This is a genomic window from Actinomadura citrea (assembly GCF_013409045.1).
Taxonomy (GTDB): Bacteria; Actinomycetota; Actinomycetes; order Streptosporangiales; family Streptosporangiaceae; genus Spirillospora; species Spirillospora citrea.
This window is the reverse complement of sequence record NZ_JACCBT010000001.1, coordinates 2,191,420-3,087,054: the sequence shown is the minus strand read 5'-3', so window position 1 is coordinate 3,087,054 and position 895,635 is coordinate 2,191,420. Positions and strand designations below refer to the sequence as shown.

General features: G+C 72.6%; 840 protein-coding genes, 8 tRNA genes, 8 pseudogenes and 3 riboswitches (2 of these 859 cut by a window edge). Of the genes and pseudogenes, 338 read left to right on the top strand and 518 right to left on the bottom strand.

Annotated features, from left to right (window positions below; genetic code table 11):
• From mihF to pyrR, 9 genes and pseudogenes are all read right to left on the bottom strand, one after another.
• Nucleotides 1-230, bottom strand: the 5' portion of a protein-coding gene (gene mihF, locus BJ999_RS14560; RefSeq protein WP_021597647.1) for an integration host factor, actinobacterial type. 97 nt of this gene lie to the left of the window's left edge; only the first 230 of its 327 coding nucleotides appear in the window; it begins with the start codon at nucleotides 228-230; its stop codon lies beyond the left edge, outside the window.
• 775 nt (nucleotides 231-1,005) lie between these two features.
• Nucleotides 1,006-1,710, bottom strand: coding sequence for an orotidine-5'-phosphate decarboxylase (pyrF, locus tag BJ999_RS14555; RefSeq protein WP_179833801.1), 705 nt, complete (start codon nucleotides 1,708-1,710; stop codon nucleotides 1,006-1,008).
• Nucleotides 1,707-2,687 carry a dihydroorotate dehydrogenase gene (locus tag BJ999_RS14550; protein WP_179833800.1) on the bottom strand — a complete coding sequence of 327 codons (981 nt, stop codon included), beginning with the start codon at nucleotides 2,685-2,687 and terminating at the stop codon, nucleotides 1,707-1,709. Before BJ999_RS14550 ends, pyrF begins: the two co-directional genes overlap by 4 nt.
• Nucleotides 2,684-3,571, bottom strand: a complete 888-nt coding sequence (locus BJ999_RS14545) for an iron-sulfur cluster-binding protein (RefSeq protein ID WP_179833799.1) — start codon at nucleotides 3,569-3,571, stop codon at nucleotides 2,684-2,686. Before BJ999_RS14545 ends, BJ999_RS14550 begins: the two co-directional genes overlap by 4 nt.
• Nucleotides 3,572-3,731: 160 nt before the next feature.
• Nucleotides 3,732-7,040: pseudogene (gene carB, locus BJ999_RS14540) on the bottom strand (carbamoyl-phosphate synthase large subunit); the annotation flags it as partial.
• Entirely contained in the window at nucleotides 7,040-8,158 is a 1,119-nt protein-coding gene (gene carA, locus BJ999_RS14535; protein WP_179833798.1) for a glutamine-hydrolyzing carbamoyl-phosphate synthase small subunit, read from the bottom strand. The pseudogene carB and the gene carA, both read right to left, overlap by 1 nt.
• Nucleotides 8,155-9,441, bottom strand: a complete 1,287-nt coding sequence (locus BJ999_RS14530; RefSeq protein WP_179833797.1) for a dihydroorotase — start codon at nucleotides 9,439-9,441, stop codon at nucleotides 8,155-8,157. The genes carA and BJ999_RS14530 overlap by 4 nt, the downstream gene beginning before the upstream one ends.
• On the bottom strand, nucleotides 9,438-10,379 hold the full coding sequence (locus tag BJ999_RS14525; protein ID WP_179833796.1) for an aspartate carbamoyltransferase catalytic subunit: 942 nt from the start codon (nucleotides 10,377-10,379) through the stop codon (nucleotides 9,438-9,440). Before BJ999_RS14525 ends, BJ999_RS14530 begins: the two co-directional genes overlap by 4 nt.
• Nucleotides 10,376-10,936 carry a bifunctional pyr operon transcriptional regulator/uracil phosphoribosyltransferase PyrR gene (gene pyrR, locus BJ999_RS14520; protein WP_141577110.1) on the bottom strand — a complete coding sequence of 187 codons (561 nt, stop codon included), beginning with the start codon at nucleotides 10,934-10,936 and terminating at the stop codon, nucleotides 10,376-10,378. Before pyrR ends, BJ999_RS14525 begins: the two co-directional genes overlap by 4 nt.
• Nucleotides 10,937-11,370: 434 nt before the next feature.
• On the opposite strand from pyrR, the gene bldD reads away from it, so the two are divergent.
• On the top strand, nucleotides 11,371-11,865 hold the full coding sequence (bldD, locus tag BJ999_RS14515; RefSeq protein WP_021597992.1) for a transcriptional regulator BldD: 495 nt from the start codon (nucleotides 11,371-11,373) through the stop codon (nucleotides 11,863-11,865).
• Nucleotides 11,866-11,895: 30 nt separating this feature from the next.
• Here bldD and BJ999_RS14510 read toward each other — a convergent pair whose 3' ends face one another.
• Entirely contained in the window at nucleotides 11,896-13,320 is a 1,425-nt protein-coding gene (locus BJ999_RS14510; protein ID WP_229809902.1) for an MFS transporter, read from the bottom strand.
• Between the two features lie 130 nt (nucleotides 13,321-13,450).
• Between BJ999_RS14510 and BJ999_RS14505 the strand changes: the two genes are divergently transcribed.
• Nucleotides 13,451-14,005, top strand: a complete 555-nt coding sequence (locus BJ999_RS14505; RefSeq protein ID WP_179833795.1) for a hypothetical protein — start codon at nucleotides 13,451-13,453, stop codon at nucleotides 14,003-14,005.
• Here BJ999_RS14505 and BJ999_RS14500 read toward each other — a convergent pair.
• The 3 genes from BJ999_RS14500 to BJ999_RS14490 all read right to left on the bottom strand — a co-directional run bounded on the left by BJ999_RS14500 (nucleotide 13,992) and on the right by BJ999_RS14490 (nucleotide 16,931).
• Nucleotides 13,992-15,179 (bottom strand): CoA transferase, encoded by a 1,188-nt coding sequence (locus BJ999_RS14500; protein ID WP_179833794.1) that lies wholly within the window; start codon nucleotides 15,177-15,179, stop codon nucleotides 13,992-13,994. The two genes, BJ999_RS14505 and BJ999_RS14500, sit on opposite strands and share 14 nt — an antisense overlap.
• 198 nt (nucleotides 15,180-15,377) lie before the next feature.
• Nucleotides 15,378-15,881, bottom strand: a complete 504-nt coding sequence (locus BJ999_RS14495) for an SAV_6107 family HEPN domain-containing protein (RefSeq protein ID WP_089312401.1) — start codon at nucleotides 15,879-15,881, stop codon at nucleotides 15,378-15,380.
• Between the two features lie 261 nt (nucleotides 15,882-16,142).
• Nucleotides 16,143-16,931, bottom strand: coding sequence for a L,D-transpeptidase family protein (locus BJ999_RS14490; RefSeq protein WP_179833793.1), 789 nt, complete (start codon nucleotides 16,929-16,931; stop codon nucleotides 16,143-16,145).
• Between the two features lie 23 nt (nucleotides 16,932-16,954).
• Between BJ999_RS14490 and BJ999_RS14485 the strand changes: the two genes are divergently transcribed.
• Genes BJ999_RS14485 through BJ999_RS14465 form a run of 5 tightly spaced genes read left to right on the top strand, consistent with a single transcriptional unit; the run spans nucleotide 16,955 to nucleotide 19,622 of the window.
• The gene (locus BJ999_RS14485) at nucleotides 16,955-17,419 is read left to right on the top strand and encodes a YbaK/EbsC family protein (RefSeq protein ID WP_179833792.1); all 465 of its coding nucleotides are present in this window, start codon (nucleotides 16,955-16,957) and stop codon (nucleotides 17,417-17,419) included.
• Entirely contained in the window at nucleotides 17,419-17,769 is a 351-nt protein-coding gene (locus tag BJ999_RS14480) for an arsenate reductase family protein (RefSeq protein WP_179833791.1), read from the top strand. Before BJ999_RS14485 ends, BJ999_RS14480 begins: the two co-directional genes overlap by 1 nt.
• A 34-nt stretch (nucleotides 17,770-17,803) precedes the next feature.
• A complete protein-coding gene (locus tag BJ999_RS14475) occupies nucleotides 17,804-18,667 on the top strand; it encodes a hypothetical protein (protein ID WP_179833790.1) in 864 nt (287 codons plus the stop codon).
• Between the two features lie 9 nt (nucleotides 18,668-18,676).
• Nucleotides 18,677-19,009 carry a hypothetical protein gene (locus BJ999_RS14470; RefSeq protein WP_179833789.1) on the top strand — a complete coding sequence of 111 codons (333 nt, stop codon included), beginning with the start codon at nucleotides 18,677-18,679 and terminating at the stop codon, nucleotides 19,007-19,009.
• A gap of 10 nt (nucleotides 19,010-19,019) precedes the next feature.
• Nucleotides 19,020-19,622 (top strand): GNAT family N-acetyltransferase, encoded by a 603-nt coding sequence (locus tag BJ999_RS14465; RefSeq protein WP_229809901.1) that lies wholly within the window; start codon nucleotides 19,020-19,022, stop codon nucleotides 19,620-19,622.
• On the opposite strand, the gene metF is transcribed toward BJ999_RS14465, so the two are convergent.
• Nucleotides 19,559-20,494 (bottom strand): methylenetetrahydrofolate reductase [NAD(P)H], encoded by a 936-nt coding sequence (gene metF / locus BJ999_RS14460; RefSeq protein WP_179833788.1) that lies wholly within the window; start codon nucleotides 20,492-20,494, stop codon nucleotides 19,559-19,561. The genes BJ999_RS14465 and metF overlap by 64 nt on opposite strands.
• A gap of 199 nt (nucleotides 20,495-20,693) precedes the next feature.
• On the opposite strand from metF, the gene BJ999_RS14455 reads away from it, so the two are divergent.
• The 4 genes from BJ999_RS14455 to BJ999_RS14440 all read left to right on the top strand — a co-directional run bounded on the left by BJ999_RS14455 (nucleotide 20,694) and on the right by BJ999_RS14440 (nucleotide 25,755).
• Nucleotides 20,694-21,746, top strand: a complete 1,053-nt coding sequence (locus BJ999_RS14455) for a polyprenyl synthetase family protein (RefSeq protein WP_179833787.1) — start codon at nucleotides 20,694-20,696, stop codon at nucleotides 21,744-21,746.
• Nucleotides 21,747-21,839: 93 nt separating this feature from the next.
• Nucleotides 21,840-22,424, top strand: a complete 585-nt coding sequence (locus tag BJ999_RS14450) for a carboxymuconolactone decarboxylase family protein (RefSeq protein ID WP_179833786.1) — start codon at nucleotides 21,840-21,842, stop codon at nucleotides 22,422-22,424.
• Nucleotides 22,421-24,574, top strand: a complete 2,154-nt coding sequence (locus tag BJ999_RS14445; RefSeq protein WP_179833785.1) for a beta-glucosidase family protein — start codon at nucleotides 22,421-22,423, stop codon at nucleotides 24,572-24,574. Before BJ999_RS14450 ends, BJ999_RS14445 begins: the two co-directional genes overlap by 4 nt.
• 92 nt (nucleotides 24,575-24,666) lie before the next feature.
• Entirely contained in the window at nucleotides 24,667-25,755 is a 1,089-nt protein-coding gene (locus BJ999_RS14440) for a serine/threonine-protein kinase (protein WP_229809900.1), read from the top strand.
• A gap of 13 nt (nucleotides 25,756-25,768) precedes the next feature.
• Here BJ999_RS14440 and BJ999_RS14435 read toward each other — a convergent pair whose 3' ends face one another.
• The 4 genes from BJ999_RS14435 to BJ999_RS14420 form a co-directional block, all read right to left on the bottom strand.
• A complete protein-coding gene (locus tag BJ999_RS14435) occupies nucleotides 25,769-25,927 on the bottom strand; it encodes a hypothetical protein (protein WP_179278861.1) in 159 nt (52 codons plus the stop codon).
• 60 nt (nucleotides 25,928-25,987) lie between these two features.
• A complete protein-coding gene (gene thiE, locus BJ999_RS14430; protein ID WP_179833784.1) occupies nucleotides 25,988-26,674 on the bottom strand; it encodes a thiamine phosphate synthase in 687 nt (228 codons plus the stop codon).
• A gap of 107 nt (nucleotides 26,675-26,781) precedes the next feature.
• Complete coding sequence (locus tag BJ999_RS14425; protein ID WP_179833783.1) at nucleotides 26,782-27,156, bottom strand: Rv2175c family DNA-binding protein; 375 nt, start codon at nucleotides 27,154-27,156, stop codon at nucleotides 26,782-26,784.
• Between the two features lie 58 nt (nucleotides 27,157-27,214).
• Entirely contained in the window at nucleotides 27,215-28,450 is a 1,236-nt protein-coding gene (locus tag BJ999_RS14420) for an NAD(P)/FAD-dependent oxidoreductase (RefSeq protein ID WP_179833782.1), read from the bottom strand.
• Between the two features lie 92 nt (nucleotides 28,451-28,542).
• Nucleotides 28,543-28,656: riboswitch (TPP riboswitch) on the top strand.
• On the opposite strand from BJ999_RS14420, the gene thiO reads away from it, so the two are divergent.
• From thiO to BJ999_RS14390, 6 genes are all read left to right on the top strand, one after another.
• A complete protein-coding gene (gene thiO / locus BJ999_RS14415; protein ID WP_179833781.1) occupies nucleotides 28,646-29,773 on the top strand; it encodes a glycine oxidase ThiO in 1,128 nt (375 codons plus the stop codon). It overlaps the preceding riboswitch by 11 nt.
• Nucleotides 29,770-29,970, top strand: a complete 201-nt coding sequence (gene thiS / locus BJ999_RS14410; protein WP_179833780.1) for a sulfur carrier protein ThiS — start codon at nucleotides 29,770-29,772, stop codon at nucleotides 29,968-29,970. The genes thiO and thiS overlap by 4 nt, the downstream gene beginning before the upstream one ends.
• 2 nt (nucleotides 29,971-29,972) lie before the next feature.
• Nucleotides 29,973-30,776 (top strand): thiazole synthase, encoded by an 804-nt coding sequence (locus BJ999_RS14405; RefSeq protein ID WP_179833779.1) that lies wholly within the window; start codon nucleotides 29,973-29,975, stop codon nucleotides 30,774-30,776.
• 135 nt (nucleotides 30,777-30,911) lie between these two features.
• Nucleotides 30,912-31,883, top strand: coding sequence for a DMT family transporter (locus tag BJ999_RS14400; RefSeq protein ID WP_179833778.1), 972 nt, complete (start codon nucleotides 30,912-30,914; stop codon nucleotides 31,881-31,883).
• Between the two features lie 36 nt (nucleotides 31,884-31,919).
• Nucleotides 31,920-33,842 carry a Stk1 family PASTA domain-containing Ser/Thr kinase gene (gene pknB / locus BJ999_RS14395; RefSeq protein ID WP_179833777.1) on the top strand — a complete coding sequence of 641 codons (1,923 nt, stop codon included), beginning with the start codon at nucleotides 31,920-31,922 and terminating at the stop codon, nucleotides 33,840-33,842.
• Nucleotides 33,843-33,862: 20 nt separating this feature from the next.
• Nucleotides 33,863-34,708: a deoxyribonuclease IV gene (locus tag BJ999_RS14390; protein ID WP_179833776.1), complete on the top strand. Its 846-nt coding sequence runs from the start codon at nucleotides 33,863-33,865 to the stop codon at nucleotides 34,706-34,708.
• A 987-nt stretch (nucleotides 34,709-35,695) separates the two neighbouring features.
• Here the strand turns inward: BJ999_RS14390 and BJ999_RS14385 are convergent.
• The 5 genes from BJ999_RS14385 to BJ999_RS14365 all read right to left on the bottom strand — a co-directional run bounded on the left by BJ999_RS14385 (nucleotide 35,696) and on the right by BJ999_RS14365 (nucleotide 40,783).
• The gene (locus tag BJ999_RS14385; protein ID WP_179833775.1) at nucleotides 35,696-37,399 is read right to left on the bottom strand and encodes a sodium:solute symporter family transporter; all 1,704 of its coding nucleotides are present in this window, start codon (nucleotides 37,397-37,399) and stop codon (nucleotides 35,696-35,698) included.
• Nucleotides 37,396-37,836, bottom strand: coding sequence for a hypothetical protein (locus BJ999_RS14380; protein ID WP_179833774.1), 441 nt, complete (start codon nucleotides 37,834-37,836; stop codon nucleotides 37,396-37,398). Before BJ999_RS14380 ends, BJ999_RS14385 begins: the two co-directional genes overlap by 4 nt.
• Nucleotides 37,826-38,623, bottom strand: coding sequence for a LytR/AlgR family response regulator transcription factor (locus BJ999_RS14375; protein WP_179833773.1), 798 nt, complete (start codon nucleotides 38,621-38,623; stop codon nucleotides 37,826-37,828). The genes BJ999_RS14380 and BJ999_RS14375 overlap by 11 nt, the downstream gene beginning before the upstream one ends.
• Nucleotides 38,624-38,700: 77 nt before the next feature.
• Nucleotides 38,701-40,035, bottom strand: a complete 1,335-nt coding sequence (locus BJ999_RS14370) for a histidine kinase (protein WP_179833772.1) — start codon at nucleotides 40,033-40,035, stop codon at nucleotides 38,701-38,703.
• 124 nt (nucleotides 40,036-40,159) lie between these two features.
• Nucleotides 40,160-40,783 (bottom strand): sulfite oxidase-like oxidoreductase, encoded by a 624-nt coding sequence (locus tag BJ999_RS14365; protein WP_179833771.1) that lies wholly within the window; start codon nucleotides 40,781-40,783, stop codon nucleotides 40,160-40,162.
• Between the two features lie 257 nt (nucleotides 40,784-41,040).
• On the opposite strand from BJ999_RS14365, the gene aroF reads away from it, so the two are divergent.
• From aroF to BJ999_RS14350, 3 genes are all read left to right on the top strand, one after another.
• A complete protein-coding gene (gene aroF, locus BJ999_RS14360) occupies nucleotides 41,041-42,087 on the top strand; it encodes a 3-deoxy-7-phosphoheptulonate synthase (RefSeq protein ID WP_179833770.1) in 1,047 nt (348 codons plus the stop codon).
• A gap of 249 nt (nucleotides 42,088-42,336) precedes the next feature.
• Nucleotides 42,337-43,323, top strand: a complete 987-nt coding sequence (locus BJ999_RS14355; protein ID WP_179833769.1) for a DMT family transporter — start codon at nucleotides 42,337-42,339, stop codon at nucleotides 43,321-43,323.
• A gap of 40 nt (nucleotides 43,324-43,363) precedes the next feature.
• Entirely contained in the window at nucleotides 43,364-44,266 is a 903-nt protein-coding gene (locus BJ999_RS14350) for a DUF5954 family protein (protein WP_179833768.1), read from the top strand.
• Between the two features lie 24 nt (nucleotides 44,267-44,290).
• On the opposite strand, the gene thiI is transcribed toward BJ999_RS14350, so the two are convergent.
• From thiI to BJ999_RS14310, 8 genes are all read right to left on the bottom strand, one after another.
• Entirely contained in the window at nucleotides 44,291-45,547 is a 1,257-nt protein-coding gene (gene thiI, locus BJ999_RS14345; RefSeq protein WP_179833767.1) for a tRNA uracil 4-sulfurtransferase ThiI, read from the bottom strand.
• Between the two features lie 100 nt (nucleotides 45,548-45,647).
• Nucleotides 45,648-46,673, bottom strand: coding sequence for a 6-phosphofructokinase (locus tag BJ999_RS14340; RefSeq protein WP_179833766.1), 1,026 nt, complete (start codon nucleotides 46,671-46,673; stop codon nucleotides 45,648-45,650).
• Nucleotides 46,674-46,841: 168 nt separating this feature from the next.
• Nucleotides 46,842-47,288, bottom strand: coding sequence for an SCO6045 C-terminal-like domain-containing protein (locus BJ999_RS14335; protein ID WP_179833765.1), 447 nt, complete (start codon nucleotides 47,286-47,288; stop codon nucleotides 46,842-46,844).
• A 13-nt stretch (nucleotides 47,289-47,301) separates the two neighbouring features.
• Nucleotides 47,302-48,111: an MbnB/TglH/ChrH family RiPP precursor modification enzyme gene (locus tag BJ999_RS14330; RefSeq protein WP_179833764.1), complete on the bottom strand. Its 810-nt coding sequence runs from the start codon at nucleotides 48,109-48,111 to the stop codon at nucleotides 47,302-47,304.
• Between the two features lies 1 nt (nucleotide 48,112).
• Complete coding sequence (locus BJ999_RS14325; protein ID WP_179833763.1) at nucleotides 48,113-49,123, bottom strand: TIGR04222 domain-containing membrane protein; 1,011 nt, start codon at nucleotides 49,121-49,123, stop codon at nucleotides 48,113-48,115.
• A gap of 68 nt (nucleotides 49,124-49,191) precedes the next feature.
• Nucleotides 49,192-49,830 (bottom strand): response regulator, encoded by a 639-nt coding sequence (locus BJ999_RS14320; RefSeq protein WP_179838538.1) that lies wholly within the window; start codon nucleotides 49,828-49,830, stop codon nucleotides 49,192-49,194.
• A 35-nt stretch (nucleotides 49,831-49,865) separates the two neighbouring features.
• The gene (gene macS, locus BJ999_RS14315; protein WP_229809899.1) at nucleotides 49,866-51,050 is read right to left on the bottom strand and encodes a MacS family sensor histidine kinase; all 1,185 of its coding nucleotides are present in this window, start codon (nucleotides 51,048-51,050) and stop codon (nucleotides 49,866-49,868) included.
• Nucleotides 51,037-51,771, bottom strand: a complete 735-nt coding sequence (locus BJ999_RS14310) for a lysophospholipid acyltransferase family protein (protein ID WP_179833762.1) — start codon at nucleotides 51,769-51,771, stop codon at nucleotides 51,037-51,039. Before BJ999_RS14310 ends, macS begins: the two co-directional genes overlap by 14 nt.
• Nucleotides 51,772-52,139: 368 nt before the next feature.
• On the opposite strand from BJ999_RS14310, the gene BJ999_RS14305 reads away from it, so the two are divergent.
• Complete coding sequence (locus BJ999_RS14305; protein ID WP_179833761.1) at nucleotides 52,140-53,015, top strand: hypothetical protein; 876 nt, start codon at nucleotides 52,140-52,142, stop codon at nucleotides 53,013-53,015.
• On the opposite strand, the gene BJ999_RS14300 is transcribed toward BJ999_RS14305, so the two are convergent.
• From BJ999_RS14300 to BJ999_RS14275, 6 genes are all read right to left on the bottom strand, one after another.
• On the bottom strand, nucleotides 53,012-53,707 hold the full coding sequence (locus BJ999_RS14300; protein ID WP_179833760.1) for an endonuclease/exonuclease/phosphatase family protein: 696 nt from the start codon (nucleotides 53,705-53,707) through the stop codon (nucleotides 53,012-53,014). The genes BJ999_RS14305 and BJ999_RS14300 overlap by 4 nt on opposite strands.
• Before the next feature lie 2 nt (nucleotides 53,708-53,709).
• The gene (locus BJ999_RS14295) at nucleotides 53,710-54,678 is read right to left on the bottom strand and encodes an ROK family glucokinase (RefSeq protein ID WP_179833759.1); all 969 of its coding nucleotides are present in this window, start codon (nucleotides 54,676-54,678) and stop codon (nucleotides 53,710-53,712) included.
• Between the two features lie 49 nt (nucleotides 54,679-54,727).
• Entirely contained in the window at nucleotides 54,728-55,237 is a 510-nt protein-coding gene (locus BJ999_RS14290; RefSeq protein WP_179833758.1) for a hypothetical protein, read from the bottom strand.
• Between the two features lie 77 nt (nucleotides 55,238-55,314).
• Nucleotides 55,315-55,749 carry an SRPBCC family protein gene (locus BJ999_RS14285; RefSeq protein ID WP_179833757.1) on the bottom strand — a complete coding sequence of 145 codons (435 nt, stop codon included), beginning with the start codon at nucleotides 55,747-55,749 and terminating at the stop codon, nucleotides 55,315-55,317.
• A gap of 62 nt (nucleotides 55,750-55,811) precedes the next feature.
• Nucleotides 55,812-56,579 carry a metallophosphoesterase family protein gene (locus BJ999_RS14280; protein WP_179833756.1) on the bottom strand — a complete coding sequence of 256 codons (768 nt, stop codon included), beginning with the start codon at nucleotides 56,577-56,579 and terminating at the stop codon, nucleotides 55,812-55,814.
• A 97-nt stretch (nucleotides 56,580-56,676) separates the two neighbouring features.
• Nucleotides 56,677-57,372, bottom strand: coding sequence for a copper homeostasis protein CutC (locus tag BJ999_RS14275; RefSeq protein WP_179833755.1), 696 nt, complete (start codon nucleotides 57,370-57,372; stop codon nucleotides 56,677-56,679).
• Nucleotides 57,373-57,608: 236 nt separating this feature from the next.
• On the opposite strand from BJ999_RS14275, the gene BJ999_RS14270 reads away from it, so the two are divergent.
• Nucleotides 57,609-59,399 carry an AMP-dependent synthetase/ligase gene (locus BJ999_RS14270; protein ID WP_179833754.1) on the top strand — a complete coding sequence of 597 codons (1,791 nt, stop codon included), beginning with the start codon at nucleotides 57,609-57,611 and terminating at the stop codon, nucleotides 59,397-59,399.
• Between the two features lie 19 nt (nucleotides 59,400-59,418).
• Here BJ999_RS14270 and BJ999_RS14265 read toward each other — a convergent pair whose 3' ends face one another.
• From BJ999_RS14265 to ctaE, 11 genes are all read right to left on the bottom strand, one after another.
• Nucleotides 59,419-60,093, bottom strand: coding sequence for an NAD(P)H-binding protein (locus tag BJ999_RS14265; RefSeq protein ID WP_179833753.1), 675 nt, complete (start codon nucleotides 60,091-60,093; stop codon nucleotides 59,419-59,421).
• A gap of 69 nt (nucleotides 60,094-60,162) precedes the next feature.
• Nucleotides 60,163-61,551 (bottom strand): DUF1996 domain-containing protein, encoded by a 1,389-nt coding sequence (locus BJ999_RS14260; RefSeq protein ID WP_179833752.1) that lies wholly within the window; start codon nucleotides 61,549-61,551, stop codon nucleotides 60,163-60,165.
• Nucleotides 61,552-61,581: 30 nt separating this feature from the next.
• On the bottom strand, nucleotides 61,582-62,214 hold the full coding sequence (locus BJ999_RS14255) for a DUF4142 domain-containing protein (protein ID WP_229809898.1): 633 nt from the start codon (nucleotides 62,212-62,214) through the stop codon (nucleotides 61,582-61,584).
• A gap of 127 nt (nucleotides 62,215-62,341) precedes the next feature.
• Nucleotides 62,342-63,853, bottom strand: coding sequence for an NADH-quinone oxidoreductase subunit NuoF family protein (locus BJ999_RS14250; RefSeq protein WP_179833751.1), 1,512 nt, complete (start codon nucleotides 63,851-63,853; stop codon nucleotides 62,342-62,344).
• Nucleotides 63,850-64,788, bottom strand: a complete 939-nt coding sequence (locus tag BJ999_RS14245) for a ferric reductase-like transmembrane domain-containing protein (protein ID WP_179833750.1) — start codon at nucleotides 64,786-64,788, stop codon at nucleotides 63,850-63,852. Before BJ999_RS14245 ends, BJ999_RS14250 begins: the two co-directional genes overlap by 4 nt.
• Before the next feature lie 46 nt (nucleotides 64,789-64,834).
• Complete coding sequence (locus BJ999_RS14240) at nucleotides 64,835-67,003, bottom strand: M23 family metallopeptidase (RefSeq protein WP_179833749.1); 2,169 nt, start codon at nucleotides 67,001-67,003, stop codon at nucleotides 64,835-64,837.
• A gap of 923 nt (nucleotides 67,004-67,926) precedes the next feature.
• A complete protein-coding gene (locus tag BJ999_RS14235; RefSeq protein ID WP_179833748.1) occupies nucleotides 67,927-69,054 on the bottom strand; it encodes a glycosyltransferase family 4 protein in 1,128 nt (375 codons plus the stop codon).
• Between the two features lie 70 nt (nucleotides 69,055-69,124).
• On the bottom strand, nucleotides 69,125-70,759 hold the full coding sequence (gene qcrB, locus BJ999_RS14230; RefSeq protein ID WP_179833747.1) for a cytochrome bc1 complex cytochrome b subunit: 1,635 nt from the start codon (nucleotides 70,757-70,759) through the stop codon (nucleotides 69,125-69,127).
• Complete coding sequence (qcrA, locus tag BJ999_RS14225) at nucleotides 70,756-71,853, bottom strand: cytochrome bc1 complex Rieske iron-sulfur subunit (RefSeq protein ID WP_179833746.1); 1,098 nt, start codon at nucleotides 71,851-71,853, stop codon at nucleotides 70,756-70,758. The genes qcrB and qcrA overlap by 4 nt, the downstream gene beginning before the upstream one ends.
• On the bottom strand, nucleotides 71,850-72,761 hold the full coding sequence (gene qcrC, locus BJ999_RS14220; protein WP_179833745.1) for a cytochrome bc1 complex diheme cytochrome c subunit: 912 nt from the start codon (nucleotides 72,759-72,761) through the stop codon (nucleotides 71,850-71,852). Before qcrC ends, qcrA begins: the two co-directional genes overlap by 4 nt.
• 44 nt (nucleotides 72,762-72,805) lie before the next feature.
• Nucleotides 72,806-73,453: an aa3-type cytochrome oxidase subunit III gene (gene ctaE / locus BJ999_RS14215; protein WP_089312450.1), complete on the bottom strand. Its 648-nt coding sequence runs from the start codon at nucleotides 73,451-73,453 to the stop codon at nucleotides 72,806-72,808.
• A gap of 100 nt (nucleotides 73,454-73,553) precedes the next feature.
• On the opposite strand from ctaE, the gene BJ999_RS14210 reads away from it, so the two are divergent.
• Together BJ999_RS14210 and trpD are read left to right on the top strand one after the other, a co-directional pair.
• A complete protein-coding gene (locus BJ999_RS14210; protein ID WP_179833744.1) occupies nucleotides 73,554-73,976 on the top strand; it encodes a response regulator in 423 nt (140 codons plus the stop codon).
• 70 nt (nucleotides 73,977-74,046) lie between these two features.
• Nucleotides 74,047-75,096 (top strand): anthranilate phosphoribosyltransferase, encoded by a 1,050-nt coding sequence (trpD, locus tag BJ999_RS14205; protein WP_179833743.1) that lies wholly within the window; start codon nucleotides 74,047-74,049, stop codon nucleotides 75,094-75,096.
• A gap of 34 nt (nucleotides 75,097-75,130) precedes the next feature.
• Here the strand turns inward: trpD and BJ999_RS14200 are convergent, their stop codons facing one another.
• From BJ999_RS14200 to BJ999_RS14185, 4 genes are read right to left on the bottom strand one after another with little or no spacing between them, the layout of a single operon-like run.
• Entirely contained in the window at nucleotides 75,131-75,940 is an 810-nt protein-coding gene (locus tag BJ999_RS14200; protein ID WP_179833742.1) for an ABC transporter permease, read from the bottom strand.
• On the bottom strand, nucleotides 75,940-76,872 hold the full coding sequence (locus BJ999_RS43515; RefSeq protein WP_218935063.1) for an ABC transporter permease: 933 nt from the start codon (nucleotides 76,870-76,872) through the stop codon (nucleotides 75,940-75,942). Before BJ999_RS43515 ends, BJ999_RS14200 begins: the two co-directional genes overlap by 1 nt.
• Entirely contained in the window at nucleotides 76,851-78,059 is a 1,209-nt protein-coding gene (locus tag BJ999_RS14190) for an ABC transporter substrate-binding protein (protein ID WP_218935062.1), read from the bottom strand. Before BJ999_RS14190 ends, BJ999_RS43515 begins: the two co-directional genes overlap by 22 nt.
• Nucleotides 78,060-78,106: 47 nt before the next feature.
• A complete protein-coding gene (locus tag BJ999_RS14185; protein ID WP_179833741.1) occupies nucleotides 78,107-79,141 on the bottom strand; it encodes an ABC transporter ATP-binding protein in 1,035 nt (344 codons plus the stop codon).
• Nucleotides 79,142-79,219: 78 nt separating this feature from the next.
• Between BJ999_RS14185 and BJ999_RS14180 the strand changes: the two genes are divergently transcribed.
• Nucleotides 79,220-79,936 (top strand): FadR/GntR family transcriptional regulator, encoded by a 717-nt coding sequence (locus tag BJ999_RS14180; protein ID WP_179833740.1) that lies wholly within the window; start codon nucleotides 79,220-79,222, stop codon nucleotides 79,934-79,936.
• 17 nt (nucleotides 79,937-79,953) lie between these two features.
• Nucleotides 79,954-80,655, top strand: coding sequence for a cache domain-containing protein (locus BJ999_RS14175; protein WP_179833739.1), 702 nt, complete (start codon nucleotides 79,954-79,956; stop codon nucleotides 80,653-80,655).
• 24 nt (nucleotides 80,656-80,679) lie between these two features.
• Here BJ999_RS14175 and BJ999_RS14170 read toward each other — a convergent pair whose 3' ends face one another.
• From BJ999_RS14170 to BJ999_RS14160, 3 genes are all read right to left on the bottom strand, one after another.
• The gene (locus tag BJ999_RS14170) at nucleotides 80,680-80,967 is read right to left on the bottom strand and encodes an Lrp/AsnC family transcriptional regulator (protein ID WP_179833738.1); all 288 of its coding nucleotides are present in this window, start codon (nucleotides 80,965-80,967) and stop codon (nucleotides 80,680-80,682) included.
• 107 nt (nucleotides 80,968-81,074) lie between these two features.
• A complete protein-coding gene (locus tag BJ999_RS14165) occupies nucleotides 81,075-81,824 on the bottom strand; it encodes a rhomboid family intramembrane serine protease (RefSeq protein ID WP_179833737.1) in 750 nt (249 codons plus the stop codon).
• A 34-nt stretch (nucleotides 81,825-81,858) separates the two neighbouring features.
• Nucleotides 81,859-83,694, bottom strand: a complete 1,836-nt coding sequence (locus BJ999_RS14160; protein ID WP_179833736.1) for a DEDD exonuclease domain-containing protein — start codon at nucleotides 83,692-83,694, stop codon at nucleotides 81,859-81,861.
• Nucleotides 83,695-83,997: 303 nt separating this feature from the next.
• On the opposite strand from BJ999_RS14160, the gene BJ999_RS14155 reads away from it, so the two are divergent.
• The 5 genes from BJ999_RS14155 to BJ999_RS14135 all read left to right on the top strand — a co-directional run bounded on the left by BJ999_RS14155 (nucleotide 83,998) and on the right by BJ999_RS14135 (nucleotide 91,143).
• Nucleotides 83,998-85,263 (top strand): NYN domain-containing protein, encoded by a 1,266-nt coding sequence (locus BJ999_RS14155; RefSeq protein WP_229809897.1) that lies wholly within the window; start codon nucleotides 83,998-84,000, stop codon nucleotides 85,261-85,263.
• A 261-nt stretch (nucleotides 85,264-85,524) separates the two neighbouring features.
• The gene (locus BJ999_RS42940) at nucleotides 85,525-86,487 is read left to right on the top strand and encodes a C40 family peptidase (protein ID WP_276530287.1); all 963 of its coding nucleotides are present in this window, start codon (nucleotides 85,525-85,527) and stop codon (nucleotides 86,485-86,487) included.
• A gap of 495 nt (nucleotides 86,488-86,982) precedes the next feature.
• Nucleotides 86,983-87,181, top strand: a riboswitch (cyclic di-AMP (ydaO/yuaA leader).
• A gap of 135 nt (nucleotides 87,182-87,316) precedes the next feature.
• Nucleotides 87,317-87,472: riboswitch (cyclic di-AMP (ydaO/yuaA leader) on the top strand.
• 9 nt (nucleotides 87,473-87,481) lie between these two features.
• Nucleotides 87,482-88,318 (top strand): CHAP domain-containing protein, encoded by an 837-nt coding sequence (locus BJ999_RS14145; RefSeq protein WP_179833735.1) that lies wholly within the window; start codon nucleotides 87,482-87,484, stop codon nucleotides 88,316-88,318.
• Nucleotides 88,319-88,357: 39 nt separating this feature from the next.
• A complete protein-coding gene (locus tag BJ999_RS14140) occupies nucleotides 88,358-89,626 on the top strand; it encodes a gluzincin family metallopeptidase (RefSeq protein WP_179833734.1) in 1,269 nt (422 codons plus the stop codon).
• Nucleotides 89,623-91,143, top strand: a complete 1,521-nt coding sequence (locus BJ999_RS14135; protein WP_179833733.1) for a M48 family metallopeptidase — start codon at nucleotides 89,623-89,625, stop codon at nucleotides 91,141-91,143. The genes BJ999_RS14140 and BJ999_RS14135 overlap by 4 nt, the downstream gene beginning before the upstream one ends.
• A 7-nt stretch (nucleotides 91,144-91,150) precedes the next feature.
• Here the strand turns inward: BJ999_RS14135 and BJ999_RS14130 are convergent, their stop codons facing one another.
• The 4 genes from BJ999_RS14130 to ctaC form a co-directional block, all read right to left on the bottom strand.
• Complete coding sequence (locus tag BJ999_RS14130; protein WP_229809896.1) at nucleotides 91,151-92,389, bottom strand: L,D-transpeptidase; 1,239 nt, start codon at nucleotides 92,387-92,389, stop codon at nucleotides 91,151-91,153.
• 180 nt (nucleotides 92,390-92,569) lie between these two features.
• Nucleotides 92,570-92,980, bottom strand: a complete 411-nt coding sequence (locus tag BJ999_RS14125; protein WP_179833731.1) for a cytochrome c oxidase subunit 4 — start codon at nucleotides 92,978-92,980, stop codon at nucleotides 92,570-92,572.
• Nucleotides 92,981-92,983: 3 nt separating this feature from the next.
• The gene (gene ctaD / locus BJ999_RS14120; RefSeq protein ID WP_179833730.1) at nucleotides 92,984-94,651 is read right to left on the bottom strand and encodes an aa3-type cytochrome oxidase subunit I; all 1,668 of its coding nucleotides are present in this window, start codon (nucleotides 94,649-94,651) and stop codon (nucleotides 92,984-92,986) included.
• Nucleotides 94,648-95,439 (bottom strand): aa3-type cytochrome oxidase subunit II, encoded by a 792-nt coding sequence (gene ctaC / locus BJ999_RS14115; protein WP_179833729.1) that lies wholly within the window; start codon nucleotides 95,437-95,439, stop codon nucleotides 94,648-94,650. Before ctaC ends, ctaD begins: the two co-directional genes overlap by 4 nt.
• A gap of 163 nt (nucleotides 95,440-95,602) precedes the next feature.
• Between ctaC and BJ999_RS14110 the strand changes: the two genes are divergently transcribed.
• A complete protein-coding gene (locus BJ999_RS14110) occupies nucleotides 95,603-96,781 on the top strand; it encodes a cysteine desulfurase family protein (RefSeq protein WP_179833728.1) in 1,179 nt (392 codons plus the stop codon).
• The gene (locus BJ999_RS14105; protein ID WP_179833727.1) at nucleotides 96,778-97,086 is read left to right on the top strand and encodes a sulfurtransferase TusA family protein; all 309 of its coding nucleotides are present in this window, start codon (nucleotides 96,778-96,780) and stop codon (nucleotides 97,084-97,086) included. Before BJ999_RS14110 ends, BJ999_RS14105 begins: the two co-directional genes overlap by 4 nt.
• Before the next feature lie 96 nt (nucleotides 97,087-97,182).
• On the opposite strand, the gene BJ999_RS14100 is transcribed toward BJ999_RS14105, so the two are convergent.
• Together BJ999_RS14100 and BJ999_RS14095 are read right to left on the bottom strand one after the other, a co-directional pair.
• Nucleotides 97,183-98,169 (bottom strand): carbohydrate kinase family protein, encoded by a 987-nt coding sequence (locus BJ999_RS14100; RefSeq protein WP_179838531.1) that lies wholly within the window; start codon nucleotides 98,167-98,169, stop codon nucleotides 97,183-97,185.
• Nucleotides 98,170-98,377: 208 nt separating this feature from the next.
• On the bottom strand, nucleotides 98,378-98,740 hold the full coding sequence (locus BJ999_RS14095; protein WP_026405700.1) for a HesB/IscA family protein: 363 nt from the start codon (nucleotides 98,738-98,740) through the stop codon (nucleotides 98,378-98,380).
• Between the two features lie 235 nt (nucleotides 98,741-98,975).
• Between BJ999_RS14095 and nadA the strand changes: the two genes are divergently transcribed.
• Complete coding sequence (nadA, locus tag BJ999_RS14090; RefSeq protein ID WP_179833726.1) at nucleotides 98,976-100,130, top strand: quinolinate synthase NadA; 1,155 nt, start codon at nucleotides 98,976-98,978, stop codon at nucleotides 100,128-100,130.
• 24 nt (nucleotides 100,131-100,154) lie between these two features.
• Here the strand turns inward: nadA and pspAB are convergent, their stop codons facing one another.
• The 4 genes from pspAB to BJ999_RS14070 form a co-directional block, all read right to left on the bottom strand.
• Nucleotides 100,155-100,760 carry a PspA-associated protein PspAB gene (gene pspAB / locus BJ999_RS14085; protein ID WP_179833725.1) on the bottom strand — a complete coding sequence of 202 codons (606 nt, stop codon included), beginning with the start codon at nucleotides 100,758-100,760 and terminating at the stop codon, nucleotides 100,155-100,157.
• 3 nt (nucleotides 100,761-100,763) lie between these two features.
• A complete protein-coding gene (gene htpX, locus BJ999_RS14080; protein WP_179833724.1) occupies nucleotides 100,764-101,681 on the bottom strand; it encodes a zinc metalloprotease HtpX in 918 nt (305 codons plus the stop codon).
• A 130-nt stretch (nucleotides 101,682-101,811) separates the two neighbouring features.
• Nucleotides 101,812-102,090 carry a PspA-associated protein PspAA gene (gene pspAA, locus BJ999_RS14075; protein WP_179833723.1) on the bottom strand — a complete coding sequence of 93 codons (279 nt, stop codon included), beginning with the start codon at nucleotides 102,088-102,090 and terminating at the stop codon, nucleotides 101,812-101,814.
• Nucleotides 102,087-102,896 carry a PspA/IM30 family protein gene (locus BJ999_RS14070; RefSeq protein ID WP_218935059.1) on the bottom strand — a complete coding sequence of 270 codons (810 nt, stop codon included), beginning with the start codon at nucleotides 102,894-102,896 and terminating at the stop codon, nucleotides 102,087-102,089. Before BJ999_RS14070 ends, pspAA begins: the two co-directional genes overlap by 4 nt.
• Before the next feature lie 133 nt (nucleotides 102,897-103,029).
• Here BJ999_RS14070 and BJ999_RS14065 point away from each other — a divergent pair, with 133 nt between their 5' ends.
• Nucleotides 103,030-103,605: a DUF3043 domain-containing protein gene (locus tag BJ999_RS14065; RefSeq protein WP_229809894.1), complete on the top strand. Its 576-nt coding sequence runs from the start codon at nucleotides 103,030-103,032 to the stop codon at nucleotides 103,603-103,605.
• A gap of 95 nt (nucleotides 103,606-103,700) precedes the next feature.
• Nucleotides 103,701-104,702: an aldo/keto reductase family protein gene (locus BJ999_RS14060; protein ID WP_179833721.1), complete on the top strand. Its 1,002-nt coding sequence runs from the start codon at nucleotides 103,701-103,703 to the stop codon at nucleotides 104,700-104,702.
• Nucleotides 104,703-104,768: 66 nt separating this feature from the next.
• On the opposite strand, the gene BJ999_RS14055 is transcribed toward BJ999_RS14060, so the two are convergent.
• Nucleotides 104,769-104,966, bottom strand: a complete 198-nt coding sequence (locus BJ999_RS14055; protein WP_179833720.1) for a hypothetical protein — start codon at nucleotides 104,964-104,966, stop codon at nucleotides 104,769-104,771.
• Between the two features lie 37 nt (nucleotides 104,967-105,003).
• Complete coding sequence (locus BJ999_RS14050) at nucleotides 105,004-105,747, bottom strand: DsbA family protein (protein ID WP_179833719.1); 744 nt, start codon at nucleotides 105,745-105,747, stop codon at nucleotides 105,004-105,006.
• Nucleotides 105,748-105,965: 218 nt separating this feature from the next.
• Between BJ999_RS14050 and BJ999_RS14045 the strand changes: the two genes are divergently transcribed.
• The 8 genes from BJ999_RS14045 to lipB all read left to right on the top strand — a co-directional run bounded on the left by BJ999_RS14045 (nucleotide 105,966) and on the right by lipB (nucleotide 114,958).
• Nucleotides 105,966-106,910 carry a bifunctional adenosylcobinamide kinase/adenosylcobinamide-phosphate guanylyltransferase gene (locus BJ999_RS14045; RefSeq protein ID WP_179833718.1) on the top strand — a complete coding sequence of 315 codons (945 nt, stop codon included), beginning with the start codon at nucleotides 105,966-105,968 and terminating at the stop codon, nucleotides 106,908-106,910.
• 16 nt (nucleotides 106,911-106,926) lie between these two features.
• A complete protein-coding gene (locus BJ999_RS14040; RefSeq protein ID WP_179833717.1) occupies nucleotides 106,927-107,685 on the top strand; it encodes an adenosylcobinamide-GDP ribazoletransferase in 759 nt (252 codons plus the stop codon).
• Between the two features lie 72 nt (nucleotides 107,686-107,757).
• On the top strand, nucleotides 107,758-109,290 hold the full coding sequence (locus BJ999_RS14035; RefSeq protein ID WP_179833716.1) for a leucyl aminopeptidase: 1,533 nt from the start codon (nucleotides 107,758-107,760) through the stop codon (nucleotides 109,288-109,290).
• Between the two features lie 160 nt (nucleotides 109,291-109,450).
• Nucleotides 109,451-110,842, top strand: coding sequence for a dihydrolipoyl dehydrogenase (lpdA, locus tag BJ999_RS14030; RefSeq protein WP_179833715.1), 1,392 nt, complete (start codon nucleotides 109,451-109,453; stop codon nucleotides 110,840-110,842).
• 36 nt (nucleotides 110,843-110,878) lie between these two features.
• The gene (sucB, locus tag BJ999_RS14025) at nucleotides 110,879-112,369 is read left to right on the top strand and encodes a 2-oxoglutarate dehydrogenase, E2 component, dihydrolipoamide succinyltransferase (RefSeq protein ID WP_179833714.1); all 1,491 of its coding nucleotides are present in this window, start codon (nucleotides 110,879-110,881) and stop codon (nucleotides 112,367-112,369) included.
• A 127-nt stretch (nucleotides 112,370-112,496) separates the two neighbouring features.
• Nucleotides 112,497-113,384 carry a TIGR01777 family oxidoreductase gene (locus BJ999_RS14020; RefSeq protein WP_179833713.1) on the top strand — a complete coding sequence of 296 codons (888 nt, stop codon included), beginning with the start codon at nucleotides 112,497-112,499 and terminating at the stop codon, nucleotides 113,382-113,384.
• A gap of 85 nt (nucleotides 113,385-113,469) precedes the next feature.
• Entirely contained in the window at nucleotides 113,470-114,207 is a 738-nt protein-coding gene (locus tag BJ999_RS14015; protein ID WP_179833712.1) for a Type 1 glutamine amidotransferase-like domain-containing protein, read from the top strand.
• Between the two features lie 37 nt (nucleotides 114,208-114,244).
• Entirely contained in the window at nucleotides 114,245-114,958 is a 714-nt protein-coding gene (gene lipB / locus BJ999_RS14010; RefSeq protein WP_229809893.1) for a lipoyl(octanoyl) transferase LipB, read from the top strand.
• Here the strand turns inward: lipB and BJ999_RS14005 are convergent.
• On the bottom strand, nucleotides 114,940-115,440 hold the full coding sequence (locus BJ999_RS14005; protein WP_179833711.1) for a DUF1877 family protein: 501 nt from the start codon (nucleotides 115,438-115,440) through the stop codon (nucleotides 114,940-114,942). The two genes, lipB and BJ999_RS14005, sit on opposite strands and share 19 nt — an antisense overlap.
• Nucleotides 115,441-115,645: 205 nt before the next feature.
• On the opposite strand from BJ999_RS14005, the gene lipA reads away from it, so the two are divergent.
• Both lipA and BJ999_RS13995 read left to right on the top strand, forming a co-directional pair.
• A complete protein-coding gene (lipA, locus tag BJ999_RS14000; RefSeq protein WP_179833710.1) occupies nucleotides 115,646-116,572 on the top strand; it encodes a lipoyl synthase in 927 nt (308 codons plus the stop codon).
• Between the two features lie 46 nt (nucleotides 116,573-116,618).
• Entirely contained in the window at nucleotides 116,619-117,314 is a 696-nt protein-coding gene (locus BJ999_RS13995; protein ID WP_179833709.1) for a DUF4191 domain-containing protein, read from the top strand.
• Between the two features lie 64 nt (nucleotides 117,315-117,378).
• Here the strand turns inward: BJ999_RS13995 and BJ999_RS13990 are convergent, their stop codons facing one another.
• Nucleotides 117,379-117,855 (bottom strand): RDD family protein, encoded by a 477-nt coding sequence (locus tag BJ999_RS13990; protein ID WP_179833708.1) that lies wholly within the window; start codon nucleotides 117,853-117,855, stop codon nucleotides 117,379-117,381.
• Between the two features lie 154 nt (nucleotides 117,856-118,009).
• Between BJ999_RS13990 and glnA the strand changes: the two genes are divergently transcribed.
• The 4 genes from glnA to BJ999_RS13970 all read left to right on the top strand — a co-directional run bounded on the left by glnA (nucleotide 118,010) and on the right by BJ999_RS13970 (nucleotide 121,152).
• Nucleotides 118,010-119,434 (top strand): type I glutamate--ammonia ligase, encoded by a 1,425-nt coding sequence (gene glnA / locus BJ999_RS13985; protein ID WP_179833707.1) that lies wholly within the window; start codon nucleotides 118,010-118,012, stop codon nucleotides 119,432-119,434.
• A 557-nt stretch (nucleotides 119,435-119,991) separates the two neighbouring features.
• Nucleotides 119,992-120,426 carry an SRPBCC domain-containing protein gene (locus BJ999_RS13980; protein ID WP_179833706.1) on the top strand — a complete coding sequence of 145 codons (435 nt, stop codon included), beginning with the start codon at nucleotides 119,992-119,994 and terminating at the stop codon, nucleotides 120,424-120,426.
• Nucleotides 120,413-120,766, top strand: coding sequence for an ArsR/SmtB family transcription factor (locus BJ999_RS13975; RefSeq protein ID WP_179833705.1), 354 nt, complete (start codon nucleotides 120,413-120,415; stop codon nucleotides 120,764-120,766). Before BJ999_RS13980 ends, BJ999_RS13975 begins: the two co-directional genes overlap by 14 nt.
• Nucleotides 120,763-121,152 (top strand): VOC family protein, encoded by a 390-nt coding sequence (locus tag BJ999_RS13970; protein ID WP_179833704.1) that lies wholly within the window; start codon nucleotides 120,763-120,765, stop codon nucleotides 121,150-121,152. Before BJ999_RS13975 ends, BJ999_RS13970 begins: the two co-directional genes overlap by 4 nt.
• A gap of 190 nt (nucleotides 121,153-121,342) precedes the next feature.
• Here BJ999_RS13970 and BJ999_RS13965 read toward each other — a convergent pair whose 3' ends face one another.
• From BJ999_RS13965 to BJ999_RS13955, 3 genes are all read right to left on the bottom strand, one after another.
• Nucleotides 121,343-122,026 (bottom strand): hypothetical protein, encoded by a 684-nt coding sequence (locus BJ999_RS13965; protein WP_179833703.1) that lies wholly within the window; start codon nucleotides 122,024-122,026, stop codon nucleotides 121,343-121,345.
• 57 nt (nucleotides 122,027-122,083) lie between these two features.
• Nucleotides 122,084-123,319 (bottom strand): tetratricopeptide repeat protein, encoded by a 1,236-nt coding sequence (locus tag BJ999_RS13960; protein WP_179833702.1) that lies wholly within the window; start codon nucleotides 123,317-123,319, stop codon nucleotides 122,084-122,086.
• A 185-nt stretch (nucleotides 123,320-123,504) separates the two neighbouring features.
• The gene (locus tag BJ999_RS13955) at nucleotides 123,505-123,675 is read right to left on the bottom strand and encodes a hypothetical protein (protein ID WP_179833701.1); all 171 of its coding nucleotides are present in this window, start codon (nucleotides 123,673-123,675) and stop codon (nucleotides 123,505-123,507) included.
• Nucleotides 123,676-123,941: 266 nt separating this feature from the next.
• Between BJ999_RS13955 and BJ999_RS13950 the strand changes: the two genes are divergently transcribed.
• Together BJ999_RS13950 and BJ999_RS13945 are read left to right on the top strand one after the other, a co-directional pair.
• Nucleotides 123,942-126,077, top strand: coding sequence for a DEAD/DEAH box helicase (locus BJ999_RS13950; RefSeq protein ID WP_179833700.1), 2,136 nt, complete (start codon nucleotides 123,942-123,944; stop codon nucleotides 126,075-126,077).
• A gap of 62 nt (nucleotides 126,078-126,139) precedes the next feature.
• A complete protein-coding gene (locus BJ999_RS13945; RefSeq protein WP_179833699.1) occupies nucleotides 126,140-126,532 on the top strand; it encodes an OsmC family protein in 393 nt (130 codons plus the stop codon).
• Between the two features lie 54 nt (nucleotides 126,533-126,586).
• On the opposite strand, the gene BJ999_RS13940 is transcribed toward BJ999_RS13945, so the two are convergent.
• The gene (locus BJ999_RS13940) at nucleotides 126,587-128,167 is read right to left on the bottom strand and encodes an alpha/beta hydrolase (RefSeq protein WP_179833698.1); all 1,581 of its coding nucleotides are present in this window, start codon (nucleotides 128,165-128,167) and stop codon (nucleotides 126,587-126,589) included.
• 239 nt (nucleotides 128,168-128,406) lie between these two features.
• Between BJ999_RS13940 and BJ999_RS13935 the strand changes: the two genes are divergently transcribed.
• A complete protein-coding gene (locus BJ999_RS13935) occupies nucleotides 128,407-129,267 on the top strand; it encodes a phosphatase PAP2 family protein (RefSeq protein ID WP_229809892.1) in 861 nt (286 codons plus the stop codon).
• On the opposite strand, the gene BJ999_RS13930 is transcribed toward BJ999_RS13935, so the two are convergent.
• From BJ999_RS13930 to BJ999_RS13910, 5 genes are all read right to left on the bottom strand, one after another.
• The gene (locus BJ999_RS13930; protein WP_179833697.1) at nucleotides 129,252-132,290 is read right to left on the bottom strand and encodes a bifunctional [glutamine synthetase] adenylyltransferase/[glutamine synthetase]-adenylyl-L-tyrosine phosphorylase; all 3,039 of its coding nucleotides are present in this window, start codon (nucleotides 132,288-132,290) and stop codon (nucleotides 129,252-129,254) included. The two genes, BJ999_RS13935 and BJ999_RS13930, sit on opposite strands and share 16 nt — an antisense overlap.
• A 28-nt stretch (nucleotides 132,291-132,318) precedes the next feature.
• Nucleotides 132,319-133,680, bottom strand: a complete 1,362-nt coding sequence (locus tag BJ999_RS13925) for a glutamine synthetase family protein (protein WP_179833696.1) — start codon at nucleotides 133,678-133,680, stop codon at nucleotides 132,319-132,321.
• 125 nt (nucleotides 133,681-133,805) lie between these two features.
• Entirely contained in the window at nucleotides 133,806-134,645 is an 840-nt protein-coding gene (locus BJ999_RS13920; RefSeq protein ID WP_179833695.1) for an amino acid ABC transporter ATP-binding protein, read from the bottom strand.
• Nucleotides 134,642-135,511, bottom strand: coding sequence for an amino acid ABC transporter permease (locus tag BJ999_RS13915; RefSeq protein ID WP_179833694.1), 870 nt, complete (start codon nucleotides 135,509-135,511; stop codon nucleotides 134,642-134,644). The genes BJ999_RS13920 and BJ999_RS13915 overlap by 4 nt, the downstream gene beginning before the upstream one ends.
• Nucleotides 135,469-136,293: a substrate-binding periplasmic protein gene (locus BJ999_RS13910; protein WP_179833693.1), complete on the bottom strand. Its 825-nt coding sequence runs from the start codon at nucleotides 136,291-136,293 to the stop codon at nucleotides 135,469-135,471. Before BJ999_RS13910 ends, BJ999_RS13915 begins: the two co-directional genes overlap by 43 nt.
• Before the next feature lie 172 nt (nucleotides 136,294-136,465).
• On the opposite strand from BJ999_RS13910, the gene BJ999_RS13905 reads away from it, so the two are divergent.
• Entirely contained in the window at nucleotides 136,466-137,485 is a 1,020-nt protein-coding gene (locus tag BJ999_RS13905; protein ID WP_179833692.1) for a terpene synthase family protein, read from the top strand.
• Here BJ999_RS13905 and BJ999_RS13900 read toward each other — a convergent pair.
• Nucleotides 137,425-138,450, bottom strand: coding sequence for an ArsR/SmtB family transcription factor (locus BJ999_RS13900; protein ID WP_179833691.1), 1,026 nt, complete (start codon nucleotides 138,448-138,450; stop codon nucleotides 137,425-137,427). The genes BJ999_RS13905 and BJ999_RS13900 overlap by 61 nt on opposite strands.
• Before the next feature lie 55 nt (nucleotides 138,451-138,505).
• Here BJ999_RS13900 and BJ999_RS13895 point away from each other — a divergent pair, with 55 nt between their 5' ends.
• Both BJ999_RS13895 and BJ999_RS13890 read left to right on the top strand, forming a co-directional pair.
• Complete coding sequence (locus BJ999_RS13895) at nucleotides 138,506-139,765, top strand: MDR family MFS transporter (protein ID WP_308427157.1); 1,260 nt, start codon at nucleotides 138,506-138,508, stop codon at nucleotides 139,763-139,765.
• Nucleotides 139,766-139,797: 32 nt separating this feature from the next.
• A complete protein-coding gene (locus BJ999_RS13890) occupies nucleotides 139,798-141,588 on the top strand; it encodes an NAD+ synthase (protein ID WP_179833690.1) in 1,791 nt (596 codons plus the stop codon).
• A 28-nt stretch (nucleotides 141,589-141,616) separates the two neighbouring features.
• Here BJ999_RS13890 and BJ999_RS13885 read toward each other — a convergent pair whose 3' ends face one another.
• From BJ999_RS13885 to BJ999_RS13875, 3 genes are all read right to left on the bottom strand, one after another.
• Nucleotides 141,617-143,737 (bottom strand): SpoIIE family protein phosphatase, encoded by a 2,121-nt coding sequence (locus BJ999_RS13885; RefSeq protein WP_179833689.1) that lies wholly within the window; start codon nucleotides 143,735-143,737, stop codon nucleotides 141,617-141,619.
• A gap of 98 nt (nucleotides 143,738-143,835) precedes the next feature.
• Nucleotides 143,836-144,465, bottom strand: a complete 630-nt coding sequence (locus BJ999_RS13880) for a TetR/AcrR family transcriptional regulator (RefSeq protein ID WP_179833688.1) — start codon at nucleotides 144,463-144,465, stop codon at nucleotides 143,836-143,838.
• A 29-nt stretch (nucleotides 144,466-144,494) separates the two neighbouring features.
• Nucleotides 144,495-146,057 carry an MFS transporter gene (locus BJ999_RS13875; protein ID WP_179833687.1) on the bottom strand — a complete coding sequence of 521 codons (1,563 nt, stop codon included), beginning with the start codon at nucleotides 146,055-146,057 and terminating at the stop codon, nucleotides 144,495-144,497.
• Nucleotides 146,058-146,209: 152 nt separating this feature from the next.
• On the opposite strand from BJ999_RS13875, the gene panB reads away from it, so the two are divergent.
• A complete protein-coding gene (gene panB, locus BJ999_RS13870; protein ID WP_179833686.1) occupies nucleotides 146,210-147,061 on the top strand; it encodes a 3-methyl-2-oxobutanoate hydroxymethyltransferase in 852 nt (283 codons plus the stop codon).
• 116 nt (nucleotides 147,062-147,177) lie between these two features.
• On the opposite strand, the gene BJ999_RS13865 is transcribed toward panB, so the two are convergent.
• The 4 genes from BJ999_RS13865 to npdG all read right to left on the bottom strand — a co-directional run bounded on the left by BJ999_RS13865 (nucleotide 147,178) and on the right by npdG (nucleotide 150,181).
• Nucleotides 147,178-147,927, bottom strand: a complete 750-nt coding sequence (locus BJ999_RS13865) for a hypothetical protein (RefSeq protein ID WP_229809891.1) — start codon at nucleotides 147,925-147,927, stop codon at nucleotides 147,178-147,180.
• A 10-nt stretch (nucleotides 147,928-147,937) separates the two neighbouring features.
• Nucleotides 147,938-148,261 carry a hypothetical protein gene (locus BJ999_RS13860; protein ID WP_179833685.1) on the bottom strand — a complete coding sequence of 108 codons (324 nt, stop codon included), beginning with the start codon at nucleotides 148,259-148,261 and terminating at the stop codon, nucleotides 147,938-147,940.
• Between the two features lie 77 nt (nucleotides 148,262-148,338).
• Entirely contained in the window at nucleotides 148,339-149,451 is a 1,113-nt protein-coding gene (locus tag BJ999_RS13855) for a potassium channel family protein (protein ID WP_179833684.1), read from the bottom strand.
• Between the two features lie 37 nt (nucleotides 149,452-149,488).
• A complete protein-coding gene (gene npdG, locus BJ999_RS13850) occupies nucleotides 149,489-150,181 on the bottom strand; it encodes an NADPH-dependent F420 reductase (RefSeq protein ID WP_179833683.1) in 693 nt (230 codons plus the stop codon).
• 92 nt (nucleotides 150,182-150,273) lie between these two features.
• On the opposite strand from npdG, the gene BJ999_RS13845 reads away from it, so the two are divergent.
• On the top strand, nucleotides 150,274-150,870 hold the full coding sequence (locus BJ999_RS13845; protein ID WP_179833682.1) for a hypothetical protein: 597 nt from the start codon (nucleotides 150,274-150,276) through the stop codon (nucleotides 150,868-150,870).
• Here the strand turns inward: BJ999_RS13845 and BJ999_RS13840 are convergent, their stop codons facing one another.
• A complete protein-coding gene (locus BJ999_RS13840; protein ID WP_179833681.1) occupies nucleotides 150,871-151,047 on the bottom strand; it encodes a hypothetical protein in 177 nt (58 codons plus the stop codon). It lies immediately after the preceding gene.
• Nucleotides 151,048-151,116: 69 nt separating this feature from the next.
• Between BJ999_RS13840 and map the strand changes: the two genes are divergently transcribed.
• From map to BJ999_RS13820, 4 genes are all read left to right on the top strand, one after another.
• Nucleotides 151,117-151,968, top strand: a complete 852-nt coding sequence (gene map / locus BJ999_RS13835; protein WP_179833680.1) for a type I methionyl aminopeptidase — start codon at nucleotides 151,117-151,119, stop codon at nucleotides 151,966-151,968.
• Nucleotides 151,969-152,026: 58 nt separating this feature from the next.
• On the top strand, nucleotides 152,027-152,716 hold the full coding sequence (locus BJ999_RS13830; RefSeq protein ID WP_179833679.1) for a ComEA family DNA-binding protein: 690 nt from the start codon (nucleotides 152,027-152,029) through the stop codon (nucleotides 152,714-152,716).
• A 19-nt stretch (nucleotides 152,717-152,735) separates the two neighbouring features.
• Nucleotides 152,736-153,809 carry a DNA polymerase ligase N-terminal domain-containing protein gene (locus tag BJ999_RS43510; RefSeq protein ID WP_179833678.1) on the top strand — a complete coding sequence of 358 codons (1,074 nt, stop codon included), beginning with the start codon at nucleotides 152,736-152,738 and terminating at the stop codon, nucleotides 153,807-153,809.
• A 204-nt stretch (nucleotides 153,810-154,013) separates the two neighbouring features.
• Nucleotides 154,014-154,730 carry a metal-dependent hydrolase gene (locus BJ999_RS13820; protein ID WP_179833677.1) on the top strand — a complete coding sequence of 239 codons (717 nt, stop codon included), beginning with the start codon at nucleotides 154,014-154,016 and terminating at the stop codon, nucleotides 154,728-154,730.
• A gap of 11 nt (nucleotides 154,731-154,741) precedes the next feature.
• Here BJ999_RS13820 and BJ999_RS13815 read toward each other — a convergent pair whose 3' ends face one another.
• The 3 genes from BJ999_RS13815 to BJ999_RS13805 are packed head-to-tail and all read right to left on the bottom strand — an operon-like array spanning nucleotide 154,742 to nucleotide 157,397.
• On the bottom strand, nucleotides 154,742-155,290 hold the full coding sequence (locus BJ999_RS13815; RefSeq protein ID WP_179833676.1) for a hypothetical protein: 549 nt from the start codon (nucleotides 155,288-155,290) through the stop codon (nucleotides 154,742-154,744).
• Entirely contained in the window at nucleotides 155,287-156,726 is a 1,440-nt protein-coding gene (locus tag BJ999_RS13810) for a sensor histidine kinase (protein ID WP_179833675.1), read from the bottom strand. The genes BJ999_RS13815 and BJ999_RS13810 overlap by 4 nt, the downstream gene beginning before the upstream one ends.
• Entirely contained in the window at nucleotides 156,723-157,397 is a 675-nt protein-coding gene (locus BJ999_RS13805) for a response regulator transcription factor (RefSeq protein WP_179833674.1), read from the bottom strand. Before BJ999_RS13805 ends, BJ999_RS13810 begins: the two co-directional genes overlap by 4 nt.
• A gap of 153 nt (nucleotides 157,398-157,550) precedes the next feature.
• Here BJ999_RS13805 and BJ999_RS13800 point away from each other — a divergent pair, with 153 nt between their 5' ends.
• Nucleotides 157,551-158,639, top strand: coding sequence for a hypothetical protein (locus BJ999_RS13800; protein WP_179833673.1), 1,089 nt, complete (start codon nucleotides 157,551-157,553; stop codon nucleotides 158,637-158,639).
• On the opposite strand, the gene BJ999_RS13795 is transcribed toward BJ999_RS13800, so the two are convergent.
• The 9 genes and pseudogenes from BJ999_RS13795 to BJ999_RS13755 all read right to left on the bottom strand — a co-directional run.
• Nucleotides 158,633-159,730, bottom strand: coding sequence for a baeRF3 domain-containing protein (locus BJ999_RS13795; RefSeq protein ID WP_179833672.1), 1,098 nt, complete (start codon nucleotides 159,728-159,730; stop codon nucleotides 158,633-158,635). The two genes, BJ999_RS13800 and BJ999_RS13795, sit on opposite strands and share 7 nt — an antisense overlap.
• A 130-nt stretch (nucleotides 159,731-159,860) precedes the next feature.
• Nucleotides 159,861-160,796, bottom strand: a complete 936-nt coding sequence (locus BJ999_RS13790) for an LLM class F420-dependent oxidoreductase (protein ID WP_179833671.1) — start codon at nucleotides 160,794-160,796, stop codon at nucleotides 159,861-159,863.
• A gap of 17 nt (nucleotides 160,797-160,813) precedes the next feature.
• A complete protein-coding gene (locus BJ999_RS13785; protein ID WP_179833670.1) occupies nucleotides 160,814-161,464 on the bottom strand; it encodes a response regulator transcription factor in 651 nt (216 codons plus the stop codon).
• Nucleotides 161,461-162,693 (bottom strand): sensor histidine kinase, encoded by a 1,233-nt coding sequence (locus tag BJ999_RS13780; RefSeq protein ID WP_229809890.1) that lies wholly within the window; start codon nucleotides 162,691-162,693, stop codon nucleotides 161,461-161,463. The genes BJ999_RS13785 and BJ999_RS13780 overlap by 4 nt, the downstream gene beginning before the upstream one ends.
• 58 nt (nucleotides 162,694-162,751) lie before the next feature.
• Nucleotides 162,752-164,800, bottom strand: a complete 2,049-nt coding sequence (locus tag BJ999_RS13775) for a bifunctional copper resistance protein CopD/cytochrome c oxidase assembly protein (RefSeq protein WP_179833669.1) — start codon at nucleotides 164,798-164,800, stop codon at nucleotides 162,752-162,754.
• Nucleotides 164,793-165,431, bottom strand: a complete 639-nt coding sequence (locus tag BJ999_RS13770) for a copper resistance CopC family protein (RefSeq protein WP_179833668.1) — start codon at nucleotides 165,429-165,431, stop codon at nucleotides 164,793-164,795. The genes BJ999_RS13775 and BJ999_RS13770 overlap by 8 nt, the downstream gene beginning before the upstream one ends.
• A gap of 111 nt (nucleotides 165,432-165,542) precedes the next feature.
• Entirely contained in the window at nucleotides 165,543-166,682 is a 1,140-nt protein-coding gene (locus tag BJ999_RS13765) for a DUF5685 family protein (protein ID WP_218935058.1), read from the bottom strand.
• A gap of 68 nt (nucleotides 166,683-166,750) precedes the next feature.
• Nucleotides 166,751-168,049 carry a helix-turn-helix domain-containing protein gene (locus BJ999_RS13760; RefSeq protein WP_179833666.1) on the bottom strand — a complete coding sequence of 433 codons (1,299 nt, stop codon included), beginning with the start codon at nucleotides 168,047-168,049 and terminating at the stop codon, nucleotides 166,751-166,753.
• A gap of 14 nt (nucleotides 168,050-168,063) precedes the next feature.
• Nucleotides 168,064-168,366: pseudogene (locus BJ999_RS13755) on the bottom strand (PucR family transcriptional regulator); the annotation flags it as partial.
• A gap of 199 nt (nucleotides 168,367-168,565) precedes the next feature.
• Here BJ999_RS13755 and BJ999_RS13750 point away from each other — a divergent pair.
• The 5 genes from BJ999_RS13750 to BJ999_RS13730 all read left to right on the top strand — a co-directional run bounded on the left by BJ999_RS13750 (nucleotide 168,566) and on the right by BJ999_RS13730 (nucleotide 173,677).
• The gene (locus BJ999_RS13750; protein WP_179833665.1) at nucleotides 168,566-170,011 is read left to right on the top strand and encodes an NCS2 family permease; all 1,446 of its coding nucleotides are present in this window, start codon (nucleotides 168,566-168,568) and stop codon (nucleotides 170,009-170,011) included.
• Between the two features lie 174 nt (nucleotides 170,012-170,185).
• Nucleotides 170,186-171,352: a glycerate kinase gene (locus BJ999_RS13745; protein WP_229809888.1), complete on the top strand. Its 1,167-nt coding sequence runs from the start codon at nucleotides 170,186-170,188 to the stop codon at nucleotides 171,350-171,352.
• 165 nt (nucleotides 171,353-171,517) lie between these two features.
• Nucleotides 171,518-172,633: an alanine dehydrogenase gene (gene ald, locus BJ999_RS13740; protein WP_179833664.1), complete on the top strand. Its 1,116-nt coding sequence runs from the start codon at nucleotides 171,518-171,520 to the stop codon at nucleotides 172,631-172,633.
• A gap of 68 nt (nucleotides 172,634-172,701) precedes the next feature.
• Nucleotides 172,702-173,292 (top strand): histidine phosphatase family protein, encoded by a 591-nt coding sequence (locus BJ999_RS13735; RefSeq protein WP_179833663.1) that lies wholly within the window; start codon nucleotides 172,702-172,704, stop codon nucleotides 173,290-173,292.
• 85 nt (nucleotides 173,293-173,377) lie between these two features.
• Nucleotides 173,378-173,677 (top strand): metal-sensitive transcriptional regulator, encoded by a 300-nt coding sequence (locus BJ999_RS13730; protein ID WP_179833662.1) that lies wholly within the window; start codon nucleotides 173,378-173,380, stop codon nucleotides 173,675-173,677.
• Nucleotide 173,678: 1 nt separating this feature from the next.
• Here the strand turns inward: BJ999_RS13730 and BJ999_RS13725 are convergent, their stop codons facing one another.
• Nucleotides 173,679-174,209 (bottom strand): MarR family winged helix-turn-helix transcriptional regulator, encoded by a 531-nt coding sequence (locus tag BJ999_RS13725; protein WP_229809887.1) that lies wholly within the window; start codon nucleotides 174,207-174,209, stop codon nucleotides 173,679-173,681.
• A 114-nt stretch (nucleotides 174,210-174,323) separates the two neighbouring features.
• Here BJ999_RS13725 and BJ999_RS13720 point away from each other — a divergent pair, with 114 nt between their 5' ends.
• Nucleotides 174,324-175,865 (top strand): MDR family MFS transporter, encoded by a 1,542-nt coding sequence (locus tag BJ999_RS13720; RefSeq protein WP_179833661.1) that lies wholly within the window; start codon nucleotides 174,324-174,326, stop codon nucleotides 175,863-175,865.
• A gap of 3 nt (nucleotides 175,866-175,868) precedes the next feature.
• Here BJ999_RS13720 and BJ999_RS13715 read toward each other — a convergent pair whose 3' ends face one another.
• The 3 genes from BJ999_RS13715 to ggt form a co-directional block, all read right to left on the bottom strand.
• Nucleotides 175,869-176,735, bottom strand: coding sequence for an oxygenase MpaB family protein (locus BJ999_RS13715; protein ID WP_229809886.1), 867 nt, complete (start codon nucleotides 176,733-176,735; stop codon nucleotides 175,869-175,871).
• 86 nt (nucleotides 176,736-176,821) lie between these two features.
• On the bottom strand, nucleotides 176,822-177,184 hold the full coding sequence (cutA, locus tag BJ999_RS13710; RefSeq protein WP_179833660.1) for a divalent-cation tolerance protein CutA: 363 nt from the start codon (nucleotides 177,182-177,184) through the stop codon (nucleotides 176,822-176,824).
• A gap of 52 nt (nucleotides 177,185-177,236) precedes the next feature.
• Nucleotides 177,237-179,144: a gamma-glutamyltransferase gene (gene ggt, locus BJ999_RS13705; protein ID WP_229809885.1), complete on the bottom strand. Its 1,908-nt coding sequence runs from the start codon at nucleotides 179,142-179,144 to the stop codon at nucleotides 177,237-177,239.
• Between the two features lie 383 nt (nucleotides 179,145-179,527).
• Here ggt and BJ999_RS13700 point away from each other — a divergent pair, with 383 nt between their 5' ends.
• The 7 genes from BJ999_RS13700 (at nucleotide 179,528) to BJ999_RS13670 (ending at nucleotide 188,542) form a co-directional block, all read left to right on the top strand.
• A complete protein-coding gene (locus BJ999_RS13700; RefSeq protein WP_229809884.1) occupies nucleotides 179,528-181,423 on the top strand; it encodes an APC family permease in 1,896 nt (631 codons plus the stop codon).
• A gap of 228 nt (nucleotides 181,424-181,651) precedes the next feature.
• On the top strand, nucleotides 181,652-182,485 hold the full coding sequence (locus BJ999_RS13695) for an NUDIX hydrolase (RefSeq protein WP_179833659.1): 834 nt from the start codon (nucleotides 181,652-181,654) through the stop codon (nucleotides 182,483-182,485).
• Nucleotides 182,482-183,510, top strand: coding sequence for a molecular chaperone DnaJ (locus BJ999_RS13690; protein WP_179833658.1), 1,029 nt, complete (start codon nucleotides 182,482-182,484; stop codon nucleotides 183,508-183,510). Before BJ999_RS13695 ends, BJ999_RS13690 begins: the two co-directional genes overlap by 4 nt.
• Before the next feature lie 12 nt (nucleotides 183,511-183,522).
• A complete protein-coding gene (locus tag BJ999_RS13685; protein WP_179833657.1) occupies nucleotides 183,523-184,494 on the top strand; it encodes a hypothetical protein in 972 nt (323 codons plus the stop codon).
• Between the two features lie 3 nt (nucleotides 184,495-184,497).
• Complete coding sequence (locus tag BJ999_RS13680; protein WP_179833656.1) at nucleotides 184,498-185,802, top strand: adenylosuccinate synthetase; 1,305 nt, start codon at nucleotides 184,498-184,500, stop codon at nucleotides 185,800-185,802.
• Nucleotides 185,803-185,845: 43 nt separating this feature from the next.
• On the top strand, nucleotides 185,846-187,813 hold the full coding sequence (locus BJ999_RS13675; RefSeq protein ID WP_229809883.1) for a hypothetical protein: 1,968 nt from the start codon (nucleotides 185,846-185,848) through the stop codon (nucleotides 187,811-187,813).
• 12 nt (nucleotides 187,814-187,825) lie between these two features.
• A complete protein-coding gene (locus tag BJ999_RS13670; protein WP_218935056.1) occupies nucleotides 187,826-188,542 on the top strand; it encodes a 3-keto-5-aminohexanoate cleavage protein in 717 nt (238 codons plus the stop codon).
• A gap of 69 nt (nucleotides 188,543-188,611) precedes the next feature.
• Here BJ999_RS13670 and BJ999_RS13665 read toward each other — a convergent pair whose 3' ends face one another.
• Genes BJ999_RS13665 through BJ999_RS13655 form a run of 3 tightly spaced genes read right to left on the bottom strand, consistent with a single transcriptional unit; the run spans nucleotide 188,612 to nucleotide 191,554 of the window.
• Entirely contained in the window at nucleotides 188,612-189,223 is a 612-nt protein-coding gene (locus BJ999_RS13665) for an Rv1733c family protein (protein ID WP_179833655.1), read from the bottom strand.
• A 43-nt stretch (nucleotides 189,224-189,266) separates the two neighbouring features.
• Entirely contained in the window at nucleotides 189,267-190,874 is a 1,608-nt protein-coding gene (locus BJ999_RS13660) for an MFS transporter (RefSeq protein ID WP_179833654.1), read from the bottom strand.
• Nucleotides 190,871-191,554 carry an LppX_LprAFG lipoprotein gene (locus BJ999_RS13655; protein ID WP_179833653.1) on the bottom strand — a complete coding sequence of 228 codons (684 nt, stop codon included), beginning with the start codon at nucleotides 191,552-191,554 and terminating at the stop codon, nucleotides 190,871-190,873. Before BJ999_RS13655 ends, BJ999_RS13660 begins: the two co-directional genes overlap by 4 nt.
• A 174-nt stretch (nucleotides 191,555-191,728) precedes the next feature.
• On the opposite strand from BJ999_RS13655, the gene BJ999_RS13650 reads away from it, so the two are divergent.
• A tRNA-Ile gene (locus tag BJ999_RS13650) sits at nucleotides 191,729-191,802 on the top strand.
• A gap of 51 nt (nucleotides 191,803-191,853) precedes the next feature.
• On the opposite strand, the gene BJ999_RS13645 is transcribed toward BJ999_RS13650, so the two are convergent.
• Nucleotides 191,854-192,627 (bottom strand): enoyl-CoA hydratase-related protein, encoded by a 774-nt coding sequence (locus BJ999_RS13645; RefSeq protein WP_179833652.1) that lies wholly within the window; start codon nucleotides 192,625-192,627, stop codon nucleotides 191,854-191,856.
• Between the two features lie 62 nt (nucleotides 192,628-192,689).
• On the opposite strand from BJ999_RS13645, the gene BJ999_RS13640 reads away from it, so the two are divergent.
• On the top strand, nucleotides 192,690-193,082 hold the full coding sequence (locus BJ999_RS13640) for a DUF7715 family protein (protein ID WP_179833651.1): 393 nt from the start codon (nucleotides 192,690-192,692) through the stop codon (nucleotides 193,080-193,082).
• A gap of 15 nt (nucleotides 193,083-193,097) precedes the next feature.
• Nucleotides 193,098-193,388 carry an MTH1187 family thiamine-binding protein gene (locus BJ999_RS13635; RefSeq protein ID WP_179833650.1) on the top strand — a complete coding sequence of 97 codons (291 nt, stop codon included), beginning with the start codon at nucleotides 193,098-193,100 and terminating at the stop codon, nucleotides 193,386-193,388.
• Here BJ999_RS13635 and BJ999_RS13630 read toward each other — a convergent pair.
• Nucleotides 193,381-194,136 carry a neutral zinc metallopeptidase gene (locus tag BJ999_RS13630; RefSeq protein WP_179833649.1) on the bottom strand — a complete coding sequence of 252 codons (756 nt, stop codon included), beginning with the start codon at nucleotides 194,134-194,136 and terminating at the stop codon, nucleotides 193,381-193,383. The genes BJ999_RS13635 and BJ999_RS13630 overlap by 8 nt on opposite strands.
• 183 nt (nucleotides 194,137-194,319) lie before the next feature.
• On the opposite strand from BJ999_RS13630, the gene BJ999_RS13625 reads away from it, so the two are divergent.
• The 5 genes from BJ999_RS13625 to BJ999_RS13605 are packed head-to-tail and all read left to right on the top strand — an operon-like array spanning nucleotide 194,320 to nucleotide 199,210.
• Nucleotides 194,320-195,120, top strand: coding sequence for an ABC transporter ATP-binding protein (locus BJ999_RS13625; RefSeq protein ID WP_179833648.1), 801 nt, complete (start codon nucleotides 194,320-194,322; stop codon nucleotides 195,118-195,120).
• The gene (locus tag BJ999_RS13620) at nucleotides 195,117-195,938 is read left to right on the top strand and encodes an ABC transporter ATP-binding protein (RefSeq protein WP_179833647.1); all 822 of its coding nucleotides are present in this window, start codon (nucleotides 195,117-195,119) and stop codon (nucleotides 195,936-195,938) included. The genes BJ999_RS13625 and BJ999_RS13620 overlap by 4 nt, the downstream gene beginning before the upstream one ends.
• A complete protein-coding gene (locus tag BJ999_RS13615; protein WP_179833646.1) occupies nucleotides 195,935-196,825 on the top strand; it encodes a branched-chain amino acid ABC transporter permease in 891 nt (296 codons plus the stop codon). Before BJ999_RS13620 ends, BJ999_RS13615 begins: the two co-directional genes overlap by 4 nt.
• Nucleotides 196,818-197,918: a branched-chain amino acid ABC transporter permease gene (locus BJ999_RS13610; protein ID WP_179833645.1), complete on the top strand. Its 1,101-nt coding sequence runs from the start codon at nucleotides 196,818-196,820 to the stop codon at nucleotides 197,916-197,918. Before BJ999_RS13615 ends, BJ999_RS13610 begins: the two co-directional genes overlap by 8 nt.
• Nucleotides 197,915-199,210: an ABC transporter substrate-binding protein gene (locus BJ999_RS13605; protein WP_179833644.1), complete on the top strand. Its 1,296-nt coding sequence runs from the start codon at nucleotides 197,915-197,917 to the stop codon at nucleotides 199,208-199,210. The genes BJ999_RS13610 and BJ999_RS13605 overlap by 4 nt, the downstream gene beginning before the upstream one ends.
• A gap of 32 nt (nucleotides 199,211-199,242) precedes the next feature.
• Here BJ999_RS13605 and BJ999_RS13600 read toward each other — a convergent pair whose 3' ends face one another.
• From BJ999_RS13600 to BJ999_RS13580, 5 genes are all read right to left on the bottom strand, one after another.
• The gene (locus BJ999_RS13600) at nucleotides 199,243-199,683 is read right to left on the bottom strand and encodes a MarR family winged helix-turn-helix transcriptional regulator (RefSeq protein WP_179833643.1); all 441 of its coding nucleotides are present in this window, start codon (nucleotides 199,681-199,683) and stop codon (nucleotides 199,243-199,245) included.
• On the bottom strand, nucleotides 199,680-201,149 hold the full coding sequence (locus BJ999_RS13595; protein WP_179833642.1) for an MFS transporter: 1,470 nt from the start codon (nucleotides 201,147-201,149) through the stop codon (nucleotides 199,680-199,682). The genes BJ999_RS13600 and BJ999_RS13595 overlap by 4 nt, the downstream gene beginning before the upstream one ends.
• 80 nt (nucleotides 201,150-201,229) lie before the next feature.
• Nucleotides 201,230-202,039: an ABC transporter ATP-binding protein gene (locus tag BJ999_RS13590; RefSeq protein WP_179833641.1), complete on the bottom strand. Its 810-nt coding sequence runs from the start codon at nucleotides 202,037-202,039 to the stop codon at nucleotides 201,230-201,232.
• Nucleotides 202,039-203,136: a FecCD family ABC transporter permease gene (locus tag BJ999_RS13585; RefSeq protein ID WP_179833640.1), complete on the bottom strand. Its 1,098-nt coding sequence runs from the start codon at nucleotides 203,134-203,136 to the stop codon at nucleotides 202,039-202,041. Before BJ999_RS13585 ends, BJ999_RS13590 begins: the two co-directional genes overlap by 1 nt.
• Nucleotides 203,133-204,182: a FecCD family ABC transporter permease gene (locus tag BJ999_RS13580; protein WP_179833639.1), complete on the bottom strand. Its 1,050-nt coding sequence runs from the start codon at nucleotides 204,180-204,182 to the stop codon at nucleotides 203,133-203,135. Before BJ999_RS13580 ends, BJ999_RS13585 begins: the two co-directional genes overlap by 4 nt.
• Nucleotides 204,183-204,316: 134 nt before the next feature.
• Between BJ999_RS13580 and BJ999_RS13575 the strand changes: the two genes are divergently transcribed.
• Together BJ999_RS13575 and BJ999_RS13570 are read left to right on the top strand one after the other, a co-directional pair.
• Nucleotides 204,317-205,345 carry an ABC transporter substrate-binding protein gene (locus tag BJ999_RS13575; protein ID WP_179833638.1) on the top strand — a complete coding sequence of 343 codons (1,029 nt, stop codon included), beginning with the start codon at nucleotides 204,317-204,319 and terminating at the stop codon, nucleotides 205,343-205,345.
• 7 nt (nucleotides 205,346-205,352) lie between these two features.
• Nucleotides 205,353-206,186 carry a siderophore-interacting protein gene (locus BJ999_RS13570; protein WP_179833637.1) on the top strand — a complete coding sequence of 278 codons (834 nt, stop codon included), beginning with the start codon at nucleotides 205,353-205,355 and terminating at the stop codon, nucleotides 206,184-206,186.
• A gap of 6 nt (nucleotides 206,187-206,192) precedes the next feature.
• Here BJ999_RS13570 and mnhG read toward each other — a convergent pair whose 3' ends face one another.
• From mnhG to BJ999_RS13535, 7 genes are all read right to left on the bottom strand, one after another.
• Entirely contained in the window at nucleotides 206,193-206,522 is a 330-nt protein-coding gene (mnhG, locus tag BJ999_RS13565) for a monovalent cation/H(+) antiporter subunit G (RefSeq protein ID WP_179833636.1), read from the bottom strand.
• Nucleotides 206,519-206,785, bottom strand: coding sequence for an MrpF/PhaF family protein (locus tag BJ999_RS13560; RefSeq protein WP_179833635.1), 267 nt, complete (start codon nucleotides 206,783-206,785; stop codon nucleotides 206,519-206,521). The genes mnhG and BJ999_RS13560 overlap by 4 nt, the downstream gene beginning before the upstream one ends.
• On the bottom strand, nucleotides 206,782-207,321 hold the full coding sequence (locus tag BJ999_RS13555; protein WP_179833634.1) for a Na+/H+ antiporter subunit E: 540 nt from the start codon (nucleotides 207,319-207,321) through the stop codon (nucleotides 206,782-206,784). The genes BJ999_RS13560 and BJ999_RS13555 overlap by 4 nt, the downstream gene beginning before the upstream one ends.
• Nucleotides 207,318-208,841, bottom strand: coding sequence for a Na+/H+ antiporter subunit D (locus BJ999_RS13550; RefSeq protein ID WP_179833633.1), 1,524 nt, complete (start codon nucleotides 208,839-208,841; stop codon nucleotides 207,318-207,320). Before BJ999_RS13550 ends, BJ999_RS13555 begins: the two co-directional genes overlap by 4 nt.
• Nucleotides 208,838-209,254 (bottom strand): Na(+)/H(+) antiporter subunit C, encoded by a 417-nt coding sequence (locus tag BJ999_RS13545; RefSeq protein WP_179833632.1) that lies wholly within the window; start codon nucleotides 209,252-209,254, stop codon nucleotides 208,838-208,840. The genes BJ999_RS13550 and BJ999_RS13545 overlap by 4 nt, the downstream gene beginning before the upstream one ends.
• Nucleotides 209,251-212,046, bottom strand: coding sequence for a Na+/H+ antiporter subunit A (locus BJ999_RS13540; RefSeq protein WP_179833631.1), 2,796 nt, complete (start codon nucleotides 212,044-212,046; stop codon nucleotides 209,251-209,253). Before BJ999_RS13540 ends, BJ999_RS13545 begins: the two co-directional genes overlap by 4 nt.
• A gap of 202 nt (nucleotides 212,047-212,248) precedes the next feature.
• The gene (locus tag BJ999_RS13535; protein WP_179833630.1) at nucleotides 212,249-213,175 is read right to left on the bottom strand and encodes a LysR family transcriptional regulator; all 927 of its coding nucleotides are present in this window, start codon (nucleotides 213,173-213,175) and stop codon (nucleotides 212,249-212,251) included.
• 117 nt (nucleotides 213,176-213,292) lie between these two features.
• Between BJ999_RS13535 and BJ999_RS13530 the strand changes: the two genes are divergently transcribed.
• Complete coding sequence (locus tag BJ999_RS13530; protein ID WP_179833629.1) at nucleotides 213,293-214,342, top strand: YncE family protein; 1,050 nt, start codon at nucleotides 213,293-213,295, stop codon at nucleotides 214,340-214,342.
• Between the two features lie 13 nt (nucleotides 214,343-214,355).
• Here the strand turns inward: BJ999_RS13530 and BJ999_RS13525 are convergent, their stop codons facing one another.
• Nucleotides 214,356-214,892, bottom strand: coding sequence for a TetR/AcrR family transcriptional regulator (locus BJ999_RS13525; RefSeq protein WP_179833628.1), 537 nt, complete (start codon nucleotides 214,890-214,892; stop codon nucleotides 214,356-214,358).
• 89 nt (nucleotides 214,893-214,981) lie between these two features.
• Here BJ999_RS13525 and BJ999_RS13520 point away from each other — a divergent pair, with 89 nt between their 5' ends.
• On the top strand, nucleotides 214,982-215,872 hold the full coding sequence (locus BJ999_RS13520) for an LLM class F420-dependent oxidoreductase (RefSeq protein WP_179833627.1): 891 nt from the start codon (nucleotides 214,982-214,984) through the stop codon (nucleotides 215,870-215,872).
• 215 nt (nucleotides 215,873-216,087) lie between these two features.
• Here BJ999_RS13520 and BJ999_RS13515 read toward each other — a convergent pair whose 3' ends face one another.
• Nucleotides 216,088-217,398, bottom strand: coding sequence for a retropepsin-like aspartic protease (locus BJ999_RS13515; RefSeq protein ID WP_179833626.1), 1,311 nt, complete (start codon nucleotides 217,396-217,398; stop codon nucleotides 216,088-216,090).
• Nucleotides 217,399-217,864: 466 nt separating this feature from the next.
• Nucleotides 217,865-217,937, bottom strand: a tRNA-Asn gene (locus BJ999_RS13510).
• 143 nt (nucleotides 217,938-218,080) lie between these two features.
• Between BJ999_RS13510 and BJ999_RS13505 the strand changes: the two genes are divergently transcribed.
• Nucleotides 218,081-218,353 carry a YtxH domain-containing protein gene (locus tag BJ999_RS13505; protein WP_179833625.1) on the top strand — a complete coding sequence of 91 codons (273 nt, stop codon included), beginning with the start codon at nucleotides 218,081-218,083 and terminating at the stop codon, nucleotides 218,351-218,353.
• Here BJ999_RS13505 and BJ999_RS13500 read toward each other — a convergent pair.
• The 10 genes from BJ999_RS13500 to BJ999_RS13455 all read right to left on the bottom strand — a co-directional run bounded on the left by BJ999_RS13500 (nucleotide 218,350) and on the right by BJ999_RS13455 (nucleotide 227,830).
• Entirely contained in the window at nucleotides 218,350-218,844 is a 495-nt protein-coding gene (locus BJ999_RS13500) for a hypothetical protein (RefSeq protein WP_179833624.1), read from the bottom strand. The two genes, BJ999_RS13505 and BJ999_RS13500, sit on opposite strands and share 4 nt — an antisense overlap.
• Nucleotides 218,845-218,861: 17 nt before the next feature.
• The gene (locus BJ999_RS13495) at nucleotides 218,862-220,181 is read right to left on the bottom strand and encodes an MGH1-like glycoside hydrolase domain-containing protein (protein ID WP_179833623.1); all 1,320 of its coding nucleotides are present in this window, start codon (nucleotides 220,179-220,181) and stop codon (nucleotides 218,862-218,864) included.
• Nucleotides 220,182-220,278: 97 nt separating this feature from the next.
• A complete protein-coding gene (locus tag BJ999_RS13490) occupies nucleotides 220,279-221,115 on the bottom strand; it encodes an HAD family hydrolase (RefSeq protein WP_218935055.1) in 837 nt (278 codons plus the stop codon).
• Entirely contained in the window at nucleotides 221,112-222,224 is a 1,113-nt protein-coding gene (locus BJ999_RS13485) for a cysteine protease StiP family protein (RefSeq protein ID WP_229809882.1), read from the bottom strand. The genes BJ999_RS13490 and BJ999_RS13485 overlap by 4 nt, the downstream gene beginning before the upstream one ends.
• Entirely contained in the window at nucleotides 222,221-223,579 is a 1,359-nt protein-coding gene (locus tag BJ999_RS13480) for a phosphoribosyltransferase family protein (protein ID WP_179833622.1), read from the bottom strand. Before BJ999_RS13480 ends, BJ999_RS13485 begins: the two co-directional genes overlap by 4 nt.
• Nucleotides 223,576-224,745 (bottom strand): HpcH/HpaI aldolase/citrate lyase family protein, encoded by a 1,170-nt coding sequence (locus tag BJ999_RS13475; RefSeq protein ID WP_179833621.1) that lies wholly within the window; start codon nucleotides 224,743-224,745, stop codon nucleotides 223,576-223,578. The genes BJ999_RS13480 and BJ999_RS13475 overlap by 4 nt, the downstream gene beginning before the upstream one ends.
• Before the next feature lie 72 nt (nucleotides 224,746-224,817).
• Nucleotides 224,818-225,396, bottom strand: a complete 579-nt coding sequence (locus BJ999_RS13470) for a TerD family protein (protein WP_179833620.1) — start codon at nucleotides 225,394-225,396, stop codon at nucleotides 224,818-224,820.
• A gap of 51 nt (nucleotides 225,397-225,447) precedes the next feature.
• Nucleotides 225,448-226,575 (bottom strand): DUF475 domain-containing protein, encoded by a 1,128-nt coding sequence (locus BJ999_RS13465; protein WP_179833619.1) that lies wholly within the window; start codon nucleotides 226,573-226,575, stop codon nucleotides 225,448-225,450.
• 60 nt (nucleotides 226,576-226,635) lie between these two features.
• Nucleotides 226,636-227,214, bottom strand: a complete 579-nt coding sequence (locus tag BJ999_RS13460; protein ID WP_179833618.1) for a TerD family protein — start codon at nucleotides 227,212-227,214, stop codon at nucleotides 226,636-226,638.
• Nucleotides 227,215-227,254: 40 nt separating this feature from the next.
• The gene (locus BJ999_RS13455; RefSeq protein WP_179833617.1) at nucleotides 227,255-227,830 is read right to left on the bottom strand and encodes a TerD family protein; all 576 of its coding nucleotides are present in this window, start codon (nucleotides 227,828-227,830) and stop codon (nucleotides 227,255-227,257) included.
• Between the two features lie 220 nt (nucleotides 227,831-228,050).
• Here BJ999_RS13455 and BJ999_RS13450 point away from each other — a divergent pair, with 220 nt between their 5' ends.
• On the top strand, nucleotides 228,051-229,301 hold the full coding sequence (locus tag BJ999_RS13450) for a molecular chaperone DnaJ (protein WP_179833616.1): 1,251 nt from the start codon (nucleotides 228,051-228,053) through the stop codon (nucleotides 229,299-229,301).
• Nucleotides 229,302-229,313: 12 nt separating this feature from the next.
• On the opposite strand, the gene efeB is transcribed toward BJ999_RS13450, so the two are convergent.
• From efeB to BJ999_RS13420, 6 genes are all read right to left on the bottom strand, one after another.
• Complete coding sequence (gene efeB / locus BJ999_RS13445; protein ID WP_179833615.1) at nucleotides 229,314-230,558, bottom strand: iron uptake transporter deferrochelatase/peroxidase subunit; 1,245 nt, start codon at nucleotides 230,556-230,558, stop codon at nucleotides 229,314-229,316.
• A 26-nt stretch (nucleotides 230,559-230,584) separates the two neighbouring features.
• Nucleotides 230,585-231,718, bottom strand: a complete 1,134-nt coding sequence (gene efeO, locus BJ999_RS13440; protein ID WP_179833614.1) for an iron uptake system protein EfeO — start codon at nucleotides 231,716-231,718, stop codon at nucleotides 230,585-230,587.
• A 124-nt stretch (nucleotides 231,719-231,842) separates the two neighbouring features.
• Complete coding sequence (locus BJ999_RS13435; protein WP_179833613.1) at nucleotides 231,843-232,307, bottom strand: YbjQ family protein; 465 nt, start codon at nucleotides 232,305-232,307, stop codon at nucleotides 231,843-231,845.
• 161 nt (nucleotides 232,308-232,468) lie between these two features.
• Nucleotides 232,469-233,614 (bottom strand): RNA polymerase sigma factor RpoD, encoded by a 1,146-nt coding sequence (gene rpoD, locus BJ999_RS13430; RefSeq protein ID WP_229809939.1) that lies wholly within the window; start codon nucleotides 233,612-233,614, stop codon nucleotides 232,469-232,471.
• A gap of 72 nt (nucleotides 233,615-233,686) precedes the next feature.
• Nucleotides 233,687-235,645, bottom strand: a complete 1,959-nt coding sequence (gene dnaG, locus BJ999_RS13425) for a DNA primase (RefSeq protein WP_179833611.1) — start codon at nucleotides 235,643-235,645, stop codon at nucleotides 233,687-233,689.
• 107 nt (nucleotides 235,646-235,752) lie between these two features.
• Nucleotides 235,753-237,297, bottom strand: a complete 1,545-nt coding sequence (locus BJ999_RS13420) for a M20/M25/M40 family metallo-hydrolase (protein ID WP_218935052.1) — start codon at nucleotides 237,295-237,297, stop codon at nucleotides 235,753-235,755.
• Nucleotides 237,298-237,567: 270 nt separating this feature from the next.
• Here BJ999_RS13420 and BJ999_RS13415 point away from each other — a divergent pair, with 270 nt between their 5' ends.
• Nucleotides 237,568-238,842 carry an ABC transporter ATP-binding protein gene (locus BJ999_RS13415; protein WP_179833610.1) on the top strand — a complete coding sequence of 425 codons (1,275 nt, stop codon included), beginning with the start codon at nucleotides 237,568-237,570 and terminating at the stop codon, nucleotides 238,840-238,842.
• Here BJ999_RS13415 and pdxR read toward each other — a convergent pair whose 3' ends face one another.
• Entirely contained in the window at nucleotides 238,843-240,270 is a 1,428-nt protein-coding gene (pdxR, locus tag BJ999_RS13410; RefSeq protein ID WP_179833609.1) for a MocR-like pyridoxine biosynthesis transcription factor PdxR, read from the bottom strand.
• Nucleotides 240,271-240,352: 82 nt separating this feature from the next.
• Between pdxR and BJ999_RS13405 the strand changes: the two genes are divergently transcribed.
• On the top strand, nucleotides 240,353-240,961 hold the full coding sequence (locus tag BJ999_RS13405) for a TIGR03086 family metal-binding protein (RefSeq protein WP_179833608.1): 609 nt from the start codon (nucleotides 240,353-240,355) through the stop codon (nucleotides 240,959-240,961).
• A complete protein-coding gene (locus BJ999_RS13400; protein ID WP_179833607.1) occupies nucleotides 240,949-241,374 on the top strand; it encodes a hypothetical protein in 426 nt (141 codons plus the stop codon). Before BJ999_RS13405 ends, BJ999_RS13400 begins: the two co-directional genes overlap by 13 nt.
• Here the strand turns inward: BJ999_RS13400 and BJ999_RS13395 are convergent.
• Entirely contained in the window at nucleotides 241,326-241,715 is a 390-nt protein-coding gene (locus BJ999_RS13395; RefSeq protein ID WP_179833606.1) for a MerR family transcriptional regulator, read from the bottom strand. The genes BJ999_RS13400 and BJ999_RS13395 overlap by 49 nt on opposite strands.
• 130 nt (nucleotides 241,716-241,845) lie before the next feature.
• Between BJ999_RS13395 and BJ999_RS13390 the strand changes: the two genes are divergently transcribed.
• The gene (locus tag BJ999_RS13390; protein WP_179833605.1) at nucleotides 241,846-242,715 is read left to right on the top strand and encodes an LLM class F420-dependent oxidoreductase; all 870 of its coding nucleotides are present in this window, start codon (nucleotides 241,846-241,848) and stop codon (nucleotides 242,713-242,715) included.
• Nucleotides 242,716-242,757: 42 nt separating this feature from the next.
• Here BJ999_RS13390 and BJ999_RS13385 read toward each other — a convergent pair whose 3' ends face one another.
• The 6 genes from BJ999_RS13385 to ppdK form a co-directional block, all read right to left on the bottom strand.
• Nucleotides 242,758-243,210, bottom strand: coding sequence for a GtrA family protein (locus BJ999_RS13385; protein WP_218935768.1), 453 nt, complete (start codon nucleotides 243,208-243,210; stop codon nucleotides 242,758-242,760).
• Between the two features lie 94 nt (nucleotides 243,211-243,304).
• Nucleotides 243,305-244,474 (bottom strand): MFS transporter, encoded by a 1,170-nt coding sequence (locus BJ999_RS13380; RefSeq protein ID WP_179833603.1) that lies wholly within the window; start codon nucleotides 244,472-244,474, stop codon nucleotides 243,305-243,307.
• Nucleotides 244,475-244,521: 47 nt separating this feature from the next.
• On the bottom strand, nucleotides 244,522-245,748 hold the full coding sequence (locus tag BJ999_RS13375; protein ID WP_179833602.1) for an NAD(P)/FAD-dependent oxidoreductase: 1,227 nt from the start codon (nucleotides 245,746-245,748) through the stop codon (nucleotides 244,522-244,524).
• 115 nt (nucleotides 245,749-245,863) lie between these two features.
• Nucleotides 245,864-247,138, bottom strand: coding sequence for a deoxyguanosinetriphosphate triphosphohydrolase (locus tag BJ999_RS13370; RefSeq protein ID WP_179833601.1), 1,275 nt, complete (start codon nucleotides 247,136-247,138; stop codon nucleotides 245,864-245,866).
• 33 nt (nucleotides 247,139-247,171) lie between these two features.
• Nucleotides 247,172-248,002, bottom strand: coding sequence for a YdcF family protein (locus BJ999_RS13365; RefSeq protein ID WP_179833600.1), 831 nt, complete (start codon nucleotides 248,000-248,002; stop codon nucleotides 247,172-247,174).
• A 128-nt stretch (nucleotides 248,003-248,130) separates the two neighbouring features.
• On the bottom strand, nucleotides 248,131-250,830 hold the full coding sequence (ppdK, locus tag BJ999_RS13360) for a pyruvate, phosphate dikinase (RefSeq protein ID WP_179833599.1): 2,700 nt from the start codon (nucleotides 250,828-250,830) through the stop codon (nucleotides 248,131-248,133).
• 329 nt (nucleotides 250,831-251,159) lie between these two features.
• Here ppdK and BJ999_RS13355 point away from each other — a divergent pair, with 329 nt between their 5' ends.
• Nucleotides 251,160-253,046 (top strand): glycoside hydrolase family 15 protein, encoded by a 1,887-nt coding sequence (locus tag BJ999_RS13355; protein ID WP_229809881.1) that lies wholly within the window; start codon nucleotides 251,160-251,162, stop codon nucleotides 253,044-253,046.
• Between the two features lie 100 nt (nucleotides 253,047-253,146).
• Here BJ999_RS13355 and secD read toward each other — a convergent pair whose 3' ends face one another.
• Nucleotides 253,147-255,417 carry a protein translocase subunit SecD gene (secD, locus tag BJ999_RS13350; RefSeq protein ID WP_179833597.1) on the bottom strand — a complete coding sequence of 757 codons (2,271 nt, stop codon included), beginning with the start codon at nucleotides 255,415-255,417 and terminating at the stop codon, nucleotides 253,147-253,149.
• Between the two features lie 63 nt (nucleotides 255,418-255,480).
• Nucleotides 255,481-255,921, bottom strand: coding sequence for a hypothetical protein (locus tag BJ999_RS13345; RefSeq protein ID WP_179833596.1), 441 nt, complete (start codon nucleotides 255,919-255,921; stop codon nucleotides 255,481-255,483).
• Nucleotides 255,922-256,222: 301 nt separating this feature from the next.
• Here BJ999_RS13345 and BJ999_RS13340 point away from each other — a divergent pair, with 301 nt between their 5' ends.
• The gene (locus BJ999_RS13340; protein ID WP_179833595.1) at nucleotides 256,223-256,900 is read left to right on the top strand and encodes a hypothetical protein; all 678 of its coding nucleotides are present in this window, start codon (nucleotides 256,223-256,225) and stop codon (nucleotides 256,898-256,900) included.
• 128 nt (nucleotides 256,901-257,028) lie between these two features.
• Here the strand turns inward: BJ999_RS13340 and BJ999_RS13335 are convergent, their stop codons facing one another.
• The 3 genes from BJ999_RS13335 to BJ999_RS13325 all read right to left on the bottom strand — a co-directional run bounded on the left by BJ999_RS13335 (nucleotide 257,029) and on the right by BJ999_RS13325 (nucleotide 260,378).
• Nucleotides 257,029-258,417: a glycine--tRNA ligase gene (locus BJ999_RS13335; protein WP_179833594.1), complete on the bottom strand. Its 1,389-nt coding sequence runs from the start codon at nucleotides 258,415-258,417 to the stop codon at nucleotides 257,029-257,031.
• A 166-nt stretch (nucleotides 258,418-258,583) separates the two neighbouring features.
• Nucleotides 258,584-259,951: a DUF1906 domain-containing protein gene (locus BJ999_RS13330; protein ID WP_179833593.1), complete on the bottom strand. Its 1,368-nt coding sequence runs from the start codon at nucleotides 259,949-259,951 to the stop codon at nucleotides 258,584-258,586.
• 142 nt (nucleotides 259,952-260,093) lie between these two features.
• A complete protein-coding gene (locus BJ999_RS13325) occupies nucleotides 260,094-260,378 on the bottom strand; it encodes an antibiotic biosynthesis monooxygenase family protein (RefSeq protein ID WP_179833592.1) in 285 nt (94 codons plus the stop codon).
• Between the two features lie 28 nt (nucleotides 260,379-260,406).
• Between BJ999_RS13325 and BJ999_RS13320 the strand changes: the two genes are divergently transcribed.
• The 7 genes from BJ999_RS13320 to BJ999_RS13290 all read left to right on the top strand — a co-directional run bounded on the left by BJ999_RS13320 (nucleotide 260,407) and on the right by BJ999_RS13290 (nucleotide 266,037).
• Complete coding sequence (locus BJ999_RS13320) at nucleotides 260,407-260,715, top strand: DUF6703 family protein (protein ID WP_179833591.1); 309 nt, start codon at nucleotides 260,407-260,409, stop codon at nucleotides 260,713-260,715.
• A gap of 32 nt (nucleotides 260,716-260,747) precedes the next feature.
• Nucleotides 260,748-261,695, top strand: coding sequence for a metal ABC transporter substrate-binding protein (locus BJ999_RS13315; RefSeq protein WP_179833590.1), 948 nt, complete (start codon nucleotides 260,748-260,750; stop codon nucleotides 261,693-261,695).
• Complete coding sequence (locus BJ999_RS13310) at nucleotides 261,692-262,408, top strand: metal ABC transporter ATP-binding protein (RefSeq protein WP_179833589.1); 717 nt, start codon at nucleotides 261,692-261,694, stop codon at nucleotides 262,406-262,408. Before BJ999_RS13315 ends, BJ999_RS13310 begins: the two co-directional genes overlap by 4 nt.
• Nucleotides 262,405-263,307 (top strand): metal ABC transporter permease, encoded by a 903-nt coding sequence (locus tag BJ999_RS13305; RefSeq protein WP_179833588.1) that lies wholly within the window; start codon nucleotides 262,405-262,407, stop codon nucleotides 263,305-263,307. The genes BJ999_RS13310 and BJ999_RS13305 overlap by 4 nt, the downstream gene beginning before the upstream one ends.
• On the top strand, nucleotides 263,304-263,690 hold the full coding sequence (locus BJ999_RS13300) for a Fur family transcriptional regulator (protein ID WP_089312674.1): 387 nt from the start codon (nucleotides 263,304-263,306) through the stop codon (nucleotides 263,688-263,690). The genes BJ999_RS13305 and BJ999_RS13300 overlap by 4 nt, the downstream gene beginning before the upstream one ends.
• Nucleotides 263,691-263,898: 208 nt before the next feature.
• Complete coding sequence (locus BJ999_RS13295) at nucleotides 263,899-265,512, top strand: M4 family metallopeptidase (protein WP_179833587.1); 1,614 nt, start codon at nucleotides 263,899-263,901, stop codon at nucleotides 265,510-265,512.
• A 99-nt stretch (nucleotides 265,513-265,611) separates the two neighbouring features.
• On the top strand, nucleotides 265,612-266,037 hold the full coding sequence (locus BJ999_RS13290; protein ID WP_179833586.1) for an OsmC family protein: 426 nt from the start codon (nucleotides 265,612-265,614) through the stop codon (nucleotides 266,035-266,037).
• 239 nt (nucleotides 266,038-266,276) lie between these two features.
• Here BJ999_RS13290 and BJ999_RS13285 read toward each other — a convergent pair whose 3' ends face one another.
• Nucleotides 266,277-267,083 (bottom strand): isoprenyl transferase, encoded by an 807-nt coding sequence (locus tag BJ999_RS13285; protein WP_179833585.1) that lies wholly within the window; start codon nucleotides 267,081-267,083, stop codon nucleotides 266,277-266,279.
• Nucleotides 267,080-267,844, bottom strand: coding sequence for a DNA repair protein RecO (gene recO / locus BJ999_RS13280; RefSeq protein WP_179833584.1), 765 nt, complete (start codon nucleotides 267,842-267,844; stop codon nucleotides 267,080-267,082). Before recO ends, BJ999_RS13285 begins: the two co-directional genes overlap by 4 nt.
• A 184-nt stretch (nucleotides 267,845-268,028) precedes the next feature.
• On the opposite strand from recO, the gene BJ999_RS13275 reads away from it, so the two are divergent.
• Together BJ999_RS13275 and BJ999_RS13270 are read left to right on the top strand one after the other, a co-directional pair.
• On the top strand, nucleotides 268,029-269,075 hold the full coding sequence (locus BJ999_RS13275; RefSeq protein ID WP_179833583.1) for a M4 family metallopeptidase: 1,047 nt from the start codon (nucleotides 268,029-268,031) through the stop codon (nucleotides 269,073-269,075).
• Between the two features lie 2 nt (nucleotides 269,076-269,077).
• Nucleotides 269,078-269,323, top strand: a complete 246-nt coding sequence (locus BJ999_RS13270) for a protealysin inhibitor emfourin (RefSeq protein WP_179833582.1) — start codon at nucleotides 269,078-269,080, stop codon at nucleotides 269,321-269,323.
• Between the two features lie 63 nt (nucleotides 269,324-269,386).
• Here the strand turns inward: BJ999_RS13270 and leuA are convergent, their stop codons facing one another.
• From leuA to BJ999_RS13255, 3 genes are all read right to left on the bottom strand, one after another.
• Nucleotides 269,387-271,108 (bottom strand): 2-isopropylmalate synthase, encoded by a 1,722-nt coding sequence (gene leuA / locus BJ999_RS13265; RefSeq protein WP_179833581.1) that lies wholly within the window; start codon nucleotides 271,106-271,108, stop codon nucleotides 269,387-269,389.
• Between the two features lie 209 nt (nucleotides 271,109-271,317).
• Nucleotides 271,318-272,094 (bottom strand): dimethylargininase, encoded by a 777-nt coding sequence (gene ddaH / locus BJ999_RS13260; protein WP_179833580.1) that lies wholly within the window; start codon nucleotides 272,092-272,094, stop codon nucleotides 271,318-271,320.
• Between the two features lies 1 nt (nucleotide 272,095).
• Complete coding sequence (locus tag BJ999_RS13255) at nucleotides 272,096-272,707, bottom strand: hypothetical protein (protein ID WP_179833579.1); 612 nt, start codon at nucleotides 272,705-272,707, stop codon at nucleotides 272,096-272,098.
• Between the two features lie 101 nt (nucleotides 272,708-272,808).
• On the opposite strand from BJ999_RS13255, the gene BJ999_RS13250 reads away from it, so the two are divergent.
• On the top strand, nucleotides 272,809-273,633 hold the full coding sequence (locus BJ999_RS13250) for a hypothetical protein (protein WP_179833578.1): 825 nt from the start codon (nucleotides 272,809-272,811) through the stop codon (nucleotides 273,631-273,633).
• Here BJ999_RS13250 and era read toward each other — a convergent pair.
• From era to BJ999_RS13235, 3 genes are all read right to left on the bottom strand, one after another.
• Entirely contained in the window at nucleotides 273,624-274,514 is an 891-nt protein-coding gene (era, locus tag BJ999_RS13245; protein ID WP_179833577.1) for a GTPase Era, read from the bottom strand. The two genes, BJ999_RS13250 and era, sit on opposite strands and share 10 nt — an antisense overlap.
• Nucleotides 274,515-274,904: 390 nt before the next feature.
• Nucleotides 274,905-278,246 carry an ATP-binding protein gene (locus BJ999_RS42935; RefSeq protein ID WP_179833576.1) on the bottom strand — a complete coding sequence of 1,114 codons (3,342 nt, stop codon included), beginning with the start codon at nucleotides 278,244-278,246 and terminating at the stop codon, nucleotides 274,905-274,907.
• A gap of 52 nt (nucleotides 278,247-278,298) precedes the next feature.
• On the bottom strand, nucleotides 278,299-280,431 hold the full coding sequence (locus BJ999_RS13235) for an MMPL family transporter (protein WP_179833575.1): 2,133 nt from the start codon (nucleotides 280,429-280,431) through the stop codon (nucleotides 278,299-278,301).
• A 143-nt stretch (nucleotides 280,432-280,574) separates the two neighbouring features.
• Between BJ999_RS13235 and BJ999_RS13230 the strand changes: the two genes are divergently transcribed.
• Nucleotides 280,575-280,913, top strand: coding sequence for a cytidine/deoxycytidylate deaminase family protein (locus tag BJ999_RS13230; protein WP_179833574.1), 339 nt, complete (start codon nucleotides 280,575-280,577; stop codon nucleotides 280,911-280,913).
• A gap of 40 nt (nucleotides 280,914-280,953) precedes the next feature.
• Here BJ999_RS13230 and BJ999_RS13225 read toward each other — a convergent pair whose 3' ends face one another.
• The 4 genes from BJ999_RS13225 to BJ999_RS13210 form a co-directional block, all read right to left on the bottom strand.
• The gene (locus BJ999_RS13225) at nucleotides 280,954-282,303 is read right to left on the bottom strand and encodes a hemolysin family protein (protein WP_179833573.1); all 1,350 of its coding nucleotides are present in this window, start codon (nucleotides 282,301-282,303) and stop codon (nucleotides 280,954-280,956) included.
• Complete coding sequence (gene ybeY / locus BJ999_RS13220) at nucleotides 282,303-282,779, bottom strand: rRNA maturation RNase YbeY (protein ID WP_179833572.1); 477 nt, start codon at nucleotides 282,777-282,779, stop codon at nucleotides 282,303-282,305. Before ybeY ends, BJ999_RS13225 begins: the two co-directional genes overlap by 1 nt.
• Nucleotides 282,776-283,852, bottom strand: a complete 1,077-nt coding sequence (locus tag BJ999_RS13215; RefSeq protein WP_179833571.1) for a PhoH family protein — start codon at nucleotides 283,850-283,852, stop codon at nucleotides 282,776-282,778. The genes ybeY and BJ999_RS13215 overlap by 4 nt, the downstream gene beginning before the upstream one ends.
• A 122-nt stretch (nucleotides 283,853-283,974) precedes the next feature.
• Entirely contained in the window at nucleotides 283,975-284,319 is a 345-nt protein-coding gene (locus tag BJ999_RS13210; protein WP_179833570.1) for a histidine triad nucleotide-binding protein, read from the bottom strand.
• A gap of 299 nt (nucleotides 284,320-284,618) precedes the next feature.
• Between BJ999_RS13210 and BJ999_RS13205 the strand changes: the two genes are divergently transcribed.
• Nucleotides 284,619-285,206 carry a SigE family RNA polymerase sigma factor gene (locus BJ999_RS13205; RefSeq protein WP_089312691.1) on the top strand — a complete coding sequence of 196 codons (588 nt, stop codon included), beginning with the start codon at nucleotides 284,619-284,621 and terminating at the stop codon, nucleotides 285,204-285,206.
• Nucleotides 285,203-285,877, top strand: coding sequence for a hypothetical protein (locus BJ999_RS13200; protein WP_179833569.1), 675 nt, complete (start codon nucleotides 285,203-285,205; stop codon nucleotides 285,875-285,877). Before BJ999_RS13205 ends, BJ999_RS13200 begins: the two co-directional genes overlap by 4 nt.
• Before the next feature lie 15 nt (nucleotides 285,878-285,892).
• Here the strand turns inward: BJ999_RS13200 and BJ999_RS13195 are convergent, their stop codons facing one another.
• The 3 genes from BJ999_RS13195 to hrcA all read right to left on the bottom strand — a co-directional run bounded on the left by BJ999_RS13195 (nucleotide 285,893) and on the right by hrcA (nucleotide 288,875).
• Nucleotides 285,893-286,624 (bottom strand): 16S rRNA (uracil(1498)-N(3))-methyltransferase, encoded by a 732-nt coding sequence (locus BJ999_RS13195; RefSeq protein ID WP_179833568.1) that lies wholly within the window; start codon nucleotides 286,622-286,624, stop codon nucleotides 285,893-285,895.
• Between the two features lie 106 nt (nucleotides 286,625-286,730).
• Entirely contained in the window at nucleotides 286,731-287,864 is a 1,134-nt protein-coding gene (dnaJ, locus tag BJ999_RS13190) for a molecular chaperone DnaJ (RefSeq protein WP_179833567.1), read from the bottom strand.
• Nucleotides 287,865-288,875 (bottom strand): heat-inducible transcriptional repressor HrcA, encoded by a 1,011-nt coding sequence (gene hrcA / locus BJ999_RS13185; RefSeq protein ID WP_179833566.1) that lies wholly within the window; start codon nucleotides 288,873-288,875, stop codon nucleotides 287,865-287,867.
• 202 nt (nucleotides 288,876-289,077) lie between these two features.
• Here hrcA and BJ999_RS13180 point away from each other — a divergent pair, with 202 nt between their 5' ends.
• Nucleotides 289,078-289,902, top strand: coding sequence for a DUF3097 domain-containing protein (locus BJ999_RS13180; RefSeq protein WP_229809878.1), 825 nt, complete (start codon nucleotides 289,078-289,080; stop codon nucleotides 289,900-289,902).
• Between the two features lie 120 nt (nucleotides 289,903-290,022).
• On the opposite strand, the gene hemW is transcribed toward BJ999_RS13180, so the two are convergent.
• Nucleotides 290,023-291,231 carry a radical SAM family heme chaperone HemW gene (gene hemW / locus BJ999_RS13175; protein ID WP_179833564.1) on the bottom strand — a complete coding sequence of 403 codons (1,209 nt, stop codon included), beginning with the start codon at nucleotides 291,229-291,231 and terminating at the stop codon, nucleotides 290,023-290,025.
• Between the two features lie 44 nt (nucleotides 291,232-291,275).
• A complete protein-coding gene (locus BJ999_RS13170; RefSeq protein WP_179833563.1) occupies nucleotides 291,276-291,716 on the bottom strand; it encodes an antitoxin YezG family protein in 441 nt (146 codons plus the stop codon).
• 170 nt (nucleotides 291,717-291,886) lie between these two features.
• On the opposite strand from BJ999_RS13170, the gene BJ999_RS13165 reads away from it, so the two are divergent.
• From BJ999_RS13165 to BJ999_RS13155, 3 genes are all read left to right on the top strand, one after another.
• Entirely contained in the window at nucleotides 291,887-292,771 is an 885-nt protein-coding gene (locus BJ999_RS13165; protein ID WP_179833562.1) for a hypothetical protein, read from the top strand.
• An 82-nt stretch (nucleotides 292,772-292,853) separates the two neighbouring features.
• Entirely contained in the window at nucleotides 292,854-294,278 is a 1,425-nt protein-coding gene (locus BJ999_RS13160) for a hypothetical protein (protein ID WP_179833561.1), read from the top strand.
• Between the two features lie 147 nt (nucleotides 294,279-294,425).
• On the top strand, nucleotides 294,426-294,956 hold the full coding sequence (locus BJ999_RS13155; RefSeq protein ID WP_179833560.1) for a DUF4870 domain-containing protein: 531 nt from the start codon (nucleotides 294,426-294,428) through the stop codon (nucleotides 294,954-294,956).
• A gap of 3 nt (nucleotides 294,957-294,959) precedes the next feature.
• On the opposite strand, the gene lepA is transcribed toward BJ999_RS13155, so the two are convergent.
• Nucleotides 294,960-296,801, bottom strand: a complete 1,842-nt coding sequence (lepA, locus tag BJ999_RS13150) for a translation elongation factor 4 (RefSeq protein ID WP_179833559.1) — start codon at nucleotides 296,799-296,801, stop codon at nucleotides 294,960-294,962.
• A gap of 240 nt (nucleotides 296,802-297,041) precedes the next feature.
• On the opposite strand from lepA, the gene rpsT reads away from it, so the two are divergent.
• Nucleotides 297,042-297,311 carry a 30S ribosomal protein S20 gene (gene rpsT, locus BJ999_RS13145; RefSeq protein ID WP_179833558.1) on the top strand — a complete coding sequence of 90 codons (270 nt, stop codon included), beginning with the start codon at nucleotides 297,042-297,044 and terminating at the stop codon, nucleotides 297,309-297,311.
• Nucleotides 297,312-297,358: 47 nt separating this feature from the next.
• Nucleotides 297,359-297,895 carry an RNA 2'-phosphotransferase gene (locus BJ999_RS13140; RefSeq protein WP_179833557.1) on the top strand — a complete coding sequence of 179 codons (537 nt, stop codon included), beginning with the start codon at nucleotides 297,359-297,361 and terminating at the stop codon, nucleotides 297,893-297,895.
• Here BJ999_RS13140 and BJ999_RS13135 read toward each other — a convergent pair.
• A complete protein-coding gene (locus BJ999_RS13135) occupies nucleotides 297,837-298,364 on the bottom strand; it encodes a hypothetical protein (protein ID WP_179833556.1) in 528 nt (175 codons plus the stop codon). The genes BJ999_RS13140 and BJ999_RS13135 overlap by 59 nt on opposite strands.
• A gap of 69 nt (nucleotides 298,365-298,433) precedes the next feature.
• Between BJ999_RS13135 and BJ999_RS13130 the strand changes: the two genes are divergently transcribed.
• Both BJ999_RS13130 and BJ999_RS13125 read left to right on the top strand, forming a co-directional pair.
• Nucleotides 298,434-299,354, top strand: a complete 921-nt coding sequence (locus BJ999_RS13130; protein ID WP_179833555.1) for a LysR family transcriptional regulator — start codon at nucleotides 298,434-298,436, stop codon at nucleotides 299,352-299,354.
• The gene (locus BJ999_RS13125; RefSeq protein ID WP_179833554.1) at nucleotides 299,294-299,722 is read left to right on the top strand and encodes an SRPBCC family protein; all 429 of its coding nucleotides are present in this window, start codon (nucleotides 299,294-299,296) and stop codon (nucleotides 299,720-299,722) included. The genes BJ999_RS13130 and BJ999_RS13125 overlap by 61 nt, the downstream gene beginning before the upstream one ends.
• A gap of 7 nt (nucleotides 299,723-299,729) precedes the next feature.
• Here BJ999_RS13125 and BJ999_RS13120 read toward each other — a convergent pair whose 3' ends face one another.
• Nucleotides 299,730-300,275, bottom strand: coding sequence for a TetR/AcrR family transcriptional regulator (locus tag BJ999_RS13120; protein WP_179833553.1), 546 nt, complete (start codon nucleotides 300,273-300,275; stop codon nucleotides 299,730-299,732).
• A gap of 81 nt (nucleotides 300,276-300,356) precedes the next feature.
• Between BJ999_RS13120 and BJ999_RS13115 the strand changes: the two genes are divergently transcribed.
• Complete coding sequence (locus BJ999_RS13115) at nucleotides 300,357-300,761, top strand: nuclear transport factor 2 family protein (protein ID WP_179833552.1); 405 nt, start codon at nucleotides 300,357-300,359, stop codon at nucleotides 300,759-300,761.
• 133 nt (nucleotides 300,762-300,894) lie between these two features.
• Here the strand turns inward: BJ999_RS13115 and holA are convergent, their stop codons facing one another.
• From holA to BJ999_RS13095, 4 genes are all read right to left on the bottom strand, one after another.
• Nucleotides 300,895-301,848: a DNA polymerase III subunit delta gene (holA, locus tag BJ999_RS13110; protein ID WP_179833551.1), complete on the bottom strand. Its 954-nt coding sequence runs from the start codon at nucleotides 301,846-301,848 to the stop codon at nucleotides 300,895-300,897.
• 122 nt (nucleotides 301,849-301,970) lie between these two features.
• Nucleotides 301,971-304,553 (bottom strand): ComEC/Rec2 family competence protein, encoded by a 2,583-nt coding sequence (locus BJ999_RS13105; RefSeq protein WP_179833550.1) that lies wholly within the window; start codon nucleotides 304,551-304,553, stop codon nucleotides 301,971-301,973.
• Complete coding sequence (locus tag BJ999_RS13100) at nucleotides 304,550-305,263, bottom strand: ComEA family DNA-binding protein (protein ID WP_179833549.1); 714 nt, start codon at nucleotides 305,261-305,263, stop codon at nucleotides 304,550-304,552. The genes BJ999_RS13105 and BJ999_RS13100 overlap by 4 nt, the downstream gene beginning before the upstream one ends.
• Nucleotides 305,264-305,330: 67 nt before the next feature.
• Entirely contained in the window at nucleotides 305,331-306,641 is a 1,311-nt protein-coding gene (locus BJ999_RS13095) for an MFS transporter (RefSeq protein ID WP_179833548.1), read from the bottom strand.
• Nucleotides 306,642-306,708: 67 nt separating this feature from the next.
• Between BJ999_RS13095 and BJ999_RS13090 the strand changes: the two genes are divergently transcribed.
• Nucleotides 306,709-307,458 (top strand): helix-turn-helix domain-containing protein, encoded by a 750-nt coding sequence (locus BJ999_RS13090; protein ID WP_179833547.1) that lies wholly within the window; start codon nucleotides 306,709-306,711, stop codon nucleotides 307,456-307,458.
• A gap of 22 nt (nucleotides 307,459-307,480) precedes the next feature.
• On the opposite strand, the gene BJ999_RS13085 is transcribed toward BJ999_RS13090, so the two are convergent.
• The 3 genes and pseudogenes from BJ999_RS13085 to hflX form a co-directional block, all read right to left on the bottom strand.
• Nucleotides 307,481-308,326 carry a DegV family protein gene (locus tag BJ999_RS13085; protein ID WP_179833546.1) on the bottom strand — a complete coding sequence of 282 codons (846 nt, stop codon included), beginning with the start codon at nucleotides 308,324-308,326 and terminating at the stop codon, nucleotides 307,481-307,483.
• Between the two features lie 33 nt (nucleotides 308,327-308,359).
• Nucleotides 308,360-309,575, bottom strand: a pseudogene (hutI, locus tag BJ999_RS13080) (imidazolonepropionase).
• 456 nt (nucleotides 309,576-310,031) lie between these two features.
• Nucleotides 310,032-311,474: a GTPase HflX gene (gene hflX, locus BJ999_RS13075; RefSeq protein ID WP_179833545.1), complete on the bottom strand. Its 1,443-nt coding sequence runs from the start codon at nucleotides 311,472-311,474 to the stop codon at nucleotides 310,032-310,034.
• A gap of 218 nt (nucleotides 311,475-311,692) precedes the next feature.
• Here hflX and aceB point away from each other — a divergent pair, with 218 nt between their 5' ends.
• From aceB to BJ999_RS13050, 5 genes are all read left to right on the top strand, one after another.
• Nucleotides 311,693-313,300 (top strand): malate synthase A, encoded by a 1,608-nt coding sequence (gene aceB, locus BJ999_RS13070; protein ID WP_179833544.1) that lies wholly within the window; start codon nucleotides 311,693-311,695, stop codon nucleotides 313,298-313,300.
• A 102-nt stretch (nucleotides 313,301-313,402) separates the two neighbouring features.
• A complete protein-coding gene (locus BJ999_RS13065) occupies nucleotides 313,403-314,851 on the top strand; it encodes an FAD-linked oxidase C-terminal domain-containing protein (RefSeq protein ID WP_229809877.1) in 1,449 nt (482 codons plus the stop codon).
• Nucleotides 314,851-316,047, top strand: a complete 1,197-nt coding sequence (locus BJ999_RS13060; RefSeq protein WP_179833543.1) for an FAD-binding oxidoreductase — start codon at nucleotides 314,851-314,853, stop codon at nucleotides 316,045-316,047. Before BJ999_RS13065 ends, BJ999_RS13060 begins: the two co-directional genes overlap by 1 nt.
• Nucleotides 316,047-317,333 (top strand): (Fe-S)-binding protein, encoded by a 1,287-nt coding sequence (locus BJ999_RS13055; protein ID WP_179833542.1) that lies wholly within the window; start codon nucleotides 316,047-316,049, stop codon nucleotides 317,331-317,333. The genes BJ999_RS13060 and BJ999_RS13055 overlap by 1 nt, the downstream gene beginning before the upstream one ends.
• Nucleotides 317,334-317,443: 110 nt before the next feature.
• Entirely contained in the window at nucleotides 317,444-318,157 is a 714-nt protein-coding gene (locus BJ999_RS13050; protein WP_179833541.1) for a hypothetical protein, read from the top strand.
• 3 nt (nucleotides 318,158-318,160) lie between these two features.
• Here BJ999_RS13050 and BJ999_RS13045 read toward each other — a convergent pair whose 3' ends face one another.
• From BJ999_RS13045 to BJ999_RS13030, 5 genes are all read right to left on the bottom strand, one after another.
• Nucleotides 318,161-319,834, bottom strand: a complete 1,674-nt coding sequence (locus BJ999_RS13045) for an ABC transporter family substrate-binding protein (protein ID WP_179833540.1) — start codon at nucleotides 319,832-319,834, stop codon at nucleotides 318,161-318,163.
• Nucleotides 319,831-321,633, bottom strand: a complete 1,803-nt coding sequence (locus BJ999_RS13040) for a dipeptide ABC transporter ATP-binding protein (protein ID WP_229809876.1) — start codon at nucleotides 321,631-321,633, stop codon at nucleotides 319,831-319,833. The genes BJ999_RS13045 and BJ999_RS13040 overlap by 4 nt, the downstream gene beginning before the upstream one ends.
• Complete coding sequence (locus tag BJ999_RS41995) at nucleotides 321,630-322,439, bottom strand: ABC transporter permease (protein ID WP_229809875.1); 810 nt, start codon at nucleotides 322,437-322,439, stop codon at nucleotides 321,630-321,632. Before BJ999_RS41995 ends, BJ999_RS13040 begins: the two co-directional genes overlap by 4 nt.
• Nucleotides 322,436-323,428: an ABC transporter permease gene (locus BJ999_RS13035; protein ID WP_179833539.1), complete on the bottom strand. Its 993-nt coding sequence runs from the start codon at nucleotides 323,426-323,428 to the stop codon at nucleotides 322,436-322,438. The genes BJ999_RS41995 and BJ999_RS13035 overlap by 4 nt, the downstream gene beginning before the upstream one ends.
• 90 nt (nucleotides 323,429-323,518) lie before the next feature.
• Complete coding sequence (locus BJ999_RS13030) at nucleotides 323,519-324,502, bottom strand: hypothetical protein (protein WP_179833538.1); 984 nt, start codon at nucleotides 324,500-324,502, stop codon at nucleotides 323,519-323,521.
• A gap of 99 nt (nucleotides 324,503-324,601) precedes the next feature.
• On the opposite strand from BJ999_RS13030, the gene BJ999_RS13025 reads away from it, so the two are divergent.
• Nucleotides 324,602-325,213, top strand: a complete 612-nt coding sequence (locus BJ999_RS13025; RefSeq protein ID WP_179833537.1) for a TetR/AcrR family transcriptional regulator — start codon at nucleotides 324,602-324,604, stop codon at nucleotides 325,211-325,213.
• A gap of 244 nt (nucleotides 325,214-325,457) precedes the next feature.
• A complete protein-coding gene (locus tag BJ999_RS13020; protein ID WP_179833536.1) occupies nucleotides 325,458-327,419 on the top strand; it encodes a sensor histidine kinase in 1,962 nt (653 codons plus the stop codon).
• A 237-nt stretch (nucleotides 327,420-327,656) separates the two neighbouring features.
• Here BJ999_RS13020 and dapF read toward each other — a convergent pair whose 3' ends face one another.
• Together dapF and miaA are read right to left on the bottom strand one after the other, a co-directional pair.
• Nucleotides 327,657-328,457, bottom strand: coding sequence for a diaminopimelate epimerase (dapF, locus tag BJ999_RS13015; protein WP_179833535.1), 801 nt, complete (start codon nucleotides 328,455-328,457; stop codon nucleotides 327,657-327,659).
• Between the two features lie 7 nt (nucleotides 328,458-328,464).
• Nucleotides 328,465-329,376, bottom strand: coding sequence for a tRNA (adenosine(37)-N6)-dimethylallyltransferase MiaA (gene miaA / locus BJ999_RS13010; RefSeq protein WP_229809937.1), 912 nt, complete (start codon nucleotides 329,374-329,376; stop codon nucleotides 328,465-328,467).
• Between the two features lie 121 nt (nucleotides 329,377-329,497).
• Here miaA and BJ999_RS13005 point away from each other — a divergent pair, with 121 nt between their 5' ends.
• Entirely contained in the window at nucleotides 329,498-329,764 is a 267-nt protein-coding gene (locus BJ999_RS13005; RefSeq protein WP_179833533.1) for an antitoxin, read from the top strand.
• On the opposite strand, the gene BJ999_RS13000 is transcribed toward BJ999_RS13005, so the two are convergent.
• Both BJ999_RS13000 and miaB read right to left on the bottom strand, forming a co-directional pair.
• Nucleotides 329,761-330,480, bottom strand: coding sequence for a class III extradiol ring-cleavage dioxygenase family protein (locus BJ999_RS13000; protein WP_179833532.1), 720 nt, complete (start codon nucleotides 330,478-330,480; stop codon nucleotides 329,761-329,763). The two genes, BJ999_RS13005 and BJ999_RS13000, sit on opposite strands and share 4 nt — an antisense overlap.
• Nucleotides 330,481-330,533: 53 nt before the next feature.
• Nucleotides 330,534-332,075 (bottom strand): tRNA (N6-isopentenyl adenosine(37)-C2)-methylthiotransferase MiaB, encoded by a 1,542-nt coding sequence (gene miaB / locus BJ999_RS12995; RefSeq protein ID WP_218935045.1) that lies wholly within the window; start codon nucleotides 332,073-332,075, stop codon nucleotides 330,534-330,536.
• 178 nt (nucleotides 332,076-332,253) lie between these two features.
• Here miaB and BJ999_RS12990 point away from each other — a divergent pair, with 178 nt between their 5' ends.
• The 5 genes from BJ999_RS12990 (at nucleotide 332,254) to BJ999_RS12970 (ending at nucleotide 337,937) form a co-directional block, all read left to right on the top strand.
• Nucleotides 332,254-333,069 carry an amino acid ABC transporter ATP-binding protein gene (locus BJ999_RS12990; protein WP_179833530.1) on the top strand — a complete coding sequence of 272 codons (816 nt, stop codon included), beginning with the start codon at nucleotides 332,254-332,256 and terminating at the stop codon, nucleotides 333,067-333,069.
• 38 nt (nucleotides 333,070-333,107) lie between these two features.
• Complete coding sequence (locus BJ999_RS12985) at nucleotides 333,108-333,977, top strand: glutamate ABC transporter substrate-binding protein (RefSeq protein WP_179833529.1); 870 nt, start codon at nucleotides 333,108-333,110, stop codon at nucleotides 333,975-333,977.
• 110 nt (nucleotides 333,978-334,087) lie between these two features.
• Nucleotides 334,088-334,771 (top strand): amino acid ABC transporter permease, encoded by a 684-nt coding sequence (locus BJ999_RS12980; protein ID WP_179833528.1) that lies wholly within the window; start codon nucleotides 334,088-334,090, stop codon nucleotides 334,769-334,771.
• Nucleotides 334,768-335,751 (top strand): amino acid ABC transporter permease, encoded by a 984-nt coding sequence (locus BJ999_RS12975; RefSeq protein ID WP_179833527.1) that lies wholly within the window; start codon nucleotides 334,768-334,770, stop codon nucleotides 335,749-335,751. Before BJ999_RS12980 ends, BJ999_RS12975 begins: the two co-directional genes overlap by 4 nt.
• Before the next feature lie 173 nt (nucleotides 335,752-335,924).
• Nucleotides 335,925-337,937 (top strand): S9 family peptidase, encoded by a 2,013-nt coding sequence (locus BJ999_RS12970; RefSeq protein WP_179833526.1) that lies wholly within the window; start codon nucleotides 335,925-335,927, stop codon nucleotides 337,935-337,937.
• Here BJ999_RS12970 and BJ999_RS12965 read toward each other — a convergent pair whose 3' ends face one another.
• The 4 genes from BJ999_RS12965 to recA all read right to left on the bottom strand — a co-directional run bounded on the left by BJ999_RS12965 (nucleotide 337,938) and on the right by recA (nucleotide 343,508).
• On the bottom strand, nucleotides 337,938-339,167 hold the full coding sequence (locus BJ999_RS12965) for a glycerophosphodiester phosphodiesterase family protein (RefSeq protein WP_179833525.1): 1,230 nt from the start codon (nucleotides 339,165-339,167) through the stop codon (nucleotides 337,938-337,940).
• Nucleotides 339,168-339,283: 116 nt separating this feature from the next.
• Entirely contained in the window at nucleotides 339,284-340,855 is a 1,572-nt protein-coding gene (rny, locus tag BJ999_RS12960) for a ribonuclease Y (protein ID WP_179833524.1), read from the bottom strand.
• An 855-nt stretch (nucleotides 340,856-341,710) separates the two neighbouring features.
• The gene (locus BJ999_RS12955) at nucleotides 341,711-342,229 is read right to left on the bottom strand and encodes a regulatory protein RecX (RefSeq protein ID WP_179833523.1); all 519 of its coding nucleotides are present in this window, start codon (nucleotides 342,227-342,229) and stop codon (nucleotides 341,711-341,713) included.
• A 160-nt stretch (nucleotides 342,230-342,389) separates the two neighbouring features.
• Nucleotides 342,390-343,508: a recombinase RecA gene (gene recA / locus BJ999_RS12950; protein WP_179833522.1), complete on the bottom strand. Its 1,119-nt coding sequence runs from the start codon at nucleotides 343,506-343,508 to the stop codon at nucleotides 342,390-342,392.
• 243 nt (nucleotides 343,509-343,751) lie between these two features.
• Here recA and BJ999_RS12945 point away from each other — a divergent pair, with 243 nt between their 5' ends.
• From BJ999_RS12945 to BJ999_RS12935, 3 genes are all read left to right on the top strand, one after another.
• Nucleotides 343,752-344,621 (top strand): ATP-grasp domain-containing protein, encoded by an 870-nt coding sequence (locus BJ999_RS12945; protein WP_179833521.1) that lies wholly within the window; start codon nucleotides 343,752-343,754, stop codon nucleotides 344,619-344,621.
• 226 nt (nucleotides 344,622-344,847) lie between these two features.
• On the top strand, nucleotides 344,848-345,099 hold the full coding sequence (locus BJ999_RS12940; RefSeq protein ID WP_229809874.1) for a hypothetical protein: 252 nt from the start codon (nucleotides 344,848-344,850) through the stop codon (nucleotides 345,097-345,099).
• A gap of 3 nt (nucleotides 345,100-345,102) precedes the next feature.
• Nucleotides 345,103-346,260 (top strand): glutathionylspermidine synthase family protein, encoded by a 1,158-nt coding sequence (locus BJ999_RS12935; protein WP_179833520.1) that lies wholly within the window; start codon nucleotides 345,103-345,105, stop codon nucleotides 346,258-346,260.
• Nucleotides 346,261-346,268: 8 nt separating this feature from the next.
• On the opposite strand, the gene BJ999_RS12930 is transcribed toward BJ999_RS12935, so the two are convergent.
• Both BJ999_RS12930 and BJ999_RS12925 read right to left on the bottom strand, forming a co-directional pair.
• The gene (locus tag BJ999_RS12930) at nucleotides 346,269-346,463 is read right to left on the bottom strand and encodes a DUF3046 domain-containing protein (RefSeq protein ID WP_179833519.1); all 195 of its coding nucleotides are present in this window, start codon (nucleotides 346,461-346,463) and stop codon (nucleotides 346,269-346,271) included.
• A gap of 10 nt (nucleotides 346,464-346,473) precedes the next feature.
• A complete protein-coding gene (locus BJ999_RS12925; RefSeq protein WP_179833518.1) occupies nucleotides 346,474-347,751 on the bottom strand; it encodes an alpha/beta hydrolase in 1,278 nt (425 codons plus the stop codon).
• A 227-nt stretch (nucleotides 347,752-347,978) separates the two neighbouring features.
• Here BJ999_RS12925 and BJ999_RS12920 point away from each other — a divergent pair, with 227 nt between their 5' ends.
• On the top strand, nucleotides 347,979-352,628 hold the full coding sequence (locus tag BJ999_RS12920; RefSeq protein WP_179833517.1) for an Lhr family helicase: 4,650 nt from the start codon (nucleotides 347,979-347,981) through the stop codon (nucleotides 352,626-352,628).
• A gap of 77 nt (nucleotides 352,629-352,705) precedes the next feature.
• Here BJ999_RS12920 and BJ999_RS12915 read toward each other — a convergent pair.
• Nucleotides 352,706-353,443, bottom strand: a pseudogene (locus tag BJ999_RS12915) (DMT family transporter); the annotation flags it as partial.
• 136 nt (nucleotides 353,444-353,579) lie between these two features.
• Between BJ999_RS12915 and BJ999_RS12910 the strand changes: the two are divergent.
• Complete coding sequence (locus tag BJ999_RS12910) at nucleotides 353,580-354,152, top strand: TetR/AcrR family transcriptional regulator (RefSeq protein WP_179833516.1); 573 nt, start codon at nucleotides 353,580-353,582, stop codon at nucleotides 354,150-354,152.
• Here the strand turns inward: BJ999_RS12910 and secA2 are convergent.
• Nucleotides 354,133-356,466, bottom strand: coding sequence for an accessory Sec system translocase SecA2 (gene secA2, locus BJ999_RS12905; RefSeq protein WP_179838512.1), 2,334 nt, complete (start codon nucleotides 356,464-356,466; stop codon nucleotides 354,133-354,135). The genes BJ999_RS12910 and secA2 overlap by 20 nt on opposite strands.
• Nucleotides 356,467-356,700: 234 nt before the next feature.
• Between secA2 and BJ999_RS42930 the strand changes: the two genes are divergently transcribed.
• Entirely contained in the window at nucleotides 356,701-356,835 is a 135-nt protein-coding gene (locus BJ999_RS42930) for a hypothetical protein (RefSeq protein ID WP_268247744.1), read from the top strand.
• Nucleotides 356,836-356,913: 78 nt separating this feature from the next.
• On the opposite strand, the gene BJ999_RS12900 is transcribed toward BJ999_RS42930, so the two are convergent.
• Complete coding sequence (locus tag BJ999_RS12900) at nucleotides 356,914-358,137, bottom strand: ROK family transcriptional regulator (RefSeq protein ID WP_179833515.1); 1,224 nt, start codon at nucleotides 358,135-358,137, stop codon at nucleotides 356,914-356,916.
• Nucleotides 358,138-358,400: 263 nt separating this feature from the next.
• On the opposite strand from BJ999_RS12900, the gene BJ999_RS12895 reads away from it, so the two are divergent.
• From BJ999_RS12895 to BJ999_RS12880, 4 genes are read left to right on the top strand one after another with little or no spacing between them, the layout of a single operon-like run.
• A complete protein-coding gene (locus BJ999_RS12895) occupies nucleotides 358,401-359,663 on the top strand; it encodes an extracellular solute-binding protein (RefSeq protein ID WP_218935750.1) in 1,263 nt (420 codons plus the stop codon).
• A gap of 22 nt (nucleotides 359,664-359,685) precedes the next feature.
• On the top strand, nucleotides 359,686-360,657 hold the full coding sequence (locus tag BJ999_RS12890) for a carbohydrate ABC transporter permease (RefSeq protein WP_179833513.1): 972 nt from the start codon (nucleotides 359,686-359,688) through the stop codon (nucleotides 360,655-360,657).
• On the top strand, nucleotides 360,654-361,493 hold the full coding sequence (locus BJ999_RS12885) for a carbohydrate ABC transporter permease (RefSeq protein ID WP_179833512.1): 840 nt from the start codon (nucleotides 360,654-360,656) through the stop codon (nucleotides 361,491-361,493). The genes BJ999_RS12890 and BJ999_RS12885 overlap by 4 nt, the downstream gene beginning before the upstream one ends.
• A complete protein-coding gene (locus tag BJ999_RS12880) occupies nucleotides 361,490-362,947 on the top strand; it encodes a glycoside hydrolase family 3 protein (RefSeq protein WP_229809873.1) in 1,458 nt (485 codons plus the stop codon). Before BJ999_RS12885 ends, BJ999_RS12880 begins: the two co-directional genes overlap by 4 nt.
• Before the next feature lie 532 nt (nucleotides 362,948-363,479).
• On the opposite strand, the gene BJ999_RS12875 is transcribed toward BJ999_RS12880, so the two are convergent.
• Nucleotides 363,480-363,863: a tautomerase family protein gene (locus tag BJ999_RS12875; RefSeq protein WP_179833511.1), complete on the bottom strand. Its 384-nt coding sequence runs from the start codon at nucleotides 363,861-363,863 to the stop codon at nucleotides 363,480-363,482.
• 104 nt (nucleotides 363,864-363,967) lie between these two features.
• On the opposite strand from BJ999_RS12875, the gene BJ999_RS12870 reads away from it, so the two are divergent.
• The 3 genes from BJ999_RS12870 to BJ999_RS12860 all read left to right on the top strand — a co-directional run bounded on the left by BJ999_RS12870 (nucleotide 363,968) and on the right by BJ999_RS12860 (nucleotide 366,233).
• Nucleotides 363,968-364,432: an RrF2 family transcriptional regulator gene (locus BJ999_RS12870; protein WP_179833510.1), complete on the top strand. Its 465-nt coding sequence runs from the start codon at nucleotides 363,968-363,970 to the stop codon at nucleotides 364,430-364,432.
• A 1-nt stretch (nucleotide 364,433) separates the two neighbouring features.
• Nucleotides 364,434-365,225, top strand: a complete 792-nt coding sequence (locus tag BJ999_RS12865) for an Fpg/Nei family DNA glycosylase (protein WP_179833509.1) — start codon at nucleotides 364,434-364,436, stop codon at nucleotides 365,223-365,225.
• A gap of 129 nt (nucleotides 365,226-365,354) precedes the next feature.
• The gene (locus tag BJ999_RS12860; protein ID WP_179833508.1) at nucleotides 365,355-366,233 is read left to right on the top strand and encodes a LysR family transcriptional regulator; all 879 of its coding nucleotides are present in this window, start codon (nucleotides 365,355-365,357) and stop codon (nucleotides 366,231-366,233) included.
• Here the strand turns inward: BJ999_RS12860 and BJ999_RS12855 are convergent, their stop codons facing one another.
• From BJ999_RS12855 to BJ999_RS12835, 5 genes are all read right to left on the bottom strand, one after another.
• On the bottom strand, nucleotides 366,234-366,734 hold the full coding sequence (locus BJ999_RS12855; protein ID WP_179833507.1) for a hypothetical protein: 501 nt from the start codon (nucleotides 366,732-366,734) through the stop codon (nucleotides 366,234-366,236).
• Between the two features lie 102 nt (nucleotides 366,735-366,836).
• A complete protein-coding gene (locus BJ999_RS12850; protein ID WP_179833506.1) occupies nucleotides 366,837-367,304 on the bottom strand; it encodes a Dps family protein in 468 nt (155 codons plus the stop codon).
• 129 nt (nucleotides 367,305-367,433) lie between these two features.
• Entirely contained in the window at nucleotides 367,434-367,787 is a 354-nt protein-coding gene (locus BJ999_RS12845) for a helix-turn-helix domain-containing protein (protein ID WP_089313015.1), read from the bottom strand.
• A gap of 111 nt (nucleotides 367,788-367,898) precedes the next feature.
• Nucleotides 367,899-369,194: a CinA family nicotinamide mononucleotide deamidase-related protein gene (locus tag BJ999_RS12840; RefSeq protein ID WP_179833505.1), complete on the bottom strand. Its 1,296-nt coding sequence runs from the start codon at nucleotides 369,192-369,194 to the stop codon at nucleotides 367,899-367,901.
• Between the two features lie 456 nt (nucleotides 369,195-369,650).
• Nucleotides 369,651-370,163: a DUF1990 family protein gene (locus tag BJ999_RS12835; RefSeq protein WP_179833504.1), complete on the bottom strand. Its 513-nt coding sequence runs from the start codon at nucleotides 370,161-370,163 to the stop codon at nucleotides 369,651-369,653.
• An 87-nt stretch (nucleotides 370,164-370,250) separates the two neighbouring features.
• Here BJ999_RS12835 and BJ999_RS12830 point away from each other — a divergent pair, with 87 nt between their 5' ends.
• Nucleotides 370,251-371,036 (top strand): MOSC domain-containing protein, encoded by a 786-nt coding sequence (locus BJ999_RS12830; RefSeq protein ID WP_179833503.1) that lies wholly within the window; start codon nucleotides 370,251-370,253, stop codon nucleotides 371,034-371,036.
• A gap of 21 nt (nucleotides 371,037-371,057) precedes the next feature.
• On the opposite strand, the gene pgsA is transcribed toward BJ999_RS12830, so the two are convergent.
• From pgsA to BJ999_RS12790, 8 genes are all read right to left on the bottom strand, one after another.
• A complete protein-coding gene (pgsA, locus tag BJ999_RS12825) occupies nucleotides 371,058-371,651 on the bottom strand; it encodes a CDP-diacylglycerol--glycerol-3-phosphate 3-phosphatidyltransferase (RefSeq protein ID WP_179833502.1) in 594 nt (197 codons plus the stop codon).
• Entirely contained in the window at nucleotides 371,648-373,075 is a 1,428-nt protein-coding gene (gene rimO / locus BJ999_RS12820) for a 30S ribosomal protein S12 methylthiotransferase RimO (RefSeq protein ID WP_179833501.1), read from the bottom strand. The genes pgsA and rimO overlap by 4 nt, the downstream gene beginning before the upstream one ends.
• 112 nt (nucleotides 373,076-373,187) lie before the next feature.
• Nucleotides 373,188-373,937: a helix-turn-helix domain-containing protein gene (locus BJ999_RS12815; RefSeq protein WP_179833500.1), complete on the bottom strand. Its 750-nt coding sequence runs from the start codon at nucleotides 373,935-373,937 to the stop codon at nucleotides 373,188-373,190.
• A gap of 143 nt (nucleotides 373,938-374,080) precedes the next feature.
• Nucleotides 374,081-376,726: a DNA translocase FtsK gene (locus tag BJ999_RS12810; protein WP_179833499.1), complete on the bottom strand. Its 2,646-nt coding sequence runs from the start codon at nucleotides 376,724-376,726 to the stop codon at nucleotides 374,081-374,083.
• Between the two features lie 123 nt (nucleotides 376,727-376,849).
• Nucleotides 376,850-378,535 carry a ribonuclease J gene (locus BJ999_RS12805; protein ID WP_179833498.1) on the bottom strand — a complete coding sequence of 562 codons (1,686 nt, stop codon included), beginning with the start codon at nucleotides 378,533-378,535 and terminating at the stop codon, nucleotides 376,850-376,852.
• Nucleotides 378,532-379,470: a 4-hydroxy-tetrahydrodipicolinate synthase gene (dapA, locus tag BJ999_RS12800; protein ID WP_179833497.1), complete on the bottom strand. Its 939-nt coding sequence runs from the start codon at nucleotides 379,468-379,470 to the stop codon at nucleotides 378,532-378,534. The genes BJ999_RS12805 and dapA overlap by 4 nt, the downstream gene beginning before the upstream one ends.
• 156 nt (nucleotides 379,471-379,626) lie before the next feature.
• On the bottom strand, nucleotides 379,627-379,848 hold the full coding sequence (locus BJ999_RS12795) for a hypothetical protein (protein ID WP_179833496.1): 222 nt from the start codon (nucleotides 379,846-379,848) through the stop codon (nucleotides 379,627-379,629).
• A 139-nt stretch (nucleotides 379,849-379,987) separates the two neighbouring features.
• Nucleotides 379,988-381,022: a glycoside hydrolase family 18 protein gene (locus BJ999_RS12790; RefSeq protein WP_229809872.1), complete on the bottom strand. Its 1,035-nt coding sequence runs from the start codon at nucleotides 381,020-381,022 to the stop codon at nucleotides 379,988-379,990.
• A 239-nt stretch (nucleotides 381,023-381,261) separates the two neighbouring features.
• Between BJ999_RS12790 and BJ999_RS12785 the strand changes: the two genes are divergently transcribed.
• Nucleotides 381,262-381,438, top strand: coding sequence for a hypothetical protein (locus BJ999_RS12785; RefSeq protein WP_179833495.1), 177 nt, complete (start codon nucleotides 381,262-381,264; stop codon nucleotides 381,436-381,438).
• Here BJ999_RS12785 and BJ999_RS12780 read toward each other — a convergent pair.
• The gene (locus tag BJ999_RS12780) at nucleotides 381,428-382,387 is read right to left on the bottom strand and encodes a DMT family transporter (protein WP_229809871.1); all 960 of its coding nucleotides are present in this window, start codon (nucleotides 382,385-382,387) and stop codon (nucleotides 381,428-381,430) included. The genes BJ999_RS12785 and BJ999_RS12780 overlap by 11 nt on opposite strands.
• Nucleotides 382,388-382,415: 28 nt before the next feature.
• Here BJ999_RS12780 and BJ999_RS12775 point away from each other — a divergent pair, with 28 nt between their 5' ends.
• A complete protein-coding gene (locus tag BJ999_RS12775) occupies nucleotides 382,416-383,807 on the top strand; it encodes an aminotransferase-like domain-containing protein (protein ID WP_179833493.1) in 1,392 nt (463 codons plus the stop codon).
• Nucleotides 383,808-383,812: 5 nt separating this feature from the next.
• On the opposite strand, the gene BJ999_RS12770 is transcribed toward BJ999_RS12775, so the two are convergent.
• Both BJ999_RS12770 and BJ999_RS12765 read right to left on the bottom strand, forming a co-directional pair.
• Nucleotides 383,813-384,166, bottom strand: coding sequence for a VOC family protein (locus BJ999_RS12770; RefSeq protein WP_179833492.1), 354 nt, complete (start codon nucleotides 384,164-384,166; stop codon nucleotides 383,813-383,815).
• Nucleotides 384,163-384,417, bottom strand: coding sequence for a hypothetical protein (locus BJ999_RS12765; protein ID WP_179833491.1), 255 nt, complete (start codon nucleotides 384,415-384,417; stop codon nucleotides 384,163-384,165). Before BJ999_RS12765 ends, BJ999_RS12770 begins: the two co-directional genes overlap by 4 nt.
• A gap of 106 nt (nucleotides 384,418-384,523) precedes the next feature.
• Here BJ999_RS12765 and BJ999_RS12760 point away from each other — a divergent pair, with 106 nt between their 5' ends.
• The 4 genes from BJ999_RS12760 to BJ999_RS12745 are packed head-to-tail and all read left to right on the top strand — an operon-like array spanning nucleotide 384,524 to nucleotide 388,332.
• The gene (locus tag BJ999_RS12760) at nucleotides 384,524-385,120 is read left to right on the top strand and encodes a CGNR zinc finger domain-containing protein (protein ID WP_229809870.1); all 597 of its coding nucleotides are present in this window, start codon (nucleotides 384,524-384,526) and stop codon (nucleotides 385,118-385,120) included.
• A gap of 52 nt (nucleotides 385,121-385,172) precedes the next feature.
• Entirely contained in the window at nucleotides 385,173-385,733 is a 561-nt protein-coding gene (locus BJ999_RS12755; protein WP_179833490.1) for a GNAT family N-acetyltransferase, read from the top strand.
• 48 nt (nucleotides 385,734-385,781) lie between these two features.
• Nucleotides 385,782-387,431, top strand: coding sequence for an MFS transporter (locus BJ999_RS12750; protein WP_229809869.1), 1,650 nt, complete (start codon nucleotides 385,782-385,784; stop codon nucleotides 387,429-387,431).
• A 34-nt stretch (nucleotides 387,432-387,465) separates the two neighbouring features.
• Complete coding sequence (locus tag BJ999_RS12745) at nucleotides 387,466-388,332, top strand: 1,4-dihydroxy-2-naphthoate polyprenyltransferase (RefSeq protein WP_179838507.1); 867 nt, start codon at nucleotides 387,466-387,468, stop codon at nucleotides 388,330-388,332.
• On the opposite strand, the gene BJ999_RS12740 is transcribed toward BJ999_RS12745, so the two are convergent.
• Entirely contained in the window at nucleotides 388,296-389,327 is a 1,032-nt protein-coding gene (locus BJ999_RS12740) for a hypothetical protein (RefSeq protein WP_179833489.1), read from the bottom strand. The two genes, BJ999_RS12745 and BJ999_RS12740, sit on opposite strands and share 37 nt — an antisense overlap.
• A 91-nt stretch (nucleotides 389,328-389,418) precedes the next feature.
• Complete coding sequence (locus BJ999_RS12735; protein WP_179833488.1) at nucleotides 389,419-390,093, bottom strand: uracil-DNA glycosylase; 675 nt, start codon at nucleotides 390,091-390,093, stop codon at nucleotides 389,419-389,421.
• A gap of 114 nt (nucleotides 390,094-390,207) precedes the next feature.
• Here BJ999_RS12735 and modA point away from each other — a divergent pair, with 114 nt between their 5' ends.
• Nucleotides 390,208-390,987, top strand: coding sequence for a molybdate ABC transporter substrate-binding protein (gene modA / locus BJ999_RS12730; RefSeq protein ID WP_179833487.1), 780 nt, complete (start codon nucleotides 390,208-390,210; stop codon nucleotides 390,985-390,987).
• Between the two features lie 227 nt (nucleotides 390,988-391,214).
• A complete protein-coding gene (ftsH, locus tag BJ999_RS12725; RefSeq protein ID WP_229809868.1) occupies nucleotides 391,215-393,173 on the top strand; it encodes an ATP-dependent zinc metalloprotease FtsH in 1,959 nt (652 codons plus the stop codon).
• Between the two features lie 7 nt (nucleotides 393,174-393,180).
• Here the strand turns inward: ftsH and BJ999_RS12720 are convergent, their stop codons facing one another.
• Nucleotides 393,181-394,020 (bottom strand): SCO6745 family protein, encoded by an 840-nt coding sequence (locus BJ999_RS12720; protein WP_179833485.1) that lies wholly within the window; start codon nucleotides 394,018-394,020, stop codon nucleotides 393,181-393,183.
• 101 nt (nucleotides 394,021-394,121) lie between these two features.
• Here BJ999_RS12720 and sigJ point away from each other — a divergent pair, with 101 nt between their 5' ends.
• Nucleotides 394,122-394,997: an RNA polymerase sigma factor SigJ gene (gene sigJ / locus BJ999_RS12715; protein ID WP_179833484.1), complete on the top strand. Its 876-nt coding sequence runs from the start codon at nucleotides 394,122-394,124 to the stop codon at nucleotides 394,995-394,997.
• Here sigJ and BJ999_RS12710 read toward each other — a convergent pair.
• The 16 genes and pseudogenes from BJ999_RS12710 to rimP all read right to left on the bottom strand — a co-directional run.
• Nucleotides 394,985-395,524: a transglutaminase-like domain-containing protein gene (locus BJ999_RS12710; protein ID WP_179838506.1), complete on the bottom strand. Its 540-nt coding sequence runs from the start codon at nucleotides 395,522-395,524 to the stop codon at nucleotides 394,985-394,987. The two genes, sigJ and BJ999_RS12710, sit on opposite strands and share 13 nt — an antisense overlap.
• Nucleotides 395,524-396,261, bottom strand: a complete 738-nt coding sequence (gene dapB / locus BJ999_RS12705; protein WP_179833483.1) for a 4-hydroxy-tetrahydrodipicolinate reductase — start codon at nucleotides 396,259-396,261, stop codon at nucleotides 395,524-395,526. Before dapB ends, BJ999_RS12710 begins: the two co-directional genes overlap by 1 nt.
• Nucleotides 396,262-396,297: 36 nt before the next feature.
• Nucleotides 396,298-396,921 carry an FMN-dependent NADH-azoreductase gene (locus BJ999_RS12700; RefSeq protein ID WP_179833482.1) on the bottom strand — a complete coding sequence of 208 codons (624 nt, stop codon included), beginning with the start codon at nucleotides 396,919-396,921 and terminating at the stop codon, nucleotides 396,298-396,300.
• Nucleotides 396,922-397,012: 91 nt separating this feature from the next.
• Entirely contained in the window at nucleotides 397,013-398,329 is a 1,317-nt protein-coding gene (locus tag BJ999_RS12695) for a M16 family metallopeptidase (RefSeq protein ID WP_179833481.1), read from the bottom strand.
• A gap of 93 nt (nucleotides 398,330-398,422) precedes the next feature.
• The gene (locus tag BJ999_RS12690; RefSeq protein ID WP_218935044.1) at nucleotides 398,423-400,801 is read right to left on the bottom strand and encodes a polyribonucleotide nucleotidyltransferase; all 2,379 of its coding nucleotides are present in this window, start codon (nucleotides 400,799-400,801) and stop codon (nucleotides 398,423-398,425) included.
• Between the two features lie 237 nt (nucleotides 400,802-401,038).
• Nucleotides 401,039-401,308: a 30S ribosomal protein S15 gene (gene rpsO / locus BJ999_RS12685; protein ID WP_067792110.1), complete on the bottom strand. Its 270-nt coding sequence runs from the start codon at nucleotides 401,306-401,308 to the stop codon at nucleotides 401,039-401,041.
• A gap of 214 nt (nucleotides 401,309-401,522) precedes the next feature.
• Nucleotides 401,523-402,467 (bottom strand): bifunctional riboflavin kinase/FAD synthetase, encoded by a 945-nt coding sequence (locus BJ999_RS12680; protein ID WP_179833480.1) that lies wholly within the window; start codon nucleotides 402,465-402,467, stop codon nucleotides 401,523-401,525.
• 136 nt (nucleotides 402,468-402,603) lie between these two features.
• Nucleotides 402,604-403,272 carry a PAQR family membrane homeostasis protein TrhA gene (trhA, locus tag BJ999_RS12675; protein WP_229809867.1) on the bottom strand — a complete coding sequence of 223 codons (669 nt, stop codon included), beginning with the start codon at nucleotides 403,270-403,272 and terminating at the stop codon, nucleotides 402,604-402,606.
• A 112-nt stretch (nucleotides 403,273-403,384) separates the two neighbouring features.
• A complete protein-coding gene (gene truB, locus BJ999_RS12670) occupies nucleotides 403,385-404,254 on the bottom strand; it encodes a tRNA pseudouridine(55) synthase TruB (RefSeq protein WP_179833479.1) in 870 nt (289 codons plus the stop codon).
• Between the two features lie 101 nt (nucleotides 404,255-404,355).
• Nucleotides 404,356-405,585, bottom strand: coding sequence for a DHH family phosphoesterase (locus tag BJ999_RS12665; protein ID WP_229809866.1), 1,230 nt, complete (start codon nucleotides 405,583-405,585; stop codon nucleotides 404,356-404,358).
• Entirely contained in the window at nucleotides 405,582-406,133 is a 552-nt protein-coding gene (gene rbfA / locus BJ999_RS12660; RefSeq protein WP_179833478.1) for a 30S ribosome-binding factor RbfA, read from the bottom strand. The genes BJ999_RS12665 and rbfA overlap by 4 nt, the downstream gene beginning before the upstream one ends.
• Nucleotides 406,134-406,215: 82 nt before the next feature.
• Nucleotides 406,216-406,560, bottom strand: a complete 345-nt coding sequence (locus BJ999_RS12655) for a DUF503 domain-containing protein (protein WP_179833477.1) — start codon at nucleotides 406,558-406,560, stop codon at nucleotides 406,216-406,218.
• A gap of 182 nt (nucleotides 406,561-406,742) precedes the next feature.
• Nucleotides 406,743-409,826 carry a translation initiation factor IF-2 gene (infB, locus tag BJ999_RS12650; protein WP_179833476.1) on the bottom strand — a complete coding sequence of 1,028 codons (3,084 nt, stop codon included), beginning with the start codon at nucleotides 409,824-409,826 and terminating at the stop codon, nucleotides 406,743-406,745.
• 108 nt (nucleotides 409,827-409,934) lie between these two features.
• Nucleotides 409,935-410,237, bottom strand: a complete 303-nt coding sequence (locus BJ999_RS12645; protein WP_179833475.1) for a YlxR family protein — start codon at nucleotides 410,235-410,237, stop codon at nucleotides 409,935-409,937.
• A 4-nt stretch (nucleotides 410,238-410,241) separates the two neighbouring features.
• Nucleotides 410,242-411,291 carry a transcription termination factor NusA gene (gene nusA, locus BJ999_RS12640; protein ID WP_179838502.1) on the bottom strand — a complete coding sequence of 350 codons (1,050 nt, stop codon included), beginning with the start codon at nucleotides 411,289-411,291 and terminating at the stop codon, nucleotides 410,242-410,244.
• Nucleotides 411,292-411,316: 25 nt separating this feature from the next.
• Nucleotides 411,317-411,907: pseudogene (rimP, locus tag BJ999_RS12635) on the bottom strand (ribosome maturation factor RimP); the annotation flags it as partial.
• A gap of 397 nt (nucleotides 411,908-412,304) precedes the next feature.
• Between rimP and BJ999_RS41990 the strand changes: the two are divergent.
• The 3 genes from BJ999_RS41990 (at nucleotide 412,305) to BJ999_RS12620 (ending at nucleotide 414,882) form a co-directional block, all read left to right on the top strand.
• Nucleotides 412,305-413,279, top strand: a complete 975-nt coding sequence (locus BJ999_RS41990; RefSeq protein WP_229809865.1) for a DUF4439 domain-containing protein — start codon at nucleotides 412,305-412,307, stop codon at nucleotides 413,277-413,279.
• Between the two features lie 79 nt (nucleotides 413,280-413,358).
• Nucleotides 413,359-413,721: a hypothetical protein gene (locus tag BJ999_RS12625; RefSeq protein ID WP_179833473.1), complete on the top strand. Its 363-nt coding sequence runs from the start codon at nucleotides 413,359-413,361 to the stop codon at nucleotides 413,719-413,721.
• A 96-nt stretch (nucleotides 413,722-413,817) separates the two neighbouring features.
• Nucleotides 413,818-414,882, top strand: a complete 1,065-nt coding sequence (locus BJ999_RS12620; protein ID WP_179833472.1) for a TRM11 family SAM-dependent methyltransferase — start codon at nucleotides 413,818-413,820, stop codon at nucleotides 414,880-414,882.
• On the opposite strand, the gene BJ999_RS12615 is transcribed toward BJ999_RS12620, so the two are convergent.
• Nucleotides 414,874-415,575 carry an HAD family hydrolase gene (locus tag BJ999_RS12615; protein WP_179833471.1) on the bottom strand — a complete coding sequence of 234 codons (702 nt, stop codon included), beginning with the start codon at nucleotides 415,573-415,575 and terminating at the stop codon, nucleotides 414,874-414,876. The genes BJ999_RS12620 and BJ999_RS12615 overlap by 9 nt on opposite strands.
• A 107-nt stretch (nucleotides 415,576-415,682) precedes the next feature.
• Between BJ999_RS12615 and BJ999_RS12610 the strand changes: the two genes are divergently transcribed.
• From BJ999_RS12610 to BJ999_RS12595, 4 genes are all read left to right on the top strand, one after another.
• The gene (locus BJ999_RS12610) at nucleotides 415,683-417,227 is read left to right on the top strand and encodes a hypothetical protein (RefSeq protein ID WP_179833470.1); all 1,545 of its coding nucleotides are present in this window, start codon (nucleotides 415,683-415,685) and stop codon (nucleotides 417,225-417,227) included.
• Between the two features lie 60 nt (nucleotides 417,228-417,287).
• Complete coding sequence (locus tag BJ999_RS12605) at nucleotides 417,288-417,557, top strand: hypothetical protein (protein ID WP_179833469.1); 270 nt, start codon at nucleotides 417,288-417,290, stop codon at nucleotides 417,555-417,557.
• A 296-nt stretch (nucleotides 417,558-417,853) separates the two neighbouring features.
• The gene (locus BJ999_RS12600) at nucleotides 417,854-419,059 is read left to right on the top strand and encodes a lysylphosphatidylglycerol synthase transmembrane domain-containing protein (protein WP_179833468.1); all 1,206 of its coding nucleotides are present in this window, start codon (nucleotides 417,854-417,856) and stop codon (nucleotides 419,057-419,059) included.
• A gap of 130 nt (nucleotides 419,060-419,189) precedes the next feature.
• Nucleotides 419,190-419,735: a flavin reductase family protein gene (locus BJ999_RS12595; RefSeq protein ID WP_179833467.1), complete on the top strand. Its 546-nt coding sequence runs from the start codon at nucleotides 419,190-419,192 to the stop codon at nucleotides 419,733-419,735.
• On the opposite strand, the gene BJ999_RS12590 is transcribed toward BJ999_RS12595, so the two are convergent.
• From BJ999_RS12590 to BJ999_RS12565, 6 genes are all read right to left on the bottom strand, one after another.
• Nucleotides 419,713-420,933, bottom strand: coding sequence for an ROK family transcriptional regulator (locus tag BJ999_RS12590; RefSeq protein WP_179838500.1), 1,221 nt, complete (start codon nucleotides 420,931-420,933; stop codon nucleotides 419,713-419,715). The two genes, BJ999_RS12595 and BJ999_RS12590, sit on opposite strands and share 23 nt — an antisense overlap.
• Entirely contained in the window at nucleotides 420,933-421,691 is a 759-nt protein-coding gene (locus BJ999_RS12585) for an ATP-binding cassette domain-containing protein (protein ID WP_179833466.1), read from the bottom strand. The genes BJ999_RS12590 and BJ999_RS12585 overlap by 1 nt, the downstream gene beginning before the upstream one ends.
• A 218-nt stretch (nucleotides 421,692-421,909) precedes the next feature.
• Entirely contained in the window at nucleotides 421,910-423,193 is a 1,284-nt protein-coding gene (locus tag BJ999_RS12580; protein WP_179833465.1) for a sugar ABC transporter permease, read from the bottom strand.
• A gap of 11 nt (nucleotides 423,194-423,204) precedes the next feature.
• Nucleotides 423,205-423,990: an ATP-binding cassette domain-containing protein gene (locus BJ999_RS12575; protein ID WP_179833464.1), complete on the bottom strand. Its 786-nt coding sequence runs from the start codon at nucleotides 423,988-423,990 to the stop codon at nucleotides 423,205-423,207.
• 121 nt (nucleotides 423,991-424,111) lie between these two features.
• Nucleotides 424,112-425,188, bottom strand: coding sequence for a sugar ABC transporter substrate-binding protein (locus tag BJ999_RS12570; RefSeq protein WP_179833463.1), 1,077 nt, complete (start codon nucleotides 425,186-425,188; stop codon nucleotides 424,112-424,114).
• A 553-nt stretch (nucleotides 425,189-425,741) separates the two neighbouring features.
• Nucleotides 425,742-426,035, bottom strand: a complete 294-nt coding sequence (locus BJ999_RS12565; protein ID WP_179278877.1) for a hypothetical protein — start codon at nucleotides 426,033-426,035, stop codon at nucleotides 425,742-425,744.
• A 200-nt stretch (nucleotides 426,036-426,235) separates the two neighbouring features.
• Here BJ999_RS12565 and BJ999_RS12560 point away from each other — a divergent pair, with 200 nt between their 5' ends.
• Together BJ999_RS12560 and BJ999_RS12555 are read left to right on the top strand one after the other, a co-directional pair.
• Complete coding sequence (locus BJ999_RS12560) at nucleotides 426,236-426,829, top strand: hypothetical protein (RefSeq protein WP_179833462.1); 594 nt, start codon at nucleotides 426,236-426,238, stop codon at nucleotides 426,827-426,829.
• Between the two features lie 54 nt (nucleotides 426,830-426,883).
• A complete protein-coding gene (locus BJ999_RS12555) occupies nucleotides 426,884-429,406 on the top strand; it encodes a M14 family zinc carboxypeptidase (RefSeq protein WP_179833461.1) in 2,523 nt (840 codons plus the stop codon).
• A gap of 48 nt (nucleotides 429,407-429,454) precedes the next feature.
• On the opposite strand, the gene BJ999_RS12550 is transcribed toward BJ999_RS12555, so the two are convergent.
• On the bottom strand, nucleotides 429,455-430,135 hold the full coding sequence (locus BJ999_RS12550; RefSeq protein WP_179833460.1) for an aminoacyl-tRNA hydrolase: 681 nt from the start codon (nucleotides 430,133-430,135) through the stop codon (nucleotides 429,455-429,457).
• A gap of 101 nt (nucleotides 430,136-430,236) precedes the next feature.
• Here BJ999_RS12550 and BJ999_RS12545 point away from each other — a divergent pair, with 101 nt between their 5' ends.
• Nucleotides 430,237-431,307: a hypothetical protein gene (locus BJ999_RS12545; RefSeq protein WP_179833459.1), complete on the top strand. Its 1,071-nt coding sequence runs from the start codon at nucleotides 430,237-430,239 to the stop codon at nucleotides 431,305-431,307.
• On the opposite strand, the gene BJ999_RS12540 is transcribed toward BJ999_RS12545, so the two are convergent.
• Nucleotides 431,308-431,895 carry an HAD family hydrolase gene (locus BJ999_RS12540; RefSeq protein ID WP_179833458.1) on the bottom strand — a complete coding sequence of 196 codons (588 nt, stop codon included), beginning with the start codon at nucleotides 431,893-431,895 and terminating at the stop codon, nucleotides 431,308-431,310. It lies immediately after the preceding gene.
• A 125-nt stretch (nucleotides 431,896-432,020) separates the two neighbouring features.
• Between BJ999_RS12540 and BJ999_RS12535 the strand changes: the two genes are divergently transcribed.
• Nucleotides 432,021-432,689 (top strand): TetR/AcrR family transcriptional regulator, encoded by a 669-nt coding sequence (locus tag BJ999_RS12535; RefSeq protein ID WP_179833457.1) that lies wholly within the window; start codon nucleotides 432,021-432,023, stop codon nucleotides 432,687-432,689.
• Here BJ999_RS12535 and BJ999_RS12530 read toward each other — a convergent pair.
• On the bottom strand, nucleotides 432,676-434,817 hold the full coding sequence (locus tag BJ999_RS12530; protein ID WP_179833456.1) for an MMPL family transporter: 2,142 nt from the start codon (nucleotides 434,815-434,817) through the stop codon (nucleotides 432,676-432,678). The genes BJ999_RS12535 and BJ999_RS12530 overlap by 14 nt on opposite strands.
• A gap of 277 nt (nucleotides 434,818-435,094) precedes the next feature.
• Here BJ999_RS12530 and BJ999_RS12525 point away from each other — a divergent pair, with 277 nt between their 5' ends.
• The gene (locus tag BJ999_RS12525; RefSeq protein WP_179833455.1) at nucleotides 435,095-435,325 is read left to right on the top strand and encodes a hypothetical protein; all 231 of its coding nucleotides are present in this window, start codon (nucleotides 435,095-435,097) and stop codon (nucleotides 435,323-435,325) included.
• A gap of 250 nt (nucleotides 435,326-435,575) precedes the next feature.
• Here the strand turns inward: BJ999_RS12525 and BJ999_RS12520 are convergent, their stop codons facing one another.
• Both BJ999_RS12520 and BJ999_RS12515 read right to left on the bottom strand, forming a co-directional pair.
• Complete coding sequence (locus BJ999_RS12520; RefSeq protein WP_179833454.1) at nucleotides 435,576-435,875, bottom strand: Dabb family protein; 300 nt, start codon at nucleotides 435,873-435,875, stop codon at nucleotides 435,576-435,578.
• 29 nt (nucleotides 435,876-435,904) lie between these two features.
• Nucleotides 435,905-436,360, bottom strand: coding sequence for a flavodoxin family protein (locus BJ999_RS12515; protein WP_179833453.1), 456 nt, complete (start codon nucleotides 436,358-436,360; stop codon nucleotides 435,905-435,907).
• A 267-nt stretch (nucleotides 436,361-436,627) separates the two neighbouring features.
• Here BJ999_RS12515 and BJ999_RS12510 point away from each other — a divergent pair, with 267 nt between their 5' ends.
• The 5 genes from BJ999_RS12510 (at nucleotide 436,628) to BJ999_RS12490 (ending at nucleotide 441,688) form a co-directional block, all read left to right on the top strand.
• Nucleotides 436,628-438,223, top strand: a complete 1,596-nt coding sequence (locus BJ999_RS12510) for a bifunctional lysylphosphatidylglycerol flippase/synthetase MprF (RefSeq protein ID WP_179833452.1) — start codon at nucleotides 436,628-436,630, stop codon at nucleotides 438,221-438,223.
• A 69-nt stretch (nucleotides 438,224-438,292) separates the two neighbouring features.
• Nucleotides 438,293-439,465, top strand: a complete 1,173-nt coding sequence (locus BJ999_RS12505) for a serine hydrolase domain-containing protein (protein WP_179833451.1) — start codon at nucleotides 438,293-438,295, stop codon at nucleotides 439,463-439,465.
• A gap of 40 nt (nucleotides 439,466-439,505) precedes the next feature.
• Entirely contained in the window at nucleotides 439,506-440,201 is a 696-nt protein-coding gene (locus tag BJ999_RS12500; RefSeq protein WP_179833450.1) for an endonuclease V, read from the top strand.
• Between the two features lie 86 nt (nucleotides 440,202-440,287).
• A complete protein-coding gene (locus BJ999_RS12495) occupies nucleotides 440,288-440,857 on the top strand; it encodes a TetR/AcrR family transcriptional regulator (RefSeq protein ID WP_218935042.1) in 570 nt (189 codons plus the stop codon).
• Nucleotides 440,858-440,926: 69 nt separating this feature from the next.
• Nucleotides 440,927-441,688 (top strand): glucose 1-dehydrogenase, encoded by a 762-nt coding sequence (locus tag BJ999_RS12490; protein ID WP_179833449.1) that lies wholly within the window; start codon nucleotides 440,927-440,929, stop codon nucleotides 441,686-441,688.
• Nucleotides 441,689-441,744: 56 nt separating this feature from the next.
• Here the strand turns inward: BJ999_RS12490 and BJ999_RS12485 are convergent, their stop codons facing one another.
• Nucleotides 441,745-443,121 carry an amidase gene (locus BJ999_RS12485; RefSeq protein WP_179833448.1) on the bottom strand — a complete coding sequence of 459 codons (1,377 nt, stop codon included), beginning with the start codon at nucleotides 443,119-443,121 and terminating at the stop codon, nucleotides 441,745-441,747.
• A gap of 71 nt (nucleotides 443,122-443,192) precedes the next feature.
• Between BJ999_RS12485 and BJ999_RS12480 the strand changes: the two genes are divergently transcribed.
• The 4 genes from BJ999_RS12480 (at nucleotide 443,193) to BJ999_RS12465 (ending at nucleotide 449,621) form a co-directional block, all read left to right on the top strand.
• A complete protein-coding gene (locus tag BJ999_RS12480) occupies nucleotides 443,193-443,753 on the top strand; it encodes a TetR/AcrR family transcriptional regulator (RefSeq protein WP_179833447.1) in 561 nt (186 codons plus the stop codon).
• 407 nt (nucleotides 443,754-444,160) lie between these two features.
• On the top strand, nucleotides 444,161-444,382 hold the full coding sequence (locus tag BJ999_RS12475) for a hypothetical protein (RefSeq protein WP_179833446.1): 222 nt from the start codon (nucleotides 444,161-444,163) through the stop codon (nucleotides 444,380-444,382).
• The gene (locus BJ999_RS12470; protein ID WP_229809863.1) at nucleotides 444,375-444,953 is read left to right on the top strand and encodes a DUF2637 domain-containing protein; all 579 of its coding nucleotides are present in this window, start codon (nucleotides 444,375-444,377) and stop codon (nucleotides 444,951-444,953) included. Before BJ999_RS12475 ends, BJ999_RS12470 begins: the two co-directional genes overlap by 8 nt.
• A 942-nt stretch (nucleotides 444,954-445,895) precedes the next feature.
• Complete coding sequence (locus BJ999_RS12465; RefSeq protein WP_179833445.1) at nucleotides 445,896-449,621, top strand: DUF4365 domain-containing protein; 3,726 nt, start codon at nucleotides 445,896-445,898, stop codon at nucleotides 449,619-449,621.
• A 445-nt stretch (nucleotides 449,622-450,066) separates the two neighbouring features.
• On the opposite strand, the gene BJ999_RS12460 is transcribed toward BJ999_RS12465, so the two are convergent.
• Nucleotides 450,067-450,798, bottom strand: coding sequence for a DUF5919 domain-containing protein (locus tag BJ999_RS12460; RefSeq protein ID WP_229809862.1), 732 nt, complete (start codon nucleotides 450,796-450,798; stop codon nucleotides 450,067-450,069).
• Between the two features lie 168 nt (nucleotides 450,799-450,966).
• Here BJ999_RS12460 and BJ999_RS12455 point away from each other — a divergent pair, with 168 nt between their 5' ends.
• From BJ999_RS12455 to BJ999_RS12430, 6 genes are all read left to right on the top strand, one after another.
• Complete coding sequence (locus BJ999_RS12455; protein ID WP_179833444.1) at nucleotides 450,967-451,245, top strand: hypothetical protein; 279 nt, start codon at nucleotides 450,967-450,969, stop codon at nucleotides 451,243-451,245.
• Nucleotides 451,245-451,688 carry a hypothetical protein gene (locus tag BJ999_RS12450; protein ID WP_179833443.1) on the top strand — a complete coding sequence of 148 codons (444 nt, stop codon included), beginning with the start codon at nucleotides 451,245-451,247 and terminating at the stop codon, nucleotides 451,686-451,688. Before BJ999_RS12455 ends, BJ999_RS12450 begins: the two co-directional genes overlap by 1 nt.
• Nucleotide 451,689: 1 nt before the next feature.
• Nucleotides 451,690-452,145 (top strand): GntR family transcriptional regulator, encoded by a 456-nt coding sequence (locus BJ999_RS12445; RefSeq protein WP_179833442.1) that lies wholly within the window; start codon nucleotides 451,690-451,692, stop codon nucleotides 452,143-452,145.
• A gap of 49 nt (nucleotides 452,146-452,194) precedes the next feature.
• Nucleotides 452,195-452,791, top strand: coding sequence for an HD domain-containing protein (locus BJ999_RS12440; protein ID WP_179833441.1), 597 nt, complete (start codon nucleotides 452,195-452,197; stop codon nucleotides 452,789-452,791).
• Nucleotides 452,792-452,898: 107 nt separating this feature from the next.
• Nucleotides 452,899-454,971 carry a GNAT family N-acetyltransferase gene (locus BJ999_RS12435; RefSeq protein ID WP_179833440.1) on the top strand — a complete coding sequence of 691 codons (2,073 nt, stop codon included), beginning with the start codon at nucleotides 452,899-452,901 and terminating at the stop codon, nucleotides 454,969-454,971.
• Nucleotides 454,961-455,434, top strand: coding sequence for an ASCH domain-containing protein (locus BJ999_RS12430; protein WP_179833439.1), 474 nt, complete (start codon nucleotides 454,961-454,963; stop codon nucleotides 455,432-455,434). The genes BJ999_RS12435 and BJ999_RS12430 overlap by 11 nt, the downstream gene beginning before the upstream one ends.
• Before the next feature lie 14 nt (nucleotides 455,435-455,448).
• Here BJ999_RS12430 and BJ999_RS12425 read toward each other — a convergent pair whose 3' ends face one another.
• Together BJ999_RS12425 and BJ999_RS12420 are read right to left on the bottom strand one after the other, a co-directional pair.
• Nucleotides 455,449-455,928 carry an NUDIX hydrolase gene (locus BJ999_RS12425; RefSeq protein ID WP_179833438.1) on the bottom strand — a complete coding sequence of 160 codons (480 nt, stop codon included), beginning with the start codon at nucleotides 455,926-455,928 and terminating at the stop codon, nucleotides 455,449-455,451.
• A 1-nt stretch (nucleotide 455,929) separates the two neighbouring features.
• Entirely contained in the window at nucleotides 455,930-456,673 is a 744-nt protein-coding gene (locus tag BJ999_RS12420) for a helix-turn-helix domain-containing protein (protein ID WP_179833437.1), read from the bottom strand.
• Between the two features lie 177 nt (nucleotides 456,674-456,850).
• Here BJ999_RS12420 and BJ999_RS12415 point away from each other — a divergent pair, with 177 nt between their 5' ends.
• The 3 genes from BJ999_RS12415 to BJ999_RS12405 all read left to right on the top strand — a co-directional run bounded on the left by BJ999_RS12415 (nucleotide 456,851) and on the right by BJ999_RS12405 (nucleotide 457,784).
• Complete coding sequence (locus tag BJ999_RS12415; RefSeq protein ID WP_179833436.1) at nucleotides 456,851-457,060, top strand: hypothetical protein; 210 nt, start codon at nucleotides 456,851-456,853, stop codon at nucleotides 457,058-457,060.
• Nucleotides 457,061-457,221: 161 nt separating this feature from the next.
• Nucleotides 457,222-457,410 carry a hypothetical protein gene (locus tag BJ999_RS12410; protein ID WP_179833435.1) on the top strand — a complete coding sequence of 63 codons (189 nt, stop codon included), beginning with the start codon at nucleotides 457,222-457,224 and terminating at the stop codon, nucleotides 457,408-457,410.
• A gap of 71 nt (nucleotides 457,411-457,481) precedes the next feature.
• Complete coding sequence (locus tag BJ999_RS12405; RefSeq protein ID WP_179833434.1) at nucleotides 457,482-457,784, top strand: hypothetical protein; 303 nt, start codon at nucleotides 457,482-457,484, stop codon at nucleotides 457,782-457,784.
• A 10-nt stretch (nucleotides 457,785-457,794) separates the two neighbouring features.
• Here the strand turns inward: BJ999_RS12405 and BJ999_RS12400 are convergent, their stop codons facing one another.
• The gene (locus tag BJ999_RS12400) at nucleotides 457,795-457,989 is read right to left on the bottom strand and encodes a hypothetical protein (RefSeq protein WP_179833433.1); all 195 of its coding nucleotides are present in this window, start codon (nucleotides 457,987-457,989) and stop codon (nucleotides 457,795-457,797) included.
• 57 nt (nucleotides 457,990-458,046) lie between these two features.
• On the opposite strand from BJ999_RS12400, the gene BJ999_RS12395 reads away from it, so the two are divergent.
• The 5 genes from BJ999_RS12395 to BJ999_RS12375 all read left to right on the top strand — a co-directional run bounded on the left by BJ999_RS12395 (nucleotide 458,047) and on the right by BJ999_RS12375 (nucleotide 462,749).
• Nucleotides 458,047-459,570 (top strand): FtsK/SpoIIIE domain-containing protein, encoded by a 1,524-nt coding sequence (locus tag BJ999_RS12395; RefSeq protein ID WP_179833432.1) that lies wholly within the window; start codon nucleotides 458,047-458,049, stop codon nucleotides 459,568-459,570.
• A 164-nt stretch (nucleotides 459,571-459,734) separates the two neighbouring features.
• Nucleotides 459,735-459,923 carry a helix-turn-helix domain-containing protein gene (locus BJ999_RS12390; protein ID WP_179838496.1) on the top strand — a complete coding sequence of 63 codons (189 nt, stop codon included), beginning with the start codon at nucleotides 459,735-459,737 and terminating at the stop codon, nucleotides 459,921-459,923.
• 123 nt (nucleotides 459,924-460,046) lie between these two features.
• Complete coding sequence (locus tag BJ999_RS12385) at nucleotides 460,047-461,189, top strand: tyrosine-type recombinase/integrase (RefSeq protein ID WP_179833431.1); 1,143 nt, start codon at nucleotides 460,047-460,049, stop codon at nucleotides 461,187-461,189.
• 502 nt (nucleotides 461,190-461,691) lie between these two features.
• The gene (locus BJ999_RS12380) at nucleotides 461,692-462,177 is read left to right on the top strand and encodes an SH3 domain-containing protein (protein WP_179833430.1); all 486 of its coding nucleotides are present in this window, start codon (nucleotides 461,692-461,694) and stop codon (nucleotides 462,175-462,177) included.
• 68 nt (nucleotides 462,178-462,245) lie between these two features.
• Complete coding sequence (locus BJ999_RS12375; RefSeq protein WP_179833429.1) at nucleotides 462,246-462,749, top strand: DinB family protein; 504 nt, start codon at nucleotides 462,246-462,248, stop codon at nucleotides 462,747-462,749.
• 281 nt (nucleotides 462,750-463,030) lie between these two features.
• Here the strand turns inward: BJ999_RS12375 and BJ999_RS12370 are convergent, their stop codons facing one another.
• Both BJ999_RS12370 and BJ999_RS12365 read right to left on the bottom strand, forming a co-directional pair.
• On the bottom strand, nucleotides 463,031-464,374 hold the full coding sequence (locus BJ999_RS12370) for a sensor histidine kinase (RefSeq protein WP_179833428.1): 1,344 nt from the start codon (nucleotides 464,372-464,374) through the stop codon (nucleotides 463,031-463,033).
• Complete coding sequence (locus BJ999_RS12365; protein ID WP_179833427.1) at nucleotides 464,371-465,051, bottom strand: response regulator transcription factor; 681 nt, start codon at nucleotides 465,049-465,051, stop codon at nucleotides 464,371-464,373. The genes BJ999_RS12370 and BJ999_RS12365 overlap by 4 nt, the downstream gene beginning before the upstream one ends.
• Nucleotides 465,052-465,090: 39 nt before the next feature.
• On the opposite strand from BJ999_RS12365, the gene BJ999_RS12360 reads away from it, so the two are divergent.
• Nucleotides 465,091-465,600: a hypothetical protein gene (locus BJ999_RS12360; RefSeq protein ID WP_179833426.1), complete on the top strand. Its 510-nt coding sequence runs from the start codon at nucleotides 465,091-465,093 to the stop codon at nucleotides 465,598-465,600.
• 122 nt (nucleotides 465,601-465,722) lie between these two features.
• A complete protein-coding gene (locus BJ999_RS12355; RefSeq protein ID WP_179833425.1) occupies nucleotides 465,723-467,054 on the top strand; it encodes an MFS transporter in 1,332 nt (443 codons plus the stop codon).
• Here the strand turns inward: BJ999_RS12355 and BJ999_RS12350 are convergent.
• Together BJ999_RS12350 and BJ999_RS12345 are read right to left on the bottom strand one after the other, a co-directional pair.
• Complete coding sequence (locus BJ999_RS12350; RefSeq protein ID WP_179833424.1) at nucleotides 467,038-467,670, bottom strand: PaaI family thioesterase; 633 nt, start codon at nucleotides 467,668-467,670, stop codon at nucleotides 467,038-467,040. The two genes, BJ999_RS12355 and BJ999_RS12350, sit on opposite strands and share 17 nt — an antisense overlap.
• Before the next feature lie 124 nt (nucleotides 467,671-467,794).
• The gene (locus BJ999_RS12345) at nucleotides 467,795-469,261 is read right to left on the bottom strand and encodes a serine/threonine-protein kinase (protein ID WP_179833423.1); all 1,467 of its coding nucleotides are present in this window, start codon (nucleotides 469,259-469,261) and stop codon (nucleotides 467,795-467,797) included.
• 103 nt (nucleotides 469,262-469,364) lie between these two features.
• On the opposite strand from BJ999_RS12345, the gene BJ999_RS43500 reads away from it, so the two are divergent.
• Nucleotides 469,365-469,979, top strand: coding sequence for a DUF4870 domain-containing protein (locus BJ999_RS43500; protein WP_179833422.1), 615 nt, complete (start codon nucleotides 469,365-469,367; stop codon nucleotides 469,977-469,979).
• Between the two features lie 18 nt (nucleotides 469,980-469,997).
• On the opposite strand, the gene BJ999_RS12335 is transcribed toward BJ999_RS43500, so the two are convergent.
• From BJ999_RS12335 to BJ999_RS12325, 3 genes are all read right to left on the bottom strand, one after another.
• Nucleotides 469,998-470,822 carry a TIGR03619 family F420-dependent LLM class oxidoreductase gene (locus BJ999_RS12335; protein ID WP_179833421.1) on the bottom strand — a complete coding sequence of 275 codons (825 nt, stop codon included), beginning with the start codon at nucleotides 470,820-470,822 and terminating at the stop codon, nucleotides 469,998-470,000.
• A 67-nt stretch (nucleotides 470,823-470,889) separates the two neighbouring features.
• On the bottom strand, nucleotides 470,890-471,633 hold the full coding sequence (locus tag BJ999_RS12330; RefSeq protein WP_373292600.1) for a hypothetical protein: 744 nt from the start codon (nucleotides 471,631-471,633) through the stop codon (nucleotides 470,890-470,892).
• A 66-nt stretch (nucleotides 471,634-471,699) separates the two neighbouring features.
• On the bottom strand, nucleotides 471,700-472,383 hold the full coding sequence (locus BJ999_RS12325; RefSeq protein ID WP_179833419.1) for a cyclase family protein: 684 nt from the start codon (nucleotides 472,381-472,383) through the stop codon (nucleotides 471,700-471,702).
• Between the two features lie 45 nt (nucleotides 472,384-472,428).
• Here BJ999_RS12325 and BJ999_RS12320 point away from each other — a divergent pair, with 45 nt between their 5' ends.
• The gene (locus BJ999_RS12320; RefSeq protein WP_179833418.1) at nucleotides 472,429-473,256 is read left to right on the top strand and encodes a HipA family kinase; all 828 of its coding nucleotides are present in this window, start codon (nucleotides 472,429-472,431) and stop codon (nucleotides 473,254-473,256) included.
• A complete protein-coding gene (locus tag BJ999_RS12315; protein ID WP_268247743.1) occupies nucleotides 473,253-473,669 on the top strand; it encodes a DUF3037 domain-containing protein in 417 nt (138 codons plus the stop codon). Before BJ999_RS12320 ends, BJ999_RS12315 begins: the two co-directional genes overlap by 4 nt.
• A 48-nt stretch (nucleotides 473,670-473,717) precedes the next feature.
• Here BJ999_RS12315 and BJ999_RS12310 read toward each other — a convergent pair whose 3' ends face one another.
• From BJ999_RS12310 to BJ999_RS12260, 11 genes are all read right to left on the bottom strand, one after another.
• Nucleotides 473,718-474,626 (bottom strand): hypothetical protein, encoded by a 909-nt coding sequence (locus BJ999_RS12310; RefSeq protein ID WP_089312821.1) that lies wholly within the window; start codon nucleotides 474,624-474,626, stop codon nucleotides 473,718-473,720.
• A 275-nt stretch (nucleotides 474,627-474,901) separates the two neighbouring features.
• Nucleotides 474,902-475,978 (bottom strand): S8 family peptidase, encoded by a 1,077-nt coding sequence (locus BJ999_RS12305; protein WP_229809860.1) that lies wholly within the window; start codon nucleotides 475,976-475,978, stop codon nucleotides 474,902-474,904.
• Nucleotides 475,979-476,174: 196 nt separating this feature from the next.
• On the bottom strand, nucleotides 476,175-477,131 hold the full coding sequence (locus BJ999_RS12300; RefSeq protein ID WP_179833416.1) for a helix-turn-helix domain-containing protein: 957 nt from the start codon (nucleotides 477,129-477,131) through the stop codon (nucleotides 476,175-476,177).
• Between the two features lie 67 nt (nucleotides 477,132-477,198).
• Nucleotides 477,199-478,041, bottom strand: coding sequence for a GNAT family N-acetyltransferase (locus BJ999_RS12295; RefSeq protein ID WP_179838494.1), 843 nt, complete (start codon nucleotides 478,039-478,041; stop codon nucleotides 477,199-477,201).
• A gap of 115 nt (nucleotides 478,042-478,156) precedes the next feature.
• On the bottom strand, nucleotides 478,157-479,743 hold the full coding sequence (locus BJ999_RS12290) for an alpha/beta hydrolase (protein ID WP_179833415.1): 1,587 nt from the start codon (nucleotides 479,741-479,743) through the stop codon (nucleotides 478,157-478,159).
• Nucleotides 479,744-479,936: 193 nt separating this feature from the next.
• A complete protein-coding gene (locus BJ999_RS12285) occupies nucleotides 479,937-481,538 on the bottom strand; it encodes an alpha/beta hydrolase (RefSeq protein WP_229809859.1) in 1,602 nt (533 codons plus the stop codon).
• Between the two features lie 193 nt (nucleotides 481,539-481,731).
• On the bottom strand, nucleotides 481,732-483,387 hold the full coding sequence (locus tag BJ999_RS12280) for an alpha/beta hydrolase (protein WP_179833414.1): 1,656 nt from the start codon (nucleotides 483,385-483,387) through the stop codon (nucleotides 481,732-481,734).
• A 284-nt stretch (nucleotides 483,388-483,671) separates the two neighbouring features.
• The gene (ispG, locus tag BJ999_RS12275; RefSeq protein WP_179833413.1) at nucleotides 483,672-484,865 is read right to left on the bottom strand and encodes a flavodoxin-dependent (E)-4-hydroxy-3-methylbut-2-enyl-diphosphate synthase; all 1,194 of its coding nucleotides are present in this window, start codon (nucleotides 484,863-484,865) and stop codon (nucleotides 483,672-483,674) included.
• Between the two features lie 114 nt (nucleotides 484,866-484,979).
• Complete coding sequence (locus tag BJ999_RS12270) at nucleotides 484,980-486,179, bottom strand: M50 family metallopeptidase (protein WP_179833412.1); 1,200 nt, start codon at nucleotides 486,177-486,179, stop codon at nucleotides 484,980-484,982.
• 40 nt (nucleotides 486,180-486,219) lie between these two features.
• Nucleotides 486,220-487,437 carry a 1-deoxy-D-xylulose-5-phosphate reductoisomerase gene (gene dxr, locus BJ999_RS12265; RefSeq protein ID WP_218935041.1) on the bottom strand — a complete coding sequence of 406 codons (1,218 nt, stop codon included), beginning with the start codon at nucleotides 487,435-487,437 and terminating at the stop codon, nucleotides 486,220-486,222.
• Nucleotides 487,438-487,558: 121 nt separating this feature from the next.
• Nucleotides 487,559-487,939: a winged helix-turn-helix transcriptional regulator gene (locus tag BJ999_RS12260; RefSeq protein ID WP_218935040.1), complete on the bottom strand. Its 381-nt coding sequence runs from the start codon at nucleotides 487,937-487,939 to the stop codon at nucleotides 487,559-487,561.
• Nucleotides 487,940-488,063: 124 nt separating this feature from the next.
• On the opposite strand from BJ999_RS12260, the gene BJ999_RS12255 reads away from it, so the two are divergent.
• Nucleotides 488,064-488,912 (top strand): SDR family oxidoreductase, encoded by an 849-nt coding sequence (locus BJ999_RS12255; protein ID WP_179833410.1) that lies wholly within the window; start codon nucleotides 488,064-488,066, stop codon nucleotides 488,910-488,912.
• 1 nt (nucleotide 488,913) lies between these two features.
• Here the strand turns inward: BJ999_RS12255 and BJ999_RS12250 are convergent, their stop codons facing one another.
• From BJ999_RS12250 to BJ999_RS12230, 5 genes are all read right to left on the bottom strand, one after another.
• Entirely contained in the window at nucleotides 488,914-489,897 is a 984-nt protein-coding gene (locus BJ999_RS12250; RefSeq protein ID WP_179833409.1) for a sensor histidine kinase, read from the bottom strand.
• Between the two features lie 701 nt (nucleotides 489,898-490,598).
• A complete protein-coding gene (locus BJ999_RS12245; protein ID WP_179833408.1) occupies nucleotides 490,599-491,804 on the bottom strand; it encodes an ABC transporter substrate-binding protein in 1,206 nt (401 codons plus the stop codon).
• Nucleotides 491,805-492,271: 467 nt separating this feature from the next.
• Nucleotides 492,272-492,637 (bottom strand): hypothetical protein, encoded by a 366-nt coding sequence (locus BJ999_RS12240; protein ID WP_179833407.1) that lies wholly within the window; start codon nucleotides 492,635-492,637, stop codon nucleotides 492,272-492,274.
• Nucleotides 492,638-492,862: 225 nt separating this feature from the next.
• Nucleotides 492,863-494,362, bottom strand: a complete 1,500-nt coding sequence (locus BJ999_RS12235; RefSeq protein WP_179833406.1) for a CoA-acylating methylmalonate-semialdehyde dehydrogenase — start codon at nucleotides 494,360-494,362, stop codon at nucleotides 492,863-492,865.
• The gene (locus BJ999_RS12230) at nucleotides 494,359-495,702 is read right to left on the bottom strand and encodes an aspartate aminotransferase family protein (RefSeq protein WP_179833405.1); all 1,344 of its coding nucleotides are present in this window, start codon (nucleotides 495,700-495,702) and stop codon (nucleotides 494,359-494,361) included. The genes BJ999_RS12235 and BJ999_RS12230 overlap by 4 nt, the downstream gene beginning before the upstream one ends.
• A 146-nt stretch (nucleotides 495,703-495,848) precedes the next feature.
• On the opposite strand from BJ999_RS12230, the gene BJ999_RS12225 reads away from it, so the two are divergent.
• Together BJ999_RS12225 and BJ999_RS12220 are read left to right on the top strand one after the other, a co-directional pair.
• Nucleotides 495,849-497,471 (top strand): PucR family transcriptional regulator, encoded by a 1,623-nt coding sequence (locus tag BJ999_RS12225; protein ID WP_179833404.1) that lies wholly within the window; start codon nucleotides 495,849-495,851, stop codon nucleotides 497,469-497,471.
• Nucleotides 497,472-497,530: 59 nt separating this feature from the next.
• Nucleotides 497,531-498,325, top strand: a complete 795-nt coding sequence (locus BJ999_RS12220) for an alpha/beta fold hydrolase (protein ID WP_179833403.1) — start codon at nucleotides 497,531-497,533, stop codon at nucleotides 498,323-498,325.
• Here the strand turns inward: BJ999_RS12220 and BJ999_RS12215 are convergent.
• Entirely contained in the window at nucleotides 498,300-499,316 is a 1,017-nt protein-coding gene (locus BJ999_RS12215; RefSeq protein WP_179833402.1) for an NAD(P)H-dependent amine dehydrogenase family protein, read from the bottom strand. The genes BJ999_RS12220 and BJ999_RS12215 overlap by 26 nt on opposite strands.
• Before the next feature lie 115 nt (nucleotides 499,317-499,431).
• Here BJ999_RS12215 and BJ999_RS12210 point away from each other — a divergent pair, with 115 nt between their 5' ends.
• On the top strand, nucleotides 499,432-500,562 hold the full coding sequence (locus tag BJ999_RS12210; protein WP_229809857.1) for a glutamate--cysteine ligase: 1,131 nt from the start codon (nucleotides 499,432-499,434) through the stop codon (nucleotides 500,560-500,562).
• Between the two features lie 62 nt (nucleotides 500,563-500,624).
• On the opposite strand, the gene BJ999_RS12205 is transcribed toward BJ999_RS12210, so the two are convergent.
• Complete coding sequence (locus BJ999_RS12205) at nucleotides 500,625-501,125, bottom strand: helix-turn-helix transcriptional regulator (protein ID WP_179833401.1); 501 nt, start codon at nucleotides 501,123-501,125, stop codon at nucleotides 500,625-500,627.
• A 255-nt stretch (nucleotides 501,126-501,380) separates the two neighbouring features.
• Between BJ999_RS12205 and BJ999_RS12200 the strand changes: the two genes are divergently transcribed.
• From BJ999_RS12200 to BJ999_RS12165, 8 genes are all read left to right on the top strand, one after another.
• On the top strand, nucleotides 501,381-502,577 hold the full coding sequence (locus tag BJ999_RS12200) for a coiled-coil domain-containing protein (RefSeq protein ID WP_189269896.1): 1,197 nt from the start codon (nucleotides 501,381-501,383) through the stop codon (nucleotides 502,575-502,577).
• Nucleotides 502,574-504,970: a serine/threonine-protein kinase gene (locus BJ999_RS12195; protein ID WP_179833399.1), complete on the top strand. Its 2,397-nt coding sequence runs from the start codon at nucleotides 502,574-502,576 to the stop codon at nucleotides 504,968-504,970. The genes BJ999_RS12200 and BJ999_RS12195 overlap by 4 nt, the downstream gene beginning before the upstream one ends.
• Nucleotides 504,967-506,292 carry a protein phosphatase 2C domain-containing protein gene (locus BJ999_RS12190; RefSeq protein ID WP_229809856.1) on the top strand — a complete coding sequence of 442 codons (1,326 nt, stop codon included), beginning with the start codon at nucleotides 504,967-504,969 and terminating at the stop codon, nucleotides 506,290-506,292. The genes BJ999_RS12195 and BJ999_RS12190 overlap by 4 nt, the downstream gene beginning before the upstream one ends.
• The gene (locus tag BJ999_RS12185; protein WP_179833398.1) at nucleotides 506,289-507,629 is read left to right on the top strand and encodes a vWA domain-containing protein; all 1,341 of its coding nucleotides are present in this window, start codon (nucleotides 506,289-506,291) and stop codon (nucleotides 507,627-507,629) included. Before BJ999_RS12190 ends, BJ999_RS12185 begins: the two co-directional genes overlap by 4 nt.
• A 2-nt stretch (nucleotides 507,630-507,631) precedes the next feature.
• The gene (locus BJ999_RS12180; RefSeq protein ID WP_179833397.1) at nucleotides 507,632-508,486 is read left to right on the top strand and encodes an FHA domain-containing protein; all 855 of its coding nucleotides are present in this window, start codon (nucleotides 507,632-507,634) and stop codon (nucleotides 508,484-508,486) included.
• A complete protein-coding gene (locus BJ999_RS12175; RefSeq protein ID WP_229809855.1) occupies nucleotides 508,483-509,994 on the top strand; it encodes a hypothetical protein in 1,512 nt (503 codons plus the stop codon). The genes BJ999_RS12180 and BJ999_RS12175 overlap by 4 nt, the downstream gene beginning before the upstream one ends.
• The gene (locus BJ999_RS12170; protein ID WP_229809854.1) at nucleotides 509,982-510,836 is read left to right on the top strand and encodes a glutamate ABC transporter substrate-binding protein; all 855 of its coding nucleotides are present in this window, start codon (nucleotides 509,982-509,984) and stop codon (nucleotides 510,834-510,836) included. Before BJ999_RS12175 ends, BJ999_RS12170 begins: the two co-directional genes overlap by 13 nt.
• A 174-nt stretch (nucleotides 510,837-511,010) precedes the next feature.
• Nucleotides 511,011-512,207 (top strand): coiled-coil domain-containing protein, encoded by a 1,197-nt coding sequence (locus BJ999_RS12165; RefSeq protein WP_179833396.1) that lies wholly within the window; start codon nucleotides 511,011-511,013, stop codon nucleotides 512,205-512,207.
• Here the strand turns inward: BJ999_RS12165 and BJ999_RS12160 are convergent.
• Entirely contained in the window at nucleotides 512,168-512,788 is a 621-nt protein-coding gene (locus BJ999_RS12160) for a hypothetical protein (protein WP_179833395.1), read from the bottom strand. The genes BJ999_RS12165 and BJ999_RS12160 overlap by 40 nt on opposite strands.
• A 137-nt stretch (nucleotides 512,789-512,925) precedes the next feature.
• Between BJ999_RS12160 and BJ999_RS12155 the strand changes: the two genes are divergently transcribed.
• Nucleotides 512,926-513,444 (top strand): PH domain-containing protein, encoded by a 519-nt coding sequence (locus BJ999_RS12155; protein WP_308427148.1) that lies wholly within the window; start codon nucleotides 512,926-512,928, stop codon nucleotides 513,442-513,444.
• A gap of 18 nt (nucleotides 513,445-513,462) precedes the next feature.
• Here BJ999_RS12155 and BJ999_RS12150 read toward each other — a convergent pair whose 3' ends face one another.
• From BJ999_RS12150 to BJ999_RS12130, 6 genes are read right to left on the bottom strand one after another with little or no spacing between them, the layout of a single operon-like run.
• Nucleotides 513,463-514,908, bottom strand: coding sequence for an NAD(P)/FAD-dependent oxidoreductase (locus BJ999_RS12150; protein WP_179833394.1), 1,446 nt, complete (start codon nucleotides 514,906-514,908; stop codon nucleotides 513,463-513,465).
• Nucleotides 514,905-515,744 carry an ABC transporter permease gene (locus tag BJ999_RS12145; protein ID WP_179833393.1) on the bottom strand — a complete coding sequence of 280 codons (840 nt, stop codon included), beginning with the start codon at nucleotides 515,742-515,744 and terminating at the stop codon, nucleotides 514,905-514,907. Before BJ999_RS12145 ends, BJ999_RS12150 begins: the two co-directional genes overlap by 4 nt.
• Nucleotides 515,741-516,604, bottom strand: a complete 864-nt coding sequence (locus tag BJ999_RS12140; protein WP_179833392.1) for an ABC transporter permease — start codon at nucleotides 516,602-516,604, stop codon at nucleotides 515,741-515,743. Before BJ999_RS12140 ends, BJ999_RS12145 begins: the two co-directional genes overlap by 4 nt.
• A complete protein-coding gene (locus BJ999_RS41975; RefSeq protein WP_229809853.1) occupies nucleotides 516,604-517,857 on the bottom strand; it encodes a polyamine ABC transporter substrate-binding protein in 1,254 nt (417 codons plus the stop codon). The genes BJ999_RS12140 and BJ999_RS41975 overlap by 1 nt, the downstream gene beginning before the upstream one ends.
• Nucleotides 517,854-519,005, bottom strand: coding sequence for an ABC transporter ATP-binding protein (locus tag BJ999_RS41970; protein WP_229809852.1), 1,152 nt, complete (start codon nucleotides 519,003-519,005; stop codon nucleotides 517,854-517,856). Before BJ999_RS41970 ends, BJ999_RS41975 begins: the two co-directional genes overlap by 4 nt.
• Nucleotides 519,006-519,042: 37 nt before the next feature.
• A complete protein-coding gene (locus tag BJ999_RS12130; protein WP_179833391.1) occupies nucleotides 519,043-520,476 on the bottom strand; it encodes a gamma-aminobutyraldehyde dehydrogenase in 1,434 nt (477 codons plus the stop codon).
• Nucleotides 520,477-520,640: 164 nt separating this feature from the next.
• On the opposite strand from BJ999_RS12130, the gene BJ999_RS12125 reads away from it, so the two are divergent.
• From BJ999_RS12125 to BJ999_RS12100, 6 genes are all read left to right on the top strand, one after another.
• Nucleotides 520,641-521,102 carry an Lrp/AsnC family transcriptional regulator gene (locus tag BJ999_RS12125; RefSeq protein ID WP_179833390.1) on the top strand — a complete coding sequence of 154 codons (462 nt, stop codon included), beginning with the start codon at nucleotides 520,641-520,643 and terminating at the stop codon, nucleotides 521,100-521,102.
• A 95-nt stretch (nucleotides 521,103-521,197) separates the two neighbouring features.
• Nucleotides 521,198-521,455: a type II toxin -antitoxin system TacA 1-like antitoxin gene (locus BJ999_RS12120; RefSeq protein WP_179833389.1), complete on the top strand. Its 258-nt coding sequence runs from the start codon at nucleotides 521,198-521,200 to the stop codon at nucleotides 521,453-521,455.
• A gap of 19 nt (nucleotides 521,456-521,474) precedes the next feature.
• The gene (locus BJ999_RS12115; protein ID WP_218935039.1) at nucleotides 521,475-521,936 is read left to right on the top strand and encodes an NUDIX hydrolase; all 462 of its coding nucleotides are present in this window, start codon (nucleotides 521,475-521,477) and stop codon (nucleotides 521,934-521,936) included.
• 393 nt (nucleotides 521,937-522,329) lie between these two features.
• Nucleotides 522,330-522,767: an HIT family protein gene (locus BJ999_RS12110; protein WP_179833388.1), complete on the top strand. Its 438-nt coding sequence runs from the start codon at nucleotides 522,330-522,332 to the stop codon at nucleotides 522,765-522,767.
• 147 nt (nucleotides 522,768-522,914) lie between these two features.
• On the top strand, nucleotides 522,915-523,631 hold the full coding sequence (locus BJ999_RS12105) for an ABC transporter ATP-binding protein (protein ID WP_179833387.1): 717 nt from the start codon (nucleotides 522,915-522,917) through the stop codon (nucleotides 523,629-523,631).
• Complete coding sequence (locus BJ999_RS12100) at nucleotides 523,628-524,317, top strand: hypothetical protein (RefSeq protein WP_179833386.1); 690 nt, start codon at nucleotides 523,628-523,630, stop codon at nucleotides 524,315-524,317. The genes BJ999_RS12105 and BJ999_RS12100 overlap by 4 nt, the downstream gene beginning before the upstream one ends.
• A 183-nt stretch (nucleotides 524,318-524,500) precedes the next feature.
• On the opposite strand, the gene BJ999_RS12095 is transcribed toward BJ999_RS12100, so the two are convergent.
• The 3 genes from BJ999_RS12095 to rlmN all read right to left on the bottom strand — a co-directional run bounded on the left by BJ999_RS12095 (nucleotide 524,501) and on the right by rlmN (nucleotide 527,106).
• Nucleotides 524,501-525,325 carry a DUF1963 domain-containing protein gene (locus tag BJ999_RS12095; RefSeq protein ID WP_179833385.1) on the bottom strand — a complete coding sequence of 275 codons (825 nt, stop codon included), beginning with the start codon at nucleotides 525,323-525,325 and terminating at the stop codon, nucleotides 524,501-524,503.
• Nucleotides 525,326-525,388: 63 nt separating this feature from the next.
• Nucleotides 525,389-525,892: a DivIVA domain-containing protein gene (locus BJ999_RS41965; RefSeq protein WP_189269895.1), complete on the bottom strand. Its 504-nt coding sequence runs from the start codon at nucleotides 525,890-525,892 to the stop codon at nucleotides 525,389-525,391.
• A gap of 68 nt (nucleotides 525,893-525,960) precedes the next feature.
• Nucleotides 525,961-527,106, bottom strand: coding sequence for a dual-specificity RNA methyltransferase RlmN (gene rlmN, locus BJ999_RS12085; protein ID WP_179833384.1), 1,146 nt, complete (start codon nucleotides 527,104-527,106; stop codon nucleotides 525,961-525,963).
• A 113-nt stretch (nucleotides 527,107-527,219) separates the two neighbouring features.
• Here rlmN and BJ999_RS12080 point away from each other — a divergent pair, with 113 nt between their 5' ends.
• A complete protein-coding gene (locus BJ999_RS12080) occupies nucleotides 527,220-528,365 on the top strand; it encodes a suppressor of fused domain protein (RefSeq protein WP_179833383.1) in 1,146 nt (381 codons plus the stop codon).
• A 61-nt stretch (nucleotides 528,366-528,426) separates the two neighbouring features.
• On the opposite strand, the gene BJ999_RS12075 is transcribed toward BJ999_RS12080, so the two are convergent.
• From BJ999_RS12075 to rpsB, 5 genes are all read right to left on the bottom strand, one after another.
• Nucleotides 528,427-529,416 carry a phosphatidate cytidylyltransferase gene (locus tag BJ999_RS12075; protein ID WP_229809850.1) on the bottom strand — a complete coding sequence of 330 codons (990 nt, stop codon included), beginning with the start codon at nucleotides 529,414-529,416 and terminating at the stop codon, nucleotides 528,427-528,429.
• Nucleotides 529,416-529,973, bottom strand: a complete 558-nt coding sequence (gene frr, locus BJ999_RS12070; protein ID WP_179833382.1) for a ribosome recycling factor — start codon at nucleotides 529,971-529,973, stop codon at nucleotides 529,416-529,418. The genes BJ999_RS12075 and frr overlap by 1 nt, the downstream gene beginning before the upstream one ends.
• 75 nt (nucleotides 529,974-530,048) lie before the next feature.
• Entirely contained in the window at nucleotides 530,049-530,828 is a 780-nt protein-coding gene (pyrH, locus tag BJ999_RS12065) for a UMP kinase (RefSeq protein ID WP_179833381.1), read from the bottom strand.
• 57 nt (nucleotides 530,829-530,885) lie between these two features.
• The gene (gene tsf / locus BJ999_RS12060; protein ID WP_179833380.1) at nucleotides 530,886-531,722 is read right to left on the bottom strand and encodes a translation elongation factor Ts; all 837 of its coding nucleotides are present in this window, start codon (nucleotides 531,720-531,722) and stop codon (nucleotides 530,886-530,888) included.
• An 85-nt stretch (nucleotides 531,723-531,807) separates the two neighbouring features.
• Nucleotides 531,808-532,800, bottom strand: coding sequence for a 30S ribosomal protein S2 (gene rpsB / locus BJ999_RS12055; RefSeq protein WP_179833379.1), 993 nt, complete (start codon nucleotides 532,798-532,800; stop codon nucleotides 531,808-531,810).
• Nucleotides 532,801-533,190: 390 nt separating this feature from the next.
• Between rpsB and BJ999_RS12050 the strand changes: the two genes are divergently transcribed.
• A complete protein-coding gene (locus tag BJ999_RS12050; RefSeq protein WP_179833378.1) occupies nucleotides 533,191-533,889 on the top strand; it encodes a murein hydrolase activator EnvC family protein in 699 nt (232 codons plus the stop codon).
• Between the two features lie 71 nt (nucleotides 533,890-533,960).
• Here the strand turns inward: BJ999_RS12050 and BJ999_RS12045 are convergent, their stop codons facing one another.
• Nucleotides 533,961-534,875: a tyrosine recombinase XerC gene (locus BJ999_RS12045; RefSeq protein ID WP_229809849.1), complete on the bottom strand. Its 915-nt coding sequence runs from the start codon at nucleotides 534,873-534,875 to the stop codon at nucleotides 533,961-533,963.
• 155 nt (nucleotides 534,876-535,030) lie between these two features.
• Here BJ999_RS12045 and BJ999_RS12040 point away from each other — a divergent pair, with 155 nt between their 5' ends.
• The 3 genes from BJ999_RS12040 to dprA are packed head-to-tail and all read left to right on the top strand — an operon-like array spanning nucleotide 535,031 to nucleotide 538,143.
• Nucleotides 535,031-535,384 (top strand): YraN family protein, encoded by a 354-nt coding sequence (locus BJ999_RS12040; protein ID WP_179833377.1) that lies wholly within the window; start codon nucleotides 535,031-535,033, stop codon nucleotides 535,382-535,384.
• A complete protein-coding gene (locus BJ999_RS12035; RefSeq protein ID WP_179833376.1) occupies nucleotides 535,385-536,935 on the top strand; it encodes a YifB family Mg chelatase-like AAA ATPase in 1,551 nt (516 codons plus the stop codon).
• Nucleotides 536,932-538,143 carry a DNA-processing protein DprA gene (gene dprA / locus BJ999_RS12030; RefSeq protein WP_179833375.1) on the top strand — a complete coding sequence of 404 codons (1,212 nt, stop codon included), beginning with the start codon at nucleotides 536,932-536,934 and terminating at the stop codon, nucleotides 538,141-538,143. Before BJ999_RS12035 ends, dprA begins: the two co-directional genes overlap by 4 nt.
• 292 nt (nucleotides 538,144-538,435) lie before the next feature.
• On the opposite strand, the gene BJ999_RS12025 is transcribed toward dprA, so the two are convergent.
• The 17 genes and pseudogenes from BJ999_RS12025 to BJ999_RS11950 all read right to left on the bottom strand — a co-directional run bounded on the left by BJ999_RS12025 (nucleotide 538,436) and on the right by BJ999_RS11950 (nucleotide 553,764).
• Complete coding sequence (locus BJ999_RS12025; RefSeq protein ID WP_179833374.1) at nucleotides 538,436-538,750, bottom strand: DUF2469 domain-containing protein; 315 nt, start codon at nucleotides 538,748-538,750, stop codon at nucleotides 538,436-538,438.
• Complete coding sequence (locus BJ999_RS12020) at nucleotides 538,747-539,472, bottom strand: ribonuclease HII (RefSeq protein WP_179833373.1); 726 nt, start codon at nucleotides 539,470-539,472, stop codon at nucleotides 538,747-538,749. Before BJ999_RS12020 ends, BJ999_RS12025 begins: the two co-directional genes overlap by 4 nt.
• 420 nt (nucleotides 539,473-539,892) lie before the next feature.
• Nucleotides 539,893-540,774 (bottom strand): signal peptidase I, encoded by an 882-nt coding sequence (lepB, locus tag BJ999_RS12015; protein ID WP_229809848.1) that lies wholly within the window; start codon nucleotides 540,772-540,774, stop codon nucleotides 539,893-539,895.
• Nucleotides 540,775-540,942: 168 nt separating this feature from the next.
• The gene (rplS, locus tag BJ999_RS12010) at nucleotides 540,943-541,293 is read right to left on the bottom strand and encodes a 50S ribosomal protein L19 (protein WP_089312872.1); all 351 of its coding nucleotides are present in this window, start codon (nucleotides 541,291-541,293) and stop codon (nucleotides 540,943-540,945) included.
• Nucleotides 541,294-541,411: 118 nt separating this feature from the next.
• Nucleotides 541,412-542,038 (bottom strand): annotated as a pseudogene (locus tag BJ999_RS41275) (RNA methyltransferase); the annotation flags it as partial.
• 330 nt (nucleotides 542,039-542,368) lie between these two features.
• Nucleotides 542,369-542,530 (bottom strand): annotated as a pseudogene (locus BJ999_RS44175) (tRNA (guanosine(37)-N1)-methyltransferase TrmD); the annotation flags it as partial.
• On the bottom strand, nucleotides 542,527-543,039 hold the full coding sequence (gene rimM / locus BJ999_RS12000; RefSeq protein WP_179833370.1) for a ribosome maturation factor RimM: 513 nt from the start codon (nucleotides 543,037-543,039) through the stop codon (nucleotides 542,527-542,529). The gene rimM and the pseudogene BJ999_RS44175, both read right to left, overlap by 4 nt.
• An 11-nt stretch (nucleotides 543,040-543,050) precedes the next feature.
• Entirely contained in the window at nucleotides 543,051-543,293 is a 243-nt protein-coding gene (locus BJ999_RS11995) for an RNA-binding protein (protein WP_021598307.1), read from the bottom strand.
• Between the two features lies 1 nt (nucleotide 543,294).
• Complete coding sequence (gene rpsP / locus BJ999_RS11990; RefSeq protein ID WP_179833369.1) at nucleotides 543,295-543,744, bottom strand: 30S ribosomal protein S16; 450 nt, start codon at nucleotides 543,742-543,744, stop codon at nucleotides 543,295-543,297.
• A 539-nt stretch (nucleotides 543,745-544,283) separates the two neighbouring features.
• Entirely contained in the window at nucleotides 544,284-545,861 is a 1,578-nt protein-coding gene (gene ffh / locus BJ999_RS11985) for a signal recognition particle protein (RefSeq protein ID WP_179833368.1), read from the bottom strand.
• Nucleotides 545,862-545,948: 87 nt separating this feature from the next.
• The gene (locus tag BJ999_RS11980) at nucleotides 545,949-548,375 is read right to left on the bottom strand and encodes a [protein-PII] uridylyltransferase (RefSeq protein ID WP_179833367.1); all 2,427 of its coding nucleotides are present in this window, start codon (nucleotides 548,373-548,375) and stop codon (nucleotides 545,949-545,951) included.
• A gap of 8 nt (nucleotides 548,376-548,383) precedes the next feature.
• Nucleotides 548,384-548,722, bottom strand: coding sequence for a P-II family nitrogen regulator (locus tag BJ999_RS11975; RefSeq protein WP_089312877.1), 339 nt, complete (start codon nucleotides 548,720-548,722; stop codon nucleotides 548,384-548,386).
• The gene (locus BJ999_RS11970; protein WP_179833366.1) at nucleotides 548,719-550,062 is read right to left on the bottom strand and encodes an ammonium transporter; all 1,344 of its coding nucleotides are present in this window, start codon (nucleotides 550,060-550,062) and stop codon (nucleotides 548,719-548,721) included. The genes BJ999_RS11975 and BJ999_RS11970 overlap by 4 nt, the downstream gene beginning before the upstream one ends.
• 181 nt (nucleotides 550,063-550,243) lie before the next feature.
• Entirely contained in the window at nucleotides 550,244-551,392 is a 1,149-nt protein-coding gene (gene ftsY / locus BJ999_RS11965) for a signal recognition particle-docking protein FtsY (RefSeq protein ID WP_179833365.1), read from the bottom strand.
• Between the two features lie 138 nt (nucleotides 551,393-551,530).
• The gene (locus BJ999_RS11960; protein ID WP_179833364.1) at nucleotides 551,531-552,196 is read right to left on the bottom strand and encodes a DivIVA domain-containing protein; all 666 of its coding nucleotides are present in this window, start codon (nucleotides 552,194-552,196) and stop codon (nucleotides 551,531-551,533) included.
• A 5-nt stretch (nucleotides 552,197-552,201) separates the two neighbouring features.
• Nucleotides 552,202-553,353: a globin domain-containing protein gene (locus BJ999_RS11955; RefSeq protein WP_179833363.1), complete on the bottom strand. Its 1,152-nt coding sequence runs from the start codon at nucleotides 553,351-553,353 to the stop codon at nucleotides 552,202-552,204.
• Between the two features lie 3 nt (nucleotides 553,354-553,356).
• Nucleotides 553,357-553,764, bottom strand: coding sequence for a globin domain-containing protein (locus BJ999_RS11950; RefSeq protein WP_179833362.1), 408 nt, complete (start codon nucleotides 553,762-553,764; stop codon nucleotides 553,357-553,359).
• An 872-nt stretch (nucleotides 553,765-554,636) separates the two neighbouring features.
• Between BJ999_RS11950 and BJ999_RS11945 the strand changes: the two genes are divergently transcribed.
• A complete protein-coding gene (locus BJ999_RS11945; protein ID WP_179833361.1) occupies nucleotides 554,637-555,158 on the top strand; it encodes a hypothetical protein in 522 nt (173 codons plus the stop codon).
• Nucleotides 555,159-555,176: 18 nt separating this feature from the next.
• Here the strand turns inward: BJ999_RS11945 and BJ999_RS11940 are convergent, their stop codons facing one another.
• The 3 genes from BJ999_RS11940 to BJ999_RS43495 form a co-directional block, all read right to left on the bottom strand.
• A complete protein-coding gene (locus BJ999_RS11940; protein WP_179833360.1) occupies nucleotides 555,177-556,115 on the bottom strand; it encodes a glycoside hydrolase family 16 protein in 939 nt (312 codons plus the stop codon).
• Between the two features lie 160 nt (nucleotides 556,116-556,275).
• Complete coding sequence (locus BJ999_RS11935) at nucleotides 556,276-556,947, bottom strand: response regulator transcription factor (protein WP_179833359.1); 672 nt, start codon at nucleotides 556,945-556,947, stop codon at nucleotides 556,276-556,278.
• Nucleotides 556,947-558,158 carry a sensor histidine kinase gene (locus BJ999_RS43495; RefSeq protein WP_179833358.1) on the bottom strand — a complete coding sequence of 404 codons (1,212 nt, stop codon included), beginning with the start codon at nucleotides 558,156-558,158 and terminating at the stop codon, nucleotides 556,947-556,949. Before BJ999_RS43495 ends, BJ999_RS11935 begins: the two co-directional genes overlap by 1 nt.
• Before the next feature lie 179 nt (nucleotides 558,159-558,337).
• On the opposite strand from BJ999_RS43495, the gene BJ999_RS11925 reads away from it, so the two are divergent.
• Complete coding sequence (locus BJ999_RS11925) at nucleotides 558,338-559,429, top strand: hypothetical protein (RefSeq protein ID WP_179833357.1); 1,092 nt, start codon at nucleotides 558,338-558,340, stop codon at nucleotides 559,427-559,429.
• 12 nt (nucleotides 559,430-559,441) lie between these two features.
• On the opposite strand, the gene smc is transcribed toward BJ999_RS11925, so the two are convergent.
• From smc to BJ999_RS11860, 14 genes are all read right to left on the bottom strand, one after another.
• Nucleotides 559,442-563,104, bottom strand: a complete 3,663-nt coding sequence (smc, locus tag BJ999_RS11920; RefSeq protein ID WP_179833356.1) for a chromosome segregation protein SMC — start codon at nucleotides 563,102-563,104, stop codon at nucleotides 559,442-559,444.
• An 837-nt stretch (nucleotides 563,105-563,941) separates the two neighbouring features.
• Nucleotides 563,942-564,139, bottom strand: a complete 198-nt coding sequence (locus BJ999_RS11915; RefSeq protein WP_089312889.1) for a hypothetical protein — start codon at nucleotides 564,137-564,139, stop codon at nucleotides 563,942-563,944.
• A gap of 178 nt (nucleotides 564,140-564,317) precedes the next feature.
• Nucleotides 564,318-564,623: an acylphosphatase gene (locus BJ999_RS11910; protein WP_179833355.1), complete on the bottom strand. Its 306-nt coding sequence runs from the start codon at nucleotides 564,621-564,623 to the stop codon at nucleotides 564,318-564,320.
• 19 nt (nucleotides 564,624-564,642) lie between these two features.
• Nucleotides 564,643-565,536, bottom strand: coding sequence for a bifunctional DNA-formamidopyrimidine glycosylase/DNA-(apurinic or apyrimidinic site) lyase (gene mutM / locus BJ999_RS11905; RefSeq protein WP_179833354.1), 894 nt, complete (start codon nucleotides 565,534-565,536; stop codon nucleotides 564,643-564,645).
• Complete coding sequence (rnc, locus tag BJ999_RS11900) at nucleotides 565,529-566,332, bottom strand: ribonuclease III (protein WP_218935722.1); 804 nt, start codon at nucleotides 566,330-566,332, stop codon at nucleotides 565,529-565,531. Before rnc ends, mutM begins: the two co-directional genes overlap by 8 nt.
• Nucleotides 566,333-566,650: 318 nt before the next feature.
• Nucleotides 566,651-566,830, bottom strand: a complete 180-nt coding sequence (gene rpmF, locus BJ999_RS11895; RefSeq protein WP_149257815.1) for a 50S ribosomal protein L32 — start codon at nucleotides 566,828-566,830, stop codon at nucleotides 566,651-566,653.
• Nucleotide 566,831: 1 nt separating this feature from the next.
• Nucleotides 566,832-567,479, bottom strand: a complete 648-nt coding sequence (locus tag BJ999_RS11890) for a YceD family protein (RefSeq protein ID WP_179833352.1) — start codon at nucleotides 567,477-567,479, stop codon at nucleotides 566,832-566,834.
• 95 nt (nucleotides 567,480-567,574) lie between these two features.
• On the bottom strand, nucleotides 567,575-568,057 hold the full coding sequence (gene coaD, locus BJ999_RS11885; RefSeq protein ID WP_089312894.1) for a pantetheine-phosphate adenylyltransferase: 483 nt from the start codon (nucleotides 568,055-568,057) through the stop codon (nucleotides 567,575-567,577).
• 94 nt (nucleotides 568,058-568,151) lie between these two features.
• The gene (locus BJ999_RS11880; RefSeq protein ID WP_179833351.1) at nucleotides 568,152-569,603 is read right to left on the bottom strand and encodes a penicillin-binding transpeptidase domain-containing protein; all 1,452 of its coding nucleotides are present in this window, start codon (nucleotides 569,601-569,603) and stop codon (nucleotides 568,152-568,154) included.
• A gap of 30 nt (nucleotides 569,604-569,633) precedes the next feature.
• On the bottom strand, nucleotides 569,634-570,200 hold the full coding sequence (rsmD, locus tag BJ999_RS11875; RefSeq protein WP_179833350.1) for a 16S rRNA (guanine(966)-N(2))-methyltransferase RsmD: 567 nt from the start codon (nucleotides 570,198-570,200) through the stop codon (nucleotides 569,634-569,636).
• A gap of 658 nt (nucleotides 570,201-570,858) precedes the next feature.
• Complete coding sequence (locus BJ999_RS11870; RefSeq protein WP_179833349.1) at nucleotides 570,859-571,722, bottom strand: HEAT repeat domain-containing protein; 864 nt, start codon at nucleotides 571,720-571,722, stop codon at nucleotides 570,859-570,861.
• Between the two features lie 68 nt (nucleotides 571,723-571,790).
• The gene (locus BJ999_RS43980) at nucleotides 571,791-571,898 is read right to left on the bottom strand and encodes a putative leader peptide (RefSeq protein WP_373292636.1); all 108 of its coding nucleotides are present in this window, start codon (nucleotides 571,896-571,898) and stop codon (nucleotides 571,791-571,793) included.
• Nucleotides 571,899-571,928: 30 nt separating this feature from the next.
• Nucleotides 571,929-574,118: an ATP-dependent DNA helicase RecG gene (gene recG, locus BJ999_RS11865; RefSeq protein WP_179833348.1), complete on the bottom strand. Its 2,190-nt coding sequence runs from the start codon at nucleotides 574,116-574,118 to the stop codon at nucleotides 571,929-571,931.
• Between the two features lie 32 nt (nucleotides 574,119-574,150).
• A complete protein-coding gene (locus BJ999_RS11860; protein ID WP_179833347.1) occupies nucleotides 574,151-575,746 on the bottom strand; it encodes a DAK2 domain-containing protein in 1,596 nt (531 codons plus the stop codon).
• 185 nt (nucleotides 575,747-575,931) lie between these two features.
• Here BJ999_RS11860 and rpmB point away from each other — a divergent pair, with 185 nt between their 5' ends.
• Complete coding sequence (gene rpmB / locus BJ999_RS11855) at nucleotides 575,932-576,126, top strand: 50S ribosomal protein L28 (RefSeq protein ID WP_030164391.1); 195 nt, start codon at nucleotides 575,932-575,934, stop codon at nucleotides 576,124-576,126.
• A gap of 155 nt (nucleotides 576,127-576,281) precedes the next feature.
• On the opposite strand, the gene thiD is transcribed toward rpmB, so the two are convergent.
• From thiD to BJ999_RS11840, 3 genes are all read right to left on the bottom strand, one after another.
• The gene (thiD, locus tag BJ999_RS11850; protein ID WP_179833346.1) at nucleotides 576,282-577,085 is read right to left on the bottom strand and encodes a bifunctional hydroxymethylpyrimidine kinase/phosphomethylpyrimidine kinase; all 804 of its coding nucleotides are present in this window, start codon (nucleotides 577,083-577,085) and stop codon (nucleotides 576,282-576,284) included.
• A 73-nt stretch (nucleotides 577,086-577,158) separates the two neighbouring features.
• Nucleotides 577,159-578,055 (bottom strand): cellulose binding domain-containing protein, encoded by an 897-nt coding sequence (locus BJ999_RS11845; protein WP_179833345.1) that lies wholly within the window; start codon nucleotides 578,053-578,055, stop codon nucleotides 577,159-577,161.
• A 102-nt stretch (nucleotides 578,056-578,157) separates the two neighbouring features.
• The gene (locus BJ999_RS11840) at nucleotides 578,158-579,078 is read right to left on the bottom strand and encodes a thiamine-phosphate kinase (RefSeq protein ID WP_179833344.1); all 921 of its coding nucleotides are present in this window, start codon (nucleotides 579,076-579,078) and stop codon (nucleotides 578,158-578,160) included.
• 133 nt (nucleotides 579,079-579,211) lie between these two features.
• On the opposite strand from BJ999_RS11840, the gene BJ999_RS11835 reads away from it, so the two are divergent.
• Both BJ999_RS11835 and BJ999_RS11830 read left to right on the top strand, forming a co-directional pair.
• The gene (locus tag BJ999_RS11835) at nucleotides 579,212-579,445 is read left to right on the top strand and encodes an Lrp/AsnC family transcriptional regulator (RefSeq protein WP_149257826.1); all 234 of its coding nucleotides are present in this window, start codon (nucleotides 579,212-579,214) and stop codon (nucleotides 579,443-579,445) included.
• A complete protein-coding gene (locus BJ999_RS11830) occupies nucleotides 579,438-579,911 on the top strand; it encodes a DUF3515 domain-containing protein (protein ID WP_268247747.1) in 474 nt (157 codons plus the stop codon). Before BJ999_RS11835 ends, BJ999_RS11830 begins: the two co-directional genes overlap by 8 nt.
• Before the next feature lie 14 nt (nucleotides 579,912-579,925).
• Here the strand turns inward: BJ999_RS11830 and BJ999_RS11825 are convergent, their stop codons facing one another.
• The 11 genes from BJ999_RS11825 to BJ999_RS11775 form a co-directional block, all read right to left on the bottom strand.
• A complete protein-coding gene (locus tag BJ999_RS11825) occupies nucleotides 579,926-580,477 on the bottom strand; it encodes a nuclear transport factor 2 family protein (RefSeq protein ID WP_179833342.1) in 552 nt (183 codons plus the stop codon).
• A complete protein-coding gene (locus tag BJ999_RS11820) occupies nucleotides 580,477-580,671 on the bottom strand; it encodes a ferredoxin (RefSeq protein WP_179833341.1) in 195 nt (64 codons plus the stop codon). The genes BJ999_RS11825 and BJ999_RS11820 overlap by 1 nt, the downstream gene beginning before the upstream one ends.
• Nucleotides 580,668-582,008 carry a cytochrome P450 gene (locus BJ999_RS11815; protein ID WP_179833340.1) on the bottom strand — a complete coding sequence of 447 codons (1,341 nt, stop codon included), beginning with the start codon at nucleotides 582,006-582,008 and terminating at the stop codon, nucleotides 580,668-580,670. Before BJ999_RS11815 ends, BJ999_RS11820 begins: the two co-directional genes overlap by 4 nt.
• Nucleotides 582,005-582,784 (bottom strand): SDR family oxidoreductase, encoded by a 780-nt coding sequence (locus BJ999_RS11810; protein WP_179833339.1) that lies wholly within the window; start codon nucleotides 582,782-582,784, stop codon nucleotides 582,005-582,007. Before BJ999_RS11810 ends, BJ999_RS11815 begins: the two co-directional genes overlap by 4 nt.
• Nucleotides 582,784-583,980, bottom strand: a complete 1,197-nt coding sequence (locus BJ999_RS43490) for a cytochrome P450 (RefSeq protein ID WP_229809846.1) — start codon at nucleotides 583,978-583,980, stop codon at nucleotides 582,784-582,786. Before BJ999_RS43490 ends, BJ999_RS11810 begins: the two co-directional genes overlap by 1 nt.
• 10 nt (nucleotides 583,981-583,990) lie before the next feature.
• Nucleotides 583,991-584,557 carry a TetR/AcrR family transcriptional regulator gene (locus BJ999_RS11800; protein WP_218935035.1) on the bottom strand — a complete coding sequence of 189 codons (567 nt, stop codon included), beginning with the start codon at nucleotides 584,555-584,557 and terminating at the stop codon, nucleotides 583,991-583,993.
• A gap of 80 nt (nucleotides 584,558-584,637) precedes the next feature.
• A tRNA-Tyr gene (locus BJ999_RS11795) sits at nucleotides 584,638-584,721 on the bottom strand.
• 25 nt (nucleotides 584,722-584,746) lie between these two features.
• Nucleotides 584,747-584,819: transfer RNA gene (locus BJ999_RS11790), tRNA-Leu, on the bottom strand.
• A 5-nt stretch (nucleotides 584,820-584,824) separates the two neighbouring features.
• Nucleotides 584,825-584,898, bottom strand: a tRNA-Leu gene (locus BJ999_RS11785).
• Between the two features lie 229 nt (nucleotides 584,899-585,127).
• Entirely contained in the window at nucleotides 585,128-586,591 is a 1,464-nt protein-coding gene (locus tag BJ999_RS11780; RefSeq protein WP_179833336.1) for a protein kinase domain-containing protein, read from the bottom strand.
• 93 nt (nucleotides 586,592-586,684) lie between these two features.
• On the bottom strand, nucleotides 586,685-587,260 hold the full coding sequence (locus BJ999_RS11775) for a TetR/AcrR family transcriptional regulator (RefSeq protein WP_179833335.1): 576 nt from the start codon (nucleotides 587,258-587,260) through the stop codon (nucleotides 586,685-586,687).
• 75 nt (nucleotides 587,261-587,335) lie between these two features.
• Between BJ999_RS11775 and BJ999_RS11770 the strand changes: the two genes are divergently transcribed.
• Nucleotides 587,336-588,040 (top strand): enoyl-CoA hydratase-related protein, encoded by a 705-nt coding sequence (locus BJ999_RS11770; protein ID WP_179833334.1) that lies wholly within the window; start codon nucleotides 587,336-587,338, stop codon nucleotides 588,038-588,040.
• A gap of 24 nt (nucleotides 588,041-588,064) precedes the next feature.
• On the opposite strand, the gene BJ999_RS42925 is transcribed toward BJ999_RS11770, so the two are convergent.
• The gene (locus BJ999_RS42925; protein WP_268247742.1) at nucleotides 588,065-588,187 is read right to left on the bottom strand and encodes a hypothetical protein; all 123 of its coding nucleotides are present in this window, start codon (nucleotides 588,185-588,187) and stop codon (nucleotides 588,065-588,067) included.
• A gap of 59 nt (nucleotides 588,188-588,246) precedes the next feature.
• Here BJ999_RS42925 and BJ999_RS11765 point away from each other — a divergent pair, with 59 nt between their 5' ends.
• The 4 genes from BJ999_RS11765 (at nucleotide 588,247) to BJ999_RS11750 (ending at nucleotide 591,851) form a co-directional block, all read left to right on the top strand.
• Nucleotides 588,247-589,707 carry an aldehyde dehydrogenase gene (locus BJ999_RS11765; RefSeq protein WP_179833333.1) on the top strand — a complete coding sequence of 487 codons (1,461 nt, stop codon included), beginning with the start codon at nucleotides 588,247-588,249 and terminating at the stop codon, nucleotides 589,705-589,707.
• The gene (locus BJ999_RS11760; RefSeq protein ID WP_179833332.1) at nucleotides 589,704-590,438 is read left to right on the top strand and encodes an SDR family oxidoreductase; all 735 of its coding nucleotides are present in this window, start codon (nucleotides 589,704-589,706) and stop codon (nucleotides 590,436-590,438) included. Before BJ999_RS11765 ends, BJ999_RS11760 begins: the two co-directional genes overlap by 4 nt.
• Nucleotides 590,435-591,322 carry an NAD(P)-dependent oxidoreductase gene (locus BJ999_RS11755; protein WP_179833331.1) on the top strand — a complete coding sequence of 296 codons (888 nt, stop codon included), beginning with the start codon at nucleotides 590,435-590,437 and terminating at the stop codon, nucleotides 591,320-591,322. The genes BJ999_RS11760 and BJ999_RS11755 overlap by 4 nt, the downstream gene beginning before the upstream one ends.
• A gap of 187 nt (nucleotides 591,323-591,509) precedes the next feature.
• Nucleotides 591,510-591,851 carry a carboxymuconolactone decarboxylase family protein gene (locus BJ999_RS11750; protein ID WP_179838482.1) on the top strand — a complete coding sequence of 114 codons (342 nt, stop codon included), beginning with the start codon at nucleotides 591,510-591,512 and terminating at the stop codon, nucleotides 591,849-591,851.
• Here BJ999_RS11750 and BJ999_RS11745 read toward each other — a convergent pair.
• Nucleotides 591,848-592,420, bottom strand: coding sequence for an acetamidase/formamidase family protein (locus tag BJ999_RS11745; RefSeq protein WP_179833330.1), 573 nt, complete (start codon nucleotides 592,418-592,420; stop codon nucleotides 591,848-591,850). The two genes, BJ999_RS11750 and BJ999_RS11745, sit on opposite strands and share 4 nt — an antisense overlap.
• Before the next feature lie 159 nt (nucleotides 592,421-592,579).
• Here BJ999_RS11745 and BJ999_RS11740 point away from each other — a divergent pair, with 159 nt between their 5' ends.
• Nucleotides 592,580-594,460 (top strand): beta-propeller domain-containing protein, encoded by a 1,881-nt coding sequence (locus BJ999_RS11740; RefSeq protein ID WP_218935034.1) that lies wholly within the window; start codon nucleotides 592,580-592,582, stop codon nucleotides 594,458-594,460.
• On the opposite strand, the gene BJ999_RS11735 is transcribed toward BJ999_RS11740, so the two are convergent.
• The 3 genes from BJ999_RS11735 to BJ999_RS11725 form a co-directional block, all read right to left on the bottom strand.
• Entirely contained in the window at nucleotides 594,457-595,581 is a 1,125-nt protein-coding gene (locus BJ999_RS11735) for a D-alanine--D-alanine ligase family protein (RefSeq protein WP_179833329.1), read from the bottom strand. The two genes, BJ999_RS11740 and BJ999_RS11735, sit on opposite strands and share 4 nt — an antisense overlap.
• A 71-nt stretch (nucleotides 595,582-595,652) precedes the next feature.
• Complete coding sequence (locus BJ999_RS11730) at nucleotides 595,653-596,642, bottom strand: NAD(P)H-dependent glycerol-3-phosphate dehydrogenase (protein WP_179838480.1); 990 nt, start codon at nucleotides 596,640-596,642, stop codon at nucleotides 595,653-595,655.
• 17 nt (nucleotides 596,643-596,659) lie between these two features.
• Entirely contained in the window at nucleotides 596,660-597,670 is a 1,011-nt protein-coding gene (locus tag BJ999_RS11725) for a lysophospholipid acyltransferase family protein (protein ID WP_218935033.1), read from the bottom strand.
• An 84-nt stretch (nucleotides 597,671-597,754) separates the two neighbouring features.
• Between BJ999_RS11725 and cofC the strand changes: the two genes are divergently transcribed.
• Both cofC and BJ999_RS11715 read left to right on the top strand, forming a co-directional pair.
• Nucleotides 597,755-598,432 carry a 2-phospho-L-lactate guanylyltransferase gene (cofC, locus tag BJ999_RS11720; protein ID WP_179833328.1) on the top strand — a complete coding sequence of 226 codons (678 nt, stop codon included), beginning with the start codon at nucleotides 597,755-597,757 and terminating at the stop codon, nucleotides 598,430-598,432.
• Nucleotides 598,433-598,442: 10 nt separating this feature from the next.
• Nucleotides 598,443-598,655, top strand: a complete 213-nt coding sequence (locus BJ999_RS11715) for a cold-shock protein (protein WP_179833327.1) — start codon at nucleotides 598,443-598,445, stop codon at nucleotides 598,653-598,655.
• A gap of 102 nt (nucleotides 598,656-598,757) precedes the next feature.
• Here the strand turns inward: BJ999_RS11715 and BJ999_RS11710 are convergent, their stop codons facing one another.
• The 4 genes from BJ999_RS11710 to leuC all read right to left on the bottom strand — a co-directional run bounded on the left by BJ999_RS11710 (nucleotide 598,758) and on the right by leuC (nucleotide 601,636).
• Complete coding sequence (locus BJ999_RS11710; protein WP_026403810.1) at nucleotides 598,758-599,036, bottom strand: HU family DNA-binding protein; 279 nt, start codon at nucleotides 599,034-599,036, stop codon at nucleotides 598,758-598,760.
• 158 nt (nucleotides 599,037-599,194) lie between these two features.
• A complete protein-coding gene (locus BJ999_RS11705; RefSeq protein WP_089312924.1) occupies nucleotides 599,195-599,428 on the bottom strand; it encodes an SCO5555 family protein in 234 nt (77 codons plus the stop codon).
• Between the two features lie 158 nt (nucleotides 599,429-599,586).
• On the bottom strand, nucleotides 599,587-600,174 hold the full coding sequence (gene leuD, locus BJ999_RS11700) for a 3-isopropylmalate dehydratase small subunit (protein WP_179833326.1): 588 nt from the start codon (nucleotides 600,172-600,174) through the stop codon (nucleotides 599,587-599,589).
• 10 nt (nucleotides 600,175-600,184) lie between these two features.
• Nucleotides 600,185-601,636, bottom strand: coding sequence for a 3-isopropylmalate dehydratase large subunit (gene leuC / locus BJ999_RS11695; protein WP_179833325.1), 1,452 nt, complete (start codon nucleotides 601,634-601,636; stop codon nucleotides 600,185-600,187).
• Between the two features lie 114 nt (nucleotides 601,637-601,750).
• On the opposite strand from leuC, the gene BJ999_RS11690 reads away from it, so the two are divergent.
• The 5 genes from BJ999_RS11690 to BJ999_RS11670 all read left to right on the top strand — a co-directional run bounded on the left by BJ999_RS11690 (nucleotide 601,751) and on the right by BJ999_RS11670 (nucleotide 605,402).
• Entirely contained in the window at nucleotides 601,751-602,470 is a 720-nt protein-coding gene (locus tag BJ999_RS11690; RefSeq protein ID WP_179833324.1) for an IclR family transcriptional regulator, read from the top strand.
• A gap of 156 nt (nucleotides 602,471-602,626) precedes the next feature.
• On the top strand, nucleotides 602,627-603,319 hold the full coding sequence (locus BJ999_RS11685) for a MerR family transcriptional regulator (RefSeq protein WP_179833323.1): 693 nt from the start codon (nucleotides 602,627-602,629) through the stop codon (nucleotides 603,317-603,319).
• Nucleotides 603,320-603,386: 67 nt separating this feature from the next.
• A complete protein-coding gene (locus BJ999_RS11680; RefSeq protein WP_179833322.1) occupies nucleotides 603,387-603,776 on the top strand; it encodes a YidH family protein in 390 nt (129 codons plus the stop codon).
• Nucleotides 603,773-604,075 carry a DUF202 domain-containing protein gene (locus BJ999_RS11675; protein ID WP_179833321.1) on the top strand — a complete coding sequence of 101 codons (303 nt, stop codon included), beginning with the start codon at nucleotides 603,773-603,775 and terminating at the stop codon, nucleotides 604,073-604,075. The genes BJ999_RS11680 and BJ999_RS11675 overlap by 4 nt, the downstream gene beginning before the upstream one ends.
• A gap of 94 nt (nucleotides 604,076-604,169) precedes the next feature.
• Nucleotides 604,170-605,402 (top strand): NAD(P)-binding domain-containing protein, encoded by a 1,233-nt coding sequence (locus tag BJ999_RS11670; protein WP_179833320.1) that lies wholly within the window; start codon nucleotides 604,170-604,172, stop codon nucleotides 605,400-605,402.
• Here BJ999_RS11670 and BJ999_RS11665 read toward each other — a convergent pair.
• The gene (locus BJ999_RS11665) at nucleotides 605,399-606,385 is read right to left on the bottom strand and encodes a LysR family transcriptional regulator (RefSeq protein WP_276530286.1); all 987 of its coding nucleotides are present in this window, start codon (nucleotides 606,383-606,385) and stop codon (nucleotides 605,399-605,401) included. The two genes, BJ999_RS11670 and BJ999_RS11665, sit on opposite strands and share 4 nt — an antisense overlap.
• A 158-nt stretch (nucleotides 606,386-606,543) precedes the next feature.
• Between BJ999_RS11665 and BJ999_RS11660 the strand changes: the two genes are divergently transcribed.
• Entirely contained in the window at nucleotides 606,544-606,942 is a 399-nt protein-coding gene (locus BJ999_RS11660; protein WP_373292596.1) for an NUDIX hydrolase, read from the top strand.
• A gap of 123 nt (nucleotides 606,943-607,065) precedes the next feature.
• Nucleotides 607,066-608,199 carry an abortive infection protein gene (locus BJ999_RS11655; protein ID WP_179833317.1) on the top strand — a complete coding sequence of 378 codons (1,134 nt, stop codon included), beginning with the start codon at nucleotides 607,066-607,068 and terminating at the stop codon, nucleotides 608,197-608,199.
• A gap of 5 nt (nucleotides 608,200-608,204) precedes the next feature.
• Here BJ999_RS11655 and BJ999_RS11650 read toward each other — a convergent pair whose 3' ends face one another.
• From BJ999_RS11650 to BJ999_RS11610, 9 genes are all read right to left on the bottom strand, one after another.
• Nucleotides 608,205-609,593: an NADH-quinone oxidoreductase subunit N gene (locus tag BJ999_RS11650; protein ID WP_179833316.1), complete on the bottom strand. Its 1,389-nt coding sequence runs from the start codon at nucleotides 609,591-609,593 to the stop codon at nucleotides 608,205-608,207.
• On the bottom strand, nucleotides 609,590-611,074 hold the full coding sequence (locus BJ999_RS11645) for a complex I subunit 4 family protein (protein ID WP_179833315.1): 1,485 nt from the start codon (nucleotides 611,072-611,074) through the stop codon (nucleotides 609,590-609,592). Before BJ999_RS11645 ends, BJ999_RS11650 begins: the two co-directional genes overlap by 4 nt.
• Nucleotides 611,075-611,078: 4 nt before the next feature.
• Nucleotides 611,079-612,716 (bottom strand): NADH-quinone oxidoreductase subunit 5 family protein, encoded by a 1,638-nt coding sequence (locus BJ999_RS11640; protein ID WP_179833314.1) that lies wholly within the window; start codon nucleotides 612,714-612,716, stop codon nucleotides 611,079-611,081.
• A gap of 40 nt (nucleotides 612,717-612,756) precedes the next feature.
• The gene (nuoK, locus tag BJ999_RS11635) at nucleotides 612,757-613,062 is read right to left on the bottom strand and encodes an NADH-quinone oxidoreductase subunit NuoK (RefSeq protein WP_179833313.1); all 306 of its coding nucleotides are present in this window, start codon (nucleotides 613,060-613,062) and stop codon (nucleotides 612,757-612,759) included.
• Nucleotides 613,059-613,601 carry an NADH-quinone oxidoreductase subunit J gene (locus tag BJ999_RS11630; RefSeq protein ID WP_229809844.1) on the bottom strand — a complete coding sequence of 181 codons (543 nt, stop codon included), beginning with the start codon at nucleotides 613,599-613,601 and terminating at the stop codon, nucleotides 613,059-613,061. The genes nuoK and BJ999_RS11630 overlap by 4 nt, the downstream gene beginning before the upstream one ends.
• Nucleotides 613,602-613,613: 12 nt before the next feature.
• Entirely contained in the window at nucleotides 613,614-614,477 is an 864-nt protein-coding gene (locus BJ999_RS11625) for a complex I subunit 1 family protein (RefSeq protein WP_179833312.1), read from the bottom strand.
• A complete protein-coding gene (locus BJ999_RS11620) occupies nucleotides 614,470-615,330 on the bottom strand; it encodes a hypothetical protein (protein ID WP_229809843.1) in 861 nt (286 codons plus the stop codon). The genes BJ999_RS11625 and BJ999_RS11620 overlap by 8 nt, the downstream gene beginning before the upstream one ends.
• 26 nt (nucleotides 615,331-615,356) lie before the next feature.
• On the bottom strand, nucleotides 615,357-615,701 hold the full coding sequence (locus BJ999_RS11615; protein WP_179833311.1) for an NADH-quinone oxidoreductase subunit A: 345 nt from the start codon (nucleotides 615,699-615,701) through the stop codon (nucleotides 615,357-615,359).
• A gap of 88 nt (nucleotides 615,702-615,789) precedes the next feature.
• Complete coding sequence (locus tag BJ999_RS11610; RefSeq protein ID WP_143227163.1) at nucleotides 615,790-616,236, bottom strand: XRE family transcriptional regulator; 447 nt, start codon at nucleotides 616,234-616,236, stop codon at nucleotides 615,790-615,792.
• Between the two features lie 209 nt (nucleotides 616,237-616,445).
• Here BJ999_RS11610 and BJ999_RS11605 point away from each other — a divergent pair, with 209 nt between their 5' ends.
• Complete coding sequence (locus tag BJ999_RS11605) at nucleotides 616,446-617,006, top strand: winged helix-turn-helix domain-containing protein (protein ID WP_179833310.1); 561 nt, start codon at nucleotides 616,446-616,448, stop codon at nucleotides 617,004-617,006.
• Between the two features lie 115 nt (nucleotides 617,007-617,121).
• Nucleotides 617,122-619,188 (top strand): MMPL family transporter, encoded by a 2,067-nt coding sequence (locus tag BJ999_RS11600; protein ID WP_179833309.1) that lies wholly within the window; start codon nucleotides 617,122-617,124, stop codon nucleotides 619,186-619,188.
• 558 nt (nucleotides 619,189-619,746) lie between these two features.
• Here the strand turns inward: BJ999_RS11600 and BJ999_RS11595 are convergent.
• On the bottom strand, nucleotides 619,747-620,136 hold the full coding sequence (locus BJ999_RS11595; RefSeq protein ID WP_179833308.1) for an ATP-binding protein: 390 nt from the start codon (nucleotides 620,134-620,136) through the stop codon (nucleotides 619,747-619,749).
• A 137-nt stretch (nucleotides 620,137-620,273) separates the two neighbouring features.
• On the opposite strand from BJ999_RS11595, the gene BJ999_RS11590 reads away from it, so the two are divergent.
• Nucleotides 620,274-621,074: a helix-turn-helix domain-containing protein gene (locus BJ999_RS11590; RefSeq protein ID WP_268247741.1), complete on the top strand. Its 801-nt coding sequence runs from the start codon at nucleotides 620,274-620,276 to the stop codon at nucleotides 621,072-621,074.
• Nucleotides 621,065-621,265: a DUF397 domain-containing protein gene (locus BJ999_RS11585; RefSeq protein ID WP_179833306.1), complete on the top strand. Its 201-nt coding sequence runs from the start codon at nucleotides 621,065-621,067 to the stop codon at nucleotides 621,263-621,265. The genes BJ999_RS11590 and BJ999_RS11585 overlap by 10 nt, the downstream gene beginning before the upstream one ends.
• On the opposite strand, the gene BJ999_RS11580 is transcribed toward BJ999_RS11585, so the two are convergent.
• Nucleotides 621,262-622,239 (bottom strand): helix-turn-helix transcriptional regulator, encoded by a 978-nt coding sequence (locus BJ999_RS11580; RefSeq protein WP_179833305.1) that lies wholly within the window; start codon nucleotides 622,237-622,239, stop codon nucleotides 621,262-621,264. The genes BJ999_RS11585 and BJ999_RS11580 overlap by 4 nt on opposite strands.
• Before the next feature lie 62 nt (nucleotides 622,240-622,301).
• Here BJ999_RS11580 and BJ999_RS11575 point away from each other — a divergent pair, with 62 nt between their 5' ends.
• On the top strand, nucleotides 622,302-623,288 hold the full coding sequence (locus BJ999_RS11575; protein WP_179833304.1) for an MDR family NADP-dependent oxidoreductase: 987 nt from the start codon (nucleotides 622,302-622,304) through the stop codon (nucleotides 623,286-623,288).
• An 89-nt stretch (nucleotides 623,289-623,377) separates the two neighbouring features.
• Here the strand turns inward: BJ999_RS11575 and BJ999_RS11570 are convergent, their stop codons facing one another.
• From BJ999_RS11570 to BJ999_RS11560, 3 genes are all read right to left on the bottom strand, one after another.
• Nucleotides 623,378-623,710, bottom strand: a complete 333-nt coding sequence (locus BJ999_RS11570) for a YnfA family protein (RefSeq protein ID WP_179833303.1) — start codon at nucleotides 623,708-623,710, stop codon at nucleotides 623,378-623,380.
• Between the two features lie 13 nt (nucleotides 623,711-623,723).
• Nucleotides 623,724-624,203 (bottom strand): MerR family transcriptional regulator, encoded by a 480-nt coding sequence (locus tag BJ999_RS11565; RefSeq protein ID WP_179833302.1) that lies wholly within the window; start codon nucleotides 624,201-624,203, stop codon nucleotides 623,724-623,726.
• A 130-nt stretch (nucleotides 624,204-624,333) separates the two neighbouring features.
• Entirely contained in the window at nucleotides 624,334-625,473 is a 1,140-nt protein-coding gene (locus BJ999_RS11560; RefSeq protein ID WP_179833301.1) for an erythromycin esterase family protein, read from the bottom strand.
• A 90-nt stretch (nucleotides 625,474-625,563) separates the two neighbouring features.
• Between BJ999_RS11560 and BJ999_RS11555 the strand changes: the two genes are divergently transcribed.
• Complete coding sequence (locus tag BJ999_RS11555; RefSeq protein ID WP_218935714.1) at nucleotides 625,564-626,286, top strand: TioE family transcriptional regulator; 723 nt, start codon at nucleotides 625,564-625,566, stop codon at nucleotides 626,284-626,286.
• On the opposite strand, the gene BJ999_RS11550 is transcribed toward BJ999_RS11555, so the two are convergent.
• The 10 genes from BJ999_RS11550 to cimA form a co-directional block, all read right to left on the bottom strand.
• Nucleotides 626,189-626,887 (bottom strand): phosphatase PAP2 family protein, encoded by a 699-nt coding sequence (locus BJ999_RS11550; protein ID WP_179833299.1) that lies wholly within the window; start codon nucleotides 626,885-626,887, stop codon nucleotides 626,189-626,191. The genes BJ999_RS11555 and BJ999_RS11550 overlap by 98 nt on opposite strands.
• A gap of 131 nt (nucleotides 626,888-627,018) precedes the next feature.
• A tRNA-Glu gene (locus BJ999_RS11545) sits at nucleotides 627,019-627,091 on the bottom strand.
• A 520-nt stretch (nucleotides 627,092-627,611) separates the two neighbouring features.
• Nucleotides 627,612-627,684: transfer RNA gene (locus tag BJ999_RS11540), tRNA-Glu, on the bottom strand.
• A 24-nt stretch (nucleotides 627,685-627,708) separates the two neighbouring features.
• Nucleotides 627,709-627,780 (bottom strand) — tRNA-Gln (locus BJ999_RS11535).
• Between the two features lie 101 nt (nucleotides 627,781-627,881).
• A complete protein-coding gene (locus tag BJ999_RS11530; RefSeq protein ID WP_179833298.1) occupies nucleotides 627,882-628,517 on the bottom strand; it encodes a DUF2461 domain-containing protein in 636 nt (211 codons plus the stop codon).
• Nucleotides 628,518-628,527: 10 nt separating this feature from the next.
• Nucleotides 628,528-629,295, bottom strand: a complete 768-nt coding sequence (locus BJ999_RS11525) for a fumarylacetoacetate hydrolase family protein (protein WP_179833297.1) — start codon at nucleotides 629,293-629,295, stop codon at nucleotides 628,528-628,530.
• Nucleotides 629,296-629,359: 64 nt separating this feature from the next.
• Complete coding sequence (locus BJ999_RS42920) at nucleotides 629,360-630,850, bottom strand: cellulose binding domain-containing protein (RefSeq protein ID WP_179833296.1); 1,491 nt, start codon at nucleotides 630,848-630,850, stop codon at nucleotides 629,360-629,362.
• A gap of 82 nt (nucleotides 630,851-630,932) precedes the next feature.
• Nucleotides 630,933-631,301 (bottom strand): tetratricopeptide repeat protein, encoded by a 369-nt coding sequence (locus BJ999_RS11515; RefSeq protein ID WP_179833295.1) that lies wholly within the window; start codon nucleotides 631,299-631,301, stop codon nucleotides 630,933-630,935.
• A gap of 265 nt (nucleotides 631,302-631,566) precedes the next feature.
• Nucleotides 631,567-631,845, bottom strand: coding sequence for a GNAT family N-acetyltransferase (locus BJ999_RS11510; protein WP_179833294.1), 279 nt, complete (start codon nucleotides 631,843-631,845; stop codon nucleotides 631,567-631,569).
• A gap of 36 nt (nucleotides 631,846-631,881) precedes the next feature.
• Nucleotides 631,882-633,459 carry a citramalate synthase gene (gene cimA, locus BJ999_RS11505; protein WP_179833293.1) on the bottom strand — a complete coding sequence of 526 codons (1,578 nt, stop codon included), beginning with the start codon at nucleotides 633,457-633,459 and terminating at the stop codon, nucleotides 631,882-631,884.
• Between the two features lie 397 nt (nucleotides 633,460-633,856).
• On the opposite strand from cimA, the gene BJ999_RS11500 reads away from it, so the two are divergent.
• A complete protein-coding gene (locus BJ999_RS11500) occupies nucleotides 633,857-634,096 on the top strand; it encodes a cold-shock protein (RefSeq protein WP_179833292.1) in 240 nt (79 codons plus the stop codon).
• A gap of 77 nt (nucleotides 634,097-634,173) precedes the next feature.
• Nucleotides 634,174-634,737, top strand: coding sequence for a hypothetical protein (locus BJ999_RS11495; RefSeq protein ID WP_179833291.1), 564 nt, complete (start codon nucleotides 634,174-634,176; stop codon nucleotides 634,735-634,737).
• Between the two features lie 56 nt (nucleotides 634,738-634,793).
• On the opposite strand, the gene BJ999_RS11490 is transcribed toward BJ999_RS11495, so the two are convergent.
• The 9 genes from BJ999_RS11490 to BJ999_RS11450 all read right to left on the bottom strand — a co-directional run bounded on the left by BJ999_RS11490 (nucleotide 634,794) and on the right by BJ999_RS11450 (nucleotide 646,011).
• Nucleotides 634,794-635,897, bottom strand: coding sequence for a branched-chain amino acid aminotransferase (locus BJ999_RS11490; RefSeq protein WP_179833290.1), 1,104 nt, complete (start codon nucleotides 635,895-635,897; stop codon nucleotides 634,794-634,796).
• Between the two features lie 165 nt (nucleotides 635,898-636,062).
• The gene (locus tag BJ999_RS11485; RefSeq protein ID WP_179833289.1) at nucleotides 636,063-637,112 is read right to left on the bottom strand and encodes a 3-isopropylmalate dehydrogenase; all 1,050 of its coding nucleotides are present in this window, start codon (nucleotides 637,110-637,112) and stop codon (nucleotides 636,063-636,065) included.
• Between the two features lie 58 nt (nucleotides 637,113-637,170).
• Nucleotides 637,171-637,812 (bottom strand): (2Fe-2S)-binding protein, encoded by a 642-nt coding sequence (locus BJ999_RS11480; protein WP_179833288.1) that lies wholly within the window; start codon nucleotides 637,810-637,812, stop codon nucleotides 637,171-637,173.
• Nucleotides 637,813-638,314: 502 nt separating this feature from the next.
• On the bottom strand, nucleotides 638,315-639,904 hold the full coding sequence (gene serA / locus BJ999_RS11475) for a phosphoglycerate dehydrogenase (RefSeq protein ID WP_179833287.1): 1,590 nt from the start codon (nucleotides 639,902-639,904) through the stop codon (nucleotides 638,315-638,317).
• A gap of 175 nt (nucleotides 639,905-640,079) precedes the next feature.
• Entirely contained in the window at nucleotides 640,080-640,736 is a 657-nt protein-coding gene (locus BJ999_RS11470) for a thymidylate synthase family protein (RefSeq protein WP_229809842.1), read from the bottom strand.
• A gap of 365 nt (nucleotides 640,737-641,101) precedes the next feature.
• The gene (locus tag BJ999_RS11465; RefSeq protein WP_179833286.1) at nucleotides 641,102-642,664 is read right to left on the bottom strand and encodes a DUF2079 domain-containing protein; all 1,563 of its coding nucleotides are present in this window, start codon (nucleotides 642,662-642,664) and stop codon (nucleotides 641,102-641,104) included.
• A 55-nt stretch (nucleotides 642,665-642,719) separates the two neighbouring features.
• Nucleotides 642,720-644,696, bottom strand: coding sequence for an FtsX-like permease family protein (locus BJ999_RS11460; protein WP_179833285.1), 1,977 nt, complete (start codon nucleotides 644,694-644,696; stop codon nucleotides 642,720-642,722).
• Entirely contained in the window at nucleotides 644,693-645,409 is a 717-nt protein-coding gene (locus BJ999_RS11455; RefSeq protein WP_179833284.1) for an ABC transporter ATP-binding protein, read from the bottom strand. The genes BJ999_RS11460 and BJ999_RS11455 overlap by 4 nt, the downstream gene beginning before the upstream one ends.
• On the bottom strand, nucleotides 645,406-646,011 hold the full coding sequence (locus BJ999_RS11450) for a PadR family transcriptional regulator (RefSeq protein ID WP_179833283.1): 606 nt from the start codon (nucleotides 646,009-646,011) through the stop codon (nucleotides 645,406-645,408). Before BJ999_RS11450 ends, BJ999_RS11455 begins: the two co-directional genes overlap by 4 nt.
• A gap of 140 nt (nucleotides 646,012-646,151) precedes the next feature.
• Between BJ999_RS11450 and BJ999_RS11445 the strand changes: the two genes are divergently transcribed.
• Nucleotides 646,152-646,940 carry a hypothetical protein gene (locus BJ999_RS11445; protein ID WP_179833282.1) on the top strand — a complete coding sequence of 263 codons (789 nt, stop codon included), beginning with the start codon at nucleotides 646,152-646,154 and terminating at the stop codon, nucleotides 646,938-646,940.
• A gap of 83 nt (nucleotides 646,941-647,023) precedes the next feature.
• On the opposite strand, the gene ilvC is transcribed toward BJ999_RS11445, so the two are convergent.
• The 4 genes from ilvC to BJ999_RS11425 form a co-directional block, all read right to left on the bottom strand.
• On the bottom strand, nucleotides 647,024-648,007 hold the full coding sequence (gene ilvC / locus BJ999_RS11440; protein ID WP_179833281.1) for a ketol-acid reductoisomerase: 984 nt from the start codon (nucleotides 648,005-648,007) through the stop codon (nucleotides 647,024-647,026).
• 70 nt (nucleotides 648,008-648,077) lie between these two features.
• Nucleotides 648,078-648,602: an acetolactate synthase small subunit gene (ilvN, locus tag BJ999_RS11435; protein WP_179833280.1), complete on the bottom strand. Its 525-nt coding sequence runs from the start codon at nucleotides 648,600-648,602 to the stop codon at nucleotides 648,078-648,080.
• Nucleotides 648,603-648,607: 5 nt separating this feature from the next.
• The gene (locus BJ999_RS11430) at nucleotides 648,608-650,479 is read right to left on the bottom strand and encodes an acetolactate synthase large subunit (protein WP_268247740.1); all 1,872 of its coding nucleotides are present in this window, start codon (nucleotides 650,477-650,479) and stop codon (nucleotides 648,608-648,610) included.
• A 151-nt stretch (nucleotides 650,480-650,630) separates the two neighbouring features.
• Complete coding sequence (locus tag BJ999_RS11425) at nucleotides 650,631-653,459, bottom strand: putative bifunctional diguanylate cyclase/phosphodiesterase (protein WP_179833278.1); 2,829 nt, start codon at nucleotides 653,457-653,459, stop codon at nucleotides 650,631-650,633.
• A 403-nt stretch (nucleotides 653,460-653,862) separates the two neighbouring features.
• Here BJ999_RS11425 and BJ999_RS11420 point away from each other — a divergent pair, with 403 nt between their 5' ends.
• On the top strand, nucleotides 653,863-654,969 hold the full coding sequence (locus BJ999_RS11420; protein ID WP_179833277.1) for a PQQ-dependent sugar dehydrogenase: 1,107 nt from the start codon (nucleotides 653,863-653,865) through the stop codon (nucleotides 654,967-654,969).
• 104 nt (nucleotides 654,970-655,073) lie between these two features.
• Here BJ999_RS11420 and gatB read toward each other — a convergent pair whose 3' ends face one another.
• Genes gatB through gatC form a run of 3 tightly spaced genes read right to left on the bottom strand, consistent with a single transcriptional unit; the run spans nucleotide 655,074 to nucleotide 658,375 of the window.
• A complete protein-coding gene (gatB, locus tag BJ999_RS11415) occupies nucleotides 655,074-656,558 on the bottom strand; it encodes an Asp-tRNA(Asn)/Glu-tRNA(Gln) amidotransferase subunit GatB (RefSeq protein ID WP_179838476.1) in 1,485 nt (494 codons plus the stop codon).
• A gap of 14 nt (nucleotides 656,559-656,572) precedes the next feature.
• Complete coding sequence (gene gatA, locus BJ999_RS11410; protein WP_179833276.1) at nucleotides 656,573-658,072, bottom strand: Asp-tRNA(Asn)/Glu-tRNA(Gln) amidotransferase subunit GatA; 1,500 nt, start codon at nucleotides 658,070-658,072, stop codon at nucleotides 656,573-656,575.
• Nucleotides 658,073-658,075: 3 nt separating this feature from the next.
• Entirely contained in the window at nucleotides 658,076-658,375 is a 300-nt protein-coding gene (gene gatC, locus BJ999_RS11405; RefSeq protein ID WP_179833275.1) for an Asp-tRNA(Asn)/Glu-tRNA(Gln) amidotransferase subunit GatC, read from the bottom strand.
• A 178-nt stretch (nucleotides 658,376-658,553) separates the two neighbouring features.
• On the opposite strand from gatC, the gene BJ999_RS11400 reads away from it, so the two are divergent.
• A complete protein-coding gene (locus tag BJ999_RS11400) occupies nucleotides 658,554-658,802 on the top strand; it encodes a DUF6458 family protein (protein ID WP_179833274.1) in 249 nt (82 codons plus the stop codon).
• Nucleotides 658,803-658,970: 168 nt separating this feature from the next.
• Here BJ999_RS11400 and BJ999_RS11395 read toward each other — a convergent pair whose 3' ends face one another.
• The 4 genes from BJ999_RS11395 to mnmA form a co-directional block, all read right to left on the bottom strand.
• The gene (locus BJ999_RS11395; protein ID WP_179833273.1) at nucleotides 658,971-661,085 is read right to left on the bottom strand and encodes a putative bifunctional diguanylate cyclase/phosphodiesterase; all 2,115 of its coding nucleotides are present in this window, start codon (nucleotides 661,083-661,085) and stop codon (nucleotides 658,971-658,973) included.
• A gap of 258 nt (nucleotides 661,086-661,343) precedes the next feature.
• A complete protein-coding gene (gene ligA, locus BJ999_RS11390) occupies nucleotides 661,344-663,512 on the bottom strand; it encodes an NAD-dependent DNA ligase LigA (protein ID WP_179833272.1) in 2,169 nt (722 codons plus the stop codon).
• A gap of 51 nt (nucleotides 663,513-663,563) precedes the next feature.
• Entirely contained in the window at nucleotides 663,564-664,565 is a 1,002-nt protein-coding gene (locus BJ999_RS11385; protein ID WP_179833271.1) for a methionine synthase, read from the bottom strand.
• Nucleotides 664,566-664,627: 62 nt separating this feature from the next.
• A complete protein-coding gene (gene mnmA / locus BJ999_RS11380; protein WP_179833270.1) occupies nucleotides 664,628-665,704 on the bottom strand; it encodes a tRNA 2-thiouridine(34) synthase MnmA in 1,077 nt (358 codons plus the stop codon).
• A 67-nt stretch (nucleotides 665,705-665,771) separates the two neighbouring features.
• Between mnmA and BJ999_RS11375 the strand changes: the two genes are divergently transcribed.
• Nucleotides 665,772-666,857: a DUF695 domain-containing protein gene (locus tag BJ999_RS11375; protein ID WP_179833269.1), complete on the top strand. Its 1,086-nt coding sequence runs from the start codon at nucleotides 665,772-665,774 to the stop codon at nucleotides 666,855-666,857.
• 36 nt (nucleotides 666,858-666,893) lie between these two features.
• Here BJ999_RS11375 and BJ999_RS11370 read toward each other — a convergent pair whose 3' ends face one another.
• Both BJ999_RS11370 and BJ999_RS11365 read right to left on the bottom strand, forming a co-directional pair.
• Nucleotides 666,894-667,727 carry a DUF1206 domain-containing protein gene (locus tag BJ999_RS11370; RefSeq protein ID WP_229809841.1) on the bottom strand — a complete coding sequence of 278 codons (834 nt, stop codon included), beginning with the start codon at nucleotides 667,725-667,727 and terminating at the stop codon, nucleotides 666,894-666,896.
• 33 nt (nucleotides 667,728-667,760) lie between these two features.
• Entirely contained in the window at nucleotides 667,761-668,936 is a 1,176-nt protein-coding gene (locus BJ999_RS11365; protein WP_179838474.1) for a cysteine desulfurase family protein, read from the bottom strand.
• A 157-nt stretch (nucleotides 668,937-669,093) separates the two neighbouring features.
• Between BJ999_RS11365 and BJ999_RS11360 the strand changes: the two genes are divergently transcribed.
• From BJ999_RS11360 to BJ999_RS11350, 3 genes are all read left to right on the top strand, one after another.
• Entirely contained in the window at nucleotides 669,094-669,615 is a 522-nt protein-coding gene (locus BJ999_RS11360; protein ID WP_179833268.1) for a TetR/AcrR family transcriptional regulator, read from the top strand.
• Nucleotides 669,616-669,789: 174 nt separating this feature from the next.
• Nucleotides 669,790-671,019, top strand: coding sequence for an MFS transporter (locus BJ999_RS11355; RefSeq protein ID WP_179833267.1), 1,230 nt, complete (start codon nucleotides 669,790-669,792; stop codon nucleotides 671,017-671,019).
• A gap of 48 nt (nucleotides 671,020-671,067) precedes the next feature.
• A complete protein-coding gene (locus BJ999_RS11350) occupies nucleotides 671,068-672,864 on the top strand; it encodes a serine/threonine-protein kinase (RefSeq protein ID WP_179833266.1) in 1,797 nt (598 codons plus the stop codon).
• Nucleotides 672,865-672,931: 67 nt separating this feature from the next.
• Here BJ999_RS11350 and BJ999_RS11345 read toward each other — a convergent pair whose 3' ends face one another.
• The 8 genes from BJ999_RS11345 to BJ999_RS11310 all read right to left on the bottom strand — a co-directional run bounded on the left by BJ999_RS11345 (nucleotide 672,932) and on the right by BJ999_RS11310 (nucleotide 681,837).
• Complete coding sequence (locus tag BJ999_RS11345; protein WP_179833265.1) at nucleotides 672,932-673,882, bottom strand: electron transfer flavoprotein subunit alpha/FixB family protein; 951 nt, start codon at nucleotides 673,880-673,882, stop codon at nucleotides 672,932-672,934.
• Nucleotides 673,883-673,902: 20 nt separating this feature from the next.
• Nucleotides 673,903-674,682 carry an electron transfer flavoprotein subunit beta/FixA family protein gene (locus BJ999_RS11340; protein ID WP_089312987.1) on the bottom strand — a complete coding sequence of 260 codons (780 nt, stop codon included), beginning with the start codon at nucleotides 674,680-674,682 and terminating at the stop codon, nucleotides 673,903-673,905.
• 275 nt (nucleotides 674,683-674,957) lie between these two features.
• Nucleotides 674,958-676,265 carry a hypothetical protein gene (locus BJ999_RS11335; RefSeq protein ID WP_179833264.1) on the bottom strand — a complete coding sequence of 436 codons (1,308 nt, stop codon included), beginning with the start codon at nucleotides 676,263-676,265 and terminating at the stop codon, nucleotides 674,958-674,960.
• Nucleotides 676,266-676,322: 57 nt separating this feature from the next.
• Nucleotides 676,323-678,257, bottom strand: coding sequence for a serine/threonine-protein kinase (locus tag BJ999_RS11330; RefSeq protein WP_179833263.1), 1,935 nt, complete (start codon nucleotides 678,255-678,257; stop codon nucleotides 676,323-676,325).
• 48 nt (nucleotides 678,258-678,305) lie between these two features.
• Nucleotides 678,306-679,118: a serine/threonine-protein kinase gene (locus BJ999_RS11325; protein ID WP_179833262.1), complete on the bottom strand. Its 813-nt coding sequence runs from the start codon at nucleotides 679,116-679,118 to the stop codon at nucleotides 678,306-678,308.
• A gap of 97 nt (nucleotides 679,119-679,215) precedes the next feature.
• Nucleotides 679,216-680,166, bottom strand: coding sequence for an acyl-ACP desaturase (locus BJ999_RS11320; RefSeq protein WP_179833261.1), 951 nt, complete (start codon nucleotides 680,164-680,166; stop codon nucleotides 679,216-679,218).
• 171 nt (nucleotides 680,167-680,337) lie between these two features.
• Nucleotides 680,338-681,105, bottom strand: coding sequence for an SDR family NAD(P)-dependent oxidoreductase (locus tag BJ999_RS11315; protein ID WP_179833260.1), 768 nt, complete (start codon nucleotides 681,103-681,105; stop codon nucleotides 680,338-680,340).
• 66 nt (nucleotides 681,106-681,171) lie between these two features.
• Complete coding sequence (locus BJ999_RS11310; protein ID WP_179833259.1) at nucleotides 681,172-681,837, bottom strand: NADPH-dependent F420 reductase; 666 nt, start codon at nucleotides 681,835-681,837, stop codon at nucleotides 681,172-681,174.
• Nucleotides 681,838-681,934: 97 nt separating this feature from the next.
• Between BJ999_RS11310 and BJ999_RS11305 the strand changes: the two genes are divergently transcribed.
• A complete protein-coding gene (locus BJ999_RS11305; protein WP_179833258.1) occupies nucleotides 681,935-682,291 on the top strand; it encodes a winged helix-turn-helix transcriptional regulator in 357 nt (118 codons plus the stop codon).
• Here BJ999_RS11305 and BJ999_RS11300 read toward each other — a convergent pair.
• Complete coding sequence (locus BJ999_RS11300; RefSeq protein ID WP_179833257.1) at nucleotides 682,278-683,060, bottom strand: enoyl-CoA hydratase/isomerase family protein; 783 nt, start codon at nucleotides 683,058-683,060, stop codon at nucleotides 682,278-682,280. The two genes, BJ999_RS11305 and BJ999_RS11300, sit on opposite strands and share 14 nt — an antisense overlap.
• Nucleotides 683,061-683,181: 121 nt before the next feature.
• Between BJ999_RS11300 and BJ999_RS43485 the strand changes: the two are divergent.
• The 4 genes and pseudogenes from BJ999_RS43485 to BJ999_RS11285 all read left to right on the top strand — a co-directional run.
• Nucleotides 683,182-684,609, top strand: a pseudogene (locus BJ999_RS43485) (SNF2 helicase-associated domain-containing protein); the annotation flags it as partial.
• On the top strand, nucleotides 684,595-687,576 hold the full coding sequence (locus BJ999_RS41935) for an SNF2-related protein (protein ID WP_268247746.1): 2,982 nt from the start codon (nucleotides 684,595-684,597) through the stop codon (nucleotides 687,574-687,576). The pseudogene BJ999_RS43485 and the gene BJ999_RS41935, both read left to right, overlap by 15 nt.
• On the top strand, nucleotides 687,577-688,353 hold the full coding sequence (locus BJ999_RS11290; RefSeq protein WP_179833255.1) for an SWIM zinc finger family protein: 777 nt from the start codon (nucleotides 687,577-687,579) through the stop codon (nucleotides 688,351-688,353). It abuts the gene before it with no gap.
• Nucleotides 688,354-688,509: 156 nt separating this feature from the next.
• Nucleotides 688,510-689,250: an ATP-binding cassette domain-containing protein gene (locus BJ999_RS11285; protein WP_179833254.1), complete on the top strand. Its 741-nt coding sequence runs from the start codon at nucleotides 688,510-688,512 to the stop codon at nucleotides 689,248-689,250.
• Between the two features lie 25 nt (nucleotides 689,251-689,275).
• Here BJ999_RS11285 and BJ999_RS11280 read toward each other — a convergent pair whose 3' ends face one another.
• Nucleotides 689,276-690,445, bottom strand: a complete 1,170-nt coding sequence (locus BJ999_RS11280) for a sensor histidine kinase (protein ID WP_229809840.1) — start codon at nucleotides 690,443-690,445, stop codon at nucleotides 689,276-689,278.
• Between the two features lie 228 nt (nucleotides 690,446-690,673).
• On the opposite strand from BJ999_RS11280, the gene BJ999_RS11275 reads away from it, so the two are divergent.
• Both BJ999_RS11275 and BJ999_RS11270 read left to right on the top strand, forming a co-directional pair.
• The gene (locus BJ999_RS11275; RefSeq protein WP_229809839.1) at nucleotides 690,674-690,934 is read left to right on the top strand and encodes a helix-turn-helix transcriptional regulator; all 261 of its coding nucleotides are present in this window, start codon (nucleotides 690,674-690,676) and stop codon (nucleotides 690,932-690,934) included.
• Nucleotides 690,931-691,506 carry a hypothetical protein gene (locus BJ999_RS11270; protein WP_179833252.1) on the top strand — a complete coding sequence of 192 codons (576 nt, stop codon included), beginning with the start codon at nucleotides 690,931-690,933 and terminating at the stop codon, nucleotides 691,504-691,506. Before BJ999_RS11275 ends, BJ999_RS11270 begins: the two co-directional genes overlap by 4 nt.
• On the opposite strand, the gene glgP is transcribed toward BJ999_RS11270, so the two are convergent.
• Nucleotides 691,503-694,100, bottom strand: coding sequence for an alpha-glucan family phosphorylase (glgP, locus tag BJ999_RS11265; RefSeq protein WP_179833251.1), 2,598 nt, complete (start codon nucleotides 694,098-694,100; stop codon nucleotides 691,503-691,505). The genes BJ999_RS11270 and glgP overlap by 4 nt on opposite strands.
• 355 nt (nucleotides 694,101-694,455) lie before the next feature.
• On the opposite strand from glgP, the gene BJ999_RS11260 reads away from it, so the two are divergent.
• The 3 genes from BJ999_RS11260 to BJ999_RS11250 all read left to right on the top strand — a co-directional run bounded on the left by BJ999_RS11260 (nucleotide 694,456) and on the right by BJ999_RS11250 (nucleotide 699,793).
• Nucleotides 694,456-696,474, top strand: coding sequence for an alpha-1,4-glucan--maltose-1-phosphate maltosyltransferase (locus BJ999_RS11260; protein WP_179833250.1), 2,019 nt, complete (start codon nucleotides 694,456-694,458; stop codon nucleotides 696,472-696,474).
• Between the two features lie 98 nt (nucleotides 696,475-696,572).
• Entirely contained in the window at nucleotides 696,573-698,324 is a 1,752-nt protein-coding gene (gene treS / locus BJ999_RS11255; RefSeq protein WP_179838472.1) for a maltose alpha-D-glucosyltransferase, read from the top strand.
• Nucleotides 698,321-699,793, top strand: coding sequence for a maltokinase N-terminal cap-like domain-containing protein (locus BJ999_RS11250; RefSeq protein WP_338070771.1), 1,473 nt, complete (start codon nucleotides 698,321-698,323; stop codon nucleotides 699,791-699,793). Before treS ends, BJ999_RS11250 begins: the two co-directional genes overlap by 4 nt.
• A gap of 21 nt (nucleotides 699,794-699,814) precedes the next feature.
• Here BJ999_RS11250 and BJ999_RS11245 read toward each other — a convergent pair whose 3' ends face one another.
• A complete protein-coding gene (locus BJ999_RS11245) occupies nucleotides 699,815-700,582 on the bottom strand; it encodes a GntR family transcriptional regulator (RefSeq protein ID WP_229810472.1) in 768 nt (255 codons plus the stop codon).
• A 214-nt stretch (nucleotides 700,583-700,796) separates the two neighbouring features.
• Here BJ999_RS11245 and BJ999_RS11240 point away from each other — a divergent pair, with 214 nt between their 5' ends.
• The 3 genes from BJ999_RS11240 to BJ999_RS11230 all read left to right on the top strand — a co-directional run bounded on the left by BJ999_RS11240 (nucleotide 700,797) and on the right by BJ999_RS11230 (nucleotide 703,941).
• Nucleotides 700,797-701,015: a hypothetical protein gene (locus tag BJ999_RS11240; RefSeq protein ID WP_179833249.1), complete on the top strand. Its 219-nt coding sequence runs from the start codon at nucleotides 700,797-700,799 to the stop codon at nucleotides 701,013-701,015.
• Nucleotides 701,016-701,349: 334 nt separating this feature from the next.
• On the top strand, nucleotides 701,350-703,581 hold the full coding sequence (gene glgB, locus BJ999_RS11235) for a 1,4-alpha-glucan branching protein GlgB (protein ID WP_179833248.1): 2,232 nt from the start codon (nucleotides 701,350-701,352) through the stop codon (nucleotides 703,579-703,581).
• Nucleotides 703,582-703,590: 9 nt separating this feature from the next.
• Complete coding sequence (locus tag BJ999_RS11230; RefSeq protein ID WP_179833247.1) at nucleotides 703,591-703,941, top strand: ACT domain-containing protein; 351 nt, start codon at nucleotides 703,591-703,593, stop codon at nucleotides 703,939-703,941.
• A 14-nt stretch (nucleotides 703,942-703,955) separates the two neighbouring features.
• On the opposite strand, the gene BJ999_RS11225 is transcribed toward BJ999_RS11230, so the two are convergent.
• Nucleotides 703,956-704,813 carry an NUDIX domain-containing protein gene (locus BJ999_RS11225; RefSeq protein WP_179833246.1) on the bottom strand — a complete coding sequence of 286 codons (858 nt, stop codon included), beginning with the start codon at nucleotides 704,811-704,813 and terminating at the stop codon, nucleotides 703,956-703,958.
• Nucleotides 704,814-704,913: 100 nt separating this feature from the next.
• Here BJ999_RS11225 and BJ999_RS11220 point away from each other — a divergent pair, with 100 nt between their 5' ends.
• The 3 genes from BJ999_RS11220 to BJ999_RS11210 all read left to right on the top strand — a co-directional run bounded on the left by BJ999_RS11220 (nucleotide 704,914) and on the right by BJ999_RS11210 (nucleotide 707,694).
• Nucleotides 704,914-705,444, top strand: coding sequence for a PaaI family thioesterase (locus tag BJ999_RS11220; RefSeq protein WP_229810473.1), 531 nt, complete (start codon nucleotides 704,914-704,916; stop codon nucleotides 705,442-705,444).
• Nucleotides 705,445-705,514: 70 nt separating this feature from the next.
• Nucleotides 705,515-707,218 carry a signal peptide peptidase SppA gene (gene sppA, locus BJ999_RS11215; RefSeq protein ID WP_179833244.1) on the top strand — a complete coding sequence of 568 codons (1,704 nt, stop codon included), beginning with the start codon at nucleotides 705,515-705,517 and terminating at the stop codon, nucleotides 707,216-707,218.
• Nucleotides 707,203-707,694 (top strand): flavin reductase family protein, encoded by a 492-nt coding sequence (locus BJ999_RS11210; RefSeq protein WP_179838469.1) that lies wholly within the window; start codon nucleotides 707,203-707,205, stop codon nucleotides 707,692-707,694. The genes sppA and BJ999_RS11210 overlap by 16 nt, the downstream gene beginning before the upstream one ends.
• Here the strand turns inward: BJ999_RS11210 and BJ999_RS11205 are convergent.
• From BJ999_RS11205 to hutH, 6 genes are read right to left on the bottom strand one after another with little or no spacing between them, the layout of a single operon-like run.
• Nucleotides 707,691-708,227, bottom strand: coding sequence for a ferritin-like domain-containing protein (locus BJ999_RS11205; protein WP_089314234.1), 537 nt, complete (start codon nucleotides 708,225-708,227; stop codon nucleotides 707,691-707,693). The two genes, BJ999_RS11210 and BJ999_RS11205, sit on opposite strands and share 4 nt — an antisense overlap.
• 20 nt (nucleotides 708,228-708,247) lie before the next feature.
• On the bottom strand, nucleotides 708,248-709,420 hold the full coding sequence (gene hutI, locus BJ999_RS11200) for an imidazolonepropionase (RefSeq protein WP_179833243.1): 1,173 nt from the start codon (nucleotides 709,418-709,420) through the stop codon (nucleotides 708,248-708,250).
• The gene (locus tag BJ999_RS11195; protein ID WP_179833242.1) at nucleotides 709,417-710,787 is read right to left on the bottom strand and encodes a formimidoylglutamate deiminase; all 1,371 of its coding nucleotides are present in this window, start codon (nucleotides 710,785-710,787) and stop codon (nucleotides 709,417-709,419) included. The genes hutI (BJ999_RS11200) and BJ999_RS11195 overlap by 4 nt, the downstream gene beginning before the upstream one ends.
• Before the next feature lie 10 nt (nucleotides 710,788-710,797).
• Complete coding sequence (locus BJ999_RS11190) at nucleotides 710,798-711,997, bottom strand: allantoate amidohydrolase (RefSeq protein WP_179833241.1); 1,200 nt, start codon at nucleotides 711,995-711,997, stop codon at nucleotides 710,798-710,800.
• Entirely contained in the window at nucleotides 711,994-713,649 is a 1,656-nt protein-coding gene (hutU, locus tag BJ999_RS11185) for a urocanate hydratase (RefSeq protein WP_179833240.1), read from the bottom strand. The genes BJ999_RS11190 and hutU overlap by 4 nt, the downstream gene beginning before the upstream one ends.
• Nucleotides 713,650-713,660: 11 nt before the next feature.
• Complete coding sequence (gene hutH / locus BJ999_RS11180; protein ID WP_179833239.1) at nucleotides 713,661-715,205, bottom strand: histidine ammonia-lyase; 1,545 nt, start codon at nucleotides 715,203-715,205, stop codon at nucleotides 713,661-713,663.
• A 92-nt stretch (nucleotides 715,206-715,297) separates the two neighbouring features.
• Between hutH and BJ999_RS11175 the strand changes: the two genes are divergently transcribed.
• On the top strand, nucleotides 715,298-716,059 hold the full coding sequence (locus tag BJ999_RS11175; protein ID WP_179833238.1) for an IclR family transcriptional regulator: 762 nt from the start codon (nucleotides 715,298-715,300) through the stop codon (nucleotides 716,057-716,059).
• On the opposite strand, the gene BJ999_RS11170 is transcribed toward BJ999_RS11175, so the two are convergent.
• From BJ999_RS11170 to BJ999_RS11160, 3 genes are all read right to left on the bottom strand, one after another.
• Nucleotides 716,037-717,125 carry an SDR family oxidoreductase gene (locus tag BJ999_RS11170; RefSeq protein ID WP_179833237.1) on the bottom strand — a complete coding sequence of 363 codons (1,089 nt, stop codon included), beginning with the start codon at nucleotides 717,123-717,125 and terminating at the stop codon, nucleotides 716,037-716,039. The genes BJ999_RS11175 and BJ999_RS11170 overlap by 23 nt on opposite strands.
• 79 nt (nucleotides 717,126-717,204) lie before the next feature.
• Nucleotides 717,205-717,840: a hypothetical protein gene (locus tag BJ999_RS11165; RefSeq protein ID WP_179833236.1), complete on the bottom strand. Its 636-nt coding sequence runs from the start codon at nucleotides 717,838-717,840 to the stop codon at nucleotides 717,205-717,207.
• Between the two features lie 222 nt (nucleotides 717,841-718,062).
• Complete coding sequence (locus tag BJ999_RS11160; RefSeq protein WP_179833235.1) at nucleotides 718,063-718,626, bottom strand: GNAT family N-acetyltransferase; 564 nt, start codon at nucleotides 718,624-718,626, stop codon at nucleotides 718,063-718,065.
• A gap of 291 nt (nucleotides 718,627-718,917) precedes the next feature.
• Between BJ999_RS11160 and BJ999_RS11155 the strand changes: the two genes are divergently transcribed.
• The 3 genes from BJ999_RS11155 to BJ999_RS11145 all read left to right on the top strand — a co-directional run bounded on the left by BJ999_RS11155 (nucleotide 718,918) and on the right by BJ999_RS11145 (nucleotide 722,032).
• Complete coding sequence (locus BJ999_RS11155; RefSeq protein ID WP_229810475.1) at nucleotides 718,918-719,667, top strand: SAM-dependent methyltransferase; 750 nt, start codon at nucleotides 718,918-718,920, stop codon at nucleotides 719,665-719,667.
• On the top strand, nucleotides 719,667-720,851 hold the full coding sequence (locus tag BJ999_RS11150; protein ID WP_179833233.1) for a cytochrome P450 family protein: 1,185 nt from the start codon (nucleotides 719,667-719,669) through the stop codon (nucleotides 720,849-720,851). The genes BJ999_RS11155 and BJ999_RS11150 overlap by 1 nt, the downstream gene beginning before the upstream one ends.
• A gap of 281 nt (nucleotides 720,852-721,132) precedes the next feature.
• On the top strand, nucleotides 721,133-722,032 hold the full coding sequence (locus tag BJ999_RS11145) for an endonuclease/exonuclease/phosphatase family protein (protein WP_179833232.1): 900 nt from the start codon (nucleotides 721,133-721,135) through the stop codon (nucleotides 722,030-722,032).
• Between the two features lie 64 nt (nucleotides 722,033-722,096).
• Here BJ999_RS11145 and BJ999_RS11140 read toward each other — a convergent pair whose 3' ends face one another.
• Genes BJ999_RS11140 through BJ999_RS11125 form a run of 4 tightly spaced genes read right to left on the bottom strand, consistent with a single transcriptional unit; the run spans nucleotide 722,097 to nucleotide 725,535 of the window.
• A complete protein-coding gene (locus tag BJ999_RS11140) occupies nucleotides 722,097-723,020 on the bottom strand; it encodes an ABC transporter substrate-binding protein (protein WP_179833231.1) in 924 nt (307 codons plus the stop codon).
• A gap of 18 nt (nucleotides 723,021-723,038) precedes the next feature.
• Complete coding sequence (locus tag BJ999_RS11135) at nucleotides 723,039-723,725, bottom strand: ABC transporter permease (protein ID WP_149264104.1); 687 nt, start codon at nucleotides 723,723-723,725, stop codon at nucleotides 723,039-723,041.
• The gene (locus BJ999_RS11130; protein WP_179833230.1) at nucleotides 723,722-724,369 is read right to left on the bottom strand and encodes an ABC transporter permease; all 648 of its coding nucleotides are present in this window, start codon (nucleotides 724,367-724,369) and stop codon (nucleotides 723,722-723,724) included. The genes BJ999_RS11135 and BJ999_RS11130 overlap by 4 nt, the downstream gene beginning before the upstream one ends.
• A complete protein-coding gene (locus BJ999_RS11125; protein WP_179833229.1) occupies nucleotides 724,369-725,535 on the bottom strand; it encodes an ABC transporter ATP-binding protein in 1,167 nt (388 codons plus the stop codon). Before BJ999_RS11125 ends, BJ999_RS11130 begins: the two co-directional genes overlap by 1 nt.
• Nucleotides 725,536-725,697: 162 nt before the next feature.
• On the opposite strand from BJ999_RS11125, the gene BJ999_RS11120 reads away from it, so the two are divergent.
• Complete coding sequence (locus tag BJ999_RS11120; protein WP_179833228.1) at nucleotides 725,698-727,161, top strand: aromatic amino acid ammonia-lyase; 1,464 nt, start codon at nucleotides 725,698-725,700, stop codon at nucleotides 727,159-727,161.
• A 3-nt stretch (nucleotides 727,162-727,164) separates the two neighbouring features.
• On the opposite strand, the gene BJ999_RS11115 is transcribed toward BJ999_RS11120, so the two are convergent.
• Nucleotides 727,165-728,175 (bottom strand): LacI family DNA-binding transcriptional regulator, encoded by a 1,011-nt coding sequence (locus BJ999_RS11115; RefSeq protein ID WP_179833227.1) that lies wholly within the window; start codon nucleotides 728,173-728,175, stop codon nucleotides 727,165-727,167.
• A gap of 181 nt (nucleotides 728,176-728,356) precedes the next feature.
• Between BJ999_RS11115 and BJ999_RS11110 the strand changes: the two genes are divergently transcribed.
• A complete protein-coding gene (locus BJ999_RS11110; RefSeq protein ID WP_179833226.1) occupies nucleotides 728,357-728,881 on the top strand; it encodes a cysteine dioxygenase in 525 nt (174 codons plus the stop codon).
• 154 nt (nucleotides 728,882-729,035) lie between these two features.
• On the opposite strand, the gene BJ999_RS11105 is transcribed toward BJ999_RS11110, so the two are convergent.
• Nucleotides 729,036-730,196: an acyltransferase family protein gene (locus BJ999_RS11105; RefSeq protein ID WP_179833225.1), complete on the bottom strand. Its 1,161-nt coding sequence runs from the start codon at nucleotides 730,194-730,196 to the stop codon at nucleotides 729,036-729,038.
• Between the two features lie 201 nt (nucleotides 730,197-730,397).
• On the opposite strand from BJ999_RS11105, the gene BJ999_RS11100 reads away from it, so the two are divergent.
• On the top strand, nucleotides 730,398-731,180 hold the full coding sequence (locus BJ999_RS11100) for an SGNH/GDSL hydrolase family protein (RefSeq protein ID WP_229810477.1): 783 nt from the start codon (nucleotides 730,398-730,400) through the stop codon (nucleotides 731,178-731,180).
• 47 nt (nucleotides 731,181-731,227) lie between these two features.
• Here BJ999_RS11100 and egtD read toward each other — a convergent pair whose 3' ends face one another.
• The 4 genes from egtD to egtA are packed head-to-tail and all read right to left on the bottom strand — an operon-like array spanning nucleotide 731,228 to nucleotide 735,544.
• Nucleotides 731,228-732,184, bottom strand: a complete 957-nt coding sequence (gene egtD, locus BJ999_RS11095; RefSeq protein ID WP_179833224.1) for an L-histidine N(alpha)-methyltransferase — start codon at nucleotides 732,182-732,184, stop codon at nucleotides 731,228-731,230.
• Between the two features lie 46 nt (nucleotides 732,185-732,230).
• Nucleotides 732,231-732,965 (bottom strand): ergothioneine biosynthesis protein EgtC, encoded by a 735-nt coding sequence (gene egtC, locus BJ999_RS11090; protein WP_179833223.1) that lies wholly within the window; start codon nucleotides 732,963-732,965, stop codon nucleotides 732,231-732,233.
• Nucleotides 732,966-734,333, bottom strand: coding sequence for an ergothioneine biosynthesis protein EgtB (egtB, locus tag BJ999_RS11085; RefSeq protein WP_179833222.1), 1,368 nt, complete (start codon nucleotides 734,331-734,333; stop codon nucleotides 732,966-732,968).
• A complete protein-coding gene (gene egtA, locus BJ999_RS11080) occupies nucleotides 734,330-735,544 on the bottom strand; it encodes an ergothioneine biosynthesis glutamate--cysteine ligase EgtA (RefSeq protein WP_179833221.1) in 1,215 nt (404 codons plus the stop codon). Before egtA ends, egtB begins: the two co-directional genes overlap by 4 nt.
• 256 nt (nucleotides 735,545-735,800) lie before the next feature.
• Here egtA and BJ999_RS11075 point away from each other — a divergent pair, with 256 nt between their 5' ends.
• Entirely contained in the window at nucleotides 735,801-737,051 is a 1,251-nt protein-coding gene (locus BJ999_RS11075) for an RNA polymerase sigma factor (RefSeq protein WP_179833220.1), read from the top strand.
• Nucleotides 737,052-737,057: 6 nt separating this feature from the next.
• On the opposite strand, the gene BJ999_RS11070 is transcribed toward BJ999_RS11075, so the two are convergent.
• Both BJ999_RS11070 and BJ999_RS11065 read right to left on the bottom strand, forming a co-directional pair.
• A complete protein-coding gene (locus BJ999_RS11070; protein ID WP_179833219.1) occupies nucleotides 737,058-737,738 on the bottom strand; it encodes a rhomboid-like protein in 681 nt (226 codons plus the stop codon).
• A gap of 21 nt (nucleotides 737,739-737,759) precedes the next feature.
• On the bottom strand, nucleotides 737,760-739,379 hold the full coding sequence (locus BJ999_RS11065) for an MFS transporter (RefSeq protein ID WP_179833218.1): 1,620 nt from the start codon (nucleotides 739,377-739,379) through the stop codon (nucleotides 737,760-737,762).
• A gap of 140 nt (nucleotides 739,380-739,519) precedes the next feature.
• Here BJ999_RS11065 and BJ999_RS11060 point away from each other — a divergent pair, with 140 nt between their 5' ends.
• Together BJ999_RS11060 and gad are read left to right on the top strand one after the other, a co-directional pair.
• Nucleotides 739,520-740,191 (top strand): TetR family transcriptional regulator, encoded by a 672-nt coding sequence (locus tag BJ999_RS11060; protein WP_179833217.1) that lies wholly within the window; start codon nucleotides 739,520-739,522, stop codon nucleotides 740,189-740,191.
• Between the two features lie 121 nt (nucleotides 740,192-740,312).
• Entirely contained in the window at nucleotides 740,313-741,740 is a 1,428-nt protein-coding gene (gene gad / locus BJ999_RS11055; protein ID WP_179833216.1) for a glutamate decarboxylase, read from the top strand.
• A 57-nt stretch (nucleotides 741,741-741,797) separates the two neighbouring features.
• Here the strand turns inward: gad and BJ999_RS11050 are convergent, their stop codons facing one another.
• From BJ999_RS11050 to BJ999_RS11040, 3 genes are read right to left on the bottom strand one after another with little or no spacing between them, the layout of a single operon-like run.
• Complete coding sequence (locus BJ999_RS11050) at nucleotides 741,798-742,970, bottom strand: acyl-CoA dehydrogenase family protein (protein ID WP_179833215.1); 1,173 nt, start codon at nucleotides 742,968-742,970, stop codon at nucleotides 741,798-741,800.
• The gene (locus tag BJ999_RS11045) at nucleotides 742,971-744,077 is read right to left on the bottom strand and encodes an acyl-CoA dehydrogenase family protein (RefSeq protein ID WP_179833214.1); all 1,107 of its coding nucleotides are present in this window, start codon (nucleotides 744,075-744,077) and stop codon (nucleotides 742,971-742,973) included.
• The gene (locus BJ999_RS11040) at nucleotides 744,078-745,697 is read right to left on the bottom strand and encodes an AMP-binding protein (RefSeq protein WP_179833213.1); all 1,620 of its coding nucleotides are present in this window, start codon (nucleotides 745,695-745,697) and stop codon (nucleotides 744,078-744,080) included.
• Nucleotides 745,698-745,935: 238 nt separating this feature from the next.
• On the opposite strand from BJ999_RS11040, the gene BJ999_RS11035 reads away from it, so the two are divergent.
• Together BJ999_RS11035 and BJ999_RS41930 are read left to right on the top strand one after the other, a co-directional pair.
• Nucleotides 745,936-746,556, top strand: coding sequence for a TetR family transcriptional regulator (locus tag BJ999_RS11035; protein WP_229810478.1), 621 nt, complete (start codon nucleotides 745,936-745,938; stop codon nucleotides 746,554-746,556).
• Nucleotides 746,557-746,659: 103 nt separating this feature from the next.
• Nucleotides 746,660-746,893 (top strand): DUF397 domain-containing protein, encoded by a 234-nt coding sequence (locus tag BJ999_RS41930; RefSeq protein ID WP_179833212.1) that lies wholly within the window; start codon nucleotides 746,660-746,662, stop codon nucleotides 746,891-746,893.
• Between the two features lie 57 nt (nucleotides 746,894-746,950).
• Here BJ999_RS41930 and BJ999_RS11025 read toward each other — a convergent pair whose 3' ends face one another.
• The 10 genes from BJ999_RS11025 to uraD all read right to left on the bottom strand — a co-directional run bounded on the left by BJ999_RS11025 (nucleotide 746,951) and on the right by uraD (nucleotide 756,906).
• Complete coding sequence (locus BJ999_RS11025; protein WP_179833211.1) at nucleotides 746,951-747,826, bottom strand: hypothetical protein; 876 nt, start codon at nucleotides 747,824-747,826, stop codon at nucleotides 746,951-746,953.
• 79 nt (nucleotides 747,827-747,905) lie between these two features.
• Entirely contained in the window at nucleotides 747,906-748,904 is a 999-nt protein-coding gene (gene alc / locus BJ999_RS11020; protein ID WP_179833210.1) for an allantoicase, read from the bottom strand.
• Nucleotides 748,901-750,199 (bottom strand): allantoinase AllB, encoded by a 1,299-nt coding sequence (gene allB, locus BJ999_RS11015; RefSeq protein ID WP_179833209.1) that lies wholly within the window; start codon nucleotides 750,197-750,199, stop codon nucleotides 748,901-748,903. Before allB ends, alc begins: the two co-directional genes overlap by 4 nt.
• Entirely contained in the window at nucleotides 750,196-752,505 is a 2,310-nt protein-coding gene (gene pucD, locus BJ999_RS11010; protein ID WP_179833208.1) for a xanthine dehydrogenase subunit D, read from the bottom strand. Before pucD ends, allB begins: the two co-directional genes overlap by 4 nt.
• Nucleotides 752,506-753,873 carry an 8-oxoguanine deaminase gene (locus BJ999_RS11005; protein ID WP_179833207.1) on the bottom strand — a complete coding sequence of 456 codons (1,368 nt, stop codon included), beginning with the start codon at nucleotides 753,871-753,873 and terminating at the stop codon, nucleotides 752,506-752,508.
• The gene (locus BJ999_RS11000) at nucleotides 753,870-754,355 is read right to left on the bottom strand and encodes a (2Fe-2S)-binding protein (RefSeq protein WP_179833206.1); all 486 of its coding nucleotides are present in this window, start codon (nucleotides 754,353-754,355) and stop codon (nucleotides 753,870-753,872) included. The genes BJ999_RS11005 and BJ999_RS11000 overlap by 4 nt, the downstream gene beginning before the upstream one ends.
• Nucleotides 754,355-755,233, bottom strand: coding sequence for an FAD binding domain-containing protein (locus BJ999_RS10995; RefSeq protein ID WP_179833205.1), 879 nt, complete (start codon nucleotides 755,231-755,233; stop codon nucleotides 754,355-754,357). The genes BJ999_RS11000 and BJ999_RS10995 overlap by 1 nt, the downstream gene beginning before the upstream one ends.
• A 28-nt stretch (nucleotides 755,234-755,261) precedes the next feature.
• Nucleotides 755,262-756,122 carry a factor-independent urate hydroxylase gene (gene pucL, locus BJ999_RS10990; protein WP_179833204.1) on the bottom strand — a complete coding sequence of 287 codons (861 nt, stop codon included), beginning with the start codon at nucleotides 756,120-756,122 and terminating at the stop codon, nucleotides 755,262-755,264.
• Nucleotides 756,122-756,436: a hydroxyisourate hydrolase gene (gene uraH / locus BJ999_RS10985; RefSeq protein ID WP_179833203.1), complete on the bottom strand. Its 315-nt coding sequence runs from the start codon at nucleotides 756,434-756,436 to the stop codon at nucleotides 756,122-756,124. The genes pucL and uraH overlap by 1 nt, the downstream gene beginning before the upstream one ends.
• On the bottom strand, nucleotides 756,433-756,906 hold the full coding sequence (gene uraD / locus BJ999_RS10980; protein WP_229810479.1) for a 2-oxo-4-hydroxy-4-carboxy-5-ureidoimidazoline decarboxylase: 474 nt from the start codon (nucleotides 756,904-756,906) through the stop codon (nucleotides 756,433-756,435). The genes uraH and uraD overlap by 4 nt, the downstream gene beginning before the upstream one ends.
• A gap of 95 nt (nucleotides 756,907-757,001) precedes the next feature.
• On the opposite strand from uraD, the gene BJ999_RS10975 reads away from it, so the two are divergent.
• Complete coding sequence (locus tag BJ999_RS10975; protein WP_179833201.1) at nucleotides 757,002-758,444, top strand: PucR family transcriptional regulator; 1,443 nt, start codon at nucleotides 757,002-757,004, stop codon at nucleotides 758,442-758,444.
• Nucleotides 758,445-758,467: 23 nt separating this feature from the next.
• On the opposite strand, the gene BJ999_RS10970 is transcribed toward BJ999_RS10975, so the two are convergent.
• The 7 genes from BJ999_RS10970 to BJ999_RS10940 all read right to left on the bottom strand — a co-directional run bounded on the left by BJ999_RS10970 (nucleotide 758,468) and on the right by BJ999_RS10940 (nucleotide 765,561).
• Nucleotides 758,468-759,334 (bottom strand): alpha/beta fold hydrolase, encoded by an 867-nt coding sequence (locus BJ999_RS10970; RefSeq protein ID WP_179833200.1) that lies wholly within the window; start codon nucleotides 759,332-759,334, stop codon nucleotides 758,468-758,470.
• 38 nt (nucleotides 759,335-759,372) lie between these two features.
• Nucleotides 759,373-759,777 carry a Clp protease N-terminal domain-containing protein gene (locus tag BJ999_RS44170; RefSeq protein WP_476723719.1) on the bottom strand — a complete coding sequence of 135 codons (405 nt, stop codon included), beginning with the start codon at nucleotides 759,775-759,777 and terminating at the stop codon, nucleotides 759,373-759,375.
• A 379-nt stretch (nucleotides 759,778-760,156) separates the two neighbouring features.
• Nucleotides 760,157-761,095, bottom strand: a complete 939-nt coding sequence (locus tag BJ999_RS10960; protein ID WP_218935026.1) for an NAD-dependent epimerase/dehydratase family protein — start codon at nucleotides 761,093-761,095, stop codon at nucleotides 760,157-760,159.
• A complete protein-coding gene (locus tag BJ999_RS10955; RefSeq protein ID WP_179833198.1) occupies nucleotides 761,092-762,597 on the bottom strand; it encodes an AMP-binding protein in 1,506 nt (501 codons plus the stop codon). The genes BJ999_RS10960 and BJ999_RS10955 overlap by 4 nt, the downstream gene beginning before the upstream one ends.
• Nucleotides 762,594-763,763: a cytochrome P450 gene (locus BJ999_RS10950; protein ID WP_179833197.1), complete on the bottom strand. Its 1,170-nt coding sequence runs from the start codon at nucleotides 763,761-763,763 to the stop codon at nucleotides 762,594-762,596. The genes BJ999_RS10955 and BJ999_RS10950 overlap by 4 nt, the downstream gene beginning before the upstream one ends.
• Complete coding sequence (locus BJ999_RS10945; RefSeq protein ID WP_229810480.1) at nucleotides 763,760-764,557, bottom strand: glycosyltransferase family 2 protein; 798 nt, start codon at nucleotides 764,555-764,557, stop codon at nucleotides 763,760-763,762. Before BJ999_RS10945 ends, BJ999_RS10950 begins: the two co-directional genes overlap by 4 nt.
• Before the next feature lie 2 nt (nucleotides 764,558-764,559).
• Nucleotides 764,560-765,561, bottom strand: coding sequence for a 3-oxoacyl-ACP synthase III family protein (locus tag BJ999_RS10940; RefSeq protein WP_179833196.1), 1,002 nt, complete (start codon nucleotides 765,559-765,561; stop codon nucleotides 764,560-764,562).
• A gap of 199 nt (nucleotides 765,562-765,760) precedes the next feature.
• Here BJ999_RS10940 and BJ999_RS10935 point away from each other — a divergent pair, with 199 nt between their 5' ends.
• Nucleotides 765,761-766,936 carry a cytochrome P450 gene (locus BJ999_RS10935; RefSeq protein WP_179838464.1) on the top strand — a complete coding sequence of 392 codons (1,176 nt, stop codon included), beginning with the start codon at nucleotides 765,761-765,763 and terminating at the stop codon, nucleotides 766,934-766,936.
• A 24-nt stretch (nucleotides 766,937-766,960) separates the two neighbouring features.
• On the opposite strand, the gene BJ999_RS10930 is transcribed toward BJ999_RS10935, so the two are convergent.
• The gene (locus BJ999_RS10930) at nucleotides 766,961-767,350 is read right to left on the bottom strand and encodes an SCO2583/SCO2584 N-terminal domain-containing protein (protein WP_179833195.1); all 390 of its coding nucleotides are present in this window, start codon (nucleotides 767,348-767,350) and stop codon (nucleotides 766,961-766,963) included.
• A 193-nt stretch (nucleotides 767,351-767,543) separates the two neighbouring features.
• On the opposite strand from BJ999_RS10930, the gene BJ999_RS10925 reads away from it, so the two are divergent.
• The 8 genes from BJ999_RS10925 (at nucleotide 767,544) to BJ999_RS10890 (ending at nucleotide 778,635) form a co-directional block, all read left to right on the top strand.
• Nucleotides 767,544-768,704, top strand: a complete 1,161-nt coding sequence (locus BJ999_RS10925; RefSeq protein ID WP_179833194.1) for a steroid 3-ketoacyl-CoA thiolase — start codon at nucleotides 767,544-767,546, stop codon at nucleotides 768,702-768,704.
• Nucleotides 768,705-768,791: 87 nt separating this feature from the next.
• Nucleotides 768,792-769,781 carry an MBL fold metallo-hydrolase gene (locus tag BJ999_RS10920; RefSeq protein ID WP_179833193.1) on the top strand — a complete coding sequence of 330 codons (990 nt, stop codon included), beginning with the start codon at nucleotides 768,792-768,794 and terminating at the stop codon, nucleotides 769,779-769,781.
• Between the two features lie 73 nt (nucleotides 769,782-769,854).
• Nucleotides 769,855-772,713 (top strand): hypothetical protein, encoded by a 2,859-nt coding sequence (locus BJ999_RS10915; RefSeq protein ID WP_179833192.1) that lies wholly within the window; start codon nucleotides 769,855-769,857, stop codon nucleotides 772,711-772,713.
• A 159-nt stretch (nucleotides 772,714-772,872) separates the two neighbouring features.
• Complete coding sequence (locus BJ999_RS10910; RefSeq protein WP_179833191.1) at nucleotides 772,873-774,144, top strand: cytochrome P450; 1,272 nt, start codon at nucleotides 772,873-772,875, stop codon at nucleotides 774,142-774,144.
• A gap of 36 nt (nucleotides 774,145-774,180) precedes the next feature.
• Nucleotides 774,181-775,416 carry a cytochrome P450 gene (locus BJ999_RS10905; RefSeq protein WP_179833190.1) on the top strand — a complete coding sequence of 412 codons (1,236 nt, stop codon included), beginning with the start codon at nucleotides 774,181-774,183 and terminating at the stop codon, nucleotides 775,414-775,416.
• 28 nt (nucleotides 775,417-775,444) lie between these two features.
• Nucleotides 775,445-776,728 (top strand): glycosyltransferase family 4 protein, encoded by a 1,284-nt coding sequence (locus tag BJ999_RS10900; protein ID WP_179833189.1) that lies wholly within the window; start codon nucleotides 775,445-775,447, stop codon nucleotides 776,726-776,728.
• A 40-nt stretch (nucleotides 776,729-776,768) separates the two neighbouring features.
• Entirely contained in the window at nucleotides 776,769-777,530 is a 762-nt protein-coding gene (locus BJ999_RS10895; protein ID WP_179838463.1) for a class I SAM-dependent methyltransferase, read from the top strand.
• Complete coding sequence (locus BJ999_RS10890; protein WP_179833188.1) at nucleotides 777,520-778,635, top strand: glycoside hydrolase family 15 protein; 1,116 nt, start codon at nucleotides 777,520-777,522, stop codon at nucleotides 778,633-778,635. The genes BJ999_RS10895 and BJ999_RS10890 overlap by 11 nt, the downstream gene beginning before the upstream one ends.
• Before the next feature lie 40 nt (nucleotides 778,636-778,675).
• Here BJ999_RS10890 and BJ999_RS10885 read toward each other — a convergent pair whose 3' ends face one another.
• On the bottom strand, nucleotides 778,676-779,332 hold the full coding sequence (locus BJ999_RS10885) for a class I SAM-dependent methyltransferase (protein ID WP_179838462.1): 657 nt from the start codon (nucleotides 779,330-779,332) through the stop codon (nucleotides 778,676-778,678).
• A gap of 238 nt (nucleotides 779,333-779,570) precedes the next feature.
• On the opposite strand from BJ999_RS10885, the gene BJ999_RS10880 reads away from it, so the two are divergent.
• From BJ999_RS10880 to BJ999_RS10865, 4 genes are all read left to right on the top strand, one after another.
• Entirely contained in the window at nucleotides 779,571-779,762 is a 192-nt protein-coding gene (locus BJ999_RS10880; RefSeq protein WP_179833187.1) for a ferredoxin, read from the top strand.
• A gap of 75 nt (nucleotides 779,763-779,837) precedes the next feature.
• On the top strand, nucleotides 779,838-780,926 hold the full coding sequence (locus tag BJ999_RS10875; protein ID WP_179833186.1) for a Zn-dependent alcohol dehydrogenase: 1,089 nt from the start codon (nucleotides 779,838-779,840) through the stop codon (nucleotides 780,924-780,926).
• A 128-nt stretch (nucleotides 780,927-781,054) separates the two neighbouring features.
• Nucleotides 781,055-782,902, top strand: a complete 1,848-nt coding sequence (locus tag BJ999_RS10870; protein ID WP_229810481.1) for an endonuclease/exonuclease/phosphatase — start codon at nucleotides 781,055-781,057, stop codon at nucleotides 782,900-782,902.
• A gap of 148 nt (nucleotides 782,903-783,050) precedes the next feature.
• Nucleotides 783,051-783,236 carry a hypothetical protein gene (locus BJ999_RS10865; RefSeq protein ID WP_179833185.1) on the top strand — a complete coding sequence of 62 codons (186 nt, stop codon included), beginning with the start codon at nucleotides 783,051-783,053 and terminating at the stop codon, nucleotides 783,234-783,236.
• Between the two features lie 230 nt (nucleotides 783,237-783,466).
• On the opposite strand, the gene BJ999_RS10860 is transcribed toward BJ999_RS10865, so the two are convergent.
• Together BJ999_RS10860 and BJ999_RS10855 are read right to left on the bottom strand one after the other, a co-directional pair.
• Nucleotides 783,467-785,956 carry a hypothetical protein gene (locus BJ999_RS10860; protein ID WP_179833184.1) on the bottom strand — a complete coding sequence of 830 codons (2,490 nt, stop codon included), beginning with the start codon at nucleotides 785,954-785,956 and terminating at the stop codon, nucleotides 783,467-783,469.
• A 113-nt stretch (nucleotides 785,957-786,069) separates the two neighbouring features.
• Nucleotides 786,070-786,633, bottom strand: a complete 564-nt coding sequence (locus BJ999_RS10855; RefSeq protein ID WP_179833183.1) for a DUF1707 SHOCT-like domain-containing protein — start codon at nucleotides 786,631-786,633, stop codon at nucleotides 786,070-786,072.
• A gap of 206 nt (nucleotides 786,634-786,839) precedes the next feature.
• Here BJ999_RS10855 and BJ999_RS10850 point away from each other — a divergent pair, with 206 nt between their 5' ends.
• From BJ999_RS10850 to BJ999_RS10840, 3 genes are all read left to right on the top strand, one after another.
• The gene (locus BJ999_RS10850) at nucleotides 786,840-787,424 is read left to right on the top strand and encodes a Uma2 family endonuclease (protein ID WP_179833182.1); all 585 of its coding nucleotides are present in this window, start codon (nucleotides 786,840-786,842) and stop codon (nucleotides 787,422-787,424) included.
• A gap of 80 nt (nucleotides 787,425-787,504) precedes the next feature.
• The gene (locus BJ999_RS10845) at nucleotides 787,505-788,422 is read left to right on the top strand and encodes an NADP-dependent oxidoreductase (protein ID WP_179838460.1); all 918 of its coding nucleotides are present in this window, start codon (nucleotides 787,505-787,507) and stop codon (nucleotides 788,420-788,422) included.
• A gap of 9 nt (nucleotides 788,423-788,431) precedes the next feature.
• Nucleotides 788,432-789,130, top strand: coding sequence for a cupin domain-containing protein (locus tag BJ999_RS10840; RefSeq protein ID WP_229810482.1), 699 nt, complete (start codon nucleotides 788,432-788,434; stop codon nucleotides 789,128-789,130).
• 9 nt (nucleotides 789,131-789,139) lie between these two features.
• On the opposite strand, the gene BJ999_RS10835 is transcribed toward BJ999_RS10840, so the two are convergent.
• Nucleotides 789,140-789,625: a MarR family winged helix-turn-helix transcriptional regulator gene (locus tag BJ999_RS10835; protein ID WP_179278991.1), complete on the bottom strand. Its 486-nt coding sequence runs from the start codon at nucleotides 789,623-789,625 to the stop codon at nucleotides 789,140-789,142.
• A gap of 65 nt (nucleotides 789,626-789,690) precedes the next feature.
• On the opposite strand from BJ999_RS10835, the gene BJ999_RS10830 reads away from it, so the two are divergent.
• Nucleotides 789,691-790,542 carry an LLM class F420-dependent oxidoreductase gene (locus tag BJ999_RS10830; protein WP_179833181.1) on the top strand — a complete coding sequence of 284 codons (852 nt, stop codon included), beginning with the start codon at nucleotides 789,691-789,693 and terminating at the stop codon, nucleotides 790,540-790,542.
• 20 nt (nucleotides 790,543-790,562) lie between these two features.
• Here the strand turns inward: BJ999_RS10830 and BJ999_RS10825 are convergent, their stop codons facing one another.
• The 14 genes from BJ999_RS10825 to BJ999_RS10760 all read right to left on the bottom strand — a co-directional run bounded on the left by BJ999_RS10825 (nucleotide 790,563) and on the right by BJ999_RS10760 (nucleotide 806,639).
• Nucleotides 790,563-791,567: a sugar phosphate isomerase/epimerase family protein gene (locus tag BJ999_RS10825; protein ID WP_179833180.1), complete on the bottom strand. Its 1,005-nt coding sequence runs from the start codon at nucleotides 791,565-791,567 to the stop codon at nucleotides 790,563-790,565.
• Nucleotides 791,564-792,706, bottom strand: coding sequence for a Gfo/Idh/MocA family protein (locus BJ999_RS10820; RefSeq protein WP_179833179.1), 1,143 nt, complete (start codon nucleotides 792,704-792,706; stop codon nucleotides 791,564-791,566). The genes BJ999_RS10825 and BJ999_RS10820 overlap by 4 nt, the downstream gene beginning before the upstream one ends.
• A 104-nt stretch (nucleotides 792,707-792,810) precedes the next feature.
• Nucleotides 792,811-793,875, bottom strand: a complete 1,065-nt coding sequence (locus BJ999_RS10815) for an ABC transporter substrate-binding protein (protein ID WP_179833178.1) — start codon at nucleotides 793,873-793,875, stop codon at nucleotides 792,811-792,813.
• A gap of 104 nt (nucleotides 793,876-793,979) precedes the next feature.
• Nucleotides 793,980-795,059, bottom strand: a complete 1,080-nt coding sequence (locus tag BJ999_RS10810; RefSeq protein ID WP_229810483.1) for an ABC transporter permease — start codon at nucleotides 795,057-795,059, stop codon at nucleotides 793,980-793,982.
• Nucleotides 795,056-796,579, bottom strand: coding sequence for a sugar ABC transporter ATP-binding protein (locus BJ999_RS10805; RefSeq protein ID WP_179833177.1), 1,524 nt, complete (start codon nucleotides 796,577-796,579; stop codon nucleotides 795,056-795,058). The genes BJ999_RS10810 and BJ999_RS10805 overlap by 4 nt, the downstream gene beginning before the upstream one ends.
• Nucleotides 796,580-796,606: 27 nt before the next feature.
• Entirely contained in the window at nucleotides 796,607-797,794 is a 1,188-nt protein-coding gene (locus BJ999_RS10800; protein ID WP_218935025.1) for an ROK family transcriptional regulator, read from the bottom strand.
• A gap of 613 nt (nucleotides 797,795-798,407) precedes the next feature.
• Nucleotides 798,408-799,016: a GTP-binding protein gene (locus BJ999_RS10795; RefSeq protein WP_179833176.1), complete on the bottom strand. Its 609-nt coding sequence runs from the start codon at nucleotides 799,014-799,016 to the stop codon at nucleotides 798,408-798,410.
• Entirely contained in the window at nucleotides 798,997-799,392 is a 396-nt protein-coding gene (locus BJ999_RS10790; RefSeq protein ID WP_179833175.1) for a DUF742 domain-containing protein, read from the bottom strand. Before BJ999_RS10790 ends, BJ999_RS10795 begins: the two co-directional genes overlap by 20 nt.
• Before the next feature lies 1 nt (nucleotide 799,393).
• On the bottom strand, nucleotides 799,394-799,840 hold the full coding sequence (locus tag BJ999_RS10785; protein ID WP_179833174.1) for a roadblock/LC7 domain-containing protein: 447 nt from the start codon (nucleotides 799,838-799,840) through the stop codon (nucleotides 799,394-799,396).
• Nucleotides 799,837-802,455 (bottom strand): sensor histidine kinase, encoded by a 2,619-nt coding sequence (locus BJ999_RS10780; protein ID WP_179833173.1) that lies wholly within the window; start codon nucleotides 802,453-802,455, stop codon nucleotides 799,837-799,839. Before BJ999_RS10780 ends, BJ999_RS10785 begins: the two co-directional genes overlap by 4 nt.
• Before the next feature lie 101 nt (nucleotides 802,456-802,556).
• Complete coding sequence (locus tag BJ999_RS10775; protein ID WP_179833172.1) at nucleotides 802,557-803,207, bottom strand: GTP-binding protein; 651 nt, start codon at nucleotides 803,205-803,207, stop codon at nucleotides 802,557-802,559.
• Nucleotides 803,188-803,568, bottom strand: a complete 381-nt coding sequence (locus tag BJ999_RS10770; RefSeq protein ID WP_179833171.1) for a DUF742 domain-containing protein — start codon at nucleotides 803,566-803,568, stop codon at nucleotides 803,188-803,190. Before BJ999_RS10770 ends, BJ999_RS10775 begins: the two co-directional genes overlap by 20 nt.
• 3 nt (nucleotides 803,569-803,571) lie before the next feature.
• Nucleotides 803,572-804,027, bottom strand: coding sequence for a roadblock/LC7 domain-containing protein (locus tag BJ999_RS10765; protein WP_425633546.1), 456 nt, complete (start codon nucleotides 804,025-804,027; stop codon nucleotides 803,572-803,574).
• Nucleotides 804,024-806,639, bottom strand: a complete 2,616-nt coding sequence (locus BJ999_RS10760) for a nitrate- and nitrite sensing domain-containing protein (RefSeq protein WP_179833170.1) — start codon at nucleotides 806,637-806,639, stop codon at nucleotides 804,024-804,026. The genes BJ999_RS10765 and BJ999_RS10760 overlap by 4 nt, the downstream gene beginning before the upstream one ends.
• Nucleotides 806,640-806,988: 349 nt before the next feature.
• Here BJ999_RS10760 and BJ999_RS10755 point away from each other — a divergent pair, with 349 nt between their 5' ends.
• The gene (locus BJ999_RS10755) at nucleotides 806,989-807,831 is read left to right on the top strand and encodes a sirohydrochlorin chelatase (protein ID WP_179833169.1); all 843 of its coding nucleotides are present in this window, start codon (nucleotides 806,989-806,991) and stop codon (nucleotides 807,829-807,831) included.
• Nucleotides 807,832-807,920: 89 nt separating this feature from the next.
• Here BJ999_RS10755 and BJ999_RS10750 read toward each other — a convergent pair whose 3' ends face one another.
• Together BJ999_RS10750 and BJ999_RS10745 are read right to left on the bottom strand one after the other, a co-directional pair.
• Nucleotides 807,921-808,718 carry an enoyl-CoA hydratase/isomerase family protein gene (locus BJ999_RS10750; RefSeq protein WP_179833168.1) on the bottom strand — a complete coding sequence of 266 codons (798 nt, stop codon included), beginning with the start codon at nucleotides 808,716-808,718 and terminating at the stop codon, nucleotides 807,921-807,923.
• Between the two features lie 4 nt (nucleotides 808,719-808,722).
• The gene (locus tag BJ999_RS10745) at nucleotides 808,723-809,625 is read right to left on the bottom strand and encodes an SDR family oxidoreductase (RefSeq protein ID WP_179833167.1); all 903 of its coding nucleotides are present in this window, start codon (nucleotides 809,623-809,625) and stop codon (nucleotides 808,723-808,725) included.
• 246 nt (nucleotides 809,626-809,871) lie between these two features.
• Between BJ999_RS10745 and BJ999_RS10740 the strand changes: the two genes are divergently transcribed.
• Nucleotides 809,872-810,936 (top strand): NAD(P)H-dependent amine dehydrogenase family protein, encoded by a 1,065-nt coding sequence (locus BJ999_RS10740; protein ID WP_179833166.1) that lies wholly within the window; start codon nucleotides 809,872-809,874, stop codon nucleotides 810,934-810,936.
• 13 nt (nucleotides 810,937-810,949) lie between these two features.
• Here the strand turns inward: BJ999_RS10740 and BJ999_RS10735 are convergent, their stop codons facing one another.
• Nucleotides 810,950-811,639: a DedA family protein gene (locus tag BJ999_RS10735; protein ID WP_179833165.1), complete on the bottom strand. Its 690-nt coding sequence runs from the start codon at nucleotides 811,637-811,639 to the stop codon at nucleotides 810,950-810,952.
• Between the two features lie 153 nt (nucleotides 811,640-811,792).
• Between BJ999_RS10735 and BJ999_RS10730 the strand changes: the two genes are divergently transcribed.
• The 6 genes from BJ999_RS10730 to BJ999_RS10705 all read left to right on the top strand — a co-directional run bounded on the left by BJ999_RS10730 (nucleotide 811,793) and on the right by BJ999_RS10705 (nucleotide 819,353).
• Nucleotides 811,793-812,701, top strand: a complete 909-nt coding sequence (locus BJ999_RS10730) for a glutathione S-transferase family protein (RefSeq protein WP_179833164.1) — start codon at nucleotides 811,793-811,795, stop codon at nucleotides 812,699-812,701.
• Between the two features lie 62 nt (nucleotides 812,702-812,763).
• Complete coding sequence (locus tag BJ999_RS10725) at nucleotides 812,764-813,435, top strand: AIM24 family protein (RefSeq protein WP_179833163.1); 672 nt, start codon at nucleotides 812,764-812,766, stop codon at nucleotides 813,433-813,435.
• Between the two features lie 303 nt (nucleotides 813,436-813,738).
• Complete coding sequence (locus BJ999_RS10720) at nucleotides 813,739-817,395, top strand: multifunctional oxoglutarate decarboxylase/oxoglutarate dehydrogenase thiamine pyrophosphate-binding subunit/dihydrolipoyllysine-residue succinyltransferase subunit (RefSeq protein WP_179833162.1); 3,657 nt, start codon at nucleotides 813,739-813,741, stop codon at nucleotides 817,393-817,395.
• Between the two features lie 71 nt (nucleotides 817,396-817,466).
• Nucleotides 817,467-817,643: a DUF6104 family protein gene (locus BJ999_RS10715; protein ID WP_179833161.1), complete on the top strand. Its 177-nt coding sequence runs from the start codon at nucleotides 817,467-817,469 to the stop codon at nucleotides 817,641-817,643.
• 161 nt (nucleotides 817,644-817,804) lie between these two features.
• A complete protein-coding gene (locus tag BJ999_RS10710; RefSeq protein ID WP_179833160.1) occupies nucleotides 817,805-818,626 on the top strand; it encodes a DUF4097 family beta strand repeat-containing protein in 822 nt (273 codons plus the stop codon).
• 4 nt (nucleotides 818,627-818,630) lie between these two features.
• Nucleotides 818,631-819,353: a PadR family transcriptional regulator gene (locus BJ999_RS10705; RefSeq protein ID WP_179833159.1), complete on the top strand. Its 723-nt coding sequence runs from the start codon at nucleotides 818,631-818,633 to the stop codon at nucleotides 819,351-819,353.
• 45 nt (nucleotides 819,354-819,398) lie between these two features.
• Here BJ999_RS10705 and BJ999_RS10700 read toward each other — a convergent pair whose 3' ends face one another.
• The 4 genes from BJ999_RS10700 to BJ999_RS10685 all read right to left on the bottom strand — a co-directional run bounded on the left by BJ999_RS10700 (nucleotide 819,399) and on the right by BJ999_RS10685 (nucleotide 823,093).
• A complete protein-coding gene (locus tag BJ999_RS10700) occupies nucleotides 819,399-820,367 on the bottom strand; it encodes a zinc-binding dehydrogenase (RefSeq protein WP_179833158.1) in 969 nt (322 codons plus the stop codon).
• A 77-nt stretch (nucleotides 820,368-820,444) separates the two neighbouring features.
• Nucleotides 820,445-821,197 (bottom strand): amino acid ABC transporter ATP-binding protein, encoded by a 753-nt coding sequence (locus BJ999_RS10695; RefSeq protein ID WP_179838455.1) that lies wholly within the window; start codon nucleotides 821,195-821,197, stop codon nucleotides 820,445-820,447.
• Between the two features lie 68 nt (nucleotides 821,198-821,265).
• The gene (locus BJ999_RS10690; protein ID WP_179833157.1) at nucleotides 821,266-822,177 is read right to left on the bottom strand and encodes an amino acid ABC transporter permease; all 912 of its coding nucleotides are present in this window, start codon (nucleotides 822,175-822,177) and stop codon (nucleotides 821,266-821,268) included.
• A 4-nt stretch (nucleotides 822,178-822,181) separates the two neighbouring features.
• On the bottom strand, nucleotides 822,182-823,093 hold the full coding sequence (locus BJ999_RS10685) for an ABC transporter substrate-binding protein (RefSeq protein ID WP_179833156.1): 912 nt from the start codon (nucleotides 823,091-823,093) through the stop codon (nucleotides 822,182-822,184).
• 357 nt (nucleotides 823,094-823,450) lie between these two features.
• Between BJ999_RS10685 and BJ999_RS10680 the strand changes: the two genes are divergently transcribed.
• Nucleotides 823,451-824,641 (top strand): NAD(P)-dependent malic enzyme, encoded by a 1,191-nt coding sequence (locus tag BJ999_RS10680; protein ID WP_276530299.1) that lies wholly within the window; start codon nucleotides 823,451-823,453, stop codon nucleotides 824,639-824,641.
• Here BJ999_RS10680 and sodX read toward each other — a convergent pair.
• Nucleotides 824,589-825,077, bottom strand: a complete 489-nt coding sequence (sodX, locus tag BJ999_RS10675; protein WP_179833155.1) for a nickel-type superoxide dismutase maturation protease — start codon at nucleotides 825,075-825,077, stop codon at nucleotides 824,589-824,591. The genes BJ999_RS10680 and sodX overlap by 53 nt on opposite strands.
• A 183-nt stretch (nucleotides 825,078-825,260) precedes the next feature.
• Between sodX and sodN the strand changes: the two genes are divergently transcribed.
• Nucleotides 825,261-825,662 carry a superoxide dismutase, Ni gene (gene sodN / locus BJ999_RS10670; RefSeq protein WP_218826240.1) on the top strand — a complete coding sequence of 134 codons (402 nt, stop codon included), beginning with the start codon at nucleotides 825,261-825,263 and terminating at the stop codon, nucleotides 825,660-825,662.
• A gap of 54 nt (nucleotides 825,663-825,716) precedes the next feature.
• Here sodN and BJ999_RS10665 read toward each other — a convergent pair whose 3' ends face one another.
• The 13 genes from BJ999_RS10665 to BJ999_RS10605 form a co-directional block, all read right to left on the bottom strand.
• Complete coding sequence (locus BJ999_RS10665) at nucleotides 825,717-826,076, bottom strand: hypothetical protein (RefSeq protein WP_179833153.1); 360 nt, start codon at nucleotides 826,074-826,076, stop codon at nucleotides 825,717-825,719.
• 39 nt (nucleotides 826,077-826,115) lie between these two features.
• A complete protein-coding gene (locus BJ999_RS10660) occupies nucleotides 826,116-826,595 on the bottom strand; it encodes a GNAT family N-acetyltransferase (protein ID WP_179833152.1) in 480 nt (159 codons plus the stop codon).
• Nucleotides 826,596-826,605: 10 nt separating this feature from the next.
• Nucleotides 826,606-827,841: an enolase C-terminal domain-like protein gene (locus BJ999_RS10655; RefSeq protein WP_179833151.1), complete on the bottom strand. Its 1,236-nt coding sequence runs from the start codon at nucleotides 827,839-827,841 to the stop codon at nucleotides 826,606-826,608.
• A gap of 17 nt (nucleotides 827,842-827,858) precedes the next feature.
• Nucleotides 827,859-830,933 (bottom strand): glycoside hydrolase family 38 N-terminal domain-containing protein, encoded by a 3,075-nt coding sequence (locus tag BJ999_RS10650; RefSeq protein WP_179833150.1) that lies wholly within the window; start codon nucleotides 830,931-830,933, stop codon nucleotides 827,859-827,861.
• Between the two features lie 31 nt (nucleotides 830,934-830,964).
• Complete coding sequence (locus tag BJ999_RS10645) at nucleotides 830,965-831,795, bottom strand: carbohydrate ABC transporter permease (protein ID WP_179833149.1); 831 nt, start codon at nucleotides 831,793-831,795, stop codon at nucleotides 830,965-830,967.
• The gene (locus tag BJ999_RS10640) at nucleotides 831,792-832,763 is read right to left on the bottom strand and encodes a carbohydrate ABC transporter permease (RefSeq protein WP_179833148.1); all 972 of its coding nucleotides are present in this window, start codon (nucleotides 832,761-832,763) and stop codon (nucleotides 831,792-831,794) included. Before BJ999_RS10640 ends, BJ999_RS10645 begins: the two co-directional genes overlap by 4 nt.
• A 3-nt stretch (nucleotides 832,764-832,766) precedes the next feature.
• Nucleotides 832,767-834,026, bottom strand: coding sequence for an ABC transporter substrate-binding protein (locus BJ999_RS10635; protein ID WP_179833147.1), 1,260 nt, complete (start codon nucleotides 834,024-834,026; stop codon nucleotides 832,767-832,769).
• Nucleotides 834,027-834,139: 113 nt separating this feature from the next.
• Nucleotides 834,140-834,844 carry a FadR/GntR family transcriptional regulator gene (locus tag BJ999_RS10630; protein WP_179833146.1) on the bottom strand — a complete coding sequence of 235 codons (705 nt, stop codon included), beginning with the start codon at nucleotides 834,842-834,844 and terminating at the stop codon, nucleotides 834,140-834,142.
• Between the two features lie 35 nt (nucleotides 834,845-834,879).
• Nucleotides 834,880-835,809, bottom strand: coding sequence for an alpha/beta hydrolase (locus BJ999_RS10625; RefSeq protein ID WP_179833145.1), 930 nt, complete (start codon nucleotides 835,807-835,809; stop codon nucleotides 834,880-834,882).
• Between the two features lie 108 nt (nucleotides 835,810-835,917).
• Entirely contained in the window at nucleotides 835,918-837,117 is a 1,200-nt protein-coding gene (locus BJ999_RS10620; protein WP_229810484.1) for a DUF4185 domain-containing protein, read from the bottom strand.
• A 187-nt stretch (nucleotides 837,118-837,304) separates the two neighbouring features.
• The gene (locus tag BJ999_RS10615; protein WP_179833144.1) at nucleotides 837,305-838,105 is read right to left on the bottom strand and encodes an SDR family NAD(P)-dependent oxidoreductase; all 801 of its coding nucleotides are present in this window, start codon (nucleotides 838,103-838,105) and stop codon (nucleotides 837,305-837,307) included.
• A complete protein-coding gene (locus BJ999_RS10610; protein WP_179833143.1) occupies nucleotides 838,102-839,142 on the bottom strand; it encodes a DUF4432 family protein in 1,041 nt (346 codons plus the stop codon). The genes BJ999_RS10615 and BJ999_RS10610 overlap by 4 nt, the downstream gene beginning before the upstream one ends.
• Complete coding sequence (locus BJ999_RS10605; RefSeq protein ID WP_179833142.1) at nucleotides 839,142-839,909, bottom strand: phytanoyl-CoA dioxygenase family protein; 768 nt, start codon at nucleotides 839,907-839,909, stop codon at nucleotides 839,142-839,144. The genes BJ999_RS10610 and BJ999_RS10605 overlap by 1 nt, the downstream gene beginning before the upstream one ends.
• Before the next feature lie 80 nt (nucleotides 839,910-839,989).
• Here BJ999_RS10605 and BJ999_RS10600 point away from each other — a divergent pair, with 80 nt between their 5' ends.
• The 3 genes from BJ999_RS10600 (at nucleotide 839,990) to BJ999_RS10590 (ending at nucleotide 842,900) form a co-directional block, all read left to right on the top strand.
• Nucleotides 839,990-840,904 (top strand): sugar kinase, encoded by a 915-nt coding sequence (locus tag BJ999_RS10600; RefSeq protein ID WP_179833141.1) that lies wholly within the window; start codon nucleotides 839,990-839,992, stop codon nucleotides 840,902-840,904.
• A gap of 740 nt (nucleotides 840,905-841,644) precedes the next feature.
• On the top strand, nucleotides 841,645-842,073 hold the full coding sequence (locus BJ999_RS10595) for an ATP-binding protein (protein ID WP_179833140.1): 429 nt from the start codon (nucleotides 841,645-841,647) through the stop codon (nucleotides 842,071-842,073).
• Between the two features lie 68 nt (nucleotides 842,074-842,141).
• Complete coding sequence (locus tag BJ999_RS10590; protein ID WP_179838452.1) at nucleotides 842,142-842,900, top strand: RNA polymerase sigma factor SigF; 759 nt, start codon at nucleotides 842,142-842,144, stop codon at nucleotides 842,898-842,900.
• Between the two features lie 56 nt (nucleotides 842,901-842,956).
• Here the strand turns inward: BJ999_RS10590 and BJ999_RS10585 are convergent, their stop codons facing one another.
• Complete coding sequence (locus tag BJ999_RS10585; RefSeq protein ID WP_179833139.1) at nucleotides 842,957-843,484, bottom strand: hypothetical protein; 528 nt, start codon at nucleotides 843,482-843,484, stop codon at nucleotides 842,957-842,959.
• Between the two features lie 89 nt (nucleotides 843,485-843,573).
• On the opposite strand from BJ999_RS10585, the gene BJ999_RS10580 reads away from it, so the two are divergent.
• Nucleotides 843,574-844,515 (top strand): diacylglycerol/lipid kinase family protein, encoded by a 942-nt coding sequence (locus BJ999_RS10580; protein WP_179833138.1) that lies wholly within the window; start codon nucleotides 843,574-843,576, stop codon nucleotides 844,513-844,515.
• 291 nt (nucleotides 844,516-844,806) lie between these two features.
• Nucleotides 844,807-845,058, top strand: coding sequence for a WhiB family transcriptional regulator (locus BJ999_RS10575; RefSeq protein WP_179833137.1), 252 nt, complete (start codon nucleotides 844,807-844,809; stop codon nucleotides 845,056-845,058).
• A 200-nt stretch (nucleotides 845,059-845,258) separates the two neighbouring features.
• On the opposite strand, the gene BJ999_RS10570 is transcribed toward BJ999_RS10575, so the two are convergent.
• Nucleotides 845,259-846,926 (bottom strand): sensor histidine kinase, encoded by a 1,668-nt coding sequence (locus BJ999_RS10570; protein ID WP_179833136.1) that lies wholly within the window; start codon nucleotides 846,924-846,926, stop codon nucleotides 845,259-845,261.
• 68 nt (nucleotides 846,927-846,994) lie between these two features.
• On the opposite strand from BJ999_RS10570, the gene BJ999_RS10565 reads away from it, so the two are divergent.
• A complete protein-coding gene (locus BJ999_RS10565; protein WP_373292786.1) occupies nucleotides 846,995-848,167 on the top strand; it encodes an 8-amino-7-oxononanoate synthase in 1,173 nt (390 codons plus the stop codon).
• A gap of 111 nt (nucleotides 848,168-848,278) precedes the next feature.
• Nucleotides 848,279-849,007: a GntR family transcriptional regulator gene (locus tag BJ999_RS10560; RefSeq protein ID WP_179838451.1), complete on the top strand. Its 729-nt coding sequence runs from the start codon at nucleotides 848,279-848,281 to the stop codon at nucleotides 849,005-849,007.
• An 18-nt stretch (nucleotides 849,008-849,025) separates the two neighbouring features.
• Here BJ999_RS10560 and bioB read toward each other — a convergent pair whose 3' ends face one another.
• Complete coding sequence (gene bioB / locus BJ999_RS10555) at nucleotides 849,026-850,021, bottom strand: biotin synthase BioB (protein ID WP_179833134.1); 996 nt, start codon at nucleotides 850,019-850,021, stop codon at nucleotides 849,026-849,028.
• Complete coding sequence (gene bioD / locus BJ999_RS10550; RefSeq protein ID WP_179833133.1) at nucleotides 850,018-850,749, bottom strand: dethiobiotin synthase; 732 nt, start codon at nucleotides 850,747-850,749, stop codon at nucleotides 850,018-850,020. The genes bioB and bioD overlap by 4 nt, the downstream gene beginning before the upstream one ends.
• Before the next feature lie 124 nt (nucleotides 850,750-850,873).
• On the opposite strand from bioD, the gene BJ999_RS10545 reads away from it, so the two are divergent.
• The 3 genes from BJ999_RS10545 to BJ999_RS10535 are packed head-to-tail and all read left to right on the top strand — an operon-like array spanning nucleotide 850,874 to nucleotide 852,189.
• Nucleotides 850,874-851,623 (top strand): hypothetical protein, encoded by a 750-nt coding sequence (locus tag BJ999_RS10545; RefSeq protein ID WP_179833132.1) that lies wholly within the window; start codon nucleotides 850,874-850,876, stop codon nucleotides 851,621-851,623.
• Between the two features lie 57 nt (nucleotides 851,624-851,680).
• Nucleotides 851,681-851,932, top strand: coding sequence for a type II toxin-antitoxin system Phd/YefM family antitoxin (locus BJ999_RS10540; protein ID WP_179833131.1), 252 nt, complete (start codon nucleotides 851,681-851,683; stop codon nucleotides 851,930-851,932).
• Nucleotides 851,929-852,189 carry a Txe/YoeB family addiction module toxin gene (locus BJ999_RS10535; protein WP_179833130.1) on the top strand — a complete coding sequence of 87 codons (261 nt, stop codon included), beginning with the start codon at nucleotides 851,929-851,931 and terminating at the stop codon, nucleotides 852,187-852,189. The genes BJ999_RS10540 and BJ999_RS10535 overlap by 4 nt, the downstream gene beginning before the upstream one ends.
• Here the strand turns inward: BJ999_RS10535 and bsaP are convergent.
• The 4 genes from bsaP to BJ999_RS10515 form a co-directional block, all read right to left on the bottom strand.
• On the bottom strand, nucleotides 852,177-852,365 hold the full coding sequence (gene bsaP, locus BJ999_RS10530; RefSeq protein ID WP_179833129.1) for a biotin synthase auxiliary protein BsaP: 189 nt from the start codon (nucleotides 852,363-852,365) through the stop codon (nucleotides 852,177-852,179). The two genes, BJ999_RS10535 and bsaP, sit on opposite strands and share 13 nt — an antisense overlap.
• A gap of 33 nt (nucleotides 852,366-852,398) precedes the next feature.
• On the bottom strand, nucleotides 852,399-853,745 hold the full coding sequence (locus tag BJ999_RS10525) for an acetyl-CoA carboxylase biotin carboxylase subunit (protein ID WP_179833128.1): 1,347 nt from the start codon (nucleotides 853,743-853,745) through the stop codon (nucleotides 852,399-852,401).
• Nucleotides 853,746-853,931: 186 nt separating this feature from the next.
• Nucleotides 853,932-855,986 carry an elongation factor G gene (fusA, locus tag BJ999_RS10520; protein WP_179833127.1) on the bottom strand — a complete coding sequence of 685 codons (2,055 nt, stop codon included), beginning with the start codon at nucleotides 855,984-855,986 and terminating at the stop codon, nucleotides 853,932-853,934.
• 109 nt (nucleotides 855,987-856,095) lie between these two features.
• On the bottom strand, nucleotides 856,096-856,716 hold the full coding sequence (locus tag BJ999_RS10515; protein ID WP_229810486.1) for a GntR family transcriptional regulator: 621 nt from the start codon (nucleotides 856,714-856,716) through the stop codon (nucleotides 856,096-856,098).
• Between the two features lie 81 nt (nucleotides 856,717-856,797).
• Here BJ999_RS10515 and BJ999_RS10510 point away from each other — a divergent pair, with 81 nt between their 5' ends.
• Together BJ999_RS10510 and BJ999_RS10505 are read left to right on the top strand one after the other, a co-directional pair.
• The gene (locus tag BJ999_RS10510) at nucleotides 856,798-857,601 is read left to right on the top strand and encodes a DUF1932 domain-containing protein (protein ID WP_179833126.1); all 804 of its coding nucleotides are present in this window, start codon (nucleotides 856,798-856,800) and stop codon (nucleotides 857,599-857,601) included.
• 78 nt (nucleotides 857,602-857,679) lie between these two features.
• Nucleotides 857,680-858,375, top strand: coding sequence for a TetR/AcrR family transcriptional regulator (locus tag BJ999_RS10505; protein WP_179833125.1), 696 nt, complete (start codon nucleotides 857,680-857,682; stop codon nucleotides 858,373-858,375).
• Nucleotides 858,376-858,393: 18 nt separating this feature from the next.
• Here BJ999_RS10505 and BJ999_RS10500 read toward each other — a convergent pair whose 3' ends face one another.
• From BJ999_RS10500 to BJ999_RS10470, 7 genes are all read right to left on the bottom strand, one after another.
• Nucleotides 858,394-859,200 (bottom strand): VOC family protein, encoded by an 807-nt coding sequence (locus BJ999_RS10500; protein ID WP_179833124.1) that lies wholly within the window; start codon nucleotides 859,198-859,200, stop codon nucleotides 858,394-858,396.
• Between the two features lie 136 nt (nucleotides 859,201-859,336).
• Nucleotides 859,337-860,143 carry a VOC family protein gene (locus BJ999_RS10495; protein WP_179833123.1) on the bottom strand — a complete coding sequence of 269 codons (807 nt, stop codon included), beginning with the start codon at nucleotides 860,141-860,143 and terminating at the stop codon, nucleotides 859,337-859,339.
• A gap of 115 nt (nucleotides 860,144-860,258) precedes the next feature.
• Entirely contained in the window at nucleotides 860,259-860,816 is a 558-nt protein-coding gene (locus BJ999_RS10490; protein WP_218935019.1) for a hypothetical protein, read from the bottom strand.
• Between the two features lie 31 nt (nucleotides 860,817-860,847).
• On the bottom strand, nucleotides 860,848-862,101 hold the full coding sequence (locus BJ999_RS10485; protein WP_179833122.1) for an alpha/beta hydrolase: 1,254 nt from the start codon (nucleotides 862,099-862,101) through the stop codon (nucleotides 860,848-860,850).
• A gap of 145 nt (nucleotides 862,102-862,246) precedes the next feature.
• The gene (locus BJ999_RS10480; RefSeq protein ID WP_179833121.1) at nucleotides 862,247-863,821 is read right to left on the bottom strand and encodes an FAD-binding oxidoreductase; all 1,575 of its coding nucleotides are present in this window, start codon (nucleotides 863,819-863,821) and stop codon (nucleotides 862,247-862,249) included.
• A gap of 187 nt (nucleotides 863,822-864,008) precedes the next feature.
• Nucleotides 864,009-864,206 carry a hypothetical protein gene (locus BJ999_RS10475; RefSeq protein ID WP_179833120.1) on the bottom strand — a complete coding sequence of 66 codons (198 nt, stop codon included), beginning with the start codon at nucleotides 864,204-864,206 and terminating at the stop codon, nucleotides 864,009-864,011.
• Entirely contained in the window at nucleotides 864,203-864,517 is a 315-nt protein-coding gene (locus BJ999_RS10470; RefSeq protein WP_179833119.1) for a hypothetical protein, read from the bottom strand. Before BJ999_RS10470 ends, BJ999_RS10475 begins: the two co-directional genes overlap by 4 nt.
• 400 nt (nucleotides 864,518-864,917) lie before the next feature.
• Between BJ999_RS10470 and BJ999_RS10465 the strand changes: the two genes are divergently transcribed.
• Together BJ999_RS10465 and BJ999_RS10460 are read left to right on the top strand one after the other, a co-directional pair.
• Complete coding sequence (locus BJ999_RS10465) at nucleotides 864,918-865,712, top strand: helix-turn-helix domain-containing protein (RefSeq protein WP_179833118.1); 795 nt, start codon at nucleotides 864,918-864,920, stop codon at nucleotides 865,710-865,712.
• On the top strand, nucleotides 865,709-865,912 hold the full coding sequence (locus BJ999_RS10460; RefSeq protein ID WP_179833117.1) for a DUF397 domain-containing protein: 204 nt from the start codon (nucleotides 865,709-865,711) through the stop codon (nucleotides 865,910-865,912). The genes BJ999_RS10465 and BJ999_RS10460 overlap by 4 nt, the downstream gene beginning before the upstream one ends.
• A 113-nt stretch (nucleotides 865,913-866,025) precedes the next feature.
• Here BJ999_RS10460 and BJ999_RS10455 read toward each other — a convergent pair whose 3' ends face one another.
• Complete coding sequence (locus BJ999_RS10455; protein ID WP_179833116.1) at nucleotides 866,026-866,910, bottom strand: DMT family transporter; 885 nt, start codon at nucleotides 866,908-866,910, stop codon at nucleotides 866,026-866,028.
• 359 nt (nucleotides 866,911-867,269) lie between these two features.
• Complete coding sequence (locus tag BJ999_RS10450; RefSeq protein ID WP_179833115.1) at nucleotides 867,270-868,208, bottom strand: helix-turn-helix domain-containing protein; 939 nt, start codon at nucleotides 868,206-868,208, stop codon at nucleotides 867,270-867,272.
• A 128-nt stretch (nucleotides 868,209-868,336) separates the two neighbouring features.
• Here BJ999_RS10450 and BJ999_RS10445 point away from each other — a divergent pair, with 128 nt between their 5' ends.
• Nucleotides 868,337-870,628: a PA domain-containing protein gene (locus BJ999_RS10445; protein WP_179833114.1), complete on the top strand. Its 2,292-nt coding sequence runs from the start codon at nucleotides 868,337-868,339 to the stop codon at nucleotides 870,626-870,628.
• 104 nt (nucleotides 870,629-870,732) lie between these two features.
• On the opposite strand, the gene BJ999_RS10440 is transcribed toward BJ999_RS10445, so the two are convergent.
• Entirely contained in the window at nucleotides 870,733-871,221 is a 489-nt protein-coding gene (locus BJ999_RS10440; RefSeq protein WP_179833113.1) for a hypothetical protein, read from the bottom strand.
• Between the two features lie 703 nt (nucleotides 871,222-871,924).
• On the opposite strand from BJ999_RS10440, the gene BJ999_RS10435 reads away from it, so the two are divergent.
• Complete coding sequence (locus BJ999_RS10435; RefSeq protein WP_179833112.1) at nucleotides 871,925-873,205, top strand: M14 family metallopeptidase; 1,281 nt, start codon at nucleotides 871,925-871,927, stop codon at nucleotides 873,203-873,205.
• A gap of 126 nt (nucleotides 873,206-873,331) precedes the next feature.
• Here BJ999_RS10435 and BJ999_RS10430 read toward each other — a convergent pair whose 3' ends face one another.
• The gene (locus tag BJ999_RS10430) at nucleotides 873,332-874,300 is read right to left on the bottom strand and encodes a TIGR03557 family F420-dependent LLM class oxidoreductase (protein ID WP_179833111.1); all 969 of its coding nucleotides are present in this window, start codon (nucleotides 874,298-874,300) and stop codon (nucleotides 873,332-873,334) included.
• A gap of 1 nt (nucleotide 874,301) precedes the next feature.
• Complete coding sequence (locus tag BJ999_RS10425; RefSeq protein ID WP_179833110.1) at nucleotides 874,302-874,838, bottom strand: ferritin-like domain-containing protein; 537 nt, start codon at nucleotides 874,836-874,838, stop codon at nucleotides 874,302-874,304.
• A 218-nt stretch (nucleotides 874,839-875,056) separates the two neighbouring features.
• Between BJ999_RS10425 and BJ999_RS10420 the strand changes: the two genes are divergently transcribed.
• The 4 genes from BJ999_RS10420 to BJ999_RS10405 all read left to right on the top strand — a co-directional run bounded on the left by BJ999_RS10420 (nucleotide 875,057) and on the right by BJ999_RS10405 (nucleotide 878,209).
• On the top strand, nucleotides 875,057-875,332 hold the full coding sequence (locus BJ999_RS10420) for a hypothetical protein (RefSeq protein WP_179833109.1): 276 nt from the start codon (nucleotides 875,057-875,059) through the stop codon (nucleotides 875,330-875,332).
• Between the two features lie 98 nt (nucleotides 875,333-875,430).
• Nucleotides 875,431-875,685 (top strand): hypothetical protein, encoded by a 255-nt coding sequence (locus BJ999_RS10415; protein WP_179833108.1) that lies wholly within the window; start codon nucleotides 875,431-875,433, stop codon nucleotides 875,683-875,685.
• On the top strand, nucleotides 875,682-876,998 hold the full coding sequence (locus BJ999_RS10410; RefSeq protein ID WP_179833107.1) for a hypothetical protein: 1,317 nt from the start codon (nucleotides 875,682-875,684) through the stop codon (nucleotides 876,996-876,998). Before BJ999_RS10415 ends, BJ999_RS10410 begins: the two co-directional genes overlap by 4 nt.
• A 215-nt stretch (nucleotides 876,999-877,213) precedes the next feature.
• The gene (locus BJ999_RS10405; protein WP_229810487.1) at nucleotides 877,214-878,209 is read left to right on the top strand and encodes an alpha/beta hydrolase; all 996 of its coding nucleotides are present in this window, start codon (nucleotides 877,214-877,216) and stop codon (nucleotides 878,207-878,209) included.
• Here the strand turns inward: BJ999_RS10405 and BJ999_RS10400 are convergent.
• Nucleotides 878,196-879,413: a PP2C family protein-serine/threonine phosphatase gene (locus BJ999_RS10400; RefSeq protein ID WP_179833106.1), complete on the bottom strand. Its 1,218-nt coding sequence runs from the start codon at nucleotides 879,411-879,413 to the stop codon at nucleotides 878,196-878,198. The genes BJ999_RS10405 and BJ999_RS10400 overlap by 14 nt on opposite strands.
• A gap of 190 nt (nucleotides 879,414-879,603) precedes the next feature.
• Nucleotides 879,604-881,427 carry a serine/threonine-protein kinase gene (locus BJ999_RS10395; protein ID WP_179833105.1) on the bottom strand — a complete coding sequence of 608 codons (1,824 nt, stop codon included), beginning with the start codon at nucleotides 881,425-881,427 and terminating at the stop codon, nucleotides 879,604-879,606.
• Between the two features lie 302 nt (nucleotides 881,428-881,729).
• Between BJ999_RS10395 and BJ999_RS10390 the strand changes: the two genes are divergently transcribed.
• The 3 genes from BJ999_RS10390 (at nucleotide 881,730) to BJ999_RS10380 (ending at nucleotide 885,272) form a co-directional block, all read left to right on the top strand.
• Nucleotides 881,730-882,593, top strand: coding sequence for a HalD/BesD family halogenase (locus tag BJ999_RS10390; RefSeq protein WP_179833104.1), 864 nt, complete (start codon nucleotides 881,730-881,732; stop codon nucleotides 882,591-882,593).
• Nucleotides 882,594-882,605: 12 nt separating this feature from the next.
• Nucleotides 882,606-883,415 (top strand): class I SAM-dependent methyltransferase, encoded by an 810-nt coding sequence (locus BJ999_RS10385; protein WP_179833103.1) that lies wholly within the window; start codon nucleotides 882,606-882,608, stop codon nucleotides 883,413-883,415.
• A 63-nt stretch (nucleotides 883,416-883,478) separates the two neighbouring features.
• On the top strand, nucleotides 883,479-885,272 hold the full coding sequence (locus BJ999_RS10380) for a choline/carnitine O-acyltransferase (RefSeq protein WP_179833102.1): 1,794 nt from the start codon (nucleotides 883,479-883,481) through the stop codon (nucleotides 885,270-885,272).
• Here the strand turns inward: BJ999_RS10380 and BJ999_RS10375 are convergent, their stop codons facing one another.
• The 5 genes from BJ999_RS10375 to BJ999_RS10355 form a co-directional block, all read right to left on the bottom strand.
• Nucleotides 885,273-885,848, bottom strand: a complete 576-nt coding sequence (locus BJ999_RS10375) for an antibiotic biosynthesis monooxygenase (protein WP_179833101.1) — start codon at nucleotides 885,846-885,848, stop codon at nucleotides 885,273-885,275.
• 71 nt (nucleotides 885,849-885,919) lie between these two features.
• Nucleotides 885,920-887,125 carry an ABC transporter permease gene (locus BJ999_RS10370; protein WP_179833100.1) on the bottom strand — a complete coding sequence of 402 codons (1,206 nt, stop codon included), beginning with the start codon at nucleotides 887,123-887,125 and terminating at the stop codon, nucleotides 885,920-885,922.
• Nucleotides 887,122-887,832 (bottom strand): ABC transporter ATP-binding protein, encoded by a 711-nt coding sequence (locus BJ999_RS10365; protein ID WP_179833099.1) that lies wholly within the window; start codon nucleotides 887,830-887,832, stop codon nucleotides 887,122-887,124. The genes BJ999_RS10370 and BJ999_RS10365 overlap by 4 nt, the downstream gene beginning before the upstream one ends.
• The gene (locus BJ999_RS10360; RefSeq protein ID WP_179833098.1) at nucleotides 887,829-888,953 is read right to left on the bottom strand and encodes a peptidoglycan-binding domain-containing protein; all 1,125 of its coding nucleotides are present in this window, start codon (nucleotides 888,951-888,953) and stop codon (nucleotides 887,829-887,831) included. The genes BJ999_RS10365 and BJ999_RS10360 overlap by 4 nt, the downstream gene beginning before the upstream one ends.
• Complete coding sequence (locus BJ999_RS10355; RefSeq protein WP_179833097.1) at nucleotides 888,953-889,465, bottom strand: hypothetical protein; 513 nt, start codon at nucleotides 889,463-889,465, stop codon at nucleotides 888,953-888,955. The genes BJ999_RS10360 and BJ999_RS10355 overlap by 1 nt, the downstream gene beginning before the upstream one ends.
• Before the next feature lie 163 nt (nucleotides 889,466-889,628).
• Here BJ999_RS10355 and BJ999_RS10350 point away from each other — a divergent pair, with 163 nt between their 5' ends.
• The 4 genes from BJ999_RS10350 to BJ999_RS10335 all read left to right on the top strand — a co-directional run bounded on the left by BJ999_RS10350 (nucleotide 889,629) and on the right by BJ999_RS10335 (nucleotide 893,162).
• Nucleotides 889,629-890,285 carry a response regulator transcription factor gene (locus BJ999_RS10350; RefSeq protein ID WP_179833096.1) on the top strand — a complete coding sequence of 219 codons (657 nt, stop codon included), beginning with the start codon at nucleotides 889,629-889,631 and terminating at the stop codon, nucleotides 890,283-890,285.
• Nucleotides 890,282-891,571: a sensor histidine kinase gene (locus BJ999_RS10345; protein ID WP_179833095.1), complete on the top strand. Its 1,290-nt coding sequence runs from the start codon at nucleotides 890,282-890,284 to the stop codon at nucleotides 891,569-891,571. The genes BJ999_RS10350 and BJ999_RS10345 overlap by 4 nt, the downstream gene beginning before the upstream one ends.
• Before the next feature lie 222 nt (nucleotides 891,572-891,793).
• Entirely contained in the window at nucleotides 891,794-892,366 is a 573-nt protein-coding gene (locus tag BJ999_RS10340; protein ID WP_179833094.1) for a papain-like cysteine protease family protein, read from the top strand.
• 1 nt (nucleotide 892,367) lies between these two features.
• Nucleotides 892,368-893,162 (top strand): hypothetical protein, encoded by a 795-nt coding sequence (locus tag BJ999_RS10335; RefSeq protein ID WP_179833093.1) that lies wholly within the window; start codon nucleotides 892,368-892,370, stop codon nucleotides 893,160-893,162.
• On the opposite strand, the gene BJ999_RS10330 is transcribed toward BJ999_RS10335, so the two are convergent.
• Nucleotides 893,159-894,214, bottom strand: coding sequence for a LysR family transcriptional regulator (locus BJ999_RS10330; protein WP_179833092.1), 1,056 nt, complete (start codon nucleotides 894,212-894,214; stop codon nucleotides 893,159-893,161). The genes BJ999_RS10335 and BJ999_RS10330 overlap by 4 nt on opposite strands.
• A 122-nt stretch (nucleotides 894,215-894,336) precedes the next feature.
• Complete coding sequence (locus BJ999_RS10325) at nucleotides 894,337-895,167, bottom strand: helix-turn-helix domain-containing protein (RefSeq protein ID WP_229810488.1); 831 nt, start codon at nucleotides 895,165-895,167, stop codon at nucleotides 894,337-894,339.
• Between the two features lie 299 nt (nucleotides 895,168-895,466).
• On the opposite strand from BJ999_RS10325, the gene BJ999_RS10320 reads away from it, so the two are divergent.
• Nucleotides 895,467-895,635, top strand: the 5' end (the start) of a protein-coding gene (locus tag BJ999_RS10320) for an ATP-binding protein (RefSeq protein WP_179833090.1). 1,151 nt of this gene lie beyond the right edge of the window; the window shows 169 of its 1,320 coding nt (coding positions 1-169); its start codon is at nucleotides 895,467-895,469; its stop codon lies beyond the right edge, outside the window.

Below are 895,635 nucleotides of genomic sequence, written 5' to 3'. Positions count from 1 at the left end.
TCCATGATCTGCTTCGCACGGACCTTGCCCACACCGGGCAGCGATTCCAGAAGGGCCGACACCTTCATCTTTCCGATGACGTCGTCGGACTGACCCTCTTTGAGAACCTCGGCGAGCGAGGTTCCCCCGTGCTTCAGCTTGTTCTTAACCTCGGCCCGCTCCTTGCGAGCCTTGGCAGCCTTCTCAAGGGCTGCGGCGCGCTGTTCGGGGGTTAGGGGCGGAAGAGCCACGCCGGGTCACCTCAGGTTTCCACTCGACGGAGTCGGACGGGTTGGGAAACTAGCGAGTTCACCACCCATAAGGCAACGTGAAGTGCCGTTTAGCCCGCCACAAATTCACGAAAATCACTCCTCGGAGTGTCCTGAATACAGAGTGTACCCAACTCGGACCCCTCGGGGCCGCATCCCCTTGCCTTGCTGGGACTTTCGCATGATCGTGAAAATCCGCCCATTCTGACCGCAAATGTGGCACCCGGTACCGCCTCGCCGCTGCACTTCGCGCCCCCGGACGGCCGGGCCGCCACGGTCCCGCCACCGCCCCCGCGGGCCCCGCCGGAGGGCGGTGGCGGGGCCTCCCACAAATGATCCCGACCGAGTGACACTCGTCACGCCACGCCGTTCCGCACGTCGCCCCGGCACCGTTACTGTCATCCTCGACAACACCCGCCAAGATCGTCCGCTCGGCCCGGAGGACACCCGCACCGCACCAGCTCCCCCCAGCCCGCCGCCAGGGCACCCCATGGACGCGGAGACGCCGGCCGTCCCGTCCGGAGACTCCCCCCGGTCCGGAATCGCCCCTCCGCGTGAACGAGTTCGCCGTTCGGCACGTATCGCAATGCGACGACTCCGTCCCGGCATTCGCATGCGACTAAAACCACAATCGCGATCGCCCACGCCACAAAACTCACACGCACAAAGCGGTTCTGTGCGCCCGCGCACCAATGGCGCGCCGAGCATGTCCCCGCGCGGGCGGCCGTGCCCACTCGGGACGTGCTCGGGGCCGCGTTCAGGCCGTGCCGGCGGACGTGCGGCGCAGCGCGGCGGCGATGGCGGCCGCGGCGGCGCCGGGATCGGGGGCGGCGGTGATGGGGCGGCCGATGACCAGCAGGTCGGCGCCGGCGGCCAGGGCGTCCTCGGGAGTGGCGACACGGGCCTGGTCCTGGTTGCCGGAGCCGGCGGGGCGGACGCCGGGCGTGATGAGCGTGATGTCCGGGCCGACCTCCGCGCGGACGGCGGCGGCCTCCTGCGGGGAGCACACGAGGGCCTGAGCGCCAGCCTCGACGGCGAGGACGGCGAGGCGGCGGACGGCGTCCGGGGCGGGCCCCGCGAGGCCGAGGGCGGCGAGATCGGCGTCCCCGAGGGACGTCAGGACCGTCACCGCGGCGATCTTGGTGGCGGGGACGGCCTGCACCGCCTCGCGGATCATCGCGGGCCCTCCGGCGGCGTGCACGGTCAGGTAGGCCGGTTTGAGGCGGGCCACGGCGCGGGCGGCGCCGCGGACGGTGGCGGGGATGTCGTGCAGCTTGAGGTCGAGGAACACCTGGACGCGGCTGGCGCCCCGCACGCTGGCGACGACGTCCGGCCCATACCGCAGGTAAAGCTCCAGGCCCACCTTGACGGTGGAGACGTGCGGCGTGACCAGGGTGGCCCAGCGCGCGGCCGTCTCCAGGTCGGGCGCGTCCAGCGCGACGGCGATAGGGGCGGCGGTCACAGCTTCTCCTTCTCGGGTTCTTGCCGGCGCACCTGGGGCGGGACGTACCCGGCGGGCTTGTGCGCGAGGCCGACGGCGTCGGCGAGGCGGCCGATGCGGCGGGCCGCGAGCGCCTCCTCCAGTTCGCGCAGGACGCGCGGGCCGGCTGCGGGGTCGTGGAACAGGGCGGTGCCGACGGCGACGGCGGAGGCCCCGGCGAGGATGAACTCCAAGGCGTCCAGGCCGGTGGCGATGCCGCCGACGCCGATGATGGGGGTGGTCGGCAGCGCGGCGTGCACCTGGTAGACGCAGCGGACCGCGACCGGCCGCACGGCGGGCCCGGACAGGCCGCCGGACACGCCCGTGAGGGCCGGACGCAGCGTCTGCGGGTCGATCGCCATGGCGTCCATGGTGTTGATCAGGGTGAGGCCGTCGGCGCCCGCGTCGACGCACGCGAGCGCGATGGTGACGATGTCGGTCACGTCGGGGGCGAGCTTGGCGAAGACCGGGACGCCGGGCCGGGCGTGCGCGCGCACGGCCCGCACCACGGACGCGGCGGCGGCCGGGTGCCAGCCGAACATGCGGCCGCGGTCCTCGACGTTGGGGCAGGCGACGTTGACCTCGATCGCGGCGACGCCCGGGACGTTGCGGAGGCGGCGCGCGAGGTCGCCGTACTCCTCGACGCTGCTGCCCGCGACGGACACGATCGTTCGGACCTCCTGCTCGATGAGCCAGGGCAGGTCACGTTCCAGGAAGGTCTCCACACCGGGGCCGGGGAGGCCCATGGCGGTCAGGAGGCCGCTCGGGGTCTCGGTCACACGCGGTGTGGGACGTCCCGCGCGCGCTTGCGCCATCACCGACGTCGTGACGAACGCGCCGAGGCGGGTGAGGTCGAAGAACTGGGCGAGCTCCCGACCCGTCCCGCCGCACCCTGAGGCCGTCAGGACGGGATTGGGCAGCTCCAGCGGCCCGAGCGTGGTCGTGACCCGGTCGCTCACTGCGAGCCCCCTTCAGAGACGCTCAGGACGCGCGGCGCGCCGAGCGCGTCGAACGGGATGGTGCCGAGGTCGCCCCAGCGGACGCGGTCGCCGCGCAGGACGGGCCCGTCCGCGCAGGCGCGGACCATGCGGGTCACGCCGTCCTCGCCGTGGACGGGCAGCATGCACGTCATGCACACGCCGATGCCGCACGCGCCCGTCTGCTGGAGGAACTCCTCGACCGACACCTGCGAGGGCAGGCCGAAGTCGCCGGCGATCTGGGTGACCGAGCGCAGCAGGGACGTGGGGCCGCAGCCGTAGACGACGTCCGCGCCCGTCTCCTCGATGACGCGTGGCAGCACGTCGCGGACGGTGCCCCGCTCCCCCATCGACCCGTCCTCGGTGACGACGGTCGAACTGTCGCCGATGCGCTGCGCCATGCGGGACCCGAACACCTGCCGGGCCGAGGCGCCGGCGAGCACGAAGTGCACCCGGCAGCCGCGCCGCAGCAGCGAGTCGGCCAGTGCGAACACGGCCGCGCCGCCGGGCCCGCCGCCGACGAGCAGGCAGGTCACGGGGTCGCGGGGCAGCCGGAAAGGGCGGCCGAGCGGTCCGAGGAGGTCGATCTGGTCGCGGGAGCGACGGCCGGCGAGCCAGGCGGTGCCGGGCTCGGTGTCGGCGAACACCAGCTCGACGGTGCCGCCGTAGTCGGACTTGACCTCGTGGACCCCGATGCACCGGCGCACCAGGCGGGAGGTGTGCTCGCCGCCCACGGCGAGCGCCACGAACTGGCCGGGCCTGAACCGTTCGGCGATGGCCGGGGCCACCAGCGTCATCGCGCGGTAGTCCTGCACCTGGCGGACCGTCAGAACCGTCGCCGAGGTCTGCACCGGCGTGTCGGACACCCGTCTCCCTCTCCTCATCGCGTGCGCCGGGCCGGCCGGGCGGCGTCCTCCCCGCCCGGCCCGCCCGGTCCTGTCAGCCGGGCGACACGGCGCCGTCCCCGTCCGGGGCCGCCGCGCCGTCCGCGCCGTCCTGGCCGGAAGCGCCGGCCCGGCCGTGCGCGCCGCTGAGCCGCTCGGCGTGCTCCTGGAGGGAGCGGACGCCGACCTGGCCGCCAGCGACGGCCTCGATGCCCTGCACGGCCGCCCCGAGCCCCTGGACGGTCGTCACGCACGGTACGCCCCGCAGCACGGCCGCGGTACGGATCTCGTAGCCGTCGAGCCGCGGCCCGGACTGGCCGGGGCTGCCGAAGGGAGTGTTGACGATGAGGTCGACCTCGCCGTCCAGGACGCGCCGCACGATCGTGGGCTCGCCGGACGGGCCCGGACCCTCGCTGTGCTTGCGCACGATCTTGGCACGCACGCCGTTGCGGCGCAGGACCTCCGCGGTCCCTTCCGTGGCAAGAATCTCAAAGCCCAGGTCAGCCAGGCGCTTCACGGGGAACACCATGTGCCGTTTGTCGCGGTTCGCCACGGACACGAACGCGCGCCCCTTGGTCGGCAGCGACCCGTAGGCGGCCTGCTGCGACTTGGCGAACGCGGTGCCGAACACCTCGTCGATGCCCATGACCTCGCCGGTGGAGCGCATCTCGGGGCCGAGGACGATGTCGACGCCCTGCCCGTGCTCGTTGCGGAACCGGTCGAACGGCAGGACGGCCTCCTTCACCGCGATCGGCGCGTCCAGCGGCAGGGTCCCGCCGTCGCCGGCCTCGGGCAGCAGGCCCTCGGCGCGCAGCTCGGCGATGGTCGTGCCCATCATCACGCGGGCCGCCGCCTTGGCGAGCGGCACGGCGGTCGCCTTGGAGACGAACGGCACCGTGCGGGAGGCCCGCGGGTTCGCCTCCAGCACGTACAGGACGCCCGCGGACAGCGCGTACTGGACGTTCATCAGCCCGCGCACGCCGACGCCGCGCGCGAGCGCCTCCGTCGACTCGCGGATGCGGCGGATGTCGTCGTGTCCCAGCGTGATGGGCGGCAGGGCGCACGCCGAGTCGCCGGAGTGGATGCCGGCCTCCTCGATGTGCTCCATCACGCCGCCGAGGTACAGCTCCTCGCCGTCGAACAGGGCGTCCACGTCGATCTCGATGGCCTCGTCCAGGAAACGGTCGACCAGGACGGGGTGCTCGGGGCTCGCCTCGGTGGCGCGGGCCATGTACGACTCCAGCGTGGCGTCGTCGTACACGATCTCCATGCCGCGCCCGCCCAGCACGTAGGACGGGCGGACGAGGACGGGGTAGCCGATCTCGGCGGCGATCTCCCGGGCCTCCTCGTAGGACGTGGCCGTGCCGTGCTTGGGGGCGAGCAGGCCGGCCCTGTGCAGGACGCGTCCGAACGCCCCGCGCTCCTCGGCGAGGTGGATGCTCTCCGGCGAGGTGCCCACGATCGGGACGCCGGCGTCCTTCAGCTTCTGGGCGAGCCCGAGGGGGGTCTGGCCCCCGAGCTGGACGATGACGCCCGCGACCTCGCCGGACTGCTGCTCCGCGTAGACGGCCTCCAGGACGTCCTCCAGCGTGAGGGGCTCGAAGTAGAGCCGGTCGGAGGTGTCGTAGTCGGTGGAGACCGTCTCGGGGTTGCAGTTGACCATCACGGTCTCGTAGCCCGCCTCGGCCAGCGTGAACGACGCGTGGACGCAGGAGTAATCGAACTCGACGCCCTGGCCGATGCGGTTGGGGCCGCTGCCCAGGATGATGACCTTCGGCTTGGTCCCCGGTGGTACCTCGGTCTCCTCGTCGTAGGCGGAGTAGAGGTAGGGGGTCTGCGCCGCGAACTCGGCGGCGCAGGTGTCCACGGTCAGGTAGACCGGGCGGATGCCGAGGGCGTGCCGGAGCTCGCGCACGACCTCTTCGGAGAGGTTGCGCAGCTCGCCGATCTGCGCGTCGGAGAACCCGTGCCGCTTGGCGCGCAGCAGCTTGTCCTTGGTGAGCGCGTCGTCGGCGGTGCGGATCTCGTCCGCGACCTCGTTGATGGCGGCGATCTGGTCCAGGAACCAGGGGTCGATGCCGGTCGCCTCGTACAGCTCCTCGACGGTGGCCCCCGCCCAGAGCGCGCGCTGGACGTCCTTGAGCCGCCCGTCGTGGGGGCGCCGGGCCGACTCGACGAGCTCGGCGGCGTCGGCGTCGCCCGCCCAGCTGAACGAGGTGCCCTTCTGTTCGAGGGACCGCAGGGCCTTCTGCAGGGCCTCGGTGAAGCACCGCCCGATGGCCATGGCCTCGCCCACGGACTTCATGTGCGTGGTGAGCGTGCCGTCGGCGCCGGGGAACTTCTCGAACGCGAACCGGGGCACCTTCACCACGACGTAGTCGAGCGTCGGCTCGAACGAGGCCGGCGTCTCGCGGGTGATGTCGTTCGGGATCTCGTCCAGCGTGTACCCGACGGCCAGCTTTGCCGCGATCTTGGCGATGGGGAACCCGGTGGCCTTGGAGGCCAGCGCCGAGGACCGCGACACCCGCGGGTTCATCTCGATGACGATCATCCGGCCGGTGCCGGGGTGCACGGCGAACTGGATGTTGCAGCCGCCGGTGTCGACGCCGACCTCGCGGATCACCGCGATCGCGACGTCCCGCATGTTCTGGTACTCGCGGTCGGTCAGCGTCAGCGCGGGCGCGACCGTGATCGAGTCGCCGGTGTGCACGCCCATCGGGTCGAGGTTCTCGATCGAGCACACGATCACCACGTTGTCGTGGCGGTCGCGCATGACCTCCAGCTCGTACTCCTTCCAGCCGAGGATCGACTCCTCCAGGAGCACCTCGCCGGTCGGGGACGCGTCGAGCCCGGCCCCGGCGATGCGGCGCAGGTCGTCCTCGTCGTGGGCGAAGCCGGAGCCGCGCCCGCCCATCGTGAAGGACGGCCGGACGACGAGCGGGTAGCCGAGCTCGCCCGCCGCCGCCAGGCAGTCCGGCATCGAGTGGCAGATGACCGACCGGGCGGACTCGGCGTTCAGGCGCTGCTCGCGGGCCACCTTGGCGACGACGTCCTTGAACCGCTCCCGGTTCTCCCCGGCCTGGATCGCGTCCACGTCGGCGCCGATCAGCTCGACCCCGTACTTGGCCAGGACGCCGCTCTCGTACAGCGCGATGGCGGTGTTGAGGGCCGTCTGGCCGCCGAGGGTGGGCAGCAGCGCGTCCGGCCGCTCCTTGGCGATGATCTTCTCGACGACCTCCGGGGTGATCGGCTCGACATAGGTGGCGTCGGCGAACTCGGGGTCGGTCATGATCGTGGCCGGGTTGCTGTTCACCAGCGTGACCCGCAGGCCCTCGGCCCTGAGCACCCGGCACGCCTGGGTCCCGGAGTAGTCGAACTCGCACGCCTGCCCGATGACGATCGGCCCGGAGCCGATCACCAGGACGGAGTTCAGGTCTTCGCGGCGCGGCATTACCTCGACGCCTCCATCAGGTCGCAGAAACGGTCGAAGAGCCCGGAGGCGTCGTGCGGGCCGGCCGCGGCCTCCGGGTGGTACTGGACGCTGAACGCCGGGCGGTCCAGCAGCCTCAGCCCCTCGACGCACCCGTCGTTCAGGTTCACGTGGCTGACCTCGCCGGGCCCGTAGGGGGTGTCGAACGGCCGGTCGACGGGCGCGTCCACGGCGAATCCGTGGTTGTGCGCCGACACGTCGACCTTGCCGGTCGTCCGGTCCTGGACGGGCTGGTTGATCCCCCGGTGGCCGAACCTCAGCTTGTAGGTGCCGAGGCCGAGCGCGCGGCCGAAGATCTGGTTGCCGAAGCAGATCCCGAAGAACGGCGTCCCGGTGTCGAGGACGCCCTTCAGCACGTCCACGGCGTAGTCCGCGGCGGCCGGGTCGCCGGGGCCGTTGGAGAGGAACACGCCGTCGGGGGCGAGGGCGAGGAGGTCCTCGGCCGTGCTGGTCGCCGGCAGGACGTGCACCTCGCAGCCCCGCTGGGACATCCGGAACGGCGTCATCGCCTTGATGCCGAGGTCCAGGGCCGCGACCTTGTAGCGCCTCATGCCCCACGGCGGGACGACGTAGGGCTCCCGGGTGGAGACGTCCCGGGCCAGGTCCGCGCCCTCCATGGAGGGGCTCTGCCGGACGCGCTCGACGAGGGCGTCCTCCCCGGCCAGGGCGGCGTCCGCGCCGCTGAAGATGCCGGCGCGCATCGCGCCCCGGTCGCGCAGGTGCCTCGTCAGGGCCCGGGTGCCGGGGATGGCGATGCCCACGACCCCCTGCTCGCGCAGCTCGGAGCCGAGCGAGCCCGTGGCGCGCCAGTTGGACGCCACCCGGGCGGGCTCGCGCACCACGTAGCCGGCCACCTGGATGCGGGGCGACTCGGGGTCCTCGACGTTGACGCCGGTGTTGCCGATGTGCGGGGACGTCATCGCCACGATCTGGCGCGCGTACGAGGGGTCGGTCAGGGTCTCCTGGTAGCCGGTCATGCCGGTGTTGAAGACCATCTCGCCGAAGGCCTCCCCCTCGGCCCCGTACGCGACTCCGCGGAACACCCTGCCGTCTTCCAGAACGAGCAGAGCAGGGTTCATTGGAGCTTCCCTTCGAGGACGGTCGGCTTGCCGCGCAGGAACGTCGCGACGACCCGGCCGGGCAGCTCCAGCCCCGCGAACGGGGTGTTGCGGCTCTTGGAGGTCAGCGCGGACGGGTCCACGGCGCGGCGCGGCGACGGGTCGTACAGCGTGATGTTGGCGGGCGAACCTGCCTCCAGCGGACGACCCTGTCCGGAAAGGCGGCCGATGCGGGCGGGGCGGACCGACATGCGGTCGGCGACCCCGGCCCAGTCGAGCAGGCCGGTCTCGACCATGGCCTCCTGGACGACCGGCAGCGCCGTCTCCAGGCCGATCATGCCCATGGCGGCCACGGCCCACTCGGTCTCCTTGGCCTCGACCGGGTGCGGGGCGTGGTCGGTGGCGACGCAGTCGATCGTCCCGTCGGCGAGGGCGTGCCGCAGCGCGGTGACGTCGTCGGCGGTGCGCAGCGGCGGGTTGACCTTGAAGATCGGGTCGTAGGACTCGGCCCTGGCGTCGTTCAGCAGCAGGTGGTGGGGGGTGACCTCGGCGGTCACCGGGCAGCCCTTGCTCTTCGCCCACCGGATGATCTCCACCGATCCGGCCGTGGAGACGTGGCACACGTGCAGCCGCGACCCGACGTGCTGGGCCAGCAGCACGTCCCGGGCGATGATCGCCTCCTCGGCGACGGCGGGCCAGCCGGCCAGGCCGAGCGCCGCGGACATCTCGCCCTCGTTCATCTGGGCGCCCTCGGTGAGGCGCGGCTCCTGGGCGTGCTGGGCGACGACGCCGTCGAAGGCCTTCACGTACTCCAGGGCCCGGCGCATGATGACCGCGTCCGACACGCAGTGCCCGTCGTCGGAGAACACCCGCACCTCGGCGGCGGAGTCGGCCATCGCGCCCAGCTCGGCGAGCTGCTCGCCGGCGATGCCGCGCGTGACGGCCCCGACCGGCTGGACGTCGCAGTACCCGGCCTCGCGCCCGAGGCGCCACACCTGCTCCACCACGCCGGCGGTGTCGGCGACGGGGTCGGTGTTGGCCATCGCGTGGACGGCCGTGTACCCGCCCATCGCGGCGGCCCGCGTGCCGGACTCGACGGTCTCGGCGTCCTCGCGGCCCGGCTCGCGCAGATGGGTGTGCAGGTCGACGAGACCGGGCAGGGCCACCAGCCCGCCGGCGTCGACGACCTCGGCGCCGGCCTCGTCCAGGCCGGTCCCGACCGCGGCGATGGCGCCGTCGCGGACGAGGATGTCGGCGGCCTCGCCGCCGAGGATCCGCGCGCCCTTGATGATGAGGGTGCTCACTGGGGGACCTCCTGGCCGATGGCGGGCTCGGAGCCTCCGAGCAGCAGGTAGAGGACGGCCATGCGCGCGCTGACGCCGTTGGCGACCTGCTCGACGATCGTGGAGCGGACCGAGTCGGCGACCTCGGCGGCGATCTCGACGCCGCGGTTCATCGGCCCGGGGTGCATGACGATGGCGTGGTCGGGCAGCTCGGCCATGCGCTCGGCGTCCAGCCCGTAGCGGCGGCTGTACTCGCGCACCGTCGGGAAGTAGGCGGCGTTCATGCGCTCCTGCTGGACGCGCAGCATCATGATCACGTCGCTCTTCGGGATGACGGCGTCCAGGTCGTAGGACACCGAGCAGGGCCAGGTGTCGATCGCGACCGGCAGCAGCGTCGGCGGCGCGACCACGGTGACGTCGGCGCCGAGCGTGTCCAGCAGCAGGACGTTGGATCGTGCCACGCGGCTGTGCAGCACGTCGCCGACGATCGTGACCTTGCGGCCCTCCAGGTCGCCTAGGCGCTTGCGCATCGTGAACGCGTCCAGGAGCGCCTGCGTGGGGTGCTCGTGGGTGCCGTCGCCGGCGTTGACCACGCTGCCCTGCACCCAGCCGGCCAGCCGGTGCGGCGCCCCGGAGGCGTTGTGCCGGATGACGACGCCGTCCGCGCCCATCGCCTCCAGCGTGAGCGCCGTGTCCTTCAGGCTCTCGCCCTTGGACACGCTGGAGCCCTTGGCGGAGAAGTTGATCACATCGGCCGACAGCCGCTTGGCCGCGGCCTCGAACGAGATCCGGGTACGGGTGGAGTCCTCGAAGAACAGGTTGACGACCGTCCGGCCGCGCAGCGTCGGCAGCTTCTTGATGGAGCGGCCCGCGATCTGCGCGAGCTCCTCGGCCGTGTCGAGGACGAGCAGCGCGTCGTCGCGGCTGAGGTCGGCGGCGGAGATCAGATGGCGGTTCATTCGGCACCCCCCGTCGGGCCGAGCAGCACCGCGTCGCGCCCGTCGTTCTCGTCCAGCAGGACCTTCACGGTCTCGCGCATGGAGGTGGGCAGGTTCTTGCCCACGTAGTCGGCGCGGATCGGCAGCTGCCGGTGCCCGCGGTCCACCAGCACCGCCAGCTGGACGGCGCGGGGCCGGCCGAGGTCGTTCAGCGAGTCCAGCGCCGCGCGCACCGTCCGGCCGGAGAACAGCACGTCGTCGACGAGCACGACGACCCTGTCGTCGATCCCCTCGGCGGGCAGCTCCGTGCGGCCGAGAGCGCGGGCGGGCCGCATCCGCAGGTCGTCCCGGTACATGGTCACGTCGAGCGAGCCCCAGGGCACCGGGCGGCCCTCGACCTCGCGCAGCGCCCCGGCGAGCCGCTCGGCCAGCGTCACGCCGCGGGTCTGGATGCCGAGCAGCAGGACGTCGTGGCCGCCCTTGGTCCGCTCGAGGATCTCGTGTGCGATGCGGGTCAGCGCGCGCCGGATGTCGGGACCCTCCAGAACGGCCTTGGGCCGGGGGTCACCGTCCGCCACGCGATGCTCCTGCCTGAAGGCAGCGTTCACCGCCGAAACCTCCTTCCCCGCCTCACGGGACGGGCCTTAAAGGACGTCGTGTCCCCCACACGTTAGCAGCCGGTCCCGCCTGCCCGACACCCGGCACCGTCCACGTCTTCGCAGGTGAGAGGGGTCACATTCGGGGGCGCTCGGGAGAGCCCCGGCCGCCCGTCCGGCCCGCCGCGCCCCTGCCCGCACGGGCCGGACGCGATCCGGACGGCCCGGATCGAGTCCTGCGGATTCGACCGCTTTTTTCCAATCAGCTTGACCTGGGGCCCTACCCGTTTTACCGTCACTGTCCGTAACCATCCCTGGAGACAGAGTCCTGAGGCCCCCTGGCTTCGCGAATCTGTCTCCCCCCGGTGACAAGCCGGGGTCCGACGACGACGAAAGTGAGCCTGGGGGGCCGCAGAATGCCGTCTGAATATGCAAAGGCTCTCGGCGCGCGACTGCGCGCCATCCGCACCCAGCAGGGCCTGTCCCTGCACGGTGTGGAGGAGAAGTCACGCGGCCGCTGGAAGGCCGTCGTCGTGGGTTCGTACGAGCGGGGCGACCGCGCCGTCACCGTTCAGAAGCTGGCCGAGCTCGCCGATTTCTACGGCGTGCCGGTTTCCGAGTTGCTGCCCGGCGGAGCCGCGCCGAGCCCGCTCGGGCCTACACCCAAGCTCGTTATCGATCTTGAGCGGTTGCAGCAGCTTCCGAAAGACAAGGCCGGTCCTCTCGCCCGCTACGCCGCGACGATCCAGAGCCAGCGGGGCGACTACAACGGAAAGGTCCTGTCCATCCGTCAGGAGGACTTGCGTTCACTCGCGGTCATCTATGACAAGTCCCCGACCGAGCTCACCGAAGAGCTGATCGGCTGGGGCGTCCTCGACCCGGAGGCGCGCCGCGCCGTCGAGTCGTTCTGATTCACCGCCTGTCTCACCGCACCACCCGATTCACCGCACGACCGTGACGGGGTCCGGCACCGCTCCGGGCCCCGTTCCGTGTTCGCGCCTGCGCCCCGGGCGCGGGACGAGCAGGGCCAGCGGGAGGACGGCCGCCGTGACCGCGGCGCTCACCGCGAACCCGGCGGAGAACCCGCCCTCACCGGGGACCGCGACGACGATGACCGCGCTGACCTGCGTCCCGAGGGACGCGCCGACGGTGCGGAGCAGCGTGTTGATGCCGGTGGCCACGCCGGTCTCCTCCGGCGGCACGGCGGCGACCACCAGGGTCGCCACGGCGGCGTAGGCGAAGCCCAGGCCGACGCCCCGCGCCAGGCCGCCGACGTAGAGGTGCCACATGGCGCCGTGCTCGAACGCCACGAACGCGTAGCCGAGGCCGGTCATCACCGCGCCGCCGAGCAGCACCGTGCGGGAGCCGACGCGCCGGTCGAGCAGGCCCGCCGTCATGCCCGCGACGGTCATCCCGACGCTGGCGGGGAGCTGGAGCAGCGCCGCCTGCGTGGCCGTCCCGCCGAAGCCGTACCCGGTGTCCTCCGGGAGCTGGACGAGCAGAGGGAACAGCAGTCCGCCCGCCATCAGCGCATAGCCCGACAGGAGCGAGGCGGCGTTCGCCGTCCATACCCCGCGCACCCGCATGAGGCGCAGGTCGATCAGGGGCTCGGAGACGCGGCCCTCCACCCACAGCCAGGCGCCGGCCCCCGCGAGCGCGAGCGCGAGCAGCCCGAGGACGCCCGGGGACGTCCAGCCCCAGTCCATCCCCTCGGTGAGGGCGGTCAGCGCGGCCACGAGCCAGGCGGCGAAGAGGACGGCGCCCCACCAGTCGACGCGCGCCGCCGCGCGGGACGACCCGTCGCGGCGTCCGGCCGGAACGATCCACCAGGCGAGGACGACGCCGGGCACCAGGCCGATGACGGGCAGCCACAGGAGCCACCGCCAGCCGAGGAGGTCGATGATCGGACCGGCCAGGCACCACGACACGGCGCCGCCGAGGCCCAGCATGGACGACATGAGGCCGACGGCGGGGGCCCGCCGGGCGGGCGGCAGGACGTCCCGGATGATCGTGTACGCCAGCGGGAAGACGCCGCCGCCGACGCCGCCGAGGACGCGCCCGGCGAGCATGACCGGCACCGTCGCGGCCAGCGCCGCGACGACCGTCCCGGCGGTGGCGACGGCGAGCACGCAGAGCAGCACGCGGCGCGCCCCGTACAGGTCGCCGAGCCGTCCGACCACCGGCGTGGCGACGGCCGCGGACAGCGTCATCGCCGTGAGCGCCCACGCCGCTCCCGCCGGGGTCGTGTGCAGGCCGTGCTGGATCTGCGGCAGCGCGGGCGTCACCACGGCCATCGAGAGCGAGTACGCCATCACGCCGAGGAAGGCCAGCAGCGGCACCAGCCCCCGCCCGCCCCGCCCCGCCACCGTGCCCTCCTGAAGTTCGCTCCCCTAACAATCTCATACCGGGACGAACCACCCTCCTCCCCCCTGTGGGGGACCCGGTCCGGCCTCCGGCGGGAGGATCGGCCGCCCCCGGGCGGACATGCTCGTCCGCATGACCGTGCTCTCCCGTCCCGCCCACGCCGCGCGACCGGCGGTGCGGCCCGCCCCCCGATGGGCGCACCTGGCCGCGCACACGATCACCCTGCTCGCACTGCCGTCCGGCATCTGGCGGCTCGGCCTCGCCCTGGGCCTCCACCTCGGATACACCGAGGAGGGCTACCGGACGGTCTGCCCGCCCGGCTTCTGGGGACCCGGCTACCTGGTCCTGCTCGCCGTCCTCAGCGAGGGCGCCGCCCTGTCGGCCCTCGGACTCGTGCAGCGATGGGGCGAGGTGGTCCCCCGCTGGATCCCGGTCATCGGCGGCCGGACCATCGCGCCCTCGGCGGTCCTGATCCCCGCGTGGGCCGGTGTCGCCGTCCTCGCCGTGCTGTGGACGCCCTTGGCGGCCTGGTGGAGCATGCCGGGCGACGACATGACCCCGGCCGGCCACACCGTGGTCGGGTTCCTCTACCTCCCCCTCGTGGCCTGGGCCCCGCTCCTCGCCGCCCTGGCCGTCGCCTATCGGCGCCGCCGCCGACGCGAGCCCGCGCGCGTCACCAGCCAATGATCGTCCCGTTGCCCCGCAGGGCCTCGACGCGCTCGGCTGGCAGGGCCAGGACGTCCCGGAGCACCTCGTCCGTGTGCTCGCCGAGGGTGGGGGCCGGGACCGGGGGCGGGGAGGTCTCACCGAGCCGCACGGGCGAGCCCGGGGCCAGGTGCGGGCCCACGCCCGGCTGGTCGAGCGGTGCCATGAGCGGCTCGTCCCGCAGCCCCGCGGCCACCTCCGCGAAGTCGCGGTAGCGCGACCACAGGACGGACGTCCGCCGCAGGCCGTCCGCGACCTGCTCGCAGGTGCGGCGGGCGAACCAGGACGCGAGCACGCCGCCGAGCGCCTCGCGGTGGGCGTAGCGGTCGCCGGCGCGGCGGAAGTCGGCGCCCAGGGCGCGTCCGAGGGCCTCGACCACCTCGCCGAGACCGGTCGCCTCCACCAGGTCGCGCCAGTGCCGGGCGGTGAGGATCGCGACCATGACCCGTCCGTCGGACGTGGCGAAGTCGCGCCCGAAGTCGCCGAAGAGGTGATTGCCCAGGCGCGCTCTGGGCTCGCCGAGCTGAGCCTCTGCGAGGTAGCCGAGGTTCCCCGCGGTGGCCAGGGCGACGTCCTGGAGCGCGACCTGGATCCGCCGGCCCTCTCCGGTGCGCGACCGGTGCCGTTCCGCCGCCAGCAGCCCGACGGCCATGTAGAGGCCGCACGCCACGTCCCACGCGGGCAGCGCGTGGTTGACGGGCGCCTCCAGGTCCGCGGGCCCCGTGATCGACGGGAATCCCATGGTGGCGTTCACCGTGTAGTCGACGGCGTTGCCGCCTTCCCGCGTCCCCTGGAGCCGGACGTGGATCAGGTCGGGCCGCGCGGCCTTCAGCTCCTCGTAGGACAACCCTGGCCGCGGCGGCGCGTTGGTCAGGACGACACCGCCCTCCGTGACGAGCGCGGCGACCAGTTCGCGGCCTTCGGGCGAGCGCAGGTCGAGGGCGACCGATCGCTTGCCCTTGTTCAGCCCGGCCCAGTACAGGCTCCGGCCGGACGGCGCGAGCGGCCACCGGTCGATGTCGGGCCCGCCGCCGATCTGGTCCACGCGGATGACGTCCGCGCCGAGCTGCGCCAGGGTCATCCCGCCCAGCGGCGTCGCGACGAAGCTGGACAGCTCGACGACGCGCATCCCGTCCAGCGGCAGTAGGTCGGTCATCCGGCCATGTCTACCAACCGGCCCTCGCCCGCGCGGGGACCGGGGTGAGACCGCGCCGGAGGGACCGGCTCGGGGGGTCGCGGCCCCGCCGGCGCGATCGGTCCGGCCGCCGGAGGGGGACGCCGCTCCCCATGGCGGGGCGGCGTCCCGGCCTCCGGCGGGGGCCGGCCCGGGGAGGGGGACGGCCTCCGGGGTGGCTCAGCCGGCTTCGGGGACGGGGAGCGTGGGCTGCCCGTCGACTCCGAGGGTGTCCTCGACGAGGGTGACGAAGACCTCGGCGTCGTGCAGGAGCTCCTCCGCGTCCCGCGGGGTGACGGCGCGCGGCAGGCCCGCCTCGGCGGCGGCGCGCTTGTCGGCGCCGGCGGCGAAGAAGGCGGCCCACTCGCGCAGCGCGGGCTCGGCCTCGGGCAGCAGCACCCAGACGCTGCGCGGACGGCCGCGGCGGTGGGTCTCCAAAGGCTCCTTGGACGCCAGGACCGCGGCGGCCGCGCGCAGCGCCGCCAGGTGGGCGCACACGTAGCGGACGGCGGGCGAGGTGGCCTCGGCCGCCTCGGCGAGGCCCATGCGGGCGGCGTGCAACTGCCCGACGGCCGTGTGCGCCGGACGCGGCGCGGGCATCGGCCGGTGGCGTGGGCGAGGACTGGGGGACGGGACGGACTGGGCTGCGGAGTGGACTCCGCGTGCGGTCATCGTTCCGGACATGTCTGCCTCCTTCCGGGGCTCGGGCCGGCCGGGCGGAGAGCTTCCCCTCACTCCGCCCGGCCGTCCGTCCCGCCGAAACACCGCAATCGGCGGGGACGTCGCCCTGGCGCGGGCCGCGAGTCCCGCACCACATCGAACATAAGTTCGACGCGCTTCACAGTAAACCGCCCTGACGGCGATTCGTCAACGTGTTCGAACGCGTGTCGTATCCCGCAGGTCAGCGGGGTTGACAGCGGCCCGGACGCGGCTCCCGCGGGGAGGCTAGCGAGGCCGCCTGACATGCACGGGGACGCCCGTGCCGACCTCGTCCGGGAAGTACCGGGCGATGTGCATCGGCATGCGGACGCAGCCGTGCGAGGCGGGGTGCATGGGCACGTCCAGGGCGCCGTGGAACGCGATGCCGCCGTTGAAGTAGATGGGGTTGTAGAGCTGCCCCAGCGGCGAGGTCTCCCAGCCGGAGGCGCGGCGTCCCGTCCGGAAGTCGCCCGTGCCGGTCGTGGCGTAGCGGCAGCGCGCGACGGTCGCGCCCCGGTCCTTGGCGCAGTAGTACTCCCCCGAACCCGACGACACGTGCGTGATGAGCCGCGGGCTGCCGCTCTTGTAGAGGACGAGGTACTGGCGCTTCAGATCCACGTCGACGCGGTTCTTCTCGCGCTTCTCGGCCACCGGCCGCGGCTCCTTGGGAGCGTCCAGGGCCTTCCAGAACGAGGCGGAAAGGGTGCTCTTCTGCTTGAGACGGTTCACCGCCTGGAACGCCCACACGGCCGTCTGCGTGGACGGCCCGTACTTCCCGTCCGCTTTTCCGGGGTCGTAGTGCAATGCCTTGAGGCGCCGCTGGAGCGCCTGGACGTCGGGCCCCTTGGCGCCCGGTTTCAGTTTGCGGTGCCCGGGGCTCGGTGTGGGCGTCGCCGGCGCCTTGGACGGCGTCCCCTTCGGCGCCTCCTTCGACGGGGCGGACCCCGCCGCGTCGATGTCGTTGCAGCCCGTCAGGACGACGGCCCCGATCAGCAGAACCGCGCTCTTCCGCACGTCGATCGCTCTCCCTCGCATGCACTGACCTTAAAGTTCTACCCATGCATCCGAATGCCGAAATCGTCGCGAAGGCTCTGCTCGACCTGGGCGCGGCGGGAGCGATCGTCGAGCTGCCCGACTCCGCGAGGACGGCGCAGGCCGCGGCCGAGCAGCTCGGCTGCGAGGTCGGCGCGATCGCCAACAGCCTGGTGTTCGACGCCGACGGGTCGCCGCTGCTGGTGATGACCAGCGGCGCGCACCGCGTCGACACGGTGAAGGTCGCGGCGCTGGTGGGCGCGGCGAAGGTGCGGCGGGCGTCGCCGGAGTTCGTCCGGGAGGCGACCGGCCAGCCGATCGGGGGCGTCGCGCCGGTCGGCCATCCGGAGCCGATCCGCACACTGGTGGACATCTGGCTGGAAAGGTACGACGAGGTGTGGGCGGCGGGCGGGCACCCGCACACCGTCTTCCCCACGTCGTACGGCGAGCTGCTGAGGATCACCGGGGGAGCCCCGGCGGAGGTGGAGTGATGGAACTCTGGCACAACCCGCGCTGCTCGAAGAGCCGCGCCGCCAAGGCCGCGCTGGACGAGGCCGGCGTGCGGTACACCGAGCGCCGCTACCTGGACGAGCCGCCCACGGCGCAGGAGTTGGACGATGTCCTCACCCGGATCGGCGCCGAGCCGTGGGACGTGGCGCGGCTGAACGAGCCGGTCGCCAAGGAGCTCGGGCTCAGGGACCTCGAACGCGACCGGGCCCGCTGGATCGAGGTCATGGTGGCGAACCCGGTGCTGATCCAGCGTCCGATCGTCGTGGCGGACGAGACCGCCGTCGTGGCGCGCGATGCCGAATCGGTGGGCAGGGCACTCGACAGCCAGTGACACCAGTGTGATTCTGGGGAGTCGGGAAACGGCGATGGCGAGCACCGGAGGGGTGATGGCGACGCAGATGCGGACGGGTCCGGCGGCGCGCGACCCGGAGTTCCGGGGGATCGACCCGCCCGCGCTCAACCAGGTCATCAGGCAGCTCCAGGACGCGCAGAACGCGATCCAGGGGTGGCTGAACGGCCATCGCCCGCCGCCCGGCGTCTCCACGGCCGGGTACAGGCAGGCCGACGAGGTGGCGCGGTGGGCCGCCGAGCAGCTCGGGATGCTGACGCGCCGGTACAACTTCGCGGTCACGCATCCCTCCCCTGGCGGTGGCATCGACATGCCGCCGGCGCCCACCCCGGCTCCGGTGCCGCGCAAGACCGGCGGCGGCCCGGTGGGGACGCCGCGCCCGGTGAAGGCGCCGCCGCACCGGACCTCGCCCGCGAAGGCGGCGCCGCGACCGACCCCGCACGGCGCCGGCGACCTCGGCGGCTTCCCCGACCGGCCGGCCGCCGCCCGGGCCGCCAAGGCCGACGCACTGTCCGTGGCGGCGTCCGTCCAGCACGGCCGCCCCGTCCCGGACCCGGTGTGGAGACACCTGGAGGCCAACGCCGGCGACCCCGACTACACCGAGAAGCTGTACGAGCGTCTCGGCCCGGCGGGCGCCGCCGATCTGCTGAAGGCCGCCCAGGGGGACAAGGCGAGGCTGGAGGCCGTGCAGCAGTCCCTCGGCACGTCCAGCCACCATCTGACGATGGACGTGAGATGGCTGCGCGCCTTCCTGGCCGGGGCCGACCACGCCGGGGTCCGTCCCGTCGCCGTCCAGGTGCTCCTGGGGGCCGACATGAGCGGCCGCACGCGCGAGGCCATCGCCAGGCTCGACCTGCACCCGTCCACCGCCACCGCCTGAGAGGTCGCCATGGCCGCCCCACCGCCTCCCGGCAGCCTGCCCCCGCCGATCACGGGCGCCGCTTCGGCGCGGCTGTCGCCCGCCGAGCAGCCGAATCCGGAGTACCAGCAGCTCTACCAGGCGTACGCGGACGCCTACGGCAGCATCGACCGGCTCCGCCAGGCACTGGACGGGCCCGTGAAGGCGCTCGGCGGGACGGACGCGTGGCTCGGCCCGGAGGCGCGCGAGTGGGGCGGGCAGCTCGACGCCAACCGCGGAACACTGCGGAAGGCCGCCGACCGGATCCTCTGGGACCTCTACGATCGGCTTTCCGTCACCCAGCGGACCGTCACGCGGGTCTAGTCTCTGTCGGGTGAGGGACCCGAAGCTGCGCGAGATCGACGAACGTGCCTTCCTACGCAGGCTGAGCCCCATGCTGGACGTGTACGCGGCCGCGATGGAGCCGCCGAACGAGCAGCTCCCGGGCCGGCACACCATCATGGAGCGGCATGCCTCGTATCCGGGGTTCCGCGCGTGCGTGGTCGAGCGGCGCGGAGCGCTGCCCGTCATGCCGGCGCCCGTCCAGGGGTTCGCCTACGGATTCCACGGGGCGCGCGGCCAGTGGTGGCACGACGTCGTCCACCAGGCGCTGTCCGACCGGGAGGGGCCCGAGCACGCCGACTCGTGGCTGGAGAACGCCTTCGAGGTCGCCGAACTGCACGTCCATCCGCAGGCGCAGGGCAGGGGCCTCGGCCGGGCCCTGCTCACCGCGCTCTGCAACGGGCGGCCGGAGCGGACGGTCGTGCTGTCGACGCTCGACAGGAGGCCGGACACCCCGGCGCGCACCCTCTACCGTTCGGTCGGCATGGTCGACCTGCTGACCGACTTCGAGTTCCCGGGCGGCGGACCCCGCTACGCGGTGATGGGCGGGACGCTGCCCCTGGCGCCGTACCCGGCGCCGTCCAGCAGCGAGTAGACCTCGCGCGTCGCCGTGGACTGGTTGAACGTGATGAAGTGGATGCCCGGCGCGCCCTGGTCGAGCAGTTCGCAGCACAGCTCGGCCGCGTGCTCGATGCCGAGCCGGCGGACGGCCTCCGGGTCGTCGGCGACGGCCTCGAAGCGGGCCCTGACCTCGGGCGGGAACGGCGCGCCCGACAGCTGCTCGGACCGCTCGATCGTGCTGAGCCGGGTGACCGGCATGATGCCGGGCAGGATCGGCACGTCGCAGCCGGCGGCGTCGACGCGGTCGCGCAGCCGGAAGTAGTCCTCGGCGCGGAAGAACATCTGGGTGATCGCGTAGTCGGCGCCGGCCCGGCACTTGGCCACGAAGTGGCGGGTGTCGCTCTCGATGTCGCGCGAGCGCGGGTGCTTGTAGGGGAACGCGGCGACGCCGACGCTGAAGTCGCCGTAGGAGCGGATCATCCGGACCAGTTCGGCGGCGTACTCGACGCCGTCCGGGTGCTTGACCCACTCCCCCATCGGGTCGCCGGGCGGGTCGCCGCGCAGCGCCAGCACGTTGCGGACGCCGACGGCGGCGAACCGGCCGATCAGGTTGCGGAGCTCGGCCTGCGAGTGGTTCACGGCGGTGAAGTGCGCGACCGGCGTGAGGGTGGTGTCGGTGGCGATGCGCTCGACGATGTCGACGGTCGTGTCGCGGGTGCCGCCGCCCGCGCCGTAGGTGACGGACACGAACGTCGGGTGCAGGGACTCCAGCTCGCGGATCGTACGCCACAGGTTCCGCGCGCCCTTGTCGGTCTTGGGCGGGAAGAACTCGAACGAGAACGAGCGCTCGCCCGAAGCGAGCAGTTCTCGGACGGTGGGGGGCCTGTCGGGGCGTACGCGTCGCATTCCCCAAGCCTACAGAAGCGCCGCCCGGGCGGACCGGAACAGCGGAGAGCGGAGGGCAGCGGAGGGCACCGCCCGGGGCCGCCGATCCGCGTGATGCTCGCCACACCCAACATGCGTTATGTCCATATTTCTGAAGATCTAGTGACATCACACGCTCGTGATGGAGGGTGGAAAGCACCCAGGTGGATACGATCTCGGCATGTCGACCACCCGGATCCGCAAGGAGGTCGACGAGGCGCTGCTGGCCTTCGTCGACCTCCGGCGCCCCGCGCTGCGCGCCATCAGCGAGGACCTCGCACCGCTGCTGTCGGCCCTGGACGCCCTGCTCGGCGGCGGGAAGCGGCTGCGGCCGGCGTTCTGCTACTGGGGGTGGCGCGCGGCGGGCGGCGAGGACGGGCCCGGCATCGTGGCCGCCGCCGCGTCCCTGGAGCTGCTCCAGGCGAGCGCGCTGATCCACGACGACGTGATGGACTCCAGCGACACCCGGCGCGGCCAGCCGTCCGCCCACCGGCGCTTCGAGGCGCTGCACCGCGCGCAGGCGTGGCCGGGCGACGCCGAGTCCTTCGGCGGCGGCGCCGCCATCCTGCTCGGCGACCTGTGCCTGGCCTGGTCGGGCGAGATGTTCGAGACCTCCGGGCTGGACGGCGCGAGCAGGCTGCGCGGCCGGGCGGTCTACGACCTCATGCGCACCGAGGTCATGTGCGGCCAGTACCTCGACATGCTGGAGGGGGCGCGCCGCCAGGCGAACGTCGCGACGGCGCTGCGCGTGGTGGAGTACAAGAGCGCCAAGTACACGATCGAGCGCCCGCTGCACCTCGGCGCGGCCCTGGCCGGGGCCCGTCCCGACGTGGCGGCCGCGCTCACCGGCTACGGTCTGCCGCTCGGCATCGCCTTCCAGCTCCGCGACGACGTGCTGGGCGTGTTCGGCGACCCGGCCGAGACCGGCAAGCCCGCCGGCGACGACCTGCGCGAGGGCAAGCGGACCGTCCTGGTCGCGCTCACCTTGGAACGTGCCTCCGCGGCCCAGGCCGCGGCGCTGGAGCGCCGGCTCGGCGACCCGGCGCTGGACCGCCCCGGCGTGGACGAGCTGCGCGCCATCATCGAGGAGACCGGGGGCCTCGCCGCGTGCGAGGCCATGATCGAGCGCTACCTGCGCGAGGCGGAGAAGGCCCTGCGGGCGGCCCCCGTCACCGCCGGTGCCCGGGAGGCGCTGGCGGAGCTCGCGGTGGCGGCCACCACGCGCAGCACGTGAGCCCGCCGCCGCACGCGCCTCCCGTGACACGATTCGGCCAACTTTCCCCGGCGCACTAGAACTTTCCCACTGATTGGTGGCAGAAATGTCGCCATGTGCGCCGACACCCCAGGAGACCGCGTCCCGCGCTTCGACCCGCTCCCCGAGGAGGAGTGGGACGACGTGGTCAGGGCCGTGACCGAGACGATCGGGCCCCTCAACGTCATCACCACGCTCGCCCGGCACCCGGAGCTGTTCCGGTCGTGGATCGGGTTCGGCTCGATGCTGCTGATGAACGGGACGCTGGGCGCCCGCGACCGCGAGCTGGCGATCCTGCGCACGGCGCACCACCGGTCCTGCGCGTACGAGTGGGACCACCACCGCCGGGTCGCGCTGGACGCGGGGCTCACCGAGGACGAGATCGCCGCACTCCGCGAGGATCCGGACGGGCACGGCTGGAGCGACGACGACCGCATGGTGCTGGCCGCCGCGGACGAGCTGCACGAGAGCGGCACGGTCAGCGACGCGACGTGGACGGAGCTGGCCACGCGCTTCGGGGAGCACGAGCTGATCGAGCTGGTGATGCTGATCGGCCACTACCACATGGTCGCCTTCACGCTGAACGCCCTGCGCGTCCAGAACGAGGATGACGGCCGGCACGAGGATCAGGTTCCGCGCGAGGAGGGGGCGGGCGGATGAGGCCGGGGCGCGGGCTGCCGGCGGCGCTCGCGGTCGCCTCCGCGCTGGCCCTGACGGCGGTGGTGACCGCGGCGTCCGCGCCCGGCGAGGCGCGGGCGGCGGCCGGGCGCTGCGGCGACCTGGCCCGGCGGCCGTGGTGCGACGCCGCGCTGGCGCCCGACCGGCGGGCGGCGCTGCTGCTGCCGCGGATGACCGACGACGAGAAGATCTCGATGCTCGCGTCGGACGATCCGCTCGGCGGGCCGCTCGGCGGTTTCTCCGAGAACGCGCACGCCGACACCGCCGACGGGATCGACCGGCTCGGCATCCCGCCGGTCCGCATGGCCGACGGCCCGGCCGGCGTCCGGCAGGGCACGGCGACGGCGCTGCCCGCGCCGATCGCGCTCGCGGCGGCCTTCGACCCGGAGGCGGCCCGGCTGTACGGCGGGACGGTTGCGTGGGAGGCCAGGCACCGGGGCAACGACCTGGTCTTCGGCCCGACCGTGGACGTCCTGCGCACGCCCCGCAACGGCCGGACGTTCGAGGGGTTCGGCGAGGACCCCTACCTGTCGGCGACCCTCGGCGTGCCGTGGATCCGGGGCGCGCAGGCGCAGGGCGTGATGACCTCGGTCAAGCACATGGCCGTCTACACGCAGGAGACCGACCGGCTGTCGCTCGGCATGAACGTCGACCCGCGCACGCTCCGCGAGATCTACCTGCCGCCGTTCGAGGCCGCGGTGAAGGACGCGGGCACCGCGACGGTGATGTGCGGGTTCGGCAAGCTGAACGGCCGGTGGGCCTGCCAGGACGACGCCGTCCTCAACGGGATCCTGCGGTCGGAGTGGGGGTTCACGGGGTTCGTCCCGTCCGACCACACCGCCGTGCAGGACGCCGCCGGCGCCGCCAACGGCGGGCTGGACATGGAACTGCCCTTCGGCATGAAGTACAACGCGTTCCTGCTGAAGCTGGCCGTCGCGCAGAAGAAGGTCACGCAGGCCGCCATCGACGCACACGTGCGCGCCGTCCTGCGGACGATGTTCAGGTTCGGGGTGTTCGACCGGCAGGCGTACCCCAACGACCTCGGCCGCGCCGACCGGACGGCGAGCCGGAACGCCGCCAGGGTCGTCGAGGAGGGCGGGATCACGCTGCTGAAGAACGACGGCGTCCTCCCGCTCCGGGCCCCGGGGTCGATCGCGCTGATCGGGCGGGCCGCGCGGCAGAGCCCGAGCGGCTTCGGCTCGGCGAAGGTCGTCCCGTTCGCGACCGTGAGCGCGCAGGACGGCATCTCCCGCCGCGCGGGCTCCGGAACCAGGGTGACCTACCACGACGGCGACGACCGCGGGGGCGCCGCCGCCACGGCCCGCGCCGCCGACCTCGCCATCGTGTTCGCGACCGACAGCCAGGGCGAGTTCTTCGACAAGTCGTGCCTGACGCTGCGATGCGGTGAGCCGCTCAGGGGCGACCAGGACGGCCTGATCTCCGAGGTCGCCAAGGCCAATCCCAACACGGTCGTCGTGCTGAACACGGGCGGGCCCGTGCTGACGCCCTGGGCGGGACAGGTGAGGGGCATCGTCGAAGCCTGGTATCCGGGTCAGGAGGCGGGGGACGCCTTGGCCCGCGTCCTGTACGGGGACGTGGACCCCGGCGGACGGCTTCCCGTGACGTTCCCCGCCAACGAGAACGACGCGCCCGCGTCCGGGAATCCGGCGCAGTACCCCGGTCTCGACAAGAACACCACGTTCTCCGAGGGCGTCATGGTCGGCTACCGGCACTACAACGCGAAGGGAATCGCGCCCCGGTTCCCGTTCGGGCACGGCCTGTCCTACACCACGTTCGCCTACAGCGGGCTGGTCGCGACCTCCAAGTCCGTGCAGGTGACCGTCACCAACACCGGTCGACGAGCCGGGGTCGCCGTGCCGCAGCTGTACATCGGCATGCCGTCGCCGGGCGCGGAGGTCCCGCAACCGCCCAAGCAGCTCAAGGGATACGCCAAGGTCGCCCTCGCGCCCGGGCGGAGCGCGAAGGTGACGTTCCCGCTGTCGTCGCGCTCGTTCGCCTACTGGAACGAGGTGGCGAAGGCGTGGAAGGTCGCCGCCGGCTGCTACAAGATCATGGTGGGCGAGTCGTCCCGGCGGATCGTCGGCTCCGCGGCACTCGGGGCGTGCCGCTGACGGAGAAGATCTCGGTTCCCCTGCCCCACGTTCCGATTACGCGGTACAAATGGGGAGATCTTCGTCCGCCCCCGCCGAGTCGGAGTCCCCCAGTGCCGCACGACACCTCCCGCGGGAGGACGGACCCCCATCCCCCGCGATCCTCTTCCCCCCGCCCCGGCCGCGCCGCCCGCGCCGGCCAGCCCCACGGCGCGCACGCCGGCCGCCCGGCCAAGGCGCACCCGGGGCCGGGCCGCGTCCCGGCCCGGCCCGCGCACGGCCGCGACCACCGGGCCGGCGCCCCGCTCGGCCCCGACGACCCGTGCGGCCTCGGCGTCTACACGCTGCTCGGGCGGCTCGGCGAGGGCGGCCAAGGCGTCGTCTACCTCGGCCGGGACGGCGACGGCGGTCTCGTCACCGTCAAGCTGCTGCGCGGCGGCGTGGCGGCCGGGCAGCGGGCGCGCAGCCGCTTCGCCAAGGAGGCGGACGCGGCCCTGCGGGTGTCCGGGCGGCACACCGCGCGCGTCCTGGACGCCGACATGACCGGCGACCGCCCCTACATCGTCAGCGAGTTCGTCGAGGGGCCCTCGCTCCAGCACGTCGTCGCCGACCGCGGCCCGCTCTCCCCGCCGCGGCTCCGCAAGCTCGCGCTGCGGACCGCCGCCGCGCTGGCGGCGATCCACCGCGCCGGGATCGTGCACCGCGACTTCAAGCCCGGCAACGTGCTGCTCGGCCCGGACGGCGCCAAGGTCATCGACTTCGGCATCGCCCGCACCGCCGACGCGACCCCGCTGACCACCGGCCCGGTCGGGACGCCCGCCTACATGGCGCCCGAGCAGATCGAGGACGAGCCGGTCGGGCCGCCCGCCGACGTGTTCGCGTGGGGCGCCGCGATGGTGTTCGCCGCGACGGGGCGCCCGCCGTTCGGCACCGGGCCGAGCGCGGCCGTCATGCGGCGCGTGACGTCCCGCAAGCCCGACCTCGGCGACATGCAGGGCCCGCTGCGCGAGCTCGCGGCCCGCTGCCTGGACAAGAACCCCGCCGCGCGCCCGACCGCGTCGCAGATCGTCCGGGCGCTGCGGGAGGGCCAGGCCCCGGCGCCGAAGCCGCGCCCGACACGGATCCCGCGCTACCGGTGGCGGATGATGGTCGCGCTCGGCGCCGTCGTGGCGGCCGGGTTCCTCCTCGGCGTCCTGACCTGACCCGGGCGGCCGCTCACCAGTGCGGCGGGCGGTCCTCCAGCAGGCGCGCGTCGTCGTCGCCGGTACGCCACTCGCCCCAGCCGGCGTCGGTGTCGTCGGACGTCTGGTCCGGCAGGACGTCCAGGTCGTCGTCCAGGTCGACCGTGCGGTCGTCGTCGGGTCCCACGCTCATGATCCCCATTGTCGGCGACGGGGCCGCGGCCCGCACCGTGATCCGCGTCAAACCGTGCGGTCAGCCGGTGCCCAGCGGCCGGGCGGCCAGCCGGCGCGCGAAGCGCGCCGCGGCGGCGCCCGGATCGTCGGCCTCGGTGATCGCCCGGACCACCACGACGCGCTCCGCGCCCGCGGCGAGGACCTCGTCCAGGTTGCCGAGGTCGATGCCGCCGATCGCGAACCAGGGCCGCGCGACGCGCTGCGCCGCGACGTACTCCAGCAGCTTCGGGCCGGGGGCGGGGCGGCCGGGCTTGGTCGGCGTGGGCCACACCGGGCCCGCGCAGAAGTAGTCGGCGCCGGGCTCGGCGGCCGCCGCCGACGCCTGCTCGCCGGAGTGCGTCGACCGGCCGATCAGCATGTCGCCGCCGACGATCTCGCGGGCGGCGGGCACCGGCAGGTCGTCCTGGCCGAGGTGCAGCACGTCGGCGCCGACCGCGTGCGCGATGTCGGCCCGGTCGTTGACGGCCAGCAGCGCCCCGTGCCGCTCGCACGCCGCCCGGAACACCTCCAGGTAGGCCGTCTCCTGCCGGGCCTCCAGACCCTTCTGGCGGAGCTGGACGAGGTCGACGCCGCCCGCGAGCACGGCGTCGAGGAAGGCCGGCAGGTCGCCCTGGCGCTCGCGCGCGTCCGTGCAGAGGTAGAGGCGGGCTCGGCTCAGCCGGGCGCGCAGCGCGACGGCGCGCTCGGTGGGGAGGTGCCTGGACACGGCCGGGGACGTCCTTTCCACAGGTGATCACGGGGTCGCGCGCGCGGTGACCCGCCGCGCGCGACCCCGCGATCGTGTCACGTGCGTCGTGCGCCGCCGGCGGCGGCCTAGAAGGCGAGCGCCTGGGCGCGGCGGCGGACCTCGGTCCCCCGGTTCTCGGTGAGCGCGTCCACCGGCGTCCCCGGCAGCGTGTCGTCGGCCGTGAACAGCCACCGGATCGTCTCGGCGTCGTCGAAGCCGGCGTCCGACAGGAGGGTCAGGGTACCGGGAAGACCCTTGATGACCTGGCCGTCCTTGATGAAGGCCGCGGGCACCATCGGCTCCCCGCCGCGGCGCACCGCGAGGATGCGGTGCTCGTGGATGAGCTGCTTGATCCGGTTGGGCCTGATCCCGAGTCTCTCGGCGGTCTCCCCGAGGGTGAGCCACTCGCCGGCCAGGGCGTCGGTGCGGGGGTCCAGTGCGCTGTCAACGGTTGCGTGCATCTGCGTCACGCCCCCTTGCTACCACGCCTTCGGAAGACTCAAACCCGCTGCGCAGCCGTTACGTCCCCGCCGATCGCTCTGCGCGAACAGCCTGCCGGACGGGGACGTCCGGGTCGGCGATCGCCTCCGGATCCACCGGCGTCCCGGCGGCGATCACACGCCTCGCCTGCACCAGGTCGCGGGGCCGGCCGACGGTGAGGATCGCGTCGAGGCGGTCGCCGGTCAGCCACGCCACCGCCCACCTGGGGTCGGACGGGTCGCCCCTGCGCACGAGCCGCTCGGACGCCGAGTGGTCGCCCGCGTACTGGACCATGCGCCCGAACTGCTCCGACCAGAAGTACGGGGCGGCGTCGTACACGGCGTCCCGGCCGAGGAGGGCCGCGGCGGCGACCTCGGGGGCGTTCAGCGCGGTGTCCCAGTGCTCGACGAGGAGCCGCCGCCCGTAGCGGTGCGACCACCAGGCGGCGCAGTCGCCGACCGCCACGACGTCCGGACGCAGCGCCCCGGTGTCCTCCTCGCCCATGTAGGTCCGGAACGAGCCGTCGGTGACGACGCCGCGCTCCAGCAGCAGCCCGGAGCCCTCCAGCCACGACAGGACGGGCCGCACCCCGACGCCGACGACCACCTCGTCGGCGTCGACGCGGCCGCCGCCGGCGAGGGCGAGGCCCCCGTCGCGCACCTCCGCGACCTTGACCCCGGTCCGCAGTTCGACGCCGGCCTCGGCGTACCAGGGGGCGGTGAGCGCGCCGACCTCGGGCCCGATCGCGCCCGCCAGCGGGGTGTCGGCCGCCTCCACGACGGTGACCGCGCAGCCCCGGCGGGCCGCGGTGGTGGCGACCTCGGCGCCGATCCAGCCCGCCCCGACGATCACGATGCGGGCGCCCGCGGTGAGCCGGGCGCGCAGGTCGCGCGCCTCGTCGATCGTGCGCAGCACGTGCTGGCGCCCCTCTCCCGGCAGCGTGATCGGGGCGGCGCCGGTCGCGATCACGAGCCCGTCGAAGGGCAGGTCGCCCGCCGTGGACTCCACCGTTCCGCCCCGTCCGGGCTCGTCCAGCCGCAGGCCGGTGGCGCGCTCGCCGAGCAGCAGCTCGCAGCGCAGCGCGTCCCAGTCGGCGTCGACGGTCGTGTCGTCGGACTCGCCCGCGAGGACGGCCTTCGACAGCGGCGGCCGGTCGTAGGGCCGGTGCCGCTCCGCCGACACGAGGGTCAGCGCACCCTCGTACCCCTTGCTCCGCAGGGCCTCCACGGCGCGCACGCCGGCCAGCCCGCCACCCACGACGATGACCCTCTCCATGAAGGTCACCCTAACGGGCGGCGATCCGGGGATGGACAGGTGTCCAGGCAGTTGCCCGGTTCGCCGAGGTCGTAAGGTGGGGGCAGCAGAACAGCACAGAGCGCGGGAGTCCGGTGCGACCGGGCTGAGAGGGCGGCTGAACGGGCCGCCGACCGCCACGACCTGATCCGGATCATGCCGGCGAAGGGAGCGCGCATGCAGATCGTCATCATCGGCGCCGGGGTGATCGGCCTGGCCACCGCCTGGCGCACCGCCGCCGGCGGCGCCGCCGTGACGCTCGTCGATCCCGCGCCCGCGTCCGGGGCGTCCTCCGTGGCGGCGGGCATGCTCACCCCGGTCAGCGAGCTGACCTACGGCGAGGAGCCGCTGCTGCGGCTCGGCCTCGCCTCCCGCGACCGGTACGGCGCCTTCGTCGCCGAACTGGAGGAGCTGACCGGCCTGGAGACCGGCTACCGCACCGACGGGATCCTCGAGGTCGCCTTCGACTCCGACGACCTGCGGCACCTGGACGACCTGCGCCGCTTCCAGGAGGACCTGGGCATCCCCGCCGAGGCGCTCACCGGCCGCGAGTGCCGGCGGCTGGAGCCGATGCTCGCGCCCGGCGTGCGCGGCGGCCTGCTCGCCCCCGAGGACGGCTCGGTCGACCCCCGCCGCCTCGCCCCGGCGCTGCTGGCGGCGTGCGAGCGGCTGGGGGTCCGGCTCGTCCGGCGGCGGGCCGAGCGCGTCGTCGTCGAGAACGGTGCCGCCGCCGGCGTGGGCCTGGACGACGGCACCGTGATCCCCGCGGACCGGGTGCTGCTGGCCGCGGGGCCGTGGTCGGGCGACCTCGGCGGCCTGCCTCCCGGGACCGTTCCACCCGTCCGCCCGGTCAAGGGCCAGGTGATCCGGCTGCGCACCCGCGCGCCGTTCCTGCGGCGGGCGACCCGCGGCCTCGTCCGGGGGTCGTCGGTCTACCTGGTGCCGCGTGCGGACGGTGAGATCGTCCTCGGCGCCACGCAGGAGGAGCTGGGCTTCGACACGCGCGTCACCGCCGGCGGGCTGTGGGAGCTGCTGCGCGACGCCCGCGAGCTGCTGCCCGGCATCACCGAGCTGGAGTTCGCGGAGGTCCGCGCCGGGCTGCGGCCCGGCTCCCCCGACAACGCGCCCGTGATGGGCCCGACCGCGCTGCCCGGGCTGCTCGTGGGCACCGGGCACTTCCGCAACGGCATCCTGCTCACGCCGGTGAGCGCCGACATCCTGTCCGCGATGCTGCTGGACGGGCCCGTCCCCGAGGTCGCCGGGCCGTTCGCCCCCGACCGCTTCTCCCCCGAGGTGAGCGCATGAAGGTGATCGTCAACGGTGAGGCGCGCGAGCTGCCCGACGGCGCGAGCGTGGCCGAGGTCGTCGCGTCCGTCACGGCCGTCGCGACGGGCGTGGCGGCGGCGCTGAACGACGAGGTCGTCCGGCGCGCGGAGTGGGAGGCCACGCCCCTGCGGGACGCCGACCGCATCGAAGTGCTGACCGCGGTCCAGGGAGGTTGAGGATGGACACCGGAAAAGCGGGCCCCGCAGAAGCGGGCACCGACGGGCTGGTCATCGCGGGCGAGGAGCTGGGCTCGCGGCTGATCATGGGAACGGGCGGGGCGCCGAGCATGGCGGTGCTGCGCGAGGCGCTGACCGCGTCCGGGACGGCGCTCACCACGGTCGCGATGCGCAGGGTGGCCCCGTCCGCGCGCGGCTCGGTGCTGGACGTGCTGACCGAGTGCGGCATACGGGTGCTGCCGAACACCGCCGGCTGCTTCACCGCGGGCGAGGCCGTCCTGACCGCCAAGCTCGCCCGGGAGGCACTCGGGACGAACTGGGTCAAGCTAGAGGTGATCGCCGACGAGCGCACGCTGCTGCCCGACCCGATCGAGCTGGTCGAGGCCGCCGAGCAGCTCGTCGACGACGGCTTCGTCGTCCTGCCCTACACCAGTGACGACCCGGTCCTGGCGCACCGGCTGGAGCAGATCGGCTGCGCGGCCGTGATGCCGCTCGGCTCCCCGATCGGGTCGGGCCTCGGCATCCGCAACCCGCACAACATCGAGCTGATCGTCGAGCGCGCGACCGTCCCGGTGATCCTGGACGCGGGGCTCGGCACGGCGTCCGACGCGGCCCTGGCCATGGAGCTCGGCTGCGACGCCGTGCTCCTCGCGACCGCCGTCACCCGCGCGCAGTCCCCGGCGCGGATGGCCGCCGCGATGCGGCACGCGGTCGAGGGCGGGCGGCTCGCGCGGCTCGCCGGGCGCATCCCCAAGCGCCGCTACGCCCAGGCGTCCTCCCCGTTCGACGGACTCGCGACCTCGTAGCGATGCTAAAGATCCACCTGTAGAAGATTTCGCTGGACCTGAAAAGTCACGCGCCATCAGACTGGGCATACCGGGGCGCAACCCCACAGATCGCTTCGGTGTTGATGGAAACGTCCTCTCCCTAAGGTGCGTGACATGCAGCAGGACAGCGGCGCGCGCGCCGGCAAGCTCGCGGTGGCGGCGGCGACGGTCACGGTGGTGTTCTGGGCCTCGGCCTTCGTCGCCATCCGCAGCGCGGGCGCCGAGTACAGTCCCGGCGCCCTCGCCCTCGGCCGCCTCCTTTCCGGGACGGTCGTGCTGGGGACGATCTGGCTCGTCCGGGGCGGGGGCCTGCCGCCCAAGGCCGCCTGGCCCGGCATCGTCACCGCCGGCGTCCTGTGGTTCGGCGCCTACATGGTCGTGCTGAACTGGGGCGAGCAACTGGTGGACGCGGGCACCGCCGCCCTCGTCGTCAACATCGGGCCGATCCTCATCGCGCTCCTCGGCGGCTGGCTGCTGAAGGAGGGCCTGTCGTCCCGGCTGATGCTCGGCATGGCCGTGTCGTTCGCCGGCGCCGCCGTCGTCGGACTGTCGATGTCGGGCGACGGCCGTTCGTCCGTCGGCGGGGTGCTGCTCTGCCTGGCCGCCGCCGTCACCTACGCGGCGGGCGTCGTCGCCCAGAAGCCGGCCTTGAGGCACGCGTCGGCGCTGCAGTTCACCACGTTCTCCTGCGCGATCGGCGCTGTCGCCTGCCTGCCGTTCTCCGGGCAGCTCGTCTCGCAGGCCGCGGACGCCTCCGCGGGCGCCACCCTCAACATGGTCTATCTGGGCGTCTTCCCGACCGCGGTCGCCTTCACGACCTGGGGATACGCCCTGGCCCGCACGACCGCCGGGAAGATGGGCGCCACCACCTACGCCGCGCCCGCCCTCGTGGTGGGGATGTCGTGGCTGTTCCTCGACGAGGTCCCCGGGCTGGTCACCCTCGGCGGCGGGCTGCTGTGCCTCGCCGGCGTGGCCGTCTCCCGCAGCACGCGGACGCTGCGCCGCCGCGTCCCGCCCGTCACGCCCGAACCGGGCGCCCCGGAGGTGTCACCCTCCGGGCTCATCGATGCTCATACTCGCGACTGATGAGATCCGTGCGGATTCGCCCGTAAACTCGCACCGATGGACACGACGGTTGCAGATCCTCTCGTCGGGCGGGTGCTCGACGGGCGCTACCGCATTGAGTCCCGCATCGCGCGCGGGGGCATGGCCACGGTCTATCTCGCGCGCGACCTCAGGCTCGACCGCATCATCGCGATCAAGGTGATGCACGCCGGACTCGCCTCCGACGAGGACTTCGTCGCCCGCTTCATCGGCGAGGCCAAGGCCGCCGCGGCGCTGTCCCACCCCAACGTCGTCGCCGTCTACGACCAGCGCACCGACGGCGAGCACGTCTTCCTGGTGATGGAGTACGTCGCCGGACGCACCCTGCGCGACGCGCTGAACTCGCTCGGGCGCCTCGGCCCCCGCGCCGCGCTGGAGATCATGCAGCCGGTGCTGGCCGCGCTCGGCGCCGCGCACCGGGCCGGGCTCGTGCACCGCGACGTCAAGCCCGAGAACGTGCTGATCACCGAGGACGGCCAGGTCAAGGTCGCCGACTTCGGCCTCGCGCGGGCCGAGACCGCCAGCAAGATGACCAAGACCGGCATGATCATCGGGACGGTCGGCTACCTGGCGCCCGAACAGGTGCTGTCCGGCAACGCCGACGTCCGCTCCGACGTCTACGCCGCCGGCATCATGCTGTTCGAACTGATCACCGGGCGGCTGCCGCACCAGGGCGACACCCCCCTGGCGGTCGCCTACAAGCACGTGAACGAGACGGTGCCGCCGCCGTCCGGCGTCGTCCCCGGCATCCCCCCGCAGGTGGACGCCCTGGTCACCGACGCCACGAGCCACGACCCGGCGCGCCGCCCGCAGGACGCGAACCAGTACCTGGCCGAGGTCGCCGAGGTGTTCGGCGGCCTGCCCCGCGACTTCGACCGCCGCGTCGAGGAGGCGTCCCGCAACGCGACGAGCGTCCTGGAGGCCCCGCCCGCCCACGGCCGCACCGCCGTCATGGACGCCGAGACCCTGGCGCCCGCGTACGCCGCCCGCCCCACCAGGGCCGACCGCGCCATCGGGGCCCTGACCGGCCGCTACGTCCTGATCGCCATCGGCCTGATCGCGGCGGTCATCCTCGGCTGGGCGGTCTGGTACCAGACGTCCGGCCAGTACGAGCACGTCCCGTCCTCGATCATCGGGATGAAGGTCGCCGACGCCCGCGACCAGCTGGAGTCCGACGGCCTGGACGTGCGCACCGCCAAGGCGGTCTACAGCGACCGCGTCCACAAGGGCGGCGTCGCCAAGTCCGACCCGCCCGCCGGGGCACGCCTCGCCAAGGGCCAGACGGTCACCCTCACGCCCTCCCGGGGCATCACGCCCCGCGAGGTGCCCGACGTCGGGGGCAAGTCCCTCGCCGACGCCAAGAAGACCCTGGAGGACAAGGGCTTCACCGTCGGCCGGACGAGCACCACCCCCTCGCAGACCGTCTCCAAGGGCGACGTCATCAGCACCGACCCGGACGCCGGCGAGAAGCAGTCCCCCGACGAGCGCGTCTCCATCGTCGTCTCCACGGGGATGTCGATGCCCGGCCTCGTCGGCCAGAACGGCGACACCGCCGCCAACCAGCTGCGCTCCATGGGCCTGGACGTCACCGTCAAGAAGAAGCAGGTGGACGGCAAGGACCCCGACACGGTGATCGAGCAGGACCCGTCCGAGGGCACCGGCGTCTCCCGCGGGGACAAGGTCACCATCGTCGTCAACAAGCGCGACTGCATCGTCGACGCGGGCCCCTTCCAGTTCGGCTGCGACGACGGCGACGGCAACCAGAACGTCCCCGTCCCGGACCTCACCGGCCGCCGCGTCAACGACGCCAGGAGCGCGCTGGAGGACTCCGGCTTCCGCGTGAACGTGACGGGCTTCGGCGGCAACGTCGTCCGCTTCCAGTCGCCCAACAGCGGCGAGGCCCCGCGCGGCTCCACCATCACGATCGTCCGGGGCCCCTGACCGGCTAGTCTGAACGCGCCATGACCTCACCCACCAGCCCCGTCGGGGCGCACGTCCCCGTGGCCGGCGGCCTCGCCACCGGCGGCCTGAAGTACGCCGCCGAGATCGGCGCCGAGGCGGTCCAGGTCTTCGTCTCCAACCCCCGCGGCTGGGCCCTGCCCGAGGGGAAGCCGGCCGAGGACGCCAAGCTCCGGGACGAGGGCATCCCCGTCTACGTCCACGCCCCGTACCTGGTCAACCTCGGCTCCCCCACCCCGGAGACGCTCGACAGGTCGCTAGCGGCCGTCCGCCACTCCCTGACCCGGGGCCGCGCCATCGGCGCCCGCGGCGTCGTCGTCCACACCGGCTCCGCCGTCACCCGGACCTACGACGAGGCCATGGCCCAGGTCCGCGAGCACGTCCTGCCGCTCCTCGACGAGATCCCGGAGGACGGCCCCGACCTGCTCCTGGAGCCCATGGCCGGGCAGAACAACATGCTCTGCGCCAAGGTCCAGGACCTGGCCCCGTTCTTCGAGCGCCTCGACCACCACCCGAAGCTCGGCGTCTGCTTCGACACCTGCCACGCCTTCGCCGCCGGCCACGACCTGGCGGCCCCGGGCGGCGCCAAGGACACCCTCGACGCCCTGGTCGCCGCCGTGGGCGAGGGCCGTCTGAAACTGGTCCACGCCAACGACTCCAAGGACGCCTGCGCCTCCGCCAAGGACCGCCACGAGAACATCGGCGCCGGCCAGATAGGCGAATCCCCCTTCGCCGACCTCTTCCGCCACCCCGCCACGACCGGCGTCCCCTTCATCATCGAAACCCCGGGCCGAGCCCCCGCCCCCCACGCAGAAGACATAAAAACCCTAAAACGCCTACGCGGCTGAACTTATTGCTTTTTCTCCTCCTTCGGGCCTGGCGGCCCTGCTGTGCTTATTGCAGTGCCCTCCTCCTTCGGGCCTGGCGGCCCTCCATCGTCGGGCACCGCGGGCGATCGCTGGCATCGCTCCGACTCGCCTAGCGGCTCGCTGCGCGATCAGATTCTTGCTTCGCTCGAATCTGCCTTCGGACGCGATCGCGGCCCCCATGTCGTCGCGGGGTTGCTGTGGCGGCTGGGGCGGTTGCAGTAGTCGGTGCGGGTCGGCGCTCCCCCCAACGACCTCACCTGTTGCGATCGCATCCGACAGCAGTTTCGGGCTTGCAAGATGCCCGCGCATCCAGCCGTCAGGCGAGCGCTGCGCGTCAACCCGCACCCACTGCTGCGAAACCCCAGGCTGCACCGCCACTACAAAGCAACCTCACGGTTGCGATCGCGTCCGAAGGCAGATTCGAGCTTGCGAGAAACTGATCGCGCAGCGAGCCGCTAGGAGAGTCGGAGCGATGCCAGCGATCGCCCGCGGTGCCCGACGATGGAGGGCCGCCAGGCCCGAAGGAGGAGGGCACTGCAATAAGCACAGCAGGGCCGCCAGGCCCGAAGGAGGAGAAAAAAGAAAAGACTCAGGCGCCGCTGAACAACCCCCCGACTGTTCAGCGACGCCCGAGCCACAGGTCGCGGGATCCCACCCCCCCGGTACGGGATCCTGCGACTCACGATCCGGCGTGTTGTCGCCGGATCTCCGGATTTGCTCTTGTGGGAGGGTTCGCGGCCGGGGACCGCCCGCCCCTCCTCGGGCGGTGTGACGTGTGGTGCCACTGAGAACATTAGAGGGGTTCGCCACCCCTGGACACGGGGACGACGCGGCGTTCGATGAACGGTGCGTAGTCAGAGATATACGGAGCGTAGTCGTCGGATGAGCGGTCTCTGCGGCGGGACGAGCGGTCCGAGGGCGGGGCGCGGTGAGCGGAGCGCCGTCGCGAACGGTTCATAACGGGACTCAGCGGGCGAACACGTCCTCGGGAAGGTGCAGTTTCGTCAGGGCGCGGTCGGCGCGGCGGGGGACGCGGCGGCGGGTCAGGAGCGAGACCGCGACCATGACGGCGAACGCCGCGGGGGCGATCAGGGCGGCGGGTTCGGCCACGGCGGCGGCGGGCCAGCCCGTCAGGGGGACCTCGTACAGGTGCAGGACCCCGGACGCGACGGCGAGAGCGGTACCGAGGAGCAGGCCGGCGCCGGCGCCGGCGGCGGTCAGGCCGCGCCACCAGATGGCGAGCAGGAGGAGCGGGCACAGGGAGCACGCCGACACGCAGAGGGCCAGGGCGACGAGGCCGGCGGCGCCCTGCGTCCCGATCCTCGGGAGCAGGGCGAGCGGGACGACGAGCGCGAACACGGTGGCGATGCGGAAGGACGCGACGCCGCTGCGGCGGGCGCACTGCGTGACCGTGCCGGCGATGGTGACGACGAGGCCGCAGGAGGTGGAGATGAACGCGGCGAAGGCGCCGAGGGTGATGAGCCCGGTGAGCAGCGCGCCGGCCGGTCCGGGGATGCGCTGCGGCAGCAGCAGGACGGTCGCGTCGGTGTCGCCGGTCATCAGCAGTTCGGGCGCGTAGAGGCGTCCCATGGACGCGTAGACGGTGGGGAAGACGTAGAAGAGCGCGAGGAGGACCGGCACGAGGGCGGCCGTGCGGCGGGCGGTGCTTCCGCTCGGGTTGGTGTAGAAGCGGATGAGGATGTGGGGCAGCCCCATGGTGCCGAGCAGGATGCCGAGGAGCGCCGAGTACGTGCGGTAGAAGCCGTGTTCCTCGCCGCGGCCGAAGGGGGTGGCCCAGGTCTCGCCGCTCTGGACGGGCAGGCGTTCGGCATGGGGCACCGGAGCGCCGGCCGGGAAGACCACTTCGGCGCCGGGCCCGATGGTGTGCCGGCCCGCGGCGAGGGTCATCGCCCCGCCGCCGTGGCGGACTCCGTCCACCCGCCCCCGGGCGGTGACGAGGACGTCGGCGGGAGCGGTGACCGCCACCTCGGTGCCCACGTGGACCCGGGTGGTGTGCACGAAGCGCGCGGGCCCGTCGCCGACGGGGTCGGGGCGGCCGTCCATCTGCCACACGACCAGCAGTGCCAGGGCGGGCACGGCGAAGGCGACCAGTTTCACCCAGAACTGGATGCTCTGGACGGCGGTGATGCTGCACATCCCGCCGGAGGCGACGAGGAGCAGCGTGACCGCGACGACGACGGCCCAGCCCGCCCACACCGGGGCGCCCGTCATCACGCGCAGGGTCACGCCGGCGCCCTGGAACTGCGGCAGCAGGTAGAACCAGCCGATGAAGCAGACGCAGCAGGTGACGATGCGCCGCACGGCCGGGGAGCCGAGCCTCCACTCGGCGAAGTCGGAGACGGTGTAGGCACCGGACCTGCGCAGCGGCGCGGTGACGAACGCCAGGAGCAGGACATGTCCGGCGGTCGCCGCGACCGGCAGCCACAGCATGTCGGCGCCGTAGGCGAGCACCAGTCCGGCGGTGCCGAGGAACGCGGCGGCGGAGAGGTACTCGCCGCTGATCGCCGAGGCGTTCCGCCAGGGGGTGACGCCCCGGGAGGCGACCATGAGGTCGGAGGCGGTGCAGGCGGAGCGGCGGTCGCAGGTGCCGAACGCGACGGTCGCCACCAGCAGCGCCAGGAGCGCCGCCGCCACCGCCACGGCGGTCATCGGCGACCCGCCGGTCGCGTGAGGTCGTGTTCGGCGCGTTCGGCGCGGCCGAGCTGACGGAACGACGCCGCGACCCAGACCGGCTGGATGCCGAACGCGAGGACGAGCCAGGGCAGCGGGACGCCGTGCACGCGGGCCCGCGCCACCGCCGGGACGATCACCATCAGCGCCGGGAGCGCCGTCACCACGGTCATGACGAACGCGCCGGTGCCGAGGGCGGTGCGCAGCTGGGCGCGGATGAGGCGGCGGGTCTCGGCGGCGCCGATCGGCAGACCGGAAGGGAGCGGGTCGGTATCGGGCGGATCGGGGTCCGCCGGGCCGGCCGCGGGCGCCGCGGTCTCGGTGGCCTGCGCCGTGCCCGACGCCGCGCCCTCCGGCGGCGCGCCGGGGCGGGCGGCCGCCGTCCCCGCCATCGTGTCGCGGCGTTCATCGGTCATCGCGGCCCTCCCCCGGGTCCCCGGCGTCCTCGTCCGGTTGGTGGAACTTGCGGACGAGCAGGTCCCGGACCTCGCGGGTGTGGCGGCGGCTGACCTGCAGCAGCTCGTCCCCGATCTGGACGGCGGCACGGCCGCCGTCGAAGCGCAGCTCGGTGATGTGCGCGGCCGCGACGAGGGTGCTGCGGTGGATCCGGATGAACCCCGCGCCCTCCCACCGCTTGGAGAGCGCGGACAGCGGCATGCGGACCAGGAAGCCGCCGTCGGCGGTGTGCAGCCGCACGTAGTCGCCCTGCGCCTCGACATGGGTCACGGCGCGGCGGGACACCAGCCGCGTCCGCCCGCCGAGCTCGACGGGGATCATCTCGTCGTCGGGGTCGGCGGAGGCCTCCCCGGCGGGCGGGGACTGCCGGCGCACGGCCGCCGCCACGCGCCGGACGGACTCGGCCAGCCGCTCCGGGCGGACGGGCTTCAGCAGGTAGTCGAGCGCGCCGAGCTCGTAGGCGGTGACGGCGCAGTCGTCGTGCGCGGTCACGAACACCACGTGCGGCGGCGCGGCGAACGCGGTCAGCAGCCGGGTGAAGTCGAGCCCGTCGAGGCCCGGCATGCGGATGTCGAGGAACACGGCGTCGAGGCGCTCGCCCTCGACGAGCATCCGGCTCAGGTCGCGGAGCGCGGCCGAGGCGTCTCCGGCGCCGGTGACCCGCCCGATCCGCGGGTCCTTGCTGAGCAGGTAGGTCAGCTCCTCCAGGGCCGGGCGTTCATCGTCGACGGCGAGGACGTGAAGCATGAGGGCGACTTTGCCGCGATTACCGTCTGTCCGCAATCGGTTCCGAAAAGTGAGTGGCGTGTCGCCCGGATCGCGCCTCAGTCGGGAAAGACGCCCGGACGGTACTTCGGGACGCGCAATTTGACCTTGGTTCCGGCGCCGAGCGCTGTCTCGACGGTGAGGCCGTACTCGTCCCCGTAGACCTGGCGCATGCGCGCGTCGACGTTCGCGAGGCCGATGCCGGGGCCGCCCCCCGGCCGGTCGTGGGTGGCGACGCTCCCCCAGCCGGTGGGCCCGGGACGTCCGAGGGGCGCCGACAGGATCTCTTCGAGCCGCTCGGGATCCATGCCGATCCCGTCGTCCTCCACGCTGATCGCGGCCTCGGCGCCCGAGTCGCGGGCCACGATCGAGATGTGGAACGCCCGGCGGCCCCCGGCCATGCCGTGCCGGACGGCGTTCTCGACGAGCGGCTGGAGCGCGAGGAACGGGACGGCGACCGGCAGCACCTCGGGCGCGACCTCGACGTTGCACTGCAGCCGCTCGCCGAATCTGGCGCGCTCCAGAAGCAGGTAGCGGTCGATCGAGCGCAGCTCGTCGGCGAGCGTGGTGAAGTCGCGCGGGTTGCGGAACGAGTAGCGGGCGAAGTCGGCGAAGTCCAGCAGCAGGCCGCGGGCCCGCTCGGGGTCGGTGCGGACGAACGAGGCGATCGTGGTCAGCGAGTTGTAGACGAAGTGCGGCGAGATCTGCGCGCGCAGGGCGCGCATCTCGGCCTCGGCGAGGCGTCCGCGGACCGAGTCCAGCCCGGCCAGTTCGAGCTGCCCGGTGACGAGCCGGGCAGCCTCCCCGACCGCGCGGACCCGCGCCGTGGACGGGCTCGGCCAGTACGCGGTCAGCGTGCCTGCGACGCGGCCCTCGACGGTGAGGGGGGCGATCATCGCCGCCCGGACGCCGCAGTGCGGGTCGCCGCAGGCGAGCGGCTCCGGCGTGACGACCCGGGGCCTGCCGGAGGTCAGGACGGGCAGCGCGTGCGCGACCGCCTCGCCCGCGTGGGCGCCGCGGCCGGCGCCGTCCCAGGCCAGCAGCCGCGGCACGTCCCTCGTGTCGCCGCCCGGCTCGTCGGATCCGTCGGATCCGTCGGGGTCGTCTGGGTCGTCCGGATCGTCGGGCGGGCGCACCCCCACGATCGCGACCGCCTCGGCGCCGAGGAGCGAGCGCAGCAGCCGGGTCGCCCTGCGCGCCGCGTCGCCGGTGAGGCCGGCCCGCAGCGGGGGCGCGGCGTGCGCGATCAGGTGCAGGGCGGCCAGGGCGGCCGCCTCCGCCGGATCGGCGGGACCGCGCCGCGGCAGGAGGCACCACCGGCGCGGCGCCCAGACCCCGCTGGCCCCGGCTGCCGCGGCGCACACCACGACATCTGTGACGGACGGTAGGTCCATGGAAACTTACGGTAATGGCTATCATCGCCGCGGGTGCGCCTGTTGCCGATTTACCGAGGTCTCGAATGGGACACGCTCGGCCCGCCGGAAGGCGCGTACCAGCGGACCATTCGCGCCGGACCGATCACAGCGGGGGCGACTCGCCCTCGTCCTCCTGGTATGAGTAGCGCTGCTCCCGCCACGGGTCGGCGACGTTGTGGTAGCCGCGCTCCTCCCAGAAGCCCCGGCGGTCCTTCACCAGGTACTCCACGCCCCGGACCCATTTCACGCTCTTCCACGCGTACAGGTGCGGGATGACGATGCGGACGGGGAAGCCGTGGTCGGGGGTGAGGCGCTCGCCGTCGCGGTGCGTGGCGAACATCGTCCCGTCGGTGAGGAAGTCGCTCATCCGGATGTTGGCGCTGTAGCCGTACTCGGCCCAGACCATGACGTGCGTGACCTCCGGCGCGGGCGGCGCCAGCTCGATGATCACCGCGCCGGGGACGCCCTGCCACTCGTTGTCCGGGATGGTGAACTTGGTGACGCAGTGGAAGTCGGCGACCGAGGTGGCCTTCGGCAGCGCCTCGAACTCGTCCCAGGTCCAGCGGTGCTGCTCCCCCGACTCGGTGGCGCCGAAGACCCGGAAGTCCCAGTCCTTGGGACGGAACTTCGGCACGGGACCGTAGTGCAGGACGGGCCAGCCCCGGGGGACGTACTGCCCGGGCGGCAGTTCGCCCGGCTGCGGCGCGGACTGTTCGGGGTGCGTCATGACGCGGCCATCCTGCCATCCGGAGTGAGCTGAGCCATATCCGGGGTGCGTGCGGGCCCGCGCACCTGGACATCGGCTACGCTTGCCCCATGCGCAGCGTCGTGTATTTCTTTTGGCCCGACCAGCCCGGACGGCTGGTCTGCCAGACGCTGCGCTGACAGACCACGAAGGCGAAAGCCCCGGGCCGGCCGGCCCGGGGCTTTCGTCGTTCCGGGGACCGGCCGGCCTCCCGGGGCCTGAAGGAGAGGCAGCAACCCATGGTCGTCGTCATGGCCCCGGAGGCCAGCGAAGCGGATGTCAGAGCCGTCGTCTCACTGGTCGAGACGGCGGGAGGCGACGCCTTCGTCAGCCGCGGAGTGGAGCGCACCATCGTCGGGCTGGTGGGCGACGTCCAGCAGTTCGGCTCGCTGAACCTGCGCGGGATGCGCGGCGTCAGCGACGTCATCCGCATCTCGGCGCCCTACAAGCTGGTGAGCCGCGAGAACCACGCCGAGCGGTCGGTCGTCCGGGTCGGCGGGGTGCCGATCGGCCCCGGCACCATGACGCTGATCGCCGGCCCGTGCGCGGTGGAGACTCCCGAGCAGACCCTCGGCGCGGCGCAGATGGCGCAGGCCGCCGGCGCGACCCTGCTGCGCGGCGGCGCGTTCAAGCCGCGCACGTCGCCGTACGCGTTCCAGGGCCTCGGGGAGGCCGGGCTGCGCATCCTCGCGGACGTCCGCGAGGAGACCGGCATGCCGATCGTCACCGAGGTCGTGGACGCCGCCGACGTCGAACTCGTCGCCTCCTACGCCGACATGCTGCAGATCGGCACCCGCAACGCGCAGAACTTCGCCCTCCTGCAGGCCGCCGGCGAGTCCGGCAGGCCGGTCATGCTGAAGCGCGGCATGAACGGGACGATCGAGGAGTGGCTGATGGCCGCCGAGTACGTCGCGCAGCGCGGCAACCTCGACATCGTGCTGTGCGAGCGGGGCATCCGCACGTTCGAGCGCGCGACCCGCAACACCCTCGACATCTCCGCGGTCCCGGTGGCGCAGCGCCTCTCCCACCTGCCGGTCATCGTGGACCCGTCGCACTCGGGGGGCAGCCGCGACCTCGTCCTGCCGCTGACCCGCGCGGCGATCGCGGTCGGCGCCGACGGCGTGATCATCGACGTGCACCCGCACCCGGAGACGGCCCTGTGCGACGGCCCGCAGGCCCTGGTGGACGGCGACCTGCGCGAGCTCGCCAAGCTCGTGCGCGACCTGCCCCCGATCGTCGGCCGCTCCCTCACCAGGAGCGAGGACCCCGACGCCGTGCCCGCCTGACCTGCCTGACCCGCCGAACCCGCCGGCCCCGCCTGACCGGCAGGCGTCCCGCCGGACGGGGAGCGGGTATCGTTCTGAACCATGGCTTACTGGGCACCCGATTGCGGGCCGCCGCGCTCCTGACGGGGCGCGACGACCGCATTCCCTGCTGATCACGGCACGGCCCGGCGCGATCACGCGCCCGGCCGTGCCGTCCTGCGCCCCGAATCCGGATCTCTCCTTCCGATTCGAGCCCAGGAGCCTCTCTCCGTGTCACAGAACACCTCCCTTGGCCGCGCGCCTGAAAAGTCCTCGCGGTCCCGTGCCCGGCGCGGCGGCGCCGACGTCCTGCTGGCGGCGACCCTGTGGGGGACGACCGGCACCGTCCGCACGTTCGCGGACGGCGCGTCCCCGTACTCGGTCGCCGCGATCCGCATCATCATCGGCGGCCTGGTGCTGCTGGCCCTCGCCGCTCTCACGCGCGGCGGCGCGGGGCTGCGCCACCTGGTGGCGGACCGCCGCAACCTGCCGCTCGTCGGCCTCGGGGCGGTCGCCATCACCGTGTACCAGACGGCGTTCTTCGTCGCCGCCGGGCGCACCGGCGTCGCGGTCGGCACCATCGTCACGATCGGCAGCGCGCCCGTGTTCACCGGCGTGATCGGGCTGCTGGCGCGCAGGTCCGCGCCGACCGGGCGGTGGACGCTCGCCACGGCGGGGGCCGTCGCGGGCTGCGCGCTGCTCGTCGGCGGCGGCCGGGACGCGGGCGCGGAGCCGCTCGGCATCGGGCTCGCCCTGCTGTCCGGGCTGGCGTACGCGGCGTACGCGACGGTGGCGTCCGTCCTCATCACCCGGGGCGAGCAGGACCGGGCCGTCGCGGCGGCGCTGTTCGGCACGGCGGCCCTCCCGCTGGTGCCCGTGCTGCTCGCCGGACCGACGGGCTGGCTTGTCACCGGGAGCGGCGCGCTCATCGCGCTCTACCTCGGGGTGATCACCACGGGCGGCGGCTACCTGCTCTTCGCCCGGGGCCTGCGCACGACGCCCGCGACGACGGCGACGACCCTGACGCTCGCGGAGCCGGCGGTCGCGGCGGTGCTCGGCACGGTCCTGCTGGGCGAGCGGCTGGGCGGCGCGGCGCTGGGCGGCCTCGTGCTGCTGGCGACGAGCCTGGTGGTCCTCGTGGCGCCCCGCCGCCGCGGCCGCGGGGAAGGCGCACAGGGCCGCGGGGAAGGCGCACAGGGCGGTAACGAAATGGTCTGAACCATTGGCCGGGCGCGGCGCGGCGAGGATGATGACCGGCATGACGACGGGAGATGGTGACGCCGGGGGGCGGCTGTTCCCGGAGGACCTGGACGGCGTCGACCCGGTCGCCGCGGTGCTACTGGCGGACGCCCGCCGCGCCCTCGCCGCCTACCCGGAACTTGTGGCCCTCGGCGCCGTGTACACCGCCGCGGAACGGGTTCCGGGCGGCTGGCAGGTCGTGTGCCCGTTCGACCCGCTGCCGCAGGGCGCGCGCGAGATCCTCGCCGACCATCTGGAGGACCGGGCCGCGCCGGGCTCCGGCGCGCGGGCGCGCGACCTGGCGGCCGCGGCCCGGACGCTGCGGCGCGAGCCGGCCGACGAGGTGACCGCGGGCGGGCGACGGTTCCGGATCGTGCGGATCGAGCAACTGGCCCGCACCGGCCCGGACGGGCCCGAGCCGCCCCGCCCGACGGACCTGGACCCGCTGCCGGCGTGCGGCCGCGTCCCGCCCGCCCGGCCGCACGAGCTGCTGCCGGACGACGGCCCGGCGTCCGACCTCGCGACCGCCGAGCTGCTGTGCCAGGTGCTGGACGCCGCGGCGGCCACGGGCAACGAGCCGTCCGGCGCGTTCCTCACCCCGGTCGCGCTGGCGCCCGCGTTCACCGTCGCCGAGCGCGGCGAGCGGCGCTGGCGGCCCGTCGGGCGCCTGTACGACGCGCCGCAGCAGGCCCGCGACTCGCTGGCCACCTACTTCAGGCACGTGGTGCCGGCGGTGGAGAGCCCCGCCGCGACCGACGTCGCCCGGTTCGCCGAGGCGGCGGAGCTGATGGAGGACGACAGCCGCCGCAACGGCATCGCCGTCGCGGGCCGCCGCTTCCGCATCGTCCGCATCGAGCGGATCACCCTGATGGGCCCGGACGGCCCCGAGCCGCCGCGCCCGACTGACTTCGACGCCCGCTAGCCAGCGGCGGGCGCGAGCGGCCGATCAGGTGGCCGGGTCGCCGTAGGCGGGGCGGTGCTCCTGGACGGACGCGGCGAGCTGGTCGGCGAGCTCGCCGACGTCGAGGCGCTTCTCGATCTGCCGCAGGTCGCCGATCTTGGCCCGGGTCTCGGCGCGGCGGGGCGCGAGCAGGGTGCAGCAGTCCTCGTCGGGCAGCTCGGAGATCGTCAGGGTGCGGATGCGGCGCGCCTGGTCCATGATCTCGACCTTGTCCATGCCGACGAGGGGCCGCAGGATGGGCAGCTCGACGGCGTCGTCCAGCGCGGTGATGTTGGCGAGGGTCTGGCTGGACACCTGGCCGAGCGCGTCGCCGGTGATCAGCGCGGAGCCGCGCAGCCGCCGGGCGAGGACCTCCCCGGTGCGCAGCATCAGCCGCCGCTGCGCGATCACCGCGAGCCGGTCGGCGCCGGAGGACTTGATCTGCTGCTGCGCCTTGCCGAACGGCACGACGAACAGCCGGGACCCGGTCTGGAACTTGTCCAGCTCGCGGACCAGCGCGTACGCCTTGTAGATCGACTCGGGGCCGGTGAACGGCATGCCGGAGAAGTGCAGGTAGTCGACGCGCAGGCCGCGGCGCATCATCCGGTACGCGGCGACGGGCGAGTCGATGCCGCCCGACATCAGCACGAGGCCGCGGCCGCTCATCCCGACGGGCAGGCCGCCCTGCCCGGGCAGGCCGCCGGAGTAGACGAACACCTCGTCGCGGTCGACCTCGATCGACAGGGTGTGCTCGGGGTTCTTCAGCCGGACGGGCTGGCCGTAGCGGGCGGTGACGAGCGTGCCGATGTGCCGGTCGAGCTCGGTGGAGGTCATCGGGAACCGCTTGTCGCGGCGCCGGGACCGGACGGCGAACGTGCCGGTCCGCCCGTCCATGAGCTCCAGGGCGGCGCGCTCGACGCTGGCGAGGTCCTTGCCGACCTGCCAGGCGCGGTGCGCCCACACGATGCCCATGACGTCGGTGATCCGCTGCGCGACCCGCTCCATGGTGGCAAGATCAGCACCGGGTCGGCGGACGATGAACACGCCGTGCCGCCGGACGACGTCCACCCGGGCGATCGGCCGGACGGCGGTGCGCACGTTGTCGGCGAGGCGGCGCTCGAACTGCTCGCGGTTCTTGCCCTTGAGGACGACCTCGCCCAGTTTGAGCAGCACGCACGGCTCGCCGTTGACCGGCGACTGCTCCCGGACGTCCGCCGCCGCGGTGCCGGGCGCGGCGTCGGGCGCGGTGTCGAGCGTGGTCATGCGTGATCCTCCCGGCGGGAACAGGTAAAGAGGGAACCTCCAGTGTGGCCCAGAGAAGCCAACACCGCGACCCGCATTCCCTGTTCCCGCCCGGGGGCGATCAGCCGAAGAAGACCTCGGCCTCGGAGTAGCGCTCCAGCGGGACGGTCTTGAGCTCCTTCGTCGCCTCGTCGAGGCCGACGCGGATGATGTCGGTGCCCTGGAGGGCGACCATCTTGCCGTAGTCGCCGTCCTTGACCGCGTCGATCGCCTGGAGACCGAAGCGGGTGGCGAGGACGCGGTCGAACGCGGTGGGGGTGCCGCCGCGCTGGATGTGCCCGAGCACGGTGGCGCGGGCCTCCTTGCCGGTGCGCTTCTCGATCTCGTCGGCGAGGGCCTGCCCGATGCCGCCGAGCCGGACGTGCCCGAACGCGTCCCGCTCCCCGGTCTGCAGCTGCATCTGCCCGTCGACGGGGTGCGCGCCCTCCGACACCACGATGATCGGGGCGTAGCGGGTCTTGAACCGGCTCTCCACGTACTGGCAGACCTTCTCGATGTCGAAGGGCCGCTCGGGGATGAGGATGACGTTGGCGCCGGCGGCCATGCCGACGTGCAGCGCGATCCAGCCCGCGTGCCGGCCCATGACCTCGCAGATCAGCGCGCGGTGGTGGCTCTCGGCGGTGGTGTGCAGCCGGTCGACGGCCTCCATGCCGATGTTCACCGCGGTGTCGAACCCGAAGGTGTAGTCGGTCGCGTTCAGGTCGTTGTCGATCGTCTTCGGGACGCCGACGACGTTGACGCCGTTGGCGTACAGCTCGCTCGCGACACCGAGGGTGTCCTCCCCGCCGATGGCGATCAGCGCGTCCACGCCGAGGCCCGCGAGGTTGTCCTTGATCCGCTCGACGCCGCCCTCGACCTTGACCGGGTTGGTCCGCGAGGAGCCGAGGATCGTCCCGCCGCGGGGCAGGATCCCGCGCACGGCCTGGACGTCGAGGGCCACGGTGTCACCTTCGAGGGGCCCGCGCCAGCCGGCCCGGAAGCCGACGAACTCGTAGCCGTAGACCTGGACGCCCTTGCGGACGACCGCGCGGATCACCGCGTTCAGGCCGGGGCAGTCCCCGCCTCCGGTCAGCACTCCGACGCGCATGCCGTCACCTTCTCCCGCCACCGGGCTCCTCCCTCGGTCCACGTTCACAGACTAGATCGTCGCACGCGGCGGCACGGGCCTCCGCCACCTGTCCCCGCGCGCCGCCATTGGTCTAGACCATAGCCCGTGGCGGGGTCCCGCGGCACTTCGTTCGCGGGGACGGCGGCCTCAGCCGGACCTGCCCCGGCCGAAGACGCGGACCCGCCCCCGGAAGACCACCGCCGCTCCCCCCGGCACGCGCCGCGCCGCCGCGCCGCGCGGGCGCGGCGGGTCCTGCCCGTCATACGACCATCGGACTTCGGCCAGGGCTAGTTCCCGCGCCGCGTCGCCGGCGAGCCGGCCCCGATCGCGCGCGAAGTCCCAGCCGTCCCGGAAGGAGCCGCGCGTCGGGCGCTCGGCGGCCCATGCGGCGAAGGCCGCCTTCCAGGACGTACCGTACGAGGCGGCCAGCGCCGGCCAGGCGCGGGCGACCTCGCCCGCCCGCTTGAGCAGGATTCCGTGCGCGGCGGCCCCCACCGCCTCGGCGTCGAATCCCTCCGGCAACGGCCCGCCCGCCGTCATGGCCCGCACGAGCGCCTCCTGCGCCGCCGCGAGCCCGGCGTCGAATTCGCTCATGCCCCGTCCCCCGTCATGTGACGGGCGCCAGTCCGGAGGCGGCGGCGATGGCGTCCAGCTCGGCGCGCAGCTCCGCCGCGGGCGGGTAGCGGCCGTCGCGCTCCAGCAGGAGGCCGGGCGGGCGGTGCCGCTCGCACAGCTCCGCGACCAGATCCAGCACCTCGGCGGGAACGGCGGCGGCGTGCGTGTCGTGGTAGCGCCCGCCCTCCTGCGAGCCGCCCGCGACGTGGCAGTAGGCGATGCGGTCCAGGGGCAGGCGGTCGAGGAGGTCCGCGGGGTCTTCGCCCCGGTTGCGCGCGTTGGCGTACACGTTGGCGACGTCGAGCAGCAGGAGGGCGCCGGTGCGCTCCAGCAGCTCGGTCAGGAAGTCGGCCTCGGCGTACTCGGCGTCGGGCCACTCGAAGAGCGCGGCGATGGGCTCGACGGCCAGCGGGACGGGCAGCTCCGCCTGCGTCCGGCGGATGTTGGCGGTCAGCGCGTCCAGCGCGGCCCGGGTGCGCGGCACCGGCAGCAGGTGCCCCGCCTCGACGCCGCCCGCGCGGACGAACGCGACGTGCTCGCTCGCCAGGGGCGCGCCGAGCGCCTCGGCGCAGGCGGCCAGGTGCGCGACGCGCTCGGCGTCCACGGGCTCGGCGCCGCCGAGCGACAGCCGCACCCCGTGCGGGACGATCGCCGCGCCGCGGTCGCGCAGCGCGAGCAGCTCGGTGGCGGGGCCCGCCGGGTGCACCGACTCGGCGATCACCTCGGTGAAGCGCAGCCCCGGCAGCGCGCCGACGAACCCGGCGATCTCGGGGCGCCAGCCGATCCCCACGCCCAGCCGCATCTCAGCTCCCTCCTCCGCCGCCGCAGCCGCCACCACCACCACCGCCACCTCCTCCACATCCGCTCCCCCCGCCGCAGCCGCTCCCTCCGCCGCACGAGCCACCGCCACCGCAGGAGGAGGACGAGCACACCGCGGCGGTCGTCGAGCACACGAAGGAGGTCGACGAGCCGGATGCCCCCGAGGAGCCGCCGGAGGCGGCCACGACCCCGGCCATCTCCAGGTACCGGCCGAGTCCGACGGTCTGGACGAACACCGGGTCGAGCGCCATGAGCGCGGCCGCGCCGAACAGCGCCACTCCCATCAGCGCGGCGGGGGCCGGCAGCCCGGTGTAGGAGGGCCCGTTCGCCGGGTCGAGGGCGGAGTGGGACTCCTTGAGCCGCTCCACGGCCCGCTCGCCCTCCCGCGTCCGCTCGGCGCCCTGACCGAGGGCGAGGGCTCCGAAGCCGAGGCCGACCAGCGCGGCCAGCGGAATCAGCTTGGCCGGGAACCCGTCGAACGCGTCGCTCAGGACGAAGGCGGCGAAGCCGAGCAGGATCCACCCGTACATGACCAGCTGGAGGTTGCGCAGCCGGCGGCGCCCGGCCTGCCCGAGCACCATGCCCTGCGCGGCGAGCCCGTCGCGGAGCCGCCGGAGCGCCGCGCGCACGTCCGGGTCGGCGGTGATCTGGGCGAGCGTCTCGGCCCGCAGACGCTCGATCGCCCAGTGAACCGCCGTGTCCAGGGGCGTTCCGGCCGCGCGCGGGGCGTCCGCGGACGGTTCGCGTGCCAGCAGCCGGCCGTCGGCGTAGGCGTCGGCCGCGCCGTCCAGCCGCAGCGCCGTGACCGAGGCGGCGATCGCGTGGCGGCCGCCGCCGTTGAGGTAGGCGACCTCGTACGGGTGCAGCTCGCGCGCGGGAGGCCTTCCCCGCAGCACCGCGGCCCGCATTCTCCGGAGGATCACCAGCAGTACGAGCCCGACCAGGACGTGGGCCGCGAGGAACCCCAGAGCGGGACCCAGGATCTCGTCCGCCATGACGCGCTCCCGTCGCTATGCGCCTTTGGCGATGAGACGCAGGCGCCGCCGCGGCGGTTCGCCCCGCGCTACTGCTCCTCGTCGAGGCCCTTCTCGATGGCGTAGCGGACGAGTTCGACGCGGTTGTGGAGCTGGAGCTTGCCGAGGGTGTTCTGCACGTGGTTCTGCACCGTCCGATGGGACAGGACGAGGCGCTGCGCGATCTGCTTGTACGTCAGCCCCTTCGCGACGAGGCGCAGCACCTCGGTCTCGCGCTCGGTCAGCCGCGGCGCGTCGTCGTCCTCGCGGGCGGGGGCGGCGGCGAGGCGGCGGTACTCGCCGAGGACGAGACCGGCGAGCCCGGGGGTGAAGACGGCGTCGCCCTCGCCGGTCCGCCGGACGGCGTCGAGGAACTCCTCGCGGGCGGCGGACTTGAGCAGGTAGCCGGTCGCGCCCGCCTTCACCGCCTCCAGGACGTCCTGCTGCTCGCCGCTCGCCGACAGCACCAGCACGCGGACGGGCGGGTCGGCCGCGGCGAGGCGCCGGGTCACCTCCACCCCGCTGAGGTCGGGCAGCTGGAGGTCGACCACGGCTACCTGAGGGCGCGCGGCGGCGGCGATGCGGACGGCGGCGTGGCCCTCCCCCGCCGTCGCGACCACGTCGTGGCCGGCCTCGGCCAGGTCGCGGGCCACCGCCTCGCGCCACATCGGATGGTCGTCCACGACCATGACCCGGAGGGGTCGGAGGGGAACGTCGCTCACGGTCACACCCTAGCCCGCGGCACGGTCATCTCGACCTCGGTCCCGTCGCCCTCCGCGGAGACGATCGACACGGTGCCGCCGAGGTCGGCGATGCGGCCGCGGATGGACTGGGCGACGCCGAGCCGCCCGTCCGCCGCCGCCCGGTCCAGCCGCCCGGGGGGCATGCCCGGGCCGTCGTCGCGGACGCTGACGGTGACCCCGCCCTCACCGTCCTCCAGCAGGACCCACGCGCGGGCCTCGTCGCCGCAGTGCCGCCGGACGTTGTCCAGGGCCGCCGCCACCGCCGCCTCGACCTCCCCGGCGGCGTGCGCCGGCAGCCGCACCTCTGTGGCGGGCGTCGAGACCGTCACGGAGGTGGAGGCATGCCCGGTCAGCAGCGCACGCAGGTCCGTCCCGGCGCCGGGGGCGGCCGCGGGCGGCGCCGCCGGGCCCGCGCCGACGAGGGAGCGCAGCGCCGCCTCCTGCTCGCCCGCGAGGCGGCCGAGCTCGGCCGCCTCGCCGCCGAGCTCGCCGCCGCGCCGCTGCACCATCGCCAGGACCTGCAGCACCGAGTCGTGGATGCGGCGCGCCAGCCGCTCCCGCTCACGGGTCGCCGCCTCCAGCTCGACGGCCCGCGCCAGCCGCGCCTCCGCCTCCCGCGCCAGCCGCACGACGTGCCCGACGACGAGGCCGGCGAGGAACAGCAGCACGATGCCGTTGAACGTCGTGCCGCCGATGCCGCCGCTCTCCCCGGCGAGCGCGTGGACCAGCAGGTTCGCGGCGGCCAGGACGGCCGCGGCGGCGATGCCGGCCCGCCGCCCGCCCACGACCGCCCACGCCAGCACCGCGGCCGCCACCCAGGACACCGGCAGCGTCGGGCGCCCGGCGGCGATGTTCGCGGGCGTCTCCACCCACGCCGTCGCCAGCACGCACCCCGCCGCGACGGCGAGGTCGGCCGCGGCCAGTGCCCGGCCGCGGCGTCCCGGGCCGCCGGAGGCGAACGCGGCGGGCCCGAAGGCGAACGACGCGTAGCCGGTCCATCCGGCCATGACGGCGAGGACGGCCCATCCGCCGAGCGGGTGGGCGTAGCCGCCGGAGTTCATGGCGATCACGACCGCCGCGTAGCACAGGGCGAGCCCGCGGTAGACGGCCACGGCCCGCCACAGCGCTGTCTCCAGGCCCGTCCCGCGCGGCTCAGCCGCCGTCACTCAGCCCTCCGTCGTCCTCGACCGGACGCACTTCCCTGCCGGCCATCTCGGCCTTCACCTCGGCGGCGTACCGGTCCACGTACTCCTGCCCCGACAGCTCCCCGATCGCCATCATGATCTCGTCGGTGATCTCGCGGAGCACCTCGTGGTCGTCCTCGCGGCCGTAGTGGCGGGAGAAGTCCAGGGGCTCGCCGAACCGGACGCCCGGCCGGATCCCGAGCCGCGGGTACGGCCTGCCGGGCGGCATCAGCTCGAACGTGTTGACCATCGCCATCGGGATCACCGGCACCCGCGACTTCAGCGCCAGCCGCGCGACCCCCGTCTTGCCGCGGTACAGCCGGTTGTCGGGGGCCCGGGTGCCCTCGGGGTAGATGCCGAGCAGCTTGCCCTCGCCGAGGATCCGCAGCCCGGTCTGCAGCGCCGCCTCGGCCGCCGAGCCGCCGGTCCGGTCGACCGGGACCACCCCGACGCCGGTGAAGAAGGCCTTGCTCACCAGGCCCTTGATCCCCCTGCCGGTGAAGTACTCCCCCTTGCCGATGAAGTAGATCGGGCGCATCAGGGGCAGCGGGCCGAAGAAGTGGTCGGCGAACGACAGGTGGTTGCTCACCATCAGCGCCGGCCCGCGCTTCGGGACGTTGCCCGCCCCCCGGTTCCGCGGCCACCACAGCAGGTACATGACCGGGGAGAGGACGATCCTCAGCAGGATCCAGAACCAGAGCATCGTATGCGGGTACCTTTCCCTCGGACCGGACGCCCCCGCGCGGGCGTGCCCCGGTCCTGGCCGACGGGATGATGGGACATCCTCCCACTCTCCGTCCCAGCGATCTACCGGCCGGTACCCGTCACCGGAACCCGGCCGCGCCCCGGCGGCGGTCCGGGAATAACCGTAGGCTCGGAGCGGTAAATCTCAATCGGGTGCGCCCGGGGGCTTGTCCCGGGCGGCGCAGCGAATACCGTGGGACACACGTTTCGGGGTGTCCGGGAGTGCCTCCGCACGGGGGCGACCGGGCACCACATGTCAATGGGGGGAGCGGAGGCCGCCATGCCGGTGCTGTCGGTCACGCCGGAGTCGTCGAAGGAGCCGGCCCCGTGAATCGCCGTGGCAATGGACTGTCAGCGGACACCTACGCCCCACTGGTCGACCTCGCGCCGCATCTCGCGGACGCGATGCTGTCGGCGCTCGGCGAGGCGGGCGTCGCGGCCTACGCGGCGTCCCCGTCCGGCCTGCCGGAGATCGCCGAGGCGGCCGCTGAGCCGGTCGCCGGCGACGTCCTCGACCGGCTGTACGTGGACGTCGAGATGAAGCCGGCCGCCGAGGGCATCCTGCGCGTGCACCTCGCCCGGCTGCGCGAGGCCTCCGCCCGCGGCTCCGACGGCGAGCGCGAGGGCGCTGAGCTCGCCGACGCCGACCCGCTCGGCACCGACCCGCTCGGCACCGACCGGCCGGACACCGCCGAGCGCGCCGGGACCGGCCTCGCCGACCCGGGCAAGGGCAAGGCGGGCGGCGACGCCGAGCGCGACGAGGACGCCATCTGGGCCGAGATCGTCGCCGGGTACGACGCCGTCCCCGAGGGCGACGAGGTCCCGTGGCCCGACGAGGAGAACATCCGCGAGCCCGCCGACCCCCCGGGCGAGGGCGAGGACCGCACCGGGCGGCTGCCCCGCGCCCGCGTGATCAAGCCGGTCGAGGAAACGGCGTTCCCGGCCGGTGACGACGATGACGACGAGGGGCACTACGTCCCGCCCCCTCCCCCGCCGCTGCCGAGCGCCGACCCCCTCACCAAGGGCGCCTGGATCGCGCTCATCGGCGGCCCCGTCTACCTGCTGGTCACCGTCATCCTCGACTGGGAGGTCCCCGGCTGGGCCGCGTTCCTGGCCGTCGCCGCGTTCATCGGCGGCTTCGTCACCCTCGTCCTGCGCATGGGCGACGAGCCCCGCGACCCCGACGACGGGGCCGTCGTCTAGGGCAGCGCCAGCTCGGCCAGCAGGGGCCGGTGGTCGGTGGCCAGGGGATGGTCGCCGGCGTCGTCCGGCGGCACCCCGCACGCGCTGATCCGCACGGCCGGGTCGGCGAAGACGCCGTCGATGCGGCGCTTCGGGTCTCGTGCGGTGAAGGTGAGCTCCCCGCCCGCCGGAGCGCCCGCGTAGCCGTCCTGGAAGCGCTCGGCCAGCAGCGACCACGCCGGGCCGCCCGGCTCCTCGTTGACGTCGCCGGCGAGGACCACCGGGGCGCCGTGGCGGTCGCGGGCGCGGTCCAGGTGGGCGAGGATCTCGTGGACGTGCCGCAGTCGCGGGCCGTCCGCCAGGTCCAGGTGGGTGCTCGCGGCGATCAGGCGGGCGCCGCCGGCCTCCAGGACGGCGATCGCGAGGGCGCGGCGGTGCAGGCCCGGGTCCGGGGTGAGCAGGTGGAACTCGCGGGCCACGCGGCGCACGTGCGGCGCGGCGAGGACGGCGAGCCCGCAGGCCCGCCGCCCCGCCGCGATCCGCAGGCCGCAGGCCCGCGCCAGGCGGCGGCGCTGCAGCCGCCACCCCCAGAAGCGCGGGACCTCCTGCACGCACACCACGTCCGGGGCGTTCGCGCGGACGACGCGGGCCACGGCGGCCGGGTCGTCGCGCAGCGACCGGATGTTGTAGGAGAGCAGCCGGACGGCGGCCACGCCTAGACGATCACGTCCCGGAACGGGCGGACGCGGGCCAGGTCGGCGGCGCCGACGATGCCCGCCGCGGAGCCCAGCTCGGCGATCCGGATGTCGGGCAGCGGGCGGTGGCCGCGGCCGGTCAGGGCGTTCTCGAACGCGGCGCGGATCGGGGCGAGCAGCAGGTCGCCGGCGTCCGACAGGCCGCCGCCGATGATGAAGGCGCCCGGGTCGAGGATCGCGCTGAGGTCGGCCAGGCCCTGGCCCGCCCAGTGGGCGATCGTCCGGAAGCACTCCAGCGCCGCCTTGTCGCCCTCCCTGGCCGCCTGCGACACCTCCGGGCCGCTGATGCCCTCGGGCCGCCCGCCGCCGAGCTCCAGCAGGCGCCCCGCCATCGCGGGCGCCACCCGGGCCAGGTCGCGCGCCTCGTGCACGAGGGCGTTGCCGCTGGCGTACTGCTCCCAGCAGCCGCGGTTGCCGCAGCCGCAGCGGCGCCCGTCCGGGACGACCCGGAAGTGCCCCATCTCCGCGCCGATGCCGAACCGGCCCCGGTACAGCTCGCCGTTGATGATGATGCCGCCGCCGATGCCGGTGCCGAGGGCCACCAGGACGAGGAAGTTCTCGCCGCGCCCGGCCCCGAACCGGGCCTCGCCCCACGCGGTGGCGTTGCCGTCGTTCTCCACGACGACCGGCAGCCCGACGAGGCTCTCCACCTTCTCCTTGATGGGCTCGTCGCGCCAGGCGAGGTTCGGCGCGAACAGCACGGTGGAGCGGGTCTCGTCGACGAAGCCGGCGGTGCCGAGCCCGACCGCCGCGACCTCCTCGTACTTGCCCTTGAGCAGGTCGACGACCTCGGCGATGGTCTCTGCGGTCTCCTTGGGGTTGGTCGAGGGAGTCGGCCGGCGGACCTTCTCCAGAATCGTCCCCCGGTCGTCGACGACCCCCGCGGCCACCTTCGTGCCGCCCACATCCACGCCGATGGTCAGGGCCATGTAACCCTTCCTCCTCCTCGCGTCGCCCCTGGCTGGAGCCACTCCCGCTCTACCCGATGTCGATGGGGCCGCCGGTGGCGGCCGACCACGGGTCGCCCGGATCGGGACGTTCCGACCGATCGGACGTACCCGCCCGCGCCCCCTCCGACGCCTCCGGCGGCCCGGTCGGGCCGGACCTGCGCGTCCGGTGGGGCTCCTGCGCCCGGTCGGGCGCGCGGGTCCGGTCGAACGCCGCCACGACGTCCAGGGCGGCGGCGACCAGGGACTGCCCGGCCTCGCGCAGGTGCCGTCCCACGTCGCCGCCGGACTCCCGCTTGACGGCGATGGCCCGGCATACCGGGCAGTCGCGGCACTCGGGGGCGCCGGTGGCGATGTGCGGCCCGCGGGCGTCCCCGGCCGGCCCGGCGGGCGGCTCGTCGGCGATGGCACGGTCCCACACGTCTCCGGCCGGCTCGTCCCGGCCCGCGCGCGCGTCCCGGCCGCCGCCGCCCACCCGCCTGATCAGCGCGTCGACGAGCTTGGCCGCCTCGTCCAGGACGTCGCCCGACTGGTCGCTCATGTCTCCATCTTCCATCCGTCGTCGGCGTGAACGGTATCGCCTCCGTGCCGTGTTCAGGCCACCACCCGCGGGCGGGCTCAGCCCTCCACGCGACGCTTGAGGCCCTTGAGGGCCGAGTCGATGATCCGCTTCTCGCCCTTGCGCTTCACCATGCCGATCATGGGGATGCGGACGTCCACGGCCAGCTCGTAGGTCACCTCGGTGACGCCGTCCTGCTCGGCCAGGCCGTAGGTGCCGTGCAGCCCGGTGACGACCGTGCCCGGCTCCGTCAGCTCCCACGTCACCCGGTCGTCGCCCTCCCACGTGTAGGCGAGCCCGACGGTGTCACTGAACGGGCCGCCGTCGAACGTGAGCCGGGCGCGGGCGGCCCGGCCGTCGTCTCCCCTCTCCTGCACGGTGAACTCGCGGATGCCGCTCGCCCACTCCGGGTACGCCTCGAGATCGGCGATCACCGCCATGATCTCGGACCTCCCGGCCTTGACCGTGACGGAGGAACTCGTGCGGTCCGCCATCTGCGTCTCCCTCCGGCTCGCCCCGAACCCCTGCGGGCCCGCTGTCCCTAGAGAAGTATGGTTCACACCGTCAGGACGTAGGGCACACCGCGCGCACGGAAGTGCCCGACGTTCACGCATTCGGTGCGGCCGATGCGGATCCGGCTCGCGAGCGGCTGGTGGACGTGCCCGAACAGCACGTACTTCGGCTGCGTCCGGTGGATCGCCTCCAGGACCGCCTCGCTGCCGCGCTCGAACCTGCGCGCCACGGTGTCGTAGAGCAGGTCGGGGACGGCGGGCGGGATGTGGCAGCACAGCACGTCCACCTCGCCGACCGCCTCGACCTTGGCCGCGTAGGCGTCCTCGTCCAGCTCGTAGGGGGTGCGGTACTCGGTGCGCAGGCCGCCCCCGACGAACCCGAACCGCAGGCCGCCGATCTCGGTGGTCTGGCCGTCCAGGACGTGGTGGCCGTCGCGCAGGTGCGCGTCCCACAGCCGGGGGACGTCGACGTTGCCGTAGGTCAGGTATGCCGGGGCGGGCATGGCCGCGAACAGCTCGGCGTACTGGCGGTTCACGGCCCGCTCGATGTGCGGGCGGGCACCCCCCTCCAGCGAGGCCCACAGGCCCTGGGAGAACTCGCGTGCCTCGTCGAAGCGCTTCTCGGTGCGCAGCCCGATGAAGCGGTCGGCGTTGTCCTGGCCGAACAGGTCGGCGAAGATCCCCTGCCCGTGGTCCTGGTAGTCGATGAACAGGATCAGGTCGCCCAGGCAGATGAGCGCGTCCGCACCGTCCGCCGCGCCCGCCAGCGCGTCCGCGCGGCCGTGGACGTCGCTCACCACATGGATCCTCATGAACCGAATGTAATAGCGCTGACCGCCGGAGTGAACGGGCGGGTCGCGGCGGCCGGCGCTCCGCGGTCCTCCGCGAAGGCACGGCCGCGAGAAGCGGTCAGCCGGCGGCGGCCGCCACCAGGGTGCGCCACTCGCGCACCAGGGCGGGGTCGACCCGCGCATCCCAGTCGCCGTCCGGACGCACGGCCGTGCCCACGTGGAACGAGGTGATCCCCGCGGCGGCGAGGACGGCGACGTGCTTGCGGCGCAGCCCGCCCCCGGCCATGATCATCTTGGCGGCGGCGGGGTCCTCGACCGCGCGCCGGACGAGGACGTCCACCCCCACGTCCACGCCGCGGGCCGAGCCCGCCGTCAGCACCGTGTCCAGGCGGCCGCCGAACGCGCGGACGGCACCCCAGGCCTGGGCGGGGTCGGCGGCGTGGTCCAGCGCCCGGTGGAAGGTCCAGGGCAGCGGGTCGGTGTCGGCGGCGAGCTTGCCGGTGGCGCCCGCGTCGACGTGCCCGGAGGAGTCGAGGAAGCCGAGCACGAACCCGTCGGCGCCCGCGTCGGCGAGGCCCGCCGCGGCGCGCCGCAGCCGGTCCAGCTCGGCCCCGGTGGTGCGGAAGCCCGCGTTGGCGCGCAGCATCACCCGCATCGGCACGGACGTGGACTCGCGGATGGCCGCGACCAGGTCGGGGTCGGGGGTGAGCCCGTCCGCGGCCATGTCGGCGACGACCTCGATGCGGTCGGCGCCGCCCTCCTGCGCCGCGCGCGCGTCGGCCACGGTCAGCGCGATCACTTCGAGCAGCGACATGGCGACCCCCGGAACCCGTTTGCGTTGTGCGACCGGCTCAAGGGTAGGCGACCCGGCGGCGCGCGCCGGGGGCCGCCGGGCGGTCTTTGCCGTGCCGTTAACCGCCGTGGTTCGCGGCGCGATTCCTACTCGTGGGTATCATGCGGCAACGGAGGAGTTCGCGCGCCACCGGCCGGACGGCCCGGTGCGCCGCGGGGCTCCCCGCCGTCCTCGAAGACCGACGACAGGAGTGGGCCGTGCGCGAGTCCAGCGTCCCCGCGATGGTGGAGGTACCCGACTCCGCCACTCTGACCGACGCGCCCTTCACCCGGGCCGTCGAAGAGCCCGGCCGGATCGTGCTGCGCCGCAAGAACGGCGACGCGTGGAGCGCCGTCACCGCTGCGGAGTTCGCCGCCGAGACGGCGGGGGTCGCCAAGGGCCTGGCCGCCGCCGGCGTCGAGCCCGGCGACCGGGTGTGCCTGCTGTCGGCGACCCGCTACGAGTGGACGGTCCTCGACTACGCGATCTGGGCGGCGGGCGCGGTCTCCGTCCCGATCTACGAGACGTCCTCCGCCGAGCAGATCGAGTGGATCGTCGGCGACTCCGGGGCCAAGGCCGTGTTCGCCGAGACCGGGGCGCACGTGGCGACCGTCGAGGAGATCCGGGACCGGCTCCCCGGGCTGGCGCACGTGTGGGGCATCGACGCGGGCGGGGTCGCGGAGGTCACCCGGCTCGGCGCCGACGTCGGCGACGACGTCCTCGAGGAGCGCCGCCGGTCCCGCTCCGCCGCGGACATCGCCACGCTCGTCTACACCTCCGGCACCACCGGGCGTCCCAAGGGATGCGAGATCACCCACGGGAACCTGGTGGCGACCGCCCGCAACGCCGTGCAGGGGGCGATCGCCGAGATCGCCGTCGAGGGCAGTTCCACGCTGCTGTTCCTGCCGCTGGCGCACGTGTTCGCCCGGCTGATCGAGGTCGCCACCATCGAGGGCGGCATCGTGCTCGGGCACAGCGACGTCCCGAACCTGCTGCCGGACCTGGCCTCGTTCCGGCCGACGTTCCTGCTCGCCGTCCCGCGCGTGTTCGAGAAGGTCTACAACGGCGCCGAGCAGAAGGCCGCGGCCGACGGCAAGGGCAAGATCTTCAAGGCGGCGGCCGAGACCGCGGTGGCCTACAGCCGGGCGCTGGACGACGGCGGCCCCGGCCTCGGGCTGAAGGCCCGGCACAAGGTCTTCGACGTGCTCGTGTACCGCAAGCTGCGCGCCGCGGTCGGCGGCAGGGTGCAGTACGCGGTGTCCGGCGGCGCCGCCCTCGGCGAGCGCCTCGGGCACTTCTTCCGCGGCGTCGGGATCACGATCCTGGAGGGCTACGGCCTCACCGAGACGACCGCGCCCGCCGCCGTCAACCGGCCCTCCGCCCTCAAGATCGGCACGGTGGGCCCGCCGATCCCCGGCGTCGACGTGCGCATCGCCGAGGACGGCGAGGTCCTCGTCCGCGGCATCAACGTCCTGCGCGGCTACTGGAACAACGAGGCCGCCACCAAGGAGGCCCTGGAGGACGGCTGGCTCCACACCGGCGACCTCGGCTCCCTCGACGAGGAGGGCTTCCTGAGGATCACCGGCCGGAAGAAGGAGATCCTGGTCACCGCGGCGGGCAAGAACGTGGCGCCGGCCCCGCTGGAGGACCGGCTCCGCGCGCACCCGCTGATCAGCCAGTGCCTGGTCGTCGGCGACGGCCGCAAGTTCATCAGCGCGCTCGTCACCCTGGACGAGGAGGCGCTCGGCCCGTGGAAGGCCCGGCACGGCAAGCCCGAGGCGATGACGGTGGACGAGCTGCGCCGCGACCCCGACCTCGTCGCCGAGATCGAGGCCGCGGTCGCCGAAGCCAACAAGTCCGTCAGCCACGCTGAGGCGATCAAGAAGCACGTCGTCCTCGGCGTCGACTTCACCGAGGAGGCCGGCCACATGACGCCGAGCCTGAAGGTGAAGCGCAACGTGGTGATGAAGGACTTCGCCGACGAGATCGACGCCCTCTACACCGGCTGAGCCGGGGCGTCCCGCGCGGTCAGGCGCCGGGCGCGGGGCGCAGGGCGGCGACGGCGTCCTCGATCCGGGTGGCGCCGTTGAGCAGGTCCAGCGTGTGGCGGCGCACGTCGCCGGCGTCCAGCAGCGCCGCGATGACCGCCGCCACGTCGTCGCGGGTGACCGCGCCGTGCCCGATCGGCGGTTCGGCCAGCGCCACCAGGCCGGTGGGCGGGTCGTCGGTGAGGCGGCCCGGCCGCAGGATCAGCCAGTCCAGCGCGTCGCGGCGCCGCAGATCGTCCTCGGCCTCCCCCTTGGCCCTGATGTAGGCCTCCCAGACCTCGTCGCGCCCGGGCGCGGGCGGCTCGCCGGCGCCCATCGCGGAGATCTGCACGAAGTCGCGGACGCCCGCGCGCTCGGCCGCGTCCGCCGCCAGCACCGCGGCGCCGCGGTCGACGGTGTCCTTGCGCGCCACGCCGCTGCCCGGGCCCGCCCCCGCGGCGAACACGACGGCGTCCGCGCCGGTCAGGTGGTCGGCGACCTCGTCGGCGGTCGCCGACTCCAGGTCGCACACGACCGGCCCGGCTCCGGTGTCCCGGACGTCCTCGGCGTGGCCCGGGTTGCGGATGATGCTCAGCACGGTGTCCCCCCGTGCGGCCAGCAGCCGGGACAGCCGCAGCGCGATCTGCCCGTGCCCGCCCGCGATCACGATGTTCATGCCGCGATCGTAGGACGCGGAGGACCCGGGCGCGCGGACGCGCGCCCGGGTCCCCCGGACCTGTTCCGCTCAGCGGCGGCGCTTGATCCGCGTCCCGGCCTTGGCGCCGTTGATCGCTTTGACCGCCTTGGCCATCAGCTGCTCGTCCATCACGTTGATGAGGTCCCCGTGGTCGGTCACCGGGTCGTGGCCCGACTCGGGGAAGCTGTCCAGCGCGAACGCCAGCGGCTTGGCCGGCAGGTTGTAGGCCAGGGTCATCCGCAGCTGCGGCACGGCCTTGGTGCCCTGCGGGCACTGCCCCGTCCGCGGGTCCGCGAACTGGATGTGGTCGCGGTGGTTGGCGCTGTCGGTGTTCTGGCCGTCCCAGCAGCTCGGGAAGTTGAGCACGCGCTCCACCTTGCTGCCCCGCGGGCACAGCGGGTACTTGTCGGTGAAGGCCCGGTTCTCGAAGCCGCTGCACGTCCAGCTCGCGTGCGCGTTCTTCAGGCCGTTCGTCACGGCCTTGGCGTCACCGGTGGCGACGCGGATGAAACGCGGCAGCGCGGTCACCTTGGCGCGCGGGTTGCCGAGGTACTGGATCTTCACGCTCGACGGGGTGACGATGCTGCCGACGTTGCCGTCCGCCTGGCTCTGCTGCGCCCGGTCCGAGTTGTCCTGACCGTTGCGGAGCCGGATCACCGGCCAGAAGTAGGCCGACTTGTCGCCGTTGGTGCAGGTCGTCCCGGCGGCCGCGAAGGTCTCGTCGGTGGAGAACGCGTTCGTGTCGAGGTTGCCGACGTAGTCGTGGATGTGGTGCGCGCCGTTCACGACGCCCGGGGCCGCGAGCACGTTGTCGGGGTTGCTGTGGGCCTGGCCCTTGTTCACACCGCAACTGGACGCGAACACGCCGGTCGAGGCCTGGCGGCCGCGGCGGGGCTGCTGCACGCGCGGCGCCTTGCGGATGTCGACGAACTGGTCCGCGCGCAGGGTCGGATTCGCCGGGGGCTGGTTGCCCTGCCCGTTCCCCTGCCCGTTCCCCTGCCCGTTCCCCTGCCCGCCGTTCTGGCCGCCGCCGTTCTGCTGGCCGCCGTTCTGCTGGCCGCCCTGAGGGTCGGTCGGCGGTGATGTCTGGCCGCCCTGGGGATCGGCCGGCGGGGTCGTCTGGCCGCCGTCGCCTATCGGGCCGCCGTCGCCCATCTGACCGCCATCGCCCATCTGACCGCCGTCACCCATCGGGCCGCCGTCACCCATCTGACCGCCCTGGGGGTCGGTGGGCGCGGCGGTGGGCGGGTTCGTCCGGCCGGCGCCCTGGAGTCTCTGAGTGCCGGTGCCGCCGTCGGCGGACCAGGCCGGATAGGCGGCCGCGTTCGCCGTTCTGAGGGTTTCGGAGGCGTTCGCACCGAGGGTCCCCTGGCCCGCCGTGGCGACCAGGGTGAGCGCCGGGATCAACGCGGCGAAGGCTTTCTTCTTTCGTCCCATCGAAAAACTGCTCCCTTTGCGGGGTGTACGTCAGTGCAGAGCGCGCCTGGGAACCAGGCCCGTGCTCTCCAGCAGCGACATGTGCGTGTTGACGAATTTCAGGCACCGTTCGGCGAACGCGCGGATCTCGGTGTTCTCGGTCGCCGCGCGCACCTTGGCGATGACGGTGAAGACCTGCCCGTGGGCGGCACGCAACCGCAGCACGAACGTCTTGTCATAGTCGGCGCCGTATTTTCCCGACATCTCCCTCAGCCAGCTCTTCTGGCTGCCGTTGGGCTCGTTGGGAAGGAGCACGCCCAGTTTCTGCGCCTCGGCGCGGGTGTCGGCGTCCAGCTGCATGTGCTGGCGCATGATGATCTCGCCGACCTCCTTCACCCGGGGGCTGGACGCGCGCTGTGCGGCCTGCTGACCCGCGGGCATCTCCCAGAGGCCGGCCTGCCGGACCTTGACCAGGAGCTGCCGGTCCAGTGTGCTGAGCCGACCCCAGCGGGTGTTGACGGTGCCACCGAGGTTCGCCGCGCCGCTCGCAGGTGTGCCGACCGGGCTCATGACGACCGCGAAGGCCGCCACGACGGCGGCCACGGCCGCCAGTACCAGCAGCAGGCGTCCTTTACCGAGGCGCGGGAGCGTGCGCTTTCCGGCGTTTCCGTAGGATTTCCTCAAGGGCTCTCGTCCCTCCTTTCAAGGATCTCTCGACGGACCCGGCGCGGGTTCGTCCGGAGATACGCACCGGACCCCTCACCGGGTTCAACGATGTCCACCTGTTGTCATTTTTTTCTGCGCGGCGAATTCAGCGCCGCGAGGGCGCCCCGGGAACTCCGCCTACGACGCGGAGCGCCAATGCGGGGCACATCGCGACCGCCTTCTGGACGTCCTTCTCCATCCACGAGGGAATGTCGGTGCCCAGCACGACGGGAAAGCCGTAACGGTCGAGCTGGATCAGCTCGGGCACGACATAGGCGCACAGGCCGTGCCCGTCGCACCGGCTCCAGTCGATCGCGACCCGCCCCTCCGTGCCGTCCGGCACCGGCAGCGGCAGGACCCCGTAGGTCGACTGGCCGCACCCGCCGCCCCACCGGTGCGCGTCGATGTCGGCGGTGAAGGCCTCCATCGCCGACAGGACGAACTTGGCCGTCCCGTCGGGGTGGGTGCAGGCGCCGCGGCCCCGGCCGATGCCGGCGGCGCGGCGCACGTCCTCCGCCGTCCCGGCCCCCTCGGTGAGCGCCATCAGGGACCGGACGACGTCGGGCAGCCCGAGCCGGCACGGCCCGCACTGCCCGGCGGACTGCGCCGCGAGGTAGGAGGCGATCCGCGTGACCTCGCCGAGCGGGCAGGTGCCCCGGGTGAGCGGCAGGATGATCCCGGCGCCCACCGTCCCGCCGACGCGCCGCATCCCGGCGCGCGACAGCACCGCCCGCGACACCGCGGCCGGGTCGAGCCACATCCCGTGGTACCCGCCGACGAGCACCCCCGGCGACGGCGGCACGTCGCAGTGGTCGAGGACGGCCCGCAGCGGCGTGCCGAGCGGGGCCTCCACGACCTGCGTCCCGCCGATCGTCAGCAGCGTGGTGCCCGGCTCGTCGTCCGTCCCGGCCGAGGCGTACAGGTCGGAGCCGAGCGAGACGAGCACCGCGAGCTGCGCGAACGTCTCGGTGTTGGACAGCAGGGTCGGGAAGCCGTCCACCCCCGCGTCGGACGCGCGGACCTTGACGCCCGGCGGGATCGGCGTCTCCCCGTTGATCGCGCGGATCACCGCGCCGCTCTCCCCCGAGATGAACCGCTCGGTCAGCCGCACGACCCGGGCCGGCATCCGCCGCTCGCTGATCGCGGCGCGGACCGACCTGGCGGCCTCGTCGCTCTCGACGGCCAGCACGATCCGCTGGGTGCCGAGCGCGTTCGCCGCGATCTGCGCGCCGTCGAGCACCAGGTGCGGGGCCCGGCCGAGCAGGACCTTGTCCTTGGCGCTGCCGGGCTCGCCCTCGGCGCCGTTCACCACCACCACGACGTCCTCGCTGGACCCGCGCTCGTCGCCCTTCTCGCCGGGCAGCAGCGCGGTCCGGTCGGCGGTCGGGTGGTTGACCCGCGCCGCGACCGCCATCAGCTTGCGGGCGAACGGGAACCCCGCTCCGCCGCGTCCCCTCAGGTCGACCTGCTCGGCCATGCGCACCAGGTCGTCCAGCGCCGGCGCGCGGAGCCTGCCGTGCACCGCCAGGTGCCGGTCGAGGTCCAGCCGGTCGAACCGGTCGAACCCGAGCGTCAGCCGCGGCCCGCCGATGTTGGAGACGGTGACGGTCGAGGTCATCGGATGACCTCGGTGTCGCGGCCCTGCCCGGTCACGGGCATGCCGCGCGGGTCCGCGACGGTCCGCCGGGAGTTCCCGAAGTCGCGCGGGTCGTCGGCGTCCCGCCGGTCGGCGAAGTCCCGGCGGCCCCCGAAGTCGCGCGAGTCGTCGAAGTCACGCGGGTCGTCGAGGTCGCGGGGGTCGTCGAACCGGTCCTCCCCCGTCCGAGCGCGCGCCCTCGCGGCGGCGCGCCCCTCCTCGTGCTCCCGCGCCGCCATGGCGCGCCGGTCGCGGCGGCGGCCCGCGCCGTCCGGCAGCGAGTACGCCTCGACCTCCTCGCCGGCCAGGTGGACGTCCCGCGGCTTGATCACCACGACCATGCGGGTGACCAGGGCGAGCACGACGAACACCACGCTCATCACGTAGCTGAGCACGACCCACGGCGCCGCGGCGCGCCCGGTGATCAGGCCGTGCACGATCGCGAGCGGCCAGGACACGTAGGCGACGGCGTGCATCGACCGCCACACCCAGGCCTTGCCGCGCAGCGCGAACCGCGCCCGCAGCAGCCCGGTGACCACGATGAGGAGCATCAGGTCGGAGGCGATGGTGCCGAGGCCGATCGCGCCGCCGTCCGGCACGACGATCTGGACGGGCAGCGCGAGGCCGCTCATCACCTTCACCGTGACGTGCGCGACCAGCATCGCCGTCGCGATGACGGCCGAGGCGCGGTGCACCGCCTGGGCGAGCACCCGGTGCCGGATCTTCAGGATGAGGCGCTCGGTGGCCAGCAGCCCGCTCATCACCGCGGTGGTCAGCGCGACCAGCGCGAAGACGCCGGCGTAGAAGCTGAGGAAGTACTGCACGTTCGCGACCGCGACGGCGCCCTGCGGGGTCGCCGCGCCGACCAGCACCAGCACCGCGCCGGCGAGCACCACGCGCAGCGCCCAGGTGGGCACCGCGGGATCATCACTGTGGCGAATTCGCACCGATCGGACTCCTCTTCTAGGTGGCGGCCGGCGCCGGGGCGTCGGCCGGTCCGGCGCCGTCCTTCGGCTTCTTGCCGGGAGACGGCGATGACGACGGAGAGTCGTCCGCGGCGGGGACCGGGCCGAGGTTGGCCAGCAGGCCCCCGGGAAGCACCTGGAGGACGCCGCGTTCGGCGAAGCCGAGGAGCGGCTTGGCGCGCTCGCGGAACGTCCAGCCGCCGATCTCGGCGGCGTCGAGCGGGACCGCCCCGCCGCCGCGGCGCAGCCCGAACGCGACCTCGGCGCGGGGCGCGGCCGCCCCGCCGCAGGGCCGGGTGGCGCCGGTGCGGCCGAGCGCGTCGCCCCGCGCGACGACGCTGCCGTCGCGCAGCTCGGTCACGCTCCGCATCCCGTAGTAGGTGGACGCGAGGCCGCTCGGGTGGATCACCATGACCACCGCGCCGGCCTGGCTGGAGCAGAACCGGTAGAGGCGTCCGCCGCCCGCGGCGAGGACGCGGCCGTCGCCGCCGGAGAACGCCAGCGACGCCAGCGGGCGCGAGGACGCGGCGTCGTCGGAGGTCGTCATCGACCACGCCTGGCCGATCTTCCAGGGCAGCATCAGCCGGTCGCCCGCCCGCGTCCCGTTGACGAGCGTGGTGGCCTGCGCGGCGCTCAGCGCGCCGTACTTGCGCAGGAGCCGCGACTCCGACGGCGACATGAGGTTCGCGGGCGCGGCGCCGAGGAGCGCCGCGAACGCCGCCGCGCCCGACAGCCCGACCTGCCACTGCCGGCCCGTCCAGTGGGCGGCGTAGAAGGAGAGCTCGGGGCCCGCCGCGCTGGCCTCGGGAACGGGGATCGCACTGGTGCCGAAGACCCAGGTCCGGTCGGCGCTCTGGCGGGTGGCGCCCACGAACGGCTGCCGGGTCAGCGCCGCCCCGTAGGCCTGCCGCGCCGCGGCGCCCCGCTGCGCCAGCGTCAGCCTGCGGACCTGCGTGGCGAGGACCCCGAGGTCGGGTCCCGCCGGAACGGCGGCCGTGCCGCCGCCGGCTCCCGGCCGCTGCTGGGGCTGCTGGGGTTGCGCGGGCGTACCGGTACCGGGCTTCGGCGGCTTGATCGCGCGCTGCGAGCCGACCGGCCCCGAGGAGCCGCCGATGGGTCCGCCGTCGAGCAGGGCCCGCTCCGCGATGCCCAGCAGGGCCAGCCCGACCGCGGTGGACAGGACGATCGCGCCGATGCTCAGCCGGTCGGCGGGCCGCCGGCCGCGGCGCGGCGTCGCCTTCGGCCCGGGACGCGGCGGCGACTGGCGGCGCCGCTGCTCCGGCCGGGCGGGCCGCCGCTGGGGGCCGCCCCGCCCCGCGCGGGGCGGCTCCGCACGGCGGGAGCGCCCGCCCCGCGCGGGGAACTCGCGGGACCGATCCCTCCCGGCCCCTTCCGCACGCCCGCCGGGCCCCTCGACCCTGGCATCGAACCTTTCGGTGCGTTCGTCGCGCGGCTTACCGCGGCCACCGAGACGCTCGGTCCGGGCATCCCGCTCGGTGCGACCGTCGGAGCGCGTCGTCCGGGAGTCCCGCCCCTCGTTGCGCGCACCGAACTGCTCAGTGCGAGCATCCCCCCGCCCACTCCTGGCGTCACGGGACTCGTCCCGGCGTTCCGACCCCTCGCCCCGGGCGTCGGAACGCGTCGTCCGGGAGTCCCGCCCCTCGTTGCGCGCACCGAACTGCTCAGTGCGAGCATCTCTCCGCCCTTTCCTGGGGTCACGGGATTCGCCCCGGCGCTCCGACCCCTCGCCCCGGGCGTCGGGGCGCTCCGTTCGCGCGTCCCGCCTCGTGCGGGCGGCGTAGCCCGCGGGGTCGTAGCTGCCGCGCGCGTCGAAACGCTCGGTCCCCGCGTCGTCACGCCGTTCGGCGGGCTCCGGCCACTGCGCCCGGGGGCGCGACCGCTCGGATGCCTTGCCGGAACGGCGCGCGCGGGCCTTGGCCTCGCGCCGCTTGATCTCGCGCCGCGACGGCTCGCGCCGCGGTGATCTGCGCCCCCGCTCGGACCAGTCCGGCTGCTCCGACCACCAGGACCCTTCGGGCCACTGGGGGTCCTCGGACCAGAGCCCCTGCTTGGGCTCGGGCCTCGAGGACGGGCGCGCGGGCGTCTCAGCCCACGGTGAAGCATGCGTTTGGCTCCGGGACGCATGCCCGTAATCGCGTCGCGCCATGCCCTCTCCTGTGGAGGAGACGGAGAGCACGGCGAACGCCGACAGGTTCCGCGCCGCCGGGCCTGTCGCCCGGCGGCCGTCCCGCTGAGACATGACGGGACCGCGGTGTAGGAGCCCGCTCGCTCCCACCACGATCCCCGAACGGATTCTCGCGAATCCGCTCGAACACTTCGGGAGCATACGCCCCTGAAGCCACTTGGATGTTCATTGGTGCCAAAAAAGGCCGATGAGCCTTGTCCCGCGGCGCTTGCGCTCCTCACCTGTACGCACGCGGGCCGCCCCGCGTTCACGCCTCCGGGCGCACAGCGCCGGCACCCCTCCGACCTGGGCGGATCGGCATTTCGGCCGAGGGTGGCTTAGTGATGGCTGATCCGCTGATTAAGGGCGGGTTAACGGTACCGCCGCGGACGGTCGGCGGCTCTAACTTCGGAAACGTCAGCGACCGTGGACGCGGGAAGCGGCAGGAGGTGGCCCCTATGACACGATCACCGCGACACGGGATCGGCCCGGGGGGCGGCCGTGCCCACCGAGCGTCCATGGCCGGGCACCGTCGCGGGGCCGGGCCCCACGGTGCCGGATGCCGGGGCCGTGCCCCGCGCTCCCGTCCACGCGGACCCGATCCGTTCACGCCGGCCGGCCCACGCGGCGCGCCCGTCTCCAGGTCCTCCCCCACGAGGGCGCCGGGCCGGGCTGCGGCGGATCACACCCACCCCACCTCGGCTGGGGCGGCCCGCGTGGAACCGGTCTCCGGGGGCGGGGCATGCGCCCACGGCGCCGTTCCGGGCTCCGGCACCCTCGGGTGCCCGAGCCCGGAACGGCGCGCCCGCGGGTGCGGCGTGTTCGGGCGCCACTGAGCCGCCGCCCCTGGGGCGAGGACCCGCCTACGGCGCGGGGGCGGGTCCTCGCCCTGGGGACGGTGTCGTTCAGGGCACCAGCAGGTTCCCCAGGCGGCTCGCCTGGACGTCCCAGCGCCACTCCCGTTCGATCCAGGCCCGGCCCTTCTCGCCCATGGCGCGGGCCCGGTCCGGGTCCGCGAGAAGGCCCGTCACGGCTTCGCCGATGTCGGGGACGGAGCGGCCCGGGACCACAAGGCCCGTCTCGCCGTCCAGGACGGCGTCGGGGGCACCGCCCGAGTCGCCCGCCACGACCGGGAGGCCGGTCGCGGACGCCTCCAGGTACACGATGCCGAGGCCTTCCACGTCCAGGCCGCGGCGACGGGTGCGGCAGGGCATCGCGAAGACGTCGCCCGCGTCGAAGTGGGCGGGCAGCTCCTCCCAGGGGACGCCGCCGGTGAAGACGACCGAACGGCCGACGCCGAGGGACGCGGCGAGGCGTTCCAGGTCGCCGCGGTAGGGCCCGCCGCCGACGAGGAGCAGCACGGCGTCCGGAACGGACTTCAGGACGCGGGGCCAGGCGTGGAGCAGGGCGTCCTGCCCCTTGCGCGGGACCAGGCGGGACACGCACACCGCCACCGGACGGCCGCCCAGCCCGTACCGCTCCCGGATCCGCGCCCCGCCCGCGCCCCGGTGGAAGAGCGTCTCGTCGACGCCGGGCGCGAGCCGGGCCATCCGCGCCGCCGCCTCGGGCGACAGGGCTTTCGCCATCCGGGAGCGGGTGTACTCGCCGAGGTAGGTGAGGACGTCGACGCCGTCCCCGATGCGGCCCAGCAGGGTCCGCGCCACCGGCAGCGCCGCCCAGCCGGCCTCGTGCCCGTGCGTGATCCCGACGAGCCGCCGCGCACCGCGGCGCCGCAGCGCCGGGGCCAGCAGGCCGAGCGGCGCCGCCGCCCCGAACACGACCGAGTCGCAGCGCTCCGCGCGCAGCACGTCCGCGGCCCGGCGCAGCACGCCCGGCTCCGGCAGCATGAGGGAGCCCGGATGCCGGACGACCGGGAACGGCTGCGCCGCGTCGAACTCCGCGGCGCCCTTCCAGGCCGGGGCGTAGACGACGACCGAATCCGGCGGGCGCCGCACGGCGAGGCCGTGCACGAACGCCTGGATGCCGCCCGGCCGCGGCGGGAAGTCGTTGGTGACGAACAGCGTCCTGGTCATCGCGGACGTCCCGGCACGCGCAGGGGCCCGCCACCGGCGATGCGGTGACGGGCCCCCGATGCGCGAACGATCAGTGCCTGACCTCGTGCGACGTGGCGCCGCCCTCGATCTCGGCCTGCTCGCCGTGCGGGTGCTCGTGCTCCTCGACGGGGACGTCGTCGAACGTCCACGCGCGGTTGAGGCGCGAGCGCAGGTGCCCGATCGGGCCCTTGGTGCCGGGCGCCGGGATGCCCTTGGCGTCCCGGGCCGGAGCCTCGGGCCGGGTGTTCTCCTTGGAGAGCAGGACGTGCCGCTCCTCGTCGCGCGGCGCCTCGTGCCGCTCGGAGTACTTGCCGTCCGGCGACATCATGATCACGCCGCTCTCCACGCCGTGCCCGACGACGTCGGCGTCCTTGCGCTGCAGGCCCAGGCAGATCCGCTTGGTGACGATGAACGCCACGATCGGCCCCAGGAAGAACGTGACCCGGAAGAACCACGTCGTGGCGAACAGCGACACGTGGAACTTGTCCGCGATGACGTCGTTGGCGCCGGCGACCCACAGCAGCCCGTAGAACGTGACCGCGGCGATGCCCGTGGCCGTGCGGACCGGGGCGTTGCGCGGCCGCTCGTTCACGTGGTGGTGGCGCTTGTCGCCGGTCACCCACTGCTCGACGAACGGCCAGGCGGCCGCGCCGCCGAACACGATGCCGAGCGGGACCAGCGCCGGGATCAGCACGTTCAGGCTGAGCGTGTGGCCCCAGGCGGTGATCTCCCAGTTCGGCATGATCCGCAGCGCGCCCTCCAGGACGCCCATGTACCAGTCGGGCTGGGAGCCCGAGGAGATCGCGCCGGGGTCGTACGGGCCGAACAGCCAGATCGGGTTGATCTGCGCGAACGCGCCGAGCAGCGCCAGGACGCCGAAGGTGAACAGGAAGTAGGCGCCCGTCTTGGCCATGAAGACCGGGTAGAACGGGTAGCCGTACACCTGCTGCTCGCTCTGGTTCTTGACCGGCATCGCCGTGTGCTTCTGCACCCACATGATCATCATGTGCGCGGTGACCATGCCGAGCAGCAGGCCCGGGATCAGCAGGATGTGCAGCATGTACAGGCGCGGGACGATGTCCTGGCCGGGGAACTCGCCGCCGAACAGGAACATGTAGATGTAGGTGCCGACCACCGGGATCGACTCCGCGACGCCCTGCGTGATGCGCAGGCCGGTGCCGGACAGCAGGTCGTCCGGCAGCGAGTACCCGAACAGGCCCTCCAGCATGCCCAGCGTGAACATGCCGATGCCGATCAGCCAGTTCAGCTCGCGCGGCTTGCGGTAGGCGCCGGTGAAGAACACGCGCAGCATGTGCGCGAGGATCGACGCCATGAACAGGATCGCGGCCCAGTGGTGGATCTGCCGCATGAGCAGGCCGCCGCGGACGTCGAACGTGATGTGCAGCGTCGAGGCGTAGGCCTCGGACATCTTCACGCCCTGCAGCTTCGTGTACGAGCCGTCGTACACGGTCTCCGTCATGCTCGGCTGGAACCAGAGCGTCAGGAACGTCCCGGTCAGCAGCAGGATGATGAAGGAGTACAGGGCGATCTCGCCCAGCATGAAGGACCAGTGGTCCGGAAAGACCTTCTTCATGTTCCGCTTGAAGAAGGTGGTGGAGCCGAGGCGGTCGTCGAGGAACGTCAGCGGCGCCTCGACCGCCTTCGGGGCTGTCGCCTCGCTCATCCGCGCTCCCAGAAGCTCGGTCCGACGGGTTCGTGGTAGTCGCTCGTGGCGATGAGGTACCCGTCCTCCACCGACAGCGGCAGCTGCGGCAGCGACCGCGCCGCCGGCCCGAAGATCACCTTCGCCGCGTCGGTGGCGTCGAAGGTCGACTGGTGGCACGGGCAGAGGATGTGGTGGGTGGTCTGCTCGTACAGGGCCGCGGGGCAGCCGACGTGCGTGCACACCTTGGAGTAGGCGACGATCCCGTTGACGTGCCAGTTCTCGCGGCCCTTGGCGGGCTTGAACTGGTCCGCGGGGACGTTGATGAGGATGGTGACGGCCTTGGCGTTCTGGGTCAGCACCTGGTCCTCGGGGAGCTCCTCCTCGATCCCCTCGGGCAGGACGGTGATCATCGAGCCCGGGGACGAGAAGTCGCTGACCCGCAGCGGCTTGTTGGTGCCGTCCACGACCAGGCGGGCGCCCTTCTTGCCCTCCGAGTGCGCCTTCTTGACGGCCTCGCCCCAGTAGGTGTGGCGGAGCCGCTTCTCCGGCAGCGGGCCGAGGTCGCGCAGCAGCACCAGCGGGGCCAGGCCGAGCGGGGCGGCGGCCAGCAGCAGCGTGCGGCGCAGCAGGGGCCGCTTGGTGATGCCGCTGTCGTCGGCGCCTTCCAGGAAGTCCTCGGTGAAGGCCGCCCGGGTCTCCTCGCTGGCGGCCATCTCGTGCCGCTCCTGCACGATCGGCTTGCTGGTCATCAGGCGGCGCACCCAGATGGTGACGCCGAAGGCCAGCGCGAGGAACAACAGCGCCATCAGGCCGCCGAGCCACAGGTTGCTCTCGCGCGCCCGGGTGACGCCGTGCATGCCGCCGTCTCGGCCGCTCCAGCCGATGAAGTAGGCGATGAACGCCACGCTGGCGGCGAACGCGACCAGGAAGAGCGTCGCGACGATCCGCTCGGCGCGCTTGGCCGACGCCTCGTCGAGCTGCTCTCCCACGCCCGCGGGCGCCGAGATGTTGTCCTCGGCCAGCAGTGCCTTCTCCCGCGCGGGGGACGGCGTGCCGATCACGCGTTCGCGCGGGCCGGGCCGGCCCGCCGTGTCCTTGTTGTCGTCGCTCATGACTTCTTCAGCTTCTTCGGCTTCTTCGCGGTGATCCACATGGCGGCCAGGACCAGCAGGCCGATGCCGACCAGCCAGCCGGCCAGTCCCTCCGACACCGGGCCGATGCGGCCGAGGCCGTTACCGCCGGGGTTCGGCTCCTCGCGCGTCTGGACGAGGTAGGCGATGATCGCCTGCTTGTCCTTCGGCGTGAGCGTGGTGTCGTTGAACACCGGCATCGCCTGCGGGCCGGTCAGCATGGCCTCGTACATCTGGGTGGGCGTGACCTCGGGGTCCGACAGCGAGGGCGCGTACTTGCCGCCGGTCAGCGCGCCGCCCTGGCCGGTGAAGTTGTGGCACTGCGCGCAGTTGGTGCGGAACAGCTTCCCGCCGAGCGCGACGTTGCCGGTCTTCGGGTCCACCGCCGACGCCGGGGGGACCGCCGGACCGCCGCCGAGCGAGGCGACGTAGGCGCTGAGGTCGGACAGGTTCTTCTCGGCCTGCGCCTTCTGCTTCTCGGCCGCCTCCCGCTTGTCCTTCTCCTCGTAGTCGGTCTTGATCGAGGTGTTGAACTCGGGGATCGGCGTCTTGCGCGGAATCTGCGCGCCGGGGTTCCCCGCCGGCATGCGGCCCGAGCCGACCTGGAAGTCGACGGCCGCGGCGCCGACGCCGATGAGGCTCGGGGCGATCGGGTTGCCCTTGGCGTCCTTGGTGCCCTCGGCGTTCAGCCCGTGGCAGCTCGCGCAGTTCTTGTTGAAGAGCTGCTGGCCGTTCTTCAGGTCCTGCGCCGCCTGGGCGGTGGTCTGCGCCTCTGCGCGGTCAGTCCGCGGCGAGAAGCCGGCGTAGATCGCGCCGATCGCCGCCAGGGCCGCCAGCACGACGGCGTAGCCCGCCCACGGGCGCCGTCGCCATGCGGTGATCCTTTTCACGGAAGTCCCCGTTCGGGTCATGTCGGTCGGGTCGGTCGGGTCGTTCAGAGGTCGAGCAGGTAGACGACCGAGAACAGGCCGATCCACACCACGTCGACGAAGTGCCAGTAATAGGAGACGACGATCGCGCTCGTCGCCTGCTCGTGCGTCCACCGCTTCGCGGCGTAGGTGCGTCCCAGGAGGAACAGGAACGCGACGAGGCCGCCGACGACGTGCAGGCCGTGGAAGCCGGTGGCCAGGTAGAAGACCGAGCCGTAGGCCGAGGACGAGAAGGTGAGGCCGTCCTTGGAGACCAGCTGGGAGTACTCGAAGCCCTGGCCGGCGACGAAGTAGGCGCCCATGAGGAACGAGAGCACGTACCACTCGCGCAGGCCCCAGCGCGCCACGTTGAACACGCTTCCGTCACGTCCGACCTTGCCCGCCTCGGCCTTGAACACGCCCATCTGGCAGGTCACCGAGGACAGCACCAGAACGGTCGTGTTGATCGCCGAGAGCGGCAGGTCCAGGGGGGCGCCCGGCCAGGCGTGGTGGCCGGACTGGCCGATCGTCACAGAGCGGATCGTGAAGAACATCGCGAACAGCGCCGCGAAGAACATCAGCTCGGACGACAGCCAAACGATCGTCCCCACGCTGACCAGATTGGGACGGTTCGCCCGTGCGTGAGGTGTTGTCTCTATCGCGGATGCTGTCACGCCAGCATTATTGCGCCCCTATCCAGTGAGTGACGCATGACCCCCCTTCTAGAGTTCCCCGAGCGTGTCACCAGTGCCGCGACCCGGTACCCTCACGTCCATGAGCACCGCCCCGGAGAGCCCGATGAAGATCCTCGTCTACAGCGACGACGCGAACACCCGCGCCGAGATCCGGATGGCGATCGGGCGCCGGCCCGCCGCCGACCTCCCGAAGGTCGAGTTCGAGGAGTGCGCCACCCAGCCGGCCGTCGTGGCGCGGCTCGACCAGGGCGGCGTCGACGTCCTGATCGTCGACGGCGAGGCGCAGCCCGCGGGCGGTCTCGGCGTGTGCCGGCAGGCCAAGGACGAGGTGTACGACTGCCCGCCCGTCCTCGCGGTCATCGGGCGCCGCGACGACGGCTGGCTCGCCACCTGGTCGGGTGCCGACGCCGTGGTGGGCCTGCCCATCGACCCGATGGGTTTCGCGAACGCCCTCGCCGGCCTCATGCGGCAGCGTCTCCAGAACCGCCTGCCGGCCCTGTAGCCCGCACGACGCAGCCCGCACGACGCACCGAAACCCCCTACGACGCACCCACCACGACCCTGTAGGCGACATGGACGCGCGCACCAGCTGGCCCGCACTGCTCAACGCCCTCGTGTCGGGCGACTCGCTGTCCAGCGAGGAGACCTCCTGGGCCATGAACAGCATCATGTCCGGCGAGGCCACCGACGTGCAGATCGCGGGCTTCGCCGTGGCGCTGCGCGCCAAGGGCGAGACGGTCGAGGAGGTCACCGGCCTCGCCAGGGGCATGATGGACAACGCCACGCCCATCGAGGTGCCCGGCCGCATCGCCGACCTCGTCGGCACGGGCGGCGACCGCGGCCACACCGTCAACATCTCCACGATGGCCGCCGTGGTCGCGGCCGCGGCCGGTGTGCGGGTCGTCAAGCACGGCAACCGGGCCGCGTCGTCCTCGTGCGGCGCCGCCGACCTGCTGGAGCACCTCGGCGTGGCGATCGACCTGTCCCCCGAGGCCACCGCGCGGGTCGCCGACGAGATCGGCATCACGTTCTGCTTCGCGCCGCTCTACCACCCGGCGCTGAAGTACGCCTCGCGCACCCGCAGCGAGCTGGGCACGCCCACGGTCTTCAACTTCCTCGGCCCGCTGACGAACCCGGCCCGCCCCCTGGCCCAGGCCGTCGGGGTCTTCCACCCGCGGATGGCGGGGGTGATGGCGGGCGTGTTCGCCGCGCGCGGCTGCTCCTCGCTGGTGTTCCGGGGCGACGACGGGCTGGACGAGCTGACCACCACGGGCACCTCCACGGTGTGGGTCGTGCGCGACGGGACGGCGACGGAGACGACCTTCGACCCCTCCGACCTCGGCATCCCGCCCGCGAAGCCGGAGGACCTGCGCGGCGCCGACGCGGTGTTCAACGGGCGGGTGGCCCGCGAGACCTTCACCGGGCGGCCGGGGCCCGTCCGCGACATGGTCCTGCTGAACGCCGCCGCGCTCATCACCGCCTACGAGGGGGCGCCGCCCGCCGCCGACCTCACCGCGACGCTGGGGGCGGCCTACGAGCACGCCGCCGCAGCGGTCGACTCGGGAGGCGCCGCCGCCCTCCTCGACCGCTGGATCGACACCTCCCGTCGCCTGCGGGGCTGACGCTCACACCCCGCTCACAGCGCTCCCAGCCCGTTCACGCGACCCCGCGGGCGCCGCTGGACAGCCGCTGCGCGATCCAGATCGGGACGACCGACAGCACGATCAGGGCGGCGGCGAGCACGTTGACGACCGGGGCCTGGTTGGGCCGGAACAGGTTGTTGAAGATCCAGATCGGCAGGGTCTGGGCGCCCGGCCCGGCGGTGAACGTGGTCACGATGATCTCGTCGAAGGACAGCGCGAACGACAGCAGACCCCCGGCGAGCAGCGCCGAGCGCAGCGCCGGGAACGTGACGTGCCAGAACGTCTGGAACGTGTCCGCGCCGAGGTCGGCGGACGCCTCCTCCAGGCTGGTGCCCGTCCGCCGCAGCCGGGCGAGCACGTTGTTGAAGATCGTGACGACGCAGAACGTGGCATGCCCGACGATCACGGTGAACAGGCCGAGCCCGATCCCGAGCGGCTTCAGCACGACCTGGAAGGCGTTGCTGAGCGCGATGCCCGTGACGATGCCGGGCAGCGCGATCGGCAGCACGACGACCAGCGACACCGTCTCGCGTCCGAAGAAGCGGTACCGCGACACCGCGAAGGCGGCCATGGTGCCGAGGACGAGCGCGGCGGCCGTCGCGCCGAGTCCCGCCTTGACACTGGTGAGGACGGCCTGCCGGGCGCCCTCGTTGTGCAGCGCCTGCGACCACCAGCGCCCGGTGAACCCCGAGGGAGGCCAGCCGAACGTGGTGTCGGCGTTGAAGGAGTTGATCAGGACGACCAGCAGCGGCACGTAGATGACGGCGAGGCCGAGGAACATCATGACGCGCAGGGCGATCCGCGCGGCGGGCGAGAGGGTCATCACAGCTCCCTGAGCGCGCCGGTGCGGCGGGCCGCGGCGAGGTAGCCGAGCATCACCACCACCGGGATCGTGGCGACCGCCGCCGCGAACGGCAGGTTGTTGGCGGCGCCGATGTTGTCGTAGACGACGTTGCCGAGCAGCTGGCTCCGGCCGCCGACGATCTTCACGGTGATGTAGTCGCCGAGCGACAGCGAGAACGTGAAGATCGATCCGGCCACCAGCGAGGGGAACACCAGCGGCAGCACGACGGACCGCAGCGTGCGCAGCGGGCGGGCGCCGAGGTCGCCGGAGGCGTCCAGCAGCGAGTCCGGGAGCCGCTCCAGGCCCGCGTAGACCGGCAGGATCATGTACGGCAGCCACAGGTAGGCCAGCACGAGCACGGTCGCCGTGAGGCCGTAGCCGGGGCTGGAGAGCCCGAACGGCCCCAGCACCTCGTCGACCAGGCCGCCCTCCGCCAGCATCACCCGCCACGCGTACGCCTTGACGAGGTAGGCGGCCCACAGCGGCGCCAGGATCGCGATCACCAGGTAGGGCCGGTGCCGCGGCCTGGCGACCTTGGCCATGTACAGCGCCATCGGGAAGCCGATCGCGGTGTCGATGAGGGTGACGGCCGCCGCGACGCCGAGGCTGCGCAGCGCGACCGTCCGGTAGACCGGCTCGTCGACGAGGGTCTGGAAGTTGGCGAGCGTGAACTGCCGGACGACCTCGCCGGTGAAGACGTCGGTGGTCCAGAACGCGGTCAGGAAGATCGCGGCGAGCGCGCCGAGATAGACGACGACCAGCCAGGCGAGCGGCGCCGACAGCAGCAGCGACAGGCGCAGCCGCGGCCGGCGGTGCAGCAGGGCCGCCGCCCGGCGCCGGGGACCCGGCGCCGGGCGGCCGTCCTTACCGCCGGTGAGGGCGGAGCCGGTCATCCCTTGATCGCGGTCCACGCCTGGGTCCACTTGGAGTAGTCGACGCACTTGACGTCCTTGCGCCCGTCGAGGCACTGCGCGATCGGCGTCGTCCAGAAGTGCACCTGGGAGAAGTAGTTCTCGTCGGTGGCGTGGAAGGTGTCGCAGTGGGTCTTGACCGCGGTCTCCCGGCACGCCTTGGCGTTCGCCGGCGCCTCACCGAACCACTCGGCGACCTGCGCGTTCGCCTTGGGAGAGACGATCCAGTCCATCCACTTGTAGGCGCAGTTGGGGTGCTTGGCCTTCGCGCCGACCATCCACGTGTCCGACCAGCCGGTGGAGCCCTCCTTGGGCAGGGCCACCTTGACCGGGGCCTTCTCACCCTCCGCGAGGTTGGCGATGACCTGCCACGTCGTCCCGAGGACGGAGTCGCCGCTCTTGAACGCCTGGACCTCCTTGGTGTAGTCGGACCAGTACTCGCCGATGAGCCCGCGCTGGGTCTTGAGCAGCGCGACGGCCGCGTCGAACTGCTTCTGGTCGAGCGCGTACGGGTCCTTGATGCCGAGCTCGGGCTTGGCCGTCTTCAGGTAGAGGGCGGCGTCGGCGATGTAGATCGGCGAGTCGTAGGCGGTGATCTTCCCCTTGTACGGGGAGTTGGCGTCGAACACCGCGCCCCAGGAGTCGGGGGCCGTCTTGACCTTGTCGGTGCGCCACATGAGCAGGTTGGCGCCGCGGCCGTGCGGGATGCCGTAGGCGACGTTGTTCACCGAGTTCCACGGCTTCATCTTCAGGCCGGCGAACACGTCGGCGTAGTTCGGCACCAGCCCGGTGTTGACCGGCGCGACCGTCCCGGAGGCGATCAGCCGCAGCGAGGCGTCGCCGGAGGCGGAGACCGCGTCGTACTCGCCGGTCTTCATCAGGGTGACCATCTCGTCGGACGTGCCGGCGACCTTGGTGTTGACCTTGCAGCCGGTCTGCTTCTCGAACGGCGTGACCCAGTCGACCTTGGGGTCGTTGGAGCCGTCCTCGGCGTACCCGGCCCAGGCGACCAGGTTGACCTGGCCCTCGCCCTGGCCGAGCGACTTCTGCATCGGCACCTTGGGAACCGGGAAGCCGCCTTGCCCGGCTCCGGTCGCCTTGTCGCCCGAGTCGCCGCCGCAGGCGACGGCCGCAAGTCCGATCGCCAGCGTCGCCGCGGCGGCGGCCGCCATGCGCGTGGACCACATGGGGAACTCCTTATTGTGGGGGTTTTTCGGGGGTTTGTTGGGGTGGCTCAGGGGGTGGGAGCCGGCAGGGAGCCGGCGCCCGACACGTGGAACTCGTGCGCCTCGTGCCAGCTGATCCGGACGCGCGCGCCACGCCGGCCCAGCACGTCCATGGAGGAGGTCCGCAGGTTCTGCTGCAGCGCGACGACCCGGTCCCCCGACTCCAGGTCGATCACGAAGCGGGTGACCGCGCCGGCGTAGACGACCTCGGCGACCGTGCCGAGCGCCTGCCGGTCCCCCGCGTCCGGCCCGCCCGCCTCCCGGTCGCCGCCGTCCTCGTGGACGTGGATCTTCTCCGGCCGCACGCAGACGTCGCCGATGCGGTTGGTCGTCCCGACGAAGCCGGCCACGAACTCGGTGGCGGGACGCTCGTACACCTCGGCCGGCGTGCCGACCTGCTGGACCCGGCCGCCGTCGAGGACGGCGATCCGGTCGCTGAGGGTCAGCGCCTCCTCCTGGTCGTGGGTGACGAACACGAAGGTGATGCCGGCCCTGCGCTGGATGCTCTTCAGCTCGACCTGCATCTCCTCGCGCAACTTCTGGTCGAGCGCGCCGAGCGGCTCGTCCAGCAGCAGCACCTTCGGCTCGTTCACCAGCGCCCGGGCGAGCGCGACCCGCTGGCGCTGGCCGCCCGACAACTCGCCGGGGCGGCGCGCCTGCATCCCGTCGAGCCGGACGCTGCGCAGCGCCTCCAGCGCCCGCTCCCGGCGCTTGGCCTTCGGCACCCTGCGCACCTTCAGGCCGTACTCGACGTTGCGGAGCACGTCCAGGTGCGGGAAGAGCGCGTAGTCCTGGAAGACGGTGTTGACGTCACGATCGAACGGCGCGAGCCCGGTCACGTCCCTGCCGCCGAGTTCGATCGTTCCAGAGGTCGGGCGCTCGAATCCCGCGATGAGCCGCAGCACGGTCGTCTTCCCCGACCCGGACGGACCGAGCATCGAGAAGAACTCGCCGTCCCCGATGTCGAGGTCGACGCCCGCCACCGCCTCGACGGGGCCAAAGGTCTTGCGAAGATCGCGGATCCTCACCGCTGAAGCCGGCATGACCGAAAACATATGGAGTCAGAGGTTTAAGTTCAAGTGATGGTCCGGTATCACTGTGTCAACACCGGGAGGGGGCCCATGGACAGCGCGCACCTCGTCGTGTTCGCTCCCGTCGACAACACCGCGCGGGTGCACGCGGTCGTACGGCGCTTGGGCGACGCGATCGCGCTCGGCCTCCTCGCTGACGGCGAGCAGTTGCCCAGTGAGACCGACCTGTCGGCATTTCTCGGTGTTTCGACGGTCACACTACGCGAAGCGCTGATGGCCTTGCGTCAACAAGGGCTCATCGAGACCCGCCGGGGGCGCGGCGGCGGCAGCTTCGTCCGGGCTCCTGCCAGGGCATTCGATCTCGACGAGCGGCTGCGTTCGCTCAGCGCTGAAGAGCTCCGCGATCTCGGCGACCACTACGCCGCCATCGCCGGGGCAGCCGCGCGCCTCGCCGCCGGGCGGTCGCTGCCCGGCGACGTCCGGCGCCTGCGGCGGTCGCTGGAGGAGATGGCCGGGGCGGGCTCGGGCAACGGGATGTGCCGGCTGGACGGCCGGCTCCACCTGGAGGTCGCCGCCGCCTCCCAGTCCGGCCGGCTCACCCGGGAGGAGATCCGGCTCCAGGCCGAGATCGGGCCGCTGGTCTGGGCCGTGCACGAGCTGCCCGACCAGCGCGACCGCGTCGACGCCGAGCATGCCCGGCTCATCGAGGCGATCGAGGCCGCCGACGCGGCCGGAGCGCGCGATGTAGCTGAAAGTCACGTCTCGAATGCGGTAGAACGTCTGATTGAACGACGGCTCGCACTCTGAGACCCCGAGGGGGACCCATGCCCGCCGAGCCACCGGCCGTCGGCGCGGCGGCGGCACACGTCCGCGCGACCCTGGACGGCGTCTTCACCACCGTGGCGCAGGTGCGCGACGCGACGGCGCGGTGCCTGGAGGACGTCCACCGCGCCGGGCGCGCCCCCGCCCGCGCCGACCTCGCCGCGCTGCGCCCGCTGCTGTTCTCCCATCTCGGCCCGATCGTCTGCGGCCTGGGGTTCATCGCCGCGCCGGGCCTGCTCGCCGACGCCGCCTGGTACCTGGAGTGGTGGCAGACCGGCCCGGCCGGGCGGCCGTCCCAGCTGCTGCGCGATCTGAACCCCGAGAGCAGCGTCCTGTACGACTACACCGACTGGGAGTGGTTCACGGAGCCGCAGGGCGGCGCCGAGAAGACCGTCTGCGGCCCCTACGTCGACTACCTGTGCAGCGACGAGTACGTCCTGACCCTGTCGGCGCCGGTGCGCGTCGGCGGGGTGTTCGCGGGCGTCGCGGCCGCCGACGTGTTCGCCCGGACGTTCGAGAACGAGGTCGTCCCGGCGCTGCGGGAGATCCCCGCGCCCGCCTTCGTCGTCAACGCCCCCGGCCGCGTGATGGCCTCCAACACCGCCACCTGGCCCCCGGGCGCGGTGTACCGCGAGGTGCCCGGCTACGCCGCCCGCCCCTGCGGGGGCGGCATCGAACGCATCGCCCTCGTCGTCGGCCGCTAGCCGCGCCCGGCCGCGGTCCCGGGGTCAGTCGGCGTCGGCGAGACCGAGGGAAAAGGCCTGCTCAAGGTCGTGCTGGGAGTAGGTGCGGAACGCGATGTGTGTCTCGGTGCCGGCGATGCCGGGGACCTTGTTGATGCGGCCCGGGATCACGTCGTTGAGCTCCTCGTGGCGGCGCACCCGGACCATCACCATGAGGTCGTGGTCGCCGGTGATGGAGTACACCTCGCTGACACCGTCCAGCGCGGCGATCGTCTCGGCCACCTCGTGGATGCGCGCGACGTCGGCCTTGACGAACACGATCGCAGTGACCACTGCACCCCTCCCCCACAGAAACGGACGCTCCGACCCTATCGGGGAGGCCGGCGGCGCCGGCGCGAGGGACGCCCCGGTCCGGGCCGGCCGTGGACGGCGGCGGCCGGTCAGCCGCGGCTCAGCGCGGCCAGGCGGTGGGCCGGGCCGGCGCGGCGGGCCAGGAGCGCGAACACCACGCCCGCCACGAAGCCGTAGATGTGCGCGGTGTAGGCGACGTTGCTCTTCTCGTCGCCCAGGGACAGCCACTGCAGGACGAACCAGTAGCCGAGCACCACCCACACCGGCAGGCGGATGACGATGACGGGCGGCACCCAGCTGACGACGCGGCCCCGCGGGTTGAGGATCACGTAGGCGCCCATCACCCCGGCGATCGCGCCGGACGCGCCGATGAGCGGGACGGTGGAGCCGGGCGACGTCCACGCGAACCCGTAGACGGCGACGAGCCCGAACGCCAGGTAGGCGAGCAGGTAGCGCCACCGGCCGAGCCGGTCCTCCACCCCCATGCCGACGACGAACAGGAAGACCAGGTTGCCGAGCAGGTGCAGGGCGCTGGAGTGCAGGAACATCGAGGTGAACGCCGTCGTCCAGGGCGCCTTGCGGAAGCCCGCGGGCCCGCAGTCGTGCACGACCTCGGTCGGCAGCGGCTGCTGGTCGCCGGTGGTCAGCTCCTTCGGCACGGCGCCGTACTCGAACGTGAAGTGCGTCGCCTTGCACTCGCGGACCGAGCCGTTGCCGTACCAGGCGGCGAAGTTCGACATCGGGGTGAGGAGGAAGACCACCACGTTGACGGCGATCAGCAGGTAGGTCACCCAGGGAACGCGCCGCGCAGGCTGACTGTCGTAGAGAGGCAGTGCCATGCGGGGTCGTCCTCCGGTTGCCGGGTGTACACCGTCACCTTAGTGGGCGGCGGGGCCCGTGCCGGGCCCCCTCGGGCCGCTCGTAGCTCCGGTCGTAGGCCTTGTCGATCCACTCGCGCAGCCCCTCGGCGCCGTGCAGCGGGCACGTCCACGGGCCGTCGACCTCGACCAGGCGCACGCCGGGCAGGTCGAGCCAGCGCAGGACGCACTCCATCTCCTCGGCGGTCGCGCCCTGCGAGGGGGGCGCGCCGAGCGCGACGCCGCCGGGCGCCTCCCCGGAGGGCGGGAACACCGTCTCGGCGGTCGCGACGAGCGCGTCGACGTAGGGGCGGGGCCGGGCGTTCGGCGGGACGGTGCCGGCGGCGGCGAGCCGGCCGTAGCGCACGACCGACAGCTCCCAGCCGCCGTCGAACGCGGGGCGGGCGGCCACGAGCTGGGGCAGCCGGGCCAGTGCCGCGAGCCGCTGCCCGCGCGCGGCGGCCCGGACGAACGCGGCGAGCCGGTCGCGCTGGGCGGCGGCCTCCTCGTAGCGCAGCTCGGAGGCCAGCCGGTCGATGCGGACCTGCGCGGCGGCCACGACGGGCCGCACGTCGCCCTCCATGATGGAGCGGGCCGTCCCGGTGTGGACGGCGTAGGCGTCGGCGGACTCGCGGCCGTCGCAGGGCGAGCCGCACCGGCCGAGCTCGGCGAGGGCGCACGAACGCGCCTTGCCGCGTTCCACCAGGCGGAGCGTCAGCCGCTGGGTGCACTGCCGCAGCGGCACGGCCTCGTGGAGCGCGGCGCGGGCCTCCTCGGCCTGCCGCCGCGAGGAGATCGGCCCGAGGTAGCGGGCGCCGTCGGCGCGGCACTCCCGCACGATGGACAGCCGCGGGAACGGCTCCACGGTCAGCTTCAGCCAGATCGCCCGCTCGGGGAACTTGGAGCGGCGGTTGTAGCGCGGCTTGTGCTCGGCGATCAGCCGCAGCTCGCGGACCTCGGCCTCCAGCCCCGTGGCGCACACGATGGTGCGGACGTTCTCGGCGAGGCCGACCATCTCCCGGACGCGCCGGCGCGTCTCCGAGCCGGTGAAGTAGCTGCGCACGCGCGAGCGCAGGTCGCCGCTCTTGCCCACGTACAGGACCTCGCCGGCGTGGTCCTCGAACAGGTAGACGCCGGGGGTGGAGGGGACGTCGTCGGCGAGGTGCCGCTTGCGGCGCTGCTCGGGGGTGGGCGCCTTGGCGAAGCCCCGCATCTCCTCCAGCGAGGTGACGCCGAACGAGCCGAGCCGCTCGATCAGGCCGTGCAGCACCTCCACGGTGGCGCGGGCGTCGGCGAGGGCCCGGTGCGTGGGCTCGTTGGACGTCCGGAAGAAGCGGGCCAGCGTGCCGAGCTTGCAGTTGGGCACCTCGTCGCGGGAGAGCACGCGCCGCGCCAGGTCGACGGTGTCGACGACCGCGAACGCGGGCCAGGCGTAGCCGTTCGCGGCGCACGCGGCCTTGAGGAAGCCGATGTCGAACGAGGCGTTGTGCGCGACGAGGACGCAGCCGCGCGCGAACTCCAGGAACGCCGGCAGCACCGACTCGATCCGCGGCGCGGCCGTCACCATCGCCGTGGTGATGCCGGTCAGCGCGGTGATGAACGGCGGGACGGGACCGCCCGGATCGACCAGCGTGCCGAGCTCGCCGAGCTCCTCTCCGCCGCGCACCTTCACCGCACCGATCTCGGTGATGGCCGAGTCGGCCGCCGAGCCGCCGGTGGTCTCCAGGTCGACCACCACGAAAGTGACGTCGCGGAGGGGGGTGCCGAGGTCGTCCAGGGTGCCCTGGACGCCGTGCCCCTGGGCTCCGCGCCCCGGGACTCCGCGCCCTTGGACACCGTGCGCAGCCGTCATGTGCGCGACCGTAGAGGACCCCACCGACAGAACTTCGTGCCGCTAGGGTTGGGGGGCGCCGGGACGTCCCGCCGGGCGGGGGCCGCGAGGACGGGCGGGAGGCATCCCGCCGAGGGCCGGGCGCGATCCGTCCGATCGCACGTTCGCCCTGGTTAGGGCGGGGCGCGCTCGGGAACACACAGCCCACCGGCGGCGCAGCCCGGAAGGAGCGGGATCATCGACAGCGGTCCCGAAGCGACCCCCGGCGACGGGGAGCCCGCGGAGAAGCCGACCCGCCCGCTGCCCGAGGCCGTTCGGCAGGGCGTGGTGGAGGTCGCCGCCGAGCTGATCGGGTCGCTGCCCTCCGACGAGGTCCCCGTGCCGCTGCGCCGGTTCGCGCGGTTCGAGCGCCGCAAGCGCGCCAGGCTCGCGGGCCAGCACATCGCGGCGGTGCTGGAGAAGGACGGGGAGTTCCGGCGCCGGGTCGCCGTGCCGCTCCGGGAGGCGCAGGCCGACCTGGTGGAGGCGGTCGAGGGCGGGGAGGTGCCGCCCGCGGCCGACCCGGTGCGCGTCGCGGTGCTGGCCTACCTGCTGCGCCCCGCGGGCTGGACCGGGCTGGTGGAGTCCGCGCGCGAGGAGCTGACGCGCTCGGCGACCGCGTCGGAGGAGCAGGAGGCCGAGCGCCGCATCGCCGCGCTGAAGGCCGAGCTGGCCGCGACCCGCGACGCCCGCGGCGCCGAGCTGGCCAAGCTGCGCACCGAGCTGCGCGAGACCAAGGCCGAGGTCGCGGACCTGCGCCGCAAGCTGCACGACGCGCGCACCCGCTTCCGGGCCGCGGAGGAGCGCGCCCACGCGGTCGCGGCGGAGACCGATCGCGAGCTCGCCGCCGCGCGCGAGTCGACCGCCGCGTCGGAGAAGGAGCTCCGCAAGCTGCGCGCCCGGGCCGTGCGGGCGGAGGAGGCGGCCGAGACCGCCAAGCGGGCCGCGCGCGAGGGCCGCAACGTCGACGACGTGCGGCTGCGGATGCTGCTGGACGCGCTCGTGGACGCGGCGCAGGGCGTCCGCCGGGAACTGGCCCTGCCCTCCACCATCGGCCGTCCCGCCGACGCGGTGGGCGGTCTGGAGCCGGACCGGCTGGCGCACCGCGCGCTGCCCGGCCGGGCCCTGTCCGACAGCGACCCGCAGCTGCTGGACCGACTGCTGACGCTTCCGCAGGTGCACCTGGTGGTGGACGGCTACAACGTCACCAAGACCGGGTACGGGGAGCTGCCGCTGGCCGACCAGCGCAGCCGGCTGCTTTCGGGGCTCGGCGGGCTCGCCGCGCAGACGCGCGCCGAGGTGACGTGCGTGTTCGACGGCGCGGAACTGGACGCGCCGGTCGCCATCGCGGCGCCGCGCGGCGTGCGGGTGCTGTTCAGCCGCCCGGGCCAGACGGCCGACGAGCTGATCGGCGAGCTCGTGCGGGCCGAGCCCCCCGGCCGGTCGGTGGTCGTGGTGTCGTCCGACCGGGAGGTCGCCGACGCCGCACGGCGCGCCAGCGCGCGTCCCTGCCCGTCCTCCCTGCTGCTGCGCAGGCTGGGCCGCTCCTAAGGTGCCGATAAGGCTCCGATAAGGCAAGCCTCGCCGTAAGTGATCATGTCGTCACTGAAAGTGGACAATATACACAGATGTCAATCAAAGAGTGATGAATCGGTTGTGACAGCTGTTGCCCCTCGCTAATGTCGGCGGCTGACGTCGTGGACGAGAGGGGCGAAACCGACCGTGGCCAATGATCACATCGGGGCACCGGCGCAGCGGCCTGGCCGCAGGGCAGGCTCTGCGGGCAGAGGCGGCTCCCGTCGCCTGGCGGCCGTGGCCGGCCTGACCGTGGCGGTCTCCCTGACCTGCTCCCCGGTGGTGGCGCACGCCGAGCCCAAGCCGACCCGGGCGCAGGCCCAGAAGGCGCTCGACAAGCTCAACGAGAAGATGGACCAGAAGGTCGAGCAGTTCAACCAGAACCGCGAGAAGCTCAAGGTCGCCAAGAAGAAGTTCGACGCCGCGACCAAGGCGAGCAAGCAGGAGCAGGCCAGCTTCGAGGAGCAGCGGTCCAAGATCGCTCAGATGGCGGCCACCGCCTACAAGAACGGTGACTCGGCCGACGTCACCGGCTTCGTCGGCAGCAAGGACCCGCAGTCGATCCTCGACCAGGCCGCCGTCTTCTCGCACCTGTCGCAGGAGCGCAGCTCCCAGCTCACCCAGTTCCTCGCGACCGCCCAGCGGCTCCGCCGCGAGCAGTCCCAGGCGAAGTCCGCCTACGACGAGGTGAAGTCGAAGCAGGACGAGCTGAAGAAGCAGAAGCTCGAACTCGACAAGCAGGTGAAGAAGCAGAAGGCGATCGTGCGCCGGCTCAGCCCGAACACGCCGTCGGGCTCGGGCGGCCCCGGCGGCGGCACCGGCGGCACCTACAACGGGCCGGCCAGCGGTCCGGCCCGCGCGGCGCTCGACTTCGCCTACGCCCAGCTCGGCAAGCCCTACTCCTACGGCGCCGAGGGCCCTGGCTCCTACGACTGCTCCGGCCTCACCATGAAGTCCTGGGCCGCCGCGGGCGTCGGCATCACCCGCACCACCAACTCCCAGTACGCCGCGACCAAGCGGGTGGCCAAGAGCAACCTCCAGCCGGGCGACCTGGTGTTCTTCAGCAGCCTCGGCCACGTCGGCCTCTACGTGGGCGGCGGCAAGATGATCCACGCCCCGCACACCGGCGACGTCGTCAGGATCGCCGACATCACCTCCGGCTACTACCTGAGCAACTACTACGGCGCAGGGCGCCCCTGACGCACCGCCCCGACACCCCCGCCCCGCGGGCGTGACGGAGCCTCATCGACAACGGACCAGGCCTGACCTGGTCCGTTGTTGGTTTTGGGGGGGTTTGCCTTCCTTTGGGGTTTTGGTACCTTGTCACCACTCACGGCGCCCTCCAGACGCCGCGGCCCCGCGGCGCCCACCCGGCGCCCCGGCCCCACGCGGCGCATCCAGCACCCGCGTGACGGCGGCGCGATCCACGTGCCGCTCCCCCAGGGCGGCACGCCCCACGTGCCGTCCCGCGGCGCCCGAAGGCGCCGCACGGTCTCGACGCAGACCGGCCTGTCCCGTCCACCGTGCGCACGCTCGCAGCGTGCATGGCGCTGAGCGCGCAGCCGCGGTGGCCTACACGGGGCAGATCCCCGGACGGTCCCGGAGACGGGCCGCCGTCCACCCACAACATCAGGCGCCGCTCGTTCGCACGCGGGAGACAGGTCCCGCGCCGGGCCCCATCTCGCCCCCAGGATCGCAGCGGCAGCGCCGAATCCGCTTCAGTGCGGAACCGGGGACCCATATCCGCCGGAGTTCGGACAACGTCTCCGAACGGGCATTCCGGCACCCGGGGTGAATCGGCGCGTCTCTCTCCGCAGTCCGGTGGGAGCCGCCGTAGGGCCACTTCCACGCCCGAACCCGTCAGCTAACCCGGTAGGCGTCTGGAAGAGAAGGAGTGAATCCCGCAGCGTTACCTGGGGCGTGGCCGCCACGCGGCCACGCCCCCACCCCCTGCACTCCGCGGGCGTCCGCGCCCGCCGAGATTCCCCATCCGAACCGGCGTGCCCGCCCCCGGGCACGTCACCGCCGAGTCCGCGGACCGCCGTGCCCTGCATGCGCGGCCGTCGTGGAACCGGGGACCCACTGCGTCCTTTTTGGGGTGAATCGGCCTGCCTTCACGGGCCGTAGGGCGGCTTCCACGCCCGAACCCGTCAGCTAACCCGGTAGGCGGCATGGAAGTCGAGGAGATCCCCCCGTGCCACGCTCGCACTGCAAGAAGACCCCCGGCAGGCACCGCAAGCCGAACTCCCTGTCCCTCACGTGGCGGACGACCGGCGGCGTGGTCGTCGGCGCCGCCGTGATCGGCACCGCCGCGGCCACCGCCCAGGCGTCGGTCCTGCCGTTCGGTTCCGCCCCGGCCCGGCCCGCCGCCGCGGCCGACCTGGCCCCGGGCCTGACGGCGCACGGCGACCCGTCCAGGCTCACGTCCCGGCGCTCGTCCGAGGACGAGCCCGAGACCACCGGCCCGAAGGCCCCGGCGAAGAAGAAGGACCGGCCCGCGCGGCCGCAGGCGACGACCTCCGCTAAGGCCGCCGCGAAGTCGCGGCCCACCGCCGCGCAGGCCATCGGGCTCGCCCGCTCGCAGGTGGGCGTCGAGGAGGACGGCGGCGGCGAGACCAAGTTCCAGGAGTGGTACATGGCCACGTCCCGCGCGCAGGAGACGCTCGCGCGCGACGGCGGCTCCCTCGACGGCTACGGGGACGCGAACTGGTGCGACATGTTCGTCTCCTGGGTGGGCGAGCAGATCGGCTTCACCGACCAGATCGGCAGCGACGCCTGGACGGTCGCCCACGCCCGCTGGTTCCAGGAGCACGGCCGCTGGGGCACCGAGCCGAGGCCCGGCGCGATCGTCTTCTTCGCGTGGGACGGCGGCGAGTCCGTCGACGACATCCAGCACGTCGGCATGGTGATCAAGAAGGTCGACGACGGCACGATCGAGACCGTCGAGGGCAACACCGACAACGCCGTCCGCGTAAGGGAACGTTCCACAGACGTCGTCGTCGGCTACGGCTACCCGGACTACCGGTCGTGACGGCGCCCCCCGTCCCGCGCCCTGCATAGGATCGCGCCCATGGAGGAAGGCCCCGGGCAGGACGCCCCCGTGACGCGGCGCAGGGTCCTCGCCCTCGGCGCGGGCGGGATCGGCGCCCTCCTCGCCGGCGGCGCCGGCCTGGCGGGCGCGCGCTCCGGCGGCGGGGCGGCGGGCGCCGGCGCGCGCCCCACCTCCCGGGCCGCCGGGACCTTCAGCCCGCACACGGCCGCCGCCGTTCTCACCAACCGCGCCCGCGCCGTCCGCGACGGCGACCGCATGGCGTTCCTCGCCACGGTGGGCGACGCCCCCGCCGCCTTCCAGGACGCCCAGTCCCGCGTGTACGGGAACCTCCGGAAGCTCCCCCTGGAAGGCTGGCGGGAGCGCATCGTCACGACCGAGGCCGTGGACGGCGGGACCGCCGTCGTCCGCGTCGAGGTGCGCTACCGGCTGCGCGGCTTCGACCGGAGCGACGTGGCCCGCACCCGCTACCTCACGCTGGCCCCGCGCGCCGGGACGTGGACGATCGTCGGCGACGGGACGTCCCGCGGCCTCGCCGACGACACCGACATCTGGGACTGCGGCCCCCTGACGGTGGTCAGGGGCCGCGCCGGCCTCGTCATCGGGGACGGCGCCGGCCTCGACGGCATCGCCGGGCGGCTGGACGCGGCCGTCCCGGGCGTCACGTCCGTGGTCGGCAAGGGGTGGGCGCAGCGGGTCGTCGCGCTCGTCCCCGCCGACGCGACCCTCGCCTCCGCGCTCGCAGGCCCCGGGCAGAGCCTCGGCCAGATCGCCGCGCTCGCCACCGTGGCCCCGGCCGCCGGGGGAGGCCGCGGCGAGGACCGCGTCATCGTCTCCCCCGGTACCTTCGGCCGCCTCAACGAACTCGGCCGCGACGTCGTCCTCGCCCACGAGCTGACCCACGTCGCCACCGGCGGCGCACGCGACCGGCGCACGCCGCTGTGGCTGATCGAGGGCTTCGCCGACTACGTCGGCTACCGGCACGTCAAGATCAGCACCCGGTCGGCGGCCGGCGAGCTGCGCCGCGAGGTCTCCGCCGGGCGCACGCCGTCCGCGCTGCCCGCCGCCGGCGCCTTCGCCGGCGGCTCCCCCCGCCTCTCCCAGGCCTACCAGGAGGCCTGGCTCGCCTGCCGGATGGTCGCCGACCGGTACGGTGAGGCGGCGCTGGTTCGGCTCTACCGGGCCGCGGGGCGCGCCCCGGAGGCCACGGCCCTGCGCGACGTGCTCGGCCTCACGCGGGAGCGCTTCACCGCACTCTGGCGCGACTACGTGAAGGAGGAGCTCGCATGAGCGAGGCGGAGACCGACGAGGACCGCGCCGAGGGCGCCGCCGCGGGGGCTCCCGGCGCCGCCCCCGCGCGGCGGCCCCGGATCGCCGCCGCCGTCACCGCCGCCGTGCTCTTCGCCGGGGTCGCGGCCGTCCTCGCCAGGACCACGCCGTGGAACCCGCTGCCCGGACACGTCCCCGGCGGGCGCGTGACACCCGACCCCGCGCTGGACTTCACCCCCGCCGAGATCGCCCGTTCCCGGGCGTTCGACTCGGCCGTCAACCCGCCCGCCTACACCGGGCTCCTCGTCGGCCTCGCCCTGATCCTGGTGCTGGGCTTCACGCCGCTGGGCGCCCGTTTCATCGGCTGGGCCACCGCCAAGCCCAGACGCAGGCCGATCCTCTCGACGGAGGACGACCCCCCACACCCCCCGAAGCGCCTCCGGCGCCGGCCGTCCCTCCCGAGGGGGGACGACCCCCCACACCCCCCGGAGCGCCTCCGGCGCCGGCCGTTGCGCATCATCCTCGCCGTCCTCGCCGTGACCACGCTCCTGCGCGTCGCCGGGCTGCCGTTCGACATCTGGAGCGAGTCCGTGCTGCGCCGGTACGGGCTGTCCACCCAGAGCTGGCCCGCATGGCTCGTCGACCAGGCGAAGTCCCTCGCCGTCACCTGGGTCATCTACACGATCGCCCTGCTGCTGCTCTACGCCCTCACCCGCCGCTTCCCGCGCTACTGGTGGACCGGCGCCGCCGTGGGCGGGTTCGTCCTCGTCGTCTTCGCCTCGTTCGTCTACCCGCTCGCCGTGGAGCCGGTGTTCAACAGGTTCCACTCGCTGCCCGCCGGGCCGCTGCGCAGCGACCTGCTGGCGATGGCCCGGCGGGACGGCGTGCCCGTCGAGGACGTCCTCGTCGCGGACGCGTCCCGCAGGACGACGTCGCTGAACGCCTACGTCTCCGGGTTCGGCTCCACGCGCCGCATCGTGCTCTACGACACGCTGCTGAAGTCGCCGCCCGCCCAGGTCGAGTCCATCGTCGGGCACGAGCTCGGCCACGCCAAACGCGACGATGTGCTGTGGGGCACGCTCGTGGGCGCGCTCGGCGTGGCCGGGGCCCTGTGCCTGCTGTACCTGCTGATGACGTCCCCGCGCCTGCTGCGGCGCGCCGGGCTCGATCCCGGCGTGCCCGGCTCCGGCGGGACGGGACCGGACGCGCGCCGCGGCGGCGGGGCGGCCGATCCGAGGTCCGTAGCGCTCCTCCTCGCGCTCGTGACGGCCGGGACGACACTCGCCGCCCCCGTCCAGAACCTCGTGAGCCGCCGCATCGAGGCTCGCGCCGACGCGCACGCGCTGGACCTCACCCGCGACCCGTCGACGTTCGTGTCGATGCAGCACGCGCTGTCCGTGCGCAACATCTCCGACCTGAACCCCGACACCGCGGAGTACCTCCTGTGGCTCACGCACCCCGCGGGGCCCGACAGGATCGCCATGGCCCGCGACTGGGCGCGCCTGCACCACGTCCAGGCCCCGCCGCCCCTTCGCTAGCCGCCGCTCAGTTGCCCTCGGCCCGCTGCTTCTCCGGCGCCTTGGGCTTGGCTCCCCGCTGTGCCGACAGGGTCGCCGCGTCCACGTGCGCAGCCGTCGTGACCGACCGCTTCAGCGCGCTGCCCTTCACCCAGTTCTGCCACTTCACCTGCCAGTACCCCCAGCCGTTCTCCGCCTCCAGCTGCCGGTCGCTGCCGGTCACCGTGATGGGGTCGCCTCGCTGGGCGAGGTTGTAGAACCACTTGGCGTTGGACGGGCTGACGTTGATGCAGCCGTGGCTGACGTTCTCGCTCCCCTGGGAGCCCACCGACCACGGCGCGCTGTGGACGTACTCGCCGCTGTCGGAGATCCGCACCGACTTGTAGACGGTCAGGCTGTAGTACCCGGCGCAGCCGGGTCCGCAGCCGTCCCAGTCCGACGTCATGACGGTCGGGTCCTCCTTGCCCATGGCGAGGTGGACCCCGTTGGTGGTGGTGTACTTGCGCTCCCCGCCGCGCCCCATGCTCGTCGGGATCGTGCGGGCCTTCTTGCCGTTGACCTTCACGACCATCTTGTGGCTGTCCTCGCCGGCCGTGGCGACATGCGAGTCGCCGACCTTGAAGTCGACGCCGTAGTCCTTACCGCCGTACACGCCCTGCCCGGTGCGCACACCGCTCAGGTGCGCCTGGAACGACACCTTCGTCTGGGCCGGCCAGAAGCTCTTCGTCCGGAAGACCACTTCCTGACTGCCGAACCAGCTCCAGGCGCCCTCGACGGTCTTGTCGGCGGTGACCTCCAGGGCCCGCTCGACGGCCGCCCGGTCCTTCACCGCACGGGCGAAGTGCACGATGATCGGGATGCCGACGCCGACGGTCTCCTTGTGGAACGGCGCCTCGATCGTGACGTCGTTGGTCTTCTTCACCTCGGCCGTGGAGAAGCCGCTGCGGACCGTGCGGGTCCGGCCGTCCTGGCCGAGGGCGGTGGCGTCGACCGTGTACGCCGTGCCCGGCTTCAGCGTCCACCGGGACCGCCACTGCGTCCTGTCGGCGTTCAGGTCCCCCTCGACCACGCCGTCCTTCGTCGCCACCGTCACGTTCTCGATCGTGCCCTGCCGTGCCTCGACGGCGATGGGGCTGTCCGGCCGCAGCTTCCCGCCGCCCCCGCCCGGCGACACCTCCAGCTTCACCGCGTCCCCGCCGTCCGGCGCGCCGCCTCCGGAACACGCCACCACGCCGGCCCCGACGAGCACGCCGCCGCCGACCAGCACTGCGGCACACCGCCCTCGGCCACCCGGTCTTGAGCCGCTCACCCGCATGTGGACCCCCCCGGTCGCTCCACTGGGCTCAGGCCGCTGCCCAGCCCGGTCGCTGGAACGGCACCCAGTGTGTGAAAGGGCCGGTACCCGCAAAAAAGCGGACACCGGCCCCCGATGGGGTTCTTTTACTGATCAGTGGGCGAAATGACCCCGATAGTACTCGAACACCAGACCGACCGACGTGAGGATCGCGGCGGCGGCACCGAGGATCACCAGCCACCAGCCGAACACGACGCCGAGCGCCACGGCCGTGGCCGACAGCGCCACGAACAGCGGCCACCAGCTGTGCGGGCTGAAGAAGCCCAGCTCGCCCGCCGCGTCCGCGATCTCGCCTTCCGGGTCGTCCTCGTACAGCGGCCCCGCGTTGGCGCGCTCAAGGCGCCGCACCGTGAAGTGGATGTAGAAGCCGATGAGCCCGGCGAGGCCGACCGCGAGCGCGAGCGCCGTCGTGCCCGTCCAGTCGTTGGACCAGAGCCAGTACACGACGTCGGTGGCGAGGAAGAAGACCGCGCACCCGTAGAACATGAACGCCTGGACGCGCATCGGCTACTCCCCCTTCGCCCCGGCCAGCTCGCCCTTGGCACCCACGTGCGGGTGGTGCAGGTCGAACGCCGGCCGCTCGGAACGGATCTTCGGGATCGAGTTGAAGTTGTGCCGCGGCGGCGGGCAGGACGTCGCCCACTCCAGCGAGTTGGAGTAGCCCCACGGGTCGTCGACCTCGACGCGCGTGCCCCGCTTCCACGTGATGTAGAGGTTGTAGAAGAACGGCAGCATCGACGCGCCGAGCACGAACGAGAAGATGCTGGAGATCTCGTTCAGCCCGTGGAACTCGCTCGGGTAGTCCGCGTACCGGCGCGGCATGCCCGCGGCGCCCAGCCAGTGCTGGAGCAGGAACGTGCCGTGGAAGCCGATGAACAGCAGCCAGAAGTGGATCTTGCCGAGGGTGTCGTTCAGCATCTTGCCGGTCCACTTCGGCCACCAGAAGTAGAAGCCGGCGAACATCGCGAACACCACGGTGCCGAACACGACGTAGTGGAAGTGCGCCACGACGAAGTAGGAGTCCGACAGCTGGAAGTCCATCGGCGGCGACGCCAGGATGACGCCGGTGAGCCCGCCGAACAGGAAGGTCACGAGGAAGCCCAGCGACCACAGCATCGGCGACTCGAACGTCAACTGCCCTCGCCAGATGGTCCCCACCCAGTTGAAGAACTTCACCCCCGTGGGAACGGCGATGAGGAACGTCATGAAGGAGAAGAACGGCAGCAGCACCTGGCCGGTGACGAACATGTGGTGCGCCCACACGGTGATGGACAGGCCCGCGATGGTGATGGTCGCGAAGACCAGGCCGATGTAGCCGAAGACGGGCTTGCGGCTGAACACCGGGAGGATCTCGGTCACGATGCCGAAGAACGGCAAGGCGATGATGTAGACCTCCGGGTGGCCGAAGAACCAGAACAGGTGCTGCCACAGCAGCGCCCCGCCGTGCGCGGCGTCGAAGATGTGCGCGCCGAGCTTGCGGTCGGCCTCCAGCGCCAGCAGCGCGGCGGCGAGGACCGGGAACGCCAGCAGGACGAGGATCGAGGTCAGCAGCGCGTTCCAGGTGAAGATCGGCATCCGGAACATCGTCATGCCCGGCGCGCGCATGCACAGGATCGTGGTGATGAAGTTGACCGCGCCCATGATGGTGCCGAAGCCCGACATCGCCAGGCCCATCACCCACATGTCGCCGCCGACGCCCGGCGAGCGGACCGCGTCCGACAGCGGGGCGTAGGCGAACCAGCCGAAGCTGGCCGCGCCGCCCGGGGTCAGGAAGCCCGCGATGACGATCAGGCTGCCGAACAGGAACAGCCAGTACGCCAGCATGTTCAGCCGGGGGAACGCCACGTCGGGCGCGCCGATCTGCAGCGGCATGATGACGTTGGTGAAGCCCGCGAACAGCGGCGTCGCGAACATCAGCAGCATGATCGTGCCGTGCATGGTGAACAGCTGGTTGTACTGCTCGTTGCTGACGAACTGCAGACCCGGCTCGAACAGCTCCATCCGGATCAGCAGCGCGAGCACGCCGCCGAACAGGAACATCACGAACGAGGTGATCAGGTAGAGGTAGCCGATCACCTTGTGGTCGGTGGACGACATCCAGGAGGCGATGATGCGCCCCTTGCTCGTCCGCGGCGCGGCGATCGGCGCGCTCGGTGCGTGACTCGTCGCGGTCACTTGACACCTCCCGCGGCCAGTGCTTGCTTCGAATCGGCGATGAACTTCTGGTACTGCTCCGGCGTCACGACCTTGAGCTGGAACAGCATCCGGCTGTGGTCGACGCCGCAGAGCTCGGCGCAGCGGCCCTCATAGGTGCCGAGCTTGTTCGCCGTGAACTCGAACTCGTTGGTGTAGCCCGGCATGACGTCCTTCTTGTAAATCAGTGCCGGCACCCAGAACGAGTGGATGACGTCGTTGGCGTGCAGCCTCACCCGCACCGTCTTGCCCGAGGGGATCGTCATCACCGGCTTGGCGGGAGCGGGCCCGTTCGGGGCGACGGGCTGGCCGACGACGGAGGCGACCGTCTTCTCCTTGCCCGTGGCGTCCTTCTCCTTGTAGTCGAACTGCCAGCTCCACTGGAACCCGACCACGTCGACGACCACCGCGGGATCCTTGGTGGTCTTCTCGACGAAGTTCTCGTCCCTCGCGGTGAAGTAGAACAGGACCGCGATGATGACGAACGGGACCGCCGTGTAGAGGATCTCGATCGGCATGTTGTAGCGGACCTGCGGCGGCAGGTCGTTGGAGCGCTTGCGGTGGAACAGCACCGCCCAGATGATCAGGCCCCAGACCACGGCCCCGACCGCGAACGCCGCGATCCAGGAGCCCTGCCAGAGCTTCAGCATGCGCTCGCCCTGGACGCTGATCGGCTCGGGCATGCCCAGACGGCTGCCGCTGCACGCGGTGGCGGAGAGCGCCAGCAACCCTAGCGCGCCGGCGCTTTTCAATGCGCGGCGACTGCGCACAGGCGTACGCCGCTCCCTAGAGCGGGTCGGACTCACGGAATGCCTTCCCCACGGATGAAAGCCCGGTCGGCCGGGCGGAGAGATCGGTGTTTACACGTGTGGTGGACACCCTAGCGCGAGGGTCGCGCGAACCCCCGATCGGGTGCCCGGTTACTGTTCTCACGTGGCAGGACCGAGCACTCCGGACGGCTATTTCGACGCCGCGTCGACCGAGCCGCCGCACCCGGCGGCGCGGGCCGCCCTGCTGGAGGCGCTGGACGCGGCCTGGGCCGATCCCGCCCGGCTGTACGGGGCGGCCCGCGGCACCCGGATGCTGCTCGACCGGGCACGCGCGCGTGTCGCCGGCGTCCTGGGCGCCCGTGCCGACGAGGTGTCGTTCACGTCCTCGGGCACCCAGGCGGTGCACCTGGCGGTCCTCGGGGGGCTCCAGGCGCGCCGGCGCACCGGGCGGCACCTGGTGGCGAGCGCCGTCGAGCACTCCAGCGTCCTGCACGCCGCCGAGCTGCACGAGCGCGACGGCGGCGAGGTCACCCTCGTCGGCGTCGACCGGACCGGGCGTGTCGACGCCGCGGAGTTCGCCGCGGCGCTGCGCCCCGACACCGCGCTGGCCTGCCTGCAGTCGGCCAACCACGAGGTCGGCACCCTCCAGCCCGTCGAGGAGGTCGCGCGGGCCTGCCGCGCGGCCGGCGTGCCGCTGTTCGTCGACGCGGCGCAGTCCCTCGGGCGGGCCGACGTCCCCGGCGGGTGGTCCTTCCTCGCCGGCAGCGCCCACAAGTGGGGCGGCCCCGCCGGCGTCGGCGTGCTCGCCGTCCGCAAGGGCACCCGGTGGCGCTCGCCGCTGCCGGACGACGAGCGCGAGGCGCGCCGCGTCCCCGGGTTCGAGAACGTCCCCGCCATCGCGGCGGCCGCGGCCGCGCTGGTGGCCTACCGCGCCGACATGGCCGCGGACGCCCCGCGCGTCTCCGCCCTGGTGGACCGCATCCGGACGGAGGTACCGCGGAGCGTCCCCGACGTCGAGGTGATCGGCGACCCGGTGCGCCGGCTCCCCCACCTGGTGACGTTCTCGTGCCTGTACGTGGAGGGCGAGGCGCTGCTGACCGAACTCGACCGGCTGGGTTTCGCCGTTTCCTCCGGCAGCTCCTGCACGGCGGATACGCTGCGTCCGAGCCATGTGCTGGAGGCGATGGGAGTGATTACGCATGGGAACGTGCGGGTATCGCTGCCGCGAGGCGTCGGTTCGGAGGCCGTCGGCCGTTTCCTCGCCGCGCTCCCCGACGCCGTCGCCCGTCTCCGCCGGACGACGATGAACACCTTCGAGACAGGGAGGCGGTCGCGCCCATGAGGTTCCGAGGCCGCGCCAGGACCGGCACACCGCCCGTGGACGCGGCGCCGCCCCCCGCGGAGCCGGCGGGCCCGCCGCCCGTGCTCGTCATCGACGCGCTCGGCCGCAAGTGCCCCATCCCGATCATCATGCTGGCCGAGCGGATCCGGGAGGTCCCGGTCGGGCAGGTCGTCGCCGTCCTCGCCGACGACGCCGCCGCCCGCACCGACGTCCCCGCCTGGTGCCGCATGAAGTCCCAGGACTTCGTCCGCGAGGAGACCCTCCAGCAGGGCGGCTGGGGCTTCCACATCCGCCGCACGTACTAGGCGCGCGAGAAGCCGGAAAAAGGGAAGGCCGCGCCGGTCCGGCGCGGCCTTCTCCGTGTGCCCGTGTCACGGGCGGGCTTGCGGGGGCGAGCGTGCCTACGGGGTCGGGCAGGCGACGTGGGGCTCGATGTCGGCCGCGGCGTCGGCGCCGTAGGCGGCCGCGAAGCGGTCGAGGAACGCGCGGCGGCCGAGGGTGTATTCCTGCGGCCCGGCGGCTTCGAGGGCGTGCGCGGCGATGGCGTTTCCGACCTGGGCTGCGCGTTCGAGCGGCAGGTCCCAGGCGGTCGCCGACAGGAAGCCGGCGCGGAACGCGTCGCCGACGCCGGTCGGGTCGACGACGGAGTCGACCTGGACGCAGGGGACGTGCACGCCCTCCTCGCCCTTGCGGTCGATGACGACGCCCTTGGCGCCGAGGGTGGTGACGCGGACGCCGACGCGGGACAGGATCTCCTCCCCCGACCAGCCCGTCTTCTCCTCGGCCAGGGCCTTCTCGTACTCGTTGCTGAACAGGTAGGCGGCGCCGTCGATGAGGCGGCGGACGTCGGCGCCGTCCATCCGGGCGAGCTGCTGGGAGGGGTCGGCGGCGAACGGGACGCCGCGGCCGCGGCACTCGTCGGTGTGCCGCAGCATCGCCTCGGGGTCGTTCGGGCTCACGACGACGAGGTCGAGGCCGCCGACGCGGTCGGCCACGGGCCGCAGTTCGATGGAGCGGGCCTCGCTCATCGCGCCGGCGTAGAACGTGGCGATCTGGTTCTGGTCCTGGTCGGTGGTGCACAGGAACCGCGCGGTGTGGTGGATCTCGGACACGTGCACCGAGGCGGTGTCGACCGCGTGCCGTTCGAGCCAGGAGCGGTAGTCGGCGAAGTCGTCGCCGACGGAGCCGACGAGGATGGACTCCTTGCCGAGGCTGCCCATGCCGAAGCAGATGTTGGCGGCGATGCCGCCGCGGCGGATATCCAGCTCGTCCACCAGGAAGGACAACGACACCCGGTCGAGCTGGTCGGGCAGGAGCTGGTCGGTGAACCTTCCGGGGAAGGTCATCAGATGGTCGGTCGCAATGGAACCGGTCACGGCGATGCGCACGGCGTCGCTCTCCTCGTCGTGGTCGTCCGGCTGTTTCACCGGCTGTTCGAACCCGTCAGGGTACTCACCATCGCACCACACATCGCCGCCTCACGACAGTTCGTCGCGCCACCGCCCCAGGGCAGCCTTGAGGGGCGGTCCGGACCCGTGGCCCTGACCGCCCCTCCTGGGCCTTGCGCTCGACCGGTGTCGGCGCGCCCGGCGCGCGTCAGTTGAAGGAGTCGCCGCAGGCGCAGGAACCCGACGCGTTCGGGTTGTCGATCGTGAAGCCCTGCTTCTCGATCGAGTCGACGAAGTCGATGGTGGCGCCCGTGAGGTAGGGCGCGCTCATCCGGTCGACGCGCACCGACAGGCCGTCGAAGTCCTGGATCTGGTCTCCGTCCATCTCCCGCTCGTCGAAGAAGAGCTGGTAGATCAGGCCGGAGCAGCCGCCCGGCTGCACGGCGACACGCAGCGCAAGGTCATCGCGGCCCTCCTGCTCAAGCAGGCCCTTGGCCTTCTCGGCGGCGGCGTCGGTGAGGACGACGCCCTGCTGCGTGGTCTCCTGCGTGGTCTCGCCTGAAACCGTCATGTGTTCAGCTCCCGGGTCTCGCTGCGCCGCGCTAGCGGCGGACTGTCGCTTGTCCTCGAAGACGTCTCATGCCTCTTCCCGTAGGACAACGTACCTCGCTACATGGCCATTCCGCTTCTCGGCGGTGTTCACGCCCCGTGCGGGTGCGGTCTACGTCACACCGCCAACCCCCCGTCGTCTGTGCCATCATTAGTCGTCAAAGCGACGATAAGCCCCGTCGCGAAGGGAGACCGCCGTGACCACCCCAGTGCGCGACCTACCGCTGCTGCTGCTCGGCAGCGGCGCCGACCCCGCGAGCGAACGCGGCGTGGACTGCCCCGGCGACCTGCCGGCGGCGTCCGACCCCGCCCTCGTCGAGCGGGCCCGCGCCGCCAAGGCGGCGCTCGGCGACCGCGTGTTCGTGCTCGGCCACCACTACCAGCGCGACGAGGTCATCCAGTTCGCGGACGTGACCGGCGACTCGTTCAAGCTGGCCCAGCGTGCCGCGGCCCGCCCCGAGGCGCCCTACATCGTGTTCTGCGGCGTCCACTTCATGGCCGAGTCGGCCGACATCCTGACCGCCGCCCACCAGCAGGTGATCCTGCCCGACCTCGGCGCCGGCTGCTCGATGGCCGACATGGCGACCTTCGACCAGGTCGAGGAGTGCTGGGAGGTCCTGGAGGACGCTGGGATCGCGGACGACGTCGTCCCCGTCACCTACATGAACTCCTCGGCCGACATCAAGGGCTTCGTCGGGCGGCACGGCGGGGTGGTGTGCACCTCGTCCAACGCGAGGCGCGCCCTCGACTGGGCCTACGGCAAGGGCAAGAAGGTCCTGTTCCTGCCCGACCAGCACCTCGGCCGCAACACGGCGGTCCTGGAGATGGGCCTGTCGCTGGACGACTGCGTCGTCTACAGCCCGCACCGCCGCGAGGGCGGCCTCACGCAGGGGCAGTTGCGGGACGCCAAGATGATCCTCTGGCGGGGGCACTGCTCGGTGCACGGCCGGTTCACCAAGGAGTCGGTGGACGACGTCCGCGCGCGGGTGCCGGGGGTGAACGTCCTCGTCCACCCGGAGTGCCGGCACGAGGTCGTCACGGCCGCCGACCTGATCGGCTCGACCGAGTACATCATCAAGGCGATCGAGGCCGCCGAGCCCGGATCGTCCTGGGCCGTGGGGACGGAACTGAACCTCGTGCGGCGGCTGGCGAACGCGCACCCGGACAAGAACGTCATGTTCCTCGACAAGGCCGTCTGCTACTGCTCGACGATGAACCGGATCGACCTGCCGCACCTGGTGCTGTCACTGGAGTCGCTCGCCGCCGGGAAGGTCGAGAACGTCATCGAGGTGGACGAGGAGACCGCGCACCACGCCCGCGTCGCCCTCGACCAGATGCTCGCCCTGCCCTGACCGGGCGCGGGCGGGCAGGCGGGATCACAGGCCGGGGGCGCCCCAGACGGGGAACCACCGGCCGAGGTCCTGCTCGAACCGCAGGTCCGCGCCGATCGCGCCGCGCACCTGGAGCTCAAGCGCGTTGTCTCGCTGAGGAGACGGCGAGGCGTGGCCATCGGAGTGCGACGCGGCTCCGGGGAGCGGCGCGAAGGGGTAGAAGGTTCCGCGCTTGTAGAGGTAGACGAGCGCCAGTCGGCGGCCGTCCGGCCCCTGGAAACCGACCAGGGAGCACAGCAGGTGCGGGCCGAACCCGCCCGCCTCCAGCGTCGCGTTCACCGCGTGCAGGTCGGTGACGAGGTCGGGCAGCTGGTCGGGCCGCTGCTCGGCGAGCAGCCACGTGTAGCCGTAGTCGTCGTTGCTGATCTGGACCTTGGGACCCCCGTCGGCGTCCAGCAGTTCCTGGACGTCGGCCTGGAGCCGCGCGAACGCGCCGCCCTCGGCCGCGCGGAAGCACACCGAACCGAGCCCGGTCGGGGTGAACCCGGTCGCCGCCTCCAGGGTGACCGCCGCGGTCGACAGCCCGAAGATCTGGTCGAGGTCGGGCTTGGCCGGCTTGGACCGGCCGAGCAGGGTGTCCAGGAACCCCACGGATCACACTCCCCTGCTGAGCTGCTCGGAGATCTTCGACAGCTGCGCGAGCCTCCGGTCGAGCGACGGGTGGGTGGAGAACAGCGAGGAGACGCTGAAGCCCCGGCCGAGCGCCGGGGTGAAGAAGAACGCGTTGAACGCCTGCGAGGATCGCAGGTCGTTGGTCGGGATCCGCGCGATCTCGCCGCTGACCTTCGTCAGCGCGCTGGCCAGGGCGGAGGGGCGGCCGGTCAGCAGAGCGGCGGCGCGGTCGGCCGAAAGCTCGCGGTAGCGCGACAGCGCCCGGGTGAGCAGGAAGCTGACCGCGTAGGCGAGCGCGCTGGCCGCGACGACGGCGAGCAGGATCAGCCCGGTGTTCTGGTCGTTGCTGCGTCGCCCGAACCCGCCCCACAGGCCCCACTGGAGCCCGAACCGGGTGATCAGGCCGGCGAGGATGCCCAGGAACGAGGCGATCGTCATGACCGCGACGTCCTTGTGCGCGACGTGCGCCATCTCGTGCGCGAGCACGCCCTCCAGCTCGACCGGGTCGAGCCGGCGCAGCAGGCCGGTGGTCACGCAGACGACGGCCTTCTTCTGGTTGCGGCCGGTGGCGAACGCGTTCGGGACGTCGGTGTCGGCGATCGCGACCCGCGGCTTCGGGGCGTCCGACATCGCGCAGATGCGGTCGATGACACCGTGCAGCTCGGGCGCCTCCTGAGGGGAGACGACCCGGCCGTGCATGGCGAACAGCGTCATCCGGTCGGAGAAGAAGTACTGGGCGACGAGGAACAGCACCGCGAAGACCAGCGCGACGCCGGCCCACTTCGGCACGAAGACGAAGAAGGCCCCCACGAAGACGACGTAGACCAGCCCCAGCAGGAACATCGTCACGAGCATCCGCGATGTCAGCCCCCGGTCGGAGGCGTAACGCGTCCTGGCCATCCAGCCACCCCCCAGTTCTTGCTCCTCTTCACTTGTACGAACGCACAAGGCGCGGGTTTTGTGCCTGGATGTCCATAACGCGACCGGACCCGCGCGGAGTCGTCCCGGTGGCGGCCCGAGCCCCCGCCGGTCAGTCCGGGATGAGGCCCTCGTCCCCCAGCATGGAGCGCACCTCGTCGATGTGCGCGTCCGCCGGGGGCAGGATCAGCTCGGACGGCTCCAGGCTGTCCGCCGCCAGCGGCCTGCCCACCTTGCGGACGTTGTCCAGCAGGGCGTGCAGCGCGGTGCGGAACGCGGACTCGTCGCCCGACTCGATCGCCGACTCCAGCTCGGCGTCGAGGGTGTTGAGCGAGGACAGGTCCTCCTCGGCCACGTCCAGCTGGCCCTCGCCCATCAGGCGGACGATCACTGGGCACCCCCGGGGTTCTGCGGCCACGGGGCCTGCTGGGGGGTGTCCTGCTGCTGCTGGTGCGGCTGGGCGGTCGGCGAGCCCTGGTTCAGCTCCTTGGGGGCGGGGCCCTGGCCGAGTTCGGCCTTGAGACGTTCCAGCTCCATGTCGACGCCGGGGCCGGAGCCCATCCGGTCGAGCTCGGCCTGGATGTCGTCCTTGGGACCGGAGAAGTCCTCCAGGGCGCCGGAGGCCAGCAGCTCGTCGATCGCGCCGGCGCGCGCCTTCATCGTGTCGGTCTTCTCCTCGGCGCGCTGGATCGCCAGGCCGACGTCGCCCATCTCCTCGGAGATGCCGGAGAACGCTTCGTTGATCTTGGTCTGCGCCTCGGCGGCCGTGTAGGTCGCCTTGATCGTCTCCTTGCGGGTGCGGAAGGAGTCGACCTTGGCCTGCAGCCGCTGGGAGGCGAGCGTGAGCTTCTCCTCCTCGCCCTGCAACTGCTGGTACTGCCCGCGCAGGTCCCCCAGCTGGCTCTCCAGGCCGGAGCGGCGGGTCAGCGCCTCGCGGGCGAGATCCTCGCGGCCCACCTGCAGCGCCTTCTTGCCCTGGTCGGTCAGCTTGCTCTGCTGCTGTTCGAGCTGGTTGATCTGCAACTCGAGACGCTTGCGCGAGGTGGCAACGTCGGCGACCCCGCGACGGACCTTCTGCAGCATCTCCAGCTGGCGCTGGTAGGAGTAATCGAGGGTCTCCCGAGGGTCTTCCATCCGGTCCAGGGCCTTGTTCGCCTTGGACTTGAAGATCATCGACATTCGCTTCATCACGCTCATCGCGCGGCGCCGGTCCCTTCGTGCTGTCGCCTCAGTCGTGAACTGGGCTCAATGACCACTGCTGGGGTTCTTATCACCCTACGCGTTAACGCGCGAGGCAGCCACGATGTTCGCAGCCGGTAGGCTGATCCCTGTGTTCAAGCGTCGTACCCCGGAGGCCCCGCCGGATCCTCCTCAGGTAGTAAAGCCCGACGGCAAGGGCCGTCCCACGCCCAAGCGCAGCGAGGCCGAGAAGCGCCGCCGACAGCCGATCACGGCGCCGGCGACCCGCAAGGAGGCCTACAAGAAGGTGCGGGAACGGCAGGCCACCGATCGCGCCAAGGCGCGCGCGGGCATGGCCAAGGGCGACGAGAAGCACCTGCTCAAGCGGGACAGGGGCCCCGTGCGCCGGATGGCCCGCGACTACGTCGACTCGCGGCGCACGGTCGGCTCCTACCTGATGTACGCGATGTTCGCGATCGTGCTGCTCAGCCTGCTGCCGATCCCGGCGGCCCGGCTGCTGGTCCTGTTCGCGCCGCCGCTGCTGCTCGTGGTGGTGTTCGCGGAGGGCTTCCTGCTGAGCCGCGGCATCAAGCGGCTGGCCGTCGAGCGCTACCCCGGCGAGGACGCCAAGGGCGTCGGCATGTACGCCGCGATGCGCGCGATGCAGATCCGCCGGCTGCGGATCCCGAACCCGCGGGTGCGCCTCGGCGAGAAGGACAAGGTATGAGAAGGACCAGGGCCTGAGGGACCGGTCCGGGGAGCGCGTCCGGCGGGAACGTCCGCCGCGCCTCGCACGATCGGCGCGGGGCTAGGGTCGGGCCCATGGAGTTCCGAAACCTTGGCCGGAGCGGCCTGAAGATCAGCGAGATCGCGTACGGCAACTGGCTCACCCACGGCTCGCAGGTCGAGGAGGACGCGGCGCGCGCCTGCGTGCGGGCGGCCCTCGACGAGGGCGTGACCACCTTCGACACCGCCGACGTCTACGCCGGCACGCGCGCCGAGGAGGTCCTCGGGCGGGCGCTGAAGGGGCAGCGCCGCGAGGGGCTGGAGATCTTCACCAAGGTCTACTGGCCGACGGGTCCCGGGGTGAACGACCGGGGCCTGTCCCGCAAGCACGTCTTCGAGTCGATCCACGGCTCCCTGCGCCGCCTCGGGACCGACTACGTGGACCTGTACCAGGCCCACCGGTTCGACCACGAGACCCCGCTGGAGGAGACCCTCCGGGCCTTCGACGACCTCGTCCGGCAGGGCAAGGTCCTCTACGTCGGGGTGTCGGAGTGGCGGGCCGAGGAGATCGAGCGCGCCCTGAAGATCGCCGACGAGATGGGCTTCGACCGGATCGTCTCCAGCCAGCCGCAGTACTCGATGCTGTGGCGGGTCATCGAGGAGGAGGTCGTCCCGCTCTGCGAGCGCGAGGGCGTCGGCCAGATCGTCTGGTCGCCGATCGCGCAGGGCGTCCTGACCGGCAAGTACAAGCCGGGGCAGCCGCTGCCGGAGGGGTCGCGCGCCACCGACGACAAGGGCGGCGCCGACATGATCAAGCGCTACCTGGACGACGACCTGCTGACCCGCGTGCAGAACCTGCGGCCGGTCGCGGACGACCTCGGCCTGTCGATGGCGCAGCTCGCGATCGCCTGGACGCTGCAGAACCCGAACGTCTCGGCGGCGATCGTGGGCGCGTCCCGCCCCGAGCAGGTCGCCGACAACGTGCGGGCTGCCGGGGTGAAGCTGGAGGCCGACGTGATGAAGCGGATCGACGAGATCCTCGGCGGGGCCGTCATCCGCGACCCGGCCAAGACCGTCAGCCCGCGCAGGCGCCCCTGAGCCCGGCGAGACACCGGGGGCCGCGGAGCACGACGCTTCGCGGCCCTCGTCGTCCTTCCCCGCCGGTCACTCCGGATCGTGCAGGCTCATCCCGTACACGACGCTGTCGCCGTCCAGCAGGGTCACCTTGTCGACCTCCTCGGCGCGCAGCCCCCGCCAGTTCTCCCCCAGCCAGCTCTCCGCGTCCGCCTGGGTGGAGAAGGTCTCCTCCGACATGCCGATCGTCCGCCCGTCGGCCTTCTCCAGCCGCCAGCTCCACGCCATCGCCCTCGACCTCCCTCGTCGCGGTGAGACTAGCCGGTCAGGCGGCGGCCTCTATGGCGCGGCGCAGCGCGTCGGGGCTCTCGGTGTCGGACTGGCTGAGCGTCCGCCCGTTGACCCGCACGCTCGGCGTCCCCTGGATCCCGGACGAGATGTAGCCCTGGCTGACGGTCTTCACGCTGCCGGCGTGGCGCTGCCCCTTCACGCACGACGTGAACTCGTCGCTCGTGAGCCCCAGCGGCTCGGCGTAGGAGAGCAGGTCCTGGGTCACGTAGCCGGTGGCGTTCTCGTTCGCGGGCTGATGGGCGTAGAGGGCGTCCTGGTAGGACAGCCAGTGGGCGCCGTCGGTGACGCAGCGCAGCGCCGCCGCGGCCCGCAGCGAGTTGTCATGGGCTGGCTGCGTGGCCTCACCGAAGATCAGCATCGGGTGGAAGACGACCTTGGCGCGCCCTTCGACGGCCAGTTGCTTGAGCATCGGGTCGTGCTTGCGGTCGAAGGCGCCGCAGGGCGGGCAGGCGAAGTCCTCGTAGATGTCGACGACCGGCGCCGTGACGCCCGGCCGGGCCATGGCGAGGCTCCCGTCCGCGAGGGGCGTGGCCTCCGCGCCGCCGGCGATCTTGCCGACCCTCATCGGGCCCACGTCGCCGTCGCCTCCCCCGTCGTCGCCGCCGCGGACGAGGAGGACGAAGACGGCCGCCACCGCCAGCACCAGGACGAGCCCCGCCCCGACCAGCGCGATCACCAGGCCGCCGCCGCGGCGCCCGGGCGGGGGCCCGGCGGGCATGCCGGGCGGAGGCGGCCCCGGCCGCCATCCGGGGCCCGGGGGCGGTCCCGGCGCGGGTCCGCCCGGCGGACCGGGGGGTGGGCCGTAGGGCGGTTGCTGCCCGCCCTGGCCCGGTTGCGGGGGCCAGGGCGCGTTCGGGGGGGTACCCACCGGAAAACTCCTCCAGAAGGGGCGTCGTGATCCTTCCAGCCGAGGGTAACCGTAGAGTTCGCGGCGGGATGGACATCGAGCTTCGCGGCGTCGCCGCCGCACAGGGCTGGCCGGCGCCGGGATGCCGGTGCGCGTCGTGCGGCCGGCTGCGCGCGGCCGGCGTCCGGCACGAGCCGTTCACCGCCGCCGTCGACGGCGTCGCGCTGGAGGACCTGCCGCGGACGGACGTGCCCGGCGGTTATGAGGTCCTCGCGCCCGGCGGAGGGCGCGCGCTGGTGGCGGCGGGCCCGGGGGCCAGGCCGGAGCCGTCCGCGGGCGTCGAGTACGAGGCCGTGCTGCTGGACCTGGCCGGATCGCCGGACCATCTGGGATACCTGCGCCACACCGGGGCCGTGACGCCGCGGACGCGGGTCATGGCCGTTCACCTCGACCACCGCTTGTCCTCGCCGTCCGAGCTGGAGCGGCGCATGGCCTTCTGGAACCGCTCCGAGCACGGCCCGTTCCGGACGCTGCTCCTCGGCGGAAGCCGGTCGGGCAAGTCGGCCGAGGCGGAGTTGCGCCTGGCCGCCTGCTCGGACGTCCTTTACATCGCGACCGGCCCCGTCCGGGACGACGACCCGGAATGGGCCGACCGCGTCGCCGCGCACCGGCTGCGCCGGCCGGCGTGGTGGCGCACCGCGGAGACGACCGGGCTCGCCGGCGCGCTCGCGTCGGCGACCGGCCCGGTGCTGGTGGACGGCATCGGCACCTGGCTCGCGGCCGCGATGTCCGAGACGGACGCCTGGGAGGAGCCGTCCCGAGTGGAGCCGCTGGTGGACGCCCTCGTCGCGGCCTGGCGGGGCACGGCGGCGCGGGTCGTCGCGGTGAGCGACGAGGTCGGCCTGTCCCTGGTGCCGACGACGGTGTCCGGGCGCGCGTTCCGGGACGTCCTCGGCCGGGCCAACCAGCGGCTCGCGGCCGAGTCCGAGGAGGCGGCGCTGGTCGTCGCGGGCCGCGTCACGGAGCTCCGGTGACCGTCATGGATCTCCGGTGACCGCCGGCCTGCGGCTGGCGGTCACGCTGCTCACAGTCGTTCCGCTGGGCACGGGCCGGGTCGACCGGGACGCCGCGCGCTCGGCGATGCTGCTCGCCCCCGCCGCCGGCCTGATCCCGGGCGGGGCCGCCGCGCTGGTCCTGCTGGCGGGCGGTCCGCTCGGCCTGTCCGGCCTCCTCGCGGCGGCGCTCGCGGTCGCCGCCGCGGCGGCGGTCACCCGCGCCCTGCATCTGGACGGTCTCGCCGACCTCGCCGACGGCCTTGGCAGCGGGCGTCCCGCCGCCGAGGCACTGGCGATCATGAAGCGGTCCGACATCGGCCCGTTCGGCGTCGTCACCCTCCTGCTGACGCTGCTGATCCAGGTGGCCGCCCTGGCGTCGGCCCCGCATCCCGCCCTTGCCGCGCTCGTCGCGTCGGTCACCGGCCGGCTGGCGCTCGCGTGGGCCTGCCGCACGGGCGTGCCGTCCGCGCGTCCCGGCGGCCTCGGGGCCCTGGTCGCGGGCACCGTGCCGACACGCGCCGCGCTCGCCGCCACGGCCGCCGTCCTGGCGGCCGTGACGGCCGCGGGCCTGGCCGTCGGTGGTTTTGGCGGCGCCCTGCACGGTGCGGCGGCGGTGGCCGCCGGGCTGGCCGCCGCCCTGCTGACGCTCCGCCGAGCCGTGCGCCGCCTCGGCGGAGTGACCGGCGACGTGTTCGGCGCCCTCGTCGAGGTCGCCGCGACGGCCGCCCTGATCGCGTTCGCGGCGCTGCCCTGAGGGCGCGGCGGCCGCGGCGAGGGTCCGCCGGGCCGCGCCGCCGCCCGGGCCCGGGACCGCCCCGGGCGGGCAATGCTTGATCCAAAAGGACGAAACCGGTCACCAGGAGGACTAACATCGGGCTACGTGACGAGCATCAGCCTTGACAGCGCAGACCTGACCGGCCTCGACGTCGACGCGATAGTGATCGGCGTCGTCCCCGCCGAGGCGGGTGCCGCACCGGCCGACGGCGCGCAAGCCCTCGACCGCGCGATGGACGACAGGCTCACCGACGCCCTGGGCGCGCTCGGCGCCACCGGCAAGGCCGGCGAGGTGACCAGGCTGCCGTCGCTCGGCGCCGTCCCCGCCAAGGTCATCGTGGCCGCCGGGCTGGGCGAGGACCCCTCCGCCGAAGATCTGCGCCGTGCCGCCGGCGCCGCCGTGCGCTCCCTCGCGGGCACCGCCCGGGTCGCCGTCGCGCTCCCCGCCGCCGGCGCCGAGGACGTCGAGGCCGTCGCGCTGGGCGCGCTGCTCGGCGCCTACTCCTTCGACACCTTCCGCACCGGCAACGGCCGCAAGGGCCCCGTCGAAGAGATCCGCCTGGTCGCGCCCGTGTCCGAGGAGGCCGCCCTCGGGCGCGCCCGCACCCTCGCCGCGTCGGTCACGCTCGTCCGCGACCTGGTGAACACTCCGCCGTCCCACCTGTCCCCCGAGGACTTCGCCGGCGAGGCCGAGCGGGTCGCCGCCGAGACCGGCCTCGCCATCGAGATACTGGACGAGAAGGCCCTCGTCGAGGGCGGGTACGGCGGCATCGCGGGCGTCGGGCAGGGGTCGGTGAACCCGCCGCGGCTCGTCCGGCTCGCCTACACCCACCCGGAGGCGTCCAAGACGCTCGCCCTCGTCGGCAAGGGCATCACGTTCGACTCCGGCGGCCTGTCCCTCAAGCCGAGCGAGGCGATGGACTGGATGAAGTCCGACATGGGCGGCGCGGCCGCGGTGCTCGGCGCGCTCGCCGCCATCGCCGAGCTGCGCCCCGCGGTCAACGTCGTCGGCTACCTCGCCCTCGCCGAGAACATGCCGAGCGGCACCGCGCAGCGCCCGTCCGACGTGCTGCGCATCTACGGCGGCACGACCGTGGAGGTCCTCAACACCGACGCCGAGGGCCGGCTCGTCCTGGCCGACGCCCTCGTCCGCGCGGGCGAGGACTCCCCCGACCTCATCGTGGACGTCGCCACCCTGACCGGCGCGCAGCTCGTCGCCCTCGGCACCCGGACCACCGGCGTCATGGCCAACGACGACGGCGTGCGCGAGAAGGTCGTCGCGGCGGCCGAGCGCGCGGGCGAGCCCTCCTGGGGCATGCCGCTGCCCCCGGAGCTGCGCAAGGGCCTCGACTCCGCGGTCGCCGACATCGCCAACATCAGCGGCGAGCGCTGGGGCGGCATGCTGGTCGCCGGGACGTTCCTCAAGGAGTTCGTGCCGGACGGCGTCAAGTGGGCGCACCTGGACATCGCGGGCCCCGCCTTCCACAAGGGCGAGCCGTACGGGTACACGCCGAAGGGCGGCACCGGCGCCGCGGCGCGCACACTGGTCCAGCTCGCCGAAGACGTCGCCGCGGGCGTCCTGTAGGGGGCCACGGGAATTCCGCAGGGGCCCCGCCCGCTGTGAGCGGGCGGAGAACACAATAGGTTTTTCTTGTGGCGGTGGGGGCCCGGGCTGCCGGTGCGCCCCGCCCCGCCCAGGTCGCCGCGATCCACGCGGCGCCACAACCGGGGAAAGGGAGCGTCCAGTGGCAAACAACGGCCCCTTCGACATCGTCGTCCTGGGTGCCGGCAGCGGCGGATACGCGTGCGCGCTGCGCGCCGCCGAGCTCGGCAGGTCGGTCGCGCTCATCGAGCGGGACGAGGCGCTCGGCGGGACGTGCCTCAACCGCGGCTGCATCCCCACCAAGGCGCTGCTGCACGCGGCCGAGGTGGCGGACCAGTCGCGCGAGGCGGCGAAGTTCGGCGTGAAGGCCACCTTCGAGGGCATCGACGTCGCCGGGGTGAACGCCTACAAGGACAAGGTCGTCTCGACGACCGTCAAGGGCCTCACCGGGCTGATCAAGTCCCGGGGCATCGAGGTCGTGCACGGCACCGGGCGGCTGGCCGGCCCCACCACGGTCGAGGTCGACACCGCCGAGGGCACCCGCCGCATCGAGGCCGGGCACATCGTGCTCGGCACCGGGTCGGCGCCCAAGTCGCTGCCCGGCCTGGACATCGACGGCGAGCGCGTCATCTCCAGCGACCACGCGCTGCGGCTGGAGCACGTCCCCGGCTCGGTCGTCATCCTCGGAGGCGGCGTCATCGGCGTCGAGTTCGCCAGCGTGTGGCGCTCGTTCGGCGCCGAGGTCACGATCGTGGAGGCGCTGCCGCACCTGCTCCCGCTGGAGGAGGAGACCAGCTCCAAGCGGCTGGAGCGCGCCTTCCGCAAGCGCGGCATCAAGTTCGAGCTCGGCACCCGGTTCCAGACCGCCAAGACGACGCAGGGCGGCGTCTCCGTCACCCTGGAGGACGGCAAGACCATCGACGCGGAGCTGCTGCTCGTGGCGGTGGGCCGCGGACCGGTCTCCGACGGCATCGGCCTGGCCGAGGCCGGCGTCGAGACCGAGCGCGGGTTCGTCAAGGTCGACGAGTACTGCCGGACGAGCGTCCCCACGATCTCCGCGGTCGGCGACCTCGTCCCGACCCCCCAGCTGGCCCACGTGGGCTTCGCCGAGGGCATCCTCGTCGCCGAGCGGCTGAGCGGGCTCGCCCCGCCGCCGATCGACTACGACGGCGTCCCTCGCATCACCTACTCCGACCCCGAGGTGGCCTCGGTCGGCATCACGTCCGCCGTGGCCCGTGAGCGCGGGTACGAGATCAAGGAGGTCACCTACGACCTGGCCGGCAACCCCAAGAGCAAGATCCTGGGGACGCAGGGCGAGGTCAAGGTGATCGCGGCCGTGGACGGACCCGTCCTCGGCCTCCACATGGTCGGCGCACGCGTCGGCGAGCTCATCGCGGAGGGGCAGCTCATCTACAACTGGGAGGCCCTGCCCGGTGAGGTCGCCCAGCTGATCCACCCCCACCCGACCCAGTCCGAGGCGGTCGGCGAGGCGCATCTCGCCCTCGCCGGCAAACCACTGCACGTGCACGGCTGAGAAGCCGCACAAGTATTCCGAAGGAGTCGCTGAGACATGCCGGTCTCCGTCACCATGCCCCAGCTCGGCGAGAGCGTCACCGAGGGCACCGTCACCCGCTGGCTCAAGAAGGAGGGCGAGCGCGTCGAGACCGACGAGCCGCTCCTGGAGGTGTCCACCGACAAGGTCGACACCGAGATCCCCTCCCCCGCCTCGGGCATCCTCACCAGCATCACCGTCGCCGAGGACGAGACCGTCGAGGTCGGCGCCGAACTGGCCGTCATCGGCGATGAGGGCGAGGCGCCGTCCGGCGGCGGCGCCCCGGCCGCCGAGGAGCAGGAGGCGGAGCCCCCGCAGGAGGCCCCGCAGCAGCAGGAGGCTCCGCAGCAGCCCCAGGCGCAGCAGGCCCCGCCGCCCGCCGCGTGGCCGCCGCCGGCGCAGCAGCAGCCCGCGGCCCCGCCGTCCCCGGCGCCCGCCCCGGCACCGCAGCCGCAGGCCCAGCAGCAGCAGCCCGCGCCGGCCCCGGCCGCCCAGCAGCCCGCCCAGCAGAAGGCGGAGCCGGGCGAGGGCCCGTACGTCACGCCGCTGGTGCGCAAGCTCGCGGCCGAGCACGGCGTGGACCTCGGCACGGTCAAGGGCACCGGCGTCGGCGGCCGCATCCGCAAGCAGGACGTCCTGGAGGCGGCCCGCGCCGCCCAGCAGCAGGCCGCCCAGCAGCAGGCCGCGCCCCCCGCCCCCGCACCTGCCCCGGCCCAGGCCCCGGCCCCCGCCGGACGGCACGCCGCCCCGGCGCCCGCCGGCGCCCCCGCCGAGCAGATGGCGCTGCGCGGCCGGACCGAGAAGATGTCGCGCATGCGGCAGACGATCGCCCGCCGCATGGTCGAGTCGCTGCAGGTGTCCGCGCAGCTCACCACCGTGGTCGAGGTGGACATCACCAAGATCGCGCGGCTGCGGGAGCAGGCCAAGGCCGACTTCCAGGCCCGCGAGGGCGTCAAGCTGTCGTTCATGCCGTTCTTCGCGCTGGCGACGGTCGAGGCCCTCAAGGCGCACCCGAAGCTGAACGCGGTCATCAACGGCGAGACCAACGAGGTCACCTACCACGAGGTGGAGAACCTCTCCATCGCGGTGGACGTGCCCGAGCGCGGCCTGATGGTCCCGGTCGTGCACAACGCGGGCCAGCTCAACCTGGGCGGCCTCGCGCAGCGGATCGCCGACATCGCCGAGCGCACCCGCACCAACAAGGTGAGCCCGGACGAGCTGGCCGGCGGCACGTTCACGCTGACCAACACCGGCAGCCGCGGCGCCCTGTTCGACACCCCGATCCTCAACCAGCCGCAGGTCGGCATGCTCGGCACCGGCGCCGTCGTCAAGCGCCCGGCCGTCATCGACGACCCGGAGCTGGGCGAGGTCATCGCGGTCCGGTCGATGGTCTACCTCGCGCTGACCTACGACCACCGCCTGATCGACGGCGCGGACGCGGCCCGCTTCCTCGCCACGGTCAAGCACCGCCTGGAGGAGGGCAACTTCGAGGCCGAGCTCGGCCTCTGACCCCTCCCGCACGCCCGCCGGACCCCGCCGCGCCCGCAAGGGCCGGCGGGGTCCCGCGCGTCCGGGGAAACGCGGGACCCGCCGGAGAGTCCGGTGTCCGGCGGCGCCGTCCCTCTACGCTGGGGGTATGAGGGTCACCGTCACGGGCTCGTCGGGCCTCATCGGCTCGGCGCTGGTGCAGTCGCTTCGGGGGGACGGCCACGACGTCGTCCGGCTGGTGCGCAGGGAGCCGTCCCGCCCCGACGAGGCGCGCTGGTCGCCCGCCGACGGCTGCGTCGACAAGGAGTCGCTGGAGCGCGCCGACGCCGTCGTGCACCTGGCGGGCGCCGGGGTCGGCGACCGGCCGTGGACGAAGGCGTACAAGCAGAAGATCCGCGACAGCCGCCTGGTCGGCACCCGCACGCTCGCCGAGGCGATCGCGGCGGCCTCGCCCCGGCCCCGCGTGCTGGTCTGCGGGTCGGCGATCGGCTACTACGGCGACACCGGCGACCGGGAGGTCGACGAGGACTCTCCCGCCGGTGAGGGCTTCCTCGCCGGCCTCGTCCGCGACTGGGAGGCCGCGGCCGCCCCCGCGCGCGAGGCCGGGGTCCGCGTCGTGCACCCGCGGACGGGCGTCGTGCTGGCCCGCGAGGGGGGCGTCCTCGGGCGCACCCTCCCGCTGTTCAGGTTCGGCGTCGGCGGCGACCTCGGCGACGGCCGGCAGTGGACGAGCTGGATCTCCCTCCCCGACGAGGTCGCGGCCCTGCGGTTCCTCATCGACACCGAGATCGCCGGACCGGTCAACCTGACCGCCCCGAACCCGGTGACCAACGACGCCTACACCAAGGCGGTCGGCCGCGCCCTGCACCGTCCGGCGCGGCTGTCGGTCCCGAAGTTCGCGCTGCGCGCCGCGCTCGGCGGCTTCGCCGACGAGGGGCCGCTGGTCAGCCAGCGGGTCCTGCCGCGCCGGCTGCTGGACGCCGGGTTCCGGTTCGCGCACGAGGACGTCGGGTCGGCGGTCGCCGCCGTCCTCTGAGCCCCAAGAATCGTCAAAGTCCCGGCCGATCCCCTTCGGTAGTCATACGGTGACATTCAGACGGGACGGCCTACGAGGGGGATGCATGAGCACCGACGGACAGCCGCACATCCTCGCGATCGGCGGGGGCACGTTCGTACCGGACGGCCGGGAGGGGCTCGCCGCGAGCCCGCTGCTGCGCTACGCGTTCGACCTGACCGGCCAGGACCGCCCCCGGGTGTGCTTCCTGACGACCGCCGTCGGCGACGGCGCCGACTACATCGCGCGCTCCTACGCGGCGTTCTCCTCGATGGACGCCGAGGTCAGCCATCTCGCGCTGTTCCCGATGCCGAACGTCGCGGACGTCCGGGCGCACCTGCTCGGCCAGGACCTGCTGTACGTGTCTGGTGGCAGCGTCGCGAACCTGCTGGCGCTGTGGCGGCTGCACGGCCTCGACGAGATCATGCGTGAGGCGTGGCAGGAGGGCGTCGTGCTGTCCGGGCAGAGCGCGGGCGCGCTGTGCTGGCACTCCGGCGGCAACACCGACTCGTTCGGGCCGCAGCTGCGGCCGCTGACCGACGGCCTCGGCTTCCTGCCGTACTCGTGCGGCGTCCACTACGACAGCGACCCGCAGCGGCGCCCGCTGCTCCAGCAGCTCGTCGGCGAGGGGACCCTGCCGGGCGGGTACGCGGCCGACGAGGCGGTGGGCCTGCACTACGTCGGCACCGAGTTCGTGCAGGCCGTCTCCTACCGGCGGGACGCCGGCGCCTACAGGATCGAGCCGGACGGGCCGGGGACGGCCAAGGAGTACCGGCTGGAGCCCCGGCTGCTCGCCGCCTTCTGAGGAGCGGTCTGGGCGATCACGACATAAGCTGGCCCGTGTGAGCGATGTGGACGTACGCGAGCTGGTGGTGGTGCACGCGGGGTTCGGCGAGGCGGCCGTCCCCTACGAGGACGGGTGGGAGCTGCAGAAGCGCACCCACGCGCTGCGGGCGGACGACGCGATCCCCGACACCGTCCTCCTGCTGGAGCACCGGCCCGTCTACACGGCGGGCAAGCGGACGGAGGCGCTCGACCGCCCGTTCGGCGACCCCGGCGCCCCGGTCGTGGACGTCGACCGCGGCGGGAAGATCACCTGGCACGGCCCCGGGCAGCTCACCGGTTACCCGATCGTCCGGCTGCCCGACCCGCCGGACGTCGTCGGCTACGTCCGGCTGCTGGAGCGGATGATGATGGACGTCTGCGCCGAGCTCGGGCTGGAGACGGCGACCGTGGAGGGCCGCAGCGGGCTGTGGGTCCGCGGGACCCCGGACCGCAAGATCGGCTCGATCGGGATCCGGGTGGCGCGCGGCGTCGCGATGCACGGCTTCATGCTCAACTGCGACAACGACATGGGCTGGTTCGACAAGATCGTCGCCTGCGGGATCCGCGACGTCGGGTCGACCAACCTGAGCCGCGAGCTGGGCCGGGAGGTGACGGTCGCCGAGATCGTCCCGCTGGTCGAACGGCGTCTTGCGGCGGCGCTGGGCGCGGCGGAGACGTTCCACCGCACCACGGCGCAGCTCGGGATCGTCGGTCAGGCCATCACCTTGTAGACGGCCTGGCCGTCGGTGGCGGCGAGCCGGAAGAACTCGGCCAGTCCGGCGTAGGCGGGCTGGAAGACCCGCTCGCGCGCGGCGTCGTCCAGCCGCCCGGCGTCCTGGACGCCGGCCCGCACCATCGCGGCCGGGTCGTAGCGCCCCGCGATCCCGGCGAACGGCGTCGCGGCCAGGTGGTCGGCGGCGGGCTTGACCCGCTCGGGGGCGAGGTAGATGACGTCCATGCCGAGCTCGTCGGCGCCGTCCTCGGTGAGCAGCCTGCCGCCGCACACGACGTCGGCCTCGGGCTGGCGGCCCTCCCACGGGTCGCCGGTGACGAGGTAGTGCATCGCCTGCCACGCCCAACCGAGCTCGAACAGCGCGGCCGCGCCGCGCCGCCGCCAGTTCGCGTCGCCGAAGACGTGGCGCGCGATCCGGCCGGGGTCGGGCTCTCCCTCCAGCACGGGCGGCACCCTGAGGTACGACATTGCCAGACCCACGGTGGTCCTCCTGCTGAGCTGTTGCGTGACGACAGGGAGTCACCCTAGAGAGATCCCTTGATGAAGATGGCCGAAACACGCGAATCGGCTGCACCGGCGGAGTACCGTCATACGTTCGAGATCGGTCCGATACGGCTTCGATGCTGCTCCCGCCGGCGGGCCGCCGGTGTGCCGGTACCGCTGATCGGGACGTACGCTGGGACGCGTGACGACGGTGACACCTGAGGGACGCAAGCTCCTGCGCGTCGAGGCGCGCAACAGCCAGACCCCGATCGAGCGCAAGCCCGAGTGGATCAAGACCCGGATGCGGATGGGCCCGCAGTACCGCGAGCTCACCGGCCTGGTGAAGTCCGAGGGCCTGCACACGGTGTGCCAGGAGGCCGGCTGTCCCAACATCTTCGAATGCTGGGAGGACCGCGAGGCCACGTTCCTCATCGGCGGCGACCAGTGCACCCGGCGTTGCGACTTCTGCCAGATCGACACCGGCAGGCCCGCCGCGCTTGACCGGGACGAGCCGCGCCGCGTCGCCGAGTCCGTCGCCACGATGGGGCTGAAGTACGCGACCATCACCGGCGTCGCCCGCGACGACCTGGAGGACGGCGGCGCCTGGCTGTACGCCGAGACCGTCCGGCAGATCCACGCGGCGGTCCCCGGCTGCGGCGTCGAACTGCTGATCCCCGACTTCAACGCCGTCCCGGAGCAGCTCGCCGAGGTGTTCTCGTCCCGGCCGGAGGTGCTCGCGCACAACGTGGAGACCGTGCCGCGGATCTTCAAGCGGATCCGGCCCGGGTTCCGCTACGAGCGCTCCCTGGAGGTCATCACCCGGGCGCGCGAGGACGGCCTGGTCACCAAGTCGAACCTGATCCTCGGCATGGGCGAGACCCGCGAGGAGGTCTCGCAGGCGCTGCGCGACCTGCACGAGGCGGGCTGCGAGCTCATCACGATCACCCAGTACCTGCGGCCGAGCCCCCGCCACCACCCGGTGGAGCGGTGGGTCAGGCCCGAGGAGTTCGTGGAGCTGTCGGCCGAGGCCGAGGAGATCGGCTTCGCGGGCGTGATGTCCGGGCCGCTGGTGCGCTCCAGCTACCGCGCCGGCCGCCTCTACAAGCAGGCCGTCTCCGCGCGCGGCTGACGACCGGCTGTCGGGACGGCGGCCCGACCGGACTATCCTTGGACCCATGTCGAAAAAGCCCACGGACGGGGCCCAGGAGAGTCCAGGGCGCCTCAAGCAGATCCGCATGGTCGCCCAGGTGCTCCGCCAGGCCGACCCGAAGGCCCTGCCGATCGTGTTCGCCTCCGCGATCGGGGCGCTGGTCGTCGTCATCCTCATCGGGCTGCTCATCGGCCAGCTGTGGTTCTTCATCCCGCTGGGCATCCTCGCCGCGTTCGCCGTCGGCATGATCGTCTTCGGGCAGCTGGCGCAGCGCGCGCAGTACAAGGTGATCGCCGGGCAGCCCGGCGCCGCCGCCGCGATCCTGAAGAACATGCGGGGCAACTGGTCGGTGACCGAGGCGGTCAGCGGCAACCGCAACCTCGACATGGTGCACCGCGCGGTGGGGCGCCCCGGCGTGGTGCTCGTCTCGGAGGGCCCGCGCAGCCGCGTCGGCCCGCTGCTCGGTGCGGAGAAGAAGCGCATCTCCCGCGCCGCCCAGCAGGTGCCGATCTATGACGTGCAGGTCGGCGACGACGAGGGCCAGGTCCCGGTCGACAAGCTTCAGCGCCACCTGATGAAGCTCCCCCGCAACCTCACCAAGGGGCAGGTCGCCGAGCTGAACGACCGGCTCCAGGCGCTCCCCCGGTCGATGCAGATGCCGAAGGGCCCGATGCCCAGAGGCGCCAAGATGCCGAAGGGCCCGAAGCCCAAACTGCGCTGACGTCCTATGGAAAAGCGCCCCCTCGGGGGCGCTTTCTCGTTTTTCGGCCGGCTTTCCGCTCCGGCTATTGGGTGACGACGACGGTGTTGCCGGCCCGGTCGTGCATGCCCCGGTAGTCGCGATCCCAGATCAGCGCGGGAATGACCAGGAGCAGAAGCAGCGTCCTGGCGAGACCCCAGCCGAGGCCGACGGGCCGGCCGTCCAGCCGGACGACCCGGATTCCGCACAACCGCTTGCCGATCGTCGTGCCGAGGAACGCGGTGAGCACCCACGCCTGGAGGCCGAAGATGAGCAGCGTCCACGTGCTGCGTTCGGCGGGCTCCCACCCGAACGAGCGTGCGAGCAGGCTCGCCACCAGCATCGACAGGCCCCAGTCGACGAACAGGGCGAGGAGCCTGCGGCCGTAGGGCGCGACGGAGCCGCTGCCGCTCGCGGGCAGGCCGATCCGCTTCCCGGGCTCGCCGAGGTCCGCCCCGGCCGAGCGCGCCCCGCCGAGCCACGTCTGCGTCCACCGCGGCCCGGCCGCCTTACCACCGCTCATGTCCCTACGCTATCCCGTCCTTCCGGAGGTTCGGACGCGGCTCCGGAGGGGAGGCCCGATGTGACCCGTAACACAGCGGAAACACACGAGACATGGTCGGGAAACGGCGCGGACATAACGTCGTGGAAGCCGAGAACCGCCCTGAGGAGGCTGGATGTTCAGCAGCGCCGAAGAGGTCCTGAGCTACATCAGGAACGAAGGTGTGAGATTCGTCGACTGCCGGTTCGTGGACCTGCCTGGCAAGATGCAGCACTTCACGTTCCCCGTCGAGAGCTTCGGCGAGAGCGTCTTCACCGACGGGCTGATGTTCGACGGGTCGTCGGTCCGCGGTTTCCAGGAGATCCACGAGTCCGACATGCTCCTGCTGCCGGACCCGAGTACCGCCGTCGTGGACCCGTTCCGGCAGCACAAGACGCTGATCCTGAACTTCTTCGTGCACGACCCGCTGACGGGCGAGCCCTACAGCCGCGACCCGCGCAACATCGCGCGCAAGGCCCAGGAGTACCTGCGCGGCACCGGCATCGCCGACACCTGCTACTTCGGCCCCGAAGCCGAGTTCTACATCTTCGACGACGTCCGCTTCGAGACCAAGCAGAACGCCGGCTACTACTACCTCGACTCCGTCGAGGGCGCCTGGAACACCGGCCGCGAGGAGCCCGGCGGCAACCTCGGCGCCAAGCCCCCCTACAAGGGCGGCTACTTCCCCGTCCCGCCGATGGACCACTACACCGACCTGCGCTCGGAGATGGTGGCCCAGCTCATCGATTCGGGCATCCACGTCGAGATGCAGCACCACGAGGTCGGCACCGCCGGCCAGGCCGAGATCGACTTCCGCTTCGACACGCTGCTGAAGACGGCCGACAACCTGATGCTCTACAAGTACATCGTGAAGAACGTCGCGCGCGCCGCGGGCAAGACCGTCACGTTCATGCCGAAGCCCATCTTCGGTGACAACGGGTCGGGCATGCACTGCCACCAGTCCCTCTGGAAGGACGGCTCGCCCCTCTTCTACGACGAGGTCGGCTACGCGGGCCTGTCCGACAACGCCCGCTACTACATCGGCGGCCTGCTCAAGCACGCCGCCTCCCTGCTGGCCTTCAGCAACCCCACGGTGAACAGCTACCACCGCCTCGTCCCCGGCTACGAGGCCCCGGTCAACCTGGTCTACTCCCAGCGCAACCGCTCGGCCTGCATCCGCGTCCCCATCACCGGCTCGAACCCGAAGGCCAAGCGCATCGAGTTCCGCGTACCGGACCCGGCCTGCAACCCCTACCTGGCCTTCTCCGCCATGCTGATGGCCGGCCTGGACGGCATCAAGAACAAGATCGAGCCCGCGGAGCCGGTCGACAAGGACCTCTACGAGCTGCCGCCCGAGGAGGCCCGCGCCATCCCGCAGGTCCCCGGCAGCCTCCCCGAGGTCCTCGCCGCCCTGGAGACCGACCACGACTACCTGCTGGAAGGCGGCGTCTTCACTCCGGACCTCATCGAGACCTACGTCACGATGAAGAACGAGTTCGAGATCGACCCCATCCGCCTGCGCCCCCACCCCCACGAGTTCGAGCTCTACTACGACATCTAGGCTGTGTTTTCGCAGTCCCGGCCCACTTCGCTCGCCCGGCGGCTCGCTGCGTGACCAGGCCTGGGCGAACGCTGCATCGCTTCGCGATCTGCCCGGCTCCGCTCGCCTCCGGCTTCGCTCCACCGGGCAGGTCACGCGTTCGCGCGCGGGGCCGAGGCCACTTCGAAACACGATCCAGGCCGCGGAGGCGCGCTGACGTGGTGATCCGTCAGCGCGCCTCGGCCCGGTTCCGTCCCCGTTCCGCGCGAGCGACGAGAACCGTCTCCACGGCCGCCCAGGTCGGCTCGCCACGGCGGGCCCTGGGCGGCCGTCGTCGGTCGGCCGCGCCTCGCAAGTGAGGCACACGGCCCGCGGCGTTGCCCCGCCGTCCGTCGCCACGACGGTGACCGGTGCGGCGGTGCGGGGCAGGGCCTTTCACGCCCCCAATTCCCGCGGCTGACGACGGCGACGCCGCCAAGAACGATCAGCGGTCCCCTCGGTCGTTCGGCGGGAAGCTATCGCAACCTGTCGGTTGTGATAGCTTGGATAGCAACCGATCAGTTGCTATAGGGGGTGCCGTGCCCGTCCCGGATCGCATCGAGCGGACGCTCGAACTCGCCCACCCGCCCGCGCAGGTGTGGGCGGCGCTGACCACCGCCGAAGGGCTCGGCGGCTGGTTCGGCTCCCATGCGGAGGTCGACGACCTGCGGCCCGGTGGGGAGGTCCGGGTGCGGTGGGACGACCAGGGCGAATTCACCCTCTGGATCCAGGTCGTCGAGCCGCCCCGCCGGTTCGCCTACACGTGGGCGATCGAAGGGCTCCCGGCGGGCGATCCGCGGCGCACCTACGTGGAGTTCACGTTGGAGCCGACCGGCACGGGCACCCGGGTGACGGTCGTGGAGAGCGGCTTCGCCCAGCTGCCGGACCAACTGGCCGGCGCCTACGAGAGCAACGTCAACGGGTGGCGGACGGAGCTGGCCGAGCTGGCCGGGTACCTCGATGCCGCACCCTGACCAGGCCGAACCCGTCGCGCAGGCGGTCTTCACCGCGCTGGCCGACCCGACCCGGCGCGCCATCCTCGCCGAGCTCGCCGCGCGCGGCCCGGCGACCGCGACCGACCTCGCCGCCCGGCTCCCCATCTCGCGCCAGGCGATCGCCAAGCACCTCGGCCTGCTGTCCGATGCCGGACTGGTCCAAGCGGAGGCCGGGGAGCGGCGCCGGATCCGCTATCGGCTGCAGACCGGACCGGTGGCCGTGGCCCAGTCGTTCCTCGCCGCGCTGGCGCGCGACTGGGACGGCCACCTGAGCGCACTCCGCGACCATCTCGAACGCGACAGGGAGAACGAAGAATGAGTCCGACATTCCGCGGCGGCCACAACATCGCCATGAAGCTGCCCAAGGCACAGTTCGAGCGCACCGTCGCCTTCTACCGCGACGTCCTGGGCATGGAGGTCACCGACGAGAGCAGCCCGGGCGTCGTGGACCAGTGCGCCTCGGTGCAACTCGGCCCGGTGACGCTGTGGTTCGACCGCGTCGACAACTACGCGCGGGCCGACCTGTGGCTGGAACTGTTCACCGACGACGTCGACGGCGCGGCCAGGCACCTGGCCGCGCACGGTGTCGCCGTCCAGGACGAGCTGGAGCCGTTCCCCGCCGGCATGGACGCCCACTGGATCAGCAACCCGGTCGGCATCCCGCACATCGTCCGCCTCGCCGACGAGGACCAAAGTCCCTCCTGACCGGTTCCGCGCCGCGGCCGTGCCCACCGGTGGCGGGCCAGACGCGCAGGTCCCGGACCGGTCGGCGCGGACGAGCGCGGCGGTCAGCCGCGGGACGGCGAGGAGCAGCGGGCTCGGCGGCCGCGGCTGCACGAGTCCACACCCCGCATGCAGTCGACACCGGTGACGCGCAAGCACCGCCGCTCCCGGCTCATGAGCGGGCCGGCAGGCCGACGATCGCGACCTCCGCGCCGGTGATGTCGCCGGCCTGGGCGAGCGGGCCGCCCCAGTGCGTCCAGAACCAGTCGCGGTCGTCGTCCTTCGGCCGGGGCTCACACGTGATCCGCACGGCGCGGGGCGTGCCGCCGCCCGTGGTCGTCACGGTGATCTCGGGGGCGCCGATGTCGACCCTGTAGCCGCGCGCGCCCATGCGGCGGGCGAGCGCTCCGAGCTGCGGGTGGAGCTCCAGGCCGAGGAGTCGCGTGATCTTCAGGGCGACCTCGTCCACGGCGGCGAGGGAGCCGAGGCCGTTCCCGGAGTCCCAGACGAACCGGCCCCTGCCTGCGCCGACCGACCGCGCGATCCCCGTCCGCGTCCTTGTGACGAGGCTGACGCCGTGCCGAACGACCTTGGCGCCGCGTTCCTCAAGCGCCTTGCCCAGCGCGAGGAGGGCTCGCTCGCAGTCGGCCTCGTCCTGCCTGGACAGCAGCCCCCACAGCCCGTCGTACGAGCCTGAGACCAGGACGATCGCCTTCTCGCCGCCGCCCGCCCGGACCGCACGGTACGGGAGGGACGGCATGTCGCTCGGCCCGATGTCCCAGCCGGGGAACTCTGCCCCTAACGCGGAGAGCCGCCCCTCGAAATCCTCAGCTATCAGTGATCCAGAGTGAGTCATGCGTCACAGGCTCGCCGGGTGCGACGACCCGGACGGACAGGATTCCTGTCCCCTGCCTCAGACGAGCAGGCCGATCCGGTCGGCGAGATCCCGCGCACCTTGGCGAGTCTCCGTCGATCCCTCCTTGGCCAACTCCAGCGTCATGCGGCGCGCGTAGCCGTTGTAGCGGATCGTCTCCGGCGCTGCCGTGTACGCCTTGCTCAGGGCGCCGAGCGCGGCGGCCGGGCCATCCGCGAGCCGCCACGCGCGCGCCACCTCGATCAGGTGCCGGCCCAGCCGCGGTTGCGACGGGATGGCCGCGTGCTCGGCCTGCCGTGCCTGCCTGCGCGCCTCGCCGGCCTGCCGGAGCTCGACGGCGATCGTGACGGCGTGGGCGCCCATGATGACCCGCGAGAACGACGTCATCGGGTCGTAGTGTCCCGGCGGGAGAGACCGGGCTATGCGGTCGGCGCGGTCCCACCACCGCCATGCCGTACCGGACTGACCGGCGCGCGCCGCGGTGTAAGCGACCTCATGGTGCAGCGCACCCCAGATGGCGCGCAGGTCATCGTCGGCGCCGTCCAGGCGCGGGCGGATCACGTCGAGGCCCTCACGGTTGACCGCCTCGGCCGCGTCGAAATCTCCGGCGTCCCGGTGCGCCTGCGCGGCGAGCCAGACAGCACTGCCGAAGGCGTGCGGGTCCTCGGACTCCTCGGCCGCCATGATGGACCGCTCGACGATTCTCCAGAGGAGATCGGCCGACGGCTGGTAGGCGACGAAGAACTGCGCGAGGTTGTAGACCCCGGCGAGGATCGCGAGAGCATGCCGCCGGTCGGCGCCCTCGTACACGCGGACGGCGCGTCTGGCGTCCCGAATCAGGTCCGGGAGCAGGGTCCCGAGGACGGTCCGATGATCCGGGGCCGCGTGCCGGGCCCGCCACGCGGCGTCGAGCCGGGCTTGCAGGTGCGTTAGCGGCGGGGGCGGTTCCGTCATCGACACGGACACGGCGTTGATCGCGTCCCGGACGGCGGGCAAGGCGGGATGCCCGGGGCCGCGGAACATGCTCATCGGGATGGGCTCGCCACCCGTGAGCCTGGCGACGTCGCGGAGCCTGAGCGCCTCGGCGATGCTCAGCAGGGTGGGGAGTTTCGGCTGCAAGATCTCGCCGCGCTCGACGGCCTTGACCCAGCGCCCGTTCCTGCCGATGAGCCCGCCCAGGACGTCCCGGGACGTGCCCCGTTGGCGGCGGTAGTACCGGATGCGCTGCCCGACGGAAAGGGCCGGGTCGGCGGGATCGACGCTGCGGTCGCTCATAGGGCCCTGCACCTTCCTGAGAACTCGACACTCCCAGGCTAGGCGCGGGACCTTCGCGTGTCATGAGCGCCCGCAGGCCGCATCCTTTGCTGAGGCGGATCGGTCGACGCGGGCGGCCCGAGAGAAAACGAGAGGCGGCCGCAGGGGCCGCCTCTCGTGGCTCAGGCGATCAGCCGATCAGCCGATCAGCCCCAGGAGAGGGGGTGCGGCGGCTCCTCCGGAACCACCGTGCCGTCCGCGACGGCCTGGTCGAGCTCCGCGATCTTCTGCTGCTGGTAGCGCTGCTCGCCGGCCGCGGTCGACCGGTCCGGAGCGGGCTCCTGCGCGGGTTCCTTCGCGGGAGTCGTATCACTCATGGGGATTTCTCCTTTGTGACGTGAAACCGAAACTGCACTGACGGCCCGGCTGAGCCGGGTCGCCGGAGACCGTCCGGCGAAGTCGGCACCCCGCAACCGGGTTCCTGCTCGCTCCGGACCACTGCCGCGGAACCTGTCGGTGGGGCGGCCTACGGTGGGGGCTCGTGAGAGATCGGCTCCTGTCGGACGGCCGCCGGGCCGAGGCGGTCGGCGCACCGGTGCGCGGCTGGCATCATGTGGGCCGAGCGCGCGGGTTAGGGGTCGGGATGGCGTATGAGGCCAAGGACGTCCTGAGGGGCGGGTACTCGCTGCTGGAGGCCGCGCGGGACCTGGTCGCCGACCATCGGCGGGCGCTGGCCGACGTGCACGCGGCGGTGGCTCCGCTGCGGGCCGAGGCGGCGCGGGAGCAGCTGAAGACGATCCCCCTGGCCCGGCTGAAGGACGTCACCGACGGGCGGCTCCGGCTCGGGCCGCTGGAGGAGGCCGGGTTCACCAGCGTCGTGGACGTGCTGGACTCGACCCCGTACAAGCTCCAGCTGCTTCCCGGGATCGGGCCCCAGACGGCGCAGCAGCTCCACGCGGCGGCCGGGAGCCTGGCGGAGGCGGCGGAGGGCTCGACGACGGTGCGGATCGACGTCGACCGGCGGGACGAGGCGATGACGCCCGCCGTCGTCGCGCTGCACCGGCTGGTGAACGCGGGGCCGGAACTGCCGCGGGCGCGCGCGGTCGCCGACGAGGTGGACGAGCGCATCGGGCCGCTGGTGCAGGACGCGCGGCCGGCCGGGTCGTGGTGGCGCAGGCTCCTCACGCCGCCGGCGCGGCGCGAGCGGGCACGGGAGGCGGTCGGCGAGCTGGCGGAGGCCCTCGCCGCCGAGGAGGCGCGCGGCACCCGGCTGCTGATCTCCCAGGCGTCGGTGGACCTGCTGCGCCCGCACGTGTCGGCGGACGAGGCGTGGATCGACTTCGAGCTGCGGGCGGCCGACTACCAGACCCTCCTGGCCGAGCTCGCGGCGGCGGACCCGGAGCGCGAGGCCGCCGAGGGGTTCCTGCCGGGCGACCTCGCGGCACGGGTCAAGGCCCAGCCGCTCGACGACGGGTTCCGGCGGGTGTCGCTGCGCGGGTACCAGGCGTTCGGGGCCCGGTTCGCGCTCGTCCAGAAGCGGGTGATCCTGGGCGACGAGATGGGGCTCGGGAAGACGGTCCAGGCGATCGCGGCGATGGCGCATCTGCGGGCGCGGGGGGCGACGCACTTCCTGGTGGCCTGCCCGGCGAGCGTGCTGATCAACTGGGTCCGGGAGATCGAGACCCGCAGCGCGATCGCCGCGCACCCGCTGCACGGGTCCGGGCGCGCGGCGGCGCTGCGCAAGTGGGCCGGCGACGGCGGCATCGCCGTGACGACGCTCGCCACGCTGCACTCCCTGAACGTCCCGGAGGACGTGGAGATCGGCATGTTCGTGGTGGACGAGGCCCACTACGCCAAGAACCACGAGACGCGCCGCGCCCGCGCCGTCGCGCAGTGGTGCCGCAGGACCGAGAACGTGCTGTTCCTCACCGGGACGCCGATGGAGAACCGGGTCGAGGAGTTCCGGAGCCTCGTGGCCCACCTGCGGCCCGATGTGGCCGAACGGGTCCGTCCGCACGACGCGGCGATGGGGGCGCGGGCGTTCCGGTCGGCCGTCGCGCCGGTGTACCTGCGGCGCAACCAGCGGGACGTGCTCGTCGAGCTGCCCGAGGTCGTGCACGTGGACGAGCTGGAGGAGTTCAGCCGGGCGGACGCGGCCGCCTACCGCAAGGCCGTGGCGGCGGGGAACTTCATGGCGATGCGCCGGGCGGCCTACGCCGTTCCGAAGAGGTCGGCCAAGCTCGACCGGCTCAAGGAGCTGGTGGTCGAGGCCGCCGAGAACGACCTGAAGGTCGTGGTGTTCTCCTACTTCCGGGACGTGCTGGCCGCCGTCGGGGAGGCCCTCGGGCCGCGGGCCCGCGGGCCGATCTCGGGCGAGACGCCGCCGGCGCGGCGGCAGGAGATCGTGGACGCGTTCACCGCCGAGCCGGGGCATGCCGTGCTGCTCGCGCAGATCCAGGCCGGCGGGGTCGGGCTGAACCTGCAGGCGGCGTCGGTGGTGATCCTCTGCGAGCCGCAGGTGAAGCCGACCATGGAGACGCAGGCGATCGCGCGGGCGCACCGGATGGGGCAGGTGCGGACCGTCCAGGCGCACCGGCTGCTGACGCCCCGCAGCGTGGACGAGCGGATGCTGGAGATCCTGCACGTCAAGACCATGCTCTTCGACGAGTACGCGCGGCGCAGCGACCTGGCGGAGCAGACTCCCGACGCGGTCGACATCTCCGAGCGCGACCTCGCCCGGCAGATCGTGGCGCAGGAGCAGGAGAGGCTCGGGACGTAGGGAAGATTGCGGGAGGCGTCGGCGTTCACGCGGGCGGAGACCAGCCGATCGAAGGGGATGTCATGGCGGAGGTCAGGGTGGAGCGCACCGAGGACGGCTTCCGGGCCGTCAACGGCCGGGGCGCGGCGGTCGCGATCGGGGACGGGGACACCGAGGGCGCCTTCACGCCGGTCGAGCTGCTGCTGGCGGCGCTCGGCGGCTGCGAGCTGGTCACCGTCGAGCCGCTGACCGCCAAGCGGGGGCACCGGATGGCGCGGCTCGCCGCGACCGTCCAGGCCGACAAGGTCGCGACGAGCGCGCTCGGCACGATCACGGTCACCTATGACGTCGAACTGCCCGAGGGGGACGCCGAGGCCGAGGACGTCCTGAAGGCCGTCGCCGGGCGCGTCCACGAGAAGTACTGCACAGTCGGCAGCGCTCTGCGGGAGCCGATGAAGGTCGAGCAGATCGTGTGACGGGGGCGCGGGCGCGGCGGCACCCGGTGTCGGCCGGGTGCCGGAGACCGCTCGCTAGCCGCAGGTCGCCCCCCGGGCGGGCACCGTGCCGCGCAGGAGGTAGGCGTGCACGGCCTCGCGGACGCAGGGGTCGCCGGTGTCGTAGGAGCCGTGCCCCTCGCCCTTGAGCGTGAGGAGGGTGGCCCGCCCGCCGAGCGCGTCCGTCAGCGCGGACGCCCACGCGTACGGGGTGGCGGGGTCGCCGGTGTTGCCGACGACGAGGATCGGCGCGGCGGACGGGGCGGACACCTCGCGCGCGGCGGCGTCGCCCCGTACCGGCCAGCCCGTGCACTGCAGCAGGCCCCACGCCAGCGACGTCCCGAAGATCGGCGAGGCCTCGCGGAACCGCGGCAGCAGCCGCCGCACGTCGGTCGCGCCGGGTCGGTCGGCGCCGTCGGCGCAGGTGATGGCGGTGTTGGCGGCAGAGAGATTGCTGTAGGTGCCGTCCTGCCGCCGACCGTTCTGGACGTCGGCGAGCATCAGCAGCAGCGACCCGTCGCGGCGCTTCACCGCGTCGACCAGGCCCTGCGCGAGGTACGGCCAGGCGTCCCGGGAGTAGAGCGCGGCGGCGACGCCGGCGGTGCCGAGGCTCTGGGTGAGCCGGCGACCGGACGAGGTGCGGAGCGGGCTCTGGTCGAGCCCGGCCAGGAAGCGCCCGATGGACGCCACGACGGACGGGCCGTCGGTGCCGAGAGGGCATCCCTTCTTCCCGAGCCGCGCGCAGGCGGCGCCGAAGCCGCCGAGGGCGCGCTGAAACGCGGCCGCCTGCTGGAGGGCCAGGTCCACGCGGCCGAGTCTGGTGTCGACGGCCCCGTCCAGGACGGCCCGCCCCACCCTGGCGGGGAACTGGTGCGCGTAGCTGGCGCCGAGCCAGGTGCCGTAGGAGATGCCGAAGTAGTGCAGCCGCTCGTCGCCGACGGCGGCGCGGACCGTGTCGAGGTCGCGGGCGGCGTCGGCGGTGCCGACGTGCGGCAGCAGCCGCCCCGACCGGGCCTCGCACTGGCGGACGTAGTCGGCGCGGCCGGCCGTGTACGCCTGCTCCTCGGCGGCGGTGTCGGGGCTGTCGTCCATGGCGGCGATCGCGTCCATGCGGCGGTCGTCCACGCAGGCCACCGGGCTGCTCCGGCCGACGCCGCGGGGGTCGAGGCCGATCAGGTCGTAGCGGGCGCGCAGGCCGGCGTACTGGCCCGCGGCCTGCGCGAGCGTGTCGACGCCCTCTCCGCCGGGGCCGCCGAAGTTGAACACCAGCGAGCCGATGCGCCGGCGCGGGTCGGTCGCCGGCACCTTGATCAGGGCGAGTTCGATCTTCTCGCCGGAGGGCCGGGCGTGGTCGAGCGGCACCGGGAGCGCCGCGCAGCGCAGCCCGCGGGGCGGTTTGCTCCCGGGCGGCGGGGCCGGCAGGCCGGTGCAGCGCCCCCACGACAGCCGGGGAGCCGCCACGGGCGAGGTGTCGGTCGCCGCGGGTGCGGTGCCCGTCGCCGCGCGGGGCGACGTGCGCGCGTGGCCCGTCCCCCCGGAGAGGGAGACGAGCGTTAAGGCGGCCAGGGTCGCGGCACCCGCCGGCACCGCGCCTGATATCCCCCGATACCTGGCCATTCGTCCCTCCGATCGCATCGCCTGAAGCGATCGGGACCTACCCATGGCCCTCGACGCCGACTCCTGATCGGCTCAACGGGCTCCGTGGGAGGGGCGGGCGGCGCCGGGATCCCCCGGCGTCCCTGAGGTCCTCCCCCGAAAGTCCGGATACCGCGTCAGGGTCGTACTACTCAGGTCTGAGATGAAGACCATTCGTCGCGGTGATCTCATTCGGGGCCCCGGCGGCAAAGATAGGTAGCATGGCTCAATCCGCCCCCCCAGCGGCCCGCAGAAGCGAGGCCGGCGCCACCGGAATGCGGCGCCGGGTCATCACCGCGCCCCCCGTCTGGCGCGAGCTCCTGCTGGTCGTCCTGTTCTACAGCGGCTATACGCTGACGCGGATCGTCCTGGTTCAGGACGGCACCGGGCCGGCGTTCGCGCACGCCGACGAGATCCTGCGCGCCGAGCGCTTTCTGGGGCTGGACGTCGAGCTGCACCTCAACCAGACGCTGCTGACCGTGCCGTGGCTGGCGCGGACCGCGAACGTCTTCTACGCCACGATGCACTTCATCGTGACGCTCGCCACCGTGGTCTGGCTGTACCGCTACCGGCCGCAGCACTACCGGTGGCTCCGCACCTCCATCATGATCGCCACCGGTGTGGCGCTGATCGGCTTCTGGCTGTACCCGCTGGCGCCGCCGAGGTTCCTGCACAGCGAGGGCTTCGTCGACCCGGTGACCGCGCTGCACTCGCTCGGCCTGTACGCCAGCGATGCGTCCGGGAGCCTGACCAACCAGTACGCGGCCATGCCGTCCATGCACGCCGGATGGTCGCTGTGGTGCGGGCTGGTGCTGGTCAGGCTGGCGTCGCAGAGGTGGGCCAAGCTCCTCGGCGTGCTCTACCCCGCGACCACCGTGATCGTGATCCTGTCCACCGCCAACCACTACGTGCTGGACGCGGTGGCGGGCATGGCGGTCATCGGCGGCGCGCTGTGGGCCTCGTGGATCCTCTACACGCGCTGCCCCGCACCGCTCCTCATCGCCAGGGCCCGCGTCATGCACCGGTTCCACCAGCGGACCGGACGGCGCACGGGCGGCTCCGGGGCTCACTCGGCTCCGTAGAAGACGCGGTCCACGACGAGGCGGGCACGGCGGGCGTGCCGGCGGTAGTCCTCCAGAAGGTCGCCCGTCCCGGGGTAGCCGAGGACGCGGGCGACGGAGCTGCGCTCGCGGTGGTGGTCGGTCGGCAGCAGGTCGGACGCGCGGCCCCGCACCAGCATGAGCGAGCCCCGGACCCGGGTGGCCATGCACCACGCCTCGGCCAGGGTCTCGGCGTCCTCGGCGTCCAGGAGGCGGGCCTCGACCGCGGCGTCCAGCGCGTCCAGCGTGCGGGTGGTGCGCAGCGCCGGGACCTCGTGGGCGTACCGCAGCTGGAGCAGCTGCGCGACCCACTCCACGTCCGCGAGCCCGCCCGGCCCGAGCTTGGTGTGCAGGCGCCGCTCGACGCCGCGCGGGAGCCGCTCGGACTCCATCCGCGCCTTCAGCCGCCGGATCTGCCGGACGGCGTCCTCGTCGATGCCGTCCTCCGGCCAGCGGACGGGGTCGATCAGCGCGCGGAACCGCTCGCACAGCCCCGGGTCGCCGATCATCGGGTCGGCGCGCAGCAGCGCCTGCGCCTCCCAGGGCTCCGACCAGCGCGCGTAGTAGGCGGCGTAGGACGCGATCGTGCGCACGAGCGGCCCCTGCCGCCCCTCCGGGCGCAGGTTCGGGTCGATCACCAGCGGCGGGTCGGGGGCGGGCAGGGCGAGGAGGCGGCGCAGCTCCTCGGCGACGGCGTACGCGGCCCGCCCGGCGGCGCCCTCGTCCGCGCCGGGCAGCGGGTCGTGGACGAACATCACGTCGGCGTCGCTGCCGTAGCCGAGCTCGTGCCCGCCGAACCGGCCCATAGCGACGACCGCCATCCGGGTCGGCAGCGGCCCGCGCGACTCCATCTCGATCTTGTTGACGGCGAGCTGGAGCGCGGCCTCGACGGTGACGGTGGAGATGCCGGTGAGGGCCTCCCCCACCTCCCGGACGTCCACGAGGCCGAGCAGGTCGGCGACGGCCACCCGGAACAGCTCGCGGCGCCGCAGCGCCCGCACCACCCCGGCCGCCTCCTCGGCGGGGCGGGCGCCCGCCCGCCCCTCCTCCCCGGGCTTCCCGCCGGTCCCCTCCTTGTGGCGGCGGACGGCGGCGAGCGCCTCCGCGCGCAGCGCCTCGTACGGGCGCGGCGCCAGGCCCGTGTCGCTGCCCAGCAGGGCGACCGCCTCGGGGGCGCGCAGCAGCAGGTCGGTGGCGTAGCGGCTGGAGCCGAGCACCCAGGCCATCCGCTCGGCGACGGTCACCTCGTCGCGCAGCAGCCGCAGGTACCAGGGCGTGGTGCCGAGGGCGTCGCTGACCTGCCGGAACCCGAGCAGGCCCGCGTCGGGGTCGGGCGCGTCGGCGAACCAGCCGAGCATGACCGGCAGCAGCGTCCGCTGGATCGCGGCCCGCCGCGACACGCCCGCGGTCAGCGCCTCGATGTGCCGCAGCGCGCCCGCCGGATCGGCGTACCCGAGCGCCTCCAGCCGGACCCGGGCCGCCTCGGGGGTGAGCCGGGCCTCCTCCCCGGGCAGCCGTGCGACGGCCCGCAGCAGCGGCCGGTAGAACAGCTTCTCGTGGATGCGGCGGACCTCCCGGGCGTGCCGCCGCCACAGCGCGGTGAACTCCCCCACCGGGTCGGTGCGCAGGCCGAGGGCGCGGCCGAGGCGGCGCAGGCCGGCCTCGTCGTCCGGGACGAGGTGGGTGCGGCGCAGCCGGTGCAGCTGGACGAGGTGCTCCACGCGCCGCAGGAACCGGTACGCCGACGCCAGCGCCGCCGCGTCGTCGCGCGCGACGTATCCGCCCCGGGACAGGTCGGCCAGGGCGTCCAGCGTGGTCGGGCTGCGGAGCGTCTCGTCGGCGCGGCCGTGCACGAGCTGGAGCAGCTGCACCGCGAACTCGACGTCGCGCAGCCCGCCCGGCCCGAGCTTGAGCTGCCGCTCGGAGTCGGCGGTGCGCTGGTTCAGGTCCGCCTCGACGCGGCGCCGCATGTCCTGGACGTCCTCGACAAAGCTCTCCCCCTCGGCCGCCTTCCACACGATCGGGGTGATCGTTTCGAGGTAGCGGGCGCCGAGGTCGGCGTCGCCCGCGACGGGACGGGCCTTCAGCAGCGCCTGGAACTCCCACGTCTTGGCCCACCGCTCGTAGTAGGCGCGGTGGCTGGCGAGCGTCCGCACGAGCGGCCCGGACCTGCCCTCGGGGCGCAGCGCCGCGTCCACCTCCCAGAGCGCGCCCTCCTCGGTCGTGGCCGAGCAGGCCCGCATCATCGCCGACGCCAGCCGGGTCGCGGTGCGCAGCGCGGCGTCCTCGTCCCGTCCCTCCCGCGCTTCCGCCACGAAGATCACATCGACGTCGCTGACGTAGTTGAGCTCGCGGCCCCCGCACTTGCCCATGCCGATCACGGCGAGCCGGCACGCCTCGTGCCCGGGGACCTCGGCGCGGGCGATCGCGAGGCCGGCCTCCAGCGCGGCGGCGGCGAGGTCGGCCAGTTCGGCGGCGACCTCGGCGACGTCCGCCGCGCCGATCAGGTCGCGTCCCGCCAGCGCCAGGAGGCGGCGGCGGTAGGCGACGCGGAGCGCGACGAGCGCGTCCTCGCCGCGCGCCACCGGTTCCGGCGCCGCCGGGTCGGCGCCCACGGCGGACAGCAGGTCGGCGCGGGGACTCCCGAGCGGGCCCGCGACGCCGTCGCGCAGCACCCGCCAGTGGTCCGGGTGCCGCGCCAGGTGGTCGCCGAGCGCCGCGCTCACCCCGAGGACCGCGGTCAGCCGCTCCCGCGTCCCCGGCTCGGCGGCCAGCGCCGCGCGCAGCCCGCCGCCCGCGGCGGGGAGCAGGCGCAGCAGACCGTCCAGGGCGAGGTCGGGGTCGGCGGTGCCGCCGAGGGCGTCGAGCAGGCCGTCGCCCGGTCCGGCGCCGTCCCGCTCGGCCTCCGCGAGCAGCCGCTCCGCCCGCGCCGCGTGGGTGAACCCGAGCCGCGCCAGGCGTCCGGCGAGCGAGGGACGGCGGTCGGAAGTCCAGGACTCGGTCACAGGACCAACCGTAATCCGGCGCGGGCCATCAGAGGACGGCCAGCAGCCGCTTCCGTTCGAATTCGGTCACCTGGCGGCGGTAGTCCTCCCACTCCTGGCGCTTGTTGCGCAGGAAGAAGTCGAAGACGTGCTCGCCGAGGACGTCGGCCATCAGCTCGCTGCGCTCCATCGCGCGGATGGCCTCGTCCAGATTCTGCGGCAGCGGCTCGATGCCGAGGGCGCGCCGCTCGGCCACCGTGAGGGCCCAGACGTCGTCCTCGGCGCCCGGCGGCAGCTCGTAGCCCTCCTCGATGCCCTTGAGCCCGGCGCCGAGGATCGCGGCGAACGCCAGATAGGGATTGGCGGCGGTGTCCAGCGACCGGAACTCGATGCGGGTCGAGTGGCCCTTGTGCGGCTTGTACATGGGGACGCGAACCAGCGCGGACCGGTTGTTGTGCCCCCAGCAGATGTAGGACGGGGCCTCTCCCCCCAGGCCCGCCGCGGAGCCGACGTTGCCCCACAGCCGCTTGTAGGAGTTGACCCACTGGTTGCACACGGCGGTGATCTCGGCGGAGTGCCGCAGCAGCCCGGCGATGAACGCCCGCCCCGCCTTGGACAGCTTGAACTCCGCGCCCGGCTCGTAGAAGGCGTTGCGGTCGCCCTCGAACAGCGACATGTGCGTGTGCATGCCCGAGCCCGGGTGCTCGGTGTACGGCTTCGGCATGAAGGAGGCGTGCACGCCCTGCTCCAGCGCGACCTCCTTCATGACCAGCCGGAACGTCATGATGTTGTCCGCGGTGGTGAGCGCGTCGGCGTACCGCAGGTCGATCTCCTGCTGGCCGGGGGCGCCCTCGTGGTGGCTGTACTCCACCGAGATCCCCATCGCCTCCAGCATCGTGATGGCGTTGCGCCGGAAGTCGTGCGCGGCGCTGTGCGGGGTGTGGTCGAAGTAGCCGCCCGCGTCCGCCGGCTCGGGCTCGCGGCCGTCCTCCGGCTTGTCGTTGAGGAGGAAGAACTCGATCTCGGGGTGGGTGTAGAAGGTGAACCCGAGGTCGGCGGCCCGCGCCAGGGAGCGTTTGAGGACGTAGCGGGGGTCGGCGAAGCTCGGCGTCCCGTCCGGCATGAGGATGTCGCAGAACATGCGGCCGACGCCCGGGGACTCCGACCGCCAGGGCAGCACCTGGAAGGTGGACGGATCCGGTTTGGCGATCATGTCGGCCTCGTAGACCCGGGCGAAGCCCTCGATCGCCGAGCCGTCGAAGCCGATGCCCTCGCCGAAGGCGCCCTCCAGTTCGGCGGGGGCGACGGCCACCGACTTCAGGAACCCGAGCACGTCGGTGAACCACAGCCGGATGAAGCGGATGTCGCGCTCCTCCAGCGTGCGGAGCACGAACTCCTGCTGACGGTCCAATGCCCTCTCCCTCGGTACTGCCCTGTCGGCGAGACTGCGTTGTCGACGACGCGGGTCCGGCATGCCGGCCGTGTGGAGCCGGTCCGGCTGTATCTGCAGTATGCCCGGACGCTGTTACCGCGACGTTACGCGTCCGGGGCCGGTGATCGGAACATATCCGACCGCGGACCGTCCTCGATCCGCGCCGCCGCCGGGTCGAGGACGCGCGAAAGGAAGGTCCTGGTCCTCTCGTGCGCGGGCTCGCCGATCACCTGGGCGGGCGGGCCCTCCTCCACGACCACGCCGCCGTCCATGAACACCACCCGGTCGGCCACCTCCCGGGCGAAGCTCATCTCGTGGGTGACGACGAGCATCGTCATCCCGGCCTCGGCGAGGCCGCGCATGACGCCGAGGACGTCCCCGACCAGCTCGGGGTCCAGCGCGGACGTCGGCTCGTCGAACAGCATCACCTCCGGGCCCATCGCGAGCGCGCGGGCGATGGCCACGCGCTGCTGCTGGCCGCCCGACAGCTGCGCCGGGTAGGCGTCGACCTTGTCGGCCAGCCCGACCCGCTCCAGGTTCTCCCGGGCGATCCGCTCGGCCTCCGCCCTCCCCCGCTTCAGCACCTTCCGCTGGGCGATCATGACGTTGCCGAGCGCGGTCAGGTGCGGGAAGAGGTTGAACGCCTGGAAGACCATGCCGATCCGGCGGCGGACGGCGTCGATGTCGACCTCGGGACCGGTGACGTCCGCGCCGGCGACGCGGACCGTCCCGGCGGAGGGCTCCTCCAGCAGGTTGACGCAGCGCAGCAGCGTCGACTTGCCCGACCCGGACGGGCCGATCACGCAGACGACCTCACCCGCCCCGACGTGGAAGTCGATCCCGCGCAGCACCTCGTTCGCCCCGAACGACTTGTACAGGCCGCTGATCTCGATGGCCGCCGGTCCCGCCGCCGGGTCCCCGGTGTCCTTGACGAGGCTCGTCATCGCCGCCCCCTGCGCTGCCGCGCCTCCAGCCGCCGGGCCAGCAGGCTCAGCGGGATCGTGATGAGCAGATAGCAGATCCCCGCCACGATGATCGGGGTGGTGTTGCCCTGCTCGCCCGCGAGGTCGCGGCCGAACTTCGTGAGCTCCCGCTGTTCGAGCGTGATGCCGAGGAACAGCACCAGCGAGGAGTCCTTGCAGAGCAGCACCAGCTCGTTGGTCAGCGGCGGGATGATGATCCGGAACGCCTGCGGGATGACGATCGAGCGCATCGCGCGGGTGTGCGACATGCCGAGCGACCGCGCCGCCTCCAGCTGCCCCTTCGGGACGGCCTCGATCCCGGCCCGGATCGTCTCGGCCATGTAGGCGGTGGCGGCGAGGCCGAGGGCCAGGCCCGCCTGCCCGGCGGCGCCGCCGGGGATGTTGGTGCCCGGGAAGGCCAGCGGCACGCCGACGCCCACGAAAATGAAGATCAGCAGGAGCGGCAGGCCGCGGAAGATCTCGATGTAGCCGGTGGCGAACCACCGGTACGGGGGCACCGACGACAAACGCATCAGCGCGACGACCAGCCCGCCGCCGAGGCCGATCCCGAACCCGACCGCGGTGTAGACGGCGGTGTTGCGCAGCCCGACCGTGATGATGTCGGGGAACAGGCTCTTGGCGACGTCCCAGTTGGCGAAGTTGAGCCGCAGGGTGCCCCAGTCGGCGAGCCCCAGCACCAGCACCACGACGACGGCGAAGATCCCGTACTGGCCGCCGAGGGAGAGCTGCCGGCGGCGCCGGCGGGTCAGCCCGCCCGGCGCCGCCACCCCGGCCGGTTCCGCGGTCACGAGCCGCCGCCGGCGCTGGGCGGCATTGGACCGATCCACTTCTCGTAGATCCGCTTGTAGGAGCCGTCCGACTTCGCCTGCGCGATCACCTGGTCGGTCATCTTCACCAGTTCGGGGTTGTGCCCCTTGCGCATCCAGAACCCGTACTGCTCACCGGTGTTCAGGTTCGCGGCGATCTCGAAGCCGGCGTTCGCCGGGTCCTTCAGCCAGCCCTTCACGACCGGATCGTCCTGCACGATCACGTCCACCTGGCCGGTGCGCAGGCCGTCCAGCTCGGCGTTGGAGTTGTCGAACGAGCGCGGGTCGAAGCCCTTGCCCTTGACGAAGTCCTCGCCGGTCGTGCTCGCCTGCGAGCCGAGCTTGAGCTTCTTGGCCTTGACGTCGTCGAGCGTGGTGATCCCGCTGCCCTTCTTGGCCATCAGCGACTGCGTGGCGTCGAAGTAGGGGGTGGAGACGTCCATGAACTTCACCCGGTCGGGCTTGATCGTCATGCCGCCCATCTGGATGTCGCACTTGCCGGCGTTCAGCGCCGAGCCCGTCTTCATCGTCTCGAACGGGGTGTCGACGATCTTCTGGGTGACGCCGAGCCGCTTGGCGACGAGGTCGATGAGCTCGACGTCGAAGCCCACGACCTTGCCCGACTTCTTGTCCTCCGACTGGAAGGGCGGGTAGGGCAGGTGCGTGCACGAGGTGAGCGCGCCCTTCTCGATGAGCTTCACGCCCTGCACCGTCGCGCCCTTGTCCCCGCCGCACGCCGACGCTGTCAGCGCCAGGGCCGCGAGCCCCGCGCCGAAGGCCCGGAGTGTCGTCCGTCTCGACACGTTTCCTCCTGATCGTGCTGGCTTCCGATCACCGCACTATCGCACGTCCCTCCCGCCGTGGGCAGGGGCGGGCGGCTGACTCGCCCATGACCGTCCCCGGATATCCGTTTCCCGGAAATTGACGTGGCGATCATGGTCGCCCGGCACGGTGATCGTTAGCGTGGATCACGTCGTGGACATCTCACTTCTTCTCTCGATGACCGACCGGGTGACCGCGCTGGCCACACCGTCGGCCATGCACCCGGAGTCGTGGCAGCTGTGCGCGCAGGTGGAGGCCTGGGCACGCGGCCGCGGGCTGGTGCTCGGAGATCCGGACACCTCCCCGCTCGGCCGGGCGCGCTGCGAACGGCTGGCCGCCCGCGTCCTGCCGTCCGCCGACCTGGCCGCCGTGGACCTGTTCGCCCGCTGGCTGACCTGGACGCTCGCGCTGGACGACACGCTGGACCACCCGCCGCTCGCCGACAGCGGCAGCGCCGTGCACGCCCTGTACGACGACCTGCTGCGCGCGATGCGGCGCGGCCACGCCCGGCCCGGCGCCCGGCCGCTGGAGGCGGCGCTGGTGGAGCTGTGGCAGGCCACGTCCAAGGACATGAGCCGCGACTGGCGCCGCCGGTTCATGCTGCACCTGGAGGCGCACCGCGACGGCTGCGCCGAGGAGGCCGTCAACCGGCGGATCAGCCACGTCCCGACCGAGCAGGAGTACCCGGCGCTGCGCCGCCGCGCGTGCGGGCCCTTCCTGTTCGACCTCGTCGAGGCCGTCCTCGGAGTCGAGCTGCCGGCGCGGCTGCTGCGCACGCCACGCTGGAAGACCCTCGCCGACGGCATCGCCGACGTGGTGGCCTGGGCGAACGATCTCGCCTCGCACGACCTGGAGGCCGCGCGCGGCGACGTGCACGACCTGCCCGCCGTCCTCGCCAGGGCGCACGGGCTGGACGAGGCGCGGGCGGCCCACAGGGTCGCCGACCGGATCGCCGACCGGCTGGAGGAGGCGTGGGCGGCGGCGCGCCGGCTGCCGGAGATGCTCGACCGGCTGGACCTGACGGTCGCGCAGCGCGCCGCCGCCGCGCAGGTCGTCAAGGTCCTGCTGGACACGCCGCGCGCGCACATGGACTGGCTCGCCGAGTCCGGCCGCTACGGCCCGGGGGCCTCCCCCGGGCCGTCGCGCCTGGACGCGCTCGCGTCGCTGCGCTGAGCGCCGGCCAGGGCGTCCCCGGCCGGCGTGCGGACGTACAGCACGCGGCGGCCCATGCGGTGCCCGGTGACGAGGCCGCAGGCGCGCAGGACGCCCAGATGCTGGCTGACGGCCCCCGCGGTCACGCCCGCCCGCCTGGCCAGGTCGGTGGTGGACGCCGGCGTGGAGAGCGCCGTGAGCAGCTCGGCGCGGCGGCGTCCCATCAGCGCGGCCAGGGCCCCGGCGCGCGGCTCGTCCGGCGGCCCGGTCTCCCAGAGCGTCGCCACGCCGCGCGGCGGGTAGCTGAGCATCGGCTGGTAGGGCGGCACCATCACCGACACGTTCGGCCACACGTACGCGCTCGGGACGAGCAGGATCCCGCGCCCGGCGAGCTCGCCGCGGAAGTCCCAGTGGCGGTCGACGGAAAGCGTCCCGGCGCGCCAGGAGACCGCCTCGTGCAGGTCGCCGAACACGCCCTCGGCGCCCTCGGCGGCGAGCGCGCCGCTGCGGCGCAGGACCTCCCCCTCCAGGAGGTCGCGGATGCGCGGCCAGAACGGCTCCACGGCCACCTCCCAGTACCGTTCGAGCAGGTCGGCGAGCCTTTCCAGGGTGCCTTCGGGGTCGGCGGCCAGGGCGCGGCGGGCGGATCGGGGCCGGGCTCCGGGCGCGGTCCAGCTGAGCTCGGCGGCGACGACCTCGGGCGGGGTGGCGCGGACGGTCGCGAGCTCCGCGCCGAGGTCGGGCAGCGGCGTGCGCGGCGGCGGGGTGAGGAAGTCCGGGATGTACCCGGCGGGCAGGACGACGTCCAGCAGCGGCTCGAAGCCGAGACCGCGCAGGCGGGGCCGGACCGTGCGCACCCACGGCAGGTGGAGCGCGTGGCCGGACGGGTCGGCGAGCACCCGCAGGCTGCGCACCATCTCCCACAGCGGCGAGAACGCGAACCGGACCCGCGCCACGTCGTCCGGCGCCAGCACGAACTCGATCATTTAGCCCAGGCTAAATGAATGTCTCGGAGCGCGCGGCGCCCCCACCATCGTGCGAGTGAGCACTCTGGAAAAGACCCCTGTCGGGCCCGCTCCCGGCAGGTTCGCGGCGTTCCTCGGGCCCAGGGTCGGCGGCTTCCCCCGGCCCTTCTGGGTGCTGTGGGCGGGGACCCTGCTCAACCGCCTCGGAACCATGGTCGAGCCGTTCCTCGGCCTCTACCTGACGACCATGCGCGGGCTGTCGCTGACCCAGGCGGGCGTGACGATGGCCGTGCTGGGCGCGGGCTCGCTCGCCGGGCAGCTCGCTGGCGGCATGCTCGCCGACCGCATCGGCCGCCGGGCGACGCTGACGCTCGCGACCGTCGGCACCGGCGCGGCCATGCTCGCGCTCGGCTACGCCCAGGGGCTCGCCGCGATCCTCGCGGCCGCGCTGGTGCTCGGCCTGCTCCTGGACATGTACCGGCCCGCCGCGCAGGCGATGGTGGCCGACATCATCTCCCCCGCCGACCGCCCCCGCGCGTTCGGGCTGCTGTTCTGGGCGATCAACCTCGGCTGGGCGGTCGCCATGGTGCTCGGCGGGACGCTCGCGCAGCAGGGCTTCCTGTGGCTGTTCTGGATCGACGCCCTCACCTGCGCGGCGTTCGGCCTGCTCGTGTGGCGGGCGATCCCGGAGACGCGGACCCGCGACGCCCGCGCCGAGCGGACGGGCGGGTTCGGCCGCGTGCTGCGCGACCGGGTCATGGTCGGCTACGTCCTGGTCACCCTCCTCTACACGTTCGTGCTCATGCAGGGCATGACGACGATGCCGCTCGCCATGAAGGAGGACGGGCTCGGCCCGCGGTCCTACGGCCTGGCGATCGCGGCGAACGGCGTGCTGATCATCATCGTCCAGCCGCTGGTGAACGCGTGGCTGGCACGGCGCGACCACAGCCTGGTGCTGGCGGCGGGCTTCGCGCTGGTCGGGGTCGGCTACGGGCTCACCTCGCTCGCCTCGTCCGTGCCCGCCTACACCGCGACGATCCTGGTGTGGACGCTCGGGGAGATCATCGCCGCGTCCGTCCTGCAGGCCGTGGTCGCCGACCTCGCGCCCGCCGGCCTGCGCGGCCGGTACGGCGGCCTGTACGGGATGGCGTGGTCGGGCGGATTCCTGCTGGCGCCCCTCGGCGGCACCCAGCTGCTCGGCGCCGGCGGGGCGCCCGCACTGTGGCTCACCTGCGCGGCTCTCGCCCTGGCCGCCGCCGCGGCGCAGCTCGCGCTCGCCCCCGCGATCCGGCGCCGGCGGGCCGCCGTGCTCGGCGTCCACTTCTCGTCAAAGTGACGAAACCGGGTCCGGCGTTCTACGCTTGGACCGTGGCACAACTCAGGCTCGCGCTCGCGCAGGTGAACTCGACCGTCGGCGACCTCGACGGCAACGCCGACCAGATTCTGACGTGGACGCGCCGCGCCGCCGAGGCGGGCGCGCACCTCGTCGCATTCCCGGAGATGATGCTGACCGGCTACCCCGTGGAGGACCTCGCGCTGCGCGCGTCCTTCGTGGAGGCGTCCCGCGACGCCCTCCAGCACCTCGCCCGCCGGCTCGCCGACGAAGGGCTCGGCGACCTGCCCGTCGTCACCGGCTACCTCGACCGCCCGCCGGCCGGCGGGGCCCGCCCCGGCCGGCCCGGCGGCCTGCCGCTGAACGCCGCCGCGTGGCTGCACCGCGGTGAGGTGCTCGTCCGCTCCGCCAAGCACCACCTGCCCAACTACGGCGTGTTCGACGAGTACCGGATCTTCGCGCGCGGCGACCGGCTGCCGGTCGTCCGGCTGCACGGCGTGGACGTCGCCACCGCCATCTGCGAGGACCTCTGGCAGGACGGCGGCCCGGTCAGCGTCACGAGCGCCTCGGGCGCCGGGCTGCTGCTGGTGATCAACGCCTCCCCCTACGAGCGCGACAAGGACGACGCCCGCCTCGACCTGTGCGCCGGCCGCGCCCGCGAGGCCGGCTGCGCGCTCGCCTACGTCAACATGGTCGGCGGCCAGGACGAGCTCGTCTTCGACGGCGACTCGGTCATCGTCGGCCCGGACGGCTCGCCCCTGTCCCGCGCCCCCCAGTTCGTCGAGCACCTCCTCGTCACCGACCTCGACCTGCCGGCCGCCGGCCCGGCCGCCGAGGCGGGCCCCGTCCGCGTCGACGCCCAGGACGGCACCACGATCACCATCGACCGGCACGTCCTGTCGGCCGACCCGCTGCCCGCCTACCCCGCGGAGCCGCGGACGGTCGCGCGCCCCCTGGAGGACCTCGCCGAGGTGTACGCGGCGCTCGTCCTCGGCACCCGCGACTACGTCCGCAAGAACGGCTTCCGCTCCGTCGTGCTCGGCCTGTCCGGCGGCATCGACTCGGCGCTCGTCGCCACCATCGCCTCCGACGCCATCGGCCCGGAGCACGTGCACGCCGTCCTGCTGCCGAGCCGCTACTCCTCGGAGGGCTCCGTCGTGGACGCCGAGGAGCTCGTCAAGCGGCAGGGCGTCCATTCGCGCATCGTCCCCATCGCCGGCATGGTCGAGGCGTTCGAGGAGCAGCTCGACCTGCACGGCCTCGCCGCCGAGAACCTCCAGGCCCGCATCCGGGCCAACGTGTGGATGGCCCTGTCCAACGAGGACGGCCACCTCGTCCTCACCGGCGGTAACAAGAGCGAGCTGGCGACCGGCTACTCCACCCTCTACGGAGACTCCGCGGGCGGCTTCGGCCCCATCAAGGACGTCTTCAAGCTCACCGTCTGGGACCTCGCCCGCTGGCGCAACGCGCAGGCGGGCAAGGACTCACCGCTCCTGCACCCCTTCGCGCACGAGCCCATCCCCGAGGCCATCATCGTCAAGGAGCCGTCCGCCGAGCTGCGCCCCGACCAGCGCGACCGCGACACCCTCCCCGACTACGCCGTCCTGGACCCGATCCTGACCGACTACGTCGAGCGCGACATGGGCCGCGACGCCCTCGTCAAGGCCGGCCACGACCCGGCCCTGGTCGAACGCGCCATCCGCCTCGTCGACATCGCCGAGTACAAGCGCCGCCAGTACCCGCCCGGCCCCAAGATCACGCCCAAGAACTTCGGCCGCGACCGCCGACTCCCCATCACCAACCGCTGGCGGGAAAAGCTGAGTTAGCCCAGGGGGCGGCCCTGGGTGGGCAGCTCTACTCGCGGTGGTGGAGTTCGCCGGGCCAGGCCTCTTCGGGCCAGGCGGGGACCTGTTCCGAGGCGTCGGGGTCGACGCCGGGGACGATCTGCTCGCACCAGACCACCTTGCCCGCTGCGGTGCGGCGGCTGCCCCAGCGGTGGGCGAGCTGGCTGACGACCAGGAGGCCGCGGCCGTTCTCGTCGTCGTCCTCGGCGCGGCGCAGGCGCGGCAGTGCGGCGGAGCGGTCCAGGACCTCCAGGACGAGGGTGCGCTCCAGCAGGAGGCGCAGCTCGATGGGGCCGTGCGCGTAGCGGAGCGCGTTGGTGATGAGCTCGGACGCCAGCAGTTCGGTGGTGTAGTCGAGGTCCTCCAGGTCCCATTCCGCCAGGCGGGTGCTGACGAGGCCGCGGGCGCGGCGGACGGCGGCCGGGTCGGCGGGCAGCGTCCAGGAGGAGTAGCGGTCCGGGGGGAGGCGGCGCAGCCGGGCGATCAGGACGGCAATGTCGTCGCGGTGCTGGTCGGCGTAGACGCCCGCGAGGGTGGTCTTGGCGAGGTCCTCCATGGAACGGTCGACCGAGTCGCGCCCGAAGATCTTCTGGAGGCGGGCGAGGCCGTCGTCGATGTCGCGGCCCCGGTTCTCGACCAGGCCGTCGGTGTAGATGACGAAGAGGCTGCCGTCCTCGACGGGGAACTCGCGGCTCTCGATGGCCGAGCCGCCCGAGACGCCGAGCGGCGGGGCGGGCGGGACCTCCAGGTACTCGTTGTCGCCGGTCGGGCTCGCCAGCAGGGGCGGCAGGTGCCCGGCGGAGGCGATCTCGATGGTGCCGGTGGTCGCGTCGTACACCGCGTAGACGCAGGTGGCGAAGTGCGGCTCCTGCTCGCCCAGCTCGATCATCAGCTCGTGCATGACGTGCAGCGCGTCGGCGGGCGGCAGCTCCAGGTTCGCGAGCGTGTGCAGGGCGGTGCGCAGCCGCCCCATGGTGACGGCGGCGCGGACGCCGTGCCCGGCGACGTCCCCGACGATCAGGGCGACGCGGGCGCCGGGCAGCGCGATCGACTCGTACCAGTCGCCGCCGACCTCGACGAGCTTGCTGCCCGGCAGGTAGCGGTGCCGGACCTCGACCGAGGAGGGCGCGGACAGCCGCATCGGCAGCAGGCTGCGCTGCAGAGCGAGCGCGGTGGCCCGCTCGCGGCTGTAGCGCCGGGCGTTGTCGATGACGATGGCGGCGCGGGCGGCGAACTCCATGCCGATCTCGACGTCGTAGGCGTCGAACTTGCGGAAACCGGGGATGCGGGTGCAGGCGATGAAGCCGAGCAGCGTGTCGCGGGCGATCATCGGCAGCAGCACCATCGACACGTTGGACAGCAGCTCGCCCGCCGGGCCGCGCCGCCAGAGCCGGCCGATCTCGCTCGCGGCGTCCACCGCGATGTGCGGCAGGTGGACGGGCCGGGCGGTCTCCATCACCTGCCGGTACGGGGTGCCCTCCGGGAAGACGAGCACCTCGCCGACGGGGAACGTGGACGTCCAGGCCGGGTTGCCGTCGTCGGAGGTGACCGCGATGCGGCGCAGCACCGCCGAGCCGGACTCGGCGTGCACCTCGTCGGCGGCGACCAGGCTCTCCAGCACCAGCACCGACGCGACGTTGCAGAAGTGCGGGACGACGACGTCGACGAGGCCGCGGGCGGACTGGTCGAGGTCGAGCGTCGCGCCGAACCGGGTGAGCGGGTCGTCCATCAGGGCGCGCCGCATGAGGGCCGGGTCCTGGTAGCGCTCGCTCGGCGGCAGCTCCACCCGGATGAACAGCAGCGCGGCGGGCGCCGCGCCCGTGCTGCCGCCGAGCATCGGCTGCACGGTGAGGAGGGCGTCGGCGGGGGCGCCGCCGTCGCCGCGCAGCACGCCCATCACGCCGTTGCGCTCCTGCCCGCCGCCGTTGGCCTCCAGGAGCGTCTCCAGCTCGGCCTTCGCCTCGTCGCCGACCAGGTCGGTGGCGGGGCGGCCGATCAGCTCCTCGGGGGCACGGCCGAGGACGGCCTTGGCGTTGGGGCCGCACTGCACGATGTGCCGAGCACCGTCGATGCCCAGGACAAGGGTCCGGGACGCCGAATCGGTGGCTGGCGCATCGCCTCGCGGCGCCATGACGGATCTCACCTGACGCGCTCCAGACAGCCGGTCGTCTCAGCACTACCCAGCGACAGTATGGGGCATGACTCCGCGGTAGGGGGAGAAGATCGCGCTTACCGCGCCGAAAACCGCCCGATGTCCGCCTCTGGACGGGTCTCCCGGTCGCTCTCGATGCCCCTGAGGAGGGTGTCGACGACCGCCTCGGCGTACCCCTCGGGGAACGTCTCCTGCGGCCGTTTGGCGGTCAGCGAGCCGAGCAGCAGCGACATCGCGACCTCCACGTCGAGATCGGGGCGCAGCTCCCCGGAGTCGACCCCGCGCCGGATCACCCTGCGGATGACGTCGCGCCGCGGCTCGATGACCTCCTGCCGGTAGCGGGCGTACAGCTCGGGGTGCTTCTCCGCGCCGCCGACGACGTTCCAGAAGCACCGCGAGTACCGGCGGTGCCGGTCGCCCGCGAGCCGCCGCGCGATCACGGTGAGGTCCTCGCGGGCGGACGCGCCGGACGGCTCGGGCAGCGGCTCCTTCACGGCGCCGAGCGCGTGCACGATCAGCGCCTCCTTGCTGGGCCAGCGCCGGTAGATCGTCGTCTTGCCGACGCCGGCGCGGGCGGCGACCGCCTCGATGGAGACGCCCGCCACCCCCGACTCCTCGGCCAGCAGGTCCAGGGTGGCCTCGACGATGGCCTTGCCGGCGCGCTCGCTGCGAGGCCGCCCCGCCTGCCGCCGCTCGGTCTCGGTCATGATCCCCTCACCCTGCCACACCGGCCCCGTCACACGGGGGCCTTCTCCGGCCGCCGCTCGGCGGGCGCCTGCGCGGGCGGCGCCGCGACGCGTCCCGGCATCCACTTCAGGACGACCAGGGCGCCGAGGAAGGAGATCACGGCCGCGGCGACGGACGCGGCGTGCATGGCGTGCACGAAGGCGGCGTCGGCGGGGCCGACGAGGCCCTGCCCGGCGGGGCCCATCTGGGCGGCGACGGCGTGCGCGCCCTCGATCGACTCGGCGGCGGCCTGCCGCGCGCCGGCGGGCAGCGCGGCGAGCTCGTCGCGCAGGTCTCCGCGGTAGACCGAGGCGACGACCGAGCCGAGCACGGCCACGCCCATCGCGACCGAGACCTGGCGGGCGGTGTTGTTGATGGCCGATCCGGCGCCGGCCTTCTCGCGGGGCAGCGCCGACATGACCGACTCGGTCGCGGGCGGCATCACGTTGGCCATCCCGGCGCCCTGCACGAAGAAGATCGCGCCGAGGATCCACAGGGAGGTGTGGACGCCGACGAACTGGTAGCTCGCCAGCGCGACGCTGACCAGCAGCAGCCCGATCGTGCAGACCGCCTTGGCGCCGAAGCGGCGCACCATGGCGGCGCTGCGCGGGGCGAAGGCGAGCTGCGCGACCGCGAACGGGAGCACCATGGCGCCGGACTGCAGCGGCGTCAGACCGCGCACCGACTGCATGTAGAAGTTGGCGAAGAAGAACACGCCGGTGGCGGCGAAGAAGCACAGCGCGATGGACGCGACGGCGGCCGACATGCGCGCGTCCTTGAACAGCCTGACGTCGAACGCCGGTGAGACGGTGCGGGCCTCGTGCCACACGAACAGGGCGAGGACGGCGGCGCCGGCGAGGATCGGGCCGAGCACGGAGAGCTCCAGCCAGTCACCCCTCTCGCCGCCCTGGATGATCCCGTACGACAGGACGACCAGCCCGATGACCGACAGCACCACGCCGACCGGGTCGAGCCGGCCGGGGGCGGGGTTGCGCGACTCGGGGACGAGGAAGGCCATCAGCGTGACGCCGACCGCGATGACCGGCACGTTGATGAGGAAGACCGAGCCCCACCAGAAGTGGGCGAGCAGCAGGCCGCCGGTGAGCGGGCCGATGGCGACGCCGAGGCCGACCGCGCCGGCCCAGATGCCGATGGCGCGGGCGCGCTCGTGCGGTTCGAAGACGTTGGTGATGATCGACAGCGTCTGCGGCATGACCGCGGCGCCGCCGAGGCCCATCAGGGCGCGGGCGTAGATGAGCTGCTCGGGCGACTGCGCGTACGCCGACACCAGCGAGGCGACGGCGAACACCGCCATGCCGCCGACGAGCACGCGCTTGCGGCCGATCCGGTCGCCGATCACCCCGAAGGTGAACAGCAGGCCCGCGAAGACCAGCGTGTAGGAGTTGATCGCCCATTCGAGCTGGCTCTGGGTGGCGCCGAGGCCCTTGTCCGGGTCGGCGATGGTCTTGAGCGCGACGTTGAGGATGGTGTTGTCGAGCACCACCACCAGCAGGCTCATGGTCAGGACGCCGAGGATGTACCACCGGCGGCGCTGGATCGTCTGGGGGTCCATGTCGATACGCAACGGTATCGTTTCGGAATCTGTTCCCGGCCCGGCGGAGAAATTCTGGAATGGGGAGGGGTATCCGAATCGTTGGCCAGGTGGCACCATCGGTTTCGTCTGGGTACGCCACAGTGGCGCCTCAAGACCAGCGGAGGTTCTGCATGTCTTCTTCTGTCGCACCCCCGGCACAGCCGACCGCACTCTACGGCGGTACGAGCGGGCGCAGGGTGACCGTACGCGACATCGCCGCGGCGAAACAGCGGCACGAGAAGTGGCCGATGCTCACGGCCTACGACGCGCTCACCGCGCGGATCTTCGACGAGGCCGGCATCCCCGTGCTGCTCGTCGGCGACTCCGCCGCGATGGTGGTCTACGGCTACGACTCGACCATTCCCGTCACCGTGGACGACCTGATCCCGCTCACCGCGGCCGTCGTCCGCGGCTCCAAGCGCGCCATGGTCGTCGCCGACCTGCCGTTCGGCTCCTACCAGACCGGCGTCACCGAGGCGCTGACGGCCGCCACCCGGTTCCTCAAGGAGACCGGCGCCCACGCGATCAAGCTGGAGGGCGGCCGCCGGATCATCCCGCAGGCCGAGGCGATGGTCGCGGCCGGCATCCCGGTGATGGGCCACCTCGGCCTCACCCCGCAGTCGGTGAACGTCTTCGGCGGCTACCGGGTGCAGGGCCGCGGCCAGGACGGCGACGAGCTGATGGCCGACGCCAAGGCCCTGGAGGCGGCGGGCGCGTTCTCCGTCGTCCTCGAATGCGTGCCCGAGGACCTCGCCGCCCGCGTCACGGCGTCCCTGTCCATCCCGACGATCGGCATCGGCGGCGGCAACCAGACCGACGCGCAGGTCCTCGTCTGGCAGGACATGGCCGGGCTCACCCCGCACACCGCGAAGTTCGTCAAGAAGTTCGCCGACATGAACACCCTGCTCGGCGAGGCGGCCCGCGCCTACGCCGACGAGGTCGTCGGCGGCGTCTACCCGGCCCCGGAGCACACCTACCACTAGCGGGCACGGGCCTCAGCGCCGAACCAGGCCCACCCCCGCACGGCCGCGCCGCCCCCGGCGCGGCCGTGTGTGGTCTCCGGCCGTGTCACGCGGCCGGGAAGGCTGGGCGACCCTCGCTACTGGTCGGGGTCGGAGCGGACCCGTTCGGGCCGTGTCCCGCCACCGGGCCGGCCGTTCTCGTGGTCCTGGCCGTCACGCGGCCCCGGGAGGCGGCGCAGGGCCGCGCCGTCCGCCGTGATCTCGTCGCGGAGCGTGTCCACGGCGGAGCGCAGCACGTCGGGGCCGGCGACGTTCATCAGCAGCAGCCCCAGGTTGAGGGCCATCTGGCCGTCGGTCATCTCGCTGCCGGCGAGCGCGTCCACGGCCGTGCGCAGGTCGGCCTGGTCCTCGGCGGACACGTTCTGCAGCAGGCCGAGGCAGTACGTCGGCAGCGCGAGCCGCGACTTGGCGAACGAGACGCCCCGCATGATCTCGCCCGCCTCGTGCGCGCGGGTCTTGGCCTGCATCCGGTCGACGCCCCGGTCGGCGGCGGCCAGCAGCGAGGTCAGCAGCGTGCTCGGCCCGACGGCGACGTCCTCGTCGCCGACCCGGACGGTGAACACCGCGCTGCGGAACACCATCATCGAGCCGAGGCTCGCCACGAGCACCTGCGTCGCCTCGGCGACGTGCGTCGACTGGACGCCGAACCGCCAGTCGAAGGTGTGCAGGAGCAGCAGCGAGCCCGCTCCCGCTCCCCCGTTGATCAGCACGTACGCCCAGGTGCTCGGCACCCGGACCAGCGTGGTGGGCCGGTCCCGGTACCGGCTGACCAGCTCGGCGATGCCGACCAGGCAGCTCAGCGAGACGGCGACGACGTATCCGATCATCGGGCCGCGGTCACTCCCCGGTCAGCCGGACGACCTCGTCGATCTCCCGCTCCACCGCGACGAGGCCGCGCTCGCGCAACGCGTCGACGGCGTCGGCGACCTCCAGCAGCCCGAGCCGGGTCGCGTGGTGAATCTGCTCCAGCGACAGCGGGCCGTTCGCCGCCCGCAACTGCGCAAGCACGCGGCGACACGCGTCCTCCGCGCCGGGTTCGTCGTACCCGGCGGTGAGGCCGGGTTCACCGGCGGGCGCCGCGCCCGGCGGCCGGACCCCGCCGCTCCGCCCGGAAGGGGCCAGGAACGCGCTCCACGGATCTGCCGACCGGTTCTCTCTCATCTCCACCCTGCCTGTCGCCACTGCGATGGTATGTCAGGACTAGGACGCGCCGCAGGCCGAAACCGCTCCCCGTCCGGTCAGTGATCGCCCTCGCGGGGACCGTCCGGCGGCCCGGCCCCCTCCTGCCCGTCCCGCCCGTCCTGCTCCTCCGGCCCGGAGGGACCGCGGCGCCGGGAGGAGGACCGCGCCACGATCAGCCGGTCGCCCGGTTCGAGGACCGCGCAGCCGGCGGCGTCGAACGGCAGCAGCCGCCCGTCCCGCACCACCGCCAGCGCCGGGGCGCGGACCGCGCCGAGGGGGCCGCCGACCTCGTCCGGATGGACCTCGCGCTCCACCAGGTCGAGGCCGCTCCCCTGCTCCAGCAGGTCCTCGATGACCTCGCCGACGCTCGGCTGCGTGGTGGAGACCCCGAGCAGCCGCCCCGCCGCCTCCGACGAGGTCACCACGTGGTCGGCGCCGGACTGGCGCAGCAGCGGGACGTTCTCCGACTCGCGCACCGCCGCCTGGATGCCGGCGTGCGGGTTGAGCTGCCGGGCGGTCAGCGTGATCAGCACCGCGGTGTCGTCGCGGGCGCTCGCCACCACGATCTCGCGGGCCCGCTGGACCGAGGCCTGCCTCAGCACCGAGCTGCGGGTCGCGTCCCCGACGACGCCCGCGAACCCGGCCTCGGCGGCCTCGGCCACCACCCGCGGGTCGGGGTCCACGACCACGATCGACTCGGGTGGCACGCCGGTGCTCAGCAGGGTCCTGATGGCGCTGCGGCCCTTCGTGCCGTAACCCGCCACCACGATGTGGTCGCGCACGCGTGCCCTCCAGCGGGACGTTCGCCAGTCGTCGCGGGTGCGTTCCGCCAGCACCTCAAGGGTGGTGCCCACGAGGACGATGAGGAACAGCACCCGGACGGGCGTGATGAACACGATGTTGACGAGCCTCGCGCCGTCCCCGACCGGGGTGATGTCGCCGTACCCGGTCGTGGACATGGTCACCGAGGCGTAGTAGAAGGCGTCCAGCAGCGACAGCCGCCCGTCGCCGGTGTCGCGGTACCCGCCGCGGTCGAGGTAGACGACGGCCACCACCAGGAGCAGCAGGACGAAGGCCAGCCCGACCCGCTTCGCCACCGCGCGCAGCGGCCCGGTCCTGGCCGACGGCAGCAGGACGAGCGGCCGTCGCGCCGCGTCCGGACGATCCATCCTGGCACCGTATCGGGACGGCCGGTCCGGGGGACGGTCAGACGTCCGTGATGCGCAGACCGGCGTGGGCCTTGTAGCGGCGGTTCATGGAGATGAGGTTCGCGGTGAACGCCTCGATCTGGTGGGCGTTGTGCAGCCGCCCGCCGTAGACGCCGCGCATGCCGGGGATCCGCCCGGCGAGGGCCTGGACGAGGTCGGTGGCCTCCCGGTCGTTGCCGAGGACCAGGACGTCCAGCTCCATCTCGTCCACCTCGGGGTCGAGCAGCAACCTGGCCGACACGTGGTGGAAGGCGGCCACGACCCGGCTGTCGGGGAGGACGGCGGCGGCCTGCTCGGCGGCGCTGCCCTCCTCGACCGGCAGCGCGAACGCGCCCTTGCCCTTCTCGAAGCCGAGGGGGTTCACGCAGTCCACGACGATCTTGCCGGCCAGCTCGGCGCGCAGCGACTCCAGCGTGGCCTTGTGCCCGTCCCACGGCACCGCCACGACCACGACGTCGGACTCCCCGGCCGCGACCGGGTTCTCCGCGCCGGACACGGGCAGGTCCGCGCCGAGCTCGTCGGCGGCGGCCCGGGCGCGCTCGGCCTTGCGCGACCCGATCGTCACCCGGTGCCCGGCCAGCGCGAACCGGCGTGCGAGGCCCTTGCCCTGGTCCCCCGTCCCGCCCAGGATGCCGATGGTCAGATCGCTCGCGTCGGGAAGGTCGTACGGCGTCTTCTGCTGCTCAGTCATGCGGCCGAGTCTGCCAGGCGGGTCTCGGAGGGCCCGGCGCCGGGCTGCCGCATCACCGAAAGGGCCCTGCCCGGGACGCGGGGTGAGGCACCATGGTGCCCGTGGACGCCGAGCAGATTTCGATGTTGCGCGAGGTCCTGTCGGCGACGGGCTGGCTGGAGCGGACCGAGGAGTTCGGCCGGGCGCTGCGCGTCACGTCCCGCACCCCGGGCGGGCTCCTGCTGGTCGGCACGCCGGCCGGCGACCCGTGGCATCTGGCGGCGCACCTCGACGACGAGAGCCGGCTCGGCGGCGCCCCGGGCCTCGCCCCCACCCTGGTGCGCTGGGAGCCGCCGGCCGACGTGCCCGCGCACCTGCGGATCGGGCTGGAGCGGCTGGAGGCGGCGCGGCGCGGCGAGACGCTGTTCGTCGTCGCCGAGGAGGGGGCGCCCGTCCCGCTGCTGGAGCGGGTGGACGACGCGCGCCGCACCGGGGCGACCGTCCTCGCGCTGGAGGGCGGCGACCGCGAGCTGCGCGGCCTCGCCCACGAGGCGCTGACCGTCCCGCCCGACCAGGCCCTCATGTCGTTCGACGGGGCGCAGCACCTCGTCAGCGCGGCCGCGGGCGGGGAGCCGGCGCGGAGCCCGCGCGGGCTCCGGCGCCGCCTCGCCCGCCTCCTCGACGCCGTCTCCGGCCCGGTCCTCGACTAGTCAGTCCTCGTTCTGCCTGCGCCACGCCTCGTTGCGCTCGCGGGCGATGGCCATCGCGTCCGCGGCCTCGCCCTCGGTCGTGTAGGGGCCCATCCGGTCCTTGCCGGGGCAGCCGGCCCCGTGCTCGGGCTTCATGTGCTTCAGGCAGAACCACCAGTCACCGTCGTCACCGGCCATCGGCGCTCCTCTCGATCATGCGCTGGCACGGGATTGTTGCCAGGATCGCGCTGACTACACTCCATCACTATGACGACCCAGTTGCTCCGACCCGGACGCGTCTCCCCCCTGCGCAAGGTTCCCTCGAACATTCCGCGCCCGGAGTACGTGGGGAAGAAGCGGCCGCGGACGGGCGAGCAGGACGTCAAGTCGCCCGAGACCATCGAACGGATGCGGGTCGCCGGGAGGATCGCCGCGCAGGCGCTGGAGGAGGTCGGCAAGCACGTCCGGCCCGGGATCACCACCGACGAGCTGGACGCCGTCGGGCACGAGTTCCTGCTCGACCACGGCGCCTACCCCTCCACGCTCGGCTACCGCGGGTTCCCCAAGTCGCTGTGCACCTCGATCAACGAGGTGATCTGCCACGGCATCCCGGACGACACGGTCCTGCGCGACGGCGACATCATCAACGTCGACATCACCGCCTACATCGACGGCGTGCACGGCGACACCGACGCGACGTTCCTGTGCGGGGACGTGGACGAGGAGTCGCGCCTGCTGGTGGAGCGCACCCGCGAGGCGACCATGCGCGGCATCCGGGCGGTCAAGCCCGGCCGGGCGCTGAACGTGATCGGGCGGGTCATCGAGTCCTACGCCAAGCGGTTCGGGTACGGCGTGGTGCGCGACTTCACCGGGCACGGGATCGGCACGACGTTCCACTCCGGCCTCGTCGTCCCCCACTACGACGACCCGGCCGCCACGACGATCATCGAGCCGGGCATGACGTTCACGGTCGAGCCGATGCTGACCCTCGGCACCCACGAGTACGACATGTGGGCCGACGGCTGGACGGTCGTGACCAAGGACCGCAGGCGCACGGCGCAGTTCGAGCACACGCTGCTGGTCACCGAGGACGGCCACGAAATCCTCACCCTGCCGTGACCCATCCCTCGGTCTAGAGTCCGATTCGCCCACATCCGGCCCGGGAGACTCTCCAGAGATGAACGCCCCAGCGCCGTACGAGCCGAGGGTTCCCTCCGACAGCATGCCGCCGGGGCGGGCCGCGCTGAGCGTGACGTGGGCGGCGCTGCCGTTCCTGACCCTCGGCTTCGCCACCCCCCTCACGTTCGCCGCCGCGCTGCTGTGGCGGCGGAGCCTGCACCTGCTGGTGTCGACGGCCGCGTACGCCGGGGTGTTCGTGCTGATGCTGTCCCTGCTCTCCGGCACCGACGAGGAGCAGGGCACCGTGCGGATCGCCGGCATGCTGATGTCCGTCCTGGCGGTGGTGGGCTGCGGGCACGCCTTCCTGATCCGGCGGCGGGTGTTCGACCCGCACGGGCTGTCGGGCGTGGACAACGAGGCCGTGGTGGAGCGGGTCAAGCGGCAGCGGCTGCTGCGGGAGAAGGCTCGGGTGCTGGCGGCGTCCGACCCGGGGCTCGCCAAGGAGCTGCGCATCGGACGGCCCGACCTGCCGCGCCAGTACAACGACGGCGGGCTGGTCGACGTCAACCACGCGCCCGCGCAGGCGCTGACGCTGCTGCCCGGCATCACCGCGGAGCTGGCGGCCACGATCGAGCGGGTCCGGGCCGAGACGGGCGGGTTCGTGTCGGCCGAGGAGCTGTCCGCGGTGGCGGGGCTCCCGCCCTCCCTCACCGGCGATCTGGCCGACTACGCCGTCTTCATCCGCTGAGCGCGGGTATGCAGCGGGCGTGACCCCGAAGAAACCCGAGAAGCACGCCGGCCCCCCGGCCCGCGAGGGCGACCGGCTCGCCGAGTACCGGGGCAGGCGGGACCCCGGGCGGACGCCGGAGCCCGTTCCCGGGAACGAGGCGCCGCCGCGCGGCGACGAGGCTCTGCCGCGCGGGGACGACGACACGTTCGTCGTCCAGGAGCACCACGCGACCAGCCTGCACTGGGATCTGCGGCTCGAACGCGACGGCGTGCTCGTCTCGTGGGCCGTGCCGAAGGGCCTGCCGTGGAGCCCGGACACCAACCACCTGGCGGTGCACACCGAGGACCACCCGCTGGAGTACGCCACCTTCGAGGGCGAGATCCCGCGCGGCGAGTACGGCGCCGGGAAGATGACCATCTGGGACCGCGGGACCTACGAGACCGAGAAGTGGTCCGAGCGCGAGGTGAAGGTCGTCATCCACGGCTCCCGCGTGTCCGGCCGCTACGTGCTGTTCAGGACGCGCGGCAGGAACTGGATGATCCACCGCATGGACCCGCCCGCGGATCCGGACGCCGAGCCGCTGCCGGAGTCGCTGCGCCCGATGCGGCCGCAGGAGCGCGCCCGCCTGCCGCGCGATCCGCGGGCCTGGGGGTTCGAGTTCGCGTGGGGCGGCAAGCGGCTGGCCGCCTACGTCGAGGGCGGCCGGACCCGGTTCACCGACGCGCGGGGCCGCGCCGTGGACGGTCCCGGCGGGCTCGGCTCCCGGCTCGGGGCGCAGCTCGGCGTCCGGCCCGCGCTGCTGGACGGGGAGCTGGCCGTCCTGGACGGCCGCGAGACCTACATGATCTACGACGTGCCGCATCTGGACGGGCACCCGCTGCTGGACGTCCCCTACCGGGAGCGGCGGGAGCGGCTCGACGACCTCGGCCTGTCGGGCCCGCGGTGGCAGACGGCCCCCTGGTACCCCGGCGACGGCCGCGCCGTCCTGGAGGCGGCACGCGACCAGGGGCTGCCCGGCGTCGTCGCGAAGCGCCTGGACTCCCCATACGAGCCGGGCGAGGAGTCCGGCGCCTGGCGGCTCGTCCCGTCCCGGCCAGGGAAGCGGCGCTGACCCGCCGCCGGTCCGCCTGACCCGCCCCGGGCGCGCGCGGGAAGCGCGGAAAGCACTGCGTTCCGGGCGGAACCGGCGGAAGCCTCCGGGCATCAAAAGGACGTGACGCCCCGTTCGGCGCGTCTTCGCCGAAAACGATCAGGAGCGGATTAGAGTCCCGCCCTGAGACGGGCGGCGTACGCGCTGGAAGCGGGGGAACGGCACATGATGGGCAAGACGCATGCCCTGAGCGGTGCGCTGGCATGGCTGGGCGCCGTCCCGGTCATCGGGCAGGAGCGGCTGCTCGGCGAGCACGCCGTGGCGCTGTCGCCGGAGCAGATCATGGCGGGCGCCGTGGTGTGCGCCGGCGCCGCGATCCTGCCGGACATCGACCACCACAACGGCCGGATCGCCAACACCTTCGGGCCGATCACGAACCACATGTGCAAGTGGATCGGGAAGCTGTCGGGCGGGCACCGGCACGCGACCCACTCGATCCTGTTCGCGGTCGGCATCGGCTGGGCGATGGACACCCTCGCCACCCACTACATCTGGGGCTGGTGGGCCTGCCTGTTCATGATCGTGGGGCTCGGGCTGCGCGGCATCGGGCTGGACTTCGAGGGCAAGGAGCCGCAGTCGGCGCTGGCGGACTGCGCGCTGGCCCTGATCGCCGTCTGGCTCATGCACAAGATCGATATGAGCTTCGTCGGGTTCGCGGTGACACTCGGCTGCCTGGCCCATGTCGTCGGCGACTGCCTGACGCCGCGGGGCTGTCCGGTGTTCTGGCCGCTGCCGTGGCGGATCGAGGCCCCCGTCGTCCCGCGGACGGACGGCAAGGTGGAGCGGTGGGTGGTGATGCCGGTCCTGATCCTCGGCATCGCGATCCTCGCCGTCCGCTCCGTGCTCGGCGACATCACCGCCCAGTGGCTGACCAGGGGCTGATCCGTTCCCTCTCAGCGGATCAGATCGTCAAAGTCCCGGCAGCGCACGACCGCCCAGGCCGACTTCTCCTCGTTGAAGACACCGGTGAGCACGACCCGGCTGACTCCGGGGATGGCCTGCGCCGTGCACGCGACCTGTCCCCTGGCCAGGCGCGACCAATGCCTGGCGGGCCTCGTCCCGTCGGCCTCGCCGACCACGTCGACGACCACCGTGCCCTGCGGCCCCTCCTTCCCCGCGCTGACGCCGTCCGGGCCCGGAATCTCGGTTGCGAGCCCCTTGCGCACTTCCTGTGACGTGAGCGGGACCCCGAGCTGGCTGAGGGCAAGGTACGGGTGGCCGGGGAGCCCCGGGCGCACGACCGGGACCAGCCGCCCGTCCTGGACCAGGTAGACGGTGATGGTCTCGGCGTCGCCCGCCGCGAGCGGCGGGTCTCCCGCGCTGATGATCCCGGTCGGCCGGATGCCGGGCCCGGTCGGGAACCTCGCCGCCAGGGCCACCAGGAGGACGGCCGCCGCGACCAGCACGGCCGCCGCTCCGCACCACGCGAGCCGCCGCCTCACGGGGCCTCACCTCCGTCGGGGAACGGCCCGGGCAGCCAGAGCGTGAACACCGCACCGCCGTCCGGTCCGTTGCCGGCCTCCAACCCTCCCCCGTGCAGGAGGGCGTTCTCCCTGGCGATCGACAGCCCGAGGCCGCTGCCCTCGCTCCGCGAGCGGGCGGCCTCGGCCTTGACGAACCGGTCGAACACCACGGCGACCAGATCGTCGGGCAGTCCGGGGCCCCGGTCGGCGACCACGACCTCCACCCCCGCGACGCCGCCGCGCTCCACCCGGGCGAAGTTCAGCGCCACGGGCGGGCGGCCGTGCTCGAGCGCGTTGCCCACCAGGTTGGCGATGATGACGTCGAACCGCCGCGGGTCCAGCCGGACGTCCAGGTCCGCCGGGCCGGCCACGGTCACCTCGTCCCGCCACCCGCGCGCGGCCAGCGTGGCGGTGACGGCGTCGGCCAGGTTCACCTCGTCCGCGACGAGCGCCGCGGCGCCGGCGTCGAACCGGCTGATCTCGATCAGGTGCTCGACCAGCCGCCCGAGCCGCCGCGTCTCCCCCGCGACGAGCGCCGCCGCGCCGTCCCCGCCCGGCCCGGCATCCTCGGCCAGCACGTCGGTGACGGCGATCATGGAGGTCAGCGGTGTGCGCAGCTCGTGGGAGACGTCGGCGACGAACCGGCGCGACGCGGCCTCCATCGCGCGCAGCTCCGTCACCGTCCGCTCCAGCGCCTCGGCCGTGCGGTTGAAGGTGCGGGCGAGGTCGGCCATCTCGTCGCGGCCCCGCACGTCCACGCGCGTCCCGAAGTCCCCCGCGCCGAGGGCCCGCGCGGCGGCGCCGAGGCGGCGCACCGGGCGCAGGACGCCGCGGGTCGCCAGCAGCGCCAGCCCGAGGGCCGACACCAGCGCGGCGGCGTCCGCGACCAGCAGCGTGCGCGTGAACAGGGCCAGGTCGGAGGCCTCCCGGCTCAGGCTCGCGGACACGAACACCATCGGGGGCGTCGTGCGCCATGGCTCGTCCGTCGTCGTCTCGTAGCCGGTGACGCGGCCGCCGACGAGCAGGTACGGCCGGCCGTGCCGGACGACACGCCGGAACACCAGCCCCTGCCGCGCGCGCCGCGCGAACTCGGCGGTGACCGGCACGTCCAGCGAGGCCAGAGCCGGTAGCGCGGCGCTCCCGTCCAGCGGCATCGGCACCGCCGCCACCTTCCGCCCGGGAGCCGAACCCAGCGTGTCGCTCAACTGGGCGGCGACGAGGACCGTGACGTCGGGCGGCAGCCTGGGCGGGATCTGGCGGGCCAGGGCGTTGCGGACATCGGTCAGCACGGCGTCCTGGGCGCGCTGCAGCATCACGCGCCGGAGCAGGACGTAGGAGATGCCGGACGCGAGGAGCGCGGCCAGCAGCGCGACCGCGGTGAACGCCGCCGCGAGCCGCCCCCGAAGCCCGATCACGGGGCCGCGAACCGGTAGCCGAAGCCGCGGACGGTCTCGATCAGCCGGGGCTCGGCGGGCTCGTCCTCGATCTTCGCCCGGACGCGCTGGACGCACGCGTCGACCAGCCGCGAGTCGCCGGGATAGTCGTGCTCCCAGACCTGCGCCAGCAGGTGGCGGCGGGTGAGGGCCTGGCCGGGGCGGCGCGCCAGTTCCAGCAGGAGCCGCAGCTCGGTCGGGGTGAGGCGCAGGTCGGCGCCGCCCTTGGTGACCTTCAGCGAGGTCCGGTCGATGACGAGGTCGCCGTAGACGGACCGGTCGAGGCGGGTCTGGTCGGCGCGGCGCAGGACCGCGCGGATCCGGGCGTCCAGGACGCGGGGCTCGACGGGCTTCACCACGTAGTCGTCGGCGCCCGCCTCCAGGCCGAGGACGATGTCGAGGTCGTCGCCCCGCGCGGTCAGCAGGATGACCGGCAGCGGGTCCTCCCGGCGGATGCGGCGGCACACCTCGATGCCGTCGATGCCGGGCAGCATCACGTCCAGGATCGCGATCTCGGGGCGGCGCGCCCGCAGCGCCTCCAGTCCGTCCTCGCCCGTGGCCCGGGACGTCACCCCGTGCCCCTGGCGGGTCAGCGCCAGCTCCAGCGCCGCCCGGGCGGACGGATCATCCTCGATGAACAGAATGCTCGCCACCCGGTCATTATCGGCCGACCTCGGTCATCCATCGGGATGTGTCACAAGATCCGGACATCTCCGGCACGAGACCATGACAGGCCGCCGGAACGGTGGGGCCCATGTCGCTCGCGCTGCTCCCGCCCCGCCGTCCACGCCGCCGCCCTGCTGGGCATGGCTCTGCCCGGACGCCGGAGGATCCGCGCCGCGCTGGCCGGGGGCGCGGTCGCGGTCGCCGGGTACGCGGCGGGCGCGGCGCTGAACGCGCACGTCCGCGCCGAACTGTATCCGCGCGGCGCGCGGGACCTCGCCGGGATCCTCACGTCCCGGCTGACCGCGCTCCCGGGACAGGAGTGGGCGCTCTCGGGCGCGGCGGGGCAGCTCTGGTACCTGATCGTCTCCACCTGGGGGCTGGCGGGGGCCGGGCTGGTGGCGGTCGCGGCGGCCCTCGCGCGGCGGCGGACGCCCGCGGCGGACAGGATCATGGCGGGCGTGCCGCTCGCCACGACCTGCGGCATCGCCTACGCCTCCTCGGCCGCGCTGCCGGACGAGCACCGGGTGGGCAACTTCGCGTACGGCCGCTACCTGGCGTGCGTGGCGCTGGTCTACGCCCTCGCCGGGGCCACGGCGCTCGCGCGCCTCGCCACGGGCCCGGCGATCCGCCTGGCGGCGGCGGGCGCGCTCCTGCTGGAGGGAGCCGCGCTGTGGGTCACCGCCTACGCGGGCGAGCGGCTCCGCACCCACGTCTTCATCGGGTTCGACTTCCCCGAGGTCACGTTCCTGACCGCCGACCGGGGCGCGCTGCACCTGCACGAGGCCGCACTCGCGGCGCTCGCCCTGCTCGGCGGCCTGCTCGTGCTGTCCAGGCTGGACAGGACGGCCTTGACGGCCGTCGCGCTCGCCGGGGTGAACCTCGCGGCGCTGACGTTCGCGCTGGGGCCGCACGCGCGGCGCGTCCCGGCCGGGCCCCCGCTGCCCGGCCCGGCCTCGGGCGGGGTCGTCGCGGACGCGTCGCTCGGCTGGGCCGTCAGGACCGCGCTGATGTACCCCGTGTGGTGGACGCGCCTCGGCGCCTTCGACGTCCGCGCCGGACGGCCGCCCGCCCCGGGCGTGTGCACGGTCGTCGTGCCCCTCCCGGACGGGACGCCGCCCGAGGCGTCCTGGCCCGCGCATCCGGCGGGCTGGCGGCCGCACGCGGGACGGTTCTGGGCGTCGTCCTGGGTGAGCTGGCACGCACCGTCCTGCCCGCGCGCGGGTCAGTAGCGCGTCACCAGCGCGATCCGGTCGTGGTCGATGAGGAAGCCGTCCGAGACGAACGTGACCTCGCCCCCGTACTCCAGCGCCGTCTCGATCACGTGGTCCACGACGTCGTCGACGACGTCCGCGCCCTTGAGCACGCCGGGCCCGCCCTCCACCGGGATCAGCTCGTCCTCGGTCCGCACCGCGGGCGCGTAGTAGCCGCGCTCGACGACCAGGTGCTCGCCGCGCCCCTCTTCGACCAGTTCCGTCACCTCGCACAGCCCGCCCGCGTACCGCTGGATGCTGCGCGCCGCCTCCAGTTCCGACAGCACGCCGACCTCGCGGAGGTCCTCGTAGGCGGCGAGCGCGGGCCGGGCGGCCTCGATGAGCGCGCTCGGCGAGGCGCCCTCGAAGCTGCCGTCGACGCGTCCCGCCACGGTGACGTGCGGCCCGGCGACCTCGTCGAAGACCGCCTGGTGCCGGGTGACGCCGGCGACGATCAGCGGGCGCCGGTCCCGCGCGAGGACGCGTTCGAGGGCGGCCACCACGTCCCGCATGGCCTGGCGGCGCCACTCGCCCTCGCCGCCCTGCGCGGCCCGCCGCGCCTGCCGTCCGGCCCCCGCCTCGTCGATCGGCTCGGGCTCGACGGGGAAGCCGCCGCGGGCGTGCTCGGTCAGCTCCGCGCCGAGGCCGCTCCACAGCCGCGTCCGGTGGTCCGACAGGGACAGCAGCCAGTAGCGCGGCATGCGGGTGAAGGCGGCCACGAGGTCGCGGGTGGCGAACCCGGTGTCGACGACCACCCGCTCGTCCACGGGCTGGCCGATCGTGAACGCGTGGTGCTCGCCGTGCGGGGCGGCGAACAGCACCAGCGCGTCGGAGGCGTGCCTCGGGTCGACCTCGTCCGCGGCGCGCTCCAGCCCCCGGACGATGTGGTCGGCGGCGTCGGGCGCGACCCTCGGGTCGTCGTGAAGCCGGCGCCGCACCTCCGCCAGCAGGTTCCGCAGCCGGATGCGGTCCTGCCGGCCGTCCCGGGCGGAGCGGTGCGTCGGCATCAGCACCGACACCGCGGGGTAGGGCCTCGGCTTGCGCAGCCCGGACAGGGTGACAGCGTCCATGATCCCCCGATCGTCGCGCTTCATCCTTTCTGTCTCTTTTCTAGCGAGCTGTAGGTAAATGAGGTGTAAGCCCTGTCCGATTTGCGGGACGGGACCCCCGCTCGCCGACTCGCCCCGCCGCTGGGACGCGTCAGACCCGCTCGATCACCGGGCCGAGGACGTCCATGAACGGCGAGTGCACCGTGACGTAGGAGAACCCGTACCGCTCGCGGCGCTCCCGGATCTGCTCGGCGATCTGCGCCTCCGTCCCGAGCAGGACGAACGGTGTGTCCAGGATCTCCTCGACCGTCATGTAGGGGAGTCGCTCGGCGCGCATCCGCCCGGCCTCGGCGCGCCGGTCGGAGGTCACCTGCACGTGCTGGACGAGCACGTTCCATTCGATCTGCTCCGCGCGGTCGCCGGCGTGCTCGCGGGCGAACCGGACCCGCTCGCCGGCCTCCTCGGCGGTGCCCAGCCGGAAGGTCCCCGGCGGCTCGCCCTTCATCTGGTAGGCCCCCGCGATCCCCACGATGTCGGCGTGACGGGCCGCCGCCCGAAGGACCGTGTCGCCGGTGCCGCCGACGAGCAGCGGCGGCCCCGACCCGCCGAACCCGGCGCGTTGGACGGGCGCCAGCTCGGCCAGCCCGAAGAACTCGGCCACCGGCCGGTGCCGCTCGTAGCCGTCCCCGCCGAACAGCCCGCCCAGCTCCTCGACCAGCCCGGTCATCTGCTCCACACGGGCGGCGAACGGCTCCCACGGGATCCCGGCCGCGTCGAACTCCCACTTCATGTGCCCGGCGCCGAGCCCGAGCTCGACCCGCCCGCCGGTGAGCCGGTCGGCGGTGGCGACCTCGCGGGCGAGGAGGTGGGCGTTCCAGAAACCGGCGTTCAGCACCAGGGCGCCGACGCGCAGCCGCTCGGTCGCGTCCGCGGCGGCGACCATGGTCGGGAAGGGGGCCGGGGAGCCGAGGTGGTCGGGCACGAGCGCGACGTCGTAGCCGTACCGCTCGCCGCGCCGGCACCGCTCGGCGAAATCGTCGCGGGAGACGATGTCGAAGACGTTGAACCCGAAGCGGAAGTTCCTCATGCGGTCACCCTGCCACCTCACCCCGGCGTGATGAAGGCCGTCTCGTAGGCGAAGATCACCGCCTGGGTCCGGTCCCGGGCCTGCATCTTGGCGAGGATGTTCCCGACGTGCGTCTTCACGGTCTGCGGGCTCACGAAGAGCTCACCGGCGATCTCCGCGTTCGAGTGGCCCTTGGCCATCAGCCGCAGCACGTCCCCCTCCCGCTCGGTGAGCCGGCCGTGCCAGGCCGCGCCCCCGGCGCCGGACGAGCCGTGCCGCCCGGCCAGCTCCCGGATCGCCGCCGGGAACAGCAGGCTGTCGCCGTGCGCGACCATCCGGATCGCCTGCAGGATCTCCTCCGGCCGCGTCCGCTTGAGCAGGAAGCCGTTGGCGCCCGCCTTCAGCGCGTCGTAGACGTACTCGTCGTTCTCGAACGTGGTGACGACGATGATCCGCGGCGGCTCCGGGACGGTGGCGAGGAGGTGGCGGGTCGCCTGGATGCCGTCGAGCCGCGGCATCCGCACGTCCATCAGCACGACGTCGGGGCGCAGCCGCCGCACCTCGCCCGGCACCTCCGTGCCGTCGGACGCCTCACCGACGACCTCCAGGTCGTCCTCGGCGTCGATGATGGCGGCGAGGCCCGCCCGGATCAGCCGCTCGTCGTCGACCAGCAGAACCTTGATCGTCATGACCCGGACCTTAGCGGCAGCGAGACGCGGAAACGCCAGCGGTCGCCGTCGGCCCCGGCGCTCATCTCGCCGCGCAGCACGGTGACGCGCTCGCGGACCCCGCCGAGGCCGCGGCCGCCGCCATGGCCAGCGCCCTCGCCGCGGGTCGTGCCGAGCGGATTGGTCATCTCGACCTCCAGCCGCTCCCCGTCGGTGCCGAGCCGCAGCCGCACCGGCACCTTCCCCGCATGCCGGAGGGCGTTCGTCAGGCCCTCCTGGACGATCCGGTACGCCTCCCGCGACACCGCCGCCGGGACGTGCTCCACCTCCGGATCCACCTCGGCGTCCAGCGCGACCCCGGCGATCCGCGTCTGTTCCAGCAGCCGCCCGAGGTCCTTCAGCGTCGCCTGCGGGGCCGGGCGGGACCGGTCGTCGCGCAGCAGCCCGAGCACGTGGTCGAGGTCCTCCAGCGCGGCGCGGGCCGAGTCCTCGATCGCGGCGAGCGCCTCGCGGGCGAACTCCGGATCGCTGCCCAGCACCCGCCCGGCAGCTCCCGCCTGCAGGGTCACCACGCTGAGCGCGTGCCCCACCGAGTCGTGCAGCTCCCTCGCCAGCCGGTTGCGCTCGGCGAGCCTGACGGCCTCGGCCCGCATCCCGGCCAGCCGCTCGGCGGCGGACGGCCCGAGGAGGACCGGCGCCAGCCGGGCCAGCAGCGCGCCGGCCCCCACGATCACCGCGAGCAGCAGGGCCAGCGCCGCCAGCCCGATCAGCGGCGCGGGCCACTGGTGCCAGGCGTCCTGCCAGCCCCAGGACTCCAGGAACCGGGTGTCCCAGCTCACCACCGGCGCGAGGAGCATCACGACGGCGGCCGGGGGGAGGGCCAGGCTCAGCCCGCTGACCACCACGCCCGTGCCGAGGTGCAGCGTGAACCACGCCGCGGCGCGGCCGCGGCTCTCCCAGGAGCCCGCCGAGCCGGGCGCGAGCGCGGTCGCGGGGCCCCGGAGCAGTTCCTTGGCCAGCGAGCTCTCCAGCAGCCGCACCGTCGGCACGAGCCCGGTCACGAACGTCGCCACGGCCGGCATGACGACCAGCATCAGCACGGCCTTGACGAGGTCGTTGCCGACCGGCAGCAGCGGGATCAGGCTGATCGCGAGGAACCAGTACGGCATCAGCAGCGCGCCGCCCACGACGAGGTGGGACCAGCGCCGCCAGGTCGTCCGCTCGATCAGCGGGCGGAGCACGCGGAGCACGTTCCGATCCTGACAGAACCGGTGGCGCGCCCACTCCCCCGCGCGGGGGAGAGCGCGCTCACGCCTTGTCCTTCTCCCCGGCCGCGCGCTCCCCGGCGGCGCGGTCGCGCTCGGCGAGCCTGGCCAGGCGCGCGTTGTACGCGGCGAGCTCGTCGTCCTCGGGGCGCCCCCCGGCCTTCGCGGCCCGGTCGGCCTTGCGGTCCATGCGCCGCGCCTGCCGCTGGTCGTGGAAGTACCACTGGAAGGCCAGCACGATCAGGACGATGAACGTCGGCACCTCGCCGAAGCCCCACGCGATGGCGCCGCCGGTGTGCTGGTCGTGCAGGATCGTGGTGCCCCACGGCGGGTCGACCGCGGTGTACCAGCCGCGCGCGAGCGCCTGGCTCATGTTCATCAGGGCGATGCCGAAGAACGCGTGGAACGGCATCGTGACGAACAGCAGCAGGAGGCGGGCCGGATAGGGCAGCTTGCGCGGCGCCGGGTCGACGCCGAGCAGCACCCAGAAGAACAGGGAGCCGCTGGCCAGGAAGTGGACGGTCATCGCGATGTGGCCGAGATGGTTGCGCATCGCGGTCTCGAACAGCGGCGTGAAGTACAGCACGAACGTGCTCACCACGAAGATGAGCGTGGCGACCGCGGGATGGGCGATGACCGCGAGGTACCGGCTGTGCAGCACCGCGGTGAGCCACTCGCGCGGGCCGCGGTCGCCGCGCACGCGGGCGGGCTTGAGCGCCCGCAGCGCCAGCGTCACCGGCGCGCCGACGACCAGGAAGATCGGCGTCAGCATGTTCAGCACCATGTGCTGCGCCATGTGCACGCTGAACAGGATCGGCGCGTACCTGGCGACACCGGTCTGCGTGACGGCCACGATCGTCAGGAGCCCGATGAGCCAGGACGCGGTGCGCCCCCAGGACCAGGAGTCGCCGCGCCGCCGCAGCCGGACGACGGCGGCGAGGTAGAGCCCGCCGAGGACGACGACGAGGGCGGCGAAGAACAGGTCGAACTGCCCCAGCGTCAGCAGCCGCACCGGGGTGACCTGCGGGGGCATGTCGTAGCCGAGCAGCGACTTGACCGCGGACTCCGGCTCGGCCGGCGCGGGCGGTGCGGTCCGGGCCAGCGCGACGGCCAGGCCCATGGTGGCGCCCATCACGGCGGCCTCGACGGACGCGAACCGGGCGAACATCCCCGGCCTGCCGTCCGCCACCGCGGGCAGCGTCCGGGTCCGGTGCCACCAGCCGAACCAGCCGAGCAGGCAGAATGCGATGATCTTGCCGAGCGCGAGCCGCCCGTAGTCGGTCTCGACCATCTCCCGCGGGTCCGGCAGCCGGGCGATCACGTTCACCAGGCCGCTGGCGCCGACGGTGACGTAGCACCACGCGGCCATCCGGCTGAACCGCTCCGCCACGAGCGGCAGCCGGTCGCGGCGCAGCAGCGCGTGGGCGCAGACGACGGCGAGCCCGCCGACCCACGGGGCGACCGCGGCGACGTGCAGGGCGACGCCGGTCGTCGCGGTGGAGTGGTTGGCGGCCGAGGCCGAGTGCCCGGTGAGCGGCGCGGGCAGCAGCGCGATCCCGGCCAGGGCGAGCAGCCCGAACGCGGCGGCGGGCGTGGTGGTGGTGCGGGCCAGCAGCGCCACCACGACGGCGAGCAGCACCACGATCATGAGGGCGGTGCCCTGCGGCAGCGAGCCGACATAACTGCTCAGCTCGCTGCCGGTGAGGACGTCGCCGACCGGCTGGCCGAGCACGTCCGCGACGGTGAACACCAGCGTGGCCGCCGCGGCGGCGGCCCAGGCCGCGGCGATCCAGGAGGCGGCGTTCAGGTAGCCGACGGCGTCCCCGGACAACCGCGGCGCGGCGCGCCCGCCCTCGACGGGAAGGAACGCGGCCGCGGCGAGCAGGGCGCCGACGGTCAGGGCGGAGAGCAGGTCCATCGCCGCCCGGGAGACCGGCAGCCCCCACCGGGTGAGGGCGCCGGCGTCGCCGAGGCCGGGGATGACCTTCTCGGTGACCGAGCCACCGAGGACGAGCCCGGCCACCAGCAGGGCGGCGCACGCGGCCAGGGCGGCCGCCCCCGCCCACCAGACGGCCAGGCTCCCCCTACTCACCGCCGGATGCCGCCGGGTGCTTGTGCTTGGCGCGGAACACGATGACCACCCCGATGCCGACGCCGACGAGCAGGCCCGCGATGATCAGCACCCACAGGAGCATCCCGGAGCCGGAGTCCTCCTCGGCCGCGGTCTGCTGCTGGTCGGCCTTGAGCGGCTGCTCGTCGGTGTTGGCGGCCGGGCCCGTCTGCTCCTCGGCGCCGACCCCGCCGGCGGAGGGGGCGGACGAGGCGGCCGGCGGGGCGCCGTTCCCGGTCACGCTGAACGCCAGGTCGTCGCCCTCGATCGGGTGCCCGTCCTCGCCGACGACCCGGTAGGCGACCGTGTAGGAGCCGGCGGGCAGCGGGCCGGACAGCTTCTGCGTGACCTTGGTCCCGGCGCGCTCGGCCGCGCCCGCCTGGAACTCCTTCTTCTTCCCGTCGCTGACGACGACCTTCGCCACGCTGATCTCGTCGCTGAAGACCAGCGTGACCTCGGTGACCGCGTCCGCCGCCTTGCCCTTCTCGGGTGTGCTGCCGACCAGCTTCGTGTGCGCCATCGCGGGCGGCGCGGTGGCGGCGCCGAAGGCGAGCGCGGCTGCGGCGATCAGAGCGAGGCGGCGCAGGGGCCGGCGGGACTTGAGCATGTTCATGGAGGGCCGGGTTCTCTAGGTGAGTCGAAGGGCTCCGTCTACCCTACTGAGCCCGCCACCATGACACGTCCCGGGTCGCGCGATGGCGCGAACCGGAAGAAGCGCCGCCGGTCAGTTGCATCCGCAGTCGCAGTCGCAGCAGTCGCACGAGTCGCAGCAATCACAGCAGTCGCAGCATCCGGAGCAGTCGCAGCAGCCTCCGTCGCAGCCGTCGCAGCCGTCGGCGTGCCGGGTGCACCAGCAGCGGTCGCCGCACGAGTCCCCGTGGTGATCGCTCCACTCGGGCTGGAAGATCCCGCAGCTGACGCAGACCAGCGTCCCGGTGAAGCACGGGATCGGCCAGCCGGGGCGCGGGGGCCGGGGCCCCCGCCTGGCCAGGTTCGCGGGGGCGGCGAAGGCGCTCTCGACCGAGCGGCCCGCCTCGCGTTCCAGCAGGGCCCGGACGAGGCGCGGCCTCTCCATCTCCAGTTCGGCGAGCGCGAGCCGCAGCCCGTGGAGCGCGCCGTCGGCGTGCCGGCGGGCCTCGTCGAGGGTGGTGCCGGTCGCGAGGAGCGGGTTGTACGCGCCCGCCGCCTCGTCCTCGGCGAGGTCCTCGACGGCGTCGATGAGGTGGGCGAGGCGCCCGAAGAAGCGGCCCGCCTCGGCGAGCGTCTCGGCGTTGCCCTCCCTGCCCGCGAGGACGGCCGTGTGCGCGAACACCGCGGCGACGGCGGTCTCGGTGGGCTCGGTCAGGTCGAGGAGCCCGAGGCCGGGGGCCGCTTCCAGGAGCGGCTGCCGGGCGACCGCGTCGCGCAGCGCCGCCGGGTCGAACCCGACGGCGGCGCCCGTGCGGCCGCCCGCGGCGTCCCACCGGTCGGCCATCCGCCCGGCCGCGGCGGCGACGAGGCGCCGCGCGTACGGCCCGTCGCCGTCGGCCACGTGGTCGCGGGTCTTGCCGGCGGCGAGCAGCAGGGACGCGGCCGCGGCGAGCTGCGCGCCCTGCGCCCGCGCGGTGACGACCTCGGCGGTCTTCATCCCGCGCAGGGCGCACGGCCCGGCCTTGCGGCGCGGCGACAGCTCCGGCGCCTGCGCCTCCACCAGCACCGACACGAGCAGGCCGTCGTAGTTGGTGACGAGCCGCGCGGCCTGGCCGTGCTCGGCCCGGAGCGTCAGGCACAGCCCGCACAGGTGGGCCATCCAGTCCTTGAACAGGGACCCGCACAGAACATGACGGCAGGGTCGAACAACACCGAACACGAACAACTCCCCCATCTCACGCCGATCGCAGCATTATTCATGGACGCGGCGGAGCGCGGAACGGTTCGGCCGGAACGGTCCGATCAGACCCCCACGCAGGTCAGGGCGCGGCGGTAGGCGGCCATGCGGGGCCCGTCGGAGGTCCCCGTCCCGGCCAGCACCTCGGCGAGGTCGAACCACGCCTGCGCGGCCTCCCGGGAGGACTCCATCTCCTCCAGGCAGGTCGCGGCCCGGGTCAGCACCTCGACCGCGCGGTCGTGCCGGCCGAGCCGCACCGACGCCTCACCGAGCACGGTCAGGGCACCGGCGGTGGCGCGGCGAGGGGCGTCCCCGAGCAGGTCCAGAGCCTCCTCGGCGAGCGCCACCGCCTCGGCGGGACGGCCGAGCGCGGTCTCGGCGCGGGCCAGCTCCGTCAGGCACCAGGCCACGTCGATCTCGCCGGAGGAGCTGGCGCTGATCTCGCCGCGCACCCGGGCGAGCAGTTCGCGGGCGCGGGCGGCCTGGTCGGGCTTGGCCCGCAGCAGCAGGCCGGCGTAGATGACGCGGAGCCGGTTGAGGTTGCGGGGGTCCTCGCCGTCGCCGGCCAGCATCAGGGCCCGCTCGGCGAGCGCGACGCCGTCGTCGTACTCGCCGCGGATCTCCGCGACGTAGGCGGCCTCCCAGTAGGCGACCATGCGGGCGCGGGGGCTGCCGATCCGCTCGGCGCGCTCGACGAGCTGGGCGGCCAGCTGGCGGGCCCGGACGAGGTCGCCGCGCTCGATGAACGCCGACAGCAGCGCCGCACCGAGGTCCACGGCGGCGTCGGTGGAGTCGGCGCCGGTGGCGACGAGGTGCCGCAGCGCGGTCTCGGCGGCCTCCACGCCCGCGCTGATGTCGCCGCGCTCGCGAAGGCAGCGACTCAGCGCGACGTGCACCTTGGCCCAGTGGTCGAGGTCGGCCTCGGCGGACGCCTGCTCGGTCAGCGCCGTCAGCTCGGCGATCGCCTCCTCCAGCTCGCCCGCGGCCTCCAGCGCGAGCGCGTGGCCCCAGCGGGCCTGGTGCAGCATCTCGGGCAGCGCGACCGCGTCGGCGCTCGCGAGCACCTCGGCGAACCGGGCCCGCGCCTCGGCCGCCGCGCCGTTGCTGAGCGCGATCTCGGCGTAGTCGAGGGTGACGCGCAGCTCGTCCACGACGTCCTCGCTGACGCCGCTGACGAGGTAGGTCGCCGAGCAGTTCAGCTTCGCCGCCAGCAGGTCGACGACGCTCGGGGCCGGCACCCGCTTGTCGCTCTCGATCAGCGAGATGTAGCTGTCGGACAGCTCGGGGAAGGCGAGCTGCGCCTGGCTCACGCCCTGCCGGATCCGCAGAGCGCGAATCCGCTGCCCCAGTGTCTCGCGATCCATCGTGTGACCACCGCCTACAAGGTGCTCGCCGCGCGCAGGGCGAGGAAGAAATCGACTCGGTCTTCAAGTCTGCCGAGATCCCGGCCGGTGAGGTCCTCGATTCGCCGGATTCGGTACCGAAGCGTGTTCACATGGACGTGCAGCCGCGTCGCGGTGCGGTTCCAGGAACCCGAGCAGGACAGGAATACCTCCAGCGTGTGCACGAGATCGGCCTGCCTGGTGGTGTCGTACTCCTCCAGGGGGCCGAGCATCCGCGCGCGGAACGACGACCGCGTCCGCTCCGGGACGGACGCCAGCAGCCACGCGTAGGAGTCCAGGGCCGTCACCCCGGCGGAGTCTCGCATTCGCACCAGGGCAGGCTATAGGTGACGCATCGCCCCCGTCACGCTGCGAAGGCCGGGAATCACGTCCCGGCAACTCCCCTCCGCGGATCCCGCGGACCTCTCCGGGGTCCCGGACGGTTACCCTGTGCACGCCGTTTCCGAACACCATGCTGCTGAAAGCGGAGCGCCCGTCATGTCCAAGACCACGGCCGGACCGGCCGACGATTCACCACCGGCGAGCGGGCGCGGGCCGCTGGAGCGGCTGTTCGAACTCACCGCACGCGGCACCACCGTCCCGCGCGAGCTGCGCGGCGGCGTGACCACGTTCTTCGCGATGGCCTACATCATCCTGCTGAACCCGCTCATCCTCGGCGGGGCGAAGGACGTCACCGGGGCGACCCTGTCGATCCCGCAGCTCACCACGATGACGGCGCTGTCCGCCGCGGTCACCACCGTGATCATGGGCCTGGTCGGGAACGCGCCGCTGGCGCTCGCCGCGGGCCTCGGCATCAACGCGGTCGTGGCCTTCCAGGCGGCGCCGGTGATGACCTGGCCGCAGGCGATGGGCCTCGTGGTGATCGAGGGCGCGGTCATCGTGCTGCTGGCGGTCACCGGCGTCCGCGAGCGGATCATGAACTCGATCCCGCTGGCGCTCAAGCACGCGATCGCGGTCGGGATCGGCGCGTTCATCGCGCTGGTCGGCCTCTACGACTCCGGGTTCGTCACCTCCAGTGCCACCAGCCCGCCGCTGTCCCTCGGCACCGGCGGCCGGCTGGAGACGTGGCCCACGCTGGTGTTCGCGGCGACCCTGCTGCTGATGATCGTCCTTTACGTGCGGCGGGTGCCCGGCGCGATCCTGATCAGCATCGTGGCCGGGACGATCGGGGCCGTGGTCATCCAGGAGAACGCCTCCGTCAAGCAGGGCGGCTGGGGCGTGGTCACCCCGGACATGCCCGACAAGCTGTTCGCCGCCCCGGACTTCGGGCTGTTCGGGGAGATCTCCCTGTTCGGCGGGTTCGGCCGGGCCGGGGTCATCACCGCGCTGGTCGTCCTGTTCACGCTGGTGCTGTCGGGGTTCTTCGACGCGATGGGCACGATCCTCGGGATCAGCGACGAGGCGGGCCTGGTGAGCGAGAAGGGCGAGGTGCCGCGGCTCGGCCGGATCCTGTCGGTGGACGGGCTGTCCGCCGCGTTCGGCGGCCTGACCAGCTCCTCGGCGAACACGGTGTTCGTCGAGTCGGCGGCGGGCGTCGGCGAGGGCGCCCGCACGGGCCTGGCCAACATCGCCACGGGCGCGCTGTTCGCGGTGACGCTGTTCCTCACCCCGCTGGCGGCGACCGTCCCCGCACAGGCAGCGGCGCCCGCGCTGGTCGTGGTCGGCGCGCTGATGATGACCCAGGTCGCCAAGATCGACTGGACCGACCTGGAGATCACGATCCCGGCGTTCCTCACCATCGTGCTGATGCCGTTCACCTTCTCGATCACCACCGGCCTGGGCATGGGCATCGTCGGCTACGTGGTCATCAAGGCCAGCCGCGGGAAGGTGCGCGAGATCTCCCCCGCCCTCTGGATCGTGGCGGCCCTGTTCGTGGCCTTCTTCGCCATCCACCCCATCGAGGAGTGGCTCGGCGTCGCCTGAGCCCGCACGACCGTCCGCGCGCGGGCGACCCCGGGGAAACACGGACGCACGGTGACCACTCCGCGACAGAACTCGCCCGTTTGTAGGTCTCGGAGGCGGTTGCGGGTGTCAAATAGTGCCGGCATGACGTAAGCAGAAGGTAGGGCCTTACCCCCCGGCGTGAAAGGCGTGGCTGTGGCGTCCGCGGACTCTCCCTCCCACCCGTCCCCGCCAGGTCACGTCCTGCTGGCGCCTGACAGGTTCCCGGGAGCGCTGACCGCGGCGCGGGCCGCGCGGCATCTCGCCGCCGGGCTGCGCCGCGCACGCCCCGGCGTCGCGCTGGTGGAGCTGCCCGTGGCCGACGGCGGCGACGGCACCGTCGAGGCCGCCGTGGCGGCCGGGTGGCGGCGCGTCGAGATCGAGGTGTGCGGGCCGACCGGCCGTCCGGTGACGGCGCGGCTGGCGCTGAACGGCGACAGCGCGGTGGTCGAGCTGGCGGAGGCGTCCGGGCTGCGGCGGCTGCCCGGCGGCAGGCCGCGCCCGCTCACCGCCTCCAGCGTCGGGACGGGGCAGCTGCTCGCGCACGCCGTCCGGCTCGGCGCGCGGCGGATCGTCCTCGGCCTCGGCGGCGGCGCGTGCACCGACGGCGGCGCGGGCCTCGTCCAGGGGCTCGGCGGGCGGCTGCTGGACGCGCTCGGCAAGGACCTGCCTCCCGGCGGCGCGGCGCTGCGCTCGCTGCACGCCCTCGACCTGCGCGGCCTTCCCGATATGTCCGGCATCGAGGTGGTGGTGGCGGGCGACTCCGCCGGGCCGCTGCTCGGCCGCACCGGCGCCGCCGCGGTGGACGGACCGCGCCGCGGCGCGAACCGCGACGAGGTGCGGCTGCTGGACGCGGGCCTGCGCCGCTGGGCCGACCTGGCCGAGGCGGCGGCCCGCAAGGCGGCCCGCGACCTGCCCGGCGCCGGGACGGCGGGCGGCGTCGGGTTCGCCGCGTTCACCTTCCTCGGCGCGACGATCGAGCCCGGCCCGGCCCTGATGCTCGACCTGCTGGGCTTCGCCGCGAAGGCGCGCGGGGCGCGCCTGGTCGTCACCGGGGAGGGCGTCCTGGACACCCGGTCGCTGCGCGGCAGCGCGCCGGTGCACGTCGCCCGCGCCGCCGCGCGCGCGGGTGCGCCGGTCGTCGCGGTGGCCGGCCGCCGGAGCCTCACCGGCGAGCAGCTGCGCAAGGCCCGGATCCAGGCGGCGTACGCGCTGGCCGACATCGAGCCGGACGACGAGCGCCGCGTCCGGCGTGCGGGCCCGCTGCTGGAGCAGCTGACGGTCGCGATCGCCGACGAGTGGCTCCCCCCGGGCCCCCCGTAGCCCGGACCGCTCCAACGGCCGCGCTCTCCGGGCGGCCTTGAGGCGCTCTTTACACTGTGTCATCGAAAGGGCCGATGCCTTGGCACAGTGCGCATAGCCGGGCCTCGTCCCCGCCCCGCACGCTGGAGGCGTACGTCCTGGTCAGCGTTGACGGAGGAGCTCCCGGTGAAGATCGGTGTCCCACGCGAGGTCAAGAACCACGAATACCGGGTGGCGATCACCCCGGCGGGGGCGCACGAGCTCACCCGGCACGGCCACGAGGTGTTCGTCGAGCGCGGCGCCGGGACGGGCTCGGCGATCCCCGACGACGACTTCGCCGCCGCGGGCGCCAAGCTCCTCGACGGCCCGGACGAGGTCTGGGCCGAGGGCGAGCTGATCCTCAAGGTGAAGGAGCCGGTCGCGCCCGAGTACCACCGGATGCGCCAGGGCCAGATCCTGTTCACCTACCTGCACCTGGCCGCGTCCCGCGAGTGCACCGACGCACTCCTGGCGGCCGGCGTCACCGCGATCGCCTACGAGACCGTCCAGCTCCCGGACCGCTCCCTGCCGCTGCTCGCCCCCATGTCCGAGGTCGCCGGACGGCTCGCGCCGCAGGTCGGCGCCTACAACCTGATGTCGTTCAACGGCGGCCGCGGCGTCCTGCCCGGAGGCGTGCCCGGCGTCGCGCCCGCCAAGGTCGTCGTCATCGGCGGCGGCGTGTCCGGCCTCAACGCCGCGCAGATCGCCGTCGGCATGGGCGCGGACGTCACCGTGCTGGACGTCGACGTGGACCGGCTGCGCGAGATCGACGCCGTCTACCAGGGCCGCCTGCGGACGCTGGTGTCCAGCGCGTACACGGTCGAGCAGGAGGCCCTCGCCGCCGACCTCGTCATCGGCGCCGTGCTCATCCCGGGCGCGCGGGCGCCCAAGCTGATCTCCAACGAGCTGGTGGCCCGGATGAAGACCGGTTCGGTGCTGGTGGACATCGCCATCGACCAGGGCGGCTGCTTCGAGGACTCCCGGCCCACCACGCACGCCGACCCCACCTACCGGGTGCACGGCTCGACGTTCTACTGCGTCGCGAACATGCCCGGCTCGGTTCCCAACACCTCCACCTACGCCCTGACCGGCGTGACGCTCCCCTACGCCGTCCAGATCGCCGACAAGGGCTGGCGGCAGGCCCTGCACGCCGACGCCGCCCTCGCCCGCGGCCTCAACGCCCACGCCGGCGCGCTCGTCTACGACCACGTCGCCGAGGCCCACGGCCTCCCCCGCACGCCCCTCACCTCGATCCTCGGCTGACGGCCTCCCCCGTCCTCTCACCCGTTCCGGGGTTCTTCGAGGGCGGTCCGCCGGGTAGACAGCGGGGCATGGGTGAACTGATCCTGGTGCGGCACGGGGAGACCGAGTGGAGCCGGGCGCGGCGGCACACCGGGCGGACGGACCTGCCGCTGACCCCGAGGGGCGAGGAGCAGGCCCGCGCGCTGCGCGGCGCGCTGGACGGGCGGATCTTCGCGCGGACGCTGGTCAGCCCCGCGGAGCGGGCGCGGCGGACGGCCGAACTCGCCGGGCTGCGGACGGACGAGATCGACCCCGACCTGTGGGAGTGGGACTACGGCGGCTACGAGGGCGTCAGCACCCGGGCGATCCGCGAGGAGCGGCCGGGCTGGTTCCTGTGGGACGACGGGGTCGTCCCGGGCGACGCCGCCCATCCGGGCGAGACCGTCGAGCAGGTCGGCGAGCGGGCGGACGCGGTCCTCGCGCGGGCGCGGCCGCTGCTCGCCGGCGGCGACGTCGCGCTGGTCGCGCACGGCCACGTCCTGCGGGTGCTGACGGCGCGGTGGCTGGGCCTGGAGCCCGCGCGGGGGCGGCTGTTCGCGCTGGACACCGGGACCGTGTCGGCGCTGGGCTCCGAGCACGACCGGCCGGTCGTCAGCGCGTGGAACGTGCCCGCACCCTGAGGCCGTCCACCGCATAAGGTACCTGTTGGGGGATGTCCCCCAGGGGTACCCGGGCGAGCGCCCCCGACGGATTGCGAGGACGGAGATGGCGACCAGCGAGACCCCCACCCGCGGATACACGGCCACGAAGGACCAGCTGCAGACGCGGCTCGCCCGCATCGAGGGCCAGGTGCGCGGCATCGACCGGATGGTCGAGGAGGACCGCTACTGCATCGACATCCTCACGCAGATCAGCGCGATCCAGGCGGCGCTGGACAAGGTGGCGCTCGGCCTGCTGGACGGCCACGTCCGGCACTGCGTGGCCGAGGGCGCCGAGGAGGGCAAGGGCGAGGCGATGTCGACCGAGCTGATGGCGGCCGTCGGGCGGCTCATGCGCCGCGGCTGAGTCACCCGCCCGGGCAGCCGCTCCCGGGGCCGCGCTCCCGCGAGGCCTCCGGCTCCGCGCGCTCCATGGTCTCGACGAGGACGCGCCACCCGTGCAGGAACCGCGCCCGCTCCTCGGGGGTGAGCGTCTCCAGCGTGACCCGCAGCGGCCGCAGCCGCCGCCAGGCGAACCGCTCGGTCACCTCGCGGTGCCGCTCGCTCAGGCTGATGATCATCCGCCGGCGGTCCCGCTCGTCCGGGCGCCGCTCGACGAAGCCGCCCCGCTCCAGCTCCCCGACCAGCTGGCTCACCGTGGCCGGGCTCAGCGACATGTGCCCGGCGAGCACGCCGACCGGCACCGGGCCGTGCAGGACGAGTTGCATCAGCGCCGGGACGTGCCGGGGGCCGAGCCCCGCGGCCCGCACCTCGCCGATGAGCTCCTCGGCGTCCTCGCGGCCGCCCTTCAGGCCGCGGACCAAGCGGCCCAGGAGCTGGATCATCGTCTCCAGGTCGGCGTCGACCGACGCGGCGGCACCGATCCCTTCCTCGGACATATCTTGAAGTTCAACACATTTCGTGATGCACTGCAAAATGTTGAACTTCAAGGCGTTTCCCGCCTTGGCCGACGGGACGCGGCACGACCGGGACTCGACGCGAGGGGGCCGACCATGAGCGAAAGCCCGGCCACGAGAGTGGCGCCGCCCGCGGGCGCGGGGGCCGGCGAACGGCTCGACCGGCAGACGATCGTCCTCGGCCTGGTCATCGTGTCGGGCACCCTCATGGCGATCCTCGACACCACGATCGTCAACGTCGCGCTGGAGACGCTCGGCCGCGACTTCGATACCGGCCTGTCGACGATCCAGTGGGTCATCACCGGCTACATGCTGGCGATGGGCACCGTCATCCCGCTCACCGGCTGGGCCGTCGACCGGTTCGGCGGGCGCCGGGTGTGGATGACCTCGATCGTGCTCTTCGTCCTCGGGTCGGCCCTGTCGGGCGCGGCCTGGAACATCGAGTCGCTGATCGTCTTCCGGGTGGTGCAGGGGCTCGGCGGCGGCATGCTGATGCCGACCGGCATGGCCATCCTGACGATGGCGGCCGGGCCGCGCCGGATGGGCCGGATCATGAGCATCGTCGGCGTCCCGATGCTGCTCGGGCCGGTGCTCGGCCCCGTCCTCGGGGGCTGGCTGGTCCAGGACGTCGACTGGCGCTGGATCTTCTTCGTGAACCTGCCCGTCGGCGCGCTCGCCTTCGCGCTCGCGTGGTGGAAGGTGCCGCACGACCACGGGGAGCACACGGCCCCACGGATCGACCTGCGCGGGCTGCTCCTGCTGCCCCCCGGGTTCGTCCTGCTCATCTACGGCCTGTCCACGGCGAGCAGCAACGGCGGCTTCGGCCGCCCGTCCACGATCGCCTGGCTGGTCGGCGGGGTGGTCCTGATCGCGCTGTTCGCGCTGCACAGCCTGCGGCGCCGCGGACGGGCGCTGATCGACGTGCGGCTGTTCGCCGACCGGACGTTCGCGACCGCCGCCGTCGCCGTGTTCTTCGTCGGCATCGCACTGATGGGCTCGATGCTGCTGATCCCGCTGTATTACCAGACCGCCCGCGGCGAGGGGGCGTTCGCGGCCGGCCTGCTGCTCGCCCCGCAGGGCCTCGGCGCCGCGACCGCGATGCCGCTCGCCGGGGTGGTCACCGACAAGCTCGGCGCCGGGCGGATCGTCCCGGTCGGCATCGTCGTCCTGGTGCTCGGCACCATCCCGTTCGCGACGGTGGGGGCGGACACCTCCTACTGGCTGCTCGGCGGCGCCCTCTACGTGCGGGGCCTCGGGCTCGGCTGCACCATGATGCCCACCATGTCGGCGGCGCTGACGACGCTGAGCCGGGCGGTGGTGTCGCGCGCCAGCAGCACGCTGAACATCATCGTCCAGCTCGGCGGGTCGGTCGGCACGGCGCTGCTCGCCGTGGTCCTGTCCCGCCAGATCAGTGACCGCCTCCCGCAGGCGGCGGGCGGGGACGGCGCCGGGGGCGGCGTGGGGCAGATCCCCGAACGGGTCCGCGAGCAGCTCGCGCCCAAGCTGGCCGACGCGTTCGCGCACACGTTCTGGATCGCGCTCGTCCTCACCGCCGTGCTGATCCTGCCCGCGCTGCTGCTCCCGCGGCACGGCGCCCACGAGCGCGACACCGTGCCGGACGCTCCCCCGATGGGGTGAGGCTCAGGAGGCGATCGACCAGGTGGCCAGGCCCGTCTCGTGCTCGCGCGTGAGGCGCCTGGCCCGCCGGGCGTCCGGCGAGTACCGGAACCGCTCCGGGACGACCTGCGTGGTGCGGTAGAGGCCCTTCAGCGTCACCGTGGCGGCCAGGTCCGAGGTCGGCAGCCCCGGCAGCCCGTACATGCGGCGGGCCCAGCGCGGCAGCGTCGACACGACCAGCACCCCGATGCCGGGCGCAGCGATCTTGAGCGGCAGCAGCGGCCGCGGCACGGCCGGGCTGAACATGCGGCGCAGCCCCTCGCGCGCCTCCCGGCACGCCCAGATCTGCCGCCGCATGCCGGCGTAGTAGTCCCGCATCTCCGCGACGGTGGCCGGCACGTCCGCCGGGTCGAGGCCGACGACCGCGGCGGCGCGGCGCTGCTCGTCCACGAACGCGTCGGCGTCGCGGGCGGTCAGCGGCACCCCGGCGCGGCGGGCCACGTCCAGGTAGGAGTCGACCTCGCCCATGTGGACCCACAGCAGGTTCTCGGGGTCGTCGACGGGGAACGTGTCGCCGGTGCGCATGTCGAGGCCGGTCAGCTTGGAGTGCAGCCGGCGGACGCGGCGGCCCACCCGCTCGACCTCCTCGTGCGTGCCGTAGGTGCGGACGCGGACGAACTCGACCGTCCGGACGAGCCGCGACCAGGCCGCGGAGGGGTCCATGAGCTCGGAGTTCTGCGCGGTCCCCCACATCGTGCGCGGGTGCAGCGCCTGGAGCAGCAGCGCCCGGATCCCGCCGACGATCAGCACGGGCTCGCCCATGACGTGCCAGGTCACCGAGCCGGGTCCGAACAGCCCGTGGTCCGCCCTCTCCTCGCTCGCCTCGTGCACCTCGACCGCCTTCCGCCGACGCGGCCGGGCGCGCCGCCCGCGCCGCGTAATCGAAGGCTTACCCTGCCATGACGGCCGTCACACGATCAATCCCGGTCGTCCTCCGCGATCGCCTCGTCCTGCTCCTCGGGCTCGGTCTGCTCGGTGATCCAGGCGAGGTAGTCCATGCTGCCCGCCACCACGGGGGTCGCGATGATCTCCGGGGTGTCGTAGGAGTGCCCCTCGGTGATCAGGGAGGCCAGCTCGTCGAACCGGTCGGCGGAGGTCTTGAACAGCACCATCCACTCCTCCGCCGACTCGATCTCGCCCTCCCACCAGTAGGTGCTGGCGATCGGGCCCACCAGCTGCGCGCAGGCCACGAGCCGCTCGGCGACCGCCGAGCGGGCCAGCTCGGCGGCCTCGGCGCGTGAGTCGGTCGCGGTCGTCACCTGCACGTATGAGTGCGCCATGGCACGACTCCTTCCCGCTCGCCGTCCGGGCACGCCCCGGGGTAGGCAAGTGTCAACGGGCCGGACGGACGACGAGCGCGCTGCCGCCGCCCCGGCGGGTCGGTTCGGCGACGGCCTGGACGAGCCCGGGCCGCAGGAACTCCAGCCCGGTCGCGGCGCCGATCACGCCCTGCGGCGGGCCGGGGAACGGCTCCAGCCGGTGGCCGCGGGCGGCGAGGTCGCGGCCGTACCGGTCGATGAACGCCTGCTCGGCGAAGACCTGCGGGGTGTTGCGCTGGGTGGCGCGCGGCGCGGCGAGCGCGGCGGGCAGGTCCATGCCGAGGTCGATGCGGTTCAGCAGGATCTGCAGCACGGTGGTGATGATCGTCGAGCCGCCGGGCGTGCCGAGCGCGAGCCGCGGGCGCCCGTCCTTGAGCACCAGGGTCGGGGCCATGCTGCTGCGCGGCCGCTTGTGCGGGCCGGGCAGGTTCGGGTCGGGCGCCTGGCCGGGCGCCGGGGGCTGGAAGGAGAAGTCGGTCAGCTCGTTGTTCAGCAGGAACCCGCGCCCCGGCACGGTGATGCCGCTGCCGCCGAACTGCTCGATCGACAGCGTGTAGGACACGACGTCGCCCCACTTGTCGGCGACGACGAGGTGGGTGGTCTGCGGGCCCTCGAACGCCAGCGCCCTGGTCTGGGTCCCCGGTGGGACGCACGGCTCGTAGCGGCCGTCGGGCGAGCCGGGGGCGACCGGCGCGGGGGCGGCCTGGTCCGGCCTGATCTGGCAGGCGCGCTCGCGGGCGAACCCGGAGGACAGCAGCTCCTCCAGAGGCACGTCCACCTTGTCGGCGTCACCGACGTAGCGGCCGCGGTCGGCGTAGGCGAGCTTGGACGCCTCCAGGTAGTAGTGCAGGGCCGTGGCCGGGTCGCGCGGGTCGAGCCGGAAGTTGCCGAGGATGTTGAGCGCCTCCCCGACCGTGGAGCCGCCGGACGACGACGGCGGCATGCCGTACACGTCCGTCCCCCGGTAGGGGACGTGGGTGGGCTTGCGCGGCACCGCCCGGTAGGCGCCGAGGTCGGAGCGCTCCATGAGGCCGGGGCGGACGACGCGGGTCGCCTTCGGGTCCACCGGCGGCCTGGCGACCGTCTTGACGATCTCCTTGCCGAGCCCGCCCTCGTAGAACCAGTCCGTGCCGCGCCTCGCCAGCTCCCGGTAGGTGCCGGCGAGGTCGGGGTTGCGGAACACCGAGCCGACCTCGGGCACCTTCCCGCCGGGCAGGAACAGCTCGCGGGTCGGGACGATGTCGCGGAAGCGCGCCTCGTTCACCGCGGTCTGGTCGTGGAACTCCTGGTCGACGACGAAGCCCCGGTCCGCGACCCCGATCGCCGGGCGCAGCAGGGTGCCGAGGTCGCGGCTGCCGAAGCGGCGCAGCGCGAGGTCCCACTGGGCGAGGGTGCCGGGCACGCCGACGCCCAGGCCGCTCGTGACGGCCTGGTCGAACGGCAGCGGCCTGCCCGTCGCCGGGTCGACGAAGGAGTCCTGGCGCATCCGCTCCGGCGCGAACTCGCGGCCGTCGAGCGCGTAGACGCGGCGCGTCCTGGCGTCGTAGTACGTGATGTAGCCGCCGCCGCCGATGGCCGACACGTACGGCTCGGTGACCCCGAGCGTCGCGGCCGACGCGACCGCCGCGTCCATCGCGTTGCCACCGCGCCTGAGGACCTCCAGGGCCGTCCGGCTGGCGTCCGGGTCGACGGTGGAGACCGCGCCGCCGAATCCGGTCGCGACCGCCTGCTTGGCCGGCGGGGCCGGGTGCCCCGGCGCGGGCCCCGTGAGGGGCGCGGCGCCCGCGGCGGCGGGGACGGTGAGGGACGCGGCGACCGTCAGCGCGGCCACGGCGGCCGTGCGGCGCCGGTTGCGCGATCGCCCCGGCGGCGCCGGCGGGCGGGACGGGGACGCTTGCGAGGGCGACGAGGAGCGCAACACCGGACCTCCAGACGAACGCGGCGCCCCTACGTTGTCACCGATCTTCAACCCGCGCCAGCGTCCGCACCGGCCGACCCCGGTCGCGCCCGGTCCCGGCGGGCCCGAACGACACAAAGATCATTAAGCGCTTTCTTCATTGGAAATGAGGCGTATTCGCTCGGAACGCTCCACCGGAAAGGGATTCGGCCTCCCTGTGCCGAGCGTGAGTGAGCCGCTGCGACACGTCGCCGACCTGCGGTGCTTGGCAGGATCCGACAACCGCCTGACCGCACTAATCACCCACAAAACGTTGCTATTTTGCTCATACCTGGTGAATTCTTAGGGACTTCAGCAAGCCGTCACCTCGCGATCAGCGGCGCGGGTTCAGGCCTGGGGGACCACCTATGACCTTGGACATGCGCATGCGCAACAACATGTTCCGCCGGCTGCCGGTCGAGCAGGCGACCGGCAGGCTCTATGGCGGCCGGCATCGGCTCCGCGTGGTCTACCGGACCCGCGATCTCGTCGTGCTCGGACTCGGCGTCATGATCGGATCCGGCATCTTCAAGATCGCCGGCGAGCAGGCGTCCTCCACGGCGGGGCCCGGCGTGCTCGTGTCGTTCCTCATCGCGGGCGGCGTGTGCGTGCTGGCGGCGCTCGCCTTCGCCGAGCTCTCCTCGATCATCCCGGTCGCGGGCAGCGCCTACTCCTTCGCCTACGTCGCGTTCGGCGAGGTCTGGGCGTGGGTCGTCGGCTGGGCCCTGATCATGGAACTGCTGCTGGCCGCGTCGGTGCTCGCCCGGGTCTGGTCCCTCTACGCGACGCAGGCGCTGCACGACTTCGGGGTGCCGATCCCGAGCGGGCTCGGCGACCTGATCGGCCAGCAGAAGGGACCGGACGTGTTCGCGCTCGGCATCCTGCTGCTGGTCGTCCTGATGCTCGCCGGCGGCAGCAGGATGAGCCTGAAGTCGCTGTGGTTCATGGTGCTGGCCAAGGTCATCGTGATCGGGCTCGTGATCGCGACCGCGCTGAAGTTCTTCCACCCCGGCAACCTCACTCCCTTCCTGCCGCCCTCCCAGCCCGCGCCCGCGGGCGAGAAGACGGTGCTGGACGCCGTGCTCGGCGCGGTCGGCGGCGGCACCCCGCACGTGTTCGGGACCTGGGGCATGCTCGCGGCGGCGCCCGCGATCGCCTTCGCCTACATCGGGTTCGACCTGATCGCGACGGCCTCGGAGGAGACCGACGACGCGCCCCGCAAGGTCCCGCGCGGAATCCTCACCGCCCTGGTCATCGCGATCGTGCTGTACGCGGCCGTGGCGTTCGCGCTGGTCGGCATGATGGGGATGGACGGCATCGCCACGCTGAACCCCGACAAGCTCCTGCTCGCCGCGGCCTTCGACTCGGTCGGCGCCGGCGCGATGGGCAAGATCGTCGACGTGGGCGCGATGCTCGCGCTGACCACCGTGATCCTGGTGCTGATGATCAGCCTGACCCGGGTGGTGTTCTCCATCTCGCGCGACGGCCTGCTCCCGCGCCCCCTGGCCGCGATGAGCCGCTACAAGGTGCCGTCCCGCGCCACGCTCGTCGCCGGCGGCGCGGCGGTGGTCATGTCGCAGACGGTCGACGTGCTCACGCTGGAGCAGCTCGTCGTGATCGGCAGCCTGTTCGCGTTCCTGTTCGTCGCGGCGGCGGTGCTGGCACTGCGCCGCTCCCGGCCCGACCTGCACCGGCCCTTCCGGATGCCCGCGGCACCGCTGGTCGTCCTGCTGACGATCGTCGCGGTGGGCTGGCTGATGCTGAACCTGAACGTCCAGACCTGGGGGTACTTCGCCGTCTGGATGGCGGTCGGGCTCGTCCTGTACCTGGTCTACGGGCGCCGCAAGAGCCAGATGAAGCTCCTGCTGGACGCGCCGCCCGAACGCCCCGTCACCGCGCGGCTCGCCCCCGCTCCTCCGCCCGGCATGGCCCCTCCGTCCGGCATGGCCCCTCCACCCGGCCCACGGGACGCCTACTCCTCCCCCGGGCCGTACGGGACGGGGGGCCGGCCGGCCGAACGGCACTCCGGCGCACCCGAGAGCTCCTACCCGACCGGCCGGTACTCGACCGGACGGCAGCCGGGCGGCCAGTTCGCCCGCGATCCCCGTTCCGGAGAGCGCGCCCCGGAGCGGTACCCCTCCGGCCAGGCCGACGATCCGTACGCGCTCGACCCGGGAGTCCCGGACCCGTACGGCCCGCGGGGCGGACGCGGCCAGAGCGGGGAGCACCAGGAACCCCCGCACGGCGGCCGGCACCGCCGCTGAGGCCGCACCGCGGAACTTCCGTTTTGTAAAGTTCCGCCGAACGCCGGGCCTGCCGAACCCGGGCCCGCTTGAACGACTCAGGGCGTCGCCCCCCTCACGGGGCGGCGCCCTCGCTCGTTCCGGAGGACCGCACTGGACAGCGCCCCCGAGTCTCGGTTATGTTCTTCTCATATCGAGATGAACTCACCTTGAGATTTACTCAGGCGGAGATCGACGGGAGGCGGGCGGATGACCCCGGAGCCGAGGCGCGACGAGAGCGAGTTCCTCGCGAACTACGACCCGCGCGACTACGACCCGGTCGCCGTGACGGTGGACGTGGTCGCGCTCACCATCCGCGACGGCGCCCTCCACGTCCTGCTGGTGCGGCGGGGGAACGCCCCCTACGAGGGGATGTGGGCACTGCCCGGCGGGTTCGTCCAGGCGGGCGGCCCGCTCCAGGGCACCGACGCCGAGGACCTGCCCGACGCGGCCGTCCGGGAGCTGGCCGAGGAGACCGGGCTCAGCGCCAAGGGCGGCGCGCTCGGCCGCGTCCACCTGGAGCAGCTCGGCACCTACGGCTCCCCCGGCCGCGACCCGCGGATGCGCGTCATCTCCGTCGCCTACCTGGCGTTCGCGCCCGAGCTGCCGGACCCGGAGGCGGGCGGCGACGCGGCCGACGCCGCGTGGGCGCCGGTGGACGCGCTGGGCCTGGCGGAGTCAGGGGACCAGCGGCCCGGCACCACCCGCCGGCTGGCGTTCGACCACGCGCGGATCCTGTCGGACGGGCTGGAGCGGGCCCGCGGGAAGCTGGAGTACACCCCGCTCGCCGCGGCGTTCTGCGGCGGCGAGTTCACCATCCCCGAGCTGCGCTCGGTGTACGAGGCGGTGTGGGGCGAGGAACTGCACGCCGGCAACTTCCACCGCAAGGTCTTGTCCGTCCCGGGGTTCGTGGAGAGCACCGGCGCGACGTCCGACCGCGGCGGACGGCGCGGCGGCCCGCGCCCCCGGCTCTACCGCGCGGGCGACGCCAGGCTCCTGCATCCGGCCTTGCTGCGGCCGAGCCGGGAGGAGGAGATCAGATGACCACGGCGGAACTGGACGAGGCACTGGCTCAGCTCGACCGGGCCCGCGTTCCCGCCGACCTGTTCGGGGACGACGAGGCGGAGGCGGTGCGGCGCTACCGGCGGCTGGCCCGGCTCGTCCACCCGGACGCGGGCGGCGGCCGGACCCGGGAGGCGTTCGTCAAACTGACCTCGCTCTGGCGCGCCCGCGACCGCGGCGACGAGACGATGATCACCACGCGCCGCCATGCGTACCGGCTGGAGGGCGACCCGATCGGCGGCGACCTCGCGGTGCTGTACGCGGCGCGCCCGGAGCCGGGCCGCGAGGTGCTGCTGAAGATGCCGCGCGACCCGGCGGACGGCGACCTGCTCGAACGCGAGGCGGTGGCGCTCCGCCAGCTTCCGAAGGACGGCGACGCCCGGTTCCTGCCGTACGTGCCGCGGCTCGTCGAGTCGTTCCGGCACCGGGACGCAGCGACCGGGACGCAGCGGCAGGTCAACGTGGTCGCCGCGCTGGACGGCTTCCACAGCCTCGCGGCGGTCAAGCGCGCCCATCCGGACGGGGTCGACCCGCGCGACGCGGCCTGGATGTGGCGTCGGCTGCTGGCCGGCCTCGGCTTCGCGCACCGCGCGGGCGTCCTGCACGGCGCGGTGCTCCCCGACCACGTGATGATCCACCCGGGGGAGCACGGCCTGGTCCTGGTCGACTGGTGCTACTCCGTCCCCGGCTGCTACGCGCACGCCGACCCCTCGGGGCGCGTCCCGGCGATGGTCGACCGGTACGCCGGCTGGTACCCGCCCGAGGTGCCGGGACGGCGGCCGGCGAGCCCGGCGACCGACATCTTCATGGCCGCCCGGTGCATCACCGACCTGATGGGCGACAAGGCCCCGAAGGCGATGCGCTCGTTCGCGCGCGGCTGCACGCTGCCGGCGCAGAACCGGCGCCCCGCCGACGCCTGGCGGCTGCTGGCCGAGTTCGACGAGCTGCTGGAGCGGCTCTACGGCCCGCGCCGCTTCCGCCCCTTCCACATGCCCGCCACCCGCTGAAGGAGAGAGATCATGGGAAGCGGAAACTGGTCCACCGACGTCTACGCCGCGCACGCGAGCTACCGCGCGTCCACCGGCGCCAGCGCGTTCGCCTACTCCGACGGCGGCGCCACCGCCGTCCACCCCGACCTGGACCCGCGCGGCGTGACAGCCCGGGAGAGCCGGGACTCCGCCGACCACCCCGAGTCGCTCGCGATCGGCGTGCTGTTCGACGTGACCGGCTCGATGGGGACCGTGCCGCGGACGCTGCAGGCGAAGCTCCCCGACCTGCTCGGGCTGCTGCTGCGCAAGGGGTACGTCGAGCACCCGCACATCCTGTTCGGCGCGGTCGGCGACGCGACCTGCGACCGGGCGCCGCTGCAGGTCGGGCAGTTCGAGGCCGACAACCGGATGGACGACGACCTCGGCAAGATCCTTCTCGAAGGCGGGGGCGGCGGCCAGATGCGCGAGTCCTACGAGCTGGCCATGTACTTCATGGCGCGGCACACCTCGATCGACTGCTTCGACAAGCGGGGCAAGCGCGGCTACCTGTTCATGATCGGGGACGAACTGGCCTACCCGAAGGCGAAGCGCCGCGAGATCGCCGCGGTGATCGGCGGCGAGCCGGACGAGGACGTCCCGATCGCGGAGCTCGTCCGCGAACTGCAGCGCCGGTACGACGTGTACTTCATCATCCCGGAGGGCGCCTACCACGCCGGCAACCGCGAGCTGAAGGACTTCTGGCAGGGGCTGCTCGGCCAGAACGTGCTCTACCTGGACGACCTGGACGCGGTCTGCGAGACGATCGCGCTGACGGTCGGGCTCGCCGAGGACGCCATCGACCTCGGCGAAGGGCTGGAGCACCTCGCGGAGGCGGGCTCGGACGCCGGTGCCTCGGTGTCGCGCGCGCTCGCCCGGCTGGACGCGGCCCGCGCGCCCGTCGCGGTCTCCTCGACGCCGCCCGGCCTGGACGCCTCCGGCCCGACCGCGACGACCCGGCTCTGAGCCATGGGCCACGTGATCGTCGTCGACCTCGGCTTCGGGGACGCGGGCAAGGGCACGGTCGTCGACCACCTCTGCCGCACCGCCGCGCTCCGCGCGGGGGGCCGGCCCCCCACGAGTAACAAGGTCACGGCGGTCGTGCGGTTCAACGGCGGCGCGCAGGCCGCGCACAACGTCGTCGCGCCGGACGGGCGGCACCACACGTTCGCCCAGTTCGGCTCGGGCACGTTCACGCCGGGAGTCCGGACGCACCTGTCGCGCTTCATGCTCGTCGACCCGCTGGCCCTCGCGGCCGAGGCCGAGCACCTGAGGGCGCTCGGAGTCCCCGACCCGCTCGGCCGGCTCACCGTCGACGGGGAGGCCCTGCTCACGACGCCCTACCACCGGGCCGCCAACCGCGCGCGGGAGTCGGCGCGCGGCGCGGCCCGGCACGGGTCGTGCGGCATGGGCATCGGCGAGACCGCGTCCTACGCCCTGGCGCACGACGACGCGCCGCGGGCGGGCGACTGCCTGTCGCCCGCCCGGCTGCGGCGCCGCCTCGCCGCCGTCCGCGACTGGTACCGGGCGGCGTTCCCCGGCGGCGAGGACGTCCCGGACGCCGGCGCGTGCGCCGAGGCCTTCACCGCGTTCGCCGAGCGGGTGCGGATCGTCGGCCCCGGCCACCTGCCCGCTCTGCTCCGCACCGGGAACGTGGTGTTCGAGGGCGCCCAGGGGGTCCTGCTGGACGAGTGGCACGGCTTCCACCCGTACACGACGTGGTCGACGACGACGTTCGCCAACGCCGAGACGCTGCTGGCCGAGGCGGGCGCGTCCGCGGCGCGACTCGGGGTGCTGCGCGCGTACGCGACGCGGCACGGCCCCGGCCCGTTCGTCACCGAGGACCCGGCGCTGACCGCGGACCTCCCGGACCGGCACAACGGCACGGGACGCTGGCAGGGCGCGTTCCGCGTCGGCCACCTCGACGCCGTGGCGCTCCGGTACGCGCTGGAGGTGACGGGCGGCGTGGACGGCCTGGCGGTCACGCACCTGGACGTAGCAGGGGCACGTCCAGACCTGCGGGTCTGCCACTCCTACGAGATGGACGGCGAACGGGTCGGGCGCCTGGAGACGGGGCCGCCCGACCTGGACCGCCAGGCCGCCCTCACCCGCCGCCTCCTGACGGCGCGCCCCGTGTACGCCCCGCTCGGCCGCCCGGTGGAGACGATCGAGGCCGCGCTGGGCGCGCCCGTCGTCCTGCGCTCCCACGGCCCCGCCTCGACCGACAAGCGGTCTGACCACTTCTGGACACCCATTGACCTGAGCGTGCGCTGAGACCAAGATCCCGCTAACGCCGCGGCTCTTCCGGAGGTGGACGTTGCGTCTCCCCCAGCGCACCCTGTCGGCCTGCGCGGCGCTGGCCGCGTCGCTCGCGCTGCTGACCGGCCCGGCCGCCGTGCCGCCGGCGGCGGCGCAGGCCGGCGACGGCTGCGATCCGATCGACCCCGCCGCGTGCCTGCTGCCGTTCCCGAACGACTGGTACACGGTCGCCGACGGCGGCACGCCCACCGGCCGCCGCGTCCACCTGCGGACGACGCTGAAGAACTCGCTCGGCGTGCCCGTGTCGCCGGGCGAGTGGAACCGCGCCGACGGCTTCTCCCCCGGATCGATGCTGCTCAGCCGCGTCCCCGGCCTCGACCTGGCCCGCACCGGCATCGCGCCCGTCACCGACATCGGCGCGTCGCTGCGCGACGACGCCCCGATCGCCATCGTCGACACCGCGACCGGCGAGCGCTGGCCGTACTGGGCGGAACTGGACGCGAACGCCCCCGCCGACCGCCGGGCGCTGATCATCCGCCCGGCCCGCAACTTCCGCGAGGGCCACCGCTACGCCGTCGCGCTGCGCGACCTGCGCGACGCGTCCGGCGACCCGATCGGGCCGAACGCCGCGTTCACCAAGATCCTCGGGCCGGATCTGCCGGCGGGCGACCCGCTCGCGGCGCGGCAGCGGGACGGCAGGCGGGTCCTCGCCGCGCTCCAGGCCGGCGGCGTGGGCCGGGACGGGCTGTACCTCGCCTGGGACTTCACCGTCGCGAGCCGGCAGAGCCTCACCGGGCCCGTGCTCCGCATGCGCGACGACGCCCTGCGCGGTCTCGGCGACCGATCCCCCTCCTTCCTGGTCACGCAGGTGGCCGACGACGTGGACGACAAGATCGCCCGCGAGGTGAAGGGGGTCGTCTGGGCGCCGAGCTACCTCGACCAGTACGGCGGGCTGCCCGGATCGGCCCTGCACCGCGGCGCGGACGGCATGCCCTCGCAACTGCCGGGCAACTCCCAGGCCGTCCCGTTCCAGTGCGAGATCCCGCGCTCGGCGCTCACCCGGCCCGCCCGCCCCGCCCTCTACGGGCACGGCCTGCTCGGCAGCGAGGGCGAGGTCGACGCGGGCAACGTCAAGGCGATGGCCGCCGAGCACGGCTTCGTGTTCTGCGCGACCAAGTGGATCGGGATGGCGGACGAGGACGTCCCGAACGTCGTCTCCGCGCTCGCCGACCTCACCCGCTTCCGGACGGTCGCCGACCGCCTCCAGCAGAGCCTCGTGAACTTCACCTTCCTCGGCCGCGCGATGACCCGCGGGTTCGCGGGGAACAAGGCGTTCCAGAACGACGCGGGCGCGCCCCTGATCGACGCCGGTGCGGAGCTCACCTACGACGGCAACAGTCAGGGCGGCATCATGGGCGGCGCGCTCACCGCGGTCTCCCCCGACGTCCGCCGCGCCGTCCTCGGCGTCCCGGCGATGAACTACAGCACGCTGCTCAACCGCAGCGCCGACTTCCCGCAGTACGCGAAGGTCCTCGACCTGTTCTACCCGGACAGGCTCGACCAGCAGATCGGCCTCGCTCTGCTCCAGATGCTGTGGGACCGGGGCGAGGCCGACGGCTACGCCTGGCACATGACCGACGACCCGCTGCCGAACACGCCGAAGCACCGCGTGCTGATGCACGTGGCGTTCGGCGACCACCAGGTCGCCCCGGTCGCCGCCGAGGTCGAGGCGCGCACGGTCGGCGCCCGCGTCCACGCGCCGACCGTCACCCCGGGCCGCAGCCCGGACAGGGCGCCCTACTGGGGCATTCCGACGTTCGGCTCGTCCTACGACGGCTCCGCCATGGTCGTCTGGGACAGCGGCTCGCCCGTCCCGCCGCTCACCAACACGCCTCCCACCGAGGGGCGCGATCCGCACTCGGACCCCCGCAACAACGCCGACGCGCGCAGGCAGAAGGCGGCCTTCCTCACCACCGGGGCCGTCGTGGACGTGTGCGGCGGGGGACCCTGCGTCATCACGCCCTGATCCGGACCTGAGATGATCGGGATCATGCTCCAGGTCTGCCCCAACGGAAGCCGCACCGAGGGCGTTCCGACGTCCCCGGAGGAGATCGCCGCAGCGGTCCGCGCCGCGGCCGACGTGGGCGCGCAGGACGTCCACCTGCATCCCAAGGACGACGCGGGCGCCGACACCCTGGAGGCGTCCCGCGTCGCCGAGACCGTCGCCGCCGTCCGCGCCGCCACCCCGTCGGTCCCCGTCGGGGTGACCACCGGCGCCTGGGCCGCGCCCGACCCGGTCGAGCGTGCCGCGCTGGTGCGCTCCTGGACCGTCCTGCCCGACCACGCCTCGGTGAACTTCCACGAGGAGGGCGCCGAACTGGTCGCCGAGGCGCTGTTCGAACGCGGCGTCGCGATCGAGGCGGGGATCTTCTCCGGCAGCGACGCGGCGGCGCGGTTCCTCGGCTGGCCGCACGCCCACCATGTGCTGCGGATCCTCGCGGAGGTCACCGACACCGACCCGGAGACCGCGACCGACACGGCCAAGGAGCTGCTGCACGACCTCGGCACGCGCCTGTCACGCCCGATCCTGCTGCACGGCGAGGACGGCGGCGCGTGGCCGGTGCTGCGGCTCGCCGTCAGGCTGAACCTCGACGTCCGCATCGGGCTGGAGGACACCCTCGAACTCCCCGACGGCGCCCCCGCGGCCGACAACGCGGCCCTCGTCCAGACGGCCCGCGCCCTCCTCGTGCCGTAGGCCGTGTGAGCGGTGCCGTAGGCCGTGTGAGGGGTGCCGTAGGCCGTGTGAGGGGTGCCGCAGAAGGGCTCAGGAGCGGGGGTTGTGGCCGGCGGCGTCCAGGCGCGCCCAGTCGGCCTCCCACATCTCGTCCCGGTACCGGTCGCAGCGGCGCCGGACGAGGGCGTAGGCGATCAGGACGGGCACGGCGCAGCCGAGCACGGTGGCGCCGGCCGCGTACGCGGCGTCGGTGACGGTGCGGCTGTGCGGGCGGGGCCGGACGGACGGTTCGCTCCGCCGGTCCACCCAGATCGTCCGGTGCGCGCCGACCTTGGCGTTCTTCCAGGCCGGCAGCGACCCGGCGTGGGGCCTGCCGTCCGCGCCCGGCCAGGTGGCCTGGACGGTCTCGTGGATGTAGCGGTCGCCTGAGGAGCCCAGGCCGCCGGTCGAGGTGACCGTGGCGACGACCTGGCGGCGGTCCGCGCGCTCCGCGTTCTCCGCACGCGTCCCCGCGGAGTAGGACCAGGACGCGGTCCAGGCGGCGAGCGGCGCGGCTGCGCCGAGCAGCAGCAGGAGGAGCCCCAGGGCGATCCGCCGCTGGACGCGGTCCACCCGGCGGCGCAGCTCGCTGCGCTCCAAGCCGAGGCGTCGGCGCAGCCTGGTGAGCGGCGTGCCTCCTCGGCCGATGCCGGACCTGCGCATCTGCGTTCACCTCCCCGGGGAGTGCCCTCCCGGCAAGAGGCCTTTAGCCATCTTTTCCCAGGATATTCCCGAGCTCGTTGATCGGCACATCCCCGGTGGCCGAATCATCTCCCGTTTCCGGGCCGATATGCCGGGCCGACGACCGAATCCGGCCGTCGGCCGGGGCGCCGGGAGGGGCGTCCCGCCGCGCCCCGGCGGCCAGGGCGAGCAGCGCCCCGAGCAGGCACATCCCCGCGGTGATCCAGAAAATCTCGCGGTATTCGGTCCGCAACGCGTCCTGGAGGGCCGCGTTGTAGATCTTCATCTGGGCCGCGAACTCCTGCTTGGACATCAGGAACGGCAGGGGCGGCTTGAGATCGGCCGTGAGGGCGTGGAACCGGTGGAAACCCCACGCGGTGAGCGCGGAGATCCCGAGCAGCATCCCCATCATCCGCGCGACGACCACGGCCGCGGACGCGACGCCGTGCCGCGCGGCCGGGACGAACGAGAGCACCGCCGACGACACCGGTGCGATCACCAGGCCGAGGCCGAGGCCCGTCACGACGAGGTCGACGTCCATCCTCGGCAGCGGGCCGTACGACGCGCCCGCCAGGTCGGCCGGCCAGCCGGCGATCAGCAGGTAGCCACCGGCGGAGACGGCCATCCCCACGGCCATCGGCCAGCGCTCCCCCACCCGCCGCGCCACCAGGCCGCCGGCCACCGCCGCGACGGGCAGGGCCACGAGGAACCGCGTCAGCAGCAGCGCGCCGTCGGTCACGTCCTTGTGCAGGACGGTCTGCGCGACCAGCACGACGTCCACGAGGGTCACCATCAGCGCCGCGCCCGACAGCAGGCTCACGCCGAGGGTCGCCAGCAGCGGCCCCCGCCGCACGCCCGACAGGTCGAGCAACCGAGTCCTGGACCTGATCTCCCACAGCACGAACACCGCCAGGACGGCGGCGCCCGCGCCCAGCGCCGGCAGGCCCCACGGCGGCAGGGCCGCCTCCTGCGGCTCGGGGTTGTAGACGGCGGCGACCAGCAGGCCGAGCCCGAGGGCCAGCAGCAGGCCGCCCACGACGTCCACGCCCGGCCGCGGCCCGGACGGGCGCCCGCCCGGCACCGCGACCTGCACGGCCGCCATCGCCACCGCCACCAGCGGCAGATTGATCCAGAAGATCGCCCGCCAGTCGAGCGCCGCCGCGATCCCCGCCCCGTACAGCGGGCCCAGCACGCTTCCCAGCTCCTGCGCCGCCCCCACCGCGCCGAGCACGACCGGGCGCTGCCGCTCCTCCCAGAGGTCGCCGGCCAGCGCCATCGTCACCGGCAGCAGCGCGCCGCCCGCGACGCCCTGCACGACCCGGCCCCCCGTCAGCACCGGGACGTCGTGCGCCAGTGCCGTCACCACCGACCCGGCCGCGAAGAACACCAGGCACGCCTGCAGCACCGGCCGCCGCCCGAACCGGTCCGACAGCTGCCCGAGCAGCGGCATGGCCGCCACGTACCCCAGCAGGAACCCCGTCAGGACGGGCGTCACCCGCTCCAGCCGGTTCACCGGGATCCCGAGGTCCTTGACCACCGGCACCAGGATCGTCGTCACGACGTAGGCGTCCAGCGCGGCCAGCAGCACCACCGCACCGCCGGTGCCGATCGCGACCCGGCGACGGCCGCTCACCGCGGCGCGCTGATCTTGTACGGGGCGTCGAACCCGGTGAACTCGATCGTCACCGCGCCCTGCTTCTTCGGGAACGCCCCCCGCACCTTCAGCAGCCGGTGGTCGGCCCTGCTCACCCAGATCTGGCCGTCCATGTCCTCGTCGATGCCGGGGATCAGGCCGGCGACCTGGTCCTTGGGCAGCTTCGCGGCCACACGGTAGGCCTCCTTGCCGTCCACCTTCTCCACCGCCTCGGGCGACGGCTCCCCCGCCGACGTCAGGAGCTTCGCGATCCCCCGCTGCGGGTCCAGGACCGCCGACGGGTCGTACACGCTCGCCGCCAGGCCCTTCGGCAGCTTGCGCCAGCCGCCCGTCCCGGCGTCCAGGTAGATGCTGTCCCCGACCGCGACGACCTTCATCTCGACCTTCTGGCCCTGCTGCTCCACCGCCAGCGTCCCCTCGGCGTCGCCGCTGCGGAGCAGCTTCATGTCGCCGCCCTTCACCATGACCGGGGTCTCGCCCTCCGACTCCAGGGTGAACGCGACGCTCTTCAGGCCCCCCATGGCCTGCGCGGCCTGCCGGAGGGTCTGCGCGGCGTCGAAGTCGGCCTTCTTCGCGGGCCCGCCGGACCCGCCGTCGCAGGCGCCGGCGAAGACCAGCGCGAGCAGGACGGGCACGAGAGCGAGGATGCGTCTGGACATACGCGGGACCCTACCGACGGGTACCAGGGCCCGTCACTCGGTACCAGGTATGACATCCCACCCCCTCAGGTAGGACATCGCGACCAGGACATCGGTGTTCGCGGTGGCCCTCGGGAAACGCCCGCCGCTAGGATTGCACCCGGCGACGCCCCGGCCGGTCCGGGGAGACGCCTCGGGGCGGTAGCTCAGCTGGTCAGAGCAGGAGACTCATAATCTCCCGGTCGCGGGTTCGAGTCCCGCCCGCCCTACGCACAGCGACGCACCGTTCCCGGAGCGGGCCAGGCCCCTTTCAGCGGGCCCTAGGCGGGCCACTCCGGGCGGCGCTTCTCCAGGAACGCCGCCATGCCCTCCTGCGCCTCCGGAGTCTGGCTGGAGGCGGCCATCACCTCGATCGCATAGGCGTAGGCGTCCTGCTCGGGGCGGTCGAACTGGGCGTACATGGCCTGCTTGCCGAGCGCCTTGCTGCGCGGGCTGCCCTGGGTGGCGCGCTGCAGGAGGTCGAGGACGGCCTTGTCGAGCTCGTCGTCGGGGACCGCGTAGTTGATCAGCCCCCACTCGGCGGCCGTGGCCGCGTCGACGACCTCGCCGGTGAGGGCCATCTCGGCGGCGCGCTTGCGGCCGACGTTGTGGGATATGGCCACCAGGGGCGTGTGGCAGAACCAGCCGCCCTTGCCGCCGGGCGCGGCGAAGCCCGCGCTCTCCGCGGCGACGGCCAGGTCGCAGCTCGCCACGAGCTGGCAGCCGGCGGCGGTCGCGAGGCCGTGCACGCGGGCCACCACCACCTGCGGGATCGACTGGATCCTCCCCATCAGGTCCGTGCAGACCCGCAGCAGGTCGCGGACGTCGGCGTGGGACGCGCCGGCCATGTCGGCGAAGTCGTGCCCGGCGGAGAAGACCGGTCCGCCGGCGGCGAGGACCACCCCGAGGGCGTCGCTCTCCCCCACCTCCCGGAACGCCTCGGTGAGCCGGAGGAGGAAGTCGCGGGAGAGCGCGTTGCGGCGGCGCGGCCGGTTCATGGTGATCGTGGTGAACGGGCCGTCGCGGTGCAGCAGGACGTCGTCGTCTTCGCTCATGTTCCCGACGTTACGTCAGACCCTCGTCGTACGGTGGTCCGGCGTCCACGAGCCGAGGGGGCATGGCCTTGAAACTTCTCACCGCCACCAACTCCAGCCAGGGATTCCGCGGCAACGACTTCGACTGGTGCGTCGAAGGCGAACTTGTCCACATCGGGACGGTGTGCGCCCGCGACCGCGACGACCCGGACGGCGGCTGCGGATGCGGCCGCTCCTTCGCCGGGCTCAACTCCCATCGCGCCACGACCACGGCGATGGTCCGCGACGTCCCGGGCTTCACCGACGCCGACTACGTCCTGGCCATCCGCTCCAGCCTCGAACAGCAGGGCTGCGACCCCTCCTTCGCCGAGCACGAGGCGGCCCTGCTGCGCTGCCTCGTGCGCGACTGGCCGGTGGGGGTGGTCGTCGAGCGGCGGCTGGATGAGATCGTGGTACGGCAGGTCGTCCAACCCTAGGTTCGGAGGTGCGCGATGCTCGTCGCGTTCTCGGTCACCCCGCTCGGCGCGGGCGAGGAGGTCGGCGAGATCGTCGCCGAGGCGGTCCGGGTGGTGCGGGCGAGCGGCCTGCCCAACCGGACCGACGCGATGTTCACCACGATCGAGGGCGAGTGGGACGAGGTGATGGCCGTGGTGAAGGCCGCCACCGACGCGGTCGCGGCACGGGCGCCGCGGGTGAGCCTCGTCGTCAAGGCCGACATCCGGCCCGGCGTGACCGGCGCCCTCGACGCCAAGGTCGAGTCGGTGGAGCGCCACCTCAGGTGAAGCAGGCCCGCACGCCGTTCTCGCCGCCGCGCGAGAAGCTGCGCAGCCGCTGGACGGCCGAGCCGTGGTCGCCGGGCCTGGTCCAGGGCGCCCGGTCGCCGATGACCTTGAAGGCGTCCACCAGCTCCTGCTCGTCGCCGTCCTCGAACCGCAGCGTGCCGTCGTCGGACGAGCCGTAGAGGGCGGCTCCCGCGAGGCAGTCGGCCTGCAGCTCCGCGGCGGGCGACACCAGGCCGCGCCGGAGCCGGTTCTGGACCGCGTGGCCCCACTCGTGCGAGATCACCAGGTAGACCCACGCGTCGCCGCGCGCGTACCCCGAGCGCATCAGGTGGGCGTCCCAGGCGACGAAGTCCCCGGACGGGCAGTAGGCCGCGTTGTCGGGTTCGAACCGCTCGCGGCCGCACACCGGCGCCGAGGCCGGGTCGCGGCCGTCGTAGAGGCCGACGACGCGCGGTGAGCTGTACTCCCCCGTGAACAGGCGGTCCCAGTGCCGCCGCCAGAAGTCGTCGGTGAGCGCCTCGGCGGTCCGGACGTCCTCCCGGAACTCGCGCTCGTCGAACCTGGCCGGGGCGCTCTGCCGCGGGGCGGGAGCGCGGGACGCGATCCGGGTGCCCTGCGCCGCGGGACGGGCGCCGGAACCCGCCGCGGCAGGGTCGAACTCGCAGGCACCCGTGAGCGCGGCGGCCAGCGCGAGCGCGCCGGCGAGGGCGGCGGGCCGCCGTGAACGGTTCCATGCCGTCAGCCTCATGACCGGTCATACGCACTCGAACCCCCAGAAGGTCGAACGTCGACCCGAATCGGCCCGCACTGTGCTCCCCGCACAACCCGAACGACGTTCGATTGGACCTCCGCCCCGTCTTGCCCCCAGCCCGTGGACGCAGGTCGGGGCCCCGTGCTGGGGTGCCGGTCACACGAACTTCTGGAGGGGCGCATGGCGAACGGGACCCTCGCGGTCCGTGGGCTGTCGGTGAGCTACGGGCGGGCGGTGCGGGCCCTGCGCGAGGTCTCGCTGGACGTCCCGGCGGGATCGGTCACGGCCGTCCTCGGCGCGAACGGGGCCGGCAAGACGACCCTGCTCCGCGCGATCTCGGGCACGCTGCCGTTCCACCGCGGCGCGGTCGACGCGGGCACGGTGAAGCTCGGCGCGCGGCCCCTGGTCGGCCTGCACCCGGCCACCGTCGTGGCGGCCGGGGTGGTGCAGGTCCCCGAGGGCCGCCGGGTGTTCGGCCGGCTCAGCGTCGAGGAGAACCTGCGGGCGGGCGCGCTCGGCGCGCCGAGCCGGTCCGACGCCGCGAAGGCCCGCGCGCGGGTGCTCACGCTGTTCCCGCTGCTGGCGGAGCGGGCGCGCCAGCGCGCCGGACTGCTGTCGGGCGGCGAGCAGCAGATGCTCGCGATCGGGCGGGCGCTGATGGCATGCCCGGCCGTCCTGCTGCTGGACGAGCCGACGCTCGGACTCGCGCCGCTGATGGCCGAGCGCATCGCCGAGACCGTCCGGGAGATCAACCTGCAGGGCACGGCGATCCTGCTGATCGAGCAGAACGCGGCGCTGGCGCTGGAGCTGTCGTCGTCCGCGCACGTGCTGGAGGTCGGCGCGGTGACGCTGCACGGCCCGTCGGCCGAGCTGGCGGCGAGCGACGAGGTCAGGCGCCGCTATCTCGGCGTCGGCGGCGAGGACGCCGAGGCCCCGCAGACCGGGGACGGGCCCTCGCTGGAGCGGTGGTCCGCCGGATGAGCGGGGACGGGACGGAGGCCGGCGAGCTGCGCGTCAGCGGGCTCACGGTGCGGTTCGCGGGGCTGACCGCGCTGGACGGGGTGGGCTTCACCGTCGCGCCCGGCAGCGTCCACGCGATCATCGGACCGAACGGCGCGGGCAAGTCGACGTGCTTCAACGTCCTGTCCGGCGTCTACCGGGCGAGCGAGGGAAGCGTGCGGTTCGGCGGGGCGGAGCTCACCGCCCTGCCGCCGCACCGGATCGCGGCCCTCGGCGTCGCCCGGACGTTCCAGAACATCGCGCTGTCGCGGCACCTGTCCGTCGAGGACAACCTCATGCTCGGGCGGCACCGCCTCACCCGGGCCGGGTTCGCCTCGGCGGGACTGCGGATGCCGTGGGCGCGCGGGGAGGACGCGCGGCACCGGGCCCGGGTCCGCGACATCGCCGCGTTCGTCGGCGTCGGCGAGCACCTGGCCGCGCCCGTCGGGCCGCTGTCCTACGGCGTGCGCAAGCGGGTCGAGCTGGCCCGGGCGCTCGCGATGGAGCCCCGGCTGCTGCTCCTGGACGAGCCGGTGGCCGGGATGAACGGCGCGGAGCGGCGGCGGATGGCGGAGGTCATCCGCCGCGCACGCGCCGACCTCGGCCTGTCGGTCCTGCTGGTCGAGCACGACATGGGGATGGTCATGCGGCTGGCCGACGAGGTCACCGTCCTGGACTTCGGCAGGCGCATCGCGGGCGGCGCGCCCGCGGCGGTGCAGCGCGACCCGGCCGTGATCCGCGCCTACCTCGGCGCCGCGCACGCGCCCGCGGACGCCCCCGATTCGGAGGGAAATCCTTGAGCACGTTCATCGAGCTGGTGGTCAACGGGGTCTCGGCGGGGTCGGTGTACGCGCTGATCGCCCTCGGCTTCGTGATCATCTTCAAGGCCACCGAGGTGGTCAACTTCGCGCACGCCTCCCTGCTGCTGGCGGGCGGCTACGTGACGGCCGTGCTGCACGACGACATCGGGTTCCTGCCGGCGCTCGGCGCGGGCATCGCCGCGGCGGCCGCCGCGGGCGCGCTGGTGGAGCTGCTGGTGCTGCGGCGCGCCCGGGCGGAGGACCGCTCCGTCCTGGCGATCGTCACGATCGGCGTCGACATCGTGCTGACCACGGCGCTGACCCGGGAGATCGGCACGCAGGTCCTGTCGCTCGGCGACCCGTGGGGGGACGAGTTCGTCGAGGTGGCGGGCGTCGGCGTCGCGCAGACGCGGATCGCCGCGTTCGTGACCGCGACCGTCCTGATCACCGCGTTCCTGCTGGCGTTCCGCCTCACGCCGTGGGGCGTGGCGATGCGGGCGGCGGCCGAGGACGGCGAGACGGCCGCGCTCATGGGCGTCCGGCTCAGCCGCGTGTCGCTCGCCGCGTGGGCGATCGCGGGCGCGCTCGCGGCGGTGGCGGCACTGTTCCTGACCGTGTTCCCCACCCCCGGCCTGGACCGCGCCACCTCGTTCGCCGCGATGAAGGCGTTCCCGGCCGCGATCCTCGGCGGCCTGGACTCCACGACGGGGGCGCTCGTCGGCGGCCTCGCCGTCGGGCTCACCGAGTCGCTGGTGACCGGGTACCAGGGCGAGCTCGCGTTCCTCGGACGCGGCATCGGCGACGTGGCGCCGTTCCTGGTGATGCTCGCGGTGCTGCTCGTCCGTCCCGCCGGGCTGTTCGGGACGAGGGAGCTGTCGCGTGTCTGACCTCCGGATCCGGCTCGCGGCCGCCGCCGCGGGCACGCTCGTCCTGCTGGCCCTGCCGTTCTACCTGGACGCGTTCTGGCTGCAGACGGGCCTGTTCGCGATGTCGGCGGCGATCGGCGCCATCGGCCTGAACCTGCTCACCGGCGCCACCGGGCAGCTGTCGATGGGGCACGCCTTCTTCCTCGCGGTCGGCGCGTACGGGTACGTCTACCTGGCGTCCGACTCCGGGCCGCGGCTCTCGGGGCTCGGGCTGCCGACCCCGCTGGCGTTCCTCGGCGCGATCCTGCTCGCGGGCGTCGCGGGCGGGCTGTTCAGTCCCATCGCCGGACGGCTGCGCGGCACCTACCTCGGCATCGCGTCCCTCGCGCTGATCTTCATTGGGCAGCACCTGCTGTTCAACGCCGAGAGCGTCACCGGCGGGTTCAACGGACGGGACGTCCCGCCGCTGGAGCTCGCCGGGTTCCGCTTCGACGACGCCCCCGAACTGGTGGTGTTCGCCGTCCCGCTCGGCGCGCTGGAACGGCTGTGGTTCCTCGCCGTCGTGCTGCTGATCCCGGCCGTGTGGATCGCGCGCGGCATCCTGCGCGGACGGCCCGGACGGGCCCTCAACACCATCCGCGACCACGAGGTCGCGGCGGCGGTGATGGGCGTCCCGGTGGCGCGCTACCGGGCGGGCGTGTTCGTGCTGTCGTCGATGTACGCGGGCGCCGCCGGGGCGCTGCTCGCGCTGGCGTTCCGCCGGACCGTCCCCGACTACTTCGGCATGTTCCTGTCCCTGGACTACCTCGCCATGATCGTCATCGGCGGGCTCGGCACCGCGGCCGGGGCCGTCGCGGGCGCGGTGTTCGTCTCCGTCCTGCCCCAGCTCCTCACCCGGTTCGGCGACGACCTGCCGCTCGTCGCCGCACCGGGCTCGGGCGGCGTCTCCCCCGCCGAGGCCGCCCGGATCCTGTACGGCGCCGCCGTCGTCGCCGTCGTGCTGTTCCTTCCCGGCGGCCTGACCGGGACGTGGACGCGGCTGCGCACCGCCGCGTCCCGGCGCCGGGCCTCCCGTCCCCTCACCCGATTCGAGCAAGAGGAGCAAGCGATATGAAGCGCACCCCTGTCGCACCGGCCAACAGGCCCCGCGCGGCACGCCTCATGGCGGCCGCGCTGGCCGTGGCGCTGCCGCTGGGCATGGCGTCGGGCTGCAGCGGCAAGGCGTCCGGCGGTTCCGGCGGCACCGGTTCGGACGGCGTCAGGACCGGGCCCGGCGTCACGGGCGACACGATCCGCGTCGGCGTCGAGACCGACCTGACCGGCGTGTACGCGCCGCTCGGCAAGAGCCTCACCCAGGCGCAGCAGATGTACTTCGAGCAGCTGAACGCCCAGGGCGGCGTCTGCGGACGCAAGATCGAGCTGGTCGTCCGCGACCACGGCTACGACGTGCAGAAGGCCGTCGCCGGGTACAGCGAGATGCAGTCGAGCGTCATCGGCATCGCCCAGTTCGTCGGCTCGCCGATGGTGACGGCGCTCAAGGGGCGCATCACGACCGACAAGATGTTCGTCATCCCCAACGCCTGGTCGACGACGCTGCTCGGCAGCAAGTACATCCAGGTCACCGGTACCACCTACGACATCGACATGATCAACGCCCTGGACTTCCTCACCCGGGAGAAGGGCATCGCGAAGGGCGACAAGGTCGGTCACGTGTACTTCGAGGGCGACTACGGCGAGAGCGCGCTCGCCGGGGCGAAGTACGCGGCGGGCGAGCTCGGCCTGACGCTCGTCGAGCAGAAGATCAAGGCGACCGACAACGACATGTCCGCCCAGGTCGCGGCGCTGAAGAGCGCGGGCGTCAAGGCGATCCTGATGAGCGCCGGGCCACGGCAGTCGGCGTCGCTGGCGGGCCTCGCCCGCGCCAAGGGCATGACGGCGCCGATCGTGGCGAGCAACTCCGGGTTCTCCCCGCAGCTCCTGCAGACCGCGGCGGCGCCCGCGCTGCTCAAGGACTTCTACCTCGCCAGCGCCGGCGCGCCCGTCTCGTCCGACCTGGCGCCGATCAAGAAGCTGGCGGACGACTACGGGAAGAAGTACCCGGGGCAGCCGCGCGACAGCGCCGTCGTCAACGGCTACACGGGCGCGGTCATCTTCGCGGACGCGCTCAAGAAGGCGTGCGCGGCCAAGGACCTCACCCGCGAGGGCCTGATCACCGCGCACCGCTCCACCACCGCCCACGACGGCGGCTACGGCACGCCGATGGACTTCTCGAAGGTGGACGAGCCCGGCACCCGCAAGACCTACATCCTGCGGACGGACGCCAAGGCGCTCGGCGGCCTGGTCGTCGAGCGGCAGCCCCAGGAGTCGGAGGCGGCCGAGACCTACAAGGTCCCCGCCGGCGCCTGAGGATCCCGGGGGACGCGGGCCCCGGCCCGCGGTCAGCCCTCGGAGACGAGACGCGCCGCGACCCGGTCGAGGACCGCCAGATCCTCGGCCGGGAGGTCGTAGAGCGACGGCGGCGGGGTGTCCAGGATCCGCTCGGCCTCCGCCGCCGCGGCCCGCCCGGCCGCCGTCGCGGTCACGATCTTGGATCGGCGGTCGGCGGGGTTCTCGGTCCGCTCGACCAGGCCCCGCCCGACCAGGTCGTCCACCACCAGGGTGACGTAGGGGCGGTCGGTGAGCAGCCTCTCGGCGAGGTCGCGCAGCGACAGCGGCGTGCTCGCAGCGGCGACGTACCGCAGCGCCTTGACCCGGAAGAAGCTCATGCCGAGCGCGTCGGTGACCTCGCGGCGCCGGTCGCCGCGCTCGTGCAGCAGGACCCGCAGGTTGTGCCACGCCCGCGCGGCGGCGTCGGCGTGCTGGACGGCGGGCTCGGTCATCGCGCGCTCGCTCCCGTCACCTCGCGTGCGTCCGGCGCCGGCTCGTCGCCGCCGAACAGGCCGGCCGTGCGCGCCGCGCTTCGGGCGGCCCGCCGGCCCGTGGTGGCGGTGCCCAGCACCAGGACGGCGGCTGCGCATCCGGCGAGGATCCAGTATGCCGGTCGGGCGGCCGACACGAAGGCAGGCGCGGCGGGGTGCGCCGCGGACGTCCCGGCGGCCAGCACGGCGCCGATCACCGCGACGCCGAGCGCCTGCCCGATCTGCCGGCTGGTGGAGGCGACCGCCGCGGCGACGCCCGCCTGGGCGCGCGGCATCCCCGACACGGCCGTGTTCGTGATGGGCGAGTTCAGCATGCCGAACCCGAGCCCGAACAACACGTACGCGGCGAACAGCGTGACATCGCCGGTCTCGGCGTCGAACGCGGCGAACAGCAGGCCGCTGGCGAGCATCGCCGCCCCCGCGATCTGGAGCGGGAGCCGCGGGCCGCGGCTCCCGACGAGCCGTCCCGACAGCGGGGCGGCCGCGGCGGTCATCGCCGCCATCGGCAGCAGGAACAGCCCCGCGTGCAGCGCCGACAGCCCGCGCACGTTCTGCAGGTAGAGGGTGTTGAGGAAGAGGAACCCGCCGAGCGCGGCGAACCCGCTGACCGCGATGACGGTCGCTCCGGAGAACGGGACGCTGCGGAAGAAGCGCAGGTCGATCAGCGGCTCGGGGGTGCGCAGGGCGTGCACGACGAACCCGGCGAGGGACGCGGCGGCCACGATCGCGGCGCCGGAGACGGCCGGGTCGGCCAGGCCGCGGCCGGGCACCTCGATGATCGCGTAGGTCAGCGTCCCGAGCAGCAGGATCATGAACGCCTGGCCGAGCGGATCGGGGCGGCGCGGGCGCGGTGCGCGCGACTCGGGGACGAACAGCGCGGTCAGCACGAGCGCGGCCAGCCCGATCGGCACGTTCAGCCAGAAGATCGACCGCCAGCCGACCGAGTCGACCAGCAGCCCGCCGACGAGCGGTCCCATCGCCATGCTGAGCCCGACGACGGCGCCCCACACGCCGATGGCGCGGGCCCGCTCGCGCGGCCCGGTGAACACGTTCGTGATGATCGACATCGCGACCGGGTTGAGCATGGACCCGCCGACCGCCTGCACCACGCGGGCGGCGACGAGCAGGTCGAGGGACGGCGCGAGGCTGCACAGCACCGACCCGACGGAGAACAGCGCGAGTCCCGCCTGGAACACGCGGCGCCGCCCGATCCGGTCGGCGGTGGAGCCGGACAGGAGCAGCAGGGACGCCAGGACGATCAGGTACGCGTCGATCGTCCACTGCAGGCCCGACAGCGAGCTGTGGAAGTCGCGCTGCAGCGACGGGAGCGCGACGTTGAGGATCGTGTTGTCCAGGCTGACGATGAGCAGGCTCAGGCAGCAGATGGCCAGCACCGCCAGCCGGCGCCGGGGACTGAGTTCGGGCACGCCGCCTCCAATCGTTATAGCCCTACAACCATTAGGAGGCTACAACGATTCCGGGCGTGCCCCCGCCCGGCGCGGGCGCCTCAGTTCGGCGCCGCGATGCGGGCGCGGGCCGCCGGGACGACCAGCGGGGTCCCGGTCTCCGGACAGTCGATCACCCGGCACGGCAGCCGGAAGACCTGCTCCACCAGGTCGGCGGTGACGACGGCGGACGGGTCGCCCTCCGCCGCGATCCGGCCGTCCCGCATCGCGATCATGTGCGTGGCGTAGCGGGCGGCGTGATTGAGATCATGCAGGACGGCGACGACCGTCCTGCCCTCCTCGTGCAGCCGCGCGCACAGGTCGAGCACCTCGATCTGGTGCGCGATGTCGAGATAGGTCGTCGGCTCGTCCAGCAGCAGCAGCGGCGTCTGCTGGGCGAGCACCATGGCGATCCAGACCCGCTGCCGCTGCCCGCCCGACAGCTCGTCCACGTGCCGGTCGGCGAGGTCCCCGACGCCGGTCGCGGCCATCGACTCGGCGACGACCCGCTCGTCCTCCCTGGACCACTGCCGCAGCAGGCTCTGGTGCGGGTACCGGCCGCGCGAGACGAGGTCGGCGACCGTGATGCCCTCCGGCGCGATGGACGACTGCGGCAGCAGCCCGAGCGTCCGCGCCAGCTTCTTGGCGGGCCAGTCGGCGATGGGACGGCCGTCCAGCACGACCGTCCCGGCGGAGGGCTTGAGGATCCGCGCCAGGGCGCGCAGCAGCGTCGACTTGCCGCACGCGTTCGGGCCCACGATCACCGTGAACGAGCCCTCCGGTACCGCCACGTCGAGGTCCTCGGCGATGGTGCGCTTGTCGTAGGCCAGGGTGAGCCCGGTGCCGGCGAGCCGCGCGGTCGCGTCCTTCATCACATCCGTCCCGTCTTGCGTTCGGTCACGAGGAGCCAGACCAGATACCCGCCGCCGAGCAGCCCGGTCACCACGCCGACCGGGAGCTGGTGGCCGGGGAAGCCGCGCTGCGCCGCCCAGTCGGCGGCCGCCAGCAGCGCGGCGCCCATGCAGGCCGCCGGCAGCAGGTTGGGGCCGGCCGTGCGGGTGAGGCGGCGGGCGAGCTGCGGCGCGGTCAGCGCGACGAACGAGACCGGCCCGGCCGCCGCCGCGGCGAGCGCGGTCAGCAGCACGGCCGCGGCCAGCAGCAGCACCCGGACCCGCTCGATGGGCACGCCGAGTCCGTGCGCCGCGTCGTCGCCCATCTCCAGCATCCGCAGCGCCCGCCCGCAGCCGACGAGGACGAGCGGGCCGAGCACGGCGAGCGCCGCGATGACGGGCGCGGCGTCCGCCCAGTCGCGGCCGTCCAGGCTGCCGGTCAGCCACAGCACGGCGCGGGCCGCTTCGGTGATCTCCGCCTGGGTGATCAGGTAGCCGTTGACGCCGGTGAGGATCGCGGCGACGCCGATGCCGACGAGGATGAGCCGCTGCCCGTGCGCGCCGTGCCGGCCGGCCACCAGGTACACGACCAGGCCGGTCAGCAGGCCGCCGCCGGCCGCGCCGGCCGCGACCGCGACGCTGCCCGCGCCGGTCAGCACGATCACGGCGAGGACGCCGGTCGCGGCGCCCTGGCTGAAGCCGAGGATGTCGGGGCTGCCGAGCGGGTTGCGGACCAGCGACTGGAAGATCGCGCCCGCCAGCCCGAGCGCGGCGCCGACCGCCAGCCCGGCCGCGACGCGCGGCAGCCGGATCTCGTTCACGATGAGGGAGTCGGCGGGCGACCCCTGCCCGGCCAGGGTCCGCACGACGTCGGCGGGGCTCATCGGGAAGTCGCCGCTGCCGATGAGGAGCACGCCCGTCCCGAGCGCCACCGCGAGGCAGATCCCCGCGACGACGAGGGCCCGCGGCCGGAACCGGAACGACACCGCGGGCGTCCGGACGACGGCGAAGTGCGGCCCCCTGCCCGGTGCTCCTCGCGAGGGGACGGCCCTCCACACCCCCCGGTTCGCTCCGCTCATGACAGGGACCTCCTGGGCCGCCGGACGAAGTAGAGGAAGACCGGCCCGCCGGCGACCACCATCACGACCCCGACCTGGAGCTCGGACGGGCGCACCACGACGCGCCCGAGGACGTCCGCGGCGAGCATCAGGGCGGGCGAGAGGACCGCGCAGTACGGGATCAGCCGGCGCAGGTCGGGGCCGGTCAGGGCGCGGACGAGGTGCGGCACCATCAGCCCGACGAAGATGATCGGCCCGCACGCAGCCGTCGCCGCGCCGCACAGCAGCGTGACGGTGACGACCGCGGCGATCCGGACCCGTCCGGGGTCGGCGCCGAGACCGCGGGCCGCGTCCTCCCCCATCGCCATCGCGTTCAGCGGGCGCGCCAGCAGCAGCGCCGCCACCAGCCCGACCAGGACGAACGGCGCGACGCGGACGACGGTGTAGCCCTGCGCGGAGGCGAGCGACCCCACCGTCCAGAAGCGCATCCGGTCGAGGGACGCGGTGTCGAGGAGCTGCACCGCGTTCACGTAGGAGAAGAGCGCGGCGTTCAGCGCGGACCCGGCGAGGGCGAGCCGGGCCGGGGTGGCCGCGCGCCCGCCGCCGACCGCGTAGAGCAGCATCGCGACGGCGCCCGCGCCGGCGAACGCGAACCACACGAACCCGGTGAACGAGGTGACGCCGAGGAAGGAGATGGCCGACACGACCGCGGCGGCGGCGCCCGCGTTGATGCCGAGCAGGCCGGGGTCGGCGAGCGGGTTGCGGGTGAGCGACTGCATCACCGCGCCGCCGAGGCCGAGCGCCGTTCCCGCGAGGAGCCCGAGCAGGGTGCGCGGCAGGCGCATCTCGCGGACGAGCGTGTACGCCGCCGAGTCGGAGTGGAACAGGCCGTCCCAGACCTGGCCGACCGGCAGCGGCTTCGCTCCGACCCCGAGGCTCAGCACGACGGTGGCGAGCAGGAGGAGCACCGCGCCGGCGAGACCGGCGGCCCACCGCGCGCCCGGCGGGCGCCGGGCGGACGCCGGCTCCGCGGGCGGCGTGACCGGCGGCGACGTCGTCGTCAACACGTGGCGGGCTCCGGGGGGGACGGCCGGGGACCTCGTGACGGTCCCCGCTCTGGACAAGATCTTAGGTTAGGTTAACCTAAGCTCCCATCGGCCGACCATCCGGCCAGGCAACTTGATTTGGGAGAACGTCGGAGATGTCGAACATCGGGGCACAGCACCTCACCCGCCGCGGCCTGCTCGGCGCGGGCGGCGCCCTCGCCCTCGGGGCGCTCATCAGCGCGTGCGGAGGCGGTGACGACGCGGGCGGCACGGCCTCGCCGGGCGGCGGCGCCTGGACGTTCACCGACGACCGCGGCACGCGGGTGCGGCTCAAGGCGCGCCCGCAGCGGGTCGTCGGCTACGTCGGCACCGCCGCCGCCCTCTACGACTTCGGCGTCGACCGCCAGATCGTCGGCGTGTTCGGCCCGACGAAGCTCAAGGACGGCAAGCCCGACCCCCAGGCCGGGAACCTGCCCGTCGACCGCCTGGAGATCATCGGCAACGCCTACGGCGAGTTCAACATCGAGAAGTACGCCGCGCTGCGCCCCGACCTGCTCGTCGACAACATGTTCCTGCCGGGCGACCTGTTCTACGTCCCGGCCGAGAGCAAGGACAAGATCTTCGCGTTGGCGGACTCGGTCGCCGTCTCCGCCGGTGCCGTCGCGCTGCCGAAACCCATCGAGCGGACCGCCGCCCTCGCCGCCGCGCTCGGAGCCGACCTGAAGTCGGCGAAGGTCACCGCCGCCAAGGCCCGGTTCGACAAGGCGGCCGAGGCGCTGCGCGCGGCTGCCAGGGCCAAGCCGGGGCTGAAGGTGCTGGCGGCGTCCGCGAGCCCCGACCTCTTCTACGCCTCCAGCCCGGGCAAGAACACCGACCTCATCTACTTCAAGGAGCTCGGCGTCGACCTGATCGTGCCGGACAAGCTGAGCAAGGAGGGCTACTTCGAGAATCTGAGCTGGGAGAACGCCGACAAGTACAAGGCCGACGTCATCATGCTCGACTCCCGCACGCAGGCGCTCCAGCCGAAGGACCTCGGCTCCAAGCCGTCCTGGAAGGACCTGCCCGCGGTGAAGGCGGGGCAGGTCATCGCGTGGCAGCCCGAGCCCCGCTTCTCCTACGAGGGCTGCGCCCCGATCCTCGAAGCGCTCGCCGCGTCCATCCGGTCCGCGAAGAAGGCGGGCTGAGGCCGCGATGGCGAGGACCCCGGCGCACCCGTTCGCCTTCTTCGACCTGCACGTCCTGCGGTCCGAGCGGCTCGGCCCGTCCATGGTGCGGATCACCTTCGGCGGAGAGTCCGTGGACGGCTTCGTCACCGGCGGGCGCGACCAGCGCTTCAAGATATTCCTGCCGCACCCGCACCAGGACGCCCCCGTGATGCCGCGCGGAAGCGACGGCGACACGTGGTTCGCCGACTGGCGGGCGCTGGACCCGGCCGTGCGCGGCATCATGCGGTCCTACACCGTCCGCGGCAAGCGCCCCGGCGAGCTGGACGTCGACTTCGCGCTGCACATGGACGGCGCGTCCGGTCCGGCCGCCCGCTGGGCCGCGGCGGCGCGCGCGGGCGACCGCGTCACCGTCCTCGGCCCGACCGGCCCCGACAACGGCGGCTACGACTTCCGCCCGCCGCCCGGCGCCCCGGTCGTGATGGCGGGCGACCTGACCGCGCTGCCCGCCATCGCCGGCAACCTCGCCTGGCTCCCCGCCGGGACGTCCGCGCAGGTCTGGATCGACGTCCCGGACCCCGGCGACCGGCAGGACCTGCCGACCGCGTCCGGCGCGCGGATCTCCTGGGTCGCCCCGGGCGGCCTGCTGGACGCGGTGCGCGCGGCGGAGATCCCCGACGGCGCGTACGCGTGGATCGCGGGCGAGTCCGCCGCGGTCAAGGCGCTGCGGCGGCACCTGGTGAACGAGCGCGGCCTGGACCGCCGCGCCGTCACCTTCACCGGCTACTGGCGGCGCGGCGCCACCGAGGAGGACCTGCTCGCCGAGGTCGTCGCCGGCGGCAGCCCCGCCACCGAGGAGTGAGCGGGGTCAGGGATCGCGGCCCGTGTCGTCGATGGTGAGGACGGACCGGTCGAGGACGCCGGCGCGGTAGGCGGCGGCGCCGATCGTCTGGGCGGCGACGGGCGCGGTGAGCAGTTGGAAGACCGCGACCAGCAGCAGCGGGGCGGCGGCCGCGACGGACCCCGCCTGCGGCGCGGCACCCGCGAGGACGAGCAGGAGCCCGATCGTCTGCGGCTTCGTCGCGGCGTGCAGCCGGGTGAGCAGGTCGGGGAACCGCAGCACGCCGAGCGCGCCCACCGCGCAGAAGGCGGCGCCCGCGGGAAGCAGGACGGCGGTGACGACGTCGCCGGCGGTCACGAGCCCCCCTCCCGCTGCGCGGCGAGGCGGGCGGCGGTGACCGAGCCGACGAACCCCAGCAGCACGACGGCCACCAGGATGGTCGACAGCGCCGGCTCGCCCCACACGGCCGAGTGCACCGCGATGCCGCTGACCAGCAGGACCGCCAGGACGTCCACCGCCATGATCCGGTCGAAGGAGGTCGGGCCGCGGACGAGCCGCGCGGCCGTCATCAGGATCGCCGCGCCCAGCAGGACCATGGTGACGGTGTAGACGACGGTCATCTCCGTTCCTCCTCCTCCGCTGTGTCCTCGGGGGTCACGAGGGCGCGCATCAGCCTGTGCTCCGTGCGCATCACGCCGTCCCGCGCGGCGTCGGCCTCCCGGCGGTCGCGGACCGGCATGCCGTGGATGCGCAGGATCGACCGCTCCCAGTCCAGGTCGACGAGCAGGGTGCCGGGGCGCAGGGAGATGCTCGTCGTGACCGCGAGCAGGACCAGCTCCGAGCGCGTCCGGGCGCTCACCTCGACGACGGCGCCCCTGACCCGGCGCGGGGCGCGCAGCGCGTGCCAGCCGATGACGACGCTCGACGCCGGCAGGTCCCACGCGAGTTCCGCGACGGCCTCGGCGAGGCGCAGCGGCCGGATCCTGGTGACGAGCGGGACGGCGGGCAGCCTGCTCACCGTGTAGGCGATGGCCACCGCGACGACGCCGCCGGCGACGATGAGGGCGTCGACCCGTCCCCACAGCAGCACCCAGACCGCGAGCAGCCACGCCGCCATGCCCAGCCGGGCGCCGATCCTGCGGAACGCGCTCCTCACGGTGTCCTCCCGTCCAGCACGGCCCGCCGGTAGGCCGACGGCTCCACCAGGTCGGCCGCGGCGCGCGCGCTCCAGGACGACAGCGGCCCGGCGAACACGGCGATGAGGAGCCCGCCGGCGACCATCACGGCGGCCACGGCCTGCATGACCCGCACTCCACCCCGCGTGTAGGGCTCGGCGGCGGGCGGTTCGCCCGCCTCGTCCGGGCGGGGGCGCCAGAACCCGAGCGCCCAGATCCGCGCCATCGCCATGAGCGTGAGGAGGCTCGCGAGCACCGCGACGCCCGTGACGGCGTACGCCAGCGGCCGTCCCGACCCGAGGCCCGCCTGGAAGAGGGCGAGCTTCGCGACGAACCCGGACGTCGGCGGCACCCCGCTCACGCTCATCGCGGGGATGAAGAACAGCACGGCGATCAGGGCCGACAGGCGGGCGAGGCCGCCGAGCCGGTGCAGCGACGTCTCCCCCGTGCGGGCCTGGATCAGGTCGCTGACCAGGAACAGCGTCGCCTGCACGACGATGTGGTGGACGAGGTACAGGATGGCCCCGGTGAGCCCGGCGACGCTGAACAACGCGAGGCCGAAGAGCATGTAGCCGATGTGGCCGACGAGGGTGAACGAGAACACCCGGTGGATGTCGTCGTTCGCCAGCGCGCCGAGGGTGCCCACGACCATCGTCCCGGCGGCGAGGACGAGCATCACCCACGACCCGTGCTCGCGGGGGAACACCAGCGTCTCGACGCGGATGAGCGCGTACACCGCGGCCTTCGTCAGCAGCGCGGCGAACACGGCGGTGACCTTGGTGAGGGCGGCCGGGTAGGCGTCGGGCAGCCACAGGTGCATCGGAACGATCGCGCCCTTGATCCCGAACACCACGAGGAACAGCAGCCCGAGCGCCGTGCGGGTGCCGGCCGGGAGACCCGGGACGCGCTCGGACAGGTCGGCGAGGTTCACCGTTCCGGCCGCCGCGTAGGTCAGGCCGAGCGCGGTGAGGAACATGATCGAGGAGGTGAGGCTGACGACCGTGTAGGTCATGCTCGCCCGGACGCGCTCGGCCGTCGGCTGGAGGGTCATGAGCACGTAGCTCGACGCGAGCATCACCTCGAACGCGACGAACAGGTTGAACAGGTCACCGGCGAGGAACACCAGGCTGACGCCGCCGGTCAGCGCCAGGTAGGCGGGATGGAACACCCCCGGCTCGCTCCGGCGCTCCAGCGCGCCCGCGCCCTCCGCCACCGCGTGCAGCATGATCGCCAGCAGCACGGTGCCGGACACCACGAGCAGCAGCGCCGACAGCCGGTCGGCGACGAGCGTGATGCCGAGCGGGGCCGCCCAGCCCCCGACCTGGACGGCGACGACCCCGTCCCGCGCCACGCCGACCAGCACCGCCACGGAGGCCGCCACCACCCCCGCCCCGACGAGCGGCGCGAGCACCCGCTGCCAGAACCGGTGACGACGGCCGATCATCGCCAGGGCCGCGCCCAGCAGCGGCAGCGCGAACGGCAGCGGAAGCAGGACGTTCATTCGTCCTCCTCCAGCGGGTCGCGCCGCTCCGGCGGGGCGTCCCAGGACTCGCGGCGGCGCTCGGCGCAGATCCGGCGGTCCTCGACGTCGTCCTGCACCTCGTCCTCGCCGAGCAGCCGCCGGCTCCGGTAGGCCAGCGCCAGCAGGAACGCCGTGACGCCGAACGTGATCACGATGGCGGTGAGCGCCATGGCCTGCGGCAGCGGGTCGGCCATCGTCCGCTCCGACCCTCCGCCGAGCAGCGGCGGCGCCCCCGCGGCCCCGCCCGCCAGCAGCAGGACGAGGTTGGCCCCGTGCCCGAGCAGCATGAACCCGACCACGACGCGGATCAGGGACCGCTGCATCAGCAGGTCGAACCCGGCCGCGAACAGCACGGCGACGGTCAGCACGAGGACGAGCGCGGGCCCGGTCATGCCGTCTCCTCTTCCGGTTCGTCCTCCAGGCTCGCCCCGAGCGTGGTGAGGATCGTCAGCACCAGCCCTAGGACCACCAGGTACACCCCGATGTCGAAGAACAGGCTGGTCGGCACCTCGACCTCGCCCAGGACGGGCGGTGACGCGTGCCAGACCTCCCCCTGGAGGAACTCCCCGTGCGGGAACCCGCCGGCCGTCCAGCCGGCCGCGCCCGTGGCGACCGCGAGCCCGAGGCCGCCGCCGATGAGGACGCTCGGCCGGACCGGCAGCGCGGTCGCCAGTTCCCGCCGGCCGCCCGGCAGGTAGCGCAGCACGAACGCCATGCCCGCCACGAGCCCGCCCACGAACCCGCCTCCCGGGTGCCCGTGCCCGGCGACGAGCAGGTAAAGGGAGAACACCAGGATCGTCGGGCCGAGGAACCGCGCCGCGGCCTCCAGCACCACCGAGGATCCGCCCAGGGGCGGGCGCCCCGGCGCCGCCAGCCAGCGGCTCCCCGCCTCCTCCGGCCCGCGACCGCCGCCGGTCGCGCTCGGCAGCCGCCGCCCGCTGGTCACCAGCCCGACGACGCCCATCGCCGCGACGCCCAGCACCGTGATCTCGCCGAGCGTGTCGAGCGCCCGCATCTCGACGAGGATCGCGTTCACGACGTTCTTGGCCCCCTCCTCGTCCGCGAGCCGCGTGTATCCGGTCCCGACCGGGCGGGTGTTGCGGCTCAGCGCCGCCACCATCAGGAACAACGCGACGAACCCGCCCAGGCACACGCTGATCGCCCCGGCGACCGCCCTGGCCGGCCCCTTGCGGCGCCTCGGCGGGTAACGGGCCGGAAGCCGCCGCAGCACCAGCACCAGCATGATCAGCGACAGCGTCTCCACGACGAAGAGCGTCAGCGCGAGATCGGGGCCGCCCTGCACCACGAACAGCCCGCCGACCCCGTAGCCCGTCCCGGCGAGCAGCAGCGCGGCCGTCAGCCTGCGGCGGGCCCGCAGCGCCGCGAGCGCGCAGCCGATCACGACCACGGCGAGAACGACCTGCGCCGGGTCGTCCCACGCCCGCAGCCGGCCCACCGGAAAGGCCGGGCCCGTCCCCCGAACCAGAGCCGCCACCAGCGCCGAGCCGGGCACCACCAGCGCCATCGCCCCGATCACACCGAGGTAGACGGGCAGCGAACCGATCTGCACACCCCTGGTCACCCCGTGCGCCCCGGCGAGGATCCCCTCGACCGTCCGGTCGTAGCCGCGCTGCGCGTCGAGGATCCGCCACCGCGCCCGCCTGACGGGGAACGTCCGTCCGAACAAGGCGAACACCACGACACCCGTCACGAGCGCGACCACGGAAAGCCACAGCGCCGGTCCGAGCCCATGCCACAGGGCGAGCTTGTATTCGCCGTCCCCCGGCAGCGTGTCCGCATACGGCCCGGCGAGCTTCTGCATCACACCGGGTACGACGCCCAAGGCGAATCCGGCGACAGCGAGGACAACGACCGGCCCCACCAAACCCCAATGTCCCCCGGGCGTGACATCCGCCTGACCACCGAACGCACCGAACAGGAACCGCACACCGTAGGCCACGGTCAGCGCAGAGCCCGCCACGACCCCGACAAGGACCGCGATATCCAGCCCACCATGAGCGAAGGCCTCAATGGCGGCCTCTTTCGCGGCGAACCCCAGGAACGGCGGCAGACCGATCATCGACGCCGTGGCCGCCGTCGCCGCGACCGCCAGCACCGGCAGCCGCCGCCAGGCCCCCGAGAGCCGGTCGGCACGGCGCGTCCCCGTCTCGTGCTCCACCGTCCCGACCGTCAGGAACAGCGGCGCCTTGAACAGGCCATGGGCCAGCAGCAACGCGGTGCCCGCCAGCGCCGCCGTCCGCGTCCCGTCCCCCAGCAGGACCATCAGCAGACCCAGCTGGCTCACCGTCCCGTACGCGAGCAGCCGTTTCAGATCATGCTGCCGCAGCGCCAGGACCCCACCCGTCAGCAGGCTCAGCAGCCCGACCCCCACCACCAGCGGGCGCCACACTCCGACGTCGCCGAACGCGGGCGCCAGCCGCGCCACCAGGTAGACCCCGGCCTTCACCATGGCCGCGGCGTGCAGGTAGGCGCTGACCGGAGTGGGCGCCACCATCGCGGCGGGAAGCCATGCGTGCAGCGGCACCTGCGCCGACTTGGCGAACGCCCCGAGCAGCACCAGCACCACCCCGGCCGTCGCCATCCCGCCACCCGGCGGGTCGGCCACCATCGCCGAGATCCGGTACGTCCCGGCGGACTGCCCGAGCAGCACGAACCCGGCGAGCATGACCAGCCCGAACGCGGTGGTCGTCAGCAGCGCCTGCGCCGCCGCCCGCCGGTCCTCCGCCCGCTCCGGCCGGGTCGCGCCGATGAGCACGAACGAACTGAGCGTGGTCAGCTCCCAGAACACGTACAGGACGAGCAGGTCGTCGGCCAGCACCAGCCCCGTCATCGCCCCCGCGAACGCGACCAGCGTCCCTATCATCAGCCTCTCGGGATGCTCGAAGTACCAGCCCGCATAGCACAGGACGACGGCCCCCACCCCGCCGATCAGCAGCAGCATCACGATGGACAACGCGTCCAGCCGGAAGTCGAACACCAGCCCCAGATCCGGCGCCCAGTCCAGCCTCGCCGTGAGCGCACCCCGCCCCACCTGCGCCGCGGCCCACCCGGCCGTCCCCGCCGGCAGCACCGCCGCGACGCACGCCATCACACGCCGACGCCGCCCGAGCGCGAAGGGCACCGCGACCGCGACGACGACATAAGCGAGAACCAGCGCGAGCATGGCGCCGCAGCCCCCCTCCGCAAGGCACGTCGCCTCCCACCTACCCGATCATGACCCCCGAAACGACCACCCGCCCGCACGGAACCACCAAGATCCACCCGCCATACGAGAGCACCCCGGCCCACCCACAGGCCGGGGCGCTCAACCGCCGTTCGAGAGAGGCGTCAGCGCTTCGACCATCGACGTGGCGAGCCTCCCGGCCTCATCCCGAACGAGGCGACGTCCCAGTGGGCGGAGAAGGGGTGTGGTGGCGGACGGTGGCGCGGACCTGGTCGCGGAACCACCGATGGCCGCGATCGGATGAATGGCGCGGGTGCCAGGCCATGCCGATGTCGATGGGCGGTGTCGCGACAGGGATCGGGAAGGTGCGCAGTCCAAGGGCGGCGAGGGCGTCGGGGAGCCATCCATCGAGGGTGAGGCAGACCAGGTCACCGGTGCGGGCCATCATCAGGGCGGCGGTATGGCTGGGGACGACGGCCGCGGTGCGCCGGCGCAGCCCCTGCTGGGCGAGCGCGGTGTCGATGGGCCCGTGGCGCTTGCCCTGCCGGGAGATGCCGATGTGATCGGCCGCGGCGAACCGGCGGGCGTCGATGGGGCCGGCGAACAGGGGGTGGTCGGCGCGGGCGACGGCGACCAGGGGGACGGACGTCAGGGCCTCGGTGCAGGTTTCGGGGTCCAGGTGGTTCAGGACGCCGAGTTCGAGGTCGACCGCGCCCTGCCGCAGAGCGGGGGTCCCCTCGATCGACTCCGAGAGGAAGGCCAGTACGGCTCGGGGCGCCTGGGCGCGGACGCGCTCGGTCAGCGGGGCGGCCAGATTGGCCAGCAGGAGGTCGCTCACCTGGGCGGTGAACGTCCGGTCCAGGTCGGGGAGGCCGGGGCCGGGCGCCGGGGCGAGAACGGCTTCGGCGTGTTCGAGGAGCGAGCGGACTTCCTCCCGCAGGCGCACCGCGCGGGGGGTGGGGACCATCTGCTGGCCGGCGCGGACCAGCAGCGGATCACCGACGGTGCGGCGCAGCCGTCCAAGGGCACGGCTGACCGCGGCCGGGGAGGTGCCGAGCCGCTCGGCGGCACGGGTGACGCTGTTCTCCTGAAGGAGGGCGTCCAGGGTCTTCAGCAGGTTGAGGTCCATGACACCCCTGATCGAATTGCATTAGGTGAAACTATCCCTTGCTTATCTTTGCATTGTGCGACATGTCTGCGGTGGTCAGACTCCAAGCATCCGCACGTTACGAACACTGGAGTGACCATGACGCAGTCCGTCCGCGCAGGCAGGGAGAGCGACCTGCTGGCGGTGGTGAGCCAGAGCAGCGCCACCGTCTCCTTCTTCGACGCCGCCAACGACACCTACATCGGCGGTGTGGACGTCCTCGCCGAACCTCACGAGCTCTGCTTCGACGCCCGGCGGCGGCTCCTGTGGTGCGCCAGCACCTATCACTCGGGCTACTACCACGCGAACTCCGGCAGGCGCAGCGAGCTCACCGTCATCGACCCCGACACGCGCCGGGTCGTCGAGGTCGTCGACCTGGCGCCGGAGCACGGGCCGCACGGCCTCGCGCTGGACGCCGAGCGCGGCCTGCTGTACGTGAGCGTCGAAGGATCCGCCGAAAGGCCCGGCGGCGTGGTGGTCGTCGACGCCGGCACGCGACGTCCGATCGGGCGGATCGACACCGACGCGCCGGGGCCGCACTGGTTCGTCATCAGCCCGGACGGGGCCGCGGGCTACGCCAGCAACAAGGAGGCGCCGTTCGTATCGGTCGTCGACCTGGAGAAGGGGACGCTCACCGCCAAGGTCGAGGTCCCCGGCAGCGAAGGGCTGGCCGTGTCGCCGGACGGGACGCGGGTGTTCGTCGCCGCGCCCTACGGATCGTTCGCCGCGGGCGCCGAGCCGCCCTCCCCCGGGATCCGCGTCATCGACGCCGCGGCCGCCGCGGTGACCGATGTGCTGCCGGTCGACGACGTCGTGTTCCCCGTCCACGTCACGTCGACCGGCAAGGTGCTGGCCGGGGAGCTGCGGATGGCCACCGACCCCGGGAGCAAGCTGGGCCGCCAGTCCCCCGGTCGGCTGACGGTGTTCTCGGCCGTCTCCGGCGACCGGCTCGGGCAGGCGGAGGTCGGCCGGTTCCCGCTCACGATCACCTCCTCACCGGACGGCGCGCTCGGATACGTCGCCTGCGTCACCTCCTCAACGGTCGACATCATCGACCTGGAGTCGATGCAGCGGCTCAGCCGGCTCGACATCGTCAAGCGAGGCGAACCCGGCGCGCACGGCCTGGCCTACATCCCCCGGGCACGCTGACCTGCGGCCGCCCTCACCGGCCCGACGCCTTCGCTCTGAGGCCGTCCAGCATGACGCGCGTGACGGCGTCGTCTTCCCGGGCTCCGGGGCGGCAGACGGCGGTACTGAGGATCTCGACGGCCTCCACCGGGCTGATGTCGTCGCGCATCGAGCCCTCCCCCTGCACATCCTGCATCAGCTCCCGCAGGAGGCCGTCGACCTCGTTCTGCAAGGCGAGCCGCTCCTGCGGCATCGAATCGCCATCCGCGACGGCCTTGATGAGCGCGAACGGCTGACCGGCACAGAAGGCGACGACCCGGGTCAGCACCTCCCAGCGCGGAACCTCCTGCTCGCGAAGCTTCCGTATCTCCACTCCGAGACACCGGAGCGAACTGGTCGCGATCTCCTCGACGAGAGCTCGCCGGTCCGGAAAGTGCCGGTAGAGGGTGCCCACGCCGAGGTCCGCCGCCCGCGCGATCTCCTCCATGCTGACGCCCGGCCCCCGCTCGACGAACAGCCCGAGGGCACAGGAAACGATCCGCTCGCGGTTGCGCTTCGCGTCGGCCCGCACAGTCCTCCTCCCGAGGTAACCGGAACAGGAGATTCAGGTTATCCTGCACAACCAGAACCGGAAGATCCGATTCACCTTTGGAGCGGCTCATGCGCATCGGACTGTTCACCATCGCCGGAATGGCCCCCCTGGACGACATCGTCACGCAGGTCCGCCAAGCGAGGGACGCCGGTCTCGACAGCGCCTTCTTCGGGCACGCGGGTTCCTGGGACGCCCTCCTGACCGCCGCGGTCGCCGGACGCGAGGTCCCCGGCATCGAGGTGGGCACCGCCATCGTCCCGACCTACCCGCGCCACCCCCTCGCACTGGCGAGCCAGGCGCTCACCGCTCAGGCCATGACGGGCGGCCGCTTCACCCTCGGCATCGGCCCGAGCCACCCGCAGGTCATCGAAGGCGCGCACGGCATCTCCTACGAACGCCCGGCGCGGCACGTCCGCGAGTACCTGTCGGCCCTGCGCCCCCTGCTGCGCGGCGAAAGCGTCGACTACCACGGCGAGACACTGACCACGGTGGGATCAATCGACGCGCCAGGCGCGACCCCGCCGCCGGTTCTGGTGTCGGCGTTGGGCCCGGCCATGCTGCGGATCGCGGGCGAACTGGCCGACGGAACAGTGACGACCTGGGTGGGCGCCGACGCGATGGCCGACCACATCGTCCCGTCCATCACCAAGGCCGCCGAGGCCGCGGGACGCCCCGCACCGCGCGTGCTGGCAGGCGCAATAGTGGCCCTCACCGACGACCCGGACAGCGTCCGCCGCGACCTGGCCGCTCAGTTCGGCGCAGCGTCAGACTTCCCCGCCTACCGCGCCGTCCTCGACCGCCAGGGTCTGTCCGGCGTCCACGAGACGGTCATAGCAGGCGACGAGAAAACGGTCACCCGCGCCCTGCGCCGCTTCGCCGACGCCGGCGTCACAGACCTGCTGATCAGCCCCCGCGGCGACACGGCCGACATCCTGCCCCTCGCCGCCTCCCTACGCTGACCACGCCACCACCGAATCCGAAGTGGAATGGCGGCCTGTCGTGATCGGCAACTCCGACCACCCCGACCACACCGTCCTGGCCCGCCGTTCCCAGCAATACCTGCGCTGGCGCAACGCCAACGCCCGCCACCCCGACGTGCTGGCCGCTCAACGCCGGGGACGCCCCCGACCCGAGGCCGCAGGATCAAACCCGGCGAAAGTGTGCGGTCAGCGCACTAGCGGGTGGTGATGTAGAGGTGCATGCTCGCGTAGTCGAAGGTGATCGCGCGGCGCTTGAAGAACTCGTGGGTGAAATTGCCGATCGTGTCGAAGCCGAACATGCTGAGCCACGGCCAGGGCCCGGCGACTCCGGGGATCTTGCCGCCGACCGCCCTGCCGAGGCTGATCCTGTCCGGAGCGATCGGGTAGGCCTTCATCGGCCCCTGGTCGCTCGGGTGGTCGTAGTCGATCGCCACCCCCGCCTTCTTGGCGTTGTCCTCGGTCATCATGATTCCGAGGCCCATCCCTCCGGTGTCGAGGGAGGCCACCCGGGGCCCGAGGTCGTTGACGCCGCCCAGCGAGCAGGGCACGTGGTCGGCCGCGATCCACAGCGGCAGGCGGTCGGCGCCGGTGCGTCCGGTCTCGCGCCACAGTTCCCGCACCTGGGCGGGGGTCTTGCGGCGCAGGACCAATTCCTGCGCGGCGTAGTCCATGGTGGCGATGAAGTGCGACAGCAACTCCGTGCCGATCACTCCGGCGGGCTTGGAGCCGTCCGGCAGGTCCGGCATCCTCAGGTCGTACCAGACCACGGGAACGTTGCGCATCCCGATGCCGCCCAGCCGGAACGCGTCCATGGCGCCGTGATAGGTGGTCAGGGTCTGGCCGGCGGGATGGGTCGTGCTGGTGGCCAATGCCCGCAGGCCCACCTCCTGCGCAGTCGTCGAGTGCAGGGCGAGCGTCGCGCCGGTGTCGATGAGGAAGCTCTTGGCCTGGCCCCCGTTGATCGAGGCTCGCACGCTGGGCAGGGGATCGACGCAGACGAATGGCAGCCGGGTCTTGTTCGCACCCTCCATCCGGTACGACGGGCCGGCCATGCCGGTGTACTGGACGGCGTAGGCGGCGTCGGCCGGGTCGCCGGTACCGCGCAACAGCGGGGCGGCCCGAGCCACCTGGTTTTGCCGGACGAAGCACTCGGCGAGCTGACGCATGGAGAAGGTGTCATCGGGAGCCAGCTCGATGGCTCGGGTCAAGAACCGCTCGGCGTCCCGGAAGTCGTTGGAGAGCAACGCGATGCGCCCGCGCCCCGCCAGCGCCTGCGCGTTGGCGGGATCCTTACGCAGAAGAGTTGCATAGGCTCTGTCGGCCGCACTGAACCGGCCCGCTTTGAACAGTCGGTCGGGATCAGTGCCAGCGGTCTTGCCCGCCGAGGCCGTCGCACGGCCCGCGCCCCCGGTCAGCGGCAGCAGCGCGCCGGCCGCCGCAGTCAGGCTCGCTCGCCTCAGAAAGGCCCGCCGGTCGACGCTGAAATCGCAGCGGCGTTCGTCCATTTCGGTATGAGTCATGGCAGGCAGCCAAGCTCCCAATGTGTTTCCCCGGCGTTTCCAGGCCGGCCCAGACATGGGCGGCTTCGCGACCCTCCGCGCTCAGCGCCCGGTGAGCCGCGCCGCCGGACTCCGATCCCGTCGGCGGCCTCACGCACACCCAAAGCGCTTAGACCCGCTGAACTTATGTGGTCACCGCCCTAGCTGCCCTACGGGACCTCTGGGCGTTCCCCCTACCACTCGACCCGGAAGCGCTGCTGTTCCCCGCTGAGGCCGGTGGGACGCAGGTCACGGAGAAGGTGTAGCGGCAGCAGATCCGGCCCGTGATCCAGGACGGCGCCCAGGCCATGGACCTGATCTTCCCGAACCCCGACCAGGGCATCTGGTACACGGTTCGGTACTCACTAGACGGGTCAGGCCCGCTTCCCTCGGGGGAACGGGCCTGATCTGGGGTATCGCTAAGGTAAGGAAGCTCCCGCGATTGGACTCGAACCAATAACCTGCCGGTTAACAGCCGGCTGCTCTGCCGATTGAGCTACGCGGGATCGTGCGTCCACCGGGGTTCGTTGGCCCCTGGCGGCGCGTCTAGGTTAGCGCATGTCCGGGGCTGTTCGCGCATGCGCGGGGATTGAGGCGGCGAGGGCGGGTATAGGGGGTGTCACGATTCCGCCGTCAGTAGGAGTTGGACATGAAGGCTCGCACGATGTTCATGGCAGGCGCCGCGGTCGGCTACGTCTTCGGGACGAAGGCCGGGCGTGAGCGGTACGAGCAGATCAAGCAGCTCTCCAAGCAGGTGTCGGAGAACCCGAACGTGCAGGAGGCCGCCGGGAAGATCCGGTCGAAGGGTGAGACGTTCGCCGGGGCCGCGCGGGACAAGGCGGGGCACCTGAAGGACCGGGTGCCCGAGCAGGTGACGGGGGGCCGCAAGGAGGAGGAGCAGCCGCCCGTCTACCCCGGCTAGAGGCCGGTCTGACGGCGCAGGTCTTCGAGGACCTGTTCGGCCTGGGCCCGCAGGCCCGGGTCGGACGGGTCGAGCCCGGCGTCGAAGACGAACGTCCAGCGCACATCGCCGCCGGCTGCGGGGCGCCGGCCGGCGATGCGCACCTTCCCGCCTCCGGGGAGGGTGGCGTGGTGGGTGACGGCGATGGTGGCGGTGACGCGCTCCCGGACGGTCTCGGGCACCGAGCCGGGGTCGGTGAGCCGGACGTGGTGCTCGGCGCCGCCGGAGGTCTCCTTGACGTGCAGCCAGCCGTCCTTCCAGGTGGCGTGGTCGACGCGTTCCCAGGGGATGCGGGTGAAGCCGCCCGAGGGGGTCGGCACGTGCAGGGCGAGGAGCGTGGCGGTGACGTGGGAACCGCCGCGGGTGGGGGCCGCCGCTAGGACGCGTTCGCCGCGTTCCAGCGCGAGTTCGGCGCGGACCGCTGCGGGCAGGGGACCCCGGTTCAGGCGCATGCCCCCACGGTAGGCGATCAGGCCGCCTGGGAGGCGCGGCGGGCCCCGAGAAGATCGAGGACGAGGGCCGCCGACCAGGCGTAGTCGTGGCTGCCGCGGCCGGTGCCGTCGAACGGGTCGAAGAACTCGCGGAAGCCGGACTGGCGGACGAGCCGCATGGTGGAGCCGTAGAGCAGGTCGGCGACGACGGGCAGGTCGTGGGTGAGGGCGCCGTACCAGACGAGCCAGTTGGTGCTGATCCAGGTGGGGCCGCGCCAGTAGCCGGCGCGGTCGAAGGCGGGCGCCTGGATGTCGCAGGTCGGGACGGGGTAGCCGGCGGCGCCGGCGAAGCGGGCCGACAGCAGCAGGTCGACGAGGTTGCGGACGATCGGGGCCGGCAGTTCGGGGTCGAGGAGCGGGCCGAAAGAGCCGGCGGTGATGACGGGCAGCAGGCGGTCGTCGCGCAGGTCGCGGGCGCGGAAGCACCCGGTCTCGGCGTCCCAGAGGCGGGCGAGGACGGCCTCGTGGACGCGCTGGGCGCGTTCGCGGTGCGGGACGGGGTCGGCGCCGATGATCTCGGCGATGGCGGCGAGGGCGTGCGTGGAGGCGAGGTAGACGGCGTTGACGAGGGGGTCCTCGACCGCGAACGGGTGCGCGTCGCGGAGGTAGCCGGGCCTGTAGGCGGCCTCCCGCATGAGCGCGACGAGTCGCACGTAGCGGTCGTAGTCCTCGCCGGTCGGCAGGCTGTGGGGGCGCAGGCCGGGCGCGTAGGAGGACGGGGGAAGCGGGAGGGCGCCGAGCGGGCGGTCCCAGGCGGGGCTGTTGTCGAGGCCCGACTCCCACGGGTGGCAGATGGCGATGAGGCCGCTGGAGTCCAGGTCGCGGCAGTCGGCCAGGTAGTGGTGCTGGGCGGTCAGCATCGGGTACAGGCGGGCGAGGAACGCCCGGCTGCTCTCCCCGTCGACGGCGCACTCGTGCAGGCGCAGGGCGCTGAGGGCGTGCAGCGGCGGCTGGGTGAGGGCGGAGGTGTGCACGCCGCGCGGGGCGTCCGGCTGCCGGTCGCTGCGCCACAGTTCGGGGCCGGGGAAGAAGGCGTGCCGGTCGAGGCGCGTGTTGAACACGATGTGGGGCAGCATCCCGTCCGCCCACTGGCCGCGGAACAGGGAGATCAGCTCGGCCTCGGCGCGGTCGCGGCGGTGGCGGGCCAGGCCCATGCTGATGAAGGCCGAGTCCCAGCTCCACTGGTGCGGGTAGAGGCCGGGCGAGGCGGCGGTGGCGTTGCCCGTCCAGTTCGCGTCGAGGGCCCGGGCCGCGGCCTTCCACAGCGCGGTCTCGTCGCCGGTGAGACGGGAGCTCATGTGGTCCAGGTGACCTCCTCCTGAGCGAGAGAAGGATGCATCCTTGATTGTCGCCTCAGATCGCCGTCACGGCGACCCCTGGGGCGGCGACGGTTGTCTACCGACCGGGAGATCGGTCTGTGAATATTTGCGGTGCCGCGGCCCGGGCCAGGAGCCAGTGCGCGATCTCCTCGCCGGCCGCGACGCCCCGCGCGGCGGTCACGGCGGTGGCCGGTGCCGTCCAGCCGGTGTCGTGCAGTTCCCCGTGGGCGGGGCGGATGGACAGGTCGGCGGCCTCCAGCAGTTCGGCGTCCAGGAGCGCGTCCCCGGCAGCGATCATGGTGGACGCGCCGGCGCGGCGGGCGACCTCCCGGGCGGCGGCGGCCTTGGTCAGGCCGGCGGGCAGGCAGTAGACCTTGCGGCCCTGGAGGGACGTCCGCCAGCCGCGTTCCGCGCACCACCCGGTGAGGTCCTCGACCCAGCCGGACGGCAGCGCGGCCCGGTCCACCACCGTGTAGGCGAACAGGTCGGAGGCGGTGCGCCGCTTGAGGACGAAGTCGCCGCCGTTGCGGGCGAGGTGCTGCTGGACGTCGGTGAGCGGGGCGCATCCGTCGGCGATCCGGCTGCGGACGGCCGCCGCCCAGTCCGGGTCCTCGTCGCCGTCCACGAGGATGTGGCCCCCGTTCGCGCAGACGGCGTACGGGGGCGGCTTCTCCAGGAGGTGGACGCGCCGGTACTGCTCGGGGGTGCGCGTCGTCGCAGGGACGAACGTGGAAGCCGTCGCGAGTGCCTCCAGTGTCCGCGCGGACGCTTCGGTCATGTACGAGAGCGGCGCCCCCTGGTAGAACTCCACGCACAGGAGGCGCGGCATGGTCTCGTCCGGGCCTTCCAGGGCGAAGGCCGCGGTCGAGTAGATGAGCGTGCGGTCGAGGTCGGAGCACACCAGGACGGTCACTGCGCGGCCCCCTTGCCGAACCGGGGATGGATGAACCCCATGCACGCGTAGGGGAAGCGGCCGGGCTCGACCTCGTGGACGGGCACGCCGCGTTCGCGGGCGAGAAGCCTGATGTGGGTCACTTCCGGACCGGCGTCGGCCCGCACGAGCACCTTCCACGGGACGCGCCGCAGCAGCACACGCGTCGTCTCTCCGATCCCCGGTTTGACGAGGTTCAGGTCGTCGACGCCCTCCGCCTCGGCCATGCGCCGGACGGCCTCCCATCCCGACCAGTCGGGCGCGCGGTCGGCGGCGCGGAGCTCCGGCAGGTCCTTCGCGACGCGTTCGGCCACGTGCCCGAAACGCGCGCAGACCGCGTCGAGGAAGACGTCCGAGACGTCGTCCGGGGCCAGGTCGGCGTAGAACTTCGCGCCGTGGAAGTCGCCTGGCCCGATGAGTGAGCCGTTCAGGACCGTCCGGCTCACCAGGCCCGACACGGTCGAGTTGAGGCAGGCGGAGGGGATCAGGAAGTCGTCCCGGGTGCCGTACAGGGACGTGCACCGCCCCGGGTCCGCCAGCACGGCGAGATCGGACGGGAACGGGTGTTCCGCCAGGGCGGCGGTCAGTTCCCTGGTGATGGCGCCCTTGCCCGTCCAGCCGTCCACGAACATCGCCGACGCCGGGTCATGGTGCTCGGCGAGATACCGCAGCGCGGCCGTGTCGATGCCCCGGCCGCGGACGATGCTGACCGCGTAGTGGGGGACGTCGAGGCCATGCGCGTACCGTGCCCAGCGGCGCATCAGGATGCCGACGGGCGTTCCGGCCCGCGCCAGCGACACCAGGACGGCGCCCGGGCCGCGCTCGGCGAGGATCATCTCGGTGACCAGCCCGGTCGCGTAGGCGAGCCGCTCGGCGGACGCCTCCAGCGCGTCGTGGAACAGCCGCCGGTACTCCGGACCCGGCTGGTACTCGACCGGGAGCGACTCGGCGTAGTGCGCCCGTCCCGACTGGATCGCCGCCTCGCGTTCCTCCGTGGGCGCTTCGAGCCGCGCGTGGGAGAGGTCCTTGAGCAGCCAGGCGACGTCCTCCGGCGGGTAGCTGCCGAAGGCGGGCCCGTACAGCGGCTTCACGATGCCCTCCTGGGGGACGGGACGGCGGCGACCGTCACGGGGGCGAGCGCGCGGAGCCGTTCCAGCAGGCCGTTGGCGAGCGCCGCGGTGTCGCCGACGTCGTCCACCACGAACACGATCCTGTCGAAGCGGCGTTGCCCTGCCCCGGGGGCGACGTTGTAGGCGTACCGCTCCCGCGGCCCGTCGGCGGGGTCGTCATGGGACGGGAACACCAGGCGGGTTCTGATGGCGTAACCGGGGTCGTCCACGGCCAGCACGGGGGAACGCGTCGTCGTGGAGTAGCGGACGTCCACGTCCGGCCGGGCGTCGGCGAGGGCCTCGGCGAGGCGCAACGGCGCGTACATCAGCTCCTCGAACCCGAGCACGAGGACGCGGGAGGCGTCTTCTCCGAGACTCGCCGCGAGGACGTCGCCCATCCGGGCCAGTTCCTTCTCCAGCCGCGTCCGGTGCTCAGGCAGGAACCCGTGGCGCCCGCCGTCCGGTACGGCAGCCGGCCAGTCCAGCTCGACCCGGGAAACCGCGAACGCCGGTTCCCCCTGGGGAGTGAAGTGCGGGGACGAGATCCCGGCCACGAGCGCCCTGCCCGCCTCAAGGATGCCTTCTGGAAGCTCGACCCGTCCCCCGGCCAGAGCCACCGCGTCTATGCGGGTCCCCAGCCGGACGGCGAGATCGTCCATTCGGGCCCGGTCGGCAGGGGCACGCAAGTCGACCAGGGCCGCCAGCACGTAGTGGCTCCTGGGACGAACGGCATGCAGCGCTTCGATGGTGTTCAGCACCGTCCGGCCGGTGGAGAGCTCGTCGTCCACCAGGACCACCGGTACGTCGCGGTCGAGCGGCGCGGTGTCGGCGGGCAGCAGCAGATGGCTCGTGGCGTGGCTGTGCTCTTCCTCGAATCCGCCGTAGGTGGCGAACCCCTCAACCGGACGCCGCGTGGAGTGCAGGTAGTACGCACCGCCGAGAGCATCCGCCACCGAATGCCCCAAGGCCGTCGCGGTCTCGGCGTAACCCAGCACGATCGCGTCCACGGGGTTCTGGGGAACGCGCATGAAGTCACGCAGTGCGGGGGCGGCGTCCGGCTCGCCCCGCAGCCCGTCCAAGAGAAGCGAACCGGGACGGGACGGCTCGTCACCCCGCAGGCGCGCGCGCACCAGCCCGCCCAGCAGCAGACCCGACCCGTAGACCAGGCGCGGGTCGGTCGGCACGTGCTTGCCCAGCACCGCTGACACCAGCAGATGCGCGCGCTTCGGATTGCGGCGCACGGCGAGCCCCACGAGCGACGAGAGCCCTGCGCCGGCAGGCCTCGCGCCGTCGACGAGGCGAACGCCCAGCCGCGCCCCCACCCAGGAACCCGTCACCGGCTGTCCGCCGCTTCCAGGAGCTCGACGAACGTGACGCCCTCCGCCGCCACCCCGAACACCCGGGCGCGCAGCATCAGCCGCTGCGCCCACGCGCGGTGCGGCTTGGCCTCGTTCATCTTGTTGGCGTACGAGCTGGCCATCGCACCGCCCCCGGCGACGCCCAGGATGTCGGCCGCGTCGCTGTACTCCTCGTGCGTCACCACCGACAGGGCGTGGACGGCCGCCACATGGCTGGGATGGATGACGGTCTTGCCGGTGAGCCCGTTCGCCTTGTCCAGGTGCACCTCGCGGATCAGCCCGTCCAGGTCGGCGGTGATGAGCCGCTGCCGCAGCGGCGCGGCGCTCTGCCGCTCGAACGGCGACTGCCGCAGCTGCGGCTTGAACATCCGCTCCCCCTGCGAGAAGTACTCCCACACGGGCCCGGTCACCACGTGGCCGGTGCCGTCGGCGCGGCCGAGGATGTTGACCACGTCGCAGATCACGCCCGCGACGGGCCGGATGTCGTAGATCGTCAGGTCGGGCGGGCGCCGCAGCCCGTACGCGGCGGACATGTCGGTCGCCCCCAGCCGGACGGCGAGGATCCGCGACCGGTGCTTGGCGAGGAGCCGCGCCACGTCGTGCAGCATCTCCGCGCGCGTCTCGGCGTACACGGCCTCCGGGCTCTCGATCACCGGCATCGCCAGCAGCCGGAGCCCGGAGCGGTCGGCCGCGTCCTCCAGCGCGTCCAGGAACGCTCCACCGCCGGACGCCGTGAACTTCGGCAGCACGAACCCGGTGAGGAGCTCCGCCGCGTCGCCGAGCCGGCGGGCCAGGTCACCGATCTGCCCCGGGTCGCGGACGCGGACGAACAGCAGCGGGACCTCCGCGCCGCGCGTCCCGGAGCGGGCGTGCAGCGTCCGCAGGTGCGCCACGAGGTTGGCCTCCCCTGCCTCGACCTCGTCGTCGGCGATCGCGTCCTCCAGGCACACCACCATGCTCATCACGCCCCGCCGCGCCGCGCGCTCGATGTCGGCGGCGAGGGCCGGGCGCGTGGCCGGGCAGTACAGCGTCGCGCCGAGCGCGACCGCCAGCACGTCCCGATCGTCGTGCCGGCCGAACGGGCGCGGATGCCGGTAGAACAGGTGCTTGCGACGCGCGGCGTCGATATGGTCGAAATGCCGCATTTACCCCTCGTCAGACGGTGCTCTCGACGGGGAGCGCTGGGGGTCGCCCCCGGGCGGACGGGCCGCGCCGGATCACAGGTGCGTCGCCACGGCCGGGAGCAGGTGCTGGAACGTGCGGCCGGTCGCGGTCGCCCCGATCGCCGTCATCGACCAGCCCTGCCCGTCCCGCGACACCTTGGCCATGATCTGCGCGTTGTGCTGCCCGGCGCCGGTCAGTTCGTAGCGCGCGATCTCCTGGCCGGTGCTCTCGTCCACCAGCCGGCAGAACGCGTTGGCGATCTGGGAGAAGTCCTGGCCGGTGAAGGAGTTGACCGTGAACACCAGCTGGGCGACGCCCGAGGGGACGCTCTGCAGGTCGACGTTGATCACCTCGTCGTCGCCCTCGCCCTCGCCGGTCAGGTTGTCGCCGGTGTGCTGGACGGAGCCGTCCTTGCTGCGCAGCTGCCGGAACCACACCTGGTCGGCGAGGTTGCCGGACGCGTCGAACAGCAGGCACGAGGCGTCCAGGTCGATGGACTGGGGCTTGCCCTTGCCGAACAGCCCCTTCTTGGCGACGGCGTCCCAGCCGAGGCCCATCTTGACCCTGGTCAGGGTGCCACCGCCCGGCTTGGCCAGCGAGACCTTCTGTCCCTTCTGCAACGAAATGGACATCGTCGGCTCCTCCAGTGATCGATGTGTGTCGCGGGGTCGCGGTTACGCCGGTCAGACCTGGCTGGAGTGCAGCGGCCGCCCGCCGCCCGCCGCCGAGTCGGGAGAGTCCCCGTCCTGGTTGCGGTTGCGGACGACGGAGCTGACGAACGCGGCGATGATCAGCCCGGCGCCGAGCCCGCCGGTGATCCACTCGGGAACGTGGTGGCCGATGCTCACCAGCATGCAGACCGCCAGGGCGCCGATCGCCCAGTGCGCGCCGTGCTCCAGGTAGACGTACTCGTGCAGGGTGCCCTTGCGGACCAGGAACACCGTCAGCGACCGGATGTACATGGCGCCGATGCCGAGGCCCAGCGCGATGACGATCGGGTCGGTGCTGATCGCGAAGGCGCCGATGACGCCGTCGAAGCTGAACGAGGCGTCCAGCACCTCCAGGTACAGGAAGAGGAAGAATCCCGCCTTGCCCGTGGCGAGGGCCAGGGAGCTCGGCCCGGACCGCCCGCCGCCCTTCCCGGCCTCCGCGCCTTCCTCTTCGCCCTCTTCGTCTTCCTCGTCCTCGGTCGCCTCGGAGAACAGCTCGCCGAGCCCGTTGACCAGGATGTAGGTCACCATCCCGAGCACGCCCGCGATCATGACGCTGCCCGGGTCGGAGGCCGACAGCCACGCCACGAGCGCCAGCGAGCCGCCCGCCACCACGACCGACAGCTGGTCCAGCTTGCCGATGCGGGCGAGCGGCCGCTCCAGCCACGGCAGCCACTTGTCGGCGCGCTCCTCGAACACGAAGTCCAGGAACAGCATCATCAGGAACATGCCGCCGAACGCCGCGATCATCGGGTAGGCGTCGTTCATCAGCTCGTGGTAGCGGTGCGAGTCGTTGAGGGCGAGGTCGAACGCCTCGACCGGGCTCAGCTTGGCCGTGATCCCCACGATCAGCAGGGGGAAGACCAGCCGCATGCCGAACACCGCGATCGCGATGCCGACGGTGAGGAAGATCTTCTGCCAGAAGGCGCTCATCCTGTCGAGCACCTTGGCGTTCACCACGGCGTTGTCGAACGACAGCGAGACCTCGAGGACGGCCAGCACGGCGACCAGGGCGAGCCCGGTCGCCCCGTCGTAGAGCAGGGCGATGAGCAGGCCGACGACCGTGACGCCGAAGGACCACCCGAAGGTGCGAAGAATCATGCGCGTATTTCTGCTAGAGGGCGGCCGGGCGGAGCGGCCGGGATGCGGGGGCGCCGGCGGTCAGCCGACGTTGACGCCGAAGTCCATCGCGATGCCCGCCAGACCGGAGGCGTACCCCTGTCCGACGGCCCTGAACTTCCATTCGCCGCTGTGCCGGTAGAGCTCGCCGAAGACCATGGCGGTCTCGGTGGAGGCGTCCTCGGTGAGGTCGAAGCGCGCGAGCTCGTTGCCGTCGTTCCGGTTGACGATCCGGATGAAGGCGTTGCGGACCTGCCCGAAGCTCTGCTGCCGGTTGTCGGCGTCGTAGATCGACACCGGGAACACGACGCGCTCGCACTCGGCCGGCACCGCCGTGAGGTCGACGTTGATCGACTCGTCGTCGCCCTCGCCCTCACCGGTCAGGTTGTCGCCGGTGTGCTCCACCGAGCCGTCCGGGCTGCGCAGGTTGTTGAAGAAGACGAAGTGCTGGTCCGACATGACCTTGCCGGTGCTCGCCAGCATCAGCGCCGAGGCGTCCAGGTCGAAGTCGGCGCCGGTGGTGGCGCGCACGTCCCAGCCGAGGCCGACGGTGACCGCGGTGAGGTTCGGCGCGGCCTTCGTCAGCGAGACGTTGCCGCCCTTGGCGAGTGAAACCCCCATGTGCGGGCTACTCCCTTCCTGTCCGGACTGTTCAGACTGTTCAGATGTTGACGCCGAAGTCGGCAGCGATGCCGGCCAGGCCCGACGCGTACCCCTGGCCCACCGCCCTGAACTTCCATTCCGTCCCGTTGCGGTACAGCTCGCCGAACACCATGGCGGTCTCCATGGACGCGTCCTCGGTCAGGTCGTAGCGCGCCATCTCCGCGCCGTCAGCCTGGTTCAGCACCCGGATGTAGGCGTTGCGGACCTGCCCGAAGTTCTGCCCGCGGCTGTCGGCGTCGTAGATCGACACGGCGAACGCGACCCGTTCGGCCGTGGCGGGCATCGCGCCGAAGTTGACCTTGAGCTGCTCGTCGTCGCCCTCGCCCGCGCCGGTGGTGTTGTCGCCGGTGTGCTCGACCGCGCCGTCCGGCGTGCGCAGATTGTTGAAGAAGACGAAGTGCTGGTCGGTAATGATCTTTCCGGAGGTGTCCAGGACCATGGCGGAGGCGTCGAGGTCGAAATCGGTCCCGGTCGTCGTGCGGAGGTCCCAGCCGAGACCGACGGTCACCGCGGACAGGCCGGGGGCCTGCTTGGTGAGCGAGACGTTGCCGCCTTTGCTCAGGCTGACGGGCACGATGGGCCTCCAAGATCGCATGACGGATCGGACGCCGATGGGGCGCCCAGCCTTATCGACGTTGCAGCGATGCTATCCGTTCCATCCTTTATGAAGGGATGACGACAATCTTTGTGATTCGGTCGCCACCCGGCCGCCGTCCCGCACCCGGCCGCCCCCGCGCATGGACGAAACCCGGGCCGGTTGCGCCAGACTGGGGGGCGGACGAAGGGAGGCTGCGTTGCGGGGACCGGGCGACCAGCGCCGCCGGGGCGGCCGCGGGGCACAGGCGGCGGCCGGCGCCGTCGAGGCGAGGGAGGCGGCAGCGGCCGCCTTCTACGACATGGACCAGGCACAGAAGTACATCAACGGGCGCGTCACCGTGTTCGAGGACCTGGACGCCAGGGCCGCCGAGCCCGCCCGCCGCGAGTTCACCCGGCTCGCCGAGGCCGCCGACGCCGCCTCGGTGGCCTACATCTCCGTCCTGGACGCCCACGACCTCGATGACCGGGATCGGTCACCGGCCGAGTACGACTCCGCGCGCCGCGCGTTCGTCGCCTCCACCGAGCGGCTCCAGAAGATCACGGGGGACCTGAACGGCTTCGCCGAGCGCCTCGCCCCGCAGATGGCCCGGCTGGAGTCCGCGCTCGACCAGCTCCCGCCCCGCCTCACCGCCGCCCGCGACGCCGTGGCCGCCGCCGACGCCGCCTTGGCCGCGGCCAGGGCGGCCGGTATGGACGCCACCGACCCGGAGGAGGAGCTGGACCGCGCCAAGCAGGTCCTCGCGCAGCTCGGCTCCCAGGGGCTCGGCGGGCTCGGCCTCGACGGCGCCATCCGCAAGGCCGACGAGGTCCGCGACCTCGCCGAGCGGGCGCGGGAGGCCGCCGCGGAACTGCCCCGGCAGGCGCAGAAGGTCCGCGACTCGCTCTCCTCCGTCCGGACGCGGGCCGACGCCGTCGCGAACCGCACGGGGCCCGTCCAGGAGGCGATGCGGATTCTCGTGCGCGGCTACTCGCAGGCGTGCTGGCAGGACCTCAAGGGCGCCCCCGAGTCGATCGAGGCGGCCGTCACCCGGGCCCGCGAGCGGCTGAACGAGGCGTCCGCGCACGCGGGCCGCGCCGAGTGGAGGCAGGCGCAGCAGGCCCTCACCGCCGCGCGCACCGAGCTGAACGCGGCCGACCGCCGCGCCGGGCAGGTCACCGGGCGGGCGGAGGAGCTGAAGGCGGTCGCCGAGGACCCGGCCAGGCCCGTCGAGGGCGTCCGGTTCGCGGTGCGCGACGCCCAGCGGCTCGCCATGGCGCAGCCGGGCGGGCCCCCGGCCCAGCACGCCCGCGTGCTCGACTCCCTCGTCGAGCGGCTGGAGCGGGCGCCGCGGCGGCTCACCGGCGCCCACCCCGACTACTGGGCCTACCTGCAGGAGCTGGAGTCCATCAGGATGGCCGCCGGCGACGTGGTGGCGCGGATTCGCTCGGAGCGCGCCCAGCAGGGGTAGACCGAAAGCCCGTCAGGCGAAGAGGGTCTCGCCCCAGTAGCCGTCCTCACGGACGCCCGGCGGGCACGCGAAGACGCCGGACCCGACGTGCTGGATGTACTCGTTCAGCGCGTCGGTGGCCAGCGAGTTCTGGACGCGGATGAAGCCCGTCCGCGGGTCGCGCTGGAAGGCGATGAAGAACAGGCCCGCCTCCAGCCGGCCGAGGCCGTCCGACCCGTCGGTGAACGAGTAGCCCCGCCGGAGGATGCGCGTCCCCTGGTTGGAGTCGGGGTGGGCGAGCCGCACGTGCGCATCGGGCTTCATCCGGGGCAGGACGGGCTTGTCGCGCTCCTTCTTCAGCCCCACCGGCGCCCCCTCGCCCTTGCTCCGCCCGAAGATGTCCTCCTGCTCGCGCAGCGACGTCCGGTCCCAGGTCTCGATGTGCATCCGGATGCGGCGGGCGACGAGATAGGAGCCGCCCGCCATCCAGTCGGCCCCGTCGCCCCCCGCCGCCCACACGTGGCGGTCGAGCAGGTCCCCCTCGGTTCCGGCGATGTTCTCGGTGCCGTCCTTGAACCCGAACAGGTTGCGCGGGGTCTGCGCGTCCGGCGTCGTCGAGGACGTCTTGCCGAAGCCGAGCTGGGACCAGCGGACCGCGACCACGCCGAACCCGATGCGCGCCAGGTTCCGGATGGCGTGCACCGCGACCTGCGGGTCGTCCGCGCAGGCCTGGACGGCGATGTCGCCGCCGCTGCGGGCCGGGTCGAGGTTGTCGCCGGGGAAGTGCGGCAGGTCGACCAGGGCGGCGGGACGGCGCGCCCTGACGCCGAACCGGTCCTTGCCGTCCTTCTCGAACAGCGAGGGGCCGAAGCCGATCGTCAGCGTGAGCCGGGACGGCGGCAGCCCGAGCGCCTCGCCGGTGTCGTCGGGCGGCGCGACCGAGGGGCCGCCGACCGCGCCGTCGCCGACGGGCCGGCCCGCGGTCATGGCGGCGGCCGCGGCCGTCCACTCCTTCAGCATCCGCACGAGCCGGTCGCGGTCGCCCGTCGTCACGTCGAACGCCGCGAAGTGCAGCCGGTCCTGCACCGGGGTGGCGATGCCCGCCTGGTGCGCGCCGTGGAAGACGATCGCGTCGCCCGCGCCGTCGTCCTCCTCGGCGGAGGCGACCCGGTCGAGGCCGGCCCCGGCGGCGGCCCCGACGAGCAGGCTCGCGCCGGAGAACCCCAGCATCCGCCGCCGGGACATGCCCGACCGCTCCTGCGTCCCTTCGCCCGTCATGACGCTGCGGTTCCTCTCGCTCGGGATCACTTCGCGACGGCGGCGGCGAGCCTGGACAGGGGCTCGCCCAGAGCGTTCACGGCGTCGGCGAGCTCCTTGCGCTCGTCCTCGCCGACCTTGTCGTAGGAGACGTAGCCGTCGCCCTTCTCGTGCTTCTTCAGCAGCGTCTCGACGCTCGCGAAGTTGTCGTCGAGGTCCTTCGCGAGCTGCGCGTCCCGCTCCTGGACGACCGGCTTGAGCAGATCGTAGATCTTCCTGGCGCCGTCCACGTTGGCCTTGAAGTCGACGAGGTCGGTGTGGCTGAACGCCTCCTCCTCGCCGGTGACCTTGCCGGTGGCGACCTCGTCCAGCAGCTCCTTCGCGCCGCCCGCCATGTCGTTGACCGGGTCCAGGGTGAGGCCGGGCAGCCGCGACTTCAGGGTGCCGAGGTCCGCCAGCAGCTGGTCGCCGTACTTCTCCTTGCCCTTGACGGAGCCGTCCTTCCAGAGGGCCTTCTCCAGCAGGTGCCAGCCGGACCAGTCCTTCTTCTCCTCCGGCTTGAGGTCGGCCTCGCGCGCGTCGACCTTGGGGTCGAGGTCGCCGAACTTCTCGGCGACGGGCTCGATCGTCTCCCAGCCGACGCGGGACGGCGCGTACAGCTCCTTGGCCTTCTCGACGTCGCCGGCCTTCACCGCGTCCACGAACTTCTTCGTCTTGGCGATCGTGTCGTCGGTCTGGACGATGACGAAGGCCTTGTAGTCGGCCGCGGCCTTGCTCAGGCGCGGGTCCGCGCCACCGGCGGCGCCGCCGGTGACCGTGACGTCCTGGGACGGGCCCTTGCCGGTCTGCCCGGCGCTGCACAGCAGCTTGTACCGGCCGGCGGGCAGGTTCACGACGAAGTCGACGCTGGTGCCGGGGCCGATGTTCTCCCGCTCGGCGAGGATCTTGCCGTCCGGCTTGAGCACCTCGAACTCGTTGACCTTGGAGCCCTCGTTGGCGACCTTGAAGGTGGTCTTGCCCGCGGGGAGCTCGGTCTTGGCGACCTCGCAGGCGTCGTCGGTGGCCGTCACGGCGATGGCGTCCGCCGCGCCCGCCTCGTCCCCGTCACCGCCGCACGCCGTCAGAAGGGACATCGACACCGCGGCGGCGCCGGCGAGCGCGAGGACGGACACAGGACGCATCAGGGTCTCCAGGAACGTACAAATGGTTAGGCTTACCTAAATTAGCGAAAGCTAACCTCAGCACGTCAAGTGGGGCGGGAGACAGTGAGTCATCCCACGCCGGGAGACCGCGGCGCGGGCCACCTCAGCGCGGGCGGTCGTGCAGGCCCATCGTGAGGTTGCGGGCGGCCATCGGCGGGCCGCCGGCCTGCGGGTCGCCGTACGGGGGCAGGTGCCCCGGGTGCTGCGGCCGCTGCTGGTGCTGGGGCGCCTGCTCGCGCTGCTGGGCCGCGGGCTCCGCCCAGACGGCCGTCCCGTACGCGCACACCTCGATGCCGCCGCCGGTCACGGCGGTGTCGAACCTCATGCCCACCACCGTGTTCGCGCCCTTGCGGCGGGCCTCCTCGCCGAGCCTGTCCACCGCCTCGCGGCGCGCCGCGGCCAGGCCGACGCCCGGCTGCTCCCCCGTCACCCGGAACGTCGCGCTGCTCCCGCCCTGCCCGGGCGGCCGGGCCGCGCCCTGATCGGCTTGGACGGCCATCCCGAGGACCTCCCCGAGCACGCTCCTGATCTCGTACCCCGCCACGCCATCAGTCGTCACGATCAGCATGGTCCCCACGGTAGGACACGATCCGGACGAAATGCGACGTAACAGCGGTAACGCGCATCTCTCCGCGCCGCCGGCGCCACGCCCGGCGCCACCGGTGGCCACCTGCGGCCGCCCTCCCGGCGGACGGCCGGGAGGGCAGCCCCGTCGTCCGGGCCCACACCTCAGTCCAGGTACTCGCGGAGCATCTGGGCCCGGGACGGGTGGCGCAGCTTCGCCAGCGTCTTGGACTCGATCTGGCGGATCCGCTCCCTCGTCACGCCGAACTCGCGCCCCACCTCCTCCAGGGTGCGCGGGTGGCCGTCGGCCAGGCCGAAGCGCAGCTGGATGATGCGCTGCTCCCGTTCCGACAGGGTGGCGAGGATGTCCTCCAGCTGGTCCTGCAGCAGGATGAACGCCGCGGCCTCCATCGGCACGACGGCGTCGGCGTCCTCGATGAAGTCGCCGAGGTCGGAGTCCTCCTCGCCGATCGGCGACTGCAGCGAGACCGGCTCCTGCGCGATGCGCTGGATCTCCACGACCCGGACGGGCGACAGGCCCATCTCCAGGCCGATCTCCTCGGGGCTCGGCTCCCGGCCGAGGTCCTGGTGCATCTGGCGCTGCACGCGGACCAGCTTGTTGATCGTCTCCACCATGTGCACCGGGATGCGGATCGTCCGGGCCTGGTCGGCGATCGCCCGGGTGATCGCCTGCCGGATCCACCAGGTGGCGTAGGTCGAGAACTTGAACCCCTTGGTGTAGTCGAATTTCTCGACCGCGCGGATCAGTCCGAGATTTCCCTCCTGGATCAGGTCGAGGAACAGCATTCCCCTGCCGACGTAGCGTTTGGCGATCGAGACCACCAGCCGGAGATTGGCCTCGATCAGCCGTTGCTTCGCCCGCGCCCCCTCGCGGGAGAGCAGTTCGAGGTCGAGCAGCTCGCCGCGGGCGAGGACGGCGGTGCGCGCCATCTTCTCCTCGGCGAAAAGTCCCGCCTCGATCGATTTCGCGAGTTCTACCTCATCTTCTGCCGTGAGCAGCGGTACGCGACCGATCTCTCTCAGGTAGATCCGAACCAGGTCGCTCGTCGGCGCCCGCTTGCCGAGGTCTCCCTCATCCGCTCGCGGGACGTCCTCGGTCTCCTGCTGAGACTCGAGGACCTCCACCCCCTGCTCTGCGAGCATCCGGACGACCCTCTCCAGGGAGTCGTCCGGCAAGTCCGAGCGATCGAGCGCGGCAGCGACGTCCTCGACGGTCACACCGCCGCGCTCTCTGCCGCGTGCGACGAGGTCCGCCACCTGATCGACTGATGGCGCCTCGCTTGGCAGCACCGAAGGGCCCACGCAGACAGTCTGCGTCAAATGGGGCCTAGATCACAGGACCCATTTTCGCGGGGCGGGCGCCTATTGCGACCCAAGCCCTCGCTCCCGCAACACCCGTCTCTGCTGCTCAAGCGCGACAAGATCACCGAAGAGCCGGTTGTACTCCTCGGCCGCCTCGACCGGATTCAGCCGCCCGAGTTTAGATTTCACGTTCGCGATCATCCGCGTGAGCTGGCGCTCCTGAATTCTGGCCAACAAATCCGCGGCATAACGGTCGTCCGATTCCTGGGCGGATCGGAGCGGCTCCACCCCGAGCTTGGTGAGAAGATCCCTGACCTGGTCGTTCGGCGCCCGCTCCAGGAGAAGGGCGACCCACTCCGCGGCGTTCCCCGCCGCCGTGACGCCGCCCGCTTCGGCGATCACCGCCCGCACCGCCGTGTGCGGGGGCGCGATGAACGCCTCGACCGGGACCTCGTCGAACGCAGTGCCGAGCAGCGCCGGGCGCTGGACCGCCAGTTTCAGCAGCTCGCGCTCGCGCTGGATCTCGGGATCGGTGGGGTCGAACGCGGGGCGCCGCGGCGCCCGGGACTCCGCGCCGCCGTCGCGCCCGTTCTCCGCGATCGGGCCGTTCGCCCGGCCGTTGCCGTTCTGCGCGCGCCCGTGCCCGTTCTGGCCGCGGCCGTTCCCCGCCTGCGCGCGGCCGTGCGCCCGGTTGGCCAGCTCGCGGACGCGGCGCAGCACGAACTGCTCGTCCATGATGCCGAGCCAGCGGTCCAGGTTGACCGCGTACATGTGGCGGCGGGAGCGGTCCTTGATGGCGGCGACGACCGGCGCGGCCGCGTCCAGCGCGCCGAGCCGTCCCTCGACGGTGTCGAGGTCGTGCTGCTCGATCGCGCTGCGCACCGCGAACTCGAACAGGGGCAGCCGGGACGCCACGAGGTCGCGCACCGCCGCGTCGCCGTGCCGGATGCGCAGGTCGCACGGGTCGAGACCGTCCGGCTGGACGGCCACGAACGTCTGGGAGACGAACTTCTGCTCGTCGTCGAAGGCGCGCAGCGCCGCCTTGCGCCCGGCCGCGTCGCCGTCGAAGGTGAAGATCACTTCGCCGCGGAACTCGTCCTGGTCCATCAGCAGGCGGCGCAGCAGCTTGATGTGCTCGTCGCCGAACGCCGTGCCGCAGGTGGCGATGGCCGTCGGGACGCCCGCCAGGTGGCAGGCCATCACGTCGGTGTAGCCCTCGACCACCACGGCCTGCCGCCGCCGCGCGATCTCCTTCTTGGCGAGGTCGGCGCCGTACAGCACCGAGCTCTTGTGGAAGAGCGGCGACTCGGGGGTGTTCAGGTACTTGGGGCCGTCGTCGTCCTCGAAGAGGCGCCGCGCGCCGAACCCGATGACGTCGCCGGACAGGTCGCGGATCGGCCACATCAGCCGGCCGCGGAACCGGTCCATCGGGCCGCGCCGGCCCTCCTTGGCCAGGCCGCCGGCGACGATGTCGCGGTCGGCGAAGCCGCGCCCGCGCAGGTGCCGGACGAGGCCCTCCCACTCGCGGGGCGCGAACCCGACGCCGAAGTGCTCGGCGTCGGCGGCCTCGAAGCCGCGCTCGGACAGGAACGTGCGGCCGGGCGCGCCCGCGGCGGAGTTCAGCTGCTCGGCGTAGTACTCGGCGGCCGCCCGGTGCGCCTCGACCAGCCGGGCGCGCTGCCCGCCGTCCTGGCGGGGGCCGCGCCCGCCGCCCTCCTCGTAGCGCAGCTGGATCCCGGCCTGGGCGGCGAGCCGCTCCACCGACTCGCCGAAGGTCAGGTGCTCGATCTCCTGGACGAACTTGATGACGTCGCCGCCCGCCTCGCAGCCGAAGCAGAAGTACAGCCCGCGCGAGGGCGTCACGTTGAACGAGGGGGACTTCTCGTCATGGAACGGGCACAGCCCCTTGAGATTGCCGCCGCCCGCGCTGCGCAGCTGCAGGTACTCGCCGATCACGTCGGCGATGGACGAGCGCTCCCGTACGAGCGCGATGTCCTCATTGCGAATCCGGCCTGCCACGACCATGGAGTCTACGGCGGGCCCGTGACATCGAGGGCATCGCACCGCGACGGGCATGGGTGCGCCCCCGTCTCCCGCGGGTCCGCGGGAGACGGGGGCGTCTCAGGTCAGCCCGTCCGGAAGCGGCCGAAGAGCCGGTACATGAACTCCGTGCCCTGCTTGAGGGCCTCGACGGTGATGCGCTCGTCGTTGCCGTGCATCGCGATCAGCTGGTCGTTGTCGACGACGTAGGGGTAGACGCCGTAGCCGGGGACGCCCTTCGACGTCCAGGGCGACAGGCTCGTCCCGGCCTCGAAGAGGGCGGGCGCGAAGACCGCGTCCGGATAGGTCTCGGCGGCGGCGTCGCCGATGGCCTCGAACAGCGGCGAGTCCAGGCTGGAGGGCGGCTTGGCCCAGGTCTCGTCCAGCCGCTTGAGGGCGTCCTCCTCCGACTCCCCCGGGTTGCCCGCGAGCGTGACGGTCACGTCGCGGTCGGCGAGGCGCTTCCTGATCGCGGCCAGGAAGTCGCGAGGACGCTGGCCGCCGGGGACTCCCCGGCAGTTGACGCGCAGCGTCGCCTTGGACGGGATGACGTTCTCCTTGTACCCCGCGTCCTCGATCACGAAGGCGTGCGTCGTGCGGAGGAGGGCCTGGTGCAGCCACGGGTAGGAGCTGCGCTTGACGACGAGCGCGGCGGCCCGCTCGCGGGCCTGCTGGGAGCGCGCGGACAGCAGCAGCCGCAGCGCCCGTTCGAGCGGGCGGTCGTCGGTGGCCTTGGCCAGAGCGCCGAAGTACTCCCGGGTGACGGGGGTGAGCGCGACCGGCGCGAGCCAGGTGTCGATCTCGGTGACGGCGCGGGAGAGCTTGGCGATGGCCGAGTCGGGGTTGGGCTTGGAGGAGTGGGTGGCGGTGCCGCCGGCGGCGAGGTCGAGGTTGAAGTAGACCTTGTCCTGGCGCGTCACCGTGATGAGCATCGGCGTCCGCCGGTCCTTCTGGGCGAGGAACCAGCCGCCCTCCGTGAGCACCATGCCCGCGTTGATCTTGTCCCAGTGGTTTTCGGCGAGCCAGTGGGAACCGTACTGCCCGGCCTCCTCGTCGCAGTCGGTGAGGACGATGATGTCGCGGTCGAACCGCGCGCCCTCCTTGACGTGCCGGAGCAGGGCGCCGATGTTCGCGGAGTTGGCGCCCTTCATGTCCAGGGCGCCGCGGCCGTAGATCTCACCGTTGCGGACGATCCCGGCGAACGGGTCGACGGACCATTTGTCACGTTCCACCGGAACGACATCGGAATGTCCGAGCAGGAGCAGCGGCGGCGCCGCGGTGGTGCCCTCGATCCGGGCGATGAGGTGGACGTTGTCCTTCTTCGGCGTGGGGATGATCTGTGCGGGGACCCCCGCGGAGTCCCAGACGGCCTTGAGCATCTCGGCGTAGGGCCGGGTGACGCCGCCCTCCCCGAAGTTCTGGGTGTCGAACGACAGCATCTTCTTCAGCAGGGCCAGCGGGTCGAGGTCGGCGGGGGCGGGTCCGCGGGCGGGGCCGGCGAGGGCGGACCTGCCGGCGGGCGCGGCGGCGGCGGTGCCGCCGGCGAGCACGCCGCCCGCGAGCAGGACGGCGCCCGCGCCGGTGCGGTGCAGGAAGGCACGGCGGCTGACGGCGGGTGGGGAGTCGGGCATGGGAGCTCCTCCTTCGAAACCCCGGGGACGGGCTTCGTGATCAAAGGTGACACGGCGGCCCGCCGATCTCCAGAGCTCCGGTTCACCGGTCCCCCGGCACGGCAGCCGATCAGGTCGAAGTCAGGAACATTCCGCGGTGTCGAAATATACGATCCGATGGCCGAACTCGGCCGGGTTAACGGCGAGTAACCCTGGTTTTACTCTGGACAACGTGGACCGCACCGCGATGAGATGGCGCACCGTAGATTTGCCCACCCCCAGGCGGACTCGATGACGGATGTTGTGCTGGACGGCGTCGACAAGGTGTATCCCGGCGGCCAGGTGGCCGTCCGCGACGTCCGCCTGCGCATCAACGCCGGGGAGCTGTTCGTCCTGCTCGGACCGTCCGGCTGCGGCAAGTCGACCATCCTGCGCATGATCGCCGGGCTGGAGGAGATCACCGGCGGGGACCTGTGGCTGAACGGCACCGTGGCCAACGACCTGCCGCCGCGCGACCGGAACGTGGCGATGGTGTTCCAGGAGGGCGCGCTCTACCCGCACCGCACGGTCAAGGGCAACATGATGTTCCCGCTGGAGGTGTCCGGGGACGACCGCGCCGAGGCGTCCGCGAAGGTCGTCGAGCTGGCGCGCGCACTCGGCATCAACACGATGATCGACCGGCTGCCGCGCACGCTGTCGGGGGGCCAGCGGCAGCGGGCCGCGATCGGGCGGGCGCTGATCCGCGAGCCGTCGCTGTTCCTGATGGACGAGCCGCTGTCGAGCCTGGACGCGGGGCTGCGCACGGAGCTGCGCGTCGAGATCGCGGCGCTGGTGCGCTCCAGCGGCACCACCACCGTCTACGTCACGCACGACCAGGTCGAGGCCATGACCATGGCCGACCGGATGGCCGTGCTGCGCGACGGCGTCCTGGAGGACGTCGGCACCCCCGAGCAGATCTACGAGGACCCGGCGACCGTGTTCGTGGCCGCCTTCCTCAGCTCCCCTCCGATGAACCTGCTGCAGGCCACCCTGTGGGCCGTCGAGGGCCAGGGGCTGATGCTCGATCTCGGACCGCAGCGGCTCACCCTGCCCTGGAACGACCCGCGGGCGGCCGCGCTGATCAGCCATCAGGGCCGGCCCGTGATCGTCGGGATCCGCCCCGACACGATGATGCCGATCGCGCCGGGCTCGCCCGCTCCGTCGGGGACCGTCCTGTCGGGCCAGGTCCGCGCGCTGGAGTTCCACGGGCACGAGTGGCTCGCCTACGCCGAGGCGGGCATCCCCACGGTGGACGCGAACGAGCTCGGGCGTCCCGAGCGGCCGCAGGCCCTCGCGGCGGAACGGCCCGGGCTGCGCGGCCGGGTGCGGGCGCTGTTCGGCAGGCCGGCCGGGGAGGAGGCCCCGATCGAGGAGCACGCGGGCCACCACCGGCGGTCCGACCTCGTCTTCCGCATCGCGCCGGGCGGGCGGCCCGACCGGGGCGACCGTGTCGCGCTGGCGGTCGACCTGGACCGGGTCCTGTTCTTCGGCGCGGACGGCCGGCGCATCACGCCCGTGCACCGCTAGTCACGCACGGCCGCTCCCGCCGCGCAGGACCCCGGCGAGCCGGCGCATCCCCTCGTCGATCTCCGGCGGCGTCACGGCGCCGTACCCGAAGACCAGGCCCGCGGCGGGCGGCCCGGTCACGGCGAACTCCGACAGCGCGAACAGCCCGACGCCCGCGCCGAGCGCCTTCGCGGCGACGGCGGCGTCGTCGGCGCCGTCCCGGAACACCGCGCTCAGGTGCAGCCCCGCCTCGGACGGGACGGGGTCGAGCCGGTCCCCCGGCAGCCCGGCGACCCGTTCGGCGACGCGCTCGTGCCGCGCCCGGTACTCGCGGCGCGACCTGCGGATGTGCCGGGCGAGCAGGCCCTCGTCGATGAACCGGGCGAGCGCCGCCTGCGCGGGCAGTTCGGCGTGCCAGGACGAGACGTAGCGCGCCATCCGGAAGGCGTGGTGCAGCGACGGCGGCGCCACCAGGAACCCCAGCCGCAGCACCGGCCGCATGATCTTGGAGAAGGTGCCGGTGTACAGGACGCGGCCGTCCTCGTCGAGGCTCTGCAGCGGCTCGACGGGGCGCCCGCCGTACCGGTACTCGGTGTCGTAGTCATCCTCGACGATCACCACGTCCCGCCGCCGCGCCCAGTCGAGCAGCGCCCTGCGGCGCGGCAGCGACATCGGCATCCCCAGCGGGAACTGGTGCGAGGGGGTGACGTAGACGGCCCGCGCCTCGCCGGGCAGCGCGTCCACCCGGAGCCCCTCGGCGTCGACCGGCACGCCGCGCACCCGCATCCCGGCCGCGGCGAGGAGCATCCGCACGGGCGGGTACCCGGGGTCCTCCACGGCCACCACGTCGCCCGGTTCGAGGAGGACCCGGACGATCAGGTCGAGGGCCTGCTGGACGCCGGAGGTGACGACGACGTCGGCCCCGCTCGCCCGCACCGACCGCGAGACGCCCACATGCCGGGCGACGGCCTCGCGCAGCGCGGGCAGCCCGGCGGGGTCGGCCGCCGAGGCGGGATCGGCCAGCCCCGACGGCCGCAGCAGTCCCCCCATGATCCGCCGCCAGGCCTCGTAGGGGAACAGCCGTACGTCGGGCAGCCCGGCGCGGAAGTCCCACCGGACTCCGGGCATCGGCGCCGGCCAGACGGACACTCCCTCCCACACGCCGCGCGGCCGCAGCGGCGAGGCCGCGGGCGCGCCGCGCGCGGCGGAGCCGGTCTCCCGGACGAACGTCCCCGCGCCGACCCGGCTCGTCAGGAACCCCTCGGCCGTGAGCCGGTCGTAGGCGACGCCGACCGTGTTGCGGGAGATCGCCAGGCGCCGCGCCAGCTCGCGCGTCGGCGGCAGCGCCTCCCCCGCGCGCAGCCGGCCGTCCAGGATCGCGGCGCGCAGCTGGCCGTAGATCTGCCCGGCAAGGTCGCGGCGCCCGACCAGGCTCACATGGAGGTCCACGGCGCCGACCCTAAATCGGCTCAGTCAGTCTGTGCAATTTTGGACCTGTACCTGGGCCTCTGCGAGTCCCTACCGTGGCCGCATGGACCTGCTGAACGAACTGCTCACGACCGATTTCCGACCGCTCGACCGGAAGGCGGCCGATCTCTACCTGTCCGTCGTCGCGCAGGTGAAGCCGGACGCGCTGCACCTGCCGACGCCGTGCCCCGACTGGACGCTGCACGGCCTGCTGCGCCACCAGGTGAGCCAGGACGAGGGCTTCGCGGCCGCCGCCCGGGGCGAGGGCGCGCGGCTGTCCGCCTGGCGCGGCGGCGATCTCGGCGACGACCCCCTCGCCGCGGCGCGGGCCTCCGCCGACCTCGTGACGGCGGCCTTCGCGGAGGTGGCCCTGGACGCCGAGCTCGCCCTTCCCGAGATCCGCGACGGCGGCGCCTTCCCCGCCGCGCTGGCGATCAGCTTCCACTTCGTCGACCTCGTCGTGCACGCCTGGGACGTCGCCGCGTCGATCGGCGCGGGCTGGGAGCCCGCCGGCGAGCTCGTGGAGGCGTCCCTCAAGGTCGCCGCCATCGTCCCCGAGGAGGGCCGGGGCCCCGGCGACTCGTTCGCCCCGTCCGTCCCCTCCGCGGACGGCGCGGAGTCGCGGGAGCGCCTGCTCACCCTCCTCGGCCGGGATCCCTCATGGCGCTCCTGAGGACCCGCTGGCGTGCGGGACCCGTCCGGGCGACGGGCCCGGTCCTCGTCAGCGTCACCGACTTCACCTGCGCGCATTCCCTCGACCTGCCGAGGGCCTTCCACGCGGGCATGGGGCTGCGCCGGTCGTGGCCGGAGCTGGAGGGCGCCGTCGGCCTGTGGCTGTGGACGGATCTCCGCCGGCGCAGGTGCGGCTCCGTCTCGGTCTGGACCGGCGACGCCGCGCTGCGCGGATTCGTCGCCTGGCCGCCGCACGTCGCCATCATGCGGAGGTTCCGGCGGCGCGGGTCGATCCGCGCCGACACCTGGTGGGCGGACGCCTTCGAGCCGGCCGAGACGTGGGCGCGCGCGGAGCGCGTCCTCGCTCAGGCGGGAGCGGGGGCGGGCTCGCAGGTCATCGACGCCTCACGATAGAAGCCGATCTTCACCTTGATCTGCCTCTGCTGCGCGCGCAGCGTCGCGATCTGCTCCTCGACCCGGCGGTCGTGCTCCTGCAGCAGGTCGAGCCGCTCCTGGACGGTCCGACCGCCGCCGCGGGCCAGCTCGGAGTAGCGCAGCATCTCGGCTATCGGCATTCCGGTGCCGCGCAGGCAGCGCAGCATCCCGAGCCATTGCAGGTCGTCGTCGGAGAACACGCGCCGTCCCGACGCGTTCCGCGCGATCCCGGACAGCAGCCCGATCTTCTCGTAGTAACGCAGCGTGTCGATGCTGAAACCGCTCTTCTCGGCGGTCTCGGCGGGAGAGTAGGAGCTCACGCTCCCCAGGATCGCACCTGGAGTGCACTCCAGGTCAACGTCCCGGCCGGTGCGCCTGCTTGACCTGGAGCGCACTCCAGGTCCCAGAGTGGAAGGAGACGCACGAGACGAAGCACGCGAAGGGAATGCCATGCGCATCGGACTCCAGGTTCCGAGCTTCACCTTTCCCGGGGGGCCGGAGCAGATCGGTCCCACCTTCGGACGCGTCGCCCGCGACGCCGACCAGGGCGGGCTGCACTCCCTGTGGGTGATGGACCACTTCTTCCAGATCGAAGCCGTGGGCCCGCCGGAGGACCCCATGCTGGAGGGCTACTCGGCGCTCGCGTACGCGGCGGCGCTGACCGAGCGGATCACGCTCGGGACGATGGTCACCGGGGTCACCTACCGGCACCCCGGCGTCCTGGTCAAGACGGTGACCACGCTGGACGTCCTGTCGGGCGGGCGCGCGTGGCTCGGCATCGGCGCGGCCTGGAACGAGGAGGAGTCGCGCGGCCTCGGCATCCGGTTCCCGCCGACCGCGGAGCGGTTCGAGCGGCTGGAGGAGACGCTGCGGATCGCCCACCGGATGTGGGAGGGCGACGAGTCGCCGTTCGAGGGCGAGCACTACACGCTGGAGCGCCCGCTCAACTCGCCGCCCGCGCTGCGGCGCCCCCGCCCGCCGATCCTCGTCGGCGGGGGCGGCGAGAAGAAGACGTTGCGGTTCGTGGCGAAGTACGCCGACGCCTGCAACCTCTTCGACGGCGACGAGCTGCCCCGCAAGCTGGAGGTCCTGCGGGAGCACTGCGAGCGCGAGGGCCGCGACCACACCGAGATCGAGAAGACGTCGCTGACCTTCTTCACCGGTACGCCCTCGGTCGGCGCCGCCGTCGACACCGTCGGGCGGCTCGCCGAGCGGGGCATCGACCATGTGATCTTCTCGCAGGGCACCGGCCAGGACCTCGCCGGCATCCTCGCCGAGGCCCTGGTGCAGACCGAGAAGATCGTCCCGGCGGGCCGGTGAGACCCGGTCCCGCGTGAGGGGAGAACCCCCGCGGCGCCCGATTCATGCCGTCGCGGGGGTGAACACCCACTTCTTGTACGACCAGTAGCGGAACGCCGATCCGAGGCCGACGCCCGCGAGGAGCCCCAGGTTGTAGGCGATCCCGCCGTGCAGCCCGAGGGTGTAGTAGGTGAAGCCGGTGCACAGCACCTGGATCAGCAGCCCGACACCGTTCAGCGCGAAGAAGATCGCGACCTCCCGGCCGGAGCCGTCGCTGTCGCGGTGCCGGAACGTCCAGAACCGGTTGAGCAGGTAGGAGCTCAGCGTGGACACCACGGTCGGCACGACGACGCTCGTGACCGGGCTGCCGCCGAGCCACGCGCGCATCAGGTTCGCGCCGAAGATCATGATGAGCGTGCCGACGCACCCCACGAAACCGAAACTGAGCAGTTCGCTAAGGAATGTCCGCAGCGCCCGGGCGGACGTGACCGTTTCGGCCGGTCCCGACCGCTGCATGGTGCTCACTCGCCCAGACCTTACCTGAGTAGGACATATACAAAAGTCGTAACCCCACCAAAAGATCAACGGGGACGACCGGCACCGCTCGCCCTCACCGCTCGGCCGTCTCCGCCGCCGGGGCGAGCAGGACGATCAGCCCGACCAGCGCGACCGGGACGGCCAGCGCCCACGTCAGGCCCACGCCCTGCGCGATGAACCCGATGACGGGCGGGCCGCCGAGCAGGCCGAGGTAGCCGACGCCGGTGACCCGGGAGATCCCGGCCGCGGGCGGGACGCCGGGCACGTTGCCCGCCGCGCTGAAGGTGACGGGCGCCACGACCGCGACGCCGAGGCCGAACAGCGTGAACCCGGCCACCGCCGCCGTGGGGTCGCCCGCCGCGAGCCCGAGGCCGAGCCCGAGGGCGGCGACCAGCGAGCCGCCCCGCAGCACCGGGACGGGCCCGAAGCGCGCGACGACCTGGTCGCCGGTGAGCCGCCCCACTGTCATCGCCACCGCGCACCCGGCGTAGCCGAGCCCGGCCACGCCGGGCCCGGTGCCGAGGTTCTCCCGCAGGTAGATCGCGCTCCAGTCGGCCATGGCGCCCTCCCCGACGAACGAGCACAGCCCGATGACACCGAGCATGATCAGCGGCCGGCGGGGGGAGCGCGCGGGGACGGGGGCGTCCTCGGCCGGCTCGGGGAGCTCGTCGGCGGAGCGGTCCAGCAGGCCCCGGCAGCCGAGGGCCAGCAGCGTGATCAGCACCGCCGCGGCGACCGCCAGGTGCAGCGGGACGGGGACGCCCGCGTGCGCGGCCGCCGAGCCGGCCAGTGCCGCGAGCAGCGTGCCGATGCTGTAGGAGCCGTGCAGCCCGGACATGAGCGGACGGCCGTAGCCGCGCTCCACGGCGACGCCCTGCGCGTTCATCCCCACGTCCATCAGGCCGAGCGAGGCGCCCATCAGCAGCAGCGAGAGGATCAGCCCGCCGAGGTTCCAGGCGAGTCCGAGCGGGACCAGCGCCAGCGCCCCGGCGGCCCCGGCGGCGATCGTCGTCGCGCGGCTGCCCCACCGGCCGACGATCCGGCCCGCGAACCGGACGGCCGCGACGACGCCCACGGGCGCGCCCAGCAGCGCCACGCCCATCGCGCCCTCGCTCAGCCCGAGATGCTCCTTGATCTGCGGGATGCGGGCGACCCAGGCGGCGCCGAGCAGGCCGTGCGCGGCGAACGCCAGCGTCACCGCGACGCGCGCCCGGGCCTGCGTCGTGATCTTCTCGGTAACCACTCAGCCGACTGTACGTCGCTGACGCGACAGGGTCCGTCCCGGCCGCCTCACACCAGGTCCGCGAGCGGCGCCCCCGGGTCGGCGAGGCGGGCGGCGTCCACCGGGCGCCCGGAGCGGATCAGCGCCTGGACGTCCCCGGTGACGTCCCACACGTTGACGTTCATGCCGGCGACGACCCGGCCGCCCGACAGCCAGAACGCGACGAACTCCCGTCCCGGGACGTCCCCGCGGTACACGACCTCGTCGTACTCCCCCGGCGCCGCGACGCCCGACATCTCCATGCCGAGGTCGTACTGGTCGCTGAAGAAGTAGGGGATCTGGTCGTAGACGACGTCCTGGCCGAGCATCGCGCGGGCCGCGGCGGGCCCGCCGTTCAGGGCGTTCGCCCAGTGCTCGACGCGGATCCGGCGGCCGAGCAGCGGGTGGTAGGCGTTGGCGACGTCCCCGGCCGCGTAGATGTCGGGGTCGGACGTGCGCAGCGACTGGTCGACGAGGATCCCGTCGGACACCTCCAGCCCTGCCTCCTCGGCGAGCCCGCTGTTGGGCCGCACCCCGATGCCGACGATCACGACGTCCGCGGGCACCTCGGCGCCGCCGGAGGTCACGACGGCCGACACCTGCCCGGCGCCCCAGAACCCGGCCACGCCCTCGTCCATCCGCAGGACGGCGCCGTGCTCGCGGTGCAGGTCGGCGAACATCCCGCCCAGCTCGGGCCCCATCGCGGCGTGCAGCGGCACCGGTTCCGGTTCGATGACCGTCACCTCGTTGCCGTGCTCCCGGGCGGCGGCCGCCGCCTCCAGCCCGATCCAGCCCGCCCCGGCCACCACGACCCGGCGTCCGCCGGGCGCCAGCGCCTGCTTCAGCGCGGCCGAGTCGGCCATCGTCCGCAGGTAGTGGATGCCCTGAAGCTTGGAGCCCGGCACGTCCAGCCGGCGCGGGGAGGCGCCCGTCGCCAGCAGCAGCCTGTCGTAGGAGACCGGCTCCTTGGTGGACAGCCGGACCTGGTGCGCGCCCCGGTCGATGGACGCGACGGACGTGCCGACCCGCAACTCAACGTCGTGCTTGTCGTACCAGTCCGCCTCGTGGACGTGGGCCTTCTCCCGGGGTTCCTTGTCCAGCAGGAACCCCTTGGACAGCGGAGGCCGCTCGTACGGCCGCTCGATCTCCTCGCCCACCAGCAGCACCCTGCCCGCGAAGCCCTCCTCACGGAGCGTCTCGGCCGCCTTGGCCCCGGCCAGGCTCGCGCCGGCGATGACGAACGTCTCCTCGGGCATGGTGACCTCCTGTAGTGGACCTGTAGCTATCCCTACAGCGGCCTCTGCCACGAGACAAGGGTCCATCGACTGGCGCGTCGAGGCGTGTCCCTCCGCGCCGGCCCGTACCCGCGGGTCAGTACCCGCGTCCGCCCAGCATGCGGTGGCGGGCCATCGCCGACAGGTCGGTCAGGGAGGCGATCTGGTCGATCACGGCGCGCAGCCGGGCGGCATCGTCGGAGGCGTCCGTGAACGCGTCCCGGAAACCCGGGTCGAGCGTGTCCGGCGCCCCCGCGAGCATCATCTCCGCGAGTTCGGTGATCAGCGTCCGCTGGCGGGCCCTGACCTCCTCGTGGCTGATCCACACGTAGTGCGCCGTGACGCCCTTGAGCAAGGCGTTCTCCAGCCACTGCGGCCGCGGGACGATCAGCTCCGCCGCGTAGCGGGTGAGCGGGCGGTCGCCGTAGGCCTCCCGCGTGGCGGTCTCGGCGGCCAGGCAGAACCGCCCGATCAGCGTGCTGGTCAGGTTCTTGAGGGCGGCGAGGCTGCGCGGGGTGCCGTCGTAGCGGTCGGGCCAGTAGGGCTCGGCGAGCAGCACGGCGAAGCGCTCCTCCAGCTCCGCCTGGCCGGCGTCGGGGCAGTACAGCTTGGCCGCCGTGGCGGCGACGAGGCGGCGCTCGGCGGGGTCGGCGAGGCGGCCGAAGTCGACGTGCCCGGCGACCAGCGCGTCCTCCAGGTCGTGGACGGAGTAGGCGACGTCGTCGCTCCAGTCCATGACCTGGGCCTCGAAGCAGGTGCGGCCCGGCTCGGTGCCGTCGCGCACCCAGCGCGCCACGTCCGCGTCGTCGTCGTAGACGCCGAACTTGCCGTTCACGGCCTCGGCCTGCGACCACGGGTACTTCATCGCGGCGTCCAACGCGGCGCGGGTCAGGTTGAGGCCGACGCTGCGGCCGTGCAGGGGCGGGCCCTCCACACCGAAGGACTTGGGCTCCAGCCTGGTCAGGACGCGCAGGCTCTGCGCGTTGCCCTCGAACCCGCCGCAGTCGCGCGCGACGATGTCGAGCGCGTACTCGCCGTTGTGCCCGAACGGCGGATGCCCGATGTCGTGCGACAGGCAGGCCGTCTCCACCAGGTCGGGGTCGCATCCGAGCGACTTGCCCAGCTCGCGGCCCACCTGCGCGCACTCCAGCGAGTGGGTGAGGCGGGTGCGCAGGCTCTGCACGGTGTCGGCCACGGCGTCGGCGCTGGGCGAGGCCACCTGCGTCTTGGCGGCCAGCCTGCGGAGCGCGGCGCTGTGCAGGACCCGGGCCCGGTCGCGCTCGAACGCCGTGCGGTCGCGCCGCTTGGGGGGCTCGGGCGCCCAGCGTTCCTTGTCACGGCCGTCGTAGCCCGTGGTCACGTTGATCGTCATGTCCCTATCCAGGGTAGAGGGCCGCGGGGGTCCTCAGCCGCCCGGCGACGGCGAGGACCGGGGCGGAGACGACGAGGAGGACGGGGGCTGAGACGTCGACGGCGTCTCGGACGGGTCGATGTGGATGCGCTTGATGGTCTCGTCCGGCACCTGGACGCTCTTGCCCAGCAGCACGTACGACAGGTACCCGCCGGTCTCGCGGACGATGTAGTGGAACTGGGTGTCGCGGGTCTGCACGCTCGGGCCGCTGCGGGTCGGCGACGCGGCGGCCTCGATGCCGCTGTCCTCGGCCATCTTCTTGGAGCGCAGCCCGTGCCACGGGTCGGTGACGATCACGCCCGACGACCAGTGGTGCCGGTCGAACTCCTTGCCGACGGCCTTCATGCTCTCCAGCGTGTCGCGCCCGACGGGCACCTCGAAGACCCGGGAGGCCGGCACGCCGCCCTTGGTGATCAGCCAGCCGCGGCCGGCACCGGCCTCGGTGTAGTTGTCGCCGGGCGCCTTGCCGCCCACCGTCACGATGGCCGGCGCGACCCCGCCGCGGTACAGCTCCAGGGCGTGCTGGAGCCGCCATTTCAGCGTCGGGGACGGCACCCCGTTGTACTGCGCGGCCCCCAGCACGATGATCGCGTCGGAGCGCGGCCGCTCGTCCTGGCGGGCCTGGTGCCAGATCCGCAGCCCGACGGTGAGCGGCGTCAGCACCGCGATCGCCAGGAGCCCCATGACGACCCCGGCGGGGATCGTGAACCAGGGCGACCGGCGCCACCGCCCACGGCGCCGCCGCGGCCCGTCCGCCCGGTCCTCGGGCCGGTCCGTCTCATCGTCTTCCGGCGTGAACTCCGGCAACTCCGCTTCCAACGTCATCGCATCGGACACGTTAGTGAGATGTTCCGGCATGCGCGCCAGGTTCGCCAGGTCGGCGTGTCATCCGTCCCACATCGGTCCCGGCGGCCGATTCCGGGCGTGCGGGGGGCCGGCCGCCGGGCGGGACGTCAGCGGCTGTCGCTGCCCCCCGGGGCGTCCGCGGCCTCGATGGCCGCGCGGCCCGCCTCCAGCCGCGCCACGGGAATCCGGAACGGCGAGCAGGAAACGTAGTCGAGGCCCACCTCGTGGCAGAAGTGCACCGAGTCAGGGTCGCCGCCGTGCTCGCCGCAGATGCCGAGCTTGAGGCCGGGGCGCGCCCGGCGGCCCTCCTCGGCGGCGATGCGCACGAGCCTGCCGACGCCCTCGCGGTCGAGGGTCTCGAACGGCGACACCCCGAAGATCCCGAGTTCCAGGTAGCGGGAGAAGAACGCCGCCTCGACGTCGTCGCGGGAGAAGCCCCAGGTCGTCTGGGTGAGGTCGTTGGTGCCGAAGGAGAAGAACTCGGCGGCCTCGGCGATCTGCCCGGCGGTCAGCGCCGCCCGGGGCAGCTCGATCATCGTGCCGATCAGCGCCGGCACGTCGATCCCGCTCGACTCCCTGACCGCGGCGAGGATGCCGCGCGCCTCGTCCCGGACGGCCTCCAGCTCCTGGACCGCGCCGACCAGCGGGATCATGATCTCCGGGCGCGGGTCGCCGCCCGCCCTCCTGCGCGCCGCCGCGGCCTCGGCGATCGCGCGCACCTGCATGCCGAACAGACCGGGAATCACCAAACCGAGCCGCACGCCGCGCAGGCCCAGCATAGGGTTCTGCTCGTGCAGTCGGTTGACTGCTTCGAGCAGTCTCCGGTCCTTGGCGTCCGCTTCGTCGCCCGCGAGCGCGACCCTGACCGACAGCTCGGTGATGTCGGGGAGGAACTCGTGCAGCGGCGGGTCGATGAGCCGGATGGTGACGGGCAGTCCGTCCATCGCCTCGAAGATGCCCTCGAAGTCGCTCTTCTGGAGCGGCTCCAGGGCGTCCAGCGCGGCCTGCCGCCCGTCGTCGTCCTCGGCGAGGATGAGCTCCTCGACGAGCTGCCGACGGTCCCCGAGGAACATGTGCTCGGTGCGGCACAGCCCGATGCCGGCGGCGCCGAACCGGCGGGCCCGGGCGGAGTCCTCGGGGTTGTCGGCGTTCGCGCGGACCTTCAGCGCGGCCCGCGCGTCGGCGTGCTCCATGACGCGGTGCACGGCCTTGACCAGGTCGCCGCCGTCCTCGGTCGAGAGCTGCCCCTCGAAGTAGCGGACGATGGGCGAGTCCTCGACGGGCACCTCGCCGAGGTAGACCTCGCCGGACGACCCGTCGATCGAGATGACGTCGCCCTCCCTGACCGTGATGCCGCCGGGCGCGGTGAAGCTGCCGCCCTTGACGTCGACGTCGAGCTCCTCGGCGCCGCAGACGCACGTCTTGCCCATGCCGCGGGCGACGACCGCGGCGTGCGAGGTCTTGCCGCCGCGGGAGGTCAGGACGCCCTTGGCCGCGACCATGCCGGCGAGGTCGTCGGGGTTGGTCTCGCGGCGGACGAGGATCACCTCCTCGCCCCGCTCGGCCAGCTCCACGGCGCGCTCGGAGGTGAACACGGCCTTGCCGACGGCCGCGCCCGGCGAGGCGTTCATGCCCTTGGTGATCTTCTGGACGCCGTCCACCCGGTCGGTGAAGCGGGGGAACATGAGCTGGGCGAGCTGGTCGCCGGTGACGCGGCGGGCGGCCTCGTCCAGGTCGATGAGCCCCTGGTCGAGCAGCTGGCAGGCGATCCGGAACGCCGCGCCGGCGGTCCGCTTGCCGACCCGGGTCTGCAGCATCCACAGCTTCCCGCGCTCGATCGTGAACTCGATGTCGCACATGTCGCGGTAGTGGTTCTCCAGCGTCTCCATGATCTCGACGAGCCGGTCGTAGGACGCCTTGTCGATGCGCTCCAGCTCCGTCAGCGCGACGGTGTTGCGGATGCCGGCGACGACGTCCTCGCCCTGGGCGTTCTGCAGGTAGTCGCCGTAGATGCCCTGCTGCCCGGTCGCCGGGTCGCGGGTGAAGGCCACGCCCGTCCCCGAGTCCAGGCCCATGTTGCCGAAGACCATCGAGCAGATGTTGACGGCCGTGCCGAGGTCGACGGGGATGCGCTCCTGCCGCCGGTAGAGGATGGCGCGCGGCGCGTTCCAGGAGTCGAACACCGCCTCGACGGCCAGGTCCATCTGCTCGCGCGGGTCGGTCGGGAACTCGCGGCCCGCCTCCTCCCGTACGATGACCTTGAACCGGTCGACGAGCTCCCTGAGGTCCCCGGCGGTCAGATCCCCGTCGTCGTCGCTGCCCCGGGCCCGTTTGACGTCCTCGACGGCGCCCTCGAACAGGTCGCCGTCGATGTCCATGACGGTCTTGCCGAACATCTGGATCAGCCGGCGGTAGGAGTCCCACGCGAACCGCTCGTCGCCCGCCTGGGCGGCGAGGCCGTGCACGGACTCGTCGTTCAACCCGACGTTGAGGACGGTCTCCATCATTCCCGGCATGCTGAACTTGGCGCCGGACCGCACGCTGACCAGGAGGGGGTCGTCGCTCTGGCCGAGCTTCTTGCCCATCGCGGACTCCAGGTCGGCCAGGTGCCGGTTCACCTCGTCCGCCAGGCCGTCGGGCAGGTTCCCGTGCTCGAGGTAGTGCCGGCATGCCTCCGCGGTGATCGTGAACCCCGGCGGCACGGGCAGCCCGAGATTGGTCATCTCGGCCAGGTTGGCGCCCTTGCCCCCCAGGAGATCCTTGAGGTCCTTGTTTCCCTCAGTGAAGTCGTACACGAACTTCCGCACGGGGAGCTCCTTCTCGCTCCGGTTCCACCCAGTGGCAGTTCCGGGCCCGCCTCCGCGGGGCGCGCGGCATCGCATCACCCCAGGCGGCGGCGGGTCCGCTGCCCTGTTTGCCGGGACTGTACCCGCGAACACGAGCCTTGCTCGGCGCCCGGTGCGCCGAGGGGAGTTATCCCAGCTCAGACTGCAGATAGTGGTCTATTCCACTAGGGAGACCAGCGACACACCGCAATAAACCGCACTACCCGGGCGCCCCGTCCCGGGGAGGCGGCCCGTACCCAAGACATGCCCATCGCGCGTGAGAGGGAATGATGAATCAAGGAGGTGACGTTGTGAGGCCGAAGGTCGCCGGCGGCCGGGCGGGAGATCCGTTCGCCCCCATCGCCGATTTCGGGTTCCTGTCCGACTGCGAGACGACCGCCCTGGTCGCACCGAGCGGCAACATCGAGTGGATGTGCCTGCCGAGGATGGACTCGCCCAGCGTGTTCGGCTCCATCCTGGACCGCGACGCCGGATACTTCCGGGTCGGCCCGGCGGGCGTGGAGGTGCCCGCCGCGCAGCGCTACATCCCGGGGACCATGGTGATGGAGACCACCTGGTGGGTGCACGGCGGCTGGCTCGTCGTGACGGACGCGCTGCTCATGGGCCCCTGGCACCACGAGACGGAACGGTCCCACACGCACCGCAGGGCGCCCACCGACTACGACGCCGACCACGTCCTGCTGCGGATGGTCCGGTGCGTGAACGGGCAGGTGCAGGTCCGGCTCGACTGCATGCCGGTGTTCGACTACGGGCAGACGCCCGCGCGCTGGGAGCACACCGGCTCCGGGTACCACGAGGCCGTCGCGCGCGGCAACGGCGTCGGCCTGCGGCTCACCACCGACATGAACGTCGGGTTCGAGGGGTCGCTCGCCACGTCCCGGACGCTGCTGAAGCAGGGCGAGTCCCGGTTCGTGGCACTGTCCTGGAGCGAGCACGCGGCGCCCTCGTCGTGGGAGGAGGCGCAGGACCGGCTCGTCTGGACCGTCCACCACTGGCAGCACTGGCTGGACCGGGGCCGGTTCCCCGACCACCCGTGGCGCAGCCACCTGCAGCGCAGCGCGCTGACCCTGAAGGGCCTGACGTTCGCCCCGTCCGGCGCGGTCGCGGCCGCGGCGACGACGTCGCTGCCGGAGACGCCGGGCGGCGACCGGAACTGGGACTACCGCTACACCTGGATCCGCGACTCCACGATGGCCCTCTGGGCGTTCTACACGCTCGGCTACGACTGGGAGGCCAACGACTTCTTCTACTTCATCACCGACGTCGCCGAGGCCGCCGAGGGCAAGCTGCAGATCATGTACGGGCTGGACGGGCGCGAGGAGCTGCCCGAGTCCACGCTCGACCACCTCACCGGCTACGACAACGCCCGCCCCGTGCGCATCGGCAACGAGGCGTACATGCAGGCGCAGCACGACGTGTGGGGCGCGATCATCGGCTCCATCTACCTGTTCGTGCGCAAGCGGGACCGGCTCGACGACCGGCTGTGGAAGATCGTCGTCAAGCAGGTCGAGGACGCCCTCGCCAACTGGCGGACGCCCGACTGCGGCATGTGGGAGGTGCGCGGCGAGCCGCAGCACTTCACCTCCTCCAAGGTGTTCTGCTGGGTCGCGGCCGACCGCGGGGCGCGGCTCGCCCGCATCCGCGGCGACCAGGAGCGGGCGCGCCGCTGGCAGGCGGCGGCCGACGAGATCCACGCCGACGTGCTCGCCAACGCGCTGGACGAGCGCGGCGTCTTCACCGCCCACTACGGCGCGACGGCCCTCGACGCCTCGGCGCTGCTGATCCCGCTGCTGGGCTTCCTGCCCGCCGACGACAAGCGCGTCCGGGAGACCGTCCTCGCCATCGCCGACGAACTGTCGGAGGACGACCTCGTCCTGCGCTACCGCGCGGCGGAGACCGACGACGGGTTCGAGTCGGACGAGGGCACCTTCACGATCTGCTCCTTCTGGCTGGTCAGCACCCTGGTGATGGTCGGCGAGCTGGAGCGGGCCCGCGCCCTGTGCGAGAAGCTGCTGTCCTACGCGAGCCCGCTGCAGCTGTACGCCGAGGAGATCGACCCGCACACCGGCCGGCACCTCGGCAACTTCCCCCAGGCGTTCACCCACCTTGCGCTGATCAACGCCGTCATGCAGGTGATCAGGGCGGAGAACCCCACGGACCAGCCGCCCCTCGCCTGACCCCCCGGACCCGTGGCCGGGCCGTCCCCGGCCACGGGATTCCTTGATCACGACTAGGCGGAGCCGTGCTCGGCGCGGCGAGCACGGCGGGTCGGGTGGGTCAGACGACTGCGCCTGAGTTGTCGGGGGTGCGGCGGACCGGTCCGGGGTTCTGCTTGCGCTGGGGCGGCGGGGTCTTGGTGTGGCGTTCCAGGACGACCGCCAGCGGCGTCGCGGTGAAGACGCTGGAGTAGGTGCCGACGACGATCCCGATCAGGAGCGCGATGGCGAAGTCCGTGAGGGAGTCGCCGCCGAGGACGGCCAGCGCCGCCAGGATGAACAGGGCGCCCACGCCGGTGTTGATCGTTCGTGGGACCGTCTGCAGCGTGCCCCGGTTCGCGATGTCGGCGAAGCGGCCCCTGGGGTTCGCGGTCCACAACTCCCGGACGCGGTCGAACACCACGACCGAGTCGTTCACCGAGTAGCCGATGATCGTGAGCAGCGCGGCGAGGAACACGCCGTCGATCGGCTTGCCCAGCCAGGCGAAGATCCCGGTGACGATCGCGATGTCGTGGAACATGGCGATCACGGAGCCCGCCGCGAACGTCCAGCGGAACCGGATCGTCAGGTAGGCGAGCTGGGCCAGCAGGGCCACGCCGAGGGCGATGAGGGCCTTGGTCCGCAACTCGTCGCCGAGGCTGGGGCCGATCAGCTCGTCGCGCTGCTTGGCGGCGCCGCCGCCCTCCTTCGCGAGGGCGTCCTGGATGCGCTTCTCCTCCGCGTTGCTCACATCGGCCGTCCGGACCGAGATGTCGTCCTTCCCCGAGGTCTGGACGACGGCGCGCGGGAACCCCGCGTCGGCGACGGCGGCGCGGGCGGTGTCGATGTCGACGTGCCGGGAGGTGGAGTACTCGACCAGGCGGCCGCCGGTGAACTCCACGCCGAAGTTCAGGCCGCGGGCGAAGATCCCCGTGACGGCGAGGACGACGGCGAGCGCGGAGACGCCGAGCCACAGGCGGCTGCGCCTCATCAGGTCGGGGCCGCTCTCCTCCAGCCACCGCCGGATGCGGCCGGCGCCGCCGATACCGCCCGCCCTGCCCTTGCTGAGCCGGGGCATGCGCGCGGCGGCGGCGTCGGTGAGGACCCGGCTCAGCAGCATCGCGGAGACGAGGGAGCCCAGCACGCCGATGATCAGCGTGACGCCGAAGCCCCGCACCGGCCCGGAGGCCAGGAAGAACAGCAGGCCGGCGGCCAGCACGGTGGTGGCGGCCGAGTCGGCGATCGCCGACCACGCCTTGGTGAACCCGACGGCCAGCGCCGTCCGCGCGCTGCGCCCCGGCGCCGCGGCGCGCTCCTCTCTCGCGCGTTCGAAGGCCAGCACGTTGGCGTCGATCGCCATGCCGATGGCCAGGACGAACCCGGCGAGCCCCGGCAGCGTCAGGGTGGCGCCGACCGCGACGAGGGCGCCGTAGGAGATCAGCGCGTACCCGGCGAGCGCGACCGTGGCGAGCAGGCCCGCCAGGCGGTAGACGGCCACGATGAACAGGCCGGTGAGGACGATGCCGATGACGGCGGCGCGGGCGCTGGCGTCGATCGCCTCGTCGCCGAGCGTCGGGCCGACCACCCGCTGTTCGATGATCTTCACGGGGACGGGCAGCGAGCCGCCCTGGATGAGCGCCGCGAGGTCCTTGGCCTCGGCAGGGCTGAAGTCCCCCGTGATCTGGGTGGAGCCGCCGGTGATGCCGACGCCGCAGGCGACGCTCTCGGTGACCTGGGGCGAGGAGATCACCTTGCCGTCCAGCACGATGGCGACGCGGCGCTCGTCGCCGGCCGCACAGGCGGCCTTGGCGGTCAGCCGCTCCCAGGTGTCGCCCCCGCCGCCCTTGAACCGGACGTCGACGGCCCAGCCGCCGAGGTTCTGCGGGTCGTAGGAGGCGCCCGCCGAGCCGATCCCGGCGCCGGTGAGCGCCGCGGGGCCGATCAGGATCTGCTGCCCGCTCTCGTCGGGGATCAGCTGCTGCCCCTGCGCCGGCGTGCCGGCATTGGCCAGCACCGGGTGGGCCGTGAGCTGCGCCGTCTTGCCGATGGCCGCGGCGGCGCGGGTCGGGTCCTGGACGTCCGGCAGCTCGACGATCAGCCGCCGGTCCCCGGACCGGGTGATGGACGACTCGGCGACCCCGAGCGCGTCGACGCGCCGGTGCAGCACCTCGCGGGCGCGGTCGGTGGACTCCCGGTCGGCCTTCACGGCCGGGGAGTCCTGCGTCTCCAGGACGATCTGGGTGCCGCCGCGGAGGTCGAGGCCGAGGCGGGCGGGTTTGGACCAGGCGAAGTAGAACGATGTGGCGAGCACGGCGAACGCCAGTACCGCCCGCACCACGTTGGCGCGAGTCAAGGGGAACCTCCACGCAGGGACTTCGGCGCCGCACGTCGGCGTGCGGCACCGGGGACAGAGAGCTCAGATCCCTGTGGAGGCGGGCGGGGCGCGGCCGCGCGGGGCACCCCGCGGCGCGATTTCGGGCGCGATGTGCGCGGAGGCGGCCCGGACGAGGCGTCCGGACGGCGGGCGGACCTCGGCGCCGGACGCGGGGGGCGTCGCGTGCTCGGGCTGGGAGTACGGCGCCGCCGCCCCCGCCGCGTGGAGCGCGGTGGCGGCGATGGCGGTCTGCGTGCGTCCGGCCGTGCGCGTCTTGGTGGTGATCCGGGTGCGGGCCGGCCCCTGGGGCACCGCCCCGATCCGGACGCCGGAGATCGTGCCGGTGGAGGACGTCCGGCCCGGCGTGCCCCCGGCCGGCATGCCCGCCCCGACCGGTCCGGCGACGAAGCCGAGAAGGCCGAGCACGACGACGAGCAGCCGCGCGACGGGCCGCCGGGAGGCGGGACGGTGCGCGTCGCCCATTCCGCCCTCCTCCCCGGATCGCCGGCGGTTCGCTCGCCCGACGGTTCCCGCCAACCTAGCCCACGTTCGCGGGGCCGGCGCCGCCGTCCGGGCTCAGCAGGCGTTTCCCGCGCGGGCGCGTCCGTCAAGGCGGGCGGGCGTGACAAAGACCTGGCCCGCCCCCGGCCGTATGGGCTTACCAGCAGACACTGGCGGGTGTCCCGATCTGGCCAGGCCGCAGCCGGCCGCCCACCATTGCCCGCGCCATTTATGTGAATTACTTTCGCGTATGCCCACCCCGAACCGGACAGAGGAGTCTCCGGTGGCACGAATCAGACAGACCGCGATCGTCGGGAGCGCCGCACTGGCCGTCCTCGCCGCGGGGGTCGCCCCCGCGTACGCCGCGGGCACGACCATCCGCAAGGGCTCGGCCACGGCCGCCGCCTACTCCGGCAGAGTGCAGGCCTCACTGCTCGGCACAGCGACGGTCAGCAGCTCGCTCGGCAGCGGCTCCTGCAGCCAGTCGACGATGACCGGCTCCATCAACTCCGACGGCAGCGCGCTGAACGTCAGCGCCGCCACCTTCACCGGCGACGGCGGCGGCGCCTGCAGCGGCAGCACCAGCGCGACGATCACCGCGCAGAACCTGCCGTGGACGGGCGGCAACGTCACCTTCGACGCCGGACACACCGGCGGCCGGGACGCCACCGTCACGATCGCCAACTTCAAGGTGAAGGCCGTGATCAACATCCTCGGCGGCATCACCTGCGTGTTCGGCGGCAACCTCACCGCCAACGGCTACAACGGCGACAACGCCTCGCGGCCCGTCACCAGCAGCGGCGAGGCGCAGGTCGGCGTGCAGAACGCCACCGTCAACAAGCAGTCGGGCAGCAGCTTCCTCTGCCCGTCCACCGCCGGCGTCACCGCCACGTACGCGCTGCGCGGCGAGACCGTCGCAGGATCCGGCACCTTCAACCAGTCCCTCTACGTCACCGGCTGACCGGAGGCTGGAACGGAGCTCCCGAGGAGACGGCAAGCCCTCCCACGACGCGCTCCCGGAACGGTACGGGCCGCCCCCACGCGGGGGCGGCCCGTCACGTCGTCACCGGGGCGTCGCCCGGAGCCGGGTCAGCAGCCGACGAGCTGCGCGGCGAGGAACGACTCGACCTGGCTGAGCGCGATGCGCTCCTGGCTCATCGAGTCGCGCTCCCGGACGGTCACCGCGTCGTCCTCCAGGGTGTCGAAGTCCACGGTGACGCAGAACGGGGTGCCGATCTCGTCCTGGCGCCGGTAGCGGCGGCCGATGGCCCCGGCGTCGTCGAAGTCGACGTTCCAGTTGCGGCGCAGCTGCGCGGCGAGGTCGCGGGCCTTCGGGGACAGGTCGGTGTTGCGCGACAGCGGCAGCACCGCGACCTTGACGGGGGCGAGCCGCCGGTCGAGCCGCATGACGGCGCGCTTCTCCATCTTGCCCTTGGCGTTCGGCGCCTCGTCCTCGGCGTAGGCGTCCATCATGAAGGTGAGCGTGCAGCGGTCGACGCCCGCCGCGGGCTCGATCACGAACGGGGTGAACCGCTCGCCGGACTCCTGGTCGAAGAACGACAGGTCGGCGCCGGACGCCTTGGAGTGCGTCGTCAGGTCGTAGTCGGTGCGGTTGGCGATGCCTTCCAGCTCACCCCACTCGCTGCCGACGAAGTCGAAGCGGTACTCCACGTCGACGGTGCGCTTGGAGTAGTGCGACAGCTTCTCCTGCGGGTGCTCGAACAGCCGCAGGTTCTCCTTGCTGATGCCGAGGTCGACGTACCACTGCATGCGCTCGTCGATCCAGTACTGGTGCCAGTCCTCGTCGCTGCCGGGCTTGACGAAGAACTCCATCTCCATCTGCTCGAACTCGCGGGTCCGGAAGATGAAGTTGCCGGGCGTGATCTCGTTGCGGAACGACTTGCCGATCTGGCCGATGCCGAACGGCACCTTGCGGCGCGCGGACTGCTGGACGTTCAGGTAGTTGATGAAGATGCCCTGCGCGGTCTCGGGACGCAGGTAGGCCAGGCCCGACTCGTCCTCGACGGGGCCGAGGTAGGTCTTGAGCAGGCCGTTGAACATCTTCGGCTCGGTGAACGAGCCCTTCACGCCGCAGTTCGGGCACGAGATGTCGGCGAGGCCGTTCGCGGGCGGGCGGCCGTGCTTCTCCTCGTAGGCCTCCTCCAGGTGGTCGGCCCGGAAGCGCTTGTGGCAGGACTGGCACTCGGTGAGCGGGTCGACGAACGCCTGGACGTGGCCGCTGGCCTCCCAGACCTCGCGCGCCAGGATGACGCACGAGTCGAGGCCGACGACGTCGTCGCGGCCCTGCACCATCGACTTCCACCACTGGCGCTTGACGTTGTTCTTCAGCTCGACGCCGAGGGGGCCGTAGTCCCAGGAGGCGCGGAGACCGCCGTAGATCTCGCTCGACGGGTAGACCAGGCCCCGCCGTTTGGCGAGGTTGACGATCGTGTCCAGCACATCGGAACGGCGTGCCATGAAAGATTCTCCATCCGGCTGGCGGTCGGCGGGAACAGTGAGTGCCCCCGTCCCGCGGCGACGGCGGGCGGCGGCGAGTGTGATCCCCGGTGATGTGCTCCGGCGCGGTCACCGCCGCAGCCGGAGAATGCCCCCAGCTTAGGGCACGGGGGCCCCTGAGCAGGAACTAGTAAACGCGCCCGTCGGCGATGTCGCTGTCGACGTTCAGGGTCACCCCGCCGTGCGTCTCCCGGTGCCCGCCGCGGTACTGCTTGACGCGGCGGTGCGGCGACCACCAGGCGTCCGGCACGAACGGGTCGCCGTAGACCTTGGCCCGGCGGTCCCAGTTGGCGAACCAGACGCAGGAGGGCTTGCTGAGCGAGGACCGTCCCACGTCGCGGATGCCGGACTTGGCGCTGCTGTAGAGGCACGGCTGGTAGCCCTCGGTCTTCAGCCGGTCGACCCAGTTGTCGACGAACCGGAGGACGGCGGCCCTGCAGGTGCCCTTCCTGTGGTTGTAGGCCTCCATGTCGTAGTAGAGCGGCTTGCCCGCCGGGATGCCGAGCGCTCTGGCCCTGCGGGCCGCGTCCGCGGCGGCCCGGGTGCCCTGCCGGGAGGCGCTTCCGGCGGTGAAGCGCTGCGCATGCGCGCCGCACGGGGCCTGGAGGCCCACGTAGGTGGCGGTGAGGCGGTAGCCCATGGCCCGCACCCGCCTCACCCACGACGCGGTCAGGTTCGGCTGGGCGCATCCGCGCGCCACTCCGCCGATGTAGATGTTGGTGACCTTGAACGAGGGCCGCCAGGCCCTCATGGTCGCCAGGGACGGGGCCGTGCAGGTGTCGAACCCCCTGCCGCGCACCCACGGGCGCTCAAGCGCCGTCCCCTGGCCGGTCGACGGGCTCTCGGCGGGCACCGGGGCGGCGGGCGGCACCGGGCCTCCGCTGGGCGCCGTCCCCTCGGGCGGCGCCGAGGGAACGGCGGTCGCCATCCGGTGGACGTCCGGCTTGGACGGGCCGGCGGTCCGCCGGCCGGAGAGCCGGGTGCCGCGCAGGATCCGCTGGAGCGTCCCCGGATCCCTGCCGTACACGCCGGTGATCGTGACCCCGGCCTCGGGGAGGGTGAGCCGGATCTCGTGGTCGACGGTCCGCGGCACGGTCAGCGAGGCGAGCTTGTCGGCGTGCACGACGGTCCGCGCGGTCCGCCCGCGCCCCGCGGGCTGGATGTGGACGGCCTCGGTGCGCCCGACGGCGCGGGCCGGGCAGTCCGGTTGCGGGCCGGGACTGCCGAGGTAGAGCGCGTGCCGGTCGTAGCGGACGCACTGGGACGGATGCCGGTCGAGCCGGTGCACCTCCCAGCCGGCCGGGACGGGGACGCGCAGCCCCCGGTACTCGACCACGCGGCCGTGCGGGCTCCCCCCGCTCCCCGCCGGCCCCCTCAGGGAGAGCGAGGAGGCCTGATGGGCCGCGGGCCGCGCGGGGGCCGTTCCGGCGACGGTGAGGGCGGCGGCGAAGGCCGCCGCCCCGGACGACACACTGAACAGGACGGCATGGCGCATCACAGCTCCCCCGCAGGCCACGGCATGATCATGTGCGGTAGGGATGACCTCGGCGGAGGCGCCGAAACCGGGATGGGTCGCTTCTTGACCGCCGATTGCCCGCATTCTGACCTGGCCCGCGGCCGACGGCCCGGGCGGCCGGTCAGGCGGAGGAGACCACCTCGTAGGCGCCGGGCTCGTCCACGGCGAGGGCGGCGAGCGGCATGAACCGGAGCCGCACCTCGTAGGCGCCGAGCGCGCGGCGGTAGTGCCCGGCGCCGTCCCACTCGGTGACGAGGGCCCACAGGCCTGGGTCGTCGACGGTCCGGGCGAGGCGGCCGGAGCGGAAGCCGGTGCTCGCGGCCAGTGCCGCCAGTACCGCGGTCATGCCCTCGGCGAATCCGCCGGAGTCCTCGTCCGGCACCCGGTACCGGGTTATCGCGATCATCCGTCCATCCTGGCAGTACGTTGGGCGTGTGGAGACGAGAGGTGAGCGCGCGACGGGGCTGCGGGCGGCCGTCGAGCGGCGCAGCGCGGTGCCCGTGGTGTTCCTGCACCGGCTGCCGCGGTGGGTCCTGCTCGCCGCCGTGTTCGCGCTGCTGGTGGTCGGCATGGCCGGGACCGGCTGGGCGGCCGCGGCCGGGCTGCTGGTGCTCGCCGCCGCGCTCGGCTGGTTCGCCTACCTGAACTGGCCCTCGCTGGACGGCTCGGGACGGGTCCTGCGCCTCGCCGCGCTGGCCGTCCTGGTGGGATTCGCCCTGGGACGCGGCATCGGTCGGTTTTGACAACCATTTTCATCTTCGTCCATAATCATGATGTGCCCCCTCTCCGCACAGCCCTGCGAACCGCGCCGGCGGCGATCGCCCTGGCCGGGCTCGCGGCGGGCCTGACGGCCTGCGCCGACGCGGGCGCGGACGTCCCGCCCGGCAGGACCTCGGTGGTCGCGTCCTTCTACCCGATGGCCTGGCTCGCCGGGAAGGTCGGCGGCGACGACGTGTTCGTCCGGACGCTCACCCGGCCCGGAACCGAGCCGCACGACCTGGAGCTGACCGCGCGGCAGGTCGCGAACGTCCAGGACGCCGACTACACCGTCTACGTCAAGGGCGTCCAGCCCGCCGTGGACGACGCGGTCCGCAAGCACGCGAAGGGCGGGTCGCTCGACGCCGCGAGCCTCGTGCCGAAACTGCCCCCGCCCGGCGAGACCGACGACGAAGAGGCCCACGACGGCCTACGGCACCGCGAGGCGTCCTATGACCCGCACATCTGGCTCGACCCGAGCCGGATGGCGACCGTGGCCACCGCGCTGGGCGAGCGGCTGGCCGCCGCCGACCCCGGCCGCGCGGCCGGCTACCGGGAGCGCGCCCGGTCCACCGCGCGGGCGCTGACCGGCCTCGACCGCGAGTTCCAGGACGGCCTGCGCTCCTGCGCGCGCCGGGAGATCGTGACCGCGCACGCCGCGTTCGGCTACCTCGCGGACCGCTACCGGCTCCGGCAGATCCCGGTCGCCGGCGTGGACCCGTCCGGGGAGCCGTCCCCGAAACGGCTGGCGGGGCTGGCGCGGCTCGTCTCCTCCACCGGCGCGACGACGGTCTTCACCGAGACCCTGGCCAGTTCGAAGGTGGCCGGCAGCCTGGCGCGCGAGGCGGGCGTGCGGACGGCCGTCCTCGACCCGGCCGAGGGCGTGGCGGGCGGGGCGTCCGGCGACTACATGACGATCATGCGAGAGAACCTGCGGACCCTGCGGCCCGCGCTGGAGTGCTCATGAACGAGACCACCGCCCCGCCGTTCGCGATGACCGGCGGCCTCGTCCGGCGGGACGGCCGCGCGGTGCTCGCCGACGTCGACCTGCGGGTGCAGGCGGGGGACGTGCTCGCCGTCCTCGGGCCGAACGGGGCGGGCAAGTCCACGCTCGTCAAGGCGCTGCTCGGGCTCGTCCCGCTGGCCGCCGGCCGGACGGAGATCTTCGGCGAGCCGCCCGCGCGGTTCCGCGACTGGCGGCGGATCGGGTACGTCCCGCAGCGGCTGCCGATGGGCGGCGGAGTGCCGGCGACGGTCCGCGAGGTCGTGGCGTCCGGCCGGGTGGCCCGGCGGTCGCGCTGGCGGCCGGCGCCGCTCGCCGACCGGGCGGCCGACCGCGCCGTCGTCGAACGCGCCCTGGAGACGGTCGGGCTCGCCGGGCGGGCCCGCGACTCGGCGCATCTGCTGTCGGGCGGCCAGCAGCAGCGGGTGCTCATCGCCCGCGCCCTCGCGGGCGAGCCCGACGCGTTCGTGATGGACGAGCCGACCGCCGGCGTGGACGCGGGCAGCCAGGCGGCGCTCGCGTCGGCGCTGTACGAACTGGCCCGCGCCGGGCGCACGGTCGTCCTCGTCGCGCACGAGCTCGGGCCGATGGAACCGCTCGTCACCCGGACAATCGAACTCGGGCACGGCCGCGTCGTCCGCGAGACCGCCCGCAAGCCCCTCGAAAGGCCGGCGTGAGCGAGATGCTGCAATACGACTTCATGCGCGTCGCCCTGGTGATGGCGGTGCTCATCGGGCTGACCGCCCCCGCCGTGGGGACGTTCGTCGTCCAGCGCAGGCTGTCCCTGCTCGGGGACGGCATCGGCCACATCGCGCTGACCGGCATCGGGCTGGGGCTGCTCACCAGCACCTCCCCCGTCCTCGGCGCGCTGGTGGTGTCGGTGCTCGGCGCCGTCGCGATCGAGGTCCTGCGGGCGCGCAGCCGCAGCGGCGCGGACGCCGTGCTCGCCCTGCTGTTCTACGGCGGGCTGGCGGGCGGGGTCATCCTGACGAGCGTCGACGGCGGCGGCTCGGCGGGCCTGCAGTCCTACCTGTTCGGCTCGATCAGCAGCGTGACCGTGAACGACCTGTACGTCGTCGCGGGGCTCGCCGCCGTCGTGCTGGCGATCGTCGCGCTGTTCGGCCGCGAGCTGTTCCTGCTCTGCCAGGACGAGGAGGTCGCGCGGGCGGCCGGGCTGCCCGTCCGGTTCCTCAGCGTGCTGATCGCCGCGACCGCCGCGGTCACGGTGGTGATCTCGATGCGCGCGATCGGGCTGCTGCTCGTCAGCGCGCTCATGGTCGTCCCGGTGGCGGCGGCGCAGCAGCTCACGCGGGGATTCTGGAGCACGATGCTGGCCGCGATGGGGATCGGTGTACTGTCGGCCGTGGCGGGCCTGGCGGGTTCCTTCCAGTACGATCTTCCCCCGGGCCCCTCGATCGTGTTGCTGGCGCTCGCGGTGTTCGTGACCGCGGTCGCCGGGGGCTCGGTGGTGCGCCGCAGGCGCTCCCGCGCCGCGGCCGGAGCCGTCGCCGCGGGGGACGCCGGGCCCGGCGCCCCGCCGCGCGTGGATGCCGAGGCGGAGGTGCTGAGGGGATGACGACGGCCCGCCGGGACGCGGTACGGCAGGTGCTGGCCGGCTGCGAGGGATTCCGCAGCGCCCAGGACATCTACGCCGACCTGCGCGCCGACGGTTCCAAGATCGGCCTCACCACCGTCTACCGGGCGCTGCAGGCGCTCAGCGACGCGGGCGAGGTCGACGTGCTGCGCACCGACGAGGGCGAGGCCGTGTACCGCGCCTGCCGCACCGAGCAGCACCACCACCACCTGGTCTGCCGCGACTGCGGCCGGACGGTCGAGGTCGAGGGCCCGGCCGTGGAGCGCTGGGCCGACACGATCGCCGCCGAGCACGGCTTCGTCGACATCACCCACACCGTCGAGGTCTTCGGGACATGCGCGAACTGCGCCGCGAAGCCGTCCTGAAGCCCGAATACCCCCGCGCCCGCGTGCCCGCCGGTTCGAAGCCGCCCCTGAACTTGGACAGAGCCGGTATTTCACACGCACTGTAGGCGTTTCTTGTCAAATTGCTACATCTACTTCCCAGTAGCCCTATGTCATAAAGGTCCCGTCGCCACGGCGGGCCCGACGGAGGGTTCTCGGGGGAGCGTGGCGCCCGCACGAGAGGGCGTTCATGACAAGACGGGCGTTCACCAGCCGAAGGATCACGCTCCTGGCCTCGGCGACGTTGCTCGCGTCGGCCGCCACCGCGCTCCCCGCCTCCGCGCGGCAGCCGGCGTCCCCACCGGGTCCGCGCGCCGCCGCCGAGCACGCGCTCCGGTCGCTCACCGCCCGCGGCGCCGAGGTGCGCGGCGGCGACGGGCAGGCCTTCCAGGTGGTCAGGGTCGGCATCGACCGCGACGGCACCTCGCACACCCGCATGACCCGCACCTACAACGGCCTCCCCGTCCTCGGCGGCGACATCGTCGTCCACGAGACGGCGGCCGGGGTGTGGCGCGGCACCAGCCTCACCCTCGCCAAGGCGCCGTCGGACTCCAGCCCGGAGGTCTCCGCCAAGACCGCCCAGAAGCGCGCCGTCACCAAGAGCCGCAAGGCCGACGGCTCCCCCGCCCTCGTCGTGGAGTCCCGCACCGCCGACCACGCGCCGCGCCTCGCCTGGCGCGTCCAGACCGTCGGGAAGAAGGCCGACGGGACGCCCAGCCGCGTCTTCACCTCGGTGGACGCCGCGACCGGCAAGGTGCTGCTGAGCGAGGAGACCGTCAAGACCGAGGCGGGCGACGGCAAGTCCCTCTACACCGGGACGGTTCCGCTCCAGACGACGCTGTCCGGCAGCACCTACCAGCTGAAGGACCCGACGCGCGGCAACACCTACACCGGTGACGCCCAGAACGACACCGACCTCTGCTTCCTCAGCTGGTGCTTCCACCGGGCCCCCGCCACGCTGTTCACCGACGCCGACAACCACTGGGGCAGCGGCACGACGGCCGACCGCGCCACCGTCGCCGTGGACGCCCAGTTCGGCACCAACGAGACCTGGGACTTCTACAAGAACGTCTTCGGCCGCACCGGCATCGCGGGCGACGGCAAGGGGTCCTACAACCGCGTCCACTACGGCAGCGGCTACGCCAACGCCTTCTGGGACGACTCGTGCTTCTGCATGACCTACGGCGACGGTGACGGCAGCCAGCTCGGCCCGCTCACGTCCCTGGACGTGGCCGCGCACGAGATGAGCCACGGCGTCACCAGCTCCACCGCGAACCTCACCTACAGCGGGGAGTCCGGCGGGCTCAACGAGGCGACGTCCGACATCATGGCCGCCGCCGTCGAGTTCTACGCGAACAACTCGGGCGACGTCGGCGACTACCTGGTGGGCGAGGAGGTCGTCCTGCCCGGCTTCGGCAAGCCCGCGCTGCGCTTCATGGACAAGCCCAGCAAGGACGGCAGCTCCGCCGACTCCTGGTCGACCAGCACCAAGAACCTCGACGTGCACTACTCCTCGGGCGTCGCCAACCACTTCTACTACCTGCTGTCCGAGGGCAGCGGGGCGAAGACGATCAACGGCGTCTCCTACAACAGCCCCACCTCCAACGGTTCCACGATCACCGGCATCGGCCGGGACGCCGCCACGAAGATCTGGTACCGGGCGCTGACCACCTACATGACGTCCTCGACCAACTACGCGGGCGCGCGCACCGCGACGCTGAACGCGGCCAAGGACCTCTACGGTGCGGGCAGCACCCAGTACAACACCGTCGCCGCGGCCTGGTCCGCGGTGAACGTCGCCTAGCACCGATCCGCAGACGGGACGCCCCGCGCCGGCCACCGGCGCGGGGCGTTCCCGCGGTTCGGGTGATCCATCGGGCGCGCCATGGTGAAGAATCGGGGCATGGCTACGACACGCACCGCGAACGCGCATTGGGAAGGCTCTCTCCTGGAGGGCCAGGGGACGGTCTCGCTGGACTCCTCGAAGCTCGGCACCTACGACGTGACCTGGGCGTCGCGGTCGGAGGAGCCGGGCGGCCGGACGAGCCCCGAGGAGCTCATCGCCGCCGCGCACTCCACCTGCTACTCGATGGCGCTCTCGCACGGCCTCGCCGGCGCCGGCACCCCGCCGGAGAAGGTGGACACCAAGGCGGAGGTCACCTTCCAGCCGGGCGAGGGCATCACCGGCATCCACCTGACCGTCCGGGCCAGCGTCCCCGGCCTGTCCGCGTCCGACTTCGAGAAGGCCGCCCAGACCGCCAAGGAGGGCTGCCCCGTAAGCAAGGCCCTGACCGGAACCAAGATCACACTAGACGCGGCTCTCGTTTAACCACCCGAGCCGGGACAGGCGGTACGCCGGGATCAGCACCAAGAGCAACCCGGCGACCGCACCAGGCTCAGCTGGGGAAGAAGGGGCCCGCCAAGCCCAACCCCTTCCCCAGCCACGCGACGACCTGAACAGTCGCGATCGCGTCCGAAGGCAGATTCGAGCGAAGCAAGAATCTGATCGCGCAGCGAGCCGCAAGGCGAGCCGGAGCGATGCCAGCGATCGCACGCGGTTTTTACGGGTCAGGCGCCCCCGGGCGCCTGACCCGTAAAAACCGCATTAGGCACAGCTCCGCCGTAGCGGCGGTCGCGGGAGGCGTAGAGCTCGCAGGCGTGCCACAGGTGGCGGCGGTCGAAGTCCGGCCAGAGCGTGTCGAGGAACACCATCTCCGCGTAGGCCGACTGCCAGAGCAGGAAGTTGGACGTGCGCTGCTCCCCCGAGGAGCGCAGGAACAGGTCGACGTCGGGAATGCCGGGCTCGTCCAGGTAGCGGGCGAAGACCTTCTCGTTGATCTTGCCGGGGTCGAGCCGGCCGTCCCGCACGTCCCGGGCGATCGCCGCGGCCGCGTCGACGATCTCGGCGCGGCCCCCGTAGTTCACGCAGAACTGCAGGGTGAGGACGTCGTTGTCGCGCGTCATCTCCTCGGCCGTCTCCAGCTCCTTGATGACGCTGCGCCACAGCCGGGGCCGCCGGCCCGCCCAGCGCACCCGCACGCCCATCGAGTGGAGCTGGTCGCGGCGGCGGCGGATCACGTCCCGGTTGAAGCCCATGAGGAAGCGCACCTCGTCGGGCGAGCGCTTCCAGTTCTCGGTGGAGAACGCGTACGCCGACAGGTAGGGGACGCCGAGCTCGATCGCGCCCATGATCACGTCGAAGAGCGAGTCCTCGCCGCGCTTGTGCCCCTCGGTGCGCGGCAGGCCGCGCTCCTTGGCCCAGCGGCCGTTGCCGTCCATGACGATGGCGATGTGCCGCGGCACCAGGTCCGCGGGGATCGGGGGCGGGGTGGCGCCGTCCCGGTGCGGTTCCGGAGGCGATACGGCCCTGCTCAAACTCTCTCCCTCTCGGTGTCGTCGTCGCGCGTCTCGCGCTCCACATGGCGCAGGGAACGGATCCCGTGCTCCAGATGCCACTGCAGGTAGGCGGCCACCAGGCCGCTGGTCTCCATCCGGTGGCGCTGCTCGCTGCCGTCCGCGTACTCCCAGTCGCCGCGCAGCAGCGCCAGCATCAGCGCGAACGTCGGCGGCGCCGGGGTCGCGGCGCCCGGCTGGCGGCAGCCGGCGCACACCGCGCCGCCCGCCGCGATGGCGAACCCGCGCAGACCGCCGCGGGTCCCGCACCGGCAGCACTCGTCGAGCGCGGGCGCCCAGCCGGCGACCGACAGCGAGCGCAGCAGGTAGGCGTCCAGGACGAGCCGGGGGTCGTGGGTCCGCTCGGCGAGCGTGCGCAGCCCGCCGACCAGCAGCAGGAACTGCCGCAGCGCGGGCTCGCCCTCCTCGCTGGTGAGCTTCTCCGCGGTCTCCAGCATCGCCGTCCCCGCCGTGTAGCGGGGGTAGTCGGTGACCAGCGCCTCCCCGTACGGGCGCAGCGTCTCGGCCTGCGTGATCAGGTCGAGGGAGCGCCGCTCGTACAGTTGCAGGTCCACGTGAGTGAACGGCTCCAGCCGCGCGCCGAACCGGGATCTGGTCTTGCGGACCCCCTTCGCCGCGGCGCGGATCCGGCCGGTCCGCCGGGTCAGCACCGTCACGATGCGATCGGCCTCGCCCAGCTTCTGGGTGCGCAGGACGATGCCTTCGTCGCGGTACAGGGTCACCCGTTCATTCTGACGCACGCCGCCCGATGCCTCGGTGTGCCGGGGGTCATCTCTCCAGGATCTTCACAAGTCACACCGGCGACCCCGCTGCGCCGCAAGGCGAACACACAACGTGACCGGATTTGGCCGTAGCGGTCCCCCGAAAGTCATGGCTGGAACCACGGACACCTGGCAGCGTTGTGGCATGAGATGCCACATCGTGCCACCGCACATGCTGGAACGGATCGCCCGCGAAGCCGAGGACCCGGCCATACGCGGCCGGGCCCGCCGTACGCTGGCGCTCACCTCCGCCCAGTTCACCGAGCGGCGGACGGCCGCGGTCGGGGCCCCCTCCCCGTCCGAGGACTTCGTCCCCGACCGGACGATCAACGACGCCGGGCACCGCGAGGAACTGCCCGGCCGCACCGTGCGGGCGGAAGGAGCCCCGGCCACCGGCGACCCGACCGCCGACCGGGCCTACGACTGGCTGGGAACGACCTTCGACTTCTTCGAGGCGGCGTACCGGCGCAACTCGATCGACGGGGCGGGCCTTCCGATGGTCTCGACCGTCCACTACGGCGACGGGTACGACAACGCCTTCTGGAACGGCGAGCAGATGGTGTACGGGGACGGCGACGGCGTCCTGTTCACCGACTTCACCGCCCCCCTCGACGTCACCGGGCACGAGCTCGTCCACGGCGTCACCCAGTACACCGCGAACCTGGAGTACTACGGCCAGTCCGGCGCGCTCAACGAGTCCGTGTCCGACGTGTTCGGCTCGCTCGTCAAGCAGTGGCATCTCGACCAGAGTGCCGACCGGGCCGACTGGCTGATCGGGCAGGGGCTGCTCGCCCCGGGCGTCAACGGCGTCGCGCTCCGCTCCATGAAGGAGCCCGGCACCGCCTATGACGACCCGCAGCTCGGCAAGGACCCGCAGCCCGGCCACATGGACGACTACGTCGACACCTATCGCGACAACGGGGGCGTCCACATCAACTCGGGCATCCCCAACCACGCCTTCTACCTCGTCGCCACCGGCATCGGCGGCAACGCCTGGGAGAAGGCCGGCCGCATCTGGTACCAGACGCTCACCGGCGGATCCCTGGCCTCCGACGTCGGCTTCGCCGGCTTCGCCGCCGCGACGGTCCAGGCCGCGACCGCGCTGTACGGAGCAGAGGCCACCGAGACCAAGGCCGTGAACCGCGCCTGGACGGGGGTAGGCGTCTCCTTGGAGGCGAACGAAACGCAGTGAGAGTGACAGTCGTCCGCAGCGGGGGGTTTGCGGGGATCGAACGGCGCGCCGAGTCGGACAGCGCCAGTGATCCCATGCTGTCCAGGCTCGTCGGCCGCGTCGATCTGAAGAGCGTGCCGCCGCCGGGCCGAATCCCTGACCAGTTCCTGTACGAAATCGACATCGACGGCGACCGGACCACCGTCGGTGAGGCCCAGCTCCACGGCCCCCTTCGAGAACTGGTCCACCATGTCCTCGGTCGCATCTGACCGCTCGGTCTCGGGTTCAGGAGCCCGGGGGCGCCTGAACCCGAGACGGCCGGCCGCCTACCTTCACTGCGCGCGGGCCACCCGGTTGACGGCCGACAGCATCGCCTTGAGGGACGCCGTGACGATGTTGCCGTCGATGCCGACGCCCCACACCGTCGTGCCCTGCCCGTCGCCGAAGCGCACGTCGCACTCGACGTAGGCGGCGGCCCGCGCATCGCCGCCCGCGCTCATCGCGTGCTCGGCGTAGTCCAGCACCCGGACGTTGATCCCGACCGCGGCGAGCGCGTCCTCGAACGCCGAGACGGGGCCGTTGCCGACGCCCTCGATCTCGCGGATCTCGCCGTCCACGCGGACGTCGCAGCTGAGCGCGTCCTTCTCGTCCACCCGGGACGTCGTGCGGTGCGCCAGCAGCCCGGCGCGCGGGCCGTTGGCGAGGAACTCCGCCTCGAAGATCTCCCACATGCGCTCGGCCGTGACCTCGCCGCCCGCGCTGTCGGTGTGCTCCTGCACGACCCGGGAGAACTCGATCTGGAGCCGGCGCGGCAGTTCCAGCGCGTGCTCGGTCTTCATGATGTAGGCGACGCCGCCCTTGCCGGACTGGCTGTTCACCCGGATCACGGCCTCGTAGGTCCGGCCGACGTCGTGCGGGTCGATCGGCAGGTACGGGACCTCCCACCCGTACTGCTCCACCGGCACGCCGGCGGCCTCGGCGTCGCGGCGCAGGTGGTCGAAGCCCTTGTTGATGGCGTCCTGGTGGGAGCCGGAGAACGCGGTGTAGACCAGGTCGCCGCCGTAGGGGTGCCGCTCGTGGACGGGCAGCTGGTTGCAGTACTCGACCGTCCGGCGGATCTCGTCGATGCCGGAGAAGTCGATCTGCGGGTCGACCCCCTGGGTGAACAGGTTCAGGCCGAGGGTGACCAGGCACACGTTGCCGGTGCGCTCGCCGTTGCCGAACAGGCAGCCCTCGATGCGGTCGGCCCCCGCCATGTAGCCGAGCTCGGCGGCGGCGACGGCCGTCCCGCGGTCGTTGTGGGGGTGCAGCGACAGGATGACCGAGTCGCGGTAGGCCAGGTTCCGGCTCATCCACTCGATCTGGTCGGCGTAGACGTTCGGGGTGGCCATCTCCACCGTCGCCGGCAGGTTCACGATGACCTTCCGGTCCGGCGTCGGCCTCCACACGTCGTTGACGGCGTTGCAGACCTCGACGGCGTACTCCAGCTCCGTGCCGGTGAACGACTCGGGCGAGTACTGGAAGTAGATCTCGGTGTCGCCCATGTCCTCGGCGAGCTTGGCGCACAGCTTGGCGCCCTCCACCGCGATCGCGGTGATGCCGTCCCGGTCCTGCCCGAACACCACGCGGCGCTGCAGCGTGCTGGTCGAGTTGTACAGGTGGACGATCGCCTGCCTGGCGCCGCGCACCGCCTCGAAGGTCCGCTCGATCAGCTCGGGGCGGGCCTGCGTCAGCACCTGGACGACGACGTCATCGGGGATCCGGCCCTCCTCGATGATCTGCCGGACGAAGTCGAAGTCGGTCTGGCTGGCCGCCGGGAACCCGACCTCGATCTCCTTGTAGCCCATCCGTACCAGCAGCTCGAACATCTGGAGCTTGCGGTGGGAGTCCATCGGGTCGATCAGCGCCTGGTTGCCGTCGCGCAGGTCGACCGCGCACCATCGCGGAGCCTCGGTGATCACCTGGTCCGGCCAGGTCCGGTCGGCCAGTCTGACGGGCGCGTACGGCTTGTAGCGCTGGAAGGGCATGCCGGAAGTCTGCTGTTGCGGATACATCCGTTGAGTTCTCTCTGCTCGAACCTCGCGGCCGACGTTCACGGCGAAGCCCCGCAGCGAGGGAGCCGGCCTGTTACAGGTCCCCGCTGCGGCCGCTAAGGAGGAGCAGCGCACGCAACACGTTCGCCAAGTTAACAGATGCCATCCGCGTTACGGAAACCAACGTCCGGATGCTGAGACGCCCTGCTCGTCCCACGGTCCCCGCCCGGTCAGGGTACGAGCACGGAGAGGCAGGTCACGCAGCCGTCGAGCGCCTCGAACTCGCTGATGTCGACGCTCGTGACGCGCAGCCCGTCGGCCGCCAGCCGGGCGGCCGTGCGCGGCGCCGACGCCGCCATGAGGACGTGGTCGGGCCCGAGCACCACCACGTGGGCGCCCTCCGGCTCCGGGGCGACTCGCAGGCACGGCAGTACCGAGGTGTCCACCATCTCCGGGACGCCGATCAGGCCGCCGTCCGGCAGCACGGTCATCGCCGACTTCAGGTGCAGGCAGCCGCGGACGTCCACCGGGACGACCCTCCGCCCGCCCAGCAGGCGCGCGAGCTGGCAGATGCCCTCCTCGTTCGTCCGGGCGCCGCGCCCCACGTAGACGGTGCCGCCGACGTCCAGGACGTCCCCGCCGTCCAGCGTCCCCGGCTCCTTGATCCGCTCGATCCGCAGGCCGAGCTCGCGCGCGGCCTGCTCCGCGCCGGGGATCTCCCCGCGGCGGCTCGGCGCCCCGGACCGGCCGAGCACGGCCAGGTCGCCGCAGACGACCAGGGCGTCCTCGACGAAGACGGCGTCGGGCAGGTCGTCGGCGGGCGCGACGGCGCGCACGCGCCGCCCCGCCGCCCGCAGCGCCGTGACGTACGCCTCGTGCTGGCGCGCGGCGAGTTCCACGTCCACCGGGCGGCGGGCGGCGTGGGTGACGATGCCCTCGGCGAGACGCGGGCCCGGCGGCCTGACCAGTGCCCTGCCCGCGGGTGCGGTTCCGGCGGCGGCGTCCATGTCAGCGCGCCGCCCCCTCCGTCGTCACGATGACGCCGAGCGCGTAGGCGCGGGACATTCCCAGCAGGTCCGCGATGCCGTGCAGGGCGAGCCGCTCCCCCTCACCGAGCGGACCGTCCGCCAGCCCGATCCGGACGGCCTGCGCGAGGAACCACTCCTTGGCCTCGACGGCGAGGTGCGCCCCGGCCCCGACGACCTCCTGCTCCAGGAACGTCCGGCGCAGCGCCAGGTCGGCGTCCACGGCCTCCGCGTCGTAGTCGGGCTCGCCGTACCCGGTGACCGTCGCGACCGCGCGGGCGCGGGCCGCGGCGTCGGCCGGGTCGCCCGAGCGCAGCACCAGGGCCGCGGCGGCCCGCATCCCGGCGGCCAGGGCCTCGGACATCTGCTGCGCGGTCGCCGTCCGCAGGGCCGACACGGGAAGGCGGGTGCGGCACGTGCGGCACTCCACGGCCTGCCCGAGGCGCCACAGCGGCACCATCGGCACGAAGAAGACCGAGAACCAGCGGCGTCCGGCACGCCTGCGGTAGGCGCGGTCACCCCCGCACTGCGGGCAGTGGAACGTCCCCTCGCTGACCGTACGGAACACCACCGTCAGGCCAAAAACGAGCAACACCGGCGCTCTCCTCCCATAACGGACTTCGTTCCAACCTACCGACCCGCGCGCGCCGAGGTGGCCCTCCCGGACAATGCCCGCCGTGCGTTTACGCTGGGTTCATGACCGGTGACCTGGGATCCGACGCGGGACGCGCGCGGCCGCGCCCGTCCTTCCTCCCGCCCGTCGACGGCTACCCGCCGCAGCACCACGACGGCCCGGCCGAGACCGTTCCCGCGGCGCCCTTTCCGTCCCCGCGGCGGGGCGGCGCCGCCTGGGTCCTCGCCCTGATCGCCGCCGCGTCGGGGCTGCTGGTGTCGGCGTTCCTGCCGTGGGCGCGCGCCGAGGTCGTCGTCGACCTGTTCGGCCGCTCGCTGAGCCGCGACCTCGGCAGCGTCGCGGGCATCGACGCCGACGACATCGTCCTCGCCGTCCCGGTCCTCGCCGTGATCGCGATCGCGCTGGCCGCCTGGGACCTGATCGGGCGCGACGCCCGGATCGGCGCGCTCGCCGCGGTTCCCGGCATGCTCGCCCTGCTGGTGTGCGGGATCTTCGTGCTGCGGCTCGGCCACGTCCGCGACGACCTGCCCCAGACCGGCCTGGACCTCGGCTACCAGATCACCGTCCGGTTCGGCTGGTACCTCTCGGTCATCGCGGCCCTGCTCGTGGTCGGCTTCAGCCTCGCCCGGCCCGTCAGCGACAAGGTCTCGAAGTCGCAGGGGCAACCGGAGCAGGACTACCCGGACCAGCAGTACCCGGACCAGTACCCGGCCGGCGAGCAGTACCCGACCGGCGAGTACCCCGCCTGGCCGTCAGAGGACCAGGCATGGGGCCGCCAGGACCTCCCGCACGAGGAGCCCCCGCTCCCCGAGGACGAACCGAAAGAGGGCGCCGACGGGACGCCCCCGGCCCGCAAGCAGGATCCGGAGGACGCCGGTCAGTCGTAGAAGCCGAGCCGGCGGAGTTGCTTGGGGTCGCGCTGCCAGTCCTTGAGGACGCTGACGCGCAGGTCGAGGAACACCTTCGTGCCGAGCAGCGCCTCGATCTGCCGGCGCGCCGCCGCGCCGACCTCCCGCAGCCGCGCGCCCTTGTGCCCGATGATGATCCCCTTCTGGCTGGACCGTTCGACGAACAGGTGCGCGTAGACGTCGACGAGGTCGTCGCGGCCCTCGCGGGGCGCCATCTCGTCCACGACGACGGCGATCGAGTGGGGCAGCTCGTCCCGGACCCCCTCCAGCGCCGCCTCGCGGATCAGCTCGCCGACCAGGACCTGCTCGGGCTCGTCGGTGAGATCGCCCTCGGGGTAGAGCGGCATGCCCTCCGGCAGGTGGGAGATCAGCAGATCACCGACGAGGTCGACCTGGAAGCCGCTCTCGGCGGAGCACGGCACGATGTCGGCGAACTCCCCGAGCCGCCCGACCGCGAGGAGCTGCTCGGCGACCTGCCCGGGCGCGGCGAGGTCGGTCTTGGTGACGATCGCGACCACGGGCGTCTTCTTCACCCCCGCCAGCTCCCTGGCGATGTACTTGTCGCCGGGCCCGACCGGCTGGTCGGCCGGAACGCAGAACCCGATCGCGTCCACCTCGGTCAGCGTGGACCGCACGAGGCTGTCGAGCCGCTCCCCGAGCAGCGTCCGGGGCTTGTGAAGGCCGGGGGTGTCGACCACGACGAGTTGCGCGTCAGGGCGGTGCACGATCCCCCGGATGGCCCGCCGCGTCGTCTGCGGACGGCTGCTGGTGATCGCCACCTTCGTCCCGACCAGCGCGTTCATCAACGTCGACTTGCCCACGTTGGGCCGCCCGATGAAACAGGCGAAACCGGAGTTCATTGCCTTTCTCTCCTCCTTAGGGCCTGACGGCCCTCCATCGTCGAGAAATGCGGGCGATCGCCGGCATCGCTCCGGCTCGCCTGGCGGCTCGCTGCGCGATCAGGTTCTCGCAAGCTCGAACCTGCCTTCGGACGCGATCGCGACCATCGAGGTCGTCGCGTGGTTGCGGCGGTGGCTGGGATCAGTGCGTCCATGGGGACGGGTGCGCTTATGACATCTCTCCTTGTCGGGGCCTTGACGGCCCTCCATCGTCCACGGACGACGGCCCTATACGCGATCAGGTTCGGGCCTGCTTTCCGCCCCTCACCATGCCTTCGGACGCGTGCGAGTGTCACAGCATGCGACGGTCGGTGTGGTGGTCAGCTTAGTCGGGTCCCGCTGGCGCGGGGGTCATGCCGCTGTGCCCAGGGCGGCGAGGGAGGCGGTGGCCTTTTCCGCCCAGAAGGGGGCGTCGAGTCGGGCGGCGACGTCGGCGGCCTTGCGGTAGTGGGCGGCGGCCACCTCGGGGGAGCGTTCCAGGAAGCGGGCGAGGTCGCCGAGGACCTGGGCGACCGGGCCGACCGTGGCGACGGCGGTGGCGCCGCCGGTGAAGTGGCCCTCGTAGGGCAGCAGCGCCGCGTAGGCCTCCTCGGCCAGAGGGCGGTCGCCGAGCGCGACGGCGCGCAGGCCGCGGACCGCCATGGTCAGGTCGAAGAAGTAGTCGAGCCGGACGGGTCCGGCGCCGGCGACGACCCGGCGGGCCTCGGCGGTGCGGCCGGCGGCGGCCAGGGCGAGCGCGTACATGTCGGCGGTGGCGGCGACGTGCCCCCACTGGCCGTGCAGCCAGGCGGCCTCGTCCACCATCTCCTCGGCCCGCCCTTGGGCGAGCCGCAGGCAGAACGGGCCGAGGAGCACCATGCCGCGCTCGCTGAACCAGATCCGGGTCCGGCCGATGGAGCCGCCGACCTCGGCGAACGCGCGTTCCGCCTCCTCCGGCCGGGCGGTGAGAGCGCGTGCCAGGACCGTGTACCAGTCGGCGATGCGGGCGAACAGCGGCAAGCCGTACTGATCGGCGAGCCCGCGTCCCTCCGCCAGGTGCCGGTGCGCGGCGGGCAGGTCGAGCGCGGCGACACACGCCTGCTGGAGTTGCAGGTGCGCGAGGACGCGGTAGGTGCCGAGGTCGTGCTCGGTGGCGAGGTCGAGGAGCTCGGAGGCGACCCGGAGCCGCTCGACCACCCCTTCCGCACTCCGGTGGGCGTTGATGTAGGCGCCGTTGAGGGCGACGGCGACCAGCTCGGGGTCGCCCAGGGCGCGGGCCAGGCCGAGCGCCTCCCGCGAGGCGGTGACGCCCCGGTCGTGCTGCTCGCCCTCCAGCTCCATGGCCAGTGTGGCCAGCAGCCGGACCCGCAGTTCCGGCTCGTCCTCGGGGAGCCGTGCCAGCGCCTCGTCGACGGCCTCCACGACCGCGACGTCGAGGCTTCCGTACTCGCGGGCCGACCACAGCGTCGGGACGCCGAAGCCGACGATGATCCGGGCGAGCAGCCGGACGTCGCCGAGCGCGCGGGCGTCGGCGATGGCGGCGATCCGCCGGGCCCTGGCATCGACGATCTGCCCCGCGAGGGCGCTCGACCGGATCGCGGCGACCTCCGCCTCCAGCCGGTCGCGCACGGTCTCGGGGCCCTGCGCGCGGAGCGTCTCGACGGCGCGCACCCACAGGTCGGCGGCGGCGCCGTGCGCGAACCGCGCCTCGGCGGCCGCGGCGGCGCGCCGCGCGTACCGGACGGCCTTGTCAGGGTCGGTGCCCGACTCGAGGTAGTGGTGCGCGATCGCGGCGACCTCGCGCGGGAGGTGGCGTTCCAGCGCGGCGGCGACCCTGCCGTGCACGCGGGTGCGGCGGGCCCGGGACACGCCCGCGTAGAGGGTGTCGCGGACGAGGGCGTGCGCGAACCGGATCCGGCCGGGCGCGGGCTCGGTGACGAGGCCCGCGGCCAGGCCCGCCTCCACGGCGTCGATCACCGTCTCCTCGTCCCCGGCCAGGTCGGTCAGGACGCGCAGGTCGGCGTCCCGGCCGATGACCGCGGCGTCGCGCAGCACGTTCTGGACCGGTCCCGGCAGCCGCGCGACGTGGCGCCGCAGCACGTCGCCGACGCCGGCGGGGACCCGGCGCGTGGCGGCGGGCAGCCCCTCGGCGTCCAGGAGCCGGGCCGTCTCCCGGGTGAAGAACGGGTTGCCGCCCGTGCGCTCGGCGATCGCCGACAGCTCCGCGTCGTCCAGGCCCGCGGCGCAGGTGTCCCGGACGAGGACCGCGACCTCCGCCGGCGACAGCCCGGCCAGCTCGATGCGCGCGGGCTCGTGCCGGGCGAGTGCGGCCAGCGCGGCGGCGAGACCGCCCGGAACCTCGGTCTGCCGGAACGTGGCCAGCAGGAGGAGGCGGCTGTCCCGCAGCCGCCCGGCGAGCCGGACCAGCAGCGCGAGGGTCTCCTCGTCGGCCCAGTGCAGGTCGTCCAGGACGAGCAGGAGCGGCGCCGTGTCCGCGAGCTCGGCGAGGTAGTCGCCGACGGCCAGGTGGAGCCGGAACCGCCCCGTGACGACATCGGCGTCGCCGCGCCCGATGACGGAGTCGTCCAGGAGCGGCCCGAGCCGTCCGGCCAGATCGGCGGAGGGCGGGGCGGCGGCCGCCAGCTCGCGCAGCAGCTCGGCCCAGGGCCAGGCCGCAGGCGCTCCCGGGGTCTCGGGCGCCGTCCCCCACGCGCGTGTCCAGCCCCGTCCGGCCAGGTCGCGCGCGAGCCTCTCGGCGAGCGCGGTCTTGCCCATCCCGGCGTCTCCGCAGACGATGACGACGCCGCCGCGGCCCGCGGCGGCGTTCTCGGCGGCCTCCTCCAGCCGCGCCAGTTCCTGGACGCGGCCGACGAAGGCGGGGCCCTCCTCGGGGCGGGGCGCGGGCGCGAGCCGCAGCGCGGGACGGGACGGCGCCGGCCGTCCCGTCTCCCCCAGCGCGGGCTCCTGCGCCAGGATGTCGCTCTCCAGGCGGCGCAGCGCCGGACCGGGATCGACGCCGAGTTCCTCGGTCAGTGCCGCGCGGGCGCGCCGCAGCGCGGCGAGGGCGTCGCCCTGGCGCCCGGCGCGGTAGAGGGCGAGGGCCAGCAGCCGCCATGCCTCCTCGCGCAGCGGGTTGGCGGCGGCGTGGGTCTCCAGGTCCGGGACGGCCTCGGCGGCCGATCCGAGCCGCAGCAGGGCCCCGGCGCGGTGCTCGACCGCGAGCCGGCGCCGCTCGTCCAGGCGGGCGGCCTCGGCCGCGGCCCACGGCAGGTCGCCGAACTCGGCGTAGGCGGGCCCGCGCCACTCGGCGAGCGCCGCCTCCGCACGGCGGCGCGCCTCCCGCGGATCGGCCGCCGCGAGCTCGGCGGCCTCGTCGATCAGCGCGTCGAACCGCCACGCGTCGACGGCGCCGTCCGGGAGCCGGAGCGCGTACCCCGGCGGCTCGGTGACCAGCACCCGCGCGGGCGTGCGGGGCGGGCGGTCCGGTTCGAGCGCCCGGCGCAGGTGGGACACGAACGACTGGAGGCCGGCGGCGGCGCGCGGCGGGGCCGTGCCCGCCCACAGGTCGTCGACGAGCCTGTCGGCGGGCACCATCCGGCCCCGCGCGGCGACGAGGCGGGCGAGCACGGATCGCTGCCGGTGACCGCCGAGGTCGGCGGCGGTTCCGGCCACCTCGGCCCCGAAGGCTCCGAGAACGCGTACGGCGGGCGACATGTCCCGATCAGCCTAACCGGGACATGTCGCTCGTCTGCGATCACTCCCCCGGTTAGGCGCGGCTGGGTTCGGGACGCCGCTCGGCGGCCGGCGCGGGTGCCGCGCCGCCGTGCAGGTCGATCGCCGGCAGCACCCGGGCGAGCGGCCCCGGCAGCCACCAGTTCGCCCGTCCGAGCAGCGACATCGTGGCCGGCACCAGCACCAGGCGCACGACCGTCGCGTCCAGCGCCACCGCGACCGCGAGCCCGACCCCCATCTGCTTGATCACCAGGCCGGGGTCGGCGGCGAAGCCGAGGAACACCGCCACCATGATCAGCGCCGCGCTGCTGATCACCCGGCCGGTCGCGGCGAGCCCGGTGGACACCGAGCCGCGCGCGTCGCCGTGGAGCAGCCACTCCTCCCGGACCCGCGAGAGCAGGAAGACCTCGTAGTCCATCGAGACGCCGAACAGGACGGCGAACATCAGCAGCAGGATGAACGACGACACCGGGACGCTGTGCGGGAGGCCGAGCAGCTCCGCGCCCCATCCCCACTGGAACACGGCCGTGAGCACCCCGTACGCGGCGCCGATCGACAGCAGGTTCATCACCGCGGCCTTCAGCGGCGCCAGCAGCGACCGGAACACGATCATCAGCATCACGAACGACGTCGCCACCACCACGCCGATCACCGGCCACAGCCGGTCCGACAGCACCCGGGACAGGTCCACATAGACGGCGGTCAGCCCGGTGACCTCGGTGTCCGGCGGCAGCACGTCGGCCCGGATCCGGTCGACGAGGCCGGTCACCCGCTCGTCCTGCGGCCCGTAGTCCGGGGTGACGATGATCGCCGCGGCGTCGCCGCGCGGGGAGGCCTGCGGCGGCGCCACGGACGCGACGCCCTCGGTGCCCTCCAGCCGCTTCCGCAGCCCCGGCAGTGCGGCCTCGTCGGTCCTGGTCAGGTCGACGGCGACGACGAGCGGCCCGTTGGCGCCCGCGCCGAAGCCGTCGGCGACCAGGTCATAGGCCTGGCGGACGGTGTTGGACGTGGGCTCGCTGCTGGCGTCGCTCGGCCACGTCCGCATGCCGAGCGCGGGGGCGGCGAGGGTGAGCATCAGCACCGCGGCGGCGAGCAGCCACGGCCAGGGGTGCCGCCCGACGTGCACGGCCCAGCGCCGCACCCGCGGCGACTCCACGGTGATCGCCGCGCCGGGGGCCCGGTCGCGGCGGCGCAGCACCCTGCGTCCGGCGAGGCCCAGCACGGCCGGCAGCAGCGTGACGGCGCTCAGCACGGTCGCCGCGACGACGATGCCGGTGGTGAAGCCCATCGTCATGAACACCGGGATCCGCGACAGCACCAGCCCGCACAGCGCCAGCAGCACCGTGAACCCCGCGAAGATCACCGACAGGCCCGCGGTCGCGATGGCGCGGCCCACCGCCTCGGGGACGTCGAGTCCCTCCGCGAGCCCCTCCCGGTGGCGGGTCAGGACGAACAGGGCGTAGTCGATGCCGACCCCGAGGCCGACCATGGTGGCGAGCGTGGGCGCGGTGGTCGCGACGTCGGTGAACGCGGCCACCAGCGTGATCCCGGACACGCCGACGCCGAGCCCGGCCAGCGCGACGGCGAGCGGCAGCCCGGCCGCCACCACCGACCCGAACGCCAGCAGCAGGATGATCAGGGCCGCCACGATCCCGATCGCCTCGGCGACGCCGCCGGGCGCGGTCACGTTCTCGGGGACCTGGCCGCCGAACTCCACCTGGTAGCCGGCGGCGTCCAGGTTCCGCGTCGCCGACCGCAGCAGGTCGAGGGTCTCCTTGGGCCCGAGGTCGGTGACCGGCACCGAGTACCGGACGGTCATCAGCGCGGTCGCGCCGCCCTTGCCCAGCTGCGCGGGGTCGACGCCGCTCACGTGCGGCAGCCTTCGCAGCTCGGCCGACGCCGCGGCCAGCTTCGCCTGGTCGACCTGCCCCGACTTCGCGTGCACCACGACCCGGGCGTCGGCCCCCGCCAGCGCGGGGAACCTCTCCTCCAGCAGGTCGGTGGCCCGCTGCGAGCCCGTCCCGGCCAGCGTGTAGTTGTCGTGCAGGGCGCCTCCGGCGACGCCGGACAGTCCGGCCATCGCGGCGACGAGCACCAGCCACACCAATATGAACCGCCAGGGCCGCAGAGCGGCGGCCTTCCCCAGGCGGTAGAGCAGACGGGACATGACTTCTCCCCCAGAACGGCATTGTTCGACGCCCTACAGGCTGGCGTCCTCCCCTTGCCGTCCACTTGCCGCCGACTTGCGGACCGCCGACGCGACGTGCGGGCCGCCCGCCCCGGCGCCCGCGATGCCCGTACGCTGGGGGCGTGAGCGAGCTGAACGCCGAGGACGCGAAGATCATCACCCTGGCCAGGTCGGCGCGGGCCCGGACGGGCGCCGCCGAGGGCGCCGCCGTGCGCGACGAGACGGGCCGCACCTACTCCGCCACGAGCGTGGACCTGCCGTCCCTGAGGCTCTCGGCGCTCAAGGTCGCCGTCGCGATGGCCGTCTCCAGCGGCGCCGAGGACCTGGAGGCCGCCGCCGTCGTCACCGCGGCCGATGCGGCCGACCCCGCCGACGTCGCCGCCGTCCGCGACCTCGGCCCGAAGGCCCCGGTCCTGCTCGCCGCCCCCGACGGCAGCGTCCGCGACGTCGTCCGCGGCTGAGACGTCCGGCGGCCGAGGCCGTCGGCGGGATCGGGCCGCGTCAGCGTGACTGGTCGGAGGCCGCCCGGCTCCCGGCGTCCGCGCCCGGGGCTCCGCCGAGCCGCCGCACCAGGACGGTGCCGACCCGGTTGCGGCGCCCGGCGATCGTCTCGGCCTTGAGGGACAGCACGGGCCCGGTCTCGCCGGTGGAGGCCTCGCTCGTGGCGACCTCGGCGGTGGAGCCCTCGATGGGGACGCGGCCGAGCGCGTGGGCGAGCAGGCCGCCGACCGTCTCGACCTCCTCGGCGTCGATCTCCACGTCGAACAGCTCGGCGAGGTCCTCGACGGGCAGGCGGGCGGTGACGCGGGCCGCGTCGCCGGAGAGCCAGGTCACCGGCGGGATCTCCACGTCGTACTCGTCGGCGATCTCCCCGACGATCTCCTCCAGGATGTCCTCGATGGTGACCAGGCCCGCGGTGCCGCCGTACTCGTCGATGACGATCGCGACGTGGATCTGCCGGGCCTGCATCTCGCGCAGCAGCTCGTCGATCGGCTTGCTGTCGGGGACGTAGGTGGCGGGCCGCATCACCGAGTCGACCGTCTCGACCGACTCGCTCTCGCGGTGCTCCTGGCTGCGCCGGACGACGTCCTTGAGGTAGGCGATGCCGACCACGTCGTCCTCGTTCTCGCCGACCACGGGGATGCGGGAGAAGCCGCTGCGCAGCGCCAGCGACATCGCCTGCCGCAGGGTCTTGGTGCGCTCGACGAACACGATGTCGGTGCGCGGCACCATCACCTCGCGGACGAGGGTGTCGCCCAGCTCGAACACCGAGTGGATCATCTCCCGCTCGACGGGCTCGATCAGGCTGCGCTGCTCGGCGAGGTCGACCAGGTCGCGCAGCTCCGCCTCGGAGGCGAACGGCCCCTCCCGGAACCCCTTGCCCGGTGTGAGGGCGTTGCCGAGCAGGATCAGCAGCCGGGGCAGCGGCCCGAACACCCGGGTCACCGGGTGGATCACGGCGGCGCCCGCCAGCGCGATCCGGTCGGCGTGCTGGATGCCGAGGGTGCGCGGCCCCACCCCGATCACCACGTAGCTGACGACGATCATGACGGCGGCGGCGGTGACGTAGGCCCGCCACGTCTCGTCCAGCCAGGAGATGCACAGGTCCGCGACGATCACGGTGGCGACCAGCTCGCAGCCGATCCGCAGCAGCAGGACCATGTTGACGTAGCGGGCCGGGTCGGCGACGACCTCCGCCAGCCGCCTGGCGCCGCGGCGTCCCTCCCGGACGGCCTCCTCGACCGTGACGCGCGACACCCGGGCGAGCGCCGTCTCGGTGCCGGCCAGCAGGCCCGCCATGAAGACCAGGCCCACCGCCAGGGCGGACAGCCACGCCTGCGCGGTGCTCATCAACCGCCGCGTTTCTCCCGCCAGGAGCCGAGGAGCTCCGCCTGCAGGCCGAACATCTCCCGGTGCTCCTCCGGCTCGGCGTGGTCGTAGCCCAGGAGGTGCAGGATGCCGTGCGTGCACAGCAGCTCCAGCTCCTCCGCGGTGCTGTGCCCGGCCTCCCGCGCCTGCTTCTCGGCGACGGCGGGGCACAGCACGACGTCGCCGAGGAGCCCCGGGTCGGTCTCGCCGTCCTCGTCGGCGCCGCCGGACATGTGCCCGGGACGCAGCTCGTCCATGGGGAACGACAGCACGTCGGTCGGGCCCGGCTCGTCCATCCACTTCTCGTGCAGCTCGGTCATCGCGGCCTCGTCGACCAGCAGCACCGACAGCTCGGCCAGCGGATGGACGCGCATCCCGTCGAGGACGTGCCGGGACAGGTCGGCGATGGCCTTCTCGTCGACCTCGGCGCTCGACTCGTTCAGCACCTCGATGCTCACTGCCGCCCCCGCTTGCGGGGGCCGCCGCGCGCCGCGCCCTGCTTGATCTGCGGCACCTGCTTCTCGTCGTGCCGGTTGTAGGCGTCGACGATCTCGGTGACGAGCTTGTGCCGCACGACGTCGCGGCTGTCCAGCCGGGAGAAGTGGATGTCCTCGACGCCGTCCAGGATCTCCTGGACGACGCGCAGCCCGCTCAGGTGCCCGTTCGGCAGGTCGACCTGGGTGACGTCACCGGTCACCACGACCTTCGACCCGAACCCGAGCCGGGTGAGGAACATCTTCATCTGCTCGGGCGAGGTGTTCTGCGCCTCGTCCAGGATGATGAACGAGTCGTTCAGGGTCCTTCCGCGCATGTAGGCCAGGGGGGCGACCTCGATGGTGCCGGCGGCCATCAGGCGCGGGATCGAGTCGGGGTCGACCATGTCGTGCAGCGCGTCGTAGAGCGGGCGCAGGTACGGGTCGATCTTCTCGTAGAGCGTTCCCGGCAGGAAGCCGAGCCGCTCGCCCGCCTCCACGGCGGGACGCGTCAGGATGATCCGGTTGACCTTCTTGTCCTGCAGGGCGCGGACGGCCTTGGCCATGGCCAGGTACGTCTTGCCGGTGCCGGCGGGACCGATGCCGAACACGATCGTGTGCTTGTCGATCGCGTCGACGTACCGCCGCTGGTTCAGCGTCTTCGGGCGGATGGTCCGGCCCCGGCTGGACAGCACGTCCAGGGTGAGGACCTCCGCGGGACGCGCGCCGCCCTCGCCGCGCAGCATCGCCAGGCTGCGCTCGACGGCGTCGGGGGTGAGCTGGGTGCCGCCCTTCAGCAGTTCGAGCATCTCGGTGAACAGCCGGGAGACGAGGTCGGTCTCGCCCTCCGGGCCGGTCACGGTGATCTCGTTGCCGCGGACGTGGATGTCGATGTCGGCGCCGAACGCGTGCTCGATCGCGTGGAGCAACTCATCCCGGGAGCCGAGCAGGCTCACCATCGAATGGTCGTCCGGCACCACGATCTTGATCTGCGAGCGCGAGCCTGTCCGGTCGTCGCGCCCCGTGCGGGTTGCCCTCGCGTGAGTTGATTCGACCATCAGCCGGGCCTTGCGGCCTGTCGGACCTGCCTTCTGTCTGCTGCGGGTGTCCAGGTGTACCGGTTCCATCGTACTGGCGACCCCCGACACACCGCCGCCGCATTTCCGGCGCGGCAGCCTGCTCAGCCGGGCGGCCAGTTCAGGCCACGCCCGCCCAGCACGTGGGCGTGCGCGTGGAACACCGTCTGGCCCGCCTGGGAGCCGGTGTTGAAAACGACCCGGTAGCCGGTCTCGGCGACGCCCTCGTCGACGGCGACCTGGTGGGCCTCGCGCACCAGCTCGGCGAGCAGCTCGGCGTCGGAGTCGGCCAGCTCACCGACCGTCGGGTGATGGTCACGCGGGATGACCAGCACGTGCGTCGGCGCCTGCGGGTTGATGTCGCGGAACGCCACCGTCCCCGCCGACTCGCGGACGATCGTGGCGGGCACGTCCCCGGAAACGATCTTGCAGAACAGGCAGTCGGTCATCTGTCTCCCCTCGCGGCGGTCCGCGACCACCCCGAAATCCTATCGGGACCGGCGCGGACGTGGATCACGACCGCCCGGGCCGGACCGGGTTCTCATCGATCAACTCCCGGTAGCGGTCGGCATTTCGACCGGCCACTGGCTAAGGTTGTCACCTCAGGCGTAACCCCCCGGTTCGCAAGGCGTTGCGGCACATCTCGCCCCGGCGGGAACGCTCGACCACGTCGGTCGGACGCGACCGTCCGAATGGACGGCGGGGGGCCGGCAAAGGCGGCGGATAGGTGACCGAGGCAAACCAGGACATGCCCTTTCGTAAACCGAACGACGAGGGTGCGCGTCCAACTGACGTGACCGAGACCCTCGTGGCCAGGGGCACGGCGGGCGCGGTGGCCGCCGCCTGGGACGCCGATCAGGCGGTGACCGCCCTCTACAGCGCCAACTACCGTTCGCTGGTGCGCCTGGCGGCGATGCTGGTCCGGGACGCGGGGACGGCCGAGGAGGTCGTGCAGGACGCGTTCGTCGCGATGCACGGCGGCTGGCGCCGGCTGCGCGATCCGGACAAGGCCCTGTCGTACCTGCGCCAGTCGGTGGTCAACCGGTCGCGATCGGTGCTCCGGCACCGCGCCGTCGTCGAGAAGTACGCCCCCAAGGGCCTGCCCGACGCGCCGAGCGCGGAGGCCGGGGCCATCGGAGAGCTGGAGCGCTCGGCGGTGATCGACGCGCTGTCCCGGCTCCCCGCCCGCCAGCGGGAGGCGCTCGTCCTTCGCTACTACGCCGATCTGTCCGAAGCGGAGATCGCCAGCGCGATGGGCATCTCCCGCGGCGCCGTGAAGAGTCATACGGCGCGCGGCATGACCGCGCTACGCAACGTCCTGGAGCAGTTCTCATGACCACCGACCCCCACGACGAGCACGGCGAGATCCTCCGCCGCGCCCTGCACGCGGAGGCGGACTCGGTCAACCCCGCGGGCGACGGCCTGGAACGCATCCGGGCCCGTGTCGCCGACGGCCGGCGCCACCGGTTCGGACGTTTCGGCCCCGCGCACTTCGGGTTCGACCGGTTCACCGTGAACTGGGCGCGCCCCCTCCTCGCCGTGGCCGCGGCCGTGCTGATCGCCGCGCTGGGCGTGACGGCGCCGCAGACGATCGACCTGATCCAGCAGTCGGTCGGCAGCAACAGCCAGTCCGGCGACGGGGACGACGACGTCGCCGGGGACCGCACCGGCCCGGGGATCGATCCCGAGTTCCCCGTCCCGTCGTCGCCGGGCGGCAGCGCGTCCGGCGAGCCGAGCACCTCGGAGACGCCGAGCAGCAGTTCCTCGCCGGGCCTGTCGTCGTGCCGCATCCCCTCGCCGGGGGCCTCGGCCGGCTCGACCGCCACGCCGACCCCGGCGACCACGCCCTGCCCGAGCGAGACCCCGACGCAGGCGCCGCCCACCACGCCGGCTCCGCCCACCTCCACGACGCCCGAGCCGCCGAGCAAGCCGACCGAGCAGCCGACGCCGTCCGAGACGAGCGAGCCCGCGAAGACCACCGAGCAGGGCGCCGCCACCACGCCGTGACCGCGCCGGCCGGTGCTACCAGCGGCCGGTGGCGGCCAGCAGCACGCTGGCCGCCGCGACGCCCGCCGTCGAGGTGCGCAGGACGGTCGGGCCGAGCCGCGCGGGGCGCCCGCCCGCGGCGGCGAAGCGTTCCAGCTCGTCCTCGCTGATCCCGCCCTCGGGGCCGACCACGAGGACGATGTCGCCCCGCGCGGGCGGCCGCACGGCGCTCAGCGGCGCCTCCGCCTCCTCGTGCAGGACCAGGGCCAGGGACGCGCCGGCGATCCGCCCGGCGACGTCCTCGGTGGACTCCAGCTCCGCCACCGCGGGCAGGCGGCTGCGCCGCGCCTGTTTGCCTGCCTCGCGGGCGGTCGCGCGCCAGCGCCCGAGGGCCTTGTCGCGGCGCTCCGGGCGCCAGCGTGTGACGCAGCGGGACGCCGACCACGGGACGATCTCGTCCACGCCGACCTCGGTCATGGTCTCGACCGCGAGCTCGCCCCTGTCGCCCTTCGGTAGGGCCTGGACGACGACGAGGCGGGGCGCGGGCGGGGGCTCCCGGTGCCGGGCCAGCACGTCCAGCGTGAGGGACGCCCGGTCGGCCGCGGTGACGACGCACTCGGCCAGCAGGCCCTCGCCGTCGGTGAGGTCGACCCGCTCCCCCTGCCGCAGCCGCCGCACGGCCGCCGCGTGCCGGCCCTCGGGCCCGTCCAGCAGGACGCGGTCGCGCTCCAGCGCGTCCGTCCCGGCGAGAAAGACCGGCGGGCTCACCCGGGCCGTCCGGGGGAGGCGGAACCCGGGCCGACGTCGCTCATCGCTGCCACCATGCTCCTCAATCGCCGCGGCGGCCCTCCTGGTAGGCCGCCGCCACCGCGCTTCAGTGCTGGTTGAAGACGTCCTTGAGGCGGGAGAACACGCCGCGCTGCCCGGGGGCGAACCTGCCGGGCGGGCGCTCCTCGCCGCGCAGGACCGCGAGCTGCCGCAGCAGCTCCTCCTGCTCCTCGTCGAGCCTGTTCGGCGTCTCCACGTTGACGTGGATCATCAGGTCGCCGCGGCCGCTCTCGTTGAGGTGCCGGACGCCCCGGTTGTAGAGCGTGATGACCTGCCCCGACTGCGTGCCCGGCTTGATGTCGACGCTCTCGGCGGCGTCCAGCGTCTCGATGGTGACGCTGGTCCCGAGCGCGGCCGCCGTCATCGGGATCTCGACCGTGCAGTGCAGGTCGTCGCCCTCCCGCTCGAAGATCGGGTGCGGCTTCTCCACGATCTCCAGGAACAGGTCGCCGGGCGGTCCGCCGCCCGGGCCGACCTCGCCCTCGCCGGCGAGCTGGATGTGGATGCCGTTCTCCACGCCGGCCGGGATCTTGACCTTGACGGTGCGCCGGGTGCGGACCCGGCCGTCTCCGGAGCACTCGGTGCACGGGTTGCGGATCACCGAGCCGAAGCCGCCGCACGCCGGGCACGGCCGGGCCGTCATGACCTGGCCGAGGAACGAGCGCTGGACCTGCTGCACCTCGCCGCGGCCGTGGCACGTCTCACACGTGTCCGGGTGGGTGCCGGGCGCGCAGCCCGACCCCTCGCAGGTCGTGCAGGCGACCGCCGTGTCGATGGACAGCTCACGGGTGGTGCCGAACGCGGTCTCGGCGAGGTCGAGCTCGACCCGCAGCGTCGCGTTGCGCCCGCGCCGGGCGCGCGACCGCGGGCCCCGCGAGGTCGCGGTGCCGAAGAAGGCGTCCATGATGTCGCTGAACGGGAAACCGGCGCCGCCGAACCCGCCGGCGCCCGCCCCGCCCGCGGACGCGAAGGGGTCCGCGCCGAGGTCGTACATCTCGCGCTTCTTGGGGTCGGAGAGCACCTCGTAGGCCTGGGTGATCTCCTTGAACCGCTCCTGGGTCTCCGGATCCGGGTTGACGTCCGGGTGGAGTTCCCGCGCGAGCCGGCGGTAGGCCTTCTTGACCTCGTCGGCGCTGGCGTCCCGCCGGACGCCCAGGGTCGCGTAGTAGTCGTTCGCCACTTACGACCCCGCCAGGATCTGTCCCACGTAGCGTGCCACTGCCCGTACCGCTCCCATCGTGCTGGGGTAATCCATGCGTGTCGGCCCGAGCACTCCCAGCCGGGCCAGAGTGAGGTCGCCCACCCCGTAGTCGGCGGCGACGACCGAGGTCGACTTGAGCCCCAGGTCGGGGTTCTCGGTGCCGATCCGCACCGTAACTGTAGAGGAGTCGCCGGTCTCGCCGAGCAGCCGCATGAGGACCACCTGCTCCTCCAGCGCCACCAGCACCTCCCGCAGGCTGGGCGAGAAGTCCACGGCGGCGAGGTTGGCCGCCCCGGCGAAGACGATCTTCTCCTCGTGCTTCTCGACGAGCGTTTCCAGCAGCACCGACAGGACCGCCGCCGCGACCGGCCGCTCGTCCGGGCCCACCCTGTCGGGCAGGTCCGCCACGGCCGCCGGGACCTCGCCGAGACCGAGCCCGTCCAGGCACGTGTTGAGCAACGCCCGCAGGTGCCCGATCGATTCCTCGGAGATCTGCCCGGTCTCGATGACGCGCTGCTCCACCCGCCCGGTGTTGGTGATCAGGACGAGCAGCAGCCGCCCCTCCGCCACCGGGACCAGTTCCACGTGCCGCACCGCCGAGCGGGTCAGCGACGGGTACTGCACCACCGCGACCTGCCGGGTCAGCTGCGCGAGCAGCCGCACCGTCCGGCCGACGACGTCGTCGAGGTCGTAGGCCCCGGACAGGAACGTCTCGATGGCGCGGCGCTCGGCGACCGACAACGGCTTGATCGTGGACAGCCGGTCGACGAACAGCCGGTAGCCCTTGTCGGTGGGGACGCGCCCGGCGCTGGTGTGGGGCTGGGCGATGTAGCCCTGCTCCTCCAGCACCGCCATGTCGTTGCGGATGGTCGCGGGCGAGACTCCGAGGTTGTGCCGGTCGGCCAGCGCCTTGGAGCCCACCGGCTCGTTGGTGGAGACGTAGTCCTCGACGATGGCGCGCAGGACCGCGAGTTTCCGGTCGTCCAGCACGATGTCACCTCCTTCGTCCGGCCGGTCCGCTACTGGCACTCCATGCTTTCGAGTGCCAAGTCTACGGCCCGGAAGGCTCGGCTGGAGCGCCCCCGCACTCTCCGCACGGCTGCGTGATCCTATCCGGCCGGGGAACCGGCGCCACGCCGAGGAACGCGGGGCGGCGCCGCGCGGGCGCCCCGCCCGGTTAATGTGCGGATCTGTGCGGAGTAAGAACTACGGAAACGACGTGCTGGGCGGCGACTGGCGCAGGCCCCGCAAAGGACAGATCCCCGAGGTCCCCGCCGAGCCGGGCCTGGTCGCCGAGGATCCCGACAGCGGCTTCTGCGGCGCCGTGGTCGGCTGCGACAAGTTCGGCGTCACGCTGGAGGACCGGTTCGGCAAGCGCCGGGTGTTCCCGCTGACCAAGTCCGGATTCCTCATCGACGGCAAGCCGGTCACCCTCGTCCGGCCGACCGCCGCGCCCGCGGGCCCGGCGCGGTCCGCCTCGGGCTCGATCGCCGTCCGTGGCCTGCGGGCGCAGGTCGCCAAGGAGAGCCGCATCTACGTGGAGGGGCTCCACGACGCCGAGCTGGTCGAGAAGATCTGGGGCCACGACCTGCGCGTCGAGGGCGTCGTCGTCGAGTACCTCGAAGGCGTGGACGACCTGCCCGCCATCGTCGAGGAGTTCGCCCCCGAGGAGCAACGGCGCCTCGGCGTCCTGGTCGACCATCTCGTGGAGGGGTCCAAGGAGTCGAGGATCGCCGCCCAGGTCACCTCGCCGTACGTCCTCGTCGCCGGCCACCCCTTCATCGACATCTGGGAGGCCGTCAGGCCGGCGGCCGTCGGCATCCGCGCCTGGCCCCGCATCCCCCGCGGCATCCCGTGGAAGGAGGGCGTGATCGCCGAACTCGGCTGGGGCGACGACACGGGCCCCGCCTGGAAACGCATCCTCGGCTCGGTGAACGCCTACACCGACCTGGAACCCGCCCTCCTCGGCCGCGTAGAAGAACTCATCGACTTCGTGACCGTGCCTTCCCAGGGGTAGCGCCCCCTGGAACCCCCCGTCACGAGCCGGGCGGCCTCCAGGCGCCCAGAGCGCCTTCCAGCCACCCGACCCGAGGCGACGGTTCAGGCTTCCCTCTCTGCCGGGGGGCGGGGTCGCTGGTCAGGTCAGGGCTCGGACTACGGCGTCGGCCAGGAGGCGGCCCTTGAGGGTGAGGACGGCTCGGCCCTGCTCGTAGGGGGCGGGCTCGATCAGGCCGTCGCGCACCGCTCTGCGGGCGGCCTCGTCGTCCAGGAGGTGGGCGGGGCAGCCCTGGGCGAGGCGCAGTTCGAGCATGACGCGTTCGATGTGCCGGTCCTCGTCGGTGAGGATCTCCCGGGCGTGGGCGGGGGTGGTGCCCTCGGCGAGACGGGCGGCGTAGGCGGCCGGGTGCTTGACGTTCCACCAGCGGGTTCCGCCCACGTGGCTGTGGGCGCCCGGGCCGACGCCCCACCAGTCGGCGCCCGTCCAGTAGAGCATGTTGTGCCGGCAGGCGGCGCGCGGGTCGGCGGCCCAGTTGGAGATCTCGTACCAGTGCAGGCCGTGGCCGCTGAGCAGCTCCTCGGCGATCAGGTAGCGGTCGGCCATGGCGTCGTCGTCGGGGGCGGTCAGTTCGCCCCGCCTCACTTGCGCCGCCAGCCTGGTGCCCTCCTCGACGATGAGCGCGTAGGCGGACACGTGGTCGGGCTCTGCCGCCAGGGCCGCTTCCAGGGAGCCTCTCCAGTCGTCGTCGGTCTCCCCTGGCGTTCCGTAGATGAGGTCGAGGTTGATGTGCTCGAAGCCCGCCTTGCGCGTCCACTCGACGACCTGCGGGACGCGTCCGGGCGTGTGCGCGCGTTCCAGGACGGCCAGGACGTGCTCGCGGGCGCTCTGCATGCCGTAGGAGACGCGCGTGAACCCGGCCTCGCGGAGCTTGCCTATGGACGCCTCGTCCACCGACTCGGGGTTGGCCTCGGTGGTGACCTCCGCGCCCGGGGCCAGCCCGAACTCGACGTCGATCGCGGACAGGACCCGGCCCAGGTCGTCCGGCGGGAGGAGGGTCGGTGTGCCGCCGCCCACGAAAACCGTCTTCACGGGCAGATCCACGTCCCCGAGCACTCGCCGGGCCATGCGGACCTCGCGGATCGCGGTGTCGGCGTAGGAGTCGCGGCTCGCCCCCGGACCCAGCTCCGTCGCCGTGTAGGTGTTGAAGTCGCAGTACCCGCACCGGGTCACGCAGAAGGGCACGTGCACGTAGAACGCGAACGGGCGCTTTCCGAGCCCGTGCAGGGCACTGCCGGGCAGCGCACCGTCGGCCGGTACGGGGTCGCCATCAGGAAGGGTCGAGGGCACCTTCCAAGTCTGCCCCGCTCCGCCGCCTGCTTCGACCGGGCCGGTCAGGCGTCCCCGAGCTTGTCGCGGAGCCAGTCGGGGATGTGCTCGGCCGAGCGGGGGAAGCGGTCGAGGTCCTGGACGTAGGCGGACGAGGCCAGCGGCGGGGTGAAGTCGGGCTCGCCGTCGTAGTCGAACTCGGCGCTGAAGTGGCCGGAGCGCTCGACCTGGAGGCGCGCGGTGAACCAGGCGCCCTTGTCGGACCGGTACATGACGCGGCGCAGCTCGTCCATCTTCCCGACGGCCTGGCCCGGGGGCAGGGCCGTGCGGCGCCCGCCGTCGGGGCCCTCGACCTCGAAGGAGGCGCTGTCGATGCCGACCGTCGCGCGGAACTCGAAGTCGAGCCGCTGCCAGCCCGCGGGGGCGGCCGAACGCAGCGCGCGCACGGCGCCGTTCACCGTCTCCCGTTCCTTCTCGGAACGCAGAACCTGCTCGGGGTGGGTCACGCTGCCTCCGCGAGGTCGGCCGGTTCGGTAGATCAAAGGCACCGTACCCGTCCGACCGTACCGGCATCGGCGCCCGCGCCGGGCAGCCGCCGCCGTGTCGCGGCCGACCGGCGCGACTTCGGCCGCCGACCGCCTGAGGAGCCGCAACGAATACGGATAAGGTCGTCCGGATGCGAAATGTGGGTGCGACCGGCCGGGGACGAGTGCCCGCCCGGGTGCTGCTGCGCGGCGAGCCGGACGGCTGGCACTGGGTGCTGGTGGACGACGCGGGCGCCGAGCGGCGCTCGGACTTCACCGGCGCGGGGACGCGCTGGTCCGCGGGCGGCCGGTCCGACCCCGAGCCGGCGTGGTGGCGCCGCAGGCTCGCCGAGACGGCCGACGGGCTGCGGGAGGCGGTCGCCGAGCGGCTGACCGACGCGACGTTCCGCGAGTTCGGCACCGAGGCCGCGATCACCTGGTTCGCGGTCGCGGAGCCCGTCGAGTGGGAGGGCATCGTCACCCTCCGGGAGGCCGACCCGGCGCGGTTCCCCGGCCGGGTGCCGCCGTTCGTGGTCACGCTGGAGCCGGGGCGCGGGGCGCTGCTGCCGGACGCGAGCCTGCTGTTCTCCACCCGCGCCGCGGACGCCTGGACGACCCTCGCCGCGGTCGCGGAGCGCTGCGGCACCCTCCCGCCGAAGTCGTCGTTCCTGTGCGGGTGGGCCGGGCACCGCAGCGTCCGGGTGGGGCGCGGGTCGCTGGCGCTGTCGACCGGCCGGGGCGAGGACGGCGTCGAGCGGCTCGCGCAGATCTGCGGGACGCGGGCGCCCGGCTGGAGCGGCAACCCCGAGATGCGGTTCCGGCTCGACGGCGTCGACCTGCTCGACGAGCCCGCCGGCGACGTCGTCGCGCTGCTGCGGGAACTCGACCACGAGATCGTCAGGCGCGGCCGCTCCGTCCGGCTGGCGGCCTCCGGGCTCACCCTCCACGCGCCCGACGGGGCGGACGAGGCGGAGCGGTTCACCGGTGTGTCCCTGGGGGTGCCGGCGGCGCTGTCGCCGCTGTGGGCCGGTTCCTGAACCCTGACGCACACGGAGCCGACACCCACGGGGGACCGCGCCGTCACCGGAACGCAACCGCGGCCGCCTAGGTTCCCCGATCATGAGAAGCCGCGCGCGCCATGCCGTGCTCGCCGTGACCGGTGCAGTCCTCGCCGGCGCTCCCCTCGCCCTCACCGCCTCCCCCGCCCACGCCGCCTCCCCCGTCCGCTCCGCCGGGTCTCCCGGCACGATCAACGTCCACCGCGGCGGCCCCGCCCGGTCGCTGCCGTTCACCGCCCGCCGGGACGGGGAGGCGGTGATCTCCTTCACCGCGTCCGCCCCGGGCGTCTCCTGGGTCCGCGGGGGCGCCGAGTCGGCCGTCGTGTCGATCGCCGTCGACGGGCGCCATGTGACCGACCTCGTCGTCCCCTCCTCCGACCCGATCCCCCGCAGCCTCGGGCTCGGGCGCGTCGGGAAGGGACGCCACAAGGTGACGCTGCGGTTCGCCGAGGGCAGCGCGCCCGCCGCAAGCCGCGTCACGCTCCGGCGCCCCGCGGTCCGCATTCCGGAGGCGGACGCGCTCGCCCTGCGCCACGCGCCCGTCGTCGTCGGGCGGACGGGCTGGCCGTTCGGCGACCCCTACCAGAACGCGACCACCGACACCCCCCTGGTCGCCTGGCACGAGACCCGCCCCGCCGCCACACCCGGACACAAGATCATCGAGTACTCGGTGGTGTGGAGCAACGAGGACGGCGGCACCGACACGCCCGCGCTGATGGCCCGCTGGGGCCGGACGACCGACATCGAGTGGATCTACCGGGTCGAGGTCGACGCGTCCGGCAGGCGCGTGGACGGCACCGCCGTCTACCAGGCCCCGATGCACCTGACCCTGAAGTTCACGGGCCGCTACGAGGGCGACCACCCCCTGCTGCAGACCTGCACGCAGAACAACAACATGTGCGACGTGATCTCGCCGGACCCGCCGCTGCGCTTCCTGCTGGACGCCGCCGGGACGCGCCCGGACGGCCGGGCCCGCGAGGTCGTCATGGACCGCGAGCCGTGGACCTACCGGATCGCGGCGCAGGAGATGGTCCGCGAAAGGAAGATCGAGAACCCGTCCGATCCGGCGACGCGCGAGGTCGGCGACCAGCGGACGTACCTGTTCGTGGAGTTCGCCAAGACGACGGGCGCCGCGACCGGGTCCGGGTCGGTGCCCGGGGTCGCGCTCGGGGTGCGGCTGAAGTCCGACCCGTCCCGGCTGTACCGCTCCGACCACGACGAGCCGACCTGGTCGATCGACCGTGACGGCGCCGTCGCCACCACCGTCGAACTGCCGGAGGGGACGAGGGTCTCCGACATCGCGGGCATCGAGGCCCTTCGCCGTCCCACCGGTACCGGGGACAACGGCGCCCCGGCCACGGTGACGTCCATCAACCGCGGGTTCTTCCTGGACGACTCGTTCCTGCCGCAACCCTCGTCGGTCGAGTGGAAGGGCTCGGTCACGCTCACGCAGGCGAACCCGTCCGCCGTCCTCTGGCGCCCCTGACACCTCACCAGGCACCGCAGCTGGGCCCGTGGCGCGAATCGGCCACGGGCCCTTGTTCATAGGGAACCTGGGCGAACTCCACGCGCGTCCAAGGAGTCATACACTTCGCCAATAACTTGCATAGCGACCCCGGAGAGGACGTCCGCCATGGCCTACGGGCACCCCCCGTCGCCCGGCCAGGGACAGCAGCCCCAGTGGCAGCAGCAACAGACCCCCTGGCAGCAGCCCGGCAACGCCTGGCAGCAGCCACAGCAACCCCAGGGCGGCATGGGCTGGCAGCAGCAGCCCCCGGGCGGGGACAACCCCCAGGGCGGACACAACACCGCCCAGATACCCGGCCATTTCGGCCCCGTCACCGACGACGAGAAGACGTGGTCGCTGATGGCGTACGTCGGGCAGTTCCTCGTCGGCGCGATCGCCCCGGCCGTCGTCTATCTCGGAAAGGCCCGCTCGCCGTTCGTGCGCAGGCACGCGGCGCAGGGCCTCAACATGGGCGTCGCCGCCATCGCCGTGTGGTTCGTCTTCGGCCTGCTGTCGCTGGTCGCCGACTTCCTCATCTGGGTGCCGCTGCTGTTCACGGCCGTGGAGATGTTCTTCCTGGTGTACGCGGGCAGGGCCGCCAACCGCGGCGAGTTCCGGCGCGTCCCGTCCGCGGTGGCCTGGCCCCTTGTGAAGTAACGGCTACTTCTTGCCCTTGTCGGCGTCGCCGCCCCCGGTCGAGAGGGCGGCGACGAAGGCCTCCTGCGGGACGTCCACCCGCCCGATGGTCTTCATCCGCTTCTTGCCCTCCTTCTGCTTCTCCAGCAGCTTGCGCTTGCGGGAGATGTCGCCCCCGTAGCACTTGGCGAGGACGTCCTTGCGGATGGCGCGGATGTTCTCGCGGGCGATGATGCGGGCCCCGACCGCGGCCTGGATCGGCACCTCGTACTGCTGCCGCGGGATCAGCTCCTTGAGCTTGGCCGTCATCATCAGGCCGTACTCGCGGGACTTGTCCTTGTGCACGATCTGGCTGAAGGCGTCCACCGACTCGCCCTGCAGCAGGATGTCGACCTTCACCAGGTCGGACTCCTGCTCGCCGCTGGGCTCGTAGTCGAGCGAGGCGTACCCGCGCGTCCTCGACTTCAGCTGGTCGAAGAAGTCGAAGATGATCTCGGCGAGCGGCAGCGTGTAGCGGATCTCGACGCGGTCCTCCGACAGGTAGTCCATGCCGAGCAGCACGCCGCGGCGACCCTGGCACAGCTCCATGATCGCGCCGATGTGCTCGGACGGGGACAGCAGCGTCGCCTTCACCACCGGCTCGTACACCGCCCCGATCTTGCCCTCGGGGAACTCGCTGGGGTTGGTGACGACGTGCTCCGACCCGTCCTCCATCACGACCCGGTAGACCACGTTCGGCGCGGTCGAGATCAGCGACAGGCCGAACTCGCGCTCCAGCCGCTCCCGGACGATCTCCATGTGCAGCAGGCCGAGGAAGCCGCAGCGGAACCCGAACCCGAGCGCCGCCGACGTCTCCGGCTCGTAGACCAGCGCGGCGTCGTTCAGCCGCAGCTTGTCGAGCGCGTCGCGCAGCTCGGGGTACTGGTCGCCGTCCATCGGGTAGAGACCGGAGAACACCATCGGCTTCGGGTCGCGGTAGCCGCCGAGCGACTCGGGGGCCTGCCGGGACGCGCCGGTCACGGTGTCGCCGACGCGCGCCTGCCGGACGTCCTTCACCCCGGTGATCAGGTAGCCGACCTCGCCGACGCCGAGGCCCTGCACGGGCTTGGGCTCGGGGGAGATCACGCCGACCTCCAGGGTCTCGTGCGCGGCCCCGGTCGACATCATCAGGCTCTTCTCGCGCCGCGACAGGCGCCCGTCCATGATCCGGACATAGGTGACGACGCCCCGGTAGGTGTCGTACACCGAGTCGAAGATCAGCGCCCGCGCGGGGCCGTCGGGGTCCCCGACCGGCGCCGGCACCTCATCGACGATCTTGTCGAGCAGCTCGCGGACGCCCTCGCCCGTCTTGCCGGACACGCGCAGCACGTCCGAGGGGTCGCACCCGATGATCCCGGCCAGTTCCTCGGCGTACTTCTCCGGCTGCGCCGCCGGGAGGTCGATCTTGTTGAGAACGGGGATCAGGTGCAGGTCGGCCTCGAGGGCCAGATAGAGGTTGGCGAGCGTCTGCGCCTCGATGCCCTGCGCCGCGTCCACCAGCAGGACCGCGCCCTCGCACGCCGCGAGCGAGCGCGACACCTCGTAGGAGAAGTCGACGTGGCCCGGGGTGTCGATCAGGTTGAGGACGTGGTCGACGCCGCCGGCCGTCCAGGGCAGCCGGACCGCCTGGCTCTTGATCGTGATGCCGCGCTCGCGCTCGATGTCCATGCGGTCGAGGTACTGGGCGCGCATCTGGCGCTCCTCGACCACGCCGGTCAGCTGCAGCATCCGGTCCGCGAGGGTCGACTTGCCATGGTCGATGTGCGCGATGATGCAGAAGTTACGGATGATCGCGGGATCGGTCTTGTCGAGCTGGGGCGCTGGCACCGGGGTCCGTTCGCAATGCTCACAGGTGGACAGGGTTCTGTGCCTCCATGGTCCCATGTCCTGCGCGATGCTCCGTGCACGGTCCGGTTTGGGACCGGGCCCGGAGATTGGTAAGCTGTGCGACTGCGTGTGGCGTAGCGTCGTGCCCCGGGGGCACCGTCCCGCCCCCGTTCAGACATTTCGTCAGCGCCTGCCGATACGCGCAGGCCCAGGATCGCGACCAAGCTGAGGCTCTACGACGTGGCTAACATCAAGTCCCAGATCAAGCGCAACAAGCAGAACGAGAAGGCTCGCCTGCGCAACAAGGCCGTCAAGTCCGAGCTGAAGACGGCGATCCGCAAGTTCCGCGTCGCCGCCGAGGCCGGCAACGTGGACGACGCCGTCGCCGCGCAGCGGTTCGCCGCGCGCAAGCTGGACAAGGCGGTCAGCAAGGGCGTCATCCACAAGAACCAGGCCGCCAACCGCAAGTCGGCGATCGCCAAGCAGGCCGCCGCCCTGCAGGCCAAGTAAGAGCCGCACGCCCGGGGCCGGCCGCGCGCCGGCCCCGACGCATGTCCATGGACGAGCGCCGCGCGGTCAAGATCTCCAAGTATCTCGCCAAGCACCTGCGGCACCGCCCCGAGCGGATCGGCCTCACGCTCGATCCCGAGGGGTGGGCGGACGTCACCGCCCTGCTCTCGGCCGCCGCCGCCCACGGGTTCGCGCTCACCCGCGCCGAACTCGAACACGTGGTGGCGGTCAACGACAAGAAGCGCTACGAGCTCGCCGGGAACCGGATCCGGGCCGTCCAGGGCCACTCGGTCCCCGTCGCGCTGAACCTGCCGGTGACGCCGCCGCCGGAACTGCTGTTCCACGGCACCGCGCGCCGTTCCGTCGACCCCATCCTGCGGGAGGGGCTGCTGCCCATGGGGCGGCACGACGTGCACCTGTCCCCCGACCGCGAGACGGCCCGGCGGGTCGGCGCCCGGCGCGGCGCCCCCGTCGTGCTGACCGTCCAGGCCGGGCGGATGGCGGCCGACGGTCACGCGTTCCGCGTCAGCGCGAACGGCGTGTGGCTGGTCGACGCGGTTCCGCCGGCATATCTGAGCGAATGACCTCCGCGGCGGCCCAGTCGGGGACGTGCCGCACCCATTCGGGCCCCTCCTTCGGCCCGAACAGGTACCGGTGCGGGACGATCTCGCGAATGGCGCGGTGCACGTCCAGCCGGTCGTCGATCATGTGGGTGATCCCGAGTTCCGCGCAGTGCCGGGCCTTGTCCTGCCGCTTCCGGCAGAACCGCACGTTGCTCCGCGGAAGGCCCGTCCGCCCGTAGAAATCGTGGTGGTCGAGCCAGGCCAGCGTCCTTTCCCGGATCCGGTCTCCGCACTTGGAGATGATCCACGCCCGTCCCCCGAACGCCTCGATCAGGCCGGGCAGCACCTCGTAGACGCCGTCCGTCGCGGGGGACGCGAGGGCTTCCTCGAAGCTCCCGTCGAGGAACACGGTGTCGTCCTCACCGGGAGCCATGAGCCCGCCATGGATGACCCGGCCGAAGTCGACGCCGAGCCGCGGTTCGATGTTCATGTCCCCACCCTCGGCCCGAACCTCCTAAAGCAGAACTATCAATCGCCTCCATAGCTATAGTCCGTATCTATGGATCTGAGCCGCCTGTCCACGGACGCGCTCGCCTCGTTCGCGGTCTTCGCCGACCACCTCAACTTCACCCGCGCCGCCGAGGCGCTCCACATCTCCCAGCCCGCCCTCCACGTCAAGGTGCAGAAACTCGGCGACACCCTGGGGCGTCCCCTCTACACCCGGCACGGGCGCCGCCTGGCCCTCACCCCTGCCGGCGAGCAGGTCGCCCGCTTCGCCCGCGACCTCGACGCCCGCATGACGGCGTTCCTCGCGGACGTCCGCGGCACGTCCCCCTCCCGCGTCCCGGCCCTGGCCGCCGGCGAGGGCGCCTACCTCTACCTCCTCGGCGGCGTCGTCCGCCCCGGCGTCCGCCTGATCAACGGCGACCGCGCCCGCACGCTCGCCGCCGTCCGCACCGGCCGCGCCGACCTGGGCGTCGCCGTCCTCGACGTGCTGCCCGCCGACATCACCGCCGTCCCGCTGGCGTCCTACCCCCAGACGCTCGTCATGCCGGACGACCACCCCCTCACCGCGAGGCCGCACCTCACCCTCGCCGACCTCGCCGGCGCCTCCCTCGTCGTCCCGCCTCCCGACGGCCCGCACCGCATCACCCTCGAACGCGCCCTGCGCGCCGCCGAGGTGCCCTGGTCCCTGGCCGTCGAGGCCGCCGGCTGGCCCCTGATGCTGCACTTCGCGTCCCTCGGCGTCGGACTCGCCGTCGTCAACGGCTGCGTCCCCCCTCCCCCGGGCCTGACGGCGCGCGAGATCATCGACCTGCCCGCCGTCCCCTACTACGCTCTCCACCTGCCGGGCAGGGCCGACGACCCCCTCGTCACCGACCTCCTGGCCGCCGTCCGCACATCGCTGAGGAGCACGCCGTGCACTTCGAGACCTCCGTCGACATCGACGCCCCGCCCGAGACCGTCTGGAACCTCCTGAAGGACGTCGAACGCTGGCCCGACATGACCGCCTCGATGGAGCGCGTCGAACTCCTGGACGAGCCCTTCGGCCTCGGCAGCCGGGCCCGCGTCCACCAGCCGAAACTCCCCGCGACCGTCTGGACCGTCACCGCCTTCGACGAGAACAGGACCTTCACCTGGGAGTCCCGCTCCACCGGCGTCACCACGACCGGGGCCCACGAGATCGTCCCCACCGCCGACGGCAGGTCCACCGTCCGCCTCACCCTCGACCAGAAGGGCCCCCTGGCCCCCCTCTTCGCCCTCCTGGCCGGCCGCCTCACCCGCCGCTACGTGACCATGGAAGCGGAGGGCCTGAAGGTCAAGGCCGAACAGCAGCACACCCCCTGAAGTACCGTCAGGCGCCTGGGCGGAGGCCGGCGAGCATGATGCCGAGCGTCCGCCGGCGCAGGTCGGCGTCCCAACCCCCGTGCAGGGCGCCCTGACATGCGCTGACCAGGAGCGCCATCACCTCGTCGAGGCGAATCCCCTCGGCGATGGCTCCCGCTTCCTGCCCGCGGACCAGCAGTTCTCCCACCGCATCGCTGAGCGAGCCGAGCGGACCCGTGATCGGCACCTCCACCCCCTCGGCCGCCAGCAGGCTCACGACCGCCCGGTTCGCGGCCGTCCGTTCCACGAGCCGCGCAACGAACTCGAACAGAGCGCCGGCCGGGTCCCCGTGCGAGATGAGCTCCGCCGCATCGTCCGTGACCTGCTGCAACAACCGTTTCATCATGGCCCGCAACAGATCGGATTTCGTCGGAAAGTGCCGGAAGACGGTACCGATCGCCACTCCCGCCCGCCGCGCCACCTCCTCCGTCGACGCGTCCGGCCCGGCGCCGGCGAACACCTCCTCCGCCGCCGCGAGGATCCGCTCCCGGTTGCGCCGCGCATCCGCGCGCATCAGCCGGCCTCCTCCCTGGACAAGATGAGTCCAGACTCATTATCTTCGTTACATGAGTCACCGCTCATCTTAGGAGGCGCCATGCCGACCACACCACGCGAACTGTTCCAGCGGATGCAGGAGTGTTGGCTCAGCCACCCGACCGCCCTCATCGGGGACCTCCTCACCGACGACGCCGTCGTCGAGACCCCGTTCGCGCCTCCGGGCCGGCCGACCCGGTTCGAAGGCAGGCAGCGGTTCCTGGCGTTCGCGGACCCGCAGCGGGCCGTTCTTCCCGTGCGGTTCGACGCCTGCCGCACCATCGCCGTCCACGACACCCGCGACCCGGACACGATCGTGGTGGAGTACGAACTGACCGGCACCAACACCCGGACGGCCAAGCAGTCCACGGCCGCTTTCATCGCCGTCCTCACCGCGCGCGACGGCAAGGTCGCCCTGTGGCGCGAATACCAGAACACCCTGGCCATCATGCACGCCCTCGCCTGACCGCTCCACCACGCACCTGACTACACGCCTGCGGCGCGATCCTCGTTCATCGGAAGGGGACCGGCGGGTCAGCCGCGGGCGGCGGCGGGTCAGCCGCCGGGGAGCGGCGGGTCAGCCGCCGGGGAGCGGCGGGTCAGCCGCGGGCGGCGACGATCAGGGCGACGGTCTTCTCCAGGGCGTACGCGGGGTCGGCGGCGCCGCCCTTGACCTCCGCGTCGGCCTCGGCGACGGCGGTCAGCGCCCGCGCGACCCCGTCTCCCGACCAGCCGCGCAGCTGCTTCTGCACCCGATCGATCTTCCACGGCGGCATGCCCAGATCCTTGGCCAGCGCCGCTCCCCGCGCGCCGCGGGGCGCGCCGCCGACCTTCGCCAGTCCGCGCATGCCCTGCGCGAGCGCGCTGACGATCAGGACGGGCGCCACACCCGTCGCGAGAGCCCAGCGGAGCTGCTCGAGGGCCTCGGCGAGCTGCCCCTCGATCGCCTTGTCCGCCACGGTGAAGCCGCTGACCTCGGCACGCCCCCGGTAGTAGCGGGCGATGGCCGCGTCGTCGATCTTTCCGCCGGTGTCGGAGACGAGCTGGCTGCAGGCCGCGGCCAGCTCGCGCAGGTCGTTGCCGACGGCCTCGATCAGCCCCCGCGCGCCGTCCGCCGAGATCTTCCCGCCCGCCTTGCGGATCTCGCCGCGGACGAAGTCGATCCGCTCGCCGGCCTTGGTGACCTTCGGGCATGCGATCTTGCGCGCCTTGAGCTTGGTCAGCCCGTCCACCAGCGCCTTTCCCTTGGCGCCGCCGGGATGGACGGCGACGAGCACGACGTCCTCCGCGGGGGCCTTGGCGTACTTCAGCACCTCGGCCGTCAGGTCCTTGCCCAGATCCTGCGCCGACCGCAGGACGAGCACCTTCCCGCCACCGAACAGCGACGGCGACGTCAGCTCCGAGATGCGCCCGGGCTCCAGCGCCCCGGGCGCCAGATCGATGACCTCGATCTCCGGATCCCCCGCCCGCATGGACGCGACGACGTCCCCGATCGCCCGCTCCACGAGCAGCTCTTCGTCACCGACGACCAGAATGATGGACTCAACCGACACCCCTGCAGCATGCCACGCCCCACCCGCCCCCGCGCCCAACCACCGGGAACCCTCCGTCGCAACCGGTGAGTGGCCACCTTGCCGTGGGCTGTACCGCCCGGCCTCGCGCGCCGGATCGCTGGTCAGTGACGGGGGATGGTCGTGAGGCCGGATCGGGTGCGGGCTATGGCTATGTCGCCTTCCTTGTCGGTGCGGTGGGTCTGGATGTGGAGACGGTGCAGGAGGGCGAGAGTGGCGGCGGACGGGTGGCCGTAGTCGTTGTGCGCTCCGACCGAGATCAGGGCGATGGACGCGTGGGCGGCGGCCAGGAAGGCGGGGTCTTGGCTGCGTGAGCCGTGGTGGGGGACCTTCAGTACCTGGACGTGGGGGACGCCTGCTTCCAGGGCGCGTTGTGCCTCCAGTTCCACGTCGCCGGCCAGGAGGGCGCTGAAGCCCGGTCTGCGGGCGACGAGGACCACGCTCGCGTTGTTGATCGTGGTGCCGTCGTCCTCGGGTGACAGGGCGGGGGCGGTGGTCAGCGGGGCCAGGACGGACAGGGTGAGGTCTCCGACGCGCCATTGCTGGCCGGTCTCGGCTGGGCCGGTCCGGAGGCCGGATGTGTGGCGGGCCTCGCGGCCCGAGGTACGGGGCGTGATCAGCACCTCGCGGACGGTACGGCCGTGTCGGACGCCGGAGATGCCGTTGATGTGGTCGGCGTGCGGGTGGGTCAGGACGAGGAGCGGGACATCGGTCACGCCCAGGCGGTGAAGGCAGCGGTCCACCGGGGAGGGGTCGGGGCCCGTGTCCACGACGACCGCCTGGCCGGGGCCGGCCGACAGGGCCAGGGCATCGCCCTGGCCGACGTCGCAGGCGACCATCTGCCAGCCGGGTGGCGGCCAGGAGGGGGCGATGACGCGCAGGGCGATCACGCCGACGAGGACGCCGATCACGGCCGCGGCGGCGATGAGGCGGAGGCGGTGGCTGCGCAGGGCCAGGGCCGCCGCCCCGGCGCCCAGCAGGAGCGTGGTGGCGCCCAGGGCGCCACTGGCCCAGGGGATCGTCGCGTAGGGCAGCGACGCGGCGGTCCGCGCGACCCAGATGATCCAGCCGACGGCCAGGCCGGCGGGCCACACGATCACACGGGCGAGCGGCAGGGAGAGGGGCGCGGTGACCGTGGCGAGGGCGCCCAGGAGGGTGGCCGGGGCGACGGCGGGGGCCGCGAGCAGGTTCGCGAACACGGAGACGACGCCGATCTCCCCGGACAGCATCACCAGGACGGGCGCGACGGCCACCTGGGCGGCGGCCGCGACGGCGAGGGCCGCCGCGAGCGGGCCCGGCATCCGGCGGGCGAGCCGCTCGCGCCAGGGCGGGGCGAGGACGAGCAGGCCGGCCGTCGCGAGGGCCGAGAGCGCGAACCCGTAGGAGCGCGCCAGTTCCGGGTCGATGAGCACGAGAAGCAGCACCGCCGCCGCCAGGGCGGGGAGGCCCTGGCGCTGCCGTCCGGTGAACAGGGCCAGGAGGCCGATCAGGCCCATGACGGTCGCCCGGAGGACGCTCGGTTCCGGGCGGGCGACGACCACGAACGCGCACACCGCGAGGACGGCGACGGGTGGGGCCCGGCGCCGTCCGAGCCCGGCGAGTCGGCACAGCCCGAGGACCGCCCCCGTGACGATCGCCAGATTCGCGCCGGAGACCACGAGGAGGTGGGTGAGCCCGGCGACCCGGAACTCCTCCGCGAGCTCCGGGTCAAGGCGCGAGGCGTCGCCGACGACCATGCCCGGAAGTACCGCGCGCCTGTCGGGCGGAAGCCGTGCCACGGCCGCCCGCAGCTTCGCCCGCACGTGCTCCGCGGCGCGCTGGATCGTGGACGGCGGCCCGAGGACGGTCGGCGGCCCGCGCACGATCACGACCGCGGCAAGCAGGTCGCGACCCCGGGGCGGCACGAAACGGCCGCGGAGCCGCACGCGCTGGCCGGGGATCGAGCGGAGCCAGCGGGGATCCGCCGCGATCAGCAGCACCGGGACGCGGACCTCGGTTCGCTCCACGGCCTCCGCACGGGCGCGAAGGATGATCATCGGTCGTCCGTTCCCGGGCTTCGCCTGCGGGTCCCCGGTCACCACGGCCTCGGCCGTCGCGAACCGCCCCGCCCGGGCCAGATCCCGCACGGGCCCCGTGCCGACGGCCGTCGTCCGCAGCGCCACCCCGCAGGCCGACGCCGCGGCACACGCCAGGGCCGCTCCGGCGAGAAGCCGCCACGCATCGCCTGGTCGCCGCGCGGCGCCGCCATCCGCCCGCCGTGCGATGGAGAGGAGGCGGCTGAGGAAGCGTTCACGCCACGTGGTGCTCGCGTGTCGCGTGGCCCTCTCGTTCGGGCGTCGTGCGGGCACGAGGGGCCGGTGGCGGAGGTCTTCGTGGCGGCCGCTCGCATGCCGTGTGGCGCTCCCCCTCTGGGGGTGCGTGGTCGCGGGAGGCTCGTGGGGGTGGGGTTCGTGGCGTGTGTCGCCCGGGTGACGCGTGGTGTCGTCGTTCGGTCGGGGAGGCAACGGCGGCTCGGCGGGTGGGGGGCTTGCGGGCGTTGGTGCTCGGTGGGTGGTCAGAAGGTAGAGGGACGCGGCGGCGGCGGTCGCCGCCAGGCCGTAGATGAGGGGCTGGGGCAGCCCGAGGGTCGCGGCGGCGGCGAGCCAGGTGGCGAGGGCGGGGGCCAGGAGGCGGAGGTCGTGGGTCATACGCGGACCATCGTCTTCAGGTCGGCGAAACGGTGGGCGCCGATGCCGCTGACGTCCTGGAGTTGCTCGACGGAGCGGAAGCCGCCGTGCTGGGTGCGGTAGGCGACGATGCGCTGGGCGAGGACGGGGCCGACGCCGGGGAGGTCGTCCAGTTGGTCGGGGGTGGCCGCGTTGAGGTCGAGCGGGGCGCCGGGAGCGCCCGGGGCGGTCGGGGTCGCGCCGCCGGGCGGTGGTGGGGACGGTGACGGCGCGCGGACGCCGACCGGGATCTGCTCGCCGTCCACCAGGGGGCGGGCCAGGTTGAGGGTGCCGGTCTTCGCACCCGGACGGACTCCGCCCGCGGCCTTGATGGCTTCGGCGACCCGGGATCCGGACGGCAGGGTGACCACGCCGGGGTGCTTGACCTTGCCGAGGACGTGGACCACCACGGGAGAGGACGCCGCAGCCGCCGGGCCGGCCGACAGGGTGGGGCGCGGTTCGCTCAGGGAGGCGGTCGCCGCGGGGGCCGCAGGCTGGGGGCGTGGCCGGGCGAGCCAGAGGTATCCCACGGCCACCAGGGCGGCGAGCACGCCGACGAGGACGAGCATGCGGACGTGGGAGCGGTCGGGAGTCGCGCGTAACCGGGCCGCCGGCGGCGCGTCGGTCGGAGCGGTGGACGGCTTCCACCGGCCCGTGAGGGCGTGCAGGCGGTCTTCGGTGTCAGCTCTCATGGAGCCTGACGTTAAGGATGCCGGGCGGACGGGTGCGCGGAGTTCGGAAAGTGTGGACAACTCTGGGTCAGCGGTGCCGGGACGCCGCGGCGGCGACGACGAGCAGCCCGGCCAGCAGTGCCGTGACGTGGGTCAACGTGCCGGGTGAGGAGAGGTAGAGGCCGCCGAAGGCGGCGATCGCGAGGACGTTCGACAGCAGCACGCCCGTGTTCGTCAGGGCGGAGACGGACGAGGCCTGGGCCGGTCCCACGGCCCCGGTGATCCGATCGACCAGAGGGCTGAAGCCGGCGGCGTGACCCGACCCGGCGGCGTACAGCAGCGGGATCGACAGGAGCACCGGCCAGCCGTACCGGGTCAGGAAGGCCAGTGCCGACGCGGCGGCGGCGAACGTGAGCAGGCCCCAGGTCGGCAGATTCGCTCTCACCGGGAGGGGCAGGCGTGTCCATCCGAGGCCGGCCGTCGCGAAGCCCGCCGTGTACGGGAGGAACGTGAGCCCGGCGTGGAGCGGCGAGAAACCGAGCACGTTCTGCAGGTAGAGCGCGAGCGTGAAGAGGAAGCCGGTGTAGGCGCCCATCACCGCGCATGAGGCGAACAGGCCGGGCTTGATGAAGGGTCTGCGCAGCACGGAGAGGTCCAGAAGCGGCGATGCCGTTCTCAGCTCGTAGACGCAGAAGATGGTGAGCACGACGCATCCCGTCGCGATGGACGGCCACGTCCACAGCGGCCAATGCTGTTCCCTGCCGAGTACCAGGGGTATGACGAGCGCGCCCATGCCGCAGGAGAGGAGCACCACGCCTGGCAGGTCCAGGCGGACGGCCTTCCGGTGTTCCGGCGGCATCAGACGCGGTCCGACGGCGAGAAGCGCAGCTCCCACAGGGACGTTGACCAGGAAGATGGGCCGCCAGCTGCCGCCCAGGGTCACGATGACGCCTCCCGCCATCTGCCCCAAGGCCACCCCCAGCGCCAGGACCATCGAGTACAGGCCGAGTGCACGCGCCCTGGCCGCCCCCTCGAAGGACAGCTGGATCAACGACAGAACCTGTGGCAGCAGGAGTGCGGCCGCAGCACCCTGACAGATCCGTGCGGCGACGAGAACGGCACCGGTCGGTGCCAGCCCGCAGGCCAACGACGAGGCTGTGAAGCCGAACAGCCCAAGGAAGAACATCGTGCGGTGGCCGTAGCCGTCGCCCAGTCGCGCGCCCGTGACCACGAGGACGGCCAAGGCGAAGATGTAGCCGCCCGTGACGAGTTGAAGCAGAGAGCCGGACGCGTGGAGCCCTTCCGCGATGTCGGGCATCGCCACCGCCACGATGGAGCCGTCCATCGAGACCATCGTCTGCCCCGTGAGCAGCACCACCAGCAGCCATCGTCTGACCATTCCGCGAGTGTGCGGGGCGGCCGCGCACCGGCGCTTGAAGATGTTTGCCCTGCGTACGATGACGGGCATGCGCGAGTCGACCACCGTGGTGGAGACGGACGGCTTCGCCGTCCACGCGGTGCACTGCACGGGGCACCGGCCCGGGTGGTCGGAGCCCGAGCCGTTCACCGGGGATCAGATCGTCCTGGTGCGGGCGGGACGGTTCCGCATGCGGTCGCGCCACGGACGCGCCGTCATCGACCCCGCCGTGGGCTACACCCAGACCGTCGATGAGGAGGGCCAGTTCGCGCATCCCGCAGGCGGCGACGTGTGCACGGCCATCATGCTCTCCCCGGGCCTATGGCGACGCCCGTCCGGGCCGGTCAGGGTCAACGCGCGCGCGGACGTCGCTCATCGCCTCCTCCTGCGTCCCCGTCCAGACGTGGCCTTCGAGACGGCCGAGCGGCTCATGGTGCTGCTGGCCCACCTCGCCGTGGACGAGCAGGGCGGGAAGCGTCGCGCTCTGGTCGACGAAGCGCGCGAGGCCATCACGAGCGGCCATCAGGAAGCGGTCGGGCTCGTCCCGCTGGCGCGCCTCCTGGAGGTCTCCCCCTCCCACCTGAGCCGGACGTTCCGCCGTGAGACCGGCATGTCCGTCACCCGTTACCGGAACCGGATCCGGGTCGGGCGCGCCCTGGACCGCCTGGAGCAGGGCGAACGGGACCTGTCGGGCCTCGCCGCCGATCTCGGCTTCGCCGACCACGCGCATCTGACCCGGACGATCAGGGCGGAGACCGGTCACCCGCCGACCGTCCTCCGCCGCCTCCTGCGCTCCTGAGGGTCTCCCGGCGCCCGCGGTGTCAGAGCTGGGGGGCGATGACGACGCCCAGCATGCCGGGGCCGACGTGGGCGCCGATGACGGGGCCGACCTCGCCGACGTAGACGTCCTGGACGTGCGGGAGGCGTTCGCGCAGCCGGGCGGCGAGGGTGTCGGCGCGGGCGGCGGCGGCGAGGTGCTGGATGCCGAGGTCGACACGCCGGTCGCGGGCCTCGGCCACGGCCAGTTCCTCCAGCCGGGCCAGCGCCCGCGAGGACGTGCGGACCTTCTCCAGCGGCGCGATGCGGCCGCCGGTGATCTCCAGGAGCGGCTTCACCATCAGCGCGGAGCCCCACAGGCTGGCGGCGGCGCCGATCCGGCCGCCCCGCCGCAGGTGCTCCAGGGTGTCGACGTAGATGAGGGAGCGGGTGAGCCCGGCCCGGCGGGTGGCGGCGGACACGGCGTCGTCGGCGGACCCGCCCGCCAGCGCGGCGGCCGCGGCGGAGAGGGCGGCGAATCCGAGGCCCATGCCGATGGTCCCGCTGTCGATGACCCGCACCGGCAAGGGGGCGTCCTCGGCGGCGAGCCGCGCCGCCTCGACCGTCCCCGACATGGCGGAGGCCAGGTGCACGGAGACCACCTCACGCGCGCCCGAGGCCGCTGCGGCCTTGTAGGCGTCGGCGAACCGCTGGGGCGCGGGACGGGACGTGGTGACGGGGTGCCACTCCTTCAGCGCCCGAGCGGCTTCGGCGGTGGTGATGTCGCCCTCGTCCCGGGTGGTGCCGCCGACGGCGATCTGCAGGGGGACGACGGTCAGCCCGTGCCGTTCGGCGAGCCCGGGGGGAAGGTAGGCGGTGGAATCGGTGACGACCACGACCGCGCTGCCCATGCCGGCGACACTACCCGCCGCCGCGCGCCTCCGTCAGGGCTGGACGGGGACGCCGCCGCGCCAGACGCGCAGGGCGCGGAGCCCGAACGCCCAGGCGAAGGCGCCCTCGTGGTCGGCGTCCCACAGGACGATGTCGGCGAGCATGCCCGGGGCGAGGGAGCCGCGGTCGCCGACGCGCAGCGCGGCGGCTCCGCCGAGGGTGGCGGCGCGCAGCGCCTCGGTCACGCTGAGCCCGAACATCGCGACCGACAGCCCGATGACGAGGGGCATGGAGGTGATGCCGCACTGGCCGGGGTTGTGGTCGGTGCCGAGGGCGACGGTGACGCCGCGGTCGAGCATCTGCCGGACGGGCGCGGGGGCGCGGCTGCTGTTGAGTGAGCTGCCGGGGCAGACGGTGGCGGTGACGCCGGCGTGGGCGAGGGCCTTGATGTCGTCGTCGTTGGCCTGGGTGAGCAGGTCGGCGGACGCGCAGCCGACCTCGGCGGCGACCTGCGCGGCGCCCATGCGCTCGTTGGCGCAGGCGTGCATGCGGGCCTTGAGGCCGGCGCGCTTGCCGGTGAGCAGGAGGGCGCGGGCCTCCTCGGCGGTGAAGTGGCCCTCGTCGCAGTAGACGTCGATCGAGTCGGCGCCGGCGACGGCGGCGTCGCCGGCCCACAGGCGGACGGCCTCGATGTAGTCGCGGCGGCGTCCGAAGAACTCGGGCGGCAGGATGTGCGCGGCGAGGAACGTGGCGTGGATGCGGGGCATGGAGGGCTCGCCCTCCAGCGACCGCAGCATCCGGATGTCGGCGAGCTCGCCGTCGCGGGTGAGGTGGTAGCCGGTCTTGGCCTCGACGGTGGTGGTGCCGGCGAGGATCCACTGGCGCAGCCGTTCGCGGACGCCGTTGCAGAGCGTCCAGGGGTCGGTCCCCCCGGGTGACGGTCACGGTGGAGTTGACGCCGCCGCCCGCCGCGGTGATGGCCGAGTGGGACGAGCCGCTGGTGCGCATGGCGAGCTCGGCCCAGCGGTTGCCCGCGTAGACGGGGTGGGAGTGGGCGTCGATGAGGCCGGGGGTGACGAGGCCGCCGCCCAGGTTCTCGACGTGGTCGACGTCGACGATGTCGTCGATGATGCCGGGGACGCTCTGCGGGAGGTCGGAGGCGGGCCCGGCCCAGACGACCCGGTCGTCGTGGATGAGCACCGCGGCGTTGCTGCAGACGTCGGTGCCCGTCCAGAGCCTGCCGATGTTCGTCAACAGCCGTACCGTCATAGGTTCACCGACCTGGATGGGGCCATGCGCACGTGAGCGCGGTGCAGGATGCCGTGGGGCGACGGTGCGGGCCGCGGTCCCTCGTTGGAGCGTTCGGACCTGCCATGGTTGGGCCACCTGCTCTCGATCCGAAACGCCGACTGGGTGCCGGCGACTCCACCGTTGGAGGGTCGGGCGGCCGGGGGGCCGCCGCTGGCAACGAGACCGGAGATATCGGTTTCGTCACGGTAGTGCACTGAACGTCCGTCCGACAACCTCTGATCGCAGCGCATCGACACCCATCACCCCGCCCCTTGGCTCTACGACGGTACGGATTTCAACCGCACCGTCAAGCGGATTGGACAAGCTGTCACCGTTCGGCGGCCAGTAGGGGCCTTTGGACGTCCTCGAACTGGCTGCTCGACCCGTCCCAAAACCCACCGGGCCCCTCCGCGGAGGGGCCCGGTGGGTCAGGGATTACACGATCGGGGAGACGGTCTCGTACTGGGCCAGTTCACCCGCGAGGTCGGCGGGAACGCGGGCGTGCAGGACGGTCCCGTCGGCGACGTGCTCCTGCTTGAGGACCTCTCCGCGCTCGTGCACGCGCGCGACGAGGCCGCCGCGCTCGTAGGGCACCAGGACGTGCAGTTCGCTCTCCAGGCCGGGCAGGTCGGCCTCGATCGCCGCACGCAGCTCCTCGATGCCGAACCCGGTGCGGGCGGACACGACGACGTTGTGCGGCTCGCGGCGCTGCAGGCGCGCGATCGCGAGCTCGTCGGCGGCGTCCGCCTTGTTGATCACGATGATCTCGGGGATGCGGTCGGCGCCGATCTCGCGCAGCACCTCGCGGACGGCGTCGATCTGCGCCTCGGGATCGGCGTCGGAGCCGTCGACGACGTGCAGGACCAGCCCGGCGTCGGTGACCTCCTCCAGCGTCGAGCGGAACGCCTCGACGAGCTGGTGCGGCAGGTGCCGGACGAACCCGACGGTGTCGGCCAGGGTGTAGGCGCGGCCGCCCGGCGTCTCGGCCCGCCGGACGGTGGGGTCGAGGGTGGCGAACAGCGCGTTCTCCACCAGGACCCCGGCGCCGGTGAGCCGGTTGAGCAGGGACGACTTGCCCGCGTTGGTGTAGCCGGCGATGGCCACGGCGGGCACCTGGTGGCGGCGCCGCTCGCCGCGCTTGGTGTCGCGCGCCTTGGACATCTCGGCGATCTGCCGGCGCAGTTTGGCCATCCGGGTGCGGATCCGCCGCCGGTCCAGCTCGATCTTGGTCTCGCCGGGACCGCGGCCGCCGATGCCGACGCCGCCCGCGGCACGTCCGCCGACCTGCCGGGACAGGTTGCCGCCCCAGCCGCGCAGCCGCGGCATCAGGTAGTCGAGCTGCGCGAGCTCCACCTGCGCCTTGCCCTCGCGGCTCTTGGCGTGCTGGGCGAAGATGTCCAGGATCAGCGCCGTCCGGTCGATCACCTTGACCTGGACGGTCTCCTCCAGGTGCCGCAGCTGGCTCGGCGCCAGCTCGCCGTCGCAGATGACGGTGTCCGCGCCGGTGGAGATCACGATGTCGCGCAGCTCGGCGGCCTTGCCGGAGCCGATGTAGGTCGCCGGGTCGGGGCGGGACCGGCGCTGGACGAGCCCTTCGAGCACCTGGGAGCCCGCGGTCTCGGCGAGCAGCGCCAGCTCGCGCAGGGAGTTCTCGGCCTCCGCGGCCGTCCCCTCCGTCCAGACGCCCACGAGCACGACCCGCTCCAGCCGGAGGGAGCGGTACTCGACCTCGGTTACGTCGGTCAGTTCGGTGGACAGGCCCGCGACGCGGCGCAGTGCCTTCCGGTCTTCCAGGTCGAGCTCACCCGTCAGGGGCTCGTACTCGATCTCGTCAGGAGTCTGGGTCTGGGTCTGGTCTGCAGAGAAAGGTTGAGTCATATGTCCTCGTAGAACGCCGCTTCGCGGCCGTATCTTCCCGCGATCGTCTCACGCACCGTCCCCAGTGGTCACCTGGTTATCACCCAGTTTCCCCTTGGGTTGACGCAAGCGCGCGCGGGGAGGTCTGCAGGGAACCCCGCTTTGACCGGCCTCCGAACCGGCGAGTACGGTTCTCCACGTAACAGAAGTCGAATTTCGCTATACGAAAGGGCAGGCAGATGGCTGGACTGGAAGGCATCGAGGTCACCGGGCCCCTCGGCGAGCGGTACGAGGAGATCCTGACCCCCGAGGCGCTCGGCCTGCTCGCCGCCCTGCAGCGCGAGTTGGGCGCCCGCCGCAAGGAGCTGCTGGAGGCGCGCGCGGAACGCCAGCGCAAGCTGTCCGCGGGCGGGACCCTCGACTTCCTGCCCGAGACCGCCGGCGTCCGCGGCGACGACTCCTGGCGCGTCGCCGCGCCGGCGCCCGGCCTGGAGGATCGCCGCGTCGAGATCACCGGCCCGACCGACCGGAAGATGACGATCAACGCGCTGAACTCGGGCGCCAAGGTGTGGCTGGCCGACTTCGAGGACGCGAACACCCCGCTGTGGAACAACATGGTCGAGGGGCAGCTCAACCTGCGGGACGCCCTCGACCGCACCATCGACTTCACCGACGCCAAGAGCGGCAAGTCCTACGCGCTGAAGGACGACGGGGAGCTCGCGACGGTCGTCGTCCGGCCGCGCGGCTGGCACATGGAGGAGAAGCACCTGCTCGTCGACGGCGAGCCCATGTCCGGGTCGCTGTTCGACTTCGGCCTCTACTTCTTCCACTGCGGCCGCAGGCAGCTGGACAAGGGCAAGGGCCCCTACTTCTACCTGCCGAAGATGGAGAGCCACCTTGAGGCGCGGCTCTGGAACGACGCGTTCAACCTCGCCCAGGACGCCCTGGAGGTCCCGCGCGGCACCATCCGCGCGACCGTGCTGATCGAGACGATCCCGGCCGCGTTCGAGATGGAGGAGATCCTCTACGAGCTGCGCGACCACTCCGCCGGCCTGAACGCGGGCCGCTGGGACTACCTCTTCTCGGTGATCAAGAAGTTCCGGGACCGGGGCACCGACTTCGTGCTCCCCGAGCGCAACGCGATCACGATGACCGCGCCGTTCATGCGGGCCTACACCGAGCTGCTCGTCCGGACGTGCCACAAGCGGGGCGCGCACGCGATCGGCGGCATGGCGGCGTTCATCCCGTCCCGCCGCGACGAGGAGGTCAACCGCGTCGCGCTGGAGAAGGTCCGCGCCGACAAGACCCGCGAGTCCGGCGACGGCTTCGACGGCTCCTGGGTCGCCCACCCCGACCTCGTCCCGGTCTGCCGCGAGGTGTTCGACGGCGTCCTCGGCGACAGGCCGAACCAGCGCGACCGGCTCCGCGAGGACGTGCACGTCTCCGCCGCCGACCTGCTCAACGTCAGGGCCACCCCCGGTGAGATCACCGAGGCGGGCCTGCGCAACAACATCGACGTCGCGCTGCGCTACCTGGCCACCTGGCTGGACGGCGCCGGCGCGGTCGCGATCCACAACCTGATGGAGGACGCGGCCACCGCGGAGATCTCCCGCTCCCAGGTGTGGCAGTGGATCTACAACGGCATCTCCACCGCGGAGGGCCAGAAGATCACCAAGGACTGGGTGGAGCGGCTCCTGGACGAGGAGCTGGGCAAGATCCGCGAAGAGCTGGGCCAGGCGTACAACGAGCCCCGCTACGGCCAGGCCGTGGAGCTCTTCAAGGAGGTCACGCTGGCCGACGAGTACTCCGAGTTCCTCACCACCCCGGCCTACCAGCAGTTCCCGTAGGGAGCCCGGCTCCGGCGGCGTTGTGCGGGCCGTCCGGGAGAGATGTTCCGGACGGCCCGCAGGGCCTTGCGGCAGGTCGGCGGGCGAGGGATCGTGGAGGGGATGGAGACCATGCTCACGACGCTCGGGCCCCGGCTGGAGGCGCTGCTCGGGACCGACCGGGTGATCACCGATCCGGTGCGGCTGCGCACCTACGAGTGCGACGGCCTCACCAACCACCGGTCCACGCCCGGCGTCGTGGTGCTGCCCGACACCGCCGAGCAGATCGCCGCGATCGTGCGGGAGTGCGCCGCGGCCGGGGTCCCCTACGTCGCGCGCGGATCGGGCACGGGCCTGTCGGGCGGCGCGCTCCCCCGCACGGACGGCGTGCTGATCGTCACCTCCCGGATGAACCGGATCCTGGAGGTCGACGTTCCGGGGCAGCGGGCCGTGGTGGAGCCCGGCGTGATCAACCTGGACGTGACGCGGGCCGTCCGCCAGCACGGGTACTACTTCGCGCCCGACCCGTCCAGCCAGCAGATCTGCTCGGTGGGCGGGAACGTCGCGGAGAACTCGGGCGGCGCCCACTGCCTGAAGTACGGGTTCACCGCCCACCACGTGCTGGCCTGCGAGGTCGTCACGCCCGACGGCGAGCTGGTGGAGCTGACGGCGGACGGGCCCGGCTACGACCTGCTCGGGGTGTTCGTCGGGGCGGAGGGCACGCTCGGCATCGCCACCAAGATCACGGTCCGGCTGACGCGGGTCCCCGAGACCGTGCAGACGCTGCTGGCCGCGTTCGGCTCGATCGAGGCGGGCGGCGCCGCGGTGTCGGCGATCATCGGCGCGGGCGTCCTCCCGGCGGCGATCGAGATGATGGACGCCCTGGCGATCGAGGCGGCCGAGGCGGCGGTGCGCTGCGAGTACCCGCCGGGCGCCGGCGCGGTGCTGATCGTGGAGCTGGACGGCCCGGAGGCCGAGGTCGCCGCCCAGTTCACCGAGGTGGAGCGGATGTGCCGGGACGCGGGCGCCTTCGAGATCCGCATCGCCGCCGACGACGCGCAGCGGGCGCTGATCTGGAAGGGGCGCAAGTCGGCGTTCGCGGCCGTGGGCCGGATCAGCCCGGCCTATCTCGTCCAGGACGGCGTCATCCCCCGGACGGTGCTCCCGGACGTCCTGGCCAGGATCGACGCGCTGTCGGCCAAGTCGGGCGTCCGGGTCGCCAACGTGTTCCACGCGGGGGACGGCAACCTGCATCCGCTGGTGCTGTTCGACGACGCCGAGCCGGGCGCGGAGGAGCGCGCCGAGGAGGTGTCGGGCGCGATCCTCGACCTGTGCATCGAGCACGGCGGCTCCATCACGGGCGAGCACGGGGTCGGCGTCGACAAGGCGCGCTACATGCCGCGCATGTTCACCGACGCCGATCTGGACACGATGCAGATGGTCCGCTGCGGCTTCGATCCCGCGGGGCTGTGCAATCCGGGCAAGGTCTTCCCCACGCCGCGGCTGTGCGGGGAGGTGCCCGGCAAGCGCAAGGGCCCGCACCCGTACGAGGGAAAGGCGGACATCTTCTGATGCGGCCCCTGGACGCCCTGGCGAAGGTCTGCGGCGATGTGCGGCCCGGTGAGCCCGCGGAAGGCGTGCTCGGCGTGGAGCCCGCGCTCGTCGCGGCGCCGAAGGACCTGGCCGAGGCCGCCGACGTCATGCGCGTGGCCGCCGAGAAGGGACTCGCCGTCGTTCCGCGCGGGGCCGAGACCCGGCTGGACTGGGGCGAGCCACCGGAACGCTGCGATCTGCTCATCGACACCCATCGCCTCAACAGGCTCGTCGAGCACACCGCCGGGGACCTCGTCGCCAAGGCGGAGGCCGGGCTCGCGATGGAGGAGTTCACCGGGAAACTGGCGGAACGGGGACAGCGGCTCGCGCTCGACGTCCCACTGCCGGGTTCGACGGTCGGCGGGACGATCGCCACGAGCGCGGCCGGTCCCCTGCGCACGCTCTACGGGACGCCCAGGAACCTGGTCATCGGGCTCACGGTCGTCCGGGCCGACGGCCAGGTCGCGCACTCGGGCGGCAAGGTCGTCAAGAACGTCGCCGGGTACGACCTGGGACGCCTCTTCTGCGGCTCCTACGGAACGCTCGGCCTGATCGTGGACGCCACGTTCCGCCTGCACCCGATCCCGGAGGCGACCGCGTACGTGACGTGCGCCGTTGACGGGCCGGAGGACACGCACGACGCGGTCCAGACCGTCCTCCACTCCCCTGTCGCCCCGAGCGCGGTCGAGTACATCAGCCCAGGGACGGTCGCGGTCTTCCTGGAAGGCGTGCCCGATGGCGTCGCCGCGCGCGCTCGGCAGACCGCAGAGCTCCTCGGCGAGAAGGCCGAGATCTCCGATACCGCACCGGACGGCTGGGGTCTCTACCCGGACGGCACGACCCTCATCGACATCGGAGCCCCGCCGTCCTCGCTCCGCGACGTCATCACCGTGCTCGGCCCGGACGTCGCCGCCGCCTGGAGCGCCGGCGGGCACGGTCACGTGGGGCTTCCAGCCGGACTCGGCCCGAACGAGGTGGCCGATGTCCTCGGCCGTCTACGGGACGTGTTGAGGAGGCACCGCGGTCACGCCGTCGTCCGCTATGCGCCGCAAGAGGTGCGCGGCGAGATCGACCTGTGGGGGCCGGTTCCGGCGCTGGCACTGATGCGGCGGGTGAAGGACCAGTTCGACCCGGATCACCGGCTGTCCCCCGGCCGTTTCGTGGGAGGGATCTGATGAGCGCCCAAGACGACCTCCCGGACCTGCTCAACGACTGCGTGCACTGCGGGTTCTGCCTTCCGACGTGCCCCACCTACGTGCTGTGGGGCGAGGAGATGGACTCTCCCCGGGGCCGCATCCATCTGATGCAGCAGCACGCGGAAGGCGAGCCGCTCGGCGGCCCGATGGTCGAGCACTTCGACCGCTGCCTGGGATGCATGGCGTGCGTGACGTCCTGCCCGTCCGGTGTTCAGTACGACCGGCTCATCGAGATGACGCGCGCGGACGTCGAACGCGAGCACCCCCGTTCCCTGAAAGAGCGCGCCCTACGGGAATTGGTCTTCCAGCTGTTCCCGTACAAGCGGAGGCTCCGAGCCCTGCGAGGGCCCCTCCGCGCCTACCAGAAGTCAGGTCTGGAACGGCTCGTGCGGTTCAGCGGCCTTCTGGAACGCGTTTCACCGTCCCTGGCGGCGATGGAACGGCTCGCGCCGCCCCTCGGGAAGGCGCCGAGGCTGCCCGAGCGGGTCGCCGCGCGCGGCGAGCGCCGCGCCACGGTCGGGATGCTGACCGGATGCGTCCAGGGCGAGTTCTTCCCGGACGTCAACGCCGCCACGGCCCGGGTGCTGGCGATGGAGGGCTGCGACGTCGTCATCCCCAGGGGCCAGGGGTGCTGCGGCGCGCTGTCCCTGCACTCCGGGCGGGAGGAGGAGGCCCGCGCCTTCGCCCGCCGGACGGTCGAGACCTTCGAGTCCGTCGACGTGATCGTGGTGAACTCCGCGGGCTGCGGGTCCGCGATGAAGGAGTACCGGGCGCTGCTCGCCGACGACCCGGAATGGTCCGGGCGGGCGGAGGCGCTCTCGGCCAGGACGCGGGACCTGGCCGAGTACCTGGTGGAACTCGGGCCGCGGGCGGAGCGGCGGCCGGTTCCGGTCACGATCGCCTACCACGACGCCTGCCACCTCGCCCACGCGCAGGGCATCCGGAGCCAGCCCCGCGACCTGCTCGCCGCGATCCCCCGGCTGACCGTCCGCGAGATCGCCGAACCGGACATCTGCTGCGGTTCGGCCGGGACCTATAACCTGTTCCAGCCGGAGGCCGCCGGAGAACTCGGCGACCGCAAGGCGGTGAGCGTGGACGCCACCGGAGCCGAACTGCTGGTCGCCGCCAACCCCGGCTGCTCGATGCAGATCGCCACGGCGCTGCGCCGGCGCGGGGCCGCCATCGCGGTCGCGCACACCGCGCAGGTGCTGGACGCATCCCTGCGGGGGCTCGGCCGCGACGCCCTTATCGCACGCGGTTCGTAGCCCGCAGACCGGGGCCGCCGCCGATCCGGCCGTCCGGTATCGTGGCCTGCCCGCCGTGGGCAGGGACACGCCGACCGAGCCGGAGAGGGCCCGAGGGAGCACCGACGACCATGTCCAACAGCCACCAGCCGTACCGGTCGCACCGCCGCAGGAAGAAGAGCCACGCGGGAAGGCTCGGACTCGCCGGCGCACTGACCGGTGCGGTCGGGATCGCGGCGGTGGCCGGAGCGATCGTGGTCCTGCGGCCCGGCACCGGCGACGGCGGGGGTTCCTCGCCGCCCAGCCTCGCCAGCCAGGGCGGCGCGGCGGGCGCGTCCGTGCCCGCTCCGAAGGCCGGCCCGCCGGTCGGCTTCACGACCCCGGAGGGCTACGGCTACAGCCTCGCCGCCATCATGGCGGGGACGTCGCGGCAGCCGCTCGGCGCCACGCAGGCCCCGCCGTCCGGGACGACCTACGCCTACGCCGACTACGTCCTCACCAACAGCCAGCGGCGGCCCGTCCTGCTGGACTTCCCCGCCGACCTGTTCATGCCGAAGTCGCAGATCCCGTCGTCGGCGCAGGAGCGGTGCATGCCGCAGGCGGGCATCCCGGACGACATGTGCACCCTCCCCAACCACAGCAAGATCACCGGCCGGATCGACGGGGCGAAGGCGCCGGTCGAGGACGGCGGCGACACGATGATGCCGGCCGGCGCCTCCTACGTGGTCCGCATCGCCTCCGACCTCCCGGTCGAGGAGGACCTCTCCGCCGACGACCTGCGCCTGTACGTGTGGAACGCCCGCTTCACCAGCGACCGCAAGGGCGTCCGGCTCGCCTTCCCGTGAGCTTCACCGGCCGGTGAAACCGATGTCCTGATAGGTGGGCTTCAGGAAGCCGCCGGCCCCCACGTTGGCGAGGTCCGCGCGCACTGCGACGAGCTGGGGGCGCTGGTACAGCGGCAAGACCGACGCCTGATGCCAGATGAGCCGGTCGGTTCGGTTCACCAGGGCGTGAGCTCTCTCGGGCGCGATCTCCGCGATCGCCTGGTCCATCGCCGCGTCGATGGCGGCGCTACCGATCCGCGAGTAGTTCTGCTGGACGTTCCGTCCCCGCGGTCGCGCGAACACCGCTTTCATCTGTGAGACGGGGAACGAGGTGCCGAGCCAGGAGAACGGAACGATGTCCATGTTCCCGGGCGTGACGTACCGCTCGAAGAGGTCGTCCGCGGGGACGACCTGGATGTCCACTCGGACGCCTATGCGTTCGAGTAGCGCACGCGTCAGTTCTCCTTCCCGCCTGCTGATGGGGACCCCTGACGGCACCACGAACCGCAGTGCGAGCGTGCGTCCTGCCTTGGCGCGGTACCTGCCCCGCGGTCTCCAGCCCGCCTCGTCCAGGAGCCGTCTGGCCCGCGCGGGGTCGTACCCACCGAGCCCGCTGGAATTGTCCTGGTAGCCGCTCTGCGTGTTGACGTAGAAGTGGTTGCCGAGCGTCTGGACCGGTACGCCGAGGCCTGACAGGTCGGACCGTGTGATGACGCGCCGGTCGATGCCGAGCATGACCGCCCGACGCACCCTGGCGTCGGACAGGATGGGTCCTGCCGCGTTGAGCGTGAAGTTCCGCCAGTCCGGCCCGCCCGCTCTGCGGACGGCGGCGCCCGAAACGCCCTGGACGCGCTGCAGCGCATCGGCGTCGAGGCCGATGTCCATCAGGTCGATCTCGTCGTTGGCGAACGCGCCGGGCATCGCGCTGGTGTCCATGGCGCGGTACACGATCCGGTCGAGCTTTGCCGGCGCGCCCCACCAGGCCGCGTCTCGCACCAGGGTCACCGTCTTGGCCGTCCGGTCGATCCGCTGGAATCTGAACGGTCCGGCCGTGACGGGCACGCGGCCCGTCCAGGCCGTGTTGAACGCGCGCGGGCCGGCGTAGGCGGCAGCCGGATACAGGGGGCTGAACAGGCTGGGCCAGTCCGCGTACGTATGGGCGAACGTCACCTCGACCACATGTTCATCGGCGCCGCGTTCGACTCGCTCGATCTGCTGGTATCCGGTGACGGTCGAGACCTCGTAGCGCGGGTCACGTCCTGACAGGGCACGGGCCTGCGCCAGAAAGTCGGCGTAACCGATGGGCCGGCCGTCCGACCACCTGGCGCGCGGGTTGAGCCTGTAGGTCACGGTCTGGCCGTGCCGGGTCCGCTTCACCGTGGCCGACTCCAGATACTCCGGGACGGGACGCGGGACGGCCTTCTCATCGGCACGCATCAGGTACGGCAGGACGCCCTGGACGACCTGCTCGACCGCACCCTTGGCGCCGTTGACGTGGTTGGTGTTCCACTGGGACGGGAGCTCGGGCAGCGGCCAGCGGAGCGTCCCGCCGTTCACGACGCGGTCACGGGGAGTCGGGTTCATATCCGCCGCGGGCAGCGCCCCCGACGCGCTGGACGGCGACGCCTCCGGGGCGCGGCACCCGGCACCGGTCATGAGCACGACCCCGAGGAGGGCGGCGGCGAGGACCTGTTTCATCGTTCGGCCGTCGCCGAGAGGAGGGGGTGGTGGCAGGCGGCGGAGTGGTCCGCCGCCATGGCATGCGGCATTGGGTCGTGGCCTTCGCATCGGAGCCTGTCGTCGGGGGTGAGCGTGGCGTAGTGCTGGCAGCGAGCACGGAAACGGCACCCCAAGAGCCCGGTCATGGAGCCGGATGGGTCACCGTGCAGAAGAAAGGGGCGAGGTCGGTTTCGCTCTGGGCGGGGCGAAGGAATCGCGTCCAGTAGCGCCCGCGTGTAGGGATGGGCTGGAGCCTCGTACACGTCGGCGACCGGCCCGATCTCAACGACGCGGCCCAGGTGCATCACGGCGACCCGATCGGCGAAGCCCCGCACCAGCGCGAGGTCGTGGGTGACGAAGAGGCACGCCAGGCCGAGCCGCACCCGAAGCCCTTCCAGCAGGTCCATGACGCCCGCCTGCACGGTGGCGTCCAGTGCGGACACAGGCTCGTCCAGGAGCAGGAGGCGGGGTTCCAAGGCGAGCGCTCTGGCCAGGGCTACGCGCTGCCTCTGCCCGCCGGAGAGCGCATGCGGGAAGCGCCGTGCATGGCCGGGTTCCATACCCACCAGCGCGAGAAGTTCCTCCACACGACCGCCGACCGGCATGCGGTGCGTGATGAGCGGTTCGGCGATGATGTCGGCCACCCGCATACGCGGGTTCAGCGAAGCGTACGGGTCCTGGAACACGACTTGGACGTCCTTGCGCAGGGCCTTGCGGTCGGCGGCGCGTAAGGCGGCCGCGTCCTGGCCCAGGACGGTGACGCGGCCCTCCTGGGGGCGGGACAACCGCAGAATCTCCATCAGCGTCGTGGTCTTGCCGGACCCCGACTCCCCCACCAGCGCGAGCGTCTCGCCCTCACGGACGTCGAAGCTCACGCCGTCCGCAGCACGCACCTCCCCGGCCCGCCGCCGCAGAAGCGTCCCTTTGAAGAGGGGGTGGCGATGGACCAGGCCGTCCACTTGAAGGACCACCGGACGCCCAGGCCGAGCACGGGGAACCGGCGCGTCGCCCGCACGCGGCCACGAGCGCAGCAGGCGGCTCGTATGGGGAACCCGGGGTTGGAGGAGGACCTGCTCCACCGTGCCCGTCTCCACCACCCGTCCCTCCCGCATCACCATCACGCGGTCCGCGAAGCCCGCGACGACCCCCAGATCGTGAGTGATCAGCACGATCGCGGCGCCGCTCGCCTCCCGGGCGACGCGCAGAACGTCCAGCACCTGTGCCTGAACGGTCACGTCGAGGGCCGAGGTGGGCTCGTCCGCCACGATCGCGACCGGGTCGTTGGCGATGGCCATGGCGATCATCACGCGCTGCCGCATCCCGCCGGACATCTCGTGCGGATAGGTCCGGGCCCGTCGTGCCGCGTCCGGCATGCCGACGAGTTCGAGCAACTCCACAGCACGCGCCCGCGCCGCCGCACGGCTCACCGCCGAGTGGATCCGGACGGCTTCTGCGATCTGGTCGCCCACCCTGTGGACGGGCGAAAGCGCCGACGACGGATCCTGGAAGACCATCGCCAGGTCCTTGCCGCGCACCCGCGAGAGTTCCGCGTCGCTTCGTCCCAGCAGTTCCCGGCCGCGCAACCGCACAGAGCCGGTCACACGCGCTCCCTCTGGCAGCAACCCCATCAGAGCGAGAGCGAGCGCGGTCTTGCCGGCTCCCGACTCGCCGACGATCCCGAGCGCCTCCCCGGCCTCCACCGAGAAGGTCACACCGCGCAGGGCACGCGTGCCCGCCGTGTAACCGACCGCCAGGTCGGCGACCCGCAGAACCGTCAACGCCCTGCCTCCGGGTCGAGAGCGTCCCGCAACCCGTCCCCGAGCAGGTTCACCGCGACGACGATCAGCATGAGCAGCCCGGCGGCGAACCCGAACGCCCCGGGACGCGCCGTCGTCCCGCCCTGGCCGTCGGCGATGACCGTGCCGAGGGAGACGTCCGGCGGCCGCGCCCCGAACCCGAGGTAGGACAGCCCGCTCTCGGCGACGATCGCGACGCTCACGTTCAGGCTCGCGTCCACCGCCAGAAGCGACGCCAGCCCGGGCGCCACGTGCCGCATGACCAGCCGCGGCGTGCCCACGCCGAGGAACCGCGCGGCCAGCACGTGATCGCGGTCCCGCAGGGAGAGCGTCGCGGCCCGCACCGCACGGGCGGTGACCATCCACATGAACGCGGCCAGCACCGCCGCGAGCACCGGCCACCCTCCGGCGATCCGGGGCGCCAGGACGATCACGATCAGGAAGGACGGGAGCACCAGGAGCAGATCGACCCCCCACATCAGCACCCGGTCGACCCGCCCGCCCAGGAACCCGGCCGCGGTACCGACGGCGGCGGCGAGACCGGTCGACAGCAGGGCGGCGCTCAGGCCGACCAGGAGCGAGTGCTGCGCACCGCGCAGGGTGAAGGCGAAGACGTCGCGCCCGCTCTGGGTCGTGCCGAGCCAGTGGCCGCCGGACGGCCCCTGCCGGAACGCCGCGAAGTCGGTCTCGTCCCATCCGTACGGCGAGACGAGCGGCCCGCCGAAAGCCAGGAGGAACACCAGCACGAGCAGGACCGCCCCGGCCGCCGTCCGACGGCCGGCGGTCACGGCGCGCCTCCCGCGCGGACGCGGGGGTCCAGCGCCGCGGCCAGCACGTCGGACGCGAGGGAGGCCAGGACGACGGCGCAGGCGGCGAGGCATTCGATGGCGGCGACCGCGTTGACATCGCCGCGGGAGACGGACGCGACGAGCCACTCCCCCAGCCCGTGGCGCCCGAAGGCCGTCTCGGTGAACACCCCGCCGAGGAGCACCAGACCGGACGTGTAGGCGAAGTAGGTCGTCATCGGGACGATCGCGGTCCGCAGCCCGTGCCGCAGCAGCGCGTCGCGCCGCCGGAGCCCCCTGGCCCGCGCGGCCCGGACGTGATCGGCGTGGAGCACGTCCAGCATCAGGCCCCGCTGGTAGCGGGCGTAGAGGGCGAGCTGGCAGAGGGCGATCGTGGCCGTCGGCAGCAGCAGGCGGCGTCCCCGGTCCGCAAGATCCCAGAGCGCGCCGCGGGACGCCCCCGGCGTGGACTCCCCCACCCAGACGAACACACGCATCCCCATGGCGTCGTTGGCTTCACCGGCCATGATCTGTAAGAGCACGGCCAGGACGAACACGGGGACGGCCGGCAGCAGATAGGCGCCGCTGGAGATCAGCCGGTCGGCCGCCCGGCCGTGCCGGACAGCGGCGTAGGCGCCGAGGACGACCCCCGAGGCGCCCCCCAGGACCGCACCTGGAGCGACCAGGCGCAGGCTCACGCCGAGCCGGCGCCACAGCTCGGCGTTGACCGGCTCGCCGTCGCATGTACGGCCGAAGTCGCCGTGCGCGACGCCCCCGGCCCAGGTGAGGTAGCGCTCGGCCAAGGGCGTCCGGTCATCGAGGTTGAGCGCGCCGAGCCGCGCGTCGATGACGGCCTCCGGCGGACGCGGCGCGCGGTCTTCGAGGACGGCCCGCGGATCGAGTGCCGCGGCGGCGAGCAGGTAGCCGAGGCCGGCGGCGAGCACGGCCAGCGCCGCATGGCTCGCCAGCCGCCGGACCACGAACGTCGCCACCGTCTTCCCTTCTCACCACCCAAAGGTCACCGAATGTTATTGAGTGAGTACGGAAAGCGCAGAGGATTGCCGGGACTCATGCCGTGAAGGTCACGCGAGCACCGGTTCGCGGTCGGGCACGGCCTCCCCCTCCGAACGCCTCCGCAGACCGCCGAGGACCACGAGCGCGAAACCGGCGGCGGCCCAGGCGGTCAGGACGGTGAGCGGGCCGGTGTCCCCGGCGCCGTCGAAGAACGCCACCGACCGGAGGAGGGTGGCCGCCGCGCCCGGCGGCAGGTACTGGCCGATCGTGCCCCACGGCTGCGGCAGCAGTTCGGGCGCCGACGTGGCCGCCGACAGAGGATTGCCGAGCAGCAGCAGCGTGAGCGCGCCGAGTCCGAACCCGGCGCGGCCCAGGGCGGCGGCCAAGCCGACCACGGTGCCGGTCACGGCGAGGACGGACAGCGCCATGGCACCTGCGAGCGTGATGTAGGAGCCGGGGAGCAGTGACAGCCAGCCTTGTGCGATCCACGCGATGCCCAGCCCGCCCAGTCCGGCGAAGATCACCGTGCCGGCGGTGCGCCAGGCGAGGGACGGGATGGCGAACGTCAGCAGCACCGCGGCCGCGAGCCCGGACATGGTCAGCGGGAGCGCGAGAGCGCCGAAACCGGCCCCGCGGGGGTCGTCGGAGTCCGCGGCGACCACGTCCTGGACGGGCGGGGGCGCCGGGGCGCCCCCCGGTTCGAGACGCGTCGCCATGGCGGCGAGTTGCTGGGCGACCAGCGGCGAGGCGGCCGAAGCGGTGAGCACCTTCGGGCCGGACGGCGACGTGACGACGGCGCCGTACGCCTCGCGATTCGCGATCGCGGCGCGCGCGGCGGCCTCGTCCGGACGGGTCCGGACGTCGAAGGCGCCCGGCCGCCCGCGGTCGAGCAGGTCGGCGACGACGGCGGCCTGCGGGCCGGTCACGACGATCGGGACGTCACGCGGCGCCGTCCGCGCGGCGGGCCACGAGAAGGCGACGATCATGATGAGCTGCAGCAACGCGACGCCGACGGCCACGCCGACGGTGCGCGCGACGGGCGATGGCCGCACGGTCTCCTCCAAAAACGAATGTCCGTTCTCTTTGGCGCCGTAGCCTCGCACCCTCTCCGGAGCTTGTCAAGAAATGAACGTTCGTTTTAGATTGGCACCATGCCGAGAGTCAGCGAGGAGCACCTGGAGCGACGCCGCCGCCAGATCCTGGAAGCGGCGCGCACCTGCTTCATCCGCAAGGGCATCCACGCGACGTCCATGCAGGACATCTTCGCCGAGGCCGGACTCTCCGCCGGTGCCGTCTACCGGTACTTCAAGAGCAAGAACGAGATCATCGAGGCGAACATCGCGACCGTGATCGGCGACCTGCGCACGTTCTTCACCGCGCTCGCCGACGGCGACCCGCTGCTCCCGGTCGACGAGGTCGTCGAGCGGCTCGCCTCCCACGTCGTCGCCCTGTCCGGCGAGAACGGCCCGCTCCGGCTCGCGCCCCAGGCCTGGGCCCTCGCCATGCACGATCCCGAGATCGCCGCGTACGTCGCCGACAACGTCACCGACCTGCGGGACACCTGGACCCTCTACATCCGGCGGCTGGTCGGCGCGGGTCTGCTTCCCGCCGAGACCGACGTCGTGGCCGCCGGAAAGACGCTGTTCGCCCTCTTCCCCGGATTCCTCATCCAGCGCCTGCTGCTCAAGGACTTCGGCCCCGAGGACATGAGGCGCGGGCTGAAGGCGCTGACACGCGAAAGCATGCTGACTTTGACGGCCTGACCCGCGCCCGCCTCCGGCCCCGGCCCACCTCGCCGGGCAGCGCGGCCATGGCGGGGCGCTGACCTGCGCCTTCCGTTTATTTCGCCCGATTTCGCGGTTACCATCACGGCACGCCCGCATGCACCGCGCCCGGGGAGTTCTCCGCCGAACCGGTTGAGCGGTGTCCTGAGGCGGACGCGATTTGGACTGCAGGACAGGGAGCTGCGCGTTTTAACATTCCATTACTTTTGGGCGGGGAGTGTGCATGGGGACGGAAGAGCACGACCGCGGAGCGGGGCGCGTGGGCGCCCTCCTCGCGCTGACCGCGGTCGTGTCCGTCGCCGCGTCACTGACCATCGGCGCCAGCGTGCCGTCCGAACTGCGGATGGTGTGGTGGCATCCGGAGATCCTGGTCGCCCTGGCCTGGACGCCCGCAGGCGCCGTCCTCCTGCGGCACCGCCCGGGGCTGACGGTCGCCTGGCTCATGGTCGGCGCGGGTTTCAGTGCCTCGCTGTACGTGCTGTCGCTCAACCTCGGCCCCTGGTTGGAGCTCCACCACCGGCCTGGAGCCGGGTTCGTCCAGTGGCTCGCCGTCTGGCTGTGGGCCGTTGACACCTACGCCCTGACACTCGTGCTGCCGTTGATCTTCCCGGACGGCCGGCTGGTGTCGCGGTGGTTCCGGCCCGCCCTCGCCCTCGCCTGCCTCGTCCCGGTCGTCGTCTGCGCGCACCTGACGATCGACCCGGACGTGCGCCGCTGGCACAACGGGGTCTCGGTGTACCCGTTCGAGACGATCCCGCTCCCGATCAGCGCGGTCATCGTCACCGCCCTGGCGGCGGGCCTGTTCTCGGTGGCCGTGCGGTTCGTGCAGGCGCCGCCGGACGTCCGGCGGCAGATCGCCTGGGTGGTCTATCCCGGCATCCTCGCCGAGGCGATCATCTTCGCCGGCGAGAACAGCCCGATCGGCGACCCGCTGCGCGACCTCACCATCGTCGCCGTCCCCATCTGCATCGCGATCGCGATCACCCGCTACCGGCTGTACGACATCGACCTCGTGGTCAGCCGGACGCTGGTGTACGCGGGCCTCGTCGTCGTCATCACCGGCGTGTACTTCGCGCTCGTCGGCAGCGCGAGCCTGCTGGCGCACGGCCGGGGCACCCTCGCCGGGCTCGCCGGCGCGATCGTCGCAGGCGCGGTGTTCGAACCCGTCCGGCGGCGGCTGCAGCGCACGGTGGACGGGTTCATCCACGGTGAACGCGATCCGTACCGGATCGCCGACCGGCTGAACCGGCGGCTGCAGACCGCCGCGAACCCGGGCGCCGCGCTCGCCGTCGCCGCCGAGGTGGCGCGTTCTGCCCTGCACGCGACCGGCGTCACGATCGAGGTGCTGGACCGCGACGGCCGGACGGTCTCGGCGGAGGACGGAGTGCTCGGCGAGCGCCCGCAGCTCATCCCGCTGGTGTGGCACGGCGAGCCGGTGGGGCGCCTGCTGTTCGGCGTCACCCGCACCCCGGACGCGCGCCTGTCGAACGTCCTCGCCCGCAACCTCGCCGAACTGGCGAACGCGGCGCGGCTCTCCGCGGACGTCCAGCGCTCCCGGGAGCACATCCTGCGCACGCGGGAGGAGGAGCGGCGGCGGCTGCGCCGCGACCTGCACGACGGGCTCGGGCCGACGCTGGCCAGCCTCGCCATGACGGTGGACGCCGCGCGCATCACGCTGAGGACCGACCCGGAGGCGGTCGACGGGCTGCTGGAGGAGCTGCGCAGCACCATGGGGCGCACCATCGGCGACATCAGGGAGCTCGTGTACGGCCTGCGGCCGCCCGCCCTGGACGACCTCGGGCTGGAGGGCGCGATCCAGGCGCTCGGAGGCGTCGTCGCCGCCGGGGACGGCCCGCGGGTGGACGTGCGCGTCGAGGGCGATCTGAAGGGCCTGCCTGCCGCCGCCGAGGTCGCGGCGTACCGGATCGTCCAGGAGGCGCTGACGAACGTCCACCGGCACGCCGAGGCCGGCTGCGCCGAGGTGCGGCTGCATCTGAACGGTGATCTGCACGTCACCGTCGACGACGACGGTGTGGGACTGCCCGACCACGTGCGTTCCGGCATCGGCATGTCCTCCATGCGCGAGCGTGCGGCCGAGCTGGGCGGGTCCTGCACGGTGGGGCCCGGCCCCAAGGGCGGGACCCTGGTCCGCGCCAGGCTGCCGGTCAACGGCGTCTCCCCCTGAGACGCCGCCCCTCCCCGGTGGGAGGGCCGGTGACCGCCCCCCGCCAAGAAGGTCGCCACCGGCCCTCGGGCTCCGTACGGGCCCGGGGCTCCCATCCCGGTCCATACGGGCCATTCACCAGAGGGTGTGCAAGAGAGAAGTTATGCGGTGGAAGGTCCCGCCGGAGAGGGACAGTTGTCCCGTCTGTGCCGGGACCGCCCCGGGACCGGCACACGCCCAGGTAAGACGGGCGGTCCGCTAAATCCAGCCGGGCCGCGTCTCGCCCTCGGCCACCAGGACGGCCGGCCCCCTCAGGAAACTGGTCTCGCCGTCCAGGACGACGGTCACCCTGCCGCCGGGGACGTCCACGGTCCATTCGGCGCCGTCGGCCGTGCCGTGAGCCGCCGCGGCGGCCACCGCGACGGTACCGGTGCCGCACGACCGGGTCTCGCCGGAGCCGCGCTCGTACACCCGCATCTCGACGTGCCGCTCCCCCACGCTGCGGTAGAACTCGACGTTCACCCCCGCGGGGAAGACCGCCGGGTCGAAGTCCGGGGCGTGCGACAGGTCCAGGGCGGCGACCGGCTCGGTGACGCGGCACGCCAGGTGGGGATTCCCGACGCTGACCCGCTCGCCCGCGAAGCTCGCGCCCGCCAGGGACGCCTCCCCCGGGCCGAGAAGCTCCGGCAGGCCCATCTCCACGCTGACGTCCCCGGACGGGCCGAGCGTCACGCGGCGCAGGCCCGCGCGGGTGGCCAGGTCCCACTCCCCGGGCGGGGCCAGGCCCGCGTCGACCAGGTAGCGGGCGAAGACGCGCACCCCGTTGCCGCACATCTCGGCGATGCCGCCGTCGGCGTTGCGGTAGTCCATGAACCACTCGGCGTCGGCGTCGAACTCGGTGGCCTTCGTCCGGACCGCGCGCAGGACGCCGTCGGCGCCGATGCCCGCCCGCCGGTCGCAGAGCCGCGCGACGGCCTCCGGGGTGAGGTCCAGGACACCGTCCGGATCGGGGAGGATCACGAAGTCGTTCTCGGTGCCGTGCCCTTTGACGAACCGCATGCCCCGATCATATGGGGCCCGGCGTCCCCCGGCTCACCAGGGCGAGAGCGCGATCGACCAGGTCCGGGGCATCGTGGGGCAGCCATCGCACGCGCGGGTCGCGGCGGAACCACGACTCCTGGCGGCGGGCGAAACGCCGCGTCGTCCGGACGGTGTCCTCCCTGGCCTGCTCCTCCGTCCACTCCCCCGCGAGGAACCGCAGCACCTGCGCGTACCCGAGGGCGCGCCCGGCGGTCAGGCCGTCCCGCAGGCCCCGCTTCTCCAGCTCCCGGACCTCGTCGACCAGGCCCGCCTCCCACATCCGGTCCACCCGCAGGGCGATGCGCTCGTCCAGCACCTCGCGGGGCACGCTCAGCCCGATCTGCACGACGTGGTCGTAGCGGTACCGGTGCTCGGGCAGGGTCGCGGTGAACGGGCGGCCCGAGATCTCGATGACCTCCAGGGCCCGCACGATCCGGCGGCCGTTGCTCGGCAGGATCGCCTCCGCCGCCGCGGGGTCCAGGCCGCGCAGCCGGTCGTGCAGCGGGCCGGGACCGACCCGTGCCAGCTCCTCCTCCAGGCGCCCCCGGACGGCCGGGTCCGTCCCCGGGAACTCCAGGCGGTCGAGCGCGGCGCGCACGTACAGCCCGGACCCGCCGACCAGCACCGGCAGCCGTCCCCGGCCCCTGATCCCGGCGATGGCGTCGGCGCTGAGCCGCTGGTACTCGGCGACGCTCGCGGCGACCGTCACGTCCCAGACGTCCAGCAGATGGTGCGGGACCCCGCGCATCTCGGCCGCGGACAGTTTCGCGGTGCCGATGTCCATGCCGCGGTACAGCTGCATCGAGTCGGCGTTGACCGCCTCGCCGGCCAGCCGGAGGGCCAGCTCGACGGCGAGGTCGGACTTGCCGGCCGCCGTGGCGCCGACGACCGCGATCACATGCGGGGCATTGGGTGAGGTCACGGGATTGATTGTGGCAACAGAACGGGTATGGCCGGAATGAACGGGTGCCGCGCCGTGCCCGCGGCGCCGAACGAGCCGAGGGATCCGGGGGGATTCGATGTCCATCGTCGACAAGGTCAAGCAGATGCTCGGGCAGCACTCCGACAAGGCCAAGCAAGGTGTCGAGAAGGCCGGGGACATGTTCGACCAGCGCACCGGGGGCAAGCACGCCGACAAGGTCGACCGGGTCCAGGACCAGGCCGGAAGCTACATCGACCGCGAGAGCGGCCGGCCCGGCGGCGCAGGCGGCCAGGCCGAGGGACCGAGCGGCCAGCCCGGCGGCGCGGGAGGCCAGCCCGGCGGGACGGGCGGCCCGCCGTCCTAGGCGGGCCCGCCGGCCCGTGACCAGCTCGCCACGAGGTAGCCGACGCCGTACGGCGCCTCGTCGGCGAGGAGTTCGGCCGTGAGTGCCGCGGCGTCGCCGCCCTGAGCGGCCGCGCCTGCGAGTACCTGCCATGCCGCGCGCCCGGCGGCCTGGACGTCCCGGGAGAGCCCCGGATCCAGGCCGGCCAGGGCACAGGCGTCGGCCCGCCCGAGCGCGCTGGCCACGCCCTCGTCATAGGGGGCCGCGCGCTCGTCGAGGTGGCCGGGGGGCTTCTCCGAGCGGCGGGCCGACCCGTCCCCCATCACCAGAAGCGCGACCCGCTCGGCCGACACGGCGAGTTCCCGTCCCAGCGTCAGGCAGCGCTCAGGCGGGTCGTCGAAAGCGACGGTCTGGTAGCGCGCCCCTTTACCGAGCCCCTGCCGCTCCAGCAGCCAGAAACCCATGGTGAGTGAGAGCGGCAGCGCCTCGGCGCCGCCCCTGACGTCGCCGGGGATCGTCCAGTCGAGACCGTACGGGCGGAGCGTCGCGTAGGCGTCCTCCCTGTACGCGCGGGTCTCCGGCCCGCCCCCGACCACGACCAGGGCGTCGTTCCCCTCCAGGCGGCGGACGGCCCGGTCACAGGCCGCCCGGAGCGCGTCCAGTTCCGGCGCCGCCTCCCCCGCCGTCTCCGGGACGAGGAGAGGCGGGTGCGGGCACACCGCCGCCGATACGAGCACGCTGCCTCCTTGAGGGCGGGCCGGCCGAAGGGGCAGGCCCGATCATGCGGGGTTCAGGGGCAGGTCGAGCAGCCCGGCGCGGCCGCGGCGGGCTGGGCCGGGCGCCCGATCGACGGCATGCCCAGCGACACGCCCCGGGCTTCGCCGTCCCCGCCCTGCCGGGCCTCCCACGCGTCGCCCGCGCGCGTCCGGCGGACGCCCAGCGCGGGCTTGTCGGCGACCAGGTGGTGCGGCGCGGCGTAGGTGATCTCGACGGTGACCATGTCGCCGGGGCGGACCGGCTCCTGCGGCACGCCGAAGTGGACCAGGCGGTTGTCGGGCGCCCGGCCCGAGAGCCGGCGCGTCGCCTCGTCCTTGCGGCCCTCGCCCTCGGCGACCAGCACCTCGAGCGTCCGGCCGAGCTGCCGGCGGTTCTCCGCCCAGGAGATCTCCTCCTGGAGCGCGATGAGCCGCTCGTACCGCTCCTGGACGACCTCCTTCGGCAGCTGGCCGTCCATGGTCGCCGCCGGGGTGCCCGGGCGTTTGGAGTACTGGAACGTGAACGCCGACGCGAACCGGGCCTCCCGCACCACGTGCAGGGTCTCCTCGAAGTCGGCCTCGGTCTCGCCGGGGAAGCCGACGATGATGTCGGTGGTGATCGCCGCGTCCGGGATCGCGGCCCGGACCTTCTCGATGATGCCGAGGTAGCGCGCCTGCCGGTACGACCGGCGCATCGCGCGCAGCACCGCGTCCGACCCGGACTGCAGCGGCATGTGCAGGGAGGGCATCACGTTCGGCGTCTCCGCCATCGCGGCGATCACGTCGTCGGTGAAGTCCTTGGGGTGCGGCGAGGTGAACCGGACCCGCTCCAGGCCCTCGACGCCGCCGCAGGCCCGCAGCAGCCCCGCGAACGCCGACTGCCCGTCCCCGGTCATCGCGCGGACCTCCTCCGGCGCGCCGGACAGGGCGCCGAAGCCCGAGCCGTAGGCGTTGACGTTCTGCCCGAGCAGCGTGATCTCCAGGGCGCCCTCGGCGACCAGCGCCTCGACCTCGGCGAGGATCTCCCCCGGCCGGCGGTCGCGCTCCTTGCCGCGCAGGGACGGGACGATGCAGAACGTGCAGGTGTTGTTGCACCCCACGGAGATCGACACCCAGGCGGCGTAGGGCGACTCGCGGCGCGTCGGCAGCGTCGAGGGGAAGGTCACCAGGGACTCTTCGATCTCGACCTGCGCCTCGCTCCGGACGCGTGCGCGTTCGAGCAGCGCGGGCAGCGACCCGATGTTGTGCGTGCCGAACACCACGTCCACCCAGGGGGCGCGCTTGACGATGGTGTCGCGGTCCTTCTGGGCCAGGCAGCCGCCGACGGCGATCTGCATGCCGGGATGGCCGTCCTTGACGGGCCGCAGATGGCCGAGGTTGCCGTAGAGGCGGTTGTCGGCGTTCTCCCGCACCGCGCAGGTGTTGAACACCACGATGTCGGGCTCGGCCTCCACCGCGCGGACGTACCCGGCCGACTCCAGCAGCCCCGACAGCCGCTCGGAGTCATGGACGTTCATCTGGCACCCGTAGGTACGGATCTCGTACGTACGGGGAGCCGTCTCCATTGGCGCACTCATGACAGTCATCCAGGTTACGGGCCCGGCGTGACATGGCGGAACGGGCGGCGCACCCCGCCACCGCCTTTTATGATCACTCTCCGCCACGACCGAACCCCGTCCGACGTGGGTATTCGTGATCGTATCGGTACCGCCCGGCAACTCGGTCAGTACCGGCGATGACATAAAGTCCGTGCCCATGACGGACAGCGAAAGCGAGCCCGAGATCACCGAGACCGGGCCGGAGGACTCCACCCCGGAGCCGGCCGCCGCAGGTGACCGGCCGCTCGTCGTAGTCGAGCACGTCAACAAGCACTTCGGCGAGCTGCACGTCCTCAAGGACATCAACCTCACCGTGAACTCCGGCGAGGTGGTCGTCGTCATCGGCCCGTCCGGCGGCGGGAAGTCGACCCTGTGCCGGTCGATCAACCGGCTGGAGCCGATCGACGACGGCACGATCCTCGTGGACGGCAAGGAGCTGCCCAAAGAGGGCAAGGATCTGGCGAAGCTCCGCGCCGACGTGGGCATGGTGTTCCAGTCGTTCAACCTGTTCGCCCACAAGACGATCCTCGAGAACGTCATGCTCGGGCCGGTGAAGGTCCGCAGGCAGGGCAAGCAGGAGTCGCAGAAGCACGCGATGGAACTGCTCGACCGGGTCGGCATCGCCAACCAGGCGCACAAGTACCCCGCGCAGCTGTCCGGCGGGCAGCAGCAGCGCGCGGCGATCGCGCGCTCCCTCGCGATGCGGCCCAAGGTGATGCTCTTCGACGAGCCCACGTCGGCGCTGGACCCGGAGATGGTCAACGAGGTCCTGGACGTCATGACGGGGCTGGCCCGCGAGGGCATGACGATGATCGTCGTCACGCACGAGATGGGCTTCGCCCGCCGGGCCGCGCAGAAGGTCGTGTTCATGGCGGACGGCCAGATCGTCGAGGAGAACACCCCCGACGAGTTCTTCACCAACGCGCGGACCGAGCGCGCGAAGGACTTCCTTTCCAAGATCCTCACGCACTGAGCCGCGGGGCTCCGGCAGAGAGCAGAGGTAGGACGAGAATGCGAGTACGTCGTTTCGGCGCCCTCATCGGGGCGGGGATGGCGCTGTCGCTGGCGCTCAGCGCGTGCGGCAGTGACACCGAGAAGACCGAGGCCAAGACGGTCGTCCAGAAGGCCAAGGACGACAAGAAGCTGACCATCGGCATCAAGTTCGACCAGCCGGCGCTCGGCCTGAAGAAGCCCGACGGCAGTTTCGACGGTTTCGACGTCGACGTCGCCAAGTACATCGCCAAGTCGCTCGGCGTCCCCGAGAACGGCATCACGTTCAAGGAGACGACCTCCGCCAACCGCGAGTCGTTCCTCGGCGGCGGGCAGGTCGACCTCGTGGTCGCCACCTACTCCATCACCGACGCGCGCAAGTCGCAGGTGACCTTCGGCGGGCCGTACTACGTCGCCCACCAGGACACGATGGTCAAGGCCGACAACGGCAGCATCAAGAAGGCCACCGACCTCAAGGGCAAGAAGCTCTGCAAGGCGGCCGGGTCCAACTCCTTCCGCCGCATCACCGAGGGCCCGCCGGACGGCAAGCTGAACATCAAGGGCGTCACGCTCGTGGACGCCTCCAGCTACTCCGAGTGCGTGAGCAAGCTGAAGTCCGGCGCCCTGGACGCGGTCAGCACCGACGACCTGATCCTGGCCGGCTTCGCCAACCAGCAGAAGGGCTCCTTCAAGGTCATCAACGACCCCTTCACCGACGAGAAGTACGGCGTCGGCCTCAAGAAGGGCGACACCGAGACCTGCGAGGCCGTCAACAAGGCCGTCGCCCAGATGTACTCCGACGGCACGGCCAAGACCCTGCTGGAGAAGCACTTCGCGGGCACCGGGCTCAAGCTCGTCACGACCGCCCCGCAGATGGAAGGCTGCGCCTGACCCAGGGCCTCGACTGACGCCCGTCACGCCGGCGCGTCCCCGACAGACATCGCCCGGGGGCGCGCCGGCATGGCCTGACACCCGCTGGAACGTGATGAAACAGCTGAGCAATGTTTGACTTCAGCCCGTTCTTCGACAACTTCGACGAGATCCTCCAGGGATTCTGGGCGACCCTGCGCCTCGCGGCCGCCGCGGCGGTGCTCTCCCTGATCATCGGGACCTTTCTGGCGAGCTTCCGGGTCTCGCCGGTTCCGGTGCTCCGCGCGTTCGGCACGGGCTACGTCAACATCGTGCGCAACACGCCCCTCACCCTGGTGCTGCTGATGTGCAGCCTGGGCCTGAACGACATCCTCGCGCTGAAGTTCTCCGAGAACTCCTCGACGACCTACTACTGGTGGGCGGTCCTCGGCCTGTCGGCCTACACCGGGGCCTTCGTGTGCGAGACCCTGCGCTCGGGCATCAACACCGTCCCGCTGGGCCAGGCCGAGGCCGCCCGTTCGATCGGGCTGACCTTCACCCAGTCCCTCCGCATGATCATCCTGCCGCAGGCGTTCCGGGCGATCATCGCCCCGCTGGGCAGCGTGCTGATCGCGATGATCAAGAACACGACGGTGGCCGCGGCCGCGAGCTACGCCGAGGTCGCGCTGGTCACCAAGACCATCATCGACAAGCCCACGTTCGCCAACGGGGTCATCCCCCTCTTCCTCGGCGTGTCGATCGGCTTCCTGATCCTCACCCTGCCCACCGGATACTTCTTCGGCTGGCTCGCCAAGCGGATGGCGGTGGCGCGATGAGCAAGGAAGCGACCGTTCTCTTCGACATCCCCGGCCCCCGGGCCAGGGCGCGCAACGCGCTCCTGACCGCCGTCGCGTCGATCGTGCTCGCCGCCGTCCTGGCCGCGCTGATCTGGCGCCTCAGCGACAAGGGCCAGTTCGAGGAGAAGCTCTGGACGCCGTTCCTGAAGTGGACGGTGTGGAGGCACCTGCTCCTGCCCGGCCTGATCAACACGCTGAAGGCCGCCGCCCTCGCCACGGTGCTGGCCCTGCTGTTCGGCGTCGTGTTCGGGCTGGCACGGCTGTCGGACCACTGGTGGGTCCGCGTCCCGGCCGGCGCCGTGGTGGAGTTCTTCCGCGGCATCCCGCTGCTGATCCTGATCTTCCTGGCGTTCTTCGTCCCCAACAAGATCAGCCCCGCCATCGCCGAGTCGCAGTTCGGCACCCTGCAGCGGGTGTCGGTGGACTACTTCTTCTCGATCTTCGGGGTGGAGATCAACGCCGGGACGGTCACCGTGCCCGCGTTCGCCGCGGTCGTGTTCGGCCTGACGATGTACAACGGCTCCGTGCTCGCCGAGGTGGTGCGCGCGGGCGTCCTGTCGATCCCGAAGGGGCAGTCGGAGGCCGCCTACTCCATCGGGCTCCGCAAGAACGGCGTCATGCGGCTGGTGCTGCTGCCGCAGGCCATCACGGTGATGATGCCGGCGATCGTGAGCCAGATCGTCGTCCTGCTCAAGGACACCGCGCTCGGGTTCATCATCGCCTACGGCGAGTTCCTGCAGGCCGGCTTCAAGCAGGTGCCGGCGAACTACAGCAACAACGTGCTGCAGGCCGGCATCGTCGTCGCGGTCATCTACATCGCGATCAACATGTCGCTGAGCCGTGTGGCCACCTGGCTGGAGGGACGCAGCCGCCGCAGCCGCAAGACCGAGGCCAAGACCATGGGTTCGGGCGGCCCGCCCCCCGTGGCCGGGGTCGGGGTGACCCAGCAGACCATCTGACGGTCCGCTCGTCCGCGAAGGGCGCCGCCGGTTCCGGCGGCGCCCTTCGCCGTCCCACCGGGGGCGAACCCCTGTGTTACCGGCGGGTTTCCAGGCCAAGAGCTTGTATCTTTCCGACCTCAAACGGCCCGTCATGGCCCCAACCGATCCCCGTATGCGGGACGATTCCTGTTATGACCGCTCGTGCGACCCTTCCCTACGGCTCATGGCCTTCACCCATCTCTGCGGCCGATGTCGCCCGCGCCCGGCTGCGCCTCAGCTTCCCCACCGTCATGGGCGACGACGTGTGGTGGCAGGAGACGCGACCCGAGGAGGGCGGACGGGCCACGGTCATCCATCTGAAGGACGGTCATCGCACCGAACTGCTGCAGGCGCCGTGGGATGCGCGTACCCGCGTCCACGAGTACGGCGGGCGGTCGTACCTGCCGATCCGCACCGGGGCGGGCTGGTCGGTCGTGTTCTCCAATTACGAGGACCAGCGGCTGCACCGCCTCGACGAGGGCGACCCGAAGCCGTACCCGCTGACGCCCGAGCCGGCCGTCCCGGCGGGATTGCGGTACGCCGACTACGTCCTTTCCCCGGACGGGACTGAGGTCTGGTGCGTCTGCGAGGGCCACATCGCCGAGCCGGCGGGCCCCGAGGATGAGCAGAGCGCGGACGAGCAGCCCGCCACGGGCATCCGGCGCGCCATCGTCGCCGTCCCGCTGGACGGCAGCGCCGCAGGGGACGCCGGCGCGATCCGCGAGCTGGTGTCGGGCGCGCAGTTCTACGCGGGCCCTGTGGCGTCCCCTGGCGGAGGGCACCTGGCGTGGGTCCAGTGGAACCACCCCCGCATGCCGTGGGACGGCACCGAGGTGCGCGTGGCGGCGATCGAGGACGGCGAGGTGGTCGCTCCCCGCACGGTGAAGGGCGGTCTCACCGAGTCCGCCCTGGCGCCGTTGTGGCGCGACGACGAGTCCCTGTACGTGATCTCCGACTGGCCCGGCTGGTGGAACATCTACCAGGTCGGCCTGCACGGGGAGTCCGCCCAGGCGCTCTACCCGGCCGAGGAGGAGTTCGCCGCGCCGCTGTGGCAGCTCGGCGGCATGCCGTACGCGCTGCTCGGCGACGGGCGCCTCGCCGTCCTGCACGGCGAGGGCGACATGCGGCTCGGCGTCTACGACACCGACACCCTCGACCTCGTCGACCTGGAGGTCCCCTACGAGCACTGGGCGCCGCAGCTGTCCACGGACGGCACGACGATCGTGGGGATCGCCGGCGGCCCGGACCTGCCCGCGTCGGTGGTGCGCGTCGACACCACGACCGGGCGCGTCGAGGGGCTGCGCCGGGAGCGGGCCGAGCTGCCCGACGTCGCGTACCTGTCCAGGCCGCGCGCCGAGCAGCTGGAGGGGCCGTTCGGGCGTCCCGTCCACGCCTACGTGTTCCCGCCGACCAACCCTGAGGCGGCCGGGCCGGACGACGAGCTGCCGCCCTACGTCGTGTTCGTGCACGGCGGGCCCACCGGGCGGGTGTCCACGGTCCTCGACATGGAGCGCGCGTACTTCACCAGCCGCGGCATCGGCGTGATCGACGTCAACTACGGCGGATCGGCCGGCTACGGCCGCGCCTACCGGGAGCGGCTGCGCCGCCAGTGGGGCGTGGTCGACGTCGAGGACGCCGTCGCCGCCGCCCGTGCCCTCGTCGACGGCGGCATCGCCGACCCGGCGCGGCTGGCGATCCGCGGCGGCTCGGCCGGCGGCTGGACGACACTCGCGGCGATCACGCAGACCGACGTGTTCAAGGCCGCCACGTCCTACTTCGGGATCAGCGACCTGCAGCGCTTCGCCGAGAGCACCCACGACTTCGAGTCCCACTACCTGTTCGGCCTCATCGGCCCCCTCCCCGGGTTCGAGCGCGCCTACGAGGAGCGCTCGCCTATCAACCGCGCCGACCGGACGGCCTGCCCCGTCCTGCTCCTGCAGGGTCTGAGCGACCCGATCGTGCCGCCGGACCAGTCCGAGCGGTTCGCGCAGGCGCTGGCCGAGAAGAAGATGCCGTACGCCTACCTCACCTTCGAGGGCGAGTCGCACGGCTTCCGCAAGGCCGACACGGTCATCCGCTGCCTGGAGGCGGAGCTGGCGTTCTACGGCCAGACCCTCGGGTTCGAGCCGCGCGGCGTCGAACCCGTCAACCTCACGATCGGCTGATCAGGGGACGATGTAGGAGGAGATGTCGAGCAGCGTGTGGTCGGCTCGGAAGAACGACACCGTGTCTCCTGAGGTGTTGTTCAGGAAGCCGGCCGTCAGGCCGTTGTAGAAGGCGTCGGGACGGTTCGTGCCTGGGCCGACGTAGACGCGCAGCAGGCTTCCCGGCGGGATCACGTATCCAGAGCCGATCCGCATCAGGTTGCTCGCCTGGTCGCGCAGGTAGCCGCCGCTCACGTCGACCGGCCTGGACGTCGTGTTCCGCAGCACCACGTGCTCGCTCTTCTCCGGCTGTGCGTCGTCGCCGCCCGGGTCGGGGAAGACGCTGTCGATGACGACGCCGTTCGCGCCGGGGAAGGGCGTCCGGCCGTCCAGGATCCGCCGCGTCGTGGCGGGGAAGTTCGTCGCGAGCCAGTCGTAGCCCTGGTTCGCCCCCATGGACACCTCGGCCGGGCTGTCCACCGGGTCGCTGAACACCTTCAGCCCCTTGTCGTGCGCACGCCTGACATCGCCGGCACTGGTCGCCCTGGGATGCGCGTACACGCTGACCGTCCAGCCCGCCAGCCCGGCCAGCTCGTCGTCGGAGAGCATCGCGCCCCCGGTCAGGTAGGAGAGCTGCACCTTGGGCGCGGCCGCGTGGAACTCCTTGAGCGCCGCCTGGTCGCGCGAGTGGACCTGCACCCGGTAGGCCCCCGACTTGAGCGTCCCGCCGTCGGTGACTCCGGCCGCGTTCAGCTCCTCGGCGAGGAGCGTGGCGATCCCGGGGCTGTTGTCGGGCGCCTTCAGTTCCAGGCTGAGCCCGGTCCCCCTGTCCCTGGCGGCGAGCAGCTCCTTCAAGGTGGGCACCCGCTGGCCCGCGTACCGGGCGTCGAACCAGGACCCGGCGTCCAGCCTCTTGATCTCGGCCAGCGTGAACTGGCCCACCCTCCACGGCGCCCGGTCGGGGAAGACCTGCTCCACGTCGGTGGTCCGGGCGAGCGTGTCGTCGTGCAGGAGCACGATCTGCTTGTCGGCCGTGAGCTGCACGTCGCCTTCCAGCACGTCCGCCCGGTCGCGGACCCCGTCGCGGTAGGACGCGAGCGTCTCCTCGGGGGCCTGCCCCGGCGACCCGCGATGCCCGACGATCACCGCGTGCGTCCGCTTCCCCGCGGCCTGCGGCGCGGCCTGGGCGCTGCCCGCGAAGGCGACGGCCGCCAGCACGGCCCCGCACCCGATCATGGCGATCCTGTTCACGAGATCCTCCCGCCTGGAAATGACTTGATCATCACCGCGGAAGCTTGCGAACACCAGACCAACCGCTTAATTTCCCCCGAACCCCGATAAACCGCCCGGTCGCTCGTTCACGCCGGTCAGCGGGCGAACTCGATCGCCCGGGACTCCCGGACGACGGTGACCCGGATCTGGCCGGGATAGGTCAGCTCGTCCTCGACCTGCTTGGCGATGTCGCGGGCGATCACCTGTGCCTGGATGTCGTCGACCGCGTCGGGCTTCACCATCACCCGGATCTCGCGGCCCGCCTGCATCGCGAAGACCTTCTCCACGCCCTCGTGCCTGTCGCGGGCGATCTCCTCCAGCCGTTCCAGCCGCTTGACGTAGGCCTCCAGCGACTCGCGGCGCGCCCCCGGCCGGCTACCGCTCACCGCGTCGGCGGCCTGGGTGAGCACGGCCTCCACGGTCCGGACCTCGACCTCGTTGTGGTGCGCCTCGATCGCGTGGACGACGTCCTCGTGCTCGCCGTAGCGGCGGGCGATCTCGGCGCCGATCAGCGCGTGGCTGCCCTCCACCTCGTGCGTGAGCGCCTTGCCGATGTCGTGCAGCAGCGTGCACCGCTTCGCGACCTCCACCGGCAGCCGCAGCTCGCCCGCCATGATGCCCGCGATGTGCGCGGACTCGATCAGGTGCTTGAGCACGTTCTGCCCGTAGGACGTCCGGTACCGCAGCTGCCCGAGCAGCGCGATGAGCTCCGGGTGCATGTCGGCGATGCCGACCTCGACCAGGGCGTCCTCGCCGGCGCGGACGCACAGCTGCTCGACGTCGCTGCGGCTGCGCTCGTAGATCTCCTCGATCCGCTGGGGGTGGATCCGGCCGTCCAGGACGAGCTTCTCCAGCGTCAGCCGCCCGACCTCGCGCCGCACGGGATCGAAGCAGCTCAGCAGCACCGCCTCGGGCGTGTCGTCGATGATGAGGTTCACGCCCGTGGTCGTCTCGAAGGCGCGGATGTTGCGCCCCTCGCGGCCGATGATGCGGCCCTTCATCTCATCGCTCGGCAGGTGCAGGACCGACACCACCGACTCGGCCGTCTGCTCGCTGGCGACCCGCTGGATCGCCAGTGTCACGATCTTGCGGGCGCGCTTGTCGCCCTCCGCCTTCGCCGCGTTCTCGATCTCCCGCACGATCGGGATGGACTCCCGTTTCGCCTGGTTCTCGATCGCCGCGACCAGTTCGCCCTTGGCTTGCTCGGCGGTCAGCCCGGCCGCCTGCTCCAGGACCTTGCGCCGCTCGTCGGCGACGCCGTCGAGCTCCCGCCCGCGGGCCTCCAGCTCCTTCTTGGTCTCGGCGAGCCGTCCCTGCCACTCCTCCAGGCGGCGCACCTCGGCGTCCAGCCGCTGCTCCCGCTCCGCGAGGCGCGCCTCCCGGCGCTCCAGGTCCTCCCGGACGGTGCGGAGGTCGTCCCGCAGGGTCCGGCCTTCCTCGTCGAGCTCCGCGCGTCCGGTGGCGGTGGCCTGCTGCGCCTCCCGCTCGGCCTTGTCCAGGGCGGCCCGCGCGTCCTTCGCGGCCTTCGCCCTGATCTCGTCCGCCTCGCCCTGCGCCCGGGCCATCTCGGCCGCGGCCCTGCCGGGCGTGCCGGGACGCCGTACCAGGACGATCACGAGAGCGACCAGGGTCACCAGCAGCGCTGCACCCAGCAGGACGCTCTCCATGAGGCAGATCCTTCCTCGCCGCGGGCCCGTCCGGAGTACGGGGCCCTGCCTAGCGAGGATTTACTCGCGCGCGCGGATGCACGACATCGCGGGACCGCGCAGCGGCGCGCCCCCGGCGACCCGGCCGAATCCGGTCGACGAACGTGTCCTTTATGCCTCTCAGCTGCTGGAACGTGCTCGGTCGTATGGCAATCCGCGAGACGCGGAGTAACTCCTCACTGCCGTAACGGTAAGCGGCACAGAGGTAATGAGCAAGCAAACGACCGGCATTCCGGACTAACCGAACGTCGACGTGACTCCTTCCTTACCGCCTCCCCTGACCCCCGGCCCCTGCTCCGACCTGCACCATCACGCCCCCGCCACAGCGCGGACCCGACCGCCCGCCGGCCGCCGTCCCCGCGACTCCGGCGTGTCGCCACCCGTCTCTCACGACAACGCCACATTGCCACCCCACCCCCCGGCTGCTACCCCACCGATCCGGCCCCCCGGCGCCGCTTCCCGTTTCGAACGCGACGGTTCGGTCGAGGGGACGGGATGGTCTCAGGTCGGTGCCTCTCGTCCAGGGACTCCTGACCACCGGTGGGAGGGGACCAGTCGGTGAGCGGGATAGGGAGGTCTTCCAGATCGACGTCCTCATCCGCCAGAGCTTCCCTCAACCACCTTGTGGGACGGGGCGGGTCAGTCAGTCGAGCGGCGCAGGGAGGACTTCCAGACCGGCGCCCTCTCGGCCAGGGACTCCTGACCACCGGTGGGACGGGGCGTGCCGGTCAGTCGAGCAGAGCGGGGAGGTCTCCCGGGTCGGCGCCCTCTTCGGCCAGAGCTTCCTTCACCGCCCCGTAGGAAGGGGCGGGCCTGTCAGTCGAGCGAGGCGGGGAGGTCTTCCAGATCGGCGCCCTCTTCGGCCAGGGCCTCCTTGACCACCCCGTAGGACAGGGAGGGCGAGTAGCCCTTGCGGGCGAGCATGCCGACCAGGCGGCGCATGCGTTTGGCGGGGTCGACGCCCCGGGTGGCGGGGAGCTTGCGGGTGACCAGGGCGCGGGCCGTCTGCTCCTCCTGGCCGGGGTCCAGGGTCTCCACCGCGTCGTTGACGGTCTCGCCGGGGACGCCGCGGCGGCGGAGTTCGGCGGCCAGGGCCCGCTTGGCCAGGCCTCGGCCGGCGTGCCTGGACTGGACCCATGCCTGGGCGAAGGCCTCGTCGTCGATGAGGCCGACGTCGGTGAAGCGGCTCAGCACGCGTTCGGCGACGTCCTCGGGGATGTGCTTGCGCCGCAGGGCGTCCGCCAGTTGGGCCCGCGTGCGGGGGGAGGAGGACAGGAGGCGCAGGCAGATCTCGCGGGCCCTCGCCTCAGGGTCGCTCTCGCGCGCGGCCGTCATGGGGAGCCGGTCCGCGCGGGGGCGGGAGCCGTGGGAGCGGCGGCGCCGTCGGGGAAGTTCCGGGCACCGGTCGTGCGGTGCCGGGTAGGGCGCCGCCGCCCTGCATACGAGATCATCGCTCACTCTTCGTCGAGAGTCACCCGTCTCAGGAGATTCCTTGTCAGGAGTCACCTGCCTTGGCGGCCTTGGCACCCCGCTTCGCGGCGGGGGCCTTGACCGGGGCGGGGGCGGAGGGCTCGGGCGCGGCGCCCGGAGCGGCGGCGGGCTCGGCCTCCTTGTCGACCTTCGGGCCGATGCCGAGCTTCTCCTTGATCTTCTTCTCGATGCCGTCGGCCAGGTCGGGGTTGGCCTTGAGGAAGTTGCGGGCGTTCTCCTTGCCCTGGCCGAGCTGGTCGCCGTCGTAGGTGTACCAGGCGCCGGACTTGCGGACGAAGCCGTGCTCCACGCCGAGGTCGATCAGGCCGCCCTCGCGGCTGATGCCCTGGCCGTAGAGGAGGTCGAAGTCGGCGACGCGGAACGGCGGGGCCATCTTGTTCTTGACGACCTTGACGCGGACGCGGTTGCCGACGGCCTCGGTGCCGTCCTTGAGCGTCTCGATGCGGCGGACGTCGAGGCGGACGGAGGCGTAGAACTTCAGCGCGCGGCCGCCGGTGGTGGTCTCCGGCGAGCCGAACATGACGCCGACCTTCTCGCGGAGCTGGTTGATGAACAGGACGGTGGTCTTGGTCTGGTTGATCGCCCCGGTGAGCTTGCGCAGGGCCTGCGACATGAGGCGGGCCTGGAGGCCGACGTGGCTGTCGCCCATCTCGCCCTCGATCTCGGCGCGGGGCACCAGCGCGGCGACGGAGTCGATGACGACGATGTCGATCGCGCCGGAGCGGATCAGCATGTCGGTGATCTCCAGGGCCTGCTCGCCGGTGTCGGGCTGCGAGACCAGCAGGGCGTCGATGTCGACGCCGAGCTTGGTGGCGTACTCGGGGTCGAGGGCGTGCTCGGCGTCGACGAAGGCGGCGATGCCGCCCTGCTTCTGGACGCTGGCGACGGCGTGGAGCGCGATGGAGGTCTTGCCGGACCCTTCGGGGCCGTACACCTCGACGACGCGGCCGCGCGGCAGGCCGCCGATGCCGAGGGCGATGTCGAGGGAGATCGCGCCGGTGGGGACCACCTCGACGGGGGCCCGCGCCTCCTCGCCCATCCGCATGACCGATCCCTTGCCGAACTGCCGCTCGATCTGGGCCAGTGCGGTCTCGAGAGCCTTCTCCCGGTCGTTCGCTGCCATTGAGATGTCCTTCTCGTTGAGATGTGTCGGCTCTCGGCCGCTGCTTGCGATGTCGAGGGCGACGTTACGGCGGGCCACCGACACTTTCACCCCCGGCGCGGTCCGAGGACGTCGCCGCGGGGCGGGGCCAGCTTACCGAACATTCGTTCGATCATCGTCCCGCCCACCGATTTGCGGTGGAATCTCCGTGCGATCGATGGTCCCGACCCCGTAACCTGGCGGAGTTGACGGAGGGTTCCAATCATGACGCTGACCGTCCTCTTCTGCGTCGATCCGCTCCATCCCCGGCGCGTTGACCCCCACTTCGCCCGCGAGGCGGCCGCCGTGCGGGACCACTACGGCGAGATCGCCCTGATCGACCACGACGCGCTGCGCCGCGGGGACGTCGAGGACGCGGTCGACGCGGCGCCCTCCGACCTGGGCCCGGTCTGGTACCGCGGATGGATGCTCTCGGCGGAGGAGTACGGCGCGATGGCCGCCGCCCTGAAGCGGCGCGGAACGGTGCTCCTGACGCACCCGGACGACTACCGCCGCGCGCACGAGCTGCCGGGATGGCACGACACGTTCGCCGGGCTGACCCCGCACAGCGTGTGGCGGTCTCTCGGCACCGGCCAGGATCCCGGCCCCCTGAGCGAGCTGGGCGAGCTCGTCAAGCCGCTGCGCGGCGGGCCCGGTGTGGTCAAGGACTACGTGAAGTCGTGCAAGCACGAGTGGGAGGAGGCGTGCTTCGTCCCCGACCTGAAGAACCTCGCGCAGCTGCACGACATCGCGGCGAAGATGGTCGCGCTGCGCGACGACCATCTGGCCGGCGGTCTCGTCGTACGGGAGTTCGAGCAGTACGACGAGGAGGGCGAGGCGCGCGTGTGGTGGGTGGACGGCGAACCCGCGCTGGTCGGCCCGCACCCGGACAGCCCCGGCGTGGAGCTCGATCCGGATCTGGGCGCGGTGGCTCCCGCCGTCCGCGCGCTGGGCTGCCGGTTCATCACCACCGACCTGGCCCGCCGCACGGACGGCGCCTGGCGTGTCGTGGAGGTCGGCGACGGCCAGGTCAGCGACCTGCCGACGTCGGTGGACGCGATGGACCTCTACGCGCATCTCCCCGTGCCGGAATAACGTCCGCACGGGCGATGTGGTGTGATCGAACCGGATCGGGGTCTTCACCGTCTCATGACCTGTGGCCCTCGGCCGCCGATCGATCCCTGCGTGAGAAGGACGTGCTCTCTTGCCCCCTCAGGAGCCCACTCGCCGGCTCAGCTCCCGCGCCGTGAAGGTGGGGATGGTGAGCGCCCTGTCGTTGACCCTCGTCGCCTGCGGTTCCGGTTCGACGACGGCGAGATGCGTGGACCGTAACGCGCCCGCCAAAGGCAAGGGCGGGTACAAGGTCGTCCCGGACGGCAACTGCGACACCGGCGACATCGACGGCGGGTCCTCCACCTCCTACGGCCGCTACTTCTGGTACTACGGCGGGAAGAGCCGGTCCGGCTTCGTGTCCGGCGGCAGCCAGTACCGGCCCGAGGGAAAGATCAAGTCGAGTGGCGGGCGGACGCTGAGCCGGGGCGGGTTCGGCGGCGGCGGCCGGGGCGGGAGCTGACCCGTGCGCCGTGTCCGTTCCACCCCGCGTGAGGGCTGGGCGGAGAAGGTCGAGGCGCACGGCCTGGCCTTCCACCGCACCGCGCACCCCGAGCATCTGACCCGGCCGTACTGGGACGAGTCGGTGCACTACGTCTTCGACATGGACGAGGTACTGGCCCTAGAAGGCGTCGTCGAGGAACTGCACCGGATGTGCCTGGACGTGGTGGAGCACGTCGTGTCCACCGGTCGCTACCACGTCCTCGGCATCCCCGACTGGGTGGCGCCCCTGATCGAGGAGTCGTGGCGACGCGGCGACCCGCACCTGTACGGGCGGTTCGACCTGCGCTACGACGGCCAGGGGCCCGCCAAGCTCCTGGAGTACAACGCCGATACGCCGACCGCGCTGGTGGAGAGCGCCGTCGTCCAGTGGTACTGGCTCCAGGACACCCATCCCGAGGACGACCAGTGGAACTCCATCCATGAGCGGTTCGTGGCGCGCTGGAAGGAGATGGCGCCCACCGTGGACGGCGGGCCCGTCCACTTCGCCTGGACGACCGGTGACGAGACCGGCGAGGAGGTCATGACGATCGCCTACATGCAGGAGACCGCCGAGGAGGCGGGCCTGCCGGGTGTGGCGATCGCCATGGAGGACATCGGCTGGGACGCCGCGCGCGGGCGGTTCGTCGACCTCGACGAGCGGGAGATCGGGACGCTCTGCAAGCTCTACCCCTGGGAGTGGATCGTCGCCGAGCCGTTCGGGCGCAGCATCCCGGGGACGCCCACGTCCTGGATAGAGCCGATCTGGAAGATGGTGCTCTCCAACAAGGCGCTGCTCGTCCTGCTCTGGGAGCTGTTCCCGGGCCACCCCAATCTGCTGCCCACCTACCTCAACACCCCGTCGAACCTGACGTCCTATGTGCAGAAGCCGTTGCTCGGGCGGGAGGGCGCGAGCATGCGCATCGTCACGCCGGACGGTTCCGAGCAGCGGACCCAGGGCGACTACGGCGCGGAGGGGTACGTCTTCCAGGAGTTCTGCGCGCTGCCGGAGTTCGACGGCGAGCACCCCGTGCTCGGCGCGTGGGTGGTCCACGACGGGGCCGCCGGGATCGGTATCAGGGAGACGTCCGGACTCATCACCGACGACACGTCGTCGTTCGTCCCGCACCGCATCCCGTTGTAGCGGGACCCCTACTGCAGGGTCGCGGGGACGTCGAAGGTGGCGACGACGGCCTGCCAGACCTGCTTGGCGGACTCGCCGTCGGCGAGGGCCTGGTCGATGGTGCGGCCGCCGAGTTCGGCCATGACGTAGTCCTTGGCCACGCTCTCGGCATAGTGCTCGCCGAACTGCTGGTTCATCCGATCCCAGAAGAGTGTTAGCCGCACGTGTCCCACGCTATCCGACGGATGGTTCTCCCAAGGACCGCGTCACCTCGTCGGGGACCTCGGGGGTGCGGCCCTGGCGGTACTGGCGGTGCAGACCCGTCAGGTACCGTTCGACGCCTTCGATGACCCGGGCGGTCCGGTAGGAGGGGAAGACGTCGAACCCGTGCTGGGCGCCCTGCATCTCCGCATAGAGGACTGGCGAGCCGGAGACCTCCCGGAGCCGCTCGACGAACCGGCGGGCCTCGACCGCGGGGATGAGCGAGTCGCGGCTGCCGTGGATGACGAAGAAGGGTGGTGCGTCCTCGCGGAGGTAGGTGACCGGGGACGCCTTGGCGTACGTCTCCTGGTTCTCCGCGAAGGGCTGCTTGACGACCATCCGTTCCATGAGGCGGGTGGTGCCGAACGGGCGAGGAAAGGTGCCCGGCTCGAAGAAGTTGTAGAAGCCGTAGAACGGGACCGCGCCCTGGACGGTGGTGTCCGCGTCCTCGAAGCCCGGCTGGAACTCGGGGACGTTCGCGGTCAGCGCCACCATCGCGGTGAGGTGCCCGCCGGCCGAACCGCCGGTCACGCAGAGGAAGTCGGGGTCCGCCCCGTACTCCTCGGCGTGCTCCTTGTACCAGGCGACGAAGTGTTTCAGGTCGATCAGGTGCTCCGGCCAGGTGGCGCGCGGGCTGAGCCGGTAGTTGACGTTGAAGCCGGCCCATCCCTGCACGGCCATGTGGTTGAGCAGCGGCAGCCCCTGCTCGCGCTTGTCGCCGATCACCCAGGCTCCGCCGTGGATCTGCATGAGCCCCGGGCGCAGCTCCCCGTCCGCGCGTTCGCCGGCGGGGCGGAAGACGTCCAGTTTCAGGCGCAGGCGGCCCTCCTGCCGGTACACGACGTTGCGTTCGACCCGCACGCCCTTGCGGGGCACCAGGCACAGCGGGGGAACGATCAGGTGCCCGAGCGGGTAGCGCGGCGCGCCCTCCGGGTCCAGTTCGAGGGGAGCGCCGCTGTCGTGCAGGGTGACCACCGTCCGGCGGGAGGCAGCGAGGGTGGCCGCGACGCCCGCGATTCCGAGGACCGCCAGGACGAGCCCGGTCCAGCCCGCCCAGCCGTCCAGTCCCCCGAAGGCCGCGAGCAGGGCCGTGGCGGCGGCCCAGGCGACCAGGACGTGCGGCGCCAGTTCGATCGTGAGCCAGCCCACGAAGAAGCTCGCCGCCAGGAGGACGGGGCTGCGCCGCGGGGCGTACGCGTTGGCGGCCGTCAGGGCGAACAGGAGGCCCATGGCGAGGAGGACGTAAGACATCTATGACTCCCTTGCGGAGCGTTGGCCTGCCCGCTCCACCATGCCCATACAAGCGCTTGCTTACAATAGTTCATGTGGAGGACGCCCCCCACACCCCCCGTTCGCTCCGCTCATCCCTGTCTCCCGTGGGGGGACGACCCCCCACACCCCCCCGGCTCGCTCCGCTCATTTATGTGACGCGCGCCACGCCCGCGCATTCTGTCCGACCCGCGAGGCAGTATGGCGCCATGGGCGGTGACGTGCTCGAACGCTTCTCCCCGGCGACCCGCGCCTGGTTCACCGGGGCGTTCGCCGCACCCACCCCCGCGCAGGCCGGCGCCTGGGAGTCCGTCGCCGGCGGCGACAACACGCTGGTCGTGGCGCCGACCGGGTCCGGCAAGACCCTGGCGGCCTTCCTGTGGTCCCTCGACCGGCTCGGCACCGAAACCCTCCCCGAAGACCCGCTGCGCCGCTGCCGCGTCCTGTACGTGTCGCCGCTCAAGGCCCTCGCCGTGGACGTCGAGCGCAACCTGCGCGCCCCGCTGACCGGCATCCGCCACGCGGCGCGCCGCCTCGGCCTTCCCGAGCCGGACGTCCGCGTCGGGATGCGGTCGGGCGACACCCCGGCCGACGAGCGCCGCCGGCTGGCCGTCAGGCCGCCCGACATCCTGATCACGACCCCGGAGTCGCTGTTCCTGATCCTCACCTCGCGGGCGCGCGAGTCGCTGCGCGGGGTGGAGACCGTCATCGTCGACGAGGTGCACGCCGTGGCGGGCACCAAGCGCGGGGCGCATCTCGCGCTGTCCCTCGAACGGCTGGACGCGCTTCTGGAACGCCCCGCCCAGCGCATCGGCCTGTCGGCGACGGTACGTCCCGCGGACGAGGTGGCGGCGTTCCTGGGCGGGCCGAGGCCCGCCGCCGTCGTCCAGCCGCGTTCGGAGAAGGTGTTCGAACTCGACATCGTCGTCCCGGTGGAGGACATGGGCGAGGTCGGCCGGTTCGTCGACGACTCGGGGACGGCCGACCCCCGCCAGCGCAGCATCTGGCCCCACGTGGAAGACCGTCTGCTCGACCTCATCCAGGCGCATCGCTCGACGCTCGTGTTCGCCAACTCCCGGCGCCTGGCCGAGAGGCTGTGCGGGCGGCTGAACGAACTCGCCTACGAGCGCGCGGCCGGCGAATCCCTGCCCGAGGACCACTCCCCCGCGGCCGCGATGGCCCAGGCGGGTGCCGCCAAGGGGGCGCCCTCGGAGATCGCCAGGGCGCACCACGGCTCCGTCTCCAAGGAGGAGCGGGCCGGTATCGAGAACGCCCTGAAGGAGGGCCGCCTGCCCGCGGTCGTGGCGACGTCCAGCCTGGAACTGGGCATCGACATGGGCGCGGTGGACCTGGTCGTCCAGGTGGAGTCGCCGCCGTCGGTCGCCAACGGGCTCCAACGGGTCGGGCGCGCCGGCCACCAGGTCGGCGCCGTGTCCAAGGGCGTCATCTTCCCCAAGTACCGGGGCGACCTCGTGCAGACGGCCGTGGTGGCCGAACGCATGCGCGGCGGCGAGATCGAGGAGCTGCGCTACCCGCGCAACCCCCTCGACGTCCTCGCCCAGCAGATCGTCGCGATGGTCTCGATGGACGAGTGGACGGTCGACGACCTCGAATCCCTCGTCAAGCGGGCCGCCCCCTACGCCACGCTTCCCCGGTCGGCGCTGGAGGCGTCCCTGGACATGCTCGCCGGGCGCTACCCCAGTGACGAGTTCGGCGAGCTCCGCCCCCGCCTCGTCTGGGACCGCGTGACCGGCGTGCTGCGCGACCGTCCGGGCGCCCAGCGGCTCGCCGTGACCAGCGGTGGGACGATCCCCGACCGCGGCCTGTTCGGGGTGTTCCTCGTCGGCGAGAAGACGTCGCGCGTCGGTGAACTCGACGAGGAGATGGTGTACGAGTCGCGCGTGGGGGACGTGTTCGTCCTCGGTGCGAGCTCATGGCGGATCGAGGACATCACCCCCGACCGCGTACTCGTCTCCCCCGCGCCGGGCCAGCCCGGCAAGCTGCCGTTCTGGCACGGCGACACGCTGGGGCGTCCGGCCGAGCTGGGCCGCGCGCTCGGTACCTTCACCCGGGAGCTGGCCGAGCTCTCCCAGCAGGAGGCGCAGGCACGCGTCACCGCGTCGGGCCTGGACGACTGGGCCTCCGCCAACCTCGTCTCGTACCTGACCGAGCAGCGCGAGGCCACCGGTCACATCCCCGACGACCGGACGATGGTCGTCGAACGGTTCCGCGACGAACTCGGTGACTGGCGCATGGTCGTCCACTCGCCGCTGGGCGCGCGTGTGCACGCGCCCTGGGCGCTCGCCATCGCCGGTCGCCTGCGCGAGCGGTACGGCGTCGACGCGCAGGCCATGCACGCCGACGACGGCATCGTCATCCGCATACCGGACATGGACGAGCCACCCGGCCTCGACCTGGCCGTCTTCGACGCCGACGACATCGAGCGCGTCGTCGTCGACGAGCTGGGCGGCTCGGCGCTGTTCGCCGCCCGGTTCCGCGAGTGCGCGGCGCGCTCGCTGCTGCTCCCCCGCCGCCGCCCCGACAAGCGCATGCCCCTGTGGCAGCAGCGCCAGCGCGCCGCGCAGCTCCTGGCGGTGGCGAGCAAGTACCCGTCGTTCCCGATCGTGCTGGAGACCATGCGCGAGTGCCTGCAGGACGTGTTCGACGTCCCGGGCCTGGTCCAGCTCATGCGCGACATGTCCGGACGCAAGGTCCGCATGGTGGAGGTGGAGACCTCCGAGCCGTCCCCCTACGCGCGCTCCCTGCTGTTCCACTATGTCGGCGCGTTCATGTACGAGGGCGACTCGCCCCTGGCGGAGCGCCGCGCCCAGGCCCTCGCGCTCGACTCGGCGCTCCTCGCCGAACTGCTCGGCCAGGCCGATCTGCGCGAGCTGCTCGATCCCGACGCCGTCGCCGAGACCGAACGCGAGCTCCAGCGCCTCGCGGCCGACCGCCGTGCGCGCGACATGGAGGGCGTCGCCGATCTCCTGCGCGCCCTCGGCCCCCTGAGCACGGCGGAAGCCGCCGAGCGCACACTGCCCGCGGGCCTTGGCGCCCAACCGGACGAGAGCGCCGCCACGGCCGGTGACGCAGAGGCCGCCGCAGCGGGCGATCCCGTCCCGGGCGCGGTGCTCGTCCAGGTGTCGCGGTGGCTGGCGGAGCTGGAGGCGACGCGGCGGGCGATCCGGGTGCGGATCGCCGGGGAGGAGCGCTGGGCGGCGATCGAGGACGCCGGCCGCCTGCGGGACGCGCTCGGTGCGCCGCTGCCGGTGGGCGTCCCGGAGGCGTTCCTCGAACCGGTCGACGACCCGCTCGGCGACCTGGTCTCCCGGTACGCGCGCACGCACGGGCCGTTCCGGGCGGCCGAGGCCGCCGCGCGGTTCGGGCTGGGCGTCGCCGTGGTCGTCGAGACGCTGCGGCGGCTGTCGGGCGCGGGCCGGGTCGTCGAGGGCGAGTTCCTGCCGGTCGGGTCCGTGGCGGGCCCGCTGACGACCGAATGGTGCGACGGCGGCGTGCTGCGGATGCTGCGGCGGCGTTCCCTGGCGCGCCTGCGCGCCGAGGTCGAGCCGTCCCCGCCGGAGTCGCTCGGCCGGTTCCTGCCGGCCTGGCACGGCATCGCGGGCGGGTCGCGGCTGCGGGGCATCGACGCGCTCGTCCAGGCGATCGAGCAGTTGCAGGGCGCGGCGGTGCCCGCGTCCGCGCTGGAGTCGCTGGTCCTGCCGTCGCGGGTGCCCGGCTACTCCCCGGCCATGCTGGACGAGCTGACGTCGGCCGGCGAGGTCGTGTGGGCGGGCCAGGGAGGGCTGCCGGGCGGCGACGGCTGGGTGGCGCTGTACCTCGCCGACACCGCCCCGCTGCTCATGCCGGCCCCGGCCGAGATCACGCTCACGCCCGTGCACCAGGCCGCCCTCGACGCCCTCGGTGACGGAGGCGCGTTGTTCTTCCGCACGCTGTCCGACCGCGTGAACAAGCAGGCCGACGCGAACGACGCCGACCTCGTCACCGCCGTGTGGGACCTCGTCTGGGCCGGCCACCTCACCAACGACACCCTGGCCCCGCTGCGGTCCGCCCTCGGGTCGGGACGGCCGACGCACCGCTCCCGGACGACGCGGCGCGGACGTCCCGTCCTGCCGTCCCGGACGGGCCCGCCCACGGTCGCCGGGCGCTGGTGGCCGCTCCCCGAGCGCGAGCCCACCGCGACCCTGCGCTCGCACGCCCTCGCCGAGGCGCTCTTGGAGCGGTACGGCATCGTCATCCGCGGCGCCGTCGCGGCCGAACGCACCCCTGGCGGGTTCTCCGCCGTCTACCCGGTCCTGCGCGCGTTCGAGGAGACGGGGCGTTGCCGGCGGGGCTACTTCGTCGAGGGCCTCGGAGCCGCCCAGTTCGCGCTGCCGGGGGCCGTCGACCGCCTCCGCGCGCTCCGCCCGGCGGCCTCCGCACCGGACGACATCTCCGCCCTCTGGGAGGCGCCCCGCAAACCCGGGGTCCGCGCGCTCGTCCTGGCCGCGGCCGACCCCGCCAACCCCTACGGCGCCGCCCTACCCTGGCCGGAACGCGCCGACGAGGTCGCCAGCGGCCACAAGCCGGGCCGCAAGGCCGGCGCGCTCGTCGTGCTGGTCGAGGGACGCCTGGTCCTCTACGTCGAACGCGGCGGGCGGACGCTCCTGACCTGGGACGACGACCCGGACGTCCTGCAACCCGCCGTCGACGCCCTCGCCCTGTCCGTCCGCGAGGGGGCGCTCGGCAAGCTCACCGTGGAGCGCGCCGACGGCGAGGCGATCAGCGACTCCCCGCTGGCCGCCGCGCTGGAGTCGGCGGGCTTCCATCCCACGCCGCGCGGGCTGCGGCTGCGCTCCTGACCGTCCGGGGCCCGCAGGGCCACGGTCACGGCGGCGGCGCACACGAGCATGCCCAGGAGTGACGGCAGGGTGAGCGTGCTGCCGAACATCAGCCAGCCCCACAGCATCGTCGTGGGCGGCGTGAGATAGAGCAGGGCGGACACCCGGGCGACACCCGTCCGCCGGACGTTGACCCAGTACAGCCCGTAGCCGCCGAACATCGCCAGCACGACGAGGATGGCGATGGCCGTCCAGAACACGGGATCGGCCGGCGGGACCAGTGAGCCGTCCACACCGGCGAAGCCCGAGAACACCACCGCGCTCACGCCCGCCTGGACGGCCAGGGCCTCCGGAAGCTCCAGCGAGGGGCGTGTGCGACGTTCCACGAGGGTGGCGCCGACGAGGGAGAGCATCGCGGCGAACGGAAGCGCGTACGCCCAGGCCGGAGCGTCCGCGCTCAGGTCGCCGCCGACGACGAGCGCGACGCCGCCGAGCCCGGCGGCGAATCCGGCGAGCCGGCGGCGGCCGACGGGCTCGCCGAGCACGGGGCCGGCGAGCGCGACCGCGACGAGCGGCTGCAACGCCGTGATCAGGCTGTTGATCCCCTCCACCACGCCGAGCTCGGCGGCGAGGAACACGCCGGAGAGGTAGCCGACCTGTCCCAGCGTCCCGATCAGGGCGTGCAGGGCCAGGTCCCGGGGCGGGATCCGGCGCCGCCGCCACAGCAGCCACATCCCGAGCACGCCCGCACCGATGATGAACCGCCAGGCCAGCAGCGCGCTCGCCGGCGCGCCCCGCGTGCCGAGCTCGGCGCCGACGAACCCGGAGCTCCACATGACGACGAACGCGGCGCCCAGCAGGGCGTTCGATCGGCGGATGTCCACGATCCTCCCTTAGGTATACATACCGGTATACCTACAAGGTAACCACACCGGGATGTATACTTGAGGTCACCCTGCGGAAGGAGCCGCGATGCCCGTGCACGACCGGCCCCTCACCCCCGCCGCCCGGCGGGTCCTCCAGGTCGCGAGCGAGCTCTTCTACGAGCGCGGCATCGGCTCGGTCGGCATGGAGCTGATCGCCGCCGAGGCGGGCGTCACGAAGAAGACCGTCTACGACCGGTTCGGCTCCAAGGACGCGCTGATCCTGGCCTACCTGCGGGCCCGCGACGAGCGGTGGCGCGCCTTCACGACCGGCCGGCTCGCCGAGGTCGCGGGCGCCCGCGACCGGGTCCTCGCCACGTTCGACGCCCTCGGAGAGTGGCTGGCCACCGAGTCCGGGCGCGGCTGCTCGATGGTGAACGCCTGCGCCGAGCTGCCCGATCCGTCCCACCCCGTCCACGGGCTGGCCGCCGAGCAGAAGGCGTGGGTCCGCGCCCTCTACGCGGACCTGGTGGGCGACGGCGTGCTGGCCGACCAGCTGCTCATGCTGCACGAGGGGGCGGTCGTCGCGTTCAGCGTCGCGGGCGTCCGTGACGCGGCGGCCTCCGCCCGCGCCGCCGCCGAGGCGCTCGTCCCCCGGCGGCTCAGCGCCGCCGGCCCCTGAACATGGCGATCAGCCCGCGCAGGGCCCGCTCGTCCAGGGACCCGAACGGGTTGTCGTGGACGAGGTAGGTCCAGGTCGCCGAGGGCCGCTTCAGCCCGGCGGAGTCGAGGTCGACGCCGTCCTTCGAGGCGGTGAGGGCCTCGAAGGCGGCCGCGGACCGCTTCCGCGCGTCGGCCAGGAGCCGCTTGCCCGCCGGGACGGCCTCCCGGTTGAACTCGATCAGCGGGTCCAGGCCGCGGCCGAGCGACCGCAGGTGGATGCCCTCGCGCAGGTCGGCGAGGAACGCCAGGTGCTCGGCCCAGCAGCGGTCCAGCTGGTACAGGACGATCTGCCGCGCGGCGCCGGCCACCGCGTCCGCGCCCGCGATCGCGGTGAGCTCGGCGTGCCGCTCCGGGGCGTCGGCCGCCATGGCCCGGTCGGCGGCGTCGCCGTTCAGGACGGCGTCGCGCTCGGCGAGCACCTCCCGCCGCTGGAGCCCGATCAGGTGGTTGTACCGCCACGTGTTGCGGTGCAGTTCCAGGTCCACGCCCTCCGCGACGCGCTGGGCGTGGCCGACGATCCAGTGCGCGCCCTTGTCGGTGATGAGCCCCTCGTCGCCGGTGGACGCCTTCGACTCCTCGTCCGGCGCGTAGCGGGTGACGAGGTCGTCCTGGAGGCTGGTGAAGAACACTGAGCCGCCGGGGTCGCCCTGCCGTCCTGCCCGCCCCCTGAGCTGGTCGTCCAGGCGGCTGCTGTGGTAGCGGCCCGTCCCGATGACCAGCAGGCCGCCGGCCCGCGCGACCCGGTCGTGGTCGGTGCCGTCCCGCTCCGCCGGGGCCGTGCCCGGTGCGGACGGCGAGGGGCTGCCGCCCAGCCGGATGTCGGTGCCTCGGCCGGCCATCTGCGTGGAGACGGTGATCGCGCCGTGCGCGCCCGCCTCCGCGATGATCGCGGCCTCCTCGGCGTCGTTCTTGGCGTTGAGGACGACCCGGTCGAGCCCGGCGCGGGCCAGGCGGCGGGCGAGCCGCTCGGACTCGGCGACGTCGCCCGTCCCGACCAGCACCGGGCGGCCCCCGGCGTGCGCGGCGGCGATCTCCTCGACGATCGCGACCTCCTTGTCGGCGACGGTCGCGTAGAGGCGGTCCGGCTCGTCCTCGCGAACGCACGGCCGGTTCGGCGGGACGACCGCGATCCGCAGCGAGTAGAACTCGGTCAGCTGCCCGGCGACGGCCATCGCGGTGCCCGTCATGCCGCACCGGACGGGATAGCGCCCGATCAGCTCCTGCACGGTGATCGAGTCGAGGATCTCCCCGCTCGGGGAGGCGTCCAGTGCCTCCTTCGCCTCGACCGCCGCCTGCAGGCCGTCCGGCCAGCGCTGCAGCAGGGCGACCCGGCCCCGCGACTCGCTGACCAGCTTCACCGCGCCGTCCCGGACGATGTAGTCCACGTCGCGGTGCAGCAGGACCTCCGCGTGCAGGGCCACGTTCACCGCGGTGAGCACGGCGAGGTTCTCCGGCGCGTAGAGGTCGAGCCCGAGGACGCGTTCCACCTCGCGCGCCCCGGTGGCCGTGAGCTGGACGTTGCGCGCCTCGTCGTCGGTGGCGTAGTGCAGCCCGGGGCGCAGCCGGCGGACCAGGTCGGCGTGCTGCGGGTCGGCGCCGCCCGAGTCGTCGGCGCCCGCGAGCACGAGCGGGACCATGGCCTCGTCCACCAGCACCGAGTCGGCCTCGTCGATCAGCGCGACGGACGGCTCGGGCAGCACGCGGGCGGCGGCGCCGGTGGCGAGCCGGTCCCGGAGCAGATCGAACCCGACCTCGCTGACCGGCGCGTACGTCACGTCCGCCCGGTAGGCCTCGCGTCGCTCGGCGGGCGTGGACGACTGGCCGACCCAGCCGACGGTGACGCCCAGCATCGCGTAGAGCGGGCCCATCCACTCGGCGTCGCGCCGCGCCAGGTAGTCGTTGACCGACATGACGTGGACCCGGTGGCCGCGCAGCGCGTACCCGGCCGCCGCCAGGGCGCCCGCCAGGGTCTTGCCCTCGCCGGTCGCCATCTCGGCGACGTGCCCGGACAGCAGTGCGAGCGTCCCGACGAGCTGCACGTCGAAGGGCCGCTCCCCCAGCGCCCGGCGCGCGGCCTCCCGGCCGAGGGCGCACAGCTCCGCGAGGTCCTCCTTCTCGCGGAGGGCGGACGCGGCCGCGGTCAGCTCCGCGTCCGGCAGCTCCCGGACGCGGGACTCGCGCGTCGCCGCCTCGTCCACCAGGGCGCGCAGCGGCGCCAGATCGACGCTTCCGGGCTTCTGGACGAGGCGCCGCAGCCGGTCACGCAGCGCCATGACGTCCCCTCGGTTCGTCACTCACGGTTCCCCCAACGGGCGGGCAGGAGTCGGCGTTCCCATGATCTCAGCGCGGCCGCCCCGCGGATGTCCGGGGCGGGCCTCCGCTGGTGGTCTGACCTCGAATTCATTCCTTGGGCGGATCCCCTCCAGCCCTTTCGTTTGAGAGCATGGCTGCATCACGGGGTTTGCGGTGGCCAAGGGGAAAGCGTCACCGCGGAACGGGGTTTCGGCATGACACCTACGGCACGCAAGGCCGCCGCTCTCCGGCGCAAGCGTCAGATCATCAGCCAGACCGTCATCGACCGCGCGCTGAACGACCCCCGGCGTCATCCGGAGGTCGCCGTCGCGGCGGCGCCCGCCAAGTAGGGGAACGGACCACCGCGCGATCGGGAAGCGCCTCCGCCCGCCGGGCGGAGGCGCTTCCGCTTTCGCGGACGCGCCTTCCTACGATGCCCCCGCGGCCGAGAAGACGTCGTCGCGCGCCTGCTCCAGCGCCGCGTGCAGGGCGCCGCGCAGGACGGGGTCGCCCTTCACACCGGTGACGGCGACGGCGGGTCGGGTCGGGCTGATCCGGCCGACGATCGACTCGATGCGGGTGGCCAGCGGCCATCCGCCGGCCCGGCCGAGGCTTCCCGACAGCACCACGAGCCCCGGGTCCAGGACGATGTTGACCGAGGTCACGCCGTAGGAGATGCGGTCGGCGAGCTCGTCGAGGAACGCCCCGCCGCGGTCCTCGTCGTCGGCCGCCGCGCGGACGCAGTCCACGGCGGTCGGCTCGGTGAAGCCGTGCTCGTGCGCGAGGGCGCGGACCGCGTCCGCGCCCACCAGGGCCCCGTATCCGCCGGCGAGGGTGGGGATGCCCCAGGTCGTCGACTCGGTGACGCCCTCGTCCTGGGCGGCGCGCCGGGCGTCCCCGACCGGCAGCGGCGCCCCGGGGACGGGCAGGTAGCCGATCTCCCCCGCTCCGCCCCACCGCCCGCGGTGCAGCCGCCCGCCCAGCATCACCGACAGGCCCATGCCGCGGTCGAACCACATGAGCGCGAAGTCGTCGGCGTCGCGCGCCGCCCCGTAGGCCCGCTCGGCGATCGCGGCGAGGTTCACGTCGTTCTCGATGATCACGGGGCGGCGCAGGTCGGTGCGCAGCGCGGCGAGGACGCCCTCGTGCCAGGCGGGCAGGTCGAAGGAGAACTGGACGTCGCCGGAGCGCGGGTCGACGACGCCGGGCGTCCCGATGACGAACGCGCTCAGCTTCGACACCGCGACCTTGGCCGAGCGGCACGCCTTGACGACGGCGCTGTGCACCATCTTCACGGGATCGTCGGCGCCGTTCGGGTCCACGGTGACCTGGGCGACGATCTGCCCGGTGATGTCGGCGACGCCGGCCGTGACCCCGTCCGGCCCCACCTCCAGGCCCGCGACATACGCGCTGGACGGGACGACGGCGTAGAGCGCGGCGTTCGGGCCCCGTCCCCCGGCCTGCTCCCCCACCACCGAGACGAGCCCGCGCTCCTCCAGCCGGGACAGCAGCTGGGACGCGGTCACCTTCGACAACCCGGTGTGCTCGCCGATCTGCGCGCGGGTGAGCGGTCCCTGCCCGACGAGCAGGTCCAGTGCCGCGCGGTCGTTGAGCTCACGCAGCAGTCTCGGCGTTCCCGGGCGTCTTGCCATTCTGACCCCTGATGTCTCAATCCGCTAACGAGGAGTTTTGTTTAGGAAAGTTTCTTGTTAGTTTACGCCCAAGCGCCGACCGGCACGGTACCCCGGGTCGGGGGCGCGCCGCAGAGCGCGGACTGGCGAGCAGGGCGCCCGCGAGCGATGCGAACGCGAGAGGGGCATGGCTGGGACCCTAAAGGGTCCGCGCCGTCTCCACTCGCACCGCAGGCCACAAGGCCGCGCGAGGCGATGCCGGAAAGGAACCCCCAGTGAAGTACATGAAGGTTGCGGCCGTGACGGCCGCGATCGCCCTGGCCGCCACGGCCTGCGGCGGCGACAAGAAGGACGGCGACGCGGGCGACGGCAAGGACCCGGCGCAGCTGAAGGTCTGGATGATGGGCGACGGCACGCCCGAGCAGACCAAGTTCCTCGACGGGGTCGAGGCCGAGTTCAAGCAGAAGCACCCGAACACCGACGTCCAGGTCAAGTACGTGCCGTGGCCGCAGGTCGCCACGACGTTCCAGAAGGCGGCGGCCGGCGGCGAGGGGCCCGACGTCACCGAGCTCGGCAACACCGACGTCCAGTCCCACATCGAGCAGGGCAGCCTGGCCGACATCACCGACCAGTTCACGGGCTGGGCGGACGGCAAGACGCTGAACAAGACCGCGCTCGGCAACGACACCGCGGACGGCAAGACCTACGCGGTGCCGTGGTACGGGGGCGTCCGCGGCGTCTGGTACCGGACGGACTGGTTCCAGGAGCTCGGCATCCAGCCGCCGAAGACGTGGGCGGACCTGACCGCCGCCGCGAAGAAGGTGCAGGGCTCCAAGAAGGTCCCCGGCATCGGCATCCCGAGCGACCAGACCAACGCGCTGCTCAGCTTCGTGTGGGGCAACGCCGGCGAGGTCGCCGTCGACGACGGCAAGGGCGGCTTCAAGGGGCAGCTCGACCAGCCGCAGGCGGTCGAGGCGGTCAAGTACTACGCCGGGCTCGTCACCACCGAGAAGGTCGCCCCCGAGAAGTACGTCGGCAAGAACGAGCTGGAGGGCCCGCAGCGCGACTTCGCGCTCGGCAAGCTCGGCATGTACGTCGACGGCAGCTGGGCGCTCAAGGAGATGAAGAAGGTCTCCGAGAAGAACGCCGACAAGTGGGGCGTCTTCCCGATCCCGACCAAGACCGGCGGCAACGCCCCGGTCATGGCGGGCGGCTCCGACCTCGCGGTCTGGAACGACAGCAAGGCCAAGGGCGCGGCCTTCGACTACATCACGGTCCTGAACAACGCCAAGAACGCCAAGGGCTGGGCGGACTACAGCGGCTTCTCCTCCATGCGGTCGGACGTGAAGTTCTCCGACCCCAAGCTGGAGATCTTCACCTCGATCGCCGGCAACACCAAGTTCCCGCCGATCAGCGCGGGCTGGGGCGAGTTCGAGCAGGCCAAGAAGGTGCTGCCGAACGCGGTCAAGGCGATCATGCAGGGCAAGTCCGCCGAAGAGGAGATGAAGAAGGCGAACGAGCAGGCCAACACGCTGCTGAACCCCTAGTACCCGGCTGATCGGAACGTCCATGCTCGACACCGCTCCCGCGGTGCGGAGAGCGCCCGGCCGGAGAACGTCCGGCCGGGCGCGCCCCCGCCGCAGGCCCCGCTTCGGGCCCTACCTGCTGATCGCGCCGACCGTGGTCGTGATCGCCCTGCTGATGTTCTGGCCCATGGTCCAGATCGGGATCATGTCGTTCCAGAAGGTCGGCAACCGCCAGCTGCGCGGCGAGCCGGCCGAGTCGGTGGGGACCGAGAACTTCACAAAGATCTTCAACGATCCGTTCTTCTGGCAGACCCTCCGGCACACCGTGCTGTTCGCCGTCGTCGCGGTGTCCCTGACCCTGGTCGTCGGGACGCTGGTGGGGCTGCTGCTCAACAAGCTCGGCAAGCGGATGTCGAGCTTCGTCGCCGGTGGCGTGATGGTCGCCTGGGCGACCCCGCCGGTCACCGCGGCGATCATCTTCAGCTGGCTGTTCGGCACCACCGGCGGCCTGGTCAACTGGTGCCTGGACCTGCTGCCGGACTTCCTCGTCGGCGGCGGCTGGAGCGACTACAACTGGTTCGCCACGCCGCTGTCCACCTACACCGTCCTCACCGTGTGCGTCGTCTGGCAGGCCTGCCCGTTCGTCGCGGTGTCCGTGCTGGCCGGGCTGAAGAGCGTTCCCGGCGAGCTGTACGAGGCCGCCCGGGTGGACGGCTCCGGACCGTGGCGGACGTTCTGGAGCCTCACCTACCCCATGCTCAAGCCGATCTTCCTCGTGCTGGTCGTCATGTCGATCATCTGGGACTTCAAGGTCTTCACGCAGCTGTTCATCATGGCCGGGATGGCCAACCGCGACGCGTTCAACCTGTCGCTGTACGGCTACTCCGAGGCGTTCGGCTCGCTCAATCCGAAACTCGGCATGGGCTCGGCGATCGCGCTCGTGCTCACGCTCATCCTGCTCATCGTCACCGCCCTGTACGTGCGGGTCATGGTTCGTCAGGGGGAGACCCGATGAGGCGCCTGTCGCGCAGACTGCTGCTGAACGGGACGGGTCTGCTGGTCTTCCTGATCGCGGTGTTCCCCGTCTTCTGGATGGCCTCCACCGCCTTCAAGCCCAACACCGAGATCTTCAGCACGACGCCGAAGCCGCTGCCGTCCCATCCGACGCTGGAGCACTTCGACCTGGTGCTGAACGGCGGCATCGCCGAGGTCTCCTTCTGGGAGTACTTCCGCAACAGCGCGATCCTGGCGCTCGTCACCGTCCTCGTGTCGGGGCTGCTCTCGCTGATGGCCGCGATCGCCGTCGCCCGCTTCCGGTTCCGCTTCCGCACCACGTTCCTGATCATGCTGCTGGTGGTCCAGATGGTCCCGTGCGAGGCGCTGGTCATCCCCCTGTTCCTCGACCTGAAGCAACTGGACCTGCTGAACAGCCTGGCCGGCCTCGTGATCGTCTACATCGGCTTCGCCGTCCCGTTCGCGATCTGGATGCTGCGCGGCTTCGTCGCCGCCGTGCCGCGCGAACTGGAGGAGGCCGCCGCCATCGACGGCGCGGGCCCGGTCCGGACGTTCTTGCGCGTCATGCTCCCGCTCGTCGCTCCCGGCCTGGTGGCGACCAGCATCTTCTCCTTCATCACCGCCTGGAACGAGTTCATCTTCGCGTTCACGTTCCTGGACGACCAGACCAAGTACACCCTGCCGATCATGCTGCAGTTCTTCTTCGGCCGCAGCGGCAACGCCTGGGGGCCCATCATGGCAGCGTCGACGCTGCTCACCATTCCCGTCATCGCCTTCTTCCTGATCGTCCAGCGCCGCATGGTGTCCGGGCTCACCGCCGGGGCGGTGAAGGGGTGACGACCGACGACATCGCGACCACGGCGGAGATCGCCCGGCTCGCACGCGGCACGCTGCTCCCGTCCTTCCCCGGCGCGACCGCGCCCCGCTGGGTCCTGGACGAGATGGAGGTCGGCCTCGGCGGCGTCACGCTGTTCGCGCTCACCGGGAACGTCCCGAGCCCTGAGTCGCTGGCCGCGCTCACCGCGCAGATGCGCAAGGCCGGCGACCCCTTCATCACGATCGACGAGGAGGGCGGCGACGTCACCCGCCTCGGCGGCCACGCGACCGGCAGCCCCTACCCGGGCAACGCCGCGCTCGGCGCCGTCGACGACCCCGAACTCACCCGCCGCATCTACCGCTCGCTCGGCGCCGAACTGGCCGAGGTCGGCGTCAACTTCAACTTCGCGCCGTCGGTCGACGTCAACACCGCCGACGACAACCCGGTCATCGGCACCCGCTCGTTCGGCTCGGACCCCGCGCTGGTCGCGCGGCACGCAGCCGCCGCCGTGACCGGCACGCAGGAGGCGGGCGTCGCCGCCTGCGCCAAGCACTTCCCCGGCCACGGCGCGACCGTGGACGACTCCCACCTCGGGATCCCGCTCGTCGACGCCGACCTGGACCTGCTGGACCGCCGCGAGCTGGTCCCGTTCCGGGCGGCGATCGCGGCCGGCACCCGCGCGGTGATGACCGGGCACCTCAACCTGCCCGCCATCACCCGCGGGGCGCCGGCCACCCTCTCCCAGGAGGCGATCACCGGGCTGCTCCGCGAGCGACTCGGCTACCAGGGCGTGATCGTCACCGATGCGCTCGACATGGAGGGCGCGAGCGGCGCGATCGGCATCCCGGAGGCGTCCGTGCGGGCCCTCATCGCGGGCGCCGACCTGCTGTGCCTCGGTCCCCGCGAGCACGCCGAGACCGTCGAGGCCACCCTCGCCGCGATCGACGAGGCCGTCCGGACCGGGCGCCTCCCGCTCGCCAGGCTGGCGGACGCGGCCGAGCGCACCCGCCTGCTCAGGGAATGGCTCGCCGGGCACAGCCCCGCCGCCGTCGACCGGCCCGCCGGGCTGGAGGCCGCCCGCCGCGCCGTCCGCGTGACCGGCGCGCTGCCCGGCTGGAACGGGGCGCCCCTGATCGTCGAGACCGAGACGACCGGCAACATCGCGGTCGGCCCGACACCCTGGGGCCTGCACCCGTGGGCGCCCGACGCCGTCCAGGCCGACGGCGCGGACGGGACGGCGGAACGTGTCTTGGACCGTGCCAAGGGCCGCGGGCTCGTCATCGTCCTCCGCGACGCCCACCGGCACGCCGGCCAGCGCGCCCTCACCACGGCCCTGCTCACCGCCCGCCCCGACACCGTCGTCGTGGAAATGGGCCTCCCCGTCTGGCGCCCCCGCTCAGCCGTCTACCTGGCCACCTACGGCGCCGCCGCCGCCAACGCCCAAGCCGCCGCCGAACTCCTGGGGTTGTGTTGATTGCTTTTTCTCCTCCTTCGGGCCTGGCGGCCCTCCATCGTCGATAAAAGCGGGCGATCGCCGGCATCGCTCCGGCTCGCCTTGCGGCTCGCTGCGCGATCAGGTTCTTGCTTCGCTCGAACCTGCCTTCGGACGCGATCGCGACCATTGAGGTCGTCGCAGGGTTGCGGTCGCGGCTGAGGTAGCTGCAGTAGCGAGTGCCAGTTGGCGGGCAACGCTCGCCGCGCTGGTTCTCGCTTCGCTCGAAGACTGCAGTTGGACGCGATCGCGACCATTGAGGTCGTCGCGGGGTTGCGGTCGCGGCTGAGGTAGCTGCAGAAGTGGGTGCCGGTTGGCGGGCAACGCTCGCCGCGCTGGTTCTCGCTTCGCTCGAAGCTGCCTTTGGACGTGATCGCGATCGTCTCGGTTGTCGCGCGGGGGCCCGGGGCGCGGCGGCTGAGGGGGCGGGTTGGCGATTGAGACCCACGGCGCACCGCTGGACAAGAGCCCGGTTCCGGCGGTGCGTCGTGCTTGGGGCCTGGCGGGTCGCCGGCTACGGGAGGTACTGGGCCTGGCCGTGGCCGAAGGACCAGTCTGCCGGGGTGTTCTCGTGGATGACTATGAAGACGTTGTGGGGGGCCACGTCGGCGCGCTCGTGGGCTAGGGCGCATACGCGTTCGTAGAGGTCCTTCTTCTGGTCCGCGGTGCGGCCGGCGCGCATGGTGATGTCGATGTAGACGATGCCGTCGTCGCGGGGGATGTCCAGGTACGTGCCGTGGCGAAGCGTGCCGGTCGTGCCGTCGTGGCTTGTCAGGATCTGGAAGCGGTCGTCGGCGGGGAAACCGATCGAGTCCATGAGGGCCTGGTGCACCGCGTCTCCTAGTGCTTCCAACTGGGGAGGGGGCATCCGGAGGGCGTCTATGCGGACCAGCGGCATCGGATCTCGTGTCCCTTCGGGTCGGCTTCGTACATACTAGTAGGTACATCTTCTTGGCCGGGAGGGGAACCGAAGTGGTCCTATCGGCAAGGGATAATGCGAATATGCGATTGTCCGCCCGGGTCGACTACGCGCTGCGCGCCTCCGCCGAGCTGGCGGTCGCCGGGAGTCATCCGGTGACCGCGGTCCAACTCGCCGAGGCCCAGCAGATACCGCCCAAATTCCTGGAGAACATCCTCGGCCAGCTGCGCCGGTCCGGGCTCGTCCGGAGCCAGCGGGGACCCGAAGGCGGCTACTGGCTGGCACGCCCGGCCGAGCGGATCTCGCTGGCCGACATCATTCGCGCCATCGACGGGCCGCTGCTCGGCGTGCGGGGCGAGCGGCCCGAGCACGTCGGGTACGAGGGGCCCGCGCGGTCCCTGCAGGAGGTGTGGATCGCGCTGCGCGCCAGCGAGCGGTCGATCCTGGAGCAGGTCACGCTCGCGCACATAGCCGCCGGGGAACTGCCGGCGGCCGTCCAGAAGCTGACCGAGGACCCGTCCGCCTGGGAAAGCCCCTCCCTGATCTGACATGCCCGAGGGCGACGTCGTCTGGCTGACCGCCCGGCGCCTGCGCGAGGCGCTGAAGGGGCGGGTGCTGACGCGCTCGGACTTCCGCGTGCCGAGGTACGCGACGGCCGATCTGCGCGGACGGACCGTCCTGGACGTGGTCTCGCGCGGCAAGCATCTCCTCGTGCGGATCGAGGGCGGACTGACCGTCCACACCCACTTGAAGATGGAGGGACGCTGGCAGGTCCGCAGGGCCGGGCCTCCTCCGCGCGACCACCGGGTGCGGCTCGTGCTGGCGAACGCGGAGTGGCAGGCGGTCGGGTACTCGCTCGGGGTGGTCGAGTTGCTGCGCACCGACGAGGAGGGCTCGGCGGTCGGGCACCTCGGGCCCGATCTTCTCGATCCGGCGTGGGGGCCGGAGATGGCGGCCGCATCCGTCGCGCGGCTGGCGGAGGAGCCGGAGCGGGCGATCGGCGAGGCGCTGCTCGACCAGACGAGGGTCGCCGGGATCGGCAACGTCTACAAGGCCGAGGTTCTGTTCCTGCGGGGCGTGAACCCGTGGACCGCCGTAGGGAACGTTCCCGACACTTCGGGTCTTGTGCGGCTCGCTCACCGCCTTCTGGAGGCCAACAAGGAGCGGCACGGCCACATCACGACCGGTGAGCCGGGGCGCGGCCGGGAGCACTGGGTGTACGGGCGCGCCGGACGGCCCTGCCGGAGGTGCGGAACCCGCATCGAGCGGGCGGAGCAGGGAGAGCGGGCGACCTTCTGGTGCCCGCGCTGCCAGCCGGTCGTCGCCCGCCCTGACGCCTGAGACCTCAGGGCGGGTCGCCGCCTGTCGGGGTCGCCGGATCCTGCGCCCTTGGGAAGATCGTGCGTCGGGGCGCCACTCCAAGTCAATTCTCGGGTTTTGTTGGAAAGCTCCTCGGTCTAGCTTGGATCTGTGACCTTGGACGATCTTCGCGTGTTCGTGGCGGTCTGTGCGGCGGGGAACCTGAGCGCGGTGGCGCGGGATCTGTCGTGCAGCCAGTCGGCCGTCAGCCAGCACGTCAAGCGGCTCGAACGCGAGACCGGGCTCGTGCTGCTGGAGCGGCGGCCGCGCGGCGTGGTGCCGACCCGCGCGGGGCGCATCCTTCAGCGGGCGGCGGCGGAGGGGATCGCCGGGCTGGACGCCGCGCTGCGTCAACTCGATGACGTGCGCCGCGGGGTGGGCGGCACCGTCCGGGTCGCGACCGGGGCCACGACCGTGCGGCATTTCATGGCGGCGGGGGTGGCGGAGTTCCGGGACCGGCATCCCGAGGCGGCGCTCCAGTTCGAGACCGCCGGGTCGAGCCGCCGCTGTCTGGAGGCGGTGCGCTCGCACACGGCCGATCTCGCGTGGGTCACGATCGGGCCGCCGCTGGAGGGCGTCGAGCAGCGGGCGTCGTGCGAGCTGCCGTGGGTGCTCGCCGTGCATGTGGACGATCCGCTGGCCGCGCGGGCGTCCGTGGCGCTGGGCGAGCTGGCCGCGATCCGCTACATCGAACTGCCGGCGCACTCGACGTCCCGCGTCCATCTGGAGATGCAGCTGGAACGCCACGGGGTGCGCCTCACGTCGACCACGAGCGTGGCCGACTGGGACACCGCGCTCCTGCTGGCCGAACTGGACCTCGGCCAGGCGATCCTGCCCGCTCTGCCGGGGTGGGGAGAAGGGCCGGGGGACATCCGGCTGGTCCCGATCCCGGAACTGCCGCCGCTCACCGCCGGATGGGCCGCGCGCCGCTGGGACGCCCTGACCCCGCTCGCCGTCGAGTTCGCCGAGACCGTCCTGGCGCATCTCTGATCAGCGCACGGTCACCTGGCCGTTCGCGACGGTCAGCGCCGCCTGCGGGGCGCCTTCGCCGCAGTGAGGGCCGTTGGGGAACGTGGCCTTCGGCGTGACGTCGAGGCGGCGGGTGAGGTAGGTCCGACCTTCCGAGTCGCGCAGCTTGAGCGTGACCTGGACGGGCGCCTTGGGCAGTCCCTCGACCTGCGCGAAGCCCGCCGCGCCTCCGTCGGGGGACGCCGAGGCGCCGCAGGCGGCGTCGGAGCCGTCGCCGTCGCAGCCGGTCGAGACGGTCTTGGAGGTCGGGGTCAGCTCGATCCGGGGATCATGGCACGTCCCGTTCCAGCACACCCGCATGGTCGCGGACGCGACGCGGGACCCGTCGGGCACGGTCAGGCTCAGCCCGGGCGCCGCGCCGATCTGCGTGCAGGGACGGCCCGCGCCACCGCTTTCGGAACCGCAGGCGGCCAGCGCCAGCAGGGCGGCGGCGAGCGGCAGGGCTCTCAGGAGAGGGCGCATCCCCCATGATCGGCAGATTGGGGGTCGGATCGTGGCGGAACGGGAAAAACCCCGGTCCTCGCCGAGCGGCGGGGCCGGGGTTCGGTGTCGCGGTCGCGTTGGTCAGGTCTGCGCCTGGAACATCCAGTGCTGCTTCTCGAGTTCGGCGGTGATGCCGATGAGCAGGTCCTGGGTCACCTGGTCCGGCTCGTCGGTCGCCTCGATGCGCTCCCGGAACCGCGCGATGATCTGCGCGAGGATGTCGGTGATCGCGGCGACGACCTTGTCGTCGGCGAGGTAGCCGGCCTCCAGCTGCGGGATCGTCGTGCGGTCGGCGACCGTGCGGACACGGCCGTCCGGGTTCGCCCCGATCGCCACGGCGCGCTCGGCGACGTCGTCCTGGCCGCTGCGGGCCAGCGCGACGATCTCGTCGAGGTGCTCGTGGACGACCTTGAAGTTGCGTCCGGTGAGGTTCCAGTGCGCCTGCTTGGCGACCAGTGCGAGATCGATCAAATCGATGAGAGCGCCCTGCAAAGCGTCCCCGGCGGCCTTCAGTGCCGCCTCGGTGAGAGGGCTCTTGACCGACGCCATGAACAGGCTCCTTCCGCATCGTTACGGTTATCCGTTACAACACGGGAGGATCCCCCGAAATGCCGAGTTCATGCCGTGAGGCCGCGCACACCCGCGGCCCCGGGTCGGGGCATGAACGCGCCGGAAAGGTCAGGCGGCGACCATGTCGGCGCGAAGCTCGCCGGTGATCTCCTCCGGGGTCTCCGGAATGCTCTCGGCGGAGATGCGCTCGTGCTCGGGCGCGCCCGCCATGACGGGCTCATGCTGCAGCTCGGCGAGGGCAAGTTGATCCGCGACTTCCCTTAGCACGTGCGACAGCGGGACGCCCAGGGCCTTGCAGATAGAGGAGAGCAACTCCGAAGAGGCCTCTTTCTGCCCTCGCTCGACCTCAGACAGGTAGCCGAGTGACACCCGCGCGGCCGCGGACACCTCACGGAGGGTGCGTCCCTGGCGCAGCCGCAGCTGCCGCAGTACGTCACCGAGCAGCTGGCGAAGCAGGACCATCGTCTCGCTCCCTCCCTCAGTTCGGACCATCTGCCGGTTCCACCGTACCCGCCTTGGCGGTGGCCGTGGCAGACCGTTGATTTCGTGTTCGCTCGGAACGTAACGCTGTAATCAGCCCCGATCTTCCCGATCTGCCCGAGCCTCCCCGCTCTCGTCGGCGACGTCAAGTCCCAGCAGCCGACGTCTCAGCAGCTCAAGCGCGTGCACGACGGTCATCCGCCGGATCACCGCGCGGATCTCCGGCCCCGTGCCGGGCACCGGAAGTTTCGGACCGGCCACCGTGAGCGAGCCTCCAGGTCCGGCCAAGCCGATATAGACCGTTCCCACGGGACGGCCGTCCTGCGGGTCGGGGCCGGCGACGCCCGTCACCGCGAGCCCGTAGGTCGCCCCGAGCGCGTCCCGGGCCCCCGCGGCCATCCCGGCGGCCACGTCCGGGTGGACGGCCCCGTGCTCGGCGAGGAGCTCGCCCGGCACGCCGAGCAGCCTCCGCTTCAGATCGGTGGCGTAGGTCACCATGCCGCCCGCGTAGGTTCCGGACGACCCGGGCGTCGCGGTCAGCTCGGCGCCGATGAGCCCGCCGGTCAGCGACTCGGCCGTGGCGACGGTCTCGCCCCGGTCCAGGAGCAGCCGGTGCACGACCAGGCCGAGCGATTCGTCCTCGACCCCGTAGACCGACGGGCCGAGCAGCTCCCGGACGCGCGACTCCACGCCCGCCAGCCGTTCCGCGGCGTCCCGGCCGGCCACGGTGATGCGGATCTTCACCTCGGCGGGGTCGGGCAGGTAGGCGAGCTTCACCCCGTCCATCGCCTCCACCTCGGCGAGACGGGTCGCGATGACCGACTCCCACAGCCGGGCGGTGCGCAGCGTGCGGCGCGCGACGGAGGGCAGCCCGGCGGTCTCCGCGAGCTCCGGCAGCACGACCTCGTCCATGATCGTGCGCATCTCGAACGGGACGCCCGGCAGCGCGTAGGCGACCCCGCCGGGCAGCTCGACGCGCAGGCCGGGCGCCGAACCGGCGGAGTTGGCCAGCAGCCGCGCACCCTCGGGGACGTCCGCCATGCGCAGCGCCATCGGCTGCAGCTCCCGGCCGGCCCGGGCGACCCGCTCGCGCAGCCGCCGCTCCAGCGCCGGGTCGCGGACGAGGTCGACGCCCGCCGCCTTGGCGAGGGCGTCGCGCGTCACGTCGTCGTAGGTGGGGCCGAGCCCGCCGGTGGTGATGACCGCGTCGGCCCGGTCGAGCGCGGACTCCACCGCCGCGACGATCACGTCCGGCTCGTCGCCGACGACCACGCTGCGGGTGACCTCGACGCCGTGGTCGGCGAGGCGCCGGCCCAGCCACGCGGCGTTCCCGTTGATCGTGTCGCCGAGGAGCAGCTCGTCCCCGACGGTGAGCAGTTCGACCCGCATCGCGTCCCCATCCCGTCCCCGCCGCGCGGGATCCGTCCCCCTCGCGCGAGCGTCCCCGAATCTACCGGCGCGGGCCCGCGACGGGCCCGGCGGACCGCCGGTTCACCGGAAAGACCGACCGAATGAGGACGCCGCCGGCTCAACCGCTTCACACCGGCCCCTCCGGCATAACGCTTTTCCGTCGTCGCGAAAAGAGACGGCCGCGTTTATGTCCGCCGCGCCCGGAGCGCGCCGGACGCTGCGCGCGGCCGGGGCACCACCCGGAACGCGCATCGTCGCCGCACGTCACCGGCCCCGGTTGACGACAATGGCGGGAAGCGCAGGTCACATTGTGAGTCAAAACTCATTCCGCCGATTCGTGCATGGGGACGCCGGCAGGGATAATCGAAAAGCGCGGGGCGCCCTAAAGCGGGGCCGCGGGGCCACGACCGGGGTGGGCGTGGTCCCGCGGCCCACCTAAACCCGCGACAGGCGGCGCAGCACGGCGCCGCAGCGGCGGGCATAGGACCGCTGGAACATCCTCCCGAGCGGGCCCGCCAGCCTGGCGGCCGCCGTCGCCGGACGGCTGAACGCCGTGACCGTCAGCCATACGTCGCCCTCGTCGTCCAGGTGCACGACGAACGACTCCTCCCCCGACTCCGGGTGGCCCGGGAGCGTCCCGTACGCCCATCCGGCGTAGCGCTCCTCCTCGCGCGTCCAGACGATCCGGCACGGCGCCCTCAGGCGCAGCGCCCCGACGCCCAGACCGATCACGACGCTCACTCCGGGCGCGGCGCGCGGCGCCGACGCCTCCACCCGGACCGGCAGTGCCCGGTGCATCCAGAACTCCATGACCGCGTCCGCGGCGTTCCGGAAGGCCGCGGGCCCCCGTCCGACGAGCGTCCGCTGCCGCATGTGCCGGTACCCGGCCGGGCGCTCGGCGTCGCGCGTCGCGCCCACCTCGGCGTAGGTGAAGTCCTGCGCGGTCATGCCCTCCGGCCTCCAAACTGACGAATCCGCGTCAAGTATCGCCCGTACGCCTGGTCACCCGGCGAGCCGGTCCGTAACGTCCGACGCATGATCGCCGTTGTCGCCGGCCTGAACATCTTCCCGATCAAGAGCGCGGGAGCGGTCCCGGTCGTCCAGGCCGAGCTGACCCGGGACGGGCTGCGCCACGACCGGGAGTTCATGCTCGTGCGGCCCGACGGGAGGCATCTGTCGCAGCGGGAGGTCCCCGAGCTGGCGCTGCTCCGTCCCGACTACGACGGTGGGAAGCTCATCGTCCACACGCCGCTCGCGGCCGCGCCCCTGGTGTGCGAGGCGCTGGACGGCCCCGCTCTCGACGTCACCGTGCACCGCCGCCCGTGCCAGGGGATGGACCAGGGCGACGAGGCGGCCGGATGGTTCTCCGAGACCCTGGGGCTCGCCTGCCGCCTCGTCCGCTTCACCGGGACGCGCCCCACCGCACTCGGCGGCGGCACCCTGACGTACGCCGACGGCTATCCCGTCTCGGTGCTCTCGGACGAGTCGCTGGACGACCTGAACCGGCGGATGGACGCCCGGCTCCCGATGGCGCGCTTCCGCCCCAACATCGTCCTGCACGGCCTCGGCCCCTACGGCGAGGACCCCGTCACGCGGCTGCGCGGCGACGGGGTGGAGATCGAGCTCATCAGGCCGTGCGGCCGCTGCGTCATCATCAACACCGACCAGGACACCGCCCGCCGGTCCCCCGAACCGCTGCGCGCCCTCGCCCGGTACCGCGCCGAGCGCTTCGGCGGCACCCGCGAGATCATGTTCGGCAGGCTCGGCGTCCCCCGCGCCCTCGGCGCCCTCCGCGTGGGCGACGAGCTCGCCGCCTCCTGACGGTCCGCAAAGGCGCCGGGTTCAGGCGTCCCCTTCGGACGCGCGGCGCATGCGCCACGCCTGGACGACATAGTCGACGCCGGTGACGACCGTGACGATGAGGGCCGCGGCCATCGTGACCCAGCGCAGGTAGTCCAGGGGGCCCGGCAGGATGTAGAAGCCGATGGCGAAGACCTGGAGCGTCGTCTTCAGCTTCCCGCCCTTGCTCGCCGGGATCACGCCGCGGCGGATCACGACGAACCGCATCACCGTGATGCCGATCTCGCGGACCAGGATGGCGGCGGTCACCCACCACCACAGCTCGCCCATCACCGACAGGCTGATCAGCGCCGCCCCGGTGAGGGCCTTGTCCGCGATCGGATCGGCGATCTTGCCGAAGTCGGTGACGAGGCCGCGCGCCCGGGCGATGTCGCCGTCGATCTTGTCGGTGATCGAGGCGACCGCGAACACGGCGAAGGCGGCGAGCCGCCAGCCGGTGCCGTCCAGGAAGAACAGCCAGACGAAGAAGGGCACCAGCGCGATCCGGAGCAGCGTCAGCGCGTTGGCGATGTTCCAGAGGCCGGCCTGCGGCGGATCCGGGGTGCCCGCGACCGGCTCCGGGGTGCCGGCGATCATGAGACGTCGGCGACGAGGTCCACCCCGTCGCTGCCCACCACCCGGGCCTCCACGATGTCGCCGAGCGCGAGACCCTCGCCGCGGACCAGGACCGTCCCGTCCACCTCGGGCGCCTGGTGCTCGGCGCGGCCCTCGAAGCCGCCGTCCCCCGCCTGGTCCGCCTTGTCCTCCAGCAGGACGCGGACCACGGAGCCGACGCGGTCCTCGGCGCGCTGCGCGGTCAGCTCCTCGGCGAGGCCGGACAGCTCCTCGACGCGGGCGGCGACGTCGGCGGGGTCGAGCTTGCCGTCCAGGTTCGCGGCCTCCGTGCCGTCCTCGTCGGAGTAGCCGAACACGCCGACGGCGTCGAGCCGGGCGGCCGACAGGAACTCCGCCAGCTCCTCGAAGTCGTCCTCGGTCTCGCCGGGGAACCCGACGATGAAGTTGGAGCGCACGCCCGCCTCCGGCGCCAGCGCGCGGATCTGGTCCAGCAGCCCGAGGAACCGCTCCCGGTCGCCGAACCGGCGCATCGAGCGCAGCACCGGGCCGCTCGCGTGCTGGAAGGACATGTCGAAGTACGGCGCGACGCCGGGCGTGCCGCAGATCGCCTCGATGAGGCCGGGGCGCGTCTCGGCGGGCTGCAGGTAGCTGACCCGCACCCGCTCGATGCCGTCGACTGCGGCGAGCGCCGGCAGCAGCTTCTCCAGCGCCCGCAGGTCGCCGAGGTCCTTGCCGTAGGACGTGGAGTTCTCGCTGACGAGGACCAGCTCGCGGACGCCGTGGTCGGCGAGCCAGCGCGCCTCCTCCAGCACCTCCGCCGGCGGGCGCGACACGTACGCGCCGCGGAACGCGGGGATCGCGCAGAACGTGCAGCGCCGGTCGCAGCCGGACGCCAGCTTCAGCGGCGCGACCGGGCCGCCGCCGAGGCGCCGCCGCAGCACCCGCGGACCCGACGCCGGGGCCACGCCGGCCGGCAGGTCGTCCTGCCCGCCGTGCCCCGGTACGGCGACCTGGGAGGCGTGCGCCCGCCGCTCGACCGGGCTGATCGGCAGGAGGGTGCGGCGGTCGCGCGGGGTGTGCGCGTCGCGCCTGCGTCCCGCCACGACGTCGTCGAGACGCTCGCCGATCGCGGTGTAGTCGTCGAAGCCGATCACCGCGTCGGCCTCGGGGAGCGCCTCGGCCAGCTCGCTGCCGTACCGCTCGGCCATGCACCCGGCGGCGACGACCTTGGCGCCGGAGTCGTGCGCGGCCAGCAGCGTGTCGATGGAGTCCTTCTTGGCGGCCTCGATGAACCCGCAGGTGTTGACGACCACCACGTCGGCGCCGTCCGCACCGTCCGCCAGGTCCCAGCCCGCGTCCTCGATGCGCGCGGCGAGCTCCTCGGAATCGACCTCGTTGCGGGCGCAGCCGAGCGTGATGAGTGAGACCTTGCGGCGAGTGGACATGCCCCTAAGGTAATGGGCCTCCGCTCGGATACCGACCATCGGCCCGCGGCATCCTCGCGGGAAACGTCCCGTGGGGCGACGGATCGCGCCGGCCCCTGGCGAGGCCCCCGGGTCAGGCCGGCTCGGGGTCGCTGCGGTCGAAGGTCAGCCGCTGGACGCCCTTGCCCTTGCCGGGCGAGCCCAGGTCCTTGCCGTTGACGGTCAGGTTGACGCTGCCGCCGACGCCGATCACCAGCCGGACCTTCTTCGTGGCGCTGAAGCTCTTCTGGTCGCCCTCGCGGATCATCCCGCTGAACAGCGACCTGCCCTTGTCGCCCTGGACGTTCAGCCACGTCGTCCGCTTCGCCTCGACCCGCACCTCGACCTTGGTGCGCGGCGCCTCCGCGACCGGGGCGCTGCTCTTGGGCGCGGACGGCGCGGCGGACGGGCTGGACGGCGCGGGCGTCCCGGCGACCTGCCGCGCGGTGCGCCGCTCGCCGCCGCCGTGCCCGACCACCTGGACGACCCCGTAGATGACCACGAGCGCGAGGGCGAGCGCCATCGCGGCGCTCCAGTTCGGCGACCGGCGCTCGCGGAACGCGACCGGCTGCTCCGGCTCGAACGCCGACACCGCCGAGACCGGCTGCGGGGCACCGCCGTGCGCGGCGTCGAACTCGGCGACGAGCGGTTCCGGATCGATGCCGATCACGCGCGAGATGCTGCGGATGTGGCCACGGGCGTAGAAGTTGCCTCCGCACGCGGAGAAGTCGTCGGCCTCCATGCCGCGGATGACGGTCTCACGTATCCGCGTCTGGAGGCTCACCTGTGTCATCGAGAGACCGGCCCGCTGACGCTCCTCCGCCAAGGTCTCACCGATGCTCACGCCGGGCCTCCTCTGAGGAGCTCGTGGCCGATCTCGCACGACTGTGAGATCAGTCTAGGAACGGGCTTGCCCGTTCGGCGACTGCCAACACGTTCGAAACAGGGCAAGATTTCGCATCATTCCGCAATGCCCCGGCACCGCGCTCAGCCGCCGCCGCGCAGTTCCGCGAGCACCCCGGGGAGATCGTCCGGCTTGGCCAGCACGTCCCGCGCCTTGGAGCCCTCGCTGGGCCCGACGATGTCGCGGCTCTCCATCAGGTCCATCAGCCGGCCGGCCTTGGCGAACCCGACGCGCAGCTTGCGCTGCAGCATCGACGTCGACCCGAACTGGGTGGACACGACCAGCTCGATCGCCTGGACGAGCAGGTCCATGTCGTCGCCGATCTCCTCGTCGATCTCCTTCTTCGGCGCGCCGGCCGCGGCGACGTCCTCCCGGTAGCTCGCCTCCATCTGCCCCTTGCAGTGGTCGACGACGCTGTGGATCTCCTTCTCGGAGACGTAGGCGTTCTGGAGGCGCATGGGCTTGCTCGCGCCCATCGGCAGGAACAGCGCGTCACCCTGCCCGACGAGCTTCTCCGCACCCGGCTGGTCGAGGATGACGCGGCTGTCGGACAGCGACGAGGTCGCGAACGCCAGCCGGGACGGCACGTTGGCCTTGATGAGCCCGGTGACGACGTCCACCGACGGGCGCTGCGTCGCCAGGACGAGGTGGATCCCGGCGGCGCGGGCGAGCTGGGTGATGCGGACGACCGAGTCCTCCACGTCGCGCGGCGCGACCATCATCAGGTCGGCCAGCTCGTCCACGATGACGAGCATGTACGGGTACGGGGTGTAGACGCGCTCGCTGCCGGGCGGCGGGGTCATCTTGCCCGCCTTCACCGCCTTGTTGAAGTCGTCGATGTGCCGGTACCCGGACGCGGCCAGGTCGTCGTAGCGGCGGTCCATCTCGCCGACGACCCATTCGAGGGCCTCGGCGGCCTTCTTCGGATTGGTGATGATCGGTGTGATGAGGTGCGGGATGCCCTGGTACATCGTCAGCTCGACCCGCTTGGGGTCGACGAGGATCATCCGCACCTCGTCGGGCGTGGCGCGCATCAGGATCGAGGTGATGAGCCCGTTGATGCAGGTCGACTTGCCGGCCCCGGTGGCGCCCGCGATGAGGATGTGCGGCATCTTCGCCAGGTTCGCCACGACCGTGCGCCCCTCGACGTCCTTGCCGAGCCCGACGATCATCGGGTGGTGCTCGTTGGTCGCGGCGGGCGAGCGCAGCACGTCGCCGAGGCTGACGATGTCCTTGTCGGTGTTGGGGATCTCGACGCCGATCGCGGACTTGCCGGGGATCGGGGAGATGATGCGCACGTCGGCGCTCTTCACCGCGTAGGCGATGTTCTTGGTCAGCGCGGTGACCTTCTCGACCTTGACCGCCGGGCCGAGCTCGATCTCGTACCGGGTGATCGTCGGGCCCCGGGTGAACCCGGTGACCTGCGCGTCGATGTCGAACTGCTCCAGCACGCCGGTGAGCGCGTTCACCACCGTGTCGTTGGCCTTCGTGCGCGGCTTGGACACGCTGCCGGGCCGCAGCGCCGTCGGGTCGGGCAGCACGTAGATCTCGCCCGACGACGACAGCGGCAGTTGCTCGGTCCGGCGCGGCGCCGGCGTCGGGTCGCGCACCTCGGGGTGCTCGGCCTCGGTCGCGGGCCCGGCCACCGCGTCGGCGGCCATCGGATCGGCGGCCATGGACTCGCCGGCGACGTGCTCGTCCATCGGCTCACCGTCGGCGGGCGGGGCAGGGGGCGGGACCTGCGCGCCGAACGGGTCGGGCTCGAACAGCTCGTCGGCGAGGTCGCGGCGGGGCCGGCCGGCCTTCTTCGGCTCGTCCTCCAGCAGCGGCGTGTCGTACGGCTTGGAGTGCTCGCCGACCTCCAGTTCGCCGCCGTCCTCGGTCTTGTTCTTGCGGCGGCGCTTCTTCGGGGCGGCCTCGCCCTCGGTCTCGCCCGCGGACGGGCGTTCGGGGCGGCTCTGCAGCGTGGCCATCGCCCACAGGTCGGTGACCCGCTCGGGCACCTTCGCGATCGGCGTCGCGGTGACGACCAGCAGCCCGAACCCGGACAGGAGCAGCAGCAGCGGGACGGCCACCCACCCGCTCAGCGCCGCGTCCAGCGGGGCCGACACGAGCCAGCCGACCACGCCGCCGGACTCGCGGACGCCGTCCATGTCCTTGGCGGGGGACGGGACGCCGGCGGCGATGTGCAGGATGCCGAGGACGCCCACGGCGAGCGCGGTGATGCCGATCACGACGCGGCCGGTGTCCTCGTGGTGCTCGGGGTGGCGCAGCGTCCGCCACGCCAGCAGCGCCAGCAGGACCGGCAGGACCATCGCCATGATCCCGAGGCCGCCGCGCACGACCTTCTCCAGCGCGATGGTGACGACGCCGTCGGGCCGGAACCAGGTGACGGAGGCCAGCACGATGGACGAGCCGAGCAGCGCCAGCCCCAGCCCGTCGCGGCGGTGCTCGGGGTCGAGGTTGCGGGCCCCGTTCCCGTAGGCGCGGAACACCGACCCGACCGCGACCGCCGCCAGCAGGTACAGCTTCAACAGGAGCTTGAAGAACCCGAGGACCGCCTGGGGGATCGGGTCGGGCTTCTGCGGGGGGCGCCCGCGGCCCGAGCCGCGGCCGCCCTTGGAGTTGCCGCTGGGTCGCTTCCGGGGGGCCGGACCTGCGGGCTTGCGAGTCGCCGTGCCCCCCGCACGCGAGGAGGCTTTCGCGCCTCCAGACGCACGTGTGGCCATGCTTATGAGAGTAACCAAGGACCCTCGCGGTTCCCGGGATGGCGCGGGCTGGCGTGTCGGACGGCCGCAGCCCCGGGCCCCTGCGAAGGGGCCCGGACCGCGGCCGTCCGGACGGCGGAGCCGCTAGACCTCGACGACCACCGGGATGATCATCGGGCGGCGGCGGTAGTTCTCGCTGACCCACTTGCCGACGGTGCGCCGGATCAGCTGGCTGATCTGGTGCACGTCGTTCACGCCGTCGCCGGCGGCGTCCCGCAGCACGTCCTCGATCCGCGAGATGACCTCGTTGAAGTCCTCGTTGACGATGCCGGCGCCGCGGGCGTGCACCTCGGGACCGGCGACGAGCTTGCCGGAGGTGGAGTCCAGGCCGATGACGATGGAGACGAACCCCTCCTCGCCGAGGATGCGCCGGTCCTTCAGGGAGGTCTCGGTGACCTCGCCGACCGACAGGCCGTCCACGTACACGTACCCGGCGGGCACCGCACCGACGATCTTGGCCTGGCCGTCCAGGAGGTCGACGACGACGCCGTCCTCGGCGATGACGATGCCGTCCTCCGGCACGCCGGTGAGCGCGGCGAGCTTGGCGTGCGCGCGCAGGTGCCGCCACTCGCCGTGGATGGGCATGAAGTTCGCCGGCTTGGTCATGTTGAGCACGTACAGCAGCTCGCCCGCCGAGGCGTGCCCGGACACGTGCACGAGCGCGTTGCCCTTGTGGACGATGCGGGCGCCCCACCGGGTGAGGCCGTTGATGACGCGGTTGACCGCGTTCTCGTTGCCCGGGATCAGCGAGGACGCCAGCATCACGGTGTCGCGCTCGGTGATGCGGATCGAGTGGTCGCGGTTGGCCATCCGCGACAGCGCCGACATCGGCTCGCCCTGCGAACCGGTGCACACCAGCACGAGCCGGTCGCCGGGGATGTCGTCGATCACCTTCTGCTCGACCATGATGTCCTCGGGGACGTTCAGGTACCCGAGTTCGCGCGCGACGCCCATGTTGCGGACCATGGACCGCCCGACGAAGCAGACCTTGCGGCCGTTGGCGACGGCGGCGTCCAGGACCTGCTGGACGCGGTGGATGTGCGAGGCGAAGCAGGCGACGATGAGCCGCCCCTGCGCCGTGCGGAACACCTCGTCCACGACCGGCCCGATGTTGCGCTCGCTGGTGACGAAGCCCGGCACCTCGGCGTTCGTCGAGTCCGACATCAGCAGGTCGATGCCCTCGGCGCCGAGCCGGGCGAACCCCGGGAGGTCGGTGAGCCGGCCGTCCAGCGGGAGCTGGTCCATCTTGAAGTCGCCGGTGTGCAGGACGAGCCCGGCGGGCGTGCGGACGGCGACGGCGAGCGCGTCCGGGATCGAGTGGTTGACGGCGAGGAACTCGCAGTCGAACGGCCCGAACGCGCGGCGCTCCCCCTCCGCGACCACGTTGGTCACCGGTTTGATGCGGTGCTCGGTGAGCTTGGCCTCCAGCAGCGCCAGCGACAGCCGCGAGCCGACCAGCGGGATGTCGCGGCGCTCGCGCAGCAGGTACGGGACGGCGCCGATGTGGTCCTCGTGGCCGTGCGTGAGGATGACGGCCTCGATGTCGTCCAGCCGGTCCCTGATGTACTCGAAGTCGGGCAGTATCAGATCGATGCCGGGCTGCTCGGTCTCGGGGAAGAGCACGCCGCAGTCGACGATGAGCAGGCGACCGCCGTACTCGAACACCGTCATGTTGCGGCCGATCTCCCCCAGCCCGCCGAGCGCGACGATCCGCAGCCCCCCCTTGGGCGGCGCGGGCGGTTCCGAGAGCTCCGGGTGAGGATGGCTCACCGGGCGACCTCCGGGATGACGACCTCCGGCACTTTGACTCCCCCTATCGTGAGGTCTTCGCGCAGGTGCGCCGCGAACTCCGGCGGGGCCTCCACCAGCGGCGCGCGAAGCGGGCCGCCTCCGGGGAGGCCGAGCAGGTTCAGCGCTGCCTTGACGGCGATGGCGCCCTGCGTACGGGTCATGATGGCGGCGACCACGGGAAGCAGCCGCCGGTGGATCTCCAGCGCCCGCCCGTGCTCGCCGGCGCGGTATGCGTCGATCATCTCATGGAGCTCGACGCCGACCACATGGCCGACCACGCTGACGAACCCCGCCGCCCCGACCGACAGCCACGGCAGGTTGAGGTTGTCGTCGCCGGAGTACCAGACGAGGTCGGTCTCGGCCATCACCCTGGACGCGCCGAACAGGTCGCCCTTGGCGTCCTTGACGGCGACGATCCGCGGGTGCTCGGCGAGCTGCACGAGCGTGTCGTTCTGGATCGGCACCCCGGCGCGGCCCGGGATGTCGTACAGCATGGTGGGCAGCGCCGTCGCGTCGGCCACCGCCGTGAAGTGGCGGACGAGGCCCTCCTGCGGGGGCTTGTTGTAGTACGGCGTGACCACGAGCAGGCCGTGCGCGCCCGCGGCCTCGGCCTGCCGCGCGAGTTTCAGGCTGTGCTCGGTGTGGTTGGTCCCGGCACCGGCGACGATCACGGCGCGGTCGCCGACCGCCTCGATGACCGCGCGCAGGAGCGTGCTCTTCTCTTCGTCGCTCGTCGTGGGCGACTCGCCCGTCGTCCCGTTGACGACGAGGCCGTCGTGGCGCCGGTCGTCGACCAGGTGGGTCGCGAGGCGCGCGGCGCCGTCGTAGTCGACGCCGCCGTCCGGCAGGAACGGGGTGACCATGGCGGTCAGCATCCGTCCGAACGGAGCGTCAGTGGATGTGCTGGGTGCCATGCAACGAACGGTACCGTTCCGGCCCTTCCACTTGGACCCGCAGGTCGAAGCGGAACGGGAGAAATCGGGGAGGAAGCCGCCGCCACACGCTCGGGGGTACGCGTGGCGGCGGCTCCCACAACCGACATCGTGGCACGCAAATGCCGCGTTACGGGGTCAGTCCGGCCACGTCCCGGACTCGGTTGGATAACGTGACCCCGCGGTCATCTCATGCAGGCGGACGCGGAGCTCCTCGACGTCGCGCGTGCGCACGAGGTCGTTCCCCCGGACGGCCCACCATTGCCCGGACCCGCCCCGGCCGATCCGCCACCCGGCGAACTCGGCCGCCAGTTCGCCGATACGGTCGGCGTCGTGCCGCGCGGACTGCTGAGTGTCCATCGGCCGTCCCCACTTCCCTTTGCCATCCGCCTGTCGAGGCTTGACCTTCCGCACCCTCCACTACCCCCGGGATTGTGCGGGTATCCACCCCTTTTTACCTGGGCAAACGTGAGTTTCGGAACGTCGCGGCGTGGGTTTCTCAGCCGCCAAAACTTCCTGTCGCTTGGGGTAGCCAGGTGGCGCGGTAACGTGACCATTCGGCCGGACTGGTCGTCCAGTCCGCGTACACGCCGACGCCGTAGGGCCGCCTGGGCGGCCGTTCGAGATCATCGACCCCGCGCCGGACGCCGCGCAGGGCGACGGGCAGGTCCTCCGCCCACTCCATGAGGGGCCGGTACGTGGGGACGCCCATGAAGACCGTCGTGCGGTCGCCGATGAGCTCCAGCGTCGTGCGGGTGTGCCGGGCGAAGTGCCACCCGGCGAGGGAGCGTGTGGGCAGCGACACGTCGTAGGTCATGATCGCGACCTGGTCGGCACGGTCGGCGACGGCGCGCAGGAAATCCCGGGTGGGGCGCGGCGGATAGTGGAACTTCCCCGTGCGCGGCAGGAGCGTTTTGTAGATCGGCTGGGCCCCGTCCAGGAGGGTCTGCTGCTCCAGCGCCACCGACAGCAGCCTCCCCTTCGACCGCGTCAGCTCGCGGGTGGCGTCCATGAGCGCGAGGAAGGCGCGGTCATCGGGGTAGATCGGCTCGAAGTCGTAGTGGATGCCGTCGAACCCCAGGTCGAGGAAGGCCGCGTCCGTCCCGAGCACCCGCGCCCGCACGGCCGGGTCGTCAAGGTCGATGACGCCCTGGCCGTCCACCACCCGGATCTGCCCCAGGTAGGCCTGCGCGCGAACGCCCGGCGCGTACCGGTGCACGGCGGCGAGAAGCTGCCGCGCGTAGCGGTACTTGGCCTCGGGCACGGTGCCGTCCGCCTCGAACGGCCCCGCGTGGAAGAAGACGTCGGTGATGCGGTTCTCTTTCAGCAGCTCTCCGAGCGCCCTGTACTCGGCGTCGCTGTGGGGCTCCCCCACCCACTGGTGCCGCGCCCAGAGTGCGTTGGCCTCGGTGCCGCGCGCCCGGGGTTCGGGCTGCCACCACACCCAGACCCCGGCGAACACCAGCGAGGCGAGGCCGAGCACGTAGGCCGTCGCCCACCCCAGAATTCGACCGGCCCGCCCCATAACGCGCATCACGCAATCATGTCGGAAGATCCGGGCGCCAAGCGCGGGCCGCACCAGCGGCGCCCCAGCCGCGTCCCACGATCCGGCCATAAAACGATCATGGTTGGGACGTGTTCGCGCGCCGCGCGCGGCAGCGGTTGACAAGAGGGGAACCTTGTATCCACGAGGCGGCTCGTGGTGTCGACCCGTTGGTCTCGATGGGGGAGCCGCCCGGTCCTTACCGTCCACACGGATGGAGGTCAACCGGCATGCGAGTCCCACCTAGACAGGGTGAGCCCCGCCCCCTGATCAGCACGCGGGCCCTAGTGATCATCCTGGTGGCGATCGGCGCAGCCGCCCTCGCCGCCGCCGCCCCGGATCTGGCGATCCCGATCGGGGTGGGCGTGGCGGTCATCACGCTCCTGGCCCAGATCGTCAAGGACTGACCTCGCCGCGCCGCGCACGCCCGGCGGGCATTTCGGCCGCACGGGCCTGCGCGACGTCGGGCAGGGCGCGCCGGATGCGGGCGCGCTGGGTGAGGGCCACGCAGACCAGCACGGCCACGGCCGCCAGCGCGGTCGTGGCGTCGATCCGTTCGCCGAGGAGGACGCCCGACCAGAACAGGGTGAGCATGGGCTGGGTGAGTTGGATCTGGCTGGCGCGGGCGATCCCGGCCCGCGCCAGTCCCTCGTACCAGGCGAAGAAGCCGAGGTAGGCGGAGAAGACGGACACGTAGCCGAAGCCGAGGACGGTGTGGGCCGTCCAGGCGGGGTGGGTCGTGGCGAGCAGCCACCCGGTGACCGGGACGGTGACGGGGGCCGCCAGGACGAGCGCCCAGGAGATGACCCGCCAGCCCGGCATGTCGCGGGCCAGGCGCGCGCCCTCGGCGTAGCCGGCCGCGCAGGTCAGAAGGGCGGTGAACAGCAGCAGATCGGCGGGCGTGACGCGGCCCGCCCCGCGGACCAGGGCGAAGGCGGTGACGCAGGCCGCTCCGGCCGCGCTCGCGAGCCAGAAGGCGCGGGAGGGCCGCTCCCCCGCGCGCAGGACCCCGAGCACGGCGGTGGCTGCGGGCAGCAGCCCGACGACCACCGCCGAGTGGCCGGAGGAGGCGCCGTGGTCGAGCGCGAGCGTGGAGAACAGCGGGAAGCCGAAGACCACTCCGGCGACGACGACCGCGAGGCTCGCCCACTGCCCGCGGCGCGGCGGGCGCGCCCGGACCGATAGCAGTGCGACGGCGGCGAGGACGCTCGCGGCGGCGGAGCGGCCGATGCCGATCATGTACGGGTCGAGCCCTTCGAGCCCGAAGACCGTCGTCGGAATGGTGAGGGAGAAGGTCAGGACGCCGAGCGCCGCGAGCCCCAGGCCCGCCCCGCGGGTGCCGGCCGCTACCCGCAAGGAGACAGTAGCGCTATCTTTGTTCCTCATGAAAGACGATAGCAGTGTGGCGGCGCTGGCCGGCCGGCTGCGCGCGGAGGTCCGCCGGATGAGCCCCGGCGAGCGCCTGCCGTCGAGCCGTGCGCTGGTCGAGCGGCACCGGGTCAGCCCGGTCACGGTGTCGCGGGCGCTCGGGCTGCTGGCCGCCGAGGGCCTGGTGGTGACGCGGCCGGGCAGCGGGGCGTTCGCCGCGCCGCGGGCCGAGGCCGCCGCGGAACCGGCCGACTTCGGCTGGCAGGCGGTGACGCTCGGCGACCGGTCCGTGGACCCGTCCGGGGTGTCGTGGCTCCTCACCCCGGCGCCGGACGGCGTGGTCGCGCTCAGCGGCGGCTACCTGCACCCGACGCTCCAGCCGGTGCGGGCGCTCGCGACGGCGGCGGCGCGGGCGGCCCGGCGCCCGGACGCGTGGGAGATGCCGCGGCTCGGCGGCGCGCCGGAGCTGCGCGCCTGGTTCGCCCGCACGGTCGGCGGCGCCGTCGCCCCCGCCGACGTGCTGATCACGAGCGGCGGCCAGCAGTCGCTGACGACCGTGCTGCGGGCACTGCTCCCGCCGGGCGCCCCGATACTGGTCGAGTCGCCGACGTACCTGGGCGTCCTGGCGGTGGCGCGGGCGAGCGGGCTGCATCCGGTGCCCGTCCCGGTGGACGCGGGCGGCGTCCGTCCCGACCTGCTCGCCGAGGCGTTCGCGATCAGCGGGGCGCGCGTGTTCTACACCCAGCCCGCCTTCCACAACCCGACCGGCACGGTGCTGGGGGCCGAGCGGCGCGAGCGGGTGCTGGACGTGGCGCGCGCGGCGGGCGCGTTCGTGGTGGAGGACGACTTCGCGCGGCACCTCGGCATCGACGCGCCCCCGCCGCCGCTGATCGCGCAGGACGCCGACGGCCGGGTCGTGCACGTCGCGTCCCTCACCAAGGCGACCGCGCCCAGCCTCCGGGTGGCCGCGGTGGTCGCCCGGGGGCCGGTCGCCGAGCGGATCCGCGCGACGCAGCTCGTCGAGGAGTTCTTCCCCGCGAGGCCGCTGCAGGAGACGCTGCTGGAACTGGTCAGCTCGCCGGTGTGGCCGCGCCACCTGCGGGCCGTCCGGACCGCCCTGCGCTCACGCCGGGACGCGCTGCTCACCGCGTTCGCCCGCGACCTGCCGGAGCTGCGGGTGAACCGCCCGGCGGGCGGTCTGCACCTGTGGGCCCGGCTGCCGGACGGCGTGGACGACACCGCGCTGGCCGAGGCCGCGCTGCGCGCCGGCGTCCTGGTCAGCGCGGGGCGCCCGTTCTTCCCCGCCGAGGCCCCCGCCCCCCACCTGCGGATCAGCTACGGGACGGCGGCGTCGGAGGCGGAGCTGGCCGAGGGCGTGCGCCGCCTCGCCGCCGTCCTGCGGTCATGAGGCGGTCATGAGGCGGTGCAGAGGCAGAACTCGTTGCCCTCGGGGTCGCGCCAGACCTGGAACTGGTGCGCCGGCTTCCCCGCGGGCCCGCCGGCAGGGGTGGCGCCGAGGCTCGCCGCCCGCTCGCCGGCGACGCGGATGTCCGGGACGTCCAGGTCCAGGTGCAGCCGGTTCTTGACCTTCCTGCCCTCGGGGACGCGCTGGAACGACAGGAGCGGCCCGCCCGCCCCGAGCGGCTCCAGGTCGAGCCAGTCGTCGCTCTGCGCCGTCGTCTTCATGCCGAGGAGGCCGCCCCAGAAGGCCGCCATGGTGCCCAGGTCGGCGCAGTCGATGACGAGGTTGCCCACCTTCGGGTTCATCGCACGGCTCCCGCCGCCCGGACCGGGTGCGCCGCGGCGCGGGCGCAGTACGGAGCGGGAGGCGTGCGCCGCACCAGGTGCAGCCCGCCGACCCGGCCGAGGATCCAGGCGCGCTTCTGGGCGGCGCGCTCCTGCGCCCGTGCGCGGGCGACGAGCCTCGCCTCGACGATGTCGGCGTGCAGGCGGGCGTACTCGCGTTCGGCCCAGGCGTGGCGCGTCGCGAGCGCCCCGAAGTACGGCAGCTCGTTCATGGTCGTCCTCCCGTTCGTTGACACCTCCCAAACCGTAATGCCGGTGTTGCACCTCGCGCAACCAGTGAACGCTTTATGCCGGTGTCGATCCTTGGTAGAGTTCCCCATGGACGAGCAGGAGGGCGCGATGGCCGGCACCGAGACGGGCGAGGGCCCCGCGCTGCCTCCGGCCGACCCGGCGCTGCTGCTGGCGGACTTCGTCAACACGCTCGACGTCGAGTCCGCCACCGACGAGATCGCCACGCCCGCCGGACTCGCCGGATGGCTGGCCGGACGCGGGCTCGTCCCCGAGGGCGCCGGTTCCGACGACGCCGACGTCCGCACCGCCGTCGCGCTGCGCGAAGGGCTCCGCGAGGCCATGGAGGCCCACCACGGGCCGCACGAGGCCGACCTTCCAGACGATCTGGAGGACGTGCTGGCGGCCCTGCCGCTGCGCGTCACTCTGGCCGGTCCGCGTCCCGCGCTCGTCCCGCTCGACCCGCCCGGCGCCGCCGCCGGCGGCCTGGCCCGGCTCGCCGCCGCGGTCATGGACTCGGTCGCCGCCGGGACCTGGCCGCGCCTGAAGACCTGCCAGATCGACAACTGCCGCTGGGCGTTCCTCGACACCTCCAAGAACCGCTCGCGCACCTGGTGCTCGATGCAGAGCTGCGGCAACCGCGCCAAGACCCGCGCCTACCGGGCGCGGCGGCGCGCTTCGGCGTAGCCGGCGCTCGCTAGGGTGGGCCGGGATCCCGGCGAGAGGACGTGAGCACGGCATGGCGGATGTGGGGGTGCGGCCCGCGCGGCGCGCGGACGCGGCCGCCGTCGCCGACATCCAGGTGCGGGCGTGGCGGCACGGTTACGGCGACCTGCTGCCGGCGGACGTCCTCAGCCAGGTGACCGGCGACACCGCGGTGGAGCGATGGCGCGACAGGTGGGCGGAGGCGGCCACGGCGCCTCCGAGCCCGCGGCACCGGCTCCTGGTCGCGGTGGCCTCCGACATCGTCGTGGGCTTCGCCGCGCACGCCCCGGCCGAGGACGCCGACCTCGACCCGGACGGCGCCGCCGAGCTGATCACCTTGCTGGTCGACCCGCTGCACACGCGCGCCGGGCACGGCAGCCGGCTGCTCGCCGCCACCGTGGACCTGCTCCGCGAGGACGGCTTCACCACCCTGGTCTCCTGGGTGTTCGAGGGCGACGAGGTGACGCGGACGTTCCTCGGTTCGGCCGGGTGGGCGCCCGACGGGACGTCCCGGACGCTCGACATGGGCGAGCCCGTCCGGCAGATCCGGCTGCACACCGACATCAGCGCCCCGCCGGACGGGACGGGCCCCTAGCCAGGGGTCGGTGAGGCGCACGGGCGATCCGGCCATATCTTGGAGGTCGTGCCCGAGTCCACTTTCCTGACGCCGCCCCGTGCAGCCGCACCGGCGCCCTCCGTCCGGCACCGCCGGCTCGGCCTGGTCGTGATGAGCCTCGGCGTCTCGCTGGTCGTCGTGGACGCCACGATCATGGGCGTGCTGCTGCCCCGGATCGTCTCCGACCTGGGCCTTTCCACCTCGGGTGCGGAGTGGGCGACCTCGGTGTACTCGCTGGTGTTCGCCGCGCTGCTCATCCCGTTCGGGCGGCTGGGCGACCTGGTCGGGCGCCGTCGGATGTTCGTGCTCGGGGTGACGGTGTTCGCGGCGGCGAGCCTCGCCGTCGCGCTGGCCCCCGGCGGCGCCGCCCTGATCGGCGCGCGGGCGCTGCAGGGCATCGGCGCCTCGATGCTCATGCCGGCGACGCTGTCCACGGTGAACGCGGTGTTCACCGGGCGGGACCGGGCCGTCGCCTTCGGCGTCTGGGGCTCGATGATCAGCGGCATGGCGGCGCTCGGGCCGCTCGCGGGCGGCGCGCTGGCCACCGGCGGCGGCTGGCGGTGGGCGTTCGGGGTGAACCTGCCGCTCGGCGCCGTCCTGATCGCCGGGGCGCTGCGGTTCATGCCCGAGACGCGCTCGCCCCTGCCGGGCGGCGCGCGGCGCGAGATCGACTGGGTGGGCGGCGCGCTGGCCGCCCTCGGCCTCGGCGCGCTGGTCTGGGGGATCATCGAGGGGCAGACGTACGGCTGGTGGACCGCGACGCGCCCGTTCACCGTCGGCGGGTTCCACTGGCCGGAGGCCGCCACGTCCCCCGTCCCCGTGGTCCTGGCGCTCGGCGCCGTGCTGATCGCGGCGCTGGTCGTGGTCGAGCGGTCCCGGGCGACGGCGGGCCGGCCGGTGATGCTCGACCTGGCGCTGTTCCGCATCCCCAACTTCCGGCGCGGCAACCTGACCTCGGCGCTGATCAACGTCGGCGAGCTCGGGCTGCTGTTCGTCCTTCCGCTGTTCCTGCTGGGCGTGCACGGCACCAACCCGCTGCAGATCAGCCTGGCGATCCTGCCGCTGGCCGTCGGCGCGTTCGTGTCCGGCGGGTCCGCGGGCAGGCTCGCCGACAGGCGCGGCCCCCACCGCGTCGTGCAGATCGGCCTGGTCCTGGAGGTCGCCGCGGTCCTCGGGCTGGCCCTCACCGTCTCCGCGACGACGGGCGGGCTCGGTCTCGCGCCGTGGATGCTGCTGTACGGGCTGGGCCTCGGCCTGACGTCGGCGCAGCTGGCGAACGTCTCGCTCGCGGACGTCCCGCCCGCGCAGTCGGGCCAGGCGTCCGGCACCCAGTCGACGGCCCGGCAGGTCGGCGCGGCACTCGGCATCGCCGCGATCGGGACGGTGTTCGCGACCAGCCTCGGGCACGCGATGACCGACCGGCTGGCGGGATCGTCGCTGAGCCCGGAGCGGCGGGCGGCCCTCGCCCACGACCTGCGCCACAGCGCCGGGACCTCCGGGCGTGATCTGCACGACACGCCGGGGCTGGCCGCCGAGGCGCACGCCGCGGACGCCAGCCTCGCCGCCGCCACCAGGAACGCGGCCCTGACCACCGCGGCGATCCTCGCCCTCGGGCTCGGGCCCGCACTGCGGCTGCGCCCGAGCACTGATCTTCATCGGGAAGAATCGAAGCGCTAGTCCCCCTGTCGTCCCACGAGAACAAGCGGTGACTGTGGCCACGCTCTCCCAATGGGTCGCCGGATCCCGGCCCCGCACCCTGCCCGCGTCCCTCGTTCCCGTCGTCGTCGGCACCGGCGTCGCGGCGGGCGAGGGCGACCCCGTCTGGTGGCGCGGCGTCCTCGCCGCCGTCGTCGCCCTCGTGCTGCAGATCGGGGTGAACTACTCCAACGACTACAGCGACGGCATCCGCGGCACCGACGAGGACCGCGTCGGGCCGCTGCGGCTCGTCGGGTCGAAGGCCGCCCCGCCCAGGCAGGTGCTGGCCGCCGCGCTCGGCTGCTTCCTCGTCGCCGCCGTGGCCGGGCTCGTCCTGGCCGCCGTGACGACGTGGTGGCTGCTGCTCGTCGGCGCGTTCGCGATCCTCGCCGCCTGGTTCTACACGGGCGGCAAGACGCCGTACGGCTACCGCGCGCTGGGCGAGGTCTCGGTGTTCGTCTTCTTCGGCCTGGTCGCCGTCGTGGGGACGACCTACGTCCAGATCGAGGAGCTGCCGTGGGAGGCGTGGGCGGCAGCGGTCCCGATCGGGCTGCTGGCGTGCGGGATGCTCGTCGCCAACAACCTGCGGGACATCCCCACCGACCGGGAGTCGGGCAAGCGGACCCTCGCCGTCCTGCTGGGCGACCGCTGGACCCGGATCCTGTACGCGGCGTGCACCGCGCTGCCGTTCATGTTCGTCCTGGCCCTGGCGGCGCCGCACCCGTGGGCGCTGCTCGCTCTGCTGGCGGCGCCGCTGTCGCTGCCGCCGACGCAGAAGGTGCTGAACGGCGCGGTCGGCCCCGCCCTGATCCCGGTGCTCGGCGAGACCGGCCGGCTGCAGATCGCCTACGGCGTGCTGCTGGCGGTCGGCCTGGCGCTCTGACCTCCGGCCAGAGCGCTCTGGCCCTCGGCCAGCAGGAAGGCGCCGGTGAGGCCGGTGACGAGCCCGGCGAGCACCCCGGCGAGGGCGACCAGGCCCGTGGCCGAGGCGGCGTCCGGCGCCAGGAAGCCCGGCCGGCCGAGCACCACGAGCAGCCCGTAGAGGGACGCCGCGAACATGGTGCCGGAACCGGCCCAGGCGACGGCCAGCGGCACCACGAACCGGCCCGGGCGGCCCGCGCGCCGGACGATCAGCACGAGCGCGGCCGCGGCGGCGACGGCCAGCAGGCCCTCGACGCCATCGGCCAACTGCTGGGCCAGGTTGCGGTCGGCGGCCTCGTGGCCGTGGAGGCCCGCCGTCCCTCCGAACGCCCAGAACAGCTGCACGGCCGCGAAGACCGCGGCCGGGACCACCGCCCCGCGGGCCAGGAGCACCTGCAGCGAGTGGGACGGGCCCTCGGGGACGCTCCTGGTGCGGATCTCGAACGTGCGCGGCCACCGGTCGCGCGCGTACAGGACGAACGCCGTCAGCAAGCCGAGGCCCTGCATGGTGAAGCCCGAGTAGACGACGCCGTACACCCAGCCCTGGAGCGCGTTGTCATCGCCCATGAGCGGCTCGGACGAGAAGAACGTCTGCAGGAGGGTCCCGAGCGGGACGGCGAGGACGATCGGCGCGAGCAGGCCGACCGCGACCCAGATCGGCGCCAGCACCAGCCATGCCGGGATCCGGCGCCCCCAGCGGAAGGTGAACGCCGCCGCCACCAGCACGGCCGCCGCGTCCATGCCGAGGGTGATCGCGTTGCCCACGTACAGCGCGGAACCCTCGGCCGCGGCGGCGTCGCTCCAGCCGACGGTGCTGCCCGAGAGCCACGCGATCTTGATGGTGAGGTAGGGGACGCACGCGGCGATCGTCGCCGCGCAGACGGCCAGGCGCGCGCGCCCCGGGCCGCCGTGCGCGGCGAGCGTCCGCCCGGCGGGCCGGTGAACGGAAAGGGTCATGGACCGACGATCCACCGGGCCGCCCGCCCCGCGCCTCCCGCCGCGGAGGGAGAGCGGGCCCACCGCTCCCCCGCGGGGGTGAGACGACCGGCTAGGCCCAGTCGATCTCGGCGCGGCCGGCGTCGACGAGGGCCTTGTTGACGGCGCTGAACGGGCGCGTCCCGAAGAACTTCTTGGCGCTGAGCGGGCTCGGGTGCGCCGACTCGATCACGGTGTGCTGGGGACCGGTGATCAGTCGGGCCTTCTTACGGGCGTAGGCGCCCCAGAGGACGAACACGACGCGCTCGCTCTTGTCGTTCAGCGCGCGGATCGCGGCGTCGGTGAAGTCCTCCCAGCCCTTGCCCGCGTGCGAGCCCGCCTCGCCGCCCCGGACGGTCAGCACCGCGTTCAGCAGCAGCACGCCCTGGTCGGCCCAGCGGGTCAGGTCGCCGGACACCGGCGCGGGGACGCCGAGATCGGACGCCAGCTCCTTGTAGATGTTGCGCAGCGACGGGGGGAGCCGCACGCCCTCGCGCACGCTGAAGCTGAGCCCGTGCGCCTGGCCGGGGCCGTGGTAGGGGTCCTGCCCGAGGATCAGGACCCGGGCGCTGTCGAACGGGCAGTGCCGGAACGCGTTGAACAGGTCCTCGCGCGGCGGGTAGACGGTCTGCCCGGCGTACTCCCCCGCGACGAACGCGCCCAGTGCGGCGGTGCCGATCGGATCGAGCAGCGGGTCGAGCCGCTCGCGCCAGTCGCCGGGCAGCAGTTCCATCAGGTCGAGGGACATCGTCGGGCCTCCGAGAAACGTGATCTCCAGTTGCCCGGAACACTAGTGCGGGCCTCTGACACGCCAGGGCCGAATCCAGGGACTCCGAACCCCCCGGCCCTAGGATGAGATCAAATGCCCGTTTCCCCCCACCGGCGGCGCCTTCGCGCGTCCGCGCTGCTCGCGGCGTTCGTCCTGCCCGCCCTCGGCGCGGGCTGCGGCGGCCCCTCCGGGCCGGCGACGCTCACCGTCCTCGCGACCTCGTCGATGACGGAGGTGCTCGGCGAGATCGGGGAGGCCTACCACCAGCAGAACCCGGGCGTCAGGCTGCGGTTCGCGTTCGGCGGGACGCCGGAGATCGCCGACCGCCTCGCCGAGCACGAGCCCGCCGACGTCCTGGTGACGGCCGACGGGCCGAGCATGGACGAGGCCGACGAGTACCTGGGCGGGCGCCGCCGCGTCATCGCCCGCGACGCGCTCACGATCGCGGTCGGGCCGGGCAACCCCCGCCGGATCCGGGACCTGCGGGACCTGGCGCGGCCGGGCCTGCGGGTGGTCGTCGGCGCCGGGACGGTCCCCGTCGGCCGCTACACCCGCCAGGTCCTCGCCAAGGCGGGCGTGACCGTCCGGTGGAGCAGCGAGGAGATTGGCGCACGGGCGGTCCTGGACCGGGTCCGCGCCGGCGAGGCCGACGCGGGCATCGTCTTCGTCACCGACCTGAACTCGGCCGGGATCGCGGCGAGCAGCGTGCCCATCCCGGCGAACCAGAACGTCACGGCGTCCTTCCCCGCCGCGGTCGTCCGCGACAGCGGCCACGAGGACGCCGCGAACGCGTTCGTGGCCTGGCTGGTCACACCCGACGCGCAGCGGCTGTTCAACAAGTACGGATTCGTCACACCCGCCGCTCCCCAGTGACCCGGGGGAACGGATAGGGGCCGACTTCCGTTTACCTCCCCGGAGCCCCCCAGGGCTCGGGAACACCTGATCGCCCCGGTCTCCGGGGCGCGTTGTACGGGGAGATGCGACACGTGCCGGACCAGCGACCCGCGCCACAGCCCAACGGGACACCGCGACCGAACGGGACGCCGCCGAACGCCGGCGCGCATCACTCCGGCACGGCCGAGCCCAGCAGACGCCAGTCGGTGCCGCCCCGCAGCGACCCCGACCAGCCCTGGCGCGCCGAGGGCGTGCCCGACCGGAGGGACAAGCGGGCGCGCGGCCTGCGCGGGGGCGGGTGGAAGCCGAACCGGAACAACGCGGTCTTCTGGGCGCTGCTGCTCGCCGTCTTCGGGCTGAGCTACGTCTCCATGCACCTCACCGGCCAGAAGGAGCGGGTGACGGTCCCCTACACGGCGTTCACCCAGCAGGTCGCCGCCGGGAACGTGAAGGACGTCTACACCAAGGGCTACCAGATCCAGGGCCAGCTGAAGAGCAAGCGGGCGGTCCCGGGGCACGCGGAGAAGACCTACTCCTCGTTCGAGACGCTGCGTCCGGCGTTCGCCGACGACAAGATCTACACGGAGATGGTGCAGAAGGGCGTCGAGGTCGAGGCCAAGCCGGTCAACGAGGACCGCGGCCTGCTCGCCAACCTGCTGCTGTCGCTGCTGCCGACCCTGCTGTTCGTCGGCCTGTGGATCGGCGTGATGGTGTGGCTGCAGCGCCGCATGGCCGGCGGCGGGGGCGGCCTCATGGGCGGCTTCAACCGCTCCCCCAAACCCGTGGCCGCGGACGACAAGCGCGCCACGTTCGCCGACGTCGCCGGCATCGACGAGGTCGAGGCGGAGCTCAGCGAGATCGTCGACTTCCTCAAGGACCCCGGCAAGTACCGCCGGATGGGCGCCCGCGTCCCCCGCGGCGTGCTGCTGACCGGCGCGCCCGGCACCGGCAAGACGCTGCTCGCCCGCGCCGTCGCCGGCGAGGCCGACGTCCCGTTCTACTCCGCGGCCGCCTCGGAGTTCATCGAGATGGTCGTCGGCGTCGGCGCCGCCCGCGTCCGCGAGCTGTTCACCGAGGCCCGCAAGACCGCCCCCTCGATCATCTTCATCGACGAGATCGACACCATCGGGCGGGCGCGCGGCGGCGGCGCCAGCATGGGCGGGCACGACGAGCGCGAGCAGACCCTCAACCAGATCCTCACCGAGATGGACGGCTTCTCCGGCTCCGAGGGCGTCGTCGTGATCGCCGCGACGAACCGTCCCGACATCCTGGACCCGGCCCTGATGCGCCCCGGCCGGTTCGACCGGCAGGTCGCGGTGTCCCCGCCCGACCTGGACGGCCGCGTCGCGATCCTCGGCGTGCACACCCGCGACGTCCCGCTCGCCGCCGACGCCGACATCCTCTCGATCGCGAGGATGACGCCCGGGATGACCGGCGCCGAGCTGGCCAACCTGGTCAACGAGGCCGCCCTGCTCGCCGTCAAGCGCGAGAAGGGCGCCGTGGACATGGACGACCTCCAGAGCGCCCTGGAGAAGGTGCAGCTCGGTACCCGGCGCTCCCTGGTCATGCCGTTCGAGGAGCGCCGCCGCACGTCCTACCACGAGTCCGGGCACGGCCTGCTCGGCATGCTGCAGCCGGGCGCCGACCCCGTCCGCAAGATCACGATCGTGCCGCACGGGCGCGCTCTCGGCGTCACCGTCTCCACCCCCGACGACGACCGCTACGCCTACGACGAGCGCTACCTGCGCGGCCGCATCATCGGCGCGCTCGGCGGCATGGCCGCCGAGGAGCTGGTCTTCGGCGTGATCACCACCGGCTCGGAGAGCGATCTGGAGCAGGTCACCAAGATCGCCCGCGGGATGGTGGGCCGCTGGGGCATGTCCCAGAAGATCGGCCCCCTGTCGATCCTCCCCGCGGACGGCTCGGACCCGATGGGCCAGTACGCCGCCCAGGGCACCCTGGACGCCGTCGACCTGGAGGCCCGCCGGATCGTCGACGAGTGCTACGCCGAGGCCCTGGAGACCCTCCGCACCCACCGCGACAAGCTGGACTCCCTGGCCGCCGCCCTCCTGGAGAACGAGACCCTCGACGAGACCGCCGCCTACGCCGCCGCCGGCGTCGACCGCACCATCCGCGAGGTGGACCTCTCCAAAACCCGCCTCTGAGAACGTCCTAGGCGAGTCGGGGAAGGCCTATGGGGTTGGGGAACGGCATCTCGGTCGCCAGGGCCTTGGAGGCCGGTACGAGCGACTCGTACAGGGGCCTGGGGTCGGCCAGGACGGTGTAGGGGGCTGCCGCCAGTTCGTCGGTGCGCTGCTCGATGTGCGCTTTCAGAGCGCGTCCGGCTTCGGTGGCCTCCGCCTCGGCCACGAGGCCGCGTCGGGCGAGTGCCTCGGACGCCTCGTCCCATTCCTCGGGCGACCAGCCGCGGCTTTCCCGTAGCCGCTCCGGAGGGACGATCCCCATGGCGCACGCCAGGACGTTTGCCTCCAAGCCGCTCAGGCCCTCCGCGGTGAGAAGGGCGACGTGCCCGTCCCCGCGGTGCTCGCGCAAGGACGTGGTCGCCTGCCAGAGCGCCTCCACCGGGTTCTCGGGGAGGGGCAGATCACGGTTGGCCGCGAACAGCGGGCGGCCGGAGGCGTCCGCCGCCATCACGACCTCCTGCAGGAGCGGCGCTGCGTCGACCGCCACGTCCTCGATGCCGGGGAAGGTCCTGCGAAGGGCGCGCGCTGCCGCCTCGCTCCGGGCGACGAGGATGCTCTCGGGGGACGCGAACTCCCACGCGTCCGGGACCGCCCGCCGTACGCGGGCCGGGTGGAAGCCGAAGAAGGTCGCCTGGATCGTCCCTGCGGAGGCCCGGCCGAGCGGCGCTCCACGGCTCCCGAAGTAACCCATCCAGAAGCCCTTGAGGCCGACGTCCTTGTTGGCCGTCCGGCACTCCTCGGCGAAGTACGTCACCGCGTGCAGCGGCTCCAGGGCCTTCCACATGTCCCGCGCGAACGTCGCATCCACCTGCCGAACGTTAGGCTCGCCCCGGTCCCCGCACAACCCCGGTCACATTCTGCGCGCGGCGTCCGTCAGTGTGGTGACCTAGAGGTACAGAGGGGGACGTGATGGACGAGCGCGAGTTCCTGGCCGAGCGGTTCGAGGGGCACCGCACGCATCTGAAGGCGGTCGCCTACCGGATGCTGGGCTCGCTCGCGGAGGCGGACGACGCCGTCCAGGAGGCCTGGCTCAAGCTCAGCCGCTCCAACGCGGGCGACATCGACAACCTGGGCGGCTGGCTGACGACCGTCGTGGGACGGGTGTGCCTGGACATGCTGCGCTCGCGCACGTCCCGCCGCGAGGACCCGCTGGAGGAGCGCCTGCCCGACCCGGTCGTCAGCGCCGCCCCCGACCCCGAGTACACGGCTCTGGTGGCCGACTCGGTCGGGCTCGCGCTTTTGGTCGTCCTGCAGTCCCTCACCCCCGCCGAGCGGCTGGCCTTCGTCCTGCACGACACGTTCGGGGTGCCGTTCGAGGAGATCGCACCCATCGTGGGACGGTCGCCTGCCGCCGCCCGCCAGCTGGCCAGCCGTGCCCGCCGGCGGGTGCGCGGGACGGCCCCGGATCCCGAGCGCGACCCGGCCCGCCAGCGCGCGGTCGTCGACGCCTTCAACGCCGCGGCCAACGGCGGCGACTTCGAGGCGCTCGTCGCCGTCCTCGACCCGGACGTGGTGCTGCGCGCCGACGTCGGCGCCATCCCCGGCGGCTGGACGCAGGTCGTCGGCGCCGAGAACGTCGCCGGGCAGGCCATCAGGTTCCGCAGGACGGCGCAGGGCCAGATCATGCACGCCCTGGTCAACGGGACCGCCGGGATCGTCTGGTTCGAGGACGGGCGCCCGCAGTCCGTCCTGTCCTTCACGGTCGCGGAAGGAAGGGTCACCGCGATCGACATCCTCGCCGACCCCGACCGCCTGGCCGCCCTCGACCTCGTCTACTCCGGCTGACCCAGCGTGGCGGGGAGGGCCGACGCGGTGAGCGTCGTCATGCCCTTCAGGGCGTCCAGGACCGTGGGGTGCGGGGCCGCGTGGACGGTCGGGAGGATCGGGTCGTCCGGGTAGGCCAGGGCATCGGCGGAGGCCGAGAAGCGCACGGCCGGGTCCCGGGGGTCGAGTCGGACCCACCGGTCGTCGATGAGGGCGGCGGCGAGGCCGTGGACGAAACCGGGGCGCTGCTGGTAGCACAGGCCCGCCTGGACGCCGCCCGCGCGCAGGAGGGCGACGTAGGCGTGGGACTGGGCGAAGCACAGGCCGGTGCGCTGTTCGAGGACGTCGGAGGCCCGCCAGGGGACGCGGGTGTCGCCGGTGTCCATGGAGTGCGGGATCAGGTCGCGGACATGGTCGAACGCCGCCCGGGCGTAGGCGATGTCGTCGCCGGTGCGCAGCTCCGAGGCGATCGACTGGACGAGCGGGTGCTCGATGTCGATCGCCTCGGACGCGGCGAGGTAGTCCCAGGGCTCGGCGTCGAAGTCCATCACAGGCCGAGGAGGGCCTCGATGCCGACCGTGAGGCGGTCGAGCTCGGGGACCTTGCGGACGGCCAGCAGGACGCCGGGCATGAACGACTCGCGGTTCATCGAGTCGTGCCGGATGGTGAACAGCTCGCCGTGGCCGCCGAGGACCACCTCCTGGTGGGCGACGGCGCCGGACATGCGGACGGCGTGCACGCGGACGCCGTCCACGTCGGCGCCGCGGGCGCCCTCGACCCCGGAGGTCGTGGCGTCAGGGGACGGGGCCACGCCCGCCTCGGCGCGGGCGGCGGCGACCAGCTCGGCGGTGCGGTAGGCGGTGCCGGACGGGGCGTCCGCCTTGTTCGGGTGGTGCGTCTCGACGATCTCGACGGACTCGAAGTACGGGGCCGCCTTCTGCGCGAAGTGCATCATCAGCACCGCGCCGATCCCGAAGTTCGGGGCGATGACCACGTTCCCGGACGACTCGTCGGTCAGCCAGGAGCGGACCGTGTCGAGCCGGGACGGGTCGAAGCCGGTGGTGCCGACGACGGCGTGCAGGCCGCGCTCGACGCACCACCGGAGGTTGTCCATGACGACGCCGGGGTGGGTGAAGTCGACGACGACCTCGGCGGCGGTCAGCGCGTCGAGCGCGTCGCCCTGGTCGACGGCGGCGACGAGCTCCATGTCGTCGGCTCCCTGCACGGCGCGGCACACCTCGGCGCCCATCCGGCCCTGCGCGCCCAGCACCCCGACCTTGATCACGTGTTCCTCCCGGTTGACGTCGTCCCGAGCCTATCGTCAGAAGCGCTTGCCCAGCTCGCGCGCCTCGGCGTGCGCGGAGCGGCGCCCGGTCTCGGCGTCGGCGGTGGCGAGGTTCGGGCGGAACTCGGCGGTGCCGATGTCGGTGACCCCCGTCCAGCGCAGCCAGCCTTCGAGGAACGGGGCCTGGTGGTCGCGGCCGAACGCGGGCCCGCGGCCCTCCCCGTAGACGGCGCTGGTGTAGACCACGGCCGCCTTCTTGCCCTCCAGGAGACCGCTGTAGCCCTTCTCGGGGTCGAAGCGGAACACCCAGCCGGGCTGCGAGACGACGTCGATGAACTGCTTGAGGATGTAGGGGACGCCGGAGTTCCACATCGGGACGCTGAACAGGTAGCGGTCGTAGGAGTCGTAGTGCTCGAAAACGTCCCGGGCGGCCCTCCACATGGCGGCCTCCTCGCCGGACGGCTCGTTCCCCGCGAGCACGTTCATCTTGGCGCCGGCCCCGGCCGAGCCGAACGCGGGAAGGCCGGCCTCCCAGAGGTCGAGGTGGTCGACGGCGTCGCCGTGGGTCTCGCGATAGGCGTCCAGGAACGCTTCGGCCATCGCCAGCGACTCGGACGCGGCGCCCCGCGGGGATGCGGAGATGTGCAGCAGACGGGACATGAGGGTCCTCTCACCCGAAAATACGGACCAAGGTCCGCTTACTCCTCCGGAGATTAGCGGACCCTGGTCCGTTTAACAAGTCAGCGGATCGTCAGGCTCCGAACTCGCGGTCCCCCACCGGGCCGATCACGGTGAGGGCCTGCGGGCCCGCCAGCACGTCGCGGGCGATGGCGCGGACGTCGTCGGGCGTGACGGCCTCGATGCGCGCCAGGACCTCGTCCACGCGCAGCAGCGACTCGTAGACCAGCTCGCTCTTGCCGATGCGGCTCATCCGGGAGCCGGTGTCCTCCAGGCCGAGGACCATGGCGCCGCGCAGCTGGCCCTTGCCGCGTTCCAGTTCCTCGTCGTCGAGGCCGTCGGCGGCCTTGGCCAGCTCGTCCCGGCAGATCGACAGGACCTCCTCGGCCTTGGCGGGCTGGCAGCCCGCGTAGACGCCGAAGACGCCGGAGTCGGCGTACTGGGCCGTGTAGCTGTAGACGGAGTACGCCAGGCCGCGCTTCTCGCGGATCTCCTGGAAGAGGCGGGACGACATGCCGCCGCCGAGGGCGGCGTTCAGCACGCCGAGCGCGAACCGGCGATCGTCGGTGCGGGACGTGCCCGCGCCGCCGAGGATGATGTGCGCCTGCTCGGTGTCCTTGTCGATCACCACGCTGCGCGGGTCCAGGGGGACGGGCGCGCCGTCCAGCCGGGGCGCGGCGGGCGCGGCGTCGCCGTGCAGGTGCTCGGCGAACGCCTCCGACACCAGCCGGACGACCTCGTCGTGGTCGATGTTGCCCGCCACCGACACCACCAGGTTGGACGGGACGTAGTGCTGCCGGTAGTAGTCGTGGATCCGGTCCCGGGACAGCGCGTTGATCGACTCCTCGGTGCCGAGGATGGGGCGCCCGAGCGGGGTGTCACCGTACAGCGCCGTGGCGAACTCGTCGTGGATCAGGTCGCCCGGGTCGTCGTCGCGCATGTGGATCTCTTCGAGGATCACGCCGCGCTCGGCCTCGACGTCCTCGGGCCGGTTCACCGACGCCGCCACCATGTCCGAGACCACGTCCACCGCGAGGGGCAGGTCGGAGTCCAGGACCCGCGCGTAGTAGCAGGTGTACTCCTTGGCGGTGAACGCGTTGAGGTCGCCGCCGACCGCGTCGACCGCCGCGGAGATCTCCAGGGCCGACCGCCGCCGGGTGCCCTTGAACAGCACGTGCTCCAGGTAGTGGCTGGCGCCGGCGTCGGCGGGGACCTCGTCGCGGGAGCCGACCGCCGCCCAGATGCCGAACGCCGCGGAGCGCACGGTCGGCATCGTCTCGGTGATGACCCTCAGCCCGCCGGGCAGGACGGTGCGGCGGACCGCGCCGGCGCCGTCGGTGTGGATCGTGGTGGTGGTGCCGGGCTCCTGCGCCCTCGCCGGCAGGGTCACGTGTCGCTCACATTCCGTCGGGGGAAAGCGGCCGGCCGGCCGTCCCGCAGCTTTCACAGCGCTGCGGGCCCGGCCGGCCGGTCATGGCCTGGATCAGGAGTTGCGCTGGCCGGCGTCGTCGTCGGACCCGCGGCGGGTGCGGCGGCGCCGCGGACCGCGCCGGTCGCCGTCGTCGCGGCGCTCCCGGCGCTCGCCGGAGTCGCCGTCACCGTCGGCGGACGCGGAGGCGGGCTCGTCGCCGCCGTCCGCCTCGGCCTTCCCGGCGGACTCGCGCTCGACCACCTCGACCGGCACCAGCGACAGCTTGCCGCGCTGGTCGATCTCGGTGACCTCGACCTGGATCTTCTCGCCGACGCCCATGACGTCCTCGACGTTCTCGATCCGTGCGCCGCCGTGCAACTTGCGGATCTGCGAGACGTGCAGCAGGCCGTCCTTGCCGGGCAGCAGCGACACGAACGCGCCGAACGTGGTGGTCTTGACGACGGTGCCGAGGAACCGCTCGCCGACCTCCGGCATGTGCGGGTTGGCGATCGAGTTGATCGCCTGCCGCGCGGCCTCGGCGGACGGCCCGTCGGTGGCGCCGACGTAGATGGTGCCGTCGTCCTCGATCGTGATGTCCGCGCCGGTGTCGTCCTGGATCGAGTTGATCATCTTGCCCTTGGGGCCGATGACCTCGCCGATCTTGTCGACCGGGACCTTGATCGTGATGATCCGCGGCGCGTTCGGGCTCATCTCGGCGGGCGCCTCGATGGCCTCCTGCATGACGTCCAGGATCGCCAGGCGGGCGCCCTTGGCCTGCTTCAGCGCGGCGGCCAGCACCGAGGCCGGGATGCCGTCGAGCTTGGTGTCGAGCTGCAGCGCGGTGATCAGGTCACGGGTGCCGGCGACCTTGAAGTCCATGTCGCCGAACGCGTCCTCGGCGCCGAGGATGTCGGTCAGCGTGACGTACTCGTCACCGTCGTTGATCAGGCCCATCGCGATGCCCGCCACCATCTGCCGGAGCGGGACGCCCGCGTCCAGCAGCGACATGGTGGACGCGCACACCGAGCCCATCGAGGTGGAGCCGTTGGAGCTGAGCGCCTCCGACACCTGCCGGATCGCGTACGGGAACTCCTCGCGCGAGGGCAGCACCGGGATCAGGGCGCGCTCGGCGAGCGCGCCGTGCCCGATCTCGCGGCGCTTCGGGGAGCCGACCCGGCCGGTCTCGCCGGTGGAGTACGGCGGGAAGTTGTAGTTGTGCATGTAGCGCTTGGTGCGCTCGGGGTTCAGCGTGTCGATCGTCTGCTCCATGCGGAGCATGTTCAGCGTCGTCACGCCGAGGATCTGCGTCTCGCCGCGCTCGAACAGCGCCGAGCCGTGCACGCGCGGGACGACGTGCGCCTCGGCGGTCAGCTGGCGGATGTCCTTCAGCCCGCGGCCGTCGATGCGCAGCCCGTCGCGGATCACCCGCTCGCGGACCAGCTTCTTGGTGACGGCGCGGTAGGCGGCGGAGATCTCCTTCTCGCGGCCCTCGAACCGCTCGGCGAGCTTCTCGGCGGCGGACGCCTTGATCTCGTCGAGCCGGGACTCGCGCTCCTGCTTGCCGGCGATGGTCAGCGCCTGCGCCAGGTCTCCGCTGACGGCGTCGGTGACGGCGGCGAGCACGTCGTCCTGGTAGTCCAGGAAGATCGGGTACTCGGCGGTCTCCTTCGCGGCGACGGCCGCGAGGTCGCTCTGCGCCTTGCACAGCACCTTGATGAACGGCTTGGCCGCCTCCAGGCCCTCGGCGACGGTCTCCTCGGTCGGCGCGGTCGCGCCCTCGCCGACGAGCTTGATGGTGTCGCGGGTGGACTCCGCCTCCACCATCATGATCGCGACATCGCCGTCGGCCAGCACCCGGCCGGCCACGACCATGTCGAAGGTCGCGCGCTCCAGCTCGGGGTGGGTCGGGAAGCCGACCCACTGGCCGTCGATCAGCGCGACGCGGACGCCGCCGATCGGGCCGGAGAACGGCAGGCCCGCCAGCTGCGTGGACATCGAGGCGGCGTTGATCGCCACGACGTCGTACAGGTGGTCGGGGTGCAGCGCCATGATCGTCTCGACGACCTGGATCTCGTTGCGCAGGCCCTTGGTGAACGACGGGCGCAGCGGCCGGTCGATGAGCCGGCAGGTCAGGATGGCGTCCTCGGACGGACGCCCCTCGCGGCGGAAGAACGAGCCGGGGATGCGCCCGGCGGCGTACATCCGCTCCTCGACGTCCACGGTCAGCGGGAAGAAGTCAAGGTTGTCCTTGGGCTTCTTGGACGCGGTGGTCGCCGACAGCACCATCGTCTCGTCGTCGAGGTAGGCGACGGCGGAGCCGGCCGCCTGCCGGGCCAGCCGGCCGGTCTCGAAGCGGATGGTGCGGGTGCCGAACGTGCCGTTGTCGATCACGGCTTCGGTGGTCTGCGCACCTTCGATGCGCACGGCTTCTGTCACGGGAAACCTCCTCATGGGTTCCATGTCGGTCCTCGCGGCCGTTTCCCGTTGGCTGTCACGCTGCCGGTCTTCGATCGAAGCACCCGGATCGAGAGCGCCGCCGATGCGGCGGAACGGATCCGGAAGCCACTACCGAGGACCGGCCCGCACCAGCGGTGTCCGCGAGGCTTGTCTGAAATTGGGGCCGGGGCCGGGCGGGCCCGCCGGCCGTAAAAGGAAGGGAGTGGCCCGTCGGACCACTCCCTCACCCTGCTAGCGCCGCAGCCCGAGTCGCTCGATCAGCTGCCGGTAGCGGTTGATGTCCTTGTTCGCGAGGTACTTCAGGAGCCGGCGACGACGGCCGACCAGCAGCAGCAGACCGCGGCGGCTGTGGTGGTCGTGCTTGTGCTCCTTCAGGTGCTCGGTCAGATCGTTGATACGGCGCGTCAGCAGCGCGACCTGGACCTCCGGCGATCCGGTGTCACCCTCAGTGGTCGCGTACTCGGCGATGATCTGGTTCTTCGTGGCGGTGTCGAGCGACACGTGGCTCCTTCGATGGATTCGTCACCCGCAGATCCAGGCCCGGTGGGCGCACGGGTCCGCATGGTGCGTGTTAAGAGGGTGGCGGGCCGCATGAGGGTGCAGCCAGCCGCGCCGGGGCCCTTCCCGGCGACTATTCACCGTACCATGCCGCAAAGCCACCCCGTCACGTTGCGAGAACCGCTGTTGTCGCAGGGTACGCGGCGGAAAGACGGGGTCAGCCGGAGGTGATCTCACGGGCGCGGGCCACGTCCCGGTGCATCTCCTCGACCAGCGCGTCGATGGAGTCGAACTTCAGCGTGTCGCGGATGCGGGCGGCGAAGTCCACGGCCATGTGCTCGCCGTAGAGGTCGAGGTCGTCGCGGTCCAGCGCGTAGGCCTCGACGGTGCGCTCCCCCGCGCCCTCGAAGGTCGGGTTGGTCCCGATGGAGATCGCCGCCGGCCAGCGGAACGCGGGGTAGCGGTCGGAGTCGCAGACCAGCCAGCCGCCGTAGACGCCGTCCGCCGGGATCTCCGTGTGCGGCAGCGTCTCCAGGTTGGCGGTGGGGAACCCGAGCGCGCGGCCCCGCTGGTGGCCGCGCACGACGACGCCCTCGACGCGGTGCGGGCGGCCGAGCGCGTGCGCGGCGGCCTCGACGTCGCCCGCGTCGAGGCGCCCCCTGATGTAGGTGGACGAGATCGTGTCGCCGTCGGCCACCAGCGGCATACCCTCGGCCGTGAAGTCGTACTTCTCGCCGAGCTCCCGCAGCAGCGCCACGTCCCCCTTGGCCTTGTGCCCGAACCGGAAGTCCTCACCGACGATGACGTGGGCGGCGTGCAGCCGGTCGACCAGCACCGACTGGACGAACTCGTCCGGCGGCACCTTCGACAGCTCCAGGGTGAAGGGCACCACCACGACCGCGTCGGTGCCGAGGCCCTCCAGCAGCTCGATGCGCCGCCTGGTCGTGGCGAGCAGCGGCGGGTGCGTGCCGGGCCGGACGACCTCGTCCGGATGCGGGTCGAACGTGATGACCACCGAGCGCAGCCCGCGGCGGCGAGCCTCCTCGGCGGCGGCCCCCACGATCCGCTGGTGGCCGCGGTGCACGCCGTCGAACACCCCGATGGTGATCACCGAACGGCCCCAGTCTGCGGGAACCTCGTCGAGGCCATTCCAGCGCCGCACCATGCTCTCCCTGCGTAGGACGTTCCTGTCAGGTACTTCTTGCCGTCCTCAAGAGTGCCATGCGGGGGCCGGGTTGGTCGCACCCAGGGGGCCCGGTGTGCGGCACCCGCCCCCCGGTGCGGGCCGACGGACGATCTCAGGCGGACTGGTAGACGACCAGGGAGACCGCGATGTACTGCAGGACGTAGGCCGCCAGCGTGCAGGCGTGGAACACCTCGTGGAACCCGAACCAGCTCGGGGACGGGTTGGGGCGGCGCAGCCCGTACACCACTCCCCCGACGCTGTAGCAGATCCCGCCGCCCGCGACCAGCAGGCAGGCGGCCAGACCCGCTCCGGACAGGAACTGCGGCAGGAACAGCACCGCCACCCAGCCCAGCACGATGTAGAGGGTGACGTAGAGGGCGCGGGGAGCGCCGATCCAGGTCGTCCGGAAGACGACCCCGGCGATGCCCCCGGTCCACACGATGGCGAGCACGGCCACGCGCACGCCGCCGTCCAGCGCCAGCACCGCGAACGGCGTGTACGTCCCGGCGATGATCAGATAGATGTTGGCGTGGTCGAAGCGCCGCAGCACCTCGATCAGCCGGTGCGACTGCTGCCGGTGGTACGTCCCCGAGATCCCGAACAGCATCCCCGATGTCGCCACGTACAGCGCCGACGCCAGCCGTGCCTGAAGGCTCGGGCCGAACGCCACCAGCACCAGCCCCGCGACGAGCACCGCGGGGAACGCACCGAGGTGCAGCCAGCCGCGCAGTCGCGGCCGGGTGGGGGACGCCACCGGAAGATCATCTTTCACCGTGGTCACGGACACCTCCTCACGAACCTACGCTTAAGTAGGTTACGCGACCGTAGGTTGATGGTGCATCCGTTTCGTCCCGTGATACTCGCCACGGACCCCACCGCGCTCGCTCCCCCGGTCAGGAGACGAACACCGCGAGGGACTTGGCGACCGGGCCCCGCTCCTCGACGAGCGCGAGCAGCGTCCCGTCCGGCGCGAAGACGCCCACCGGCCCGGGCCCGAGACCGACGGCCGGCAGCCGCCCGCCGTGCGCGACCTTGCGGGCGTCGTCCTCGGACACGTCCCGGCGCGGGAACACCGACGCGACGGCCTCGGCCATCGGCAGGATGTCCAGTCTCTCGCCGAGCTGGTCGAGCGTGCGCGCCATCGACAGGTCGTAGGGCCCGACGCGGGTGCGGCGCAGCGCGGTCAGGTGGCCGCCGCAGCCGAGCGAGGCGCCGAGGTCACGGGCCAGCGCCCGGATGTAGGTCCCCGACGAGCAGGACACCGAGGCGTCCACGTCGATCAGGCCGCCGTCCCGCCGGACGTCCAGGACCGCGAACTCGTCCACGGTCACGGGGCGGGCGGCGAGCTCCACGTCCTCGCCCTTGCGGGCCATCTTGTAGGCCCGCTCCCCGTTCACCTTGATCGCACTGACCTGCGGCGGTACCTGCTGGATCGTCCCGGTCAGCTCCGCGACGCCGATCCGCAGCGCCTCCTCGGTGACGGCCTCGGCGGACGCGGCCGCGATGGTCTCGCCCTCCGCGTCGTCGGTGTTGGTCGACTCGCCCAGTCGGATCGTGGCGTCGTAGCCCTTGTGGGTCAGCGCGAGATGCCCGAGCAGGCGGGTGGCCTTGCCGATCCCGAGGACGAGCACGCCCGTCGCCATCGGGTCCAGCGTGCCCGCGTGCCCGACCCGCCGGGTCTTCGCCAGCCGCCGCATCCTCCCCACGACGTCGTGCGACGTCCAGCCGGCGGGCTTGTCCACGATGACGAGTCCCGAATCCATGCTCTTGCTTCACCTCGAAGGCTGCGGGCGGACGGAGGACGGCGATTCTAGCCGTCCCCTCGCCCTCACAGGCTCCCGGACAGCGGGGCTCCACACTCCGGTCAGTTACCGGAGGGCAGCAGGGCGCGCAGGCGGTCGAGCGCCTCGTCGACCGGCCCTCCCCAGACGAAGCCCGCCATCTCGCGGTGACCGCCGCCGTCGAGCGCCGCGCACACCCTGCTCAGGTCGATGTGGCCCTTGGACCGGGCGGAGAAGTACCAGCGGCCGTCGTCGGTCTCCTTGCACACGACGGCGACCTCCGCCTCGTCGGTCCTGCGCAGCTGGTCGATGATGCCTTCGAGCTGCTCGTAGGGCAGGCCGCGCCGGTCCTCACGGGCGATCGCCGTCCAGACCAGGCCCCGGCCGCCGGCGGCGTCGCGTTCCAGCCGGGCCCGCGCCAGCGCGCCCGCGAGGACCTGCAGGTAGTCGAACGGGGCCCGGTCCCACAGCTCCCGGCTGACCGTCTCCGGCCGGACGCCCGCCGTCAGCAGGCGTCCCGCCAGGTCGTGGACCTCGGGAGTGGTGGAGGGGTACTTGAACGAGCCGGTGTCGCTGGCGAGCCCCGCGTACAGGCCCTGGGCGATGTCGCGGTCGAGCGGCACGCCGAGCCTGCGGATCAGCTCCTCGACCAGCACCGCCGTGGCGGCGGCGTCCGGGTCGACCAGCCGCACCCCGCCGAACCCGGTGTTGGACGCGTGGTGGTCGATGACGATCAGGGCGCCGGCCCGGTCGGCGGCGCCGGCGAGCGAGCCGAGCCGAGCCCGGCCCGCCGCGTCCAGCGAGATCATCAGCTTCGGGGCGCGCGGCATCCGGGCCGGCTCGACCAGCAGTTCCTGGCCCGGGAGGAACCGCAGGATCGCCGGGACGCCGAACGGCTCCCCGAAGGAGGCCAGGCAGCGCTTGCCGCACGTGCGCAGCGCCTGCGCGAGCGCCAGCATCGAGCCGAGCGCGTCGCCGTCGGGGACCACGTGGCAGGCGAGGCAGATCTCGCCGGCCTCGCGGATCAACTCGACCGCGCGGTCCCAGTCGGGCTCGGCGGGCGCCCCGCCGGCCTCGGCCGGCAGCCCGGCCCGGGACGGTGTGCCGAGCCCGGACGCAACGCCCGCCTCGAACGGACCGCCGGGCTTGGACTCAGGCGGCACACCGGACCCGGACGCCGCACCGGCCTCGGCATGCCCATCGGACCTGGGTGGCCTGCCCGGCCCGGAGAGCGCGCCCTGTCCGGACAGTACGCACGGCGCGGAGAGCGCGCCCGGCTCGGCGCGGGCCGTGGTCTCGGCCGGGCCGTTCACGATGACGGGCGTCCGGGACGGCCGTCCTCACCGTCCCCCGCGGCGCCGTGCCCGTCGAAGCCGGGCTCGTCCTCGTCGTCCTCGTCGTCCTCGTCGAGGTCGTCGAGGTCGTCGTCCTCGTCCTCGGCGGAGTCGGGCTCGCGGTAGGGGTTGGCGTCCCCCGCGGGGGAGGCGCCCTGAGCGGCCCGCGCCACCTCGGCGTCCTTGGCGCGGGCCTGGGCCAGCAGGTCGTCGATGTGCGCCGCGTTCTCCATCAGGGAGTCCATCACGAAGGTGATGCTGGGCGTGTGGCGGACGCCCGTCTTCCTGCCCACCTCCGACCGGATGACGCCCTTGGCGCTCTCCAGCGCGGCGGCCGTCTCGGCGCGCTCGCCGTCCGATCCGTACACCGTGTAGTACACGGTGGCGTCGCGCAGGTCGTTGGTGATGCGGGTGTCCGTCACGGTCACGAAGCCGAGCCGCGGATCCTTGATCCGCCTCTCCAGCATCTCGGCGACGATCTGCTGGATGCGGTCGGCGAGCTTGCGCGCCCGAGCTGCGTCCACCATGATCGCACTCCCTTTCTATGGTCTGAGCGGGAAGGTCGGTTCCCGCTCCTTCATTGTGGGGCGGCGCCCGCCCGCGCGCCCGTCAGTCCTCGCTGCCGTACAGGCGCTGCCGGGCGGACAGCAGTTCGATCTCCGGCCGTCCGGCCACGAGCCGCTCGCACTGGTCGAGGACCTCGGTGCAGTTGGCCGCCGTGCCCGACACCACCGCCACTCCGATCTCCGCCCTGCGGTGGAGGTCGTTGTCGCCGGTCTCGGCGACGGCCACCGCCGGGAAGCGCTTCTGCACCTCGGCGATGACGGGACGCAGGACGGACCGCTTCTGCTTCAGCGAGCGGACGTCCCCCAGCAGCAGGTCGAGCGTCAGCGCACCCACGTACACCTGGTCGATCACCTCGGAGTCATCAGAAGGTGGAACGACGGAGGTCATCCGCCGTGTTCCCAGCCTTTCCGGCGAACCAGAATGAGCTGGACATGACAGACGCCAGGCTAGAAGATCCGCCTGGCGCTTGTTCACCCAATTAACGATCACATCGTCGGCGTGCCCGGACGGGCCGCCGGGCCGGCCGCCCGCGCGGCCCCTCGCGGGGCCGCGCGGACCTGCCGTCCGCCTCAGTCGCGGGGCTTCTCCCGCATCTCGAAGCACTCGATGACGTCACCGAGCTTGATGTCGTTGTAACCGACGCCGATGCCGCACTCGAAGCCCTCGCGGACCTCGGTCGCGTCGTCCTTGAAGCGGCGCAGCGACGACACCGTGAGGTTGTCGGAGACCACGACGCCGTCGCGGACGAGGCGGGCCTTGGCGTTGCGCTGGATGATCCCCGAGGTGACCATCGAACCGGCGACGTTCCCGATCCGCGGCACCTTGAAGATCTCGCGGACCTCGGCGGTACCGAGCTGGGCCTCTTCGAACTCCGGCTTGAGCATGCCCTTGAGGGCCGCCTCGATCTCCTCGATCGCCTGGTAGATGATCGAGTAGTACCGGATGTCGACGCCCTCGCGGTCGGCCAGCTCCTGCGCGTTGCGCTCAGGCCGCACGTTGAAGCCGATGATGACCGCGCCCTCGGACGCCAGCGACAGGTTGACGTCGTCCTGCGTGATCGCGCCGACGCCGCGGCGGATGATCCGCAGGTTGACCTCGTCGCCCACGTCGATCTTGAGGAGGGAGTCCTCCAGCGCCTCGACGGAACCGGACACGTCGCCCTTGAGGATGAGCAGCAGCTCCTGCCGCTCGCCCCGCTCCAGGTCCTTGAACAGCTCTTCCAGGGAGCTGCTCTTACGGCTCTTGAGCAGTTCGGCGTTGCGCTTGCGCGCGACCCGCTTGTCGGCGATCTGCCGGGCGATCCGGTCGTCCTCGACGACCAGGAAGTTGTCGCCCGCGCCGGGCACGGCCGCGAGGCCGAGCACCATCACCGGACGGGACGGGCCCGCCTCCTCGACGCTGTTGCCGTTCTCGTCGAGCATCGCCCGGACGCGGCCGTTGGCCACGCCGCAGACGATCGAGTCGCCGACCCGCAGCGTGCCGCGCTGGACCAGCACGGTCGCCACGGCACCCCGGCCCTTGTCCAGGTGGGCCTCGATGGCCGAGCCCTGGGCGGGCATGTCGGGGTTGGCCTTCAGGTCGAGCGAGGCGTCGGCGGTCAGGACGATCGCCTCCAGCAGCCCGTCGATGTTGGTCCCCTGCTTGGCGGACACGTCGATGAACTGCGTGTCGCCGCCGAACTCCTCGGCGACGAGGCCGTACTCGGTGAGCTGCGCCCGGACCCGGTTCGGGTCCGCGCCCTCGACGTCGATCTTGTTGACCGCGACGACGATCGGGACCCCGGCCGCGGTGGCGTGGTCGATCGCCTCGGTGGTCTGCGGCTTGACGCCGTCGTCGGCGGCGACCACCAGCACCACCAGGTCGGTGGTGTCGGCACCGCGGGCACGCATGGCGGTGAACGCCTCGTGACCCGGGGTGTCGATGAAGGTGATCTTGCGCTCCTCGCCGTCGACCTCGGTCTCGACCTGGTAGGCGCCGATGTGCTGGGTGATGCCGCCGGCCTCGCCCGCCTGCACGTTGGCGTGCCGGACGGCGTCCAGCAGCTTGGTCTTACCGTGGTCGACGTGGCCCATGACGGTGACCACCGGCGGGCGCGTCTGGAGGTTCTCCTCGCCGCCCTCGTCCTCGCCGTACTCGATGTCGAAGGACTCGAGCAGTGCGCGGTCCTCGTCCTCGGGGCTGACGACCTGGACGTCGAAGTCCAGCTCGAGCCCGAGCGACATCAGGTCGTCGGGGTCGACCGACTGGGTCGCGGTGACCATCTTGCCGAGGTGCATCATGATCGCGACGAGCGACGCCGGGTTGGCGCCGATCTTCTCGGCGAAGTCGGTCAGGGTCGCGCCCTGCGCCAGCCGGATGGTCTTGCCGTTGCCGCGCGGAGCCGAGACGCCGCCGGCGGCGGGCGCCTGCATGTTCTCGAACTCCTGGCGGCGCGCCCGCTTCGACTTGCGTCCGCGCGCCGGGCGCCCGCCGGGACGCCCGAAGGCGCCCTGCGTGCCGCCGCGACCGCGACCGCCGCCACCGGGACGGGGACCGAAGCCACCGCCGCCACCGGGACGACCGCCGGCACCCGCGCGGGGGCCGCCGAAGCCGCCACCGCCGCCGCCGGGACGACCGCCGCCACCGGGACCGCGACCGCCGCCGCCCGGACCACGGCCACCGCCGCCCGGACCACGGCCGCCACCGCCGCCGCCACCGCCGGGACCGCCGCGCCCGGGGGCGCCTGCGGGCCGCGAGGACGGCATGTTCATCGGGCTCGGACGCGGGCCGCCCGGACGGGGCGGCATGCCGCCCGGGTTCGGGCGCGGGCCGCCGGCGCCGGGAGCGCCGCCCGGCCGCGGGCCGGGACGCGGACCGCCCGCGGCCCCGCCGCCGCCACCCGGGCGGTCACCGCCCGGACGGGGGCCGGGACGCGGCCCCGGCTTGGGCGCCTGGCCCATGCCGGTGTTGGTCGAGCTGAACGGGTTGTTGCCCGGACGCGGCCCACCGGGACCGCGGCCTCCGCCACCACCGCCGCCGCCCTGACGCGGAGCGGGGCGCGGGCCGGGCTTCGGCGTGCGGGGACCCGGCTTCGGGCCACCGGGCGCGCGGTTGCCGGCCCCGGCACCGGGACCGGCCGCGGGCGGGGCGCTCGGCCCCTGCGCCGCGGGCGCGCTCACCGGCGCGCTCGGCGCCGGCGGGACGGGCGGGCGGGGCGCCGACTGCGGGGCGGGCCTGGGCGCGCCGCCCTGACCACCCTGACCGCCGGGAGCGCCCTGAACACCGGGACCGCCCTCGATACCGGGACCGCCCTGGCCACCGGAAGCACCTTGGCCACCGGAAGCGCCGGAACCGGCGGGACTCGGCCGGGGCGCGGGCCGCGGACCCGGACGGGGCCCGGGACGGGCACCCTGAGAATCGGAACCGCCGCCGGACTGACCCGGACGCGGCGGTGCGGACGGGCGCGGACCCGGCTTCTTGGCCGCGACCCGTCGGTCCCCCTGCTTGGGGGAAGAAGAATTTGAGAAGGCTTCTGTCAGCCTGCGAACGACCGGCGCCTCAATCGTGGAGGACGCCGATCGTACGAACTCGCCCATTTCCTGGAGCTTGGCCATGACGACCTTGCTCTCTACTCCGAACTCCTTGGCGAGTTCGTAAACCCGGACCTTCGCCACTGCACTCCCTACTCGGTCCGGGGGTGCGGCCTCCGGACCGTCGCTAACTTGCCGTACTCATCGCGGCGTGCTCATCGAGCGCTCATAGCAATCTCGACCTGCTTCCGACTAGACGTCGCTTACCATTCGGCCATCCTGCTGCTGCGCGGCAAGGGCCGCAAGTCGCTCCCGCAGCGGACCAGCGTCGAGCGGGCCCGGCAGGCGGAACGCCCGCGGGAACGCCCGACGCCGCTCTGCGAGTGCGAGACACTCCGGATCGGGGTGCAGATGCGCACCCCGGCCCGGCAGCCGCCCGCGAGGATCGGGGACGATGACGCCCTCGACCACCACCAGGCGCAGCAAGTCGGACTTGACCGTGCGAACCCGGCAACCCACGCACGTGCGAACAGCGGCCGCCGGGCCACGTCCCATGAGTCTACCGCGCCGAGGCGTCGGCGGGGCCTGTCGCATGTTCTCCTGACGCAGAAGATCCGGATTCGCCGGTTCCAGCGCTGTTCGGGGGCGTCTGAGCGGGCTCGGTGTCGGACCGGATGTCGATCCGCCAGCCGGTGAGCCGGGCGGCGAGCCGGGCGTTCTGCCCTTCCTTGCCGATCGCGAGGGACAGCTGGTAGTCGGGCACCACCACCCGGGCGACCCGGGCGTCGGCGTCGACCACCTCGACACTCGAAACACGCGCCGGGGAGAGGGCATTCCCGACGAACTCCGCGGGGTCCTCCGACCAGTCCACGATGTCGATCTTCTCGCCGTGCAGCTCGCCCATCACGTTGCGGACGCGGCCGCCGAGCGGGCCGATGCAGGCCCCCTTGGCGTTCACCCCGGACTTGCGCGAGCGAACCGCGATCTTGGTGCGGTGGCCGGCCTCCCGGGCGATCGCCGCGATCTCCACGGTGCCGTCGGCGATCTCCGGGACCTCCAGCGCGAACAGCTTGCGGACGAGGTTCGGGTGGGTGCGCGACAGCTGCACCGACGGGCCGCGGTGGCCCTTGCGGACCTGCACCACGTAGGCGCGCAGCCGCTCGCCGTGCTCGTAGCGCTCGCCGGGCACCTGCTCCTGCGGCGGCAGGATCGCCTCGATCTTGCCGAGGTCGACCAGCACGCTGCGCGGGTCCTTGCCCTGCTGGATGATGCCGCTCACGATGTCGCCCTCGCGGCCCGCGTACTCGCCGAAGGTCAGCTCGTCCTCGGCGTCGCGCAGGCGCTGCAGGATCACCTGCTTGGCGGTGGTCGCGGCGATGCGGCCGAACCCCGTCGGGGTGTCGTCGTACTCGCCGACGGCGTTGCCCTCGTCGTCGGTCTCGGTCGCCCACACGGTCACGTGGCCGCTCTGCCGGTCCAGCTCGACGCGCGCCTTGACCGCCGCGCCCTCCGTCCGGTGATAGGCGATCAAAAGGGCGTCTTCGATGGCCTTGACGGCCACGTCGAGCGAGATGTCCTTCTCGCTCTCCAGGCCCCGTAGGGCGGTCATGTCGATGTCCACGAGGTTCCCCCCTCTAGTCCGGCTCAGCCGGAGAACGCGTTTCCTCGGCCGGCGGCGAAGGCGTGAACTCGACCTGCACACGGCCGCGCCCCAGCTCGCCGAGGCCGAACCGGCGCCGCACGGTCTCCGGCCCGGCGGCCCTCCCCTTGTGGGAGGACGGCCTCCCGGACCCTCCGGCGGAGGACCTCGGCCCGGCGCCCTTGCCGCCGCCCGCCCCGGCTCCCTTGCCCCGGCGCTTCTGGACGACGTCGATCTCGACGGCCTCGTCGTCGGCCGCCACCACGCGGCCCTCGATCTGGCCGCCCTCGGTCAGGGGAGCGACGATCATCCGGCCGACGGCGCGGCGCCAGTGCCGCGGCTCGGTGAGGGGGCGGTCGACGCCCGGCGAGGTCACCTCCAGCACGTAGGGCGAGGACCCCATGACATCGGACCCGTCGAGCAGCTCGGAGGTCATCTCGCTCAGCCGGGCGATGTCGTCAAGGGCGATCCCGCCGTCGGCGTCGACGACGACCCGGACGAGCCGGCGGCGGCCCGCAGGCCGCACGTCGACCTCCTCCAGGTCGTAACCCGCCTCCGCCACCGCGGGCGCGAGCAGTCTGCTGAGGGCGGCCGCGGCCGCGTCGCGGCTCGGCCGGGCGGTGTCGCGCGGCGGGGGCGCGGTGCCGCGCGGCGAGGCCGCCTCCTCCTGCCGGCCGCGCCTCCCCTGAGCGCGGCCGCCACGGGACTCGACGCTCATGGGTCCTCCTCCTGTTGTACGCGTGCGATCTGTTCGTGCCGCCTGCGATGGCGGGGTCACCGCCCGTCCGCCGACACCTCAAGACTATCGACAGCCGGAGACCGCAGCGGTCTTTCCGGCGGCTCTCCGGCGCGGCGGATATGGAATGCTTGAGCTGGCCTGATGGGCGCGTCCGGAGACCGCGGCCGCAGCGGGCCGCCGCCACCTCCACCACCGGGTGAGGAGACTTCCTTTGCCAGAGGCCGCACCACCGCCGGGGCAAGCGATGTCACGCTCGACGCAGGCGCTGTCACGCCGCGCGCTGCTGGGCCGGGCCGCGGTGCTGGGCGGCGGCGCGGTGCCGGTGCTGCCGTGGCTCGCGTCCTGCGCGGCGGAGGCCGCCCCGCGAAAGGACGTCCCGACGCTGGTGGGCGCGATCGCCGCCGAGCAGAACCTGGTCGCCGCGTACGAGGCGGCGCGGTCCGCGAACCCCTCGCAGGCCGGGCGCCTGGACCCCGTCCTCGGCCATCACCGCAGGCATCTGGCCGTCCTGAGACGGCACTACGTCCCCGGCTCGGGGAACCGGGCCGACGAGGGCGGCTCCATCCCCTCGCCCGACGCGGCGCCGGTCCTCGCCGGCGCCGCGGGCCTCGCCGCCCTGCGCGACATGGAGGACCGCGCGGCGCGGGGGCGCATGGCCGACGCCGCCAAGGCCGGTCCGGCGCTCGCGCAGCTGCTGGCCAGCATCGGCGCCTGCGAGGCCGGCCATGCCATGACCGTCAAGGGCGGGGCGCCGCCCGTCCGGTCGAGGTCGGACGCCGAGGCCGTGCAGGCCGCGCTGGCCGCCGAACACGCCGCCGTCTACGGGTACGGGGTGCTCGGGGCCCGCCTGCGGGGAACGCTCCGGCAGACCGCGAAGGACCTGTGGAACGTCCACCGCGCCCGGCGGGACCAGCTGGTCTCGATCCTGTCGGTCGCGCCGGTCGCCGCGGCGTCCGCCTACCGGCTGCCCGTGGCGGTGACCTCCGCCCGCAGCGCCGCGCAGCTGGCGGCGGCTCTGGAGGGCGGCCTCGTCCCGGCCTACGTCGGTCTCGCGGGCGTCTCCTCCCCCGACCTGCGCGCGTTCGCCGCCGACAGCGCGCAGCGGGCCTCGGCGTGGGCGGCGCGCTGGCGGTCCAGGTCGGGCGCCGCGGCGCCGGCGGAGGCGTTCCCCGGGTTGCCGTCCGCGGCGCTGTCACCGCGTCCCGAACCCGGTGAGTGATCTTCGGCACGACGGGAACGTAGCGTCCGATTAGCGATGTTAGTCCCATTGCGGGATGACTTCGGGGGAGGGAGCCCACGTGACCACGACTCCGCAGACGGGCCGGCCGAGCGCCCTCGACGAGCTGCGGGCCGCCTACCACGAGCAGCTGACGCGGCTGGCGGCCGAGCGTGACGCCGCGCGACGCCAGGCGCGCAGAGCGCAGGCGCAGGCGGACGTCGCGCGGGCCGATCTCGCCAGTCTCCAGAGCCGCGTCGGGGAACTCCTGAACGCCGCCGCGCGGCACCTTCCGGATCTTCCTCCGGTGGAGGGCCCGGACACGCCGGAGTTGCCCACCGCCCAGGAGGCGCGGGCTCTGCCCGCCGCCCCGGTCGATCCCGACCCGGGGCCTCCGGCCGAGACGGGCGGCAAGTCCGCGGACCGCGCGGCGCGAGCGGCCTGACCGGGAAGGGAACGGCCCGCCCCAAGGCCGTGCGGAGACCGCCTGACCCATCCGTCACGGCGGTGTCCGCCGTCGAGGTCCAGTAGGGTCCACCAGATGACCGCGTACGGCCTTCTCGTCTCCCCCTCGCACAACCGGGTCTATGCCCAGGCCGCCGCCGACCTGGTGAAGGCGGAACTGGCGGTGTTCAGCGAACGGGCTCTCGGCGGACGCGTCCGCGACGTCGAGGAGACCGCGATCGGCGGCGTCCCCTACGTGACGTTCTCCGCCGACGAACTGACGGAGCAGGACGTGCGCCTCCTGTCGAACCTGTCGTCGCTCTACGCGCTGTTCCAGATCGAGGGCGAACTGCTCCGCCCGGTCGCGCTCCAGCCTCTGGACCTGTTCGGCAGCGACCTGCTCACCATCCAGAAGTACTCGGGCAAGACGAACGAGTACTTCACCAAGCTGCTGCTGAACGTCACGGCGATGGCGACCGACTCCCCCATGGACCTGATAACCGGGCGTCCCCGCGTCTTCGACCCGATGTGCGGGCGGGGCACGACGCTCAACCAGGCCATGATGTACGGGCTGGACGCCGCCGGGATGGACATCGACGGCAAGGACTTCGACGCCTACGTGGCCTTCCTCAAGACCTGGCTGAAGAACAACCGGCTCAAGCACCAGGCCGAGGTCACCAACGTGCGCCGCGAGAAGGCCGTCCTCGGGCGCCGCCTGCACGTGACGCTCGGCGCGTCCAAGGAGCTCTACAAGAGCGGCGAGACGATGGAGATCACCGTCGTGAACGCCGACTCGCTGGGCGCCGGCAGGTTCTTCCGCCCGGCGTCGTTCGACCTGATCGTGACGGACGCCCCCTACGGCGTCCAGCACGGCAGCCGCCCGAAGGGGGGACAGCCGGGCCGCAGGGGCGGGCCGCAGCTGTCGCGCAGCCCCGTGGAGCTGCTGACGGCCGCCGTCCCCGAGTGGGCGCGGCTGCTGCGTCCGGGCGGCGCCGTCGGCATCTCCTGGAACACCTTCGTCGGCCGCCGCGAGCAGCTCGCCGAGATCCTCGCGTCCAGCGGCCTGGACGTCCGGGACTCCGACGCCTACCGCGGCTTCCGCCATCGCGTCGACCAGGCCATCTCCCGCGACCTCATCGTGGCCGCCAAGCCCTCAGGCTGAGTGCCACCGCTCCACGTGCGGGAGCAGTTCGTCCAGGTCGTGGATGAGGGCGTCGGGCGGTGCGAGGCCCGGACGGTCGAAGGCGTGGGTGGTCTGGTGCCAGATCTGGACGGCCCGCAGGCCGGCCGCCTTGGCTCCGTGGATGTCGTCGAACGGGCGGTCGCCGACGAAGACGCAGGAGCCGGGGTCGGTGGCGCCGACGGCGTCCATGGCGGCGCGGAAAGCCTCGGCGTGCGGCTTCGTCCAGGGGATCTCGCTGGAGTAGACGGCGCCGTCGAGCATGTGGAGGACGTCGTCGCGGGCGAAGACCCGCTCGTGCCACTCGCGGGTCCAGATGGTGTTGGACAGGACGCCGATCTTGATGTCGCGCTCGCGGAGGGCGGTGAACAGGCCGGGGACGGCGGGATCGGTGTGGGTGTGCGGGGTCCACGTCTCGAAGTGGGTGTCCAGAAGGGCCTCACTCGGCTCCACCCCGGCCATCGCGAACGCCTCGGCGAGCGTGGCGCTCCGGTGCTCCTCGGTGCCGCGGCGCCACAGCTCGCCCTCGGCGGCGACGAGGGCGGCGACGGCCTTCTCGACGGCGTCCGGCGGGAGGTGGGCGGCGCAGACGGTGCGCCAGATGTCGGCGAGTTCGAGGTCGTGCCAGGGGGTCAGCGTGCCGCCCCAGTCGAAGATCACAGCTTGTACGCCCATGCCCCGGATCGTAACCATCGGGGCGCGCCGGACGATCACCTTTTTACGCGGTGGTCGTCCCGGAGGGCGCGACCGGGACCACCCATGTCCGGTCAAGGGAGCCCTCCATGCGCAGACCCCTGCTCGCCGCCCTCCTGTCCGCCGTCCTGGTGGGCGCGGCGGTCCCGGCGGCGGCCGACCCGATCCCCGACGGCCCCGGCAAGGGGCTCGTCCCGGCCTACGTCGGGGCGCCCGCCACCCCTGCGCCTCTCGCGGGGCGGCCCGTCCCGGCTAACCCGCATCAGGGGCCGGTGGGGACGTCGTCCATGCACGCCGACAGTTACGCCTCCGACACATATCCGTTCATGGGGCCGCTCGGCCGCGATCCTCAGGTGCGCGGCGAAGCCAAGGGCGGCGGGCTGCCGGGGCTGTGCTCGACGGTGACGTTCGCCCGCCGGACGGGTCTGATCGTCGCGCAGTGCACGCGCGGGCAGAACCTCACGCTGCGGCTGATCGATCCGAGGACGCTGAAGGACCTCGCGACCTACGAGCTGCCGCCCAGGCCGTCCACCGTCCAGGCGGTGTTCTCGCTGAGCCTCGACACGGTGTTCACCGACACCTCGGGCGGGGCCTACTACTACCTGGACCCGCAGGATCGCGCCGTGCTGGCGGACTCGGCCTTCCACCTGCGCCGTTTCGCGCACGAGAAGGGCCCGGACGGCGACTGGCGCTTCACGGTCACCGACGACTGGGACCTCGGCGCGTATCTGCCCCACGACTGCGCCACCTGGACGAACCCGTGGCCGAAGGGGGAATGCGACCCCGTCACCGCGGTCGGGCCCGACTGGAACGGCCTGATCTGGTGGATCACGAGGGGCGGGCGCGTCGGCACGGTGGATCCCGGGTCCGGGGCCGTCCGGATGACGCGGCTGGCGGGCGAGGGCATCCAGAACTCGTTCGCGGCCGCCGAGAACGGCGTCTCGGTCGTGTCCGACCACGCGCTCTACCGGATGCGGGCCGGCGCGGACGGGACCCCGGAGATCGTCTGGCGGCAGCCCTACGACCGGGGCAGCGGGCGCAAGCCCGGACAGATCGACCAGGGGTCCGGGACGACCCCCACGTTCTTCGGCGACGGCTACGTGGCCGTCACCGACAACGCCGACGACCGCATGCACGTGATCGTCCGCCGCAGGGACGACGGCGGGCTCGTCTGCGAGGTCCCGGTGTTCGGAAGCGGGGCGAGCGCGACGGACAACTCGCTCATCGGCTACGGCCGCAGCCTGTTCGTCGAGAACAACTACGGCTACCGCAACTTCTTCGACCTGCCGCCTGGAGGGTCGTCCGTGGGCGGGGTGAGCCGCGTGGACGTGAAACCGGACGGTACGGGCTGCGAGACGGTCTGGACGAGCACGGAGCGGTCTCCGTCCACCGTCTCCAAGGTCTCCGTTCCCGCGGGGCTGCTGTACCTCTACACGAAGGAGCCGCGCAAGGACCTCATCGACGCCTGGTACCTGACCGCGGTGGACGTCCACACGGGCCGGACGGCCTACAAGGTGCTCACCGGCACGGGCAAGTGGTTCGACAACAGCTGGGCGCCCGTCACCCTCGGCCCGGACGGAACCGCGTACGTGGGCGTCGTCGGCGGGCTCGTCGCCGTCCGCGACCGGGAGTAGGGCGCCGGTCATCGGGGATACCGGTCCGATCAGCGAACCCGATCCGGACCGGGAGGAGTCATGAGGGCACGCGAGCCCGGTGAGTCCCGCGACTTCCGCGAGGACACCGATGACATGGGAGACAACACCCAGGACGAGCAGATCGCCCTGACCGAGGAATATGTGAACGACCCGCCCGAGGACCTGAGGATCGAAGAGCCCGAGGAGAGCCGCGACGGCGTCGGCGTCACCGAGTACGAGCGGCAGACCGCGAGGGAGGGCGACGAGGAGCGCCCCACGCCGATCACGCCGGCCGAGGAGGACGCGGTCAACCCCACCCGCAGGCCCTGACCACGACGGCGGCGCCCGCACCGGCACGCGGTGCGGGCGCCGCCGTCGCCGCGGGCACGTCCGGGGGCGTGTCCGGCTTTTGCCGGTCAGGGTGGCGTCCTTTCCGGAAGAGCGGGCAGTAACCAGGACAGAAGCATCTGGCAGAGCACGGCGACAGGTCTTCGATCAGCCCGCTGAGCACGACCTCGCGACGGGCGTGGCGCAGATCACTTTGCGATTCGTTTCCGATCCCGGGGGAATGTCCTACCCGGACCGTAGGTTGCGCATGGCGGGCGAGCTTGCGAGGTGACCGGGACATGTACGGGACAGTCACGGCACCGGTCCATCCCCCGGCCGAAGCCGACCCGCCGTTCCCCCTCCAGGACGGGCCGGACGAGCAGGCCCCGGCGCGCCCGTGGTGGCGGCGCAGGGCCGGCCTGATCGTCCAGTGGGCGCTGGTCCTCGGCGCCCTCGCCGCACTCCCCCTCTACCGTGACGAGCTCCCCGACCTCGGCGCCATCTGGAGGGCGGCCGCGCATGCCGACCCGGGCTGGCTGACCATGGTGGTGCTGGCCGTGGCGGGTTCGATGGGCGCGTTCGCCCGGCTCCAGCGCCGGTTGCTGCGCGTCGGCGGCCTGCGGATGCCGCTGCGCCGCGCTTTCGCGATCACCTACGCGGGCAACGCCCTGTCCACGACCCTGCCGGCGGGCCCGGCGGTGAGCGTGGTCTACACGTTCCGGCAGTTCCGCCGCGCGGGCGCCTCGACGCAGCTCGCCACCGCGGTGATCCTGGCCGGCGGAGTGATCACCACCACGGCCTACTCCCTGATCGCCCTCCTGGCGCTGGTGGCCGACCCGTACGCCCGCGGTTTCGCGCTGTTCGCCCTCACCGTCCCGCTGGTCCTGGCCGTGCTGCTCGTCCCCGCGCTGCGGTGGCGCCCGCTGCGGGCCCTGCTGACGGCGCCGCTGCGCCGCGCCCACCGGGCCGCGCTCGCCCACCCGAAGATCGCTCCGTACGCGGAGCGGCTGGCCGGCGCCCGCGACATCCTGCGGCCGACCCTGCGCGACTGGACCGCGCTCACCGCGCTGGCCCTGCTGAACTGGGTGTTCGACATCCTGGCGCTGCTGTCGGCGGCGCACGCGGTCGGCATCGAGGTCGCCCTGAACGGCGTCGCCCTCACCTACTTCGCCGCCCAGGCGGCGGGCAGCCTGCTCCCGCTGCTGCCCGGCGGCCTCGGCGCCATCGAGGGCAGCATGGCCGCGTCCCTGGTCGCGTTCGGCGCGACGCTGTCCCCAGCCGCCGCGGCCGTCGGCCTGTACCGGCTCGTGTCCTACTGGGCCGTTGTCGCGGTCGGCTGGATCGCCTGGATCGGGCTGCACGAAGGCCCGCGCGTCCCGGCCCGCGTCAGGGCGCGTCTGGCCGGTACCGGCCGCCTGATCATGGACGGCCTGTCCTCGGCGGCGCTCCTCACCCCCTACGCCGCCGTCCCGGCCCAGACTCCGGCCGACGCACCGCGGCCGTAGCGCGGGTCTCCGTCCGTGGACCGACGCCGGACCGGGACCTTCGACCGAGATCGCCCTCCAGGGGAATCAGCACGCCGCGCCAGGGGCTTTAGTGGACGACGACGCGCCCCCGCCCACGGAACGGACCCCCATGCACGGATCGCCCGACTGCTCGTCCGGATCCTCGGCGACCGGCGTCGACCCGGCCGCGTTCCGCTCGGTGCTGGGCAGGTTCCCGACCGGCGTGGTCGCCGTCACCGCCCTCGATCCCGCATCGGGGTTCCCCGCGGGACTGGCCGTGAACTCGTTCACGTCCGTCTCCCTCGACCCGCCCCTGGTGGCGTTCTGCGTTGCGCACACCAGCACGACATGGCCGATCATGCGCACCGCCGCCCGCCTGTGCGTCAACATCCTGGCCGAGCCGCAGCGGGACGTCTCCGAGCGGCTCGCCTTCGGGAACGGCCCGGACAAATTCGTCGGCGTCCGCTGGACGCACGGCCCCGGCGGAGCTCCCCTGATCGACGGCGCGCTGGCGTGGATCGAGTGCTCGGTCGAGCAGGAGCACGTCGCCGGCGACCATCTGATCGTCGTCGCCCGCGTCCACGACCTCGCGGAACACCAGGGCGCCGGCCCCCTGGTCTTCTACGGGAGCGGCTACGGCGCCTTCACGCCCTTCACACCGTCTCCGGGGCTCTGAGCCGGGTCAGGACCTGGACGGGGTCGGACAGGACTTCGGCGAAGGCGAACTCGGCGGCGCCGACCAGGGTGGTGTCGTCGCCCAGGGTGGCGGTGCGGAGCTTGACCTTCTCGCGGGGGGCGGCGAGGGCGCTGGTCGCCAGGACGCTGCGGATCTGCGCGGCGGCGCCCAGGAAGATGTCGCGGAGCGTGCCGCCGAAGATGACCATGCCGGGGTTGAAGAGGTTGACGAGGTTGGCGACGCCGAGGCCGAGCCAGGTGCCGACGCGGTGCAGCGCCTCCCGGGCCTTGATGTCGCCGGCGTCGGCGGCGGCGACGATGGCGCGGACCGCGTCGCGTCCGGGCTGGCCGGGGATCTCCTCGCGGCCGGCGTGGTCCAGCAGCGTCCGCTCCCCCACCTCGGCCTCCAGGCAGCCCTTCGAGCCGCAGGCGCAGGGCCGGCCCCCGGGGTTGATCACCATGTGCCCGATCTCGCCGCCGAACCCCTCGTCGCCGCCGAGCAGCCGGCCGTGCGCGATGATGCCGCCGCCGACGCCGACGTCGCCGTGCAGGTAGATGAGGTTGTCGCAGCTCACCCCCGCGCCGCGCTCGTGCTCGGCGAGCGCGCCGAGGTTGGCGTCGTTGCACACCGAGACGGGGATGCCGAGGCCGAGGCGGCGGGACAGGGCGTCGCCGAGGCGCAGCCCGCCCACGTCCAGGTTCGGCCCGAACATGATCGTGTCGTCGGAGCGGCGGACGGTGCCGGGGAATCCGAGGGCGGCGCCGACGCAGACGGCGTCGCGCTCGGCCTTGCGGACCAGGGATCGGGCGCCCGCCACGAGCACGCCGAGCAGGTCGGCGGGGTCGGAGTCGCGGGCCCGTACGCCCTCGCGCCGGTCCAGCACGACGCCGCCGAGGCCGACGCGCGCGACGACGAGCCGGTCGACGCCGACCTCGAACGCCAGCACGTACACGCGGGTGGACTCGGGCCGCACCACGAGCGACGGGCGCCCGGCGCGGCGCCCCGGGCCGCGCGGCAGCTCCTCGCGGACCAGCCCCGCGGAGGTGAGGTCGGACGTCAGCGCCATGATCGTGCTGCGGTTGAGGCCGAGGGTCTCGGCGAGGACGGCCCGGGACGCGGGGCCGCGCAGATGCACGAAGCGCAGCAGTGTCCCGAGATTGTGGCGCCGGATGTCCTCTTGTGACGGGCCCGCCTTCATCATCGGCGCAGCCCCAGCTCTCCGCTGGCGCCGGAGGTGATCAGCTCCACGACCTGCCGGTGGGTGACGTCGGCGGTGCGGACCTGGGCGACCATCCGGCCGAGGTAGAGCGCGGCGATGCGGTCGGAGACCGCGAACACGTCGTTCATGTTGTGCGAGATCAGCACGACGGCGAGGCCCTTGTCGGCGAGCCGCCGGATCATCTCCAGGACCTGCTGGGTCTGCGCGACGCCGAGCGCGGCGGCGGGCTCGTCCAGCACCACGAGCTTGCTGTCCCACAGCACGGAGCGGGCGATCGCGACGGTCTGCCGCTGCCCGCCCGACAGGTTCGAGACCCGCTGCCGGACCGAGCCCATCGTGCGGACGGCGAGGCCCGACAGCGTGGTGCGCGCCAGCTCCTCCATGAAGGTCTCGTCCAGGGCGATGCCGCGGCGCTCCTCGCGGCCGAGGAACAGGTTCTGGACGATGTCGAGGTTCTCGCAGAGCGCGAGGTCCTGGTGGACGATCTCGATGCCGAGGCGGCCGGCGTCGCGGGGGGATCCGACCCGCACCTGCTCGCCTTCGAAGCGGTACTCGCCCTTGTCGAAGGAGTGGATGCCGCCGATGCACCTGACCAGGGTGGTCTTGCCCGCGCCGTTGTCGCCGACGAGCGCGGTGACCTCGCCTGGATAGGCGGAGAATGCGACGTCCTGCAGCACCTTCACCGAGCCGAAGCTCTTCTCGATACCGCGCAGGTCCAGAACGGGCGTCACTGACATGCCGAGGGGCTCCCACCGTGCCACGCCGCCGCCGCGCGCCAGGCGGTCGTCGTGAGTGAGCGTAGCAGTCGGTCTTCCCGGCCGGGCACCGTCGGAAGTCCGGTCCGGCCGGTTCCGCGGCCAGGCCCGGGAGCCGGTGGGGCGGGCCACCGGCTCCCGGGCGTTTCCGGCCGCGTTCACGGGGTCACCGTGTTCACGGGGTTACCGCGTCCACGAGGTCACCGGCCGGTACTGGACCGGCGGCGCCTCGCCAGGGCGTCGATGCTCGCGGCGAACAGCAGCACGACCCCGGTGATGAGGTAGCTGAGGTACGCCTTGGTGCCGAGCAGCCCGAGCCCGTTGGCGATGAGCGCGATGACGAGGCCGCCGAGCACGGCGTCGCGTGCCTTGCCGCGCCCGCCGAACAGGCTCGTCCCGCCGATGACCGCGGCGCCCACCGCGTACAGCAGGGTGTTGCCGCCGCCCGCGTCGGTGGCGACCGAGTTGAGGCGGGACGCCGCGACGATGCCGCTGATCGCCGCCAGCGCGGAGGCGATCATGAAGACGGAGATCCGGATGCGGGTCACGTTGATGCCGGCCCGGCGGGCGGCCTCGGCGTTGCCGCCCACCGCGTAGATGTGCCGGCCGTAACCGGTACGGCCGAGCACGAACGTGCAGATGACGAGAAGGGCGCCGACGAGCAGCACGCCCCACGGGATCCCGCCGAGGGTGATCAGCGGGCTGGGAGCGCGGTCCAGGCTCAGCACGTAGGTGCTGAGCAGCAGCGCGAGCCCGACGACGGCGCACTGGGCGATCACGAAGCCCAGCGGCTTGGAGTGCAGGTTGCGGACGTGCTGCCGGCGCCAGCGCAGGAGCAGCGTCGCGGTGTAGGCGATGACGCAGGCGATGGCGAGCGCCCAGCCGAGCCAGATCGGCATGTTCTTGTTCGAGAGCGCCACGACGAAGTCGTCGCGGACGGGCACCGTCCCGCCCTCGCCGATGAGCCACAGCGTGATGCCCTGGAGGCCGAGGAAGAACGCCAGTGTCACCACGAACGACGGGATGCGCAGGAACGCGACCAGCCAGCCGATCACGGTGCCGATGACGACGCCGATCGCGATGGCGCTGAGCACCGCGACGTACCAGGGCTGGCCCGAGTCGGCCATCAGCTTGGCCATCACGGTGGCGCAGACACCGCTGGACACCCCCGCCGCCAGGTCGATCTCGCCCAGCAGCAGGACGAAGACGAGCCCCATGGCGAGGATCGTGATGGGCAGCGCCTGGGTGGCCAGGTTCGCGATGTTGCCCTTGCTGAGGAAGGTCTCCGGCTTCAGCGCCGTGAACAGCGCCACCAGCGCGATCAGTCCGAGGATCGCGGGGAGCGCGCCCAGCTCACCGGCCTTGATCTTGTGCCAGTAGTCCAGCAGCGCGGAGTTCATGTCATGCTTGCGCCGGTCGTTCGAGAAGTCCGAGTCCGCCAGCTTCACGGCGGCCTCCTTGCTTTGGGGGAGGTCAGTGGACATCTGGTCCCCTTTCAGATGCTCTCGGCGGCGGTCTGCGGCGCGAGGCCGAGATCACCGGAACGGCCGGCGGTGATGAGCTCCACGACCTGGCCGTGGGTAACCTCGGAGGTGGCGACGTCCGCGGCGACCCGGCCGAGGTAGAGGGCCGAGATACGGTCGGCCACCTCGAACACGTCGTTCATGTTGTGCGAGATGAGCACGACTGCGTGTCCGGTGTCGGCGAGGCGCCGGACGAGGTCGAGGACCTGCCGGGTCTGGGCGACGCCGAGTGCGGCCGTGGGCTCGTCCAGGATCACGACCTTGGACTCCCACAGCGCCGCCTTGGCGATGGCGACGGTCTGCCGCTGCCCACCGGACAGGCTCGCCACCTGCTGGCGGACGGACTTGACGGTGCGGACCGAGAGCCGGGCGAGGGTCTCCCTGGCCGCTTCTTCCATGGACGGCTCGTCCAGCACGATGCCCTTGCGCCGCTCGCGGCCGAGGAACATGTTCTGCACGATGTCGAGGTTGTCGGCGAGCGCGAGGTCCTGGTACACGACCTCGATGCCGAGCGCGGAGGCGGTGCGCGGTCCGTCGACCGAGACGGGCTTGCCCTCGAACTCGATCTGTCCCGAGTCGATGGGGTGGATCCCGGCGATGCACTTGATCAGGGTCGACTTGCCGGCGCCGTTGTCGCCGACGAGGGCCATGACCTCGCCAAGGCGCACGGAGAAGTCCACGTCGTGCAGCACATGGACGGGGCCGAAGCTCTTGTTGAGCCCGGTCAGGCGGAGGACGGGGTCTCCTTTTTCAGCCACGAGTTTCCTTCCAGAGGTTCGGGCGTCTTAGCCCGTGGCGGGCCCCTGGCGTCCCGTATTTCCGGGAGGCCGGGACGCCCTCAGCGGGGGAGGGGCCCGCCACGGAGTCAGCGTCGGGCTCCTACTGGATGCCCGCGTCCTTGCACTTGGCCGCGTACGCGCCCTTGCACAGGTCTTCCTTCTTGACGAACCCGTCGTCCGTGACCTGCTTGATGTTGTCCTTGAAGACGCCGATCGGGGTCAGCAGCACCGACGGCACGTCGCGCTTGCCCTCCGGGTCGTTCGTCGTCCCGTTGGTCTCGCCCTTCTCACCCTTGATGAGGGACACGGCGAGCTTGGCGGCCGCCTCGGCCTCCTGCTTGACCGGCTTGTAGACCGTCATGCACTGGTTGCCGTCGAGGATGTTCTGCAGCCCCTCGAGCGTGGCGTCCTGACCGGTGACGGAGACCTTGCCGGCCTGCTTGTTCTTCTTGAGGATCGAGATGACCGCGTTGCCGATGCCGTCGTTGGCGGCGACCACACCGTCGATCTTGCCGCCCTTCTCGGTCCACATCTGCTCGAAGATCGTGGCGGCCTGCTCGGCCTTCCAGTCCGGCACGGCCTGCTCGGCGATCTTCTTGTAGGAGGTCGCCTTGTCGAGGATGTTGTGGGCGCCCTTGGCGAACAGCGTCGCGTTGTTGTCGGTCGGGGCGCCGTTGAGGTAGGCGATGTTGGCCGACTTGTCACCGAGGCACTTCTGCAGGCCCTTGCCGAGCTCCTCGCCGACCTTCACGTTGTCGAAGGAGACGTAGTAGTCGGAGACGCCGCCGAGGGCGAGCCGGTCGTAGTCGATGGTCTTGACGCCCTGCGCCTGCGCCTTGCGCTGCACGGCGGCCGCCGAGTTGGAGTCGATGCCGTCCAGGACCAGGACCGTGACCCCGCTGGTGAGCATCTGGTCGGCGATCGTCTGGAAGCGCTGGGTCGAACCCTCGGCGTTCTGGATGTCGTAGGCCACGCCGGCGGCCTTGAAGGCCTGCTCCAGGTACGGCCGGTCAAAGCTCTCGTACCGGACGGAGGAGGTCGTGTCGGGCAGGATCACGCCGACCTTGCCCTTCGAGCCAGAGCCGCCCGAGTCGTTGGAGTCGCCGTCCCCGCACGCGGTGAGGCTGAGCGCCGCCGCCGTCGTGACGGCCAAGAAGCTGAGGATCCCCTTGCGCATTGCCCGGGTCCTTTCTGGGGGGTGGCCGCCGTGCGGCCGGGGGGTGGTAGCCAATGTCGTGAGCGAGATCACCCGCTCCGACGGGAATGTTGTGTCCCGCAACTTACGTCGCGCATGTCCGTCGCGCCAGACTTCGGGCTGATTTCATTTGTTGTCGGCGGTAACAATCATGTAACACGAGATCAACACGGGTGGAACACGAGGGGTACCGCGAGGACGGCGGGAGGGCGCCGGTCACCGCGCGGGCATGCTCGGGCGGACCCGCGCCGGCGTAAATGTTTCGTGGGTCAACATTCACCGCGACCCGGCGTCAAGACACGCCTCACCCCAGCGGTCGCGGCTTGCCCGAGGTGCGCTACGAGCAGGCCCGTGCCAAGCCACGACCCGAGGTGTCACAGCCGGGGCGCACACCAAGCCGGGCCGCGCCGCAAGCCCTGGCACAGGCCGGGCCGCGCTCCGGGGCAGCGATCTGCGGCGGTGGGCGGTCCGGGCGGTGCCGGAGGTCAGGCGCGTGCCGTGGCCCGGGTGGGCCCCGGTCTCGGCGGGGCCCAGATCAGGCGGACAGGACGCGGGCGACGCGGTCGGCCGCGGCGGCGGCGTCGGCGGCGGGCGCGATGCGCTCGGCCCACGACCACCAGTACCACCAGCCGTCCGCGCCCTGCTCCGCCAGGATGTTCTCCGTCAATGCGGCGGCGTCGGGATTCATCACATGCAGGCTGGGCGACTGGCCGCGGGGCAGGGTGAGACGCACCCGGAGGCCGCGCTTGACCAGCTCCTCGCCGAGCTCTTCCAGATATTCGATCCGCGTCTTCGACGGCGCGGCTGTTCCCGTATCGTCAGGCGTCATCCTTGTTTCCTCACGGACTCCGTGCGGCCCGACGTGCGACTCAGCCTCCCTCTTCGCCCGCCCGGGCGCAAGCACCCCGGCCTGCCGGCCGCGAGGTGAGCGGGGCGGGACCGCGAGGGCGGACCGCGTTTCGGAGGTCGACCGGACCCTATCCGGGATATCTTGCGCTTGGCAGATGAACCGGCACATGGGGGCTGACGATGACGGTGGACGCGGGTGCCCAGCCAGGTTCCGGGCCGTCCGCCGCGCCGGTCCGCGGCGCCGCGCGGACGTGGCACCGGTTCCACTACGCGGTCGGCGTGTTCGTCATCGCCTACGGCGTGGCGGCCCTCGCGAGCGCGGCGGCGCTGTGGGGCGACCGGCTGGACGAGATGGAGGGCTACTTCGGGTCCGGACCGGCCACGGGGATCCTGGTCCTCGCCAAGGCGGCCGAGGTCCTGCTCGTGCTCGCCGCGGTGGCGGGCGTGGTCCTGCGCCGCGACCTGCTGCTGGTCCCGCCGGTGGCGGGCTGGATGGCCGGGTTCGCGATGTTCGCCGTCCTGGACGTCTTCACGGGCAGGTGGGGCGGCCTCGTCGAGCACCTCGCCTATCTGGCGGCGTTCGTCGTGCTGCTCTTCCTCTCCTACGGGCTGAGCGCGAAGGCGCAGCTCGCGAGGGCGCCGAAGGGCCCCGCGCCGGACGGGTCCCCGCGCGGTCCGAGCGGCCTGACCTGGACGCAGGAGTTCGCCCTCCAGGCCATCAACCGGGCCGCCGCCCTCACCGGCCCGCGAACGCGCCCGGACAAGCGCGACTGATCTTGGCAGAAGTTGCCGTTGGTGGCGCACCCGGCGGGTGCCACGTTGTGGCTCATGAGAGCCCGAAAACTGGCGCTGCCTGTGGTGATGGCCGCGTCCCTGGCGGTCCCGGCGTCGCTCGCCGCGCCCGCCGCCGCGCTGCCCGCCGCGCCCGCGGCCGGCTGCGACCCGACCCGGACCGCACCGGTCTACCGGGGCAAGGTCCCCTCCCCCGAGCAGGTCCTCGGCTTCGACCTCGGTGAGCGGCCGGTCAGCGCCGCCGAGTCCGACACCTACCTGGAGACGGTCGCCGCCCGGAGCGAGCGCGTCGTGTCCGGGACGCTGGCCACCACCGCGCAGGGACGTCCGCTGAAGTACGCGATCGCCGGACGTCCCGAGCTGATCTCCAAGGCCGGGCTGGCCAAGGTGCGGTGGGAGGCGGGCCTGCTGCGCGACCCGCGCACGCCGGCCGCGCTCGCCAAGCGGATCACCGATCGCGGCGTCCCGATCCTGTGGGTCAGCGGCAACGTCCACGGCGACGAGCCGAGCGGCACGGACGCGGCCTTGCGGGTGCTGCGCGACCTCGGCGACCGTGCCGACTGCGCCGCGACGGGGATCCTCGCCAACACGCTCGTGATCGTCCTGCCGACGCAGAACCCGGACGGGCGCACGCTGCAGACGCGGCAGAACGCCTACGGCTTCGACATGAACCGGGACTGGTTCGCGCGCACGCAGCCGGAGACCGACGGCAAGCTCGCGATGCTGAACCAGTACCCGCCCGCGCTCTACATCGACGCCCACGAGATGGGCGGGGACTCGTTCTTCTTCCCGCCGAACGCCGACCCGATCTACCACGAGACGCCCGAGCAGGCGATCGGCTGGATCAACGACCTGTACGGCGCGTCGATGGCGGCCGAGTTCACCCGGCAGGGCATCGACTTCTTCAACAGGGACGTCTACGACCTCTTCTACCAGGGCTACGGCGACACCGTGCCGACCAGCGCCTTCCACGCCGCCGGGATGACCTACGAGAAGGGCGACGAGAGCCCCTACCCGGACCGGGTGAAGGAGCAGTACCTCACGCAGTGGGTGTCGCTGTCGGCGGCGGCGCGCAACCGGCACCGGATCCTCACCGAGTGGCGCCAGATGACGGTCGACGCCTACGCGCAGGGCAAGGCCGGGAAGCTGGAGCCCAACCAGATCTACAACCCGCCGAACAAGATCGACCGCCAGGTGCCGGACCGGAAGGTGCGGAGCTACTTCCTGCGCGACGACGACCCGGCCAAGCGCGCCGAGGTCGCGCTCGTCGTGCGGCGCCTGCAGCGCATGGGTGTGCGCGTCGAGAGGCTCGCCCGGCCGCTGGCGGTCCCGGACTTCAAGGCGTACGGGCGTCCTGAGGCCGCGACGACGCTGCCCGCGGGCACGTACTGGATCTCGATGGCGCAGGGCCAGAAGCACTGGATCCAGTCCATGCTGAACGAGGACTCCTACACGCCGTTCCCGTACTTCTACGACGTGACGGCGTGGAGCCTGCCGCTGCTGGGCAACATGTCCGGCGGGTCGTCCGGCGCCGTCCTGCACCCGCGGGCCGTCCCGCTGCGGACGGTCCCGGCGCCGCGTCCGGGGCACGAGGGCAAGGCGCCCAGGCTGGGCATCCTGCAACTGTCGGAGACGTCCTCGTCCGCGCGGCAGTCGGCCGGGTGGCTGAGGCACCGCCTCGACCGCGACTGGAAGCTGCCGTTCACGCTGCTCACTCCGGCGGACGTCGCGGTCGGCAGGCTCAAGGACGTCGAGGTCCTCCTCACGCCGAACGGCCCGGCCGCGTCGGCCCACACGGCGCTCGGCGACGCCGGACGCTCCGCGCTCCAGCAGTGGACGCGGGACGGCGGCCGCTACATCGGCTGGCAGGGCGGCACGGAACTCGCGGCCCGCCTCGGGCTGACGAGCGCGACGCTCGCGGAGCCGACGTCCGACATCCCCGGCACGCTGCTCCGCGTGAAGGTGGACGGGGCGAGCCCGCTGTCGAAGGGCGTCGGTGCGACGGCGTGGAACTTCACGTCCTACGACCCGGTCATGAAGGCGTCGAGCGGCGTCGTCGTGTCCTACCCGCAGGCGGATTCGCCGGACTGGTCCGTGTCCGGGTTCGAGCGCGGCGCGTCCGAGCTGGGCGGCACCGCTGCGGTCGTCGACCAGCCCCTCGGAAAGGGACGGTCCGTGCTGTTCGCGGCCGAGCCCAACTTCCGCGCGTTCAGCGACGGGACGGCCAAGCTGCTCTACAACGCGATCCTCGGCCCCGACCCGGCCAGGGCGGCGGCACCGCAGGCGACCGCGACGGCGAAGGCGGCCCAGGAGGCGGCGCAGCTGCCGTCCTACGAGTCGCCGGTCCGCGTCTCGGTCAAGGCCGCGGACGCCGCGAAGGCCGAGTCCCTGCTGCGGTCCGCCGGCGCGACATGGACGCGGAGCGGCGCCGGCGGCGTCGTCCACTACGTGATCGACAACCCGAAGGGCCTGCCGGCGGACCACCACCCGTTCGCCGGGCGCCTGCCGTCCCTGATCCGCAAGGCCGGGATCACCCCGGTCGCGGTCGTCCTTCCCTGACCCGTCCCGCGCGGCGCGCCGGCTCGTTCCGGCGCGCCGCGCCCGGTCTCACCCCTCTTTCCGAACAAGCCAGGCGATCGCGGTCATCGTGCCGGGCGGGACCTCGGTGAAACCGCCGTCCCGGACCGCGACGGCCGCCTCCTTCACGCACCGGTCCCACGGCACGTCCCGCGCCAGGTGGACGGGGGCGCCCGCCTCGACCCACTCCGCCACATGCCGGCGGCGGCCCTGGCGGAGCAGCAGCTGGGCGGCGTGCCCGCACTGGGCGGCGGCCTTGCCCGTCGTGATCGTCACCGCCGGGTTGAGCGCGATCACCGCGTACGGGGGCTCCGGCGGCGCCGCCGGCTCCTGCGCCTCCGCCAGATCGAGGCCCGCGACCTGGAGCTTGGCCAGCTGGGGCGGGACGTCCGACACCGGCCCCGGCGGGAACGCCCGCACCTGGGCACCCGCGTGCCGGACGGTCACGCCGGGCAGCGCCTCCGCCTCCGGCCAGCGGACGCCGCGGGCCCGCCGCGTCACCTTGCGGATCCGGCGCGACTCCCACTCCCGGACGGCCTCCCGCCACTCCCCCTCGGGCTCGGCGGCGCGCGGATCGGTCAGCAGCCGGACGACCGCCGTCGCCGCCGCCTCGCAGACCGCGTCGTGACTGGGCGGATCGGCCTTCTCGGCGCGTACCACCAGTTGCATCGCCCACGGCGGGTCGTCCAGGGGGTCATAGTCGGGTCGCACCCCGTGGAGTATTCCAAACCCCGTTCCGCTTCCCGTGGGCGGTAGTGGGTACTGCAACTCTTGCCGTCCCCCGGACGTCGTTCAGGTACGGGAGGTCGCCGGTGACCAGTGGCGCATGGAGTGATTCCCTACCGGGAATCGGGACGTTCTTCGTCGGTATCGACGTCGCCCCCGGCCGCTACCGCTGCGAGGACGGCAAGGGCGGCTGGTGGGTGCGCTTCACCGGCCCCGGCGGGGGCGACCCCGTGGGCTCCTGGCCGCTGCCCGCCGGCCCGACCGAGATCGAGATCGCGCAGACCGACTTCGCGTTCGAGACCCACGTCTCCACGTCCTGGCGGCGCATCGCGCCGCCCCGCTCCCCCGAGGACGGCGCCCCGCCCGAGCCGCGGCCGGTCGCCGACCCGGCGCTGCGCGCCGAACTGGACACGATCGTCGCGCGCCGCAAGCCGCTGGTGTGGCTGGCGCCGCTGTCGGTCCTCGCCCTCGGCCTGGTCGGCTCCCCGCTCCTCGGCTCGCTGTGGCTGATCGGGCTCGGCATGCTCGCGGTGCTCGTCGCGCTCGGGACCCCGTCGGTCTCGCTGGACCTGCGGCGCGCCCGGGAGCTGGAGCGCCGCCGCGACCGCTACTTCGTCCCCGAGGACTTCGACGACGACGGCCGCGCCCTGCTCGCCCGCGTCCAGGCGGCCGTCGACGCCGTCCGCGACTCGCAGGTCAACCGCGAGGGCCTGCTGGACGCGGTGGACAACGCCGTCACGCTGCCCCGCCAGGAATGGGAGATCGCGCAGGTCCTGGCGAAGCAGTCGAAGCTGCGCGCGGACCAGGCCGACATGGCCGGCACCGACACGCTCCCCGAGGTGGAGGCGGCGCTGCGGCCGCTGCGCGACAAGCTCGACACCTCGGTCGAGGCCGTGACGCGCCGCATAGAGGCCCTGGAGCGCTACGCCGAGCGCGCCAGATCGGCCGACGAGGTGCTCCGCGCCCAGCGCCACCTGGAGTCGATCGCGGAGAGGGCACACGAGTACGACGAACTGCTGGCCGACACCGTCCGGGACGACCTGGCGCTGCCCGCCATCGAACGCCTGACCGAACAGGGCGACGAACTCCTCCGCACCCTCCGCGAACGCCTCGCCCAGGCCGCCGAAGCGGGCGGGGAGCTCCCGCCCCCCTCCTAGTCAGGCGGTGAGGGTGCGGACCTGGGCCGGGGAGGTGAAGAGCTCGGCGCGCATGCCGGTCTCGCGGGCGGCGAGGACGTTGTGTTCGTTGTCGTCGAAGAACAGGACGTCGGCGGGCTTGACGCCGAGGCGGCCGGCGCAGATCTCGTAGGCGCGGGGGTCGGGCTTGGCGACGCCGATGTGGCAGGAGTAGACGCGCTCGTCGAAGCGGGAGAGCCAGGCGCCGTGCCGGGCCTCGAAGCGGGGCACCAGGTCGCCGATGATGTTGGAGAGCAGCCCGAGCGTGCGCCCCCGGTCGGCCAGCTCGCCGACCAGGGCGACCATCTCCTCGTCGACGTCGGTCCAGCTTTCGAGGTCGGCCTCGGTCAGCGCGGGGACGTCGGGGAACGTGGCGCCGAGCAGGCCCGCGACGTCCGCCCAGTAGGACGCGCTCTCCTGGCCGGCGTCGTAGGCGGGGCGGCAGGCCCAGTAGGCGTCCCAGAACGCCGGGCCGGGTGTCCCGGCGATCTCCTCGATCCGCTTCACCGCCTCGGGCGTCTGGGTGCGGGCGATCACTCCGTACAGGTCGAACACGATCACATCGGGCATGCCCCGAGCCTAATCGGCGCGGCCGGCGACCCGGGAAACCGCTGTAGCAAGCGCTTGTTGCACGTCGTACGCTTGTCCGGCCGCCGAATCGAGCAAGCGGTTGGGCGACACGGCATAATGAGAGGGTGACGACCACGAGCGCCAAGTCCGGACGATCGAGAACCCGCGGCGCCGGCGAGGACGCGCCCCGCCGCCGCGGCCGCGGAGCCCCCGCGCTGGCGTCCGAACGGCGCGCCCACCTGGTCAGGCTCGCGGCCGAACTCTTCGCCGAGAAGGGTTTCCAGGCCACCACCGTCCGCAACATCGCCGACGAGGCGGGCATCCTGTCCGGCAGCCTCTACCACCACTTCGACTCCAAGGAGTCGATCGTCGACGAGATCCTGTCGGGGTTCTTCACCGAGATCATGGCCGCCTACCAGGCGGTGATCGACGAGAACAAGAACCCGCAGGACACGATCGCCGGGCTCGTCCGGGTCGCGTTCGGCACCCTGGAGCCGCACCGCGCCGCGATCACGGTCATGCAGAACGACTGGAACTACCTGCGGGGCATGGACCGGTTCGCCTACCTGACCAAGTCCGAGGACGAGGTCGAGAAGATGTGGGTGACCACGCTCCAGGCGGGCCAGGCGGAAGGGCTGTTCCGTCCCGACCTCGACCCGAAGCTGACCTACCGGATGATCCGCGACACCGTCTGGGTGGCCGTCCGCTGGTTCCGGCCCGGGGGCCGGCTGAACGCCCAGGGGCTCGCCGAGCACTACCTCAAGGTGATGTTCGACGGCATCAACCTGCACTAGCCCGCAGGCTCGCCCGGTCCGGCCCGGCCTCGCGCACGGGGCGGGAGGGCAGGATCCGCCGCAGCGGCCCCGGGAGCCACCAGTTCGCCTCGCCGAACAGCTCCATCAGCGCCGGGACGAGCACCAGCCGCACGACGGTCGCGTCGATCAGGATCGCGACGCCGAGGCCGAGTCCCATCTGCTTGACGGCGACGTCCGCGCCGAGCAGCACCGACAGGAACACCATCACCATGATGGCGGCCGCCGCGCTGATCACGCGGGCGGTGCGCGACAGGCCGAGCGCGACGGCCTCGCGGGTGGCCACGCCCTCCTCGTAGGTCTCCCGGATGCGGGACACGAGGAACACCTCGTAGTCCATGGACAGCCCGAACAGGATCGGGAACATCATCAGCGGCACCCACGTGGTGACGGGCATGTCCGCCGGGAAGCCGAGCGCGCGTCCCGCCCACCCCCACTGCACGACGGCCGTCAGCACCCCGTACGCCGCCGCGATGGACAGCAGGTTCATCAGGGCGGCCTGCACCGCCACCGTGACCGACCGGACGAGCCCGACGAGCAGCAGCAGCGACAGGCCGACGACCACGGCGATCAGCAGCGGCAGCCGGGTGGAGACGCTCTCGGCGAAGTCGATCGAGGCTGCGTTCGGGCCGCCGACGTGGGCGCGGGCACCCGTCCCCGCGACGGCGCCGGGGATGACGTCGTCGCGCAGCGTGTGGACGAGGTCGGGCGTCCGCTCGTCCTGGGGGCCTGTCTTCGGGAACGCCATGACGATGGCGGCCTCCCCGTCCCGGCTGGCTCGCGGGGGCTGGACGGCGGCGACGCCCGGCGTCGCGCGGACCGCGTCGGCGATCCGACCCGCCTCCGCGAGGCCGCCGCCCTCGGTGACGATGATCAACGGCGCGGCGGTCCCGGGCCCGAAGCCCTCCGCCATGATCCGGCTGGCCTGGTAGCCGCTGTGGTCGTGCGGCTGGGTGCTGGAGTCCGGCAGGCTCAGCCGCATCGACAGCGCGGGGACGGCGAGGACCAGCAGGACGGCGGCCGCGCACAGCCCGGCGACGACCGGGTGCGCCTGCACGACCCGCGCCCAGCGCTCGGCGAGCGGGCGGCGGGCCCGGCCGAGGCCGGGGACGCGGAGCCGGTCGATGGCGTGCCCGGCGAAGCCGAGCAGCGCGGGCAGCAGCGTCACGGCGGCCAGCATCGTCATCAGCACGGCGACGCCGGCCGCCACCGCCACGCCGTTCAGCAGCCTCTGCTGCATGATGAACAGGCCCATGAGCGCTATCACGACGGTGGTACCGGCGAACAGCACGGCCCGTCCGGCGGTGGTGACGGCGGTGACCGCCGCCTCCTCCGGGCCGGCGCCCGCGTGCATCTCCTCCCGGTGGCGGGTGACGATGAACAGCGCGTAGTCGATGCCGACGCCGAGCCCGATGAGCGCCGCGATGATCGGGCTGAAGGAGGGCGCGGGCAGCAGGTGCCCGAGCAGCATGATCAGCGCGAGCCCGGTGCCGATGCCGAACAGCGCGGTCACGATGGGCAGCCCCATCGCCAGCACCGACCCGAACGCGACCAGCAGGATGACGATGGCGGCGAGCAGGCCGATGCCCTCGGACGGGCCGCCGCCGGGCGTCTCGGCGGCGTCCACCGCCGAGCCCCCGAGTTGTATCCGGACGGGCCCGGAGTCGGCGCGCACGTCGTCCAGGAGCGCGGTCACCTCCGTCCTCGGCATGTCGTCGGACGAGACGTCGAGGCCGCCTGTCGCGAACGCGGTCCTGCCGTCCCCTGAGATCTGGCCGGGCGTCTCGTACGGCGACGACACGGAGGTGACGTGCGGCGTCTCGGCGAGCCTGTCGATCGCCCGCTCGACGCGCGCCTTCACGCGCGGGTCCCGGACGTCGCCGTCGGCGCGCACCGCCAGCGTGATGGAGTCGCCGCTGCGCTGCGGGAAGTGCTCCTCCAGCAGGTCCGACGCCTTCGCCGAGCCGGAGCCGCCGCCGGAGAAGTCGTTCAGGGGCTCGGCGGCGAAGCCGAAGCCGAGCGTCATGACGGCGATCGTGCCGACGATCCAGCCCGCCAGTGTCAGGCGCCGCCTCCGGTAGCAGAACCGGGCCAGCCTTGCGAGTCTCATGGGTACCGCCTCCGCGGGCGCGCGCTTCCCGCGGACGCGCCGCACCTAGGGGATGTGATTGCGCGCTCAGCGTCCTCTCCGGTTGAGCCCGCGGGCATCCGGCGGACGGTGTCACCTAGGGAAGCCGGCTACATCCGCCGGAGTACATCCGGCGCGGTATCCCACGGTCCGAGGGCAGGAAGGCCCATAGTGTGCTTAGTCACGATTTGCGGAGTAGGAGTGACGCCTTGGTCCGTGGGGACGCTGTTACGGGAGAGATCTACCGGGGGAGGGCGGCATGACGGCTCGACAGGGGGCCGCAGGCCGCGACGAGCCGGTGCCCGCGGCCCTGCGCGCCGCGACCGCGCGCGCCCTCCAGCAGCAGTTCCCGGGCGTGCGGGTCTGGTACGGCGAGGCGACGGGGTCCTGGTGGGCCATGGTGCCGCTGCGCGATGGCCCGCGGCTGCTGGAGGCGCCGTCCTCGCAGCAGCTCCGCGAGGAGATCATGAGCATCCGGTCGCGGGGGTGAGCCCGTCCCGCCCGCCGCATGGCATCGCCTGGATTCCGCGACGCCCGCAGGGATGAACGCCTGCGGGCGGGGAACGACCGACATCTCGCGAACGACGCGTCCTGCTTCGCCGCCCGCCGGGAACGGGGCGCGATCCGTTCCCAGCGGGCGTCTCTGAGGAAACTAACCCGAAAAGTCTTCGGGCACAAGCGCTTGCTCGGTTTCGACCTCGGAGCGGCGCCTCGGCGCCGCCCCTCTCAGGCCGGTTCCGCTACAACTCGTACTGGATGGACGCGCGCTCCGCCGTGATCGGCGTGATGTACCCGTCGACCGCCGCGCGGTGGACCGGATGGTCGCGGTAGACGAGGTAGGCGTCCAGGTCGGCGAAGTCCGCGACCACCGCGAAGTCGTACGCGCCGGGGTTCACGCCGGCGTTCACCCCCACGCCGTACTCCCGGATCTCCGGGATCGCGCCGGGCAGCTCGCCGAGCTGCGCCGCGACCTCGTCCTGCTGGCTCGTCGTCGTGCCTTCGGTCCATCTGAACAGCGCTATGTGCCGGAAACCACTCATGGCGGCACGCTACAGGCGGCCCACCCGTCTCAGACGTCTCCGAGCTCCGCCGCCGTGATCGCGCCGAGTTCCCAGCACGCCTCCAGGTCGGCCTTGCCGGGCTCGCCCGTCACCACCACGGGCGGCTGGACGGCCTTCCACTTCAGCCCGGTGGTGATGGCGTCCAGGGCACGCACAGCGCCGGTGGCGTCGTTGTTGCCGTGCAGGAAGGCGCCGAACGGGCGGCGGACCGTCTCCTCCAGGCAGGGGTAGTAGATCTGGTCGAAGAAGTGCTTCAGCGCACCGGACAGGTAGCCGAGGTTGACCGGCGAGCCCAGGAGGTAGCCGTCCGCCTCCAGGACGTCCACGGCCGTGGCGGCCAGCGCCGCGCGGACCACGACCTCCACGCCCTGGATCTCGTCGGTCGACGCGCCGGCGCGCACCGCCTCGACCATCGCCTGGACGGACGGCGACGGCGTGTGGTGGACGAGCAGGAGCCTCTTCATCACTACGAGGCTAGCGGTGTCCCGCCCGCCCGGCCGGGTATGCCCGGAGAGGAGCGCACGGGCTGCGGGTCCGGCCGTACGCTGGGTCAAGGCCCCATAACAACGACCGATTCCGGGAATGAGTTCCGGAAGATCTTGGTTGGGGGCTCAGCGGAGGTGTGCTTCGTGCTATCGGACGAGTCTTTGCGGAGGGGCGGCCTTTCCCGCCCTCCGGCCGGAGGCGGGCCGGGTGCGGCGCCCCATGCGCGGCCCGTCTGGCCGCTGGCGGTGACCGCCGCCCTGGTCGCCACGCTGATCGCGGTGCCCGCGTTCGCGGGCTCCCCGCACTGGCTCGGCCGGCTGTCCCGGCTCGTCACCGGCAGCCCCCTGAGGCCGGAGCACGCCGTGGTGCTCGCCCTCGTGCTCGCGCTCGTCGCCCGGGGCGTGCTGCTGCGCCGCCGCGCCGCCTGGTACGGGCTCGTCGCGCTCGCGCTCCTCGGGCTGCTCGCCGTGGTGTCCGGCGACGACCCGCTGTGGCGGCTCCCGCTGCTCGCCGCCGCCCTCGGCGGGCTGTGGCTGGAGCGCGGCCGGTTCTCCGTGCGCCCGCATCCCGAGCGCGTCCGCGCGGCCGTGAAGACCGGGGCGCTGCTGCTCGCCGCCGCGACCCTCTTCTCGCTGATCTTCGGCGGGGTGTCGGTCCGGTCGGTCGGCGACGTCGCCAGCGGCCTCGGCGCCACCGGCGCGCCCATGGACGGGGCGTCCTGGCTGCCGGGCGTGCTCGGCCTCGCCGGGGCCGCGGGGCTGCTCGTCCTGGTGGTCACCCTCCTCGCGCCCGACCCGGCGCCCCCGCCCGGCGACGAGGCGGAGCGCGGCCGCGTCGCGGGCCTCGTCCTGCACCCCGGCTCCGACACCCTCGCCCCGTTCGCGCTGCGCCGCGACAAGGCGTACGTGTTCAGCGCGGACGGCCGCGCCGCGATCGGCTACCGGGTCCTGTTCGGCATGGCGGTGGCGGGCGGCGACCCGGTCGGGGACCCCGCCTCGCACGCCGACGCCGTGCGGGCGTTCCTCGCGATGTGCAGGACGACGGGCTGGCGCCCGGCCGTCCTCGGCGCGAGCGACACCCTGCTCCCCGCCTGGGGGCGGTGCCGCTCGATCGGCTTCGGCGACGAGGTCGTCATCCGTCCCGCCGAGTTCACGCTGTCCGGGCGGAAGATGCGCAACGTCCGGCAGGCCGTCAAGCGCACCGAGAACTTCGGCGTCTCGTCCGAGATCCTCCCGGAACGGGAGCTCACGCCCGCCCTGCGCGAGAAGCTGCTGGGCGTCGCGTCCAGCTCCCTCGGCGGGGCGGCCGAGCGCGGCTTCTCCATGAACCTGGACGAGTTGCTCACCGGCTACCACCCGGGGGCGATCGTCGCCGTCGCGTACGGCGAGGACAAGGAGCCCATCGCGTTCCAGCGCTACGTCACCGCGGGCGAGGGCGTCAGCCTGGACGCGATGCGCCGCACCCCCGGCGGCCCCAACGGCGTCAACGAGCGCCTCATCGTCGAGATGGTCGAGTACGCCGCCGATCACGGGCACGGGCTCGTCTCGCTGAACTTCGCCGCCTTCCGCGAGCTGCTCGACGCCGACGAGCGCGGCCTGCTGGAGAAGGCCGGCTACCGGGCGCTGCACCTGCTCGACCCGTGGATCGCGGTGGAGTCGCTGTACCTGTTCGACAAGAAGTTCAGGCCGTCCTACAAGCCCCGCAGCGTGGTCTTCCGATCCTGGTTCGACATCGCGTGGCTGGCGGCGGCGCTGCTCACGCTGGAGTTCGGGCGGACGCGCCCCGCCCAGCGCGCCGCCGGCCCGATCACCGAACCCGTCCACCACCTGGGCCGCTCCTGAGGCGGGCCCCGGCTCGGCGGCACATCCTAGAACGTGATTCTATGGAGCCCCCGCCTGAGAGGACCGCGTATGAGCAGCACGGTGCAGGGCCACTGCGATCCGGCGTTCGCCCGCGTCCGCGAGGTGTTCGAGGAGCACTTCGCCGAGGGGCGCGAACTGGGCGCCGCCGTCGCCGTCTACGCGGGCGACCGCAAGGTCGTCGACCTGTGGGGCGGCGTCGCCGACCGCCGCACCGGGCGCGCGTGGCAGCCCGACACGCCCTGCTTCGGGTTCTCCTGCACCAAGGCGGTGACGGCCGCGGCGGCGCTGCTGCTCGCCGAGCGCGGCGCCTACGACCTCGACGGCCCGGTCACGGACTGGTGGCCCGAGTTCGGCGCCGCGGGCAAGGACGCCGCGACGGCCGCCCACCTGCTGTCGCACCAGGTGGGCCTGCCCGCGTTCGCGCGTCCGGTGTCGGCGGAGGAGGCCGCGGACGCCCCGGCCCGCGCGGCGGAACTGGCCGCCCAGGAGCCCGAGTGGACGCCCGGCGAGGGCCACGGCTACCACGCGCTGACCTACGGCTGGCTGGCCGGTGAGATCGTCCGCCGCCATTCCGGCGGACGGACCGTCGGCGCGTTCGTGAAGGACGCCTTCGCCCGCGACCTGGACCTGTGGGTCGGGGCCCCGGACGAGGTGATCGAGCGGGCCGCGAAGCTGTCGGCGGGCCGGCGTTCCGGCGGCGGGACCGACGCGCCCGGGACCACCGAGCGCGACGTCCTGACCCGGCTCGCGGAGGCCTACCTCGACCCGCAGAGCATGATGAACCGGTCGCTGAACAACCCGCATCCCGGCAAGGGCGGCTACAACAACCCGGTCGTGCTGCGCGCCGGATGGCCGGCCGCCGGAATGACGACCACCGCGCCCGCGCTCGCCGGCTTCTACCGCGACCTCACGGCCGGCCGGATCCTGCGGCCGGACACGCTGCGCGAGGCCGTCCGCCCGCGCGTCAGCGGCCCCGACCGCACGCTGCTCGTCCGGAGTTCCTTCGGCCTCGGATTCATGCGCCCCTCGCAGACCTTCTTCACGCCGAGGGCGGGACGGGAGTCGGCGTTCGGCCACACCGGCGCGGGCGGCTCGGTCGGGCTCGGCGACCCCGAGGCCGGGCTCGCGCTCGCCTACCTGCCGAACCTGATGGGCGACCAGGCGTCCGGCGACCTGCGCGCCTACCGGCTGACGCAGGCGGCGTACGCGTCGCTGGCGTAGGGGCGCCGCACCGTCGTGAGGGAGCGATAGCGTCCTGCCCATGGACGTGAACGAACTGCATCCCTGGCCGTCCACACCGCAGGAGGCCGAGGCGATCCAGGACCGGCTGCGTCCGATGCTCGAACTCGGCGTCCCGGGCCCTGCAGCGCCGCGCACCGTCGCGGGCCTGGACGTCTCCTATGCGGGCGACGGCGGCGGCGCGGGTGACCGGCTGGCCGCCGCCGTGGTCGTGCTGGACGCGGCGACGCTGGAGGTCGTGGAGGAGTCGGTCGCCGTGGGGACGGCCGCGTTCCCCTACGTCCCGGGCCTGTTCGCGTTCCGGGAGCTGCCCACGCTGCTCGACGCGCTCCGCGCCCTGGAGACCACGCCCGACCTGCTCGTCTGCGACGGCTTCGGGATCGCGCACCCGCGCCGCTTCGGGCTCGCGTGCCACCTCGGCGTGCTGACCGGCCTGCCGTCCGTCGGCGTCGGGAAGACCGCGTTCATCGGGACGTACGAGCAGCCGGGCCCGCGGCGCGGCGACGCGAGCCCGCTGCTGGACGGCGACGAGACCGTCGGGCGGGTGCTGCGGACCCGCGACGGCGTGAAGCCGGTGTTCGTGTCCGTCGGCCACCGCACCGGCCTCGACGCCGCGTGCCGCACCGTGCTCGCCCTGACGCCCGAGTACCGGCTGCCGGAGACGACGCGCAGGGCCGACCGGCTGTCGCGCGACGCACTCGCCGCGCGCTCCGGGTAGCGCATTCGCCCTGGGAGATGGCAGGCTCGTCCAAAGAAGCAGGCCGGGGGCCACATCAGGCCACCCGCGACCGCTGGACGGTGCCCATGGAGACCCGGCCGATGCGGGCCGACGCCCGCCGCAACTACGAGCGACTCGTCACGACGGCTCGCACCGCCTTCACCGAGCACGGCACGGGCGCGTCCCTCGACGAGATCGCCAAACGGGCGGGCGTCGGATCGGGAACGCTCTACCGGCACTTCCCCACCCGGGACGCGCTGCTGCACGCCGTCCTGCGTGAGCGGATCGACGGCCTGCTCGGGCACGCCAACGCGCTGCTGGCCGAACCGGACCCCGAGGCCGCGCTCGCCCGCTGGCTGCGCACCTACCTCGCGGGCGCGTCGAGCCCGCGCGGCACCTGCACCGTGATCATCGAGGTGATGGGGCCGGAGTGGGCGGCCACCGGGCTCGGCGCCGCGGCCGACGCCATCCGCGCCGCGCTCGGCCGGCTGCTGGAGCGGGCGCAGCGGGCCGGGGCGGTCCGCGCCGAGATCGACCCCGGTGACCTGCTGCGGCTCGCGAACGCGATCGGCGTGGCGTCCGAGCGCACCCCCGACCCCGGCGCGTACGCCGACCGGATGCTCACGCTGCTGTTCGGCGGGCTGCGCGCCGGGTAGGGCCGCCTTGTTCTGTTGACCAAGCGTTCGCTAGGTTGACCGGGAGGCAACGGGCGACGAGGAGCGTTGATGGGGCAGCTTGACGGCAAGGTGGCGCTGATCACCGGTGGCGCACGCGGCATGGGCAAGGCGCACGTCCGCCGGTTCCTGGACGAGGGCGCCAGAGTGGTGTTCGGCGACGTCCTGGAGGAGGAGGGCGCCAAGCTGGCCGCCGACCTCGGGGACGGCGCCCGCTTCGTCCGGATGAACGTGTCCCGCGAGGAGGACTGGCAGCGCGCCGTCCAGACCGCGACGGAGACGTTCGGGGCGCTGAACGTCCTGGTCAACAATGCCGGGATCCTCCGGCACAAGACCATCGAGAACATGGCCGTCGAGGAGTTCCGCCAGATCCTGGAGGTGAACCTGGTCGGCCAGTGGCTCGGCGTGAAGACGGTGACCGCCCCGATGCGCGCGGCCGGCGGCGGCTCGATCGTCAACGTGTCCTCGACCGAGGGCTTCATCGGCGCGGCCGGCCTCGCCGCCTACAGCGCCAGCAAGTTCGGCGTCCGCGGGCTGACCAAGTCCGCCGCCCGCGAGCTCGGCCAGTACGGCATCCGCGTGAACTCCATCCACCCCGGCGGGGTGCTGACGCCCCTGACCATGCAGGACGACATCGTCTCGGCCACGGCCGCCGGCGCCGACGCGTTCATGAAGGCGCTCCCCCTCGGCCGCATGGGCAAGGCGCGGGAGATCACCGGACTCGTCGTCTTCCTCGCCTCGGACGACTCGACCTACTGCACCGGCAGCGAGGTCCTCGTCGACGGCGGCATGCTCACGGGCGCCGGCTACTGAACGCGACGGGCCGCCGGTACCGGCTTGGACCCCCGCACCGGCGGCCCGTCACGCGTCTAAGGGCGCCGCCCCACCCATCCTTCGACCGACTCCAGCTGCGCCGCGAGCGAGATGAGCGTCGCCTCGTCGGAGTCATGACCGAGCAGCTGGGCGCCGATGGGCAGCCCGTCCCCGGTGAACCCGGCCGGGACGTTCACTCCGGGCCATCCCAGCACGTTCCACGTCCACGCGTAAGGGCACGCGGCCGCGACCCCGGACTGCGTCCGCTGGTAGCCGGCCCCGTCGAAGGCCCCGACCCGCAACGGCGGCTGCGCGGTCGTGGGCGTCATCACCACGTCCGCGATCTGGAAGACGCGCCCGGCCCTCCTCCGCAGGTACGGGTCCAGCCGCTTGGCCAGGGGCAGCAGCCGCCTGCCGAGGACCCGCCCCAGCCGCGCTTCGGCCTCCGTCCGGGGATCGGGCCGCGGGTTCGGCAGGGAGTCCAGCCAGTCGGCGACCCCGGCCGTCCCGCGCGGGACGAGCCCGAGCGCCGCCGGCCCGTAGTCGGGATCCGCGGGGAACACCTTGTGCCCGAGGTCGGTCAGCCTCCGCGCGAGCCGCTCGACCGCCGCCCGGATCTGCGGGTCGAGCCTCCCACTGACCCCGAGGGCCGTCCGGTAGGAGACGGCGATCCGCAGGCGCCCCGGCTCCCGCCTCGCGGCCTCGGCGAACGGGGTGATCGGCGGGTCCAGCCGGTAGACGTCCTCGGCGTGGCTGCCGGTCAGCACGTCGAGCAGCAGGGCCGCGTCCCCCACGCTGCGCGCGAGCGGCCCCCACACGGTGATCCCGTTGAACGGATCGGTGTGCGGATACCCGGAGACCCGTCCCCGCTGGGGCTTGATGCCCACCAGGCCCGTCCACGCCGCAGGGATCCGGATCGACCCGGCCCCGTCCGAACCGACCGCCCCCGCGACCATGCCCGCCGCCACGGCCGCCGCCGACCCGCCCGACGACCCGCCCGGCGAGTAGTCGGGATTCCACGGGTTCCTCGCGATCCCGTACTCGCGCGACTCGCTGAACGGCCACAACCCGAGCTCGCACGTCGTCGTCTTCCCCACGATGACGGCCCCGGCGGCCCGCAGCTTGCGCACGACCTCCCCGTCCCGCGCCACCGGCCGGTGGTCCCCCGCCACCGCGAAGGGCGTGGTCTCCCCCGCGATGTCCGTGTCGTCCTTGATGGCGACGGGCACCCCGAGCAGCGGCAGCCGCTCCCCCTCCGCCAGCCTCTTGTCGGCCTCCAGCGCCTCCTGCGCGGCCGCCTCGGCCCGCACCACCCGGAACGCGCCGAGCGACTCCCGCCGGCCGATGGCCTCCAGGCTCTCCTCCACCAGGTCACTCGAGGAGATCTCTCCCCTCGCCAGCGCCTCCGCCTGCCCGGCCAGCCCCAGTTCCACGCCGCCTCCAGCTATCGTTCGTTCGAACGAACGATACTGAACGCACCCGTTGTGGGGAAGACTGTGCACCGATGAGCGCCCGTGACCGGATCCTCCACGCCACCCTCCGCCTGATCGGCGAGCAGGGCATCGGCGCCGTGACCAACCGCGCCGTCGCCCGTGCGGCCGGCGTCTCCCTCGGCTCCCTGACCTACCACTTCCCCAGCCAGGAGGACCTGCTGCGCGAGGCGCTGCACGCCTTCGTCGAGCAGGAGATCGCCCGCATCACGACCTACGTCACGTCCCTCGCCGAGTCCGGCATGGCGCCCGTCGAGGCCGCCGACCAGGTCGAGAAGGCCGTCGTCGAGTTCGCCTACGGCCCCGAGCAGATCGCGAACCTCGAACTGCACCTGCACGCCGCCCGCGACCCGGCCCTCCGCGAGACCTCCACGCGCTCCATCGAGGCCTACGACCGCCTGGCCACCGCCATCCTCAAGGCCCTCGACATCCCGGACGCCGAACACCACGCCCCCGCGATCGTCGCGATGCTCTACGGCCTGGCCCTCCGCCGCCTAGCAACGGGAGACACCACCGCCACGGGCACCGCCGACGCCTTCCGCCTGCTCCTCCTCGGCGCCCTCCCCCGCCCCTGAAAAGGCTTCTGGCCCGCACGGCCCCAGAGCGGGGTTACGGGGCCATGCGGGCCAGGAGTCTGTCTCAATCAGGAACCTCAGTCGGAACCTCAGCCGACGATCGCTCTGCTCTCCGCCTGTGCACCTCCGCCGTGTCTCCGATCTGACACCCGCAACGCTAAGCCGCCCCACCCCCCAACAGAACGCCTTTAAGCCTCACTTAGGGAACCCCTGAGTCAGCCTTATTCGCACCCCGTCCGGCACTGTCCGGGGAAGTCGGCCACGGAGCCGCTCACCTGCAAAAACAAGGGAAGGAGCCCACGGGACCAGTCCGGGCCCGTCCAGCACCGTCGAACCAAACCGACTGGCGTTGGCTCCCCGGATTGGCTCCCGTGGCTCCCCCTCTCAGCAGGGAGGAGGCCACCCTCATGGCCCTAGAAATCACCGCAACCACGATGACCGCCACGGCAGCCGGCAAGGTCATCGCCACCGCCACGCGCACCGACTGCGGCTGGCACGTCACTACCTGGCCACGCCCCGTCGACCGCAACGCCGCAATCACGGCCCTGATGCTCGCCGAACGCCTCCTCACCCACGGCGAGGACGACCCATGCGCCCAGGAGTGGCGACGGGAGCTGGGCCGTGAATGACCGCCTCATCCGCATCACAACCGCGCTCGCCGTGGTGGCAGTAGCCGCCGTGGCCGCCGTCATCTCGTACCGCCACGCCTACGAACTCGTCCACTCCCACGGCGAGTCCGGCCCCACGGCACGCCTCGTCCCGTTCACAGTGGACGGCCTCATCTGGGCGGCATCCATGGTGATCCTGGACGCCAGCCGCCGAAAGCACCCCGCACCGCCCTTGGCCAAGTGGAGCCTCGCCGTAGGCATCGTGGCCACGGTAGGCGCCAACGTGGCGCACGGCGCGACCCACGGCCTCATAGGCGCGATAGTCAGCGCCTGGCCAGCCCTCGCCCTCGTCGGCAGCTTCGAACTCCTGATGACCCTCACGCGCAGCGCAGCGCGCGGGGACCTCGCCCAGGACGAGGAACGCACCAAAGTGGAGCAGACGCCGGAACAGGCGGTACGGGACGAGTACAGGGAAAGCCTGAACGGTCCGGGCCGTCCGGTCTCTCAGCGCTACCTTGCCGAGAAGTACGGCATCGACCGCCGCAAGGTGAAGCAGATCATCACCAGCACGGAGCAACCTGCTCCGGCATGAACCAGGGAGCCCAGTCACGCCCCCACCGGCCGTGGCTGGGGCTTCTCCGTGTGCTTCCAGTACCTCGCTTGCCCCCAGGACGGCGAGTGAAGCGTTCTCACATCAGGCCATTACTCGAACAGGTGCTCGATGCATGGCGTGCGGCCCCAACTGGTCACCCGACATGGCGGCATTTCGGCTGGGAAAGGCACGATCGGGACATGACTTCTAACGTCGTTGCCGTCTGGCGATACTGGGTCGGCTGGTACGCGGGCGAAAGAGCTTGGCAACTCAGGCGGTGTGTAGTCAGCACGGTACTGCCTGCTCGGACGGCGAAGTTGTTGCGAGCAAGCAACTGAGTGACGCTGGGAGTGACGACATCAGGTGGGCCGTCTGTCGGTGTGGCCTTGTGGAGCTTGGTGAAGAGAGGCCCCGAGACTTCCCGCCAGGTTACGAGAGTCGCAAACGCTGAGTCGGCGGGAGTCGGCCTGTAAGCCGGGTTCTTCACAGCCCCCTACCCTGATCAGGCCCGATGTGGTCGACCACGACGTGACCTGCGTCAGAAGCGATCGCCGCCTCTCATCACTTCTCGACGGTTCCTACCGTCATGTGCCCTCGTTGTGCCCTGATCGAACTGAAGACGCAGGATCTTCGTCTGCTCCCCATAGGACCAGCGGGCGGGTTGCACGAGGAAGGTTGCCGGGAACAGCGGCAAGCGGCCCGGATCATGGCCGGGTCGTCGGTCTGTCAGGGGGTGGCTCACCACTGGATGGGGCAGGTCGGCGGCACAGGCACTGTCACCGCCCAAGCGTCAGCACCTCTGGTTGCTGTGAGTGTTTCACAAACGGCATACACTGTGCGAGCCGATGTGTCTACAATCGGAGTGGCAAGAAGCTAGTAGCACATTCTGCTCATCGAACCGTTCCGTTCTTCACGGAACCCTCACACCGCGAGAGGTATCCATTGGCCGAGGATGATCTCGATCCTGACCTGACTGGTGAAGCTGCTGTCCATATAGTCGGCCAGCATGTTCTGACGAGGCTCAAGTGGATCTATCGCGCGGAGCCGATCCTGGACTACGGAATTGACGCGCAAGTGGAGATCAAGACTGAGGGAAGGCCAACAGGCCGTCTTCTCGCACTTCAAATCAAGGGCGGCCCAAGTTGGTTTCAGGAGCCCACTGAGAGTGGGTGGATATTCCGGCCCAAGCCTCGTAATGTTGAATATTGGCTCGGGCACATCCTTCCAGTATTTGTCGTAATTGTTGATCTAAACTCCAATATTGCATATTGGGAGCAGGTTACTAGTCAAACAATCGAGAGTACTGGCAAAGGCTATAAAATGACAGTGCCGCGCGATCAAGTTCTCAATACTGCAGGCGATCAGTGGCTAAGCATTGTTCAAGACAACACGGTAAAGGCAAGAGAACGTTACACAATAAGTCTAGAGTGCCTGCCACCAGCCGTTGGTGAAATTCTGGAGGAGAGTAAAAACGTAAAGGAGCTAGAAGTCGCGTTGCTTGCCCATGAGCTTTCTCAGGGTCGATCAAATCCTTCTTTCACCGTAAAAACACTTCTTGCTGCAACACCGAGCTGGCTGGAGGGGATTGGTTTTGACGGTTGGCGGGCCGTGGCGACATATGCATCAGAGCATGGCTGTACCGCCGAATCCGTTGCCGCACTTGAACGCGCTGTCGCTTTGAAATCAACGGGGACGGGGCGTGTCCTGGCAGTCGCCGGGCTGCAACTGATATCGGTTGACAGGACAAAGGCAAGAGCGTATCTAGACCGCGCTGCACTAACCTCTGAAGGTGCACTAGTGGCTGGCGTTGGCCATCTTCTATTGGAGGAAGACGAGAGCACAGCAAAACCGATCCCAATCCCGAGCACGCTGGATATTGCATCAAAAGATGCAGATTCCGAGCCAGTGGTTCAGGAGATTCTCGCGCTTAATGCCCGACGCAGCAATAATGAGTCCGAGGCAATTCAACGATACAGTCGTGCACTCGAACTGCGCCCGACCGCGAGTAACTATATGACCTCGTTGGCGGAGTCCTACGCACGGCGAGCCACGACCGCCGAATCAAGGCCCACGGATATTTCACAATCAAAGAAATGGGCCCTTCAGGCACTCCAGCAGCGGAGGAAATGGAGTGGAGACAGCATCGGCGCATTGCAGCTTCTGCTAAGCGCACTCGCCCTCCAAGGAGACTTCGAGCAAGTAGTCAAGCATGGCCGCCCCCTACCCTTCGGCGATGCGACTCTAGAAGAGTCTAAGGATGCAGTAGTCGCAGGCAAGGTTCTCTATGCGGCCCGGATGCTCAACAAGGAAAGCATCGTTTCCGAGGTACTCGAGTCGATTGAGGGACAAGAGGGCGCGGAGCTTCTGAAGCTTGAGTTTGCGGACGAAGATCTTTCCCCGGAAGAGAAGGCTGAACTCTGGAAGATTACACTCAAGCAGGCCCAAGATAAGGAGGACTATGAGCTGACATACTCCGCGGTTCTGATGCTGGCGTTTCAAGGCATAGACACAACCGTAGCGCTTGACGGTCTGGTTGAGCGCGGGATCGTATCATCGACCAAAAAAGCGGTGGCATCGACCCTTATCGATGCTCATGCAGACTTTGACTCCACGCTACCGCAACTACAGTCTTTGGCGGATTCTGACCCTATCGCCGCAGAGTACTTGATCAGCAGGCTTGTTGACAGAGGGCAGCTTGACAAGGCAAATACCGCTTGTGTACGTGCTTATGACCGCCTCCACATCCCGGAACTTCTCGTTAAACGCGTCGAGATTCTTAGGCGCGCCGGCCTGCCTGCGGAAGCGGAAAGCTCCGCTCTTCGTGCGCTAGCCGAGCCAGCGCTAGCGGGATTTCAACGAGCAAAACTATATGTGCTTCTTGCTTCACTGGCGTCCGAAAGAAAAGACTGGGCTCTCGCGGAGCGTTACCTTAGGTCGCGATTGGATTTGCTCGACTCTCCAGATACAGAAACTGTCTGGAACCTAGTTAGAATGCAACTAAATCAGCGGCGAGACGGGCAGGCTGCCGAAACAATTTCGGCATACGGCATGGTTCCGAAAAATGAAGATGAAGCCCGTTGCTGGTTCCGCTCGTTTGTGGCCAAAGAGTGGGACAACGCTACTACCAGTCAGGCACTAACTCTCGCTACTCAGTTTAGTGACGATGTAGAACTTTCGAGTGCCCTACTCCGTCACGTAATTTTTTCAACGAGAAGTGTTGACGAGTCTGGCGATGGTTCGAGTGATCAAGATTCCGACGTTCAGTCGGAAAAATCGGTTGACGCCAGGTCTGTCGTTGACCCGGAACTAAGACGTGCTGCCTTCGCTGCGCTCGCTGAAGCGGCTGAAGAACATGGACCCGATAGCCAGGTGCGCTTCGTTCCATTCTCGCCGGAGGATCTGGCGGCGCAGATGGAAGCCGACGCTTCATCGAGAGATCTGTCCCCGCTTAAGGAGACCCTTGCGAGCATCTCCGATGGTCGATTTCCGCTTGGGATGTTTGCTGCTATCACTGGGCGCTCATATGCATTGATTGTCATTCAGCAGCAGCTCGGCATGTCCATAGCATCTGCTATGGATGACGTTGTACACCAGATTGAGGTTGAAAGTGCTAGAAGGGCTTTCGGGAACTCGGTTGTCACCGAAGCATCTGCATTGCTTCTGTCATCAAAACTTAACGATATTCAGGATATTCGAGGCCGCTTCTCGGAAATCTTGATGGCCGAATCATCAAGGGATGATATCGCAAGAGCGACAGCTGAGGCCCGCGGCCTTACGGCCAGTTCGGGGACGCTCGCATGGAGCGAAGAACTCAATCGTCCAATTTTTCATGAAAGCACCCCGCGAGAACGATCCGAACTTTGGAGAAAAGCAGAAGCTTTGGATGGCTCTGCTCGGAATACTACTCTCGAGCAAGTTGGGGATCTTTCTCTTTTTCAACAATTGGATGAGATGAATTTCAGGCCCTGGTTGGCCCCTATCGAGCTCGCCCATCAGCGGGAGGCTTTCCTTTGGAGTGACGATCTGGCTCTTCGTCACCTTGCTCGGAGTGTTGGAGTTCAGGCATTTGGGACTATCTCTGCCATCGAGGCAATTGTCGAAAGCGAAATATCTATTTCTGCAGAAAGAGGCCTCGATCGACAGATGCAGGAGTGGGCTGATTTGCAAGCCCGTCTTGTTCGTCGTTGCCTCGAAGAATCTGTAGTCGACATTCCCGTCGACCTGGATGACCTTATTGACCAGATACGGAATGAAAAAGGTGCGTCAGGAGGGGCGGCGGCTCTTCAACTTACCCGGGCGGCCTGGTGGCGATGGCGAAATAATCCCCTCGAAGATTTGAGGAGAATTTACGAGGTAGTTTCCTCCTACAACGTTGACCTACTGCGCCCATGGCAAGTATCTGCCATGCGAGGTGTCGCTTCAGCATGGGGAGAGAATCCTGATGCTGCTTCTACCATGCTTACACTGATTGCGATCTTCGGTGTCGGCTCCTCACCTTCCGTGGATGACGCTCATGCGGGGATTCAGCAAGCGATTGCTCTTGCGCAGAATCTCAATCTTCCAAGTCCGGGCGATAAAGTTCCGATCGCTGCCAACATTCTCAGCCGAATGCAGAAGCTAGATGATCCAGATGAATTCATTAGAGCGGTTCTCGCGAAACGGCAATGATGAATCGCTGTCTATCTGGATTCGAACCTGCTAAAGCTGGACGATTCCAGACTTGACTGGGGGTGTGTCGGCGGACGGGGCACCTGCCTGCCCGCAATAGGCCGTCGCGATGCCCAGCGCGGGCTCCTCGCGCAAGTCTAGGACCGGCCGGCGGCACCCAGTCTTAGTGCACAACCTCGTGCGACTGGTCCATCTTCGAGCGGCCTCGCGAGAACTGAAGTTTCGCGCCTGCCGAGTGGCGTCGGCCTGGTCCTGCCACCGGCACCCAAGCAGAAGCGTCAAGGGCCATGCGCCGAGTAGGCGGCGCGTGGGGCCCGGTTTTTGGGCCGCGTTAGAGATGTGGGAGATCTACACAGAGTTCCGGTATTGTATTCCGGGCCTTACATCACGGGACACGCCTAGGTGTATTGCCCAGGCAGATTGACAATCTGCCTGGGCAATACACCTAGGCCATGGGGAACGCGCCGGACCATACGCGCTCGAAGCTCTCCAGGTACGTGCTCGCTGTGTCGCCTTCTTCCGCCCTCCGCAGGTGGAGGACGGGAGCGTGGGACGCGGCGATGCCGTAGGCGTGTGGGTTGATCAGTAGCTCGTCATCGGCGTGGTAGATCGAGTTGTAGAGCACCGTGTTATGTAGCCGGATGTCAACGCCGTCCACGTCCCGTAGGGCCCGGTAGTGGACGAGGGCGTTGCGGATTTTCGCAGCCATGGACTCGCCTACGCCCTCGTCGCTACCTCGCTCAGCGACGCACGATCCGTCCGGGTCGCCGAGCAGGATCCGCACTGAGACGCCCTCATGTGCCCTCTGCGCGAGCATGCGCATGATGCCTGTGTCCTCGGCGAGGAAGAGCCCCGCGTACGCCAGAATGCCGATCTTGTCCTGCGCAGCCCGAAAGAGCTGATGCCAGACCGGACGAGGAACGGCCCATCGATGCGGGTAGGTCGTGAGGATCTCAATCACGGGCGCCTCCACCGGTGTGTTCGTCACGGCGACGTACGGCCATAGATCGGCTTCTTCACGTCCGACCAGCGCGGCAACCCTCGTCCGGTGGCGGGGGTAGGGGACGCGTCCGGCGACCCATCGGTGGACGGTCTTGGGGTCCACACCGAGTCGCGCGGCAACGCCGACTTCGGTCAGGTTCGCGTCGGCAAGGGCACGCCTCAACAAGTCGTTCACCAGACCTCCCGCAGATGCAAGCGACAACGACGCACAAGCGACGCTAACAGAAGACGTCCCTAGACGTCCCTAGATGCCGGTGGAGAGGTCCCACACCGCACGGAAGGCTCAAGACACAGGCGAACACGCCACCCGTATCAATGGAGCATGCAAGTCGAGGAGCCCATCATGTCCACCGAACGGCCCCCTCGGGCCACCTCCGACGCCTACAAGGCCGACGCAGAAGCGGCCGAGAAGGCGCTCGCCGAGTTGCGTCGCGACTTCACCGGTTACCGCATCTGGCGCGCCACCCGGTGGGACGGACGTCTCGGAGACTGGGTGGCGAGCCTGCACGACCCGCGCGTCGGCGTGGACCCGACGGTGATCGCATCGACCCCCGCCGCGTTGCGTGAGGCCCTCGTCCACGAGGGCGAGCGCGCCAAGAACGCGCGCCCAAGGACCCGGTGATGGCATGGGAGCAAGCCCCGCACCTGTCACCGGAGGAGGCCGTGATGGGGAGCACGGCCTCATGGGATGGGGAGGAGGTGGCGCGGTTGGTGCTGCTTCCCCCGAACGCACCGACCGCGCTCCCTCCGCCCTCCTACAGCGGCCCGTGGCGCGCACGCTGGCACCTCACGCGTCTCGCCCTCGTCCTGCGCTGTGACGGCTGGACTACCCAACTCCGCACCGAGACTCCCCGCACGCTCCTGCGCGTCTACTCCAAGGACGCGCCCACCATCGGCGAGAGCATCTCCGTGGCTTGGGGTAACGGCACCTGGTGGTACCTGTCCAGCACCGGCCTATGGCTCACGCCGTGCAAACGGCTCTGCCTCGCCGCGGACAAGCTGAACATCCTGCTCCAACCGTGGGTGGCGGCGGCATTCGATCCCCTGAGAGACGAGCAGCTCTGACATGACCCGCCGCACGGCATGGGGCACCTACGTGCACATCACCCGCGTGCTACGGCACCGCCTCACAGACGGCACCTACGCCCCCGGCGCCCGTCTACCAAGCGAGGCCGCCCTCTGCGCCGAGTTCGGCGTCGTCCGCACCACCGTGCGGCGGGCTCTGTCAGCCCTGCAAGCCGAAGGGCTCATCACCGTCCGCGCTGGCGTGGGCCGATTCGTCGCGGACCCCGACACCCAACCACGCACGAGTACAGAGCACATCGCCGCGAACCTGCGCCACCAGATCGAGACCGGACGCTTCCATGCGGGAGACGCGCTCCCCAGTGAGAAGCAACTCGCCCGACGCCACGGCGTTTCCCGCTCCACTGCCCGCGCAGCCCTCGTCGCCCTTGAAGCCGCCGGCCTCGTCACCTGCGTCCACGGCAAAGGACGCTACGTCGGCCAAGACGTCCCAATATGAGCCGCGCACGCCCGTGGACGTCCGCCAGCCTCGCCGTAGCGTCGAGCCCATGAAGAAACACACCGCAGCCTGGGCCCGCGACCTCGCACGCAAGCACCTGGAAACCCCACTCCCCCGCCGCTGGGCACACACCCAAGGCGTAGCCCGCCAGGCTCGCACGCTCTCCCCTATCCTCGGCAATCAAGCCGATCTCCTAGAAGCCGCCGCCTGGCTCCACGACATCGGTTACGCCCCCGACCTAATGGACACGGGCTTCCACCCTGTAGACGGCGCGCGTTACCTCCGCGACTTCCATCACGCAGAGGACCACTTGTGCCGCCTGGTAGCACACCACTCCTGTGCCATCATCGAGGCGCGGGAACGAGGTCTTTCTGACGTCCTGGTGGGAGAGTTCGGAGCGCATGCGCCGATCTTTGCCGACGCACTGATCTACTGCGACATGACGACAAGTCCAGACGGCATGGCGGTGACCGTCGAACGCCGGTTGTCTGAGATCTTGGAACGGTATGGCAGAGGACATCTCGTCACGAAAGCCATCACCAACGCCTCGCCCCATCTGTTGCGTGCTACGCAGAAGGTCGGAGGAGATCTACTTCTCGCCAAGAGGGCAAAGATGGCCACTACAGGACACAGCACTTACCTCTAGCCTCAACCCCTTGCGAGAATGCGCTGACCGCACTCGCAGTGAAAGCGGTCGTTCCATCACTTACCTTCACAGTCAATTGATAGTTTAAGCTCAGATAGGCGCACCAAATGACAGATAAAACAGTTACGAAAGTTGATCCTCGCGAACACGAACTAATATGCTCGATTATCGCTCTAGCGGACAAGAACAGAGCAACGCTAGGCTTTCTTCCGCCAAGCGTGTTCTTAAGCGCTGCAGCTAACGGAACGCTGCTCGCCGTGAAGCGAGGAAATAGTCTCCTTGCCTATGCCCTCTTCGCTCTTCCACGAAGCGAAGTTCGATTGACTCACCTAGTAGTCGCCGAATCAGCCAAAGGGCGTGGTATCGCCCGTGCCCTAATAGAAGAGATAAGCCGGATTCATTCCGACCGAATTGGGATTCGGGCTAAATGTCGTCGAGATTATGGGCTTGACGACATGTGGCTCCACCTCGGATTTCAGCCGATCAATGAAGTTCCAGGACGAAGCCGAGACAAGAAGCCACTTGTAGTCTGGCATCGGAAGCACTCAGGACACATCGATCTCTTTTCATACAAAGAGGAACCAGTTCTCCGCGCTGCCATCGACTTCAATGTTCTGCGCGATCTTTACGACTTTCCAATACGCAAGGGAGGTCAAGAGTCACATGCGTTGATCGCAGACCACTTGGCTGGTGTGCTTGACCTGGTTGTCACCTCTGCACTTCAGGAGGAGATTAGCACGGTCGAGGATAATCTGCGCAGAAGTCTCTATAGGAGGAAGGCTCACGCTAATCACGAATATGCTCCGCCGGAAGCAAAGAGCGTGGAACGTTGCATGACGGCTCTCACGAGCCACATTCAGCGGAGGCATCCGGATTACCCATGTACCGAACAGGATAGGGCCGATATCAAGCACGTAGCTGCAGCCGCCGCGGCCGGGCTGACAGTGTTTACTACTCGCGACGAAGCACTTATCACTACGTGTTATGAGTCAGCCCTTGAAGAATTCGATCTGAGAATACTAAGGCCAGCAGATGTAGTGATCAGGATCGATGAACTAACTAGATCCGACGCCTATCGCCCGGCAACGCTACAAGGCACCGGATATACAACCGCAACAATCGCCTCTGGCGGCGAGTCGGAGATAGAAAAATTTCGCAACGCCGACGAACGAGAGCGAAGTCAAGACTTTCTTCGAAGATTGAGAGGATTGTCTTCGGCTCGCCATGGCGAATGGGAGCGTATCGTTGTGCGCGATCCCGATGGACTTGCGGTCGCAGTCTTTGCGTGCGGCAGACTTAATGACCGTCTTGAAATACCGCTCTTTCGGGTAGACTCAAAACACCCGCTTGCCGCTACTCTTACGCAGCAGGTACTCACGGAACTGCGGAGAAGGTGCGTGAACTCGGGGACCACGGCGCTGGCCATTACAGATGGACATGCAGGTTCCTACGTGCGCCGCGCTGCACTGTTTGATGGGTTCTTCGAAAGTTCCGGTGGTCTTTGCGCCCTCGCCATCAATGAATGTGGAACCGTCAGTCAAATCCGAGAGATGAGCGAACGCCAGCTTCTAAAGTGGGACATCGCATGGGAGTTTCCACCTAAGCTCAATCTCTCGCCGATTGGAGTGGCAGAGCTCGAATCTGTACTCTGGCCGGCTAAGATCACTAACAGCAGACTCTCTTCCTACATGATTCCTATCCAGCCTCGCTGGTCAATGGACCTATTCGGCGTTCCGGAGACTCTTCCTTACACACGACCCGATGCGTTGGGCATTAGTCGTGAGCATGTTTACTATCGGTCACCTCATGGAATTCACATTAAGGCGCCTTCCCGCATACTCTGGTACATGAGCCAGGGCCAGGGAAGGGAACGCAGAGAGGCCGCGGTCATAGCCTGTTCTCTTTTGGATGAGGTCGTGACTGCACCTCCATCCGATTTGCATGAGAGATACAGACATCTCGGCGTCTTTGAACTTAAACACATACAGAGCGTAGCCAAAGAGGGCAAGGCTCAGGCGATACGGTTTACGCGGACAGAGGTCTTCGAGAAACCCCTGGCAGGGAAGGCTCTCAAAGAATTCCTTAGTAGCCGGCGTTTCAAGCTTCCACTACTCTCGGTGCGTCCGATAGAGTCTGATCTGTTCATCGCCGCTTATCGCAAGGGATGTCATGGAGACTGAAGCCAGGAATCGCCCCTTGTTGCTGTCCCTAAAACCTAGATTCGCAGATGCCATTCTGAATGGCAGCAAGACGGTGGAGTTGAGGCGACAGCGCGTTTCTGCTCAGGCGGGCACGCTTATATATATTTATGCAAGTTCACCTGTCATGGCCCTTGTAGGCACAGTTGATCTACGTGAAGTTGTAGTAGCTAACCCTGCCGACATATGGGAACGCTTTCAGGATCAGGTTGGAGTTACTGAGCGAGAATTCCGCAGTTATTATGAATCTATTGAGACCGCATCCGCCCTACTACTGAAAAACCCACGGATCTGGTCCGAATCAATCAGCCTTGCACAGCTTCGCGATCTAGGTTCTTTTCATCCGCCACAGAGCTATCGATACTTCTCCAAAACAGATGTTAGTTCAATCTTTTCCGCGATGCATGGTCGTCAAAATGATCGGCGGGCTTCTTGTCATGCTTAGCTTTCACCCGTAGATCAGGCCAGCGCAATCGGATACCCGCCTCTTTCGAAGTAGTCCGTGATTCGCACGAACATAGAGCGATCCATGGAGCGGGCTTTGATTGATTTTGCGGGGACCCATTGAACTTCTCGCGATTCTTCGCTGAGTTCTATATTCCCGCCGAGATATGTAGCGGTGAGTACTATTGAGAACTCTTGGCGGACTTCATTGTTGCTTGTGTAGTGAATTACATGTCTTGGATCGCTGTAAATGCCCACAAGGCCGGTGATTACCACGTCTATTCCGGTTTCTTCCTTGGTTTCGCGGGCGCCAGCCTGATTTACGGACTCACCTAGGTCGATTGCGCCACCCGGGAGGGCCCAGTTGTCGTTGTCGGTACGGCGGATCATGAGGATCTCGCCCTTGTCGTTCTCTACGACGACGTTGACGGAGGGGACGAGGCTGTTGGCCTTGGGGGCGTTGGGGTCGTCGTAGTAGTCGATCCTGCGGCCCATGTCAGTCCCCCGGTATGGGTGTGGCGCGTTCCCAGACGCGTTCAAAGCTCTCTATGTAGGTGTTGACCAGGTCTCCGCCGGCTATGCGGCGGAGGTGCCAGACGGGGGCGTGGGGGCCGGTGACGCCGTAGACGTGGGTGTTGACGAGGAGCTGGTCATCGGCGCGGTAGATCGAGTTGTATAGGACCGTGCGGTGAAAGCGGAACTCGACGCCGTCTCGCCTGCGCAGATTCTTGTAGAGGACCAGGGCGTTGCGGATCTTTGCGGCTTGGGCGTCGCCTACGCCCTCGTCGTCGCCTCGTTCGGCTACCTGTGGGCTGTCCGGGTCGCCGAGGAGGATGCGGACGCGGACACCAGCCGCGGCCTTCTCGGCGAACGTGCGTTGAATACCGGAATCTTCGGAGAGGAAGAGGCCGGAGTAGACAAGGACGCCGATCTCTTCCTTCGCTGTGGCGAAGAGACGTCCCCATGCGTCCCTCGGGACGGATGTCCGGTGCGGGTAGATCGTCACTAGCTCGCTGCTGGACGCTGCAGTGACCTGCTCGTTAGAGAGGGCGTCCGGCCACAGGAAAGTCTCGTCTACGCCCAATCGCGAAGCTACTGCGTAGCGATGCCGCCGGTAGGGGGTGCGGTCCTTGGTGATCCACCGTTCTACCGTTTTTGGGTCAACGTCGAGTGACTCGGCGAGCGTGGCGATAGTGAGGCCCTGCTCTAGTAGAGCGGCGCGTAGGCGTTCGTTTGGCATGCACCCGTCCGGATTCCGGGACGTCCTAGGACGCGGTCAAGCCTATGAGGACGTCATGAACACGTCCAGTCATGTAGTGATCTCGTCCCGCAGGTCAGGCGCACTCTCTTTCTCGTAGACACCGACCGCCCGGACCGTCCCCGCCGGATACGGGCCTTACGAGAGGAGTGGTCAAAGATGATCCTCGTTCTGGCAGCGATCCTCGCCGTCTTCCTCGCTGGCTCCACCTGCGGAATCTTCGCGATGCTCGTCATCGGCATCCACGCCGAAGAGCGCCGGACCGCGCGAGGGCTCGCCGAGACGTCCCGCGTCGGTACCGCATCCAGGCGGGTGCTCAGCACCCGCACGTGCGACGACGCGCCGGCCCGCGTACCGGCGGGGCGGTGAGCATGCGGATGCCTCGCGCTATCACCGGTCACACGTGCCCCTGCGGCGCACGCGTCGAGCCCGGGAGCCGCAGGTGCCGCAAGTGCCGCGCTCGCGCCCGGTGGCTCCGGCGTGGGCGCGGCCCGCAGTATCCGGCTCCGTGGCTGTGAGGAGGTACGTCAGTGAACGTCTCTCTGCCCCTGGTGGCGATCCTGGGCGCCGTGGTGTGGGTCGCGTGGCGGTACATGGGACTTCGTGGCTGGCACATCGCGGTGTGTCTGCTGTTCGGGTTCTTCCTCGCCGCGACCAGTGCCGCGCCGGAGATCCGCCGAGTGGTGGCCGTCCTCGTCCGGTCTCTTTCTCAGCACTGACGTCCCCTACCGAAGGGAGGGATGCCTTGGTGCCTGATACACCGCCGCATGTCCAAGTCAACGTTCAAGAGGTGCGAACGCGAAGCCTCGCCGCGCGTGAGATCCTCTCCAGCCTTTCCGACGCGATGCCGTCCATCGAGGATCTGTGGGCGCGGCTCTACGCCGCGCTCGCCGATGTTCCCCAACTCCTCTCCGAGATCTCCCGGCTCTCGTCCCTGCTGGCGAAGGTCCGGCGGGACCGCGCGAATCTGGCGGCTGCGGGGCGAGCCACACTGCGAGCCGACCGCGACGGCGAGCCGGATCCGCTGTACTACCTGCGCGATGAACTACGTGCGCAAGGCCACCTTCCCCCGGAGTCTTGGGGGCGCTCATGAGCCGAGCGCGTCAGATGCGGCGGCATGCGCAGAAGATGCGGCGCAGTGGGTTGCAGCCCATGGTGATCATCGACCGGGCGACCAATTCCCGGACGTGGCCGCCGTCCTCCTTGCGCGAGCCCTGTGGCGGTACCGGTCCGAACTGGGCCCGGTCTACCTGGTGGCTGCGCTCGTAGTAGGGGGCGCGGTCCTGCACGTCGCGCACTCGGAGTGGTGGCCGTGGCTGCTGACCGGTGCTGGCTTGGCTGCGTGGGCTCTCGCCATGTTCGGCGAGAAGTTGGGGCTCGCGCCGCGAATCGAGCGGTTGTATGCCGCTGGCGTCGTGATGGGCGCGGGTGGGTGGCTGTCTGCGGCTACTGCAGTCGGGCCCACGGTCCCGCCGCTTCCTGTGATGCTCGTCGGGGGCGCAGTCGCGCTCGCTGCGCCGTGGTGGGCGCACCGGAGGCGGCGCGCCAGAGTGCGAGTCGATCGGCAGATAGCCGCGTGGCCGGAGATCGCGAAGGACGTCGGGCTCGCCGGATCACGGGCGCAATCCGCGGTGGTGGACGTGTGGGGATGGCGCGCACGGTTCGCCCTGGCACGCGGCCAGACGATCCAGGACGTCATCGCCAAGGTTCCGGCTATCGAGTCGGCGCTTGGGACGTTCCGGGGCGCTGTGCGCGTCGCACCGACGCGCGACGGCAAGGCCAACCGGTTCGAGTTGCGGGTGCTCGACAGAGACCCGCATGCCGATGCGATCCCGTGGCCGGGACCGTCCGTCTCCTCCATTACCGAACCGATCGACCTCGGCCCGTTCGAGGACGCGACCGGCGCGCGAGTTCTGCTGCTGCGACGTCACGGCCTCTTCGGGGGCGTAGCCGGCTCCGGGAAGAGCGGCGGGATCAACGTCCTAATGGGCAACCTCAGCGCCTGCCGGGACGTCGTTATCTGGGCCGTCGATCTCAAGCGCGGGATGGAGCTCCAGCCGTGGGCGTCCTGTATCGATCGGCTCGCCACCACACCGGAGCAAGCCCGCGCCATGCTGCGCGACGCCGTCACCGTCCTGGAGGCTCGCGCCGAATGGCTCACGGCCGACGGGAGGCGCGTGTGGGATCCGACTCCGGAACACCCCGCGCTCGTCATCGTCGTGGACGAGTACGCCGAACTCGCCGATGACGCTCCCGACGCCGCAAGCGACACGGACTCAATCGCGCGGCGGGGGCGCGCCGTCGCCGTAACGCTCATTGCGGCGACCCAGCGGCCCACACAGAAGGCCATGGGCAAGGGCGCCGTCCGGTCACAGATGGACGTCCGCGTGAGCTTCCGCGTCCGTGAGCGCAAGGACGTCGATCTCATTCTCGGGCAGGGGATGCTCAGCGCCGGATGGCACGCCCACACCCTCAACGCCCCCGGCAAGTTCCTCCTGTCCGCGCCCGAACACGACACACCTCGGCGAGGCCGCGCCTACCTACTCACCGATGCCACCGTGGCCGAGACAGCAGAACGCCACGCGTCCAACCGTCCGACGCTGGACGAGGTCTCCCTACGCGCGCTGGACGAGGCGCACATGGCGTCAGCCTCCGAGCCGTCCGTCCTCGTAGCGCCGTCCCGCGAAGACCAGGCCGAGACAGCACTGAGAGAAGCCTTGGACGGTGCGCCAGAGGAGGGCCTCCCGATCGCCCACCTTCTGATGTTCACAGAGCTGAGCCGCCCCACCCTCTACCGGCGCCTCGCCGAACTGGTGAAGGCCGGCCACGCCGTCCAAGTCGGACGAGGCCGCTACAAGGCGACCGATCACACCCGGTAAACGTCTCAACGTCTCGTCTCGCGCACGCGTCTGCACGTATGGGCGGCTGAGACGTCCATGAGACGAGACGAGAGACAAGCACACACCGCAACCGAGGAGATGATCCCCACCCACATCCGCGCACGGCCCCGGGACGAAGCCCGGGTGAGAGGAGGTGGTGTCCCCTGCAGGCGTACACCGTCGAGCAAGTGGCCGAGATCCTCAGCATCGGACGGGACAAGGTCTACTTCCTGATCCGCACCGGCCAACTCCGCAGCATCAAGATCGGCAAGCTGCGCCGCATCACTGACCGACACCTCGCCGAGTTCGTCACCTCCCTGGAAGAGCCCTCCCTCCAAGAGGCCAAGCGCTGACACCCGCACGGGAGGCCCGTCCGGACACCTCGCCCCGCAGAACGGGCCTCCCAACCTAGGGACGTCTTGGGACGTCTTAAGTTATGGTCGGTGGTGACCTCGACCGATACGAGGAGGGATCCGTTGGCAAAGATCCTGGTCGGCAAGTACGAGGGGTCGATCTATGAGGAGGGCGACGGGTACACCGGCGCGCTCTCGCTCGGGTTCGGCCCGGACGGCAAGCGCAAGCGGCTCAAGAGGAAGGGGCGCACCAAGACAGAGGTCAAGGACAAGCTCAAAGAGGCCGTCGAAGAGCTGAGCAAGGGCGTCAAGACGGACCGCAACTACTATGTCCGGGACGCAGTAGAAGAGTTCCTCGCCGCGTTCGCCAAGTCCGGCAAGTCGCCGAAGACCAACGAGGTCTACCGGTCACTCGCCGATCATCAGCTCATCCCGTTCATCGGACGGACGCGGCTCAAGGAACTCACAGCCGACGACGTCGAGACGTGGCTCAACGGCAGAGCCGAACACCTCACCTCGTCCTCGCTCGGCATCGTTCACAGCATTCTCAAGCGCTCGATCCGCAGGGCGGCGCGCCATGACCGCATCGGCCGGAACGTCGCCGAACTGGTGGATACCCCAGACGGCAAGCCCGCCCGCAAGTCGCGCTCGCTCAGCCTGGTGCAAGCGAGCTCACTGCTCGAAGAGGCGAGCAAGCCGAAGCACCGGTTCGGGGCGTACGTCGTCCTGGCGATCGTCTCGGGGCTCCGCACGGAGGAACTCCGCACCCTCAAGTGGAGTGACGTCGATCTCGACAAGGAGACCGTCTACGTCCTGCGAGCCGACCGCCACAAGGGCGAGACCAAGACGGCGCTCAGCCGACGCGGGCTCGGCATCGCAGACATGGGCGTGGAAGCGCTCCGGAGCCACAAGACGAGGCAGGCGGCCGAGAAGCTCAAGGCCGGCGAGGCGTACCAGGACAACGATCTCGTGTTCTGCCACGAGGACGGACGCCCCTACACGGCGCAACACGTCCGGCACCGGTTCCGCAGGGTGCTCACAGCGGCGGGGCTCAACCCCACCGAGTGGTGCCCCCGCGAACTACGGCACACCTTCGTGTCCCTCATGAGCGACCACGACGTCCCCATCGAGAAGATCAGCATCCTCGTCGGGCACTCCAGCACGAAGATCACCGAAACCGTCTACCGCCACCAGCTCAAGCCCGAGATCCGCGACGGCGCTGAGCACATGAACGACATCTTCACCCGCAAGACCAAGTCAGCGTAGGGGCGAGCGTGCTCCCGACCTGGCTCCCCAAGACACCGGACGCAAAGGCGCCCCTCCCCCACCTGGATCGACACAGAATCCAGGCTTGGGCCTCACTTAGGGAACCCCTGAGTCAGCCTTATTCGCGCCCCGTCCGGGGCCGGCTGGGGTGATCTCGCTGAGGGGGGTTTACCTGCGGGAACGGGCGGTGGGCGTCGGAGGAGCCGTTCGGTGTGGGGGTGTCGTCGGCTCGGCTTGGCTCTTTCTTGCCGTGGAGAGCCAAAAGGGACATGTGTTCGCTTTTGGGGCGGGTCGACGCGGAATGTTGCTGGGGCGTGCCGGGAGCGGGGGCGCGGATCGTCGTCTTGGGCTCGTCGGTGTTGTTGTCCGGTGCCATTCGGGACGACGGTGAGGGGTGACGTTCTCGGTGTCACATAGAAGAGTCTTCGCAACTCTCTGCTCATGTTACATGACTATGGGTAACATGATGCTGTAAGTCCGCCGCCTCACTCGGGAGGTACAGATGCATGTAGGCAGGAAGCTCGGCGTGGTTCTGGTCGCCACGACGCTGGCCGGTGGCGCGCTGAGCGCCGGGGCGGTCGCCGGGGCCGCGCCGCCGCCGCGCCCGGAAGGGTCGGCCGCGGTTCAGGCCAACCCTCCGCTGGAGGAGGAAGGGCACGGGCCGGGCGCCATCGAGGTCGGGCCGGAGGGCGCCGCCTTGGCGATGAACCGGCTTCTCGTCCGCGACGAGCAGCGCGTTCGGCTGTGCGACGGGGTCGTTCTCCCTGCGGACGGGCTCAACGTCCGCACGGGGCCGGGCCTCGGCTACACGAGGGTCGGGGTCCTGGCGAAGGACTCCAGAGTCCGGACGGACTGGGACAGCGTCCAGCGCAGGGACGGCTACCTGTGGGTCCGGCTGAACGCGACCCACTGGATCGCCGACTACAAGCTCGGCGCTGACACCGGTGCGGTCGTCGGGAAGTGGTACGTCAAATACTCCAACTGCTGATCGTGCTCCCACCGGGTCGGCGTCCACCGGGCGCCGGCCCGGTCCGATCACGCTGGTAGCGTCCCCGCATGGAGGAAGTGCCGTACACCGGTGGTGAGAAGGAAAGTCTGAAGGCCGCCCTCGATCGACATCGGGACGTGGTCCTGTGGAAGCTGAACGGCCTGGACGAGGAGCAGGCGCGTCGCCCCATGACGCCGTCCGGGACGAGCCTGCTCGGCCTCACCAAGCACCTGGCCGCCGTCGAGTACGACTGGTTCGGCGAGACGTTCGGGCGGGAGACCGAGCCGCTCCCGTTCAGGGACGACGACCCGGAGGCCGACCTCAGGATCGAGCCCGGAGAGACCATCGAGGGCATCGTCGCGTTCTACGGGCGGGCGCGTGCCGCGGCCGACAAGGTCATCGGAGAACTGGCCCTTGAGGACCGGGGCACCGCCTGGCACGGCGCGGCGGTGACCCTGCGGTGGGTCCTGATCCACATGGTCGAGGAGACGGCGCGGCATGCCGGGCACATGGACATCATCCGCGAGCTCCTCGACGGCGCGACCGGGGACCACGTCCGCGAAGCCGGCTAGCTCGCGGACGCGACGGGGAGCGGCCGAAGAATCGCCTCGGCGTTCATGCCCTCCTGGAGGGACGGCGTCGTCCGCAACCGGGGCGAGGCCCGTCACCCGGAGCTTGTACGAGGTGGGCGCCGTGGGGACGTTGTCCCCCGCGACGAAGCCCGCGACGGCGATGAGGACGGCGACCACGAGGCCGACGACGCCGATGAGGGCGGCGGCGACGTAGTGGGGGCGGAGGCGTCTCATGGGGTCACGTCAGGGGTGCCCCGCGCCGCCGCCAGCTACGGCGGGCGCTAGGTGCGGGAGTGGCGGCGGCGGACGAGGCGGCGGGAGCGGCGGGCCGGGGGCAGCCACCTCGTGCGGAACCACATCTGCACCTGGGCTCCGCCGAGGACGCTGCGGTGGATGCGCAGGTAGCCGCCGGTCGACTCGGCGGCGCGGCGGGCGATGTCCAGGCCGAGGCCGGTGGAGCCGCCGCCGCTGCTGCCGCGTTTCAGGGCCGCGTCCGGGTCGGCGATGCCGGGGCCGCCGTCGGCGACGAGGATGCCGGTGACGCCCTGCCCCTGGTGGAGGGTGACGACGAAGCCGGTGCCCTCGGCCGTGTGCCGGAAGATGTTGCCGAGCAGCGCGTCCACGGCGGCGGCGAGCTCGGTGCCGGGGATCGGCAGCGGCGCCGGGCCCTCGGCGCCGATCAGCTCGCAGGAGCGTCCCTCGTCCTCGGCGAGGACGGACCAGAACGCGACCCGGTCGCGCAGCACCTTGGAGGCGTCGCAGCTGCCCCGGCCGGTGGGCCGCCGGACGGTCCGGATGATCTGGTCGACCTCGCGTTCGATCCGGTCGACGGCCTCACGGGTCTGCTCGGCGACGTGCCCGTCCCCGAGCGCCTCGACGTTGAGGCGGAGCGCGGCCAGGGGGGTGCGGAGCCGGTGCGACAGGTCGGCCGCCATCTCCCGCTCGGCCGACAGCAGCTGGACGACGTGGTCGGCCATCGCGTTGAACGCCAGGCCCGCCTCGACCAGCTCGGGCGGCCCGTCCGGCTCGATCCGCACCGACAGCTCCCCGTCGCCGAACGCGCCGGCGGCCTCGGCGAGGCGGCGGGTGGAGCGGATCATGCGCGCGCCCAGCCGGTCGGCGACGGCGACGGATCCGGCGACGAGCGCGGCGGCGACCGTGGTCATGACGAGCCACGCCTTCCACACCCCGCGCGACAGGTCATCGTCGGGCAGGAAGACCTCCACGACGGCGGTGCGGCCCGCGTCCAGCGACACGGGCTGGAGCAGCGCGAACCCGCCGTCCACGCGGGCGGTGTAGGAGCGGCCGCGCCGCCCGGCCTCGGTGAGCTGCTCGGGACGGGCGCCCTCGTCCTCGCGGGGGTTCTTCGGGACGAGGCCGCCGTCCGGCATGTGCACGGTCATCCGCCCGGCGGCGCCCGCCTGGGTGCTGGCGACGGCGCGTTCGAGGGCGGCGGGGTCCTCGGTGACGACGAGGACGGGGCCGAGCGCGCTGGCCTGCCGCTCGGCGGTGGTCAGGGCGCGGTCGCGGGCGATCTCCCGGACGGTGAGGGCGAGCGGGATCAGGAACGCCAGCGCGACCATCGAGGTGACCGCCAGCGATACCAGGACGAGCGTCCGCCTCATGCGCGCGGGTCGGCCAGGCGTACTCCGACGCCGCGGACCGTGTGCAGGTAGCGGGGGGCGGCGGCGGTCTCGCCGAGCTTGCGGCGCAGCCAGGACAGATGGACGTCGATGGTCTGGTCGTCGCCGTAGGCCTGCCGCCACACCTCGGCGAGCAGCTCGCGCCGCGCGACGACCCGTCCGGGACGGGCCGCGAGGTAGGCGAGCAGGTCGAACTCGCGGCGGGTCAGCTCCAGCGGCTCGCCGTCCAGCCGCGCCTCCCGGCGGTCGAGGTCGATGTGCAGGCCGCCCACGCTGAGCTCGGCGGTCGGCCCGGACCGCGCCGACCTGCGCAGCACCGCGGCGAGCCGGGCGCTGAGGTGCTCGATGGAGAACGGCTTGATGAGGTAGTCGTCGGCGCCGGCGTTCAGTAACCGGACGATCTCGGGCTCGTCGTCGCGTGCGGTAGCGATGATGACGGGCACGTCGGAGATGCCGCGCAGCATCTTCAGGACCTCGGCACCGTCCAGGTCGGGCAGGCCGAGGTCGAGCACGACGACGTCGGGCGGGGACTGCGTGACCTCGCGCAACGCGTCCATCGCGGTCCCGACGCTGCGCACGACGTGCGACCGGACGCTCAGCTCCCTGATCAAGGCGGTCCGGACGTTCGCGTCGTCCTCGACCACCAACACACTCGCCATGGCGGAACCGTATGCCACCATGTGCCCATGCGTCGCGCAATGTCGTATGTTGCCCCCTGGGCCGGGGTGACCGCGCTCGCGGTGGCGCTCTCCTGGCTCGGCGTGCGCGGCGTCGTGCGCAGCGCGGTGTCGGACCGGTCGGCGCCGCCGCCGATCGCCGGACCGGTGATCCACTCCAGCCCGTCCCAGCCCCCGGGGCCGACCACCATCGGGTCGCCCCCCGCGCGGTCGAGCCCGCCGACCGGTCAGGACAAGGGCCCCGAGCCGTCCAGGCCGCCGAAGGCGCCGCCCGCCAAGCCCGGCGGCGGCTCGTCCGCCGGGCCGACCGACCACGTGCGCAGCTACGCGACGCGCGGCGGGAGCGCCGCGATGTCGATCGAGAAGGACCGGGTGCGGCTGGTGTCGGCCACGCCGAACCCCGGCTACGAGACGCGCGTGACGCAGGCCGAGGGCTGGCTGCGGGTCGACTTCCTCTCCGACGAGCACACCTCGTCGGTCATCGCGTCCTGGTACGAGCATGCCCCGACGGTCAAGGTCTACGAGTACTGAGCGACAAACCACCGGATTGTCGACTGTTTCGCGGTGCGACGGTTTCGGCGGCGAATCCAGCGGGAAACAGTGGGTCAAATCGCTGGGACCGGCGGGGGCGGTCGGAAAGGTCAACGGCTCCCATGGTTCTGGATCCCGGAGAGGCCGGACGCGCCGGCGCCGCGGACGCCGAGGAGCGCCGCGCGCAGGTCCGCAAGGCCGCCGCCGCGAGCGTGATCGGCACCTCGATCGAGTGGTACGACTTCTTCCTCTACAACACCGCCGCGGCGATCGTCTTCAAGGACGTCTTCTTCCCCGAGTCGAGCGACTACGCGGGCACGCTGTCGGCGTTCGCGACGTACGCGGTGGGCTTCGCGGCCCGGCCGGTGGGCGCGGCGATCTTCGGGCACTGGGGCGACCGGCTCGGCCGGAAGGCGACGCTGATCGTCACGCTGGTGCTGATGGGCGTGTCGAGCGCGCTGATCGGCGTGCTGCCGGGCACCGAGACGATCGGCTGGGCCGCGCCCGTGCTGCTGGTGTTGCTGCGGATCCTGCAGGGCGTCGCGGTCGGCGGCGAGTGGAGCGGCTCGGTGCTGCTGTCGATGGAGTGGGGCGACCAGAGGCGGCGGGGCCTGATGGCGAGCCTGCCGCAGCTCGGCGTCCCGATCGGGCTCATCCTCGGCACCGGCATGATGACCGCCATCGCGCTGTCGGCGGACGAGGCGTTCAAGAGCTGGGCGTGGCGCGTCCCGTTCCTGTTCAGCCTGGTCCTCGTCGGGATCGGGCTGTGGGTGCGGATCCGGGTGATGGAGACGCCGCTGTTCGCCGAGGTCGTCAAGCGCGACGAGGTCGCCCGGGTACCGGTCGTCGAGGTCGTCAAGCGGCACCCCAGGGAGATCATTCTGAGCGCGCTGCTGCGCTGCTCGGAGCAGATGCCGTTCTACCTGTTCACCTCGTTCGCGCTCACCTACGTGCACAAGCACCTCGGCATGGCGCAGGGGCTCGCGCTGAGCGCGGTGACGGCGGCGGCCGCGCTGGAGCTGGTCACGATCCCGGCCGCCGGGCACCTCGGCGACCGCATCGGCCCACGGCGGGTGTATGCGGTCGGCTCGATCTGCGTGGCCCTGTTCGCGTTCCCGTACTTCGCGCTCCTCAACACCGAGGTCGCGGCGCTCGTCGTCGTCGCGGTGGTGGTGGCGCAGATCCCGCACGCCGTGCAGTACGGGCCGCAGGCGTCGCTGATCGCCTCGACGTTCCCGACGCGGCTGCGCTACGGCGGGGCGGGCATCGGCTACCAGCTCGCCTCGGTGTTCGCGGGCGGCCCCGCGCCGCTGCTCGCGACGTGGCTGCTGCACGACTACGGCTGGCAGGCGATCTCGATCAGCATGATCGTGGCCTCGGTGCTGACCCTCGCCGCGCTCGCGCTGCTGCCCGCCCCGGCGGAGGAGCGCGCGCAGGTCAGTACTCCGACGTGACGAACCGCTGCGGCATGATGAACATCGCGGTGGCCTCGACGGTGACCCGCCCGTCCGGCGCGCTGATCGTCCCGGAGGCGTAGACCTTGCGCCCCTCCACGCGGCTCGCCTTCGCCTCCACCTGGAGCGGGACGCCGAGCGGGGTGGGACGCCGGTAGCGCGTCTCCAGGGTCGCGGTCATGCCGGGCGTGCCGGTGGCGGCCGCCGCCATGCCGAGCGCCTGGTCGAGCACCATCGCGGAGACGCCGCCGTGCACGTACGACGGCGGGCCCTCGTAGACGGCGCCGAGCGTGAACTCGCCCCTGACGACGCCGTCCGAGGTCACCTCCAGGCCGATCGGCGGCGCGAAGGGGTTGAGCGGCCCGGTGACGGGGTTGGCGATCTGGCGGTCCATGCGGCGCTCGCCGGGCGTGACGAACGGCGGGGCGCCGCGCCGCTCGGCGGTGAGCCGGGCGGTCAGCGCCGCGACCTCGTCCGCCACCGCGGCGGCCTCGGCGGCGTCGGCGCCGGTGAGGACGGTGGCCTCGGCCAGTTCGCGCACGCGGGCGGCCAGACCCGTCAATGCCGCCGCCTCGTCGTCCTCCAGCACGGGCCGCTCCATCGGGATCGCGCTCAACTCCAGCCTCCTCGCGGGGCATGCCCCCATCGCCCCATGGGCCGAACGAAATTCTAGAATACGTCGGAGGGCGGTCCGGACGCAGGTCCCGCTCAGCGGTCGCCCGGTGGCCGCGCGGGGGCGATCAGGAGCGCGACAGCGGCCCGGTGACCGTCCACTGCCGGCCGCTCGGCGACGTCCCGCTGTAGTGGAAGATCAGGCGGTCCCCGCCGGACCCGGGGGTCAGCGTGACCGTCCCGGTGTCCACGCACCGCTCCGCGCCGAACGTGATCCGCTCCTGGAACCGCAGCGTCTCGCCCGTCCGTCCGGCGAGGGTCTCGGTGCCCGCGCAGTTCTGCGCCGGGTAGGTGATCCGGCCCGCGCCGCCGCCCGCGGGCAGCACCAGTCTCGCCGGGAAGACCTTGCCGTCGTTCTGCGTCACCCGTCCCGTCCACGTCCCGGCGTACCGCGCCGGGATGCCGGTCTGCCGGGACTCCGCCGCGTCCGGGCCGGACGGCGCGGGCGGCGAGGTAGCCGGGGTGCTGGACGCGGTGGCGGGCAAGGGGCCGACCGCACCCGGACCCGCCGCGTCCGCGCCGCCGCCCTCCCGTCCGGACATCGCGTACGCCGTCACCGCGACGGCCGCGGCGACCGCGACCACCGCCGCCGACACGGCGACCACGCCCGGGACGCCCCGCCGCGGGGGGTCTGTCCGCGCGGTCGGGTGCGGCATCAGCATCGTCGGCCCCCCGGCGGGCGCGTACGGCGCCGCCGGGGCGTGCGGGACCGGGGCCTGGTGCTCGTCGCCGATCAGGGTCCGCAGAACCTGCGACGCCTCCGGACGCGTCGCCGGGTCCTTCGCCAGGCACCGGACGGCCAGGTCGCGCAGCGGGCCGGTCAGCTCGCCGAGGTCCGGCTCGCCGTGCAGGATCCGCCCGACGATCGCGGTCATCGTCTCGCCCGCGAACGGCAGCCGCCCCGACGAGGCGAACACCATCGTCGCGGCCCACGCGAACACGTCGGCGGCGGGTCCGGCGCGCAGCCCCTCCAACTGCTCGGGGGCCATGAACGCCGGGGTGCCGATCGCTCCGCTGGAGGTGATGGTGGCGCCGTCCAGCGCGCGGGCGATGCCGAAGTCGATGACGCGCGGCCCGTCCGGGCCGAGCAGCACGTTCCGCGGCTTGAAGTCGCGGTGCACGACGCCCGCCCGGTGGATCGCCACCAGCGCCGTGGCCGTCCCGACCGCGAGGCGCTCCAGCGCGCCGCGCGTGCGCGGCCCCTCGCTCATCACCACGTGGTGCAGGGACGGGCCGTCGACGAACTCGCTCACGATGTAGGGGCGGTCGCCCGCCACATCGGCGTCCAGGATCGCGGCCGTGCAGAACTCCGCGACCCGCTTGGCGGTCTCCAGCTCGCGCATGAACCGCGCACGCGCCTCGGACTCCTGGCCGAGACCCGCGTTCAGCAGCTTCACCGCGACCCGCCCGTGGGGGCCGCCCTCGTCCTCGCCGAGGTAGACGACGCCCTGGCCGCCCTCGCCGAGCCGGCCGGCCAGGCGGTAGCGGCCGAGCCGATCGGGGTCGCCCGGACGCAGGGTGCCCGCCGCCGACATGTGTGCCTCCCGACCCGGTGAGACCCGCGCCGGCGAGCCCGGTTCCTATAGATTCCTGCAGTATCCCGCAACGGGACGCCCGAAGAGGACATGAGGACGACACGTGACGGACCAGCCCCCGCCACCTTCCGATCAACCGCCGCCCGACCAGCCGCCGCCCGACCAGCCCCCGCCTCCCCATCAGCCGCCGCCGTATCACGGCGCCTACGGCCAGCCACCGGGTCAGCCACCAGGCCCGCCCCCGGGGCAACCACCGGGCCCGCCGCCGGGTCAGCCGTTCGGCCCGCCGTCCGCCGGTCCGTACGACCCGCGTTACGGGTACGGCCCTCCCGGCGTCCCCTACGGCCCGGGCCTGCAGAACCCGGGCGAGGAGACGACATGGGCGATCTTCGCCTACGTCGGTAACATCCTGATCGGATTCCTGCCGCCGCTGGTCATCTACCTGGTGAAGAAGAACACCTCGCCGTTCACCCGCTTTCACGCGGCGCAGTCGATGAACTACCAGCTCACCATGCTGATCCACCTCGTGGCCGTGGCGGCGGTCTGCGTCCCGCCGGCCATCCTGCTGGACGCGCCCGGGTTCCTCGCGCTGTTCATCCTCCCGTACCTGGAGCTGCTGATCGGCGGGTGGGTGTTCCTCATCCTCGGCGCGGTGAAGGCCGGCAAGGGCCAGTACTACCGGTTCCCGACCTTCTTCTGCTACCGCATGATCCGTTAGCGCCGAGGATCCGCCGGCTCACAGGTGGGAGCGGGCGTAGCCGTCCAGCACCGGCAGGACCGAGTCGCGGTCGCCCGCGGGCACCCGCAGCACGACCTCCTCGATCCCGAGCGAGGCGAAGTGGTCGAGCTTGCCGGGGGTGGGCAGCGTCCCGAAGGGGACCACGGGCACCATGGCGCGTCCCGCGTCCTCGCAGGCACGGCGCAGGGCGGGCAGGGCCTCGCGGACGCCCGCACCGCCGATCGGCATCCACCCGTCCCCGTACTCGGCGATGTGCGCGAACAGCGTCGGGCCGGGGGCGCCGCCGAGCAGCACGGGGACGCGGCGGGACGGCTTGGGCCACGCCCGGCTCGGCGCGAAGCCCGCGAACTCCCCCGTGAAGGAGGCCTCCTCGTCCGTCCAGAGGGCCCGCATGGCGAGGACGTGCTCGCGCGCCACGGCCCGCCGCCGCTTCCACGGGACGCCGTGGTCGGCGCCCTCCTCGGCGTTCCACCCGAAGCCGATGCCGAGCGCGACCCGTCCGGGCGCCAGCCGGTCGAGGGTGGCGACGGCCTTGGCGGTGACGATCGGCTCGCGCTGGGCGGGCAGCAGGACGCCGGTGCCGAGGACGATCCGCTCGGTCGTCACGGCCGCCGCGGCGAGCGACACGAGCGGGTCGAGCGTGCGGGCGTACTCCTCGGGCAGGGCCGCGTCGCCCGTCGGCGGCGGGGTGGCGCGGGACACGGGGATGTGGGTGTGCTCGGGCAGGTAGAGCGAGGCGAAGCCGCGCGCCTCCGCCTCCGCGGCCAGTTCGTGCGGCGCCATGGTCAGGTCGGTCGCGAACATCGTGATGCCGAGGCGCATGCCGTGTCCCTTCTCCGCGGGCTCCGCACCCTACCGACACGACCAAGCGATTGCTCGACCGGGCGGGTCAGCCGCCGAGGTCGCAGACGGCCGCGGTCGCGTCGTCGTGCACCTTGTTCCGGGGCCACCGGACGGCCCCCGGGTCGGTGCGCTCGACCTCCCGCGTCCGCTCGATCAACCCGGCGGGCCCCGGGTCCACGGCCAGCGCCGCCAGCCCGGCCCAGCCGGTGACGCCGAACAGGTCGGCGAGGCGCGTCGCCCCGTCGGTCAGCAGGAATGCGCGCCGCAGGTCGGCGGCCGGCACCGTGCCGGTGATCGCGGCGTCGGCCGCGGCCGGGTCCGCGGCGGCGTAGTTCCGCCCGCCGGTGATCTCCCGCAGGCCGTCGCGGCCCTCCAGCAGGACGGTGGAGTCGGCCAGCACCAGGTAGTCGACCAGCCCGCCCCGCAGCCGCAGGGCGAGCACGGTCGCCGCCGGGGTCGTCGGAACCCGCAGGTCGCAGGTCGCCCGATGCGCGGACGCAACGTCCGCGATCGCGCCGGCGAGCCGCGCGACCAGCGGCCGGGCCCCCGGCCGGTGCGCGCCCTCGGGCGGCCCCACCGGCGGGCCCGCCTGCGGACCGAGCCCCTCCAGCATCCGCGCCAGAAGCCGGGTGCCGAGCGAGCGGGAGTACCAGGCGGTCCCGTGCGCGCAGCCGAGGTCGGTGCCGAGTGGCAGCCCGCACCCGTCGAGCACCACGACCGCCCCGGCGGCCGCCGCCACGAAGTCCTCGTTGGGCCGCTCGGGGCCGCCCTGATCCGTCGCCCACTCCACCCGCATCCGTCCACGCCCTCCCGTCGACCGGCCCCCAGTATGGGCCGGACGGCGCGGGCCCCGCCGTCAGACGAGGACGGCGCGGTCGTCCACGCGCGCGACGGCGCGGACGGGGGCGCCGTCCGCGCCCACCAGGGCCAGCGGGAAGAGGGAGACCTCGATCGCGCAGCCCGCGGCCTGGGCCTCGGCGAGGCGTCCGAGACCGGTCAGGTTCTCGGCGATCACCGCCCCGGCGCCGCAGAGGACGCGGTGGGCGGCGAGCGAGAAGTCGTCCGAGCCGGGCGGCGGGGTCCGGTCCACGCTGAGCGCGTCGATGCCCACCGTCCTGACGCCCGCCGCCACGATGGCCTCCGCGGTCTCGGGCGCCGGATAGGGATGGGCGAGGTAGCCCTCGGTCCCCCAGTGCCCCGACCAGCCCGTCGCGATGAGCAGGACGTCGCCCGGCGCGAGACCCGGCGGGACGGCCTCCGGCGGTATCGGCGCGCGGGGCGGCAGGCCCCGGACGTCCATCACCACGGCCGGACCGGTGAAGCGCGTCAGCGGCAGCTCGTCCAGCCTCGGAAGCGTGTCGTCGATGTGGAAAGGGGCGTCCACGTGCGTACCGGTCTGCGACCCCAGGTGCAGCCGCAGCACGTTCACCCCGGCCTCCGCGACCGTGAGGGCCGGGACGGCCTCCACCTCGGGGTCGCCCGGATAGACCGGCATGCCCGTGACGATCGGCACCGACAGGTCGAGCAGCTCAACGCCCATGAAACCGATTATCCCGGCCGCCGCCCCAGCCGATAGCGTTGCGACGTGTTGCCACATGTGACCGCCATCCGCTACGTGACGCCGCTCCGCGAGGGCGGATCGCTCCCGGGCGTCGTCGAGGCCGACGACCTCGGCACCTACGTGATGAAGTTCCACGGGGCCGGGCAGGGCCGCAAGGCGCTGATCGCCGAGGTGATCGCCGGTGAGCTGGCGCGCCGGCTCGGCCTGCGGGTGCCCGAGCAGGTGCTCATCGACCTGGACCCGGCGATCGGACGGCACGAGCCCGACCCCGACGTGCAGGACCTGCTGAAGGCCAGCCCCGGCTGGAACCTCGGCGTCGACTTCCTGCCCGGGTCGCTCGGCTTCGACCCGCTCGGCTGGAGCACCGACCCGGGCTTCGCCTCCCGGGTGCTGTGGTTCGACGCGTTCATCGGCAACGTCGACCGAAGCTGGCGCAACCCCAACATGCTCGTGTGGCACGGCGACGTGTGGCTCATCGACCACGGCGCGAGCCTCATCTTCCACCACGCGTGGTCCAACGCCGCCCGGCTGTTCTCCGGCCCCTACGACGTGGACGACCACGTGCTGACCCCGTACGCGACCCGGCTGGAGGAGGCCGAGGCCGAGCTCGCGCCGAAGATCACCGAGGGGCTGCTGCGCGAGGTCGCCGCCCTCGTCCCGGACCGCTGGCTGGAGGGCGAGCCCGGCTTCGCCGACCCGCAGGCGCTCCGCGACGCCTACCTCGACATCCTGCTGCCGCGCGCCGGCAAGCCGCGCGAGTGGCTGCCCGACCTCGACGTCAGCGCCCACCGCCCGGACACCTCCGCGCGGCGCGGCCAGAACCGTCCCGGCTGGCTCGGGGGGACCTCGTGACCGCCGGCAGGACGACCAACATCAGGACGGCCGCCGAGCCGACGGTGTTCGAGTACGCCGCGCTGCGCGTCGTCCCGCGCGTCGAGCGCGGCGAGTCCATGAACGTCGGCGTGGTCGTGTACTGCCGCGCCCTCGACTACCTCGGATGCCGCACCCACCTGGACGAGGGGCGCCTGCTCGCCCTGGACGCCTCGCTCGACCTGGCGGGCGTCCGGTCCGCCCTCACCGCGGTGGACGCGGTGTGCTGCGGCGGCGAGCGCGCCGGCCAGGCGGCGCGGGAGGCCCCGGGCGCGCGGTTCCGGTGGCTGACCGCGCCGCGCAGCACGATCGTCCAGCCGGGCCCGGTGCACGCCGGGCTCACCGGGGACCCGGCCGCCGAACTCGACCGTCTCCTCGACCTGCTCGTGCGGTAGCGGCCGGGCGAGCGGGCCGGGGGCCCGCCGCTCGGTTCCGCTCCCGGCTCAGGTCCACTCCCAGCGGATGCCGTGGTAGCCGGCGGCCATCCCGAACTCGATGAAGTGGACGCTCTGGTAGCTGGACAACCGCAGGTCGGCGGAGTCCTTCAGCGCGGTGTGCCCGTCGGGCCGCCACGTCCGGTAGCAGCGGGCGGGCAGCGCCGCCGGATGGAACCGGACCTCGATGAGGTACTCGTGCTGCGGGGTGCGGAAGCCGCGTCCCTCCTCGGTCACGGGCGGGCCGGTCTCCTCGAATCCGAAGCCGTACTCCAGCAGGTAGGTCTCGCCGCGCCCGAGTGCCCGGTCGAACAGCAGCTCGGCGGCGATGAGGCCGCTCGTCTCGTCCATCCGGACGCGGCCGAAACGGCAGCCGCGCACGGTGCGGGACGAGGGCAGCACGCCCTGCGGGTGGTGGTAGACGGCGATCCAGCGGTCCACGCCGCGCTGCTGGGCCTGGAACACCGCGCGGACACGGACCTCGCGCAGTTCCCGGCGCCGCCCGATGAGGTACTGGTCGTGCAGGCTGAGCCCGGTCAGCTGCCGCTCGCCGCGGTCGCCGATCTCGTCCAGCAGGTCGCGGACGCCCGGCTCGGGGCACAGCTCCTCGACCGGCAGCCAGGGCCCGGCGGGGCGGTCGGTGGTGGGCCTGAGCAGCGTCAGCAGGGAGTGCCGCGGCAGTTCGAGGATGGTCTCCAGGCCGCGGACGGCGCGCAGCGAGTCGGCGCGCTCGGGCCGGGTCCGGCCGCGCTGCCAGTAGCTCAGCGTGGACAGGCTGACCGCGATGCCCTGCTCCTCCAGCCGGCGCCGCAGGGAGTCCAGGCTCAGGCCGCGCGCCTGGATGGCGGCGTGCAGGGCGACGTTGAACGGCCCGTACTGGAGGACCTGGAGAAGATCGTCCTCTGCGACACTCTGCATGCTCGGCCTCCGGATCGGCTCCGGCCGGCCCCCGCAAAACGGCCTTGACTACCGCAATTGCAACTTCCGCGCTCACTGTAAGGCTCCGCGGCCCCGATGCCAACAGGCAAACTGTCACAACCGTCGGCCCTGGCCTCCGCCGGATCGGGTACCGGTTTCCGGTGGCGCTGCGACGCCGGATCCCCCGGCGCGATCGGGTCTCCGCCCACGGCGCGCGCCGCGGGCGGAGGCCCCGGCCCCCGGGCCCGCCGGCGCGGGACGGGCCCGGAAGCCGGTCAGAGGTTGCGCTTGTCGAGCAGGCGGTTCGGCGTCCCGGCCGGGTTGCCGCTGATCACGCCGCTGACGGCGTTGGACGTGAGCCAGCTGCGGATGACGCCGTAGGAGGCGTCGCCGTTGGCGGCCTTGTAGAGGGCGGCGACGCCGGTGGCGTGCGGGGTGGCCATCGAGGTGCCGCTGATGGTGTTCGTCCCGCCGTTCAGCCAGGTCGAGGTGATGGACGACCCTGGCGCGTACAGGTCGACGCAGGATCCGTGGTTGCTGTAGGAGGCCCTCGCGTCGGTGATCGTGCTCGCCGCGACGGTGGTGGTGTTCGCCGCGCTCCCCGGCGAGTAGTCGCAGGCGTTGCGGGCGTCGTTGCCCGCGGCGACGGCGAGGAGGACACCGGAGTTCGCGAGGTTGTCGGCGGCGGTGTTCATCGACGACGAGTAGCCGCCGCCGAGCGACATGTTGGCCACCGCCGGCCGGGAGCGGTGGCCCGCCACCCAGTTCATGCCCGCGATGACGCCGGAGCTGCTGCCGCTGCCCTGGCAGTTCAGCACGCGGACGCCGCGCAGGTGGACGTTCTTGGCGACGCCGTAGGAGGTGGAGCCGACCGTCCCGGCGACGTGCGTCCCGTGGCCGTTGCAGTCGGCGCCGTTGCCGCCGAGGGCGTCGTACACGTTGGACGCGCGGCCGCCGAACTGCGGATGCGCGGTGTCGATGCCGGTGTCGATGATGTAGGCGGAGACGCCCGCGCCGGTCGAGTTGTAGGTGTAGCCGCGCGACAGCGGGAGTGCGGTCTGGTCGATCCGGTCGATGCCCCACGACGGGGGGTTCTGCTGCGTGCTGTCGGCGTGGACGACCGCGTCCTGCTCGATGCGGGCGACGCCGGGGGCGCCGCGCAGCTTCGCGAGTTTCCTGGAGTCGAGCTTTGCGGCGAATCCGTTCAGCACCATGCCGTAGCGGTACATGGTCTTGATGGCGTGCTTGGAAACGGTGGCGCCGATCGATACGCCTGGCTTCAGCGTCACGATGTACTGTCCGGCGATGCCCTGGCCCGAGACGGCCAGGGTGAGCGGCGCACGAAAAGCCACGGCTGGGGCGGGAGCGGCGGAAACTGCAATCAGGGACGCCGCCGCGACGGCCGTGAACAGGGGTTTCTTCATCGAACTCCGTCCGTGGAGCCACCCCGGCCCCAAGAAAGGCCGAGGTCACGAAGACGATCGATAGGAATGTTCGACGAGAACGTGAGAAATCGTCAACATTTCTGACCGATGTGCTTTCTCAATGTTAATGCCATTCCCACTCGATGCCCACTATTCCGCGACGGACGGTTCCGGCCGCGAGGTTCGCGCTCCCCGAAGTGCCGATCCACAGCTCGCCGAGCCGCCGGCGCGGGGACGCGGAGCTCTCGGCCGTGAAGCCGTAGCAGCGGGCGGGCAGCCGGTCGCCGTCGAACTGGACGAGCGCCACGTAGTCGTGCACGGGATGCGAGAAGCGCCGGTCGTAGCTGTCAGGCGCGGGCGGCCCGATCGCGCCCAGTTCGTACTCGATGACCGCGGTGTCCCCCGTCGCCAGCACCCTGTCGAAGACCAGCTCGAACGCCACCAGCCCGCCCTCGGCGCGGATCCGGCCGGGGCGGCAGTACCGCACGTCCAGCAGCCCGGCCGGGTCGCCCACCGCGTCACTTTTCGCCACGGCGGCGTCCCCCTCCGCCGCGCCGGCAAGGTCGGCGTCGCCCGTCCGGTGGACGCAGACCACGCGGTCGATGTCGTCCCCGGCCGCCCGCAGGACGGTACGCACCGACAGGGTCCAGGACCGGCGCGCCTCGTCCAGCCGGTAGACGTCGTGGACGCCGAGCCGTTCGAGGCGGTGGTCGCCCGAGCGGTCGAGCTGCCCGACGAGGCAGGCGTAGCGCTCGGGGTCGGGCCACAGGTCACGGACGCCGCGGCCCCGCTCAGCCCCGTTCGGCTGGCCGGCGCCGCCGCGCACGACCGCTCCCCGGACGGGCGCGGAGCTCGGCGCGGGGTCCTCCAGCAGCTCGACGAGGGCGCCGGACGGCACCTGCAGGATCTCCTCCAGCGCGGCGACGAGGGTACGCGAGCGCGGCCGGCTGCGGCCGCGCTGCCAGTAGCTGAGGGTGGCCACGCTGACCGTGAGCCCGCGCCGGCCGAGCCGGTGGCGGATCCGCTCCAGGGTCAGCCCGCTCGCCTGGATCGCCTGCCGCAGTGCCCCGGCGAACTCCACGGCGGGATGGTACCCGGCCCAGAAGATCGATTCAGGTACCGGGATAGATCAGGCACGCAATGACAATTCAGAACAGAATTGACATGAAGGAGCCCAGTTCGGTGAACCCGACCCGGCGGTACGCCGCCCGCGCCCGGGTGTTGTAGTCGTTGACGTACAGCGAGACGGTCGGCGCGATGCCGTGCAGCGCCTCCCGCACCACCGCGGACATCCCCGTCTCCGACCGGCCCTGCCCCCGCAGATCGGGGGGCACCCACACGCCCTGCACCTGGCAGGCCCGCGGGGTGACGGCGCCGACCTCGGCCTTGAACATGACGCGGCCGTCCTCGATCCGGGCGAAGGCGCGGCCGTCGCGGATCAGTTCGGCGACGCGGGCCCGGTAGAGCACGCCTCCGTCGCCGGCGTTGGGCGACACCCCGACCTCTTCGGTGAACATTGCCACGCAGGCCGGGTAGACGATGTCGAAGTCCTCCATCCGGACCCGGCGCACGCCGGGGTCGGCGGGCACGTCGGGGACGCTGGAGGTCGCCATCACCGGCTGGGCGGCGCGGACGGCCCGGGGCGGCCCCCAGTACGGCGCGAGGATCTCCCACAACTCCCCCACGGCGCCGACGGGCCCGACGATGGACGAGCAGCGCCGTCCCTGCGCCTGGGCCCGCTCCGCGAACGCCCGGACGGCCTCCGGCCCGGCCGCGACCGGGATGAGGTTGGCGCCCGAGTAGCACAGCGCGACGAGCCTGCCCTCACGCAGGTAGCCCCACATCTGGGCGCCGAGGCGGCGCGGATCGAGCCCCGCGGCGTGCACGCGGGAACTCACGAACACGTTGGACACCGGGTCGGCGTCCAGGATCGCGAGGGCCTCCGCACGGTACCGGTCGTCCAGCACGCGCACCGGCATCGAGCCCAGCATCCGCACGGCTACCGGCCCCCGGCCCTCACCACTGAAAGCTCCACGTGGCCAAGACTATGCCGTCCCGGCGCCGCGCACCTCCGCGGCCTCGGTCACGGCCCTGTCCGCGGAGGGGTCACCGGTGCGCGGCCGCCTGCTCCGCTCTGCCCGCCTTGGCCACGACCGGTTCGGGCCCGGCCGCGCACTTCTGGTCCGGTCCCGGCCGGCTCGCGGGCAGCCGCCCACCGCCGAGGTAGGCGGCGACGGCCCCGTCGACGCACCTGTCGCCGGACAGCGAGACGCCGTGGTTGCGCCCGTCGGCCTGGACGAGCAGCCTGGACGTCGGGAACCGGCGGTGCATCTCCAGCGCACCCGGATACGGGGTCGCGGCGTCCTCGGTGGCCTGCACCATCAGGATCGGGGGCAGCGCGGAGCCGCCCCCCACCCGCGGCGGCGGGCCGCCCGGCACTCCCCAGAAGGCGCAGGGCGCGTTGTACCAGGTGTTGCTCCAGGTCTCGAAACGGTAACCGCGGCGGTAGAGGCGCTCGCTGTCGGCGTGCCAGCGTCGCCAGTCGCGCGGCCAGGCGGCGTCCCGGCACTGGACGGCGTTGTAGACCGTGTAGTTGTTCTGGTCGAGCCGTGACGGCGGCTGCCACACCTTGCGCAGCGGCCCCGGGTCGTGCCGGACGGCGTAGGCCGACAGGGCCCTCGCGTGCGCGGCCCAGTTGTAGTCGCCGTACCCGTCGGCAAGGAACGCCTCGTCGAGTTCGGAGGGCCCGACCCGCCCGTCGATCGGCTTGGCCTTGAGCGCCCCGCGCACTCTGGTGTAGGCGGCGGCCACCTTCCGGCCGGAGTCGCCGAGTCGGTAGGTCTTGTGGTGGCGGGCGATCCAGGCGAAGTACGCGTGGATGCGCTTCTCGAAGGCGACGTTCTGGTCGAGGTTGTCGTCGTACCAGACCCCGCTCGGCCGGACGACGCTGTCGAGCACCATGCGGCCGACCCGCTGCGGGTACATCGTGGCGTACACCGCGCCGAGGTACGTCCCGTACGAGTACCCGAAGAAGCTGATCTTCTGCTGGCCGAGGGCGGCGCGGACGGCGTCCATGTCGCGGGCCGAGTCGGCGGTGCCCATGTGCGGGAGGACCGCCCCGTACCGGCGGGCGCAGTCGCCGGCGTAATGCCGTGCCCTGGCCTTCCACGCCTCCTCCTCCGCCGCGCTCGCGGGGACGGCGTCGGGGCGGGCGCGGCCGGGACTCTGGTAGCCGGGGTCGCAGATCAGCTCGGGCCTGCTGGCGCCGACGCCGCGCGGGTCGAAGCCGATCCAGTCGTAGGACGCGGCGACCCGCTTCGGCAGCGACCCCGCGAAGAAGCCGGACAGGTCGCGCCCGTGCGCGCCGGGCCCGCCCCGATTGAGCAGCACCGCGCCCTTGGACCTGGACGCGGTGTGCCGGGCGCGGGTCAGTTCGAGGGTGATCTGCCTGCCCGCCGGGTCGGCGTAGTCGAGCGGCACCCGGAGGGACGCACACTGCAGGCCCTTGAGCCGGGTGCCCTCCACCGGATCCTTGGCGGGGCAGGACTTCCACGCGAGGCCGGCGGGCCTCGGTTCGGGGCGGGGGGCGGGGGCGGCGCCCGCGGGCGTCCCCAGTGCGGCCCCGGCGACGGCGAGCGTGACCGCGGCGGCCGCCGTCCCGGCGGCGGCCCTCTTTCCAGCGTCGTTCAGCACGTTCGCTTTCTACCGGCGGGACGGCCGGGAAACGCGTACCTCGGGGATCGCGCGATTCCGGCCCTAACCGGGACCAGTACCGAGAACCGCCCGCCCGCAAAGCGAAACGCGGTGTGCCCGGCCCGCCCCGCGAGGGGACGGGACGGGCACACCGCGGAACGGCGTGCTACCCGCGTGCCGTACTAGCCACGTGTCACGGGCGCCCGACCGGGAGGTCCTTGCCCGCGGAGGCGCGCGCGGCCTTCGCGGTCACGGCCGTCGGGTCGGGGTCGTTCAGCTCCGGGACGGCCTTGCAGTAGGCGTCCGGGCCGCGGTGGCTCTGCGGCAGCGCCCCGGTGTCGAGGTACGCCGCGACCTTGTCGTCCAGGCACGTGTTGCCGTTGAGCGTGTTGGCGTGGGTCTTGCCGCCGACCTCGAACACCAGGCGCGAGGACGGGAAGACCTTGTGCATCTCCAGGCCGCCCGCGACCGGGGTCGCCGCGTCCTGGGTGGACTGCACGAGCAGCATGCCCGCCAGGCCCTTGGCGCCCTTCAGCTTGAACTCCGGCCCGCCCTGGAACGGCCAGAAGGCGACCGGGGCGTTGAACCAGACGTTGCTCCAGGTGTTGAACCTGTAGCCCTGCCGGTAGAGCTTCGCGGCGTCGTAGTGCCACTTGCTCCAGTTGCGCGGCCAGCGGGCGTCGGCGGCCTGGACGGCGTTGTAGACGGCGAAGCCGTTGTCGTCGCCGCCGGGGCTCATCCAGTCGAGGAGCCCGGAGGCGTCCTTGTCGTTGGCCCAAGCCGAGAGCGCCTGCGCGAAGGGGATGTAGTAGCCGGTGTTGTAGCCGGCGGACAGCACCGTGTCGTCCAGCTCGTCCGGCCCCATCTTGCCGCCGATCGGCGCCTTCTTCGCGGCGGCGCGGACGGCGTAGTACTTGGCCTCGACGGCCTTCTCGCTCTTGCCGAGGTGGTAGAGCGAGTCGTACTTGGCGATCCAGGCCCACCAGGCCTTCATGTTGTGCTCGAAGGCCTTGTCCTGCTCCAGCTGGGCGTCGTACCAGACCGTCTTCGGGTTGACGTTGCCGTCCAGCACCATCCGCTTCACGCGCTTGGGGAAGAGCGTGGCGTAGGTGGCGCCGAAGTAGGTGCCGTACGAGAACCCGTACCAGCTGATCTTGTCCTGGCCGAGCGCGGCGCGGATCGCGTCGACGTCGCGCGCGGCGTCGGTGGTGCGCATGTGCGGCAGCAGCCAGCCGAACTTCTTCGCGCAGTCCTGCGCGTACTTCTTCGACTTGGCGATCCAGGCCTTCTCCTCCTTGGCGGAGGAGGGGACGTAGTCCGGCCGGATCGGGTCGGAGAAGTTCGGGTCGCAGCTCAGCGCGGGCTTGCTGGAGCCGACCCCGCGCGGGTCGAAGCCGATGATGTCGTACTTGGCGGCGACGTCGGCGTGCCCGGTGCCGCCGATCCAGCGGGCGAGGGCGGGCGCGTACTCGATGCCGGTGCCGCCCGGGCCGCCCGGGTTCACGAACAGGGTGCCCTGGTAGTTCTTCTCGTCGGTGTGCCGGAAGCGCGACACCGCGATGGAGATCTTGCGGCCGTTGGGCCGGCCGTAGTCGAGCGGCACCTCGACCTGGGCGCACTGCGCCTTGTTCATCGGGTCACTGGGGCCGCTGACCTCGCACGCGCCCCAGTCGATGCCCTTGGCCGCGACCGTGGCGGCACCGGAGCCCCCGGTGTCCGCGTTCGCGGAGACGGCGTACCCTGCGCCCCCCGCCGCCACGACCGCAGCGGTCGCGACGAGAACGATCCTTTTCACTTGACCCCCTCAGATCGGCGACTCCGGGCCGGCGCCATGCCGGAGGGGGGTGTCGCCGATGCGTGGCTGTTGCGTACTGGCTGCGTTTCGCAACCCGTGTGTCGCTACCTGTGTGTCGCTACCTGTGTGCCGGCGGGTGCCGGACCCCGGGGAACGCTCCCCGGGGTCCGGACCGCATGGGCCGCGACCGGCGTCAGCGGATGACGTCGGCCTTGAGCTGCGCGGCCTTCTGCGAGCCGCTCAGCGTCCTGGCGGTCGCCGTCGACGGCGGCGTCGGGTCACCGAGCTGCGGGACGTGGACGGTGCTCTGCTCCGGACGCTCTCCCCGCAGGAAGTAGGCGTCGAAGTAGGCGTCCACCTGGGCGGAGCCGCGGTGCACGATGCAGTGCGTACGGTCGCCGTCCTGGACGACCAGGCGCGAGCCCTTGAGCCTGCGGTGCATCTCCAGCGCGCCCGCGTACGGCGTGGCCGCGTCCGCGGTCGACTGGAACATGAGGATGTTGCGCGGCAGGTCACGGGTGTGGCCGATGTTCACCGGCTTGCCGGCCTTGGCGGGCCAGTACAGGCACGGGGCGTTGTACCAGGCGTTGGCCCAGGTCTCGAACGGGTGCTTCTTGTCGATCCGCTCGTTGTCGCGCTGCCACTTGTTCCAGCTCAGCGGCCACTGGACGTCGGTGCACTGCACGCCGAGGTAGACGGCGTACCCGTTGTCGTCGGAGCCGCCGGTCGTCGGCGCGCCGTAGGTCTGCGCGAACGTGGCGGTGTCGCCCGCCTTGTACGCCGACAGCGCGGCCGCGTACCCGTGCCAGACGGCCTGGCTGCGCCGGTACCCGGCGTTCAGGATCACGTCGGTCAGTTCGTCCGGCCCGACGGCGAGCGTCTGCCCGCTGTCGGGGTCGGTGTAGTAGAGCGGCTTGTTCTTGAGCTTCGCGCGCAGGTCGTAGAAGAAGCTCCGGACCTGCTTCTGCGTGGTGCCGAGGTGGTACACCGAGTCGTACTTGGCGACCCAGCCGAAGTAGTAGTCGATGTTGATGTCGAACTGGATGTCCTGGTTGAGGTTGGCCTCGTACCAGGCGTCGGAGGGACCGACGTTGCCGTCCAGCACCATCTTCCCGACGTTCTTGGGGTAGACGGTGGCGTAGGTGGAACCGAGGTAGGTGCCGTAGGAGGCGCCGTAGTAGTCGAGCTTCTTGTTGCCGAGCGCCCGCCGGATCGACTCGACGTCGTTGACCGAGTCGATCGTCTTGATGTGGTTGAGCAGCCCGGTCTTGTCGGCCTTGCCGCACGCCTCGGCGTAGCCCTTGGACAGCTTCAGCCACGTGTTGACCGACGCGCGGTCACCGGTGCCGTAGTCGGGGCGCGGGGCGTTGGTGTAGTTCGGGTCGCAGCTCAGGGCCGGGACGCTCATGCCGACGCCGCGCGGGTCGAAGCCGATGACGTTGTACGCCTCGCGCATCGGGGCGGAGTTCTGCGCGAACACCCGCGGCCCGAACAGCGCGCCGCCGCCGCCCGGTCCACCGGGGTTGACCACGATGTCGCCCTTGGCCGCACCGGAGCCGGTGTGCGGCGTCCTGGTGAGCTGGAGCGTGATCTTCTTGCCCTGCGGCTTGGCGTAGTCCATCGGCACCGACAGCTCGGCACACTGGACGATCTTGGAGACCGGGTACAGCGCGTCGTACAGGTCGTGCACCGTCTGGACGAAGTCCGCGGGGCAGGCGTGCCACTTGGCCGCCGAGGGGTTGAATCCTCCGGCCGTTCCGGCGGAGGGGCTCGCGGCCTGTGCGCTTGTGGCGCCGAGACCGGTGAGACCGAGCCCGGCCACCGCGGCCACGACAACGATCCTCTTCACATATCCCCCTATCGTGCCGACTCCGGTTGAGTCAGACATACGGGTAAATGAGTGAAGATTGTGGCGGTTCTGGCGTACGGCCCGACAGGGGCCCGTCAGAGTGGATGCGGAATCGTGACAAGATCAGCGGAACTCTGTGACAACTCCGGACGTTCCGGTCGCGGATGCCCAGCTCCGGGGCAGGTTCCGGGCACGCGAAAAGGCCCCGGATCGCAAGACCCGGGGCCTTTTGAAGGCTTGCTATGGCGCCTGCCGCGGCGCGGGCGCCGGCCCGCGCGCGGGGGTCAGCCGACCACCACCTCGGCGCCCGGTCCGGAGACCGTGCCGTCCTCGGCGATCTCGATGCCCATCTCGTCGGCGATGCGCATCGCCTCCTCGATCAGGGTCTCGACGATCTGCGCCTCGGGGACGGTCTTGACGACCTCCCCCTTGACGAAGATCTGGCCCTTGCCGTTGCCCGACGCGACGCCGAGGTCGGCCTCGCGGGCCTCGCCGGGCCCGTTCACCACGCAGCCCATCACCGCGACGCGCAGCGGGACCGGGAAGTCCTTCAGCCCGGCGGTGACCTGCTCGGCCAGCGAGTACACGTCCACCTGCGCACGGCCGCAGGAGGGACAGGAGACGATCTCCAGGCCGCGCTTGCGCAGCCCGAGCGACTCCAGGATCGCCGCGCCGACCTTGACCTCCTCGACCGGCGGCGCCGACAGCGACACCCGGATCGTGTCGCCGATGCCCTCCGCCAGCAGCGCGCCGAACGCGACGGCCGACTTGATCGTGCCCTGGAACGCCGGGCCGGCCTCGGTGACACCGAGGTGCAGCGGGTAGTCGCAGGCCGCCGCCAGCTTCCGGTACGCCTCGATCATCACGACCGGGTCGTTGTGCTTGACCGAGATCTTGATGTCGCGGAAGTCGTGCTCCTCGAACAGCGAGCACTCCCACAGCGCCGACTCCACCAGCGCCTCGGGGGTGGCCCGGCCGTGCTTCTCCAGCAGGCGCTTGTCCAGGGAGCCGGCGTTCACCCCGATGCGGATCGGCACGCCCGCGTCCTTGGCGGCGCGCGCGATCTCGCCGATCCGGTCGTCGAACTTCTTGATGTTGCCCGGGTTGACGCGGACGGCCGCGCAGCCCGCGTCGATCGCCGCGAAGACGTACTTGGGCTGGAAGTGGATGTCGGCGATGACGGGGATCGGCGACTTGCGCGCGATCGCCGGCAGCGCCTCGGCGTCGTCCTGCGACGGCACGGCGACGCGGACGATCTGGCATCCGGACGCGGTCAGTTCCGCGATCTGCTGGAGCGTGGCGTTCACGTCGGCGGTGAGGGTGGTGGTCATCGACTGCACCGACACGGGGGCGTCGCCGCCCACCGGGACGGCGCCGACCATGATCTGCCGGGATCTGCGGCGGGGCGCGATCGGACCCGGCGCCCCCTGCCCGTCGCCCTCGCCGCGAACGCTCGGTATACCCAGTGAAACGCTCATCCCTCTCCTCAATTTTCGGCCCCGTACAAAGCCTAGGTGCCCCGCGCGGCTGAGTTGACGGCACCCGGCTTCCACCAGTGTGACCATTTGAGCACACTCGGTAAACGTTTCACGTCATTCCGGTAGTCGCAGGGGGTTGAGCAGGTCGGCGAGGATCAGCAGCACCCCGAATCCCACCAGCAACAGGACGGCCAGGTATGTCAAGGGCATGAGCCGGGTCATGTCGACGGTGCCCGGATCCGGCCGTCCCCTGATCCGGTTGACGCCGGCCCGCGCCCGCTCGTAGGCGACGACCGCGAGGTGTCCGCCGTCCAGCGGGAGCAGGGGCAGCACGTTGAGCGCGCCGAGGAAGATGTTCACCGAGACGACGAGCGACAGGTAGAGGGCGAGCTTGTCGCGGGCGGAGCTCTGGGCGGAGAAGATCTGCCCGGACACCTCGGTCGCGCCGACCACGCTGCCGACCTGGCCGCCGGGCGTGCTCCCCCGCTCGGGCGAGAACAGCTTCGGGACGGCGGAGGGCAGGTCCGCCGCGGCCCGCCCGATGCCGGCGACGGTGCGGCCGATGCCCTCCCCGGCGAACACGGCCGCGTTGAGCGGCCCGGTCCGCTCGTACCCGGCGCCGACGACCTTCGCCGACATGCCGACGAACGGCCGCCCGTCCATGTCCGCGAGCGTGATCGGCAGCGTCACCGGCCCCGGCGCGCCCGGCCGCACGACCACCGCCGTCACCGTCTGGCCCGGCTTCGCCGCGTCGATCGCCCTGGTGAGCCCGGCCCAGTCGGAGACCGTGGTGCCGTTGAACGAGACGACGCGGTCGCCCGCGCGCAGCCCCGCCCGGGCGGCGGGGGACGGCGGCCGGTCCCCGCCGCAGCCGCTGGACATCGAGGCGGGCACGCAGGCCGTGACCTCGTCGACCGTGCTGGTCACCGTCCCGGACTCCCGCACGCCGATCGTCATGGCCATCACCATGAGCAGCAGGAACGCGAACACGAAGTTGGCGACCACCCCCGCGACGATGACGACCGCGCGGCGGCCGGCGGGCTGCCGGTAGAACGCGCGCGGGCGGTCGGCCGCGGGGATCTCCTCCAGCGGCGTGTAGCCGATGATCTTGACGAAGCCGCCCAGCGGGATCGCCTTCACGCCGTACTCGGTCTCGCCCCGGCGGACGGACCACAGGGTGGGGCCGAAACCCACGAAGTACTGGGTGGCCTTCATCCCGAAGCGCTTGGCGGTGAGCAGGTGCCCGCCCTCATGGAGCATCACCGAGACCAGCAGTGCCACCACGAACGCCACCGCGCCGAGGAAGAAGGCCATCGGGTCCCCTCCGGGGTTCCTCCCGAGGCGGGTCCCCGGGTCAGGCGGTTGCGGTCAGTTCCCTGGCCCGGGTCCGCGCCCAGGTGTCCGCCGCGAGGACGTCGTCGAGCGTCAGGCCTCCGGTGGTGCCCGAACCGTGCTCCTCCATTACCCGCGCGACAGTGTCGACTATCCCGAGGAACGGGAGGCGTTCCGCGCGGAAGGCGTCCACGCACTCCTCGTTGGCGGCGTTGTAGACGGCGGGGACCGTCCCGCCCAGTTCGCCGGCGCGGCGCGCCAGCGCGACGGCGGGGAACGCCTCGTCGTCCAGGGGGAACAGCTCCCAGGTGTGCGCCCTGGTCCAGTCGACGCCGGGCGCGGCGTCCGGCACCCGGTCGGGCCAGTCGATGCCGAGCGCGATCGGCAGCCGCATGTCGGGCGGGCTCGCCTGCGCCAGCGTGGAGCCGTCGGTGAACTCGACCATCGAGTGGATGACCGACTGCGGATGCACCATGACCTCGATGCGGTCCATCGGGACGTCGAAGAGCAGGTGCGCCTCGATGACCTCCAGGCCCTTGTTGACCAGGGTCGCGGAGTTGATCGTGATGACCGGGCCCATGTCCCAGGTCGGATGGTTCAGCGCCTGCTCGGGGGTGACGTCCGCCAGTTCGTCGCGGCCGCGCCCCCGGAAGGGCCCGCCGCTCGCCGTGAGCACGAGCCGCCGCACCTCCTCGGCCCGCCCGCCGCGCAGGCACTGGGCGAGCGCGGAGTGCTCGGAGTCGACGGGGACGATCTGCCCCGGGCGCGCCCGCTCCTTGACGAGGGGGCCGCCGACGATGAGCGACTCCTTGTTGGCGAGGGCGAGGGTGCGCCCCGCGTCCAGCGCGGCCAGCGTCGAGGCGAGGCCGAGGGCGCCGGTCACCCCGTTCAGCACCACCTCGCACGGCCAGGCGGCGACCTCGGCGACCGCGTCCGGGCCTGCCACGATCTTGGGGATGGAGTAATCCCCGGAGGCGTAGCCGCGCCGCTTGGCCTCGGCGTAGAAGGCGAGCTGGAGCTCCTGCGCGGCGGACGCCCTGGCCACCGCGACGACCTCGGGACGGAACTCCAGCGCCTGCTCGGCCAGCAGGTCCACGCGCCCGCCGCCGGCCGCCAGCCCGGTCACCCGGAACCGGCCGGGGTTGCGGCGGATCACGTCCAGGGCCTGGGTGCCGATGGAACCGGTGGAGCCGAGGACGACCAGCTCGCGGGCGGCCCCGTCGGGGCTCGAAGGAGACATCACGCGTCCATTGTCGGGCATCGGCCGCCCCGGGATCGCGCGGACGCCGCCCGCCCCGCCCCGCGTGTCAGCCCTGGCCCGCGTGTCAGCCCTGGCCCGCGTGTCAGCCCTGGCCCGCGTGTCAGCCCTGGCCCTCGTCGTAGGCGCTCCGCGCCCGCCCGACCTTCTCCAGGTTCTCGGCGGACCACTCCGCGAGCGCCGCGAACAGCGGCGCGAGGCTGCGGCCCAGCTCGCTGATCTCGTACTCGACGCGCGGCGGCACCTCCGGATGGTACGTGCGGATCACGAGCCCGTCGCGCTCCATCTGGCGCAGGCGCTGGGTCAGCACCTTCGGCGTGATCGTGGCGATGCGGCGCTGCAGCTCCACGAACCGCTGCCGCCCGTACTCGTGCAGCGTCCAGAGGATCGGGGTCGTCCAGCGGCTGAACACGATGTCGACCACCGGGGCGATCGGGCAGGCCAGCTCGGCGTCGAGCGCCTCCTCGGTCGTGGCGTCCATCATTGCGGCCTCCCGGGTAGTCACTTTCTTCTAGGTACCTACTATACCGAGGATGCTAGCTTCACGGGGTCGCACCGCGACGGCACCGCCCTCGGGCGATGTCAGTGCAGCTCAGAAGGAGAAAGCAATGATCGTTGTCATGGGCGCCACGGGGAACGTCGGGCGGCCGCTCGTGCGGACACTGGCCGAGGCGGGCGAGCAGGTGACGGCGGTGTCGCGCACCGACCCCGGCGACCTGCCCGCAGGCGTCGCCCACCGTTCGGCCGACCTCGCCGAGCCGGAGACGCTCCGGCCCGTCCTGGACGGGGCGGACGCGCTCTTCCTGCTCGTCGCCGGGCACCTGCTCGGCTCGCCCGAGGACCTGGACCCGCGCGCCGTCCTGGACGTGGTGAAGTCCGCCGGCGTGGAGCGGGTCGTGCTGATGTCCTCGCAGGGCGCCGGCACGCGCCCGGCGGCGCACGGCCACAGCCACCTCAGGGCGTTCGAGGACGCCGTCCGGGAGTCGGGGGTCGGCTGGACGATCCTGCGTCCGGGCGGCTTCGACAGCAACGCGTTCGCGTGGGCGGAGCCGATCCGCGCCCACCGCGCGGCCGCCGCGCCGTTCGCCGACGTCGCGCTGCCGTTCGTCCATCCGTCCGACATCGCCGAGGTCGCGGCCGCGGTCCTGCGGGAGAGCGGGCACGAGGACCGCGTCTACGAACTCACCGGGCCCGCCCCGGTGTCGCCGCGGGAACGGGCGCGGACGATCGGCGACGCGCTGGGCGAGCCGGTGGCGTTCGCCGAGCAGACCCGGGAGGAGGCCCGGGCACAGATGACGGCGTTCATGCCCGCGCCGGTGGTCGACGGCACCCTCGACATCCTCGGCCGGCCGACCGAGGACGAACGCCGCGTCAGGCCCGACGTGGAGAAGGTGCTCGGACGCCCGGCCCGGTCCTTCGCGCAGTGGGCCGAGGAGAATCTCGGGGCGTTCCGCTGAGTCAGCGGGAGAGCGGGAGCCGGAGCACGAGGCGGGCGCCGCGGGTGCCGTCGGCGACCTGCACGGTCCCGCCGTGGGCGAGGGCGATCTCCCGCGCGATCGGAAGGCCGAGACCGCTGCCGCCCTTCTCGCGGCTGCGGGCCGGGTCCAGGCGGGTGAAGCGCTCGAAGACGCGGTCCCGGTCGGCGAACGGGATGCCGGGGCCGTCGTCGTGCACCTCGACGACGGCCTGGTCGCCGTCCGCGCGCGCCTCGATCTCGATCTGCGCGGCGCCGTAGCGCTCGGCGTTGGCGAGCAGGTTGCGCACGGCGCGGCCGAGCTGCTGCCGGTCACCGCCGACGATGAGGCCCGGCTCGACCTTCACCGCCGTCGGAACCGGCGAGGTGCGCAGCGCGGCCTCCGCCTCCACCAGCGCCCCGAGGTCGACGGGCTCGCGGGCGGAGATGCCGCCGGAGTCGATGCGGGCGAGGACGAGGAGGTCCTCGACGATCCGGTGCAGCCGGTCGATGTCGACCAGCGAGTGGCGCAGGGGCTCCACGGCGTCGCCGTCGTCGGGGGCGGCGAGGGCCAGCTCGATGCGGGCGCGCAGCCCGGCGATCGGCGTGCGCAGCTCGTGTGAGGCGTCGGAGACGAACGCGCGCCGCTGCTGGATCGCGCGCTCCAGCCGGGCGAGCAGCTCGTTGACGCGCTCGGCCAGCCGCTCCGCCTCGTCGCCCGTGGCCGGGACGGCGACGCGGCCGGCCCCGTCGTCCTCGGCGAGCCCCTCCAGTTCCCGCCGGAGCCGTTCCACCGGTCGGAGCGCTCCGCGCGCGGAGCGCGCCACCCCCCACCGGGCCGACGCCACGGCCACCGCCGCGAGCACCGCCATGACGGCTGCGAGCGCCCAGGGACGCCCCACATCGGCGAGCATGTAGAGGACCGCGGCCGCCACGGCCACCGCGGCCACCATCAGGGAGCCGAGGGCGGTGGCCGTCGCCGACGTCACACGCGCCCGCAGACGGCGGGGCCTGTGCGGCCGGACTCGCCGATCTTCGACGTTCCTGGCCGACATGCTTCCTTTGTACGTAAGCACCCACCAAAGGAGGGCAAAGCGCCCAGCCTGTGACCGCATAGCCTGGTCCGCGGCGCCGCGCGTCCCGCCGTGCACCTCCCGCCGCGCCTAGCGCGACGGTTCCCGAACCGCGGGGCGACACGGGAGGCTTTGCCGCCCTTTTCACCTTCCGTAGCGGCAACAACACGCTTCCCCGCTTATAAAGGAGGACGTGAAGGCGACTCCCACCGGGGGGATGGAGACATGGGCCAGACGGGCGAGCCGGTCGTCGATCCGCGAGGGTTGAGCACGGCCCAGCGTCTGGGCGACGCGTGCGTCGTCTGCCGCAAGAGATGGCCCCGGCCGCGCGTCCGCGTCGGCCGCCTGCCGGACTCGTCCGGGGTGTTCGCGTGCGACGACTGCGCACCCGCCCCGCCGGTACCCCGCGCACGGCGGGGCCCCCGGGAGCCGTTCACGGGCGCCGGATCGGCGGCGGGAAAGCCGCCGCCGGCGCGGACGGCGGCGGGCGCCGCCGTCATGGAGGTCTCTCCAGGGAGAGGGTGACCCGGGCGTTTCGGGGGGAAGCCCGGGACCACCCGTCAGGCGTGCCCGGCTGGGGGCGGTCGGGCGCGCCGGAGAGACTCTCGCGCGGTGCCTCAGGCCTTGGTGGCCTGGATCCAGGTCCGCGTCCACTCGGCGTAGTCGGTGCAGTCCTTCTCGCCCGAATCGCCGCCGCACGCCTTCGACGGCTCGTGCGCGAAGACGATCTTGTTGAGGTAGCCGCGGTCACCGACGTGGTAGGCCGCGCAGAAGCCGGTCTTGAGGCGGTCGCCCGAGCACGCCTGCGGGTTGGCGGGCGCGACCCCCGTCCACTCGGCGACCTGCTGCTGGACGTCCGGCGAGGCCGTCCACTGGAGCCACTGGTACATGCAGTTGGGGTGCTGGACGCGGGCGCCGATCATCCACGCGTCCATCCACCCGGTCGCGCCCTCGGACGGGATGACGCCCTGGACGGGCCGTGACGCGCGGTTCAGCACGTCCGCGTGGTAGGGCCACGCCTGGCCGAGCACGGCCCGGCCCCCGGCGAACGCGCTGACGGCGTCGGCCGGAAGGTCCCAGTACTCCCCCACGTACGGGCGCTGCCGGGCCAGGACCCGCCCGGCCGCGGCGAGCTGCGCCGGCGTCAGCGAGTAGGGGTCGCGGATCTTCAGCTTGCGCTGCCGGCCCTTGAGGTAGAGCGCGGCCTCGGCGATCGCGAGCGGGCTGTCCCGCATGACGATCTTTCCGGCGTAGCGGCGGGCCTGGCCGGGATCGAACAGCGCGGCCCAGCCCGCCGGCGGCGGGACGGCCCGGGTGTCGTACATCAGCAGGTTGGAGCCCCACACGTACGGCAGGCCGTAGTGCTTGCCGTCGCGTTCCAGGAGCTTGCGCAGCTTCGGTTCGAGCTTCTTGTAGCCGTCCACGAGGTCGGGGTTGATCGGGACGACCTGGTTCTCCTCGACCAGCCTCCCGGCGACCTCCGGCGGCGCGGCGACGCCGTCGTAGCGGCGGTCCTTGTCGCGCATGAGGTCGGCCATCTCCCCGGGCGTCTTGACGACCTTCATGCCGATCTTGCAGCCGGTGCGCTCCTGGAAGGGCGTGACCCAGTCCACGCGCGGGTCGGTGCCGCCGCTCTCCACCGAACCGGGCAGCGTGAGGAGGTTCAGCGTCCCCTCACCGGGGCCGAGGGTGCTCATCACCTTGGCGACGCCCACGGGCTTGTCGTCCCCGCCGCTGCACGCGCCGAGCGCCGCGGCGCCGAGTGCCGCTGCCGCCGCCAGGGCCGTCGCCGCCTTGACCCGTGCCGTGGCCCTGCGCCGCATGTCGCTCCCGATCCGTGCCAGGGCCCTCCCCCTCGTGAACGGGCCCGTCGGCGCAGCGTAGCGTCTCCGCGCCGGCCGGACGCACCGGCCCCGGACGCGGTCGGCGGGCGCCGGGCACTTCCGGCCGCCATTGCGCGGTTCGCGGCGGGCGCGGACGATGTGATCGCCGGTTTCACGGAACTTTCCCGCCGTCCTGGGGTCGCCCCGGCCGGAATTACCAATGATCGCGACTCGTCTGTTTCCTTGCGGGCTATCCCAAAGGTGACGAGAGCATGACCATTACCGCGCTCTTTGATGCGGATTTCGGCCGAGCCGCTGGAAGGGAGGCCGCCGGGGCCCCGGAAGGACGGTGGGTGCTGGCGTCCGCGCCATACACGGAGGTTGCTGGAGAGGATATGGCGCGGGCTCGCGTCCTGTCCGGGGCCGCGGCGGCACCGGTGGGCGTGGCGGGGGTGGGGAACGGCGGATCACCGTGCGGTGCCGCCCGGCCACGCGATCACCGGTACCCGGCCTGACGGCGGCGGTGTGACGCCCTCGAGACGGAGGAGGTTCGAGGGACGCCGCACGTCCTGCCGGGTGTCGCGGGACGGCCGGGAGCGGACGCCCGGAGGCGCCGGCCCGCCGGCCGGGCGCCGCGCCGGCGCGGCGCCCGAGACCACCTCGATCCGCGCGATGAGCCGCTGCGGAGTGTCGGCCTCGAGGAAGTCCCCGACGTCGCGGTCCTTGGGCGGCAGCGCCCACCAATGGCCGGTGAACAGGCCGAACCAAATGGTCCAGCCCGGGAATCGCCTTCCGAGCGCGTCCACTTCGGCGGCGTGGTCGCCTGCGGTCATAGCGCGGCTCTCCTGCACATCCGGCTTCACCGGCCCGCGGTCCGATGACCACGGGCTTCTGACTGCCGACCCTGACTTTTGAATTCGCCTCAATTAAGGGAGACAGTCAGATTGTGTCGCCGGACACAGACCCAGTCAATGGGGTGGTGCCATTATTCACCCGGCCGCGCCGGACGAAAATTGACAACGGAAAAACGCACTCGGTAGGTAATTTATCGCGGGTCCTCAGCCGCTGGTGGGGAAGCCTAGGTTCACCCCGCCGTGGGACGGGTCGAGCCAGCGCGCCGTGACGGCCTTCGTCCGGGTGTAGAAGTGGACGCCCTCCATGCCGTGGGCGTGGCTGTCGCCGAACAGCGAGTCCTTCCAGCCGCCGAACGAGTAGTAGGCCATCGGCACCGGGATCGGCACGTTCACGCCCACCATGCCGACCTCCACCTCGTTCTGGAAGCGGCGCGCCGCCCCGCCGTCGTTGGTGAAGATCGCGGTCCCGTTGCCGTACGGGTTGGCGGAGATCAGCTCCATGGCCGCCTCGTAGGACCCGGCCCGCACGACCGACAGCACCGGGCCGAAGATCTCGTCCCGGTAGGCGTCCATGTCCGGGGTGACGTGGTCCAGGACGGCCGGGCCTAGCCAGAACCCGTCGCCGGCGCCGCCCAGCACGTCCGGGTCGCGCCCGTCGACGGCGAGCGTGGCGCCCTGCGCGACGGCGCCGTCCAGGTAGGAGGCCACCTTGTCCCGGTGCGCCCGCGTGACGAGCGGCCCCATCTGCGACTCGGGGTGGTCGCCCGGCCCCACCCTCAGCCCGGCGACGCGCTCCTTGATCTTGGCCGTCAGCTCGTCCCCGACGGGGTCCACGGCGACGACGACGGAGATCGCCATGCACCGCTCCCCCGCCGACCCGAAGCCGGCGGACACCGCGGCGTCCGCCGCGAGGTCGAGGTCGGCGTCCGGCAGCACGAGCATGTGGTTCTTGGCCCCGCCGAGCGCCTGCACCCGCTTGCCGTTCGCCGCCGCCGTCGCGTAGATGTACCGCGCGATCGGGGTGGAGCCGACGAAGCTGACCGCCCTGACGTCCGGATGGCGCAGCAGGCCGTCCACCGCCGCCTTGTCACCGTGGACGACGTTGAAGACGCCGTCCGGCAGCCCCGCCTCGGCCCACAGCTCGGCCAGCCGGACCGACGCCGAAGGGTCCTTCTCGGACGGCTTGAGCACGAACGTGTTCCCGCACGCGATCGCGACCGGGAACATCCACATCGGCACCATCGCCGGGAAGTTGAACGGGGTGATCCCGGCGGCGACGCCGACCGGCTGGAGGATCGAGTACGCGTCCACCCGCGAGGAGACGTTCTCGGAGAACCCGCCCTTGAGCAGGTGCGGGATGCCGCAGGCGAACTCGGCGACCTCCAGTCCGCGGGCGACCTCGCCCGCGGCGTCGGAGACCACCTTGCCGTGCTCGGAGGAGATCAGCCGGGCCAGCTCCCCGCGGTGCGCGTCCACCAGCTCGCGGAAGCGGAACAGCACCTTCGCGCGCTGCGAGAGCGAGGCGTCCCGCCAGCCGGGGAAGGCGGCCTTCGCGGCGGCCACGGCGGCGTCGACCTCACGCGGCCCGGCGAAGTCGACGGTCCCGGCCACGCGACCGGACGCGGGCTCGAAGATGTCGCCCCGCCGGTCGCTCTCCCCGCCGAACGGCTTTCCGCCGATCCAGTGCGTCACATGCTTGGTCATGCGTCCTCCCGGCGGGCGGACGGCCCGCGCCCTCCGGCCACGGCGGCCTCGTTCACGGCCTCCAGCGATGAGATCAGGATGCCGAGGCCCTCCTCGGCCTCGTCGTCGGTCAGGGTCAGCGGCGGCGCCATGCGCACCACGTTGCCGTACAGGCCGCCCTTGCCGACCAGCAGCCCCCGCTCGCGGGCCGCCTCCATCAGCGCGGCGGCGAGCGGCGGGCTCGGCTCGCCGGTCTCCGGGTCGGCCAGCTCGACCGCGAACATCAGCCCCTTGCCCCGCACGTCCGCGACGATCGGGAACCGGCCGGCCGCCGCCGACAGCCCCCCGATGATCGTCGCGCCCTGGCGCGCCGCGTTGGACCGCAGGTCGTGGGCGAGGAGGTGGTCGAGCGTGGCGTTGGCGGCGGCCATCGCCACCGGGTTGCCGCCGAAGGTGGAGATGCCGACCGCGTGGAGGCCGTCCATGAGGTCGCCGCGCGCGACGACGCCGCCGACCGCGAAGCCGTTCCCGAGGCCCTTGGCGAAAGTGATCACGTCCGGGGTCACACCGTGATTGTCGATCCCCCAGAAGCCCTGGCCCGTCCGCCCCCATCCGGTCTGCACCTCGTCGGAGATGAAAAGGATCCCGAACTCGTCGAGGACGCGCTTGTAGGCGGCGAACAGGCCGTCGGGCGGCATCGTGAAACCGCCGACGCCCTGGATCGGCTCGGCGATGAGCGCGGCGACGTCGCCGCCGGTCGCGGTGGCGAGCACGTGCCGCAGGTCCTGCGTGCACGCGTCGATGTACTGCTCGTCCGACATCCCGGCGAACTGCGGGAGCCGCCGGTCGGCGCCGTGCAGGAAGTGGACGTCCAGCGGGGAGTACGACAGGTTCGTCCAGCCGCGGTTCCCGGTGACGCCCGTCGTGGCGAACGACCGGCCGTGGTAGCTCTGCCGCATCGCGAGGACCTGGTCGCTGCGCCGCGCGTACGCGGCCAGCAGCAGCGCCGTCTCGTTGGCCTCCGTCCCGGAGTTGGTGAAGAACACCTTCGCGTCCGGGATGCCCGACAGCTGGGCGATCTTCTCGGCCAGCTCCACCTGCCCGCGCAGCAGATACGCGGTGGAGGTGTGCACGACGCCGGTGGCGAGCTGCCGCTCCACCGCGTCCCGGACCTCGGGCACGTCGTACCCGAGCATGTTCGTCAGGATGCCGATGAAGAAGTCGAGGTAGGAGTTGCCCTCCGCGTCGGTCACGCGGTTGCCCTTGCCGCCGACGATCTCGATGGGGTCCCGGTAGTTGAGCGCCATCCAGGACGGCATGACCGCCCGGTGGCGCCGGAGCAGGTTCGCGTGTTCCGACATGCCACAAGTCTCGTTTCCGCGGGCGGCCGCGACCACCCGCAGAGTGTCAGGACAGGGCACCTCCGCTTAACGGATTGCTGGCGGCTGACAGCCTGTAACGACCTGATCGATGCCGCTGACACCCTGTATGGATACCATCGCCGGTGATGCTGCCCACTGTCGACGACGTCCTCCAGCTCGACGCGGTACGCCGCGGCCAGCCGCACGTCGTCGCGGGCGCGGACCGCACCGCCAACCGGGTCCGCTGGGTGCACGTCGCCGAGGTCACCGACATCGCGCACCTGCTGCACGGCGGCGAGCTCGTCCTCACCACCGGCATCGCGCTGCCCGACGAGCCGGAGCGGCTGCGCGCCTACATCGCCGACCTCGCCGAGGTCGGCGTCAGCGGCCTGATGATCGAACTCGGCCGCCGCTACGCCAGCGTGCTGCCGCCCGCGCTGATCGCCGCGGCCGAGGAGTTCGGCCTGCCGGTGATCGTGCTGGCGCACGAGCCCGCGTTCGTCGACATCACCGAGTCGGTGCACGCCCGGATCGTCCAGGAGCAGTTCGCCGAGCTGCGCGCCTCCGAGCAGCTGCACGAGATCTTCACCCAGCTGTCGGTCGAGGGCGCCTCCACCGACGAGGTCGTCCGGCAGGTGGCGGCGCTCGGCGGGCATCCGGTGGTGCTGGAGAACCTCGCCCACCAGGTCCTCGCCGCGGACGCCGGCGGCGCCGACCCGGCCGAGCTGCTGTCGGCCTGGGAGACCCGCTCGCGGGCCGTCCGTCCCGGCCGCCGCACCGGCTACGACGAGGCGTCCGGCTGGCTGGTCACGATGGTCGGCGCGCGGGGCGAGGACTGGGGCCGGCTGATCGTCGACCTCGGCTCGCCGCCGTCGCCGCGCGAGACCGTGCTGATCGAGCGGGCCGCCACCACCCTCGCCCTCGGCCGGCTCCTCGACCGGCACGCCGAGAGCGTCGAGCGGCAGGCGCACGGAACGATCATCGCGCGCATCCTCGCGCACGCCTACTCCGACCCGCAGGAGGCGGCGGCCCGCGCCCGCGCCCTCGGTGTCCCGCTGTCCGGCCGCCGGCTGCTCGGCGCCGTGCTCCGGCACCGCGGTCCCGCCCTGTCCCGGACCGCCCCGCCCGTCGGGGAGCTGTCGCAGCTCGCCGAGACGGCCGCGGCCGCCTGCAAGGACGCGCGCCTCGCCGCGCTCGTCGGCGTGCTGGACGAGGGCGGCCCGCACGCCCGCGTCGGCGTCCTGGCCTCCCTGCCCGCCCGCGCCGACGTGGAGACCGCGCTCACCGAGGTCGCCACCCGCATCCGCAAGCAGTCCGGCGACACCGTGATGGCGGCCGGCTCGGTGGTGGAGACGATCCGCGACGTCCGCCGCTCCTTCCTGGAGGCCGAGCAGGTCGCCGACGTCGCCGCGCGCGGCTCCGGGGCCCGCCTCTACTACCGCCTGCCCGACCTGCGCCTGCGCGGGCTGCTGCACCTCCTCCGCGACGACGCCCGCGTGCAGACCTTCGTCGAACGCGAACTCGGCCCGCTCCTGGAGTACGACGCCCAGCGCGGCAGCGACCTCACCCGCATCCTGGAGCTGTATCTCGAATCCGGGCGGAACAAGGCGGTCGCCGCCCAGCGGGCGCACCTGTCCCGGCCCGCCTTCTACGAGCGGCTTCGCCGTATCGAACGGGTCCTGGACGCCGACCTCGACGACGTGGAGTCGTGCGTGTCCTTCCACGTGGCGCTGCTGGCTCTGTCGTCCGTCCGCTGGGAACGTTCCTGACCGGTCCGGTGACCGGTGAAGGCCGTTCGCGGCGGGCCCTGCGCGCATACGCTTGACCCATGGCGGACGCGGTACTGCATGTTCATCGGTACGGGGACCCGGGCGGAGCTCCGGTGGTCATGCTCCACGGGGTCACCGGGCACGGGGCGCGCTGGCGCCGGACCGCCGAGCGGTACCTGCTGGACCACTCCGTCCTCGCGCCCGACCTGCGCGGGCACGGGCGGTCGACGCACGAGCCGCCGTGGACCGTCGAACGGCATGTGGGCGACATCCTGGCGATGATGGACGCCGAGGGCGTCGAGCGGGCCGACCTCGTCGGGCACTCCTACGGCGGGATGATCGCGCTGCATCTGGCGCGGACCGCGCCGAGGCGGGTGCGGCGGCTCCTCCTGCTGGACCCGGCCATCGGGCTCGACCCGGCGACGGCGGCCCGGGAGGCGCGCGGCCACCTGGCGCCCGCGTCGTTCGGCGACGTCGCCGAGGCGCGGGCCGACCGGGCGGCGCACTGGCCGGCGTCTCCGCGGGAGGCCGTGGACGAGGAGGTCGCCGAGCACCTGGAGCACGGCCCGGACGGGCGCCTGCGGTGGCGTTTCGAGCCCGCGGCCGTGGTGACCGCGTTCTCGGAGATGGCCCGCCCGCACCTGGCGCCGCCCGCGGACCTGCCCACCCACCTGGTCATCGCGACGGAGGCCGACTTCGTCCGCCCCGAGTTCGTGGTCGACCTGCGCGCCGCGCTCGGCCCCAGCCTCGTGATCAGCGAGATCGACGCCGGGCACATGCTCTACGTCGACCGGTTCGAGGAGACCGGGACGATGCTCGCCGCGTGGCTCAACGGAGGCGGCGCCGGCCGGTGAACGGCGGCAGGGTCAGCGGGGTGTGCAGGCCCGGCGGCGCCTCGGCCACGGCGGGGACGGCGCTGACCATGCGCAGCGCGGTCGACGCGGCCGGGTCGGCGGCGGCGGGCCCCGCGAGGTCCATCCGCCAGGGCGGCTCGCCGTCGATCTCGACGCGGTGGCCGCCGGTCTCCCCGGGCGGCGGCGCGGGCCAGTGGGGCGCGATGTCGGCGCGCAGCCGGGCGACGTGCTCGACGGTGATCACGGGACGGCCGCGCAGCAGTCCCGACACCTGGAACCGCAGGCCGGCCAGGGCCCCCTGGGCGACGCGGCCGATGTCCTCGGGCGCCGGGCACAGCTCGTAGGTCTCGGACACCTCGTCCAGCGGCACGGCCAGGTGCTCGGCGAGGAGGCGCACGACCGGGCCCCACGCACGCCTCGGCGCGCCCGGCCGCACGATCTGCGGACGGTGCCCGAGAGGGCCGCCGAAGCCGAGCCGGGCGCCGGCCTCGGGGTCGTCCAGGCAGGTGAACCGGGTGACCTTGACGCCGTGCACGCGCCGGCAGCCGCCGCTCAGCAGGAGCGGGAGCACGTCGTTCACCAGGCCGGGCCCGAGGGTGAGGCAGGCGGCGCCGCCGGTCGCGCACGCGGACCGGAGCCGGCGGACGAGGGCGCGGTCGGCGGAGGGCGGGTGCACCAGCGAGGGCAGGACGTCCGACACCACGCCCGTGCCCGACTCCAGGATGCGGCACAGCTCGCCCGCGACGTCCCGGGAGCGGGAGGCCGTGTGGCAGACGACATGGGGCCGCCGGGCCAGGAGCGGCGCCGGGTCCTCGGTGGCATGGATCCTGGCCGGGCGGCCGCCTCCGGCCAGCTCGGCGGCGTCGACGCCGGCGTGCCGGGGATCGACGGTGACGACCCCGGCGAGTTCGAGGTCCGGGTGCCCGAGCAGGGCTCCGAGCGACGACCTGCCGACGGGTCCGGTGCCCCACTGGCCGACGAGATAGGACATACCACCACCTTTTGACCAAGCGCTCGGTCAACGCGGGCGCATTCTGGCATGCCCGTGCCACCAGAACGAGCCCCTCGCGGGACGTACATCCGTGCTGGCCGGGAAGGATGGTCTGGTGACACTTCGCGCGGGTGCGCGCACGTTCGGCGTGGAGGAGGAGCTGCTCCTGGTCGACCCGGAGACGGGCGTGCCCCAGGCCCTCTCCGGCTCCGTGATCCGTCACGCCCGGCGTCACGACGAGCTGTTCCTGACCGGCGGACGGCGCTCCAAGGCGCTGGAGACCGAGCTCCAGCGCGAGCAGCTGGAGACGGCCACCCCGGTCTGCGGCTCGCTGAACCAGCTGTCCGACCACGTCCGGTCGGCGCGGGTGGCGGCGGGCAAGTCGGCGGCCGGGGTGGGCGCCGCCGTTGTCGCCCTGGCGACGTCGCCGGTCAGCGTCCGCCCGTCGCTGACCCCGTCGCACCGCTACATGCGGATGTCCGACGCCTTCGGGCCCACCGCCGACGAGCAGCTCACCTGCGGCTGCCACGTGCACGTCGGCATCGACTCCCCGCAGGAGGGCGTCGCCGTCCTCGACCGGATCCGGCCGTGGCTGCCCCCGCTGCTCGCGCTCAGCGGGAACTCCCCGTTCTGGCAGGCCACCGACACGGGCTCCGACAGCTGGCGCCACCAGGTCTGGGGCCGCTGGCCCTCCAGCGGCCCGACCGAGCTGTTCGGCTCGGAGAGCGCGTACCGGACGGCGGTGGAGGCGCTGCTGGCGACCGGCGTCCTGGTGGACGAGGGCATGATCTACTTCGACGCCCGGCTGTCACGGCACTACCCGACCGTCGAGATCCGCGTCCCGGACGTGTGCCTGGACGCCGACGACGCCGTGCTGATGGGCGCGCTCGTGCGGGCGCTGGTCGACACCGCCGCCGACGCGTGGCGGCGGAGCGAGCCGCCCGACCCGGTGCGCACGGACCTGATGCGCCTGGCCATGTGGCGCGCCGGGCGCTCGGGCCTGCGCGGAGAACTCGTGCACCCGCGCACCCACACCGCCGCCCCCGCCCGCGAGGTCCTCACCGCGTTCGTCGAGCACCTGTCCCCCGCGCTCGATCGCGCCGGCGACCTCGACATCGTCACCAAGCTTCTGGGCGGCGTGCTGGAACGCGGGAACGGAGCCCGCTTCCAGCGCGCCGCCTACGCCCGCAACGGCGACATCAGGAGCGTGGTCACCGCCGCCGTCCAGCGGACGATGGCGGTCTGACCCGCCGATTCGCCCCGGGCCACCACCGGGACCACGCCGGTCGCGGTCCCGGTGGCGGGCGGTCAGTCCGTGCGGCGCCTCTGGAAGGGGAGGTAGCGGTCGGCGCGCCGGTGCCGGGCGAGCAGGCCGGTGGACTCGACCGCGAGGATGCGGTCGAAGCGGAAGGCGCGCACGCCCCGGCGCATGCGGCACCAGCCGACGAGGTACCAGTGGTCGCGGTGCACGAGGCAGGTGACCGGCTCGACCTCGCGGATCGTGACGTTGGCGCCGGCGTCGCCGTAGCAGAGCCGGACGACGCGGTGCTCGGTGATGGCGGCGGCGACCACGCGGGCGCGGTCGGAGGTGGAGACGTCCAGGGGCGTGGTGAGGGTGGCGAGCGTGGTGGTGACCACGTCGTCGTGCGGGGTGGCGTCGAGGAGGGTGTGCAGGGCGCGGCGCGCGGTGGTGGCCTGCGGGCCGGTGCCGAGGTGCGCGAGCGAGAGCGCGAGGGCGGCGATCTCCGCCGCCGTGAGCGCGGCCGGCGCGGTGTGCGCGGTCTGGGGGTGCGTCGCAACGTTCGCCATGGTTCGATCATACGTTCGAACACTGACATTTTGGAGGTCCGCGCGGGGGCGGACGGGCGTCGCGGCGCAGCCGGGGCCCGTCGGGGGCGGCGATCGGCCCCGCGCTTGAGAAGGCGGCCTCGCATGGTGAAAACTGGCCCCGGAAAACATGCTCTATTCGGGGGAATCAGGGGCGAACATGGGTCAAGTCGTGGACCGGCGTTGAGTGAGCCACGCCTGGACCGGCCTCCGATGAGCCGAGACGAGGCGGACAGAATGCTCGCGCGCCTCCAGGACGAGAGGGAGCGCATCGGCGCGGCCCTGCTGGAGCTGGAGGCCCACCAGGGCTACCAGCTGCTGGAGGGCGCGGCGCTGCGCGGCGCGACCCTGCGCGTGCAGTCCGACGTGCGGTCGTCGACGGCGTCCCTCTGGCTGCTGTTCGACCTGCACGGGCGCGTCCTGTCCGCCGCCGAGGAGCTGCGGGCCCGCCACGCCAGGCCCGGCCAGGCGCAGCTCGCCGAGCTCACCCGCCTCCTGGACGGACCGTCGGTGGAGCTGCCCGCCGCGGAGGTGCCGCTGGAACGGCGGACGCTGCTGGCCGCCCCGTCCGGCGAGAGGCTGACGCTGCGGGCGGCGGTCGACCGGATGACGCCGCTCTACGAGGAGGTCGCGCGGGCGGTCGCCGCGCTCGACGCCGTCTGGTCGACGCTGCTGTCGCGGCTGGCCGAGGTCGAGGCCGAGCGGCGGGCGGCCGAGGAGCTGCTGGAGTCCGCCGGCGGCGCGGACCCCGCCCTCGAACGGCTCCGCGACGAACTGGAGACCGTCGCCGCGACCGTGCGCGCCGACCCGCTCGCGCTGGCGCGGGACGGCAGCGCCGACACCGCGCGGCTGGACGCGATCCGCTCCGGCCTCGCCGAGGTGCGCCGCGGCCTGGAGGAGGCGGAGCGGCTGCGCGAGGGGTTCGCCGCCCGGATCCGCGGCGTCTCCGCCGTCCTGGACCTGCTGCGCGAGGCCGAGGCGGAGGCGCGCGCCGTCCGGGACGAGGTCCTCGTCAAGATCACCGCGCCGGCGCTGCCGGACCTGCCCGACTCCTCCGCAGCCCTCGCCGACCGGCTCGCCGCCGTCACCCGGCCCCGGCCGGGCGCGGCCGCGCGGGACGGCGGCTGGCGCGAGACCGCGAAGCGGGTCGCCGACCTGGAGCACGCCGCCGACGCGGCGCTGGAGCGGGCACGTGAGACCACCGGCCTGATCCGGGGCCTGCTGGACCGGCGCGAGGAACTGCGCGGCCGCCTGCAGGCCTACCGGGTCAAGGCCTCGCGGCTCGGCCACGCCGAGGACGCCGAACTGGCCCGGTCCTACGAGCAGGCACGCGAGCTGCTGTGGACCTCCCCCTGCGATCTGCGGAAGGCCACCGTGGCCCTGACCGCGTACCAGCGGGCCGTCACCTCGCGGTCGAAGGGAGCGGATCGATGAGCCAGTGCGCGCAGCCGGGATGCGGAGGAACGATCGCGGACGGCTACTGCGACGTCTGCGGCAATCCCCCCGCGGCCGTCGCCCCCGCGGCGACCGCGGCGCCGAGCGTCCCCGCCCCGCGGCCGCCCGCCGAGCAGCCCGACCGATGCCACCAGGCCGGATGCACCGGCACGATCACGGACGGCTACTGCGACGTGTGCGGCTCGCCGCCCGCCTACACCGCCCGCGTCCAGGCGGCCGCGGGCGCCGGCGGCGCGGGCACGACCGGGGGCACGGGCACGGCGGGAAGCACGGCGACGTCGGGAAGCACGGCGACCGGCAGCACCCGGACGGGCAGCACCCGCACCGGGTCGGCCCGCTCCTCCGGCCGCCGCGGCATGCTCGGCGCCGGGCTCGTCGAGGTGCCGCGCGTCCCCTACCGTGACCCGTCCAGCGCGGTCATGAGCGACCCGGAGGTCGCGGAGGCCAAGCGGTACTGCAGCGGCTGCGGCGAGCCCGTCGGCCGGGGGCGCGGCGACCGCCCGGGACGCACGGAGGGCTTCTGCCCCAAGTGCGGCGCCCGGTTCTCCTTCACCCCGAAGCTCGGCCCGGGCGACCTCGTCGGCGGCCAGTACAGCGTTCTGGGCTGCCTCGCCCACGGCGGGCTCGGCTGGATCTACCTGGCCAAGGACAAGAACGTCAGCGACCGCTGGGTGGTCCTGAAGGGCCTGCTCGACAGCGGCGACGCCGACGCGATGGCCGCGGCGGCGGCCGAGCGCGCGTTCCTCGCGGAGGTCGAGCACCCCAACATCGTCAAGATCTACAACTTCGTCCAGCACGGCGGCGACGGCTACATCGTCATGGAGTACGTGGGCGGGGAGTCCCTCAAGGACATCCTGCTCCGGCAGCCGCTGCCGGCCGGCCAGAAGCACCTGCCGCTCGCGCAGGCCATCGCCTACGGGCTGGAGGTGCTGCGGGCGTTCGAGTACCTGCACGCGCAGGGCCTCGTCTACTGCGACTTCAAACCGGACAACGTGATCCAGTCCGAGGAGCAGCTCAGGCTGATCGACCTCGGCGGGGTGCGGCGGCTGGACGACCCGGACGGCGCGATCTACGGCACGGTCGGCTACCAGGCCCCCGAGATCGCCGACGCCGGTCCCTCGGTGACCTCGGACCTCTACACGGTCGGACGGGCGCTCGCCGTGCTGAGCTTCCCGTTCAAGGGCTACACCCGCGGGTTCGCCGACTCGCTGCCGCCGCGCGAGGAGATCCCCGTCCTCCAGCGGTACGAGTCCTACGACCGGCTGCTGCGCCGCGCGACGCACAAGGAGCCGACCGCGCGCTTCCAGGACGCGGCGGAGATGGCCGAGCAGCTCACCGGCGTGCTGCGCGAGGTGCTGGCGGCCGAGGACGGCGCCCCGCGTCCGGCGCCGTCGGGGCTGTTCGGACCGGAGCGGTTCACGACGCGGATGGCGGGCGAGGCGCGGGAGGAGGCGGCGCTGCCGCCCGTCCCGCCGCCGGTCGCCGCGGCGGGGCTGCCGGTTCCGCTGGTGGACGGCGCCGACCCCGCGGCGGCGTTCGTGTCCGGGCTCGGCGCGCTGGAACCGGCGCAGGCCGCCGAGGCGGCGGCGAACGCGCCCGAGCGCACGCCCGAGGTCAGGCTGGCGCTCGCCCGCGCCAAGATCGAACTGGGCGCGGCGGAGGAGGCCGACGAACTGCTCGACGCGCTGGCCGCCGACCGTCCCTCCGACTGGCGGGTCGGCTGGTACCGCGCGGTCGGGCTGCTCGCACAGGGCCGGGTGGACGCGGCCGCGCCGCTGTTCGACCGGCTGTACGGGCTGCTGCCCGGCGAGGCGGCCCCCAAGCTGGCCCTCGCCTACTGCCGCGAGCCTTCGGCGCCGCACGACGCCGTCCGCCTGTACGAGACGGTGTGGCGCACCGACCAGAGCTACATCAACGCCGCCTTCGGCCTCGCCCGCGTGCACCTGGCGGCGGGCGACCGCCGCGCCGCCGTCGCCGCGCTCGACTCGGTACCGAAGATCTCCATCCGGTACGTGCCCGCGCAGGTCGCGGCCGTCGTGACGGCGGTGCGCGGCCGTCCCCCCGCCGAGCTGACGGCGGGCGAGCTGGTCGCCGCGGGCCACCGGCTCGCCGCCCTCGACCTGGACGCCGAGCGGCGCGACAGGCTCGCCGCCGAGGTGCTGGAGGCCGCGCTCGGCTGGATCCTGGCGGGTCCCGGCACGGCGCCCGGGACGCAGGGCGGCTCCCTGTTCGGCGCCGCGCTCGCCGAGGCCCCGCTGCGCCGCCTCCTGGAAGGGACATACCGGGAGCTGGCACGCCGCACCCGTGACAGGGACGAGTGCCGCCAGCTCGTCGACTCCGCCAACGCCGTACGCCCGAGGACGCTGCTGTGACCGACGACCGCACCGGAGCCGACGACATCACCGGAACCGACGCCCCCCGAACCGACGCGACCGGAACCGGCACGGCCGGAACCGACCAGGGAAAGGCGGCCGAGCTCGCCTGCCCCTCCTGCGGCGCCGTGGTGTTCGCCGAAGAGATCTTCTGCGAGGAGTGCGGGCACCGGCTCGCCGACGGCCCGCCCGCCGAGTCCACCGGGCGTGACGGCGCCACGATCAGGCAGGAGTCCGCGCCGTCCGCCGGCCGGCCCCGGCGGGCCGACGGAGCGGGCCCGTGCCCCGGATGCGACGGGACGGCGATCGACGCCGACGGCTACTGCGAGACGTGCGGCCTGCGCCAGCCCGCCGAGCGCGACCACGTCGAGATCGAACTGCCGGGCGGATCCGGCGGCAACGGCACCCGCCCGGTCGTCGCCGCGGGCGCGAGCGACCGCGGCCGCCGCTACAGCCGCAACGAGGACGCGCTGGCCCTCGCCGCGCACCTGTCCGGGATCGCCGCCGTCGTGTCCGACGGCGTCGGATCCTCGCAGCGTCCCGACGAGGCGTCCCGCGCCGCGGCCGACACCGGCCTCGCCGAGCTGGTGGCGCGGCTCGACGCCGGCGAGGACGCCGAGGACGCCACCCGGCACGCGGCGCTCCGCGCGGCCGCCGCCGTCGCCGCGCTCGCCACGTCGCCGTCCGACGCACCGTCGTGCACCTACGTGTCCGCCGTGACGCGCGGCCCGGCGGTCACGGTCGGCTGGATCGGGGACAGCCGCGCCTACTGGCTGGCCGCGGACGGCCCCGCCGGGCCGGGCGAGGACGCCGCGCCGGGGCCCGCGCCTGACGAGGTGGACGCGGCCGAGGTCAGCACCGGCGACATGGCCGAGCTCAGCGCGTCCCGCCGGCTCACCGAGGACGACTCGTGGGCCGCGTTCATGGTCGCCGAGGGGTCGCTGACCGAGGCGGAGGCGGAGGCCCACCCGAACGCGCACGTCATCACCGGGTGGCTGGGCGCCGACGCCGGGCAGGTCAGCCCGCACGTGGCGACGTTCCGGCCCGGCGGCCCCGGCACGCTTCTGGTGTGCAGCGACGGCCTGTGGAACTACTTCCCGGCCGCCGCCGACCTGGCGGCGCTGCTGGCCGGGCCCGGGGGCGGGGAGTCCCCCGGCCCGGCGGCCGACCCGCTCGGCACCGCGCGGACGCTGGTGAGCCGCGCGCTGGACGCCGGCGGCCGCGACAACATCACGGTCGCCGTGATCCCGGTCCCCTCCCCCGGCGGCTCCGGCGGCCGCGTCCACGAGAGCATCCCCCAGAGCACGGAGGAGCCCCGATGAGGGAGCCGCAGTTCACCATCTCCATCGACCAGAACAAGTACCTGCCCGAGGGCGGCCGCGAGGTGCACGCCATCGTGTCGGTCGAGGCGAGCGCCGCCGAGGGCACGGCCGAGGGCGCCCACGTCCCGTCCTCGACCCGGGCGTCCGAGGTCGTCATCATCGACACCTCCGGCTCGATGTCCTACCCCGGGACCAAGCTGCGCGCGGCGATCGCGGCCGCGCAGGTCGCGGTCGACACGCTGCGCGACGGCGTGGAGTTCGCGGTCGTCTCCGGCTCCAACGCGGCCAAGATGGTCTTCCCCCGGCACCAGGGGACGGTCCCGGCGACGCCGGACACCCGCGCGGAGGCCAAGCACGCGCTGAGCCGGCTGACGGCCGCCGGCGGCACCGCGATCGGATCCTGGCTGCGGCTGGCCGACGACCTCTTCGGCGGCCGCGACGGCATCCGGCACGCGATCCTGCTGACCGACGGCAAGAACCAGCACGAGACGGCGGAGGAGCTCGACGCGGCCCTGGCCCGCTGCGGCGGGAGGTTCGTCTGCGACTGCCGCGGCGTCGGCACCGACTGGGAGGTCGCCGAGCTGCGCAAGGTGGCGTCCGCGCTGCTCGGCAGCGTCGGCATGGTGGCCGACCCCGCCGGGCTGGTCGAGGACTTCCGCGCCATGACGGAGGCGGCGATGGGCAAGTCCGTCGCCGACGTCGCCCTGCGCGTGTGGACGCCGCAGACGGCGCGGCTGCGGTTCGTCAAGCAGGTCTCCCCGTCGGTGGAGGACCTCACCGGCAAGCGCGCGGAGTCGGCGCCGCAGGCCGGCGACTACCCGCTCGGAGCGTGGGGCGCCGAGAGCCGCGACTACCACATCTGCGTGGAGGTGCCGCCGGGCGAGATCGGCAAGGAGCTGCGCGCCGCGTGGGTGAAGCTCGTCGTGCCCGGCCCGCCGGGCGAGGAGGCGCGGGTCGTCGCGACCGCGAACGTCCTCGCCCAGTGGACCGACGACGAGGCGGAGTCCACCCGGATCAACCCGCGGGTGGCGGGCTACACCGGGCAGGCGGAGCTGGCCGCGGCGATCCAGGAGGGCCTGCAGGCCCGCAAGGACGGTGACCTCGACACCGCGACGGCGCGGCTCGGCCGGGCCGTGGTGCTCGCGGGCGAGGCGGGCAACGACGAGATCACCGCGATGCTCCGCAAGGTGGTGGACGTCGTGGACGAGGCGACCGGTACCGTCCGGTTGAAGCGCGACATCGCCAAGGCCGACGAGATGGAGCTCGACACGCGCTCCAGCAAGACGGTCCGGACCCGCAAGGACGAGACGGTGACCACCAGGAGGGGCGAGGGCTGAGCATGGCGAGTTGCCCCAGCGGACACACCTCGCACGCGCAGGACTACTGCGACGTCTGCGGCGAGCGCATCGAGGGCGCCCCTTCCGGCGCGGCCCCCGGGCCGTCCGGTCCGCGGCCGTCGCCGGGCGGGTCCGCGTGCCCCGACTGCGGTACGCCCGGCACCGACCGCTTCTGCGAGGCGTGCGGCTACGACTTCGCCATCGGGGGCGGCAAGCCCACGCCGACGCCCGAGCCCGCGGTCGCGCCGGAGCCCGCGGTGTCCGTCCCGTCCGAGCCGGGCGCGACGCCGCGCGGACCGTCCGATCCGCGGCGCCCGCCCGCGCCGCCCGTGCCCGCTCCCCCCGTTCCGGCTCCGCCGGTTCCGGCTCCGCCCGTGCCCGCGCCTCCCGTCCCGGCCCCGCCGGTCCCGGCCCCGCCCGTTCCGGCGCCGCCGGTGCCCGGGACGGTGTGGACGGCGGTCGTGCGCGCCGACCGCGAGTACTACAGCACGGTCATCGCCGAGGAGGGGCCCGACTCGGCGTCCCTGGCGTTCCCCCCGTACGCGCCCGAGCGGCGGGTCCCGCTCGCCGGGCAGCAGGTCCGCATCGGGCGGCGCAGCTCCTCGCAGCCGTCCCCGCCCGAGATCGACCTGCGCGAGCCGCCCGAGGACCCCGGTGTCTCCCACGTCCACGCGGTGCTGCTGGCGAAGCCCGACGGCACCTGGACGCTGGTCGACCCCGGCTCGACCAACCGCACCTGCGTGAACGGCTCCACCGATCCCATCCCGTACAACGTGGAGATCCCGGTCTCCGACGGCGACCGGATCCACGTGGGGGCCTGGACCACCATCACGCTCACCCGAGGCGAGGCGACATGACCGCCGTCCAGCAGTCCCCGCCGGCGGGCCGCCCGGCCCCCGCCGCGCAGGCTCAGCCGCCCACCCGCGGCGGGAGCGAGGCGCTGCTCCTGCCGAGCGACAGGACGCCGTCCGGTCCCGCGCGGCTGCTCCCCCGCACCGTCGCGGCCCGTGTAAGGACGCTGACCGTGCTGTCGCTCGTGCTGCTGGTGGCGCTGCTCGGCGTCGCCTGGGCGGCGATCGGGAACGCCCGCGAGGGGGTGCGGGTCATCGGGCACGACGCGGGCCCGCAGGTCGTCGCCACCGGCGACCTGTACTTCCAGCTCTCCGACATGGACGCGCAGCTCGCCGACGCACTGCTGATCGGCGACGCGGCGGGCGGCGGACGCGAGCAGGCGCTCGCCCGCTACGACCAGAACCGGCGCAAGGCCGGCGACGCGCTGCTGAAGGCCGCGAAGCTCGCCGACGAGACCACCGAGAACAACACGGCCCGGGACCTGCTGGACGCGCTGGCCCGCTACGAGCGCCTCGCCGGGCAGGCCCTGCTGCTGGACCGGCAGTCCCCGCACGCGTCCGGGCCGCCGGCCCAGAAGGTCGTCGACCTCTACCGGCAGGCGACCGACCTGATGAAGCTGGACCTGCTGCCGAAGGCCTACAACCTGACGCTCGACAACGGCACCCTCGTCCGGCACACCTACGAGGACAAGCGCTCGGCGGTCCTCCTCGGCCGCACGGGCCTCCTCGTCGCGGGCGTGGCGCTCCTGGCCGTCCTCCTCGGGTTCCAGCTCTTCCTGGCCCGGCGGTTCCGGCGGCTGCTGAACGTTCCGCTCGCGCTGGCGACGCTCGGCACGCTCGCCCTGGTCGCGGCCGGGTCCCTCATGCTCACCGGCCAGGCGAACCATCTGCGCCAGGCCAAGGAGGAGGGCTTCGACTCGATCCTGGGGCTCTCGCGGACGCGCGCCATCAGCAACAGCGCGAACGCCGACGAGACGCGGTTCCTGCTCGACCCCGGGCGGGCAGACGCCTACGAGCAGGTCTACCTGAGCAAGTCCCAGACCGTCCTGTACCTGAAGGCCGGCAACCTGACCCAGTACAACGCGGCAGTCCAGAAGGATCTGACCTTCGAGCCCGGCCGCGTGAGATTCCTCGGCTTTCTCGGCACCGAGGCCGACCGGCCGGTCCAGTCGGCCCGGCAGAAGGCGCAGCTGACGGACGTCATGAACAGGGTGCTCGCCGACTACCAGAAGGTCCAGGCCAACGACCGCCGGATGCGCGACCTGGTCGACCGGGATCGGCGCGACGAGGCGGTCGCCGCCCGCGGCGCCGCCGCCGCCGACTTCACCCGGTACGACCGCTCCCTGCAGGCGCTGGTCGCCATCCACCAGAAGGCGTTCGACGAGGCCGTGAAGGACGGGGACGGCGGCACGAGCGGCTGGTACGCCGTCCTGCCCGCGGCGGGCGTCGTCATCGCCGCGCTCGTCCTGGTCGGCGTCCGCCCCCGTCTGGCCGAGTACCGGTGGTCGAAGTGACGGCGCGGCGCATCGCGGCGGCGGTCCTCGCGGCGGCGGCCGTCCTCGGCGCGGGAACGGCGTGCGGGATCGCCGACGCCGGTGAGGACACCGTCGCCGGAAAGGACGCTCTCGTCATCGGCGTGAACGGCGACCAGCCGGGACTCGGCGAACGGCGCGCGGACGGCACTTTCACGGGATTCGACGTCGACATCGCGAAAGAGGTCGCCCGGCGGATGGGCGTGAGTCCCGGCGGCGTGACGTTCAAGCGCGTGACGTCGGCGACCCGCGAGAAAATGCTCCAGGACGGGGACGTCGACCTCGTGGTGGCCAGCTATTCCATCACGCCGGAACGCAAGGTGAAGGTGTCGTTCGCGGGTCCCTACTATGTGGCCCACCAGGACATTCTCGTCCGCAGGTCCGAAGCCCGCGCCATCCGCGACATCGACGGCCTGAAAGGGCGGCGGCTCTGCCGCGTGCAGGGTTCGGTGTCGTTCCCGCGCGTCCACGACGAGCAGGGCGTCGCCGCGTTGCCGGTCGAGGCGAGCGGGTACGCCGGCTGCCTCACCGAGCTCACCGAGGGGCGGCTCGACGCGGTCTCGACCGACGACCTGATCCTCGCGGGCCTCGCGGCGAAGGCGTCCGGGGGCGGCGGCGGTCTCACGCTGGTCAACGCCCCCTTCACCGACGAGCCCTACGGCGTCGGCATCCGCAAGGGCGACGTCGACGGCTGCGAGGCGGTCAACAAGGCGATCACGCGGATGTACCAGGACGGCACCGCGGCGCGGCTGCTGGACACGTGGTTCCGCCCCGCCGGGCTGAGGGTGACCACCACCGTCCCGCAATTCGAGGGCTGCGTCTGAGAATCCGTCACGAAGAGCACGGAAGGCGTTACGGAATGGTACGGGAAGGACAGGTGAGACCGGCCGGTCACTGAGATCAGTCGGTTACGTAAGTTCCGGTCGGCGCACGTGATCGTAAGTTATGGTCGCGATCAAAACCCGTTCCGGTAATCACCGTCACGCCCGAGGAGTGCAATGACGACGGTCATCCTGGTGGTGATGTGCGTCGTGGTGGGGGCGCTCGAACTGTACGCGGGCAAGCAGAGCCGGGACCAGGCCCATGCCTTCACCCGCCGGATCGACGAGCTGAACGACCAGGTCACCAAGCAGAACAACGTCCTGGTCACCGTCGGCGAGCAGCTCACCGCGGAGCTGTCGCGGGTCAAGCAGGACGTGCTGCCCGCGCTCGACACCCGGCTCCGGCAGAACACCGGGCAGGTGGAGGAGCTCGCGGGCCTCGTCCACCAGGCGGACGACTACCTGCGGACCCAGGCGGGCAGGCTGCACGAGCTGGAGCAGCAGCGCATCACCCTCGCCGCGCTGCGCCGCAAGCTCGGCGAGGTCGAGACGTCGGTGCGGGCCGCCACCGGTGCGGGCGGCGGGGCCGCCGACGGCAAGGTCGACGAGGCGCTCGGCCGGCTCGCGGACCTGGAGCGCGGCGGCGAGGAGATCCTGGAGCTGCAGCGCGCCCTCACCCGCACCCTGGAGGACGTCGAGGACGTCGTCGCCGAGCTGCTGCAGTTCACCGAGGGCGAGCTCGACGACACCGTCACGGCGGCGCTCACCGGGCGTCCCCGCGCCCACGGCGACGCCGTCACCGCGACGGGGCGGCTGTGGACGCGCGACGAGCAGCTCGAGGACATCCTCAGCGACATGTACGAGCGGTGCGTGCGCGCCAGCCGGCTGGCGGTGCGGTTCCGCACGGCCGAGGGCCCGAACGGCACGCCCGGCTCACCGGAGCGCCGCCGCTACTTCCTCGGCGGGCACGCCAGCGAGGACCTGGCGGGCGTGTTCAGCGCCCTGCTCATCTCCGCGGGCGCCGGTGCCCGGCCCGGCAACGGCGCCTCCGGCGGCGAGGCCAGGCGGGGCCTCGCGCGGGTGGAACCGGGCGTCCCCGCGGGAGTGGAGGCCGTGCGCGGGCCCGAGGACGAGGCGGCCCTCAAGTCGCTCCTGAGGACGCTGGCGGAGTGCTCTGGCGCCGTCGTGCAGATCGGCCCGCTCATGGCCGTCCGGACGCGCGACGAGCTGCTGTGCGCGGTGCTGACGGCCGCGCAGTCGCTGGAGCTGGAGAGCGACGAGGTGTTCTGGGACCCGGCCGACGCGAGCGTCCGGCTGCGGCGGCTGCCCTCCCATCAGCTGTGGGACCTCACCGGCTGGGCCACCGCCCCGTAGGCCCGCACGGAACGTTCCGCGGGGCCGCCGATGCGCACGTACAGGGGGCAGCGCAGGGCGCCGGTCCGCGGGTCGGCCTCGACGCAGAGGCCGATCCCGGCGGCGCGGTCGAGGAACACCGCGTTCTCCACCGCCCGCGCACCGCGCACCGCGTACGGGACGGAGTCGGCGTCGCCGGTGTCGACGAGCTCCTCGAACGTCAGCCGCCGCGCGAACCGCATCAGCACCGCGGCGTCCACGACGCGGCTGCCGATCGCCGCCGACGGGCCCGCGACGACGATCCCGAAGCTCGGGTTCTCCCGCCCGCGGACGTAGATCTCGCGGTCCGGCTCCAGGCCCCGGCGGCGGTCGGGGACCTGGACGCCGAAGCCGGCGTCGCCGTTCAGATAGGCGGGCGGGCCGAACCCCGCCGGAGGCGCCCCGTCCCGGACGCCCAGCGCGCCCGCGGGCATCTCCCAGCCGGGCAGGTACACGCCGAGGCCCCTCAGCAGCAGCCGCCAGATGGGGCGTCCGGTCACATCGGGCGCGAACTCGCCGCGCGGCTTGCCGGGCTCCTGCGGATTCTCGGCGTCGCCGTCCATGAAGACCATGATCGGCGAACGGATCCGCGTCCGACAAGGCCCCGCGCGGAGCCGGGGCCCTTACCGTGCGGGCCCCTGCACCGCCGGTGCCGCGTCGGCTACGGTTGACCCACCCGGATCATGACGAGGACGCCGCCGTGAATCTGCAGGACATGATGGTGCACCGCGACACCTCGTCGCGGACCGTCGACAAGTATCTGATGTCCTACGAGGGCCGTGTCATCGCGGTGCGGCGGCATCCCGCCGTCCTGCTGCTGCCGGTGGCGGTCGTCGTCGCCGGGCTCATCGCGTGCGGTGCGGCGAGCGCGGTCAGCGGGCAGATCTGGATCTGGTGGCTCTGGCTGATCACCGTCTGCTACCTGGCCTGGAAGGTGATCGCCTGGTCGGTGGACTTCTTCCTGGTCACCGAGCACCGGGTGATGGTCGTCAACGGGGTCCTCAACCGCAACGTCGCGATGATGCCGCTCGCCAAGGTCACCGACATCGCGCTGAACCGCTCGGTGCTCGGGCGGATCTTCGGCTACGGCGAGTTCGTGATGGAGTCCGCGGGCCAGAAGCAGGCGCTCCGCAACGTCGGTTTCATGCCGTACCCGGAGCAGCTCTACCTGGAGGTCTCGTCGGTCATCTTCGGCACGGTCGAAGAGTCGCCGGACTGATCCCCCCTCCCCTCAGGGTCAGGAGTCGAAGCCGAGGCCCATGCGGTCGAGGGTGCGAAGCCAGAGGCCGCGGCGTCCCGCGTTGCGGTCCGCGCGGGCGATCTCGCGCCGGGTCAGCTCGATGACGCCGTAGCGCAGCGGCTCGGGCGGGAACGGGACGGGCCTGGAGCGCACCATCGCCAGCCGTGTCCGTTCGGTCTCCTCGCCGGGCGCGAGTCCGACGCGCAGGAGGTCGAGCATGACGTCCGCTCCGAAGCGGGTGGCGCCGACCCCGAGGCCGGTGTAACCCGCCGCGTACGCGAGCCTGCCGTCGTAGGCCGTCCCGTAGAAGGCGCAGAAGCGGCTGCACGTGTCGATGACGCCGCCCCAGGCATGGGTGAAGCGCACGCCCTCCAGTTGCGGGAACGTCGTGAAGAAGTGCCGGGCCAGGGTCGCGTACGTGGAGGGACGCCGTTCCAGGCCGGGACGCATTCCGTTGCCGAAGTGGTAGACGGCGTCGTAGCCGCCCCACAGGATCCGGTCGTCGGCGGTCAGCCGGTAGTAGTGGAACTGGTTTGCGCTGTCGCCGAGCCCTTGCCGGTGCCGCCATCCGATGGCCTCGCGTTGCGCGGGGGTGAGCGGCTCGGTGACGAGGGCGTAGTCGTACACAGGGACGACGTAGTTGCGCAGGCGCCGCAGGATCGGTGGGAAGGCACCGGTCCCCAGGGCGACGTTCCGGGCGGTGACCGTCCCGAGCGGGCGGGGTGCCCGGTCGCCTCGCCGCGGGGGCGCGGCGGCCGTCAGCCGGAGCCGGCGGGCATCGGGGCGCAGCGCGGTGACGCGGGTGTTCTCGAAGACGCGGACGCCGAGGGCGCGGCACGCCGCCGCCAGGCCCCAGGCGAGCTTCGCCGGGTGCACCATGGCGACGGCGTCGCGGTCCCACAGGCCCGCGAGGTAGGTGGGCGAGTCGACCTCCGCGCGGACCGCCTCCGGGCCGAGCATGATCGGTTCCCAGCCGTGCTCGTAGGCCTTCTCCGCCGCCTCCTGGAGCGCGGGCACCTGCCATTCCTCGGTGGCGACGCTCATCTCCCCCGTCGGCTCCCATTCGGCGTCGATGCCGTGGCGGGTCAGGGTCTCGGCGATCGCGCGCAGGTTGTCCCAGCCGAGGCGTTCGAGCGCGTGGACGTCGTCCGGCCAGCGCCCGAGGCCGTTCTCCAGACCGTGGGTGAGGCTGGCGGCGCAGAACCCGCCGTTGCGTCCGGACGCGGCGGCGCCGATCCGGCCGGCCTCCACCACGACCACGTCCAGGGACGGGTCGCGCTCCTTGGCGAGCAGCGCCGTCCACAGGCCGCTGTACCCCCCGCCGACGACGGCGAGGTCGCACCTCAGCGCGCCGGACAGCGCCGGGCCCGCGCCGGGGCGGGCCGGGTCCTGGAGCCAGAACGGCTCCGGGGCGGCGCCGGCGAGCGACGCGGCGACGTTCACGTTCGCGCGCGGATGCTGCGCCGCGCCGACACCACCGCGATCAGCACGCCGACCGCGAAGATGAGCGTCCCCATCACGTTGACCTGCGGCGGCGTCCCCGTCCTGGTGGAGCCGTAGATCCACAGCGGGAACGTGACGGTGGCGCCGCTGGTGAAGTTGGTGATGACGAAGTCGTCGATGGACAGCACGAACGCCAGCAGCGCCCCCGCCAGCACCCCCGGCATGATCATCGGCAGGGTGACCAGGCGGAACCGCGTCCAGGGGCCCGCGCCGAGGTCCTGCGCCGCCTCCTCCACCGCGGGATCGAGCCCGACGACGCGGGCCCGGACCGTCACGGCCACGAACGCGATCGAGAACATCACGTGCGCGAGGAGGATCGTCAGGTAGCCGCGCGGCAGGTTGAACGTGACGAACATCGACAGCAGCGACGCGCCCATCACGATCTCCGGACAGGAGATCGCCATGAACAGCACGAGGTTCGTCGAGCCCTTCCCGCGGAACCGGTACCGGCCGAGCGCGAGGCCCGCGAACGTCCCGATGACCGTGGTGATCAGCGTGCTGAGCAGCGCGATCGTCAGCGAGTTGACGACGGCCGCGGTGAGGTCGCTCTTGTCGAACAGGTGCGCGTACCACCTGAGCGTGAAGCCCTGCCACTGGAAGTTCTGCTTGCTTCGGGTGTCGTTGAACCCGAACAGGATCATGATCGCGATCGGCAGGATCAGCCACGCGATCAGCACGAGGGTGTAGAGGTGCAGGCCGGAGATCCGGCGCCTGCGGGGCCGCCGCCGCTGCGGGGTCTTGGTGAGCGTCACCGGGGCCTTGGTGTGCGTCGTCATCGTCCCGCCGCCTCCAGGACGTCCTGCGTGCCGAGTGTGCGGGCATAGGCGAAGATGCCGACGAGCAGGACCGCCATCAGCGTGAACGACAGCGCGGACGCCGTCGGGTAGGCGCTGTTGTTGAAGTACTCGGTCTGGATGACGTTGCCGATCATGGTGTTCTGCGGGCCGCCCAGCACCTCGGCGTTGACGTAGTCCGACGACACCGGCACGAACGTCATGATCACGCCGGCGAACACGCCGGGCAGCGACAGCGGCAGGATGACCCGCAGGAACGCCTGCGCGCGGCTCGCGTACAGGTCGTAGGCCGCCTCCACCACGCGCGGGTCGATGCGCTCGAGCGCCACGTAGATCGGCAGGACCATGAACGGCAGGAAGTTGTAGGCGAGCCCCGACACCACCGCGACCCCGGTGTCGAGGACGTGGAAGCCCTCCGGCAGGACGCCGTGGTCGCGCAGCGGCCCGAGGATCGGCCCGTTGTCGGTGAGGACGAGCTTCCATGACACCGTCCGCAGGATGAACGAGACGAAGTACGGGAGCAGGAGCAGGAACAGGTACGTCGACTTGGCGCGCCCGCCGCGGAACGCGATCCAGTACGCGGCCGGGTAGGCGAGCACGATGCACGCGATCGTCGCGACCAGCCCGTACCAGAGCGACCGGACGAACTTGTCGCCGTAGGTGCCGAAGCCGTCGGTGTAGTTCTGCCAGTGCAGCGTCTGCTGGAAGCCGTCGATGAGGTTCCCGGTCTGCAGCGACAGGGACACCATGAGCACCATCGGGACGAGGAAGAACACCGCCAGCCACAGCCCGCCCGGCAGGATCATGAGGTACGGCGCGAGCCGTCCCCGCACCCCCGCCATCACGATCCCTTGGAGATCGGCTCGAAGATCTTCTGGTACTCGGTCTCCTCGGCCTGCGTGAGCCGCCGGTAGTGCCGCAGCCGGGCCAGGTCGGCCTGCGACGGGAAGACCAGCGGGCTGGTGCTGAGCCGGGTGAGGTCCTTCTTGTCCGCGCCGCCGGCCTGCTCCGCCTTCTGCGCGATGAGCTTCTGGGTGGCCGGGATCGGCGGCATGTAGTTGATGAACTCGGTCAGCGGCGCGTTGTTCTCCGGGAGGTAGAGCCAGTTCATGAGGGTCAGCGCGTCCACCGGGTTCTCGGCGGTCTTCGGGACGCACAGGTTGTCGGTCCAGATCGTGCCGCCTTCCCTGGGCACCACGAACTTCACGTCCGGGCTGGTCAGGCTGTATACGTCCCCGGACCACGCCATGGTCATCCACACGTCGCCCTTGCTGACGGCGTCGACGTAGTCCTGGCTGTAGTACTTGCGGACGATGCCCTTGTCGCGCTGCTCGCGCAGCTTGGCGGCGGCCTTCTCCCAGTCCGCCTTCGTCGACTTCTCCGGGTCGATGCCGAGCAGGAACATCCCGAAGTTCCCGAGCTCCTGCGAGTCGCCCATCATGCCGACCTTGCCCTTGTACTTCGGGTCGAACAGCTGGGCGATGCTGGTGATCTCCTCCTTCACGTACTCGGTGTTGTACGCGATTCCGGTGACCCCGGACTCGTAGGGGACCGTGAAGGCGTTGCCCGGGTCGTAGGACGGGTTCTTGAACGACGGGCCCGCGTTCGCCTGGAAGTTCGGCAGCTTCGACAGGTCGAGCGGCGCCAGGTAGCCGAGCTGGCGGCACTGCTCCAGCTGGATCCCGTTCGTCATCACCATCAGGTCGAAGCCGATGGACTGCCCGGCGGCCAGCGGCGCCTGGATCTTGCCGAACCACGGGGCCATCTCCTGGATGACCTCCTTGTAGGTGACCTTGACGCCCGTCTCCTTCTCGAACGCCTTGATGGTCTCCCGGTCGTCCTGCATGTAGCCCGGCCAGTTCGCCCAGTTGAGCCGACCGCTCCCGGTCTTGCCCGCCCAGTACTTCTCGACGTCGCTCTGGCTGACCTTCTCCTTGCCGCCCTGCCCCTTCACCCCGCACGCCGACAGGGCGAGCCCGGCGCCCGCCGCGCCCATCAGCCTCAGGACGTCGCGGCGGGCCGGACCGCCCGCGTCGGAACGTGCCAGACGCGGCCTTGTGAGTCCGCGGAGGAAAGCGGGGTCGAACTGGCTCACTGCGGGGCTCCTATCGCGTACGAGTGGCGCGGATCCCACGACAGCCAGACGCTGTCGCCGCGCACGGCGATGTCGTCGGCGGACGTCGCGTTCTGCAGGAACACGACGACGTCGGCGCCGGCGGAGGTGGTGATGTTGTAGTTCGTCGACGTCCCGAGGTACACGACCTCGGTCACGGTTCCCCGGAGGGCGCACTGCCCGTCCCCCGGCTTGTCCGGCCCGATGCCGATCTTCTCTGGGCGGACGGTCAGCTCCACCCGCTCCCCCTCGACGGCCTCCCGGCCGTCGCGCAACGGGACCTCGATCCGCCCGTCCGGGCCGTGGGAGAGCACCGCGCCGCCCGGCCCCGTCCCGGTGACCTCCCCGTCCAGCAGGTTGGACGTCCCGATGAACCCGGCCACGAACCGCGTCGCGGGATGCTCGTAGATCTCCCGCGGCGTGCCGAGCTGCTCGATCACCCCGTCGTTCATGACGGCGATGCGGTCCGACATCGTCAGCGCCTCGCCCTGGTCGTGCGTCACGTACACGAACGTGACGCCGACCCCCCGCTGGATCCGCTTCAACTCGACCTGCATCGCCTGGCGCAGCTTCAGGTCGAGGGCGCCGAGCGGCTCGTCCAGCAGCAGCGCCCGCGGCTCGTTGACCAGCGCCCGGGCCAGCGCGACCCGCTGCTGCTGGCCGCCGGACAGCTCGGCGGGACGGCGCCTCTCCCGTCCCGCCAGATCGACGATCTCCAGCATCTCCCCCACCCGCCGCGTGAGGTGCGCCTTCGGAACGCCGCGCCGGCGCAGGCCGAACGCGACGTTCTCGAAGACGCTCATGTGGGGGAAGAGCGCGTACGACTGGAACACCATGTTCACGTCGCGCCTGTTGGGTGGCACGTCCGTGACGTCCTGCCCGCGCAGCCGGACCCGCCCCGCCGTCGGCTCCTCGAAGCCGGCGATCATGCGCATGGTCGTCGTCTTGCCGCATCCGGACGGGCCGAGCAGGGAGAAGAACTCCCCTTCCGCGATCGACAGGTCGACGCCGCGGACCGCCGCCACGGTCTCGCCGTAGGCGTGGTAGTCCTTCTCGACTCCCGCGAGCTCGATCGCGGGGACCGCGCGGGCCGGATCGTCGCGCACCGCGGCGGGGTGGGTCTCGGTCATGGGCGGGACTTCCTTCACGGGCTCCGGTCGGCGGCGCTCAGCCGCCGATGTAGTGCATGACGTGCTTGACGCGGGTGTAGTCCTCGATTCCGTACATCGACATGTCCTTGCCGTAGCCGGAGTGCTTGAAGCCGCCGTGCGGCATCTCCGACACCAGCGGGATGTGGGTGTTGACCCACACGGCACCGAAGTCCAGCGCCTTGCTCATGCGCATGGCGCGGCCGTGGTTCTGCGTCCAGACGCTGGCGGCGAGGCCGTACTTGACGCCGTTGGCCCACTCCACGGCCTGAGCCTCGTCCGAGAAGCTCTGGACGGTGATGACCGGTCCGAAGACCTCGTTCTGCACCATCTCGTCGTCCTGCCTGAGGCCGCCCACGACGGTCGGCGCGAAGAAGTAGCCGCGCTCCCCCACGCGCTCGCCGCCGGTGAGGACCTTCGCGTGGCTGGGCGCCCGCTCGATGAAGCCCTGGACGCGCTCCAGCTGGTTCGCGTTGTTCACCGGCCCGTAGAAGGCGTCGGCGTCACTGGGAGGCCCGACGACCGTCCCCTTGGCGGCCTCGGTGAGCGCCTCGGTGAACTCCCCGTGCAGCCGGTCGGCGACCAGCACGCGGGTGGCCGCCGTGCAGTCCTGGCCCGCGTTGAAGTACCCGGCCTCGGCGATGCCCGTCGCCGCCGCCTCGACGTCGGCGTCGTCGAACACGACCACCGGCGCCTTGCCGCCGAGCTCCAGGTGCACCCGCTTGAGGTCCTTGGCCGCCGACGCGGCGACCTCCATGCCGGCCCGCACGCTCCCGGTGATCGACACCATCTGCGGCTTCGGGTGCTCCACCAGCGAACGCCCGGTGCCGCGGTCGCCGCAGACCACGTTGAAGACGCCCGGGGGCAGGAACTCGGCCGCGATCTCCGCCAGCATCAGCGTGCTCGCCGGCGTCGTCTCGGACGGCTTGAGCACCACGGTGTTGCCCGTCGCCAGCGCCGGCCCGATCTTCCAGATCGCCATCATCATCGGGTAGTTCCAGGGCGTCACCTGCGCGCACACCCCGATCGGCTCCCGCCGGATCGAGGAGGTGTGGTCGGCCATGTACTCGGCGGACGCCTTGCCCTCCAGCACCCGGGACGCCCCGGCGAAGAACCGGAGGTTGTCCACCATCGGCGGCACCTCCTCGTCCAGGGTCATCTGGACCGGCTTGCCGGTGTCCCGGCTCTCCGCCCTGACGAGGTCCTCCGCCCGCTTCTCGACCGCGTCCGCGAAGCGCAGCATCGCCAGGCTCCGCTCGCCCGGCGTGGCGTCGCGCCAGGCGGGGAACGCGTCGGACGCCGCGCGGAACGCGGCGTCGACGTCTTCGGCGCCGGACACCGGCGCCTCCGCGTACGTCTCGCCGGTGCTGGGGTCGACCACCTCCAGCGTCCGCCCGTCCTTGGCGTCGACGTACTCTCCGCCGATAAAGTTGCGCAGCCGCTCGCCGCTCATCCTCAGGTCCCTCCTGGGCGCCGTCGCCCGTTGTGTCCTGTTGGCCCGACCCTTACAGAGGTGTCCGCCCAACACAAGTGATTCCGTTGTTACGATCGAATTTCACGACTGATTCACTTGGCCCAGAGGCCTCACACCCTCGATGCCGCAGCTAGGAGAACCGGATGGAACGGGCACCCCGCGTCCAGCTCGACGAGACCGCCAAGCAGATCATCGAGCAGCTCCAGCAGGACGGCCGCCGCTCCTACGCCGCCATCGGCAAGGCCGTGGGCCTGTCCGAGGCCGCCGTGCGCCAGCGCGTGCAGAAGCTCCTCGACACGGGCGTCATGCAGATCGTCGGCGTCACCGACCCGCTCATGCTCGGCTTCCACCGCCAAATGATGATCGGTGTCAGGTGCGAAGGCGACCTGGAGAGGATCGCCGACGAGCTCGCCGCCCTGGACGAGATCGATTACGTCGTCATCACCGCGGGCTCGTTCGACATCCTCCTGGAGCTCGTCTGCGAGGACGACGAACGTCTTCTGGAACTTCTCGGCCGTATCCGCGCCGTAACGGGCGTCGTCTCCACCGAGAGCTTCGTGTACCTCAAACTTCGCAAACAGACCTACTCCTGGGGAACCCGCTGACTCCACCGGACACCCGTCGATTCTCGTTCTCAGAGGGGATGTCCTGGCAACTCCTCGCGGCGTACTTTGAAAGGCCGCGAGGAAGGAGACCGGCCATGCCCGAGTCGGTTCGCCAGGACCTTCCGGCCGATCCCGCCGACGATCACATCACCTTTCGGACCACGGTGGAGCAATTCCTCGTGATCCGCGCGGCGGCCGAGCTGATCGGCTGGTCGGTCACCGACTTCGTCCTGTCAGCCGCCCTGGACCGCGCCGAACGCGACCTCTACGAACACGCCGCCTCCCAGGAGTCGGCGGAGCCCGCCCCCGACCCGATCCCTCCCTACACGGCCCTGCTGCTGGCCCTGTCCTGACCCGTCCATGTGGAATCCCTTGGCCAAGGACCACCGGGGCAATGCGCTGACGGCCCTCCTCCCGGCCGACCGCGCCGTCCCCGGTGACGCTCCCATGCCCGCGGCCTTGGCGGCGGTCTGGCACGACCACCATCTCCTGCTGGTCTATGACCGCCACCGCCGCCAATGGGAGCTCCCCGGCGGCCGGATCGAAGCGGCCGAGTCACCCCTGGAGGCGGCCGTCCGCGAACTCCACGAGGAGACCGGCCTGCACCTCCCCGCTCTCACACTCGCCGGCTACGCCCGCTTCCACCTGGCATCACCACCCCGTGACGAATACGCGGCCCTCTACACAGCCCAAGCCCCAACCCGCCACACCACCTTCACGCCCACCCCCGAGATAGCCGCGATCCGCTGGTGGAGCCCGTCCACCCCCCGCCCTCAAGACGCCCAGCCCCTGGACACGACCCTGGCCCTCCTGGCAGCGGGCAGGTCCGCTTAAGGCGCCTCCGTCTCCTCGCAGGCCTCGTCCAGGCGGCCTACAAAGCCGGTCATGAAACCACTCCCGGCGACCTCGTCGCTCCAACTCACAGACCACGATCACCGCCGCCACCGCGGCGTGACTCGATCACACAAGCTCTGGTCGCGGACAGCGCTCGGCCGGTCTCAGGGGATCTTCAGAGCGGCCTTCGCCGCCTCCGGCCTGCGGCTGGCGTCGGAAACATTCAGGCTCAGCACCTCCAAATACGTGAGCGCGGCTCGTTCCCAGGGCGATCGGCCGCGGGCCAGGACCGCCCGCCCTCGGGTGAGAAGGTGATCAGCGCCGTCTTCCCGGGGCCGTCGGTGGCGTTCGGCCGCTTGCGGTCGCTTGCGGGTGGGGCTGGAGAATAGGGGGATGGGTGAGGCTGTGAGCAAGGCGTGTCTGTTCTGCGAAATCATCAAGGGGGAGCGGCCCGCGCACGTCGTGCTGGACGCGCCGGACGCGGTGGCGTTCCTCGACGCCCGGCCGCTGTTCAAGGGGCACACGCTGCTGGTCCCCCGGACGCACTACGAGACGCTCACGGATCTGCCCGAAGACCTCCTCGGCCCGTTCTTCGCGCAAGCCCAACGCCTCGCCGGGGCGATGGAATCCGTACTCGAAGCGGCCGGCTCGTTCGTCGCCATGAACAACCGGATCAGCCAGAGCGTCCCCCACCTGCATGTACATGTGGTTCCGCGCAACCCCAAGGACGGCCTCCGCGGCTTCTTCTGGCCTCGCCAGAAATACGCCTCCGACTCCGAAGCCGCCACCTACGCAAGCCGCCTCTCCAAAGCAGTCACCAACCCCACCTAACCGAGCCCCCGGCTACCGCACCCGCCTCACCGTCCTCCCGAAACCTCCGTTCCCATCCCCTCCGTAGTCCCCGTGTGAGGGCTCGGGCATCGGGGGTGGGGCGGGCTAACGCCGTTCTTACGCGAGGGGCTCTACCGTCTGGGTGCCATGCGGCTGGAGCGTGTCGCCTTTCGTTATCGGCGCCGAGACCCCTGGGTGTTCCGGGACGTCACGTTGTCGCTTCCCGAGGGAAGCGTGACCGAGGTGACCGGGCATAACGGCGCAGGGAAGTCCACGCTGCTCCGCGTGATCGCCGGCCTGCGCAGGCCACGAGAGGGCGTCGTCGGAGACCGCCCCGCCCGAGTGGGGTACGCGCCGGAGCGGTTCCCGGTCGACCAGCCGTTCAGCGTCCGGGCCTACCTGGGCCACATGGCGGCCATACGGCGCGTCCCCGCGGACACCGGCGACGTCTGGGCAGAGCGACTGAGCTTCGACCATCTCCTCGATGTTCGGCTGTCCGAACTGTCGAAAGGCAGCGCTCAGAAGATCGGGCTCGCGCAGGCGCTCATGGCGGACCCGGAGCTGCTGATCCTGGACGAGCCCTTCGCGGGCTTGGACGCCGCCACCCGCGATTCGCTCCCCGAACTGATCTCCGAGTTGGCCTCGCACGGCTCCACGGTCGTCGTCAGCGACCACCAGCGCTGCATCGAGGCGATGCCCGGCGTCGACCGCTTGCACGTCGCCAACGGCTCCGTGACCCCCCTGGCCTCCGCGGGCCCCGGCCATTGGACCGTCCTGGAGGTCGAGGTGCCCGGAGACGAGGCCGACACCGTGGAGACGAAGCTGAGGGCCGACGGCTACCGGGTGCGGAGGCGCGAAGATTGATCGCACTCGTCCGATTCCACGTGGCGGGATATCTCCGCTCGCTGCGCGTCCTCCAGCCGCTGATCGTGGTGGCCCTGATCGTGGCGCTGGTCCTCGCGCAGGGACCGAGCGGCCCTGACGCCGGCGAACTCGCCGTGCGGACGTTCGCGGACGTGGCGGCGTTCATGTTCCCCGTCTGGGCGTGGGCGGCCCGCGCCCTCCTCGACACGCAGCCCGACGAGCAGCGCTCTCTGACCGCCACCGCGGCCCGTGGCCCGTCCGCGCCCACGTGGGCGGGCCTGCTCGCCGCGTACGGGGTGAACGTCTCACTGGGCGTCGCGGCACTGGCCGTCCCCCTCATCCAGGCCCTCCAGGCGGGTTCGTCCGGACGGGCGATCTTGACGGGCTGCGCGTTGAACCTCCTCGTCGCCATCCCGGGCACGCTGCTCGGGGCATGGACGAGCCGTGCCCTCATCCCCGATCCCGGTGTCTCGCTGCTGGCGCTCCTCGGCGGCGCGACCGCGCTCCTTCTCCTGAGCATCGGAAGGCTCTCCTGGCTGTCCATCCCGATGATCGGATGGATGCGCGCTGCTCACGACGGCCCGAACGTCTTCGTCTCGCACTTCCCCACCACCGCCCTCCATCTCCTTGTCTGGTCCACAGTCGTAGGCACCGCCTATTTCCTCACCACCCGCCGCACCTCCTGATCACCCCGCACCCCCGATCTCGCCGACCCTGCCCCATGCGACCGCTGATCTCCTGCCTCTGAGGGCCGCGACCCGAACAGGTTGGGGCACCCCCGCCCCTTACGCGGACGGCGTCGCGGAGGGCGGGCTCCAGCGAGCACCAGCTCACACCGCGCCCGCGTCCGGGAGATGTCCCAGGGTGGGTTACGCGGCCTGGACGGTCAGCCATGTCTGCTCCAAGGGGGTGTCGCGGCGGTTGCAGAAGTAGATGCGGCCCGGGTCGCCCCAGTACCAGCCGAGGCGGTCGTCGGAGTCGAGCTGGAGGAGGAGGTGCCACTCCTCGACAGCGCGCTGCTCGTCCGGTGTGAGGGCCGGAGGATTGAGGGAGTTCAGTGTGCGGCCGGTCGAGGCGTACAGGCAGTCGGGGCCGAGAGGACGCTGGACGAGGGTCGGCCAGCCGCCCAGTTGGTGGGCGGGTGCATCGTCCGGGCAGGTGTGGCGCGTCCATGCGGTGTGCAGTTGTTCGTACACCGGCACGATGCCGTCGTAGACCATCTCCAGGCGCTGGACAACTTCCTCCTGGGGAGAGGGCAGGGAGAGGAACGGAGCGGCGCCGAAGGTGGTCTGCGGGTAGGAAAGGGTGCCCGGCGGAGGGGTCGCCGGGCGGAGGTCGCCGGTGAAGACGCGCCAGCCGTCGCGCTGGTCGGGTTCGTCGCCCCACGGACGGGGGATCTCGCTCGCGTAGTAGAACGCGGCGCGGCAGGCGGGCAGGCCCGGGACCTTCGGCAGGCCGGCGAGGCCCGCGAAGTCGATCGCGCCTAAGAAGTCGAGCGGACGGCCGTTCCACGTCGGCCACGGCTCGTCCGGCGGCAGCTGCGGGGTGCCTCCGAGGTGGACGGGCACCTCACCGTGGGAGGAGAGGCGCAGCCCGGGCCTGATCAGAGGCAGCAGGATGGCCGTGATCTCCGGCGCGAGGAAGGAGTCGAGGAGGGCTCGGAGCCGTCGGTGCTGGGGGGCGAAGGGATCCATGCACGTAGCGTGGCGCGGCCCTCACACGGCGCGCAGTATCCCGCGAAATTGTGGATAACTTCGTCAGCGTTCGAGGGCGGCCGCGAGTTGCAGCAGGAAGCGGTCGACCTCCTGCTCGTCGTAGCTCGGTCCGAAGCGGACGGTGCGGAACGCGCTCTCCCGCACGTCCCGGGCGGTCACGGGCGGGGCGACGCCGCGCAGGCCGGCGATCACGCGCTCGAGAAAGGCGTCCACGTCCCGCACGTCGTAGCCGGGGCGCAGGCCGGCGCCGGAGAAACGCGCGTTCTGGATCCAGTTGATCAGCCAGGCGGGCTGGGCGCGGGTGCGGCCGGGACGTTCCCCGATCGGCGCCCGGGCCTGGAGCTCCCTGATGCACTCGCGGAGCAGCTCGTCCACCGCGCGATGGTCGTAGCCGCGCAGGACGGTGGTGAAGCGGGCCCGGCGCACCTCGTCCGCGGACACCGGCGGTCCGCCGTTCAGCGCCTGCGATATGCGCTTGAGCAGGGCGTCGACCTGGCCCCGGTCATAGCCCCGCAGGACCACCGGCAGCCGTGTACCCGTCTTCACCGGCACAGCGCTCCTCAGCCGTGTTCCCGCGCGCGCCGCACGGCGCCAGGAACGCGCCCGCGGCGCGCTCAGTCCTTGGTCGCCGCGGCCAGCTGCCCGCAGGCCCCGTCGATCTCCCTGCCCCGAGTGTCGCGCACCGTGACCGGGACCCCGTGGGCCTCCAGCCGCCGGACGAACTCGCGCTCGTCCTCGGGCCGAGAGGCGGTCCACTTGGAACCCGGCGTCGGGTTCAACGGGATCAGATTGACGTGTACGAGATGCCCGCGCAAGAGCCTTCCGAGAAGATCAGCCCGCCAGGCCTGGTCGTTGATGTCCTTGATGAGGGCGTACTCGATCGACACGCGGCGCCCGCTGCGGTCGGCGTAGGCCCAGGCGGCGTCCAGGACCTCGGTGACCTTCCACCGGTTGTTGATGGGCACGAGGTCGTCGCGCAACTCGTCGTCGGGCGCGTGCAGGGACACCGCCAGCCTGACCGACATGTCCTCGGCGGCGAGTTTCTCGATGGCCGGGACCAGCCCGACCGTGGAGACCGTGACCGAACGCTGAGAGATGCCCAGCCCGGCGGGGGCCGGGTCGGTGATGCGCCTGACCGCGCCTATCACGGCCTTGTAGTTGGCCAGAGGCTCACCCATGCCCATGAAGACGATGTTGGAGACGCGGCCCGGACCCCCGGGGACGCGCCCACGGGCGAGTGCGCGCGCGCCCGCGGCGACCTGCTCGACTATCTCGGCCGTGGAAAGGTTGCGGGTGAGCCCGGCCTGACCGGTCGCGCAGAAGGGGCAGTTCATCCCGCAGCCCGCCTGGGAAGAGACGCACATCGTCGCCCGGTCCGGGTACCGCATCAGGACCGACTCGAACAGGACGCCGTCGAAGGCTTTCCAGACGGTCTTGAGGGTCGTCCCGCCGTCGCAGTCCAACTCGCGTACGGGGGTCAGCAGCGAAGGGAGCAGCTCGGACACGAGGCGATCCCGGACGGCGGCCGGCAGGTCCGTCATGTTGGCGGGGTCGTCGGTCAGGCGCGCGAAGTAGTGGCGCGACAGCTGGTCGGCACGGAACGGCTTCTCCCCCAGCGCGGCGACCGCCTCGCGACGCTCGGCCGTGGTGAGGTCGGCGAGATGCCTCGGCGGCTTGCCGCGCCTCGGTGCGGCGAAGACGAGCTTCGCCGGGGTCTTCTTGGGCGCGGCACCGGTCGCGGAGGGCTGGGTGGTAGACATGGTCCTCCCAGTGTCGCAAACACCTGCGCGTGCATCGTCCGTCCTGGACGCCCTCCCATACCTGAACAGCGACATTCCTGCACACGGTCTTGTCTGCGGCTAAGGTCTCGATCATGTCGGTATTGCGCAGGGGCGCCGCCTCGCCCCGGGGGTCAGCGGCCACCGTCGTCCACGCGGCGGCCAGCCCGTACGGCAGCCGGCGGCTCACCGTCGAGACCGACGGCGAGGTCACCGCGGCCTATCTGAAGGACGCGCGTGACTCGGTGGTCGGAGCGGTGTGGGTCGCGAACCACCGCGAGGCCCCACGGGATCTGGACCAGTCGCGGCTCGACGCTGGCCACGCCCCTCTGCTGCCGGAGTCCCATGTGCGCCACCCCGCAGGACGCCCGGCGCTGAACCCTGAGGGGCTGGAGGTCGTCTGGTTCGAGGAGGGCGACGGCGTGGCCCTCCTGGAGGAGGGCGACCTGCTGCTGGTGATCCCCGGCTGGTCGGACATGGGGCGCGGCATTCCCGGCTACGCCCGCGACGCCATGCTGCAGAGCCCGTTCGCCTTCCCTCTGGACGAGGAGATCGACGACTTCGGACCGCGCGTCGACCAGGCGCGCGAGCACTGGAAGAGGTGCCGCGCGGACGGCTCCTGGGCGGAGTTCCAGCAGTCGATTCTCGGTCACCTCCTGCAACGCCTGGGCCCGAGTGGCCACTACTGGCACGATGTCGGACGCCAGTTGGCGAGCGGCAAGCCGAGCATGGCGCCGACGGTGGGGGTCTCGGAACGGCCCGCAAGGGGTGACCGGGAGTTCACCGTTCTGAGCACGGTCGGGATGAGCCGCCAGCGGATGCCCACGGTCGAACTGTACGAGGACGACGTCGCCCCCTACGGACGCATTGAACTGGCCGTCGCCAGTACTCTGCCCAGCCAGCGGTCGGGCAGCATCTTCCCGTGGCTGGCGCAATACCCGTGGCGGTCGGTGACGTGGTTCGCGCCTGGGGACGTCGTCAAGTGGTACCACGAGGCGCGCACGTTCCCCCTTGGCAATGGCGAGTCGTCCTGGGAGGGCGTGCTCCTCCTGGACGACCCGAACCGTCTCGCGGGTCCTGAGGCCCCCGGCATGACCGGTCTGAGGCTGAGCGGCGACGCCGTCCGATGGCTATGGCTCGTGCCCATCACGGGCGAGGAGCACCGGTTCGCCAAGAGCGAGGGATCCGACGCACTCATCCGGCGTCTGGCCCAGCAAGGCCGTTCCTGGGTCGTCTCCTGAGGGCGGCTCGTCTTTCAGGGCGGTCCGCATCCGGCCAAGGAACGACGCCCCCCAGGCCGTCCTAACTGGGGACGAACAGTTCCAGCAGCAGCCAGACGACGGGGGCCGTCGCGACGAGGGAGTCGAGACGGTCCATCACTCCCCCGTGGCCGGGCAGGAGCGTTCCCATGTCCTTGATGCCGAGATCCCGCTTGATCATCGATTCGACGAGGTCGCCGGCGGTCGCGGTGACCACGGCGGCGAGCCCGATGATCACGCCCTGCCAGATGTGACCGCCGTCCAGGAGCCACCACACCAGCCACCCGCCGACGATCATGCAGGTGACGGCGGACCCGGTGACGCCCTCCCAGGTCTTCTTCGGGCTGATCGTGGGCGCGAGCTTGTGCTTGCCCAGGAAGGATCCGGCGAAATAGCCGCCGATGTCGCTGGCGACCGTGGTGGCGATGAAGATGACGGTGCGGTGGTCGCCGTCGTCGGGACGCATGAGCAGCGCGACGATCCCGCCCATCAGCACCAGGTAGCCGGCCACGAGCGATCCGGCGGTGACGTCCCGCACGTATCCGGGGGCGCCCTCGGTCATGCGCGTCATCAGCAGCGCCAGGACCGTCAGCGAGACCGCCGCGACGGTGGCGGTGGCGCCCCACACGTAGGCGACGACGGGCGTGCCGACCATTCCCGTCGCGACGGGGATGAACGGGACGCGGATGTCACGGCTCTTGAAGGCCTCGGTCAGTTCCCGCATGCCGAGGAACAGGAACACGACCATCACGGCAAGGAAGATCTCCTTGACCGTGTACAGCGAGAGCAGTACGAGAGCGCCGAGCGCGACGCCCACGCCTATGGCGAGCGGGAGGTTTCGCCCCGTCTTGCCTTCAGGCTTCCGAGCGGGGGTCGCGCCGCCGGAAGGCACGGAGTCACCGGAAGACGGGGGGTCGCCGGAGCCGTCCGCCCCTGGGGGCGAGTCCAGTGCTTCACCGGGGGGTGGGCCGGCCATGTCGACCTCCGGCTCGTCCGGGGAGCCCGAGGGCTCCCCGGCGTCGTCGAGTCTCATCACACTTCGAGCAGTTCGGCCTTCTTGTGCTCGAGTAGCTCGTCGATCTGCGCCACGTAGCGGTGCGTCATGTCGTCGAGTTCCTTCTCGGCACGCCTGACCTCGTCCTCGCCGACCTCGCCGTCCTTGGCGAGCTTGTCGAGGGCGTCCTTGGCGCGGCGCCGGATGTTGCGGATGGAGACCCGGCTGTCCTCCGCCTTGGTGCCGGCGACCTTGATGAACTCCTTGCGGCGCTCCTCCGACAGGTCGGGGAAGACGACCCGGATGACGTTGCCGTCGTTGGTGGGGTTCACGCCGAGGTCGCTGTCGCGGATGGCCCTCTCCACCGCCTGCATGGACGACTTGTCGAAGACCTGGACGATGACCATGCGCGGTTCGGGGAGCGTGAACGACGCGAGCTGGTTGATCGGCGTCGGCGTCCCGTAGTACTCGGCCGTGATCTTGTTGAACATCGCGGGGGTGACCCGGCCGGTGCGGATGGCCTGGAAGTCCTCCTTGGCGACCGCGACCGCCTTCTCCATCTTCTCCTCGGCTTCGAGGAGGGTCTCGTCGATCACTGTGACTCCCGTGTCATCTGGTCGGCCCTGGTCCTGCGGTTCCGCGCCGCGTCCGGCGCGGCCCGTGGGCTGTGGTCAGCCCTCCGCCGGGCTGACCAGCGTGCCGATCTTCTCACCCCGGACGGCCCGGACGATGTTGCCCTGCCCCATGAGGTCGAAGACCACGATGGGGAGCGCGTTGTCCATGCAGAGGCTGATCGCCGTGGCGTCCATGACCTTCAGGCTCCGCTGTAGAACTTCACCGTATTCCAAACGGTCGAACTTGACCGCGTCTGGATTCTTTCGGGGATCGGCATCGTAGACACCGTCCACTTGCGTGGCCTTCAGTACCGCCTCCGCACCGATCTCCAGCGCGCGCTGGGCGGCGGTGGTGTCGGTGGAGAAGAACGGCTGGCCGAGCCCGGCGCCGAAGATGACCACGCGGCCCTTCTCCAGGTGCCGGATGGCGCGGCGCGGGATGTAGGGCTCGGCCACCTGGCTCATGGTGATGGCGGTCTGCACGCGCGTGTCGAGCCCGAGCTTCTCCAGGAAGTCCTGCAGGGCCAGGCAGTTGATGACGGTGCCGATCATCCCCATGTAGTCGGCGCGCCCGCGGTCCATGCCGCGCTCGGCCATGACGGCGCCGCGGAACATGTTGCCGCCGCCGCACACGACCGCCACCTGCACGCCGTCCCGGACGGCTTCGGCGATCGCCTCGGCGACGTGCTGGACGACCTCCGGGTCGATGCCGAGCGGGTCGCGTCCGGCGAAGGCCTCGCCCGAGAGCTTCAGCAGCACCCTCTTCCAGCCCGCGCGTGGCGCGTGCTGGTCGGACGACGAGGCCGCCGTCGCGCTACTGGTCGTCTTGTCCGGCACGTCGGCGGCCTCCTCGTTGCTTTCGCTATGTCTCGGGTACTCGTCTCCAGAGTGCCCTTAAGCCTGCCCGACCTTGAACCGGGCGAAGCGGACGACCTTCACGCCGGCCTCGTCGAGGACCTTCGCGATCGTCTTCTTGTTGTCCTTCACGAACGCCTGTTCCACGAGCACGAAGTCGCGGAAGTAGGCGTTGACCCGGCCCTCGACGATCTTCGGGATGGCCTGCTCGGGCTTGCCCTCGTCGCGGGTGAGCTGCTCGGCGAGCGCCCGCTCCTTCTCGATCGCCGCGGCGGGGATCTCGTCGCGGGTGAGGTACTTGGGGGCCATCGCCGCGATCTGCTGGGCGACGTCCTTGGCGACCTCGGGGTTCTCGCTGTCCAGCTCGACCAGCACGCCGGTGGTCGGCGGCAGCGACGGGTCGGACTTGTGCAGGTAGCTGGCCACGTAGGCGCCCTGGAAGTGGGCGAACCGGCGCAGCTCCAGCTTCTCACCGATCTTGGCGCTGTTCTCCTCGATCAGGGCCTGGACGGTCTTGCCGGGCTCGATCTCGATGGTCAGCAGGCCGGCGGCGTCGGCGGCACCGTTGGCGGCCGCGAACTCGACCAGGCGCTGGGCGAGTTCGATGAACTGCGCGTTCTTGGCGACGAAGTCGGTCTCGCAGTTGAGCTCCAGGAGCGCCCCGTCACCGGAGTTCGCAAAGTACTCGGCGACGAGGCCGTTGGCGGCGGTGCGCTCGGCGCGCTTGCCGACGTCCTTGGCGCCCTTGAGACGCAGCAGCTCGGTCGCCTTCTCGAAGTCGCCGTCCGCCTCGGTGAGGGCGTTCTTCACGGCCATCATGCCGGAGCCGGTCAGGTCGCGCAGCCGCTTGACGTCAGCGGCGGTGAAGTTGGCCATCGCTCTCTTCGCTTCTCTCGTCGTTGGTCGTGGGACCCGCGACGGTCCCGGCGGCGTCCGCATGGACGCCGCCGGGACCGCGGGATCAAGCCTGCTCGGCCTCGGCAGCCTTGGGGGCCTCCTCAGCCGGAGCCTCGTCGGCCGGAGCGGCCTCGGGGGCCTCGGCGGCCTCCGCCGGAGCTTCGGCGGGAGCCTCGGCCGGGGCCTCGGCGGGGGCCTCAGCCGGAGCCTCAGCCTCGGCCGCGGCCTCGGTCTCGGCCGGGGCCTGCGCGGCTCCGTCGGCCTCGCCGGGCTTCAGCAGGTTGCGCTCCCACTCGGCCAGGGGCTCGCTGCCGGCGGCCGCGGTGCCCTCGGCGGGCTTCTCGTCGCCACCGGGGGCGGCGCCCGCGCGGGCGATGAGGCCGTCCGCGACGGAGTCGGCGACGACGCGGGTCAGCAGGCTGACGCTGCGGATGGCGTCGTCGTTGCCCGGGACCGGGTAGTCGACCTCGTCGGGGTCGCAGTTGGTGTCGAGGATGGCCACGACCGGGATGCCGAGCTTCTTGGCCTCGTTGACCGCGATGTGCTCCTTCTTGGTGTCCACGATCCAGATGGCGCTCGGAACCTTCGCCATGTCGCGGATACCGCCGAGGGTGCGCTCCAGCTTGTCCTTCTCGCGGCGCAGGCCGAGGAGCTCCTTCTTCGTCATGCCGGAACCGGCCACGTCGTCGTAGTTGATCTCCTCCAGCTCCTTGAGCCGGGTGAGCCGCTTGTGGACGGTGGAGAAGTTCGTGAGCATGCCGCCCAGCCAGCGCTGGTTGACGTAGGGCATGCCGACCCGGGTCGCCTGCTCGGCGATGGACTCCTGGGCCTGCTTCTTGGTGCCGACGAACAGGATCGTCCCGCCGTGGGCGACCGTGGCCTTGACGAACTCGAAGGCGCGGTCGATGTAGGACAGCGACTGCTGCAGGTCGATGATGTAGATGCCGTTGCGCTCGGTGAGGATGAAGCGCTTCATCTTCGGGTTCCACCGGCGGGTCTGGTGGCCGAAGTGGACGCCGCTCTCGAGGAGCTGCCGCATGGTGACGACGGGTGCCATTGCCCGTGTTCTCCTTCTCTGGCCCTGCCGGGCCGCATTTGGTTATCTGCCTGCGCCCGGGTGCTGCCCCACCGTCGCCGAGGCGACGGACCGAGGGACTGCGCCCCACCAGGGTTGCGGTGGCATGCGGACGCGTGAAATCAGCCGCCGGGATACCTCCAGGCGGCTGTGACCCGTTGCCGGATCTGGGTCCCGTCCGCTCTGGGAGCGGCTTCTCGTCTGCCCGCCCTGGAGCGGAACGATGACGGCCTGGCCCTGACCGGTGCCCTCTCGGACACACCTACAGATTATCAGGGTGCGAAGGTGTCCGTGCCTCATCGATTCCCGCAGTTATCCACAGTTCGCGAACCCCGTCGACGAGCCGCCCGGCCGAGGGGCAGGGTTCGGTCCATGACCGTGTTCTCGCTGCTCCTGACATGCATGATCGCCATCGGGTCGCCCGGCCTGGACGCCTGGCGCTGGCCTTTAGGGCCGCCGACCCCGCAGGTGGCGCGCGGCTTCTCGCCCCCGGCCGTCCCTTGGGGCCCGGGCCACCGCGGTGTGGACCTCGCGGCGCGCCCTGGCCAGGCCGTCTACGCCGCCGGGCCGGGCCGCATCGCGTACGCCGACGATCTGGCGGGACGAGGGGTCGTGACCATCGACCACGGCGCCCTGCGCACCACGTACCTGCCCGTCCGCCCCAGCGTCCACGCCGGCCGCCGCGTCACGTCCGGCACGCGGATCGGCGTCCTGCAACGAGGGCTGCTCCACTGCCCCATGACGTGCCTGCACTGGGGTCTGCGCCGCGGCGCCCTCTACCTGAATCCGCTCAACCTCGTCCAGCACCAGGTACGCCTCCTGCCTCTCTGGCAAGAGCCCACACCAACGGCGACCCCTCGCCCCGTTGATCCGCCGTCTCCGCAGCCAAGGATGGCCCTGCGCGACGCCGCCACCGCCACGGGCGGAGCGCTGTCGGGCATGCTCCTGGCCTTCGCCCTGGCCTTCGCCTGGCGTCGAACCCGCCTCCGCTTCCGACTGCACCGCCGCCGCCGTCAGCCACCAGGCGTCATCAACCTCTCCCAGGAACGCCGCCTACGCCGCGCTCCCTGACCCGTCCCGCCGCCCGGCTCCACCACAGCCGGGCGGCAACCCCGCACCACACCCCAGAACGATCGGGCGGGTCACAGCTCGGGGCGGGCGCCTCGGGGGTGGGCTTGGCGGTGGACCTGCCTCAGGCGTTCGGCCGATACGTGTGTGTAGATCTGGGTCGTCTGCAAGGACGCGTGGCCGAGAATCTCCTGGACGCTGCGCAGATCGGCGCCGCCTTCAAGGAGGTGGGTGGCGGCGGAGTGACGGAGGCCGTGCGGACCGAGGTCGGGAATCTGCCCTACCTCCGAGATCCTCGTGTGGACGATCCGCCGGGCGCTGGTGGGGTGCAGGCGGCCTCCCCGTGCGCCGAGGAAGAGAGCGGGGCCACTGTTCTCGGTCGCGAGTGCGGGGCGTCCGGCGCGCAGCCAATCCTGGACGGCACGGGCAGCGGGCTCTCCCAGAGGAACCGTACGCTCACGCCCGCCCTTACCCAGGACTCGAACGGTCCTGCGACCGGTGTCGAGGTCGTCGACGTCGAGCCCGCAGAGTTCGCTCACGCGGACTCCCGTGCCGTAGAGAACCTCCAGGACGGCCAGATCGCGAAGCCCCACCGGGCCCTCGGCGTCCACGGTGTCCAGGAGATGTGCCGCATCGTCCTGAGTGAGGACGGTGGGAAGATCACGCCGTCGTTGAGGCGTGCCCAGCAGCAGACCGGGGTCGTTCTCCAGAAGCCGCCGCCGGTGCAGATGGCGGGTGAAGGCGCGGACTGCCGCCGTCCGTCGGGCCAGGGTCGCCCGGGAACGGCCCAGCGCATGTTGACGGGCGAGCCAGGCCCGCAACACCGTGATATCCAGTTCGGCCGGTTCCACCAGGCCGGCATGGGCGGCATAGCCGCAGAAGTCGGCCAGATCGCCGAGATAGGCCCGCAGGGTGTGGGGCGAGACGCCCCGCTCGGCGCGCAGATGACGGCCGAACTCGGCGACGGCGTCCTCCAGCGCGTTGGTCACAGGCGTCACGCTGCGCCAAGGCCCCGACCGAAGCAAGCACCGAACCCCGGTTTCGAGTGAATCATCCGGAAGCTCCCCCGAGTTATCCACAGAAAGCCATTCTGCGATGACGTTCCGTGAGCCTGCGGCACTGTCGAAGGCCGGAGGTGAGGCCCATGACTGCCCACATCGATCTCGGCCGCCGCGGCGAGGACGCCGCCGTCCGGTACCTGGCCGGACTCGGCTGGACGATCCTCGACCGCAACTGGCGGTGTCCCGAAGGTGAACTGGACATCATCGCCCACGACGGGCGGCGTCACGTCGTGTGCGAGGTGAAGACCCGCAGGTCGGCCCGCTTCGGTGATCCCTTCGACGCGATCACCGTCGACAAGGCCACCCGGTTACGGCGGCTGGCCTGGCGATGGGCCACCGCGCACGGCGTCAGCGGCGCACCGATGCGGGTGGACGTGCTCGGCCTGATCGGCGACGGCGACGACTTCTCGATCGATCACCTGAAGGAGGTGTGCTAGATGACGCTGGCCAGAACGCGCTCGGTCTCCCTCGTCGGCGTGGACGGGTTCGTCGTGGACGTCGAGGCGGCCATCACCAGCGGCGTCCCGGGCCTGCACCTCGTCGGCCTCCCGGACACCGCCCTCAGCGAGGCCCGCGACCGCGTCAGGGCGGCGATCTTCAACTCTGGCGAGGACTGGCCCAACCGCCATGTCACGGTCTCGCTGTTCCCTGCCAGCATGCCGAAGAAGGGCGCGACCTTTGACCTGGCCATAGCGATCGCGCTACTCGGGGCGGCGGAGGTGGTCCCGCCGCGCAGCTGCGCGGAGATGGTACTGATCGGCGAGCTGGGCCTGGACGGGCGCGTCCGGCCCGCCCAGGGCGTGCTGCCCGCCGTGCTGGCCGCCGCGAACCGCGGGTACCGCACGGTCGTCGTCCCGCGCGCCAACGCCGAGGAGGCCGAACTCGTCCCGGATACGAAGGTGGTCCCCGCGAGCACGCTCCGCGGGCTGCTGTGCTTGCTGCGCGACGAACCACCGCCCTTCGAGGAGGACGAGGAAGACTCACCTGCGACCCCGAAAGGGTTCGGCCTGCGGCAACAGACCATCCCGCCCGACCTGGATCTGGCCGACGTCAGGGGGCAGGCCGAGGCCCGCCGCGCCCTGGAGATCAGCGCCGCGGGAGGGCACCACCTGTTCTTCGCCGGTCCGCCGGGCTGCGGGAAGACCATGCTCGCGGAGCGGCTCCCGACGCTGATGCCGCCCCTCGAACCGGAGGTGGCCCTGGAGGTCACCGCGATCCACTCCGTCGCCGGGACCCTCCGGCCGGGGCAGCCCCTGATCACACAACCCCCGTTCTACGCGCCGCACCACACGGCCTCCCGTGCCTCGATGGTCGGCGGCGGCTCGGGCCGCGTGCTCCAACCGGGCGCGGTCTCCCTGGCCCACCGAGGGATCCTCTTTCTGGACGAGGCGCCGGAGTTCATCGCCGGGACGCTCGACGCCCTGCGGCAACCGCTCGAAGAGGGCGAAGTGCGGATCAGTCGCATCGAGGGCATCGCGCACTTCCCCGCCCGGTTCACACTCGTCCTCGCGGCGAACCCGTGCCCGTGCGCCGCGGCGAAGCAGATCGACTGCTCCTGCGCCCCGGGCATCCGCCGCAAGTACGCCAGCCGGGTGTCCGGCCCGCTGCTCGACCGCATCGACCTCAAGCTGGAGCTCACCCCGGCCAGCCGAGCCGAGCTCCGCTACGACCTGGAGTTCGCCGAGTCGAGCAAGGTGGTGGCCGAACGGGTCATGCTGGCCCGCGAACGAACGATGAGACGCCTGGCCGGCACCCCGTGGCGGTCCAACTCCGAGGTCCCCGGGCCGGAACTGCGCCGCCGCTTCACACCGCCCCAGGAGGCGATGCACGGCGCCGACGAAGCCCTGCACCGGGGCACGCTCAGCGCACGCGGCCTCGACCGGATCCTGCGGGTGGCCTGGACGATCGCCGACCTCGCGGGCCACGACGAACCCGGGCCGGACGACGTCGGCGGCGCGCTCACCCTCTGGTCCGCGGGGCGCCAATGAGCGACGAGCGAACCGCCCGCGCCACCCTGACCGCGGTGGCGGAACCCGGAGACGCCTTCCTCAACCGGATGATCGACCACTGCGGCCCCGAGGACGCACTGGAGGCCATCCGGTCCACACGGCTCCCCCGGAGCCTGCCGGCGACTCCCCAGGAGGTTCGGCGTCTCGACAACTGGCGGATCCGGCTCATCGCAGCGGAACCCGACCAGGACATGGCCGTCTGCGCCCGGTTCCGCGGCCGCCTCATCTGCCCGGGAGAGCCCGAATGGCCGACGACCCTCGACGATCTCGGCGCCGGGCGCCCGTACGCCCTGTGGCTGCGCGGCCCCGGCGACCTGCGCTATAGCTGCCTGCGTTCGGTCGCCATCGTCGGCTCCCGCGCCGCGTCCCCCTACGGCCTGCGCGCCGCCGCCGAGTTCGCCTCCGAACTCGCCGACCAGGGCTGGACGGTGATCTCCGGCGGCGCCCTCGGCATCGACGCGGCCGCCCACCGCGGCTCCCTGGCCGCCGACGGCCCGACCGTCGCGGTCCTGGCGAACGGCGTGGACGTCCCCTACCCGGCGTCCAACGAGGGGCTCTTCGCGGAGATGGCCCGGCGATCGCTCCTCGTGAGCGAGTCACCGCCGGGCGCCCACCCGCACCGCCTCCGCTTCCTCGTCCGCAACCGGGTGATCGCGGCCCTCTCCCGGGGCACGGTCATCGTCGAGGCGGAGGCGCGCAGCGGCGCCCTCAACACCGCCGGCTGGGCGGCCAGACTCGGCCGCGTGGTCATGGCCGTGCCGGGCCCGATCACCTCTCGCTCCTCGATCGGCTGCCACCGCCTCCTCCGCGAGGAGGGCGCCACGCTCGTCACCCGCCCCGAGGAGATCATCGAGGCCGTCGGCCGCATCGGCGCCGACCTGGCCCCGCCACCGGCCACCCCCGTCCTGCCCCGCGACCGCCTGGAATCGGTGACCCGCTCCGTCCTGGAGGCCTTCCCTGCCCGCGGCGCCGCCGGCCCCGCCCAGCTCGCCGTCAACGCGGGCGTGGACCTGAACACCGTCAACGCCAAACTCGGCCTGCTCGCCGCAGGCGGCTTCATAGAGCGCACGCCCTCCGGCTGGCGCCTGACGAAGTCCGGCAGGACGAACAGCCCACCCGCCATGCAGTCGGCCGACCCTCCGCCCCTCCCCCGCGTCGGCAACGACCACCCACAGGCGCCCCCATGACCGTGGCCGCATGATCAGCCTGGGTATCGGGTGTCAGCGCCCGGTATCAGCGCCCGGCGCCCAGTGTCCCGCGCCACGTTGTCGTGGACGGGGCGCTCGCGCCGATCGACCGGTTGTCTGCCGTTTCGTCAGCGCCCTGCGACGACCACCGCGGGGGGCGCACTCAAGGGGGTCATGTCGGCGATCGGGGGGGCATGACCGGCGATCGGGCGGTGAAGCATCGGCTCGGGGGCGTGAGGGGCTCCCCCGGCCATCACTGATTCAGGGGGAAGCGGTCGTGCATGTCGGCGGACTACTCCTCGGCGGGGAGCTCGAAATCGCTCTTCGCCAGCTCCTCGACGTTGACGTCCTTGAACGTGACGACTCGAACGTTCTTGACGAAGCGGGCCGGACGGTACATGTCCCAGACCCACGCGTCCTGCATGGTGACCTCGAAGAAGACCTCGCCGTTGTCGACGCTGCGCACCTGGAGGTCGACCGAGTTCGTGAGGTAGAAGCGGCGCTCGGTCTCGACGACGTAGCTGAACAGCCCGAGGACGTCGCGGTACTCGCGATAGAGCTGCAACTCCATCTCGGTCTCGTACTTCTCGAGATCCTCCGCGCTCACGCTCGTGCCCCTTCCGTGCGGTCCTCATCGGGGAGCTCCCCCTCGGTCTCCTCCTCCAGGACCACATCTCCATTGTTACGCAAGGCACGCCCGACGTTGACGTAGGAGAACCGATGCTCAGGACACGGACCGTGCACTTCGAGCGCCCTGCCGTGCGCACGGGTCACATAGCCCTTGTGAACATCGAAGCCGTACTCGGGATACCGCTCATGGAGGTCCACCATGATCCGGTCCCTGGTGACCTTCGCGATGATGGACGCCGCGGCGACACAGGCCGCGACCTGGTCGCCCTTGATCATCGGGAGGCCGGGGACGTCCAGCCCCGGCACCGGGAACCCGTCACTGATCACATACGCGGGGCGCCTGTCGAGGGCGGCCAGCGCCCGCCGCATTCCGGTGATGTTGCACCGGTGCAGCCCCAACCGGTCGATGTCATGGCACGGGATGACGATGGCGCTCCACGCGTGGGCACGCTCGGTGATCTCCGCGTACAGCCGCTCCCGGCGCGCGGGCGTGAGCAGCTTGGAATCCGTGAGGCCGTCGATCTTCCCTCGTCCGCCCTGGAGGATCACCGCGCCGACGACCATCGGCCCCGCACAGGCTCCCCGCCCCGCCTCGTCGACGCCGGCGACGGGGCTGAAACCCGCGTGGCCGAGAGCCCGCTCGTACGCGAACAGTCCTGCGTCCCGGCGCGGTGTGAAACGGAGTGGACGACCGTTCATGCTCCGCAGCGTACGTCCCAGCGAGCCCCGGCCGCTCCCCGAACGCCACGCTTACTGCCGTATGCCGCACCACACCGAAAACCACCCAAGCCAGAAAGCGGCCCACAGGTCCTGTTCGCCCTCCAGGACCACACCGCCCCCACCCCGCGACCAATCGCCCTCGACGAGCCGAGCACCAGCGCACTCAGCGCCGACAGCAGAACTCTGGCGGCGCGGCCACGGCGGCGACCGCCGGCAGGCTCTCCACGCCACCGGCCCTCGTGCCTCCGGCCGGCCTGCCTTTACGTGGGCCGGTTGAGGAGGGCGGGGGCGGCGAAGGACCAAGGGATCCTGGACGGAGTTCATCGGCACGGCCGATCACGCGCGCGGCTTCAGAACCCGGAGCGGTCGGGCCGCCGCCGGTTCGGTCGGTTCGCGTGGTCAGGTTTTGTAGTGGCGGCGGCGTCTGAGGTAGGCGAGAGGCAAGGTGCAGAGGATGCCCAGGGCGTAGGGGGCGGCCGGGAGGGCGGCTGCGCCGGACTTCTCCAGGGCGGGTTGTTTGAAGGTGGCCGGGATCGGCAGAGTGCCGAGGCGGTCCAGAGGCCAGACGATGACGAAAGCGCGGCCGATGACGCGGTCGATCGGGATGGTGCCGCCGCCCGGGTCGCCGCGATGGGAGCGGGAGTCGTAGGACAGTTCGCGGTGGTCGCCCATCACCCAGAGCTGACCCGGCTTCACGGTGACGTCGAAGGGGTCGTTGGAGGGCTTGTTCTGCTCATGGGTGATCGGGTCGGTGAAGATGTAGGACTTCTCTTCCAGGGGGACGCCGTTGACGGTGACGCGGCCCTGGGCGTCGCAGCACTTGACGTGGTCGCCGGGGATGCCGATGACGCGCTTGATGTAGTCCTTCTCGTTGGGCGCGACGCCGAAGGCGGTGCCTACGGCGCGCAGGGCCTTGGAGACGGGATTGCTGGGCTCGTCGACCTGGACCTCGGGGTCCCAGGAGTCGAGGCCGTTGAAGACGATGACGTCACCGCGGGCGATGTCCCGGGTGTGGTAGACGATCTTGTTGACCAGGACGCGGTCGCCGACCTGGAGGGTGTTCTCCATGGAGCCGGACGGAATGTAGAACGCCTGGACCGCGAACGCCTTGATGACCAGGGCCAGCACGACGGCGACCACGATGAGGACGGGAAGCTCTTTCCAGAAGGAGCCCTGCTTCTTCTTGCGCTTGCCGTCTTCTTCGGAGTCGTCGGCCGTCTCGTCGGCCGAGTCCACGGGCTCCTTCTCTTCGGGCACCGCGCCCTCGGCTTCGGATCGCACGTCTCTCCGATCGTCCTCATCAGTCATCAGAGCGAAAGCCTAGCGGCGCGGTGCCCATGGGACGCCGCGCGTGGGCGTGTCGCCGACGACCAAGCCGATCATCTCCGTCCAGAACGGGCAACGCCCCGGGCACCGTCGCGGGTTCCCGGGGCGTCGTGGTCCATCGGCTCAGTGGTCGCGCTTCTCCTTGATGCGCGCGGCCTTGCCGCGCAGGTTGCGCAGGTAGTAGAGCTTGGCGCGGCGGACGTCGCCGCGGGTGACGACCTCGATCTTGTCGATGGAGGGGCTGTTGATCGGGAACGTCCGCTCGACGCCGACGCTGTAGCTGACCTTCCGGACGGTGAAGGTCTCGCGGGCGCCGCCGCCCTGCCGCCGGATCACCACGCCCTGGAAGACCTGGATACGGCTCCGGTTGCCCTCGGTGACGCGCACGTGCACCTTCAGCGTGTCGCCCGGACGGAAGTCCGGGACGTCGGCGCGCATCGCGGCCTTCTCGATCTCCTGGATCAGGGTGTGCATCGCAGCGTTTCCTCGTGGTCGAACGCGGGCGTCGAGAGGCCCCGGTGGGTCCTGCGTGGGGGCGTCGCGCCGCGGAAAGTGGTCTTGGGGTGCCGTGCGGTCAAGACGCACGGACGCTTTAGTCTGCCATATCTTCGCCGTCAACCGGAAAACCGGCCTCGCGCAGCACGTCGCGGTCGTGCTTGTCGAGGGCCTCCGGCGCGAGGCGGGAGAGCAGTTCGGGGCGGTGCCGGGCCGTCCGGCGCAGCGCCTCGTCGCGCCGCCACCGGGCGATCGCGCCATGGTGTCCCGAAAGAAGAATGTCCGGAACAGGCCGCTCGCGCCAGACAGGAGGCTTGGTGTAGACGGGGCCTTCCACGAGCGACTCCATCGCGCCCGGGGCGAAGGAGTCGTCGGCGACCGAGTCCGCGTTGCCGAGGACGCCCGGCAGAAGGCGGCCGATCGCCTCCACCATGACGAGGACGGCGACCTCCCCGCCGGCGAGGACGAAGTCGCCGAGGCTGACCTCGTCCACCGGCATCCGGGTACGGGCCTCCTCGGCGACGCGGGAGTCGATGCCCTCGTAGCGTCCGCAGGCGAAGATCAGCCACGGCTCCGCCGCGTACCGCACCGCGTCCGCCTGTGTGAACGGCCGCCCGCTCGGTGTCGGAATGATCAACCGCGGCACCATCCCGGGGGCCACCTCGGCGGCGGATGCCCCTCTGCCGGACGCCTCGGCCCCCGGCTCACCGGCTGATTCCAGGCCGGACGGGGCCAGGGACGACGTCTCGCCAAGGACGGGCGGGGCGGAAGGGCCGCCGCCCGGCGGGATGGAAGCACCGCCGCCCGCCGAAGGGGAAGGGTCGCCGCCCGGCGAGAGGGAAGAACCGCCGCCCGGCGGGATGGAAGGGCCGCCGCCCGGCGGGGCGGAAGAGCCGCCGCCCGGCGAGGGGGAAGGGCCTCTGTCCGGCGAGAGGGAAGGGCCTCTGTCCGACGGGGGCGGGCTCGTCACGGGCTGGGTGCCGGGGAAGGGGGGCACCAGGGTGTCGAGGGCCTCGCCCCAGGGGTCGGGTTTCATGACCATGCCGGGGCCGCCGCCGTAGGGGGTGTCATCGACGGTGCGGTGCCGGTCGTGGGTCCATTCGCGCAGGTCGTGGACGCGGACGTCCAGCAGTCCGGCGCGCCGGGCCTTGCCCAGGAGCGAGATGTCCAGAGGGGCGAAGTACTCGGGGAAGATCGTGACTATGTCGAGTCTCATGATTCGTCGAGCAGACCGGGGGGCGGGTCGATGACGAGCCGCCCCCCGGGAACGTCCACCTCGGGGACGAGCGCGGCCACGAAGGGGACCAGCTTCTCGCCCCCGGCCCCGCGCACGACCAGGAGATCCTGGCCGTGGTGCAGGACGTCCGCGACCCGGCCCACCTCGGCCCCGTCCGTGGTGACCACGGCGAGTCCGAGCAGTTCCTGGTCGTGGAAGTCGTCCGGGTCGGCGGACGGGGGGATGTCACCGGGATCGACGACGAGCCACGTGCCGCGCAGTTCCTCCGCGGCGTCGCGATCGTCGATCCCGGCGAAGCGCACGAGCAGGCGTCCCGAATGCCAGCGTTTCCGCTCGATGGTGAGCGGACCGGCGGTGACGGGATCGGTGGCGATCGCCGTGCCCGGGACGAACCGTGACTCCGGCTCGTCCGTGCGGACGTCGACGGTGACCTCGCCGCGAATCCCGTGCGGCCGTCCGATCCGTCCCACCACGAGCGGTTCGCTCATCGGGACGCCACTCAGCGGACCTCGTTGACGTCGAGCAGGTCGACGCGCACGTAGCGGCCTCCGGAGAGGGCGCTGATCACCGTGCGCAGGGCCTTGGCGGTGCGACCGCTTCGGCCGATGACCTTCCCGAGGTCCTCGGGGTGCACGCGCACCTCCAGGACCCGGCCGCCCCTGATCCTGCGGGCGCGAACCCGGACGTCGTCCGGGTTCTCGACGATCCCGCGGACCAGGTGCTCGAGCGCTTCTTCGAGCACGTCAGCCCTCGCTCTTGGCTTCGTCGGTCTCGGTGGCCTTCGCCTCGGTCTTCTTCGGCTCGGCCTTCTTCTTGCCCCGGCTCGCGGTGCCGGCGGCCGCGTCGTCGCCCAGCGACTCCTTGACGGCGGCCTCGAACGCGACCTTCTTGTCGGCCTTCGGCTCGGCGACCTTGAGGGTGCCCTCGGCACCCGGCTCGCCCTTGAACTTCTGCCAGTCGCCGGTGATCTTCAGCAGGTTGAGCACGGGCTCGGTCGGCTGCGCGCCGACGCCCAGCCAGTACTGCGCACGCTCAGAGTCGATCTTGATGAGCGAGGGCTCCTGCTTGGGCTGGTAGAGCCCGATCTCCTCGATGGCCCGCCCGTCCCGCTTGGTGCGGGCATCGGCGACGACGATCCGGTACTGCGGGTTCCGGATCTTCCCCAGACGCTTGAGCTTGATCTTGACTGCCACGGGTGTGGTGTACTCCAACTTCATCACTGGATGGGCGGGCCCGCACCAGGTGGGGAACACCGGCTCACGGCCGCCCGATGGACTCCGGTCGCGCAGGACGAGAGAGGGCGCCTCGCGATTCCGGGTTTCCAGCCTGCCATTGTGCCAGACGTTCGCCGCGAAAGCGCAATCGCATCGCCCGGGTGTCGCCCCTCAGCCCCGACCCTCAGGCCTCCGCAGGCCGCACCACCTCGATGACCGCCACCAGGTGACCGGCGGCAGACGCGGCAGATCGACGCATCCAGCACAACTTACGAGCCCAGAAGCGCCATGTGGGGTCCGCGAGACCTGCGCAGCCGCAGCGCCGGGACGGTGCGGGGGCGAGGCCGCGCACGTCGGCGAGCACCCGGGACAAGCCCCACGGCCGCCGAGCTGCGCCCACCCATGTGTTCCCTGCCCCGCACTCCACCCGACCCGCGCCGGGGGGCCTGGCTGCCCCAGGCCCCCGCCGCATGAACCGGGCTGTGCCTGGGTCATGCGGCGGGGGTGCGTTGGGCGGGTTACTTCTTCTTGCGGTTCTGGAGTTTGTTCAGGTCGGGCATCTGGAAGCCGGGCGGGAGCTGGCCGCCGCCAAGGCCGGGCGGGAGGGTGCCGCCACCGAGACCGGGCGGGAGCCCCTTCGGCATGCCCTGGTCCGCGGGGGCCTGCTCCTGGGCGGGCTTGCCCGCGGCGCGCTTGCGGGGGTCGCCGCTGCGCTGCTTGCCCTTCTTGTTCTTGGCGGCCTTCGCCGCCTTGGTCGCCTTGCGGCGGCCGCCGGGCATGCCGGGCAGGCCCATGCCGCCGGCCATCTGGCGCATCATCTTCTGCGCGTCGAAGAACCGGGTGACCAGGCTGCTGACCTCGCCGACGCCGACGCCGGAGCCTTTGGCGATGCGGGCCCGCCGCGAGCCGTTGATGATCTTCGGCTGGGAGCGCTCCTGCGGGGTCATCGAGCGGATGATCGCGGCGATGCGGTCCAGGTCCCGGTCGTCGATCTGGCTGATCTGGTCGCGGACCTGGCCCATGCCCGGCATCATCCCGAGCAGGTTCCCGATCGGGCCGAGCTTGCGGATCATCATCATCTGCTCGAGGAAGTCCTCGAGGGTGAAGTCCTCGCCCGAGGCGAACTTGCTCGACATCTTCTCGGCCTGCTCGGCGTCGAACGCCTGCTCGGCCTGCTCGATCAGGGTGAGGATGTCGCCCATGTCGAGGATCCGGCCCGCCATGCGGTCCGGGTGGAAGACGCTGAAGTCCTCGAGCTTCTCGCCCGTGGAGGCGAACATGATGGGGCGTCCGGTGATGTGCCGGACGGACAGCGCCGCGCCGCCGCGCGCGTCGCCGTCGAGCTTGGTGAGGACGACGCCGTCGAAGCCGACGCCGTCCATGAAGGCCTGGGCGGTGTTGACCGCGTCCTGGCCGACCATGGCGTCGACGACGAACAGGATGTCGTCGGGATGGACGGCGTCGCGGATGTCGACGGCCTGCTGCATCATCTCGGCGTCGATGCCGAGGCGGCCGGCGGTGTCGATGACGACGACGTCGTGCAGGGCGTGCCGGGCCTGGTCGATCGAGCGGCGGGCCACGTCAACGGGGTCGCCGACGCCGCTGCCCGGCTCGGGCGCGAACACCGGGACCCCGGCCCGCTCCCCGACGACCTGGAGCTGCTGGACGGCGTTGGGACGCTGGAGGTCGGCCGCCACCAGCATCGGCGTGTGGCCCTCCTGCTTCAGCCAGCGGGCGAGTTTGCCGGCGAGGGTGGTCTTACCGGCGCCCTGCAGGCCCGCGAGCATGATCACGGTCGGCGGGGTCTTGGCCAGCCGGATCCGCCGGGTCTCGCCGCCGAGGATGGTGATGAGCTCCTCGTTGACGATCTTGACGACCTGCTGCGCCGGGTTCAGCGCCTGCGAGACCTCCGAGCCCTGTGCCCGCTCCTTGATCTGCGCGATGAAGTCCTTGACCACGGGGAGCGCGACGTCGGCCTCAAGGAGCGCGATCCGGATCTCGCGGGCGGTCGCGTTGATGTCGGCCTCGGAGAGCCGGCCCTTGCTGCGCAGCGACGAGAAGACCGTCGTCAACCGGTCGGAGAGCGTCTCGAACACGTGTCTGGACCGTCCTTGGAAAGCTTCTGGGATCGCCTATCAGGGTATCGGGTCGCCGGGCGAGCCCCGCCCCCTCCGGAAACCCGGTCAGCGGAGGGTTCTCAGGACCCGGGTCCGGACGGCGGCCAGCGCGTCGGGGTCGTCGAGCGGGCGGCCCTGGTCGTCCACCACGTAGAAGACGTCCACGGCCTCGGCGCCGAGGGTGTCCACCTGGGCGGCGCGGACCTGGAGGCCGCAGGATCCGAGGGCCTGGCCGACGCGCCACAGCAGTCCGGGGCGGTCATGCGCCCGGACCTCGACGACGGTGGCGGTCCGCGACGCGTCGTCCACGATCATGACGCGCGGGGGCGGCACCGTGACGCCGGGCCGGATCCGGACCGACCGCGCCCGCCGCTCCAGCCGCTCGGCCACGTCGAGGCGTCCGGCGAGCATCCGCCGCAGGTCCGCCTCCAGGCCGGCCGGATCCGGCGGCGTCCCGAACTCCGGGACGGCCGTGAAGTCCAGCACCGCCGTCTGGGCGGACGGGGCGGCCGATCCCGACACCGACGGGGAGGAGACCACACGGGCGGTCTTCACGGCCAGGCGGTGCAGGGCGAGGACGCCGGCGGCGCGCCAGAGCAGGCCCGGCCGGTCGGGGGCGGCGATGGTGATCCGGGACCCCGTCACGCGGACGGCGGCGCCGTCGTGGCGCGCCAGGGCGAGGTGGTCGGCGGTGAGCGCGGGGCCGGGCGGGGGCGTGCCGCCGGAGAGCGCGGCGGCGGCGCGGCGGGCGAGTTCGGCGACGAGGCCGGCCTTCCAGGCGCCCCAGGCGGCGGGGCCGGTGGCGCCGCCGTCGGCGACGGCGAGGGCGGCGAGGAGGTCGACGACCTCGCGCTCGCGGCCGGGCGCCCCGGACACGGCGGCGGTGACGGTCTGGACGGTCACCGGGTCGTCGATGTCGCGGCGGGTCGCGGTCTCGGGGAGCAGCAGGTGGTGGCGGACGACGGTCTCCAGGACGCGGACGTCCTCCTCCGGGAGGCCGAGGCGGGCGCCGATGTCGCGGGCGACGACGGCGCCGGAGGTGGAGTGGTCGCCGGGCCAGCCCTTGCCGATGTCGTGCAGGAGGGCGCCGATCAGGAGCAGGTCGGGACGGGCCACCTCGCGCGTCAGGGCGGCGGCGCCCGCGGCGGTCTCGACGAGGTGGCGGTCGACGGTGAAGCGGTGGACGGGGTTGCGCTGCGGGCGGTTGCGGACGCGCTCCCAGTCGGGCAGCAGCCGGACGATCAGCCCGGCCTGGTCGAGGGCCTCCCAGACCGCGATGGCGGCGGGCCCGGCGCCGAGGAGGGAGACGAGCGCGTCGCGGGCCTCGGCGGGCCAGGGGACGCGCGGGAGGGCGGCGTGCTCGGCGAGCCGGGCGACCGTGGCGGGGGCGAGCGGCAGGCCCGTCTGGGCGGCGGCCGCGGCGACGCGCAGGACGAGGGCCGGATCGTTCAGATCGGCGTTCCGCGCGAGGACGACCTCCCCCTCGTGCTCGACGGCGCCGTCCCCGACCGGCCTGCGCTCCACGCCGCGCCGGCCCGCGCCCTGCGGGACGCCCGGGGGCTGCCGGTGCTTGGCCCTGGTGAAGTTCTCGACGCGGCGCCACAGGTGGGACGCCCCGTAGGTGACGGTGCGGGCGGCTTCGGCGATCGAGCGTTGCAGGACGTCGGCGTTCAGGAGTCCGAGGGCGCGGGCGACGGCCTGCTGCTCCTGGAGGACGAGGCGGTCGGTCGAGCGGCCGGTGACCTGGTGGAGCGCGTGCCGGATGTCGAGGAGCAGGTCGTGGGCGGCGCGCACCCGGGCGTCCGGGGCGGGGGCCACCCAGGACGCGGCCACGGCGTGCATGACGTGGACGTCCCGCAGCCCGCCGTGGGCCTCCTTCAGGTCGGGTTCGAGCAGGAACGCCAGCTCGCCGTGGGTCTCCCAGCGTTCGCGGCACATCGCCGACAGCTCGGCGAGGCGGGTGGGCGCGTCGGCGCGCCAGTCGGCCAGGACGGCGGCGCGCAGCTCGTCGACGAGGGCGTGGTCTCCGGCGAGGCGGCGGGCCGACAGCAGCCCGAGGGCGGCCTTCATGTCGCCGCGCGCCACGGTCCGGGCCTCGGCGACGGTGCGGACGGAGTGGTCGAGCCGCAGGCCGGAGTCCCAGACCGGGTACCAGACGCGGTCGGCGATCAGCGCGACGCCGGCCAGCCCGCGATGCAGCAGGACGAGGTCGAGGTCGCCGCCGGGCGTCAGTTCGCGCCGGGCGTGGCTCCCCACCGCGACGAGCGCCACCCCCTCCGGCACCGTTCCCTCGCCGGCTGCGGCGGTGCCGGCGGACGGCGGGGGCTCGGGGTGGGGCGGGGCGGCCAGCAGGGAGGCCAGCCAGCGGTCGAGGGCGGCGGCGCGGGCGGCGCGGGCGGTGGCCAGGGCGGCGCGGGCCGAGTCCGAAGTGGCGCCGCCGGCCGGAGCGGGCGCGGGGGCCCGGTCTCCGGCCGGCGGGTGTGCGAGGGTCACCGTGCCCCCTAGAGGGCTTCCGGTCCGGTCTCGCCCGTGCGGACCCGGACGACGGTGTCGACCGGCACGGCCCACACCTTCCCGTCGCCGATCTTGTCGGTGCGGGCCGCCTTGACGATCACGTCGATGATGTCGTCGGCGTCCTCGGCCTCGACCAGGACCTCGACGCGCAGCTTGGGCACCAGGTCGACCTGGTACTCGGCGCCCCGGTAGACCTCGGTGTGGCCCTTCTGCCGTCCGTAGCCGCTGGCCTCGCTGACGGTCATCCCCTTGACGCCGAAGGCCTCCAGGGCCTTCTTCACCTCGTCCAGCTTGAACGGCTTGATGACCGCCGTGATGAGCTTCATCCCTTCGCCTCCACCTTCTTGGCCGGGGCGGACGGGGCGGGCGCCGCCGCGGTCGCCCCGGAGCCGGTGCCCGCGCGGATCGTGCCGAAGTCGTAGGCGGTCTCCGCGTGCGCCGTGCTGTCGATTCCGGCCGCCTCGTCGTCCTCGCTGATCCGGAAGCCCATCACCAGGTCGATCACCTTGGCGATCACGTAGGTGACGACGAAGGAGTAGGCGAGCGTCGCCAGGACGGCGACGGCCTGCTTGCCGAGCAGCGCGAACCCGCCGCCGGCGAACAGCCCGTCGGCGCCGGCGTCGTTGACGGCGGTGGTCGCCAGGAACCCGATCAGCAGGGCGCCGACGATGCCGCCGACCATGTGGACGCCGACGACGTCGAGCGAGTCGTCGTAGCCGAGCTTGTACTTCAGGCCGACGGCGAACGCGCACACCGCGCCGGCGACCAGGCCGAGGGCGATGGCGCCGAGCGGGGTGACGAACGCGCAGGCCGGGGTGATCGCGACCAGGCCGGCCACCACGCCCGAGGCGATGCCGAGGGTCGTGGACGAGCCGTCGCGCAGCTTCTCGACGACGATCCAGGCGAACGCGGCGGCGCAGGTCGCGACGAGCGTGTTGATGAACGCGACGGCCGCGGTGGAGCCGGCCGACAGCGCGGACCCGGCGTTGAACCCGAACCAGCCGAACCACAGCAGCCCGGCGCCGAGCAGGACGAAGGGCAGGTTGTGCGGCCGCATCGGCTCCTTCGGCCAGCCCCTGCGCTTGCCGAGCACCAGCACCAGGGCGAGCGCCGCGACGCCGGCGTTGATGTGGACGACGGTCCCGCCCGCGAAGTCGAGCGCGCCGAGGTCGAACAGCCAGCCGGCCTTGCCGCCGTCCTGGCCGTCGGACCACCACACCCAGTGGGCGATCGGGAAGTACACCAGCGTCGCCCAGACCAGGGTGAACACCACCCAGGCCCCGAACTTGGCACGGTCCGCGACCGCGCCGCTGATCAGCGCGACGGTGATGATGGCGAACGTCGCCTGGAACGCCACGAAGACCAGCTGCGGGATGCCCGTCCCGTCGTCGGCCGTGGCCGCGTTCTCCAGGCCGACGAGCCCCCAGTCGCCGAACCCGCCGATGAACGAGCTGAGCCCGCCGCCGTCGCCGAAGGTGAGGGAGTAGCCGTAGACGACCCACGCCATGCCCACCACGGCGATGCTGACGAAGCTCATCATCATCATGTTGAGGACGCTTTTGGCCCGGCTCATACCTCCGTAGAAGAAGGCCAAGCCCGGTGTCATCAGCAGGACGAGCGCTGTGCTCGTCAGCATCCAGGCGGTACTACCGCTATCGATCTTCATCTCTGAGCGCGTCCCTCCTCGCCAGGAACTTCGAACTGCTCAGAGACTCTGGCGCGGCCGTTTCGCCCGGTATGCCGCTACGTTTCCGCCATGTGAAACCCGACATCGACGTGTTTCGCCGCTGTTTCCAAATCCTCACATGCCGTATTTACGCGGTCTGCGGGGCGGTGCGGGGACCGGTTCAGTCGCCGAGGATCGCGTCCACGAACGCCTCGGGCTCGAACGGCGCGAGGTCGTCCGGCCCCTCCCCCAGGCCCACCAGCTTCACCGGGACGCCGAGCTCGCGCTGCACCTGGACGACGATGCCGCCCTTGGCGGTGCCGTCGAGCTTGGTGAGCACCACGCCGGTGACGTTGACGACCTCGGCGAAGACCCGGGCCTGCTGCATGCCGTTCTGGCCGGTCGTCGCGTCCAGGACGAGCAGGACCTCGTCGACCGTGGCCTGCTTCTCCACCACCCGCTTGACCTTGCCGAGCTCGTCCATCAGCCCGGTCTTGGTGTGCAGCCGGCCCGCCGTGTCGACGATCACCACGTTGACCTTGGTGTCGATGCCCTGCTTGACGGCGTCGAACGCGACGCTGGCGGGGTCGGCGCCCTCGTCCTTGCGGACGACCTGCGCGCCCACCCGCGTCCCCCACGTCTCCAGCTGGTCGGCGGCGGCGGCGCGGAAGGTGTCGGCGGCGCCCAGCAGCACGGTGTTGCCGTCGCCGACGAGGACGCGGCCGAGCTTGCCGCACGTGGTGGTCTTGCCGGTGCCGTTCACGCCGACGACCATGAGGACGGCGGGCCGGTCTCCGTGCGCCTCGGTGTGCAGGGAGCGGTCGATGTCCGGGCCGATCTGCTTGAGCAGCTCGTCCTTGAGCAGCTCGCGCACCTCCGCCGGGCTGCGCGTGCCGAGGACCTGGACGCGGGTCCGCAGGTCGTCGGTGACCTGCCGGGCCACCGCCGTGCCCATGTCGGCGGCGATCAGGGTGTCCTCGATCTCCTCCCAGGCGTCCTCGTCGAGCGTGTCGCGCGACAGCAGGACGAGGAGGGTCTTGCCGAAGGCGTTCTGGGAGCGGGCGAGCCGGGCCCGCAGCCGCACGAGCCGCCCCGCGCCGGGCGGCGGCCTCTCGATCTCGACGGTGGGCCGCGGCGGCGCGACCTCCGTCGGCGGCGCCTTCTCGATCGTGGGGGCGCCGGTGTCGGCGGTGTCGGCGGCGGTGGCGCCGCCGGTGCGTTCCGAGGGGCGCTCGACCGGCGGGCGGGTCCGGCGCGGCCGCAGCAGCGTGACGCCGCCGATGATCAGCGCGATCACGGCCAGCGCGGCGATGACGATCACATATTCCATAACGCCCCCAGTTTTCCAGACGAGCACTCCCGCGCGAACACGCTGCGCGCGGGCCCGCCGATCATGCGGCGAGCCCGGCCGGGCGCGCAACCGCGCGGGACGCCCGAACGCCCCGGGCGCCCGCGCCGGGGCGGTAGATCAGGCATTACCCCCGGGGAGGGATGCCCGTTCGGAGGACTCCCACTCGTCGACGTTGCGGAGCAGGGCCTCCAGGTAGGACCGCAGGTGGGTCCGGTAGACGTCGCTGTAGGTGCGCAGGTAGGCGATCTCCCGCTCCAGGGCGAGGCGCTCGCCGTCCGGGAGGGTCTCGGGGCGGGACGCGGGCAGGGCCTGCGGCGGGGCCGTGCGGACGGCCGCCTCGGCGACGGCGGCGGCCTTGCGGTGGGCGTCCTCCATCATCTGCTCCGCCCGGCCCTTGGCGTCGGACAGGATCGCCTCCCGGTGCAGCCTCGCCTCGTGCGCCAGTTCCCTGGTGTAGCGCTCGGCGTCCGCCACGTACAGGTCGGCGGTCTGCTGGGCCTGCGAGAGGATGCGGACGGCCTGGAAGTGGGCGTCCTCGGGGGCCATGACGCCGCGGGCGCCCGAGGACGCCTGGGCGCGCAGCCGGTTCACCTCGTCGGCCAGGGCGGCCTTGTCGGTGAAGATCTTGACGAGTTCCCGCTCCACGTACTGCAGGAAGTTGCGGACCTGCTCCTCGTCGTATCCGCGGCGCCCGAGGGCGGCCCGGGCGAACACCACCGAGTGGAGCTCGCCCGGGGTCAGCCGCGAGCCCTCGGAGACGACCGGAAGGTTCGGGGAGTTCAACGCGCTCACCTCTGTGCGTCGGCGAAGGTTTCGAGGCGGATGCGGTCACGGGGGACGCCGAGCCGCGTCAACTGCTCGACGGTGTGCCCGACCATGACGGACGGCCCGCACACGTAGGCGTCGTGACCGTCCCAGGGGCCGCGCCTGGCGACCACGTCGGACAGGTTGCCGTGCTCGATGCCGTCGTCCCCCGACTGGAGCAGCGAGGAGAACCCGTGCCCGCCCGGTTCGTCCGACACGGCCGGGACGACGGTGAGCCAGGGGAACCCGTCCGCCAGTTTGGCCAGGTCCTCCAGGTCGTAGAGGCCGTCGCGGCTGCGGGCGCCGAAGAACAGGTGCACGCGCGGCGGGACGGCGCGGCCGGAGATCTGCTCCAGGATCGCCTTGAGCGGGGCCAGGCCGGTGCTGCCCGCGACGAGCAGGACGTCCCGCGGTGAGGCGTCGTCCAGCGTGAGCGTGCCGATGGGGGCGCCCATGCGGACGCGGTCGCCTGCCTGGGTGACGCGCACCAGCACGGGGCTCACCGGCCCGCCGTCCACCAGCCGGACGTGGAAGTCGACGGTGTGGTCGGGACGCGGCGCGTTCGCCATCGAGTAGTACCGCCAGTGCCGCAGCCGGGACGGCACTTCGAGCGCGACGGACTGGCCCGGCGCGTACGGCAGCGGCCGGTCGGGCTGGATCCGCAGGACGCTGATGTCGAAGCGGCGGCGCTCGACGGCGACGACCTGGCCGTTCCACCAGGCGGGGCTGCTGAGGGCGTTCTCGTCGGCGGCCTCCAGCATGACCTTGGCGACGAGGCTGTAGGCCGCGTTCCAGTCGCTCTCGATGTCGTCGCTCCAGGCGGGCCCGGAGAAGTGCCGCAGGGTCGCCAGGAGGCTGGCCCCGACGTGCGGGTAGTGCTCGGCCACGATGCCGAACCGACGGTGGTCACGGCCGAGCTGCTGCAGGAACGGGACGAGGTTGGACAGGTCGTCCACCTGGGACACGATGTGCCCGAGGGCGCGCAGCAGCTTGTCGCGCTGGCCGCTCATCCCGATGGGGAACATGTCGCGCAGGTGGGGGTTGCGCACGAAGAGGTCGGAGTAGAAGAACAGCGCGACCGCGTCGCCCTTCTCGGCGACCTGCGCGAAGCTGGCCTTCAGTCGCTGGGCGTCCACGGATCAGGCGACGGGCTCCGCCGCGGCCTCCGTCATGACCTTCGCGACGACACCGTAGGCGGCCGTCCAGTCCTGTTCGAGGTCGGAACTCCACTCCGGGCCGCTGAAGTAGGCGAGGGTGGCGAGCAGGCTGGCGCCGACGGGGGCGTAGTGCTCGGCGACGACGCCGAAGCCGTGGTGGCGCCGGCCGAGGTCGGTGAGGAAGGGGACGAGCGCGTCGGGGTCGTCCACGGTCGAGACGATCTGCGACAGCGCCGCGAGCAGCACCTCGTGCTGCTTGGCCATCGACGTGGGGAACATCCGCCTGAGCTGCGGCTCCCGCGCGAAAAGGTCGGCGTAGAAATATTCGGCGACGTCCAGGCCGTTCGCCGCCACCAGGGCGAAATTGCCTTTGAGTTTCTGCGGATCCACGGGTGACACCTCTCCGGCGGTTCTCCGTACCGGACGGGGGGAGTCCGGTGAGGAAGCCGGAGAACCGCAGGTCCATATGGGTAGTGGATTGCCCCAGGGCACACAAGCCCGCCAGCGTCGCCGGGTCATCACGGTCGGTGCACGCCGATCCCTCCGACTTACGCGTCACCGGCGCCGATGTGAAGTCTCCAAACGGTTATAGGTCGGGAGAAGACGCCGGAGACCGGAGCCGCCGCGCCGCCCGAAATGTGAGCGCTGGGCGATGTCACGTTCCAAGGAAAATGTGACACGCATCACGGCCGCTGCGAAATGGGCCCGCCGCCCGCCCGGGCCGGGGTGCTGGATGCCGCGTGCCCCTGATCCCGCGGCATCCAGCACCCCGGCCCGCGAGCGGACGCCCCGCGCCCAGCTCGGAGAGCCTCAGCGGTCGCCCCGCCTTCACCGACCGCACCGAGAGCAGTGGCGCCGGCAGCCTTCGAAGCGGCGAGCCACCGCGTTCATCCGCCGGGAGGAGAGGGCGGTCGGCCGGGTGCACAACGGTGCGCCGCCCATGACATGAGCAACGCTCTGCGGGCCCCCTTTCCCGGTTCTTTCGTGGGATAATCTCGCCCTGCCACTTCGCCTCCGTTCAGATCGACCCAAGTGGCACGGCCACGCATTTTCCCTCCCGTCGCCCGATGCTCCCCATAAGGAAAAGGGAGCCCCGGTGGCGAACGCCTGTCCAGACAGGTGCCCACCGCCTCTGACCTGGCGATCTTGCAACCTCTGGTCATTCCCCGGTCGAGGCGTTAATCTTCGGCTGGCCGCCTGATCATCCGGAAAGGCGGCGCTCGGACCATGGGCCGGCATCCCCACCCCGAGGAAGGCACGCGATGGCTCTTCGGTTCACCCCCCGCGCCGCCGGCGCGCTCGCCGTCACGGCGCTGGCGCTGGCATTTCTCACGTCGGGTTGCGGTGGCGACGACAAGGACGGCGACGGCGAGGTGTTCCGGCCGCCGTCCCCGTCGCCCTCGCAGACCGCGCAGGAGGACACCGACCCGGGCGCCCGGGAGGGGATCGCGGGCGCGCGGGCCGCGCTCCAGGCCTTCCTGCGCGGCCAGGCGGCCGGCGACCAGGCGGTGTGCCGCTACGTGGCCAAGGACAGCGACTTCGTCCGGGGACCGGCGCTCCGCGGCGACTGCCCGAACGGCGTGCGCAACACGCCGCACCTCGTCCGGCCGCAGGAGCGGCAGGCCCTGCGGACCGTGACCGTGAAGGGCGGCCGGCTGTCGGGCGAGGAGGCGGTCATCCCCTTCTCCGCCCTGCACTACACGAGCGGCGCCCTGACCGAGCGCACCCTGCAGGACGAGTTCACCCTGCGCCGCAACGGGGAGATCTGGCAGATCGTGAAGTGACATCGGGCGCCGCGCGGATCAGGGCCGGTACATGGCGATCCAGTCGACCGAGAGGGTCACGTCCCGCGTCCGGCTGACCCCCTTCGCCGTCAGCCTGGCCATCTGCGGGAACCAGTCGAGCTGGATGGCCTGCCCCATCTTCCCGGGCGGCAGCGCCTCCCGCTTGGACGTGTGGAACCACCTGCGCCCGTCCACGTAGCCCGTCATGCCCTTGCTGTTCCACTCCACCGCGAAGGCGTGCCACTTCGTCAGGTCGATGCGCAGGTGGGAGTCCAGGCGCCGGGAGTCCTTCTCGGGCCCGTAGTGCAGGAAGAAGTTGGTCCCGTTGCGCAAGCCCTTGTCGCCGTAGGTCTCCATCCAGTCGATCTCCCCGCCGCCGTTGTGCGGGTCGGTGCCGCCACCGCCGCCGACCGGCCACAGCAGCAGGTTGGCGTTGTAGCAGGCGCAGCCCCGGCTCACCCGGACGCGGGCCTCCCAGCGGCCGCGCTTCTGGGCGCCCTTCATCCAGGCGACGCCCCCCGTGTCGCCGTTGCGCTTGCCGGTGATGCGCAGGACGCCGTTCCGGACGCTCACCGCCTTGGCGACGCGGCGGCCGCGGCCGCCGTTGCCCGGTCCCGTGTAGACCTCCCAGGCGCGGCGGTCGAAGGTCCGGAAGCCGTCGGAGGCGATCGGACGTCCCCAGCCGTACCGCCGCGCCGCGGTCGCGGTGGCGCGCTCCTTCCCCTTCGCGCGCTCGGAGTCCCGGGTGTCCTCGTGCGCCCGCGGGCCCGGCTTCCCGTGCGTGGTGGCGGACGTCCCGTACGCGATGGCGGGCGCGGACTTCTCCAGGGAACCGATGGCGCGGGCGGAAGCCGGGTCCGGGACCGCGCCCGGAGCTGCGGCCAGCGCGAACGAACAGCCGGCGGCCAGAGCCCCGCCGGTGACCACGGCCATTTTATTTCGGGTCGGCAAAAGCATGGCACTCCTCCGGGCGACGAATGAGACGAAGGCCCGGCCAGAAAGGCGCCGTCCTTCTTTTATTCCGTGCACCGGAACGCTATGCGGCGGCCCGCGGGCGGCCCTAGGGCCCTAGGGCCCTAGCGGCGGGGGTTGCGGGCCCCAATCACGGAGGCCCAGCTCAGCCGCCGGGAGGCATCCCGAGCCAGGTCACGATGGCCGTGGCCCGGTTCGGCGCACCGAGTTTCGCATAAATGCGGTTGATGTAGTTCTTGACGGTTTTCTCGGTGAGAAATAGCTTGGCCGCGATGTCGTGATTCGCAAGACCGCGCACGATCAGATCCATGACCTGGACCTCGCGGGCGGAAAGGCCGAACCGCGCGCGCTGCTCGGCCGGATCGGCCGCGGGCGCCGCGGGCCGGCCCGTCCGCGCGGCGTCGATGAGCGCGGCGCTGGCCGCGTGCGAGAGGGGGTGGGCCCGGTGCCGGACGGTGTCCCGGATCGCCGCGGCGAGCTCGTCCACCGTGAAGGTGTTGTGCACGAGGTAGCCGACGGCACCGTTGCGGACGGCCGACAGGATCACCTCGGGCTCCTCCACCTGGGTGAGCATGATCACTCGGCTGATCCGGCTCAGCGCGGCGGCCGCGCTCACCCCGTCGGCGCGCGGCATCCGGACGTCGAGCAGGACCACGTCGGGCACGAGCCGCCAGGCCATCTCCTCGGCCTCGCGGCCGTCGCCCGCCTCCCCCACCACCTCGATGTCGTCGGTGGCCTCCAGCGCGGAGGTGAGGCCGGCGCGGATGAAGGTGTTGTCGTCCACGACCATGACGCGGTACCGCGCGGGCTCGTCCATCACCGGCTCCCGAGCGCGGCCCGCGCGGGTTCGGACTCCGGGCCCGCCGCCGGCATCGACGCGGTGACCTCGGTGCCGCCGCCGGGGACGGAGCGCACGGCCAGCCGGCCGCCCGCCCTCCTGGCCCGCTCGTGCATGCCGACGAGGCCGTAATGGCCGCCGCGGGCGAGCGCGTCCAGCCAGCCGGGGTCGTCCGGCCGTCCGGGCATGCCCTTGCCGTCGTCGCGCACGCGCACCTCCAGGTCGCCGTCGATGACCGCCGTGACGATGTCGACGCGGGACGCGTCCGCGTGCCGCCGTACGTTCTCCAGCGCCTCACGCACGATCGTGACCATCTCGCGCCGCGCCGGCGCGGGGAGGTCCGCCCCCGCCTCCGCGTCCACCCGGACCGGGACGCCGGTGCCCGCCTCCCACTCGCCCGCCAGCTCCCGCACGGCGTCGCCCAGCGGGACGCCGGCCGAGTCGTCGCGCAGCTCGGTGATGAGCGAGCGCGCCTCGCGGGTGGCGACCTGGGCCGCGGTGGCGATGCGCCGCGCCTCCCGCTCGGCGCGGTCGGGGGACTTGCGGACCCAGCCGGGCAGGCCGTTCGCCGACAGGGCGATGCCCGACAGCGTCGCGGTCAGGGAGTCGTGCATCTCGCGGGCCAGCCGGGTGCGCTCCTCGGCGGCCATCGCCTGCGCCTCCATCCGCCAGCGCGTCTCCTCGGCGGCGGCGTGCTCGTCGAACAGGCGGCGCAGCACCGTCCCGACGAGCGCCGCGACTCCGTAGAAGACGGGCAGCAGGACGAGCAGCGGCATGATGACGCCGTCGTCGGAGGGCGCGTTGCGGTAGAGCGCCGCGTAGTACAGGACGGCCTGCTGCGCGCACAGCAGCGCGGTGACCGGCCACCGGTACAGCAGCCCGGCGAGACCGGCGGTCACCACCGTCACGAGGAAGTAGGGGCCGAAGATCCCGCCCACCTGCAGCACCGCGTAGCCGATGAGCACGTCGAAGGCCAGCAGCGCGGGCTGCTCGAACAGCCGCAGCACCACCCTCTCCCAGCCCGCCAGCACCACGCCGGAGACCACGACCGCGAGGACGAGCACGCAGAGCGCCCAGGGGTCGCCGCGCACCTGCCCGTCCACCAGCACGGTCACCCCGATGACGAGCACGCGCAGCTGCATCAGCAGGACGAACGTGGTACCGACCCTGGTCTCGACGGAACGCCGCACAGCAGACGGAACCGGTGCAGCGGAGCGCGGCATCGCAGGGGCCCTTCCAGATGACGAGCGCCGAACTCATGACGCCATGGATCTTGCCAAAGACCGCATAGCGAACATTAGTCATTCCGGACGAGGAGATCGCTACGATGCCCACGAGAACAAGCGTTCCCGTTCGCGGGAGGTCACCGGTGACGGCTCCGAGGGCGGTCCCGCAGCCGGAGGAGGCGCGCGGCCCGGCCGATCTGCTCGACCTGATGCGCCGCCTGCAGCAATGGTCCGGCCTGCCCCTTTCCGAGCTCGAGGAGCGGATGGACGCGGACGGCGTGGTCGCCCCTTCCGGAATCGACGCGCTCCTCGGCGGGAGCACGCTGCCGAGCCGGGGACTGGTGACCTCCTTCGTGACCACATGCGGCCTCGTCCCGGAGGAGCGCGAGCGGTGGCTGCGGGTCTACGACCGCCTGTGCGGCCCCGCCGCCATGGAGGGCGACAAGCGCGTCGCCGGACGGCCGGCGCTCAACCTGGGTCCCGCGACGGCCCCGGCCCCACCCCCGGCTCCAAGTCCGCCCCCTGCTCCCGAGAACGGTTCCTCCGGGCGGCACGCGGTGCAGCCATCGGGTCCACGGCACCGCAAGACGTCCTCGCACGGGCCCACCGGCCGCCGCCCCGTGTCGCTGCTGGTGGCGGCACCCGCGATCATCACGGTCGGCGTGGTCGTCTCGACCCTGACGGGGGTGTTCGGCGGCGAGGGCGAGCCGCACCGGCCGCAGGCGTCGCCGGGGACGGCCGGCAAGGCGACGCCGCCCCCGCCCGGGTGGTACACGGTCATGCCGCTGAGCGACGGCGAGCGGTCCGGCGACTGCCTGTCGGTCCTGCCGGACGACCGGCTCAAGCCGCAGCTGGCGCAGGACAAGTGCGTGGCGGAGGACTCGCTCCAGCGGATCCGGCTCGCCTCCGTCCCCGACAGCGCCGGGACGTTCCAGCTGAAGGCGTGGACGGCGAAGGGCGAGCTGTGGTGCGCGACGCTCGACACCGAGGCCGAGCGCTCCCCGCTGCACATGAGGGAGTGCGGGGACGATCCGCTGCAGCGGTTCGGGCTGACGCCGGCGGGCAAGCCGGTGAAGGGCGGGCAGCTCTACCGCATCGTCCCGCAGGCGACGCGCGACGACGGCATGTGCGTGGGCGTCGACATCCGGGAGACCGGTGGCATGGAGGCGATCCACGCCGCGTGCGGCCGGTCCGGCGTGCGCGGCTACCTCTTCACTCCCGCCGCCGAGCCGTGACCGCGCGGCGGGTCAGTCGAGGTCGCGCAGGCGCTGGCTGACGACCTGGGTGACGCCGTCGCCGCGCATGCTGACGCCGTAGAGGGCGTCGGCGCCCTCCATGGTGCGCTTCTGGTGCGTGATGACGATCAGCTGGGACGACTCGCGCAGCTCCTCGAAGACCGTGATCAGCCGCTGGGTGTTGGTGTCGTCGAGCGCGGCCTCGACCTCGTCCAGCACGTAGAACGGGGACGGGCGGGCCTTGAACACGGCGACGAGGAACGCGATGGCCACGAGGGACCGCTCGCCGCCCGACAGCAGCGACAGCCGCTTGACCTTCTTGCCGGGCGGGCGTGCCGAGACCTCGACGCCCGTGGTGAGCATGTCGCCCGGTTCGGTCAGCGAGAGGCTGCCCTCGCCGCCGGGGAACAGCCGGGCGAAGATCCGCTCGAACTCGCGGGCAGTGTCGTCGTAGGCGGTGGCGAACACCTGCTGGACGCGGTCGTCGACCTCCTTGACCAGGCCGAGCAGTTCGCGCTGGGTCTTCTTCAGGTCCTCCAGCTGGGAGGTGAGGAACGCGTGCCGCTCCTCCAGGGCGGCGAACTCCTCCAGGGCCAGCGGGTTGATCTTGCCGAGCTGGTTGAGCTGCCGCTCGGCGGTCTTGGCGCGCTTCTCCTGGACGGCCCGCTCGTACGGGGCGGGCCGCGCGTCCTCGCCCTTGTCCGGGTCGGCCGGGACGGGCTGGTCGGGCCCGTACTCCGACACCAGCGACTCGACCTCCAGGCCGAACTCCTCCAGGGCCCGCTGCTCGAACTGCTCCAGCCGCAGCCGCTGCTCGGCGCGGGCGACCTCGTTGCCGTGGACGACGTTGACCAGGCGTTCGAGGATCGAGGACAGCTCGCGGACCTGCCCGCGGACGACCTTCAGCTCGGCCTCGCGCGCAGCCTTGGCCTGCTCGGCGGCCTCGCGGCGGCGCACCGCGGCGGCGAGGGAGTGCTCGATGCGCTCCAGGGCCGCGCGGGCGCCCCGCAGGACGGCCTTGGCGACCCGGGCCTGCTCCTCCCGGCGGGCGCGGCGCTGGGCGGCGCGGGCCCGCTCCTCGCGCTCGCGGTGGGCGCCGCGTTCGAGGGCGTCGGCGCGTCCGGCGATGGCCTGGACGCGCTCCTCCGCGGTGCGGACCGCGAGCCGCGCCTCCATCTCCGCGGTGCGCAGCTCCTGGCAGCGGGCGTTCAGCTCGTCGCGCGACTCGGTGTCGTGCCCGGCCTCCTCGGCCACCTCGGCGGCCTCCTCGGCCTCGGCGAGCCGCACCGCCAGCTCCTCGGCCGCCTCGGTGTCGCGTTCGAGGGACTCCCCCGCCGCGTCCAGGGCCTTGGTCAGCCGCTCGGCCTCGCCCCGCGCGGCCCGGACGTCGGCCTCCAGGCGGGCGGCGCGCTTGGCCTCCTGCGCCGCCTGCGCGTCGTACTCCCGCAGCCGCGCGCGGACGCGGTCGAGTTCGGCCTGCGCGCGGTCGACCCCCGCCCGGGCGTCACCGGCGGCGGCTTCGGCCCCCTCGACGGCGGCCTGGGCGGCGTGCTCGCGCTCCACCGCCTCGGTGAGCCCGCCGGCCGCGGCGGCAGCGGCGGTCTCGGCCGCGGCGAGATCCTCGGTCGCCTGGTCGAGCGTCGCGCGCATCTGCAGGAGGCTCTGCCCCCCGCCCGCGGCGCCGCCCTGCGCCCAGTGCGCCCCGACGAGCTCCCCGTCCCGCGTGACGGCCCGCAAGGACGCTTCCGCGCGCACGAGCGCGACCGCGGCGGGAACGTCCTCGACCACGACCACGTCCCGCAGCAGATGCTCGAACGCGGGCCGCACGGCATCCGGGACGCCGACCGCGTCGATGGCGTAGTCGGCCCCGGCGACCCGCTCGGCCCGCGCCGGCGCCCCGCCGCCGATGACCAGCCCGGCGCGTCCGGCGTCGCGGGAGCGCAGCAGCGCAAGGGCGGCCCCGGCGGTGTCCAGGGACCCGACCGCGATGGCCTCGGCGGCGCCGCCGAGCGCGGCGGCGATGGCGGTCTCGTACCCGGGCCGGACGTTCAGCAGCGAGGCGACCGTGCCCAGCACCCCGCCGAGCGACCCGTCGGCGCCCGCCGACAGCAGCGCCTCCCCGCCGTCGGCGGCGCTGGCGAGCGTCAGGTTCAGGGCCTCGATCCGGGCCTGGAGGGCCGCGACCTGCTTCTGGGCCGTCTGGTCGGCGGTGCGGGCGGCCCCCGCGGCCGACCGGGCCTCCTTCAGCGCGCGGCGCGGGCCGTCCACGGCGGCGCGGGCCGTCTCGGCGGCGTCCTTGGCCGCGGCGAGCGCCTCCTGCGCGGTCTCGTGCTCGGCCGCGAGCGCGGGGTCCTCGACGACCTCGGCCTCGAACGCCTCGAACTCGGCCTGCGCGGCCTCGGTGCGCTGCCCGGCCTCCTCCCGCGCGTCCGCGAGCCGCCCGATCTCCGACCGTCCGGCCTGCGCCTTGCTGCGCAGCGCCTCGACCCGGCCGCGCAGCCGGGCCAGCTCCTCGCGGCGGTCGGCGGCGGCGCGGGCGGCGGACTGGAGCCGCCGATCCTCGGCGGCGAGGGCCTCCTCCGCGGCCGACCGCTCGTCCACGGCGTGGGAGAGCCCGTCCCGGGCCCCGTCCAGCGCCTCGCGGAGCATCTCCTCCTGCTCGCGGATCTCGGCGGCCTCGCGCTCCATGTCCTCGGGGTCGCGGCCGCGCCGCTCCTCCTCGCGCGCCTCGGCGGCGTTGCGGTGCCGCTCGGCGGCGAGGTCGGCGACGCCGCGCAGCCGCTCCTTCAGCGCCGACAGCTGGAACCAGGTGTCCTGGACCTGCGCGAGCCTCGGCGCCTGCTCCGCCTCCTCCGCCTCCAGGACGGCCTCGCGCTCCTGCGCCCCGCCCAGCGCCCGCTCGGTCTCGGTGCGCCGCTCCCGGATCGCGGCCTCGTCGGCGGCCTCCTGCTCCAGCCTCGTCCGCAGCGTGACCATGTCGTCGGCGAGCAGCCGCAGCCGGGCGTCCCGCAGGTCGGCCTGGATCACCGCGGCCCGGCGCGCGATCTCCGCCTGCCGGCCGAGGGGCTTCAACTGCCGCCGCAGCTCGCCGGTCAGGTCCTGCACGCGCGTGAGATTGCCCTGCATCGCGTCCAGCTTGCGGAGGGCCTTCTCCTTGCGCTTGCGGTGCTTGAGGACGCCGGCCGCCTCCTCGATCACCGCGCGCCGCCCCTCCGGCCCCGAGTGCAGGACGCGGTCGAGCTGCCCCTGCCCGATGATCACGTGCATCTCGCGGCCGATGCCCGAGTCCGACAGCAGCTCCTGGATGTCCAGCAGCCGGCACGCGTCACCGTTGATCGCGTACTCGCTGGACCCCGACCGGAACATCAGCCGGCTGATGGTGACCTCGGTGTAGTCGATCGGCAGCGCGCCGTCGGAGTTGTCGATCGTCAGCACGACCTCGGCGCGCCCCAGCGGCGCCCGGTTGGCCGTCCCGGCGAAGATGACGTCCTCCATCTTGCCGCCGCGCAGCGACTTGGCGCCCTGCTCGCCCATCACCCAGGCCAGCGCGTCCACCACATTGGACTTACCGGACCCGTTGGGCCCGACCACGGCGGTGATCCCCGGCTCGAACTTGAGCGTGGTGGACGACGCGAAGGACTTGAAGCCGCGCAGCGTCAGATTCTTCAGATACACGCGCCAGCCGTCCCCCTCCTACGACGCCCACACCTGCAACATCCGAAGCACGATACTGGGTTGATTGCTTTTTTCTCCTCCTTCGGGCCTGGCGGCCCTCCATCGTCGAAAAAAGCGGGCGATCGCTGGCATCGCTCCGGCTCGCCTGGCGGCTCGCTGCGCGATCAGGTTCTTACTTCGCTCGAACCTGCCTTCGGACGCGATCGCAACCAGGGAGGTCGTTGCGTGGTTGCTACCGCGGCTGAGGCAGTCGCAGTAGTGGGTTGCCGAGGGTGACGACGGCTCTGCTGGGCGCAACGGCGGCGAGAGAGTTGGTGCAAGCCCGCACGAGTCCACCGAGTAGCAACGGGCCGGCGAGGCGGGCGATGCCCACGAACGTCCACAATGGCGCCGCTGGAGAAGGCGAACGAGAACTCGCGAGGCGTGACCGCACAGCGGCTTCCGGCGAGGTGAAGGGTGGGCGGCGTTGCCCCGATGGCGACGTTGGAGATCGCTCAGGGGGCGCAAGGTCGGCCGCTCCTACGGGCGCTGCACTTGCGGCAACCTCAACGGCTGACTAGCGTCCGGAGGCCGGTGGGGCTCGCACATGTGAACACGCAGCGAGCCGCCTAGGCGAGCTGGTCCCACCGACCGCGACCGACTACTGTGACCGCCTCAGCCGCCACGGCAACCACCCGACAACCCTGGGGGCCGCGATCGCGTCCGAAGGCAGGTTCGAGCTTGCGAGAACCTGATCGCGCAGCGAGCCGCCAGGCGAGACGAAGCGATGCCAGCGATCACACGCTTTTCTCGACGATGGAGGGCCGCCAGGCCCGAAGGAGGAGAAAAAGCAAGAAACTACGTCAGAGCGGGTTCGCGCTCCTTCATCGGAAGCGACATCACTTCGTCGTCCGTCGCCGTCGCAAGCGCGTCGTTCTCTGCCTGGAGCCGTACGAGCTCGGCCTCCAGGTCACGTACGCGCTGCTGCAGGCGCCGCATCTCCGCGACCATCCGGGGGTCGGGACCGCCGACGTGGCCGAGTAGAGCCTTCGCCATGACTAAGGGTCCTCCACGCTGAGTAACCAGCAGGGATCGCGCACGAGAAACTGCTGAAGCAGGTGCGCGTACCTTCTAGAGTCGCACCGGCCGCTGTCCTGGTCAAGAAGCACATCACAGGCCGGTAACAACCTTCCACCCCTAGTTTAGCAGGTACGAACCGGTACTCCCTACCCGGTCAGCGTTCCCGGAACCCGTGGGCCTCTCCGCGCGGCGGGCCCCAGCGGTCGACGACGCCGGTCACAGCGCCGGGACGTCCGGGAACGCCGCCGGGGACGTCGCCGTCCAGGATCTCCAGGAGCCGGCGGCAGTCGCCGCGCGGGCCTTCGGCCACGACCTCGACCCGGCCGTCGCCGAGGTTCGTGGCGCTGCCGGCGAGGCCCAGTTCGAGCGCCCGGGACCTGACCCACCAGCGGAACCCGACGCCCTGGACGCGTCCGCGCACCCAGGCCGTGAGTCGCACGACCTCGTCGTCCTCGTTCATCGCTCCCCCCTCGGTACCGTCAGTACCGTGCCCGCCTGGGGCGCGGCTGGCACACCGGGCAGCTGTAGGACGAGCGGTTCATGAACTCGTCGCGGCGGATCGGGGAGCCGCAGCGGCGGCAGGGCTCGTCCCGCCGTCCGTAGGCGTCCAGGGACCGCTCGAAGTAGCCGCTCTCGCCGTTGACGTTCACGTAGAGGCTGTCGAAGGAGGTGCCGCCGACCTCCAGGGCGGCCGCCATGACCTCTCGTGCGGCCTCCAGGACGCGCGCGGCGTCCGCCCGGCTCATCGTCTCGGTCGGCCGCGCCCAGTGCAGCCTGGCGCGCCACAGCGCCTCGTCGGCGTAGATGTTGCCGACCCCGCTGATGAGCGACTGGTCGAGGAGCGCCCGTTTGATCCCGGTCCTGCGGCGGCGCAGGGCGCGGTAGAAGGCCTCCGCGTCGAAGGCGTCCTCCAGCGGGTCGGCGGCGATGTGCACGATCGGCCCGGGGACGAGCGCCCGCCCGTCGAAGGCGTCCGGGACGAGGTCGGCGACCATGAGGTGCCCGAACGTCCGCTGGTCGACGAAGCGCAGGTCGAGGCCGTCGTCGTCGAACTCGACGCGGACCCGCAGATGCTTCTCGCGTTCCCGGTCGGGCTCGCCGACGAGCAGCTGCCCGCTCATGCCGAGGTGCGCGAGCACCGCCTCACCGGGGGCTTCGTCCTCCTCGTCCCGGAGCGGGATCCACAGGTACTTGCCGCGGCGGCGGGGCGCCAGCATGGTGCGCTTGGCGAGCCGCCCGGCGAAGTCGGCGGGGCCCTCGGCGTGCCGGCGCACCGACCGCGGGTGCAGGACCTCGGCGGACGCGACGGTGCGGCCGGTCGTCCAGCGTTCCAGTCCGCGCCGGACGACCTCGACCTCGGGGAGCTCAGGCACCGGCCTGCGCCGCCCGCCCGGCCTCCCTGGCCGCGTCCGCGGCCTCGGCGGCCTGCTCGCCCTGCGCCATCGCCGTCTCCGGCGCCACCGCCTCGCCCGGCGCCACCTCGCCCTGGGGCGCCTCACGCCGGACGACGATCTCGCGGATGGCGTTCCAGGCGGCCTCGGCGGCGTGCTGCTCGGCCTCCTTCTTGCTGCGGCCCTCGCCGGCCCCGTAGGTCTGGCCGCCGACCCGCACGGAGGCGCGGAACGTCTTCTGGTGGTCGGGGCCGCTCTCGGCGACGTGGTACTCGGGGACGCCGAGCTCCTCGACGGCGGTGAGCTCCTGGAGCGAGGTCTTCCAGTCCAGGCCGGCGCCGAGACCCGCCGACCGCTTGATCAGCGCGTCGAAGAGCCGGTGCACCAGCGCGGACGCCTCGCCGAGGCCCCGGTCGAGGTAGACGGCCCCGATCAGCGCCTCCAGCGTGTCGGCGAGGATCGAGGACTTGTCGCGCCCCCCGGTGCCCTCCTCGCCGCGGCCGAGCCGGATGTGGGCGCCGACGCCGAGGCCGCGGGCGACGCCGGCGAGGGCGCGCATGTTGACCACGGCGGCGCGCAGCTTGGCGAGCTGTCCCTCGGGCAGGTCGGGGTGGCCGCGGAACAGGGTGTCGGTGACGACGAGGCCCAGCACCGAGTCGCCGAGGAACTCCAGGCGCTCGTTGGTGGGCAGGCCGCCGTTCTCGTAGGCGTAGGAACGGTGTGTCAGGGCGCGTTCGAGCAGCTCGTCGCCCACGTCGACGCCGAGCGCGCCGGTCAGTTCCGCGCGCTCCGGCGCGGGTTCGCTCTTCTTAGCGCTCACAGGCCCTCCTCGCAGGCCGTGCACCGCGCAACGCGCGGTCGCCTCTGCGGCGCGCGGCCGATGGGCCGGGACGGCGAGGACGCACGACGAGGAGGGTCCGCGAAGACGAGGTGCGCGCCGGTCGGTGTGATCCCGGCGTGCACCACGGCTCCGGGCGCAGTCTCCGCGCCGGCCACCACGCCGACGTCACGCGCCGGGTGGTCGGGGTGGGTCGTCCTTCCGCACCATGAGGGGCGGGCCGCATACGCGGATCCGCCCCCCAGGATGCGAGAAGACTCAGGCCGACGGGGCGATGACCTGCCGCCGGTCGTAGGTTCCGCACGTCGCGCACGCGGTGTGGGGCAGCTTGTGGTCGCGGCATGTCGGGCACTCGACCAGGTTCGGCGCGGCGGTCTTCCACTGCGCACGCCGGTGCCGCGTGTTGCTGCGCGACTTCTTCCGCTTCGGGACGGCCACGTCAGCCCTCCTGCTTTCCTTCTCGTCGGTCCGATGATTCACGGGTGCCGGAGCGCCCGTTCCCCCGGTCGGGGGCTGCCGGCTCCATGTCGCCGGCAAGGTCCCGCAGCGCCGCCCACCGGGGGTCGGCGACGTCGTGGCGATGGCCCGGCTCGACGTCAGCGAGCCGCGCACCGCATTCCGGGCACAGGCCCGGGCAGTCGTCCCGGCACAGCGGGGACAGCGGCAGCGCGAGCACCACCGCGTCCCGCAGGACCGGTTCGAGGTCGATCAGGTCGCCCTCGAGGCGGAGCTCGTCGTCGTCGGCGTTCCCGCCCGAGCGGGTGTCGTCGTAGACGAACAGCTCCTGAAAATCCGCCTCGAAGGTCGAGGCGATCGGGTCGAGGCAGCGGGAGCACTCCCCCGTGAGGGGGACCGTCGCCGTGCCCGTGACGAGCACCCCCTCCAGGACCGCTTCGAGCCGGAGATCCAGATCGATCGCGGCGCCTTCGGGGACGCCCACCATCTCGACGCCGAAATTCCCCGGTGCCGGCACGGACAGGTGCTCCTCCCGCGACGACCCGGGTTGCCTGCCCAGAGCTCGGGTGTCGAGCTTGAACGGGGCGTTGGGGTCGTTGCGTGTCAGCGGATTCCTGCTTTCGTGAGGCATGGTCGAACGGCGGCCGCCATTGATGGCCGATGTCCCAGGGTACCGAACACCGGCCGCTGACCCAACTCGCGGCCCGCCCACCAGGAGCGGGCCCGTCAGCCGCCCTTCTGGAGCCGCTGCACCAGCCGGTCGTGGACGCTGTCGGGGACGAGGCCGGAGACGTCCCCGCCGAACCTCACGACCTCCTTCATCAGGCTGGACGACAGGAACGCGTACTCGGGGTTGGTCGCCATGAACAGCGTCTCCACGCCGGCGATCCGGTGGTTCATCTGGGCCATCTGCAGCTCGTACTCGTAGTCGCTGACGGCCCGCAGGCCCCGGACGATCACCGGGATGTCCTGCTCCTTGCAGTAGTCGACGGTGAGCCCGTAGAAGGTGTCGACCGTGACGTTGCCGTACTCCCGGGTGACCTCGGAGATCATGTCGGCGCGCTCGTCCACGGTGAACAGGCTCTTCTTGCTCTTGTTGATCAGCACGGCGACGACCACCTCGTCGTAGAGGCGGGAGGCGCGGCTGATGATGTCGAGATGCCCGTTGGTGACGGGGTCGAACGATCCCGGACAGACGACACGGCGCACGGCGCGAACCCCTTCGGTCCCGGTTTCTGACCTGCGGCGTGAACGTACCAAATCGCATTCGGCCGGGTTTCCACCGGGCTCGCCGGGGCCGTCCTCAGCCGTCCAGCGCGTCGACGATCCTGGCGGCGACGGGGCCGGACTCGATGCCGTACCCGGACGCCTCGGTCATCACCGCGACCGCGTACCGGGGATCGCTGCGCGGGCCGAACCCGATGAACCAGCGGTCGTTGTAGGAGGCGCCCTCGACGTCGGCGGTCCCGGTCTTGCCGCCGAGGATGGACGTCCCCCGCAGGGACTTGCCGGTGCCCCGCTCGACCACGGCCTCCATCATGTCCCGCATCTGCTTCGCCTGGTCCCCCGTCAGCGCGCGGGACATCCGCCGCGACGAGATCTTGTCGACCGTCGAGCCGTCCGGAGCGCGCAGCCTGTCGACCAGCCGGGGCCTCATGACCTCCCCGTCGTTGAGGACCGCGGCGGCGACCATGGCCATCTGCAGCGGCGAGGCGACCGTGCTGCCCTGCCCGATGGAGCCGAGCGCGCTGAGTGACGGCTGGTCGGTCGCCGGGAAGGAGCTGGGGGCGCTCTTCAGGCCGTCCGCGAACTCGATCCGGTCGCCGAACCCGAACCTGCCCGCCTGCGCGTTGACGGCGTCGTTGCCCGGTTTCTGGGCGCCCATGTAGGCGAACGTGGTGTTGCAGGACTGCGCGTACGCCTCGATGAGGGGGATCTGGGGGAGGTCGCACGAGCCGCCGATGTCGCCCGCGTCGTTGTTGATCGCCTGCCCCGCGCCCGGCGGCTTGTAGCTGCGTCCGGCCTTGACGCGCGCGTCCTCGCCCGTTCCGGATCTGAGCGCCGCCGCGGCGACCACGGTCTTGAACGTGGAGCCGGGCGGGAACAGCTCGTAGGCGGCCTTGTTGAGCAGCGGCTTGCGCGGCTGGTCGCCGAGCCGGTCGAACGCCTCCGTGGCCTTCTCCCTGTCGAGCGTCGACACCTCGTTGGGGTCGTAGGACGGCGTGGAGGCCATCACCAGGATCGCGCCGGTGCGCGCGTCGAGGACGACCGCCGCCCCCCGGCCCGCGCCGCTCGACCGAAGCGCCTCGTAGGCGGCGCGCTGCGCGTCGGGGTCGACGGTCGACACCACCGTGCCGCCGGGGACGTGCTTGCCGATCAGTTTGTCGACGAGGCCGGAGGTGGCGAGACGGTCGTCGGTCCCGTCCATGAAGTGGTTCTCGGCCTCTTCCAGGCCGGTCTGGGAGAACACCGAGAAGTAGCCGGTGACCGGCGCGAAGGCGGCGCCGTCCTTGTAGCGGCGCTGGTAGAGGTCGTCGCCGACCTGCTCGGACCAGGCGAGCCGCTCCCCGCCCGCGACGATGGGCCCCCGATCGATCTTGAAACGGTCCTCGAACTGGCGGGCGTTGAGCGGATCGTCCCGCAGCCCCTGCGCCTGGAAGCCCTGCACGTAGGTGACGTTCACCAGGAGCGCCAGGATCAGGAGCAGGGTGATCACCCAGATGCGTGCCACCGCGCGGTCGATCCCGGGCTCCATGCGGATGGCTCTACCCGAACCGCCGTGATGTCAACGGCCGGCGGCGCGGCCGTACCAGAACACCGCCTCGCCGTAGCGTCGCTCCCGCTCGGCCTCGTAGCCGTCGGGCCACTCCAGCGCCGGGCCGCGGGCGGCGCGTTCCACGACGACCAGCGCGTCCGGGGACGCCCACCCGTTGTCGCGCAGATCCTCCAGCAGCGCGGTGACGGACGCGTCCGCCAGCGCGTACGGCGGGTCGGCGAAGATCAGGTCGTAGGGCTCGTCCGGCGCCTTGCGAACCAGCCGCTCCACCTTGTCCGCGCAGGGGACGGCGCCGGGCAGCCCGAGCGTCCCGGCGTTCTGCCGGATCACCTTCATCGCGCGCGGGTGCGACTCGACCAGCAGCGCGTGGGCGGCGCCCCGCGACAGTGCTTCGAGACCGACGGCGCCCGAGCCCGCGTACAGGTCGGCGACGCGCAGCCCGTCCAGCGGACCGAGCAGCGCCAGAACCGTGGAGAAAAGCCCCTCCCGCGCACGATCGCTGGTCGGCCTGGTATCCCGCCCCGAGGGAACAGCCAGCCGCCGCCCTCCCGCAACCCCCGCAATGACCCTGCTCACTGTTTTAGTATTGCGCTTCTCTCCTCCTTCGGGCCCGGAGGGCCCTGCTGTGCCTATTGCAGTGCTCTCCTCCTTCGGGCCCGGAGGGCCCTCCATCGTCGGGCACCGCGGCGATCGCTGGCATCGCTTCGACTCGCCTGGAGGCTCGCTGCGCGATCAGGTTCTCGCAAGCTCGAACCTGCCTTCGGACGCGATCGCGACCATTGAGGTCGTCGCGGGGTTGCGCAGCGGGCGGGGGTCTGCGCGGAGGGATTCGATCGATGTCGAGGGTATGAGCACGGCAAAGCGGGCCGCCAGCGCCGTGCCACGCTGACGACCCGCCTGTGGCCGGTACCAGCTCCGGACCGATGGGACCGGCCACGTCTTCTCTCGCGTTCGGCTCGAACGACCGCGAGAACCTCACCGCCCAGCAAGCCGCCAGGCAAGCCGGACAAAACCACAGAAACCTACTACCGCACCACTTCAGCCACCGCACCTACCTCAGCCACCACAGAACCCCGCAACAAGCTGGGGGCCGGCGATCGCGTCCGAAGGCAGATTCGAGCGAAGCAAGAATCTGATCGCGCAGCGAGCCGCCAGGCGAGCCGGAGCGATGCCAGCGATCGCCCGCTTTATCGACGATGGAGGGCCGCCAAGGCCCGAGGAGGAGAAAAAGCAATTAAGCAAGACTCCAGCGGGCTTGGGTTCGGACTCCGGGGTCGGGGTCGGCGAGGGTTTCGGTCAGGGCGGTCACTACCTCCGGGATGTCGGTGGCCCACTGTTCGAGGGCCTGGACGGCGGCCCGGCGGACGTCGACCGTGCGGTCGTGCAGGGCCTTGATCAGCGGTTGGACGGCGACCTCGGGGCGGGCCTTGGCCAGGGCGCGGACGGCGTGGCCGCGGACCTGCCAGTTGGCGTGGGCGATCGAGGTGACGACGCGTCCTTCGAGGGGTTCGGGGATGCCGAGTTCGGCGGCTGCGGTGAGGGCGGCGATGCGGACGACCGGGTCGTGGTCGGCGAGGAGGTGTTCGAGCGCGGGCAGGCCGGACGGGCGGGCGAGGCGGCCGAGGCCGTCGGCGACGGCGACGCGGACCTCGCGGGACGGGTCGTCGGCGGCCTCGGCGACGCGGGCGGCCTCGCGCAGCGCCACCAGGCCGATGACGGCCTGGATGCGGACCTGCGGTTCGTCGTCCTCGAAGCCCTGGGCGTACAGCTCGCCGGCGCCCTTGGCGAGGATGCCGATCAGGTCGGCGGCGGTGTCGCGGACGGCAGTGTCGCGGCCTCCGGCCGCGGCGAGGAGCAGGGCGTCGACGCCGTCGTCGCCGAAGTAGAGCTCGGGCAGGTCGCGCAGCGCGTCGGCGGCGACGCGGCGGACGTCCTCGTGGTCGTCGGCGAGCGCCCAGGCGAAGGTGTCGCCGGTGCCGCGCGGCGCCTCTCCCGTTCGGGCGGCCCGGACGAGCGCCGTGAGGGCGTCGACGCGTGTCACGGGGTCGGGGTCGCGGAGGAACTCCTCCGCCTGGTCGAGCCGGATGGTGCGAGTCATGGGACGTGGCCTCCTGGTCGGCCGTCGGATCCGGAGGCGGGCACGGGCCCGCCGCTGGGGGCTCGGGATCAGCGACGGGAACACAGCGCGCTCGCCTGGCGCCGGAGGTCGACGTGCAGGCGGGCGATCAGCGCACGACTCGGGTTCACGCGTTCATCGTGTCCCGCGCGAGGCATATTGTCAACCAAATAGGTCGGCAATATCTGTTATGTCTTCTCCAGGAAGTCCGCGCGCTCCTCGTCCAGCAGGGACGTCAGGACGGTCGCCAGGCCGGGATGGTCCGACAGGTCGGGATCGGCCTCGACGAGCGCGGTGGCCTCCTCGCGGGCGTCGCGGATCACGTCCTCGTCCCGCTGGAGCGTGAGCAGCCGCAGGCTGGACGAGCGCCCGGCCTGCGCGGCGCCGAGCACGTCGCCCTCGCGGCGCTGCTCCAGGTCGAGCCGGGACAGCTTGAACCCGTCGGTGGTGGAGGCGACCGCGTCCAGCCGCTCGCGGGCCTTGCCGCCCGCCGCCGCGTCGGTGACGAGCAGGCAGAGGCCGTGCAGGGAGCCGCGCCCGACGCGCCCGCGCAGCTGGTGGAGCTGGGAGACGCCGAACCGGTCCGCGTCCATGATCACCATGACGGTGGCGTTGGGCACGTCCACGCCGACCTCGATGACCGTGGTGGCGAGCAGGACGTCCAGCTCCCGCGCGGTGAAGCGGCGCATCACCGCGTCCTTCTCGTCCGGGTGGAGCTTGCCGTGCAGGACGCCGATGCGCAGCCCGTCGAGCAGCTCCTCCAGCTTCGGCAGCACCTCCATGATCCCGAGCGGGGACCGGCGGTCGCCGTCCTCGGCCGCGACGGCGTCCCCCTCGTCGCCCTCCTGCTCACCGATGCGCGGGCAGACGATGTAGACCTGCCGGCCGTTGGCCGCCTCCTCCTTGATCCGCTCCCAGGTGCGAGCGAGGAACGCGGGCTTCTCGGGCGGCACGACGTGCGTCTGGATCTGCGACCGTCCCGCCGGGAGCTGCCCGAGCACCGAGGTCTCCAGGTCGCCGAAGACGGTCATCGCCACCGTGCGCGGGATCGGCGTCGCCGTCATGACCAGCACGTGCGGGCGGCCGCCGTCGACCTTCTCGCGCAGGGCGTCCCGCTGCTCGACGCCGAACCGGTGCTGCTCGTCCACCACGACGAGCCCGAGGTCGGCGAACTGGACGGTCTCCTGCAGCAGCGCGTGGGTGCCGACGACGATCCCGGCCGCGCCGGACGCCGCCTCCAGCAGCGCCTCCTTGCGCGCCTTCGCCCCCTGCGACCCGGTCAGCAGCGCCACCCGGGTGGCGTGCTCGGCGCCGCCGATCCGCCCCGCCTGCGCCAGGTCGCCGAGCATCCCGGTGATCGACCGGTAGTGCTGCTGCGCCAGCACCTCGGTCGGCGCCAGCAGCGCCGCCTGCCCTCCCCCGTCCACCACCTGCAACATCGCCCGCAGCGCGACCACCGTCTTCCCGGCGCCGACGTCGCCCTGGAGGAGGCGGTGCATGGGGTGGTGTTCGGCCAGGTCGGCGGCTATCTCGTCGCCTACCTGGCGCTGGCCCTCGGTGAGTTCGAAGGGCAGGCGCGCGTCGAACTCGGACTGGAGGCCCCCGAAGGACGGGGGGCGGGGTTTGGCGGGCAGCGACGCGGCGGCGACGCGGCGCTGGGCGAGGGCCACCTGGACGACGAAGGCCTCGTCCCATTTGAGGCGGGCCTTGGCGCGGCCCAGTTCGTCCCAGGTGCGGGGGCGGTGGATGCCCTCGTACGCCTCGCGCAGGCCGATCAGGTGGCGACGGCGCAGGAGCGCGTCGGGCATGGGGTCGTCCGGCAGGTCGAGCTGGTCCAGGACGGTCTCGACGGACGTGCTGATCGCCTCGATGGGCAGCGACTTGGTGGACGGGTAGATCGGGATGATCTCGTCCGCCCACTCCTGCGCGGCCTCCTCGGCGCCCTTCTCGTGGACGACCTTGTACTGCGGGTGGGCCAGCTGCCGGACGGTCCTGCCGCTGCGGGGCACGTAGGTGCTGATCTTCCCGGCGAACAGGCCGCGGGTGCCCGGCGACAGCTCCTTCTCGGGCCGGTAGGAGCCCTTGCGGCCGAAGAAGCTGAGCTTGAGCTCGCCGGTCCCGTCGGTGACGGTGATCTCCAGGACGTACCCGGGGCTGCGGGTGAGGGAGCGGCCCTGCACCTTCACGACCTCGGCCATGACGGTCACGTGCTCGCCGTCCTGGAGGCCGCTGAGCTGCGTCAGCTCGCCGCGGTGGGCGTAGCGGCGCGGGTAGTGGTGCAACAGGTCGCCGACCGTGTGCAGGTCGAGGCCCTTCTTCAGGGCGTTGGCCGTCTTGTCGCCGAGGACCTTGCGCAACGGTTCGTCGAGAGTTGCCACGGGTCTTTTCTAGCCGATGGGGGCGACGGGAATCACTCGACGCCGATGAGCAGGGGGTAGCGTTCCTGGTCGCCGTCGTAGACGCCGACGTCCGCGTCGGGGCGCCGCCGGCGCAGATGCTCCTCCAGGCCGGCGGCGAGACCGGGCGGGGCGTGCCGTCCGGGGATCAGCGTGACCAGCTCCCCGCCGCCCGACAGCATCCGGTCCAGGACGTCGCGGGCCACCGCGGCGAGATCTCCGCCGATCGTCGCCACGTCGCCCTCGATCAGGCCGAGGACGTCGCCCGGCTGGCAGAGGCCGGCGCTCGTCACCGCCTCCTGCGCGGCGACCTCCAGGTGGCCGAAGCGGGTGGCGCCCGCGGCGCGGGTCATCTCGATCACGTCCTCGGCGAAGCGGCGCAGCGGGTCGTGCACCGCGAGCGCCGCCATCCCCTGGACGGACGCCTTCGTCGGGACCACCGCGATGCGCGCCCCGCCGTCCCGCGCGCGCTCCGCGGCGGCCTCGGCGAGGGCGAGGACCTCCGGTTCGTTCGGCAGCACGGCCACCTCGTCGCCGGCGGCGAGGATGGCCTCGGCGAGCACCGCGAGCGGCGGGACGGCGCCGGGCTCGCGCCGCACGACCCGGGCCCCGCTCTCCTCGAACAGCGCGGCCAGCCCGTCGGCGGCGGTGACGGCGATCACCGCACGGCCGGTGTGCGGCGCGTGCGGTCCGCCTTCGGCGGCGTGCAGGTAGGTGACGCGGATCCGGTGCGGGCGTCCCGCCGCCATGCCCGCCTCGATGGCGGTCCCGGCGTCGTCGACGTGGACGTGCACGTTCCACAGCCCGTCGCCGCCGACCACGACGAGGGAGTCGCCGATGCCGTCGAGCCGTTCCCGCAGGGTGTGGACGGCGTCGTCGGGCGCGTCCAGCAGGTACATCACCTCGTAGCCGAAGCCCTGCGGCGCCGGGGCCCGGCCCGCGGGCGCGGGCGTCCCGGCGGTGCGGGGCGGGACCTCGTACCGCTCGGGGTACTCGTCGGTGATCACGGCGACCAGGGCGTCGAGCACCACGCAGAGCCCGGCCGCGCCGGCGTCCACGACGCCGCTGCGGGCCAGCACGTCCAGCTGGCCGGGGGTGCGGCGCAGCGCCTGCCGGGCGCCCGCGGCGGCGGCCCGCGCGGCCTCGGGGAGCCCGGTTCCGGGGGCCGCCGCGCAGGCCGCGGCGGCCTCGGCGAGGACGCTCAGGATCGTGCCCTCGACGGGATGCTCGACGGCGCCGCGGGCCAGGACGGACGCGTGGTCGAGGGCGGCCGCGAAGACCGCGCCGTCCGGCGGCGCCTCCAGCGTGCCGAGGACGTCGGCGAGCCCCCGGAACACCTGGCTGAGGATCACGCCGGAGTTGCCGCGGGCGCCGAGCAGCGCCCCCTGCGCGAGGGTCCGCCACGGGTCCGCGCCGCCCGGCGGCCCGTCGAGGGCGTCGGCGGCCGCGAGGACGGTCAGGTGCAGGTTGGTGCCGGTGTCGCCGTCCGGGACGGGGAACACGTTGAGCGCGTCGATCTCGGCCCTCGTCCGTCCGAGGGCCTCCGCCGCGAGCCTGCACCACCGCCGCACCGCCGCGCCGTCGAGGACCGCCGCCTCATCGAGGGCCACCGTGCTCCCTTCCGCGCCGCCGGGTCGCGGCGCCGCCGATTCGCTAACCCGACGCGCTGTCGGCTAGTCTGGTCCACGCGCCACGTTCGTGGCGCTCATCAGTGAGCGCCCATGATGCCCGGCCCGCCCGAGGCGGCAGCCGGGTGGCGCTCCGATCAGAGCATCGACACCACTTGGAGTTTCCCGTGGCTTCCGTCTGCGACGTCTGCGGCAAGGGACCCGGTTTCGGCATGCGCGTCTCCCACTCGCACCGCCGCACCCCGCGCCGCTGGAACCCCAACATCCAGCGCGTGCGCGCCGTCGTGAACGGCAGCACCAAGCGGATCAACGCCTGCACGTCCTGCATCAAGGCGGGCAAGGTCGTCAAGCCGACGGTCTGAGCCTTCCCGGGCCGTCCCGGCGAGACGGTCCTCTTCACGGCTTCGGTCGGCTCATCGGGATTCCCGGTGAGCCGACTTTCGCATTCTCGGGCAGTGCGCCACAGTGCCCCCGCCACAGTGCCCCCGCCGTAGTGTCGCCGTGGTTCCGCCGCCGCTCAGTCGCGGTGCCGCCAGGCGTGGTCGACCGGGCCGATGCCGGCGCCGAGCGGGAAGCCCGCCGCAATCGCGCCCGTCACGTACTCCTTCGCCTTGGCCACCGCCGCCGGGACGTCGTCGCCGAGCGCCAGGTACGAGGCGATCGCGGACGCGAGCGTGCAGCCGGTCCCGTGGGTGTGCCGGTTGTCGTGCCGGGGCGCGGTGAAGCGGTGCTCGCGCTCCCCGTCGAACAGCAGGTCGGCCGGCTCGCCCGGCAGGTGCCCGCCCTTGATCAGTACCCAGGCGGGGCCGAGCGCCTTGACCGCCTCGGCGGCCTCGCGCAGCCCGGACTCGTCCACGACCTTGACGCCGGTGAGCTGCTCCACCTCGTACAGGTTGGGCGTGACGACGGTCGCGGCCGGCAGCAGCGCCGAGCGGACGGCGTCCACGGCCTCGGGGGCGAGCAGCGAGTCGCCGTGCTTGGAGACGCCGACCGGGTCGACGACGGCGGGGGCCTCGGACGCGGCGAGCGCCTCGGCGACGATCTCGACCAGGGCGGTGGACGCGAGCATGCCGGTCTTGATCGCGTGGACGCCGATGTCGGACAGCACCGAGTCGAGCTGGGCGCGCACGGCCTCGGGGGGCAGCTCCCAGTAGCCCTGGACACCGACGGAGTTCTGCGCGGTGACGGCGGCGATGACGCTCATCCCGTGGACGCCGAGCGCGAGCATGGTCTTCAGGTCCGCCTGGATGCCGGCGCCGCCGCCGGAGTCCGAGCCCGCGATGGTGAGCACGAGGGGCGGGGCGGTGGCAGTGCGCGTCATACTGCCCACTTTATGGTGATCTGCGGGAAGCGGCGATCCACCGGAAGCGCTGATCCACCGGAAAGGCCTGATCTCAGACCAGCGTGCAGGGCAGCTTGTTGAGGACGCAGCTGGACGGCCGGGACGGGGTGCCCTGCGCGGCGAACACGATCTGCACGGTGCCGCCGGGCGCGATCGCGGTGCGGCCGCGGACGAAGGCGACCTGGCCGATCCGCACGACGGTGGCGCCGCGGACGGCCGTGACCGGGGCGTTCGAGATCTTGAAGGCCAGCGCCCACGCGGTGACGGGGCGCTGACCCTTGTTGGCGATGGTGGCGGTGGCCTTGAAACCGCCGGGGGTGCGGGAGGCGACGCGGAAGCCGATGACGAGGCCGTCGGGGCGGCCCGCGCCGCGGCTGGCGCGCCCGCCGGGACCGCGCTGGGTGATCTGGTTGTCGCGCGGGTCGGTCTGGGTGGTCTTCGGGGAGCCGCCCGCGAAGTTGAGGGAGATCTGCTGGGTGCTCAGCGCGTAGGAGACGATCCCCACGGCGATCACGAGCGCGACGATCGGGAGCAGCGGGAGGGGCAGCACAGAGACGATCTTCGTCCAGCCGCTCCTACCCGAGTCGCCCGTCTCGGACTCAGGCGGGCCGGACGTGCCGCCGGGGTCGGCCGAGGGCCCGCGCGGCTGCTCGGGGAACGCCGCCGCGGGAGCGCCCGGGTAGTCGCCGTGATAGTCCCCCGGAAGCGGGGCGAACCGGTACGGGTCTCCCTGCGGGCCGTGCTCACGCTCGGCGACCGCGTCCGCCTGCGCGGGCGGCGGCCCCGACCTGACCCGGTCGTGCGGCGACACGTACACCTGGTCGTCGGTCGGCCCGGAGAAGGCGTCGTAGGAGGGGTCGACCGGAGCCCCGAAGTACGGCCCCCGTGACGCTTCGGCGCCCGGTACGGGGTCGTCGTCAGGTTGGTCAAGCCTGGAGTGTCGTCCCATCCCATCCCTCTTCGATCACAGGATGTATACCAAACCCGTCCCAAGCATGCCTACCGGATGTGTCAACGCACACGGCTCTACGCGCCGAGCGCACCGGGGCGTTCAGGCCGGGAAATGATCCCATGCTCCGGGGGGCGGCGGGCGGCCGTCCACGCGCACCCCGGCCCCTGCGGCGACGGTCCCGATCCGCCTCCAGGACGGGGGCAGGGCGGCGTCCGCCGGGTAGGTCCCGGCGAACGCGTGGTCCTCGCCGCCGGTGAGGGCGTGGCCCAGCCCGCCCGGCCCGAGGATCTCCGGGACGGGCACGGACGCGGAGTCGACGTCGATCCGGACGCCGCTCGCGGCGGCGATGTGCCCGAGGTCCTGGACGAGCCCGTCGCTCACGTCGAGCAGCGCGGTGGCGCCGTGGGTCCGCGCCTCCTCCCCGGCGGTGTAGGGGGGCTCGGGACGGCGGTGCGCGGCGATCAGCTCCTCGGGGCCGTCCCGCCCGGCCTCCAGGAGCGCGAGCCCCGCGGCGGCGAAGCCGAGCCTGCCCCGGACGGCCACGACGTCGCCCGGGCGCGCCCCCGACCGGGTGAGCGGCGCCGCGCCACCGAGGTCGCCGAGCGCGGTGATCGCGAGGGTGACCTGCGGGGCGGCCACGACGTCGCCGCCGGCGACGGACGCCCCCGCCGCCCGGCACTCGTCGGCGAGCCCGTCGTAGAGCCGCTCGGCCCAGCCGGTGCCGGTTTCGGAGGGGGCCGCGAAGCCCACGAGCAGTGCCGTGGGGTTCGCGCCCATCGCGACGACGTCGGCGAGGTTCTGCGCGGCGGCCTTGCGCCCGATGTCGTAGGGGCCGGACCAGTCGCGGCGGAAGTGCCGTCCCTCGACGAGCAGGTCGGTGGTGGCGACGACGCGGCCGTCCGGCGCGGCGATCACCGCGGCGTCGTCGCCGGGGCCGAGCCGGACCGCCGGGCCCTGGGGCAGTCGCCGGGTCAGGCGGCCGATCAGGCCGAACTCGCCGAGCTCCCCAATCGTGCCCATCTGCGCCGTTCCCCCGCTTTCCCACGTTTCTCCCGGTTCGCACCGGGCACGCCGTACCCCGACCGCCCGTGGCAGCGCGTAACACGATACGGTGAACCGTCCGACGGTTGATTCTCCGCTTGGGGAGGACGTGATGGTGCAGGCCTACATCCTCATCCAGACCGAAGTCGGTAAGGCCGCCGAGGTGGCGAGCCACATCTCCGGCATAACCGGCGTCACCCGGGCGGAGGACGTCACCGGACCCTACGACGTGATCGTCCGAGCGGAGGCGCGGAATGTGGACGAGCTGGGCAAGCTCGTCGTCGCGCAGATCCAGGCCGTCGAGGGCATCACGCGGACCCTCACGTGCCCGATCGTTCATATCTGAGCGCTCTGCCGCATCTCACCGCTTCACGGCCGTCCTCGGCGGTCTGGCGCTGCTCGCCGCGGCGTGCGGCGACGGGGCCGTGCAGGTCCCCGTGCCGAGCCCGGACGCGGCCACCCAGCGGCTCTGCCAGGGGTTGCGGCTGCCCGAGAAGGTGCACGGCCAGAAGCGCCGCGACACCTCCCCCGACTCCCCGCTGACCGCCGCGTGGGGCTCCCCCGCGATCGCGCTGCGCTGCGGCGTTCCCCGGCCCGCGGTGCTCCGTCCGACGTCGGAGCTGGTCACCATCAACGGGATCGACTGGTTCGGGCAGCCCGCCGACCGGCCGGTGACCTTCACCGCGGTGGGGCGGCAGGCCTACGTCGAGGTGACGGTGCCCCCGAAGTACAACCCGGCCGGGGACGTGCTGATCGAGCTGGGTCCGTCGATCAAGGCGACGATCCCCGCGAAGCCCGAGGGACAGATCTGATCACCCGCCTCTGATCACCAGATCGGGACCGGGCTCTCCCCTCGCGGGTAGTAGCCGGGGATCGGCTCCCCGGACGCGGCCCGGTCCAGCCGCCGCTTCATCCCGTCCGACAGCACCCCGGCCTTCATCATCTCGACGAACACCGACGTGACGTTGCCGAGGTCGAACCAGTCGCGTTGCCACGACCACCGCCGGTCCCCCGCATACCGGAACCAGGACCCGCCGATGCCGAGCACCTCGTACGCCGTCCCGTCGGGACGGCGCGCGTCGGCGACCTGCTTCCAGAAACCGACGACCTCGCCCTTGCGCTCGTCGACCAGGATGCTCTGGTACGGGTAGGTCCAGCCGTCCAGGCCGCCCATCTCCGAGCCGAGCGCGATGTCGCGGATCTCGTCCCGCCCGACGGCCATGAAGTCCTGGCCGGGGCCGATGTTCCAGCCGTAGGTGGCGTCCTCGGTGTAGAGGTCGGCGAGGGGGCGCCAGTCGCCGGCCTCCTCGCAGCGGCGGTTGGCCTCCAGCCAGTGCTCGACCATCACGTCGAGCTCTTCACGGGGGAACGCGGGCATCATGTCTCCAGCAGTTTGAGGGCCTGGGTGGGGCAGTAGCGGACGGCGGAGGCCACCTCGGCGCGCATGTCCTCGGGCGGCTCGGCGTCCAGGACGCGGACCTTGCCCTTGGAGGGCACCTCGAAGACGTCGGGGGCCTCCAGCTCGCACATGGCGTGGCCCTGGCACAGGTCCAGGTCGGCCTCGATCCTCACCGGCGCCTCCGGCGGTAGCGGACGGCGCAGGGCTGGGCTAGCTGGACGACCATCTTCGAGTGGTCGTTGCGGTAGCTCTCGGGCGGCTGCGCCGGCTCGAACTCCCAGTCCCGCAGCAGCACCGAGAAGATGGCCTTGAGCTGCATCATCGCGAAGTTCGCGCCGACGCAGCGGTGCCGGCCGGCGCCGAACGGCACCCACGTCCAGCGGTGGAGCAGGTCCTCCTCGCGGGGCGCGGCGTAGCGCTCGGGGCGGAAGGCGTCGGCGTCGGGGAAGTCGGTCTCGATCCGGTTGGAGACGGCGAGGCTGCAGCCGACCATGGTGCCCGCCGGGATGCGGTGGCCCAGCACCTCCTGGTCGGACTGCGCGACCCGCAGCAGCAGGATCAGCGGCGGATGCAGCCGCAGCGCCTCCTTGATCGCCGACTCCAGGTTCGGGATGGCGCGCAGCGCCTGGAACGACACCTCGCGGCCGTCGGCGTACAGCTCGTCCAGCTCGCGGACCACGCCGTCCAGGACGCCGGGGTGGCGGAGCAGCTCGATGAGCGTCCAGGCGGCGGTGCCGGACGTGGTGTGGTGCCCGGCGAACATCATCGAGATGAACATGCCGGTGACCTGGTCGGCGTCGAACTTGAGCGTGCCGTCCGCGTCCTTGATCGACATCAGGACGTCGAGCAGGTCGCGGTCCTCCCGGGGCGGGTTCGGGGGCCGCGCGTCCATGATCTGCTGGACGAGCTCCACCAGCGCCGCCCGCGCCGCGTCCCGCCGCCGGAAGCTGTCGATGTCGGCGTGGGGGTCGACGTAGGCGATCGCGTCGGTGCCCTGTTCGAGGTCGTGGTACAGGTCGGCGAACCGGCGGTCGAGCTGCTCGCGGAACTTGCGCCCGATCAGGCACGCGGACGAGGTGTAGATCGTCAGCTCGGCGAAGAAGTCGAGCAGGTCGATCTCGCCCTCCTCGCCCCAGCCGGCGACCATCCGGTCGACCTCGGCGGAGATCGTCGCGGCGTGCCCCTTCATGAACGAGCCCTTGAGGGCCTGGTTGTGCAGGGCCTCGCGGCGCTGCTCCGGCGTGGCGTCGAACACCACGCCCTCGCCGAAGATCGGCGTCATGAACGGGTAGGCCTCGGCCTGGTCGAGCTCCTCGTCGGGGGCGCGGAAGAAGAACTCGTTGGCCTCCGCGCCCGACAGCAGCAGGACGCGGCGTCCGGCGAGGCGGAACTCGCCGACGTCGCCGCACTCGTCCCGGACCCGTCGCATCAGCCCGATCGGGTCCGAGCGCAGCTCCTCCAGATGGTCGGGCCCGCCCGACACGACGCGCGGTTCCACCTGTGCGGTCACGACTCCTCCAACGGTGCTTCGGGCTGTACTTCGACGAGCCGGAGATGAGCGCCGCGCGGGGCCGCGACGATCGCCGCGACGGCGGCCGCGACGTCGGACGGGCGCAGGAAGTAGGGGTGGCGGGCGTGGCCCCACTTGGCCCAGTCCTCCAGGACGGCGCCGGTCGTCTCCGCGTCCCAGCTCATGCCCATGCCGGTCGCGGTCGGCCCGGGCCGGACGATGGACGCCCGCACGCCCGTCCCCTCCAGCTCCATCTGCATGGTGCGGGCCATCCCCTCCACGCCGTTCTTGGCCGCGACGTAGGCGCCCGTCCAGGAGCGCGGCGCGGGGACGGTGTCGGAGGAGACGAACACGATGTCGCCGCGCCGCCGCGCCACCATCTGCGGGACGAACTGCGACACGAGCCGGTGCGCGCCGACGAGGTGGACCTGCACCTGCGCGAGGAACTCGGCGGTGTCGAGCTCGTGCAGGCGCCCGGCGGACAGGTCGCCGGCGCTGGAGACGACGATCTCGACGGGGCCGAGCGCGTCGGCGGCCGCCGCGGCGAACGCCTTGACCGAGTCGGAGTCGGCGACGTCCAGCGGGTGCGCGAACGCCTCTCCCCCGCCCGCCCGGACCGTCGCGGCCAGTTCCTCGCACATCTCGACGCGCCGAGCGCCGAGCGCGACCGGGTGCCCGGCCGTCGCCAGCGCCGTCGCCGTCGCCGCGCCGATCCCGGACGAGGCGCCGGTCACCACGGCCGCGCGCCGCCGCGGATGGGGGTCGAACCTCGGCATCAGCGCACCTCCACGCGCACGGGCAGGGCGGCGAAACCGCGGACGTTCACCGAGTGCACGCGCTCGGCGCCGCCGTGGTCGACCTCGTAGGAGGAGACGCGGCGCACGAACTCGGTCAGCGCGATGCGCGCCTCCAGCCGCGCCAGGTTCGCGCCGAGGCAGAAGTGCCGTCCGCCGCCGAAGCTGACGAGCTGGGAGGTGTCGCGGTCGAGGTCGTAGGCGTCGGCGTCGTCGAACACGCGCGGGTCGCGGTTGGCCGACCCGACGAGCAGGAGCACGCGGTCGCCCTCGCGGACGCGCCGCCCGTGCAGGTCGACGTCCCGCACGACCTTCCTGGCGAGCATCTGGCTGGAGGTGTCGTAGCGGAGCGTCTCCTCCACCCAGTCGTCCACGCGGGCCGGGTCGCGGAGCGGCTTGGCCGCCTGGTCCGGGTTGCGCGCCCCCCAGTACAGGGCGTTGGCGAGCAGCTTGGTGGTGGTCTCGTTCCCGGCGACCACCATCAGGAACAGGAAGGCGATGACCTCCTGGTCGTCCAGCCGGTCGCCGTCGATGTCGGCGTCGAGGAGCGCGGAGGTCAGGTCACCGGTCGGCGCGCGGCGCCGCTCGGCGACCATGTCCTGGTAGTAGCCGGCGAGGGTGAGGGCCGCGTCCATCCCGGCGGGCGGGACGTCGTTCAGCCCCTCCTCCCGGTGGACGACCGTGTCCGCGAGCCGGCGCACCTCGGCCCGGTCGGCCTCGGGGACGCCCATCATCTCCGAGATGACGTCCATGGGCAGCAGGCCGGCGAAGTCGGAGACGAAGTCGAACTCGCCCTTCTCCAGGGCCGGCTCCAGATGGCGCCTCGTCAGCGCCAGGATGCCGTCCCCCAGTTCCTTGACCCGCCGCGGCGTGAAGCCCTTGGACACCAGGGCGCGCATGCGGGTGTGGCGCGGCGGGTCGAGCGCGAGGAACGACATCGTCCGGGGCGCGTGCGGGCCCCAGGCGCTCGGCTCCACCGAGACGCCGTGGGAGTTGGAGAAGGTCGCGTGGTCGCGGAAGGCCGCGGACACGTCGGCGTGCCGGGACAGCGCCCAGAAGCCGATCTCGTCGTTGCGGTAGAGGGGCGCCTCCTCGCGGAGGCGCGCGTAGAGGGGGTAGGGGTCCTCGTGGACGGCGTAGTCGAAGGGGCTGTAGGAGACCTGCGCGGCAGGGTCCACGGCCGTCACCTCACTCGGGGGGTTCGGGCAGGATGAGCTCCGCCATCTCGGCGAGCCGGTCGGCCATGCGGGCGTAGGACGTGTAGCCCATCCCCGCGTACAGGAGCGCGCCGGTGTAGGCCAGTTCCAGCGCGCCGAGGATCTTGGGGTCGTCGTGCTCGCGCAGCGCCGCGCGGAGCCGTTCACGGATCGCGTAGCCGATCCGCATCCGCAGTTCGCGGACGTCGGGGTCGGTGCCGAGCAGCGCGGTGGTGCACGCCGCGGCGAGGTCCGGCTCGTCCGACACCAGCAGCGCGATCTCGCGGAGCGTCTCCACCACCCGTTCGCGCAGCGTCCCGTCCGCCTCGACGGGGGGCAGGGCGCTGAGCCGCCGCCAGAACACCTCGGTGATCAGGTGGTTCTTGGAGGCGAAGTAGGTGTAGGCGGTCGCGGGCGCCACGCCGGCGCGGCGGGCCACGTTGCGGACGGTCAGGCCCTCGTAGCCGGTCTCGCCGACCTCCACCACGGCGGCGTCGGTCAGCCGCCGCACCGTGTCGGCCTGCCGCTCGGTGAGGCGGCGCCGGGTGGGCTCGGTCATGGGTTCGGGTTTTCCGGACACGTGTCCAGACATTAGTTCAGAAAGGGGCCGCGCGCAACGCCCGGCGCGTCCTTCCCGGGTGAGGCGGGTGGGATTCGAACCCACTCAGTCAGCGACACTTGGGTTACAGCCAAGCCCGACTCTCCGAACGTCGGCGCCGCCCCTCGCGCGGGCCGGGGGCCCGCGCCGTACCTCCGGAGGGATTCGAACCCCCAGCGCACAGCACCTCATGCTGCCGTCTCTGCCGTTGGACTACGGAGGCATGCGTGCGGCTCCCGGGATTCGAACCCGGAACGTCCACTTCCTGAGAGTGGTCTCTCTGCCTGTTGGAGTAGAGCCGCGTGGAACTCGCGAGGACGGGCGTCGCTCGCGGCGGCTCGGCCGGGGCCTCTAGGAGACGGGATACCGGCCGGGGCGGGCGTGCGACGCCGAGGGCAGTCGGAGTCGATACTGCTCCAGAGCCATGGCCGGTCCTCCTCTCGGACGTCTCGCGTCACCGTCTCCGTCTCGGACGGGCTGACATCGTCAACGGTGCCACCGGCGGCGCGACGGCCGCAACGGGTTTTCCGCTCAGGGCTCGTCGGGCAGGGCCGCGCCGAACGCGATCAGCGCCCAGAACGCGACCATGATCCAGCCGAGGGCGATCCCCGTCACCGCGAGCCCGAGCCCGCGCTCGCCGGAGCGCCGCAGCCGCACCCAGGCCATGTGCCCGGCGACGATCGCCGGGATGGACGGCAGCCCGCACGTGATCAGCCCCACCGCGCCCATGGACACCGCGTAGATCGCGAGGCTGTTCATGGGCGGCTTGCCGTGCGGATGGTGCGCGGCCGGGTACTGGTGGGGCGCCTGCGTGGGGTGGCCCTGGTAACCGGTCTGTTGCTGGTATCCGGTCGGCTGCTGGTAGACGGCCTGCCGGGCGTCGATCGCGTCGGCGTAGCGGTTCCAGCTCTCCGCCTCGGCGGTCCGTCCCTGCCCGCCGAGCAGGACGGCGAGGTTGCGCATCGCGCCCGGGTCGCCGGCCTGCGCGGCCTGCCGGTACTGCCCCTCGACGAGCGCCGCCGCCTCCCCCGCGGCGAGCACCGGAGCGACCCCCGGCGCGGGCGTCCCGGGCGCCTCGGTCTCCGGTCGGGACGGCGCCTCGGTGCGGTCCCGACCCGGGGTGTGCGGTCGGGACGGCGTCTCGGCGCGGTGCCGGCCGGGCGCCTGGGTGTGCTGCGTGGAGGGCGCGGGCTGCCGGACCCCGCTGGAGATGAGGCCGTCCAGCAGCGACTGGGCGGACGGCCGCCGCGCCGGGTCCTTGGCCAGCGCCGCCCGGACGGCCTTGAGCAGCATGCCGTCGAGACCGCCCAGGTCGGGTTCGCCGCTGATGATCTGATGGATGACCGCCGGCAGCGAGTTGCCGCCGAAGCACGGCCCGCCGCGCGCCGCGAAGGCCACGGTCGCGCCCCAGGCGAACACGTCCGACGCCGGGGTCGCCCCGCGCCCGTCCAGCTGCTCGGGGGCCATGAACGCGGGCGTGCCGACGATGCCGCCGGTCGCGGTGAGACGCGTCCCGTCCAGGGAGCGGGCGATGCCGAAGTCGATGACGCGCGGCCCGAACGTGGACAGCAGCACGTTGGCGGGCTTCAGGTCGCGGTGCACCACGCCCGCGTCGTGGATGGCGGTCAGCGCGGTCGCGATGCCGACCGCGACGGCCTCCAGGTCGGCGCCGCGCAGCGGCCCCTCCTTCGCCACGGCGCCGTCCAGGCTGGGGCCGTTGACGAACTCGGTGACCAGGTAGGGCGGGTCCGCGGCGGGGTCGGCGTCCAGGACCGGCGCCGTGCAGAACGGGCGCACCCGCTTCGCCGCCGCGACCTCCGCCTCGAACCGCGCGCGGTACTGCCGGTCGGCCGCGTACTCACGCCGGATCACCTTGAGGGCGACCTTGCGCCCGGACGCGTCCAGCCCCGCGTACACCGTCCCCATGCCGCCCTCGCCGAGACGGTCGACGACCCGGTAGGGGCCGATGCGTTCCGGCAGGTCGGCGTGCGGCACGGAACATTCTCCTCGGGACGGCGATCGGCCGTACAAGCCTGGCACATCCCCATGCTTCACGCGGCCCCGTCCGCGATCATTCCGGGCCGCGCCTCAGCCGAGCTCGGCCCGCACCGTCCCGGCCACCATCGCGGCGGTCACCTCCAGCGGCCGGACGTCGTGCGCCGTCCTGCTGAGCACGAGCGCCCCCTCGAAGGCGCTCAGCACGTAGGTGGCCACGTCCTTCGCGCGCCCTTCCGCGATCCCGGCCCCCGCCAGCCTCCGGGCGAGGGACAGCTCCCACGACGCGAACACCTCCGCACAGGCGTGCCGCAGCGGCTCGCTCGTGCTGGCGACCTCCAGCGCCACGGTCGCGATCGGGCACCCGTCACCCCACTCCGACCTCTCCAACGCCTCCGCGCTCAGCCGGAACATGTCGAGGACCGACCGTCCAAGGTCCTGGTCGGCCTGCGCGAACACGAGATCGAACAAGCGCAGGTACCGATCACCCGAATGCCGCACGGCCTCGGCCCCCAACTGCTCCTTCCCGCCCGGGAAGAAGTGGTACAGCGACCCCCAGGGCGCCTCGCCCGCCGCGGTGATCTGCTTGAGCCCCGTCCCGGCGTACCCCTGCTCGCGGAACAGTTGGGCGCTGGCCTCCAGCAGCCGGGTCCGTGTATCGCGTGTCATACGGACACCCTAGCCATTGCTCTCACTAGATCGATCTATCTACTATGATGATCGATCCAGACAGGGAGCCGCTTCATGACCGTGCGAACCGAACGCCGTGGACCCGTCCACGTCATCACCCTCGACCGCCCGTCCCGCCGCAACGCGGTCGACGGACCGACGGCCCGGCGGCTGGCCGACGCGGTCCGCGACTTCGAGGACGGCGACGCGAAGGTCGCCGTGCTGACCGGAGCCGGCGGCGCCTTCTGCGCGGGCAGCGATCTGAAGGCGATGGCCGCGGGCGACTTCCCCTCCCCGACCGTCGACGGCCCGCCCCCGATGGCGGTCACGCGCGCCCGAGCGTCCAAGCCGGTGATCGCGGCGATCGAGGGCTACTGCTTCGGCGGCGGCTTCGAGCTGGCCCTGTGGTGCGACCTCCGCGTGGCGTCCGAGACCGCCGAGTTCGGCCTGCTCAACTTCGAGCGCGGCCTCCCGTCCCTGGACGGCGCCACCGTCCGCCTCCCCCGCCTGGTGGGGCAGCCCCGCGCCCTGGACGCCCTCCTGACCGCCCGCCGCATCCCCGCCCGGGAAGCCGCGGACTGGGGCCTGCTGACCACCCTCACGCCACCCGGCGAAGCCCTGAGCACCGCACGAACCTTGGCCGAGCGCATAGCGTCCCTCCCCGCCCCCGCCCTCCAGGCCGCCCGAACGTCGCTCCTGGCACAGGGCCCCCTCCCCGAGCCCGAGGCCCTGAAGAACGAAACAACCCTCGCCCTGTCCGCCCTACCCCCACCCACATAACCGCAAGGGCCCAGAGCACTTCGCCTAGCGCTCGCACCTGCCGTGGAACAGCGCGGACAGGACGCCCATGGCGGGGTCGGCGGCGACCTGGGAGCCGTCCTTCATCAGGGGGACGTGGTCGGGCCCCAAGACGAGCGGCGTGTACACCACGCGAATTTGTGGGGTTGTCTTGCGTTGCGGCGGGGGCTGAACTGTAGTCTGGACAGGTGTCCAGAACAAACGATCGCTTGCTTCTGGTGGACGGGCGCCTCGTCCCCGGGGCGGGCGGCGCCTTCGAGACGATCAATCCTGCTACCGAGGAGGTGCTCGGTACCGCCGCCGACGCCTCGGCCGACGACATGGACCGGGCGATCGCGGCCGCGCGCCGCGCGTTCGACGAGACCGGGTGGGCGACCGGCCACGCGTTCCGCGCGCGGTGCCTGCGGCAGCTCCGGGAGGGGCTGCGGCGGCGGGCCGACGAGCTGCGCGAACTCACGATCAAGGAGGTGGGCGCGCCGAGGTTCCTGACGTTCGGGGCCCAGCTTGACGCGCCCGTGGACGACCTCGCATGGTTCGCGGACCTGGTCGACGACTACGGCTGGGAGCGCGACCTCGGACGAGCCGAGCCGATGGGGATGCCCAGCCACCGGCGGGTCGTGCGGGAGGCGGTGGGCGTCGTCGGCGCGATCACCCCGTGGAACTTCCCGCACCAGATCAATCTCGCCAAGCTGGGGCCCGCGCTGGCGGCGGGCAACACGGTGGTGCTGAAGCCGGCGCCGGACACGCCCTGGTGCGCGGCGGTGCTCGGCGAGGTCATCGCGGAGGAGACCGACTTCCCGCCGGGCGTGGTCAACGTGGTCACGTCGTCCGATCACGCGTTGGGCGCCCAGCTCACGCAGGACCCCCGCGTCGATCTGGTGTCGTTCACCGGGTCCACGGCCACGGGACGGAACGTGATGGCGAGCGCGGCCGGGACGCTCAAGCGGGTCTTCCTGGAGCTCGGCGGCAAGTCGGCGTTCGTGGTGCTGGACGACGCCGACCTGCGGGCCGCGTGCTCGTACGCGGCGTTCGCCGGGATCACCCACGCCGGGCAGGGGTGCGCGATCACGACCCGGATCCTCGTCCCGCGCGAGCGCCACGACGAGGCCGTCGAGATCACCGCCAGGGCGCTGGCGAAGCTCGGCGCCGGGGACCCGCAGGACGACCGGACGATCTGCGGCCCGGTCATCTCGGCGCGGCAGCGCGAGCGGATCGAGGGCTACCTGGAGCAGGCCGTCAAGGACGGCGGCGCGTTCGCGTGCGGCGGCGGCCGGCCGGAGGGCCGGGACAGGGGCTTCTGGATCGAGCCGACGCTGATCACCGGGCTGACCAACGACTCCCGCGCGGCGCGGGAGGAGATCTTCGGGCCGGTGCTGGTGATCCTGCCGCACGACGGCGACGACGACGCGGTGCGGATCGCGAACGACTCGCCCTACGGGCTGTCGGGCGCGGTGCACGGCGGGGACGTCGAGCGGGCGCGCGGGGTCGCGAGGAGGCTGCGCACCGGGACGGTCAGCGTGAACGGCGGCGTCTGGTACGGCGCGGACGTCCCGTTCGGCGGCTACAAGCAGTCGGGCATCGGCCGCGAGATGGGCGTGGCCGGTTTCGAGGAGTACCTGGAGACCAAGGCGATCGCGGAGGGCGTGTGAGGTTCGAGGGAAAGGTCGCGGTCGTCACCGGGGCCGCGCAGGGAATCGGCGAGGCGTACGCGCGGGCGCTGGCGTCCGAGGGGGCCCACGTGGTCGTCGCGGACGTGGACGAGCGCGGCCGGGACGTCGCGGACGACATCAAGGGCCTGTTCGTGCGGACGGACGTGTCCGATCCCGCGTCCGTGGACGCCATGGCCGGGGAGGCCGTGGAGCGGTTCGGCGGGATCGACCATCTCGTCAACAACGCCGCCATCTTCGGGACGATGAAGCTGGACTTCCTCTTCACCGTCGACTGGGACTACTACAAGAAGTTCATGTCGGTGAACATGGACGGCGCGCTGCTGTGCGCGCGCGCCTGCTACCCCCACATGCAGGCGCGCGGCGGCGGTTCCATCGTCAACCAGTCGTCCACGGCGGCGTGGCAGTACTCGGGCTTCTACGGGCTGGCCAAGGTGGGCGTCAACGGGCTCACGCAGCAGCTCGCGCACGAGCTGGGCAGCATGAACATCCGCGTGAACGCGATCGCGCCGGGCCCGATCGACACCGAGGCCAACCGGGCGGTCGTGCCGGGCAACATGTCGCAGAAGATCGTCCGGGACAAGATGGCGCTCAAGCGGATGGGGTCGCCCGAGGACCTGGTGGGCGCCTGCCTGTTCCTGCTGTCGGACGACGCCGCGTGGATCACCGGCCAGATCGTCAACGTCGACGGCGGCGAGGTGTTCCGGGCATGAGCGGGGCTGACCGGGAGGCGCGCGTCCCTCCGGCGGGTGAACGCGTGGCGGTCGGCTTCATCGGGCTCGGGCAGATGGGGGCGCCGATGGCGGCCCACCTGGCCGGTGGGGGGCTGGCCGTGTACGACGCGCGGGCCGAGGCGATGGCGCCGCTGGTGAAGGCGGGGGCGCGGGCCGCGAGGAGCGCCGCCGAGGTGGCGGCGCGCTGCGACCTGGTCTCGGTCATGGTCCGGGACGACGCCCAGGTGATGGAGGTGGGCGAGGAGGTACTGGCGAGCGCCCGGCCGGGCACGGTCCTGGCGGTCCACTCGACGATCCGCGCGCGGACCGCCGAGGACCTGGCCTCGCACGCGCGGCGCTACGGGATCGAGGTGGTGGACGCGCCGGTGAGCGGCGGGTTCATGGGGGCGAGCGCGGGCAGCCTCGCGGTCATGGTCGGCGGGACGGACGAGGCGTTCGAGCGCTGCCGCGAGCCGTTCGGCGCCTGGGCGGACCTCGTCCTGCACATGGGGCCGGTCGGCGCGGGAACCCGCACGAAGCTGGCCCGCAACATGCTGCACTTCATCTCGTTCACCGCCGCCGCGGAGGCGCAGCGGCTCGCGGAGGCGGCGGGGGTGTCGCTGCGCAAGCTCGGGCGCGTCGTCCGGCACACCGACGCGATCACCGGCGGCGCGGGCTCGATCATGCTGCGGCCGACGACCGCGCCGCTGGCGCCGGACGACGACCTGTACGACATCCTGCGGCACACGCGGGACCTCGGTGAGAAGGACCTGTCCCTCGCGCTGGAGCTGGCGGACGAGTTGGGGGTCGACGCCCCGCTCGCCCGGATCGCCCTCGATCGTTTCGGGGTGGGACTCGGTTTGGTGGGAGAAGCCAATGACTGAGCGAAGCGAACCGGGGGGTGTGGGGGGTCGTCCCCCCACAGAGAACACGCCTGAGCGAAGCGAACCGGGGGGTGTGGGAGGTCCTCCCCCCACAAACCACACGCCTGAGCGAAGCGAACCGGAGGGTGTGGGAGGTCCTCCTCCGGCGGATCGGCCGGTCGAGGGGCGGCGTGAGCGTGGGTTGGAGATGATGCGCCGGGTCTACGGCTGGGAGGTGTCGGACGGGCCCGGCGACTTCTTCGGGATCACCGTCGAGCACCTCTTCGGCGAGATCTGGACGCGGCCCGGGCTGAGCATGCGCGACCGGCGGCTGCTGCTCGTCGGGGTCCTCGCCGGTCAGGGGCTGAACGACGTCCTCGACATCCAGATCCCGGCGGCGCTGGCCAACGGGGAGCTGTCCCCGGACGAGCTGCGCGAGATCGGCGTCTTCCTCACCCATTACATCGGCTGGCCGCTCGGGTCGAAGTTGAGCGTCCAGATCGACACGCTGATCGCCAGGCATGAGAAGCGCGCGCGGCGGGACGGTTAGAGCAGGCGCGGGGACGGGTCGGGCATCAGCATCGGCCCGGTCACGCGGAACCGTTCGACGCCCCGCCGGGTGAGGCTGACGCGCAGGTCGATCCAGCCGGACACGCCGGGCTCGCCGCAGTCGTAGGCGCCTCTCCGCGGGAAGTGCAGATCGCCCACCGACAGCTTCGCGCCCCGCACGTGCACCGGCAGCAGGAGGCGGGAGCCGGCGGTGAGCGGTGCGATGAGGCATCCGCCCACGTCGCGGCCGCGCGCTTCGCCGGGCACGGCCACGGGGTCGGGCGGCGCGCAGCCGATGATCCCGGGGTGGCCGCCGGCGTCGTGCCCGCCTCCGGGGCGCCCGACGGCGAGCACGTCCACCACGATCACGTCGCCGGGCTCCGCTCCGACGACGACGAGCGGACCGCACAGCAGGATCCCGCCACCGGGTTCCCGGCCGGGACTCTCCATCCGGACGGACCCGCCCGTGATGACCTCCGCCACTCCCGGGATGTCGGGGTGCCAGTGGGAGTGTCCGAGGACGTCCCGCATCCCGGGGTCGTCGAGGTCGAACACGGCTGGTGAGGGCATCGGGCAGAGCTCCTTCCGGCAGGGATCAGGCGATGCTCCGATCGTGCCCAGCTGCTGTTACCGGACGGTTTCGGCGTGCTGACGCTCGCGTAAGACGACCTTCACCGGATAATCCCCCACCCAGGGGAACCGGGCCGCGGACGCGAGCGTCCAAGGTCCATGCGTGGTGGCATCTTTCTCCCGGTCGCGACGACGCTCCTGCTGGCCGGGATCGCCGGATGCGACCGGTCAGGGCAGGCCGACGACCGGAACACCGAAGCGCCGACGGTACGGCTCGTCGCCTATCGCGGCTGTGACGCGCTCCTCGACGAGCTGCGCCGCGCCACCCTGGACAAGGTCGGCCCTTACGGGCTCAACGGCGTGATCAGCGACGGCATGGAGGCGCTGGCGAAGGCGCCGAGCGCGGGCAAGGTGCCCGGGGCTCCCGCGCCCGCTCCGGAGCACTCCACCACGAACTCGCACGAGCCGGGCGCGGACGAGCCCGATCTCGTGAAGACCGACGGCCGCAGGATCGTCGCGTTCGCCGGGGGACGGCTCAGGGTCGTCGACCCGGCGTCGCGGAAGGTGACGCACTCGCTGGAACTGCCGGGCGGCACCCGCTACGACAACGGGGAACTGCTGTTGAGCGGTGACCGCGTGCTGGTGCTGACGCGGCAGGCCAGAGCCGTCCCCTTCGACGGGCCGGCACCGGGCGGGCCGGCGCCGGGGCGGCCGCTGCCCGGCCGGCCGCTGCCCGAGTCGACGCAGACGACGCGGCTCACCTTGGTCGACCTGTCCGGCGAGCCGAAGGTGGCCGGGACGATGACGGCCGGCGCCGACTACCTGGACGCGCGGCAGACCGGCTCCACGGTCCGCGTGGTGGTGAGGTCCCAGCCGCGCATCTACTTCCCGGGCGGCGACGGCGAGAAGAAGGCCACCGCGGCGAACCGGGAGGCCGTGTCGAAGGCCCCGCTCGACGCCTGGCTCCCGTCCTTCGAGGCGGAAGGCGGGACGACGTACCGGACGCCGTGCGACCAGGTCAGCCGCCCGTCCTCGGACGCGGGTTCCTCGATGCTGACCGTGCTCACGTTCGACCTGGCCAAGGGCCTCGGCGACCCGCGGCCGGTCGCGGTGGCCGCCGACGGCTCGACCGTCTACGGCGACGGGAAGAGCCTGTACGTCACCGGCAGTCCCCCGGAGCTGTTCGCGTGGCCGCGCAAGAAGGCGGTCGAGCCGCGTACGGACATCTACAAGTTCGACACCCGCGGTAACGGACGCCCCAGCTACGTGGCCTCCGGCTCGGTGAAGGGCTTCCTGCTCAACCAGTACTCGATGTCGGAGCACGAGGGGAACCTGCGGCTGGCCGCGACGACCAGCCGGATCGAACCCGGCAGCCGGGCGTCGCAGAGCTCGGTGTACGTCCTGGCCCAGCACGGCGCGCGACTCGACCAGATCGGACGGCTGGACGGCCTCGGCAAGGGCGAGCGGATCCACTCCGTCCGGTTCATCGGCGCCACCGGCTACGTCGTGACGTTCCGGCAGACCGATCCGCTGTACGTCGTCGACCTCGAAGACCCCCGCCGTCCCCGGACCACCGGCGAACTCAAGATCAACGGCTACTCCGCCTACCTGCACCCGACGGCGGACGGGAAGCTGCTCGGCGTGGGGCAGGACGCCGACTCCTCCGGCCGGACGAGCGGCCTCCAGGTCTCCCTCTTCGACGTCTCCGCCCAGCCCCGCAGGCTGAGCGCCTACAAGCTCCCCGGGGCGACCTCCCAGGCGGAGTTCGATCCGCACGCGTTCCTGTACTGGCCGAAGACCGGCCTCACGGTCGTCCCGGTGACGCCTCGGGACGGGGGCCGGCCCGAGGCCCTCGCCCTCAAGATCACCGGTACGAGCGTCACGAGGCTCGGCACCGTCCGGAACCCGGGCAAGGACTTCGGCGACGGCGTCAGCCGCTCGCTCGTCATCGGCGACACCCTGTGGACGTTCTCCGGCGCAGGCGCGCACGCCGTCGACGCGTCCACCCTCAAGGGCGGCGACTGGCTCGCCTACGGCTAGCGCAGCCCCGTCGAGCGCTGGAGCGCCGTCTGGATGAGCCGGTCGACCAGCGCCGGGTAGTCCAGCCCGGTCGCCGCCCACATCTGCGGGAACGCCGAGGCGGGGGTGAAGCCCGGCATCGTGTTGATCTCGTTGAGGATCCAGCGGCCGTCGGGCGTGTGGAAGAAGTCGACCCGGGCGAGGCCCTCGCAGTCGAGCGCGTCGAACGCCTGCACGGCGACGCGGCGGACCTCCTCGATCGCCGCGGGGGGCAGGTCCGGCGGGACGGCCATGGTGGTGGAGCCGTCGAGGTACTTGGTCTCGAAGTCGTAGAAGTCGTGGTCGCCCGCCATCAGCACCTCGGCGGGCAGGCTGGCCTCGGCGGGGCCGTCGTCCACGCCCTGCAGGACGCCGCACTCGATCTCGCGGCCCTCGACGTTGGCCTCCACGATGACCTTCGGGTCGTGCTCGCGGGCCGTCTCGACCGCGGCCTCCAGGTCGGACTCGTCGGTGACGCGGGTGATGCCCATGCTCGACCCGGCGCGGGCCGGCTTGACGAACACCGGCGTGCCGTCGGCGAGGCCGAGCTCCCTGATGATCTCGTCGAGCTTCCGCTTGCGCTCGCGCCGCCACTCCCGGTCGCCGACCAGCACGTACGGGCCGACGGGCAGGCCGCGCGCCTGCCAGACGAGCTTCATGAACCCCTTGTCCATGCCGACCGCGCTGGCCAGCACGCCGGCGCCGACGTAGCGGATGCCGGCCAGGTCGAGCAGGCCCTGGATCGTGCCGTCCTCGCCGTAGGGGCCGTGCAGCAGCGGCAGGACCACGTCGACGTCGCCGAGGGTCGCGGGCACCTCGCCCGGCCGGACCACCATCAGGCCGCGGGCGTCGGGGTCGAACGGCAGCGCGAGCACGCCGCCCTCCCCGGTCACCTCCGGGAGCCGCCCGCCGTCGATCGCCAGGCTCAGGTCCGCGGGCGGGAGCACCCAGCGCCCGTCGCGGGCGATGCCGATCGGCACGACCTCGTACCGGTCCCGGTCGATGGCGGCCATGACGGCTCCCGCGGTGACGCAGGAGATCGCGTGCTCGGAGCTGCGCCCGCCGAAGACCACCGCCACGCGGATCCTAGAAACCTGGGACATGACGCCCGACCCTACCGGTGATCAGCACGGGTCGGCCACGAGCGAACCGGGCGCGGTGCGCGGTCATTCCGTCACACCCCGTACCGCTCGGGCTTGGGAGACCGCGAAATCAGCGAGATCGCCGCCTCCTTGATCGGTATGCCGCGGTGCAGCACGGCGGTGACGGCCTCGGTGATCGGCATCTCCACGTTGTGCTTGCGCGCCAGCTCCAGCACCGCCTCGGCCGACTTCACGCCCTCCGCGGTCTGCTTCGTGACGGCGATGACCTCGTCCAGCGTCATGCCGCGGCCGAGGTTCTCGCCGAACGTCCGGTTGCGCGCGAGCGGCGAGACGCACGAGGCGACGAGGTCGCCCATCCCGGCGAGACCCGCGAAGGTGTGCTCGTCGGCGCCGAGGGCAGCGCCCAGCCGGGCGATCTCGGCCAGCCCGCGGGTCATCAGCAGCGCCTGGGTGTTGGAGCCGAACCCGAGCCCGACCGACATCCCGACGCACAGGGCGACGACGTTCTTCACCGCGCCGCCCAGCTCGACGCCGATCACGTCCGTGGAGGTGTAGACGCGGAAGTAGGACGTCATGGTGGCGGCCTGCAGGCCGCGCGCGGCGTCCTCGTCCACGCACGCGGCGACGGCGGCGCTGGGCTCGCCGGTGGCGATCTCGCGTGCCACGTTCGGCCCGCTGAACACCGCGACCCGCTCCTCGGGGACGTCGGCGACCTCGCGCACCACCTCCGACATCCGGCGGGTGGTGCCGAGCTCGACGCCCTTCATCAGGCTGACCAGGACGGCCTCGCGCGGCAGCAGCGGGACCCAGCCGCCGAGGTTGTGCCGCAGCGTCTGCGCCGGGACGGCGAGCGCCACGAAGTCGGCGCCCCGCAGGGCCTCCGCCGGGTCCAGGGTCGCGCGGACGGTCTCGGGGAGCGGGACGCCCGGCAGGTAGTCGGTGTTCTCGTGCCGTTCGTTGATGCCCTCGACCACCTCCGGGCGGCGCCCCCACAGGGTGACCTCGCCGCCGGCGTCGTGCAGCATCATCGCGAACGTGGTGCCCCAGGACCCGGAGCCCATCACCGCGGTACGGAAGGTCACGAGTCGGCCGCCTTCGGCTCGGCCTCGCGCCGCCCGGCGGACTCCGGCCCGGCCGGCCCCGCCTGCTCGGGAACCGCGCCTCTCGCCGTGTCGGCCACCGCGCCCGCGGCCGTGTCGGCCACCGCCTCCGCGGCCGTGTCGGCCACCGCCTCCGCGGCTACGTCCGTCACCGCGCCCGCGGCCGGTTCGGCCGCCTCCGCCGCGGCGGCGCGGCGGCGCTCCTCCAGGACCTTGTGGTGGTCGAAGGGCTCGGCCGGGGGCTCCTCGCCGCGCAGCTCGCCGAGCAGGCCGGTGATCGCGGCCATGATGTCGTCGGTGGCGGCGCGCAGGGTGTCGCGGTCCAGCGGGAGCCCGGCATACCGCGACAGGTCCACCGGCGGGCCGGCGATCACCCTCATCTTCTTGCGCGGCAGCGGGTGGACGCCCTTCTTCAGGCTGCCCGCGAGGCCCTTCTGCTCGCCCTTCTTGTACGGCATCAGCTCGTGCGCGCCCCAGCTCGCGACCGGGACGACCTTGGCCCCGGTCTTCAGCGCCATCCGTGCGGCGCCGGTCTGCCCCGTCATCGGCCACAGCTCGGGGTCGCGGGTGCAGCTGCCCTCCGGGTAGAACATCAGGCACTCACCGTCCAGCAGGGCCTTCTCGGCGTCCCTGAGGGCGAGGGAGGCGTCGGCGCTGTCGCGGTAGACCGGGATCTGGCCCGTGCCGCGCAGCACCGCCCTGAGGAACCTCACGTCGAACAGCGTGGACTTGGCCAGGTAGACGGGGTAGCGGCCCGACTCGTAGACGAAGTGGGCGAGGGCGAGGGGGTCGGCTTCGGAGATGTGGTTGGCGGCGATGATGACGCCGCCCTTCCTCGGGACGTTGCCCCGGCCGCGCCAGTCGCGCCTGAGCAGCCCGAACAGCAGCGGTCTCAGGATGATGATCGTGAGCGTGCGCCATCCCGGCGAGTGGCGGTGGCCCGGGGGTCCCTCCTGCGAGGGGGCGACCCCCTTCTTCGCTCCGCTCATCTCGCCCCTCCCTCGATCCGTCCCACAGGTGAACCTGGGGTGTCCTCAAGTGTCGCGGTTGCGTGCGCATAGTGTCGAGTTGCCATGTCTACACCAGCCCCCTCCGCGCAAACGCACGGAACGCCGCCGCTCCGGTGGTCCCTCGTCGTCCCCGTGAAGGTCCTCGCCAGGGCCAAGACCCGCATGTCGGCGGCGGCCGGGCCGCACCGGGAGGCCCTCGCGCTCGCGGTCGCGGCCGACACGGTCGCCGCCGCGCTGCGCTGCGACCGGGTCCGCGACGTGATCGTAGTCACCGACGATCCCCTTCCGGCGGCCGAGCTCGCCGCCCTCGGCGCCCGGATCGTTCCGGACGCCCCGGACGCCGGCCTCAACCCGGCCCTGGTCTACGGCGCCCGCCGCGGCCGCGAGCTGGCCGCCGACGCCGGCGTCGGCGCGCTTTCGGCTGATTTGCCCGCTTTGCGACCACTTGAACTTGCGCGCGTCCTGGACGCCGCCGGCGCCGCGCCCGAGGCGTTCGTGCCGGACGCGGCCGGCGTCGGCACGACGCTGTACACGGCCCGTCCGGGCGTCCCGTTCTCCCCCGCGTTCGGCGGCGGCTCGCGGACGGCCCACCGCGCCCGCGGCGCCCGGGAGATCCTCCTGCCCGGCACTGACAGCGTACGCCGCGACGTCGACACCCCGGACGATCTCCGCGCGGCACTCGCCCTGGGCGCCGGCCCCCGCACCACCGCCGTCGCGTCCCGGCTGCCCTCGTTGGCCTAGAGTCTGGGGCATGCAGGGGACGGTGAAGGCGTTCGACGCGCAGACCCGCTCAGGGAGCGTGCTCCTCGACGACGGGACGGAGTTGCCCTTCGACGCCGAGGCGTTCGCGGCGGGCGGCCTGCGGCTGCTGCGCTTCGGCCAGCGGGTGAACCTCGCACTGGACGGCGACCGGGTCTCGGTGGTGACGCTGTCGACCTTCCCGCTGCCCGCTCCGCCCGCCTGAACAGGGCCGCCCGAACAGGGCCGCCCGAGGTCGAGGAACCGGGCCCGGAGACGCGGCAGCGCCCGGAACCCTGCGGTCCCGGGCGCTGACGCGGTGAGGCACTTACTTCTTGCCGGCCACCAGGTTCTTGAAGTCGGCGCCCGCCTTGAACTTCGGCACGGACGTCGCGGGAACCTCGATGGTCTTGCCCGTTGCGGGGTTGCGGGCCGTGCGGGCAGGCCGGTCGGCCTTCTCGAACGAACCGAACCCGGTGATCGCGACCTTGTCGCCCTTGGCGACCGCGGTCTGGATCGCCTCCAGGATGGCGTCGACCGCCTCGGCTGCGGCCTTCTTGCTGCCCAGCCGGTCAGAGATGGCGTCGACCAGCTCACGCTTGTTCATGGGTTACTCCTCTAGTTCCCCCCTTGCCCGAACGAAACTAAGGGACCACCACCATGGACACAATCACCTGCACGCAAACAATGGCGTGTCGCTGGCGTTTTTGTCGGTCTCGCCCCCGTCTCGCCCGGTGACCGGACCAGATCCGGCCACTGCGCACGCTAACCGACGTCGGGCCCGTCTTGGAAATCGGCGAGGAACGCGTCCAGCCTGCGAGCGGCCAGTTCGGCGTCCCGTTTGGCCAGATCGGTGATCGCCAGCAGGTGCCGGATGAGCCGCTGCCGGTCCTGTGGCGGGAGCGGGGCCACGGCGCGATGAGCGTCACGCAACTGACGTGCGAGCTGCGTCAACGTCGGATCGTCCCACTCTGGCCCGGTCCACGGGGCCGTGCTCACTTGGAGTCCCCCAACGGTCGGCGGCTGTTGCACACTAGGGGGATTCTCCCCCGCGCCCGTGCCGACCGTCTCGCCCGGGGTACGTTCGGGCGCGCCCGTGGCGCCGGATACCTCCCGATATCCGATGCCACGGGCGGCGTGTCGCGGATCTTTGCGGGCTAGACCGTGGTGGGGAGCAGCGCGGTGCGGGCGGCCTCGAAGTCGCCGATGGCGTCGGCGTGGCGCAGCGTGAGGCCGATGTCGTCCAGGCCCTCCATGAGGCGCCAGCGGGTGTAGTCGTCGATCTCGAACGGCGCGGTGTCCGCGCCCCAGCGGACCTCGCGGGCGCCCAGGTCGACGGTGATCTCCAGGGCGGGATCCGTCTCGACCGCGCTCTGCAGCGCCTCGACCTGCTCGTCCGTGAGGACGACCGGCAGCAGGCCCATCTTCGTGGAGTTGTTGCGGAAGATGTCGCCGAAGCGCGACGCGATCACGGCGCGGAAGCCGTACTGCTGCAGCGCCCAGACGGCGTGCTCGCGGGACGAGCCGGTGCCGAAGTCGGGCCCGGCGACCAGGATGCCCGCGCCCTCGTACCGCGGCTGGTTCAGGACGAAGTCCGGGTCCTCGCGCCAGGCCGAGAACAGGCCCTTGTCGAATCCGGTGCGGCTGACCTGCTTGAGCCACACGGCGGGGATGATCTGGTCGGTGTCGACGTTGCTGCGGCGCAGCGGTACCCCGCGCCCGGTGTAGGTGGTGAACGCTTCCATTCGTGGCTCCTCAGAGGTCGGCTTCGTTCTGGGGGGACGACCCCCCAGGCCCCCCGGCGGCTTCGCCGAGGTCATTGGGCGCGGCCAGGTGCCCGGTGACGGCGGTGGCGGCGGCGACGGCGGGCGACACCAGGTGGGTGCGGCCGCCCGGTCCCTGCCGGCCCTCGAAGTTGCGGTTGGACGTGGAGGCGCTGCGCTCGCCGGGCGTGAGCTTGTCGGGGTTCATCGCCAGGCACATCGAGCACCCGGCCTCGCGCCACTCGGCGCCGGAGGCCGAGATGACGGCGTCCAGCCCCTCCTCCTCGGCCTGCTTCTTGACCTTCATGGAGCCGGGGACGACCAGCATCCGGACGCCGTCGGCGACCGTGCGGCCCTCCAGCACGCCCGCGACGGCGCGCAGGTCCTCGATGCGGCCGTTGGTGCAGGAGCCGACGAAGACGGTGTCGACCGCGATGTCGCGCAGCGGCGTCCCGGCGGTCAGGCCCATGTACTCCAGGGCGCGCTCGGCGGACTGGCGCTGGACGGGGTCGTCGTAGGTGGCGGGATCGGGCACGGACCCGCCGAGCGGCAGGCCCTGGCCGGGGTTCGTCCCCCAGGTGACGAACGGGGTCAGCTCGGCCGCGTCGATCACGACCTCGCGGTCGAAGACCGCGTCGTCGTCGGTGCGCAGGGACGTCCAGTACTCGACGGCCCGGTCCCAGTCCTCGCCCTGCGGGGCGTGCGGGCGGTCCTTGAGGTAGGCGAACGTGGTCTCGTCCGGGGCGATCATCCCGGCGCGGGCGCCGGCCTCGATGGACATGTTGCAGACCGTCATGCGGCCCTCCATCGACAGCGACCGGACGGCCTCGCCGCGGTACTCGACGATGTGGCCCTGGCCGCCGCCGGTGCCGATCCGTGCGATGATCGCGAGGATCAGGTCCTTGGCGGTCACGCCCTCGGGCAGCGCGCCCTCGACCGTGACGGCCATCGTCTTCGGCCGGATCTGCGGCAGCGTCTGCGTGGCGAGGACGTGCTCGACCTCGCTGGTGCCGATCCCGAAGGCGAGGGCGCCGAACGCGCCGTGCGTGGAGGTGTGCGAGTCGCCGCACACGACGGTCATGCCGGGCTGGGTCAGGCCCAGCTGCGGGCCGATGACGTGGACGATGCCCTGGCCCTCGTCGCCCATCGGGTGCAGCCGGACCCCGAAGTCGGAGCAGTTCTTGCGCAGCGTCTCGACCTGGGTGCGCGACACCGGGTCGGCGATCGGCTTGAGCAGGTCCGTGGTCGGGACGTTGTGGTCCTCGGTGGCGATCGTCAGGTCGGGGCGGCGGACCTGGCGGCCCGCCATCCGCAGCCCGTCGAACGCCTGCGGGCTCGTCACCTCATGGACCAGGTGCAGGTCGATGTAGAGGAGGTCGGGCTCGCCCTCGGCGTGCCGTACGACGTGCGCGTCGTACACCTTCTCGGCCAGTGTTCGGCCCATCACTCCACCTCACCTGTGCTGATCGTCGGCTGTACTGGTCGTCGGCGCGGCGTCGCGCCGCGGTCCCGGCCACCTCGATTTGCATCTCAAATTACGAGACGGCAATATCAAGGCATGGACAACTCTAGCGGAGTCGGCGTACTTGACAAAGCGGTGCTCGTGCTGAACGCACTGGAGGCCGGTCCGGCCTCGCTCGCCCAGCTCGTCCAGACGACGGGGCTGGCCCGCCCCACCGCCCACCGGCTGGCCGTCGCGCTGGAGCACCACCGCCTCGTGCACCGCGACACCCAGGGGCGTTTCATCCTCGGTCCGCGGCTGGCCGAGCTCGCGGTCGCGGCCGGCGAGGACCGCCTGCTCGCGATCGCGCAGCCCGTCCTGGCCCAGCTGCGCGACCATACCGGCGAGAGCGCGTCGCTGTTCCGCCGCCAGGGGGACGTGCGGGTCTGCGTGGCCGCCGCCGAGCGCACGAGCGGCCTGCGCGACACCATCCCGGTCGGCGCGGCGCTGCCGATGTCGGCGGGGTCGGCCGCGCAGATCCTGCTCGCCTGGGAGGAGCCCGACCGCCTGCACCGCGGGCTGCGCGGCGCCAAGTTCGAGGCCACGACGCTGGCGTCCGTGCGGCGCCGGGGCTGGGCGCAGAGCATCGGCGAGCGCGAGCAGGGCGTCGGTTCCGTCTCGGCCCCCATCCGCGGCGCCGCCGGACGGGTGATCGCCGCCGTCTCGGTGTCCGGTCCCCTCGAACGCCTCACCCGCTCCCCCGGGCGCCTGCACGCCGCACCCGTCGCCGCCGCCGCCGAGAAGATCTCCGAAGGCATGCGCCGCACCGCGTCCTGAGCACCCGTTCCGAGCACCCGTCCCGAGCACCCGTCCCGAGCACGCGGCCTGATCCGGCCGTGGTGCGAATCACCACAAGCCGGGCGGACCTGGGATTGTGCCGGTCTCCGCGCCTGCGACCTCGCTACCGTTGCCTTCAGGTAAAGGGGGTGCAACGTGCAGATCTCCGAGCTCAGCGACCGCAGCGGGCTGACGGTCCAGACGATCAAGTTCTACATCCGGGAGGGCCTGCTGCCGAAGGGCTCGACGGTGAGCGCCACGCGCTCGGAGTACGACGGGCGGCATCTGGAGCGGCTCCGGCTGATCAGCGCGCTGCGCGAGGTGGGCGACATGCCGCTCGCCGCGATCCAGGAGATCATCGGGGCCGTCGAGGACGACCGGGTCGGCATGCACGAGCTGTTCGCCACCACCCAGCACGCCGTCGGCCCGCACGACGCCGCACCGCACGATCCGCACTGGCGGGCCGCCCGCGAGGACGTCGACGCCCTCGTCCGCGAGCTCGGCTGGCAGGCCGGCGACCGCGCCCCCGCCCGCGACCTGCTGGCCCACGCGTTCGTGGCGCTGCGCCGGCTCGGCTTCCCGATCACCCTCAAGGACCTGCGCCCCTACGTGAAGGCCGCCGCCGAGGTCGCCGAGCACGAGATCGGACGGGTCGTCGAGGGCGCCCCGCGGGCCCGGACCGTCCATTCGCTGCTGGTCTCGACCATCCTCTACGAGCAGGTCCTCACGTCCCTGCACCGGCTGGCCCAGGAGGACGCCTCGGCGCGTCGTTTCGGCCGTGCCCGACCCCACCCCGCCGGCCTGACCGCCCAGCGGCCAGACCCGCCCCACCAGGCATTTCCGGGATAGACGGTCGGAATTGCCATTCACGCCCCCGAATTAGGGCTTTCACTTTCTTCGCCTAATATGAAAGGCGATGACCGCGACGACGCCTCCGGGCCCCTCCGGCGGCAGGTGGACCGACCGCCTGCTCGCCGAGGGCAACGACCCCGATCCACGCTTCACCATGGCCAACGAGCGCACGTTCCTGGCCTGGATCCGCACGGCGCTGGCGCTGATCGCGGGCGGCATCGGCCTCGCCCTGGCCGGCGACCTGATCGAGTCGCCGCTGCGGCAGGTGCTCGCGGTCGGCTTCGCCGCGGGCGGCGCCCTGGTCGCGGCGCTGGCGTTCCGCCGGTGGCTGCGGACCGAGCGCGCCCTGCGCCACGCCGAGACGCTGCCGCCGCCCGCGCTGGCCCCGGTCATCGCCTACGGCCTGGCGGGCGCCGCGATCATCCTGCTGGTCGCGCTGCTGGTCACCCGGTGAGTCTCCGGGACCCGGGCGCGCAGCCGGAGCGGACGGCGCTGGCTTGGTCGCGCACCACCCTGGCCCTGATCGGCGCGGGGCTGCTGTGCGTGCGGCTCGCCCCCTCGGCCCCGGGCACGGTCCTCGCGGCGGCGGTCGTGTGCGGCGGGGCCGCGCTGATGCTGCGCCGCACCCGCAGGAGCTTCCACGCCCGGCGCACCCTGCCGTCCGGAGCGGGCGCGGCCGACCCGGTCTCGATCCTGATCACGACCGGACTGGCGATGCTGCTCGCAGGAGTCGCCGCCGCCCTCGCCTTCTGAGGCGGCCCGGGTCGAGCCATGCGTGGTACGCATGGCCGGCGTGCGAAGTCTTCGCTGGTGACATGAGTGCTCGACCCCTAACGTCGGTCGGACCATGACACGAATCGCTTTTCTCGGACTGGGACGCATGGGCGTCCTGATGGCCCGGCGCCTCGCCGCCGCCGGGCACGACCTGACCGTCTGGAACCGCACGCCCGCCCGGGCCGCGTCGCTCGCTGAGGCGGGCGCCACTGCCTGCGGCACGCCCGCCGAGGCGGTCCAGGACCGCGAGCTGGTCGTCACGATGCTCACCGACGCGGCCGCCGTCGAGGAGGTGCTGTTCGGCCCGGACGGCGCCGCCCCGGCCCTGCCGCCCGGCGCCGTGATCGCCGACATGTCGACGATCGGCCCGGAGGCCGTCCACCGCGTCCGGAGCCGGCTGCCCGAGGGGATCGGACACGTCGACGCGCCGGTCTCCGGCAGCCTCCCGCAGGCGGAGGCGGGCGAACTGGCGATCCTCGCGGGCGCCGAGCCGGACGACCTCGCGCGCTGCGCCGATGCCCTCGCCGTCCTCGGAAACGTCCGGCATGTCGGCCCGCCCGGCTCGGGCGCCGCGCTCAAGCTGGTGGTGAACAGCGCGCTCGTCGGGAACTTCGCCGTCCTCGGCGAGACGCTGGCCCTGGCCGACCGGCTGGGCGTCGACCCCGCCCTCGCCCTCGACGCGCTGACGCGCACCAGCCCTCAGGCCCGCCGCCTCCAGGAGCACACCGACGGCGACGCGCCGCGCTTCACGCTCGCGCTGGCGGCCAAGGACCTCGGCCTCGCCCTGGACGGCGCCCCGCCCGCGGGCGTCCTGTCCACCGTCCGGGCCCGGACGGACGCCGCGCTCGCCGCCGGGCTCGGCGGCCACGACCTCGTCGCCCTCACCGACCACATCAGGAGGACCCCATCCATGCGCGTGACCCTGGGCAACCCCGAGACCGTTCCGGCTCCGCCGAACCCGGCCTACTCCCACACCGCGTACGTGACGCAGGGCCCGATGCTGTACGTGTCGGGGCAGATCGCCCTCGGCGCGGACGGCAAGGTGGACAAGCCCGGCGACATGACCCGCCAGTCGGAGGTGATCCTCTCGCTGCTGGAGCGGATCCTCGCCGCGCACGGGGCCGGGTTCGGCGACGTGGTCAACATCCGGACGTTCATCACCGACCTGGACCGGCTGCGGGAGTACGGCGCCGTCCGGAGGCGGTACTTCACCGGCCCGCCGCCGACCAGCACGACCGTCGAGGTGCCCCGGCTCTTCCACCCCGACGCCCTGCTGGAAGTGGAGATCGTCGCGGCCGTCCCCTAGGGCCGGGCCCCCCCGCCCTCGGAGCGGGTCTGCGCGGCGCCGTCCCCTGGCCGCAGCTCCGCGGCGCCGCTCCCTGGCCCCATCTCCGCGGCGACGTCCCGCAGGTCCGTCAGGAACGCGGTGACGGGCGGGGACCTGCGCGCGTGCCGTCCCACCGCCGCGTAGACGGCGCGGCGGGGGCGGCCGGACGTCACGGCGCGCAGCACGACACCGTCCCGCGCCAGGGCGGAGGCCGCCAGCGCCGGGACGAGCGTGACGCCGAACCCCTCGGCGACCAGCCCCAGCTTGGAGATCCACTCGGCGACCCGCAGCGGCGTCCGCGGCACGAACCCGGCCGCCTCGCACCGGGCGCGCAGCGCCGCGATCGCCTCCGGGTCGTCGGCGACGATCCACGGCTCGTCCGCCAGCTCCGCGAGCGGGAGGCGCTCGCGCGCGGCGAGCCGGTGGCCGGACGGCAGCGCGACGAGCAGCGCGTCGTCCAGCAGGGTCACCAGGCCGTCGGCGACGATCGAGGGGACCTTGTGCGTGCTGACCAGCGCGATGTCGAGATCGCCCGCCTCCAGCATCGGCAGCAGGCGCTCGGTGGTGCCCTCGCGCAGCAGCACCTGGACGCCCGGGTGCCGGGCCCGGAACCGGGCGAGCGCGCGCGGGACGAGCGCGGCGTTGGCGGTGGGGAACGCGCCGAGCCGCAGGGTCCCGGTGTCGAGCCGGCGCAGCCCGTCGAGGGCGCGGGCCGTGTCGGCGAGCCGGTCGAGGAGGGCGCGCGCGTGCGGGAGCAGGTACTCCCCGGCGGGCGTCGGCCGCACGCCCCGGGCTCCGCGCGCGAACAACTCCACCCCGCAGACGTCCTCCAGCGCCGCGACCTGCCGCGAGACGGCCGACTGCGTGTAGCCCTCCGCGGCCGCCGCGGCGGTGAAGGAGCCCAGGTCGGCGACGGCGACGAAGGTCCGCAGCAGGACGGGGTCGAGGGATTCGGCACGCACGCCCCGGAGCATACGGCCACCGTGACCACGCCCCCCTCGATCGCGCCCCCTCGATCGCGGCGGCGGACATGCTCGTGCTCAGCAACGAGATCGCGCCTCGCGGCGTCCGGGAGGGCGCGACGCCGCGCCGTCAGGCGTCCTGGAGGAGAATGACCTCCGTGGAAGATCTTGACGTCGTCGCGTGGATCCAGGTGTCGGGCGGCCGGATGCTCGCCGTCCGGTCGCGGGGCCGCGACCTGCTGTACCTGCCCGGCGGGAAACGGGAGCCGGGCGAGGACGACTGGTCGGCCCTGTCCCGGGAGGTCCGCGAGGAGCTGGATCTGGAGCTGGACCGGACGTCCTTCCGGGAACTGGGAGTGATCCGGGCCCCGGCCCACGACCAGCCCGACTTCGCCCACGTCCGCATGGCCTGCTTCACCGCCGCCTACCGGGGCGCGATGGCGGCGGCCGGCGAGGTGGACGAGTACGTCTACGTCGGGCGCGGCGAACGGCACCTGCTCGCGCCGGCCGCGCAGGCCGCCCTCGACCTCGCCGAGCGGCACGGCCTGCTCGCCTGATCGACCTTCGGACCCCGCGCCCGGCGACTTTGGTCGCCGCGGGGTGGTCCGGTGGCCGCTGCCCGGGCACGGCCGTGCCCGGAAGGCTCGGTGGCGGGCGGCTCGACCAGCGAGGAGCGGACCTTGTCACAGAGCAAGAACGCGGCACAGGCGAAACCCACGGCGCGGATAAGCCGCAGGACCGTGCTCGCAGGCACGGCGGCGGCCGCCGTGTCCGGGGCGGCTGTGATCGCCTACGACGCGATGACCGGCACCGCGCAGGCCGCGCCGGCCCGAGGACGGCCGCTGCCGCAGCACGGCGTCAACTACGACACCGAGCGCGAGGTGTGGAAGCCCGCGTACGTGCGGCGCGAGATCCGGGCGATCCGCCGCGACCTGCACTGCAACGCGATCATCCTTCTCGGCTCCGATCTGGGGCGCCTCATGCTCGCGGCCCGCTGCGCGGCGCGGGAGGGCATGTTCGTGTGGTTCGAGGCCCGCCGGTTCGACCGGGACGCGCGGACGACGCTGGCGTTCCTCACCGCCGTCGCCAGGGCGGCCGAGGGGCTGCGCCGCACCCATCCCGGTGTCGGCATCTCCGTGGGCTGCGAGCTGACGATCTTCATGGACGGGCTGGTGCCCGGCGAGGACTGGCGGGAGCGGGCGGCCAACCTCGGGACTCCGGCGGGCGAGGGCTACAACGAGCGGCTGAACGCGTTCCTCGCGCGGGCGCTCAGGACCGTCCGGCCGCTGTTCGGCGGTCGCCTCACCTACACCTCCGGCGTCTGGGAGGAGGTCGCCTGGCGCGGCTTCGACGTCGTGGGCGTCGACCTGTACCGGGACGAGACGAACGAGGCGACCTACGTCCAGGACGTCCGGGCCCTGCACCGGTTCGGCAAGCCGGTCGTCATCACCGAGTTCGGATGCTGCACCTACCGGGGCGCGGACCGGCGCGGCGGCGACGGGTTCGACATCGTCGACTGGTCGCAGGACCCGCCCGTCATCCCCCCGGGCTACGTCCGCGACGAGGGGACGCAGGCCCGCTATATCTCCGACCTGCTGGACGTCTACGAGGCCGAGGGCGTGTACGGCGCCTTCGTCTACGACTTCATCGAAACCGACGGCGCCTACTCCCCCGACCCCGCGAGAGACCTCGACATGGCCGGGTTCTCCCTGGTCAAGGTGCTCCCGCCCGAGACGGGGCTGGGCTACGAGAGGACCGGCCACTTCGAGCCGAAGCTCGCGTTCCGCACCCTCGCCCGCCGCTACGCCCCCTAGGGCGGTCACGCGAGGGCGGCGCCGCCGGCGATGCCGAGGACCAGCGACAGCAAGGCGGCGGCAGCGGCGACCGCAGTGGCTACCACTGTGGTGACCGCGGTGGCGCCGGGTGCCGGGCGCGGCGGGGCGGACGGCCGCCGGAACAGCGGGACGACCCAGCGCAGGTAGTAGAAGACGCTGGCGACCGTGTTCACGGCGGCGACCACCGCGAGCCATGCGGAGTCGCCGTCGAGGGCGGCGCCGAACATCAGGACCTTCCCGACGAACACGGCGGTCGGCGGCGTCCCGACGAAACCGAGCAGGCAGACGATCAGGGACAGGCCGAGGGACGGGGAGGCGCGCAGCAGCCCGGCGTATCCGGCGAGGTCGTCGCGGCCGGCGGCGACCACGACCGCGAAGGCGCCCAGGTTCGTCACCGCGTAGGCGGCGACGAAGTACAGCAGCGCGGGCTGGGCCAGGCCGGTGCGCCCCGCCATCGCGACCGGGACGAGCAGGTAGCCCGCCTGGCTCACGGTCGAGTACGCCAGCAGCCGCCGGACGTTGTCCTGCCCGAACGCGGCGAGGTTGCCGAGCGTCATCGTCGCCGCCGCGATCACGGCGAGGAGGGCGTGCCGGCCGTCCGGGGAGGTCTCGGCGCAGAACCGGTAGAGGGCGGCGAACGCACCGATCTTGGGGACGGTGGTGACGTACGCGGCGACGGCGGGCGGGGCGCCCTCGGCCACGTCCGGCACCCAGTAGTGGCCCGGGACGGCGCCCGCCTTGAACAGCAGCCCGGCGAGGAGCGCGACGACGCCCGCCGCGACCGCCGCCGGGGGCGCGTCCGCGAGCCCGGTCCGCAGCACGGCGTAGGCGGTGCCGCGCCCCACGCCGGACAGCAGCGTCACCCCGCCGAGCATGAGCACGCCCAGCAGCGCGCCCATCAGGTAGTACTTCAGCGCGGCCTCGGTCCCGGGCGCGTCCTTGCCGAACCCGGCGAGCGCGTACGCGGGGATGCTCGCCAGCAGGTACGCGGCGACGAGGACGAGCAGGTCGGACGAGGCGCCGAGCATGATCGTCCCGAGCGCGGACAGCAGGATCAGGACATGGTGCTCGCTCTCCCTCGGATGGTCGCGGACCGGCCCGGCCGCCAGGAGGACGACGGCGAGCGTCGAGCCGAGCACGGTGATCCGGGTGACGTGGGTGATCGGGTCGACGGAGAAGGCGTCGAACGCCATGAGGTCGGGGCCGGACGCCGCGACCCCCGCGAAGGCCAGGCCCGCGACGAGCCCGGCCGAGCAGACCACCGCGACCGGCCACTGCCGCGTGCGGGGCAGGAACATCCCCGCCACCAGCCCGGCCACGGCGGCGGCCAGCGCGCACAGTTCGGGGGCGAGGTCGGCGGGGTTCTCGTTCATCGGCGGCCCACCAGCGCGACGACGGCCGCCGACAGCGGCTCGATCGTGTCGAGCAGCACGCGCGGTACGACGCCGATGACCAGCGACAGTGCCAGCAGCGGAACGAGCGCGGCCAGTTCGGGCCGCCGCACGTCGGTGACGAGGGCGGTCAGCTCGCCGGGCGGCCCGAGGACGGCGCGGTGCAGGACGCGCAGGAACAGCGCGGCCGTGATGAGGATCCCGAGGACGGCCGGCGCGCCGGCGACGGCCGTCGCGGCCGTGCCGCTCCCGATCGTCCCGGCGAAGATCTGGAACTCGGCGACGAACCCGGACAGGCCCGGCAGCCCGAGCGAGGCGAACGCGGCCACCGCGGTCAGCGCGGCGAACACGGGCGCGCCGCGCGCGATGCCACCGAACCGCGCGAGGTCGTAGCTGCCGGCCCGGTCGTACAGGACACCGCACAGCAGGAACAGCGCCCCGGTGACGAGGCCGTGGCTGACCATCTGCGTGACCGCGCCGGTCACGGCGAGCCGCCGCGCGTCGGCGTCCCCGGTGGCGTACCCGGCCGCGCCGAGCGCGAGGACGATGTAGCCCATGTGGTTGACCGACGTGTAGGCGACGAGCCGCTTGACGTCGTCCTGCGCCAGGGCGACCAGTGCCCCGTACAGGACGCCGACCAGCCCGACGATCAGGAAGACCGGCGCGTAGCGCCGCCATGCGTCCGGCAGCATCGGCATCGCGATCCGGATGAGCCCGTAGGTGCCCATCTTCAGCATGACCCCGGCGAGGATCGCCGAACCGGCGGCGGGCGCGTCGGTGTGCGCGGGCGGCAGCCAGGTGTGGAAGGGCACGACCGGGGTCTTGATGCCGAGGCCGATCCCGACGGCGAGAAGCGTCAGCCCCGCCGGGCCGCCGCTCAGCGGTGGAGTGCGGGTCAGCTCGACCATGTCGAACGTGTGGGGGTCGGCGCCCAGGTAGAGGCCGATGAATCCGAGCAGCAGGACGAGCGATCCGAGGAACGTGTAGAGGAAGAACATCAGCGCCGACCGCGTCCGGTCACCGTGCCCCCACAGCAGGATCACGAAGTACATGCCGACGATCGACAGGTCGAAGAAGACGAAGAACAGCAGCAGGTCGAGGGCCGCGAACAGGCCCAGGCAGACGGTCTCCAGGAAGAGGAACAGGATCGCGAACGCCCGCGCCCGGCGGGTCTGCCGCAGCGAGTACACCGCGCACACGGCGAACAGGACGGCGGTCAGGGCCAGCAGCGGCAGCGACAGGCCGTCCACGCCGACGTGGTAGCCGGCCCGGACGGACGGGATCCACCGCACGTTCGTCTCGTACGCGGTCCCGCCGCCGGTGCCGTGCGCGGCCCACATCCCGATGACGAGCGCGAGGTCCAGGACGGTGACACCGATCCACGTCCAGGGGACCGCGCGGCGCGGGACGGCGGGCAGAGCGAGCGCCACCGCCAGCGGCAGGAAGATCACCAGATTCAGCATCGCCTCACCCGGCCAGGACGGCGACGACGACGAGCACCGCGAGCACCACCGCGGCCTGGGCGTAGTACAGGTGGACCTGCCCGGTCTGCGGGCGCCGTGCCAGGGCGCCCAGCCCGCGCGCCGCGCGCCCGACCGCGGCGACGAGGCCGTCCAGCCGGAACTCGACGCGGCGCCCGGCCAGCCCGGCGATCGCCTGGCCGCCGCGTGCGACACCCCGGACCGCGCCGTCGACCACCCGGTCGTCGAACCGGGCGAGCGCCCGAGCCATGGCGAACGCCGGACGGACCACCATGGCCGACGCCACGTCCTCCGACCAGAGCCAGCGCAGCGCCCACGCGGGTTCCGGGATCCGCCGGACGGCCATGACCGCGCCCACCGTGACCACGGCGAGGACACCGGAGAGCGCGACCATCCACGGTCCGGGCCCGCTCTCGTCGGGCACGCCGAGCAGCCGCCGCCAGGCGTCCGCGACCGGGGGAAGGCCGAGCGCCCCGAGCGCGGCCGCCGCGCAGGCCAGCGGAACCAGCGGCGCCCGCTGCGCGAGCGGCACGCGGAACGCGCCGCCTCCGCCCCCCGGACGGAACGCGGCGAGCAGCGCCTTCGCGGCATAGGCGGCCGACAGGACGGACGCCGCGAGGCCCACCGCGAGGAGGGCCGGAGAGCCGACGGCGCCCGCGAGGACCTCGTCCTTGGTGACCCACAACGACAGGGGAGGGACGCCGGCCAGCGCGAGCGCGCCCACGCCGAACGCCGCGCCGACCGTCCGATGGCGCCGCGCCGCGCCCTGCAACGCGTCCAACCGCTTCGTCCCGAGTTCGCCCAGCCACACGCCCGCGCAGAGGAACAGGAGGCTCTTCACCGCGGCGTGTGCGACGAGCTGTGCCGTCCCGCCTCCCAGCGCACCGGCACCGGCTCCGAGCACCATGAACCCGATCTGCGCGCAGGTGGACGCGGCGAGAAGCTGCTTGAGGTCGCGCTGCGCGAGCGCGACGGCGCCGAGGACCAGCGCGGTCACGGCCCCGGCCCAGGTCACGAGCGTGGCGGCCCAGCCGGTCGCGGCCAGCAGCGGATGAACGCGCAGCAGCAGGTACGCGCCTGCGGCGACCATCGTGGCCGAGTGCAGGAGCGCCGACACCGGGCTCGGGCCGTCCATGGCGCGCGACAGCCAGAACGAGAACGGGAGCTGCGCCGACTTCCCCAGCGCCGACACCACGACACCGGCCGCGATCAGGTCCCGCCAGGGTGCGCCCGCCGCGGCGAGGTCGTCCAGCCGGAGGGAGTGGGCCCCGGCGACCGCGAAGCCCGCCGCCGCGTAGAGGCCCATGTCGGCGGCCCGGGTCGTCAGGAACGCGACGCCCGCCGACCCGACCCGGCGCGCGTCCCACCAGTCGTGGCCGATGAGCGCGTACGACATCGCGCCCATGACCTCCCAGCCCATCAGCAACAGGACCAGGTCGGTCGCCGTCACCGTGACGGCCATCGCCGCCGCGAACAGCAGCGTCAGGCCGAAGAAGCGAGCGCCGTACCCCTCTCCCGCAGCGAAGACGAGGACCGCCGCCAGGACGGCGCCGAGCGTCACGAGCAGGACCGCGGACAGCCCGTCCACCGCGAGCCCGCCCGGCCACCCGGGAAGGAACGTCATCCGCACGCTCCCCGCAGGCGGAGGGCCCCGCTCGCTGCGCTCATCCCCTGAGGTCCCCCGCGTCGTCGGTCATGTCCACGTCGCGGGCCCGGAACAGGGCGGTGACGACGGCGAACCCCATCGCCATCTCCAGCGCCATCACCGTGATCGCGACGAGGACCAGCACCTGCCCGTCCGCCCTGCCGGGCGACACCCAGAACCAGAACGCGGCCCCGGCGACCACGATCCCGTTGATCATGAGTTCGAGGCCCATCATCAGCATCACGATCGACTGCTGCGACAGCGCCCCGAACAGGCCCACGCAGAACAGCGCGGCGGCGAGCAGCAGGAACGCCTCCAGCGTCATCGCGCCCCGCCCCTGTCGTCGCCCTCCAGGTCGTAGCGGCCCCGGTGCGCGGCCAGCACCACCGTCGCGATCATGGTGGCCAGGATGGCGACGCCGATCACCATCATGACCAGCATCTTCGGTCCCATGATCGCCTCACCGAGCGCGACCGTGGGGTCGCGCGGCGGGCGTCCGGCGCGCTCCGGCCACGGGACGGTGAACACCCCGGCGGCCAGGGCGGCGAAGGCGGCACCGGAGATGGCGAACGCGCCGCGCCTGTTGTGCAGCATCGTCATCGGCATCAGCCCGGCCGGGTTCATCATGTACATGACCATGAAGACGGCCATCACCAGCATCTCCATGATCATCATGAGGACGACCAGGACGCCGAGGTAGTGCAGGCCGATCAGGAGCAGCTCGCCGCCGACGCACAGGAACGACGCCAGCAGCGCGAACGTCGCCCGCGCCATCGAGTCCACGACGAACACGGCGACGGCCGCCCCGACGGCGGCGACGGCCAGCACCCAGAACGCGACGGCCTCCACGTTCTCACCCCTCACACGGCGTCCCCCTCACACGGCGACGATCGCGACGACGAGCATCTGGAGCACCGAGGCCGGGATCAGGACCGTCCACGCCGCGGTCATCGCACGGTCCATGCGCAGCACCGGCAGGCGCCGCCGCGTCCAGACCAGCAGCGCCAGGACGGCGCACGTCTTCACCAGCGACCACAGCCACGCCGGTAGCAGCGGACCCGCGCCGCCCCCCAGGAACAGCGGGACGGCGACGGCCGAGGCCACCGCCAGCAGCCCGTAGCGTCCGGCCAGGAAGACGAGCCGGTCGGGACCGGACAGTTCGGCCAGGACGCCGCCGGCCACGTCTTCGCCCACGGGATGGTCGAACGGCCCCCAGAACGCCATCGCCGCCGCCGAGACCAGGTAGACGGCGAACGCGGCCGGCATCCATACCGCGAACCACAGCCCGTCCTGCGCCTGCCCGATGGCGCGCAGGTCGAGCGAGTGCGCGGCGAGCGCGGCGGTGATGAGCGCGAACATGTGCGGCAGCTCGTAGGCGAGCCCCTGCGCGAGGAACCGGTACCCGCCGACCAGCCCGAACACCGAGTTGACGCCCCAGCCCGCCAGCCACACCGACCCCCACGCGACGACCTCCATCGCGTTGAACCAGACGACGCCGATCCGCGTCCCGGCCGCGACGCGGTCGCCGAACGGCACCACCAGCGCCGCCAGCGCCGCCGCCGCGGGCAGCGACACGACCCCGATCCTGGTGAGCAGCACGTCCGCCCTCGCCGTGACGCGCCGCTGCACCGTCAGCAACCGGGCGGCCTCGCGGAACGGCTCGGCCGGACGTCCGGCGAGCGCGCCGCCGAACGACGCCGCCGCGACAGCGAGGACGCCGAGGACCAGCACCTCAACCATCGCCGACCGCCCCGAGATCGGGGTCCAGGCTCGCCACGATCAACCGGGCCTGGGCCAGTTCCGCTCCGCTGAGGAGCACCGGCAGGACGACGGCCGCCTCGTCCCAGGTCTCGCGCGGCCGGACGAGCCGTCCTTCCAGGGCCGCGCCGATGTCGCGGAGCAGGCCGTCCAGCCGGTCCTTCACGAAGCCCCGCGTCATCCATGCCAGGGTGCGCGACCGCCCGACCTTCCGGGCGAACGGTGCGAACCGCCGCGCCAGCGCGTCATCGGCGGTCCCGTCGAGGGCGTCGTCGCGCAGCACGGCGGCGCTCTCCCCGGCCGCCTCCCATCCCGCCACGTGCAGCAGCCGGGACAGGCTGTCGAGACGGGACGCGGCCTGGCGCCCCTCCGTCCAGAACGTCCCGCCGCCGGTGTCGACGGCGGTGACCTCGGCTTCCTGAACGACGTCGCCCTGCAACGTCAGATCTGCTCGCAACCCTGCCGGCCAGTACGACAGCACAGGCCCGAGGGGCACGTGCAGGACGTCCAGCTTCAGCCCGTCCCGGTCCTCAGCCCGGTCGGCCATGTCCGCGTCCAGGTCGAGGGCGGGTCGCGGGCCTCCGGCGACGCCCTCCAGGTCGGAGGCCGAGACGCGCACGCGCGGCTCCGGCATGTCCCGCCAGACCACGCCGATGGCCTCGGCCAGCGCGGGTCCGGGGTTCCCGCACACCACGAGCATCCCGGTCTCCGTGGGCGACACGGCGGGACGCCACCGGCGTCCGCGCAGCGCGCGCTCGATCGCGAGCCGGTCGCGCGTCCCGTCCGCCGCCGAGACGACGAACGGGCGCCGTGCGGCGAACCGTCCCAGCCCCACGGACCCTCCCAGCCCCACGGACCGTCTCAGGCCCACCGGAACGCCCCCTCCCGCCACGCGTAGAGGACGCCGACCAGCAGCAACGCCAGGAAGGCGAACATCTCCACGACCGCCTTGACGCCGATCGACGCGACGACGAGCGCCCACGGGAACATGAAGACCATCTCCATGTCGAAGGCCAGGAAGACCATCGACGCCGTGTACCAGCGCACGTGGTACCGCGACACCGCGTGCTCGGCCGGGCGCGCCCCCGACAGGAACGGCCCGCTCTCGAACCCGCGGGGCGCCGCCGCGAACGAGACCGCGTAGACCCCGGCGACCAGGGCGGCCACCAGCCCGAGAACCGAGAGGACGGCTGCGAACGACGGCATTGCCCCTCCGGGGTACGGGTGAGGTGCTAGTCGCCCTCTACCTGATCAGGTCCCCGATGAAACATCGCCCGGCACCGCCCGCGCGGCGTCAGCCGTGGCGCACGCGGTCGGCCTCGGCGGCGGCGAGGATCATCTCGTCCACGACCCAGCGCGCCTCCGGGGACAGGTCGACCAGGGCGCGCAGCACCTCGGGCCGGATGATGCCCTGCTCGACGTCCCGGCGCAGGGCCTTCAGCGTGAGGTCCTCGCCGATGGGCTCGGACTCCCCGGCGAAGCCGAAGTAGCCGATCGGCACGCCGAAGAACGTGGCGAGCGCCGTCAGGGTCTTCAGCTGCGGGTTCTCCTGCCGCCCGGTGCGCAGCTTCCACACGGTGGTGGACGAGATGTCCTCACCGGTGGCGTGCGCGATGGCCGCGGCCGTCTCCACGTTGTTGCGCGGCGGCTCCGCGTCCGCCGGCCAGAGGTTCTGGATCAGCCACTCGACCTTCTCGGCGAGCGACGCTCCCGGTGGCACCTCGTCCACACGACGCTGCATGCGGCTCCCCTCCCCCATCGCCGGTGATTTAAGTTGACCACAGCCTCACCCGTCAGCCAAGGACATGCGCCCGGACGCGGCCCGTCGTGGCGCGCCGCTACCCGCGAGCCACACGGCGGCTCCCTCTCAGGTCGCGGCGGCTCGTCCTGTCCGGTGAACTTCGCAAAGAAACGTTGCAAAGGCCCTTTGCAACTTCTAGTGTCACGGGCATGAAGGAACAGCCGGCCCCGGAGACGATCACCGACCCGCAGCGGGTGCGGCTGCTCGCGCACCCGCTGCGGCGGCGGATCGCCGAGATCATGCGGCGCGGGCCCGTCTCGTCCACGACCCTCGCCCGCGAGCTGGGCGAGAGCACCGGCGCGACGAGCTACCACCTGCGGCAGCTCGCCAGGCACGGGTTCGTGGAGGAGGTCCCCGAGCTGGCGCGCGGGCGGGAGCGCTGGTGGCGGGCGGTGCCCGGCGACCGGCGGCTGCCGGCCTACAGCGAGCAGTCGCCGGGGATGCGCGAGGCCGTGGAGGAGCTGACCCGCCGGGAGTTCGCGAACGAGATGGAGATGCTGGACCGCTACCTGCGGGAACGCGACGGGATGGGCCCGTGGGCGGACGCCCTGCTCTTCTCGTTCTCCACCCTCACGCTAACGCCGGAGCAGGTGCGTCCCTTCTTCGAGGAGTACATCGCGCTCCTCTACCGCTACAAGCGCACGGACGACGATCCGCCGCCCGACGCGCGCACCCTCCACGCCAGGTTCCTGGCGTTCCCGGAGGTCTGAGAAGTCCGGGCCGCCGAGTTGCCGCTCGCCGGCCCGGACGGGCGGAAGCCCGCATCACCACGCCGAACGGCGTGTTTCCACGCAACGCGAACCCCCACCGAAAGGAGAGCACCTCATGCTGCTCTCACGCAAACGACCCTCACCGAGACGGCGCCTGCTGAAATGGGCGGTCCTGGCCTTCTGGGTCGCGGTCACGGCGCTGGCCGTGCCGCTGGCGAGCCGGCTGCCCGACGTCGTGCAGGCCGACTCGTCCGCCGAACTTCCGCGCGGCGCCCAGTCCACGAAGGTCGACGAACTGGAGGCCCGGTTCGCGGACGGCGACTTGGCGCCGGGCATCCTCGCCTACATCCGGCCGTCGGGCCTCACCGCCGCGGACCGCGCGAAGGCCGAGTCCGACCGCCGCGCCCTCGCCCCGGTGGCGGCCGGGCCGATCGCGGCGCCCGTCCCGTCCCGTGACGGCAAGGCGCTGATGCTGACCGTCCCGCTGCGGGACGAGGGCCTCGTCGGCAACGCGGGAAAGCTCCGCGACCAGGCGAACCGGGACCGGCCACCGGGACTCGACGTCAGGCTCACAGGCCCGGCCGGATCCGCGCTGGACGTGGGCGACGCGTTCCAGAAGGTCGACAAACCCGTCCTGATCGTCACGGTCGTCCTGGTCGCTCTGGCCCTGCTGCTCACCTACCGCAGCCCGATCCTGTGGCTGCTGCCGATCGTGAACGCGGCGATCGCGCTCCAGACGACGGGCGCCGTGGTCTACCTCCTCGGCAAGCACGCCGGCCTCTACGTCGCGGACGGGACGTCCACCATCCTGAACGCGCTGGTCTTCGGCATCTCGACCGACTACGCGCTCCTCCTGCTCGCCCGCTACCGGGAGGAGCTGCGCCGCCATCCTGGCCGCCACCACGCGATGGCCGCCGCGCTGCGCCGCGCCGCCGCCCCGATCGCCGCGTCCGCCGCGACGGTGTCGCTCGGCCTGCTGTGCCTGCTCGCCGCGCGCATGGGCTTCAACTACGCGCTCGGGCCGATCGGCGCCATCGGCGTCCTCGGCGGCCTCGTCGTCGTCATGTCGCTGCTGCCCGCCCTTCTGGTGATCCTCGGCCGCTGGGTGTTCTGGCCCCGCATCCCCCGCTACGGCGACGCCCCGCCCGCGCGCGGCCTGTGGGACCGCGTCGGCGCCCGCATCGCCGCACGTCCCCGCGTGGTCTGGGTGGGCGGGCTGGCGGTGCTCGCCGCCCTCGCCGCAGGCTGCCTGGGCATCAACACCGGCCTGGACCGCGGCCACTTCCTCACCACGACGCCCGGTTCGACGATCGGGGAACGGCTACTGGCGCAGCACTACCCGGGCGGCCAAGGGCGTCCGCTCCAGGTCGTCACCGACGAACCGGACACCGTGGCCGCCGCTCTCCGCACGTCCCCCGGCGTCGCCCGCGTCGGGACGCCGGAACGCTCGACGGACGGACGGCTGACCAAGCTCGACGTCGTCCTGTCCGACCCGCCCGACAGCGAGGCGGCGAAGGGCACGGTCCGTGCGTTGCGGGCAGCGGTCCCGGAGGCGGACTTCGGGGCGAGCACCGCGCTCCTGGTCGACCTCGCCGACGCGCAGTCCCACGACCGGCGGGTGGTGATCCCGCTCGTGCTGGGGGTCGTCCTGCTCATCCTGATGGCGCTGCTCCGCGCGGTGGTCGCGCCCCTCCTGGTGGTCGCCACGGTCGTCGCGTCCTACTTCGCCGCGCTGGGCGCCGCCTGGCTGCTGTTCCGGTACGGGTTCGGCTTCCCCGCCCTGGACATCCAGGTCGCCCTCATGGGCTTCCTGTTCATGGTGGCGCTGGGCGTGGACTACAACCTGTTCCTCGTCTCCCGGATCCGGGAGGAGGTCGCCGCTGCGGGCCACCGCGCGGGCGTCCTGCGCGGCCTCGGCGTCACCGGCGGCGTCATCTCCAGCGCCGGGTTCGTCCTGGCCGCCACGTTCGGCGTCCTCGGCGTCATGCCGATCACGATGATGGTGCAGATCGGCGTCCTGGTGTCCCTCGGGGTACTGCTGGACACCTTCTTCGTCCGCTCCGTCATCGTCCCCGCCCTGGCCCTGGACGCGGGACACCGCTTCTGGTGGCCCGCCCGCCGGCCGGAGACCCCGTCCCCGACCACCCGGCCGACGGAAGTCATCGGCGCGAAATTGCCGTGAATTGCGCGCGGGCTCTCGGTACCCGACCGCCCCCGAGAGCCCGCGCCTTCTTTCACCATAGGGAAGCCTAACCAAAGATCTCGGTTCACATCACGTCGAAGAATCCATTATGAAGCGCGTTATCCGATGCGACGATCGCGACAAACCCGACGTCCAGCCACACGCGAATCACCTTACGGCGGTGAGCCCATACAACCCACCCGCCACACCCTTACATCGGCACATGATGACAGGTAACGCCCGAGGTCAGGAGAGGATTCTCGCATAAATACCCCGTCCGGAGAGACGTGATCGTCAATGACCTCCCCTCACCCATCATCCTCGCGGACAGGACCTCTCCGACACATACGGGCAAGTGGTACGAGAATAGGCCAGACGGGTGAAGCCGGTCACCTTCCTCCGCACTTACGGGAATCTTCATTTCCCGTTCTTCGACAACGTCCATTCGACTAACATGTTGTTCGAACGCCCCGGGGACCGGGAATGGCCCCGCTGGGCGGAGAGTCCTTTCGAGGACGCGGAGGGGCGGTCGGGGGGGCCGCCCCTCTCGCATGTCCGTCACAGGTCGAGGATCGCGAAGACGACCTTGCCGGCGCCCTCCGCCAGGGGCCGAGCACCCCAGCACCGGGTGAGCTCCTCCACGACGAACAGTCCCCGGCCCGACTCCCCGTTGAGGTCCGCGCTCTGGACGCGCGGCATCACGCAGTCGGAGTCCTGGACCTCGACCCACACCGCCCCGTCCCGGGCCCGCCCGATCCGGAAGATCACCTCATCGCCCTCCCCCGACGCGTACCGGAGCGCATTGGTGACCAGCTCGCTCGCGATCAGGCACGGCACGAAGTCGTCCACCGCCCACCCGCCCATCACCATCCGCACGAACCGCCGCACCTCCGCCACGGCCTGAAGATCCCGCTTGACCACCATCTCCCCGCACACCGCATCACCCACGACCTCTCCTCACTCTCTGTGGCCTACGGCACACATTGAGCCACTTTCGGAACTAAACTTTGTCTGCTCTGCTGAAGCGGTAGAGGGCGGCAGAGCAGTGGCAGACAGCGGTAGGTACCAACCAAGAGGTAGAGGCCATGCCCCCGAGACGACAACGCCCCCGAGAATCCCCCGCCCTCGTCGCGTTCGGCCGCCAGATGCGCCGGATGCGCGAGGCCAAAGGCGTCAAACAGGAGACCATCGCTCACCTCACGCAGGTGAGCGGTCCGCAGGTCAGCCGCATCGAGTCCGGGAAGAAGCGAGCCACACGATCATTCGTGGAGATCGTGGACGACCGTTTAGAGTGCGGCGGTGCTCTCATCAGCCTGTGGGAGGACCTGAACAAGGACGGTCACCCGGTCCCGATCTGGTTCGACTGGCCCAGGCTCGAAGCGGACGCCATCGGGTTGACCTTCTACCAGCTATGCGTGATAGCGGGTTTGGCTCAGTCACCGGCGTACGCCGCCGCGATCTTGAACGGCAACGAGGAGGCCATAGCGGCCCGCCTCGAACGGCAAAAGATCATCGACAAGGAGGGGGCACCTACTCTCACCTTCTTGGTCGACGAGCAGGCGTTGTACCGCCAGGTCGGTAATCACGAAACGATGAGGGAGCAGTTCGCGCATCTCCTGGCACTCAGTGAGCGTCCCAACACCACGGTCCAGGTAGTTCTCGGCAGCGGCGAACACGGAGGAAATGGCAGTAGCTTCGTGATCGCTACGATGGCCGACATGAGCCAGGTAGCCTACGTTGAAACGGCTATACGAGGGCTCACGACGGATGACCCCACGGACCTGGCGGCGTTGTCACGCGTGATGGTCGATCTTCGCGACAGGACGCTCCCAGGGCACATGTCACGTGACCTCATCAGGAAGGTGGCCGAAGAACGATGGACCTGAGCTACACGACGTGGCGTAAATCGTCTCGCAGCTTGAACAACGGCGGCGAGTGCGTCGAGATGGCCGGGCTGGCGGGGCTGCCGGGGGCGGTCGCGGTGCGGGACAGCAAGGACCCGGACGGGCCCGTCCTGCTCCTGACCCGCGAGGCCCTCCGCACCGCCGTCCAAGCGGCGGCCCCCACCAACCGCTAGGGCTTCTCCTCGGCTGGGGCCGCTGACCTGTCGACGGCGTCGAGGAACCGCGTCCCCCAGTCTCTCAGGTGATCGACGAACTCAGGCGGCTCGATCACGTCGAATGCGGCGCCGACATTTCCGAGCGCCTGCGTGGGCCAGTCCAGGCTGGTGGACACCATCGTGAGCCGGCAACGGTCCTGGCCGACCGGTTCGATCCTGCCCCACTGGCCGACCATCCGGCGTATCTGTTCGGCGGGGGCGTGGACCAACGCGACGACCGTGTGAGCGGTGGGCACCTGGGCCGAGGCCCGCACGAACGCGGCGGCGTCCCCGCCGGGCAGGGGCCGCTGCCGGAAGCCCGCACCGGTGCTGCGCGGCCGGGTCAGCCGGTCGAGGCGGAAGCTGCGCCAGTCGTGCCGGGCCAGGTCGTAGGCCGCCAGATACCAGCGGCCCCCGAGCGCCACGAGACGATGCGGTTCCACCTCACGTTCGGTCTGCGAACCCCCGCGCGCCGTGTACTGGAAGCACAGCCGCTCCTGGTCCCGGCACGCCTGGGCGATCGCTGTCAGGACATCCGCCGGGACGACCGGTCCGGTGGGCGTCGCGGAGACGGTCATGGCGCGCAGCGCGTTCACCCGAGCCCGCAGACGGGGCGGGAGGACCTGCATCACCTTGGTCAACGCGCGCACCGCCGCCTCTTCCACATCCGCGATCCCGCTCTGCGCGGCGTTCCCCATGCCGACCGCCAGCGCCACCCCTTCCTCGTCGTCGAGCAGCAACGGCGGCAGGACGGCGCCGGGCGCCAGCTGATAGCCGCCATCGGTGCCCCGGGACGCCCGCACCGGGTATCCCAGCTCACGCAGGCGATCGACGTCCCGGCGCAGCGTGCGCTCGGAGATCCCGAGACGGTCGGCCAGATCGGCGCCCGACCAGTGGCGGTGGGACTGCAGCAACGACAGCAGCGTGAGGGTGCGGGAACTGGTGTTGGCCATATCCCTCATCATCCTCGACTTCCGGTCAGAAAGTGGCCGGAAGGCCGGATAGCGTCGTCAGCATGATGACTCGCGAGATCCACCTGACCGCCCAGATCGCAGGCGTCCCCGGCCCTGAGCACTTCACCGTCGCTCAGAGTCAGATCGACGGCGAGGTCGTGGTGCGCACCGATTACCTGGGCCTCGCCGCCACCTACCTCGAACTCATGCGCCCCGACTGCCACCTTCCGATCCCGGCCTGGCAGCCGGGCCGGCGGATCGGCGTCATGGCGATCGGCACCGTGCTGCGCTCGGCCTGCCCGGACCTGGAAGAGGGTGACCTGGTCCAGTCGATGAGCGGCTGGAGCACGCACTCGGCGGGCCCGGCGGCCTCCTACTTCAGGTTGGACCCGGGGGCCTACCCCGACCCCAGTTACCACCTGGGCCAGGGGCCGACCGCCTACTACGGCATCGCCGAAGTGGCGAAGGTCGGCCAGGGCGACACCGTGTTCGTCTCCGGCGCGGCCGGGGGCGTCGGCTCGCTGGCCGGTCAGATCTCCCGCAACCTGGGCGCGAAGAAGGTCATCGGCAGTGCGGGCAGCCAGGCGAAGGCGGACTACCTCGTCGACGAGCTCGGCTTCGACGCCGCCTTCGACTACCACCACGACCCGGTCGCCGCGCTCAAGGAACTGGCTCCGGAGGGCATCACCGTCTTCTTCGACACCGTCGGCGGGACGCTGTACGACGCCGCTCTCGACGTCGCCGCGCCAGGAGCACGGTTCGCCCTGTGCGGATCACTGTCCACCCAGTTGGGCGGTGCACCCGACCGCTTCCCCGAGCCCGACCGCACCGCGGCCCAGGCCAGGCAGGTCGAACTGCTGCCGTTCTCCTGCCACCACACGCCCGAGCAGATCTCCGCCTGGCACCACCACTTCCGCACGTCGTTGGACCAGGGTCGCTTCGTGTATCCGCGGACCGTGGTCGAGACCGGCATCGACGGCGTGCCCGGCGCATTCCTGTCCATGCTCCGCGGCGACCACCGAGGCAACGTCTCCGTGCGGCTGACATGACCACCCTCCCGGCGGGCTGGGCGTGCGACTCACGTGAAGAACACATCAGCCTGGCCCGCCGATGCCCGCGGGCCGCGACGTGGGTGGGGTCAGACGCGTGGGGCGTACATGATGATCAGGACGCCGAGGACGCAGACGGCCGCTCCGGCGACGTCCCAGCGATCGGGGCGGAAACCGTCCATGACCATGCCCCAGGCCAGGGAACCGGCGACGAACACGCCCCCGTAGGCGGACAGGACGCGGCCGAAGTGGGCGTCGGGCTGGAAGGTCGCGACGAACCCGTACAGGCCGAGGGCGACGAGGCCCGCGCCGATCCACCAGCCGCCCCGGTGCTCGCGGACGCCCTGCCAGATCATCCAGGCGCCGCCGATCTCCGCGACGGCGGCGAGGGCGAACAGGACCAGGGAGCGCGCGATCGTCATGCGGGAACGGTACTCATGTGCGGGAACGTTCCGGCGCGGCCCCGGGACCGGCGAGTCCAGCGAACGGCAGCGGGCAGCACGGCTCCCCCGCGCAGGCGATCAGGTCGTCGCAGCCGGCGTCGAGGGCGTCGCTGAGCGCGGACCGGATGACCTCCAGGTCGGCGATGCGCCGCTCCACCTCTTCCAGCTTCGCGCGCGCCTGGGCGGCGAGCCCCGCGTCGCGACGGCCGTGCCGGTGCCGCGCGGCGTCCAGCAGCCCGGAGACCTCGTCCAGCGTGAAGCCGAGCCGCTGCGCCGTCTTGATCACCCGCAGGACCGTGACGGCCTCGGCCGGGTAGAGCCGGTGCCCGCCCAGCGTCCGGGCGGGTTCGGCCAGCAGCCCGCGCCGCTCGTAGTAGCGCAGCGTCTGCGGGTTCACCCCGGCCGCCTCCGCGACCTGGCCGGAGCGCAGCCCCTCGTATCCGCCGCCCACGGCGATCGGTGTCTCGACCATCCCTGCTCCTCGTCCTGGCCGCCCCACGCTCCGACGGTAACCCTGTACCTCGCTACGGGTTGCAACCCCGCCGGCCGCCGAGCACATCCCCGCCGCCACCGGCCGGGTGGCGGCGGGGACGGAGGGACGCTCAGACGGTCGCGCCGTCGCTGATGTGCAGGACCGCGTCGGCCGTGTCGAGGACGGCCTGGTCGAGGGGGAAGTAGCCCTGCTCGGGGGTGGTGTCGGCGCGCCGGCGGGCGGACGGGATCGCGGCGGCCGGTGTCAGGCCCCAGGTGGTGATGCGGCTCTGCATGCCGCCCTCATAGGTGTCCGGCCCCGGCGCCCCGAGCTTGATCGTTTCGCTGCGGCCCAGGCTGCCGGCGACGAAGACGTACCGCTCGTCCAGGAGGGACGCGAGGATGGCGCCCGTGCCGAACCAGGTGAGCTCCATGTCCGCCATGCGCATATGGCTCGGGTTGCGCTGCAGGTGGGTGTTGTGCGCGAAGACGAACGTCGGGCCGCGCCGGTCCTCGGCGTCCCGTACGGCCAGGAGGTTCTGGGCCATGAGCGCGTCCCGGGCGGCCGCCAGGCGGGAGATGCGGGCGTCTCGCTCGATGCGCTGGCTCGCCCGCTTGTGGTACCGCAGCAGACCGAGACCGGCGGTGAGGTGGATCTCGGCCCTGGACCACTCGGCGCGCGAGGTCGCCGCGATCAGTTTCGGGGCCCGCTCGTAGAGCGCGGTGAGCATGTCGTCGGCGATCGTCCGCAGCTTGACGGCCTCGGGCGTCGCGCCGATCGACATGGCCGGGTCCATGACCGCCTCCGCGCGGCTCCACCGCCGGTCGTCGCCGGTGAGGGCCGCGATGTCGAGGTCGAGCCCCATGTAGTCGCGGGCGTGTTCGAGGTAGGCGCGCGGGCTGGGGGCGCTGAGGGTCTCCATCGGAGCGTCGAAGCCGTGGAAGGCCAGCCGCTCGTGCGGAGGACGGCCCTCGTTGTGCTCACGCATCCAGGCGACCAGGCGCCGGTTGGCGTCCACGTCCCCCCAGCCGTGCGAGAAGCCCTCGCTCATCACGGCGTCGAGGCTTCCCTTCCCTTCCCGGACGAAGTCGTCGACGGCGAGGGCGGCCACCCGGTCGGTCTCCATGGCGATCGACCGGAAGCCCTCGTCGGCCAGCCGGGCGAACATCTCGTTGCGGATCCGCCCGAAGGACGGTTCCCGGTGCGTCGGCTCGCCGAACGCCAGCAGGTCGCATGAAGCGGTCACGAACTCGCGAATGTCCTGACTCATGTGGTGAAATCGTATCGTTGAAAAAGCGGTTGATACTTCCTCGCCTGTGACGCTCTATTCTCCTCTCCAAGTCTCAAAGCGGTGATCACCCTGCGGCCGTCCGACCTCGCGCGGGAGCACGGTCTCTCGGCGCAGGCCGTGCGCAACTACGAGCGCGACGGGTTCCTCCCGCCCGCGGAGCGCACGCCCACCGGCTACCGGATCTACACCGAGGTGCACGCGGCCGCCCTGCGCGCCTTCCTCGCCCTCGTCGCGGCGTACGGGCACGCGACCGGCGGCCGGATCATGAACGCGGTCCACGACGGCGACCTCGACGACGCCCTGCTGGTCATCGACCGGGGCCACGAGCAGGTGCTCCGGGACCGCGAAACCCTCACCGCGGTGAAGAACGCGGTGGACCACCTGCTGGCGGAGCCGGGTGTCGAGCGCCCGAACGCCCCCGGGCCCCTGACCATCGGCGAGCTCGCCCATCGTCTCGATGTCACGCCCGCGACGCTGCGCAACTGGGAGGGCGTCGGCATCCTCGTCCCCGCGCGGGACCCGGCGACCGGATACCGCGTCTTCCGCGCGGGCGACGTCCGCGACGCCGAACTCGCCCACCTCCTCAGGCGCGGCGGTTACCCGCTGGAGCACATCGCCATGGTGGTCCGGCAGGTCCGGACCGCGGGCGGCACCGAGCCCCTCGCCGAGGCGCTGGACGACTGGCGGCGCAGGCTCACCGCGCGAGGCCTCGCCATGCTCGACGCGTCCGGTCGGCTGGGAGGTTATCTGAGCGTTCTCGACCGCGCCGGGCGGCGAACGGATCGAGGATGAGCAGGCCCTGCAGCAGGAGCGGGCCGAGGGCGAGGCTGAACAGGCAGTCAGTGAGCCAGTGCTTGTCGACCACCGTGAGGGCCATCGCCGTGACCGTCCCCGTCACCGCCGCGATGTCGCGGCGGCGGCGCGGGTGCAGGGCCCTCGATGACGCGGGGAACGCGACGACCGTCAGTTGGAGGATGATCCAGACGAGCACGAACCCGTTGAGGGTGTGGCCGGACGGGTAGGCGTCACCGCGGACGAACAGCACATCGGTTCCGCTGATCGGGAACGTCCGGGGGATCGCCGCCTTCAGCAGCACCTGCAGCAGCGAGAGGACGCCCACGATCAACACGCTCGCCAGCGGGTACCGCACCGAACGCGTCCGTATCGCGGCGATGATCGAGAGCGGGACGATGATCCTCGCCAGGTGGCCCCGCTGGCCGAGTGCCGCGAAAACGTCCACGGCCGCCAGCCGCCGGCCCTGGATGTGCGCGTCGCTCCACTCGTGGACGACGTGGTCGAGGTGGCGGAGCGGACCGTCCAGCAGGACGTCCGCCGTGACGAGCACCATGACCGCCGCCAGTGACGCGCACCAGCTCTTGGACCCCCACTTCACGGCGGGAGCATTCCCAGCCCGCGCCGAAAGCATCCTCATCAAGAGGTCAGGATGGCGTGCACCGTGAAGGAGCGCATCGAACCGCTGGCGAAGCACTGAAGGCGCTCGTCGCAGAGCGGGAACTCACTGGGTACCCCCGAGCGGATTCGAACCGCCGTTACCGCCTTGAGAGGGCGGCGTCCTAGGCCACTAGACGACGGGGGCAGGACCATGACCTTCGCGGTCTCCCGCGCGGCCTCGCCTAGCTTACCGGACCCCGGCCCCCACCTCGAACCGGTTTCCAACCGAACCCCCCACGGCCACCCACCCCACCAGAAACTCGGCCACCAGACGACGCGGAGAAACCGCGTGAGCACCACAGAAGAACGCCTCTTGGACGTCGCAGAAAACCATCTAGGCGTACGCCCCAGCCAGGTGACACCGGAGCCAAACAGCAGGGGGTCGCCCCAAAGAGAGTCGCCCCAAAGAGAACAGTGCGGGCCTGGGGCCAGATGGCCGAAGGCGATCAAGCAGTAACCCCCGCCACATCCGGGGTTCCAGGGGGTCGCCCCCTGTGAAGACACTGCGGGCCCGGGGGTAGTTGGCCGAAGGCCACATAGCAGTAAGCCCCGCCACTGTGAGGGCGGAGCCCGAACATCGGGGGTTCCAGGGGGTCGCCCCCTGGAGGACACTGCGGGCCCCGGCGAAGGTGGGCAAAGCCCAACGAGCAGGGAAGCCCGCCACGTACCCCCGAGCGGATTCGAACCGCCGTTACCGCCTTGAGAGGGCGGCGTCCTAGGCCACTAGACGACGGGGGCGTGTGTCCGCCTGGGCGGACGCAGCTGGGGTACCAGGACTCGAACCTAGACTAAGTGAACCAGAATCACTCGTGCTGCCGATTACACCATACCCCAGTGAGGTACGGGCTCCCGAGCCGTTTCCGGCTGGTCGCTCGCGCCTCGAAGAGACTACAGGACTGCGGGAGTAGGGCCAAAACGATTGGCCGGTCGGAGAGTCATCGAGTGAAGTCGGGCGGTCCGATGTGCTCTCGGCCCCAGGTCACGAGAGGGCGGAGGCGCCGCCAGGACGCGCGCACACGGGCGATGACCTCGTCGGGGTCGGACATCCACGGGTCGGCGGGCCAGCCCTCGCGGGCGTAGAGGGAGCGGTGCCGCAGGAGGTCCAGCCGGGGGTGGCCGGGGTCCGTCCCGCGCGGGCGGGTCTTGAGGCGGTCGCCGGCGATCTCCATGCCTGCGGCGCGGAGGTCGTCCACGACGGCCTGCAGCTCGGCTCCGTAGGTGTCGGAGGCGACGGCTTGGCGGTAGCGGCGGAGCTGGTCGGGGGTCGGGGCGTACATGCCGCCCGCGACCATGAGCCCGTCCGCGTCGACCTGGACGTAGAAGCCTTCGCCGGTGTGGCCGCCCTGGTGCGTCTTGTAGGGCGACTTGTCCTTGCTGAACCGGACGTCGCGGTACGGGCGGAAGAGCTTGACCGCGCCGAACTCGTCTTCGAGTTCGGCGCACAGCTCGGTCAAGGGTTCCCGCACGTGGCGCTCGTAGGCGTCCTTGTGGGACGTCCAGTAGGGCTTGCTGTTGTCGGCCTGCAAGCCCTCGTAGAAGGCGAAGGCCTCGTCGCTGAAGCCGGTGAACACCTGGCCCCTCTCAGTCGCGGGCGATGACCCGGTTGGTGAGGCTGCCGATGTTCTCGACGGTGACGGTGACCTCGTCCCCGATCTCCAGGGGGCCGACGCCGGCGGGGGTGCCGGTCAGGATGACGTCGCCGGGCAGCAGCGTCATGACCTGGCTGACGTACTGGACCAGGGTGGGGATGTCGTGCAGCAGCAGGGACGTGCGGGCCTCCTGCCGGACCTCCCCGTTGACGGTCGTGGAGATCGCCAGGTCGGCGGGGTCGACCTCGGTCTCGATCCACGGGCCGATCGGGCAGAACGTGTCGAAGCCCTTGGCCCGCGTCCACTGCCCGTCCTTCGCCTGGAGGTCGCGGGCGGTGACGTCGTTGGCGCAGCTGTAGCCGAGGATGACCTCGGCGGCCCGGGACGCCGGGACCTCGCGGCACATCCGGCCGATGACGACGGCGAGCTCGCCCTCGTGGTCGACGCGCTCGGACAGCTTCTGCGGGTAGGCGATCGCCTCTCCCGGGCCGATCACGGCGGTGGACGGCTTGGAGAACAGCACCGGCTCGGCGGGCGGCTCGTCCCCGCCCATCTCGCGGACGTGGTCGGCGTAGTTCTTCCCGATCGCGATGATCTTGCTGGGCAGGATCGGCGCGAGGAGCCGGACGTCGGCGAGCGGGAGGCGCTGCCCGGTGAAGGTCAGCTCCCCGAAGGGGTGGGCCGCGATGACGGCGACGGTGTTCTCCTCCACCACACCGAAGGACATGCCGTCGTCGGTGGAGAATCTGGCGATACGCATGGTCAAGAGCCTAGTACGCCGACCAGAAGCCGCAGGCCCTGCCGGTCCGTCCCGGGCCTGCCGTTCAGAAGCCGCAGGCCCTGCCGTTCAGGACGCAGGACTTCGGAGTGGACGCCGTTCCGGCCGCGCCGAACTGGATGTCCCACGTCGCGCCGGGCTGGATCGCGGGAACGCCGTCCAGGTTCCTGATCTCGACGGTGGAGCCGCCGTGCACGAGCCGTGCGCCCCAGATGTTCTTCACGTCCGCGCCGGGGGCCTTGAACGTCACCTTCCACGCCGTCAGCGGCTTACTGGTGCGGTTCGTGATGACCATCTTGCCCTCGAAGTACCCGCTGTCCTGCTGGACGAGCTGGTACGTGATGCCCTTGCCCTGCACGACCGGCCCGATCGGTGCGGTGGTCGCCGGAGGCGGCGTGCCGGGCTGCCCGCCCGGCTGCTGCCCACCCGGCTGCTGCCCGCCGGGCGGCTGGGGCGTGGGGACCCCGGACTGCGGGGGCGTCGCCGGCGCGCTGCCCCCGGGCGAGGGCGCGCCGGGTGACGCAGGCCCCGCGCCACCGCCCCCCGGCGCCGGAGTGCTCGCCGCCGGGGACGCCTGCTTGGCGGCCTTGCCCTCCGTCTCGGAGCCGCGGCCGAGCATCAGCGCCGCGACGCCGACCAGGACGAGGACCACCACCAGTCCGATCAGCAGGAGGAGGATCACCGGCCGCCGCGAGCGGGACGGCGGCGGCCCGCCGGGCAGCCCGCCGGACGGCGAGGCCACCGCGGGCGGGGGCATCGGCGGGACGGTCGCCTCGTGGTGCGGGGGCATCGTGCTCTGGGCGGGAGGCGGCGCCCCGGGCATCCCGTAGGCGAACGCCGGGCCGCTCTCCGCCCGGTTCGTCGTCTCCTCCTCGGAGGCGAACTGCTCCGTCCACGGCGCCTCGGCGGACATCGGGGCGGCCACCTGCGCGTGCGGCGCCTGCTCCGAAGGCGGCATCCGCTCCGGGACGGGGCCCGGCTCCGGAACGCGCTCCTGGTAGGGAGCGGGAGGCTGGGCGTACACCGGCGCCGGATTCGCGCCGTGCTCGAAGGCGGCCGGCTGCGCCGGTGGCGGGACGGCCGGAGCCGCCTGGGGCGGGACGGCCGGAGTGGGCCTGGAGGGCTGCTCCATGGGGATGTCGGCGAAGGTGACCGGCGCCTGGAACGCGGTCACGTCCAGCTCGTCCACGGTGTCCGCGGGCGGCGGCTTCTGGAAGGCGATGGCCGGGCCGTCCTGGAGCGTCGAGTCGAAGTCGTCCTCCGGCTCGTCGCCCGGGCCGTCCTGGTAGGTCGTCTCCAGATCGTCCTCAGGATCGTCGGAGGGAAGGTCCTGGAAGGCCACACCTTCCACCTGGGGGACGTCATGGGTCGTGACGTCCCCGTCGAAGAGATCGTCCACCAGATCGTCGTCGGCGACCGGTTCGGCCACCGTCCCCGGCGGCGCCGGCTCTGCGGGCGCGGCGGGCTTCCTGGTGACGCCGAACTCGGCGGTCGTCTTGTGGTCCGGGGGAACGTACCCGGAGTCCTCGCCGCTCAACTCGTCCACCTTCCACTGACGCCGATCTCATGGAGTCCGACGACCGGCGCGACGGATCGGTTCACCACCCGTCCCGAAGGCTTCAGCCTGCGGGAGCCGGTTCGAGTCCGCGGCGCGCGGCCTGCCGCATCTGCCGATTGAGCGTAGCGGTGATCAGCTCGATCGCGTCGGGAGTGGTGGCGTCCTGCGCGCCGCTGAGCCACCGTGTCGCCTCCGCCAGCAGCTCGTCGGCCGCGTGGTCGGCTCCGGCGTCGGCCATCCGTCCGAGGACGGCGCCGAGGCGCAGCGCGGCGTCGGCGCTCCCGGACTCGGCCGCCCGCCGGTACCAGCCGGCCGCCTGCTCCAGGCGGCCCTCGCGCTCGTACGTCTCGCCGAGGCCGAACGCCACGTCGGCCCAGGTCCCGTCCGTGGGACGCCCAAGGTCCTCGGGGCTCCAGGGTCGGACAGGCATACGATCACTCCGGCAGGTCGGGTCGTAGGGACATCGGTTCACAGGCGCACGGTCTGACAGGCGACACGGCGCGCGGAAGCCTCGCACGTGCCGTGCAGGCTCCTATGGTGGATCCTTCAACTGAAATCCGCTACCGGTTTCGTCGCTTTGGCGAACTTTCTGCGTGACCGTACCGATACTCACGGAAAGATGCTCGTTCATTCGAACGAGCGGGATCACTCCCCGCATTTCCGCGAGCACCGGCGCGACACGTCCCGCGACACGGCTAACGCACCAGATCCTGGTAATCCGGGTGCCTGCCGATCCACTTCTTGATGAACGGGCACAGCGGGACGACCGACCGGCCCTTGGCGCGGACGTCGTCCAGGGCGCCGCGGGCCAGCGCGCTTCCCACGCCCTTGCCCTCGAACGCGGAGTCGACCTCGGTGTGGGTGAACACGACGGCGCCCTCGCCCCGCTCGTACTCGGCGAATCCGGCGAGGTCGCCGTCCACCCTGATCTCGTAGCGGCCCCGCTCGGCGTTGTCGGTGATCTCGGTGCTCATGCCCTGATAATGCCCGCGTACGCCGAGAGATTCCTGTCAGCCCGCCTCGTAGCCGGCGCGGAGCAGGCAGTAGGTGACGGCCTCCTCCAGGGCCTGCCAGGACGCGGCGATGACGTTGTCCTCGACGCCGACGGTCCCCCACTCGCGCTCGCCGTCGCCGGACTCGACGAGGACCCGGGTCCGCGCGTCGGTGCCGTGCGCGCCCTCCAGGATGCGGACCTTGTAGTCGACCAGTTCCAGTCGCGCCAGCTCCGGGTAGAGGCGGCCGAGGGCGATCCGCAGCGCGTTGTCGAGGGCGTTGACGGGGCCGTTGCCCTCGCCCGTCGCGATGATCCGCTCGCCCTTGGCGTGCAGCTTGACGGTGGCCTCGCTGATCATGGACCCGTCCGGGCGGCGCTCCACGATCGACCGCCACGACTCGACCTCGAAGTGCCGCTGCCGGACGCCGGTCAGCTCCTCGCGCAGCAGCAGCTCGAACGAGGCGTCCGCCGCCTCGAAGGTGTAGCCGGTGGACTCCAGCTCCTTCACCCTGTCCACGACGGCCTTGGCCTTCTCGCCGGACAGGTCGTAGCCGAGCTCGCGGCCCTTGAGCTCGACCGACGCGCGCCCGGCCATGCTGGACACCAGCATCCGCATGTCGTTGCCGACGGCGGCCGGGTCGATGTGCTGGTACAGGTCCGGGTCGATCTTGACGGCGGACGCGTGCAGCCCGGCCTTGTGCGCGAACGCGGACACGCCCACGTACGGCTGCTGCGAGCTCGGCGCGACGTTGGTGACCTCGGAGACGGCGTGCGCGATCCGCGTCATCTCGGCGAGCTGGGCGTCGGAGACGAGGCTCATGCCGCGCTTGAGCTGGAGGTTGCCGACGACGGTGAACAGGTTGGCGTTGCCGCTGCGCTCGCCGTACCCGTTCGCGCAGCCCTGCACGTGCGTGGCGCCCGCCCGGACGGCGGCGAGCGTGTTGGCGACGGCGCAGCCGGAGTCGTCGTGGCAGTGGATGCCGACGCGGACGCCGTGGCCGACGACCTCGTGCACGACCTCGGCCAGTTCGTCCGGCAGCATGCCGCCGTTGGTGTCGCAGAGCGCGACGACGTCGGCGCCGGCCTCGGCGGCGGTGCGGACCGCCTCCAGCGCGTAGGCGCGGTTGGCCTTGTGGCCGTCGAAGAAGTGCTCGGCGTCCAGGAAGACTCGTTGGCCCTCCGCACGCAGGTGGGAGACCGTGTCGCGGATCATCGCGAGGTTCTCCTCCAGGGTGGTGCGGAGGGCCAGCTCGACATGCCTGTCGTGACTCTTGGCGACCAGGGTCACGACGGACGCGCCGGAGTCGCGCAGGGCGGCGACCTGGGGATCGTCGGCCGCCTTCACCCCGGCCCGGCGGGTCGCGCCGAACGCGGTGAGCTGCGCGTGCCTCAGGTCGAGCTCTGTTCGAGCCCGCCTGAAGAACTCGGTGTCCTTGGGGTTGGCGCCCGGCCAGCCGCCCTCGATGAAGCCGACGCCCAGGTCGTCCAGATGTCGCGCGACCGCGAGCTTGTCGGGCACGGAGAGGTTGAGCCCCTCCTGCTGCGAGCCGTCGCGCAGGGTGGTGTCGTAGACGTGGAACGCGTCGCCTTGCATGTGAGAACCCCCAGGGGGATCAGCGCCAGGACACAAAAAAGACCCCTCACGGACGTGAGAGGTCTGCGCGCCGGCGGTGTCCCGTTAGCTGCCGGCGCGCCAGCCGATAATCACGAGGCTGTGGCGCATGATGCGCCCAGTCTGCCACACGGTCCGCGGATCTGGGACATCCGTCTCAGATTCTGGGACGCCGCCCCGCCGGACCCGCCCGCCGCGCCGGCGGCGTCCCGCCGTCACGGAGCCATACCGCGCTTTTCTCCACTTGGAGTTCATTGCACACTAAAAAACGATTACCAAGCAAAAGATCACGGCAATACATTTCTCACCTCGGAATGCACTTGCGCTTTCACGGTAAAACGAAGAATGATCGCACTGTCCGCCGGAGGAAGGGGATCCGATGAGCGGCGAACCGGTCCGCGGGACGGTGGCGTCCTGGGACGACGAGGCCGGCTGGGGAGTGCTGGTCTCACCCGACGTGCCCGGCGAGGTCTGGGCGCATTTCTCGGCCGTGCGCGCCGAACCGGGCGCCTTCGCCTCCCTCGACCCGGGCGAGAACGTGCTCTTCACCTGGGAGGAGGCCGAACAGGACGGCTACGCCTACCGCGCGCTGGACGTGCGGTCGGTCGGCCGCGGCTGAGCATCGGGGCGGCGGGCTGATCACGGCCGTCCACCCGCCGTGGGGGACGGCGAACCTTTTCGAAGGGAATTCCTGGAATGCGCATGCACACATTCGGCCGGACCGCGGCCGCTTCCGGAACGGCGCTGGTGATGGCGCTCGGCTCCGTGTCCGCCGCGTCCACCGCAACCGCCGCCGAGCGCCCGGAACACGCCGCACCCACCCATTACTACGTGTTCACACAACGGCACCAGTCATTCGTGTACCACGACTCGGTCGGCACGTTCCGCGCGCAGGTGAGGCTGACCGGACCGCACTCCAGGCGCTACCCGATGCCGTGGATGTTCCAGATCACCAGCGCGAAACTGCGGGCGATCGCGCGCGGCAACGCCGTCTGCACGGCGACCGGGCTGAACGGCCGGTACCACGACCGGCACGTCATCCCCGTCGGCTACGTCTGGCACTCGACCGTCGCACCGCACCGCGCCCGGAAGGTGTACACGCTCTCGGGCACCTGCACCTTCGCGGTGCAGGTCGGCGGACGGCCCGGCCGCGCCTTCGTCGGCTTCTCGTTCCACTACGCCGTCAACCCGTCCTCGCGGGGCGCCGGCCCGGCGAGCTCGGGCCCGGTCGTCAAGACGTCGGTGCAGATCCGCCACTGAGCCGCCCGGCCCGGCGGCGCGCGCCCGCGGCGGGCGCGCGCCGCCGGCGCCGTCGATCAAACGATCTTGTGGACCCAGCCGTAGGGGTCGGGCCGGGTGCCGTACTGGATGCCGACCAGCTCCTGGCGCAGCCGCATCGAGATCTCGCCGGGCTCGCCGTCGCCGATCGTCCACTCGCGGTCCCGGCCCTTGACCCGGCCGACCGGGCTGATGATCGCGGCGGTGCCGCAGCCGAACACCTCGGTGATCTCGCCGGAGGCGCAGCCCGCCTCCCACTCGTCGATGCTGATCTTGCCTTCCTCGGTGGGGACGCCGAGGTCGGGTGCCAGCTTGAGCATCGAGTCGCGGGTGACGCCGGCGAGCAGGGTGCCGGTGAGCGCGGGGGTGAGCAGCCGGGCCCGGGCGCCGGAACCGTAGACGAACATGAGGTTCATCGAGCCGACCTCCTCGACCCAGCGGTGCTCCACCGCGTCGAGCCAGACGACCTGGTCGCAGCCCTGCGCGACGGCCTCGGCCTGACCGGCGAAGGACGCGGCGTAGTTGCCGCCGAACTTGGCCTCCCCGGTGCCGCCGGGCGCCGCGCGCGTGTAGTCCTGCGACAGCCACACCGAGACGGGCTTGATGCCGCGCGGGTAGTAGAGGCCGGACGGGGCCGCGATGACCATGAAGAGGAACTCGTGGGCCGGGCTGTTGACGCCGAGCGCGCGGGTGGTGGCGAACATGAAGGGCCGCAGGTAGAGGCTGTGGCCCTCGGTGTCGGGCACCCAGTCCCTGTCGGTGCGGACGAGCAGCTCGACGGCGTCCACGAACAGCTGCTCGGGGATCTCCGGCATCGCCATCCGCTTGGCGGACCGGTTCATCCGCGCCGCGTTCATGTACGGCCGGAAGGTGACGACCGAGCCGTCCGGCTGCTTGTAGGCCTTGAGACCTTCGAAGAGCTCCTGGGCGTAGTGGAACACCTGCGAGGCCGGGTCCATCGGGATCGGCCCGTAGGGTTCCAGCTTCGCGTCGTGCCAGCCGCGCTCGGCCGAGTACCGGATCGTGACCATGTGGTCGGTGAAGTATCGGCCGAAACCGGGATCGGCCATGATCCGCGCGCGTTCGTCGGCGGTCGCGGGCCGCTCGGTGCGCGTGATCTCGAATTCCAGGGTGTCGCTCATCGCGGTCTCGTCCTCTCGCGGATCGCCCAGGCGGCCCCATCGCCGCATCGGCTTCCTAGTCCCCATTGTCCTACTTCGTCTAGACCTGCTCCTCCATGCGCGGCGCATACGGAAAACCGGGCGCGCCGCGAGGGCACGCCCGGTCTGGCCGGAGGCGGCGTGCCCCTAGCCGGATACTCGCTTGGCGATCGCGTCGCCGATCTGGGACGTGGACCGGGCGCCCAGCGCGGCGCGCTCGGCCAGGTCCTCCGAGACGGCCTGCTCGACGCGGCGGGCACCCTCGCCCTCGCCGACGTGGTCGAGCAGCATGGCGACCGACAGGATCGTGGCGGTCGGGTCGGCCTTGCCCTGCCCTGCGATGTCGGGGGCACTGCCGTGCACCGGCTCGAACATCGACGGCGCGGTGCGGTCGGGGTTGACGTTCCCGGACGCGGCGAGTCCGATGCCGCCGGCGATCGCGGCGCCGATGTCGGTGATGATGTCGCCGAACAGGTTGTCGGTGACGATGACGTCGTACCGCCGGGGCTGGCTCACGAAGAACATCGTGGCCGCGTCCACATGGCAGTAGTCGGTCGTGACCTGCGGGTACTCCTCGGCGACCCGCTTCAGGGTCCGCTGGTAGAGGTCCCCGGCGAAGGTGAGCACGTTGTCCTTGTGGACGAGCGTGAGCCGCCTGCGCGGCCGCGACGCCGCGACCTCGAACGCGTACCGGATGACGCGCTCGACGCCGTAGGCGGTGTTGACGCTCTCCTGCGTGGCGACCTCGTGGGGGGTGCCCTTGCGCAGGACGCCTCCCACGCCGGTGTACGGGCCCTCGGTGCCCTCGCGGACGACGACCATGTCGATGTCGTCAGGGGTGACGCCGGCCAGCGGGGTGCTGACGCCGGGGAACAGCTTCACCGGGCGCAGGTTGACGTAGTGGTCCAGCTCGAACCGGGTCCGCAGCAGCAGCCCGCGCTCCAGGGTGCCGCTCGGCACGCTCGGGTCGCCGACGGCGCCGAGCAGGATGACCTCCTGCTCGCGCAGCTCGGCCAGGACCGAGTCGGGCAGCGTCTCCCCCGTCCGGTGCCACCGGGCGGCGCCCAGGTCGTAGGAGGTCTGCTCGAACGCGAGGTCGCCGGACACGGCGTCGAGGACCTTCAGTCCCTCGGCGACGACCTCGGGGCCGATCCCGTCACCCGGGATGACGGCCAGACGAATGCTGCGCGAAGCCATGCGCGAACTCTACTGCAAACGTCTCAGTGCTTGGGCTTCCGTCTCACATCGCGGGCATTCAACGCACGAGCCCACAGTCTCCGCACATGCCGCCCCCAGGGACGCGGTAATACAAGCAGCAGTTGTTCCGGACGAACCCGCGCGACCCGAAGGACCCGGCCCCGGCCAGCGGCTCGCGCGCGAGCAACGCCCGCACGATCGCGGCCCGCCCGGGATCGGCGCCTCCGACGTTCAGGCTCCCGGCGAGAGCCGAGGCGGCATTGCCCCAGACCAGCCCGTCCGCGAGCTTGACGAAGCCCAGCATCGCGTCCCGCAGCGGCCGCAGCAGCCCGTCCACGACCATGGGATGGACGATCTCGACGGCCTCGGCCACGCTCCCCACCCGCCACCCGCGGACATCGGCGAGCCCCAGCATGATCGGCTCACCCGGCGCCCCCCGCCACCGCAACCCCGAAAGATCGGGAACGACCCCGAGGCTCCCCGCGGCAACGACCGGCGACCAGATCCGCGCCGCGAGTCCCTGAAAGAGCAGCGAGGCCGCCACACGGGTCTCATCCGTCCCCAGCCGTCCGGCATGGTCACGGGCGACCTCTCGCAGCGGCCCCACACCCCCGGGGAACGCCCTCCAAGCAGCATCACCCGAGACGTCCTCGGTGGCGAGCTCGAAGTAGGGCCCAAGCTCCGCCACGCGCTCCAGCACGCCGGAAACCTCTGAGCCCCTGACTTCGCCCGCCACTTCCCCAGTCTGGCAGGTGCTTATTGCAGTGCCCTCCTCCGTCGGGCCCACGTCGAGCACGAAGGAGAGGGTGAATCAGTCTGCTCTGCGGTCCAGGGCCGTCTGCAGGGCGCGGGCGGCTTCTTCCTGGGCGTCCTCGGCGGGGGCGTTGTTCTGGATCTCGTTCATGATGGGATGCTCCGATCGCTGGGCTGATGGCCAGAGGGGCCGCCGGAGGGCCGTGGTTCGCACGGTCCGGCGCGGCATCGGACTCAGGGCCGGGCAGAGCCTCCGCAGCGGGTGCCGGCCTGCCGATGATCAGGCCCCGCTGCGGCAGCGAAGGATTACCACGAAGCGCCGCATGACTACTGCGAGGCTACCCCCGGTTCGGCGAGTTGTCCCGACCCGTGGCTCAAAATCTCGGCATATGAGATGGGCGGGCGTCCGGCACATGGCCGGACGCCCGCCCGAAGCTCATCCGTCGAGACTAACCTTCGAGGTCGACGCGGCGGCCCATGTCGGCGCCTACCTCGCGGGTGATGGCGTCGACGAGCTGGGGCGCGACGGCCGAGTCGACGGTGAGCGCGATGAGCGCCTTGCCGCCCTTGGCGTCGCGGCCGACCTGCATGCCCGCGATGTTGACCTGCTCGTCGCCGAGCAGCTTGCCGACCGCGCCGACGATGCCGGGGCGGTCGACGTAGGAGAAGAACGCCATGTGCTCGGTCGGGACGAGCTCCATGTTGTAGCCGTTGATCTCGATGATCCGCTCGGCGTGCTTGGGGCCGGTGAGGGTGCCCGACACCGACACGACGGAGCCGTCGGACATCGTGCCGCGCACCTGCACGACGTTGCGCCAGTCGGGGCTGTCCTCGCTGGTGGTGAGGGTGACCTCGACGCCGCGGTCGCGGGCCAGCAGCGGCGCGTTGACGAAGGTCACGGCCTCCTCGATGACGTCCACGAAGACGCCCTTGAGCGCGGCCAGCTCCAGCACCTTGACGTCGTGCTCGGCGATCTCGCCGCGGACCACCACGTCCAGCCGGACGGGGACGCCGCCGGCGAGGGCGGTGAAGATGCGGCCGAGCTTCTCGGCGAGCGGCAGGCCGGGCTTGACGTCCTCGGCCACGGCGCCGCCCTGCACGTTCACGGCGTCCGGGACGAACTCGCCGGACAGCGCGAGCTTCACGGACCGGGCGACCTGGGTGCCCGCCTTCTCCTGCGCCTCGTGGGTGCTGGCACCGAGGTGCGGGGTGACGACGACGCTGTCGTGGTGGAACAGCGGGCTCTCGGTGCACGGCTCGGTGCTGAACACGTCGATGCCGGCGCCGGCGACGCGGCCGTCCTTGAGCGCGAGGTCGAGGGCCGCCTCGTCGACGATGCCGCCGCGGGCGGCGTTGACGATGCGGACGGACGGCTTGACCTGCTGCAGCTCGCGGTCGCCGATGAGGCCGAGGGTCTCGGGCGTCTTCGGCAGGTGGACGGTGATGAAGTCGCTCTCGCGGAGCAGCTCGTCGAGGGTGACGAGCTTCACGCCGAGCTGCGCGGCGCGGGCGGCCTGGACGTAGGGGTCGAACGCGATCACGTTCATGTCGAAGGCGGCGAGGCGCTGGGCGACGAGGACGCCGATGCGGCCGAGGCCGAGCACGCCGACGGTCTTGCCCTGGAGTTCGACGCCCGTGTACTTGGAGCGCTTCCACTCGCCCTGCTTGAGCGCGGAGTGGCCCTGCGGCACGTTCCGGGCGGTGGCCAGGAGCAGAGCGATCGCGTGCTCGGCGGCGGTGACGATGTTGGACGTGGGCGCGTTGACGACCATGACGCCGGCCTTGGTGGCGGCCTCCACGTCGACGTTGTCGAGGCCGACGCCGGCCCGGGCGACGACCCGGAGCTTCTTGGCGTGCTGGAACACCTCGGCGGTGACCTTGGTGGCGCTGCGGACGATCAGGGCGTCCACGTCGGCGACGGCGGGCAGCAGCTGGTCCTTGTCGCTGCCGTCGACGTGCCGGACGTCGTAGTCGGCCTCCAGGACGGCGATGCCGGCCGGGGAGAGTTCTTCTGCGACGAGGACGACGAGCTTGCTCAAGTGGAAACAGTCCTTCGAAAAAAGTAGGTGTTCGTGTGCTGTGCAGGTGAAGTCGCGAGTCACCTCGTCGTGCCCTCGCCCCCTCCGGTGAGTGTATAACCCGGCGGCGGCGGCGGTTCGCGGTGGGGAAACACCCACCAGTAACTCCGGTTCGTCCCGCGTCGTGACGGTCTCGTCAGGCGGCGTTCGGCTCCGGCACCGAGGCGAGCACCGACGCGACCCGCTCGGCGTCGCCGACGTGCACGTGCGGGACGTCCACGAACACCCGCAGCGGCCCGGGCGGCAGCCCCAGCTCGTCGGCGACCTGGACCTGCACCTCGCGGAGCGGGATGTAGGCCAGGTAGGCGCGGTGGATGTTCTGCGACCGGAACATCGCCGTCATGATCAGCCGGTAGCCGCGGATGCGGAACGACAGCGCGGTCAGCGCCGGCAGCCCGTCGGCCGGCTCGCCGGGGATCGTCAGCGAGATCCACGCGCTGGTGGTCCACGGTCTCGCGCGCAGCAGGTCCACCACCCACCGGATCTGGTCGTGGCCCTGCAGGTCGTGCAGCCGCGGCCAGAACCGCCCGCGGACGACCCGGCGGGTGCGCTCCTGCGCCCTGCGGACGAGCCGCGCCCGGTCGCCGTACTCGCGCAGGATCGGGTCCTCCCAGCTCAGGGAGCAGATCTCGAACAGCAGCGGCGGCCCCTCGATGATGGGCCCGCCGTCCTCCAGCCCCGCCTCCCCGGCCGCCCACACGTGCCGCAGGACGCCGACCCACGCCCGCCCGCACGTCTCGAAGCGCAGGACGTCCCTGTCCTCCCGCCCCGGCATGCCCTCCCGCCCCGGCATGTCACGGCTCCTCGCCGTGACCGGTTCCCCGGTCCACCGCGCGCATCATCGGGGATTCGCCCGCCCGTCGCATTGCCCGCCGGGCGAGGAATTCCGGGCCACCGCCCACCGGTGCCTCCGCCTCGCCGCCGTTCAGCCTCACACCGCTCATGCCACGCCCCAAGGCCCGCTCCGGCCGAGGTCACGGGGTGTTCGCACGGGTTCCTCCCGCGCCGGCCGCGGCCGTAACAACTCTCTTCAAGTATCTGGCAAAGTACCCAGAAAGGGTAGGGATAATTGGCCGATCGGCACCTTCACTGGGATTCTTACCCGTGCGACGATGATCGGTCATCGGACAATCCGTCCAAAAGCCGCGTTTCGCCTTATCAGGGGTTCCCGCTACCAGGGACCCGGGGGGCAGGGACGTCCCGGTGCAGCACGATGTAGCCGTCCCCCCGGAAGACCTCCCGGTACCCCTCCGCCTTCAGCCCCTCGACCCGCCGCCGCTGCTCGGCGGGCGAGCCGAAGGGGAACTCCAGCCGCTCCACCTGGGCGATCACCCAGGGCGCGCCGTGCGAGCGGTCGTCCCACAGCAGCACGCGGGCACGGGACGTCAGCGCCGGGCCGAGGCCGTTGGCGGCCTCGACGAGCGCGCCGTCCGGGATGCGCGCGACGGCCGCGGACGCCGCCCGCGCCCGCTCGTTCGGCCGCCACAGCGCGGGATCGGCCAGGTGGCGGTAGGCGAAGAAGGGCACGCACGCGACGGTGACCGCGAGGATCCCCGCCATCGGCGCGGCGGAGGGCAGCCGTCCCAGTGCGCCTCGCGCGATCCGGGGCCGTCCGCGCAACCGCGCCGCGCCGTCCGCCGCCGCCAGGACGAGCACGGCGACGATGAAGGCGTTGTAGTGGTAGTGCGGTTCCCACCAGTTGCCGAACCGGCTGGCGAGCATCCGCTCGGCGAGCAGCGGGACGGCGGTGAGGGTCAGCGGGGACGCCAGCGGCAGAAGAAGCAGCGGGAGCAGCACCAGAGCCATCGTGAGCAGCTTCCGCGGCGGGTCACCGAGGACGCGCACGACGTCCCATGGATGGGTGAGGGCGTGCACCGCCGCGTGGGGAAGGTCCGGGCCGAGCGCCCCGTACGCCCAGTAGTAGTCGTTGTCCCCGCCGAACGCCGCGACGGCCACGCGGGAGCAGACCCAGGTAGCGGCCAGCCCCACCGCGACGTAGGCGAGGCCCGCCCGCCGGTCGCCTGGCGGCAGGAGTCCCCGCAGGGTCCGCCGCCCGCCGCCGGTGGGACGGGTGAGCAGGTAGAGGCCGAAGCCCGCGAGCAGCAGCCCCATGTCCTCCTTCACCAGCAGCAGGGCGAACGCGGCGGCGGCCGCCTGGAGCCGCCGTCCGGCGTCGTGCCGCTCGACCATCAGCGCCGACAGCAGCGGGACGAAGGCGACCTCGTGGAAGTCGAAGGCGAGCGCCTCGGCGATCGGCCAGGACAGCGCGTAGGCGCCCGCGGCGCAGTAGGCGGCGCGGGCGCCGAGCCGGCGCTCGGTGTACCGCCAGATCGGCGGGATCGCGAGCGCGAGCAGGACGGCCTGCGCGACCAGCAGGGTCGCCGGGCCGTCGTGGATCCAGTAGAGCGGCGCGAGCAGCGCGAGGATCGGCGAGAAGTGGTCGCCGAGGATCGAGAAGTCCGGGCCGAAGTCGTTGTGGACGCCCTTGACGATGGCGACCGGCGGGCCGAACCGGCTGTAGGACCGGATCGCCTGGTCGAAGATCACCAGGTCGTAGCTGCCCGTCCGGAAGGCGCGCAGCCGCATCAGCGAGTACGCCGCGTACAGCAGCGCGCTCGCCGCGACCAGTGCCGCCAGGGCGGCGCGCCGGCGCCGGGCGGCGCCCCCGCGGCGTGCGGAGGAGCCGCCGGCCGGTCCCTGCACCGCAATCGCCTCGACCACGCGCCGGACGCTATCACCAGCGGCGGCGCGTGGCCGAGCGGCCCGGCGGGCGTCGCTACCCCGGGGTCCGGCGGGCCGGGAGACGGCCGCCGGTCACCGCCCCGGCCGCGCACGCCGCGACGAGCGGGACGCCGATCGCGAGCGTCAGCAGGAGCAGCCACGGGACGTCGACGACCGTCCCGTGCGGGGCGGCCCCGTTCTCCTCCACGCCGTCGGTGAGCGGGCGCGTCACCGCGAGGCCGGGGACGAGCCCGCCGGCGATGCCGAGCCAGCAGCCGAGCGCGGCGATGAAGGCGCCCCGGCCCATCGTCAGCAGCCGTCCGGTGCGGGGCCGGGCGCCGACGGCGCGCAGGGTGGCCAGGTCGGGACGGGCGTCGGCGGCGGCGAGCCCGGTGGCGATCAGGGTGGCGCCGAGCGCCAGGACGGCCGCGGCCGCGCCGAGCATCAGCGTGATCCTCCCGAACGACTCGGTGAAGCCCCGCTCGACGTGGACGGCGCCGGAGTCGTGGCCGAAGGTCTCCATGCTCCTGGTCAGCCGGGCCTCCTCGGCCTTGGTGACCCGGTGGTCGGCGCGGTCCACCCCGTACGCCTCCGTCCGGATGGGCACGCCGGCCTTCTCGGCGAGCTTCTCCGCGGCCTGCGGCGGGACGATGGCCGGCACGTGCGGGTCGCCGTGGGCGGCCACGGCCGGCAGGTTCTTGATCGTCGCGATCGTGTGCTGCCGGTCGTCGTCCCAGTAGGTCACCTTGGCGGTGACCGTCCCGTGGTCGAGCGGACGCACCCGGAACAGGACGATCTTGCCCGCGTCCAGCGCCGACGCGACCCCGGCGTCGTTGCGGCCGAGCAGCATCCGGGCCTCCCGCGCGCCGCCGACCACGATCGGCAGGATCTCGTTCAGGGCCGCCCCGTCATGCTCGGCCGAGAAGGTCAGCGCGGGGCATTTCGAGGTGTCCTCGGACAGGCAGACCCCGTCCGGCCCGGGAAGGGTGCGCAGGGGGATGACCGGCACGCCCGGCAGGTCGCGCCGGACGACGGCCGCGGCGGCTTCCTCGTCCCTGCCCTGCGGCAGCCGGATCAGCGCCGAGCCGTGGGGCAGCTGCGCCTGGTACTCCACCTGCCGCTGCCGGAAGTCGCTGACGCCCCCGATGGCCAGCGCGGTGACACCCGCCACGGCCGCCATGATCGCGGCGACCGCGGGCGCGGTGCGGGCCCGGTTGCGGGCGCCGTCCCGGACGGCGAGGCGCAGCGGCAGCGGGAGCCGGGGCGCGAGCCGCCCGGTCGTCCCGACGATCCACGGGCAGGCGAGCACGAGACCGATGATGATCGCGGCGGCGCCGAGCGCGGCGCCGAACTCGCGCAGCGCCCGGACGCCCTCCAGGGACGCCGCCAGGCCCGCCAGGACGAGGACGCCGCCAGCGATCGGCAGGCCGCGCCGCGCCCGGCCGGGCGGTTCGCGGCGTCCGGCGAGGGCGGCGACGACGTCCATCCGGCCCGCCTGGCGCGCGGGCACCAGGGCGGCGAGCAGGCCGCTGCCCGCGCCGAACAGCATCGTCACGGCGACCACGGTCCACGGCACGGTGAACGGTCCGAAGCCGTCCGGTCCGTCCGCGGCCCGCGCGACGACGGCCGCGGCGGCGATGCCGAGCCCGGCCCCGGCCACCGCGGCGATCCCGCCGAGGAGCAGGCCGCTCGCCAGCACGACGGCGCGCAGGTGCCGGCCCGCGCCGCCCGACGCCGCGACGAGCGCGAGGTCGCGGCGCCGCCGCCGGACGTCCACCATGAACGCCGGCCCGGCGAGCAGGACGACCTCCAGCACGACCATCGCGATGATCATCGCGAGCACGGCCGACTCGGCGCCGCTCGGGGCGCCGGACGGCCCCTCGATCCCCGCCTCGGAGGTGGAGCGCAGCACGGCCAGGGCGACGACGACGCCGATCGGCAGGCCGATCATGCACAGCACGAGCGCCGTGCGGCCCTTGGCGCGCAGCGCGTCCTGGCGGGCCATGCGCAGCGCGAAGACGTAGCGGTTCACAGTTTCTCCTGCAGGAGGCTCTCGGGGCCGGTCGGCCGGGGCGTGGCGTCGACGATCCGGCCGTCGCGCAGGAACACGACCCGGTCGGCCCAGGCGGCGTGCCGCGACTCGTGCGTGACCATCAGGCAGGACGCGCCCGCGTCGCAGCGGGCCCGCAGGACGCGCAGGACGTCCTCGCCGGTGTGGCTGTCGAGCGCCCCGGTCGGCTCGTCGGCCAGGACGAGCCGACGCTCGCCGACCAGCGCGCGGGCGATCGCGACGCGCTGCTGCTGGCCGCCGGACATCTCGTCGGGGAACCGGTCGGCCAGCTCGGCGACGCCGACCTCCGCGAGCGCCTCCCGCGCCTCCCGGCGGGCCGTGCGGGCGCGGGCGCCGTCCAGCTCGCGCGGCAGCATGACGTTCTCGCCCGCGGTGAGGCTCGGGATGAGGTTGAGGTCCTGGAAGACGTAGCCGACGCTGCGGCGGCGCAGCGCGGCCCGCCCGGCCCGGCCGAGCCCGCCGAGGTCGGCGCCGTCCACCAGGACCTGCCCGGAGGTGGGACGGTCGAGCCCGCCGGCCAGCGCCAGCAGGGTCGACTTGCCGGAGCCGGACGGGCCCATCACGGCGACGAACTCGCCCTCCGCGACGTCCAGCGTCACCTCGCGCAGCGCGTGCACGAGGGACGGGCCGGCGCCGTGGTCGCGGGACACCTCCCGCATCGCCAGCACGCTCATCGCCGCGCCTCCTCGTCGGCCGGGGCGGGCGCCTCGACCGGGACGGACGGGGCCGCGGGGGCGGACGGCGCGGAGGGCTCGGCGCGGGCGACGTAGGCCTCGCAGTGGTCCAGCCAGCGGACCTCGGCCTCCGCCTGGAAGATCATGGATTCCAGGACCAGCCGCCACGCGCGGTCGCCCTGGTCGGCGGGGACGGCGGGCGCGTCGGCCTTGAGGCGGGTGAGGTCCTGCAGGGTGCGCAGCGTGGCGGTGCGCTGGGTCTGGACGACGTGCGCGGCGTCGACGCCGGGCGTGGTGACGGCCATCGCCAGCTTGATCGCCAGCTCGTCGCGGGGCCGGTCGGAGCGGGCGATGGGGGTCGAGAACCACCGCCGCACGTCCTGCTCCCCCGCCGGCGTGATCCGGTAGACGAACCGGCCCTCGTCGTCGGCGCCGACGCGCGTGACGAGCTCGTCGCGTTCGAGGCGGGACAGGGTGGAGTAGACCTGGCCGATGTTGAGCGGCCAGGTGGCGCCGGTGGACGACTCGAACTCGGCGCGCAGCTGGTAGCCGTAGCGGGGGCCCTGGGACAGCAGGGCCAGCAGACCGTGACGGATGGACATGCCTACCAAGTATGCATACCGAGTATGCGGCAGGCAATACCGAGTATGCATCCGGGGAGACACACCGTCCGGTTTTCACTGTGCGCGATCGAGCTGGGCCCTACCGTGACCGATGTCCCCGGCCGATCAGGAGATGACCCGTGACCTCGGACAACGCCATCAGCGTCCTGCGCGACCTCCTGCGCGTGTACGACCACCGCTTCCTGGCCCTCGACGGCCCCCAGCGGGAGCGGCTCGTGGAGGGTACCCGCCGCGTCCTCGGCGAGGAGGGGCTGAGCGAGGCCGCCCGCGCCGCGATGCCCGCGTCCGCGCGGCTCAGGGCGTTCTGCATCCAGCACGGCCTGCGCGAGGAGCTGGAGCGGATGATCCGCGACGAGGTCGAGGGGACCCCGGCGGGCGCGGTCGTGGTCGGCGGGCGGATCTACGCGATGTACCCCTACCTGCGCGGCGTCTCCCGGCATGACGCCGACATCACCACCGAGGTCGGCGTCGAGCACCGCCTGGAGGCCGTCTGCTGGCAGGGAAGGAAGGTGCGCATCCGCGGCGTCGCCGCCCTCCAGCGCGTCGAGACCGGACGGACGTCCGTCGACGTCGTCCTGCGGGAACGCGCGTCCGGCAAGGAGCACGGCTTCATCGCCGACCCCCGCGCGGGGCGCGCCGGAGGGTTCGAGGTCGTCGCCGACCCGGCCGCCGTGGAGCCGGGGCGCTGGGACGTGCACGTCACCGCGACCGCCCTCGGCGTCACCCGCGAGGCCCGTTTCGGCTCGGCGCGCGCCGAGGGGGTCAAGACGGCTGCGCAGCGGCGGGCCGCCGGCCCGAAGGACGTCACCGTCTACTTCACCAAGGGCGGCCACCTGGCCCTGCTCGTGGCCGAGGCCGCCGAGCCCGCCTCACTGCGCGACAGGATTCGCCGCCGCCTGCGCCGCTGAGCCCGCGAGCCCCCCGCGCGGGGCTCGCGGGCATGCGAGAACGCGGGGACCGGGCACCGGTCCCCGCGCCGCCGCGGAACGGCTCAGTCGTTGAGCCAGCTCATCATCGGGCGCAGCTCGGCGCCCGTCTTCTCGATCGGGTGCTGGGCCAGCTCCTCGCGGTACTGCGTGAACTTCTTCTGGCCGCCCTCGAACTCGTCCACCAGCTCCTTGGCGTACTCGCCGGACTGGATCTCGCCGAGGATCTTCTTCATCGCGGCCTTGGTCTCCGGCGTGATCACGCGCGGGCCGCGGCTGTAGCCGCCGTACTCGGCGTTGTCGGACACCGACCAGTACATCTTGGACACGCCGCCCTCGTACATCAGGTCGACGATCAGCTTCATCTCGTGCAGGACCTCGAAGTAGGCGACCTCCGGCTGGTAGCCGGCCTCGGTCAGCACCTCGAACCCGGTCTTGATCAGCTCGGAGACGCCACCGCACAGCACCGACTGCTCGCCGAACAGGTCGGTCTCGGTCTCCTCGGTGAAGGTCGTCTTGATGCCGCCCGCGCGCAGGCCGCCGATGGCCTTGGCGTAGGACAGCGCCAGCGGCCAGGCGTTGCCGGACGCGTCCTTCTCCACGGCCACGATCACCGGCACGCCGCGCCCGGCGACGAACTGGCGGCGCACGAGGTGGCCCGGGCCCTTCGGCGCGACCATGGCCACGTCCACGCCCTCCGGCGGCTGGACGAGGTCGTAGCGGATGCTGAAGCCGTGGCCGAAGAACAGCGCGTCGCCCTCGACGAGGGCGGGCTTGATGTCCTTCTCGAAGATCTCCCGGTGGTGGTGGTCGGGGGCCAGCAGCATGATCAGGTCGGCCTCCTCGGCGGCCTCCGCCGGGGTGACCACGCGCAGGCCCTCGGCCTCCGCCTTCTCCCGGCTGGCCGACCCCTCGCGGAGCCCGACCCGCACGTCGACGCCGGAGTCGCGCAGCGAGAGCGCGTGCGCGTGCCCCTGGCTGCCGTAGCCGATGATCGCCACGTGCCGGCCCTGGATCACGCTCAGGTCGGCGGCGTCGTCGTAGAACATCTCAGCCACAGTGCTGTTGCCTTTCGTTGGTGTGTTGGTGCCGCCCGCGGGGCGGCGTCCGGGTCGCGGGTCAGGCGCTGCGCTCGATGGCCCGCAGCGAGCGGTCGGTGATGGACCGGGCACCGCGGCCGACGGCCACCATGCCCGACTGCACCAGTTCCTTGATGCCGAACGGCTCCAGGATCCTGATGAACGCGTCCAGCTTGTCGCGGTTGCCGGTCGCCTCGATCGTGACGGCGTCGGGCGCGACGTCCACCACCTTGGCGCGGAACAGCGTCACGGTCTCCAGGACCTGCGAGCGGGTCTCGGCGTCGGCGCGCACCTTGACCAGCACGAGCTCGCGCTGGACGGACGCCGAGGGATCCAGCTCGACGATCTTCAGCACGTTGATCAGCTTGTTGAGCTGCTTGGTGACCTGCTCCAGCGGCAGGTCGGCGACGTTCACCACGATCGTCATCCGGGAGATCTCCGGATGCTCGGTGGTGCCCACCGCGAGGGACTCGATGTTGAAGCCGCGCCGGGAGAACAGCGCCGCGACCCGAGCCAGGATGCCGGGCTTGTTCTCCACCAGCACCGAGAGGGTGTGCAGGCTCATCGGGGTCAGTCTCCGTTCTCCCAGTCGGGAGCCATGTCCCGGGCGATCTTGATGTCGTCGTTGGTGGTGCCGGCCGCGACCATCGGCCACACCATGGCGTCCTGGTGGACGACGAAGTCGATCACGACGGGGGCGTCGTTGATCTCCATCGCCTTGGCGATGACCTCGTCGACGTCCTCGGCCTTCTCGCAGCGCAGGCCGACGCAACCGTACGCCTCGGCGAGCTTGACGAAGTCCGGAATCCGCTTGGCCGAGTGAAGGTTGGTGTTGGAGTAGCGCTCGTTGTAGAAGAGCGTCTGCCACTGCCGGACCATCCCGAGGTTACCGTTGTTGATCACGGCGACCTTGACCGGGATGCCCTCGATCGCGCAGGTCGCGAGCTCCTGGTTGGTCATCTGGAAGCAGCCGTCGCCGTCGATCGCCCAGACCGTGGTGTCCGGCGCGCCGACCTTGGCGCCCATCGCCGCCGGGACGGAGTACCCCATCGTCCCGGCGCCCCCGGAGTTCAGGAACGCGCCCGGCCGCTCGTACTTGATGAACTGCGCGGCCCACATCTGGTGCTGGCCGACGCCCGCGACGTAGTACGCCTCCGGCCCCGCGATCCGCCCGATCCGCTCGATGACGTACTGCGGGGACAGCGAGCCGTCGGCGGGCGTGTCGTAGCCCAGCGGGTACGTCTCGCGCCAGGCGCCGAGCTGGCGCCACCAGTCGGTGTAGTCGCCCTTGCGGCCCGCCTCGTTCTCGTTCTGCAGGGCGACGACGAGGTCGGCGATCACCTCGCGGGCGTCCCCGACGATCGGGACGTCGGCGTGCCGGTTCTTGGAGATCTCCGCCGGGTCGATGTCGGCGTGCACGACCTTGGCGTGCGGCGCGAACCCGTCCAGCTTCCCGGTGACGCGGTCGTCGAACCGGGCGCCGAGCGCGACCAGCAGGTCGGCGCGCTGCAGCGCGCCGACGGCGCCGACGGCGCCGTGCATGCCCGGCATGCCCATGTTCAGCGGGTGGCTGTCGGGCAGCGCGCCCTTGGCCATCAGCGTGGTGACGACCGGCGCGCCGGTCAGCTCGGCGAGCACCTTCAGCTCGGCGGCCGCGCCCGCCTTCAGCACCCCGCCGCCGACGTACAGCACCGGGCGCCGCGCCTGGACGATCAGCCGTGCCGCCTCGCGGACCTGCTTGGAGTGCGGCCGGGTGACGGGCCGGTACCCGGGCAGCTGCAGCGCGACCGGCCACTCGAACCCGACCGTCGCCTGGAGGGCGTCCTTGGCGATGTCGACCAGGACGGGGCCGGGCCGCCCGGTGCCCGCGATGTGGAACGCCTCGGCGATGGTGCGGCCGATGTCCTCGGCCTGGGTGACCAGGAAGTTGTGCTTGGTGATCGGCATCGTGATGCCGGCGATGTCGGCCTCCTGGAAGCCGTCGGTGCCGATCAGCGAGGACGCGACCTGCCCCGTGATCGCCACGATCGGCACCGAGTCCATGTAGGCGTCGGAGATCGCCGTGACGAGGTTGGTCGCGCCCGGCCCGCTGGTGGCCATGCAGACGCCCACCTTGCCGGTCACCATCGCGTAGCCCTGGGCGGCGTGGCCGGCGCCCTGCTCGTGCCGGACGAGGATGTGGCGCAGCTTCCTGGAGTCGAACAGCGGGTCGTACGCCGGGAGGATCGCGCCGCCCGGGATGCCGAACACCGTGTCGACGCCGACGTTCTCCAGGGCGCGGACCAGCGCCTGGGCTCCCGTCATCTGTTCGGTCGTCATGATTCTGCGGTTCCTTGGGGAGTGAGTGTTGGCTCGCCGGGCAACAAAAAACCCCCGCCGCCGTGAGGCGGTCGAGGGGAGGCGCGCAGGACGAAAAGCTTGGTCAGCCTGCGCGCCGACCAAGTACTACGAGGATGGTGGAGGTGCTCTGCACGTGCCCACTTTCGCCGATGTCCGGCCACCGGTCAAATCCTTGGACGCTTTGTCTCATATGTCGAGACGGTAGTGTCGTCCGCCACACCCGCGTCCGGCACGGCCGTGTCGCACGCCACGGTCACCCCGGCAGCGGGAGCGGGACGTCGCCCGGACGGGCCTGGCCGGCGAGGTTCGTCCGCACCAGCGACTCGACGCGCTGCGCCGCCATCGGCCGCGCCACGAGGAAGCCCTGGCCGCGCGGGCACCCCATCTCCCGCAGCAGCTCCAGCTGCTCGGACCGCTCGATGCCCTCCGCCACCACGGTCAGACCGAGGTCGCTGCCGAGCTGCACGATCGTCCGGGTGAGCAGCGTCAGGGTCTCGTCCGAACCGAGCCCCGCCACGAACGACGGGTCGATCTTGATGATGTCGACCGGGAGCTGCCCGAGGTAGGCCAGCGAGGCGTACCCGGTGCCGAAGTCGTCGATCGCGAGGCGGACGCCGAGGTCGCGCAGCTGGGACAGGCGCTCGACGTTCTGGTCGGCGTCCTCGACGAGGACCTCCTCGCGCACCTCCAGCGTGAGCGCCTGCGGCGGCAGCCCCGTCTCCGCCAGCGCCGCCGCGACCGACTCCACGAACCGGGGCGCGGCGATCTGCCGGGCGGTGAAGTTCACCGACAGGCCCACGTCCCACGAGTCGCCGCGCCAGCGGGCGACCTCCCGGCACGCCTCCCGCAGCATCCAGTCGCCGAGCGGGATCATCAGGCCGGACTCCTCGGCCAGGCCGATGAACTCCTCCGGCGGTACCGCCTCGCTCCCCCGGCGCCAGCGCAGCAGCGCCTCCACGCCGGTCACCCGGGACGTGGCCAGGTCGACGACCGGCTGGAACTCCACGGAGAACTGCTCCTCGGCGAGCGCCGCCTGCAGGTCGCTGCCGAGCTCCAGCCGCCGGACGACGTCGGCGTGCATGTGCGGCGCGTACACCTCGACGCGCCCGCCGCCGAGCTCCTTCGCACGGGCCATCGCGAGGTCGCCGTTGCGGATCAGTTCGGCGGCGCCCCGGCGGAGCCGCCGCCCCGCGTCCGATCCGCCGCCGTTCGGCTGCTCCGCGTCAGCGGCGAACGCGATGCCGACACTCGCCGTCAGCACGATGTGCTTGTTGCCGACCTGGTAAGGGTCGACCGAAAGCACGCGAAGGAGCCGACCGGCCAGTTCGACTGTGGCACGCGTCTCACGGGCGTCCGGCGGGATCTGCACCAGGACGGCGAACTCGTCGCCGCCCCACCGCGCCACCGTGTCGTCGGCCTGGACGTTCGCGCGCAGCCGCCGGGCCGCCTGCGCGAGCACCTGGTCGCCGGCGGCGTGCCCGTCGGAGTCGTTCACGGCGGTGAACCCGTCCATATCGACGAACACGACCGCGGCCTTGCCGCAGGACGCCTGCCGCGACAGCACCTCCCGCGTGCGCTCCTCGAAGTAGGAGCGGTTCGGCAGGCCCGTCAGCCCGTCGTGGAAGGTCAGATGGGCGACCTGCCGTTGCAGCGCCGCCTGCTCGCTCAGGTCGCGGGTGGTGACCAGCAGCCGGGACGGCGCCCCGTCCGAGCCCTTGTACCGGGAGATCGTGGACTCCGTCGGCAGCCACGTCCCGTCCGCGGCGCGCAGCCGGCACGACACGCGCAGCGCGTCCTGCGGGCCGACGTCGCCGGCCGGCTCGTCCAGGAACTCGGTGAACACCTGCTGGACGCGCGGCAGGTCCTCCGGGTGGATGATCTCGTTCAGCGGGCGGCCGAGCAGCTCGTCCTGGGTGTAGCGGTAGGTCCGCAGGGCGCCCGCGCTGGCGTGCCGGACGGTGGCGTCCAGGTCGCAGATGAGCACCGCGTCGTTGATGCTCTCCGACAGGGCCCGGAAGTGCTCCTCGCCGGTGTCCACGGCCCGGCGCAGCGCCTCGTTCTCCCGCAGCAGCGCGGCGAGGCGCGCGATCAGCACCAGCGCGGCCGAGCCCGCGGCGATCGAGATCGCCGGCTCCAGGCCGTCGTTGCCGGCGATCGAGTGGCCCGCGATGAACAGCGCGGCCGCGGCGGCCACCGCGGCGGGCGCGAGGCCGGGGCCGATCATGCGGCCGCACTCCTCGGCGGGCGCCGCGACGTCCTCGGGGATGTCGTCGACGGGCAGCGCCGGCTCGGCGGCCGGGCCCGTCCACGGCACCAGCAGCAGGAGCAGCAGCCCGGCCAGGCGCAGGATGTCGGAGGGGTCCTCGGCGGAGCCGCCTCCGTCCAGCCGGACGAACGTGGTCACGATGTCGGCCGCCGCTATGGCGGCCAGCGCGCCGTACCCCATCCAGGCGAGGCGGCGGTGCCCGCGCGCGGCACCGAGGACGAACGGCAGCGCCCCGCAGACGAACACGATGTCGATCAGCGGGTACAGCAGTTCCAGCAGGAACTCCGGCGGCGACTCCCCCGACCGGTGGTACAGGTTCCCGAACAGGGCCACCCAGCCGAGGACGAACAGCGCGCAGGCGCAGACGTAGGTGTCGGCGGCGTAGCGCAGCCACGTCCCCGCGTCGCGGGGCAGCCGGATCGGCGCGACCAGGCCGATGACGAGCGCGACCAGCGCGACCAGGTAGAACAGGTCGGGGATCGACAGCGACAGGGCGCTGCGGCCGGAGCCGTAGGCCAGCGCGCCGCCGACCGCGCCGACGAACCATGAGGCGGCGGCGATGCCGTACCACCGCCAGGACGCGCGCCAGATGCCGCCGGGAGCGCCGGCCGCTTCGGCGGACGGGCCGTCGGGGCGCCGGGACGACAGCAGCAGGGAGATCGCGGCGGCGCCCGCGGCGCCGGCCTCGGTCCAGGCGATGAAGGCACGGCCGCCCCAGCCGAGCAGCGAGCCGGTGGCGTACAGCACACCGACGATCGCCGCCAGGGCGACCGGCAGCGCACGCGGCGGTACCCGCCTGGCGTAGTCGCCGCTCATCGCGCCATGTCCCTTCCTGCCCGATGGGCCGGTCGGCCCTGGCGGAGGCAGGGCCGCGCCAGGGGAGAGTGGGGTCCACGACCCCCGCCGCCTGGATAACGGGCCGAAGGTCACGGATCGTGCCCGCGCCGGATCGGCGCGGACCGGTGGCGAGCGCACCGGCCTCGCCTGCCGGGTATCAGCGACGTTGCTGCACTACGGGATCACCGTGTCGCTCACTGTACGTTCGGTAGGTCACGGAGCGATTGAGGCTGAGCGACCTTCCCGCGACGAACGGCCTCGTCGCGGATCCGTTTGGGACGTCCGAAAGCCGAACATCACCGGATCGCCGCCCTGCCGGGATGACGCTGCGTGACGGGGAACGGTAAGCGCCGGGGATCCGTAGTACGTGGGGGAGGCGCTCATGCGACAGCACACCACCATCCTCGTCCCGGCCGTCCTGGTCTCGGCGGCCGCGCTCCTTGCGGCCTGCTCGTCCTCGCCGTCCGGGGGCGGGGCGGGCCGGACCCCGCCGCCCGCGTCCAGCACTCCGTCCGGGACGGCGAGCGGCGGGCCGGGCACGCCCCGCACCGTCACCGACGACCTCGAGGTGCCGTGGGCCGTGGCGTTCCTGCCCGGAGGCGACGCGCTGGTCACCGAACGGGACACCGCCCGGCTCCTGCGCGTCACGCCGTCCGGCCGCAAGGCGGCGGCCGGCACGGTGCCCGGCGTGGACGCGCAAGGTGAGGGCGGCCTCCTCGGCGTCGCGGTCTCCCCGTCTTACCGAACCGACCATTTCGTCTACCTCTACTACACGGCCGCGTCCGACAACCGTGTCGTGCGCGCCACCTATGACGGCCGTCTCGGCGACCTGGAACCGATCGTCACCGGCATCCCCAAGGGCGCCGTCCACAACGGCGGACGCCTGGCCTTCGGACCCGACAAGATGCTTTACGTCACCACCGGCGAGACCGGCGAGGGCGGCAAGGCGCAGGACAAGGACTCCCTCGGCGGCAAGATCCTCCGGGTCACGCCCGAGGGCGCGCCCGCGCCCGGCAACCCGTTCGGTACCCGCATCTGGACGTACGGGCACCGCAACGTCCAGGGCCTCGCCTGGGACGGCGCGGGCCGCATGTACGCCACCGAGTTCGGCCAGGACCACTTCGACGAGATCAACCTGATCGGCAAGGGCCGCAACTACGGCTGGCCCGAGGTCGAGGGGGTCGGCCACCGCAAGGGGTTCACCGACCCGCTCCTGACCTGGACGACCGACCAGGCGTCGCCGTCCGGCCTCGCCTACGCGAACGGTTCCCTGTGGGCCGCCGCGCTGCGCGGCGAGCGCCTCTGGCGGATCCCGCTCGACAACGGCAAGGCGGGACGCCCCATCGCCCGGCTCCAGGGCCGCTACGGACGGCTACGCGCGGTCGTCCGCACACCGGACGGCTCACTGTGGCTGACGACCAGCAACCAGGACGGCCGAGGCGCCCCCAAGCCGGGCGACGACCGCATCCTCGACATCCCCCTCGGCTGAGCGCCCGGCATCGCCGGAACGCCCGATCCCGTCCGGGCGCCCATTCGCCGGGGCGTCCCGCCTGAGCTGAGACGCCCCGGCGACCGCACGGGCGCCGGCCAGGGTCAGGAGGCGCCGAGTTTCTCCAGGATCAGTTCGCGGGCGCGGCCGGCGTCGGCCTGGCCGCGGGTGGCCTTCATCACGGCGCCGACGAGGGCGCCGGCCGCCGCGACCTTACCGGCGCGGATCTTGTCGGCCACGTCCGCGTTGCCGGCGATCACCTGGTCGATGACCGAGGACAGCTCGCCCTCGTCGCTGACGACCTTCAGGCCCCGCGCGGCGACGACCTCGTCCGGGCCGCCCTCGCCCGCGAGGACGCCCTCGAACACCTTGCGGGCCAGCTTGTCGTTCAGCTCCCCCGCGCTGATCATCGCCTGCACGCGGGCGACCTGCTCGGGCGTGATCGGCAGGTCGGCCAGTTCGACGCCCTGCTCGGTGGCGCGCCGCGACAGCTCGTTCATCCACCACTTGCGGGCCGCGGCGGCGTCGGTGCCCTGCGCGACCGTCGCCTCGATGAGGTCGACGGCGCCGGCGTTCACGACGTCCCGCAGCTCCAGGTCGGACAGGTTCCACTCCCGCTGGATGCGCCCGCGGCGCGCGGCCGGAAGCTCCGGCAGGGTCGCCCGCAGCTCCTCCACCCACTCCCGCGCCGGCGCCATCGGCACCAGGTCGGGCTCGGGGAAGTAGCGGTAGTCCTGCGCCTCCTCCTTGCTGCGCCCGCTCGTGGTGCGGCCGGTGTCCTCGTGGAAGTGCCGGGTCTCCTGGACGATGGTGCCGCCGGCGTCCAGCACGCCCGCCTGCCGCTCGATCTCCGACCGGACGGACCGCTCGACCGACCGCAGCGAGTTGACGTTCTTGGTCTCGGTCCGCGTGCCCCACTTCTCGGCGCCGCGCGGCATCAGCGAGACGTTCACGTCGCAGCGCATCGAGCCCTGCTCCATGCGCACGTCCGACACGCCGAGCGACCGGACCAGCTCGCGCAGCTCCGTCGCGTACGCCCGCGCCACCAGCGGCGCCCGGTCGCCGGTCGCGGGGATCGGCTTGGTGACGATCTCCACCAGCGGGATGCCCGCCCGGTTGTAGTCGACGAGGGAGTACTCCGCGCCGTGGATGCGCCCCGTCGAGCCGCCGACGTGCAGCGACTTGCCGGTGTCCTCCTCCATGTGGACGCGCTCGATCCCGATCCGGTACGTCTCGCCCTCGACCTCGACGTCGAGGTGGCCCTCCACGCAGAGCGGCTCGTCGTACTGCGAGATCTGGTAGTTCTTCGGCATGTCCGGATAGAAGTAGTTCTTCCGGGCGAACCGGCACCACTCCACGATGTCGCAGTTCAGCGCGAGACCGATCTTGATGATGCCCTCGATCGCGGCGTGGTTGGTGACCGGCAGCGATCCCGGCAGACCCAGGCACACCGGGCACACCTGCGTGTTCGGCTCCGCGCCGAACGCCGTCGGGCACCCGCAGAACATCTTGGACGCGGTGCCGAGCTCGATGTGCGTCTCGATGCCGAGCACCGGTTCGAACTTCGCCAGCGCCTCGTCGTAGTCCATCAGGGCCGGAGTGGTCACTTCGCCTCCACCAGTTCCGGGGCCTTGGCCAGCAGCGGGCCGCCCCAGCGGTCTTCGAGGGCCCGCTCGACGGCGGCGCCGACGCGGTAGACGCGGTCGTCGCCGAGGACGGGGGCCATGATCTGCAGGCCGACGGGCAGGCCGTCCGACAGACCGCACGGCACCGAGATCGCGGCGTTGCCGGTGAGGTTGGCCGGGATCGTGCACAGGTCGGCCAGGTACATGGCGATCGGGTCGTCGGCGCGCTCGCCGATCGGGAACGCGGTGGTCGGCGTGGTCGGCGAGACCAGCACGTCCACCTGCTCGAACGCGGCCTCGAAGTCGCGCTTGATCAGCGTGCGGACCTGCTGCGCCTTGCCGTAGTAGGCGTCGTAGTAGCCCGACGACAGCGCGTAGGTGCCGAGCATGATGCGCCGCTTGACCTCGGGCCCGAAGCCCTCCGCGCGGGTCAGCGCCATGACCTCCTCGGCGCTGCGGCTGCCGTCGTCGCCGACGCGCAGGCCGTACCGCATCGCGTCGAAGCGCGCCAGGTTGGACGAGCACTCCGACGGCGCGATCAGGTAGTAGGCGGGCAGCGCGTAGGAGAAGTGCGGGCAGGACACCTCGACGACCTTCGCGCCGAGGGACTCCAGCAGCTCGACCGCCTCGTTGAAGCGCGCGGAGACGCCCGCCTGGTAGCCGTCGCCCGCGAACTCCTTCACGACCCCGACGCGCAGCCCGTTGACGTCGCCGCGGCGCGCGGCCTCCACGACCGGCGGGACGGCCTCCTCCACCGAGGTGGAGTCCATCACGTCGTGGCCGCTGAACGCCTCGTGCAGCAGCGCCGCGTCCAGCACGTTGCGGGCGAACGGGCCCGGCGTGTCGAGCGAGGACGCGAACGCGATGACGCCGTAGCGGGACGAGCCGCCGTAGGTGGGCTTCATGCCGACGATGCCGGTGACCGAGGCGGGCTGCCGGATGGAGCCGCCGGTGTCGGTGCCGGTGGACAGCGGCGCCTCGTACGCGGCGACCGCCGCCGACGACCCGCCGGACGACCCGCCCGGGACCCGCTCCAGGTCCCACGGGTTGCGGGAGGTGAGGTAGGCGCTGTTCTCCGTGGACGAGCCCATCGCGAACTCGTCCATGTTCGTCTTGCCGAGGATCACCAGCCCGGCCTGCCGCAGCCGCGCCGTCACGGTCGCGTCGTACGGCGGCCGCCAGCCCTCAAGGATCTTGGATCCGGCGGTGGTGGGCATGTCCACGGTGGTGAACACGTCCTTGTGCGCGATGGGGACGCCGGCCAGCGGGCCGAGCTCCTCCCCCGCCGCGCGCCGCTCGTCCACCCCGCGGGCCTGCGCCAGCGTCGTCTCGCGGTCGACGTGCAGGAACGCGTTGACGCTGCCGTCCACCGCCGCGATGCGGTCCAGGTGCGCCTCGGCCACCTCGACGGCCGACGCCTCACCGGCGGCGATCAGCTTCCCGAGCTCCGCCGCACTCTTCCTCACCAGCTCACTCACCGGTTAGGCCTCCTCATCGAGGATCCGCGGCACGCGGAAGCGCTGCCCCTCGGCGGCCGGGGCGCCGGCGAGGGCCTGCTCGGGCCGGAGGCACTGTCGCACCTCGTCCGTCCGGTAGACGTTGGTCAGCGGCAGCGCGTGGGAGGTGGGCGGGATGTCCTCCGCCGCGACCTCCTGCACCCGCGCGACCGCGGAGATGATCTGGTCGAGCTGGGCGGCGAGATGGTCGAGCTCATCGTCGCCGAGCGCCAGCCGGGACAGCCGGGCGAGGTGCGACACCTCGTCACGGGTGATGGCGGACATTCGAGAAACCGTTCGTGCGATGAAGTGGGTTCACGGCCATCCTATGGGCCCGCACCCCCGCATCCCGACCCGTTTACGCGGGCGCGCCCGCGGCAGGTCGCCGGGATCGCCCGTTTCATCCCCGCACGGAGGGAACGCTTCTTGCGTCCACCCCCGGGACGAGCGAGAGGAGACCGCCGTGACCATCGGCGGCAGCATCGCCCTGATCATTATCGGCGCGATCCTGGCATACGCAGTGAACTACGACATCAGCGGGATCGACATCCGGCTGGTCGGCGTCATCCTGATGATCGGCGGCGTGATCGGCCTGGTCGTCGGCATCGTGCGGATCATGTCCGCCCGCCGCGCCGTCGATCGCCGGCCCCCGCCGGCGGCGGTGCGCGAGGAGTACTACCCGGACGACTACGAGGCCCGGCGCCGCTACTGACCCCGGCACCGCGGGTACCGCCGCACGCAGCACGCCCGTCAGCGGACAGGGCGCCGCCTTCCCCAGGCGGCGCCCTGCCGGGCGTGTGGCGAAGCTCCGGCAGAGGACGACACCTCCAGCCGCGCGAACAGGACCTGGTGGAGGGCGACGGCAGCGGGTCGGGCGGGGTCAGGCGCCTCCGGGGGCCTTGACCGAGGGGACGGCGAAGGAGTACAGCCATTCTGTGGCCGCCGCGGCGTCCATGGGGCGGCAGAAGTGCCAGCCCTGCGCGGCGTCGCAGCCCATCTCGCGGAGCCTCTCGGCGGTCTCGGGGTCCTCGACGCCCTCGGCGACCGAACGCAGGCCGAGGGTGCGGACGAGGTCGACGATCGAGCGGACGATGACGGCGTCGTCGGGCGAGTCGGCCAGGCGCTGCACGAACGAGGAGTCGATCTTGATCTCCTCGACGGGCAGGCGCTTGAGCCGGACGAGGGAGGAGTAGCCGGTGCCGAAGTCGTCCAGGCTGAGCGGGATGCCGAGCTCGGCGAGGGCGCTCACCGTGTCGGAGGCGTAGGCGGGCTCGTTCATCAGGATGCGCTCGGTGATCTCCAACTGGAGCGCGGCGGCGGGCAGGCCGCGGGCGAGCAGGCCCTCCTCGATGACCTCGGTGAGGCCGGTGTCGAGCAGGTCGCGTCCCGAGGCGTTCACCGCGACCTGGACGGGCATGTCCGCCCGCCACCACGCGGCGGTCTGGGCGAGCGCGGCCTGCACCACGTAGTGGGTGATCGAGCGCATCAGGTAGGTCTGCTCGGCCACCGACAGGAACGCCTCGGGTTCCAGGAGGCCCTTGTCGGGGTGGCGCCAGCGCAGCAGGGCCTCCATGCCGACGAGGTGGCCGTCCCGCAGCGCGATCTTCGGCTGGTAGAACAGCTCCAGCTCGGAGCGGTCGAGGGCGCGGCGCAGGTCGCCGAGCATGCTGAGCCGGGCCGGGGAGTTGCGGTCCTTGCCGGGCGAGTACGTCTCGACGCCGGTCCGGGCCTCCTTGGCGTTGTACATGGCGACGTCGGCGCGTTGCAGCAGCAGCTCGAAGTCGGGCGCGTGGTCGGGGAACAGCGCGATGCCGACGCTGGCCTCCAGGTCGAACGACATGCCGTCCAGCCGGACCGGTTCGGAGAGCGCGGCGCGCAGCCGGGCGGCGACCTCGCGGGCGGCGGCCTCGTCCCGCACGGTGGGCAGCAGCACCGCGAACTCGTCTCCGCCGAGCCGCGCGACGAGGTCGCCGGGGCGGACGCTGTGGGTGAGCCGGTGCGCGACGAGCTGCAGCAGCCGGTCGCCGGTGGGGTGCCCGAGGGTGTCGTTGACCTCCTTGAACCGGTCGAGGTCGAGCAGGAACAGGCCGGCGCGGTGGTCCGGCGGGTCGGCCGCCTTGCGCCGCCGGGCTCCGAGGCCGGCGGCGCGCGGGAGGCGCCGGTCCGCGCCGCGCGCCTCGGCGAGGGCCTCCTCGGTGCGGACGATCAGCAGCTTGCGGTTGGGCAGGCCGGTCAGTCCGTCGTGCAGCGCCTGGTGCTCGCGCCGGACCGAGACGGAGGCGTTGAGGTAGACGGCGATGAACGGCAGGACGATCAGTGGCACGAAGACGGCGGACCGGTCCATCGCGATCACCATCAGCGGGGCGAGACCGAGCAGCGCCAGGTGCACGAGGACCTGGTAGGCGAGGTCCCAGCGGAGCGACTTCACGAGCGACACGCGGGCGTGCAGCGCGACGGCGGCGCCGACGAGGGTGTCGTTGCAGACGAAGTAGACGGTGCCGGCGAGCGCGATCGCGGGCAGGTCGGAGCCGTGCGGCACCCACAGCTGCGAGGGGGTCGCGAGGTCGCCGGAGAGCGCGAGGACGAGCTGGGCGGCGGCCAGGCTGAGCGTGTACTGGGCGACGTTGAAGGCGATGCGGTGCGGGGAGCGGGCGCGGAAGATCCCGCAGGTGATCACGGCGACGGCCTGGAGGGCGGCCGCGATGGGCAGCCCCGCGTACAGCAGCGCGGCGAACGAGAACGTCGTCGAGGTGGTGGCGCCGTTGTTCTCGGTGCTGCCGGGCGTGATGATCGGCCGCAGCTCGCCGAAGATGATGAAGCAGCCGAGGATCCAGAACACGGGGGTCCCGGCGAGGGCGTCGAGGTCGGCGCGGGTCAGCCCGGAGAACGCGGCGACTCCGGCGGCGACGCCGAGCAGGATGACGACGACGAAGTAGATCCACAACGGGGAGCCACGGCGTGGCGCCGTGTTCCGCGTGTTGTTCGGGTCCTTCATCACATCCTCGGGGGGCTTCGGGGGGCCGGCCCCCGGCACCGGGCGTCCCCGACCTCGGGGGACGCCCCCCGGGTGTTACGTCCGGAGATTTCAGGTGTGGGTCGTGATGTGAGGGAGAGTACGGCCTTTGCTCAACTTCGCGAAACCGGTTGCGTACGTTCCGTTATTTCCTTTCCACGCCCGTCCCTCGTCGGTGGGTAGTGGAAGTGTACCCCTGAGTAACGCAACCCTGGTCGAAACCCCTGCAACCACACCGTGTTAGGCGTCGGCGCGCATAGTTACGTTTTTGGCCGCATCTGGCCCATCGGAGAGCAGGACCCGGAACCCGTCCTCGGCCAGGACCGGCACGCCCAACTTGACCGCCTTGTCGTATTTCGACCCTGGACTGTCGCCGACGACCACGAAGCCCGTCTTCTTCGACACCGAGCCGGACACCTTCCCGCCGAGCCGCTGCACCGCCTCGGTCGCCGAGTCGCGGCTGAACCCCTCCAGCGATCCGGTGATCACGACGGTGACGCCCTCCAGCGGGCGCGGGCCCGCGGCGCCCTCGTCCTCCATCCGGACCCCTGCGGCCCGCCACTTGTCGACGATCTCGCGGTGCCAGGGCTCCTCGAACCACTTCTTGATCGACGCTGCGATGGTGGGCCCGACGCCGTCGACCGCGGCGAGCTCCTCCTCCGTCGCCTCGGCGATCGCGTCCAGCGAGCGCATCTCGCGCGCGAGGTCCTGGGCGGCGGACGGCCCCACGTGCCGGATCGACAGCGCCACCAGCACCCGCCACAGGGGCTGCCGCTTGGCCTTCTCCAGCTCCTCGAAGAGGATCTCGACCGTCTTCTTCGGCTCGCCCTCCTTGTTGGCGAAGAACGACACGACCTTCGGCTCGCCGGTCTTCGGGTCGGTCTTGGTCGTGCCGGTCCGCTGGTCGAGGACGAGGCTCCTGATCGGGAGCAGCTGGTCGACGGTGATGTGGAACAGGTCGCCCTCGTTCTTGACCGGCGGGTCGCTCGGCTCCAGCGGCTGGGTGAGCGCGGTCGCCGCGACGTACCCGAGCGCCTCGATGTCGAGCACCTTGCGGCTCGCCAGGTAGAACAGCCGCTCGCGCAGCTGGCCGGGGCAGCTCTCGGCGTTCGGGCAGCGGATGTCGACGTCGCCCTCCTTCTCGTACGCCAGCTCGGTCCCGCACTCGGGGCAGGTGCCGGGCATGACGAACTCGCGCTCGGACCCGTCGCGCAGCCCCGTCACCGGCGCGACGATCTCGGGGATGACGTCGCCCGCCTTGCGCAGGACGACCGTGTCGCCGATCAGCACGCCCTTGCGCCTGACCTCGCTCGCGTTGTGCAGCGTCGCCCGCTCGACCGTGGACCCGGCGACCTTGATCGGCTCCATCACCCCGTAGGGGGTGACGCGCCCGGTCCGTCCCACTCCGACCTTGATGTCGAGGAGCTTGGTGTTGACCTCCTCCGGCGGGTACTTCCACGCGATCGCCCAGCGCGGTGCCCGGCTCGTGGACCCGAGCCGCCGCTGCAGCGCGAACTGGTCGACCTTGACGACGACCCCGTCGATCTCGTAGGCGGTGCCGTGCCGGTCCTCGCCGTACTCCTCGATGTACTCGCGCACGGCGGCGAGCCCGCCGACGACCTTGTAGCGGTCGCTGACCGGCAGCCCCCAGCCGCGCATCAGTTCGTACGCGCCGGACTGGCTGTCGGGCTGCTTTCCGCCCCGCCACGCGCCGAACCCGTGCACGAGCATGCCGAGCGGCCGGTGCGCGGTGACGCGCGGGTCCTTCTGCCGCAGCGAGCCCGCCGCCGCGTTGCGGGGGTTGGCGAAGGGCTCCTTGCCCGCCTCGATCTGGACCGCGTTGACCTGCTCGAACCCCTCGACCGGCAGGAAGACCTCGCCGCGGACCTCCAGCACGTCGGGCCAGCCGTCGCCGGCCAGCCGGCTCGGGATGTCGGCGATGGTGCGCACGTTGTTGGTGACGTCCTCGCCGGTGCGGCCGTCGCCGCGGGTGACCCCGCGCGTGAGCCGCCCGTTCTCGTAGGTCAGCGCGATCGCCAGGCCGTCGATCTTCAGTTCGCACAGGTAGCCGGCGACCTCGCCGACCTCCTTGACGACCCGCTCGTCCCAGGCGAGCAGCTCGTCGGCGCTCATCGCGTTGTCCAGGCTCTGCATCCGCTCAAGGTGCCGGACGGTCGCGAAGTCGGTGACGATGGGCGCGCCGACCCGCTGCGTCGGCGAGTCGGGCGTGACCAGCTCCGGATGCCGCTCCTCCAGCGCGTGGATGTCGCGCATCATCCGGTCGTACTCGGCGTCGGAGAGCGTCGGCTGGTCGAGGACGTAGTACCGGTAGTTGGCCTCGTCGAGCCGCTCGCTCAGCTCCTTGTGGCGCTGCCGCGCCTCGGCCGGAACGCCGTCGCTCATGGTCATGCCCCTATTCTCGCCAACGGGACCGACAATATGAGCCCTCGGCGCGCCCTTCTAGAGAGCCGCTTCGTAGAGCATCCGGGCCGTGTCCCGGCAGCGTCCGAGGGCCGCCCGGACGTACCGCGGCGACGCGCCCGCCATCCCGCACGCCGGGGTGATCACGACTTGCTCCGCCAGCCGCTGCGCCGGGAACCCGAAGCGGCGCCACAGCTCCCGCACCGGCTCGGCGGTCTCCTGGAGGGACGGCAGTGCGGCGTCGGTCGCGGGCACCGCGCCGAGGAACAGGCCGATCCCCGCGTCGATCGCCTCCCCCACGACGTCGTCGTCGCGCTTCGGGAGCAGCCGCAGGTCGACCGAAAGCGCCTTCGCCCCGGCTCCGCGCAGCAGCCCGTACGGGACGTTCCGGGCGCAGCAGTGCACGACGGGGAACGCGTCCGCCGCGTCGATCACCGTGCGCAGCGCCTCCTCGGCGACCGGCTCCTCGATCGCCCGCAGCCGCGAGAACCCGCTGGCGGTCGGGACCGTCCCGGCGAGCGCGGCGGGCAGGCCGGGCTCGTCCAGCTGGAGGACGATCTGAGCCGCCGGGAGCCGCCGCCGGACGTCGGCCACGTGCCCCGCGACGCCCTCGGCCAGCGAGGCGACCAGGTCCCGGACGGCGCCGGGGTCCCTCAGCGCCCGGTCGCCGTGCCGCAGCTCGATCGAGGCGGCCAGCGTCCACGGCCCGCACACCTGGATCTTGAACGGGCCGTCGTGGCCGCCCGCGACCTCCTCCAGGACGTCCAGGTCGCGGGCGAGATGGTCGCGGGAGCGCTGCGTGTCGCGTCCGGGGCGGTCGGAGAACCGCCACCCGGACGGCTCCAGGTGCACGGGCATCTCGACCAGCAGCCCGGCGGTCCGTCCCGCCAGGTCGGCGCCCGGGCCGCGCGCGGGCAGCTCGGGCAGGTGCGGCAGCTCGGGCAACTCGCCGAGGACGACCCGCAGCGCCTCGGCGGGGTCCTCTCCCGGATAGGACCCGACGCCGGTCGCCGTCCCGGTCTGCCACGGAAAGCTCGTCACCCTGGAAAGCCTATCGGCGCCGCGGCGCGGCGATCACGGCAGCGCGGCGGCCCGGTCGAGGTTCAGGCGGGAACGCGTGCGGCCTCCGCGATCGTGGCCGAGGCGAGGACGCGGTCGCCGTCGTAGAGGACGGCGGCCTGGCCGGTCGCCACGCCGCGCGCGGGAGTGGCCAGGCGGATGCGCAGCTCGTCCCCGGCCTGCTCGGCCGTGCAGGCGTAGACCTCGCCGTGCGCGCGAAGCTGGACCCGGCAGTCGAACGGACCCTCGGGGGCCTCGCTCAGCCACACCGGGCGCTCGCCGGTGATCTGGTGGACGTCCAGCGACTCGCGCGGGCCCACCGTCACGGTGTTCGTGACCGGCGAGATGTCCAGGACGTAGCGGGGCCGCCCGTCCGGCGCCGGGGTGCCGATCCGCAGGCCCTTGCGCTGCCCGATCGTGTAGGCGTAGGCGCCGTCGTGCTCGCCGACCTCGTTGCCGTCGGCGTCGACGATCGGGCCGGGCGCCGCCCCCAGCCGCTCGGCCAGGAAGCCGCGCGTGTCGCCGTCGGCGATGAAGCAGATGTCGTGGCTGTCGGGCTTGTCGGCCACCTGGAGCCCGCGCCGCTCCGCCTCCAGCCGGATGTCGGCCTTGGAGGTGTCGCCGAGCGGGAACAGGGCGTGCGCGAGCTGCTCGGGCGTGCAGACGGCCAGCACGTACGACTGGTCCTTGCCCGCGTCGACGCCGCGGCGCAGGACGCCGCCGTCCAGCCGCGCGTAGTGGCCGGTGCAGACGGCGTCGAACCCGAGGGCCATCGCGCGGTCCAGCAGCGCCGCGAACTTGATCTTCTCGTTGCAGCGCAGGCACGGGTTCGGGGTGCGGCCCGCCGCGTACTCGCTGACGAAGTCCTCCACCACGTCCCTGTGGAAGCGCTCGGCGAGGTCCCACACGTAGAACGGGATCCCGATCACGTCGGCGGCGCGGCGGGCGTCCCGGGAGTCCTCCAGGGTGCAGCAGCCTCGCGCCCCCGTCCGGTACGACTGGGGGTTGCTGGACAGGGCCATGTGGACGCCGGTCACATCGTGCCCGGCATCGGCGGCACGGGCGGCGGCCACGGCGGAGTCGACGCCGCCCGACATGGCGGCGAGTACACGGAGAGGCATAGTCCTTCGAGCGTACGCGGCGTGGCCCGGTCCCCCGACTCCATTTCCGCGTACGATTGGGGCCGCTATGGGAATCTTCCGCCGTCCGCGCGAGGCGTCCGCCGCCGCACCGCCCGCCATCAGCGAGTTCTGGGAGTGGTGGGCGCAGGCCCGCCCCACGATCGAGGCCTCGCTGGCCGCCGGGCCGGATCAGTCCGAGGAGTCCGATCCGGCCGTGCCCGGCGAGGGCCTGTCCGCCGAGACGATGGAGGAGCTGTCCCGCCGCGTCCACAAGATCCATCCCGGGCTGCAGTGGGAGATCGGCGGCGCCGACGACCGGAACCCCTCGCTGACCGTCACCGGCGGCGGCGAGCCCGAGCTGCGCGGCCTGACCGAGCGCTGGGCCCGCTCCGCCCCGGCCGGCTCCGCGGCGGGCGGCTGGAGCTTCCACCCGTCCCGCCAGGCCGACCCGGAGATGCTCGGCCAGGACCTCATCCTCGGCGACCACGAGTTCGACCTGGAGTACGTCCGGCTCGGCATGCGCGCCGACGCCGACCGCGCCCGCGTGCACATCACCGCCTACCACCCCGACTTCCTGTTCGTCTCCGAGGAGCAGCAGCTCCAGGTCGCGCTGAACGTCCTGCACTGGGCGCTCGGCGAGGACGACGTGGCCCGCTGGGTCGGCGAGGTCACGATCGCGACCGAGGCGCCGATCGACTCGCTGCCGCCGTCCATGCTGTCCGCGGTCGTGGAGCAGATCTCCGAGCCGTTCGCCGAGCCCGCCTGGCTGACCGGCGAGGGCCGCACCCCCCGCGGCCACCCCGCCCGCCTCGGCGCCCGGTTCCCGCTGCACCGGCAGGACTACCCGCTCTGCGACCTGCACGTGGCGATCACCGTCCCGTACGCCAACAGCAACCCCGACCGGCTCCCCGTCGAGCCGTCGTCGGGCGCGCTGCGCGCGTTCGAGAAGAAGCTCGCCAAGCTCGGCGACCGCGCCGTCCTCGCCGTCCGCGAGACCGGCGACGGCCTGCGCGTCTTCCACCTGTACGCCGACCCGGACTCCGGCGTCATCTCCGAACTCGACCAACTGGCCGCCGCCTGGCCGGAGGGCAAGGCGAAGGTGGCCTCCACCAACGACCCCGGCTGGAAGGCCCTGTCCCCCTACCAGCCGTGACTTCCAGGGGGCGCCCCCTGGGGCCCCGCCCGAGGGCTAGTTGCTTGCGTCTACCTTGCGGTAGCGGGCTTCGCAGAAGTTGTACAGGCCGAAGGTGATGACGCCCAGGGCGACGGCGACCAGGCCCCAGGGGCCGGCGGGGGTGTCGGTGAACTCCCGGAGGGTGCCGTCCAGGCCCTGGGCCTTGTCGGGCTGGAAACTGATGGCCGCGTAGGCGAGGAAGGCGCCGACTGCGGCGACGACGAGGCCGCGGGCGGTGTTGCCGACCATCGCGAGGGGCTTGACGACGCGGCGGGCGGTGGCGCCCATCTCCCAGCTCTTCAGTTCCTTCATGAACTTGTGCCGGAAGGCGTTCACGACCATGACCGTGCCCACGACGACGAAGCCCACCGCGACCGCCAGGACGAGCCAGCGGCCGCCGGGCGCGTCCATGAGCCGCGCGGTGTAGGTCTTGGACTGCTTGTCGCTCGACGACCCGTGGTGGCCGAACAGGAAGGCCAGGGTCCCGACGAACGCGACCACGTAGATGACGGCGCGTCCGGCCGACCCGAGGCGCTTGGTCGCCTTGTCGCCGTCCGGTACGGGACGGCCGAGCAGGGCCTCCGCGACCTGCCAGAGGACGAGCGCGGCGAAACCGACCGCCATCAGCACGATCAGGAGGAGGCCGCCCGGTTTGTCGGCGATGGTCTCCAGCGCGCCCGTGCGATCGGCCTCCTTCCCGCCGCCGCCGAAGGCGACCTGGAGGGCCAGCCAGCCGATGAGGAGGTAGAGCAGGCCGCGCGCGACCAGCCCCACCCGGGACATGTGGTGGAACCAGGGGTGTCCCGCCGCCTGCTTGAGCCCGTCGCTCACGTCCGTCGTCACGGCCACGCTGTCCCCGTTCAAGGAACGGTCAAACCAGCGTCAGCTGAGACCCGCGCGGCGGGCGCGCTCGACGACCGGGCCGATGGCGTCGGCGAGGGCCTTCACGTCGGCCTCGGTGCTGGTGTGGCCGAGGGAGAAGCGGAGCGAGCCGCGGGCGCGCTCGGCGCCGGCGTCCATGGCGACCAGGACGTGGCTGGGCTGGGAGACGCCCGCCGAGCACGCCGAGCCGGTGGAGCAGGCGATGCCGCGCGCGTCCAGCAGCATGAGCAGGGCGTCGCCCTCGCAGCCGGGGAAGGAGAAGTGCGCGTTGCCGGGAAGGCGGTCGTCGGGATCGCCGTTCAGCACCGCCTCGGGGACGGCGCCCCGCACGGCGGCGATCAGCTCGTCGCGCAGCCCGGCGAGGCGGGCCGCCTCGGCCCCGCGGCGGCCGACCGCGGCCTGGACGGCGGCGGCGAACCCCGCGATGGCGGGGGCGTCGAGGGTCCCGGACCGGACGTCGCGCTCCTGGCCGCCGCCGTGCAGCAGGGGCACCGGGTCGAGGAACACCGGCGGCTTCGGCTTGGCCAGCAGCAGGGCGCCGACGCCGATCGGGCCGCCGAGCTTGTGGCCGGTGATGGTGAGGGCCTGCGCACCGCTCGCCGCGAACCCGACGGGCAGCTGGCCCGCGGCCTGGACGGCGTCGGTGTGCAGAGGGACGCCGCGCTCGCCGGCGGCGGCGGCCAGCTCGGCGACGGGCTGGACGGTGCCGACCTCGTTGTTGGCCCACATCACGGTGGCGAGCGCCACGTCGTCACCGGAGCCGAGCAGTTCGCGCAGCGCCTCGGGGGTGACGCGGCCGAGCCCGTCCACCGGGACGACGTCGACCCGGGCGCCCTCGTGGTCGGCGAGCCACTGGACCGCGTCCAGGACGGCGTGATGCTCGACGGCGCCGACGAGCACGCGGGTGCGGGACGGGTCGGCGGAGCGGCGCGCCCAGTAGATCCCCTTGACCGCGAGGTTGTCGGCCTCGGTGCCGCCGGAGGTGAACACGACCTCGCTCGGGCGGGCGCCGAACGCCTCGGCGATGAGCTCGCGGGACTCCTCCACGACCCGCCGGGCGCGCCGGCCCGCCGCGTGCAGCGAGGAGGGGTTGCCGAGTTCGCGCAGCTCCGCCGTCATCGCCTCGATGGCCTCGGGCAGCATCGGGGTGGTCGCCGCATGGTCGAGGTAGTTCACCACGCGGACAACAGTATCCGCGCCCGCCCTGTTCCCTTCCCGGGCCCGGGGGGCGGCCGGAACCAGCCTGGTGACAGGGCGGAATAGAGGGCGGCGGCCCGCGGTTGGCCGTATACCGTCCAGCCGGTACAGTAGAGGCCGACACAGTGAGGACGTCATGAAACGAGAAGCCCTCTTGGACGCCGCCGAGTCCGTGCTCTTCGAGCAGGGGACGCAGGCGCTGACGCTCAGCGCGGTCGCCGACCGCGCCGGCGTCAGCAAGGGAGGGCTGCTCTACCACTTCCCCACCAAGGAGGAGCTCGTCCGGGCCATGGTGGCGCGGGTCATCGAGGAGTTCGACGGCCTGATCGCCTCCCACGACGACGGCACGCCGGGGTCCTACACCCGCGCCTACGTCGAGGCCACGTTCGAGATCCTCACCGGCGAGGCCCGCGCCTACCGGCGGTGGTCGGCCATCACGGCCGCCGCCGCCGACCCCGAGCAGGCCGAGCCGCTGAACGAGGCGATGCGCCGCTGGCACGGCCGCGACCCGGCGGACGAGCCCGATCCGGGCAACGCGGCGATCGTCAGGCTGGCGGCCGAAGGGCTCTGGGAGGTGGTCAGCCATGACCCCGGGCTGTACGACGCCGAGCAGCTCCGAGCGCTGAGACGGCGGCTCCTGGAGCTGCTGGAGCGCTGACGCCGGGGGCGCCGCACGCGCCCCGTCCGACCTTCCGGACGCTCCGGACCCGCACGGGTTTGGAGCGTTCCATGACGCACGTCACATGATGGCGCACGTCACATGACGGCGCCCGTCGCACAAGACGCATGTCACACCGGGGTGCGCCCCGCCGAGCCGAGAAAGAGGTGAACAATGCTGTTCCGTGCCCGTTCGGGGACGTTCCTGACCTTCGCGCTGGCCGGTCTGCTGACCGGAGTGTGGGTGGCGCGCATGCCCGCGCTGGCCGGCAAGTTCGGGACGAACGAGGGCGAGATCGGCATCGTCGTCCTCGTCTGGGGACTCGGCGCGATCGCGGCCATGCAGGCGCTGCGCGGCGTGATGGCGCGGGCCGGCAGCCGCACCGTCCTGCGGGTCGCCCTGCCGCTGACGGGGCTGTCCTACGTGGGGGTGGCGCTCGCCCCCACCTACGGCGTCCTCCTCGGCGCCGTCGCGCTGTTCGGCATGACGTTCGGGATCACCGACATCGCGATGAACGCGCAGGGCAGCGTCGTCGAGCAGGCGTACCGCCGGTCCGTCATGAGCGGCATGCACGCCGGCTGGTGCGTCGGCGCGATGAGCGGCGGCCTGTTCGGCGTCGCCACGGCCGCGGCCGGTTTCGGGTTCACCGAGACCGTGCTGGTCACCGCGCTGCTGTCGCTGCCCGCCGGGCTCGCTCTCGGCCGCACCTACCTGCCCGACCCCGCCGCGCCCGCCGCGTCCGGAACGGGACGCAGGGCGCGCCGGATGCCCGCCGCCGTCTACCTGATCGGCGTCCTCGCGTTCATCGCGTTCATGACCGAGGGGTCGATCGCCGACTGGAGCGGGCTGCTGCTGCACGACGAGCTCGGCGCGACCGAGGCCGTCGCCGCGGCCGGCTACCCGATGTTCGAGCTGGCGATGCTGCTCGGGCGGCTCGTCGGCGACCGCGTCCGGATGCGGGTCGGCACCCGCCGGCTGCTGGTCGGCGCGGGCCTCGGGACCGCCGTCGGCATGACCGTCGTCGTGCTGGCGCCGGTCCCGGCGGTGGCGATCGCCGGGTTCTTCGTGACCGGGCTCGTGGTCTGCACGGTCGTCCCGACGACGATCTCGCTGGCGGGCTCCGCCGCTCCGGACCGTCCCGCGGCGGCCGTCGCCCAGGTCGGCGCGATGGGCTACGGCGGCCTGCTGCTCGGCCCGGTCGTGGTCGGCTTCCTGTCGGAGGCGACGTCCCTGCGGGTCGGCGTCGGCGTGGTCGTCGTGCTGGCGCTCCTGATCGCGGCGGGCGCCCGGTACGCGCCGCTGCGCACGACCGCGGACATCTCCGTCCCCGCCCCGGCCGAGGCCCCCGCGGAGGCTCCGGCGCCGGGGGCGGGCGACTCCCGGCCGGAACCCGTCGCCGCCTGAGGTCGCGATCCGATATAACCCCTTCCATCAAGGGCGCATGGGGGCGGTATGGGCGGATGGCGGGTTCCGGGCTACAGCGAGATGCGGGTGCTCGGCGAAGGCGCGCAAGGTCGCGTCGTGCTCGCGCGGCACGACGCGACGGGGCGCCCGGCGGCGATCAAGTACCTGGCGCGGCCCCTCGCCGGGGACGCCGAGTTCCGCGAGCGGTTCCGCGGCGAGGCCGACCTGCTCAGCCGGCTGCGCAACCCGTTCGTCGCCCAGCTGTTCGGCCTCGTCGAGGCGCCGGACGGCGCGGCGATCGTCATGGAGGCGGTGGACGGGGCGCCGCTGAAGTCGGTGCTCGCCGAGCGGGGGCCGCTGGCGCCCGAGGCCGCCCTGGCGGTGCTCAAGGGCTCGCTGCTCGGTCTCGCCGCCGCGCACGGCGTCGGCATCGTCCACCGCGACTACAAGCCCGCGAACGTGATCGTGCGCGGCGACGGGCTGAGCAAGCTGATCGACTTCGGCATCGCGGTGGACGCGGGCGCGTCCGGCCGCTCGGGGACGCCCGTCTACATGGCGCCCGAGCAGTGGCGGGACGAGCCCGCCTCCCCCGCGACCGACGTGTACGCGGCGGCGTGCGTGTTCTTCGAGTGCGTGACGGGGCGCCGCCCGTACACCGCCGAGGACCAGGGCGGGCTGATGGGCCGCCACCTCACGGCCCCGATCCCGGTGCAGGACGTCCCCGGGCCGCTCCGCCCGCTGATCGAGCGCGGGCTGGCGAAGAACCCGTGGGACCGCCCGCCGGGCGCCGCCGCGTTCGTCTCCGAGCTGGAGTCGGTCGCGGCGGGCGCGTACGGGCCCGACTGGGAGGGGCGCGGCGTCCGCACTCTCGCGGGCGCCGCCGCCGCGCTGTCGGTGCTGTTCCCGCTGACCGCGCTCGGCCTCGGCTCGGGCGGCGCCTCGGCGGGGGCGGCCGGAGCCGCAGGCGCCGCGGGCGCGGCGGGGTCGGGGGGCGCCGCCGGGACGGGCGGAGCCGGCGCGGCGGGCGCTGCGGGCAAGGGCGTCATCGGCACGCTCGGCGCGAAGGGCGCGGCGGCCGTCGCGGGCGGGACCGCCGCCGTGGCCGTGGGCGGCGGGGCGGCGGTCTACGTGGCGGTCGCGGACCAGCCGAAGCCGATCGTGGCGCGGCTGGCGGCGCTGAGCGAGCCCCGGCAGGACATCGGCCGTGGCATGACGTTCCAGGCGCAGGGCCGGATCGTGCGCGTCACGGGCGGGGACGCCGCGCTCAACCGGAAGATCAACCAGGCGCTCAGGGCGCCGCTCGAACAGCGCTGGGCCAAACTCCGCAACGGCCTGAAGGACATCGGCAACGGCCCCTACACCGACGTCGCCACACCGAAGATCCTCATGCGGAACGACCGGCTGCTGTCGGTGTGGTACACCGTCGAGCTGCGCGGCGAGCGCGGGACGGGCTGGGACCAGTCCCAGGCGGCGACCGTCGACCTGCGGACCGGCGCCTCCTACCGGCCGCTCGACCTGTTCCGCGTCCCGACCGAGCCGGGCCTCAAGCCGCTGGACGGCAAGATCAAGACGCGCCAGCCCGGCGGCGCCTACTGCGGCAGGGGCCAGGCGAGCGGCCTCGGCCTGCCGCAGGGCACCGACAACCCGTCCGCGTTCGTCAGGTCCGGCGAGGTCACCATGGCCCTCACCCCGGCGGGCCTGCGCGTGGCCTTCTACCTCTCGACCCTGGGGTACGAGTCGGCGTGCGGCCAGCTGGACACCGTCCTGCCCTACGCCGAGGTCGGCGACATGGTGAAGCCCGCGCTGCTCAAGGCCGTCCCGTACCCGTCGCCGAAGCGCTCCTGAAGGACGAAGGGCCCCCGAACGACGAAGGGCCCGGCGACGGGAGCGTCGCCGGGCCGTCCGCGCGAGATCACTTGCGCTTGCTGATCTCCTCGGTCAGCTGGGGCGCGACCTGGAACAGGTCGCCCACCACGCCGTAGTCGACGAGCTCGAAGATCGGCGCCTCGGGGTCCTTGTTGACGGCGATGATGGTCTTCGAGGTCTGCATGCCGGCCCGGTGCTGGATGGCGCCGGAGATGCCGACCGCGATGTACAGCTGCGGCGACACCGTCTTGCCGGTCTGGCCGACCTGGAACGAGTGCGGGTACCAGCCGGCGTCGGTCGCGGCGCGGGAGGCGCCGACGGCCGCGCCGAGCGAGTCGGCCAGCCCCTCAATGATCTTGAAGTTCTCCGCGCCGCCGACGCCGCGGCCGCCGGAGACCACGATCGCGGCCTCGGTCAGGTCCGGGCGCTCGCCCTTCTCCTGGACGACCTTCTCCACGATCCTGGCGCCCTTGTCGGCGTCCGAGAGCGTGACCGACACCTGCTCCTCGGCCGGGGTGGCCGCGGACGCCTGGGGCGCGACGGAGTTCGGCCGCACCGCGATGATCGGCGTGCCGGTCTTCACCTTGGCGTGCGCGATGATCCCGCCGCCGAAGATCGAGTGCTCGGCGACGAAGCCGTCGGCGACGTCCACGACGTCGGTGAGCACGCCGGAGCCGGTCTTGACGGCGAGGCGGCCCGCGATCTCCTTGCCCTCGCCGGTCGCGGCCACCAGCACCGCGGCCGGGGACTTCTCGCTCACGAGCTGGGCCAGCAGCGCGGCCTTCGGGGCGACGACGTAGGAGGTCAGCTCCTCGTCGGCCGCCACGTAGACCTTGCCGGCACCGTACTCGGCGAGCCTGTCCCTGGCGTTCTCATAGCCCGGGCCGACCCATACCGCGGCCGCCTCGCCGAGCCGGTTCGCCAGCGTCAGCAGTTCGAGCGTGACCTTCTTGACCTCACCGTCGACATGGTCGACGAGGACGAGAATCTCGGTCATGGTTGAATCCCCTTCCTCGGTCAGACGAACTTCTTCGACGCGAGGAACTCGGCGATCTTCGCACCGCCGTCGCCCTCGTCGGTGACGATCTCGCCCTTCGCGCGCGGCGGCGCCTCGGCGAAGTCGACCACCTCGGTCGCGGCGTTCGCCAGGCCGACCCGGGACGCGTCGATGCCGGCGTCGCCGAGGCCGAGCGTCTCGACCGGCTTCTTCTTGGCCGCCATGATCCCCTTGAACGAGGGGTAGCGCGGCTCGTTGATCTTCTCCACCACGGACACCACCGCGGGCAGGCTGGCCTCGACCCGGTCGAAGCCGTAGTCGGTCTGCCGCTGCACCTTGATGGACGTCCCGTCGATCTCGACCTTGTTGGCGAGCGACAGCTGCGGGACGCCGAGGCGCTCGGCGAGCATCGCGGCGAGCACGCCGGTGCGCGCGTCGGTGGACTCCGCGCCGAGGACGACCAGGTCGAACCCGGTGCGCCCGAGCGCCTGCTCCAGCGCGTACGAGGTCTGCAGCGCGTCGGAGCCGGCGAGGCCGTCGTCGAGGAGGTGGACGGCCTTGTCGGCGCCCATCGCCAGCGACTTGCGGATGGAGTCGGTGGCCTTGCCGGGGCCCATGGTGAGGACGGTCACCTCGCCGCCCTGGGCCTCCTTGATGCGCAGCGCCTCTTCGATGGCGTACTCGTCGAGTTCGTTGATGACGCCGTCCGCCGCGGCGCGGTCGAGCGTGCTGTCATCGGACTTCAGCTTGCGCGGGCTCTCCGTATCGGGAACCTGCTTCACCAGGACGACGATGTTCATGGCCGGTGGCCGACCTCCCTGCACTCAGTTGGCCGCTGAGGTAAGCGGCAGAGGGGCGCCGCCCATGACGGGTCGACGCGGACATGCGCTTTCGCAGTCACAGCCTGCCAAACACCCGAACGTGCTTCGGAGCCGGGTCCCCGGTTCGGCCGTGCACGATAATGTTACTCGTCGGTAGCCTACTGGCAAATCCCAGTTCGTGAGACCTTACCCACGTGCCCGGCGGGTTTGCGGTGCATGAGGCGTCCCGAATCGGACGTGGCGGACATCATGCCTCATACCCTGTTGACGGCGTGCTGGAGGCGGTCCATCGAGCTCTCCAGCGTGCGCTGCAGCCCGTAGGTCGGGGAGAAGCTCGGCGTCAGCGTCATCGCGCCGACGCCGACGAGCAGGCACAGCACGCCGAGGCCCACGACCGCGGCCGCGACGGCCCGTGGCCGCCGCGCCACCGGAAGGAACATCCGCTCCAGCTGGCGCCGCGGCGCGCTGACGCCCGGCGCCGTCCACAGCACCGCGGCCCCGGCTCCGGCGCCGAACGCGCAGGCCGTGAGCGAGTCCAGCTTCCCGCCGACCGCCGACGCCGCGGCGAGCCCGAGCGGGACGGCGGCCGTGAACACCGCCGCGTAGGGGACGGTCAGCAGCGTCCGCCCGAACGCCCACGCCCAGCCGCGCGCCGTCGTGCCCGCCACCCGCAGCAGCGTCACCGCGGCCAGCGTCAGGACGAGTCCCGCGATCGGCAGCATGATCACGACGCCGACGCCGGCCACCACCACCATGGCCGCGAGCAGCCGCGCCCAGCCCTGTGTCACCGCCGTCTCGTGCGCCGCCGTCTCCCGCGCTCCGGCGGGGGCCGCCGCAGGACCGGGCGCTGCCGGGCCGGTCGGCGGGGCGGGGGCCTCGGGCGCGAGAGCCGCGGCGGCGGGACGTGAGCTGGTGGTCGACGCGGCCGGAAGCTTCAGGCGGGACGCCGACTCCGCCAACTCGGCCGCAGACGGGCGGGCCCCGGGGTCCGGGTGGGAGGCGGCCGCCACCAGGGCGCGCAGGTCGGCCGGCAGCGACTCGGCGGGCCCGTCCGGACGGCCGGTGGCGGCGAACGCCACCGTGGCCGCCCATGCGCGGACGTCGTCGCCGGCGTCGGCGCCGGAGGTCAGCGCGAAGTCGACGACGACCGGCGCGTCGTCCACGACCAGGACCGTGCCCGGCCCCAGCTCGCCGTGCGCGAGACCGGTCAGGTGGATGGCGGCGAGTGCCTTGGCCAGCCCGAAGGCCATGCGGCGCAGCGCGTCCCCCGACATCGGCCCCTGCTCGGCGATCCTCTCGGCGAGCGGACGTCCGGGGACGAACCGGAACACCACGTAGGGGCGCGGGCCGGCGGCCTCACCGTCCAGGACGTCCGCCACGTAGGGGCTGAGCACCTCGCGCATCCGCGGGACGTCGGGGGCCGCGTCCGGCGGCAGGAGCCGGATCGCCACGTCGCGGCCGTCGGTGCCCGCGGCGCGGTGGACGTCGCCGGTGCCGCCGCCCAGCCTGGACAGCAGCCGGTACGGACCGATGTGCGCCTGGTGGCTCGTCTCACCGCTCATAATGGGTCGCCACCCTACCGACCGGAGAGGGACCGCGCCCGTCGCCGGAGCCGCGCGTCACGTCCCGGGGATGCTCGCCACGAGATCGTGGACGTCGGCGCGCACGCTCTCCAGGTCCTGGCTCATCCCGTCCACCGGCGTGGTGTCGGGCGGCTGCCGCTGCGACAGCCCGACCAGCACCGCGGCGAAGATCCCGAGGATGAGCGCGCCGACGAGCGCGGCCTCGGCGCGCGGCAGCACCGCGCCCCAGATGCGGGCGAGCTGGCGGCGGGGCGCGCCGCTGCCCGGCGCGAGGCACAGCAGCCCGATCACCGCCATGGCCGAGTAGGCGATGGCCTTGGACGCGGTCATCTCCGGGTTCGCGAAGATCAGCACACCGAGCAGGATCAGCCCCGCGACACCGCTGAGCGCCGTCCACAGCACGGTCGACATCAGCGCGCCGGGCAGGTGCAGCGGCGTCCGGAACGCGGCCGCGACCGCGTCGCCCGAGCGCGGGCCCCGCCGCGTCTGCCGGCCCTCCATGCCCTTGGCCGCCCTGTCGCCCATCCGCAGCACGAACACGCCGGCGACGGTGACGCCGAGGGCGAGCAGCGGCGCGATGTTGGCGAACCCGAGCAGCGCCACCAGGACGATGAAGCTGAGCACCCGGTACCAGCCGTAGGGCTTGCGCCGCTCCTTGTCGCGCTCCGCCCCGTCGGCACGCGCCTGGTCGGGACGCTGCCGCGCCTCCGTCTCGTAGGGGCCGCGCTGGAGCGCGCCCTGCGTGGGCTGGTTCGGCGGGGGCCCGTACTGCGGCGGCGGATAACCGCCCTGGTAGGGGCCCTGGTCGTAGGGGGCGGGCGGCCCGTAGCCGCGCTGCCCGTACTGCTCCCCCGCCTTGAACGGCGCGGGCCCCGGCGGCGGGACGGGCGGCGGCGCGGCGGGCGGCAGCTGGCCCACGAAGTCCTTCGGCTGCGCCGGAACGGGCGCGGGCGACGGGACGGGCGCGGGCACCGGCATCCCGGGCGACGCCGACGACGTCCCGGACGACGGCGGGTCCTGCGGCGCCGGCATGGAGAACTGCCGGGAGTGGTCGGCGGCCGTCTCCTCCGGCCCCGGCGTGCCCGACGTGCCCAGCGCAGCGGCCGCACCGGCCGCACCGGCCGCCGGGTAGTGCCGGTCGACGCGCGTCTGGTCGGTGATGGTGGCCTCGAGATGGATGCGCCGCGTGAGCTGCACCAGGTTGACGGCCGTCGGGCGCTCGGCGGGGTGCCGCGCCATCGCCGACCGCAGCACGGGCAGCATCGCCTCGGGCACGCCGTCCAGGTCGGGCGTGCTCTGCATGATCTTGTAGAAGATCGACTCGAAGGTGCCGGAGCCGAAGGGCGGGCGGCCGGTCGCGGCGTAGGCGACCGTCCCGCCCCAGGCGTGCACGTCCGACGGCGGGCCCGCGTCCTCGCCCTCGATGATCTCCGGGGCGAGGTAGCCGGGGGTGCCGATGACCATGCCGGTCGCGGTCAGCCGGGTCGCGTCGGCGGCCTGCGCGATGCCGAAGTCGATCACGACGGGCTCGCCGTCCACGAGCATCACGTTGCCGGGCTTCATGTCGCGGTGCACGATCCCGGCGCCGTGGATCGCCGACAGCGCCGCCGCCAGCCCCACGCCGAGGCGCTGCAGCGCCGGCCCGTAGATCGGGCCGGACTCCTCGACGATCTCCTCCAGCGTCCGGCCGGGCACGTACTGGGTCACGATGTAGGGCTGGTCGGCGGTCACGTCGGCGTCGAGGATCTCGGCGACGTGCGGGCTGTGCACCCTGCGCATCGAGTCGACCTCGCGGGCCAGCCGGCGACGCGCCGTGGCGTCGCCCGCGACCGCTGGCCGCAGCACCTTGATGGCCACGTTGCGCCCCTCGGGGTCGGCGCCGAGGTAGACGACGCCCATGCCCCCTTCCCCCAGGGTCTGCTGGACGCTGTAGTGGCCGATTCGGTCCCCGGACGTGACGGCTCCCCTCATCGTTTCCGAAACCCTACCCTTGCCCATCCTGCCGGGGGGATCCAGCCATCAGGCCGCCACCACCCCGTCGCCCTCGGCGGCGGCGGCCAGCGCCCCGGCGAACCAGCGCGCGGAGGGACGGTCCGCCGGGTCGCGGCGGAACGCCGCCCGCAGCAGCCCCGCCAGCGGCTCCGGAGCGCCGTCGATGTCGGCCTGGCCGCGCAGGATCCTGAAGCACACCCCGTGCAGCGACCCGCGCCCGAACGGCGGGCGGCCCGTCGCCGCGTAGGCCACGGTCGACGCCCACGAGAACACGTCCGACGCGGTGGTCGCGCGCTCCCCCTCGATCAGCTCGGGCGCCAGGTAGGCGGGCGTCCCCACGACCATGCCGCGCCTGGTGATCTGCTCCGCGCCGGACTCGTGCGCGATGCCGAAGTCGATCAGCGTCGGCCGGTCGCCCAGCACGATGACGTTGCCGGGCGCCACGTCGCGGTGCAGCACGCCCGCGTCGTGGACGTCCCCGAGCGCCAGCGCCAGCCGCCGGGCGAACCGGACGAGCCGGTCGCCGCGCATCGGCCCGTACGCCGAGACGAGGTCGTTCAGCGGGCACCCCGGCACGTACTGCATGACCACGTGCGGCCGCCGCGCCGAGATCGCGCCGTCCAGCAGCCGGGCGACGTAGGCGCTGCGCACCCGCGCCTGCGCCTGCATCTCCCGTGCCAGCCGGCTGATCGCCTCCGGCTCCCCCGTGAGCTCCGGAACGAGCTCCTTGACCGCGACCTCCCGGCCGCCGGCGTCCATGGCCAGGTAGACCACCGCCGTGCTCCCCCGGCCGATCTCGTCCAGCAACCGGTACCCGCCCAGTCGCCTGTGCGTCCCCATGCACCCTTTGACGCGAGGAAACGCCCTCCGGGTTCCCGGAATCCACCCGAGTCCGGTTCAGGTCACCCGAACCCGCCCCGGCCGCGGCCCCTCCGGGCTAGCCCTTGCGGGCGGCCTGGCGGGCGCGGCGTTCTTCGCGGCGGGTCTCGAACTTGGTGGCGGAGGCGTCGAGGTGCTCCAGGAACTCGCCGAGCTCCTCGCGGGCCTTCTCGCCGTCGCCCGTCAGGTCGGTGCGGTCGAAGACGCCCCACTTGCGCAGCACCGGGACGAGCACGTCGTCGTGGTGGAGCCGCAGGTCGTAGATGCCGGCGTTGGCGATGACGACCGACTTGCGCAGGAAGCCGTCGATGCTGTGGCCGGGCATCTGGAACGTCGTCACGACATCGGTGATCGCCCGCATCGTCTCGTTCGGGGCGGCCTCCAGCGCGGCGCCCATCAGGTTCCGGTAGAAGATCATGTGGAGGTTCTCGTCGGCGGCGATGCGGGTCATCATCTGCTCGCAGACGGGGTCGCCGGACGCCCTGCCGGTGTTGCGGTGCGAGACGCGGGTCGCGAGCTCCTGGAACGACACGTACGCCGTCCCGTGCAGGAACGAGTCGCCGTGGTCGGCCTCGTAGCCGGCCTCCATGTGGTGCATGCGGGCGCGCTCCAGCGCGATCGGGTCGACCGCGCGGCTCACGGTGAGGTAGTCGCGCAGGGCGATGCCGTGCCGGTTCTCCTCGGCGGTCCAGCGGTTCACCCACGTGCCCCAGGCGCCCTCGCGGCCGAAGACGGTGGCGATCGCGCGGTGGTAGCCGGGCAGGTTGTCCTCGGTGAGGAGGTTGACGATCAGCGAGTCGCGCGCCTCGGGCGTCACCTTCGACTGCTCGATCGACCACGGCTCGCCGCCCAGCGGCCCGTCGAAGTCGCGGCCCTCGCTCCACGGCACGTACTGGTGCGGGAACCATTCCTTGGCCGTCGACAGGTGCCGGTTCAGCTCCTGCTCGACCACCGGCTCGAGGTCGAGCATGAGGCCGGTCTGGGACTTCTCTTCGGGGGTCAGGGACATGTGCTTCCTTCGCTGGACGAGGTCCTTGTGCAGCCGCCCAGCAGGCTGTTCACAACCTACTCAAGCGTAGGTTCGATCGTCGCGAGAAAGCGCGAGCCCCGTCAAGTCAGCACCGCGACAAGCAACGCGCGGGAACTTTTGTAGATCCGCGCGAAAGCGTGTGACGTCTTGTCACCGCGTGTCGGCGGCCTGTTGCCACATGCGGTTCGCGGCCGCCCTGAGAAGCGGTCTCGGAACGAGGCGGAGCGCCGGGAGCGCCGCCTTGTACTGCATGCCGGGGACGCACAGCGCGCGCCCGGTCGCCACCGCCTCCAGCCCCGCCCGCGCCACGTCCTCGCGCCGCAGCCAGAGGAGGTTGGCCGGGACGTCGTCGTCGGTGCGGGTGAACCCGGGGCACAGAGCCGTCACGTGGACGCCCTTGCCCGCGACCTCCGAGTGCAGGCTCTCCGAGAACGACGCCACGTACGCCTTCGTCGCCCCGTAGGTCGCGCTGCCGGGAGAGGGCGCGAACCCCGCCATCGACGCGACGTTCAGCACCCCGCCCCGGCCGCGCGCGATCATCCCGGGCAGGGCGGCGTGGGCGAGCCGCACGAGGGCGGCCACGTTCAGCTCGATCTGCGCCAGGTGGTCGTCCAGCGGCAGTTCCGCGAACGCTCCAAAAGCGCCGTACCCGGCATTGTTGACCAGCAGCTCGACCGGCTCGGTGCGCAGCCGCCCCTCGACCTCGGCGCGCTGCGCGGGATCGGTGAGGTCGGCGGCCAGGACCTCCACGGCGACCCGGTACCGTTCGACGAGTTCGCGGGCCAGCCCGTCCAGCCGCTCGCTCCGGCGGGCCACGATCACCAGGTCGGTGCCGCGGGCGGCCAGGAGGCGGGCGAAGCTCTCGCCGATACCGCTGGACGCCCCCGTCACGAGCGCGGTACGGAACGCATGTCGCATGGCGGCAGATGCTAGCGGCGGTTCTTCGCGCACCCCCACAGGACGCCCAAAAACACAAATAACGTTTCAGCCCGCGAGCTCGGAGGTACGCGCCGGGTCGCCCCCAGCGTACTCGGGGGGCGGCAGCATCGCGGACGGATCCTCGCCCGCCACCCACAGGCCCACCAGGAACGCGGTCGCGGCCTCCAGCAGCCCGGCCCTCTCCAGGCCTCCGCCGTCCATCGGCACGCAGCCGAGGTCGCCCACCAGGCCGCGCACCACGGCGAGGGCCTCCTCGTCGTCCCCGCACAGCGGGACGCCGAGGGGACGCCCCGCGAACGCCGGGGGCGTCATCCGCCACACGCTCTCGTGGCAGGTGTTGAAGGCCTTGACGACTCGCGCGCCGGTGGCGTCGGCGATCCGCCGCGCCGCGGACGGGCCGCCCGCCGTCTTGAGCCGCTCGAACGGCGGCTCCATCGGGTTGGTGCAGTCGATCAGCACGCGCCCTTCCAGCGGCCCCGCCGCGCGCAGGACGTCCTGGACGCCCTCGTGCCAGACGGCGAGGAGCACCGCGTCGCCGAACTCCGCCGCCTCCCGCAACGTGCCGCCGGCCGCGCCGTGCCCGATCCGGCCGGCCAGCGCGACCGCCTTCGCGGGCGTCCGCGCCCCGATCCGCACCTGGTGTCCCTTGCGCGCCCACTGCGTGGCGAGCGCGTCCGCCATGGCGCCCGCGCCGAGCACTCCGATCCGCATGACATCCTCCCGTTCGTTTACCGTCGGTCGGAACGTTAGGCGGTCCGTTCCGCACCATCCGGTGCGTATCGGAAGGGGCAGGATGGCGGGCGAACCCATGAACGAATACGAGTACATCGCCGACTGCCGGACGCGGCTCGGTCTCGACCTGCTGTCCGGCACGTGGACGGGCGTCGTGCTGTGGACGCTGCAACACGGCCCGCTGCGTCCGGGTGACATGCGGGCGCAGATCGGCGGCATCAGCCACAAGGTGCTGACCGAGACGCTCCGCCGCCTCGAACGCGACGGCCTGGTCGCCCGCCGCCGCTACGCCGAGGCGCCCCCGCGCGTCGAGTACGAGCTGACCCCGCCGGGGCGCGGGATGCTCGAACCCCTCGCCGCCCTCGGCCGCTGGACCGAGCGCTACGCCGAGGAGGTGCTCGACACGCGGGACCGCGCGCTCAGCGACCGGTGAACGTCGCCTTGCCGGGGCCCTCCTCCAGGAAGCTCTTCATCCCGCTCGCCTGGTCCTCGGTGGCGAACAGCGCCGCGAACTGCGTCCGCTCGATCTCCAGCCCGGTGTCGAGGTCGGCCTCGAGCCCCCGGTCGATGGCCTGCTTGGCGGCCCGCAGCGCGATCGCGGGACCGCCGACGAACACCGCCGCCCACTCCTTGGCGGCGGCGTAGACGGCGTCGTCCGCGACGACCCGGTCCACCAGGCCGATCGCGAGGGCCTCGTCCGCCGCGACGTGCCGTCCCGAGAAGATCAGGTCCTTCGCCCTCGACGGCCCGACCAGCCGGGCCAGCCGCTGCGTACCGCCCGCGCCGGGGATGATGCCGAGCTGGATCTCCGGCTGCCCGACCTTCGCGCCCTCGCCCGCGACGCGGAAGTCGGCGGTCAGCGCCACCTCCAGCCCGCCGCCGAGCGCGTACCCGGTGATCGCGGCGATGACCGGCTTGGGGATCGCGGCGAGCGCCTTGGCGAAGTCCTGCAGCAGCCGCGAGTGGCCCGCGGACATCTCCGCGTACGACATCGGGGCCATCTCCTTGATGTCCGCGCCCGCCGCGAACACCCGCTCGCCCCCGTACAGCACGACCGCGCCGACCGCCTCGTCCTGCGTGACCTGGCGGGCCGCGTCGATCAGCTCCCGCTGCATCTGGGCGTTCAGGGCGTTCATCTTCGGCCGGTCGAGCCTGATCGTCGCGATCCCGTCCTCGACCTCGACCCGTACGAACTCGCCCACGGCGACCCTCCCAGTGTGACTCGGTGGCGGACGCCCCGAGCCTAGCCAGCGAGCCTGAGTGGCGGCTGTCGGGAACCGTGAAGCATGGTGGCGTCCGAGGCGGCTGGTAGCTTCGGGGACCATGCTCGTCGCCCACGCCACCTGGCATGGCGGTGCGCTCTGCCTGTGGGCCGAACGCACCGGCCCGTACGAGCCCTCCCCGGACGTCCACCCCTTCGCGACCTGCGATTTCACCGGCACGTCCTACGAGCCGCTCCTGCGCGCCGCGTTCCGCGTCGAGCTGGCCATGTCGCTGCCCACCGCGGGCGACCATCCGCTTCCGTCGGCGGAGCTGGGCCCCGAACCGGTGCGGGACGAGCCCGAGCTGCGCACGTGGCGGGTCCCGGCCCTGGTCCTCGCGCCGTTCCCCGCGATGGCGCTGCTCCAGGCGGCCGAGCACAGCGCCGACGTCATCGCGGGCACCGACCTGCGCTTCCTGTGCATGCTCGCGGACGAGGCGGTGCACCTCGCCGGGCGCGGCCACGTCCTGCCCGCCCTGCTGCGCGAGGACGGCGACCTCGTGGCCCGCTGGCGGCCGGTGATCGACGACCCGGCGCGGTTCCGCGCGCTGGCCCGTGCCATGCCCGCCGCCTGCCGCGCGGCGGGCGGCGGCCGCCCCGCCGCCGAGGTCCTGCGCGAGGCGCTGTCGGCCCTGGTCGACACGGCCGTGCGGGGCGTGGTGCCGCATCCGCTGCTGGTGTCGCGGCGCAAGGAGCCCGACCGGCTGCCGCTCGCCGAACGCTGGGTGATGGCGCTGACCGGCCCCTCCCCCGAGGTCGCCCGCGAGCCCCGCGACGACCCCGACGACCTGATCGCAGAACTGGACGCGTGGGCCGCCGCCGCGCGCCGCCCGTCCGGCCCGCTGCGCGTCTGCTTCCGCCTCGCCGAACCCGGCGCCGAGGAGTTCGAGGAGGACGCCGAGCCCCGCGACGGCGACTCCTGGCGGGTCGAGTTCGCCCTCCAGGGCACCGACGACCCGAGCCTCTACGTCCCCGCCGCGCTGGTCTGGGAGGGCGAGGCCACCTCGATCCCGCAGGCCGAGGAGACCCTCCTCTCCGGCCTCGGCCGCGCCCTGCGCCTCTTCCCCGACCTGGCGCCCGCCCTGGACGGCCCCGCGCCGGGCGAACTCCTCCTCGACACGGCGGGCGCGTTCCGCTTCCTCCGCCAGGCGGCCCCGATGCTCGCCGCCGCGGGCTTCGGGGTCCTGCTCCCCCAGTGGGCGGGCAAGGCGAAGCTCGGCATGAAGCTCACCGCCCGCAACGAGGACCCGGAGGCGTCCGCGGGGGCGGCGGCGCCCTCCGGCTTCGACCTGAAGTCGATGGTCGACTTCCGCTGGGACCTCGCCATCGGCGACGCGAGCGTCGACGAGGCCGAACTGGAGGAGCTGGCCCGGCTGAAGACCCCGCTCGTCCGCCTGCGCGGCCAGTGGGTGGAGCTGGACGAGCACCAGCTGGAGGCCGCCCTCGACTTCCTGCGGCACCCGCGCCGCGGCCGCATGACCGCCGCCGAGGCGATCCGCGCGATCGTGCACGCCGGCGACGACGCCCTCCCCCTGACCGAGGTGGACGCCACCGGCCCCCTCGGCGACCTCCTCTCCGGCGAAGCCGACCGCCGCCTCACCCCCCTGCGCACCCCCGACGGCTTCAACGGGACCCTCCGTCCCTTCCAGGAGCGCGGCCTCGCCTGGCTGAAGTTCCTCGGCGACCTCGGGCTCGGCGGCGTCCTCGCCGACTCGATGGGCCTTGGCAAATGCATAGGAAAAGACGAGTTCGTCTTCGTGAACGGCGCCCTGATGAAGGCGAAGGACGTCTGGGCCCGCTACGCGTCCGCCCTGGAACCCGATGGCGAAGGCGAGTGGACAACACCGGCACGGGAGTTGACCGTCAATTCCATCGCCAAGGATGGGCGAATCGTTCCCGCCGTGGTCACCCGTCTCTACCGCCAGCACATCAACGAGAAGGTGCGCAAGGTCCGGCTGGACGACGGCAGCGAGATCATCGTGACCCGGCGGCACCGGCTCCTGGGCCTCGACGACTGGACGACCGACCTCCGCCCGGGGACGCGCGTCTGCGTTCCGGCACGGCTGAGGCATGAGGGCGGCGCCCTGGATCCGGACTTGACCGTCCTCCTCGCATGGCAGATAGCCGAGGGGAGCGAAGGCCGATGGACCACTGTGGTCATCACCCAGAAGAATGTGCGCACGCTCGAAGACCTGCAGGCTCGGCTGAAGCGTGTGGCGGGCCGGTTCGACCTCGCGATGGACGATGCGAAGCTCGTGCCGGGGACCGGCACCAAGGTCCCGTTCCTGAGATTCAGCGGAAAGCCCTACCGGGAACTGCTGGAGGAGCACGGATACCGCTGGGGCGGCCATTCGGCCCACAAACGGATCCCTGAAAGCGTCATGGCAGCCGACGAGTCGACCGTCCGGCTCTTCCTCAGGCACTTCTTCGCCGCCGAGTCGTCGGTCGACACGTCGAGGCGCCTCGTCGAGATCAGTTCCGCGTCCGTCTGGATCATGCGGCAGCTCAGCACCCTGCTGCGCAGGTTCGGCGTCTGGCTGCGCATCTCCACGGCTTGGAAATGCGCCACCAACGGGACCGGTATCAAGCGCCCGTACCAGATCGGTCTCATCGGCGGGGCGAGCCTTCGGCGCTTCCACCGCCTCATCGGAATCGCCGACGCCGCCAAGCAGGTCCGGATGGACGAGATCTGCGCAAGGTCCTCCAACACCAACGTCGAGGGCGTGCCCGGCAGCGACCTCCTCCGACGGGCTCAAGAGGTCACGGAGCTGCCCATGCGGCATCTCAGCATCAACACCGCCTACTTCTACGGAACCCGGGAGTTCTCCAGAGGGAGCGCAAGAGAAGCCGTAGGAAGGCTGGACCACATCCTTTCCGGGGAGGCTGAGGCGGAGTATCGGCGCCGCAGGGGATGCAAATGGACGGCGCAGACACTGGCCGCCTACGAGCGCCTCGACGGCCTCGAACTCCAGCGGATCCGCGACCGGCTGGACGAACGGGCCACGCGCGAGGTCTACTACGCGAGAATCGCCTCGGTCGAGGAGTTGGACTACGAAGGCTTCGTCTACGACTTCGAGGTCGCCGATCACCATAACTATGTCGCCGAGGGAATGCTGTGCCATAACACGGCCCAGTCCCTGGCCCTTCTCGCCTCCGAGCGGGCTGACGGCGAGCGCCCGGGCCCCACACTCCTCATAGGGCCGATGTCGCTGGTGGGGAACTGGCAGCGGGAGGCGGCGCGGTTCACGCCCAAGCTGCGCGTTTACGTCCACCACGGGACGGGACGGCGCCGCGGCGAGGGCCTCGCCGAGGCGGTCGCGGGCGCCGACCTGGTGCTGACCACCTACGGGACGGCCGCGCGGGACGCCGAGATGCTGGCGGCCATCGACTGGGAGCGGGTCATCTGCGACGAGGCGCAGGCGCTCAAGAACAGCGGGACGCGGCAGGCCCGGGCGGTGCGGAGCATCCCGGCGCGGAGCCGGATCGCGCTCACCGGCACGCCGGTGGAGAACCACCTGACCGAGCTGTGGTCGATCATGGAGTTCGCGAACCCGGGGCTGCTCGGGCCGCGGAGCGCGTTCCGGCAGCGGTTCGCGATCCCGATCGAGCGGGAGGGCGACGAGCAGGCGGCGCTGGCGCTCAGACGGGCGACGCAGCCGTTCATCCTGCGCCGCCTCAAGACCGACAAGTCGATCATCTCGGACCTGCCGGAGAAGCAGGAGATCAAGGTCTACTGCAACCTGACGACCGAGCAGGCGTCGCTCTACCAGGCGACCGTGGACGACATGCTCCAGCAGATCGCCGAGGCGGAGGAGGCCGAGCGGCGGGGGCTGGTGCTGGCGACGATGGCCAAGCTCAAGCAGGTCTGCAACCATCCGGCGCACCTGCTCAAGGACGGCTCGCGCCTGCCCGGCCGGTCGGGCAAGCTCGAACGGCTGGAGGAGATCTGCGCCGAGGTGCTGGAGCAGGGCGAGAAGGCGCTCGTCTTCACCCAGTACGCCGAGTTCGGGTCGATGCTCCAGCCCTACCTGGCGGCGCGGCTCGAACGGCCGGTGCTGTGGCTGCACGGCGGGACGTCCAAGCAGGGGCGGGACGACCTCGTCCAGCGGTTCCAGGAGGACACCGAGCCCGCGATCTTCCTGCTGTCCCTCAAGGCCGCCGGGACGGGCCTGACGCTGACCGCCGCCAACCACGTCGTGCACGTGGACCGCTGGTGGAACCCGGCCGTGGAGGACCAGGCCACCGACCGGGCGTTCCGCATCGGGCAGACCCGCAACGTCCAGGTCCGCAAGTTCGTCTGCGTCGGGACGATGGAGGAGCGCGTCGACGAGATGATCGAACGCAAGAAGGCCCTGGCCGACTCGATCGTCGGCACCGGCGAGGACTGGCTGACCGAGCTGTCGGTCGCCGAGCTGCGCGACGTCCTGCGGCTGTCGCCGGAGGCGGTGAGCGACTAGGTGGACGAGGGCATCAGGGCGCGCACCCGGCGGGGCTCGATCGGGGCGCAGTGGTGGTCGCGGCGCTTCATCGACCTGGTGGAGTCGTTCGCCGACGCCGGGCGCCTCCAGCGGGGACGCGCCTACGCGCGCAAGGGCAACGTGTTCGACCTGCGGGTGGAGGCGTACGAGGTCACCGCGAAGGTGCGGGGCTCGGCACCGGAGCCGTACGAGGTGGCGCTCGGCATCGAGGCGATCGACGAGGACGGCTGGCGCGCGGTGGAGGCGGAGCTGGCGTCCCGTGCGCTGTTCCGGGCCCGGCTGCTGGCCGGGGAGATGCCGCCGGAGATCGAGTGGGTGTTCGCCGAGCTGGGGCTCGCGCTGTTCCCGGACTCGGCGTCCGACCTGCACCTGATGTGCGACTGCCCCGACTGGGGCGACCCGTGCAAGCACGCCGCCGCCGTCCTGTACCTGCTGGCCGAGGCGTTCGACGACGACCCGTTCCTCATCCTCCAGTGGAACGGCCGGCGCCGGGACCAGCTGCTCGGCGCGTTGCGGCGCGCCACCGAGACCGAGCCCGATCCGCTGGAGATGCGGGAGGAGCCGCTCACCGCCGCCGGGTTCTGGACGCCGCCGTCCGGGCTGGCCCGGCTCCGCGAGCGCCCGCCCGCGCCGCCCGTCCCGCCGGGGTTCGTGCTCCAGGTCGCCGCGCCTCCGCCGGTCCGCGTCCGGCGTCGCGCGCTGACGGACGTGCTGGCGCCCGTCTACGAGGCGCTCGCCGGGCAGGACGAGGATTGAACCGGGGTCTGCGGCGGCGTCCTCCGGGCCGCTAATGATCTTACGGAATGCGAACGCCGGCGCGGCTCGGCCGCCTGCCGGAGGGATCGCTCCGTAGCCTCCTGCCATGGGGGCGCCGTGAGAGGGCGGGCCCGCTTCATGGGGGAGTGACGAGGGATGAGCGGAATCGTCGTGGAGGCGCGGGAGCTGCGCGTCCGCTGCGGCGCCCAGACGGTCGGGGACTTCTCGTTCGAGGTGCCGGAGGGCGAGGTCTACGCGCTGCTCGGCCACGCGGGGTCGGGCAAGACCCTGCTGCTGGAGGTGCTGGCAGGCCTCCGCCGCCTCTGCGGCGGCGCGGTGCGCGTCCGGGGCATCGACCCGTACGCGGCGCGGGAGGGGCTGCGGATCGGCACGGTGTGGCGGGACGGCGGGCTGTTCCCCGGCCTCACCGTCTTCGAGATCGTCGCGGGCCGGCACCGCTGGACGCTGGACCCGCTGGCGGCGGACGAGGTGCTCGCGCTGACCGGCCTGGAGGAGTCCGCCGGGACGCGGTTCGAGCGGCTGACGGCCGGGGAGCGCCGGCGGCTCGACCTGGCGCTGGCGCTGCTGGACCGCTCGGATGTGCTCTTCCTGGACGAGCCCACGTCCGGCCTCGACAGTGGAACGATCCATCGAATGTGGACGGCACTGCGCCGGATCGCCGCGTCCGGCACGACGGTCCTGCTGACCACGCGCGACGCGGCCGAGGCTCGGCGCGCCGACGGCGTCGGCGTCGTCGACCGGGCGCGGCCCGTGGCGCCGCGCGGCGGGACCGGCATGATCCCGGTCCGCGGGCCCGCCCCGTCCGGCGGTTCCGGCGCCGCTCGGTTCTGGTCTCAGGCGGCCGCGAGCCGAGCTCCGAGCTCCGAGGCCGTGTAGCTTCCGAGGCCGGGCAGGACGAGGACTAGAGCGGCAGGCGGGCGCGGACGGTGAAGCCGCCGTCCGGGCCGGGCCCGGCGACGAGGCCGCCGCCGAGCGCCTCGGCGCGCTCCCGCATCCCGCGGATGCCGCTGCCGTCGGCCGACGGCGTTCCGGATCCGGGCCTTCCGTCGTCCTCGACGCTGACGACAACGCCGTCGGCCTCGTAGCGGACGCGGACGACGGCGGACGCCGCGCCGGAGTGCCGGGTGACGTTGGTGAGCGCCTCCTGGACGATCCGGAACGCGGCGAGGTCGGTCTCGGCGGGCAGCGGGCGCGGCTCGCCCTCCGCCTCGGTGCGGATCTCCAGCCCGGCCGCCGCGAGGCCCCGGGCCAGCTCGTCCAGGCGGGCGAGGCCGGGGGCGGGCGCGACCGGGGCGGCCTCGTCGACCTGCCGCAGGACGCCGAGCGTGGCGCGCATCTCCCGTAGCACGTCCTTGCTGGCCTGCTTGATCGCGGTGAGGGCGTCCTCGGCGCGCTGCGGCTCGCGGCGCAGGCCGTGCAGCGCGGCGGTGGCCTGCACGTTGATGAGCGAGATGTTGTGGCCGAGGACGTCGTGCAGCTCGCGGGCGATGCGCAGCCGCTCCTCGATGGCGCGGCGGCGGGCCTCGGCCTCGCGGCCGCGCTCGGCGACGCGGGCGCGCTCCTGCGCCTCGCGCAGGTAGGCGCGGCGGTTGCGGACGACGCCGCCGATGGCGACGACCGCGACGAACCAGCCGATGAGGAGGAAGCCGGCGGCGTCGGCGAGGTGGTTGACGTCGTCGCGGCGGTCGGCGGCCACGGTCCCGGCCACCGCGATCCCCGCGAGGACGGCGGCCGCGATGAGGTGGCCCTCGGCCGCCGCCGTGTAGAGGGCGATGACGAAGGTGAGCACGGCCGGGCCGTCCGGCTCGGTGACCGGGTAGTAGACGGCGCAGGCGGCGAGCGTGACGGCGGCGACGGCGACGGGCCGGCTCCGGCGCAGGTACAGCGCCCCGCAGGCGACCGCGAGCAGCGCCCAGCTGTAGAGGGGCATCCGTGAGGGCGGGCCCGTGTGGATCGACACGAGGGTCATCGCGGCCAGGACGGCGAAGGCCCCGCCGGCCAGTGCGGCGTCCGCGGTGCGGCCGGTCGGCAGCCACGGGACCGGCCGCGCGTCGCGGTTGGCAAGTCGCACGTGTCCATCCTGCCAGGATCCGTCCACTTGCACATCCGATACGGGATGTAGTACTTCTACTATCAACAGATGCAGTAATACGGCGTTCCGTTGAAGGACCCGTACAGGGGTGCGCATGAGCGAGCCGGTGATCCGCGCGCGGGACGTGCGGATGCGCTACGGCCGCGCGGAGGTGCTGCGCGGCGTGAACCCGACGACGACCGTCGGGTTCCTCGAAGGGTGCGGGCCGTGATCCGCAAGACTGTCCCGGTGTCCGCCGAGAAGGAGACCGTCTACAACCGGATCCCGGTGCTGAGGGCGGAACGCGGCGTCTCGCGCCGCGACCTCGCCGCCGCACTGGGGGTGCACTACCAGACGGTCGGTTACCTGGAACGGGGCGAGTACAGCCCCAGCCTGCACCTCGCCCTCCGCATCGCCGAGTACTTCGAGGTGCCCGTCGAAGTCGTCTTCTCCCTCAAGCCGTTCCCCAGAATCGGAGACACGCCATGACCAACCGCACGGCCGGGTGGCTGGAGCGGTCCCGCGGCAAGCGCGCGGACCGTCTCGCCGCCCTCGACGAGAAGCTTGAGCAGAGGATGCCCGCCCGCTACGGGCGCCGCCGCCCGCGCCGGGTGCTGGCCGGGACGGGCGCGGTCATGCTCGGCCTGTTCTGGGTGGACGCCGCGGTGTCCTGGGCGCTGGCCCCCAGCGACACCGCGATGATCGTCAACTTCGTGATCCTCGGCGTCCTGGTGGTGGGCGGGATCCCGCTGGCCGGCCAGCTGATCGCGGTGACCCGGGGCCTGACGTCCAAGCGGGAGCGGGAGCTGGACGAGCGGCAGCTCACGGCGCGGCTCCGCGCGTTCGCGACGGCGCACCGGGCCACCACGGTCGTCATGGTCGCCGTGCTGGTGGCGACGATGATCGCCGACCGGGACGGCCGCGAGTCGCAGATCCCGGGTGCCGCGCTCTTCCTGATCCTGTTCGCGCTGCTGGCGACGCACGCGCTGCTCCCCCTCGTCGTCGCGGCCTGGCAGACGCCCGACCCGCCGCCCGCCGACGACGAGGGGGAGGTCGGCTAGCGCAGGTCGCCGTTCGTCATGCCCTGCGGCGCGGGCGGCAGCGCGACGAGGCCCATCTCGGCCCGGGTGGACAGCAGCGGGTGGCTCGGCACCACCCGCACGCTGTAGCCGAACGCGCCGCTGCGGCCGAGCGGGACCTCGCCGGCGTAGCGGCGCCGCCCGTTCTCGGCCGGGCCGCCGTCCTCCAGCTCCAGGTAGGACGGGTCGACGAGCGCGTCGGCGTCGTCCACCCGGCCGTAGGCGACCTCGACGGCGACGTCCTCGGGGGCGAGCCCGTCGAGGTCCACCACGACGCGGACCGTCAGCCGCGCGCCGACCTGGGGGCTCTCCTCCCCGGTGGACTCGACGTGCTCGACGGCGACCCGCGGCCACGCCGAGCGGACCTGGCGCTTCCAGGCCGCCAGCTCGCGGGCGCCCGCGAACTTGTCGGCGACCATCGAGCGCTCCGACACGGCGGCCGGGGTGTACAGGTCGTCGACGTAGTCGCGCAGCATCCGGGACGCGAGGACCTTCGGGCCGAGGGTGGCGATGGTGTGCTTGACCATCTCCAGCCAGCGGCGCGGCAGCCCGGCCGAGTCGCGGTCGTAGAACGTGACGGACACGTGGTCCTCGATCAGCTCGTACAGGGCGGCGGCCTCCAGCTCGTCGCGCCGGTCGGGGCTGGCGAGGCCGTCGGCGGAGGGGATCGCCCAGCCGTTCTGGCCGTCGTACCACTCGTCCCACCAGCCGTCGCGGATCGACAGGTTCAGCCCGCCGTTCAGCGCCGCCTTCATCCCGGACGTGCCGCACGCCTCCAGCGGGCGCAGCGGGTTGTTCATCCACACGTCGCAGCCCTGGACCATGAGCTGCCCGAGCGCCATGTCGTAGTCGGGCAGGAACACGATCCGGTGCCGGACGTCCTCGGACCCGGTGAACCGGACGATCTCCTGGATGAGCCGCTTGCCGCCCTCGTCGGCCGGGTGCGCCTTCCCGGCGATGACGATCTGCACGGGCCGGTCGGGGTCCAGCAGGATCGCGCGGAGCCGGTCCGGGTCGCTCATCATCAGCGTGAGCCGCTTGTAGGACGGGACGCGCCGCGCGAACCCGATCGTGAGGGCGTCGGGGTCGAGGGCGTCGTCGATCCAGGAGGTCTCGGCCTCGCTGGCGCCGCGCTGCCGCCACGACTCGCGCAGCCGGCGGCGCGCGTCCATCACGAGGCGGCGGCGCAGCAGATTCCGCATCCGCCAGATCTCCGGCTCGGGGACGTCGCGGACCGCCTCCCAGCCGCGCCCGGACTCCATCACCGACGGCAGCTCCCGGGCGGTGAACTCCAGGACCTCGCGCGCGACCCAGGTACCCGCGTGCACGCCGTTGGTTATCGACCCGACGGGGACCTCGGCGGTGTCGAACCCGCCCCACAGCCCGCCGAACATCTGCCGGCTGACCTCGCCGTGCAGCCGGCTGACGCCGTTCACGCGCTGCGCCAGGCGCATTCCCATCACGGCCATGTTGAACACGGTGCGGTCGCCGCCGGGGTAGTCCTCGGCGCCGAGCGCGAGGATCCGGTCGACGGGGACCTGCTCCTCCTCGTTCGCGCCGCCGAAGTAGCGGGCGATCAGCTCGCGGGGGAAGCGGTCGATACCGGCCGGGACGGGCGTGTGGGTGGTGAAGACCGTGCCCGCCCGGACCGCCTCCAGCGCCTCGTCGAAGGTCAGGCCCTCCTCCTCGGCCAGCTCGCGGATGCGCTCCAGGCCGAGGAACCCGGCGTGGCCCTCGTTGGTGTGGAACACCTCGGGCGCCGGGTGCCCGGTGATGCGGCAGTACGCGCGGATGGCCCGCACGCCGCCGATGCCGAGCAGCATCTCCTGGAGGAGGCGGTGGTCGCCGCCGCCCCCGTACAGCCGGTCGGTGACGTCCCGGGCCGCCTGGTCGTTCTCCTCGACGTCGGAGTCGAGGAGCAGCTGCGGGACGCGGCCGACCCGCGCGATCCACACCTGCGCGTGCAGGCCGCCGCCCTTGGGCAGGCCGATGACGACGCGCACCGGCGTCCCGTCCCGCTCCCGCAGGAGGGTGAGGGGCAGCCCGTTGGGGTCGATCGGGGGGTAGCGCTCCAACTGCCAGCCGTCCGGCGACAGCGACTGGGAGAAGTAGCCGTGCCGGTAGAGGAGCCCGACCCCGAGGATGGGGACGCCGAGGTCGCTGGCGGTCTTCAGGTGGTCGCCCGCGAGGATGCCGAGGCCCCCGGAGTACTGCGGGAGCGCGGCGGTGATCCCGTACTCGGGTGAGAAGTAGGCGATGCTCACCGGGGAGTCCCCCGGCCGCGACTGGTACCAGCGCGGCGCCGTCAGGTACTCGTGCAGGTCTTCGGCGGTGTCCTGGAGGCGTCGCAGGAACCGCCGGTCCTCGGCCAGCCGCGCGAGCCGCTCGGGGGCGACCTCGCCGAGCAGCCGGACCGGATCGTGGTGGACGGCCTTCCAGAGCGCAGGGTCCACGTCGCGGAAGAGGTCGAGCGTCTCGTGGTGCCACGACCAGCGCAGGTTGAGGACCAGCTCCTCGAGCTGCCTGAGGGGCTCGGGAAGGACGGTGCGTACCGTGAAACGTCGGATTGCCTTCACGCAACATCACGCTATGCGCTTCGGGGGCATGGGCGCGACGGCGGGGACCACACCGTCACCTCGCGGACCGATCCGCCCGGCGGAGGCGGGAATCCCCGGAACCCCTTCCCCACAGGGGCTCGCGTCCCGTCCCAGGCGGCCGTCACCTGGGTGGGCCCCCTGGTCGCGGCCGACCGTTTGCCCAAACTCGACCTTCCCAAGACCGGCGCGGCGCGGCCGGGGCCGGCCATCGGCCGGGCCGCACACCACCGGCGGGTCATCGGTCGAGCGCGGAAATCATTCGAAGCTACTCGGCGGTAGAGGCCGGGTTCCGGGCATGGACGTTTTGGATCTCTCGAGAGGGTAGGGGTGGCACATGCACGTGGAGTCCGGAACGTCCAGTATGCCCGGCATTCCGAGGCTCGGCCGCATTCCCATCGTCGACGTGGCGCCGGTGGTGGACTGCGGCCGGTGGCCGGCGAAGGCGGTGGTGGGCGAGACGGTCGAGGTGTCGGCGACGGTGTTCCGGGAGGGGCACGAGCGGCTGGGTGCGGGGGTGGTGCTGCGGACGCCGGAGGGTGAGGAGCTGGCGCCGCAGCGGATGAGCGAGGTCGGGGTCGGGCTGGACCGGTGGTCGGCGCAGGTGACGCCGACGGAGATGGGGTCGTGGGCGTTCCGGGTGGAGGCCTGGGGCGATCCGATCGCGCACTGGCGGCACGACGCGGAGATCAAGATTCCGCGGGGGCAGGACGTCGAACTCATGCTCACCGAGGGGGCGCGGCTGTTCGCCCGCGCGGCGGAGGCCGTCCCCGGCAAGGACCGCCCGACCGTGGAACGGCTGGCCAAGCGCCTCCGGGACGAGACCGTGCCGGTCACCGACCGGATGGAGGCCGTGGCCGATCCCGACGTCGAGGACGTGCTGGAACGCCATCCGTTGCGGGATCTGTTGACGGTCAGCGACTGGTATCCGCTGGTGGTGCACCGGCAGCGGGCGCTGTTCGGGGCCTGGTACGAGTTCTTCCCCCGCTCCGAGGGCGCCACCTTCGACCCCCTGGGACGCCGCGGCCCGATCTCCGGCACGTTCCGCACCGCGATGAAACGCCTGCCCGCCATCGCCGACATGGGCTTCGACGTGGTCTACCTACCGCCCATCCACCCGATCGGCACCGCCCACCGCAAAGGCCCCAACAACACCCTGGACGCCGGCCCCTACGACCCCGGCTCCCCCTGGGCCATCGGATCGGCCGACGGCGGCCACGACACCGTCCACCCCGACCTGGGCACCCTGGACGACTTCGACGCCTTCGTCGAACACGCCGGCAACTGCGGCCTGGAAATCGCCCTGGACCTGGCCCTGCAATGCTCCCCCGACCACCCCTGGGTCACCCAGCACCCCGAATGGTTCACCACCCGCGCCGACGGCACCATCGCCCACGCCGAGAACCCGCCCAAAAAATACCAGGACATCTACCCCCTCAACTTCGACCACGACCCCGACGGCCTCTACACCGCCGTCAAAAACCTCCTCCACCACTGGATCGACCACGGCGTCAAAATCTTCAGAGTCGACAACCCCCACACCAAACCCGTCGCCTTCTGGGAACGACTCCTGGCCGACATCCACACCACCGACCCCGACGTACTGTTCCTGGCCGAGGCCTTCACCCGCCCCGCCATGATGCACACCCTCGCCAAAATCGGATTCCACCAGTCCTACACCTACTTCACCTGGCGCAACAACGCCGAAGAACTCACCCGCTACTTCACCGAACTCACCGGCCCCACCGCCGCCTACATGCGCCCCAACCTCTTCACCAACACCCCCGACATCCTCAACGAATACCTCCAGCACGGCGGCCGCCCCGCCTTCGAAATCCGCGCCATCCTCGCCGCACTCCTGTCCCCCACCTGGGGCATCTACTCCGGCTACGAACTCTGCGAGAACACCCCCGTACGCCCCGGCAGCGAGGAATACCGCGACTCAGAGAAATACCAGTACCGCCCCCGCGACTGGGAAACCGCCGACCGCACCGGCACCACCATCGCCCCCCTCATCACCACCCTCAACACACTCCGCAACACCCACCCCGCCCTCCAACAACTCCGCAACCTGCACTTCCACCACATCGACCAACCCGAACTCCTCGCCTTCTCCAAACGCCACCTCCACGACACCGTCCTGACCATCATCAACCTCAACCCCCACCACCCCCGCGAAGCCACCGTCCACCTCGACCTCCCCGCCCTCGGCCTCCCCGACGACCCCGACCAACCCCACACCCTCACCGACCAACTCGACGGCACCACCTACACCTGGCGCGGATCGAACTACGTCTACCTCGATCCCCGTGTCCGACCCGCACATGTTCTGACGTTCGGGAGCAGCGAGAGTTGAGCGGACCCCACGAGCCCCAGTCCCCGGCCGACCTGCCGGAAGCCACCCCTGGCGCGGTGCCCCGGGACGAGCCCTTCACCGAGATCCCGTCGGATGCCATTCCGACGCAGTCGGAACCCGTCCCGGACGCGTTCGACCCGGATACCCCACGTGACCCGCACTGGTTCAAGACGGCGGTGTTCTACGAGGTGTCGGTCCGGGGCTTCGCCGATTCCAACAACGACGGGTACGGCGACCTGCGCGGGCTGATCTCCAAGCTGGACCATCTGCAATGGCTCGGCGTGGACTGCCTCTGGCTGCTTCCCATCTACCAGTCACCGCTCAAAGACGGCGGCTACGACATCGCCGAATACACGAAGATCCTGCCCGACTTCGGAGAGTTGGGCGATTTCGTGGATCTCATCGAAGAAGCCCACGCGCGGGGCATTCGTGTGATCGCGGATCTGGTGATGAACCACACCTCGGACCAGCACCCCTGGTTCCAGGCGTCGCGGACCGACCCCGACGGGCCGTTCGGCGACTTCTACATGTGGTCCGACGACGACACCGGCTACCCCGACGCCCGCATCATCTTCGTCGACACCGAATCCTCCAACTGGACCTACGACCCCGTCCGCGGCCAGTACTACTGGCACCGCTTCTTCACCCACCAACCCGACCTCAACTACGACAACCCCGACGTCCAAGACGCCATGCTGGAAAACCTCCGGTTCTGGCTGGACCTGGGCATCGACGGATTCCGCCTGGACGCCGTCCCCTACCTGTACGCCCGCGAAGGCACCAACTGCGAGAACCTCCCCGAAACCCACACCTACCTCAAACGCGTCCGCGCCGAGGTCGACCGCCTCTACCCCGACCGCGTCCTGCTCGCCGAAGCCAACCAATGGCCCGCCGACGTCGTGGAGTACTTCGGCGACCCCGCCGCCGGCGGCGACGAATGCCACATGGCCTTCCACTTCCCCGTCATGCCCCGCATCTTCATGGCCGTACGCCGCGAACAGCGCTACCCCATCTCCGAGATCATGGCCCAGACCCCCAAGATCCCCGACAACTGCCAATGGGGCATCTTCCTACGCAACCACGACGAACTCACCCTGGAGATGGTCACCGACGAAGAACGCGACTACATGTACACCGAATACGCCAAAGACCCCCGCATGAAAGCCAACATCGGCATCCGCCGCCGCCTGGCCCCCCTACTGGACAACGACCGCAACCAACTCGAACTGTTCACCGCCCTCCTGCTCTCCCTCCCCGGCTCCCCCGTCCTGTACTACGGCGACGAGATCGGCATGGGCGACAACATCTGGCTCGGCGACCGCGACGCCGTCCGCACCCCCATGCAATGGACACCCGACCGCAACGCCGGATTCTCCACCTGCGACCCCGCACGCCTGTACCTGCCGGTCATCATGGACCCCATCTACGGCTACCAGGCCGTCAACGTCGAAGCCCAGACCAACAACCCCGGCTCCCTGCTCCACTGGACCCGCAAAATGATCGAAATCCGCCAACGCCACCCCGTCTTCGGCGTCGGCTCCTACGTCGAACTCTCCGCCTCCAACCCCTCCGTCCTCGCCTTCACCCGCGAGATCAACGGCGGGGACGCCAACCAGTGGGGCGGCTCGGGCACGGTCCTCTGCGTGAACAACCTGTCCCGGTTCCCGCAGCCGGTCGAGCTGGACCTGCGGCGTTTCCGGGGCTCGTCCCCGATCGAGTGCATGGGCGGCGTCCAGTTCCCGGCCATCGGCGACCTGCCCTACCTGCTGACCCTTCCCGGGCATGGTTTCTACTGGTTCCTGCTCCCGCCGCCGCCGGACGGACAGGAGCCGGGAGAGGGAGTGATGTGACCGTGGCGCCGTCCGCTCCGCCGACCGACACCTCGCTCGTCCGGCTCCTGACCGGCTGGCTGCCCCGGCAGCGGTGGTTCGGCGGCAAAGACGGCCCCATCCACGACCTCACCATCGGCACCGCCACCGAACTCAGAACCGGCGACCCCGCCCTGCACCACCTCATACTCGACGTCCGCCAGGACGACACCACCGACCACTACCAGCTCCTCCTCGGCGCCCGCCGCGACCTGCCCGAGCATCTGGCGCCGGTCGTGATGGGACGGCTGGAGGGCCCGGAGCAGGGCATCACCGGGTACGTCTACGACGCCGCCCACGACGCGGAGCTGACGCGCCCGCTGCTCGGCCTCATGGCGGACGAGCGGACGGTCGGACCGCTGACCTTCCGCCGCGCACCCGGCACCGGCGTGCGCACGGACCTGGACGGCGTGCCGATCCCGGGGGAGCAGAGCAACACCTCGCTGATCTTCGGCGACGCCTACATCTGCAAGCTGTTCCGCCGCCTGTCCCCCGGTGTCAGCCCCGACCTGGAGGTCAACCTCGCCCTCTCCCGGCGGGGCTGCGAGCACGTCCCGAGCGTGCACGGCTGGATCGAGATGGAACCGGGCGCGCTGGGGAATCCTTCGAGCGGCACGGACTCCGGCGGGGACGAGCCGGTCACGCTCGCGCTGCTGTCGGAGTTCCTGCGCACCGCGACGGACGGCTGGCAGCTCGCGCTCACCAGCGTCCGCGACTGGTTCGCCCAGCCCGCGGCGCCGGGAACGCCCGCGTTCACCGCCGACGACGCCGGAGCCGCCGGCGGCGACTTCGCCGCCGAGGCCGAACGGCTCGGCGCGGCCACCGCCGAAGTGCACCGCGACCTCGCCGTCGCGTTCGGGGTGGTGCAGGCGCCGCCCGAGAACCTGCGAAAGATCGTCTTCGCGATGCACGAGCAGCTCGACCAGGTCAGCGCCGCCGTCCCGCAGCTCCGCCCCTACGCGCCCGCGATCCGCGCGGTGTTCGACCGCGTCGCCTCCGAGGCGGCCCCGCTGCCGTTCCAGCGCGTGCACGGCGACTACCACCTCGGCCAGGTCCTGCGCACCGACTCCGGCTGGACGCTGCTGGACTTCGAGGGCGAGCCGGCCCGCACGCCCGCCGAGCGCCGGGCCTCCGCCCACCCGCTGCGCGACGTCGCCGGGATGCTCCGCTCGTTCGAGTACGCCGCGCGCTTCCTGCTGGCCCGGGAAGGCGACGTCCCGCCGCAGGCGGCGGAAGCGCTGGAACTGCGCGCCCAGGCGTGGGCCGAACGGAACCGGGCGGCGTTCTGCGCCGGCTACGCGGCCGCGGGCGGACCCGACCCGGCGGCGCACGCGACGCTGGTGCGGGCCTTCGAGTTCGACAAGGCCGTCTACGAGATCCGGTACGAGGCGCGGAACCGGCCGTCGTGGCTGCCCGTCCCGCTGCGGTCCCTGGCCCGGCTCGCGGGCTGACCGGGCCGGGACCGGCCGCCGTCACAGGTCGATGGCGTAGTCGAGGACGACCCGGTCGGCGGGCAGCACGATCTCGCGGCAGACCTCCATGACGCCGGCGCGCGACAGCAGGCGGCGGGTGATGGCGAGCACCGGCACCCCGCCCGTCATGTTCAGGGTCTCGGCCTCCTCGGGCGTCGGCATCCGGGACCGGACGGCCTCCTCGACCCGGATCGGCGGGTGCCCGAGGTAGGCCAGCTGCGCGAGCGTCCCGCCGGGCCAGGGCTCGCGCGCCGGGTCGGCGACGGGCGTGTCGCCGACCACGTCCCACGGCAGGTAGTTGACGGAGATCTGCTGCGGCTCGTCGCGCGCGTAGAAGACGAACCGGCGGCGCAGCAGCTCGGTGCCGGAGGGCAGCTCGAACAGCGCGCCGAGGTCGTCGTCGGCCCTGACGCGGGAGAACTCCCGGTCCAGCCGGTACTTCTCCCAGGTGATCTTCTGGTCGCGGGTGAACGTGGTCTCGGGGACCGCCGTCGGCTCGGCCACCGCGCGGTAGCGCTCCATCGCCACGCGGCGGGCCGGCGGGACGGCCCGGACGAGCGTGCCGCCGCCGCGGCGGGTCTCCACCAGGCCCTCGCCGCGCAGCAGCGCGACGGCCTGCCGCACGACGATCTCGGAGACGCCGTGAAGGCCGCACAGCTCGGCGAGGGTCGGCAGCCGCGTCCCCGGCGGGAGACTGCCGTCCCGGATCCCTTCTCGCAGGGTGTCGGCGATGCGCAGGTAGGCGGGACGGTCCGGCACCGGCGTCACCTCCCTCTCCTCGGGCGCGCCCCCCGGCCTCCAGCCCGCGGCCATGTTCGAACAGCGTTCGACGCCGCGTTCGATCCTGCTCGCCCCTCCAGTCATCCATACCTTCCAGGCGCTATCCGCGGGGGCACGGTCCGCTTACGGACAGCTTGACACCTCTCAGGCCGAGTAAGACTTTTGTATACAGAAGAGCGGCCTCGGGGAAGGGACGACCTTGATGGGCGACTTCGAGGATCTGAAGGCGGCCATCGAGGGAGAGCATCCGGGTTGGCAGGTGTGGCGCAGCGACGCGGGGCGCTGGTACGCGACCCGCAGCGGCGACCTCACCGATGCCCAACTCCAGGCGGGATGTGCGATGACGGTGGCCGCGGACGACTCGGAGGGGCTCCGGCGGATGCTGCTCGACCAGACGCGCGGGGAGTCCGGAGACCGGTGACGGGAGGCAGGGGATTCGAAGCGGCCCGGTCCGCGCGCGGGGGCGGACCGGGCTGGGACATTCCGGTACGGAAGGTACCTGTGGCGCTGAGGTGACACAGGAATGGAGCCCTGGGCGGTGGGGTCGGGGTCACCCCTGGGGCGAGGTAGACGTGGCCGCACGGACGACACATTCGACGCGACCCCACGACGAAGAGTCGTGTCGTCCGTGCGGCCGCAACATCCGCACCGGAAATGCCGGATTCGCGAAAACAGGTCGGCCCGTCATGTGAGAGCGCCGGTTCTCGGGGCAACCTCATGGGGTAAACCGCTCAGTGACGGGAGACCATGACGCCATGGCACGGGTGACGCGCGCGGAGATCGATCGGCTCGTCGGCGGCGACCACCATGATCCGCACGGTGTCCTCGGGGCGCATCCCGGCCGGGACGGGGTGACGGTGCGGGCGTTGCGCCCGCTCGCCGAGAAGGTCGAGGTCGTCCTGCCGAACGGCGACCGGCACCCCCTGCGGCACTTCCACCAGGGGCTGTTCGCCGGGACGCTGCCCGCCGGCTCGTCGCTCGCGGGCCCCGAGAAGGACCGGGCGCCCCTCGCCGTCCCCGACTACCGGCTCGCCGTCACCTACGGCGACGGGATCGAGACGATCCAGGACGACCCCTACCGGCACCTGCCGACGCTCGGCGAGCTCGACCTGCACCTGATCGGCGAGGGGCGGCACGAGGAGCTGTGGCGCGCGCTCGGCGCCCGCGTCCGCTCCTACGCCTCCGCGCTCGGCACCGTGACCGGGACGGGCTTCGCGGTGTGGGCGCCGACGGCGCGGGGCGTGCGGGTGGTCGGCGACTTCAACCACTGGGACGGCCGCGCGTACCCGATGCGGTCGCTCGGCTCCACCGGCATCTGGGAGCTGTTCGTCCCGGGCGTCGGCGACGGCACGCGCTACAAGTACGAGATCCTCGGGGCCGACGGCGTGTGGCGCGCCAAGGCCGACCCGATGGCGCAGGCCACCGAGTGCCCGCCCGCGACGGCGTCCCGCGTCTTCACCTCCTCCTACGAGTGGGAGGACGGCGCGTGGATGGACTCGCGCAAGGAGCACGACTGGCTGCACGAACCCATGAGCGCCTACGAGGTGCACCTCGGATCGTGGCGTCCCGGGCTCGGCTACCGGGAACTGGCGGAGGAGCTGACGCAGTACGTCAGCGACATGGGCTTCACGCACGTGGAGCTGCTGCCGGTCACCGAGCACCCCTACGGCCCGTCCTGGGGCTACCAGGTGACGTCCTACTACGCGCCCACGGCGCGGTTCGGCGACCCCGACGACTTCCGCTACCTCATCGACCGCCTCCACCAGGCCGGTATCGGCGTCATCATGGACTGGGTGCCCGCCCACTTCCCCAAGGACGAGTGGGCGCTGGCCCGGTTCGACGGCACCGCCCTCTACGAGCACGACGATCCGCAGCGGGGCGAGCACCCCGACTGGGGGACGCTCGTGTTCAACTTCGGCCGCGCCGAGGTCCGCAACTTCCTGGTGGCGAACGCGTCGTTCTGGCTGGAGGAGTTCCACATCGACGGGCTGCGCGTGGACGCCGTCGCCTCGATGCTGTATCTCGACTACTCGCGCAACGAGGGCGAGTGGACGCCCAACATCTACGGCGGGCGGGAGAACCTGGAGGCCATCTCGTTCCTCCAGGAGATGAACGCGACGGTCTACAAGCGCAACCCCGGCGTCATGACGATCGCGGAGGAGTCGACGGCGTGGCCCGGGGTGTCCCGTCCGACCCATCTCGGCGGGCTCGGGTTCGGGTTCAAGTGGAACATGGGCTGGATGCACGACACGCTCGAATACCTGCGCCACGAGCCGGTGTTCCGGAACTACCACCACAACGAGATCACGTTCTCGCTGGTGTACGCGTTCTCGGAGAACTACGTCCTGCCGCTGTCGCACGACGAGGTCGTCCACGGCAAGGGCTCGCTGCTGAGCAAGATGCCGGGCGACTCCTGGCAGCAGTTCGCCGGGCTGCGGTCGCTGCTCGCCTACATGTGGTCGCATCCCGGCAAGCAGCTGCTGTTCATGGGGCAGGAGTTCGGGCAGGGCGCCGAATGGGCGGAGGAGCGCCCGCTCGACTGGTGGCTGCTGGACAACGCCGCCGAGGGGGCCAACCACCTGGGGCTGCAGAAGCTCGTCCGCGACCTGAACCACGCCTACAAGGACGAGCCCGCGCTGTGGACGCGCGACAGCGACCACGACGGGTTCCGCTGGATCGACGGCAACGACGCGGGCGGCAACACCCTGTCCTACCTGCGGTACGGGACGGCCCCGGACGGCGCCGAACCGCCCGTCGTCGCGTGCGTCGTCAACTTCGCCGGGAACCCGCACGAGAACTACCGGGTGGGCCTCCCGCGGGCGGGCCGATGGCGCGAGCTCGTCAACACCGACGCCTACGAGTACGGCGGCAGCGGCGTCGGCAACCTCGGCCGGGTCGAGGCCGCGCCGGAGCCGTGGCACGGGCTGCCCGCGTCCGCGGAGATGCGCGTCCCACCCCTGGGGGCGGTGTGGCTCGTCCCTGAATAGGGTGAGGGGATGCGCCTGCACATCGTCCCCGGTCAGTTCATGGTGGAGCACCTTCCGCACGCGACGCTCCCGGAGGACGACGAGTGGGTCGCGCTCGTACGCGCCCCCGAGGGCCTCACCGTGATCCGGGACGCCTCACCGTTCGCCGAGACGGAGCGGTGGGTCGGCTTCTACGGCGACACGGCGCACGGCCTCGACCTGCCCGGCGTGCTCGCCGGGATCGTGGGGCCGCTGGCCGAGGCCGGGGTGCCCGTCTTCGTCGCCTCGACCTACCACTCCGACCTCGTGCTCGTCCCGGAGCACCGGTCGGAGCAGGCGGCGGAGGCGCTGCGCGGCGCCGGCCACCGCGTGGAGAACTGAGCCCGCCTGAAGATCTAGAGGCGTTCGAGCAGCCAGCGGGGACCGGTGACGGCGGCGCCCGCCTCCGCGCAGCGGGCGCGCAGCTCCCGGTCGGCCGTCACCACCAGGTGGGCCTTGCCCGGGTCGCCCTGCCGCACGAGGTCGACGATCGTGTCGTCGCCGCTGCCGGGCGCGGCCACGACCCGCAGGCCGTCGACCGGCTCGTCGGCGACGCCCCGCGCCGCGCCCTCGACGACGAGGACGACCTCCGGGAAGCAGCGGTCGTAGGGGTAGAGGCCGTCCGGCAGGCCGTGCACGCCGCCGTCCAGGCGTTTCAGGTCGTCGCGGAGCCGCGCGTTCGCGCCCGCCCTGTCCTTCCACCAGCCGTCGGCGCGGGCGCCCACGACGTTCGCCGCGTCCACGACGAGGACGACCCCCCGCATCGCTTCCTGCACGCGGGGCCAGCAACGCGCGAACGGCTCGAACAGCTTGCGGTCGGTGACCTCTTCCGCGCGCACCCATTCGGCCCTGCGCGTCTCGCGCGACGCGGGCAGCACCCGCGCGCGCTCCGGCAGCGAGCCCACGACGGAGGTGAACGACCATCCGCCGTGGTCCTCCACGCTCGTCCCGTGGACGCGGACGGTTCCCGTGTCGAGCGTGCATTCCTCGGACGTCTCGCGCAGCGCGCCGGTGACGACGTCCTCGTGGCTGTGCAGCGCGCCGCCGAACATGCCCCACGTCCCGCCGCCGAGCCCCCACCACGCGCGCTGCTGGAGCAGCACCCACACCTGACCGGAGGAGTCGCGGTGGTAGGCCAGCAGGCCCGCGGCGCCGAACCGCCCCCAGTGCGTGTGCCCCAGGCCGCAACTGGCCCAGCCGTCGCCGTCTCCCATGCGTCCGACGATAGCGCCGCGGACTCGTGACGAAGGGCACAGTGCCCTCACCCGCCTCGCCGAATACCATTCGGAGGTCACCGTGATCAGGGAGTGCGAGTTGAGCGTCGAGGCGACCCCGCAGGCCCTATGGAAGGCCTCTCAGGAGGACCCTCAGGAAGCCGGGGCCCTCCAGGAGGCCGCCGACCTGTGGAACACCCTGTCGGGCGCCGAGCTGATCCAGGCGATGGCGGATGGACGGTTTCCGCAGATCTCCGACATCAACGACTACATCGGGCAGGACGTCGCCTCCGCCGAACCGGGCCGGGTCTCCCTCGCGTGGACGCCGGGCGAGCGGCTCTGCAACCCCGGCGGCACCGTGCACGGCGGCTACATCGCGATGATCCTCGACAACGCGGTCTGCCTCGCGGCGAGCAGCACCTGCGAGCGCTTCATGCCGATGCTCACGCTCAACCTGAACGTCGACTACCTGCGCGGCGTCCGGGCGGGCGAGGCCTACACGGTGACCGGGACGTGCGTGCACCCCGGCGCCACCCGCATGGTCTCCAACGCCGTGGTCGCCGACGGGCGCGGCCGCCCGGTCGCCCAGGCGTCGGCCAGCGTGATCCCCAACAAGGCGTTCGCGCGCTGACCCGTCCCCGCCCGGCGCCGGCCCGGCCGGGGCGCGGGAACGGCGCGCGGCGAACGCATAGGCTGGGGCCATGGTGGATCCCGGCACAGTCGTCAACGTGATCAAACAGGCCCGCGACCGGCGGACGGCCCCGCTGATCCTCGAACTCGACCTCACCGAGGGCATCGTCGAGACCGCGCCGGCCGACCCCGTCTCGGCGTTCCTGTCCATGCGCCGGCCGGGCCTGCGGGACGTCCTGGACGGGTTGCGCCGCGCCCGCTCCGACAGCCGGGTGCGCGCCCTCGTCGTGAAGGTCAGCGGCACCGTCGGGCTGGCGCTCGCGCAGGAGCTGCGCGAGGCGGTGCAGGGCCTGCGGGACGCGGGCAAGCACACCGTCGCCTGGGCCGAGACGTTCGGCGAGGGAGGCCGCGGCACCGTCCCGTTCTACCTGGCCACCGGGTTCGACAAGGTCTACCTGCAGCCCACCGGCGAGGTGGGGCTCACCGGCATCGCGATCGAGGAGCCGTTCTTCGCCGGCGCGCTGGAGAAGGCGGGCGTCCGGCCGCGGTTCGCCAAGCGCTACGAGTACAAGACCATGGCGAACACGTTCATGGAGAAGACCTACACGCCCGAGCACGAGGAGTCGTCGCAGCGCCTCGTCACCTCGCTCGGCGAACAGATCACCGCCGGGATCGCCGGTTCGCGCGGCCTGCCGGAGGAGAAGGTCCGCGAGCTCACCGACCGCGGTCCGCTGCTGGCCGCCGAGGCGCTGGAGGAGGGCCTCGTCGACGGCCTCGCCTACCGCGACGAGATCTACGGCGCCCTGCGCGAGGAGTTCGGCCAGGAGGCGCAGCTGCGCTACGTCTCCCGCTACAACCGCGCGCACGGACTGGCGAACCGCCTCCCGCAGCCCGGCAGGCAGGACGTCGTCGCGTTCGTCAACGGGCAGGGCCCGATCCGGCTCGGCCGCAGCGGCCGGGGCGGCCCGCTCCCGAACTCCGGGCCCGCGATGGGCTCGGACACGATCGGCGCCGCGTTCCGCGCCGCCGTGAAGGACGACCGGGTCAAGGCGATCGTGTTCCGCGTCAACAGCCCGGGCGGCTCCGCCGTCGCCTCCGACTCGATCTGGCGCGAGGTCGTCCTCGCCCGCCGCGCCGGCAAGCCCGTGATCGTCTCCATGGGCAACGTCGCCGCGTCCGGCGGCTACTACGTCTCGATGGCCGCCGACACGATCGTCGCGCAGCCCGGCACCATCACCGGCTCGATCGGCGTCGTGGTCGGCAAGGCCGTGGTGAACGACCTGCTGGAGCGGGTCGGCGTCGGCCTCGGCTCGGTCGCCGACGGCGACCACGCCCGCATGTTCAGCGCCACCAAGGACTTCAGCGACTCCGAGTGGGAGCGCGTCAACGCCTCCCTCGACAGGATCTACGACGACTTCACCGCGAAGGTCGCCGAGGGCCGCGACCTGTCCCGCGACCGCGTCCACGAACTGGCCCGGGGCCGGGTCTGGACGGGCGCGGACGCGCGCGAGCGCGGCCTCGTCGACGAGCTCGGCGGCATCGACCTGGCCCTGGACCTCGCCCGCAAGAAGGCGGGCATGGCCTCCGACGCGCCGGTCCGCATCTACCCGCACACCTCGCCGCTGGAGCGGCTGCGCCCGCCGGAGTCCAGCGAGGACCGCACCGCCGCGTCCGCGCGCTTCGACGGGTGGGGCTCCCTCGGCGGGGTCGCCGCGCGCCTCGGCCTGCCCTCCGCGGGCCCGCTCACCCTGCCCGGAGCCTGGGAGATCCGCTGAGCGCCGACTTCGTCGAGGCCGTCGCGGGCTTCGCCACCGGAGTGGTCGTGCTGACCGTCCGCGACGGCCGGGACGACCTCGGCACCACGATCACCTCGTTCATGTCGGTGTCGCTGGATCCCCCGCTGGTGCTGGCGAGCGTGGCGTCCTCGTCCTACCTCACCGAGGTGCTGCGCCGGCGCCCGCGCTGGGCGGCGACGATCCTGTCCGCGTCCCAGCGCGCCCTGGCCGGCCGGTTCGCCTCCGAGGGACGGCCGAGCGCCCGCATCCTGCTGGCGAGCGAACCCCACCACCGCGGCGAGCACTCCGGCGCCCTCGTCCCCGACACGGGCGTCTCGGCCCTGGAGTGCGAGACCCGCCAGATCGTCGAGGCGGGCGACCACACCCTCTTCGTCGCCGAGATCGTCTCGACCGACTACGTCAGCGCCGGGCGGACCCCCCTGGTGAGGGCCGCCCGGCGCTATCTGCCCGGCTAGGACTTCGGGAAGCGCTCCAGGAAGCCGCGCAGGTCGTCGGCGTGCTCCTCCTCCTGCGCGAGGATCTGCTCGAAGACGCGCTTGGTGGTGGGGTCGCCGTCGCCGAGCCACTGGATGATCTCGGTGTAGGACGCGATGGCGATCCGCTCCGCCACCAGGTCCTCCTTGAGCATCTCGACGAGGTCGAGGCTGGCGTTGTACTCGGCGTGGGCGCGGGTGGTGAGGGTGTCCGGGGAGAAGTCGGGCTCGCCGCCGAGCTGGACGATCCGCTCGGCCAGCATGTCGGCGTGCTGCTGCTCCTCGGCCGCGTGCTGGAGGAACTCGCTCGCGACGGTCTCGGCGTGGATTCCGGTGGCCGTGTAGTAGTGCCGCTTGTACCGCAGCACGCACACGATCTCCGTGGCCAGGGCCTCGTTGCAGACCTGGATCACGCGCTCGACGTCCGCGCCGTACGCCTCGGTGATCGGGCCTTTGTCGATCTCCTGCCGAGCACGTTCGCGCAGGGTCTTGATGTCCGTCAGGAACTCCGCCATCTAGGGGCCTCCACAGTCGACTACAGGAGGCCCTTTACCCGGCGCCCGTGCTTCCACACGGCGTGTGTCAGAGGCACGCCCGGCCGGTAGGCGAGGTGGATGTGGGACGGGGCGTCCAGGACGTGGACGTCGGCGCGGGCGCCCGGTGACAGGTGCCCCACGTCGGTGCGGCGCAGGGCGCGGGCGCCGCCCGCGGTCGCCGACCAGACGGCCTCGGCGGGCGTCATGCGCATGTCCCGGACGGCCACGGCGATGCAGAACGCCATGCTGGAGCTGTAGCAGGACCCGGGGTTGCAGTCGGTGGCGAGGGCGACGGTGGCTCCGGCGTCCAGGAGGCGGCGGGCGTCCGGGTAGGGCTGGCGGGTGGAGAACTCGACGCCGGGCAGGAGCGTCGCGACCGTCCGGGACGACGCCAGAGCGTCCACGTCGGCGTCGCCGAGGAACGTGCAGTGGTCGGCGGACGCGGCCTCCAGCTCGACCGCGAGCCGCACGGCGGGCCCCTGCGTGAGCTGGTTCGCGTGGAGGCGCGGCGACAGGCCCGCCTTGACGCCCGCCGTGAGGACCTCCCGGGCCTGGTCGGCGTCGAAGGCGCCCTCCTCGCAGAAGACGTCCACCCAGCGGGCGTGCGGGGCGCAGGCGGCGAGCATGTCGGTGGCGGCGAGGTGCGCGTACCCGGCGGCGTCGCCCGCGTACTCGGCGGGGACGACGTGGGCGCCCAGGTAGGTGACCTCGTCGGCGTACTCGGCGGCGATGCGGACGGCGCGCGCCTCCTGGTCGACCGTGAGGCCGTAGCCGGACTTGCACTCGACCGTCGTCACGCCCTGCCGGGCCATCTCGTGCACGAGGCGGCGCACGTTGGCGCGCAGGTCGTCGTCGGACGCGGCGCGGGTGCGCTCGACGGTGGTGCGGATGCCGCCCGCGGCGTACTTCTCGCCGTTCATCCGGGCGGCGAACTCCTCGGCGCGCTCGCCGGCGAAGACCAGGTGGGCGTGGGAGTCCACGAAGCCGGGCAGCACCGCCCGCCCGGCGGCGTCGAACGACTCGTCCGCGGCGGGGGCGGCGGACGCCGGGCCCGTCCACGCGACCGCGCCGTCCTCGATCACCAGTGCGGCGTCGCGGACGACGGCCAGGCCGCCGCCCGCGGCGGGGTCGTTGGTGACGAGCTCTCCGATGTTGGTGATGACCGTGCTCATCGGCGCAGGATCTCACGGGGCGGGTCGGCGGTGACGGCGGCGATGGAGCGGGCCAGCGCGGCGGGGACGTCCTCGACCAGCAGGTGGCGGCCGTCCTGGACGACCTGGCGGCCGGAGACGACGACGTGCCGCACGTCCGCGGCGGTGGCGGCGAACACCGCGGCCTCGGCGGCGTGGTCCGGGCCCGCGCCGGCGGTGCGGACCGAGTCGAGGGCGACGGTGACGAGGTCGGCGTAGGCGCCGGGCTCCAGCCGTCCCGCCTCGGGCCAGCCGAGGCCGTAGTGGCCGTTGGACGTGGCGGCGGCGAGCAGTTCCCCGGCCGTCCAGTGGCCCCGGGCGCGGGTGCGGAGCCGCTCGTCCAGCTCGACCGCGCGGGCCTCCTCGAACAGGTCGACGACGGCGTGCTGGTCGGAGCCGAGGCAGATCGGGGAGCCGGCGTCCGCCAGGCCGCGGGCGGGGCCGATGCCGTCGGCGAGGTCCCGCTCGGTGGTCGGGCACATGCACACGCCGGTCATCGTCGTCCCGAGCAGGCCGATGTCGTCCTCGCAGAGGTGCGTCGCGTGCACGGCCGTGGTGAGCGCGCCGAGCGCCCCGGCCTCGGCCAGCAGGCGGGTCGGCGTCATGCCGTAGGCGTCCAGGCAGTCCTGGTTCTCGGCGGGCTGCTCGGACAGGTGGACGTGCAGCGGCGCGCGGTGCTCCCGCGCCCACGCGGCGACGGCGCGCAGCTGCTCGCGCGGCACGGCCCGGACGGAGTGGATCGCGGCGCCGACGCGGGCGTGGCGCCGTTCCGCCTTGCCGGTCTGCTCGTGCAGGCTGTCGACGCGCCGCGCCCAGTTCCCGGCGGTGCCGTCCCCGAACCGCAGCTGAGGCCCGGCGAGCGGCCGGCCGATGCCGCCGGTCAGGTAGCAGGTGTCGAGGAGGGTGATGCGGATGCCCGCGTCGGACGCGGCGGCGATCAGCGCCTCGCCCATCGCGTTCGGGTCCCCGTACGGGGCGCCGCCCGGCCGGTGGTGCAGGTAGTGGAACTCGCCGACGCAGCTGATCCCCGCGAGGGCCATCTCGGCGAACACCGCGGTCGCGAGCGCGCGGTAGGAGCCCGGGTCGAGCCGGTCGGCGACCTGGTACATCTGCTCGCGCCACGTCCAGAACGTCCCGGAGTGCGCCTGGACGCGGGAGCGCAGCGCCCGGTGGAACGCGTGGGAGTGGGCGTTGGCGAGGCCCGGCAGGGTCAGGCCGGGCAGGTGCCGGACGCCCGCCGGCGCCGGGACCCGGGGGGTGATGCCGGCGATCCGCTCGCCGTCGGACTCGATGAGCACGTCGGCCGCGACGCCGTCGCCTAGCCAGGCGAACTGGGCATGCCACTGCATACCGGTCTCCCTACCCGCGCGCCAGGTCGTCCAGTACCGCGGCGAGGGCCTCGACTCCGGCCAGGCGGTCGGCCGGCTCGGCGAACTCCTCGGGCGCGTGCGACACCCCGGTCGGGTTCCGCACGAACAGCATCGCGGTCGGCAGCCGCGCCGACAGGACGCCCGCGTCGTGGCCCGCGCCGGTCGGCAGGACGGGGACGCCCCCGAGCGCCGCGCGGACCCGGTCGCGCAGCGCCAGGTCGAAGTCGACGATCTCGGTGTAGGACTCCTCCGCGAGGTCGACGCTCACCCGGTGCGGGCGCGCCACGACCCGCGCGGCCTCGTCGATCTCCAGCACGGTCCGGCGGACGGCGTCGTCGGCGGGGCCCCGGGCGTCCAGCCAGGCGGTGACCGCCGACGGGATCGCGTTGACGCCGTTCGGCTCGACCCTGACCTTCCCGACCGTCGCGACGGTCCCGTTGCGCTCGGCGGCCTCCCGCGCGGCGATGACCATCTGCGCGAACGGCAGCATCGGGTCGCGCCGGTCGGGCAGCCCCGTCGTCCCGGCGTGGTTGCCCTCGCCCGCGAAGTCGAACCGCCACCGGCCGTGCGGCACGATCGCGGCGGCCACGCCGACCGGTTCCTCCAGCGCCCGGCCCTGCTCGACATGGAGCTCGACGAAGCAGGCGATCCGGCCGAGCAGGTCCTCGTCCGGGCCGATCGCGTGCGGGTCGAGCCCGGCGTTGTGGACGACCTCGGCGAACGTGTGCCCGTCCGCGTCGGTGAGGCCGCGCGCCCGGGCCGGGTCGATCGCCCCGGCCAGCAGCCGGGAGCCGAGGCACGCCACCCCGAACCGGGCGCCCTCCTCCTCGGCGAACGCCCCGATCCCGATCGGCCGCGCGGGCCGGACGCCGCGCTCGCGGAGCCGGTCGACCGCCGCGAACGCCGACACGATGCCGAGCGGCCCGTCGAACGCTCCCCCGCCGGGCACGGAGTCGAGGTGGCTGCCGGTCAGGACGGCGCCCGTGCGGGACCCGTCCTCCGGGTACCACCAGGCGACCATGTTCCCGTTGGGGTCGTGCTCGGTCTCGAGGTCGCGGCGGCGCGCCTCGTCGGCGAACCAGGCGCGGCACTCCAGCTCCGGCGGCGTCCACGCGAACCGGTGGTAGCCGCCGGTCGCGGCGTCCCGCCCGACCGGCAGCAGCTCCGCCCACATCTCCTCGAAGCTCATGACCGCATGGGGATGCGCACCCCGCGCTCGTCGGCGACCTCGGCGGCCCGCTCGTAGCCGGCGTCGACGTGCCGCATGACGCCGGTGCCGGGGTCGTTGGTCAGGACGCGCCGGAGCTTCTCCCCGGCGAGGGCCGTGCCGTCGGCGACGCAGACCTGCCCGGCGTGGATGGAGCGCCCGATGCCGACCCCGCCGCCGTGGTGGAGGGACACCCACGTCGCGCCGGAGGAGGTGTTGAGCATGGCGTTCAGCAGCGGCCAGTCGGCGATCGCGTCCGATCCGTCCTTCATGCCCTCGGTCTCCCGGTACGGACTGGCGACCGAGCCGCAGTCGAGGTGGTCGCGGCCGAGCACGATCGGCGCGCTGATCTCGCCGCGCGCGACCAGGTCGTTGAACACCTCGCCCGCCTTGTCCCGCTCGCCGTAGCCGAGCCAGCAGATCCGCGACGGCAGGCCCTGGAAGTGGACCTTCTCCTTCGCCATCCGGATCCACCGGGTCAGCGGCTCGTTGTCGGGGAACAGGTCGAGGATCGCCTGGTCGGTGCGGGCGATGTCCCGCGGGTCGCCCGACAGCGCCGCCCACCGGAACGGCCCCTTGCCCTCGCAGAACAGCGGCCGGATGTAGGCGGGCACGAACCCGGGGAACTCGAACGCGCGCGTGTACCCGGCGAGCTGCGCCTCGCCCCGGATGGAGTTGCCGTAGTCGAACACCTCGGCGCCCGCGTCCTGGAAGCCGACCATGGCCTCGACGTGGACGGCCATCGAGGCGCGGGCCTTGGCGATGAACCCGTCGCGGTCCTTGTCGCGCTCGGCGGCCATGTCCTCGAACGCGACGCCCTGCGGCAGGTAGGCGAGCGGGTCGTGCGCGCTGGTCTGGTCGGTGACGATGTCGATCGGGGCGCCGCGCCGCAGCAGTTCGGGGACGATGTCGGCGGCGTTGCCCAGCACCGCGATCGACAGCGGCCGGCGCTCGGCCCTGGCCTCCTCGGCGAGCCGCAGCGCCTCGTCCAGCGAACCGGCCCGCACGTCGCAGTACCGGTGCTCGACCCGCCGCTCGATCCGGGACGGGTCGCACTCGACGCAGATCGCGACGCCGCCGTTCATCGTGACCGCGAGGGGCTGCGCGCCGCCCATCCCGCCGAGCCCGGCGGTGAGCGTGACCGTCCCGGCGAGGGTGCCGCCGAACCGCTTCTCGGCGACGGCGGCGAACGTCTCGTAGGTGCCCTGCAGGATCCCCTGCGTCCCGATGTAGATCCACGACCCGGCGGTCATCTGCCCGAACATCGTCAGGCCGAGCGACTCCAGGCGGCGGAACTCCTCCCACGTCCCCCACTGCGGCACGAGGTTGGAGTTCGCGATGAGCACGCGCGGCGCCCACTCGTGCGTCCGGAAGATCCCGACCGGCTTGCCGGACTGGACGAGCAGCGTCTCGTCCCCCTCCAGGTCGGACAGCGACCGGATGATGCCGTCGAAGGCGTCCCAGTTCCGGGCCGCCTTCCCCGACCCGCCGTAGACGACCAGCTCGTCCGGGTGCTCGGCGACCTCGGGGTCGAGGTTGTTCTGGATCATGCGCAGGGCGGCCTCCTGCGGCCACCCCTTGGCGGCGGTGAGCGAGGTGCCGCGCGGGGCACGGACGGGACGGGGACCGGACATGTGGGACTCCTTCAGGAGAGCGGGCCGGTGACGGCCTCGGCGGCGGCGACCAGTGAGCCGTCCCGGACCAGCGCGGTCGCGGCGGCGATCTCGGGGGCGAGGTAGCGGTCCGGGCCGGGCGGCGGGACGGCCTCGCGGAGCCTGGCGACCACGGCGGCGGTGGCCGGGCCGGGACGCAGCGGGGTGCGCAGCTCCAGCGCCCGCGCGGCGGTGAGGATCTCGACGGCGACCACCTGGGTGAGGCCGTCCACCGCGCGGCGCAGTTTGCGGGCCGCGCTCCACCCCATCGAGACGTGGTCCTCCTGCATGGCCGAGCTCGGGATCGAGTCGACGCTCGCGGGCACGGCGAGGCGCTTCAGCTCCGACACGATCGCGGCCTGCGTGTACTGAGCGATCATGTGGCCGGAGTCGACGCCCGGGTCGTCGGCGAGGAAGGCGGGCAGCCCGCCCGAGCGTCCCCGGTCGAGCATCCGGTCGGTGCGGCGCTCGGACATCGAGGCGACGTCGGCCGCCGGAACTGCGAGGAAGTCCAGCACGTAGGCGACCGGGGCGCCGTGGAAGTTGCCGTTCGACTCGACCCGCCCGTCCGGCAGGACGACGGGGTTGTCGACGGCGGACGCCAGTTCCCGTCCCGCGACCAGCTCGGCGTGCGCGAGCGTGTCGCGGGCGGCGCCGTTCACCTGCGGTGCGCAGCGCAGCGAGTAGGCGTCCTGCACGCGGGTGCAGTCGGGTCCGCGGTGCGACTCCATGATCTGCGACTCGGCCAGCAGCGCCCGCAGGTTCGCGGCGGACGCGGCCTGGCCGGGGTGGGGCCGCAGGTTCTGCAGGTCGGCGGCGAAGACGCGGTCGGTGCCGAGCAGCGCCTCGACGCTCATGGCGGCGGCCACGTCGGCGGCGGTGAGCAGCCTCCGCAGGTCGTCGATGGCCAGGACGAGCATGCCGAGCATCCCGTCCGTGCCGTTCAGGAGGGCGAGCCCCTCCTTGGCGCCGAGCGTGACCGGCATGATGCCGGCGTCCCGCAGGGCGTCGGCCGCCGGCCTCAGCTCACCGGCGGCGTCCCGGACCGACCCCTCGCCGATCAGCGCGAGGGCCACATGGGCGAGCGGCGCGAGGTCGCCGGAGCAGCCGAGGCTTCCGTACTCGAAGACCTGCGGGGTGATGCCGGCGTTGAGCAGTTCGGCCAGGGTCCTGGCGGTGACGGGCTGGACGCCGGTCCGTCCCGTGGCGAGCGTCCGCAGCCGGAGCAGCATCAGCGCCCGGACCACCTCCCGCTCGACCTCGGCCCCCGACCCCGCCGCGTGCGACCGGACGATGTTCAGCTGGAGCTGCGCCCGGAGCTCGGGCGCGATGTGCCGGGTGGCGAGCGCTCCGAAGCCCGTCGAGACGCCGTAGACCGGCGTCGGGCGCGCCGACAATTCCTCGATGTGGGCCCGTGCCTCACCGATCAGCTTCAGCGCCCCGTCCGACAGCGCGACCGTGGCGCCGTCCCTGGCCACCGCCGCGACCTGCTCGAAGGTCAGCGGTTCCGGCCCGACCTCGACCCCTGCGTCCCCCATACCAAAACCCATACCCACCATTGGAGCGCCTCCGGGGCCGCGACCCCAGCCCCGGACCGCGCTCTCTGTCTCGTATACGAGACACTCGGAGCATGAGCCAGGTCCCCGCCGCCCGCCGCGCCCTCGCGGTACTGCGCCTCCTGGCGGGCGCGCCCGGCCCCCTGCCCGCCTCGGCGATCGCCCGCAGCCTCGGCCTTCCGCGCTCCAGCGCGTACCACCTGCTGACCGCGATGGCCGAGGACGGCTTCGTCACCTACATCCCCGAGGAGCGCCGCTGGGGCCTCGGCGTCGCCGCCTTCGAGATCGGCTCCGCCTACCTGCGCCACGAGCCCCTGGAACGCCTCGCCCGCCCCCTCCTGCGCCGCCTCGTCGACCGCGTCGGCGAGATCGCGCAACTCGGCGTCCTGCACGGCGCCGAGACCCTCTACCTGCTGAAGGAGCAGCCTCCCCGGCACGCCACCCTGGTCACCGACGTCGGCGTCCGGATGCCCGCCCAGCTCACCGCGAGCGGCCGCTCGATCCTGGCCTACCTGCCGCCCGCGCAGGTCAGGGCCCTGTTCCCCGGCCGTTTCGTGGACCGCACCGGCCGGGGCCCCTCCACCCTGCGCGACCTGCGCCGCACCCTCGCCGAGGACGCCCGCCGGGGGTGGGCGGCCGAGGACGGCCACATCACCGAGGGCCTGGCGAGCATCGCCGCCTGCGCCTTCGACCACACCGGCCACCCCACCGCCGCGATCACGGTGACGTTCCGCCGCGAGGACCACCCGGAACCGGCCTGGCCCGCCCTGGCGGCCCAGGTGCGCGCCACGGCCGCCGCTCTCACGACGCGCCTCACCGGCCGTCCCCCGGCCTGATCGCCACGTCCCCGAAGCGGTCCGCGACCAGCCGGTCGGCCCAGCGCCGAAGCGCGTCCTCCACGGGCGGATGGCTCAGCCCCGCCTTCTCGGCAAGCGCGTCGGCGGAAGACGTGTCGTACCGCTCCTCGGACAGGAAGGACAGCGTCTCGGGCTCGACCCCGGTGACCGCGCGCGGCAGCCGCCGCACCAGCCCGACCGGCAGCGTCACCCGGGGCGGACGCACCTCAAGGTGCCGCGCAAGGAGCCCGACCAGTTCCGGCAGGTGCGGCGTGGCGTCGTCCAGGACCCGGTGAGCGCGGTAGGGCCCCTCGTCGTGCTCGGGCACGGCCGCCATGAAGCGGGCCAGGTGGTCGACGGCGACCACGGGCACGAACGTGCGCCGGGACCCGGCCAGCGCGGGCAGGCGCCCGGCCCACAGATCCCGCACCATCCCGGCGAGCCCGATGTACTGCCCGGCCTCCCCGGTGACCGAGTGCCCGATCACGGTCGCCGGATGCACCGCGGTGAGGGCGACGCCCTCCTCCTCCGCGACCGCCCGCACCGCCGCGTCCCCTTCGAGCTTGGACGCCTCGTAAGCACCCAGCCGCCGGTACAGCGCATCGAGTTCCTTCGCGGGGACCGGATGGGCGAGCCTCCCGTCAGAGGCCACGCGATAACCGGACACATGGACGAGACGCCGCAGCCGAGGAAGCGCGGCGGCCCACCGCACGACGTTCACGGCACCGTCGACATTCGCTCGCCGCGCCTCCTCACGCCCCGACCCGAACCGGAACAGGGCGGCGGCGTTGAAGACGTCCCGCACCGCCTCCGACCGCCCACGGTCTTCGTCCACCAGCCCGAGATCCGGCCGGGAGATGTCGGCGCCGACGACCACGAGCCCCCGATCGTCGACGCCGTGCTCCCGCAGCCATCCCCGCAGCTCACCGCCGCGCGCGGCGCCGCCCCGAACGGCCGCGACGACCGTCCGCCCCCGTCCCAGCAGCTCCGCGACCAACCATCGCCCGATGAACCCCGTCGCCCCGACGACCAGGGCGTCGCCGGTCTCACCCTCATTGAACGCCATGGGGAAAAAATAGACCGGTCTACCTATTTTGTCCAGCGCGAGCCCGCCGGGTGTGCTCGGCGGGCTCGCGGGGCGAGGGTCAGCGCTTCTTCTTGGGGGTGACGCGGAGGCGGTGGTCGAGCTTCCAGAACCAGAGGGCCTTGCCCTTGCCCACGTACACGTCATGCAGGCCGACGCACTGGCTGCGCCCCATTCCGGACAGGTCGGCCATCCACCTGCCGGTCGGCTCGTACACGTCGAACTGGTAGATCTTGTACGCCCGGCCGATGTCGAGCCGGTAGTGCTTCTTCTCCTTCAGCGTCGGCGTGTACCCGAGGCTCCGCTGCCACTGCTTGTTGCCCTGGTACCCGAGCACGGTGTTGATGCTCTCGACCGTGGCGCCGACCGAGATGGTGACCGTGTGCCCCACCGTGTACGAGGTGGCGGCGTTGAGGGTGCCGGGGCCCCAACCCGACACGGTCCACGGGTCCCGGTTCTCCCAGCGGGTCCAGGTCCCGGCGAAGTGCCGCTTGCCGCGCGCGACCCGCTTGTCGGTGCACTTCTGGCCGTTCTTCCTCTCCGACTGCCCGGCGTTCCCCGACTGCGCGCCGAGTTCCTTCTTCGCCGCGACGCTGGTGGTCGGCGTGGCGTCGCCGCCGGACACCACCGTGGTCCCCACCACGGCCGCCGTGCCCAGAACCGCCACACCCGCCAGCGTCAATCCTGCCTTCTTCATTCGAGACTTCCCCTCTATGACTCGACCCATCCCCTGGGCTCGCACGAGCCATTAAATGGAGAAAGCCGATATCGAGATCAGGGCCCTAGGACCCCAACTCCACGCCCTCCGGGCCCTGGCCCGGCCTCCTTGGGGGAGACGTCACGCACGAGGATCACCGGCAGTGAACGGGATGCGCTCCGTCGTCCTCACCACGCCGCTTCTCCTGCGGAAACTCAAGGGTCAGGTCTTCTGGCGTCGGGTCCATTCGGGGCGGAGGAGTTCGTATTCGACCTCGCCGTGCTCGGTGCCGGGGATGGGGTCGTCCCAGTGCCGGTGGAAGGTGCGCAGGTAGGTCAGGCCGGACTTCTCCATGACGCGGCGCGAGGCGGCGTTGACGGCCATGGTCTGGGCGAAGACGCGGTGGACGCCGAGGTCGGTGAACGCTTTGGCGATCAGGGCGCGTGACGCTTCGGTGGCATACCCCCGTCCCCAGCTGGCCGCGCGCAGGCAGTAGCCGAGTTCGGCCTGCTCGGCGTCGTGGCCGTCGCCGGGTTCGAGGGCGAGCCAGCCGACGAAGTCGCCGGTGGCGCGCTCGACCGCGGCCCAGCGGCTGAGCGGCCCCTGCTCGTACCAGTCGAGGATCTTGGCAAGGGTCTGGTCCCTCAGGTGGGCGCGAGGGGTCGGCCTGCCGCCGGTGAGGAACCGCATGACCTTCGGATCGCCGTCGAGCCGGACCAGGTCGTCCAGGTCGTACTCGGTGAAACGTCGCAGCAGCAGCCGGTCGGTGGTGAGAAATGCCTGCACGGAGCCGGGCCCTCCGATACGCCGACGGAGAGGGCCACGGCGTGATCATCTCGTGCCATGGCCGTAGCGGCCAGTCTAGACCTCGACATGTGAGGGTTGATGCTTAATGGGCGTTCCGTCCTTGACGCCCTTGGAACGGTCCTTATGGACCAGAGATCGCGAATGATCGAAATCGTCCGAGTTCGCCTCTAGAATCATGCGACCGGATACCCGGCCAGGGAGGTCCGTCCGTGAACGATGAGCACCATCCGGAGTGGGGGGGTCGATTCCGAGACGCCCAGTGTCGCCCGGATGTACGACTACTACCTCGGCGGCAAGGACAACTTCGCGGCGGATCGCGAGGCCGCCGATCAGGTGGTCGCCGCGATGCCGAACGTGCTGGAGTTCACCCGCGCCAACCGCAGGCTGCTGTCGCGGGCCGTGACGATGATGGCCGACCGCGGCATCCGGCAGTTCCTCGACATCGGCTCCGGGCTTCCGACGCAGGAGAACGTGCACCAGGTGGCCCAGCGCGCGGCCCCCGGCTCCACCGTCATCTACGTCGACAAGGACCCGATCGTGCTCACGCATGCGCGGGCGCTGCTGGCCGACAACCCGCTGACGACGGTCATCCAGGCCGACTTACGCGAACCGGAGAGCATCCTGGACGACCCCGAGGTGAAGGCCCGGATCGATTTCGACCGGCCGGTGGGCCTTCTGTTACTCGCCATCCTGCACTTCATCCCGGACGAGGCGCGCCCGGCGGAGATCGTGGCGAGGCTCCGCGCGCCGCTGGCCCCCGGCAGCTGCCTGGCCATCACGCACGGCCACCGCGGCGAGGTCACCACGCAGGTCGAGGAGCAGGTCCGGGGCGCGTACGGCAGGACGGGCGCCGGCGACATCATTCCGCGCGGGATCGACGAGGTCATGGCGTTCTTCGATGGCACCGAACTGGTCGGCCCCGGCCTGGTCCAGGTGGCCGACTGGCGTGCGGACGCCGAGCCGTCCCCGCCCGACATGTCCCGGCCGGGCTTCCTCGCCGGCGTTGGAAGGGTGATCTGATGCTGCCGACGAATCTGCTGTTCGGCCGGGCGTTCAGCGAGGACCCGTACGCCGTGTACGCCGAGCTGCGGGCGGCGGGGCCCGTCCATCCGATCGACTTCCCTCCGGGCGCCGCCGCCTTCCTCGTGGTCGACCACGAGCACGGCCGCGCGGCCCTGAGCGATCCGCGCCTGTCCAAGGACACCGCCTACAGCGCCGTGCCCGTGAACGCCGAGCTGTTCTTCGGCGGCACGATGCTCGGGATGGACCCGCCCGACCACACCCGGATGCGCGGGCTGGTGGCCAAGGCGTTCACCACCCGGCGGGTGGAGCGGCTGCGCCCCCGCGTCCAGGAGATCGCCGACGGGCTGCTGGACGGCATCGCGGCCCGCGGCGAGGCCGACCTGATCGAGGATTTCGCCGTCCCGCTGCCGATCCAGGTCATCTGCGAGCTGCTCGGCGTACCGGCGCGCGACCGGGCCCGGTTCCGCGAGTGGACGGCCGTGCTGACCGTGCCGGCGCTCACCGCCGAGGCCCGCGAGCGCCGCCGCGAGGCGGCCCGGGCGTTCAACGGCTACCTGCTCGACGTCATCGCCGAGCGGCGGGCCCGCCCCGAGGACGACCTGGTCAGCGCCCTGATCACGGCCCGCGACGGGGAGGCCGCCCTCACCGAGGCGCAGATGCTCGGCACCGTCGCGCTGCTGCTCATCGCCGGCCACGAGACCACCGTCAACCTCATCGGCAACGGGGTGCTCGCCCTGCTCCGGGCGCCCGGTCAGCTCGAACTGCTCCGGGCGCGGCCCGATCTGCTGCCGTCCGCGGTCGAGGAGCTGCTGCGGTTCGACGGCCCGGTGGAACGCGCGAGCCAGCGCATCGCCCTGGAGGACATGGAGATCGCCGGAACGGCGATCCCCAAGGGCGCCTGGGTGCACGTCTCGCTCGGCGCCGCCGACCGGGATCCCGCGGTGTTCGAGTCCCCCGACCGGCTGGAGGTGACCCGCGCTCCCCAGGGGCACGTCGCCTTCGGCCACGGCCCGCACTTCTGCCTCGGCGCCCCGCTGGCCCGGCTGGAGGGCCGGATCGCCATCGGCGGCCTGCTGGACCGCTTCTCCGATCTCGCCCTGGCCGTGCCGGCCGCCGAACTGCGCCACCACCGCACCGGCTCGATCGTCCGCGGCCTAGTCTCCCTTCCCGTCCGGGTCTGAACGCCGCTCCGTCAGCCGTCGAGCAGGCGGTCGTGCCGATGGACGGCGTAGAAGTCCGGCTGGCGGGCCATGAGTCCCCTCCCCCAGGACGACGGGGCCGCACAGGACGGCCGGGGAGCCGCGCACGCCGACCCGGGAACGACGGAGCTCCGTCCGCGGCGCTCAAGCAGCATGTCCAGATCGCAGGTCGCGATCTATGCTCGGAGGGCGGCAGGACGGGCGGGTGGTGACATGGCGACGGCAGAAGGCGGCCGGCCCCGGCGCGCACCGGCGCCGGGCGGGTGACGACCGGGATGGCCGGGCGCCTGCTGCGCCGGCGGTGGTTCTGGCCGGTGGTCGCCGCCGCGGCGATCCTGCTCATCTCCGGATTCGTGCTGGTCGAGCCCAGGGCGGCCGGCGACGGGTCCGTACGGGTCATGACCTACAACCTGCGCGGTGTGAACGACCCGCCGCCGCGCGACTGGAGGACCCGGCTGCCGCTGGTCAGGCGCCTGCTGCGCGAGCATGACCCGGACCTGCTCGGGGTGCAGGAGGCCCGGTGGCACCAGGTGCGGGACCTCGCCCGGACGCTGCCGGAGTACCGCTGGATCGGGCTCGGCAGCCAGGGCGGCACCCGCGACCAGTTCCTCGCGATCTTCTACCGCGAGGAGCGGTTCGAGGTGCTGGACTTCGACCACTTCTGGCTGTCCGACACGCCCTCCGCGATCGGCTCGGCCACCTGGGGCAACCGGTACGTCCGGATGGTGACGTGGGCCAAGTTCCGCGACCGCCGCACCGGGACGGTGTTCTACCAGGCCAACACGCATCTGGACAACATGTCGGCGGGCTCGCGGGTGAAGAGCGCCCGGCTGATCCTCGACCGCGTCCGCGGGTTCCAGGCGGGGGCGCCGGTCGTTCTCACCGGCGACTTCAACGACACGGCCGGAGCGTCCCCGGCGTACGCGATCCTCACCGGACCCGACGCCCTGCGCGACACCTGGACGGCGGCCGACCGGCACGGGCCGCAGTACCGCACCGAGAACCACTGGCGGCCCCCGGAACCGGGCGGCAGGCGGATCGACTGGATCCTCGTGCGGGGCCGGATCAGGACGACCTGGGCCGGGATCGACCCGTACCGGGCCGGCGGGGTCTACCCGTCCGACCATGACCCCGTGGTCGCCCGACTCGCCTTCCGGGACTGACCCCGCCGGGACGGCGAACGGCCGGGCCCCGCGCGGGGCCCGGCCGTCGGCGGTGTGCGAGGGGTCAGGCGAGGCCGGACTTCTTCAGCCACTCCTCGGCGACCTTCTCCTGGTCGTCCTTGTCGATGGCGACGCGCTTCATCATGTCCAGGAGGTCCTGGGTGGTGAGCTTGGCGGAGACGCCGTTCAGCGCCGCCCTGGCCTTGTCGTCCACCGCGGACTTGTTCACCAGCGGCGTGACGTTCTGGGCGGAGAAGACGTTCTCCGGGTCCTCCAGGACGACGAGCTTGTTCTGCTGGATCGTCGGGTCGGTGGTGAACAGGTCGGCGGCCTGGATCTTGTTCTCGGTGAGCAGCTTCACCAGGGTCGCCTGGGCGCCGGCGTCGAACGGCTGGAACTTCTTGAAGTCCAGGCCGTAGACCTTCTTGAGGCCGACGAGGCCCTGCTGGCGGGTCTTGAACTCCGAGGGCCCGGCGATGACGAGGTCCTTGGCGACCGGCTTGAGGTCGGCGATGGACTTCAGGCTGTACTTGGCGGCCGTCTGCGGGTTGACGGTGACGGAGTCCTTGTCCTCGGCCTTCGCGGAGTCGAGGATCTCCACGCCGGCGGGCAGCTTGGCCTTGAGCGCGGCGTTGATCTCCTCGGTGGTGGCGGCCGTGCTGGTCTTGTCGACCGAGGTGGTGAGCAGGGCGCCGTTGTACTCGGGCATCACGCTGATGCCGCCCTTGACGACCTGGTCGTAGTAGATCTCGCGGGCGCCGATGTTGAACTTGCGGGTGACCTTGACGCCCTTGGCCTCCAGCGCCTGCGCGTACAGCTCGCCGAGCAGGTTGCTCTCGGGGAAGTTCGCGCCGCCGACGGTGACGGTGCCGTTCCCGCCGCCTCCGGAGAGCGGGTTGTCGTCGTCTCCGGAGTCACCGCTGCCGCAGGCGGACAGCGACAGGGCGGCCACGAGGCCGACGACCGCGCCCCTGATGAGTTTGTTCATGGTGCTCTTCCTTCGGTGTCAGGAGGATCGGGCGGAGCCGAGCAGGCCCGGTGAGACGAGGAGGCGGCGCAGTGCCGCGAAGGCAGCCTGGACGATCAGCGCGAGCAGCACCACCAGGACGGTGCCCCCGACGACGAGCTGGTAGTCGTTGCGGGCCAGGCCGTCGATGATGTAGCGGCCGAGGCCGCCGAAGCCGGGGTAGGCGGCGATGGTGGCGGTGGCGACGACCTGGATCGCGGAGGTGCGCAGCCCCAGCAGGATGAGGGGCAGCGCCATCGGCAGTTCGACCCGCCACAGTACGCCCCAGCCGGTCATGCCCATGCCGCTGGCCGCGTCCTTGGCGTCGGCGTCGACGCCGCGGATGCCCTCGAAGGTGTTGACCAGGATCGGCGGGACGGCGAGGGCGACGAGCGCGACCAGCACCGGCGTGATGCTGTACTCGATCACGACCACGATCAGCACCAGGCCGAAGGTGGGGACGGCGCGGGCGACGTTCGCCAGGCTGATCGCGAGGAATCCGCCCCGGCCGGTGTGCCCGACGAGCAGGCCGAGCGCGAGTCCGATGACCGCGGCGCACACCAGCGCCACGCCGCTGTAGTAGACGTGCTGGAGCAGGCGGTGCGGGATGCCGTCGCCGCCGTGCCACTGCGAGGACGTGGTCAGCCACGTCCAGAACAGGTCGATCTGGTTCCACAGCTCGTTCATGAGGTCATCCGGGCTCGGGCCCACGGGGTGAGCAGGCGTTGGACGGTGACCAGGATCGCGTCGGTGACCAGGGCCAGCAGGACGATCAGGACGGTGGCGGCCACGATCTGCGTCTGGAACTGCAGCTGGTAGCCGCGGATGATGTCGTAGCCGAGGCCGCCCTGGCCGATCAGCTGGCCGACCGCGACGAGGCTGATGGAGGAGACGGCGGCGACGCGCGTCCCGGCGATGACGATGGGCACGGCGATCGGCAGCTCCACCTGGAGCAGGCGCCGCAGCGGGCCGAAGCCCATCGCGGTGGCCGCCTGCCGGACGGGATCGGACACCGACGCCAGCCCGTCCACCACGTTCGGGACGAGCACCGACAGGCTGTACAGGGTCAGCGGGATCATGACCGTGGCGGCGGTCAGGCCGGTGTACTGGATGAAGACCATGAACAGCGCGAGCGAGGGGATCGCGTAGAAGATGTTCGAGACCGTCAGCGCCGGCGGATAGAGCCAGCCCCAGCGGCGGCACAGCATGCCGACCGGCAGCGAGATGATCAGGCCGAACAGCACCGGCAGCAGCGCGAGCCGCAGGTGGATGAGGGCGTGCTCGGTCAGCGTGTCGGTGTGCTCGCCGATCCAGCCCCAGTCGATGTCCATCAGCCGGCGCCTCCGGCGTCGGTCTCCTCGGGATCGGCGGGCCGCTCCGGCTCGCCGGGCTGCCCGGAACGGTCCGGCACGGCGGCGTCGCGGCCGTGGGTGGGGACGGCGAGCAGGTCGGTCCCGCTCGCGGTCCCGACGACCGCGCCGGCCTCGTCGACGCCGACCGCCAGGCCGGAGGGGGACAGGACGGCCGCGTCCAGCGCGGTCCGCACGGAGTCGCCGCCGACCTGGAAGGTGGGGCCGACCGGGCTGAGCTTCGCCTTGCCGAGCGGCCCGGTCGCCTGCGCCGGGCGGGCCCAGCCGAGGGGGCGCCGGTCGTCGTCGACGACGAGCACCCATTCCGCCCCGGCGGCCTGCGCCGCGTCGGCGCTCGCCGCGCGGACCGCGTCGTCGCTCAGCCGCAGGGCGCTCGTCTCGGCGAAGGAGAGCGTCCGGATGCCGCGGTTCTGGCCGATGAACCCGGCGACGAAGTCGTCGGCCGGATGGGCCAGGAGGTTCTCGGGGCTGTCGATCTGGACGAGCTTGCCGCCGGTCTGGAACACCGCGATCCGGTCGCCGAGCTTGATGGCCTCGTCGATGTCGTGGGTGACGAACACGATCGTCTTGTGCAGCTCCTCCTGGAGGCGGAGGAACTCGTCCTGCAGCTCGGCGCGGACGACGGGGTCGACCGCGCTGAACGGCTCGTCCATCAGCATGATCGGCGGGTCGGCGGCGAGGGCCCGCGCGACGCCGACGCGCTGCTGCTGCCCGCCCGACAGCTGGAACGGGTACCGCTTGCCCATCGCGGGGTCGAGCCCGACCCGCTCCATCAGCTCCAGCGCCCGTGCCCGCGCCTTCTTCTTGTTCCAGGAGAGCAGGTACGGGACGGTGGCGATGTTGTCGAGGATGGTGCGGTGCGGGAAGAGCCCGGCGTGCTGGATCACGTAGCCGATGCCGCGCCGCAGCTCGGCGGGCTTGCGCTCGCGGACGTCCTTCCCGTCGATCAGCACGCGGCCTGACGTCGGTTCGACCATCCGGTTGATGGTCCGCAGCGCGGTGGTCTTGCCACCGCCGGACGTGCCGACGAACACGGTGATGCGGCCTGTGGGGCATTCGAGGCTCACGTCGTCGAGCGCGACGGTCCCCCCGGTATAGCGCTTGGTGACGCCCTCAAAGGTGATCAACGAATCACGTCCTCGCCGGCGTCCCGCATGACGCCGATGATCGAATTCCGACTACGAACCAACCGTAACCAATGGGTACCGTCATCTCAGTGTCCCGGCATGTCCGGAACGTCGAGCACGAAAGCATATCTACCGGTAATGCAGGGAAAGTAGCGTGTCGGCGTGGAGAACAGCCGAATCGTTATCGACGGGACTTTGCTCACATGCGCTCAGGTGGCGCGCGCGGCCCGTGAGGATGTGACGGTCGCCATAGCCGCGGCCGGCGTGCGGCGTGCGCGCGACGCCTGGCGGGTCGTCCGCGAGGTCACCGAGGCGCAGCCGGTGTACGGGCGGACGACGGGGGTGGGCGCCAACCGCGTCGTGGACGTCGAGTGGGAGGACGCCGACGCCCACGGGCTGCGGCTGCTGCGCAGCCACGCGGCCGGGGCCGGGCCGCTGGTCGCCCCGGAGATCGTCCGGGCGATGCTGGCCGTCCGGCTGAACCAGATCGCCGCGGGCGGCTCGGGCGTGGAGCCCGGCGTGCTGCAGGCCCTGGCGGACGTGCTCAACCTGGGCCTGCTCCCCCCGGTGCCGGTCTACGGGGCCATCGGCACCGGCGACCTGACGGCGCTGGCGTCGACCGCGCTGTGCCTGCTCGGCGAGCGGCCGTGGCTGCCGGGCCCGGACGGCGGGCAGGAGCGCGGCCCCGGCTACCGGCTCCGCTCGGCCGACGCGCTGGCGTTCATCAGCTCCAACGCCGCCACGCTCGGCGAGGCGGCGCTCGCGGTCGCCGACCTGCGGGAGGCGCTGCGCGCCTCGACGGTCGTGGCGGCGCTGTCGCACTTCGCCGTCCGGGGCTCGGAGGAGCCGTTCGCGCAGCCGGTGCAGGACGCGTGCCCGCATCCGGGCCAGCGGCAGGCCGCGACGGCGATGCGCGCGCTGCTCGCCTTCGACCGGCCGGCGCCGATGCGCATCCAGGACCCGTACGGCTACCGGGCGTTCCCGCAGGTGCACGGCCCCGCGCTGGAGGCGGCCGGCTACGCCGAGGAGGTCGTCACGCGGGAGATCAACGCCGCCTCCGAGAACCCGCTGGTGGACGTCCCCGGGCGGACGGTATGGCACAACGGCAACTTCCACACCGCCTATGTCGGGCTCGCTCTGGACGCGGCCCGCGCCGCCCTGTTCCAGACGATGGCGCTGGCCGCCGCCCGCCTCGGCACGCTCGCCGAGCCGTCGTTCACCGGCCTCTACCCTTTCCAGGGCGAGACGGAGGCCTCGTCCGGGATCATGATCCTGGAGTACGTGGCCCACTCGTGCCTGGCCGACGTCCGGCGCCTCGCCACCCCCGCGGCGCTCGGCAGCGCGGTGCTGTCGCGCGGCGTCGAGGAGCACGCCGGCTTCTCGACGCAGTCGGCGCGCGCGACCACCGACGCGGTCGCCGCCTACCGGCTCGGGCTCGGCTGCGAGCTGGTGGCCGCCGTCCGCGCGCTGCGGATGCAGGGGCGGGCGCCCTCCGGCGGCCCGCTGCGCTCGGCGTCGGACATGGCGGGCGCCGTCCTCGACCCGCGGATCGAGGACCGGCCGCTGGACGCCGACATCGCCGCCGCCGCGGACCTCCTGCCGCACCTGGCCCGGCTCCACCCCTGACCCTCAGCGCGCCGCGGTCTCGCCGGTCGAGGCGCGGACGCGCAGTGACGGCTCGCGGACGACGCGGCGCTTGCGCGGCTTGCCGTCGATGACGTCCACCACCAGCCGGACGGCGGAGTGGACGATGCCGTCGATGTCCCACTCGACGCTGGTGAGCGGCGGGGACAGCAGCGCCGACATCGGATGGTTGTCGTAGCCGCAGACGGCCACGTCGCCGGGGACGCCCAGGCCCAGCTCGCGGGTGGCGGCGTAGACGCCGTAGGCGATGGAGTCGGCGAAGCAGAAGACGGCCGAGGGGCGCCTCGGGCCGCCGAGCACCCGCAGCGCGACCTCGGTGGACTCGGCGAGGGACTGCGGCACGACCACGACGTCCACGCACAGGCCGAGCCGCTCGGCCTCGGCGTTGACGTACACGTCGGCCGGACGGTCCGGGGTGCTGTCGAGGGTGGGGGTGAACACGGTGACGCGCTCGTGCCCGAGCGCACGCAGGTGCTCCAGCGCGAGCGTCACGCCCCGCCGGTTGTCGAAGACGACCTCGCCCTGCGCCTGGCCGCCGTGCAGGGCGTCGCCGATGGACACGACGGGGACCGCGGCCGCCAGCTCCGACCACAGCGCGGCGGACGGGTCGAGCGGCTGGACGATCAGGCCGTCCACCCGCTGGTCGCGCAGCCGCCGGGCGAGGGCCAGCTCGCGCTCGGGGTCGCCGCCGGCGTCCACGATCAGGGCGTAGCGGCCGCGGGCGAGCAGCGCCCGCCCGATGCCGACCGCGAGGGACTGCTGCCAGTAGTCCTCCAGCGAGCCGCACAGCAGGCCGACCTGGTCGGTGCGCCCGCTCGCCAGCGCACGCGCGATCGGGTGGGCCTCGTAGCCGAGCTCGCGCGCCGCGGCGCGGACGCGCTCCTGCGTCTCCTCGGAGGTCTGTATGCCGCGCAGCGCGTAGGAGACGGCCGCCGGCGACAGCCCCGTCGCCTGCGCCACTTCCCGGATGGTCGCGCGCTTGCGCTTTTCCGACACCCCTCCAAGCGTAGAGGCCGCCACCGACAGAGCACGGCAGCAGCCCTTGACGAAATCGTCACTGAAGCGGTTCACTGAAACGGTTAACTGATGCGGTTCAGAAGCTTCGACCTGGCGGTTCGCGCCGGGTCGCGGGCGTATCGGACCGCACCACCGACAGTTTTGGAAAGGAGCGAACCCCGTGTCTTCCGAGGTCCTGCCCCGTCCCAGCGGCCTGGAGCGCCTGCCCGGCCGCGCCCTCGACAAGCGGGAACTGCGGGAACTGGTCGACGACCTGGCCGAGCGGCCCGGCCTGTGGCGGCCGCAGGTCGCGTTCCCCGAGGGGCGCCGCCACTACGTCTCCCTGCACAGGGACGAGCACGTCGACGTCTGGCTGCTGTGCTGGACGCCGGACAACGACACCGGCTGGCACGACCACGACATCTCCTCGGGAGCCGTCCGCGTCGTCGCCGGCGCCATCGAGGAGAACAACCCGCGCATGGGCGGCGAACCCCTGCGGACCGTCATGCGGGAGGGCGCGTCCTTCTGCTTCGGCCCCGAGCACATCCACCGGCTCACGGGGGTGGAGGACGCCAGCGTCTCGATCCACGCCTACTCGCCGCCGCTGTGGCGGCTCGGCCAGTACTCCGTCGACGAGTCCGGCGTGATGCGCCGGACGCCGGTCAGCTACACCGAGGAACTCCAGTCACCGGACGAGCCGGCCTGAGGTGCCCCGGCGGGCCCGCCCGGGGGAGGCGGACCCGCCAGAGGCGGCGCGTCCGGTCGTGCCCGCTCGCAACGGCCGGACGCACCTACCCACTCAGCGCGGACAGCCTCGAATGTGTCACAGAGCCGTCCGAAACAGCGGTGGGTGAGCGCGGTCAGGTGTGGGCCGCGTCCAGCGGGGGGCGATCGCGGGGCTCACCGCCGTTCAGGTCGGCACCGCCGCGTCGCCCCCGATCACGGGCGACGGCCGTGGCGATCGGGGTGGACGCCTCCTCAGGCGGTCGCATGGGCTTCAACGACGCCGTGAGCCGGGCCCTCATCCATGCCGCGCCGGGGCGCTCCACGAGGCGGTGCACGGCGTAGGCGGCCAGCAGCGAGGCCCCGATGACCACCGCCAGCGCCGTCCAGCGGTCGAGCCCCGGATACACCGCGTCCAGCAGAGGAAGCGCGAGCTGGGAGTGGACGAGGTAGAGGGGGTAGGTGAGCGCCCCGAGGACGGTCAGGCCCCGCCGCCGCAGCCGGCTCAGCCGCCCTGTCGCGACGAGGATCATCACCGCGAAGATGCCCGTGATGACGGCGCTGACCACGGTCTCGTCCGCACCCCTGAACACGTGCTCCGCGCGCCAGGCCCCCCAGCGCAGCGCCACCAGGTAGGACGCGGCGACGTACCCCCAGAGCAGCAGCGTCGGGCCGAACCGGTGGATCATGTACAGCGCCATGCCCGCGATGAAGTAGCAACTCCAGGTCGGGACCAGCATGACCTGGAGCACCCTGCTGTCGGCCTCGTCGGCGAAGACCCCGCCGAGCATCCAGGCCGCCATGAAGATCAGGCAGGAGCGGTAGGTGATCCCGATCCCCGCGAGGACGGCGGCGAGCACGTAGAAGTGCAGTTCGACCCAGAGCGTCCAGTAGACCGCGTCCACGTTCCGCAGCCCGAGCCCGCCCTGCAGCATCGTCAGGTTCGGGACGACCAGGCCGGGGACGCCGTGCCCCATCCCGAACAGCGCGTAGACGGCGGCGCCCAGCAGCACGCTCACCCAGTACGCGGGCATCAGCCGGACGAGCCGGGAGATGCCGAACTCCCCCGGGCCGCGCCCCCACGCGCTCATGAGGATCACGAAGCCGCTGATGACGAAGAACAGGTCGACGCCGAGGTACCCGAACCGGGTGACCGGGGCGATCTCGGGGAAGACCTCCCCCGAGGGGACGGGCCACGCCCCGGCGCCGCCGAATCCCGTGAAGTGGTACAGCACCACCGCCAGCGCGGCCGCGAAGCGCAGCAGGTCGAGTTCGCGCAGCCGTTCCCGTCGAGTCACCGCGGAACCCTCCCGTCGGCAGGTGGCCCGGTCCGATCCGCCGGGTGAACGGCGGATGTAGGGAAGGACGCGATTCGCCGCCGCGGCGGCCGGTGACGAGATGACCGCAGGACGGTGACGGCATGGTCGCGGAGTGCGCGCGGGAGCGGCGCGAGGTCAGTAAGATGCGGATGCGTCCCCCGATTTCATTGGTGGTATTCCATGACATCTCGCCGCGCCCGACGCGGCGCGGCGACCCGGATGCTGTGCCTGAGCCTGGCGGCGGTCCTGTCGCTCGCCGGAAGTTCCCTGCTCGCGGGGTGTTCCCTGCTCGCGGGTTCGGTGCGCAAGCAAGCCGCGGCGGACGGCCCGAAGGACGACGGGGCGCGCAAGGCCCCGCCCGTGGTGATGTTCCTCGGCGACAGCTACACGGTCGGCGACCGCGGCGTCGAGCCGGAGTCGACCTACGCCTCCGCGACCGCGCGGCTGCTCGGCTGGCAGGTCGTCGTCGGCGGCCGGTCCGGGACGGGTTACGTCCAGAGGGGCCGCGCCCCGCACGCGTTCCTCGGCCAGTTCGAGAGCCAGCTCGGCTGGCGCCCGGCGCCCGACATGCTGGTCGTGTCCGGCGGCCACAACGACTGGCGGATCCCCCCGCCGCAGGTCGCGGCGGCGGCGCACGTGCTGCTGGAGCGCGCCCGGCAGCGCTGGCCCGGTACCCGCCTGGTGGTGGTGGGCCCGCTCTGGGGGACGGGGACGCCGCTGCCCGGCGCGCTCGCCGTCCGGGACGCGCTGAAGAACCTCGCCGGGCAGCTCGGCGTCCCGTTCGTCGACCCGATGGGCGAGGGCTGGATCACCGGCGACCTGGTGACCGGCCAGGGCAACGCACCGCGCCTCATCAAGCGGGACCGCACCCACCCGACGCCGGCGGGCCACCTGTACGTGGCGACCCGCCTGGCGGCGGACCTGAAGCGGCTGGGCCTCGCGCACCCCGTCCGCAAGAGCTGAGCCTCCACCCCGTGCGGGCCGGTCGCCCGGCCCGCACGGGGTGAGCGTCAGCGGGACGCCGGGCGGGCGAGGGTGAGGGAGAAGTCGCCCGCCTCGTCCGTCCAGAACTCGGCGAGCTCCATCCCGGCGGCGCCGAGCTCCGCCTCCATCCGCTCCCGCCGGAACTTGGCGGAGATCTCGGTGCGCATCTCCTCCCCCTCCGCGAACGACACGTCGAGGTCGAGGCCGCCGACGCGGACGTTCTGGGCGCGCAGCGACCGCAGCCGCATCTCGATCTGCTCCTCGGCCGCGTTCCAGACCGCGACGTGCTCGAACGCGCCGATGTCGAAGTCGGCGTCCAGTTCCCGGTTGATGACCGACAGGACGTTGCGGTTGAACTCGGCGGTGACGCCCGCCGCGTCGTCGTAGGCGCGCACGAGCCGCCCGGGGTCCTTGACGAGGTCGGCGCCGAGCAGGAGGAAGTCGCCCTCGTCCATGGTGGCGCGCAGGCCGCCGAGGAACCCGATGCGCTCTGCGGGCGGCATGTTGCCGATCGTCCCGCCGAGGAAGGCGATGAGGCGCCGCTCGCCGCCGGGCAGCAGGGGCAGGTGCTGCTCGTAGTCGGCGGCGACGGCCCGGACGGTCAGGCCGGGATGGTCGGCGGCGATCCCGGCCGCCGCCTGCTCCAGGAAGTCGCCGCTGACGTCCACCGGCACGTAGGTGCGCAGCGTGCCGGACAGCGCGTCCAGCAGCAGCCGGGTCTTCTCCCCCGAGCCGGCGCCGAGCTCCAGCAGCGTCCGGGCGCCGGTGGCGGCGGCGATGCCGGACGCCCGGGCGGCGAGGATCTCCCGTTCCCGCCGCGTCGGGTAGTACTCCTCCAGCCGGGTGATCTCCTCGAAGAGCGCGCTCCCGCGCTCGTCGTAGAACCATTTGGACGGCAGGGTCTTGGGCGTGCCGGCGAGCCCCTCCCTGACGTCCTGGCGGAGCGTCTTGGCGAGGTCGTCGTCGGTCAGGAACCGGTCCACGTGGTTCTCCTTCGGAGGTGGTGCGGATGCAGAGACTGGGAGATCTTCAGAGTCGGGAGATGCGGACGCCGGCGGCGAGCCCGGCGGTGACGAGCGAGCGGTCGGGGACACGGCGCCACGCGGGGTCGCCGTCCAGCGGCTCGGACGCGATCTGGATCGCGTCCCCGCCCTCGCGGACGAACAGGGAGTCGCCCCAGGTCGTGGCGGCCAGGGACGCCCCGTCCGAGGCGAGCAGGTTGTAGCGGCCGGGGGCCAGCGCGGTGATCGCGGTGACGACGGCGGCGAGGCCCTCGCCGAGCGGCGCGCCCTCCCGCCAGTTGCGGACGGCGAGGGCGAACAGCGGCGCGGAGTCGACCGGGGCGCGGGCGTCGGGGATCTCGGCGATCTCCCCGGCCAGCTCCCGCAGCTTGGACTCGACGCCGCCGTAGCCCTCGATCCTCCCGTTGTGGCTGAACAGCCACGGCCCGGCGCGGAACGGCTGCGCGCACGACTCGTCCACGGGGAACCCGACGGTCGCCGACCGCAGCGCCGCCACCGCGCACGACGCCCGGACGGCCCCGGCGACCTCCCGGAACGACTGGTCGGTCCAGATGGGCTGGGCGCGGCGGAAGCGGACCGCCTCACCGTCCTGGTACCAGCCGACGCCGTACCCGTCGGCGTTGAGAAGAGCGCCCTGTGTCATGCGCGGCGCGTACGACTGGGTCTCAAGCGAGTGCTCCCCCTCGTAGACGAGGGAATGCAGCGTCCGCTCGGGGCCCAGGTAGCCGAGATGGCGGCACATCTAGCGCGCCTCCCCCTTCGCCGGCGCCGTCGCCGGTTCCGCCGTCGACCGCGCACAGCGGAACCCGGAGAAGATCTGCCGGCGGACGGGGTAGTCCCAGTTGCGGAACGAGCCGCGTACGGCGAGCGGGTGCGTCGCCCAGGATCCGCCCCTCAGCACCTTGTAGTCGGGCCCGAAGAAGACCTCCGAGTACTCCCTGTAGGGGAACGAGCGGAAGCCGGGGTATCCGTGGAAGTCCGACGACGTCCACTCCCACACGTCCCCCAGGAGTCGCCTCACCCCGTACGCCGACGCACCGGCCGCGTAGGAGCCGGTCTCGGACGGACGGAGCGCGCGCTGTCCGAGGTTGGCGCGCCCCTCTTCGTAGACGTCGCCCCACGGGTAGCGGCGTGACCGTTCCGCGGCGGGGTCCCAGCGGGCGGCCTTCTCCCACTCGGCCTCGGTCGGCAGCCGCTTCCCGGCCCACCGCGCGTAAGCGTCGGCCTCGTACCAGCAGACGTGCTGGACGGGTTCGCCGGGCGGGACGGGTTCCGACCGCCCGAAGCGGCGCCGCGCCCACTGTCCCCCTTCCCGCTCCCAGAAGGCGGGGGCGCGCTTGCCGCTGCTGTTGCGCCACTCCCACCCTGCCGGGTCCCACCAGCGGGCGTCGTCGTAGCCACCGGCCTCCATGAACGCGATGTAGGCCGCGTTGGTGACCGGTTCCACGTCGATGTAGAACGCGGGTAGGTCGACGATGTGCACGGGACGTTCGTTGTCGTACGCCCATGGGTCGTCCGACGTGCCCATCTGGAACGGGCCCGCCTCGATGAGCACCTCTTCGGCGCCGGACGCCTCGCCCGGGACCTGGAGTGGTTCCGCCTGGGGGTCGAGCAGGGCGGGCGCCCCGCGGCGTAGCTGGTGGGTGGCCAGCATGGTCTCGTCGTGCATGTGCTCGTGCTGGACGACCATCCCGTACACGAACCCGCCCGATGTCAGCGGGTCCGGGGTGTCGAAGCGCACCGACGGCAGCGCGTCGAGCACCTTGGAGCGGACCGTGCCGATGTAGGACCGCGCCTCCCCCGGCTTCAGCAGCGGCAGCGTCGGCCGCTCCGCCCGCGGATGCTCGAACGCGTCGTACAGGTCGTCGATCTCGGGGCGCATCGCCTCCCGCCCGGCGGCCGCGCGCAGCAGCCACAGCTCCTCGTAGTTGCCGATGTGCGCGAGGTCCCACACGAGCGGTGACATCAGCGGCGACACCTGCGCGGTGAGATCGTCCTCGGCGAGGACGTCGGTGGTGAGGCCGAAGCTGCGGTCGCGCACCGCGCCGAGCTCATCGGCGATCAGTTCCTTCAGGGCGGCCTCGTCGGCGGACGGGCCTGGCGAGCTCATGTCGGATCCTCCATCGGACGTGTCGGGCTGTCGTCGGCGGGGCAGTCGTCGGCGGGACTGCGGCCCTGCAGGACGTACCGGTGGGCGTACTCCTCGACCAGGGGGGCGAGCCCGGACGCGCCGAGCCGCGGCAGCGCGTCCAGCGTCGCCGCGAAGCACGCCCGCGCGGCCCTGGCCAGGGCCGGGTCCGACAGGCCGTCGCAGGCCGCCTGCGCCCACCGGTGCGCCACCGGTTCGACCGCGGCCTCGGCGGCACGCGAGGCCGCCGGGTCGTCCAGCAGGGCGGTGGCGACGGCGACGGGCACCGGCCAGTACGGGCCGGGCAGCGCGTCGATCATGCGCAGTTCCAGCCAGCCGCGCGGTCGGACCGGCGGGAACAGCGTGGACAGGTGGTAGGCGAGGTCGTCCTCGCCGGGCTCGCCCTTGGCCAGCCACTCCAGGAAGGACATCCCGGGGGCGGACACCCACTCGTCGTCCGGGGTGTGGACGAGCATGACCTGGGCGTCGAGCGCGTACCTCGTCCACGCCTCGGCGGGGTCGCCGTCCGCCCCGTCCCGCAGCACCGGCAGCGTGCGGCACGGGTCGAGCTCGGTCCAGATGCCCTGCCGGGACGAGCGCATCCCGGTGCGGCGGCCGGCCCGCAGCGGCGAGTTGGCGAACGCGGCGACCAGCACCGGCCCGAGCGCGTGCACGAGCCGCCAGCGGCGGGCCGCGTCCGCGTCGTCGGCGCCGATGTCCAGGTTCACCTGGACCGACGCGGTCGAGCACATCATCGCCATCCCCGCGTCGTGGAAGCCGCCCGCGCAGAAGTAGTCCCGCATGCACGCGTACCGGGGGTGGTCGGCCTGGAACCGGGGCACGCGGACGGGATCGACGCCGTGCCCGCTGAGGGCGAGCCCGTCCGGTGCGAGCACGTCCCGCACGTGCGCGATGTCCCGGCCGAGCGAGGCGGTCAGGTCGTCCAGCGTCCCGAACGGGGCGGAGCTGAGTTCGAGCTGCCCGCCCGGCTCGTAGGTCACCTTGCTCCCGCCCGCCGGCGGACCGGCCCCGTCCATGAGGGCGCGCACCCGTTCGGCGGGCACGTGGGCGGCCGGGTCGCCGGCGTCGACGACGAGCCACTCGGTCTCCGCGCCGACCGTCCCGGGCGGGCCCGTCTTGAAGCAGACGCCGCGAATGTGCTGGTAGACGTCGTCCACTGTGAGCCGGGTCACCATTGACTCCTCAGGTAATTCGATAACGGGTTCGAACCTTCCCTCCTGAACCGGATCAGGAATCAACGGTTTTTCAGGAACTTTCGGAAATCTCCGTGAACGTCACCGTCCGCAGCACTCACTGCTACCTTCCGTGCTATTCGACGCGATGTCCGATCCCTGGCTTCTCATGGGTTGACCGGAACCGCTAGAGTCCCCCTGGCCTGCGATATGCACGTTTTGTCGGAAGTGAAACCGGACGGAGACGGGGGGCAACATGGGCGGAGACCTGGGCTCGCTCTACGACGCGCACGCCGACCGCCTGTACGCCTACTGCTGGTCGCTCGTGGGCGACCAGCTCGCGGCGGCGGCCGTCGGCGACACCTTCAGCGCGGCCGTGCACCAGCCGCCGCGCGGCGACAGCGTGCTCTGGCTCTACTCGCTCTCCCGGACGGCCTGCGCCGAGCGCGGCGCGTTCACCGATGGGCCGGGCATCGGCGCCGGCGCGCGCGGCCCGCTGTTCGCCGACCCCGACCCGCTGCTGCGCGCCGCCGGGAGCCTGCGCTCCGACCACCGCGAGGTGCTGCTGCTGTCGGCGGGCGAGTGGCTCGAACCGCACGACATCGCCCGCGTCCTCGGCCTCGCGCCGGACACCGTCCTGCAGCTGCTCAACGCGGCGCGGACGCGGCTGGAGCGGGCCGTCCTCGACATCCTGATGCGCGGCGCCACCGAGGCGCGGCTCGACCTCATCTCGGCGTTCGAGAAGGGGCGGCTGCCGCGGCTGCTCGCCCGGCGGGCCCCGGCGCACGCGCCCGGCTGGCTGCGCGACCAGGTCCTCGCGGCCTGCGAGGAGGAGGCCGCCCGGCCGCTGCCGAGCGTCATCTCACCGAGCCCGCTCGTCGTGATCGGCCCGGCGCGGGCGGACCACCGCAGGCGCGGGGCCTCCCGCTTCGCCTCCAAGGGCCTCGGCGCGGTCGCGGGCGTCGCCGCGTCGGCCGCGGCCGTCATCGGGCTGCTGGTGTCCTGGCCCGCGGCCAAGGGCGGCAGCGCCGCCTCGCTCACGCCGACGGCGGGCAAGGGGCAGACGCACCCGGCGTCCACGTCGAGCCACGGTGTCCCGCCGGACCCGCCGCCCGGCCTGACCGGCTCCGAGCGGGCGGACGGCGGCTCGCAGAACCCGGTGACCAGCGCGTACGGCTCGCCGCCGCAGCAGGTGGGCGGGTCGCCCGCCGGCGGCGCGGCGCCGGCGCCGCCCGCGACGTCGCCGTCGCAGGAGCCCGCGGGCGGGAAGCCGCCGGCGTCCGGTACCCCCACGAAGCCGGAGCAGCCGTCCACGCCCCCGGACGACACGACGCCGACCACTCCCCCGGACACGCCGTCCGATCCGACGACCCCGCCGGACGACGGGTCCACGGATCCGACGACGCCGCCGCCGACGGACACCCCGTCCGACCCGCCGTCGGACCCGGGGACCCCGAGCCCGAGCCCCACCTCGAACCCGGCCCCGCAGCCGGGCGGCGAGGGCTGACCGGGGTCAGGCCTCGGCGGCTCCGGCGGCCGGAGGACCGGCGGGCACCGCGCCGAGCGGCGCGGGCCCGCGCCGGCGTTCGCGGAGCAGGAGCAGCCGCCCGGCGACCGCGCCGGTGAGCATGGCCACCAGGTGGCCGACGGCGGCGACCTCCAGCGTGAGCAGGCCGTCCAGCAGCACGGGCACGAGCGCGCACCACCAGGCCAGCGCGACCAGCCGCCGGACCCGCCCGTGCCCGTACAGGAAGGCCGCGACGAGCGCCGCGCACAGCACGTAGGACGGCCCGACGTCGGGGATCGTGCGGATGGAGTCCGAGAGCAGGCCCGCCTCCAGCCGCACCAGCGCGATGCCCTGGCTGATGAGCGTGCCGAGCACGTGCGAGGCCGTGATGAGGGCGACGGCCCGCAGGTTCCCGAACCGCCGGGTGATGGGGAACAGCCCGATCGCCGCCGCGACGAGCAGCACGCCCTGCGATCCCTCGGCGACGAACGCCGAGACGACCATCGTCCCGACCGGGTTGACCGCGAGGTTGGCCAGGTTGGTGCTGGCCCAGGCGATCACGGCCTGCCGCGCGCCCGGAGGCAGGATCAGGGCCTGCACCATCCACATGGCCGCGAACAGCCCGAGGAACGTCAGCGGCATCGGATAGGACCTGAGGATCCGGCGAAGCCTCGCGAAACCCACCACACCGGCAGCCTAGACCGGGACCTACGCGGCCGCCGCGCCCTCGACCGGAGAGGTCCCGCGCCGCACCAGGAGCGCGGCGAGGATCGCGACGAGCGCGACGGCGCCCGCCACGGTCAGGGACGTCTGGAAGCCGTCCATGAACGCGAGGTGGCTCCCGGTCGTGATGGCGTCGGCCGCCGGCTTCGGCGTGCCAAGCGGGACGGGCGCCACCCCCTGCGAGACGAGCCCGCCCTGCCCTTCGAGCCGGTGCGCCGCCTCGCCGGGAAGGCCCGCGCCGGTGAGCCGCCCGAACAGCACGTCCCCGACCTTGGTCGACAGCAGCACGCCCAGCACCGACGTGCCGAGGACGCCGCCGACCTGCGCGGCGGTCTGCTGGAGGCCGCCCGCGACGCCCGCGAGGTGGGCGGGCGCGTTGCCGACGATGGCCTCGGTGCCGGCGACGATGACCATCCCGAACGCCAGGCCGACCAGCACGAACCACGGCCACAGCTGCACGTACGGGGCGTCCACCCCGATGCGCGACAGGCCGAACATCGCGGTCGCGGTGAACGCCATCCCGAGGACGAGCGGCACCCGCGGCCCGAACCGGCTGGTCAGCGCGCCCGCCACCGGGGAGGCGACGATGAACACGCCGGTCATCGGCAGCATCCGCACGCCCGCGTCGACCGGGCTCATGCCGTGCACCTGCTGCAGGTACAGGGTGATGAAGAAGATCGTCCCGAACATCCCGAAGAAGCCGAGCACGATGAGGCCGGTCGCCGCCGACAGCGACACCGACCGGAACAGCCCGAGCGGCAGCAGCGGGCGCTCCACCCGCAGCTCGTTCCAGACGAACGCGGCGAGCAGCACGGCGGACGCGGCGAACGACACGAGCGGGACGGCGTCGCCGAACCCGTTCTCGCCGGCCTTGATGAGCCCCCAGACCAGGGCGAACAGCGCGCCGCTGAGCAGCGCGACGCCCGGCAGGTCGAACGAGCCGGCGGCCTCCTCGTCCCTGGACTCGCGGATCACCCACAGGCCGACGAGCAGCGCGACGACCCCGAGCGGGGCGTTCAGGAAGAACACCGACTCCCAGTTGACGTTCTCCACCAGCAGCCCGGCGACGATGGGGCCGCCGGCGATGGAGATGCCGACCGTGGACCCCCAGATGCCGATCGCGGCGTTCAGCCGCTCGGCCGGGAACGTGTTGCGCAGGAGGGCGAGGCTGGCCGGCTGCAGGAGCGCCCCCGCGAACCCCTGCACCACCCGCCAGAAGATCACCATGCCGAGCCCGCCCGAGAGCCCGATCAGCACCGACGACACGGCGAACCCCACGACGCCCGCGAGGAAGGTGCGCTTGCGGCCGAACCGGTCGGCGATCTTCCCGGCCGGGATCAGCGTGACGGCGAGCGCCAGCAGGTAGGCGTTGGTGACCCACTGCAGGCCGGACAGGCTCGCGCCGAGGTCCTTGGCGATCGCGGGGTTGGCGATGGACACGACGGTCGCGTCCAGCCCGACCATCATCACGCCCAGCGCGACCGCGATGAGCGTGAGCCAGGGATGCCCGTGCCCCGCTCTGGCGGGACGGCCGCGCGCCTGGTCGCGCGGCGGTATGTGGACGGCGCCCGGTTCGAGGGTCTCGGCGCCATGGGATTGAGTCATCATCGACCTCCGGCTTGGCAGGGCTCAAAATTGTCATGGCATGACAGTTGTCGTCAACTGCCCTTGGTTTGCTCGTGACATGTTTCACGTCACGACATCCAGCGCTCGACGGACGATCGCCGGGCGATTACAATGCGCGCATGACCGCGACCGCCCCCGAGACCGGTACGTCCGGCCCCGGTTCCCAGCCCCCGGGCAGGCGCGAACGCAAGAAGCAGCGCACCCGGGAGGCGCTCGTCGACGCGGCGTTCGCCCTCTTCGCCGAGAAGGGGTTCGACGCCACCACCGTCGAGGAGATCGCCGACGCCGTGGACGTCTCGTCCCGCACGTTCTTCCGCTACTTCGCCTCGAAAGAGGACGTCGCCCTCACCTTCCAGGAAGAGCAGACCCGCGCCGTGCTGGGCAAGCTCGCCGAACGCCCTCGGGACGAGCCGATCATGACCGCGCTGCGGCACACCGTGGTGGAGATCGCCCGCGCCTGCGAGGCCGGCGAGCTCGGATTCGACCCCGGCCGCTTCGAGTGCATGCTCGCGATGATGAGCAACAGCCCGACGCTCATGGCGGGCAGCCTGGAGCACGCGCAGCGGAAGCAGGCGCTGCTCACCGAGGTCATCGCCGAGCGGATGGGCCTGGACCCCGCCAGCGAGCTGCGCCCGCACGTCGTCGCCGCCGCCACCACCTGCGCGTTCCAGGCCGCCGCCGACGCCACCAGCCGCCTCGGCGGGGCGTTCGCCACGCTGTCGGAGACCGTCGACCAGGCCTTCGCCATCCTGGAGAACGGCCTGAACGAGCCCGCCCCGCCGGACGACTGACCCGCCCACCGGGCGATTGACCTGCGACGACACGCTCACGCGGTGTGTGCGCGCCGGCGCCGCGGGTACTTGTCGTGCGGTACGGGGGACGCCCCGTCCCCGCACGGACGAGGAGGGCGACATGGCTCCGAAGCACCCGCCCCGCGCCGGGCGCGGCGGCCGCGACCTGGTGGTCAACCCGATCTTCACCCGGGAGCCGCTGACGGTCCCGCGGTACCGGCTGCCCGCCGGGGAGATGGAGCCCTCCACCGCCTACCAGGTGGTCCACGACGAGCTGATGCTGGACGGCAACGCGCGGCTGAACCTGGCGACGTTCGTGTCCACGTGGGCCGAGCCGGAGGCGCGGGCGCTGATGGCCGAGTGCGCCGAGAAGAACATGATCGACAAGGACGAGTACCCGCGCACCGCCGAGCTGGAGCTGCGCTGCGTGCACATGCTCGCCCGGTTGTGGAACGCGGAGGACCCGCACCACGCGGTGGGCTGCTCCACCACCGGGTCGAGCGAGGCCGCGATGCTCGGCGGCCTCGCGCTCAAGCGCCGCTGGCGGGAACGGCGGCGGGCCGCGGGCGAGCCGGCCGACCGCCCCAACCTCGTCATGGGCGTCAACGTGCAGATCTGCTGGGAGAAGTTCGCCAACTACTTCGAGGTCGAGCCCCGCTACGTGCCGATGGAGGGCGACCGCTACCACCTCGGCGCGCGGGAGGCCGTGGAGCTGTGCGACGAGAACACGATCGGCGTGGTCGCCGTCCTCGGCTCCACGTTCGACGGGAGCTACGAGCCCGTGGCCGACGTCGCGGCGGAGCTCGACGACCTGCAGGCGCGTACCGGGCTCGACGTCCCGATCCACGTGGACGGCGCGTCCGGCGCGATGATCGCCCCGTTCCTCGACCCGGACCTGCTCTGGGACTTCCGGCTGCCCCGGGTCGCCTCCATCAACACCTCCGGCCACAAGTACGGGCTGGTCATGCCGGGCGTGGGCTGGGCGCTGTGGCGGGACGAGGACGCCCTGCCGGACGACCTCGTCTTCCACGTCAACTACCTCGGCGGGGACATGCCGACGTTCGCCCTGAACTTCTCCCGGCCCGGGGCGCAGGTCGTCGCCCAGTACTACAACTTCCTGCGGCTCGGCTTCGACGGGTACCGCCGCGTCCAGCAGGGGTGCCGGGACGTCGCCACCCGCCTCGCCGACGAGATCGGCCGGCTCGGCCCGTACGAGACGCTCACCGGCGGCGACGAGCTCCCGGTGTTCGCGTTCCGGGTCCGGGGGGACGCCGCCGCCTTCACCGTCTACGACGTGTCCGCCGCGCTGCGCGAGTGCGGCTGGCTCGTGCCCGCCTACAGCTTTCCGGAGAACCGCACCGACCTCGACGTCCTGCGCGTCGTGGTGCGCAACGGGCTGGGGCACGACCTCGCCGACCTGTTCATGGACGACCTCCAGCGCGTCACGTCCCGGCTGCGCTCCCACGAGCAGGCCCATCGCGATCCGCGGGAGGCCGGCGGCTTCGCCCACGGCGCCGAACCGAAGAAGGTGCGGGCGCGGCAGGTCTGACGGCGGGACGGGTCCGACGGTCAGGCGGCGGGCCGCCTGACCCGGCCTCCTGCGGCGTCAGCGCGGCGCCCGGGGCAGCCCGAGGCCGATCATGGCGATCAGCTCGCGCTGGATCTCGTTGACGCCGCCGCCGAAGGTCAGCACGAGCGCGCCCTTGGCGAGCCGGTCCAGGGACTCCATGAAATCCGCCGTCTCCGGGTCGCCCGGGTCGCCGTACCGGGCCAGGACGTCCCCGGCGATCCGCCCGACCTCCTGCATCCGCTCCGAGGCGTAGATCTTGGTGGCGGACGCGTCGGCCGCGCCGAGCCAGCCGAGGTCCTGGTTCGCCGCGACCTGCCAGTTGAGGAACTCGTTCGCGCGCAGGTAGGCGTACACCTGCGCGACCGCGCGGCGCACGGCCGGCTCCTCGATGAGCGGGCGGCCGCCGGGTCCCCGGGTCGTGCGGGCCCAGCGAGCGAACCGGACGTGGGTGTGCCCGATGTTCCCGGCCGGGCCGAGCGTGACCCGCTCGTGGTTGAGCTGGTTGACGATGAGGTCCCAGCCCTTGTTCTCCTCGCCGATCAGCATGTCGGCCGGCACGCGGACGTCCTGGAAGTAGGTGGAGTTCGTGTGGTGCGCGCCGTCCATCGTGATGATCGGCGTCCAGGAGAAGCCCGGGTCCCGGCAGTCGACGATGAGCATCGAGATGCCCTTGTGCTTCTTGGCCTCCGGGTCGGTGCGGGCCGCGAGCCACACGTAGTCGGCGTGGTGGGCGCCGGAGGTGAAGATCTTCTGGCCGTTGACGACGTAGTGGTCGCCGTCCCGGATGGCGGTGGTGCGCAGCGCCGCGAGGTCGGTGCCGGCGCCCGGCTCGCTGTAGCCGATCGCGAAGTGGCACTCGCCCGCGAGGATGCGCGGGATGAAGTGCTCCTTGTGCGCGTCCGACCCGTACTGCAGGATCGTCGGCGCCACGGAGTTCAGCGTGATCAGCGGGTAGGTGACCTCGGCGCGGGCGATCTCGGTGGCGAAGATCGTCTGCTCGACCGGGCCGTAGCCGCGGCCGCCGTACTCCTTCGGCAGCGCGACCCCGAGCATCCCGTCGCGGCCGAGGCGCCGGCAGTGCTCCAGGTAGGCGGGGCCGAACGGGTCGGCGCGGATCGCGGCGCGCTGCTCCGCGGTCAGGCAGTTCTCGAAGTACTCGCGCAGCTCGGCGCGCAGCCGCTTCTGCTCGTCGGTCAGGTCGATGAACATTCAGGCCTCCTGGGCGATGAGGGCGCCGAGCGCGTCGAGACGGTCCTCGCCGCCGCCGAGCAGATGCCCACAGTGCCTGCCCCAGGCGAAGTACCGGTGCAGCGGGTAGGTGATGTCCAGGCCGATGCCGCCGTGCAGGTGCTGGCAGGTGTAGAGCGCCTTCACCACGGGGTCGCAGGCGTTGTAGGCGGCGATGGTGAGGACCTCCTCGGCGTCGTCCGCGCCCTGCGCGAGGCGCCACACGCCCGCCCACACGGCCACGTCCAGCGCGCGCTTGGCGATGTAGACGTCCCCGATCTGCATCGTGACCGCCTGGAACTGCGCGAGCGCCCGGCCGAACTGCTCGCGCGTCTTCGTGTACTCCTTGGTCAGCTCCAGCGCGCCCTCGATGACACCGGAGGCGACGGCGACCGCGCCCGCGACGGCCGAGCGGCGCAGGGTGTCCCAGGCGGCGCCGTCCGCCGTCCCGCCGAGCAGGGCGTCCGCCTCGACCCGGACACCGTCCAGCGCGACCCGCGACAGCGGCTCGGTCGTCGCCGACGGCTGCTCGGTGATCGTCACGGCGGCGGGCTCCACGAGGAACACCCCGACCCCGCCGTCCTCGACGCGGGCAGGGACCAGGATCAGGGACGCCTCCCGCGCGTACGGGACGAACGTCTTCACACCGTCCAGCACGTAGCCGCCGCCGTCCGCGCGGGCCGTCGCGGCGACCTCGCCGACCGGGCCGACCTCGCGGTACGCGCCCGTCAGGATCGTCGCGCCCTCGGTGAGCGGGGCGAGCAGGGCGCGCTGCTCCGGCGTCCCGTGCGCCCCGATCGGGACGGCCGCCAGCGCGAGCGAGGCGTACACCGGGACCGGCGCGGTGCGGGCCCCGGCCTCCCGCAGGATCACCGCCAGCTCGACCGGCCCGAGGCCGGCCCCGCCGGCGTCCTCGGGCAGGACGACGCCGAGCAGCCCCGCCTGGGCGAGCGCCTTCCACGTCACGTCGTCATAGGGCGCCCCGCCCTTCTCGAACGCCTCCAGCCGCTCCTGCGCGGCCTCCCGCGCGAGCACGTCCGCCGCGAGCCCCCTGATGTCTTGCTGGGTCTCGTCGAGGTTGAAGTCCACTCATCCGCTCCCTTCCAGCAGGTGCAGCCGGCCGCTGCGCTCGAACTCGGCCCGCAGCGCGGCCGCGTCCGCCGCGCTCATCGGGCGGTAGTCGAGGTCGCGGCCGGGCCGCCACCACACCGGGTCGTCGGTGCGCCAGGCGTCCCGGGCCAGCCGGCGCTTGAGGATCTTGTTGGAGGCGGTCGCGGGCAGCTCCCGCGCCACCCGCACGTACCGCGGGATCCACTTCGGTCCGAGGTCGGCGCGCCCGCGCAGGTAGTCGGCGAACGCCCCCGGGTCGAAGGCGTCGGCGACGACGGCCAGCATCACCTGGTCGCCGGACGCGGCGTCCGGCACCCCGTAAACGGCGAGCCCGCGGACACCGGGCAGCTCCGCCAGAACGCGTTCCACCTGGACGGCGCCGAAGTTCTCGCCGTCCACGCGGATCCGGTCGCCGCTGCGCCCGGCGAAGAAGATGTAGCCGTCCGCGTCGGCGTAGGCGAGGTCGCCGCTCCAGAACATGCCGTCGCGGAGCCGGTCGGGGGCGTCCTCCTTGTAGTACCCGTCGAACAGGCCGAGGTCGCCGGTGTTGACCAGCTCCCCCACGGCCTCGTCGCCGTTCACCAGGCGTCCGGCCTCGTCGAACACGCCGGGCGGGCACGCCCGTCCCGCCGGGTCGAGGATCGCGATGCCGTCCGCCGGCCTCCCCAGCGCGCCCTGCGGGCCGAACGGGTCGGGCGCCAGCGAGATCGCGGTCTCCGTGGAGCCGTAGCCGTCGATGACGAAACACCCGAAACGCTTGCCGAACGTCTTCTGCTCCAGCGGCGCGGCCTCGTTCCCGAAGGCGAACTGCACTGGATTGTCGGCATCGGCCTCCCCGGCCGGCGTGGCCAGCACGTACGAGAGGGCCTTGCCGACGTAGTGCAGGTAGGTGCAGCCGTGGGCGCGCACGTCCGGGAGGACGGCCGACGCCGAGAACCGGGCGCGCAGCACCAGCTCGGCGCCGGCGGCCAGTGCGGGCGCGTACGCCGCCATGACCGCGCCCGAGTGGAACAGCGGCATCGGGCAGTAGACGACCGCCTCCGGCGACAGCATGCGCTCGGCGAGCATCTCACCCGGCACGACCACCTTCCGGTGGGTGACGCGAACGGCCCGCGGCCGTCCCGACGTCCCGGACGTGAAGATCAACATCAGCAGCGTGCCGGACCCGATCGCCGAGGCGTCGGGCGGCGGGGAGCCCGCGAAGGGCGCGATCAGCTCCTGGAACGCGTCCACGTCCACGACCGGCAGCCCGAGGGCGGCGGCCTTCTCGGCGTACCGCGGCTGGGTCAGGACGAGGTCGCAGTCGGCGCGCTCGGCGTCGCCCGCCAGCTCGGCACCGCTCCGCGTCGGGTTCAGCGCCACCACCACCGCCCCCGACAGCGCCGCGCCCCCGAGGAGGAACACCACTTCGGGAAGATTGTCGAGGAGCACACCGACGTGGACCGGCCGTTCGGGGCGCGCCTCACGGCTCAGCCACGCGGCGCGGGCCGCGCACTCGGCGACGACCTCCCGCCACGTCCAGGCCCGGCCGTCGTCGGCGGACCGCAGCCCGGGGCGGTCGTCGTCCGCCCGCGCCTCCAGCAGCGCCGCGACGCTCACCGGCCCACCTCCCCGATCCGTCCCACGGCGAAAAAGTAGAACAGATTCTACTAAGTGTCCAGAGGGCTGATCTCCCTCGTTCGCAATGCGGTTCCCCTGGGTGTCATGGGAAACCGGACGGGCGGGGGCAGCGGGGAACGAGAGCGCGATGAGCTGATCAGATAACAGGTTCTCGCAAGAGCGGTACGCTTGGGGGAAGGCGTCGGGCGACCGGGCCCGCACAGAAGGGAAGGCGACCGTGACCGCAGAGCCGACAGTGACCGGGGACGAGACCCGGGGTCAGCCGGGCGGCCAGGGCGTGCGCTCCCGCAGCCAGCACCAGCGGCGCAAGCGTATCGTCCAGGCGGCCGCGGCACTCGCATCGCGCGGCGGGATCGAGGCCATGCAGATGCGCACCGTGTCCGAGCGCGCGGGCGTCGCCCTCGGCACCCTCTACCGCTACTTCCCGTCCAAGATGGACCTGGTCGTCGCCGTCGTCAGCGAGGAGCTCGACCTCCTCGAAGGCAGCATCGAGCGCCGCCCGCCCCGCGCCGGCGGCGCCCCGGAGCGCGCCGTCGAGGTGCTGATGCGCGCCACCCGCGGCCTGATGCGCGAGCCGGAGCTGGCCGAGGCGCTGATCCGCTCCCTCCTCCTCTCCGACGTCAAGACCGACTTCGGCGACCGCATGAGCGAACTGCTCCTGCGCGCCGCGTCCGGCCCGCCGGAGAAGATCCCCGCCGAGGACCCCCGCCGCCTCGTCGCCCGCGCCCTGTCCGGCATCTGGACCATGGAGATGATCGAGATGCTGCGCGGCAACGCCACCGCCGAGGAGATCCAGGCCCGCCTGGAGATCACCGCGTCCCGCCTCCTCATCGACTGAGCGACACGGGAGCGAACGGAGAGTCACCGCTTTCCCCCGTGCCGCCCATGCCTTCCCCATTAGCCTTGGACCCGACAGGAGCCAGGACGAAGAAGGGGTGCCAGTGACCGGACAGGAACCGATCCTCAGTGACGGGGTCATCATCGAGTTCATCGATGGCAGGGACGTCCCCGTCCAGCACAAGGACTTCGGTGAGCGGGCCGTCGTCATGCGCGACGCCAAGAACCCCGAGGGCCCGATCCTCTACTTCACCGAGGCCGAGTGGGACGCCTTCATCGCCGGCGTCAAGGACGGCGAGTTCGACGACCTCCTGGAAGACCCCACCGAGGCCCCCTGACGCAGAACGCCCCCGGCGACCACCGGGGGCGTTCTCACTTACGCGCGCGCCGCCGGCTCAGCCGAACAGGTGATCGACGCTCTCCGCCGTGGCGGCGCGGACCAGCCACTGATCCAACTGGTCCTGGTCAGCGCAGGCCAGGATCTGCTCCCGCACCTCGTCCGACACCGACAGCCCACGCGCGTCGAGGACCTTCAGCACCGACTTCGCCTCGCCGCTGACCTCGCCTTCAGCATGTGTGCGGCGGAACGGGCTGCTCTTGTACTTGTATCCGGCGACACCGGTGTCCACGTACCCCTCCAAGATCTTTTGGGCGGCTTTCGAGAGCACGTCCACCACCAGATCAGTGTACTGCTTGCCGATTTCCTCATCCGCGTTCGAGATGGTGGCGAGGGCTGCGTGTGTGATCTTCAGGGACTCCTTGTCGGTCGGGATGATGTTGGCGAGTGCGGCCAAGACGGTCATCTCGGGCATCTGCGCGGCCTGGTCGGGAGTGGTGACGAGAGGCCCCATGCCAGGGCCCAACACGTAGGGGGCGAGATTGAAGCCCGGATGGCCGATCTGGATCGTCTCGCGCGCCCATTCCGCCACCGATCTGCTAGGGCAGATGACCAGGAGGTAGCACGGACACATGAGCTTGGCGTGCAGCGAGGTCAAGTAAAGCGGCCAGCTGCCGTGCTTCCTGGAGTCCTTGGCGAGCTGGGTCTCGGCGATGACGCCGATGGTGGGTTCGGTGGACCCGCCTTCGCATATCTCCACGACGTTGTCGGCGACGTAGGCGGCGGGGGCCAGCTGGGTACAGCTCTCGCTCGTCGATCTGATGGTGGCCGCGTCCGAAACGTCGATTCCGAAGGCGGTTTGGAGTAATTGGACCACGATTTCCGGGTTATCCCGGATGATCTTGATGGGTCCTTCGTGTTTGGCGGATACCATGCACGGAAAGTTACTTGACCGCCACTGTTAGATACCGTGACTATCCAATGACTGTTTGTGTGGTGTGCATCACAGTCCGTTATGGATAAATGTTGGGGTTCCAGTTAGTTGTTAGATCTTGTTCGGCTTTGGGGGTTAGGGGGCCCCAGAGGCGGAGGCGGGCCAGGCCGCCGTCGGGGTGGATGTCCAGGCGGACTTTCGCCACCTCCGGGGTCTTCAGGCGGAAGCGGTGGCGGGTGTCGGGCTGCAGGCGGGTGCGCGGGAGGATGACGGTTCGGTCGCCGTCGCTGGTGGTGGCCGTCAGCCGGGCTTCCGCGGGGGCGTTGAATTTGAGGTTCGTGGTGTCGAGCTCGGCCAGTTCGATGGTGCCGGGGGCGGCCAGAGCTATTTCGGCCCAGTCGTTGCCGTCGTCGCGGCGGCGGGCGGTTTCCCAGCCTTCGGCCTGGGTGCGGGCCAGGCCGGGGAACAGCATGTTGTCGGGGGACGAGTAGAAGCGGTCGGAGCAGTCGAGGACGCGGGCGCCGTTCTCCAGGGCGGCCAGATCCACGGTCAGGCCCGTCAGGTACGCGGGGTTGGGGACGACCCTGCCGTGGACGCGGAGGCGCGCGATGCCGCCGTCCGGGAACATGTTGAGGCGGACGTGGGTGAAGACGCGGGCCGTGTTGGCGCTGGTCATGCTGTGTGCGGTGTCGCCCTTGAGGGGGGATTTCGGGACGATCTCGACCCAGTCGGCGGCTTCGAGTTCGGCGGGGGCCGGGTAGCCGTCGGCGAAGCAGGCCTCTACTGAGGCGTGCGGGGGGTAGTTGCCCTTGAACCAGGCCGTGTCGACGACGATGCCGTGGATCTGGCCCGGGAGGCCCAGGCGGATCAGGGCCCAGTCGTGGCCGGGGGTGCGGCGGCGGGCGGTCTCCCAGCCGTCGTAGAGCTGGCCCTTCGGGCCGAAGGTCTCCGGCTGGAACGCGGGCTTCCAGGGGTTGAGCAGGTTCTCCTTCTCGGCGAAGGACTCGTCGCTGGCGGCGATGACCGAACCGCCGAGCGTGCGGACGGCCAGGTCCGGCAGGGAGGTGAAGTCGGTCATCGTGCCTCCGAGCGGGTGAGCAGGCGTCCGGTCGGGGCGTCGCCGACGCGTGCGCCGCGCAGCCAGGTGGCCTGGACGACGCCCGTCAGCGTCCTGCCCTCGTAGGGGGTGACGGGGTGGCGGTGGTGGAGGGACGCGGGGTCGACGGTGAAGGTCTCGTCGGGGGCGAAGGCGACCAGGTCGGCGTCGTTTCCGGGGGCGATGCCGCCCTTGCGGGGGACGGCGGCGAGCGCGGCGGGGGCCTCGGACATCCAGCGGACGACCGTGGCCAGGTCGTGGCCGCGGGCGCGGGCGGCCGTCCAGACGGCGGGCAGGCCGAGTTGCAGGGACGAGATGCCGCCCCAGGCGGTGGCGAAGTCGCCGCGTTTCAGCTCGGGAGTGCAGGGCGAGTGGTCGGTGACGACGCAGGAGATCACGCCGGAGGCGAGCCCCTGCCAGAGGCGGTCGCGGTTGGCGGCGTCGCGGATGGGCGGGCAGCACTTGAACGCGGCGGTCCCGGCGTCGCCGTCGCAGAGGGTCAGGTAGTGCGGGCAGGTCTCGGCGGTCACCGGCAGGCCGTCCGCCTGCGCCTTGGCGAGGACGTCCAGGCAGTCGGCCGCCGAGAGGTGCAGGATGTGGGCGCGCGCACCGGTCTCCTCCACCAGCCGGACGACCTGTTCGACGGCCCGGCGTTCGGCCGACGGCGGGCGCGAGGTGAGGAAGGCGGCGTAGTCGCCGCCGGACGGCGGGGACAGCGAGGCCGGGTCCTCGGCGTGCACGATGGCCAGACCGTCGAAGGAGGCGATCTCGCGGAACGCCGCTTTCATGTCGGCGGGTGCGAGGGGCGGGAACTCCGGGACGCCGGAGTCGGAGGTGAAGCACTTGAACCCGAAGACGCCGAGGTCGTGCAGCGGGCGGAGCGAGGGCGCGTTGCCGGGGATCGCGCCGCCCCAGAAGCCGACGTCCACGGCGCAGGCGCCTTCGGCGGCGGCGCGTTTGGCCGCGAGCGCGGGCGGGTCGACGGTCGGGGGCAGCGCGTTGAGCGGCATGTCGATGAGCGTGGTGACGCCGCCCGCCGCCGCGGCGCGGGTGGCGGTGGCGAAGCCCTCCCATTCGGTGCGCCCCGGCTCGTTGATGTGGACGTGGGTGTCGACGAGGCCGGGGAGCAGCGCGACGTCGCCCAGGTCCACCGAGGCGGCGGTGTCGTAGGGCGAGATCGCGGTGATGCGGCCGGCGCGGATCGAGACGGCCGCCGGCCGCTCCCCCTCCGGCAGGACGGTCCGGCGGGAGCGGATCACGAGGTCGTCCCGGGTCATGGGCCGGCCACGATGTGCTCCGGGCGGACGGGGACCCGGGTCAGCGCTCGGCCCGTCGCGTCCCGGATCGCGGCGACGAGGGCGGGAGTGGACGACAGCGTGGGCGGCTCCCCCGCGCCGCGCAGCCCGTAGGGCGCCTCCGGGTCGGGGTTCTCCAGGATGTCCAGGCGCATCGGCGGCATGTCGAGGATGGTGGGGATCAGGTAGTCGGTGAAGGACGGGTTGCGGACCAGGCCGCCGGTCACGACGATCTCCTCCATCAGCGCCAGGCCGAGGCCCTGCGCGGTGCCGCCGTGGATCTGCCCCTCCAGCGCCGTCCGGTTGAGGATCCTGCCCACGTCCTGGACGGCGGCCAGCTCGACGACCTTGACGAGGCCGAGGTCCACGTCCACGTCGACGACGGCGCGGTGCACGCAGAGCGCGAGCTGGGTGTGGCTGCGGCCCTGCCCGGTGACCGGGTCCAGGGGCGTGGTGGGGCGGTGGTGGTACTCGCGGGTCTCCTCGATGGCGGTCTCGCCGAGGACGTCCTCGATCGTGCCGAGCGCTCCCTCGGTGCGCGACATGATCTTCCCGCCGGCGACGGTCAGGTCGGTGCGGCCGAAGCGGCGGGCGGCGCGCGAGAGGAGTTCGGCGCGGACCGCCTCGCAGGCCGCCTTGACCGCCCCGCCCGTCATGTACGACTGGCGGGACGCGCTGGAGGACCCGGCGTCGCCGACCCGGTTGTCGGCCGGGGCGATCGTGACCTTCTGGACACCGAGCTCGGTCCGCGCGATCTGCGCCTTGACCGTGACGAGTCCCTGCCCGACCTCGGCGGCGGCGGTGTGCACGAGGGCGGTGGCCTCCCCGCCGATGACCTCCAGCCGGACGCGGGCCGTGGAGAGGTCGTCGAAGCCCTCGGAGAAGCAGATGTTCTTGATCCCGACGCCGTAGCCGACGCCCCGCACGACGCCCTCGCCGTGGGTCGTCTGGGAGACGCCGCCCGGCAGGTTCCGCAGGTCGGACCGGTCCGGGTCGGGAGGCATCGGCATGGCCTCCAGCCGGGTCAGCATCTCCGCGAGCGGGGCGGGCGACTCGATGACCTGCCCGGTCGCGAGCCTGGACCCCTGCGTGACGGCGTTGCGGCGCCGGATCTCGACCGGGTCGAGGCCGCAGGCGGCGCCGAGCCGGTCCATCATCGACTCGTAGGCGAAGCACGCCTGGACGGCGCCGAACCCGCGCATCGCACCGCACGGCGGGTTGTTGGTGTAGACGCCGTACCCGTCGATCCGGATGTTGGGGATCTCGTAGGGGCCGATGCCGAGCGACGCGGCGTTCCCGACGACGTTCATGGTGGACGAGGTGTACGCGCCGCCGTCCAGGACGATCTCGACGTCGGCGTAGAGGAGCCGTCCGTCCCGCGTGGCGCCGTACTCGTAGCGCATCTGCGCGGGGTGCCGGTGGACGTGCCCGAAGAACGACTCGTACCGGTTGTACGACATCTTCACGGGCCGGCCGGTGTGCAGCGCCAGCATCGACGCGTGGATCTGCATCGACAGGTCCTCGCGGCCGCCGAAGGCGCCGCCGACGCCGGCGAGCGTCATGTGGATCTGGTCCTCGCGCAGCGCGAGGCAGGGCGCGATCTGCTTGAGGTCGTTGTGGATCCACTGCGTGGAGACGTGCAGGTCGACGCCGCCGTCCTCGGCCGGGATCGCCAGGCCCGCCTCCGGCCCGAGGAACGCCTGGTCCTGGATGCCGACCTCGTACTCGCCGGACACCACGACGGCCGCCGCGGCCCTGGCGGCGTCCACGTCCCCGACCCGGACCGGCTGGTGACGGGTGATGCCGCCGCGGTCCTGGACCTTCAGGCCCTCCGGGTCGGCGATCACCGCGCGCGGGTCGGTGACCGGCTCCAGCACCTCGTAGTCGACGGCGATCCGGTCCATCGCGCGCCGCGCCGTCTCGGGGTGGTCGGCGGCGACGAGCGCGACCGGCTCGCCCTGGTGCCGGACCTGGTCGATGGCGAGGACCGGCTGGTCGTCGGTGCGGTCGATGCCGAACACCTTGCGGCCGGGCACGTCCTCGTGGGTGAGGACGGCGCGGACGCCGGGCAGCGCGAGGGCGGGCCCGACGTCGAGCGACCGGATCCGCGCCCGGGGGTGCGGGCTGCGGAGCGTCGCGCCCCACAGCATCCCCTCCAGCCACAGGTCGGAGGCGTAGGCGAACTCGCCCGCGACCTTCAGCGTGCCGTCCGGGCGCAGCGGGCTCTCGCCGACTCCGCCGATCCCCGGGGTGGCCGTGTGGGCCGGGCTCTTGGTCGGGGACGTCATTCAGAGCACCTCCTCCGCGAGGCGCATCAGGCGGCGCTGGGCGTCCGCGCCGCGCCGCGCGGCCTCGTCCTGGGGGACGGTGACGAGCGTGTCGCCGTCCACGACGGTGCGCCCGCCGACGAGCAGGCGCTCCAGTGGCGGCGTCGGCCCGAACGCCAGCGCGACGACGGGGTCGTCGACGGCCGCGCGGAAGCCGTCGACGCGCCACAGCGCGATGTCGGCGAGCCGGCCCGGTGCGAGGGCGCCGATCTCGTCCTCGCGGCCGAGGCAGCGGGCGCCGCCGAGCGTCGCCATCTCCAGGGCCTGCCGGGCGTTCAGCGCGGTCGGCCCGTACCGGGCGCGCTGCATGTAGATCGCCTGCCGCAGCTCCCCGGCGAGCGGGACGAGTTCGGCCGACGCCGCCCCGTCCACGCCGAGGCCGACCGCCGCGCCCGCCTCCAGCAGGTGCGACACGCGGGCGATCCCGGCGCCGAGGCGGGCGTTGGAACTCGGGCAGTGCGCGGTGCCGGTGCGGGTCTCGGCGAGCCGCTTGACGTCGGTGTCGTGCAGGTGGACGCAGTGCGCGAGCCACACGTCGGGGCCCAGCCAGCCGATCGAGTCCATGTACTCGGCCGGCGTCATCCCGAACTGCTCGCGCGTGTGCTCCTCCTCGTCGAGCGTCTCGGCGAGGTGGGTGTGCAGGCGCACGCCCTTGTCGCGCGCCAGCCGGGCCGACTCGACCAGCAGCTCCCGCGTGACGGAGAACGGCGAGCAGGGCGCGACGGCGACGCGCAGCAGGGAGCCGGGCGAGGGGTCGTGGTACCGGTCGATCGCGGCCTCGGTCTCGGCGAGGACCGTGTCGAGGTCCTCGACGACCTCGTCCGGCGGCAGCCCGCCCTGCGACTCGCCGCGGTCCATCGATCCCCGGCACGGATGGAACCGGACGCCGATCTCCCGGGCGGCCTCGATCTCGGCCGCGAACAGGTCGCCGCGCCCCTTGGGGAACAGGTAGTGGTGGTCGGTGGACGTCGTGCAGCCCGACTTGGCGAGCCATCCGAGCCCGGCGGTGACGGCGCCCGCGACGACCTCGGCGTCCATCTTCGACCACGGCTTGTAGAGGGTGGTCAGCCACTCGAACAGGGTGCCGTCGACGGCCATGCCCTGGCTGGCCCACTGGTAGAGGTGGTGGTGGGAGTTGACCAGGCCGGGGGTGGCCAGGCATCCCGTGCCATCGACCCGCTCGACCTCCCCCGGGTCGGCGTCCGTCCTCGGGGCGGGGCCGGGCCCGACGGCCGTGATCCGGTCACCCTCGACCACGATGTGACCGCCCGGGTACTCGTCCCCGGACACGGTGGCGACATGGGCGTTCTCGATGACGACGCGCTTCATCGGGTGACCGCCCTGCGCTCGGCCGCGAGGCGCACCGCGTCGAGGATCTTCTCGTAGCCGGTGCAGCGGCACAGGTTCCCGGCCAGCGCCTCGCGGATCTCCGCGTCGGACGGCGCCGGGTTCCGCTCGATCAGGTCGTGCGCCTGGACGATCAGGCCGGGCGTGCAGAACCCGCACTGCACGGCGCCCGCCTCGACGAACGCCTCCTGGACGGGGTCGAGGCGCTCCTCGCCCGGCGGCCCCTGCGCCAGGCCCTCCACGGTGACGACCTCGCGCCCCTCGGCCTGGCCCGCCGCGACCAGGCAGGCGCACACCGGCACGCCGTCCAGGTAGACGGTGCACGAGCCGCATTCGCCCTGCTCGCAGGCGTTCTTGGAGCCGGGCAGGCCCATCCGCTCGCGGAGCATGTAGAGCAGGCTCTCGCCCTCCCACACCTCGTCCACGGCCTCCTCGGACCCGTTGACTGTCAGGTTCACGCGCATCACGAGGCCGCCTTTCCCACGGTCGCCTTGCGGTAGTCGTCCCAGGCCCAGGTGAGCGTGCGGCGCGCCAGCACCGCCAGGGCGTGCCTGCGGTACTCGCCCGTCCCGCGGACGTCGTCGATCGGCGACGCCGCGGCCCGCACCAGCTCGCCGAAGCGCCGCGCCGCCGGCTCGGCGAGCGGGCGGCGCCCGTCCCAGTCCAGTTCGCCGGAGATGAACGCCTCGGCCTCGGTCGCGCGGCGGGGGGTCGGGGCGGCCGAGCCGAGGCCCGTGCCGACGCGCCGTTCGCCGGGGTGCAGCGCGACCGCGAACGAGCAGACCGCGATCACCATCGCGTTCCGGGTGCCGATCTTGGAGAAGTACTGCGGGCCGGACGCGGGCGGCGTCCAGAACGCGCGGATCAGCTCGTCCGGCGCGAGCGCGTTGCGCTTCACGCCGCTGAAGAACTCCGCGACCGGGATCATCCGGACGCCGCGCTCGGCCGACTCGGCCTCGACCACGGCGTCCCCGGCCAGCAGCGGCGGATGGGCGTCCCCGGCGGGCGACGCGGCGCCGAGGTTGCCGCCGACCGTGCCGCGGTTGCGGATCTGCGGCGACCCGACCGTGCGGGACGCCTGGGCGAGGCCGGGCAGCCGCCCGCCCAGCTCGCCGATCAGCCGCGCGTAGGGGACGCCGGCGCCGACGCGGAGCCGTCCGTCCGCCGTGTCCCATTCGGTGAGGGCGCGGATCCGGGTCAGGTCGAGCAGCGCCTCGGGCCGCCGCGCGTCGAAGTTGATCTCGACCATGACGTCGGTGCCGCCCTGGACGGGCAGGGCGCCCGGCCGCGCGGCCCTGGCGGCGAGCGCGTCCTCCCAGGTCACCGGTCGTAGAAAGTCCATGTCTCAGTATTCCTCCATGGCGGCGGTCTCAGTCGAAGGCCGCCGGGGCGGCGGGCGCGTCGTCGGTCAGCACCGTGCCCTCGATGAGCCCGTACGGGCGGTCCGCCGCGAGATAGACCTCGTTGTCGTTGTCCATGCCGAACGGCTCCAGGTCGACCAGGAAATGGTGCTTGTTCGGCAGCGACAGCCGGACCTCGCAGGTCTCCGGCCGATCGTCGAGCACGCGGCGCCCCATCTGGTAGAGCGTCTGCTGGAGCGACAGGCTGTGCGTCTCGGCGAACGCGCGCAGCAGGCCGTCGCGGGCGCCGGCGTAGGACTCGTCCCAGGCCCCGGTCGTGCTCCGGTGCCGCCACCGGGCGGTCACCGCCGTCGCGAGGATCCGGTCGTCGGTGGGTTCGAGCGTCGTGTACTCGTCCCGGGCGAACCCGTGGAACTCGCTTCCGGTGGAGTTGAGGACGACCAGGTCGGTGATGCCGGAGACGACCGACTCCGCATCGGCGCCGCAGTGGACCAGCGCGGTGCGCACCTCGCCGCCGTCCCGGACGAACGAGTGCCCGCCCGTGATGCGCCGCCAGCCGTACTCGCGGATCTCCACCCGGGCATGGGCGATCGCCGGCCGGGAGCCGACGAAGTGCCGCGCGAGCAGGAGCCCGAAGTCCTCGATCGCGCCGATGCCGTGCTTCCTGGCGAACGCGAACACGGTGTTCTTCTGGGTGTCGGTGGGCAGCACGGCCGCGTTGTCGCCGGTCAGGTGGGCCTCGTCCATCGCGCCGGAGAGGGCCACGCTCACGTTCAGGTCCTTGATCCGGTGGGTGCCGCCGTCCCGCGTCACGCGCACGACGCGCGTCTCCGCCTTGCCGTAGCGGTTGGGGCCGAGAACGATCGCCACTAGCTCCCCCGGTACGTCGAGTACGCGAACGGGCTGATCAGGAGCGGGACGTGGTGGTGCCGGCCCGGGTCGTCGATCGTGAACGCGACCGTGACCTCGGGGTAGAAGTCCGACAGCCCCTCGGTGGCGAACGTCAGCCGGTGCACCCCCTCGCCGGGCTCGGCGCCCCATTCCCGGACGCGGCCGTCGGCGTCGGTGCGGGCCTCGGCGAGCGTCGTCCAGCCGCCGCCCGCGTCGCGGCGGTCCAGCCGGACGGCCACGCCGGCGGCGGGCATCCCCTTCGCGGCGTCCAGTACGTGCGTCGAAAGGCTCACGCGTCCTCCTCCATCAGCCCGGCCAGCCGCAGATCGACGATCTCCGCCAGTTCCCGGCGGACGACGTCGCGCTCGGCGCCCGGGTCGTTGCCGAGCCGTTCCCGCAGCGCGGCGAGCATCTCCAGCGCGGAGCGCCCGGACGCGCGGATCAGGAACACGTGGCCGAAACGCTCCTCATAGGCCCGGTTTCCCGCAACCAGGGCGTCCTGAACGTCGGCATCCGCGCCCGCCGCCCCGGCCTGCTCCCCTCGCGACCAGCGGGCCTCCCGCGTGGCGCCGCCGACCCGGTCCCCGATGCGCGGATGCGCCGCGAGCGCCTCCTCGACGTCCGCCCAGGCCAGGTCGTCCAGCGCCCGCATCGACGCGGCGCGCAGCGCGGCGGGATCGGCGTAGGCCCGCCCGGCGACCGCGGCGATCCACCGGCGGGACGCGCAGCACGCCGCCAGATCCTCGGTGCTCGGTTCCACCACGCTTGCAGTACACAAGGCCGTGCCGGGGCCGGTCGAGGGGCAGGACGTCCGAACTGAGGTGCCGGTCGCGGGCGGTCTTTTGTAGCTTGCTACACATGAGGCTGCGTTCCCTGCTCGCCATGCCCGGCCTGCGGCTGGAGGTCGTCACCGGGGAGGACGAGCTGGACCGGCCGATCCGCTGGGTCGTCACCACCGACCTGATCGACCCGGGCCGCTACCTGCGCGGCCGCGAGCTCGTGCTCACCGGCCTCGTCTGGCGGACGGGCCCCGCCGACTCCGAGGCGTTCGTCGCGGCCCTCGCCGGCGCGGGCGTGTCCGGCCTGGCCGCGTGGGACCTCACGCTCGGCGCCATCCCGGACGATCTCGTGGCGGCCTGCCGCCGGCACCGGCTGCCGCTGTTCAAGGTCCCGGAGGACGTGGCGTTCGCGACCGTGACCGAGGAGGTCGTCCGGCACCTGTCCGGCGCCCGCGCGGCCGACCTCACCGCCCTGCTGGACCGGCACCGCCGCCTGGTCGAGGGGACCGGGCTCGGCGCCGTCCTCGACCTGGTCGGCCACTGCCACGTCCTCGCCCCGACCGGGCGCGCCGTCGCGGGGCCGCCGCCGGCCGACGCCACCGCCCTGGCCGCCGCGTTCCTCACCGCGCCCCGGCTGCCGCACCACGTCCCGGGCCAGGACATGTCGGTCTTTCCGGTGTCCCCCGCCGACACGCCCCGGGTCGCCGACTGGTTCGTGGCACTGGAGGGCGATTTCGCCGAGTGGCCGCCCGAACGCCGCACGATGGCCGGTGAGCTCGCCGCGATCGTCGACCTCGAACGGGCCCGGCTGCGCACCGACGACCGCTCGTCCCAGGACATCGTGACCGCCGCCTTCTCCGGGGACGGCCTCCCGAAGACGGAGGACCTCCCCGCGCCGGTCGTGGCCGTCGCGGCGTCGGCGCAGGGCTCGCTGCGGCCGGGCGAGCTGCGCACCGTCCTCTCCGAGGTCGTGCCCGCGGCGTGCCCGGTGGTCGGGCTGCTGGACGGGGAGGCCGTCGCGCTCGTCCCGTCCGGCGGGCTGGACGTCGCGGCCGCCGTCCAGGACGCCCTCGGCTTCCTCGCCCCCGGCCTGGCGGGCACCCGTGTGGCCGTCGGGGTGAGCGGCGCCGCCGTGCCCCCGGACCTGCGCGGCGCCATCGAGGAGGCCCGCCACGCCCGCCGCCTCGCCGCGACACGCCCCTCCCCGGTGTGCGTCGTCCGGCACGAGGAGCTCGCGACCCACGTGCTGCTGCTCGCCAGCGTGCCTGAGGACGTCCGGCGGATGTTCCGGGTGCGCCTCCTGGACCCGCTGCGCTCCTACGACGAGGTCCACGGCGCCGACCTCGTCCGGACGCTGGAGACGTTCCTGCGCAACTCCGGCTCCTGGACGCGCTGCGCCGAGGAGCTCCACCTGCACGTCAACTCGGTCCGCTACCGCGTCCAGCGCATCCAGGACCTGACCGGCCGGGACCTGTCCCGGATGGAGGACCGCGTCGACTTCTTCCTCGCCCTCCTCGTCTGAACGGCGCCGCCCCCTGGCACGTGTCAGCCCGTGGTGTGACGCAGGAGCGCGGGGACGACCGTGTCCCAGGTCCGGCGCGGGAGCTCGTTGCCCGTGCCGGCCAGGACGAGGAGCTCGGCGGCCGGGATCTCGGCGGCCAGCGCCCGGCCGTTGCCCAGCGGGAAGAAGGGGTCGTCCTCCCCGTGGACGACGAGGGTCGGGGCGGTGATCTCGGGGAGGCGCTCGCGCCAGCGGTCGCCGGCGTCCAGGGCCGCGAAGACGGTCCCCATCTGGTTGGCCCGGTGCGCCTTGCCGGGGTCGGCTCCCGTGATCACCGTGCGGTCCCAGATCCGCTCGACGCCCGCGCGGACCTCGGCCTCGTCGAAGGACGGGCCCGACAGGTGGCGGGCGTTCTCGACCTGGAAAGCGACCACCGACTCCCGGTCCGTCCAGTCGACCCGCGGCGGCTTCATGAAGCGGGCCGTCAGCTCCGGGGCGTGCTCGGGCAGGTCGGCGTCGGCCGGTCCCGGGGCGGTGGGCCTGGTGGCGATGAGGGTGAGGGTGGTGACGCGGGCCGGGTGGCCGAGGGCGAGGAGCTGGGCGATCCAGCCGCCGACGCCGAACCCGGCGACGTGCGCGGTCGGCAGCCTGAAGGCGTCGAGGACGCCGGCGGCGTCGGCGACGAGGTCGCGCAGCGTGTAGCGGGGGGCCTCGGGATCGTGGGATTCGGACCGGCCCGTGTCGCGCTGGTCGTAGCGGACGGCGAACCTGCGGAGCGCGGCGAGGCGCTCGCACAGGTCGTCCGGCCACGTGAGCATCGTGTTGCCGATCAGCAGGATCGGCGGGTCGGACGGATCACCGAACGTCTCCGCGCACAGGTCCACCCCGTTGGCCTTGATGAGTTTCTCCATGAAGGGGTGGACCGTGCGCGGGCCCGGAACTCATCGCCTCACGGCGTGTCCGTCCGGGCGGCGATGGCCTCCAGAGCGGCGGTGATGTTCGCCTCGGCGGCCGCCTTCTCGATGCCCGCGCCGGAGAGGATTCCCTCGCCGTCCTCGAACTCCAGCAGGGCGAGGAGGATGTGCTCGGTGCCGACGTAGTTGTGGCCGAGGCGCAGGGCCTCGCGGAACGTCAGTTCGAGGGCCTTCTTGGCGTCCTGGTCGAAGGGGATGAGCTCGGGGACCTCTCCCGCGTCCGGGGGCAGCGCCGCCGCGGCGGCCTGCCGGAGGGTGTCCAGCAGGACGTTCTGGGCGAGGATCGCCTTGGCGGCGAGCGCCTCGGGCTCGGTGAGCAGGGCGAGGACGAGGTGGGCCGGGGTGATCTCGGCGTTGCCGGCGGCGCGGGCCTCGCTCATCGAGGCCACGACGACCTTGCGGGCGCGATCGGTGTAGCGGGAGAAGCCCTGCGAGGGGTCGAGATCGGGCTTCTCCCCCTTGGGGACGAAGCGCTTCTGGGCCGCCTGCTTGCTGACGCCCATGCTCTTGCCGATCTCCGTCCAGGACGCGCCGGAGCGGCGGGCCTGGTCGACGAAGTGGCCGATGAGGTGGTCGGCGACCTCGCCGAGGTGCTCGGCGGCGAGGACCGCGCTGGTCAGCTGTTCGAGGGTGTCGGTGTGGACCTTCTTGATGCCGTTGATCAGGTCGTCGAGGCGGACCTGGACGGGCGGCCGCTGGGGTTCGGTCATGCGTCAACCATAGGTTGACGATCGCCAATCGTCAACCCATGGTTGACGCTCACCAGGCGGCGGCCCCGGTGAAGGACGTCGGGGCCGGGGCATAGCCGAGGGACTCCCGGGCGGCAGTGGTGTCGAGGGTGCGCTCCAGGGCGAGATGGCTGATCGCGTAGCGGGTGAGGCGCGGCGGTTCGGGACGGCGGGCCAGCAGGAACGCCCCCTCGGCGACGGCGGCGAGCGGGCGGGCGGCGCGGGCCGGGACGTACACCGGCCGCGCCCGGACGCCGCGCTCGCGCAGGATCGCGCGGAACGCGTCGTCGATCTCGACCGGTGCGGCGTCGGCGACGTTGAAGACGCCGGAGGCCACGGGACCCGTCGCGGCCAGGACGCAGGCCTGGACGAGGTTCCCGACCGAGGTCAGGCTGACGCGCTGGCGGCCGGTCCCGACGGCGGGCAGGACCGGGCCCCGCACGGCGGAGAGGACGCGCGGCAGGAGCGTCGTGTCGCCGGGCCCGTAGACCGCGTGGGGGCGCAGGACGATCGCGCCGGCGTCGGCGGCGGCCCGTTCGGCGGCGGCCTTCGAGGCGCCGTAGGCGTTCATGTAGCGGCGCACCGGGGCCTCGTCCTCGCGCGCCATGACGCTCGGTGCGAACGGGTCGTACACGCTTGCCGTGCTGACGTGCACGAACCGGGCTCCCGGGAAGCTCGCCAGGGCGTTGCGGGTGCCGGTGAGGTTGGCGGCGAAGAGGGCGGCGGCGGGCCCCCAGTCGGTGACGCTGCCGGCGCAGTGGACGACCGCGTCCACGGCGGGCGCGTCCGGGATCGGACCCCGGGTCAGATCCCAGGACCGGTAGGGCGCGCCGCCCGCATGGCCGGAGGCCACCGCCGGGCGGCGGCCGAACGCGAGCACGGCGGTCCCCTCGGACGCGAGCGCCCGGCACACCGCGCCGCCGACGAAGCCCGAGGCTCCCGTCACCGCGATCCTCACCGCGGTCCTCATGGCGTCACCCGCTCGCGGAGCAGAGCCCGGTCGAGCTTGCGGGTGCGCCCGGAGCGGGGCAGCTCGTCCAGGACGACGATGCGGTCCGGGAGGGCGTCGTGGTCGATGACGTCCGGGAGGGCGCGGCGCAGCCGGTCGGGCAGGTCGCCGGGGCCGACCACCGCCAGGACGACCTCCTCGTCCCCGGTCCGCGGGTCCGGCACGCCCACGATGGCGGCCTCGGCCACCCCGGGCAGCGCGGCGATCGACGGCTCGTACAGGCCGGGGTAGAGGTTGAACTTGCCGCGGATCAGCATGTCCTTCTTGCGTCCCGTCAGGACGAGGCGGCCGCCGTCCAGGCGCGCGAGGTCGCCGGTCGGCAGCTCGGCGACGGGATCCGCGCCGAGGTACCCGCGGCAGAGGTTGGGGCCGGACAGCAGCAGTTCCCCGTCGTCCGCCAGGCGGGCGCCGACGCCGGGCAGCGGCGCGCCGAGCAGGTCGCCCGGCCCGGCGTGCGCGAGCTTCTCCCGCGCCGACGCGATCGCCACGGGGAGGATCTCCGTCATCGCGTACACCGACAGGACCTCCGCGGCGGGGGCGGCCTCGACCGCCCGCCGCAGGACGGCCGCGGGCGCGGGCGCCGCGCCGAGCAGCACGTACCGGACGGACGGCGGCAGCTCGCGGCACGCGTCCAGGATCTCGGCCAGGTGGACCGGGACGCAGAACGTGTGCGTGGCCCGCCGCTCGCGCATCAGCCGCGCGAAGTCGGCCGGGGCGCAGAACAGCGGCGGCATCGACCAGCGGGCGCCCGCGATCAGGGTCGGCAGGCCGAGCATGAGCTGGTCGGTGTGGACGACGTCCCCCGGGCCGAGCGGCAGCCGGGACCGGAACAGGTCGAGCGCCGCCGCCAGGGACGCCTGCGTGTGGACGACCGCACGGGGGTCCGCCGTCGTCCCCGACGTGAAGATCACGGCGGCGGGCGCGTCCGGATCGGCCTCGCGATCCGGCTCGGGGGCGTCGCCGCGGGCCAGGCGCGCGAAGGACAGCGCGCCCCGGGGCACGCCCGGCAGCCGGCGGCCGACGTGCAGGTGCCGCATCGGGCCCTCGCCCGGGATCTGCAGGTCGGCGAGGTTCGGCAGGAGCAGCCCGCGCCGCCGCGCGTACGCCCGGACGGGCCGGAGCCTGCTCCCCGCGTACAGCACCGACTCGGCCGCCGACCAGCGGGGACGGGCCAGCCGCAGCCGCGCGGTGAACATCTCCGGCCCGGCCCCCGGGTCGGCGAACACGACCACTCCCCCGGCCGCGACCACGCCCAGCGCCAGGACGAGCGACTCCGGTGAGGGGCGCACCGAGAACAGCACGCCGTCGCCCGGGGCGAGCCCGCCGGACAGCAGCCCGTGCCGGACGGCGAGCACCTGCCGCCGCAGGTCGCCGTAGGTCAGCTCCGTCCCGTCCCCGGAGATCAGGGCGGCGGCGGCGGGCGTCCGCGCCGCCTGGTCGAGCAGTCGCCGGACGAGCGTCATGCCGCCCTCGCTCTCGGGGATCGTCCCGACCGGACGGCCAGGTGGCGGTACGTCGGGATCAGCACGTTCCGGGCGGCGGCGCGGCGCGTGACCGTGAGCGGCGCGGCGGCGAGCAGCGTCCGGGCGACCAGGCGGATCTGCGCCAGGGCCAGCGGGTACCCGATGCAGAAGTGCGGCCCGGCGCCGAACCACAGGCGGCGCAGCTCGGGCGGGTGCGGGCGGTCCAGGTCGAACGGGCCGTGGGCGCGGCAGCAGTTGTGCGTGGCGATCAGCACCCGGTCGCCGGGGCGGACCGCCGTGCCCCCGACCGCGGCCGGGCGGTGCACGCTGCGCAGCATGACCGGCGTCGGCGTCGCGACCCGCATCGCCTCCTCGACGGCCCGGTCGAGGAGGGCGGGGTCCCCCGCGACGCGGTCGAGCTGACCGTGGTCGGCGAGCAGGGCGATCAGGCGCGGCAGCAGCGTGGCGACGGTCTCGGTGCCGGTCAGGAAGAACGCGCCGGCGGCGCCCCGCGCCTCGTCCCGTGACAGGCCGAGGGCCCGCATCCGTCCCATGACGGTGGACTCGTCCCCCGCCAGGTAGGACTTCGCCGCGATGTCGCCGAGCGGGTCGAGCACCGCGCGGGCGCGCCGGACCTGGGACGGGGAGAGCCGCCGCGTGCGCAGCGACACCATCGAGACGATCTTCTCGCCCTGCTCGAACAGGTCCCGGTAGGCGGCCTCGGTGCCGCCTTCGAGCCCGATGACCTCGCCTATCACCGCCCCGGCCATGACGCGCGCCGCGTCCACCAGGTCGACGGCCGCGCCGCGTCCGAGGCGGTCCGACAGCGCGGCCAGCGGCTCGGCCAGCACGCGGGCGCACAGCGCCTCGGTGTAGGACGGGACGAACAGGTCGGTCAGGCGGCGGCGGAGGGCGCGGTGGGCGTCGCCCTCCATGTTGAGCAGGACGGACGGCCCGAGCACGGGCGTCCACAGCTCGCCGGGCGAGCCGGGGCCGTCCTTGCGGAACGTCTCGCCGTCCATGAGGATCTCGCGGGCCAGGGCGGCGTCGTTCACGACCACCCCGACCCCGGGCACGCGCACGATGGGCCCGCGCCGCGCGACGCCGCGCAGGAGCGGGTAGGCGACCGGGTGCGCGGTCAGGTAGAGCCGCTTCTCCCAGTTCACCGGATGTCCACGACGTCGGGCCGGTAGCGGTGGTCGGCGTACCAGCCGAGCGTCCTGACGAGGCCGAACGCGCGGAGCCTGCGCACGGATCCGTGCACGACGACGTCCTCGCGCAGCCCGTAGGCGTCGGTCACGTAGCGGACGCGGTTGACCAGGGCGCGGTCCTCGTGGACGTCCTCGATGCGGGTGCGGGGGAAGCCGCCCGCCCGCTCGTACAGGTCGGCGGTGATCGCGAGGTTGCAGCCCGGCATCATCACGTACGGACCGAGGTAGAGCGGGTCCTGGTTGCCGGGGCGGAACCGACCGAACAGGGCCGCGAGGTCGATGACGGCGGGCAGCAGGCGGCGCTCCCAGAGCTTCAGGGGGAACTCGTCGGTGCGCGGCAGCAGCGGCCCCGACACCATCTCCAGCCCCTCGCCGAAGGCCCGCTTCACCGCCGCCACCCAGCCGCGATGGGGCAGGCAGTCGGCGTCGGTGCGGGCGACGTGCGTGGCCCCCGCTCCGATCGCGTGCCGGACGCCGGTGTCGGCGGCGGCGCCCGTCCCCTTCTCCGGCTCGTGGACGATCCGGACGTCGAACGCCGCGGTGCCCGCGGCGAACTCCTTGACGGCGGTGGCGGTCGCGTCGGTGCTGCCGTTGTCGACCACGACGAGCGTGAAGCCGGTGTCGGTCTGCGCGGCGAGGCGGCGCAGCGTCGCGCCGATCGAGCGCTCCTCGTTGTAGGCGGGGACGACGATCCACAGGTGCATCGGGTCCGTCGGGTTCGTCGGGTGCATCGGGTCCGTCGGGCTCATCGTCACAGCTCCGCGAACATGACGCCGAGGCTGACGCCGCCGGCGAGCCCGATCAGCGCGATCCGGTCGCCGGGCCCGCAGCGCCCCTCGGCGAGGGCGGTGGCGATCTGCAGGGGGAGGCTCGCGGACGCGACGTTGCCGTGGTCGGGCAGCGTGACGACGAGCCGGTCGGGCGGGACGCCGAGGATCGCGCGCAGCGTCTCCAGGTACGGCAGCGTGACCTGGTGGACGCCGACGACCGCGAAGTCGTCCCAGGTCAGCCCGGTTTTGGCGAGCGCGGTGGTGAAGATCTCCGGGCCGGTCGCCAGGAAGGCGTCCTTCAGCCGGCGCCCGTCCCCGCTGAAGTAGGTGAACTCGGGGTCGCGCGGGTGCATCGAGCCGCCCCCCGGGAGCGTCCCGACCCGCCAGGCGCCGGAGACGGCGGCGAAGTCGCGGTAGAAGATCCCGCCGTCCGGGGCGGCCTCCACGAGCATCGCGGCGCCGCCGTCGGAGAGGGTGTAGCCGGCGAACGCGTCCACGAACTGGGCGCGGTCGCGCACCTTCCAGCGGATCGCGCGGGACGGGCTCTCGCCCGTGCAGACCAGGACGCGCTCGTGCTGCCCGGTGCGGATCAGCGCGTCCGCCGTCTGGAGGCCGTTGAGGAAGCTGTTGCAGGCGTTCTTGACGTCGAAGACCGGGCAGGTCGCGCCGAGCTTGGCGGCGACGATGTGCGCGGTCGCGGGCTCCACGAGGTCCTGCGACGCCGACCCGAACACCAGCAGGTCCAGGCCGGCCGGCTCGACCGCGCGGTCGGCGAGGACGCGGCGGGCCGCGGCGACGGCGAGGTCGGACGCCTGCTCGTCGTCGCGCATGACGTGCCGGGCGCGGATGCCGGTCATCCGCTCCACGATCGTGGGATGCGGCCGGTACCCGTCGCTCTCGGCCGCGACGCGGGCCTCGACCTCGGCGCTGCTGACCGTCCGGTCCGGCAGGTGCGCGGCGGCGGCGGTGATGCGGGCTCTCATGGGCTCGGGTCCCCCGGTTCCTCGTGCTCGATGTCCGGCCAGCCTCGTCGGCCGCGGGCGCTCCCGGTCAGAGGAACCCTACGCATCCCGGGCCGGGCGTTGTACCCGGTTCGGCCTGAGTACTGGCGCTTAGCCCGGTTTGAGGGGTATCGCGTTTCCGTCCGTATTCCGGGACCGCCAGAATCGGCGGGTGACCAGCATGAAGACCGAACGAGCGGCGCGGCACGAGGCCCGGCTGCTGTGGACGGCGAACCCCGGCCTGTTCGCCCTCCTGGAGGCGGCGCGCCACACCGGCCCCATCACCCGCGTGCCGAGGCTCGGGTGGGTGGTGACCGACCCCGTCCTCGCGCGGCAGGTCCTCAACGACCACGCCGCCTTCGGCATGAACGGCGAGGGCGGCGTCGGCCACCTCTGGACGCAGCTGTTCGGGGAGGAGATGGGTCGGTTCTTCGGCGGGGCGACGCACACCGAGGTCCGCACCCGCGCCCGGGACCTGTTCACCGAGGACGCCGCGCGGACCCTGGTGGAGCGTTCCCAGGGCCGGACCCACGCCGCGCTCGCCGCCCACCTCGCCGCCGGGGCGGCCATCGACGTCGCCGACGCGGCCCGCGTCCTGGCCGGACGCATGGTCGCCGACCTGCTGGGCCTGCCCGCGGACCGGGCCGACGCCGCCTACCGCACGCTCTTCGGAGCCGGGGAGCGGCTCGCCCGGCTGGCGCTCGGCACGGCCGCGTCCACCGCCCTCGACCCGGCGGTCGTCGCGCGGGCCCGCGCGATCGTCGACGAGATCACCGCCGGCGTCCCGCACGCCTACCGGACGGCCGGAACCGGCACCCTCCTCGGCCGCTGCCGGGAGATGGGCCTCGGCCTGCCGCTCGCCCGCGGCCTGGCGACCCTGCTGGTGATCGCCGGGACGGAGACCGGGGCGTCCGGGACCGTCCGCACCGCGGCCCTGCTGCACGACACCGGGGGCCAGCGGGCGCTGCTGGACGACCCGTCCCTCATGGACAACGCGGTGCGCGAGGGGCTGCGCGTCGCCGCCCCGGCGCCGGTGATCGGGCGGCACGTCTCCCGGGACGCGGCGGTCGGCGGGCGGCGGCTCCGCGCGGGCGACCGGGTCCTGCTGCTGACCTACCGGGCGACGGGCGCCGCCGGGCCCTTCGACGTCCGCCGCGCGTACGTGCCCGAGTCGCGGCAGCTGTGGTTCGGCGGCGGGCGCCACCTGTGCCTCGGCGCCGCCGTCGCGCGCGTCCAGGTGGCCCGGATGCTGGAGACGCTGCTGTCCCCCGGCCGCCCGTACCGGGTCGTCTCCCGCCGCCCGGCCCGCCGCGTCCTCGTCCCGTCGTACGCCGAGCTGCGCGTGCGGCCCGCCTAGGGCGCGGGCCGGCGGCCCTGGAGGCTAGACCTCGGGGATCTCGGTCGGCGGGGCGTCCTTCTCCGGGGCCGTCGGGGTCGGGGCGGGCGCCGGGGAGCGCGTGACCGTCGGGCCGACCGGCCGGGCCGGGCGCTCGTCGCGTGGCGCGGAGTTCCACCACCAGAGCGCGAAGGAGATCGCGAGCAGCACCAGCACGCCGCCGATCACCTGGAGCACCGCCGCCCGGGGGCTCGGCTCGTGGTCGCGGCGCCGCAGCGCGAAGCGCCGGCCGGCGGACCGCCGCGCGGCGCGCCGCGACCGCCGCCGCTCGCGCCGGGACGGGGGGCGGGCGCGCTCGCGCGCGGACGGCTCGGTGAAGACGGCGCTCCTGACGAAGTCCTCGTCGAACACGGGCTCGTCGAAATCTGCGGCCATGGGACTCTCCGGCGCGGGGGGATCGTCGTGCGCCCAGGCTAGTAGACGCGGCCGGCGCTCCCCAGTGCCCGTCCTGCCGGGCGGAGCAGAGATGTCCGGTACAGCCCTGATCCCTCTCACCGGGACCGCCCTTTCCCCGCAAAGTTAGAACACGTTACAGTCCAATGCGAATCGTGTTCTAGAAGGAGACCGCATGGGTACCCCGGTGATCGTCGAGGCGGTGCGCACGCCGCTCGGCAAGCGTGGCGGCTGGCTCGCGGGCCTGAAGCCGATGGCCGTCCTCGCGCACGCCCTGAACGCCGCCGTCGAGCGCTCCGGCATCGACGCCGCCGAGGTGGAGCAGGTCTTCGCGGGCTGCGTCACGCAGGCCGGGGAGCAGGGCGGGCACGTCGGCCGCTACTCCTGGTTGTACGCGGGCCTGCCCTGGCAGGCGGGCGTCACCACCATCGACGCCCAGTGCGGCTCCTCCCAGCAGGGCGTCCACCTGGCCGCCTCCCAGATCGCCGCCGGGGTCGTGGACGTCGCGATCGGCTGCGGCGTCGAGGTGATGAGCCGCGCCCCGCTCGGCAGCAACGTCATGCCCGCCGACCCGCGGCCGGACGACTGGTCGCTCGACATGCCGAACCAGTTCGAGGCCGCCGAGCGGATCGCCGCCCGCCGCGGCATCACCCGCGCCGACCTCGACGCGTTCGGCGCGCGGTCCCAGCAGCTCGCCGCCAAGGCGTGGGCGGACGGCCGCTTCGACCGCGAGGTCGCCCCGGTCACCGCGCCCGTGCTGGACGCCGAGGGCAACGTCACCGGCGAGACCCGCGAGGTCACCCGCGACCAGGGCCTGCGCGAGACGACCGCCGACGGGCTCGCCAGGCTCAAGCCCGTCCTCGGCCCCGAGGCCCTGCACACGGCGGGCACCTCGTCCCAGATCTCCGACGGCGCCGCCGCCGTCCTGCTCATGTCGGAGGACAAGGCCCGGGCCCTCGGCCTGCGCCCGCGCGCCCGCATCCGGACGCAGGCCCTCGTCGGCGGCGAGCCGTACTACCACCTGGACGGCCCCGTGCAGTCGACCGAGCGCGTCCTGCGGCGCTCCGGCATGGCCATGGGCGACATCGACATCACCGAGATCAACGAGGCGTTCGCGTCGATCGTGCTGTCCTGGGCGTCGGTCCACAAGCCGGACATGGACCGCGTCAACGTCAACGGCGGCGCCATCGCCCTCGGCCACCCCGTGGGCGCCACTGGGGCGCGGCTGATCACCACCGCGCTGCACGAGCTGGAGCGGCGCGACGCCGGAACCGCCCTGGTCACGATGTGCGCGGGCGGCGCCCTGTCCACCGCCACGATCCTCGAACGGGTCTGACCGGCAGGCATCCTGGGGTACAGGACTCAGGGCCCCGGTCCCAGCGGCCGGGGCCTTCGACCATGACAGGCGCGAAAGGCGGTCTCGGTGCAGCCGGAACCTGAGGACCTCGGCGGCGGGCTGTGGAGCGTCCCCGTCCCCATCCCGAACAACCCCCTGTCGTACACGCTGGTGTACGCGGTGGAGAGCCCCCGCGGCCCCGTCCTGATCGACGCGGGCTGGCAGCACGAGGACGCCTGGACGGCCCTGCGGGACGGGCTCGGCACGTTCGGGATCGACGTCGCCGACGTGTACGGGGTGGTCGTCACCCACTTCCACCCCGACCACGCGGGCCTCGCCGGGCGCGTCCGCGAGACGTCCGGCGCCTGGATCGCCATGCACCACTCCGACGCCGGGATCGTCCGGCTGTTCAACGAGGTCGGCCAGGGCGGCCGCCGCTCGTTCGAGCTGACCGCGCTGCGCCGCGCCGGCGCGGCCGAGTCGGACCTGACCGGGCCGACCCAGCAGACCCGGGTCTCGCCTCCCGCCGTCCCGGACCGCGAGCTGTCCGACGGCGACCTGGTGGACGTCCCCGGCCGCCGGCTGCAGGCCGTCTGGACCCCCGGGCACACGCCCGGCCACATCTGCCTGCACCTGGAGGACGGCGACCGGCTCTTCACCGGCGACCACGTCCTGCCGCGCATCACCCCGCACATCGGCCTCTACCCCTACGACACCCCGGACGTGGACCCGCTGAGCGACTTCCTCGGCTCGCTCGACAAGGTCTCCGCCATGACCGTGGACGAGGTCCTGCCCGCCCACCAGCACCGCTTCCGCGGCCTCGAGGACCGCGCCCGCGAGATCATCGCCCACCACGAGGAGCGCCTCGCGGAGGTGGCGGCGCTGCTGTCCTCCCGCCCCACCACGCTCTGGGACCTCACCGCCGGCCTCACCTGGCGGCACCCGTGGGCCGAGATGGCCCAGCAGGCCCGCCGCATGGCCGCCGCCGAGGCCGCCGCGCACCTGCGCACCCTGGAGACCCGCGGCACCGCCCGCCGCGAGGGCGCCGACGACCCCCTCCGCTACGTCCTGCGCTGACGATCCCGATCCACCGCCCGGTGTCGTCCGGGGGCGTTAGTCTGCCCGCCGACGATCTCCGAAGGGGCGGCGGATGCGGGACGTGCCGGGGCCGGACGACGACGAGACGGGTGGCGCGCTGGCGCTCGCCGCGAAGGATCCGGAGGGGGCGCGCGCGCAGATCCTGCGGACGGCCGCCCGGCGGCCCGCGGCCTCCCTGCCGGACTACTTCTCGGCCGCGGCAGGAGCGTTCGCGCGGGCGGGGTTCGCCGAGCAGGCCGCGTTCTGCCTGGGACGGGCCGGCGAGGTCGAGGAGTCGAACGCGCGGCTGCTCGACCTCGCGCCCGACACCGCCCGGGCGCAGCGGGTACTGGTGGAACTGGTCCCCCTGGGCGCGATCACCGCGTCGGCGCTGCACGGGCACCTGAAGCGACTCGCACGGCACGACGACGCGGCGGCCGCCCACGCGTGGGCGAGGGAGGCGGTGTGCGCGTTCTTCGACGCGGGCGCCGTCCCGTATCCGAACGTCGTCGCGGACCTGCTTCCGGTGGCGCGGTCGGCGGGCGTGGACGAGGCGGGCGAAACCGACTTCGTCGCCGAGCGGCTGCTGCGCGGCGGGCTCCTCCCCCGGGCGCCGCTGCCGCTGTGGGAGGCCCTGGACGCGGCGCTGCGGCGGCTCGCCGGACGGCCCGAGTTGCTGGACCTGCTGATCGAGGCGCGGCCCGACGGCGAGCTGTACGCCGATCCCGGTCCGCGCGCCGAACACCACCGCCGCTGGCTGCTGCTGCTCGGACTGGTCGGGGCCGGGCGGCGGCTGCCGCGAGAGTGGTTCACCGCCGCCGGCCCGCTGCCCGCGGTCGAGCTGATGCGCCTGGCCGCCGATGCGGGCGACCGCCTGTTCCCCGCGCCGGGCCGTTGGTTCGACCCGGCCGCCGACCCGGTCGTCGGCCGCTCCGCCCCCGACCCCCTCGCCTTCACCCGGAGGAAGGTCCAGGCTCCGCACTGGACCGGCGAGAGCGACGACCTCCCCAGGTTCCTCGCGCAGTTCGACGAGGGCGCCCCGAGCGCGCGGGAGCGTCTGGACGCCTACGTGCGCGGGCTCGGCCACTACGACAACGTCGACTACCCGTCCCAACTGCGGACGCTGTGGGCGCGGGGGACGATCCGCCGCGCCCTGTCCGAGGACGTCGCGCAGTGGCGGGAGGAGTGCGCGGCGGGCGACCTGCTCGGTCTGGAGGTGGCGCTGCCCCGGCTGGCGCCGCTGGCGGAGGCCGCGGCCGCGACACCGGCCGCCGGGGCCCTGGCCGGCCTTGAGATCACCGATCCGGTCGACGCGCTGTGGCACGCGCTGCGGGCCGGGCTGCCCGAGGAGCTGCGGTTCCCCGCCGTCGAGGACTCGCCCGTCACCGTCGTCCTGCACGACGATCTGCTCACGCTCGGCGTCGCGGGAAAGCGCGTCGAGGTCCACGGGCCCGCCGGGCCGGTCCATCGCGCCGACCTCCCCCACGGCACCGGCGCCTACCCGTGGTACGACGGCGCCGACGACTACCTGTCGCGGCTGAACGGCGACCGCGCCGAGACCTTCCGCGCGGCCGCGCCCGGCAAGCTGGAGGTGCCCGCCGACGGGCGGTGGCGGTGGCCGCGAACGACCGCGGCGGTCGCCCTGACCTTCCCCGGTGCGACCGCGCCGACGCAGGTCGTCCTCGACCGCGGGATCCTGCGCCTGATCGACGGCGAGGGCCGGGCCACCCTCCGGGTCCGGTACTCCCCGGTCCAGCGCGGTGACGCTGTCATGCCCCCGCCCGGCTTCTGGCCCCACCTGTCCGCCGCGGACGCCGAGGGCTCGGCGGCGCTGCGCGGGCTCGCCCGCGACGCCGCGGCCCGCCTGGTGGACGCCGCCCTCGTCCACCGGCGGGAGCTGGACGCCGAACTCGGCCGCGTCCTCCCCGAGATCACCGACACGCGGCTGCTGGAGGGGGTGGCGGCGCTGGTGCTCCGGGCCGCCGCGTGCCTGCTCGACGTGCTCCGCCTGCGGGACGCGCTCCGCCTGCCCCAGCCGGACGGGCTGCCGGAGCGGGTTCGCGGCGGCGGGCTGCGGGCCGGGCGGCTGGGCTACCGCCGGCCGGCCATCCGGTACCTCGCCGAGGTCCTCGTGGAGGCCGCCGAGACCGGGCCCGCCTACGACACGCCCCATCCGCTCGGCCGCATCGACCTGCCCACCGGGGCGCGGGGCGTGTACTTCGCGTTCGGGACGCTCGGCGGCGAGGCGCTGCTGGCCGCGCTGCCGTGGCAGGCCGGATACCACCGGGCGAAGGCAGCGGACCTGCTGGGCGCGTGGGGCGGCACTCCCTGGGGCGACGGCAGCGGCCGGTGGCGGCGGCTGTGGTTCGGCGCTCAGGCCACGCAGGATCCCGAGGGGCAGCTCTGGCGGACGCCCAACGGCGCGATGGTGATCCTTTCCTGGCAGGCCCGTCCGCACAAGGACTCCGTCGCCGTCGAGTACTCCCCGGACGGCGTCTTCCGCGACTTCACCTTCCCCGGCTGGCACCACCTGCATCCGCCCAGGCCGCAGGGCTGGGGCGGGGCGGACCGCATCGCGCGGTACCTGCGCCTGCTGGACGAGCGGGGCCCGGCCCCCTACGACGTGGCGGCCGTGCGGCGACTCGCCGAGGGCACGGGGCTGCCGGTCTCCTCGGCCGCGTCCGCCGCCTACGGATACCCGTTCACGGTCGGGCGCGAGAAGGACCGGGCCCGGCTGCCCGCGGACGTGGCCGCGCTCTACACCGATCCCGAGACGGGCGAGCACGCCGGCAGGCCCAGGTCGTGGCAGCTCGACGACGCGCTGCGCCAGCTCCTGATGCCCGCGGATCCGGAGGACCTGTGGATCACGGGCCTGGACGTCGACGGGGCCGTCGCGTGGTGGGACGCCGTGGGGCGCGATCTCGGGCTGTGACCTTCCGTTCGGGGTGCGACGCAGATCACTCTCACCGGCGGGACCCTTGATGAGACTGGAGTCTCATGTTAGAACCTGTTCTAGGTAAGTGCGTCAAGCAAGCGCTCACTGCGGCCTGTTCGCCTCGTGTGGTCTCCACCCCGGCACGAAGGATCCTCCATGGCACTCGCGACGTCCCCCCTCTCCGCCGCCCGGCCCTTCCGGGCCCCCGAGATCGACATCATCGATCCAGGCGTCTACGAGCGCGGGGGGATCCCGCACCGCCAGTTCCAGTGGCTGCGTGACAACGACCCCGTCCACTGGCACCAGGACCCCAACGACGGGGTGCCGGGGTTCTGGGCCATCACGCGGCACGAGGACGTGGTGTCGGTGTCGCGGCGCGCCGACCCGTACTCCTCGCACGAGCGGACGTCGATGTTCGAGGAGTTCTCCAGCGACGACATCGCCATGTACGGGCAGATGATGCTCTTCCAGGACCCGCCGAGCCACACCCGGCTGCGCTCCATGGTCAACAAGGGCTTCACCCCGCGGATGATCGGGCGGCTGGAGGAGCACATCCGCAAGATCTGCAACGAGCTGATCGACGAGGCGGCGCCGCTCGGCGAGTGCGACTTCGTCGAGCGGTTCGCCGCGCCGCTGCCGCTCTACACGATCTGCGAGCTGCTCGGCGCCCCGATGGAGGACCGGGAGAAGATCTTCCACTGGTCGAACAAGCTCGTCGCGTTCAACGACCCCGAGTTCATCGGGGGACGCGAGGAGTCCACCCTGTGCGCCGCCGAGTTCGCCGAGTGGGGCGGGCAGCTCGCCGCCGCGCGCGAGTCCACGCCGCGCGACGACATCGTGACCAAGCTGCTGACGCCCGACGCCGACGGCGGCAGGATCAGCCTGGAGGAGTTCCAGCTGTTCGTGATCATGCTGTCGATCGCCGGGAACGAGACCACCCGGACCGCCACCGCGGGCGGCATGATCGCCTTCTTCGAGCGGCCGGACCAGTGGGTCCGGCTGCGGGAGGACCGCAGCCTGCTGCCGAAGGCGGTCGAGGAGATCGTCCGCTGGGTCAGCCCGATCAACCAGTTCCGCCGGACGGCCCTGGTCGACACCGAGATCGGCGGCAAGCAGATCAAGGCCGGCGACAAGGTCGTGATGTTCTACGGCTCCGCCAACCGCGACGAGCGCGCCTTCGACAACCCGTTCGCCTTCGACGTGGCGCGCGACCCGAACCCGCACATCGGCTTCGGCGGCGGCGGCCCGCACTACTGCCTCGGCACGCACCTCGCCCGCATGAACCTGCGGATCATCTTCGAGACGATCCTCGACCGCATGCCCGACATCCGGCTCGCGGGCGAGCCGCGCCGCTTGCGCTCCAACTTCGTCAACGGCTACAAGGAGATCCCGGTGAGCTTCACGCCATCGGCCCCCCTGGGAGGTTGACGGCGCCCATCACTCCGGACGAGGAGGTTCGAGGCGATGACCACCACCCCCGACATCGAACTGGTCGACCCGGGACCGTACGAGCACAGCGGCGTCCCGCACGGGCAGCTGGCATGGCTGCGCGAGCACGAGCCGGTGTACCGCCACCACGGCGACCCGGAGCTGGACCACCCGCCGTTCTGGGCGGTAACCCGGCACGAGGACGTCGTGCACGTCTCGCGGCACCCGGAGATCTTCTCGTCCTGGCAGCGGCTGGCGCTGTTCCACGAGTCGCCGGAGGACCAGATCGTCCTGCAGCGGATGATGATGCTCAACCAGGACCCGCCGGAGCACTCGCGCAAGCGGAGCATCGTCAACCGGGGCTTCACCCCGCGCGCGATCGGCGCCCTGGAGCAGCACATCCGGGACATCTGCCGGCGCCTCGTGGCCGAGACCGCCGAGCGCGGGCAGGAGGCCGACTTCGTCCGCGACCTGGCGGCGCCGCTGCCGCTGTACGTGATCTGCGAGCTGCTCGGCGCCCCGCCCGAGGACCGGGAGAAGATCTTCCACTGGTCGAACACGCTGATCGGCGGGGACGACCCGGACTTCCAGCGGACGCCGGAGGAGGGGCAGCAGGCGGCGACGGAGCTGTACGCCTACGCCAACGAGCTGGCCGCCGACCGGAGGGAGAACCCGCGCGAGGACATCGTCACCCGGCTGCTCCAGCCGGACGCCGGCGGCGAGGTGCTGACCGGGGACGAGTTCGAGCTGTTCGTGATGCTGCTGTCGGTCGCCGGGAACGAGACGACCCGCAACGCGGCGTCCGGCGGCATGCTCGCGCTCCTGGAGCATCCCGAGGAGTGGGAGCGGATGAAGGCCGACCCGTCCCTGGTCCGGACGGCGGCGGACGAGATCGTCCGCTGGGTCACCCCGGTCAACATGTTCCGGCGCACGGCCGTCCGGGACACCGAGATCGGCGGCCGGGCGATCGCCGAGGGCGACAAGGTCGTGGTGTTCTACTCCTCGGCCAACCGCGACGAGGCGGTGTTCGCCGACCCGTACCGCTTCGACGTGGGCCGGGACCCGAACCCCCACCTGGGCTTCGGCGGCGGCGGTCCGCACTTCTGCCTGGGCGCCCATCTCGCCCGGCTTGAGCTGAGTGTGCTTTTCGAAACACTCTTGGACACCATGCCCAATATTGAACTCAACGGTAACGTTCGCAGGCTAAGGTCTAGTTTCATCAACGGTGTAAAGGAGATGCCGGTACGGGTGCGTCCGGCGTCTCTCGACTGACGGGAGTGGTGCGTGGGCAGGGGATGGCGTGGGTGAGGCAGGCGAGGCGGGCGGTCCGTTGCGGGTGGCCCTGCTCTCGTACCGCAGCAAGCCGCACTGCGGCGGCCAGGGCGTCTACCTCCGGCATCTGACCCGGGAGCTGGTCGACCTCGGTCACACCGTGGAGGTCGTCTCCGGCCAGCCGTACCCGGAGCTCGACCGCGAGGAGATCACCCTCACCAAGCTGCCGAGCCTGGACCTGTACCGGGACGAGGACCCTTTCCGCACCCCTGCCCTCGGCGAGTTCCGCGACTGGCTGGACGTCCTGGAGTTCGCGCACATGAGGACCGGCGGCTTCCCCGAGCCGCTGACCTTCAGCCTGCGCGCCCTGCGGCTGCTGCGGGAGCGCCGCCGCGACTTCGACGTCGTGCACGACAACCAGGTCCTCGGCGTCGGCAACCTCGGCATCGCCCGGCTGGGGCTGCCGCTGGTGACGAGCATCCACCACCCGATCAGCGTCGACCGGCGGATCGAGATCGAGGCCGCCCGCGGCCTCAAGCAGAAGCTCGGCAAGCGCCGCTGGTACGGGTTCGTCGGGATGCAGTCGCAGGTGTCGCGGCGCATCGGGCCGGTGCTGACGGTGTCGGAGTCCTCCAAGGTCGACATCGTCAAGGACTTCAAGGTCGACCCGCGCGACATCGACATCCTGCCGCTCGGCGTCGACACCCGGATCTTCCACCCGCGCGGCGAGCGCGTCCCCGGCCGGATCGTGGCGATGGCCAGCGCCGACGCGCCGATCAAGGGCGTGGACGTGCTGCTGCGCGCGGTCGCCAAGGTCGCCACCGAGCGCGACGTCCACGTGATCGTGGTCAGCCGGCCGCAGAAGGACGGCCCGACCGAGCGGCTCGTGCGCGAGCTGGCGCTCGGCGAGCGGGTCCGGTTCGTCAGCGGCATCAGCGACGGCGAGCTGGGCGAGCTGCTGGCCTCCGCGGAGACCGCCGTCGTGCCGTCGCGCTACGAGGGGTTCTCGCTGCCGGCCGTGGAGCACATGGCGTCCGGGACGCCGCTGGTGGCGAGCCGCGCCGGCGCCCTGCCCGAGGTCGTGGGCGACGCCGGGATCCTGGTCGCGCCGGGTGACGTGGAGGAACTGGCCGCGACCCTGCACCGCTTGCACGACTCCGCGGAGGAGCGTGCGCGGGTGGGAGCCGCCGGCCTCGCGCGCGTCCAGCAGCGGTTCGCCTGGCCCGCCGTGGCGCAGGCCACCGTGGAGCACTACCGGGCAGCCGTCGCCCAGCAGAAGTACCGGCGCCTAGCCGCGCGCAAGGGCAAGTGAGGGCGTCCGCGGACGCCCTCTGATCGGAAGGAGCACGACCCTGCTGACCGTGGATTTCCAGCGGTTCCGCGTCTCCCCTGGAGACCGCGTCCTCGACATGGGATGCGGCGCCGGACGGCACGCCTTCGAGCTGTACCGGCGGGGTGCGCACGTCGTGGCCTTCGACCAGGATGCCGGTGAGCTGTCCGGCGTCGACAAGATGTTCGGGGCGATGCGCCTCGAAGGCCAGGTGCCCGAGGACGCGACCGCCGAGACCGTGCAGGGCGACGCGCTGGACCTGCCGTTCCCCGACGACCACTTCGACGCGATCGTCGCGTCGGAGGTGCTGGAGCACATCCCCGACGACATGCGGGCGATGCGCGAGCTGCTGCGCGTCCTCAGGCCGGGCGGCAGGCTAGCGGTGACGGTGCCGAGCTGGCTGCCCGAGCGGGTCTGCTGGGCCCTGTCCGAGGACTACCACACCGCCCCCGGCGGGCACGTGCGGATCTACACCCGCGCCGAGCTGGAGGCCAAGCTGAAGTCGGTCGGCTTCCGGGTCGGCGGCCACCACCACGCGCACGGGCTGCACGCCCCCTACTGGTGGATCAAGTGCGCGGTGGGCGTGGACAACGACGGCAACCCGCTCGCCAAGGCCTACCACCAGATCCTCGTCTGGGACATCATGAAGCGGCCGCTCGCCACCCGGCTGGCCGAGCGCGTCATGAACCCGCTGATCGGCAAGAGCGTCGTCGTCTACTTCGCCAAGCCCGCCGCACCGGACGCGCCGGCGGCCCCGGCCAGGGAGACGGCGGATGCGGTCTGAGACCGCCCCGCCCTCGGTTCCCGGAGTCCTGACGGCCGGCGACGTCGTCGCCACGGCGCGGAGCATCGCTGCGCAGCAGGAGGCCTCCGGCGCGATCCCGTGGTTCTCGCCGACGCACGGCGTCCCCGGCCACGTGGACGCCTGGAACCACGTCGAGGCGGCCATGGCCCTGTCGGTCGCCGGGCTCGGCGCCGAGGCCAGGCGGGCCTACGAGTGGCTGCGCGGCGTCCAGCGCCCGGACGGGTCGTGGCCCGCGAAATGGGTGCTGGGCGAGGTCACCGAGCCGGGCGGGGAGTCCAACCACGCCGCCTACGTCGCGGTGGGCGTCTGGCACGAGCTGCTGACGACCGGCGACGAGGACTTCGCCCGGCACATGTGGCCGGCGGTCCGGCGGGCGATCGACTTCACGCTCGGGCTGCAGACCGGGCGCGGCGAGATCATCTGGATCCGGCACGAGAGCGGCGAGCCGTCCGACCACGCGCTGCTGACCGGCTGCTCGTCGATCTACCAGTCGCTGCGCTGCGCGGTCGCGCTGGCCGAGCGGCTCGGCGAGCACCAGCCGGACTGGGAGCTCGCCGCCGACCAGCTCGGGCACGTGGTGGCCGCGCATCCGGAGGCGTTCGCCGACAAGAGCCGCTGGTCGATGGACTGGTACTACCCGGTGCTCGGCGGCCCCGTGCGCGGCGCGGACGCGGCACGCCGCTTCGAGGAGGCCTGGGACACCTTCGTGGTGCCGGGCCTCGGCTGCCGCTGCGTCTCCGACCAGCCGTGGGTGACGGCGGCGGAGAGCTGCGAGCTGGTGCTGGCGCTGGACGCCGCGGGCGACCGCGACCGCGCGCTGGAGCTGTTCACCACCATCCAGCACCTCCGGCACGAGGACGGCTCGTACTGGACGGGCTGGCAGTTCGAGAACGAGCGGCACTTCCCCGGGGACCGTTCCACCTACACGGCGGCGGCGGTGGTCCTGGCGGCGGACGCGCTGGCGGACGCCTCCCCCGGCTCCCGGCTCTTCAAGGAGATCGCGGGACGGCCGCTCGGACCGTCCGAGGCGTCCGACCCGCTGGCGTGCGGCTGCGCGCTCGTCGCGGCCGCCAACCGCGCCTGACCGGGCTCCCCCGGTCAGGCGCCCGCGCGGGCGGGGCGGGTCAGGCGGGCGAGAGCGGGTCGGCGTCGCCGACGCGTTCCAGGACGCGCAGCGAGCCCTCCGCCCGGCGCTCCTCGAAGGCGCCGCTCGCCAGCGCCCGCAGGTAGACGTGGTACGGCGGCCGCCCGCCGTCCCGGGGGTCGGGGAAGACGTCGTGGATCACCAGGGCCCCGCCGACGGCGACGTGCGGCGCCCACCCCTCGTAGTCGCCCTGCGCGTGCTCCTCGGCGTGGCCGCCGTCGATGAACAGCAGCGCCAGCGGCGTCCGCCAGAACGCCGAGACGGTGCGGGACTGCCCGACGACGGCGACGACCTCGTCCTCCAGCCCGGCGGCGGCGATCGTCGCGCGGAACTTGGGCAGGGTGTCCATCCGGCCGGTGCACGGGTCGACCAGGGACGGGTCGTGGTGCTCCCAGCCCGCCTGGTTCTCCTCCGAGCCGTGGTGGTGGTCGACGGTGACCAGGACCGTGCCCGCCTGCCTGGCGGCGGCCCCCAGGTACACGGCGGACTTGCCGCAGTAGGTGCCGACCTCCAGCATGGGCCCTGTCCCGGCCAGGCGGCCGCCGTACTCCAGGCCCGTCTCGTACAGCGCGAGGCCCTCGGCGTCCGGCATGAAGCCCCTGGCGCCGCGCGCGGCGCGCAGCAGCTCGGCGGGCATCGGCGGTGCCGCCGGCGGTACGTCCTGGCTGGTCGTCCCCGGTCCGGTGGACGCCTTGGTGTGGGTCATCGATCTCCTCCGTCCGGGCACCATATCCGACATCGCCCGGATGAGACGCGAGTCTCACGCGGACTCTTGCCGCACCAGACTGGAACATGTTCTACTTTCGGGGTGAGCCACCCGTTTCCGAACGATATTCGGTAGGTTGACGGGTGAGTCCCCCGAACGGAGCAGAGCGATGAGAGTACGAGTCGACCCTCTGGTGTGCGAGGCGAACGCCGTGTGCGTCGGGCTCGCCCCCGAGGTCTTCGACCTCGACGACGATGACGAGCTGCGGATCCTGCGGCCGGACGTCCCGCCCGAGGAGCAGGACCGCGTCCGCCACGCGGTGCGGTCGTGCCCGAAGGCCGCGCTGACGCTGGAGGAGTAGCCGGACGGCTGCCCCCGGTCCCCGTTCACCCACCCCAGACCCCCCGGCAACAGCTCAGGCACAGTGGAGGCAGCCATGGCACGCGCCGCGGTACTGCATGCGGTCGGCGACAAGGAACTCGACCTGCGCGACGACGTCTCGACGATCGATCCGGGTCCCGACCAGGTCAAGGTCCAGATCAAGGCGACCGGGGTCTGCCATTCGGACCTGTCCACCATGACCGGCGTGCTGCCGTCCGCGATGCCGACGGTCATCGGCCACGAGGGCGCCGGGGTCGTGGCGGAGGTCGGCGAGCGGGTGACCGGCGTCCGGCCGGGCGACCACGTCGTCGTCAACTGGACGCCCGACTGCGGCGAGTGCGGCGAGTGCCTGCGCGGCGAGCCCTACCTGTGCATGACCTACCTTGCGCAGTCGTTCTCCACGCCCGGGTTCACCCTCGGCGACGGCAGCCCCGCGTTCGGCATGGCGGGCACCGGCACCTGGGCGGAGGAGATCGTGCTCCCCCGCCGCGGTGTGATCAAGATCGCGGAGGACATCCCGTTCGAGTACGCGGCCCTGCTCGGCTGCGGCATCCCCACCGGCGTCGGCGCCGTGATCAACACGGCGAAGGTCACGCCGGGCTCCAAGGTCGCGGTGGTCGGCGCGGGCGGCGTCGGGCTCTCCGTCATTCAGGGCGCCAAGATCGCGGGCGCGTCGACCATCCTGGCGATCGACCCGAACGAGGCCAAGCACCCCATCGCCAAGCAGTTCGGCGCGACCCACACCGCGACGCTGGAGGACCTGGAGCAGACCAAGGGGCTCCTCACCGGCGGCGCGGGCTTCGACTACACCTTCGAGGTCGTCGGCAAGTCCGCGGCGATCACCACGGCGTGGAACACGACCCGGCGCGGCGGCGACGTCATCGTCGTGGGCGCCGGCGCCGCCGACGACGACTGGAGCCAGACGGCGTTCGCGCTGCTGTTCGACGGCAAGAGCCTGAAGCCGTCCCTGTACGGCGGCTGCGACCTCAAGCGCGACATCCCGCTGTTCGTCGACCTGTGGCGCGCCGGGAAGCTCGACATCGACAGCCTCATCACCCGCCGGATCGCCTTCGAGGACCTGAACGACGCCGTCCGCGCCCTCACCAACGGCGAAGTCATCCGCCAGGTCGTCGTGTTCGATTAGCCTCGGCGGGCGACTTCGGACGCGATCGCGGCCCCGGGTTGGCGCGTGGTCGGGGCGGGGGCGTGTTCCAGGCGCGTATCATCCTTGTCTGTTCGGGTCGGGCGGCGAGTCGTCATGGAGCGCGGTTGGTGCACGGTCTGCGGTGGCTCCCGGTCGCGGTCACGGCGGCGCTCTCGGTCGCCCTTCTCCCGGCCTCGGCGGCGCAGGCCGCGCCTCGGGTCGTCCGGATTCACAACATCCAGGGCGCGGCGCACATCTCGCCCCTGAACGGGTTCGCGGTCGCCCGGGTCCCGGGCGTCGTGACGGCGGTGACCGCCAACGGCTTCTGGATGCAGGACCCGCGTCCCGACAGGAGCGCCGCGACGTCCGAGGGCGTCTTCGTCTTCACCCGCGACCGGCCGCGGGCGGCGGTCGGCGACGCGGTCCGGGTGGACGGCAGGGTCAGCGAGTTCCGGCCGGGCGGCGGCGCCTCCGGCGGGCTGACCCGGACGGAGATCGACGCCACCGCGACCACGGTCGACGCGCACGGGAAGCCGCCGCCCGCCCTGGTGCTCGGCGCGGGCGGGCTCAGGCCGCCGGGCGTGGTCGACCACGGGCTGGGGAACGTGGAGCGCGGCGGCGCGTTCGACACCCGCCGTGACGCCCTGGACTTCTACGAGGCCCTCGAAGGCATGCGGATCGAGCTCCGCGACGCCGTCGCGGCCGGGCCGTCCCGCGACGGCGAGCTGCCCGTGCTGCCCTCCGGGGGCGCCGGCGCCAAGCCGCGGACGGCGCGCGGCGGCGTCCTGCTGCGCGACGGCGACGCCAACCCGGAGCGGGTCATCCTCGACGACGCGCTCGCCCCGCTGCCCGGCATGGACGTCGGCGACCGGCTGCCCGGCGCGAACGCCGGGGTCCTCGACTACTCCTACGGCGACTACAAGCTGCTGCTCACCGCGACGCCGCGGCGCGCCGCCGGCGGGCTCGCCCGCGAGGCGACCCGGGCGCAGCGCCCCGGCGAACTCGCCGTCGCCACCGCCGGGCTGGCCGGGCTGAACCCCGACGCCCCGGCCGCGCGGTTCGACGCCGCGGCGCGCGACATCGTGGACGGCCTGCGCTCCCCCGACCTCGTCGCGGTGAGCGGCCTCGGCGACAACAGCGGCGCCGACGACGACGGCACCGTCGCCGACGACCAGAGCGTCGCGCAGCTGATCACGGCGATCAGCGCGGCGGGCGGCCCCGCCTACGACTGGCGCTCGGTCGACCCGCGCGACAACGCCGACGGCGGGCGCAAGGGCGCCAACGACCGGGTGGGGTTCCTGTTCCGCACCGACCGCGGGCTCTCGTTCGTCGACCGCCCGTCGCTGGCCGACCCCGTCCCCGACGATCCGCCCGCGCGGCCCGACCCGGCGGTCACGCCGGTCAGGGCCGTCCCGCGCGGCGGCGCGGCGGGGCTCACGCTGAGCCCCGGCCGGATCGCGCCGGGCGACGCCGCGTGGGCCGGCGCCCGCAAGCCGATCGCCGGGGAGCTGACCTGGCGGGGCCGCCGCATCATCGTCGTCGCGAACCAGTGGTTCCCCCGCACCGGCGACGACCAGCCGCTGTTCGGGCGCAGCCAGCCGCCGTCCCAGCCCACCCAGTGGCGCCGGGACGCGCAGGCCCGCGTGGTCGCGGGCTTCGTGAACTCCGTCCGGAAGGTGGACGCGCGGGCCCGCGTGATCGTGGCGGGCGACCTCGGCGACCGCGGGACCTCCGCCCCCGTCCGCACCCTCGCCCAGGGCGCGGGTCTCGTCGACCTTCCCGCGGAGCTGCCCGCGGGCGACCGCTACACGGCGGTGACCGCCGGCAACGCCGAGGATCTCGACCACATCCTGCTGAGCCCGTCGCTGCGCCGGAACCGGCACGAGTTCGACGTGGTGCACCGCAGCGCGGAGTTCGCCGACCGCGCGGGCGACCGCGACCCCACGGTCGTCCGCATTGCGGTGACCGGCCGGTAGCGGTCGGTGACGGCCGATAGGGTTCCCGAATTTGGGAGATGCCGAAAGTAGCGTCATGGTTAGGTCCGGAATACCTCCGGGGTTTTTCTTCTGACCGGCGGGGCAGCGTCCGATCGGCACAACCCCCCACCGGGAGGAGACGCCTTCCATGGCGACCCGATATCGGCCGCACATCAGCATCCTCGGCCTCATCTACCTGATCATCGGCGTGTTCATCGCCTGGGACCGCGGCTACATCACCGAGGGCCTGGTCGAGAAGATCGTCAGCGCGGTGCTGGCCATCTTCCTCTGGATCCTCGTCCTGCTCGGTGTGGACTTCCACATCAACTTCTGAGCCCCCACGTCCCCCGAACCGGGCACGGGCCGTCCCTCTCCCCCGCAGAGGGACGGCCCGTGTCCTTGTCGACAGGTGCACGTCGCCACTCGGCCATAGACCGCAAGTGCGGCAAAGGTTACTTTCCGCTCATGACGAAAAAGGACTGCAGTTGCGGACATGGCGGCGGATGCTCGTGCGCGAAGGGCTGCTCCTGCGGCTGCAACGGCTGACCGCCGCGCACCCCGTGCTCACCTGAGGGCGGGGGCGCGCAGGAGAATCGGGGCGTCCGCGTCGGTGCCGGTCGCCAGGATGGTGGAGCCCATGGCGGTCAGGGCCGTGAGCCGCTGTTCACCGGGGCCGGTGAGACCGGGGACGGCGACGCGCCGCCAGTTCATGCCGTCGGGCGACGTCAGGACGGCCGCGTCGTCCTTCGCGGAGGCCGCCGCGACGAAGCCGCCGGGCGTCGCCGCGATGGCGGTGGCGGTCAGGCCGGGACCGAGGTCGCGCCGCGTCCACGTCGCGCCGGCGTCGGTGGACACCAGCGCGGCCGCGCCGCCGGCGATGGCGACCAGGGTGTCGCCCTTGGCGGCGACCTGGGTGAGCGGAGCGGTGAGGCCGGGCGGAAGCTTGGCGGCGGTCCAGGTGAGGCCGTCCGGGGACGTCCAGGCCGCGGGCACCTTGCCGCGTCCGCCGACCGCCGCGTAGGCCCTGCTCGTGGCGGTCACGTCGGCCGGGGCGCCGTCCAGGCCCGCGCGGCTCCAGGTGCGCAGGTCGGTCGAGCGCCAGGCCACGCCGGTCCCGACCGCGACGTAGCCGGACGGGCCGGCGGCGGCGGCCACCGGCGGCGGGCCCGCCGGGAACTCGGGCTTCTGCCAGGTGAGCCCGTCCTGCGAGGTCAGCGCGAGGGGGCCGGGGGACGTGCCCGACACGCGGCCGACGGCCAGCCAGCCGCGCCCGCCGCGAACGGTGTCGAGCAGGAGGCCGGCCGTGGCGGGGAACCCGGCGCGCTTCCACGCGCGGCCGTCGGGGGCCGTCCAGATCGCCGCGTTGCCGTTGGTGCTGCCCACCGCGACGGACAGGCCCGGCCCCGCGGCCAGCGACCTGACCGAGCGCTCCGGGTGGACGGCGCCCGGGACGGTGCGCAGGTCCACGCCGAACAGGTAGCCGTCGTCGCCCTGCCGCCCGGAGACGGCGATCTTCCCGTCGGCGACCGTCAGGCCGCTGCTGCGCACCGGCGCCGCGATGGTGCCTCCCGGCTGCCAGGTGCGGCCGTCCGTGCTGCGCAGCACGGTACGCGCGCCCTTCGCACCCTGGACGATGACGGCGAGGCCCGAGGGGGTGCCGTCGAAGCGCTCGATGCCGGCGCCGCCGAACCGGCCCGCGGCCTGCCACCTGCCGCCGTCCGCCGAGGTGAACAGGACACCGAAGCGCGTCGTCCTGCGATGCTTCTTGCGGCCGGTCGTCCGCCTGCCCTCGCGGACGGTCGCGAACCCGCCGGGGCCGACCGCCAGGCCCTTCGCCGGCCCGTACGAGCCCTGCGCCTGCGGGACGCCGACGAGCGCCCACGTCCGGCCGCCGTCGGTGGACCGCCAGAGGCCGTCGGTCCGCACGGTCCGCGTGACCTTCTTCTTGCCCCGCTTCTGCGTGACCCTCTTGCCGTACGTTCCGTGGACCACGACCGCGTTCCCGGACGCCGCGACGCGGTCGAGGGCGATGACCCCCGGGATGCCGTCGACGCGCTGCCACGCGCGCCCGTCCGCCGAGCTCCAGGCCACCGCGCGGCCGCCGGACGCGCCCACCGCGACGAAACCCTGACCGGTGCGGGCCAGGTCGTTCACCTGGTCGGACGGCGTGAAGCCCGCCGCGGGCGGGCGGCGCGTCCAGGTCGCGGCGTCCTCGCTCGTCCACGCCGTCACGCCGCCTGCGGAGGAGCTGCCGAGCGCCGCCCAGCGGCCCGTGCCGCCGTCGACCAGGCGCGGGGTGTCGCCGGGAGGGACGGCGGAGCCGTCCGCCGAGCGCAGCGCCGCGAGGGACCAGGAGCGCCCCGCGTCGGCGGAGACCAGGAAACGGGCCCGCTCCCGGCCGGGGACGCCGTCGCCCTCGGTGCCCGCCGCGACGACGGTCCCGCCCGCGGAGGCGATGGTCGTGAGGTCCTGGACGAGCCCGTCGCTCGTGGCGGCCGGATCGGGGGCGAACAGCCGGTCCGCCGCGACCGGCCCGGGGACGCCCTGCTCGGCCCGTCCGTCGTCGCCCCGGGACACCGCGAAGATCGCGCCGCCGGCGACCACGGCGAGCCCTGCCGCGACCGCGGCACGCGCGCGCAGCCGCCGCGTCGGCCCGGACCGCATCGCCGGCCGGGGCCGGGGCCGCGCCTTGGGCGGACCGGCGACCAGGACGTCGTGCGGGTCGGGCTTCACCGGTCGCGGCCGCACCGGCTTCGGCTGTGCGGGCGCGGGGGGCCTCGGCCGCGCGGGCGCCTGCGCCGGAGACTCCGCGCGGACGGCGTTGCGGCTCGCGGGCCGCGGCGCGGCCTCCCGGGACGGGGCGCCGTGGCCCCAGTCCAGCCCGGCGGACCGCCACGCCTCGTAGGCGCGCTGCCAGGGCGACCGGGCGGCCGGCATGTCCGCGAGGTCGCCCGCGACACCGAAGGTGAGGCGCCGCCGCACGTGGCGGGAGTCCGCCGGGCCGTCCTCGGCCGTCCGCCGGGCCTCGTGCTGCTCCGGGGTCCTCGCCGTCACACGCGCTCCTTCACGGTCCCTGTCGAGTCACCATCAAATCGCGCCACGGGGCCCCTTGTACTGACATCCGCGTGAACGGCGGCCGATGGGGGCCGCGGGAGCGTTCTATCACCTCACGCCCGAGATGGCCGATCTTTCGCTTCGATCGCTCCCTTGTAGGCGTAGCCCTTGACGCGCAGGACCGGCGCGCCGCTCGGAGGGGCGCCGTAGACCTCGGCGGACACGCCCACGCCGTCCGCCTCCACGCGCACTCCCGGCGGAACGATGATCTGCACGGTGGACTTGTAGGCGAGCACCCACAGGGTCGTGACCTCCCCGTCCAGGTCGGCGTCGCGGAGGTCGAGCAGGCCCGTCCCCTTGTAGACGACGGTGGTGAACCGTTCGGGCAGCCGCCAGCGCCCGGCCTTCGCCACCGACCCCTTGTAGGCGACCTGGAACCGGCCGGCGGGCGCCTTCCCGCTCTCGTCGCGGGCGACCCTCCCGGCCGGCAGGTCGGCGACCAGCGCGCCCAGGTCGTCGTAGGTGCGCGCGGCCAGCGCCAGCTCGATGCGCTCGTCCAGCTCGGCTTCGCTCAGCCGCCCCTCGGCGAAGGCCGTGTGGAGCCGGACGAGCAGCTCGTCACGGTCGCGGTCCGAGGCGCGCACGGCAGGCGCGGCGCGGTCTTGCTCGACGCTCATCGCATCTCTCCTTCGGGCGTTTCCGCCTCGACAGCCTGGCCCCTCCAGCGGCTGGAGGGTCAAGACGCGATGTATCTTAACTCGCCGCCGCTCGGCTTTCGAGACATTCGTCCGCATCCCGACGCGCGATCATGGCTGCGCCCTTTCCGGACGGCCGTCCAGTAGATTCGGATCAGCCCGTTCATCGAGGTGAGGGGGAACGGTCCATGGGCGGGACGGTCGGCCGTGCGCACGGTCCGTACACGCTGTACGACCTGGACGCGCTCCCTGAGGAGGGCCGCCGCTACGAGCTCGCCGACGGCTGGCTCAACGAGCTGCCCGGCGACGTGTGGCACGACCACGCGGCCGTGCAGCTCAAGACGGTCCTGAAGGAGGCGGCCCGGCAGGCGGACGCCGACGTGCACGTCGCCGGCGCGCCGCAGGACGTCACGACCCCGGCGGGCGTCCGCAAGCCGGACGTCTTCGTCGTCGCCCGGGACGTGGCCCGCGCGGCGCTCGAACGCCAGACCCGCACCTACTACGGCCCCGACCTCCTCCTGGTCGCCGAGGTCGTCACGCCGCGCACGGTCAACGAGCAGATCGACCGCGTCCGCAAGGTGGAGGAGTACGCCGCGACCGGCATCCCGCACTACTGGCTCGTCGACCTGGAGCCGCGTCCCGCCGTCACCCTGCTGGAGCTCCAGGACGGCCGCTACGAGGTGGCCGGCAAGGCGCGCTCCGGCGAGACCGTCACCCTGGACCGCCCCTACCCGATCTCCTTCGACCCGGCGCGCCTCTCCGAAATGGACTAGCCGGCGGCGCGGTTCTACGTCCCATGACGGAGAAGACTCGCACCGAAAGAACGCGCACCGAGAAAATGCGCACCGAGAAAATGCGCGCGGTCCGGCAGGACGTCCTCGGCGGGCCCGAGGTGCTCGGGGTGGTCGAGGTCGAGCGGCCGGAGCCGGGGCCCACGGAAGTGCTGGTCCGGGTGCGGGCGGCGGGGGTGAACCCCACCGACTGGAAGCACCGGGCGGGCGGCGGTTTCCTCGGCGACCCCCCGTTCACCCTGGGCTGGGACGTCTCCGGCGTGGTGGAGAAGGTCGGCGTGGGCGTGACGCTGCACAAGCCGGGCGACGAGGTCTTCGGGATGCTCCGGTATCCGTTCGGGGCCGGGTCCCACGCCGAGTACGTCGCGGCGCCGTCCCGGACGTTCGCCGCCAAGCCGTCCGTCCTCGACCATGTGCAGGCCGGGGCCCTGCCGCTGGCCGCGCTGACCGCCTGGCAGGCGCTGGTCGACACCGCCGGGGTGCGCGAGGGCCAGCGGGTGCTGATCCATGCGGCGGCGGGCGGGGTCGGGCATCTGGCGGTGCAGATCGCCAAGGCGCACGGCGCCTACGTGATCGGGACGGCGAGCGAAGGCAAGCACGCCTTCCTGCGCGGGCTCGGCGTGGACGAGGCGATCGACTACCGCGCCGTCGACTTCGCGGACGTCGTCGAGGACGCCGACATCGTGCTCGACACGATCGGCGGCGACTACGGGCCGCGCTCGCTGCGGGTGCTGCGGCCGGGCGGGACGCTGGTGTCGCTCGTGCTCAGCAGGCTCACCGACATGGACGCCGCCGACGTCCGCGCGGAGACCCTGCTCGTCGAGCCCGACCACCACGCGCTGACGCGGATCGCCGCGCTCGCCGAGGCCGGGGAGCTGCGCGCCGAGATCGACTCGGTCTTCCCGCTGGAGGAGGCGGCGAGGGCGCACGAGCGCGGCGAGACCGGCCGCGTCACCGGCAAGATCGTCCTGACGGTCTAGGCTCGGAGCGTGCTGCTGCTCACGACGCTCGACGCCTGGCGGGTCCGGTCCGATCCCCGTTTCGTCCTGCGGGAGGCGGGGGCCGTGTGGGCGCCGGACGACGAGCCCGGGCTGCTGGCCGTCGCCGACCGGGAGTTCACCGGCGGCCTGCTCGTCGCCGTCACCCTGGACCCGGCCCCCGGCGCCGTGCCGGCGCGCGGCGTGATCGACCGCACGACCGCCTCCCGCGTCCGCTACCTGCGGCGCGGCCCCGACGGCCGGCACGTCGCGGTCCTGGACCGGCCGGCGACCGCCGAGGCGCTGGACCTGCTGCCGCATCCGGAGGGCGGCTGGTACCGGGAGACGTGGCGGTCGGACGCGGCGTTCACGCCGGACGGCTACCCGGGCGAGCGGGCGGCCGCCACCGCGATCTACTTCCTGCTGCCGCCCGGCGAGGAGTCGATCTGGCACGCCGTCCGGTCGGCGGAGCTGTGGCTGTGGCACTCCGGGGGCCCGCTGACGCTGTTCCTCGGCGGGGACGGCGACCGGCCGTCGCGGACGCCCGAGACCGTCACGCTCGGCGCGGACGTGGCGGGCGGGCAGGTGCCGCAGGCCATCGTCCCGCCCGGCGCCTGGCAGGCCGCCCGCCCCGCCGGGGACGAGGAGGTCCTGGTCAGCTGCGTCGTCTCCCCCGGCTTCGACTTCGCCGACTTCCGCGCCCTCCCCTGACCGCGGGCCTCACCGCTTGCGGCGCGGGCGCACCGCCTGCTCGGCCCAGAACGGCTCCATGACCCGGCCGATCGCCCGGACCACGATGCTCAGCTCGCCGTCCGACAGCGGGCCGAAGACGTCCGCGCCCACCGCGTCGGCCAGGGCGCGGGCCCGCCGGTGCAGGGCGCGACCGTCCTCGGTGATGCGGACGCGGTACCGCCGCCGGTCGCGCGGGTCGCGGGCGCGTTCGCAGAGGCCGCGCGCCTCCAGGTCGTCCACGAGCCCGACCATCAGCGTGGGATCGAGCAGCAGGTAGTCGGCCATCTCCTGCTGCGACAGCGTCTCGGACGTGCTGAGCATCGCCAGCACCAGGAAGTGCCGCACCCGGATCCCGAGCGGCTCCAGCTCCTCCTCCAGCCGCTGCTCCAGCCACCACCCGCACTTGGACAGCTGGAAGCCCGCCAGGGCCGCGAGCCCCTCCGGCAGCCCGTCGCGCATGGAACCCTCCGCCATGGCAGCAGGGTATATCCGTTCGACCATCGGTTGACTCGATCATAGAAAAGTTCGATTATCTACGAATGGCACCTACTCTCGGGCTCTTCGCCGTCAACCTGCACGCCTGCGCCGATCCGCACGTCGCCGCCCGGATCGCCGCCCTGGCCGAGGACCTCGGTTACGACTCGGTCTGGGCCGGCGACCACGTCGTGCTGCCGCGCCCGCGCGTCGCGCCCTCCCCCGCCGAGCCGGACGCGCCCTTCCTGGACCCGCTGATCGCCCTCGCCCACCTCGCCGGCCGCACCGAGCGCATCGCGCTCGGCACCGGGGTCGTCGTCCTGCCGCAGCGCAACCCGCTGGTCCTCGCCAAGCAGCTCGCCAGCCTCGACGTGCTCAGCCGGGGCAGGCTCGTCTTCGGCATGGCCGCCGGATACCTGGAGCCGGAGATGCGCGCGGTCGGCGTCCCGCCGGAAGGGCGCGGAGCCCGCGCCGACGAGTACCTCGCGGCGATGCGGTCCCTCTGGTACGACGACGAACCGGCCTTCCACGGCCGCCACGTCGACTTCGCGGGCGTGGACGCCCACCCGCGGCCCGTGCAGCGGCCGATCCCCGTCGTGGCGGGCGGCCACAGCCCCGCGGCGCTGCGCCGGGCCGCCCGGCACGCCGACGGCTGGTACGGGTGGATGCTCGGACGCCGGGCCGCCGCGGAGACGATCGCACGGCTGCGGACCCTCACCGCCGAGGCGGGCCGCGATCCCCTGCACGTCTCGATCAGCCCGCCCCGCCTCCCGGACGCCGGGTCCGTCCGCGACTACGCCGAGCTGGGCGCGGACCGGCTCATCGTCGTCCCGCCCATGGGCGTCACGGCATCCGAGCTGGAAAGCTTCGTGACCGCCCACGCCCCCCGCACCCTAGGCGCCCGCCCCGCCCCCTGAGAGAACGGCACACCGCAGGCTCACTCGGAGGAGAACGCCGAATCGAATGCGGTGGTGGGGGGTTCCATGGTGTTGAGGGCGCGGACGAACTGCAGGGCCTCGGGGGCGCCTTGGAGGCGGTCCATTCCGGCGTCCTCCCACTCGACCGAGATCGGGCCGGCGTAGCCGATCGCGTTGAGGGCGCGGAAGACGTCCTCCCACGGGACGTCGCCGCGGCCGGTGGAGATGAAGTCCCACCCCCGCCGCAGGTCCGCCCACGGCAGGTGGGACGACAGGCGCCCACGGCGGCCGTCTCCGGTGCGGACCTTGGTGTCCTTGCAGTCGACGTGGTAGATCCGGTCGCGGAAGTCGAACAGGAAGCCGACCGGGTCGAGCTCCTGCCACACGAAGTGGGACGGGTCGAAGTTCAGCCCGAAGGCGGGACGGTGCCCGATCGCCTCCAGCGTCCGGACGGTCGTCCAGTAGTCGTAGGCGATCTCGCTCGGGTGCACCTCGTGCGCGAACCGCACGCCGACCTCGTCGAACACGTCCAGGATCGGGTTCCAGCGTTCGGCGAAGTCGGCGTAGCCGCGCTCCACCATCGCCTCGGGGGTGGGCGGGAACATCGCGACCGTGTGCCAGATCGAGGAGCCGGTGAACCCGACCACCGTGTCGACGCCGAGCCGCGCGGCGGCGCGGGCGGTGTCCATGATCTCGGCGGCGGCGCGCCCGCGGACGCCCTCGGGCTCCCCGTCGCCCCAGATCCGCTCGGGCAGGATCGCCCGGTGCCGCTCGTCGGGGTTGTCGCAGACGGCCTGCCCGACGAGGTGGTTGGAGATCGCCCACACCTTGAGGTCGTGCTCGGCGAGCGTCTCCAGCTTGCGCGGGACGTAGCCGTCGTCGGCGAGGGCCTTGTCGACCTCGAAGTGGTCGCCCCAGCAGGCGATCTCCAGGCCCTCGTAGCCCCAGCCGGACGCCAGCCGGCAGACCTCCTCGAACGGCAGGTCCGCCCACTGTCCGGTGAACAGCGTGACCGGTCGTGTCATGACTCGCTCCCTTCGACGTCGACCCAGCACCGGGACTCCGCGCTGCCGGCGACCGCGGCGAGGACGCGCTGCACCTGCAGGCCGTCGGCGAACGACGGGCGCGGGTCGGTGCCGTCCGCGATCGCGGTGAGCAGGTCGGCGGCCTGGTGGGTGAACGTGTGCTCGTAGCCCAGCATGTGGCCGGGCGGCCACCACCGGTCCGTGTACGGGTGGACGGGCTCGGTGACGACGATCCTGCGGAAACCGGCGGTGGCGTCGTCCTCGTCGCGGTCGTAGAACCACAGCTCGTTCAGCGACTCCAGGTCGAACGCCAGGGCGCCGGAGGAGCCGCTGACCTCGATCCGCAGCGCGTTCTTGCGGCCGGTGGCGAACCGGGTGGCCTCGAACGAGGCGAGCGCGCCCCCGTCGGTGCGCCCGACGAACAGGGCCGCGTCGTCCACGGTGACGCGCGCCGTCCCGCCGCCGGGGACCGGGCGTTCCGGGACGAACGTGTCCAGCAGCGCCGACACCCCGACGAGGTTCTGCCCGGTGATGAACTGCGCGGTGTCGATGATGTGCGCACCGATGTCGCCGAGCGCGCCCGTCCCGGCCCGGTCGCGGTCCATCCGCCAGGTGAACGGCGCCCGGGGGTCGGCCAGCCAGTCCTGCAGGTACTGGGCCCGGACGTGCCGGACGGCGCCGATGCGGCCCTCGTCCACCAGCCTGCGGGCCAGGGTGACGGCGGGGACGCGCCGGTAGTTGAACCCGACCATCGACCGGACGCCGCGCTCGCGCGCCCGCTCCGCGGCGGCGGCCATCGCCTCGGCCTCCGCGACGGAGTTGGCGAGCGGCTTCTCGCACAGGACGTGCTTGCCCGCGTCGAGCGCGGCGACCGCGATCTCGGCGTGGCTGTCGCCCGGCGTGCAGATGTCGACGAGCTGGACGTCGTCGCGGCGGAGCAGCTCCTTCCAGTCGGTCTCCACCGACGCCCAGCCGAGCGCGTCGGCGGCGGCGCGGGCGCGATCGGCGGAACGTCCTGCCAGGGCGGTCATGACGGGCGTCAGCGGCGGCCCGAAGAACGGCCCCACGCTGCGCCACGCCTGGGAGTGGGCGCGTCCCATGAACGCGTGCCCGACCATCCCGACTCCGACGGTCGTCATGTTCAGCTCACCTCTCTGTGTCGTGTTCCGGGGGCGGCCCCCGGCCCCCCGGAGGACCGGCGCGCCCGCCCTCCGGGGGGCGGGCGCGCCGGCGCCCCCGCCGCTCAGGACTCGAAGCCGAGCGGCATGTACGTGTCGACGTTGTCCTTGGCGACCGTCTCGGAGGCCAGCGTGATCGACTGGGGCACCTGGAGCTCGACCAGGTCGGCCATGCCCTTGCCCTGCGCGATGAGCCGGCCCAGCTTGATCGCGGACGCGGCCATCGTCGGCGGGTAGGTGACGGTGGCCTCCAGCACGCCGCCGCCGGACTTGATCTCGCGCATCGCGTTGGCCGAGCCCGCGCCGCCGACCATGAAGAACTCCTTGCGGCCGGACTGCTTGATCGCGGCGAGCACGCCGACGCCCTGGTCGTCGTCGTGGTTCCACAACGCGTCGATCTTCTTGTGCGCCTGCAGCAGGTTGGAGGCGACCTGGTTGCCGGACTCCACGGTGAACTTGGCGTCCTGCTTCGCGGTGACGGTGTAGCCGTAGGACTTCAGCGCGTCCGCGAAGCCCTTGCTGCGGTCCTGCGTCAGCGGCAGCGTCGCGATGCCCTGGATCTCCACGATCACGGGCTTCGAGACGCCCTTGCCCTTCAGCTTCTTGCCGACGTAGTGGCCGGCGGAGACGCCCATGCCGTAGTTGTCGCCGCCGACCCACGTCCGGTACGACAGCTTGTCGGGGAAGACGCGGTCGAGGTTGACGACCGGGATGCCGGCGTCCATCGCCTTGCGGGCGACCTGGTTCAGCTGCTCCCCGTCGTTGGGCAGGATCACCAGCACGTCGACCTTCGCTCGGATCAGCGACTCGACGGCGGAGATCTGCTGGTTGATGTCGTTGGTCGGCTCGACCGGCTTGAACGTCACGTCCTTGTACTTCTTGGCCTGCCCCTCGGCGTTCTTGGCGATCGCCGCGATCCAGCCGTGGTCCGCCGCGGGCGCGGAGAACCCGATGGTGACCTGCTTGCCCGGCTTGTCGTTGTCGCCGGCGAGCGACCCGGCCTGCGCCGCCGGGCTCGGGTCGTCCTTCTCGCTGTTGCTCGTGCAGGCCGCGGCGAGGCTGCCCGCCGCGACGACGGCGCCGCCGAACAGGACGCCTCTGCGGGTGGGACGGGGGCTCTGGTCACGCATGACGTGCTCCTGATGATCAAGGGATGGGGCGTCCCCCGCCGCGCGTTCCCCGGGATGCGCGGCGCCGGACGTGGGGTGGGTGTCGGGCGGTGACGAGCGGGAGGTCAGGTGGGCGAGCGGAGCCCGCGGCGCTGCAGCAGCACGGCGATCACGATGATCGCGCCCTTGGCGATCAGCTGGTCGCTGGTCTGCAGGCCGTTCAGGATGAACAGGTTGGTGATGAGGGTGAACACCAGCACGCCGAGGATCGACCCGGCGACGGTGCCGCGCCCGCCGGTGAGCAGCGTCCCGCCGATGATGACGGCGGCGATCGCGTCGAGTTCGTACAGGTCGCCGTGGGTGCTGGAGCCGGTGGTGGTGCGGGCCATGATGATGAGCGCGGCGATGCCGCAGCAGAACCCGGACAGCGCGTACAGCTTCAGGGTGTGCCGGCGGACGTCGATGCCGGCCAGGCGCGCCGCCTCGGGGTTGCCGCCGACGGCGAACGTCCGGCGGCCGAACGTGGTGCGGTTGAGCAGCAGCCACCCGGCGGCGGCGACCGCGGCGAAGATGTACACGACGAGCGGCAGCCCGAGCACCTTGGTGGTGGACAGCGCCTCGATCGCGTCGTTCTCCGGCCGGACGAGCTGGGTCCTGCGGTCCGACATCCGCTGCGCCAGCCCCCGTGCCGCGACGAGCATCGCGAGGGTGGCGATGAACGGGACCAGCCGCCCGTAGGAGATCAGCAGCCCGGTGACCACGCCCGCGCCGGTGCCGACGAGGACCGCGCACAGCGCCATCACCACTGGGCCGTAGGACTGCGTCGCCACGGTCGTCGCCCACACCGACGCCAGCGCCATCACCGACCCGACGGACAGGTCGATCCCGCCGCCGATGATCACGAACGTCTGGCCGACGGTGATCACGCCGATCGTGGCGGCGAGCGCGAGGATGCCGACGACGTTGCCCGAGGTCGCGAAGTTGCCCGGCTCGGTCACCAGGCCGACGACCGCCAGCAGCACCAGCGCGGCGACGAGCCCGAGGTGGTGGATCTCGCGGCTCCCCGCGGCGCCGCCCCGCGCGAACGGGCGCCACGGCCCCCCGCCCCCGCTCTTGCCGGTCGGGCGGGCGGGCGCCCCGCCGCGCTCGCCCGCGTTCTTCTCGGTCCGGGGGGCCGACCCTCCGGAGTGAAAGGTGCCGGTCACAGGGCACTCCCCTCCATGATCATGTTGAGCACGGCGCCCTCGTCGAGGTCGCGGGCGTCGCCGGTGTGCACGACGCGCCCCTCCCGGACGACGAGGACGCGGTCGGCGAGCCCGAGCACCTCGGGTACCTCGCTGGACACCAGCAGCACCCCGATCCCGCGCCCGGCCAGCTCGCGGATCACCGCGTACAGCTCGGCGCGGGCGCCGACGTCCACGCCGCGGGTGGGCTCGTCGAGGATCAGCAGCCGCAGCCCGGCCGTGCCGAGCAGCCAGCGGGCCAGCACGACCTTCTGCTGGTTGCCGCCCGACAGCGTCACGACCGGGCGCCGCGGGTCGGGCGGCCGGATGTCGAGCGACGCGATCTGGCGCCGCACGTCGGCGAGCTCGCGGCGGCGGCTGAGCCAGCCGAACGAGGCGTAGCGCGGCAGCGAGGCGACGCTGACGTTCGCGGCGACGGTCTCGTTCAGCAGCAGCGCCTGGCTCTTGCGCTCCTCGGGCGCCATGCCCATGCCGCGCCGCACCGCCGCGCCCGTGTCGCCGGGGCGGACGGGGCGGCCGTCCACGAGCACCCGTCCCCGCGCGGCGCGCCGGGCCCCGTAGACGGTCTCCAGGATCTCCGAGCGCCCGGACCCGACCAGCCCGGCGAGCCCGACGATCTCGCCCGCGCGGACGGTGAGCGACACGTCCTCGAAGGCGCCGGGCAGCGTGAGCCCCTCGACCCGCAGCACCTCGGGGCGGCCGTCCTCGGGCTCGGGCCGCGGCGGGAAGACGTACTCGACGTCACGGCCGGTCATCAGCGACACGATCTCGTCGGTGGAGGTGCCGCGCGCGGGCAGCCCGCCCGCGACCGACCGGCCGTCCTTGAGGACCGTCACCCGGTCGCCGATCTCGCGGATCTCCTCCAGCCGGTGCGAGATGTACACCACGGCGACGCCGGCGGCGGTCAGCTCCCGGATGATGCGGAACAGGTTGGCGACCTCGTCGTGGGCGAGCGCGGCGGACGGCTCGTCCATCACGATGAGGCGGGCGTCGTGCGACAGGGCGCGGGCCATGCTGACGACCTGCTTGCCCGCCGCCGGCAGCCGTCCGACCTCGCGGCGCGGCGGGATCTCCCCGTGGCCGAGCCGTCCGAGCAGCTCCCGCGCCGCCCGCTCGGCCTCGCCGCGGCGGGTGAAGCCCAGCCGCGCCCTCTCGTGGCCGAGGAAGATGTTCTCGGCGACCGACAGGCCGTCCACCAGGTCCAGTTCCTGGTAGATGGTGGCGATCCCGGCCCGCATGGCGGCGGTGGGCCCGGCGAGCCGCACCGGCGCCCCGCCGAACACGATCTCGCCCTGGTCGGGCTGGTGCGCGCCGGCGAGCACCTTGATGAGCGTGGACTTGCCGGCGCCGTTCTGGCCGAGCAGGCAGTGCACCTCGCCGGGGCGGACGTCGAGGTCGACGCCGTCCAGGGCGCGGACGCCGGGGAACTGCTTGACGATGCCGCGCATCCGCAGCAGTGGTTCGGGTTCGGGCGAGCCCATCGGGCCTCCTCAGGGGCCGGAGAGGGGTCAGGACGCGGAGAAGACGTGGTCGCTGATGAGCCGGGCGCCGCCGACCACGCCGGCGGCGCCGGCGAGCTCGGACAGCACGATCGGGAGGTTGCCGGTCGCGAGCGGCGCGGACCGCCGGTACACGACGCTGCGGATCTCGGCGAGCAGCGCGTGGCCGAGGCCTGCGACGCCGCCCGCGATGATGACGAGGCCGGGGTTGAAGAAGCTGACCAGCCCGGCGAGGACCTGGCCGACGTGCCGGCCGCCCTCCCGGATGATCTGCACCGCGGAGGGGTCGCCGGCCGCGGCGGCCTCGCCGACGTGCTCGGCCGCCAGCTCCCCGTGGGCCTCCAGCAGGGCCGCGAGGGCGGGCGAGCGGCCGGACCGCGCCGCCGCCTCGGCGTCCCGCGCGAGCGCCGCGCCGCCGAAGAACGCCTCCAGGCACCCGGCGTTGCCGCAGGCGCAGGTCGGCCCGTCGTCGTCGACCCGGATGTGGCCGATGTCCCCGGCGCTGCCGGACACGCCGCGGTAGATGGCGCCGTCCACCACGATGCCGCAGCCGATCCCGGTGCCGATCTTCACGAGCAGGAAGTCGTCCACCGACCGGGCGAGCCCGGCGTGCAGCTCGCCGAGGGCCATCAGGTTCACGTCGTTGTCGACGAGCACCGGGCAGCCGAGCTCCTGGCCGATCGCGTCCCGCACCGGGAACCGGTCCCAGCCCGGCATGATCGGCGGGACGACCGGCATACCGTCGCGGAAGCTGACCGGCCCGGGCACCCCGATGCCCGTCCCGTGCACCTGCGGGATCAGGCCCTCGTCGCGCAGCTTGCCGAGCAGGTCCAGCGCCCGTTCCAGCACCACGGTCGCGCCCTGCCGGACGTCGCACCGCTCGCTGACGTGCCCGAGGACCTCCAGCGCGCCGTCGGTCACCGCCACGTCGATCGAGGTCGCCCCGATGTCGAAGGCGACGAACCGCAGCCGCGGCGACAGCCGGACGATCCCCGACCGCCGCCCGCCCCGCGAGGCCGCCAGTCCCGCCCCCTCCACGAGGCCGAGCTCGACGAGCCGGTCCAGCTCGACGGCCAGCTTGGACCGCGACAGCCGGACGACGTCGCCCAGCTCGGCGCGCGAGCGCGGCCCCTCGTCACGCAGCAGCCGCAGCAGGCGTGCCTGGTGCACGTTCTGCGGGCGAGCCGACATGCGCATCACGCCGTCCTCTCGGGATCAGACCCGGCCCCGTGTGACGCCGGTCTCATGCCCGAGACCGTAACCCGCTTTCGCCGCCAAGAGAAGACCTTTCCCCCGAAAACTCCAAACTTTCCCCACTCAGAAGACAAAGCCGCCCACAAGCAACGACCCCGCCCAGCACGCCCAGCGCACCGAACGGGGCCGCACCCCACCAAACGCCTACCTAAACGACACTGACCGACCCTCCCGACACCAGCCCGCACCGCACCTACACGCCGACCTCAGCCACCACAGCAACCCGCAACAACCTCCAGGACCGCGATCGCGTCCGAAGGCAGGTTCGAGCTTGCGAGAACCTGATCGCGAAGCGAGCCGCAAGGCGAGCCGAAGCGATGCCAGCGATCGCCCGCAGTCCCCGACGATGGAGGGCACCGCCACAAGCACAACGCCGACCCCAGCCGACACCGCAACCCCGCGACAACCCCAACACCCGCGATCGCGTCCGAAGGCAGATTCGAGCGAAGCAAGAATCTGATCGCGCAGCGAGCCGCAAGGCGAGCCGAAGCGATGCCAGCGATCGCCCGCTTTTATCGACGATGGAGGGCCGCCAGGCCCGAAGGAGGAGAAAAAGCTAATAAGACACAGTCTGCCTACCGGTGCTCATGGTTCGCATGATGTGTTCGACGAGGCTGATGAGGACGCGTTTGGCGTCCTCGCGGTCGCGGACGTCGCAGGAGATCACGGGGATCTCCGGGGCGAGGTCGAGGGCGTCGCGGACCTGGTCGGCCGAGTGCTGCCCGGCGCCGTCGAAGCGGTTGACCCCGATGATGAACGGGACGCCGCGGCGTTCGAAGTAGTCGACCGAGGCGAAGCAGTCGGCGAGGCGGCGGGTGTCGACGAGGACGACCGCCCCAAGAGCACCCTTGGCCAGTTCGTCCCACATGAACCAGAACCGGTCCTGGCCGGGGGTGCCGAACACGAACAGCACCAGGCCGTTGGGCAGGGTGATGCGCCCGAAGTCCATCGCCACGGTCGTGGTGGTCTTGGACGCGACGGCGGTGGTGTCGTCGACCCCGATGCTCTTCTCGGTCAGCGCCTCCTCGGTGCGCAGCGGGCGGATCTCACTGACCGCGCTGACCAGGGTGGTCTTGCCGACGCCGAAACCGCCGGCGACGAGGATCTTTACCGTCAGCGCCGAGTCGCCCTGCTGGGCGGCCGCGTCAGAGCGCACGGATTCCATCGATCACTTCCTTGAGTACGCGCTCGCTGGGGAACTGCGCCACCGGCGCTGGGCGCCGGACCTGTATCAGCGAGTGGTCGAGCAGGTCGCCGAGCAGGACACGGACGACCCCGAGGGGAAGTTCCAGATCCGACGCTATCTCGGCGACCGACAACGGGGTGCGGCAAAGCTCCAGGATCATGTCATGTTCCGGCTCCGGCGCCCATGGGGTCGCCGGAAGTGCGTGGGCGTCCTCCGCGGGCTCGGGCGGGTCGGCCGCGACGATCAGCGCGACCAGGTCGAACTCGACGCCGTCGTAGTGCGTCCGGCCTCGGGTGAGCGCGTAGGGGCGCACGACGGGGCCCGCCGCGTCGTCGTACCAGGCCGTGCCGCCCACCTCACACTCCGCCGGGCTCGGCCGCGGCGACGCGCGGGTTGGCCGACAGGTGCTGGCCGACCCGGGTGACCAGCATCGCCATCTCGTAGGCGATGATCCCGAGGTCGGCCTCGGCGTCGGCGAGGACGGCGAGGCAGGCGCCCCGGCCGGCGGCGGTGACGAAGAGGAACGACGACTCCATCTCCACGATCGTCTGCCGGACGGGCCCCCCGCCGAAGGACTCCCCGGCCCCGCGCGCGAGGCTCTGGAAGCTGGCCGCCACGGCCGACAGGTGGTCGGACTCCTCGCGGGCCAGCCCGCTGGACGCGGCGATCCGCAGCCCGTCGCTGGACAGCACCACGGCGTTCTGCACCGGGGCGACCCGCTGGACGAGGCTGTCCAGGAGCCAGTTGAGCTCACCTCCGGCTCCGCCCGGGACCTCCGCGCCGGAGTGCTGGGGCTGTGTCATGGGGCGTCGTCCTCCTGGTCACCTTCGTTGCCCGCGGCCTCCGCGTCGGCCGCGTCCTGTCTGCCGCGCTGCCAGCCGCGCTGCATGGCCGACATCATCGATCGCATCGACTCGGGCGAGCGGGCGGCGCCGTCGTCCGGGTCATCGCCCGTGGGAACGGTCCCGGCCGCGTCGCGGCCGGTCTCGTCCGCGGGAGCGTCCATGGGGACGGGCGCGGCGAGCGGCATGCCGGCCGGCTCCGGGGCGGGCGGCGCCGGGGGCGCGGCCGGTTCCGGAGCGGGCGGCGGAGCCTGCCCCTGCGCGGCGAGGTGCGCGTCCACCCGTTCCTTGAGCTGGGGCGCCAGGTGCTGCTGCCGCCTGCGCCGGGGCAGCTCACCCTCCCGCGAGGGCGGGGCCGGCTCCGGCGGCGCCTCGACCGGAGCGGGCGCGGGCGGCGTCGCGGCCCGCACGGGCGCCGCGGGCGCCGGCTCTTCGGCCGGGCGCGCCGGCTCGGGCCGGTACGGCTCGGCCTCGGCGACGAGGCGGACGACGCCGCCGGACTCGCCGCGTCCGGGCTGGGCGGCCGCGGGGAGCGCCGCGGCGGGGCTCGGCAGTTTCTGCATGGGCCCGGTGGCGCGGCGCACGGCGGCCGGTTCCGGCTCGGCGCTCTCCACGATGAGCGAGCTCGGGATCAGCGCGATCGCCGTCGTCCCCCCGTACGGGGACGGGCGGAGCGTGACGGTGATCTCCTGTCGCTCGGCCAGCCGGGCGACGACGAACAGCCCGAGCTGGGCGCTGTCGGAGGGGTCGAACTCGGGTGGACGGGCGAGCCGCTCGTTGGCCCGGCGCAGCGCCTCCTCGGTCATCCCGAGGCCGCGGTCCTCGACCTCGATCGCGAACCCGCTGGCGACCCCGTGGCCGCTGACCCGCACCGGCGACTGCGGCGGCGAGAACGTGGTGGCGTTCTCCACCACCTCGGCGAGCAGGTGGATGACGTCGGCGACGGCGGAGCCGAGCAGCGAGACCCGCGGCAGCGGCTGCACCCGCACGCGCGGGTAGTCCTCGACCTCGGCGACGGCGCCGCGCACCACGTCCACCAGCGGGACGGGACGGCGCCAGCCGCGCCCGGCGGTCTTGCCGGCCAGGATGACCAGGCCCTCGGCGTGCCGGCGCATGCGGGTCGCGAGGTGGTCGAGGCGGAACAGGTCCGACAGCTCCGAAGGGTCCTCGGTGCGGCGCTCCATGGTGTCGAGCAGGCTGAGCTGCCGGTGCAGCAGCGCCTGGTTGCGGCGCGCGAGGTTGACGAACACCTCGCTGATGCCGCGCCGCGCCGCGACCTCGCCCTCGGCGGCGAGGAGCACGGCCTCGCGGGCGCGGTCGAACGACTCGGCGATCTGCCGGATCTCGGTGATGCGGTAGTCGAGCTCGGCCGCGGCCGCGGCCTCGGGTTCGACGGGGGCGCCGGCGCGGACCTGCTCGGCCATCAGCGGCAGCCGCGTGCGGGTGAAGTCCACGACGCCGGCGGCGAGCGTGCGGCACTCCTGGAGGAGCCGCCGCGACACCCGGACCGCGAGCAGCGCCGACAGCACGATCGCGAGCAGGCCGACGCCGCCGGCGAGGCCGAGGCGGGTGAAGGCGCCGATCGCGATGTGCTGCCCGTGGTCGGCGACGTCGTCGAGGATCTCGTTCTCCAGCTCGAACAGCCGGCCGTTGGTGGTGTCGGCGAGGGACCGCCAGATGGCGGGCTCGATGACCGGTGCGTGCGGGGCGCGGGCGGCGGCCTGCCCGGTGCCGGCGCCCGCGGGCTGGGCGCCCGTCTCGCGGGTCTTGCGCACGGCGGCGCGGGGTGGTTCGGCGCCGCGGATGACCTGGTCCTCCAGCGCCCGCAGCTGGACGAACGGCGGCGACGCCGCGAGCCGCTCGTAGCGTCCGTGGTCGTCGTGCGGAAGGTTGGGCGCGTTGTCGGCGTACAGCATCCGCTGGGCCCCGACGAGCTGCGCGAACTGGCCGCGCTCGGCGGAGGTGATGCGCCCGGCGGCCAGGGCGCCGGTCAGCAGGGCGTCCTCGCGCGCCATGAACTCGCGGGCGCGGCCGAACGAGGCGAGCGTGCGGGCGTGCGCGGTGATGGACCCGTCCCCCGGCGTGGTCGCGTTGTAGACGGCGAAGCCCGCGTCGATGATGTCGCTGTACCCGCGCAGCACGCGCTCGCGGTCGGCGACGCGCTGGTCCACGCTCTGGCGGACGCCGCGCAGCGTGTCGATCCGCTCCACGAACGAATCCAGCCGTTCGACGACCAGGGGCAGGATCGAGCCCCGCAGGCCTTCGTCACGCGCGCCCTCGCGGACCTTCTCGGCCGCGTCGTCGGTGGTCTGGCGCTGCGTCCGCATGACGCCGAGGTCGGGGCGGGCGCCGCCGAGCTCTGCCATCGTCAGCCGCCGCTCCTTCTGCAGCGCGTCGATGAAGTGCTGCGTGGGCAGCACGGTCTTCTCCTGGAAGTCACGGCTCTGCAGCAGCTGGTGCGCGTCGCCGTAGGTGAAGCCCGTGAGGAACACCCACAGCGAGGCGAGGGCCAGCAGCGGCACGAGGACCAGCAGGCTGATCCTCGCCCGGATGGAGGAGAAACGGGGGCCCGTCACGGCTGGCGGACCCTGCTCACGTGTGTCGCGGTCGGCATTGGGGGGCGGAACATGCGGGGAAACCTCCCGATGCGTGGAGTACGGGGGTGTGCGGGAGCCTACTACGTCGCGGGTTCACGATGATCGGCCTTCCGGCCGCCCGGTGCCTCATCCTCTTCGTCCGGCCAGCTCAGCACGTGCTCCATCAGCGCGACGAGCACCTCCTTGGACGACTCGCGCCGGCGCGCGTCGCACAGCACCACCGGGACGCCGGGGTCCAGGTCGAGCGCGATGGCGATGTCGCTCGGCCGGTGCGTCCGCTCGCCGTCGAAGCAGTTCACGGCCACCACGAACGGGACGCCGCGGCGCTCGAAGTAGTCGATCGCCGGGAAGCTGCCGGTCAGCCGGCGCGTGTCGGCGAGCACGACGGCGCCGATCGCGCCCGCCGCCAGCTCGTCCCACATGAACCAGAACCGCTCCTGACCGGGGGTGCCGAACAGGTAGAGCAGCAGCTGGTCCGACAGCGTGATCCGGCCGAAGTCCATGGCGACGGTCGTCGTCGCCTTCGCGGCGACGCCGGCCACGTCGTCGACCCCGGAGCCCTGGTCGGTCAGGGGCTCCTCGGTGTGCAGCGGGCGGATCTCGCTGACCGAGCCGACCAGGGTGGTCTTGCCTGCGCCGAACCCGCCCGCGATGAGGATCTTGGTGGTGACGAGCGGCCGGGCCGCGAAGCCCGGCCCGCCCGGCGCCCGGTCATAGTGCGCGGAGTCCATTGAGCACCTCTCTCAGCACCCCGGACGGGGGCCGCCGGCCCTCGGCCGGGCGCGCCTCGTCCACCACCGCGATCAGGCCCTTGTCCCGCAGGTCGCCGAGCAGCACCCGCACGACGCCGATGGGCAGGCCGAGGTCGGCCGCGAGGTCGACGACCGTCACCGGCCGCGTACAGCCGCGCAGCACCCGCGCGTGGTCGGGGCTGTAGCGCAGCCGGTCGCCCGGGGGAACGCCGGTGGCCGCGACCACCGCGATCAGCTCGAAGCCCGCGCCCTCGGGACGGGTCCGTCCCCGGGTCATCGCGTAGGGGCGTACGAGCGGTCCGGCGTCGCGGTCCAGCCAGCGCTCTCCCGGCGGGGTCATCGGTCAGAAGCCCCGTGGCGCGGACCCCCCGGCGCCTCCGAATCCCTGGCCGCCCGCCTCCGCCCCGAACCTCGGGCTCGCCTGCAGGTGCTGGCCGACCCGCTTCACCAGCACCGCCATCTCGTAGGCGACGAGTCCGGCGTCGGCCTCCGCCTCGGCCAGCACCGCCAGGCAGGTGCCGTCGCCGGCCGCCGTCACGAACAGCAGCAGCGCGTCCATCTCGATGATGGTCTGCCGGACGTTGCCGCCCGCGAAGTGCCGCCCGGCGCCGCGGGCGAGGCTCTGCACGCCGGACGCCAGCGCCGACAGGTGCTCGGCGTCCTCGCGGGCGAGCTCGTTGGACGCGGCCACGGCCAGCCCGTCGCGCGACAGGATCACGGCCTGCCGCACCATCGTGACCCGCTGGGCGAAGTCGTTGAGCAGCCAGTTCAACTCACCGGTCACGGTGTTGTGCATCATCGGGTCCCCTCATCCCCAACGTCGGACGCGCGTCCGCGCCGCCATCCCTGCTGTATCGATGCCATCAGCGAGCGTGCCTCCTCGGGCGAGCGTGCGACGGCCCCGGTCGCGGTTCCGCCGGTCGGCGGAGGCGACGGGGGCCTCTTGCGCAGTTGCGGGGCCAGGTTCCTCTGCCTGACGCGGCGGGGCAACCCGGCGTGGGTCCCCGCGGGCTGCCAGTCCTCACCGGCGGCCTCGGCGGGGTCCTCGTGGACGGCGCCGCCGGGGCCCTCGGCCGCCGGCGTGTGGGCGTCGTCCGACCAGGGGTTCGGGGCGGGACGCGGGGGCGCGGCGGCCGCCGGCCCATCCGGGACGCCCCACGGTGCCACGGGCGCGGCGGGCGCCGGATCCTCGGCGGGCGCCGGAGTCGCGGCCGGCGCGGCGGGTCCGGTGAGCGCGGGCAGCGCGGGCGGCGCCTCCAGCCGGCCGCCGGCGCCCTCCAGGTGCCCTGGAGCGTTCCGCCGCCCCTGGTGCGGGTCGTCCGCGGGAAGGGCGGCGAGCTCCCCGGGGGCACCGGAGTCGCGGAGCGGAACGACCCCCTCGGGGACCGGCGCGGCCATGATCGTCGGCTCCCACCCCGGGGCGCCCTCGACGGCGGTCCCGGTCAGGGCAGCGGTCTCGTCGTGCGGCGCGTCCGCGGGCGGCGCCACTCCGGCGGCCATCTCCTCGGCCGGCACCACCAGCTCGTGCGGGAACAGGACGATCGCGGTGACGCCGCCGTACGGGGACCGCTGGAGCGTCACGGAGATGTCGTGGCGGGCGGCCAGCCGCGCGACGACGAACAGCCCGAGCTGGTCGGTGTCGGCCAGGTCGTACTCGGGCGGCTCGGCGAGCCGCCGGTTGGCCTCGGCCAGCTGCTCCGGCTTCACGCCGAGGCCGCGGTCCTCGACTTCGACCGCGAACCCGATGCCGACGCGCTCGGCCATCACCCGCACCTCGGTGTTGGGCGGGGAGAACACCGCCGCGTTCTCGATCAGCTCGGCCAGCAGGTGCACCACGTCGGCGACGGCCGCGCCGACCAGGCCGTCCTCGGAGTCGGTCAGCACGGTCGCGCGGGTGTAGTCCTCGATCTCCGAGACGGCGGCGCGCAGCACGTCGGCGAAGCGCACCGGCCGCCGCCAGCCGCGCCCCGGCGTCGCGCCGGACAGGATGATCAGGCTCTCGGCGTGCCGCCGCATGCGGGTGGTGAGGTGGTCGATGCGGAACAGGTCTTCCAGGTCGTCGGCCTCGGCGCGGCTCTCCAGGCCGTCCAGCAGCGTCAGCTGGCGGTGCAGGAGCGACTGGTTGCGGCGGGCGATGTTGAGGAAGATGCGGCTGACGCCCGCGCGCATCTCGGCCTGGCCGACGGCGGCGTCGACGGCGGTCCGCTGCACCTTGGCGAACGCCTCGGCGAGCCGGGCGACCTCGGCGGTGCGCCCGGCGTGCAGGGGCGGGGCCTCCGCGGCGACGTCCACGCTCTCGTTGCGGCCGAGCCGCTCGACGATGCCGGGAAGCCGCTGCTCGGCCAGTTCCTCGGCCGAGCCGCGCAGCCCGACCAGCTCGCGGACGAACCCGCGCGCGAACCGCAGCGACAGCAGCACCGACAGCAGGATGGCCAGCAGGCCGAGCCCGCCGACGGCGGCGAGCCGGAGGTAGGCCTCGCGGCCGAGGTCGTCGGCGTGCTCCCCGGCGCGCCTGGAGTTGCCGAGCACCATCGCGTTGACCGAGAGCACGAGCGGCTGCGCCGTCCGCTGCCACTCGCCGGGCTGGACGGGGATCGGCCGGCGCGGATCGGCGTCGGCGACCCGGTCCTCCATCGCCGTGAACGCCTGGTACTGCGGGGACGCGAAGACCTGCGCGGTGCCGGTCCGGTAGACCACCGGGTCGAGCAGCGAGCGCTGCTTGGTCCACTGCCAGCGCTGCTCGCCGACCATCTCCACGAACAACCGGTGCTCGGCCGCCGTCATCCGGCCCTTGGTGATGAACGCGCCGGCGACCAGCGCGTTCTCGCGCTGCAGCAGCTCCATGCCGCGGCCGGCGTGCCGGGTGGACTGCGTCCAGTCGTAGAGCGCGGAGTCGTCGATGGCCACGAGGCTGTCGTAGAGCCGGTGCATGTTGTCGACCATCGTGCCGTACCCGTTGACCGCGGCCAACCGGTCGACGGACCGGGCGTCGACCGCGGCGCGCAGCCCGCCGAGCCCGCCGAGCGCCCGCAGGACCGCGCCGACGCGGGACTCCATCTCGGCGTTGGTGGCGCTGCGCGCGGCGCCGGAGGTGGCCTTGCGGCGGAAGTCCTCGACGGCCGCGTCGAGGCGCGAGCGCTGCGACAGCAGGGCGGCGGAGGTTCCGCCGGCGACCTTGCGCGGGGTGCTGAGGAACACCGCCGAGGCCAGCCGCTCCTTGCCCAGCTCGACCAGGACGCCCTGGCCGCTCGGCGCGAACTCGCGGTCGAGCGTGTGGTACCGGCGCTGGGCGAGCGCGTCGCGGCCGGTGACGATCGCGGCGTATCCCCAGAGCGCGACCAGCGAGAGCAGCGGCACGAGCAGCAGCGCGGTGACCTTCGAGCGGATCGACCGCCTACGGGGGGATTTCATGTGACCTCGAACGTTCCGGCACGGAGGGCCCCTGGATCATAAAGGCCGCCTGCGACGCCGCCGCAACCCCTTTGACGGCATTCGGCCGCATTGACGCAATTCGTTGCCACCTGCGGCGATGTGCGGAGGCAAGACGATCTTGTGGAACCCGACACAAGAGGATAGCGGCAAATCCGGACAATTTGCTCCATTTCCCCCTGTCGCTCCGCGACAATGCGCCATACTCTGCTTCTTCACCACCGCTCGCGCCGCGACCGGTCCGGGAAGGAGATCCACGATTCCTACAGGCAACGACGACGGCCGGGCCGGGAGGACGGCTCCTGGGCCTGAGGGCGTTACGATGCCCGCCGTGAGTCCCGAAAGCCAGGCATCCGAGGCATTGCCGTCGCGACGGCGCCGCACACCCCGCGGCGGCCGTCACCGCGGCGACGAATCCTTCCTGCTGCCCCCCGGATCCCCCACGCTCGTCCTCGCCGTCCCCGGACCCGCCCGGCGGGTCGGCACCGACCTCGCCGCCGAACTCGCCCGGCTCGTCGAGCTGGAGCACACCGGGCAGCCTGCCCACGTCGCGCACCTGGAGGGCGACGAGGCGAGCCTGCACGCCGTGCTCGCCGGGATCCGGCAGCAGGGCGACGAGCTCGCGGCCGTGGTGGTGCCGCTGTCCACCGGGCCCGACCCGGCGCTGGACGCCGCCGTGCGCGCCGCCGTGGCGGCCTCGCCCGTGCGCACCGTCGCCGCCGAGCCGCTCGGCCCGCACCCGCTCATCGCCGAGGCGCTGCACGACCGGCTCGCCGACGCGGGGCTCGCCCGCGCCGACCGGATCAGGCTGATGACGATGGTGACGGCCGCGTCCGGTGTGATCGTCGCCACTCCGGGCGGCGCGGCGGCCGTCCGGCAGGCCGAGGTCACCGGCGTGCTCCTGGCCTCCCGGCTCGCGGCCCCCGTCTTCACCGCCTCGCTGAACGACGAGGCGTCGGTGAAGGCCGCCTACGAGCAGCTGCGCGCGGCCGGCGCGGCGTCCATCGCGGTCGCCCCGCACCTGATCGGGCCCGAGCCGGAGGCCGCGCTGATCGCAGCGGCCGCCGCCACCGTGGGCTCCGCCCACTCCGCGCCCCTGGGCGCCCACCCGGCCCTGGCCCGCCTGGCCGCCCTCCGCTACGTCGAGGCGCTCTCCACCGCACTCGCCGACTAGCCCAAGGGGGGCGCACCCCCCTTGGGCCGGTCTCGGCATCCTTTGTTCGGGGGGTGCCCCCGAACACCCCTGGCAGGGGCCGCCGACCTTCAGCGATTCTTGAATTCGGGACGGCGTTTCTCCAGCGTGGCCGCCATTCCCTCGGCGAGGTCCTCGCTGAAGAAGGCCAGGGTCTGCACGGCCGTCTCCGCCATGAGCTGCCGGCGCAGGCCGGGGACGTCCAGGGACGCGTTGAGCAGTTCCTTCGTACGGCTCAGGCCGTAGGGGGACCTGCCGAGCAGCTCGTCGGCGAGGGCCTGGGCGGCGGCCAGGTCCCCGCCCTCGGGGGCGGTCTCGGTGAGGAGGCCGAGGGCCTCGGCGCGCGCCGCGTCCAGGCGCTGCGCCCGGTAGCAGATCTCCGCGGCCTTCGCCGGCCCGACCAGGCGCGGCAGCAGCCAGGACAGGCCGCAGTCGCCGGCCGACAGCCCGAGGTCGACGAACGGCACGACGAAGCGGGTCGTGGGGTCGGCGACCCGCAGGTCGCAGGCCAGCGCCCAGGACACGCCCATGCCCGCGACGGGGCCGTGCAGCGCCGCGATCACCGGCTGCGGGATCTCCCGCAGCCGCGCGGTGACCTCGCCGCCCCGCGCGATGCCACGGTAGAGCCGCTGGACGCGGCCCTCACCGGTCGCGCCGCCCGGGTCGCCGCCCTGCAGGTCCATGCCCGAGCAGAAGCCGCGGCCCGCGCCGGTCAGCACGACCACCCGGGTGGACGGGTCGCGCATCAGCCCGTTGAGGACGTCCAGCATCTCCTCGGTCAGCGCGCCGTCGACCGCGTTCAGGCGCTCCGGCCGGGACAGGGTGATCGTGAGCACCCCGTCCCGCCGGTCGAGCTCGATCCCGCTCAACGGCTCAGGACGTGAGCTGCTGGATCAGCGGGCCCATCTGCTCGCCCACGTTGCCGAACACCGTCAGCGGCTCGGCCGCGCCGATGGCCGCCCAGTTGTCCCGGACGTCCTCGACCGACAGCGTCTCCTTCTGCCCGTAGCCGGGGCCCTCCGCCACGAAGATCTTCGCGATCCGGCCGCCGCCGACCGTGTAGACCTGGCCGGAGTCCTCGTTGGAGTCGTGCACGAGGTAGGCCACGAGCGGGGTGACCTGCTCGACGCCGAGCTTGTCGGCGAAGTCGGCGGGCAGCAGGTCCTCGGTCATCCGGGTCCAGGCGACCGGGGCGATCGCGTTGGCCTTGATGTTGTACTTGGCGCCCTCCTGGGCGAGGGTCTTGGTGAACCCGACCAGGCCCATCTTGGCCGTGGAGTAGTTGGCCTGGCCGAAGTTGCCGAACAGGCCCGCGGGCGAGGAGGTGTTCACGATCCGGCCGTAGCCCTGCTCGCGCAGGTGCGGCCAGGCGGCGCTGGAGACCAGGAACGAGCCGCGCAGGTGGACGGCGATGACCGAGTCGAACTCCTCGACCGACATGTTCTTGAACGACCTGTCGCGCAGGATGCCCGCGTTGTTGACGACGATGTCGACCTTGCCGAACGCGTCCAGCGCGGTCTTCACGATCGCCTGCGCGCCCTCGGGGGTGGCGACGTTGTCGGGGTTCGCGACGGCCTCGCCGCCGTTCTTCTTGATCTCGTCCACGACCTCCTGGGCGGGGCCGGCGGAGGCGCCGGTACCGGACCGGTCACCGCCGAGGTCGTTGACGACGACCTTGGCGCCGCGCGCGGCGAGCTCCAGCGCGTGCTGCCGGCCGAGGCCGTGGCCAGCCCCGGTCACGACCGCCACGCGGCCGTCGTAGCGCAGTTCCGACATCTCGTGTCTCCTCACATCGCACCGACTACGCCCCCAGGTAATCATCAAGGGGTTACCCAGTGGTACCACTAAACCGAATCCCGCTCGGCCGCGGCCCCCGGAGTTCCTTCCCGCCTGGACGCCGCGACAGTCCTGCGTACGATGGGACGCGGGGGGAAGTTGCGCCGATCGCCGCAATTCACCCCGCGCCCGCCGCGTAGTCTCCTCACTCGTCGACGTCGCGAGGAGCAACGGAGGTCCCGTGCGATGAGCCTCGACACCGCGTCCGCGTCCGGCCGCCGCCACCGCGTGGTGCAGTGGGCGACGGGCGCGCTCGGGCGCAGCGCGATCCGAGCCGTCCTGGACCGCGACGACATGGAACTCGCCGGCGCGTGGGTGCACACCCCGGCCAAGGTGGGCGTCGACGCCGGGACCCTCGCGGGACGCGACCCGGTCGGCGTCGCCGCGACCGGAGACCTCGGCGAGATCCTCGCCCTGGAGGCCGACTGCGTCCTCTACGCCGCGACCCCCAAGCACGACCGGTTCGCCGAGTTGGACACGATCTGCGCGCTGCTGGCGTCCGGCAAGAACCTGGTCTCCCTCACCGGACTGGTCTACCCGCAGGCGCACGGCCCGCTCTTCGTGAACGAGCTGGAGCAGGCCTGCAAGCGGGGCGGCGTGTCGGTGCACGGCAGCGGCGTCAGCCACGGCTTCATGGCCGACGTGATGCCGCTGGTGCTGTCGCGGCTGTCGCGCCGGATCACCCACGTCTACGCCCGCGAGTGCTCCGACTTCGCCCGGCACCCGTCCTGGCGGATGGTCCACGACGTGCTCGGGTTCGGCAAGGACGAGGAGGCGTACCTGCGGGCGCTGCGGCCCAACCGCGCCGTGATGCGGACGCTGTTCTCCGAGAGCCTGCACCTGGTCGCCGCCGGGCTCGGCGTCGACCTCGACGAGATCGACGTGGACGTCGACCACCGGCTGGCCGGCGCCGACCTCGCCACCGCCGCCGGGCCGATCCCGCGCGGCACGGTCGCCGCGGACCGCTGGACGTTCAGCGGCTTCGCCGCCGGCCGCCCGGTGATCACCGTCGAGATCGTGCACAAGGCCGACGCCGCGCGGATGTCCGACGAGTGGGGGCGGCCCGGGTACTCGCTGCGCGTGGACGGCCGGCCGCCGCTCACGCTGTCGGCCGGCGAGGAGTGGGTCTCCAATGCGATCTCCGCCGCGTCCGCGCACGCGGTGAACTCCGTCCCGGTCGTGTGCGGCGCCGACCCCGGCATCCGCACCTACCTGGACCTGCCGATGATCAGCGGCCGGATGCGCCTCTAGGGCGCCGCCGCCGTCAGGACGGCAGCGTCGGCGCCGACTCGCCTGCCTGCTCGCCCGCGGGGACGTCCTCGGCGGCCTGGGCCTCGGTCTCCTCGCGGGCCTCGCGGCGGTGCCTGCGGACGCTCCACACCACCAGCGCGACGACGGCCGCGGCCGCCAGGCCGATCGCCAGGCCCCGCCCCGCGAGCTTGGCCGCGTGCTCGAACGCCGTGCCCGCGAAGAAGCCGCCGAGCGTGAACGTCACCACCCACGTGACGCCGCCGATGACGTTGAAGAGCAGGAACTTCGGATACGGCAGCCGCGAACTGCCCGCGAGCGCCGGCATGAGCGCCCGCAGCAGCGCCGTGAACCGTCCGATGAACACCGCGAACGCGCCGCGGCGGCGGATCAGGTCCTGCGCGGCCGCGACCTTCGCCCGGTGTTTTCGCATCATCGCCACGTCCAGCAGCCGCGGCCCGTACTTACGGCCGATCTCGTAGCCGACCGAGTCGCCCGCGACCGCGGCGACCACCGCGATGACCAGCAGCAGCGGCAGCGACAGCACGTGCTGGCTGGCGAGGACGCCGCCGACCACGATCGCGGTCTCGCCCGGGAACACGAAGCCGACGAACAGCGCGGCCTCCGCGAACACCAGCGCCGCGATGATCAGGTAGATCATCGCCGGTGGCAGGCCGTCCACCAGGGCGTTGAATTGCTCGAGCATGGACCCCCGCCACCTCGTCGATCCTCAGGTCGGCCGTCGCGGCCGTTTCACACTGGATACCGACGGTTATGGTAGCCGCGAGGTTCCCGGACCCGGATCGCCCGCAGGGGCCAATCTCCGGGCCGTCCTCACCTACTTCAGAGGGAGACGGGCATGAGCGTGCAGGAGGTCGAGGAAGGCCGGTTCGTCCGGCAGGCGAACCGGTTCACCGAGCGGATCACGGCGGACGGGTCGAGCGGCCTGCCCGCCGAGCCCGGGCGGTACCGGCTCTTCGTCTCCTACGCGTGCCCGTGGGCGCACCGCACCCTGATCGTGCGGCGGCTCCTCGGCCTGGAGGACGCTATCGGCGTCGGAATCGTCGACCCCATCCGCGACGAGCGGGGCTGGCGGTTCCCCGACCGCGACCCGGTGACCGGCGCCGTCTTCCTTTCCGAGCTGTACCTGTCCACCGACCCGGCGTTCCAGGGCCGCTACACCGTGCCCTGCGTCTGGGACACCGAGACCGAGCGCCTGGTCACCAACGACTTCCCGAACATCACCACGATGTTCGAGACGGAGTTCACCGCCCACCACCGCCCCGGCGCACCCGACCTGTATCCCGAGGCGCTCCGGCCCGAGATCGACGAGCTGAACGAACTCGTCTACCACACCGTCAACAACGGCGTGTACAAGGCCGGCTTCGCCACCTCGCAGGGCGCCTACGAGGAGGCCTTCGACGCCCTGTTCGACACCCTCGGCCGGCTGGAGGAGCGCCTGTCCACCCGCCGCTACCTGTTCGGCGACGAGATCACCGAGGCCGACGTCCGGCTGTACCCGACGCTCGCGCGCTTCGACGCCGTCTACCACGGCCACTTCAAGTGCAACCTGCGGCGCCTCGCCGACTTCGAGAACCTGTGGGGCTACGCCCGCGACCTGTACTCGATCCCCGCGTTCGGCGAGACCACGAACTTCGACCACATCAAGCGGCACTACTACGTGACCCAGCGGAACATCAACCCCTCCGGCGTCGTCGCCAAGGGTCCGCTCGTGGACTGGACCGCCCCGCACGACCGGGGACGTTGACCGCGTCTCCCTCGTTATGCTGGCGCACCTCCAGTAATCCGCACGAGAGGCACGACCCCACCATGCGCAGCCAGTTCTTCGGCAATCTCGAACAGGGACAGCAGCTCCCCGGCCACTTCGCCCTCCAGAACTCCAAGATGCTCCGGGTCCACCTGAACGGCGACGTCCTCGCCCGGCAGGGCTCCATGGTCGCCTTCCAGGGGCAGATGGAGTTCGACTACGAGGGCGCGGGCGGCATCGGCAAGTTCATGAAGAAGGCCCTGACCGGTGAGGGCGTCCCCCTCATGCGCGTCAAGGGCCAGGGCCTGCTGTTCGTCGCCAACGACGCCGACGACATCCACCTGTTCTACCTGGAGAACGAGGGCATCACCGTCAACGGCAAGAACATCCTCGCCTACGACTCGCACCTGCAGTCCGACATCCAGCGCGTCCAGGGCGCCGGCATCGCCGCGGGCGGCCTGTTCAACACCACCCTCCAGGGCACCGGCTGGGTGGCGCTCACCACACACGGCACCCCGGTGATGCTCGACTGCGGGCGCGCCCCCACGTTCGCCGACGGCCAGTCCGCCGTCGCGTGGAGCACCAGCCTCCAGGTCGGCGTCAACCGCACCTTCAAGGCGAGCGCCCTCATCGGCCGCGGCAGCGGCGAAGCGATGCAGCTCGCCTATCAGGGCCAGGGCTTCGTCCTCATCCAGGCTTCCGAGGGCCCGACGGTCGCCCCGCACACTCACTAGCGTTTTTCTCCTCCTCGGACGCGATCGCGGCCCCCCGGGGCGTCGCGTGGTCTTGGCGGTGGCTGAGGTTGATTTGGCGATGGCCTGGAAGCAGAGGGGCGTTCGTGGATCTTGCCAAAGGCACGGCCCTGCCTTTGGCTGATTCAGCCAATGGCGGGGCGGTGTGGGCGGGGTTACGACACGCTGGCGTGGTGCGGGGGCAAGTGCGAGTAGCCTTGTTGCGTCTCAGAACTTACCTGCGAGCTGCGGAAGAGGGCGATCTCCGCCGTGTCGACAGAGTCGTCGCATACTAGTGCCGACCCGATGCTGACCGATTTCGGCGCCAACGAGTGGCTGGTCGACGAGCTGTACCAGAAGTACCTCGACGACCCCAACTCCGTTGACGAAGCCTGGTGGAACTTCTTCGCGGACTACCAGCCGGACAGCCGGCCCGTGTCCGCCACCCCCCAGGCCGACGGCGCGGCCCCGACGGCCGCCAACGGCTCGGCGGCCGCTCCGCCGACACCGCGGCCACCGTCCGCGCCGCCGAAGGCTCCGGCCAAGGCTCCGGCCCCCAAGGGGGACAAGCCGGCGCCTCCGCCGGTCCCGGCGGGCGCCGAGGAGGTCCGGCTGCGCGGCGTCGCCGCCCGGACGGCCAGCAACATGGAGGCCAGCCTCGCCGTGCCGACGGCGACCAGCGTGCGCGCCGTCCCGGCGAAGCTGCTGATCGACAACCGCATCGTCATCAACAACCACCTCAAGCGCGGGCGCGGCGGCAAGGTCTCCTTCACGCACCTGATCGGGTACGCGATCGTCAGGGCGCTGACCTCGATGCCCGAGATGAACGCCGCGTTCACCGAGGTGGACGGCAAGCCGGTGCTGATCAGGCCGGAGCACGTCAACTTCGGGCTGGCCATCGACCTGCAGAAGGGCGACGGCTCGCGCCAGCTGGTGGTGCCGAGCATCAAGGCCGCCGAGACGCTGGACTTCCGCCAGTTCTGGGCCTCCTATGAGGAGATCGTCCGCAAGGCCCGCGGCGGCAAGCTCACCCTGGAGGACTTCCAGGGCACCACGATCAGCCTGACCAACCCGGGCACGATCGGCACCGTCCACTCGGTGCCGCGGCTGATGCCCGGCCAGGGCACGATCATCGGCGTCGGCGCCATGGAGTACCCGGCGGAGTTCGCGGGCGCGTCCAGCGACACCCTGGCCCGCATGGGGATCAGCAAGGTGATGACGCTGACCTCCACCTACGACCACCGGATCATCCAGGGCGCGCAGTCCGGCGACTTCCTGCGCCGCATCAACCAGCTGCTGCTCGGCGAGGACGGCTTCTACGACGAGATCTTCGAGGCGCTGCGCATCCCGTACGAGCCGGTGCGCTGGGTCAAGGACATCTCCGCCACCCACGAGGACGACGTCGCCAAGGTCGCCCGCGTGCACGAGCTGATCCACGCCTACCGGGTCCGGGGCCACCTCATGGCCGACACCGACCCGCTGGAGTACAAGCAGCGCCGCCACCCCGACCTCGACATCCTCAAGCACGGCCTCACCCTGTGGGATCTGGAGCGCGAGTTCGCGACCGGCGGGTTCGGCGGCAAGCCGACGATGAAGCTGCGCGACATCCTCGGCGTGCTGCGGATGGCGTACTGCCGGACGGTCGGCATCGAGTACATGCACATCCAGGACCCCGAGGAGCGCGCCTGGATCCAGGAGCGCGTCGAGGTCCCGCACGAGAAGCCCTCGCGCGAGGAGCAGCTGCACGTGCTGCGGCGGCTGAACAGCGCCGAGGCCTTCGAGACGTTCCTGCAGACGAAGTTCGTCGGGCAGAAGCGGTTCTCCCTGGAGGGCGGCGAGTCGGTCATCCCGCTGCTCGACTCGGTGATCTCGGCGGCGGCCGGGGCCAGCCTGGACGAGGTCGTGATCGGCATGGCGCACCGCGGCCGGCTGAACGTCCTCGCCAACATCGTCGGCAAGTCCTACGGGCAGATCTTCGGCGAGTTCGAGGGCAACCTCGACCCGCGCAGCGCCCAGGGCTCGGGCGACGTGAAGTACCACCTCGGGGCGTCCGGCGACTTCGTCGGCAGCGACGGCTCCAAGATCCACACCGAGCTGGTCGCGAACCCCTCCCACCTGGAGACGGTCGACCCGGTGCTGGAGGGCGTCGTCCGCGCCAAGCAGGACCTGCTGGACGTCGGCGAGGCCGGCTTCACCGTGCTGCCGATCCTGATCCACGGCGACGCCGCTTTCGCCGGGCAGGGCGTGGTGGCCGAGACGCTGAACCTGTCGCAGCTGCGCGGCTACCGCACCGGCGGCAGCGTGCACGTGATCATCAACAACCAGGTGGGGTTCACCACCGCGCCGGAGTACTCGCGCTCCAGCGTGTACGCCACCGACGTGGCGCGGATGATCCAGGCGCCGATCTTCCACGTGAACGGCGACGACCCCGAGATGTGCGCGCGGGTGGCGCGGCTGGCGTTCGAGTACCGGCAGACGTTCAAGAAGGACGTCGTCATCGACATGGTCTGCTACCGGCGGCGCGGCCACAACGAGGGCGAGAACCCCTCGTTCACGCAGCCGCTCATGTACGACCTGATCGACGCCAAGCGGTCCGTCCGCAAGCTCTACACCGAGGCGCTGATCGGCCGCGGCGACATCACGGTGGAGGAGGCCGAGCAGGCGCTCCGCGACTACCAGGAGCAGCTGGAGCGGGCCTTCACCGAGACCCGCGAGGCCGTGAAGAAGCCCCTCGAACCGGGCTCGGTCGTGAAGCCCGACGTCGAGGAGCGCATCCCGATCGACCACGGCAAGGCCGGCTCGGCGATCCCGCAGGAGACCGTGAAGCGGCTCATCGACTCCCAGGTCAGCCTGCCGGAGGGCTTCACCCCGCACCCGCGGCTCCAGCCGATCCTGCAGCGCCGCGCCCAGATGATCGAGGACGACGCGATCGACTGGGCGACCGGCGAGCTGCTGGCGATGGGCTCACTGCTGATCGACGGCCACCCGGTGCGGCTCGTCGGGCAGGACACCCGCCGCGGCACGTTCGGCCAGCGGCACGCGGTGCTCGTCGACCGCAGGACGGGCGAGGAGTACACGCCGCTCAAGCAGTTCGGGCAGGGCGTGTCGAAGTTCTACGCGCACGACTCGCTGCTCAGCGAGTACGCGGCGATGGGCTTCGAGTACGGCTACTCGATGACCCGCCCCGACGCGCTCGTGTGCTGGGAGGCCCAGTTCGGCGACTTCGCCAACGGCGCCCAGTCGGTGGTGGACGAGTACATCTCCTCCGGCGAGCAGAAGTGGGGCCAGCACTCGGGCGTCGTGCTGCTGCTGCCGCACGGCTACGAGGGCCAGGGGCCCGACCACTCGTCCGCGCGGATCGAGCGGTACCTGCAGCTGTGCGCGCAGGACAACATGACCGTCGTCTACCCGACCACGCCGGCGAACTACTTCCACCTGCTGCGCTGGCAGGTGCTGTCGGGGCGGCACAAGCCGTTGATCGTGTTCACGCCGAAGTCGCTGCTGCGGCTGAAGGCGGCCACGTCCCCGGTCGGGGAGATCACCGGCGGTGCGTTCCAGCCGGTCATCCCGGAGAGCGACCCGGCGGTCGACCCGGCGGGCGTGCGGCGGGTGCTGCTCACCACCGGCAAGATCTACTACGACGTGGTGAAGGCCCGGCAGGCCGCGGGCGCCAACGACACCGCGGTCGTGCGGGTCGAGCGGCTCTACCCGCCGCCGGTCGACGAGATCAAGGCGGAGCTGGCCAAGTACCCGGCCGACGTCGAGATCGTCTGGGTGCAGGACGAACCCGCCAACATGGGCGCCTGGCCGTTCATGGCGCTGAAGCTGCCGCGCCACATCGAGGGGCTGAAGATGTCGCGGGTGTCGCGCCCGGCGTCCTCGTCCCCGGCGGTGGGCTCGGCGAAGCTGCACCAGGCGGAGCAGGAGGCGCTGCTCGCGCGCCTGTTCGGCGAGCAGAAGTAGAGCGGTACTGATCGACCCGAGGGCTCCGGTGCACCGCGCCGGGGCCCTCGGCGTCCATGGGGAGGGACGCGATGTACTTCACCGACCGCGGCATCGAGGAGCTGGCGGACCGGCGCGGCGCCGAGGAGGTCAGCCTGGAGTGGCTGGCGGGTCGGCTGCGCGAGTTCGTCGACCTGAACCCCGAGTTCGAGACCCCCGTCGACCGCCTCGCGACCTGGCTCGCACGCCTCGACGAGGAGGAGGACTGACCGGTGACCGGAGCGGAGCGCCGGAGGGGTGGAGGGCACCGGTCGGTCTCTCGGGGCATCCGGGGCTCTCCTTCAGACCAAACGCGATATGTCTTGACTTCGGGAGGACGCGACATATCGTGTTAACTGATGGCAGGCCTCTCCACGAAGGGCACATCGTGATGTCGCGCTGGACGATCGACGAACCGACCACCCTCGACTTCGACGGCGTGGTCGCGCTGCGGGTCACGCTGATCGCGGGCAGCGTGTCGGTGCTCGCCTCCGACGAGCGCCCCTCCATCATGATCGGCGGCGTCGAGGGGCCGCCGCTGGTGGTCACGCACGAGGCGGGGATGCTGACCGTCACCCACGAGAAGCTCTGGGAGGGCGTGCTCGGCTGGCTGCGCAACCAGAAGGTCCGCGCGGCGATCACCGTGACCGTCCCGCACGACTGCCCGGTCAGCCTCAACCTGGTGTCGGCGGACGCGGTGGTGACCGGCACGACGGCCCGCACGTCCATCAAGAGCGCCTCGGGCGAGGTGACGCTCGACGGGGTGTCGGGCGCGATCGACGCCAACACCGTCTCCGGCGCGGTCGAGGCGCAGGGCCTGGACGGGACGGTGTCGTTCACGTCCGTCTCCGGCGACCTGACCCTGGCGGGCGCGTCCGTCGAGCGGCTGGCCGCCCGGACGGTCAGCGGCCGCATCGCCGCCGACGTCGACCTGGCCGGGAGCGGCGGCGTCGAGGTGAACACGGTCTCGGGCGAGGTGGCGCTGCGCGTCCCGGCGTCCACGGGCGCGCAGGTGACGCTGAACTCGGCCGCCGGCCGGATCGAGACGTCCTTCCCGTTCGACCGGCAGGAACGCGCCGTCTCGCGCTCCGTCACCGGCAGGATGGGGGACGGCGCGGGGCGGGTCGCGGTCAACACGGTGTCCGGCACGATCGCCCTCCTCGGCCGCGACGACGACGCCCCGGAGATCACCACACCCCGAATGGAGAAGTGACGACGTGAGCCCCGTCTTCGGCCACGGTCGCCTGCGGCTGTACCTGCTCAAGCTGCTGGAGGAGAGCCCGCGGCACGGCTACGAGGTGATCCGGCTCCTGCAGGACCGGTTCCTCGGGGTGTACTCGCCCTCCCCCGGCACGATCTACCCGCGGCTGGCCCGGCTGGAGGCCGAGGGCCTGGTCACCCATGAGGTGGTCAAGGGCAAGAAGGTGTACTCGCTGACCGACAAGGGACGCGAGGAGCTGGAGCGCCGGATGGACGAGCTGGCCGAGCTGGAGGAGGAGATCTCCGCCTCGGCGCAGGAGTTCGCGCGCGGCGTGCAGGAGGACGTCCGCCAGACCGTCCGGACGCTGCGCGAGGAGCTGACGCAGGCCGCCCGGACGATGCGCGACCAGGGCAAGGCCACGTCCAAGGACGCGTGGAAGGAGACCACCGAGCGCCAGAAGGACGAGTGGCGCCGGCAGAAGGAGCACTGGCGGGAGCAGAAGCAGGCGTGGAAGGAGGAGTGGCGGCAGAACTGGGACGACGCCTGGAAGACGGCGACCGGGACCCGCGAGGACGTCGCCCGCCTCAAGCTGGAGCGCCTGCTGCGCGGGTTCGTCGAGGACGTCCGCAAGGCCGCGAAGACGGCCCGCCTGGACGACGACGATCTCGCCGCCGCGCAGGCCCTCCTCGATGAGACCCGCGAGCGGCTGCGGGACGAGATCTTCCGCCGGGAGCCGTGACCGGGCGCCCCGGCCACGGCCTGCCCTCCCGGCGTCACGGCATCGTCACGGGTTGAAGACGATCTTGCCGAAGAGGTCGCCCTCCGCCATCGCGGCGAAGCCCTCCTGCGCCCGGCCGAGCGGCAGCGTCCGGTCGATCCGCGGCCGCACGCCGGTCTTGACCAGGAACCGCGCGAGGCGCTCCAGCTGGTCGCGGGTCCCCATGGTGGAGCCGACGATCTGGAGCTGGAGGAAGAACACGCGGTTCAGCTCGGCGGGCGGCACCTGCCCGCTGGTCGCGCCCGACACCACGACGCGCCCGCCGGGGCGCAGCGACTTCAGCGAGTGCGACCAGGTCGCCTGGCCGACGGTCTCGATCACGGCGTCGACCCGCTCGGGCAGCCGCGCGCCCGGCTCGAAGGCGGCGTCCGCCCCGATCTCCTCGGCGCGCTTGCGCTTGGCCTCGCTGCGGCTGGTCGCGTAGACGCGGTGGCCGGCGGCGGCCGCCAGCGCGATCGCCGCGGTCGCGACGCCCCCGCCGGCGCCCTGCACCAGCACGGACCCGCCGGGCTGGAGCCCGGCCTTGCCGAACAGCATCCGGTACGCGGTGAGCCACGCGGTCGGCAGGCAGGCCGCCTCCTCGAACGTCAGCTCGGCGGGCTTCGGGACGAGGTTGCGGCGCGGCACCGCGACCTTCTCCGCGAGCGTCCCGGGATGGACCTCCGACAGCAGTGACCGCTTGGGGTCGAGGGTCTCGTCGCCGCCGCCCCGGTCCGGGTCGCCGATCACCGAGTGGACGATGACCTCGTTGCCGTCCTCGTCCACCCCGGCCGCGTCGCCGCCGAGGATCATGGGGAGCCGGTCGGCGGACAGGCCGACGCCCTTCAGCGACCACAGGTCGTGGTGGTTGAGCGCGGCGGCCTTCACCGTGACGGTCGTCCAGCCGTCCGGTACCTCGGGATCGGGCCGCTCCCCCAGCGTGAGCCCGTTCAGCGGATGGTCTGCGTCGATCTGTGTGGCCGTGACAGCGAACATGAACGCACACTAACCGCCGGCCGGCGCGGCGAACGGCCCGCCCCCGGCGTGTCGGGGACGGGCCGCGTGCTCCGTCGTCACAGGACCTTGGACAGGAAGTCCTGTGTTCGGGGGTGCTTCGGGTTGGCCAGGACCTCCCGGGGGGTGCCCTCCTCGACCACGACGCCGCCGTCCATGAAGACCAGCGAGTCGCCGACCTCGCGGGCGAAGCCCATCTCGTGGGTGACCACGATCATGGTCATGCCGTCGAGGGCGAGCTGCTTCATGACCTCCAGGACCTCGCCGACGAGCTCGGGGTCCAGCGCGGAGGTCGGCTCGTCGAACAGCATCAGCGCGGGCTCCATGGCGAGGGCCCGCGCGATCGCGACCCGCTGCTGCTGCCCGCCGGACAGCTGCGCCGGGTAGCTGTTCACCTTGTCCTCGAGCCCGACCCGCGTGAGCAGGGCCACGGCCCGCTCCCTGACCTGCGCCTTCGGCTGCCGCTTCACCCGGCAGGGCGCCTCCATGACGTTGTCCAGCGCCGTCATGTGCGGGAACAGGTTGAACCGCTGGAACACCATGCCGATCTCGCGGCGCTGGGCGGCGACCTCCCGGTCGCGCAGTTCGTAGAGCTTGCCGCCCGACTCCCGGTAGCCGACGAGGTGGCCGTTCACCCACAGCCGCCCGGCGTTGATCTTCTCCAGGTGGTTGATGCAGCGCAGGAACGTCGACTTGCCCGAGCCGGACGGGCCGACGACGCACATCACCTCGCCGGGCCGGACCTCCAGGTCGATGCCCTTCAGCACCTCCAGCCGCCCGAACGACTTGTGCACCGCCTCGGCCTTGACCATCAGCCCGCCGCTCGCGGCCGCGGGTTCCGGGGTGCCGGGGGCGTCGCCCACGATGTCCTCGCCTCCGCTCACTGGCCGCCTCCTCCGCCGCGGAAGCGGAGCCGCTGCCTGGCCTCCGCCCCCTTGCTGGTGCCGCGGCTGTAGTGCCGCTCCAGGTAGTACTGCCCGATCATCATGACCGAGGAGATGAGCAGGTACCACAGGCAGGCCATCACCAGCATCGGAACGATCTTGTAGGTGGTGGCGTAGATGGTCTGCGCGGTGAAGGTCAGCTCCGAGTACGGGATGGCCGCGACGAGCGAGGTGTTCTTCAGCATCGAGATCGCCTCGTTGCCCGTCGGCGGGACGATGACGCGCATCGACTGCGGCAGCACGATCCGCCGCATCGTCTGCATGCGGGACATGCCGAGCGCGCTCGCGGCCTCCTGCTGCCCCTCGTCCACCGACAGGATGCCGGCCCGGACGATCTCGGCCATGTAGGCGGCCTCGTTGAGGATCAGCCCGAGCGCCGCCGCGAGCGCGGCGTTGACCAGCTCCTGCGTCTTCCACGTCTCGAACTCGGGGCCGAACGGGATGCCGATCCCGACCGTCGGGAACAACGTGCCGATCGCGCCCCAGATGAGCAGCTGCGTGTAGAGGGGAGTGCCGCGGAAGAACCACAGGTACACCCAGGCCGCGCCGCTCAGCAGGGGGTTGGCCGACAGCCGCATCAGCGCGAGCACGACGCCGAGCACGACGCCGCCGCCCATGGCGGCCAGGGTGAGCCAGACGGTGTTCCGGACGCCCTTGAGCACCGGATCGGAGAACAGGTATTTCCACTGCTCCGGCCAGTCGAGCGCCTTGCTGGTCAGCAGGAAGTGGATGAACATGGCGACCAGCACGAGGACGACCGCCGCCCCGAGCCAGCGGCCCGGATGCCGGACGGGGACGGCCTTGATCGCCTCAGGCCGCCCCTTGCCGGCGTCGTTGTCGACCGTCATGCGATCAGCTCTGCGCTCCGTTGATCTTCGGTTCGGTGATCGCGCCGCTCTCCACGCCGGCATCGGTGAGGATCTTCTTGTAGGTGCCGTCGGCGATCAGCGCCTTCAGGGCGCCCTGGATGGCGTCCTTCAGCTGGCCGGAGTTCTTGCCGACCGCGAAGCCGTAGGGCGCGGTGTCGTACGCCTGGCCGATGATCTCCAGCTTGCCGCCGGTCTTCTTCACCGCGTCGCCGACGATGGGCGAGTCGGCGGCCATGCCGTCGACCTTGCCCGCGACCAGGTCGTTGTTGACCTCGGTCTGCTGCTTGCGGACGACGCTCTTGATGCCCGGCTTGCCCGCGTCGGTGCACTTCTTGCTGCGCGCCGCGAGGTCGTCGACCTGCACCGTGCCCTGCTGGACGCCGATGGACTTGCCGCAGGCGTCGTCGGGGTTGACGCCCTTCGGGTTGCCCTTGAGCACGGCCCAGGTCGTCCCGGCCGAGTAGTAGGTGATGAAGTCGACGGCCTGCTCCCGCTCCTTGGTGTCGGTGAAGGAGGAGACGCCGGTCTCGTACTTGCCGGACTGGACGCCGGGGATGATCGTGTCGAAGCCGGCGTTGCTGTACTGGGTCTTCAGGCCGAGCTTGGCCGCGACCGCGTTGAACAGGTCGACGTCCCAGCCGACGATCTTCTGCGAGGCCGGGTCGACGGACTCGTTGGGCGGGTAGGACGCGTCGGTGCCGACCGCGATCTTCCCGTCGCTCTTGATCGCGGCCGGGACCATCGCCGCGAGCTTGCTGTCCACGCTCGTGTTCGAGGCCGGTGAGCCCGAGTCGCCCGAGTCGTTGCTGTCGCCGCATGCGGACAGCGCGAGCGCGCCCGTCAGTACGAGCGCGCTCGCCGCGACGGCGCGGCGGCGCAGAGAACCGGTGATCACTGGTCCCCCTCCAGGTGGTTTCGTCGGATCCGCGTAGATCCGAAGGTCAGGTGCACAGTTTGGCGCACAACGTCCCTGATCTGGATAAAGGGTGCGAAACAATCACGCAACGAGGCAGCGCCGGATCAGCGCGCCTTCCCGGGGTCTACCTCACGCAATGCGATCGAACCACGACCGTGCGGGCACGGTCACGTGACGGTCACCACCACCCCGGCCTCCGGGCGGCCGGGACCCCCTGTGGCACAATCAGACAACGGGTGACCCCCGTGCGTCGCGAGATCCACCGGGTGACCGGCCACACCAGACCACACCGCGGCGGCATCTCAAGAAAGCCAACTTTCACAGACAGGGGTCGCTGTGGCTGCTGAGCCCATTCCCACCGAACCACCCTCACTGGACGACGATCCGGCCTTTCCGCTGCACCGCGGCGGCAAGCTGGAGATGCGCTCGACCATTCCCGTCCGCAACAAGGACGATCTCTCGCTGGCCTACACGCCGGGTGTCGCCCGCGTGTGCACCGCGATCGCCGACAACCCCGAGCTGGCCTACGACTACACCTGGACCTCCAGGGTCGTCGCCGTCGTGACCGACGGCACCGCCGTGCTCGGCCTCGGCGACATCGGCCCGGTGGCGTCCATGCCGGTCATGGAGGGCAAGTCGCTGCTGTTCAAGGAGTTCGCGGACGTCGACTCCGTGCCGATCGCGCTGAACTGCACGGGCGTGGACGAGATCGTCGACACCGTGATCCGGATGGCGCCGAGCTTCGGCGGCATCAACCTGGAGGACATCAGCGCCCCGCGCTGCTTCGAGATCGAGGACCGGCTGCGCGCCGCGCTCGACATCCCCGTCTTCCACGACGACCAGCACGGCACCGCGATCGTCGCGCTCGCCGCCCTCACCAACGCGGCGCGCTTCGTCGGCAAGCCGCTGTCGGAGCTGCGCGCGGTCGTGGCGGGCGCGGGCGCGTCCGGCATCGCGGTCTCGCAGATCCTGATCGAGGCGGGCATCGGGGACATCGCCCTGTCCGACAGCAAGGGCATCATCCACGAGGGACGCGACGGCCTGAACCCCGTCAAGGAGCGCATCGCCGCGATCACGAACCGCTCGCACCTGAAGGGCTCCACGGAGGAGGCGCTGCGCGGCGCCGACGTGTTCATCGGCCTGTCCGGCAGCACCGTCCACGAGTCGTGCGTCGCCACGATATCGGACAGCGCGATCGTCTTCGCCCTCTCCAACCCGACGCCCGAGGTCCACCCGGAGGTCGCCCGCCGGCACGCCAAGGTCGTCGCGACCGGCCGCAGCGACTTCCCGAACCAGATCAACAATGTGCTGGCGTTCCCCGGCATCTTCCGCGGCGCGCTGGACGTCCGGGCCCACACGATCACCGAGGGGATGAAGCTGGCGGCGGCGAACGCCCTCGCCGGCATCGTCGGCGACGACCTGACCGCCGACTACGTCATCCCCGGCCCGTTCGACGAGCGCGTCGCCCCGGCCGTCACGGCCGCCGTCGCCGCCAAGGCCCGCGAAGAGGGCGTCGCCCGCATCTGACCGCCGCCCGATCGGCGCCGCGGCCCGTGCTCCCGCCCCGGAGCACGGGCCGCATCGGCTTCACCGGCAGCGGCCAGTAGCGGGCGACGACGCGGCCTCTCAGCAGGGCGTCGGGGACGGGGCCGAAGTCCCAGCTGTCGCGGCGGCCCCGGGCGCGCTGGTTGTCGCTCTCCAGCCACCAGCCGTCCGCGGAGCGGTGCGCGACGCGTTTGACGATGAGCAGCCCGCGGTGCTCCGGGTGCTCGGCCACGACCACGTCGCCCGGGGCGGGGCGGGCCCCGGGGCGGACGACGAGCCAGTCCCCCGGGCGCAGGCCCGGGAGCATCGAGTCGCCGGTGACCTCCACGGTCGCCGGCCTGCGCGCCGCCGCGAGCGCGAGCGCCGCCGCGCCGGCGAGGCCCCACAGCAGCGGACGGCGGGGAGTGCGGATCCGCATGGTCCTCCTCGTCGGGCCGCATACTTCGGCGGGCGGCGGTCACAAACACTGCTGGAGAGGTTCCGGGCCGAAAGGCCCGGGTCTTAGGCCGAATTACCGAGTGCCCTGCCCGGACGGGCCCCGGTGCACAAGAGTAATGTCGGTGACCTGAGCATGATCCGCAACGAGGGAAGGGAATCGCAGGTGTTGCTCAAGCTTCTGCGCCCGAAGACCACGGTGTCTGCGCACTGCGATCTGCCGTGCGGCGTCTACGACCCGGCGCAGGCCCGGATCGAGGCCGAGTCCGTGAAGGCGATCATTGAGAAGTACGCCGCCAACGAGGACCCGGAGTTCCGCGCCCGGGCGATCCTGATCAAGGAGCAGCGCTCGCAGCTGGTCAAGGAGCACCTGTGGGTGCTGTGGACCGACTACTTCAAGCCGCCGCACTTCGAGAAGTACCCGCAGCTGCACCAGCTGTTCAACGAGGCCACCAAGCTGGCGGGTGCCTCCGGCACCAAGGGCAGCATGGACGGCAAGGCCGCCGAGGACCTGCTCGCGAAGATCGCTGAGATCGACAAGATCTTCTGGGAGACCAAGCAGGGCTGAGCGCGTCCAGCTCGTCGCGAGGGCCGTCCGTTGCCGGACGGCCCTCGCGGCGTGTCAGGGGGCGATCATCCGGGCGGCGCGGGCCGTCAGGGCGTCCAGCACCTCGGCATGGCGGTCGCCGGTGCTGATCTCCATGGCCAGCGCGCCGCCGGTCGCGGTGAGGGTGAAGGTGAAGAACGAGCAGCAGCCCGTCTCCCGGGCGGCGAGCTCGGCGGCCCGCCCGGCCGCCCGCGGGTCCGGGCGCAGTTCCATCCGCACCCGGCCCGTCCCGGCGGGCCGCACGGCGGTCACCGCCTCGGCGAACAGCGCGTCGAACTCGGCCACCCGCAACGGCCGCTCGGCCGTCGGCAGCGCGCACTCCCGCGGCGCCCATCCATCGTCGTCCGGCCGTCCCGGCACCTGCTGAATCTCCATGGCCCGACGGTAGGTCCGTACCCCGGTACCGGACGCAAGTCAGCCGCCGGACGAGCGCGCGGCCCGGGTGAGGGCGTCGCCGGTGAGGCGGTAGACCGTCCACTCGTCCTGCGGGCGGGCGCCGAGGGCCTTGTAGAACCCGATCGCCGGCTCGTTCCAGTCCAGGACGGACCATTCGACGCGCCCGTAGCCCCGGTCGTCGGCGACGCGGGCCAGCTCGGTGAGCAGCCCCCTGCCGTAGCCGTGGCCGCGGTACTCCGGCTCGACGAACAGGTCCTCCAGGTAGATGCCGTGCGTGCCGTTCCACGTGGAGAACGAGAGGAACCACACGGCGAACCCGACGACCCGGCCGTCGTGCTCGGCGACGTGGGCGAAGACCTTGGGGTCGTCGCCGAACAGCCGGTCCCGCAGCTGGTCCTCGGTCGCCTTCACCTCGTGGAGGGCGCGCTCGTACTCCGCCAGCTCGCGGACCAGCCGCAGGATCTCGGGGACGTCGCCGGTCGTCGCGTAACGAATCACACGTGGCAGGCTAATCGAGCGGCGGCAGTGCGACGTCGGGATCGGCCCACCGGTCGTTGGGGACGAGGGGGTACCAGCCCGGACGGCCGGGGTCGCGGTCGTAGGGGTAGCCGCCGAGCTCCTTGTACAGCTCCGCGTACTCGGCCAGCTTGTCACGGTCCAGGCGAACGCCGAGGCCGGGACCCGACGGCACCGGGATCCTGCCGCCGGAGTACCGCATCGGTCCGCCCTCGATGACGTCGTCGGCGAGGTGGTGATAGTGCGCGTCGGCGGCGTAGGTGAGGTTGGGCAGGACGGCGCCGAGGTGCAGCATGGTGGCGAGCTGGATGCCGAGCTCGCCGGAGGAGTGGACGGCGACGCCGATCTGGAACGTCTCGCACACGCCGGCGGCCTTCACGCACGCCCGGATGCCGCCCCAGAACGTGGTGTCGAGCAGGACGACGTCCGCGCTGCGGCGCAGCACGTTCGCCGCGAGCTGCTCGAAGTTCACGACGACGGTGTTGGTGGCGAGCGGGATGTTGACGCGCTCGCGGACGAGCCGCAGGCCCTCCAGCCCGAGGACGGGGTCCTCCAGGTAGTCGTTGGGCAGGTCCTCGATGGCCTTCCCGAACCGCAGGCCCTCCTCCAGGCTCAGCACGGAGTTCGGGTCGTAGCGGAAGCGGTCGCCGGGGAACGCCTCGGCGAGCGCCTTGTAGCACTCCAGCTCGTGGCTCGGCGGGAACACTCCGCCCTTCAGCTTGTGGACGGTGAACCCGTGCGCGTCCTTGAGCGCGCCGGCGTGCTCGACGAGCTGCTCGGGGGTGCGCACCTCCGGCGAGCCCCCGGCGCCCGGGTAGCGGTAGAACAGGTAGGACGCGAACGGGACGGAGTCGCGGATGCGGCCGCCGAGCAGGTCGTGCACCGGGACGCCGAGGTGCTGCCCGACGAGGTCGAGGCAGGCGAACTCGATGGCGGCGAGCATCTGGGTGCGGTTGTTGTACAGGCTCGCCGTCGGGTTGGCGATCTTGAAGCGGAGCGCCTCCAGCTCGAACGGGTCGTGGCCCTCCAGGTGCGGGGCGAGGGCCTGGAAGGCGGCCTCCGCGCTCTGGCCGCCGCCGCCCATCTCACCGAGCCCGACCAGGCCGTTGTCGGCCTCCACCTCGACGATCGTCCGGACGAAGCGGCCCCAGTGCGCGCCGTTGCTGTGCAGGAGGGGCGCCTCCAGCGGCACGGTGACCGTGGTGGCGCGGATGCCTGTGATCTTCATGTGTCCCCGATCCGTACTCAACGCCGAACCGTGACGGTGGCGACGCCGCAGGCGGGCAGACGCACCGTCATGGTGCCGTCCCGGACGGGCAGTTCCGCCGGGTCACGCTCCAGACCGCCGCTCAGCAGGGCGCCGGTGGCCCCCGGCACGTGCAGGCCCGTCTCCACCGGGCCCGCGGCGAGCGACTGGAGCCGGACGGCCAGCCCGTCCCCGTCGCGGGCGCGCCCGACGGAGGTGACGAGCACGTCCGGGTCGTCCACGCGCAGGAAGGTCCCCGATTCCGCGGCGGGCATGTCGCCGGTGGCGAGGGTGGCGACGAACGGGTCGGTGATCCCGGCGGCCGTGCGGGCGCCGAGCCGGCGGCCCGAGCCCGCCGCGCCGGACGCGAACGCGTACCGGAAGGTGGTCTCGCCCTGCTGCTGGGACGGGAAGTTGGTGTCCCAGATGTTGTTCAGCGCCCACGAGTAGACGGTGCCGTCCTCGATGTCGAGCGTGGGCGGGAACGGCGCGTAGGGCATGTGGATGGAGCCGAACTGGACGAGCGGCGCCTCCAGCGTCGCCCACGCGACGGTCAGCTCGGGGTCCTCGAAGGCGACCCAGTGGCGGATCGGGCGCATGTGCTCAGCCGATCCCGGGACGCTCGGGACGCCGGTGCCGCCGACGCCGCCGGTCAGCTCCCAGGCGTCGGGCGGGCCGTCCACGGCGAACGGGAACGCGAAGAAGACCGCCTCCTTGGCCGCGGTGGGCTGCTTGCCGAGCTGGTAGCGGACGTCCACGCGCGGCACGCCCGCGTACAGGTCGATCGTCGTGCGCAGCCAGTCGACGCCCTTGCCGTGCAGCTCGACGACGAGCCGCTCCCCCGCGGGGGTGCGGCTGCACTCGGTGACCGTCGCGTGGGTGGCGACGGCCCGGTCGCCGAGCATCGTCTTGTCGTGCACGAGCATGTGCCCGGACATGTGGTTGAAGTGGGGCGCGGTCGCGTACCGGTCGTAGACGTACTGCCCGAAGCCCGCGACGGAGTCGGCGTTCACCAGCTCGCGGCCGGCGGTCTTGTCGAAGACCGAGCCGATGTGCCCTTCCCTGAGGTCGTAGACGACCCGGTAGAACTCGTTCTCGATCGTGCCCTCGAAGCCGAGGTCGACCGGCTCCGGCGCGCCCGTCGCGGCCGGGACGACGTCCACGCGGACGTGCCCGTGGCCCGGGACGTCCGGTACCACCGCCTCCAGGTGGCGGCCGATGGGACGGGTGGGCCACTCCTCCGGGTCGACCTCCTCCTCGCGGTGCGGGACGGGTTCGCCGGTGCGGGCGTCCACCAGGGCGACGGGGACGTCGACGGCGACGACGTCGCGGGGCAGGAACGCGCGGGCCACGTCGGTGCGGGCGGCCGTGCCGGGGTTGACGACGAGGAACGAGGCGAGCGCGTCCCGCGCGGCCCCGAACGTCGCGCCGATGCGCCGCGCGCCGGCCTGGAGCAGGTCGAGGGCGTCGTCGTGGGCCTGGTAGCCGACCTGGGACTTGCGGGTCCACTGCAGGCCGCCGGAGTCGCCGCCCTCCTCGGCGTCCTCCCACGGGTTGGCGGCACCCCAGGTGTGCTCGTCGAACAGCGCGGCCCGGTCGTAGGCCTCGTCGATCGCCTCGGACGCGCCGGTGCGCTCGCCGCTGCGCTCGTCGGCGAGCGCGTGCAGCGTCTCGGCGGCCCGCAGGACGTTCTGCGCCCGCCGGACGTACCCGAGCGGCCGGGCGCCGGAGCCGAGGCCGTCGGCCCACCAGTCCGTCCAGTCGCCCTCGTGGGTCTGGAGCCGGTCGCCGTGGTGCTCCTCGACGTAGGCGAAGAAGTCGGCGTTGGTCGCCATCCGCAGCCGCGGGTACGCCCAGGTCTCGTTCCAGCGGTGGGCGATGTCGGCGGGGACGATCGACGGTCCGGCGTTGTCGGCGTGCGCGCCCTGGACGCGCAGGTGGACGGCGTCCAGGAAGTCGGGGTCCTTGGCGGCGCCGACCTGGCCGGGCGCGGCGTACCAGCCGAACGTCCCGGGCCCGTAGGGGTAGGGCCGGTCGGCGAGGGAGCCGAGGTAGCGGGGCAGCAGGTCCTCGGCGAGGTCGTAGCCGTCGACGAGCCCGACGGTGTTGCCCTCCATGTAGGCCATGCCGTGCGGGGTGTCGGTGAACCAGACGATCAGCTCGCCGCCGCCCGGCGAGCGCCACCGGAACGGGCGGGCGAGCCGGTCGCCGCCCGTGATGTACGGGACGGAGCGCCCGGCCCAGTTGTGGGCGGCGGCGAGGTACCGGACGCCGGCCGCGTTGAGGGCGTCCACCGTCCCGACGACGGCGCCCGGGATGTCGGTGTGCATCGCCGACCGGACCTCGATGCCGTGCTCGCGGCGCAGCTGCCCGACGAAGCGGAGCTGCCGGTACAGCTCCTCGGTCGAGCACGCCTCGGTGTGCAGCTGCATCGGGAACGCGGTGACCTCGATGTCGCCCGCGCGGGCCCGCGCGGCGAACTCGGCGACCTGGTCGTCGGGGCGGGTCGCGAGCCACCGCAGCGCGGGCATGGACGACTCGACTGACCAGCGGAACCGCGCGTCGTCGGGCCGCCCGTCGGTCTCCCTCGCCAGGCGCAGCGCCGCGTCGAGGTAGTCGAGGTGGTGCCGCAGCACCGTGCCCTGCGTGTCGGTGTAGCCGATGTCGAGGTGCGAGTGGTGGACGACGAAGACGTTCCACTTGCGCTGCGGGGTGACGTCGAGCGGCGCGGCCCCGACGAGCCCGCCGGAGTCGCGCACCTCCAGGGTGAGGCGGCGGGGGGCGTCCACCTCCGGGACGAGCAGCGTGACCGTCCCGCCCTCCGCCGCCGCGGCGGCGACCTCGGCGTCGCCGTCCTTGAGGGCCACCTCCACCGGGCCCTCACCGGACAGCGTCAGCCGGACGGCCTGGAGGAGCGCGCCGCCCTCGTCCCGCTGGAACAGCGGCAGCACGGCGGCGCGCACCGACAGCCCGCGCACGGCGAGCACCTCGGTCGAGGTGTCCTGGCGCAGCGCGTCGCGGATCCCGTCATAGTCGGGCGAGCCGAGGCTCGCCTGCAGCAGGCGACTCGTCATCGTTATGCGTCAATCTCTCTTCGGGGAGCTTCTAGAACTGGGCGAGGGTGAGGCCGCGGGTGAACAGGCGCTGGGTGGCGAGGAAGATCGCGACGGTCGGCAGGGAGACCACCAGGCCGGCGGCGAGCGCGATCGGTACCGGCGTCCCGGCGTAGACGTCGGTGGTCAGCGCGGACAGCTCGGCCCACACGGGACGGACGGTCGGCGACTGGGAGAGCGTCAGGCCGAACAGCAGGTCGTTCCAGACGAAGGTGAACTCCAGGATGAACACCGCGGCGAGGGCCGCGGCCGACAGCGGCAGGTAGATCCGCCAGAAGATCCGGAAGGTGGACGCGCCGTCCAGCCGCGCCGCCTCGAAGATCGACACGGCGACGTTGCCGAAGAAGTTGCGCATCACCAGCGCGGCCAGCGGCACGTTGATCGCCGAGTAGATGATGATCAGCCCGAGGTGGTCGTCGTACAGCGTCACCTTGCTGTAGCCGACGAACAGCGGCACCAGCAGCATCTGGAACGGCACGATCGTCCCGGCGAAGATGACCACGAACCAGGCGAAGCCGTGCCTGAGCCGCAGGACCACGATCGCGTACCCGGCGAGCGCGCCCATCAGGACGGCCAGCGCGGGCGAGACGACGCTGTACAGCAGGGTGCTGAGCAGCGTGTCGCCGACGGCGGTCCGGTCCCAGGCCTGCGCGATGTTGTCGAACAGGCCGATGGAGGACGGCGGCTTCACCGCGTCCGACGGGTCGTAGTCGCCGGCGGGGCGCAGCGCGTTCGCGACGATCAGGTAGGTGGGGAAGAGCCACACCAGGCCCAGCACCGCCAGTACGGCGCGGCGCACGTGGATCAGTCTCGCTCCGGTCATCGCGGCATCTCCTCCCTGCTCACCTGGCGGCGCAGGTACACGTACGAGGCCAGGCCCGTGATGGTGGTGAGCAGCACCGCGACCGCCGACCCGTAGCCGTACTCGTTGGCGACGAACACGTCCCGGTACATGGTCACGGCGAGGGTCTCGGAGGAGCGTCCGGGCCCGCCCTGCGTCATCACCCACACGATGTCGAAGTTCTTCAGGCCGGCGACGAGCGCGAGCCCGAACACCACGGTGGTGATCGGGCGCATCAGCGGCCAGATGACGTGCCGGAACATCGCCCATCCGGACGCGCCGTCGATGCGGGCGGCCTCGATCGGCCCCTTCGGGATCGACTGGAGGCCGACGACGAACAGCAGCATGTTGACGCCGAGCTGCTGCCACGTCCACACCACGATCATGGCGACGGTGTTGCGGGGGCCGTCCTGCAGGAACGCGGTGTCGCCGCCCGGCATCCCGAACAGGGTCAGGATCTGGTTCGCCATCCCGTCCGGCTGGAGGATGAAGCCCCAGATCACGCCGAGGCCGGCGCCCGACATGGCGTACGGGAGCAGGAACGGCAGCCGGAACCACGCGCCGCGCTTGAGGTCGTAGGACAGGACGGCGACGAGCAGGCCGAGCCCCACCGGCAGGACGACGGTGCCGACGACCCACAGGAGCGTGTTGCGGATCGAGGTGACGAGCGCGTCGTCCTCAAGGAGCCGCCGGTAGTTGTCCAGGCCGGTGAACTCGGGTGAGGCGAGCCCGTCGTAGCTGGTGAGGCTCAGGTACGCCGTCCACAGGAACGGCAGATAGAGCAGGACGGCGACGAACAGCACGGCCGGCGATATGTAGACGTGCCGGAACCGGCCGTGCAGCGCGAACCCCTTGCCGGGGCGGGCGCCGGCCCCCCTGCGGCGCCCGCCGCCCGCGGGGGGCACCACCGTCAGCTTGGGACGGTCGGCGGTGGCCTTGTGCGTGCCCATGGATCAGTGCGACTTCCAGTAGGTCTCGTTGACCTTCTGGATGCTCTTGAGCACGTCCATGTAGGTCTCCGGCTTGTTGAGGAACTTGTCGAAGCCGCTCAGGGCCTCGGTGAGCACGGGCGCCGGCGCCGCCTCGAAGTAGCGCAGGACGAGGCGGTTGCCGCCCGACGCGGCCTCCTTGGTGACCTTGTCCAGCTCGGGGTCGGCGACCTTGACCTTCGGGTTGCCGGACACGTCGCCGCGCGCGTTCGCCCACTTCTCCTGCGCGGCGGGCGTGACCCACCACTTGAGGTACTTGGTGCTGGCGGCCGCGTCGGGGGCCTTGCGCAGCGAGCACAGCGGGCCGCTCTCGAACACCAGCGACCGCTTGGGCAGCGCCGGGTCCACGTTCGGGACGAAGAAGAACCCGTAGTCCTCGCCCTGCTTGAGGCCGCGCTGGGTCATGCTCGTGTTGAACCAGGTGCCGTTGATGACCATGGCCGCGTCGCCGGACTTGAAGTGGTCGGCGGGGTCGGCCTTGTCGCCCGGCTTGCTGAACCACCCGGCGTCGATCATCGACTTCCAGCGCTCCATCGCCTTCACGACGCCGGGGTCGGTGTAGGACGCCTGGCCCTTCGACAGCCGCTCGTACAGGTCGGGGTCGGTGCCGGCGAGGATCTGCTCGAACCAGGCGAAGGAGAACAGCGACGTCGGGGTGGTCTGGTTGAAGGGCACCTGGCCCTTCGACTTCAGCGTCTGCGCCGTCTTCTCCAGCTCCGCCCACGTCGTGGGCGGCTTCAGGTCGTACTTGTCGAAGATCTTCTTGTTGTAGAACATGCCCCAGTAGGCGGTGTTCAGCGGGACGCAGTACTGCTTGCCGCCGACGGTGTAGTACTTCTTCAGGTCCTCGGTGAGGTCGCCGCCGGCGATGGCGTCCTGCCAGATCTTCGTGGTCTCGGCGACCTGGTTCTGCTTGACGATCTCTTCCAGGCGCCCGCCGGTCGTCCAGGTGAACAGGTCGGGCTTGACGTTCGTGCGGAACGAGGTCTTGATGAACGCCGTGTAGGTCGGTTCGTCGGTGTAGCCGACCGGCGTCATGTCCAGGCCGGTCTGCTGCTTGCCGAGCGCGCCCATCTGCTCGAAGAAGGGCTTCCATGCGCCCTTGTCGTTGTAGAGCTTGAGTTCGGACTTGCTCCCGCCCGAGTCGCCGGACCCGCAGCCGGCGGCGAGCAGCAGCGCGCCCACGGTGAGCGCGGTCACCTGGAGTCGTTTGGACGGCACCATGGTGAGCCTCCTTCATCGGGCGGCGATGCCCGATCGGGGTGGTCGAAGGATGGAATCGGAGAAGGGTGAACCGGCCGCGCGGCGCTGGCGCCGGCGGCGGGGGGACGGCCCGCTCAGGCGAGCCGCTGCTCGATCACGTGTTTGACGTCGGCGAGATGGGACCGCATGAGGGACTCGGCGTCCCGCTCCGCGCCGGCCTCGATGGCGGCGAGGATCGCGGTGTGCTCGTCGAAGTCGCGGACGCGGTCGTCGAAGATCCGCTGTATCGCGCGCTGCTCGGAGGCGTGCACCGACAGCAGGGAGTCGATGACCTCGCAGAGTACAGAATTGCCCGCGACGCCGGCGACCTCCCGGTGGAAGGCCATGTTCGCCTTGTGCAGGCGGGTCTCCGCCTCCTGCGCGTCCGAGCCGAGGTCCGCGCCCGCCTGGTCGAGGAGGGCCCGGAGCAGCTCGATGTCGGCGGGCCGCGACCGCCGCGCCGCCCGTCCGGCCAGCGGCGGCTCGATGAGCAGCCGCGCGTCCAGCAGCTGGAGCAGCCGGTCGGCCTCCAGCTCCCGGACGTTGGGGTTGGGGATGACCACGCGTTCGAGGTCGGCGCCCACATAGATGCCCGAGCCGTGCCGGAGCTGGATCGCGCCGGTCGCCTCCAGGCGGCGCAGCGCCTCCCGCAGCGTCGGCGTCGTCACCGCGAAGCGCTGGGACAGCTCCCGCGCGGACGGCAGCCGGTCGCCGGCCTGCAGGCCGCCGGCCCTGATCAGGTCCAGCATGCGCTCCGTGAGGGCGTCCGCCAGGCTCGGCCGGGCCACATCCTGTGACATCGCCACCTCGTTCCCAAAGAAGTAAAGTCATCTAATCACTTAGCGATTGGCGTGTCCACCCTCCCGGAGAGACATCGCCGCAGTACGGCGCGCTCCTCCTCGAACGCGAGCCGCCCCAGCCGCGCCGACATGATGCCGTCGAAACCGTGGCAGGCGCCCGGCACATGGTGCAGCTCCGTGGGAACCCCGGAGACGATCAGCCGGTGCGCGTAGGCGAGCCCCTCGTCCCGCAGCGGGTCGTGCTCGGGGACGAGCACGTAGGCGCGCGGCAGGCCGCTCAGGTCCTCGGCCCGCGCGGGCGCGGCGTAGGCGGGGACGTCCGTCCGCCCGCCGAGGTAGTGGCGCCACATGTGCCGCACGTCGCCGCTGTTGAACAGCGGCGGCTCGGTGAACGTCCGCATCGACGGCGTGGCCATCCGGTCGTCCAGGACGGGGTAGAGGAGCATCTGGAACACCAGCGGCGGCCCGCCCTCGTCCCGCGCCCGCAGCGCCACGGCGGCGGCCAGCGCGCCGCCGGCGCTTCCGCCCCCGACCGCGACCCGTTCCGGGTCGCCACCGAACTCGCCCGCGTGCTCCCAGGCCCACACGGTCGCGGCATGGCAGTCGTCGAACCCGGCCGGAAAGGGGTGCTCGGGCGCGAGCCGGTAGTCGACCGAGACGACCGCGATCCCGTCCTCACCGGCGAATTCCAGACAGCGCTCGTGCTCGTTCTCCAGCCCACCGGTCACGAATCCGCCACCGTGGAAGTACACGAGCACGGGCGCCGGCGTCGCGCGCGGCCGGTAGATCCGCACGGGCACCGAACCGGGAAGGATCCGGTCCTCGACGACCACCCTCTCGTCGCCCACGGGCCGGGCGAGGGCGCGGACCAGGTCGTTCATGGCCGCGCGGGCCCGGACGGGGTCCGCGAGCCCGACGTAGGGCATGCCGTCGAGCGCGGCGGCGAGTTCGGCGTCGAGGGGCATGGTCGGCACCTCCGAAGGGACGGACGGGACGCGCCCCCGGGCGGGAGGTCACCCGGGGGCGCGGGAAGCGGTACCGCCGTGGACGGGACGACGGTGCCGCGGCCTGGACTAGCCGGTGACCGGCAGGTTGATGTAGCGCGCCCGGTAGATCCCGACGTCCCGGTAGTTGTCGTTCGTCGGGCCGTCGGTCGTGTCCATGCTGTTGACGTTGTAGGAGATCACCAGGCTGCCGCTGGACGAGAGCGCCGCGTGCTGGTGGGCGTTGTAGGTGAAGATGTCCGGGTCGCCGTAGGAGCCGAGGGGCCCGGTCTCGGGCGTCTGGTAGACGGTCTGCTCGCCGCTGAACGGCCCGGCCGCCGAGCACGACAGCAGGACGTCGATCTCGCCGCCGAACGCGATGCTCGCGTCCTGGTTGACCATGACGTAGTGCGAGCCGCGCTTGGTGACGCTGAACTCGTTCGACACCCCGCTCATCAGCCGCACCGAGTCCGTCTCCGCCGCAGACCAGCCGCTCGCCGTGCGGTACTGCCAGGCGCCCCGCAGGTCCGTGCCGCTGACCCGCGCGACGCGCAGGTACTTGGTGTTCACCTGCGTCTGGGGGTCGGTGTAGTCCTCGGTGCCGTAGACGTAGGTGTAGCCGCCGTCCCTGAGCAGCGCCGACCCCCACTGAACGCCCGACGCCGAGGGCATCGCCTGGACGGTCGGCGCGGCCAGGTTCCCGCTGGAGAACCGGGCGAGGACGTTGTCCTTGAACTTCATGTCCCACCCGGTGCCGTTGTCAGGGTCGGGGTCGTAGTACTCGCGGTAGAGCTGCTGCACCTCCGACCCGCTCTGGGTGAGGTCGCCCGCCCAGTACCAGTGGGCCGGCTGCGCGGGCGGCATGACCGCCTTGGGGGCGGCGGCCGTCCCGCCGTGCACGGTGGTGAGCCCGCCGCCCGTGCCCTGGACGACGAACGAGTTGTTGATGAACGGCGTCGTCCCGCCCTCCTCGACGACGACCGGCCGCGACCCGTCCGCGTTGACCTTGCCGAGGAAGGTGTCGGAGTAGGCGTAGACGATGCGCCCGTCCGAGAGCTTCAGCGAGTACGTGGTGTCAGCGCCGGTCCAGTCGTCCAGAAGCGTGTTGCTGTTGCCGTAGGACGTGAACTTGCCGTTGAGAGCGGCGTTCTGCGAGGCCGTGCCGAAGGTCGGCGCAGCGTGCCCGGAGCACGTGGGCCCGGCGGCCTCGCGGCCGTGGCCCTTGCCCTTCCCCTTGCCGGGGCCGTGGCCGTGGGTGTCGGCGCCCGCCGGCACGGCGGGCGCCGACACGAGCAGCAGGACGGACGCGAGAACACCGGCGCGGCGGCGCCGACCCCCGCGAACGGGTGAGGGCCGATCGGAAGAGAAGGAGGAGGGGGGGACGGACGCCTGCATGGAAACCTCCGCGAGGTCACGATCACACGCTGCTCGTGCGCCCCACATTTTGAGTCATCAAATGACTTGGTGTCTAGATCTTTCAGGAGATTTCCGGAAGTGCCGCCGGATTGCGGGCCAGCAGGCCGCCGTCCACCCGGTGCTCGGCTCCGGTCACGAACGACGAGCGGGGCCCGGCGAGGAACGCCACGACCTCGGCGACCTCCGCGGCCGCCGCGACCCTCCCGAGCGGGTGCGCACGCCCCCACTCGGCGACCTGCGCGTCCTGCCCCTTCGTCCCGCGGAACAGGTCGGCGGCCCAGCGCAGCATGGGCGTGTCGACCGACCCCGGGCACACCACGTTCGCGCGGATGCCGTCCGCCGCGTGATCCAGCGCCACCGCCCGCGTCAGCGCGTTGATCGCGGCCTTGCTGGCGCTGTAGGCGGCCACCCGGTCCTGCGACACGAACGCCTGCACCGACGACACCGTGACGATCGTCCCGCCGCCCCGGCGCCGCAGTTCGGGCACGGCGGCGCGGCAGGCGAGGAACACGCCCTTGACGTTGACGCCGAGCACCTCGTCCCACAGCTCCTCGGACGTCTCCTCGACCGTCCCGTACCGCTGCACGCCCGCGCACGTCACCAGCACGTCCAGGCCGCCGTGCCGGGACACGGCCTCCCCGACCAGCCCGTCCATCCGCGCGGCGTCGGTCACGTCGGCGACGGCGCCGGCGACCTCCAGTCCCGCACCCCGCAGCTCGTCCTCCGCCCGCCGGACCTCGTCCTCGCCGATGCCGCAGAACACCACGGCGGCGCCGTCGCGCGCGAGCCGCTCCACCACGGCCCGGCCGATCCCCAGCGACCCCCCGGTCACGACGGCGACCTTGCCCTCGAACTCCCTCACGTGCCCTCCTCGATGACCGCCGCTCGCAGCCACAGGCTCCGCCGCGCGTGCGGTTCCAACGTCAGCGCGGTGCCGTTCGCGACGGCGGCGGCCAGCCCGTCCGTCGGATATCCGGCGAACGGCTCCAAGCCCATCACGTACGCGCGGCCCCACCAGGGATGCCCGGTGGTCGCCCCGAACTCCTGCCACAGCCACAGATGCGGCAGGACGTCCACGTCCCAGCGCACCCGCATCCCGAACCCGGCCGGATCGACGACCTCGTAACGCCCCTCCTCCAGCCCGGTGAGGTAGACGATCTCACTGGGCACCCCGGCGCCGGGTACGACATCAAGATCAACGACCCCGCCCCCGTCGGCCGGGACACGCGGCCAGGCATGCGGCCCGCCGCCCCTCACCCGCCGCCCACCGGGGCCGATCGCCGTCTCGTGCGGGACCACCCGGGCACCCGCGCCCAGCCTGATCCGGTGCCCGGGCCGCAGGAAGGGCGCCCCGAAAACGATGTGGTGCCCCCACATCGCCTCCAGCGCCACCCCGGACTCGTTGACCAGCTCTTCCTCGATGACGAGCTCGGCCTCTCCCGCCCTCAGCCGGAGCGTCTTGGCCACCCGCAGCGGCATGCGCCGCCCCCGGACGGTGAGCCGGACGGCGACCTCCCGGGCCTCGTCGACCACGATCTCGGAATCCCACGGCAGCCCGGCCACCTCCCCGTGCTGCGCGAACGCCGCCCCCCGATAAGTGCTGGGCCCGCCCCCGTTGGGCAGGACCTCCTGCCAGCCACCCTCGTAACCGTCGAGGAACAGCGCGACATCGTCGCCCGCGCCCCCCGCCACATCACGGGGATCACGCAATCCATCGGGCGACAGCCACACGAAGTCCATGTCGCGCGGCTTGTAGCAGAACTCGGCGACGTCACCGCCCTTGCCCACCAGGACGGTGACCCGGAGCAGCTCGTTCTCCAGGACCACGGCCTCGACCCCGGCCCAGGTGATCTCGTGGATCCGGGCGCCCCAGTTGCGGGACGGCCGATGCCGCCGCATCAGCTCCAGTTCTCCGCGCCGCCGAACGCGAAGTGCTCCCCCGCCGCGTACCGGGGCCGCGGCTGGTACTCGTTCACGCCCGGGTCGCCGCGCAGCAGCAGCGCGGACGGGAACGGCAGCGGCTCCTCGGTGATCCGCGTCGAGGTCGGGATGTACCGGATGGTCAGCCCGCACCGCCGGTGGGGCGACTCGTTCGCGTTGCTGCCGTGCATGATGTTCGGGTGGTGGACCTCGACGTCGCCGGGTTCGAGGACGAGGTCCACGGCGCGCGACTCGTCCACGCCCACGGCGCTCTCCACCCCGAAGACGGCCTCCGCGTCCTCCCGCTCCCGCACCTCGTGCAGGACCTCCTTGTGGCTCCCGGGAATGACCCGGAGGCACCCGTTCGCCGGCGTCGACCGGTCGATGGCGAGCCACAGCGTCACCACGCGCATCGGTTCGAGCGGCCAGAACGCCCCATCCTGGTGCCACAGCACAGCCTTGCCGGTGAAGGGCGGCTTGGAGATGTAGGCGGACGCGAAAAGGGCGATGTCAGGCCCGATGAACCGCTCGGCGACGTCGAGAAGCCGCTCATCGGAGACCAGCCGCACCCAGAAGGGATCCTTGGCGACCAGCTCGGTGGAGAGCTCCTCGCCGGTCCGGTCGGGATAACGGGCCTCCAACCAGCGGACGTGCGCGTCCGCCTCGGCCACGAGCTCCGGATCCAGCACGTTCCGGAAGATCGCGTACCCGTCCTCGTCGTAACCTCGCAGCGGATCGGCGTGCATGGGCGTCCCTTCTCGATGAAGCGCGACACCCGAAGTCTTAGTCATCAGATCACTTGTTGTCTAGATGTATCGTGCCCGCCATGCGGAACCGGATCGCCCTGATCGGCGAATGCATGATCGAACTGAGCCATCTCGCCCCCGACCGCCTGGCCGTCGGCTACGCCGGCGACACCTTCAACGTCGCCGCGTACCTGGCCCGCACCGCCGCCCCCGGCACGGCCGACGTCCAGTTCGTCACCCTCATCGGCGACGACCCCTACAGCACGCTGATGCGCGAATCCTGGACCGCTCACGGCGTGGGCTCCGACCACACCCGCACCGTCCCCGGCGGCCAGGCCGGCCTCTACCTCATCCGCACCGACGAGGCCGGCGAGCGGACGTTCCACTACTACCGATCCCAGTCGGCGGCCCGCGGCCTGTTCGGCCCCGCCCACTCCCCAGAGATCGACGACGCGATCGCCGGCCACGACCTCGTCTACCTCTCCGGCATCACGCTGTCGATCCTGGACGCCCCCGCCCGCGCGAGGCTCCTCACCGTCCTGGACGAGACCCGCCGCCGCGGCGGCCGAGTGGCCTTCGACACCAACTACCGCCCAGCCGGCTGGCCCTCCCCCACGGCCGCGGCCGAAGCCATGTCCACCGTCCTGACCAGGACGGACATAGCCCTCCCCACTCTCGCCGACGACCAGGCCGTCTTCGGCGACAGGACCCCGGCCGACACGATCAGACGCCTGAGAAGAGCCGGAGTGACCGAGATCGCCGTCAAGCAGGGCGCCCAAGGCTGCGTGATCGCCGACCCAACGACGACCATCCAGATCCCCGCCGTCCCCCACGTGCAAGTGATCGACACCACAGCCGCAGGCGACGCCTTCAACGGCGCCTACCTGGCCACCCGCCTGACCGGCGCACCCCCCGAACAAGCAGCCAGAACCGCCACCACCCTGGCCGCCGAGGTAATAACGCACCAGGGCGCCCTACTCCCAGCAAAACCCTGACCCGCCCAGCAGGACCCAAGCCCAGCCGAAGCGCCACACCCCTCACACCCCGCGCCATCTCCACCCACGGCACGAGCGAAGCGAGAGCCACCCGCGAAGCGAGCCGCAAGGCGAGCCGAAGCGCCCCAACACCCCCCACAACCCGCACCCACCCCACCCACGGCACGAGCGAAGCAAGGGCCACCCGCGAAGCGAGCCGCAAGGCGAGCCGAAGCGCCCCAGCACCCCCCACAACCCGCACCCACCCCACCCACGGCACGAGCGAAGCAAGGGCCACCCGCGAAGCGAGCCGCAAGGCGAGCCGAAGCGCCCCAACACCCCCCACATTCCGCACCCACCCCACCCACGGCACGAGCGAAGCGAGAGCCACCCGCGAAGCGAGCCGCAAGGCGAGCCGAAGCGCGCCAGCACCCCCCACAACCCGCACTAGACCCCCACATCCCCACCCCACCGGCACCCCCCGCTCCGCACACATCACCCGCCACCACAGCACCCCGGACCAGGGGCCACTGTCGCGATCGCGTCCGAAGGCAGTTTCGAGCGAAGCAAGAAACTGATCGCGCAGCGAGCCGCAAGGCGAGTCGAAGCGATGCCAGCGATCGCACGCGTTGCGTTGGGTTGGGGCGCCCCAGGCGCCCCAACCCAACGCAACGCAAATAAACACAGCGCGCCGAAGTCTCGATGCACGGCTCGTAGGCGGTAGTTTCGAAGGCAGCGGGACCATCCTGCGAGGGAGTGACGTGACCAAGGAAACCGCTGCAATGCCGGCCAGTACGAAGTTGTCCGTCCGTGACGTGGTCACGGTGAAGCTGCCTGCCGCGAGCGCCTACCTGTCCGTGCTGCGGACCGCGACCGCGGGCCTGGCGGCCAGGTTGGACTTCACGCTGGACGAGATAGAAGACCTGCGCATAGCCGTTGACGAGGCGTGCGCGATGCTGCTCGCTCAGGCGGTGCCCGGCACCGACCTGACGTGCGAGTTCGAGCTGACCGGGGAGGCGATGCGCATCTCCGTGTCGGTCCTGACGATGGACGGTGAGGAGCCGAGCCGCGACACGTTCGCCTGGACGGTGCTGTCGTCCTTGGCGGGCGAGGTCGACGCCCGGGTGGGCTCCGACGACCGGGTCACCGTGACGCTGCAGAAGCGTCGCGGTGCGGCGGGGGCCCCGTGACGGAGAAGACGACGACGGAGCAGACGACGGTCGCCGCGGCGAGCACCGAGCGTTCTGACAGCAGCGCCGTGCCGGACCGGGCCCGGGCGCGCGCGCTGTTCGAGCGTCTCACCGAGCTGCCGGAGGGCGACCCGGAGCGCCAGCGCATCCGCGACCAGCTCGTGGAGCTGCATCTGCCGCTGGTGGAGTATCTCGCCCGGCGCTTCCGCAACCGCGGGGAGTGGCTGGACGACCTGATCCAGGTCGCCACGATCGGGTTGATCAAGTCGATCGACCGGTTCGACCTGGAGCGCGGGGTGGAGTTCTCCACCTACGCCACGCCGACGATCGTCGGTGAGATCAAGCGGCACTTCCGCGACAAGGGCTGGGCGGTGCGCGTACCGCGCCGGCTGCAGGAGCTGAAGCTGTCGCTGACGAAGGCGATCAGTGATCTCGCCCAGCGGGAGGGCCGCGCCCCGACCGTGAGCGAGCTGGCGGCTCACCTGCAGATGACCGAGGAGGAGGTGCTGGAGGGGCTGGAGTCGGCGAACGCCTATTCCACGGTGTCCCTCGACGCGCCCGACTCCGGCGACGAGGACGCCCCGGCGGTGGCGGACTCGCTCGGCATGGTGGACGAGTCGCTGGAGGGCGTGGAGTACCGTGAGTCCCTCAAGCCGCTGCTGGAGAAGCTTCCGGCGCGCGAGAAGAAGATCCTTCTGCTGCGCTTCTTCGGCAACATGACGCAGTCGCAGATCGCGGCGGAGCTCGGCATCTCCCAGATGCACGTGTCCCGGCTGCTGGCGCGGACCCTCGCGCAGCTCCGCGACGGCCTGACCGCCGACGAGTAGCGATGGTGAGCCGAAAGGGCCCCGAGGACGTGTCCTCAGGGCCCTTTCGGCGTTCGTCAGCCCTTGCCGTTCTTGGTGGGCTGTTCGTTCAGGCGGTCTTTGAGGCGCCGGCCGAGGGAGCGCGGCTCCGCGGCCGGCGGGGCGCCGGCCGTCTTGGCCGGTGCGGTGGGCTCGGGGTCCTTCGGCGCGTCCTCGTCGTCCTCGTCGTGGTCCTCGATGAGCCAGGCGGTGCTCGGCGGGCTGAGGGCGGCGATCAGCGCGAGGACCGCGACCACGCCCAGCGGGACGGCGATCGCGAGCCGGTCGCTCTGCCACAGTGACCAGGCGATCGGCAGGGCGAACAGCTGGGTCAGGACCGTGGGGGCGCGGCTCCACTGGGCGGCGCGCAGCAGCCCGCGCGCGCAGCCGAGCATGCCGAGGCCGCCGGCGAGGGCCAGGACGGTGACCCCGATCGCGCTGGCCGGGTCGACGGCGGAGCCGGCGGCCGTCTCGACGCCGGTGAAGACGCCGAATCCGACGGCGGCGGCGCCCTCCGCGGCCTGGAGGGCGGCGGCGGCCTGCACGGTGAAGGGACGCTTGGTCACACCCCGAAACCCTACTCGCCCCGTTCTGCGGCCCGCCCCCAGGGGAAACGGCGGGCGAACGCATCCGGAACGCTCGATACCCTGACGCCGTGCGCGCCATGCTCATCGCCAACCCCAAGGCGACCTCCACCTCCCGGCGGGCCCGCGACATCCTCGTGCGGGCCTTCACCGGCGATCTCGACCTCGTCCTCGCCGAGACCGGCCACCGCGGCCACGCGACGGAGCTGGCCCGGCAGGCCGCCGTCGAGGGCTACGACGTCGTGATCGCCCTCGGCGGGGACGGGACGGTGAACGAGGCCGTCAACGGGCTGCTGGCGAACGGCCCGTCCCCCGATCTGCCCGCGCTGGCGGTGCTGCCGTGCGGGAGCGCGAACGTGTTCGCCCGCGCGCTCGGCCTTCCGGACGACCCGATCGGCGCGACGCGGTCGGTGCTGGAGGCGCTGCGGGCGGGCCGGTACCGGACGGTCGGGCTCGGCACGGCCTCCCATCCCGGGGCCCCCGAGCGGTACTTCACGTTCTGTGCGGGAGTGGGGCTGGACGCGGAGGTCGTGCGGGAGGTGGAGCGGCGCCGCGAGGCGGGCTTCCGGGCGGACCCGTCGCTGTATGTGCGGACCGCGATCCGGCATTTCTTCTCCGGCACCGATCGGCGCCATCCGGCGCTCACTTTGGAACAGCCCGGACGGCCGCCGAAATCGGGGCTGTTCCTGGCGTTCATCTCCAATACGTCTCCGTGGACTTTCATGGGGCGGGTGCCGGTGAATCCGAGTCCGAAGGCGAACTTCTCCCGCGGCCTGGACGTGTTCGGGATGCGTTCCCTGGAAGTCGGCGCGACGCTGGGGGCGCTGGCCCGGATGCTGGCCCCGCGGGCGTATCCCGTTCAGGGGCGGCACGCGCTGAACCTGCACGACGAGGCCGAGGTCACGGTGTGCGCGGACCGTCCCGTGGCGTTCCAGCTGGACGGCGACTACCTGGGAGAGCACCGGACGGTCACGTTCCGCTCCGTGCCGAAGGCGATCCGCATCGTCATTTGAGGCGCGCGAGCCCGCATGTGAGAGCCAAGTAACACGCCCGACCGATGGGTGTGACACATGCGACACCCATACTTTGAGAATCCTTTCTCAAAGGTCTTGCGTCTGCCCGCACCCTCCTGAAACGCTCAAAGTGCGCCAGCCGACAGGGACCCCAACGCCGCCGGTCACCTGCTCGCGGCGCCGCCGAACAACAATCCCTGGACCTGGCCACAGCCACCCCGGGCGTTCGCGACATGTGAACCCGTTCACAAGAGTGGAGCAACTCCACCACCTGACGAAGGAGTGGACCGCATGGACTGGCGCCACCGCGCAGCCTGCCGTGACGTGGACCCCGAGCTCTTCTTCCCCATCGGCAACACCGGCCCCGCGATCCTGCAGATCGAGGAGGCCAAGCAGGTCTGCCGCCGCTGCGACGTCAGCGATGCCTGCCTGCGCTGGGCGCTGGAGTCCGGCCAGGAGTCCGGCGTCTGGGGCGCCATGGGCGAAGACGAACGCCGCGCACTGCGGCGTTCTCATCGCCGCGCCCTTAGCGTCAGGCGCTAGAGCGCCTTCCTTGCGGGCACGGCCGCGATCGCTGGCATCGCTCCGACTCGCCTCGCGGCTCGCTGCGCGATCAGTTTCTTGCTTTGCTTGAAACTGGCTTCGCACGCGATCGCAGACCTTTTGGTATTTGACGGCTGAGGTGCCGGTTCCGCTGGGTGCAGTAACGGCTTGGCCGCGCTGACGGTTCGAGCGGACGCCGATCAGGCACGACTGGGGCCGTGGTGGTGGTCCAGGGGGATGTCGACCACTACCTCGGTGCCGCCGCCTTCGCGGGGGCGGAAGTCCAGGTCGCCTCCCAGTTCGCCCACGATGAGGGTGCGGACGATCTGCAGGCCGAGGCTCTCGGTGCTCTCCATGTCGAAGTCGGCGGGCAGGCCGACGCCGTCGTCCGCGATGACGGTGACGAGGCGGCGGCCGGACGGGTGCTCGGGCTCGACGCCCGGGGCGCGGGGCTCGTTCGCACCGGCCGCCTTCCACTCGCCCCAGAACGAAGCGCCGCCCGGATCCTTGGAGACCTCCCCCTCCCCGTAGCGGTGCGCCACGACCTCCAGGGTCCCGAACCGGTTCGCCAGGCCGTGCTCCAGGGCGTTCTGCAGCAGTTCGGTGAGCGCCATCGCCAGCGGCGTCGCGATCTCGGCGGGCAGGACGCCGAAGCTCCCGGTCCGTTTGGGGGTGACCTTGGTCTCCGGGGTGGACACCTCCCCCGCCATCGTGATCACCCGGTCGGCGATGTCGTCGAAGTCGATCAGCTCGTCCGGGGTGTGCGACAGCGTCTCGTGCACGATCGCGATCGACCCGACGCGCCGGACGGCCTCGTCCAGCGCGGCCCGGCCCTCCGGGATCCGCAGCCGGCGCGCCTGGAGCCGCAGCAGCGCCGCGACCGTCTGCAGGTTGTTCTTCACCCGGTGGTGGATCTCCCGGATGGTGGCGTCCTTGGTCATCAGCTCCCGGTCGCGCCAGCGCAGCTCGGTCACGTCCCGGCACAGCACGACGGCGCCGATCCGCGTCCCGCCGACGACGAGGGGGATCGTGCGCAGCTGCATGATCGACCCGCGTGACTCGACCTCGACCTCGCGGGGCGCGCGGCCCGACAGCACGACGCTCAGCGCCTCCTCCATCGGCTCGCCGGTGTCGCACAGGTCCGCGGTGACCTGCCCGAGCGCCTCGCCGACCAGGTCCGTCGGGTAGCCGAGCCGCCGGTAGGCGGACTGGGCGTTGGGGCTGGCGTAGGTGACCTTGCCGGCGCGGTCCAGCCGCATCAGGCCGTCGCCGACGCGCGGCGAGCGGACCATGTTCGGCTCCTCGCCGGGCACCGGGAACCGGCCCTCGGAGATCATCGTGGCGAGGTCGCTGGCGCTCTGCAGGTAGGTCAGCTCCAGCCGGGACGGGGTGCGCGCCGAGCTGAGGTTGGTGCTGCGCTGGATCACTCCGAGGATCTTGGCGCCGCGGCGCACCGGGATGGACTCCTCGCGGACGGGGATGCCGCTGCCCCACTCCGGGTCGCCCTCGCGGACGATCCGGCGCTCCCGCCACGCCACGTCGATCAGCCCGCGGCGGCCCGTCCGGACGACCTTGCCGACGAGGTCCTCCGGGTAGGCGGTCGGCCCGGTCGTCGGCCGCATCTGCGCGATCGCGACCCAGCCGGGGACGGCCGCGCCGGTGTCGAGCACGCCCGGCCTGCTCCGGCCCGCGCGGGACGTCCCGTCGGCGGGCAGCGCGTCCGCCGACCGCAGCGGCACCCACAGCAGCAGGTCCGCGAACGACAGGTCGGCCAGGAGCTGCCAGTCCGAGACCAGCGCGTGCAGCCACTCCAGATCGGTGTCGGTGAGGTCGGTGTGGTCGCGGACCAGATCGGTCAAGGTAGGCACTCGACCATCATCGCCGATGGTTTTCTGTCCGAGGGCAGGTGGCCCCGCCTCCGGGGCCACCTGGCAGGATGCCCGGCATGACCGCAGTACGAGACCCCCTGGCCAGACTCCGGGACGCCGCCGGGCGGCGCGCCGCCGCCGGGCTGCGCCGGTCGCTGCGCCCCCGGCCCGACGGGCTCACCGATCTGGCGTCCAACGACTACCTCGGGCTCTCCGGCGACCCGCGGCTCGTGGAGGGCGCCGTCGCCGCCGCGCGCGAGTGGGGCACCGGCTCCACCGGTTCGCGCCTCGTCACCGGGACGACGGAGCTGCACGCCGAGCTGGACCGGCGGCTCGCCGCGTTCACCGGGAGCGCCGCCGGCCTGGTGTTCTCCTCCGGTTTCCTCGCCAACCTCGGCGCCGTCACCGCGCTCGCCGGGCCTGACACGCTCGTGGTGTCCGACCAGGTCAACCACGCCTCCATCGTGGACGCGTGCCGGCTGTCGCGGTCCCGCGTCGTGATCGTCCCGCATCGGGACGCCGCCGCCGCGGAGCGGGCCCTCGCCGAGCGCGAGGAGGACCACGCCGTCGTCGTCACCGACGCGGTGTTCTCCGTCGACGGCGACCTGGCGCCGCTGGGCGCGCTGCACGCCGCCGTCCGGGCGCACGGGGCGCTGCTGCTGGTCGACGAGGCGCACGCGCTCGGCGTCGTCGGCGACGGGGGCCGGGGCGCGGCGCACGCCGCCGGCCTCGCGGGCGAGCCCGACGTGGTCCTCACCCTCACGCTGTCGAAGTCCCTGGCATCGCAGGGCGGGGCGGTCCTCGGGGCCCCCGAGGTGATCGACGCCCTGGTCGACACGGGACGGTCGTTCATCTTCGACACCGGGCTGAACCCGCCCGCCGCGGGCGCCGCCCTCGCCGCGCTGGACGTGCTCGGATCCGACCCCGGGCTGCCCGGCAGGGCCCGCGAGCGGGCCCTGGCGATCTCAAACCTGGCGGCCGGTTCCGGCCTGGAAACGGCCCCGCCCGCGGCGGCCGTGGTCCCCGTGTTCCTGGGCGAGCCGCAGGCCGCGGTGCGGGCCGCCGAGATCTGCGCTGAGCACGGTCTCCGCGTCGGCTGCTTCCGTCCGCCGTCGGTTCCCAAGGGCCGGGCCTGCCTGCGCCTCACCGCACGCGCCACGCTGGACGAGTCCGACCTCACACGATTGCGGGCGGCCCTGGCGGAAATCGCCTCCTCTACCGGCCGTAGTCTTCACCCATAACATCGGGGAAACCGGTGATGAACGTGAGGAGATGCCGTGACGGAGGTCAGAGGCGGGCCCCGGCACGGGGGCGGGTTCGAGCACGGCTTCGACCGGGTCTCGCTCGGCGACATCGGTAAGCGCCACCCGAACCAGGCGCCCCGGATCCCCAAGTACTACAAGCTCAAGGAACTGCTGGTCGAGCTGATCCAGTCGCTTCCCGCGGGCAGCCCGCTGCCGCCCGAGCGGACCCTCGCGGAGAAGTACGAGACGTCCCGCACCACCGTCCGGCAGGCCCTCGCCGAGCTGGTCGTGGAGGGGCGCCTCCAGCGCATCCAGGGCAAGGGCACCTTCGTCGCCAAGCCGAAGGTCGCCCAGGAACTCCAGCTCGTCAGCTACACCGAGGACATGCGGCACCACGGGCTGCGCCCCGAGACCCGCATCCTGGAGGCCGGCTACGTCAGCGCCGACGAGCGCCTCGCCAACCTCCTGTGCATCCGCCCCGGCGGCCGGGTGCTGCGGATCCACCGCCTCCGGCTGGCCGACGGCGAGCCGATGTCGATCGACACCTCGCACCTCCCGGCCCGCCGCTTCCCGGGCCTGCGCCGCGAGCTGCCGCGCCACCACTCCCTGTACGAGACGCTCGCGACCGCCTACGACGTCCACCTCACCGAGGCCGAGGAGACGATCGAGACCGTCCTCGCCACCCCGCACGACGCCCAGCTCCTGGGCGTGGACGTCGGCCTGCCGATGCTGCTGCTGTCCCGCCACGCCTTCGACACGACGGGCCAGCCGGTCGAGTGGGCCCAGTCCCTGTACCGGGGCGACCGCTACAAGTTCATCACCCGGCTGAGCCGCTGACCCGCCGCGCGGCGGGTCTCAGAGCGTCCGGCCGAGGGCCTTGATCGGCATCTGCAGCTCGGTGAGCAGTTCCAGGTCCTGCCGCGCCGGGCGGCCGAGGGTGGTGAGGTAGTTGCCGACGATCACCGCGTTGATGCCGCCGAGCATGCCCTCGCGGGTGCCGAGGTCGCCGAGGGTGAGCTCGCGGCCGCCGGCGTAGCGCAGGATGGTGCGGGGCAGGGCGAGCCGGAACGCGGCGATCGTCCTCAGCGCCTCGGTGCCCTCGACCAGCGGGTAGTCGGCGAACGGGGTGCCGGGGCGCGGCGCGAGGAAGTTCAGCGGGACCTCGTCGGGCTCCAGTTCCGCGAGCTGCCCGGCGAACTCGGCGCGCTGCTCGACGCTCTCGCCCATGCCGACGATGCCGCCGCAGCACACCTCCATGCCGGCGTCCTTGACCATGCGGAGGGTGTCCCAGCGCTCCTCCCACGCGTGCGTGGTGACCACGTTCGGGAAGTGGGAGCGGGCCGTCTCCAGGTTGTGGTTGTAGCGGTGGACGCCCATCGTGGCCAGCTCGTCCACCTGCGCCTGGGTGAGCATGCCGAGCGAGCACGCGATGTTGATCTCGACGGCGTCGTTGATGGCCTTGACGCCCTCGCGGACCTGCGACATCAGCCGCTCGTCCGGTCCCCGCACGGCGGCGACGATGCAGAACTCGGTGGCGCCGGTCGCGGCGGTCTCCTTCGCCGCCTCGACCAGCTCGGGGATGTTCAGCCACACCGACCGGACGGGCGACTCGAACTTGCCGGACTGCGAGCAGAAGTGGCAGTCCTCCGGGCAGCCGCCGGTCTTCAGCGACACGATCCCCTCGACCTCGACCTCCGGCCCGCACCACCGCATCCGGACGTCGTGGGCGAGCGCGAGCAGGTCCTGGAGCCGGTCGTCCGGCAGGTTCAGCACCTCCAGCACCTGCCCCTGCGACAGGCCCTCGCCCTCGTCCAGGACCTGGCGGCGCGCGATGTCGAGAATGTCCGTCACGTGTTCTCCTTGTCGAGGCCGAAGGCGGCGCGGAAGGCGGCGGCGTCGAATCCGCCGCCGAACGAGGGGGCCAGGCCGCGGTGCGCGGCCACGAGGAACTCCGCCGGGTCCAGGGCCCCGGCGCCGGCGGGCAGCGCGCCCGACAGCGGGCGGGCCGCGATGGTCTCCAGGTCGCGGATGTTGCTGCGCATGGCGAGGTCGGGGGCGTCCGGCCACGCGCCGATCACCACCCCGGCGAGCTGCACCCCGCGGTGCGCCATCGCCTCCAGGGTGAGCGCGGTGTGGTTGAGCGTGCCGAGGTCCGGACGGGCCACCACCACGACGGCGGCGCCGAGCCAGCGCGCGAGGTCGGCGATCGTGCCGCCCTCCTCGTCGTAGCGGACGAGGAGCCCGCCCGCCCCCTCGACCAGCACCAGCCGCCGCCCGGACGCCAGGTCCCCGACGCGCTCGGCGACGTCCGGCAGCCGGACGGGCGGCATCCCCGCGTGCCGGGCCGCCGCGGCCGGGGACAGGGGGTCGGGGAACCGCGCGTACTCGTGCACGTCGTCGATCCCCGCGAGCCTGCGGACCTCGTCGAGGTCGCCCGGCTCCCCGCCGCCGACCCCGGTCTGACCGGGTTTGACGACGGCGACCGACGCGCCGCGCGCGGCGGCGACCGCGGCCAGCGCCGCGGTGACGACGGTCTTCCCCACACCCGTGCAGGTCCCGGTCACAACGAGCACACTCACAGATCGGCACACTAGCGCGGGCCCGGAACCGGCCCGTCGCCGGGTGTTCCCGGAATCGGCGGAACCGGGGCGCGGCACCGAGCGTCCAACCGTCATGGCCGGTCCGTACACACGCTCCCACCGAGTGCCGGCACTCGCCTGCGCCGTCCTGGTCGCCTGCGCCGGGTCGGCCGCCTGCGGCGACGGCTCCGGCACCGCCGGGCCCTCCGCCCCCGCCTCCACCACGGCCTCGTCCCCCGTCAAGGACACCCCTGCGGGCGAGAAGCTCGTCCTGCGGTGGCGCAGGACCGGCGGCATCGCCGGTCTCGGCGGCCCCGGAAGCCTTCCCGACTTCTCCCTCTACTCCACGGGCCGCGCGGTGGCCTCGGCCCAGGGCGGGCCGACCGAGTACCGCCTGAGGCCCGAAGCCCTGCGGCGCCTCCTGGACGAGGCCCGCGCGGCCGGCCTCGCCCGCTCCCACACGGTCGGGCCCGGCGGCGTCACGGACGCGATCACGATCGTGGTCGCCATGGACGGCGCGACGACCCGGATCGTCCAGCCCGAGGCGCAGGCGGGCCCGGAGGGACGCTTCCTCAAGCGCCTCGACCCGGCCGCCTGGCCCGCGTCCGACCTCGCCGGGAAGCCCGGACCTTACAAGCCGCGGAAGACCGCCGTGCTCGCCGGGCCGCCCACGGGAAGCGCCACCGTCAGGACGTGGCCGCTGGAGCCGCTCGGCAAGGGCGTCCAGGTGGCCGGTGCGGTCTGCACGGTGGCCCCGGCCGGGAAGGTCCCCGGTACAAGCCCGGACACCGCGTGGCGCAGCGGCGGCCAGACCTATTCTGTCCGCCTGCGCCCCCTCCTCCCCGCCGAGTCCTCCTGCCAGGACGTCGCCTGACCAGTTGCCGAACACCCTGGCTCAACGTACAATTTCTTGTACGTATGGAGGTGTGACATGAAGACGATGACGTACTCGGAGTCTCGCGCGCATTACGCCGAGACGCTCAACGCGGTCGTCGACGACCGCGAAGAAGTGATCATCACGCGTGCCGGGCACGAGCCGGTGGTCATCGTGGCGCTCGACGACTACGAGTCACTGAAGGAGACCGCCTACCTGCTCAGGAGCCCCGAGAACGCCCGGCGGCTGCTGGCTTCCATAGACCGTCTGGAGCACGGAGCCGGAGTCGAGCGGCCTCTCGCCGAATGAAGCTGGTCTGGGACGAGAGCGCCTGGAACGACTACGTCTGGTGGCAGACCGAGGACCGCAAGATCCTCAAGCGGATCAATAACCTGCTCAAGGACATCCAGCGCAACGGCAATGACGGTATCGGCAAGCCAGAGCCGTTGAAGCACGGATTCCATGGTTACTGGTCGCGCCGGATCACCGACGAGCATCGCCTGGTCTACAAACTGGGCGAGAACGAGATCCGCATCGCCGCCTGCCGTTACCACTACGGGGCTTGACCTGCGGGTTCCTGGGGGCCGTGTTGGGAGCATTCGGCCGTCCAGGCGGTGGGGGTCACCTGGACGATCAGGCGGCGGCGGCAGTGGGGGCAGTAGCGGGGCGGTTCCATCCGGCGGGCGGTCCGGCAGGGGGTGTGGTCGCCCTCGGCGGGCTCGCCGCAGCGGTCGCAGTACACGGCGTCACTCTACGACGGGCGCGGGGGCGGTGCTCAGGGGGCCTGGGGGCCGCGCATGCGCGCGACCAGCCCGGTGTCGTAGGTTCCGGTCGCGAACTCCGGGCGGTCGAGTAGTTCGCGCAGGAAGGGCAGGTTCGTCGGCGGGCCCTCGATGTGGAACGCCTCCAGCGCGGCGCGGGCGCGGGCCAGGGCGTGGGCGCGGTCGTCGCCGTGGACGCACAGCTTGGCCAGCAGCGGGTCGTAGTGGCGGGTGACGGTGGTGCCCTCGGCGTAGCCCGCGTCGATGCGGATGCCGTCGCCGACGGGCTCCTCCCACACCGTGATCTCGCCCGTGCCGGGCAGGAAGCGCCGCGGGTCCTCGGCCTGGACGCGGAACTCGATGGCGTGCCCGCGCGGGGCGGCGCCGGTGAACGAGACCGGTTCGCCGGCGGCGATGCGGAACTGCTGCTCGACGAGGTCGATGCCGGTGACCATCTCGGTGACCGGGTGCTCGATCTGGAGGCGGGTGTCCATCTCCAGGAAGGAGAACTCCTGGGCGGCGGGGTCGACCAGGCACTCGACGGTGCCGGCGCCGCGGTAGCCGACGGCCTCGCCCGCGCGGACGGCGGCGGCCAGCATCCGCTCGCGCAGCGCCGGGGTGATGCCGGGGGACGGGGACTCCTCCACGACCTTCTGGTACCGGCGCTGGACGGAGCACTCGCGCTCGCCCAGCGCGAGCACGGTGCCGTCGGCCAGGCCGAGGATCTGCACCTCGACGTGCCGGGCGCCCTCGACGTACCGTTCCAGCAGGATGTCGCCCCGGCCGAAGATCTGTTCGGCGGCGGCGCGGGCCTCCTCGAACGCCTTGCGCAGCGACGCCTCGTCGTGGACGGCGGCCAGGCCGATGCCGCCGCCGCCCGCGGCGGGCTTCACCATGACGGGATAGCCGATGCGCTCGGCCTCCTCGACCGCCGTCGCCGCGTCCGGCACGGGCTCCCAGACCCCGGGGGCGACGGGGACGCCCGCCTCCTTCATCAGGTTCCGGGCGTTGATCTTGTCGCCCATCCGGGCGATGGCGAGCGGCGGCGGGCCGACCCAGACCAGGCCGCGGTCGGCGACCTGCCGGGCGAACGAGGCGCTCTCGGCGAGGAACCCGTGGCCGGGATGGACGGCCTGCGCGTTGGTCCGGTGCGCGGCCTCCAGGATCGCGGCGGCGTTGAGGTAGCTGCCGGACGGCTCGGCGGGCCCGATCAGGACGGCCTCGTCCGCCTCGGCGACGAAGGGCAGGCCCTCGTCGGCCGCGGAGTACACCGCGATCGTCTTGAGCCCCATCGCGCGGGCGGTGTGCACGATCCGCCCGGCGATCTCGCCGCGGTTGGCCACGAGCACCGACTCGAACACCTGGGGGCTCCTCCTCGCGGACCGGCGGGACCCGGCGTCCCGCCCCGGCAGAGACTAGTGGGCCGGTGGCTCCGCGACCGACGATTCCCGTGTCCGCACCCCGTACACCCCGTGTGGCGCAGGTCTCGGCGAGGTCTGGCCGGCGCGTGAAGAAGGGGGCCCGGCGAGAGCCGGGCCCCCTTCACATCAGCCCGAGACGAGGGTCCGGGCGACCGCGGCCGGGACCTCCGCGTAGGACGCGAACCGCATGGTGAACACCCCGCGGCCCGACGTCATGCCGCGCAGGTGCCCGACGTAGCCGAACATCTCCGACAGCGGTACGAGGGCGTGCACCACCCGGGCGCCCGCGCGCTCGTCGGTCCCCTCGATCCGGCCGCGGCGGGCGTTGAGGTCGCCGATCACCGCGCCCAGATGCTCCTCGGGGGCGGTGACCTCGACGGTCATCACCGGTTCGAGCAGCACGGGGGACGCGCGCCGCACCGCCTCCCCGAACGCCAGCGAACCGGCGATCTTGAAGGCGAGCTCGGACGAGTCGACGGGGTGGAAGTCGCCGTCCAGCAGCGTGACCCGCACGCCCGTCATCTCGTGCCCGGCGAGGACGCCGAAGCGCATCGCCTCCTGGCAGCCCGCGTCCACCGAGGGGATGAACTCCTTCGGAATCCGTCCGCCGGTGACCCGGTTGACGAACTCGTACCCGTCCTCGACGGGCTCGACGGCGATCTGCACCTTCGCGTACTGGCCCTTGCCTCCCGTCTGCTTGCGGTGGGTGAGGTCGACCCGGTCCACGGCCGTGCGGATCGTCTCGCGGTAGGCCACGCGCGGGCGGCCGACGGCCGCCTCGACGTGGAACTCCTCCCGCATGCGGTCGATGAGGATCTCCAGATGGAGTTCGCCCATGCCGCCGATGACGGTCTGCCCCTCCTCGTCGTGGACCTGGAACGACGGATCCTCCTCCGAGAGCCGCTGGATCGCGGCGCCCAGCTTCTCCCGGTCGGCCTTGGAGCGCGGCTCGATCGCGACCTCGATGACCGGCGCCGGGAAGTCCATGGACTCCAGGACCACCGGGCGCGCCTCGTCGCAGAGCGTCTCGCCGGTGGTGGTCTGCTTGAGCCCCATCACCGCGACGATGTCGCCCGCGCCCGCCGACGCGATCTCCTCGCGCGTGTCGGCGTGCATGCGGTAGATCTTGCCGATCCGCTCCTTGCGCGTCTTGACGCTGTTGAGCACGCTCGCGCCCGCCACCAGCCGCCCGGTGTAGATCCGGACGAAGGTGAGCCGCCCCAGGTGCCGGTCACTCACGATCTTGAACGCGAGCGCGGAGAGCGGGGTCCGCTCCAGGGCGTCCCCGATCTCCGGCGGCGCGACGTCGAGCGGCGACGGCAGGTACCGCACCACCGCGTCCAGCAGGGGCTCGACGCCCTTGTTGCGGAACGCGCTGCCGCACAGCACCGGGGTGATCTCGGAGGCGACCGTGAGCCGGCGGATCGCCGCGTGCAGCTGCTCCGGCGACGGCTCCGCACCGCCCACGTACAGCTCCATGACCTCCTCGTCGCGCTCGGCGACCGTCTCGACGAGCCTGCCGCGCCATCGGCGGACGTCCTCGGCCATGCCGGACGGGACGTCCACGACGGCGTGCCGGTCGTCCGGCCAGACGTGCGCCCGCCCGGAGACGAGGTCGACGACGCCCGCGAACCCGGACTCGGCGCCGATCGGCAGCTGCACGACCAGCGGGACGGCGCCGAGCCGCTCGCGGATCATGTCGACGCAGCGCTGGAAGTCGGCACCGGCGCGGTCGAGCTTGTTGACGAAGCAGATGCGCGGCACGCCGTAGCGGTCGGCCTGGCGCCACACCGTCTCCGACTGCGGCTCGACGCCCGCCACGCCGTCGAACACGGCCACGGCGCCGTCGAGGACGCGCAGGCACCGTTCGACCTCGATCGTGAAGTCGACGTGGCCCGGCGTGTCGATCAGGTTGATCGTGTGCTCGGCGCCGGCCGCGCCGCGGGCGTCCTCGACGGTCCAGCGGCAGGTCGTCGCCGCGGAGGTGATGGTGATGCCCCGGTCGCGCTCCTGTTTGGTGTAGTCGAGCGCGGTGTTGCCGTCGTGCACTTCGCCGATCCGGTGCGACACACCGGTGTAGAAGAGGATCCGCTCGGCGGTCGTCGTCTTGCCGGCGTCGATGTGCGCCATGATCCCGATGTTGCGAACCTTGGTCAGAGCAAGGGCTGTGGTTGTTGTCATCGGGAATCCTCCTGGTTCTCTCTGATGACGACCGCCGCCGGACAAGATCGTGTCGCGCGGCAGGCCGACCGTAACGGCCGGAGGAGGGCCGGCGCGAAGGGTTTTCCGGCTAGGAGGCGATCTCGCCGAGGGCCTCGATGACGCTGCGCAGGTGCGCGCGGGCGGCCTGCTCGGCGGCGGCCGGGTCGTGGGCGGCGATCGCGTCGATGATGGCGAGGTGCTGCGGGAGGGACTTCTGGGGGCGGCCCGGGTGCATGGCCAGCTTGAACTGGTGCCGGACGCCCTGGGCGCGCAGGCGTTCGAGGACGCCCGAGGCCGTCCGCTGCCCGCTGATCTCGCGGACGCGGCGGTGGAGGCGCTCGTTCAGCCGGGAGTAGCCGAGCACGTCGCCGGACGCCACGGCGGCGCGCATCTCCTCGCCGATCGCCCGCAGCTCGGAGACCTCGGCGGGGGCGGCGCGCTCGGCGGCCTTCGCCGCGCACAGCCCCTCGATCACCATCCGGACCTCGGAGATCTCGACGGCCTCCGCCAGGGAGACGGCGCGCACGCGGGCGCCCCGGTTCTGGACGCGCTCGACCAGGCCCTCGCCCGCGAGTACGGCGAGCGCCGCGCGGACGCCGGCGCGGCTCGCCGCGAACTGCTCCGACAGGTCGGCCTCGACCAGCCGCTGGTTCGGCACGAACTCGCCGCCGAGGATCGCCTCGCGGATCGCGGCCGTCACGTCGCTCACGGGGGTCTCCGGGATTGTCGCCAATTTTGTCGCGATCTAGGGTAGCGGTTCGCGGGACCGTCCCGCCGCGGAGGAGGACGCATGACGGTGATCGCCGTACTGGGGCTCGGTGAGGCGGGCGGCGCGATCGCGCGCGACCTCGTGGCGGCGGGGGCTGTGGTGCGCGGCCACGACCCGGCCGTCGCGGCGTCCGGCGGAATCATCCAGGCCGGGAGCGAGGCCGACGCCGCCGCCGGGGCCGATCTGGTGCTGAGCGTCAACAGCGCGCATGACGCGGTCGCTGCGCTCAGGGCTGGCGCCGGCGCCGCCCGGGACGCCGTCTGGGCCGACCTGAACACCGGGTCGCCCGGGTTGAAGCGGGAACTGGACGCGCTCGCGCGGCGGGCCGGCGTCCGGTTCGCCGATGTGGCGATCATGGCGCCGGTGCCGGGACGCGGGCTCCGCACGCCGATGCTGGCCTGCGCGGAGGGCGCCGGGGACGTCGCCGCGCTCCTCACCCCGCTCGGCGCCGGGATCGAGGTGCTGGACGCGGAGGCGGGCGCGGCGGCCGGGCGCAAGCTGCTGCGCAGCGTGTTCTTCAAGGGGCTGGCCGGGTCGGTCGTCGAGGCGCTTGAGGCGGCGCGGGCGGCCGGCTGCGAGGACTGGCTGCGCGAGAACATCGTCGCGGAGCTGGCGGCGGCCGGGGAGCACACCGTGGACCGGCTCGTCGCCGGGACGTACCGGCACGCCGCCCGCCGCGCCGCCGAGATGGAGGCCGCGGCGGCCATGCTGGAGGAGCTGGACGTCCCCCCGGCGATGGCCGCCGCGAGCCGCGACCTGCTGAGGCGGCTGTCCGGCCGACCGCCCGCGGGCGGCTCGGGGGCGGCGCCGATGCGGGCCCGGTGAGCGAGACCACAGCGAGGTGATGCGTGACACAACACCGGTTTGCGGGAAAATGCCGTCCGGACGGAGGGAGGGAGCCACGTGGCGGGCAGGCGCGCGACACCGACCGGCAGGTACGGCGGCCGGTCCGCGGCCGAGCGGCGGGCCGAGCGGCGCCGCCGGTTCCTCGACGCCGGGCTGGAGATGTTCGGCCGCGGCCCCGGCTACCGCGCGACCACGGTCGCGGCGCTCAGCGAGGCGGCCGGGCTGTCCACCCGCCAGTTCTACGAGGAGTTCAGCACGCTGGAGGACCTCCTCGCCGAGCTGCACCTGGAGGTCAACGACGCGGCCGAGCGGGACGTCGTGGCCGCGCTGCCGTCCGTCGCGGGCCTCGGGCTCGCCGAGCGCACGGCCCACCTGTTCCGCGCCTACGCCGCCAGCATCACCGCCGACCGGGCCCGCATCCGGATCGCGTTCGTCGAGATCATCGGCGTCAGCCCCCGGCTGGACCGCCAGCGCCTCACCCGCCGCGCCCGATGGGTCGAGTTCATCTGCGCCGAGGCCGCCGCCGCGGCCGAGCGCGGTGAGATCACCGACCGCGACTACCGGATCGCCGCGACCGCGTTCATCGGCAGCATCAACGGCCTCCTGCACGACTGGACCGCCGGATGGGTCGAGGCCACCCTCGACGAGGTCATCGACGAGCTGGTCCTGATGCTCCTCGGCCGCCTGCACTCCCAGGACGCCCCGCCCGCGCCCGGATCGGCCTCCCTCGGGCCCGGACCCCTCGGCCGCTGACCCGGGCCGGGCGGGTCGTCAGGGGCGGCTGCGCTCGGCCTGGACGTCCGTCGTGGGGGTGACCAGGCCCAGGCGGGCGCCGGTCGGGTCGGTGACGATGGCGAACCGGCAGGGCTTGATGTCGGTCGGCGGGATGCGGACGCGGCCGCCGAGGTCGGCGGCGCGGGCGGTGGAGGCGTCGCAGTCGGACACCCAGAAGAACGGGGTCCAGTGCGGGGGATGGCCGGGCGGCCAGAGCTCCTCCATGGAGACCATGCCGGCCACCGCCCAGTCCCCGACCTTCCAGTCGGTGTAGACGGTGTCGTAGTAGTCGCGGTCGACGGCCCTCCAGCCGAAGACCTGCCCGTAGAAGCGGCGGGCGCGCTCGATGTCGCGGGAGGCCAGTTCCACCCAGAGCATCGCGGACGGCTCGTCGACGACGCCCGCGCCCTTGAGGTTGTAGGGGTACCAGAGCGCGAAGTCGGCACCGTCGGGGTCGGAGCACAGGGCCATCCGTCCGAGGTCGGCGACATCGGTGGGCTCCATCGTCTCCAGGCCCCCCGCGTCGCGCACGGCGGCGAGCGTGGCCGGGATGTCGTCGGTCCGGAAGTAGCACGTCCAGGAGGCCGTCCCGGAGTCGTCGGCGAGCGCCTGCATCCCGGCGACCTCGGGGCCCTGGACGTCGCCCAGGGTGAAGATCTCGTACTCGCCGAGGTCGCCCACGGTCAGCGTGTAGGAGTACCAGCCGAACAGGGCGCGGTAGAACCGCCCGGACCCCTCCGGATCCGGACTCGCGAGCTCGGCCCACGACGGATGACCGGGGGCGAACGCGGTCACCTCGGGCATGGGTCACCTCCGGCATCGCCGCACCCCTGTGGCGCGCACGCCTCCAGGCTAGGGACGCCCGCGCAATCCCCGCTGACGCAAATCCCCAAGATCACCCCAATGTTCGCGTCTTCGCAGGGCGAGCGGCGGGCCGCGGTCATCCGTGCGGACGGAGGGTGAGGCGCGAACCGGCGGCCGGGGTGAGGACGGCCAGGCGCGCCCCGCACGGATCGGTCATGACGGCGATGCGGCCGGGCTTGATGTCGGTCGGCGGGATATGGATCACCGCCCCCAACTCGGCCGCCCGCGCGGCGATGGCGTCGCAGTCGGAGACCCAGAAGTAGGGGATCCAGTGGGGCTCGAACTGGGCCGGCCACCACTCCCCCAGCGGCACCATGCCCGCCACGGACCACTCGCCGACCTTCCAGTTGGTGTAGCCGGGCGTGAAGTAGGAGCGGTCGACGGCCGTCCAGCCGAAGACCTCCCCGTAGAAGCGGCGGGCGCCCTCGGGGTCACGGGAGGCCAGCTCCATCCAGCACATCGCGGACGGCTCGTCCATGACGCCCGCGCCCTCGAAGTCGTGGGGGGTCCACAGGGCGAAGTCGGCGCCCTCGGGGTCGGCGCAGTGGGCCATCCGCCCGAGGTTGGCGAGGTCGGTGGGCTCGCTCAGCTCGTGCCCGCCCATGGCGCGCACGGTGTCGAGCGTGGCGGGGATGTCGTCGGTCCGGAAGTAGCACGTCCACGTCGGCTCCATCGAGTCGTCCGCGAGCGGCTGCATGCCGGCGACCTCCGGCCCCTGGACGCCGCCCAGGGTGAAGATCGAGTAGTCGTCGAGGTCGCCGGCCAGCGTGTAGACGTACCAGCCGAACAGCTCGGTGTAGAACCGCTTGGATGCGTGGACGTCCGGACTGGCCAGTTCGGCCCAGGTGGGATATCCGGGGGCGTACACGGTCACCTCGGGCATCGCCGTCCTTTCAGAGCTCAGATCTCCCCACGCTAAGGACGGGTCCGTCATCTCCAGGGACACAGAACGCCAAGATCACCCCAATATCGGAGGGGTTGTCGGGTTTTGGACCGTTTCAGATGCTCTCGACGGTCTGGAGGAGTCCCCAGACGAAGTGCGCGACGAAGGCGGTGCCGTCCGGGCCCGTGAGCGTGGCGTGCCAGCGGCTCGGGACCTCGCCGTCCTGGTGCGCGACCGCGCCGAAGCGCGCGTCCAGGTCGCCGACGACGCAGGACCAGGGGGCGAGGTCGTCCACGGTCTCCAGCGGCGGGACGGGCACGCCGTCGTCCCGGACGAGCCACTCCTGCATGACCGTGCCGTCCGGGCCCATCATGATCTCGAAGCGCAGGCCGGGCCACAGGGCGAGGGGCGGCCACCACGCCACCTCGCAGGCGACGTCGCCGATCGGGCGCTCCTCGACCCCGGCGGGCGGGCCGAGGACCGTCTCGTAGCGGCGGCGGCCGCGCGGGAACGTCCGTGACCGCAGGATGCGCTGCCACCGGGCGTTGACCTCGCGCATCTCCGTGCGCGACGCGCCGAGCGACCGGATCGCGTCCTCGACGAGGCCCGGCTGGTAGTCGGCCATGCGCCGCAGCAGCACGAGCTGGAACTCCCGCCGGGCGAACCCCTTCACCGTGCCGCTCCCCGGTCCGCCGGGCCGCCGGTCAGGACTTGCGGGCGCCGATGGACCTGGCGATGGTCGGCCAGCTGCGCGCCAGCTCGATGCGCCAGTACTTCCAGTTGTGCATGCCGGGCCCGTACAGGTGGGAGGTGACCGGCACGCCCGCCTTCCGCGCGGCGGCGACGAAGTTCTCGTTCATCGTGCCGGCCAGCTGCTCGCCGATCCGCCCCGCGTCGTGGGGCGGGGTGTCGGCCTTGTCGTGCGGGCCGGGCTGCCCGTTGCCGGACGAGACGTAGACGCCGACGCCCTTCAGCTTGGACACCATGACGGTCGCGTCGTGCGCCCGCCAGTTCGCCCGCGCGGTGATCGGGTCGCCCCAGATGGCGGTGCCGGCGTCCCGGTTCATGGACGTCAGGATGATCGGCATTCCGGGTGCGGTGATGTTGAGGGCGCCGCTGTAGGAGGCGGCGTACTTGAACATGCGGTGCCGCTCGGCGTAGGTGATGGCGCCCTGGCCACCGGACGACAGGCCGATCGCGGCGCGCATCGACCCGGCGTGGAAGTTGCGCTCCATCAGCGGGATGACCTCGCCGATGTGGAACGTCTCCCACTCGGGGATGCCGCCCTTACCGCCGTTGAACCAGTTGGTGTAGGACCCGTTCCAGCCGCCCTCGGGCATCACGACCATCGCGTCGTAGGCACCGATGACGTGCTCGATGTCGGAGTCCTTGGTCCAGGACAGGTAGTTGTTGTTGCCGCCGTGGTAGGCGTACACGACGGGCCACGACTTGGTGGCGCCGGCCTTCCAGCCCTTGGGGACCATCACGCGGGCCTTCACGGCGGCGCCCAGCGCCGGCGAGGCGATCGTGACGTCGAAGATCCGCGAGCTGATCTTCTTGACGCCCGTGATGGCGGCGCCGTCGGGGGCCTTGGCGTACTTGCCCGACCCGGCACCGGACGGCATCTGCGGCTTCTTGCCGCGGTTGGCGGTGTTGCTGTCGGGGTCGGTCGGGCTCGGCGACCCTCCGCCGGTGCGGAACGGGTTGCTGTTCAGCGGAACGCTGGGCAGCTTCGCCGCGCCCGGCGACTTCGTCGGGGAGGCGGACGCGCCGCCGGGGACCGACGGCTGCGTCGCGGGGCCGAAGGAGGGGATCGGCTTGGAGTTCCCGCTGGCCTCCGACTTGCCCTTCGGGATTCCCACGCCGGCCTGCGCGAGGCCGACCATGACGGTGGGCAGCAGCACGGCCGCCGCCGCGGTGCCCGCGATGGCGATCTTCCTGTCGGTACGCTTCTTCATGACTCCCCAGCCGCTCGGACCACGCCCGGCCCGACGCTCCGCTCGCCCGACGAAACTACTGTCCCCGCCGTCACAGCCGCAAGTATTGGCAGCGAATGCAATAAAGGCGAGATGATCCGTGACGCTGCGCCACGGGCCCGTGCCGCTACTCCGGCTCCCAGGGGCGGACGGACTGGGCGTGCCGGAACACGTTTCCCGGATCCCAGTGCCGTTTGACCTCCTGGAGTTTCGCGTAGGCGTCCTTGTAGTAGAGGGTCTCCCACGTCTGGGACGACTCGTTCCAGCGCCCGTCGTTCAGATCCGCGTCGGGATAGCCGATGTAGCAGCCGTCCGTGGTCTCGCCGTCCGCGACGGGGACGCCGCCGGTCGCGGCGAACGTCGCCTTGTAGATGTCGCGGATCCACGCGATGTGCGTGTCCTCGTAGACGTCATTTTGCGTCCAGTACACCTGGTACTGCAGTTTCATAATGGAATCGCGCTGCCGCGCCGCCGTCTTGTGCAGCGGCCTGTTGACGGCGCTGCCGTACGAGTCGACCTGGATGAGCGCCTGCTCGTTCACATAGTCGGCGTACTTCTCGTTGCCGAGATAGGCCCACATCGCGTCGATCTGGCGCCCGGTGAACGGTCTGCGCAGGTAGGCCGACTTGTACTTTCCGCAGCGGTTCTCGCCGCTGGCGTTCAGCGCCTGCGTGGCGGTCAGCCACGGCATCACGCGCGGGATCTCCAGGTGCACGAAGTGCTCGCCCATCATCGTGCGCATCGGCCTCGCCGCCGGCCCGATGCGCCCGTCCAGGGCCACGATGAAGTCGGTCATCGCCCTCGCCCCGTCGGGGTCGTCGACGTCCACCTGGGCCAGCAGCCCTATCTGGCCGTTGCTGACGTGGTTGAGCTTCAGCATCGCGAAGAGCTTCCCGGCCGCCGTGGACGGGTCCTGGTGGTCGCGGAAGTACTCCCCGAACGCCCCCAGCAGGGCGGCGAACTCGTCCTTGGTGAAGTCCTTCCAGTCCCACGCGAGCGCCGTCAGCAGCACCTGTTTCGGCGGCTGCGGGAGTCCCCGGAACCAGAACCGGGTGATCACGCCGAAGTTCCCGCCGCCTCCCCCGGTGTGGGCCCACAGCAGGTCGCGGAGCCGCCGGTCGCCGTCGTCGCGCCGGGCCACCACCAGCTCGACGTTCTGGTGCTCGTCCACCACCGCCACCTCCACCGCGTAGAGGTAGTCGACGGTGAGGCCGTGCTGCCGCGACAGCAGCCCGAACCCGCCCGCCGGGATGTGCCCGCCGAGCCCGACCGAGTAGCACGACCCGCCGGGCAGCGCCTTGCCGCTGACCGGGTACAGGTGGCTGTAGACGTGCCGGTTCGTCGCCCCGGCCTCCACGCAGTACGCCTGCATCCCGGCGTCGTAGAACACCCCGCACATCGGGCTCACGTCGAGGATGACCCTCACGTCGGAGCCGCAGACGAAGTCCTCGTAGCAGTGCCCTCCGGCCTTCACCGCGATCCGCGTCCGCCGCGGGTCCACCGGCCGTTCGCGCACCGCCTCGGCGAGCGCCGCCCGCGCCTCCTCCGGCGACCGGACCAGCCGCACGTACTCCGGCTCTCCGATCCACCGCTGGTTGAACCCGCGGCTGAGCGCCGGATACCGCTTGTCACCGGGCCGGACGATCGTGCTGGGCAGGCCGGGCGGAGCGGTCGTGCCGGACAGGGTCGGGATCTCGCTCATCGGGGCATCGCCTCCCACGCACCTCGGATAAGGGATGCGGGAACCCCTTCCCCACTATGTCACTAGGTAGTCGATCAGTAACGAACAGTTAGCATCTTGGTGAGGTTTTCGCGCGGTGGGCCCCACGCGACCACAAGTCGCACCTGGGCGCGGTGAGGGGAGACCGCGCGGGTGCGGCGCCCGGGACTCACCGGTTCGCCATCTCCAGGAGTCTCTGGCGGAGGACGTGGCCGTCGGTGGCCCGGATGAAGACGTCGTCGCCCCGGACCGCCATCCAGATGGGACGGTCCGGGTCGGCGACGATGCCGAACGCCGGGAACTCCCGCCGCAGCGCGGCGAGGTAGGCGGCCGCCTCGGCCCGCGGGAGTCGGTCCTCGGCCCTCATCCGGGCGCTCCCAGATAGCCCTTGATCATCACCAGGGCGTCGGTGATGCGCTCGGCCTCGGCGATGGGCTGCCGCCAGGACGTGAAGTACCAGTAGCGGCCCTCGTCCTCCTCGCGCGGGCGGCAGGTGATCGTGTCGCCGGACACTCCCCTGGCCCCGCAGCGGCTTCGCGCACTGGACGTCATGTTGCGGACGACCAGTCCGCCCGCCACGTGGTGGATCGTGAACCCGTGCGCCCTGAGGTGCATCCCCAGGACTTGCAGACGCACGTACGACTCGACGGCCGGGGACTCGTGCTCTGGAACACTCACGGCCGCCCCCTCAGGAACTCCGCGAGCGCGATTCGTTCCAACAGGCGCGTCTGGGCGTCGCAGAGCAACCACAGTTCGTCCCTGTCTCGCGCTTGGACCTCCCCCAGGCACCCGTTAAGGACCTGATAGGGGCTCAGCGTGGCGCCCCGCCGAGCGATCAGCCCGTCTCCCGAGAATTCGCCGAACCAATCAGACATTAGGGGCATTCGCCCCGTCGCCAAGCCTTTCGATTCCGACGACCTGGACATCTCGAAACCTCCCGCCCGCTGCCGCGTCGAAAACACTTGCGACCAGTCTCACGGGGAGAGTAAAAGTGCGGTAGTGACCTCGCAGCACCCCCGCTCAAGTCCCACCGAGATCAACTCAACCGCACCCCCCGATTAACCCCCGGAGGCTTCCCATGAGCGAGAATCAAGCGCGCATCTTTTTCGGCACCGAGCTCCGTCGCATGCGCGAGAAGGCCGGCCTGACCGGCAGGCAGCTGGCGGACGCGCTCGGCTGCACCCCGCAGTGGATCAGCACCATGGAGAGCGGACGCAAGGTCTCCGAGCAGAGCGCCCACGACCTCGACACCTACTTCAAGACCGATGGAATTTTCCACCGTCTATGGAAACTCGCCAACGATGTCGAGCTACAGACTTCACTTCCTCCAGGATTCCCGGAGTACGCCGAACGAGAGAACAAAGCGTCCTCAATCCGCATATTCTCCGCCCTGCTTGTGAACGGACTATTTCAGAACGAAGAATACGCTCGCGCTATCCTGGGATCTGACCGAGTAACAAGTGTTGATGAACTGGTGGAAAAGCGTCTAGCACGACAAGCCGTGCTCTTACGAGACCCTCCCCCCTTCGTGTGCTTCACCCTGGATGAGACCGTGCTCCACCGCATGGTCGGAGGACGTGGCGTAATGAAAGGGCAGCTCAAGTTTCTCCTTGAGCTTGGAGAACGCCGAAACATCATGCTCAACGTGGTTCCGCAGCAGCTCGGCTATCACGCCGGATTGGGCGGCAGTTTCACGATCCTTGGCTTCGACGGCGCTGCTCTCGCATATTCAGAGTCGGCCGGAGTCGGCACGCTGATCGAACGGCCCGACAAAGTGACAGGATTCGCTCTACGCTGGGAGATGGTCCGTGGCAACGCGCTCCCCATTAAGGAGTCACAAGCCGTGATCAGAACTGCGTTGGAGAGCCTATGAACGACCGGCAGACCGTCCAGTGGCGCAAGAGCAGCTACAGCGATCACCAGGGCGGTGACTGCGTCGAGGTGGCGGACCTGTCGCCGGTGGTGGGGGTGCGGGATTCCAAGGATGTGGAGGGGCCGAAGCTGACCTTCGGCGTCGCCGCGTGGTCGGCCTTCACTCGCTCGGTCAAGGCCGGCGAGCACGACCTGGCCTGATCGACCCCGGGTTCGGGCAGCTGGCGGGCGCGGCGGAGGTGCAACGGCGGAAAGGGGGCCCCTTTCCGCCGTTGCGGATGAGCGGCGTCGTCAGTTGCCGCTGAGCGGCGTCGTCAGTCGCCGCTGTGTTGCGTCCTGGCGTGGAGCACGTCGCCGGAAGGCTCCTTGAGAGAGGAGACTCCGAAGACGGCACCCGCGACCAGGAGGATGGCGACCCACCCTGGGAAGAAGGTGAGCCGCTGGTCGGAGGCGAGCCACCCCAGCGCGGCGCCGGCCAGCGCCACCATGGCGTGGACCGGCGTCGAGAGCGACTGCATGACACCCACGTCGAGCTCCGAGATACGGCGGAGCGCGGCGTTGGTCAGAAGGACCGGCAGCATCAGTGCGAGCAGACCTGCCAGCCCGGCCGCGGAGAACAGGTCCCAGGAGACCCAGTCACCGCCCCGCAGCAGGAACACCGCCCCGAAGAGAAGCGGTGCCGACAGCAGGTTGGCGATCGCGGCGCCCTGGTCCTCCAGTCCGTGTTTCTTCATCTTCCCCAGCACGGTGATCGTGTTCCAGACGCACCCTGCGCTGACGAGAGCGCACAGCAGCCCCACGATCTCGCCCTCCAGGGGCCAGTTGAGCATGACGATCCCGCCCAGCACGAGCACGCGCCCGCACAGGTGCTTGAATCCCCACGCGGTGGCCCTCAGGCGCCAGATCCTCCTGAAGCCCACCGAAAGGTAGCCGAGTACCACGACGGCGGCGACGGTGCCCAGGTTCAGGCGCCGCGCGGCGAACGGGTACACGACCGCGACGACCGCGTTTCCGCCGGCCAGGCGGCCGATCAGAGCCCACATGGGGCGCTGATAACGCCTGAACGGATTCCGGCCGACGATCAGCATCAGCGCGCAGAGAGCGATGGCACCGGCCGCTTGCATCGGTGCCGCCACCTCCAACGCCGAATAACTTGTGGTGAAGGCGTAGCCGATGCCTGCCGACAGCAGGCTGGCCACGATGAGTCCTCTACCGGCGAGCCGCTGGTAGAGGACGGGTGAAAGGGACATGGTCCTGCCTCTAGGTTGTGAGGGGCCGAGCGCTCCGCGAGCGCCAAGCCACCGGTTCCGCGAACCGGTGGCGAGTGCTCTGGGAGCGATCGACCACCGGTTCCGCGAACCGGCAAGAGGGACCGTGCGGGAGAACGCGGATTTATCAACTACACCGGTCGATAAACTAGGAAATAGGTGACCGGCGGCGAAGCGGCCATGACCTCACGATGGGCGACCCACGTCAGGTTCCAGGATGCGGCCGCGGAGCCGGGCCCGTCAGCCGGACCCCGATGCGCCCCCGGCGCTCGACCACGGATCGAGCCTGCTCAGCGGTCCAGGTGGTGGGTGTAGAGGGCGCCGGCCTGGAAGCGGGTGCGGGCGCCGAGGCGGTCGCAGAGGTCGCGGACGCGCCGCTGGACGGTGCGGGTGCTGATGGAGAGACGGCGCGCGATGGCGTCGTCGGTGAGGCCCGCGGCCAGGAGGGCGAGGACGGCGTCGTCCGGGGCGTCCTCGCCGGGGAGCGGGACGGCGGAGCGCCACAGGGCCTCGAAGAGGGAGACCAGCGCGTCCAGCAGGGCGGACGGGTGGACGATCAGGGAGCTGTCGACCGAGCTGGCGTGCTGTGAGGTGAGCGGCAGCATCGCGGTGCGGCGGTCGGCGACGGCGAGCTTGATGGGGACGGCGCCGAGGCGGGCCTGCTCGCCCGAGGCGACGGCGCGGCGGACGTGGTCCAGGGCGTGCGGCTCGTCCAAGGCCTCGGGGCCGTAGATGCCGCGCACGGTGATGCCGCGGCGCATGGTGCGTTCCTGCTCGTCGCTGGAGACGGCGGCGTCGGTCGCGAACGGCGGCTGGACGAGGACGAGCAGCTCGTCGCGGGCGCCGTTGAGGAGTTGCAGGTAGCGGCGGGACACGGCCGTCCGGCCGCTGACGACCTCGACGAGCTCCTCCGGGTGCGGGGCGGCCTCGGCCAGGAGCGGGCCGATGGCGGCGCGGCTGCGGGCGATCTCCTCCTGGCGGCTGGCGACGAGGGCCTCCACCGCGACGTGGGGCGGGGTGGCGAGGAGGCGCAGCGGACGCCCGGCCAGGCGGGTCACGAGCCCGAGGTCCTCAAGGCGCGGCAGGAGGCGGCGCAGGGCCGCGACGGACGCGCCGTGGCGGGCGGCGAGGTCGGCGAGGGTGGACGGGCCCTCCCGCAGCAGGGCGCGGTACGCCGCCTCCTCGGCGGCGGTCACCCCGAGTCCCTCCAGGAGCGGCGAATCGGACACGTCCTAAACCTACGGGTTCCCGGTCCGTTTGTCGGGTTCCCGCCATGGCGGAAGTCGCCAGCGCCTTCCCTGGATCGGCCGCGGCGGCGGCCCGACAATCAAGATCCACTTTATGGGGAGGGATGGCCATGTGGTTGAGGACCGCGGCGGCCCTGGGGCTCGGCGCGCTGGCGTTCGCGACGCCCGCGGCGGCGGACCCCGGGCCCGCGTCCGCTCTGCGGGCGGAGGCCGGAGCCTACGACGTCACACTGCCCACCGGGGACACGGTGCACGTCGACGACACGGTGCGCGTCGGTGGCGGGGGCACGACCGTGACGCCCGCGGCGGGACGCACCGCCGCGTTCTCCGTCCGGCACAGCGGGGGCGACCTGTACGTCGTCCCCGACGATCGGCTCGCCGACGACCCGGAACGCTACAACGTGACGGCGCTGCACGAGCGGCGGCGGCGCGCCGCGCCGGAGCCCAAGGCGTCCGGCGAGCTGGTCACCGTGCGGGTGAAGAGCATCGCGCGGGACGGGCGGCCCGGTCTCGGCACGGCCGGCTTCCTGAACGTGAAGGACGCCTCGATCGGCAACGCGCACCGTCCCCTGCCCGGTGACCCGGAGGCTCCCTGCACCGACGAGCGCTGGAGCGGCTCGAACTGCGTGCGGCTGGTTCCGGGGACGTACTCGGTGATGGGCGTCGTGAAGACGATGCCGTCGTGGGCGCCGAGCACCGGTCCCGGAAAGCCGCTCGACCACAGCCTCGTCGGCTACCCGGAGATCGAGATCACCGGGGACACCGAGATCGTCCTGGACGCGCGCAAGGCGCGGGAGGTGACGGTCCGCACGCCCGAGCACGCCACCGCGCCCGGGCCGGGGGCGATCAGCCACCTGATGTGGACGCGGGGGCCCGCGAACGGGCCGGCCGTGGACGAGGGCGTCTACATGGGCGACGGCGCGACGCTGGAGCAGCGGGTGTTCCTCCAGCCGTCCGCGCCGGTCCGCACCGGGACGTTCGAGGCCTACACGCGGTGGCGGCTGGAGGCGCCCGCGATCACGATGCGGGCGGGGAGCCGGTCGCTGCATCCCGAGTACTATCCGGCGGCCTACTTCAGCGACACCTCGGACCAGTTCCCGCGCCTCGACGGCAGCGCGCATATGCGGGTCGCGGACGGGGACAGGCCGGGCGCCGACCTGCGGGGGCGGCTCGCCCTCGTCCAGCGCCAGGACGGCGTGCCGGTCGCCGAGCAGGTCGACAGGGCGGCCGAGGCGGGGGCGCGCATGGTCGCCGTCTACAACGACGAGCCGGGCGTGAACGACGATCCGGGCGGCTACGGGAGGCAGTTGAAGGTCCCGACCGTCCGCCTGTCCCGCGAGGAAGGTCTGGCTGTACTGCGGGGACGAACGACTGTTACGGCCAAGGGCATCGTGGACAGCCCCTACCAGTACGACCTGCTCTTTCCGGAGAAGGGGCAGGTTTCCAAGAACCTGAATTATGTCGCGCGGACGCGGGATCTGGCGCGGATCGACAACGCCTACCACGGCAGTGGCTCCATGACGGTCGCGCGCTACAGCCGGCGGCCCTGGGAGGACTTCGCCCTCGCCTACAGCCGCCCGGTCACCGGTACTCCGCGCACACGCGTGGAATACGTCTCGGCCGATCCGGAAACGCAGTGGTCCGCAATGGCCATCACTCCGGAGCAGCCCTACAACAACGCCTTCCCCGGCCCGGACACGCCCCACTTCGTGCTCAGCGAGGCGAAATGGAAGGCGTACAAGGCGGGTGAGCGCAACGCGCACAGCTGGGCTGAGGCACCGCTCACCGGCGGCATCAGCGCGCAGTCACCGATCGTCCGCGCCGGTGACCAGATCCGTCTGCGCGTCGGCATGGCGGACGCCGCGCGGAATTTCTCCGACGCCTACTCCAGCTCCTTCCCGAATGGTTTCGTCACCGACTTCCGTGTCTACCGGGGCGACGAACTCGTCGCGCAGACCGCCCACAAGGCGAGCGGGGTGCTGACGACGACACCGGACGACGCCGAATACCGGGTGGAGTACGACTTCGCCAACAACGCCCCGGGGACCCGGCTGTCCACGCGGACCAGGACGTCCTGGACGTTCCGCTCCGCGCACACGACCGACGTCACCGTCCTTCCGCTGCTCCAGGTCGGCTACGACGCGGCGCTCGACCTGCGCGACCGGACCCGCTCGAAGACGCTGCGGCTGACGGTCGGCCACCAGGACGGTTCGTCCGCGCGCCTGCGCCGCCTGTCCCTCCAGACGTCGTTCGACGACGGCGCGACCTGGACGGACGTCCCGCTGCGGAACGGCGTCGCCCGCCTCCGAGGAAAGGGGACGGTGTCCCTCCGGGTCACGGCCGAGGACGCCCAGGGCAGCGCCATCGTCCAGGAGACCGTCCGCGCCTACGAACTGCGCTGACGACCGGTGCGACCGAGCGCCGTGACCCCGGCGGTGGCGCCGGGGTCACGGTGCGGAGGGCGGGTTCAGCCGACGTCAGGACCGGACTGCGCCCTCGCCGGGGATCAGGGCTGCTTGTAGTCGTACTTGGCCGTGATCTTGGCCGAGGCCGGGCAGATGAAGCTGCCGCTCGTCTTGGGGACGACCTGGTTGGTGAAGGTGGCGGTGAACGGGAAGTTCGTGGCCGACATGGTGCCGGTCAGGGTGCCGCCGTAGGTGCAGCCGATCGCGCTCATCGAGAAGTTGTTGATCTTGACGGTGGTGCCGCTGAAGGTGCCGCTCCAGGGCAGGGCCCCGGGAGTGACGGTGACACCGCAGCCGCCGGCGCTGGCGGACGTGTAGGACGCGTTGACGCCGCCCGTCAGGACCGAGCCCTTCAGCGTGGAGCTGGTGCAGCTGGCCGGGACTCCCGCGTCGATCACCATGGTGCCGTTGAGGGTGGCGGTGAACGACCCGGTGTTGACGGCCAGGGCGGGGGAGGCCGTCAGGGCGACGGTGCCGGTGGCCGCGACCGCGGTCGCGGCGATGGCGGCGAGCTTCGTGGTACGAGACAAGGGGGGCCTCATTTCGAACGGTGGGCGTCGCGCCTGCACCCGAGGGGTGGGGTGGGAGGTCCGCTGACCCATGCGGGACTCCGCCCATGGCCGATGGGAGAAGTCGCCGTGATTCAGGGACCGGGACCGGGGAACCGCCCTGTCCCCTTCGACATGGGTTCCGACCGGAGTAGAACGCGTTCTAACTCAGACCATAGACAAAGGTCATAGAGGGGTCAATACCCGAACGCGACTCTCCCGTTATCTCGGGATGACACCGATCATAAAATGTCGTTTCGAACGTCCGTAAGTAGCCATCCATGCAGGATACAGACATATCTACAGCCAGCACGCTTGTCCAGCCCCCTCAACCCCTGCTCTCTTCGGCAACGACGTCGAGCGGCGAGGCAAAACTTGTGAGAACCGGTTACACATAGCGCGCAGTGCGCCGGGGGTTACGACGGGTGGCCGATCGGCTGTGAAATTTCACATCCACTCTGATCGGCACTGAAAACCCGCTTCGAACTCGGGAGGCCCGTTATCTCTGATCTGGCGATTCTCCGCAGGTCCGGTTTTGCGGGGCCATCGTGCCGGCCCACCGGCGGCCATTGTCAGGCGGGCGGTTCCGGTCCATCGTGACGGGACCGCGAGCGTCCGTGAACGTCCGCAGGGACCCCGCCGCGCGACGAGCGGGCGCGTAGAGCCGAACGGCAGGTACCCCGTCATGACAAGCCCCCGCCGATTGCGTTCCCTGCTCGCCGTCCCGTCGGCGCTGGTGCTGGCCCTGGCCGGGCTCACGGCGCCGTCCGCCGCGTCGGCGCCCGGCCCCGAGACCGCCGGGCAGTACGTCGTGACCGGTCTCCGGACCGGCCAGCAGCGCAGCCTGGTCGCCCGGACCGGAGCGGCGATCGGCGCCGTCCGGGCGGGCGGGCTGGAGATCAGCGCCATCCCTTCGGAGGTCAGGGCGATCCGGCGGCTCGGCTTCGCCGTGAGGCCGGCTCCCGTCCAGACCGCGAACCCGAGCGCGGCCCCGAGCACCGCGGCGACGTCGTACCACACGTTCGCCGAGATGCGGCAGGAGGTCGACTCCGTCGTCGCCGCCCACCCGCAGATCGCCCGCCAGTTCGTCGTCGGCAAGTCCTACCAGGGCCGCGACATCGTCGGCGTGAAGATCAGCGACAACGTGGCGACCGACGAGAACGAACCCGAAGTGCTGATCATCGCCAACATCCACGCGCGCGAGCGGCTCACCGCCGAGCAGGCGCTCGACTACATCGGGCAGCTCACCACCGGGTACGGGTCCGACAGCCGGATCACGAACCTGGTGAACGCGCGCGAGATCTACGTCATGCCGATGGTCAACCCGGACGGCCAGGTCTACGACATGACCAGCGACACCCAGCCGGGCCGGATGTGGCGCAAGAACCGCCAGCCCAACTCCACGTCCACGGGCACGGACCTGAACCGCAACTTCGCCTACAAGTGGGGCTGCTGCGGCGGCTCGTCCGGCAACGGCTCCAGCGAGACCTACCGGGGCACCGGCCCCGAGTCCGCCGTCGAGACGAAGGTCCTCGCCGACTTCGTGCGCAGCCGGGTCGTGGGCGGCAAGCAGCAGCTCGGGATGTTCCTGGACATCCACTCGAACGCGGAACTGGTGCTGTGGCCGTTCGGCTACACCTACAACAACACCGTCCCCGGCTCGATGTCCGCCGACGAGGAGGCCGCCCACCGCACCATCGGCCGGGAACTGGCCTCGACGAACGGCTTCGCGCCCGAGCAGTCCAGCGACCTCTACATCACCGACGGGACCACGGACGACTACACGTGGGGCCAGCAGCGCATCTTCTCGTTCACCTTCGAACTGGCCGGAGGCAGCTTCTACCCGGCGCCGTCCGCGATCGCCGGTGAGGTCCAGCGCAGCCGCGAGGCCCTGCTGCGGCTCACCGACTACGCCGACTGCCCCTACCGGGCCATCGGCAAGCAGGGGCAGTACTGCGCCGCCTGACGTCAGCAGACCTTGAAGGTGCGGGTGACCTCCTGGCGGGTGGGGCTGATCAGGACCGTCGGACGGCGTGAAGTCGCGGTGGACGACGCCTTCTCGCGTCCGCCCCCGCCGGGAGGCCCCGGGCCCTCAGCCGAAGCGCTCGCGCAGGGCCGGCAGGAGGTCGGCCTCCGCCCAGGTCCGGAAGTCCTTCTGGTGCTCGGGCCCGGACTGGCAGAACGAGATGTGGGTGAAGCCCGCGTCGGCCCACTCCTGGACGGCCTCGACGTAGTCGTCCACGTCGTCGCCGCAGGGGACGGACTCCACGACGTCCTCCGGGCGGACGGTCTTCGTGGCGGCCTCGAAGTTCACCGGGCCCGGCAGCTCGGCCATCACCTTCCACGCCGGGGCGGAGAACTTCCACGTGCTGTGGGCGCGGTGCTTGCACTCCTCATAGTCGTGGCCGAAGGCCACGGGGATCTGCCCGTAGACGGGCTTGCCGGCGCCGCCCTCGCGGTGGAAGAGCTCGACGACCTCCGGAACCGGCTGGTCGGAGATGAGCAGGTCCGCCTGCTCGGCGGCGAGCCGGCCGGCGCGCGGGCCGAAGGCCGCCATGCCGATCCGGACGGGCTCGTCGGGCAGGTCGTACAGCTTCGCCGAGTCCACGGTGAAATGCCGGCCCCGGTAGTTGACGTAGTCGCCGCCGAACAGCGCCCGGATGATCTCCACGGCCTCGGCGAACATCTCGTGCCGGACGTCCACCGACGGCCAGCCGCGCCCGACGACGTGCTCGTTGAGGTTCTCCCCCGCCCCGAGGCCGAGCGTGAACCGGCCGTCGGACAGCACGCCCATCGTCGCGGCCTTCTGCGCCACCACGGCCGGGTGGTAGCGCATGATCGGGCAGGTCACGAACGTCATCAGCGGGATGTGGTGGGTGGCCTGGGCGAGCGCGCCGAGCACCGACCAGGCGTAGGCGGAGTGGCCCTGGCTCTCCAGCCACGGGAAGTAGTGGTCGGAGATGACCGAGTAGGCGAAGCCCGCCTCCTCGGCCTCCACGAGGTCGGTGACGAGCTGCTTGGGCGGCGTCTGCTCGCAGAGCAGCGTGTATCCGAATTCCATGTCAGATCCCCAGTAGGTCCGTGAGATCGTCGGCGTGCTCTTCCTCTTCGGCGAGGATGTGCTCCATCAGCCGGCGGGTGGTCACGTCGCCGTCGCCGAGCCAGCGGATGATCTCCTGGTAGGACTCGATGACGATCCGCTCGGCGACGAGGTTCTCCTCCAGCATGCTCTTCAGGTCGTTCTCGTCGAACGTCCTGTAGGTGGTGTGGGAACGCTCGGCCAGCGTCCTCGGATCGAAGTCCGGCTGCCCGCCGAGCTGGCTGATGCGCTCCGCGGCGCGCATCGCGTGGCCGCGTTCCTCGGCGGCGTGCTCGCTGAACTCCGCCGACACCTGCGCCCGGTCGATCCCCGTCGCGCTGATCGCGTGCTGCGCGTAGCGCATCCAGCACACGATCTCGGTGGCGAGGACGTCGTTGAGGACGCCGATGACCTCCTCGGCGCTCCGGCCGTAGCCCGCGGTCACGGGGCCGTCGGTCATCTTGGTGCGCGCGCGTTCCCTGATCGCCGCGACGTCGATGCTGAAGCTGCTCTCGGCCATGCACTCCTCCTGATCAGCACGGATATGGGCTCCCCTACCCAGCCGGGGCCACTCATGCCTGGGCGCCGACGCGAGGAACCTGCGACCCAGAGGGTTACTTGGCCACCGTACGTAACATCTGCTATACGTAGAGCTACCTCACTCCGACCTGGGGCGAGGGAAGGGACATCCGGTATCCACCTTGAGATCCGGGCGTGACAAGGAAGAAAAGGAACCACATGAAGTCCTTCAGCTACACCGAGCTGGACAAGCTCGCCGGTGAGATCCTGCCGGAGCGGGCCGTGCTGTCCACCCTTCTCGTCGGGGGCGGCGAGAACGAGAACGTCAACCTCAACCACGGCGGTGGCGACGGCGGCACGACCGCGGTCGTGAACGCCTGCCAGAGCCAGCAGACCCGCCCCGACAGCGGCCTGCTGCAGCTCGTCGGCCTGCACGCTCAGAACGACGCCAGCTCGATCGCCTGCGTGCCGGGCACCGCGATCTCCGGTCACTGAACCGAGCGTGCTCTACCGCGGGTCTAGGCCCGCACCCGGAAGGGCTGGCGGCTTCCGCCAGCCCTTCCCCCTTCCTACACATAAGCGAAAGCGATCCCATGAGCCCTTCCAACCCTCAGAAGCTCACCTACGCGGAACTGGACCGGTTGACCGGGGAGGTCCTCCCGCGGCGGCTCGCGCTGTCCGCCGGGAACGGCGGCGGCGACGGCGGCGGCGACACCGAGGTGTTCTACGCCTGCCAGGCCACCCAGTCCGCCGGCACGTCCGGCCTGCTCGGCACCGGCCTGCTCGCCGAGGCCCCGACCTCCACGGTGACCTGCGTGCCCGCCGTCGTGGTGCACGACGCCCCATGACCGCGCCCGCCGCCCTCACCCTGCCCTCGCTGGTGGACGGCGCCGAACTCGTCGGCGAGTTCAAGAACTCCGGGTACCGGGAGCCGCCGCAGCTGGTCCGCCTGCCGAACCGGCAGCTCGTCCGGCTGCCCCCGCTGCTCTTCCTCGTCGCCAGGGCGCTGCACGAGCACCGCCACCTGGCGGCCGAGCGCGACGTGGTCGCCTCGCTCGAAACGGTGGCCGACTCGGTCAGCCGGGAGGCGGACGCGCGGCTGTCCGCCGAGCAGATCGTCTACCTGGTGGACCGCAAGCTCGCCCCGCTCGGCGTCACCACGTTCAGCGACGGCACCGACCCGCAGCTCGTGCGGTCCGACCCGTTCCTGGCGCTCAAGTTCAAGATCGCGGTGTTCCCCGAGTCGGTCACCTGGTTCATCGGAGGCCTGTTCGCCTGGCTGTTCCGCCCCTGGGTGATCGCGCCCGTGCTCGCCGCCTTCCTTGCCGGCGAGGTCTGGGTGCTCACGTCCAAGTCGATCGCCGACGCGCTGTCGATGGCGATCCTGAAACCGGTCAGCATCCTGCTGGTGTTCGGGCTCGGGATCGCCTCGTGCGCGTTCCACGAGATCGGGCACGCCTCGGCGTGCCGGTACGGCGGCGTCCGCCCCGGGGTCATGGGCTGCGGCATCTACCTGGTGTGGCCCGCGTTCTACACCGACATCACCGAGTCGTACAGGCTCGGCCGCGCCGGTCGGCTCCGCGCCGACCTCGCCGGCGTCTATTTCAACGCCATCTTCATCATCGGGCTGACCCTGCTGTACATGCAGACGGGGTTCGCGCCGCTGATCGTCGCCATCATGTACGTCAACCTGGAGATCGTGCAGCAGCTGCTGCCGACGCTGCGGTTCGACGGGTACTACATCATGTCCGACCTCATCGGCATCCCCGACCTGTTCCGCTACATCGGGCCGATCCTGCGCCGGACGCTCCTGCGGCGCCCGGCCGACGCCCGCCTCGACGACCTCAAGCGCTGGCCCCAGATCTTCGTCACGGTCTGGGTGCTGACGGTGATCCCCATGCTGGCGTTCCAGCTCGCGCTGATCGTCACCCAGGTCCCCGGGCTGGTGGCCAAGGACTGGGCGATGGTGCGCAGGCTCGCGTCCGCCGCCGCCGACGGCGCGGGGCCCCTCACGCTGCTCACCTCCGGGCTCCAGATCGTCCTGCTGGTCCTGCCGCTGATCGGCGTGGCGTTCATCCTGTACAGCATGGCCCGCGGGCTGGTGCGGTGGGTCGTCCGCTACGTGAACGCGCCCGTGGCCAAGGCGGCCTCCGGCACCTGACGGGCCCCTCTCACCAACGCGCCGGGGGCCGCCAGGGGGGCACCCGGCGCGTTCCCCGTTCAGGGAAATGCATTTTATAAGCTTTTCGGTTTGCGCTTCGGAGCCCAGGGGCCCGGGAATCCCCGGGGCACGGGAGAGAAATTCCGCACAAAGGAGCTCTCCCCTTTCCCAAGGCCGGCACATCCTCACGGCCGGTGTTTCCGGAAGGCCCCGCGTTGCTCCGTCGCCCCACCCCCGCCGCATGGCTGGGGGCCTTCGCGCTCCTCCTGCCCCTCGTGCTCGCGAACCGGTCCATGGCGGCCGCCCCGGCCCGCGCCGAGGTCGTCGCCGAGACGGCCGTCGCGCCCCGCACCCTGGACCTGACCATCGCCTCGCCCGCCATGGACGGCCGCCAGAAGGTACGGCTCCTGCTCCCGCCGGGCTGGTCGCGGCACGCGGCGCGCACCTGGCCCACGCTGTGGCTGCTGCACGGCGGCGTCGACGACCACACCGCCTGGACGCGCGACACCGACGTCGCGGAACTCACCGCCGGCACCGGCGTCATCGTCGTCATGCCGAACGGCGGCCGCTGCGGCAATTACTCCGACTGGTGGAACTACGGGAACGGCGGCCCGCCGCGCTGGGAGACGTTCCACATGACCGAAATGCGCGGCATTCTCGAACGGGACTACGGCGCGGGATCGCAGCGCGTGATCGCGGGCAATTCCATGGGCGGCCTCGGCGCCATGCTGTACGCGGCACGGTTCCCCGGCGCGTTCGCGGCCGCGGCGGCGTTCAGCGGCTACCTGGACACCCTGCACGGCCACGAGCCGGGCGACGACTCGACCGGATGGGGGCCCTCCATGGCCTGCCCCGGCACCGACTGGCGGCGGGTGTGGGGCGACCCCGACGACCAGGCCGCGATCTGGCACGCCCACAACCCGACCGACCTCGCGGGGCGGCTGCACGGCGTCCGGCTCTGGGTGGCGAGCGGGAACGGCCGGGCCGGGTCGCTCGGCGGGCTGCCGTTCACCGACCCGGTGGAGGCCGGCGCGAACGACCACGCGCACGCGTTCGTCGACCGGTTGCGAGCCCTCGACGTCCCGGTGACCGCCCGCTTCTTCGACGGGCAGCACGACTGGCCGTACTGGCAGCGCGACCTGCACGAGGCGTACCCGATGCTCATGGACGCCCTGGGGCTCGGCCCCTGCTCCGGGCTCAGTCGTTCTTGAGCCGCTCGGAGGCGTCCCCCACGCCGAGGGGACCGTGCCATTCGAGGAGCAGGACGGTGGCGTCGTCGTCCAGGCGTCCCGCGTGGTGCTCCAGGATGCTGTGGACGAGGCGCCGCAGCGTCTCGGGGACCGACAGCCCGTCGGCCTCGCGCCGGATGATGAAGTCGACGAACCGGTCCAGCCCGAACTCCTGCTTGCTCGGGTCGCGGGCCTCCACGATCCCGTCGCTGTAGAACAGGACCCGGTCACCCGGTTCCAGCTGCTCGCTGCACAACTCCGGCTGCACGCCGAGGCCGGTGCCGAGCGGGGCGCCGGGCGGGCACTCCAGCGTGGTGACCCACCGCGACCCGCGGATGACGACGGGGGGAGGGTGCCCGTGCGAGATCCACGACAGCACGCCCGACGGCAGGTCGAGCTCGGCCAGCACGGCCGTGACGAAGCGCCCGCTCGGGTCCTGTTCGAGCAGCGCCGCCTCGATGGCCTGCGCCGTCTCGACGAGCCCGGCCCCCTGGATGCGGCTGTTGCGGCAGGCCGCGACGGCGAGGTTGGAGGTGAGCCCGGCGGCGGTGTCGTGGCCCATGGCGTCGAAGATCGTGAGATGGACGGTCTCGCCCGCGAGGGCGTAGTCGAAGGTGTCGCCGCCCAGCATGTAGGCCGGTTCCAGCGCGGCGCCGATGACGACCTGGTCGTTGCCGAAGGTCATCGGGGGCAGCAGCCGCCACTGCATCTCCGCCGACACGGTCATGTCCCTGGTCCGCACGAGGCGGGAGAAGGAGTCGCTGTACGGGCCCTTGCTGACGATGATCAACGCGACCAGGCCGGCCAGGGACTCGGCCTCCTCAAGGGCCCGGGCGTCGTCGCGGCGGACGGTCACGCGCAGCACGCCGAGCCGCTCGGCCCCGTCGAGGATCGGCACCCAGTACTGGCAGTTCCCGCCGTCGACGGCCTGACCGGCCGCGGTCTCCATCGTCTGGAAGGCCCGGCCCGCGACCGTCCCGTCGACCCTCAGCTCCGGGGTCTCGGCTCCGGGGTTCCGCCCGGCGTCCGGCCCCTCGCCCGTCAGCAGGCGCAGCACCGTCTGCTGGAGATCCACGACGTAGATGACCGCGTCATGGAGGCCCTGGTCGGCGGCGTGCCGGGCCACCGCGCCCGGCAGCTGCTCCATCGACATCAGATGGCTCGCCGCCAGCAGCTCTCTCAGCATCGGTTCGCCGCCCTGCCTGCTCGGTTTCTCGGGGGCTCGTGCACTCCACCGTCCCGCGGGCGGACCACCGTGCTCCAGGACCGCATTCCCCCCTTTACCGGACCCTACCCTCCCGGCCGCCGTGCATGTGGCCTCCGGTCCGGGCGTCCCCGCACGGGAAACCGCTGGTGAGCGGCGAGCCGGGCCGCCATCAGGACCGCGACGGCGAGGGACCTGAGGGCAGCAGCGCGACGATCCCGGGCTTCAGCAGGCCGCGGACGTTCGCGTAGGAGGTGCCGAAGTTCAGGTTGCCGCAGCCGTCGCTGCCGCCCGCCAGGAAGGAGAGCTCGAAACCCGTGGGGGTGAAGAACGGGTTCAGGATCGGCGGCAGGGTCCTCTCCGGCGCCCCCGAGTCCTGGTGGGGGGAGAGGTCGGAGAGGTCGAACGGCCCGTCGGAGCCGCAGTCCTGCCACCGGCGCTCATGGAGGGCCGGCTTCTGCGGGACGAGCGACCGGAGCCGGCGCACGCCGTCCGAGGTGAGCGTCGCGGGCTGGAAGACGTCGGCCGCGGTGAGCCGGCGGCCGGTGCGCAGGTCGACGGTGACGACCTCGCCGCCCGGGGAGCCGTCCGCCTGCTGGCAGTTGTCCGACAGCATGTAGTAGCGGACCGACACCAGGCGCGGGCCGCGCAGCCCGAGCCTCGTCTCGGTGCCCACCTTCACGGGCTTGCCCCGGCAGTCGATCGAGGTGGCCAGCCTCCTCGCCGACGCGACGAGCCGGTCCACCGGCCCGCGGAGCTCGGCGTTGACGCGGCGCTCCAGTGCGGGGTCCTTCAGCCCGCTGACCTTCGGATACCGCGCGTTCTGGACCTCGATCGCCGGGCCGGTGAGCCGGCGGTTGTCGGCGGCCAGGGTGACGACGGCGGCGGGCTCGGCCGCGGGTGGCGCGGGCTTGCCGTCCTGCACCGCGTAGACGACGCCGCCCGCCGTCCCCGCGACCACGGCGGCGCCCGCGGCGGCCATCGCGCCCTTGCCGGCCGCGGTGGCGAGGAATCCCTTGCTCACGGCCGCCCCCGTGGTCCCCACGCCGCCCGCGCCGCCGGCCGTGCCCGCCGTGCCCGCCGCGCCCGCCGTGCCCGCGGTAGCCCCGGCCGCCCCGACCGCGCCCGGCGCGACGGCGAGGGCACCGAGCGGGAACAGCGCGGCCAGCGCGACCGCGGCGGCGGCCAGGGCGCGCACGCCCCGCTGCTCCCAGTCGCCCCCGTACGCGGCGACGGCGGCGGTGTCCAGCCGCGTGACGAACTCCGCCGCGCCCGGCGGCCGCTCCCCCGGGTCCTTCGCCATCCCCTGCAGGACGAGCTGGCGAAGAGGCCCGGGCACGTCCCGCACGTCGACCTGCGCGGTGAGGTGCTGGTTCATCAGGGCCGCCCGTTCGGCCGTCGCGAACGGGCGCCGCCCGGTGACGCACTCCACGAACACGCACGTCGCGGAGTACACGTCGGTGGCGGGGCTGGCGGGATCACCGCGCCACTGCTCCGGCGCCATGTAGACGGGCGTCCCCGCGAACGAGCTGCCGCCCGCCAGGACGGCGATGCCGAAGTCCACGAGCTTGCTCAGGCCGTCGCCCTGCACCACGACGTTCGCCGGCTTGTAGTCGCGGTGCACGACCCCGACGGCGTGGGCGGCCGCGAGCCCGAGCAGCGAGCCCTTCAGCACGAGCAGCGCGGCCTCCGGAGTGAGGGCCCCGTGCTCGCGCAGCACCTCCTTCAGGGACGCGCCGTTCACCGCCTCCATCACGATCGCCGCGCCGTGCTCGCCCTCCACGAACTGGTAGAGGCGGGCCACGTACGGGCTCGTCAGGCGCCCCAGCATCTGCGCCTCGGACCGCAGCGCCTCGACCGCGCCGGCGTCCCCGCCTGCCAGGTACTTGATCGCGACCGGGGTCCCGGACCCCGTGTGGCGGGCCAGGACGACCCGTCCCTGCGCCCCCCGTCCGAGTTCGCGCTCCTCGGTGAACCCCGTCAGCCGCCAGTCCATCCCGCGCTCCCGCCGTTCTTCGGATCATGCTTCACAGGACGGTGACGCCACCGTGTGAGGAAAGGTTCGCGGAAAGTCCGCACGACCGCCACATCCATGAGCCGGACCCGGCCCCCGGGACGCCCCGGTGAGATGGGACACACCGCCAGCGGCGCGCCCCCGGGCCCGGGAGCGTTCGAAGCCACAGGTCACGGGCCGCGCTTATCATTCCATGACAAAGCGCGGAGGAAAAGCGCGGCCGGGAATTCACGGAAGGAATGTGCTACAACCCGTTGGGGTTCGCCGACCGCGAAAGGATCTTCATGGGCGCAGCGGAGGCTCTCGCGGGGGTCGTCGACACGGAGCGCTATCCGCTGGCCGCGCCGGGCGGCGCGGGATGGGACGTCCTCGTTTCCCGGACCAGGCAGGAACTGGCGAAAACGGGCTGCTGCGTGCTGCCCGACTTCATTCACCCGGCATTGCGGGACGTGCTGCGCGCGGAATGCGAGGCGATCGCTCCGCACGCGCATTACGACGTCGAAACGGTGAACGCCTACAACATCGACGTGAGCACGCCATTGCCGCAGGACCATCCGGGGCGCATCACCGTCGAGCGGGGCAACGCGTTCGTCGCCCGCGACCACATCCCCGCGGACTCCGTCGTCCACCGGCTCTACGCGAGCGGGCACTTCCAGCGGTTCGTGGCGGCCTGCTTCGGGCTGCCCCGGGTGCACGAACTGGCCGACCCGCTGTCGGGGCTCGTCCTCAACGTCGTCAACCCGGGAATGGAGCATCCCTGGCACTTCGACACCAACGAGTTCACGGTCAGCCTGCTGACGCGGGAGCCCGAGGACGGGGGCGTCTTCGAGTACTGCCCGAACATCAGGTCGGCGGAGGCGGAGAACTTCGGCGACGTGCGCCGCGTGCTGACCGGGCACGGCGGTGACCTCGTCCGCCGGCTCGCGCTTCGCCCCGGTGACCTGCAGCTGTTCAAGGGACGGTACTCGCTGCACCGGGTCGCCGCGGTACGGGGGAACACGGCGCGGCACACGGCGATCCTCGCCTACAGCGAGCGCCCGGGGGTCATCGGCAGCGTGGCGCGCACGAGGCAGCTCTTCGGCCGCGTCCTGCCCGAGCACCTGGCGGCGGAGGGGCGCGCCGTCCGGGTCGACCGGCTGCTGGACTAGGAGGCACCGCCCGTGAGCACGGACGCCACAGGGAAGATCTCGCTCGACCACATCTACACCAGCCCCGATCCCCGCGCCTACTTCGGCACGCTGCGCGAACTCCACTACGACATCCCGGAACTGGCCAAACCGCAGTTCCATCGGATCATCGCCGAATACCGGGAGGCGCGCGGCGTCCCGGTCCCCACCGTTCTCGATATCGGCTGCTCCTACGGCATCAATGCGGCTCTGCTGAAATACGGCGTGACGATGGCGGACCTGTACGATCGCTACGGCGGTCCCGACGCCCTCGGATACACCCGCGCCAGGCTTCTGGCCCGAGACCGGGAGTTGGTCCGTTCCCGTGAAGCGACGAGCCGCCTGCGTTTCCTCGGCCTGGACGCCTCCGACAACGCCCTTTCCTACGCGCTCGAAGCCGGCTTCCTCGACGGCGCCGTCCACGCGGATCTGGAGAGCGGCGAGCCGACCGTGGAGCAGCGCGCCCAACTCGCCGGAACGGATCTGGTCATCTCGACGGGGTGCCTCGGCTACGTCACCGAGCGCACCCTCTCCCGCGTCGTCGAGGCGCACGGGGAGCGCAGGCCGTGGATGGCGCACTTCGTGCTGCGCATGTTCCCGTTCGACCCGATCGCCGAGGTGCTCGCGACCGCCGGATACACCACCGTCCGCCACGACGGCCTGTTCCGGCAGCGGCGGTTCGCGACGCCGCAGGAGCAGGCGCTCGTCCTGGACCGGCTCGCCGAGGTCGGCGCCGACCCGAGCGGCCTGGAGGCCGGCGGCTGGTTCTACGCGCAGCTCTACGTCTCCCGTCCACGCGACTGATTTCTTCCGACCGGTCGCGCAGAAGCGACCGCCGCAGGGAACGAACAGAACAAGAGGATCGATGTGAACGCCGGCGAAGAACTGTCGTCCCGCACCTTCGGCAACGAGGAGCGCCTGCCGCGGGTGCCGCTGCCCACGCTCGACGCGACCTGCGAGCGGTTCCTCGAATGGTGCGGGCCGCTGCTGACCGCGGACGAGCGGGCCCGGACGGAGTCGGCGCTGGCCTCGTTCGCCCGCCCGGACGGACCGGGACGCACGCTGCACGCGGCGCTGGAGCGCTACGACGCGAGCGAGGGGGTGGAAAGCTGGCTGGACACGTTCTGGCCCTACCGCTACCTCGGCCGCCGCGACCGGATCGCGCTGAACGCCAACTTCTTCTTCCTGTTCAAGGAGTCACCGCAGGGGCAGGTCGAGCGCGCGGCCGGGCTCATCGCCGGGGCGCTGGACTACAAGCTGCGGCTCGACCGGGAGGAGATCCCGCCCGTCGTGCAGCGCGGCCGGCCGCTGTCGATGGCGCAGAACCGGTACCTGTTCTCCACGACCCGCATCCCCGGCGCCGAGCAGGACACCGTCCGCGCCCCCTACACCGCCGAGTGGCCGGGCCCGTCGGACGCCCGCCACATCGTGGTGCTGTTCCGCGGCAACATGATCCGGATGGACGTGCTGGGTCCCGACGGCCACCCCCACACGCTGGAGGAGCTGCGGGCGGGCCTGGCCGCCGTCATGAAGGCGGAGGCCGCGCCGGAGCCGTCCGCCGGGCACCTCACCACCAAGGCCCGCGCCGAGTGGGCGGCGAGCCGGGAGGCGCTGCTGGCCCTCGGCAACACCAAGGCGCTCGACGACATCGAGACCGCGCTGTTCTGCGTGTGCCTGGAGGACCTCGTCCCCGAGAACACCCTCGACGCCTGCGACCACCTGCTCCACGGCGACAGCGCCAACCGCTGGTTCGACAAGGCCGTCTCCTTCGTCGTGTTCGGGGACGGCACCGCGGGCATCAACGTCGAGCACTGCGGCCTGGACGGCACGACGATCCTCAGCTTCGTCGACGCGCTGCTGGGCGAACCCCCGGAGAAGCCGTCGCAGCGGTCGGGCGCACGGTCGCAGGGGCTCCCGGTCGTCGAGGCGATCGAGTTCACCCTGGACGACGCCCTGCGGCGCGACATCGGCGACGCCGCGGCGGCCTTCGCCGGCTACGGGGCGGCCACGGCCACCGCGACCGTGTCGTTCGACGACTTCGGCACCGACCACATCAAGCGGCTGAAGATGTCGCCGGACGCGTTCGTCCAGATGGCCTACCAGCTCGCCCACAAGCGCGCGAAGGGCCGCGTCGGCGCCACCTACGAGTCGATCGCCACCCGCCAGTACCGGAACGGGCGCACCGAGGCGATGCGGGTCGTCACTCCCGAGGTGCTCCGCTTCGTCGACGTCATGGACGACCCGGCGGCCGGGGCCGCGCCGCGCCGTGACGCCTTCCGCGCCGCCGCCGACGCCCATGTCCGGCGGGCCAAGGAATGCCAGGCGGGCCAGGCGCCCGAGCAGCACCTCTGGGAGCTCCAGCTCATCCAGAAACGGCGCGGCGCCGAGCTGGGCGTCACCGAGCCGCTCCCGCTGTTCGAGTCCCCCGGGTGGCTCGTCATGCGGGACGACTACCTGAGCACCAGCTCCGCGCCGTCGGTCAACATCCGCTACTTCGGGTTCGGCTCGACCAGCGAGCAGTGCATCGGCGTCGCCTACGTCCTGCTTCCCGACCGCCTCAACGTCTACCTGAGCACCCCGCGGCCGGTCGCGGACGCGATGCTGGAGTTCGCCGACCGGCTCCGCGAGGCCGTCCGCGAACTCCGGGACCTGCTGGCGTGATCATCGACCGGGCCTGGCCGGCCGGTGCGTCCGCCCGATCGGGTAGAGCCAGCGCCGGAACACCCGGCTGAGCCCGGGCATCACGAGCACGGTGAGCAGCGGGATCACGATGACCGGGAACGTCAGCGCCCGCAACGGCAGCGGCCACCCGTTCGTCAGCGGCGTGACGAACGCCTGCAGGAGCAGGCTGAGCGGGTACACCGCGCAGAAGGTGACCACGATCATCTTGAGCTTGGAGGGCGGCGGCACGGACTCGCCTGGCAGGTTGAACCACGTCTCCAGCCCGGTGGTGTTCTGCCAGTGCTCATCGGCGATCCCGCTGACCCGCTCGATCCACTCCGCGCGCTCGTCGGAGTTCAGCCACCCCTCCAGCCGCTCCTGGTCGGCGAAGTTCACGACCGTGTAGTACCGGTGCCGCGATCCCTCCGCGCGCAGCCAGGTGGCGCCCATGTGGCCGGCGTACCGGGTCGCGACCTCGTGGAGCCCCGCCGCCCACTCCTCGAAGTCGCGTTCCCGGCCGGGCTTGACGTCCCAGGTGAACACGATCGTGACGGGCTCGGTCTCCGTTGAAGCCATGGCTGAGATCTCACCCGTCCCGCCCGGTCCATGCACACCGGTCCCGTCCGGTCCATCCGCGTTCGTGCCGATCAGGTCGCGGCGAGCGCCTCGGTGGGGCTGAGGCGGGACGCCCGGATCGCCGGGTACAGGCCGGCGACCGCGCCGATGAGCAGGGTCGCGGCGACGCCGCCGAGCACCGCCCACGCGGGGATGACGACCGGCCATCCCTGGGAGACGGCGTAGCCGGCGGTGACCAGCGCGCCGACGGCCGCCCCGGCGACGCCGCCGAGCGCCGACAGCAGCAGCGACTCGGCGAGGAACTGCGTGCGGATCTGGCCGCGGGTCGCGCCGAGGGAGCGGCGCAACCCGATCTCCGACCGCCGCTCCAGCACCGAGATGACCATGGTGTTGGCGACCCCCACGCCGCCGACCAGCAGCGCGACCGCGCCGAGGCCGAGCAGCAGCCCGGTGAACGCCTCGCCCGCCGCCTTCTTGGCCGCCAGGGCGTCCGAGGGCCGCGACACCTCCACCTCGTTCGGCGCCTGCGGGGCGGCGGTCGCGGCCAGCACGTCCCGGACGTCCTCGACGCTCGCCTCCGCCGACCGGGTGTAGATCGTCGTCGGATGGCCGTCGAAGCCGAGCCGGGACTGCGCCGCGGCCCAGCCGACCAGCGCGGCGCTGTCCAGCTCGGGGGCCAGCTCCGCAGGCTCCAGGATGCCGATCACGGTGAACCAGCGGCCGCCGATCAGCACCTGGGCGTCCGGGGCCGCGTGCCCGATCCCGAGCCGCCGCGCGGCGGTCGAGCCGAGGACCGTCGCGGGGAAGCCGCCGGTCGCGGCGTTCAGCCACACGCCGCCGCGCAGCCGCGCCCCCGTCGCGGCGCGCAGGTCGGTGCGGGTCGCGTACGCCGAGATCCCGTTGGTCTCCGTCTCGGGGATCTTGCCCGTCCGGTAGACCTTCGCGCCGTCCAGCAGGCCGGTCGCCGACACCTCCCGGACCGGGGCGATCCGCGCCACCATGGCCTCCGACTCCAGGGGCAGCTGCGCCTTCTCGCCGGTCAGGGTGCTGCCGGGCGAGACGGTCAGCAGGTTGGTGCCGAGCGCCGCGAGGGCCCGGTCGAGGTCGGCGCGGGAGGAGGAGGACACCCCGACGACCGCGACCATCGCGGCGATCCCGATCGCGATGCCGAGCGCGGACAGGAACGCCCGCATCGGCCGGGTCCGCAGGCCGACCGCGCCGACCCTGAGCACGTCGCCCGGCCACAGCCGCGCCGGCTGCAGCGTCCCCGCCGTCATCGCGCCGCCTCCGCCACGCGCGGGCCGCCGCCCGGCGAACCGTCCACCGCGGAGTCGTCCACCACCCGGCCGTCGCGCATCCGGACGCGGCGGGGCAGGGCCGCCGCGATCTCCCGGTCGTGCGTGATGATCACGACGGTGGTGCCGGCGGCGTGCAGCTCGCGCAGCAGCCCCATCACCCCCTCGCCGGACACCGAGTCCAGCGCGCCGGTCGGCTCGTCCGCGAGCAGCAGCGCGGGCTCCCCGGCGACCGCCCGCGCGATCGCGACCCGCTGCCGCTCCCCGCCGGACAGCTCGTGCGGCTCGTGGTCCAGCCGGTGGCCGAGCCCGACCCGCTCCAGCGCCGCCGCGGCCCGCCGCCGCCGCGCCGCCGGGCGCAGCCCGGAGTACAGCAGGCCGTCCGCGACATTGTCGATCGCCCGGGTCCCGGCCGCCAGGTGGAAGTGCTGGAAGACGAACCCGATGCGGCTCGCGCGCAGCGCCGACAGCCGCGCGTCCGCGAGCCGCCCCACGTCGTGGCCGTCGATGCGGATCTCGCCCGAGGTGGGGCGGTCCAGGGTGCCGAGCATGTTGAGCATGGTCGTCTTGCCGGAACCGGACGGGCCGACGATCGCGACCAGCTCGCCCGCGTCGACGTGCAGCGACACTCCGGCGAGCGCGTGCACTCCGCCCGGATAGGACTTCCTCACGTCCCGCAGTGTGATCATTTCGGTACCCCCACGAGCGCGCCCTCGGCGATCCCCGGCCCGGAGACCTCGACCTTCCCGTCGGCGAACAGCCCGGTCTCGACCGGGACGTAGGACGACGCCCCGCCCTTGACGACCTCCACGCCGAAGCCGCCCTCGCGCAGCGCGACCAGCGCGGACACCGGCACCGTCAGGACGTTCTCGCGCCTGCCCGCGGTGAACCGGACGTCGGCCGAGGCGAGCGCGTAGCGGGCCGCGGCCTTCCTGGCCGCGGCGGAGTCGAGCCAGATCGTGACCTCCACCTTCGTCGCCGGGTCCTCGCCCTGCTCGCCCGGCTCGATCACGGTGGTGACCTCGTCGATCTCGGCCGTGACCGGCCGGCCCTCCGGCAGGGTCACCTCCACCCGGGCGCCCTTCTTCGCCAGCCGCTGGTCGGCGGTGTCCAGCTCGACCGTGACGGCCTGCGTGGTCCCGGTGTAGCCGAGGATCTTCTTGCCGGGCGCGGCCGGCTCGCCCGGGTTGGCCGTGACGGTCTCGATCCGGACGGGCCCGCCCGCGTACGCGACCCGCCCGACGTCGACGGTCCCGGTCTGCGGCGCGCCGATGTCGTCCTGCCACTCCCGGACCGCCTCGGCGGTGCCCGAGGTGTACTCGTCGTCCACGGTGAAGCCGTCGTAGCCGAGCGCGCTGAGGTTCTGCTCGAACCGCTTCACGTCGGACCCCTCGGTCCCGATCCGCAGCGGCCGGTAGGACGGCTTGGACCCGTACATCAGCACGACGGGATCGCCGTCGAGCTCGTACAGCCGGCGGCCGCGGGTGACCTCGTCCCCGCTCTCGGGCAGCCAGGTGATCGTCCCTCGGGCCTGGCTCGTCGCGTTCAGGGTCGGGCCGTAGCCGAGCCGCCCGTCCTCGGTCTGGGTGTCGCTCAGCGTCTCCCGGGCCACCTTCGCCGTGCCGGGCGGCAGGGCCGCGGCCCGCCCGCCGCCCCGGTCCCCGCCGGCGGCGAGCACCGCCACGGTGGCGGCGCCGCCCGCCGCGACGACGGCGGCGACGGCCAGAGCGATCCTCAGGCGCGGCCGGCCGCGGCGGGCGCGGCGGCCCTCCCGCTCGGCCGGCGCGCGTTCCGCGATGGTCTCCTCCATCACTTCCTGCCGCCCTGCAGGACCTTCTCGCACGCCTGCTGCGCGGTCTCCAGGTCCGGGTCGTCGCCGACCGTGTTCTTGTCGATCCGGATGCCGGGCTGGTTCGGGTCGGGGTCCGGGAACTTCTCCACGCCGTTCTTGCGCATGCACGCGGCGAACTCGCGCGCCTGCTCCTGCATCTTCGGATCGGGCGCGCCCGTGCGGTCGTCCATGGGGTTGTACTGCCGGCACGCCTCCATGGCCTTGTCCATGGCGCCCTTGTCGCCCTTGGACTGGATCCGGATGCCGCCGCCGGGCTTCGGGTCCTCCATGTCGACGCCGTGCTCGCGCATGCACTGGGCGAACTTGACGCCGCGCTCCTCCGGGCTGAGCTGCTCGCCGCCCTGCTCGGCGCCGCCCTGCTTGGCGCCCCCGTTCGCCGACGCCACGGTGTCGTCCTTGTCGTCCGAGCCGCACCCGGTCAGGGTCAGCGCCAGCGCGAGCGGCAGCACGGTCAGGATCCTCAGTCGCATGTCTCCTCCTCGTCCGGCCGGAGCGGTTCCGGCCGGCGAGGAGGATGCAACCCGGCGGGGCGTTTCCCCCGTGTTTCCGCCCTCAGGCGTTTTCGCGCCGGAGATGATCACTAACGGAAACGAAACACGGTCTCCGGCACCATCGTCCTTCGGAGGAGGCTTCATGAGAGTGCTGGTGGCAGAGGACGAGCGGCTCCTGGCCGACGCGATCGCCGAGTGGCTTCGCGACGGCGCGCACGCCGTCGACCTGGCCCATGACGGCGCGGCCGCCCTGGAGCGGGTCACCGTCAACGACTACGACGTGGTCGTGCTGGACCGCGACCTGCCGCTCGTCCACGGCGACGACGTGTGCCGCGAGATCGTCCGGGGCGGGAGCGCGGCCCGGATCCTGATGCTCACCGCCGCCGCGGAGGTCACCGACCGCGTCGACGGGCTCGGCCTCGGCGCCGACGACTACCTGACCAAGCCGTTCGCGTTCCCCGAGCTCGCCGCCCGCGTCCAGGCGCTCGGCCGCCGCTGCCGCCCGGCCGCGCCGCCGACGCTGCACCGCGCCGGCATCACCCTGGACCCGGCGCGCCGCGAGGTGTTCCGGGACGGGCGCTACGTGCCGCTCGCGCGCAAGGAGTTCGCCGTCCTCGCCGAGCTGCTGCGCGCCGAGGGCGCCGTCGTGTCCGCCGAGCAGCTCCTGGAGAAGGCGTGGGACGAGCACGCCGACCCGTTCACCGGCGCCGTCCGCCTGACCGTCCTCAAGCTGCGCCGCAAGCTCGCCGACCCGCCCGTCGTCGAGACCGTCAAGGGAGCGGGGTACCGGATTCCATGAGGCTGTCGCTGCGCGCCCGGCTCACCCTCACCTACGGCGGCCTGTTCCTCGTCGCCGGCGTGGTGCTGCTCGGCGCGACCTACGCCCTGTTCGACCAGCAGCTCTCGCGGTCCGGCACGAAGGTGCTCGCGACCCGGCTCACCCCGGCCCCCGGCACCTCGCCGCCGGCCGGGGCCGCGCAGGGGGCCAGGCAGGAGACCAGGCAGGAGGTCGCGCAGGAGGCCAGGGCGATGGCCGACGCCGACCGCTGGATGCGCGACCAGCGCGAGGAGCTGCACGACGCCGCCGTCACCTCGCTGGTCACCCAGGGGTCGATCGCGCTGCTGGTCGTCGGGGGCGCCGCGGCGGGCTTCGGCTGGCTCATCGCGGGCCAGGTCCTGTCCCCGCTGCACCGCGTCACCGAGACGGCCCGCCGCATCGCCGGCTCCCCCGCGGCCGACCGCGGCCTGCACGAGCGCATCGCCCTGCGGGGCCCGCGCGACGAGGTCAAGGAGCTCGCCGACACCTTCGACGCGATGGTCGAGCGCCTCGACCGCTCCTTCGACGGTCAGCGCCGCTTCGTCGCGAGCGCCTCCCACGAGCTGCGCACCCCGCTCACCCTCGGCCGCGCGCTGGTCGAGGTGGCGATGCACCGCGAGTCGGCGTCCCCGGACGTCCGGCAGCTCGGCGAGACCCTCCTGCAGATCAACGTGCGGCACGAGCGCCTCATCACCGGCCTGCTGCTGCTCGCCCGCTCGGAGAACGAGATCACCACCCGGGCCCCGGTGGACCTGGCGGACGTCGTCGCGCACGTCGCCGCCCAGACGGCGCTCGAAGCCGACGGCTCCGGCATCACCGTCGAGACCGACAGCGCCGAGGCCATGACGGCGGGCGACGCGCTCCTGCTGGAACGCGTCGTGCAGAACCTGCTGGAGAACGGCCTGCGCCACAACACCGACTCCGGGTGGGTCTCCGTCTCCTGCCGCACCGAGGGCGGCCGCGCCGTCCTGGAGGTCGCCAACTCCGGCCCCGCCGTCCCGCCCTACGAGATCCCGGCCCTCTTCGAGCCCTTCCGCCGGCTCGACAGCGACCGCGTCGTCACCGCGAAGGGCGCCGGTCTCGGCCTCTCCATCGTCCAGTCCATCGTCCGCGCCCACAACGGCACCGTGACCGCCGCGCCCCGCCCGGAAGGCGGACTCACCGTCACCGTCGCCCTCCCGTCCGCGGAGCCGGAGCCGGATCCAGATCCGGAGACGGAGACGGAGAGGGAGCACGGCGGCCGTGGGAGAACCGCCGCCCGCGCCTAGGCGCAGCCGCCTTTGGGGAGAAAAGCCGAGTTCACCGGGGTCATACCCGTTTGTTATGGCCTGCTGGCATTACCCGGCTCGGACCGCGAATGAGACTTTTATCGCGTTCCTCCGGCCTCTCGCGGCCTCCCCGCCCGGACTCTCCCCCGGCACCGGACGGGAATCGCTCCGCTCCCCCGCGAGAGGCGGTACGACCTTCGCCGGGAGAAGAGGCGGAAGCGCATGAGAACGCGTACCCGACCCGCCCGGGCACGCCGGCGGCTCGCGGCCGGACTCGCCGGGGTGGCGGCCGCCACCCTCGCGGCGTCCACCGGCGTCGCCTCGGCGCAGGACCTGCCGATCACGCAGCAGGTGCAGCAGCAGGACCAGTGGTGCTGGGTCGCCAGCGGCCTGACGATCGCCAAGTTCTTCGGCAAGGGCAACGTCAGCCAGAACGACTTCTGCGCCCTCGGACGCGGCTACCCGCGCGGCAGCTCCTGCCCGAACCAGGCCGGCTACCTGGAGTACGACCAGCGCGCGTTCCAGGCGCTCGGCGTGTCCCCCGGCCAGGTCAGCGGCCCCCTGTCCTACCAGTCGGTCACGACCGAGATCAACGGGCGGCGGCCGATCCTCACCGGCATCTACTGGACGGCCGGCGGCGGCCACGCCCAGGTCATCTACGGCTACTCCGGCCAGACGGTCTCCTACGGCGACCCGTGGCCGTCCAGCCCCCGGTACGGGGAGATGGCCTACAGCAGCTACGTCAACAACTACCAGTTCCGCTGGGGCCAGGCCCTGTCCAGGATCGGAGGCTGACATGCGCACGACTGCGAGAGTCGCGGCCGGAGCCCTGATCGGCGGGACGGTCCTGATGGGCGGCACCGCGGCGCCGGCCGCCGGGCCGTCCTCCGACGAGGCCGCCGCCGCGAAGGCCGCCTCGTCCCCCGCCGCGCAGCAGCGCCTCGGCGAGTTCTTCGTCCACCTCGACCAGCACCAGCGCGGGCAGCTGGTGAACCAGGCCGTGCCCAAGGCCGCCGCGCAGGCCAAGGCCCCGCGCCTGGAAGGGGCCGTCCAGCGCGTCCACTCGCTGAACCCGGCGTTCGTGAAGGGGGACGGCGGCGCGCCCGTCGCGACCTTCGCCTACATGGCGGTCGGCGCGGCGTCGGCGAGCGGGCAGCACGCGACGGTGTGGCTGACCAGGACCGGTGCGAGCTGGCAGGTCATGAACGTCATCTCCGGGTCGGAGGAGGCGGTCTACCCGGCGCGGGCGCAGGGCGGCACGGTGTTCACCGAGCCGCAGATCCACGCGTGGTACCGGCTGAAGGACGGCCGGGTCACCGCGCTCAACGACACCGCCGCGTCGTCGGTCGGCAGGTCCGGCGTCACGGTGGCGGCGTACCGGAGGCTCGTGCGCTCCCGGTACGCCGACAAACTTCCGGGCACCGCCTACCAGCGGTCCGGGAGGCTCGGCGGCTTCTCGCCCGCGACCGGCGTCAGCGATCCGGCGCCGGACAGGGGCCCGGCGCCCGCTCTGCTGGCACTGGGTGCGGGCGGCGCGGTGACCGCCGCAGGTGCCGCCCTCGTGCGGCGCCGCCGCCAGGGCGGCCACTAGCCGCCCTCCCGCGGGTTCCGGGAACCGCCCCCCTCCCCGGGACCCGCACCGGCGCCCGTCCCCGCGCCCGCCGCCGGGCCTGCGGGGACGGGCAGCGCCGGGTGCGCCTCGGGATGCTCGTCCCACCAGTCGCCGTAGACGCGCTGGGCCCGGACGAGGTCCAGGTAGACGTCGTCGAAGACGCCGCGCAGCCGGGCCGCCGCCCGCCCGGCCTCGGGCCGCCACATCAGGACGACCCGCTGGCCGAGCGGGTCACCGGTGATCCGGCGGAACGCGACCCCGTCGCGGGGGGCGGCGGTCGGCTGGTAGATGCCGACGGCGCGCCCGGACCGGATGAGCGAGGCCGAGATCTGCCAGTCCGTCGCCCAGTACCTGACCTGCGGCCGGAATCCCGCCTCGGCGCACGCGCCGCGCAGGTACGCGGGCCAGGGGCCGTCGTCGAGCGGGTCGTCGATCCAGTCGTGGTCGGCGAGGTCGGCCAGGTCGACGGTCGCGCCGGCGGCGAGCGGGCTGGAGCAGGACATCCCGACGAGCGCCGGCTCGCACTCGACGAGCACGAGCCGCTCCAGGCCGTCGCTCGGCCGCGGCGGATGGCCGACGGGCTCCTGGAACAGCCCGATGTCGAGGGTGCCGGAGCCGAGCAGCACGGGGATGCGCCCCCCGCCGGGGTCGACGCGCAGATGCAGCCGCGACTCCGGGGACAGCGAGCCGAGATGGTCGCTGAGCCGCGTGAGCGCCGGGCACGCCTGCACCCCGACCCGCAGCAGCGGCATGGCCGCGGGCTCGCTGAGCCGGTGCGCGAGCGCGGCGTTCAGGTCGTCGATGCCGGCCAGCGCGGCCCGGGCGCGGGTGGCGACCTCGGCGCCGACCGGCGTCGGCGTGACGCCCTCCGGGGAGCGGACGAACAGCTGCACGCCGAGGTGGCCCTCGACCCGGCGCAGCATGGTGCTGACGGCGGGCTGGGTGAGACCGAGCCGCGCGGCCGCCTTGCTGATGCTGCCGGTCGCGGCGATCGCCTCGATCATCCTGAGGTGGTGGGGGCCGAGGTCCACGAGCGCGCTCCTGACCGTCTACGCCCCGTCCGCTGATCTCCGCCGCATCGTAACCCGGGATTGGTCCGGGCAGAGGGGAAATCCGTGCCGGATCGCCTGTACCCGGTCGCCGGGGCAGGCGGTCAGCGGGACGCGCCGTGCCGGCGCAGCTCGCGCGGGCTGACGCCGAAGCGCTGCCGGAACGCGTGGCTGAGCGCGCTGGCGGAGGAGAACCCGGTGGCGTGCGCGAGGTCGGTGATGGTGACGTTCCGGTCGAGGGGGTTGCGCAGCCGGTCGCGGACGAGCCGGAGCCGCTCCTCGCGGATCAGCTCGCGGGGCGTGGTCCCGGCACGCTGGAGCGCGAGCTGCACCTGCCGCAGCGACCAGCCGAGGTCCTGCGCCATCGCGGCGCCGGTGAGCCCGGGGTCGGTGGCGTGCTCGCGGACGTAGCGGCGCACGACCGCCTCCACCTCGGCGAGGTGGCCGGGCGCGGGCGGGCGCTCGTCCCCGGCGAGCAGCAGGCACAGCAGCTCGGTGATCCGTTCGCAGGCGGCGTCGAACTGCGGCCCGCTGAGGCTGCGCCGCTCCTCGCCGACCGCCCGCACCATGTCGGCGACGACGCGGCCGAGGCCGGCGGACAGGTCGAGGCCGGTCACCGGGAGGGCCGGACCGCACAGCCGGCCGTCCATCTCGCGGGCCGGGATGGTCATGACCAGCGCGCGGGCCGGGCGCGGCTGGACGACCCGGAACGGCGCCGCGGGCGCGATGAGGCCGCCGGTGCCCGGACGCAGCCGCGCCTCGCGGCCGTCCTGCACCATGAGCATCTCGCCGTGCAACGGGAGCAGGAACCGGTAGCCGCGGTCGCGGCGCGCCTGCCCCGGGGTGCGGACGTAGTCCGCCTGGTCCGACAGGTACAGCACGAGCCGGTACTCGGCGCCGCGCGGCCCGGGCGGCCCGCCGAGCACGTCGTCCACCGCAGGCTCCTCCGCCCCCCGCCGCCCTAGATCACTTGCGGGCGAGCGTAGTACGGCCGCCGCCAACGAATCAGGCGAATCCATCGGAAAGTAACGTGATTCAGACGGTGGGTGATCTTGCAATGCGCCCGGCGGCAAGTTCTCTGCGCGCGACCACAAGCGCGCCCCCGCTCACCCGTCCTACGGTGCCGAAACCGCGGCGTATCCGCGCCGTCCCCCACCAGCCATGAGGCGGTCCGCCGGGTGCCCGAGCACCCCGGCCCGGCCGACCTCGCCGAAGACCCTGCACCGAGGATCTGATGGAGCAATTCCTCTTGGCGGCGGCGTTCGTCGTCGTGGCGGGCGCCGGCATCGCGGCCGCCGCCCTGCTGGTACGCCAGCGGCGGGAGACCGGCGACCTGCGCGCGCAGAACGCCGTCCTGGCCCGCGGGCTCGACCTGCGCGAGAAGGAGCTGCGGCATCTCGCGG

What these genes read in the sequence shown, in the direction of transcription:
- carA (WP_179833798.1), bottom strand. Translation starts at nt 8,158, where the DNA reads ATGAACCCTGCTCTGCTCGTTCTGGAAGACGGCAGGGTGTTCCGCGGA.
- BJ999_RS14525 (WP_179833796.1), bottom strand. Translation starts at nt 10,379, where the DNA reads ATGAACCGCCATCTGATCTCCGCCGCCGACCTCAGCCGCGACGACGCG.
- bldD (WP_021597992.1), top strand. Translation starts at nt 11,371, where the DNA reads ATGCCGTCTGAATATGCAAAGGCTCTCGGCGCGCGACTGCGCGCCATC.
- BJ999_RS14505 (WP_179833795.1), top strand. Translation starts at nt 13,451, where the DNA reads ATGACCGTGCTCTCCCGTCCCGCCCACGCCGCGCGACCGGCGGTGCGG.
- BJ999_RS14500 (WP_179833794.1), bottom strand. Translation starts at nt 15,179, where the DNA reads ATGACCGACCTACTGCCGCTGGACGGGATGCGCGTCGTCGAGCTGTCC.
- BJ999_RS14495 (WP_089312401.1), bottom strand. Translation starts at nt 15,881, where the DNA reads ATGTCCGGAACGATGACCGCACGCGGAGTCCACTCCGCAGCCCAGTCC.
- BJ999_RS14490 (WP_179833793.1), bottom strand. Translation starts at nt 16,931, where the DNA reads ATGCGAGGGAGAGCGATCGACGTGCGGAAGAGCGCGGTTCTGCTGATC.
- BJ999_RS14485 (WP_179833792.1), top strand. Translation starts at nt 16,955, where the DNA reads ATGCATCCGAATGCCGAAATCGTCGCGAAGGCTCTGCTCGACCTGGGC.
- BJ999_RS14480 (WP_179833791.1), top strand. Translation starts at nt 17,419, where the DNA reads ATGGAACTCTGGCACAACCCGCGCTGCTCGAAGAGCCGCGCCGCCAAG.
- BJ999_RS14475 (WP_179833790.1), top strand. Translation starts at nt 17,804, where the DNA reads ATGGCGAGCACCGGAGGGGTGATGGCGACGCAGATGCGGACGGGTCCG.
- BJ999_RS14470 (WP_179833789.1), top strand. Translation starts at nt 18,677, where the DNA reads ATGGCCGCCCCACCGCCTCCCGGCAGCCTGCCCCCGCCGATCACGGGC.
- metF (WP_179833788.1), bottom strand. Translation starts at nt 20,494, where the DNA reads ATGCGACGCGTACGCCCCGACAGGCCCCCCACCGTCCGAGAACTGCTC.
- BJ999_RS14455 (WP_179833787.1), top strand. Translation starts at nt 20,694, where the DNA reads ATGTCGACCACCCGGATCCGCAAGGAGGTCGACGAGGCGCTGCTGGCC.
- BJ999_RS14450 (WP_179833786.1), top strand. Translation starts at nt 21,840, where the DNA reads ATGTGCGCCGACACCCCAGGAGACCGCGTCCCGCGCTTCGACCCGCTC.
- BJ999_RS14445 (WP_179833785.1), top strand. Translation starts at nt 22,421, where the DNA reads ATGAGGCCGGGGCGCGGGCTGCCGGCGGCGCTCGCGGTCGCCTCCGCG.
- BJ999_RS14435 (WP_179278861.1), bottom strand. Translation starts at nt 25,927, where the DNA reads ATGAGCGTGGGACCCGACGACGACCGCACGGTCGACCTGGACGACGAC.
- BJ999_RS14425 (WP_179833783.1), bottom strand. Translation starts at nt 27,156, where the DNA reads ATGCACGCAACCGTTGACAGCGCACTGGACCCCCGCACCGACGCCCTG.
- BJ999_RS14420 (WP_179833782.1), bottom strand. Translation starts at nt 28,450, where the DNA reads ATGGAGAGGGTCATCGTCGTGGGTGGCGGGCTGGCCGGCGTGCGCGCC.
- thiO (WP_179833781.1), top strand. Translation starts at nt 28,646, where the DNA reads ATGCAGATCGTCATCATCGGCGCCGGGGTGATCGGCCTGGCCACCGCC.
- thiS (WP_179833780.1), top strand. Translation starts at nt 29,770, where the DNA reads ATGAAGGTGATCGTCAACGGTGAGGCGCGCGAGCTGCCCGACGGCGCG.
- BJ999_RS14405 (WP_179833779.1), top strand. Translation starts at nt 29,973, where the DNA reads ATGGACACCGGAAAAGCGGGCCCCGCAGAAGCGGGCACCGACGGGCTG.
- BJ999_RS14400 (WP_179833778.1), top strand. Translation starts at nt 30,912, where the DNA reads ATGCAGCAGGACAGCGGCGCGCGCGCCGGCAAGCTCGCGGTGGCGGCG.
- pknB (WP_179833777.1), top strand. Translation starts at nt 31,920, where the DNA reads ATGGACACGACGGTTGCAGATCCTCTCGTCGGGCGGGTGCTCGACGGG.
- BJ999_RS14390 (WP_179833776.1), top strand. Translation starts at nt 33,863, where the DNA reads ATGACCTCACCCACCAGCCCCGTCGGGGCGCACGTCCCCGTGGCCGGC.
- BJ999_RS14385 (WP_179833775.1), bottom strand. Translation starts at nt 37,399, where the DNA reads ATGACCGCCGTGGCGGTGGCGGCGGCGCTCCTGGCGCTGCTGGTGGCG.
- BJ999_RS14380 (WP_179833774.1), bottom strand. Translation starts at nt 37,836, where the DNA reads ATGACCGATGAACGCCGCGACACGATGGCGGGGACGGCGGCCGCCCGC.
- BJ999_RS14375 (WP_179833773.1), bottom strand. Translation starts at nt 38,623, where the DNA reads ATGCTTCACGTCCTCGCCGTCGACGATGAACGCCCGGCCCTGGAGGAG.
- BJ999_RS14370 (WP_179833772.1), bottom strand. Translation starts at nt 40,035, where the DNA reads ATGGACCTACCGTCCGTCACAGATGTCGTGGTGTGCGCCGCGGCAGCC.
- BJ999_RS14365 (WP_179833771.1), bottom strand. Translation starts at nt 40,783, where the DNA reads ATGACGCACCCCGAACAGTCCGCGCCGCAGCCGGGCGAACTGCCGCCC.
- aroF (WP_179833770.1), top strand. Translation starts at nt 41,041, where the DNA reads ATGGTCGTCGTCATGGCCCCGGAGGCCAGCGAAGCGGATGTCAGAGCC.
- BJ999_RS14350 (WP_179833768.1), top strand. Translation starts at nt 43,364, where the DNA reads ATGACGACGGGAGATGGTGACGCCGGGGGGCGGCTGTTCCCGGAGGAC.
- thiI (WP_179833767.1), bottom strand. Translation starts at nt 45,547, where the DNA reads ATGACCACGCTCGACACCGCGCCCGACGCCGCGCCCGGCACCGCGGCG.
- BJ999_RS14340 (WP_179833766.1), bottom strand. Translation starts at nt 46,673, where the DNA reads ATGCGCGTCGGAGTGCTGACCGGAGGCGGGGACTGCCCCGGCCTGAAC.
- BJ999_RS14335 (WP_179833765.1), bottom strand. Translation starts at nt 47,288, where the DNA reads ATGAGCGAATTCGACGCCGGGCTCGCGGCGGCGCAGGAGGCGCTCGTG.
- BJ999_RS14330 (WP_179833764.1), bottom strand. Translation starts at nt 48,111, where the DNA reads ATGCGGCTGGGCGTGGGGATCGGCTGGCGCCCCGAGATCGCCGGGTTC.
- BJ999_RS14325 (WP_179833763.1), bottom strand. Translation starts at nt 49,123, where the DNA reads ATGGCGGACGAGATCCTGGGTCCCGCTCTGGGGTTCCTCGCGGCCCAC.
- BJ999_RS14320 (WP_179838538.1), bottom strand. Translation starts at nt 49,830, where the DNA reads ATGGTCGTGGACGACCATCCGATGTGGCGCGAGGCGGTGGCCCGCGAC.
- BJ999_RS14310 (WP_179833762.1), bottom strand. Translation starts at nt 51,771, where the DNA reads ATGCTCTGGTTCTGGATCCTGCTGAGGATCGTCCTCTCCCCGGTCATG.
- BJ999_RS14295 (WP_179833759.1), bottom strand. Translation starts at nt 54,678, where the DNA reads ATGGCCCTGACCATCGGCGTGGATGTGGGCGGCACGAAGGTGGCCGCG.
- BJ999_RS14290 (WP_179833758.1), bottom strand. Translation starts at nt 55,237, where the DNA reads ATGAGCGACCAGTCGGGCGACGTCCTGGACGAGGCGGCCAAGCTCGTC.
- BJ999_RS14285 (WP_179833757.1), bottom strand. Translation starts at nt 55,749, where the DNA reads ATGGCGGACCGCACGAGTTCCTCCGTCACGGTCAAGGCCGGGAGGTCC.
- BJ999_RS14280 (WP_179833756.1), bottom strand. Translation starts at nt 56,579, where the DNA reads ATGAGGATCCATGTGGTGAGCGACGTCCACGGCCGCGCGGACGCGCTG.
- BJ999_RS14275 (WP_179833755.1), bottom strand. Translation starts at nt 57,372, where the DNA reads ATGTCGCTGCTCGAAGTGATCGCGCTGACCGTGGCCGACGCGCGCGCG.
- BJ999_RS14265 (WP_179833753.1), bottom strand. Translation starts at nt 60,093, where the DNA reads ATGAACATCGTGATCGCGGGCGGGCACGGGCAGATCGCGCTGCGGCTG.
- BJ999_RS14260 (WP_179833752.1), bottom strand. Translation starts at nt 61,551, where the DNA reads ATGGGACGAAAGAAGAAAGCCTTCGCCGCGTTGATCCCGGCGCTCACC.
- BJ999_RS14250 (WP_179833751.1), bottom strand. Translation starts at nt 63,853, where the DNA reads ATGACCTCGACCGTCACCGTCTCCAACATCGGCGGGCCGCGGCTGACG.
- BJ999_RS14240 (WP_179833749.1), bottom strand. Translation starts at nt 67,003, where the DNA reads ATGGCGCGACGCGATTACGGGCATGCGTCCCGGAGCCAAACGCATGCT.
- BJ999_RS14235 (WP_179833748.1), bottom strand. Translation starts at nt 69,054, where the DNA reads ATGACCAGGACGCTGTTCGTCACCAACGACTTCCCGCCGCGGCCGGGC.
- qcrB (WP_179833747.1), bottom strand. Translation starts at nt 70,759, where the DNA reads ATGAGCGAGGCGACAGCCCCGAAGGCGGTCGAGGCGCCGCTGACGTTC.
- qcrA (WP_179833746.1), bottom strand. Translation starts at nt 71,853, where the DNA reads ATGAGCGACGACAACAAGGACACGGCGGGCCGGCCCGGCCCGCGCGAA.
- BJ999_RS14210 (WP_179833744.1), top strand. Translation starts at nt 73,554, where the DNA reads ATGAGCACCGCCCCGGAGAGCCCGATGAAGATCCTCGTCTACAGCGAC.
- trpD (WP_179833743.1), top strand. Translation starts at nt 74,047, where the DNA reads ATGGACGCGCGCACCAGCTGGCCCGCACTGCTCAACGCCCTCGTGTCG.
- BJ999_RS14200 (WP_179833742.1), bottom strand. Translation starts at nt 75,940, where the DNA reads ATGACCCTCTCGCCCGCCGCGCGGATCGCCCTGCGCGTCATGATGTTC.
- BJ999_RS14190 (WP_218935062.1), bottom strand. Translation starts at nt 78,059, where the DNA reads ATGTGGTCCACGCGCATGGCGGCCGCCGCCGCGGCGACGCTGGCGATC.
- BJ999_RS14185 (WP_179833741.1), bottom strand. Translation starts at nt 79,141, where the DNA reads ATGCCGGCTTCAGCGGTGAGGATCCGCGATCTTCGCAAGACCTTTGGC.
- BJ999_RS14180 (WP_179833740.1), top strand. Translation starts at nt 79,220, where the DNA reads ATGGACAGCGCGCACCTCGTCGTGTTCGCTCCCGTCGACAACACCGCG.
- BJ999_RS14175 (WP_179833739.1), top strand. Translation starts at nt 79,954, where the DNA reads ATGCCCGCCGAGCCACCGGCCGTCGGCGCGGCGGCGGCACACGTCCGC.
- BJ999_RS14165 (WP_179833737.1), bottom strand. Translation starts at nt 81,824, where the DNA reads ATGGCACTGCCTCTCTACGACAGTCAGCCTGCGCGGCGCGTTCCCTGG.
- BJ999_RS14160 (WP_179833736.1), bottom strand. Translation starts at nt 83,694, where the DNA reads ATGACGGCTGCGCACGGTGTCCAAGGGCGCGGAGTCCCGGGGCGCGGA.
- BJ999_RS14140 (WP_179833734.1), top strand. Translation starts at nt 88,358, where the DNA reads ATGGAGGAAGGCCCCGGGCAGGACGCCCCCGTGACGCGGCGCAGGGTC.
- BJ999_RS14135 (WP_179833733.1), top strand. Translation starts at nt 89,623, where the DNA reads ATGAGCGAGGCGGAGACCGACGAGGACCGCGCCGAGGGCGCCGCCGCG.
- BJ999_RS14125 (WP_179833731.1), bottom strand. Translation starts at nt 92,980, where the DNA reads ATGCGCGTCCAGGCGTTCATGTTCTACGGGTGCGCGGTCTTCTTCCTC.
- BJ999_RS14105 (WP_179833727.1), top strand. Translation starts at nt 96,778, where the DNA reads ATGAGGTTCCGAGGCCGCGCCAGGACCGGCACACCGCCCGTGGACGCG.
- BJ999_RS14095 (WP_026405700.1), bottom strand. Translation starts at nt 98,740, where the DNA reads ATGACGGTTTCAGGCGAGACCACGCAGGAGACCACGCAGCAGGGCGTC.
- htpX (WP_179833724.1), bottom strand. Translation starts at nt 101,681, where the DNA reads ATGGCCAGGACGCGTTACGCCTCCGACCGGGGGCTGACATCGCGGATG.
- BJ999_RS14070 (WP_218935059.1), bottom strand. Translation starts at nt 102,896, where the DNA reads ATGAGCGTGATGAAGCGAATGTCGATGATCTTCAAGTCCAAGGCGAAC.
- BJ999_RS14060 (WP_179833721.1), top strand. Translation starts at nt 103,701, where the DNA reads ATGGAGTTCCGAAACCTTGGCCGGAGCGGCCTGAAGATCAGCGAGATC.
- BJ999_RS14055 (WP_179833720.1), bottom strand. Translation starts at nt 104,966, where the DNA reads ATGGCGTGGAGCTGGCGGCTGGAGAAGGCCGACGGGCGGACGATCGGC.
- BJ999_RS14050 (WP_179833719.1), bottom strand. Translation starts at nt 105,747, where the DNA reads ATGCCCGCCGGGCCCCCGCCCGGGCGCCGCGGCGGCGGCCTGGTGATC.
- BJ999_RS14045 (WP_179833718.1), top strand. Translation starts at nt 105,966, where the DNA reads ATGGACATCGAGCTTCGCGGCGTCGCCGCCGCACAGGGCTGGCCGGCG.
- BJ999_RS14035 (WP_179833716.1), top strand. Translation starts at nt 107,758, where the DNA reads ATGCTTGATCCAAAAGGACGAAACCGGTCACCAGGAGGACTAACATCG.
- sucB (WP_179833714.1), top strand. Translation starts at nt 110,879, where the DNA reads ATGCCGGTCTCCGTCACCATGCCCCAGCTCGGCGAGAGCGTCACCGAG.
- BJ999_RS14020 (WP_179833713.1), top strand. Translation starts at nt 112,497, where the DNA reads ATGAGGGTCACCGTCACGGGCTCGTCGGGCCTCATCGGCTCGGCGCTG.
- BJ999_RS14015 (WP_179833712.1), top strand. Translation starts at nt 113,470, where the DNA reads ATGAGCACCGACGGACAGCCGCACATCCTCGCGATCGGCGGGGGCACG.
- BJ999_RS13995 (WP_179833709.1), top strand. Translation starts at nt 116,619, where the DNA reads ATGTCGAAAAAGCCCACGGACGGGGCCCAGGAGAGTCCAGGGCGCCTC.
- BJ999_RS13990 (WP_179833708.1), bottom strand. Translation starts at nt 117,855, where the DNA reads ATGAGCGGTGGTAAGGCGGCCGGGCCGCGGTGGACGCAGACGTGGCTC.
- glnA (WP_179833707.1), top strand. Translation starts at nt 118,010, where the DNA reads ATGTTCAGCAGCGCCGAAGAGGTCCTGAGCTACATCAGGAACGAAGGT.
- BJ999_RS13975 (WP_179833705.1), top strand. Translation starts at nt 120,413, where the DNA reads ATGCCGCACCCTGACCAGGCCGAACCCGTCGCGCAGGCGGTCTTCACC.
- BJ999_RS13970 (WP_179833704.1), top strand. Translation starts at nt 120,763, where the DNA reads ATGAGTCCGACATTCCGCGGCGGCCACAACATCGCCATGAAGCTGCCC.
- BJ999_RS13965 (WP_179833703.1), bottom strand. Translation starts at nt 122,026, where the DNA reads ATGACTCACTCTGGATCACTGATAGCTGAGGATTTCGAGGGGCGGCTC.
- BJ999_RS13960 (WP_179833702.1), bottom strand. Translation starts at nt 123,319, where the DNA reads ATGAGCGACCGCAGCGTCGATCCCGCCGACCCGGCCCTTTCCGTCGGG.
- BJ999_RS13955 (WP_179833701.1), bottom strand. Translation starts at nt 123,675, where the DNA reads ATGAGTGATACGACTCCCGCGAAGGAACCCGCGCAGGAGCCCGCTCCG.
- BJ999_RS13950 (WP_179833700.1), top strand. Translation starts at nt 123,942, where the DNA reads ATGGCGTATGAGGCCAAGGACGTCCTGAGGGGCGGGTACTCGCTGCTG.
- BJ999_RS13945 (WP_179833699.1), top strand. Translation starts at nt 126,140, where the DNA reads ATGGCGGAGGTCAGGGTGGAGCGCACCGAGGACGGCTTCCGGGCCGTC.
- BJ999_RS13940 (WP_179833698.1), bottom strand. Translation starts at nt 128,167, where the DNA reads ATGGCCAGGTATCGGGGGATATCAGGCGCGGTGCCGGCGGGTGCCGCG.
- BJ999_RS13935 (WP_229809892.1), top strand. Translation starts at nt 128,407, where the DNA reads ATGGCTCAATCCGCCCCCCCAGCGGCCCGCAGAAGCGAGGCCGGCGCC.
- BJ999_RS13920 (WP_179833695.1), bottom strand. Translation starts at nt 134,645, where the DNA reads ATGACGAGCCTCGTCAAGGACACCGGGGACCCGGCGGCGGGACCGGCG.
- BJ999_RS13900 (WP_179833691.1), bottom strand. Translation starts at nt 138,450, where the DNA reads ATGATCGAGTTCGTGCTGGCGCCGGACGACGTGGCGCGGGTCCGGTTC.
- BJ999_RS13885 (WP_179833689.1), bottom strand. Translation starts at nt 143,737, where the DNA reads ATGGCGCCGCGAGGCGATGCGCCAGCCACCGATTCGGCGTCCCGGACC.
- BJ999_RS13880 (WP_179833688.1), bottom strand. Translation starts at nt 144,465, where the DNA reads ATGACCGAGACCGAGCGGCGGCAGGCGGGGCGGCCTCGCAGCGAGCGC.
- BJ999_RS13875 (WP_179833687.1), bottom strand. Translation starts at nt 146,057, where the DNA reads ATGGACCCCCAGACGATCCAGCGCCGCCGGTGGTACATCCTCGGCGTC.
- panB (WP_179833686.1), top strand. Translation starts at nt 146,210, where the DNA reads ATGTCTTCTTCTGTCGCACCCCCGGCACAGCCGACCGCACTCTACGGC.
- BJ999_RS13865 (WP_229809891.1), bottom strand. Translation starts at nt 147,927, where the DNA reads ATGATCGGATACGTCGTCGCCGTCTCGCTGAGCTGCCTGGTCGGCATC.
- BJ999_RS13860 (WP_179833685.1), bottom strand. Translation starts at nt 148,261, where the DNA reads ATGAGAGAGAACCGGTCGGCAGATCCGTGGAGCGCGTTCCTGGCCCCT.
- BJ999_RS13855 (WP_179833684.1), bottom strand. Translation starts at nt 149,451, where the DNA reads ATGGATCGTCCGGACGCGGCGCGACGGCCGCTCGTCCTGCTGCCGTCG.
- npdG (WP_179833683.1), bottom strand. Translation starts at nt 150,181, where the DNA reads ATGACTGAGCAGCAGAAGACGCCGTACGACCTTCCCGACGCGAGCGAT.
- BJ999_RS13845 (WP_179833682.1), top strand. Translation starts at nt 150,274, where the DNA reads ATGGTGCCCGTGGACGCCGAGCAGATTTCGATGTTGCGCGAGGTCCTG.
- BJ999_RS13840 (WP_179833681.1), bottom strand. Translation starts at nt 151,047, where the DNA reads ATGGCCGGTGACGACGGTGACTGGTGGTTCTGCCTGAAGCACATGAAG.
- map (WP_179833680.1), top strand. Translation starts at nt 151,117, where the DNA reads ATGACGACCCAGTTGCTCCGACCCGGACGCGTCTCCCCCCTGCGCAAG.
- BJ999_RS13830 (WP_179833679.1), top strand. Translation starts at nt 152,027, where the DNA reads ATGAACGCCCCAGCGCCGTACGAGCCGAGGGTTCCCTCCGACAGCATG.
- BJ999_RS13820 (WP_179833677.1), top strand. Translation starts at nt 154,014, where the DNA reads ATGATGGGCAAGACGCATGCCCTGAGCGGTGCGCTGGCATGGCTGGGC.
- BJ999_RS13800 (WP_179833673.1), top strand. Translation starts at nt 157,551, where the DNA reads ATGGCTCTGCCCGGACGCCGGAGGATCCGCGCCGCGCTGGCCGGGGGC.
- BJ999_RS13795 (WP_179833672.1), bottom strand. Translation starts at nt 159,730, where the DNA reads ATGGACGCTGTCACCCTGTCCGGGCTGCGCAAGCCGAGGCCCTACCCC.
- BJ999_RS13790 (WP_179833671.1), bottom strand. Translation starts at nt 160,796, where the DNA reads ATGAGGAACTTCCGCTTCGGGTTCAACGTCTTCGACATCGTCTCCCGC.
- BJ999_RS13785 (WP_179833670.1), bottom strand. Translation starts at nt 161,464, where the DNA reads ATGACGATCAAGGTTCTGCTGGTCGACGACGAGCGGCTGATCCGGGCG.
- BJ999_RS13770 (WP_179833668.1), bottom strand. Translation starts at nt 165,431, where the DNA reads ATGAACATGCTCAAGTCCCGCCGGCCCCTGCGCCGCCTCGCTCTGATC.
- BJ999_RS13765 (WP_218935058.1), bottom strand. Translation starts at nt 166,682, where the DNA reads ATGGGGGAGTTGTTCGTGTTCGGTGTTGTTCGACCCTGCCGTCATGTT.
- BJ999_RS13760 (WP_179833666.1), bottom strand. Translation starts at nt 168,049, where the DNA reads ATGGATCGCGAGACACTGGGGCAGCGGATTCGCGCTCTGCGGATCCGG.
- BJ999_RS13750 (WP_179833665.1), top strand. Translation starts at nt 168,566, where the DNA reads ATGTCCAAGACCACGGCCGGACCGGCCGACGATTCACCACCGGCGAGC.
- BJ999_RS13735 (WP_179833663.1), top strand. Translation starts at nt 172,702, where the DNA reads ATGGGTGAACTGATCCTGGTGCGGCACGGGGAGACCGAGTGGAGCCGG.
- BJ999_RS13730 (WP_179833662.1), top strand. Translation starts at nt 173,378, where the DNA reads ATGGCGACCAGCGAGACCCCCACCCGCGGATACACGGCCACGAAGGAC.
- BJ999_RS13725 (WP_229809887.1), bottom strand. Translation starts at nt 174,209, where the DNA reads ATGTCCGAGGAAGGGATCGGTGCCGCCGCGTCGGTCGACGCCGACCTG.
- BJ999_RS13720 (WP_179833661.1), top strand. Translation starts at nt 174,324, where the DNA reads ATGAGCGAAAGCCCGGCCACGAGAGTGGCGCCGCCCGCGGGCGCGGGG.
- cutA (WP_179833660.1), bottom strand. Translation starts at nt 177,184, where the DNA reads ATGGCGCACTCATACGTGCAGGTGACGACCGCGACCGACTCACGCGCC.
- BJ999_RS13700 (WP_229809884.1), top strand. Translation starts at nt 179,528, where the DNA reads ATGACCTTGGACATGCGCATGCGCAACAACATGTTCCGCCGGCTGCCG.
- BJ999_RS13695 (WP_179833659.1), top strand. Translation starts at nt 181,652, where the DNA reads ATGACCCCGGAGCCGAGGCGCGACGAGAGCGAGTTCCTCGCGAACTAC.
- BJ999_RS13690 (WP_179833658.1), top strand. Translation starts at nt 182,482, where the DNA reads ATGACCACGGCGGAACTGGACGAGGCACTGGCTCAGCTCGACCGGGCC.
- BJ999_RS13685 (WP_179833657.1), top strand. Translation starts at nt 183,523, where the DNA reads ATGGGAAGCGGAAACTGGTCCACCGACGTCTACGCCGCGCACGCGAGC.
- BJ999_RS13680 (WP_179833656.1), top strand. Translation starts at nt 184,498, where the DNA reads ATGGGCCACGTGATCGTCGTCGACCTCGGCTTCGGGGACGCGGGCAAG.
- BJ999_RS13670 (WP_218935056.1), top strand. Translation starts at nt 187,826, where the DNA reads ATGATCGGGATCATGCTCCAGGTCTGCCCCAACGGAAGCCGCACCGAG.
- BJ999_RS13665 (WP_179833655.1), bottom strand. Translation starts at nt 189,223, where the DNA reads ATGCGCAGGTCCGGCATCGGCCGAGGAGGCACGCCGCTCACCAGGCTG.
- BJ999_RS13655 (WP_179833653.1), bottom strand. Translation starts at nt 191,554, where the DNA reads ATGTCCAGACGCATCCTCGCTCTCGTGCCCGTCCTGCTCGCGCTGGTC.
- BJ999_RS13645 (WP_179833652.1), bottom strand. Translation starts at nt 192,627, where the DNA reads ATGAGCGAAGACGACGACGTCCTGCTGCACCGCGACGGCCCGTTCACC.
- BJ999_RS13640 (WP_179833651.1), top strand. Translation starts at nt 192,690, where the DNA reads ATGGCCTTGAAACTTCTCACCGCCACCAACTCCAGCCAGGGATTCCGC.
- BJ999_RS13635 (WP_179833650.1), top strand. Translation starts at nt 193,098, where the DNA reads ATGCTCGTCGCGTTCTCGGTCACCCCGCTCGGCGCGGGCGAGGAGGTC.
- BJ999_RS13630 (WP_179833649.1), bottom strand. Translation starts at nt 194,136, where the DNA reads ATGAGGCTGACGGCATGGAACCGTTCACGGCGGCCCGCCGCCCTCGCC.
- BJ999_RS13625 (WP_179833648.1), top strand. Translation starts at nt 194,320, where the DNA reads ATGGCGAACGGGACCCTCGCGGTCCGTGGGCTGTCGGTGAGCTACGGG.
- BJ999_RS13620 (WP_179833647.1), top strand. Translation starts at nt 195,117, where the DNA reads ATGAGCGGGGACGGGACGGAGGCCGGCGAGCTGCGCGTCAGCGGGCTC.
- BJ999_RS13605 (WP_179833644.1), top strand. Translation starts at nt 197,915, where the DNA reads ATGAAGCGCACCCCTGTCGCACCGGCCAACAGGCCCCGCGCGGCACGC.
- BJ999_RS13600 (WP_179833643.1), bottom strand. Translation starts at nt 199,683, where the DNA reads ATGACCGAGCCCGCCGTCCAGCACGCCGACGCCGCCGCGCGGGCGTGG.
- BJ999_RS13590 (WP_179833641.1), bottom strand. Translation starts at nt 202,039, where the DNA reads ATGAAGGACGCGACCGCGCGGCTCGCCGGCACCGGGCTCACCCTGGCC.
- BJ999_RS13585 (WP_179833640.1), bottom strand. Translation starts at nt 203,136, where the DNA reads ATGAGCGGAGCGAACCGGGGGGTGTGGAGGGCCGTCCCCTCGCGAGGA.
- BJ999_RS13575 (WP_179833638.1), top strand. Translation starts at nt 204,317, where the DNA reads ATGTCGAACATCGGGGCACAGCACCTCACCCGCCGCGGCCTGCTCGGC.
- BJ999_RS13570 (WP_179833637.1), top strand. Translation starts at nt 205,353, where the DNA reads ATGGCGAGGACCCCGGCGCACCCGTTCGCCTTCTTCGACCTGCACGTC.
- BJ999_RS13560 (WP_179833635.1), bottom strand. Translation starts at nt 206,785, where the DNA reads ATGACCGTCGTCTACACCGTCACCATGGTCCTGCTGGGCGCGGCGATC.
- BJ999_RS13550 (WP_179833633.1), bottom strand. Translation starts at nt 208,841, where the DNA reads ATGAACGTCCTGCTTCCGCTGCCGTTCGCGCTGCCGCTGCTGGGCGCG.
- BJ999_RS13545 (WP_179833632.1), bottom strand. Translation starts at nt 209,254, where the DNA reads ATGACCGGGCCCGCGCTCGTCCTCGTGCTGACCGTCGCCGTGCTGTTC.
- BJ999_RS13540 (WP_179833631.1), bottom strand. Translation starts at nt 212,046, where the DNA reads ATGCTCGCGCTGGTTCTCGCTTATGTCGTCGTCGCGGTCGCGGTGCCC.
- BJ999_RS13535 (WP_179833630.1), bottom strand. Translation starts at nt 213,175, where the DNA reads ATGGACCTCAACCTGCTGAAGACCCTGGACGCCCTCCTTCAGGAGAAC.
- BJ999_RS13530 (WP_179833629.1), top strand. Translation starts at nt 213,293, where the DNA reads ATGACGCAGTCCGTCCGCGCAGGCAGGGAGAGCGACCTGCTGGCGGTG.
- BJ999_RS13520 (WP_179833627.1), top strand. Translation starts at nt 214,982, where the DNA reads ATGCGCATCGGACTGTTCACCATCGCCGGAATGGCCCCCCTGGACGAC.
- BJ999_RS13515 (WP_179833626.1), bottom strand. Translation starts at nt 217,398, where the DNA reads ATGGACGAACGCCGCTGCGATTTCAGCGTCGACCGGCGGGCCTTTCTG.
- BJ999_RS13505 (WP_179833625.1), top strand. Translation starts at nt 218,081, where the DNA reads ATGAAGGCTCGCACGATGTTCATGGCAGGCGCCGCGGTCGGCTACGTC.
- BJ999_RS13500 (WP_179833624.1), bottom strand. Translation starts at nt 218,844, where the DNA reads ATGCGCCTGAACCGGGGTCCCCTGCCCGCAGCGGTCCGCGCCGAACTC.
- BJ999_RS13495 (WP_179833623.1), bottom strand. Translation starts at nt 220,181, where the DNA reads ATGAGCTCCCGTCTCACCGGCGACGAGACCGCGCTGTGGAAGGCCGCG.
- BJ999_RS13475 (WP_179833621.1), bottom strand. Translation starts at nt 224,745, where the DNA reads ATGCGGCATTTCGACCATATCGACGCCGCGCGTCGCAAGCACCTGTTC.
- BJ999_RS13470 (WP_179833620.1), bottom strand. Translation starts at nt 225,396, where the DNA reads ATGTCCATTTCGTTGCAGAAGGGACAGAAGGTCTCGCTGGCCAAGCCG.
- BJ999_RS13465 (WP_179833619.1), bottom strand. Translation starts at nt 226,575, where the DNA reads ATGATTCTTCGCACCTTCGGGTGGTCCTTCGGCGTCACGGTCGTCGGC.
- BJ999_RS13460 (WP_179833618.1), bottom strand. Translation starts at nt 227,214, where the DNA reads ATGGGGGTTTCACTCGCCAAGGGCGGCAACGTCTCGCTGACGAAGGCC.
- efeB (WP_179833615.1), bottom strand. Translation starts at nt 230,558, where the DNA reads ATGACGGGCGAAGGGACGCAGGAGCGGTCGGGCATGTCCCGGCGGCGG.
- efeO (WP_179833614.1), bottom strand. Translation starts at nt 231,718, where the DNA reads ATGCGTCCTGTGTCCGTCCTCGCGCTCGCCGGCGCCGCCGCGGTGTCG.
- BJ999_RS13435 (WP_179833613.1), bottom strand. Translation starts at nt 232,307, where the DNA reads ATGCTGATCGTGACGACTGATGGCGTGGCGGGGTACGAGATCAGGAGC.
- BJ999_RS13420 (WP_218935052.1), bottom strand. Translation starts at nt 237,297, where the DNA reads ATGCCCGACTCCCCACCCGCCGTCAGCCGCCGTGCCTTCCTGCACCGC.
- BJ999_RS13415 (WP_179833610.1), top strand. Translation starts at nt 237,568, where the DNA reads ATGACGGATGTTGTGCTGGACGGCGTCGACAAGGTGTATCCCGGCGGC.
- BJ999_RS13405 (WP_179833608.1), top strand. Translation starts at nt 240,353, where the DNA reads ATGGACCTGCTGAACGAACTGCTCACGACCGATTTCCGACCGCTCGAC.
- BJ999_RS13400 (WP_179833607.1), top strand. Translation starts at nt 240,949, where the DNA reads ATGGCGCTCCTGAGGACCCGCTGGCGTGCGGGACCCGTCCGGGCGACG.
- BJ999_RS13390 (WP_179833605.1), top strand. Translation starts at nt 241,846, where the DNA reads ATGCGCATCGGACTCCAGGTTCCGAGCTTCACCTTTCCCGGGGGGCCG.
- BJ999_RS13385 (WP_218935768.1), bottom strand. Translation starts at nt 243,210, where the DNA reads ATGCAGCGGTCGGGACCGGCCGAAACGGTCACGTCCGCCCGGGCGCTG.
- BJ999_RS13375 (WP_179833602.1), bottom strand. Translation starts at nt 245,748, where the DNA reads ATGCCCGAGGAGACGTTCGTCATCGCCGGCGCGAGCCTGGCCGGGGCC.
- BJ999_RS13370 (WP_179833601.1), bottom strand. Translation starts at nt 247,138, where the DNA reads ATGACGATCAACGTGACCACGGGCTACGACGGCCGTGACAAGGAACGC.
- BJ999_RS13365 (WP_179833600.1), bottom strand. Translation starts at nt 248,002, where the DNA reads ATGACGTTGGAAGCGGAGTTGCCGGAGTTCACGCCGGAAGACGATGAG.
- BJ999_RS13345 (WP_179833596.1), bottom strand. Translation starts at nt 255,921, where the DNA reads ATGGGCGACGCGCACCGTCCCGCCTCCCGGCGGCCCGTCGCGCGGCTG.
- BJ999_RS13335 (WP_179833594.1), bottom strand. Translation starts at nt 258,417, where the DNA reads ATGGCACGCCGTTCCGATGTGCTGGACACGATCGTCAACCTCGCCAAA.
- BJ999_RS13330 (WP_179833593.1), bottom strand. Translation starts at nt 259,951, where the DNA reads ATGCGCCATGCCGTCCTGTTCAGTGTGTCGTCCGGGGCGGCGGCCTTC.
- BJ999_RS13325 (WP_179833592.1), bottom strand. Translation starts at nt 260,378, where the DNA reads ATGATCGCGATAACCCGGTACCGGGTGCCGGACGAGGACTCCGGCGGA.
- BJ999_RS13310 (WP_179833589.1), top strand. Translation starts at nt 261,692, where the DNA reads ATGAACGAGACCACCGCCCCGCCGTTCGCGATGACCGGCGGCCTCGTC.
- BJ999_RS13300 (WP_089312674.1), top strand. Translation starts at nt 263,304, where the DNA reads ATGACGACGGCCCGCCGGGACGCGGTACGGCAGGTGCTGGCCGGCTGC.
- BJ999_RS13295 (WP_179833587.1), top strand. Translation starts at nt 263,899, where the DNA reads ATGACAAGACGGGCGTTCACCAGCCGAAGGATCACGCTCCTGGCCTCG.
- BJ999_RS13290 (WP_179833586.1), top strand. Translation starts at nt 265,612, where the DNA reads ATGGCTACGACACGCACCGCGAACGCGCATTGGGAAGGCTCTCTCCTG.
- BJ999_RS13275 (WP_179833583.1), top strand. Translation starts at nt 268,029, where the DNA reads ATGAGATGCCACATCGTGCCACCGCACATGCTGGAACGGATCGCCCGC.
- leuA (WP_179833581.1), bottom strand. Translation starts at nt 271,108, where the DNA reads ATGTATCCGCAACAGCAGACTTCCGGCATGCCCTTCCAGCGCTACAAG.
- ddaH (WP_179833580.1), bottom strand. Translation starts at nt 272,094, where the DNA reads ATGGACGCCGCCGCCGGAACCGCACCCGCGGGCAGGGCACTGGTCAGG.
- BJ999_RS13250 (WP_179833578.1), top strand. Translation starts at nt 272,809, where the DNA reads ATGACCGGTGACCTGGGATCCGACGCGGGACGCGCGCGGCCGCGCCCG.
- era (WP_179833577.1), bottom strand. Translation starts at nt 274,514, where the DNA reads ATGAACTCCGGTTTCGCCTGTTTCATCGGGCGGCCCAACGTGGGCAAG.
- BJ999_RS42935 (WP_179833576.1), bottom strand. Translation starts at nt 278,246, where the DNA reads ATGTCGCCCGCCGTACGCGTTCTCGGAGCCTTCGGGGCCGAGGTGGCC.
- BJ999_RS13235 (WP_179833575.1), bottom strand. Translation starts at nt 280,431, where the DNA reads ATGTCCCGTCTGCTCTACCGCCTGGGGAAGGCCGCCGCTCTGCGGCCC.
- BJ999_RS13225 (WP_179833573.1), bottom strand. Translation starts at nt 282,303, where the DNA reads ATGAGCACCGCGCAGGCGTGGCTGTCCGCCCTGGCGGTGGGCCTGGTC.
- BJ999_RS13215 (WP_179833571.1), bottom strand. Translation starts at nt 283,852, where the DNA reads ATGGTCGAATCAACTCACGCGAGGGCAACCCGCACGGGGCGCGACGAC.
- BJ999_RS13210 (WP_179833570.1), bottom strand. Translation starts at nt 284,319, where the DNA reads ATGACCGACTGCCTGTTCTGCAAGATCGTTTCCGGGGACGTGCCCGCC.
- BJ999_RS13205 (WP_089312691.1), top strand. Translation starts at nt 284,619, where the DNA reads ATGCCCTTTCGTAAACCGAACGACGAGGGTGCGCGTCCAACTGACGTG.
- BJ999_RS13200 (WP_179833569.1), top strand. Translation starts at nt 285,203, where the DNA reads ATGACCACCGACCCCCACGACGAGCACGGCGAGATCCTCCGCCGCGCC.
- BJ999_RS13165 (WP_179833562.1), top strand. Translation starts at nt 291,887, where the DNA reads ATGCGAAATGTGGGTGCGACCGGCCGGGGACGAGTGCCCGCCCGGGTG.
- BJ999_RS13160 (WP_179833561.1), top strand. Translation starts at nt 292,854, where the DNA reads ATGAGAAGCCGCGCGCGCCATGCCGTGCTCGCCGTGACCGGTGCAGTC.
- BJ999_RS13155 (WP_179833560.1), top strand. Translation starts at nt 294,426, where the DNA reads ATGGCCTACGGGCACCCCCCGTCGCCCGGCCAGGGACAGCAGCCCCAG.
- BJ999_RS13140 (WP_179833557.1), top strand. Translation starts at nt 297,359, where the DNA reads ATGGACGAGCGCCGCGCGGTCAAGATCTCCAAGTATCTCGCCAAGCAC.
- BJ999_RS13135 (WP_179833556.1), bottom strand. Translation starts at nt 298,364, where the DNA reads ATGAACATCGAACCGCGGCTCGGCGTCGACTTCGGCCGGGTCATCCAT.
- BJ999_RS13130 (WP_179833555.1), top strand. Translation starts at nt 298,434, where the DNA reads ATGGATCTGAGCCGCCTGTCCACGGACGCGCTCGCCTCGTTCGCGGTC.
- BJ999_RS13120 (WP_179833553.1), bottom strand. Translation starts at nt 300,275, where the DNA reads ATGCGCGCGGATGCGCGGCGCAACCGGGAGCGGATCCTCGCGGCGGCG.
- BJ999_RS13115 (WP_179833552.1), top strand. Translation starts at nt 300,357, where the DNA reads ATGCCGACCACACCACGCGAACTGTTCCAGCGGATGCAGGAGTGTTGG.
- BJ999_RS13105 (WP_179833550.1), bottom strand. Translation starts at nt 304,553, where the DNA reads ATGACCCACGACCTCCGCCTCCTGGCCCCCGCCCTCGCCACCTGGCTC.
- BJ999_RS13100 (WP_179833549.1), bottom strand. Translation starts at nt 305,263, where the DNA reads ATGAGAGCTGACACCGAAGACCGCCTGCACGCCCTCACGGGCCGGTGG.
- BJ999_RS13095 (WP_179833548.1), bottom strand. Translation starts at nt 306,641, where the DNA reads ATGGTCAGACGATGGCTGCTGGTGGTGCTGCTCACGGGGCAGACGATG.
- BJ999_RS13090 (WP_179833547.1), top strand. Translation starts at nt 306,709, where the DNA reads ATGCGCGAGTCGACCACCGTGGTGGAGACGGACGGCTTCGCCGTCCAC.
- BJ999_RS13085 (WP_179833546.1), bottom strand. Translation starts at nt 308,326, where the DNA reads ATGGGCAGCGCGGTCGTGGTCGTCACCGATTCCACCGCCTACCTTCCC.
- hflX (WP_179833545.1), bottom strand. Translation starts at nt 311,474, where the DNA reads ATGACTCAACCTTTCTCTGCAGACCAGACCCAGACCCAGACTCCTGAC.
- aceB (WP_179833544.1), top strand. Translation starts at nt 311,693, where the DNA reads ATGGCTGGACTGGAAGGCATCGAGGTCACCGGGCCCCTCGGCGAGCGG.
- BJ999_RS13065 (WP_229809877.1), top strand. Translation starts at nt 313,403, where the DNA reads ATGGAGACCATGCTCACGACGCTCGGGCCCCGGCTGGAGGCGCTGCTC.
- BJ999_RS13060 (WP_179833543.1), top strand. Translation starts at nt 314,851, where the DNA reads ATGCGGCCCCTGGACGCCCTGGCGAAGGTCTGCGGCGATGTGCGGCCC.
- BJ999_RS13055 (WP_179833542.1), top strand. Translation starts at nt 316,047, where the DNA reads ATGAGCGCCCAAGACGACCTCCCGGACCTGCTCAACGACTGCGTGCAC.
- BJ999_RS13050 (WP_179833541.1), top strand. Translation starts at nt 317,444, where the DNA reads ATGTCCAACAGCCACCAGCCGTACCGGTCGCACCGCCGCAGGAAGAAG.
- BJ999_RS13045 (WP_179833540.1), bottom strand. Translation starts at nt 319,834, where the DNA reads ATGAAACAGGTCCTCGCCGCCGCCCTCCTCGGGGTCGTGCTCATGACC.
- BJ999_RS13025 (WP_179833537.1), top strand. Translation starts at nt 324,602, where the DNA reads ATGCCGAGAGTCAGCGAGGAGCACCTGGAGCGACGCCGCCGCCAGATC.
- BJ999_RS13020 (WP_179833536.1), top strand. Translation starts at nt 325,458, where the DNA reads ATGGGGACGGAAGAGCACGACCGCGGAGCGGGGCGCGTGGGCGCCCTC.
- dapF (WP_179833535.1), bottom strand. Translation starts at nt 328,457, where the DNA reads ATGCGGTTCGTCAAAGGGCACGGCACCGAGAACGACTTCGTGATCCTC.
- BJ999_RS13005 (WP_179833533.1), top strand. Translation starts at nt 329,498, where the DNA reads ATGTCCATCGTCGACAAGGTCAAGCAGATGCTCGGGCAGCACTCCGAC.
- miaB (WP_218935045.1), bottom strand. Translation starts at nt 332,075, where the DNA reads ATGAGTGCGCCAATGGAGACGGCTCCCCGTACGTACGAGATCCGTACC.
- BJ999_RS12990 (WP_179833530.1), top strand. Translation starts at nt 332,254, where the DNA reads ATGACGGACAGCGAAAGCGAGCCCGAGATCACCGAGACCGGGCCGGAG.
- BJ999_RS12985 (WP_179833529.1), top strand. Translation starts at nt 333,108, where the DNA reads ATGCGAGTACGTCGTTTCGGCGCCCTCATCGGGGCGGGGATGGCGCTG.
- BJ999_RS12980 (WP_179833528.1), top strand. Translation starts at nt 334,088, where the DNA reads ATGTTTGACTTCAGCCCGTTCTTCGACAACTTCGACGAGATCCTCCAG.
- BJ999_RS12975 (WP_179833527.1), top strand. Translation starts at nt 334,768, where the DNA reads ATGAGCAAGGAAGCGACCGTTCTCTTCGACATCCCCGGCCCCCGGGCC.
- BJ999_RS12970 (WP_179833526.1), top strand. Translation starts at nt 335,925, where the DNA reads ATGACCGCTCGTGCGACCCTTCCCTACGGCTCATGGCCTTCACCCATC.
- rny (WP_179833524.1), bottom strand. Translation starts at nt 340,855, where the DNA reads ATGGAGAGCGTCCTGCTGGGTGCAGCGCTGCTGGTGACCCTGGTCGCT.
- BJ999_RS12955 (WP_179833523.1), bottom strand. Translation starts at nt 342,229, where the DNA reads ATGACGGCCGCGCGCGAGAGCGACCCTGAGGCGAGGGCCCGCGAGATC.
- recA (WP_179833522.1), bottom strand. Translation starts at nt 343,508, where the DNA reads ATGGCAGCGAACGACCGGGAGAAGGCTCTCGAGACCGCACTGGCCCAG.
- BJ999_RS12945 (WP_179833521.1), top strand. Translation starts at nt 343,752, where the DNA reads ATGACGCTGACCGTCCTCTTCTGCGTCGATCCGCTCCATCCCCGGCGC.
- BJ999_RS12925 (WP_179833518.1), bottom strand. Translation starts at nt 347,751, where the DNA reads ATGTCTTACGTCCTCCTCGCCATGGGCCTCCTGTTCGCCCTGACGGCC.
- BJ999_RS12920 (WP_179833517.1), top strand. Translation starts at nt 347,979, where the DNA reads ATGGGCGGTGACGTGCTCGAACGCTTCTCCCCGGCGACCCGCGCCTGG.
- BJ999_RS12910 (WP_179833516.1), top strand. Translation starts at nt 353,580, where the DNA reads ATGCCCGTGCACGACCGGCCCCTCACCCCCGCCGCCCGGCGGGTCCTC.
- secA2 (WP_179838512.1), bottom strand. Translation starts at nt 356,466, where the DNA reads ATGGCGCTGCGTGACCGGCTGCGGCGCCTCGTCCAGAAGCCCGGAAGC.
- BJ999_RS42930 (WP_268247744.1), top strand. Translation starts at nt 356,701, where the DNA reads ATGACACCTACGGCACGCAAGGCCGCCGCTCTCCGGCGCAAGCGTCAG.
- BJ999_RS12900 (WP_179833515.1), bottom strand. Translation starts at nt 358,137, where the DNA reads ATGGCAAGACGCCCGGGAACGCCGAGACTGCTGCGTGAGCTCAACGAC.
- BJ999_RS12895 (WP_218935750.1), top strand. Translation starts at nt 358,401, where the DNA reads ATGAAGGTTGCGGCCGTGACGGCCGCGATCGCCCTGGCCGCCACGGCC.
- BJ999_RS12890 (WP_179833513.1), top strand. Translation starts at nt 359,686, where the DNA reads ATGCTCGACACCGCTCCCGCGGTGCGGAGAGCGCCCGGCCGGAGAACG.
- BJ999_RS12885 (WP_179833512.1), top strand. Translation starts at nt 360,654, where the DNA reads ATGAGGCGCCTGTCGCGCAGACTGCTGCTGAACGGGACGGGTCTGCTG.
- BJ999_RS12875 (WP_179833511.1), bottom strand. Translation starts at nt 363,863, where the DNA reads ATGCCGCTGGTCCGCATAGACGCCCTCCGGATGCCCCCTCCCCAGTTG.
- BJ999_RS12870 (WP_179833510.1), top strand. Translation starts at nt 363,968, where the DNA reads ATGCGATTGTCCGCCCGGGTCGACTACGCGCTGCGCGCCTCCGCCGAG.
- BJ999_RS12865 (WP_179833509.1), top strand. Translation starts at nt 364,434, where the DNA reads ATGCCCGAGGGCGACGTCGTCTGGCTGACCGCCCGGCGCCTGCGCGAG.
- BJ999_RS12855 (WP_179833507.1), bottom strand. Translation starts at nt 366,734, where the DNA reads ATGCGCCCTCTCCTGAGAGCCCTGCCGCTCGCCGCCGCCCTGCTGGCG.
- BJ999_RS12850 (WP_179833506.1), bottom strand. Translation starts at nt 367,304, where the DNA reads ATGGCGTCGGTCAAGAGCCCTCTCACCGAGGCGGCACTGAAGGCCGCC.
- BJ999_RS12845 (WP_089313015.1), bottom strand. Translation starts at nt 367,787, where the DNA reads ATGGTCCTGCTTCGCCAGCTGCTCGGTGACGTACTGCGGCAGCTGCGG.
- BJ999_RS12840 (WP_179833505.1), bottom strand. Translation starts at nt 369,194, where the DNA reads ATGCGGGTCGAACTGCTCACCGTCGGGGACGAGCTGCTCCTCGGCGAC.
- BJ999_RS12835 (WP_179833504.1), bottom strand. Translation starts at nt 370,163, where the DNA reads ATGACCGCGCAGGACTTCACCTACGCCGAGGTGGGCGCGACGCGCGAC.
- BJ999_RS12830 (WP_179833503.1), top strand. Translation starts at nt 370,251, where the DNA reads ATGATCGCCGTTGTCGCCGGCCTGAACATCTTCCCGATCAAGAGCGCG.
- pgsA (WP_179833502.1), bottom strand. Translation starts at nt 371,651, where the DNA reads ATGATCGCCGGCACCCCGGAGCCGGTCGCGGGCACCCCGGATCCGCCG.
- rimO (WP_179833501.1), bottom strand. Translation starts at nt 373,075, where the DNA reads ATGTCCACTCGCCGCAAGGTCTCACTCATCACGCTCGGCTGCGCCCGC.
- BJ999_RS12810 (WP_179833499.1), bottom strand. Translation starts at nt 376,726, where the DNA reads ATGGCCACACGTGCGTCTGGAGGCGCGAAAGCCTCCTCGCGTGCGGGG.
- dapA (WP_179833497.1), bottom strand. Translation starts at nt 379,470, where the DNA reads ATGGCACCCAGCACATCCACTGACGCTCCGTTCGGACGGATGCTGACC.
- BJ999_RS12795 (WP_179833496.1), bottom strand. Translation starts at nt 379,848, where the DNA reads ATGGACACTCAGCAGTCCGCGCGGCACGACGCCGACCGTATCGGCGAA.
- BJ999_RS12790 (WP_229809872.1), bottom strand. Translation starts at nt 381,022, where the DNA reads ATGCGCGTTATGGGGCGGGCCGGTCGAATTCTGGGGTGGGCGACGGCC.
- BJ999_RS12785 (WP_179833495.1), top strand. Translation starts at nt 381,262, where the DNA reads ATGCGAGTCCCACCTAGACAGGGTGAGCCCCGCCCCCTGATCAGCACG.
- BJ999_RS12775 (WP_179833493.1), top strand. Translation starts at nt 382,416, where the DNA reads ATGAAAGACGATAGCAGTGTGGCGGCGCTGGCCGGCCGGCTGCGCGCG.
- BJ999_RS12770 (WP_179833492.1), bottom strand. Translation starts at nt 384,166, where the DNA reads ATGAACCCGAAGGTGGGCAACCTCGTCATCGACTGCGCCGACCTGGGC.
- BJ999_RS12765 (WP_179833491.1), bottom strand. Translation starts at nt 384,417, where the DNA reads ATGAACGAGCTGCCGTACTTCGGGGCGCTCGCGACGCGCCACGCCTGG.
- BJ999_RS12760 (WP_229809870.1), top strand. Translation starts at nt 384,524, where the DNA reads ATGGACGAGCAGGAGGGCGCGATGGCCGGCACCGAGACGGGCGAGGGC.
- BJ999_RS12755 (WP_179833490.1), top strand. Translation starts at nt 385,173, where the DNA reads ATGGCGGATGTGGGGGTGCGGCCCGCGCGGCGCGCGGACGCGGCCGCC.
- BJ999_RS12740 (WP_179833489.1), bottom strand. Translation starts at nt 389,327, where the DNA reads ATGACCCTTTCCGTTCACCGGCCCGCCGGGCGGACGCTCGCCGCGCAC.
- BJ999_RS12735 (WP_179833488.1), bottom strand. Translation starts at nt 390,093, where the DNA reads ATGTCCCTCGACCTGATGGAACTGCTGCCCGGCGACTGGCGCGAGCGG.
- modA (WP_179833487.1), top strand. Translation starts at nt 390,208, where the DNA reads ATGCCCGTTTCCCCCCACCGGCGGCGCCTTCGCGCGTCCGCGCTGCTC.
- sigJ (WP_179833484.1), top strand. Translation starts at nt 394,122, where the DNA reads ATGGACGAGCGCGAGTTCCTGGCCGAGCGGTTCGAGGGGCACCGCACG.
- BJ999_RS12710 (WP_179838506.1), bottom strand. Translation starts at nt 395,524, where the DNA reads ATGGACTTCGACGCCGAGCCCTGGGACTACCTCGCCGCGTCCGAGGCG.
- BJ999_RS12700 (WP_179833482.1), bottom strand. Translation starts at nt 396,921, where the DNA reads ATGTCCCGTCTGCTGCACATCTCCGCATCCCCGCGGGGCGCCGCGTCC.
- BJ999_RS12690 (WP_218935044.1), bottom strand. Translation starts at nt 400,801, where the DNA reads ATGAGGAGGTTTCCCGTGACAGAAGCCGTGCGCATCGAAGGTGCGCAG.
- truB (WP_179833479.1), bottom strand. Translation starts at nt 404,254, where the DNA reads ATGGATTCGGGACTCGTCATCGTGGACAAGCCCGCCGGCTGGACGTCG.
- rbfA (WP_179833478.1), bottom strand. Translation starts at nt 406,133, where the DNA reads ATGGTGGACGCAGCTCGGGCGCGCAAGCTCGCCGACCGCATCCAGCAG.
- BJ999_RS12655 (WP_179833477.1), bottom strand. Translation starts at nt 406,560, where the DNA reads ATGACCTCCGTCGTTCCACCTTCTGATGACTCCGAGGTGATCGACCAG.
- BJ999_RS12645 (WP_179833475.1), bottom strand. Translation starts at nt 410,237, where the DNA reads ATGGGACGTGGCCCGGCGGCCGCTGTTCGCACGTGCGTGGGTTGCCGG.
- nusA (WP_179838502.1), bottom strand. Translation starts at nt 411,291, where the DNA reads ATGACCGCCCTACGGGGCCTGGAGAGCGAGAAGGACATCTCGCTCGAC.
- BJ999_RS41990 (WP_229809865.1), top strand. Translation starts at nt 412,305, where the DNA reads ATGTCACGCTCGACGCAGGCGCTGTCACGCCGCGCGCTGCTGGGCCGG.
- BJ999_RS12620 (WP_179833472.1), top strand. Translation starts at nt 413,818, where the DNA reads ATGACCGCGTACGGCCTTCTCGTCTCCCCCTCGCACAACCGGGTCTAT.
- BJ999_RS12615 (WP_179833471.1), bottom strand. Translation starts at nt 415,575, where the DNA reads ATGGGCGTACAAGCTGTGATCTTCGACTGGGGCGGCACGCTGACCCCC.
- BJ999_RS12610 (WP_179833470.1), top strand. Translation starts at nt 415,683, where the DNA reads ATGCGCAGACCCCTGCTCGCCGCCCTCCTGTCCGCCGTCCTGGTGGGC.
- BJ999_RS12605 (WP_179833469.1), top strand. Translation starts at nt 417,288, where the DNA reads ATGAGGGCACGCGAGCCCGGTGAGTCCCGCGACTTCCGCGAGGACACC.
- BJ999_RS12600 (WP_179833468.1), top strand. Translation starts at nt 417,854, where the DNA reads ATGTACGGGACAGTCACGGCACCGGTCCATCCCCCGGCCGAAGCCGAC.
- BJ999_RS12595 (WP_179833467.1), top strand. Translation starts at nt 419,190, where the DNA reads ATGCACGGATCGCCCGACTGCTCGTCCGGATCCTCGGCGACCGGCGTC.
- BJ999_RS12590 (WP_179838500.1), bottom strand. Translation starts at nt 420,933, where the DNA reads ATGAAGGCGGGCCCGTCACAAGAGGACATCCGGCGCCACAATCTCGGG.
- BJ999_RS12585 (WP_179833466.1), bottom strand. Translation starts at nt 421,691, where the DNA reads ATGTCAGTGACGCCCGTTCTGGACCTGCGCGGTATCGAGAAGAGCTTC.
- BJ999_RS12580 (WP_179833465.1), bottom strand. Translation starts at nt 423,193, where the DNA reads ATGTCCACTGACCTCCCCCAAAGCAAGGAGGCCGCCGTGAAGCTGGCG.
- BJ999_RS12570 (WP_179833463.1), bottom strand. Translation starts at nt 425,188, where the DNA reads ATGCGCAAGGGGATCCTCAGCTTCTTGGCCGTCACGACGGCGGCGGCG.
- BJ999_RS12565 (WP_179278877.1), bottom strand. Translation starts at nt 426,035, where the DNA reads ATGACGCCTGACGATACGGGAACAGCCGCGCCGTCGAAGACGCGGATC.
- BJ999_RS12560 (WP_179833462.1), top strand. Translation starts at nt 426,236, where the DNA reads ATGACGGTGGACGCGGGTGCCCAGCCAGGTTCCGGGCCGTCCGCCGCG.
- BJ999_RS12555 (WP_179833461.1), top strand. Translation starts at nt 426,884, where the DNA reads ATGAGAGCCCGAAAACTGGCGCTGCCTGTGGTGATGGCCGCGTCCCTG.
- BJ999_RS12540 (WP_179833458.1), bottom strand. Translation starts at nt 431,895, where the DNA reads ATGCCCGATGTGATCGTGTTCGACCTGTACGGAGTGATCGCCCGCACC.
- BJ999_RS12530 (WP_179833456.1), bottom strand. Translation starts at nt 434,817, where the DNA reads ATGAGACTCGCAAGGCTGGCCCGGTTCTGCTACCGGAGGCGGCGCCTG.
- BJ999_RS12525 (WP_179833455.1), top strand. Translation starts at nt 435,095, where the DNA reads ATGACGGCTCGACAGGGGGCCGCAGGCCGCGACGAGCCGGTGCCCGCG.
- BJ999_RS12520 (WP_179833454.1), bottom strand. Translation starts at nt 435,875, where the DNA reads ATGAGTGGTTTCCGGCACATAGCGCTGTTCAGATGGACCGAAGGCACG.
- BJ999_RS12515 (WP_179833453.1), bottom strand. Translation starts at nt 436,360, where the DNA reads ATGAAGAGGCTCCTGCTCGTCCACCACACGCCGTCGCCGTCCGTCCAG.
- BJ999_RS12505 (WP_179833451.1), top strand. Translation starts at nt 438,293, where the DNA reads ATGAGCAGCACGGTGCAGGGCCACTGCGATCCGGCGTTCGCCCGCGTC.
- BJ999_RS12500 (WP_179833450.1), top strand. Translation starts at nt 439,506, where the DNA reads ATGGACGTGAACGAACTGCATCCCTGGCCGTCCACACCGCAGGAGGCC.
- BJ999_RS12495 (WP_218935042.1), top strand. Translation starts at nt 440,288, where the DNA reads ATGGAGACCCGGCCGATGCGGGCCGACGCCCGCCGCAACTACGAGCGA.
- BJ999_RS12490 (WP_179833449.1), top strand. Translation starts at nt 440,927, where the DNA reads ATGGGGCAGCTTGACGGCAAGGTGGCGCTGATCACCGGTGGCGCACGC.
- BJ999_RS12480 (WP_179833447.1), top strand. Translation starts at nt 443,193, where the DNA reads ATGAGCGCCCGTGACCGGATCCTCCACGCCACCCTCCGCCTGATCGGC.
- BJ999_RS12475 (WP_179833446.1), top strand. Translation starts at nt 444,161, where the DNA reads ATGGCCCTAGAAATCACCGCAACCACGATGACCGCCACGGCAGCCGGC.
- BJ999_RS12455 (WP_179833444.1), top strand. Translation starts at nt 450,967, where the DNA reads ATGTCCACCGAACGGCCCCCTCGGGCCACCTCCGACGCCTACAAGGCC.
- BJ999_RS12450 (WP_179833443.1), top strand. Translation starts at nt 451,245, where the DNA reads ATGGCATGGGAGCAAGCCCCGCACCTGTCACCGGAGGAGGCCGTGATG.
- BJ999_RS12445 (WP_179833442.1), top strand. Translation starts at nt 451,690, where the DNA reads ATGACCCGCCGCACGGCATGGGGCACCTACGTGCACATCACCCGCGTG.
- BJ999_RS12440 (WP_179833441.1), top strand. Translation starts at nt 452,195, where the DNA reads ATGAAGAAACACACCGCAGCCTGGGCCCGCGACCTCGCACGCAAGCAC.
- BJ999_RS12435 (WP_179833440.1), top strand. Translation starts at nt 452,899, where the DNA reads ATGACAGATAAAACAGTTACGAAAGTTGATCCTCGCGAACACGAACTA.
- BJ999_RS12430 (WP_179833439.1), top strand. Translation starts at nt 454,961, where the DNA reads ATGGAGACTGAAGCCAGGAATCGCCCCTTGTTGCTGTCCCTAAAACCT.
- BJ999_RS12425 (WP_179833438.1), bottom strand. Translation starts at nt 455,928, where the DNA reads ATGGGCCGCAGGATCGACTACTACGACGACCCCAACGCCCCCAAGGCC.
- BJ999_RS12420 (WP_179833437.1), bottom strand. Translation starts at nt 456,673, where the DNA reads ATGCCAAACGAACGCCTACGCGCCGCTCTACTAGAGCAGGGCCTCACT.
- BJ999_RS12415 (WP_179833436.1), top strand. Translation starts at nt 456,851, where the DNA reads ATGATCCTCGTTCTGGCAGCGATCCTCGCCGTCTTCCTCGCTGGCTCC.
- BJ999_RS12395 (WP_179833432.1), top strand. Translation starts at nt 458,047, where the DNA reads ATGTTCGGCGAGAAGTTGGGGCTCGCGCCGCGAATCGAGCGGTTGTAT.
- BJ999_RS12380 (WP_179833430.1), top strand. Translation starts at nt 461,692, where the DNA reads ATGCATGTAGGCAGGAAGCTCGGCGTGGTTCTGGTCGCCACGACGCTG.
- BJ999_RS12375 (WP_179833429.1), top strand. Translation starts at nt 462,246, where the DNA reads ATGGAGGAAGTGCCGTACACCGGTGGTGAGAAGGAAAGTCTGAAGGCC.
- BJ999_RS12370 (WP_179833428.1), bottom strand. Translation starts at nt 464,374, where the DNA reads ATGAGGCGGACGCTCGTCCTGGTATCGCTGGCGGTCACCTCGATGGTC.
- BJ999_RS12365 (WP_179833427.1), bottom strand. Translation starts at nt 465,051, where the DNA reads ATGGCGAGTGTGTTGGTGGTCGAGGACGACGCGAACGTCCGGACCGCC.
- BJ999_RS12360 (WP_179833426.1), top strand. Translation starts at nt 465,091, where the DNA reads ATGTCGTATGTTGCCCCCTGGGCCGGGGTGACCGCGCTCGCGGTGGCG.
- BJ999_RS12355 (WP_179833425.1), top strand. Translation starts at nt 465,723, where the DNA reads ATGGTTCTGGATCCCGGAGAGGCCGGACGCGCCGGCGCCGCGGACGCC.
- BJ999_RS12345 (WP_179833423.1), bottom strand. Translation starts at nt 469,261, where the DNA reads ATGTCGGCGGCGGGCACCCTGCGTCCGGGCGACCCCGATCGGCTCGGC.
- BJ999_RS12335 (WP_179833421.1), bottom strand. Translation starts at nt 470,822, where the DNA reads ATGCGCCTCGGCATCACGATGTTCGCGACCGACCTGACCATGGCGCCG.
- BJ999_RS12325 (WP_179833419.1), bottom strand. Translation starts at nt 472,383, where the DNA reads ATGGGCGTTGAGCTGCTCGACCTGTCGGTGCCGATCGTCACGGGCATG.
- BJ999_RS12310 (WP_089312821.1), bottom strand. Translation starts at nt 474,626, where the DNA reads ATGCAGAGTGTCGCAGAGGACGATCTTCTCCAGGTCCTCCAGTACGGG.
- BJ999_RS12295 (WP_179838494.1), bottom strand. Translation starts at nt 478,041, where the DNA reads ATGCTGGGCTCGATGCCGGTGCGCGTGCTGGACGACCGGTACCGTGCG.
- ispG (WP_179833413.1), bottom strand. Translation starts at nt 484,865, where the DNA reads ATGAGCGTTTCACTGGGTATACCGAGCGTTCGCGGCGAGGGCGACGGG.
- BJ999_RS12270 (WP_179833412.1), bottom strand. Translation starts at nt 486,179, where the DNA reads ATGGCCTTCTTCCTCGGCGCGGTGGCGTTCGTGGTGGCACTGCTGGTC.
- dxr (WP_218935041.1), bottom strand. Translation starts at nt 487,437, where the DNA reads ATGTCTCCTTCGAGCCCCGACGGGGCCGCCCGCGAGCTGGTCGTCCTC.
- BJ999_RS12260 (WP_218935040.1), bottom strand. Translation starts at nt 487,939, where the DNA reads ATGATGGACGCCACGACCGAGGAGGCGCTCGACGCCGAGCTGGCCTGC.
- BJ999_RS12255 (WP_179833410.1), top strand. Translation starts at nt 488,064, where the DNA reads ATGATCGTTGTCATGGGCGCCACGGGGAACGTCGGGCGGCCGCTCGTG.
- BJ999_RS12245 (WP_179833408.1), bottom strand. Translation starts at nt 491,804, where the DNA reads ATGCGGCGCAGGGCCACGGCACGGGTCAAGGCGGCGACGGCCCTGGCG.
- BJ999_RS12240 (WP_179833407.1), bottom strand. Translation starts at nt 492,637, where the DNA reads ATGACCGCAGGCGACCACGCCGCCGAAGTGGACGCGCTCGGAAGGCGA.
- BJ999_RS12235 (WP_179833406.1), bottom strand. Translation starts at nt 494,362, where the DNA reads ATGACCAAGCATGTGACGCACTGGATCGGCGGAAAGCCGTTCGGCGGG.
- BJ999_RS12230 (WP_179833405.1), bottom strand. Translation starts at nt 495,702, where the DNA reads ATGTCGGAACACGCGAACCTGCTCCGGCGCCACCGGGCGGTCATGCCG.
- BJ999_RS12225 (WP_179833404.1), top strand. Translation starts at nt 495,849, where the DNA reads ATGCTGCCCACTGTCGACGACGTCCTCCAGCTCGACGCGGTACGCCGC.
- BJ999_RS12220 (WP_179833403.1), top strand. Translation starts at nt 497,531, where the DNA reads ATGGCGGACGCGGTACTGCATGTTCATCGGTACGGGGACCCGGGCGGA.
- BJ999_RS12215 (WP_179833402.1), bottom strand. Translation starts at nt 499,316, where the DNA reads ATGTCCTATCTCGTCGGCCAGTGGGGCACCGGACCCGTCGGCAGGTCG.
- BJ999_RS12205 (WP_179833401.1), bottom strand. Translation starts at nt 501,125, where the DNA reads ATGGCGAACGTTGCGACGCACCCCCAGACCGCGCACACCGCGCCGGCC.
- BJ999_RS12200 (WP_189269896.1), top strand. Translation starts at nt 501,381, where the DNA reads ATGCTCGCGCGCCTCCAGGACGAGAGGGAGCGCATCGGCGCGGCCCTG.
- BJ999_RS12195 (WP_179833399.1), top strand. Translation starts at nt 502,574, where the DNA reads ATGAGCCAGTGCGCGCAGCCGGGATGCGGAGGAACGATCGCGGACGGC.
- BJ999_RS12185 (WP_179833398.1), top strand. Translation starts at nt 506,289, where the DNA reads ATGAGGGAGCCGCAGTTCACCATCTCCATCGACCAGAACAAGTACCTG.
- BJ999_RS12180 (WP_179833397.1), top strand. Translation starts at nt 507,632, where the DNA reads ATGGCGAGTTGCCCCAGCGGACACACCTCGCACGCGCAGGACTACTGC.
- BJ999_RS12175 (WP_229809855.1), top strand. Translation starts at nt 508,483, where the DNA reads ATGACCGCCGTCCAGCAGTCCCCGCCGGCGGGCCGCCCGGCCCCCGCC.
- BJ999_RS12165 (WP_179833396.1), top strand. Translation starts at nt 511,011, where the DNA reads ATGACGACGGTCATCCTGGTGGTGATGTGCGTCGTGGTGGGGGCGCTC.
- BJ999_RS12160 (WP_179833395.1), bottom strand. Translation starts at nt 512,788, where the DNA reads ATGGACGGCGACGCCGAGAATCCGCAGGAGCCCGGCAAGCCGCGCGGC.
- BJ999_RS12145 (WP_179833393.1), bottom strand. Translation starts at nt 515,744, where the DNA reads ATGACGACGCACACCAAGGCCCCGGTGACGCTCACCAAGACCCCGCAG.
- BJ999_RS12140 (WP_179833392.1), bottom strand. Translation starts at nt 516,604, where the DNA reads ATGGCGGGGGTGCGGGGACGGCTCGCGCCGTACCTCATGATCCTGCCG.
- BJ999_RS41970 (WP_229809852.1), bottom strand. Translation starts at nt 519,005, where the DNA reads ATGACCGAGACCCACCCCGCCGCGGTGCGCGACGATCCGGCCCGCGCG.
- BJ999_RS12130 (WP_179833391.1), bottom strand. Translation starts at nt 520,476, where the DNA reads ATGAGCGGCGAGCGGCTGCGCAACTTTATCGGCGGAGAGTACGTCGAC.
- BJ999_RS12125 (WP_179833390.1), top strand. Translation starts at nt 520,641, where the DNA reads ATGGAACGGGCACCCCGCGTCCAGCTCGACGAGACCGCCAAGCAGATC.
- BJ999_RS12120 (WP_179833389.1), top strand. Translation starts at nt 521,198, where the DNA reads ATGCCCGAGTCGGTTCGCCAGGACCTTCCGGCCGATCCCGCCGACGAT.
- BJ999_RS12110 (WP_179833388.1), top strand. Translation starts at nt 522,330, where the DNA reads ATGGGTGAGGCTGTGAGCAAGGCGTGTCTGTTCTGCGAAATCATCAAG.
- BJ999_RS12105 (WP_179833387.1), top strand. Translation starts at nt 522,915, where the DNA reads ATGCGGCTGGAGCGTGTCGCCTTTCGTTATCGGCGCCGAGACCCCTGG.
- BJ999_RS12095 (WP_179833385.1), bottom strand. Translation starts at nt 525,325, where the DNA reads ATGGATCCCTTCGCCCCCCAGCACCGACGGCTCCGAGCCCTCCTCGAC.
- rlmN (WP_179833384.1), bottom strand. Translation starts at nt 527,106, where the DNA reads ATGTCTACCACCCAGCCCTCCGCGACCGGTGCCGCGCCCAAGAAGACC.
- BJ999_RS12080 (WP_179833383.1), top strand. Translation starts at nt 527,220, where the DNA reads ATGTCGGTATTGCGCAGGGGCGCCGCCTCGCCCCGGGGGTCAGCGGCC.
- BJ999_RS12075 (WP_229809850.1), bottom strand. Translation starts at nt 529,416, where the DNA reads ATGAGACTCGACGACGCCGGGGAGCCCTCGGGCTCCCCGGACGAGCCG.
- tsf (WP_179833380.1), bottom strand. Translation starts at nt 531,722, where the DNA reads ATGGCCAACTTCACCGCCGCTGACGTCAAGCGGCTGCGCGACCTGACC.
- rpsB (WP_179833379.1), bottom strand. Translation starts at nt 532,800, where the DNA reads ATGGCACCCGTCGTCACCATGCGGCAGCTCCTCGAGAGCGGCGTCCAC.
- BJ999_RS12050 (WP_179833378.1), top strand. Translation starts at nt 533,191, where the DNA reads ATGACCGTGTTCTCGCTGCTCCTGACATGCATGATCGCCATCGGGTCG.
- BJ999_RS12040 (WP_179833377.1), top strand. Translation starts at nt 535,031, where the DNA reads ATGACTGCCCACATCGATCTCGGCCGCCGCGGCGAGGACGCCGCCGTC.
- BJ999_RS12035 (WP_179833376.1), top strand. Translation starts at nt 535,385, where the DNA reads ATGACGCTGGCCAGAACGCGCTCGGTCTCCCTCGTCGGCGTGGACGGG.
- dprA (WP_179833375.1), top strand. Translation starts at nt 536,932, where the DNA reads ATGAGCGACGAGCGAACCGCCCGCGCCACCCTGACCGCGGTGGCGGAA.
- BJ999_RS12020 (WP_179833373.1), bottom strand. Translation starts at nt 539,472, where the DNA reads ATGAACGGTCGTCCACTCCGTTTCACACCGCGCCGGGACGCAGGACTG.
- rplS (WP_089312872.1), bottom strand. Translation starts at nt 541,293, where the DNA reads ATGCACACCCTGATCCAGGAGATCGAGAAGGCCGCGATGCGCGCCGAC.
- rimM (WP_179833370.1), bottom strand. Translation starts at nt 543,039, where the DNA reads ATGAGCGAACCGCTCGTGGTGGGACGGATCGGACGGCCGCACGGGATT.
- BJ999_RS11975 (WP_089312877.1), bottom strand. Translation starts at nt 548,722, where the DNA reads ATGAAGCTCATCACGGCGGTCATCAAGCCGTTCAAGCTGGACGAGGTG.
- BJ999_RS11970 (WP_179833366.1), bottom strand. Translation starts at nt 550,062, where the DNA reads ATGAAGATCGATAGCGGTAGTACCGCCTGGATGCTGACGAGCACAGCG.
- ftsY (WP_179833365.1), bottom strand. Translation starts at nt 551,392, where the DNA reads ATGGAATATGTGATCGTCATCGCCGCGCTGGCCGTGATCGCGCTGATC.
- BJ999_RS11945 (WP_179833361.1), top strand. Translation starts at nt 554,637, where the DNA reads ATGGCTCTTCGGTTCACCCCCCGCGCCGCCGGCGCGCTCGCCGTCACG.
- BJ999_RS11940 (WP_179833360.1), bottom strand. Translation starts at nt 556,115, where the DNA reads ATGCTTTTGCCGACCCGAAATAAAATGGCCGTGGTCACCGGCGGGGCT.
- BJ999_RS11935 (WP_179833359.1), bottom strand. Translation starts at nt 556,947, where the DNA reads ATGGACGAGCCCGCGCGGTACCGCGTCATGGTCGTGGACGACAACACC.
- BJ999_RS11915 (WP_089312889.1), bottom strand. Translation starts at nt 564,139, where the DNA reads ATGGCGAAGGCTCTACTCGGCCACGTCGGCGGTCCCGACCCCCGGATG.
- BJ999_RS11910 (WP_179833355.1), bottom strand. Translation starts at nt 564,623, where the DNA reads ATGAACGAGGACGACGAGGTCGTGCGACTCACGGCCTGGGTGCGCGGA.
- BJ999_RS11890 (WP_179833352.1), bottom strand. Translation starts at nt 567,479, where the DNA reads ATGCCTCACGAAAGCAGGAATCCGCTGACACGCAACGACCCCAACGCC.
- BJ999_RS11880 (WP_179833351.1), bottom strand. Translation starts at nt 569,603, where the DNA reads ATGGAGCCCGGGATCGACCGCGCGGTGGCACGCATCTGGGTGATCACC.
- BJ999_RS11870 (WP_179833349.1), bottom strand. Translation starts at nt 571,722, where the DNA reads ATGACTCGCACCATCCGGCTCGACCAGGCGGAGGAGTTCCTCCGCGAC.
- BJ999_RS43980 (WP_373292636.1), bottom strand. Translation starts at nt 571,898, where the DNA reads ATGCCTCGCGCGGGACACGATGAACGCGTGAACCCGAGTCGTGCGCTG.
- thiD (WP_179833346.1), bottom strand. Translation starts at nt 577,085, where the DNA reads ATGACGCGCACTGCCACCGCCCCGCCCCTCGTGCTCACCATCGCGGGC.
- BJ999_RS11845 (WP_179833345.1), bottom strand. Translation starts at nt 578,055, where the DNA reads ATGGGACGACACTCCAGGCTTGACCAACCTGACGACGACCCCGTACCG.
- BJ999_RS11840 (WP_179833344.1), bottom strand. Translation starts at nt 579,078, where the DNA reads ATGGGCACGATTGGGGAGCTCGGCGAGTTCGGCCTGATCGGCCGCCTG.
- BJ999_RS11835 (WP_149257826.1), top strand. Translation starts at nt 579,212, where the DNA reads ATGGTGCAGGCCTACATCCTCATCCAGACCGAAGTCGGTAAGGCCGCC.
- BJ999_RS11825 (WP_179833342.1), bottom strand. Translation starts at nt 580,477, where the DNA reads ATGCCCGCGTTCCCCCGTGAAGAGCTCGACGTGATGGTCGAGCACTGG.
- BJ999_RS11810 (WP_179833339.1), bottom strand. Translation starts at nt 582,784, where the DNA reads ATGCCGAGGTTCGACCCCCATCCGCGGCGGCGCGCGGCCGTGGTGACC.
- BJ999_RS11800 (WP_218935035.1), bottom strand. Translation starts at nt 584,557, where the DNA reads ATGACCGAGCCCACCCGGCGCCGCCTCACCGAGCGGCAGGCCGACACG.
- BJ999_RS11775 (WP_179833335.1), bottom strand. Translation starts at nt 587,260, where the DNA reads ATGACACGCGATACACGGACCCGGCTGCTGGAGGCCAGCGCCCAACTG.
- BJ999_RS11770 (WP_179833334.1), top strand. Translation starts at nt 587,336, where the DNA reads ATGACCGTGCGAACCGAACGCCGTGGACCCGTCCACGTCATCACCCTC.
- BJ999_RS11755 (WP_179833331.1), top strand. Translation starts at nt 590,435, where the DNA reads ATGAGCGGGGCTGACCGGGAGGCGCGCGTCCCTCCGGCGGGTGAACGC.
- BJ999_RS11750 (WP_179838482.1), top strand. Translation starts at nt 591,510, where the DNA reads ATGATGCGCCGGGTCTACGGCTGGGAGGTGTCGGACGGGCCCGGCGAC.
- BJ999_RS11745 (WP_179833330.1), bottom strand. Translation starts at nt 592,420, where the DNA reads ATGCCCTCACCAGCCGTGTTCGACCTCGACGACCCCGGGATGCGGGAC.
- BJ999_RS11740 (WP_218935034.1), top strand. Translation starts at nt 592,580, where the DNA reads ATGCGTGGTGGCATCTTTCTCCCGGTCGCGACGACGCTCCTGCTGGCC.
- BJ999_RS11735 (WP_179833329.1), bottom strand. Translation starts at nt 595,581, where the DNA reads ATGTCCCAGGTTTCTAGGATCCGCGTGGCGGTGGTCTTCGGCGGGCGC.
- BJ999_RS11730 (WP_179838480.1), bottom strand. Translation starts at nt 596,642, where the DNA reads ATGGGCTCCGGGTCCTGGGGCACCACGTTCGCGATGATGCTGCACGAC.
- BJ999_RS11725 (WP_218935033.1), bottom strand. Translation starts at nt 597,670, where the DNA reads ATGAGCGGAGCGAAGAAGGGGGTCGCCCCCTCGCAGGAGGGACCCCCG.
- cofC (WP_179833328.1), top strand. Translation starts at nt 597,755, where the DNA reads ATGTCTACACCAGCCCCCTCCGCGCAAACGCACGGAACGCCGCCGCTC.
- BJ999_RS11715 (WP_179833327.1), top strand. Translation starts at nt 598,443, where the DNA reads ATGCAGGGGACGGTGAAGGCGTTCGACGCGCAGACCCGCTCAGGGAGC.
- BJ999_RS11710 (WP_026403810.1), bottom strand. Translation starts at nt 599,036, where the DNA reads ATGAACAAGCGTGAGCTGGTCGACGCCATCTCTGACCGGCTGGGCAGC.
- leuD (WP_179833326.1), bottom strand. Translation starts at nt 600,174, where the DNA reads ATGGAAGCGTTCACCACCTACACCGGGCGCGGGGTACCGCTGCGCCGC.
- leuC (WP_179833325.1), bottom strand. Translation starts at nt 601,636, where the DNA reads ATGGGCCGAACACTGGCCGAGAAGGTGTACGACGCGCACGTCGTACGG.
- BJ999_RS11690 (WP_179833324.1), top strand. Translation starts at nt 601,751, where the DNA reads ATGGACAACTCTAGCGGAGTCGGCGTACTTGACAAAGCGGTGCTCGTG.
- BJ999_RS11680 (WP_179833322.1), top strand. Translation starts at nt 603,387, where the DNA reads ATGACCGCGACGACGCCTCCGGGCCCCTCCGGCGGCAGGTGGACCGAC.
- BJ999_RS11670 (WP_179833320.1), top strand. Translation starts at nt 604,170, where the DNA reads ATGACACGAATCGCTTTTCTCGGACTGGGACGCATGGGCGTCCTGATG.
- BJ999_RS11650 (WP_179833316.1), bottom strand. Translation starts at nt 609,593, where the DNA reads ATGAACGAGAACCCCGCCGACCTCGCCCCCGAACTGTGCGCGCTGGCC.
- BJ999_RS11645 (WP_179833315.1), bottom strand. Translation starts at nt 611,074, where the DNA reads ATGCTGAATCTGGTGATCTTCCTGCCGCTGGCGGTGGCGCTCGCTCTG.
- BJ999_RS11640 (WP_179833314.1), bottom strand. Translation starts at nt 612,716, where the DNA reads ATGACGTTCCTTCCCGGGTGGCCGGGCGGGCTCGCGGTGGACGGGCTG.
- nuoK (WP_179833313.1), bottom strand. Translation starts at nt 613,062, where the DNA reads ATGACGCTGGAGGCGTTCCTGCTGCTCGCCGCCGCGCTGTTCTGCGTG.
- BJ999_RS11625 (WP_179833312.1), bottom strand. Translation starts at nt 614,477, where the DNA reads ATGGTTGAGGTGCTGGTCCTCGGCGTCCTCGCTGTCGCGGCGGCGTCG.
- BJ999_RS11615 (WP_179833311.1), bottom strand. Translation starts at nt 615,701, where the DNA reads ATGCCGTCGTTCGCAGCCGTCCTCTCGGTTCTCGGGCTGGTGGCCGCC.
- BJ999_RS11610 (WP_143227163.1), bottom strand. Translation starts at nt 616,236, where the DNA reads ATGCAGCGTCGTGTGGACGAGGTGCCACCGGGAGCGTCGCTCGCCGAG.
- BJ999_RS11605 (WP_179833310.1), top strand. Translation starts at nt 616,446, where the DNA reads ATGAAGGAACAGCCGGCCCCGGAGACGATCACCGACCCGCAGCGGGTG.
- BJ999_RS11600 (WP_179833309.1), top strand. Translation starts at nt 617,122, where the DNA reads ATGCTGCTCTCACGCAAACGACCCTCACCGAGACGGCGCCTGCTGAAA.
- BJ999_RS11590 (WP_268247741.1), top strand. Translation starts at nt 620,274, where the DNA reads ATGCCCCCGAGACGACAACGCCCCCGAGAATCCCCCGCCCTCGTCGCG.
- BJ999_RS11585 (WP_179833306.1), top strand. Translation starts at nt 621,065, where the DNA reads ATGGACCTGAGCTACACGACGTGGCGTAAATCGTCTCGCAGCTTGAAC.
- BJ999_RS11580 (WP_179833305.1), bottom strand. Translation starts at nt 622,239, where the DNA reads ATGGCCAACACCAGTTCCCGCACCCTCACGCTGCTGTCGTTGCTGCAG.
- BJ999_RS11575 (WP_179833304.1), top strand. Translation starts at nt 622,302, where the DNA reads ATGATGACTCGCGAGATCCACCTGACCGCCCAGATCGCAGGCGTCCCC.
- BJ999_RS11570 (WP_179833303.1), bottom strand. Translation starts at nt 623,710, where the DNA reads ATGACGATCGCGCGCTCCCTGGTCCTGTTCGCCCTCGCCGCCGTCGCG.
- BJ999_RS11565 (WP_179833302.1), bottom strand. Translation starts at nt 624,203, where the DNA reads ATGGTCGAGACACCGATCGCCGTGGGCGGCGGATACGAGGGGCTGCGC.
- BJ999_RS11560 (WP_179833301.1), bottom strand. Translation starts at nt 625,473, where the DNA reads ATGAGTCAGGACATTCGCGAGTTCGTGACCGCTTCATGCGACCTGCTG.
- BJ999_RS11525 (WP_179833297.1), bottom strand. Translation starts at nt 629,295, where the DNA reads ATGCGTATCGCCAGATTCTCCACCGACGACGGCATGTCCTTCGGTGTG.
- BJ999_RS11515 (WP_179833295.1), bottom strand. Translation starts at nt 631,301, where the DNA reads ATGCCTGTCCGACCCTGGAGCCCCGAGGACCTTGGGCGTCCCACGGAC.
- BJ999_RS11510 (WP_179833294.1), bottom strand. Translation starts at nt 631,845, where the DNA reads ATGAGCACCGAGATCACCGACAACGCCGAGCGGGGCCGCTACGAGATC.
- cimA (WP_179833293.1), bottom strand. Translation starts at nt 633,459, where the DNA reads ATGCAAGGCGACGCGTTCCACGTCTACGACACCACCCTGCGCGACGGC.
- BJ999_RS11500 (WP_179833292.1), top strand. Translation starts at nt 633,857, where the DNA reads ATGAGCGGCGAACCGGTCCGCGGGACGGTGGCGTCCTGGGACGACGAG.
- BJ999_RS11495 (WP_179833291.1), top strand. Translation starts at nt 634,174, where the DNA reads ATGCGCATGCACACATTCGGCCGGACCGCGGCCGCTTCCGGAACGGCG.
- BJ999_RS11490 (WP_179833290.1), bottom strand. Translation starts at nt 635,897, where the DNA reads ATGAGCGACACCCTGGAATTCGAGATCACGCGCACCGAGCGGCCCGCG.
- BJ999_RS11485 (WP_179833289.1), bottom strand. Translation starts at nt 637,112, where the DNA reads ATGGCTTCGCGCAGCATTCGTCTGGCCGTCATCCCGGGTGACGGGATC.
- BJ999_RS11470 (WP_229809842.1), bottom strand. Translation starts at nt 640,736, where the DNA reads ATGCCGGGGCGGGAGGGCATGCCGGGGCGGGAGGACAGGGACGTCCTG.
- BJ999_RS11455 (WP_179833284.1), bottom strand. Translation starts at nt 645,409, where the DNA reads ATGAGCGTGCTGGCGATGCGGGAGGTGTCCCGCGACCACGGCGCCGGC.
- BJ999_RS11450 (WP_179833283.1), bottom strand. Translation starts at nt 646,011, where the DNA reads ATGTCCATCCGTCACGGTCTGCTGGCCCTGCTGTCCCAGGGCCCCCGC.
- ilvC (WP_179833281.1), bottom strand. Translation starts at nt 648,007, where the DNA reads ATGTTCTACGACGACGCCGCCGACCTGAGCGTGATCCAGGGCCGGCAC.
- ilvN (WP_179833280.1), bottom strand. Translation starts at nt 648,602, where the DNA reads ATGAGCCTGCACACCCTCTCGGTGCTGGTGGAGAACAAGCCCGGCATC.
- BJ999_RS11425 (WP_179833278.1), bottom strand. Translation starts at nt 653,459, where the DNA reads ATGAGCGGCGACTACGCCAGGCGGGTACCGCCGCGTGCGCTGCCGGTC.
- BJ999_RS11420 (WP_179833277.1), top strand. Translation starts at nt 653,863, where the DNA reads ATGCGACAGCACACCACCATCCTCGTCCCGGCCGTCCTGGTCTCGGCG.
- gatB (WP_179838476.1), bottom strand. Translation starts at nt 656,558, where the DNA reads ATGGACTACGACGAGGCGCTGGCGAAGTTCGAACCGGTGCTCGGCATC.
- gatC (WP_179833275.1), bottom strand. Translation starts at nt 658,375, where the DNA reads ATGTCCGCCATCACCCGTGACGAGGTGTCGCACCTCGCCCGGCTGTCC.
- BJ999_RS11395 (WP_179833273.1), bottom strand. Translation starts at nt 661,085, where the DNA reads ATGAAGGACCCGAACAACACGCGGAACACGGCGCCACGCCGTGGCTCC.
- ligA (WP_179833272.1), bottom strand. Translation starts at nt 663,512, where the DNA reads ATGACCATGAGCGACGGCGTTCCGGCCGAGGCGCGGCAGCGCCACAAG.
- mnmA (WP_179833270.1), bottom strand. Translation starts at nt 665,704, where the DNA reads ATGCCTCTCCGTGTACTCGCCGCCATGTCGGGCGGCGTCGACTCCGCC.
- BJ999_RS11375 (WP_179833269.1), top strand. Translation starts at nt 665,772, where the DNA reads ATGGGAATCTTCCGCCGTCCGCGCGAGGCGTCCGCCGCCGCACCGCCC.
- BJ999_RS11360 (WP_179833268.1), top strand. Translation starts at nt 669,094, where the DNA reads ATGAAACGAGAAGCCCTCTTGGACGCCGCCGAGTCCGTGCTCTTCGAG.
- BJ999_RS11355 (WP_179833267.1), top strand. Translation starts at nt 669,790, where the DNA reads ATGCTGTTCCGTGCCCGTTCGGGGACGTTCCTGACCTTCGCGCTGGCC.
- BJ999_RS11350 (WP_179833266.1), top strand. Translation starts at nt 671,068, where the DNA reads ATGGGCGGATGGCGGGTTCCGGGCTACAGCGAGATGCGGGTGCTCGGC.
- BJ999_RS11345 (WP_179833265.1), bottom strand. Translation starts at nt 673,882, where the DNA reads ATGACCGAGATTCTCGTCCTCGTCGACCATGTCGACGGTGAGGTCAAG.
- BJ999_RS11340 (WP_089312987.1), bottom strand. Translation starts at nt 674,682, where the DNA reads ATGAACATCGTCGTCCTGGTGAAGCAGGTTCCCGATACGGAGAGCCCG.
- BJ999_RS11335 (WP_179833264.1), bottom strand. Translation starts at nt 676,265, where the DNA reads ATGAGCGGTGAGACGAGCCACCAGGCGCACATCGGTCCGTACCGGCTG.
- BJ999_RS11330 (WP_179833263.1), bottom strand. Translation starts at nt 678,257, where the DNA reads ATGAGGGGAGCCGTCACGTCCGGGGACCGAATCGGCCACTACAGCGTC.
- BJ999_RS11325 (WP_179833262.1), bottom strand. Translation starts at nt 679,118, where the DNA reads ATGGGGACGCACAGGCGACTGGGCGGGTACCGGTTGCTGGACGAGATC.
- BJ999_RS11320 (WP_179833261.1), bottom strand. Translation starts at nt 680,166, where the DNA reads ATGTCCCTGACCCCCGAAGAGAAGTCCCAGACCGGCCTCATGCTCGAC.
- BJ999_RS11315 (WP_179833260.1), bottom strand. Translation starts at nt 681,105, where the DNA reads ATGCGACATGCGTTCCGTACCGCGCTCGTGACGGGGGCGTCCAGCGGT.
- BJ999_RS11310 (WP_179833259.1), bottom strand. Translation starts at nt 681,837, where the DNA reads ATGCGGATCGGAGTGCTCGGCGCGGGCGCCATGGCGGACGCGCTCGCC.
- BJ999_RS11305 (WP_179833258.1), top strand. Translation starts at nt 681,935, where the DNA reads ATGAACGAATACGAGTACATCGCCGACTGCCGGACGCGGCTCGGTCTC.
- BJ999_RS41935 (WP_268247746.1), top strand. Translation starts at nt 684,595, where the DNA reads ATGACCGCCGCCGAGGCGATCCGCGCGATCGTGCACGCCGGCGACGAC.
- BJ999_RS11285 (WP_179833254.1), top strand. Translation starts at nt 688,510, where the DNA reads ATGAGCGGAATCGTCGTGGAGGCGCGGGAGCTGCGCGTCCGCTGCGGC.
- BJ999_RS11270 (WP_179833252.1), top strand. Translation starts at nt 690,931, where the DNA reads ATGACCAACCGCACGGCCGGGTGGCTGGAGCGGTCCCGCGGCAAGCGC.
- BJ999_RS11260 (WP_179833250.1), top strand. Translation starts at nt 694,456, where the DNA reads ATGCACGTGGAGTCCGGAACGTCCAGTATGCCCGGCATTCCGAGGCTC.
- BJ999_RS11240 (WP_179833249.1), top strand. Translation starts at nt 700,797, where the DNA reads ATGGGCGACTTCGAGGATCTGAAGGCGGCCATCGAGGGAGAGCATCCG.
- glgB (WP_179833248.1), top strand. Translation starts at nt 701,350, where the DNA reads ATGGCACGGGTGACGCGCGCGGAGATCGATCGGCTCGTCGGCGGCGAC.
- BJ999_RS11230 (WP_179833247.1), top strand. Translation starts at nt 703,591, where the DNA reads ATGCGCCTGCACATCGTCCCCGGTCAGTTCATGGTGGAGCACCTTCCG.
- BJ999_RS11225 (WP_179833246.1), bottom strand. Translation starts at nt 704,813, where the DNA reads ATGGGAGACGGCGACGGCTGGGCCAGTTGCGGCCTGGGGCACACGCAC.
- sppA (WP_179833244.1), top strand. Translation starts at nt 705,515, where the DNA reads ATGGTGGATCCCGGCACAGTCGTCAACGTGATCAAACAGGCCCGCGAC.
- BJ999_RS11205 (WP_089314234.1), bottom strand. Translation starts at nt 708,227, where the DNA reads ATGGCGGAGTTCCTGACGGACATCAAGACCCTGCGCGAACGTGCTCGG.
- hutI (WP_179833243.1), bottom strand. Translation starts at nt 709,420, where the DNA reads ATGAGCACGGTCATCACCAACATCGGAGAGCTCGTCACCAACGACCCC.
- BJ999_RS11195 (WP_179833242.1), bottom strand. Translation starts at nt 710,787, where the DNA reads ATGCAGTGGCATGCCCAGTTCGCCTGGCTAGGCGACGGCGTCGCGGCC.
- BJ999_RS11190 (WP_179833241.1), bottom strand. Translation starts at nt 711,997, where the DNA reads ATGAGCTTCGAGGAGATGTGGGCGGAGCTGCTGCCGGTCGGGCGGGAC.
- hutU (WP_179833240.1), bottom strand. Translation starts at nt 713,649, where the DNA reads ATGTCCGGTCCCCGTCCCGTCCGTGCCCCGCGCGGCACCTCGCTCACC.
- hutH (WP_179833239.1), bottom strand. Translation starts at nt 715,205, where the DNA reads ATGGGGGACGCAGGGGTCGAGGTCGGGCCGGAACCGCTGACCTTCGAG.
- BJ999_RS11175 (WP_179833238.1), top strand. Translation starts at nt 715,298, where the DNA reads ATGAGCCAGGTCCCCGCCGCCCGCCGCGCCCTCGCGGTACTGCGCCTC.
- BJ999_RS11170 (WP_179833237.1), bottom strand. Translation starts at nt 717,125, where the DNA reads ATGGCGTTCAATGAGGGTGAGACCGGCGACGCCCTGGTCGTCGGGGCG.
- BJ999_RS11165 (WP_179833236.1), bottom strand. Translation starts at nt 717,840, where the DNA reads ATGAAGAAGGCAGGATTGACGCTGGCGGGTGTGGCGGTTCTGGGCACG.
- BJ999_RS11155 (WP_229810475.1), top strand. Translation starts at nt 718,918, where the DNA reads ATGTACGACTACTACCTCGGCGGCAAGGACAACTTCGCGGCGGATCGC.
- BJ999_RS11150 (WP_179833233.1), top strand. Translation starts at nt 719,667, where the DNA reads ATGCTGCCGACGAATCTGCTGTTCGGCCGGGCGTTCAGCGAGGACCCG.
- BJ999_RS11140 (WP_179833231.1), bottom strand. Translation starts at nt 723,020, where the DNA reads ATGAACAAACTCATCAGGGGCGCGGTCGTCGGCCTCGTGGCCGCCCTG.
- BJ999_RS11135 (WP_149264104.1), bottom strand. Translation starts at nt 723,725, where the DNA reads ATGAACGAGCTGTGGAACCAGATCGACCTGTTCTGGACGTGGCTGACC.
- BJ999_RS11130 (WP_179833230.1), bottom strand. Translation starts at nt 724,369, where the DNA reads ATGGACATCGACTGGGGCTGGATCGGCGAGCACACCGACACGCTGACC.
- BJ999_RS11100 (WP_229810477.1), top strand. Translation starts at nt 730,398, where the DNA reads ATGACATCTCGCCGCGCCCGACGCGGCGCGGCGACCCGGATGCTGTGC.
- egtC (WP_179833223.1), bottom strand. Translation starts at nt 732,965, where the DNA reads ATGTGCCGCCATCTCGGCTACCTGGGCCCCGAGCGGACGCTGCATTCC.
- egtB (WP_179833222.1), bottom strand. Translation starts at nt 734,333, where the DNA reads ATGAGCTCGCCAGGCCCGTCCGCCGACGAGGCCGCCCTGAAGGAACTG.
- BJ999_RS11075 (WP_179833220.1), top strand. Translation starts at nt 735,801, where the DNA reads ATGGGCGGAGACCTGGGCTCGCTCTACGACGCGCACGCCGACCGCCTG.
- BJ999_RS11065 (WP_179833218.1), bottom strand. Translation starts at nt 739,379, where the DNA reads ATGACTCAATCCCATGGCGCCGAGACCCTCGAACCGGGCGCCGTCCAC.
- BJ999_RS11060 (WP_179833217.1), top strand. Translation starts at nt 739,520, where the DNA reads ATGACCGCGACCGCCCCCGAGACCGGTACGTCCGGCCCCGGTTCCCAG.
- gad (WP_179833216.1), top strand. Translation starts at nt 740,313, where the DNA reads ATGGCTCCGAAGCACCCGCCCCGCGCCGGGCGCGGCGGCCGCGACCTG.
- BJ999_RS11050 (WP_179833215.1), bottom strand. Translation starts at nt 742,970, where the DNA reads ATGTTCATCGACCTGACCGACGAGCAGAAGCGGCTGCGCGCCGAGCTG.
- BJ999_RS11025 (WP_179833211.1), bottom strand. Translation starts at nt 747,826, where the DNA reads ATGGTATCCGCCAAACACGAAGGACCCATCAAGATCATCCGGGATAAC.
- alc (WP_179833210.1), bottom strand. Translation starts at nt 748,904, where the DNA reads ATGACCGACTTCACCTCCCTGCCGGACCTGGCCGTCCGCACGCTCGGC.
- allB (WP_179833209.1), bottom strand. Translation starts at nt 750,199, where the DNA reads ATGACCCGGGACGACCTCGTGATCCGCTCCCGCCGGACCGTCCTGCCG.
- pucD (WP_179833208.1), bottom strand. Translation starts at nt 752,505, where the DNA reads ATGACGTCCCCGACCAAGAGCCCGGCCCACACGGCCACCCCGGGGATC.
- BJ999_RS11005 (WP_179833207.1), bottom strand. Translation starts at nt 753,873, where the DNA reads ATGAAGCGCGTCGTCATCGAGAACGCCCATGTCGCCACCGTGTCCGGG.
- BJ999_RS11000 (WP_179833206.1), bottom strand. Translation starts at nt 754,355, where the DNA reads ATGCGCGTGAACCTGACAGTCAACGGGTCCGAGGAGGCCGTGGACGAG.
- BJ999_RS10995 (WP_179833205.1), bottom strand. Translation starts at nt 755,233, where the DNA reads ATGGACTTTCTACGACCGGTGACCTGGGAGGACGCGCTCGCCGCCAGG.
- BJ999_RS10975 (WP_179833201.1), top strand. Translation starts at nt 757,002, where the DNA reads ATGAGGCTGCGTTCCCTGCTCGCCATGCCCGGCCTGCGGCTGGAGGTC.
- BJ999_RS10970 (WP_179833200.1), bottom strand. Translation starts at nt 759,334, where the DNA reads ATGGAGAAACTCATCAAGGCCAACGGGGTGGACCTGTGCGCGGAGACG.
- BJ999_RS44170 (WP_476723719.1), bottom strand. Translation starts at nt 759,777, where the DNA reads ATGAGCGAGGCCCGCGCCGCCGGCAACGCCGAGATCACCCCGGCCCAC.
- BJ999_RS10960 (WP_218935026.1), bottom strand. Translation starts at nt 761,095, where the DNA reads ATGAGGACCGCGGTGAGGATCGCGGTGACGGGAGCCTCGGGCTTCGTC.
- BJ999_RS10955 (WP_179833198.1), bottom strand. Translation starts at nt 762,597, where the DNA reads ATGACGCTCGTCCGGCGACTGCTCGACCAGGCGGCGCGGACGCCCGCC.
- BJ999_RS10945 (WP_229810480.1), bottom strand. Translation starts at nt 764,557, where the DNA reads ATGAGCCCGACGGACCCGATGCACCCGACGAACCCGACGGACCCGATG.
- BJ999_RS10940 (WP_179833196.1), bottom strand. Translation starts at nt 765,561, where the DNA reads ATGAGAGCCCGCATCACCGCCGCCGCCGCGCACCTGCCGGACCGGACG.
- BJ999_RS10935 (WP_179838464.1), top strand. Translation starts at nt 765,761, where the DNA reads ATGAAGACCGAACGAGCGGCGCGGCACGAGGCCCGGCTGCTGTGGACG.
- BJ999_RS10930 (WP_179833195.1), bottom strand. Translation starts at nt 767,350, where the DNA reads ATGGCCGCAGATTTCGACGAGCCCGTGTTCGACGAGGACTTCGTCAGG.
- BJ999_RS10925 (WP_179833194.1), top strand. Translation starts at nt 767,544, where the DNA reads ATGGGTACCCCGGTGATCGTCGAGGCGGTGCGCACGCCGCTCGGCAAG.
- BJ999_RS10915 (WP_179833192.1), top strand. Translation starts at nt 769,855, where the DNA reads ATGCGGGACGTGCCGGGGCCGGACGACGACGAGACGGGTGGCGCGCTG.
- BJ999_RS10910 (WP_179833191.1), top strand. Translation starts at nt 772,873, where the DNA reads ATGGCACTCGCGACGTCCCCCCTCTCCGCCGCCCGGCCCTTCCGGGCC.
- BJ999_RS10905 (WP_179833190.1), top strand. Translation starts at nt 774,181, where the DNA reads ATGACCACCACCCCCGACATCGAACTGGTCGACCCGGGACCGTACGAG.
- BJ999_RS10890 (WP_179833188.1), top strand. Translation starts at nt 777,520, where the DNA reads ATGCGGTCTGAGACCGCCCCGCCCTCGGTTCCCGGAGTCCTGACGGCC.
- BJ999_RS10885 (WP_179838462.1), bottom strand. Translation starts at nt 779,332, where the DNA reads ATGCCCGCCGAGCTGCTGCGCGCCGCGCGCGGCGCCAGGGGCTTCATG.
- BJ999_RS10880 (WP_179833187.1), top strand. Translation starts at nt 779,571, where the DNA reads ATGAGAGTACGAGTCGACCCTCTGGTGTGCGAGGCGAACGCCGTGTGC.
- BJ999_RS10875 (WP_179833186.1), top strand. Translation starts at nt 779,838, where the DNA reads ATGGCACGCGCCGCGGTACTGCATGCGGTCGGCGACAAGGAACTCGAC.
- BJ999_RS10865 (WP_179833185.1), top strand. Translation starts at nt 783,051, where the DNA reads ATGGCGACCCGATATCGGCCGCACATCAGCATCCTCGGCCTCATCTAC.
- BJ999_RS10855 (WP_179833183.1), bottom strand. Translation starts at nt 786,633, where the DNA reads ATGAGCGTCGAGCAAGACCGCGCCGCGCCTGCCGTGCGCGCCTCGGAC.
- BJ999_RS10850 (WP_179833182.1), top strand. Translation starts at nt 786,840, where the DNA reads ATGGGCGGGACGGTCGGCCGTGCGCACGGTCCGTACACGCTGTACGAC.
- BJ999_RS10845 (WP_179838460.1), top strand. Translation starts at nt 787,505, where the DNA reads ATGCGCGCGGTCCGGCAGGACGTCCTCGGCGGGCCCGAGGTGCTCGGG.
- BJ999_RS10835 (WP_179278991.1), bottom strand. Translation starts at nt 789,625, where the DNA reads ATGGCGGAGGGTTCCATGCGCGACGGGCTGCCGGAGGGGCTCGCGGCC.
- BJ999_RS10830 (WP_179833181.1), top strand. Translation starts at nt 789,691, where the DNA reads ATGGCACCTACTCTCGGGCTCTTCGCCGTCAACCTGCACGCCTGCGCC.
- BJ999_RS10825 (WP_179833180.1), bottom strand. Translation starts at nt 791,567, where the DNA reads ATGACACGACCGGTCACGCTGTTCACCGGACAGTGGGCGGACCTGCCG.
- BJ999_RS10820 (WP_179833179.1), bottom strand. Translation starts at nt 792,706, where the DNA reads ATGACGACCGTCGGAGTCGGGATGGTCGGGCACGCGTTCATGGGACGC.
- BJ999_RS10815 (WP_179833178.1), bottom strand. Translation starts at nt 793,875, where the DNA reads ATGCGTGACCAGAGCCCCCGTCCCACCCGCAGAGGCGTCCTGTTCGGC.
- BJ999_RS10805 (WP_179833177.1), bottom strand. Translation starts at nt 796,579, where the DNA reads ATGGGCTCGCCCGAACCCGAACCACTGCTGCGGATGCGCGGCATCGTC.
- BJ999_RS10800 (WP_218935025.1), bottom strand. Translation starts at nt 797,794, where the DNA reads ATGCGCATGTCGGCTCGCCCGCAGAACGTGCACCAGGCACGCCTGCTG.
- BJ999_RS10795 (WP_179833176.1), bottom strand. Translation starts at nt 799,016, where the DNA reads ATGGAATCCGTGCGCTCTGACGCGGCCGCCCAGCAGGGCGACTCGGCG.
- BJ999_RS10785 (WP_179833174.1), bottom strand. Translation starts at nt 799,840, where the DNA reads ATGACACAGCCCCAGCACTCCGGCGCGGAGGTCCCGGGCGGAGCCGGA.
- BJ999_RS10775 (WP_179833172.1), bottom strand. Translation starts at nt 803,207, where the DNA reads ATGGACTCCGCGCACTATGACCGGGCGCCGGGCGGGCCGGGCTTCGCG.
- BJ999_RS10770 (WP_179833171.1), bottom strand. Translation starts at nt 803,568, where the DNA reads ATGACCCCGCCGGGAGAGCGCTGGCTGGACCGCGACGCCGGACCGCTC.
- BJ999_RS10765 (WP_425633546.1), bottom strand. Translation starts at nt 804,027, where the DNA reads ATGATGCACAACACCGTGACCGGTGAGTTGAACTGGCTGCTCAACGAC.
- BJ999_RS10760 (WP_179833170.1), bottom strand. Translation starts at nt 806,639, where the DNA reads ATGAAATCCCCCCGTAGGCGGTCGATCCGCTCGAAGGTCACCGCGCTG.
- BJ999_RS10745 (WP_179833167.1), bottom strand. Translation starts at nt 809,625, where the DNA reads ATGTCGGAACTGCGCTACGACGGCCGCGTGGCGGTCGTGACCGGGGCT.
- BJ999_RS10740 (WP_179833166.1), top strand. Translation starts at nt 809,872, where the DNA reads ATGAGCCTCGACACCGCGTCCGCGTCCGGCCGCCGCCACCGCGTGGTG.
- BJ999_RS10735 (WP_179833165.1), bottom strand. Translation starts at nt 811,639, where the DNA reads ATGCTCGAGCAATTCAACGCCCTGGTGGACGGCCTGCCACCGGCGATG.
- BJ999_RS10730 (WP_179833164.1), top strand. Translation starts at nt 811,793, where the DNA reads ATGAGCGTGCAGGAGGTCGAGGAAGGCCGGTTCGTCCGGCAGGCGAAC.
- BJ999_RS10725 (WP_179833163.1), top strand. Translation starts at nt 812,764, where the DNA reads ATGCGCAGCCAGTTCTTCGGCAATCTCGAACAGGGACAGCAGCTCCCC.
- BJ999_RS10720 (WP_179833162.1), top strand. Translation starts at nt 813,739, where the DNA reads ATGCTGACCGATTTCGGCGCCAACGAGTGGCTGGTCGACGAGCTGTAC.
- BJ999_RS10715 (WP_179833161.1), top strand. Translation starts at nt 817,467, where the DNA reads ATGTACTTCACCGACCGCGGCATCGAGGAGCTGGCGGACCGGCGCGGC.
- BJ999_RS10710 (WP_179833160.1), top strand. Translation starts at nt 817,805, where the DNA reads ATGTCGCGCTGGACGATCGACGAACCGACCACCCTCGACTTCGACGGC.
- BJ999_RS10700 (WP_179833158.1), bottom strand. Translation starts at nt 820,367, where the DNA reads ATGTTCGCTGTCACGGCCACACAGATCGACGCAGACCATCCGCTGAAC.
- BJ999_RS10695 (WP_179838455.1), bottom strand. Translation starts at nt 821,197, where the DNA reads ATGGTCAAGGCCGAGGCGGTGCACAAGTCGTTCGGGCGGCTGGAGGTG.
- BJ999_RS10690 (WP_179833157.1), bottom strand. Translation starts at nt 822,177, where the DNA reads ATGACGGTCGACAACGACGCCGGCAAGGGGCGGCCTGAGGCGATCAAG.
- sodX (WP_179833155.1), bottom strand. Translation starts at nt 825,077, where the DNA reads ATGCGGATCCGCACTCCCCGCCGTCCGCTGCTGTGGGGCCTCGCCGGC.
- BJ999_RS10665 (WP_179833153.1), bottom strand. Translation starts at nt 826,076, where the DNA reads ATGGAGATTCAGCAGGTGCCGGGACGGCCGGACGACGATGGATGGGCG.
- BJ999_RS10655 (WP_179833151.1), bottom strand. Translation starts at nt 827,841, where the DNA reads ATGAAGATCACAGGCATCCGCGCCACCACGGTCACCGTGCCGCTGGAG.
- BJ999_RS10650 (WP_179833150.1), bottom strand. Translation starts at nt 830,933, where the DNA reads ATGACGAGTCGCCTGCTGCAGGCGAGCCTCGGCTCGCCCGACTATGAC.
- BJ999_RS10645 (WP_179833149.1), bottom strand. Translation starts at nt 831,795, where the DNA reads ATGACCGGAGCGAGACTGATCCACGTGCGCCGCGCCGTACTGGCGGTG.
- BJ999_RS10640 (WP_179833148.1), bottom strand. Translation starts at nt 832,763, where the DNA reads ATGGGCACGCACAAGGCCACCGCCGACCGTCCCAAGCTGACGGTGGTG.
- BJ999_RS10635 (WP_179833147.1), bottom strand. Translation starts at nt 834,026, where the DNA reads ATGGTGCCGTCCAAACGACTCCAGGTGACCGCGCTCACCGTGGGCGCG.
- BJ999_RS10630 (WP_179833146.1), bottom strand. Translation starts at nt 834,844, where the DNA reads ATGTCACAGGATGTGGCCCGGCCGAGCCTGGCGGACGCCCTCACGGAG.
- BJ999_RS10625 (WP_179833145.1), bottom strand. Translation starts at nt 835,809, where the DNA reads ATGCCCCTCGACGCCGAACTCGCCGCCGCGCTCGACGGCATGCCCTAC.
- BJ999_RS10610 (WP_179833143.1), bottom strand. Translation starts at nt 839,142, where the DNA reads ATGCGGCGGCATCGGCCGTCCCGCAACTGGGGCGCCCGGATCCACGAG.
- BJ999_RS10605 (WP_179833142.1), bottom strand. Translation starts at nt 839,909, where the DNA reads ATGCACGCCGATCCGCTGCGAGGTTACGACGAGGACGGGTACGCGATC.
- BJ999_RS10600 (WP_179833141.1), top strand. Translation starts at nt 839,990, where the DNA reads ATGCGGAACCGGATCGCCCTGATCGGCGAATGCATGATCGAACTGAGC.
- BJ999_RS10575 (WP_179833137.1), top strand. Translation starts at nt 844,807, where the DNA reads ATGGACTGGCGCCACCGCGCAGCCTGCCGTGACGTGGACCCCGAGCTC.
- BJ999_RS10565 (WP_373292786.1), top strand. Translation starts at nt 846,995, where the DNA reads ATGCCCGGCATGACCGCAGTACGAGACCCCCTGGCCAGACTCCGGGAC.
- BJ999_RS10540 (WP_179833131.1), top strand. Translation starts at nt 851,681, where the DNA reads ATGAAGACGATGACGTACTCGGAGTCTCGCGCGCATTACGCCGAGACG.
- BJ999_RS10535 (WP_179833130.1), top strand. Translation starts at nt 851,929, where the DNA reads ATGAAGCTGGTCTGGGACGAGAGCGCCTGGAACGACTACGTCTGGTGG.
- fusA (WP_179833127.1), bottom strand. Translation starts at nt 855,986, where the DNA reads ATGACAACAACCACAGCCCTTGCTCTGACCAAGGTTCGCAACATCGGG.
- BJ999_RS10510 (WP_179833126.1), top strand. Translation starts at nt 856,798, where the DNA reads ATGACGGTGATCGCCGTACTGGGGCTCGGTGAGGCGGGCGGCGCGATC.
- BJ999_RS10500 (WP_179833124.1), bottom strand. Translation starts at nt 859,200, where the DNA reads ATGCCCGAGGTGACCGCGTTCGCCCCCGGTCATCCGTCGTGGGCCGAG.
- BJ999_RS10495 (WP_179833123.1), bottom strand. Translation starts at nt 860,143, where the DNA reads ATGCCCGAGGTGACCGTGTACGCCCCCGGATATCCCACCTGGGCCGAA.
- BJ999_RS10485 (WP_179833122.1), bottom strand. Translation starts at nt 862,101, where the DNA reads ATGAAGAAGCGTACCGACAGGAAGATCGCCATCGCGGGCACCGCGGCG.
- BJ999_RS10480 (WP_179833121.1), bottom strand. Translation starts at nt 863,821, where the DNA reads ATGAGCGAGATCCCGACCCTGTCCGGCACGACCGCTCCGCCCGGCCTG.
- BJ999_RS10475 (WP_179833120.1), bottom strand. Translation starts at nt 864,206, where the DNA reads ATGAGGGCCGAGGACCGACTCCCGCGGGCCGAGGCGGCCGCCTACCTC.
- BJ999_RS10465 (WP_179833118.1), top strand. Translation starts at nt 864,918, where the DNA reads ATGAGCGAGAATCAAGCGCGCATCTTTTTCGGCACCGAGCTCCGTCGC.
- BJ999_RS10460 (WP_179833117.1), top strand. Translation starts at nt 865,709, where the DNA reads ATGAACGACCGGCAGACCGTCCAGTGGCGCAAGAGCAGCTACAGCGAT.
- BJ999_RS10445 (WP_179833114.1), top strand. Translation starts at nt 868,337, where the DNA reads ATGTGGTTGAGGACCGCGGCGGCCCTGGGGCTCGGCGCGCTGGCGTTC.
- BJ999_RS10435 (WP_179833112.1), top strand. Translation starts at nt 871,925, where the DNA reads ATGACAAGCCCCCGCCGATTGCGTTCCCTGCTCGCCGTCCCGTCGGCG.
- BJ999_RS10430 (WP_179833111.1), bottom strand. Translation starts at nt 874,300, where the DNA reads ATGGAATTCGGATACACGCTGCTCTGCGAGCAGACGCCGCCCAAGCAG.
- BJ999_RS10425 (WP_179833110.1), bottom strand. Translation starts at nt 874,838, where the DNA reads ATGGCCGAGAGCAGCTTCAGCATCGACGTCGCGGCGATCAGGGAACGC.
- BJ999_RS10420 (WP_179833109.1), top strand. Translation starts at nt 875,057, where the DNA reads ATGAAGTCCTTCAGCTACACCGAGCTGGACAAGCTCGCCGGTGAGATC.
- BJ999_RS10415 (WP_179833108.1), top strand. Translation starts at nt 875,431, where the DNA reads ATGAGCCCTTCCAACCCTCAGAAGCTCACCTACGCGGAACTGGACCGG.
- BJ999_RS10410 (WP_179833107.1), top strand. Translation starts at nt 875,682, where the DNA reads ATGACCGCGCCCGCCGCCCTCACCCTGCCCTCGCTGGTGGACGGCGCC.
- BJ999_RS10400 (WP_179833106.1), bottom strand. Translation starts at nt 879,413, where the DNA reads ATGCTGAGAGAGCTGCTGGCGGCGAGCCATCTGATGTCGATGGAGCAG.
- BJ999_RS10395 (WP_179833105.1), bottom strand. Translation starts at nt 881,427, where the DNA reads ATGGACTGGCGGCTGACGGGGTTCACCGAGGAGCGCGAACTCGGACGG.
- BJ999_RS10390 (WP_179833104.1), top strand. Translation starts at nt 881,730, where the DNA reads ATGGGCGCAGCGGAGGCTCTCGCGGGGGTCGTCGACACGGAGCGCTAT.
- BJ999_RS10375 (WP_179833101.1), bottom strand. Translation starts at nt 885,848, where the DNA reads ATGGCTTCAACGGAGACCGAGCCCGTCACGATCGTGTTCACCTGGGAC.
- BJ999_RS10370 (WP_179833100.1), bottom strand. Translation starts at nt 887,125, where the DNA reads ATGACGGCGGGGACGCTGCAGCCGGCGCGGCTGTGGCCGGGCGACGTG.
- BJ999_RS10365 (WP_179833099.1), bottom strand. Translation starts at nt 887,832, where the DNA reads ATGATCACACTGCGGGACGTGAGGAAGTCCTATCCGGGCGGAGTGCAC.
- BJ999_RS10360 (WP_179833098.1), bottom strand. Translation starts at nt 888,953, where the DNA reads ATGGAGGAGACCATCGCGGAACGCGCGCCGGCCGAGCGGGAGGGCCGC.
- BJ999_RS10355 (WP_179833097.1), bottom strand. Translation starts at nt 889,465, where the DNA reads ATGCGACTGAGGATCCTGACCGTGCTGCCGCTCGCGCTGGCGCTGACC.
- BJ999_RS10350 (WP_179833096.1), top strand. Translation starts at nt 889,629, where the DNA reads ATGAGAGTGCTGGTGGCAGAGGACGAGCGGCTCCTGGCCGACGCGATC.
- BJ999_RS10345 (WP_179833095.1), top strand. Translation starts at nt 890,282, where the DNA reads ATGAGGCTGTCGCTGCGCGCCCGGCTCACCCTCACCTACGGCGGCCTG.
- BJ999_RS10340 (WP_179833094.1), top strand. Translation starts at nt 891,794, where the DNA reads ATGAGAACGCGTACCCGACCCGCCCGGGCACGCCGGCGGCTCGCGGCC.
- BJ999_RS10335 (WP_179833093.1), top strand. Translation starts at nt 892,368, where the DNA reads ATGCGCACGACTGCGAGAGTCGCGGCCGGAGCCCTGATCGGCGGGACG.